771 protein-coding genes, 10 tRNA genes, 3 rRNA genes, 1 other RNA gene and 29 pseudogenes (2 of these 814 cut by a window edge) are annotated in these 922,746 nt (G+C 66.9%); 293 read left to right on the forward strand and 521 right to left on the reverse strand.

Annotated elements, in window-relative coordinates; translation table 11 throughout:
- On the reverse strand, positions 1 to 183 hold the beginning of the coding sequence (locus K3U93_RS13545; RefSeq protein WP_083011051.1) for an aldo/keto reductase. Its footprint begins 789 nt before the window's first position; the window shows 183 of its 972 coding nt (coding positions 1–183); the start codon lies at positions 181 to 183; the stop codon falls past the left edge of the window.
- Between the two features lie 83 nt (positions 184 to 266).
- On the opposite strand from K3U93_RS13545, the gene K3U93_RS13550 reads away from it, so the two are divergent.
- Positions 267 to 1,583 (forward strand): acyltransferase family protein, encoded by a 1,317-nt coding sequence (locus K3U93_RS13550; protein ID WP_083011050.1) that lies wholly within the window; start codon positions 267 to 269, stop codon positions 1,581 to 1,583.
- Between the two features lie 570 nt (positions 1,584 to 2,153).
- Complete coding sequence (locus tag K3U93_RS13555; protein ID WP_230981225.1) at positions 2,154 to 3,137, forward strand: IS110 family RNA-guided transposase; 984 nt, start codon at positions 2,154 to 2,156, stop codon at positions 3,135 to 3,137.
- A 609-nt stretch (positions 3,138 to 3,746) separates the two neighbouring features.
- Here the strand turns inward: K3U93_RS13555 and K3U93_RS13560 are convergent.
- The 7 genes from K3U93_RS13560 to efeU form a co-directional block, all read right to left on the reverse strand.
- Positions 3,747 to 4,004, reverse strand: coding sequence for a hypothetical protein (locus K3U93_RS13560; protein ID WP_083012828.1), 258 nt, complete (start codon positions 4,002 to 4,004; stop codon positions 3,747 to 3,749).
- Entirely contained in the window at positions 4,001 to 4,621 is a 621-nt protein-coding gene (locus K3U93_RS13565) for an RNA polymerase sigma factor (RefSeq protein ID WP_083012830.1), read from the reverse strand. The genes K3U93_RS13560 and K3U93_RS13565 overlap by 4 nt, the downstream gene beginning before the upstream one ends.
- 19 nt (positions 4,622 to 4,640) lie before the next feature.
- Positions 4,641 to 5,708: an acyl-CoA dehydrogenase family protein gene (locus tag K3U93_RS13570; protein WP_083012832.1), complete on the reverse strand. Its 1,068-nt coding sequence runs from the start codon at positions 5,706 to 5,708 to the stop codon at positions 4,641 to 4,643.
- 39 nt (positions 5,709 to 5,747) lie between these two features.
- Complete coding sequence (locus K3U93_RS13575) at positions 5,748 to 6,272, reverse strand: OsmC family protein (RefSeq protein WP_071511599.1); 525 nt, start codon at positions 6,270 to 6,272, stop codon at positions 5,748 to 5,750.
- 162 nt (positions 6,273 to 6,434) lie between these two features.
- Positions 6,435 to 7,724 (reverse strand): iron uptake transporter deferrochelatase/peroxidase subunit, encoded by a 1,290-nt coding sequence (efeB, locus tag K3U93_RS13580; RefSeq protein ID WP_083012835.1) that lies wholly within the window; start codon positions 7,722 to 7,724, stop codon positions 6,435 to 6,437.
- Between the two features lie 2 nt (positions 7,725 to 7,726).
- On the reverse strand, positions 7,727 to 8,893 hold the full coding sequence (efeO, locus tag K3U93_RS13585) for an iron uptake system protein EfeO (RefSeq protein ID WP_176220087.1): 1,167 nt from the start codon (positions 8,891 to 8,893) through the stop codon (positions 7,727 to 7,729).
- A 31-nt stretch (positions 8,894 to 8,924) separates the two neighbouring features.
- A complete protein-coding gene (gene efeU, locus K3U93_RS13590) occupies positions 8,925 to 10,532 on the reverse strand; it encodes an iron uptake transporter permease EfeU (RefSeq protein ID WP_083012837.1) in 1,608 nt (535 codons plus the stop codon).
- Between the two features lie 257 nt (positions 10,533 to 10,789).
- On the opposite strand from efeU, the gene K3U93_RS13595 reads away from it, so the two are divergent.
- Both K3U93_RS13595 and K3U93_RS24910 read left to right on the forward strand, forming a co-directional pair.
- Positions 10,790 to 12,190 (forward strand): PPE family protein, encoded by a 1,401-nt coding sequence (locus tag K3U93_RS13595; RefSeq protein WP_083012840.1) that lies wholly within the window; start codon positions 10,790 to 10,792, stop codon positions 12,188 to 12,190.
- Between the two features lie 15 nt (positions 12,191 to 12,205).
- Entirely contained in the window at positions 12,206 to 12,580 is a 375-nt protein-coding gene (locus K3U93_RS24910; RefSeq protein ID WP_083012843.1) for a hypothetical protein, read from the forward strand.
- A 487-nt stretch (positions 12,581 to 13,067) separates the two neighbouring features.
- Here the strand turns inward: K3U93_RS24910 and K3U93_RS13605 are convergent, their stop codons facing one another.
- Positions 13,068 to 13,910, reverse strand: coding sequence for a DUF3097 domain-containing protein (locus K3U93_RS13605; RefSeq protein WP_083012848.1), 843 nt, complete (start codon positions 13,908 to 13,910; stop codon positions 13,068 to 13,070).
- Positions 13,911 to 14,150: 240 nt separating this feature from the next.
- Here K3U93_RS13605 and K3U93_RS13610 point away from each other — a divergent pair, with 240 nt between their 5' ends.
- On the forward strand, positions 14,151 to 14,438 hold the full coding sequence (locus K3U93_RS13610) for a DUF3349 domain-containing protein (protein ID WP_071511605.1): 288 nt from the start codon (positions 14,151 to 14,153) through the stop codon (positions 14,436 to 14,438).
- Positions 14,439 to 14,449: 11 nt separating this feature from the next.
- Here the strand turns inward: K3U93_RS13610 and K3U93_RS13615 are convergent, their stop codons facing one another.
- From K3U93_RS13615 to K3U93_RS13640, 6 genes are read right to left on the reverse strand one after another with little or no spacing between them, the layout of a single operon-like run.
- Positions 14,450 to 15,418: a patatin-like phospholipase family protein gene (locus K3U93_RS13615; protein WP_139797227.1), complete on the reverse strand. Its 969-nt coding sequence runs from the start codon at positions 15,416 to 15,418 to the stop codon at positions 14,450 to 14,452.
- A gap of 49 nt (positions 15,419 to 15,467) precedes the next feature.
- Complete coding sequence (locus tag K3U93_RS13620) at positions 15,468 to 16,538, reverse strand: ABC transporter ATP-binding protein (protein ID WP_071511607.1); 1,071 nt, start codon at positions 16,536 to 16,538, stop codon at positions 15,468 to 15,470.
- A gap of 2 nt (positions 16,539 to 16,540) precedes the next feature.
- Positions 16,541 to 17,365, reverse strand: a complete 825-nt coding sequence (locus tag K3U93_RS13625; protein WP_083012851.1) for a carbohydrate ABC transporter permease — start codon at positions 17,363 to 17,365, stop codon at positions 16,541 to 16,543.
- Positions 17,366 to 17,378: 13 nt separating this feature from the next.
- A complete protein-coding gene (locus K3U93_RS13630; protein ID WP_083012853.1) occupies positions 17,379 to 18,314 on the reverse strand; it encodes a carbohydrate ABC transporter permease in 936 nt (311 codons plus the stop codon).
- Positions 18,311 to 19,636: an ABC transporter substrate-binding protein gene (locus tag K3U93_RS13635; protein ID WP_083012864.1), complete on the reverse strand. Its 1,326-nt coding sequence runs from the start codon at positions 19,634 to 19,636 to the stop codon at positions 18,311 to 18,313. The genes K3U93_RS13630 and K3U93_RS13635 overlap by 4 nt, the downstream gene beginning before the upstream one ends.
- Positions 19,626 to 20,570, reverse strand: a complete 945-nt coding sequence (locus K3U93_RS13640) for a sigma-70 family RNA polymerase sigma factor (RefSeq protein ID WP_083012856.1) — start codon at positions 20,568 to 20,570, stop codon at positions 19,626 to 19,628. The genes K3U93_RS13635 and K3U93_RS13640 overlap by 11 nt, the downstream gene beginning before the upstream one ends.
- Positions 20,571 to 20,737: 167 nt before the next feature.
- Between K3U93_RS13640 and K3U93_RS13645 the strand changes: the two genes are divergently transcribed.
- On the forward strand, positions 20,738 to 21,088 hold the full coding sequence (locus tag K3U93_RS13645; RefSeq protein ID WP_083012858.1) for a DoxX family protein: 351 nt from the start codon (positions 20,738 to 20,740) through the stop codon (positions 21,086 to 21,088).
- A 748-nt stretch (positions 21,089 to 21,836) separates the two neighbouring features.
- Here the strand turns inward: K3U93_RS13645 and K3U93_RS13650 are convergent.
- The 5 genes from K3U93_RS13650 to pncA all read right to left on the reverse strand — a co-directional run bounded on the left by K3U93_RS13650 (position 21,837) and on the right by pncA (position 26,600).
- Complete coding sequence (locus K3U93_RS13650) at positions 21,837 to 22,862, reverse strand: reverse transcriptase domain-containing protein (RefSeq protein ID WP_269142718.1); 1,026 nt, start codon at positions 22,860 to 22,862, stop codon at positions 21,837 to 21,839.
- A gap of 15 nt (positions 22,863 to 22,877) precedes the next feature.
- Positions 22,878 to 23,123, reverse strand: coding sequence for a hypothetical protein (locus K3U93_RS13655; protein WP_220688537.1), 246 nt, complete (start codon positions 23,121 to 23,123; stop codon positions 22,878 to 22,880).
- A 655-nt stretch (positions 23,124 to 23,778) separates the two neighbouring features.
- Positions 23,779 to 24,951, reverse strand: a complete 1,173-nt coding sequence (locus K3U93_RS13660) for a hypothetical protein (protein ID WP_083012938.1) — start codon at positions 24,949 to 24,951, stop codon at positions 23,779 to 23,781.
- 291 nt (positions 24,952 to 25,242) lie between these two features.
- Positions 25,243 to 26,040 carry a ketosteroid isomerase family protein gene (locus tag K3U93_RS13665; RefSeq protein ID WP_083012935.1) on the reverse strand — a complete coding sequence of 266 codons (798 nt, stop codon included), beginning with the start codon at positions 26,038 to 26,040 and terminating at the stop codon, positions 25,243 to 25,245.
- Positions 26,040 to 26,600, reverse strand: a complete 561-nt coding sequence (gene pncA, locus K3U93_RS13670) for a pyrazinamidase PncA (RefSeq protein ID WP_176220089.1) — start codon at positions 26,598 to 26,600, stop codon at positions 26,040 to 26,042. The genes K3U93_RS13665 and pncA overlap by 1 nt, the downstream gene beginning before the upstream one ends.
- 99 nt (positions 26,601 to 26,699) lie before the next feature.
- Between pncA and K3U93_RS13675 the strand changes: the two genes are divergently transcribed.
- Positions 26,700 to 27,566 (forward strand): DoxX family protein, encoded by an 867-nt coding sequence (locus K3U93_RS13675; RefSeq protein WP_083012929.1) that lies wholly within the window; start codon positions 26,700 to 26,702, stop codon positions 27,564 to 27,566.
- Positions 27,567 to 27,743: 177 nt separating this feature from the next.
- On the opposite strand, the gene K3U93_RS13680 is transcribed toward K3U93_RS13675, so the two are convergent.
- The 3 genes from K3U93_RS13680 to K3U93_RS13690 are packed head-to-tail and all read right to left on the reverse strand — an operon-like array spanning position 27,744 to position 31,798.
- Entirely contained in the window at positions 27,744 to 28,280 is a 537-nt protein-coding gene (locus K3U93_RS13680) for a gluconokinase (RefSeq protein WP_230981248.1), read from the reverse strand.
- Positions 28,256 to 30,262 (reverse strand): DUF7064 domain-containing protein, encoded by a 2,007-nt coding sequence (locus K3U93_RS13685; protein WP_083012923.1) that lies wholly within the window; start codon positions 30,260 to 30,262, stop codon positions 28,256 to 28,258. Before K3U93_RS13685 ends, K3U93_RS13680 begins: the two co-directional genes overlap by 25 nt.
- Before the next feature lie 18 nt (positions 30,263 to 30,280).
- A complete protein-coding gene (locus K3U93_RS13690) occupies positions 30,281 to 31,798 on the reverse strand; it encodes a carboxylesterase/lipase family protein (protein WP_083012921.1) in 1,518 nt (505 codons plus the stop codon).
- A gap of 79 nt (positions 31,799 to 31,877) precedes the next feature.
- Between K3U93_RS13690 and K3U93_RS13695 the strand changes: the two genes are divergently transcribed.
- Entirely contained in the window at positions 31,878 to 32,555 is a 678-nt protein-coding gene (locus tag K3U93_RS13695) for a hypothetical protein (RefSeq protein WP_083012918.1), read from the forward strand.
- Between the two features lie 43 nt (positions 32,556 to 32,598).
- Here K3U93_RS13695 and K3U93_RS13700 read toward each other — a convergent pair whose 3' ends face one another.
- Positions 32,599 to 33,801 (reverse strand): cytochrome P450, encoded by a 1,203-nt coding sequence (locus tag K3U93_RS13700; protein ID WP_083012916.1) that lies wholly within the window; start codon positions 33,799 to 33,801, stop codon positions 32,599 to 32,601.
- 93 nt (positions 33,802 to 33,894) lie between these two features.
- Between K3U93_RS13700 and K3U93_RS13705 the strand changes: the two genes are divergently transcribed.
- A complete protein-coding gene (locus K3U93_RS13705) occupies positions 33,895 to 34,524 on the forward strand; it encodes a TetR/AcrR family transcriptional regulator (protein ID WP_083012941.1) in 630 nt (209 codons plus the stop codon).
- Positions 34,525 to 34,685: 161 nt separating this feature from the next.
- Here K3U93_RS13705 and K3U93_RS13710 read toward each other — a convergent pair whose 3' ends face one another.
- The 3 genes from K3U93_RS13710 to K3U93_RS13720 all read right to left on the reverse strand — a co-directional run bounded on the left by K3U93_RS13710 (position 34,686) and on the right by K3U93_RS13720 (position 50,531).
- The gene (locus K3U93_RS13710; protein WP_083012913.1) at positions 34,686 to 37,301 is read right to left on the reverse strand and encodes a sugar epimerase family protein; all 2,616 of its coding nucleotides are present in this window, start codon (positions 37,299 to 37,301) and stop codon (positions 34,686 to 34,688) included.
- An 8-nt stretch (positions 37,302 to 37,309) separates the two neighbouring features.
- Positions 37,310 to 49,819 (reverse strand): type I polyketide synthase, encoded by a 12,510-nt coding sequence (locus K3U93_RS13715; RefSeq protein ID WP_220688538.1) that lies wholly within the window; start codon positions 49,817 to 49,819, stop codon positions 37,310 to 37,312.
- A 361-nt stretch (positions 49,820 to 50,180) separates the two neighbouring features.
- The gene (locus K3U93_RS13720) at positions 50,181 to 50,531 is read right to left on the reverse strand and encodes a hypothetical protein (protein WP_083011043.1); all 351 of its coding nucleotides are present in this window, start codon (positions 50,529 to 50,531) and stop codon (positions 50,181 to 50,183) included.
- 159 nt (positions 50,532 to 50,690) lie between these two features.
- Between K3U93_RS13720 and rbpA the strand changes: the two genes are divergently transcribed.
- Positions 50,691 to 51,026 carry an RNA polymerase-binding protein RbpA gene (gene rbpA / locus K3U93_RS13725; protein WP_071509947.1) on the forward strand — a complete coding sequence of 112 codons (336 nt, stop codon included), beginning with the start codon at positions 50,691 to 50,693 and terminating at the stop codon, positions 51,024 to 51,026.
- A gap of 19 nt (positions 51,027 to 51,045) precedes the next feature.
- Here the strand turns inward: rbpA and K3U93_RS25680 are convergent.
- From K3U93_RS25680 to K3U93_RS13745, 4 genes and pseudogenes are all read right to left on the reverse strand, one after another.
- Positions 51,046 to 51,870 (reverse strand): annotated as a pseudogene (locus K3U93_RS25680) (polyprenol monophosphomannose synthase); the annotation flags it as partial.
- Positions 51,871 to 51,941: 71 nt separating this feature from the next.
- Positions 51,942 to 53,582: pseudogene (gene lnt, locus K3U93_RS25685) on the reverse strand (apolipoprotein N-acyltransferase); the annotation flags it as partial.
- Positions 53,583 to 53,919: 337 nt separating this feature from the next.
- Positions 53,920 to 55,452, reverse strand: coding sequence for an amidohydrolase (locus K3U93_RS13740; RefSeq protein WP_139797031.1), 1,533 nt, complete (start codon positions 55,450 to 55,452; stop codon positions 53,920 to 53,922).
- 169 nt (positions 55,453 to 55,621) lie between these two features.
- Positions 55,622 to 56,182: an FxsA family protein gene (locus tag K3U93_RS13745; protein WP_071509944.1), complete on the reverse strand. Its 561-nt coding sequence runs from the start codon at positions 56,180 to 56,182 to the stop codon at positions 55,622 to 55,624.
- 61 nt (positions 56,183 to 56,243) lie between these two features.
- Here K3U93_RS13745 and K3U93_RS13750 point away from each other — a divergent pair, with 61 nt between their 5' ends.
- Positions 56,244 to 56,939, forward strand: a complete 696-nt coding sequence (locus tag K3U93_RS13750; RefSeq protein ID WP_071509943.1) for a dienelactone hydrolase family protein — start codon at positions 56,244 to 56,246, stop codon at positions 56,937 to 56,939.
- 16 nt (positions 56,940 to 56,955) lie between these two features.
- Here the strand turns inward: K3U93_RS13750 and K3U93_RS13755 are convergent, their stop codons facing one another.
- The 5 genes and pseudogenes from K3U93_RS13755 to K3U93_RS13770 form a co-directional block, all read right to left on the reverse strand.
- On the reverse strand, positions 56,956 to 57,351 hold the full coding sequence (locus K3U93_RS13755; protein ID WP_071509942.1) for a PPOX class F420-dependent oxidoreductase: 396 nt from the start codon (positions 57,349 to 57,351) through the stop codon (positions 56,956 to 56,958).
- Between the two features lie 91 nt (positions 57,352 to 57,442).
- Positions 57,443 to 61,012, reverse strand: a complete 3,570-nt coding sequence (cobN, locus tag K3U93_RS13760) for a cobaltochelatase subunit CobN (protein WP_083011040.1) — start codon at positions 61,010 to 61,012, stop codon at positions 57,443 to 57,445.
- A gap of 103 nt (positions 61,013 to 61,115) precedes the next feature.
- Positions 61,116 to 61,217 (reverse strand): annotated as a pseudogene (locus K3U93_RS25690) (ABC transporter substrate-binding protein); the annotation flags it as partial.
- A 105-nt stretch (positions 61,218 to 61,322) separates the two neighbouring features.
- Positions 61,323 to 62,078 carry an ABC transporter ATP-binding protein gene (locus K3U93_RS13765; RefSeq protein ID WP_230981254.1) on the reverse strand — a complete coding sequence of 252 codons (756 nt, stop codon included), beginning with the start codon at positions 62,076 to 62,078 and terminating at the stop codon, positions 61,323 to 61,325.
- Between the two features lie 10 nt (positions 62,079 to 62,088).
- Positions 62,089 to 62,946: an ABC transporter permease gene (locus tag K3U93_RS13770; protein WP_083011038.1), complete on the reverse strand. Its 858-nt coding sequence runs from the start codon at positions 62,944 to 62,946 to the stop codon at positions 62,089 to 62,091.
- Positions 62,947 to 63,054: 108 nt separating this feature from the next.
- Here K3U93_RS13770 and cobG point away from each other — a divergent pair, with 108 nt between their 5' ends.
- From cobG to K3U93_RS13785, 3 genes are read left to right on the forward strand one after another with little or no spacing between them, the layout of a single operon-like run.
- Positions 63,055 to 64,152 (forward strand): precorrin-3B synthase, encoded by a 1,098-nt coding sequence (gene cobG, locus K3U93_RS13775; protein WP_083011037.1) that lies wholly within the window; start codon positions 63,055 to 63,057, stop codon positions 64,150 to 64,152.
- 9 nt (positions 64,153 to 64,161) lie between these two features.
- On the forward strand, positions 64,162 to 64,788 hold the full coding sequence (locus K3U93_RS13780; protein WP_083011036.1) for a precorrin-8X methylmutase: 627 nt from the start codon (positions 64,162 to 64,164) through the stop codon (positions 64,786 to 64,788).
- Positions 64,785 to 66,269, forward strand: coding sequence for a precorrin-2 C(20)-methyltransferase (locus tag K3U93_RS13785; RefSeq protein ID WP_083011035.1), 1,485 nt, complete (start codon positions 64,785 to 64,787; stop codon positions 66,267 to 66,269). The genes K3U93_RS13780 and K3U93_RS13785 overlap by 4 nt, the downstream gene beginning before the upstream one ends.
- A 28-nt stretch (positions 66,270 to 66,297) precedes the next feature.
- Here K3U93_RS13785 and K3U93_RS13790 read toward each other — a convergent pair whose 3' ends face one another.
- The 3 genes from K3U93_RS13790 to K3U93_RS13800 form a co-directional block, all read right to left on the reverse strand.
- Complete coding sequence (locus tag K3U93_RS13790; RefSeq protein ID WP_083011034.1) at positions 66,298 to 69,165, reverse strand: MMPL/RND family transporter; 2,868 nt, start codon at positions 69,163 to 69,165, stop codon at positions 66,298 to 66,300.
- Positions 69,162 to 69,593 (reverse strand): MmpS family transport accessory protein, encoded by a 432-nt coding sequence (locus K3U93_RS13795; protein WP_083011033.1) that lies wholly within the window; start codon positions 69,591 to 69,593, stop codon positions 69,162 to 69,164. Before K3U93_RS13795 ends, K3U93_RS13790 begins: the two co-directional genes overlap by 4 nt.
- A 188-nt stretch (positions 69,594 to 69,781) precedes the next feature.
- On the reverse strand, positions 69,782 to 71,332 hold the full coding sequence (locus K3U93_RS13800) for a PPE family protein (protein WP_083011032.1): 1,551 nt from the start codon (positions 71,330 to 71,332) through the stop codon (positions 69,782 to 69,784).
- Positions 71,333 to 71,481: 149 nt separating this feature from the next.
- Here K3U93_RS13800 and K3U93_RS24920 point away from each other — a divergent pair.
- Positions 71,482 to 72,168, forward strand: a pseudogene (locus K3U93_RS24920) (DUF2275 domain-containing protein); the annotation flags it as partial.
- Positions 72,169 to 72,285: 117 nt separating this feature from the next.
- The gene (gene sigC, locus K3U93_RS24925) at positions 72,286 to 72,840 is read left to right on the forward strand and encodes an RNA polymerase sigma factor SigC (protein ID WP_230981681.1); all 555 of its coding nucleotides are present in this window, start codon (positions 72,286 to 72,288) and stop codon (positions 72,838 to 72,840) included.
- 32 nt (positions 72,841 to 72,872) lie between these two features.
- Here sigC and K3U93_RS13810 read toward each other — a convergent pair whose 3' ends face one another.
- Genes K3U93_RS13810 through dprE2 form a run of 4 tightly spaced genes read right to left on the reverse strand, consistent with a single transcriptional unit; the run spans position 72,873 to position 76,274 of the window.
- Positions 72,873 to 73,601, reverse strand: coding sequence for a cobalt-precorrin-6A reductase (locus K3U93_RS13810; RefSeq protein WP_083011030.1), 729 nt, complete (start codon positions 73,599 to 73,601; stop codon positions 72,873 to 72,875).
- Positions 73,601 to 74,356, reverse strand: coding sequence for a precorrin-4 C(11)-methyltransferase (cobM, locus tag K3U93_RS13815; RefSeq protein WP_083011047.1), 756 nt, complete (start codon positions 74,354 to 74,356; stop codon positions 73,601 to 73,603). Before cobM ends, K3U93_RS13810 begins: the two co-directional genes overlap by 1 nt.
- Positions 74,353 to 75,525 carry a precorrin-6y C5,15-methyltransferase (decarboxylating) subunit CbiE gene (gene cbiE, locus K3U93_RS13820; RefSeq protein ID WP_083011029.1) on the reverse strand — a complete coding sequence of 391 codons (1,173 nt, stop codon included), beginning with the start codon at positions 75,523 to 75,525 and terminating at the stop codon, positions 74,353 to 74,355. Before cbiE ends, cobM begins: the two co-directional genes overlap by 4 nt.
- Positions 75,522 to 76,274 (reverse strand): decaprenylphospho-beta-D-erythro-pentofuranosid-2-ulose 2-reductase, encoded by a 753-nt coding sequence (dprE2, locus tag K3U93_RS13825; protein WP_071509932.1) that lies wholly within the window; start codon positions 76,272 to 76,274, stop codon positions 75,522 to 75,524. The genes cbiE and dprE2 overlap by 4 nt, the downstream gene beginning before the upstream one ends.
- Positions 76,275 to 76,309: 35 nt before the next feature.
- On the opposite strand from dprE2, the gene K3U93_RS13830 reads away from it, so the two are divergent.
- Positions 76,310 to 76,720 (forward strand): F420-dependent biliverdin reductase, encoded by a 411-nt coding sequence (locus tag K3U93_RS13830; protein WP_071509931.1) that lies wholly within the window; start codon positions 76,310 to 76,312, stop codon positions 76,718 to 76,720.
- A gap of 34 nt (positions 76,721 to 76,754) precedes the next feature.
- Here the strand turns inward: K3U93_RS13830 and K3U93_RS13835 are convergent, their stop codons facing one another.
- The 3 genes from K3U93_RS13835 to K3U93_RS13845 form a co-directional block, all read right to left on the reverse strand.
- Positions 76,755 to 76,973 (reverse strand): hypothetical protein, encoded by a 219-nt coding sequence (locus K3U93_RS13835; RefSeq protein WP_083011028.1) that lies wholly within the window; start codon positions 76,971 to 76,973, stop codon positions 76,755 to 76,757.
- A gap of 31 nt (positions 76,974 to 77,004) precedes the next feature.
- Positions 77,005 to 80,043 (reverse strand): ADP-ribosyltransferase, encoded by a 3,039-nt coding sequence (locus tag K3U93_RS24930; protein ID WP_083011027.1) that lies wholly within the window; start codon positions 80,041 to 80,043, stop codon positions 77,005 to 77,007.
- Positions 80,044 to 80,150: 107 nt separating this feature from the next.
- Complete coding sequence (locus K3U93_RS13845; protein ID WP_083011026.1) at positions 80,151 to 81,278, reverse strand: M24 family metallopeptidase; 1,128 nt, start codon at positions 81,276 to 81,278, stop codon at positions 80,151 to 80,153.
- Between the two features lie 55 nt (positions 81,279 to 81,333).
- On the opposite strand from K3U93_RS13845, the gene K3U93_RS13850 reads away from it, so the two are divergent.
- On the forward strand, positions 81,334 to 82,317 hold the full coding sequence (locus tag K3U93_RS13850; RefSeq protein ID WP_083011025.1) for a 5'-3' exonuclease: 984 nt from the start codon (positions 81,334 to 81,336) through the stop codon (positions 82,315 to 82,317).
- A 1-nt stretch (position 82,318) separates the two neighbouring features.
- Here K3U93_RS13850 and K3U93_RS13855 read toward each other — a convergent pair whose 3' ends face one another.
- From K3U93_RS13855 to pafA, 7 genes are all read right to left on the reverse strand, one after another.
- Positions 82,319 to 83,056: a DUF4333 domain-containing protein gene (locus K3U93_RS13855; protein ID WP_083011024.1), complete on the reverse strand. Its 738-nt coding sequence runs from the start codon at positions 83,054 to 83,056 to the stop codon at positions 82,319 to 82,321.
- Between the two features lie 61 nt (positions 83,057 to 83,117).
- Positions 83,118 to 85,871: a DEAD/DEAH box helicase gene (locus K3U93_RS13860; RefSeq protein ID WP_139797029.1), complete on the reverse strand. Its 2,754-nt coding sequence runs from the start codon at positions 85,869 to 85,871 to the stop codon at positions 83,118 to 83,120.
- A 99-nt stretch (positions 85,872 to 85,970) separates the two neighbouring features.
- The gene (gene tatC / locus K3U93_RS13865) at positions 85,971 to 86,939 is read right to left on the reverse strand and encodes a twin-arginine translocase subunit TatC (RefSeq protein WP_139797025.1); all 969 of its coding nucleotides are present in this window, start codon (positions 86,937 to 86,939) and stop codon (positions 85,971 to 85,973) included.
- A gap of 51 nt (positions 86,940 to 86,990) precedes the next feature.
- Positions 86,991 to 87,257: a Sec-independent protein translocase subunit TatA gene (tatA, locus tag K3U93_RS13870; protein WP_071509924.1), complete on the reverse strand. Its 267-nt coding sequence runs from the start codon at positions 87,255 to 87,257 to the stop codon at positions 86,991 to 86,993.
- A gap of 50 nt (positions 87,258 to 87,307) precedes the next feature.
- Positions 87,308 to 88,285, reverse strand: coding sequence for a helix-turn-helix transcriptional regulator (locus tag K3U93_RS13875; protein ID WP_083011022.1), 978 nt, complete (start codon positions 88,283 to 88,285; stop codon positions 87,308 to 87,310).
- The gene (locus K3U93_RS13880; RefSeq protein WP_083011021.1) at positions 88,282 to 89,277 is read right to left on the reverse strand and encodes a helix-turn-helix transcriptional regulator; all 996 of its coding nucleotides are present in this window, start codon (positions 89,275 to 89,277) and stop codon (positions 88,282 to 88,284) included. The genes K3U93_RS13875 and K3U93_RS13880 overlap by 4 nt, the downstream gene beginning before the upstream one ends.
- An 8-nt stretch (positions 89,278 to 89,285) precedes the next feature.
- Entirely contained in the window at positions 89,286 to 90,644 is a 1,359-nt protein-coding gene (gene pafA, locus K3U93_RS13885; RefSeq protein WP_139797024.1) for a Pup--protein ligase, read from the reverse strand.
- Positions 90,645 to 90,745: 101 nt separating this feature from the next.
- On the opposite strand from pafA, the gene K3U93_RS13890 reads away from it, so the two are divergent.
- Positions 90,746 to 92,290: an HNH endonuclease signature motif containing protein gene (locus K3U93_RS13890; RefSeq protein ID WP_083011020.1), complete on the forward strand. Its 1,545-nt coding sequence runs from the start codon at positions 90,746 to 90,748 to the stop codon at positions 92,288 to 92,290.
- A gap of 1 nt (position 92,291) precedes the next feature.
- On the opposite strand, the gene prcA is transcribed toward K3U93_RS13890, so the two are convergent.
- The 4 genes from prcA to dop form a co-directional block, all read right to left on the reverse strand.
- Positions 92,292 to 93,017: a proteasome subunit alpha gene (prcA, locus tag K3U93_RS13895; RefSeq protein ID WP_071509920.1), complete on the reverse strand. Its 726-nt coding sequence runs from the start codon at positions 93,015 to 93,017 to the stop codon at positions 92,292 to 92,294.
- A complete protein-coding gene (gene prcB / locus K3U93_RS13900; RefSeq protein WP_083011019.1) occupies positions 93,014 to 93,874 on the reverse strand; it encodes a proteasome subunit beta in 861 nt (286 codons plus the stop codon). Before prcB ends, prcA begins: the two co-directional genes overlap by 4 nt.
- Positions 93,871 to 94,065 carry a ubiquitin-like protein Pup gene (locus K3U93_RS13905; RefSeq protein ID WP_071509964.1) on the reverse strand — a complete coding sequence of 65 codons (195 nt, stop codon included), beginning with the start codon at positions 94,063 to 94,065 and terminating at the stop codon, positions 93,871 to 93,873. Before K3U93_RS13905 ends, prcB begins: the two co-directional genes overlap by 4 nt.
- A 94-nt stretch (positions 94,066 to 94,159) precedes the next feature.
- Positions 94,160 to 95,668: a pup deamidase/depupylase gene (gene dop / locus K3U93_RS13910; protein WP_071509918.1), complete on the reverse strand. Its 1,509-nt coding sequence runs from the start codon at positions 95,666 to 95,668 to the stop codon at positions 94,160 to 94,162.
- A gap of 126 nt (positions 95,669 to 95,794) precedes the next feature.
- Here dop and K3U93_RS13915 point away from each other — a divergent pair, with 126 nt between their 5' ends.
- Together K3U93_RS13915 and K3U93_RS13920 are read left to right on the forward strand one after the other, a co-directional pair.
- A complete protein-coding gene (locus tag K3U93_RS13915; protein WP_083011018.1) occupies positions 95,795 to 96,988 on the forward strand; it encodes a hypothetical protein in 1,194 nt (397 codons plus the stop codon).
- A gap of 48 nt (positions 96,989 to 97,036) precedes the next feature.
- Entirely contained in the window at positions 97,037 to 97,642 is a 606-nt protein-coding gene (locus tag K3U93_RS13920) for a hypothetical protein (protein WP_071509917.1), read from the forward strand.
- Positions 97,643 to 97,651: 9 nt separating this feature from the next.
- Here the strand turns inward: K3U93_RS13920 and arc are convergent, their stop codons facing one another.
- The gene (arc, locus tag K3U93_RS13925; RefSeq protein WP_071509961.1) at positions 97,652 to 99,481 is read right to left on the reverse strand and encodes a proteasome ATPase; all 1,830 of its coding nucleotides are present in this window, start codon (positions 99,479 to 99,481) and stop codon (positions 97,652 to 97,654) included.
- Between the two features lie 282 nt (positions 99,482 to 99,763).
- Between arc and lppK the strand changes: the two genes are divergently transcribed.
- Together lppK and K3U93_RS13935 are read left to right on the forward strand one after the other, a co-directional pair.
- A complete protein-coding gene (lppK, locus tag K3U93_RS13930; protein WP_071509916.1) occupies positions 99,764 to 100,327 on the forward strand; it encodes a lipoprotein LppK in 564 nt (187 codons plus the stop codon).
- A complete protein-coding gene (locus K3U93_RS13935) occupies positions 100,328 to 100,621 on the forward strand; it encodes a DUF503 domain-containing protein (protein WP_071509915.1) in 294 nt (97 codons plus the stop codon).
- A gap of 12 nt (positions 100,622 to 100,633) precedes the next feature.
- On the opposite strand, the gene trmI is transcribed toward K3U93_RS13935, so the two are convergent.
- Positions 100,634 to 101,476: a tRNA (adenine(58)-N(1))-methyltransferase TrmI gene (trmI, locus tag K3U93_RS13940; protein WP_071509914.1), complete on the reverse strand. Its 843-nt coding sequence runs from the start codon at positions 101,474 to 101,476 to the stop codon at positions 100,634 to 100,636.
- An 82-nt stretch (positions 101,477 to 101,558) separates the two neighbouring features.
- On the opposite strand from trmI, the gene K3U93_RS13945 reads away from it, so the two are divergent.
- Positions 101,559 to 102,416, forward strand: coding sequence for a RecB family exonuclease (locus K3U93_RS13945; RefSeq protein WP_071509960.1), 858 nt, complete (start codon positions 101,559 to 101,561; stop codon positions 102,414 to 102,416).
- Here K3U93_RS13945 and K3U93_RS13950 read toward each other — a convergent pair.
- The 4 genes from K3U93_RS13950 to K3U93_RS13965 all read right to left on the reverse strand — a co-directional run bounded on the left by K3U93_RS13950 (position 102,382) and on the right by K3U93_RS13965 (position 105,461).
- Positions 102,382 to 103,764 carry an FAD-containing oxidoreductase gene (locus K3U93_RS13950; protein ID WP_071509913.1) on the reverse strand — a complete coding sequence of 461 codons (1,383 nt, stop codon included), beginning with the start codon at positions 103,762 to 103,764 and terminating at the stop codon, positions 102,382 to 102,384. The genes K3U93_RS13945 and K3U93_RS13950 overlap by 35 nt on opposite strands.
- On the reverse strand, positions 103,761 to 104,243 hold the full coding sequence (locus tag K3U93_RS13955) for a glycine zipper 2TM domain-containing protein (RefSeq protein WP_071509912.1): 483 nt from the start codon (positions 104,241 to 104,243) through the stop codon (positions 103,761 to 103,763). Before K3U93_RS13955 ends, K3U93_RS13950 begins: the two co-directional genes overlap by 4 nt.
- 79 nt (positions 104,244 to 104,322) lie before the next feature.
- Positions 104,323 to 105,177, reverse strand: coding sequence for an ATP phosphoribosyltransferase (gene hisG, locus K3U93_RS13960; protein ID WP_071509911.1), 855 nt, complete (start codon positions 105,175 to 105,177; stop codon positions 104,323 to 104,325).
- Between the two features lie 2 nt (positions 105,178 to 105,179).
- On the reverse strand, positions 105,180 to 105,461 hold the full coding sequence (locus tag K3U93_RS13965; protein ID WP_071509910.1) for a phosphoribosyl-ATP diphosphatase: 282 nt from the start codon (positions 105,459 to 105,461) through the stop codon (positions 105,180 to 105,182).
- 132 nt (positions 105,462 to 105,593) lie between these two features.
- Here K3U93_RS13965 and K3U93_RS13970 point away from each other — a divergent pair, with 132 nt between their 5' ends.
- Entirely contained in the window at positions 105,594 to 107,018 is a 1,425-nt protein-coding gene (locus K3U93_RS13970) for a PPE family protein (RefSeq protein ID WP_071509909.1), read from the forward strand.
- On the opposite strand, the gene metH is transcribed toward K3U93_RS13970, so the two are convergent.
- A complete protein-coding gene (gene metH / locus K3U93_RS13975; protein WP_083011017.1) occupies positions 107,015 to 110,623 on the reverse strand; it encodes a methionine synthase in 3,609 nt (1,202 codons plus the stop codon). The genes K3U93_RS13970 and metH overlap by 4 nt on opposite strands.
- 109 nt (positions 110,624 to 110,732) lie before the next feature.
- Here metH and K3U93_RS13980 point away from each other — a divergent pair, with 109 nt between their 5' ends.
- Positions 110,733 to 111,581, forward strand: coding sequence for a PAC2 family protein (locus K3U93_RS13980; protein WP_420915354.1), 849 nt, complete (start codon positions 110,733 to 110,735; stop codon positions 111,579 to 111,581).
- Between the two features lie 19 nt (positions 111,582 to 111,600).
- Here the strand turns inward: K3U93_RS13980 and K3U93_RS13985 are convergent, their stop codons facing one another.
- The 7 genes from K3U93_RS13985 to K3U93_RS14015 form a co-directional block, all read right to left on the reverse strand.
- Positions 111,601 to 112,506: an SDR family oxidoreductase gene (locus K3U93_RS13985; RefSeq protein ID WP_083011016.1), complete on the reverse strand. Its 906-nt coding sequence runs from the start codon at positions 112,504 to 112,506 to the stop codon at positions 111,601 to 111,603.
- Positions 112,506 to 113,741 carry a cysteine--1-D-myo-inosityl 2-amino-2-deoxy-alpha-D-glucopyranoside ligase gene (gene mshC, locus K3U93_RS13990; RefSeq protein ID WP_083011015.1) on the reverse strand — a complete coding sequence of 412 codons (1,236 nt, stop codon included), beginning with the start codon at positions 113,739 to 113,741 and terminating at the stop codon, positions 112,506 to 112,508. Before mshC ends, K3U93_RS13985 begins: the two co-directional genes overlap by 1 nt.
- 493 nt (positions 113,742 to 114,234) lie before the next feature.
- The gene (locus K3U93_RS13995; protein WP_083011046.1) at positions 114,235 to 114,996 is read right to left on the reverse strand and encodes a 3'(2'),5'-bisphosphate nucleotidase CysQ; all 762 of its coding nucleotides are present in this window, start codon (positions 114,994 to 114,996) and stop codon (positions 114,235 to 114,237) included.
- A gap of 52 nt (positions 114,997 to 115,048) precedes the next feature.
- Positions 115,049 to 115,873 (reverse strand): SCO1664 family protein, encoded by an 825-nt coding sequence (locus K3U93_RS14000; protein WP_338156872.1) that lies wholly within the window; start codon positions 115,871 to 115,873, stop codon positions 115,049 to 115,051.
- Positions 115,857 to 116,444 (reverse strand): DUF3090 domain-containing protein, encoded by a 588-nt coding sequence (locus tag K3U93_RS14005; RefSeq protein WP_071509905.1) that lies wholly within the window; start codon positions 116,442 to 116,444, stop codon positions 115,857 to 115,859. The genes K3U93_RS14000 and K3U93_RS14005 overlap by 17 nt, the downstream gene beginning before the upstream one ends.
- Positions 116,445 to 116,517: 73 nt before the next feature.
- Positions 116,518 to 117,225 (reverse strand): histidine phosphatase family protein, encoded by a 708-nt coding sequence (locus tag K3U93_RS14010; protein ID WP_071509904.1) that lies wholly within the window; start codon positions 117,223 to 117,225, stop codon positions 116,518 to 116,520.
- 125 nt (positions 117,226 to 117,350) lie between these two features.
- On the reverse strand, positions 117,351 to 117,653 hold the full coding sequence (locus K3U93_RS14015) for a hypothetical protein (protein ID WP_071509903.1): 303 nt from the start codon (positions 117,651 to 117,653) through the stop codon (positions 117,351 to 117,353).
- Between the two features lie 185 nt (positions 117,654 to 117,838).
- Between K3U93_RS14015 and K3U93_RS14020 the strand changes: the two genes are divergently transcribed.
- The 4 genes from K3U93_RS14020 (at position 117,839) to K3U93_RS14035 (ending at position 122,112) form a co-directional block, all read left to right on the forward strand.
- On the forward strand, positions 117,839 to 118,828 hold the full coding sequence (locus K3U93_RS14020) for a YncE family protein (protein WP_071509902.1): 990 nt from the start codon (positions 117,839 to 117,841) through the stop codon (positions 118,826 to 118,828).
- 53 nt (positions 118,829 to 118,881) lie between these two features.
- Positions 118,882 to 119,088: a DUF5703 family protein gene (locus K3U93_RS14025; protein ID WP_071509956.1), complete on the forward strand. Its 207-nt coding sequence runs from the start codon at positions 118,882 to 118,884 to the stop codon at positions 119,086 to 119,088.
- Positions 119,088 to 120,152 (forward strand): quinone-dependent dihydroorotate dehydrogenase, encoded by a 1,065-nt coding sequence (locus tag K3U93_RS14030; RefSeq protein ID WP_071509901.1) that lies wholly within the window; start codon positions 119,088 to 119,090, stop codon positions 120,150 to 120,152. Before K3U93_RS14025 ends, K3U93_RS14030 begins: the two co-directional genes overlap by 1 nt.
- Positions 120,153 to 120,243: 91 nt before the next feature.
- Complete coding sequence (locus K3U93_RS14035; RefSeq protein WP_071509955.1) at positions 120,244 to 122,112, forward strand: PE family protein; 1,869 nt, start codon at positions 120,244 to 120,246, stop codon at positions 122,110 to 122,112.
- 26 nt (positions 122,113 to 122,138) lie between these two features.
- Here K3U93_RS14035 and K3U93_RS14040 read toward each other — a convergent pair whose 3' ends face one another.
- Positions 122,139 to 124,364 (reverse strand): arylsulfatase, encoded by a 2,226-nt coding sequence (locus K3U93_RS14040; protein ID WP_083011014.1) that lies wholly within the window; start codon positions 124,362 to 124,364, stop codon positions 122,139 to 122,141.
- A gap of 105 nt (positions 124,365 to 124,469) precedes the next feature.
- Here K3U93_RS14040 and K3U93_RS14045 point away from each other — a divergent pair.
- Together K3U93_RS14045 and K3U93_RS14050 are read left to right on the forward strand one after the other, a co-directional pair.
- Positions 124,470 to 124,637, forward strand: a pseudogene (locus tag K3U93_RS14045) (FitA-like ribbon-helix-helix domain-containing protein); the annotation flags it as partial.
- 91 nt (positions 124,638 to 124,728) lie between these two features.
- On the forward strand, positions 124,729 to 126,279 hold the full coding sequence (locus K3U93_RS14050) for a PE family protein (RefSeq protein WP_071509953.1): 1,551 nt from the start codon (positions 124,729 to 124,731) through the stop codon (positions 126,277 to 126,279).
- A gap of 19 nt (positions 126,280 to 126,298) precedes the next feature.
- On the opposite strand, the gene K3U93_RS14055 is transcribed toward K3U93_RS14050, so the two are convergent.
- Complete coding sequence (locus K3U93_RS14055) at positions 126,299 to 126,829, reverse strand: YbhB/YbcL family Raf kinase inhibitor-like protein (RefSeq protein ID WP_071509900.1); 531 nt, start codon at positions 126,827 to 126,829, stop codon at positions 126,299 to 126,301.
- A gap of 25 nt (positions 126,830 to 126,854) precedes the next feature.
- Complete coding sequence (locus K3U93_RS14060) at positions 126,855 to 128,210, reverse strand: M20/M25/M40 family metallo-hydrolase (protein ID WP_071509899.1); 1,356 nt, start codon at positions 128,208 to 128,210, stop codon at positions 126,855 to 126,857.
- Between the two features lie 233 nt (positions 128,211 to 128,443).
- Here K3U93_RS14060 and K3U93_RS14065 point away from each other — a divergent pair.
- Positions 128,444 to 128,529, forward strand: a tRNA-Leu gene (locus K3U93_RS14065).
- Here K3U93_RS14065 and K3U93_RS14070 read toward each other — a convergent pair.
- The 4 genes from K3U93_RS14070 to K3U93_RS14085 all read right to left on the reverse strand — a co-directional run bounded on the left by K3U93_RS14070 (position 128,511) and on the right by K3U93_RS14085 (position 133,706).
- Positions 128,511 to 130,157, reverse strand: a complete 1,647-nt coding sequence (locus K3U93_RS14070) for a recombinase family protein (RefSeq protein ID WP_073875681.1) — start codon at positions 130,155 to 130,157, stop codon at positions 128,511 to 128,513. The two genes, K3U93_RS14065 and K3U93_RS14070, sit on opposite strands and share 19 nt — an antisense overlap.
- A 186-nt stretch (positions 130,158 to 130,343) precedes the next feature.
- Positions 130,344 to 131,849 carry a replication initiator gene (locus K3U93_RS14075; RefSeq protein ID WP_042911655.1) on the reverse strand — a complete coding sequence of 502 codons (1,506 nt, stop codon included), beginning with the start codon at positions 131,847 to 131,849 and terminating at the stop codon, positions 130,344 to 130,346.
- Positions 131,846 to 133,279 carry an FtsK/SpoIIIE domain-containing protein gene (locus K3U93_RS14080; protein WP_042911654.1) on the reverse strand — a complete coding sequence of 478 codons (1,434 nt, stop codon included), beginning with the start codon at positions 133,277 to 133,279 and terminating at the stop codon, positions 131,846 to 131,848. The genes K3U93_RS14075 and K3U93_RS14080 overlap by 4 nt, the downstream gene beginning before the upstream one ends.
- An 85-nt stretch (positions 133,280 to 133,364) precedes the next feature.
- The gene (locus K3U93_RS14085) at positions 133,365 to 133,706 is read right to left on the reverse strand and encodes a hypothetical protein (RefSeq protein ID WP_042911652.1); all 342 of its coding nucleotides are present in this window, start codon (positions 133,704 to 133,706) and stop codon (positions 133,365 to 133,367) included.
- A 252-nt stretch (positions 133,707 to 133,958) separates the two neighbouring features.
- On the opposite strand from K3U93_RS14085, the gene K3U93_RS14090 reads away from it, so the two are divergent.
- Positions 133,959 to 134,759, forward strand: coding sequence for a helix-turn-helix domain-containing protein (locus K3U93_RS14090; RefSeq protein ID WP_042911651.1), 801 nt, complete (start codon positions 133,959 to 133,961; stop codon positions 134,757 to 134,759).
- 6 nt (positions 134,760 to 134,765) lie between these two features.
- Complete coding sequence (locus tag K3U93_RS14095; RefSeq protein WP_042911650.1) at positions 134,766 to 135,233, forward strand: NUDIX hydrolase; 468 nt, start codon at positions 134,766 to 134,768, stop codon at positions 135,231 to 135,233.
- 11 nt (positions 135,234 to 135,244) lie between these two features.
- On the opposite strand, the gene K3U93_RS14100 is transcribed toward K3U93_RS14095, so the two are convergent.
- Positions 135,245 to 135,781, reverse strand: a complete 537-nt coding sequence (locus tag K3U93_RS14100; protein ID WP_042911649.1) for an HD domain-containing protein — start codon at positions 135,779 to 135,781, stop codon at positions 135,245 to 135,247.
- Between the two features lie 384 nt (positions 135,782 to 136,165).
- On the opposite strand from K3U93_RS14100, the gene K3U93_RS14105 reads away from it, so the two are divergent.
- The gene (locus K3U93_RS14105; RefSeq protein ID WP_208859410.1) at positions 136,166 to 136,435 is read left to right on the forward strand and encodes a hypothetical protein; all 270 of its coding nucleotides are present in this window, start codon (positions 136,166 to 136,168) and stop codon (positions 136,433 to 136,435) included.
- A gap of 109 nt (positions 136,436 to 136,544) precedes the next feature.
- Here K3U93_RS14105 and K3U93_RS14110 read toward each other — a convergent pair whose 3' ends face one another.
- From K3U93_RS14110 to K3U93_RS14120, 3 genes are all read right to left on the reverse strand, one after another.
- The gene (locus K3U93_RS14110; protein ID WP_071509898.1) at positions 136,545 to 136,766 is read right to left on the reverse strand and encodes a hypothetical protein; all 222 of its coding nucleotides are present in this window, start codon (positions 136,764 to 136,766) and stop codon (positions 136,545 to 136,547) included.
- Positions 136,756 to 137,136 (reverse strand): ANTAR domain-containing protein, encoded by a 381-nt coding sequence (locus K3U93_RS14115; protein ID WP_071509897.1) that lies wholly within the window; start codon positions 137,134 to 137,136, stop codon positions 136,756 to 136,758. The genes K3U93_RS14110 and K3U93_RS14115 overlap by 11 nt, the downstream gene beginning before the upstream one ends.
- Before the next feature lie 336 nt (positions 137,137 to 137,472).
- Positions 137,473 to 137,883 carry an XRE family transcriptional regulator gene (locus K3U93_RS14120; protein ID WP_080691186.1) on the reverse strand — a complete coding sequence of 137 codons (411 nt, stop codon included), beginning with the start codon at positions 137,881 to 137,883 and terminating at the stop codon, positions 137,473 to 137,475.
- Between the two features lie 637 nt (positions 137,884 to 138,520).
- On the opposite strand from K3U93_RS14120, the gene K3U93_RS14125 reads away from it, so the two are divergent.
- The 4 genes from K3U93_RS14125 (at position 138,521) to K3U93_RS14140 (ending at position 141,560) form a co-directional block, all read left to right on the forward strand.
- Positions 138,521 to 138,892 carry a MerR family transcriptional regulator gene (locus tag K3U93_RS14125; protein WP_073875675.1) on the forward strand — a complete coding sequence of 124 codons (372 nt, stop codon included), beginning with the start codon at positions 138,521 to 138,523 and terminating at the stop codon, positions 138,890 to 138,892.
- Positions 138,889 to 139,020: an Rv3202a family protein gene (locus K3U93_RS25795; protein WP_281255249.1), complete on the forward strand. Its 132-nt coding sequence runs from the start codon at positions 138,889 to 138,891 to the stop codon at positions 139,018 to 139,020. The genes K3U93_RS14125 and K3U93_RS25795 overlap by 4 nt, the downstream gene beginning before the upstream one ends.
- A gap of 405 nt (positions 139,021 to 139,425) precedes the next feature.
- On the forward strand, positions 139,426 to 140,682 hold the full coding sequence (locus tag K3U93_RS14135; protein WP_230493386.1) for an MFS transporter: 1,257 nt from the start codon (positions 139,426 to 139,428) through the stop codon (positions 140,680 to 140,682).
- A 416-nt stretch (positions 140,683 to 141,098) separates the two neighbouring features.
- On the forward strand, positions 141,099 to 141,560 hold the full coding sequence (locus tag K3U93_RS14140) for an Hsp20/alpha crystallin family protein (protein ID WP_042911648.1): 462 nt from the start codon (positions 141,099 to 141,101) through the stop codon (positions 141,558 to 141,560).
- A 151-nt stretch (positions 141,561 to 141,711) separates the two neighbouring features.
- Here K3U93_RS14140 and K3U93_RS14145 read toward each other — a convergent pair whose 3' ends face one another.
- The 3 genes from K3U93_RS14145 to K3U93_RS14155 form a co-directional block, all read right to left on the reverse strand.
- Positions 141,712 to 143,841: an amylo-alpha-1,6-glucosidase gene (locus K3U93_RS14145; protein WP_042911647.1), complete on the reverse strand. Its 2,130-nt coding sequence runs from the start codon at positions 143,839 to 143,841 to the stop codon at positions 141,712 to 141,714.
- Positions 143,838 to 145,016: a glycosyltransferase family 4 protein gene (locus tag K3U93_RS14150; protein ID WP_372506962.1), complete on the reverse strand. Its 1,179-nt coding sequence runs from the start codon at positions 145,014 to 145,016 to the stop codon at positions 143,838 to 143,840. Before K3U93_RS14150 ends, K3U93_RS14145 begins: the two co-directional genes overlap by 4 nt.
- 351 nt (positions 145,017 to 145,367) lie before the next feature.
- The gene (locus K3U93_RS14155) at positions 145,368 to 145,586 is read right to left on the reverse strand and encodes a hypothetical protein (RefSeq protein ID WP_042911646.1); all 219 of its coding nucleotides are present in this window, start codon (positions 145,584 to 145,586) and stop codon (positions 145,368 to 145,370) included.
- Between the two features lie 296 nt (positions 145,587 to 145,882).
- Here K3U93_RS14155 and K3U93_RS24935 point away from each other — a divergent pair.
- A pseudogene (locus K3U93_RS24935) lies at positions 145,883 to 147,219 on the forward strand (IS256 family transposase); the annotation flags it as partial.
- Positions 147,220 to 147,653: 434 nt separating this feature from the next.
- On the opposite strand, the gene K3U93_RS14170 reads toward K3U93_RS24935, so the two are convergent.
- Positions 147,654 to 148,262, reverse strand: coding sequence for a hypothetical protein (locus K3U93_RS14170; RefSeq protein ID WP_133058024.1), 609 nt, complete (start codon positions 148,260 to 148,262; stop codon positions 147,654 to 147,656).
- A gap of 275 nt (positions 148,263 to 148,537) precedes the next feature.
- Positions 148,538 to 148,963 (reverse strand): PAS domain-containing protein, encoded by a 426-nt coding sequence (locus K3U93_RS14175; RefSeq protein WP_051445881.1) that lies wholly within the window; start codon positions 148,961 to 148,963, stop codon positions 148,538 to 148,540.
- 994 nt (positions 148,964 to 149,957) lie between these two features.
- On the opposite strand from K3U93_RS14175, the gene K3U93_RS14180 reads away from it, so the two are divergent.
- Positions 149,958 to 152,735 (forward strand): hypothetical protein, encoded by a 2,778-nt coding sequence (locus K3U93_RS14180; protein ID WP_133058023.1) that lies wholly within the window; start codon positions 149,958 to 149,960, stop codon positions 152,733 to 152,735.
- Between the two features lie 32 nt (positions 152,736 to 152,767).
- On the opposite strand, the gene K3U93_RS14185 is transcribed toward K3U93_RS14180, so the two are convergent.
- From K3U93_RS14185 to K3U93_RS14200, 4 genes are all read right to left on the reverse strand, one after another.
- A complete protein-coding gene (locus K3U93_RS14185; protein ID WP_042911635.1) occupies positions 152,768 to 153,391 on the reverse strand; it encodes a hypothetical protein in 624 nt (207 codons plus the stop codon).
- A gap of 131 nt (positions 153,392 to 153,522) precedes the next feature.
- Entirely contained in the window at positions 153,523 to 154,227 is a 705-nt protein-coding gene (locus K3U93_RS14190; protein WP_080691182.1) for a MerR family transcriptional regulator, read from the reverse strand.
- 154 nt (positions 154,228 to 154,381) lie between these two features.
- Positions 154,382 to 154,762: a hypothetical protein gene (locus K3U93_RS14195; protein ID WP_083011012.1), complete on the reverse strand. Its 381-nt coding sequence runs from the start codon at positions 154,760 to 154,762 to the stop codon at positions 154,382 to 154,384.
- Positions 154,759 to 155,088 (reverse strand): PadR family transcriptional regulator, encoded by a 330-nt coding sequence (locus tag K3U93_RS14200; protein WP_071509893.1) that lies wholly within the window; start codon positions 155,086 to 155,088, stop codon positions 154,759 to 154,761. Before K3U93_RS14200 ends, K3U93_RS14195 begins: the two co-directional genes overlap by 4 nt.
- Before the next feature lie 187 nt (positions 155,089 to 155,275).
- Here K3U93_RS14200 and K3U93_RS14205 point away from each other — a divergent pair.
- Positions 155,276 to 155,950: pseudogene (locus K3U93_RS14205) on the forward strand (phosphoribosyltransferase); the annotation flags it as partial.
- 9 nt (positions 155,951 to 155,959) lie between these two features.
- On the opposite strand, the gene K3U93_RS14210 reads toward K3U93_RS14205, so the two are convergent.
- The 16 genes from K3U93_RS14210 to K3U93_RS14285 all read right to left on the reverse strand — a co-directional run bounded on the left by K3U93_RS14210 (position 155,960) and on the right by K3U93_RS14285 (position 173,282).
- A complete protein-coding gene (locus K3U93_RS14210; protein WP_071509892.1) occupies positions 155,960 to 156,313 on the reverse strand; it encodes a hypothetical protein in 354 nt (117 codons plus the stop codon).
- A gap of 107 nt (positions 156,314 to 156,420) precedes the next feature.
- A complete protein-coding gene (gene wag31, locus K3U93_RS14215; protein WP_083011011.1) occupies positions 156,421 to 157,209 on the reverse strand; it encodes a DivIVA-like cell division protein Wag31 in 789 nt (262 codons plus the stop codon).
- A gap of 269 nt (positions 157,210 to 157,478) precedes the next feature.
- A complete protein-coding gene (locus K3U93_RS14220; RefSeq protein ID WP_067007636.1) occupies positions 157,479 to 157,769 on the reverse strand; it encodes a YggT family protein in 291 nt (96 codons plus the stop codon).
- A gap of 145 nt (positions 157,770 to 157,914) precedes the next feature.
- Positions 157,915 to 158,559 carry a cell division protein SepF gene (locus K3U93_RS14225; protein ID WP_071509890.1) on the reverse strand — a complete coding sequence of 215 codons (645 nt, stop codon included), beginning with the start codon at positions 158,557 to 158,559 and terminating at the stop codon, positions 157,915 to 157,917.
- A 65-nt stretch (positions 158,560 to 158,624) separates the two neighbouring features.
- Positions 158,625 to 159,419 (reverse strand): YggS family pyridoxal phosphate-dependent enzyme, encoded by a 795-nt coding sequence (locus K3U93_RS14230; protein ID WP_071509950.1) that lies wholly within the window; start codon positions 159,417 to 159,419, stop codon positions 158,625 to 158,627.
- A gap of 5 nt (positions 159,420 to 159,424) precedes the next feature.
- Entirely contained in the window at positions 159,425 to 160,132 is a 708-nt protein-coding gene (gene pgeF, locus K3U93_RS14235) for a peptidoglycan editing factor PgeF (protein WP_071509889.1), read from the reverse strand.
- A gap of 105 nt (positions 160,133 to 160,237) precedes the next feature.
- The gene (gene ftsZ, locus K3U93_RS14240) at positions 160,238 to 161,389 is read right to left on the reverse strand and encodes a cell division protein FtsZ (RefSeq protein ID WP_083011010.1); all 1,152 of its coding nucleotides are present in this window, start codon (positions 161,387 to 161,389) and stop codon (positions 160,238 to 160,240) included.
- 295 nt (positions 161,390 to 161,684) lie between these two features.
- Positions 161,685 to 162,635, reverse strand: coding sequence for a cell division protein FtsQ/DivIB (locus K3U93_RS14245; RefSeq protein WP_071509888.1), 951 nt, complete (start codon positions 162,633 to 162,635; stop codon positions 161,685 to 161,687).
- On the reverse strand, positions 162,632 to 164,110 hold the full coding sequence (gene murC / locus K3U93_RS14250; protein ID WP_083011009.1) for a UDP-N-acetylmuramate--L-alanine ligase: 1,479 nt from the start codon (positions 164,108 to 164,110) through the stop codon (positions 162,632 to 162,634). The genes K3U93_RS14245 and murC overlap by 4 nt, the downstream gene beginning before the upstream one ends.
- The gene (gene murG / locus K3U93_RS14255) at positions 164,107 to 165,321 is read right to left on the reverse strand and encodes an undecaprenyldiphospho-muramoylpentapeptide beta-N-acetylglucosaminyltransferase (protein ID WP_083011008.1); all 1,215 of its coding nucleotides are present in this window, start codon (positions 165,319 to 165,321) and stop codon (positions 164,107 to 164,109) included. The genes murC and murG overlap by 4 nt, the downstream gene beginning before the upstream one ends.
- Positions 165,318 to 166,973, reverse strand: a complete 1,656-nt coding sequence (ftsW, locus tag K3U93_RS14260; RefSeq protein ID WP_083011007.1) for a putative lipid II flippase FtsW — start codon at positions 166,971 to 166,973, stop codon at positions 165,318 to 165,320. The genes murG and ftsW overlap by 4 nt, the downstream gene beginning before the upstream one ends.
- Before the next feature lie 6 nt (positions 166,974 to 166,979).
- A complete protein-coding gene (gene murD, locus K3U93_RS14265; protein ID WP_083011006.1) occupies positions 166,980 to 168,431 on the reverse strand; it encodes a UDP-N-acetylmuramoyl-L-alanine--D-glutamate ligase in 1,452 nt (483 codons plus the stop codon).
- 1 nt (position 168,432) lies between these two features.
- Positions 168,433 to 169,512 carry a phospho-N-acetylmuramoyl-pentapeptide-transferase gene (mraY, locus tag K3U93_RS14270; protein ID WP_071509883.1) on the reverse strand — a complete coding sequence of 360 codons (1,080 nt, stop codon included), beginning with the start codon at positions 169,510 to 169,512 and terminating at the stop codon, positions 168,433 to 168,435.
- Entirely contained in the window at positions 169,509 to 171,044 is a 1,536-nt protein-coding gene (locus K3U93_RS14275; RefSeq protein WP_083011005.1) for a UDP-N-acetylmuramoyl-tripeptide--D-alanyl-D-alanine ligase, read from the reverse strand. Before K3U93_RS14275 ends, mraY begins: the two co-directional genes overlap by 4 nt.
- Positions 171,041 to 172,579 carry a UDP-N-acetylmuramoyl-L-alanyl-D-glutamate--2,6-diaminopimelate ligase gene (locus K3U93_RS14280; RefSeq protein WP_083011004.1) on the reverse strand — a complete coding sequence of 513 codons (1,539 nt, stop codon included), beginning with the start codon at positions 172,577 to 172,579 and terminating at the stop codon, positions 171,041 to 171,043. The genes K3U93_RS14275 and K3U93_RS14280 overlap by 4 nt, the downstream gene beginning before the upstream one ends.
- Before the next feature lie 97 nt (positions 172,580 to 172,676).
- Positions 172,677 to 173,282, reverse strand: coding sequence for a TetR/AcrR family transcriptional regulator (locus tag K3U93_RS14285; protein WP_176219992.1), 606 nt, complete (start codon positions 173,280 to 173,282; stop codon positions 172,677 to 172,679).
- 70 nt (positions 173,283 to 173,352) lie between these two features.
- Between K3U93_RS14285 and K3U93_RS14290 the strand changes: the two genes are divergently transcribed.
- The gene (locus K3U93_RS14290) at positions 173,353 to 174,456 is read left to right on the forward strand and encodes an FAD-dependent monooxygenase (protein WP_083011002.1); all 1,104 of its coding nucleotides are present in this window, start codon (positions 173,353 to 173,355) and stop codon (positions 174,454 to 174,456) included.
- Positions 174,457 to 174,643: 187 nt separating this feature from the next.
- Here the strand turns inward: K3U93_RS14290 and K3U93_RS14295 are convergent, their stop codons facing one another.
- The 5 genes from K3U93_RS14295 to K3U93_RS14315 form a co-directional block, all read right to left on the reverse strand.
- On the reverse strand, positions 174,644 to 176,662 hold the full coding sequence (locus K3U93_RS14295; protein ID WP_083011001.1) for a peptidoglycan D,D-transpeptidase FtsI family protein: 2,019 nt from the start codon (positions 176,660 to 176,662) through the stop codon (positions 174,644 to 174,646).
- On the reverse strand, positions 176,659 to 177,822 hold the full coding sequence (ftsL, locus tag K3U93_RS14300) for a cell division protein FtsL (RefSeq protein WP_220688539.1): 1,164 nt from the start codon (positions 177,820 to 177,822) through the stop codon (positions 176,659 to 176,661). Before ftsL ends, K3U93_RS14295 begins: the two co-directional genes overlap by 4 nt.
- Positions 177,819 to 179,015 carry a 16S rRNA (cytosine(1402)-N(4))-methyltransferase RsmH gene (gene rsmH / locus K3U93_RS14305; protein ID WP_139797202.1) on the reverse strand — a complete coding sequence of 399 codons (1,197 nt, stop codon included), beginning with the start codon at positions 179,013 to 179,015 and terminating at the stop codon, positions 177,819 to 177,821. Before rsmH ends, ftsL begins: the two co-directional genes overlap by 4 nt.
- Positions 178,990 to 179,421 carry a division/cell wall cluster transcriptional repressor MraZ gene (gene mraZ, locus K3U93_RS14310; RefSeq protein WP_071509033.1) on the reverse strand — a complete coding sequence of 144 codons (432 nt, stop codon included), beginning with the start codon at positions 179,419 to 179,421 and terminating at the stop codon, positions 178,990 to 178,992. Before mraZ ends, rsmH begins: the two co-directional genes overlap by 26 nt.
- Before the next feature lie 498 nt (positions 179,422 to 179,919).
- A complete protein-coding gene (locus K3U93_RS14315; protein ID WP_071509032.1) occupies positions 179,920 to 180,324 on the reverse strand; it encodes an SCO2097 family morphological protein in 405 nt (134 codons plus the stop codon).
- Positions 180,325 to 180,624: 300 nt separating this feature from the next.
- On the opposite strand from K3U93_RS14315, the gene K3U93_RS14320 reads away from it, so the two are divergent.
- Together K3U93_RS14320 and lppM are read left to right on the forward strand one after the other, a co-directional pair.
- Entirely contained in the window at positions 180,625 to 181,203 is a 579-nt protein-coding gene (locus tag K3U93_RS14320) for a GNAT family N-acetyltransferase (RefSeq protein WP_071509031.1), read from the forward strand.
- A 119-nt stretch (positions 181,204 to 181,322) separates the two neighbouring features.
- Complete coding sequence (gene lppM / locus K3U93_RS14325; protein WP_071509038.1) at positions 181,323 to 181,970, forward strand: lipoprotein LppM; 648 nt, start codon at positions 181,323 to 181,325, stop codon at positions 181,968 to 181,970.
- On the opposite strand, the gene K3U93_RS14330 is transcribed toward lppM, so the two are convergent.
- Positions 181,967 to 182,863, reverse strand: a complete 897-nt coding sequence (locus K3U93_RS14330; protein WP_071509030.1) for a mycobacterial-type methylenetetrahydrofolate reductase — start codon at positions 182,861 to 182,863, stop codon at positions 181,967 to 181,969. The two genes, lppM and K3U93_RS14330, sit on opposite strands and share 4 nt — an antisense overlap.
- 198 nt (positions 182,864 to 183,061) lie before the next feature.
- Here K3U93_RS14330 and idsA2 point away from each other — a divergent pair, with 198 nt between their 5' ends.
- Positions 183,062 to 184,123, forward strand: coding sequence for a bifunctional (2E,6E)-farnesyl/geranyl diphosphate synthase (idsA2, locus tag K3U93_RS14335; RefSeq protein WP_083012588.1), 1,062 nt, complete (start codon positions 183,062 to 183,064; stop codon positions 184,121 to 184,123).
- A 16-nt stretch (positions 184,124 to 184,139) separates the two neighbouring features.
- Positions 184,140 to 185,669 (forward strand): alpha-(1->6)-mannopyranosyltransferase A, encoded by a 1,530-nt coding sequence (locus K3U93_RS14340; protein WP_083012591.1) that lies wholly within the window; start codon positions 184,140 to 184,142, stop codon positions 185,667 to 185,669.
- Here K3U93_RS14340 and K3U93_RS14345 read toward each other — a convergent pair.
- The gene (locus K3U93_RS14345) at positions 185,656 to 186,060 is read right to left on the reverse strand and encodes an Rv2175c family DNA-binding protein (RefSeq protein ID WP_071509036.1); all 405 of its coding nucleotides are present in this window, start codon (positions 186,058 to 186,060) and stop codon (positions 185,656 to 185,658) included. The two genes, K3U93_RS14340 and K3U93_RS14345, sit on opposite strands and share 14 nt — an antisense overlap.
- A gap of 67 nt (positions 186,061 to 186,127) precedes the next feature.
- Here K3U93_RS14345 and K3U93_RS14350 point away from each other — a divergent pair, with 67 nt between their 5' ends.
- Positions 186,128 to 187,279, forward strand: a complete 1,152-nt coding sequence (locus tag K3U93_RS14350) for a protein kinase domain-containing protein (RefSeq protein WP_139797204.1) — start codon at positions 186,128 to 186,130, stop codon at positions 187,277 to 187,279.
- An 85-nt stretch (positions 187,280 to 187,364) separates the two neighbouring features.
- Here K3U93_RS14350 and K3U93_RS14355 read toward each other — a convergent pair whose 3' ends face one another.
- The 3 genes from K3U93_RS14355 to K3U93_RS14365 are packed head-to-tail and all read right to left on the reverse strand — an operon-like array spanning position 187,365 to position 190,167.
- Positions 187,365 to 188,753, reverse strand: a complete 1,389-nt coding sequence (locus K3U93_RS14355) for a class II 3-deoxy-7-phosphoheptulonate synthase (protein ID WP_083012597.1) — start codon at positions 188,751 to 188,753, stop codon at positions 187,365 to 187,367.
- A 34-nt stretch (positions 188,754 to 188,787) separates the two neighbouring features.
- Entirely contained in the window at positions 188,788 to 189,291 is a 504-nt protein-coding gene (locus K3U93_RS14360) for a polyadenylate-specific 3'-exoribonuclease AS (RefSeq protein WP_083012600.1), read from the reverse strand.
- 9 nt (positions 189,292 to 189,300) lie between these two features.
- Positions 189,301 to 190,167: a hypothetical protein gene (locus K3U93_RS14365; protein ID WP_176220080.1), complete on the reverse strand. Its 867-nt coding sequence runs from the start codon at positions 190,165 to 190,167 to the stop codon at positions 189,301 to 189,303.
- 115 nt (positions 190,168 to 190,282) lie between these two features.
- Here K3U93_RS14365 and K3U93_RS14370 point away from each other — a divergent pair, with 115 nt between their 5' ends.
- Entirely contained in the window at positions 190,283 to 191,575 is a 1,293-nt protein-coding gene (locus tag K3U93_RS14370) for a glycosyltransferase 87 family protein (RefSeq protein ID WP_083012602.1), read from the forward strand.
- 94 nt (positions 191,576 to 191,669) lie between these two features.
- Here K3U93_RS14370 and K3U93_RS14375 read toward each other — a convergent pair whose 3' ends face one another.
- Complete coding sequence (locus K3U93_RS14375; protein ID WP_139797205.1) at positions 191,670 to 192,890, reverse strand: hypothetical protein; 1,221 nt, start codon at positions 192,888 to 192,890, stop codon at positions 191,670 to 191,672.
- Positions 192,891 to 193,006: 116 nt separating this feature from the next.
- Positions 193,007 to 193,861: pseudogene (locus tag K3U93_RS25390) on the reverse strand (PGRS repeat-containing protein); the annotation flags it as partial.
- A 936-nt stretch (positions 193,862 to 194,797) separates the two neighbouring features.
- Between K3U93_RS25390 and K3U93_RS14385 the strand changes: the two are divergent.
- From K3U93_RS14385 to K3U93_RS14395, 3 genes and pseudogenes are all read left to right on the forward strand, one after another.
- Positions 194,798 to 195,712 (forward strand): tyrosine-type recombinase/integrase, encoded by a 915-nt coding sequence (locus tag K3U93_RS14385; protein ID WP_230981261.1) that lies wholly within the window; start codon positions 194,798 to 194,800, stop codon positions 195,710 to 195,712.
- 67 nt (positions 195,713 to 195,779) lie between these two features.
- Positions 195,780 to 195,919 (forward strand): annotated as a pseudogene (locus tag K3U93_RS14390) (ATPase); the annotation flags it as partial.
- Between the two features lie 1,053 nt (positions 195,920 to 196,972).
- Positions 196,973 to 197,266: a hypothetical protein gene (locus tag K3U93_RS14395; RefSeq protein ID WP_139797206.1), complete on the forward strand. Its 294-nt coding sequence runs from the start codon at positions 196,973 to 196,975 to the stop codon at positions 197,264 to 197,266.
- A gap of 115 nt (positions 197,267 to 197,381) precedes the next feature.
- Here K3U93_RS14395 and K3U93_RS14400 read toward each other — a convergent pair whose 3' ends face one another.
- The 14 genes and pseudogenes from K3U93_RS14400 to K3U93_RS25255 form a co-directional block, all read right to left on the reverse strand.
- The gene (locus K3U93_RS14400) at positions 197,382 to 197,750 is read right to left on the reverse strand and encodes a type II toxin-antitoxin system PemK/MazF family toxin (RefSeq protein ID WP_083012607.1); all 369 of its coding nucleotides are present in this window, start codon (positions 197,748 to 197,750) and stop codon (positions 197,382 to 197,384) included.
- Positions 197,743 to 197,979, reverse strand: a complete 237-nt coding sequence (locus tag K3U93_RS14405; RefSeq protein ID WP_071509019.1) for an antitoxin — start codon at positions 197,977 to 197,979, stop codon at positions 197,743 to 197,745. The genes K3U93_RS14400 and K3U93_RS14405 overlap by 8 nt, the downstream gene beginning before the upstream one ends.
- Positions 197,980 to 198,462: 483 nt before the next feature.
- Positions 198,463 to 199,665: a hypothetical protein gene (locus tag K3U93_RS14410; protein WP_071509018.1), complete on the reverse strand. Its 1,203-nt coding sequence runs from the start codon at positions 199,663 to 199,665 to the stop codon at positions 198,463 to 198,465.
- A gap of 628 nt (positions 199,666 to 200,293) precedes the next feature.
- Positions 200,294 to 201,325 (reverse strand): AAA family ATPase, encoded by a 1,032-nt coding sequence (locus K3U93_RS14415; protein WP_176220078.1) that lies wholly within the window; start codon positions 201,323 to 201,325, stop codon positions 200,294 to 200,296.
- 225 nt (positions 201,326 to 201,550) lie between these two features.
- Entirely contained in the window at positions 201,551 to 202,831 is a 1,281-nt protein-coding gene (locus K3U93_RS14420; protein WP_071509016.1) for a hypothetical protein, read from the reverse strand.
- 390 nt (positions 202,832 to 203,221) lie between these two features.
- Positions 203,222 to 203,602 (reverse strand): annotated as a pseudogene (locus K3U93_RS25695) (PGRS repeat-containing protein); the annotation flags it as partial.
- Positions 203,603 to 205,208: 1,606 nt separating this feature from the next.
- Positions 205,209 to 206,207: an AAA family ATPase gene (locus tag K3U93_RS14430; RefSeq protein WP_083013041.1), complete on the reverse strand. Its 999-nt coding sequence runs from the start codon at positions 206,205 to 206,207 to the stop codon at positions 205,209 to 205,211.
- 183 nt (positions 206,208 to 206,390) lie between these two features.
- On the reverse strand, positions 206,391 to 207,671 hold the full coding sequence (locus K3U93_RS14435; RefSeq protein WP_083013040.1) for a hypothetical protein: 1,281 nt from the start codon (positions 207,669 to 207,671) through the stop codon (positions 206,391 to 206,393).
- Positions 207,672 to 207,756: 85 nt separating this feature from the next.
- A pseudogene (locus tag K3U93_RS25700) lies at positions 207,757 to 208,515 on the reverse strand (PGRS repeat-containing protein); the annotation flags it as partial.
- Positions 208,516 to 209,255: 740 nt separating this feature from the next.
- The gene (locus K3U93_RS25250; RefSeq protein ID WP_269142719.1) at positions 209,256 to 209,387 is read right to left on the reverse strand and encodes a hypothetical protein; all 132 of its coding nucleotides are present in this window, start codon (positions 209,385 to 209,387) and stop codon (positions 209,256 to 209,258) included.
- A gap of 618 nt (positions 209,388 to 210,005) precedes the next feature.
- Positions 210,006 to 211,052, reverse strand: a complete 1,047-nt coding sequence (locus K3U93_RS14445; protein ID WP_071512039.1) for an AAA family ATPase — start codon at positions 211,050 to 211,052, stop codon at positions 210,006 to 210,008.
- A gap of 77 nt (positions 211,053 to 211,129) precedes the next feature.
- Entirely contained in the window at positions 211,130 to 212,377 is a 1,248-nt protein-coding gene (locus tag K3U93_RS14450; protein ID WP_083012980.1) for a hypothetical protein, read from the reverse strand.
- A gap of 54 nt (positions 212,378 to 212,431) precedes the next feature.
- Positions 212,432 to 213,718 carry a PGRS repeat-containing protein gene (locus K3U93_RS14455; protein ID WP_434084820.1) on the reverse strand — a complete coding sequence of 429 codons (1,287 nt, stop codon included), beginning with the start codon at positions 213,716 to 213,718 and terminating at the stop codon, positions 212,432 to 212,434.
- Between the two features lie 194 nt (positions 213,719 to 213,912).
- A complete protein-coding gene (locus tag K3U93_RS25255; protein WP_254893634.1) occupies positions 213,913 to 214,038 on the reverse strand; it encodes a hypothetical protein in 126 nt (41 codons plus the stop codon).
- Positions 214,039 to 214,197: 159 nt separating this feature from the next.
- On the opposite strand from K3U93_RS25255, the gene K3U93_RS14460 reads away from it, so the two are divergent.
- On the forward strand, positions 214,198 to 215,112 hold the full coding sequence (locus K3U93_RS14460) for a tyrosine-type recombinase/integrase (RefSeq protein ID WP_230981269.1): 915 nt from the start codon (positions 214,198 to 214,200) through the stop codon (positions 215,110 to 215,112).
- Positions 215,113 to 215,191: 79 nt separating this feature from the next.
- Here the strand turns inward: K3U93_RS14460 and K3U93_RS14465 are convergent, their stop codons facing one another.
- The 7 genes from K3U93_RS14465 to K3U93_RS14495 all read right to left on the reverse strand — a co-directional run bounded on the left by K3U93_RS14465 (position 215,192) and on the right by K3U93_RS14495 (position 219,852).
- Positions 215,192 to 215,557, reverse strand: a complete 366-nt coding sequence (locus K3U93_RS14465; protein WP_083012976.1) for a HepT-like ribonuclease domain-containing protein — start codon at positions 215,555 to 215,557, stop codon at positions 215,192 to 215,194.
- Positions 215,554 to 215,997, reverse strand: coding sequence for an XRE family transcriptional regulator (locus K3U93_RS14470; protein ID WP_071512036.1), 444 nt, complete (start codon positions 215,995 to 215,997; stop codon positions 215,554 to 215,556). Before K3U93_RS14470 ends, K3U93_RS14465 begins: the two co-directional genes overlap by 4 nt.
- A 481-nt stretch (positions 215,998 to 216,478) precedes the next feature.
- Complete coding sequence (locus K3U93_RS14475) at positions 216,479 to 217,201, reverse strand: lysophospholipid acyltransferase family protein (protein ID WP_220688540.1); 723 nt, start codon at positions 217,199 to 217,201, stop codon at positions 216,479 to 216,481.
- An 84-nt stretch (positions 217,202 to 217,285) separates the two neighbouring features.
- The gene (locus K3U93_RS14480; protein ID WP_071512034.1) at positions 217,286 to 217,669 is read right to left on the reverse strand and encodes a hypothetical protein; all 384 of its coding nucleotides are present in this window, start codon (positions 217,667 to 217,669) and stop codon (positions 217,286 to 217,288) included.
- Positions 217,666 to 218,928 carry an ArsA family ATPase gene (locus tag K3U93_RS14485; RefSeq protein WP_083012971.1) on the reverse strand — a complete coding sequence of 421 codons (1,263 nt, stop codon included), beginning with the start codon at positions 218,926 to 218,928 and terminating at the stop codon, positions 217,666 to 217,668. The genes K3U93_RS14480 and K3U93_RS14485 overlap by 4 nt, the downstream gene beginning before the upstream one ends.
- Positions 218,921 to 219,358 (reverse strand): SRPBCC family protein, encoded by a 438-nt coding sequence (locus K3U93_RS14490; RefSeq protein ID WP_071512032.1) that lies wholly within the window; start codon positions 219,356 to 219,358, stop codon positions 218,921 to 218,923. Before K3U93_RS14490 ends, K3U93_RS14485 begins: the two co-directional genes overlap by 8 nt.
- Positions 219,359 to 219,462: 104 nt before the next feature.
- The gene (locus K3U93_RS14495) at positions 219,463 to 219,852 is read right to left on the reverse strand and encodes a polyketide cyclase / dehydrase and lipid transport (RefSeq protein ID WP_083012982.1); all 390 of its coding nucleotides are present in this window, start codon (positions 219,850 to 219,852) and stop codon (positions 219,463 to 219,465) included.
- Between the two features lie 146 nt (positions 219,853 to 219,998).
- Between K3U93_RS14495 and K3U93_RS14500 the strand changes: the two genes are divergently transcribed.
- On the forward strand, positions 219,999 to 221,801 hold the full coding sequence (locus K3U93_RS14500; RefSeq protein WP_083012968.1) for an AMP-dependent synthetase/ligase: 1,803 nt from the start codon (positions 219,999 to 220,001) through the stop codon (positions 221,799 to 221,801).
- 145 nt (positions 221,802 to 221,946) lie between these two features.
- Here the strand turns inward: K3U93_RS14500 and pimB are convergent, their stop codons facing one another.
- From pimB to K3U93_RS14525, 5 genes are all read right to left on the reverse strand, one after another.
- On the reverse strand, positions 221,947 to 223,089 hold the full coding sequence (pimB, locus tag K3U93_RS14505) for a GDP-mannose-dependent alpha-(1-6)-phosphatidylinositol monomannoside mannosyltransferase (protein WP_083012966.1): 1,143 nt from the start codon (positions 223,087 to 223,089) through the stop codon (positions 221,947 to 221,949).
- Positions 223,090 to 223,154: 65 nt separating this feature from the next.
- On the reverse strand, positions 223,155 to 224,219 hold the full coding sequence (locus K3U93_RS14510) for an IS110 family RNA-guided transposase (RefSeq protein ID WP_139797257.1): 1,065 nt from the start codon (positions 224,217 to 224,219) through the stop codon (positions 223,155 to 223,157).
- A 332-nt stretch (positions 224,220 to 224,551) separates the two neighbouring features.
- The gene (locus K3U93_RS14515; RefSeq protein WP_083012944.1) at positions 224,552 to 225,367 is read right to left on the reverse strand and encodes a gluzincin family metallopeptidase; all 816 of its coding nucleotides are present in this window, start codon (positions 225,365 to 225,367) and stop codon (positions 224,552 to 224,554) included.
- Between the two features lie 46 nt (positions 225,368 to 225,413).
- A complete protein-coding gene (gene ripC, locus K3U93_RS14520; RefSeq protein WP_083012947.1) occupies positions 225,414 to 226,541 on the reverse strand; it encodes a peptidoglycan hydrolase RipC in 1,128 nt (375 codons plus the stop codon).
- 188 nt (positions 226,542 to 226,729) lie between these two features.
- Positions 226,730 to 226,939, reverse strand: a complete 210-nt coding sequence (locus tag K3U93_RS14525) for a hypothetical protein (protein WP_338156875.1) — start codon at positions 226,937 to 226,939, stop codon at positions 226,730 to 226,732.
- Between the two features lie 131 nt (positions 226,940 to 227,070).
- On the opposite strand from K3U93_RS14525, the pseudogene K3U93_RS14530 reads away from it, so the two are divergent.
- Positions 227,071 to 228,939 (forward strand): annotated as a pseudogene (locus tag K3U93_RS14530) (DEDD exonuclease domain-containing protein); the annotation flags it as partial.
- Here K3U93_RS14530 and trpD read toward each other — a convergent pair.
- The gene (gene trpD / locus K3U93_RS24950; protein ID WP_230981684.1) at positions 228,877 to 229,887 is read right to left on the reverse strand and encodes an anthranilate phosphoribosyltransferase; all 1,011 of its coding nucleotides are present in this window, start codon (positions 229,885 to 229,887) and stop codon (positions 228,877 to 228,879) included. The pseudogene K3U93_RS14530 and the gene trpD sit on opposite strands and share 63 nt — an antisense overlap.
- Positions 229,888 to 230,071: 184 nt before the next feature.
- Between trpD and ctaE the strand changes: the two genes are divergently transcribed.
- Genes ctaE through qcrB form a run of 4 tightly spaced genes read left to right on the forward strand, consistent with a single transcriptional unit; the run spans position 230,072 to position 234,394 of the window.
- Entirely contained in the window at positions 230,072 to 230,683 is a 612-nt protein-coding gene (gene ctaE, locus K3U93_RS14535) for an aa3-type cytochrome oxidase subunit III (RefSeq protein ID WP_071512026.1), read from the forward strand.
- A gap of 29 nt (positions 230,684 to 230,712) precedes the next feature.
- Positions 230,713 to 231,570, forward strand: coding sequence for a cytochrome bc1 complex diheme cytochrome c subunit (qcrC, locus tag K3U93_RS14540; RefSeq protein ID WP_083012955.1), 858 nt, complete (start codon positions 230,713 to 230,715; stop codon positions 231,568 to 231,570).
- Positions 231,567 to 232,742, forward strand: coding sequence for a cytochrome bc1 complex Rieske iron-sulfur subunit (gene qcrA / locus K3U93_RS14545; protein WP_083012960.1), 1,176 nt, complete (start codon positions 231,567 to 231,569; stop codon positions 232,740 to 232,742). The genes qcrC and qcrA overlap by 4 nt, the downstream gene beginning before the upstream one ends.
- Positions 232,739 to 234,394, forward strand: a complete 1,656-nt coding sequence (qcrB, locus tag K3U93_RS14550; protein WP_071512024.1) for a cytochrome bc1 complex cytochrome b subunit — start codon at positions 232,739 to 232,741, stop codon at positions 234,392 to 234,394. Before qcrA ends, qcrB begins: the two co-directional genes overlap by 4 nt.
- Positions 234,395 to 234,576: 182 nt before the next feature.
- On the opposite strand, the gene K3U93_RS14555 is transcribed toward qcrB, so the two are convergent.
- A complete protein-coding gene (locus tag K3U93_RS14555) occupies positions 234,577 to 235,023 on the reverse strand; it encodes a DUF5994 family protein (protein WP_071512023.1) in 447 nt (148 codons plus the stop codon).
- A gap of 266 nt (positions 235,024 to 235,289) precedes the next feature.
- On the reverse strand, positions 235,290 to 236,924 hold the full coding sequence (locus tag K3U93_RS14560; RefSeq protein ID WP_083012963.1) for a fatty acyl-AMP ligase: 1,635 nt from the start codon (positions 236,922 to 236,924) through the stop codon (positions 235,290 to 235,292).
- Positions 236,925 to 237,211: 287 nt separating this feature from the next.
- On the opposite strand from K3U93_RS14560, the gene K3U93_RS14565 reads away from it, so the two are divergent.
- Positions 237,212 to 237,445, forward strand: a complete 234-nt coding sequence (locus K3U93_RS14565) for a hypothetical protein (protein WP_071512022.1) — start codon at positions 237,212 to 237,214, stop codon at positions 237,443 to 237,445.
- A 19-nt stretch (positions 237,446 to 237,464) separates the two neighbouring features.
- Here K3U93_RS14565 and K3U93_RS14570 read toward each other — a convergent pair whose 3' ends face one another.
- The 4 genes from K3U93_RS14570 to ctaC form a co-directional block, all read right to left on the reverse strand.
- A complete protein-coding gene (locus K3U93_RS14570; protein ID WP_220688541.1) occupies positions 237,465 to 238,106 on the reverse strand; it encodes a DUF2561 family protein in 642 nt (213 codons plus the stop codon).
- A complete protein-coding gene (locus tag K3U93_RS14575; protein ID WP_220688542.1) occupies positions 238,106 to 239,059 on the reverse strand; it encodes an MmpS family transport accessory protein in 954 nt (317 codons plus the stop codon). Before K3U93_RS14575 ends, K3U93_RS14570 begins: the two co-directional genes overlap by 1 nt.
- Positions 239,060 to 239,242: 183 nt before the next feature.
- Positions 239,243 to 239,662 carry a cytochrome c oxidase subunit 4 gene (locus tag K3U93_RS14580; RefSeq protein WP_071509578.1) on the reverse strand — a complete coding sequence of 140 codons (420 nt, stop codon included), beginning with the start codon at positions 239,660 to 239,662 and terminating at the stop codon, positions 239,243 to 239,245.
- An 11-nt stretch (positions 239,663 to 239,673) separates the two neighbouring features.
- Entirely contained in the window at positions 239,674 to 240,771 is a 1,098-nt protein-coding gene (gene ctaC / locus K3U93_RS14585) for an aa3-type cytochrome oxidase subunit II (protein WP_071509577.1), read from the reverse strand.
- A gap of 124 nt (positions 240,772 to 240,895) precedes the next feature.
- Between ctaC and asnB the strand changes: the two genes are divergently transcribed.
- Positions 240,896 to 242,839 (forward strand): asparagine synthase (glutamine-hydrolyzing), encoded by a 1,944-nt coding sequence (gene asnB / locus K3U93_RS14590; RefSeq protein WP_083012867.1) that lies wholly within the window; start codon positions 240,896 to 240,898, stop codon positions 242,837 to 242,839.
- A 140-nt stretch (positions 242,840 to 242,979) separates the two neighbouring features.
- Here the strand turns inward: asnB and K3U93_RS14595 are convergent, their stop codons facing one another.
- The gene (locus tag K3U93_RS14595; RefSeq protein WP_071509575.1) at positions 242,980 to 243,954 is read right to left on the reverse strand and encodes a carbohydrate kinase family protein; all 975 of its coding nucleotides are present in this window, start codon (positions 243,952 to 243,954) and stop codon (positions 242,980 to 242,982) included.
- 164 nt (positions 243,955 to 244,118) lie between these two features.
- Between K3U93_RS14595 and K3U93_RS14600 the strand changes: the two genes are divergently transcribed.
- Positions 244,119 to 244,790 (forward strand): Rv0361 family membrane protein, encoded by a 672-nt coding sequence (locus K3U93_RS14600; protein ID WP_071509574.1) that lies wholly within the window; start codon positions 244,119 to 244,121, stop codon positions 244,788 to 244,790.
- Between the two features lie 48 nt (positions 244,791 to 244,838).
- Here K3U93_RS14600 and K3U93_RS14605 read toward each other — a convergent pair whose 3' ends face one another.
- Positions 244,839 to 245,195, reverse strand: coding sequence for a HesB/IscA family protein (locus K3U93_RS14605; RefSeq protein ID WP_071509573.1), 357 nt, complete (start codon positions 245,193 to 245,195; stop codon positions 244,839 to 244,841).
- A 67-nt stretch (positions 245,196 to 245,262) separates the two neighbouring features.
- Entirely contained in the window at positions 245,263 to 246,339 is a 1,077-nt protein-coding gene (locus tag K3U93_RS14610; RefSeq protein WP_071509579.1) for a glycerate kinase family protein, read from the reverse strand.
- A 191-nt stretch (positions 246,340 to 246,530) separates the two neighbouring features.
- Here K3U93_RS14610 and K3U93_RS14615 point away from each other — a divergent pair, with 191 nt between their 5' ends.
- Genes K3U93_RS14615 through K3U93_RS14630 form a run of 4 tightly spaced genes read left to right on the forward strand, consistent with a single transcriptional unit; the run spans position 246,531 to position 249,552 of the window.
- Positions 246,531 to 247,211, forward strand: coding sequence for a DUF3043 domain-containing protein (locus K3U93_RS14615; RefSeq protein WP_071509572.1), 681 nt, complete (start codon positions 246,531 to 246,533; stop codon positions 247,209 to 247,211).
- Between the two features lie 27 nt (positions 247,212 to 247,238).
- Positions 247,239 to 247,775 (forward strand): bifunctional adenosylcobinamide kinase/adenosylcobinamide-phosphate guanylyltransferase, encoded by a 537-nt coding sequence (locus K3U93_RS14620; protein ID WP_071509571.1) that lies wholly within the window; start codon positions 247,239 to 247,241, stop codon positions 247,773 to 247,775.
- Positions 247,772 to 248,818, forward strand: a complete 1,047-nt coding sequence (cobT, locus tag K3U93_RS14625; protein WP_176220088.1) for a nicotinate-nucleotide--dimethylbenzimidazole phosphoribosyltransferase — start codon at positions 247,772 to 247,774, stop codon at positions 248,816 to 248,818. Before K3U93_RS14620 ends, cobT begins: the two co-directional genes overlap by 4 nt.
- On the forward strand, positions 248,815 to 249,552 hold the full coding sequence (locus K3U93_RS14630) for an adenosylcobinamide-GDP ribazoletransferase (RefSeq protein ID WP_083012873.1): 738 nt from the start codon (positions 248,815 to 248,817) through the stop codon (positions 249,550 to 249,552). The genes cobT and K3U93_RS14630 overlap by 4 nt, the downstream gene beginning before the upstream one ends.
- 75 nt (positions 249,553 to 249,627) lie before the next feature.
- Here K3U93_RS14630 and K3U93_RS14635 read toward each other — a convergent pair whose 3' ends face one another.
- Together K3U93_RS14635 and gcvT are read right to left on the reverse strand one after the other, a co-directional pair.
- Positions 249,628 to 250,734: a branched-chain amino acid aminotransferase gene (locus tag K3U93_RS14635; protein ID WP_071509568.1), complete on the reverse strand. Its 1,107-nt coding sequence runs from the start codon at positions 250,732 to 250,734 to the stop codon at positions 249,628 to 249,630.
- A 57-nt stretch (positions 250,735 to 250,791) separates the two neighbouring features.
- Positions 250,792 to 251,901: a glycine cleavage system aminomethyltransferase GcvT gene (gene gcvT / locus K3U93_RS14640; protein ID WP_083012875.1), complete on the reverse strand. Its 1,110-nt coding sequence runs from the start codon at positions 251,899 to 251,901 to the stop codon at positions 250,792 to 250,794.
- A gap of 101 nt (positions 251,902 to 252,002) precedes the next feature.
- Between gcvT and K3U93_RS14645 the strand changes: the two genes are divergently transcribed.
- Positions 252,003 to 253,559 carry a leucyl aminopeptidase gene (locus tag K3U93_RS14645; protein WP_139797229.1) on the forward strand — a complete coding sequence of 519 codons (1,557 nt, stop codon included), beginning with the start codon at positions 252,003 to 252,005 and terminating at the stop codon, positions 253,557 to 253,559.
- Positions 253,560 to 253,772: 213 nt separating this feature from the next.
- On the forward strand, positions 253,773 to 254,129 hold the full coding sequence (locus K3U93_RS14650) for an aminopeptidase (protein WP_083012879.1): 357 nt from the start codon (positions 253,773 to 253,775) through the stop codon (positions 254,127 to 254,129).
- On the opposite strand, the gene K3U93_RS14655 is transcribed toward K3U93_RS14650, so the two are convergent.
- Complete coding sequence (locus K3U93_RS14655) at positions 254,126 to 255,898, reverse strand: SDR family oxidoreductase (protein WP_083012882.1); 1,773 nt, start codon at positions 255,896 to 255,898, stop codon at positions 254,126 to 254,128. The two genes, K3U93_RS14650 and K3U93_RS14655, sit on opposite strands and share 4 nt — an antisense overlap.
- Positions 255,899 to 256,083: 185 nt before the next feature.
- On the opposite strand from K3U93_RS14655, the gene sucB reads away from it, so the two are divergent.
- The 5 genes from sucB to K3U93_RS14680 all read left to right on the forward strand — a co-directional run bounded on the left by sucB (position 256,084) and on the right by K3U93_RS14680 (position 261,355).
- Entirely contained in the window at positions 256,084 to 257,856 is a 1,773-nt protein-coding gene (gene sucB, locus K3U93_RS14660) for a 2-oxoglutarate dehydrogenase, E2 component, dihydrolipoamide succinyltransferase (protein WP_220688543.1), read from the forward strand.
- Position 257,857: 1 nt separating this feature from the next.
- A complete protein-coding gene (locus tag K3U93_RS14665) occupies positions 257,858 to 258,781 on the forward strand; it encodes a TIGR01777 family oxidoreductase (protein ID WP_083011324.1) in 924 nt (307 codons plus the stop codon).
- A 69-nt stretch (positions 258,782 to 258,850) separates the two neighbouring features.
- Entirely contained in the window at positions 258,851 to 259,612 is a 762-nt protein-coding gene (lipB, locus tag K3U93_RS14670; RefSeq protein ID WP_176220016.1) for a lipoyl(octanoyl) transferase LipB, read from the forward strand.
- On the forward strand, positions 259,609 to 260,574 hold the full coding sequence (lipA, locus tag K3U93_RS14675; RefSeq protein WP_083011322.1) for a lipoyl synthase: 966 nt from the start codon (positions 259,609 to 259,611) through the stop codon (positions 260,572 to 260,574). The genes lipB and lipA overlap by 4 nt, the downstream gene beginning before the upstream one ends.
- A gap of 28 nt (positions 260,575 to 260,602) precedes the next feature.
- Positions 260,603 to 261,355 (forward strand): DUF4191 domain-containing protein, encoded by a 753-nt coding sequence (locus tag K3U93_RS14680; protein WP_083011320.1) that lies wholly within the window; start codon positions 260,603 to 260,605, stop codon positions 261,353 to 261,355.
- Positions 261,356 to 261,469: 114 nt separating this feature from the next.
- On the opposite strand, the gene K3U93_RS14685 is transcribed toward K3U93_RS14680, so the two are convergent.
- Positions 261,470 to 261,892 (reverse strand): RDD family protein, encoded by a 423-nt coding sequence (locus tag K3U93_RS14685; RefSeq protein ID WP_230981271.1) that lies wholly within the window; start codon positions 261,890 to 261,892, stop codon positions 261,470 to 261,472.
- A gap of 240 nt (positions 261,893 to 262,132) precedes the next feature.
- On the opposite strand from K3U93_RS14685, the gene glnA (K3U93_RS14690) reads away from it, so the two are divergent.
- Positions 262,133 to 263,569 carry a type I glutamate--ammonia ligase gene (gene glnA, locus K3U93_RS14690; protein WP_071511795.1) on the forward strand — a complete coding sequence of 479 codons (1,437 nt, stop codon included), beginning with the start codon at positions 262,133 to 262,135 and terminating at the stop codon, positions 263,567 to 263,569.
- Positions 263,570 to 263,799: 230 nt separating this feature from the next.
- On the opposite strand, the gene K3U93_RS14695 is transcribed toward glnA (K3U93_RS14690), so the two are convergent.
- From K3U93_RS14695 to K3U93_RS14725, 7 genes are all read right to left on the reverse strand, one after another.
- Complete coding sequence (locus K3U93_RS14695; protein WP_083011316.1) at positions 263,800 to 264,657, reverse strand: TIGR03619 family F420-dependent LLM class oxidoreductase; 858 nt, start codon at positions 264,655 to 264,657, stop codon at positions 263,800 to 263,802.
- Positions 264,654 to 265,280 (reverse strand): PaaI family thioesterase, encoded by a 627-nt coding sequence (locus K3U93_RS14700; RefSeq protein ID WP_083011315.1) that lies wholly within the window; start codon positions 265,278 to 265,280, stop codon positions 264,654 to 264,656. Before K3U93_RS14700 ends, K3U93_RS14695 begins: the two co-directional genes overlap by 4 nt.
- Before the next feature lie 17 nt (positions 265,281 to 265,297).
- The gene (locus tag K3U93_RS14705) at positions 265,298 to 268,303 is read right to left on the reverse strand and encodes a bifunctional [glutamine synthetase] adenylyltransferase/[glutamine synthetase]-adenylyl-L-tyrosine phosphorylase (protein ID WP_071511792.1); all 3,006 of its coding nucleotides are present in this window, start codon (positions 268,301 to 268,303) and stop codon (positions 265,298 to 265,300) included.
- 71 nt (positions 268,304 to 268,374) lie between these two features.
- A complete protein-coding gene (gene glnA, locus K3U93_RS14710) occupies positions 268,375 to 269,715 on the reverse strand; it encodes a type I glutamate--ammonia ligase (RefSeq protein ID WP_071511791.1) in 1,341 nt (446 codons plus the stop codon).
- Between the two features lie 181 nt (positions 269,716 to 269,896).
- The gene (locus K3U93_RS14715) at positions 269,897 to 271,462 is read right to left on the reverse strand and encodes an alpha/beta hydrolase (RefSeq protein ID WP_139797083.1); all 1,566 of its coding nucleotides are present in this window, start codon (positions 271,460 to 271,462) and stop codon (positions 269,897 to 269,899) included.
- A 141-nt stretch (positions 271,463 to 271,603) separates the two neighbouring features.
- Positions 271,604 to 273,160, reverse strand: a complete 1,557-nt coding sequence (locus K3U93_RS14720; protein ID WP_071511789.1) for an alpha/beta hydrolase — start codon at positions 273,158 to 273,160, stop codon at positions 271,604 to 271,606.
- Between the two features lie 56 nt (positions 273,161 to 273,216).
- Complete coding sequence (locus tag K3U93_RS14725) at positions 273,217 to 274,608, reverse strand: WS/DGAT/MGAT family O-acyltransferase (protein WP_071511788.1); 1,392 nt, start codon at positions 274,606 to 274,608, stop codon at positions 273,217 to 273,219.
- 133 nt (positions 274,609 to 274,741) lie between these two features.
- Between K3U93_RS14725 and panB the strand changes: the two genes are divergently transcribed.
- Both panB and K3U93_RS14735 read left to right on the forward strand, forming a co-directional pair.
- A complete protein-coding gene (panB, locus tag K3U93_RS14730; RefSeq protein WP_071511803.1) occupies positions 274,742 to 275,587 on the forward strand; it encodes a 3-methyl-2-oxobutanoate hydroxymethyltransferase in 846 nt (281 codons plus the stop codon).
- Positions 275,588 to 275,723: 136 nt separating this feature from the next.
- Positions 275,724 to 277,232 carry a CYTH and CHAD domain-containing protein gene (locus tag K3U93_RS14735; protein ID WP_083011314.1) on the forward strand — a complete coding sequence of 503 codons (1,509 nt, stop codon included), beginning with the start codon at positions 275,724 to 275,726 and terminating at the stop codon, positions 277,230 to 277,232.
- Positions 277,233 to 277,360: 128 nt separating this feature from the next.
- On the opposite strand, the gene rnpB is transcribed toward K3U93_RS14735, so the two are convergent.
- Positions 277,361 to 277,775: RNase P RNA component class A (gene rnpB / locus K3U93_RS14740), an RNA gene on the reverse strand.
- A gap of 119 nt (positions 277,776 to 277,894) precedes the next feature.
- Here rnpB and K3U93_RS14745 point away from each other — a divergent pair.
- The 3 genes and pseudogenes from K3U93_RS14745 to K3U93_RS25495 form a co-directional block, all read left to right on the forward strand.
- Positions 277,895 to 279,072, forward strand: a pseudogene (locus tag K3U93_RS14745) (cytochrome P450).
- Complete coding sequence (locus tag K3U93_RS14750) at positions 279,069 to 279,263, forward strand: ferredoxin (RefSeq protein ID WP_071511786.1); 195 nt, start codon at positions 279,069 to 279,071, stop codon at positions 279,261 to 279,263. The pseudogene K3U93_RS14745 and the gene K3U93_RS14750 overlap by 4 nt, the downstream one beginning before the upstream one ends.
- A 399-nt stretch (positions 279,264 to 279,662) precedes the next feature.
- Positions 279,663 to 279,794: pseudogene (locus K3U93_RS25495) on the forward strand (cytochrome P450); the annotation flags it as partial.
- A gap of 112 nt (positions 279,795 to 279,906) precedes the next feature.
- On the opposite strand, the gene K3U93_RS14755 reads toward K3U93_RS25495, so the two are convergent.
- On the reverse strand, positions 279,907 to 280,359 hold the full coding sequence (locus K3U93_RS14755) for a MarR family winged helix-turn-helix transcriptional regulator (RefSeq protein ID WP_071511785.1): 453 nt from the start codon (positions 280,357 to 280,359) through the stop codon (positions 279,907 to 279,909).
- Between the two features lie 63 nt (positions 280,360 to 280,422).
- On the opposite strand from K3U93_RS14755, the gene K3U93_RS14760 reads away from it, so the two are divergent.
- On the forward strand, positions 280,423 to 280,791 hold the full coding sequence (locus K3U93_RS14760; protein ID WP_071511784.1) for a VOC family protein: 369 nt from the start codon (positions 280,423 to 280,425) through the stop codon (positions 280,789 to 280,791).
- A 375-nt stretch (positions 280,792 to 281,166) separates the two neighbouring features.
- On the opposite strand, the gene K3U93_RS25260 is transcribed toward K3U93_RS14760, so the two are convergent.
- From K3U93_RS25260 to cobC, 7 genes are all read right to left on the reverse strand, one after another.
- Entirely contained in the window at positions 281,167 to 283,110 is a 1,944-nt protein-coding gene (locus tag K3U93_RS25260; protein WP_071511783.1) for a PGRS repeat-containing protein, read from the reverse strand.
- Between the two features lie 177 nt (positions 283,111 to 283,287).
- Complete coding sequence (locus tag K3U93_RS14770) at positions 283,288 to 284,487, reverse strand: hypothetical protein (protein WP_071511782.1); 1,200 nt, start codon at positions 284,485 to 284,487, stop codon at positions 283,288 to 283,290.
- 469 nt (positions 284,488 to 284,956) lie between these two features.
- Positions 284,957 to 285,538: a TetR-like C-terminal domain-containing protein gene (locus K3U93_RS14775; RefSeq protein WP_071511781.1), complete on the reverse strand. Its 582-nt coding sequence runs from the start codon at positions 285,536 to 285,538 to the stop codon at positions 284,957 to 284,959.
- 27 nt (positions 285,539 to 285,565) lie between these two features.
- Positions 285,566 to 286,678, reverse strand: a complete 1,113-nt coding sequence (locus K3U93_RS14780; protein ID WP_083011313.1) for a bifunctional RNase H/acid phosphatase — start codon at positions 286,676 to 286,678, stop codon at positions 285,566 to 285,568.
- Positions 286,675 to 287,412, reverse strand: a complete 738-nt coding sequence (locus K3U93_RS14785; protein ID WP_071511779.1) for a zinc ribbon domain-containing protein — start codon at positions 287,410 to 287,412, stop codon at positions 286,675 to 286,677. The genes K3U93_RS14780 and K3U93_RS14785 overlap by 4 nt, the downstream gene beginning before the upstream one ends.
- Before the next feature lie 2 nt (positions 287,413 to 287,414).
- Complete coding sequence (locus K3U93_RS14790; protein WP_071511778.1) at positions 287,415 to 288,557, reverse strand: Nif3-like dinuclear metal center hexameric protein; 1,143 nt, start codon at positions 288,555 to 288,557, stop codon at positions 287,415 to 287,417.
- On the reverse strand, positions 288,554 to 289,585 hold the full coding sequence (gene cobC, locus K3U93_RS14795) for an Rv2231c family histidinol phosphate aminotransferase CobC (protein ID WP_071511777.1): 1,032 nt from the start codon (positions 289,583 to 289,585) through the stop codon (positions 288,554 to 288,556). The genes K3U93_RS14790 and cobC overlap by 4 nt, the downstream gene beginning before the upstream one ends.
- A 92-nt stretch (positions 289,586 to 289,677) precedes the next feature.
- Here cobC and K3U93_RS14800 point away from each other — a divergent pair, with 92 nt between their 5' ends.
- The 4 genes from K3U93_RS14800 to K3U93_RS14815 are packed head-to-tail and all read left to right on the forward strand — an operon-like array spanning position 289,678 to position 291,918.
- Positions 289,678 to 289,878 (forward strand): PIN domain-containing protein, encoded by a 201-nt coding sequence (locus K3U93_RS14800; protein WP_071511776.1) that lies wholly within the window; start codon positions 289,678 to 289,680, stop codon positions 289,876 to 289,878.
- A gap of 51 nt (positions 289,879 to 289,929) precedes the next feature.
- Positions 289,930 to 290,625, forward strand: coding sequence for an HAD-IA family hydrolase (locus tag K3U93_RS14805; protein WP_420915355.1), 696 nt, complete (start codon positions 289,930 to 289,932; stop codon positions 290,623 to 290,625).
- Complete coding sequence (locus K3U93_RS14810; protein WP_139797079.1) at positions 290,618 to 291,109, forward strand: low molecular weight protein-tyrosine-phosphatase; 492 nt, start codon at positions 290,618 to 290,620, stop codon at positions 291,107 to 291,109. Before K3U93_RS14805 ends, K3U93_RS14810 begins: the two co-directional genes overlap by 8 nt.
- Positions 291,109 to 291,918, forward strand: a complete 810-nt coding sequence (locus K3U93_RS14815) for an SURF1 family cytochrome oxidase biogenesis protein (protein WP_071511773.1) — start codon at positions 291,109 to 291,111, stop codon at positions 291,916 to 291,918. Before K3U93_RS14810 ends, K3U93_RS14815 begins: the two co-directional genes overlap by 1 nt.
- Here K3U93_RS14815 and K3U93_RS14820 read toward each other — a convergent pair.
- Complete coding sequence (locus tag K3U93_RS14820) at positions 291,900 to 292,871, reverse strand: cobalamin biosynthesis protein (RefSeq protein ID WP_083011311.1); 972 nt, start codon at positions 292,869 to 292,871, stop codon at positions 291,900 to 291,902. The two genes, K3U93_RS14815 and K3U93_RS14820, sit on opposite strands and share 19 nt — an antisense overlap.
- Positions 292,872 to 292,923: 52 nt before the next feature.
- On the opposite strand from K3U93_RS14820, the gene K3U93_RS14825 reads away from it, so the two are divergent.
- On the forward strand, positions 292,924 to 293,739 hold the full coding sequence (locus K3U93_RS14825) for an oxygenase MpaB family protein (protein WP_071511772.1): 816 nt from the start codon (positions 292,924 to 292,926) through the stop codon (positions 293,737 to 293,739).
- A gap of 83 nt (positions 293,740 to 293,822) precedes the next feature.
- Here the strand turns inward: K3U93_RS14825 and K3U93_RS14830 are convergent, their stop codons facing one another.
- From K3U93_RS14830 to K3U93_RS14850, 5 genes are all read right to left on the reverse strand, one after another.
- Positions 293,823 to 294,953, reverse strand: a complete 1,131-nt coding sequence (locus K3U93_RS14830) for an epoxide hydrolase family protein (RefSeq protein WP_083011332.1) — start codon at positions 294,951 to 294,953, stop codon at positions 293,823 to 293,825.
- A gap of 133 nt (positions 294,954 to 295,086) precedes the next feature.
- Positions 295,087 to 295,158, reverse strand: a tRNA-Val gene (locus K3U93_RS14835).
- Positions 295,159 to 295,224: 66 nt separating this feature from the next.
- Positions 295,225 to 295,686: a peroxiredoxin gene (locus K3U93_RS14840; protein WP_071512234.1), complete on the reverse strand. Its 462-nt coding sequence runs from the start codon at positions 295,684 to 295,686 to the stop codon at positions 295,225 to 295,227.
- Positions 295,686 to 296,108 (reverse strand): DUF3052 domain-containing protein, encoded by a 423-nt coding sequence (locus K3U93_RS14845; protein WP_071512233.1) that lies wholly within the window; start codon positions 296,106 to 296,108, stop codon positions 295,686 to 295,688. The genes K3U93_RS14840 and K3U93_RS14845 overlap by 1 nt, the downstream gene beginning before the upstream one ends.
- Before the next feature lie 105 nt (positions 296,109 to 296,213).
- Positions 296,214 to 296,795, reverse strand: coding sequence for an Rv2240c family protein (locus K3U93_RS14850; RefSeq protein ID WP_071512232.1), 582 nt, complete (start codon positions 296,793 to 296,795; stop codon positions 296,214 to 296,216).
- A 153-nt stretch (positions 296,796 to 296,948) separates the two neighbouring features.
- Between K3U93_RS14850 and aceE the strand changes: the two genes are divergently transcribed.
- The 8 genes from aceE (at position 296,949) to K3U93_RS14890 (ending at position 307,803) form a co-directional block, all read left to right on the forward strand.
- Positions 296,949 to 299,741 carry a pyruvate dehydrogenase (acetyl-transferring), homodimeric type gene (aceE, locus tag K3U93_RS14855; protein ID WP_083011309.1) on the forward strand — a complete coding sequence of 931 codons (2,793 nt, stop codon included), beginning with the start codon at positions 296,949 to 296,951 and terminating at the stop codon, positions 299,739 to 299,741.
- Positions 299,742 to 299,924: 183 nt separating this feature from the next.
- Positions 299,925 to 301,247, forward strand: a complete 1,323-nt coding sequence (locus K3U93_RS14860; RefSeq protein WP_071512003.1) for a PucR family transcriptional regulator — start codon at positions 299,925 to 299,927, stop codon at positions 301,245 to 301,247.
- 140 nt (positions 301,248 to 301,387) lie between these two features.
- On the forward strand, positions 301,388 to 302,296 hold the full coding sequence (locus K3U93_RS14865; RefSeq protein ID WP_083011307.1) for an ACP S-malonyltransferase: 909 nt from the start codon (positions 301,388 to 301,390) through the stop codon (positions 302,294 to 302,296).
- 82 nt (positions 302,297 to 302,378) lie between these two features.
- Positions 302,379 to 302,726 (forward strand): meromycolate extension acyl carrier protein AcpM, encoded by a 348-nt coding sequence (gene acpM / locus K3U93_RS14870; RefSeq protein ID WP_071512001.1) that lies wholly within the window; start codon positions 302,379 to 302,381, stop codon positions 302,724 to 302,726.
- Entirely contained in the window at positions 302,723 to 303,973 is a 1,251-nt protein-coding gene (kasA, locus tag K3U93_RS14875) for a 3-oxoacyl-ACP synthase KasA (protein WP_071512000.1), read from the forward strand. Before acpM ends, kasA begins: the two co-directional genes overlap by 4 nt.
- A 64-nt stretch (positions 303,974 to 304,037) precedes the next feature.
- Entirely contained in the window at positions 304,038 to 305,291 is a 1,254-nt protein-coding gene (gene kasB / locus K3U93_RS14880; RefSeq protein WP_071511999.1) for a 3-oxoacyl-ACP synthase KasB, read from the forward strand.
- Between the two features lie 43 nt (positions 305,292 to 305,334).
- Positions 305,335 to 306,768 (forward strand): acyl-CoA carboxylase subunit beta, encoded by a 1,434-nt coding sequence (locus K3U93_RS14885; RefSeq protein ID WP_083011306.1) that lies wholly within the window; start codon positions 305,335 to 305,337, stop codon positions 306,766 to 306,768.
- 147 nt (positions 306,769 to 306,915) lie between these two features.
- A complete protein-coding gene (locus K3U93_RS14890; RefSeq protein ID WP_083011304.1) occupies positions 306,916 to 307,803 on the forward strand; it encodes a type IV toxin-antitoxin system AbiEi family antitoxin in 888 nt (295 codons plus the stop codon).
- 71 nt (positions 307,804 to 307,874) lie between these two features.
- Here the strand turns inward: K3U93_RS14890 and K3U93_RS14895 are convergent, their stop codons facing one another.
- The 5 genes from K3U93_RS14895 to K3U93_RS14915 form a co-directional block, all read right to left on the reverse strand.
- Entirely contained in the window at positions 307,875 to 309,443 is a 1,569-nt protein-coding gene (locus tag K3U93_RS14895) for an FAD-dependent monooxygenase (RefSeq protein ID WP_083011303.1), read from the reverse strand.
- 2 nt (positions 309,444 to 309,445) lie between these two features.
- Entirely contained in the window at positions 309,446 to 309,973 is a 528-nt protein-coding gene (locus tag K3U93_RS14900) for a PNPOx family protein (protein ID WP_083011302.1), read from the reverse strand.
- 121 nt (positions 309,974 to 310,094) lie between these two features.
- On the reverse strand, positions 310,095 to 310,733 hold the full coding sequence (locus K3U93_RS14905; protein WP_083011301.1) for a TetR/AcrR family transcriptional regulator: 639 nt from the start codon (positions 310,731 to 310,733) through the stop codon (positions 310,095 to 310,097).
- 83 nt (positions 310,734 to 310,816) lie between these two features.
- Positions 310,817 to 312,352, reverse strand: coding sequence for a glycerol-3-phosphate dehydrogenase/oxidase (locus tag K3U93_RS14910; protein WP_083011300.1), 1,536 nt, complete (start codon positions 312,350 to 312,352; stop codon positions 310,817 to 310,819).
- A complete protein-coding gene (locus K3U93_RS14915; protein ID WP_071511992.1) occupies positions 312,349 to 312,918 on the reverse strand; it encodes a TetR/AcrR family transcriptional regulator in 570 nt (189 codons plus the stop codon). The genes K3U93_RS14910 and K3U93_RS14915 overlap by 4 nt, the downstream gene beginning before the upstream one ends.
- A 47-nt stretch (positions 312,919 to 312,965) precedes the next feature.
- Here K3U93_RS14915 and K3U93_RS14920 point away from each other — a divergent pair, with 47 nt between their 5' ends.
- Together K3U93_RS14920 and K3U93_RS14925 are read left to right on the forward strand one after the other, a co-directional pair.
- The gene (locus tag K3U93_RS14920; RefSeq protein ID WP_083011331.1) at positions 312,966 to 314,546 is read left to right on the forward strand and encodes an FAD-binding oxidoreductase; all 1,581 of its coding nucleotides are present in this window, start codon (positions 312,966 to 312,968) and stop codon (positions 314,544 to 314,546) included.
- Positions 314,546 to 315,496: a diacylglycerol kinase gene (locus tag K3U93_RS14925; protein WP_083011330.1), complete on the forward strand. Its 951-nt coding sequence runs from the start codon at positions 314,546 to 314,548 to the stop codon at positions 315,494 to 315,496. Before K3U93_RS14920 ends, K3U93_RS14925 begins: the two co-directional genes overlap by 1 nt.
- On the opposite strand, the gene K3U93_RS14930 is transcribed toward K3U93_RS14925, so the two are convergent.
- The 3 genes from K3U93_RS14930 to K3U93_RS14940 form a co-directional block, all read right to left on the reverse strand.
- Entirely contained in the window at positions 315,477 to 315,989 is a 513-nt protein-coding gene (locus K3U93_RS14930) for a DUF3145 domain-containing protein (RefSeq protein ID WP_071512018.1), read from the reverse strand. The genes K3U93_RS14925 and K3U93_RS14930 overlap by 20 nt on opposite strands.
- 151 nt (positions 315,990 to 316,140) lie before the next feature.
- Positions 316,141 to 316,968, reverse strand: coding sequence for a serine hydrolase domain-containing protein (locus tag K3U93_RS14935; protein ID WP_071511991.1), 828 nt, complete (start codon positions 316,966 to 316,968; stop codon positions 316,141 to 316,143).
- A gap of 13 nt (positions 316,969 to 316,981) precedes the next feature.
- Positions 316,982 to 318,073, reverse strand: coding sequence for a class I SAM-dependent methyltransferase (locus tag K3U93_RS14940; protein ID WP_083011299.1), 1,092 nt, complete (start codon positions 318,071 to 318,073; stop codon positions 316,982 to 316,984).
- A 215-nt stretch (positions 318,074 to 318,288) separates the two neighbouring features.
- On the opposite strand from K3U93_RS14940, the gene K3U93_RS14945 reads away from it, so the two are divergent.
- Together K3U93_RS14945 and K3U93_RS14950 are read left to right on the forward strand one after the other, a co-directional pair.
- On the forward strand, positions 318,289 to 319,386 hold the full coding sequence (locus tag K3U93_RS14945) for an S-(hydroxymethyl)mycothiol dehydrogenase (RefSeq protein WP_083011298.1): 1,098 nt from the start codon (positions 318,289 to 318,291) through the stop codon (positions 319,384 to 319,386).
- A complete protein-coding gene (locus K3U93_RS14950; RefSeq protein WP_083011297.1) occupies positions 319,383 to 320,000 on the forward strand; it encodes an MBL fold metallo-hydrolase in 618 nt (205 codons plus the stop codon). The genes K3U93_RS14945 and K3U93_RS14950 overlap by 4 nt, the downstream gene beginning before the upstream one ends.
- 96 nt (positions 320,001 to 320,096) lie before the next feature.
- On the opposite strand, the gene K3U93_RS14955 is transcribed toward K3U93_RS14950, so the two are convergent.
- Positions 320,097 to 320,690 carry a hypothetical protein gene (locus tag K3U93_RS14955; protein WP_083011296.1) on the reverse strand — a complete coding sequence of 198 codons (594 nt, stop codon included), beginning with the start codon at positions 320,688 to 320,690 and terminating at the stop codon, positions 320,097 to 320,099.
- Positions 320,691 to 320,833: 143 nt separating this feature from the next.
- Between K3U93_RS14955 and K3U93_RS14960 the strand changes: the two genes are divergently transcribed.
- Together K3U93_RS14960 and K3U93_RS14965 are read left to right on the forward strand one after the other, a co-directional pair.
- Positions 320,834 to 321,787 carry an SDR family oxidoreductase gene (locus K3U93_RS14960; protein ID WP_083011295.1) on the forward strand — a complete coding sequence of 318 codons (954 nt, stop codon included), beginning with the start codon at positions 320,834 to 320,836 and terminating at the stop codon, positions 321,785 to 321,787.
- 2 nt (positions 321,788 to 321,789) lie between these two features.
- Positions 321,790 to 322,896, forward strand: coding sequence for a class I SAM-dependent methyltransferase (locus tag K3U93_RS14965; protein ID WP_083011294.1), 1,107 nt, complete (start codon positions 321,790 to 321,792; stop codon positions 322,894 to 322,896).
- A 5-nt stretch (positions 322,897 to 322,901) separates the two neighbouring features.
- On the opposite strand, the pseudogene K3U93_RS14970 reads toward K3U93_RS14965, so the two are convergent.
- A pseudogene (locus tag K3U93_RS14970) lies at positions 322,902 to 323,951 on the reverse strand (Hsp70 family protein); the annotation flags it as partial.
- A gap of 107 nt (positions 323,952 to 324,058) precedes the next feature.
- Entirely contained in the window at positions 324,059 to 325,144 is a 1,086-nt protein-coding gene (locus tag K3U93_RS14975) for an NAD(P)H-dependent amine dehydrogenase family protein (RefSeq protein ID WP_083011293.1), read from the reverse strand.
- Positions 325,145 to 325,261: 117 nt separating this feature from the next.
- On the opposite strand from K3U93_RS14975, the gene K3U93_RS14980 reads away from it, so the two are divergent.
- The 4 genes from K3U93_RS14980 (at position 325,262) to K3U93_RS14995 (ending at position 328,191) form a co-directional block, all read left to right on the forward strand.
- A complete protein-coding gene (locus tag K3U93_RS14980) occupies positions 325,262 to 325,621 on the forward strand; it encodes an MmpS family transport accessory protein (protein WP_071511984.1) in 360 nt (119 codons plus the stop codon).
- 29 nt (positions 325,622 to 325,650) lie between these two features.
- Complete coding sequence (locus K3U93_RS14985) at positions 325,651 to 326,961, forward strand: cytochrome P450 (protein ID WP_071511983.1); 1,311 nt, start codon at positions 325,651 to 325,653, stop codon at positions 326,959 to 326,961.
- Between the two features lie 126 nt (positions 326,962 to 327,087).
- Positions 327,088 to 327,654, forward strand: a complete 567-nt coding sequence (locus tag K3U93_RS14990) for an ester cyclase (protein ID WP_083011292.1) — start codon at positions 327,088 to 327,090, stop codon at positions 327,652 to 327,654.
- Positions 327,655 to 327,732: 78 nt separating this feature from the next.
- Positions 327,733 to 328,191 (forward strand): hypothetical protein, encoded by a 459-nt coding sequence (locus K3U93_RS14995; protein WP_083011291.1) that lies wholly within the window; start codon positions 327,733 to 327,735, stop codon positions 328,189 to 328,191.
- Positions 328,192 to 328,390: 199 nt separating this feature from the next.
- Here the strand turns inward: K3U93_RS14995 and K3U93_RS15000 are convergent, their stop codons facing one another.
- Positions 328,391 to 329,101 carry a haloacid dehalogenase type II gene (locus K3U93_RS15000; RefSeq protein WP_083011290.1) on the reverse strand — a complete coding sequence of 237 codons (711 nt, stop codon included), beginning with the start codon at positions 329,099 to 329,101 and terminating at the stop codon, positions 328,391 to 328,393.
- 99 nt (positions 329,102 to 329,200) lie between these two features.
- Here K3U93_RS15000 and K3U93_RS15005 point away from each other — a divergent pair, with 99 nt between their 5' ends.
- On the forward strand, positions 329,201 to 329,581 hold the full coding sequence (locus K3U93_RS15005) for a YidH family protein (protein WP_071512017.1): 381 nt from the start codon (positions 329,201 to 329,203) through the stop codon (positions 329,579 to 329,581).
- A complete protein-coding gene (locus tag K3U93_RS15010; RefSeq protein ID WP_083011289.1) occupies positions 329,578 to 329,895 on the forward strand; it encodes a DUF202 domain-containing protein in 318 nt (105 codons plus the stop codon). Before K3U93_RS15005 ends, K3U93_RS15010 begins: the two co-directional genes overlap by 4 nt.
- An 88-nt stretch (positions 329,896 to 329,983) precedes the next feature.
- Here the strand turns inward: K3U93_RS15010 and K3U93_RS15015 are convergent, their stop codons facing one another.
- Entirely contained in the window at positions 329,984 to 330,763 is a 780-nt protein-coding gene (locus K3U93_RS15015; RefSeq protein WP_071512016.1) for an Rv3717 family N-acetylmuramoyl-L-alanine amidase, read from the reverse strand.
- Positions 330,764 to 330,836: 73 nt separating this feature from the next.
- On the opposite strand from K3U93_RS15015, the gene K3U93_RS15020 reads away from it, so the two are divergent.
- Both K3U93_RS15020 and K3U93_RS15025 read left to right on the forward strand, forming a co-directional pair.
- A complete protein-coding gene (locus K3U93_RS15020) occupies positions 330,837 to 331,751 on the forward strand; it encodes a helix-turn-helix domain-containing protein (RefSeq protein WP_083011288.1) in 915 nt (304 codons plus the stop codon).
- Between the two features lie 8 nt (positions 331,752 to 331,759).
- A complete protein-coding gene (locus tag K3U93_RS15025) occupies positions 331,760 to 332,584 on the forward strand; it encodes an SAM-dependent methyltransferase (RefSeq protein WP_071512014.1) in 825 nt (274 codons plus the stop codon).
- 39 nt (positions 332,585 to 332,623) lie between these two features.
- On the opposite strand, the gene K3U93_RS15030 is transcribed toward K3U93_RS15025, so the two are convergent.
- The 3 genes from K3U93_RS15030 to K3U93_RS15040 form a co-directional block, all read right to left on the reverse strand.
- A complete protein-coding gene (locus K3U93_RS15030) occupies positions 332,624 to 333,256 on the reverse strand; it encodes a TetR/AcrR family transcriptional regulator (RefSeq protein ID WP_083011287.1) in 633 nt (210 codons plus the stop codon).
- Positions 333,256 to 334,341 carry an oxygenase MpaB family protein gene (locus K3U93_RS15035; RefSeq protein WP_139797076.1) on the reverse strand — a complete coding sequence of 362 codons (1,086 nt, stop codon included), beginning with the start codon at positions 334,339 to 334,341 and terminating at the stop codon, positions 333,256 to 333,258. The genes K3U93_RS15030 and K3U93_RS15035 overlap by 1 nt, the downstream gene beginning before the upstream one ends.
- Positions 334,342 to 334,665: 324 nt before the next feature.
- Entirely contained in the window at positions 334,666 to 335,067 is a 402-nt protein-coding gene (locus tag K3U93_RS15040; RefSeq protein WP_083011285.1) for a nitroreductase family deazaflavin-dependent oxidoreductase, read from the reverse strand.
- Between the two features lie 88 nt (positions 335,068 to 335,155).
- Here K3U93_RS15040 and K3U93_RS15045 point away from each other — a divergent pair, with 88 nt between their 5' ends.
- The 4 genes from K3U93_RS15045 to K3U93_RS15060 all read left to right on the forward strand — a co-directional run bounded on the left by K3U93_RS15045 (position 335,156) and on the right by K3U93_RS15060 (position 339,576).
- The gene (locus K3U93_RS15045; protein ID WP_083011284.1) at positions 335,156 to 335,740 is read left to right on the forward strand and encodes a TetR/AcrR family transcriptional regulator; all 585 of its coding nucleotides are present in this window, start codon (positions 335,156 to 335,158) and stop codon (positions 335,738 to 335,740) included.
- A 53-nt stretch (positions 335,741 to 335,793) separates the two neighbouring features.
- Positions 335,794 to 336,648, forward strand: a complete 855-nt coding sequence (locus K3U93_RS15050) for a phytanoyl-CoA dioxygenase family protein (RefSeq protein WP_083011283.1) — start codon at positions 335,794 to 335,796, stop codon at positions 336,646 to 336,648.
- On the forward strand, positions 336,648 to 338,027 hold the full coding sequence (locus K3U93_RS15055) for an FAD-binding oxidoreductase (protein WP_083011329.1): 1,380 nt from the start codon (positions 336,648 to 336,650) through the stop codon (positions 338,025 to 338,027). Before K3U93_RS15050 ends, K3U93_RS15055 begins: the two co-directional genes overlap by 1 nt.
- Positions 338,028 to 338,301: 274 nt before the next feature.
- Entirely contained in the window at positions 338,302 to 339,576 is a 1,275-nt protein-coding gene (locus K3U93_RS15060; RefSeq protein WP_083011282.1) for an alpha/beta hydrolase, read from the forward strand.
- A gap of 49 nt (positions 339,577 to 339,625) precedes the next feature.
- On the opposite strand, the gene K3U93_RS15065 is transcribed toward K3U93_RS15060, so the two are convergent.
- Positions 339,626 to 340,057 (reverse strand): protease inhibitor I42 family protein, encoded by a 432-nt coding sequence (locus K3U93_RS15065; protein ID WP_083011281.1) that lies wholly within the window; start codon positions 340,055 to 340,057, stop codon positions 339,626 to 339,628.
- 154 nt (positions 340,058 to 340,211) lie between these two features.
- Between K3U93_RS15065 and K3U93_RS15070 the strand changes: the two genes are divergently transcribed.
- The 4 genes from K3U93_RS15070 to K3U93_RS15085 all read left to right on the forward strand — a co-directional run bounded on the left by K3U93_RS15070 (position 340,212) and on the right by K3U93_RS15085 (position 345,294).
- The gene (locus K3U93_RS15070) at positions 340,212 to 341,804 is read left to right on the forward strand and encodes a Na+/H+ antiporter (protein WP_083011280.1); all 1,593 of its coding nucleotides are present in this window, start codon (positions 340,212 to 340,214) and stop codon (positions 341,802 to 341,804) included.
- Positions 341,805 to 341,875: 71 nt separating this feature from the next.
- Positions 341,876 to 342,520, forward strand: coding sequence for a TetR/AcrR family transcriptional regulator (locus tag K3U93_RS15075; protein WP_083011279.1), 645 nt, complete (start codon positions 341,876 to 341,878; stop codon positions 342,518 to 342,520).
- Entirely contained in the window at positions 342,513 to 344,036 is a 1,524-nt protein-coding gene (locus K3U93_RS15080) for an FAD-dependent monooxygenase (RefSeq protein ID WP_083011278.1), read from the forward strand. The genes K3U93_RS15075 and K3U93_RS15080 overlap by 8 nt, the downstream gene beginning before the upstream one ends.
- Positions 344,037 to 344,139: 103 nt before the next feature.
- On the forward strand, positions 344,140 to 345,294 hold the full coding sequence (locus K3U93_RS15085; RefSeq protein ID WP_083011277.1) for a glycosyltransferase: 1,155 nt from the start codon (positions 344,140 to 344,142) through the stop codon (positions 345,292 to 345,294).
- Positions 345,295 to 345,296: 2 nt separating this feature from the next.
- Here the strand turns inward: K3U93_RS15085 and K3U93_RS15090 are convergent, their stop codons facing one another.
- The 3 genes from K3U93_RS15090 to K3U93_RS15100 form a co-directional block, all read right to left on the reverse strand.
- Positions 345,297 to 346,001 carry a TetR/AcrR family transcriptional regulator gene (locus tag K3U93_RS15090; protein ID WP_083011276.1) on the reverse strand — a complete coding sequence of 235 codons (705 nt, stop codon included), beginning with the start codon at positions 345,999 to 346,001 and terminating at the stop codon, positions 345,297 to 345,299.
- Entirely contained in the window at positions 345,985 to 346,461 is a 477-nt protein-coding gene (locus K3U93_RS15095; protein WP_083011328.1) for a hypothetical protein, read from the reverse strand. The genes K3U93_RS15090 and K3U93_RS15095 overlap by 17 nt, the downstream gene beginning before the upstream one ends.
- A 123-nt stretch (positions 346,462 to 346,584) precedes the next feature.
- Positions 346,585 to 346,914, reverse strand: a complete 330-nt coding sequence (locus K3U93_RS15100) for a DUF732 domain-containing protein (RefSeq protein ID WP_083011275.1) — start codon at positions 346,912 to 346,914, stop codon at positions 346,585 to 346,587.
- Positions 346,915 to 347,239: 325 nt separating this feature from the next.
- Between K3U93_RS15100 and K3U93_RS15105 the strand changes: the two genes are divergently transcribed.
- From K3U93_RS15105 to K3U93_RS15125, 5 genes are all read left to right on the forward strand, one after another.
- Positions 347,240 to 348,088: a sulfurtransferase gene (locus tag K3U93_RS15105; protein WP_083011274.1), complete on the forward strand. Its 849-nt coding sequence runs from the start codon at positions 347,240 to 347,242 to the stop codon at positions 348,086 to 348,088.
- Between the two features lie 216 nt (positions 348,089 to 348,304).
- A complete protein-coding gene (locus K3U93_RS15110; protein WP_083011273.1) occupies positions 348,305 to 349,189 on the forward strand; it encodes an LLM class F420-dependent oxidoreductase in 885 nt (294 codons plus the stop codon).
- Entirely contained in the window at positions 349,189 to 349,917 is a 729-nt protein-coding gene (locus K3U93_RS15115; RefSeq protein WP_071512011.1) for a hypothetical protein, read from the forward strand. The genes K3U93_RS15110 and K3U93_RS15115 overlap by 1 nt, the downstream gene beginning before the upstream one ends.
- A gap of 97 nt (positions 349,918 to 350,014) precedes the next feature.
- Positions 350,015 to 350,533: a lipoprotein LpqH gene (locus tag K3U93_RS15120; protein ID WP_083011272.1), complete on the forward strand. Its 519-nt coding sequence runs from the start codon at positions 350,015 to 350,017 to the stop codon at positions 350,531 to 350,533.
- A 48-nt stretch (positions 350,534 to 350,581) separates the two neighbouring features.
- Positions 350,582 to 351,571, forward strand: a complete 990-nt coding sequence (locus tag K3U93_RS15125; RefSeq protein WP_083011271.1) for an alpha/beta fold hydrolase — start codon at positions 350,582 to 350,584, stop codon at positions 351,569 to 351,571.
- Positions 351,572 to 351,651: 80 nt separating this feature from the next.
- Here the strand turns inward: K3U93_RS15125 and K3U93_RS15130 are convergent, their stop codons facing one another.
- The 3 genes and pseudogenes from K3U93_RS15130 to K3U93_RS15140 all read right to left on the reverse strand — a co-directional run.
- Positions 351,652 to 352,848, reverse strand: a complete 1,197-nt coding sequence (locus tag K3U93_RS15130; RefSeq protein ID WP_083011270.1) for a cytochrome P450 — start codon at positions 352,846 to 352,848, stop codon at positions 351,652 to 351,654.
- The gene (locus K3U93_RS15135) at positions 352,845 to 353,837 is read right to left on the reverse strand and encodes an LLM class flavin-dependent oxidoreductase (protein WP_083011269.1); all 993 of its coding nucleotides are present in this window, start codon (positions 353,835 to 353,837) and stop codon (positions 352,845 to 352,847) included. Before K3U93_RS15135 ends, K3U93_RS15130 begins: the two co-directional genes overlap by 4 nt.
- Before the next feature lie 133 nt (positions 353,838 to 353,970).
- Positions 353,971 to 354,401, reverse strand: a pseudogene (locus K3U93_RS15140) (dihydrodipicolinate reductase); the annotation flags it as partial.
- Between the two features lie 285 nt (positions 354,402 to 354,686).
- Between K3U93_RS15140 and K3U93_RS15145 the strand changes: the two are divergent.
- Entirely contained in the window at positions 354,687 to 355,826 is a 1,140-nt protein-coding gene (locus K3U93_RS15145) for a MalY/PatB family protein (RefSeq protein ID WP_083011268.1), read from the forward strand.
- 31 nt (positions 355,827 to 355,857) lie between these two features.
- On the opposite strand, the pseudogene K3U93_RS25500 reads toward K3U93_RS15145, so the two are convergent.
- A pseudogene (locus K3U93_RS25500) lies at positions 355,858 to 356,068 on the reverse strand (DUF2652 domain-containing protein); the annotation flags it as partial.
- Positions 356,069 to 356,163: 95 nt separating this feature from the next.
- Between K3U93_RS25500 and K3U93_RS15150 the strand changes: the two are divergent.
- Positions 356,164 to 357,069: a haloalkane dehalogenase gene (locus K3U93_RS15150; protein ID WP_083011267.1), complete on the forward strand. Its 906-nt coding sequence runs from the start codon at positions 356,164 to 356,166 to the stop codon at positions 357,067 to 357,069.
- Positions 357,070 to 357,076: 7 nt separating this feature from the next.
- Here the strand turns inward: K3U93_RS15150 and K3U93_RS15155 are convergent, their stop codons facing one another.
- Both K3U93_RS15155 and K3U93_RS15160 read right to left on the reverse strand, forming a co-directional pair.
- On the reverse strand, positions 357,077 to 358,108 hold the full coding sequence (locus tag K3U93_RS15155) for an amidohydrolase family protein (RefSeq protein WP_083011266.1): 1,032 nt from the start codon (positions 358,106 to 358,108) through the stop codon (positions 357,077 to 357,079).
- 282 nt (positions 358,109 to 358,390) lie between these two features.
- Complete coding sequence (locus K3U93_RS15160) at positions 358,391 to 359,119, reverse strand: 3'(2'),5'-bisphosphate nucleotidase CysQ (protein WP_083011265.1); 729 nt, start codon at positions 359,117 to 359,119, stop codon at positions 358,391 to 358,393.
- A gap of 177 nt (positions 359,120 to 359,296) precedes the next feature.
- Between K3U93_RS15160 and K3U93_RS15165 the strand changes: the two genes are divergently transcribed.
- The gene (locus tag K3U93_RS15165; RefSeq protein WP_139797085.1) at positions 359,297 to 359,854 is read left to right on the forward strand and encodes a hypothetical protein; all 558 of its coding nucleotides are present in this window, start codon (positions 359,297 to 359,299) and stop codon (positions 359,852 to 359,854) included.
- A gap of 58 nt (positions 359,855 to 359,912) precedes the next feature.
- On the opposite strand, the gene K3U93_RS15170 is transcribed toward K3U93_RS15165, so the two are convergent.
- A complete protein-coding gene (locus K3U93_RS15170; protein WP_083011264.1) occupies positions 359,913 to 361,088 on the reverse strand; it encodes a thiolase family protein in 1,176 nt (391 codons plus the stop codon).
- A 330-nt stretch (positions 361,089 to 361,418) separates the two neighbouring features.
- On the opposite strand from K3U93_RS15170, the gene K3U93_RS15175 reads away from it, so the two are divergent.
- Entirely contained in the window at positions 361,419 to 362,513 is a 1,095-nt protein-coding gene (locus K3U93_RS15175) for a cupin domain-containing protein (RefSeq protein ID WP_083011263.1), read from the forward strand.
- Positions 362,510 to 362,902: a DoxX family protein gene (locus K3U93_RS15180; RefSeq protein WP_083011262.1), complete on the forward strand. Its 393-nt coding sequence runs from the start codon at positions 362,510 to 362,512 to the stop codon at positions 362,900 to 362,902. Before K3U93_RS15175 ends, K3U93_RS15180 begins: the two co-directional genes overlap by 4 nt.
- A 90-nt stretch (positions 362,903 to 362,992) precedes the next feature.
- On the opposite strand, the gene K3U93_RS15185 is transcribed toward K3U93_RS15180, so the two are convergent.
- Positions 362,993 to 363,205 (reverse strand): hypothetical protein, encoded by a 213-nt coding sequence (locus K3U93_RS15185; protein ID WP_083011261.1) that lies wholly within the window; start codon positions 363,203 to 363,205, stop codon positions 362,993 to 362,995.
- Positions 363,206 to 363,279: 74 nt separating this feature from the next.
- The gene (htpG, locus tag K3U93_RS15190) at positions 363,280 to 365,244 is read right to left on the reverse strand and encodes a molecular chaperone HtpG (RefSeq protein ID WP_083011260.1); all 1,965 of its coding nucleotides are present in this window, start codon (positions 365,242 to 365,244) and stop codon (positions 363,280 to 363,282) included.
- A 152-nt stretch (positions 365,245 to 365,396) separates the two neighbouring features.
- Between htpG and K3U93_RS15195 the strand changes: the two genes are divergently transcribed.
- Complete coding sequence (locus K3U93_RS15195) at positions 365,397 to 366,017, forward strand: TIGR03085 family metal-binding protein (RefSeq protein WP_083011326.1); 621 nt, start codon at positions 365,397 to 365,399, stop codon at positions 366,015 to 366,017.
- A 15-nt stretch (positions 366,018 to 366,032) separates the two neighbouring features.
- Here K3U93_RS15195 and K3U93_RS15200 read toward each other — a convergent pair whose 3' ends face one another.
- Positions 366,033 to 366,836, reverse strand: a complete 804-nt coding sequence (locus tag K3U93_RS15200) for a thioesterase family protein (RefSeq protein ID WP_139797084.1) — start codon at positions 366,834 to 366,836, stop codon at positions 366,033 to 366,035.
- Between the two features lie 250 nt (positions 366,837 to 367,086).
- Positions 367,087 to 367,797: a VIT1/CCC1 transporter family protein gene (locus K3U93_RS15205; RefSeq protein WP_083011325.1), complete on the reverse strand. Its 711-nt coding sequence runs from the start codon at positions 367,795 to 367,797 to the stop codon at positions 367,087 to 367,089.
- Between the two features lie 247 nt (positions 367,798 to 368,044).
- Here K3U93_RS15205 and K3U93_RS24965 point away from each other — a divergent pair, with 247 nt between their 5' ends.
- Positions 368,045 to 368,707 (forward strand): chitin-binding protein, encoded by a 663-nt coding sequence (locus K3U93_RS24965; protein ID WP_083011258.1) that lies wholly within the window; start codon positions 368,045 to 368,047, stop codon positions 368,705 to 368,707.
- Between the two features lie 1,163 nt (positions 368,708 to 369,870).
- On the opposite strand, the gene K3U93_RS15215 is transcribed toward K3U93_RS24965, so the two are convergent.
- Together K3U93_RS15215 and K3U93_RS15220 are read right to left on the reverse strand one after the other, a co-directional pair.
- Positions 369,871 to 371,520: an acyl-CoA synthetase gene (locus tag K3U93_RS15215; protein WP_083010467.1), complete on the reverse strand. Its 1,650-nt coding sequence runs from the start codon at positions 371,518 to 371,520 to the stop codon at positions 369,871 to 369,873.
- 267 nt (positions 371,521 to 371,787) lie between these two features.
- Positions 371,788 to 373,038, reverse strand: a complete 1,251-nt coding sequence (locus K3U93_RS15220) for a cytochrome P450 (RefSeq protein ID WP_083010466.1) — start codon at positions 373,036 to 373,038, stop codon at positions 371,788 to 371,790.
- A 134-nt stretch (positions 373,039 to 373,172) separates the two neighbouring features.
- Between K3U93_RS15220 and K3U93_RS15225 the strand changes: the two genes are divergently transcribed.
- From K3U93_RS15225 to K3U93_RS25505, 4 genes are all read left to right on the forward strand, one after another.
- The gene (locus K3U93_RS15225) at positions 373,173 to 373,793 is read left to right on the forward strand and encodes a TetR/AcrR family transcriptional regulator (protein WP_083010465.1); all 621 of its coding nucleotides are present in this window, start codon (positions 373,173 to 373,175) and stop codon (positions 373,791 to 373,793) included.
- 201 nt (positions 373,794 to 373,994) lie between these two features.
- Positions 373,995 to 374,279, forward strand: a complete 285-nt coding sequence (locus K3U93_RS15230; RefSeq protein WP_083010464.1) for a hypothetical protein — start codon at positions 373,995 to 373,997, stop codon at positions 374,277 to 374,279.
- Positions 374,280 to 374,450: 171 nt separating this feature from the next.
- Positions 374,451 to 375,677: a cytochrome P450 gene (locus K3U93_RS15235; RefSeq protein WP_083010463.1), complete on the forward strand. Its 1,227-nt coding sequence runs from the start codon at positions 374,451 to 374,453 to the stop codon at positions 375,675 to 375,677.
- Between the two features lie 68 nt (positions 375,678 to 375,745).
- Complete coding sequence (locus K3U93_RS25505) at positions 375,746 to 375,982, forward strand: nuclear transport factor 2 family protein (protein WP_350355548.1); 237 nt, start codon at positions 375,746 to 375,748, stop codon at positions 375,980 to 375,982.
- Here the strand turns inward: K3U93_RS25505 and K3U93_RS15245 are convergent.
- Entirely contained in the window at positions 375,918 to 377,681 is a 1,764-nt protein-coding gene (locus K3U93_RS15245; protein WP_083010485.1) for an N-acyl-D-amino-acid deacylase family protein, read from the reverse strand. The two genes, K3U93_RS25505 and K3U93_RS15245, sit on opposite strands and share 65 nt — an antisense overlap.
- Positions 377,682 to 377,848: 167 nt before the next feature.
- On the opposite strand from K3U93_RS15245, the gene K3U93_RS15250 reads away from it, so the two are divergent.
- Genes K3U93_RS15250 through K3U93_RS15260 form a run of 3 tightly spaced genes read left to right on the forward strand, consistent with a single transcriptional unit; the run spans position 377,849 to position 380,846 of the window.
- Complete coding sequence (locus K3U93_RS15250; protein ID WP_083010461.1) at positions 377,849 to 378,448, forward strand: TetR/AcrR family transcriptional regulator; 600 nt, start codon at positions 377,849 to 377,851, stop codon at positions 378,446 to 378,448.
- Positions 378,445 to 380,022 carry a flavin-containing monooxygenase gene (locus K3U93_RS15255; RefSeq protein ID WP_083010460.1) on the forward strand — a complete coding sequence of 526 codons (1,578 nt, stop codon included), beginning with the start codon at positions 378,445 to 378,447 and terminating at the stop codon, positions 380,020 to 380,022. Before K3U93_RS15250 ends, K3U93_RS15255 begins: the two co-directional genes overlap by 4 nt.
- On the forward strand, positions 380,019 to 380,846 hold the full coding sequence (locus tag K3U93_RS15260; RefSeq protein WP_083010459.1) for a mycofactocin-coupled SDR family oxidoreductase: 828 nt from the start codon (positions 380,019 to 380,021) through the stop codon (positions 380,844 to 380,846). The genes K3U93_RS15255 and K3U93_RS15260 overlap by 4 nt, the downstream gene beginning before the upstream one ends.
- A gap of 234 nt (positions 380,847 to 381,080) precedes the next feature.
- Here the strand turns inward: K3U93_RS15260 and K3U93_RS15265 are convergent, their stop codons facing one another.
- Positions 381,081 to 382,304 carry a cytochrome P450 gene (locus tag K3U93_RS15265; RefSeq protein ID WP_083010458.1) on the reverse strand — a complete coding sequence of 408 codons (1,224 nt, stop codon included), beginning with the start codon at positions 382,302 to 382,304 and terminating at the stop codon, positions 381,081 to 381,083.
- A 252-nt stretch (positions 382,305 to 382,556) separates the two neighbouring features.
- Between K3U93_RS15265 and K3U93_RS15270 the strand changes: the two genes are divergently transcribed.
- Positions 382,557 to 383,189, forward strand: coding sequence for a TetR/AcrR family transcriptional regulator (locus tag K3U93_RS15270; protein WP_083010484.1), 633 nt, complete (start codon positions 382,557 to 382,559; stop codon positions 383,187 to 383,189).
- A 152-nt stretch (positions 383,190 to 383,341) separates the two neighbouring features.
- On the opposite strand, the gene K3U93_RS15275 is transcribed toward K3U93_RS15270, so the two are convergent.
- A complete protein-coding gene (locus K3U93_RS15275) occupies positions 383,342 to 383,926 on the reverse strand; it encodes an ERG2 family protein (RefSeq protein WP_230981686.1) in 585 nt (194 codons plus the stop codon).
- A gap of 83 nt (positions 383,927 to 384,009) precedes the next feature.
- Positions 384,010 to 385,491 carry a phytoene desaturase family protein gene (locus K3U93_RS15280; RefSeq protein ID WP_176219950.1) on the reverse strand — a complete coding sequence of 494 codons (1,482 nt, stop codon included), beginning with the start codon at positions 385,489 to 385,491 and terminating at the stop codon, positions 384,010 to 384,012.
- Positions 385,492 to 385,660: 169 nt separating this feature from the next.
- Here K3U93_RS15280 and K3U93_RS15285 point away from each other — a divergent pair, with 169 nt between their 5' ends.
- The 3 genes from K3U93_RS15285 (at position 385,661) to K3U93_RS24975 (ending at position 388,691) form a co-directional block, all read left to right on the forward strand.
- On the forward strand, positions 385,661 to 386,500 hold the full coding sequence (locus K3U93_RS15285; protein ID WP_286671061.1) for an enoyl-CoA hydratase: 840 nt from the start codon (positions 385,661 to 385,663) through the stop codon (positions 386,498 to 386,500).
- A gap of 308 nt (positions 386,501 to 386,808) precedes the next feature.
- Positions 386,809 to 387,564: a sensor domain-containing protein gene (locus tag K3U93_RS15290; RefSeq protein WP_083010454.1), complete on the forward strand. Its 756-nt coding sequence runs from the start codon at positions 386,809 to 386,811 to the stop codon at positions 387,562 to 387,564.
- A gap of 530 nt (positions 387,565 to 388,094) precedes the next feature.
- Positions 388,095 to 388,691 (forward strand): hypothetical protein, encoded by a 597-nt coding sequence (locus tag K3U93_RS24975; protein WP_230981292.1) that lies wholly within the window; start codon positions 388,095 to 388,097, stop codon positions 388,689 to 388,691.
- Between the two features lie 67 nt (positions 388,692 to 388,758).
- On the opposite strand, the gene K3U93_RS15300 is transcribed toward K3U93_RS24975, so the two are convergent.
- The 3 genes from K3U93_RS15300 to K3U93_RS15310 form a co-directional block, all read right to left on the reverse strand.
- Positions 388,759 to 389,664, reverse strand: a complete 906-nt coding sequence (locus tag K3U93_RS15300) for a TPM domain-containing protein (RefSeq protein WP_083010453.1) — start codon at positions 389,662 to 389,664, stop codon at positions 388,759 to 388,761.
- A gap of 75 nt (positions 389,665 to 389,739) precedes the next feature.
- Complete coding sequence (gene lipY / locus K3U93_RS15305; RefSeq protein ID WP_176219949.1) at positions 389,740 to 391,383, reverse strand: triacylglycerol lipase LipY; 1,644 nt, start codon at positions 391,381 to 391,383, stop codon at positions 389,740 to 389,742.
- Positions 391,384 to 391,498: 115 nt separating this feature from the next.
- Positions 391,499 to 392,773 (reverse strand): fatty acid desaturase family protein, encoded by a 1,275-nt coding sequence (locus K3U93_RS15310; RefSeq protein WP_083010452.1) that lies wholly within the window; start codon positions 392,771 to 392,773, stop codon positions 391,499 to 391,501.
- Between the two features lie 667 nt (positions 392,774 to 393,440).
- Here K3U93_RS15310 and K3U93_RS15315 point away from each other — a divergent pair.
- The 3 genes from K3U93_RS15315 to K3U93_RS15325 all read left to right on the forward strand — a co-directional run bounded on the left by K3U93_RS15315 (position 393,441) and on the right by K3U93_RS15325 (position 395,910).
- The gene (locus tag K3U93_RS15315) at positions 393,441 to 394,256 is read left to right on the forward strand and encodes a type IV toxin-antitoxin system AbiEi family antitoxin (RefSeq protein WP_176219948.1); all 816 of its coding nucleotides are present in this window, start codon (positions 393,441 to 393,443) and stop codon (positions 394,254 to 394,256) included.
- Between the two features lie 597 nt (positions 394,257 to 394,853).
- The gene (locus K3U93_RS15320) at positions 394,854 to 395,492 is read left to right on the forward strand and encodes a nucleotidyltransferase domain-containing protein (protein ID WP_139796914.1); all 639 of its coding nucleotides are present in this window, start codon (positions 394,854 to 394,856) and stop codon (positions 395,490 to 395,492) included.
- A gap of 28 nt (positions 395,493 to 395,520) precedes the next feature.
- Positions 395,521 to 395,910 carry a hypothetical protein gene (locus K3U93_RS15325; protein WP_083010451.1) on the forward strand — a complete coding sequence of 130 codons (390 nt, stop codon included), beginning with the start codon at positions 395,521 to 395,523 and terminating at the stop codon, positions 395,908 to 395,910.
- A 62-nt stretch (positions 395,911 to 395,972) separates the two neighbouring features.
- Here the strand turns inward: K3U93_RS15325 and K3U93_RS15330 are convergent.
- The 4 genes from K3U93_RS15330 to K3U93_RS15345 form a co-directional block, all read right to left on the reverse strand.
- A tRNA-Ile gene (locus K3U93_RS15330) sits at positions 395,973 to 396,046 on the reverse strand.
- A 54-nt stretch (positions 396,047 to 396,100) separates the two neighbouring features.
- Positions 396,101 to 396,928 carry a carboxymuconolactone decarboxylase family protein gene (locus K3U93_RS15335; RefSeq protein WP_083010450.1) on the reverse strand — a complete coding sequence of 276 codons (828 nt, stop codon included), beginning with the start codon at positions 396,926 to 396,928 and terminating at the stop codon, positions 396,101 to 396,103.
- A gap of 7 nt (positions 396,929 to 396,935) precedes the next feature.
- The gene (locus K3U93_RS15340; protein ID WP_083010449.1) at positions 396,936 to 398,309 is read right to left on the reverse strand and encodes a TldD/PmbA family protein; all 1,374 of its coding nucleotides are present in this window, start codon (positions 398,307 to 398,309) and stop codon (positions 396,936 to 396,938) included.
- A gap of 102 nt (positions 398,310 to 398,411) precedes the next feature.
- Entirely contained in the window at positions 398,412 to 399,929 is a 1,518-nt protein-coding gene (locus K3U93_RS15345) for a TldD/PmbA family protein (RefSeq protein ID WP_083010448.1), read from the reverse strand.
- Positions 399,930 to 399,974: 45 nt separating this feature from the next.
- On the opposite strand from K3U93_RS15345, the gene K3U93_RS15350 reads away from it, so the two are divergent.
- Genes K3U93_RS15350 through K3U93_RS15360 form a run of 3 tightly spaced genes read left to right on the forward strand, consistent with a single transcriptional unit; the run spans position 399,975 to position 402,995 of the window.
- The gene (locus K3U93_RS15350) at positions 399,975 to 400,847 is read left to right on the forward strand and encodes a carbohydrate ABC transporter permease (RefSeq protein ID WP_071511924.1); all 873 of its coding nucleotides are present in this window, start codon (positions 399,975 to 399,977) and stop codon (positions 400,845 to 400,847) included.
- On the forward strand, positions 400,834 to 401,661 hold the full coding sequence (locus K3U93_RS15355) for a carbohydrate ABC transporter permease (protein ID WP_083010447.1): 828 nt from the start codon (positions 400,834 to 400,836) through the stop codon (positions 401,659 to 401,661). The genes K3U93_RS15350 and K3U93_RS15355 overlap by 14 nt, the downstream gene beginning before the upstream one ends.
- Entirely contained in the window at positions 401,658 to 402,995 is a 1,338-nt protein-coding gene (locus tag K3U93_RS15360) for an ABC transporter substrate-binding protein (protein WP_083010446.1), read from the forward strand. Before K3U93_RS15355 ends, K3U93_RS15360 begins: the two co-directional genes overlap by 4 nt.
- A 6-nt stretch (positions 402,996 to 403,001) precedes the next feature.
- Here K3U93_RS15360 and K3U93_RS15365 read toward each other — a convergent pair whose 3' ends face one another.
- The 4 genes from K3U93_RS15365 to ddaH all read right to left on the reverse strand — a co-directional run bounded on the left by K3U93_RS15365 (position 403,002) and on the right by ddaH (position 407,441).
- A complete protein-coding gene (locus K3U93_RS15365; protein ID WP_083010445.1) occupies positions 403,002 to 403,880 on the reverse strand; it encodes a universal stress protein in 879 nt (292 codons plus the stop codon).
- The gene (locus K3U93_RS15370) at positions 403,877 to 405,283 is read right to left on the reverse strand and encodes an amino acid permease (RefSeq protein WP_420915417.1); all 1,407 of its coding nucleotides are present in this window, start codon (positions 405,281 to 405,283) and stop codon (positions 403,877 to 403,879) included. Before K3U93_RS15370 ends, K3U93_RS15365 begins: the two co-directional genes overlap by 4 nt.
- A gap of 62 nt (positions 405,284 to 405,345) precedes the next feature.
- Entirely contained in the window at positions 405,346 to 406,593 is a 1,248-nt protein-coding gene (gene rocD, locus K3U93_RS15375; protein ID WP_083010443.1) for an ornithine--oxo-acid transaminase, read from the reverse strand.
- Positions 406,590 to 407,441 carry a dimethylargininase gene (ddaH, locus tag K3U93_RS15380; RefSeq protein WP_083010442.1) on the reverse strand — a complete coding sequence of 284 codons (852 nt, stop codon included), beginning with the start codon at positions 407,439 to 407,441 and terminating at the stop codon, positions 406,590 to 406,592. Before ddaH ends, rocD begins: the two co-directional genes overlap by 4 nt.
- 122 nt (positions 407,442 to 407,563) lie before the next feature.
- Here ddaH and K3U93_RS15385 point away from each other — a divergent pair, with 122 nt between their 5' ends.
- Positions 407,564 to 408,010, forward strand: coding sequence for an Rv2324 family transcriptional regulator (locus tag K3U93_RS15385; protein ID WP_083010441.1), 447 nt, complete (start codon positions 407,564 to 407,566; stop codon positions 408,008 to 408,010).
- Here the strand turns inward: K3U93_RS15385 and K3U93_RS15390 are convergent.
- The 5 genes from K3U93_RS15390 to K3U93_RS15410 all read right to left on the reverse strand — a co-directional run bounded on the left by K3U93_RS15390 (position 407,988) and on the right by K3U93_RS15410 (position 414,972).
- Entirely contained in the window at positions 407,988 to 409,790 is a 1,803-nt protein-coding gene (locus K3U93_RS15390) for a sulfatase-like hydrolase/transferase (RefSeq protein ID WP_083010440.1), read from the reverse strand. The two genes, K3U93_RS15385 and K3U93_RS15390, sit on opposite strands and share 23 nt — an antisense overlap.
- Positions 409,783 to 410,235 carry an SRPBCC family protein gene (locus K3U93_RS15395; RefSeq protein ID WP_071511915.1) on the reverse strand — a complete coding sequence of 151 codons (453 nt, stop codon included), beginning with the start codon at positions 410,233 to 410,235 and terminating at the stop codon, positions 409,783 to 409,785. Before K3U93_RS15395 ends, K3U93_RS15390 begins: the two co-directional genes overlap by 8 nt.
- 269 nt (positions 410,236 to 410,504) lie before the next feature.
- Positions 410,505 to 411,728 carry a hypothetical protein gene (locus K3U93_RS15400; RefSeq protein ID WP_139796912.1) on the reverse strand — a complete coding sequence of 408 codons (1,224 nt, stop codon included), beginning with the start codon at positions 411,726 to 411,728 and terminating at the stop codon, positions 410,505 to 410,507.
- Positions 411,729 to 412,057: 329 nt separating this feature from the next.
- Positions 412,058 to 412,909 (reverse strand): CbiQ family ECF transporter T component, encoded by an 852-nt coding sequence (locus tag K3U93_RS15405; RefSeq protein WP_071511913.1) that lies wholly within the window; start codon positions 412,907 to 412,909, stop codon positions 412,058 to 412,060.
- Entirely contained in the window at positions 412,906 to 414,972 is a 2,067-nt protein-coding gene (locus K3U93_RS15410) for an ATP-binding cassette domain-containing protein (RefSeq protein WP_083010438.1), read from the reverse strand. Before K3U93_RS15410 ends, K3U93_RS15405 begins: the two co-directional genes overlap by 4 nt.
- Before the next feature lie 119 nt (positions 414,973 to 415,091).
- Between K3U93_RS15410 and K3U93_RS15415 the strand changes: the two genes are divergently transcribed.
- Positions 415,092 to 415,586: a MarR family winged helix-turn-helix transcriptional regulator gene (locus K3U93_RS15415; RefSeq protein WP_083010437.1), complete on the forward strand. Its 495-nt coding sequence runs from the start codon at positions 415,092 to 415,094 to the stop codon at positions 415,584 to 415,586.
- Positions 415,587 to 415,707: 121 nt separating this feature from the next.
- Positions 415,708 to 418,095: an ATP-binding cassette domain-containing protein gene (locus K3U93_RS15420; RefSeq protein WP_083010481.1), complete on the forward strand. Its 2,388-nt coding sequence runs from the start codon at positions 415,708 to 415,710 to the stop codon at positions 418,093 to 418,095.
- Here the strand turns inward: K3U93_RS15420 and K3U93_RS15425 are convergent.
- Complete coding sequence (locus K3U93_RS15425; RefSeq protein WP_420915356.1) at positions 418,067 to 419,170, reverse strand: esterase-like activity of phytase family protein; 1,104 nt, start codon at positions 419,168 to 419,170, stop codon at positions 418,067 to 418,069. The two genes, K3U93_RS15420 and K3U93_RS15425, sit on opposite strands and share 29 nt — an antisense overlap.
- A 205-nt stretch (positions 419,171 to 419,375) precedes the next feature.
- Here K3U93_RS15425 and K3U93_RS15430 point away from each other — a divergent pair, with 205 nt between their 5' ends.
- From K3U93_RS15430 to K3U93_RS15440, 3 genes are all read left to right on the forward strand, one after another.
- The gene (locus K3U93_RS15430; protein WP_083010435.1) at positions 419,376 to 421,310 is read left to right on the forward strand and encodes an acyl-CoA dehydrogenase family protein; all 1,935 of its coding nucleotides are present in this window, start codon (positions 419,376 to 419,378) and stop codon (positions 421,308 to 421,310) included.
- A 162-nt stretch (positions 421,311 to 421,472) separates the two neighbouring features.
- Positions 421,473 to 422,168, forward strand: coding sequence for a cytochrome P450 (locus K3U93_RS15435; protein WP_083010434.1), 696 nt, complete (start codon positions 421,473 to 421,475; stop codon positions 422,166 to 422,168).
- A gap of 23 nt (positions 422,169 to 422,191) precedes the next feature.
- Complete coding sequence (locus K3U93_RS15440; RefSeq protein ID WP_139796926.1) at positions 422,192 to 422,671, forward strand: SgcJ/EcaC family oxidoreductase; 480 nt, start codon at positions 422,192 to 422,194, stop codon at positions 422,669 to 422,671.
- Between the two features lie 2 nt (positions 422,672 to 422,673).
- Here K3U93_RS15440 and K3U93_RS15445 read toward each other — a convergent pair whose 3' ends face one another.
- Positions 422,674 to 423,159, reverse strand: coding sequence for an LppP/LprE family lipoprotein (locus K3U93_RS15445; RefSeq protein ID WP_230981302.1), 486 nt, complete (start codon positions 423,157 to 423,159; stop codon positions 422,674 to 422,676).
- A 299-nt stretch (positions 423,160 to 423,458) separates the two neighbouring features.
- Here K3U93_RS15445 and K3U93_RS15450 point away from each other — a divergent pair, with 299 nt between their 5' ends.
- From K3U93_RS15450 to K3U93_RS15460, 3 genes are all read left to right on the forward strand, one after another.
- A complete protein-coding gene (locus K3U93_RS15450; protein WP_083010432.1) occupies positions 423,459 to 427,673 on the forward strand; it encodes a bifunctional nitrate reductase/sulfite reductase flavoprotein subunit alpha in 4,215 nt (1,404 codons plus the stop codon).
- Between the two features lie 123 nt (positions 427,674 to 427,796).
- On the forward strand, positions 427,797 to 428,123 hold the full coding sequence (locus tag K3U93_RS15455) for a hypothetical protein (RefSeq protein ID WP_083010431.1): 327 nt from the start codon (positions 427,797 to 427,799) through the stop codon (positions 428,121 to 428,123).
- Positions 428,124 to 428,250: 127 nt separating this feature from the next.
- Positions 428,251 to 429,897, forward strand: coding sequence for an NAD-dependent malic enzyme (locus K3U93_RS15460; protein WP_083010430.1), 1,647 nt, complete (start codon positions 428,251 to 428,253; stop codon positions 429,895 to 429,897).
- 7 nt (positions 429,898 to 429,904) lie between these two features.
- On the opposite strand, the gene K3U93_RS15465 is transcribed toward K3U93_RS15460, so the two are convergent.
- From K3U93_RS15465 to K3U93_RS15530, 14 genes are all read right to left on the reverse strand, one after another.
- Positions 429,905 to 430,402, reverse strand: a complete 498-nt coding sequence (locus K3U93_RS15465; protein ID WP_083010429.1) for a CAP domain-containing protein — start codon at positions 430,400 to 430,402, stop codon at positions 429,905 to 429,907.
- A 14-nt stretch (positions 430,403 to 430,416) separates the two neighbouring features.
- The gene (locus K3U93_RS15470; RefSeq protein ID WP_230981304.1) at positions 430,417 to 431,091 is read right to left on the reverse strand and encodes a hypothetical protein; all 675 of its coding nucleotides are present in this window, start codon (positions 431,089 to 431,091) and stop codon (positions 430,417 to 430,419) included.
- Positions 431,088 to 431,651 (reverse strand): Rv1363c family protein, encoded by a 564-nt coding sequence (locus K3U93_RS15475; protein ID WP_230981306.1) that lies wholly within the window; start codon positions 431,649 to 431,651, stop codon positions 431,088 to 431,090. The genes K3U93_RS15470 and K3U93_RS15475 overlap by 4 nt, the downstream gene beginning before the upstream one ends.
- A gap of 14 nt (positions 431,652 to 431,665) precedes the next feature.
- Positions 431,666 to 433,129 (reverse strand): MCE family protein, encoded by a 1,464-nt coding sequence (locus K3U93_RS15480; RefSeq protein ID WP_083010427.1) that lies wholly within the window; start codon positions 433,127 to 433,129, stop codon positions 431,666 to 431,668.
- Positions 433,130 to 434,251, reverse strand: a complete 1,122-nt coding sequence (locus tag K3U93_RS15485) for an MCE family protein (protein WP_071511551.1) — start codon at positions 434,249 to 434,251, stop codon at positions 433,130 to 433,132. It lies immediately after the preceding gene.
- Positions 434,248 to 435,555, reverse strand: coding sequence for an MCE family protein (locus tag K3U93_RS15490; RefSeq protein WP_083010426.1), 1,308 nt, complete (start codon positions 435,553 to 435,555; stop codon positions 434,248 to 434,250). Before K3U93_RS15490 ends, K3U93_RS15485 begins: the two co-directional genes overlap by 4 nt.
- Positions 435,552 to 436,733: an MCE family protein gene (locus K3U93_RS15495; protein ID WP_139796910.1), complete on the reverse strand. Its 1,182-nt coding sequence runs from the start codon at positions 436,731 to 436,733 to the stop codon at positions 435,552 to 435,554. The genes K3U93_RS15490 and K3U93_RS15495 overlap by 4 nt, the downstream gene beginning before the upstream one ends.
- A complete protein-coding gene (locus K3U93_RS15500) occupies positions 436,730 to 437,761 on the reverse strand; it encodes an MCE family protein (protein WP_083010425.1) in 1,032 nt (343 codons plus the stop codon). The genes K3U93_RS15495 and K3U93_RS15500 overlap by 4 nt, the downstream gene beginning before the upstream one ends.
- Complete coding sequence (locus K3U93_RS15505) at positions 437,758 to 439,023, reverse strand: MCE family protein (protein WP_083010477.1); 1,266 nt, start codon at positions 439,021 to 439,023, stop codon at positions 437,758 to 437,760. Before K3U93_RS15505 ends, K3U93_RS15500 begins: the two co-directional genes overlap by 4 nt.
- Positions 439,024 to 439,028: 5 nt before the next feature.
- A complete protein-coding gene (locus K3U93_RS15510; protein ID WP_083010424.1) occupies positions 439,029 to 439,877 on the reverse strand; it encodes an MlaE family ABC transporter permease in 849 nt (282 codons plus the stop codon).
- Positions 439,874 to 440,641 (reverse strand): MlaE family ABC transporter permease, encoded by a 768-nt coding sequence (locus K3U93_RS15515; protein ID WP_083010423.1) that lies wholly within the window; start codon positions 440,639 to 440,641, stop codon positions 439,874 to 439,876. Before K3U93_RS15515 ends, K3U93_RS15510 begins: the two co-directional genes overlap by 4 nt.
- An 891-nt stretch (positions 440,642 to 441,532) precedes the next feature.
- Positions 441,533 to 442,711 (reverse strand): hypothetical protein, encoded by a 1,179-nt coding sequence (locus tag K3U93_RS15520; protein WP_139796909.1) that lies wholly within the window; start codon positions 442,709 to 442,711, stop codon positions 441,533 to 441,535.
- Positions 442,712 to 443,109: 398 nt separating this feature from the next.
- A complete protein-coding gene (locus K3U93_RS15525) occupies positions 443,110 to 444,993 on the reverse strand; it encodes a family 2A encapsulin nanocompartment cargo protein cysteine desulfurase (protein ID WP_083010421.1) in 1,884 nt (627 codons plus the stop codon).
- Positions 444,980 to 445,903 carry a family 2A encapsulin nanocompartment shell protein gene (locus K3U93_RS15530; RefSeq protein ID WP_071511543.1) on the reverse strand — a complete coding sequence of 308 codons (924 nt, stop codon included), beginning with the start codon at positions 445,901 to 445,903 and terminating at the stop codon, positions 444,980 to 444,982. Before K3U93_RS15530 ends, K3U93_RS15525 begins: the two co-directional genes overlap by 14 nt.
- A gap of 389 nt (positions 445,904 to 446,292) precedes the next feature.
- Here K3U93_RS15530 and K3U93_RS15535 point away from each other — a divergent pair, with 389 nt between their 5' ends.
- From K3U93_RS15535 to K3U93_RS15550, 4 genes are all read left to right on the forward strand, one after another.
- On the forward strand, positions 446,293 to 447,570 hold the full coding sequence (locus K3U93_RS15535) for a thioester domain-containing protein (protein ID WP_083010420.1): 1,278 nt from the start codon (positions 446,293 to 446,295) through the stop codon (positions 447,568 to 447,570).
- An 18-nt stretch (positions 447,571 to 447,588) separates the two neighbouring features.
- Positions 447,589 to 448,521, forward strand: a complete 933-nt coding sequence (gene cysK / locus K3U93_RS15540) for a cysteine synthase A (protein ID WP_083010419.1) — start codon at positions 447,589 to 447,591, stop codon at positions 448,519 to 448,521.
- Between the two features lie 2 nt (positions 448,522 to 448,523).
- A complete protein-coding gene (gene cysE / locus K3U93_RS15545) occupies positions 448,524 to 449,207 on the forward strand; it encodes a serine O-acetyltransferase (protein WP_083010418.1) in 684 nt (227 codons plus the stop codon).
- Positions 449,208 to 449,547: 340 nt separating this feature from the next.
- Entirely contained in the window at positions 449,548 to 449,829 is a 282-nt protein-coding gene (locus K3U93_RS15550) for an ANTAR domain-containing protein (protein ID WP_083010417.1), read from the forward strand.
- A gap of 16 nt (positions 449,830 to 449,845) precedes the next feature.
- On the opposite strand, the gene mtnC is transcribed toward K3U93_RS15550, so the two are convergent.
- The 5 genes from mtnC to K3U93_RS15575 all read right to left on the reverse strand — a co-directional run bounded on the left by mtnC (position 449,846) and on the right by K3U93_RS15575 (position 453,517).
- Positions 449,846 to 450,535: an acireductone synthase gene (mtnC, locus tag K3U93_RS15555; RefSeq protein WP_083010416.1), complete on the reverse strand. Its 690-nt coding sequence runs from the start codon at positions 450,533 to 450,535 to the stop codon at positions 449,846 to 449,848.
- A complete protein-coding gene (locus K3U93_RS15560) occupies positions 450,532 to 451,107 on the reverse strand; it encodes a 1,2-dihydroxy-3-keto-5-methylthiopentene dioxygenase (protein WP_083010415.1) in 576 nt (191 codons plus the stop codon). The genes mtnC and K3U93_RS15560 overlap by 4 nt, the downstream gene beginning before the upstream one ends.
- Complete coding sequence (locus K3U93_RS15565; RefSeq protein ID WP_083010414.1) at positions 451,104 to 452,717, reverse strand: bifunctional S-methyl-5-thioribose-1-phosphate isomerase/methylthioribulose 1-phosphate dehydratase; 1,614 nt, start codon at positions 452,715 to 452,717, stop codon at positions 451,104 to 451,106. Before K3U93_RS15565 ends, K3U93_RS15560 begins: the two co-directional genes overlap by 4 nt.
- A 301-nt stretch (positions 452,718 to 453,018) precedes the next feature.
- A complete protein-coding gene (locus K3U93_RS15570; protein ID WP_083010413.1) occupies positions 453,019 to 453,219 on the reverse strand; it encodes a hypothetical protein in 201 nt (66 codons plus the stop codon).
- A gap of 97 nt (positions 453,220 to 453,316) precedes the next feature.
- Positions 453,317 to 453,517 (reverse strand): MerR family transcriptional regulator, encoded by a 201-nt coding sequence (locus K3U93_RS15575; protein WP_083010412.1) that lies wholly within the window; start codon positions 453,515 to 453,517, stop codon positions 453,317 to 453,319.
- Between the two features lie 133 nt (positions 453,518 to 453,650).
- Between K3U93_RS15575 and K3U93_RS25510 the strand changes: the two are divergent.
- Positions 453,651 to 453,860 (forward strand): annotated as a pseudogene (locus K3U93_RS25510) (helix-turn-helix transcriptional regulator); the annotation flags it as partial.
- 109 nt (positions 453,861 to 453,969) lie between these two features.
- Here the strand turns inward: K3U93_RS25510 and K3U93_RS15585 are convergent.
- A tRNA-Asn gene (locus tag K3U93_RS15585) sits at positions 453,970 to 454,042 on the reverse strand.
- Between the two features lie 150 nt (positions 454,043 to 454,192).
- Between K3U93_RS15585 and K3U93_RS15590 the strand changes: the two genes are divergently transcribed.
- Positions 454,193 to 454,480: a hypothetical protein gene (locus K3U93_RS15590; protein ID WP_083010411.1), complete on the forward strand. Its 288-nt coding sequence runs from the start codon at positions 454,193 to 454,195 to the stop codon at positions 454,478 to 454,480.
- On the opposite strand, the gene dnaG is transcribed toward K3U93_RS15590, so the two are convergent.
- From dnaG to K3U93_RS15605, 3 genes are read right to left on the reverse strand one after another with little or no spacing between them, the layout of a single operon-like run.
- The gene (gene dnaG / locus K3U93_RS15595) at positions 454,455 to 456,377 is read right to left on the reverse strand and encodes a DNA primase (RefSeq protein ID WP_083010410.1); all 1,923 of its coding nucleotides are present in this window, start codon (positions 456,375 to 456,377) and stop codon (positions 454,455 to 454,457) included. The genes K3U93_RS15590 and dnaG overlap by 26 nt on opposite strands.
- Before the next feature lie 32 nt (positions 456,378 to 456,409).
- Positions 456,410 to 457,012 carry a superoxide dismutase[Cu-Zn] gene (gene sodC / locus K3U93_RS15600; RefSeq protein WP_083010409.1) on the reverse strand — a complete coding sequence of 201 codons (603 nt, stop codon included), beginning with the start codon at positions 457,010 to 457,012 and terminating at the stop codon, positions 456,410 to 456,412.
- Between the two features lie 15 nt (positions 457,013 to 457,027).
- Complete coding sequence (locus tag K3U93_RS15605) at positions 457,028 to 458,317, reverse strand: deoxyguanosinetriphosphate triphosphohydrolase (protein WP_083010408.1); 1,290 nt, start codon at positions 458,315 to 458,317, stop codon at positions 457,028 to 457,030.
- Between the two features lie 135 nt (positions 458,318 to 458,452).
- Here K3U93_RS15605 and K3U93_RS15610 point away from each other — a divergent pair, with 135 nt between their 5' ends.
- Entirely contained in the window at positions 458,453 to 460,495 is a 2,043-nt protein-coding gene (locus tag K3U93_RS15610; RefSeq protein WP_083010407.1) for a TPM domain-containing protein, read from the forward strand.
- Between the two features lie 129 nt (positions 460,496 to 460,624).
- Here K3U93_RS15610 and K3U93_RS15615 read toward each other — a convergent pair whose 3' ends face one another.
- From K3U93_RS15615 to K3U93_RS15635, 5 genes are all read right to left on the reverse strand, one after another.
- Positions 460,625 to 460,909 (reverse strand): WXG100 family type VII secretion target, encoded by a 285-nt coding sequence (locus K3U93_RS15615; protein WP_066914016.1) that lies wholly within the window; start codon positions 460,907 to 460,909, stop codon positions 460,625 to 460,627.
- 62 nt (positions 460,910 to 460,971) lie between these two features.
- On the reverse strand, positions 460,972 to 461,268 hold the full coding sequence (locus K3U93_RS15620) for a WXG100 family type VII secretion target (protein WP_066914021.1): 297 nt from the start codon (positions 461,266 to 461,268) through the stop codon (positions 460,972 to 460,974).
- 125 nt (positions 461,269 to 461,393) lie between these two features.
- Complete coding sequence (locus K3U93_RS15625; protein WP_083010476.1) at positions 461,394 to 461,648, reverse strand: hypothetical protein; 255 nt, start codon at positions 461,646 to 461,648, stop codon at positions 461,394 to 461,396.
- A gap of 675 nt (positions 461,649 to 462,323) precedes the next feature.
- Positions 462,324 to 463,517, reverse strand: coding sequence for a PPE family protein (locus tag K3U93_RS15630; protein WP_071509401.1), 1,194 nt, complete (start codon positions 463,515 to 463,517; stop codon positions 462,324 to 462,326).
- Positions 463,518 to 464,435: 918 nt separating this feature from the next.
- Complete coding sequence (locus K3U93_RS15635; RefSeq protein WP_071509415.1) at positions 464,436 to 465,827, reverse strand: glycine--tRNA ligase; 1,392 nt, start codon at positions 465,825 to 465,827, stop codon at positions 464,436 to 464,438.
- A 199-nt stretch (positions 465,828 to 466,026) separates the two neighbouring features.
- Here K3U93_RS15635 and K3U93_RS15640 point away from each other — a divergent pair, with 199 nt between their 5' ends.
- Both K3U93_RS15640 and K3U93_RS15645 read left to right on the forward strand, forming a co-directional pair.
- Positions 466,027 to 466,446: an ArsR/SmtB family transcription factor gene (locus tag K3U93_RS15640; RefSeq protein ID WP_071509400.1), complete on the forward strand. Its 420-nt coding sequence runs from the start codon at positions 466,027 to 466,029 to the stop codon at positions 466,444 to 466,446.
- A 52-nt stretch (positions 466,447 to 466,498) separates the two neighbouring features.
- Positions 466,499 to 466,891: a Fur family transcriptional regulator gene (locus tag K3U93_RS15645; protein WP_071509399.1), complete on the forward strand. Its 393-nt coding sequence runs from the start codon at positions 466,499 to 466,501 to the stop codon at positions 466,889 to 466,891.
- A gap of 19 nt (positions 466,892 to 466,910) precedes the next feature.
- On the opposite strand, the gene K3U93_RS15650 is transcribed toward K3U93_RS15645, so the two are convergent.
- From K3U93_RS15650 to recO, 3 genes are read right to left on the reverse strand one after another with little or no spacing between them, the layout of a single operon-like run.
- On the reverse strand, positions 466,911 to 467,339 hold the full coding sequence (locus tag K3U93_RS15650) for a hypothetical protein (protein WP_071509398.1): 429 nt from the start codon (positions 467,337 to 467,339) through the stop codon (positions 466,911 to 466,913).
- Positions 467,339 to 468,229, reverse strand: coding sequence for a decaprenyl diphosphate synthase (locus K3U93_RS15655; RefSeq protein ID WP_083010406.1), 891 nt, complete (start codon positions 468,227 to 468,229; stop codon positions 467,339 to 467,341). The genes K3U93_RS15650 and K3U93_RS15655 overlap by 1 nt, the downstream gene beginning before the upstream one ends.
- Complete coding sequence (gene recO, locus K3U93_RS15660) at positions 468,222 to 469,019, reverse strand: DNA repair protein RecO (protein ID WP_071509396.1); 798 nt, start codon at positions 469,017 to 469,019, stop codon at positions 468,222 to 468,224. The genes K3U93_RS15655 and recO overlap by 8 nt, the downstream gene beginning before the upstream one ends.
- A gap of 61 nt (positions 469,020 to 469,080) precedes the next feature.
- On the opposite strand from recO, the gene K3U93_RS15665 reads away from it, so the two are divergent.
- Both K3U93_RS15665 and K3U93_RS15670 read left to right on the forward strand, forming a co-directional pair.
- On the forward strand, positions 469,081 to 470,577 hold the full coding sequence (locus tag K3U93_RS15665) for an amidase (RefSeq protein ID WP_071509395.1): 1,497 nt from the start codon (positions 469,081 to 469,083) through the stop codon (positions 470,575 to 470,577).
- Positions 470,578 to 470,617: 40 nt separating this feature from the next.
- Positions 470,618 to 472,075: an aminotransferase class I/II-fold pyridoxal phosphate-dependent enzyme gene (locus tag K3U93_RS15670; protein WP_083010405.1), complete on the forward strand. Its 1,458-nt coding sequence runs from the start codon at positions 470,618 to 470,620 to the stop codon at positions 472,073 to 472,075.
- An 11-nt stretch (positions 472,076 to 472,086) separates the two neighbouring features.
- Here the strand turns inward: K3U93_RS15670 and era are convergent, their stop codons facing one another.
- The 11 genes and pseudogenes from era to hrcA all read right to left on the reverse strand — a co-directional run bounded on the left by era (position 472,087) and on the right by hrcA (position 481,112).
- Entirely contained in the window at positions 472,087 to 472,986 is a 900-nt protein-coding gene (gene era / locus K3U93_RS15675) for a GTPase Era (RefSeq protein ID WP_083010404.1), read from the reverse strand.
- Between the two features lie 108 nt (positions 472,987 to 473,094).
- Positions 473,095 to 473,436: a cytidine deaminase gene (locus tag K3U93_RS15680; RefSeq protein ID WP_139796905.1), complete on the reverse strand. Its 342-nt coding sequence runs from the start codon at positions 473,434 to 473,436 to the stop codon at positions 473,095 to 473,097.
- Positions 473,408 to 474,712 carry a hemolysin family protein gene (locus K3U93_RS15685; protein ID WP_083010402.1) on the reverse strand — a complete coding sequence of 435 codons (1,305 nt, stop codon included), beginning with the start codon at positions 474,710 to 474,712 and terminating at the stop codon, positions 473,408 to 473,410. Before K3U93_RS15685 ends, K3U93_RS15680 begins: the two co-directional genes overlap by 29 nt.
- Positions 474,709 to 475,242: an rRNA maturation RNase YbeY gene (ybeY, locus tag K3U93_RS15690; RefSeq protein ID WP_083010401.1), complete on the reverse strand. Its 534-nt coding sequence runs from the start codon at positions 475,240 to 475,242 to the stop codon at positions 474,709 to 474,711. Before ybeY ends, K3U93_RS15685 begins: the two co-directional genes overlap by 4 nt.
- Before the next feature lie 19 nt (positions 475,243 to 475,261).
- Positions 475,262 to 475,600 (reverse strand): annotated as a pseudogene (locus tag K3U93_RS24980) (PhoH family protein); the annotation flags it as partial.
- Positions 475,601 to 475,897: 297 nt separating this feature from the next.
- Positions 475,898 to 476,689 (reverse strand): annotated as a pseudogene (locus K3U93_RS25705) (PhoH family protein); the annotation flags it as partial.
- Positions 476,678 to 477,397: pseudogene (locus K3U93_RS24985) on the reverse strand (PhoH family protein); the annotation flags it as partial. The pseudogenes K3U93_RS24985 and K3U93_RS25705, both read right to left, overlap by 12 nt.
- Positions 477,398 to 477,453: 56 nt before the next feature.
- Positions 477,454 to 478,011, reverse strand: a complete 558-nt coding sequence (locus tag K3U93_RS15700; protein ID WP_083010399.1) for a hypothetical protein — start codon at positions 478,009 to 478,011, stop codon at positions 477,454 to 477,456.
- A gap of 64 nt (positions 478,012 to 478,075) precedes the next feature.
- Positions 478,076 to 478,834, reverse strand: a complete 759-nt coding sequence (locus K3U93_RS15705) for a 16S rRNA (uracil(1498)-N(3))-methyltransferase (protein WP_083010475.1) — start codon at positions 478,832 to 478,834, stop codon at positions 478,076 to 478,078.
- A 30-nt stretch (positions 478,835 to 478,864) separates the two neighbouring features.
- Entirely contained in the window at positions 478,865 to 480,013 is a 1,149-nt protein-coding gene (gene dnaJ, locus K3U93_RS15710) for a molecular chaperone DnaJ (RefSeq protein WP_083010398.1), read from the reverse strand.
- A gap of 55 nt (positions 480,014 to 480,068) precedes the next feature.
- Positions 480,069 to 481,112, reverse strand: coding sequence for a heat-inducible transcriptional repressor HrcA (gene hrcA / locus K3U93_RS15715; protein ID WP_071509385.1), 1,044 nt, complete (start codon positions 481,110 to 481,112; stop codon positions 480,069 to 480,071).
- Positions 481,113 to 481,266: 154 nt separating this feature from the next.
- Here hrcA and K3U93_RS15720 point away from each other — a divergent pair, with 154 nt between their 5' ends.
- The 3 genes from K3U93_RS15720 (at position 481,267) to K3U93_RS15730 (ending at position 483,146) form a co-directional block, all read left to right on the forward strand.
- On the forward strand, positions 481,267 to 481,581 hold the full coding sequence (locus tag K3U93_RS15720) for a type II toxin-antitoxin system VapB family antitoxin (protein WP_083010397.1): 315 nt from the start codon (positions 481,267 to 481,269) through the stop codon (positions 481,579 to 481,581).
- Between the two features lie 93 nt (positions 481,582 to 481,674).
- Positions 481,675 to 482,271: a carboxymuconolactone decarboxylase family protein gene (locus K3U93_RS15725; protein WP_083010396.1), complete on the forward strand. Its 597-nt coding sequence runs from the start codon at positions 481,675 to 481,677 to the stop codon at positions 482,269 to 482,271.
- Complete coding sequence (locus tag K3U93_RS15730) at positions 482,268 to 483,146, forward strand: sigma-70 family RNA polymerase sigma factor (protein ID WP_083010395.1); 879 nt, start codon at positions 482,268 to 482,270, stop codon at positions 483,144 to 483,146. Before K3U93_RS15725 ends, K3U93_RS15730 begins: the two co-directional genes overlap by 4 nt.
- On the opposite strand, the gene K3U93_RS15735 is transcribed toward K3U93_RS15730, so the two are convergent.
- The 10 genes from K3U93_RS15735 to K3U93_RS15780 all read right to left on the reverse strand — a co-directional run bounded on the left by K3U93_RS15735 (position 483,143) and on the right by K3U93_RS15780 (position 505,519).
- Positions 483,143 to 483,703 carry an MTB12 family secreted protein gene (locus tag K3U93_RS15735; RefSeq protein ID WP_071509381.1) on the reverse strand — a complete coding sequence of 187 codons (561 nt, stop codon included), beginning with the start codon at positions 483,701 to 483,703 and terminating at the stop codon, positions 483,143 to 483,145. The genes K3U93_RS15730 and K3U93_RS15735 overlap by 4 nt on opposite strands.
- Positions 483,704 to 483,721: 18 nt before the next feature.
- A complete protein-coding gene (locus tag K3U93_RS15740) occupies positions 483,722 to 484,240 on the reverse strand; it encodes an MTB12 family secreted protein (RefSeq protein WP_139796923.1) in 519 nt (172 codons plus the stop codon).
- A 217-nt stretch (positions 484,241 to 484,457) separates the two neighbouring features.
- Positions 484,458 to 484,673, reverse strand: a complete 216-nt coding sequence (locus tag K3U93_RS15745) for an MbtH family protein (RefSeq protein ID WP_083010394.1) — start codon at positions 484,671 to 484,673, stop codon at positions 484,458 to 484,460.
- A complete protein-coding gene (mbtG, locus tag K3U93_RS15750) occupies positions 484,651 to 485,967 on the reverse strand; it encodes an NADPH-dependent L-lysine N(6)-monooxygenase MbtG (RefSeq protein WP_083010393.1) in 1,317 nt (438 codons plus the stop codon). Before mbtG ends, K3U93_RS15745 begins: the two co-directional genes overlap by 23 nt.
- The gene (locus K3U93_RS15755) at positions 485,964 to 490,385 is read right to left on the reverse strand and encodes a non-ribosomal peptide synthetase (RefSeq protein WP_083010392.1); all 4,422 of its coding nucleotides are present in this window, start codon (positions 490,383 to 490,385) and stop codon (positions 485,964 to 485,966) included. The genes mbtG and K3U93_RS15755 overlap by 4 nt, the downstream gene beginning before the upstream one ends.
- Positions 490,382 to 496,927 (reverse strand): non-ribosomal peptide synthetase, encoded by a 6,546-nt coding sequence (locus K3U93_RS15760; protein ID WP_083010391.1) that lies wholly within the window; start codon positions 496,925 to 496,927, stop codon positions 490,382 to 490,384. The genes K3U93_RS15755 and K3U93_RS15760 overlap by 4 nt, the downstream gene beginning before the upstream one ends.
- Positions 496,920 to 499,928 (reverse strand): mycobactin polyketide synthase MbtD, encoded by a 3,009-nt coding sequence (gene mbtD / locus K3U93_RS15765; RefSeq protein WP_083010390.1) that lies wholly within the window; start codon positions 499,926 to 499,928, stop codon positions 496,920 to 496,922. Before mbtD ends, K3U93_RS15760 begins: the two co-directional genes overlap by 8 nt.
- Entirely contained in the window at positions 499,928 to 501,271 is a 1,344-nt protein-coding gene (locus K3U93_RS15770) for a beta-ketoacyl [acyl carrier protein] synthase domain-containing protein (RefSeq protein ID WP_083010474.1), read from the reverse strand. Before K3U93_RS15770 ends, mbtD begins: the two co-directional genes overlap by 1 nt.
- Positions 501,264 to 502,010: a thioesterase II family protein gene (locus K3U93_RS15775; protein ID WP_083010389.1), complete on the reverse strand. Its 747-nt coding sequence runs from the start codon at positions 502,008 to 502,010 to the stop codon at positions 501,264 to 501,266. The genes K3U93_RS15770 and K3U93_RS15775 overlap by 8 nt, the downstream gene beginning before the upstream one ends.
- Positions 502,007 to 505,519, reverse strand: a complete 3,513-nt coding sequence (locus K3U93_RS15780; RefSeq protein WP_083010473.1) for a non-ribosomal peptide synthetase — start codon at positions 505,517 to 505,519, stop codon at positions 502,007 to 502,009. Before K3U93_RS15780 ends, K3U93_RS15775 begins: the two co-directional genes overlap by 4 nt.
- Before the next feature lie 133 nt (positions 505,520 to 505,652).
- Between K3U93_RS15780 and K3U93_RS15785 the strand changes: the two genes are divergently transcribed.
- The 5 genes from K3U93_RS15785 (at position 505,653) to K3U93_RS15805 (ending at position 511,972) form a co-directional block, all read left to right on the forward strand.
- Positions 505,653 to 507,302, forward strand: coding sequence for a (2,3-dihydroxybenzoyl)adenylate synthase (locus tag K3U93_RS15785; RefSeq protein ID WP_083010388.1), 1,650 nt, complete (start codon positions 505,653 to 505,655; stop codon positions 507,300 to 507,302).
- Positions 507,303 to 507,727: 425 nt separating this feature from the next.
- The gene (locus K3U93_RS15790) at positions 507,728 to 508,585 is read left to right on the forward strand and encodes an SDR family NAD(P)-dependent oxidoreductase (RefSeq protein WP_083010387.1); all 858 of its coding nucleotides are present in this window, start codon (positions 507,728 to 507,730) and stop codon (positions 508,583 to 508,585) included.
- Between the two features lie 16 nt (positions 508,586 to 508,601).
- On the forward strand, positions 508,602 to 509,522 hold the full coding sequence (locus K3U93_RS15795; RefSeq protein WP_083010386.1) for a ferritin family protein: 921 nt from the start codon (positions 508,602 to 508,604) through the stop codon (positions 509,520 to 509,522).
- 2 nt (positions 509,523 to 509,524) lie between these two features.
- Positions 509,525 to 511,033, forward strand: coding sequence for a flavin-containing monooxygenase (locus K3U93_RS15800; protein ID WP_420915418.1), 1,509 nt, complete (start codon positions 509,525 to 509,527; stop codon positions 511,031 to 511,033).
- 24 nt (positions 511,034 to 511,057) lie between these two features.
- Positions 511,058 to 511,972 carry a MerR family transcriptional regulator gene (locus tag K3U93_RS15805; RefSeq protein ID WP_071509369.1) on the forward strand — a complete coding sequence of 305 codons (915 nt, stop codon included), beginning with the start codon at positions 511,058 to 511,060 and terminating at the stop codon, positions 511,970 to 511,972.
- 183 nt (positions 511,973 to 512,155) lie between these two features.
- Here K3U93_RS15805 and K3U93_RS15810 read toward each other — a convergent pair whose 3' ends face one another.
- Together K3U93_RS15810 and K3U93_RS15815 are read right to left on the reverse strand one after the other, a co-directional pair.
- Positions 512,156 to 513,172 (reverse strand): acyl-ACP desaturase, encoded by a 1,017-nt coding sequence (locus K3U93_RS15810; RefSeq protein WP_071509368.1) that lies wholly within the window; start codon positions 513,170 to 513,172, stop codon positions 512,156 to 512,158.
- Between the two features lie 185 nt (positions 513,173 to 513,357).
- Entirely contained in the window at positions 513,358 to 514,710 is a 1,353-nt protein-coding gene (locus K3U93_RS15815; RefSeq protein WP_071509367.1) for a salicylate synthase, read from the reverse strand.
- 473 nt (positions 514,711 to 515,183) lie between these two features.
- Between K3U93_RS15815 and K3U93_RS15820 the strand changes: the two genes are divergently transcribed.
- Entirely contained in the window at positions 515,184 to 516,416 is a 1,233-nt protein-coding gene (locus K3U93_RS15820) for a sodium-dependent bicarbonate transport family permease (RefSeq protein ID WP_071509366.1), read from the forward strand.
- 115 nt (positions 516,417 to 516,531) lie between these two features.
- Here K3U93_RS15820 and hemW read toward each other — a convergent pair whose 3' ends face one another.
- Positions 516,532 to 517,704 carry a radical SAM family heme chaperone HemW gene (gene hemW / locus K3U93_RS15825; protein ID WP_071509365.1) on the reverse strand — a complete coding sequence of 391 codons (1,173 nt, stop codon included), beginning with the start codon at positions 517,702 to 517,704 and terminating at the stop codon, positions 516,532 to 516,534.
- A gap of 192 nt (positions 517,705 to 517,896) precedes the next feature.
- Here hemW and K3U93_RS25515 point away from each other — a divergent pair, with 192 nt between their 5' ends.
- From K3U93_RS25515 to K3U93_RS15845, 5 genes are all read left to right on the forward strand, one after another.
- Complete coding sequence (locus K3U93_RS25515; RefSeq protein WP_350355549.1) at positions 517,897 to 517,998, forward strand: Ms4527A family Cys-rich leader peptide; 102 nt, start codon at positions 517,897 to 517,899, stop codon at positions 517,996 to 517,998.
- Between the two features lie 119 nt (positions 517,999 to 518,117).
- A complete protein-coding gene (locus K3U93_RS15830) occupies positions 518,118 to 519,785 on the forward strand; it encodes a nitrite/sulfite reductase (protein ID WP_071509364.1) in 1,668 nt (555 codons plus the stop codon).
- Positions 519,782 to 520,525: a phosphoadenylyl-sulfate reductase gene (locus K3U93_RS15835; protein ID WP_071509363.1), complete on the forward strand. Its 744-nt coding sequence runs from the start codon at positions 519,782 to 519,784 to the stop codon at positions 520,523 to 520,525. Before K3U93_RS15830 ends, K3U93_RS15835 begins: the two co-directional genes overlap by 4 nt.
- Positions 520,504 to 521,250 carry a sirohydrochlorin chelatase gene (locus tag K3U93_RS15840; protein WP_420915357.1) on the forward strand — a complete coding sequence of 249 codons (747 nt, stop codon included), beginning with the start codon at positions 520,504 to 520,506 and terminating at the stop codon, positions 521,248 to 521,250. Before K3U93_RS15835 ends, K3U93_RS15840 begins: the two co-directional genes overlap by 22 nt.
- Positions 521,251 to 521,342: 92 nt before the next feature.
- Positions 521,343 to 522,716, forward strand: a complete 1,374-nt coding sequence (locus K3U93_RS15845; protein WP_071509361.1) for an HNH endonuclease signature motif containing protein — start codon at positions 521,343 to 521,345, stop codon at positions 522,714 to 522,716.
- 2 nt (positions 522,717 to 522,718) lie between these two features.
- Here the strand turns inward: K3U93_RS15845 and K3U93_RS15850 are convergent, their stop codons facing one another.
- The 5 genes from K3U93_RS15850 to K3U93_RS15870 all read right to left on the reverse strand — a co-directional run bounded on the left by K3U93_RS15850 (position 522,719) and on the right by K3U93_RS15870 (position 527,092).
- A complete protein-coding gene (locus tag K3U93_RS15850) occupies positions 522,719 to 523,804 on the reverse strand; it encodes a sulfate/molybdate ABC transporter ATP-binding protein (protein WP_083010384.1) in 1,086 nt (361 codons plus the stop codon).
- Between the two features lie 21 nt (positions 523,805 to 523,825).
- Positions 523,826 to 524,638, reverse strand: a complete 813-nt coding sequence (cysW, locus tag K3U93_RS15855) for a sulfate ABC transporter permease subunit CysW (protein WP_071509359.1) — start codon at positions 524,636 to 524,638, stop codon at positions 523,826 to 523,828.
- Positions 524,635 to 525,519, reverse strand: a complete 885-nt coding sequence (gene cysT, locus K3U93_RS15860; RefSeq protein ID WP_083010383.1) for a sulfate ABC transporter permease subunit CysT — start codon at positions 525,517 to 525,519, stop codon at positions 524,635 to 524,637. Before cysT ends, cysW begins: the two co-directional genes overlap by 4 nt.
- The gene (locus tag K3U93_RS15865) at positions 525,516 to 526,562 is read right to left on the reverse strand and encodes a sulfate ABC transporter substrate-binding protein (RefSeq protein ID WP_083010382.1); all 1,047 of its coding nucleotides are present in this window, start codon (positions 526,560 to 526,562) and stop codon (positions 525,516 to 525,518) included. Before K3U93_RS15865 ends, cysT begins: the two co-directional genes overlap by 4 nt.
- 335 nt (positions 526,563 to 526,897) lie before the next feature.
- Complete coding sequence (locus K3U93_RS15870) at positions 526,898 to 527,092, reverse strand: hypothetical protein (protein WP_083010381.1); 195 nt, start codon at positions 527,090 to 527,092, stop codon at positions 526,898 to 526,900.
- A 54-nt stretch (positions 527,093 to 527,146) separates the two neighbouring features.
- On the opposite strand from K3U93_RS15870, the gene K3U93_RS15875 reads away from it, so the two are divergent.
- The gene (locus K3U93_RS15875) at positions 527,147 to 528,382 is read left to right on the forward strand and encodes an FAD-dependent oxidoreductase (RefSeq protein WP_083010380.1); all 1,236 of its coding nucleotides are present in this window, start codon (positions 527,147 to 527,149) and stop codon (positions 528,380 to 528,382) included.
- A 58-nt stretch (positions 528,383 to 528,440) separates the two neighbouring features.
- Positions 528,441 to 530,468, forward strand: a complete 2,028-nt coding sequence (locus K3U93_RS15880) for a glycoside hydrolase family 15 protein (RefSeq protein ID WP_071509354.1) — start codon at positions 528,441 to 528,443, stop codon at positions 530,466 to 530,468.
- Between the two features lie 9 nt (positions 530,469 to 530,477).
- On the opposite strand, the gene K3U93_RS15885 is transcribed toward K3U93_RS15880, so the two are convergent.
- From K3U93_RS15885 to lepA, 3 genes are all read right to left on the reverse strand, one after another.
- On the reverse strand, positions 530,478 to 531,236 hold the full coding sequence (locus K3U93_RS15885; RefSeq protein WP_217808422.1) for a sensor domain-containing protein: 759 nt from the start codon (positions 531,234 to 531,236) through the stop codon (positions 530,478 to 530,480).
- Between the two features lie 91 nt (positions 531,237 to 531,327).
- Positions 531,328 to 532,083, reverse strand: coding sequence for a sensor domain-containing protein (locus K3U93_RS15890; RefSeq protein WP_083010379.1), 756 nt, complete (start codon positions 532,081 to 532,083; stop codon positions 531,328 to 531,330).
- A 2-nt stretch (positions 532,084 to 532,085) separates the two neighbouring features.
- The gene (lepA, locus tag K3U93_RS15895; protein ID WP_420915419.1) at positions 532,086 to 534,080 is read right to left on the reverse strand and encodes a translation elongation factor 4; all 1,995 of its coding nucleotides are present in this window, start codon (positions 534,078 to 534,080) and stop codon (positions 532,086 to 532,088) included.
- Between lepA and K3U93_RS15900 the strand changes: the two genes are divergently transcribed.
- On the forward strand, positions 534,057 to 534,659 hold the full coding sequence (locus tag K3U93_RS15900) for a type II toxin-antitoxin system PemK/MazF family toxin (protein ID WP_083010378.1): 603 nt from the start codon (positions 534,057 to 534,059) through the stop codon (positions 534,657 to 534,659). The two genes, lepA and K3U93_RS15900, sit on opposite strands and share 24 nt — an antisense overlap.
- A gap of 75 nt (positions 534,660 to 534,734) precedes the next feature.
- On the opposite strand, the gene K3U93_RS15905 is transcribed toward K3U93_RS15900, so the two are convergent.
- The 3 genes from K3U93_RS15905 to K3U93_RS15915 all read right to left on the reverse strand — a co-directional run bounded on the left by K3U93_RS15905 (position 534,735) and on the right by K3U93_RS15915 (position 536,901).
- The gene (locus K3U93_RS15905) at positions 534,735 to 535,163 is read right to left on the reverse strand and encodes a CBS domain-containing protein (RefSeq protein ID WP_071509351.1); all 429 of its coding nucleotides are present in this window, start codon (positions 535,161 to 535,163) and stop codon (positions 534,735 to 534,737) included.
- Positions 535,164 to 535,426: 263 nt separating this feature from the next.
- Positions 535,427 to 536,149 (reverse strand): hypothetical protein, encoded by a 723-nt coding sequence (locus K3U93_RS15910; protein ID WP_230981310.1) that lies wholly within the window; start codon positions 536,147 to 536,149, stop codon positions 535,427 to 535,429.
- Positions 536,150 to 536,181: 32 nt separating this feature from the next.
- Positions 536,182 to 536,901, reverse strand: a complete 720-nt coding sequence (locus K3U93_RS15915; protein ID WP_071509350.1) for a hypothetical protein — start codon at positions 536,899 to 536,901, stop codon at positions 536,182 to 536,184.
- A gap of 433 nt (positions 536,902 to 537,334) precedes the next feature.
- Here K3U93_RS15915 and K3U93_RS15920 point away from each other — a divergent pair, with 433 nt between their 5' ends.
- The gene (locus K3U93_RS15920; RefSeq protein ID WP_083010377.1) at positions 537,335 to 538,177 is read left to right on the forward strand and encodes a ribonuclease Z; all 843 of its coding nucleotides are present in this window, start codon (positions 537,335 to 537,337) and stop codon (positions 538,175 to 538,177) included.
- 3 nt (positions 538,178 to 538,180) lie between these two features.
- Here the strand turns inward: K3U93_RS15920 and K3U93_RS15925 are convergent, their stop codons facing one another.
- Positions 538,181 to 538,909, reverse strand: a complete 729-nt coding sequence (locus K3U93_RS15925) for a hypothetical protein (protein WP_176219947.1) — start codon at positions 538,907 to 538,909, stop codon at positions 538,181 to 538,183.
- An 87-nt stretch (positions 538,910 to 538,996) separates the two neighbouring features.
- On the opposite strand from K3U93_RS15925, the gene K3U93_RS15930 reads away from it, so the two are divergent.
- Positions 538,997 to 539,485: a MarR family winged helix-turn-helix transcriptional regulator gene (locus K3U93_RS15930; RefSeq protein WP_230981326.1), complete on the forward strand. Its 489-nt coding sequence runs from the start codon at positions 538,997 to 538,999 to the stop codon at positions 539,483 to 539,485.
- A gap of 137 nt (positions 539,486 to 539,622) precedes the next feature.
- On the opposite strand, the gene K3U93_RS15935 is transcribed toward K3U93_RS15930, so the two are convergent.
- Genes K3U93_RS15935 through K3U93_RS15945 form a run of 3 tightly spaced genes read right to left on the reverse strand, consistent with a single transcriptional unit; the run spans position 539,623 to position 543,157 of the window.
- Positions 539,623 to 540,462: a transglutaminase family protein gene (locus K3U93_RS15935; RefSeq protein ID WP_071512566.1), complete on the reverse strand. Its 840-nt coding sequence runs from the start codon at positions 540,460 to 540,462 to the stop codon at positions 539,623 to 539,625.
- Positions 540,462 to 541,439 (reverse strand): alpha-E domain-containing protein, encoded by a 978-nt coding sequence (locus tag K3U93_RS15940; RefSeq protein WP_083010376.1) that lies wholly within the window; start codon positions 541,437 to 541,439, stop codon positions 540,462 to 540,464. The genes K3U93_RS15935 and K3U93_RS15940 overlap by 1 nt, the downstream gene beginning before the upstream one ends.
- Positions 541,439 to 543,157 (reverse strand): circularly permuted type 2 ATP-grasp protein, encoded by a 1,719-nt coding sequence (locus K3U93_RS15945; RefSeq protein WP_083010375.1) that lies wholly within the window; start codon positions 543,155 to 543,157, stop codon positions 541,439 to 541,441. Before K3U93_RS15945 ends, K3U93_RS15940 begins: the two co-directional genes overlap by 1 nt.
- A gap of 149 nt (positions 543,158 to 543,306) precedes the next feature.
- Between K3U93_RS15945 and rpsT the strand changes: the two genes are divergently transcribed.
- Positions 543,307 to 543,567: a 30S ribosomal protein S20 gene (rpsT, locus tag K3U93_RS15950; RefSeq protein ID WP_083010374.1), complete on the forward strand. Its 261-nt coding sequence runs from the start codon at positions 543,307 to 543,309 to the stop codon at positions 543,565 to 543,567.
- A 25-nt stretch (positions 543,568 to 543,592) separates the two neighbouring features.
- Here rpsT and holA read toward each other — a convergent pair whose 3' ends face one another.
- From holA to K3U93_RS15965, 3 genes are all read right to left on the reverse strand, one after another.
- Positions 543,593 to 544,552, reverse strand: a complete 960-nt coding sequence (holA, locus tag K3U93_RS15955) for a DNA polymerase III subunit delta (RefSeq protein ID WP_139796919.1) — start codon at positions 544,550 to 544,552, stop codon at positions 543,593 to 543,595.
- 30 nt (positions 544,553 to 544,582) lie between these two features.
- Positions 544,583 to 546,100, reverse strand: coding sequence for a ComEC/Rec2 family competence protein (locus tag K3U93_RS15960; RefSeq protein ID WP_083010469.1), 1,518 nt, complete (start codon positions 546,098 to 546,100; stop codon positions 544,583 to 544,585).
- Positions 546,101 to 546,183: 83 nt separating this feature from the next.
- Positions 546,184 to 547,047, reverse strand: a complete 864-nt coding sequence (locus K3U93_RS15965; RefSeq protein WP_083010372.1) for a ComEA family DNA-binding protein — start codon at positions 547,045 to 547,047, stop codon at positions 546,184 to 546,186.
- 161 nt (positions 547,048 to 547,208) lie between these two features.
- On the opposite strand from K3U93_RS15965, the gene K3U93_RS15970 reads away from it, so the two are divergent.
- Genes K3U93_RS15970 through K3U93_RS15980 form a run of 3 tightly spaced genes read left to right on the forward strand, consistent with a single transcriptional unit; the run spans position 547,209 to position 549,927 of the window.
- Positions 547,209 to 548,366: an acyl-CoA dehydrogenase family protein gene (locus tag K3U93_RS15970; protein WP_083010371.1), complete on the forward strand. Its 1,158-nt coding sequence runs from the start codon at positions 547,209 to 547,211 to the stop codon at positions 548,364 to 548,366.
- A 7-nt stretch (positions 548,367 to 548,373) separates the two neighbouring features.
- On the forward strand, positions 548,374 to 549,489 hold the full coding sequence (locus K3U93_RS15975; protein ID WP_083010370.1) for an acyl-CoA dehydrogenase family protein: 1,116 nt from the start codon (positions 548,374 to 548,376) through the stop codon (positions 549,487 to 549,489).
- A 15-nt stretch (positions 549,490 to 549,504) separates the two neighbouring features.
- Entirely contained in the window at positions 549,505 to 549,927 is a 423-nt protein-coding gene (locus K3U93_RS15980) for a PPOX class F420-dependent oxidoreductase (RefSeq protein WP_071509340.1), read from the forward strand.
- A gap of 10 nt (positions 549,928 to 549,937) precedes the next feature.
- Here K3U93_RS15980 and K3U93_RS15985 read toward each other — a convergent pair whose 3' ends face one another.
- Positions 549,938 to 561,070 carry a type I polyketide synthase gene (locus K3U93_RS15985; protein WP_083010369.1) on the reverse strand — a complete coding sequence of 3,711 codons (11,133 nt, stop codon included), beginning with the start codon at positions 561,068 to 561,070 and terminating at the stop codon, positions 549,938 to 549,940.
- A gap of 466 nt (positions 561,071 to 561,536) precedes the next feature.
- On the opposite strand from K3U93_RS15985, the gene K3U93_RS15990 reads away from it, so the two are divergent.
- The 10 genes and pseudogenes from K3U93_RS15990 to K3U93_RS16035 all read left to right on the forward strand — a co-directional run bounded on the left by K3U93_RS15990 (position 561,537) and on the right by K3U93_RS16035 (position 578,433).
- Positions 561,537 to 562,958, forward strand: a complete 1,422-nt coding sequence (locus tag K3U93_RS15990) for a condensation domain-containing protein (protein WP_083010368.1) — start codon at positions 561,537 to 561,539, stop codon at positions 562,956 to 562,958.
- 54 nt (positions 562,959 to 563,012) lie between these two features.
- Positions 563,013 to 565,988: pseudogene (locus K3U93_RS15995) on the forward strand (MMPL/RND family transporter); the annotation flags it as partial.
- Positions 565,989 to 566,073: 85 nt separating this feature from the next.
- Positions 566,074 to 567,201, forward strand: coding sequence for an acyltransferase PE (pe, locus tag K3U93_RS16000; RefSeq protein ID WP_083010366.1), 1,128 nt, complete (start codon positions 566,074 to 566,076; stop codon positions 567,199 to 567,201).
- Positions 567,202 to 567,231: 30 nt separating this feature from the next.
- Entirely contained in the window at positions 567,232 to 568,980 is a 1,749-nt protein-coding gene (locus K3U93_RS16005) for an AMP-binding protein (protein ID WP_083010468.1), read from the forward strand.
- Between the two features lie 870 nt (positions 568,981 to 569,850).
- Complete coding sequence (locus K3U93_RS16010; protein WP_176219945.1) at positions 569,851 to 571,113, forward strand: hypothetical protein; 1,263 nt, start codon at positions 569,851 to 569,853, stop codon at positions 571,111 to 571,113.
- Positions 571,114 to 571,185: 72 nt separating this feature from the next.
- Positions 571,186 to 572,388, forward strand: a complete 1,203-nt coding sequence (locus K3U93_RS16015) for a hypothetical protein (protein WP_083010364.1) — start codon at positions 571,186 to 571,188, stop codon at positions 572,386 to 572,388.
- Positions 572,389 to 572,486: 98 nt separating this feature from the next.
- Positions 572,487 to 573,581 carry an AAA family ATPase gene (locus tag K3U93_RS16020; RefSeq protein ID WP_220688545.1) on the forward strand — a complete coding sequence of 365 codons (1,095 nt, stop codon included), beginning with the start codon at positions 572,487 to 572,489 and terminating at the stop codon, positions 573,579 to 573,581.
- Positions 573,582 to 573,850: 269 nt separating this feature from the next.
- Complete coding sequence (locus K3U93_RS16025) at positions 573,851 to 574,909, forward strand: NAD(P)H-dependent amine dehydrogenase family protein (RefSeq protein WP_083012825.1); 1,059 nt, start codon at positions 573,851 to 573,853, stop codon at positions 574,907 to 574,909.
- A gap of 171 nt (positions 574,910 to 575,080) precedes the next feature.
- Positions 575,081 to 575,509 (forward strand): MmpS family transport accessory protein, encoded by a 429-nt coding sequence (locus K3U93_RS16030; protein WP_083012823.1) that lies wholly within the window; start codon positions 575,081 to 575,083, stop codon positions 575,507 to 575,509.
- Positions 575,506 to 578,433, forward strand: a complete 2,928-nt coding sequence (locus K3U93_RS16035; protein WP_083012816.1) for an MMPL/RND family transporter — start codon at positions 575,506 to 575,508, stop codon at positions 578,431 to 578,433. Before K3U93_RS16030 ends, K3U93_RS16035 begins: the two co-directional genes overlap by 4 nt.
- A gap of 85 nt (positions 578,434 to 578,518) precedes the next feature.
- On the opposite strand, the gene K3U93_RS16040 is transcribed toward K3U93_RS16035, so the two are convergent.
- From K3U93_RS16040 to K3U93_RS16085, 10 genes are all read right to left on the reverse strand, one after another.
- Positions 578,519 to 579,352: a DegV family protein gene (locus K3U93_RS16040; protein WP_083012814.1), complete on the reverse strand. Its 834-nt coding sequence runs from the start codon at positions 579,350 to 579,352 to the stop codon at positions 578,519 to 578,521.
- A gap of 4 nt (positions 579,353 to 579,356) precedes the next feature.
- Positions 579,357 to 580,109 carry a diglucosylglycerate octanoyltransferase gene (gene octT / locus K3U93_RS16045; RefSeq protein WP_083012811.1) on the reverse strand — a complete coding sequence of 251 codons (753 nt, stop codon included), beginning with the start codon at positions 580,107 to 580,109 and terminating at the stop codon, positions 579,357 to 579,359.
- A complete protein-coding gene (gene gpgP, locus K3U93_RS16050; RefSeq protein ID WP_083012809.1) occupies positions 580,099 to 580,803 on the reverse strand; it encodes a glucosyl-3-phosphoglycerate phosphatase in 705 nt (234 codons plus the stop codon). The genes octT and gpgP overlap by 11 nt, the downstream gene beginning before the upstream one ends.
- Entirely contained in the window at positions 580,800 to 581,180 is a 381-nt protein-coding gene (gene rsfS / locus K3U93_RS16055) for a ribosome silencing factor (RefSeq protein ID WP_071509327.1), read from the reverse strand. The genes gpgP and rsfS overlap by 4 nt, the downstream gene beginning before the upstream one ends.
- The gene (gene nadD / locus K3U93_RS16060) at positions 581,177 to 581,842 is read right to left on the reverse strand and encodes a nicotinate-nucleotide adenylyltransferase (RefSeq protein ID WP_083012806.1); all 666 of its coding nucleotides are present in this window, start codon (positions 581,840 to 581,842) and stop codon (positions 581,177 to 581,179) included. Before nadD ends, rsfS begins: the two co-directional genes overlap by 4 nt.
- A 143-nt stretch (positions 581,843 to 581,985) precedes the next feature.
- Complete coding sequence (locus K3U93_RS16065; protein WP_083012804.1) at positions 581,986 to 583,425, reverse strand: vWA domain-containing protein; 1,440 nt, start codon at positions 583,423 to 583,425, stop codon at positions 581,986 to 581,988.
- 13 nt (positions 583,426 to 583,438) lie between these two features.
- Positions 583,439 to 584,314 carry an AAA family ATPase gene (locus K3U93_RS16070; RefSeq protein ID WP_083012801.1) on the reverse strand — a complete coding sequence of 292 codons (876 nt, stop codon included), beginning with the start codon at positions 584,312 to 584,314 and terminating at the stop codon, positions 583,439 to 583,441.
- Between the two features lie 30 nt (positions 584,315 to 584,344).
- Positions 584,345 to 585,592 carry a glutamate-5-semialdehyde dehydrogenase gene (locus tag K3U93_RS16075; protein ID WP_071510396.1) on the reverse strand — a complete coding sequence of 416 codons (1,248 nt, stop codon included), beginning with the start codon at positions 585,590 to 585,592 and terminating at the stop codon, positions 584,345 to 584,347.
- A 58-nt stretch (positions 585,593 to 585,650) separates the two neighbouring features.
- Positions 585,651 to 587,054: a mechanosensitive ion channel domain-containing protein gene (locus K3U93_RS16080; protein ID WP_083012799.1), complete on the reverse strand. Its 1,404-nt coding sequence runs from the start codon at positions 587,052 to 587,054 to the stop codon at positions 585,651 to 585,653.
- Entirely contained in the window at positions 587,051 to 589,249 is a 2,199-nt protein-coding gene (locus K3U93_RS16085; RefSeq protein WP_083012796.1) for an adenylate/guanylate cyclase domain-containing protein, read from the reverse strand. Before K3U93_RS16085 ends, K3U93_RS16080 begins: the two co-directional genes overlap by 4 nt.
- Positions 589,250 to 589,342: 93 nt before the next feature.
- Here K3U93_RS16085 and K3U93_RS16090 point away from each other — a divergent pair, with 93 nt between their 5' ends.
- On the forward strand, positions 589,343 to 590,305 hold the full coding sequence (locus tag K3U93_RS16090) for a ribokinase (RefSeq protein ID WP_230981328.1): 963 nt from the start codon (positions 589,343 to 589,345) through the stop codon (positions 590,303 to 590,305).
- 55 nt (positions 590,306 to 590,360) lie between these two features.
- Positions 590,361 to 591,005 carry a methyltransferase family protein gene (locus K3U93_RS16095; protein WP_083012794.1) on the forward strand — a complete coding sequence of 215 codons (645 nt, stop codon included), beginning with the start codon at positions 590,361 to 590,363 and terminating at the stop codon, positions 591,003 to 591,005.
- Between the two features lie 151 nt (positions 591,006 to 591,156).
- Here K3U93_RS16095 and K3U93_RS16100 read toward each other — a convergent pair whose 3' ends face one another.
- The 3 genes from K3U93_RS16100 to K3U93_RS16110 form a co-directional block, all read right to left on the reverse strand.
- Complete coding sequence (locus K3U93_RS16100; RefSeq protein WP_083012819.1) at positions 591,157 to 592,320, reverse strand: cytochrome P450; 1,164 nt, start codon at positions 592,318 to 592,320, stop codon at positions 591,157 to 591,159.
- Between the two features lie 59 nt (positions 592,321 to 592,379).
- Positions 592,380 to 594,065, reverse strand: coding sequence for a PPE family protein (locus tag K3U93_RS16105; RefSeq protein WP_220688546.1), 1,686 nt, complete (start codon positions 594,063 to 594,065; stop codon positions 592,380 to 592,382).
- Between the two features lie 188 nt (positions 594,066 to 594,253).
- The gene (locus tag K3U93_RS16110) at positions 594,254 to 596,308 is read right to left on the reverse strand and encodes an NAD(+) synthase (RefSeq protein ID WP_083012784.1); all 2,055 of its coding nucleotides are present in this window, start codon (positions 596,306 to 596,308) and stop codon (positions 594,254 to 594,256) included.
- A 59-nt stretch (positions 596,309 to 596,367) separates the two neighbouring features.
- Here K3U93_RS16110 and K3U93_RS16115 point away from each other — a divergent pair, with 59 nt between their 5' ends.
- Positions 596,368 to 596,907, forward strand: a complete 540-nt coding sequence (locus K3U93_RS16115) for a cysteine hydrolase family protein (RefSeq protein ID WP_083012782.1) — start codon at positions 596,368 to 596,370, stop codon at positions 596,905 to 596,907.
- An 84-nt stretch (positions 596,908 to 596,991) separates the two neighbouring features.
- On the opposite strand, the gene K3U93_RS16120 is transcribed toward K3U93_RS16115, so the two are convergent.
- Positions 596,992 to 598,269, reverse strand: a complete 1,278-nt coding sequence (locus tag K3U93_RS16120) for a cytochrome P450 (RefSeq protein ID WP_083012780.1) — start codon at positions 598,267 to 598,269, stop codon at positions 596,992 to 596,994.
- 104 nt (positions 598,270 to 598,373) lie between these two features.
- Here K3U93_RS16120 and K3U93_RS16125 point away from each other — a divergent pair, with 104 nt between their 5' ends.
- Positions 598,374 to 599,024, forward strand: coding sequence for a TetR/AcrR family transcriptional regulator (locus K3U93_RS16125; protein WP_071513346.1), 651 nt, complete (start codon positions 598,374 to 598,376; stop codon positions 599,022 to 599,024).
- An 88-nt stretch (positions 599,025 to 599,112) separates the two neighbouring features.
- Here K3U93_RS16125 and proB read toward each other — a convergent pair whose 3' ends face one another.
- From proB to rplU, 4 genes are all read right to left on the reverse strand, one after another.
- Positions 599,113 to 600,216 (reverse strand): glutamate 5-kinase, encoded by a 1,104-nt coding sequence (gene proB, locus K3U93_RS16130; RefSeq protein WP_083012777.1) that lies wholly within the window; start codon positions 600,214 to 600,216, stop codon positions 599,113 to 599,115.
- Positions 600,213 to 601,667: a GTPase ObgE gene (obgE, locus tag K3U93_RS16135; RefSeq protein WP_083012775.1), complete on the reverse strand. Its 1,455-nt coding sequence runs from the start codon at positions 601,665 to 601,667 to the stop codon at positions 600,213 to 600,215. The genes proB and obgE overlap by 4 nt, the downstream gene beginning before the upstream one ends.
- Positions 601,668 to 601,749: 82 nt before the next feature.
- Positions 601,750 to 602,016: a 50S ribosomal protein L27 gene (rpmA, locus tag K3U93_RS16140; protein WP_083012772.1), complete on the reverse strand. Its 267-nt coding sequence runs from the start codon at positions 602,014 to 602,016 to the stop codon at positions 601,750 to 601,752.
- A gap of 15 nt (positions 602,017 to 602,031) precedes the next feature.
- Positions 602,032 to 602,343, reverse strand: a complete 312-nt coding sequence (gene rplU, locus K3U93_RS16145; protein WP_083012770.1) for a 50S ribosomal protein L21 — start codon at positions 602,341 to 602,343, stop codon at positions 602,032 to 602,034.
- 170 nt (positions 602,344 to 602,513) lie between these two features.
- Here rplU and K3U93_RS16150 point away from each other — a divergent pair, with 170 nt between their 5' ends.
- On the forward strand, positions 602,514 to 602,774 hold the full coding sequence (locus K3U93_RS16150; protein ID WP_230981330.1) for a helix-turn-helix domain-containing protein: 261 nt from the start codon (positions 602,514 to 602,516) through the stop codon (positions 602,772 to 602,774).
- A 145-nt stretch (positions 602,775 to 602,919) separates the two neighbouring features.
- Here K3U93_RS16150 and rne read toward each other — a convergent pair whose 3' ends face one another.
- From rne to clpX, 19 genes and pseudogenes are all read right to left on the reverse strand, one after another.
- A complete protein-coding gene (gene rne / locus K3U93_RS16155; RefSeq protein ID WP_083012768.1) occupies positions 602,920 to 605,772 on the reverse strand; it encodes a ribonuclease E in 2,853 nt (950 codons plus the stop codon).
- A gap of 331 nt (positions 605,773 to 606,103) precedes the next feature.
- Positions 606,104 to 606,514: a nucleoside-diphosphate kinase gene (gene ndk, locus K3U93_RS16160; RefSeq protein ID WP_083012765.1), complete on the reverse strand. Its 411-nt coding sequence runs from the start codon at positions 606,512 to 606,514 to the stop codon at positions 606,104 to 606,106.
- A 44-nt stretch (positions 606,515 to 606,558) separates the two neighbouring features.
- Entirely contained in the window at positions 606,559 to 606,909 is a 351-nt protein-coding gene (locus K3U93_RS16165) for a DUF4233 domain-containing protein (RefSeq protein ID WP_071513353.1), read from the reverse strand.
- Positions 606,906 to 608,324: a bifunctional tetrahydrofolate synthase/dihydrofolate synthase gene (folC, locus tag K3U93_RS16170; protein ID WP_083012762.1), complete on the reverse strand. Its 1,419-nt coding sequence runs from the start codon at positions 608,322 to 608,324 to the stop codon at positions 606,906 to 606,908. The genes K3U93_RS16165 and folC overlap by 4 nt, the downstream gene beginning before the upstream one ends.
- A complete protein-coding gene (locus tag K3U93_RS16175; RefSeq protein WP_083012760.1) occupies positions 608,321 to 610,978 on the reverse strand; it encodes a valine--tRNA ligase in 2,658 nt (885 codons plus the stop codon). The genes folC and K3U93_RS16175 overlap by 4 nt, the downstream gene beginning before the upstream one ends.
- Before the next feature lie 90 nt (positions 610,979 to 611,068).
- A complete protein-coding gene (locus K3U93_RS16180) occupies positions 611,069 to 611,665 on the reverse strand; it encodes a LysM peptidoglycan-binding domain-containing protein (protein ID WP_071513356.1) in 597 nt (198 codons plus the stop codon).
- 173 nt (positions 611,666 to 611,838) lie between these two features.
- Positions 611,839 to 612,417, reverse strand: a complete 579-nt coding sequence (locus K3U93_RS16185; RefSeq protein WP_083012786.1) for a DUF937 domain-containing protein — start codon at positions 612,415 to 612,417, stop codon at positions 611,839 to 611,841.
- Positions 612,418 to 612,570: 153 nt separating this feature from the next.
- The gene (locus K3U93_RS16190; protein WP_083012757.1) at positions 612,571 to 613,827 is read right to left on the reverse strand and encodes a saccharopine dehydrogenase family protein; all 1,257 of its coding nucleotides are present in this window, start codon (positions 613,825 to 613,827) and stop codon (positions 612,571 to 612,573) included.
- A gap of 131 nt (positions 613,828 to 613,958) precedes the next feature.
- Complete coding sequence (locus K3U93_RS16195; RefSeq protein WP_220688547.1) at positions 613,959 to 614,498, reverse strand: transglycosylase family protein; 540 nt, start codon at positions 614,496 to 614,498, stop codon at positions 613,959 to 613,961.
- Between the two features lie 1,024 nt (positions 614,499 to 615,522).
- The gene (locus tag K3U93_RS16200; protein ID WP_139797243.1) at positions 615,523 to 616,623 is read right to left on the reverse strand and encodes a hypothetical protein; all 1,101 of its coding nucleotides are present in this window, start codon (positions 616,621 to 616,623) and stop codon (positions 615,523 to 615,525) included.
- A 264-nt stretch (positions 616,624 to 616,887) separates the two neighbouring features.
- Positions 616,888 to 617,523, reverse strand: a pseudogene (locus K3U93_RS25710) (PGRS repeat-containing protein); the annotation flags it as partial.
- Between the two features lie 1,155 nt (positions 617,524 to 618,678).
- Positions 618,679 to 619,914 carry a hypothetical protein gene (locus K3U93_RS16210; protein ID WP_083013027.1) on the reverse strand — a complete coding sequence of 412 codons (1,236 nt, stop codon included), beginning with the start codon at positions 619,912 to 619,914 and terminating at the stop codon, positions 618,679 to 618,681.
- A gap of 57 nt (positions 619,915 to 619,971) precedes the next feature.
- The gene (locus tag K3U93_RS25270; protein ID WP_220688549.1) at positions 619,972 to 621,282 is read right to left on the reverse strand and encodes a hypothetical protein; all 1,311 of its coding nucleotides are present in this window, start codon (positions 621,280 to 621,282) and stop codon (positions 619,972 to 619,974) included.
- A gap of 629 nt (positions 621,283 to 621,911) precedes the next feature.
- Positions 621,912 to 623,177 (reverse strand): hypothetical protein, encoded by a 1,266-nt coding sequence (locus K3U93_RS16220; protein WP_139797254.1) that lies wholly within the window; start codon positions 623,175 to 623,177, stop codon positions 621,912 to 621,914.
- Between the two features lie 152 nt (positions 623,178 to 623,329).
- A pseudogene (locus tag K3U93_RS25715) lies at positions 623,330 to 624,046 on the reverse strand (PE family protein); the annotation flags it as partial.
- A 1,750-nt stretch (positions 624,047 to 625,796) separates the two neighbouring features.
- The gene (gene mobA, locus K3U93_RS16230) at positions 625,797 to 626,423 is read right to left on the reverse strand and encodes a molybdenum cofactor guanylyltransferase (protein ID WP_230981332.1); all 627 of its coding nucleotides are present in this window, start codon (positions 626,421 to 626,423) and stop codon (positions 625,797 to 625,799) included.
- 1 nt (position 626,424) lies between these two features.
- Complete coding sequence (locus K3U93_RS16235) at positions 626,425 to 627,525, reverse strand: 2-oxoacid:ferredoxin oxidoreductase subunit beta (protein WP_071513427.1); 1,101 nt, start codon at positions 627,523 to 627,525, stop codon at positions 626,425 to 626,427.
- A 5-nt stretch (positions 627,526 to 627,530) separates the two neighbouring features.
- Positions 627,531 to 629,507 carry a 2-oxoacid:acceptor oxidoreductase subunit alpha gene (locus K3U93_RS16240; protein ID WP_139796934.1) on the reverse strand — a complete coding sequence of 659 codons (1,977 nt, stop codon included), beginning with the start codon at positions 629,505 to 629,507 and terminating at the stop codon, positions 627,531 to 627,533.
- 296 nt (positions 629,508 to 629,803) lie between these two features.
- Complete coding sequence (gene clpX / locus K3U93_RS16245) at positions 629,804 to 631,084, reverse strand: ATP-dependent Clp protease ATP-binding subunit ClpX (RefSeq protein ID WP_071513365.1); 1,281 nt, start codon at positions 631,082 to 631,084, stop codon at positions 629,804 to 629,806.
- 265 nt (positions 631,085 to 631,349) lie between these two features.
- Between clpX and mmuM the strand changes: the two genes are divergently transcribed.
- Positions 631,350 to 632,225, forward strand: coding sequence for a homocysteine S-methyltransferase (gene mmuM, locus K3U93_RS16250; protein WP_176219963.1), 876 nt, complete (start codon positions 631,350 to 631,352; stop codon positions 632,223 to 632,225).
- Positions 632,226 to 632,279: 54 nt separating this feature from the next.
- Here mmuM and clpP2 read toward each other — a convergent pair whose 3' ends face one another.
- The 4 genes and pseudogenes from clpP2 to K3U93_RS16270 form a co-directional block, all read right to left on the reverse strand.
- On the reverse strand, positions 632,280 to 632,912 hold the full coding sequence (gene clpP2 / locus K3U93_RS16255; protein ID WP_083010524.1) for an ATP-dependent CLP protease proteolytic subunit ClpP2: 633 nt from the start codon (positions 632,910 to 632,912) through the stop codon (positions 632,280 to 632,282).
- Positions 632,909 to 633,517 carry an ATP-dependent CLP protease proteolytic subunit ClpP1 gene (gene clpP1, locus K3U93_RS16260; protein ID WP_139796933.1) on the reverse strand — a complete coding sequence of 203 codons (609 nt, stop codon included), beginning with the start codon at positions 633,515 to 633,517 and terminating at the stop codon, positions 632,909 to 632,911. Before clpP1 ends, clpP2 begins: the two co-directional genes overlap by 4 nt.
- 237 nt (positions 633,518 to 633,754) lie before the next feature.
- A pseudogene (gene tig, locus K3U93_RS16265) lies at positions 633,755 to 635,143 on the reverse strand (trigger factor); the annotation flags it as partial.
- Between the two features lie 46 nt (positions 635,144 to 635,189).
- A tRNA-Pro gene (locus K3U93_RS16270) sits at positions 635,190 to 635,266 on the reverse strand.
- A gap of 168 nt (positions 635,267 to 635,434) precedes the next feature.
- On the opposite strand from K3U93_RS16270, the gene K3U93_RS16275 reads away from it, so the two are divergent.
- Both K3U93_RS16275 and K3U93_RS16280 read left to right on the forward strand, forming a co-directional pair.
- Positions 635,435 to 635,505 (forward strand) — tRNA-Gly (locus K3U93_RS16275).
- 32 nt (positions 635,506 to 635,537) lie between these two features.
- On the forward strand, positions 635,538 to 636,731 hold the full coding sequence (locus K3U93_RS16280) for a serine hydrolase domain-containing protein (protein WP_083010522.1): 1,194 nt from the start codon (positions 635,538 to 635,540) through the stop codon (positions 636,729 to 636,731).
- A 46-nt stretch (positions 636,732 to 636,777) separates the two neighbouring features.
- Here K3U93_RS16280 and K3U93_RS16285 read toward each other — a convergent pair whose 3' ends face one another.
- The 4 genes from K3U93_RS16285 to K3U93_RS16300 all read right to left on the reverse strand — a co-directional run bounded on the left by K3U93_RS16285 (position 636,778) and on the right by K3U93_RS16300 (position 639,359).
- A complete protein-coding gene (locus tag K3U93_RS16285; protein ID WP_230981334.1) occupies positions 636,778 to 637,068 on the reverse strand; it encodes an Mtp family mycobacterial-type pilin in 291 nt (96 codons plus the stop codon).
- A 155-nt stretch (positions 637,069 to 637,223) separates the two neighbouring features.
- Positions 637,224 to 638,027: an Fpg/Nei family DNA glycosylase gene (locus tag K3U93_RS16290; protein WP_083010521.1), complete on the reverse strand. Its 804-nt coding sequence runs from the start codon at positions 638,025 to 638,027 to the stop codon at positions 637,224 to 637,226.
- Between the two features lie 9 nt (positions 638,028 to 638,036).
- On the reverse strand, positions 638,037 to 638,516 hold the full coding sequence (locus K3U93_RS16295; protein ID WP_071513429.1) for a ribose-5-phosphate isomerase: 480 nt from the start codon (positions 638,514 to 638,516) through the stop codon (positions 638,037 to 638,039).
- A 219-nt stretch (positions 638,517 to 638,735) separates the two neighbouring features.
- Positions 638,736 to 639,359: an Rv2466c family mycothiol-dependent reductase gene (locus tag K3U93_RS16300; RefSeq protein WP_083010520.1), complete on the reverse strand. Its 624-nt coding sequence runs from the start codon at positions 639,357 to 639,359 to the stop codon at positions 638,736 to 638,738.
- Between the two features lie 118 nt (positions 639,360 to 639,477).
- Here K3U93_RS16300 and pepN point away from each other — a divergent pair, with 118 nt between their 5' ends.
- Positions 639,478 to 642,078 carry an aminopeptidase N gene (gene pepN, locus K3U93_RS16305; RefSeq protein WP_083010519.1) on the forward strand — a complete coding sequence of 867 codons (2,601 nt, stop codon included), beginning with the start codon at positions 639,478 to 639,480 and terminating at the stop codon, positions 642,076 to 642,078.
- 439 nt (positions 642,079 to 642,517) lie between these two features.
- On the opposite strand, the gene K3U93_RS16310 is transcribed toward pepN, so the two are convergent.
- The 3 genes from K3U93_RS16310 to K3U93_RS16320 all read right to left on the reverse strand — a co-directional run bounded on the left by K3U93_RS16310 (position 642,518) and on the right by K3U93_RS16320 (position 644,325).
- On the reverse strand, positions 642,518 to 642,985 hold the full coding sequence (locus K3U93_RS16310) for a DUF5130 domain-containing protein (protein ID WP_083010518.1): 468 nt from the start codon (positions 642,983 to 642,985) through the stop codon (positions 642,518 to 642,520).
- Positions 642,972 to 643,199, reverse strand: coding sequence for an aa3-type cytochrome oxidase subunit CtaJ (gene ctaJ / locus K3U93_RS16315; RefSeq protein ID WP_083010600.1), 228 nt, complete (start codon positions 643,197 to 643,199; stop codon positions 642,972 to 642,974). Before ctaJ ends, K3U93_RS16310 begins: the two co-directional genes overlap by 14 nt.
- 478 nt (positions 643,200 to 643,677) lie before the next feature.
- The gene (locus tag K3U93_RS16320) at positions 643,678 to 644,325 is read right to left on the reverse strand and encodes an HNH endonuclease (RefSeq protein WP_083010517.1); all 648 of its coding nucleotides are present in this window, start codon (positions 644,323 to 644,325) and stop codon (positions 643,678 to 643,680) included.
- A 142-nt stretch (positions 644,326 to 644,467) separates the two neighbouring features.
- Here K3U93_RS16320 and K3U93_RS16325 point away from each other — a divergent pair, with 142 nt between their 5' ends.
- Both K3U93_RS16325 and K3U93_RS16330 read left to right on the forward strand, forming a co-directional pair.
- On the forward strand, positions 644,468 to 644,857 hold the full coding sequence (locus tag K3U93_RS16325; protein ID WP_083010516.1) for a globin: 390 nt from the start codon (positions 644,468 to 644,470) through the stop codon (positions 644,855 to 644,857).
- Positions 644,857 to 646,434, forward strand: coding sequence for a glycoside hydrolase family 13 protein (locus tag K3U93_RS16330; protein ID WP_083010515.1), 1,578 nt, complete (start codon positions 644,857 to 644,859; stop codon positions 646,432 to 646,434). The genes K3U93_RS16325 and K3U93_RS16330 overlap by 1 nt, the downstream gene beginning before the upstream one ends.
- 20 nt (positions 646,435 to 646,454) lie before the next feature.
- On the opposite strand, the gene K3U93_RS16335 is transcribed toward K3U93_RS16330, so the two are convergent.
- Both K3U93_RS16335 and K3U93_RS16340 read right to left on the reverse strand, forming a co-directional pair.
- Complete coding sequence (locus K3U93_RS16335; RefSeq protein WP_083010514.1) at positions 646,455 to 646,889, reverse strand: type II toxin-antitoxin system VapC family toxin; 435 nt, start codon at positions 646,887 to 646,889, stop codon at positions 646,455 to 646,457.
- A complete protein-coding gene (locus tag K3U93_RS16340; RefSeq protein ID WP_176219956.1) occupies positions 646,886 to 647,182 on the reverse strand; it encodes a FitA-like ribbon-helix-helix domain-containing protein in 297 nt (98 codons plus the stop codon). The genes K3U93_RS16335 and K3U93_RS16340 overlap by 4 nt, the downstream gene beginning before the upstream one ends.
- 115 nt (positions 647,183 to 647,297) lie before the next feature.
- On the opposite strand from K3U93_RS16340, the gene K3U93_RS16345 reads away from it, so the two are divergent.
- Positions 647,298 to 648,314: an FAD/NAD(P)-binding protein gene (locus K3U93_RS16345; RefSeq protein WP_083010599.1), complete on the forward strand. Its 1,017-nt coding sequence runs from the start codon at positions 647,298 to 647,300 to the stop codon at positions 648,312 to 648,314.
- A gap of 84 nt (positions 648,315 to 648,398) precedes the next feature.
- Here K3U93_RS16345 and K3U93_RS16350 read toward each other — a convergent pair whose 3' ends face one another.
- From K3U93_RS16350 to lipQ, 10 genes are all read right to left on the reverse strand, one after another.
- Complete coding sequence (locus K3U93_RS16350; protein WP_083010512.1) at positions 648,399 to 649,061, reverse strand: DUF8010 domain-containing protein; 663 nt, start codon at positions 649,059 to 649,061, stop codon at positions 648,399 to 648,401.
- Positions 649,049 to 649,462, reverse strand: coding sequence for an acyl-CoA thioesterase (locus tag K3U93_RS16355; protein WP_083010511.1), 414 nt, complete (start codon positions 649,460 to 649,462; stop codon positions 649,049 to 649,051). The genes K3U93_RS16350 and K3U93_RS16355 overlap by 13 nt, the downstream gene beginning before the upstream one ends.
- A complete protein-coding gene (locus K3U93_RS16360; RefSeq protein WP_083010510.1) occupies positions 649,459 to 654,333 on the reverse strand; it encodes an NAD-glutamate dehydrogenase in 4,875 nt (1,624 codons plus the stop codon). Before K3U93_RS16360 ends, K3U93_RS16355 begins: the two co-directional genes overlap by 4 nt.
- A 60-nt stretch (positions 654,334 to 654,393) precedes the next feature.
- A complete protein-coding gene (gene ettA / locus K3U93_RS16365) occupies positions 654,394 to 656,070 on the reverse strand; it encodes an energy-dependent translational throttle protein EttA (protein WP_083010509.1) in 1,677 nt (558 codons plus the stop codon).
- Between the two features lie 80 nt (positions 656,071 to 656,150).
- Positions 656,151 to 656,642, reverse strand: a complete 492-nt coding sequence (locus K3U93_RS16370; RefSeq protein ID WP_071513381.1) for a single-stranded DNA-binding protein — start codon at positions 656,640 to 656,642, stop codon at positions 656,151 to 656,153.
- Between the two features lie 321 nt (positions 656,643 to 656,963).
- A complete protein-coding gene (locus K3U93_RS16375) occupies positions 656,964 to 658,976 on the reverse strand; it encodes a bifunctional copper resistance protein CopD/cytochrome c oxidase assembly protein (RefSeq protein WP_083010508.1) in 2,013 nt (670 codons plus the stop codon).
- A gap of 28 nt (positions 658,977 to 659,004) precedes the next feature.
- Positions 659,005 to 661,371, reverse strand: a complete 2,367-nt coding sequence (locus K3U93_RS16380; RefSeq protein ID WP_083010507.1) for a glycerol-3-phosphate 1-O-acyltransferase — start codon at positions 661,369 to 661,371, stop codon at positions 659,005 to 659,007.
- Positions 661,368 to 663,107: an HAD-IB family hydrolase/lysophospholipid acyltransferase family protein gene (locus tag K3U93_RS16385; protein ID WP_083010506.1), complete on the reverse strand. Its 1,740-nt coding sequence runs from the start codon at positions 663,105 to 663,107 to the stop codon at positions 661,368 to 661,370. Before K3U93_RS16385 ends, K3U93_RS16380 begins: the two co-directional genes overlap by 4 nt.
- Entirely contained in the window at positions 663,104 to 664,582 is a 1,479-nt protein-coding gene (locus tag K3U93_RS16390) for a WS/DGAT/MGAT family O-acyltransferase (protein WP_083010505.1), read from the reverse strand. Before K3U93_RS16390 ends, K3U93_RS16385 begins: the two co-directional genes overlap by 4 nt.
- Positions 664,583 to 664,728: 146 nt before the next feature.
- On the reverse strand, positions 664,729 to 665,988 hold the full coding sequence (gene lipQ / locus K3U93_RS16395; RefSeq protein ID WP_083010504.1) for an esterase LipQ: 1,260 nt from the start codon (positions 665,986 to 665,988) through the stop codon (positions 664,729 to 664,731).
- Positions 665,989 to 666,173: 185 nt separating this feature from the next.
- On the opposite strand from lipQ, the gene K3U93_RS16400 reads away from it, so the two are divergent.
- Together K3U93_RS16400 and K3U93_RS16405 are read left to right on the forward strand one after the other, a co-directional pair.
- Positions 666,174 to 666,247 (forward strand) — tRNA-Arg (locus K3U93_RS16400).
- A gap of 186 nt (positions 666,248 to 666,433) precedes the next feature.
- The gene (locus K3U93_RS16405) at positions 666,434 to 667,123 is read left to right on the forward strand and encodes a cutinase family protein (protein ID WP_176219962.1); all 690 of its coding nucleotides are present in this window, start codon (positions 666,434 to 666,436) and stop codon (positions 667,121 to 667,123) included.
- Between the two features lie 276 nt (positions 667,124 to 667,399).
- Here K3U93_RS16405 and ribB read toward each other — a convergent pair whose 3' ends face one another.
- The 7 genes from ribB to K3U93_RS16440 form a co-directional block, all read right to left on the reverse strand.
- On the reverse strand, positions 667,400 to 668,659 hold the full coding sequence (gene ribB / locus K3U93_RS16410) for a 3,4-dihydroxy-2-butanone-4-phosphate synthase (protein WP_083010503.1): 1,260 nt from the start codon (positions 668,657 to 668,659) through the stop codon (positions 667,400 to 667,402).
- 58 nt (positions 668,660 to 668,717) lie between these two features.
- Positions 668,718 to 670,184 carry an aldehyde dehydrogenase family protein gene (locus tag K3U93_RS16415; protein ID WP_083010502.1) on the reverse strand — a complete coding sequence of 489 codons (1,467 nt, stop codon included), beginning with the start codon at positions 670,182 to 670,184 and terminating at the stop codon, positions 668,718 to 668,720.
- Between the two features lie 60 nt (positions 670,185 to 670,244).
- Positions 670,245 to 671,375 carry an LLM class flavin-dependent oxidoreductase gene (locus tag K3U93_RS16420; protein ID WP_083010501.1) on the reverse strand — a complete coding sequence of 377 codons (1,131 nt, stop codon included), beginning with the start codon at positions 671,373 to 671,375 and terminating at the stop codon, positions 670,245 to 670,247.
- A gap of 116 nt (positions 671,376 to 671,491) precedes the next feature.
- Positions 671,492 to 673,015 carry a GMC family oxidoreductase gene (locus K3U93_RS16425; protein WP_083010500.1) on the reverse strand — a complete coding sequence of 508 codons (1,524 nt, stop codon included), beginning with the start codon at positions 673,013 to 673,015 and terminating at the stop codon, positions 671,492 to 671,494.
- Positions 673,016 to 673,018: 3 nt separating this feature from the next.
- Positions 673,019 to 674,455, reverse strand: a complete 1,437-nt coding sequence (locus K3U93_RS16430; protein ID WP_277622363.1) for an aldehyde dehydrogenase family protein — start codon at positions 674,453 to 674,455, stop codon at positions 673,019 to 673,021.
- Between the two features lie 163 nt (positions 674,456 to 674,618).
- Positions 674,619 to 675,698, reverse strand: coding sequence for an LLM class flavin-dependent oxidoreductase (locus K3U93_RS16435; RefSeq protein ID WP_083010498.1), 1,080 nt, complete (start codon positions 675,696 to 675,698; stop codon positions 674,619 to 674,621).
- Positions 675,699 to 675,939: 241 nt separating this feature from the next.
- Positions 675,940 to 676,599, reverse strand: a complete 660-nt coding sequence (locus K3U93_RS16440) for a TetR/AcrR family transcriptional regulator (protein ID WP_230981336.1) — start codon at positions 676,597 to 676,599, stop codon at positions 675,940 to 675,942.
- A gap of 427 nt (positions 676,600 to 677,026) precedes the next feature.
- Between K3U93_RS16440 and K3U93_RS16445 the strand changes: the two genes are divergently transcribed.
- Positions 677,027 to 677,344, forward strand: coding sequence for a carboxymuconolactone decarboxylase family protein (locus K3U93_RS16445; protein ID WP_083010597.1), 318 nt, complete (start codon positions 677,027 to 677,029; stop codon positions 677,342 to 677,344).
- A 105-nt stretch (positions 677,345 to 677,449) separates the two neighbouring features.
- Here K3U93_RS16445 and K3U93_RS16450 read toward each other — a convergent pair whose 3' ends face one another.
- The 5 genes from K3U93_RS16450 to K3U93_RS16470 form a co-directional block, all read right to left on the reverse strand.
- On the reverse strand, positions 677,450 to 678,229 hold the full coding sequence (locus K3U93_RS16450; protein ID WP_230981337.1) for an enoyl-CoA hydratase-related protein: 780 nt from the start codon (positions 678,227 to 678,229) through the stop codon (positions 677,450 to 677,452).
- Between the two features lie 64 nt (positions 678,230 to 678,293).
- Entirely contained in the window at positions 678,294 to 678,689 is a 396-nt protein-coding gene (locus K3U93_RS16455) for a RidA family protein (protein ID WP_083010495.1), read from the reverse strand.
- An 88-nt stretch (positions 678,690 to 678,777) separates the two neighbouring features.
- Positions 678,778 to 679,626: an amidohydrolase family protein gene (locus tag K3U93_RS16460; protein WP_083010494.1), complete on the reverse strand. Its 849-nt coding sequence runs from the start codon at positions 679,624 to 679,626 to the stop codon at positions 678,778 to 678,780.
- Between the two features lie 5 nt (positions 679,627 to 679,631).
- Positions 679,632 to 680,027, reverse strand: coding sequence for a RidA family protein (locus tag K3U93_RS16465; protein ID WP_083010493.1), 396 nt, complete (start codon positions 680,025 to 680,027; stop codon positions 679,632 to 679,634).
- Between the two features lie 49 nt (positions 680,028 to 680,076).
- A complete protein-coding gene (locus K3U93_RS16470) occupies positions 680,077 to 681,249 on the reverse strand; it encodes an LLM class flavin-dependent oxidoreductase (protein ID WP_083010596.1) in 1,173 nt (390 codons plus the stop codon).
- Positions 681,250 to 681,825: 576 nt separating this feature from the next.
- Between K3U93_RS16470 and K3U93_RS16475 the strand changes: the two genes are divergently transcribed.
- The gene (locus K3U93_RS16475; RefSeq protein ID WP_230981345.1) at positions 681,826 to 682,389 is read left to right on the forward strand and encodes a flavin reductase family protein; all 564 of its coding nucleotides are present in this window, start codon (positions 681,826 to 681,828) and stop codon (positions 682,387 to 682,389) included.
- Positions 682,390 to 682,547: 158 nt separating this feature from the next.
- Here K3U93_RS16475 and K3U93_RS16480 read toward each other — a convergent pair whose 3' ends face one another.
- From K3U93_RS16480 to K3U93_RS16510, 7 genes are all read right to left on the reverse strand, one after another.
- On the reverse strand, positions 682,548 to 684,548 hold the full coding sequence (locus K3U93_RS16480) for a flavin-containing monooxygenase (RefSeq protein ID WP_176219955.1): 2,001 nt from the start codon (positions 684,546 to 684,548) through the stop codon (positions 682,548 to 682,550).
- Between the two features lie 62 nt (positions 684,549 to 684,610).
- Complete coding sequence (locus tag K3U93_RS16485; RefSeq protein WP_230981691.1) at positions 684,611 to 685,636, reverse strand: acyl-CoA dehydrogenase family protein; 1,026 nt, start codon at positions 685,634 to 685,636, stop codon at positions 684,611 to 684,613.
- Positions 685,636 to 686,787 (reverse strand): acyl-CoA dehydrogenase family protein, encoded by a 1,152-nt coding sequence (locus K3U93_RS16490; protein ID WP_083010492.1) that lies wholly within the window; start codon positions 686,785 to 686,787, stop codon positions 685,636 to 685,638. Before K3U93_RS16490 ends, K3U93_RS16485 begins: the two co-directional genes overlap by 1 nt.
- Before the next feature lie 25 nt (positions 686,788 to 686,812).
- A complete protein-coding gene (locus K3U93_RS16495; RefSeq protein WP_083010491.1) occupies positions 686,813 to 687,514 on the reverse strand; it encodes an SDR family oxidoreductase in 702 nt (233 codons plus the stop codon).
- The gene (locus tag K3U93_RS16500; protein WP_139796928.1) at positions 687,511 to 687,930 is read right to left on the reverse strand and encodes a hypothetical protein; all 420 of its coding nucleotides are present in this window, start codon (positions 687,928 to 687,930) and stop codon (positions 687,511 to 687,513) included. Before K3U93_RS16500 ends, K3U93_RS16495 begins: the two co-directional genes overlap by 4 nt.
- Positions 687,931 to 687,956: 26 nt before the next feature.
- On the reverse strand, positions 687,957 to 688,409 hold the full coding sequence (locus K3U93_RS16505; protein WP_083010489.1) for a MaoC/PaaZ C-terminal domain-containing protein: 453 nt from the start codon (positions 688,407 to 688,409) through the stop codon (positions 687,957 to 687,959).
- 347 nt (positions 688,410 to 688,756) lie between these two features.
- Positions 688,757 to 690,187 (reverse strand): ammonium transporter family protein, encoded by a 1,431-nt coding sequence (locus K3U93_RS16510; protein ID WP_083010488.1) that lies wholly within the window; start codon positions 690,185 to 690,187, stop codon positions 688,757 to 688,759.
- 24 nt (positions 690,188 to 690,211) lie between these two features.
- Here K3U93_RS16510 and K3U93_RS16515 point away from each other — a divergent pair, with 24 nt between their 5' ends.
- The 8 genes from K3U93_RS16515 to K3U93_RS16550 all read left to right on the forward strand — a co-directional run bounded on the left by K3U93_RS16515 (position 690,212) and on the right by K3U93_RS16550 (position 697,633).
- Positions 690,212 to 690,370 carry a hypothetical protein gene (locus tag K3U93_RS16515; protein ID WP_176219954.1) on the forward strand — a complete coding sequence of 53 codons (159 nt, stop codon included), beginning with the start codon at positions 690,212 to 690,214 and terminating at the stop codon, positions 690,368 to 690,370.
- 825 nt (positions 690,371 to 691,195) lie between these two features.
- Positions 691,196 to 691,501 carry a PE family protein gene (locus K3U93_RS16520; RefSeq protein ID WP_083010487.1) on the forward strand — a complete coding sequence of 102 codons (306 nt, stop codon included), beginning with the start codon at positions 691,196 to 691,198 and terminating at the stop codon, positions 691,499 to 691,501.
- A 64-nt stretch (positions 691,502 to 691,565) separates the two neighbouring features.
- On the forward strand, positions 691,566 to 691,862 hold the full coding sequence (locus K3U93_RS16525; RefSeq protein ID WP_066914021.1) for a WXG100 family type VII secretion target: 297 nt from the start codon (positions 691,566 to 691,568) through the stop codon (positions 691,860 to 691,862).
- Positions 691,863 to 691,913: 51 nt separating this feature from the next.
- Positions 691,914 to 692,198, forward strand: a complete 285-nt coding sequence (locus tag K3U93_RS16530) for a WXG100 family type VII secretion target (protein ID WP_071509402.1) — start codon at positions 691,914 to 691,916, stop codon at positions 692,196 to 692,198.
- Between the two features lie 266 nt (positions 692,199 to 692,464).
- Positions 692,465 to 693,841, forward strand: coding sequence for a PPE family protein (locus K3U93_RS16535; protein WP_083012246.1), 1,377 nt, complete (start codon positions 692,465 to 692,467; stop codon positions 693,839 to 693,841).
- A 2-nt stretch (positions 693,842 to 693,843) separates the two neighbouring features.
- Positions 693,844 to 695,202 carry a PPE family protein gene (locus tag K3U93_RS16540; RefSeq protein WP_176220068.1) on the forward strand — a complete coding sequence of 453 codons (1,359 nt, stop codon included), beginning with the start codon at positions 693,844 to 693,846 and terminating at the stop codon, positions 695,200 to 695,202.
- A 141-nt stretch (positions 695,203 to 695,343) separates the two neighbouring features.
- Entirely contained in the window at positions 695,344 to 696,504 is a 1,161-nt protein-coding gene (locus K3U93_RS16545; protein ID WP_083012241.1) for a CaiB/BaiF CoA transferase family protein, read from the forward strand.
- A gap of 118 nt (positions 696,505 to 696,622) precedes the next feature.
- Entirely contained in the window at positions 696,623 to 697,633 is a 1,011-nt protein-coding gene (locus K3U93_RS16550) for a rhomboid-like protein (protein WP_176220066.1), read from the forward strand.
- Positions 697,634 to 697,750: 117 nt separating this feature from the next.
- On the opposite strand, the gene K3U93_RS16555 is transcribed toward K3U93_RS16550, so the two are convergent.
- The 3 genes and pseudogenes from K3U93_RS16555 to K3U93_RS16570 all read right to left on the reverse strand — a co-directional run bounded on the left by K3U93_RS16555 (position 697,751) and on the right by K3U93_RS16570 (position 701,493).
- A complete protein-coding gene (locus K3U93_RS16555) occupies positions 697,751 to 699,196 on the reverse strand; it encodes a cytochrome P450 (protein WP_083012238.1) in 1,446 nt (481 codons plus the stop codon).
- Positions 699,197 to 699,526: 330 nt separating this feature from the next.
- A pseudogene (gene arsB / locus K3U93_RS16565) lies at positions 699,527 to 701,001 on the reverse strand (ACR3 family arsenite efflux transporter).
- Between the two features lie 81 nt (positions 701,002 to 701,082).
- Complete coding sequence (locus K3U93_RS16570) at positions 701,083 to 701,493, reverse strand: ArsI/CadI family heavy metal resistance metalloenzyme (protein ID WP_083012234.1); 411 nt, start codon at positions 701,491 to 701,493, stop codon at positions 701,083 to 701,085.
- Positions 701,494 to 701,595: 102 nt separating this feature from the next.
- On the opposite strand from K3U93_RS16570, the gene K3U93_RS16575 reads away from it, so the two are divergent.
- The 5 genes from K3U93_RS16575 (at position 701,596) to K3U93_RS16595 (ending at position 706,640) form a co-directional block, all read left to right on the forward strand.
- Complete coding sequence (locus K3U93_RS16575; RefSeq protein WP_071513391.1) at positions 701,596 to 701,979, forward strand: Rv2640c family ArsR-like transcriptional regulator; 384 nt, start codon at positions 701,596 to 701,598, stop codon at positions 701,977 to 701,979.
- A 145-nt stretch (positions 701,980 to 702,124) separates the two neighbouring features.
- A complete protein-coding gene (locus K3U93_RS16580; protein WP_083012257.1) occupies positions 702,125 to 703,561 on the forward strand; it encodes an FAD-dependent oxidoreductase in 1,437 nt (478 codons plus the stop codon).
- A gap of 137 nt (positions 703,562 to 703,698) precedes the next feature.
- On the forward strand, positions 703,699 to 704,478 hold the full coding sequence (locus K3U93_RS16585) for an enoyl-CoA hydratase (RefSeq protein ID WP_083012231.1): 780 nt from the start codon (positions 703,699 to 703,701) through the stop codon (positions 704,476 to 704,478).
- A gap of 117 nt (positions 704,479 to 704,595) precedes the next feature.
- Complete coding sequence (locus K3U93_RS16590; RefSeq protein ID WP_083012229.1) at positions 704,596 to 705,144, forward strand: Chromate resistance protein ChrB; 549 nt, start codon at positions 704,596 to 704,598, stop codon at positions 705,142 to 705,144.
- 365 nt (positions 705,145 to 705,509) lie between these two features.
- Positions 705,510 to 706,640 carry an MFS transporter gene (locus K3U93_RS16595; RefSeq protein WP_217808452.1) on the forward strand — a complete coding sequence of 377 codons (1,131 nt, stop codon included), beginning with the start codon at positions 705,510 to 705,512 and terminating at the stop codon, positions 706,638 to 706,640.
- Between the two features lie 116 nt (positions 706,641 to 706,756).
- Here the strand turns inward: K3U93_RS16595 and K3U93_RS16600 are convergent, their stop codons facing one another.
- Positions 706,757 to 707,641 carry a bile acid:sodium symporter family protein gene (locus tag K3U93_RS16600; RefSeq protein WP_083012227.1) on the reverse strand — a complete coding sequence of 295 codons (885 nt, stop codon included), beginning with the start codon at positions 707,639 to 707,641 and terminating at the stop codon, positions 706,757 to 706,759.
- 672 nt (positions 707,642 to 708,313) lie between these two features.
- Between K3U93_RS16600 and K3U93_RS16605 the strand changes: the two are divergent.
- Positions 708,314 to 709,329, forward strand: a pseudogene (locus tag K3U93_RS16605) (13E12 repeat family protein); the annotation flags it as partial.
- Here the strand turns inward: K3U93_RS16605 and K3U93_RS16610 are convergent.
- The 9 genes from K3U93_RS16610 to K3U93_RS16650 all read right to left on the reverse strand — a co-directional run bounded on the left by K3U93_RS16610 (position 709,327) and on the right by K3U93_RS16650 (position 720,394).
- Positions 709,327 to 710,484, reverse strand: coding sequence for a dihydrolipoamide acetyltransferase family protein (locus K3U93_RS16610; RefSeq protein WP_083012225.1), 1,158 nt, complete (start codon positions 710,482 to 710,484; stop codon positions 709,327 to 709,329). The pseudogene K3U93_RS16605 and the gene K3U93_RS16610 sit on opposite strands and share 3 nt — an antisense overlap.
- A complete protein-coding gene (gene bkdB / locus K3U93_RS16615; protein ID WP_083012223.1) occupies positions 710,481 to 711,536 on the reverse strand; it encodes a 3-methyl-2-oxobutanoate dehydrogenase subunit beta in 1,056 nt (351 codons plus the stop codon). The genes K3U93_RS16610 and bkdB overlap by 4 nt, the downstream gene beginning before the upstream one ends.
- A complete protein-coding gene (pdhA, locus tag K3U93_RS16620) occupies positions 711,537 to 712,634 on the reverse strand; it encodes a pyruvate dehydrogenase (acetyl-transferring) E1 component subunit alpha (protein WP_083012221.1) in 1,098 nt (365 codons plus the stop codon).
- Between the two features lie 215 nt (positions 712,635 to 712,849).
- The gene (locus K3U93_RS16625; RefSeq protein ID WP_083012219.1) at positions 712,850 to 713,671 is read right to left on the reverse strand and encodes an HpcH/HpaI aldolase/citrate lyase family protein; all 822 of its coding nucleotides are present in this window, start codon (positions 713,669 to 713,671) and stop codon (positions 712,850 to 712,852) included.
- Positions 713,668 to 714,153 carry a MaoC family dehydratase gene (locus tag K3U93_RS16630; protein WP_071513400.1) on the reverse strand — a complete coding sequence of 162 codons (486 nt, stop codon included), beginning with the start codon at positions 714,151 to 714,153 and terminating at the stop codon, positions 713,668 to 713,670. The genes K3U93_RS16625 and K3U93_RS16630 overlap by 4 nt, the downstream gene beginning before the upstream one ends.
- A 49-nt stretch (positions 714,154 to 714,202) precedes the next feature.
- Positions 714,203 to 715,351: an acyl-CoA dehydrogenase family protein gene (locus K3U93_RS16635; protein WP_083012216.1), complete on the reverse strand. Its 1,149-nt coding sequence runs from the start codon at positions 715,349 to 715,351 to the stop codon at positions 714,203 to 714,205.
- 4 nt (positions 715,352 to 715,355) lie between these two features.
- A complete protein-coding gene (locus K3U93_RS16640) occupies positions 715,356 to 717,320 on the reverse strand; it encodes an acetyl/propionyl/methylcrotonyl-CoA carboxylase subunit alpha (RefSeq protein ID WP_083012252.1) in 1,965 nt (654 codons plus the stop codon).
- Positions 717,321 to 717,325: 5 nt separating this feature from the next.
- Complete coding sequence (locus K3U93_RS16645; protein ID WP_139797183.1) at positions 717,326 to 718,900, reverse strand: carboxyl transferase domain-containing protein; 1,575 nt, start codon at positions 718,898 to 718,900, stop codon at positions 717,326 to 717,328.
- 288 nt (positions 718,901 to 719,188) lie between these two features.
- Complete coding sequence (locus tag K3U93_RS16650) at positions 719,189 to 720,394, reverse strand: hypothetical protein (protein WP_139797182.1); 1,206 nt, start codon at positions 720,392 to 720,394, stop codon at positions 719,189 to 719,191.
- Positions 720,395 to 720,935: 541 nt separating this feature from the next.
- Here K3U93_RS16650 and K3U93_RS16655 point away from each other — a divergent pair.
- Positions 720,936 to 721,595 carry an SACE_7040 family transcriptional regulator gene (locus K3U93_RS16655; RefSeq protein WP_071513403.1) on the forward strand — a complete coding sequence of 220 codons (660 nt, stop codon included), beginning with the start codon at positions 720,936 to 720,938 and terminating at the stop codon, positions 721,593 to 721,595.
- 44 nt (positions 721,596 to 721,639) lie between these two features.
- A complete protein-coding gene (locus K3U93_RS16660) occupies positions 721,640 to 722,440 on the forward strand; it encodes an MmpS family transport accessory protein (RefSeq protein ID WP_139797181.1) in 801 nt (266 codons plus the stop codon).
- Here K3U93_RS16660 and K3U93_RS16665 read toward each other — a convergent pair.
- On the reverse strand, positions 722,437 to 723,780 hold the full coding sequence (locus K3U93_RS16665; RefSeq protein WP_071513437.1) for an MFS transporter: 1,344 nt from the start codon (positions 723,778 to 723,780) through the stop codon (positions 722,437 to 722,439). The genes K3U93_RS16660 and K3U93_RS16665 overlap by 4 nt on opposite strands.
- Positions 723,781 to 723,817: 37 nt before the next feature.
- Here K3U93_RS16665 and cmrA point away from each other — a divergent pair, with 37 nt between their 5' ends.
- On the forward strand, positions 723,818 to 724,624 hold the full coding sequence (cmrA, locus tag K3U93_RS16670; protein WP_083012210.1) for a mycolate reductase: 807 nt from the start codon (positions 723,818 to 723,820) through the stop codon (positions 724,622 to 724,624).
- A gap of 3 nt (positions 724,625 to 724,627) precedes the next feature.
- On the opposite strand, the gene K3U93_RS16675 is transcribed toward cmrA, so the two are convergent.
- Positions 724,628 to 726,199 carry a helicase HerA-like domain-containing protein gene (locus tag K3U93_RS16675; RefSeq protein WP_083012207.1) on the reverse strand — a complete coding sequence of 524 codons (1,572 nt, stop codon included), beginning with the start codon at positions 726,197 to 726,199 and terminating at the stop codon, positions 724,628 to 724,630.
- 107 nt (positions 726,200 to 726,306) lie between these two features.
- Between K3U93_RS16675 and orn the strand changes: the two genes are divergently transcribed.
- Both orn and K3U93_RS16685 read left to right on the forward strand, forming a co-directional pair.
- Entirely contained in the window at positions 726,307 to 726,954 is a 648-nt protein-coding gene (orn, locus tag K3U93_RS16680; protein WP_071513407.1) for an oligoribonuclease, read from the forward strand.
- A gap of 47 nt (positions 726,955 to 727,001) precedes the next feature.
- Positions 727,002 to 727,077, forward strand: a tRNA-His gene (locus K3U93_RS16685).
- 311 nt (positions 727,078 to 727,388) lie between these two features.
- Here the strand turns inward: K3U93_RS16685 and K3U93_RS16690 are convergent.
- Positions 727,389 to 728,126 carry a DUF3800 domain-containing protein gene (locus tag K3U93_RS16690; protein WP_176220064.1) on the reverse strand — a complete coding sequence of 246 codons (738 nt, stop codon included), beginning with the start codon at positions 728,124 to 728,126 and terminating at the stop codon, positions 727,389 to 727,391.
- 499 nt (positions 728,127 to 728,625) lie between these two features.
- Between K3U93_RS16690 and K3U93_RS16695 the strand changes: the two genes are divergently transcribed.
- Genes K3U93_RS16695 through K3U93_RS16740 form a run of 10 tightly spaced genes read left to right on the forward strand, consistent with a single transcriptional unit; the run spans position 728,626 to position 739,109 of the window.
- Positions 728,626 to 729,495 carry an MlaE family ABC transporter permease gene (locus K3U93_RS16695; protein ID WP_071513409.1) on the forward strand — a complete coding sequence of 290 codons (870 nt, stop codon included), beginning with the start codon at positions 728,626 to 728,628 and terminating at the stop codon, positions 729,493 to 729,495.
- Between the two features lie 2 nt (positions 729,496 to 729,497).
- Positions 729,498 to 730,361, forward strand: a complete 864-nt coding sequence (locus K3U93_RS16700) for an ABC transporter permease (protein ID WP_071513410.1) — start codon at positions 729,498 to 729,500, stop codon at positions 730,359 to 730,361.
- Between the two features lie 11 nt (positions 730,362 to 730,372).
- Positions 730,373 to 731,953, forward strand: coding sequence for an MlaD family protein (locus K3U93_RS16705; protein WP_071513411.1), 1,581 nt, complete (start codon positions 730,373 to 730,375; stop codon positions 731,951 to 731,953).
- Positions 731,950 to 733,005, forward strand: coding sequence for an MCE family protein (locus tag K3U93_RS16710; RefSeq protein ID WP_071513412.1), 1,056 nt, complete (start codon positions 731,950 to 731,952; stop codon positions 733,003 to 733,005). Before K3U93_RS16705 ends, K3U93_RS16710 begins: the two co-directional genes overlap by 4 nt.
- A complete protein-coding gene (locus K3U93_RS16715; protein WP_071513413.1) occupies positions 732,998 to 734,053 on the forward strand; it encodes an MlaD family protein in 1,056 nt (351 codons plus the stop codon). The genes K3U93_RS16710 and K3U93_RS16715 overlap by 8 nt, the downstream gene beginning before the upstream one ends.
- On the forward strand, positions 734,050 to 735,168 hold the full coding sequence (locus K3U93_RS16720) for an MCE family protein (protein WP_254893627.1): 1,119 nt from the start codon (positions 734,050 to 734,052) through the stop codon (positions 735,166 to 735,168). The genes K3U93_RS16715 and K3U93_RS16720 overlap by 4 nt, the downstream gene beginning before the upstream one ends.
- Positions 735,168 to 736,388, forward strand: coding sequence for an MlaD family protein (locus tag K3U93_RS16725; RefSeq protein WP_420915420.1), 1,221 nt, complete (start codon positions 735,168 to 735,170; stop codon positions 736,386 to 736,388). The genes K3U93_RS16720 and K3U93_RS16725 overlap by 1 nt, the downstream gene beginning before the upstream one ends.
- Positions 736,385 to 737,644, forward strand: a complete 1,260-nt coding sequence (locus K3U93_RS16730) for an MlaD family protein (RefSeq protein ID WP_071513416.1) — start codon at positions 736,385 to 736,387, stop codon at positions 737,642 to 737,644. The genes K3U93_RS16725 and K3U93_RS16730 overlap by 4 nt, the downstream gene beginning before the upstream one ends.
- Before the next feature lie 36 nt (positions 737,645 to 737,680).
- Positions 737,681 to 738,322, forward strand: a complete 642-nt coding sequence (locus K3U93_RS16735; protein ID WP_083012202.1) for an Rv1363c family protein — start codon at positions 737,681 to 737,683, stop codon at positions 738,320 to 738,322.
- A 16-nt stretch (positions 738,323 to 738,338) separates the two neighbouring features.
- Positions 738,339 to 739,109, forward strand: coding sequence for a mannan-binding family protein (locus K3U93_RS16740; protein ID WP_083012200.1), 771 nt, complete (start codon positions 738,339 to 738,341; stop codon positions 739,107 to 739,109).
- Here K3U93_RS16740 and K3U93_RS16745 read toward each other — a convergent pair.
- From K3U93_RS16745 to K3U93_RS16775, 7 genes are all read right to left on the reverse strand, one after another.
- A complete protein-coding gene (locus tag K3U93_RS16745; protein ID WP_420915421.1) occupies positions 739,106 to 740,293 on the reverse strand; it encodes a L,D-transpeptidase in 1,188 nt (395 codons plus the stop codon). The genes K3U93_RS16740 and K3U93_RS16745 overlap by 4 nt on opposite strands.
- Before the next feature lie 315 nt (positions 740,294 to 740,608).
- Positions 740,609 to 740,681: transfer RNA gene (locus K3U93_RS16750), tRNA-Lys, on the reverse strand.
- A 273-nt stretch (positions 740,682 to 740,954) separates the two neighbouring features.
- Complete coding sequence (locus K3U93_RS16755; RefSeq protein WP_083012197.1) at positions 740,955 to 741,791, reverse strand: ABC transporter permease; 837 nt, start codon at positions 741,789 to 741,791, stop codon at positions 740,955 to 740,957.
- Positions 741,788 to 742,957, reverse strand: coding sequence for an ABC transporter substrate-binding protein (locus tag K3U93_RS16760; protein ID WP_071513419.1), 1,170 nt, complete (start codon positions 742,955 to 742,957; stop codon positions 741,788 to 741,790). The genes K3U93_RS16755 and K3U93_RS16760 overlap by 4 nt, the downstream gene beginning before the upstream one ends.
- Positions 742,954 to 743,688, reverse strand: a complete 735-nt coding sequence (locus K3U93_RS16765) for an ABC transporter ATP-binding protein (protein WP_071513420.1) — start codon at positions 743,686 to 743,688, stop codon at positions 742,954 to 742,956. The genes K3U93_RS16760 and K3U93_RS16765 overlap by 4 nt, the downstream gene beginning before the upstream one ends.
- A gap of 357 nt (positions 743,689 to 744,045) precedes the next feature.
- Positions 744,046 to 744,648, reverse strand: a complete 603-nt coding sequence (locus K3U93_RS16770; protein ID WP_083012195.1) for a TetR/AcrR family transcriptional regulator — start codon at positions 744,646 to 744,648, stop codon at positions 744,046 to 744,048.
- A 90-nt stretch (positions 744,649 to 744,738) separates the two neighbouring features.
- Complete coding sequence (locus K3U93_RS16775) at positions 744,739 to 744,966, reverse strand: DUF3618 domain-containing protein (protein ID WP_071513422.1); 228 nt, start codon at positions 744,964 to 744,966, stop codon at positions 744,739 to 744,741.
- 95 nt (positions 744,967 to 745,061) lie between these two features.
- Here K3U93_RS16775 and bcp point away from each other — a divergent pair, with 95 nt between their 5' ends.
- Positions 745,062 to 745,535: a thioredoxin-dependent thiol peroxidase gene (gene bcp, locus K3U93_RS16780; RefSeq protein WP_083012192.1), complete on the forward strand. Its 474-nt coding sequence runs from the start codon at positions 745,062 to 745,064 to the stop codon at positions 745,533 to 745,535.
- On the opposite strand, the gene K3U93_RS16785 is transcribed toward bcp, so the two are convergent.
- The 5 genes from K3U93_RS16785 to K3U93_RS16805 all read right to left on the reverse strand — a co-directional run bounded on the left by K3U93_RS16785 (position 745,532) and on the right by K3U93_RS16805 (position 758,848).
- Positions 745,532 to 746,866 (reverse strand): dipeptidase, encoded by a 1,335-nt coding sequence (locus tag K3U93_RS16785; protein ID WP_083012190.1) that lies wholly within the window; start codon positions 746,864 to 746,866, stop codon positions 745,532 to 745,534. The genes bcp and K3U93_RS16785 overlap by 4 nt on opposite strands.
- A 96-nt stretch (positions 746,867 to 746,962) precedes the next feature.
- Positions 746,963 to 747,355: a holo-ACP synthase AcpS gene (gene acpS / locus K3U93_RS16790; RefSeq protein WP_071513425.1), complete on the reverse strand. Its 393-nt coding sequence runs from the start codon at positions 747,353 to 747,355 to the stop codon at positions 746,963 to 746,965.
- A 28-nt stretch (positions 747,356 to 747,383) separates the two neighbouring features.
- Positions 747,384 to 756,665 (reverse strand): type I polyketide synthase, encoded by a 9,282-nt coding sequence (locus K3U93_RS16795; RefSeq protein WP_220688550.1) that lies wholly within the window; start codon positions 756,663 to 756,665, stop codon positions 747,384 to 747,386.
- Positions 756,666 to 757,165: 500 nt separating this feature from the next.
- On the reverse strand, positions 757,166 to 757,885 hold the full coding sequence (locus tag K3U93_RS16800; protein WP_083010988.1) for a DUF1906 domain-containing protein: 720 nt from the start codon (positions 757,883 to 757,885) through the stop codon (positions 757,166 to 757,168).
- A 69-nt stretch (positions 757,886 to 757,954) separates the two neighbouring features.
- Positions 757,955 to 758,848: a MerR family transcriptional regulator gene (locus K3U93_RS16805; protein WP_083010987.1), complete on the reverse strand. Its 894-nt coding sequence runs from the start codon at positions 758,846 to 758,848 to the stop codon at positions 757,955 to 757,957.
- Between the two features lie 40 nt (positions 758,849 to 758,888).
- On the opposite strand from K3U93_RS16805, the gene K3U93_RS16810 reads away from it, so the two are divergent.
- Positions 758,889 to 760,052, forward strand: coding sequence for an aromatic ring-hydroxylating oxygenase subunit alpha (locus K3U93_RS16810; protein ID WP_083010986.1), 1,164 nt, complete (start codon positions 758,889 to 758,891; stop codon positions 760,050 to 760,052).
- Positions 760,053 to 760,112: 60 nt separating this feature from the next.
- Here K3U93_RS16810 and K3U93_RS16815 read toward each other — a convergent pair whose 3' ends face one another.
- Complete coding sequence (locus K3U93_RS16815; RefSeq protein WP_083010985.1) at positions 760,113 to 761,459, reverse strand: lipocalin-like domain-containing protein; 1,347 nt, start codon at positions 761,457 to 761,459, stop codon at positions 760,113 to 760,115.
- Between the two features lie 141 nt (positions 761,460 to 761,600).
- On the opposite strand from K3U93_RS16815, the gene K3U93_RS16820 reads away from it, so the two are divergent.
- Positions 761,601 to 763,067 (forward strand): aldehyde dehydrogenase, encoded by a 1,467-nt coding sequence (locus tag K3U93_RS16820; RefSeq protein ID WP_083010984.1) that lies wholly within the window; start codon positions 761,601 to 761,603, stop codon positions 763,065 to 763,067.
- Here K3U93_RS16820 and K3U93_RS16825 read toward each other — a convergent pair.
- The 10 genes from K3U93_RS16825 to K3U93_RS16870 all read right to left on the reverse strand — a co-directional run bounded on the left by K3U93_RS16825 (position 763,062) and on the right by K3U93_RS16870 (position 771,734).
- Positions 763,062 to 763,457, reverse strand: coding sequence for a DinB family protein (locus K3U93_RS16825; protein ID WP_230981358.1), 396 nt, complete (start codon positions 763,455 to 763,457; stop codon positions 763,062 to 763,064). The genes K3U93_RS16820 and K3U93_RS16825 overlap by 6 nt on opposite strands.
- A 119-nt stretch (positions 763,458 to 763,576) precedes the next feature.
- The gene (locus K3U93_RS16830; RefSeq protein ID WP_083010982.1) at positions 763,577 to 764,026 is read right to left on the reverse strand and encodes a MaoC family dehydratase; all 450 of its coding nucleotides are present in this window, start codon (positions 764,024 to 764,026) and stop codon (positions 763,577 to 763,579) included.
- A complete protein-coding gene (locus tag K3U93_RS16835) occupies positions 764,023 to 764,553 on the reverse strand; it encodes a MaoC family dehydratase (RefSeq protein ID WP_071510173.1) in 531 nt (176 codons plus the stop codon). The genes K3U93_RS16830 and K3U93_RS16835 overlap by 4 nt, the downstream gene beginning before the upstream one ends.
- 13 nt (positions 764,554 to 764,566) lie before the next feature.
- Positions 764,567 to 764,992, reverse strand: a complete 426-nt coding sequence (locus K3U93_RS16840; RefSeq protein WP_083010981.1) for a nuclear transport factor 2 family protein — start codon at positions 764,990 to 764,992, stop codon at positions 764,567 to 764,569.
- Positions 764,993 to 765,055: 63 nt separating this feature from the next.
- Positions 765,056 to 766,618 carry an AMP-binding protein gene (locus K3U93_RS16845; protein ID WP_083010980.1) on the reverse strand — a complete coding sequence of 521 codons (1,563 nt, stop codon included), beginning with the start codon at positions 766,616 to 766,618 and terminating at the stop codon, positions 765,056 to 765,058.
- Positions 766,618 to 767,706 carry an aromatic ring-hydroxylating oxygenase subunit alpha gene (locus K3U93_RS16850; RefSeq protein ID WP_083011000.1) on the reverse strand — a complete coding sequence of 363 codons (1,089 nt, stop codon included), beginning with the start codon at positions 767,704 to 767,706 and terminating at the stop codon, positions 766,618 to 766,620. Before K3U93_RS16850 ends, K3U93_RS16845 begins: the two co-directional genes overlap by 1 nt.
- A 149-nt stretch (positions 767,707 to 767,855) precedes the next feature.
- Positions 767,856 to 768,659, reverse strand: coding sequence for an SDR family NAD(P)-dependent oxidoreductase (locus K3U93_RS16855; RefSeq protein WP_083010979.1), 804 nt, complete (start codon positions 768,657 to 768,659; stop codon positions 767,856 to 767,858).
- A 24-nt stretch (positions 768,660 to 768,683) separates the two neighbouring features.
- The gene (locus K3U93_RS16860; protein WP_083010978.1) at positions 768,684 to 769,373 is read right to left on the reverse strand and encodes a TetR/AcrR family transcriptional regulator; all 690 of its coding nucleotides are present in this window, start codon (positions 769,371 to 769,373) and stop codon (positions 768,684 to 768,686) included.
- The gene (locus K3U93_RS16865) at positions 769,360 to 770,505 is read right to left on the reverse strand and encodes a sulfotransferase family protein (RefSeq protein WP_083010977.1); all 1,146 of its coding nucleotides are present in this window, start codon (positions 770,503 to 770,505) and stop codon (positions 769,360 to 769,362) included. Before K3U93_RS16865 ends, K3U93_RS16860 begins: the two co-directional genes overlap by 14 nt.
- Complete coding sequence (locus tag K3U93_RS16870; protein WP_083010976.1) at positions 770,502 to 771,734, reverse strand: hypothetical protein; 1,233 nt, start codon at positions 771,732 to 771,734, stop codon at positions 770,502 to 770,504. Before K3U93_RS16870 ends, K3U93_RS16865 begins: the two co-directional genes overlap by 4 nt.
- Positions 771,735 to 771,941: 207 nt before the next feature.
- Here K3U93_RS16870 and K3U93_RS16875 point away from each other — a divergent pair, with 207 nt between their 5' ends.
- Positions 771,942 to 773,186 carry a cytochrome P450 gene (locus K3U93_RS16875; protein WP_083010975.1) on the forward strand — a complete coding sequence of 415 codons (1,245 nt, stop codon included), beginning with the start codon at positions 771,942 to 771,944 and terminating at the stop codon, positions 773,184 to 773,186.
- A 24-nt stretch (positions 773,187 to 773,210) separates the two neighbouring features.
- On the opposite strand, the gene K3U93_RS16880 is transcribed toward K3U93_RS16875, so the two are convergent.
- Positions 773,211 to 773,402 carry a ferredoxin gene (locus K3U93_RS16880; RefSeq protein WP_071510163.1) on the reverse strand — a complete coding sequence of 64 codons (192 nt, stop codon included), beginning with the start codon at positions 773,400 to 773,402 and terminating at the stop codon, positions 773,211 to 773,213.
- A gap of 292 nt (positions 773,403 to 773,694) precedes the next feature.
- Entirely contained in the window at positions 773,695 to 776,082 is a 2,388-nt protein-coding gene (locus tag K3U93_RS16885; protein ID WP_420915358.1) for a CaiB/BaiF CoA-transferase family protein, read from the reverse strand.
- A gap of 58 nt (positions 776,083 to 776,140) precedes the next feature.
- Between K3U93_RS16885 and K3U93_RS16890 the strand changes: the two genes are divergently transcribed.
- Together K3U93_RS16890 and K3U93_RS16895 are read left to right on the forward strand one after the other, a co-directional pair.
- Positions 776,141 to 776,974, forward strand: coding sequence for a FadR/GntR family transcriptional regulator (locus tag K3U93_RS16890; protein ID WP_071510160.1), 834 nt, complete (start codon positions 776,141 to 776,143; stop codon positions 776,972 to 776,974).
- Between the two features lie 16 nt (positions 776,975 to 776,990).
- Positions 776,991 to 777,710, forward strand: coding sequence for an SDR family oxidoreductase (locus tag K3U93_RS16895; RefSeq protein ID WP_083010973.1), 720 nt, complete (start codon positions 776,991 to 776,993; stop codon positions 777,708 to 777,710).
- On the opposite strand, the gene K3U93_RS16900 is transcribed toward K3U93_RS16895, so the two are convergent.
- On the reverse strand, positions 777,679 to 778,539 hold the full coding sequence (locus tag K3U93_RS16900) for an LLM class flavin-dependent oxidoreductase (RefSeq protein ID WP_083010972.1): 861 nt from the start codon (positions 778,537 to 778,539) through the stop codon (positions 777,679 to 777,681). The genes K3U93_RS16895 and K3U93_RS16900 overlap by 32 nt on opposite strands.
- A gap of 70 nt (positions 778,540 to 778,609) precedes the next feature.
- On the opposite strand from K3U93_RS16900, the gene K3U93_RS16905 reads away from it, so the two are divergent.
- The 6 genes and pseudogenes from K3U93_RS16905 (at position 778,610) to K3U93_RS16925 (ending at position 784,416) form a co-directional block, all read left to right on the forward strand.
- Entirely contained in the window at positions 778,610 to 779,677 is a 1,068-nt protein-coding gene (locus tag K3U93_RS16905) for an acyl-CoA dehydrogenase family protein (protein WP_083010971.1), read from the forward strand.
- Positions 779,674 to 780,249, forward strand: a pseudogene (locus K3U93_RS25720) (acyl-CoA dehydrogenase family protein); the annotation flags it as partial. The gene K3U93_RS16905 and the pseudogene K3U93_RS25720, both read left to right, overlap by 4 nt.
- A 297-nt stretch (positions 780,250 to 780,546) precedes the next feature.
- Positions 780,547 to 780,843 (forward strand): annotated as a pseudogene (locus tag K3U93_RS25725) (acyl-CoA dehydrogenase family protein); the annotation flags it as partial.
- Complete coding sequence (locus K3U93_RS16915) at positions 780,840 to 781,997, forward strand: acyl-CoA dehydrogenase family protein (protein ID WP_176219990.1); 1,158 nt, start codon at positions 780,840 to 780,842, stop codon at positions 781,995 to 781,997. The pseudogene K3U93_RS25725 and the gene K3U93_RS16915, both read left to right, overlap by 4 nt.
- Complete coding sequence (locus tag K3U93_RS16920) at positions 781,994 to 782,929, forward strand: acyl-CoA dehydrogenase family protein (RefSeq protein WP_083010969.1); 936 nt, start codon at positions 781,994 to 781,996, stop codon at positions 782,927 to 782,929. The genes K3U93_RS16915 and K3U93_RS16920 overlap by 4 nt, the downstream gene beginning before the upstream one ends.
- On the forward strand, positions 782,926 to 784,416 hold the full coding sequence (locus K3U93_RS16925; RefSeq protein ID WP_083010968.1) for a class I adenylate-forming enzyme family protein: 1,491 nt from the start codon (positions 782,926 to 782,928) through the stop codon (positions 784,414 to 784,416). The genes K3U93_RS16920 and K3U93_RS16925 overlap by 4 nt, the downstream gene beginning before the upstream one ends.
- 29 nt (positions 784,417 to 784,445) lie before the next feature.
- On the opposite strand, the gene K3U93_RS16930 is transcribed toward K3U93_RS16925, so the two are convergent.
- The 3 genes from K3U93_RS16930 to K3U93_RS16940 all read right to left on the reverse strand — a co-directional run bounded on the left by K3U93_RS16930 (position 784,446) and on the right by K3U93_RS16940 (position 785,815).
- Positions 784,446 to 784,700, reverse strand: coding sequence for a PIN domain-containing protein (locus K3U93_RS16930; RefSeq protein WP_083010967.1), 255 nt, complete (start codon positions 784,698 to 784,700; stop codon positions 784,446 to 784,448).
- 316 nt (positions 784,701 to 785,016) lie between these two features.
- Entirely contained in the window at positions 785,017 to 785,541 is a 525-nt protein-coding gene (locus K3U93_RS16935; RefSeq protein WP_083010966.1) for a GNAT family N-acetyltransferase, read from the reverse strand.
- 4 nt (positions 785,542 to 785,545) lie between these two features.
- Entirely contained in the window at positions 785,546 to 785,815 is a 270-nt protein-coding gene (locus K3U93_RS16940) for a type II toxin-antitoxin system TacA family antitoxin (RefSeq protein ID WP_071510151.1), read from the reverse strand.
- 252 nt (positions 785,816 to 786,067) lie between these two features.
- On the opposite strand from K3U93_RS16940, the gene K3U93_RS16945 reads away from it, so the two are divergent.
- Together K3U93_RS16945 and K3U93_RS16950 are read left to right on the forward strand one after the other, a co-directional pair.
- Positions 786,068 to 787,087, forward strand: a complete 1,020-nt coding sequence (locus K3U93_RS16945; protein ID WP_083010965.1) for a hotdog fold thioesterase — start codon at positions 786,068 to 786,070, stop codon at positions 787,085 to 787,087.
- Positions 787,088 to 787,150: 63 nt separating this feature from the next.
- Positions 787,151 to 788,359 carry an amidohydrolase family protein gene (locus tag K3U93_RS16950; protein WP_071510149.1) on the forward strand — a complete coding sequence of 403 codons (1,209 nt, stop codon included), beginning with the start codon at positions 787,151 to 787,153 and terminating at the stop codon, positions 788,357 to 788,359.
- A gap of 20 nt (positions 788,360 to 788,379) precedes the next feature.
- Here K3U93_RS16950 and K3U93_RS16955 read toward each other — a convergent pair whose 3' ends face one another.
- The 7 genes from K3U93_RS16955 to K3U93_RS16985 all read right to left on the reverse strand — a co-directional run bounded on the left by K3U93_RS16955 (position 788,380) and on the right by K3U93_RS16985 (position 796,159).
- The gene (locus K3U93_RS16955; protein WP_071510191.1) at positions 788,380 to 788,916 is read right to left on the reverse strand and encodes a DUF421 domain-containing protein; all 537 of its coding nucleotides are present in this window, start codon (positions 788,914 to 788,916) and stop codon (positions 788,380 to 788,382) included.
- Positions 788,917 to 788,980: 64 nt separating this feature from the next.
- Complete coding sequence (locus K3U93_RS16960) at positions 788,981 to 790,357, reverse strand: nitrate/nitrite transporter (protein ID WP_071510148.1); 1,377 nt, start codon at positions 790,355 to 790,357, stop codon at positions 788,981 to 788,983.
- A gap of 131 nt (positions 790,358 to 790,488) precedes the next feature.
- On the reverse strand, positions 790,489 to 791,895 hold the full coding sequence (locus K3U93_RS16965) for a PPE family protein (protein WP_071510147.1): 1,407 nt from the start codon (positions 791,893 to 791,895) through the stop codon (positions 790,489 to 790,491).
- Between the two features lie 73 nt (positions 791,896 to 791,968).
- A complete protein-coding gene (locus tag K3U93_RS16970) occupies positions 791,969 to 793,174 on the reverse strand; it encodes a PPE family protein (RefSeq protein WP_071510190.1) in 1,206 nt (401 codons plus the stop codon).
- 654 nt (positions 793,175 to 793,828) lie between these two features.
- Positions 793,829 to 794,179 (reverse strand): hypothetical protein, encoded by a 351-nt coding sequence (locus tag K3U93_RS16975; protein WP_071510146.1) that lies wholly within the window; start codon positions 794,177 to 794,179, stop codon positions 793,829 to 793,831.
- 1 nt (position 794,180) lies between these two features.
- On the reverse strand, positions 794,181 to 795,671 hold the full coding sequence (locus tag K3U93_RS16980; RefSeq protein ID WP_071510145.1) for a molybdopterin-dependent oxidoreductase: 1,491 nt from the start codon (positions 795,669 to 795,671) through the stop codon (positions 794,181 to 794,183).
- A 14-nt stretch (positions 795,672 to 795,685) separates the two neighbouring features.
- Complete coding sequence (locus K3U93_RS16985) at positions 795,686 to 796,159, reverse strand: oxidoreductase (protein WP_083010964.1); 474 nt, start codon at positions 796,157 to 796,159, stop codon at positions 795,686 to 795,688.
- 290 nt (positions 796,160 to 796,449) lie between these two features.
- Here K3U93_RS16985 and K3U93_RS16990 point away from each other — a divergent pair, with 290 nt between their 5' ends.
- The gene (locus K3U93_RS16990) at positions 796,450 to 798,435 is read left to right on the forward strand and encodes a SpoIIE family protein phosphatase (RefSeq protein WP_083010963.1); all 1,986 of its coding nucleotides are present in this window, start codon (positions 796,450 to 796,452) and stop codon (positions 798,433 to 798,435) included.
- 2 nt (positions 798,436 to 798,437) lie between these two features.
- Here the strand turns inward: K3U93_RS16990 and K3U93_RS16995 are convergent, their stop codons facing one another.
- The gene (locus tag K3U93_RS16995; RefSeq protein ID WP_083010962.1) at positions 798,438 to 799,667 is read right to left on the reverse strand and encodes an acyl-CoA dehydrogenase family protein; all 1,230 of its coding nucleotides are present in this window, start codon (positions 799,665 to 799,667) and stop codon (positions 798,438 to 798,440) included.
- Complete coding sequence (locus K3U93_RS17000) at positions 799,664 to 800,815, reverse strand: acyl-CoA dehydrogenase family protein (RefSeq protein ID WP_083010961.1); 1,152 nt, start codon at positions 800,813 to 800,815, stop codon at positions 799,664 to 799,666. Before K3U93_RS17000 ends, K3U93_RS16995 begins: the two co-directional genes overlap by 4 nt.
- A gap of 145 nt (positions 800,816 to 800,960) precedes the next feature.
- On the opposite strand from K3U93_RS17000, the gene K3U93_RS17005 reads away from it, so the two are divergent.
- Both K3U93_RS17005 and K3U93_RS17010 read left to right on the forward strand, forming a co-directional pair.
- Positions 800,961 to 801,725, forward strand: a complete 765-nt coding sequence (locus tag K3U93_RS17005; RefSeq protein ID WP_083010960.1) for an Rv1363c family protein — start codon at positions 800,961 to 800,963, stop codon at positions 801,723 to 801,725.
- Positions 801,726 to 801,847: 122 nt separating this feature from the next.
- Positions 801,848 to 802,363 carry an Rv1363c family protein gene (locus K3U93_RS17010; protein ID WP_071510189.1) on the forward strand — a complete coding sequence of 172 codons (516 nt, stop codon included), beginning with the start codon at positions 801,848 to 801,850 and terminating at the stop codon, positions 802,361 to 802,363.
- Between the two features lie 5 nt (positions 802,364 to 802,368).
- Here K3U93_RS17010 and K3U93_RS17015 read toward each other — a convergent pair whose 3' ends face one another.
- From K3U93_RS17015 to K3U93_RS17030, 4 genes are all read right to left on the reverse strand, one after another.
- Positions 802,369 to 803,337 carry an alpha/beta hydrolase gene (locus K3U93_RS17015; protein WP_071510139.1) on the reverse strand — a complete coding sequence of 323 codons (969 nt, stop codon included), beginning with the start codon at positions 803,335 to 803,337 and terminating at the stop codon, positions 802,369 to 802,371.
- Positions 803,338 to 803,425: 88 nt separating this feature from the next.
- Complete coding sequence (locus K3U93_RS17020; RefSeq protein ID WP_083010959.1) at positions 803,426 to 804,571, reverse strand: amidohydrolase family protein; 1,146 nt, start codon at positions 804,569 to 804,571, stop codon at positions 803,426 to 803,428.
- A complete protein-coding gene (locus K3U93_RS17025; RefSeq protein ID WP_083010958.1) occupies positions 804,571 to 805,620 on the reverse strand; it encodes an amidohydrolase family protein in 1,050 nt (349 codons plus the stop codon). The genes K3U93_RS17020 and K3U93_RS17025 overlap by 1 nt, the downstream gene beginning before the upstream one ends.
- A complete protein-coding gene (locus tag K3U93_RS17030; protein WP_230981360.1) occupies positions 805,617 to 805,958 on the reverse strand; it encodes a Rieske (2Fe-2S) protein in 342 nt (113 codons plus the stop codon). Before K3U93_RS17030 ends, K3U93_RS17025 begins: the two co-directional genes overlap by 4 nt.
- A 101-nt stretch (positions 805,959 to 806,059) precedes the next feature.
- On the opposite strand from K3U93_RS17030, the gene K3U93_RS17035 reads away from it, so the two are divergent.
- Both K3U93_RS17035 and K3U93_RS17040 read left to right on the forward strand, forming a co-directional pair.
- A complete protein-coding gene (locus K3U93_RS17035; protein WP_083010956.1) occupies positions 806,060 to 807,295 on the forward strand; it encodes a cytochrome P450 in 1,236 nt (411 codons plus the stop codon).
- Positions 807,292 to 808,458 (forward strand): Zn-dependent alcohol dehydrogenase, encoded by a 1,167-nt coding sequence (locus K3U93_RS17040; RefSeq protein ID WP_083010955.1) that lies wholly within the window; start codon positions 807,292 to 807,294, stop codon positions 808,456 to 808,458. Before K3U93_RS17035 ends, K3U93_RS17040 begins: the two co-directional genes overlap by 4 nt.
- A 96-nt stretch (positions 808,459 to 808,554) precedes the next feature.
- Here the strand turns inward: K3U93_RS17040 and K3U93_RS17045 are convergent, their stop codons facing one another.
- Entirely contained in the window at positions 808,555 to 809,751 is a 1,197-nt protein-coding gene (locus K3U93_RS17045; RefSeq protein ID WP_083010954.1) for a hypothetical protein, read from the reverse strand.
- A gap of 1,148 nt (positions 809,752 to 810,899) precedes the next feature.
- Between K3U93_RS17045 and K3U93_RS25275 the strand changes: the two genes are divergently transcribed.
- The 3 genes from K3U93_RS25275 to K3U93_RS17055 all read left to right on the forward strand — a co-directional run bounded on the left by K3U93_RS25275 (position 810,900) and on the right by K3U93_RS17055 (position 812,525).
- Positions 810,900 to 811,025, forward strand: a complete 126-nt coding sequence (locus K3U93_RS25275) for a hypothetical protein (RefSeq protein WP_254893611.1) — start codon at positions 810,900 to 810,902, stop codon at positions 811,023 to 811,025.
- A 357-nt stretch (positions 811,026 to 811,382) separates the two neighbouring features.
- Positions 811,383 to 811,775 (forward strand): hypothetical protein, encoded by a 393-nt coding sequence (locus tag K3U93_RS17050; RefSeq protein ID WP_083010953.1) that lies wholly within the window; start codon positions 811,383 to 811,385, stop codon positions 811,773 to 811,775.
- On the forward strand, positions 811,776 to 812,525 hold the full coding sequence (locus K3U93_RS17055) for an RES domain-containing protein (RefSeq protein WP_139797017.1): 750 nt from the start codon (positions 811,776 to 811,778) through the stop codon (positions 812,523 to 812,525). It abuts the gene before it with no gap.
- 135 nt (positions 812,526 to 812,660) lie between these two features.
- Here the strand turns inward: K3U93_RS17055 and K3U93_RS17060 are convergent, their stop codons facing one another.
- The 8 genes from K3U93_RS17060 to K3U93_RS17095 form a co-directional block, all read right to left on the reverse strand.
- On the reverse strand, positions 812,661 to 813,257 hold the full coding sequence (locus tag K3U93_RS17060) for a winged helix-turn-helix domain-containing protein (protein ID WP_071510131.1): 597 nt from the start codon (positions 813,255 to 813,257) through the stop codon (positions 812,661 to 812,663).
- 234 nt (positions 813,258 to 813,491) lie between these two features.
- A complete protein-coding gene (locus K3U93_RS17065) occupies positions 813,492 to 813,911 on the reverse strand; it encodes a type II toxin-antitoxin system VapC family toxin (RefSeq protein ID WP_083010951.1) in 420 nt (139 codons plus the stop codon).
- The gene (locus tag K3U93_RS17070) at positions 813,908 to 814,132 is read right to left on the reverse strand and encodes an antitoxin (RefSeq protein ID WP_083010950.1); all 225 of its coding nucleotides are present in this window, start codon (positions 814,130 to 814,132) and stop codon (positions 813,908 to 813,910) included. Before K3U93_RS17070 ends, K3U93_RS17065 begins: the two co-directional genes overlap by 4 nt.
- Positions 814,133 to 814,661: 529 nt before the next feature.
- Positions 814,662 to 815,849 carry a hypothetical protein gene (locus K3U93_RS17075; RefSeq protein WP_083010949.1) on the reverse strand — a complete coding sequence of 396 codons (1,188 nt, stop codon included), beginning with the start codon at positions 815,847 to 815,849 and terminating at the stop codon, positions 814,662 to 814,664.
- Between the two features lie 471 nt (positions 815,850 to 816,320).
- On the reverse strand, positions 816,321 to 816,605 hold the full coding sequence (locus K3U93_RS17080; RefSeq protein ID WP_083010948.1) for a dsRBD fold-containing protein: 285 nt from the start codon (positions 816,603 to 816,605) through the stop codon (positions 816,321 to 816,323).
- A 138-nt stretch (positions 816,606 to 816,743) separates the two neighbouring features.
- Positions 816,744 to 817,571 (reverse strand): SDR family NAD(P)-dependent oxidoreductase, encoded by an 828-nt coding sequence (locus tag K3U93_RS17085; RefSeq protein WP_083010947.1) that lies wholly within the window; start codon positions 817,569 to 817,571, stop codon positions 816,744 to 816,746.
- Positions 817,572 to 817,680: 109 nt separating this feature from the next.
- Positions 817,681 to 818,901, reverse strand: a complete 1,221-nt coding sequence (locus K3U93_RS17090; RefSeq protein WP_083010997.1) for a cytochrome P450 — start codon at positions 818,899 to 818,901, stop codon at positions 817,681 to 817,683.
- An 11-nt stretch (positions 818,902 to 818,912) separates the two neighbouring features.
- The gene (locus K3U93_RS17095) at positions 818,913 to 819,935 is read right to left on the reverse strand and encodes an LLM class F420-dependent oxidoreductase (protein WP_071510126.1); all 1,023 of its coding nucleotides are present in this window, start codon (positions 819,933 to 819,935) and stop codon (positions 818,913 to 818,915) included.
- A gap of 150 nt (positions 819,936 to 820,085) precedes the next feature.
- Between K3U93_RS17095 and K3U93_RS17100 the strand changes: the two genes are divergently transcribed.
- Complete coding sequence (locus K3U93_RS17100) at positions 820,086 to 821,582, forward strand: acyl-CoA carboxylase subunit beta (protein WP_083010946.1); 1,497 nt, start codon at positions 820,086 to 820,088, stop codon at positions 821,580 to 821,582.
- Between the two features lie 105 nt (positions 821,583 to 821,687).
- On the opposite strand, the gene K3U93_RS17105 is transcribed toward K3U93_RS17100, so the two are convergent.
- The 3 genes from K3U93_RS17105 to K3U93_RS17115 are packed head-to-tail and all read right to left on the reverse strand — an operon-like array spanning position 821,688 to position 824,324.
- Positions 821,688 to 822,731 (reverse strand): TIGR03857 family LLM class F420-dependent oxidoreductase, encoded by a 1,044-nt coding sequence (locus K3U93_RS17105; protein ID WP_083010945.1) that lies wholly within the window; start codon positions 822,729 to 822,731, stop codon positions 821,688 to 821,690.
- On the reverse strand, positions 822,728 to 823,846 hold the full coding sequence (locus K3U93_RS17110) for an alpha/beta hydrolase family protein (protein WP_083010996.1): 1,119 nt from the start codon (positions 823,844 to 823,846) through the stop codon (positions 822,728 to 822,730). The genes K3U93_RS17105 and K3U93_RS17110 overlap by 4 nt, the downstream gene beginning before the upstream one ends.
- A gap of 28 nt (positions 823,847 to 823,874) precedes the next feature.
- On the reverse strand, positions 823,875 to 824,324 hold the full coding sequence (locus K3U93_RS17115) for a nuclear transport factor 2 family protein (protein WP_071510123.1): 450 nt from the start codon (positions 824,322 to 824,324) through the stop codon (positions 823,875 to 823,877).
- 83 nt (positions 824,325 to 824,407) lie between these two features.
- Between K3U93_RS17115 and K3U93_RS17120 the strand changes: the two genes are divergently transcribed.
- The 3 genes from K3U93_RS17120 (at position 824,408) to K3U93_RS17130 (ending at position 827,794) form a co-directional block, all read left to right on the forward strand.
- Positions 824,408 to 825,418 carry an aromatic ring-hydroxylating oxygenase subunit alpha gene (locus K3U93_RS17120; protein ID WP_083010995.1) on the forward strand — a complete coding sequence of 337 codons (1,011 nt, stop codon included), beginning with the start codon at positions 824,408 to 824,410 and terminating at the stop codon, positions 825,416 to 825,418.
- Complete coding sequence (locus K3U93_RS17125) at positions 825,415 to 826,047, forward strand: cysteine hydrolase family protein (RefSeq protein WP_083010944.1); 633 nt, start codon at positions 825,415 to 825,417, stop codon at positions 826,045 to 826,047. Before K3U93_RS17120 ends, K3U93_RS17125 begins: the two co-directional genes overlap by 4 nt.
- Before the next feature lie 88 nt (positions 826,048 to 826,135).
- A complete protein-coding gene (locus K3U93_RS17130; RefSeq protein WP_083010994.1) occupies positions 826,136 to 827,794 on the forward strand; it encodes an acyl-CoA synthetase in 1,659 nt (552 codons plus the stop codon).
- Positions 827,795 to 828,046: 252 nt separating this feature from the next.
- Here the strand turns inward: K3U93_RS17130 and K3U93_RS17135 are convergent, their stop codons facing one another.
- From K3U93_RS17135 to K3U93_RS17145, 3 genes are read right to left on the reverse strand one after another with little or no spacing between them, the layout of a single operon-like run.
- Positions 828,047 to 829,054 carry an LLM class F420-dependent oxidoreductase gene (locus K3U93_RS17135; RefSeq protein ID WP_230981362.1) on the reverse strand — a complete coding sequence of 336 codons (1,008 nt, stop codon included), beginning with the start codon at positions 829,052 to 829,054 and terminating at the stop codon, positions 828,047 to 828,049.
- Between the two features lie 44 nt (positions 829,055 to 829,098).
- Complete coding sequence (locus K3U93_RS17140) at positions 829,099 to 830,328, reverse strand: cytochrome P450 (protein ID WP_071510184.1); 1,230 nt, start codon at positions 830,326 to 830,328, stop codon at positions 829,099 to 829,101.
- Positions 830,325 to 831,791, reverse strand: coding sequence for an aldehyde dehydrogenase family protein (locus tag K3U93_RS17145; RefSeq protein ID WP_230981693.1), 1,467 nt, complete (start codon positions 831,789 to 831,791; stop codon positions 830,325 to 830,327). Before K3U93_RS17145 ends, K3U93_RS17140 begins: the two co-directional genes overlap by 4 nt.
- 221 nt (positions 831,792 to 832,012) lie before the next feature.
- Here K3U93_RS17145 and K3U93_RS17150 point away from each other — a divergent pair, with 221 nt between their 5' ends.
- The gene (locus tag K3U93_RS17150; RefSeq protein WP_083010941.1) at positions 832,013 to 833,158 is read left to right on the forward strand and encodes a thiolase family protein; all 1,146 of its coding nucleotides are present in this window, start codon (positions 832,013 to 832,015) and stop codon (positions 833,156 to 833,158) included.
- 78 nt (positions 833,159 to 833,236) lie between these two features.
- Here the strand turns inward: K3U93_RS17150 and K3U93_RS17155 are convergent, their stop codons facing one another.
- The 11 genes from K3U93_RS17155 to K3U93_RS17205 all read right to left on the reverse strand — a co-directional run bounded on the left by K3U93_RS17155 (position 833,237) and on the right by K3U93_RS17205 (position 845,691).
- Positions 833,237 to 834,424 (reverse strand): acyl-CoA dehydrogenase family protein, encoded by a 1,188-nt coding sequence (locus tag K3U93_RS17155; protein ID WP_083010940.1) that lies wholly within the window; start codon positions 834,422 to 834,424, stop codon positions 833,237 to 833,239.
- A gap of 14 nt (positions 834,425 to 834,438) precedes the next feature.
- Entirely contained in the window at positions 834,439 to 835,500 is a 1,062-nt protein-coding gene (locus tag K3U93_RS17160) for an acyl-CoA dehydrogenase family protein (RefSeq protein WP_071510183.1), read from the reverse strand.
- 4 nt (positions 835,501 to 835,504) lie between these two features.
- Positions 835,505 to 836,371, reverse strand: coding sequence for an amidohydrolase family protein (locus K3U93_RS17165; RefSeq protein ID WP_071510117.1), 867 nt, complete (start codon positions 836,369 to 836,371; stop codon positions 835,505 to 835,507).
- The gene (locus tag K3U93_RS17170) at positions 836,368 to 838,032 is read right to left on the reverse strand and encodes an acyl-CoA synthetase (RefSeq protein WP_083010939.1); all 1,665 of its coding nucleotides are present in this window, start codon (positions 838,030 to 838,032) and stop codon (positions 836,368 to 836,370) included. The genes K3U93_RS17165 and K3U93_RS17170 overlap by 4 nt, the downstream gene beginning before the upstream one ends.
- A 21-nt stretch (positions 838,033 to 838,053) precedes the next feature.
- Complete coding sequence (locus K3U93_RS17175) at positions 838,054 to 839,265, reverse strand: amidohydrolase family protein (protein ID WP_083010938.1); 1,212 nt, start codon at positions 839,263 to 839,265, stop codon at positions 838,054 to 838,056.
- A 32-nt stretch (positions 839,266 to 839,297) separates the two neighbouring features.
- Complete coding sequence (locus K3U93_RS17180; RefSeq protein ID WP_083010937.1) at positions 839,298 to 840,170, reverse strand: enoyl-CoA hydratase; 873 nt, start codon at positions 840,168 to 840,170, stop codon at positions 839,298 to 839,300.
- 138 nt (positions 840,171 to 840,308) lie between these two features.
- Positions 840,309 to 841,319 carry a dihydrodipicolinate synthase family protein gene (locus tag K3U93_RS17185; protein WP_083010936.1) on the reverse strand — a complete coding sequence of 337 codons (1,011 nt, stop codon included), beginning with the start codon at positions 841,317 to 841,319 and terminating at the stop codon, positions 840,309 to 840,311.
- A gap of 62 nt (positions 841,320 to 841,381) precedes the next feature.
- Positions 841,382 to 842,608: a CaiB/BaiF CoA transferase family protein gene (locus K3U93_RS17190; RefSeq protein WP_139797015.1), complete on the reverse strand. Its 1,227-nt coding sequence runs from the start codon at positions 842,606 to 842,608 to the stop codon at positions 841,382 to 841,384.
- A gap of 75 nt (positions 842,609 to 842,683) precedes the next feature.
- Positions 842,684 to 843,964, reverse strand: coding sequence for an amidohydrolase family protein (locus K3U93_RS17195; RefSeq protein ID WP_071510111.1), 1,281 nt, complete (start codon positions 843,962 to 843,964; stop codon positions 842,684 to 842,686).
- 100 nt (positions 843,965 to 844,064) lie between these two features.
- Positions 844,065 to 844,940, reverse strand: coding sequence for an enoyl-CoA hydratase/isomerase family protein (locus K3U93_RS17200; RefSeq protein ID WP_071510110.1), 876 nt, complete (start codon positions 844,938 to 844,940; stop codon positions 844,065 to 844,067).
- A 100-nt stretch (positions 844,941 to 845,040) separates the two neighbouring features.
- Positions 845,041 to 845,691 (reverse strand): hotdog family protein, encoded by a 651-nt coding sequence (locus K3U93_RS17205; RefSeq protein WP_071510109.1) that lies wholly within the window; start codon positions 845,689 to 845,691, stop codon positions 845,041 to 845,043.
- 121 nt (positions 845,692 to 845,812) lie between these two features.
- Between K3U93_RS17205 and K3U93_RS17210 the strand changes: the two genes are divergently transcribed.
- From K3U93_RS17210 to K3U93_RS17235, 6 genes are read left to right on the forward strand one after another with little or no spacing between them, the layout of a single operon-like run.
- The gene (locus tag K3U93_RS17210) at positions 845,813 to 846,625 is read left to right on the forward strand and encodes an enoyl-CoA hydratase/isomerase family protein (protein ID WP_071510108.1); all 813 of its coding nucleotides are present in this window, start codon (positions 845,813 to 845,815) and stop codon (positions 846,623 to 846,625) included.
- Positions 846,626 to 846,638: 13 nt separating this feature from the next.
- Positions 846,639 to 847,442, forward strand: coding sequence for an enoyl-CoA hydratase/isomerase family protein (locus K3U93_RS17215; protein WP_071510182.1), 804 nt, complete (start codon positions 846,639 to 846,641; stop codon positions 847,440 to 847,442).
- Positions 847,433 to 848,224, forward strand: coding sequence for an enoyl-CoA hydratase/isomerase family protein (locus K3U93_RS17220; protein ID WP_071510107.1), 792 nt, complete (start codon positions 847,433 to 847,435; stop codon positions 848,222 to 848,224). The genes K3U93_RS17215 and K3U93_RS17220 overlap by 10 nt, the downstream gene beginning before the upstream one ends.
- Positions 848,221 to 849,684 carry a class I adenylate-forming enzyme family protein gene (locus K3U93_RS17225; protein ID WP_176219991.1) on the forward strand — a complete coding sequence of 488 codons (1,464 nt, stop codon included), beginning with the start codon at positions 848,221 to 848,223 and terminating at the stop codon, positions 849,682 to 849,684. Before K3U93_RS17220 ends, K3U93_RS17225 begins: the two co-directional genes overlap by 4 nt.
- Positions 849,662 to 851,158, forward strand: coding sequence for a class I adenylate-forming enzyme family protein (locus K3U93_RS17230; protein WP_083010935.1), 1,497 nt, complete (start codon positions 849,662 to 849,664; stop codon positions 851,156 to 851,158). The genes K3U93_RS17225 and K3U93_RS17230 overlap by 23 nt, the downstream gene beginning before the upstream one ends.
- Complete coding sequence (locus K3U93_RS17235; protein ID WP_083010934.1) at positions 851,151 to 852,695, forward strand: class I adenylate-forming enzyme family protein; 1,545 nt, start codon at positions 851,151 to 851,153, stop codon at positions 852,693 to 852,695. The genes K3U93_RS17230 and K3U93_RS17235 overlap by 8 nt, the downstream gene beginning before the upstream one ends.
- Positions 852,696 to 852,766: 71 nt before the next feature.
- Here K3U93_RS17235 and K3U93_RS17240 read toward each other — a convergent pair whose 3' ends face one another.
- Positions 852,767 to 853,594: an enoyl-CoA hydratase gene (locus K3U93_RS17240; protein WP_083010933.1), complete on the reverse strand. Its 828-nt coding sequence runs from the start codon at positions 853,592 to 853,594 to the stop codon at positions 852,767 to 852,769.
- A 79-nt stretch (positions 853,595 to 853,673) separates the two neighbouring features.
- Positions 853,674 to 854,471, reverse strand: a complete 798-nt coding sequence (locus K3U93_RS17245) for an SDR family NAD(P)-dependent oxidoreductase (protein ID WP_083010932.1) — start codon at positions 854,469 to 854,471, stop codon at positions 853,674 to 853,676.
- A gap of 198 nt (positions 854,472 to 854,669) precedes the next feature.
- Here K3U93_RS17245 and K3U93_RS17250 point away from each other — a divergent pair, with 198 nt between their 5' ends.
- On the forward strand, positions 854,670 to 855,470 hold the full coding sequence (locus K3U93_RS17250) for a TetR/AcrR family transcriptional regulator (RefSeq protein ID WP_083010931.1): 801 nt from the start codon (positions 854,670 to 854,672) through the stop codon (positions 855,468 to 855,470).
- A 34-nt stretch (positions 855,471 to 855,504) separates the two neighbouring features.
- Here K3U93_RS17250 and K3U93_RS17255 read toward each other — a convergent pair whose 3' ends face one another.
- From K3U93_RS17255 to fabG, 5 genes are read right to left on the reverse strand one after another with little or no spacing between them, the layout of a single operon-like run.
- The gene (locus K3U93_RS17255; protein ID WP_083010930.1) at positions 855,505 to 856,182 is read right to left on the reverse strand and encodes a GntR family transcriptional regulator; all 678 of its coding nucleotides are present in this window, start codon (positions 856,180 to 856,182) and stop codon (positions 855,505 to 855,507) included.
- Between the two features lie 4 nt (positions 856,183 to 856,186).
- Complete coding sequence (locus K3U93_RS17260) at positions 856,187 to 857,380, reverse strand: acyl-CoA dehydrogenase family protein (protein WP_083010929.1); 1,194 nt, start codon at positions 857,378 to 857,380, stop codon at positions 856,187 to 856,189.
- Entirely contained in the window at positions 857,377 to 858,576 is a 1,200-nt protein-coding gene (locus K3U93_RS17265) for a CoA transferase (RefSeq protein WP_083010928.1), read from the reverse strand. The genes K3U93_RS17260 and K3U93_RS17265 overlap by 4 nt, the downstream gene beginning before the upstream one ends.
- Complete coding sequence (locus K3U93_RS17270) at positions 858,573 to 859,790, reverse strand: acetyl-CoA C-acetyltransferase (RefSeq protein WP_083010927.1); 1,218 nt, start codon at positions 859,788 to 859,790, stop codon at positions 858,573 to 858,575. The genes K3U93_RS17265 and K3U93_RS17270 overlap by 4 nt, the downstream gene beginning before the upstream one ends.
- A gap of 29 nt (positions 859,791 to 859,819) precedes the next feature.
- The gene (gene fabG / locus K3U93_RS17275) at positions 859,820 to 860,578 is read right to left on the reverse strand and encodes a 3-oxoacyl-ACP reductase FabG (protein ID WP_083010992.1); all 759 of its coding nucleotides are present in this window, start codon (positions 860,576 to 860,578) and stop codon (positions 859,820 to 859,822) included.
- A gap of 127 nt (positions 860,579 to 860,705) precedes the next feature.
- Here fabG and K3U93_RS17280 point away from each other — a divergent pair, with 127 nt between their 5' ends.
- Together K3U93_RS17280 and K3U93_RS17285 are read left to right on the forward strand one after the other, a co-directional pair.
- Positions 860,706 to 861,890, forward strand: coding sequence for an acyl-CoA dehydrogenase family protein (locus K3U93_RS17280; RefSeq protein ID WP_083010926.1), 1,185 nt, complete (start codon positions 860,706 to 860,708; stop codon positions 861,888 to 861,890).
- Between the two features lie 140 nt (positions 861,891 to 862,030).
- Entirely contained in the window at positions 862,031 to 863,878 is a 1,848-nt protein-coding gene (locus K3U93_RS17285) for a fatty acyl-AMP ligase (protein ID WP_083010925.1), read from the forward strand.
- On the opposite strand, the gene K3U93_RS17290 is transcribed toward K3U93_RS17285, so the two are convergent.
- Positions 863,868 to 864,944, reverse strand: a complete 1,077-nt coding sequence (locus K3U93_RS17290) for a phosphotransferase family protein (protein ID WP_083010924.1) — start codon at positions 864,942 to 864,944, stop codon at positions 863,868 to 863,870. The genes K3U93_RS17285 and K3U93_RS17290 overlap by 11 nt on opposite strands.
- A 373-nt stretch (positions 864,945 to 865,317) precedes the next feature.
- Here K3U93_RS17290 and K3U93_RS17295 point away from each other — a divergent pair, with 373 nt between their 5' ends.
- Entirely contained in the window at positions 865,318 to 866,868 is a 1,551-nt protein-coding gene (locus K3U93_RS17295) for a PPE family protein (protein ID WP_139797014.1), read from the forward strand.
- A gap of 30 nt (positions 866,869 to 866,898) precedes the next feature.
- Here the strand turns inward: K3U93_RS17295 and K3U93_RS17300 are convergent, their stop codons facing one another.
- From K3U93_RS17300 to K3U93_RS17310, 3 genes are read right to left on the reverse strand one after another with little or no spacing between them, the layout of a single operon-like run.
- Positions 866,899 to 868,638 (reverse strand): ABC transporter ATP-binding protein, encoded by a 1,740-nt coding sequence (locus K3U93_RS17300; RefSeq protein WP_083010923.1) that lies wholly within the window; start codon positions 868,636 to 868,638, stop codon positions 866,899 to 866,901.
- Positions 868,635 to 871,283 (reverse strand): ABC transporter ATP-binding protein/permease, encoded by a 2,649-nt coding sequence (locus K3U93_RS17305; protein WP_083010922.1) that lies wholly within the window; start codon positions 871,281 to 871,283, stop codon positions 868,635 to 868,637. The genes K3U93_RS17300 and K3U93_RS17305 overlap by 4 nt, the downstream gene beginning before the upstream one ends.
- Positions 871,283 to 871,996, reverse strand: coding sequence for a TetR family transcriptional regulator (locus K3U93_RS17310; protein ID WP_083010921.1), 714 nt, complete (start codon positions 871,994 to 871,996; stop codon positions 871,283 to 871,285). Before K3U93_RS17310 ends, K3U93_RS17305 begins: the two co-directional genes overlap by 1 nt.
- A 121-nt stretch (positions 871,997 to 872,117) precedes the next feature.
- On the opposite strand from K3U93_RS17310, the gene K3U93_RS17315 reads away from it, so the two are divergent.
- The gene (locus K3U93_RS17315) at positions 872,118 to 872,540 is read left to right on the forward strand and encodes a thiol-disulfide oxidoreductase DCC family protein (protein WP_230981386.1); all 423 of its coding nucleotides are present in this window, start codon (positions 872,118 to 872,120) and stop codon (positions 872,538 to 872,540) included.
- Positions 872,541 to 872,553: 13 nt separating this feature from the next.
- On the opposite strand, the gene K3U93_RS17320 is transcribed toward K3U93_RS17315, so the two are convergent.
- Positions 872,554 to 872,636: transfer RNA gene (locus tag K3U93_RS17320), tRNA-Leu, on the reverse strand.
- Positions 872,637 to 872,811: 175 nt separating this feature from the next.
- Here K3U93_RS17320 and K3U93_RS17325 point away from each other — a divergent pair.
- Together K3U93_RS17325 and K3U93_RS17330 are read left to right on the forward strand one after the other, a co-directional pair.
- Positions 872,812 to 873,183: a hypothetical protein gene (locus K3U93_RS17325; RefSeq protein WP_139797013.1), complete on the forward strand. Its 372-nt coding sequence runs from the start codon at positions 872,812 to 872,814 to the stop codon at positions 873,181 to 873,183.
- A 17-nt stretch (positions 873,184 to 873,200) separates the two neighbouring features.
- Complete coding sequence (locus tag K3U93_RS17330; protein WP_071512329.1) at positions 873,201 to 873,551, forward strand: DUF3817 domain-containing protein; 351 nt, start codon at positions 873,201 to 873,203, stop codon at positions 873,549 to 873,551.
- A 164-nt stretch (positions 873,552 to 873,715) separates the two neighbouring features.
- Here K3U93_RS17330 and K3U93_RS17335 read toward each other — a convergent pair whose 3' ends face one another.
- From K3U93_RS17335 to clpS, 11 genes are all read right to left on the reverse strand, one after another.
- The gene (locus K3U93_RS17335; RefSeq protein ID WP_071512361.1) at positions 873,716 to 874,273 is read right to left on the reverse strand and encodes a non-canonical purine NTP pyrophosphatase; all 558 of its coding nucleotides are present in this window, start codon (positions 874,271 to 874,273) and stop codon (positions 873,716 to 873,718) included.
- 92 nt (positions 874,274 to 874,365) lie between these two features.
- Positions 874,366 to 875,145 (reverse strand): ribonuclease PH, encoded by a 780-nt coding sequence (rph, locus tag K3U93_RS17340; RefSeq protein WP_071512328.1) that lies wholly within the window; start codon positions 875,143 to 875,145, stop codon positions 874,366 to 874,368.
- A gap of 23 nt (positions 875,146 to 875,168) precedes the next feature.
- Positions 875,169 to 875,951: a cyclic nucleotide-degrading phosphodiesterase gene (locus K3U93_RS17345; protein WP_071512327.1), complete on the reverse strand. Its 783-nt coding sequence runs from the start codon at positions 875,949 to 875,951 to the stop codon at positions 875,169 to 875,171.
- A 71-nt stretch (positions 875,952 to 876,022) separates the two neighbouring features.
- Entirely contained in the window at positions 876,023 to 876,850 is an 828-nt protein-coding gene (gene murI / locus K3U93_RS17350; protein ID WP_071512326.1) for a glutamate racemase, read from the reverse strand.
- Positions 876,847 to 877,437 carry a rhomboid family intramembrane serine protease gene (locus K3U93_RS17355; protein ID WP_083010920.1) on the reverse strand — a complete coding sequence of 197 codons (591 nt, stop codon included), beginning with the start codon at positions 877,435 to 877,437 and terminating at the stop codon, positions 876,847 to 876,849. Before K3U93_RS17355 ends, murI begins: the two co-directional genes overlap by 4 nt.
- Positions 877,438 to 877,530: 93 nt before the next feature.
- Complete coding sequence (locus K3U93_RS17360; RefSeq protein WP_083010919.1) at positions 877,531 to 878,502, reverse strand: cysteine synthase; 972 nt, start codon at positions 878,500 to 878,502, stop codon at positions 877,531 to 877,533.
- A gap of 9 nt (positions 878,503 to 878,511) precedes the next feature.
- Positions 878,512 to 878,793 carry a MoaD/ThiS family protein gene (locus K3U93_RS17365; protein ID WP_071512323.1) on the reverse strand — a complete coding sequence of 94 codons (282 nt, stop codon included), beginning with the start codon at positions 878,791 to 878,793 and terminating at the stop codon, positions 878,512 to 878,514.
- Entirely contained in the window at positions 878,790 to 879,218 is a 429-nt protein-coding gene (locus K3U93_RS17370; protein ID WP_071512322.1) for a M67 family metallopeptidase, read from the reverse strand. The genes K3U93_RS17365 and K3U93_RS17370 overlap by 4 nt, the downstream gene beginning before the upstream one ends.
- Position 879,219: 1 nt before the next feature.
- Complete coding sequence (locus K3U93_RS17375) at positions 879,220 to 880,263, reverse strand: P1 family peptidase (protein ID WP_083010918.1); 1,044 nt, start codon at positions 880,261 to 880,263, stop codon at positions 879,220 to 879,222.
- Positions 880,260 to 880,844: an oxidative stress transcriptional regulator AosR gene (gene aosR / locus K3U93_RS17380; RefSeq protein WP_071512320.1), complete on the reverse strand. Its 585-nt coding sequence runs from the start codon at positions 880,842 to 880,844 to the stop codon at positions 880,260 to 880,262. Before aosR ends, K3U93_RS17375 begins: the two co-directional genes overlap by 4 nt.
- Before the next feature lie 25 nt (positions 880,845 to 880,869).
- Entirely contained in the window at positions 880,870 to 881,187 is a 318-nt protein-coding gene (clpS, locus tag K3U93_RS17385) for an ATP-dependent Clp protease adapter ClpS (protein ID WP_071512319.1), read from the reverse strand.
- Between clpS and K3U93_RS17390 the strand changes: the two genes are divergently transcribed.
- Together K3U93_RS17390 and K3U93_RS17395 are read left to right on the forward strand one after the other, a co-directional pair.
- Entirely contained in the window at positions 881,186 to 882,568 is a 1,383-nt protein-coding gene (locus K3U93_RS17390; protein ID WP_420915422.1) for a nicotinate phosphoribosyltransferase, read from the forward strand. The two genes, clpS and K3U93_RS17390, sit on opposite strands and share 2 nt — an antisense overlap.
- Positions 882,569 to 882,644: 76 nt before the next feature.
- Positions 882,645 to 884,645 carry an ATP-dependent DNA helicase gene (locus K3U93_RS17395; RefSeq protein WP_083010916.1) on the forward strand — a complete coding sequence of 667 codons (2,001 nt, stop codon included), beginning with the start codon at positions 882,645 to 882,647 and terminating at the stop codon, positions 884,643 to 884,645.
- A gap of 8 nt (positions 884,646 to 884,653) precedes the next feature.
- Here K3U93_RS17395 and glgP read toward each other — a convergent pair whose 3' ends face one another.
- Positions 884,654 to 887,302 (reverse strand): alpha-glucan family phosphorylase, encoded by a 2,649-nt coding sequence (gene glgP, locus K3U93_RS17400; protein ID WP_083010915.1) that lies wholly within the window; start codon positions 887,300 to 887,302, stop codon positions 884,654 to 884,656.
- A gap of 342 nt (positions 887,303 to 887,644) precedes the next feature.
- Between glgP and K3U93_RS17405 the strand changes: the two genes are divergently transcribed.
- The 3 genes from K3U93_RS17405 to K3U93_RS17415 all read left to right on the forward strand — a co-directional run bounded on the left by K3U93_RS17405 (position 887,645) and on the right by K3U93_RS17415 (position 893,796).
- Positions 887,645 to 889,741, forward strand: coding sequence for an alpha-1,4-glucan--maltose-1-phosphate maltosyltransferase (locus tag K3U93_RS17405; protein WP_217808431.1), 2,097 nt, complete (start codon positions 887,645 to 887,647; stop codon positions 889,739 to 889,741).
- A gap of 6 nt (positions 889,742 to 889,747) precedes the next feature.
- On the forward strand, positions 889,748 to 891,943 hold the full coding sequence (gene glgB / locus K3U93_RS17410; protein ID WP_071512314.1) for a 1,4-alpha-glucan branching protein GlgB: 2,196 nt from the start codon (positions 889,748 to 889,750) through the stop codon (positions 891,941 to 891,943).
- 161 nt (positions 891,944 to 892,104) lie between these two features.
- Positions 892,105 to 893,796 (forward strand): PE family protein, encoded by a 1,692-nt coding sequence (locus tag K3U93_RS17415; RefSeq protein ID WP_220688551.1) that lies wholly within the window; start codon positions 892,105 to 892,107, stop codon positions 893,794 to 893,796.
- Positions 893,797 to 893,880: 84 nt separating this feature from the next.
- On the opposite strand, the gene K3U93_RS17420 is transcribed toward K3U93_RS17415, so the two are convergent.
- Together K3U93_RS17420 and K3U93_RS17425 are read right to left on the reverse strand one after the other, a co-directional pair.
- A complete protein-coding gene (locus tag K3U93_RS17420; protein WP_071509243.1) occupies positions 893,881 to 894,795 on the reverse strand; it encodes a tetratricopeptide repeat protein in 915 nt (304 codons plus the stop codon).
- A gap of 154 nt (positions 894,796 to 894,949) precedes the next feature.
- A complete protein-coding gene (locus K3U93_RS17425; RefSeq protein ID WP_071509242.1) occupies positions 894,950 to 896,131 on the reverse strand; it encodes an acetyl-CoA C-acetyltransferase in 1,182 nt (393 codons plus the stop codon).
- Between the two features lie 79 nt (positions 896,132 to 896,210).
- On the opposite strand from K3U93_RS17425, the gene mce reads away from it, so the two are divergent.
- Positions 896,211 to 896,690 (forward strand): methylmalonyl-CoA epimerase, encoded by a 480-nt coding sequence (gene mce / locus K3U93_RS17430; protein WP_071509241.1) that lies wholly within the window; start codon positions 896,211 to 896,213, stop codon positions 896,688 to 896,690.
- Here the strand turns inward: mce and K3U93_RS17435 are convergent.
- Positions 896,687 to 896,977, reverse strand: coding sequence for an Rv1322 family protein (locus K3U93_RS17435; RefSeq protein ID WP_071509240.1), 291 nt, complete (start codon positions 896,975 to 896,977; stop codon positions 896,687 to 896,689). The genes mce and K3U93_RS17435 overlap by 4 nt on opposite strands.
- 22 nt (positions 896,978 to 896,999) lie before the next feature.
- A complete protein-coding gene (gene nucS / locus K3U93_RS17440; protein WP_071509239.1) occupies positions 897,000 to 897,671 on the reverse strand; it encodes an endonuclease NucS in 672 nt (223 codons plus the stop codon).
- Between the two features lie 45 nt (positions 897,672 to 897,716).
- Between nucS and K3U93_RS17445 the strand changes: the two genes are divergently transcribed.
- From K3U93_RS17445 to K3U93_RS17455, 3 genes are all read left to right on the forward strand, one after another.
- Positions 897,717 to 899,318 carry an adenylate/guanylate cyclase domain-containing protein gene (locus K3U93_RS17445; protein WP_071509238.1) on the forward strand — a complete coding sequence of 534 codons (1,602 nt, stop codon included), beginning with the start codon at positions 897,717 to 897,719 and terminating at the stop codon, positions 899,316 to 899,318.
- 120 nt (positions 899,319 to 899,438) lie between these two features.
- Positions 899,439 to 900,953 carry a DNA-3-methyladenine glycosylase 2 family protein gene (locus tag K3U93_RS17450; protein ID WP_071509237.1) on the forward strand — a complete coding sequence of 505 codons (1,515 nt, stop codon included), beginning with the start codon at positions 899,439 to 899,441 and terminating at the stop codon, positions 900,951 to 900,953.
- Positions 900,950 to 901,447 (forward strand): methylated-DNA--[protein]-cysteine S-methyltransferase, encoded by a 498-nt coding sequence (locus K3U93_RS17455; RefSeq protein WP_071509236.1) that lies wholly within the window; start codon positions 900,950 to 900,952, stop codon positions 901,445 to 901,447. Before K3U93_RS17450 ends, K3U93_RS17455 begins: the two co-directional genes overlap by 4 nt.
- A gap of 121 nt (positions 901,448 to 901,568) precedes the next feature.
- Here the strand turns inward: K3U93_RS17455 and rrf are convergent.
- From rrf to murA, 4 genes are all read right to left on the reverse strand, one after another.
- A 5S ribosomal RNA gene (rrf, locus tag K3U93_RS17460) occupies positions 901,569 to 901,681 on the reverse strand.
- A gap of 99 nt (positions 901,682 to 901,780) precedes the next feature.
- Positions 901,781 to 904,871 (reverse strand): 23S ribosomal RNA (locus K3U93_RS17465).
- Positions 904,872 to 905,147: 276 nt separating this feature from the next.
- A 16S ribosomal RNA gene (locus K3U93_RS17470) occupies positions 905,148 to 906,678 on the reverse strand.
- The 16S, 23S and 5S rRNA genes sit together here, the layout of an rRNA operon.
- A 294-nt stretch (positions 906,679 to 906,972) precedes the next feature.
- Positions 906,973 to 908,226: a UDP-N-acetylglucosamine 1-carboxyvinyltransferase gene (gene murA, locus K3U93_RS17475; RefSeq protein ID WP_071509235.1), complete on the reverse strand. Its 1,254-nt coding sequence runs from the start codon at positions 908,224 to 908,226 to the stop codon at positions 906,973 to 906,975.
- Between the two features lie 82 nt (positions 908,227 to 908,308).
- Between murA and K3U93_RS17480 the strand changes: the two genes are divergently transcribed.
- Complete coding sequence (locus tag K3U93_RS17480; protein ID WP_071509234.1) at positions 908,309 to 908,881, forward strand: cob(I)yrinic acid a,c-diamide adenosyltransferase; 573 nt, start codon at positions 908,309 to 908,311, stop codon at positions 908,879 to 908,881.
- An 84-nt stretch (positions 908,882 to 908,965) separates the two neighbouring features.
- Here the strand turns inward: K3U93_RS17480 and K3U93_RS17485 are convergent, their stop codons facing one another.
- From K3U93_RS17485 to fadD1, 16 genes are all read right to left on the reverse strand, one after another.
- Complete coding sequence (locus K3U93_RS17485) at positions 908,966 to 909,409, reverse strand: DUF2550 domain-containing protein (RefSeq protein ID WP_071509233.1); 444 nt, start codon at positions 909,407 to 909,409, stop codon at positions 908,966 to 908,968.
- Positions 909,410 to 909,415: 6 nt separating this feature from the next.
- A complete protein-coding gene (locus K3U93_RS17490) occupies positions 909,416 to 909,781 on the reverse strand; it encodes a F0F1 ATP synthase subunit epsilon (protein WP_071509232.1) in 366 nt (121 codons plus the stop codon).
- Between the two features lie 29 nt (positions 909,782 to 909,810).
- On the reverse strand, positions 909,811 to 911,271 hold the full coding sequence (gene atpD, locus K3U93_RS17495; protein ID WP_071509231.1) for a F0F1 ATP synthase subunit beta: 1,461 nt from the start codon (positions 911,269 to 911,271) through the stop codon (positions 909,811 to 909,813).
- 24 nt (positions 911,272 to 911,295) lie between these two features.
- Positions 911,296 to 912,216, reverse strand: a complete 921-nt coding sequence (locus K3U93_RS17500; protein ID WP_071509230.1) for a F0F1 ATP synthase subunit gamma — start codon at positions 912,214 to 912,216, stop codon at positions 911,296 to 911,298.
- Between the two features lie 6 nt (positions 912,217 to 912,222).
- Positions 912,223 to 913,887 (reverse strand): F0F1 ATP synthase subunit alpha, encoded by a 1,665-nt coding sequence (gene atpA, locus K3U93_RS17505; protein WP_083011191.1) that lies wholly within the window; start codon positions 913,885 to 913,887, stop codon positions 912,223 to 912,225.
- Positions 913,888 to 913,942: 55 nt separating this feature from the next.
- Positions 913,943 to 915,283: a F0F1 ATP synthase subunit B/delta gene (locus tag K3U93_RS17510; protein WP_083011190.1), complete on the reverse strand. Its 1,341-nt coding sequence runs from the start codon at positions 915,281 to 915,283 to the stop codon at positions 913,943 to 913,945.
- A gap of 6 nt (positions 915,284 to 915,289) precedes the next feature.
- Complete coding sequence (locus K3U93_RS17515; protein ID WP_071509227.1) at positions 915,290 to 915,802, reverse strand: F0F1 ATP synthase subunit B; 513 nt, start codon at positions 915,800 to 915,802, stop codon at positions 915,290 to 915,292.
- 21 nt (positions 915,803 to 915,823) lie between these two features.
- On the reverse strand, positions 915,824 to 916,069 hold the full coding sequence (locus K3U93_RS17520; RefSeq protein WP_071509226.1) for a F0F1 ATP synthase subunit C: 246 nt from the start codon (positions 916,067 to 916,069) through the stop codon (positions 915,824 to 915,826).
- Positions 916,070 to 916,167: 98 nt separating this feature from the next.
- Entirely contained in the window at positions 916,168 to 916,923 is a 756-nt protein-coding gene (atpB, locus tag K3U93_RS17525; protein WP_083011189.1) for a F0F1 ATP synthase subunit A, read from the reverse strand.
- Positions 916,916 to 917,392, reverse strand: a complete 477-nt coding sequence (locus K3U93_RS17530; RefSeq protein ID WP_071509224.1) for an ATP synthase subunit I — start codon at positions 917,390 to 917,392, stop codon at positions 916,916 to 916,918. Before K3U93_RS17530 ends, atpB begins: the two co-directional genes overlap by 8 nt.
- A 225-nt stretch (positions 917,393 to 917,617) precedes the next feature.
- Positions 917,618 to 918,850 carry a glycosyltransferase family 4 protein gene (locus K3U93_RS17535; protein WP_071509223.1) on the reverse strand — a complete coding sequence of 411 codons (1,233 nt, stop codon included), beginning with the start codon at positions 918,848 to 918,850 and terminating at the stop codon, positions 917,618 to 917,620.
- 34 nt (positions 918,851 to 918,884) lie between these two features.
- Entirely contained in the window at positions 918,885 to 919,538 is a 654-nt protein-coding gene (locus tag K3U93_RS17540; RefSeq protein ID WP_071509222.1) for an L-threonylcarbamoyladenylate synthase, read from the reverse strand.
- On the reverse strand, positions 919,535 to 920,404 hold the full coding sequence (gene prmC / locus K3U93_RS17545; RefSeq protein WP_071509221.1) for a peptide chain release factor N(5)-glutamine methyltransferase: 870 nt from the start codon (positions 920,402 to 920,404) through the stop codon (positions 919,535 to 919,537). The genes K3U93_RS17540 and prmC overlap by 4 nt, the downstream gene beginning before the upstream one ends.
- A complete protein-coding gene (gene prfA, locus K3U93_RS17550) occupies positions 920,401 to 921,474 on the reverse strand; it encodes a peptide chain release factor 1 (RefSeq protein ID WP_071509220.1) in 1,074 nt (357 codons plus the stop codon). Before prfA ends, prmC begins: the two co-directional genes overlap by 4 nt.
- Positions 921,475 to 921,563: 89 nt before the next feature.
- Positions 921,564 to 921,794 (reverse strand): 50S ribosomal protein L31, encoded by a 231-nt coding sequence (rpmE, locus tag K3U93_RS17555; RefSeq protein WP_071509255.1) that lies wholly within the window; start codon positions 921,792 to 921,794, stop codon positions 921,564 to 921,566.
- Positions 921,795 to 921,966: 172 nt separating this feature from the next.
- On the reverse strand, positions 921,967 to 922,746 hold the final stretch of the coding sequence (gene fadD1 / locus K3U93_RS17560) for a fatty-acid--CoA ligase FadD1 (protein ID WP_071509219.1). Its footprint extends 810 nt past the window's final position; only the last 780 of its 1,590 coding nucleotides appear in the window; its start codon lies beyond the right edge, outside the window — the gene reads right to left on this strand; it ends in the stop codon at positions 921,967 to 921,969.

Below are 922,746 nucleotides of genomic sequence, written 5' to 3' on the forward strand. Positions count from 1 at the left end.
GTTGACGTAGGGGCCATAGACCTCGGCGGTGTCGATCAGCGTGACACCCAGGTCGATGGCGCGATGGATGGTGCGGATGGATTCGGCCTCGTCGCTGCCGGCGCCGGCGTAGGCGACGGACATGCCCATCGCGCCCAGGCCGAGGCGTCCCACTTCGAGTTCGGCGAGCTGAGCTTGTTTCATCGGGCCATTGTGCGCCCAACGGCTTCAAGCCACGGGACGGGTACCGTTGCGCGGGTGCACCGCATCGACGTTCCCGCGACCTGATGGACCGCGCAGACTCCGCGCGACCGGCCCGCAATCTGGCGGTGGATTTCTATCGCGTGTCCGGGGTGGTCCTCATCGTGCTGGGGCATTGGCTGGCCGGATCGGTGACCTATCACGACGGGCAATTCGGCCGGCAGAACCCGCTCGTCGACATGCCCTGGACTCAGTGGCTGACGTGGCCTTTCCAGGCGGTTCCGACGTTCTTCCTGGTGGCCGGCTACGCCGGCGCGGTGTCCTGGAAGCATCGGCGCGAGACCGGCGGTGTGTCGCGCCAGACGTGGCTGCGGCGCCGACTGGCCCGGGTGCTCGGTCCGACAGCGGTGTACGCCGCGCTGGTGTCGGTGGTTGTGGTGGTGTTGGGTGCCTACCACGTGGCGGGTTCGGTGCTGGAATACGCGGGTTGGGCGGTGGCGATGCACCTGTGGTTCCTCGCCGTCTACGTGCTGGTGGTGTCGCTGACGCCAATTGCGATTGCCGCACAACACCGTTGGGGACTATGGGTGCCGGGCGCGCTCGCCGTGGCGGTCGCGGTGGTCGACGTCGCCTCGATCGGTGGGCACGTGCCGTACCTGGGCTGGCTGAACTACCTGCTGTGCTGGGGGGCGCTTTATCAGCTCGGAATCGCTTGGCACGGTGGGCTATTCACCGATCGGAGGGCGGCGCTGCTGGCGGCCGGGTCCGCGGTCGCGCTGACTCTGCTGATTTGGCGGGGAACTTACCCGGTCAGCATGATCGGCGTTCCCGGTCAAACCGTCGACAATACGACGCCGCCGACCGTGGCGATGTTGGCGTTCGGATTCGCGCAGGCGGGACTGGTGATCACGCTGGCGCCGATGCTCAACCGCGGGCTGCGCGCCGGCCCCGTCCGGCGCGTGCTGTCCGTCGCCAATGACAACGTGATGGCCCTTTACCTGTGGCACATGATTCCCGTCGTGATCGTGGCGGTCGTCGGCTACCCGGCCGGACTGTTGCCGCAACCGATCGAAGGAACGGCGGATTGGTGGCTGGCCCGGCTGGAATGGGTGGCCGTCCTCGGCCTCGTGACGGCGGTCGAAATGATGCTGTTGTGGTGGGGGCGGCGCCTGTTTGCGGCGCCGCTGCCGATGCTCGGTATCCCGCTCACGGAGCGCTGGGGTGAACCGGTGATGCTGACCGGCGCGGCGATGGCGGCGTACGGCCTGGCGTTCGTCGCCGCGGAAGGCTTCGCTCCGGGCGGGCGCTTTCCCTGGGTGATAGCGTCGATTTTCGCCGCCGGAGCGCTGCTGGTGGCGCTTCGGCCCAAGGTGGTATCAACGACGAAGAGTTTGCAGGGTTAACGTCACGGCCCATCTGTTGCAGCGTTAATTATCGAAACCACCTCTGCCGCAGCCGATTTCGCTATGCCACCGCACCCCAGCTATGGGAGAAGCGAGCAAGGGTGTGAGCCGGCGCACTCTTGGTAAAGGTTGCCTCAGAGCTGTGGTTAGCCTAACCTAATCCGGATTGTTGAGAAAGGCTTACTGTGACGGTTACGTTGCCGATTGATCCGGACGCCGATGCTTCCCGGCGCGCTTGGCTGCCCTGCCCAAATTGCGACTGGGGCCGCAACAAGTGCTCGGAGTGCCGCAGCAACCGCAACTGCGGTTCACACTGGCAGTATTTGTTGAGCAATCAAGCGACACGGGTCAACCTGCAATGTCCCGGCTGCACGACGATATGGTCGATCGACACGCGAGATCGCTAGCAGCTGCACTCGACCCGGGCCCACTAGCACGCTGTTGGCATCGATTCGGCGGGGTTGCTTGTCGTCGACTTTGATGCGATGAAGGGGCGGGGCCTCCGCTCCCCGTGACGTTCCCGGCGGATGCTGGGGGTGCTCACTTTCCACGAAGTAAGGGAGGCCCCTAATGAGTGAGTATGACGGAAAACAGTTCGTCGGGATTGATCTGCATCGTCAACGTTCGGTGATTGTCCGCCAAACCGATACTGGCGAGCAGCTCTCGGTGGTTCGGATCGTCAACGATCCCGTGGTGTTGGGGCTAGAGATCGAGCGGGCCGGATCGAGCCCGGAGGTGGTGCTCGAAGCGACCTACGGTTGGTATTGGGCAGTCGATGTCCTTCAGGCGGCCGGCGCGAGCGTGCATTTAGCACATCCATTGGGTGTCAAGGGATTCCGTTATCGCCGAGTAAAAAACGACGTGCGCGATGCTAATGATCTGGCGGATCTGCTGCGGATGAACCGGTTACCGGAGGCATGGATCGCGCCGCCGGCGACGCGGGAGCTGCGTGAGCTGGTCCGTTACCGCGCCAAGCTGGTGGCGCTGCGGTCGGGTTTGAAAGCCCAGGTGCACGCCGTGCTCGCTAAGGCCGGGGTGTTGATCGTGGCCTCGGACCTGTTCGGCATGACTGCCCGCAAGCACCTAGAACGCACACCATTGTCCGGTGTGTACGCCCAGAAGGTGGCCTCGCTGCTGCACCTGATCGACATGTTCGATGCCGAGGAGCAAGCCCTGGCAGCCCGCATCGCCACCGAATTGCGTCGCCACGACGGTTACCATGCGATCCAAGCGTTGCCCGGTGTCGGGCCGGTCTTGGCGGCCATCTTTGTCGCCGAGATCGGCGACGTGCACCGATTCCCCGATCCTGATCGACTATGTTGCTGGGCGGGGCTGACACCACGTCACTACGAGTCTGACACCGTGGTCCATCGCGGGCATATCACCAAACAGGGATCCAAGCTGGTGCGTTGGGCGGCCGTCGGGCGATTCAACGCAAGACCACGGCGAAGATCACCGCCGACAAAGACCGGATCGCGGCCCGGCGCGGAAAAACATCGCCAAGATCGCCGCGGCTCGCAAGCTGCTCACCCTGGTCTATTACGGCCTGCGTGACGAACGTATCCGTGCACTGGCCAAGGACGCAGCGTGAGCCCTGGACACGGTATACGCGTGGTCGCCGCAGAGTCTGGCCTCCCCTCGGGGCGTGGCCGTCACGTTGATTGACCCCGCATACCGCGAGCCGCACCGCTCCATGCCACTGGCGAAGGGATGACCGGCAGCCGGGGAAAAATTCGGCCCTGCCGCCCGCGATTCGCATCGCACTGGAGACGGGACGCTTCACCCCACAACACCATAGGGACCCGCCGTTTCGGTTTCTGGGCCAAGTCTGCGCTGAAGCGCGTCGCGGTCAAGACCGTTCGTCCTCGCTACGCTGCGGGCGCTCCGTCTTGACCGCGCCCCTTATTCAGCGCTGCCCGCACAGACCCCGAAAACGGACAAAACAGCAGCACGACACACTTGACACAACCCCACCCCTTCAGGGATGACTCTGCGCTGACCAGGCTCTCTACTCGCACTTTTGCCTGGTAGGCGCAGAGTCAACAAGCCGACCTTTACGGACTCAGAGCGTCTTGAGATGGTGGCAACCAATGATGCGATTTGGCTTCCCACAGAGACGGCGAAGTTGCCCGGCGCCTAAGCGTCGATTGTCACCCGTGATGGTTACTCCCTAAAGTTATTGATCGCGTCGATGACCCCGGCAATGTCCTTGTCGCTCAGCCTTTCCCCGTCGAAGACGTGGTTGAGCAGCACTTTGAGGTCGAGCATCTGTTGCAGATAGACCAGGCACGGGGGGCACTCGTCGAGGTGCTTGGCGACGATCGGTCCCCACTGTCGTGGGTCGGAATCGACAAGGTCGTCGACGAGCCGGACGAAATCGACGCAGTCGATCGCGGGGACTGTGTTGTCGTGGATAGTCATCGTTGGTACCGCTTCTCTAGTACGTTTCGGAGGTTTCCCCGGGCGCGGTAGAGCAGAGCGCGCTGCGCCTCGGCGGACAGTTCGAGGATCGCCGCGGCCTCTTCGCCTGACGCGCCGACGAGGTCACGCAGGATGACCAACTGCCGTTGTCGATCCGGCAGCGCGTCCAGCGCCGCCCGCACGTGCCCGACGAGTTCGCTTGCCACGGTGTGGTCTTCGGGGAGGAACCGCCCTGACGGCGGAGCGCTCCAGTGCCCAGCATCGGGGTGGCCGGCGGGGTACATGCGGCCCGCCAGCGGGTCGGCGTCCTCGGTGGCCAGCACCTCATGCTCGCGGATCCGCGACTCCCGGCGCCGATAGCGTGCGGCGGTGTGCTTGACGATTGCGAATAACCAGGTGGCCACCGACGAACGCCCCTCGAACGAGCTCGACGACTGCAGAACCTGCACCCATGCCTCCTGCACCGCTTCTTCGGCCATCGTCGGTGAATTCACCATCGTGCGGGCGAAATTCACCATCGGCCGGTGATAGTCGCGCACCAAACTGGTCAGCGGAATGCCGCCGACCAGACGCTCGGGTTCGATGGCCTCGGGCGTTGGCGGCGCCGCCGGAGTCACCGTTGACCCGGGCAGCCGCTCACTGGCATCGGTCAAGTTCCCACCGCAGTTGGGCCTCCGACGGCGACTGGACGGGAATGAAAGCGGCCTCACGGTAGCGCCGGCTCGCCGGCGTCCTACTTGCGTAGCCCTTGCCGCCTGCGGTTCGGATCTCCAAAGCCGCACTAGCACTAGCGATCTCGGCCGCAAGGAGCCGTAAGGACAGCAATTCCCTCTTGCTGGGCGGTTGCGCCCCGCCGACGGATGCGGCAGCGCTCGCCAGCGATAATTCCGCCGCGGCGAGCTTTCGTGCTACCTCGTCGGCTTCGGCGGCGAACACCGCGTTCACCCCGGTCAGTCCGAGTTTGCTTTGCGCCACAGTGGTTTTCGTTAGCCCAATGCACATGGCCGACTGCAGAACGAGGAAGGTGGGCCGGACGGCGTTCAGAAATCCCTCGAAGCCGGTCGACAACACCTGCTCTGAAGTAATAAACGCGTCTTGCAGTTTCAGGTACGACGAGGCGGTACTACCCATGGCCAGCAGCGCGAAGTGGTCGCCCAGGACGACACCCGGCGTGTTCAAAGGCACGGCCACGATCAACTTCTCGCCGGCCTCGGTGCGGGCAGCGGTGATCATCAACGAGTCGTCGTACAGGTTGCTGGCCCACCTGATCGTCCCGCTCAGCCGGTAGCCGCCGTCGACGGGCGTGGCCGTGAGGTCCAGACTGCCGCAACCGGCCGCGTCCTTGAAGGCCGACGCCATGCCGGTCACCCCCAGCGAAGTTCCGGAGAGGAGCGGCTCGGCCGCCGCCAAGCTAAAGGGCGTTGCGGCCCTGAGCAAGTACTCCACCGCCATCCGGTGGGCCCACAGCGAGAATCCGGTGCTCATGCATTCACCGGAGATCAGGCCGATCACGTCGGCCATCTGCGGGAGCCGTCCATCGACGTTGCCCGGCGCGCCGAGCCCGAGCAGACCGGCGGCGCCGAGCGCCCCGAAACTGCGACGGGCCGTGTCCTCGTCGCGGTCCAACACATCGGCGTGGGCGCGAATGTCTGCCAGCAGTTCCGGATCGACCATGCCGGTCGCGGCATCGATCGTCGTGGTCACGGCTGGACCGCCTGTTCTTGTGGTTTCATGCGCAGCCCCCTAGCCGACGGCCAGGGTCGAGTCGACGCTGACCGGGTTGCGGAAGGTGTTCACGACGGGCGACCAGGCGATGGCGTTGTCGTGGATCTCCTTGAGTGTCGCGTCGTCGGCGTCTCCGGCCAGGGACACCGTGCAGCGGACGGCGCTGAAGCCGAGGCGTTTGCCTTCCGGGGTGTCCCCCACTCCCCATACCGCGGAGATGTCGATGTCGCCTTCCATTTCGACCTCGATCTTGGTCAGTGTCACGCCGCGGTGAGTGGCATTGGCCAGCAAGCCAACCGAGATGCATGAGCCCAGCGCGGCCAGGGCGGTCTCTGAGGGGTTGGGCGCCGAGTCGTCGCCCAGCAGCGCGGGTGGCTCGCCGACCAGCATCGGCGCCAGGTCACGCACGTAGGTCATGTTGCGAAACCCGGTCTCACATACCGTCTTGGCTTTCAGGGTCTTCTTGCCGGTTTCGGGGTTGGCCTTGGCGTTACAGGACAGCCGGTCGAGGCCTTCGGCGTCGATGACGAGTGCGTCGGTCATGAAATTCCTCCGTGTCTCGGTGGTTTCGATCTTTCACGGCGTTAGTGCTCGGCGGCCGCCCGAACGTGACGGTCGCAAGATTGATTTGCCCGGACGACACCGGGCGTCGCTTGCTAGAAACGTCGCGGCGACCCCAAGGGTGGTGGGTCGGCGGGAGTGTGCTCAGCCGAACAGGCCCTGCCCGATGTAGTGGCCTTTCTCGGGCGCGGGCGGTATCGCGAAGATAGCTGAGCCGATGTGGCGGATATATTCGTTGAGCAGGTCGTGAGCGCCGAGCCGGTTCTGCAAGCGAATAAAATCGTCGGGATCTTTTTGATACGAGATGAACAGCAATCCGGCGTTGAGTTGGCCGTTGGCATCCAGTCCGTCGGTGTAGTTGTAGGAGCGTCGACGGATCATGACGCCGTCGTTGTTCTCCCTGGCGGCCAGCGCGACGTGGGACAGCGGATCGATGAGCGGTTCGCCGTCGGCGCCTTTGGCGGCGAAATTCGGCGTGTCGAATTCGGCGTTGCCGCTCAGCGGCGCCCCTTCCTCCTTGCTGCGGCCAAAGATCTTCTGCTGATTGCCGATGCGGTCGACGTCCCAGGTCTCCAGCAGCATCCGGATCTTGCGGACGACTTGATAGGTCCCCCCGTTCATCCAGGGCTGGTCGCTGTTGTCGACCCAGACGTAACGAGCGTACTCCGCCTCGGTGGTGACATTGCGGGTTCCGTCCTTGAATCCCAACAGGTTTCGTGGGGTCTGCTGGCCCGGGCCGGCCGAGGCCCGTCCGAAACCCAGCACGGCCCAGAACGGTGACACGATGTTGCGGCCAAGGCGGGCCAGGTTGCGCACGGCGTGGTAGCAGACCTGGGGGTCGTCGGCGCAGGCTTGCACCGATAAGTCGCCACCATGCAGGCGAGGATCCAGGTTGTCGCCGTTGAGCGGGGGCAGATCGGTAAACGCGGCGGGGCGCCGCCCGGCGAGCCCGAAACGATCACCGAACAGCGACGGCCCCAACCCGATGGTGACGGTGAGACTGGCGGGGCTCAGGCCGTAGGCCTCCCCGGTATCGGTGGGGGGCTGCACATCGACGTGCGGCTGGACGGTGCCGACGGGCTTTCCCTGCTGCAGGACCGCGGCCGCCGCCGACCAGCGCGCCAGCAGGGCTTGCAGATCGGCGCGGCCGGCGCCGGCGGCCAGCGCAAAGGACATGAACACGGCGTAACGCTGTGGGAGCGTGGCGATTCCGCCCTGGTGGACCTGGCCGTAGAAGGGGTAACTGCGGCGGAGGTCGACGGTGTCGTCGTCGCTTGGGCGACGCGCGGCCGCCGTCGCGTAGCCGGCGAAGCCGCCACCGGCGGCGCCGACGGCCGTGCCGGCGAGCCCGGCCAACACGGCGCCGCCGAGCATGCGCCGGCGCGACACCGCGGCGGTGTCGTCGTCGGCGGATTCCGTCGGATCGTCGGCCATGGTCAGCTCGCCGAGACGACTTTTTGGGCGACCGTGGACAGGCTCTGGTGCAGCGGCTGGATGACCGCGGTCAGTTTCGGTGCGTCGCTGGCCTGCAGCGCGGGGGTGTACGTCCGGTAGCCGCCCAGCGCCGACGGGTCGCGGTAGCCGTCCAGTGTGCGGAGCACCGTCTGGAACTGCTGGTCGATCTGGTTGACGAGATTGCCGTCGATCTTCTCCAGCCCGGGCCGCAGCGAGGCGTAGGCCTGTTGGGCGCCTTCGACGTTGCCCGAGAAATCGACGAAGTCGATGTGGCTGAAGGCCTCCTCCTCACCGGTGATCTTGGTGTTTTGTACCTCTTCGATCAGGTCGGCGGCGCCGTTGGCCAAATCCTCCGGCTTGTACTGCAGGTTGGCGACGATACCCTCCAATTTGCCTACGTTGCCGACCAATTCGGTGCTCAACGCCTTGGTGCCCGGGGTGATCGCACCGCCCTGCCACAGGTCGCGCTCGACGGCGTGGAAGCCCTTCCACCCGACTTTGGCGTCGACCGGGGTGGATGCGCGCATGTCGATCAGATAGTCGAGGTTGCCGGCGTTGTCGCCGACGGTGAAGCCCGGCAAGACGAAGCCTTCGACGTTGGCTTCGGTGCGCTCCCAGAACAGCCGCGCCTTGGCGTAGGCCGTCTTCGCGGCGTCGATGTCGCCGGACTGCACGGCGGCGTCGAGCGCCTTCACGCCGTCGTTGAGCTGACCGATTTGGCCGACGACGTATGCCGCGTAGTCCTTGGTGCCCTGGCTGAGGACGCTCGCCACCGTGCCCGACGGGGCCGCCGGTGCCCTTCCGGTGACCGTCAGGGTTTGGTATTCGGCGCCGGCGCCGGGGCAATAGATTTGGTAGGAGCCGCCGTCCAGGGTGACGGTAAAGGACACCGGGTCCAGGCCGGGCGCGAGGTTTTCCTTTTCGCCGATGATCCGCTGGTCCCTGAGCAACTCCATTTCGGTGATGCCCGGCGCGCCGGTGTTGACCACCGTGAAGGTTACCGGCCCGGCCGGCACGCTGGTGGTGTTCAGCGCGCAATCGTCCTTGCCACCGTTGTTGGCCATGGTGATGTTGACCGCGTTCGCGCCGGCGCCACCCGACTGGGCCGATTTGCCACTCGAGTGACCGCACGCGGCTACGCCGGACACTACGACCAAAGACGCTGCTGCCCAACAGACTTCACGAGACCGGCACCTTACCCGGGCGGTGGGATTCACTCTCAATCGTTTTCCTCTCCTGTTCGGCTCGCGTGCGGCCGCCACGCACCGACGCGCCTGCGCAGGCCACCGCGAAGGCGCCTAGTACCAAGGGAAGCCAGGCTTTCCACAGCTGTCGCTCCACCCGTTCGCGGGCGTTCGCGTTGATCCGCGCGGCCGTCGCATCGTCTTCGAGGCCGGCGGTGGACCAGTCGGTGGGCAACCCGCCGACGCTGACGGTCTTGGGCCCGGTAAGCCCGCCGCCGGTGAGCACGGCGGTGCGGTTGCTGGCCGCCTGGGCGCTCACCACCGAGTCCCCTTGGGCCAGAACGGTATAGACGGTGGTGGCCACCCATTGGGCCCGGAACGGACCCGGCGTGCGAGCGGGCGTCAGGCCCACCGGTAGCCGCCCACCCGCCAAGCTCAATAGCTGTTCCAGCGTTACCACCGACGCGCTGGTGCCCGGGTCCGCGGGAGCGGTGGTCTGCCACACCTGCACGGGGACACCGTCCACGGATTCGTCGCCGGCCGCGGCCAATTGTATGTTGCGGGTATTCGACCCGCCCTCGCCGGTGATTGCCAGCGAACGCCCGTCCGGTCTGGTGATCAGCGACACGCTGGCGGTGCGACCCAGACGGTCGGTCACGGTGCGTGTCCGCGCGCCCGGCGTCGACCCGCCGGCGGGAACCATGATCGCCAGCAGCGCTGCCACGATGAGCAACATCGCCGACGTGGCAGCCAACAACCGGCGCCGGACTCGTGGCGCCGCAGCGAGTCGAGCCGGCCAGAGGAACATGACGAGCACAGGGATCACGTAAAGCAGCCAGGCGAGCACCTCGACGAGCCGCGGATCGGCGGGTATGCCGAACAGCCCGGTGATCAGCGCGCCCTGCACAGAGTTGCGGGGCATCCATGGTGAGAAGTTGAACACCTGTTGTTGACCGATGGTCACCCAGCCCGCCTCGTGCGCGGTGCGCAGCGCGCCCAGCACCAGTCCGGCGGCGATCAGCACCAAAAGCACCCCGGTGACTCGGAAGAACCGACCGAGATTGAGTTTCAGGCCGCCGTGGTACAGGCCGACGCCGATCACGATCGATATCGCGATGCCCGTTAGGCCGCCCAGCATGGCGAACCAGCGGCTGCCGTGCGACGTCTGCGCGGTCGCCAGCAGGAACACCGCCGTCTCAAAGCCCTCCTTGAGAACGGCCAGAAAGGCCATGGCAACCAGGGCCAGCGCACCGCCACGGTTGATCGCCTGCCGGGCCTCGCGCTCGAGTTCGCCCCTGAGCCGGGCGGCGTTGCGGCTCATCCAGATGATCATGGACGTCACAAAGACCACGGCGACGGCGCCGATGACCGTCTCCATCATCTCCTGCTGCGCCTGCGGCAGGGTCGCCGACAGCAGGTCCAGGCCGACACCGACCGCAACGCTGATCAGCATGGCCAAAGCCACACCAGCAAACATCGGACGAGTCGACTGACCGTTGCGCTTGAGGAAGGCGCCGACGATGCTCACGATGAGCGTCGCCTCCAGGCCTTCACGCAGGCCGATGAGAAAAGTGCCTATAAAAACGCCGTATACGCCCTGCATGCACCCGATTCCTGTCCCCCGATCGGGACCTTGACTTAGCCTAGCCTAACTAAGGGGGTCCGAAAATGTCAGGTGCCTCGGCATCCGGTAAATCGAGGCGCGTTTGTCCGCTTGGATCACTGGCGCGTCGACCTCGACGGTGGCCAGCCGTGGCTCTCAGCTAACAGCCAGTTATCCAGGGGCAACATTTACGCTGGCATCCCTACCCTTTGGGTAATCGTGCCTAACTTCCTGTCCCCGGAAACGACGAGCGGTCTGTGACCGCACCGATCTGGCTCGCCATCCCGCCCGAGGCCCATTCAGCGCTGCTATCGGCTGGCCCAGGCGCCGGGCCGCTGTTGACCGCCGCCGGATCTTGGCACAGTCTGGCAGCCACCTACTCCGATATCGCCGCCGAGATCGAGGCCCGTGTCGCGGAGGCACGCGCCCACTGGCAGGGTCGCAGCTCCGAGCAATACGCGGCCGCACACCAGCCCTTCGTGGCATGGCTGCAGATAACCAGCGCCGCCGCCAGTACCGCAGCAGCCCGACACGAAACGGTGGCGACCGCCTACCAGTCGGCGGTGGCGGCCATGCCAACCCTGTCCGAACTAGCCGCTAACCACACCCTGCATGCAGTGCTGGTCGCCACCAACTTCTTCGGTATCAACACCATCCCGATCGCGTTGAACGAGACCGACTATTGGCGGATGTGGATGCAAGCAGCCACCGTCATGACCACCTATCAAGCGGTCGCCGAATCCAGCCTCGCCGCCGTCCCCGCTACTCCTCCCGCACCGAAGATCCTTGCCGACGACACCACAACCAGCCGAGCGGCTGCCGAGAGTGGCCAGCCCGGCTGGGTGTCCCAGCTCATCGCGCAGCTCGAACAGTTGCTGACCAATCTGTACGACTCTTTGGGTTCAATGGGTCCGTTCGGCGACGTGCTGATCCCGGTCATCCAGGGGGTGGTCTACGTCGTCACTCAAGTGCTCAACTTCGCCGTCAGCGTGGTTACGGGATATCCCATCACGGTGTACGGGCCAGTCCTCGCGTCGCTCATTTCCGGCCTCACCCAGTTGGGCCTGCTCGGACTGCTCGGTGTCCAGTCGGCCCCCGGAGCCGAAATCGCTGCACAGCAGGTCCCAGCGAAGGAGGCGGCCGATCGCCTCCCGCCGCCTGCGGCCACGGTGAGCGCGACCACCAACGCGGGCGCAGTGTCCAGCGCACCGTCGGCGCCCAACACCGCCACCGCGCCGCCCACGTCGACTGTCGCCAACGTCGTCAGCCAGCCGGGGATGCCCTATCTGGCTGGTGGCCCCGACGCCGAAGGCTTCACACCGACGGCCGGGACGCCGGCGGCTACTCGAGAACTGCGGACGAAGGGCGCCGCGACGGCGGCGGTTTCGGACGAATCGGCGGCCGTGGCCCGAACACGACGGCGCCGAAAATACCGCCGCGAGCGCCTAGAAGGCGATGGCCGCATGGCGCTGTCTGCCAGCACCGACGACGCCTTCCCCTTTGCCGCCGCCTCCGACCAAGGTGCCGGACACCTGGGTGTCACAACCTCTGCTAACCGGGCCCGGGGCCTGACCCAGCTGGCCGACGGCGTGCTCGACGAGAGTTTCCAAGCCCCGATGCTGCCCTACACCTGGAGCCCGGAGGGTGACGCCGAGTAACACCCACGGCGTCGCGTGCAACTGCCGGTGGTCGAAATCGACACCACCATGAGTCACTTAGCTGGCGGATCGGTCCGGCCGACATGTTCGCTCCGGGAACCGGTTTCCTGTACTCGCACGCGGGCCGCACCGCCATCGTCGAACGCGCCGGCGTTCCTGTCGGGACAGGGCACCAGCATCGCGATCGCCGGCGCCTACGTGTTGGCCAGTGAACTCGTCCAACATGATCGACCCGAGCCGGCTTTCGCCGCGTACGAGCACAGACTGCGCGACTACGTGGAAAAGAATCAGAACCTGGCGCTGCGCACCGACTCCAATCCATCGAGCCTCGGCCTGGACATCCGTACGGTCACCCGGTCGGAGCCCGCAACGGTGGTTGGCAGGCATTAGTGCCCGGGTCCCACCACCACCCGTTGTCGCACGCGAGGGGTTGCGGCCCGACACCCAACGGCCGACATACGTTGGCCGTCGGATCCCACCATTGGCCAGGGTCACACGCAAGCGGCTGCGGCCCGACCCCCAGCGGCCGGCACACCTTACCGGTCGGGTCCCACCACTGGCCCGGGTCGCAGGACGGACCCGCCCGACTGGCCACCGGTGACACGATCGTCCCGATCGCCATCGATGCCAACATCATGGTGGCGATGGAGATCAGACGGAAAGCGATTGTCCACATTGCCCACCTCATGAGTGTTCTTTGGGTTTATTCAGTTTCGCGTTAAGACGCCGCCGCGTCAACAGCACCCAAATCGGCCTACGCAGGATCGAAAAAGGAGGAACCGAATATTGCGAGTTACCATTAACTACGCCGTTTACACTGCGCCCCAAAGGGTTCCATTTGCATGATGACGCTCTCCTCGGCGACCCTTGGCGGGGATTACCGGTGGGGCTCGCCGGGCTGCGTGACGAAGTCGATGAGCTCTTCGACGCGGCCGATCAGCGCCGGCTCCAGGTCGTTCCAGTCGCGCACCCGCGACCGGATGTGCCGCCAGGCCCTGGCGATGTCCGCCTGGTCCGTGTGCGGCAATCCGAGCGCCGCACACGCGCCGCGCTTCCACTCGATATGCCGCGGCACGTCTGGCCAGGCCGTCAGATCGAGCCGCTGCGGCTTCACCGCCTGCCAAATGTCGACGTAGGGATGACCGACGACAAGCGTGTGGGGGCCGCCCGGTCCCCGTCGCACCGCATCGGCGATCCGCGCTTCCTTCGAACCCGCGACCAGGTGGTCGACGAGCACGCCCAGGCGGCGCCCCGGGCCGGGCCCGAACTCCGCCACGATGCCCACCAGGTCGTCGATGCCACCGAGCTGCTCGACGACGACACCCTCGATGCGCAGGTCATCGCCCCACACCTGCGCGATGAGTTCGGCGTCGTGGCGCCCCTCGACGTAGATCCGGCTGGCGCGGGCGACCCGGGCGCGGGCACCCGGCACCGCCACCGAGCCGGACGCCGTCTTCCCCGCGGCGGTGGGCGCCGGGCGTCGCGGCGCCGTGAGGATCACCGGGCGGCCGTCGATCAGATACCCAGGGCCCAGGGGAAAGCCACGGGTGTGGCCGTGCCGGTCTTCCAGGTCGACGCGACCATATTCGACCCGCACCACCGCACCGACGTAGCCGGTCTCCGCGTCCTCGACCACCGTCCCGAGCTCGGCCGGGTGCTCGGTCGAACGGGGCTTGCGCCGACCCGCGGCGAGGACATCGGTTCCGTAGCGATCCACCACGCGGCAATACTAGGGAGCTTTGCGGCCAAAAATCGTTACGGCGCGCCAACATCCAGCCGCGTTAGGTAGCAACTCCCATGCTCGGTGCGGCGCAAAGCGCTAAGGATTCGCGGATAAGCCCGGGAATTCCATAAAATAGTTGTAAATAACTGCGTTGTCTTACCGGGCTGATGAGGCCGCCAATGCTAGGTTGCTAGATGCCGCTAGTGCTCAGCGTTTGGCGGTTAGCGAGGTGGACGTATGGACCTATCCCATTGGGTGTCGAGCATCGTCGCTTTTGTGCGTGCCGGATACCCCACCGGCATGCCGGCTACCGGTTACATACCGCTGGCAGCCCTGTCTCGCCGACGCCTATCCAACGACGAGATCGCCACCATCACAAGCGAACTCACCATGCATCGACGTGGACCGATCAGCGCCGTCGATGTCGGGGTGGCGATCATCCGCGTCACCAACGAGATGCCCTTGCAGGACGACATCGCGCGCGTGCAACGCCGCCTTGACGCGATCGGATGCCCGCGCGGGTAGGCGGCGTCTGGCTAAGACGGCGGTTTGGCCGGGTCGCCGCACGCGGCCAGGAAGTCGGCGTAGTCCCATGTCTTCAAAAACTCTTGGCCCGCGTGCAATCCGCGTTGATAGAGAGCCTCGCGTTGTTCGGCGGTGATGTCGAAGTCGATCGGGCTCACCTCCTCGGCGGGCACGAAGATGGTGCGCCGAACGGTGCACGGGTCGTCGATGTAGGCGTTGTCCTGATTGCTCACCAGTGTTTCTATCGCGGCGATTCCCAACGACACCGGACCATGCACCGGATGGGTGGGCGGAATGCCCGGACGCGCCGACAACCGGATCCCGAACGTCGGCCAGCGCGGCTCGGGTCGGTCGAAGAGCTCCACGGGAAAGTCCGACAGCAAGCCCCCGTCGACCCAGGTGGCGCCACCCGGCCGAACGGGCTCGAACACATACGGGATCGCTGCCGAGGCGTGCACCGCGCGTGCCACCGAGAAGCCGTCCGGGTCAATGCCATAGGAGCCGAGGTCCCACGGGATGCGAACCAGCCGGCGCCGCGACAGGTCACTGGCGGTCACAACGAGGGACCAGGCAAACTGCTCGGCCTCTTCGCCTGTACGCAGGTCGCCGAAGGTCCGCACACCCAGATCACCGAGCAATCCAGCCAGCAGCCGTTCGAGGTAGGCCCCACGATAGACACCGTCGGACACCAGCAACGACAGCCCCCCGCCGATCAACGGCACCCGCCCAATCAGGCTGCGGTCCAGGAACTTCCGATAGTCGATGGCGCGCATCACGTCAGCGAGCCGGGTCAGCGGTTCACCGGCAACCTGGAGCGCAGCCACCAGCGACGCGACGATCGCGCCCGCGCTGGTACCGGCGACGCGGGGGAACCGGTACCCGGCTTGGGCCAGCGCGTCGACCGCTCCAACCAGTCCGATCCCCCGGACGCCGCCACCTTCGCACACCAGGTCGGCACGCGTTGCGCTCACGGCCGCCACCATAGCTCGATCGTGGTGTATGGCGGGTGCGCGGCACGCGAGAACATGCTCAAGAAATTCTGCGTCCGTCGATGCCGAAGAAGTGCAGGTGCCCGGGTTCTGGGTGCAGGCGGACGCGGGTGCCCTTTTCCGGCGGGTGGCGCCCGTCGGCGCGTGCGACGACGGGCTGGTCGATCACCTTGCCGGGGCCCGTGATTCGGCCATACAGGTAGGCGTCTGCGCCGAGCTCCTCCACCACGTCGACTTCCATTTCGACACCGAAGCCACCCAGCTCGAAATGTTCTGGACGGACGCCAACGACGACCTCGCTTGCGGCGCCGGCGACTTCACGCGGCAACGGGATCGGCCAGTCCCCCAGCGACACCGAGGAATCGACTATCGGGAGGGTGAACAGGTTCATCGCCGGGGACCCGATGAATCCCGCGACGAACACGTTGTCGGGGTTGCGGTAAAGCTCGCGGGGCGTCGTGAACTGTTGCAGCACACCGTCGCACAGCACGGCGACACGGTCGCCCATGGTCATGGCCTCGACCTGGTCGTGGGTGACGTACACGGTGGTGGTGCCGAGCCGCCGTTGCAGCGCGGCGATCTGGTTGCGGGTCTGCACCCGCAGTTTGGCATCGAGATTCGACAGCGGCTCGTCCATCAGGAACACCTGCGGACGGCGCACGATCGCACGCCCCATCGCCACCCGCTGGCGCTGCCCGCCGGAAAGGTCTTTGGGTTTGCGGTCCAGATAGGGTTGCAGGTCAAGCAATTTCGCCGCGTCCAGCACCTGCTGGCGGATGTCGGCCTTCGGGGTTTTGGCGATTTTCAACGCAAAGCCCATGTTCTGCGCCACCGTCATGTGCGGGTAGAGCGCGTAGTTCTGAAAGACCATCGCGACGTCGCGGTCCTTGGGATCGACATTGGTGACGTCACGGTCGCCGATCCGGATGCGTCCGGAATCCACCGTCTCCAGCCCGGCCACCATCCGCAGCGAGGTCGTCTTGCCGCATCCGGATGGTCCGACCAGAACGACGAACTCGCCGTCGCCGACGTCCAAATCGAGCCTGTCCAGGGCCGGTCGATCCGCTCCCGGGTAGCGCCGCGTCGCTTGCTCGAAACTCACCGAGGCCATGACTACCCGCCCAGCCCGGTGACGGCGATGCCTCGGACAAAGGTGCGCTGGGCGACGGCGTAGATGATGACCAGCGGCACCATGATCAGCATCGAAGTCGCCATGATCACCGGCCAGCGCGCGACATACTCGCCGCGCAGCCGGACCAGGCCGAGTGTCAGCGTCGCCAAGCTGTTGCGCTGGATCATCAGTAGCGGCCACAGGAAGTCGTTCCACACGTTAACCCAGGTGAGCACGGCAAGCACCATCACCGCCGGCCTCGCGTGCGGCAGCAGAATCCGCCAGTAGATCTGCCATGGCGAGCAGCCGTCCAGAATTGCCGCCTCCTCGAGATCGGTTGGGAGCGTTCGGAAGAACTGCCGCATGAGATAGGTGCCGAACGCGCTGCCGAACAAACCCGGCACGATCATCGCCCACGGGGTGTCGACCCATCCCGCGATCCGCATCAGGATGAACTGCGGGATCACCGTCACGGTCAGCGGCACCATCAGGGTGCCCAGGTACAAGACGAACAGCGTGTCGCGTCCGCGAAATTGCAAGCGCGCGAACGCGTATCCGGCCAGCGAGCAAAAGAAGACCTGCCCCGCCGTGACGCATCCGGCGTACAGCACGGTGTTGAAGAACATCCGCCAGAACGGCATCAGCGCGAACACCTCGGTGTAGTTCGACCACTGCGGGTGGGCCGGCAACAGCCGTGGCTCGGTTACCTCGCCTTCCTTCTTCAACGAGCCAGACACCGCCCAGGCGATCGGGAACAGCGCACACCATGCGATGCCGACCAGCGCCGTGTACACGACGACGGCGCGAACGACGGTGCGCTTGACCATGCGCTCCGGGCGCTCAGCCAAGACCACGAGAAGCCTCCCACGAACGCCGCCGGGTGAACCGGAATTGCAGCACGGTCAACACCAGCAAGATGGCGAACATCACCCACGCCAGCGCGGACGCATAACCGAACTCCAGGAACGAAAACGCATGCTGAAACAGCATGATGCCCAAGACATAGGTCGCGGATTCCGGTCCGCCGTTCGGTCCGTTCAGGACGTAGACCATGTCAAAGGCCTGAAACGCGTGGATGATCGAGATCACCACCACGAACGACATCGCCCCGCGAATCAACGGCACCGTGATGGACACGAACTGCCGTATCTCGCCCGCGCCGTCGATTCTGGCGGCCTCGTAGAGGGTTTCGGGAACGCCCTGCATCGCGGCCAACAACACGACGGTGGCGAACGGCACGCTCCGCCACACGCTGACCATGCACAGCGAGGCCATGGCCCATCGGGGTTGAACCAGCCAGGGGACCGGCCCGATCCCGACCCAGCCGAGCATGATGTTGAGCAGCCCGTTATCGGTGTTGAAGACGAACTGCCACACCACCGCCATCACCACCGACGAGATGGCCAGCGGCAGAAAGACAATCGTGCGAAAGACGCCGATGCCCCTGACTTTCCGGTTCAGCACGCCCGCGACGACGAGGCTGATAAGGATCGTCGGCACGACGGTCCCCAGCGTGAAAATCACCGTGTTGCGGATCGCGATGAGAAACAGCGGATCGGACGTGAACAGCTCCCCGAAGTTCTTCAAACCCACGAACCTCGGCGGTCTGAACACGTCCCAATTCTGAAAGCTCATGTACAGCGAGAATCCCAGCGGGAAAAGCATGAACACGGCGACCGCGGCCAGGTTGGGCGCGACAAACAGGCGGCCGGCCCAGGCGCGTCGTCGCGAGGGACCGGAGCCCTTGGAGCCTCCGCCTGCGTCAGCCGATGTCATGGAGTGCGCAGCACCTCGTCGACGGCAGGCGACAGACCGGCCAGCGACGTCGCCGGCCGGGAGCCTCGCAGAACGGGACCGAAGTTGCGGTCCATCAGCGCGTTGATCTTTTCCCACTGCGTGCTGATCGGCAGGCCCTCCGAATAAGTTGGCCCCTCGGTGAGGACGGCCAGGTTGCCGACCCTGCGGTGGGCGTTGGCGAATCCGTCCGAGTTGAGCGCGGACCGCAGCACCGGCACGAAAAGGCAGGATTTACCGATCAATTCCTGCCCGACCGGGCCGGTCGCGAACTTCACGAATTCCCACGCTTGCTCCTTGCGCTGACTGGCCGCCGAGATGGCCAGCCCGGTGGCACCGATGTCGGAACAGGCGGCGCGACCCTTGGGGAGTGCCGGCCCGATCGGCAACGAGGTGACGTCGAAGTCCAGTCCGTCGGCGCGCATGAACGTCTGGTATCGCCAGTGGCCGCCCAGCGCGATCGCCGCCCTGCCCGACGCGAACAGATCGGGCGTGGACATCGACTGTGTCTCGGATGCGTTGGGCGCCACCTTGTGCTTGTTGGCCAGGTCGGCGTAGAACTGCACCGCCTCGATGAACGCATCGTTGTCGAAATTGAAATGGGTCGGGTTCGTCCGCGGCGTGGACCACGGCACGCCGTTGTTCATGGCGAACAGCCCGGCCGAGTAGTACGAGAACCACGTGTTGACGAAACCCCACTGCGTGGCCCGCCCGGATCGGTTCCGCTTGGTCAGAGCGGTGGCGGTGTCCAGGAATTCGGTGAAGTTCCACGGCCGCTCCCACGTTGTGGGCGGCGCCGGCACACCGGCTTCGGCGAAAAGCCGCTTGTTGTAGAACAAGTAGTTTCCGGACCATTGCTCCGGCAGCGCGTACTGGCCTCCGTTGAAGGTGAAGGTGTCGTACAGCGGCGCGATGCTGTCCGACTTCAGTTCCGCCGCGAAAGCCTGGTCGCGGGCCAGCATGGTGTTGAGGTCCAGCAATACTCCCCGGTTGGCCAGTTCGGCGTAGGTCAATTCCCATGCCATTAGCACGTCCGGGCACTTGCCGCCGGCGCAAAACGTCGACAGCTGCTGCATGACGCCCGGCCCGGACAACACCGCGCGGACCTTGATGTCGGGATGGCGGCGGCGGAACTCGTCGACGATGCGCATCCTGGCATCGCGCTCGTCGGGATTGGCCGCGAAGAAGAACGTCAGCGCGTCGTCGTCGGGAGCGCAGCCGGCGGCCCACGGCGCCAGCGACGCCGCGGTGAGCGCGCCGGCGCCGCGCAGCAGGTTTCGCCGTCCGAACGGCTTATCGAGCATGGCGCTCCGCATGAGGTATTTGGTACCCGACGGGCCTGTGGTGTTCCTGAGACGGCGGCAGCGTGAGGACGGCCCGGCGCAGGCGCTCGGCGTCGCCGGTGATGTCGATCGTGTGGATGCGGTTGTCGGCGCCGACGCCGATCTGCAGCATGATCCGCGCGCGCCCGTACGGGGCGATCACGATGCCCGGGACACCGTCGATGAGCATGACGGCGCCGGCCCTCGCGCGCTGGGCGAAGCGGCGGGTCTCCTCGGCGACCTCGGTGGCCCCGCGCAGTTCGGTCGGCACGTCGGCGGGAACCAGCGCCGCGTCGACCCGGCGGACCACGTCGGGAGCCAGCAGCTCGAGCAGGGCGGCGATATCGCCGCCGCGGGACGCCGCCAGAAACGCGTCCACGATCTCGGCGTGCTCGGCCGCGCGGCGCGGTTCGGCGGCCGCACCGGCGTGCAGCCGCCCACGGGCCCGGCTCGCGAGCTTCTTCGCGGCCGCCGGCGTCCGGCCCACGACGCCGGCGATCGTCTCGAAGGGCACGCCGAACAGGTCGTGCAGCACGAAAGCGACGCGCTGCGCGGGTGAGAGCCGGTCCAGCACGACGAGCAGCGCGCTGCTGACGGAGTCCGCCAGCAGCGCGTCCTCGTCCGCCGGCGCCGAAGCGGTCCCGGCAAGCCGGTCGAGTTCGTCGGAGTCGGCCAGCGGTTGCTCGGCGCGCCGCTTGCGCGCCCGAAGCTGGTCGAGCGCCTCGCGCGCGGTGACCGTCGTAAACCAGCCGGTGAGGTTTTCTATGGTGTCGACGTCGGCGCGGCTGGCCTTCAGCCAGGCCGACTGCACCGCGTCGTCGGCGTCGGCCGCCGAGCCGAGCAGCTGAAACGCGACCGACCTCAGGTGCCGGCGGTCCGCGTCAAACCGTTGCGCCAGATCCTCGGTTGTGGTCATGGGTCACCTTTTCTGCGTGCGAGTCGTCAAGAAGGTGACCACATCCATCGAACTCTCTGTCGCAAAGGAGACCAGCACCATGACCCTACCGATTGTGCGCCGGACCGGGCTCCGCGGCCATTCGGCTCGCCGCTGCGGAAATGGCTGCAAGACAAGGGATTGATCCGATGAACACGGCGCTCATCATTGTGACGGTAACCACCGCGCTCGTCACCGGCGGAATCGCCGTGGCCGACCTCATCCCCGCGGGATTCGTGCTGGCCAATTCGGCCGAGGTCGGCGTGCCGCGTTCCTGGTTGCCGGCGCTGGGCCTGGTCAAGCTGGCCGGGGCCGTCGGGCTGGTCGTCGGGATCCTGGGCCTGCGGGCGTTGGGAATTGCGGCCGCCGTCGGCCTGGTCCTGTTCTTTGTCGGTGCGGTCGCGACGCACGTACGGGCGCACGTCATCTACAACATCGCGTTTCCCGGCGCGTTCTTGGGCCTGTCGGCGGCGACGCTGGCGCTGATGGTTGCGCGCTGAGCGGGGCTATGCGTGGCTTCATGGCCCGCCACCTTGCCGCGCATCCGCACCGGCTCGATGTGCCGTGGCTGGACGGTGTGCGAACTCGTTTGGTAACAAGGTGATCCGCTGCGGCTGGCGGCCTGATTCGTAAGTTCGTCGGCGGTCGGGGTCCCAGCACCTCCGACACTTCCGCACGACGAATCGTCAACGTGACAGCGCATACTCCATCAAATTTTTGCAGGTAGGTTGCGGCCGACAGCACGAGGTGGGCCAAAGTCGTGCGTTAATCCCTTGTGTCACATGGGCTACTCGCCGGCCGGCATACGACGATGTGCCCGCCTCTCAGCGACAGCCAATCGCTTGTCGCTCGTAGGCGGGCGCATCGGGTGTGCCTGCGACGCCGAGACGCGAGTGACATATGTGACCACCACGACGTGGTCGACTCAGCCCGCAGTTCACGCCGACACCAGGCCGGCCCGGCCCGCGGCGAGCAGGTAGCTCGCGGCGGAACACCGTTGCACACCAGCATATTTCGTCTCGATTCGGCGACACCCAAGGCCGGGCGACTCTCATAGTGCGCTCTTGGATCCGAGTGTGGTGCACACCTTTTCGACCCGGCCGGGAAACAAAACTCGGGTCGATGACCGGCCGTTCACCCCGAGTCGCGGCTCGTGAGCCAAGTCAGATTTTAGCCATAGTGCGCCAATCCACACGGTGTGGCGTATCCGGGAATCGAGTAGGAGGGCCGGGTTTGCCGGCCCTCCTCTCACACCACCGTACGTGCGGGCCTCGCATACGGCGGTTCGCTGGGTCGCTGGAATCTGGTCCAGGCTTGGTGAAAGAAGGTGAGGCCAAGCCCTTCCCAGTACACATTGGGCAGGGCCCGCGAGAGGATTGGTGAGCCGGCGACCCGCCAGTAACCGCGACTGCTGTTGCCCCATTGCCAGGCCAGATCAGCCCGGATCCCGAGCTTACGCAGGTTCGTGGCCCTGGTGCGGCCGCGTTTCCATTCCTTCCAACGGATCTGGCGCATCCGGCGGCGGTACCATTCGTCCAGGTCACGGAACTTGCGCGGGGTTTGCGCTAGCCGGAAATATCCCATCCATCCCCGGACGTACTGGTTGAGCCGCATGATGCGGTATCCCATGGACACACTCCACCGCCGCGACGTCAGCGCGCGGATGCGTGCTTTGACCCGTTGCCACGCCTTGGGCGCGACCCGGATCTTGACCTCGGAGCCGGTGAAGAAGAACCCGAACCCCAACAGCAACGCTGAGGTGGCCGGAGTGATCGAGGACTTGCCCTGGTTCACCTTCAGTTTCAACCGCTGCTCGAGCAGCATGGTGCTCTGGTCGAGCACCCGCTGGGCAGCTCGCTTCGATTTCACAAAGACCCGGATATCGTCGGCATACCGGACAAACCGATGCCCACGCGCCCAGAACTCCTGATCGAAATCATCGCCCATGATGTTGGACAACAACGGCGATAACGGCGACCCCTGCGGGGTCCCCTGGCTCACCGACTGCCGCACCCCATCAGCCATGATCCCCGCCTGCACATAGCAGCGGATCAGCTTGAGCAGCGGTTTGTCGTTCACCTTGCGCGCAACCCGGGCCATCAGCACGTCGTGGTTGACCCGATCGAAAAACGCATCCAGGTCCACTGCGACCACCCACCGATACCCTTGCTCGATCACCAACCTGGCGACCTTGACCGCATCGTGGGCGCTTTTGCCCGGCCGGAACCCATAAGAAACCGGCACAAACCCCGGATCAAACACCGGGACCAGCACTTGCGCGATAGCCTGCTAGATCAACCGATCCAGCACCGTGGGCACCCCCAATTTCCGTTGCCCGCCATCAGGTTTGGGAATCATCACCTGACGCACCGGCGACGGGCGATACGTGCCCGCATCCAACGCCACCTTGACCTCGGCCCAATGCTCACGACACCAGCCCCGCAACTCCTGCGTGCTCATACCGTCCACACCCGCCGCGCCCCGATTACGCTCGACACGTTCCAGCGCGACCATCAAGTTCCGTGGAGCAAACACCTGCCCCCACAATCCCTGACCGTCCCTGACGTCCTTTCCAGCACCCACCGAAAGACCACTACGCACAGACGACGGCACTTCCGGATTCACCGGTCCCTCCACTTCCGTCTGCCCCGCGTTCGCGGGTTGGCTGCGATCACCGCAATCTTCACGAGAAGCACCGCATCAAACCATCAATTCCCAGCGTTCAGCCCTTCCCGGCGCGACCAACCATCCCCTCCGGTACTACGGCCTCTGCTGACTTCTGCCCCATCAACACCGCCCTCACGAACCGTGTCGCTTCGGCACCCTCACCGACGCACCAGGACAGATCTCCCCAGATAAGAACATCCACTTTCCTCCTGCCCCCGCCGCATTTACACACCAGCCGCTTCGGGGCAACGGGCTTCACCATCCGTTGCTGGCTCACCCCAACCGGCATGCCTTCTATGCGATTCGTATCCCTCGGTGCAGGATTTCATCTCCGGCTTCCTTCCCACCCCACCTCACAGTGACGCAGTTGCCATCAACTAGGAGTTAAACCACCTTCTCCTCCAAAGGACTCACACCTCCAAGCGAATATCCATGCTGGGCGTACAACGATCGGCCCCCTTCTTGCGAAGGGGGCCAATCGCCGTTGGCGGTCACCGGCTCGCATCGGCAACCGTTAGCGGACTCAGAGCAATTTGAGCAGGTTGGAGATCAACAACCCGATATTGGTTGCCAGCGTCGCACCGAAGCTGGACAACATCGACGGCAGATTCGACGCCACGCTTTGCAACAGCGTGGTCAATCCGGCACTAGCGCTGGGGATAACGTTGCTCAGGGATGGCCAGCCATTGGTCAACTGGGTCACAAAACCCTGCAGTGCGGTCTGAAGACTCCCGCCGGTCGCGATATTCACCGCGTTGGGAGCCACGATCGACTTCGCCAGACCCGGGGCGAGAGTCTTCAACACAGTGTTGTTGAGGAAGCGACCGAGCAAGCCTCCCGTCCCAGGGCCGTTGAGGAAGGCATTGACCACGGCGCCGGGGATGTTGAACAGATTGCTAATCGCCCCCACTGGGTCCCCACCGGCCCACGCAGTAGACGCGGCTTGAAGACTGTTTCCGAACGCCTGCTCGACCAGGGTTGGGAGTGTGATGAACCCAACGAGACCTATATCGGTGACTCCGGTCGTCGTCAGATAGTTGGTGGTGTTCGCCAGGTTCTGGGTGAGGTAAGCGGGGATCTTCAAAATCGTTTCCAGAGGCTCTCCGATCGATATGAATGGGTTCTGGTAGAAGGCATCGAACACATTGGTTAACGCGCCGCTAATGTTGCCTGAGGCGATCTGGTTGAACGCCATGTTCAGGAGCGGCCAGAAATCGGCACTCGCGGTTCCCGTGTAGAGATTGACGGCGTTCTTCGCGGCGGTTTGCCATGTTGAGACATACAGGTCGGCGTAGGAGGCCCAGTTGGCGGCGACCTGCTGGGCGACCGGGGCCGGAAGTGCTTGGATCAAATTGGCGGTTGTCTGCAGGTTGGCGCCCGCGTTCTGGAAAGTGGTAACCCACGTCGCTATAGGCAGCGGTAGCGCGGCCGGGTTGATGAAGTCGGTGAGGGCGGCCGCGGGCACCGCGGCCGCGGTTGCTCCGCCAGCGAGCGAGGCGAGTTCGTTCTCTACGCCAGAGAACAGGTCCATCACGCTGCTGGCGGCGTCGGTGAGCTGGATGTCGGACACGCTCACTGTGGGGAGGTGTTGGGTCAGGCGCAGGTGCTGGGTTATGGGCGCGATGGTGATGACGCCGGCGGCGGCCAGGGCCACTGCAGCGGTGATGTGGGGGCGGGCTGCGAGATCCACGACCATCTCCTTCGATCGGTGAGTCAAAATCTGATGGTCAGAAAGTAGCTGAGAACAACCTGAGATTCGGGCGAGTTCGGGCGTTATTGATCAGATTCATCCCGCAAACATCGATCACTGCAAACTATGCGAGATAGTGGAATCAATGCTTGTGGCTTTTTAGGAAGGCCTGGAGTTACCCCCCCCCCGGAATTTTAGTTCAAAGCGACACTACCCCGAGACGATCCCCAGCACATATTTGCCACACCGGTGCAGTACGACCAGCAAACCCCCGACACAAGGGCCCCTGCCAGGCGATCAGGCGGGAAAATACCGGATTCGGCGGATCCCGTTGCCCCGCCACGCCACATCGGCGAACATGATGCCGCGCCCGTGAGCCGAGCTGAGTGAGACCGCGACCGTCGGTCCCGCACCGATCGTCTTGGTCCAGCTGGCCTCGTTGAGTTGCTCGAGGAGTTCGGCGATGTCGAGCGGGTCGTTGTCGCCCAAAGTTATTGTGGTGGTTGGCGATAGCGCACGCGCGCTGGACTCGTCTCCCCGCGCGACGGCGCCGAGGAATGCTTCGACCAGCTTCTTGGGCCGTGCACCCGGCCGCCGGAAGCCGCTCAGGAAGCCCGCGGTCCCCCGCAATCCCTGATTGGCCAACAAACCGCGCGACAGTTGCAGGGCGGGTACGGCTGCGCCAGGCCCGGTTCGCAGGAACTGCAGCATCATGGCCGGCAACTCCCAATAGGCCCGCAGCTCGCCAATCTGCCACTGCCCGTTCACTTCTCGGAGGTCATAGCGCAGAAACGCGGGTATGTACATCGTCACGGCCGAACCCATCGTCACCTCGAGATCGAGATCGCGCAAAACGACGGTGCCGAAGACGATGTCGAGGTCGCGATGGAACTTGATGTCCCGCGGACCGATGAAGGTGTCGTAAAAGTGGCCGATCTGGGTGTGCCCCACGTGTGGTCGCGAGCCCACCGGGTCTTCGATTCGGCCGTCGGCGGTGAACAGCGCAACCCACCCGGCGCGGTCGTGCGCGGCGGCCGCCTTCGGCGACCGCTCGACGGCGGCGAGCAACTGTTCCCGGTCCAAGGGCACCGCCATCAGGGCCCGCCGACTAGTTCGACGCCGACGGTTCGCATCTCCGTCAGCGCGTCCGCGGCCGAACCCGGCGCCACGGCCGCTGTCAGGTCCACCAGCACCCGCGTGGCCAGGCCGGCCCGCGCCGCGTCCTCCGCGGTCCGCCGGACGCAATGGTCGGTGGCGATGCCGACGATGTCGACCTCGTCGACCCCCCGCTGCCGTAACCACTCGAGCAGCGGGGTCCCGTTCTCGTCGACGCCCTCGAAGCCGCTGTAGGCCGCGGCGTAAGCGCCCTTGCGGAAGACGGCCTCGATTCGGCTGGTGTCAAGGTCGGGATAGAAATCCGCACCGCGACTTCCGGCGACGCAGTGCGGCGGCCAGGACGACGAATAGTCCGGGTGGTCGGAGAAGTGGTCACCCGGGTCGACGTGGAAGTCCTGAGTGGCCACGACGTGTTGGTACCCGGGCTCGCGGGCCAGATAGTCGTTGATGGCGGAGGCCAGGGCGGCGCCGCCGGCTACCGGCACCGAGCCGCCCTTGCAGAAGTCGTTCTGCACGTCGACGATGATCAACGCCCGCACGCGCTCCACCATAGCGTCTTCGGGCCAACGCCACGGCCGGCTAGCTGGGTCAATAAGGCGGACGGTTTGTTTGCCGGCCAGCGGGGTAATACAGCTGCCATGTTGATCCGCAGAATCGCGCGGCCCCTGTTGTCGGCGGTGTTCATCGGCCAAGGAATCGACTCGCTGCTCAATCCCAAGTCCGCGGCGGAAGCCGCTGCGCCCACGGTGGATGGTCTTCGGGCATTGCCGGATCCGGTGGGCAGCAGCATTCCCAGCGACGCCCAGACGTTCGCACAGATCAACGCCGCCGTTCAGATCGGTGGCGGCCTGCTGCTTGCCACCGGCAAGGCGCCCCGCGTCGCTTCGGCGGCCCTTGCCTTCACGGTGCTACCGGCCAATCTCGGTGCGCACATGTTCTGGAGCGAGAGCGATCCAGAGGTCAAAGCGCAGAAGCGCCGGGAATTCCTGACCGACCTCAGCCTGCTGGGCGGCCTGCTGATCGCGTCCGCCGATACGGCCGGCAAGCCGTCGCTGGGATGGCGCGGCCGCCGGGCGGCGGAACGACTCTCCGAGCGGGTGTCCTCGGCGCTGCCGGGAACCGAGGACACGCTTGAGGCCGACTTCGGAGAACTCGGGGACAAGATCGTGCGCGGGTTGCAGGTCGGTGCCGAACGCGGCCGTGAACTGGCCGCCACGGCCGCTGAACGCAGCGCGCCCTACGCCGAAGCCGCCCTCGAACGTGGCCGCGAACTGGCCAGCACCGCCGTCGAGAAGGGCGCCCCGCTGGCCGAGAAGGCACGCAAGCGTGGCGAGAAGCTGGCCGCCACGGCGGCCGAGAAGGGCGCCCCGCTGGCGGAGAAGGCACGCGAACGCGGCGAGAAGTTGGCCGACACGGCGGTTGCGCGTGGCAGTCAACTGGCCGAAGCGGCCCGCGAACGGGTCGGCGACGAGGTTACGGCTCGTCGTCGCAAGCGCCGCTGGTAACCGAGCGCTCGCGGCGGCGTGTGAGACCAGGGCTTTCGGTGTGAAGCTAGGGTGTCGATTCGGCGATTTTCCCGCCGAGCCTTCACGCCGAAAGCCTTGAACTCACAGGCAAAGCCCAAGCTTCACACGCAAAGCGCCGGAGCTAGGACGCACTGCGAAGACAGCCGCGTACATGGCTTATGCGCCCGGGTGCCGCAGCGCCGCCGACCACGCCAGAAAGGCGTCGACGATCGCGCCGACGTCTTGCGCGGCATCCACGGTGACACCGGACTCGTCGGCGCCGAGGGGTTCCAGCGCGTCGAATTGCGACCGCAGCAGCGTGGCCGGCATGAAGTGATCAGCCCTGGCGGCAAGCCGGCCGCCGATGAGTTCCGGTGAACCGCTGAGGTGAAGGAATTCGGCGTGCGGGCAGTGCGCCCGGAGTTGGTCGCGGTATTTGTGTTTGAGCGCCGAACAACTCACCACGCCGCCGTCGCGGTGGCCGGCCAGCCACGCGCCGACGTTCTCCAGCCAGGGGTGGCGATCGTCGTCGGTGAGCGGTTCACCGGCGGTCATCTTGGCGATGTTGCCCGGGGGGTGCAGGGTGTCGGCGTCCACGAAGGGCACCCGCAACCGTTGCGCGAGTGCGGAACCCACCGTCGACTTGCCCGATCCGGAGACGCCCATCACCACGACGGGTGACGGCGTGGCTAGTGCACGAGGTTGCGGTTCCATTCGACCCAACCAACGCCGTTGCGGCCGTCGGCCGTGCTGACGCTCGCCCAGACGCGCGGGAACTGGCTCACCCGTCCGTCGGCGGCGGTCAGGCGCACCGGCGCGTGGCCGCGCACGCCCACCTCCGCGGTGATCTCGCCCGGGTTGAGGGTCAGTGTCGCGTTCAGCGGTAATCCGTTGTTGCCGAAGGCTTCCCGCGATGCGACGGCCTGCAGCTCGGTGACGTTGCCGTCGGCGCCCTGGACGTAGCCGATGCTAAACGTTGGTGCGCCCGGAATGCGAATGTTGACGCCGTGCAGGTGGGTGCCGTCGTCGAGGTGCAGCGCGCTCCAGATCCAGTCCATGCTCCACCAGTCGCGCACCCCCCAGGAGTGGTCGCGCTGTCCGGGGACGGAGTCGATGTGGTAGCTCTTGCCGTCGACGGTGACGGTTCCCGAGACGGTGCAGGGGATTTCGTAACGCGTCGTGAGCCGGTATTTGTACGGGGTGCCGTCGGTGGCCCACACCAAATTCATCGTCACCTCGACGGGGGTTCCCGGCTCCCCGCGCAACAACGCCGACGGGTCCGGGTATGCCCGACCCCGCGCACGCACGTCGACGCGGTAGCTCTGCAGAGGCTCGGTGGCGGAGTGGCCCACCTCGAAGGCGTCGGTGCTGAGCAGCCACGGGTCCGCCGGCAGCGGGACTTCGCTGTCGACGATGGCCACGGTCGGCATGTCGGGTCCGCACAGCAGCGCATGCACCCATGCCGTCCGCTGGTTGGCGATCAACCCGATGCGGAACCAGCCGCCCAATCCCTGTGCCGCGTCGACGAAGTCGGCGTACCAGCTCTCGCTCCACAGCGGTTCGGCGGTGGGGGCGTGCGCGAGTTCGTCCTCGTCCAACGGTCGCAGCGGCTCCGGCATCGCCGCGCCCGGCGCGGCAACTGGGAGCGTCGCCAACGCGTCGGTATCGAGCGCGTGATCGCAGCTGCGTTGCAGCATCGTCATGAACATCCGGTCGCCGCGGTCGGTGCGTTCCACCAGCATCGACGAGACGATCGCCATCATCACGCCGAAAAGGCTTTGGCGGCGGACACCTTCGCGGACGTCGGCGAGGGTGATGGGCGCCTGCGGCCCCAGCGCCTCGTGGTAAGCCTGCAGCAATTCGTCGTAGTGGTCCCGACGATCCTGAGTGCGCGGCGCGCAGCCGAGGAAGTACGACAGGTCGGTCAGCGCCGGGCCCCAGGAGACGGTCTGCCAGTCGACCACGGTCAGCGCGCGGTCGGCGCCCGCGGTGCCGAACAACATGTTGTCCAGCCGGTAGTCGCCGTGCACCAGGCCCTGGATCTGCTCTGAGCCCGCGACGAGGTAGCCGTCGAACCCGGCGACCAGGCGTTCGCACACCAGGCGGTGTTCCGGCGCGATCTGGTCGCCGTACCGGTCGATGAAACCGGCGTACAACGAGGCGATCATCGCTTGGTTGAGCGGCGTTTCGCGGTTGAGCCATGGCGCTTCGGCCAGCGCGGCATCCCCGAGCAGCGGGCCCTGCAGCCGTCCCAGCTCGACGACGGCGAGGCGGGCCTGTTCGGCTGTGGCGCCGGCGATCTCGTCGCCGACGACCGCCGGCCCGGCATCGCCGAGCAACAGGTCGAAGACGCCCGTCGAGCTATCGACCGCGGCGTGATAGCAGGGCGCGATCGGCCCGGCCAGGCGCGGCGCGATGTCGCCGTAAAAGCGGACCTCGCGCTCGTAGAGGCCCAGGGCCAGCCCGGTCTGCCGGCTTGCCGGATCGGTGGCCGCGACCTTCAGCACCACCGACTCCGGTCCGCTCGATCCGGGGTCGGCGTAGTGGAGCCGGATGCGGTAGCACTCGCTCATCTGGCCGGTGCCGATGCGCTCCACGGCGAAGTCGGCGACGGGTCCTTTGCCGATCGCCGCGGTCAACCAGGAGGCCGTCAGATCACTGGGTCGTTCGATGACTTGCTCGGTGTCGGCGTGCATGAGGGTCAGCGTGCCAGGTCAACGCGCCAGTGAGAAGCCGTCCCACGCCATCCGGCGGTGCGGGTGCGGATCGAACTCGATGCGGCTCTTGCGGTCGAAGACCATCACGGCACGGTCGGCGGGGGTGTACGCGGGCCAGTCGTCGCCCGGCGACCCGGTGCGGCTGAAGGACCGCCACCGGCGCTGCACCTGGTTGCTGACCCGCAGCGCGGCGCGGCGGTCGGCGGCGGCGGTCAGCAGTGCGCCGAACCTGCTGCGATAGATGTCGAAGACCGCCAACAACTCGGTGGCATGCGTCGCGCCCAAACCCGACCAGCGCAGCGTCCGCGGGGCGTAGTCGTACCGGTAGAGGTAGGTGGGCGCGTGGCTGCCGTGGGCCTCGGCGATCTGCCAGGCCGCCGAGCTGAACGCGAAGTCGCCGCCGAGCTGGATGCATGCCGACGGCGCCGGGTAGTCCGGGTAAGCGGCGGTAATGCGTTCGCGGTCAGCCGGTTCCGCGTCGGCCAGCAGCTCTTCGATCATCGATTCGTTGGTCGGCAGCATTCGCAAGAAGCGGGTGAACAGGCGGCCCTCTTCGGCGTTGGTGCCCACGATGAGCGGCACCCGATGCGCGCGGCCGGACCGCATGGCCTCGATGGGGTCGACGGGCAGGACGTCGTCGCCGAAGGAGGGGCCGATCGGGAAGGCGCCCAGCCTGTTTTCCATGCCCTGGTCGATGAGCCGCTGTTGGGTTTCCACCAGTTGCGCCGCGGACGCCTGCATCAGGGCATTGGCGGCGTCGTGCTTGCGCGCGCCGAGGAGGTGGGCAAAGCGTGTGGCGAACTCGGCGGCGGTCTCTTGGGAGCGCACCATGCCCGACGCCGGGCTTTCCGAAATCGCCTGGGCGAAAAGACCTTCGGCGGCGGGAACCGCGAGCAGCGTGGCGGTGATGTGCGCGCCCGCGCTTTCCCCGAAGATGGTGACTTTGTCCGGGTCGCCGCCGAATTCGGCGATGTTGTCCCGGATCCACCGCAGCGCCACCACCAGATCGCGCAGGTATAGGTTGCCGTCGATGGTGATGCCCGGTGTGGACAGCGACGACAGGTCCAGGCATCCCAGCGCGCCCAGCCGGTAGTTGACCGACACGTACACACAACCGCGACGCGCCAGCCCCGCACCGTCGTAAATCGGTGTGGCCGAGCTGCCCAGGATGTAGCCGCCGCCGTGAATGAACACCATGACCGGCAGCGGTTCGCCGCCGGCGGCTTCGGGGGTGACGACGTTGAGGGTGAGGCAGTCCTCGCTCATGGGCTGGTAGCGGCCTCCGAAACCCGATAGGCCGAGCATGGTGTAACGGCGCTGCTGGGGCGCGCAGTTGGCGAAGCCGTGGCAGTGCCGCACACCCGACCAGGGCAGCGCCGGCTGCGGCGCCCGGAATCGCAGGCGTCCCACCGGCGGTCGGGCGTACGGGATGGATCGCCAGCGGTTTACGCCGTCGCGGGTGAAACCTTCGACGATGCCGGTGGCCGTGCGGGCGCGAACGGTGCGCTCATGCATACCCGTGACGGTAGCCGACACTACGACCGTAGTGCTCGGGTGGCCGCCGAATCCGTGGCGTGGCGGTTAGCCTGACGGGATGCGGATCGTCGCGCTGATCGCAGCGTCATTGCTCGTTGCCGGTTGCTCGCACACGGTCGGCGGCCAGTCGGGCCAGACGCAGACCACCACCCGGCCATCCTCGACAACCGCTGGACCGTCCGGCGGCAAACCACCGGCGCCGTCGACCGCGCCGGCCGCCGGTGCGGCGATCTCCGACGTCATCGCCTGGATCGAGGCAGGTCATCCCGCCGATCCCGGCCGCTTCCACACCGTGACGCGCGACGGCGTCGCCACGCCGCTCGGTAGCGACATCGCGCTGACCGCAACGTCCGGGAAAGTTTCGTGCATGACGGATTCCAAACACACCGGCGCCGCGCTGGCGTGCCTGGTGGAGCTGAGCAATCCCCCGCCCCGCCCGGACACGGCCTACGGCGACTGGCAGGGCGGCTGGGTCGACTTCGACGGAACGGACCTCCAGGTGGGCGCGTCGCGCGCCGATCCCGGTCCGTTCATCAACGGCAACGGACCCGAGTTGGCGAACGGCGATTCACTGTCATTCGGCGACGACCGTTGCCGCGCCGATCAGGCGGGCCTGTTCTGCGTGAACTACGCCCACCAGTCGGCGGCACGGTTCGCCGCCGCCGGCATCCAGCCGTTCGGTTGCCTGCGGCCGGTGCCACCACCGGATGGTGTCGGCGCGGCCTTCGGCTGCTGACCCCTTTGCGCCCGACGACTCCACGTTGGGCGCGCCAAAACGGTTACCAGCTGACCGGCAGCTCCTTCATGCCGTAGATGTCGGCTTCTTTGAACCTCAGCTCGTCCGGGGATACCGCCAGCTTCAGCCCGGGTAGGCGACGCGCCACCGTGGCGAACGCGACCTGCATTTCGACCCGGGCGAGGTTTTGTCCGATGCATTGGTGCACGCCGTAGCCAAAACCCAAATGCCCGCGGGTGTTTCGGTCGACGTCGAAGGTCTCCGGGTTGTCGGCGAATTCGATGTCCCAGTTTCCGGCGGGCAGGTTCATCACGACGAAGTCCCCGGCGCGGATCGACTGACCGCCGAGGGTGAGGTCTTCGGTCGCCACACGATCCACCTGGCTGTGCACGATGCTGAGATAGCGCATGAGCTCTTCGACGACGTTGGCGACAACGGCATGGTCGTCGGTCTGGCCGAGCCGCTCGAAGACGTCGGGATGCTGAAGCAGCGCAACGGTTCCCAGTGAAATCATGTTGGCGCTGGTTTCGTGGCCGGCCAGCATCATGACCACACCCGTCATAGCTGCGGTCTCGCGGGTGAGCTGGCCGGTCACGACGTAGCCGGTGACCAGACGGCTGATCAGATCATCGCCGGGATCGCCCACCCTGCGATCCACCAACTCCAGGAGATAGGCATACATCGCCACGAACGATTCCGCCCGCTGCTCGTCGGTCGTGCTCGTCTCCAGTCCAATCCTGGTGTGGTACTGGAAGAGCCCCAAGCCTTCGGGCGGCACGCCCAGTAGCAGCGCGATCACCAATGACGGCACCGGCAAGGCGAAATCGCGCACCAGGTCGGCGGGCGGGCCGTTGCCGATCATCGCGTCGAGGTGCCCGTCGACCAATTCCTGAACCTGCGGCCGCATCGCTTCGCAACGCCGGAAGGTGAAGTCACGGGTCATCATGCGCCGCAACCGATGATGCTCGGGGTCGTCGATCCGCGCGAACATCACCGGTGTGGTGCTGTCCGGGCTCGCCGGCTTCATGGAGGCCGGGATGGTGTCCGCGGACAGCCGCGGATCCAGCAGCGCCGCCCTGATGTCCTGGTAGCGGCTCACCACCCAGGCGGGCCGGCCGTGGTACATCGCGCGTCGCAACCCCGGCTCCTGCCGCCAATTCGCGAACTCGGCCGGGGGCGCGAGCGGGCACTGCGCGGCCCGCGGGGCGGGGATGACCGGAAGGTCCGTTTCGGAAGTTGTTGACATCAGCGATGTTTCCCATTAATTGTCAGGTGGCTGCCAGTTGTATGAGCGTAGAACCGGATTTATTGGCAGTCAACTGTCAGTTATGCTGTGTCGGTGGCAGCGGTTGAGGACCGGCCGTTGCGAGCGGACGCGGCCCGCAACGTCGAGCGGATTCTGCGCGCCGCGCGCGAGGTCTACGGCGAGCTCGGGCCGGATGCGCCCGTCGAGGCCGTCGCCCACCGCGCGGGAGTCGGTGAACGAACCCTCTACCGCAGGTTTCCCGCCAAGGCCGAGCTGGTCCGGGCGGCCCTGGACCAAAGCATCGCCGAGGACCTCGCGCCGGCGATGGACGACGCCCGCCGCGCCGACGACCCGCTGCGCGGCCTGGCCCAACTGATCGAGGCGGCGATTTCGCTCGGCGCCCGGGAGCACAACCTGCTGACCGCCGTGCACCGGGCCGGGTCCCTGACCGCTGACCTCTTGGATTCGCTGACTGGGGCGCTTGGCGACCTCGTCCGCCGCGGCCAGCGGGCCGGCGTCATCCGTTCCGACCTGGTCGCCGATGATCTGCCGCGCCTGATCGCGATGCTCTACAGCGTGCTATCGACGATGGATTCGACCAGCGACGGCTGGCGGCGCTACGTCGCCCTGATTCTGGACGCGATATCGACAACCGACCGGCGGCCGCTGCCCCCGGCCCCCGCTTTCCGGTATGCGTCCGAGCCGAACAGCTGGCCTCTGTGACCGTCTAGCTGGGCGGCCGTTCTTGCCAGCGGCGTCCTGTTTGCGGGCCGGGCCGAGGACCACGTCGTTGGGCGTGGGATTGCCCAGGGAGCAGTCGAACTCCTGCCCTCGCCGCCGCCGTAACGCCACTGCGATCCTCGACGCGATTTTTCGCAATGGCGTTACGCTCGCGGGGCATCGGGCACGGCCAGTTCAAGCACGTGGATTTCACCCGTCGTGCCGTCGACCTCAACGAGCGCTCCCGACGGCAAAGACCTGGTGGCGCCCTGGGCGTCCACCACACACGGGAACCCGAACTCGCGGGCCACCACGGCGGCGTGTGACATCGGGCCACCGAGTTCGGTGACCACGGCCGCGGCGTAGCAGAAGGCGGCGGTGTACCCGACGTCGGTGACTTCGGCGACGAGAACCTCGCCGGGCTGGAGGTCGTCGATGGTCTCCGGCCGCACGATGCGCACCCGGCCACGCACCCGTCCCCCGGAAACGCCGACCCCGCGCAGGACGTCCCCCCTGGCGAGCGCCGGCGGCGACGTGGTGGACGGCCGCCAGCTGCCGCTGAACACCGTCGGCGGGACGACGGTCGCCAGCCTGCGTTGTTCGGCCCGGCGCCGCGCCACCACGCCCGACACGTCGGCCGGCGGCGCGTCGAGTTCGTCGACCAATAGGTAGAACACGTCGTCGGCGGCGTCGAAGAGCCCGGCGTCGACCAGCCTGCGCCCGTACTCACGCAGCAGGCCGCGCAGCACCCAGTTCGCGCGCACCACCTTGTCGCGGCGGGCTTCGCGGTCGCGGAGTTGGCGCGCGGCCAGCAGCGCAATGGGCTTGGCCCGCAACGGAATCGCCGCATGTCGGGCCCCGGGCGTGGGGGGCGCGCTCATTGCCCTGGCCACCATCCGGACCAGCAGCTCGGGATCGTCAGCGTAGCTGGTCGACAGCATCTCGAGCTCCGCGGGACCCCGATGCCCGATCAGCTCCAGCTCGGCCAGCACCGCGGAATGAAACTCGGGCGCGTCGACGGCCAGCTTGTCAAGGCGCTTTCCCGGCTCGGCAAGCAGGCGAACGACGTTCGGGTCGCGGCGTGCGGCAACCACCAAGCGATGCACCGCCTCCACCGACCGCGCGCTCACCAGCTCGGGGCCCGCCGGCGGCGCGGTGTCGCGCCCGCACAAGCCCCGCAACAACACGTTGAACGAGGCGCACAGCATGAACGACACCGCGGACAGCACCCAGCCGTGCACAACGTGGTCGCGTGCCAACAAGATCAGGCTGAGCAACCGGCGATCGTCAAGCCGGGTGACATCGTCGCCGATCAGCCGTTCCAGGCGATCGACGTCGGCGACGTACTCGTCGGTGTCGCGGGGCGAAGAGGCGCCCAAGCCCACCACGTTGACGCCGAATACCCCGATGTTGCGGACGGTACGCAGTTGCCTTCGGGCGCCGCTGGTTTCGGCGGGCGGACGCTCCTCACCGAAGATCGGCAGGGAGGCCATGCTGGGGCCGAAGTATCCGCTGGTTCTGACGACCGTCGCGGGCTTGACGAACGGCACGGTCTCGGCCATGAAGTGGGCCGACGTGATCGCCCCATACAGCCGATGCGCGAACACCGCGACGGTTCGCATGGCGATTTCCCGCTGGATTATCCCGCCGGGCCGCAGCCGCTCGGCGATGGTCACGCCGCCGGCGCGCAGCCCGCGCACGGTCGCCGAGGCCGACGACGGCGAGAACGGGCCCGGCAGCGCCTCGGACAGGTTGGTGGCCAAAAAGGTGGGGAAACGCGGGTCGATCGGGGTGTCGAATTCGCCGTTATCCCCTTCCGGGCCAGCCAATCTGGGCGCCACTCCGTCGGCGGCCGGTGCGTCGACGGCGGGCAGGTCTTGAATGGTGGTCAGCCGCCAGGGCAGCGAAACCACCCGCTTGCCGACCGTGAGCCGGCCGCGCACCGCCAGCGCCATGTCCTCGACGCCCTCGTCGGCATTCCAGGCGGGCCGGAATCCCCAGTCGTCGCGCAGCCGCGAAGTATCCATCGGTGCGGCGCTCAGCGCCAGTTCCAGCTCGGCCAGTGGGCGCACGCGTCCCCGCAGCGCGGACAGTCGGGGACCGAGCGGCACGATGGGGCGCCCGAGCGTGGCCGCGATCCGACGGAATGTGACCTGGCCCGGGGCGGCGAGATTGACCGGGCCGCTTGTTATTTCGGAGTCCAGGATCGCGCGCGCCCACAACCGGAGCGCATCGTCGATGTGGACGACTTGCACACGGCGGTCGGCGGATTCGACGGGGAACGCGGGCAGCGCGAGCAGTCGGCGTACCCAGTTGTCGACGCCTCGGCCGACGATGAGCGCGGAGCGGATCGCGACCCATTCGGCGCCGGAGGCCGCGAGCATCTCTTCGACGCGGGCCTTGTGCACGCCGTCGGCGGATGCCGGTGTAATCGCGTCGCCGTGGGCGTGTGCCGACGACGCGAAAACGATGCGCCCCGTCCCGGTTTGGGACATCGCCTCGAGGACGTTGGCCGTGCCGCCGATGTTGACCTGGTGGCTGATCCGGGCGTCGGGGCCGGGGCTGCGTGCCCATGCGCAATGCGCGACGACGTCCGCGCCGGCGAGCGCGTGTGTGACGGTGGCCGCGTCCCGGATATCCGTGGTGACGAAATCCGCTGTGCTCGGCCAGCTTTGGGGTCGGTGGCGGGCGATCCCGACGACGTCGTGGCCCTGGCCGAGCAATCGGGCGGCGAGGCCGCGGCCGAGTACGCCGCTGGCGCCGGTGACCGCGATTCTCACTGGCCGCCCTACTCGTCGTCGTTCATCAGCGCCGCGTTGACCAGGTCGTCGAGGTCCATGTCGGCGATGTCCTTTTCGGCGGCCGGTTTGGGGGTCGCCTGACTCGCCTGACCGTTACCATCGGCTTCGGTTGCCAGCGCAAGCAACAGTTCCAGGACTCCCGCTTGCCGGAGGCGCTTGACCGGAATCGACCCGACGACGCGCTGGATTTCGGCTTCCCCGGGCGCGGCGGCCGGGGTTTCTTGCTCCGATGCGCCGACGAGCTCTCGGTGCATGTAACCGGCCAGCGCGGCGGAGTTCGGGTAGTCGAAGATAAGCGTGGGTGAAAGCGCCAGTCCGGTGGCGGATTTGAGCCGGTTGCGCATTTCGACCGCGGTCAGCGAGTCGAAGCCCAGCTCCTGGAACGCCTTGTCGGGGTCGATCGCCTCGGGGCTGGAGTTGCCGAGCACGGTGGCGATGTGGGAACGCACCAGGTCCAGCAGGACCGTGTGTTGCTCGTCGGCGGGCAGCCCTTCAAGGCGTTGCAGCAGAGCCGATTTCGACTTCGCGGCGGCCAGCGAGTCGTCGACCTGGCGCCGAGTGGGCGCGTTGATCAAATCGGTGAACATCGGCGGCAGCGTTCCCGCGTCGAATTTGACCCGCAGCGCCGCGCGATCGAGATGGGCTGGCAGCATGAATGGTTCGTCGACAATGAGCGCGGTGTCCATCAACTCCAGGGCCTGGTCCGAGGGCATCGCGACGATGCCGTCGCGGCCGAACCTGGCGAGGTCTGCGGCGCCCAGTCCGCCGGTCATGGCGCTGGCCTGATCCCACAAGCCCCACCCCAGCGAAATCGCCGGCAACCCATGAACCCGCCGATGTGCGGCCAACCCATCCAAAAACGAGTTCGCCGCCGCATAGTTAGCCTGACCCGACGCACCCGCCAACCCCGCGATCGAGGAAAACAGCACAAACGCCGACACATCCACATCACGAGTCAACTCATGCAAATTCCACGCCGCATCCACCTTGGCCCGCAACACCGCATCCACCCGCTCGGCACTCAACGACGTCACCACCGCATCATCAAGCACCCCGGCCGCATGAATCACCCCGGTCAGCGGACGCTGCACCGGAATATCAGCGATCACCTTAGCCAACGCCGCCCGATCCGCCGCATCACAAGCCACCACCTGCACCTGCGCACCGGCCCCGCCCAACTCGGCCACCAACTCCGCAGCCCCCGGCGCATCCGGACCACGCCGACTCACCAACACCACATGACGCACCCCATGACGCGCCACCACATGCCGCGCCAACACCGAACCCGCCATCCCAGTACCACCGGTAACCAACACCGTGCCCGCCGCCCACGCATCCGGCATCACCATCACGACCTTGCCGACATGACGCGCCTGACTCAAATACCGCAACGCCGCCGACGCCCGCCGCACGTCAAACGTGGTCACCGGCAACGGCCGCAGGATGTCTTCGCCGAATAGCGCGGTCAACTCCGCGAGCATCTGTTGGATGCGGTCCGGTCCCGCCTCGAAGAGGTCGAAGGCGCGGTAGCGCACACCGGGGTGATCCCGGGTCACGACGTCGGGGTCGCGGATGTCGGTCTTGCCCATCTCCAAAAACACCCCACCAGGGCCGACCAGCCGCAACGAGGCATCCACGAACTCACCGGCCAGCGAATCGAGCACCACATCCATGCCACGCCCACCGGTGACCGCCCGAAACTTACCCTCAAACTCCAAACTGCGCGAATCGGCGATATGATCCTCGTCAAAACCCATGGCCCGCAACGTGTCCCACTTCCCACGGCTAGCCGTGGCGAACACCTCCAACCCCCAATACCGCGCCAACTGCACCGCCGCCATCCCCACCCCACCAGCGGCAGCATGCACCAACACCCGCTGCCCCGGCCTGACGGAGGCCAGGTCGGCCAGCGCGTAAAAGGCGGTGGCGAACACCACCGATGTGGTGGCCGCCGCGGTGTGCGACCAGCCGGCCGGCACCTTGACCAGCAGCCGCTGATCGGTGACGGCGATTGTTCCGGTGCCGTTGGGGAATAGGCCCATGACCTTGTCGCCCACCGAGAAACGGCCGGCGCTTTCGGCGCTTTCCAAGACGACGCCGGACGCCTCGACACCCATCACCGCATCCGGGTCGGGGTAGAGGCCCAGCGCGATCATGACGTCGCGGAAGTTCGCGGCGACCGCCGACAATGCGACCCGGACCTGGCCCGGCTCGAGCGGCGTGTCGGCGTCGGGAATCGGCTCCAACCGCAGGTTTTCGAAGGTGCCGGCGGCGCTGAGACCCAGACGCCACGGTCCCTCGCCCGGCGGCACCAAAATCCCGTCGACCGCGCGACTGCCACGCACCCGCGCCGTGTATGGCGTGTCTCCGCGTAGCAGCACCTGCGGCTCACCGACCGCCAAACTCGCCGCCACCGCTTGGTCATCCAGCCGCCGATCGGAGTCCACCAGCACAATGCGGCCGGGATGCTCGGTCTGCGCCGAGCGCACCAACCCCCACACCGCCGCGCCCGCCAGATCGGTGACGTCCTCGCCCGGCAACGCCATCGCGCCCCGGGTCGCCACCACCAGCACGCCCGAATCCCGCTCGGTCAGCCACGTCCGCAGTACGTCCAGCGCCTTGCGCGTGGCGGCGTAGACGTCCGCCAGGACGTCGCCGGCCGCGGGGGTGGACTCGAACAACAACACCGATCGGTCGGTCTCGGCGATGTCCAACTGCGTTGTCTCCCAGGCGCATACCAAGACCGGCTGCACCGTGGTCGGCGACTGCGCCGACCAGACCACCTCGAAAAGCCGGTCCGGGCCGGAGCTTGAGACCGCGGCCAGCAATTGCCGCTCGGTCACCGGCCGGGCCACCATCGAGGCGACCGAAAGCACCGGCAGCCCCAGCCTGTCGGCCAATTCGATCGACACCGATGTGGGGCCCGTCGGTGCGATCCGCGCGCGCACGGCCGACGCACCCGCGGCGTGCAACGACACGTGCTGCCAGGAGAACGGCACCAACACCGAACCCTCATCGACCGCCATCGCCCCGGTACTGTCGGAAGCCAAAATCAGCGCGTGCAGTGCCGCATCCAACATGGCCGGGTGCACCCCGAATCCGGCCGCAGACACCCCGGTGTCCGACGGTAGCGAAACTTCGGCGAACACTTCGTCGCCGCGGCGCCACATCGAGGTCAGTCCGCGGAACGCGGGCCCATATCCGTAACCACGTTGGGCCAGCCGCTCGTACCCGTCGCTGACATCCACCGGGACCGCACCCACCGGAGGCCACGCCGAGAGGTCGGCGGCCGGCTCCACCGCCCCCGGCCTCAGCACGCCCTCGGCGTGCAACAGCCAACCGGAGCCGGCCTCGGCACGCGAAAATACCGACACGTCACGGGCATCCGTCGCGTCCGGGCTGCCGACCACGACCTGCACGGCCACCGAGCCCGCGGCCGGCAACACCAGCGGCGCCGCCAGATTCAGCTCGTCGACGACTCCGCAGTCCACCTCGTCGCCGGCGCGGATTGCCAACTCCACGAACCCGGCACCGGGGAACAGCACGACGCCGCCAATGGCGTGATCGGACAACCAGCCCTGCGCGGTGGGCGACAACCGACCGGTCAGCACCACCCCGCCCGACGCCGGCAGCTCGACGACCGCACCCAACAATGCATGTTCGCCGGCCGCCAGGCCGAGCCCGGCGGCATCGACCGTCGCACCGGAACGTGACATCCAAAACCGCCGCCGCTCAAAGGCATACGTCGGCAGCTCGACAAAACGCCCGCCCGGCAACATCGCGCGCCAATCCACGCCTACACCCGAGACGAACGCCCGCGCCACCGCGTTGGTGAGGGCCGTCGGTTCGGGGTGGTCCCGCCGCAGCATCGGTACGGAGACCACGCGATCATCCGGGACGTCCGCCAGCGACTCCTCGATGGACGCCGTCAAGCCACCCGCCGGTCCGACTTCGAGGAACCGGGTGGCACCGGCCGATTGCGCGAAATGCACGCTGTCGGCGAAACGCACCGCGTCGCGGATGTGACGCTTCCAGTAGTTGGCCGACGCGAAATCGTCCGCCGCGGATTGGCCGGTCACGTTCGAGACGACGGGGATGGTGGGCCGTCCGACGGGCAGGCCCGCGGCCAACGAGCCGAACTCGTCGATGATAGGTTCCATCAGCGGGGAGTGGAATGCGTGGGAAACGGCCAACTTGTGGACCTTGCGGCCCTGGCCGCGCAGCCGATCCGCAATGGCGGTCACCGAATCCTCGGCGCCGGAGATCACCACCGAGGCGGGACCATTGATTGCGGCGATGCCGACGTCGGCGCCCAGCAGCGGCCGCGCTTCGTCTTCGGTGGCCGCCACGGCGAACATCGCACCGGCGGCGGGCAGCGACTGCATCAACCGGCCGCGCGCGGCCACCAGCAGCGCCGCGTTTTCCAGCGAGAGCACGCCGGAGACGTGGGCCGCCGTCAGCTCGCCGACCGAGTGTCCCATGACGAAATCGGGCCGCATACCCCAGGTTTCGAGGAGGCGGAACAACGCCGTTTCCACCGCGAACAGCGCCGGTTGTGCGAATTCCGTGGTGTTCAACAGGTTTTCGTCATGCCCCCACATAACTTCGCGCAGTGGGCGCAGCAGGTGCCGGTCCAGCTCGGCCACCACGGTGTCGAACGCCTCGGCGAACACCGGGTATGCGGCATGAAGTCCCATGCCCATGCCGAGCCATTGGGAGCCTTGGCCGGGGAAGACGAAGACGGTCTTGCCCGCCGGTGTCGCGGTGCCGCGAATCACCGACACGGGTTCATCGGCGGCCAACTCGTCCAGCCCAGCCAGCAGCCGATCCCGATCACCACCGACCACGACCGCGCGATGCTCAAAAGCCGACCGGCCCGCCAACGTCCACCCCACATCGGCAACATCCAACTCGTCGTGCGCGCGCACATGCCCGGCCAGCCGCGCCGCCTGAACCTCCAACGCCGACACCGATTTCGCCGACACCACCCACGGCACCACCGGCCGCGTCGGACCGGCTTGGCGCGGCGCTGACTCGGGTGCGGCCTCCACGATCACATGGGCGTTGGTGCCGCTAATCCCAAACGACGACACCCCCGCCCGGCGCACCCGCCCCTGCACCGGCCAGGGCCGCGGTTGCGTCAACAACGCCACCGACCCCGCCGACCAATCCACATGCGGGCTCGGCACATCCACATGCAAACTCGCCGGCAACACCTCATGGCGCAACGCCAACACCATCTTGATCACACCCGCCACCCCCGCGGCGGCCTGCGTGTGACCCATGTTCGACTTGATCGACCCCAACCACAGCGGTTCGTTGCGCCCCTGCCCATAGGTCGACAACAACGCCTGGGCCTCAATCGGATCGCCCAACGTGGTGCCGGTGCCATGCCCCTCCACCGCATCCACCTCGGCCACGCCGAGCCCGGCATTGGCCAACGCCGCACGCACCACCCGCTGCTGCGACGGACCGTTCGGGGCGGTCAGCCCGTTCGAGGCCCCATCCTGGTTGACCGCCGAACCGCGGACGACGGCCAACACCGGATGCCCTAAGCGCCGCGCATCCGAGAGCCGCTCGACGACCACCATTCCCCCGCCCTCGGAGAATCCGGTGCCGTCGGCCGCCCCGGCGTAGGGCTTGCACCGGCCGTCGGGCGCCAACCCGCGCCAGCGGCTGAACTCCACGAAGATGTCGGGGGTCGCGTTGACGGTGACACCGCCGGACAGGGCCAGGTCGCACTCGCCCGACCGCAGCGACTGCACCGCCAAATGCAGCGCCACCAACGACGACGAACACGCCGTATCCACCGACACCGCCGGGCCCTCCAACCCCAGCACATACGACACCCGCCCCGAGGCCACGCTCGCTGACTGGCCGGTGAGCCGGAAGCCTTCCACCGGCTCCGCGCCGTGTATCCCATAACCTTGCGTCATGACACCGGCGAACACGCCGGTGGCGCTGCCCCGCAATGACATCGGGTCGATCCCAGCCCGCTCCAACGCCTCCCACGACAGTTCGAGGAACATGCGCTGTTGCGGATCCATCGCCAGCGCCTCGCTCGGCCCCACGCCGAAGAACCCCGCGTCGAAATCCGCCACGTCGTCGACGAATCCGCCCGTGCGGGTGTAGCACCCTCCCGGTACGTCGGGGTCGGGGTTGAACAGGCCTTCAAGGTCCCAGCCGCGATCGCTCGGGAACTCCGAGAGCACGTCGCGGCCCTGGATCAACATCTCCCAGAGGTCGTCGGGGGAATTGACCCCGCCCGGATAGCGGCACGACATGCCGACGATGGCGATCGGATCGTCCCCCGTGGCGCGAACCGCCGGGGTGTGCTTGATTTCTTGTGAGACACCGGCGAGTTCGGCGCGCATGTACTTGGCCAGCCCGTTGGGTGTCGGGTAGTCGAAGATGAGCGTGGGTGAAAGCGCCAGTCCGGTAACGGTTTTCAGCCGGTTGCGCATTTCGACCGCGGTCAGCGAGTCGAAGCCCAACTCCTGGAACGCCTTGTCGGGGTCGATCGCCTCGGGGCTGATATTGCCGAGCACGGTGGCGATGTGGGAACGCACCAGGTCCAGCAGGACCGCGTGTTGCTCGTCGGCGGGCAGCCCCTGCAGGCGGTGCGCCAGAGCCGATTTCGACTTGGCGGCGGCCAGCGAGTCGTCGACCTGACGCCGGATCGGCGTGTTGACCAGGTCGGCGAACATCGGTGGGACCGCAACGCCGTGGGCTCGCAGCGCGGTGAGGTCGATGCGGGCGGGCGCAATGAATGGTTGGTCGACGATCAGCGCGGTGTCGAACAATTCCAGCGCTTCTTCCGAGGACAAGGCCAAGACTCCGTCGCGGCCCAGGCGTGCGAGGTCGGCGGCATCGAGTCCGCCGGTCATGGCGCTGGCCTGATCCCACAAGCCCCACCCCAGCGAAATCGCCGGCAACCCATGAACCCGCCGATGTGCGGCCAACCCATCCAAAAACGAGTTCGCCGCCGCATAGTTAGCCTGACCCGACGCACCCGCCAACCCCGCGATCGAGGAAAACAGCACAAACGCCGACACATCCACATCACGAGTCAACTCATGCAAATTCCACGCCGCATCCACCTTGGCCCGCAACACCGCATCCACCCGCTCGGCACTCAACGACGTCACCACCGCATCATCAAGCACCCCGGCCGCATGAATCACCCCGGTCAGCGGACGCTGCACCGGAATGTCAGCGATCACCTTAGCCAACGCCGCCCGATCCGCCGCATCACAAGCCACCACCTGCACCTGCGCACCGGCCCCGCCCAACTCGGCCACCAACTCCGCAGCCCCCGGCGCATCCGGACCACGCCGACTCACCAACACCACATGACGCACCCCATGACGCGCCACCACATGCCGCGCCAACACCGAACCCGCCATCCCAGTACCACCGGTAACCAACACCGTGCCCGCCGCCCACGCATCCGGCATCACCATCACGACCTTGCCGACATGACGCGCCTGACTCAAATACCGCAACGCCGCCGACGCCCGCCGCACGTCAAACGTGGTCACCGGCAACGGCCGCAACACCCCGGCATCGAACAGCGCCGCCAGTTCGAGCAGGTACTCGTGCATGCGGGGGCGGCCGGGTTCGAAGAGGTCGAAGGCGCGGTAGCGCACACCGGGGTGATCCCGGGTCACCACGTCGGGGTCGCGGATGTCGGTCTTGCCCATCTCCAAAAACACCCCGCCAGGGGCGACCAGCCGCAGCGAGGCATCCACGAACTCACCGGCCAGCGAATCGAGCACCACATCCATGCCACGCCCACCGGTGACCGCCCGGAACTTACCCTCGAACTCCAAACTGCGCGAATCGGCAATATGCTCCTCGTCAAAACCCATGGCCCGCAACGTGTCCCACTTACCACGGCTAGCCGTGGCGAACACCTCCAACCCCCAATACCGCGCCAACTGCACCGCCGCCATCCCCACCCCACCAGCGGCAGCATGCACCAACACCCGCTGCCCCGGCTCGACGCCGGCCAACACCGACAACGCGTAGTACGCCGTCGCAAACACCACCGACACGCCGGCGGCTTCGGCATAGGACCAGTCGGCGGGCATGGGAAGCAGCAGCCTGACGTCGGCGGTGACCAGGGTGCCCGAGCCTTCGGGGAACAGCCCCATCACCGCATCACCGACCGCGAATTCGGTGACACCGGAGCCGATTTCGACGACCACGCCGGCGGCTTCGCTGCCCAACGGCGCATCGTGCGTGAACATGCCCAGGGCGATCATCACGTCGCGGAAGTTCGCGGCGATGGCGCGGACGGCGACCCGGACCTGGCCCGGCTCCAACGGCGCACCGGCGTTGGGAATCGGCTCCAACCGCAGGTTTTCGAAGGTGCCGGCGGCGCTGAGACCCAGACGCCACGGTCCCTCGCCCGGCGGCACCAAAATCCCGTCGACCGCGCGACTGCCACGCACCCGCACCGTGTGCACCGTTCCCCGGCGCACCAATGCCTGCGGCTCACCGGTCGCCAACACCGCGGCCGCGGCGCCGCCGTCCAGGGGCGCGTCGGAGTCCACCAGCACAATGCGGCCGGGATGCTCGGTCTGCGCTGACCGCACCAATCCCCACACCGCCGCGCCCGCCAGATCGGTGACGTCCTCACCCGGCAACGCCATCGCGCCCCGGGTGGCCACCATCAGCACGCCCGAATCCCGCTCGGTCAGCCATGACTGCACGACCGCCAGCGCCCGGTGCGTGCGCTCATAGGTCGCCGTCACCGGATCATCGTCGGCGACAAGGGAGACAAGGGATTCGAATAACTCGTACGACGGAGCCGGGTCGGCATCGGCCGCTCGGGTCGTAGGCACCGGCGACCAGACCACCTCGAACAGCCGGTCCGGGCCCGAACCCGACACCGCGGCCCGCAACTGCCGCTCGCTCACCGGACGGGCCACCATCGCGCCCACCGACAGCACCGGCAACCCTAGGCCGTCGGCCAGCTCGATCGTGACCGCCGACGGACCCGTGGGCGCGATCCGCGCCCTTACCGCCGAGGCGCCCGCGGCGTGCAACGACACGCCTTGCCACGAGAATGGCAAGATCACTTCGGTTGCCGCAGTTGCTGTTTCGTTGACCAAGATCATGGCGTGCAACGCCGCGTCAAGCAACGCAGGGTGCACCCCGAACCCGCCGGCACCTCCGGCCGCGTCCGGCAGCCGCACCTCGGCGAACACCTCATCACCACGGACCCAGGCCGCGGTCAATCCCCGAAACGCCGGGCCGTACCCGTAGCCACGCGCCGCCAGCCGCTCGTAACCGTCAGCCGGATCGACGGCGACCGCGCCCGCCGGCGGCCACATCGACAGATCCACGCCCGGCTCCACCGATCCGGGCCTCAACTCCCCCTCGGCGTGGCATACCCACCCGGAAGCGGCGTCGGCGCGCGAAAAGATCGAGACACTGCGCCGGCCCGACTCTTGGGCGGGACCCACGACCACTTGCACGGCAACCGATCCTGATTCCGGCAACGTCAATGGCGCTTGCAGCGTCAATTCGTCGACGACCGAACACCCGACCTCGTCGCCGGCGCGGATGGCCAACTCCACCAACCCCGCACCCGGGAACACCACCAGCCCGGACACCGCGTGATCGGCCAACCACCCCTGGACGCCGGGCGACAACCGACCCGTCAGCGCCACCCCACCCGAGGCTGGCAGCTCCACCACCGCGCCCAGCAACGCGTGCTCGCTCGTTGCCTGCCCAAAGCCGGCGGCATCGACCCCCACACCATCGCCGGACAGCCAAAACCGGCGCCGCTCAAAGGCATACGTGGGCAGCTCGACAAAGTGCGCCCCCTCCAGCGCGCCACGCCAGTCGACGGCCACGCCCGCCACAAACGCGGAGGCGGCCGACGTCAGGAACCGCTGGAGCCCGCCGTCATCGCGGCCCAGGGTGGGAACGACGATGGCTTCGGTGTTGCCGGTGGAGCAGTCGTTGAAGGTGGCCTCGATCCCGGCGATCAATGCGGGATGCGGGCTGGATTCGATGAACGTGCGGTATCCCTGCTCGCACGCGCTGCGCACCGCCTGGTCGAACTGCACGGTCTGCCGGATGTTGCGATACCAGTAGTCGGCATCCAAAGCCGCTGTGTCCAAACGGCTTCCGGTCACCGTGGAAAAGAAGACGGTGCGTGACGAACGTGGCTCTATATCGGCCAGGGCTTCGCCGAGATCGCCGCGGATCGCCTCCACCTCGGCCGAGTGGGACGCGTAGTCCACGTCGATCCGGCGGGTGCGCACATCGAGGTCGGCGCAGGCCCGGACGAGCTCGTCCAGTGCGCCCACCTCGCCCGACACCACGACCGCCGAGGGGCCGTTGACGGCAGCGATCGCAACCCGATTGCCATACGGCGCCAACAACTCCCGCACCCGGCCGGCGCCGCACGCGATCGACACCATGCCGCCGGGACCGGCCAGCGCGGCCAGCAGCTTGCTGCGCAGCGTGACCACCCGTGCGGCATCCCGCAACGACAGCGCGCCGGCGACATACGCCGCGGCGATTTCGCCTTGCGAATGGCCGATCACGGCATCCGGCGTGACGCCAACCGATTTCCACAGTTCGGCCAGCGACACCATCACGGCGAACAGCACCGGCTGGACCACGTCGACGCGATCCATGCCCGGAGCGCCGGGTGCGCCGCGCAGGACGTCGGTCAACGACCAGTCGACGAATTCCGAGAAGGCTTCCGCGCACGCCCGCATCTGCTGCGCGAATGCCGGTGCGGTGTCGAGCAATTCGATGCCCATGCCGAGCCATTGGGAGCCTTGGCCGGGGAAGACGAAGACGGTCTTGCCCGCCGGTGTCGCGGTGCCGCGAATCACCGACACGGGTTCATCGGCGGCCAACTCGTCCAGCCCAGCCAGCAGCCGATCCCGATCACCACCGACCACGACCGCGCGATGCTCAAAGGCCGACCGGCCCGCCAACGTCCACCCCACATCGGCAACATCCAACTCGTCGTGCGCGCGCACATGCCCGGCCAGCCGCGCGGCCTGAACCTCCAACGCCGACACCGATTTCGCCGACACCACCCACGGCACCACCGGCCGCGTCGGACCGGCTTGGCGCGGCGCTGACTCGGGTGCGGCCTCCACGATCACATGGGCGTTGGTGCCGCTAATCCCAAACGACGACACCCCCGCCCGGCGCACCCGCCCCTGCACCGGCCAGGGCCGCGGTTGCGTCAACAACGCCACCGACCCCGCCGACCAATCCACATGCGGGCTCGGCACATCCACATGCAAACTCGCCGGCAACACCTCATGGCGCAACGCCAACACCATCTTGATCACACCCGCCACCCCCGCGGCGGCCTGCGTGTGACCCATGTTCGACTTGATCGACCCCAACCACAGGGGCTCTCCAAGCTCGCCCCGCTGCTGCCCGTAGGTGGACAACAACGCTTGGGCCTCAATCGGATCGCCCAACGTGGTGCCGGTGCCGTGGCCTTCGACCACGTCAATCTCGGCCGCGTTCAACCCCGCATTCGCCAGCGCCGCACGCACCACCCGCTGCTGCGACGGACCGTTCGGGGCGGTCAGCCCGTTCGAGGCCCCATCCTGGTTGACCGCCGAACCGCGGACGACGGCCAACACCGGATGCCCTAAGCGCCGCGCATCCGAGAGCCGCTCGACGACCACCATTCCCCCGCCCTCGGACCAGCCGACCCCGTCGGCCGCTCCGGCGTAGGGCTTGCACCGGCCGTCGGGCGCCAGCCCCCGGTGCCGGCTGAACTCCACGAAGACCGTTGGCGTGGCATTGACCGTCGCGCCCCCCACCAGGGCCAGGTCGCACTCGCCCGACCGCAGCGACTGCACCGCCAAATGCAGCGCCACCAACGACGACGAACACGCCGTGTCCACCGACACCGCCGGGCCCTCCAACCCCAGCACGTAAGCGACCCGGCCCGTTGCCACACTCGAGGTCACACCGGTCAGCCGGTATCCCTCGGCCTCGTCGGCGATCATCCCGTAGCCCTGCGCGATAATCCCGGCGAATACGCCGGTAGCGCTGCCCCGCAACGACATCGGGTCGATCCCGGCCCGCTCCAACGCCTCCCACGACAACTCCAGCAGCATCCGATGCTGGGGATCGGTCGCCAGCGCCTCGCTCGGCCCCATTCCAAAAAAACCCGCGTCGAAATCCGCGGCGTCATCGACAAACCCGCCGTACCGCGCATAGCACTTGTGCGGCGCGTCGGGATCCGGGTCGAACAGCCCCGCCAGGTCCCACCCGCGATCGGTGGGAAACTCCGACATCACATCCCGGCCGTCGGCCACCATCTGCCACAGACGCTCCGGGGTATCGACCCCGCCCGGAAAGCGGCACGACATGCCGACGACCGCGATCGGCTCATTGGACCGCTCCAGCAGCGCACGGTTAGTGCGCTTCAGGCGTTCAACCTGGACCAGCGCTTTGCGCAGCGCTTCGGTCACATGCTGGAGTTGATCAACCATCACTACCCTCGCCTAACATTGGCCGTCTTAGACCGCGGGATGCGGCTCTCGCCGAGTCAAGGAAGTTGCTGCACGGGGCGCCGCCGCAATCTTTGCAACCGGCGTCGTGCTGCTCTTCGACCCAAGTTCGCTGGTGAGTATCGCCAACTCCGGCACGATTTCAAAACGTCGGACGCTCCCGGCTTCCCCACGGGGATCGGACTCGACACCTGGAACACCTTCCCGATTGTTCCTCTGCCCCCTGTACACCCGGGTGCACCTGGCGCGCCATCCATGGCGCGACTGTACCCGGCTACCCATCGGCGGTGGTCAGGCGCGGGCCAGACGGGGTCAGACGGGGTTAGACATGGGTTAGACAGGGTTAGACACCCGCTCGGCGCCAGCCGTCGGCCGCGCGGGCGGCCCGGATCAGCACGTCGCACAGTTCCCGCAGTTCGGCGGCACCCGCTCCTTCGTCGAGCGCGGTGGTGACATCCTCGGCCGCGCATCGCACCTGGTAGACACGGTCCGAGAGGTCGGCCGCATCGTCGGCCGACAGCACCACCGCGTCCGCCGGCAAGGCCCCAGCCTCGCCCCGATTCAGCGAGGCACGTTGCTCGTACGCCCGCTGCCGGCACGACTGCCGGCAGTACTGACGGCGACGGCCCATCCCGGCATTGGTCACATCGCGGCCGCACCAGCGGCACGGCTGGGGGTGGGCGCGGCGGGTCACGCCTGCCGACTTTAGTCCGCCGGGTTCGGCGATCCCGGTATCATCAATATTCGCGTCGCGTATGCCGCGTGTCGGGCCGGGAACTACGCAGACCGTCATAACGTTTGCTAAACGGACAGAATTGCACCACAGCCCAGAGGACCTAGAGGAGTAGCACACATGGCTGATCGCGTACTGAGAGGCAGCCGCCTCGGAGCCGTGAGCTACGAGACCGACCGCAACCATGACCTCGCGCCGCGTCAGATCGCGCGATACCGCACCGAGAACGGCGAGGAGTTCGAGGTTCCGTTCGCCGACGACGCCGACATTCCCGGCACCTGGCTGTGCCGCAACGGCATGGAAGGCACCCTCATCGAGGGCGACCTGCCCGAGCCGAAGAAGGTCAAGCCGCCGCGCACGCACTGGGACATGCTGCTGGAGCGCCGCACCGTCGAAGAGCTTGACGAGCTGCTCAAGGAGCGCCTCGATCTGATCAGGTCGCGCCGCCGCGGCTGACGAGGGCCGTTCGCGCCCGTTATGTGCGGTTGTCGGCCCGCGTGGCTCGGGCGCGCGAGCTCCTGGTCCGTCGCCCCTCGATGCCCCATCGAGTGACTTTGACCAGCGCCTCGCGGATGTTGGATCCGCTCATTTTGGAGACGCCGAGTTCGCGCTCGGTGAAGGTGATGGGCACCTCGACGACGACGAACCCGTTGCGGATCGTGCGCCAGGTCAGGTCGATCTGGAAGCAATAGCCCTTGGAGTCCACACCGTCGAGGTCGATCGCCTCGAGCACTTCGCGGCGGTAGGCGCGGTAGCCGGCGGTGATGTCGTGGACGCCGATGCCGAGCGCCACCCGCGAATAGGTGTTGGCCGTCTTGGACAACGCCAGGCGTCGCCACGGCCAATTTCGCACCGTGCCCCCGTCGACGTAGCGGGAACCGATGGCCAGGTCGGCGCCGGCGTCGACGGCGTCCAGCAGGCGGTGCAGCTGTTCGGGCGCGTGGCTGCCGTCGGCGTCCATCTCGACGAGCACCGCGTATTGCCGGCTCAGGCCCCAGGCGAAGCCCGCCAGGTACGCGGCACCCAGGCCGTTCTTGGCGGTGCGGTGCAGGACGTGGGTGCGTCCGGGGTCGGCCGCCGCCAGCTCGTCGGCGAGCTGGCCGGTGCCGTCGGGGCTGCCGTCGTCGACGATGAGCAGGTGCACGGCGGGGCAGGCGTCCTTCAGCCGCCGGTGGATCACCGGCAGGTTCTCCCGCTCGTTGAAGGTGGGGATGATTACCAGGACGCTCTGGCTGGGACGGTTGCCCGGGACCTGGGACGCCGGCTGGCCGGTGGTCATGTAGCTCCTCTGTCTCGCCCGAAATAAGGTCGGCCGCGCTCGTCGGGCGCAGCGTCTGGCGGGGTCTCTGCGTCGCCCTCGTCGAGCGGGACCTCGCCCGGGGGCGCGCCGGCGTCTTCCGATTCACCCCGAGGCCTGGGCCTGAGACGAATCGGACGCGGGAACCATCCATTGTGCCGTATCCCGGCCAGAATGACCGCTCCGGCCGCCGCGACCAGAATCCATTGCAGGATCGGGCCCCAGCGGGTTGCCGGCGTCAGCTTGGTTTTGAGGCGCACCTGGATGTCCAGGTAGGCGGGCTGGAAGAAGTTCGTGCGCACCAGCTCGGCGCCGTCCGGCGCGATCACCGCGCTGATCCCGGTGGTGCCGGCAACCACGACGTATCGGTCGTGCTCCACGGCCCGCACCATGGCGAACGCCAGCTGTTGTTCGCTCATCGTCTTGTTGAAGGTGGCGTTGTTGCTAGGCACGGCCAGCAACTGGGCACCGCCCAGCACCGCTTTCCGCGGGGCGCGGTCAAAGATCACTTCCCAGCAGGTGGCCACCCCGACCGGCACCCCGGCGATGTGCACCACGCCGCTGCTTTTGCCGGGCACCATATGGCCGGCCCGATCCGCGTACCCGGAGAGATGCTTGAACAGCCATGGCATCGGCAGGTACTCGCCGAATGGCTGCACGATTCCCTTGTCGTGGCGGTCGGCCGGTCCGGTCGCCGGCGTCCACACGATCACGGTGTTGGTGTACTGCGAATCTGCCCGTGTGCGGCCCGGCACGTCGAGGACGGTGCCGACCAGGATCGGTGCGCCGATCGCCGCGGCGGCTTGCGTGATCCTTTCCGCGGCGTCGGCGTTGACGAGGGGGTCGACGTCCGACGAGTCTTCGGGCCAGATCACGAATTGCGGCTGTGGCGCGACCCCGGCACGCACGTCCTCCGCCAGCCGCAGCGTCTCCCGGACGTGGTTGTCCAGCACGGCTCGGCGTTGCGCGTTGAAGTCGAGGCCCAGGCGCGGCACGTTGCCCTGCACGGCCGCGACGGTGACCGTGGGTTCGCCACCCGATCCCGCGCCGGCGTGCCGCACCTGCGGCCAGACGACGACGGCGGCGAACAACACCAGGCAGATGCAGACACCCGGCAGCACCACGGCGGGCGGCCGGTCGGGCGCCTCGGCGCTCCCGCCACGCGCCCGGCTACCGGATTTCCACCACTTCGCGATCTCCAGCCCGATCGCGGTCGCGCTGAATCCCACCAGCACGGTCGCCGTCGAGAGCAGCGCAACCCCGCCCAGCTGGACCAGCGGCAGCAACGGGCCTTGCGCCTGACCGAAGGCCACCGAACCCCAGGGAAAGCCGCCGAACGGAAAGATCGACTTCAACCACTCCTGGGCGGCCCACACCACCGCGAACCAGATCGGCCAGCCGGGCAGCCGCCGCACGATGACGGCGCACAGGCCGAAAAGGCCGGGATACAGCGCGCACGTCGTCGCCAGCACCAGCCAGGGCACGGCGCCCACCAGGGTGCTGATCCAGGGCAGCAGCGGCAGATAGAACGCCAGCCCGAACAGGAACCCGTAGCCCAGGCCCCCCGCCGGTGTGGTGGCGGGGTGCGTCAGCACCCAAGCCAGCAGCGCCGCGGCGACGACGGCGGCCCACCACCAGTTCAGCGGCGGAAAGCTGGCGCACATCAGCAAGCCGGCCACGACGGACAGCACCAATCGCGGCAGGCGTGGCAGCATCGCGGCCCTCACCGCCGGCAGTCGTGCGATCGCCGCGGCGCCCAGCCCCGCCAGCGCCCGACGTGTCGCGGCGCCCAGCCGATCGGCCAGGCTCGGAACGTCAGGCGCGCCGGCGGGCCGGTCGTCGGGTTCTGGCTCTGCCTCCTGCTTTGGCCCGACGTGGGCCTCGGTGGCCTCGGTGGCCTCGGTGGCCTCGGTGGCCCGCTCCGATTCCGCTTCGTCGCTTATCGGGTCGGTGTCCGACGGGGTCGTGAGATCCTCGGCCGCCGGGGCGGCCTCGCGGTCCTGGTCGGGGCGTCCCTCGCGGTCGGGGCGCCCCTTGCGGCCGAACCATGACCTAGCCATGGATGACAGCGCCTCGGTGCACGGTTCGGCGGCAGCGCGGCGGGGCGTCGGTCGGGCCCAACCGCGGTAGGGCGGGTACCCGCGAACGCGGGTCGGTGGACCAGCGCTGGACGGCGTCGCGAGGTGCGTGGATGTCGAGGGCCCCGGCGTCCCACACGGCGTAGGAGGCCTGCGCCCCGGGCACCAGGGTCCCCGTCTGGCCGTCTCGGACACCGGCGGCCCGCCAGCCGCCGCGGGTCGCGGCAGCAAATGCCGCCCGTGCCGAGACCGCGCTGCCCGGGGTGTGGTGATTGACCGCCGCGCGCACGCTTACCCACGGGTCAAGGCCCGTTACCGGGGCGTCGGAACCGAGCGCGAGGGGCACGCCTTGGGATGCTAACAGCGCAAGCGGGTTGAGTTGACCGCCTCGTTCGGAGCCAAGCCGCCGGGCGTACATGCCGTCGGGGCCGCCCCACAGCGCATCAAAAGTGGGCTGCACGCTGGCGATGACGCCCCAGGCGCCCAGTTTGGCGGCCTGGTCGGCGGTGACCATCTCCACGTGCTCGAGGCGGTGCCCGCAGCGGGCGACGGCGGCCACCCCGAGGTCGGCGACGACCCGTTCGAAGGCCGCGACGGCCGCCGAGACCGCGGCGTCGCCGATGACGTGGAAACCCGCGGTGACCCCCGCCTCGGTGCAGGCCCGCACGTGGGCTTCGATGACGTCGGGGTCCAAGTAGCAGGTGCCGGTGCGTTGCGAGGCGTCCGCGTACGGCTCGTGCAGCCAGGCGGTGCGCGACCCGAGCGCCCCGTCGACGAACAAGTCGCCGGCCAGCCCGCGGGCTCCGGTCTCGTCCATCAACGCGCGGGCCTGTGCGGGCGTGGTCACCGCCTGGCCCCAGTAGCCGATCACCTCGACGCCGTGATCGAGGGCACGCAGCCGCAACCAGTCGTCGAGCCCGCCGATTTCCGGGCCGGCGCATTCGTGCACGGCGACGATGCCGGCCGCCGCGGCGGCGTCCAGCGCCGCCGTCCGGGCGTCGGCCAGCTGTTCGGCGGTCAGCAGGTCACGGGCGACGGCCCGGACCAGGTGGTGCGCGTCGCCGACGAGCGGCCGCTCGGCGGCGAAACCGGCCGCCGCGGGTAAGTCTGGGACCAGCCGTCGCAGGCCCGTTGAGGCCAGCGCGGAGTGCACGTCGACGCGGGCCAGGTAGGCGGGCCGGTCACCGAGTGCGGCATCCAGCTCACCGGTGCTCGGCGGGGTGTTGTCGGGCCACGAGGATTCGTCCCAGCCATGCCCCCACACCGGCTGGCCCGGGTGGGCGTCAGCATAGTCGGCGACCATCCGGATGCACTGCGCGCGCGAGCGCGCCGGCCGCAGGTCCAGCCCGCTGAGCGTCAGGCCGGTGGCGGTGACGTGGATGTGGCTGTCCACGAATCCCGGCGTTACGAAGCCGCCGTCCAGGTCCTCGACCTCGGCGCCCGGGAACTGGCCGCGGGCGGCCTCGTCGCCGCCCAGCCACGCGATGACATCCCCGCGGACGGCCATGGCGGTGGCGTCGGGGTGGGTCGGGCTGTGCACCCGCCCGTTGACCAGCAGCGTGATGGAGCGGTCGGTCTCGTCCAGCGACGCTGCGGGCCGTGAAACGGCCCGTGTAAAAGCAGGACGATCAGCGTGGGTCACGGGCCAAAACTACGCGTGGGGGCGCGCCGGGCGATCAATCCCAGCCGGGCCGTCCCGGGAATCCACCGCGGGTCGGATCGTTCGGACCGGCGGGCGGGTCGAAGTCCTCAACGTCGATGACCTCGCCGTCGATGTAGTCGCGGCCGTCGCCCGAATAGCCGCGGCGCGAGTCGGCCCCGAAGACCGTGGTCTCGGTGATCAGCGGCACCCGCCGTCGCAAACCCCGTATCCCGATCGCGGTCAATCCGGGGCCGGCGACATACCGTATCGGCGGAACCAGCAGCAATAGCCCCGTCACCGTGGTGACCAAACCGGGAACGAGGACCAGGACGGTGGCCAGCGTGATCAGCGCGCCGTCGCTGACGGCGTCCCCCGCAAGCGGGCGGTGCCCCCAGCGCGGTTCGGTCAGGCCGGACCTCAGCTGCCCGACTTTGCGAATGAGCTGCGACCCGGCCATCGGGGCCAATAGGCCCCATCCGAGCAGGAAGGTGGCCAGCAGCACCAGCAGCGTCCAGCCCCACCCGATCGTCGAGACCAGCGCGAAAATCACCCCGAGCTCGACGACGGCATAGATCAGCAACAGCCGCGACAGCATGTGACGTCAACGTCTGTGGGGCACGCTCGAGTTCCCCTGGTGGCTGCAGTTAGATGACGCTATGACGACGATTCAGATCGACACCCCCGACGGACCGATCGATGCCCTGCTGAGCCTTCCGCAGGGTGACGGCCCGTGGCCGGGTGTGGTGGTGATCCACGACGCGATCGGTTACGGCCGGGACAAGGAGGCGATCAACGACCGCATCGCCCGGGCCGGCTATGTGGCGCTGACTCCGAACATGTACTCGCGGGGTGGGCGCATCCGCTGCATCACCCGGGTCATGCGGGAGCTGATGACGCAGCGGGGTCGCGCCCTTGACGACATTCTGGCCGCCCGCGATCACCTGCAGGCCATGCCGGAGTGCTCGGGGCGTGTCGGCATCGCGGGTTTCTGCATGGGCGGGCAGTTTGCGCTCGTTATGTCGCCCAAGGGTTTTGGTGCCTCTGCGCCGTTCTACGGCACTCCCCTGCCGCGCAATCTGAGTCAGACGCTGGAGGGGGCGTGCCCGATCGTGGCCAGCTTCGGTGGCCGTGACCCGATGGGTAGGGGCGCGCCCGACCGGCTGCGCGAAGTGACCGCGGCCAAGCAGATCGCCGCCGACATCAAGGTCTACTCCGGCGCCGGGCACAGCTTCGCGAACACGCTTCCCGCCCAGCCGCTGCTGCGCATCACGGGTTTCGGCTACGACCGGGCCGCCACCGACGACGCCTGGAGCCGGGTCTTCGCGTTCTTCGGCCAGCACCTGGGTAGCTGACGGCCGGGTCGAAGCGTTAGCTTTGGGCCACCTTGAGCTCGAGGCCGACGTTGTTGTGCATGCCACCGCGCAGCCTGCTGACGAAATTGAAGACCTTGCCCACGATGCCGTACCGCCTGCCGATCGCGTCGTAGACGGCGGCGGTTTGCGATTTGTCGAGGATGGCCGCGGTGCCCTCGACGGCCTCGCTGGTCGGGCGGCCGCCCATGGTGCAGGTGGCCAGCGTCACGCGGGGTGTGTTGCGAATCCGCTTGACCTTCCACGACTTTGACTCGGTGATCACCAGCAGGCGATCGCCGCGCTCTCCGTCCAAGGCGGCCCAGATCGGAGTCGGCTTGGGCCGGCCATCCCTGGTGAAGGTGGTCAGCAGGATGTATCGCGCCTTGGCGAGGTCGGCAAAAGTGGGCGTCACGGGTGCCAACCTACCTCGCGAGCAGACGCGGAATCGCACTGCGCGGGCCTTGCGCGTGCGATTCCGCGTCTGCTCGCCAGGGTTGGCGGGGTCAGCCCTCGAGGTCACCCTCGGCTTCCAACAGCGCCCGGCGCAGCCCGTCCAGGGTTTCCGGTTGCGGGTCGGCCCACATGCCGCGACCGGCCGCCTCCAGCAGCCGCTCGGCCATGCCGTGCAGCGCCCATGGGTTGGATTCCGCCATGAACTTGCGGTTCTCCGGGTCCAGCACGTAGCGGTCGGTGAGCTGTTCGTACATCCAGTCGGCCATCACCCCAGCGGTGGCGTCGTAGCCGAACAAGTAGTCGACGGTCGCGGCCATCTCGAACGCGCCCTTGTAGCCGTGCCGGCGCATCGCCGCCATCCAGCGGGGATTGACCACGCGGGCGCGGAAAACCCGGGCGGTCTCCTCGGAGAGGGTGCGGGTGCGGATCGCGTCGGGCCTGGTGTTGTCGCCGATGTAGGCGGCCGGCGCCTGGCCGGTCAGCGCGCGCACCGTGGCGACCATGCCGCCGTGGTATTGGAAGTAGTCGTCGGAGTCGGCGATGTCGTGTTCGCGGGTATCGGTGTTCTTGGCGGCCACCGCGATGCGCCGGTACTGGCGGTTCATATCTTCGGTTGCTGGCCGACCGTCCAAACCGCGCCCGTAGGCGAATCCGCCCCAGGCGGTGTACACCTGCGCGAGGTCGCCGTCGTCGCGCCAGTTTCGGCTGTCGATCAGCTGCAGCAGGCCGGCGCCGTAGGTTCCCGGCTTGGACCCGAAAATCCTTGTGGTGGAACGGCGTTGGTCGCCATGCTGGGCCAGGTCGGCCTGGGCATGCGCTCTGATGTAATTCTTGTCGGCGGGTTCGTCGAGGTCGGCGACCAGCCGCACCGCGTCGTCGAGCATGGTGACGACGTGCGGGAAGGCGTCCCGGAAGAACCCGGAGATCCGCACGGTCACGTCGATGCGCGGGCGGCCCAGCTCGGCCAGCGGGATCGGCGTCAGGCCGACGACCCGCCGCGACGCGTCGTCCCATACCGGCCGAACACCCAGCAGCGCAAGGACTTCGGCGATGTCGTCGCCGGCGGTGCGCATCGCCGAGGTGCCCCACACCGACAGGCCGACCGATTGCGGCCACCGGCCATGGTCGTTCCGGTAGCGGGTCAGCAGCGAATCCGCCAGCGCCGCACCGGCCTCCCAGGCCAGCCTGGACGGCACCGCCTTGGGGTCGACGGAGTAGAAGTTGCGCCCGGTGGGCAGCACGTTGACCAGACCGCGCAGCGGCGAGCCCGACGGGCCGGCAGGAATGAACCAGCCGTCCAACGCCCGCAATACCTGGTCGATTTCGGCGGCCGTGCCGGCCAGCCGGGGCACCACCTCGGTGGCGGCGAAGCGCAGCACCGCCGCGACGTCGGCGTCGTCGGTGAGCCGGCCGGCCGCGTCGGGATCCCAGCCGGCGGCCTGCAGCGCGGCAACGAGTTCGCGGGCCACGGCCTCGGCCCGGTCGACCGAGGACCGTTCGTCGGTGCCGTCCTCGGCCAGGCCCAATGCCTGCCGCAGGCCGGGCAGGGCATGCTCGCCGCCGAACAGCTGGCGGGCCCGCAGGATGGCCAGCACGAGGTCGAGTTCGGCCTCCCCCGTGGGCTTTTGCCCCAGGATGTGCAGGCCGTCGCGGATCTGGACGTCCTTGATCTCGCACAGCCACCCGTCGACGTGCAGGATCATGTCGTCGAACGAGTCCTCTTCCGGGCGTTCGGTCAGCCCCAGATCGTGGTCCATCTTGGCGGCCCGGATCAGCGTCCAGATCTGCTGGCGGATGGCGGGCAGCTTGCCGGGATCCAGCGCGGCCACGTTGGCGTGCTCGTCGAGCAGCTGCTCCAAACGCGCGATGTCGCCGTAGGTTTCGGCGCGCGCCATCGGCGGGATGAGATGGTCGACGAGCACCGCGTGCGCGCGCCGCTTGGCCTGGGTGCCCTCGCCGGGGTCGTTGACCAGGAACGGGTAGATCAGCGGCAGGTCGCCCAGCGCGGCGTCGGGCCCGCAAGCCGCCGACATGCCCAGCGTCTTGCCCGGCAGCCATTCCAGGTTGCCGTGCTTGCCCAGGTGCACGACCGCGTGAGCGCCGAATCCGATGTCCAGCCAACGGTAGGCGGCCAGGTAATGGTGACTCGGCGGCAGGTCGGGGTCGTGGTAGATGGCGACCGGGTTCTCCCCGAAGCCGCGGGGCGGCTGCACCATCAGGACCAGGTTGCCGGATCGCATTGCGGCGATGACGATCTCGCCGTCGGGGTCGTTGCTGCGATCCACGAACAGGTCGCCGGGCGGCGGCCCCCAGTGCCGGGTCACCGCGTCGGTGAATTCGGCGGGCAGGGAAGCAAACCAGTCGCGATAGTCCTTGGCGGACACCCGGATTGGGTTGCCCGCCAGTTGCCCTTCGGTGAGCCAGTCGGGGTCCTGCCCGCCGCGTTCGATCAGCGCGTGGATCAGGGCGTCACCGTCGTTCGCCTCGACGCCGGGCAGATCACCCACCTGGTAGCCGCGCTCGCGCATCGCCCGCAGCAGCGCGACCGCGCTGGCCGGGGTGTCGAGCCCGACCGCGTTGCCGATGCGGGCGTGCTTGGTCGGGTAGGCCGAGAACACCAGGGCGACACGCTTGTTGGCGGGGGCGACGTGCCGCAGCCGCGCGTGCCGGAGCGCCAGGCCCGCGACCCGCGCGCAGCGCTCCGGGTCGGCGACGTAGGCGATCAGCCCGTCGTCGTCAATCTCCTTGAACGAGAACGGGACCGTGATGATGCGGCCGTCGAACTCGGGCACCGCCACCTGGCTGGCCACGTCGAGCGGGGACAGGCCGTCGTCGTTGTCGCGCCATTGGTCGCGGGGGCTGGTCAGGCACAGGCCCTGCAGGATCGGGATGTCCAGGGCCGCAAGGTGTTCGACGTTCCAGCTGTCGTCGTCACCGCCGGCCCCCGCCGTCGCCGGTCTCAGCCCCCCGGCGGCCAGCACGGTGACCACCATGGCGTCGGCGTCGGAGAGCCGTTGCAGCAGTTCGGGTTCGGCGGTGCGCAGGGAGGCGCAGTAGACGGGCAGCGGTCGCCCGCCGGCGTCTTCGATTGCCCGGCACAGCGATTCGACGTAGGCGGTGTTGCCGGCCAGGTGCTGCGCGCGGTAGTAGAGCACCGCGATCGTCGGGCCGTCGGTGTTGGCAGGCCGCTCCAGCTCGCCCCAGGTCGGCGTCACCACCGGCGGCGCGAACCCGAAGCCGGTCATCAGCACCGTGTCCGAGAGGAAGGCGTGCAACTGGCGCAGGTTGTCCACGCCGCCGTGGGCCAGGTAGATGTGCGCCTGCACGGCGATGCCGGCCGCCAGCGTCGACAGGCCGGTCAGCTCGGCGTCGGCGGCCTGTTCCCCGCTGACCAGGACCGTCGGGACACCGCTGGCGGTCACCGCGTCGATGCCGGCCTGCCAGGCGCGGTAGCCGCCGAGGATCCGGACCACCACGATCGACGCGTCGGCGAGCAGCTCGGGCAATTCGTGGTCAAGCAACCGCGACGGGTTGGCCCACCGATAGTTCTTGCCGCTGGAGCGGGCGCTGATCAGGTCCGTGTCGGACGTCGACAGCAGCAGGATGGTCGGCTCGGGCACCCCTCATTCGTACCGTAGCCGGGCTCGGCGCTTCGCCCTGGGCGCTCGCGAGCGTGCTCCACCGTCCTCGCGGGCATGAGTGTGCCTGCGCTGACTGGGCGTCGAGGTTCGGCCGCAGCGCCTCGTTGAATCGACGATCGACCCAGTCGGCGAATTTCGGCGACGATTGAAGCTGGCCCGACGCCGCGAACAGGTCGGCGAGTCGCGGCGGCTGGGGCCGCCTTCGGGCCCGAGCGGGCCTGGTGCGAAACGCATCCGCTCAACAGCAGTCCGAATACCGCGATGAGCGCGACGAATCCTCATCCCATGACTAGAACCGCACGCCGAGACGGTCGAGCAGTTCGGCACGGTGCTGTTCGGTGTGATGACCGGGATCGCCCGGCGGGCGCCGCGGCTCCTGGATCGTCACCGTGTGAACGACGCGGCCCTGCTCAAAGACCAGCACCCGGTTGGCGAGCGCGACGGCCTCGTCGACATCGTGGGTAACCAGCAGCACACCGAACCCGTGTCGACGCCACAGGCTCAGCAGCAGGGTGCGCATCGTCAGCCGGGTCAGGGCGTCCAGCGCCCCGAAAGGTTCGTCGAGCAGCAGCAGCTGCGGCTCCGCGACGAGCGCCCGGGCCAGCGAAACGCGTTGGGCCTGACCGCCCGACAGCGTCAGCGGCCAGGCACCGGCGTAGTCCGCCAGCCCTACGTCGGCTAGCGCCCGTTCGGCGCGTTGCCGAACCTGCGCCGCCGGCAGCCGGCCGCGGGTGAGGCCGTAGCCGACGTTGGTTCGCACGTCACGCCACGGGAACAGGCGCGGCTCCTGGAATGCCAACGCCGGAGCGCCGGCGACCACGCGATCGCCGCCGTGGTCTCGCGAGAGTCCGGCCAGCACCCGCAGCACCGTCGACTTGCCCGAGCCGCTGCGGCCGACGAGGGCGATGATCTCGCCGCTTACCACCTGTAACGAGACGTCGACCAGCACATGATGGCGGCCATACCACTTGTCGACGTGACGCAGCTCTCCGGCGATCTCGGCACGCGCCCGTTCCGCCGCATCGGGTTCCGCAATGGCTGTCAAACTTAACCTTTCACTGTCGATAGCGCAGCGTCCGGCGCTCGATGACGCGGACGATCGCGTCGGTGGCGATGCCCAGGAGCGCATAGACGGTCAGCCCGAAGATGATGATGTCGATGCGCAAGAAGTCGCGGGCATTGTTGATGAGGAAGCCGATTCCCTTGTCGGCGTTGATCTGCTCGGCCACGATCAGCGTCAACCAGGCGATCGCCAGCGACTGCCGCAAACCGACGAGCACCTGCGGCGCCGCGCTCGGCACGACGATCCGCGTGAACCGCTGCCAGAACGAAAAGCCCAGCACCTGGGCGGTCTCGAACAGTTTCGGATCGACCTGCCGGATCGCCGAGTAGCTGTTGAGGTAGAGCGGGAAGGTTACGCCCAACGCGACCAGCAGCACCTTGGGCAGCTCGCCGATTCCGAACCAGAGGATGAACAGCGGGATCAGGCCCAGATGCGGCAACGCGCGGATCATCTGCATCGGCGGGTCGACCGTCGACTCGAACCAGCGGGACAGGCCGACCGCGGCACCGAGCAGCAGCCCCAGCGCCGCGCCCAGCACCAGCCCCTCGGTCACCCGCACGCCGGACACCTCCAGCGCGTCGGCGAGCTGGCCGTTGCGGGCCAACTCGAGGCCGGCCTGGAGGATCAGCGACGGGGCGGGCAGCACATCCTGGGGAATGACGGCGGTCGCACTGCCCAGCTGCCACAGGGCGAGCAGCGCCAACGGCGAAGCGATGCGGACGATTTCCCATCTGCGGCGCGCCCACAGCCCGGTCCGGCCGGCGGCGCGGGCGGGGTCGGTCTCGGTCGACGCGGCAGCCAGCGCGGTGCCGATGCTCACGGTGTCGACGCTCCTCACGATCGGGGGCATACGAGCAAGACGCACCACGGCGTCGCGTAACGAACGCTAGGGCGAAGCCGGCGACCGAGTAAGGGTTTGCTTCTGTCTGAGGCAATCTTGGCCCGCTACCGTGGGTGAATGGCCAGGGCCCGCGACACCGACGCCTGCCCGGGCGCGCTACAGGTGCACCAGGCGGCCGACGGCGCCCTCGTACGGGTCCGGCTGCCCGGGGGGACGATCACCGCGGCCCAGTTGGCGACGCTGGCCCGCCTGGCAAGCGGTTTCGGCTCGGGAACGCTGGAGCTGACCGCCCGCGGCAACGTGCAGTTGCGCGGCATCACCGACGTGGCGGCGGTGGCCGACGCGATCACCCGCGCTGGGCTGTTGCCGTCGGCGACCCACGAGCGGGCCCGCAACATCGTCGCCTCGCCGCTGTCCGGTCGGGTAGGCGGGCGCGCCGACGTGCGGGCGTGGGTGGGCGAGCTGGACGCGGCGATTTGCGCCGAGCCCACGCTCGCACAGCTGGGGGGCCGGTTTTGGTTCGGCCTCGACGACGGCCGCGCCGACATCTCAGGACTGGGCGCGGACGTGGGTGCGCATGTCCGAGACGACGGCGTGGCGCTGCTGTTGGCCGGACGGGACGCCGGTGTGCGGCTGGCCGTTGGCGAGGTGGTCGAGACGCTGATCGGTGTTGCCGCGCGGTTCGTCGAGATGCGCGGAAAGGCTTGGCGCGTCGACGAACTGGCCGATATCGCCGCGTTGTGGCCCGGCGTCGAACTCGGCGCCGCCTTTCCGCCCGTCACCAAGCCGCCGGTGGGCTGGATCGGCCAACAAGACGGCCGGGTCACGCTGGGCGCCGCGGTGCCGCTCGGGCTCCTGCCGGCACGCGTCGCGGAGTATCTTGCCGCGGTCGAGGCGCCGCTGGTGGTCACGCCGTGGCGATCGGTGCTGGTGTGCGATCTCGACGAGGCCGCAGCCGACACGGCGCTGCGGGTGCTGGCGCCGTTGGGCCTGGTTTTCGACGAGGGCTCCCCCTGGCTGAGCGTCAGCGCCTGCACCGGCAGCCCCGGGTGCGCGCGCTCGGCCGCCGACGTGCGGGCCGACGCGGCACGGGCGCTGGACGCGCCGCCGACCGTGCACCGCCACTTCGTCGGCTGCGAACGCGCCTGCGGCAGCCCGCCGGCCGGTCAGGTGCTGGTTGCCACCGGAGACGGATACAGACTGTTCAGGTCTTAGGGTGAGCGGGTGCTCGACTACATCCGCGACGCGGCGGAGATCTATCGCCAGTCGTTCGCGGCCATCCGCGCCGAAGCCGACCTGACGCGATTCCCGGACGAAGTCGCGCGGGTCGTGGTCCGGTTGATCCACACCTGTGGTCAGGTCGACGTCGCCGAGCACGTCGCCTACACCGACGACGTCGTCACGCGGGCCAGCGCCGCCCTGCGAAGCGGCGCACCGGTGCTCTGCGATTCGTCGATGGTGGCCGCCGGGATCACCACCGCGCGGCTCCCGGCCGGCAACGAGGTGGTGTCGCTGGTGGCCGACCCGCGCGCGGCCGAACTGGCCGCGCGCCGGCACACCACCCGGTCGGCGGCCGGCGTGGAACTGTGGGCCGGCCGGCTGGCCGGCGCGGTGCTGGCGATCGGTAACGCACCCACGGCCCTGTTCCGGCTGCTGGAACTGATCGACGAGGGGGTTCCGCCGCCGGCCGCGGTGCTGGGCGGGCCGGTCGGATTCGTCGGGTCGGCGCAGTCCAAGCAGGAGCTCATCGACCGCCCGCGCGGCATGTCCTATCTGGTGGTGCGGGGGCGTCGCGGCGGCAGCGCCATGGCCGCGGCCGCCGTCAACGCGATCGCGAGCGACGCCGAATGACCCAGCGGGGCAGGCTATATGGAGTCGGATTGGGGCCGGGCGACCCGGAGTTGGTGACGGTCAAGGCCGCCCGGGTGATCGGTGAGGCCGACGTGGTGGCCTATCACAGCGCCCGGCATGGCCGCAGCATCGCCCGCGGCATCGCCGAACCGTACCTGCGGCCCGGTCAGATCGAGGAGCACCTGATCTACCCGGTCACCACCGAGGTGACCGACCATCCCGGCGGCTACGCCGGTGCGATCGAGGACTTCTACGCCGAGGCCACGCGCCGCATCGCCGCGCACCTCGACGAGGGACGCGACGTGGCGCTGCTCGCCGAGGGCGACCCGCTGTTCTACAGCTCCTACATGCACCTGCACACCCGGCTGACGCAGCGGTTCAGCGCCATCATCGTGCCGGGCGTCACGTCGGTGAGCGCCGCGTCGGCGGCCATCGCGACACCGCTGGTGGCCGGCGACGAGGTGCTCACGGTGCTGCCGGGCACCCTGCCGGTCGCGGAACTCACCCGCCGGCTCGCCGACACCGACGCCGCGGTGGTGCTCAAGCTGGGCCGTTCGTATCAGGCTGTGCGCGAGGCGCTTTCGGTATCCGGACAACTTGATGACGCGTTCTACGTGGAGCGGGCCAGCACGCCCGGACAACGCATCCTGCCCGCCGCGCAGGTCGACGAGGCCGGCGTGCCGTACTTCTCGCTGGCCATGCTGCCGGGCGGGCGGCGCCGCGAAGCGGCGGCCGGCGCCGTCGCGGTGGTGGGCCTGGGTCCCGGCGATCTCGACTGGATGACGCCGCAGAGCCGACGCGAGCTGGCCACCGCGACCGATCTGATCGGATACGCCGGCTACCTGGACCGCGTCCCGGTCCGCGACGGCCAGCGACGCCATCCCAGCGACAACACCGACGAACCCGCGCGTGCCCGGCTAGCGTGCGCGCTGGCCGAGCAGGGAAATGCCGTCGCGGTGGTGTCGTCGGGCGATCCGGGGGTGTTCGCGATGGCCACCGCGGTCTTGGAGGAGGCCAAACAGTGGCCGGGAGTGCGGATCCGGGTGATTCCGGCGATGACCGCCGCCCAGGCCGTCGCCAGCCGGGTCGGTGCCCCGTTGGGTCACGACTACGCGGTGATCTCGCTGTCGGACCGGCTCAAGCCGTGGGAGGTGATCTCCGCGCGGCTGGCCGCCGCGGCCGCCGCCGATCTGGTGCTGGCCATCTACAATCCGGCGTCGAAGACGCGGACGTGGCAGGTCGGCGCGATGCGCGACGTGTTGCTGGCCCATCGCGAACCGGGCACGCCGGTGGTGGTCGGCCGCTCGGTATCCGGACCCGTGTCCGGGCCCGACGAAGAGGTCCGCGTCGTGCGGCTGGCCGATCTGGATCCCGCCGACGTCGACATGCACTGCCTGCTGATCGTCGGATCATCGCAAACCCAATGGTACTCAGATGATTTCGGCGACCGAGTGTTCACCCCGCGGCGTTACCCGGGCTGATATTTTATCCCGGCGTGACACGCCTGGATCAGCTCGACGATCTTGCCGATGCCGTTCTCTGACAGGCGATGTGAGACGAGCGCGTGGGAAATGGCTTGCGCTGCAGCAGCACCCGTTGCGGCCACCAGAACCACCGTCCGAGCAGCACGGCCATGGACGGCGTCATGAGCGAGCGCACGACCAGGGTGTCGAACAGCAGGCCCAGGCCAATTGTGCTGCCGGCCTGGCCGATTGAGCGCAGGTCGCTCGCGGCCATGGACATCATCGTGAAGGCGAACACCAGGCCCGCCGCCGTGACGACCCCGCCTGTTCCGCCCATCGAGCGGATGATGCCGGTCCGTAGTCCCGCCCCGATTTCCTCCTGGAACCGCGATACCAGCAGCAGGTTGTAGTCGGACCCGACGGCGAGAAGGATGATCAACCCGAACACCGGCGCGATCCAGTTCAAGTCCAGGCCCAAAATGTGTTGCCAGACCAGCACGGAAAGCCCGAAGGCGGCACCCAACGACAGCAGCACCGTGCCGACGATCACCAGGGAAGCGACCAGCGCTCGGGTGATGATCAGCATGACGACGAATATCAGTGTCAGCGCGGCTATTCCGACGATCATGAGGTCGTATCGCGAGCCAGTCTGAATGTCGTTGTAAACCGCCGCCGTGCCGGTGAGAGAGAACTTGGCATTGGCCAGTGCGGTTCCCTTCACGGCTTCGTGCGCGGCGGCCAGTTCCGGCTTGACGGCGGAGATGCCCTTGGGGGTTGCCGGGTCGGCGTCGTGGGTGATGATGAACCGCGCCGCCTTACCGTCCGGCGACAGAAAGAGTTTCAGGCCTCGTTGGAAGTCGGGGTTGTCGAACGCTTCCGGCGGCAGGTAGAAGTAGTCGTCGCTCTTCGACGAGTCGAAGGCCTGACCCATTGCGCTCGCCGTGTCCGTCATCCGCGCCATCTGGGTGACCAGTCCCGAGAAACTGCTGTGCAAGGTCAGCAGGGTCCCCCGCATGGATTTGGCGACGGCGATGATCGGCGGGAACTGAGCGAGCATTTGAGGCAGCACCGCGTCGATGTTGTTCATGTCCTTGAGGAGCACGCTCATGTTCTCGCTGAACTTGTCCACGCCGTCGATCGCGTCAAACACCGACCTTGTGGCCCAGCAGACGGGAATGTTGAAACAGTGCTGCTCCCAGTACAAGTAACCGCGAAGCGGCCTCGCGAAATCGTCGAAATCCGCCAGATGGTCCCTCATCTCGTCCAGCGTGGCCTTCATGTCGCCCATGTCGCCGACCATGCGATGGGTCGTGGTGTTCATCTGGCCCAGCAGCCCGTACATCCGTTCCATCGAGCCGATCATGGCGCCCAGATCGTCGCTCATCGTGAGCATGTCGGCCATCCGGTCCTTCATGAATTGCAAGTTCTCTTGTATCGGAAGCGCTTGCATGCTGACCTGGAACGGGATCGAGCTGTGTTCGATCGGGCCGCCCAAAGGCCGGGTGATGCTTTGCACCCTCGCGATGCCTGGCGTCCGGAACACGTCCTTGGCGATCCGGTCCAGGATGATCATGTCGCCGGAATTCCGCATATCGCGATCACCCTCGATCATGAGGATGTCGGGATTGAGTCTGGCGGCGCTGAAATGGCGTTCCGCCGCGGCGTATCCGACGTTCGACGGCAGGTTCGACGGGATGTAGAAGCGATCGTTGTAACTGATCTTCATGCTGGGCACGACGAGCAGACCGACGAGGGCGACGAGTAGCGCGGCCACGAAGATCGGGCCGGGCCAGCGGACGGTGGCGGTTCCGATGCGCCGCCAGCCGCGCGTCTTGATCATTCGTTTCGGATCGAGCAGACCGAACCGGCTGGCCACGGCGACAACGGCCGGCGCCACGGTCAGCGCCCCCGCGATCACGACGAGCAGCCCGAGCGCGGACGGAATGCCCAGGGCCTTGAAATAGGCCAACCGCGCGAAGTGCAGGCAAAAGGATGCCCCGGCGATCGTCAGCCCCGACCCCAAGATGACATGATAGGTTCCGCGAAACATCGTGTAGTAGGCCGTTTCTCGATCCTGACCGGCCTGACGTGCCTCTTGGTAACGTCCGATGAGGAATATCGCGTAATCCGTTCCCGCGGCGATGGCCAGGGACGACAGCATGGCGACGACGAACGTCGAGAACCCCAGGAGGTTGTAGTTCCCAAGAATGGCGACGACTCCCCTGGCCGTGCCCATCTCGAACCCGACCATCACCAAAACGAGAAGCACGGTGCTGATGGAGCGATAGACGATGAACAGCATGATCATGATGACCAGGCCCGTCACACCCATCATCTTGAGCATGCTTTTGTCGGCGGCCTCGGTCATGTCCGTGGTGAGCGCCGCCGGACCGGTGACATACGCCTTTAACCCGCCGGGCGGCGGTGACGAGTCGACAATCTTGCGGACCGCGTCAACGGACTGGTTCCCCAACGTGCTGCCTTGATTGCCGGCAATGTTGAGCTGGACGTATGCGGCCTTGCCGTCCCCGCTCTGCGACCCGGCGGCGGTGATCCGGTCGCCCCACAAATTCTGCACGTGCTGCACGTGTTTGGTGTCGGCCGCCAGCTTTTTGACCAAGCCGTCGTAATAGGTGTGGGCTTCGTCGCCGAGTTCTTTGTTGCTTTCCAGGACGACCATGACGATGCTGTCCGAATCGGACTCGTGAAACGTCTGGCCTATGCGCTTGGCGGCGATCATCGACGGCGCATCGTGCGGCGACATCGTTACAGCGTGCGTTCTGGCGACCGATTCTATCGGCGGCACAAGAACATTCAGCGCGATCGTCAAGAGCAGCCAGGCCAGGATGATCGGCAGTGCCAACGCTCGGACCAGCCGCATGAAGGGCGGGCGAGCAGCCTCGTGGCCGTTCATGCGGCCTTCACCAGGCAGAAGGTCTGGGCGTGGTGTCCGCGGGACGATTGCTCGTCGCGGACCTCACCGTTGACGACGATGCGACACCCGATGTCGTCGCTATTGCCCTGTGCGACCACGTTGGCGATGACGGCCGGAATCGTCGTCGTGAGCGTGTAGGTCCAGGGCAGGCTGGTGAAGTTCGCTTCCTCCGGCTGCGCATTCTTGTTCAAATAGCTCACGCTGCCCGCCGTATCGCTGGGCCCGAAAACCTCATAGGTCACGCGCTTGGGGTTGAACGACACGATCGCTTCGGCGTTACTGCCCCTCGATGAAAAGACCTCGTCGGAGCCGAAAACGCCGCGCAGCCGATCGACGGCCATCCCACCGACGGCAACCGCCACGACGACGACAAGCGGTATCCAGGCCCGCTTGAGCAAGGTGAACACTGAAGTCTCCCTTCGCTCGTGGCCTGGCCAGCCTCCGGTCGCCCCTCCCTGTATACCATACCCCCTACGGTATTTTAGTGATTGGGGCGCCGTCGCCGTTTGGGCGCCCGGATCCCCGTGTTGGCCGGCTACGACCGGCAATGAGGCACGAACGGTTGCTGTCGTGAATGAGAAAGGGTGTCGCGCACCTATTCCGGCGAATCGCCCCAGCCGCTCGGCACCATCGGCAGGACCGGGCCGTCGCTCCACCCGTCGCCGGTCATCGTCTTCAGCCCGGCGGCCTCGGTCAGACCGGACGTGGCGGCGGCCATCGCAAATCCGATGGGTCCAGCGCCTCGGTCCGACGCCGCGGCGTGCCGGTCTTCCGCGTCGAGCCCCAGGTCCAGGTTCTCGTCTCCATGCATGAATTCGTAGCGGTGCGCGCGGTCGGTCATCGCCCCGCGGCGCCGACGGGTCCGCTTCCGCTGGCGGCACGATGCCGCCGCGGCCGACGGGGCAGCGGCGTCGTCGGGCGCCGGCTCTTCGGACTTACGGCGTGCGCGGCCGCTGGCGCCGCCGCCCGCCGACAGGCCCGACAGGCCCACCGCGTACAAGACGTCGGAAATACCCGCGCCGATTCCGCTCGTGGCCGTCGGGCCGAAACCAACGCCGGGACCGGCCCCGATGGGTCCCCCACCGATCGCCGAGGCTGGACTCGGCGCGGCAGGGCTGGGCATCGCCGGGCCGCCGCTCGCGCTCGCGGGGATAGCGCCCGGCGTCGCAGGAGCGGGCACGCCTACCGGTGCAGGCGTTGCCGCCGCCACCGACAAGGGCGTGGCCACAGAGACCGGAAGCGCGACGCCGGTGGCGCCCGCGGCCGCCGCGACACCCGCCGCGGGCATGACGGCGGCAGCTAGTACGGGGGCCGCCTCCGCCACGGGCAATACGAGCACCAACGTATGAAAGACGGTCCAGGCCATCGCGGAGGCTAACGTCGGCGAAAGCCCGGGTACGTCCGCCAACAGCGTGGAACTGAGCGAGCCGGTAAATGCGTGCGCGTTGATGGGCCATCCATTGGGGTAGATCAGCTCGCCCAGTGGCTGAGCGAAACCCTGGGTGTAGTCGGTGAGCAGCGCCGCGAGCTGCTTCTGAAATGACGTGCTCAGGTCGCTTAACGACGTCGCTTGCTGCTGGGTGGCCGCTTGCTGGAGCTCTCCGCCCGGGGCGACGATCTGCGGCGCGGGAGCGGTCGCGGGCACCGCCGCCAGAGCGGATTCGGCGACGGCCTGGTAGGTGGTCATCGTCGCGGCGGCTTGCAGCCACATGCGCACGTAGTCGGCTTCGTTTACAGCGATGGGGATGGTGTTGATGCCGAAGAAGTTGGTTGCCACCAATGCCGCGTGAATGGCGTGGTTGGCGGCAAGTTCGGCCAACGTGGGCATGGTGGCCAGGGCGCTGGCGTAGGCGCTCGCGGCCGTCTGGTGCAGTGTGGCCGCGGCCGTGCTCTTGGCGGCGCTCTCGAGCAGCCAACTCAGGTAGGGGGCGTGCGCCGCGACGTATTGTTCGGCGCTGGGCCCCTCCCAGGCGCCCGCCTGCACCGCGCCCAACAGACCGGTGAGTTCGTCCGCCGCCGCGACGTATTCGGCGCCCAACGACGACCACGACCCGGCGGCGGCCACCAGCGGTCCGGGGCCCGGGCCGCTGGTCAGCAGCGCCGAGTGCACCTCCGGCGGAAAGGCGATCCAGATTGGGGCCGTCATCGTCGGCGGCCTTCAGGCAGGGACACGAATACCTCTTCGGCAAGGTCGGGCGGTGCTTGCCTCCAGTGGTCGTTTTGCCGGACGGTTTAGTTCCCGCCTGGTTTTGCGACGCCTTTGCGCGTAGACCGGGCATGCGCAACGATGCAGGGATGCGGTGTGACGTTGCGCGTGAGGCGCTTTCTGCGCGATTGGACGGCGAGCGTCCCCAGGTGCTCGCCCAGCAGGTCGATGCCCACCTGGAATCGTGCCGGGGTTGCCGCGCCTGGCTGATCAGCGCTGCCGCGCAGACTCGCCGCCTGGCCTCCATCGAGCCCGGCCAGGGGCCGGACCTGGTCGACAAGATCATGGCAAGCATCGGTGAGCAGTCCCCCGCGTATCACCACCGGATGCGCTGGCTGCGGTCGCACTACCGGCGCTGGGGACTGATCGGTGTCGGCGTGTTTCAGGTGGCGATCGCGGCCGCCCAAATCAGCGGGGTCGATTTCGGCATGGTGTCGAGCCACATGCACGGCGCGATGTCCGGAGAGCATCTGATGCACGAGTCCACCGCATGGTTGCTGGCATTGGGCCTGGCCATGATCGCCGCCGGCATATGGCCCGTCACCGCGATTGGTGTGGCGGCGATTACCGGTGTCTATTCCGTCGCGCTGTCGAGTTACGTGATCGTCGATGCCTTCGCTGGCGAGGTAACCGCGACACGCGTCGCCAGCCACATGCCGTTGCTGTTGGGCCTGGCGTTCGCGTTGCTGGTGGCGCGTGAACGCGTCGGGACGCGAAGGCCGCACGCCTCCGATGCCCCAGACGCCGATTACCCCGCGTGGCCATCCAAGCCGGCCACCGCCCGGCGGCGCGGGCATCTTTGGCCCATCGACCGGTCGGCTCACGACCCCGTTGCAGCCTCTACGACAACCGGTCGTAGACTGGCCGGGCCCGCGCAATTAAGGTGGTTGGCCATGACCGCGTCACGAGACGACGAGGCCGTTACCGAACTCGCCTTGGCCGCCGCAAGCGGGAACGCGCGAGCGCTCGAGGCGTTTATCAAAGCCACCCAGCAGGACGTCTGGCGGTTTGTCACCTATCTGTCGGACGCGGGCACCGCCGACGACCTGACCCAAGAAACCTTCCTGCGGGCAATCGGCGCCATCGAGCGGTTCTCCGGACGCTCCAGCGCCCGAACCTGGCTGCTGGCCATCGCGCGCCGCGTGGTCGCCGATCACATCCGCCACGTCCGATCCCGGCCACGCACCGCGTCCAGCACCTATCCCGACCACCTCGTCAGCGGTGACCGCCACGCCCGCGGATTCGAAGACCTGGTCGAGGTGACCACGATGATCGCCGGCCTCACCACCGAACAACGGGAAGCCCTGTTGCTCACCCAGCTACTCGGGCTGCCCTACGCCGACGCTGCGGCGGTGTGCGGCTGCCCGGTGGGCACCATTCGTTCGCGTATCGCCCGCGCCCGCGATGCGCTGTTGGCCGACGTCGACCGTGACGACCTGACCGGTTAGCGGTTAGCCCTGGCGGGCGCTGGGGTCGACACTCATAGACCCAGTCGCGCAACCCATTCGGTGGCTTCCTTGACGGTGCCGACGTGCGTCACCCCGTCCGGCAGGGGTGGCCGCTGGACCATCACCACCGGAATGCCCAGGGCGGCAGCGGCATCCAGCTTTGCCCGGGTCATGTCGCCGCCGCTGTTCTTGGTGACCAGGGCGTCGATGCGGTGCTCACGCAACAGCGCCAATTCGTCGTCGTAACGATACGGGCCGCGCGACAGCAACAGTTGGTGACGGCGCGGCAGTAGGGCGGCATCCGGCGGGGTGACCGCCCGGATCAAAAACCACGCGTCGCTGCCGGCGAAGGCCGTGACGCCCGAGCGGCCGGTGGTGAGAAATACCCTCGAATTACCTTGTCTCGCTATGGTTTCCGCCGCTGCGTTGTCAGATTCGACGACGATGGCGGCACCGGGATCCCACGCCGGGCGGGCCAACACCACATGCGGTATCCGCAATTCGCCGCACGCTTCGGCGGCGCGCGCGGTCATGGTGGCCGCGAACGGGTGGGTGGCGTCGACGACGGCGTCGATGCGTTCGTCTTGCAGCCAGCGTCGCAGCCCGTCGACGCCGCCGAAGCCGCCGATTCGTGCGGGGCCGACCGGCAGGGCGGGATCCGGTACCCGGCCGGCCAGTGAGCTGATGATGTCGACCTGTGGGTGCAGGGTTTTGGCCAGGGCGCGTGCCTCGGCGGTGCCGCCGAGCAGCAAGACCCGCATCAGTGCCTACTCCCCCGGGTCCTGTCGGTGGAGTACAGGTAGCTGTCGGTGAATTCCTCGGCGGCCAGCACGTCGCCGACGATGATGACGGCGGTCTTGGTGATGTTGGCGTCGCGCATCCGCGCGGCGATGCCGGCCAGCGTGCCGCGCAGCACCGTCTGCCGCGGCCAGCTCGCGAAAGCCACTACTGCGGTGGGTGTTTCGGGCCGGTAGCCGCCCGCTATCAGTTGCGGGACGACGGCGTCGATTTGGGCGGCAGCCAGGTGCACGACCAGGGTGGCGCCGGATTGGGCGAGGATGGCCAGCTCCTCGCCGGGCGGCATGGGGGTCGACAGGGTCGCCACCCGGGTCAGCGTCACCGTCTGCGCTACGCCCGGGACGGTGAGCTCGCGTTTGATAGCGGCCGCGGCCGCGGCGAAAGCCGGTACGCCCGGCACGATTTCATAATCGATGCCCAGCGCGTCGAGCCGGCGGCACTGCTCGGCCAGCGCGCTGTACAGCGACGGGTCACCGGAGTGCAGCCTTGCCACGTCGTGGGCCGCGGCGTCGGCGTCGGCGAGTTCGGTGATGATCTGCTCGAGCGTCAGGGGGCCGGTGTCAACGATTTTCGCGCCGGGAGGGCAGAGCCCCAGCAGGTCGTCGGGCATGATGGAACCCGCGTAGAGGCACACTGGGCATCTTTCCAGGAGCCGTTGGCCGCGGACGGTGATAAGGTCGGCGGCGCCCGGGCCGGCGCCGATGAAATACACCGTCACCGTATCACCGCCCACTGGGTGACCGGCATCTGCGGGCGCCAACCGGTGAAGCCACCGAGCGGTTCGCCCCGATAGTGCTGGAAGCGTCGCAGCTGGCCGCCCAACCTCGAGTATGCCTGCGCTAGAATAGATTCCGATTCGGCGGTGACGGCGTTGGCTATGAGGCGCCCACCGGGGGGCAGGTGGTCGAGGCAGGCGTCGAGGAGCCCGGGCCCGGTTAGGCCGCCGCCGATGAAGACCGCCGACGGTGCCGCGGCGCCGTCGAAGGCGTCGGGCGCTTGGCCGCGCACGTCGATTTCTAGACCGGATGCGGCAGCGTTGAATCCGATGTTGAGGCGGCGCCGCTCGTCGCGCTCGAACGCGACCGCGGCGCAACCCCGCCAACTTCGGCACCACTCGACGCTGATGCTGCCCGAGCCCGCGCCGACGTCCCACAGCCGTTCCCCCGGCCGCGGCGCCAGGGCCGCCAGGGTCACCGCCCGGATCCCGTGCTTGGTGATCTGCCCGTCGTGGACAAACGCGTCATCGGGCAGGGGCGACATGCGCTCGTCGGGCAGGTAGCGGACGGCGATCACGTTGAGGTCGTCGACGTCGGGGGGCGCGTCGTCGGCCCACTGGCGTGCGGTGCCGTCGCGGCGGTGTTCGGTTGGGCCGCCGAGGTTTTCGAGCACGCTGATCGTGGAGTCGCCTCGGCCGTGTGCGTTGAGGAGTGCGGCCAGTTCCTGGGGTGTGGATCCGTTTTTCGACAGCACGATCGCCTGCCCGCCGCGGCGCACCGCGGTGTGCGGCTGGGCGGTGACCAGGCTGATCACCTCGGTGTCGTGGACGTTCCAGCCCATCCGCGCGCACGCCAGCGTCACCGAGGACACGTGCGGCAGCACCCTGACCCTTTCGAGGCCGTGCAGCCGGATCAGGGTGCCGCCGATGCCGTGCAGGAGCGGGTCGCCGCTGGCCACCACGTGGATGTCTTGGGTGTGGCCGTCGAGCAGGGTTTGCAGTGCGGGCAGCATCGGCGACGGCCATTCCCGGCGGGGTGCGAGCACCGTGTCGTCGAGCAGGTCAAGCTGTCTCCTGGAACCGTAAACGACCGTGGCCCTTCGCAGTTCGGCGCGTGACGTCTCGGCGAGCCCCGTCATGCCATCGGCGCCGATCCCGACAACGACGATCATCGCGGCATCCTTCGCCAGACGAACTGCGGCAGCAGCCGCAGCGCGAAGAGCATCGGCCGCAGCGCCCACGGGATCCACACGGTGCGATGGCCTTTGGCCAGCGCACGCGCGGTCGCGGCGGCCACCTGCTGCGGGGTGCTGGACAGCGGCGCGGGCGTCATGCCCGCGGTCATGCGCCCGATGACAAATCCCGGCCGCACGATCAGCAGTCGCACCCCGGTGCCATGCAGCGCGTCGGCCAGTCCGCTGGCGAATCCATCCAGGCCGGCCTTCGCCGAGCCGTACACGTAGTTGGCGCGGCGCACCCGCACCGCCGACGCCCCCGAGGAGAACACCACCAGCGAGCCCCGGCCGGCTTTACGCATGGTGGTGGCCAGGTGGGTCAGCAGGCTGATTTGGGCGACGTAGTCGGTGTGCGCGATGGCGATCGCGTGCGCGGCGTCGGTCTCGGCGCGGGCTTGGTCGCCGAGGATCCCGAAGGCCAGCACCGCCGTGGCGATGGGCCCGTGTTCGGCGACGATCGAGGCGATGAGCGGGCCGTGCGAGGCCAGGTCGTCGGCGTCGAACTCCCTGGTGTGCACGGCCCTCGCGCCGGCTTCGCGCAGCGTGACGACCTGCTCGTCGAGCTGATCGGCTTTCCGCGCCGCCAGCACCACCGTCGCGCCCGGCGCCAGGAGCCGCGCCAGTTCGATGCCGATCTCGCTGCGGCCGCCCAGGATTAGTAGCGGGCCTGCGCCCGTGTCGTCCACGGCTGCGATTATTACCTGCGCTAGCGTGGGCGGTGATGGCGAATACCACTACCCGGCTGACCGACGACGCGCTGGCATTCCTGTCCGAACGGCATCTGGCGATGCTGACCACGCTGCGGGCCGACAATTCCCCGCATGTGGTGGCGGTGGGTTTCACGTTCGATCCCAAGACCCACATCGCGCGGGTCATCACCACCGGCGGCTCCCAGAAGGCGGTCAATGCCGACCGTGGCGGCGTTGCGGTGCTCAGCCAGGTCGACGGCGCGCGTTGGCTGTCGCTGGAGGGCCGATCCAAGGTGAACAGCGATGCCGACGCCGTACGCGACGCCGAGCTTCGCTACGCCCAGCGCTACCGCACCCCGCGAGCCAACCCGCGGCGGGTCGTCATCGAGGTGCAGGTAGAGCGGGTGCTGGGGTCCTCGGATCTGTTGGACCGGGGCGAGTAGCACGATGTAGCCATCGCGCCCACACTCTCCGTGCTTAACTGCCCTTCCTGCGCGGGTCATACTCGGTGCCCGAAGTGTCGTTCCAGAATTTTGGCGACACTTCCGTGACTCGATCTTCCGGAGCTACGGCATCAACTTTTGCCTGAAACTCATCGAACGATTTTCGTGCGGCCGCCAACTCTTCTTCTGTCGGTGGAGCCACGCCTGCCTCTTCCGGGGTTGAGAAGATCTTTCCCGCAATTTCTCTACTCACGATAAACGCTCCTATCTCTTTGGCTGCGGCATCAGTCGCGATCTAATCGCTCAATCATCTCGATAATAGTTTTGCCTGTTAGCGGATCTATCGTCTTATCTACAATATAAAAATGCGTACCCGCGGGAAACAAAATCTCGCGCTCGTCAGGGAACAACGACACAGACGAGATATCTCGTCCTGTGTTGGAAAAAATCCTGAACTCAACATTCCCAGTGAAAGCCGTAGACCGCGCCACAGCAGGATTCGTTGTAGTACTCAGGAAAGCTTTCTCTGTAATGACTTCACCCGGTCGATATTGCGCAAGCACCTCGGGTGGAAGGTCTGTCCCCCGAGTTACTGTGCCACGATACATCGGAAGCTTTTGTAGCGCATTACTAATGGCGTCGATACGAGCATGTTGAGACGCATCCACCGCAGTGCTCCTCAACGCGTCGTTCAGGTCTAAATATCCTGTTCCAGTGTAGTCAGCCATCGCGGAGAGATCATCTGAGCTTAAGCTATCGCTGGGGTTCTGGTGATACCCACTATCGGCAGAATGATCATTGTTGGCACCTTCGCCCCTGGGTTCGTGAGGTGTGTCGTCGCGGGGTGTCAGTTTCGATTGTCGACCGTCGAGCGGATCATCGTCGCCAGGCCGAAAGGGACCACCTTGCGGTGGCTTCGGCCGACTACCGGGAGGGCCACCATCGCCAGGCCCCCGTGGTCCAGCGCCGTGCATCGGCAGTTCGGACGGGCGACCTCCCGCGGCTGGTGCATGCGGCCCCGGCTTGGCGGCGGGCGTGGGTCGCGGTGCGTGCGCCGCGACGGGTGCCGGCTCAGTCGGGGTTCCGCTAGGCGTCGCCAGCACGCGCGGTGGGGAATGTTCAGCCACCTGTGGAATCGCCAACGGCGCTCTTTCACCCACTGCAGCGGGCACAGTCGAGAGAGGTGCGCCGGACGCGGGCGTTGAAGTCGGTTCATGTGGGCTTTCCGTCGGCACCGAACCTGGCTCGCCCGGACCACGTTCCGGCGCCGGCCCTTGTGGGTCTCCGGGCGGCTCAAAGACAGGCTCATGTGAACCCTCAGCAGGCACCGATGCCGGGTCGTGCGGACTACTTTCGGGTGCCGGGTCGTGCGGACCCCCTGCCGGTACGGACGCCGGCTCGTGCGGACCGCTCCCAGACGCGGGCTCACGCGGACCCTCTGCGGGGGGCGACATAGGTTCATGCGGACCTGCAGCCGCCGGAGTGGCCGACGTCTCTGCCGGCGGACCGCTCTGCGGTGCGTGCGCGTGCGAAGGCTCTACCGGCGCCGCGATGGGGTTATGTGGACCCGCGGCCGCCGGCGCTGACATCGGCTCATGCGTACCGCCAGCTGGCGCAGGCACTGGAGCCTCTGCCGGATCGTGTGGACCGTTCACCGGGGGCGCCGATACCGGCTCATGCGGACCGCCCCCCGGTCCGGGCGACTCGTGGGGCGTCGCCCCCGTCGCGGCGGTTGCCCCCTCAGACGCACCCGGTGCGGCGTCAGGTGGGTGTGGTGTCGCCTCGACCGGCGCCTCGAGCGGCTTGCCGGGTGGCAAGCCCACCGGGCTACCGCTAACGGGTGCGGGTTCGATCTTGGGCAGATCCCCGGTGAGGCCTTCGAGGTTTTTGCTCAGGTCGCCGCTTGTCTTGGAGATATCCGCCAAAGCGCCACGAACACCCGCGATCTCCCCGAGCTCACCGGCCGCTCTCTCAGCACGCCCCGCCGCGCCAGCAGCCTCCGCTGCTTCGGCGCCACGTGCGGCCGCCCCGGCACCGTCGGCCGCAGCGCCTGCTTCCCCCGCTCCGGGAACAAACAGCGTTGCGACGTCGAAAAGGTTTTCCCCGAACCCCAATCCCGGCCGAGCTGTACTCCAATCATCCAGGTGCAGCAACGATTTGAGCATTTGTAGGTCTGTTTTCCCGGCCTCCTGGGGGTTCAGGAAGGAATTGATCAGACTTCCCTTCCATAAGCTTTTCCCCAAGGCCGACCAGGTGGCCGCCGCGCCCTTGGGATCGAAAAGGAACCACCTTGGATCAAGGTCGGCGATGCCTTCCACCATGCCGACGGCGCCCTTGACGACACCCTCGTTCGCATTGACCCACGTGTCGAACACGGTCGCCACCGGGTTTCCGACTTCCTCACCCAAAAACTGGGTGAACTGGCCGCGCATGAATTTCTCGAATTTGACCACCAGGCCGTCGCCGACCTGCATCACCAGCTTGATTCCCTGCTCGAACGCCCGAGCTTCGCGGCCCAAGTTGTGCAGCACGTCGTTGATGTCGCGGGCGATCTTCTTGATCTCCTCGAGCGCATCGCCTTCGAAAATCAACATCACGTCATGCACTGGATTGGCCAGCGATCCCACCCGGTGCAGCAAATCCCGGATCGCGTTCTGAGCGTGATCCACCTCGTCGGCGAAACCGTCGAGGCTGCTGGCCAGCTTCCCGCACTGCTCGCCGACATCCCCGATGCAGTTGCCGATCTGGGACAACGCCTCATCGATCTTGGCGCCCTCGGGGATCTGCTGGGCATCGAATAGGGACTTGGAAGCATTGAGCGCGCCCCGCATCCCGGCCGCCGCAGCACCAAAACCCCGCCACCGCGCCGCCGCCGCATGCAGCCCCGGCACGTCGCCGTCGGGCCACACATCGTCGACGAACGACTCCACCACTTCCCACAGCAGCGGTGGCGGCGACCCTGGACCCCACGTCCCGGGCGGACCCGGGGCCGCGATCGTGCCCGGCTCGGCCGGCGCCTGCAACACACCGCCACCACCGCCCAGCGTCGAGGCCGCCTCGGCCCGCGAATAGTTCGACGCTCCTTGCTGTATCAGCGCCCCGCAGTGCCGGCACGCGTTAATCGCGGCCGCCGCGGCCTTCAACAGCGACCCCGCCGCATCCTGATAGCCCAGGCCGAACACCTCACCGGCCACATCATGACCGGTGTTGGCCGCAAAACCCGCCGTCAATACCGTCAAACTCGCGGCCAAACCATCACCAGCGGCCACCACGGCGCTGCCCGCAGCGAACAACGCCTCCGGATCAACCGCCAGGGAAACCACGCGCAAAATTCTCGCCCAGGTCCTCGCGCGCCGCCATTCACCCAAACGCCGCCAAGCTACCCAGGACCGGCTAGCGCCACAACTCACTCATCCACACCAAGGGCCTGTCAGGCCACGGGCACCACGACCAGTTCGTGCGGGCGGCTGTTGACGGCCAGGGCGCCGTCTTCGGTCACGACGACGATGTCCTCGATGCGGGCACCCCACCGGCCCGGAAAGTAGATGCCCGGCTCGATGGAAAAGGCCATGCCCGCGGTCAGCAGCAAGTCATTGCCGGCGACGATGTAGGGCTCTTCGTGAACCGACAGCCCGATGCCGTGCCCGGTGCGGTGCACGAAAAACTCCGCGAGCCCGGCCTCGGCCAGCACGTTGCGGGCGGCGGCGTCGACCTGCTCGGCGGTCACTCCGGGGCGGACGGCATCAAAGGCCGCACGCTGGGCTCGTTGCAGCACCGAATACTGCTGTGCCACATTGTGTTTGGGATCCCCGATGCTGTAGGTGCGCGTGGAGTCGGAGTGGTAGCCGGGCTCATATGCGCCGCCGATGTCGACGACGACGATGTCACCGACCTGCAGTTCTCGATCCGAATAGCCGTGATGCGGGTCGGCGGCGTGCGAGCCAGAGCCAACGATGATGAACGACACTTCCGAATGCCCTTCGGCGACAATCGCTTCGGCGATGTCGGCGGCGACGTCGGCCTCGGTGCGGCCCGGGCGCAGGAACTCCGGGACGCGGGCATGCACCCGGTCGATGGCCGCACCGGCCTTGCGCAGCGCGTCGATCTCGCATTCCTCCTTGATCATCCGCAGCCCGCTCAGCACGTCGGTGGCCAGTATCGGTAGTACGCCAAACACACCGGCCAACGGCAACAGGTGCAGCGCGGGCATGGAATCGGTGACGGCGGTCGCGGGAAGGCCGCCACCCAAGGCGTCGCTCACCAACCGGTATGGGTCGTCGCCATCGACCCAATCCCGCACCGCCAGGCCCAGTTCCGCGGCGGCCGAATCCTTCAGCGAGGCCAGCTCCAGCCGCGGCACCACGACCGTCGGGTCGCCGGAGGCGGGCAACACCAGCGCGGTGAGCCTCTCGAACGTCTGCGCGCGCGAGCCGATGAGGTAGCGCAGGTCGTAGCCCGGGGTGATCACCAGCCCGGTGAGGCCGGCGTGGGCGGTCGCCGCAGCCGCGGCGGTCAGGCGACGCACATACACTCCCGCGTCGAATCGGTGAGCATCCATGCCGGCCAGGCTAACCGCGCAAGTCGACGGTGGGCGACGTGAGACCATAGCCGGCATGCCCGCGCCCGTAGGCCCGCCGAATGGCGACCCGCCACTCGTGCTGCTCGACGGCGCCAGCATGTGGTTCCGCTCGTACTTCGGGGTGCCGTCGTCGATCACCGCCCCCGACGGCCGGCCCGTCAACGCCGTGCGCGGATTCCTCGACTCGATGGCCGTGGTGATCACCCAACAGCGGCCCGGCCGGCTGGTGGTGTGCCTCGACCTGGATTGGCGGCCGCAATTCCGGGTGGACCTCATCCCGTCCTATAAGGCGCATCGCATAGCCGAGCCGGAGCCGGAAGGCACGCCCGACGTCGAGGAAGTGCCCGACGAGCTGACACCGCAGGTCGACATGATCATGGAGCTGCTGGACGCTTTCGGGATCCCGACGGCGGGCGCACCCGGGTTCGAAGCCGACGACGTGCTGGGCACGCTGGCGGCGCGGGAACGCAGTAGCCCGGTCGTCGTGGTCAGCGGAGATCGCGACCTGTTGCAGGTGGTAGCCGACGATCCCGTCCCGGTTCGGGTGCTCTACCTGGGCCGCGGGCTGACCAAAGCCACCTTGTTCGGCCCCGCCGAAGTGGCCGAAACCTATGGCGTGCCGAAGGATCGGGCGGGGCTGGCCTACGCCGAACTGGCGCTGTTGCGCGGCGATCCGTCCGACGGCCTGCCGGGTGTGCCGGGCATCGGTGAGAAGACGGCGGCTACCCTGCTGGCCCAGCACGGCTCGCTGGATCAGATCCTGGCCGCGGCCCACGACCCAAAGTCCAAGATGGCCAAGGGTTTACGGATGAAACTGCTGGCCGCGACCGACTACATCGAGGCCGCTGGCCCGGTGGTGCGGGTGGCCACCGACGCGCCGGTCACGCTGTCGACGCCCACCGACGCGCTACCGCTGGCGGCCGCCGACCCGCAACGCACCGCCAAGCTGGCCACCGAGCTGGGCGTCGGGTCGCCGATCGCCCGCCTGCAGAAAGCGCTCGACAAGCTGCCCGCGTGAACTATTGCGGCCGGCCGACCTCGTAGGTGCCCTTGTTGTCCTGGAAGGTCACCGTCACACGCTTCTGGGCGCCGTCGATGCTGACGTCGCAGTCGAACGTGGCGCCCTTCTTGACGGTGGGATCTTGGCCGTGGTTGCACTTGACGTCTTTGACGTTCTTGGCGCCGTAGCCGTTGGTTTCGTCGCTGAGGATCTGCTGAACACCGGCCTGAGCCTTGTTGATGTCCAGTTTGGTGGTGACGAAGAACCCGGGCTGCCAGAAACCGAGCACCAGCACGACCGCGATGAGCAGAAGGGCGATCGCCCCGATCACACCGCCGATCAGCGCGGCCGAGCGTTTCTTACCCGGTTGTTCGTAGGGCGGGTATTGCGGCGGGTATTGGCCGGGCTGACCATACTGCCCGGGCTGAGCGTACTGGCCGGGTTGACCGTACTGGCCGGGTTGACCGTACTGGCCAGGCTGGCCGTACTGCCCCGGCTGACCATATTGCCCGGGCTGACCGTATTGGCCGGGTTGGCCGTAGCCGGGCTGCGGGTACTGCTGCGGGTATGCCTGCTCGGTCGGCTGCTGGTACTGCGGATACTCGACGGGCGGCGTATACGCCGGCGCCTGCCACGTCGACTCCTGGGCCGACTGCTGCCAGGGCGATCCCACCTGGGTCGGTTCCGAGGACTGATCGCCACCCTGGCCCGGCGGTTGCCACTGCTGGCCCGGGTCCGATCCCTGCGGTCCGCTCATCGTTTCTCCTGAGTCCCCTTGCGTCTTGGTCGAGCTGATTTAACCGTAGCTCGGGCCCAGCCTACCCGGCGTCAACTGCGACGACGCCGCGCCGGACGTCATTGATGGCACGCTTGGCGGTCGCCCGCAGCTCGGCATCCGGCGCGGCGTTGCGAACCTGGTCCAACAGGTCGAGCACCTGGCGACACCACCGCACGAAGTCCCCCGCCGATAACGGCGAACCGGCACCGGTCACGTCGGCGGCGGCCAGCGCCGCGGCCAGATCCCCGGTCCGGGCCCAGCGATAAATGACATGAACGAAACCGTCGTCGGGTTCACGACTGGGGGCGATCCGGTGCGCCTGCTCGTCGGCGCGCAGCGCGGTGGACAGCCTCAACGTCTGCTGCAACGCCTGCCGCAATCGCTGGGTGGGCACCTCGGCCGCAAATGCCGCACCGGGACCGTCACCGCCCCGGGCCTCGTACAGTACCGCCGAGACCACCGCCGCAAGCTCGGCCGGTTTCAAGCCCGCCCACGCGCCGGTGCGTAGGCATTCGGCGATCAACAGGTCGCTCTCGCTGTAGATGCGGGCCAGCAACCGGCCGTCGTCGGTGACGTGCGGATCGGTGGCCGAGCCTTCGATGAAGTCGCGCTCGGTGAGCAGCCCGACGATCCGGTCGAACGTGCGGGCCAGCGAGTTGGTGGCGGCGGCCACCTTCTTCTCCAGCTGCGCATTGTCGCGTTCGATGCGCAGGTAGCGCTCGGCCTGGCGGATCCGGTCCTCGAGGTTGGAAGTGTTGTGTGCGGGATGACGACGCAGCTGCGACCGCAACGACGCCAGCTCCGGGTCGTGGAACGCGCCATCCTTGTCCCCGGTGGGGCCGCGACGGCCGGCCGGAATAGTCAGTCCGGCGGCCGCGGATCGCAGCGCCGACGCCAGATCGCGCCGGACCCGCGGCTGGCGGTGCTCGACCCGCTTGGGCAACGACATCGACCCGACGGGGGCCGACGCACCCGAATAGTCCGCCGACGAGATCCGCCCCGCCCATCGGTGTTCGGTGAGCACCAGCGGCCGCGGGTCGGAGCTGTCGCGGGCGGACTCCAGCACCACCGCCAGGCCACCGCGGCGGCCGTGGGTGATGTTGATGATGTCGCCTCGACGCAGCGCGGCCAGCGCATCGCTGGCCGCCAGCCGTCGTTGTAGCCGCGACGCGCGGGACTGGGCGCGTTCCATTTCGGAGATCCGCGCGCGCAGCCGGGCGTATTCGAGGATCGGCGCTTCGGGTCCGCCCAGCTCGGCGGCGATCTCGTGCATCATCCGTTTGCCCCGGTCGATGCCGCGGACCAGGCCGACGACGGAGCGATCGGCCTGGTACTGGGCGAACGACTGCTCCAGCAGTTGATGCGCCTGCTCGGGGCCCATCCGGTGCACCAGGTTGATCGTCATGTTGTACGACGGGGCAAACGAGCTGCGCAGCGGGAAGGTGCGGGTGGAGGCCAGGCCGGCCACCGCGGACGGTTCCGTGGTCTCTTCGCTGGGGTTCCACAGCACCACCGCGTGGCCTTCGACGTCGATGCCGCGCCTGCCGGCGCGGCCGGTCAGCTGGGTGTACTCACCGGGTGTCAGCGGCACGTGCTGCTCGCCGTTGAATTTCACCAGCCGCTCCAGCACCACCGTGCGCGCGGGCATGTTGATGCCCAGCGCCAAGGTTTCGGTGGCGAACACCGCCTTGACCAGGCCGGCCGTAAACAGCTCCTCGACCGTGTGCCGGAACGCCGGCAGCATCCCGGCGTGGTGGGCCGCCAAGCCGCGCATCAGCCCTTCCCGCCACTCGTAGTAGCCGAGCACCGCCAGGTCGGCGTCGGCGAGATCACCGCAGCGGTGGTCGATCACCTCGGCGATCTGTGCCCGCTCCTCCTCGGTGGTCAGCCGCAGCGGAGACCGCAAACACTGGCCGACCGCGGCGTCACACCCGGCCCGGGAGAACACGAAGGTGATCACCGGCAACAGCCCTTGGGAATCCAGGGTCGCGATCACCTCCGGCCGCGCGGGCGGCCGGTAGAAGCGCGGTCGCCCGGGACCACCTCGTCCCCCACGTCCGTGTCGAGGCTGCCAGTCCGACATCCGGTCGGCCTCGCGGCGATGCGCGATGTGACGCAGCAGGTCCGGGTTGACCCGCGGCTCACGGGTGGCGCCCGGTTGATCGCTGCCGTAGTCGAACAGGTCGAACAGACGCTTGCCCACTAAGACGTGTTGCCACAGCGGCACGGGCCGGTGCTCGTCGACAACCACGGCCGTGTCGCCACGGACGGCCTGGATCCAGCCGCCGAATTCCTCGGCGTTGCTCACGGTCGCCGACAGGCTGACCACCCGCACCTCGTCGGGCAGGTGCAGGATCACCTCCTCCCACACCGGGCCCCGCATCCGGTCGGCCAGGAAGTGCACCTCGTCCATCACCACGTACGAAAGCCCTTGCAGCGCAGGCGAATCGGCGTAGAGCATGTTGCGCAGCACTTCGGTGGTCATCACCACCACGGGCGCGTCGGCGTTCACCGACAGGTCGCCGGTCAACAGCCCGATCCGGTCGCGGCCGTAGCGGGCGGTCAGGTCGGTGTGCTTCTGGTTGCTCAGGGCCTTGAGCGGTGTCGTGTAGAAGCACTTGCCGCCGGCAGCCAGCGCCAGGTGGACGGCGAACTCGCCGACCACCGTCTTGCCGGCGCCGGTCGGCGCGCAGACCAGCACGCCGTGGCCTTGTTCGAGCGCCGCGCAGGCCCGCCGCTGAAAGTCGTCGAGCGCAAAGGGCAGCTCCGCGGTGAACCGGGCCAGCTCGGTCACGCCGCTGCCCGCTGGCGCGAGGGTGCGCAGTTGTACGCCCATATCGGCGTGTCGCGGTACAAACACGCACCGTCGCGCCGAGGGGAGCGCCAAGCGGGCTCAGGTGACGTCGTCATGGTGGCCGGCGGTGAACGACGGCTCGGGTATCGGATCGGATATCGGTGAAGGCGGCTCGATGACCGACGCTTCGTCGTCGGGAATCATGGCTTGGGCCTCGCGCTTGGCTTTGCGCTTGTCGTGCAGTCGGGCGACCTGAATGGCCAGCTCGAGGAGCACCGACAGCGCCATCCCCAGCGCCGTCATGGAAAACGGGTCGGATCCCGGGGTAAATACGGCCGCGAACACGAACATCGAGAAGATCAGGCCGCGCCGCCACGACTTGAGCCGCTGGTAGGTCAGCAGGCCCGCCATGTTGAGCATGACGATCAGCAGCGGGAATTCGAAGCTGACCCCGAAAACGACCAACAGGTTGATCAGGAAGCCGAAATATCGGTCGCCGGACAAAGCAGTCACCTGCACGTCGCTGCCGACGGTCAACAGGAAGCCCAGCGCCTTGGACAGCACGAAGTACGCCAGCACGGCACCGCCGACGAACAGCACCGCGGCGGGGATCACGAACGCGATCGCGAAGCGGCGCTCCTTCTGGTAAAGGCCCGGCGTGATGAATGCCCACAGCTCGTAGAGCCACACCGGGCAGGCCAGCACGATCCCGACCGTCATCCCGACCTTGAGCCGCAGCATGAATTGGTCGAACGGCGCCGTGGCCAGCAGGCGGCACTGGCCGTCGGCGCTGATATCCGCGCGCGCCGACTGCGGCAGGGAACAGTAGGGGTGCCGCAGCCACTCGCCGAGGCTCTCCAGCCCGAAGATCGAATGCGAGTACCAGACGAACCCAAAGATGGTGGTGATCAGGATCGCGGCCAGGGAGATCAGCAGCCGGGCGCGCAGCTCGGTCAGGTGGTCGACCAGCGACATCGTCGCGTCCGGATTGGTGCGGCTGCGCCTGTTGCGAGGGTTGAGCCGCTTCAGCAAGCCGGCGGTGCGCGCTGAAACCTTGAAACCTTTCACGACGCTCGGTTTGTGCTCGGTCGGTGGCGCTCGGGCACCGCGGCTACGAGGCTAAGCCGGGCGTGCTTCGGTGTGACCCTGCTCGGTGGCCGCCGGCGGGTCGACCCGCTGCGACTGCACGGGCTGCGGGGTCGGCGCGGGGGTTTGGATGGAAGGCGCCTCGCCCTTGCCTTCGGTCTGCATTTCGCGCAGCTCGGACTTGAAGATGCGCATCGACTTGCCCAGCGAGCGGGCCGCATCGGGGAGCTTCTTGGCACCGAAGAGCAGGATCACCACCACCGCGAGGATCGCCCAGTGCCACGGACTAAGACTGCCCACTTTGATTACCTCCAGACGTCCACCCGATGTTACCGCAGCTACGGCTGGACCTACCCTGACCACACCGCAGCCTGGTAGGACTCCAGAGCCGCCGCTGCGGCAGCGCGCACGCGCCGCGCCAGCGACTCCGGCGCCACTACTTGCACCGCCGCGCCGAAGCCCAGCACCAGGCGCGTCATCCAGTCCTCGGAGGCGTAGGTCATGACGGCCTCACACGAGCCGTCCGGCAACTCACGCACCTCCCGCATCGGGTAGTACTCGAACATCCACGACGCCGAGGGCGCCACCCGCAGCCTGGCCGACGGCAGTGACGGATCGCCGTCGAACAGCGACGTGTCGGGGGGCGCCTGCACCGCCGGTTCGGGCGGGGCGGCCGGCTCGCCCAACTCGGCGGCGTCCACGATCCGGTCGAAGCGGAACAGCCGGACCCCTTCCGCCTCCCGCGACCAGGCCTCCAAGTAGCTGTGGCCGCCGATCAGTAGCACCCGAATGGGGTCGACGATCCGGCTGGTGAGGGTGTCGTGGGACGCGGAGTAGTAGTCGATGGCCAGCGCGTGTTTGTACTGCACCGCCGTCCGCACCGTGGCCGCGGCCCGGCTTTCGACCGGCGCGGGCTCGTCGACGGCCGCCGCCGACGTTGTCGCGTCCTGCCCGACGGCACCCGCGGCGGCCTCGATCTTCGCGATCGCGCTGCGCGCCGCCTCCGGATCGACCACGCCCGGAATGTCGGCCAGCGCCCGCAGCGCCACCAACAGGCCGGTGGCCTCCGGCGACGTGAGCTTGAGCGGCCGGTCGATGCCCGCCGAGAACGTCACCTCGATGGTGTCGCCGGCGAACTCGAATTCGATCAGATCACCCGGGTAGTAGCCGGGGAGGCCGCACATCCACAGCTGGTTGAGGTCCTCCTCCAGCTGCTTGGCGGACACCCCCAGGTCCGCGGCGGCCTTGGCCCGGGTGACCTTCGGGTTGGCCTGGAAATACGGCACCATGTTGAGCAACCGGACCAGCCGGCTGGAAATCTGGGTCACGGGCGCCCCGCGTGGGCGCGCAGCCGGGCCAGCACGTCATCGCGCAGGGACTGCGGCTCCAGGACGACGGCGTCCGCGCCGTAGCCGGCGATGTCACGCGCCAGTCGGTCGGCCGATCCGATGTCGAGCTCGATCACCTCGCCGTCGCGGCCGCCGAGTTGGCGCGCGGCGATCGGCCTTCCGGCGCGCCGCAGTGCGGTGGCCCGCCCGTCGGCAACCCAAACCTGGGCCCGCGCGCCGGTCGGCACCTCGGTGACTTTCTGGGACACGATCTTTCGCAGGTCCACGCCGGCGGGCACGGTGACCGCGCCGGGCGGGCCGATCGGCGTCACGTCGGCATCGATCCGGGAAAGCCGGAAGACGCGGGTGTCGTCGCGGTCGCGGTCGTGGCCCACCAGATACCAGCGGCCCTTCTCGGTGACCACGCCCCACGGCTCGACGGTGCGCGTGGTGTAGGGCTCGGCCCGCGACGGCCGGTGCGGGAACTGCACCGCCCGCCGGGAACCGATGGCCGACAACAGGATTCCGAGCACGTCCTCCGACCCGCGCAGGCCCGGCACCCCGGCCGGAGACGCGATGGCCACCGGCGCCCCGGTATCGAGGGGGTCGACGTCGACCCCGGCGGCGCGCAGCTTGAGCAACGCACCCTGGGTGGCGGTGATCAACTCGGGCGACTCCCACAGCTGCGTGGCGACGGCCACCGCGGCCGCCTCGTCCGGGGTCAGTGCGACGGGCGGCAGCGCATAGGCGTCGCGGTTGATCCGATACCCCTCGGTGGGGTCCAGCACCGACACCCTGCCGATCTCGAGCGGGATGCCGAGGTCGCGCAACTCGTTCTTGTCGCGCTCGAACATCCGGGAGAACGCCTCGGCGGTGGGGCTGTCCGAATAACCCGCCACGCTGGACCTGATCTTTTCGGCGGTGATGTAGCCGCGGGTGGACAGCAGGGCGATGACCAGGTTTACCAGCCGTTCGACTTTCGAGGTCGCCATCTGACCGGCTACATGCTCGCGATCAGCCGTTTGACCCGCTCGTCGACCGCCCGGAATGGGTCCTTGCACAGCACGGTGCGCTGGGCCTGGTCGTTGAGCTTGAGGTGCACCCAGTCGACGGTGAAGTCGCGCCCGGCCGCCTGTGCGGCGCTGATGAATTCGCCGCGCAGCCGGGCGCGGGTGGTCTGCGGCGGGTGGTCGACGGCCTCCGCGATGTCCTCGTCGGTGGTGACGCGCGCCGCCAGGCCCTTGCGCTGCAGCAGGTCGAAGACGCCGCGGCCGCGCTTGATGTCGTGGTAGGCGAGGTCCAGCTGGGCGATCTTCGGGTCGGACAGTTCCATGTTGTAGCGGTCCTGGTAGCGCTGGAACAGCTTGCGCTTGATCACCCAGTCGATCTCGGTGTCCACCTTGGCGAAATCCTGGCTCTCGACGGCGTCGAGCTGGCGGCCCCACAGGTCGACGACCTGCTCGATCTGCGCGTTGGGCTCCCGGGTCTGCAGGTGCTCGACCGCGCGGCTGTAGTACTCGCGCTGGATGTCCAGCGCGCTGGCCTGACGCCCGCCCGCCAGCCGCACCGGCCGCCGGCCCGTGATGTCGTGGCTGACCTCACGGATCGCGCGGATGGGGTTGTCCAGCGAGAAGTCCCGGAAGGGAACCCCGGCTTCGATCATCTCCAGCACCAGCGCCGCGGTGCCCACCTTGAGCATCGTGCTCGTCTCGCACATGTTGGAGTCGCCGACGATGACGTGCAGCCGCCGGTACTTTTCGGCGTCGGCGTGCGGCTCGTCGCGGGTGTTGATGATGGGGCGTGATCGGGTCGTTGCGCTGGAGACGCCCTCCCAGATGTGCTCGGCGCGTTGGCTCAGGCAGAACGTCGCGGCCTTCGGGGTTTGCAGCACCTTGCCGGCGCCGCAGATCAGCTGGCGAGTGACCAGGAACGGCAGCAGCACATCGGAGATCCGGGAGAACTCGCCGGCCCGCACGATCAGGTAGTTCTCGTGGCAGCCATACGAATTGCCCGCCGAGTCGGTGTTGTTCTTGAACAGGTAGATGTCGCCGCCGATGCCCTCGTCGGCGAGCCGCTGCTCGGCGTCGATGAGCAGGTCTTCCAGCACCCATTCGCCGGCCCGGTCGTGGGTGACCAGCTGCACCAGGCTGTCGCATTCGGCGGTGGCGTACTCGGGATGGCTGCCCACGTCGAGGTAAAGGCGGGCGCCGTTGCGCAGGAAGACGTTGGAGCTGCGGCCCCAGGACACCACCCGGCGGAACAGGTAGCGGGCGACCTCGTCCGGGGACAGCCGTCGGTGACCGTGGAACGTGCAGGTGACACCGAACTCGGTCTCGATGCCCATGATTCGCCGCTGCACGTAATCGAGGGTACTGGTTGACCGGACGCCGCGGTGGGCAGCCGCGCCCATTCGCTTAACGGACCGTCGGGTTGTCGGCGCGGTCGAGTAGAGTCGAATGTATGTTCGATGTCTCGCTGCCGGGCCCCGCGGAGCTGCGCCGCGCCGACGATGCCGCGCTGGTGGCCGCGATCGAGGACTGTGCACGCGCCGAGGCCGCCGTGGGCGCCCGGCGCCTGTCGGCGATCGCCGAACTCACCCGCCGGCGGACGGCCGATGACGAGCGCGCGAACTGGGCCTGCGATTCCTGGGACTCCGCGGCCGCGGAAGTGGCTGCGGCGCTGGGCATCAGCCACGGCAAGGCGTCAGGCCAGATGCATCTGAGCCTCACCCTGAATCGCCTGCCCAAGGTGGCGGCGCTGTTCTTGGCCGGGCGGCTCAGCTCTTACCTGGTGTCCGTCATCACGTGGCGGACCTACCTGATCCGGGACCAGGAGGCGCTGGGACTCGTCGATGCCGCCCTGGCCGAACACGCAATCGCCTGGGGGCCGTTGTCGGCGTCCAAACTGGAGCAAGCCATCGACGGCTGGATCGACCGCTACGACCCCGGTGCGCTGCGGCGCACACGCATGACGGCCCGCAATCGCGAGGTATGCGTCGGCGCCGCCGACGACCATGCCGGCACGGCCGCGCTGTGGGGACGGCTGTACGCCACCGACGCGGCGATGCTGGATCGCCGGCTGATGCAGATGGCCCACGCCGTCTGCGACGACGACCCGCGCACCATCGCCCAGCGCCGCGCCGACGCGCTGGGTGCGCTGGCCGCGGGTGCCGAACGGCTCGCGTGCGCTTGCGGCAACGCCGACTGCCCCTCCGGCGCCGGCAAAGACGAGCGGGCAACCGGTGTCGTCATCCACGTCGTCGCCGAGGCCTTGGCACTCGAGGCCGAACCCGACCCGCACGTCTCGGGCGAGGGACCCCCGCCGCGACCGATCACGCCGGACATGACCCTTGCCGAGGCGTTGGCCCCCGACCCCGAGCCCGAGCCGCCCGCGACGCCGGCGGTCAAACCGCCCGCCGCGCTGATCACCAACGGCGGTGTGGTGCCCGCGCCGCTGCTGGCCGAATTGATCCGCGGCGGCGCCACCATCAGCCAGGTGCGCCATCCGGGCGACTTTGCACCGGAGCCGCATTACCGGCCGTCGGCCAAGCTGGCCGAATTCGTCCGGATCCGGGATTTGACGTGCCGGTTCCCCGGTTGTGACCGCCCCGCCGAATTTTGCGACATTGACCATACGGTGCCGTACCCGCTCGGGCCCACGCATCCGTCAAATCTCAAGTGCGAGTGTAGAAAACACCACCTTCTGAAGACGTTTTGGACAGACTGGCGTGACGTGCAACTGCCGGATGGCACGGTGGTCTGGACCGCGCCCAACGGCCGCACCTACACCACCCGCCCGGGCAGCCGCATCTTCTTCCCCGCCTGGCACACCACCACCGCCGAGCTACCCGAAACCCCAACCCCGGCAACCACTGTCGAGCGCCGCGGCGTGATGATGCCCCGAAGACGGCGGACCCGAGCCGCCGACCTGGCCCGCCGCATCAAACGCGAACGCGCCCTCAACGATGCGCATGTCGCCGAACGCAACAGGCCGCCACCGTTCTGAGTCAGTCGGGCTGCTCCTGCTGCGGTAGCAGCGCTTCCAGGCCGGATCCCGTGATGCGCCGAAACGCGCGCCGCGGCCGGCTGGCGTCGAGGATGGCGACCTCCAGGTTGGACACGCCGAGCGCGGGCTGGTCGCCGCCCGCGCCGTTGCTACTGCCCGCCCGCAGCGCCTCGACCGCGATCCGCACCGCGTCGCGCAGGTCGGCGTTCTCGGCGTAGGAGTCCTTGAGCGCGTTGGAGATCGGTTCCGTGGTGCCGCCCATCACCACAAAATGCGGCTCGTCGGCGATCGACCCGTCGTAGGTAATCCGGTACAGCTCAGGCGGTTTCGTTTCGCCGTAGTGCGCGACCTCGGCGACACACAACTCGACCTCGTAGGGCTTGGCCTGCTCGGTGAAGATGCTTCCCAGCACCTGCGCGTATGCATTGGCCAGCTGCCGACCGGTGACGTCGCGACGGTCGTAGGCGTAGCCACGGGTGTCGGCCCACTGAATCCCGACCCGGCGCAGATTGTCGAACTCGTTGAACTTGCCCGCGGCCGCAAACCCCACGCGATCGTAGACTTCGCTGATCTTCTGCAGCGACCGTGACGGGTTCTCCGCGACGAACAACACACCACCGGCGTACGCCAGCGCCACCACGCTTTTGCCCCGCGCGATGCCCTTGCGCGCGAGCTCGCTGCGTTCGCGCATCGCCTGCTCGGGCGAGATGAAATACGGGAAGCTCACTTCTCCCCCCGCGGCTCGGCGTCGGGACCGAAAGTATCTGCGCGCGAACGGCTTTCAATGATCTCCCGGGCCAGTTCGGCGATACGGCGCTCCGGCACGTCGACCGCCCCGTCGGCGTCGATGGTGACCGCCGTCGGGTAGATGCCGCGGACCAGATCCGGTCCGCCGGTGGCCGAATCGTCGTCGGCGGCGTCGTAGAGCGCCTCCACGGCCACCCGCAGCGCGGAATCACCATCGACGACCTGCGAGTACAGCTTCTTCATCGACGACTTGGCGAAGATCGACCCCGACCCCACCGACTGATAACCCTCTTCCTCGATGTTCCAGCCGCCGGCGGCGTCGAACGAGACGATGCGGCCGGCGCTTTCGGGATCCGCCGCATGGATGTCGTAGCCCGCCAGCAGCGGCAGCGCCACCAGTCCCTGCATCGCGGCCGCCAGGTTGCCGCGCACCATGATGGCGAGCCGGTTGACCTTGCCGGCAAAGGTGAGCGACAAGCCTTCGAGCTTCTCGTAGTGCTCGAGTTCCACGGCGTAGAGCCGGGCGAATTCGACGGCGACCGCGGCGGTGCCGGCGATGCCGGTGGCGGTGTAGTCGTCGGTGATGTAGACCTTCTTCACGTCGCGCCCGGCGATCATGTTGCCCTGCGTCGAGCGGCGATCGCCGGCGATGACGACGCCGCCGGGGTATTTCAGCGCGACGATGGTGGTGCCGTGCGGCAGCCGGTCACCGACGCTCCCGCCGCCGAGGCTCGCCGGTAGCAACTCCGGCGCCTGGCGGCGCAGGAAGTCAGCAAACGAGGACAGGTCTATGGCGGGCGGGTTGGTGGACAGGCGATCGGAGAACGGCCAGATCACTGTCCGCCCTTTTGGACGTACGCGCGGACAAAGTCCTCGGCGTTCTCCTCAAGGACGTCGTCAATCTCGTCGAGCAGATCGTCGGTCTCCTCGGCCAACTTTTCGCGACGCTCCTGGCCCGCAGCAGTGGTGTCGGCGAAGTCGTCCTCGTCGCCGCCGCCACCACCACGCTTAGTCTGCTCCTGAGCCATCGCCGCCTCCTGCATTGTTATCGGCCGCGTCACACGCCCGCCGGTCTTCCTCTACCCTACCGGTCAACCCCGACGTTTCCCGGGTTAACGCGTCTTAGCTGGTGAGTTGTTCCACCAGTTCGACGGCGCTATCCACGGAGTCCAGCAGCGCCCCGACGTGTGCCTTACTGCCCCGCAGCGGCTCGAGCGTCGGGATGCGCACCAGCGAATCCCCACCGAGGTCGAAGATCACCGAGTCCCAGCTGGCCGCGGCGATGTCGGCCCCAAACCTGCGCAGGCATTCACCGCGGAAATACGCGCGGGTGTCCGTCGGCGGGTTGTCGACGGCGGCCAGCACCTGATGTTCGGTGACCAGACGCTTCATCGAGCCCCGCGCGACCAACCGGTTGTACAGGCCCTTGTCCAGCCGGACGTCGGAATATTGCAGGTCGACGAGGTGCAGCCGCGGCGCCGACCAGCTCAGGTTCTCCCGCTGCCGGAAACCTTCGAGCAGTCGCAGCTTGGCCGGCCAGTCCAGCAGCTCGGCACACTCCATCGGGTCGCGCTCGAGCAGGTCGAGCACGTGTGCCCAGGTTTCGACGACGTCGGCCGCCCGCGCGTCGTGGTCGCGGCCGTCGACCAGCTTTGCCACCCGGTCGAGGTAGATCCGTTGCAGCGCCAGGCCGGTCAGTTCGCGGCCGTCCGCCAGCGCCACGGCTACCCGCAGTGACGGGTCGCGGCTGATGGCATGAACGGCGTGCACCGGCCGGGCCAGCGCCAGGTCGGTGAGGTCGATCCCGTGTGCCGGGCCTTCTTCGATCAGATCGAGCACCAGCGCCGTGGTGCCCAGCTTCAGGTACGTCGAGGTCTCGGCGAGGTTGGCATCGCCGATGATCACGTGCAGCCGGCGGTAGCGGTCGGCGTCGGCGTGCGGTTCGTCGCGGGTGTTGATGATGCCGCGCTTGAGCGTGGTCTCCAGCCCGACCTCGACCTCGATGTAGTCGGAGCGCTGGGACAGCTGGAAGCCGGGCTCGTCGCCGGAGGGCCCGATGCCGACCCGGCCGGATCCGGTGACCACCTGCCGGGACACCAGAAACGGGGTCAGCCCGGCGATGATGGCCGAAAACGGCGTCTGCCGGCTCATCAGGTAGTTCTCGTGCGCCCCGTAGGAGGCGCCCTTGCCGTCGACGTTGTTCTTGTAGAGCTGCAGTTTGGCGGCCCCGGGCACGCTGGCGACGTGCCGGGCGGCGGCCTCCATCACCCGCTCGCCGGCCTTGTCCCAGATCACCGCGTCCAGCGGATCGGTGCACTCGGGCGCGGAGTATTCCGGGTGCGCGTGGTCGACGTAGAGCCGCGCCCCGTTGGTCAGGATCATGTTGGCCGCGCCGACCTCGTCGGCGTCGACCACCGGCGGCGGCCCGGCCGAGCGGCTCAGGTCGAAGCCGCGGGCGTCGCGCAGCGGCGATTCCACCTCGTAGTCCCAGCGGGTGCGTTTGGCGCGCTGAATGCCGGCGGCGGCCGCATAGGCCAGCACCGCCTGGGTCGAGGTGAGGATCGGGTTGGCGGTCGGGTCCGACGGCGAGGAAATGCCGTACTCGACCTCCGTCCCGATAATCCGTTGCATGCCTAGAGCTTAGGCGCAGCGACGATGCGGGCCGTTCCCGGCCCGAGGAGGAGCAAGCCAATCCGACCCCGGCGCAGCGACAATGTGCGCAGCCCGCGGCCCGCCGCGCCGCTAGGGTGAGCCGGCATGAGCCTTTCCCGTGGCCGACCGGCGGTGCGCCAAGCATCGGCGAGCGCCGCGGCCGAAAGCTGGTTCTTGGAGCGGGGTTTGCCGTCGGTGCTGACCAGGCGAGCCCGGTGGCGACGGCTCTGGCCGCGCTCGGCCCCCGCGCTGGCGGCGTACGCGGCGCTGCAGGCCTGCATCCTGCCGGTCTACGCGATCACCGGCGGCCACGACGTCGAGATCACCGGGAACCCGACGACCTCCGAACTGGTGGTGCTGGCGATAGTCGCGCTGGCGCTCCCCCTGATGGCCCTGGTCGGCTGGCTGGTGTCCCGGGCGCGAAGTAGTCGGGTGCGCGCGGCGGTGGCGACCGCGGCGGTGGTCGCCGTGGCGTGCGTCGGACTCACCGTGGCCGGCCCCACGCAACTGCCGCAGGAGGCCGTCGTCGTGGCCGCTGTGCTGATCCTGACCGGCTGCGGCGCCGGATCGGTCGTCGGGTGGGCGGTGCGCATGATGCTGTCGCACCTTGCGACGGTGGGGGCCTTGGCCGTCCGGGCCCTGCCGGTCGTGCTGCTGACGGCGTTGGTGTTCTTCAACAGCTACGTCTGGATCCTGGCCGCCACGATCAGCGGCGACCGGCTGGTGCTGGCGATGGCCTTTCTGGTCTCCATCGCCGCGGCCTTCGTCGTCTCCGCCACCCGGGAGCGCGTCAGGCCGATGCTGCGAGCGACGACGGCGGCCCTGCCCAACGACACCGAAAGGCTTGCCGGCACGCCCTTCGCGACCATGTCCGACACCCCGGACTGCGCCGCGCTGAAAAGGACCGAACGCCTCAACGTGATCTTCGTGTTGGCCGCCTCACAACTGGCGCAAATCCTGGTGGTGGCGGTCGTCACCGCCACGATCTACTTGGTCCTGGGGCTGATCGTGCTCAATCCGTCGCTGCTCAACGAATGGACCCACACCTACAAAAGCACCGCGACGGTGCTGGGATTCACGCTGCCCGTGCCGGATTCGCTGATCCACATGTGCCTTTTCCTCGGGGCGTTGACGTTCATGTACATCAGCGCCCGCGCGGCCGGCGACGCCGAATACCGCTCCACGTTCCTCGACCCGCTGATCGACGACCTGCACACCACCCTGATCGCGCGCAATCGCTACCGCGGCGCCGCCGCGATGGCCGTGTGTGAAGTTGACGCCACCGGAGGCAGTGGTTAACTTCACACTGGTCTGCGGCGCCCCGCCGAAGAGGAAGTGTGTGAATCGATGACCGACCTGGCTGGGAAGCGTTACGGCGAAGTGCTCCTGTTGACCCCCGGCGAGGCCGGCCCGCAGGCCACGGTTTACAACAGTTTTCCGCTCAACGACTGTCCCGCCGAGCTGTGGTCCGCGCTTGACGCACAGGCGATCGCCGCCGAAAACGGTGCGGCCGCAGCGCTGCTCAACGGTCCGCGCTACTGGCTGATGAACGCCATCGAAAAGGCGCAGCAGGGCCCGCAAGTCACGAAGACGTTCGGCGGGATCGAGATGATCCAGCAGGCCACCGTCCTGCTGTCCTCGATGAATCCCGCGCCCTACATCGCCAACAAGGTCAATCGCCACACGGTCTTCGTCTTCAACGCCGGCCAAGAGGTCTACGAACTCATCGACCCCGAGGGGCGGCGCTGGGTCATGCAGACGTGGAGCCAGATCGCGGACCCCAACCTGAAACGCGAAGATCTGCCCGGCCTGGCCAGCCGGCTCGACCTGCCGAAGGGGTGGGACTACCGGCCGCGTGTGCTTGCCAACGAGTTGCGGGTGGACACCAAAACCCAAGCGGCCCAGGTGCTGCAAGACAACCTGACCAACAGCTACTCGCTGGAGACCGACTGACCTCGGGCCCTACAGGTACTGGCCCAGGTTGGATTCGGTGTCAATGGCCCGCGACGCGCTCGACGACTTCCCGGTGACCAGGGTGCGGATGTAGACGATCCGTTCGCCCTTCTTGCCCGAAATCCGCGCCCAGTCATCGGGGTTGGTGGTGTTGGGCAGGTCCTCGTTCTCGGCGAACTCGTCGACGATCGAGTCGAGCAGGTGCTGGATGCGCAGGCCCGGCTGCCCGGTCTCCAGCACCGACTTGATGGCATTCTTCTTCGCCCGGTCGACGACGTTCTGGATCATCGCCCCGGAGTTGAAGTCCTTGAAGTACATGACTTCCTTGTCGCCGTTGGCGTAGGTGACCTCCAGGAACCGGTTGTCGTCGATCTCGGCGTACATCCGGTCGACGACCTTTTCGATCATCGCCTTGATGCAGGCCGTGCGGTCGCCGTCGAACTCGGCGAGGTCGTCGGCGTGCACCGGCAGCGCCTCGGTCAGGTACTTCGAGAAGATGTCTTGCGCCGCTTCGGCATCCGGGCGCTCGATCTTGATCTTCACGTCGAGGCGCCCGGGCCGCAGGATCGCGGGGTCGATCATGTCCTCACGGTTGGAGGCGCCGATCACGATGACGTTCTCGAGTCCCTCCACCCCGTCGATCTCGGACAGCAGCTGCGGCACCACGGTCGTCTCGACGTCGGAGGACACCCCGGTGCCGCGGGTGCGGAAGATCGAGTCCATCTCGTCGAAGAACACGATCACCGGCGTTCCCTCCGACGCCTTCTCGCGGGCCCGCTGGAAGATCAGCCGGATGTGCCGCTCGGTCTCGCCGACGAACTTGTTCAGCAGCTCGGGGCCCTTGATGTTCAGGAAGTAGGACTTGGCCTCGCGGGCGTCGTCGCCGCGCACCTCGGCCATCTTCTTGGCCAACGAGTTGGCGACGGCCTTGGCGATCAACGTCTTTCCGCAGCCGGGCGGGCCGTAGAGCAGCACACCCTTGGGCGGGCGCAGCGCGTACTCCCGGTAGAGCTCCTTGTGCAGGAACGGCAGCTCGACGGCGTCGCGGATCTGTTCGATCTGGCGGGTGAGGCCGCCGATGTCCTGGTAGCTGACGTCGGGCACCTCTTCCAACACCAGGTCTTCGACCTCGGCCTTGGGGATGCGCTCGAAGGCGTAGCCGGCTTTCGTGTCGACCAGCAGCGAGTCGCCCGGACGCAGCTTGCGGGGCTTGGTGTCGTCGTTGAGCGCGTCGGGAACGCCGTCCGGCAGGTCCTCGGCGACCAACGGCTCGGCCAGCCACACGATGCGTTCCTCGTCGGCGTGGCCGACCACCAGCGCGCGGTGACCGTCGTTGAGCACCTCACGCAAAGTGGAGATCTCGCCGACGGATTCGAACGTGCCGGCCTCGACGACGGTCAGGGCCTCGTTGAGCCGGACCGTCTGGCCCTTCCGCAGCGACGCGACATCGATGTTGGGCGAGCATGTCAGGCGCATCTTGCGCCCCGACGTGAACACGTCGACCGTCTCGTCGTCGTGCGTTGCCAACAGGACGCCGTAGCCGCTCGGCGGCTGGCCGAGCCGGTCGACTTCTTCCCGCAACGCCAACAACTGCTGGCGGGCCTCTTTAAGAGTTTCCATTAATTTGGAATTGCGGGCCGCAAGCGAGTCGATACGGGCTTCGAGTTGATGCACATCGCGGGCCGAGCGAGTGCCGGCGTGCGATCCAACGGCATGCTCCAGTTGCTCGCGCAGCACCGCTGCCTCACGGCGTAACTGTTCCAATTCGGCCGCATCGCCGCTGGACATGCCAGTTTCACGAGAGTTACCGAATGCTTCAGAACGCTCTGAGTCACCCATGTTGCGCTCCTTTCCCGCCCCGAAATGATGCGGTGGATACGTCAACGCTACCGGCGATTGGCGCTTGATGTGCGGAGTCAAATGCGGTCAAAAGTCGAGTCGCGGGCCCCGCTGGTAATCTCTGCCTCGAATCGCGCCGATCGAAAGGACAACCGTGGCCATGAAAGCCCTCACCACAGGCTTAGCCGGTGTTGTAATCGTCGGCGCTGCCGCCGCCGGTGTGACTTCCATTGCACCCGTTGGCCCGACCGCAGACACGGGCGCATAGCCCGGCCCCACTGGATGCATCGACACCTGTCCGTCGCCTTGAGCGCCGCCACGGCGGTGGCGCTGGGGCTCTCGGCGTGTTCGCCCCACGGACCCAAGGTGGTGTCGTCCGCCACCCAGCCGGCGGGCCCGGCCACGTCGAGTCCACTCGTCGTCGCGGCTCCCCCGACCGCTCCCCTGCCCGCGCCCGAAGCCCTCACCGACGTGCTGAACCGGCTCGCCGACCCCAACGTTGCGGGCGTCAACAAGGTGAACCTCATCGAAGGCGCAACCCCCGAGAGCGCGGGCACCATCGACAAGTTCACCAACGCGTTGCGGGACAACGGCTATCTGCCCATGACCTTCGCGGCGAACAACGTCGCGTGGTCGGACAAGAATCCGTCCCACGTGATGGCCACGGTCAGCGTCAACACCGCCCATGCGAACAACGGGAACTTCACGTTCCCGATGGAGTTCACGCCCTCCGCGTCCTCTCAAGGTGGATGGCAGCTATCGCGGCGAACCGCGGAAATGCTGTTGGCCCTGCGCAAGTCGCCGGCGGCGACGACTCCCGGCCCGGCCCCGGCGCCGCCCAAATAAATGTGGATCGGCTGGCTCGAGTTCGACGTGTTGCTGGGCGACGTGCACTCACTCAAACAGAAGCGATCGGTGATTCGTCCCGTGGTCGCCGAGCTGCAGCGCAAGTTCAGCGTGTCGGCCGCCGAGACCGGTTCGCAAGACCTGTACCGGCGCGCGGGCATCGGCGTGGCCATGGTGTCCGGCGACCGTGGCCACACGGTCGACGTCCTCGACGCGGCCGAACGCCTGATGGCCGCGCGTCCCGAACTCGAGCTGCTGTCGGTGCGACGGGGCCTGCACCACAGCGACGACTAAAGCGTTCGGGCCCTAGCCGTCGCGGCCCTCGCGCTTGCGGCCCAGCGGCGCCGGGGCGACGACGCCGGGAGCGAGCCGTCGCGCACATATCAAGAACGCGGTGTGCCCGCGCATCGAATGCTGCGGCCGCACGGCCAAGCCGACGACGTTCCAGCCGCGCTGCAGCGTCTCCCACGCCCGCGGCTCGGTCCAGCACCGCTGGGCCCGCAGCGCCTCCACGACCCGCGACAGCTGGGTGACCGTGGCCACGTAGATCAGCAGCACACCGCCGGCGATCACCAGCCGCGACACCGCGTCGAGCACGTCCCACGGCGCCAGCATGTCGAGCACGGCCCGGTCGAAGGAGCCGTCGGGCAGCTCGGAGTCCGCGAGGTCGCTGACGATCAACTCCCAGTTGTCCGGTCGTCCGTCGAAGAAGACCGACACGTTGCGGCGGGCGTGCTCGGCATGATCGGCGCGCTGCTCGTAGGAGACCACCCGCCCGTCGGGCCCGACGGCGCGCAGCAGCGAGCAGGTCAGCGCGCCGGATCCGGCCCCGGCCTCCAGCACGCGCGCGCCCGGGAAGATGTCGCCCTCGTGCACGATCTGGGCGGCGTCCTTCGGGTAGATCACCTGTGGCCCGCGGGGCATCGACATCACGTAGTCGACCAGCAGCGGGCGCAGCACCAGGAAGTAGCCGCCGTTGCCGGATTTGACCACGCTGCCCTGCTCCAGCCCGATCACGTCGTCGTGCGCGATCGAGCCGCGATGGGTGTGGAACTCGGCGCCGGGGGTGAGTTCCATCGTGTAGTGGCGGCCCTTGGCGTCGGTGAGCTGGACGCGCTCGCCAGCGGTGAACGGGCCGGTTGCTGACACGCCGTCTAGCGTGCCAGCCGACTCGCCGCGATCGGTGCTCGGGGTTGTCGGCACCCGGTTCTAGGCTTCGCCCATGATGCCCATGACGGAGGCCGCGATCGTCCAGCCGCCACGGCCGGCGCTGTCACCGTCGCGGGCGGCGGACTTCAAGCAGTGCCCGCTGCTGTACCGGTTCCGGGCGATCGACCGGTTGCCCGAGGCGCCGTCCGCGGCGCAGCTGCGGGGGTCCGTGGTGCACGCGGCGCTGGAGCAGCTCTACGGCCTTCCCGCCGCGCTGCGCGGCCCCGACGCCGCGCTGTCGCTCGTGGAGCCCGCATGGGACCGGGTGATCGCCGCGGAGCCCGACCTGGCCGGCGAATTGGAACCCGAGCAGCGAACCGAACTGCTGGCGGAGGCCCGCGCATTGCTGTCCGGCTATTACCGGCTCGAGGACCCGACCCGATTCGACCCGCAGTGCTGCGAAGAGCGCGTGGAGGTCGAACTCGCCGACGGCACGCTGCTGCGGGGCTTCATCGACCGCATCGACGTTGCCGCCACCGGCGAGCTGCGGGTGGTCGACTACAAGACCGGCAAGGCGCCGCCCGCCGCGCGGGCGCTGGCCGAGTTCAAGGCGCTGTTCCAGATGAAGTTCTACGCGGTGGCGCTGCTGCGTTCGCGCGGCGTGCTGCCCACCCGGCTGCGGCTCATCTACCTGGCCGACGGCCAGGTATTGGATTACGCGCCCGACCACGACGAGCTGCTGCGCTTCGAGAAGACGCTGATGGCCATCTGGCGGGCCATCCAATCGGCCGCGCAGACAGGCGATTTCCGGCCCAGCCAGTCGCGGTTGTGCGAATGGTGCGCCCACCGGCAGCACTGCCCGACTTTCGGCGGGACGCCACCGCCCTACCCCGGCTGGCCGGAGGCTAGCCCAGAGGTGACATCTCCTGCAGCATCGTAGGAATGAGCTCGCTGACGGTGGGGTGGATGTGCATCGTGCGCGACAACGTCGTGTACGGCGCCTTGGCCGACATGACGTCCAGGATGGCGTGAATCGCCTCGTCGCCCCCGACCCCGAGGATGGCGGCTCCGAGGATCTCGTCGGTGTCGGCGTCCACCACGACCTTCATAAAGCCTTGCGTCTCACCCTTTTCCACCGCCCTGCCGACCCTGGTCATCGGCCGCTTGCCCACCAACGCGTTGCGGCCCGACGCGCGGACCTGGCCGACGGTCATGCCGGCGCGCCCCAGCGGCGGGTCGATGTAGAGCGCGTAGGTGGTGATGCGGTCGCTCACGAGCCGTGGCGGCTCGTGAGAATCCCTGTCGAGCAGGTTGGCGGCGACGATCTCGAAGTCGTTGTACGAGGTGTGGGTGAACGCGCCCTTGCCGTTGCAGTCGCCCATCGCCCAGATGTGATCGACGTTGGTCTTGAGCTGGTCGTCGACCGCGATGTAGCCCCGGGCGTCGGTTCGCACACCGGCCGCCTCCAGGCCCAGGTCGTCGGTGTTGGGTCGGCGTCCCACCGCCACCAGCAGATGACTCCCGGCGATGGGCGCGGCGCCGGCGCGAGGAGTGAGTTCGAATCCCTTGTCCCGCTTGGTGATCCGGATATCGTCGGCGTCGACGACAACGTCGATCCCTTCGGCCTCCAGGATCTCTTTGACGGCGGCGGAGACGTCCTCGTCTTCGCGGGACGCCAGCCGCGGGCCCTTCTCGACGACGGTGACCCGGGCCCCGAAGCGCCGGTACATCTGCGCGAACTCCAGCGCGATGTAGCTGCCGCCGATGATGACGAGATGCGTTGGCAACGTGTCGAGTTCGAGGATCGACACGTTGGTGAGGAAGTCGACGTCGGACAGTCCCGGGATCTCCGGCACCACCGCGCGGCCGCCGACGTTGAGGAAGATTCGGTCGGCGCGCAGCAGGTCGCCATTGACCCCGACCGTGTGCGGATCCTCGAAGCGGGCGTGGCCGCGAAAGACGGTGCAGCCGTCCATGCCCTCCAGCCAGCTTTCGACACCCTCGCGGTCCTTGAGCATGATGTCGTCTTTGCGTGCCTTGACTTTCGCCATGTCCACGCCGATCGGTCCGGTCCCGACACCGTATTCGGCGCCGCGGCGGGCCAGGTGGGCGGCGTGCGCGCTGGCCACCAGGGTCTTGGTCGGGATGCACCCGGTGTTGACGCAGGTGCCGCCGATCAGTTTGCGTTCGATGACCGCGACGCGCTGTCCCGCCGACGTCAGCCGTCCCGCCAGCGGGGGGCCGGCCTGCCCGGCGCCGACGATGATCGCGTCGAAATGCTCTGTCACAGGCGAGCCGTCAGCGCGACGATGGCGAATCCACCCAGGATCGCGACCGCGTCCTCGAGCAGCGCGATCGGGAGGTCACGCCCGCCGGTCGCGGCCACCAGCCGGGTACGCGCCTGATAGCCGCCGAGGGTGCCGAGCACCGCGCCGATGACACCGGCGCCGAGTGCCGTCCAGGTGAAGTGCCACGCCGCGCCGATGACCGCGCCGGCGAACCCGCCCAAGATGATCCGGCCGGCGAACACGGGCGCCGCGGTGCGGGGCGGTGTCTTGGCAAGTTTGTCGTTGACCAGTTCGCCCACCGCCAGGACGCTGAGGACGACGGCCGTGGCGATGTTGGCCATCCAGGACGCCCACGTGTGCTGCAGGTCGATCCAGCCGAGGAAGGCGGCCCAGGCGATCACGGCGGGAGCCGTCAGCGAGCGCAACCCGGCGACGACACCGATCAGCAAAGCCATCAGCAGAACGAGCACATGTGTCACGGAGACCTCCTGACGTAGCCCCGGGCAAATCTCTCCCAAGGCCGGACGCTAACACAGCCGCGGCCCGATCACCCGTTGATCAGAATCGGCAGAACCTGATATCGGAAGCCAGGATCGCTTTGGCGCCGATGGCGGCGAGCTCGTCCATGATCTCGTTGACGCCCCGACGGGGCACCAGCGCGCGGATCGCCACCCAGTCCGGGTCGGCGAGCGGGGCGATGGTCGGTGACTCCAGCCCCGGGGTGATCGATGTGGCCTTGTCCAATACCGAGCGCGGGCAGTCGTAATCGAGCATCAGGTACTGCTGGCCGAACACCACGCCCTGCACCCGGGCCACCAGCTGAGCGCGCGCCGCGCTCCGGTCGTCGCCGTCGTGGTCGGTGCGCTCGATCAGCACCGCCTCCGAATCACACAGCGGTTCACCGAAGGCCACCAGGTCATGCAGGCCCAGGGTGCGACCGGACCCCACCACGTCGGCGATGGCGTCGGCCACCCCGAGTTGCACCGAGATCTCCACCGCTCCGTCAAGCCTGATGACGGTCGCGTCAATGCCTCGCTCGGCCAAGTCTTTTCGGACCAAGTTCGGGTAGGCGGTGGCGATTCTTTTCCCGGCCAGGTCGGCCGTCGTCCAATTGCGCCCGGCGGGGCCGGCATAGCGGAAGCTCGACGATCCGAAACCCAGTGCCAGGCGCTCGCGCACCGGCGCACCGGAATCGGCCACCAGGTCGCGTCCGGTGATGCCGAAGTCGAGTTCTCCCGAACCGACATAGATCGCAATGTCCTTGGGCCGCAAGAAGAAAAACTCGACCCGGTTGAGGGGGTCGATGACCGTCAGGTCCTTCGGGTCGGTGCGGCGCCGGTAGCCGGCCTCCGCGAGGATCTCGGTGGCCGGCTCGCTGAGCGCACCTTTGTTGGGAACCGCCACCCGCAACATGCTCACAGCTTCCGGTAGACGTCGTCGAGGGACAGGCCGCGCGCGATCATCAGCACCTGCGTCCAGTACAGCAATTGGCTGATCTCCTCGGCCAGCGCGTCGTCGGGTTCGTGTTCGGCGGCCAGCCACACCTCGCCGGCCTCCTCCAGGATCTTCTTGCCCAGCCCATGTATGCCGCCGTCCAGCGCGGCGACCGTGGCACTGCCGGTGGGACGGGTGCGGGCGCGATCGCCGAGTTCGGCGAACAGATCCTCGAAGGTCTTCACGGGCAGCGATTGTTTCACGCGGCGGCGAGCAAAGTCACGGCGGTTTTACCACGTCGCGCTTCCCAGCCGTCACAGCCAAGCCCACAAGTAAGCCCAGCCTAATGTAGGCTAGCCTAACCTATATTAGGCTGTCGAAGGAGCTGGTCGACCGTGACCTTCCCGATCTGGTTCGCGCTGCCCCCGGAGGTGCATTCGACGCTGCTGTCGACCGGCCCCGGTCCCGGTCCACTTTTGAGCACGGCCGGGGCGTGGCGAGCCCTTGCCGCCGAATATGCTTATGCCGCAACGGAACTCACCGGAATTCTCGCCGCCGCCCAGGCCGCCGCGTGGGAGGGGCCGAGCGCGGAGCGGTTTGTCGCGGCGCATCAGCCTTTCCTGTTATGGCTGGGTGAGGCGAGCGCGGCGGCCGCCGGCGCCGCGACGGGGCACGAGACGGCGGCCGCCGGGTATGCGTCCGCGCTGGCCGGCATGCCGACGCTCGCCGAGCTGGCGGCCAACCATGCCCTGCACGCCGTTCTGGTCGCCACCAATTTCTTCGGCATCAACACGATCCCCATCGCGCTCAACGAAGCCGACTACAGCCGCATGTGGGTTCAGGCCGCCGCCGCGATGAGCGGCTATCAGGGCGTCGCCGAGGAGAGCCTCGCGGCGACGCCCACCACGTCACCCGCGCCTCACATCCTCACCGCCGCCGCGACTTCCGCCGCCGGTAGCGCCTTCCCCGACCCCACCGGGTTGATCCTTCAGCTGCTCACCGATTTCCTCAACGGCCTGCAAAGCCTGGCCGCGCAAATACTGCCCGGACCGCTCGGTGGTCTCGTCGTCCAGGTGCTGGACGCGCTGATCTCCCTGGTGTCCACCCAGGTCTTCACGATCCTCGCCTACTCGGTGCTGGATCCCTTGATCTATTTCGGTCCATTCACCCCGCTGCTGGCCGCGCTCGCGTCGCCGGTGGGGCTGGTCGGACTGGCCGGCATCGCCGGGGTTGGCGCGCTGGCCGGCTCGGCACCGGTGGTCGTGGGTTCCAGTGCGCCCGACCACCGGAGTTGGCCCGCGACCACCGTGGTCACACTGACGGGCGCCGGTCCCGCCGCGCCCGCTGCCGCACCGGCCGGCGCGCCGGCGGCGTCCACGGCGTCGGCGTCGCCCACGACCGCCGGCTCCGGTGTCGCCGAGGGCTTTTACGTGGTCGGCGGTGGCCCCGACGGCGAGGGGTCCACCCCGACGTCCAGGATCAAGGCCGCCGCCGCCATCAGCGCGGGCATCGCCGCGACCGCCGCCAAAGTCCCGGCGGACAGCGACCTGGCCAGGGTGAAGCGAGCCGCCAGGGCACGCCAGCACGTCCGAAAGCACCGCTTCGAGTACCTGGAAGACGACGGGCGCACGACGTCGTCGGCCGACCTGCCGGCGGCTGAGCACCTCGCCGCCTCGCAACACGGTTCGGAGACGCTCGGGTTCGCCGGAACGCTCCCGAAATCGGCTGCGGCGCAAGCGAAAGGACTCACCCACCTGGATAGCAGCGAATTCGGCGACGCCCCGCGAGAGCCGATGCTGCCCCGCACGTGGGATGCTTAGACGTTGAAGTACTTGGCCTCGGGATGGTGCAGCACGAAGGCGTCGGTCGACTGCTCGGGATGCAGCTGGAACTCCTCCGACAGCGTCACGCCGATGCGTTCGGGCTCCAGCAGCTCCATCATCTTCGCCCGGTCCTCCAGGTCCGGGCACGCGCCGTAGCCGAACGCGAAACGGGCGCCCCGGTAGCCGAGCTTGAAATAGTCTTCGACCGTCTCGGGGTCCTCGGCCGACATCGCCCGATCCCCGGAGAACTTGAGCTCCTCGCGAATGCGTTTGTGCCAGTACTCGGCCAGCGCCTCGGTCAGCTGCACGCCGATGCCGTGCACCTCGAGGTAGTCGCGGTAGGAATTCGACGCGAACAGCTCGTTGGCGAAGTCGGCGATCGGCTGGCCCATCGTCACCAACTGGAACGGCAACACGTCAACTTGGCCCCGCTCGCGGGCCAGGTCCCGCGAGCGGATGAAGTCGGCGATGCACAGGAACCGCCCACGCTGCTGGCGCGGGAAGGTGAACCGATACCGCTGCGGCGCATCGGGTGTGGGCTCGGTGAGCACCACGACGTCGTCGCCCTCGGACACCGCCGGGAAGTAGCCGTACACCACCGCGGCGTGCGCCAGGATGCCGTCGGTGGACAACCGGTCCAGCCAGTACCGCAGCCGTGGCCGCCCCTCGGTCTCCACCAAATCCTCGTACGCCGGCCCCTCTCCCCCGCGCACACCGCGTAAACCCCACTGCCCCAGGAACAATGCGCGCTCGTCCAGCATGCCGGTGTAGTCGGCCAGCGCCAGCCCCTTGACGATCCGCGATCCCCAGAACGGCGGGACGGGAACCTCGACGTCGGCGGCGACGTCGGAGCGTTCGGGCACCACGACCGGCTCCTCTACCGCCTTGCGCTGCTCCGCGATCCGCTTGGACCGCTCGTGGCGGGCCTTGCGCTCGGCCTCCTTCTCGCGGGCCTTAACAGCCTCCAAGGCCTCGGGGCTCCCCGGTGCCGGCGCCTCGCCCCGCTTGGCGCTCATGATGGTGTCCATCAGCTTCAGGCCCTCGAAAGCGTCTCGCGCGTAATGGACTTCGCCGTCGTAGATGTCGGCCAGGTCGTTCTCCACGTAGCTGCGGGTCAGCGCCGCGCCGCCGAGCAGCACCGGGAACCTCTCCGCCACGCCGCGGGTGTTCATCTCCTCGAGGTTTTCCTTCATCACCACGGTGGACTTCACCAGCAGGCCCGACATCCCGACCACGTCGGCGCTCTTGTCCTCGGCCACTTCGAGAATGTTGGTGATCGGCTGCTTGATGCCGATGTTGACCACCTCGTAGCCGTTGTTGCTCAAGATGATGTCGACCAAATTCTTGCCGATGTCGTGCACGTCGCCCTTGACGGTGGCCAGCACGATGCGGCCCTTGCCCGAATCGTCGTCGGACTTTTCCATGTGCGGTTCCAGGTACGCCACAGCGGTTTTCATCACCTCGGCCGACTGCAGCACGAACGGCAGCTGCATCTGCCCGGAGCCGAACAGCTCGCCGACCGTCTTCATGCCGGCCAGCAGGTTCTCGTTGATGATCGCCAGCGGCGGCTTTTGGGTCATGGCCTCGTCGAGGTCGGCCTCCAGGCCGTTGCGCTCGCCGTCGACGATGCGCTGGGCCAGCCGCTCGAAGAGCGGCAGCTTCGCCAGTTCCGCCGCGCGGGATTCCTTCGACGATGCCGCCGACACGCCCTCGAAGAGCCGCATCAGCTCCTGCAGCGGGTCATATCCCTCGCGGCGGCGGTCATAGACCAGGTCCAGCGCCACCTCGCGCTGCTCTTCCGGAATCCGGTTGATGGGCAGGATCTTCGACGCGTGCACAATCGCCGAATCCAGACCGGCCTCCTGGCATTCGTGCAGGAACACCGAGTTGAGCACCTGGCGCGCGGCGGGATTGAGACCGAACGAGATGTTGGATAGCCCGAGCGTGGTCTGCACGTCGGGGTGGCGTTTCTTCAGCTCGCGAATCGCCTCGATGGTCTCGATGCCGTCCTTGCGCGACTCTTCCTGGCCGGTGGCGATGGTGAACGTCAAACAGTCGATGAGAATGGAAGATTCGTCGACCCCCCAGTTGCCGGTGATGTCGTTGATCAGCCGCTCGGCGATCTCGACCTTCTTCTCGACGGTACGGGCCTGGCCCTCCTCGTCGATGGTGAGCGCGACCACCGCGGCGCCGTGCTCGGCGACCAGCTCCATGGTCTTGGCAAAACGCGACTCCGGACCGTCGCCGTCCTCGTAGTTCACCGAGTTGATGGCGCAGCGACCACCCAGGTGCTCCAAACCCGCTTGCAGCACCGGGGTTTCGGTGGAGTCCAGCATGATCGGCAAGGTCGACGCTGTCGCCAGCCGGCTGGCCAGCGCCGTCATGTCGGCCGCGCCGTCGCGGCCCACGTAGTCGACACACAGGTCCAGCAGATGCGCGCCGTCGCGGGTCTGGTCCTTGGCGATGTCGAGGCAGCGCTGGTAGTCCTCGGCGATCATCGCCTCACGGAAAGCCTTGGAGCCGTTGGCGTTTGTGCGCTCCCCGATCACCAGCACCGAGGCTTCCTGCTTGAACGGCACGGCGGTGTACAGCGAGGACACCGCCGGCTCGTAGGTCACGTGGCGCTCGGGGCGCTCAGGATGCCCGGGACCGGTCACGGCGGCGGCCACCTGCCGGATGTGTTCGGGGGTGGTGCCGCAGCAGCCGCCGACCAGCGACAGGCCGAACTCGGCGATGAAACCGGCCAGCGCCTCGGCCAATTCGTCGGGCTGCAGCGGGTATTCGGCGCCGCGCGCGCCCAGCACCGGCAGCCCGGCGTTGGGCATCACCGACACGGGGATGCGGGCGTGCCGGGACAGGTAGCGCAGATGCTCGCTCATCTCGGCGGGTCCCGTCGCGCAGTTCAGACCGATCATGTCGACGCCGAGCGGCTCGACGGCCGTCAGCGCCGCGCCGATCTCGCTGCCGAGCAGCATGGTGCCGGTGGTCTCCACGGTGACGTGGGCAAAGACCGGGATGTGCCGACCGGCCCGCGCCATCGCGCGCCGCGATCCCAGCACCGCTGCCTTCAGCTGCAGCAGGTCCTGGCAGGTCTCCACCAGGATGGCGTCGGCGCCGCCGTCCAGCATGCCGAGCGCGGCCTCGGTGTAGGCATCGCGGATGAGCCGGTACTCGGTGTGGCCGAGGGTGGGCAGCTTGGTGCCGGGCCCCATCGACCCCAGCACGTAGCGCCTGTGGCCGGGGCCCGAACCCGAGCCAGCCAGCTCGTCGGCGACCCGGCGCGCGATCGCGGTGCCCTTTTCCGACAGGTCCCGAATCCTGTCGGCGATGTCGTAGTCGCCGAGGTTGGACAGGTTGCAGCCGAAGGTGTTGGTCTCCACCGCGTCGGCGCCGGCCTCGAAGTACGCGCGGTGGATGGTTTCCAGCACGTCCGGGCGTGTCTCGTTGAGGATCTCGTTGCAGCCCTCCAGGCCGCGGAAGTCGTCAAGCGTAAGGTCGGCGGCCTGTAACTGGGTGCCCATCGCGCCGTCGCCGACCACCACACGCTGCGCCAAAGTGTCGAGGAGGTCGGTGTCGTACCGGTGTTCGTTTGGGGCAGTCACCCCACAAGGATAGTGGCTCTATGCAAAGAGCCCAGCGGTTGACAGGTCTGCGGCAGGCGGCTTGAAGCATCTGCGCAGGACCGTCTCCGGTAGGTCGTACGCTGATTCTGTGAGCGCGCTGCCCGAACTGCACAACACCGTCGTCGTGGCGGCGTTCGAGGGCTGGAACGATGCCGGTGACGCGGCCAGCGATGCGCTCGAGCACCTCGAGACCATCTGGGAAGCCGATCCGATCGTGGAGATCGACGACGAGGCGTACTACGACTACCAGGTGAATCGGCCCGTCATCCGGCAGGTCGATGGGGTCACCCGCGAGCTGGTATGGCCGGCGATGCGGATATCACACTGCCGGCCGCCGGGCAGCGACCGCGACGTCGTGTTGATGCACGGGGTGGAGCCCAACATGCGCTGGCGCACCTTCTGCGCCGAGTTGGTCGCCATCGCCGACAAGCTCAACGTCGACACCGTCGTGATCCTCGGGGCCCTGCTGGCCGACACGCCGCATACCCGGCCGGTGCCGGTCTCGGGCGCGGCCTACTCCCCCGAGTCGGCGAAGCGTTTCGGCCTCGAGGAAACCCGCTACGAGGGCCCGACGGGGATCGCCGGGGTGTTCCAGGACGCCTGCGTGGCCGCCGGGATCCCGGCGGTGACGTTCTGGGCGGCCGTGCCGCACTACGTGTCGAGCCCGCCGAACCCGAAGGCGACGGTGGCGCTGCTGCGCCGCGTCGAAGACGTGCTCGACGTCGAGGTCCCGCTGGGTGACCTGCCGACCCAGGCCGAGGAGTGGGAGCAGGCGATCACCGAGATGACCGCCGAAGACGAGGACCTGGCCGAATACGTGCAGTCGCTGGAGCAGCGCGGCGACGCCGAGGTCGACATGAACGAAGCCCTGGGCAAGATCGACGGCGACGCGCTGGCCGCGGAATTTGAACGTTATTTGCGCCGGCGGCGCAAATAACTTCTGCGGTGAACCTCAACTAGTGGGGCTGGGGCGGAAAACCGCGGTTTTGCCGCGACAACTCGACGTTGGACGCGGACATCGACCGCCCGAGCGCGGCGACTTCGGCGTCCAGCCGGGGCAACAGCTCGGCGGTGGCCTTGCGCAGCGGAAGTTCGCCCACCGTCGTGGACAGCACCGGCTTGAGCCAGCGGAACAGGCCGACCCAGCGCGGGCAGTAGATGCGGTCCGCGCGGCGCTCGATACCCTTGACGAACGCGTCGGCGCACCGGTCGACGGTGGTGGTCTTGTTCAACGGCCAGGGAAACCTGGCGAGCAGTTCGCCGAACGCGGGCAGGTCGGTCTTGGTGTCGCGGACCAGGGCGGTGTCGATCCAGGACATGTGCGCGGAGCCGACGCTGACCCGAAGGTGGCCGACCTCCAATCGCAGCGCGTTGGCGAGGATCTCGACGCCGGCCTTCGACGCGTTGTACGCCGCCCAGCCCGGGGCCGCCGTGTAGGCCGCCAGCGACGAGACGATCAGCACATAACCGCGGCGGTCGATCACCGCCGGCAGCGTGGCGCGCACGGTGTGAAAGACGCCGAGCACGTTGACGTCCAACACCCGCTTGAACGCCTCGGGATCGACCTGCAGCACCGACCCGTAGCTGGCGATGCCGGCGTTGGCGACGACGACGTCGATGCCGCCGAAGCGTTCGACGGCCCGGGCGGCCGCGGCCTGCATGGCGGGCAGGTCGCGCACGTCGGCGACCGCGGTCTGCACCCGGTCTTCGCCGAGTTCGGCGGCCAGCTCGGCCAGCTCGGCTTCGTCGAGGTCGGTCAGGACCAGGTTGGCGCCCTTGTTGCGCAGCCGACGGGCGACCTCGGCCCCGATGCCCCGTGCGCCGCCGGTGATGAACACGACTTTGCCCTGCAGCGACGTCATCACAGATCCACCCCGAGTAGCGCATCGATCGCGGTCGCCACCCGCTTGGGCGCATCGGCGTCGTGGCCGCCGTACTCCAGCGCGTCGGCGACCCAACCATCAAGTGCAGCAAGGGATTTCGGAGTGTCGAGATCGTCGGCCAGATACCGGCGCACCCGGGCGATGACGTCGGCGACGTCCGGGCCGGCGGGCAGCGCGGTCGCCGTGCGCCAACGCTGCAGCCGGGCGGTTGCCTCGTCGAGCACGTGCTGGTCCCAAAACCGGTCCGCGCGGTAGTGGCCGGCCAGCAGCCCCAACCGGATGGCCGTCGGCTCGACGCCCTGCGCGCGCAACGTCGACACCAGCACCAGGTTGCCGCGGCTCTTGGACATCTTGTGTCCGTCCCAGCCGATCATCCCGGCGTGCACGTAGTGCCGGGCGAAGCGGCGTTCGCCGCGGACGCATTCGGCGTGCGCGGCGGTGAATTCGTGATGCGGGAAGATCAGGTCGCTGCCCCCGCCCTGGATGTCCAGGCCGCTGCCGATGCGGCTGAGCGCGATCGCCGCGCACTCGACGTGCCATCCGGGCCGGCCGGCGCCGAACGGTGACGGCCAACTGGGCTCCCCCGGCCGCGCGGCCCGCCACAGCAGGGCGTCGAGCTCGTCGGTCTTGCCGGCGCGGCGCGGGTCACCGCCGCGCTCGGCGGACAGCCGCAGCATGGTGTCTCGGTCATAGCCGGACTCGTAGCCGAACTGCGGCGTGGCGTCCGCCCGGTAGTAGACGTCCGGGTATTCGTCATCGAGGACGTACGCCGCGCCCGACGCCAGCATTTTCTCGACGAGCTCGATGACTTCGGGAATCGCCTCGGTCGCCCCGACGTATTCGCGTGGCGGCAGTATCCGCAGCGCCGCCATGTCCTGGCGGAAAAGGGCGACCTCGCGCTCGCCGAGTTCTCGCCAGTCCACGCCGTCGCGTTCGGCGCGCTCCAACAGCGGATCGTCGACGTCGGTGACGTTCTGCACGTAGTGCACGTCGTGACCCAGGTCCAGCCATTGCCGATGGACCAGGTCGAACGCCAGATAGGTGGCCGCGTGGCCCAGATGGGTGGCGTCATAAGGCGTGATGCCGCAGACGTACATGGTGGCTTTGGTTCCGGCCGCCACCGGGCGCACTTGCCGGTCGGAGGTGTCGTAGAGCCGTAGCTCTGGCCCGCGTCCCGGCAACACCGGAACCTGTGCGGGGGGCCACGCCTGCATGCCCTCGACTTTAGGCGCGCTGACGATGCGGCCCGCGCGGCGGGCCGAGGAGGAGGCGGGCAATCAGGCAGAGCGCGCTGACGATGCGGCCCGCGCGGCGGGCCGCGCCTTGTCACATCGGCCCCATTGGCCTCCCCGGGAGGAGGGGCACCCGATGTGCCCACCTCAGCGCGACAACCCGCACGGTAGGCCTGTCGCGCGGCGACGTTGTCGCGCTGAGGTGGACACATCGCATGTCCGCTGGTCCAGAGACTGGTGTGGCACCTGCGACCAATGCGACACAATTGACCAGCGGTGCGTCCGGTGCTAACCCAGGTGCTAGCGGTCTGGCCCGCAAGTTCGTCGGGGGTTGTGACCAGACGCCGCTGACGCCGAGTCTGCGCTGGTGGCATCGAGCCTGCGTCCACAGCTAGCGTTGAGGCCTCGGATGCCGCTACCACCGCAGTCTCGATGGCGCCAGCAAAAGTCTCGATGGCCCAGCGAACAGCTAGCCTCACGCCTCGCGGATGGCACCGAGCAGGACCGGCGCCACCTCGGCGCGACACATCAGGAAGTCGGGCAGGTAGGGGTCGGGCTGGTTGTAGCGCAACGGCGACCCGTCCAACCGCGACGCGTGCATGCCGGCGGCCATCACCACCCCGGCCGGCGCCGCCGAATCCCATTCCCACTGGCCACCGGCATGCACATAGGCGTCGACGTCGCCGTCGATGAGGGCCATCGCTTTGGCGCCGGCCGAGCCGATCGCCACGGGTTGGATGGACAGCGTCTGGCGCATGCGGTGCAGCACGGCGGGCGGGCGAGTGGCGCTGACGGCAATCCGGAAGGTGTGGGGAATGCCGACACGCGCGCGGGCGGCTGTCACCGTGTCGCTGCGGTACACCATGTTCCCGCGGGCCGGCAATGCCACTGCGGCATCGGTGATTTCGCGCTGGCCGCCGGTGGGACGCTGCCACAACGCGATGTGAACCGCCCAGTCGTCGCGTCCGGCAGTGGAGAACTCGCGGGTGCCGTCCAACGGGTCGACGATCCACACCCGGTCGCGTCTCAGCCGGACCAGATCGTCGTGCGCCTCCTCGCTGAGCACCGCGTCGTCGGGCCGCTCGGCGTGCAACCGTCGCAAGATCAGCGCGTTTGCCAGGCTGTCACCCGCGTCGCCCAAAGCCCAGGGATGACCGAAACCGACCTCCTCGCGCACTTTCAGCAGCAACTCCCCCGCCTCCGCGGCGAGATCGGCGGCCAGTGCGGCATCAGTCATCTCATGGGCGGCCGGGTTCACCGGTTCAGTATCGCCGACGGCGAAGCTCACCCTAGAACGCCGGCCACGGAATGGGGCGGTGCCGGTTGGGCCCGGGCATGACCGGGTTGTCCAGCAGCGCGAGGGCGCGGCCGCGCAGCGCGGCGATTTCCGCACGGGTGATGTGCCCGGCCAGTTCATCGCCGAGCGAACCGCCAAGAGCCTCGGCGAGCCCGGCGACGGCCTCCAGGGTCTGGTAGTCGACCGGCTTGCCCGCCCAGCCCCACAGCACCGTGCGCAGCTTGTTCTCCACATGCAGGCACACCCCGTGGTCGACGCCGTAGATGTGGCCCTCGATGTCGCGCAGGACGTGGCCGCCCTTGCGGTCGGCGTTGTTGATCAGCACGTCGAACACCGCCATCCGCCACAAGCGGATGTCGTCGGCGTGCATCAGGACGACCTCGTCACCGGCGTAGTCGTAGGCCCGCAGCACCGGCAGATAACCCGCCTGCACGGTGTTGGCGGGAAACAGGTCCACCAACTCGGGCCCCGGCCGGGGATCGGAATCGGCGGTGTCGCCGGGCTGCCCCACCCACAGCTGCAGCATGCCCGGGCCCGCCGGCCCGTGACGAATCACCGTGTAGGGCACGATGTTCCACCCCAACCGCGCCGACACCAAGTAGGCGGCGAGTTCGCGGCCGGCCAGGGTTCCGTCGGGAAAATCCCACAGCGGCGCCTCACCGGAGACCGGCTTGTAGACGCAGTGCACGCTGCACTCGCCGAGCGTCGCCTCGCACAGGAAGGTGGCGTTGCTGGCCGAGCGGATGCGTCCGAGGACCGTCAGCTCGCCGTCCCGCAACACCTGGCGTTCGTGACGCTCGTTATTCCCGGGATTCATCGTCAGGCCCGAGTAGCGCGCTGCGCTTATAACCGTTGGCGCGCGCGCAGATGTGGCCCTCCGGGTCCAACGGTTCGTCGCACAGCGGGCACGGCGGACGCCCGGCCGAGATGACGCGATTGGAGCGAGTGGCGAACTGCCGCGCCGACTCCGGCGTCAAGAACACCCGCACCGCGTCGGGCCCCTCCTCGGTGTCGTCGAGCACCACCGAGGCGTCGAACTCGGCGTCGGTGACGGCCAACAATTCGACCACCACGGTCTGGGCCTCCGAATCCCAGCCCAGGCCCATGGTCCCGACCCGGAACTCCGCGTCGACCGGCGTGATCAACGGACTCAGGTCGTCGACCTCGGTGGGCTCCGGCGGAACCGGTGTGCCGAACCTGCGATTCACCTCGAGCAGCAGCGCACCGATGCGCTCGGCCAGCACCGCGACCTGTTGCTTCTCCAATACCACTGACACCACTCGGGAATCGCCCACCGCCTGGATGTAGAAGGTACGATTTCCGGGCTGGCCAACGGTGCCGGCCACGAAGCGGTCGGGCGTGCGGAAGACATGAATTGCGCGGGCCATGGCACCTCCAAAATACCGGCTGTTGCCGTCGCCGTGCGATTCGATTGCCGCGCCCCAGCCGGATGAAGCGGAATTAATTCGTGGAGCCGCCGACCACCGCGTCGGTCGACGGCGCCCCGTCACGCTCCGGCTCGTTCTTGGGCGGGGGCCCGGCCCGCAATGCGGCGGCCAGCCGCGCACCGGTGTGGTTGACGTGCAACACGAACGGCCGCAGCGCGGTGTAGCGGATGACGCTCACCGATCCCGGGTCGGCCGTGACGCGCTGGAACCCGTCCAGGTGCATGCCGTAGGCGTCGGCGACGACGGCCTTGATGACGTCACCATGACTACAAGCCACCCACAGCGCGTCGCCGCCATGTTCTAAGCCCAGCCGCCGGTCGTGTTCGCGGACGGCGGCCACCGCGCGCGCCTGCACCTGCGCCAGACCCTCCCCGCCGGGGAACACGGCCGCGCTGGGATGGGCCTGGACCACCCGCCACAACGGCTCCTTCGCCAATTCGCCGATTTTGCGGCCCGTCCATTCCCCGTAGTCCACCTCGGCGAGCCGGTCGTCGATCAGCGGCTCGAGGCACAGCGCCTCGGCGAGCGGCTCGACGGTGCGCCGGCACCGCAGCAGCGGCGAACTGACCACCGCCCGAATCGACAGGTCGCCGATCCGATCGATCAGGCCGGCGGCTTGCTCGCGGCCCTTGTCGTCGAGGTCGACGCCCTCGGAGCGGCCGGCCAGAATGCCCGCGGTGTTCGACGTGGAGCGGCCGTGCCGTAACAGGATGACGGTCACGACGACGACCGTACCCGGTTGCGGGTGGCCCTACGGGGCGTGACTAGCCCAATGGTGGCGACCCGTCCCCCGCAAGCGGGCGGTCCCCCCAACGCCCGGCTACGCCGCGCTTGCGATCGCCACTGCTAGCGGGAAACCGGTGCCGCGTGCGCGACCGAGTCGCGGACCGCGGCGGTCAGGCTGCGCTCGTCGGTGAGGTCGATGTCGACCAGGCTGCGGACCGCCCTGGCCACTACGTCCTCGGCCTGGGGAACGGGCCCGACCAGCCGCGGCCGGTAAACTTCGACGACGAGCGACCGGCGCTCAATGTGGAAGGAAAAACTGCGGCCATCACCGACTTGTCCGTACCCGCTGGCGAAGATTCCTGTCGATATGTCCTCGACAGCAAACTCTCCAGCCGCGATATGCCGGTCGGCGGTGACGGTCATGACGCGACCATACCTCTGCAGCACGACCGGATGCAGGCAACATGACCATATTGGATGCGAAACCGTTCCCTAAAATGTGGCTTTCATGTTCGTTACGCGAGGGAAAATAATTGCTGCGACGGCGTAGGGCAGACAAACTCACAGTTCGACGCCGTTTCGTTGGCCTGCTGCTTTTGCCGACGTTGATGGCCGGTTGTTCTTCGAACCCGCTCCAAACGGCACCGCCCACCATCGAACCGGCGCGGGCGGCCCAGTCGCCGCCGGTGTCGCAGAATCCGGCCGGCGCGGTGCGACCGCTGGCCGGCCGGGCCGCGGCGGCGGTCTTCGACGGCGGCACCCGCCAACTGGCCGTCCTGGTCCCCGGCCCCGATCCGGCGGCGCCCGCCAGCGTCGCCATGTTCGGGGACCCGCACGAAGCACCACGCGTCGTCATCCTGCCGGGACCGGCGACCGCGCTGACCGGCGACGGCCGTGGCACGGCCTACCTGGCGGCCCGCGGCGGCTACTTCTCGGTCGACCTGTCCACCGGCCGCGCGGCACAAGTGACGGTCGCCGAGGCCCGGGACGCCGAGTTCACCGCCATCGCGCGACGCGCCGACGGCAGGCTGGTGCTGGGCAGTGCCGACGGCGCCGTCTACACCCTTGCCCCCCAGGCACCCGGCGCCGGCACCGCGACCGTCACCAGCCGGAACAAGATCTTCGCGCGCGTTGATTCCCTTGCAACACAAGGAAATACAACGGTAGTCCTGGACCGGGGACAGACCTCGGTGACGACGATCGGCGCCGACGGCCGCGTCGAGCAGGCGCTGCGGGCCGGCGAGGGCGCGACCACCATGGTCGCCGATCCGCCGGGACTGGTCTTGGTCGCCGACACCCGCGGCGGCCAACTGCTGGTGTACGGAATCGACCCGCTGATCTTGCGTCAGGCCTACCCGGTGCGAGGGGCCCCGTACGGCCTGGCCGGCTCCCGCGCGTTGGCCTGGGTGTCCCAAACCGCGTCGAATATGGTCATTGGTTACGATCTGTCAACCGGAATCCCCGTCGAAAGGGTGCGATACCCAACCGTGCAGCAACCCGACTCGTTGGCCTTTGACGAAGCGTCGGACACCTTGTACGTGGTGTCGGGATCGGGTGCGGGCGTCCAGATCATCGAGCGCGCGGGGGGCACCCGTTGAACGGCCGGCCGACGGCGCGGCGAAGCCGGCTGCCCGCGGGCTGGGACACCGAGATGTCCGACGAATACGAGTGGGTGCCGCTGCGACTGCCGCCGGAAGTGACTCGCCTCAGCGCGTCCACCCGGCTGTCCATCGAGGCCGAATACCGTGGCTGGGAACTGACGCGGGTGCGGCTCTATACCGACGGCAGTAGGCGGGTTTTGTTGCGGCGCAAGAAATCTCGTCTCGACGACCAGCGGCCCGACCAGCCCCAACTGTGATGTACCGGCTCGCGCGCCGGCTGCTGTTTGCGGTCCCGGCCGAGCGCATCCACACGCTGGTTTTCGCGGTTCTGCGCGGCGTCACGGCCGTCGGCGTGGCGCGCCGGCTGCTGCACCGGCTGCTCGGCCCGACCGATCCGGCACTGGCCAGCACCGTGTTTGGGGTGCGCTTCCCGGGACCGCTCGGGCTGGCCGCCGGCTTCGACAAGGACGGCACGGGGCTGCACGCATGGGGTGCGCTGGGTTTCGGGTATGCCGAGATCGGGACCGTCACCGCCCGCCCGCAGCCCGGCAACCCGGCGCCGCGGATCTTCCGGCTGCCCGCCGACCGGGCCCTGCTGAACCGGATGGGGTTCAACAATCTCGGCGCCGGCGCGCTGGCGATCCGGCTCGCGCGCCATCGACCCGACATACCGATCGGGGTCAACATCGGCAAGACGAAGACAACCCCGGCCGCGGACGCCGTCGGCGACTACCGGACGAGCGCCCGGCTGGTCGGCCCGCTGGCCGCCTACCTGGTGGTCAACGTCAGCTCGCCGAACACGCCGGGGCTGCGCGACCTGCAGGCGGTCGACTCGTTGCGCCCCATCCTCGAGGGCGTCCTCTCCGAAGCCGCGGCGACATCAACACCGGTGCTGGTCAAGATCGCGCCCGACCTCTCCGATACCGACATCGACGCCGTCGCGGACCTGGCCGTCGAGCTGGGCCTGGCCGGCATCGTCGCGACCAACACCACGGTCTCGCGCGACGGCCTCGCCACACCGGGGTCCGACGAGCTGGGCGCCGGCGGCATCTCCGGGCCGCCGGTGGCGCGCCGCGCCGTCGAGGTGCTGCGCCGGCTCTACGGCCGGGTCGGCGATCGCTTGGTGCTGATCAGTGTCGGGGGCATCGAGACCGCCGACGACGCCTGGGAGCGGATCACCGCGGGCGCGTCGCTGGTGCAGGGCTACACCGGCTTCATCTACGGCGGGGGCTTGTGGCCCAAGCGCATTCACGACGGCATCGCCCGCCGGTTGCGCGACGGCGGATTCGCCTCGCTCAGCGACGCCGTCGGGTCGGCTTGAGCCAAAACCATTGCGGCATGTGTTCAACCGCCGCGGTTTGTGATTAGGATCACGAGAGTCGGGTGTCGGGCCTGAATCAATGGAGACGCGCATGTCTTTTGTCAGCACCGTTCCCGAAGTTGTGACGGACGCGGCGGTGAATCTCGCGGGTGTCGGCTCGACGCTGGAACAGGCGACCGTGGCGGCGGCGGGTCCGACGACCACGCTCACCGCGGCGGCCGCCGACGAGGTTTCGACGGCGATCTCGCAGCTGTTCGGCGCGTACGGCCAGCAATTTCAGACGTTGAGCGCCCAGGCCGCGGCGTTTCACAACGAGTTTGTGAGCTTGTTGAGCGGCGGCGCGGCGGCCTACCTGAGCACCGAGGTCGCCAACGCCGAGCAGAGCCTCCTGAACGCGGTGATCGCGCCCGCCGCGACCGGCACGACCGTCGCCGCGAGCTCGGCCGCGATCCCGATTCTCGGCGGCCTGGACCCGATCCTGGGCGGCTTGAACGCGTTCCTCACCGGCGGGAACCTGGCGCCCTACATCGGCTTGCCGCCAATTCTTAGCGGCTTGGACCCGATCCTCGGCGACGTGAGTTCGCTGCTCTTTACCGGCGGGCCCATCGGTTCGATCCTCGCGACTTCGCCGCTGGGCCCGATCCTCAACGGCGTCGGCCAAGACGTCGGAGGCGTCGTGTCCACCCTGTTGAGCGGCGGCCTTCCCGCGCTGCTGTCCAACCCCTTCGCGCCGATTACGCAAGCCCTTTCCGGGGTCATCACGGACGTGCCCGGGCTTCAGGGGCTCGAACCCCTGCTGCAACCGCTGCTGCCGGGGCTGTCCGAGGCCGGACAAACGGCTTCCGGCTTCGGCGACCCGTACCAGGTCCTCTTCGCCAACACGAGCGCCAACCTGCAGAGCCTGTTCGCCACCTGGTCCGCCGACCCGTTCCCGGTCCTCCGGGAGGTCATTGCCAACCAGCAGGTCTACGCCCAGACGATCGCCGCGGCGCTCGCGGCCGGCATCCAGAACCTGCCCGCGGAATTGGCGAATCTGCCTGCAGAGATCCAGGCCGGCATCCAGGGCCTTGCGACCTTCAACCCGGGCGCCCTGCTGCAGACCTACATCAACCAGCAGATCGGCTACGCCCAGACGATCAGCACGTCGCTACAGCTCGCGGCCACGGACTTGGGAAACAGGCTGCCCGTCTTCCAGGCCGACCTCGCGATGGCCTCCCAAGCGTTCGCGGCGGGCAACTACACCGGTGCGGTGAACGACGTGGCGGAGGGACTCCTGAATCTCTTCATCGCCGGCTTCAATACCAGCAACCTGTCGAACATCTTGCTGGTCGGGCCCGCGGGAGACCTGCTACCCATCCTCGGCATCCCCGGCCAGATGGCGCAGAACTTCACCAACCTGCTGCTCGCGGGTTCCATCCCCGCGCAGATGGCACAGAACTACACCAACCTGGTCGACAAGCTCACGAACGCAATGATCTCGACGACCATTTCGCTCCAACTCGCATCCAGTCCGCCGATAGTGATGGACGCCTACTTCGGATTGCCGTTGTCGCTGGCGTTTTCGGCGCTCGGTTCGCCTTTCGCCGGCCTGAACGCGCTCGCGACCAGTGCGGCGACGTTCGGGACCGCAGTGCAAAGCGGCAACGGCGTCGCCGCCCTCGGTGCACTCATCGACGCCCCGGCCGTCTACGCGAACGGCGTCCTCAATGGCGAGACTCTCGTCGACCTGAACATGCCGGTGACGGTGGCCGGCGTCACGATACCCATCACGATGCACTTGCCGTTCGACGGGATACTTGTTCCGCCGCACCCGATCACGGCGACGGTGGACCTTAGCCTGCTGGGGATTCCCCTGCCGGTCAACCTCACCCTCGGCGGCACGCCCTTCCAGGGGTTGCTTCCCGAGCTGATCAACTACCTGCCCGAACAGCTCGCCACGGTGATAACGCCCGCGGCGTAGTGCGGTCGCGATCCGTCGCCGTCCAGTTAGTCGGCTCGTAGCGCACTGCGCAGGGAATCCAGTTGGGCGAGCTCGGATTGCCCGGCTTGCACGCTGACCGCACGCAGGGTTCCGTTCCAGGCGAACGGCGGCCGATAGTCGTCGCAGACCGGCAGGCCGCGGTCGTGGCCGAGGGTGAGGTGGGTGCCGCCGTGCTGCCAGATGAACGGAAGCGTGTCCTCGGCCGAGCCGGTAGCGACGACGGTGTCGTCGACCACTGCGTCGACGGCCACGCCGCCGGATGTCGGGCGCAGCACACAGCCGACGCGGTGGTTTCCCGGCGAGAGTTGTTGGGCGGACTCCAATTTCAGGTTTTGGCCGGGTAGCGCAACGGCGAGACGGAGCTTTCCGTCGACCACATAAGCGGCCAGGCCTCCGTTGCGGTCGCCGATCGCGAACAACACCCCGCTCGGCGGCTGGGCCGCAACTTCCACGTCGGCGACGATTCGGCCGCCGCCGGCCAGCATCGGCAACGCTTCGTCGGACACCGGACCGCCCTCGGGGTAGAGCGTGACGCTCTGGCCGACGGGGTATTGCGGCTGGACGGCGGCAGCAAGGCGCCCGATCAGCGAATCAAACAGTGGCAGAACATTATTCGCTTCGGCTTCGAGCCGCCATTGCCGTTTCAGGCGCTCGAGCACGTCGGGATGTTCGCTCGCCACGTCGCGGGATTCGGAGAAGTCGTCGTCGAGCCGGAACAGCGACCAGCGATCGTCGTCGAAGTCGCGGCTGCCCGGGAGTAACAGGTCCTCGTCCATGAGGCCGGCCGAGACGTGGTCGGTGGTGGCTTTCCAGCCGTCCGCGAAGATCGCCCGCGACCCCAGCATCTCGAAGTACTGCACCGAGCGTGGGTCGGCGGCCGCGGGATCGGCGAAGGTGGACAGCAGGCTGGCCCCCTGCAGTGGGGACTGGGCCACGCCGTCGACCGACTCGGGCGCGGCCACCCCGCACGCATCGAGCACCGTGGGCAGCACGTCGATCGCGTGGGCGAATTGGCCGCGAATCCCGCCGCGATCGCGAATACGTTTGGGCCAGTGCGCGATAAAGGGGACACGGGTCCCGCCGAGCCACGTGTAACGCTTCCACAGCCGAAACGGCGTATTGCCGGCCCATGCCCATCCCCAGGCGTAGTGCGGGTACGTCCGGGGCCCACCCCAGTCGTCGAGCCGTTCGATGTTGTCGGCGAGATCGTCGCGGACCCGGTGCGTGAAGCGGTGCTCGTTGACGGTCCCGGTGACGCCGCCTTCGGCGCTGGCACCGTTGTCGGACAGCACGAAGATCAAGGTGTTGTCGAGCACCCCGATGCGTTCCAGGGCATCGACGAGCCGGCCGATCTGCGCGTCGGTGTGGCTGAGGAAGCCCGCGTAGACCTCGTGCATGCGGGCATACAGGCGACGCTCGTCCGCGCCGAGCTCATCCCAGGCGGGCACCCACGGCGGTCGCGGCGTCAGCGTGGTATTGGCCGGAACGATCCCGGAAGCCCGTTGGCGGGAAAACAATTCGTCGCGCCAGCGGTCCCATCCGTCGTCGAACCTGCCGGCGTAGGCGTCGGCCCAGGAGCGCTCCACGTGGTGTGGCGAATGCATGGCCCCGGTGGCGAAATACAGGAAGAACGGCTTGCCCGGCGCGCCGGCCTGCTGGTTGACCACCATGCGGATGGCCTCGTCGGCGAGGTCTTCGGTCAGGTGGTAGCCCCGGTCGGGTCCGGCGGGCGGCTCGACGAACGAATTGTCCCGAACCAATTCCGGCGCCCATTGATTGGCGTCGCCGCGAAGAAAACCGTAGAAGCGTTCGAATCCCAACCCGAGCGGCCAACGGTCGAACGGCCCCGCGCCGCCGCGCTCGCCGCGCGGGGCCAGGTGCCACTTGCCGACCGCCAGTGTGCTCCAGCCGGCGTCACGCAGCAGCCGTGGAAGCGTGGCCGCCGAGCGCGGAATCCGCGCGGTGTAGCCCGGATGCGAGGTGGGCAGGTCGGCGAGGAAACCCATGCCGACCGCATGGTGGTTGCGGCCGGTCAGCAGCGCCGCCCGCGTGGGCGAACACAGGGCGGTCACGTGAAACCGGTTGTATCGCAGTCCCCCGGCGGCCAGGCGGTCGATCGTTGGTGTCGAGATATCCGAACCGTAGCAACCGAATTGGGCAAACCCGAGGTCGTCGAGCAGGATCATCACGACGTTGGGCGCGTCCGTCGGCGGCCGGGGGGTTTGGGTCATGTAGGCGTCGCCTTCCGTCGCATTCGCAAAGGTGTAGTCAAGCGACTACACACTCTATGGGCAGGACCGTGCGCGACGCAAGGCGGAAGGGCCGCCTATTACGGGCGCGAGCAGGCTGGCCGGATAAGCCTCAGCGATTTCCTGCTTGCCCGACTGGGCGAAATCGCCGAAGAACCGACCCTCGACGACGTTCTCGATCGCCTCGCGGCGCTGCCCCGTCGGAACCTCGGCGTGGCCGCGGCCGAACTGGTCGGCGAAGACCGCTCCCGGTGAACGTGTTGGATGCCACGATCGGGTAGAGCACGTTACAGTTCGTTGCGTCCGCATGTGGTGATGGTCGCGGAGTCAGCCAAGGGAGATGGTCATGTCGTTCGTGATCACGACGCCGGAGATCGTGGCGTCCGCGGCCGGGAACTTGGCGGGCATCGGCACGACGTTGGGGCAGGCCATTGCGGTGGCATCGGGCCCGACGACCGACGTCGCGGCTGGGGCCGCCGACGAGGTGTCGACCGCGGTCTCGCGGTTGTTCAGCGCATACGGCCAGCAATTTCAAGCTTTCGGCGCCCGAGCGGCGGCATTTCACGACGATTTCGTGCGCCTCTTGAACGGGAGCGTGTCCGCATACCTTGGCGCCGAGAGCGCCAACACCGCGGCCTCGATCCTCGGCGGGTCCGTCCTGGGGGGTGGCAGCGGTGTCTCACTGCTGACCAACCAGATCAGCGCGGACTCGCAAGCCCTCTCGGGGGGGCTCGAAACCCTGTTGCCGGGCCTGTTCGCGCCCGGCGCGAGCGCTGTCGGCGCCACCGGCGGCCCCTATCAGACCCTCTTCGCCAACACCGTCGCCAACCTGCAAAGCCTCGGGAGCGACTGGATTGCCGACCCGTTCCCGGTTATCCGGCAGGTCGTCGCCAACCAGCAGGTCTACGGGCAGACGATCGCCACGGCGCTTGCCACCGGTATCCAGAACCTCCCCGCGGAGTTGGCGAACGCGCCGACCACCATCCAGGCCGGCGTGCAGCGGCTTTTGGCCTTCAACCCGGGGGCTTCGCTGCAGCAGTTCGTCAACCAACAGATCGGCTACGCCCAGACGGTCACCACGTCGCTACAGCTCGCGGGCCAGGGCTTCGGGACCACCCTGCCCGTCTTCCAGGCCGACGTGGGGATGGCCTACCACGCGCTCGCGACCGGCAATTACAACGGCGCGGTGAACGATCTGGCGGAAGGCTTCAAAAACCTCTTTGTCACCGGAATCGACGCCAGCAACTCGTCGAACATCAAGCCGGTTGGCCCGGTGGGCGACCTGCTCCCCATCCTCAGCATCCCCGGACAGATGGTGCAGAACTTCACCGGCCTCTTCCCTACCGGCTCCGTCCCCGCATTGCTGGCGCAGAACTACGCCAACGTGATCGATGCGCTCACGAACACGACCATCTCGACGACCGGGACGCTGCAACCGCACCAGACACCCCCGATCGAACTCGACGCCTTCTTCGGGCTGCCGTTGTCGGTCGGTTTCGGTGCGATCGGTCCGCCGATCGCCGGACTGAACGCGCTCGCCACCAGCGCAACGACGTTTGCGCAGGCGGTGCAGACCGGGAACGGCGTAGCGGCGTTGGGCGCACTCGTCGATGCTCCAGCCGTCGTCGCCAACGGCTTCCTCAACGGGGAGACTCACGTGACTATGACCATGACGGTGGACATCGACTCCTTCGCCATCCCGGTCACGATGAGCGTTCCCCTCGACGGGATCCTCGTTCCGCCACACCCGATGACGGCGACGGTAGACCTGGGCGCCGCGGGCATTGCCGTCCCGGTCGACGTGACGGTCGGCGGCACACCGTTCTCGGGCCTCCTGCCCGGGCTGGTGAACTACCTGCCCCAACAGCTCGCCAACGCAATAACACCCGTGGCGTAGCGGTTGCGACGGGCCGGCGCTACCTCTGCTCGTAGGTGCCGTAGAGGTAGGCCCGCGCGATCGCGTGCTGGAACAGGTTGAATCCGAGGAACGCGGGACTGGCGTCCTCGCTGAGGTCCAGCTTGTCGACGTCCACGGCGTGCACCGCGACGTAGTAGCGATGCGGGCCGTGCCCGGGGGGCGGCGCGGCGCCGACATAACGGCGCATTCCGGCGTCGTTGACCAACGTCACCGCGCCGCCCGGTAGCTCACGGCCATCGCCGGCATTCTCGGGCAGCTCCGTGACGTCGGCGGGCAAGTTGGCCACCGCCCAGTGCCAGAACCCCGACAGCGTCGGGGCGTCCGGGTCATAGACGGTGACCGCGAAACTACGGGTCTCCCCCGGGAATCCCGACCAGCTCAGCTGCGGGCTGACGTCCTCTCCGCCCGCGCCCATGATCCCGCTGATCTGCGGCGTGGCCAACGGCTGGCCGTTGGTGATCGAGCTCGAGGTCAGGGTGAACGACGGCAGCTTGGGCAGCGCGTCATACGGGTCAGGCGGCAGACTCATGGGCGGTCCTCTCGTGTTTTCTCAACTAGCAGTGTGTCAGGAAGTGGGCCAGCACGTCGGTGCCGAATCTCAACGCGTCGATGGGTACCCGCTCGTCGACGCCGTGGAACAACGCGGTGAAGTCCAAATCCGGCGGCAACCGTAGCGGGCTGAACCCGAAACAGCGAATTCCCAAGCGCGCGAGGGATTTTGCGTCGGTTCCGCCGGAAAGCATGTAGGGCACCGTGCGGCCGTCCGGGTCGAGCGCCAGCACCGCGGCGTTCATGGCATCGACCAAATCACCGTCGAAGCCGGTCTCATACGACGAGAAGTCCCTGATCCACTCCCGGGTCACGTCCGGGCCGATCAGCTCGTCAACCTCGGCCTCGAACGCCGCCTTGCGGCCCGGAAGGATGCGGCAGTCCACCACCGCTTCCGCCGTCGCCGGGATGACGTTGGCCTTGTACCCGGCCTTGAGCATCGTCGGGTTTGCGGTGTCGTGCAGCACGGCCTTGAGCATGCGGGCCATCGGGCCCAGCTTTTCGATCGTCCCCTCCAAATCGGGCGAGTCGGTGTCGAACGTCAGCCCGGTCTCCTCGCTGACCGCGGCCAGGAATTGGGCGACGGTGTCGGTGACCACGAGCGGAAACCGATGCCGGCCCAGCCGGGCCACCGCCTCGGCGATGGCGGTGACGGCGTTCCGGTCGTGCACCATCGAGCCGTGCCCCGCCCGGCCCCGGGCGGTGAGCCTCATCCACGACAGCCCCTTTTCCGCGGTCTCGATCAAATAGAGCCGGCGTTCACCCCCGTCGCGACGCGGCACGGTCAGGGAGAACCCGCCCACTTCGCCGATCGCCTCGGTGACACCGTCGAACAGGTCGGGCCGATTGTCGACCAGCCACTGCGCGCCGTAGTGACCGCCGTGCTCCTCGTCGGCGACAAACGCGAACACCAAGTCGCGGGGCGGCACGATGCCGGCCCGTTTCAGCTGCCGGGCGACGACGATCATCATCCCGACCATGTCCTTCATGTCGACCGCGCCGCGGCCCCAGACGAAGCCGTCTTCGATCGCGCCGGAAAACGGGTGCACGCTCCATTCGGCCGGCTCTGCCGGGACCACGTCGAGATGCCCGTGGATCAGCAGCGCGCCGCGCGAGCGGTCTGCGCCCTCGAGGCGGGCGAACACGTTGCCCCGGCCGGGCGCGCCGGATTCGAGGTATTCGGGCTGGTAGCCGACGTCCGCGAGCTGCTCGGCGACCCACCGGGCGCACTCGGCCTCGCCTCGCGTGGTCTCGGGCTCGCCGGTGTTGGTGGTATCGAATCGAATCAGCCTGCTGACAACCTCGACGACATCGTCGCTGGGATTGTTGGGAACCTCGGTCGCCCCGCTCTCGACGGTCACAACCCCCTTTCCTACCACTGCCGGGTCCGCCCGGCTCGGGGGCTGAGCGGCTCGGCTGGGTTGAATCGTCCGGCTCCTCAACGGCCCGCCCTGCGGGCCGCATCGCCACCGAGCTGGGTTGAATTGCCCGGCTCCTCAACGGCCCCCGCCCTGCGGGCCGCATCGTCACCGAGCTGGGTTGGGCATGCGCGGGCCAATCCGATAGCCTAAGCTGCCAACTCTCGTTTGATCTTGTCCGAGTGGCGGAATGGCAGACGCGCTAGCTTGAGGTGCTAGTGCCCTACTAATGGGCGTGGGGGTTCAAGTCCCCCCTCGGACACATCCGGCGACACGACTTAAGTCGGCCGTCGCCTTGACTTGTCGCAGATGCGGATCGTAATCAAGGCGGAGCCCCAGGCTCGCGTACACCTCGGCGCGTTCCGCCCCGGTCGCCGCACCGAGCACGGCTGACAGCCCACCCAGTTCCTCGACCAATTCGCTGATCTGTGCCGCAGACATGACGCGGGGCCGCTCCGCTTGCTCAAGACGGGCCTTCAGCTCGTCGCGCTCGGCGGTGCGGCGACGCAATGCGGCGGTTAGGTCCTCCACGGCCACGCCGGACTCCACGGCGCTAACCAAAGCAGCAACCTTGGCATTCGCCTCGCGAAGCTGGCGCTGCAGGGCGGCGTAGCCAGTGCCGGCTGCCGGGTCCACATCCTGCCCGCGTGCGAGGTCTTCCGGATCGGCCAGGCTGGCGATCCATTCGTCAAGTCGCGCAGTCACCTCGTCTTCACGGAGATAGACGGTGCGCGGATGATCACTCAGGTCCACAGGTACAGAGCGCGACTTGCCCAGCTCACAACGGTAGAGAATGCGGGTCGTTCGTTTCCCGACGCGAGCGGCCCCCTGCATCCGCCGTCCACACGCGGCGCAGAACAACAGGCCGCGCAGCGCATACGGCACTGTCGATTCTCTGCTGCAAACGAGACCGGGACCACGCCGTGCCTGCGTCCGAAGGCGAACAGCCTGCACCAGTTCATCGGGAATCAGCGCTTCATGTGTGCGGCGATCTGGTGCGATCCAGTCGGCCTCATCACGCCACCGCATGCGAGTCTCATACCCCGCCGCGACATCGTCGGGGTTGACCAGGACCTCGTATTTCTCCTGCTTGCCCCAAACACGGATACCGCGGTACGCCGGGTTGTCGAGTATGGCGCGGATCGCCGAATGGGACCACCCTCGCGGGTCACGGTGACGATTCCGCACCGGGTCGTACTGGCTCGGTGACGGCACGCCATCGTCGGTGAGCTGTTGCGCGATGTAGCGCAGGCCCGCTCCGTCGGCGTACATGCGGTAGATCCGCTCGACAACCGAAGATGTCGCGGGGTCAGGTTCGAGGCGGTGAAGCCGCTGCCCAAGATTGGCCTTAGCAGGGTTTGGGTGCGGGCCGGCATCGACGAGCCGGTAACCGTAGGGTGGTCGACCACCGAGATATCTGGCCGTGTCCTGCGCAAGTGCCGACATCGCGGTACGGACGCGCATCTGGATTCGAGCGCGCTCTCCCTTGCTCATGCCACCGAACAGAGTCATCACCAGGTCGTGTGCCTCGGAGCCGGGATCAACCGCTCCGCCGACCTCGGGTACCCACAGGCCGACGCCGTAGTGCGTGAGGACAGGGAAGGTGAGCGCGAACTGCGGCCCGTAGAACGCACGGGCGGGTTCCCCGATCACTACAGCATCAAAGCTACGGTCCCGACAAGCGACATCAGCAAGGAGACGTGACGCCTCTGGCCTGCGCTTCCACGGCAGCGAACGGCTCTGTCCCACATCGAAGTAGTCAGCGGCGAGGACTCCGCCGTGCGGAGTGATCAAGTCCATGGCCCGCCGCTTCTGCCAGCTGCGGCTCGCCTCCGGATCTTGAGCGTCCTCCGTGCTCACTCGGCCATAGAAGGCGAACCTCAGACTCACCCCACTACCCTTCCTGATCCGAGCATCCGGTCCCGCACCGCCATTATCACGTGTACCAGCGCGCTGTTGGCCTCGCGCGACAGTCGATAGTGGTCGGGCAGGACAATTTCAACATCCCCCACTGACATCGTCGGCGCAGCGATTCGAGCGTCACCCTCGCACCGGGCATTTGCTGTTGGGGATCCGTCAGCCATCGCATCCCCCTGGCAAATCCCATCGCTGGTTGCGGGCTTTGCCACGGACTTCCATCAGTCCGATGCGACGGGCGTCTATGCATCGGAGAGCCGCGGAGTTCACGAGGGTGCGATCACCGAGGCTGGTGAGGCCGGCACGGTCGAACTCCCACACCACCAGATCATCGCTATCGGTGGGGTCGAAACCTAAATCATGTTGGTATGCAGTGCTTTTCAGACGTTGTTCACGTGTCCAGGTGGCGCGGCGTTCCCGCAGCGCGGTCATCGTGGTGGAGTAGCGGCGGGATTTGCTGGTGATGTGCCCGCGGTAGCCCAGGGTGTGCAGCCACCGGCCGACACCGGCCAGTCCCCTATCGGCGAGTTGGCTGATGGTGGTCAGGATCGCCCGGACGTGATCGGACACATCCAAGTTGGCGATGGCCTCGGTGGAGATTCGTCGCGCGCTAATCCCTACGTCGGCTAAGGATTTGGTGACGTATTTCGCGAGGTAGCGAGCTACGCGGCGGCCTGGCAACATCCGGCCGTGTGGTGAATCGTCCTGCACAGCAGGACTTTCCGTGCCAGCGTGCCGGTTGTCGATGGGTTGAGTGTCGACTTGTGTGCCGAACCTGATCACCCGTGTCGCGGTATCTGAGGATGGGTCGGTGACCGTCACGGCTACGGTTCGAGCGGCCTGTTGGACGATGGTGGCCAGTTCGGTGGCTGTGAGGGGCGCTTGCCAGTAATGACCGCCGCAGTTATCGCCGTCGGGCGGGTCGAGGCGGATCAGGGCATGAATATGCGGGATGAGCCGGGCTTGCAATTCGACGACTTTGATGAAGCTGACCCGCACCGCATCCGGGTCGGCGCCCGTGGCGCGTAGCTCTCGGCGGAGTGTGCGGCGCAGGGTGATGGTGAAGCGTCGCCACAGTTCTGGCATGTGCCATGTGAACAGCACATGCCCGATGTAGTCGTAGCAGTCCGCGCAGATCGGCTGTCCCACATGGATGTCAGCTTCTCCGTGAGCTGTGCTGCACCACAGCGGTTTTCCATGCGGGCAGCGGCGGTAGCGGCCAGTCCCGTGGTGGTCGCGGCACACCCGGAGGCGCTTGTCGCCTGCACGTGAGGTGGTGTGGACCGGCCCGTAGCTGGGCGCGGTCAGGGTAACGAACACCTGCGGACGATCCGCCACTGCTTCGGGGATGTCGTGGTGGCCGCCGGCGGTGCCAGCGTGCACCAGTTGCCACGTGTCGCGAGCGTAGAGGTCCGAGCACGACGGGCAGATCTGGGCGCGGCGGTTATTGCACCGTGTCCACACGACCCGATCGCGGCCGAACTCGTCTGTACCCGTGAGTTGAATGGGGTGGGCGCAGAAGCCAACGGATTCCGCGCGCCGCCACCAGGATTCGAATCCCATTGAGGACGCGCGGCGCACCATCTGCTCCACCACCGCGTTGGCGTCGATTGTGGCGGCTATCCCGGGCAACGCCAGCGCGAGGGCCGTCGTTGCAGTAGTCACCGCTGACCCCGATCGGTGTTCGTGCGCTCGCTATTGGCCTGGTTGGTGCGGGTCGCGGCACGGGGTGCCCGGAACCGTGCTGCCAGAGTGGTGATGTCGTGGTCAGTGACGTGAAATGCCCGTACCCGCACCGGGTGGGCGGTGCCATCAATCATCATGTACCCGACACCCGGCGTTGCATCAGAGATACGGTCGCACTCCGCACCGGCATCCCTTGCTCCCTGGCCGAGAACCATGGCGGTTTGGGTGGCTTCGGTCAGTCGCAGCCCGATCCGCACGGTGAACAGTTGGCGCACGGGCAGTGTCTCTTTTGCCGGGTCTTGCACCGCGGCCACCACACTGATTCCCACTGCCCGGCCCTGGGAGAGCAGCAGGCCCAGGAGTTGTTCGATTTCGGCGCGGATTTTGCGATCGGAGACGTAGGCGGTAAGCGCGGCGATCTCATCGATGACCACGACGAATAAAGGTTCCGATGGGGTGGGTGTATGCAGGCGAGTCTTGCCACGTAGCCGGTGCGCCCGCGCGTGCATTACGTCAACCAGTTGGCGCAACAGGCGCACGGTGGTGTCAGTGGCATCGTGCGTGAATACCGTGAACATTGGTGCCCCGGCGCCCAGTTCCATGCCGCCTTTGGGGTCGATCACGCACAGCCGCACCAGCCCGTTTTTCACCTCGGGGGCGATGCCGGCGATCAGTGACCACAACACGCTGCTTTTGCCGGCCCCAGTGGCTCCAGCAATCAGCATGTGGTGGCCCAGCAGGGGCAGGTGCCACCAGTGGCGGGTTTCGGTGATCCCAACCCGCACCGCCCCCACATCCACCCGTGTGGCCGGGTTGGGTATGGGCAATGCGATCGGGTCCGCCAAGACATCCCCGCGCATGACGGTGATCTTTAGTTCCCCGGGCGCGGTCGAGGTGATCGTCAGCCGATCGGCGCGCCAGGCGGCGGCCAGCGCGTCGGCTTGTCTGTGCCAGTCAGCCAGGGATTGGCCGGTCACCACGCGCAGCTGCAGTACGTCGGTACTCTTGCCGATTTGTACCGACCGTAGTGCTGGCACGAGGGCGCGTTCACCCAGGCGGGCGGTGAGTCCGTGCAGGCTGCACACCGATTCCCAGCTGCGGCTGTAGCGCCACCAGCTCAGCCAGCGGTGTCGCACCGGTTCGGTCACCCAGGCTTGAAATGACCCTGGGTCTAGCCAGGCCCACCCCGCATAGGCAGCACCGCACGCGATGGCAGTGATCAAGCCCGCGCGTGGGCCGTGGCTGATGGCGACTGCCAGGCTGAGGATGATGGGGATGCTGAGGGCGGGGAACAGAATCGACCACCACAGCAGGTACCCCGTGGCTTTGGCCAGGGATAGGACGAGGTCTTCGAACCAATCATCATGATCCGACCCAGTGTTGTTGGTGTGCTTCTTGTTTGATGCCATGACCGATGCTCTCCGTAGGTGTTTCGCCGATAGCAGGCCCATCTTGGGGCGCGACCGTATGGGCGCCGCGCCCCAAAATCGTGGTTTATTTCTGCGGGCGGGCCTGTTCGTTGGGCGCACCTGCGGGTGTGGTGGAGGTGATGGCATCAGCGCGGAAGGCCACGCCGCTGCGATCACCTTGAGCCCACGGAATGGCCACCAGACCCGACACCGATACTGCCTGTGTCACCGACACTTTCGGATCTCCTGCCACCGTCACGTTGAGCACTTCGCCGCCGGTGTCGTCCAACGCCAGCAGCTGCGCTGCGTACAACGGCACCCCGGTCGCGGTGTCGACTTTCGGGCTGCCGGTCTCGAAGTTCAACCGCGGCTCGGCAGCCCTGGTGACGATGAATCGCGTCCCCGATGTATCAATTCTCAATCGCATTGTCCTGCTATTCCTTTCGTGATCTGAATGCGCCCGATGAGGCGCTCGAATCAGTTCACGCGGACACCGCGGACGTTGCGAGGGACGTTTGCAGGCGTTGCCGACACGGCCCCAGACATTTCGGGCACGACAGGGACATAGCTGCCGACACCAGGCAGACATCACCGCAGCAGGGAGGCGCCAGCCCCATGGCAAACTAGGAACCACGCTAGTGATGGACAGGATCAACACCGAAAGACATGTGCTGAGACGATGGACGATCAGGACGGTTGCATCGACACCGCAGTGATCCCCAACGATCGCCTCACGCAACGGCTGCACGCCAAGGGGATGTCCCATGGGCGGTTCGCCACTGCGGTGGGCGTAGACGTCAAAACCGTGCGCCGGTGGCTAGCCAACACCAACTACAACGTCCGCCCCGATAATGCACGCCGCGCCGCCGACGTGCTCGGCTGCAGCCCGCACGACCTGTGGCCCAACCAGTTCCAACCCTTTACCGGACGCGCGCTGGCGACAAACTCGGGCGGGCCGTTCACCGCGACGCTATATCCCAGCCGCACGCAGTTACCGATCACCGCGTGGCAGCAGCATTTCGCCGGCGCAACCATCTGTATCGACATACTCGTCTTGGCTGCCACGTTCCTGTTCGACACGCTCGACGGATTTCTCGACACCCTGCTCGACGCCGCCGCCCGTGGCGTTCAGGTGCGATTTCTCATCGGCGACCCCGACACCGCCACCACGATCCTGCGCGGTGAGGAAGAAGGCATCGGTGAAGCCGTCATCGCACGGTGCCGCACCTCCGCCGAACTGCTCACTCCACACGCCAACTCACCGGGGCTGCACATCCGCACCCACGACACCACCCTATACACATCAACCTTCCGGGTCGACGACACTATGATCATCAACTTCCACATCTATGGCTCACCAGGACGCAACAATCCCGTCCTCGTGCTGTCCCGCCACCAAGAACCCCGACTCTGGGCCACCTTCGAACAAGCATTTGCCCGCGTTTGGGACAACGCCACCCCACTGCCAACGAAAGGCTGATCCTCAATGCGCACCGACTACTACAACGACCCCGAAGCTCCCCAGCCCAACAGCGTGGTCCCGTCCGCCTCGGCCATCGTCACCGACGAACAAGGCCGCATTCTGTTGATCAAACGCCGCGACAACACCCTGTGGGCGCTCCCCGGCGGTGGACACAACATCGGCGAAACGATCGCAGGCACCGCCGTGCGCGAAGTGAAAGAAGAAACCGGTCTCGACGTCGAAGTCACCGCCCTGGTCGGCGTCTACACCAACCCACACCACGTCGTGGCGTTCACCGACGGCGAAGTCCGCCAACAATTCTCCCTGTGCTTCACCACCACCCTGCTCGGCGGTGATCTGGCCATAGACCACGAAAGCACCGATATCGCCTGGGTCCACCCTGACGACATCCCCACCCTGGATATGCACCCCTCGATGCGACTGCGCATCGATCACTACTCACAGCACCGCGACAGTCCCTATCTCGGCTGACCCACGGGCGGTTAGAGCCAGTCCCGCATTCGCCGGACAGCGGCTAACAGCTCCTCGCGGCCCGCATCGACCGCGCGATGCACCGGATCCTCAGGCCCATAGCGAGCCAACACGTCGCTCAATCGATCATCGGCTGAAACGGGTGCCCCGTCCGACCCGGTCGTCAAATCACAAAACGTCAACGCATCCAGGACGTCGCTGGGCGGATCACTGAACTCTGACAACCCCTCTAGACCGCGCTCGGATGCCTCCACACGCGCTCCGGTATGAAACGCCACCAACGACGCAACCAGCTCCCCAAAGCCGGCCGATCGAACAAACTCCGCTCCATCGAGCGGATGAAAACCCGTCCGGCGCACCGACGGCGCATAGCCGATATCGTGCAGCCACGCCGCCGCCACCAAACAATCGGCAGTCTCTGCATCGAAATGGCGACCAAACTGCTGCGCTGCCGTCACCACGCCGCGCACATGCGCCAACCGCCCAGACTGCCCTGCCAACCGCGACTCAGCCTCGCGCCGTCCACGCTGCGCCAGAACCCCGCTCACACCCGCAAGCCTACGAGTCCCTCCGCCACGGCGCAGCTCACAGCCGACGCCGCGACACCGAGCGCAACGTCTGGCGAGCACGCCATGCGACGATTACCTGCGGGCTTCGCTCCGCTCCCTGGGCTCCCGTCCGCTGGCGCTCCCGTCCGCGCCGGTCGCTACGCTTCGCCCTCCGTCCGCCGCCACACCAGCCCGTCTACGACCAGTCAGAGCCCACACCTCAAGGGACCTCACGACCCCGGGGTCCCACGACAACCCAGAGCTCTCCTCGCTCCTCGCCGCCACAGCGAGCTCCCGTGGGCAGCAGGCGCGCAAACGCTCATACACCGGCCCCCGACCAGCGGTGTGAGAACTTTCTCTACTGGTATCAAGCGCCGCGACGCCGTGCGCGCCCGAATTGAGAAGGCGCTGCGCGAGCTGCGTAAGCACAACGCCACGATCACCGTCAGCAGCGTGGCCCGCCGCGCCGGGGTAACACGCAAGAGCATCTACCGCCGCGAGGACCTGCTGGCTCTCATCTACGCCCACCGCCCGGTCGTGGCCGTTCCCACGACCCACCACCGCCGGGGACCGAAACCAGCATCGTGGCTGCGCTGCGGCCCGGCTGACTGCCAAGGACACCCAGATCGCCGAGCTCAGGGCCGCACTGCGTGAACGCGACCAGACTATCGCTGCCCTGCACGGTGAACTCGATAGATTACACCGCGACGGGCGCGGCTAAAGCTAAACCCCAGCACGCCTGCGGCGCAAGCGAATCCCGCGCTCAACGGTGGCCTGTGCCATGTTCGGTCAAGAACATGTCGTAGGCGTGGGCAATGTGTTCGGGGGTGGCTTCGGGATGCTCACAGGCCACCACGGCCACCGCGTCCATCGTGCGGGGACCAAGACCAGATCGACCGGGGGGAGCGATACCCTTGGTGAGCGCGGCGTTCAACAAGCCCTGGAACCGTTGGCCCAGCTCAGTCAGCAGCGGCTCAGCGCACATCACCGACGATCCGGTGGCGACGTGTCGAGGTGGATGGCTGCCCAGAGCGGGTTGGTCGGAGGTCACACGGCGCTGCGTCGCGTTCTGCAGGGTGATAGCGCTCGTTGCCGTCGAGCAGTGCGCCCCACGTCGCCCGGGCGATGTGCACCGCGCGCTTTTCGCAGTCAGCCGTGGATTGGCCTTGGGCCAGGGCGACCAGCGCATCAGCCAAGCTGGTTAGGGGGATCGCGTGGCGTCTGGATGTTCGCGCTAACTCGATGAAGGCCTGGTTGAGGTGGTATCGGCGCAGCGTGATCAGTACGCCCTCGGCGGTGTCGAGGATCCGGTCGGCACTGCGGCGCGGATCTGGCGTGCTGTGATCGGTGCTCACGTTCCTCCAATCTGTGTTTCGCGGGTCAGGCGACGAAGCCCTGCTGGGTGTCGCACGTAACGCTTGCGGGTAGCAGCCCGTACAGCCACACCGGCTGCCGGTGCGCTTTGGCTGCTGCAATCGCATGTACTAGCCATCGAATCGTGGTGCCTCTCAGGGTGTTCGGCAGGCCGGGGCTGTGTTGCCCTGCGGAGTGGCTTGGACGCTGTGACGCTCGTCGCAGGCCGGCCGACGTGCAAGCCCGCCGATGCCTGCGCCGCGCCCGATGATTCGGAGTGTGATCACCTGGCGCGGCTGAGCAACGCCGGCACCGGGCCGGCAGGTGATCGCGACGAGTCATTGCTGCGGTTGGGGCACCACCTCAATAGTCAGTTCAAGTGCGGGCAGCAGATTGATCAGCTCGTCGAGGCTGAAAGTGTCGACATACCCGTTGAACAGAGCGGTCACTCGGGGCCCGGTGAGCCCCAAGATGAGGGCGGCTTGTGCTGCACTCAAGCGTTTTTCGCTGATGCGGCTGGTGATCGCGCTGATCACTGCGCACCGGGCGGCGTCAACACCCCCGCTGGCCGGGTCAGCCCCGCGGCCCCCATCGACACCACGATTGACGCGATGGGGTTGTGTGCCCGGCGTCTCGCTCAGGTCGTCGGGTGAGTCCACCGCCGCCCCCGAGCCCGAGGTGTTGCCCGCAGCGCCGGCGTCGGCACGCAAGGTGTGGGCTGGCGGGTCACCCACAAGATCCGTGGTCATCGGGTGCTGCGCTTGCCCGAGCGTGTCAGCGCGCCTGCGGGCAGGCGGTGCCCGATGGCCGCGCGCACCGTGTGCGCCGTGCTGCTCACCGGTTCTCCAAGGCCTGCGGAGGTGGTGCCTGCGGAGGTGGTGCCTGCGGAGGTGGTGCTCGATGGCACAGCATCGATAGCAGCCGGCGCGGGCCAGCCCGCCCAGGCAGCGAGGAGCATCAACCCTGCGAATCCGCGCCGGGGCGCTCCGCAGATAACCCCGCCGTGCTGCGGATCAGCATTGCCGGGTGCCCGCCCCGACACCTGCCCGACGGTGAATGCGGTGGCTCCCGGGCCATGACGGCAACCGGGAGCCGCCGCGGGTGAATGGCCTAAATTACGCGCTGCGACGCGTTGTGCAGCGATAGGACGCGCGTCCCAGCGTGCACCGATGGCGACGTGAAGCGATGCCCGACCGCCCCCGACCCCTGACTGCCCCACCATTACCGCCAGCTCAGCTGTAGCGCTACGCAGGCCGGGAGGGTGAACCGCGGCCCCATCGTTCCCGATCATTACCGTGGGTGATCTATGCGAGCCAACATAGCTTTCATATAGCATTGGTGTTAGGTTGAGGCAAGAGCGGAGTATCGACCGAAAGGGAGCGCCCATTGCCCAACGACCAGCGGCCACGTCCAGGGCGCGGGGTGTACGCGATCTCGGTCGCCGCCGAGCTCACCGGTCTGGATCCGCAGACCCTGCGTCTCTACGAGCGGCGCGGGTTGCTCACCCCGGCACGGACCGGCGGGGGCACCCGCCGCTACAGCGATGACGACGTGGTGCGCCTGCAGCGCATCAGTGCCCTGGTCGCCGGTGGCGTCAACATCGCCGGAATCGCCCAGATCCTGGCGTTGCAAGACCTCAACGGTGAACTCGAGTCCGACCTCAGCCACCTCAGGTCCGAAAACGCCCGCCTGCGCCACACCGGCCCGGGCAATGAACACCTGGTGGCGACTCGAGGAAGGGGAGCCCGTCAGCGATGAGGATCAACGTCGAAAACTGTCAACTGCCCGACGATGTGCCCATCGGCGACGCCGTCGAACAGCAGCAGCCCGTCGACGCCGATACCGAGGACGGCCTCGATCGTGACCACCTCGCCGACCCCCTGTAGCGTGATGCCAACCCCATCGACGTCAGCGATCAAGCCATCATCGTTGCCTGGCCCGACGACGACCGCGACGCCGGCACCACTGGCTAGCCTGCGGCTAGCCCCGTGTCGGGGGGAACTGGATGAAATCTCTGTCTCCGCTAGTCGGGGCGCCGATGGGATGGGCGACGTTGCCGAGCAGGTTAGCGTGGACGCTGGCGAGCTTGCGGATTACCGCTGGACAGGCAGGACTTCCACCGGCAAAGCCTGGTGGATAAGCCGCCGGCGATGCTGTGGCTCTGGGCCCCCTGGTGCCCGATGTGCCAAAAGCGAAGCGCCCGTGGTCGGTCAAGTTACCGTTTCCCACCCGGCCGTGAACCGGTGCGATCGCATTGCGAAGATCCGACTCGATGCCTGAGTATTCAGGGGATGGCCAGCCAAGCCACGTCGATGCTCACGGTGCCGATCCGGGATCGCGCCGCGCTGCAGGCGGTCAATTTTTTCATGGCGGACATGGAAGCCGGCATGGGCCCGTTCCTGGGTGTCTTGCTCGCGAGCCGCGGCTGGACCACCGGGGCGATTGGCACCGTTATCACCTTGGGTGCGATTGTCGGCATGTGCACGGTGGCGCCCGCGGGGGCGCTGGTTGATGCCACCACCCGCAAACGCGCCTGTGTGATCGTAGTCGGTCTAGCGGCCGTGGCGGCTTCGGCGGTGATTTTGACGTCGCGGCAGTTTTGGGTGGTCGCCGCCGCGCAGTCTGTTATGTGCGTTTCCGGGGCGATGATCGCCCCGGCGGTGATTGGCATCACACTGGGCCTGGTGGGCCAGGCCGGGTTTATCAGCCAAAACGGTCGCAATCAGGCGTACAACCACGCCGGCAACATGGCCGGCGCCGCGATTGGAGGTCTGCTGGGCTGGGTGTTCGGATACGCCGGAGTGTTCTGGCTTGCCGCAGCCTTTGCGGTGGTCACCGTCCTCGCGGTGTTGAGAATCCCCGCCGGTCGCATCAACCATCATGTCGCGCGCGGCGAGATCTTGGCCGGCGAGCAGCCCCCGGTCAAACGACTACGGGTGTTGGTAAAGTCCCGGCCGCTGTTGGCGCTGGCCGCCGCCGTGATGCTGTTTTGGCTGGGTAATGCGGCGATGCTGCCGCTCTACGGGCTAGCCGTTGTCGCCACCCACGCCAACGCGTTCACCACCGTGGCCAGCACCGTCGTGGTGGCACAGGCCGTGATGATCCCCGCATCCCTGGCGGCCATGAGGATTGTGCAAACTCATGGCTACTGGCTAGCCATTCTGATCGCGTTCAGCGCCTTACCCATCCGCGCGCTCGTCGCCGCCGGAGTCATCACGACCTGGGGAGTGATACCGGTGCAAATCCTCGACGGCGTCGGGGCGGGCATGTTGTCCGTAGCGGTGCCCGGGCTGGTGGCCCGCATCCTCGACGGCACCGGCCACATCAACGTCGGCCAAGGCGCGATCATGGCCGCCCAAGGACTTGGGGGAGCTCTCAGCCCGGTGCTCGGCGGGTTCACCGCCCAAATATTTGGTTTTTCAGCGGCTTTCGTGATGCTTGGCGGATTGTCGATGGGATCGCTGGCCATCTGGCTCGGGTTCGCGCCCATGCTGCGTCGCACCGGCAACCACATCTCACTGGCCTCTGCCCCCGTCGAGGCGACGTGAGCGAGGGATCCAACCCGTCACGGGGAAGGTACGTGCCCGGCGATATGGTCCGGGGGCCCCATGGGGCTCGCGGGCACTGCCATGGAGGTGACACCCAGTGTGCGGTGGAGGGGAAGCCGAGAAAGCCTTCCGGGACAACACCGTTTCCCGCCGCGTCACATCCCTAATCCCGACCAGTTCTCATCCACCATCCCATCCGGTCCCGTGTCGGGGCGGTGAAAGCTGGGCTGCGGGGCGCTGCGATGGAGTTCCGCTCTGGCACACCGGTCGTTGCCCGTATCCGGTGCAGGGCCGCGCGCCGGCGGGCCTGGCGGCGTCTGGCAGCGGGCCGGTGAGAGCGCTAAAGTTGTTGGCGCACAGTAATTTTGCTGCCCGCCAGGGTGGCGGGCACCGAGTGTGACAGGAGGTGGATTGCTGTGTTGCGTTTCGATCCGTTCACTGATTTCGACGCTCTGGTGCGTGACGTGCTGGCCGGGCCGGTCGGGTCGAGCCGCGGTCCTCGGTTCATGCCGATGGACTTGTGCAAGATCGACGACCACTATGTGCTGACCGCCGATTTGCCCGGGGTCGATCCGGGGTCGATCGACGTCAGCGTGGACAACGGCACCCTGACGGTGTCGGCGCGGCGCACCGCCCGCTCCGAGGAATCGGTGCAGTGGCTGACCGCCGAACGGTTCTTCGGCGAATACCGTCGGCATCTGTGGCTGGGAGAGGGCATCGACGCCTCAGTGATCAGCGCGACGTACGAAAACGGGGTGCTCACCGTCAGCATCCCGCTGGCCGAAGGGGCCAAGCCGCGCCGCATCGAGGTCGCCCACGGCGCGGCACCACACGTCATCGAAGGCCAAGTCGTGCAATCACCCACAGAAACCGCCTAGGACGCTGGTTGCGGCACCCGCGGCGGGCAATACCCGCTGCGGGTCTGTGTGCGCATGTCGGGGGCGGCGTTGTGGCAGCAGCGAATCCACACCATCAGATGATTACGGATCAGGCGGTGCCGCGCACGGAGCGAGCGCGGCGATACCTGGGTCATGCTGAGGAGCTGAGCAGCTGCCAGTCCTCGGGCATCCGATGTATTTTGACCGTGTCACCCTCGGCTTCCAGATCGATGCTGGCGTCTCCCAGGCGCAGGTCGGTCAGCACGACGCGGCCCCACGCCTCGGGCAGATGCGGTGTGACCGCTATCTGGCGCGCCGGCACGTGCGGTTCGAGTCCCAGCAACGATCTGAGCAGCAGGACCGGCGCGGCGCTGGACCAGGCTTGCGGTGAGCACGAGGTGGGGTACGGGATCGGTGAACCGAACTGCGACCGGGGAAATCCGCAGTACAGCTCAGGCAGCCGGGTGCCGAACGCGTCGGCGGCATCCAGCAGGCCGTTAGCCAACCGGTGGGCTAGGACGTGGGCTTCGCGCACATGCGGGTAGCGCAGCAGCCCGGCCACCGCGATCGCGGTGTCGTGCGGCCAGATGGCGCCGTTGTGGTAGCTCATCGGGTTGTAAGCGCCCATCGTGGTGGCCAGGGTGCGCAGCCCGAACCCGCTATCCATCTCACCGGATGCCAGGTGTTTGACCAGCGTTGCGGCGTGCTCATCGGTGGCGATACCGGTCCATAGGCAGTGCGCGACGTTGCTGGTCAACGCATCGACGGGCTGTTTGCGCCGGTCCAGGGCCACCGCGTACCAGCCGCGCTGCGGCAACCAGAACGCCTCGAGGAACCGCGTGCGCAACGCCTGGGCGCGCTCGCGCAGCTGCCCGGCTCCCGTGGGGTCGTCGAATGCCTCGGCCAGCTCGGCGCGCGCCAGCAGGGCCGCGTAGTGATAGCCCTGCACCTCGCACAGCGCGATCGGCGGCTCGGCGGTGCGGCCGGTGGCGTCGTTGATGCCATCGAAGCTGTCTTTCCAGCCCTGGTTGATCAGGCCACGGTCGGTGGCGCGCTGGTACTCGATAAACCCGTCACCATCACGATCGCCGTAACGCTGGGCCCACGACAGCGCCGCATCAGCGGCCGGCAGCAGCGAGCGTACCACTGACGGGTCGGCGCCCCACCGCCACGCTTCGGCCAACAGCATCACAAACAGCACGGTGGCGTCGACCGACCCGTAGTAGACGGCGCCACCCAGCACGTCGGTGCTGGCCGGGCCGCGGCGGATCTCATGCATGATCCGCCCCGGCTCTTCCTCGGTGATCAGGTCCACCCGCCGGCCCTGCACCGCGGCAAGCTGCTGCAAGGTGCCCACCGACAATCCGACGTCCAGCGGCAACGCCATCCACGCGGTCAGCAGGCTGTCGCGGCCGAACAACGTCATGAACCAGGGCGCTCCGGCGGCCACGAACGAACGACCCTGACCGCTCTCGTCATGCATCAGCAGCGCGCCCAGGTCGCTTTCGGTTTGCCGCAGCACCTCGGTGAGCACGCGATGACCCGCCTCCACGGTGGTCGCGGTGTGCCGCCAGGCCTCCAGTTTGCGCGCCGGGGCACTGGACTGCAGGTTCTCGCCGCGACGGAATCGGGTTCGCACGGTGTTGTTGGCCCACGTCGGCTCGGCGAGGATCTCGGTGTGCCAGCGCTGGCCGGCAGCCACCACCACCCGCCAGGTCAGCCACCCCGGTGCCACCACCGGCTCCCCCGAGGCGGTCACCCGCAGGCCGCGGACCCGATCGCCCCACTCCAACAGCACCAGTTCACCGTCGATGGCGGCCACCTCGGCGCCACCGCGCGCCGCGCGGCCCTCCTTGACGGCGAATAGGTCCGCGAAATCGGCGTCGACGTGCAACTGCAACACCACCACGGTGGGTTCGTGGTCGAGGTTTTCCACCGAGATGGTCTCGCGCAACCCGTCGGCCACCAGCCGCTCCCGAACCAGCAGAAGTGTGCTGTCGGCCTGGCCGCCGCGCGGGGCGCGGCGCAACACGAATTGCGCGGCAAACCCCGCCGACGGCTGCACCGACAGCGGTTCGGGCGGCTGGCCGTCGACCCGAAGCTCCCACCGAGACAACACCCGCGCGTCGCGGAAGAACAACCCATGCGCGCGGCCCGCGACCACGTCGCCGAGACAATCGGACAGGCAAAACGTCGACCCCTCCACCAGGGTGACGGTGTCAGCGCCGGCCCCCAGACGCGCCGGCGCACTGGTGTTGAACGCCGCGGGCGCGTCACTCATGCGGTGACCATCTCATCCGTCGACTCACGCCGCCGGGATATCGGGTTGCTCGCCGCCCGAGTAATCTCTTCGCCGTACAGCAGCCGGCGATAGATCCGCTCGTAGCCCGAACCCAACTGCGCCACATCGAAGTTCGCCGCGACATGCCGACGACACGCGTGCGGGTCAAGACTGCCCGCCCGCTCGATCGCGGCCGGCAGCTCAGCCGGCTGCTCACAAATCACACCGGTGACTCCATCGATGAGAACCTCAGCCACCGCTCCGCCGCGCAACGCCACCACTGGCGTGCCACAGGCCATCGCCTCGATCATCACGATCCCAAACGGTTCCTCCCACTGAACCGGAAACAGTAAACACCGCGCACCGGCGAGCAGCTTGCGCTTGCTGACCGCGTCAGCCTCACCGAACACGTGATCGCTGCCGGTCAGCAGCGGACGCACCCGCTGATCGAAGTAGGCCTTCTCCGACGCTTCCGAGCACTTGCCCGCCAACACCAGCGGCACGCCCGCCTCGTGGGCGGCCTGCACGGCCAGGTGCGCACCCTTATACGGGGCGAAACGGCCCAAGAACAACGCATAGTCGCCCTTGTCGGTTTCAAACGGCCACTGCTCGACCTCCAGCGCGTTATGCACGCGCCCAACCCAATTCAGGTCCGGGGCCAATTCGCGCTGGCGATCGCTGATCGCCACCAACGCCACGTCTGCACCCAATCCGCGATAGTACGGGTACAGATCGGCATCAATGGGGCCGTGCACCGTCACCACCGTCGTCAAGCCCAGCCCCCGGTAGACGGGCACGTTGAGCACACCGGCAAAGGTGTGATCGTGCACGATATCGACGCCCTGATCCGCCGCGAGGTCCGCGACGGCGTTACGAACCTTCAATGCATGCATGACCTCCGGATAGGGCTCACCAAGCCGATCCGGAATCGTGCGATCCCACAACGACACAAACCGCGCCGCCGTGCCCGACTCACCAGCCCCCAACACCGTCACCTCATGCCCACGAGCAACCAAAGCATCCACAAGATCAGCAAGCACCGCCTCCACACCCCCATAGCCCTTCGGCGGAACGTCGAAATACGGCGGCGCCACCTGCACAATCCGCAACCGCCGGGCCCGACCATCGGGCCGAGAATGCGTCGACACACCCTGCACGAAATCGATGCTGCGCACTCGGATTTCCTCCTTTCCCAACATCCACAAGCGTTAGCACTTCGATTCCTTGAGTGCTAATTATGGCCCGCTGTGCACGCGCCCGCCACACACCCCAACCGTCACCGACACCCCGCCCGCCACACACACGACGACGGCCGCAACGAGGCCCGTTGCTGAGTGCCTAAAAGCCGAGCGCGATCACCACCGATCGCGAGACGAATCAGCGTTAGCCAGCACCACTCACGAGCTGGCGCCGCGGCCAAACCGGCTCTTCGTGATCGAGCGTGCACCGGTGGTTAGCGGAACGCTGGGGAAGGGTGTCGTGTCGGTGAGCTGAGGCGGGCCCTCGGTGGGTGACGATGCGGGTTCCTACACCAAGCTCCACCAACACCACCGAGGGGACCCGTTGCGCGAGGCCAATGCCTGCCCGCGCTCTGTTGTTGCCGACACGATCATGCGCACGATCGAGTTGGGGGTGACGATCACCGACGCCGCCGTCGACGACACCCAGACCACGATCTTCTGCACCCCCGTGGTGAGGAATCCGCGTTGTCCGGACTGTGGGCGCGACGGCAGGTATCGCGACACCGTGACGCGGCCATTGACCGACCTGCCTGTGGCCGGCCGCCGCCAACCAAAACACCGCGGGGTACCCGAACTGCCAGCCCAGCAGCCCCGACAGCGCAGCACCGGCCATATTGCCAGCGTGATTCCAGGCCTGGTCGCGACCGTTCTGGCCGGTGAACCCGGCCTGGCCCACCACACCAAGGGTGATGCCAATCACTGTCGGGGCGAGGTCGCGTCCGAAAGCCGGTGTAAAAGGGGGCCGGGCGTAGGTTCTGCTTCGAGACCGCCAAGTCATCGAAGTGAAAGGACCTACGCCCGTGCCTGCACGAGTATCACCGACCGATCGTGTTCGCGCCAAGATCGACGAGCTGTTCGCCTCCGATCGTGAGCTGCCCGACATCTTGGAGGAGGTGGCCCGCCTCGGCGCGCAGTTGCTGATGCAGGCCGCGCTGGAGGCCGAGGTGACCGAGTTCCTGGGCCGGGAGCGCTGCCAGCGCGCCGCCGCGGCACCGGATGCCCAGCCCGGGTCACGCAACGGCTATCAGCCGGTGACGGTCAAGACCACCGCCGGCCCGGTCACTTTGGAGCGGCCTAAGCTGCGTGACACGACCACCGCGTTCGCTTCGCGATTGTTCGGCAAGCACGTCACCAAGACCAACGCACTGGAGTCGCTGGTGATCGCCTCATTCGTGCGGGGGTTGTCGGTGCGCGATGTGGAGGCCACCCTGGCCGACGCGCTCGGTGATCAGGCCGCGATCTCGAAATCAACGGTGTCGAGGTATGCCAGGCGATCAAGACCGAGTACGACAGCTGGGCGGCGCGGAGGCTCGACGAGGTGGTGCTGGACTACCTGTTCTTGGATGCGTCGTTCTTCCGGATACATCCTGGCTCGCCGGCCGAGCCGGTCTTGGCCGGCTGGGGCATCACCACCGACGGCAAACCCGTCTTCGTCGGCCTGGCCCCTGGTGCCGGCGAGTCGACCGACGCCTGGGCCGATTTCTTGACCGACCTGCGCGACAGGGGCTTGGGGTGCCCGCTGCTGGTCATCTCCGACGGCGCGGCCGGCCTGATTGCCGCGATCGAGCAGGTCTTGCCGGCCGCGCTGCGGCAACGCTGCCTCATCCACCGGCTACGCAATATTCTGGTCAAGATCCCCGCCGGGATGCAGGCCGAGATCCGCGACGGCTACTGGGCCTGCTTTGACACCGCCGAGGTCAACACCGGGCCCGGTCCGCGCCTGGTCGAGCTCGTCGACGCCCGGCTGACCGCGTTCGCCGAGCGTTACGGCACCACGTATCCGGCGGCGATGAAGATCGTGCTGACCGATCGCGAAGGCCTGACCGCCTATCTGAGGTTCCCGGCCGAACACCATCACCGCATCCGCCACTCGAACTTCATCGAACGCACCTTCGGTGAAACACGGCGCCGCGCAAAGGTAATCGGCCGCTTCCCCGGAGAAACCAGCTGCATCAGCATCGCCTGGGCTGTCCTCGACCGCGCCTCCCGCGGCTGGCGCGGCCTCGCCATGACCCCCGCGGGGCTGCGTCAACTGCAAGACCTACGCCGCAGCCTGCTGCAACCACCCCGCCAACTGCGACCCCAGCACAACCAGGACTGCCCAAACAACACCACCGAAACCGCCAGCGCCACGGCGTCACATCAACCACCGAAGCCAGAACCTTCATCGGCCTCATTTACACCGGATTCCGGACGCCACCATCGTCACCCCAGCAATACACATGGCGGCCTGCGCAGCACCGATGACCCAAAACTGTCGCGCCGAGAGGATCAGCGCAGAGGCCGTCACCGTGCACGCGCCGACGGCGACGACACAGGCCCGCTTGCGCGTGGTCGCATCAACCAGCGCTCCCGCCGGTGCGACCGCGACCATGCCAACAATGGCACCCAGGGTGACCACCATACCGGTAGCGGCGGTGCCCCAACCACGACTCTGCAACACCACACCAAAAACGGGCCCATGCCGGCCGACATGTCGGCCATAAAGAAGTTGACGGCAAGTAAGGCTGTCCGATCACATCTCGACCCAATCGGCCTGGTCATTGGCCCCACTGCACCCCACCCGATAATTTACTCGACCGCCAAGGGCCCGCGGCGTTCGATTAGTGTCACTGCTGCATCAATCAGATACTTCGCGATAACATGAACAGCGGAGCGGGCAGGCAGCACCTTGCACACGAAGGCAGGGTTGCTTGCTGTCGCGCGGCGGATCACTTCTCGGCAGCCGGGGGCGAATTCAGCCCGCTGCTCAATAAACCCGAAGGCATACGGGCTTATTGAGAAGGACGTTCGCTCATACCGGATGCAGTGCCCATCGGAGCTAATGGCGTAACCGCAGACCTGATCGGCGTCGGCGGTCAAGGGCCAAAATGGTGCCGCCACGTCGAAATGGCACACGATCTCAAAGTGAGAGCGCCCTGCGGGCGGCGCGTCGCGATCCGCGAATCGTGAACTACAAGTCGTGGCGATGTCATAGGGGCGCACCCGGTATTGGCGCATCAAATAAACAAAAGCCTCTGTTGCCGCGCGAGCCGCCGCGGGCAGATCTTCGGCCCAGGCCGTCGCTGCCGACGCCAGTTCACCGTTACTGCGGTGTTGGGACTCCACCTCCCGATCAGGGATAACGATCGATGGCTGCAGACATATATTTCTGATAACACAAGCGGAAAACTTCCACAAGCTGTAAGGGCAGGTTTGCGCTGAAAGCACGGCCTGGGCCGGTAGGCGGTCGTCTCCCGAGAACCTGGCTACGTCGAACGGCCCTGCAGGCGTCGGACGGGCCGCAGGTGGTGCAAGTCGATGCTGAACAGTGCGTGATCGACTCGGGCCAGTCGATCGGGCAGGGTCACGCCATTGTCGAAATTTGATGTTGGTCGCCTGGGAACAGCCACCAAGATATCGAAGGCGCGCGGCCCGAGCGCCGTAGGCGACGATGAACACCTGTGTGGGCCTGATTAATCTGCCCCCGCGCAACCGCCGTCTCCGAGATCGTCGTGGTGATGTCCTCCCGAATCGCCCGTGGTGACATCCAGGTAAAACCCCGAAGTGCCGATGACCGAACCCGACTCGTCGACCATGCTGTCACCCACCACGACCACAAAGCGGGTATGCCCGGCCGTGTCAATGATGCGGTGCCGACTGTTAAAGGGCTCCCCCTGCAGCACCCGATCCAAAACAGCCGTGACTTGCTGGCGATCGTCGGGATGTTTGTGCAGCAGGAGCAGCTCGGTGGTCGGTGTCACCGTTCTCGGCTCATAGCCATGCATCCGGGCAACCGCCTTTGACCACTCCCAGCGCTGGCCATCAAGGAAAAACCGGAACCGACCGACCCGCTGCGCCGTGCCAGCCACCACAGCGGCGTCATCGAAGTCGTCAACCACTTCACAACCTCCTGCCCGCACCGCAGAAGCCTCTGTCTGGGCTGGCGTGTGGGCGCGGCGAAGCCTCCGGGGTCACGTAGCACATCGGAATCGTCACCATCTTTGTCGAGCTCCCGACATAGTTTGCACTTTTCGACACTGGCTTTGCGCTCCGAGTGTGATCTGGCTGGTCGCGATAATCTGTTCCTAGCAACAGAGATAATTCATGTCAAATGCATGATTCTTCGTAGCTCACCGAGCCGACATGTCTATGTCCGTAAACGGATGTGGCCCCACCTCCTGATCTTTTCGACCCCGAACCGACCCGACGTGACCCGTCAGACCGCCTGATGCTGAGCAGTGATTACTGATGCTGAGCAATGATTAGAGGTCTGTAGATGAGCCTCGGCGAGGCGGAACGGGCGGACCTTCCCGAGGACGATCTGAAGTCCGTTTGTCTGATCAAGGACCGGCGTCGGCGCCCTGATTCGGGAAGCTACGCCCATGCTCACGGTTGTGGCAGCGGTGCGCCCCCTCTGCAACAGCACGAGAGATCGCTACGCTTGCATCCACTGCACGCCCGATGACTCACGTCGCAAACTCGACTGGTCAGGTCAGACTCAGTTGAAAGGTCTCGACCCGTGTCGCAGATGGCCAAGTCCCCCTCGGACACAATCTTGTTAGCTGGCAGTGTCCGTAAATCAGCTCCGAACTGCATCGGAGCGGATTTTTCGTGGTTGCTTACGTCCACTCGACACCGACACGGACCCCCACAACTAACGCCGGCGGCGAAAGCACCGCCGCGAAGAACTCACCACTGCGACCACCGAGGTCGCAGGCGATCAGACCTGCCGATTAGTAACGGATTCAAGAGGACCGTGAATTGCTTCGACATGTCTCCGGACTCACCGCGATTCAATGCGCCGCGTCCTGGTGACACTGGCGGACGTAAAGGTTCAGCCGGACTGTGGTGGATAGTCTGGCGACCAAGTACCTGACAACGACGGGGAGCAGAATGGTCGCGTTGGGCGGCGGTGGTATCGCAGCCTTCGGTCTCAGGTACCAGTACCTCGTAACGGCCGAATACGTCTTGGGCTTCCTTCGAAATAACCTCGCTCTGATACCGCACACGACGCTGGTGATCGAGCCGCTGCATAGGAAGGACGATGGCAAAGACGACGATGTAGTCGACTTCGCGGTCGAGATCGACGACGAGCCATCGCACAACGTGCAGGTGAAGTCGTCCTCTGAGCCCGATGATCACCCACTGCAACCGGCTGCTGCGGGAGAAGTCTTCGACCGACTTGTGATCCACCCCGCTGAAGAGAGAATTCTGCTCACGAACAAGCCCCTCTCGCCCGTCCTGGCCGACGCGGCGATAGAGCAAACGACCTATGCGAGCCGGACGGAGTACACCTGGCCGTCGGGCCCGCAGGCACCTGTTGGAGCTGCGGAACCGCGCATCATCTTCGACTCGCGAAGCACGGCTGAGTTGTTCGACTCAATCACGGAGTTGATCAAAGGTTTCCGCGTGGAGCGTGGACGCTCGCCAGGCACCGTCACCTGCCAGCTGCTGGTCTCGATCCTTGTCGACTTCATCTTCAGCGCTGCGGCGGGGACAGAACCAAGCAGAATTTCCGCCCTCGATCTCCTCGACAAGCTCGTCATGCCGGACGCAGCGATCGCGCAAGTCGCCGGCGGATTTGATTGGGGCTTACCGATTACCAACATCCCCAACTATCTGTCGACCGTTCCCAGGCTGGGCTACCTCAATGAGATTCAAAGCCATCTCGACCTTACGAAGGAAGTGTCGACTCCTTCTCGCGTGGTGTTAGCGGGCCGGACAGGAAACGGGAAAACCGTTCTTGCATCGGACTATTGCCATATTGAAGCCATCTCGTACGCGTTCATATGTTGGGTCGACTGTCGCGACGTTGACTTCATCGAACCGCAGATCCGCAATCTGATTGAGCAGTTGAACGAGACCGTCCCAGGTGGCACGACAATCGGGCCGGTGTTCGCCGGCATCCTCGGCCGCCACCCGGGCCCTTGGTTGCTCATCTTCGATGGACTCCAAAACCGCACAGATATCGAGGAATACATCCCGTCGCGAGGTTACGGCTCGATTATCGTCGCATCCAATAACAGTCTCAACTGGTGGCCAACTGCTCCGGTTATCGAAGTGGCTGAGTTCACCGAAGATGAAGCCATCGATTGCTTTGCAGCGTATGCGGATATCGGGCCCGCAGATCTCGACCGTGCCCGCGATTCGATCCGCGAGATTGTTGTCCGTTTGGGTCTGGTGCCCTTGGCTGTGAGCATGTCTGCGATCTACTTCAAGAACACTGAGGGTCAACTCGACGAGTTGGCTTTGCAGTACTTCAGCGATTTGGAAGCGCTCGCCGACGATGCATCGATACCGCCCGGCTTCCCGTCGACGGCGTTTGCAGCTATCCAGCATGCCGCCCGCAGCTTGGCAAAAGGCACGCGAACCGGGCAGGTGTACGGCAGGTCGGCGCGGGCCGTCGTGGAGATCGGCTGTCTGCTTGCACCAGAACTGTTGCCACTCAACTTCGTTCTGCAGGCGACAGACGAATCAGTCTACGTCGATCTTGCGAACCTCCCGGTACCAACCGAGGTAGATCAAGCTGTTCGTCGGGGAGTTCTGTCTGCGTTGCGCACGCAGTCCATCGCTCAGCGAGTTGTGAACGACGGGGAAGGTAACCGCACACCCGTCAGTGAGACGGTTGCGGTCCATCCCCTCGTACACGACATTCTCCGCCGGTCATACTTGGCCGCTGTACCCCACGGCTATCTAGAGTCCCAGTGCACCGTATTCATGTACTTCCTTGTCGGGTGGCTGGGAAAGTTGCGCGACCAAGGCGAATTCTTCGCAGTCGAACAGCTTCGCGTCCACGCCGATGATCTTCTGGCGCTCATCGCGGAGAACGAGCCGTTATCATCGATGTCGAGGCAGAGTCTCCGTGTATTCACCTACGCAAAAGCACTTCTGCGCGCCGAGCTCAGCACGTGCGCAGCGAGTCGTGGCAGGCTGCAGCAGGCACTTGAACTCGGTCATGCCGCAACACAGGACCTGGCGCCGTGGCTGCATGAGCAACATGCGCGACTCATCCGAGCCAAGATTCTCAGCAACATGATCGGCGATCTATCCATCGGCGAGGCAGCCCCGGAGATGGTCTCCACACTCGTGAACCCACTCCTGGTCGCGGTTCGCGAAGCTACAGCCAGCGCGGACGAGTCGAAACGCAGGTTCGGCTACGTAATCGCCGCCGAGACCCTCAGCTACCTCAATCGCACCGATCTGCACCGCAATTCGCCGCTATTAGCCGGAGCGCGGACCGAACTCGCCGGCATCGCGGACAGTGACCCCTCTGCGAATCCTGGCGGTGCGATACAGAACAATCTCGCGAATCGTCTCTACGAGGCGGGGCAGTTTGAGGAACTCCTTCGTCACGTACTCCTATGGCGGGAAGCCAATGAGTCAATCGAAAACGGCGTGCTCCTCGACGCGTTGATGATCGTGTGCCAACTCCATACTGACGATATCGACAATGCGCTAGCCGCGACTGACGCTCTCGTCTCCACCAGCGTGCACGCCAACTACGTACTTCTATCCATGCACGAAGCCTTGAAGAAAGTTGGCCGAGAACTCCACCGGGTGATCCCTACGCTGCCCGCACATCGCGATCGTCTCCAATCCGCGCTGGAGCGCGTACTTGCGCGATACAACCAACTCAGCGATTTGTCGGGAGGAGCTCCTCCCGACAGCTAGGACACTCGAAGCACTGATAACACCCAGGATTGTCAGCCGCCGCTCAGGACTCGCAGTGCTGCGTGCCCTCGTCGTGAGTTTGTCCCCGTAGCTATCCACGATCGATGGCCAAGATCACTGAGCATCGTCCACAGCGCGGCGATACGTTTGCGGTCGCTGCCAATCATCCGAGCGCGATCACCAACCGGATCGGTCACTGCGCAGGCCAGCACTGCCGCGTCATCGAGATGGCGACCGCGATCACGCGAGTCATCCAGGTAGGCAGCGCCTTTGAGCACCAACGCGCCCAGCACGTCAGGAATGCTGAGCGTGACGGCGCCCGCGCCGGCAGTCACCTCACAGTTGACCGTCTTGCGCAGCGCCGAAGTCCCACCCGGGACGGCAAACACCTTCCGCTGCAACACCTTCGGATGAAGCTTGAGCGGAAGGCGATCGGCCACCATGACATCGACCGTCTCGCCGTCGCCAGCACCACGGACGAAACGGTGTACCGGCCCGCTGCCGACGGGTTCACGCAGGCGATATCCGAGGCGTTCCAAGTCACGCCGGACACCACCAAATGTCGCCGCTCCGGTCTCGATGTGCAGGATCATGTCCACATCACGCGTGGCGCGGGTCAGCGGCAACCCCGCCCGCACCGCATGCAGCTGCACCATCAATCCACCCACCAGCGTCCACTGCGTGCAGGGGACGGCGTGGGCGATCTCGACGAGCTGCGGCCACGGCGACGGCCATCCGCCGGCCGGGGCATCCACCTGCCAGAGCGGTCGATTCTCGGCCTGCGGACTCATCGGTCCCGTCGTCCCGACACGCGCCGGCCGGTGTCACCGGAACGAAACCGGTCGAGCAGATCCTCCAGGACACCGATCCCCGCAGCAGACTCACGGGTGTCCAGCGACTCGGCCAAGTCGACCGCCACCGCGGCCGTCACGATGTGGTCGACCGCGTAGCCGGCATCCTCAGGCACCACCCGCACGATCACGTCACCCCCCACGTCATCGATAAGCCCGGCCGCGCCGACCACGCCGGCCAAATCGCGAGCACGAACATAACCCTCGACTCGCCCATCGACAGCCGTGAGATCGAACAGCTGCGACATCGCCTCATCGTGCAATGCACTGACTCCCGAGGCCAGCAGCCCGGTATCGGTGCCCCACCCACGCATCCGAAGCACCGACGCGCGGCGACGCGTCATCCAACACAACTGCGACGCGCCGCCAGCCCGCAGCCGATGCCGCAGCCGCGACAACGCCGAGGCGTCCAGCCAATCCACACGCTCACCGGAGAGCAACGCGAGTGCCGCCCACGCCGTGGCCGGCGTCCATGGGCGCCCATTGTGGCGGACCTGGTTTGCCAGCCGATGCACCGACGCACCATCCAACAACAACGCACCGCCAACCGTCCGCGTCACCGTCAACTCCCCCGCACGGGCAAGCCGCGCGACCTGCCGCGCCGAAACCCCCAGGATCTCCGCACCTGCCACAGCCGTCATCTCACTCACACATATATAGTCGACCAGAGGACGCATTTACGCAATATATGCAGCTCAAACTCATGACGATGGCCATCGGCCGTTCCGTCAACGACCGAGTTGGAAGGTCTCAACTCGTGTCGCAGGTGGACAACTCCCCCCTCGGACACCCGCTTTACGGCCCGACGCGCCGCTTCGGCGGCGGGTAGACGGCTCTGGCGATCGTCGCCGACAGCCAGCCGATCCACCATCCCCCGAAAACCATCATGAACGTGTGCCGGGTGGCGCTGCCGGCCGCTGACGAAACCCCGGCCAGAATGACGGCCCACACGATCGCGCAACCAATGCTGTAGCCCGTGTAGGTGTTGCGGAAGTGCCGACTCATCTCGCGAATCCTCTCGATCGTGCCTGACCTGAAAAGCGATATGCGGCAGCCGACGGAAAGCGGCTCGTCGCCGAACATGTCCTCCAGCAAGGCCACCAGTTCATCGCCGTAGCGGCCACGCCAGGCCCGCGGATACCACCGCAGCACCCGCCGCGCGTCGTCGGCGTTCATAACGACCAGCCAGGGCGGGGAGCGAGCAACGGTATACCCAACCGCTGCGCGCCCTCGTTGGCGATCGCGCCCAAATCCCGCACGGCCGCGGCAAGTTCGGCGCGCCCGGCGGCCGTTAAGCGATAGGGGCGCCGCCGCTGGCTGTGTTCCAGGGGCTCGATAAGGCCGCGTTCCTCCAAGCGGGTGATCGCCCCGTAGAGAGTTCCCGGCCCCAGTTGCGCGCCGGAAAAGGCTTCGATATCGCGCGCCAACGCATAGCCGTGCTTGGGACCGGAAGCCAAACTCGTCAAGATCAAGAAACCGGGATCGTTCGGCCTGCTCGCCACACCAGCCAGACTAGTACGTTTGACGTAGTAAGGTCAAAGCCGTCGGCTTTCTGGTCAATCCTGTTCGCGCGCAACGCTATCCGGCTCGACATGACGGCGGGCCGGTCAGGTCGTCTCGGCCACTTGCTGCCACACGTAGGCTGAACGGGGGGCTGGACCGGGGGCCAGTGAGCCGGGAGTGCAGACCATGAAACCACCGAGCGGCTTCCTCCGGCGGACGGCGACGCGCACGTTCCGCGACCGGCGCGAGGCCGGTCGCGCGCTGGCCGCGGAGCTGACGTCCTATCGCGACCGGGACGGCGTGCTGGTGTTCGGGCTGGCACGCGGCGGCGTCCCGGTGGCCTGGGAAGTCGCCGCGGCGTTGCACGCCCCGCTGGATGTCTTCCTGGTCCGCAAGCTCGGGGTGCCGCGTTGGTCGGAGCTTGCGATGGGCGCGTTGGCCAGCGGCGGCGTCGTGATGAACGACGACGTGGTCTCCAGCCTGCACGTCACCGACGAGCAGGTCCGCGAGGTGATCGCCAGCGAGACGGCCGAACTCGCCCGGCGCGAGCGGGCGTACCGCGGCGGGCGCCCGATCGCCGACCCACGCGACAAGGTCGTGATCCTGGTCGACGACGGCATCGCCACCGGCGCCAGCATGCTGGCGGCCGTCCGTGCCCTACGGGCCGCCGCCCCGCGGTCGATCGTGGCCGCCGTCCCCGTCGGACCGCCGTCGACCTGCCGCGAGCTCGCACGGGAAGCCGATGACGTGGTGTGCGCGACCATGCCGCCCGGATTCGAGGCCGTGGGGCAGGCCTACGCCGACTTTCACCAGATCAACGACGACGAGGTTCGCGAACTGCTCGGCACGCCAACCCGCTGAGCGGCCGGCCTACTTGGCCGGGTCGTCGCCCCGGGCCTCGGCGGGCACCGCCGATTCCCCGGCCGCTTGGGTGACGGCATCGTCCACCGGCTCGTCGACGGCGGTGGTCTCGGGTTGGCCCTCGTCCGGGAGTTCCTCGGGGTAGTCGACGTACGCGTCCTCATCGTTGATGGCCACGTGGTCATCGTCCGCGGCGCCGGCGTCACGTCGCTGGCGTTCCCGCAGCGCGTCGATGATCAGCAGCGCCACGCCCAGGACGCTGGCGCCGATGCACACCCAGGCCACCAGCTCATTGCTGGTGACCACCGCGAACACCAACGCGACGAGCCCGATGAGGGCGAGTACCAGCGCAATGATCAGCATCGGTCATCCTCCAGCCGACGAGCGGGACCGCCAGGTCCAGTGCGGGTCTAGTGTGCCAGCCTCGGAGCCCGGCCGAGCGTCCGACACGGTTGGCAGGCTAGTTCAGACTAGTTATTGCCTCGGTTGAATTGCTCGAACCCGCCGGCATCGGCGCTGGAGTCGACGGGCGCCGCCGATCCGCGCTGGCCGAGTTCCTCGAGCTGAGACTCCAGGTAGGTCTTGAGCCGGGTGCGGTACTCGCGTTCGAAGGTGCGTAGCTGCTCGAGGCGGCCTTCCAGCACGGTGCGCTGCTGGTTGATGGTTCCCATGATCTCGGAATGTTTGCGCTCGGCGTCGGCCTGCAGGGCGTCGGCCTTCTCCTGGGCCTGACGCAGCTGGGTCTCGGAGCGGGTTTGGGCGTCGGCCAGCATCGCGTCGGCGCGTTGCCGGGCCTCGGCGACGGTGGTCTCGGCGGTGTGACGGGCCTCGCTGAGGATTTGATCGGCGTTAGCGCGGGCGTCGGCCAGCATCTTGTCCGATTCGGCCTTGGCGGTGCTGGTCAGCCGGTCGGCCGTGTCCTGGGCCAGGCTCAGAACCCGGGCGGCCTTCATGGCCTGCTCCTCGTTGGTGCCCGCCGCTGCCGCCACCGGCGCCGGCTTGGCCGGCTCTGGTTCGGGGACAGGAATCGCCTGGGTGGGCTGAGCAGCGACGGGGCCGGCGCCACCGCCGGCGGCGGCCAGCTCTCGGTCGAGCTCCTCGATCCGCTGACGCAGATCGGAGTTTTCTTCGATGAGCCGCGTCAGCTCGTTCTCCACCAGGTCGAGAAAGGCGTCGACCTCGTCTTCGTTGTAACCGCGCTTGCCGATGGGCGGCTTACTGAACGCCACATTGTGGACGTCGGCTGGTGTAAGCGGCATTGTTATCCCCTCGAGTTCCTGTCAAACGATCTGGAAAGTGTAGAACGGAGTGGTTGCCGTCATGCAACTGGCGTCCATCCTGTCACACCAGACCCGGCGGTAGCCGATTAGCCCAATAACTAAGAACCAATTTCACACATTAAGACCGATAAAATCCAAATCCTTAAAATTTTGAAATCGCGGGCGCCAAACCGACGCTAAAACGTGGCCGAACCGTCTCCGTGTTGGAAGGTGTTGGACGGTGGCTCCCGTCATGGGCCGGAACCGGCTCACGCCGCGGCGCCAAACGCCAGTTGCATGCCGATGAACGCGACGAGCAGCAGCACCATGATGGACAGGTCGAAGCGGACCGCTCCGATGGTGAGTTGAGGGATCAGCCGCCGCAGCAGTTTCACCGGCGGATCGGTAATCGACATGATGATCTCCAGGATCACCACCGTGATGCCGGTCGGACGCCAGTCACGGCTGAACGAGCGAATGAACTCCACGACGACCCGGGCGATGAGCAACAGCCAGAAGATGAACAGCGCAAACCCAAGGATCTGAAAGAACAGCACCAACTCTACAAGCCCCGACCTTGCCGATGAGATTGACCGATGACGTCAGTCGCCGCTCACGAGAGCGGCAGTCGCCAGCGTACCGACTCCAAGGTGCGGGCACACATCTCGCGTGGCCGTCGTAGAGAGCCGGACGGGGCAGATGCGCCTATTGGTAAGCGTAGAAGCCGGTTTCGGCGATCCGGCGACGCTCCTCCGGCGAGACGTCGACGTCGGCGGGCGACAGCAGGAACACCTTGGTCGCGACCTTGTCGAACGAGCCGCGCAACGCGAAGGCCAGGCCGGCCGCGAAGTCGACCAGCCGTTTTGCGTCGGCGTTGTCCATCGACACCAGGTCCATGATGACCGGGGTGCCGTCGCGGAACCGCTCGCCGATGGTGCGTGCCTCGCTGTAGTCCTTGGGCCGCAGCGTGGTGATCTTGGACAGCGGGCTGCCCTCGTCGAACAGCATCGCCATCCGGCGTGGGTCCATGGCCAGCGCGCCACGGGTGGAATTGCGCAGCCACGAGCCGAACCGCGGGCGGCCCATCTCGGGCCGGTCGAACTCGCGGGGATGAACGGGGCTGTAGCGGGGCTCCTCGCCGTAACCGCCGCGGTAGCCGCCGGGCGGCGGGTAGTCGGCGGGCTCGCCGCGGAGGTCGTCATAGTCGCGGCCGTCATAACGGCCGTACCCGTCGTCGAACCGGGGCCGCGGGAAGCCGCGGGAGGGAGCACGGTCGTCGTAGTACTCGTCGTCGTAGTCCTCCATCGGAGCCATACCGAAGTAGGCCTTGACTTTGTGCAGTGTGCTCATCGCGTAACCCTTCTAGCCCCTGGGATTTGTGGTGTCTGTGATGAAGGTGTGACTACAGTGACTACTCACGGTGACGGTAACCGCCGCGGACCCAATAGCGCGGTACCGACACGCACACATGTCGAACCATGTTTGACGGCGATTTCGAAATCGCTGGACATACCGGCGGACAGTCCCACGGCGTTCGGGTGCGATTCGAGCACCCGGCGGTGCTCCGATTGCAGCCGGTCGAAGGCTCGGTCGGGGTCCCAGTTCAGCGGCGGGATGCCCATCAACCCGACTAGCTCCAGGCTTTTCGACTCCTCGACCCGCGCGCAGACCTCGTCGACCGCGCCGGACGCCGTGATGTCGACACCGCCGCGGGACACGTCGCCGTCGAGGCTGACCTCGACGTAGGCGCGCAGCGGGTGCTGCCGGCGGCCCTCGGCCAGGGCCGCGGACACCGCCCGATCGAGCGCGGTCACCAGCCGCGCGCTGTCGACCGAGTGGGCCGTGTGCGCCCACTGGGCCAGCGACCGCGCCTTATTCCGCTGGATCCGGCCGACCATGTGCCAGTGCATATCCCGCAAGTCCTCCCGGGAGGAACTGCTTGCCAGGCGGGCGAGTTCGGCCACCTTCGCCGACGCTTCCTGGTCCCGAGATTCGCCAACGGACCGACAACCCAATCGGGACAAAATCGCGACATCGGTTGCTGGAAAGAATTTGGTAATGGGGAGAAGTTCAATTTCGCCGACATTGCGACCCGCCGCTTCCGCGGCCGCCGCAAGTCGCGAGCGCACGGCGGCCAATGCATGCGTCAATTCCGATTCGCGATCGCCCTGATTTCCCTGGTTCCCGTGGGCCGGCATGTCCACCGCCATGGCGGTCACTCCATCCAGACCAGCGACGCCAGCCGCCCGGTCGGCGCGTCCCGGCGATGACTGAACAGCGTCGGGTCGGCCACCGTGCAGCGCGGATCGACGTCGATCGACGAGACACCCAAATCCCTTAGCTGGCAAGCGATTCCGGCCCGAAGGTCGAGTCCGGCGGTGCCGGCCGCGGTGGTGGTGCGGCTGCCCGGCAATGCCGCCTCGACCTCGTCGGCCATCGCCGCGGGCACTTCGTAGTTGGCGCCGCTGACCGCCGGGCCGAGCAGCGCCGAGATGTCGCCGACCTGCGCGCCCAGCTTGAGCATCGCCTCCACCGCGCGGGCCACCACGCCCTTTTGTGCGCCGACGCGCCCGGCGTGCACCGCGGCGACTACCCCGGCGCGCGCGTCGGCCAGCAGCACGGGCACGCAGTCGGCGGTCACCACCGCCAGCGCCAGCCGCGGTGTGCCGGTCACCAGCGCGTCGGTGCCGTCGACCGCCGTGCCGCGCGGCTCGTCGACCACCTCGACCCGGTCGCCGTGGACCTGGTTCATCCACACCACCCGGTCGCCTGCGAGGCCGATGGCGGTGGCCAGCCGGGCCCGGTTGGCGGCCACCGCCGCCGGGTCGTCGCCGACGTGGTCGCCGAGGTTGAAGGTGTCGAACGGTGGCATCGAAACCCCGCCCGCGCGGGTGGTGGTCACCCGCCGGATGCGCACGCTCACGTCACCAGTATCCGGTCGCCGCTCTTGCCGAGGGTGCGCAGACGTACACCCGTGATCGGTGTGTCGTGTACAAACACGCACGCTCGCGAGGACGAAGTAAGGGGGTCAACGGCGCATGAACGGCGGCACGTCGACGTCGTCGTCGTCGCCGCCGATATTCAGCGTCGAACCGTTGGTGTGAACGGGAACGCTGACCGCGTCGACGGGCTCGAACAGCGTGGAGCTGAGCTTGCCGGCCTTCGCCGACTCGATTCGGTGCGCGCCGGTTTTCTCCCCGGCGCCGCCGCCGATGACGGGCTTGCGGCCGGGTCCGGTGGCCTCGAAGCCCGCCGCGATGACGGTGACGCGCACCTCGTCGCCCAGCGAGTCGTCGATCACGGTGCCGAAGATGATGTTGGCGTCCTGATGGGCAGCGTCCTGCACCAGCGAGGCGGCCTCGTTGATCTCGAACAGGCCCAGGTCACTGCCGCCGGCGATCGACATCAGCACGCCCTGCGCGCCCTCCATCGACGCCTCCAGCAGCGGGGAGTTGATGGCGATCTCGGCGGCCTTGAGCGAGCGCCCCTCGCCGCGCGCCGAGCCGATGCCCATCAGCGCGGTGCCGGCGCCGGACATGATGCCCTTGACGTCGGCGAAGTCGACGTTGATCAGGCCGGGCGTGGTGATCAGGTCCGTGATGCCCTGCACGCCGTTGAGCAGCACCTCGTCGGCGCTGCGGAACGCGTCCATGAGCGACACCGCGGCGTCGCCCATCTGCAGCAGCCGGTCGTTGGGGATCACGATGAGGGTGTCGCAGCTCTCCCGCAACGAGGAGATGCCGTTTTCGGCCTGGTTGCTGCGCCGCTTGCCCTCGAACGAGAACGGCCGGGTGACCACGCCGACGGTCAACGCGCCCAGCTTGCGGGCGATGCTGGCGACGACGGGCGCACCGCCGGTCCCGGTCCCGCCGCCCTCGCCGGCGGTGACGAACACCATGTCGGCCCCGCGCAGCAGCTCCTCGATCTCGTCCTTGGCGTCCTCGGCGGCCTTGCGCCCGACCTCGGGGTCGGCGCCGGCGCCCAGGCCCCGGGTGGAGTCGCGGCCGACGTCGAGCTTGACGTCGGCATCGCTCATCAACAGCGCCTGCGCGTCGGTGTTGATCGCGATGAACTCCACGCCCTTGAGGCCCTGCTCGATCATCCGGTTGACGGCGTTGACGCCGCCGCCACCGATACCCACAACCTTGATGACGGCCAAGTAGTTGTGCGGGGGGGTCATCATTCGTCTTCCTCCCTGGTGGGACTCGGTGTGTCCACCTGGCAAACCCTCAACCTCAACCATAGGCTTAGAGTTATGTCAAGTAGTTCCGCGCAACCAGAACGGTAGGGGCACGACGCGCCCTAACCGAGCAGGCGCGCCGAGGCGCGGCGCGCAAATTTTGGTCAATTTTTCGCACGGCCGTCCGACGGGCCGCCGCTCGCTACGACCCGCGAACGTCACGCCAGCGTGGCGCTCGGCGTCGGGGGACACGCCAGCGTGACGCTCGCGGGGTGGCGCGCCGTGGTTCCCGCCGCTATTTCACCGTCGGCAGGTCGGGGCTGGACACGTCGTAGGTCTTCCCCGGCTGCGTCAACAGCGCGGCCAGCTTTTCGGCCTTCTCCTCGGTGCGGTCGGTGGTCCCCCAGATCACCACCCGCCCGTCGTTGAGCGTGAGGGTCAGCGAGGCCACCGACGGGGCCGCGATCCGCGCCACCTGGCCCGCGACCTCGGGCCGCAGCGCGATCAGCACCTGCAGCGCGGCCTTGGTCGCCGGGTCGCTCGGACCGGGGTTGGCGACGTCGATGTAGGGCAGCGCCGGTGGCGGTGGCGCGGTCGCGAAGTCGACGCCGTCGCGGTCGAAGAGGTGTGGACCGTCCGGAAAATCCTTGACCACCAAGGGAACTCGCTCGACGATGGCGATCCTCAGCGCCGACGGATATTGCCGCTGCACGCGCGCGCTGGCGACTCGCCGGATCGCCGCCACCCGGTCGGCGACCTGGTTGGTGTTGATCTGCAGCAGCGGCGTTCCGGGCCGCACCGATGCCGCGTCCAGGACCTCCTCGCGGGTCACCGTCCCGGTCCCGGTGACGACGATGTTGCGCGCCGACATCGCCGGCGTGAAATAGAGGACCAGCCCGAGCCCGACCCCGACGACGGCCAGCACCAGGCTTGCCAGCAGCATTTTCAGGCCGCGAACGACGCCCCGCGCGACCGGTTTGGGCTGGTTGACGACGCGCCCACTGGCCCGGCGCTTGGCCTCGCGGCGGGCTTCCTCGATGGCCCTGGCGCGGGCCTGCGCGGCGCGACGCTCGGCCCGTTCGCGACGGGCCCGCCGGCGCGGGCCCTCGAATTCGGCTTGCTCCGCCTCCGGTTGGCCGTCTTGGGCCCCGGCCGGCAGCGGTTGCGTGATCACGTCGTCGGCGGCCGGATCGTCGGAGGGGTCGGGCGCCAGGTCGGTCGGTGTGGCGTCGGTCGGTTCGGTCATCGCAGGACCCCCGGCCGGCCCGGCGAGCTGCGGTTGGCCCGCGCACGCAGCGCGGTCACGATCTCCGGCCCCAGCAGGGTCACGTCGCCCGCGCCCATCGTGACGACGACGTCGCCGGGGCCGGCGGCCGCGGCCACCTCCTCGGCGACCGCGGAGAAGTCGGCAAGGTAGCGCACCGGCACGCTGACATGCTCGGCGACGCTGGCGCCGCTGACGCCGGTGAGCGGTTGCTCGCGCGCGCCGTAGACGTCGAGGACGAACACCTCGTCGGCGGCGTCGAGCGCGTGACCGAACTCGGCGGCGAAAGCCTTTGTCCGCGAATATAAATGGGGTTGAAACACCACGATGCAGCGACCGCCGCCGCTCTGCTCGCAAAGCGTGCGGACCGCCGCCAGCGTGGCGCTGATCTCGGTGGGATGGTGGGCATAGTCGTCGAACACCCGCACCAGTGAGTTCGGGGCCTGGCCATCTCCCGAAACCCCGACCAGTTCGAATCGGCGGCGCACGCCCTCGAAGCCGGCCAGCCCGTCGAGCACCTCATCGGCCGAGGCGCCGATCTCGATCGCCGCCAGCAGCGCGGCCAACGCATTGAGCGCCATGTGCCGCCCGGGCACCGACAGCCGCATCACCCGCGGGTGGGGTTCCGGGGCCAGCTGGATGTGCGCGACCGCTTCGGTGCCGTGTTGCTCCCAGGACACCAGCGTGCCGGCCAAGCCTTCACCGGCGGATCCGTATCGCAGCACCCGGATTCCCAGCTCGGCGGTGCGCCGGGCCAGCGCGGCCGCCCCAGGGTCGTCGGTGCACACGACCAGGGCTCCGCCGGGGGCAAGCCGCCCCACGAAGGAGTCGAACACCTCGACGTAGGCGTCGGCACTGCCGTAGAAGTCCAAATGATCGGTCTCGATGTTGGTGACCACCGCGACATTGGGCGTGTATTCCAGGAGCGAGCCGTCGCTTTCGTCGGCCTCGGCGACGAAGCAGTCGCCGCTGCCGTGGTGGGCGTTGGTGCCGGCCTCGCCGAGTTCCCCGCCGACCGCGAAGGACGGGTCCCGTCCGCAGTGCTGCAGGGCGACGATCAGCATCGACGTCGTCGTCGTCTTGCCGTGCGTGCCGGTGACCATCAGCGTGGTGCGCCCGGCCATCAGCTTGGCCAGCACGGCCGGCCGCAAGACCACCGGAATGCCGCGGCGCCGGGCCTCGACGAGCTCGGGATTGGTCTTCGGGATGGCGGCGTGGGTGGTGACGACCGCCGTGACGCCGCCGGGCAGCAGATCCAACGCCGACGCGTCGTGCCCGATGCGGATCAGCGCGCCCCGGGCCAGCAGCGCATGCAGGCCGCGGGACTCCTTGGCGTCGGATCCGGACACCAGCCCGCCCCGGTCCAGCAGGATGCGGGCGATGCCCGACATGCCGGCTCCCCCGATGCCCACCATGTGCACCCGCTGCAGTTCGGGCGGCAGCCGCTCGGCGGTCACCGTGGCCCTCCCGCCGCGACTGCCTTCCTGGCGATGTCCAGCGCCGCCTGGGCCACCTGGCGCGCCGCGTCCCGATGTCCCACCCGCGCGGCGGCCGCGGTCATCGCCGCCAGCCGCGGCGGGTCGCTGAGCAGCCCGGCCACCTCCCGGGCGACCAGGTCCGGCGTCAGGGCGGCGTCGGCGACCACCATGCCGCCACCGGCGTCGACCACCGGCAGCGCGTTGAGCCGCTGCTCGCCGTTGCCGATCGGCAGCGGGACGTAGATGGCCGGCAGTCCGACGGCCGAGACCTCGGCGACGGTCATCGCGCCGGACCGGCAGATCACCAGGTCGGCGGCGGCGTAGGCCAGGTCCATCCGGTCAAGGTAGGGCACCGCCACGTAGGGCGGATCGCCCGGCTCGGGTGCGCGCAGCTCGAGGGTGTTCTTGGGTCCGTGCGCGTGCAGCACGGACACGCCCGCGGCGGCCAGGCCGGCGGCCGCCCCGGAGACGGCCCGGTTCAGCGAGACCGCGCCCTGCGAGCCACCGAACACCAGCAGCACCCGCGCGTCGTCGGCGAAGCCGAAGTGCTTCCGCGCCTCGGCACGCAACGCGGCACGGTCCAGCGCGGTGATGGCGGCCCGGACCGGCACCCCGACCACCTCGGCGCGCGGCAGCCCGCACTCGGGCACCGCGGCCAGCACCCGGTCCGCGCGGCGGGCGCCGACGCGGTTGGCCAGCCCGGCGCGGGCGTTGGCCTCGTGGATCACCACCGGGACGCGGCGCCTGAGGCGGGGCGTGAAGGGCAGGCCGAGGGCCGCGAGGTAGGCCGGCAGTGCCACATACCCGCCGAAGCCGATCACCACGTCGACGTCGACGGCGTCGAGCACGGCGCGGGCTTCCCGGACGGCGCGCCACACCCGCGGCGGCAGCCGCACCAGGTCGCCGCTGAGCTTCCGCGGCAGCGGCACCGGCGTGATCAGCTCCAGGCGATAGCCGCGCGCCGGCACCAGCGTGGTGTCCAGCCCGCGCCGGGTGCCCAACGCGGTGATCCGGACCCGCGGATCCAGCGCGCTCAGCGCGTCGGCGACGGCCATGGCGGGCTCCACATGGCCGGCCGTCCCGCCGCCGGCGAGCACGACCGACAGGGGGGAATTGACCGACGATGCGGCACCGGCGGGCGAGGGGCTTGCCCCCAGCCCGCCGGCCGGCTCCCTGACCGTGTCGTTCACCCGTAATGCTGACCTTCCAATGCGCGAGCTCGCCGTGTCGGACGCTGGCCGGCGTGACGCTGGCCAGATCCATGATGCTCCCCCGGAAGGGGCCGGTGCCCCAAACCCCGCGAGCGGGCGCCGCCTGCAGGCTGGCGAGCCGGCCGGGCGGGCCGCTGGGGTCCCTTCTTGGACGGCTTGGACGGCTTAGACGGGTTGGGCGCCCCGGTTTTGCCCGGCCGCGGGCCGACGCGCTTGCGATCGCGAAACGCCTCGATGCGGCTCGGCACATACGGCTCGGGCAGCGGCAGCCGCAGCAACCGGTTTACCTTGTCGTCGCGGCCGGCCCGCAGCGCGGCCACCGCCTCCGGTTCGTGACGAGCCGCGTTGGCCATGATGCCTATCATGAAAAGCGTTGCGGCCGTGGATGTTCCGCCGGCAGAGATGAGCGGCAGCTGCAGACCGGTGACCGGCAGCACCCCGATCACGTAGCCGATGTTGATAAAGGCCTGCCCGAGGATCCACATGGTCGTGGTGGCGGTCAGCAGCCGCAGGAACGGGTCGGCCGACCGCCGCGCGATCCGCATCCCGGTGTAGGCGAACAAGCCGAAGAGGGCCAGCAGCCCGAACGCGCCGACGAAGCCCAGTTCCTCGCCGATGATCGCGAAGATGAAGTCGTTGTGGGCGTTGGGCAGGTAGTTCCACTTGGCGACGCCCTGGCCGAGGCCGTCGCCGAAGACGCCGCCGTGGGCGAGCGCGAACTTTGCCTGACGGGCCTGGTAGCCGGTGTCCTGGGGGTCGTTTTCGGGGTTAATCCAGGACCGCACCCGGTCCGAGCGGTACCCCGCGGACATGGCCAGGATCGCGCCGGCGACGAAAACGGCCGCCAGCGAGGTGACGAAGACGCGCAGCGGCAGCCCGGCGTACCACAGCAGAGCCAGCAGGATGATGCCCAGCGACACGGTCTGGCCGAGGTCGGGCTGGGCCACGATGAGCGCCAGGGCGATGACGGCGGCCGGGACCAGCGGAATCAGCATCTCGCGCAACGACGCCCGTTCCATGCGCCGGGCCGCCAGCAGGTGCGCGCCCCAGATGGCGAACGCGATCTTCGCCAGCTCGGAGGGCTGCATCGAGAAGCCGGCGATCACGAACCATTTACGAGACCCGTTGGCCAGGTTGCCGATCCCCGGAACCAGCACGAGCACCAGCAGGATGATGGTGACCACGTACCCGGTGAAGGCGACGCGGCGGATGAACCGCACCGACATCCGCAACGCGGCATAGGCGCCGACAACGCCGATGATCGTCCACAAGACCTGCTTGCCGAAAATGACCCAGGCCGACCCGTCGGTGTCATACGAGCGCACGCCGGAGGCCGACAGCACCATGATCAGGCCGAGCGTCGTCAGCAACCCGGCAATGGCGATGATCAGGTGAAACGACGTCATGGGCCGGCCCAGCCACGCGCCGAACCGGCTGCGCAGACCGCCCGGTTCGGCCCCGGAGGCCTTTGGGGGGGCGTCCGAAGCCGGGGCCTTGGCCGCGTCGTCGGTTCCGGATGGATCCGTCGGGGCGACCGGCTCCTCCGCCCCGGCCCGCTCGGCCGGGGTTTCGTCTTTTCCCGTGTCCGGGCCCTTGTCCCGGCCCAGCAGCCGGGTCAGCGCGTTACGCACGCCCGCCTACCGGATCGCCGCGCGCACGGCGGCCGCGAACGCGTCGCCGCGGTCGGCGTACCCGGTGAACTGGTCGAACGAGGCGCCGGCCGGTGCCAGCAGGATCGTGTCGCCCGGCTTTGCCAACTCGCGGGCCGCGGCCACGGCCGCGGTCATGACGCGAGCACCGAGGTCCCCGCCCGCATGTATCACTTCTGCCACACCAGTAACAGAAACAACAGCAGTCGCATCCATACCAGCATCCTCGCCTGTCACAACCTGGACGACGGGGACATCGGGCGCGTGTCGCGATAACGCCTCTGCAACCTCTTGGCGATCCCGGCCGATGAGCACCGCGCCGACCAGCCGGGACGCGATCCTGGCGACCTCGGCGTCGACGGACGCGCCCTTCAGCAAACCGCCGGCCACCCACACCACGCGCGGGTAGGCCAGCACGGACGCCTCGGCGGCGTGCGGATTGGTGGCCTTGGAGTCGTCGACGTAGGTGATCCCCTCGGCGACGGCGACCACCTCGGCCCGATGCCGGCCCACCCGGAACGACGCGATCGCGGTCGCGATCGCGTCGGCGGGCACACCGACGCTGCGGGCCAGCGCCGCCGCGGCCAGGGCGTCGAGCACCCCGACCGGGCCCGGCACCGGAATCGACTCGACCGGCAGAAGCGCCAGGTCGTCGGCGAAGGCGCGGTCGACCAGCTGGCCGTCGCGCACGCCGAGCTCACCGGCGGCCGGTTCGCCGAGCCGGAAGCCGACGCGCACCGGCGCCGCCGCGGTGTCCAGCAACGCGGCGGCGCGGGCGTCGTCAAGTCCGGCCACCGCCACCCGGCCGCCCAGCACCCGGGCCTTCGCGGCGACGTATTCGGCAAAGGTGGCGTGCCAGTCCAGATGGTCCTCGGCGATGTTGAGCACGACGCCGGCCTCGGGCCGCAGCGAGGGCGCCCAGTGCAGCTGGAAGCTGGACAGCTCAACGGCCAGCAGGTCGGCGGGCTCGTTCAGGGCGTCCAGCACGGGGCTGCCGATGTTGCCGCACAGCAGGCTGCGTTGTCCGGCGGCGGTCAGCATGGCGTGCAGCATCGACGTCGTCGTCGTCTTGCCGTTCGTCCCGGTCACCACGAGCCAGCGCCGCGGCGGCCCGTAGTGGCCCGCGGCGTCGAGCCGCCAGGCGAGCTCCACGTCACCCCAGATGGGCACGGCGGCGGCGGAGGCCGCGGCCAGCAGCGGCGTGGCCGGCGAAAAGCCGGGGCTGGTGATCACCAGGGCGTAGCGGGAGATCTGCCGCGCGGCCGTCGCCGTGGTCACGGTCGCCACCCCGCTCTCGGCGTATCCGCGCAGGGTGGCCGGGTCGTCGTCGCACAGGGTCGCCGCCGCGCCGAATCGGGCCAGGGCCGCCAGCACCGCCCTGCCGGTCACGCCGCCGCCGGCCACCAGCACGGGCGCGCCGGCCACGAGAGGCTCGAGCACGTCAGGCACCGATCGCGGCCAGCCACTCACCGTAGAACAGGGCCACGCCCAGGCCGCAGGTGATCGCGGTGAGCAGCCAGAAGCGGATGATCACCGTGGTCTCGGCCCAGCCGACCAGTTCGAAGTGGTGGTGGAAGGGCGCCATGCGGAACATGCGGCGCCCGGTGGTGCGGAAGGCCAGGATCTGCAGCACGACGGAGATGACCTCGGCGACGAACAGCGCACCGAGCACGACGGCGAGGATCTCGGTGCGGCTGGTGACCGAAAGGCCCGCGATGATGCCGCCCAGCGCCAGCGACCCGGTGTCGCCCATGAAGATCTTGGCGGGCGCGGCGTTCCACCACAAAAAGCCGATGCAGGCGCCGGCGGTGGCGGCCGCGATGATGGCCAGGTCCAGCGGGTCGCGCACGTTGTAGCAGCCCAGGCCCGGCGCGGTGGCACACGCGTTGCGGTACTGCCAGAAGGTGATCAACACGTAGGCGGCGGTGACCATCGCCATGGCGCCGGCGGCCAGCCCGTCCAGGCCGTCGGTGAAATTGACCGCGTTGGACCAGGCGCTGACGATGACCACGCAGAACAGCACGAACAGCCCGGGAGCCAGCGTGACGGTGGCGATCTCACGCACGTAGGACAGGTCCGCGCTGCCCGGTGTCAGGCCGTTGGCGTTGTGGAACTGCAGCACCAGCACGCCGAACAGCACCGCGGCCCCGATCTGCCCGACCGTCTTGGCGGTCTTGTTCAGCCCGAGGTTGCGCGACCTGCGGATCTTGATCAGGTCGTCGACGAAGCCGACCCCGCCCAGCACGGTGGCCAGCCCCAGCACCAGCAGGCCCGACGCGGATATGCCTTCGCCGTCGAACGCCAGCCCGGCGATGTGCGTGCCCAGGTAGCCGGCCCAGATGCCGGCCAGGATCGCCACCCCGCCCATCGACGGCGTGCCGCGCTTCGTGTGGTGGCTGGGCGGGCCGTCCTCGCGGATCTGGTGACCGAACCCCTGCTTGGTGAACAGCCGGATCAGCACGGGGGTCAGCAGGATGGACACGGTCAGCGCGATGGCAACGGCGATGAGGATCTGTCTCACGCGCGCACCCCGCCGGCAGAGTCGCCCGGGCCCGCTGAGCCTTCCGCGGCCAGGGCGTCGGCCAACGCCCCGAGACCGGCGGCGTTGGACGCCTTGACCAGGACCACGTCACCGGGTTGCATCTTGGCCCGCAACAACGCCAGGGCGGCGTCGCCGTCGGGCACGCTGACGGCCCCCTTATCGGTGTCCGAGCCCCACGAGTCCCACGCCCCTTCGAGGACCGCTCCGTGGCGCATGGCGCTCATCGACCTCCCGGTTCCGACGACAACGAGTCGAGACACATCTAAGCGCACCGCCAGCCGGCCGATGCGATCGTGCTCGGTTATCGCGTCGTCACCAAGCTCGGCCATCTCGCCGAGCACCGCCCAGCTGCGGCGCGGACGCTCGGTCCGGTGGGCGATCCACGCCAGCGCCTGCAGCCCGGCCCGCATCGAGTCGGGGTTGGCGTTATAGGCGTCGTCGATCACCGTGATGCCGTCGGGACGGGTGGTGACCTGCATCCGGTGCCGCGACACCGGGCCCGCCCCGGCCAGCGCGGCGGCCACTCGCTCGACGCCGGCGCCGCATTGCAGCGCGACCGCGGCGGCGCACAGCGCGTTGGTGACCTGGTGGTCGCCGTACACGCCGAGCCGCACGTCGGCTTGGGCGTCGCCCGCGTGCAGGGCGAAGCGCGGCCTGGCCAGCTCGTCCAGCGAGACCGGCCCGGCCCAGACGTCGGCGGGGCCGGCGCGGCTGACCCGGACCACCCGGGCGGCGGTCGTCTCGGCCATGGCCGCCACAGCCGGGTCGTCGACGTTGAGGATGACCACGCCGGACGGCGGAACGGCTTGCGGCAGTTCGGCTTTGGTGCGTGCGATGGCGTCGCGGGAGCCGAACTCGCCCAGGTGGGCGGCGCCGACGTTGAGGACCATCCCGATCGCCGGCGGGGCGATGTCGGCCAGCGCGGCGATGTTGCCGGGATGGCGCGCCGACATCTCCAGGACCAGGTAGTCGGTGCTGGGGGTCGCGCGCAGCACCGTCCAGGGATGCCCGAGCTCGTTGTTGAACGACCCCGGTGGGGCCACCACCTCACCCAGCGGCTCGAGCACCGCGGCCACCAGGTCCTTGGTGGAGGTCTTTCCCGACGAGCCGGTGATCCCGACGATCGTCAGCCCGCCCGCGACCAGCTCCGCGGCCACCGCCTTGGCCAGCCTGGCCAGCGCGGCCAGCACCGCCGCGCCGGAGCCGTCGGCGTCGTGCTCGAGCACCGAGGCGCGGCTGTCTCGCGGTTCGGGGGAAACCACGATGGCGGGGACGCCGACCGGCCGGGCCGCCAGTACGGCGACGGCGCCGGCCGCGACCGCCGAGCCCGCGTGGTCGTGCCCGTCGGAGCGCGCCCCGGGCAGCGCGAGAAACAGCCCGCCGGGGCCGACGGCCCGCGAATCGAATTCGACGGTGCCGGTGACGCGCAGTTCCGCGGCGGCCCGCGGCGAGATGTCGGTCAGTGTGCCGCCGACGATTTCGGCGATGTGGGCGACGGTCAGGTCGATCATCGCCGCGCCTCCAGCGCCCGGGCCAGCTCCACGCGGTCGTCGAAGGGGCGGACCTCCCCGGCCCCGCGCTGTCCGGTCTCGTGGCCCTTGCCCGCGACCACGACCACGTCGCCGGGGCCGGCCCAGGCCACCGCGTGCCGGATCGCGTCGCGCCGGTCGGCGATCTCGATAATCTCTGCCGCGCCGCCGTTTTCGGCCGCCCCGGCCAGGATCTCGCGGCGGATTGCCGCGGGGTCCTCGCCGCGCGGGTTGTCGTCGGTGACGACGACGAGGTCGGCCAGCTCGGCGGCGATCCCGCCCATGGGCGCCCGCTTGCCGGGGTCGCGTTCGCCGCCGGCGCCGAACACCACCGCCAGCCGGCGATCGGGCCGCCGCAGGGTGGTCAGCACCGCCCGCAACGCGCCGGGCTTGTGGGCGTAGTCGACCAGCGCGAGGAAATCCTGGCCGCGGTCGATCTCTTCCATGCGCCCGGGGACGCGGGTTTGCAGCAGGCCCGGTGCCGCCTGCTCCGGGGACACCCCCGCTACGTCCAGGATCGCCAGTGCGACAAGGCAATTAGCGACGTTGTAGTGGCCCGGTAGCCGGATGCCGACGCGGTGGTGCACGCCGGCGGGGTCGACGACGGTGAACTCCAGTCCCCCGGCGCCCATCGCGGCGCTGTCCATGGCGCGCCAGTCGGCGGGTTGGCCCGCGGCGCTGACGGTGATCGCGGCTCCGCCCTTCATGGCCCTCATGGCCATCGCGCGCCCGGCGGCGTCGTCGATGCACACCACGGCTTTTCGGGCGCGCTGCGGCGAGCCCGGGTCGAACAGCAGCGCCTTGGCCTCGAAGTAGTCGGCCATGCTGGGGTGAAAGTCGAGGTGGTCGCGGGACAGGTTGGTGAAACCGCCCACGGCGAAGGCGGTGCCGTCGACCCGGTCCAGGGCCAGGGCGTGGCTGGACACCTCCATGACGACGGTGTCGACGCCGCGTTCGGCCATCGCGGCCAGCATCGCCTGCAGCGCGGGGGCCTCCGGAGTGGTCAGCGCGCTAGGGACGTCGGCGCCGTCGACGCGGATGCCGATGGTGCCGATCAGCCCGACCGTCCGGCCGGCGGCGCGCAACCCCGACTCCACCATGTAGGTCGTAGTCGTCTTGCCCGACGTTCCGGTGATCCCGATAACCGTCAGCCGTTCCGACGGGTTTCCGTACACGGTGGCGGCCAGGCCGCCGAGGACGCCGCGGGGTGCCGGGTGCACCAGTGTGGGCACGGCGCTGGACCGGGTGCCCATCTCGGCGACCCCCGCAGCGTCGGTGAGCACGGCGACGGCGCCGCGTTCGATGGCCTCGGCGGCGTACCGGGCGCCGTGCGTGGTCGAGCCGGGCAGCGCGGCGAACAGGTCGCCGGGCGTCACGTCCTGGGCCCGCAGCGTCACGCCGGTGACCGGCACGTCGGGAACTGGACCGTCGACCGGCACCGCGCCGACCTGGGCCGCTAGCGCCGGCAACCGCGCGCCCGCGACGGCGTTGGGCCGCAGCGCAGTGGGCACCGACACCCGTCACCACCTCCGTTAGCCATGATCAGGCATGCACCCTACCTAGGAGTACCGGCCAACGAGGTGCTCCCGCGCCCCGCAGGCACGTTATCCGCCTTTACCCGCCTTTGCGCCAGCGGAGAAGGGGGAGAAAGACGGCGTCGACGATCTCCTCGATGGCCTCGTCGGACAGCGGCCGCAGCGTCATGAGGATCTCGTGGCGGAACAGGTCCACGGGCAGGCGCGCGATGCGTTCGGTGACCCGTCCCGGGTCGATTTCACCGCGGTCGATGGCGCGCTGGATCGCCTGCTCCAGCAGGGCGTCGCGGCCGCCTTGGACAAACGCGCTGAGGTCGGCGAGGCTGGTGCCGGTCTGGCGGTAGAAGCCGCCGAGCTGGGTGAACAACAGCGTCGCCAACCCGACCCTGACTTTGTTGGCTTGCCGCAATAGTGCGATGACGTCACCACGGAGGCTGCCCGTGTCGGGGATGACGATGACGTCTTTGCCCACCTCGCACTTCAACGCGGCGAGCACCAGTTCCTGCTTGCCGGGCCAGCGCCGGTAGAGAACGGCACGACTGGTGCCCGCGCGCGCGGCCACCGAGTCAAAGGTGAAGTCGTCGTAACCGCGTTCGGCCAGCTCCGCCCACGCGGCATCCAACAGCGCTTCCTCCAACGCGCGGCCGCGTCGCCTCTGCGACACACCGGTTGAATTAAGAGACATTGCGTTTCCTAACGCCGCGGTCTATGTTTTGGATACACAATGTATCTTACCGTCGGAAGGGTCGAATTCGATGCGCATTCTCATCTCCGGTGCGGGTGTCGCGGGCCTGAGCACCGCGATCAACCTCGGGGCCGACGGCCACGACGTGACCCTCGTCGAGCGCGCCGACCATCTGCGGGTCAATGGCTCCCCCATCGACATTCGCGGCGACGCGCTCGACGTCGCCGACAAGATGGGCGTGCTCAGACAGATCCGCGAGCGCCGGATCGACATGAGCGAACGCGTGCAGTTCGTCGACAGCAACGGCGCCGTGGTGGCCGAGCCACCCCGGGACCTGATCAACGACTCCGCCGACGACACCGAGATTCCCCGCGAAGACCTCACCAACATCCTCTACAACCACCTCGGGCCGTCGGTGGAGCTGCGGTTCGTCGAATCCGTGGCCGAACTCGACGACGATGATCGCGGGGTCGACGTTCGCTTCGCCTCGGGCGCCGTCGACCGCTACGACCTCGTCGTGGGGGCCGACGGGATGCACTCGGCGGTCCGGGAGCTCACGTTCGGGCCCGAACACCAGTTCCTGCACCACCTCGGTTTCTATACCGCGCTGGCCGCGCTGCCCGAGTACACGCCGGCCGGGCGCATCAACCCGATGTACAACTACCCGGGCCACCTAGCCGGCATCGCCACATACAACGATAATGCCTTGGCGGTCTTGATGTTTCGATCGCCGTGGATCGACTACGACTACCACGACCTCGCCGCCCAGAAACGGATCCTCGCCGAGGCTTACGCCGGCCACACCGAGTGGCGGGTCCCCGAACTGGTCGATGCGGCGCGGCGGGACCCGGAGCTGTACTTCGACTCGGTCAGCCAGATTCACATGCCGACTTGGCACCGCGGGCAGGTCGTCCTCGTCGGGGACGCCGCGCACTGCGCCTCACCCCTCTCCGGCCGCGGCACCAGCCTGGCCCTGACCGGTGCCTGGTTTCTCGGGCAAGCCCTGCGTGACCATCCCGCCGACCTGGGCCCGGCGCTAGAGCAATACGAAGACGACCAGCGGCCGCACGCCACCCGCTCCCAGGCCACCGCGGCGCCCGGAGGCGAACTCCTGGTCCCGGCCACCCAAGATCAGATCGACGCGCGCAACCGGAACCTGAAGCCTCACGCGTGACGCCGAGAGTGTGCTCGCGGGCCGCCGCGCCGACCAGGCCGTCGTAGAGCGCGCCGCCGGCCAAGCCGGCGTTGGGCAACCGGGTGAGGACCGAGGATTATGGCCCAGCCCGAGCGTGCGCAGTTGTACATCAGCGACCGGCGAGTCGCGGACAAACACGCACGCTCGCGAAAGGGTGCGGCCTGGATTAGGTGGCCTGCAATGTCAGCGGCGGCCCGGGATCCGGTGACAGCGGCACGTTCTCGCGCTGCATCAGCCAGCCGGCGATGTTGTGGAACAGCGGGGCGGCCGAATGCCCGGGCGTGCCATCGGCGTTGCGCTCCGGGTTGTCCATCATGATGCCGATGACGTAGCGGGGATTGTCGACGGTGGCCATGCCGGCGAAGGTGATCCAGTAGACGTCGTCGAAGTAGCAGCCGCAGCCGGGGTTGATCTGTTGCGCGGTGCCCGTCTTGCCGGCCATCTGATAGCCGGGCACACCGGCCGCCGGCCCCGTGCCCTGCTGGTAGCCCATCGGGTCACGCTGCACGACGGCGCGCAGGATCTGCCGCACCGTCTGCGCGGTCTGCGGCGAGACGACCCGGACGCCTTCCGGGCGCGGTTCTTCTGTCCGGGTGCCATCGGGTGCGATGGTGGCCTTGATGATCCGCGGCGGCATGCGCAGCCCGTCGTTGGCGATGGTTTGGTACATGTCGGTCATTTGCAGCAGGGTCATCGAAAGGCCTTGCCCGATAGGCAGGTTCGAGAAGGTACTGCCCGACCATTGGTCGATGGGCGGCACCAGCCCCGCGCTCTCACCGGGCAGCCCGACGTTGGTGCGCTGGCCCAGCCCGAACTTGCGGACCATGTCGTAGAAGCGTTCCGGGCCGACGCGCTGCGCCAGCATCAGTGTGCCGACGTTGGACGACTTCCCGAACACGCCGGTGGTGGTGTAGGGCATCACGCCGTGATCCCAGGCGTCGTGCACGGTGACGCCGCCCATCTGGATCGAGCCGGGCACGTGCAGCACCTCGTCGGGGTTGGTGAGCCCGTATTCGATGACCGAGGATGCGGTAATCACCTTGTTCACCGAGCCCGGCTCGAACGGCGAGGACACCGCCAGGTTGCCCAGCTGCCGGTCGCCCTGACGGCCGATGTCCTGGGACGGGTCGAAGGTGTTGTCGTTGGCCATGGCCAGCACCTCGCCGGTCTTGGAGTCGAGCACCACGGCCGAAACGTTATGCGCCCCAGACAAATTCTTCGCCTGCTGGACCTGCTGTTGCACGTAGAACTGGATGTCGTCGTCGAGGGTCAGCTGGACGGTCGAGCCGTTGACCGCCCGGTGCCGGTTGCGGTAACTGCCGGGGATGACGACGCCGTCGGACCCGCGGTCGTAGGTGACCGAGCCGTCGGTTCCCGACAGCACGGAGTCCAGCGAGTCCTCCAGCCCCAACAGCCCGTGACCGTCCCAGTCGATGCCACCGACGACGTTGGCCGCCAGCGATCCGCCCGGATACTGGCGCAGATCCTGCCGTTCGGAACCGACCTCGGGGTACTTGTCGGAGATCGCGCTGGCAATCGCGGGGTCGACGGCGCGCGCCAGATAGGCGAAATTCTCGTTGCTTTGCAGCTTCTTCAGGACGGTCGAGAAGTCCGGCTTGTTGTTCAGCCGAGCCGAAACCTCCTTGGCGATGTCGCGCAGCCGCTCCTGCGGCTCGGGGGCGGCCGGGTTCTTCTTCTTGGCTTCCTCCAATTGCTGGCGAATCCTGGTGGGTTGAAACGTCAGCGCGCGCGACTCGATGGTGAACGCCAGTTGTTCATGGTTGCGGTCGATGATGCTGCCGCGGACCGCCTTTTCCACGTCGGTGACCTTGAGCTGTCCGGCCGCCTGGGCCCGCAGTGCCGGGGCCTCTGTCACCTGCAGCGCGAACAACTGCGCCGCCGCCACCAGCATCAACACCGCGATGGCGGCGTTGCCGGCGCGATGCCGGAAGACGAACGACGCGCCGCGTGTGCCCACTTCCACGATCTGGCGGGTGCGCCGCTCCCGCGCCGAGTGACCCCCCGGCACCGCGTCCGCCCGTTCGGCTGGCCGAGTGTTCTTGGCCTGCTTGGCTTTCGGTTGCTTCGGTTGACGGATCGCCTTGGCCTCCCGCGGTTTACCGGGACCGCGCGTGGACCGCGCCGACCGCGACCGGCGTGTCCGCCTGTCCTCGCCGCGGCTCACCTGGGGGCACCCGGCGTCGCAGCGGACAGCGGCCCGAATTGTTCACCGTTGGCCGGCACGCCCGGTTGTGGTCCCGGGGCGAGCGCAGGGATCCCGGGAACGAGCGGGGCCGCGGGCTGGGTGGCCGCGGGGGCCGTCCCCGGCTGCACCGGAACCGGCACTTCTGCGGGGAGCGGCGCGGGAACCGGCACGGGCAGCCCGCCCAGGGGAATCGGCACTTCGGCGGGCACGGGAGCGGGCGCCGGTTGCGCCGGGGCCGGCAGCCCCGGCCGCGGCAGCACGCCCGGCACCTGCCCGGTGACCGGCCCACCGGGCATCCCGGGCAGCGGTTGAGCGGGCTGTGCGGGCAGGTGTTGGCCGCCCAACGTCGAAGCACCGTCGGGAGCGCGCAGCAGGGCCTCCGGTCCGGGCCTGGCCGGCGCGGGCGGACCGCCGGGGGCCGGTTCCAGCCGAACCGGAACCTCCGGGGCCAGGGCCAGCGGATTCGGGGGCGGCGGGGGGGCGGCGTCGGGAAGCTTGGTGTTCAGCGGCGGCGGCGGGACGCCGTCGGCCGGCTTGGGCGTGCCGACCACCACCCAGTTGCCGGACGGGTCCTGCACCAGGTGGGCGGTGTCCCTGGTCGGGATCATGCCCTGTTTGCGGGCCGCCTCCGCGAGCGCCGGCGCCGACTCCGCCTCGCGGACATCGCGTTCCAGCGACTCCTTCTGCTGCTGCAGCATCCGGTTCTTCTCCCGGGCGTGGCTCAACTGGTAAGAACGCTCGGCGGAGGCGGTAGACAGCCACAGCGTGAGGCCCAGCCCGAGCCCGAGCGCCCCGATGATCAGCACCACAAACGGAACCTTGCTGGCCAGCGTGCGGGGCCGCAAATCGATAGACGCCAGCCGGGCGGCCAGACGCTCGGTCAACCGAGGCCGAATGACCTTGGGCGCCTTGGCCTTCCGCGCCTTGGCCCGCGCCTTGGCCTGGCTTGCGCTTTTGGGCCGGGCCGGCCGTTCGACCGGCCGGGCCTCGCGAGTGGGTGCCGAGGAGGTTCCGGGTCGCGTGCGGCGCGGCGACCCCGAGTCGGCCGCGGCACGCCGGTTTTTGCGGGCCGAACCGCCGCGGCCGCCGCGAAGGTCGCTGCCGCCGCGGCGCTTCGGCGTCTGGCGCTTTACCTTCATGAGTCGCCTTTCCCGGTGGCCCGCTGTGATTCCGCCCTGTGCTCCAGCCTTTGCACGGCCCGTAATCGCACCGCGGCGCTGCGAGGGTTGCGTTCGATCTCGGCCGCATCCGCCCGTTCGGCGCCGTGCGTCAACGACCGGAAGCGCGGCTCATGGCCGGGAAGCTCGACCGGAAGATCCACCGGCGTGCGCGACGCGACGGCGTCGGCGAACGCGCGCTTGACGATTCGGTCTTCCAGCGATTGGTAGGCCAGCACCACGATGCGTCCGCCGACGGCGAGCGCCTCCAAGGCGGCGGGAAGGGCGCGGCGCAGCGAGTTCAGCTCGTCGTTGACGGCGATCCGCAGCGCCTGGAAGGTGCGCTTGGCCGGATGCCCGCCGGTGCGCCGTGCTGGCGCCGGAATCGCTTGGTAGACAAGGGCGACCAGCTCGGCCGTGGAGCGCAGCGGGGTGCGGGTGCGGCGGCGGACGATGTGGGTGGCGATGCGGCGCGCGAACCGCTCCTCGCCGTAGCGGCGCAGGATGTCCATCAGCGCCGCCTCGTCGTAGGTGTTGACGATGTCGGCCGCGGTCAGCGGTGACGACGGGTCCATCCGCATGTCCAGCGGCGCGTCCTGGGCGTAGGCGAAGCCCCGTTCGGCGCGGTCGAGCTGCATGGAGGAGACGCCGAGGTCGAAGAGCACCCCGTCGGCCGATTGCGCTGCGGGGTAACCGGATTCGGCAAGCGCCGTGGCAAGCCCGTCATATCGCGTGTGCACCAACGTGACTCGGTCCGCGAACCGCGCCAGCCGGGCCCGGGCGATCTCCAGGGCGCTGGGATCGCGGTCGAGTCCGATCAGCCGCAGGCCCGGCAGTTCGGTCAAGAACCGCTCCGCGTGCCCGCCCGCCCCGACGGTGGCGTCGACGAGGACCGCCCCCGACCCGTCGGCGTGGCGGCGGGTCAGGGCGGGGGTGAGCAGGTCGGCGCAGCGTTGCAGCAGCACGGGCACGTGCCCGAAATCATCTGAATCATCAGCCACCGCAACGCCTCCCCGGGTCTGGCGGCACCCGTCGGACCGGAGGGCCGACGCCCCTGCACCGGGGTCCCTGTCCGAAGGCACGAACCTGGCGTTGGGGAAGTACGCCAGGGTCGGTTCGGGCAGAGACCGCGATGCACGGGCATGCGCCTCAGATAATGTCGCCGAGTGCTTCATCGCTGGCCGCGGAGAAGTTCTCTTCGTGGGTCTGCTGGTAGTCGTGCCAGGCCCGCTCGTCCCAGATCTCGAGATAATCGACCGCCCCGATCACCACGCAATCCTTGGACAGGTTCGCGTACCGGCGGTGGTCGGCCGACAACGTGATGCGGCCCTGGGCGTCGGGATGCTGCTCGTCGGTGCCGGCGGCGAGATTGCGCAGAAACGCCCTGGCTTCGGGGTTGCTCCGCGACGTCTTGCTCGCCCGGCGGGCCAGCTGCTCGAATTCCGTCCGCGGATAGACGGCCAGGCTGTGATCTTGGCTCTTGGTGACCATCAACCCCCCTGCCAGCGCGTCGCGGAACTTGGCGGGCAACGTCAGCCGCCCCTTGTCGTCGAGTTTGGGCGTGTAGGTGCCGAGAAACACCAGAATTCACCTCCCGCCCAAGCGGCTGTGCGTCACCCAAACACTTCAGCCACCATACCCCACAATCCCCCACTTTGCCCCATTGATGGGGTGTCGGCGCCGAGTTTTCCCGGTCATTCGCCACCGAGGGCCGGTCAGGGCCCGCCCGAGACCCGCTGGGGTGACGTCGCGGCCCGCTCGTGGCGCCGAAAAACCGCACTTCAGAGGGATGAAACCACCCAGGTGGGGGAGCGTGGGCCCCTCAGTGGGGCGCGGTGGGGCTTGCACCGTGCACCTCGGCCTCGATTGGGGCTCAATTGGGAGTCGGAAGGGACTCGGAAGGGACTCGGAAGGCACTCAGTGGCTTCGCACCGCCCAACCGAACCGTCGAGCCTGCAGCGATGGCACCGAGCCTGCGTCCACGTGGCAACTGCGACGCCGATCCGCACCCTCACCGCAGACTCGGAAACGCAAAAAACGGGGCAGCCGATGTGGCTGCCCCGTCAGGTCTGGTTTCCGCTAATCGTCGAAGCGGCGGCGGAACCGGTCCTCCATGCGACTGGTGAACGAGCCCCCGCCCCCCTTGGCGCGACGCTGGCGCGCGGACCCGGCCGTCGATCCGGAATGGTCCGGCCTGCCGGACAACCGCGGGCCGGTGATCGCATAGACCACGCCGCCGAACATCACGATGAAGCCAAAGACACTGAGGATGGGGAAGCTTCCAATCATCGTGGCTTTGAACGCCACACCGGAAACCAGCATCGCCAGACCGGTGACGAACAACGCCACGCCCTGCAGGCGCCGGCGCGCGGTCGGTGCGCGAAACCCCCCGCCGCGGACGCTCGACGCGAACTTGGGGTCTTCGGCGTAGAGCGCGCTCTCGATCTGATCGAGCATCCGCTGTTCATGATCGGAGAGTGGCATTCGTCCCTCCTTGCCGACAGTTTGGCACGTAACTATCGATAGCACGCGGATGCCCGTTATAAGGGCAACTAACTCAGATGATACGAGGTCAATCTGCGCCGTACCACTGGTTCGGCAGCGATTCTATCCCGGTCGCATCCCGGCACCGTTGGGGGCCGCAACGGCGCTGCGCTGCAAGCCGCTTGCGAAGCGCGGTGGTTCGCCGGCCCGTTGCGGCGGCCGCCCGGCGAACGGCCCCGCGCGGGTCCGATAATGGCGGGAGCCATAACACGGATCACCGGATGAGGAGGACGACGCGAGTTGGCGATATTCCTCATCGATCTGCTGCCGAACGACATGGAGCGCCGCCTCAACGACGCCCTGGCGATATATGTCGACGCGATGCGATACCCCCGGGGCACCGAGAGCCAGCGCGCCGCCATGTGGCTGGAGCACGTTCGGCGACGCGGGTGGCAGGGGGCGGCGGTCGTCGAGGCCGAAGCGGCCGCCGAACTGAGCAACGCGCCGCTGCTCGGCGTGGCCTACGGCTACCCCGGGGCCCCCGGGCAATGGTGGCAGCAGCAGGTTGTCCTGGGCTTGCAGCGCGGCGGCTTGCCGCCCCTGGAGATCGCCCGCCTGATGGGCAGCTACTTCGAGTTGACGGAGTTGCACATTGCGCCCCGCGCCCAAGGCCGCGGCCTCGGCGAGGCCTTGGCCCGCCGGCTGCTCGCCGGCCGCGGCGAGAAGAACGTCCTGCTCTCCACGCCGGAAACCAACGGTGAATCCAACCGCGCGTGGCGGTTGTACCGGCGGCTGGGCTTCACGGACATCATCCGCGGCTACCACTTCGTCGGCGACCCACGGGCATTCGCGATCCTGGGCCGCGCGCTGCCGCTGTAACCGACGGGCCCGGCGGGGCGGGGCACCGGATCTGGCACGATGACCTGGTGCGCGCCAGCCCTCCCCCGCCCCACGCCCGCAGGGTCACGTCTTGGCGGCGCCGCGTTCTGGCCGGCGCGATGTTGCTGCTGGTCGTGCCCCTGGCCACCGGATGCCTGCGGGTCAGGGCGTCGATCACCGTCTCGCCCGACGACCTGGTGTCCGGGGAGATCATCGCGGCGGCCAAGCCGAAAACCCCCAAGGACACCGGTCCGCAGCTCGACACCAATAACTTGCCGTTCGGCCAGAAGGTGGCGGTGTCCAACTACGACAGCGACGGCTATGTGGGGTCGCAGGCCGTGTTCTCCGACGTGACCTTCGCCGAGTTGCCGCAGCTGGCGAGCATGAACTCCGACGCCGCCGGGGTGAATCTGTCGCTGCGCCGCAACGGCAATCTGGTGCTGTTGGAAGGCCGGGCGGATCTGACGTCGGTGACCGATAACGACGCCGACGTCGAGCTGACCGTCGCCTTTCCCGGCGTGGTGACCTCCACCAATGGCGATCGCGTCGAGCCCGACGTGGTGTCGTGGAAGCTCAAACCGGGCGTGGTGAGCACGATGACCGCCCAGGCCCGCTACACCGATCCCAATACCCGCAGCTTCACCGGGGCGGGCGTCTGGCTGGGCATCGCGTCGTTCGCGGCCGCGGGCGTGGTGGCGCTGCTGGCCTGGGTCAGCCGCGACCGCTCCCCGCGGTTCACCGCTCCGCGCGACCAACCGCCCAGCTAAACCGGCTGGGCCGGTGACCAGTACTCCAGCATCTCCGCGAAGGTCTGGAAGGCGGGCCCGGACACGCCGTAGGTCGCCTCGAGGTGGATGCTCAGCGGATACCCGAGCTCGGCGACCCCGTCGATCACGCGCTTGTACAGGTCGACCATGAGCTTGCGCTTCTGCGCCGGTTCGCTGCCGGCCAACCTCTTGACGAACGCCTGTTCGTCGGCCACCGCCGCGTTTCCCGGGTCCTGAATGAGCCAGTTGATCAGGCCGATCCGGCTTTCCACCTTCGGCACGAAGCCGAACGACAGCAGGATTTCCGGCCGGTGATCGGTGTTCCTGGCGAACTCCGTCAAGAAACCCACGATCGCGTCGGAATACAGCAGCTGCGTCATGCCGTAGGTCGCGCCCTGGTTGCACTTGAAGTTGAGCCGGCCCTGTTCGCCGTCGCGGGTGGGGATCAGAATCACGCCGCGGTTGGCCACCAGATCGCGGTAGATCGACAGGGCGTCGGTCGGCGCGACGCCGGAACCCTCGCCGTCGTTCATCGTGCGCGGCACGCCGACGAACACCACGCCTTCCATTCCGGCGGCGCACAGCTCGGTGAGCCGTTGGCGCAGCGACGCCTCGTCCATGAACGCGGTCACCTGTGTGCACAGGCCGCGCAACCCGGGCAATTCCGGCTTGATCACCGACCAGAAGTTCAGCACGTCCAGCTTCGGCTTCATGGGGATGGGACGGTCGTCGTCCTCCGCGATCATTCCCGGGATCATCACGTGCCGGATCCGGCCGTCGAGGCCGGATTCGGCGGAGTACCGCACCACTTTTCGTGCGTCTTCGACCGCCCGCTCCGGGCCGTCGTCCACGTTGGGTGGCACCAACTCGAGCGCGATGGTGTTGAGGGTCACGCGGCTCCTCTCCGTCAGTGATTTAGTGCGGGCTGCCCAACGCCGGGACGCCCTCGCCAGCATAGGTGCGAAATAGTGAGCCAGTCGAAGCAACCGGGGCCGGCGACGCGACATACACTGTCGGCCCAGGAACATGGCGAATGAGAAAGGGGCGCCGCGCTGAGCCTAAAAGCCACAGAGGCAGCGGCAACCGTCGAGTTGACCGGGGTCATCACCGAGCAACTTCGGCGCTATCTGCGCGATCGGCGCGCCCAGGCGGCCTACATCGGCGGCTCTGACGGCGGCGACTACGACGTCCTGATCGCTGCTCTCGAGGATTTCGTGCTCAACGGCGGCAAGCGGCTGCGGCCCGCCTTCGCCTATTGGGGCTGGCGCGCCGTGGCGACCGGCGACCCCGATCCCGAAGCGTTGCGGCTGTTTTCCGCGCTCGAGCTGCTGCACGCCTGCGCGCTGGTGCACGACGACGTGATCGACGACTCCTCGACGCGCCGCGGCAAGCCGACGACCCATGTCCGCTTCGCGGCGCTGCACCGCGACCGGCGCTGGCGGGGCTCACCGGAGCGGTTCGGGACGTCGGCGGCCATCCTGCTCGGTGACCTGGCGCTGGCCTGGGCCGACGACATCGTCTTCGGGCTGGACCTGCCGGCCGGAGCCCGGCGGCGCGTGGGGCGGGTGTGGGCCGAGATCCGCACCGAGGTGTTGGGCGGGCAATACCTCGACATCGTCGCCGAGGCCAGCGCCGCCGAGTCGATCGCCTCGGCGATGAACGTCGATACCTTCAAGACCGCCTGCTACACCGTGGCACGTCCGCTGCAGCTGGGCGTGGCCGCCGCCGCGGACAGGCCCGACGTGCAGGCCGCCTTCGGCCAGTTCGGGATGGACCTCGGCGTGGCGTTCCAGCTGCGCGACGACGTGCTGGGCGTCTTCGGGGATCCCGCGGTGACCGGCAAGCCGTCAGGTGACGATTTGCGGTCGGGTAAGCGAACCGTGCTGCTGGCCGAAGCCCTGGAGCTGGCGGACAAGTCGGATCCCTTGGCCGCCAACCTGTTACGCACTTCGATCGGCGCGAAGTTGACCGACGCGCAGGTGGGTGAACTGCGCGACGTCATCGAATCGGTGGGCGCGCTGGCCGCGGCCGAGCGGCGCATTGCCGCGCTGACCCAACGGGCGCTGGCCACGCTCGCGGCCGCGCCCATCGACGCGGCGGCCAAAGCGGGGCTGTCCGAACTGGCCAGGGTGGCCACGAATCGGTCCGCCTGAGCCGATGACTGAGCCAATGACGACCCCGTCGACTCCGACCCACACCCCGGCCGCCGATTCTCTGGCTACGAAATATATTGCGGCCCAACGGTTTTCACGACTGCGTGCGTTCACGGCCACCCCGGAGGCGCGGCCGGCGAAGCTGGGCTTGCTGGGCTCGGTGCTGATCACCGCGGGCGGGCTGGGGGCGGGCAGCACCAAGCCGCATGACCCGCTGCTGGAGTCACTGCACCTGTCCTGGCTGCGCTTCGGGCACGGCCTGGTGCTGTCGTCGATCGTGTTGTGGACGGGTGTGGGCCTCATGCTGATCGCGTGGGTGATGCTGGGCCGACGCGCCTTGGCGGGCAACGCGACCGAGTTCACGATGAGGGCGACCACCGGTTTCTGGTTGGCGCCCTTGCTGCTGTCGGTGCCCGTGTTCAGTCGCGACACCTACTCGTATCTGGCCCAGGGCGCGCTGCTGCGCGACGGCTTCGACCCCTATGCCGTCGGCCCGGTAGCCAATCCGAACACGTTGCTGGACAACGTGAGTCCCATCTGGACCATCACCACGGCGCCCTACGGCCCCGCGTTCATCCTGATCGCGAAGCTCGTCACGATGGCCGTCGGCAATCACGTGATCGCCGGGACGATGTTGCTGCGCCTGTGCATGCTGCCCGGGCTGGCGCTGCTGATTTGGGCCACCCCCCGAATGGCCCATCACCTGGGCACCAATGGCGCGCTGGCGCTGTGGATCTGCGTGCTCAACCCGCTGGTGCTCATCCACCTCATGGGCGGGGTGCACAACGAAATGCTGATGGTGGGCCTGATGGCCGCCGGGATCGCCTTGACCTTCCAGGGCCGCCACGTGCTGGGCACCGTCGCGATCACGGTCGCGATCGCGGTCAAGGCCACCGCCGGGATCTCGCTGCCCTTCCTGGTGTGGGTGTGGATGCGGCACCTGCGCGACCGGCGGGGGTACCGGCCCGCCTGGGCGTTCCTGGCGGCGACCGCGATATCCCTGCTGATCTTCGCCGTGGTGTTCGGGATTCTGTCCGCCGTGGCCGGCGTCGGCCTGGGGTGGCTGACCGCGCTGGCCGGATCGGTGAAGATCATCAACTGGCTGTCCGTGCCCACTGCGGCCGCCAACGTGATCCACGTTCTCGGCGGCGGGCTGCACACGGTCGACTTCTACGCCACGCTGCGCATCACCCGCTACATCGGCATCGCGATCATCGCGGTGTCGCTGCCCCTGCTGTGGTGGCGGTTTCGGCGCGACGACCGCGCCGCACTCACCGGGATCGCGTGGTCGATGCTGATCGTGGTGCTGTTCGTGCCCGCCGCCCTGCCGTGGTACTACTCCTGGCCGCTGGCCGTGGCCGCCCCGCTGGCCCAGTCGCGGCGGGCGGTCGCGGCCATCGCCGGCCTGTCGACCTGGGTCATGGTGATCTTCAAACCCGACGGGTCGCACGGCATGTACTCGTGGCTGCACTTCTCGCTGGCCACCGCGTGCGCGCTGGCCGCCTGGTACGCGCTGTATCGGCCGCCGCCGGTCAGTACGCCATAGCCTGTGCGCGCCGCACCACTTCCCGAGCCTGGTGGGCGTGCAGGGCGTCGACGGGACGGGCGTTGCTGATGGCGTCCTGGGTGCCGTCGCGCGTGATCGTCAGCGACGGGTCGGGGGTGAAGAGCCAGCGCACGATCTCGGTGTCGTGATAACCGCCGTCGTGCAGGATCGTCAGGAGCCCCGGCAGGCTTTTGACCACCTCACCGGAGTTGGTGAAAAACACCTGCGGCACCACCACGCCGCCGCCGCGCCGCACCGCGACTAGGTGACCCTCCCGTAGCTGCTGAGCCACCTTGTTAACCGGCACTTTGAGCAACTCGGCGACCCGCGGCAGGTCATAGGTCGGTTCGTCAGGATCCAGAACGTCGTCGCCGGCGGGAATACTGCTCATCGCGCAAGTGTAGGCCGCGCCAGGCGCGTTGGACCCGTGTTCCGCGGGCCACACCTACGATGGCCCCGTGGCCGAAGCTGGGACTGGAGACGCGCTCGAGGGTGCGTTGCTGGACGGCCGTTACCTGGTCCAATCCAGGATCGCCAGCGGCGGCACCTCGACGGTCTACCGCGGTGTCGACGTACGGCTCGACCGCCCCGTCGCGGTGAAGATCATGGACTCCCGCTACGCCGGCGACGACCAATTCCTGACCCGCTTCCGGCTCGAGGCCCGCACGGTCGCGCGGCTGAAGGATCCCGGGCTGGTCGCGGTCTACGACCAGGGCCTGGACGCCCGGCACCCGTTTTTGGTGATGGAACTCGTCGAGGGCGGCACCCTGCGCGAGCTACTGGCCGAGCGTGGCCCGATGCCACCCCACGCCGTGGCGGCGGTGCTTCGCCCGGTGCTGGGCGGGCTGGCCGCCGCGCACCGGGCCGGCCTGGTGCATCGCGATGTCAAGCCCGAGAACGTGCTGATCTCCGACGACGGCGACGTCAAGATCGCCGATTTCGGGTTGGTCCGTGCTGTCGCGGCGGCCGGAATCACCTCCACCAGCGTCATTTTGGGCACCGCGGCCTATCTGTCGCCCGAGCAGGTGCGCAACGGACAGGCCAGCCCCCGCAGCGATGTCTATTCTGCCGGGATCCTCGCCTACGAACTGCTGACCGGGCTTACACCGTTTACCGGCGACTCGGCGTTGTCGATCGCCTACCAGCGGCTGGACACCGACGTGCCGCCGGCCGGCGCGGCGATCGACGGTGTGCCACCGCAATTCGACGACTTCGTGGAGCGCGCGACCGCCCGCGACCCGGCCGACCGCTACGCCGACGCGATCGAGATGGCCGCCGATCTGGACGCGATCGTCGAGGAACTGGGGCTGCCGGGCTTTCGGGTGCCGGCGCCGCGCAACTCCGCCCAGCATCGCTCGGCGGTTTTGCACCACACCCGCGTGAGCCAGCGCCACCCCACCCGCCAGCTGACCCTTGCCGACCCCGGGCCCGACGACGAATACCAGCCGGTATCAGGGGAATTCGCGGGTATCCCGATGAGCGAATTCGTCTGGGCCCGTCAGCACGCGCGGCGCATGGTGTTGGTGTGGGTGGCGGTCGTGCTGGCGCTCACCGGACTGGTCGCGACGGCGGCGTGGACGATCGGCAGCAACCTGACCGGCCTGCTGTAGTTCCTCCCCCCGCGAGCGTGCGTGTCTGTATAGCGACACGCCGCAAAACGGGTACAACTACGCACGCTCGCGACAGGAAGGGAGCTTAGTCGCGGAGCATTTCGGCGACCAGGAATGCCAACTCCAGCGACTGCTGGGTGTTCAGCCGTGGGTCGCAGGCGGTCTCGTAGCGGCCGACCAGGTCCGTGTCCGAAATGTCTTGCGCCCCACCGAGACACTCGGTGACGTTCTCGCCGGTGATCTCGACGTGGATGCCCCCGGGATGAGTGCCCAGCGCGCGATGCACCTCGAAGAATCCCTGCACCTCGTCGACGATGCGGTCGAAGTGGCGGGTCTTGTAGCCGTTGGACGACTCGTGCGTGTTGCCGTGCATCGGGTCGCACTGCCAGATCACCTGGTGCCCGGTGGCCCGGACCTTCTCGACGATCGGCGGCAGCAGGTCGCGCACCTTGTTGTTGCCCAGCCTGCTCACCAGCGTCAGCCGGCCGGGCTTGTTGCGCGGGTCGAGCCGCTCGACGTATTCGACGGCCAGCTCCGGGGTCATCGTCGGGCCGATCTTGACGCCGATCGGGTTGGCGATCACCTCCGCGAACGCGACGTGCGCGCCGTCGAGCTGACGCGTCCGCTCGCCGATCCACACGGTGTGCGCGGACAGGTCGTACAGCTGCGGCTCCCCGCCCTCGGCGTCCGACAAGCGCAGCATCGCGCGCTCGTAGTCGAGCACCAAAGCCTCATGGCTGGCATAGATTTCGGCGGTCTGCAGATTGCGGTCGGCCACCCCGCAGGCGCTCATAAACCGTAAGCCCCGATCGATCTCGGTGGCCAGCGCCTCGTACCGCGCGCCCGCCGGCGAGGTGCGGACGAATTCCCGGTTCCAGTCGTGCACCAGGTGCAGGGAGGCCAGCCCCGACGACGTCAGCGCCCGCACCAGGTTCATCGCCGCGCTGGCGTTGGCGTAGGCCCGCACCAGCCGCGACGGGTCATGCTCGCGCGCGGCGGCGTCCGGGGCGAAGCCGTTGATCATGTCGCCGCGGTAGGACTTCAGGCCCAGCGCGTCGACGTCGGCCGAGCGGGGCTTGGCGTACTGGCCAGCGATGCGGGCCACCTTGACCACCGGCAGGCTGGCGCCGTAGGTCAACACGACGGCCATCTGCAGCAGGGTGCGGACGTTGCCGCGGATGTGGGGCTCGGTGTTGTCGGTGAACGTCTCCGCGCAGTCGCCGCCCTGCAATAGGAACGCCTCACCTTTGGCGACCTGGGCCAGCTGTCCTTGCAGCCGGACGATCTCGGACGGCACCGTCACCGGCGGCACGCTCTCCAGAACCGTGCGCATCGCCGCGGCCTGGTCGGCGGGCCAGCTGGGTTGCTGGGCGGCCGGCTTGGCCAGGGCGGCGTCCAGTCGCGCCCGCAGGTCGGCCGGCAGCGGCGGCAGCGGCGGCAGCTGGTCGATCGGTATGTCGACGGTCCAGTTCATCGGTCCATGGTAACTGGGATCGATCAACGGCTGATCAGGGCGAATGCCCCTCACCGCCCGTGATGAGCCGGAATCGGCGCAGCTGATCGCGGGCGTCGACCAGCGCGTCGTGGGCGTCGCGCGGCCGCGGCGGCATTCGGGGGGAGCCCCGGTCCTCCCACAACTGCCGCAATTCCCGGGTGAACCGCGGCAGCGCCTGCGGCAGGGCCGGCATCGGGCCCCACAACTGACACAGGGCCACGTGGTCGTAGGCCCCTACCCACGCCCACAGCTCGATCGGCTCTTTGGCCCCGGGGCCAAAGACCCCGAAGAACTCCTCGAGGTCCAAGCGGATCTGCCTGCGCGAGCGCCACAATGGCGACGCCGGGGGCGGCAGCTTGGGCAATACGTTGGTGCGCACCCAGTTGCCGGCGCGCTCGGGATCGAATTCCGTTGAGACGGCGTAGTATTCGCGGCCGTCCTCGGCGACCACCCCGATCGAGACCAGCTCGATGGTGCGGCCGTCCTCGATGAATTCGGTGTCGTAGAAGTACCGCACTGAGGCAGCCTAACGGCTGATCAGGATGGGCTCGGTTCCCTCGGGCGGTGGCGCCGGATGGACGTCTTGGTCGAGCTGCGCGTCGACGGTGCGCTCGTCGGGCAGCCGTGGGGTGCCCGCGATCGCGCACTGCACCCACAGCTTGGCCCGCACGACCGGGCGACGCAGCCGTCGTTCCCGCTGCAGCGCGCGCCGCATCTTGTCGGGTTGACCGCTGTAGCGCCACCGCGCCCACGGGGCGTGCGGGCGCGACAACCGGAGCGCGCCGATGACCAGCAGCACGACGATGAACATCCCGAGCAGACCGGTCCACACCTTGCCCTTGAGCACCACCACCACGGCCAGCGGCAACGTCAACGCCATGGCGCTGCCCACCGCGGCCCGCAGCGCCACCGAATCGGTGCCTTGCCAGATGGGCAGGAAAAACATCAGCGGGTGCAGACCCATGATCAACAGCCCGGCCACTCCCGCCGCGGCGAAGACCGCGTCCACCGAGGTGCGACCGTCTTCCGACCAGTAGACGTCCGACAGGTGCAAGATCAACGCGTACTCGTCAAGCACCAGCGCGGCCCCGATGCCGAAAACCGTTGCGGACAAGGTGAATTCGGGCTCATGCCCGTCGATCGACAGGGTCACCAGCGTCAGTCCGGAGATCATCACCAGGATCACCCCGAACGTCACGTGGTGGATGTGTACTCCCCCGATGTGGACGTTGCGCGGCTGCCACCATCTGGCCGGCCGGCCGGCGCCCGCCCGGTACCGGATGAAGCGCACGAAACTGCGTGTGACGAAAAACGTCAGGATGAAGGCGACCAGGCAGCACAGCAGGGGCAGACGGCCACCGTCATAGATGTCATGCGCGAACCAGCGGGCCACCCTGGGCGCAAACCAGTGGAGCACCTTTGAAACCTACGCCCGCACTCCCCGGCGCTGCGGGAGCCGCGCTGCGACACGTGGCCAGCGCGCGGCAGCGATTACGCTGTTTTTCGACATGAGTAGATGGCAGGCGCCCGGCGTGGGCTTCCTTGGTAGTAGCCGCGGGCGGGTGTTGCTGTGGTGCCTGCTGTGGCTGCTGGCGGCCGCGGCGATGAACTACGTGGCCTGGCGACTGTTCGGGCACACGCCGTACCGCATCGACATCGACATCTATCAGATGGGCGGGCAGGCCTGGCTGGACGGGCGTCCGCTCTACCGCGGCGATGTGTTGTTCCCCACACCCATCGGGCTGGATCTGCCGTTTACCTATCCCCCGCTGGCGGCCATCGTGTTCTGCCCGTTCTCCTGGCTGCACATGCCGGCCGCCAGCGTCGCGATCACGGCGCTGACGTTGGTGTTGCTCATCGTCTCGACGACGATCGTGTTGGCCCGCCTCGACGTGTGGGACACCTCGGCCGTGGTGCCGGGCCCGGCGTGGCTGCGCCGGTTGTGGTTGGCCGTCATCGTCGCGGCCGCGGCGACGGTCTGGCTGGAGCCGATCACCTCGAACTTCGCCTTCGGCCAGATCAACGTCGTGTTGATGACGCTGGTGATCGCCGACTGCGTGCCGCGCCGCACGCCGTGGCCGCGGGGCCTGCTGCTGGGTCTCGGCATGGCGCTCAAACTCACGCCGGCGGTGTTTTTGCTCTATTTCCTGTTGCGCCGCGACTACCGCGCGGCGCTGACCGCGGTGGCGTCCTTCGCGGCCGCGACGCTGCTCGGCTTCGTGCTGGCCTGGGACGATTCGTGGGAGTACTGGACCCACACCGTCCACCACACCAACCGGATCGGTGAGGCCACGCTGAACACCGACCAGAACATCGTGGGCGCGCTTGCCCGGCTGGGGCTCGACGAACACGAACGCTTCCCGCTGTGGGTGGCCGCGTGCCTGCTGGTGCTGGCGGCGACGGTATGGGCGATGCGGCGGGTGCTGCGGGCCGGCGAGCCGACGCTCGCGGTCGTTTGCGTCGCGCTGTTCGGGCTGGTGGTTTCGCCGGTGTCGTGGTCGCACCACTGGGTCTGGGCGCTGCCGGCGGTGCTGGTGACGGGAATCTTGGGCTGGCGGCGCCGCAACGTCACGCTGGCGGCGCTCAGCGCCGCCGGGGTGGCGCTGATGAGGTGGACGCCGATCGACCTGCTGCCCAAGCATCACGAGACGACCGCGAACTTGTGGCGCCAACTGGCCGGGTCGTCCTACGTGTGGTGGGCCCTGGCGGTCATCGTCGCGGCGGGATTCACGGTCACCGCGCGGGTGGCTTCGCGGGATTCGGCGACACAGGCGCTGACGCCGGTGTCGGCGGTCGGCTGATCGGCGGTGCGCCGAATACAGCAAGTGCCCCCCTCTGCTCGCGAAGGGGGCCACCTGCCGGCTACCTACTACGGGCAGCAGGCCTTGCTGGGATTTACAGTGCTGAGAGGATGTTGAACGCAATCGTGGAGAGGTCGACGGACAGCGTTCCGGCCAGCGTCCCCAACGATCCCGTAACACCCGCTCCCAACGACGAACCAAGCGACCCTGCAATATCCGCCGCCAACGACGGACCCAACGACCCCGCGATATTGGTCACCGCCGCCGGATCAAACGCCTTGAGCACACCAGCCGACAAACCAGGCAAACCAGCCATGGCACTAGCCGCCGGCGCCAGGGCCGCAAAGTCGCCCCCGTTCGCCGCCGCGGCCGAGATACTAGATTTACTCAGCGCATAATCAATGACGTTTAGCAGATTATTGAACACTTCCTGCGCGGTGGGCCAGCCATTGGTCAGCGTGTTAAAGAAGTCCTGGTACGCAGTCAAGAGACTGCCGCCGCTCATGATGTTCTGGGCGCCGGGGGCGACGATCTCGGGAGTAAGTTGCTGTGGGATCGTTAGAAACAGGGTTTTGGCAAGACCGCTTCCGTCACTGATCAAGCCGTTAAAGTAGTTTCCGCCGCTGTAGGATCCGTTGAGGAGCGCGTTTGTCACTGCGCCGGGAATATCAACCGCGTTGATCAGAGCCCCCACCGCGTCCCCGGCGGTGAATGAATTGTAAACATTTTGGATGCTCGTGCCGAGTGTCTGTTCGAACACGACGGGCAAGCCGAAGACAAAAAATACGCCAATATCTGCTATACCATTGGTTGTCAGGTAATCAGTCGCGTTCGCGAGGTTCTGCGTGATGGGATTAAGGATTTGCGGAATCGTTTCGAGTGGTTCTAAGACTTGTATGACCGGGTTGGTATACAAAGCCCCCACCAGGGTTTGAACCGCGCCGCTGCTGCCGCTGAACTGGCCCGCCGCCGCTTCAGCCAATGCCTGTTGAATACGCGGTACGAAATCTGAACTACCAGTCCCGAGGAAGTAATTGACAGCGGCGTTTACGGCCGTATGATACGGGCTCACATAATCGACTCCGTACTGCAAAAAGTTGGCGGCTACCTGCTCCAACCCCGGGAAGGGATGCGCTTGAAATTGCGTCACAAGCGACTGGATATTGATGCCCGCCGCCTGGAAAGTGTCGATCCAAGTTTGGATGGGGTTGGCGACGGTATCGGCAAGCTCTATCGCGCGGTGCTGGATAGCGACAGTGCCGCGCTGGAGATCAGACGCGACATCCGTTGAGAGCACCGGCGTCAGGGCGATCACGCTAGCGCCTATCGCTGCGGCGCCCGCGGTGGCGAGGGGCCGGAGGGCTGTTAGCTGTTGCATGCGCTTTGTTCCTTTGCTGTTTGTGGTCTGGATGTTCGAAGGGGGTATTAACTGTTTCCACCAGCGAGGCCGGCCGCACCGAGGATCCCGGCGAGGCCGCCGACACCACCGCGGCCGTAGGCGCCGATGGCTCCGCGGGCGCCGCCATTGCCACCGTTGCCGGCCAGCATCCCGCCCAAACCGCCGTTGCCGCCGTAGCCGGCGTAACCCCTGGCTGCACCGCCGGAGTTGCCGCCGACACCGCCGGCGCCCGCGTTACCGACCAGCTGGCCGCCGTTACCGCCGGCACCACCGTTGCCGCCGGAACTCCCGTTATTGGGGCCACCGAGGCCGCCGGCACCACCGTTGCCGCCGTAACCGAACAGCAAGCCGCCGCCACCGCCGGCACCACCGTTGCCGCCGTAACCGGCGTTGATGCCGGTACCGCCGACTCCACCGGCGCCGCCGTTACCGAACAGCAAGCCGCCATTGCCGCCGGCACCGCCGGCAAACCTGCCACCCGACTCGCCGGCCCCGCCGATGCCGCCGTTGCCGATCAAGCCGGCGGCACCGCCGGCAAATCCGGCGGTATGAGCGGCGGTACCGGTCGCACCGGCCCCGCCATCGCCGAACAAAAACCCGCCATCGTGGAGGCTGCCGTTGAGCCCGAACTGGCCAAGCGGCGAGGCGTTCGCTCCGGTGAAGCCGTTGACACCATTGCCAATCAGATCGCGCCCGAATAAATCCACGAACGGCGCATTGACCGGCCCGTCCACCGCCTGACCGATCGGACTGGCAATCCACGACTGGCCGGCCGTGTAAATCGCGCTATAGAAATTGTCGAACGCTCCATACACGAGCTGGTTCAGCTCAGCTCGAGGAGACTCCGCCGCGGCCGAGACCGCCGCACCAAGGCCGCCAACATTCAGAGCGGCAGCAGCACTGGCATGCACGCCATCGAGGCTGGTGCCCAGCGCGCCGACATTGAAGGCGGCGGCACTCGCATTGATGCTGCTAGTAATGCCCTCAAGGGCGGCCGTATGAATGCCGTCGAAAGCGGCCGTGCCGGCACCAAGGCCCTCGAGAGCCGCCGTGGTCCCCGCGGTAACACCCTCAAGAGCCGCGGTGCCCGCATTAATGCCCTCAAGGGCTGCTTGGCTGGCGGCCCCAATCACGGGCTGAATGATGGGGTCGATGATCATGTCCAGCACACCCGCACGCGCGGGAGGAGCACTGGGCAGCGGGGCCATTGCGGCGGTCAGAAAAGCGCCGGCAGCCGCACCCAAACCGACCACACGGCCCCGGTGACGCGTCTGCGCCTTCAGCGACCGGCGATGACGCCTCATACTGTGCTGCTTGCGTTTCATCTGCGAGCCTTCCTGTCATAGTCGATAAAACGATGCTTTGAGACACGGACCTGAAAAGAATTGAGCGCTAGCGACTTTCGCGGAACACATAAGTAAATGTCCCCACAGGCGGCCCAGCCGGCGGCAACCTGCTGCAAAATCGGGAACGGGAATTTTTTAGATCAAATTGACGATTGTCTGCAGGTTTTTGCCCGCTGCCTGGAACGTGTTGACCCATGCCGCCGAGGGCGGGGTAGGCGTTGGGCCAGCTGAAGGCCGGGCAGATGCTGGGTCATCGGACCAGCGGCGCTGGCTAACGCGGCTGCGGCGGTGATGTGCGGGCGGGCTGCGAGCTGCACGACCATCTCCTTTGATCGGTTTTAATGGCGAGCCAGCTGAACATACCTAAGAAATATGTTGAGCCGATCGCGCAAAAAACCCGCTAATTAACTGCAAGTCTTATGAATTCGCAGCAAAAAAACCCACCCACGATGCACCAAAAATTATTATCATTCTGAAATGCTTGCCGCCGCCGCCACACCCGATGACCTGGTGGCACTGCTGCCCAGCTGGCAACTGGCCATGCACGCCGACCGCAAAGCGCCCTACACCATCGACTCCTACCTGCGGGGCGCGCGCCACTACCTCGCATGGTGCGCCGCCGAACCCGACGAGCGCCCCTTCACCAAACCCGCCCTACAGCGCTGGACCACCCACATCCTCGACTCCGGCGCCGAACCCGCCACCGCACGCATCCGCCAACAGGCCGTCCGCCGCTTCGCCGCCTGGCTGGCCGAGGAAGGAGAAATCGACCACAACCCCTTCCACGGTCTCAAACCGCCCAAGATCGACACGAAAATCGTGCAACGCCTCACCGACGACGAACTGCGCCTGATGCTCGAGGCCTGCGCCGGCGAGGGACTCCACGACCGCCGCGACGAGGCCTGCCTGCGCCTACTCGTCGAAACCGGAATGCGCGCAGGCGAACTCCTCGCCCTAGTAATACACGACGTCGACCTCACCGCCAACGTCGTCACCATCCGAAAAGGCAAGGGCGGCAAAGGCCGTCACGTCCCGTTCGAAACACACACCGGGGAGGCCATCGACCGCTACCTGCACGTACGCAAACGCCACCCGCTCGGTGACACACCAGCACTCTGGCTCACGGAAACAGGCGGCCGCACCCAGCTGGGGTACCACGGCCTGCGGATCGCGCTCCTGGCACGCGCCACCACAGCCGGCATCGAAGGCTTCCACATCCACAGACTCAGGCACACCTTCGCCAGCCGATACCTATCCCTCGGTGGCACCGAAGGCTCACTCATGCAAGTCGCCGGCTGGCGCACCCGACAAATGGTCGACCGCTACAGCCGAGACACCGCCGCCGAACGGGCCATCACCGAAACCCGACGCCTAAAACTCGGCAACATATAAAACCACTCACATCATTCGCGTGCTGTGGAGGAATTTCACCGGGCCACGACTGTACATCGCCGCCCCGATGGACCGCCTCGACCTAGTCGTCGGACCCCACGGAGCCGGCAAATCGACCTTTGTCGAACTCACGCGCTCGCACCGCTGCTACCGCGAAGCGTCGTCGTCAACGCCGACGAGATCGCCGCCGACCCGGCCGCATATGCGCCCACCGGGCCGCCGGGTCACGGCCGAGACCACAACCAGGCTGGGCCCGGCGTCGCTGGTGCTGCTTGACGTGTCCACCGGTCCGGCACGTGTTGCGTCGGCAAATGATCGCCGGGGTTGACGCCTTTTCGCGCGTTGGCGCCTAATGACACATGGGCACCGCGGCCCGTCGGATACCCGCTTTCCGAAGTGCGCCGCAGCAAACTAAGAAATTCGCTATATAACGAATCAAACGGCCATGTAGCAATGGGCGTAGCTATCTTGAGTGCCGAGCGAGCGCGGGGCCCGGTTGTACCGGTAGGTACTTTCAAACTGAACTATCAGTGCGCCGGATACACGTTGCTGTCATACGATCACAGCTCTGCTAACAGTGATTATTCGGCTTCGTAAAGATTGCTAGACGACACGTCTCCGAAGTGATCGGTTAATGCCCATCGAAAGTCCCGCGAACTCAGGTTCTTCTTAGTTATGTCCAGCTCGGCGGGCCGTAAAGGCCAAACCGCCAGCCTGCTAGGGGCCTCCTGACAGCCATCCGGACCGGATTCGTACCGGCGGGCGACGACGAGCTTTCCAATCGTGCAGAGAATCGCCGATCACATGCTTTGAAGTGGAGTTATTGACACATATATTCCGATAAAAGACTATATGTGCATGGCCGACATAACCTCACATGTCGCATCCGGGATTCTGGGTGTGTCGCCGCGTGAAGTGCGTCGGTTGGCTGCTGAAGGCAGGATTCAGGGTTCGCGTTACATGGGGAGGACCTTGGTGCTCGATGCAGCGGCAGTGCGCCGGCTAGCGCGCGAGCGGAGACGCCCGGGACGGCCCTGGTCGGAGAGGGTCGCGTGGGCGGCTCTCAATCTTCTGTCGGGGAAAGAGGCGGGTTGGCTCTCGTCGGCGGAGCGAACGCGCTTAATGCATCGACTTCGAAAGACCACGGCCGAAGAACTTGAGCACCTTGCGATGCGTCGAGCCCGGGTGAGGCATTTTCGCGGTCGGGAGTCCGCGCTCGATGACCTCGGTGCGCACATAGTTCCCACTGGTGGTTCGGCTGTGGATGACACACAGCTAAGGGTGCTGGGGTTGGCAGGGGCGACGCGACGTCTCGGACGTCTCGATGGCTATCTGCCGCTGCCGGAGTTGGAAACCTTGCAGGAGAACTTCGGACTGATCGAGGATCCTTCAGGAAACGTCACCTTGCGCGGGGTGAGCGTCGAGGATGCGTTTGCAGATGGCATCACCCCACGTGCGGCGGTCTTTTTGGATCTGGCGGGTTCTCTTAATACACGAGAAAGCGCCACGGGATTGCGAGAAGTCGCCACTCTAATTGCCGCTGTGACGCGATAGCGGGCATGGTGACTACCCCAGTCCGTCCGCAGTGCTCGATAGCGATGCCGGCGCCGGCCTCGTGATGGAGCGAGTGACGACGGACGTCGATATGGTTCCGCATATCGAGGCCCCTTCACCACGACGGGGGGCTGAGACCGGTGTCGACGCCCAGGATCAGGCCGAGGGCGTGTTCGATCCCGTGCATCGTGTCGGGTGCGACGGTGCCCAACCGTTCCACTAGACGGCTGCGGGCTACTGCCCGAATGTCACGGCACACGGCCACACTCTGCGTGTCCACCCCCTCGGCCGGCATAACCGGTGGGCGCAACGGCGATCCAGAACGCGAACTCGACACCGGCACCACAACAACGAGTTCGTCGTCGAGGCCGGTGAGAATCTCATCGACGGAAACCACGACCGCTGGGTGATGTTTGCCGGGCCCACCAGCGCGGGCTGCGCCGAGGGCGACCAGCCACAGCTCGCCGCGACGCGGCTCAGGCAATGCCGTCGCCCGCGGTGTCGTCCCAGTCGCGATCCTCCTCACGCACTCCAGCAATGCCCGCGTCGGCGAGAGTGGCATCCCGCTCGGCCCGGAAAACCGCTTCCTGCTCGGCGCGCGACGCGAGTTCGGTGACCAGTCCGGCAAGCGAGATCCCCCGTTGACGGGCTTGGGCGACGAGGCGGTCACGAGTCCGGACCGATACCCGGATTGTCGTCGTCGATGTAGACATATTAGTAGCCTACTCTGTATCCGTATTTGCCGCTATCGGAGCCAAGGGCACAGAACCGCAGCATCGGCGGTTTCCGTTACCCACTCCCGAGTTCGGGAATCATCCCTGCCGTACCAGCGACCGACGATACGTACCTGTGCACGACACCAGCCGCGCCACTGAGCAGCACTTCGAACCGTCGATTCCTAACGCTCAGCCCTTCCGGCTCTCCACGCATTTCCGCCGGCATTGCTAGCCCACCCCAGCTCGCACGCCTCATATGCGATTCGTACCCTCGGTGCAAAGTTTCGCCTCCGGCTTCCTGCCTGCCCCTCACAGTGACGCAGCTGCCCCTGACTCGCAGTTAAACCACCTTCTCCCCATGAGGTCTCACACCTCCCAGCAAATACCCATGCTGGGCGTACAACGATTGGCCCCCTTCGGTGAGAAGGGAGCCAATCGCCGTTGGCGGTCACCGGCTCGCATCGGCGACCGTTAGCGGACTCAAAGCATCTTGAGCAAGTTGATGATCATCGTGCCGAGCTGGGTTGCGATGGTGCCCAACGTCGACGGGAGACTTGACAGGACCGACGGGAGGCTTTGCAGCATTGAGGTCAATGTGCCAGAAATGTCGCTCGTGATGCTGCTAATCGCAGCATTAAATGAGGGCCACCCATTGATCAGCTGGTTGCCAAGATTCTGGATTGCGGTCATGAGGCTGCCGCCACCCACGATGTTCTGTGCATTCGGGGCAACGATTGCGTTGGCGAGACCTGGGTCGACACCGTTTAACAGCTGGTTAAGGAAGCCGGTCTGGTTGCCTGTCCCAAGGGGAATCGCGTTGCTGCTGAGCAAGCCACCTGTCATGGGTCTGGTGAGGCTCGGCTGGAAGCCATTGAGGAAGGCGTTTCCTATTAGGCCGGGCACATTAGCGAGATTGCTCACCGTCCCCGCCAGGTCACCTGCGGTCCATGAGTCATAAACGGTTTGCAAGCCGGTAGCAAGCCCATGGACCGACTCGGTCCAAAGAGTGGTGGTCCCATATTGACCGAGCGTGACGACGCCGTGATTCACGGCATAGTTTGTCGCGTTGGCGATGTTCTGTGTGATCTGTACGGGGATCTGCAGTGTCCCTAGAAGTTCTCCGACACCGAATGCAAATGGTTCTTGAATCAAATTTTGGTAGAGATCAAATACTCCCGTTGCGACATTTCCCGCCGCGATGTCGGCAAGGCCCGATTGAACCGCAGGCCCCCAGGTGGGGAGCCAGGTGGCGGGGTATAGCGCAACTTGTTGAAGAGCACTGACATATTCGCTCGCGTAGTCGACTCCGTTCGCCGCGACCTGCTGCAGCACCGGGAAGGGGACAGCACTCCATTGGTTAAGAATGTACTGCAGATTGGTTCCCGCTAACGAGAACGCGTTAATCCAGGTCTGGAACGGGGTGACCACGTCGGTCAGCAGGCTCGAGGGCACCGTAGCCGCTGCGGTCGCCCCGCTTGCGAACGATGAAAGCTCGGTTTCCACGCCGGCAAATAAGTCCACCATGGCACTACTGGCGTCGGTGAGCTGGATGCCCGAGATGCTCACGGCGGGGAGGTGCAGGTTGGGCAGGTGTTGGGCCATCGGGCCTACGGCCAGGACAGCGGCGCTGGCTAACGCGGCTGCGGCGGTGACAGTGGGGCGGGCTGCGAGATCCACGACCATCTCCTTTGAACGGTGAGTCGAATTCGGATGGTCAGAAGGTAGCTGAGAACCACATTAATTTCGGTCGAGTTGAGGTGAGATCGGTCAGGTTGGCCCGGCAGACATTGAGTCACGCAAACTATACGAAGTAAAGGAGCCAATGCTTGCAGAGATTTATGAAGGCCTGGAGTTAACCCCCCCCCCGAATTTTAGTTCAACACGCAACTACCAGCAGCCGCACCCCAACACACATTTGCCCACACCCGTCCCACACAACCAGCAAACCCCGATAAGACCCCACGTACCCACCCGCCGCTTTCGATACAACAGGCTCACCATCCGCCGCCGACTCAACACGCCTCCCGCCCGGTATCCCTCGACACAAAGTTTCGTCTCCGGCTTCCTGCCCACCCCACCTCACCAGGGACACAACTGCCCCTGACTAGCAGCTAAATCATCTTCTCCCCATGAGGACCCACACCCTAAGCAAATACCCATGGGCGCACAACGATTGGCGGTCACCGGCGCGCATTCGCGACCACCACCAGACTCAGAGCAACATGGGGAGGTTCGCGATCAACATGCCTGTCACCGAATTCAGAGCACCCGGGACTTCGGCGCTCCCGGGATCAATGTCGGTACACCGAATTTAGGGTGCCACGGCCGGGCGCGCTGCAGCGATCGCGCGTCCCATATCCGCGGCGCTGACGTTAAGCACGCACGGATCGGTGCACACAAGTTGCTCAAGATCGCGGAGGCTAGGCGCCAGCCGCCGCAACCGGCGGGTCCGCGCACGCCGACACACCGCGACCACCTCACCGACATAACGGGCATTGCCGGCAACGTCAAGCAGCGTGCCGTTGCCGTATGGGATCGACTGCAGTTGGGTTGCTTCGGTGCGTAGCAGTTCCCATACCGTGTTTTCGACGATCAGGTTTTCTTTGCTGGCTAAGCGGCGCCCGATGGTGACGATTTCTTCGGGGGTGTAGCTGGTGAAAGTCATGGTCAGGGGGAATCGACCGGCTAGCCCGGCATGAGCTGTGAGGAAGTTCTGCATTGGGGTGGGGTGGCCGGCGAGGATGACTACCAGTTCGCCGCGGTAGTGCGCTACGTAGGTCTGCAAAGTGGTGATCGCGTCTTCACCGCGAGTGTGGTTTTCGGTGTTGGGGGGCAGTTGGTGGGCTTCGTCGATGAACAACACTCCACCGCGGGCGTTGTCGCATGCGTTTTTTATTCTGGCTGCGCTGCGCGAAGGATCATCCCTGGTGATGTCGTGGGGGGTGATTTCGGTGACTTTTGGGCGGGTGAGGGTGCCTAATCCGAACAGCACTTCGCTGATCACTCGGGCGAACGTTGTTTTCGCTGTGCCTGGTGCGCCGAGGAAGACCATGTGGTTTTCCCTGCAGGAGGTCACCGCGCCGCTGTGCTCGAGACGATGGTGGCTGGTCTGCAGTGCGGTGCGCCACATCGTGAAGTGTTCTTTGGCCTCGGTCAAACCGATCAATTCATCGATACGTGCTTGCGCCCAATCAAGGACCTCCTGACACTCGGCGGCCCGCGCGGGGTCCCCGCGTGCGTCGCGACCGCCCAACGCCTCCCCAACGGCTTCATTCTCACCGAATTCCGGTCGGCACCAGCCTTCTGCCGGTGCCAGGCCGGCCATACTGTTGACATTGCTCATCGGTACCTCCGCTACCGGGTCCAACGCAGACCGGGCCTGTCCCAACCACACCGACCCCACCGCGGGCAACGTTGGTGTCCTCGCCAACAGGTCGTCAGGCATATCGGTGGTCGTCGCCAATGCAACAGGCATCGCTTGCGCGCAGTAATACCTGCGGGCGGGCCAGCCTGCCCAGCACTGGCGTGGGTTCCCACCTGCGCTGGGCGGGCAGACCCGTACTGGAACTCAGAACAGCGACGTGAGGAGATGGGCCGCGAGTGCCCCGAGCTCGGGCGCCAGCGTCCCAGCAATGTTCGTCGCGATCGACGGGGCCACGGCAGAGAAGTCGGCCGCGATCGATGGGGCTATGCCGGCGACGCCGGCCGCGAACGACGGGGCCACGGCAGAGAAGTCAACCGGCAGGGCGACGGCCGACGCCGCGCCGGTGAGACCGCCCACACCGAAGTACGTCTGGACGAGATTAACCGTGCTATCGACCCATTCCTGAGGAGTTGGCCAACCGGTGGCCAGTTGAGTCAACAATGCCTGGAACGTCGCGGCGAGACTGCCGCCGTCTGTGATGTTAGTCGCACCGGGAGCCACGATGTTCGACGCTAAGAAGCCGGGGAAGAGGTTCACCAACAAAGGAACCAAACCAGTGCCACCGTCGAATCCGTTCAACCCAGTAAGGATGCCTGTTATGCCACTACCATCACCACCGGCAATACCGTTGAGCAGAGCGTTTGCTACCGCACCCGGAGTATTGAGCAGGTTGAGCACCCCATCGAGCACGTTCCCGGCAGCGAACGCGTCGTAAGCAGCCTGAAGACTACCACCGAGCGAGACGTTAAGATCGCCCGAAAACGGAAAGAGCACAAACGCACCAAGCCCGACGATGAGGCCCTTTATCGAGCTGGGATCGGTGCCCGGGTTGGCCAATATGTCATAGGTAGCACTAGCGAGATTCTGGGTGAGGTATATCGGGATGTTCAAGATATTCTCGAGCGGTTGGAGAACCTGGTATATTGGTCCGAAAGGAAAGGCCCAGGTTATATTGTTAACCGCTTGAGTCAAATTACCCGACTGGATGTTAGTAAGGGCGCTTGCCAAATTTAGCCAAAAAGCTCCAGAGCCCCAACTTCCAATATTCAGTGGTGGGTTGGTGCCGGTGTAGAAGGTGAGAGCGCTATTTGCCGCTGCTTGGTATGAGCCGATGTAGAGGCTCGCGTATTGCATCCAGTTCGCGGCCAGCTGTTGCAGGAGCACCGCAGGAATCTGGCTCCAGTCGTTATAAACCGTCTGTAAGTTGGCGACCGAGTTCGTGAAGACGTCGATCCACGTCTGGATCGGGTTGACGGCGTAATCGGTACTGGCGAGTTCGACCGCGCGCTGCTGGACAGTGGCCGCGCTGTGCTGGAGGTCGGCTGCGAGGTCGTGGGAGACCGCGGGTGTGAGGGCGATCAGGCTGGCGCCTACTGCTGCGGTGCCCGCGGTGACGAGGGGCCGGAGGACTGTTAGCTGTTGCATGGGTGTTGTTCCTTTGCTATTGGTGGTCTAGGTATTCGTGGGCGTGCAGAGGCCATTCCGCCCAAGGGGCTATAAGCCGGGCGCCCCGTGGGCGCCTGCCACACCGGACTGGCCGAGGAGCCCGGCGAAGCCGGCGGCACCACCCCGTCCGCCGCTGTAGTTGTAGCCGGGGGTGGCATTGCCACCATTGCCACCATTGCCGCCATTGCCGGCTAACAGCCCACCCAGACCGGCATTGCCACCGGATCTGCCAGAAAGGTAATCACCGTTGCCGTAGATGTTGTTCGGGGCTGAACCACCGGAGCCGCCGTTGCCGACCAGCTGGGCGGCGTTACCGGCCGCGCCGCCGTAACCGCCGTAACCGCCAGCGGGGTTGGTGGCGCCGCCGTTGCCGCCAGCGCCGCCGTTGCCGAAGAGCCAACCGGCGTTCCCACCCGCGCCACCGGCACCGGAGTGGGCGCTCCCGGTGGTGCCGGCCATGCCGCCGACACCACCGGCGCCGCCATTACCCATCAAGAAGCCGCCGGCACCGCCGGCACCGCCGGCACCGTTCACGGGGGAGAAACCGGCACCACCAACACCACCGTTGCCGATCAGCCCGGCGGCCCCGCCAGCACCACCGGCCGGATGAGCGGCGGTACCAGCCGCACCGGCCCCGCCATCACCAAACAAGAACCCGCCAGAACCCAAGTTGCCGACCGGCAGCCATTGCCCTAACGGCGAGGTGTTGGCACCGGTGAAATCGTTGATGCCGTTGCCGATGAGGTCGCGTCCGAATAAGTCGACGAATGGCGCATTGATTACCCCGTCCACTTGCTGGCCGGTGGGGCTGGCGATCCATGCCTCACCGGCCCCGTGAATCCCGGTATAGAACGTGTCGAACGCGCCATAGATGAGGTCATTGAGCGCGGCACGCGGGTTTTCGACAGCCGCAGCACTCAGACCGCCGAGATCGACCGCGGCGGAACTGAGATTGATCCCCTCCATGGCGGCCGCACCAGAATTGATGCTCTCAAAAACCGCCGGGCTGAATCCGCCGGCACCCAGCGCAGCGACGCTGGCATTGATGCTGTTGGTAATGCCCTCCAGAACAGCCGAATGAATACCTTCGAAGGCGGCCGCACCCACACCAACACCGTCGAACGTCGCACCTGCTCCAACGCCGTCGAGGGCGACTGCGCCCGCGTTGATGCCTTCTTGGGCAGCGGTGGTGGCCGCGGAGATCACGGGCTGGATGATGGGGTCGATGATCGCGTCGAGCACCCCGGCGCGGGCCGGAGGCGCGCCAACAACTGGAGCCATTGCGGCAGTGAAGAAAGCGCTAGCTGCCGTACCCAGGCCGATCACACGGCCGTGATGGCGCGCCTTGGCGTGACGGCGATTTCGCCTCGTTGTGTGCTGTTTGCGTTTCATCTGCGAGCCTTCCTGTCATAGTCGATAAAACGATGCTTTGAGACACGGACCTGAAAAGAATTGAGCGCTAACGACTTCCGCGAGACACCGTGCCGCGTTTGATTCGCTGGCCAACAAAGGCGAGTCGCTTTCCACCCCGGCGAACAAGCCCACCATGGTGGCGGCCGGCGTCGGGACAGTTAAACGGTGAACACGCTCATCGGGCGTAGTTATCGGCCACGTGACGGCCGGGTAGGTGCGAGGCCATCGGATCGGGAGCCGGGACGCGGCTGCGGCGGTGATGTGCGGGCGGGCTGCGAGCTGCACGACCATCTCCTTTGAACGGTGAGTTGAATTCGGATGGTCAGAAGGTAGCTGAGAACCAGCTTAGTTTCGGGCGAGTTGGGGTGAGAGTGGTCAAGTTGGCGCGGCAAACATCGAGATTCGCAAACCATATAAAGTAAAGGAGCCAATGCTTGCAGCGATTCAAGAAGGCCTGGAGTTAACCCCCCCCCCGAATTTTAGTTCAACACGCAACTACCAGCAGCCGCACCCCAACACACATTTGCTCCACCCGTCCCGCACAACCAGCAAACCCCAAAAAACATCCACCTCGTCTCGCCCACACCGCCTGTACACACCCGCCACTCTCGATGCAACAGGCTCACCATCCGCCGGCCACCCCGACCAACACGCCTCCCGATTCACATCCCCGGTACAAAGTTTTCACCCCGGCTTCCCACCCCACCCGCAGTGACGCAGCTGCCTCTGACTCGCAGTTCAACCACCTTCTCCCCCACGAGAACCCACACCCTCCCAGCGAATACCCATGCCGGGCATACTGCGATTGACGGTCACCGGCGCGCATCCGCGACCACCACCGGACTCAGAGCAACATGAGGAGGTTCGCGATCAACACGCCTGGCACCGAATTCAGAGCACCCGGGATTTCGGCGCTCCCGGGATCAGTGTCGGTACACCGAATTTAGGGTGCTACGGCTGGGCGCGCTGCAGCGATCGCACGTCCCATATCCGCGGCGCTGACGTTAAGCACGCACGGATCGGTGCGCACAAGTTGCTCGAGCTCGCGGGGGCTGGGCGCTAGCCTGCGCAACCGGCGGGTCCGCGCACGCCGACACACCGCGACCACCTCACCGACGTAGCGGGCGTTGCCGGCAACATCCAGCAGCGTCCCAGGGCCATGCGGGATCGACCGCAACCGAGCCGCTTCGGCACCCAGCAGATCCCACGCCGCGTCCTCCACCACCACATGCTCCTTACCGGCCAGACGGCGCCCAAGGGCGACGACTTCCTCGGGGTTGTAGCTGGTGAAGATCACGGTGAGGGGGAATCGAGCGGCCAACCCAGCGTGAGCTGTCAAGAAGTCCCGCATCGGGCCGCCATAGCCGGCAAGGATGACCACAAGTTCGTTGTGGCACTGCGTCATACACGTCAGCAGCGTATTGATCGCCGCCACACCGAAAGCGTGGTCTTCGGTGTCGGGCACCAGCCGATAAGCCTCATCGAAGAACAACACCCCGCCGCGCGCAGCGTCGCACACGTCCCTCATTCTCTTGGCCGCGCCCCGCGACAGATCGCCCCCGACGATGATGTCGTGGGCGTGGACCTCGGTGATATCCGGGCGCGTGAGCGTGCCCACCCCGAACAACACCTCACCCACCACCCGGGCGAACGTCCTTTTCGCCATGCCCGGGGCGCCCAAAAACACCATATGGTTTCCCGCACACGACCTCACCACACCGCCATACTCGACACCACACTGGTTGATCTGCAGCCCGGCGCACCACCCCGCGAACTGTTCTTTCGCCTCGGCCACACCGACCAACTCATCGACACGCGCCCGCGCCCACTCCAGCACCTCCTGACACTCGGCGGCCAGCACGACGCCCCCGCGCGCATTGCGACCGCCCAACCCCGCAGCGGCAGCTTCCTCCTCACCCAACTCCCCCCGGCGGACAGACATCAGTGACCCCACCCAATTTCAGGCCACACCGCGCGCGGTAACACCCGCTGGCAGTAAGGAATTAGCGCCACAACACCACCTGGACATCGCCGACCACATCCAGATCATGTGAGTACCTCCGACACCGGGCCGTGTGCCGGCGACGTCGAATCACGCCACCGGCACACGCGCGAAGAAGAGGGCTTACAGCGCCGAGAGGATATGCAGTCCAAGCGTTGAGAGATCGACGGCTAGCGTGCCCGCCACCGATCCCAGACTTCCCGCCACCGACGTGCCCAGCGACCCCGCAACATCGGCCGCCAACGACGGACCCAGCGACCCCGCGATATTGGTCACCGCCGCCGGATCAAAACCCTTCAACAGATCGGCCGACAAACCGGGCAGCTGTGTCGACAGGCCGCCGATAAGGCTGCCGCCATTCACGGCACCGGCCGAAGCTGCGGCAGCATTTCCGATACCGCCATATGTATTCCATAGATTGACCAGGTAGTCGACGACGGTCTGTAAGGTTGGCCAACCGCTAATCAGTTGGCTGGACAATTGCTGGAAGGCGGTCGCAACGCTGCCGCCCTCCGTGATGTTCTGGGCGCCGGGAGCCACCATGTTCTCCGCAATAAGCTGCGGGATGTTGACCAACAGGTTTTGGAAAAAGCCGTTGACTAGACCGGGGCTGGGGCTAACCAAGCCTAGGCCTTCTGCATTTAGGAGCCCGTTCGTCACTTGGCCAGGTATATCAAGCAGGTTGGTCAACACCCCGAGCGGGGACCCGGCCACCAAAGAATCGTAGGCAGCTTGAAGACTGTCCCCCAAAGGGTCCTCGATTTCGGTCGGCAATAGGACAAGGGAGCCGGAGAGTGCTGAGAGACCGACGTTGGAGTGGGTGCTAAAAAATGCCGAAGTGGCATTCGCGAGATTTTGAGTAATGGCTGGGATAATCTCGCGTGGAATATTTTCGAGATTTTCGACGTAGTTAGCGAGCGGAAAGTAATACAGCGCATCAACGAGTAGGGTTACCGCACCATCGTTCGTGGGAGTCTGTGCGAATTGGCCAGCCCTGGCGTCAGTGATGCTGTCTTCGAGCAACGGAACAAAATCATTGAGACCTGTTCCAAGGTAGTAGCCGACCAACCCGTTGGCAACGGATTGAAGGTTACTGATATCGATGTTCCCGTAGTTGAGCCAGTTCGCGGCCAGCTGCTGTGCGACCGGGAACGGAAGTTGGCTGAACTCACCGAGAATCGTTTGTATGTTCGCACCCGCCGTCTGGAAGGTGTCGATCCAGGTTTGGATCGGGTTGACGACGTCATCGGCCAGCTGTACCGCACGCTGCTGGGCGGTGATCGCGCCGTGTTGGAGCGTGGCCGCGGCGTCATTGAAGACCGTCGGCGTTAGGGCGATCAGGCTGGCGCCTAGTGCCGCGGCGCTCGCGGTGATGAGGGGTCGGAAGGCTGTTAGCTGTTGCATGCGCTTAAATTCCTTTGCTGTTGGTGGTCTGGGTATTCGTGGGCGTGCAGAAGCCATCACGTACATCGACAAGTCAGGGCTTGATGCCAGCAGTGCCGGATTGACCGAGGATCCCGGCGTAACCGCCGGCACCACCGACACCGCTGCCGTAAGGGCCGTAACCACCAGCGCCGCCGTTACCGCCATTGCCGGCCAACAGGCCGCCCCAACCGCCAGCGCCACCCCTGTAGCCGTCACCACCGCCAGTGGCGGCAGCGCCGCCTTGGCCCCCGTTACCGACGAGCTGGGCGGCGTGACCGCCGGCACCGCCGGCACCGCCATAACCATGAGCACCACTGGCGGCGCCTCCGACACCGCCAACACCTCCATTGCCGAACAGCAAACCACCCGTACCGCCGGCGCCGCCGGCACCGCCATAACCATGAGCACCACTGGCGGCGCCTCCGACACCGCCAACACCTCCATTGCCCATCAGCAAGCCGCCGGCCCCGCCAACACCGCCAACACCGCCAACAGCGCGACCCCCCGCACCCGCGGCGGCGCCAGCACCACCGGCCCCCCCGTTACCGATCAACCCGGCCGAACCGCCGGCATAGCCAGCCATGTGAGTCGCGGTGCCGGCCGCACCAGCCCCGCCATCACCGAACAAGAACCCGCCATCGTGAAGGTTGCCGACGGGTAGCCAACTGCCTAACGGCGAGGTGTTTTGGATCGGCGCCCCGTCGACGCCGTTGCCGATCAGATCCCGCCCAAACACGTCGACGAACGGCGCATTGATCACCCCGTCCAACTGCTCACCGGTGGGGCTGGCAATCCATGCCTCACCAGCCCCATGAATCCCGATATAAAAGCTGTCGAACGCCCCATAGATGAGGTCATTCAGGACGGCACGAGGGTTTTCAACAGCCGCAGCACTCAAGCCACCGAGACCGACCGCGGCGGAACTGACATTGATCCCCCCCACGGCAGCCGCACCAGAATTAATGCTCTCAAAAACCGCCGGACTAAGCCCACCGGCACCCAACGCAGCGACACTGGCATTAATGCTGTTGGTAATGCCCTCCAGGGCAGCCGAATGAATGCCGGTGAACGCAGCCGCACCCACACCAACACCGTCAAACGCCGCACCTGCTCCAACGCCGTCGAGGGCGACCGCACCCGCATTAATGCCCTCTTGGGCAGCGGTGGTGGCCGCAGAGATCACGGGCTGGATGATCGGGTCGATGATCGCGTCGAGCACGCCGGCGCGTGCGGCAGGCGCGGTTGCCATTGGGCTCATTGCGGCAGTGAGAAAGGCGCCGGCTGCCGTACTTAGGCCGACCGCACGGCCACCACGGCGCGCCTTGGCGTGACGGCGATTCCGCCTCGTTGTGTGCTGTTTGCGTTTCATCTGCGAGCCTTCCTGTCATAGTCGATAAAACGATGCTTTGAGACACGGACCTGAAAAGAATTGAGCGCTAACAACTTCCGCGAGACACCGGGGCCAGGCTTGATTCGCTGGCCAGCAAGGCGAGTGGCTTTTCACCCCGGCGAATGGGTCCACCATGGTGTCGGCGGTGTCGGTGAGTTAAATGGTGAAGACGCTCATCTGGGGTAGTTGTGGGCCCCGTGACGGGCGGATGGGTACTGGGTCATCGGATCGGGGGCCGGGGCAGCGGCGCTGGCTAACGCGGCTGCGGCGGTGATGTGCGGGCGGGCTGCGAGATCCACGACCATCTCCTTTGAACGGTGAGTCGAAATCGGATGGTCAGAAGGTAGCTGAGAACCAGCTTAGTTTCGGCCGAGTTCGGGTGAGAGCGGTCAAGTCGGCTCGGCAAACATTGAGACTCGCAAACCATATAAAGTAAAGGAACCAATGCTTGCAGCGATTCAAAAAAGCCTAGAGTTAACCCCCCCCCCGAATTTTAGTTCAACACGCAACTACCAACAGCCGCACCCCAACACACATTTGCTCCACCCGTCCCGCACAACCAGCAAACCCCGACAAGACCCCATATACCCACCCACCGCTTTCGATACAACAGGCGTCACCATCCGCCGCCGGCCCCACCCGACCAACACGCCTCCCGATTTCGTCTCCGGCTTCCTGCCCACCCCACCTCACCAGCGACACAACTTGCCCCCGACCCGCAGTTCAACCACCTTCTCCCCCATGAGAACTCACGCCCTAAGCAAATACCCATGGACGCACAACGATTGGCGATCACCAGCTCACACCAGCGACCACCACCGAACTCAGAGCAACATGGGGAGGTTCGTGATCAACACGCCTGTCACCGAATTCAGAGCACCCGGGATTTCGGTGTTTCCGGGATCAGGGTCGGTACACCGAATTTAGGGTGTCACGGCTGGGCGCGCTGCGGCGATCGCGCGTCCCATGTCCGCTGCGCTGACGTTAAGAACGCACGGATCGGTGCGCACAAGCTGCTCGAGATCCTGGCGGCTAGGCGCCAGCCTGCGCAACCGGCGGGTCCGCGCACGCTGGCACACGGCGATCACGTCACCGACGTAACGGGCATTGCCGGCAACATCCAGCAGCGTGCCCGGGCCGTACGGGATCGCCCGCAACCGAGCTGCTTCAGCACCCAGCAACTGCCAGGCGGTGTCGTCGACGACGAGGTGTTCCTTGACAGCGAAGCGGTGTCCGAGGGCGACGATTTCTTCGGGGGTGTAGCTGGCGAAAGTCACGGTGAGGGGGAATCGAGCGGCCAACCCAGCATGAGCCGCCAAGAAGTCGCGCATCGGGCCGCCATAGCCGGCAAGGATGACCACAAGTTCGTTGCGGCACTGCGCCATACACGTCAGCAGCGTATTGATCGCCTCCACACCCCAAGCGCGGTCTTCGGTGTCGGGCACCAACCGATAAGCCTCATCGAAGAACAACACCCCGCCGCGCGCGTCCTCGCACACGTCCCTCATTCTCTTGGCCGCGCCCCGCGACAGATCGCCCCCGACGATGATGTCGTGGGCGTGGACCTCGGTGACCTGCGGGCGCGTGAGCGTGCCCACCCCGAACAACACCTCACCGATGACCCGGGCGAACGTCCTTTTCGCCGTACCCGGGGCGCCCAGAAACACCATATGGTTTCCCGCACACGACCTCACCACACCGCCATACTCGACACCACACTGGTCGAGCTCAAGCGCGGTGCACCACCCCGCGAACTGTTCTTTCGCCTCGACCACACCGATCAATTCATCGACACGCGCCCGCGCCCACTCAAGCACCTCCCGACACTCACCGGCCAGCACGACGCCCCCGCGCGCCTCCCCCATACCGGCACCGATAGCAACCGTCCGGCATCCCGGCTCCTCAAGCACCGCGCATGTCTCCGAGATCAACCGGATCAGCCGGCCCTCAACACCGACATCGCCCCACACCCCATCACCCCAGCAACAGCGAGAGGGGGTCAATTGCCGTCACCTCTCACCTACTACGCAGCAGGCCTTACCGGGACCTACAGTGCCGAGAGGATGTGCAGCGCGAGCGTTGAGAGGTCGACCGACAGCGTTGTCGCCATTGTTCCCAGCGTTCCCGTGACGTCCGCTCCCAACGACGGACCAAGCGAACCGGCGATATCGGTCACCATCGCCGGGTCGAAGCCCTTGAGCACATCAGCCGACAGACCGGGCAGCTCGGTTGTCAGAGTGCTGGCAGCCGGTGAGATTGCAGCGAGATCGGTCACGCTGGCAGCAGCGCCGCCGTTGGCCGCACCTAAGTAGCCTAAGTACTGATCCAAGTTAGCAACAAGGCTGTCGATGGTGCCCCGCAGAGATGGCCACCCAGTGACCAGCTGGTTAATGAAGTCCTGGGTTGCTGTGACGAGGCTGCCGCCCTTCACGATGTTCTGGGCGTCGGGAGCGACGATGTTGCCCGCAAGTACTTGGGAGATAATGTTCAGCTCGGTGTTGAGCGGGCCGCCTGCATAGGCTAGCAAGCCGCTGGAACTCGTAGGCGGGGTACCTACTCCGTTGAGGAAGCCGTTCGTTACGACGGCAGGGAGATTGAGCAGATTGGTCAATACGCCCAGCGGATCTCCGGCGCTCAATGCATCGTAAACACCTTGAATACCCTCACCAAATGACGCCACGGTATGTGATTCCGTATTGATGAGACCCAACAAAACAAATAAGCCAAGAAAGTTGATTGATCCTGCCGACGCGTTTGCAAATTCTTGCGCCATATAAGTGGGAATGAGCAGAATGTTCTCAAGCGGTGTCCCGATCGCAATAAGCGGAGCGGTCCACAATGCAACGTTGAATTGCGAAAGCGCGTCGGCGATGTCGCCTGCACGTAGGTCAGTGAGCGCCGTGTACATGACCGGTATTAAATCGTGAGTAACGTTACCCCCAGAGAAATATCTAGCGGCCCCCGCGGCGGAGAGTTGGTAGGCGCCGACGTAGTCGGAGGCGTACTGGATCCAGTTCGCGGCGACCTGTTGCGCGATTGGAAAAGGCATCTGCAGCCAGGCATCGCCAATCAATTGCAGATTACTGCCCGCCGTCGTGAGGGTGTCGATCCACGTTTGGATGGGGTTGACGACGTCATCGGCCAGGGCTACCGCGCGGTGCTGGGCATTGACCACGCTGCGCTGGATATCAGATGCGGCATCGGTGGACACCGTCGGTGTCAGGGCGATCAGGCTGGCACCTACCGCCGCGGCACCCGCGGTGACGAAGGGCCGGAGGGTTGCGAGCTGTTGCATGCGCTTTGTTCCTTTGCTGTCTGCGGTCTGAATATTCGCTACGTCCACTGGGTATTAACCAAGGCTCGAGCCGTCGCTGCCGGCCGTGCCGTTTTGGCCGAGGATCCCGCTGAAGCCACCGGCCCCGCCGTAGCCGCGCCAGTACCCGGAGATGCCATTACCCCCGTTGCCTCCATTGCCGGCCAATATCCCGCTGGAACCGCCGACACCGCCGTTACCGCCTTGCCCGTAAGCGCCGCCCACGCCGCCTGCGCCCCCGTTACCCCCGTTACCGACCAGTGCGCCGCCCATGCCGCCAGCCCCGCCACCTAAACCGCCGTAACCGCTCCCGCCCTGACCCCCGTTACCGCCGTTGCCGAACAGCAAGCCAGCGGCACCACCGGCACCGCCGTAACCGCCGTAACCGCTGCCCGCGCCGGTACCGCCAATGCCCCCGGCACCGCCATTCCCCATCAGCAAGCCGCCGGCGCCACCGACACCGCCAACACCGCCTCGACCACTCGCGGGGCTGAAACCGGCGCCGCCCATGCCGCCGTTGCCGATCAGCCCGGCGGAACCGCCAGCAAAACCGGTGGTGTGCGCAGCGGTACCGGCCGCACCCGACCCGCCATCCCCGAACAAGAACCCGCCATCTTGGAGGTTGCCGAACCACCCGGTTTGGCCTATCAGCGAGGTATTGGGGCCGTTGAAGCCATTGACGCCGTTGCCGATCAGATCGCGCCCGAATAAATCGGCGAACGGCACATTGATCACGCCGTCGATTTGTTGGCCGGCTGGGCTGGCAATCCACGACTCGCCGGCCGTGTGAATCGTGTTATAGAACGTGTCGAACGCGCCATACACGAGTTGATTGAGCTCAACATTCCCAGCAGGGCTAGCCGCACCCAGACCGCCAACATTCAGGGCGGCAGCAGCACCGGCATGCACACCATCGAAGCTGGCGCCTAGCGCACCGACATTGAAGGCGGCAGCACTGGCATTAATGCTGCTAGTAATGCCCTCAAGCGCGGCCGTGTGAATGCCGTCGAAAGCGGCCGTGCCGACACCAAGGCCCTCGAAAGCCGCCGCGGTGCCCGCAGTAACACCCTCAAGAGCCGCGGTGCCCGCATTAATACCCTCAAGAGCAGCCTGACTGGCAGCCCCCATCACCGGCTGAATGATGGGATCGATGATCATGTCCAGCACACCCGCACGAGCCGCAGGCGCGGCAACAACTGGAGCCATCGCGGCAGTCAGAAAAGCACCGGCAGCCGCACCCAAACCGACCACACGACCCCGGTGACGCGCCTGCGCCTTCAACCACCGGCGATGACGCCTCATACTGTGCTGCTTGCGTTTCATCTGCGAGCCTTCCTGTCATAGTCGATAAAACGATGCTTTTGAGACACGGACCTGAAAAGAATTGAGCGCTAACGACTTCCGCGAGACACCGCAGCCACGCTTGCTTCGCTGGCCAACAAGGCGAGTCGCTTTTCACCCCGGCGAACAGGCCAACATAGTGTTGGCGGTGTCGGTGAACTAAACGGTGGACACGCTCATCTGGCGTAGTCGTGGGCCCCGTGAAGACCGGATGGGTGCTGGGCCATCGGACCGGGAGCCGGGGCAGCGGCGCTGGCTAACGCGGCTGCGGCGGTGATGTGCGGGCGGGCTGCGAGCTGCACGACCATCTCCTTTAAGCGTTCTGGATAACGACACGCTGAACGTACTCGAAAAGTATGTTGAGCAGACCGCGCCACAAAACAGGTAATTAACTGCAAGTTTTATGAATTTGCAGCAAAAAAACCCACCCACGATGAACAAAAAATTATTATCATTCTGAAATGCTTGACACCGCCGCCACACCCGATGACCTGGTGACACTGCTGCCCAGTTGGCAGCTGGCGATGCAGGCCGACCGCAAAGCGCCTTACACCATCGACTCCTACGTCCGAGGCACGCGCTACTACCTCACCTGGTGTGCGGCCGAGCTGGATGAACACCCCTTCACCAAACCCACGCTGCAGCGGTGGACCACCTACATCCTCGACTCCGGCGCCGAGCCGGCCACCGCCCGTATCCGCCAGCAGGCCGTCCGCCGCTTCGCCGCGTGGCTGACCGATGAGGGAAAGATCGAAGAGAACCCCTTCCTCGGCCTTAAGGCACCCAAACTCGACACCAAGCTTGTGGAACGCCTCAGCGACGACGAACTGCGCCTGATGCTCAAGGCGTGCGCCGGCAAGGAGCTCCACGACCGCCGCGACGAGGCCTGCCTGCGCCTCCTCGTCGAGACCGGGATGCGCGCAGGCGAACTACTGGCGTTGTCGGTACATGACGTCGACCTCGCCGCGGGCGTGGTCACCATCCGTAAAGGCAAGGGCGGCAGAGGTCGTCACGTCCCGTTCGAAGCGCATACCGGTGCGGCCATTGACCGCTATCTGCGCGTACGCAAACACCACCCGCTCAGTGACACACCGGCATTGTGGCTCACGGAAACGGGCGGCCGGGCTCGGCTGGGCTACTACGGTCTGCGGGTCTCGCTCCTGGCACGCGCCACAGCGGCAGGCGTCGAGGGCTTTCATATACATAGGCTCCGCCACACCTTTGCGAGCCGGTATTTGTCCCTTGGTGGCAGCGAGGGCTCCCTGATGCAGGTGGCCGGCTGGCGCACCCGGCAAATGGTGGACCGCTACAGTCGAGACACCGCCGCCGAACGCGCCATCACCGAAACACGGCGCTTGAGGCTGGGCGACCTGTGAAACGAATGGCCGTTACCGCCGTGGTGTATTCGAGGAAGCCTGCGTGGGGTTAAGCCCGTCAGTTTGACGGGTCGAAACCTTACCCGCCCTCGGCATCGATGAGGATCTCCCGGATACGGGCGGCCTCGGCGGGCAGACGATGCGCCAGGGCGTTCCAAATGATTTCGTAGTCCACATGGTCGTATTTGTGAGCGACGACGTTGCGGGTCGCCTTCATGCTGCGCCAAGCCACCTCCGGGTGAACGGCGATGAATTCCTCGGGTAAGCGGGCGACGGCTTCACCGATCTTGTGCAGGATGGCCTCGGCCGCTAACCGTAACGCTTCGTCGGAGTCATAGGCACCCTTGCCGCGGGCAACAAGCCGGGCCGCGGTGTCGGTGAACCGGGTGATGTCACGAAGAGTGCGTACGACACGGTCGGCACCGGAGCCGGATGATTCGCTCACAGCGGACGCGCCTCGGCGGCGATGGACGTAGCCTGGCCGCCGAGCCCGCGTTCGGACACGACATCGACGTGCAGCCCGGTGAGTTCTTCCAAGTCTGCGGTCAGATCGGCCAGGTCAAAGACATCGGCATCGGACGCGAAACGCACCATCAGGTCGATATCGCTGCCGGATACGTCATCGCCCCGGGCGGCGGAACCGAAGACGCGCACCCGGCCGGCTTTGTGTTGGCGCGCAAGAGCAATGATGGCGTCTCGATGTTTGGCGAGCACCACCGAGGGCCGGGGCTTTGCGGCGGCGCCGAGTCTGTCGAGCATGGCCGCCGACGGAATGCGTTGTCCGCTTTCGTAAGCCGCGATGTTGGGCTGTGCGACACCGGAGCGGGCGGCAAGCTCGTCTTGCGTTAGCCCCGCTGACCGCCGCAGGTCTCCCACGTCGCTCATACCGCGGTATCATATCACTTGATATGACGACGGTCGGTCGCCGGCCAGCATCGTTGCTGACGCAATCAACCCATACGAGCATTGAAACGGGCCGCCGGCCACCTTTACTCCAGCAAACACAAATAACTTCGATATATGTCCTGTCAGATGCCTATCTCGATCCAATAACGGTCAACAAGAATGCAAGACGCCTTGCTACCGTCGGGTAGTTTCATACTGAACTATCACGGTGGTGAGGGGAGTTTGCTGTCCGATGCGCCTAAGGCCTTGCTACCAGCAAGCTCTCGACTTCACAAAGATTGCGAGCATGCAGTCGCATGGCGTGATCTGCCAATGCCCATCGAAAGTCCCACGACCTCACGTTCTTTTCGAGTATGTACAGTGACCGCCCCAACGTCCCCGCTAGAGCTGCTCAGGGCCCGCAAAAAACGCACTCGCCGGCGGAGCCGGCCGGGGCGGCCGTACCGACGGTCTTACTCAACTAACCGACGGCGGTCTCGGGGATCCGGGCGGCCTCATCGGTGGCGCCGTCGCCGCGTTCCTTGACGCTGGCGGCGTAGATGTCGACGTACTCCTGGCCCGAGAGGCCCATCAACTCATAGATCACCTCGTCGGTGACGGCCCGCTCGATGAAGCGGTTGCCGGCCAGGCCCTCGAATCGGGAGAAGTCCATCGGCTTGCCGAATCGGACGGTGACCCTGCCGAAGCGCAACATCGTGCTGCCCGGCGGGTTGACGACGTCGGTGCCGATCATCGCCACCGGGATCACCGGGACGCCGGTCTCCAGCGCCAGCCGGGCCGGCCCGGTCTTGCCCTTGTACAGCCGGCCGTCGGGCGAGCGGGTGCCCTCGGGGTACATGCCCAGCAGCTTGCCCTGATCCAGCAGCCGCTGGGCGGTGTGCAGCGCGGCCTGCGCGGCGTCGGAGTCGGCACGGTCGATGGGCACCTGCCCGACGGCGGTGAAGAACCAACGACTGAACCAGCCCTTGAGCCCGGTGCCGGTGAAATATTCGGCCTTCGCCAGGAAGGTGATCCGGCGGCGCACCACCAACGGAAGGTAGAAGCTGTCCATCACCGCCAGGTGATTACTGGCCAGGATCACCGGCCCGGAACTCGGAACGTATTGCAGGCCTTCGACTTTCGGCCGACCGAGCAGGGTGAGCAACGGGCCCAGGAGGATGTACTTGAATAGCCAGTACCACATGGCCCTCCCTCTCGCCCGCCACCGATGGTGTTCTGCGCCAACTGTACCGACCCGCGGCGCAACCGACCACCTTCTCCCGGCGCGTCACTCCTCGACGGTGACCGGGATGGGCTGGTAACGGGTCTTGGCGACGGTGGCTTCAGCGTCTGGCTCGCCACGCACGCCCCCACCGGGCGGGCCGTCCGGCGGCGGTTTGGCCGACCGGTCGATGTCGTCGACGATGCCGCGGATCACCTCCAGCAGAGCGACGCTGTGGTCGGCGATCACGGTGAGCAACGGGTGCTGGTCGCCGGTCGCCAACGCGGCCAGCGCGCACACCGGACACCACACCTGCTGGCACTTACCGGTCCCGACTCCCCCGCCCGCCGCCAACGCGGCCGCCGTCCGCACCGCGGGATCGATTCCGTCCAGGATCGCCTGGGCGAGCCTGCGCAGCTCGGGACCGATATCGGGATGAGCCCCACTCACCTAGGCCACACCTCCGGATCCGGTCGGAAACGAACTATCAGCTCACCGCCCCGCAGGCGCGCGTCCAGCACCGTGCACCGCCGCAGCACGGACGCCAACCGAACCCTGCGCCGCAACCCGCCGGCGGTGATGATGAGGTCGTCGTCGACCCGGCCCAGCGTCAACGCTGAAGGATCGAGTTGGGGCAACGTTAGCCGCATACGGTATATCGACCCAAGCCCCGACCCGGACTCGAGGTCCACGACGGGACGCAGCGGCCCCGGCGGCGGCGCCCCGCTCCGGCGGCGTGCGCCGTCGAGCAGCGCGCCCAGCGCCTTGGGACCGATCGGCTCGCCGGACAGGTGCGGCGTCAGCGCCAGCGCCACGTCCCCGATGGTGGCCTCGAGTTCGTCGAGCACGGCGCGTTGCTCCGAGATGCGCTCGGCATACCACGAGAACGCCGGGTGGTCGGGCAGGTTGCGGTACTCGTAGGACTCGTCCTCTACCAGCACCTGGTTGACGATCAGCTCCTCGACCCGCACACCCATCAGCGCCAACGAACCCAGCGTCCGGACCGCCTCGGCGGCGACCACCCGCTCGGGGGTCAGCACCAGGTGCGCGCCGACCAGTTCGCCGTCGGTCAGCAACGCCCCGAGCGCCTCGACGCTGGCGCTGATGCGCTCGAGCAGTTCCACCACCGCGGCCGAGCGGGCGTCGTCGGCGGCGATGGACAGCCGGCGATGGCGCGGCCACGCGCGCTCCACGTAGAGCCCGAAGGTGGCGGGCAGCGTCAACATTCGCAACGCGTCCGCGGTCGAGGCGCAGTCGACGACGACGCGGTCCCACCGCCCGGAGGCGGCGAGCTCACCGACGGCGTGCAAGCCGAGCACTTCCTGAACGCCCGGCAACGCCGAGAGTTCTTCGGGGGCAATGGTGCTCAGCTCGGAATTGGGAAACCGCCGATCCAAAGTGTCGACCACGCCAAGCCACCGGGCCTCGAGCAGGGCCAGGGTGTCCAACGCCAGCGCGTCGAGAAAGCCACCGCCCGCCTCGGCGTCATCGGCGAACACCCGAACCAGTTCAGTGTTGCCGCTCGGTGGGACGGGGACGGCAAGCACGTCGCCCAGCGAGTGCGCCTGGTCGGTGGACACCAGCAGCACCCGCTGCCCCGCGCCCGCATCACAGACCGCGGTAGCGGACGCCAACGTGGATTTTCCTACCCCGCCCTTGCCAACGAAGAGACTGATCCGGGCCGGGGTCGGCGGCGCGGACTCACTCAGCCTCGACTCGTTTCTTCAGATCCTTCAATGCGGTGTCGATCAGCCTGCGCTCGGCCTTGCGTTTGAGCAGCCCGAGCATTGGGACGGCAAGGTCCACCGAGAGTTCGTAGGTGACGTCGGTGCCAGATCCCTTGGGCGCCAAGCGATATGAGCCTTCAAGCGAACGCAGCAGCGAACTGGAGACCAGGGTCCAGCTCAGCGACTGGCGGTCTTGCGGCCATTCGTAGGACATCACCAGGGTGTCTTTGATGACGCCGGCGTCCATCACGAATCGCACGACCTTCGGGTAGCCGTCGGCGCCCCTTTCTTGCACCTCGGCTTCCTTGTACTCCGAGATCCACTCCGGGTAGGAGTCGATGTCGGCGATCACCTTCAGCACCGTGCCGGGATCCGCTTCGATGTGAATGGTCTGCGTCGTCTTCTCCGCCACCTGGCTACTGCCCTCTCTCCCGCAAGCGGGTAGGTTCGCGACGCGCGCGACTACCTCGGCCTCCGGCCCGAAACGGTACTCTCCCCGCCGAACCTCGACCGGAGTTAAACTACCGGAGAAACCCCGACCGGACGCGACCGTTCCACCGTCCTCTTGACCTCGAAGGCCATTTTCTTGCCGGCCACCCGGCGGCGGTGTGTCATTTTCGCCAGGTTCAGCTTGGCCAGCTGCCAGGCCGCCACGCCGGTGGGCTCGGCGTGCAGGAAGTAGTGCAGCACAACGCCGTCCAGCGACGGCTCCAGCCAGATCTCCATGGTGCCGGTCAGCGCGCCGGTGACCGACCACCGGATGCCCTTTTCGGCACGATCCTCGACAACCTGCAGCCGCAGGTCCGGCCACCACCGACGCCAGCACGACCGATCGGCGACCGCGGCGCCGACCCGCGCGCCGTCGGCGGCGACGAACGTCTGGTCGGCGATCTGGATGCTGTTCACCACCCCAGCTTCACACACCAACCCGAACCGCTCTTCCGAGGGCACCGCAATCCGGCTGCTCGGCCATGCTGCGCGAATGCGCGGATTAGGCTGGGCGACAGCAAGCCGGCCCGCGAGGGGTCACTAGCCGAACGAGGTCATCGAAAGTGCGTGAGTACAGCGTCCCCGCCCGCTTTTCCGTCGGCGAGCACGAAAACATCGCCGCCATGGTCTTCGACCACGAGCGCGACGATCCCGGCTTCGTCATCTTCCGACGTCAGATCGACGGCGTGTGGACCGACGTCACGTGCGCCGAGGCGGCCGGCCAGGTTCGCTCCGCGGCGCTGGGTTTGATCTCGCTCGGGGTGCGCGCCGGCGACCGGGTGTCCATCTTTTCGGCCACCCGCTACGAGTGGGCGATCCTCGACCTGGCGATCCTGTCCGTCGGCGCGGTCACCGTCCCGATCTACGAGACGTCGTCGGCCGAGCAGGTGCGCTGGGTGCTGCAGAATTCGGAAGCGGTGTTGGCGTTCGCCGAGACCGACGCGCACGCGGCGATGGTCACCGAACTCACCGCCGAGCTGCCCGCCCTGCGCCGGGTGCTGCACATCGACGGCTCGGGTCCCAAGGCGCTCGACCAGCTGGTCGAGGCCGGCGCGTCGGTTGACCCGGCGGAGCTCACCGCGCGGTTAGAGGCATTGCGCGCCGACGACCCGGCGACGCTCATCTACACGTCGGGCACCACCGGACGGCCCAAGGGGTGTCAGCTCACCCATTCGAACCTGCTCTACGAGACCCGGGGCGCCAAGGAGTGCCTCCCGACGCTGCTGGCCGAGGGGCAGCGGCTGTTGATCTTCCTGCCGCTGGCCCACGTGCTGGCCCGGTCGCTGACCTTGTCGGCGTTCGCCAACAAGGTGACCGTCGGGTTCACCAGCGACATCAAGAACCTGCTGCCGATGTTCGCGGTGTTCAAGCCGACGGTGGTGGTGTCGGTGCCGCGGGTGTTCGAGAAGGTCTACAACACCGCCGAGCAAAACGCCGTCAACGACGGTAAGGGGCGGATCTTCGCGATGGCCGTGCAGACCGCGGTCGACTGGAGTCAGGCCCAGGACGACGGCGGACCCGGGCTGGTGCTGCGCGCCAAGCACGCCTTGTTCGACCGGCTGGTCTACCACAAGCTGCGCGCCGCGCTGGGCGGCGACTGCCACGCGTCCGTCTCGGGTGGCGCGCCGCTGGGCGCGCGACTGGGTCACTTCTACCGCGGTGTGGGCCTGACCATCCACGAGGGCTACGGCCTGACCGAGACCAGCTCGGCCATCACTGTCAACCAGGTCGGCAGGGTCAAGATCGGGACCGTGGGAACGCTGTTGCCCGGCAACAGCATGCGCATCGCCGAGGACGGCGAGCTGTTGGTGCGCGGCGGTGTGGTGTTCAGCGGCTACTGGCGCAACGAGCAGGCCACCGGCGAGGCCTTCACCGACGGCTGGTTCAAGACCGGCGACCTGGGCGCGCTCGACGAGGACGGCTTCTTGAAGATCACCGGCCGCAAGAAGGAGATCATCGTCACCGCCGGCGGCAAGAACGTCGCCCCCGCCGTGCTGGAGGACCAGCTGCGGGCGCACCCGCTGATCAGCCAGGCCATGGTCGTTGGGGACGCCAAGCCGTTCATCGGCGCGCTGATCACCATCGATCCCGAGGCGTTCGACGCCTGGAAGCAGCGCAACCACAAGCCGGCCGGCGCGTCGGTGGGCGATCTGGTCACCGACCCCGACCTGGTCGCCGAGATCGACGCGGCCGTCAAGCACGCCAACCTGGCGGTGTCGCACGCCGAGTCGATCCGCAAGTTCCGCATCCTGCCCGTCGACTTCACCGAGGACACCGGCGAGCTGACCCCGACGATGAAGGTCAAGCGCAACGTGGTGGCCGAGAAGTTCGCCTCCGACATCGAGGCGATCTACGAAAAGGACTAGCCGCCCGGGTCTTCGAGCGTCACGCCAGCGTGGCGCTGACTGCCGAGCGTCACGCCAGCGTGGCGCTGACTGCCGAACGTCACGCCAGCGTGGCGCTGACTGCCGAACGTCACGCTAGCGTGACGCTCGGCGGCCTTAGCCGGCCTTAACCGCGCAGCAGGTCGGCCAGGCGGGCGGCCAGCGTGTCCCAGCGCCACTGCGACGTCACCCACTCGCGCCCGGCCGCGCCCATGGCGGCGGCACGGTCGCGATCGCTCAGCACCTCGGTGACGGCATCGGCGACCTTACCCACCGAACGGCCGTCGACCACCAGCCCAGTCTTGTTGTGCTGCACGGTTTCTGGAGCTCCGCCCGATAGGCCGGCAATCACCGGCACGCCGCTGGCCGAGGCCTCCAGGAAGACGATGCCCAGCCCCTCGACGTCCATGCCGGCGCCTCGGGTGCGGCATGGCATCGCGAACACGTCGGCCAGCGCGTAGTGCGCGGGCAGCTCGGCGGCCGGCACGCCGCCGGTGAACGTCACGTGGTCGGCCACCCCGCAACCCTGGGCCAGCTTGCGCAGCGCTGGCAGATACGGACCGCCGCCGACCACCACCAACGCGGCCCCGTCGACGCGTCGCCGGATCGACGGCAACGCCTTGATCAGCGCGTCCTGGCCTTTGCGCGGCACCAGCCGCGACAGGCACACCACGGTGGGCCGCTCGCCCAGCCGGTAGCGGTCACGCAGCTCGGCGCGGGCGGCCGGGTCGGGACGGAACCGGTCGGTGTCCACCCCGGGCGGCAGGTGTTCCAGCCTCGCCGCCGGCCCGAACGCCGACGCGAACCGGGAGCGGGTATAGCGGCTGACGAACGTCACGACGTCGGTGCTGTCGCCGATGCGCCGCAGCACCGATCGCGCGACCGGAAGCATCGACCAGCCCACTTCGTGGCCGTGCGTGCTGGCCAGCACCCGGCTCGCCCCGGCCTGTCGGGCACGCCGGGCCAGCAGCGCCAACGGCGCGGCGGCGCCGAACCAGACGGTGTCGATGCCCTGCTCGGCGATCAGCCGGCGCATCCGGGCATCCACCGTCGGGCCGGGCAGCATCAGCGTGCCCGGATGGCGCACCACCCGATAGCCGGCGGCCCCTTTGGCCGAGCGGTCAAAGGCGTCGGCACCCTTCCATTGCGGCGCGTATACGGTCACGGAATGCGGTCCGCCGACCAGCCGGCCCACGAACTCGCCCAGGTAGGACTGGATGCCGCCCGGGCGGGGCGGAAAGTCGTTGGTTACCAGCAGGACCCGGCTCACCTGCGTCAGGCTAACGGGTCTCTCGGGTCTCGCCAGTGCCTCCCTCGCGAGCAGTAGCTCCTATGTCAAGCTGCGCTGGGTTGGGTGCGGGCTTGGTAGTCCTTGAGGAGTCGGCGGTAGACGTTGCGGGATATGCGGCGTTTGATGCAGCGTCGTGCTGCGGCTTTGGTTTTTCCGTTGGCGATAAGCCGTTGGTAGTAGGCGTGGGTTTCGCTACTGGTGATGCGGATCTGGGTGAGGGCGATGCGATGGATGGCGGTGTTGATTTGGCGGTTACCCGAGCGGCTTAATCGCACTTGACCTTCGGTGTTGCCTGACCATACCGGGATGGGGGCTATTCCGGCGTGGCAGGCGAAGGCGGCCTCGCTTTTGAACCTGTCCACTGCGGCGGCTTCGCCGACGATTTTGGCCGCGGTCAGCTCTGCGCAGCCGGGAATGTCGAGCAGTGTGGGAGCCACGTCGCGGACCCGCTCACCGAGGCGCTTTTCTAGGGTGTCGATCTCGGTGGTGAGTCGGATGATGTCGGCGAGCTCGGCGCGCGCCATTTCGGCCACCACGCCTGGCTGGGTGTCCAGCCAGGCCGCTAGGGCTTGCTGGTGTTTGATCGCTCTAAGCGCACGCGGTGCTGGCTCGCGCTCGGGGTCGAGCTCGTGGACATGCCAGCGCAGCCGACTGATCGTCGACGTGCGGTGGGCGACAAGGACATCACGGCGATCGGTGAGCAACTTCAACTCCCGCGAGATTTCATCATGGGAAGCGACGGGCAGGTCGGGTTCGCGCAGCACCGCCCGCGCCACCGCCTGGGCATCGATCGGATCGGACTTACCCCGGGTCCGCGCCGACTTACGCACCGCGTGCATCAACTTCGTCGGCACCCGCACCACCTGCTGCCCGGCGCTCAACAGGTCGCGCTCTAGGCGCGCGGACATATTCCGGCAGTCCTCGATACCCCAGATCAGTGCGGTACCGAACTGCTCACGGGCCCATAGGACAGCCAGGGTGTGACCGGCTGTGGTGGCCTTGACCGTCTTCTCACCAAGCTTGCGGCCGACCTCATCAACGGCGACAAAGGTGTGTTTGCGCTTGTGCACATCAGCTCCAACAACAACCATGAAGGTTGCCTCCTTCACTTCCTGGATGGGGGTGTTGAGGTTGGGCCGGTCGGCGGACACATCTCAGTCGGGGCGAATGCCAGGCTCCTATCAAGTCACGCCGGCCGGTCCATCTCACCGGTGCCGGCACTACTGCTCAACGCCAACCCGCAGGCGGCAACACAAAATCGAGCCAGACACCAGTGATCCGGAACCAACCACCACGCGCGGCACCTGTCACGAAGACACGCCCCAACACGGCACACCCACCCTGACACTAAGACGCAGAATCGCACCGAGAAGCCGCGGTTTGTGCGAGTCTGCGTCTGCTCGCGAGGGGGAGGTGCCCCCTGCTCGCGAGGGGGGAGGACCTACCCGCGCAGCCACTGCTGCCAGCGCGTGAGCAGCCCGGCGGGATCGGTGCCCAGCACGTCGCGGAAGGCGCCCGGCAGGTCGGCGTGCCCGGCACCACACGCGGCCAGGTACAACACGCGCAGCTTCGGCGTCCCGTAGGTGTCGGCGACGAAACGGGCGAACCACCACGCGCGGTCATACGCCGACGAGCGCTGCGGCCCGGGCGTGTCCAGGTCGGTGTCCGACGGCAGCGTCAGCGCAACCGACGGCGCGTCGGGCGGCACCGGGGTGATCGGCCGGGCCACGAAATCGGCGACGCCTTCCGTAAGCCACCGAGGCGCGTCCAGCGCGGTGTCGCCGCGCGCCGCGTAATGAAAAAGCTCGTGGGTCAACACAATTCGCAGCGCCGATTCGCTCATGTTGGCCGCGCCCGGCGCGAACACAATCCGCTGGCCAACCGCCACCCGGTGAACGGGATCGACGCGGTCGACGACCGTCACCGCCGCGATATCGGCCCACTGCGACGCCGACCCGCCGCCGGCGACGGCGCGGAACTGTTCGTCCGAGCCGGCGGCCACCACCGAGATATCCCGCGGCCAATCGACCCCCCAGAACGCCTCCACCTTGTCGACCGCGACGCCGATATCCGACGCGACACGCGACAGCAGGCGATCGGCCACCGGGCCGCCGAGACCAACCAACCGGACCGCACGGTCGCCCACAACCAGGGGCCCCGCCGCGGCGCTCGGGTGGCCATACGCGGCCGGCGGAGCGGGCCGTGAGACGGCGTGCAATGGCACGGCCGCGGCCACGATCAGCTCGACAGCGAACAGCCCGGCCAGCAGGCGCCGCCAACCGGGCGACGCCCGGCCGGGAAGCTCAGTAGCGGCGGGCGTCGTAGATCGGACCAGAAGAGTTCATCGGCACCACCCGCACCGGCACGCCGTAGGTGGAGGAATGGATCATCATGCCGTCGCCGACGTAGATCCCGGCATGTGACGCGTCGGAATAGAAGGTCAGCACGTCGCCGGGCTGCAGATCCGACAGCGCCACCGGCTGGCCGCCGTGGGCCAGCGCCTGGCTGGAGTGCGGCAGCGAGATGCCGGCCTGCTGGAACGCCCACATCACCAATCCGGAGCAGTCGAACCCGCCCGGTGCGGCACCGCCCCACGCGTACGGCGCCCCGACCTGGGTCAAGGCCGCTTGCACGACGGTCCCGCGGTCGCCGCCGCCGGGAAGCATTCCGGGCAGTCCGCCGGGCGGCGGGGCCTCACCCGGTGCCTGCCCGCCGGGTGGCGGCGCGCCGGGCGGCAACGCCTGCGGCGCCGGGCCACCCGCCGGGAGGGGCCCGGGCTCGGCGAGCGCGGTGCGCTGCTGCGGCGACAGGGCCAGGTACTGCGACTTGACGACGGCGATCTGCACCTGCAGCTGGCTCTGCTTGGACTGCAGGCTCGCCCGGACCGCGGCCGCCTGCTCGGCCGCGCTCTTCGCGTCGGCGGCGGACTTGGCGGACGCCTGCTCGGCCGCGGCGGCCTGCTCACCGGCAACCCGGTAACCCGCCATCTGCGTGCGCATTTGGGTCGCCATCAACCGCTGCACGGCCAGCTTGTCGATCAGGCCCTGGGGTGATTGCGCGGTCAGCATGGCCTCCATGCCGTCGACCCGACCACCCATGTACGTCGCCGCGGCAAGCTTGTTGACAGCGCCCTGGAATGCGGCCAGGCGGGCCTTCGCCCCGTCCACGGCCGCCTGGTCATCGGCGTGCTTCTTCTCCGCCGCGCGCTCGGCCGCCAGCTTGTCGTTCAGGTCGAGCTGGGCGCTGTGCATCGCCTCCGTGGTCTGTTCGGCCTGGCGAGACAGCTCGGTGAGCTTTGCCAGCGCGTCATCCGCCGGATCGGCCACCGAATTCGCGGCAAGGATTCCCGAGAAGACGGTCAAGCCCGCTAACGTACCGAGGGCGGAACGTGTGAGGACACGCGCACACGGGTACCTAAGGACGAGCCTCAAAATTTTGCTTCCTTAAACGGCCATCGACGGGGCGCCGTCGAGCTGGGTTTAGGTCTCAAACAGGTTACGAAACGATATCGGCGTTTGTCCAAAGCGGATCGTTAAGAAAATGGAAAGATTTCTGTCATTAGTTTGTGGGTGACGGCGCGTAGATCGAGGCGATTCGGCGGTCCCGGCGCGCGGGGCATTTAAGCGACACCGGACCCACGGTCGCGGCGAATCGGCACCAGGCGCAATCTCGGCGCCAATCCGACGTCGGCGAGCACTTCCAATGCGGCGCGTTCGTCCTCCAATAACGTTTCCGGGACCCCGAGTAACACGCTCACCACGCAATCGCGGCATCCGGGGCCGCGCACCGCGCAGCTATCGCAGTCGATCACCAGGGGTTCGTGTTCCATCGGGGCGGTCCTTTCGTCTGGCCTTCCGCACGCTTGAGTCGCGCTGGCCTGGACGCTAACCGCGGGCACCGACATCTCTCTCCCGGCGTGGGAATCCGCGCCTGTCGGTGGGCATGCCTAACGTCGCGGCCATGGGTGCAGCCGGCGCGACTCAGCTGAGTTTCGCCGACCTGGGACCTCCTGCCGACGACGTCCCGCTGCGGGAAACCACTTTCGTCGTGGTGGACCTGGAGACCACCGGCGGGCGCACCAAAAGCACCGGAGGGACACCCGCCGACGCCATCACCGAGATCGGGGCGGTCAAGGTCCGCGGCGGCGTCGTGCTCGGCGAGTTCGCCACCCTGGTCGACCCGCGCCGCGACATCCCGCCGCAGGTCGTGCAACTCACCGGCATCACCACGGCGATGGTGTGTGACGCCCCGGCCATCGACGCCGTGCTGCCGATGTTCTTCGAATTCGCCGGCGGCGCGGTGCTGGTCGCCCACAACGCCGGGTTCGACGTCGGATTCCTGCGGGCCGCCGCCCGGCGATGCGACATCGCCTGGCCCCGGCCGCAGGTGCTGTGCACGGTCCGGCTGGCCCGCCGGGTGCTGTCCCGAGAGGAGGCGCCCAGCGTGCGGCTCGCCGCGCTGGCGCGGCTGTTCGCCGTCGCGACCCAACCCACCCACCGCGCCCTCGACGACGCCCGCGCCACCGTCGACGTGCTACACGCGCTCATCGAGCGGGTGGGCAACCAGGGCGTGCGCACCCTCGCCGACCTGCGCTCGTATCTGCCCGACGTGACGCCGGCCCAGCGCCGCAAAAGGGCGCTCGCCGAGGGCCTACCGCACCGGCCCGGGGTCTACCTGTTCCGCGGGCCGGGCGGCGAGACGCTCTACGTCGGCACCGCCGTCGACCTGCGCCGCCGGGTGAGCCAGTACTTCACCGGCGCCGATCCCCGCGGCCGGATGAAGGAGATGGTCGCGCTGGCCACCGCGGTCGACCACGTCGAGTGCGCGCACCCGCTGGAGGCCGGGGTCCGCGAACTGCGGATGCTGGCCGCCCACGCCCCGCCGTACAACCGCCGGTCGAGGTTCCCGCGGCGCTGGTGGTGGCTGGCGCTGACCGACGAGGCGTTTCCGCGGCTGGCGGCGGTCCGGGCGCCGCGGCACGACCGCGCCGTCGGCCCGTTTCGGTCCCGCACCGACGCCACCGAGACGGCGGACCTGCTGGCGCGGTTCACCGGCGTCCGGACCTGCACCGCGCGACTGGGACGTTCGGCCCTGCACGGGCCGGCCTGCCCCGAGGCCGAAGTGTCGCCCTGCCCCGCCGCCCGCGACGTCACCGCCACCCAATATGCGGCGGCCGTGGCGCGCGCCGCGGCGCTGATCGACGGCCTGGACGACGGCGCGCTGGCCGCCGCCGTGCGCCAGGTTGCCGCGCTCGCCGAGCGCCGTCAGTTCGAGAGCGCCGCGCGGCTGCGCGACCGCACCGCCGCCGCGATCGACGTCCTGTGGCGCGGCCAGCGGCTACGCGCGCTGGCCGCGCTGCCCGAGCTGATCGCCGCCGCGCCGGACGGTCAAAGCGGCTACCACCTCGCCGTCGTCCGATACGGCCAGCTCGCCGCGGCCGGCACCGCCAAGCGCGGGGTGCCGCCGATGCCGGTGGTCGACGCGATTCACGCTGGCGCACAGGCGATCCTGCGGGCGGCGGCGCCGCTCGGCGGCGCGCCGGTCGAGGAGACCGCGCTCATCGCGCGCTGGCTGGCCACCCCCGGGGTGCGCATCGTGCGAGTGGCCGACGACGACGGATGGGCCTCGCCGCTGCGGTCGGCCGGCGCCTGGGCGGGGTGGGCGGCGCTGGCGCGCTCGGCCCGGCTGGCGGGCGCGCAAGCGCCGAGCCCGATTGCCCGGCTCCTCCCCGGCCCGGCGGACGGGCCGCATCGTCGCCAGGCCGACTCAGACCTGCTGGCCGAACCGCACCCATCGCGCGAGCAGCTGTTCGGCCGCGCCGGAGTCGATGGCCGCGCCGGCCCGCGCCAGCCCGTCCTCCCACGCCGGCAACCATTCGGCGCGGCTGGATAGGCCGGCATGGGCGACGATCGCCCCGGCGGCGTTGAGCACGACGGCGTCGCGGACCGGGCCCTTGGCGCCGGACAGCACCGCGCGCGCCTCCGCGGCGTTGGCCTGCGCGTCACCGCCCAGCAGCTCGTGCAGCTCGGCGCGGGCGAACCCGAAGCCGGCCGGATCGAACGTCAGCCGGTCCACCGTGCCGGCCTGCACCCGCCAGATCGTGCTCGTGGTCGTGGTGGTCAGCTCGTCGAGCCCGTCGTCGCCGTGCACCACCAGCACGCTGGATCGGCGCGCCGCGAACACCCCCGCCATCACCTCGGCCAGGTCGGCGAACGCGCAGCCGATCAACCCGGCCCGCGGCCTGGCCGGATTGGTCAGCGGCCCAAGGAGATTGAATACCGTGGGCACCCCGATCTCACGGCGCACCGCGGACGCGTGCCGGTACGACGGATGAAACAGCGGCGCGAAGCAGAACCCGATGCCGACTTCGGCGAGACTGCGCGCGACCTGCTCGGGCCCCAGGTCGATGCGCACCCCGAGCGCCTCCAGCGTGTCGGCGCCGCCCGACAGCGACGACGACGCCCGGTTGCCGTGTTTGACCACCGGCACGCCGGCGGCGGCGACCACGATCGACGCCATGGTGGACAGGTTGACGGTGTTGACCCCGTCGCCGCCGGTGCCGACGATGTCAACGGCATCACCGCGCGTCGCGTCGGCGGGAAACGCGCGGGCGTGGCGCAGCATGACGTCGGCCAGCTCGCTGACCTCGGCCGCGGTGGGGACCTTCATCGTCATCGCCACCGCAAACGCGGCAATCTGGGCCGGGCTCGCGTCGCCGGCCATGATCTGGTCCATGGCCCAGGCGGCCTGGCCCCACGCCAATTCCCGACCGCCCATCAACCGACCCAGGACCCGCGGCCACGACGGCGCGGGCCCGGGAAACGAGCCTTCGGATGGCGCGGGCACGCGCCGATGGTCCCACGAGGACCGAGCGCCCCCCAACCGCGCCGAAAACGACGCGGCCGATCAAATTTCTGACCCGGGTAGAGTTCGACAACTACAAAGCGTCATACTTGCGGATGTGACCAGCGCTGTGGGGACCTCCGGTACCGCGATCACGTCGCGAGTGCATTCGCTGAATCGGCCCAACATGGTTAGTGTCGGCACCATAGTTTGGCTTTCCAGCGAACTCATGTTCTTTGCTGGCCTGTTCGCGATGTATTTCACCGCGCGGGCCCAGGCCGGCGGGAAGTGGCCGCCGCCGCCCACCGAGCTGAACCTCTACCAGGCCGTCCCGGTGACGCTGGTGCTGATCGCGTCGTCGTTCACCTGCCAGATGGGCGTGTTCGCCGCCGAGCGCGGCGACGTGTTCGGGCTGCGCCGCTGGTACGTGATCACGTTCCTGATGGGCCTGTTCTTCGTCCTCGGGCAGGGCTACGAGTACTACCACCTGTCGACCCACGGCACCACCATCCCGGGCAGCGCCTACGGCAGCGTGTTCTACCTGGCCACCGGCTTCCACGGCCTGCACGTCACGGGCGGGCTGATCGCCTTCATCTTCCTGTTGGCCCGCACCGCGATGAGCAAGTTCACCCCGGCGCAGGCGACGGCCAGCATCGTCGTCTCCTACTACTGGCATTTCGTCGACATCGTGTGGATCGCGCTGTTCACCGTGATCTATTTCATCCGTTAAGCAGGCAGCCACCGAACAGGAGTGCTCGGTTGAAGAAACTGAGGTCAACCCGATTTCCCGGTAAGCCGCGGGGTCAGCGAAGCGATCGTGCGCGGCGGCGCCTTCGCCGCCGGTTGTCGGGCGGGCTGCTGCTGCTGATCGCGCTGACCATCGCCGGCGGTCTGGCCGCCGTGCTGACCCCCACCCCGCAGGTGGCGGTGGCCGACGAGTCGTCATCGGCGCTGCTGCGCACCGGCAAGCAGCTGTTCGACACCTCCTGCGTGTCCTGCCACGGCGCCAACCTGCAAGGCGTGCCCGACCACGGGCCGAGCCTGATCGGCGTCGGCGAGGCGGCCGTCTACTTCCAGGTGTCCACCGGCCGGATGCCCGCCATGCGCGGCGAGGCCCAGGCGCCGCGCAAAGAGCCGATCTTCGACGAGTCTCAGATCGACGCGGTCGGCGCCTTCGTGCAAGCCAACGGCGGTGGTCCCACCGTGGTCCGCAACCCCGACGGCAGCCTCGCGATGCGGTCGCTGCGCGGCGACGACCTGGGCCGCGGCGGCGACCTGTTCCGGCTCAACTGCGCCTCCTGCCACAACTTCACCGGCAAGGGCGGCGCGTTGTCGTCCGGTAAGTACGCGCCCGACCTGGGTCCCGCCAACGAGCAGCAAATCCTCACCGCGATGCTGACCGGCCCGCAGAGCATGCCGAAGTTCTCCGATCGCCAGCTCTCCTTCGACGCCAAGAAGGACATCATCGGCTACGTCAAGACGGTCAGCGAAGAGCGCCAGCCGGGCGGCTACGGCCTCGGCGGCTTCGGACCCGCGCCCGAGGGCATGGCCATGTGGATCATCGGGATGATCGCCGCCATCGGGCTGGCACTGTGGATTGGGGCGCGATCATCATGAGCGACTTGTCCAACAAGGGCGCGCAGGAGCCCGACGAGGCGGCGCTGGCCGTGATGTCGCAGCAGGAGCTGGTGGCGCTGGGCGGCAAACTCGACGGTGTCGAGACCGTCTTCAAGGAGCCCCGCTGGCCGGCCGAGGGCACCAAAGCCGAAAAGCGCGCCGAGCGCTCGGTGGCGCGGTGGCTTTTGCTGGGCGGCGGGTTCGGGCTGGCCCTGCTGCTCGTCTTCCTGTTCTGGCCGTGGGAGTACAAACCCAAGGAGGCCGCGGGCAACTTCCTGTACTCGCTGGCCACGCCGCTGTACGGCCTGACCTTCGGGCTGTCCATCCTGTCGATCGCCGTCGGCGCGATCCTTTTCCAGAAAAGGTTTATCCCGGAAGAGATCTCGATCCAACAACGCCACGATGGCGCGTCCCGCGAGGTCGACCGCAAGACGGTCGTGGCGAACCTGGCCGACGCCTACCAGGGTTCCACGATCGGGCGACGCAAGCTGATCGGGCTGTCGTTGGGCATGGGCCTGGGCGCGTTCGGCCTGAGCACCCTGGTCGCGTTTGCCGGCGGTCTGATCAAGAACCCGTGGAAGCCGGTGGTGCCCACCGCCGACGGCATGAAGGCCGTGCTGTGGACGTCGGGCTGGACCCCGCGCTACCACGGCGAGACCATCTACCTGGCGCGGGCCACCGGCTCGCACTCCGGTGCGCCGTTCGTCAAGATGCGCCCCGAAGACATGGACGCCGGCGGCATGGAAACCGTCTTCCCGTGGCGCGAGTCCGACGGCGACGGCACCACCGCGGAATCGCACGAGAAGCTGTCAGCGATCAAGATGGGTATCCGCAACCCGGTGATGCTGATCCGGATCCGGCCCAGCGACATGGGCCGGGTGGTCAAACGCCAGGGCCAGGAGAGCTTCAACTTCGGCGAGTTCTTCGCCTTCACCAAGGTGTGCTCGCATCTGGGCTGCCCGTCGTCGCTGTACGAAGAGCAGTCCTACCGAATCCTGTGCCCGTGTCACCAGTCGCAGTTCGACGCATTGCATTACGCCAAGCCGATTTTCGGTCCGGCGGCGCGCGCGTTGGCGCAACTGCCCATCACCATCGACACCAACGGGTATCTGGTCGCCAACGGCGACTTCGTCGAGCCCGTCGGACCGGCATTCTGGGAGCGCACGACATGAGTCCGAAACTGAGTCCCCCGAAGATCGGTGATGTCCTGGCCCGCCAGGGCGAGGACATCGACACGCGGTATCACCCGTCGGCGGCGGTGCGCAGACAGCTCAACAAGGTCTTCCCCACGCACTGGTCGTTCCTGCTCGGCGAAATCGCGTTGTACAGCTTCATCATCCTGCTGATCACCGGCGTGTACCTGACGCTGTTCTTCGACCCGTCGATGACCGAGGTCACCTACAACGGCGTCTACCAACCGCTGCGTGGGGTCGAGATGTCGCGGGCCTACGAATCGGCGCTGAACATCTCCTTCGAGGTCCGGGGCGGCCTGTTCGTCCGCCAGATCCACCACTGGGCCGCGTTGATGTTCGCCGCGGCGATCATGGTGCACCTGGCGCGCATCTTCTTCACCGGGGCGTTCCGGCGGCCCCGCGAGGCCAACTGGGTGATCGGGTCGCTGCTGCTGATCCTGGCCATGTTCGAGGGCTACTTCGGCTACTCGCTGCCCGACGACCTGCTGTCGGGCATCGGCCTGCGGGCCGCGCTGTCGTCGATCACGCTGGGCATGCCGGTGATCGGGACCTGGCTGCACTGGGCGCTGTTCGGCGGCGACTTCCCGGGCACCATCTTGATCCCCCGGCTCTACGCGCTGCACATTTTGCTGCTGCCGGGGATCATCCTGGCCCTGATCGGGCTGCACCTGGCGTTGGTGTGGTTCCAGAAGCACACCCAGTTCCCCGGTCCCGGCCGCACCGAGCACAACGTCGTCGGCGTGCGGGTGATGCCGATCTTCGCGGTCAAGTCCGGCGCGTTCTTCGCGGCCATCGTCGGCGTGCTGGGCCTGATGGGCGGCCTGTTACAGATCAACCCGATCTGGAACCTGGGGCCCTACAAGCCATCTCAGGTGTCGGCCGGCTCGCAGCCGGACTTCTACATGATGTGGACCGAGGGCCTGGCCCGCATCTGGCCGCCGTGGGAGTTCTACTTCTGGCATCACACCATTCCCGCGGTGGTCTGGGTCGCGCTGATCATGGGCGCGGTGTTCATCCTGCTGATCATCTACCCGTTCCTGGAGAAGCGGTTCAGCGGCGACTACGCGCACCACAATTTGCTGCAGCGGCCGCGGGACGTTCCGGTGCGCACGTCGATCGGCGCCATGGCGATCAGCTTCTACATGGTGCTCACCCTCGCGGCGATGAACGACATCATCGCCTTCAAGTTCCACATCTCGCTGAATGCGACGACGTGGATCGGGCGCATCGGGATGGTGATCCTGCCGCCGTTCGTCTACTTCATCACCTACCGGTGGTGCCTCGGGCTGCAGCGCAGCGACCGGTCGGTGCTCGAGCATGGCGTCGAGACGGGCATTATCAAGCGGCTGCCGCACGGCGCCTACATCGAGCTGCACCAGCCGCTCGGCCCCGTCGACGACCACGGCCACCCGATACCGCTGGAGTACCAGGGCGCGCCGCTGCCCAAGCGAATGAACAAGCTGGGCTCGGCGGGGTCACCGGGTGCCGGCAGCTTCTTGTTCGCCGATCCGGCGTCCGAGGACACGGCGCTGCGCGAGGCGGAGCACGCCGCCGAGCAACGGGCTCTGACCGCGCTGCGCGAACACCAGGAGAGCATCGCCGGTTCCCCTTCCCCGAACGGCGAGCACTAGACGACGGTCGGGCATCCCCGAGGGCTAATGGTCTGGTCCGTCAGTTCGTCGGGGCTTACTTCCCTGCGTTGAGATCGACGGTAGCGTGCCGCCTACCTCGAACTTTCCCGCGCCACCGTTGATTTCGGCGCATCGTGGCCCAAACCGCGGCCCGACCGCCGACAAACTCACGGACCAGACTGCTAATGACAGCCGGAGGCGCGCTGTTGCAGGGCGGCCCGCAGGATCGAGCCCGCGGTGAGGTAGGCGGGTTTGTCCCGGTCGGCGGCATTGACGGGCAGGTCGGCGGCGCAGCGCAGCACCATCAGGGCAAGCGCGCTGTAGGTCGCGTACGGGATGATGAGCAGGTTCGCGCAGGCATCACCGCCGTTGACGGTCATCACGTGCTGGCGTTTGTGTTCCCATCCCGGCCAGTTGAAGTCGGGTGGCCGTTGTAACGGTGGCCAGTTGACGTTGATGGAGGTGATGTCTCCGAGCACGGGAGTCAGGACCGCGACAAGGTCGGGTAGTTCGTTGGTGATGCGGTCCGCGCGTGGCCACCACGCGCCGTCGATGGTGCGCCCGAGCTCGCGGGCCACCGCCAGCCGGACCGGATTGGCCCGGCCGCGGCCCCCGAACGGGCGGGTCATCGGAGGCGTCGCTGTGGACGCGGGTTTCACGGTACGTGCCTGCTGTGCACGAGAGCCAGACTTGGAATGTCTGATCGCGGGACAGGGAGGGTTGCACAATCCACGGGCGGTTCCCTTCAAACTCGGCATCGTCGCCCCGCGGTCGCGGCGCGGACGGAGGGATCACATTGCCTGTGGGTGTCACCCGCGACGATCGCGGCGGACCACCGCTGACAACGAAACGGCTCGCCCCTGACGCTACGCCACCAGCGACCCACCAAGCGCCATCAGGTAACCAATGACAGCGCGTAAGCCCGGCGCAGCTTTCCCGACGGTGTCTTGGGGATGGCGCCCGGGGCCAGCACCACCACATTGCGTGGCCGCGCCGCGACTTCGGTGACGACTTCGTGGGCCACCTCGTGCTTGATGCGCCGCACCTGCGCTGGGTCGTCGACGTTGTTCGATTCCACGGCCACGGCAAACGATTCCCGGGAATGGCCGGCGTCGAGCCGCACGGCGGCCGCGCAGCCCGCACGCACGCCCATGACTCGCCCGGCCGCACGTTCTACGTCAGTGGGGTAGATGTTGCGTCCGGCCATGATAATCACGTCCTTGGCCCGGCCGCAGACCACGACGTGGCCCTGCTCGGTGAGATAACCCAGATCCCCGGTGTTGAACCATCCCTGGTCATCTTGGGCGGCCACAAAACCGGCCGCCGTGACATATCCGGATGTGACCGGATCCCCCCGTACCTCGATGAGCCCCACACCGCGGATTGGCTCGACGGCGCCATCCTCGTCAACGATGCGGGCCTGTATGCCGTTCAACAATGGCCCCAGCGACGCCAGCCGGCGGGTATTGCCGGTGGTGGCGGGCACTGCCCGGCGCAGCACCGCGAGCATGTCGGCGTCCACCTCATCAACCACCAGTCCGCGGCCGCATTGCGAAAACGACACCGCCACAGTGGTTTCGGCCATCCCGTAGGCCGGCAAAATCGCCTCGGGACGCAGGCCGAACGACGCCCCGGCCGCACAGAGATCCTCCACATCGGTCGGTTCGACCTGTTCGGAACCCGATAACGCCCACCGTAACGACGACAAATCAAAATCACCGGGCCTCGCATGCCGGCGTAACCGCTTCGCCAGCAATGCGTAAGCAAAGTTCGGCGCCGCGGTCATCGTCGCCCGGTACTTGTCAATCAGCTTGGGCCACAACAAGATATCCGCCAAGAAGTCGACCGGCGTGACCTTGACCAACTCGGCACCGAACAACATCGGCACCGTCAAAAACCCAGTCATACCCATGTCATGAAACAGCGGCAACCAGCTCACGATCACATCGGTATCCAGGTCATGCTGGGCGCCGACGAACATCGCCTCGGCGTTGGCGATCACATTGGCATGGGTGATCGCCACCGCTTTGGGGCAGCCCGTCGAGCCAGACGTCAACTGCAACAGCGCCAGATCGTCCTCATCGCTGCCCACGACGTTGATCGGCGCGGCGGTCAACAGCTCGGCGATCGTCACGACGGTAACGCCGTGCTCGGACAGCACCGCCACGACGGCCATGAACGGATCCGACACGATCACCACCGTCGCCTCGATCATGGCGATGACCGCCAACGTGTCGTGCGCCCACGCCTGCAGATCGGTGCGCGGCGTTGGCTGATGCAACATCGTCAAACACGCGCCCCGCAACCAAACACCCTGCGCGGTCGGCGCGATCTCCACCGGGGCACCGGCCAGCACACCCACTCGATCACCCGGGCCGACCCCCAACGCGGCCAAACCACCCGCTACCCGCCGAGCCCGCTGATGAACCTCACCCCAGTCGGACCGTACCGGCGAGTCAGGGTCGCCAGTCACCAGGCCGTGGGTACTCGATTCCGCACTGCGCAGCATCGACTCAACGAATCTGCTCACGGCCACCTCCCCCATAACAGGCCGGGCAACTGACCCGCTTTCCGCCATCTCGGGACATATGAGGTGACGGCTTGACGCTACCGCTCTAACGAGCGCACCTTGGACAGGCACGCCGACATGACCCGGCGTCGAGGTGGCCGCGGCGCTGCTCGGGGCACTGCACAAGCCGTTCCAACGAGGGCCGCACTTGCCCTCTGTCCCTTTCGGCGCGCGATCCGATCCGCTTCGGTCGGCGCGCGCCGCGAATCAAGGTAATGTATGAGCAACTAACGCGAGGATAGGCGGGCATGGCGATACAGAACTGGTGCGACGCACCCGAGATTCACCCGTCGGAGATCCGGGTCGGTGACATCATCGGCACGACGCGGCCCACCCATCTGCGCTACACGGTCAAGCTGATCAGCGGCCCACAGACAAGTCCGGGGCGGTGGACATTTTTCTGCCGCGACGCCAAGGGCGTGCAGCATCTGAGCACGTTCGGGGACGACGAGTTAGTTCGCCGGTACGCCAAAGCGTCCTGACGACGCCCCGGAAACTCGGCTAGCGCGCGGCAACCACGCGGCGCAGCTGCCGAATGTGTAGCCACTCGACCACCGGCATCGCCGCGGTGACGATCCCGGCCAGCCCGTAGCCGACCCACGACGGGCCGTCGTGGCCGACGGCCATCAGGTAGGTCGCCGCCGCGACCGCGATCAGCGCGGCGCCCATCGTGCCCGTCAGCACTACCGTGCCACGCAACCAGACCCGGTCCACAGCCGCGCCGGACCACTCGCCCGCCGGCTCCACCGCCCGCACCCGTTGCTGGCGCGCCCGCTCGGCGGCGGTGCGCGGGGCGGGCGACATGAGGCGGACCGGGGGCCTGGCCTGCCCGCGTGCCGAGCCGGCGGACCGCGCAGCCGGGTCGGTCAGGCCCATGCGGCGAGCCCGCAACAGCACCGGGATCGCGCCGGCGATGATCAGCGCGGAAACGATGATGACGGCGTACAGCACCCACGGTGTGTGCGGGTTTTTGGCCATCTGGTGGAAGCCCCGCCCCAGATCCACCAGCGCGACGGCGGCGGCCACGCTCATGCCCAACAACACCAGCCAGATGGCGGCGCACGCCCCGACCAGGATGCGGTCGACGACGTCCGGTGGAACGGTGTCCGACCCGCGCCGGTATGCCGAATACCTGCTGACCATCAGCAGCTCGTCTGCGGTGCGTCGTTGGTATTGGACGACAGCACCGTTCCGTCGCTTGTGGTGATCGAGCAGTTGAGCCTGCTGACCCGGAAAAGGCTCGACGCCTCGACCGAGCCGACGTCGGAATTCGAGATCGGCGTGACGGTCATCGACCATGGGATGTACACGTTGTGCTGCGTGCGCCGCCGCCCGGAGGCGTCGACGTAGGTGACCGAAATGATGTCGCCCGGGGCTTTGGTGCCGGTCACCGAGTAGGTGACCTGCCGCGGGCCGGCCGGGGTGGTCGCGGTCGGCGGAGGCGCGGCCGGTGCCGTCGTCGTTGTCGCCGGCGCCGGGTTGGTCGTAGACGGAGGAGCCGGCGGGGGCGGCGGCGGGGGCGGGGGCGGCGTCACCGTCACGGTCTGGGTCTCCGTTGCCGTTGGGGCCTGGGTGCTGGGCGGCGGGGGCGGGGGTGGGGGTGGCGGTGTGGTGGTTGTTATTTCGTCTTGCACCGGCGGTGTCGACGGCGCGGTGCTGGTCGCGGGATTGGCGAGTTTGCTGGTGTCGGTGCGCGTGACGAGCAGCGACACCGACACCACGAGCGCGATCGCGGCCACGATGGCGGCGACGCCGACCACCCATGGCCAGCGCGGAGCGCCGTGTTCCTCGTCGGAGTCGGACGGCTCGTCATAGCTGTCGTAGTCGTAAAGCCTGAGATCGGCGGGCACGTATGGGCCGCTGACGAAATGCTCGGACTCCGGGGCGGAGTAGGCCCGCGAGTAGGCGTCGGTCTGGCCGGTCTGGCCGGCCGGTATTTCGGCGCTGTCGTCGAGGGGTTCCGGCCGGTCGCCGGAATGGAGTTCGTCGGGTTCCACGTCGTCGCCGGACGCGCCGCCGGAATCCGGTTCGTGGCTGAGCTCGCTGGCGGAATCGGGTTCTTCAGGATCCCATCCCGGGGGGTTTGGCCCGCTCATCTTTGCCTGCCCTGTCCAACTGCATCACCAGCGCGCGGGGCTCCGCGGATCCATCGTTGCGCGCGCGCTCGGAAGATTCTCATTGTGCCTGGGCAAACCCTACCGAACCGAATGGGGCGAAGAAGTCTTGGCGACCGGGCCACGGATCAACTGATGCCCGGATTGTGACCTTCGAGACGCAAATCAGTGCTTCTCGGGACCGACGTAGTACTCGAAGACCAATCCGGCCGCCGAAGCCAGGACAAACACCACCCCGGCAACGATCAACCACGGCAGCCACAGTGCAATGCCGGTCGCCGCCACCGAGCCCGACAGCGCGACCAGGATCGGCCACCAACTGTGCGGGCTGAAGAAGCCCAATTCCCCTGCGCCGTCGCTGATCTCAGCGCCCTCGTAGTCCTCGGGCCGGGTGTCCAGCCGGCGTGCCACGAACCGGAAGAAGGTCGCCGTGATCAACGCCAGGCCACCGGTCAGCGCCAGCGCGGTGGTGCCCGCCCACTCCTCGCCGCCGGTGGCGAACAGCGCCGTCAGCACCCCGTACAGCACCGCCGTCACAACGAAAAAAGCGGCGATAAATTCGAACAGCCTCGCTTCGATATGCATTGCGTCCTCACCTACTGGCTTGTGGTCTTTTCACCACGGCGGGTGTCGAACGGGTGGGTGGTCACCGCCACCGGGGACTGGGCGATCGCCTGCAGCGCTTCGGCGTTGGTCTTTCCGGCGATCCGCTGCTGCAGGTAGGCCTTGAAGTCGTTGGCCGCCACCACCCGAACCTCGAAATTCATCATCGAGTGATAGGTGCCGCAGAACTCCGCGCAGTGACCGACAAACGCCCCGGTCTTGGTGATCTCGTCGACCTGGAACACGTTGACGGAGTTGTTCGCCTCGGGGTTGGGCATCACGTCGCGCTTGAACAGGAACTCCGGCACCCAGAAGGTGTGCACGACGTCCGCGGACGCCAGTCGGAATTCGACGCGCTTGCCGGCCGGCAGCACCAGCACCGGGATTTCGGTGGCAGTTCCCAGGGTTTCGACCTTGTCGAAATTCAGATAGGTCCGGTCCTCGGTGTTGAGCCCGCGCACCGGCCCGACGAGCTCCTCGCCGTGGGCATCCTTGCCTTCCGGCTTGGAGACCATCGCGTTCTTGCGCGCCGGATCGGCGCCGTCGTAGGTCAGCGTGCCGTCCTTGAAATCGACGCGCTGGTAACCGAACTTCCAGTTCCATTGGAAGGCAGTGACGTCGATCACGACCTCGGGGTCCTTGGCCAGATGCAGCATCTTCTCCTGCACCACCACGGTGAAGTAGAACAACACCGAGATGATCAAGAACGGCGTCACGGTGAGCACCAGCTCCAGCGGCATGTTGTAGCCGAACTGCCGAGGCAGTTCGGTGTCGGTCGCCTTCTTCCGGTGAAACGCCGAGGACCAGAAGATGAGGCCCCACACGATGACCCCGACGACCAGCGAGGCGATCACCGCCCCGATCCACAGCTCCCGGTTGAGGTGGGCCTGCGGGGTGATGCCCTCCGGCCAGCCCATGCCCAGCGCTTCCGACCAGCTGCATCCGCTCAGGGTTACCGCCAGGACGCCCAGCGTCGCGGCCAGCGCCAGGGGCCGAAGACGACGGGACAGACCTCGAGGAACGCCTCCGGAACCGCGCTGGAATCTGCCCTGCGACAAGCGTTGCGAACGGACCTGCTCGCGAGGTGTCACGTCGGCGCCTCCTGCTTCGGACATCGAATACTACGCAGCGTAGACCACGCCGCTTACCCCGGCGACGGTTGGCCGGGTGCGCGGCGTCCACGGGTGCCGCCCGAGTGCGGCATACTGGGGCGCCGTGTGTGGTCTGCTGGCGTTCGTCGCGGCGCCGAGCGGTGCCGACGCCGCCAAAGCCGATGGCGCCGTCGCCCGCTCGTTGCATTTGATGCGCCACCGCGGGCCCGACGAGCCGGGCACCTGGACCGACCCGTTAAGCGACGGCTCCGTCGTCTTCGGCTTCAACCGGCTGTCCATCATCGACATCGCGCGTTCGCATCAGCCGCTGCGCTGGGGGCCGCCGGAGGCGCCCGACCGCTACGTGCTGGTGTTCAACGGCGAGATCTACAACTACGTCGAGCTGCGCGAGGAGCTGGCCGCCCGGCATGGCGCCGTTTTCGCCACCGACGGCGACGGCGAGGCCATCGTCGCCGGCTATCACCACTGGGGCACCGGGGTGCTGACGCGGCTGCGCGGCATGTTCGCGTTCGCGCTGTGGGACACCGTTGCTGGCGAATTGTTCTGCGCGCGTGACCCTTTCGGCATCAAGCCGCTGTTTATGGCGACCGGCACCGGCGGCACCGCGGTGGCCAGCGAGAAGAAATGCCTGCTGGATCTGGCCGACCTGGTGGGTTTCGACACTGGGATCGATCTCCGCGCCGTGCAGCACTACACGGTCCTGCAGTACGTGCCGGAGCCCGAGACGCTGCACCGCGGCGTGCGCCGGCTGGAATCGGGCTGCTACGCGCGGATTCGTCCCGGGTTGGCGCCGGAGGTCACCCGCTACTTCGTGCCGCGTTTTGCCGCCACGCCTATCGCCCGCGACACCGAGCAGGCCCGCTATGACGAGATCACCGCGGTGCTCGAGGACTCGGTGGCCAAGCACATGCGCGCCGACGTCACCGTCGGCGCGTTCCTGTCCGGCGGCATCGACTCCACCGCGATCGCGGCGCTGGCGATCCGGCACAACTCGCGGCTGATCACGTTCACCACCGGCTTCGAGCGGGAGGGCTTCTCCGAGATCGACGTCGCCGTGGCCTCGGCGGAGGCGATCGGTGCCCGGCACATCGCCAAGGTGGTCAGCCCCGACGAATTCGTCGCCGCCCTGCCCGAGATCGTCTGGTATCTCGACGAGCCCGTCGCCGACCCGGCGCTGGTGCCGCTGTTCTTCGTCGCCCGCGAGGCCCGCAAGCACGTCAAGGTGGTGCTGTCCGGCGAGGGCGCCGACGAGCTGTTCGGCGGCTACACGATCTACCGGGAGCCGTTGTCGCTCAAGCCCTTTGACTATCTGCCGCGGCCGCTGCGGCGGTCGATGGGCAGGGCGTCCAAACCGCTGCCCGAGGGCATGCGGGGCAAGAGCCTGCTGCACCGGGGATCGCTGACGCTCGAGGAGCGCTACTACGGCAATGCCCGCAGCTTCTCCGATGCGCAGCTGCGCGACGTGCTGCCCGGGTTCCGCGAGGAATGGACCCACACCGACGTGACCGCGTCTGTGTATGCCGAGTCGACCGGCTGGGACCCGGTGGCCCGCATGCAGCACGTCGACCTGTTCACCTGGCTGCGGGGCGACATTCTGGTCAAGGCCGACAAGATGACGATGGCCAACTCGCTGGAGCTTCGGGTGCCGTTCCTGGATCCCGAGGTGTTCGCCGTCGCCTCCCGGCTGCCGGTGGAGGCGAAGATCACCCGCACCACCACCAAGTACGCCCTGCGGCGCGCGCTGGAGCCCATCGTTCCGGCGCACGTGCTGAACCGGCCCAAGCTGGGGTTCCCGGTGCCGATCCGGCATTGGCTGCGCGCGGGCGAACTGCTGGAATGGGCCTACGAGTTGGTGGCGGCGTCGCAGGCCGGTCACCTGGTCGACCTCGGGGCCGTTCGCCGGATGCTCGACGAGCACCGAAGCGGCGTGAGCGATCACAGCCGCCGGCTGTGGACCGTGCTGATCTTCATGCTGTGGCACGCGATCTTCGTCGAGCACAGCGTGGTGCCGCGGATCAGCGAGCCCGTCTACCCCGTCCAGCTCTAGTGTGAAGCGAGGGCTTCGGGAGTGAACCCTGGGCGGGGATTTCGCGGATTTCCCGCCGTGGATTCACACCCCACGCCGTGACTTCACACCCGACGCCCTGGATTCACACCCCACGCCGTGACGGCACACCCGCCGCCAAGTTAGGCGAGCACGGCGGTGATCTCGGCGGCGGCGTCCTCGCCGTAGGCACCGGCCAACCGGGTGGCCGCGACCTCGTGATCCCAGGTCCACTCCTGGGTCCCGGTCGACTCCAGCACCAGCACCGCGACCAGCGAGCCCAGCTGCGCGGAACGCTCCAGGCTAAGACCCGCGCTGCGGCCGGTGAGGAAACCGGCCCGGAAGGCGTCGCCGACGCCGGTGGGGTCGGTCTGGCTGGTCTCGGGCACCACGTCGACGTGGGTGGTGGTGCCGTCGGGCTCGACGATGTCGACGCCCTTGGGGCCCAGCGTGGTCACCCGCAGGTCGACCTGCGCCATCACGTCGGCCTCCGTCCAGCCGGTCTTGGACAGCATCAGATCCCACTCGTAGTCATTGGTGAACAAGTACCTGGCGCCGTCGGTGAGCTGGCGGATCTCGTCTCCGGACAGCCGGGCCAGCTGCTGGGACGGGTCGGCGGCGAACGGCACCCCGAGCTTGCGGCATTCCTCGGTGTGCACCAGCATGGCGTCCGGGTCGTTGGCCCCGATGATCACCAGCTCCGGCGCGCCGATGGACGCGATCACGTCGGCGAGCTTGATGTTGCGGGCCTCCGACATGGCGCCCGGGTAGAACGAGGCGATCTGCGCCATGTCGACGTCGGTGGTACAGGTGAAACGCGCCGTGTGCGCGCTCTCGGAGATCAGGACGTGGTCGCAGTTGACGTTGTGGGACTGCAGCCATTCGCGATAGTCGGCGAAGTCGTCGCCGGCCGCACCGACCAACGCGACGTCCCCGCCCAGCACGCCGATGGCGAAGGCGATGTTTCCCGCCACACCGCCGCGATGAATCACCAGGTCGTCGACCAGAAAGCTGAGCGACACCTTCTGCAGATGCTCGGGCAGCAGCTGCTCGGAAAATCGGCCGGGAAACCGCATCAGATTGTCGGTCGCAATCGAACCTGTCACCGCGATGGTCACGAAATCTCCACCCTTCGTTAGTAAGGTTATCTAGCTTACTCAGGCGCATCGAGCGTCGTTGCGTCGCGGTCGACGGGAGGCCGTGCGCTAGCCTGCCAAGGGAACTCACTCAAGTCGCGCCGGGGCCCGTTCACGGTCCCGTCTATCACCGTAGGAGAACCACGATGGCCGGTCCGCACTCGCCGAACCACGCTGTCGGCACCGACGGACCAACGCCGCACGCCGAGTCCCAGCCGCTTGAGTTCCCCCATGAACCCATCGCCGGCGATCCGGTCTTCGCCTCCGCGCCGACCAACGACGCGTCACCCAATTATTCCGGACAACCGCCGCCGGTGTCATACCCGAGGCGACGGTCCAAGCGCCGGCTGGTCATCGGCATTCTGGTGGCCGTCGCGCTGGTGGCCGCGTTGACGGTGGCGATCACCTACGGGGTCCGCACCAACGGCGCCAACACCGGCACGTCATTCTCCGAGGCGGCGGCCAAGACCGCGATTCAGGACTATCTCGACGCGCTCGAACACCGTGACGTCAACACCATCGTCCACAACTCGCTGTGCGGCATGTACGACGGCGTCCGCGATAAAAGGGCCGACCAGGCGCTGGCCAGGATGAGCAGCGACGCCTTCCGCAAGCAGTTCTCCGAGGTCGAACTGACCTCGATCGACAAGATCGTGTACTTGTCGCAGTATCAGGCCCAGGCGCTGTTCACCATGCGGGTGTCGCCCGCGACCGGCGGCCCGTTGCGCGGGGAGGTGCAGGGCATCGCGCAGCTGCTTTTCCAGCGGGGCCAGATCATGGTCTGCTCGTACGTGCTGCGGACCGGGGGTTCGTACTGACTCACTTTTCGGCCGCGAAAGTGCAGGCACCGACGGCGTCGGTCGCGGTCAGTTGAACGAGTCCCCGCAGGCGCAGGAGCCGGTGGCGTTGGGGTTGTCGATGGTGAAGCCCTGCTTCTCGATGGTGTCGACGAAATCGATGGACGCGCCCTCGACGTAGGGTGCGCTCATCCGGTCCACCGTCAAGGTCACGCCACCGAATTCCGCGGTCAGGTCACCGTCCAGCGTCCGGTCGTCGAAGAAGAGGTTGTAGCGCAGCCCGGCGCAGCCGCCCGGCTGGACCGCGATGCGCAGCGCCAGGTCGTCGCGTCCCTCCTGGTCGAGCAGGGACTTCGCCTTAGCGGCGGCGGTATCGGTCAGGATCACGCCGTGGGTCTTGGCGGTTGACTCGTTTTGCACCGTCATTGCTTCTCCTACGTGCCTCATCGTTTGGGTTGGGCGGCCCGAACCACTCGGGTGAAAACCCACTGACTCAACGGTACCTTGCGGGACCGCTATTCCCGAGGCGCGCCGCCACCTGTGACGCCAATCCCATGAGCTGGTTTGCCGCGTCGGCCTGCGCCAATCGCACCGAACCGGCGTAATCGGCGATGGACAGGGCCGACATGATGCCCGACGATCGCACCGCCGAATTCTCCAGGCCGACCTGGCCGGCCAGCACGATCACGGGAATTCCCAGCGGACGGGCCGCGTCCGCGAGAAATCCGACCACCTTTCCGTGCAGGGACTGCTCGTCGAACCGCCCTTCACCGGTGACGATCATGTCCGCGGTCTCGAGGTCGTCGGCCAGGTGGGTGTGTTCGGCGATGATCGCCGCGCCGGATTCGCACCGGCCGCCGAGCGCCAGCAGCCCGGCCCCGATGCCGCCGGCGGCGCCCGCGCCCGGCTCCGCGCCGACGTCCCGCCCGGCCACCGCTTCCAGTTCGAGCGCCCACGCCTCGAGGCGGACTTCGAGCGCGGCGACGACGGCCGTGTTCGCGCCCTTCTGCGGCCCGAACACCCGAGCCGCGCCCCACGGCCCCAGCAGGGGATATTCGGTGTCCGAGGCGGCGATCAGCTCCACGTCGGCCAGCCGTCGGCGGGCCGCGTCCAGCCCGCCCAGCTGGGTAATCATTCCCTTCCCGCCGTCGGTGCACGCGCTGCCGCCCAGCCCGACCACGATCCGCTTCGCCCCGACCCGCAGCGCCTCGGCGATGAGCTGCCCGACTCCGCTGCTGTCGGCCGCCAAAGCGGTCTCCGGGGTGGGCGGGCCGCCAAGCAACGTCAGGCCACACGCCTGCGCACACTCCAGGTACGCGGTCGCCGAGATGCGATCGAATACCCACGCGGCTTCTACCGTGGTGTCCAGCGGCCCACATACCTGCAGTCGCCGCGTCTCCCCCAGCCGGCTGGCCAGCACCTCGATGAAGCCCGGGCCGCCGTCGGACTGCGGGGCGACGATGAACCGATCGCCGGGTCGTGACCGGGTCCAGCCCGTCGCGATCGCGGCGGCGGCCTCCACGGCCGTCAGGCTGTCGCCGTAGCAATCCGGGGCCACCAGGACCAGCATGGCCGGCAACTGGAGACGACCGGGCGCGGGGCCGCCGGCAGCATCACCCGAGGCCATCGTGCCGTCGTCCATCACAGGTAGCCATTCATCACAGTCAAGCCTAGGGCCAAGTCACACGCTGGCGCATGCCTAACAACAACGCATTCCGGGGCCATTACGAGGTAGATCATGCGCGAAGTAACCTGGCCACTGTGAAGCTGATGGGCCGGAAGAAGGGCCACAACGACGACCTCGACGGGGGCATCAACGGGGATCCGGTCGGTTCCCCGGACGGCCCGCCGCGCGCCTCCCGCCGGACCGACCCCAAGGGCCGGCCCACCCCCAAGCGCAGCCAGGCCCGGCGCAACGCAAAGAAGGGCCCGGTCGCGCCGGCACCCATGACCTCGTCCGAGGCGCGGGCCCGGCGCAGATCGCTGGCCGGACCCAAGCTCAGCCGCGAGGAGCGCAGGGCCGAAAAGACCGCCGGCCGCGCGCGGATGACGGACCGCCGGGAACGCATGATGGCCGGCGAAGAGGCATACCTGCTACCGCGCGATCAAGGGCCGATACGGCGCTACGTGCGCGATGTGGTGGACTCCCGGCGCAACGTCCTCGGCCTGTTCATGCCCGCAACGCTGGTCCTGCTGTTCGCCACGTTCGCCGTCCCGCAGCTGCAGCTCTACGTCTCTCCGGCGATGCTGGTGCTGATGGTCGTGATGGGCGCCGACGGGCTCGTCCTGGGACGCAAGGTGAGCAGGCTGGTCGACGCGAAGTTCCCGGACAACACCGAAAGCCGTTGGAAGCTAGGCCTTTACGCCGCCGGCCGGGCTTCCCAGATCCGCCGGATGCGGGCGCCTCGTCCCCAAGTCGAGCGCGGCAGCGGTGTCGGCTAGACGTCGCCCGAAAGCCGCCTGACCCCGGTGCGCACCCTGGTTCTCGGCGGGATCAGATCGGGCAAGTCCCGGTGGGCCGAGGAAGCCATCGCCGGGTCACTGCCACCCGGCCGGCCGGTCCGCTACCTGGCCCCCGGGCCGGCGTGCCGGGGGGATGCGGCCTGGGCGCACCGGGTCGCCGAGCATCGCGGCCGGCGGCCGGCGCATTGGTCCACGGTCGAAACCGACGACATCGCGACCGAATTGCGGCGGTCGCCGGACACCCCGACGCTCGTCGACGACCTTGGCGGCTGGCTGACCGGCACGCTGGACCGCAACAACGCATGGGACGACGGCTCGGTGGCCGTTCCCGTCGACGAGATGCTGGCCGCGGTGGGCGCGTTTGGTTCCACGCTGGTGCTGGTCAGCCCGGAAGTCGGGTTGACCGTGGTGCCGGCCACCGCGTCCGGCCGCCGGTTCGCCGACGAACTGGGCAGCCTCAACCAGCGCGTCGCCGCGGTGTGCGACCGGGTGGTGTTGGTGGTGGCCGGGCAGGCGGTGCCGATCAAGCCGCCGGGGGCCTGATGGAATTCCCGCCGGTATCGCCGCCCGATGCGGGCGCCGCCGCGGCCGCCCGCGCCCGCCAGGACAACCTGACCAAGCCGCGCGGCGCCCTGGGCCGCCTCGAGGACCTGTCGGCGTGGGTCGTATCATGCCAGAGTCGTTGTCCGCCAACGCAATTCGCGCGCGCCCGGGTGGTGGTGTTCGCGGGTGACCACGGCGTCGCACGGTCCGGGGTGTCGGCCTACCCGCCGGAGGTGACCGCCCAGATGGTCGCCAACATCGACGCCGGCGGGGCGGCGATCAACGCGCTGGCCGACATCGCCGGCGCGACGGTGCGGATCGCGGATTTGGCGGTGGACGCCGAGGCGGCCTCGGAGCGGATCGGCGCACACAAGGTGCGGCGCGGCAGCGGCGACATCACCGTCCAGGACGCGTTGACCGACGACGAGACCGCCCGGGCGATCGCCGCGGGCCGGGCCATCGCCGACGAGGAGGTCGACGCCGGCGCCGACCTGCTCATCGCCGGCGACATGGGGATCGGAAACACCACGCCCGCAGCGGTTTTGGTGGCGGCGCTGACCAACGCTGAGCCGGTCGCGGTGGTCGGCTTCGGGACCGGGATCGACGACGCGGGATGGGCACGCAAGACGGCCGCGGTGCGCGACGCGCTGTTTCGGGCGCGGCCCGTGTTGCCCGACCCGGTCGGGTTGCTGCGCTGCTGCGGCGGCGCGGATTTGGCGGCGATGGCCGGCTTTTGCGCGCAGGCCGCGGTGCGGCGCACCCCACTGCTGCTCGACGGCATGGCGGTGACGGCCGCGGCGTTGGTCGCGGAGCGACTGGCGCCCGGCGCGCGGCGGTGGTGGCAGGCCGGTCACCGGTCCACCGAGCCCGGTCACGGCCTGGCCCTGGCGGCCCTCGAGTTGGACCCGATCCTGGACCTGGGCATGCGGCTGGGCGAGGGAACCGGCGCCGCGGTGGCGCTGCCAGTGCTGCGCGCCGCGGTGGCCGCGCTGTCGTCGATGGCGACCTTCACAGAGGCCCGGGTGGCCGGGCCAACGCCGTGATGCGTTCTTTGGCAACGGCTTTCTCGTTCGGGACGGTGCTGCCCCTCCCCCGGGCCGCCAGCGCGCCGATGGGCCGGGGCGCCATGACCGCGCTTCCCGTGGTCGGCGCCGCGCTGGGGGCGTTGGCCGCGGCCGTGACGTGGTGCGGCGCATGGGCTTTCGGCCCGCCCAGCCCGCTGCCCGGGCTGCTCGCCGTGACGGCGCTGCTGCTCGCGACCCGCGGCCTGCACATCGACGGCGTCGCCGACACCGCCGACGGGCTGGGCTGCTACGGCCCGCCGCAGCGCGCGCTGGCGGTGATGCGCGACGGGTCGACCGGGCCGTTCGGTGTGGCGGCCGTCGTGCTGGTGATCCTGTTGCAGGGGTTGGCCTTTTCGGCGCTCGGCGCGGTCGAGATTATCGTGGCGGTCTTCGCCGGCCGGGTCGCCGCGGTGCTGGCCTGCCGCCGGTCGGTGCCGGCGGCCGAGGGCAGCACGCTGGGTGCCCGGGTGGCCGGGAGTCAACCCGCGCCGGTGGTCGCGGGCTGGGTGGCCGTCCTGCTCGCGGTCTCGGTGCTGGCGGGTGCCCGGCCGTGGCAGGGGCCGGTGGCGGTCCTGGTCGCGGTGGGCTGCGGAGTGGCCCTGGTGTGGCACTGCGTACGGCGGTTCGGCGGCGTCAGCGGCGACGTGCTGGGCGCCGCGATCGAGCTGACGACGACAGTCGCCGCGGTGACGCTCGCCGGATTCCACGGCTGAGCAGACACAGAATCGCCCATTTTCGTACGAAAATGGGCGATTCTGTGTCTGCTCGCGAGGGGGGTGTGCGCCCGCTCAGCCCAGCCGGGCCATCCAGCCGTGGGTGTCGGCGAAGGTGCCCCGCTGGATGCCGGTCAGCGTGTCGCGCAGCGCCATCGTCACCTCGCCCGGTTGGCCGTCGGCGATGGCGAACTCGGTGTCGCCGTACTTCACCCGCGACACGGGGGTGATGACGGCGGCGGTGCCGCAGGCGAACACCTCGGTGATCTCGCCCGCGGCGGCCTTCTTCTGCCACTCGTCGATGTCGATCCTGCGCTCCTCGACGGCGAACCCGGCATCAATGGCCAACTGCAGCAACGAATCCCGCGTGATACCCGGGAGCAGCGAACCGGACAGCTCGGGGGTGACCAGCCGCGCCGATCCGCCGCTGCCGAGCACGAAGAACAGGTTCATCCCGCCCATCTCTTCGATGAAGCGGCGTTCGACGGCGTCCAGCCACACCACCTGGTCGCAACCGTTTTCGGCGGCCTGGGCCTGAGCCAGCAGCGACGCCGCGTAGTTGCCGCCGAACTTGGCCGCGCCGGTGCCGCCCGGGCTGGCCCGCACGTATTCCGTCGACACCCACACGGTGACGGGGCTGATGCCGCCCTTGAAATATGCGCCCGCCGGCGAGGCGATCAGCAGGTAGCGGTACTGCTTGGCCGGTCGCACGCCCAGCCCCGGCTCGGTGGCGAAGATGAACGGCCGCAGATATAGCGCCTCCTCGCCCCCGGCCCGCGGCACCCAGGCATTGTCGACGGCGATGAGCTGACAAAGGGATTCGATGAACAGCTTCTCGGGCAGTTCGGGAATCGCGAGCCGCCGCGCCGACGATCGCAACCTGGCCGCGTTGGCCTCGGCGCGAAACGACACGACGGAGCCGTCCGCCCAGCGGTAAGCCTTGAGCCCTTCGAAGACTTCCTGCGCGTAGTGCAGCACTATCGCCGACGGGTCCAGCTCGATCGGGCCGTAGGGAATGACCCGGGGATTGTGCCAACCCCGGCCGTCCGCGTAGTCGATCGACACCATGTGGTCGGTGAAGTATCTGCCGAAGCCCGGGTCGGCCAGGATTGATTCGCGTTCGGTGTCGGTCGCCGGGTGTGCCGAACGAGAAACCGTGAACCCAAGTGAGCCGTCGGTCATGGGGCCGATTGTATAGCCGCCTGTCACCGGGATTTTTCCGCGGTGAACCGGTGGCGGCTAACGGGTTTTCAGGGTGACGAAGGGCGGGCGCACGACGTCGCACTCGGCGGCGCGGCCGCGCACATCGACGGTGACTCGCTGGCCGTCATCGATGCCGGCGGCGGTGTCGATCAATGCCAGGGCGATGCCGGCCTGTAGCGTCGGAGAGAACGTTCCGGACGTGGTGACACCGACGGGGGCGTCGCCGGCCAGCACGGTCAGCCCGGGGCGCAACACCCCGCGGCCGACCATCCTCAGTCCGCGCAAGAGCCGCCGCGGCCCGGCCTCCTTTTCGGCCAGCAGCGCGTCGCGGCCGAAGAACGCGTCCTTCTTCCAGCCGACCGCCCAGCCGCATCCGGCCTGCAGCGGCGAGATGTCGAGCGAAAGTTCGTGCCCGTGCAGCGGATAGCCCATCTCGGTGCGCAGCGTGTCGCGGGCGCCCAGGCCGGCCGGCTGCCCGCCCGCCCGCTCGACCGCCTTGTGCAGCGCGTCGAACACCACGCCCGCGGAGTCCCAGGGCGGCAGCAGCTCGTAGCCGTGCTCGCCGGTGTATCCGGTGCGGCACACGCGCACCGGCACCCCCGAGTACACGGCGTCGGCGTAGCCCATGTAATCCATGCCGGTCGGCAGGCCCAGCGCGTCGAGCACGTCCGCCGACCGTGGGCCCTGCACGGCCAGCACCGCATAGGAGCGATGCTCGTTGGTGATCGTCAGGCCGGCCCCCAAACCGGCCTCAGCGGCGGCCTTGAGCGCGTCGACCACGGCGGCGGTGTTGGCGGCGTTGGGCACCAGGAAGATTTCGTCGTCGCCGACGTAGTAGGCGATCAGGTCGTCGATGACGCCACCGGATTCGGTGCAGCACAGCGTGTATTGGGCCTTGCCGGGACCGATGCGGCCCAGGTCGTTGGTGAGCGCGGAGTTGACGAACCGCGCGGCGCCCGGCCCGCGGACCAGCGCCTTGCCGAGGTGGCTGACGTCGAACAGGCCGACCGCGGTGCGGGTGGCGTTGTGCTCACTGACGGTTCCGGCGTAGGACACCGGCATCAGCCAGCCGCCGAACTCGGCGAAGCTCGCGCCAAGCTCGCGATGGCGTTCTTCCAGCGGTCCGTGCAACAGCCCATCGGTCACGACGCCCCACCCTAATCGGCGCGGCCGCCGGCGCACTTGGGGAGGTGTCCGGTCCGCACCGCCGGGCCCGGCCCCGCCGCCGGTGATTAGGGTGGTTGGCCGTGACCACCGAACCGGCTTATCAAGCCCCCGCCGTCCCGTCCGTCCAGGTCGCCGCGTCGCTGCCGAAGCGCGGCGCGGGTTCCGCGGTATTGCTGGTGCCGGTCGTATCGACCGGCGACGAGGACACGCCCGGCGCGGCTGTCGCCGCGGCCGGGCCGTTCCTGCCTCCCGAAGCCGTCGCCGAGATCGAGGCCGGCCTGCGGGCGCTGGCGGCCACCGGCGGCAGCGAACAGGTGCACCGGCTGGTGATCCCGTCGCTGCCGGTGGCCAGCGTCGCGACGATCGGCCTGGGCAAGCCGCGATCAGAGTGGCCCGCCGACACCGTCCGTCGCGCTGCCGGCGTGGCGGCGCGGTCGCTGAACGGCGTCGAGGCGGTGGTCACCACGCTGGCCGAACTACCGGGTGACGACGTCGCCTCGGCCGTCGTGGAGGGCCTGATCCTGGGCGGCTACCGGTTCACCGCCTTCCGCACCGACAAGACGGCGCCGAAAGACCCTGGGCTGCACAGGATCACCGTGCTGGCCACCTCGAAGGACGCCAAGAAGCAGGCCGCCCACGGGGCGGCCGTGGCGACCGCGGTGGCCACCGCCCGCGACCTGGTCAACACCCCGCCCAGCCACCTGTTTCCCGCCGAATTTGCCAGGCGCGCAAAGGCTTTGGGGGAATCCGCCGGCCTCGAGGTGGAGGTGCTCGACGACAAGGCGCTGCAGAAGGCCGGCTATGGCGGGGTGATCGGTGTCGGCCAGGGCTCGTCGCGCCCGCCTCGGTTGGTGCGGCTGATCCATCGGGGTTCGAAGCTGGCCAAGAAGCCGAGGCAGGCGAAGCGAGTTGCGCTGGTCGGCAAGGGTGTCACGTTCGACACCGGCGGCATCTCGATCAAACCGGCCGCCTCGATGCACTACATGACCTCGGACATGGGTGGCGCCGCCGCGGTGATCGCGACCGTGGTGCTGGCCGCGCGGCTGCAGCTGCCCATCGACGTGATCGCCACGGTGCCGATGGCCGAGAACATGCCGTCGGCCACCGCCCAGCGGCCCGGCGACGTGCTGACGCAGTACGGCGGCACCACCGTCGAAGTGCTCAACACCGACGCCGAGGGCAGGCTCATCCTGGCCGACGCCATCGTCCGGGCGTGCGAGGACCACGCGGACTACCTGATCGAGACGTCCACGCTGACCGGTGCGCAGACGGTGGCGCTGGGCGCCCGCATCCCCGGGGTGATGGGCAGCGACGAGTTCCGCGACCGGGTCGCCGCGATCTCGCAGCGCGTGGGCGAGAACGGTTGGCCAATGCCGCTGCCCGACGAGCTCAAGGACGACCTGAAGTCCACGGTGGCCGACCTGGCCAACGTCAGCAATCAGCGCTTCGCGGGCATGCTGGTGGCCGGGGTGTTCCTCCGCGAGTTCGTCGCCGACGGCGTGAGCTGGGCGCACATCGACGTCGCGGGCCCGGCCTACAACACCGGCAGCCCGTGGGGATACACGCCCAAGGGCGCCACCGGCGTGCCCACCCGCACCATGTTCGCCGTCCTCGAGGACATCGCCGACAACGGCTAGCTGGCTTCCCCGCCCGCTTTCCCCGCTCGCCGAGCGTCACGCCAGCGTGACGCCGCTCGCCGAACGCCACGCTGGCGTGACGCTCGCCGACCCGAGGCGGCTGCTGGCGTGACGCTCGGCGACCCGAGGCGGCGGCCGACGACCGTCGGTTTAGGTTTCGCGGCCAGTGGCTATTAAGCCCTTACCAGACCGACGTTGGACGGGAGACGAATAGTGACTGCGCGACGGTTGATCATCGCGGTGGGTGCCGCGCTTTTGCTGGCCGGCGTCATCGGCTTGTTGGTACCGGTTTCCGTATCGGACCCCAATGGCAATTCGGTCTCGTGCGGCAACGGAATCGCCGCCGATTTGTCCGCCGCGCGAAGCGCCAACGACAAGAACGGTGCGAACATTCCGATCCTGAACCAAGTCCTCCCGCACACCGACTATGTGGCGCAATGCCAGTCGGCGGTCAGCGGCCGGCGCATGTGGACCATTCCGTTGGCGGTCGTCGGGGTCGTCGCGGTCGGTGGTGCGCTGCTGGTCCGGCGATCGGCGGGCACTGGATCGGGTCTAGATCAGACGGTTTAGATCACCTTGAACCGCGCGGTGCTGCGCAGCGCCTGTGGCGCGATCCGGGAAATGCCGTAGAACGCGTACGCCTCCGGCGCGACGGGACGGATCGGCTTCTTCTTCTTGACCGACGACAAGATCGCGTTGGCGACGTTCTCCGGCCCGTAGTGGCGCAGCGCGAACATCTTGCCGATCTGGCCCCGCCGGCCGTCGACGTCCTCGCCCTGGCCCGCGGGCGCGTCGAAGCGGGTGGTGTTGATGATGTTGGTGTTGATGACGCCGGGGCAGATCGTGGTCAGCCCGACGCCGGCGGCGTCGAGTTCGGCCCGCAGGCAGTCGGAGAACATGTAGGCCGCGGCCTTGGAGGTGCAGTAGGCGGTCAGCGACTGCGACGGCGCGTACGCGGCCATCGACGCGACGTTGACGATGTGGCCGCCGGTGCCGCGGTCGACCAAACGCCGGCCAAATGACCGGCAGCCGTTGACCACGCCGCCGAGGTTGACGTCCAGCACGCGGTCGAACTGCTCGGCGGGCGTGTCGAGGAACCCGCCGGCGTGCCCGATGCCGGCGTTGTTGACCACGATGTCGGGGACGTCGTGGTCGGCGCTGACCCGTTCGGCGAACGCCTCGACCGCGTCGCCGTCGGACACGTCGAGCACATACGGGTGCGCGACACCGCCCCGGGCGGCGATCTCGGCGGCGGTCTCCTTGACGGCGGCCTCGTCGATGTCGCTGACGATCACCTCGGCGCCCTCGCGCGCGAAGGCGAACGCCGTCGCCCGGCCGATGCCGCTGCCGGCGCCGGTGACCGCGACCAGGGTGTCGCCGAACGCCTCGCGGGGACGCCCGACCTGGGCGCGCAGCAGCGCGCGGCTGGGCCGCTTGCCTTCGGCCAGGTCGGCGAAGTCGTGCACCGCGGCCGCCATCACCTGCGGGTGCGACATCGGGGAAAAGTGGCCCGCCTTGATGTCGCGGCGCCACAGCCGCGGGACCCAGCGGGCCGCGTCGTCGTACCCGTAGGGCCGCACGTAGCGGTCGTGGGTGTTGACGATGAGCTGCACCGGCACGTCGACGACGTGGATCGGCCGCTTCCCGGAAAACGAGCGAAAGTAGTTGGCGGGGTAGGTTTTTACCGAGTGCGCGGCGTCGCGGGCCAGCGTGGCGGAGTGATGGATCTTCTCGCCGGGGATGTTGTCGACCATGTTCCGCCGCACCGGCGCGAGGGACAGCGCGACCCGCAGCAGCAGCGGCGCCAGCACCGGTATCGAGAAGAACGCCATGTAGGTCAGCCGCAGGGCCTGGCTGACGGCCCGCGCGAAGGTTCGCGGGCGCCAGGGCCGCCGCAGGCCGCCGAAGATGTAGTCGACGAGCTGGTCCTGGCTCGGGCCGGACACCGACGTGAACGACGCGACCCGGTCGTTCGCGCCCGGGCGGCTCAGGTACTCCCACACGCCGACCGAGCCCCAGTCGTGGGCCAGGACGTGCACCGGCCGCCCGGGGCTGAGCTCGCCGATCACCGCGGCGAAGTCGTCGGCGAACCGGGCCATGGCGTACGCGGACACCGGCTTGGGCACCGACGACATGCCCACGCCGCGGTTGTCGTAGCGGATGACCCGGAACCGCCCGGCCAGCAGCGGGACGACACCGTCCCACAACACGTGCGAGTCGGGAAAGCCGTGCACCAGCACGACGGTCGGGCCGGCGCTGTTGCCCTCCTCGTAGACCGCGAGGCGCACGCCGTCCGGGCTGTCGACGAACCGCTGGGGCGCCTGGTGTAGTGCCGGCATCGGACCTCCGCGCTCTGACTGGCAGTGGCCACACCGTAGCAAGCGCGTCGGGTCCGGCCGGGCGCCCGAGCGCGGTCCGCCCTGGATGTGTGCCGGTGCACGAGCAATGACAGGATGGTTTCGGACATCTGGTAAGCCAGATGCCGCCCCGCCCCGACCCACGAGCGATCGAGGAGTCAGAAGAGATGGCCTTCTCCGTCCAGATGCCGGCACTCGGTGAGAGCGTCACCGAGGGGACGGTCACGCGCTGGCTCAAGCAGGAAGGCGACACGGTCGAACTCGATGAGCCGCTCGTCGAGGTGTCGACCGACAAGGTGGACACCGAAATCCCGTCGCCGGCCGCGGGCGTGCTGACCAAAATCATCGCCCAGGAGGACGACACCGTCGAGGTCGGCGGCGACCTGGCCGTCATCGGCGACGCCGCCGAAGGCGGGTCGCAGGCCGCACAGGCGCCGAGCCAACCGGAACCCGTGCAAGCGGCCCCCGCCCAGCCGGAGCCCGAACCCGCGGCGCCGGCCCGTCAGGCTTCCGGTGACGGCGGCGGCGCGACCCCCGTGCTGATGCCCGAGCTCGGCGAGTCGGTGGCCGAGGGTACGGTGACTCGCTGGCTGAAGAAGGTCGGCGACTCGGTCCAGGTTGACGAGGCGCTGGTGGAGGTGTCCACCGACAAGGTGGACACCGAGATCCCGTCGCCGGTCGCCGGCGTCCTGGTCAGCATCACGGCCGACGAGGACACCACCGTGCCGGTCGGCGGTGAGTTGGCGCGGATCGGCTCGAATGTGGAGGCTTCCGCCCCCAGCGCCCCGCCCGCCCCCAGCGCCCCGCCCGCCCCCAGCGCTCCGCCCGCGCCCAAACCGGAACCCGCGCCCCAACCCAAGGCGGAGCCACGACCGGAAGCCCGCCCCGCTCCGGCGGCCGAACCGGCGCCGAAAGCCGAACCCCAGGCCAGGCCCGAACCCGCGGCCGAACCGGCGGCGGCCGGCGGCTCGGGGGTAAATGGCACGCCGTACGTGACCCCGCTGGTGCGAAAACTGGCCGCCGAAAACAACATCGACCTGGCCGAGATCACCGGTACCGGGGTGGGCGGTCGCATCCGCAAGCAGGACGTGCTGGCCGCGGCCGAGCAGAAGGCCCGGCAAAAGGAACCAGCCAAGCAAGCTCCCGCCGCCGCGGCCGTGGATGCGGGCAAGGCGGCTCCCGCCGCCGCACCCACCCCGGCGCCCGCGCTGGCGCACCTGCGGGGCACCACGCAAAAGGCCAGCCGGATCCGTCAGATCACCGCGGTCAAGACCCGCGAATCCCTGCAGGCCACGGCCCAGCTCACCCAGACCCACGAGGTCGACATGACCAGGATCGTCGGGCTGCGCGCCAGGGCCAAGGCGGCGTTCGCCGAGCGCGAGGGCGTGAACCTGACCTTCCTGCCGTTCATCGCCCGGGCCGTGATCGACGCCCTCAAGATCCATCCCAACATCAACGCCAGCTACAACGAGGACACCAAGGAGATCACCTACTACGACGCCGAGCACCTCGGCTTCGCGGTCGACACCGAGCAGGGCCTGCTCTCCCCCGTCATCCACAACGCCGGCGACCTGTCGCTGGCCGGGCTGGCCCGCGCGATCGCGGACATCGCCGCCCGCGCCCGGTCAGGCAACCTGAAACCCGACGAGCTGTCCGGCGGCACCTTCACCATCACCAACATCGGCAGCCAGGGCGCGTTGTTCGACACCCCGATCCTGGTTCCGCCCCAGGCCGCCATGTTGGGCACCGGGGCCATCGTCAAACGGCCGCGGGTGGTCGTCGACGAGGGTGGCAACGAATCGATCGGGGTCCGGTCGGTGTGTTACCTGCCGCTGACCTACGACCATCGGTTGATCGACGGGGCCGACGCCGGACGTTTCCTCACCACGATCAAACACCGGCTCGAAGAGGGAGCGTTCGAGGCCGATCTAGGGCTGTAACGTGGCTCGAGCTGGTCATAAGGCCGTCGTCGCGATAGCGGGTTCCTCCGGCATGATCGGTTCGGCGTTGGCCGCGGCCTTGCGGGCCGCCGATCACCCGGTGTTGCGCATCGTGCGCCGGACACCGGCGAATTCCGAGGAATTGCACTGGAATCCGGGAAGCGCCGAATTCGACGCCGACACGCTGGTCGACGTCGACGTCGTGGTGAACCTGTGCGGCGTCAACATCGGCCAACACCGATGGTCGGGCGCCTTCAAGCAAAGCCTGCGCGACAGCCGCATCACCCCCACCGAAGTGCTGGCCAACGCCGTCGCCGCGGCCGGTGTCGAAACCCTGATCAACGCCAGCGCGGTCGGCTACTACGGCAACACCAAGGACCGCGTGGTCGATGAAAACGACCGGGCGGGAAGCGGTTTCCTGGCCCAACTGTGCGAGGACTGGGAAGCCGCCACGCTGCCGGCCCAATACGCCGGAGCCCGGGTGGTGCTGGCTCGCAGCGGCCTGGTGCTGGCCCGCTCGGGCGGCGCGCTGCGCCGGATGCGGCCGCTGTTTTCGTTATGCCTCGGCGCCCGGTTGGGCAGCGGCCGTCAATACATGTCGTGGATCAGCCTCGAAGACGAGGTGCGGGCGCTGCTGTTCGCGATCTCAAACCCCACGCTCTCCGGGCCGGTGAACATGACCGGACCGGCGCCGGTCACCAACGCCGAGTTCACCACCGCGTTCGGGCGCGCGGTCAACCGCCCAACCCCGTTGATGCTGCCCGGTTTCGCGGTGCGGGCCGCGCTCGGCGAGTTCGCCGACGAGGGCCTGCTCATCGGTCAGCGCGCCATCCCGTCCGCGCTCGAGCGCGCGGGTTTCCAGTTCCACCACAACACCATTGGCGAGGCGCTGGGCTACGCCACCGCCCGCCGCGACCACGACTAGGCCCGACCCGGCTGACGTTTGTTCCGGTCAACATGACGCCGCGTCCCGGCGCCGAGTACCGTCGCCAACGTGATGAACTCCATCCGGTCGAGCCGGGCCGCGATCGACGTCCGCCAACTCGGACTCGTCGACTACCGCACCGCCTGGCAGCTGCAGCGCGACCTGGCCGACGCCAGGGTCGCCGGCGGTCCCGACACGCTGCTGCTGCTCGAGCACCCCCCGGTTTACACCGCCGGACGACGCACCGAGCCGCACGAACGACCCGTCCCGTCCCTGCAGGGCATTCCCGTAATAGACACCGATCGTGGCGGCAAGATCACCTGGCATGGGCCGGGGCAGTTGGTCGGTTACCCGATCATCGGATTGGCCGAGCCGCTCGATGTGGTCAATTACGTTCGGCGCCTTGAGGAATCGCTGATGAAGGTGTGCGGCGACCTGGGCCTGGACACCATCCGGGTCGACGGCCGGTCGGGAGTTTGGGTGCCCGCCGGTGCCGGTCGGCCCGCGCGCAAGATCGGCGCCATCGGCGTGCGGGTGGCGCGCGCCACCACGCTGCACGGCTTCGCGCTCAACTGCGATTGTGATCTGGAGGCGTTCGCGACCATCGTGCCGTGCGGCATCAGCGACGCCGGGGTGACGTCGTTGTCCGTCGAATTGGGACGCACGGTCGCCGCCGACGATGTGCGGACCGCGGTCGCCGCCGCCGTCTGTGACGCCCTCGACGGGGTCCTGCCCGTCCATGACCACGTTCCCGGCCCCGGGGCCCGCCGTTCCGGCGCGCATCGGCGACAGACGGACCATCCCGTCGCCCGCGTAGCATCGCCACTGTGACCGTCGCCCCGAGGCCTGATGTCGCCGCCGCCGCGGCTCCGCCAGGCCGCAAGTTGTTGCGGCTGGAAGTGCGCAACGCCCAGACCCCGATCGAGCGCAAACCGCCGTGGATCAAGGTCCGGGCGAGGATGGGACCGGAGTACACCGAGCTGAAGGGCCTGGTCCGGCGCGAGGGCCTGCACACGGTCTGCGAAGAGGCCGGTTGCCCCAACATCTTCGAATGCTGGGAGGACCGGGAAGCCACCTTCCTGATCGGCGGCGACCAGTGCACCCGTCGCTGCGACTTCTGCCAGATCGACACCGGAAAGCCCGCCGCGCTGGACCGCGACGAGCCCCGCCGGGTCGCCGAGAGCGTGCAGGCGATGGGGCTGCGCTATGCCACGGTCACCGGCGTCGCCCGCGACGACCTGCCCGACGGCGGTGCCTGGCTGTACGCGGCGACGGTGCGCGCCATCAAGGAGCTCAACCCGTCGACCGGCGTCGAGCTGTTGATCCCCGACTTCAACGGCGAGCCCACGCGGCTTGCCGAGGTTTTCGACTCGCGCCCGGAAGTGTTGGCGCACAACGTCGAAACGGTACCCCGCATCTTCAAACGGATCCGGCCCGCCTTCACCTACGGGCGCAGCCTGGACGTGCTCACCGCCGCGCGCGACATCGGCCTGGTCACCAAGAGCAACCTCATCCTCGGGCTCGGCGAAACCCCCGACGAGGTGCGCACCGCCCTGGCCGACCTGCATAACGCCGGTTGCGACATCGTCACCATCACCCAATACCTGCGTCCGTCGACGCGCCACCACCCGGTCGAGCGCTGGGTTAAGCCCGAGGAGTTCGCCGAGTTCGCCCAGCACGCGGAGGGGTTGGGCTTTTCGGGTGTGCTGGCCGGGCCGCTGGTGCGATCGTCCTACCGGGCGGGACGGCTCTACGAGCAGGCCGCCCGCAGCCGCGCCTCGGCGCGGTCGTGAACCGCGCCCGTCCGTATCCTTGGTGACTATGGCTAAATCCCGCACTGCCACTGAAAGCAAGGCCGCCAGGGCGCAGGCGCAGGCCGCCCGCAAGGCCGCCGCGCGGGAACGCCGCGCCCAGTTGTGGCAGGCGTTCAACATTCAGCGCCAGGAGGACAAGCGCCTGCTGCCCTACATGATCGGCGCCTTCGTGCTGATCGTGGGCGTCTCGGTGGCGGTCGGCGTGTGGGCGGGCGGGTTGACCATGATCACGATCGTCCCGCTCGGCGTGCTGCTGGGTGGTTTGGTCACGTTCATCATCTTCAGCCGCCGCGCCCAGCGATCGATCTACAGCAAAGCCGAAGGTCAAACCGGCGCGGCCGCGTGGGTCCTGGACAACCTGCGCGGCAAGTGGCGGGTGACCCCCGGCGTCGCCGCGACCGGCCACTTCGACGCGGTGCACCGGGTGCTCGGCCGGCCCGGGGTCGTCTTGGTCGGCGAGGGATCGGCCGCACGGGTCAAACCGCTGCTGGCCCAGGAGAAAAAGCGCACCGCCCGGCTGGTCGGCGAAGTGCCGATCTACGACATCGTCGTCGGCAACGACGAGGGCGAGGTCCCGCTGGCCAAGTTGGAACGCCACCTCACCCGCCTGCCGAACAACATCACCGCCAAGCAAATGGATGCGCTGGAGTCACGGTTGGCCGCGCTGGGATCGCGGGCCGGCGCCGCTGTCATGCCGAAGGGACCGCTGCCCAACGCCGGCAAGATGCGCGGCGTGCAGCGCACCGTGCGCCGCAAGTAGGGGCACCGTTCAGCGGCGATCGCAAGCGCGGCGAAGCCGGGCGTGGCGGGTCGCCGCCATCGGATTCAGCGGCGATCGCAAGCGCGGCGAAGCCGGGCGTGGCGGGTCGCCGGTTCAGCGCCGCACCACCGCCGTTCCGGTCAGCCGATCGTGAATGCCGCGCCCGTCCCAATCGGTGAACAACGCCGGGATGACCGTCCCGACGAGCAGCCCCCGCACCGCCAGCCGGCCGATCCCGATCGGCAGACGTCCATCCACCGCCGCCACCTGCAGGCCCAGGGCCAACTGTCCGGGCGTGAAGCTAAACAGCCGCACCGCCACCACGCCGAGCGCAAACCAGACGACCAACACCGCGGTTGCCAACATCCGCTCGGAGAAAAGGCCGAACGCCATGGCCAGTGCCGCCAGGCCGTAGGAGATCAGCCAGTCGATCAGCAGCGCGGCCAGCCGGCGGCCCATCGGCGCCAGCGATCCCGGGCCACTCTCCGGCAGGCCGAGCTTCTCACCGGGATAGGCGGATCGCGATCCCGGGGTCACCGGCCGGCACCTCGGCTCGGCTTCCCCGCTCGCTCGGCCCGCCGGAACGCAACGGTGCGCCCGTGCGCCGGACCAGATACGATCTTGCGGTCCATGGCCCCCACAATAGAACCCGCCGGCAACCCCGGATCCCGCTGCGCGCGCCCTGGTCACGTAACCTCTGCGCAACATCGGGTTGACCGGCAGGCAACATCAGCTCCATAGCGTCAGGCCGCGGATCACCAAGTAAAGGAGCACTCTGTGACGGAAATGACGCCCGACGACGTCTTCAAACTCGCCAAGGACGAAAACGTCGAATTCGTCGACGTCCGGTTCTGTGACTTGCCGGGCATCATGCAGCACTTCACGATTCCGGTTTCCTTCTTCGACAAAAGCGTTTTCGAAGACGGGTTAGCCTTCGACGGCTCGTCGATTCGCGGATTCCAATCGATCCACGAGTCCGACATGCTGCTCCTTCCCGATCCAGACACCGCGCGCATCGACCTGTTCCGCGAAGCCAAGACGCTGAACCTGAACTTCTTCGTGCACGACCCGTTCACCCTCGAGCCGTATTCGCGCGACCCGCGCAACATCGCCCGCAAGGCCGAGAATTATTTGATCAGCACCGGTGTCGCCGACACCGCCTACTTCGGCGCCGAGGCCGAGTTCTACATCTTCGACTCCATCAGCTTCGACTCGCGCACCAACGGCTCGTTCTACGAGATCGACGCGATCTCGGGGTGGTGGAACACCGGCTCGCCGACCGAACTCGACGGCAGCCCCAACCGGGGCTACAAGGTCCGCCCCAAGGGTGGGTATTTCCCGGTCGCGCCCACCGACCAGTACGTCGACCTGCGCGACAAGATGCTGTCCAACCTGATCAAGTCCGGCTTCAGCCTGGAGAAGGGCCACCACGAGGTGGGCACCGGCGGGCAGGCCGAGATCAACTACAAGTTCAACACGCTGCTGCACGCGGCCGACGACATGCAGCTGTACAAGTACATCGTCAAGAACACCGCGTGGCAGAACGGCAAGACCGTCACATTCATGCCCAAGCCACTGTTCGGCGACAACGGCTCCGGAATGCACACCCACCAATCGCTGTGGAAGGACGGCAGCCCGCTGATGCACGACGAGACGGGCTACGCCGGTCTGTCGGACATCGCCCGGCACTACATCGGCGGCCTGCTGCACCACGCGCCGTCGCTGCTGGCGTTCACCAATCCGACGGTGAACTCCTACAAGCGCCTGGTTCCCGGCTTCGAGGCCCCGATCAACCTGGTCTACAGCCAGCGGAATCGTTCGGCGTGCGTCCGTATTCCCATCACCGGCAGCAACCCGAAGGCCAAGCGGCTGGAGTTCCGCTGCCCCGACTCGTCGGGCAACCCGTACCTGGCGTTCTCCGCGATGCTGATGGCCGGCCTGGACGGCATCAAAAACAAGATCGAGCCGCAGGCGCCGGTCGACAAGGACCTCTACGAGCTGCCTCCCGAGGAGGCCGCCAACATCCCGCAGGCACCGGTTCAGCTCTCCGCGGTGATCGACCGGCTGGAAGAAGACCACGAATACCTCACCGAGGGAGGAGTTTTCACGCCTGACCTGATCGAGACATGGATCAGCTTCAAGCGCGAGAACGAGATCCTGCCGGTCCAGATACGGCCGCACCCATACGAATTCGCGCTCTACTACGACGTTTAAGCAGGCTAAGGCCGTCGCGACGGCACCGGGATAGGCCCGGGCTTCAGCGCAGCCCTAGCGCATCGATTCGGCGGGGTTGCTTGTCGTCGACTTTGACTCTGCGCCCACCAGGCGCTCTACTCGTACTTTTGCCTGGTGGGCGCAGAGTCAACAAGCCGCCCCACGGAGAAGCTGGCCAGCTAAGTTGAGCCAAGTCAGACCTAGCGCCAAACCCGTCCTGATGCAGGCTCCTAGCCCAGCCCCAGGTCTTTCCGGAAGCGTTGCATGCCGTCGATCTTGTCGGAAAGTGTGGCGTCGGACCCGGAATAGAACATCCACGGCGCGGTGATGATGCCGGTGATGCCGGCACCTTCGGCGCGCTGGTAATCGGCGGTGGTGAAGGCGTCGGTCAGCGGCGTCAGGATAGTGAAATCGTCCATCGAGAGACCATTTTCGGCCCGCAGCTCCCGCAACCGGCCCACCGTCTCGATGGCGCGATCGGTCTTGATCAGATCACCGATCCAGCCGTCACACCGGGCGGCCCGGCGCAGCGCGATATCGCTGAGGCCGCCGACGTAGACCGGTATCGGCGGCGGGGTCGGCTGCATCTCCAGCCGCGGCGCCCGATAGAACTCGCCGTCGAACTCCGTCCAGCCCGGCTCCCACAGCGCCCGCATCAACTCGATGATCTCGTCGGTGCGCTTGCCGCGGGCGTCGAACTTCTCGCCCATCAAGGCGAATTCCTCTTTACACCAGCCCACGCCGATGCCCAGTTCCACCCGGCCGGACGCCAAAACTGCCGCGGTGCCAATGGCTTTCGCCGCCGAGTAGGGGTTGCGCATCGCGGGAATGTAGACCGTGTTGACGAATCGGAGCCGGGTGGTGACCTGGGCCAGCGCGCCGACGAGAACCCAGGGATCGGGCCAATCGGTGAACGGCTGCCACCGCCGTTGCCCATCTTTGGTGTACGGGTACGGGGTGTCCAGGGTCTCCAGGTTGACGACGTGGTCAGGGATCCCGATCCCGTCGTACCCGAGTTCGTCGGCCGCCCTGGCGATCTCGACGATCTCGCGGGTGTTCAAAAAGGCGCTGCTGACGTAGAACTTCATTCGGCTTCCCGGGCCCACGCCGGCATGATGAAGACCCCTTCCGCCTCCACGGTCACCCCCGCGGAATCCGAAAGATAGCCGCGCGCAAAGGCCTTGACGCCCTCGCTGCGTTCGACGATCGCCTCGGAGCGAAGCGGACCCAGCGGCGTGCCGCGCAGGTACTTGATGGTGATGGTCCCGGTGAACAGCGGCTTGGTCAGGCCCTGGCTGGCCGCCTCGCCGAGCATGTGGTCGAGCACGAGGGCGCACATACCGCCGTGCACCAGGCCGGGCGGGCCCTCGTAGGCCGCGCCCAGCACGAACTCGCTCCAGCACCGTCCGTCCGCCTCGTGCTGGACCACCAACGGCGGCGCGATCGGGTTGCACTGCCCGGTCGCGGCGTTGCCCAACGGCAGCGGGCGGCCGTCGATGCGGTAACTCACGGCGGGCGGCCGGGTTCCTTGGCTCAGCAGCGATCGGGTCACCGCCTCGATCGCGACCCGCGCCCGCTCGATGACGTGGTCGTCGGCCTGGGTCCGGACGGTGGCGTCGATGAGTTCCCGAACGGCCTCGGTCAACGGCGCATACGTCGCCGTCACCCGGTCGAGCTCCTCTTCGCTCAAGACCTCAAACGTGGCTTCCAACGATCCCGCCTTTCAACTCAACTCCCAAACACCTTGCGCACCACGGCTTTTGCCCGGCGCGTGACCCGCAGATAGTTGTCCAGGAACTCGCTGCCGTCGTCGGTGGGCCAGCCGGCGGCGACCGCGACCGCATTGAGCTGGCGCCCGGGCCCCGGCAGCTGGTCGGTGGGCTTGCCGCGGACCAGCACCAGCGCGTTGCGGGCCCGGGTGGCGGTCAGCCAGGCCTGCCGCAACAGCTCCACGTCGGCCGCGGGCACCAGGTCGGCCGCGGCGATCGCGTCCAGGGATTCCAGCGTCGAGGTGTTGTGCAGGGCGGGAACCTCGCGCGCGTGCCGCAGCTGCAGCAGCTGCACGGTCCACTCGATGTCGGCCAGTCCCCCGCGGCCCAGCTTGGTGTGGGTGTTGGGGTCGGCGCCGCGCGGCAACCGCTCGGACTCGACGCGGGCCTTGATGCGGCGGATCTCCCGCACCGCCTCGGCCGACACCCCGTTGGGCGGATAGCGCGTCTCGTCGGCCATCAGCAGGAACCGCTGGCCCAGATCCGCGTCGCCGGCGACCGCGTGCGCGCGCAGCAGGGCCTGGATCTCCCACGGCTGCGCCCACTGCGCGTAGTAGGCGGCGTAGGCGCCCAGCGTGCGCACCAGCGGACCGTTGCGGCCCTCGGGCCGCAGGTTGGCGTCGACGTCCAGCGGCGGATCGACGCTGGGGGTCCCGAGCAGCGTCCGAACCTGCTCGGCGACCGACGTCGACCATCGAATCGCCACCGAATCCTCGACGCCGTGGGCCGGCTCGCAGACGAACATCACGTCGGCGTCGGAGCCGTAGCCCAGCTCGGCGCCGCCCAGCCTGCCCATGCCGATCACCGCGAGGGCCGCCGGTGCCCTTCTTTTTTGGGGGCCGTTTTGGGGGCCATCGTCGGGAAGGTTGGCCCGGATCATCGCGTCCAGAGCGGCCTGCAGCACGGCCACCCACACCGACGTGAGCGCCTTGCACACGTCGGTGACATAGAGCATGCCGAGCAGATCGGCGGAGCCGATGCGGGCCAGCTCCCGGCGGCGCAGCGTGCGCGCGCCGGCGATCGCCCGCACCGGGTCGGTGTAACGGCTCGCCGACGCGATCAGCGCGCGGGCCACCGCGGCGGGCTCGGTCTCGAGCAATTTCGGGCCGGCGGGACCGTCGCCGTAATCCTGAATGACCCTGGGGGCGCGCATCAACAGGTCGGGCACGTAGGCGGAGGTTCCCAGCACGTGCATGAGCCGCTTGGCCACCGCGGGCTTGTCCCGCAGCGTGGCCAGGTACCAGCTCTCCCCCGCCAGCGCCTCGGACAGCCGCCGATAGGCCAACAGCCCCGCGTCGGGGTCGGGCGCATAGGACATCCAGTTCAGCAACCTGGGCAGCAGCACCGACTGCACCCGGCCGCGCCGGCCGCTCTGGTTGACCAACGCCGACATGTGCTTCAACGCCGTCTGCGGTCCCTCGTAGCCCAGCGCGGCCAGCTGCCGCTCGGCGGCCTCCGAGGTCATGCCGTTCGAGATCTCCAGGCCGGCCGGCCCGATCGACTCCAGCAGCGGCTGGTAGAAGAGCTTGGCGTGCAGCTGGGACACCCGCACGTTCTGGTGCCTGAGCTCCTCGCGCAGCACCCCCGCCGCATCGTGCCGGCCGTCGGGCCGGATGTGGGCCGCCCGCGCTAGCCAGCGCACCGCCTCCTCGTCGTCGACCTCCGGCAACAGGTGGGTGCGCTTGAGCCGCTGCAGCTGCAGTCGGTGCTCGAGCAGCCGCAGGAACTCATAGGAGGCGGTGAGGTTCGCCGCGTCCTCGCGCCCGATGTAGCCGCCCTGGCCCAGCGCGGCCAGCGCGTCGACCGTGGACGCCACATGCAGCGACTCGTCGCTGCGGCCGTGCACCAGCTGCAGCAACTGGACCGCGAATTCGACGTCGCGCAATCCGCCGCTGCCGAGTTTGATCTCACGGGCGCGGACCTCGGCGGGCACCAGCCGCTCGACCCGGCGGCGCATGGCCTGCACTTCGACGACGAAATCCTCACGCTCGCAGGCGACCCAGACCATGGGCGTCAGCGCGGCCACGTAGCGCTCGCCGAGTTCGGCGTCGCCCACCGCGGCGCGGGCCTTCAGCAGCGCCTGAAACTCCCACGTTTTCGCCCAACGCTGGTAATAGGCGACGTGCGACTCGAGCGTGCGGACCAGCTCGCCGCTGCGTCCCTCCGGCCGCAGCCCGGCGTCCACCTGGAAGAACGCCGCCGACGCCACCCGCATCATCTCACTGGCCACCCGGGTGGTGACGGTGTCGGCGTGCTCGGCGACGAAGATGACGTCGACGTCGCTGACGTAATTCAGTTCGCGCGCACCGCATTTGCCCATCGCGATGACCGCCAGCCGCGGCGGCGTCCGGTCGCCGCACACGGTCGCCTCGGCCACCCGCAGCGCGGCCGCCAGCGCGGCGTCCGCGATGTCGGACAGGTGGGCGGCCACCAGGGTGAAGGGCACCACCGGCTCGTCCTCGACCGTCGCGGCCACGTCGAGCGCGGCCAGCACCAGCAGGCGGTCGCGGTACAGGGTGCGCAACCGCGACACCGCCGCATCCGCCGCCGACACTTCGTCGGCGCACTCGGTGAACGCCGCGCACAGTTCGTCGCGCGTGGGCAGTTTGACCTTGCCCCGCAGCAGCTTCCAGGACTGCGGATGGGTGGCCAGGTGATCCCCCAGGGCCAGTGACGAGCCCAGCACCGCGAACAGTCGCCCGCGCAGGTCACGTTCGGTGAGCAGCGCGGCGTTGAGCTCGTCCCATCCGGCGTCCGGGTTGTCGGACAGCCGAACCAGGGCGCGCAGCGCGGCGTCGGGGTCCGGCGCGCGCGACAGCGACCACAGCAGGTCGACGTGTGCCTGGTCGTCCTGGTCACTCCAACCCAGCTGCGCCAGCCGCTCGCCCGCCGGGGGGTCGACCAGCCCGAGCCGGCCCACGCTGGGCAGCCTGGGGCGCTCGGTCGCGGGTTTGGTCACGACCACGACGGTAGCGCAACCCGCCTGCCTTCCAGGCAGGACGGCAGCCTCAAAAAAGCGTCAAAAAAGGATGTGAGCTACAGCGACAGGTAGGTGCTCAGCTCGTAGGGCGTGACGTGGCTGCGGTAGTTCGCCCACTCCGTGCGCTTGTTGCGCAGGAAGAAGTCAAACACGTGCTCCCCCAATGTTTCCGCGACGAGCTCGGAGGACTCCATGGCCCGCAGCGCGCTGTCGAGGCTGGTGGGCAGCTCGCGATAGCCCATCGTGAGGCGTTCCTCGGGGGTGAGGTCCCACACGTTGTCCTCGGCCTGCGGCCCCAGCACGTAGCCCTTCTCCACCCCACGCAATCCGGCGGCCAGCAGCACGGCGAACGTCAGGTACGGGTTGCACGCCGAGTCGGGGCTGCGCACCTCGATCCGCCGCGACGACGTCTTGTGCGGCGTGTACATCGGCACCCGCACCAGGGCGGACCGGTTGGCGGCGCCCCACGACGCCGCGGTGGGCGCCTCACCTCCGACCACCAGCCGCTTGTAGGAGTTGACCCACTGATTGGTGACCGCGCTGATCTCGGAGGCGTGCTCCAGGATCCCGGCAATAAAGGATTTGCCCACGTCCGAGAGCTGCAGTGGGTCGTCGGCGCTGTGGAAGGCGTTGACGTCGCCCTCGAACAGGCTCATGTGGGTGTGCATGGCCGAGCCGGGGTGTTCCGCGAACGGCTTGGGCATGAACGTCGCGCGGGCGCCGTTTTCGATCGCGACTTCCTTGATGACGTAGCGGAAGGTCATGACGTTGTCGGCCATCGACAGCGCGTCGGCGAAGCGCAGGTCGATCTCCTGCTGGCCGGGGGCGCCCTCGTGGTGGCTGAACTCGACCGAGATGCCCATGAATTCCAGGGCCTCGATGGCGTGGCGGCGGAAGTTCGACGCGGAGTCGTGCACCGCCTGGTCGAAATAGCCGGCGCTGTCGACGGGGACCGGTGTCGACCCGTCGTCCGCGCCCGGCTTCAACAGGAAGAATTCGATTTCCGGATGCACATAGCAGGAGAAACCGAGGTCGTTGGCCTTCTGCAGCTGACGCCGCAGCACGTGCCGCGGGTCCGCCCACGATGGCGAGCCGTCGGGCATGGTGATGTCGCAGAACATCCGCGCCGAATGGTGGTGGCCGGTGCTGGCGGCCCAGGGCAGCACCTGGAAGGTCGACGGGTCCGGGTTGGCCACGGTGTCGGATTCCGAGACCCGCGCGAAGCCCTCGATGGAGGACCCGTCGAACCCGATGCCCTCTTCGAAGGCGCCTTCGAGTTCCGCCGGAGCGATGGCGACCGACTTCAGATAACCGAGCACATCGGTGAACCAGAGCCGAACGAACCGGATGTCTCGTTCCTCCAGCGTGCGGAGGACGAATTCCTTCTGTCGATCCATAACCCGAACACTAAGCAATCGCTGTTAATTCTGTGTTACGGCGGCGATTAGTGCCGTGCACAACCGTTAAAAAACGCGCAGGTAAACGACGTGCGGTGCGCCGGTTATCCAACGCTTGGCAAATCAACGAAATTGGGCCTGGTCACATATCGGGTCACGTATCGGATAGTCGACGCCCTTCTCAACGCTGGCAGCGTAACGACGCCGGCGGCAGCGCCCCCGCGACGAAGTAGCGCACCACCGCGGTATCCACGCACTGGTCACCGTTGAACACCGCGGTGTGCTGGGTTCCGTCGTAGGTGATCAGCGGAGCGCCCAGCTGGCGGGCCAGGTTGACGCCGGCCTGATACGGGGTGGCCGGGTCGTGCGTCGTGGAGACGACGACGGCCTTGCCCGACGGGACGGGCGGGGCGGCGTGTGGTTTCAACGTCGCGGGCACCGGCCACAGCGCGCACAGATCGCGGGGGGCATCACCGGTGAACTGCCCGTAGCTCAGGAACGGAGCAACCTGGCGGATCCGTTGATCGGCGGAGATCCACGTCGCCGAATCCTTCGGCGTCGGCCCGTCGACACAGCGGATGGCGTTGAACGCGTCCTGGTCGTTGCTGTAGTGCCCGCTTTGGTCGCGGCCTTCGTAATCGTCGGCAAGCAACAGCAAGTCGCTGGCGTCGGTGCCGCGCTGCAGCCCGAGCAGACCGCTGGTCAAATACTTCCAGTGCGCCGGGGTGTAAAGCGCGTTGATGGTGCCGGTGGTCGCGTCGGCGTAGCTCAGGCCGCGCGGATCCGCCGTGCGGGCCGGCTTTGCGACCAGCGGGTCGACCAGGGCGTGGTAGCGGTTGACGAATTGGGCCGGGTTGGTGCCCAACGGGCAGGCCGCCGACCGGGCGCAGTCTTTGGCGTAGTCGTTGAAAGCCGTTTGGAATCCGGCCATTTGATTGATGTTTTCCTCGACCGGATTCATGGTCGGGTCGATGGCGCCGTCGAGCACCATGGTCCGCACGTGATTGCTGAACCCCTCGAGGTAGGCGGTGCCCAACTCGGTGCCATAGCTGTAGCCGAGGTAGCTGATCTGATCCTCGCCCAGCGCCTGACGGACCATGTCCATATCGCGTGCGGCGGATGCGGTGCCGACGTTGGCCAAGAACCCGGTCCCCATCCGATCAACGCATTGCTGGGTCAACTGCCGGTAGAGCTGCTCGATGTGCGCCACGCCAGCCGGGCTGTAATCGACCATCGGTTCGCGTCGGAAGGCGTCGAATTGGGCGTCGGTGCGGCACCGCAGCTGCGGGGTCGAATGGCCCACTCCGCGCGGGTCAAAACCCACCAGGTCGAAGTTGCGGCCGATCTCGGTGTCGCCCAGGTCGGATGCCAGGCCGGCCACCATGTCCACCGCGGACGCCCCGGGACCGCCCGGGTTGACCAACAGCGATCCGATCCGCCGGCCGGTCGCGGGCACCCGGATCACGGCCAGCTTGGCTTGGGCGCCACCCGGATTGGCGTAGTCGACCGGGACCGACACGGTGGTGCACTGGGCGGTGGGGACGTCGCTGGTGTCGCTCAGGAGTTGGCTGCAGCCGCCCCAATTCTGCGGCCGCACCGCAGCATTCGGCGGAGCCGGGCTCGGGGTCTGCCCGGCACCGGGTTCCGGAGTTGCGCCGGCCACCGGCAGCGCCGATTGCCCCGCAAGCAGCAGCCCAAACGACAGCAGCGCCGAGCTCAATGGTCTCAGGCGCGACATGGCTGTCATCGTTGCAGCCTCGAATACCCGTGGCGGCTCGAAAAGGTCACGCCTTGATCTCGTATCGGCCGTCGCCGAACGCTCCTACGCCGAGCAGACGCAGAATCGCCTCGCGAAGCTACTTCGCGTGCGATTCTGCGTCTGCTCGCCCTAGCACTTGGCGCCGCTCGGCGGTGTGGTGCCGCCGATCAGATACGCCGTCACGTAGTCGTCGATGCAGCTGCTGCCCTGGAAGACCACCGTGTGCTGGGTCCCGTCGAAGGTAAGCAGCGAACCGCGGAGCTGATTCGCCAGATCGACCCCGGCCTTGTAGGGAGTCGCCGGATCGTGAGTGGTCGACACCACCACCGTCGGCGCCAGGCCGGGCGCCGAGATGGCGTGCGGCTTGGTCGTCGGCGGCACCGGCCAAAACGCGCAGGTGCCCAACGGCGCGTCACCGGTGAACTGCCCATAGCTCATGAAGGGGGCGATCTCGCGTGAGCGGCGATCTTCGTCAATGACCTTGGCGCGGTCGGTAATTGGCGGCTGGTCGACGCAATTGATCGCCACCCGCGCGTCGGTGGCGTTGGTGTAATGGCCGTGCGGGTCGCGGCGCATGTACATGTCGGCCAGGGCGAGCAGGGTGTCTCCGTGGTGGTCGACCAGTTCGGTCAGGCCGTCGGTTAGGTGGTGCCATAGGGTCGGTGAGTACAGCGCCATGATGGTGCCCACGATGGCGTCGCTGTAACTCAATCCGCGCGGATCCTTTGTGCGCGCGGGCCTGCCGATCATCAGATTGTTCGGGTCGACCAGCGGATCGACCAGGCTGTGGTAGACGGCGACGGCTTTGGCCGGGTCGGTGCCCAGCGGGCAGGTCGGTTGCTTCGCGCAGTCCGTGGCGTAGTCGTTGAACGCGTCCTGAAATCCCTTGGCCTGACGCAGGTCTGCCTCGATCTGATCGGCATTGGGGTCGACGGCGCCATCGAGGATCATCGCCCGCACCTTCGTGGGGTAGGCCTCCGCGTAGGCGGAGCCGATTCGGGTGCCATACGAGTAGCCGAGGTAGGTCAGCTTGTCGTCGCCCAGCGCCGCGCGGATGGCGTCCAGGTCCCGGGCGACGTTGACCGTCCCCACGTTCGCCAGGAAGTTCTTGCCCATCTTGTCGACGCAGCGGTCGACGAACTCCTTGGTCTCGTCCTCGATGTGGGCCACGCCCGCCGGACTGTAGTCGACGTTCGGCTCGGTGCGCAGCCGGTCGTTGTCGGCGTCGGAATTGCACCAGATCGCCGGCCGCGACGACGCCACCCCGCGGGGGTCGAAGCCGACCAGGTCGAACCGTTCGCGGATGCGCTTGGGCAGCGTCTGGACGACGCCCAACGCGGCCTCGATGCCGGACTCGCCGGGGCCGCCGGGGTTGATCACCAGCGAGCCGATCTTGTCGCCCGTGGCGGGGAAGCGAATCATTGCCAGCACCGCCACGTCGCCGTCGAGGTGGTCGTAGTCGACCGGCACGGCCAGCCTGCCGCACAGTGCGCCGCTGGGGACCTTCACCTGCGGGTTGGACGAGCGGCACGGTGTCCACTCCACCGCCTGGCCCAGCTTGGGCCCGCGCATGACGGCGCGCCCGTCGACAACGCGCAGGCAGCCCGCGACCAGCAGCGCCACGGCAGCGATCGCCGTCCAGATCAGCAGCGTGCGCGCGATCTTGTCGCGGCGAGACAGACCCATGCCACCATATGCTGCCAGAGGAAGGCTGAGATTCTGATGAGCGCCACCACCGGCCGCTACCCGGCGGCCGCGAGCAGTTCCTCCATCGCCACCGCGAAGTCGTCGGCCATCGGCCACAGGTCCGGCAGTAAGTCCGGGCACGAAATCAGGCCGACGTCCAGGTTGCCGCTCAGCGACATCACGGTGATGTTGAGGCCCGAACCATGAAAGATCGGCCCCAACGGATACATCGCCTTGACCTCGCAGCCCAGCAAGTACAGCGGATCCTGTGGACCCGGGACGTTGGAAACCACCAAGTTGTGCACCGGCATGTTCTGGGTCAACCGGCTTCGGGCGTACAGCCGCATCGCGACGCCGAAAACCGCCGGCGCGGCGAACTGCGACCAGTCCTGCAGCAGAGAGGCGCCGATGGCCGAACTATGTTGTTTGGCAACAGAATTCGCGGCGGCGATGGCTTTCAGACGCGCCACCGGATCGGCGATCCGGGTGTGCAGGCTGGAAAACATGGCCGAAACCTGGTTGCGGCCCGGGCGATCGGACTTGCCGCGCACCGAGACCGGCACCGATGCCACCAGCGACGCGTCGGGCAACGCGTCGCGTTCGGCCAGGTACTGACGAAGCACCCCGGATACCAGAGCCATCACCACGTCGTTGACCTTGACGCCGAAGTGGTTCTTCACGTCCTTGACGTCCTCGAGATCCAGTTGGGCGTAGGCGATGTTGCGACGACCGCTGATGCTGGCGTTGAACGCGGTCCGCGGCGCGGTGAACGGGCGCGCCATCGCCTGGCCGTCGCGGGTCTTCCGCAGCGTCGCAACCACCGAGGACATGGTTTGGGGCACCACGTTGGCCAGCTGCAGTGGCCGGGTGGCGAACCGGAACAGCCCGCCGGTCGCGATCTGCCACCCGCTGCCGCCGCCGACGCCGTCCACCGGATCCGGTGCGGGCGGGTCGGCTTCGGTGGCGCACAGCTGCGACATCAGGTTGGCGCCGGTCACCCCGTCCACCCCGCAGTGGTGGACCTTGATCATCACCGCCAGCCGCCCGTCGTGGTGGCAATCGGTGCCCGCCACCCCCTCGATGACCCACATCTCCCACAGGGGCCGTCGCCGGTCCAACGGCAGCGACGCGATGTGGCCGCAGATTTCCGATAGTTCGGTCCGTCCGCCCGGCGGCGGCAATCCAATGCGGTGCAGGTGGCGATCGACGTCGAAGTTCTCGTCATCCACCCACACCGGGTGATCGAGGTTCAGTGGGCTGTTGGCGAGCTTCTCGCGGAACTGTGGCATCGCTTTCAGGCGCAGCGACAACGCCTCGCGCAGCCGGTCGAAGGCATAGCCGCCGGGCACCGTCGACGTGTCCAACTCGATGATCGAGCAAACATGCATGGGCTGCGAGGGCGTTTCCAGGTACAGGAAACTGGCGTCGAGCCCGCTGAGCCGCTGCATGCGCAGAATGGTATGTCTCACACTGCTCGGGCGGTGCGGCCGCGCAAAAGAGATGGCAGAATATCTCCCGTCAGACGAACCCGGGGACCCTAGCGGGCCACGAGGATCGACCCGACCACTCCTGAGGACAATGATGTCTGAACAGAACCTTTACGGTGCAAACCCTTCTGGGCACACCAAGCCGCTGACAAAGATTCGCACGCACCACCTGCAGAAGATGAAGGCCGAGGGCCACAAGTGGGCCATGCTCACGGCCTACGACTATTCGACCGCCCGCATTTTCGACGAGGCCGGCATCCCGGTGCTGCTGGTCGGTGACTCGGCGGCCAACGTCGTCTACGGCTACGACACCACGGTGCCCGTCTCGATCGACGAGCTGATTCCGCTGGTGCGCGGGGTGGCGCGGGGGGCTCAGCACGCCCTGGTCGTCGCCGACCTGCCGTTCGGCAGCTACGAGGCGGGCCCGGCCGCCGCGCTGGCCGCCGCCACCCGGTTCATGAAGGAGGGCGGCGCGCACGCCGTCAAGCTCGAGGGCGGCGAGCGGGTGGCCGAACAGATCGCCTGCCTGACCGCGGCCGGCATCCCGGTGATGGCGCATATCGGCTTCACACCGCAAAGCGTCAACGGCCTCGGCGGTTTCCGCGTGCAGGGCCGCGGCGACGCCGCGGAACAGACCATCGCGGACGCGATCGCCGTCGCCGAAGCCGGCGCGTTTTCCGTCGTCATGGAGATGGTGCCCGCCGACTTGGCCACCCAGATCACCGGCAAGCTCACCATTCCGACCATCGGGATCGGGGCCGGCCCGAACTGCGACGCGCAGGTCCTCGTCTGGCAGGACATGGCCGGTTTGAGCGGCGGCAAGCCCGCCCGCTTCGTCAAGCGGTTCGCCGACATTGGTGACGAATTACGCCGGGCGGCAACGCAATACGCGCAAGAGGTGGCCGAAGGGGTCTTCCCCGCCGACGAGCACTGCTTCTAGAGTTCTCCCGGCACCAGCCTCGCACACTGGCGATCGCCGCTGGGCGCTTAACCGTGGTGTGGCAGTCTATGGGGACCCATCCACGACCGTCGACGACCGTCTAAGACCGCGGCGACGCGCCCTCACGGAGCCGGAAATGCCAAGACCCTCTCGCCATCTGGAAGTGGAGCGCAAGTTCGACGTCGTCGAGTCCACGGTGGCACCGTCCTTCGAAGGCATCGCCGCGGTTGCTCGCGTCGAGAAGACGCCGACCCAATCGCTGGACGCGACGTACTTCGACACGCCGACGCAGGACCTGGCACGCAACAAGATCACCCTGCGGCGGCGCACCGGTGGCCCGGACGCGGGTTGGCACCTGAAGTTGCCGGCCGGACCCGACGCCCGCACCGAGATCCGCGCTCCGCTGGACGCATCCGGCGCCGGCCACGACACCGTGCCGGCCGAGTTGCTGGATGTCGTGCTGGCGATTGTCCGCGACCGCCCGCTGCAACCGGTCGCGCGCATCGCCACCGAACGCGAAGCCCAGGTGCTGTACGGCGTCGAGGGTCAAGCGCTCGCGGAGTTCAGCAACGACCACGTCACCGCGTGGGCGACCGGGGGCTCCGACGCATCCCCCGCCGAACAGGAATGGCGCGAGTGGGAACTCGAGCTCATCCCGACGAACGGGGCCGTCGACACCGACTTGTTGAGCCGGTTGAGCAATCGACTGCTCGACGCCGGCGCCGCGCCCGCCGGCCACGCCTCCAAGCTGGCGCGGGTGCTCGGTGCCACCGCGCGGCCCAACGGGACGCGGCTGCCGGCGGACCCGGTGCATCGCGCGGTGGGAGAGCAGGTCGACGAGCTGCTGGTGTGGGATCGGGCCGTTCGCGCCGACGCCGACGATGCCGTGCACCAAATGCGGGTAACCATCCGGAAGATCCGCAGCCTGCTGGCCGACGCCCAGGATTCGTTCGGGCCGTCCGACAACGCGTGGATCCTCGACGAGCTGCGGGAGCTGGCCAATGTGCTGGGCACGGCCCGTGACGCCGAGGTGCTCGCCGAGCGTTACCAGCTGGCCCTGGACGGGCTGCCGCCGCAGCTGGTGCGTGGGCGCGTCCGGGAACGCCTCGTCGAGGGTGCCCGACGCCGCTACCAGACCGGGCTGCGGCGGTCCTTGATCGCGATGCGGTCGCAGCGATACTTTCGGCTGCTCGACGCCCTCGACGCGGTGGTGGCCGAAACCCCTGCCACTGTTTCGGGCGAGGATCGGGCGCCGGTGACCGTCGATGCCGCCTATAAGAAGGTCCGCAAGTCCGCGAAGGCCGCCGCGCGGGTGGAACCGGGGGCCGAGCACGAACGCGACCTGGCGCTACACCGAATCCGCAAGCGCGCCAAGCGGCTTCGCTACACCGCGGCGGCGATCGGCGCGGCGCGGGTGTCCGAGCAGGCGAAGGTCATCCAGACGCTGCTCGGCGATCACCACGACAGCGTGGTCAGCCGGGAACACCTCAGCCATCAGGCCGAGGTCGCGCACAACGCCGGCGAGGACACCTTCACCTACGGTCTGCTGTACCAGCAGGAGGCCGACTTGGCCGAGAGGTGCCGTCAGCAGCTCGACGACGCGCTGCGCAAACTCGCCAAGTCGGTGCGCAAGGCCGGGCATTAGCCCGGCATTAGCCCGACATTAGCCCGGTCCTCCTCGAGACTGGGGCGCCTTCCCCTCGCGAGACTGTAACTACCGACGCGTTTCGCGAGAGACGACGTCGCCAGTTACAGTTTCGCGGACGGCGAGGGCGGGCGAGTTGGCCTGTAAGCCGGATTCTGTTCCCCGCCGCCGCGGCATAAGCAACGGCGGCGCGGCGGCGACCATCCATCTGGACACACCGTCGCCGGGTGCCTCAAGCGGCCTACCCGCAGGCTCGGGCGAGCAACCCTCGAGCGCCTGCGCGGCCGCACTTTCGTGCGGCCTTCTTGGCCTTGCTTCGGGTGGGGTTTGCCGAGCCATTCCGGTCACCCGGAATGCTGGTGCGCTCTTACCGCACCGTTTCACCCTTACCACCGCGAAGGTGGCGGTTTGTTTTCTGTGGCACTTTCCCGCGAGTCACCTCGGATTGCCGTTAGCAATCACCCTGCTCTGTGAAGTCCGGACTTTCCTCGACTCGGCACCGGCCTCTCGACCGGCGCGAGCCGCGGCCGCCCGGCCAACTCGTCCGCACGAACACGGTACTCGCTGCGTCATCTCCTGGCCAGCGGCGCGACGGGTGCCCAGCTATTGCGCAATCTATTCAATCATTGCGTAAATACGGGCGTTGGTGCCACGCTGACCGCATGACAGAAACCGAACGGTTCGTCGATCAGGCGATGATGGGCCTGGCGGAGCCGCAACCGATGTACAAGGCGCTACGCGAATCCAGCCCGGTGTTCCGGTCGCCGCAGGCGGTGGTTCTCAGCCGTCTCGCCGACATCGAGATGGCCCTCAAGCGCACCGAATTGTTCTCGTCGAACATGGATGCCGTCGACCTGGGCAACGTGCGGCCACTGATTCCACTGCAGGTCGATCCTCCCGAGCACGCGAAGTACCGCCGCATCCTCGACCCGCTGTTCACCCCGCGCGAGATGGCGCGGCGCGAACCGCGCGTCGCCGAGCTGGTGAACGAGATGATCGACCGCTTCGCCGATCGGGGCGAATGCGACTTCCACGCCGAGTTCGCCGTGCCCCTCCCGTGCACCGTCTTCCTGCAATTACTCGGCCTGCCGCTGGAGGATCTGGAGAAGTTTCTGCTCTGGAAGGATGGGGTGATCCGCCCGGAGGGCGCCATCGGCTACGACGGCCGCCACGAGGCGTCGGCGGTAGTGGCGCAACAGATTTACGACTACTTCGAGCGCGCCATCGACGACCACATCGCCAGCCCCGCGACGACGTGCTGTCCGCGATGATCGCGGCCGACGTTGCGGGCCAACCGTTATCGCGCGAGGAGCTGCTCGACATCTGCTTCCTGTTCCTCATCGCCGGGCTGGACACGGTGACCGACTCCCTCGACTGCTTCTTTGTGTACCTGGCACGCCATCCCGATCACCGTCGTCAACTCGTCGAGCAGCCCGACGTCCTGCCGAGCGCCGTCGAGGAATTGTTGCGCTGGGAGACGCCGGTGCCCGGCGTGGTTCGGGTCGCCATGCAAGACGTCGAGGTGGCCGGATGTCCCATCAGCAAGGGCGAGCGGATCAGCCCGTTGCTCGGCGCCGCCAACACCGACCCGGCCGAATTCCCCGACCCGGAACTCGTGGACTTCACCCGCAACCCGAACCGGCACCGCGCGTTCGGCGGCGGTCCGCACCGCTGCCTCGGATCCCATTTGGCCCGCATGGAGCTGCGGGTGGCGCTGCGCGAATTCCACCGTCGCATACCGGATTACGAGATCAAGCCCGGCGCCCAGCTGACCTACACCGCGGCGCTGCGGTCCGTGGAATCGCTGCCTTTGGTATTCACACCGTTCCCAGTGTCATGACCCGGGTCTCGGTCGACGACGACCGCTGCACTGGCCACGGCCGCTGCTACACCTTGGCCCCCGACGTCTTCGACGCCGACGAAGTGGGTCACTGTGTCGTGCTCGTCGCGGAGGTCTCGGGTGAGCTCGAGGCGCAGGCTGCCGCGGGCGCGCAGAACTGTCCCGAGCAGGCAATCACGCTGTCGCGCTGAGTGTTTGAGCGAAGCGGACCACGCTGTGAACGGTTGCGCTGCACGTCGTCGTTATGGCTCGACTTTGTGTCGACTGCATTGGCAGCGGTCGAAGACTGACGACAGCCTTCGGAGGCCGCCGCCCGCGGTGGCGAACCATTAGACACGCTCCTGGACATCGTGATCGCGGACGAGCTGCGTACCGCCGCTGACTGACGATGACGCAGCCGAGTTGCGGGACGGGCAAGAACGCGCAAACGCGGCGCCGGGTGATGCGGGAAACCACCTAGGGCTAGCGAGCCACCACAGTTGTCAAACATTCACGGTTCATGACTGCGGAACCCCGTCGCCGAGATCAACGCCCAGCACGTTGGCGATCTTCGCGTTGGTGCCGCTAATCCTGCCCACCAGCGACGAGACCACCTGACCCGCATGGAGCTACAGGTCGCGCTGTACGAATTCCACTGTTGCATACCGGATTACGAGATCAAGCCCAGCACCAAGCTGACCCACACCGCGGCGCCGCGGTCCGTGGAATCGCTGCCTTTAGTGGCTCATCGCAGAAGCGGGTGTATTCGGGGTCTGTCGATTTCCGAGATCACCGGCATGGCTTTTGGCGCGTGGCTGAACTCTTCTCCGGGTGAGACGTGCGCCGGGGAGCGAGCTATGCACCGTCGTTGCCCTCGCGCAGGGAATGAATCATGCTCTGCAGGGTCCGGAACACGTCTGACTGCTCGGTCTCGGTTATGCCGGCCAGCATTCTGACCTCGACGGACCGGACCGCCGCCGACGCCTTCTTAAGGCTCCGTCGGCCGCGAGGCGTGAGCCGCGTGGGAAGAACCTTCCCGACGGGTGCCTGCGCAGGCCTGGTCACGTAGCCCTCTCGTTCCAGGGCCTGGAGCAGCACGTTCATCGACTGCCGTGTCACGAACGCGCCCCGCGCGAGCTCGGAGTTCGACAAGCCCGGTCGTTGAGCCAGCAGCTCGAGGCAGGAGTAGTGCGTCACGCTCATCCCGAGCGGCCGCAGCACCTCTTCCATGGCGGCGCGGAGGGCGCTCGACGCCTCTTTCAGCAGGTAGCCCAGTGACGTCTCCAGGTCGATACCGACTTGACTCATGTCAGTATTCTGACATAGGTTGACCTGTGTCAGAAAGCTGACACGAAAAGAAGGAGCATCATCATGCCCGCCACCGGCCCCGACTTCATCTCGCTCCAAGCGCGCGACCTCGACGCTTCGCGGGCGTTCTACGAGCAGTACCTCGGCCTCGTCCGCTCGCAGGCCGGACCTCCGCACGCCGTCGTCTTCGAGACGAAGCCGATCGCGTTCGCACTCCGCGACGTCGTTCCCGGCACCGATCTCGCATCCGTCGCTCAGCCCGGCATCGGTGCCGCGATCTGGCTCCACGCCACCGACGTCCAGGCCATCCACGATGCTCTCGTCGCCGACGGTCACACCATCGTCTCCGCACCGATCGACGGCCCCTTCGGCCGGACATTCACGTTCGCCGACCCCGACGGCTACCAGGTCACTCTCCACGACCGCGCCTGATAGACCAAACGGGCCCTTCATGAATGGCGGCGTATTTGGGGTCTGAATCCGCCGGTCTCCAGTAGCCAGCCGGGCTTTCTGCTTGTCGGTGAGCGGGCGCGCAGGACTGCCCCGAGCAGGCAATCACGTTGTCGCGCTGAAGCTTCAGGTGGCGGCGACGGGGTTCGGGCATTCACCCGCCGGCACCGAACGACCGTTTCCCAATGGGTTCGCCGGACGCTGCGCGAAGTGTCGGAGCTCGAACTCTGGCTGTCGAATGTAGCAACCATGGGCCAAGATACGCCCTTCAAGCCTCTCAACTCGTCGCTCACCGAGAAGCCGAACGGTCTACAACCCCGCAGCTCGCATGCGGGGTTGTAGACCGAGCTGGTGGTATCAGCCGGCTAGCCCCGCAGGGCCCACGGCCCCGGTCGCGCCTTGAGCGCCCGCCGCGCCGGCCTCGCCGGGATTGCCGGCCACGCCGGGCAGCCACTTGGGGGCGTCAGGGCCTGGTTCGAAGGGCGCCCCGCCCGCGCCGGCCGCGCCGCCGGCTCCACCGCTGCCGCCGACACCGCCCGCGCCCCCGGCGCCGCCGCCTCCGGCATTGCCGCCAATACCAACGAACCCGCCGCTGCCACCGACACCGCCCGTGCCGCCCATGCCACCGGTGCCACCGGTCCCGCCGACACCACCGGTACCGCCGTCACCGCCGGTACCACTAGGCATGTTGGCGTTCTCCGAGCCACCGCCGACGCCACCGGTGCCCCCGGCGCCGCCCGCGCCGCCCGCCGCGCCGGTGCCCCCGGTCCCGCCGACACCGCCTGTGCCGCCGACACCGCCGTTACCGAGCAGTATCCCGCCCTGGCCGCCGTTGCCGCCGAAGCCGCCCATACCGCCCGTGCCGGCATTGTCGGCGCCGGCGCCGCCCGTACCGCCAGTGCCGCCATTGCCGGCCAGGGTTCCGCCCAGTCCCTCGCCCCCGGTGCCGCCGATACCGCCCGCAGCCCCTGTGCCGCCCGTGCCGCCGGTCCCACCGACACCACCGATGGATTGGGGGGAGTCGGGCCAGCCGCCGCCTTGACCGACGCCCCCGGTACCACCGTTGCCGCCTGGCGCGCCGGCGCCGCCGGTCCCACCGGTGCCACCGGTCCCACCGGTAGTAGGCCAGCCGCCGCCAGACCCGCCTGTGCCGCCGTTGCCGCCCGGTGCGCCGACGCCGCCGGCGCCTCCATTGCCGCCGTTGCCGCCGTTGATCTGCGTGCCGGGGACGCTGGTGCCAGTGCCGCCATTACCCCCGGGCTGCCCGGCGGTGCCGTTGGCGCCGGCTCCCCCGTTGAAGTGCAATATGGTTCCGTCGGTTCCGTTGCCGGCGGGCGACGAGGTGACGTTTTCACCAGGGTTAACGCCGACGGCCCCCTGGGCGCCTTGACCGCCCATGCCGCCGGCGCCACCGTTACCGAAGAACCCGGCGCTGCCGCCGGTCCCTCCAGTTCCGCCGGCAACGTTCACGCTGGTCGACATGCCCCCGGCACCGCCGGGGCCACCGTTACCGAACAGCCATCCGCCGGCGCCGCCAGTGCCACCGTTGGCGCCATCGATCCCGGCCCCGCCTATCCCGCCGTTGCCGATCAAGCCGGCCGCGCCGCCGTTGCCACCGTCAACGCCGCCGCCGCCATCACCGAACAGCCAGCCGCCCGGCGTGCCGTCAATGCTGGTGTTGCTTCCAGTTAACCCATTGACGCCATTGCCGATCAGGTCGCGGCCAGTCAAAGTCACAAATGGCGCGTTAATGATGTGATCGACAGGTTGGCCGATCGGACTGTTGATCCAGGCTTCGCCGGTGTTGTGGATCGGCCCGTAGATGAGATCTTGGAAGACAGTAACAATGAAGTTTTGCCAGTCGGGAGACAATCCTCCACCCACCACGGAACTGCCCGTATTACCAATATCGGCGGCTGCGCTACTGAGGTTATCCACGTTGGCGGCGGCTGCGATCGCGACACTATTCAAATCCAGGCCATGCGCACCTAGAGTTACCAGGTCGAGACCAGACGCGCCGACGTTACCCAGATCCAGTCCGGACACACCGAAATGGCCCACATCCAGACCGATCGTGCCTATGTTGCCGAGATCTAGGCTCGACGCGCCGACGTGGCCTAGGTCCATGCCCATCGTCCCGATGTCGGCTCCGATGACACCAAGATTCAGTCCGGTCAGACCCAAATCGCTGCCGGCCGCAGTCCCCGCCTCGATTCCGTGACTGATGCCATTGATGACTGGCTCGACGATCAAATCAAGCACGTCGGCGTGAGCCGACGCCGCGTCCGCCACCGGGACCATCCCGGCAGCCAGAAATGCGCCAGCAGCGGTGCGTAGCCCCGCTGTCCGTCCACGACGGCGCCGCTTGGCTTTGCGCGAACGGCTATTTGCTTTGCTGTCATGACGACCGGCCATTTGTCTATACGCCTTTCTTATACGGGGACTTCAGAATCGGAATCAATGTCAACGGAATGCGACTCACAGCAGACCGGTCAGCAAGTGGATAAGCATGGCCGCCAGGTTGGGCGCCAATTGAGTAGCCAGCATGGAGCCAAGCCCCGCGACAGCGCTCGGATCGAACAGGTTGTCGGCCGCCGCGGCGAGCGCGCCCGGATCCGGCACGTTGCCGAGATCCGCAACGGATGTGCTCAGACCCCCAAGTGACGTGAGCGAAGCGGCCGCGGTGCTTGAGGTCGATCCGCCGATCGACGCTGCAATGGCCTGCGGCAAGCTGACCATAAGGCTGTAAATCGGTCCGCCGATTTCACCAAGCTGGCTACTTGTCAGGCCACTGAGCAGACCGGTTTCCGGCAACAGCGCGCCCGTTCCTGGGAGGTTGAGCGGGATTCCGCCGTTGAGGAATGCATTCAGCGCTTCGGCGGGCGCGTTTAACAGGGCTCCGAGCGCCGCCGAGTAGTCGCCGGTGTCGAGCGCATCGAGGAATGCTTGAGAGCTATTGCCCAGCGCCGCAGTCGGATCGAAGAGGATTGGGATGGCGCCATAGCCGAGCGGAATCAGCAGGTTGCTGTTCACCGTGTCAACCGCGTTGTAGAAGTTGTCGGCCATGTCGACCGCGATGTTGCCCAGCGAAGCCAGCGGCAGTGCTTGGTAGAGCAGGTCGTAGATGGCGCCGTTGACCGCGGTAACGGCGTCTGCGGGCATGCCTGATGTGACGTCGTTCAAGGCGACGGTCAGCGCGGCGGGCAGCGTCGTCTGGAACCACTCGCCGGCAGCCTGGCCAAACGTCTGAAACGCCGAGCCGGCCGTGGCGGCATAGCCTGCCTGATTAATAAGTACCTGGTGCAAGACCGGCAGTGGATCAGCGACCACCCCGTTGGCGAGCGCTTGGAGATTCGCGAACGAGTTCGTGAAGAGCTCTACCCACGGATTGCTCGCCGCGTCGCCCACGGTTAGCCCAGCCAACAATGAGGTCGGGCTGAAGGCCTCGGCGGCAAGTCCGGCCGGTAAATCGGTCGCGCCGATACCATTTCCCAGACTCGCGATATCGCTCTCCGCGCCAGAGAACAGATCAGTGATGCTGCTCTCGACGCCGGCGAGCTGGACTCCCGGAAGGTGAACCTCGGGCAGATTTTGAGGGACCGGCGCGGCGATGATGCTGGCGCTGGCCAGGGCCACACCGGCGGTGACGTAGGGGTGGGCTGCGAGGTCCACGACCATCTCCTTTGATCGGTTGTCCAAATCGGATGGTCAGAAAGTAGCTGAGAACAACCTGAGTTTCGGGTGAGTTACAGCGATACCGTTCAAGTCCGTCCCGCAAACCTTGCCTATCGCAAACTATTCGAATTAAAGTAACCAATGCTCGAAGAGATTTTTAAAAGCCTGGAGTTACCCCCCCCCCCGAATTTTAGTTCAGACCGCAACTACCCTCTAGCGATGCCTGGCATATGTTTGCCATACCCTCGTGGCACAGCCAGCAAACCCATCGATATAACCCCCCCTACAGGACTCCATCACCAGGCCGATGCGCGCGCGAAGGCAGCTCCCCCGCGAACAACACGTCACGCGCGCCCATCGGTGCCGCGGCCCCCGGTCGTCGATTTACGACCCGGCCATGGTCTCGGTCATGGGCCGCACCCTGCTCGAACTCGAGAGAGTCGAGCGTCAGGCCAACCGGGACCCGCTGCCGCTATCTACGGGCGAGCGCATGCCATGCCATGTCGGCGATGGCCACGCAGTAGTCGTCGTCGACGTCGGCGTCGGAGTAAAGAGCACGAATGTTGAGCGGCGCCAACACGATCTGCACAGCGGCCAGTGTGTTCACGCCCTCGCGCAATTCGCCACGCTCCCTGGCCCGATCCACGACCGCGCGCACGACAGCGAAACGCGCCCGCCAGAACTTCATTCGAGTATCTTCGTCGTGATGCCCACGACGGTCCATGACCAACGCCCGCAGGAAAGTTCGGCCTTCCTCGGTATTGATCCGGTCGGCCACATTCCGGGCCAACGCCCGGAGGTCTCCGCGCAGCGACCCGGTGTCCGTTGCGGCACTCAAGGTTTCAACATCGGCGAGGGCCGCATCGACGATGAGTCGTTGCCGATCGCCCCAGTACCGATAGATCATGGCCGCGTCGAGGCGGTGGCGCTCCGCCAAGGCCTCGACGCTGAATCGCTCGACACCCCAGCGGGCCAACTCGTCGAGCACTGCCGCCATCACCGACGCCCGGATGTCCGCGGGGACAGGTTCGTTGGGTGGTTGAGGCGGCTTCATCTGTGTTTCCTTGCCACTTGGGGCCGCCTAGAGATAGCCCGTCTGGTTCACCAGCCGCACCGAAGACGCTCCGTCGGAATAGAACTCGGCGATGCTCAACGACGCCAGGTCCAGGTGCAGCCGGTATAGAATGCCCGGCCCGGCGTCCAACGCCAGCCGCAGCAGCATCTTGATCGGCGTCACGTGCGATACCACCAGCACCGTCGCGCCTTGGTGTGCGGCGACGATTCGTTGGCGCACCCGCAGCACCCGGTCGAGCACATCATCGAAGCATTCACCGCCCGGTGGCGTGGTGCCGGTGTCGCGCAGCCAGCGCCGATGCAGCTCCGGATCACGCTGGGCCGCCTCGCCGAACGTCAGGCCTTCCCACGCCCCGAAGTCGGTCTCGATCAGATCGTCGTCGACGCTCACGTCCAGGCCCAACGCCTTGGCGGCCGTGGCCGCGGTGTCGTAGGCCCGTTGCAGGGGCGAGGAGAAGACCGCGGCGATCCCGCCGCGTTGCGCCAGGTACCGCGCCGCGGCCCCCGCCTGCTGCCGCCCCACGTCGGTCAGCGCCGGGTTGCCGCGCCCGGAATAGCGGCGCTGCGCCGACAACTCGGTCTGTCCGTGCCGCAGCAACAGCAACCTGGTCGGCGTCCCACGCGCACCGGTCCATCCGGGCGCCGAGGATTGGGCCGCAACGGTTTTCGGGGACTCTGTCGCCGGTGGCGCGGAATTCTCGGCGGGGTCGTCGGCCCGGTCCGCGGCGTCCATCGCCTCGTTGGCCAACCGGTCCGCGTGCGAGTTGCGAGCCCGCGGAATCCACGCATAGCTGATCCGGTCGAACCGCGCCGCCAGCTTCCGGGCCTGGGCGTGCAGCTCGATCAGGCCGGGGTGCTTGACCTTCCATCGCCCGGACATCTGCTCCACCAACAACTTGGAATCCAAGAAAACCGTGGCCTCGGTGGCGCCCAGTTTCAGAGCGTCGTCTAAACCGGCTATCAGACCACGGTATTCGGCGACGTTGTTGGTCGCCACGCCGATGTCCTGCTTGGCCTCGGCCAGCACGGTCGAGCGGTCCGCGGTGCGCACCACCGCGCCGTATCCCGCCGGTCCGGGGTTGCCGCGCGACCCGCCGTCGGCCTCGATGACGACTTTCACTGCTCGAATCCCTTGACCCGCAACAGGATCGCGCCGCACTCCGGGCATCGCACCAGGTCGTCCTCGGGGGCGGCCGAGATGCGGGACAGTTCGCCGCGGCCGATCTCGATCCGGCAAGCACCGCACCGATGCCCCAGCAGTGGCCCGGCGCCCGGTCCTCCCCCAGCGCGCTGTCGTTCGTAAAGGGCGGACAGCGCGGGGTCCAGTGCGGCGGTCAGCGCCTCGCGCCGCGACGAATGCTCCTGGCGGGCCTGGTCGATTTCGGCGAGCGCGGCATCGAGGGCCTGCCGGGCGCTGTCCAGCTCGGACTGCAGCGCCTCGAGCGCCCGCTGCTCGGCGTCCAGCCGGCCCTGCAGCTCCTCGCGGCGCTCCATCACATCCAGCAGGGAGTCTTCCAGGCTGGCTTGACGGCGAAGCAGCGTCTCCAGCTCGTGCTGGAGGTCCGAGAGCTGCTTGGCGTCCGTCGCACCCGACTTGAGCAACGATCGGTCGCGGTCTTCGCGTTGCCGCACCGCCTCGATCTCCGACTCGAATCGCGATACTTGAACGTCTAAGTCTTCCAGCGCAATTCGAACCGCGGCCAGCCGGTCACCGGCGGCGGTGTGCTCGGCCTGCATCCGCTCGTAGGCCTCTTGCTGTGGCAGGTGGGCGGCCCGGTGTGCGATGCGGGACAGCTCGGCATCCAGTTTCGACAACTCGAGCAGCGAACGTTGCTGCGCTACTTCGGCTTTCATGGCTACCCTCTCCCCGCATCGTTGCCAAGGTGCCCGATATTCCACGGGTCGGTGCGGATGGTGCACACCCGCACGGACAGGGCCGCACCGAAATGGGACCGCAGTATGCCGGCGGCCTGGTCGCACCACGGGAATTCGCTTGCCCAGTGCGCCACGTCGATCAGCGCCACATTCGAAGCCCGGCGATGCTCGTCGGTCGGATGATGCCGCAGATCGGCCGTGACATACGCCTGCACGTCCGCGCCGGCCGCGGCGGCCAGCAGCGAGTCCCCCGCGCCGCCGCAGACGGCGACCCGCGACACCGGCAGGTCGGGGTCCCCCGCCGCGCGCACCCCCCAGGATGTCCGGGGCAACGCGGCGGCGACCCGAGAAACGAAGCCGCGCAACGGTTCCGGTCGCGGCAGCGCGCCGATGCGGCCCAGCCCGGCGTCACCGGGTGGCGGCACCAGCGCGAAGATGTCGAACGCGGGCTCTTCGTAGGGATGGGCGGCGCGCATCGCCGCCAGCACGGCCGCCCGAGCCCGGGCGGGTGCGACGACCTCAACCCGGTCTTCGGCCACCCGCTCGACGGTGCCGACGCTGCCCACCGCGGGCGACGCCCCCTCCTGCGGGAGGAACTGCCCGATGCCGCTGACGCTCCAGCTGCAGTGCGAATAGTCGCCGATGTGGCCCGCGCCGGCCGCAAACACGGCCTCCCGCACCGCTTCCGCGTTCTCGCGCGGCACATAGACGACCCACTTGTCGAGGTCGGCGTCGGTCGCCAGCGGCTCGAGCACGGCTTCGACGGTGAGGCCGAGAACGTGGGCGAGCGCGTCGGACACCCCCGGTGATGCCGAGTCGGCGTTGGTGTGCGCGGTGAACAGTGACCGCCCGGAGCGGATCAGGCGGTGCACGAGCGCGCCCTTCGGCGTGCTCGCCGCCACCGTGTCGACCCCGCGTAACAGCAGGGGATGGTGGGCCAGCAGCAGTCCGGCCGCCGGAACCTCGTCGACCACCGCGGGTGTCGCGTCGACCGCAACGGTCACCGACTCCAGCACGTCGTCGGGGTCGCCGCAGACCAGCCCCACCGAATCCCATGATTGGGCCAGCCGCGGCGGGTAGGCCTCGTCCAGCACCTCGATGACGTCGGCCAGCCGCGCGCTCACCGGCGCACCTCCGCGATGGCCCGAACCAGCAGCGGCCAGTCCTGGCGCACGGCCGCCCGCAGATACCGCTCGTCCAGGCCGACGAACGTATCACACCGGCGAACGGCAATACCACTGCGCCGCAAGCTATTTCGTATCCGTGCCGCATCGGGCATGCGAAACAGCACGAACGGGGCCCGGCCGTCGACCACGTCGGCGCCCACCGACGCCAGGCCGGCCACCATCTCGGCGCGCAACGCCGCCAACCGCACGGCGTCGGCCGCCGCGTTGGCGACGGCTTCAACGGAGCAACACGCGGTGATTGCCGCCAGCTGCAGCGTCCCCACGGGCCAGTGCGCGCGCTGTGCGGTCAACCGCGCCAACGCTTCTGGCGAGCCCAGGGCGTAACCCACCCGCAATCCCGCCAGCGCCCACGTCTTGGTCAGGCTGCGCAGCACCACCACATCGGGCAGTGAGTCACCGGCCAGCGACTCCGGCTCGCCGGGAACCGCATCGGCGAACGCCTCGTCGACCACCAGAATCCGCCCGGGCCGGCGCAGCGCGAGCAGCCGCTCGCGGGAGTGCAGCACCGCGGTGGGATTGGTCGGATTGCCCACCACGACAAGGTCGGCGTCCTCGGGCACGCGCACACCGTCCAGCCTGAACGGCGGCTCGAGCACGACATGGTGCACGGGCACCCCGGCCGCGCTCAGCGCCGCGGCCGGCTCGGTGAACGACGGCGCGACGATCGCCGCCCGCGCCGGACGCAGGTTGGCCAGCAACGCGAACCCTTCCGCCGCCCCGGCCAGCGGCACCACCTCGTCGCAGGCCCGGCCGTGCCGCTCGGCGACCGCGTCCTGCGCCCGGCGCACGTCTTCGACGCTCGGGTAGCGCGCCAGGTCCGGCAGGCGGTCGGCCAGCCGCCGCGTCAGCCATTCCGGCGGCCGGGCGTGGCGGACGTTGACGGCGAAATCCAGCATCCCGGGCGCGACGGCCTGATCGCCGTGATAGCGGGCCGCCGCAGGCGGGCTCGGGTCCAGAGTCGCCATCCGAGAAACACTAGTGGGCCGTCACGGGAGCGTGGCACGCCGATGCCTCTCGCCCGCCTTGTCGTCGGTGCCCAACGATCGCGGGGACCACGTTGCGACTCGACGCTCTGAGCGGCGCCGAGCGCCTCGTCGTGCACCGGGTTGGCGAGGACCGCAAGCACGATGAGCGGGTGTACTCCTTTGTCGACGCGACGAGCTTTCGCGTCATGCGCGACCGGCGCCTACGCGAGGCTTTGGCCTTCGACCAGGACTTCGCGGTGGCCGGATTCGTGGAGGCCCAGGCCAGCCGGTAGACCGTATGCCTTGCGGCTTGCCCAAGCGTGCCGTCAGGGACAATGGGAATCGTGACAGACACGATCTCAGCCGGGGTCGATTCTCCGTGCGGCCCTGGCGCCACTAAGGCCCAGCTGGTGATCTTCGACCTCGACGGCACACTCACCGACTCGGCGGAGGGGATCGTGGCCAGCTTCCGCCATGCGCTCGGCCACGTCGGCGCCGCGGTGCCCGACGGCGACCTGGCCGCGCGGATCGTCGGCCCGCCCATGCACGAGACCTTCCGTTCTATGGATCTCGGCGAAGAGGCGATCGCGGCCTACCGGGCCGACTACACCACCCGGGGCTGGGCGATGAACAGCCTGTTCGACGGCGTCGAGCCGCTGCTGGCCGACCTGCGGGCCGCCGGCGTCCGACTGGCCGTGGCCACCTCCAAGGCGGAACCCACCGCCCGGCGCATCCTCGCCCACTTCGGGCTCGACCGGCATTTCGAGGTGATCGCGGGCGCCACCACCGACGGCACCCGCAGCTCCAAGGCCGACGTGCTGGCCCACGCACTGGAACAGCTGGCGCCGCTGCCCGAGCGCGTGCTCATGGTCGGCGACCGCAGCCACGACGTGCACGGCGCGGCCGCGCACGGCATCGACACCGTGGTGGTCGGCTGGGGTTACGGGCACGACGACTTCGGTGACCTTGCCGACGGGGGCGGCACCGGCGTGACGCATGCCGCGACCGTCGACGAGCTGCGGAGGGCGCTCGGTGTCTGAACCGCTGCACGTCACCTTCGTCTGCACCGGCAACATCTGCCGTTCGCCGATGGCCGAGAAGATGTTCGCTCACCAGCTGCGGCGCCGCGGTCTGGGTGACGCGGTACGGGTGACCAGCGCGGGCACCGGCGACTGGCATGTCGGCAATTGCGCCGACGACCGGGCGACCCGGGTCCTGCGTGCCCACGGCTACCCCACCGACCACTGCGCCGCACAGCTCGACGAGGATCACCTGGCCGCCGACCTGGTGGTGGCATTGGGCCGCAATCATGTTCGGATGTTGCGGCAGCTGGGCGTCGACGACGGCCGGATACGGATGCTGCGCTCGTTCGACCCGCGCTCGGGTGCCTATGCCCCCGACGTCGACGATCCCTATTACGGCGGCGCGCACGACTTCGAGAAGGTTTTCGCCGTCATCGAGGCCGCCCTACCCGGCCTACATGGCTGGGTCGACGAGCAGCTGGCACGAAACGGCGGGACTTGATGCGGCGTTTGGCTTTTCTACTGCGGCCGGGCTGGATAGCGCTGGCCCTGGTGATCATCGCCTTCACCTACCTGTGCTTCATGGTGCTCGCGCCCTGGCAACTAGGAAAGAACACCAGGACGTCGCGGGAGAACCACCAGATCGAGTATTCCCTCAACACCCCGCCGGTTCCACTGAAAACCCTGCTGCCACAACAGGACTCGTCGGCCCCCAACGCGCAGTGGCGCCGGGTGACGGCCACCGGGCATTACCTGCCGGACGTTCAGGTGCTGGCCCGGTTGCGGGTGGTCGACGGCGACCCGGCGTTCGAGGTACTGGCACCGTTCGTCGTCGACGACGGGCCCACCGTTCTGGTGGACCGCGGCTATGTGCGGCCCGAGCAGGGGTCGCATATCCCCCCGATCGCCCGCCCGCCGTCACAGACGGTGACCATCACGGCACGGCTGCGCGACTCCGAGCCCACCGCTCCAGGCAAAGAGCCATTTTTCAGAGATAGCGTGCAGCAGGTGTATTCGATCAACGCCGGGCAGGTCGCGGCGTTGACCAAGGTCCCGCTGGCCGGGTCGTATTTGCAATTGGTCGACAACCAGCCCGGCGGACTCGGCGTGATCGGCATCCCCCACCTGGACGCCGGACCGTTTCTCTCCTACGGCATCCAGTGGATTTCGTTCGGCATTCTCGCGCCGATCGGGCTGGGCTACTTCATTTATTCCGAGATCCGCGCCCGCCGCCGGGACAAGCAACACGCCCCCGAAACGCCGATGACCGTCGAGCAGAAGCTCGCCGACCGCTACGGCCGCCGGCGGTAGCGGGACGCGTTGATTCTGCGCTGACCACGGGGGTTACTCGCACTTTTGCCTGGTAGACGCAGAGTCATCCCACACACAAGCGCGGCCGCCGCCTGCACCGCCCGCGACAGCACCACCGCGCGGCGCAGGTCGGCCACCGTGGGTTCTCGGCCGTCGCCGAGGGTGGGCCGGATCTGCAGCTCATGGTGGTACTGGGTGGGCCCGCCGAGTTGGACACCCAGTGCCCCGGCAAAGGCCGCCTCGATTACACCGGCGTTGGGGCTGGGATGCCGGGTAGCGTCCCTCCGCCAGGCCCGCACCGCACCCGACGGCGATCCCCCGACGATGGGTGCGCATACCACCACCAACCCCGCGGTCACCCGGGCCGGGACGTAGTTGGCCAAATCATCCAATCGCGCTGCGGCCCAACCGAATCGGATGTAACGCGGAGAGCGGTAACCGACCATCGAATCCAGCGTGTTGATGCCGCGGTAGGCCAGCACCGCGGGCACGCCACCCACCGCCCACAGCAGGGGCGCCACCTGGGCATCGGAGGTGTTCTCGGCGACCGATTCCAGCGCCGCGCGCGTCAGGGCGGCCCCATCCAGCCCCGTCGGATCGCGCCCGCACAGCGACGGCAACAGCCGTCGCGCGGCCTCGATGTCGCCGCCCTCCAGCAGCCGCGACATTTCCAACCCGGTGCGCGCCAACGACGTCCCGCCCAGGCATATCCAAGTGGCCGCGATGGACCAGGGCCGGCCCCTCCTTGCGACGGCAATACCCAGCACCGTCACCGCACCGACCAGCAGGCCCACGTGCACGGCACCCGCGATCTTGCTGTCGCGGTAGGTGGCGCGCTCCAACGTCGCGGCCGCCCGGCCGAACAGCGCGACCGGGTGACCCCGTTGCGGGTCGCCCAGAGCGAGGTCGGCCAGATAGCCGGCCAGCACGCCGAGCCGTGTGGTCGCAAACACCCCGGCAGCGTCTCACACGTGGTCTACTCGATTCCATGGGGCGAGATTCGCTATGAAGCGGCCCGCGACCCGGGTCGCCGACCTGCTGAACCCGGCGGCCGTGTTGTTGCCCGCCGCGAACGTGATCATGCAGCTGTCCCTGCCCGGTGTCGGCTACGGCGTGCTGGAAAGTCCCGTGGACAGCGGCAATGTCTACAAGCATCCGTTCAAGCGGGCCCGCACCACCGGGACCTACCTGGCGGTCGCGACCATCGGGACCGAGGCCGACCGGGCCTTGATCCGCGGCGCCGTCGATGTCGCCCACCGGCAGGTTCGGTCGACGCCGTCGAGCCCGGTGTCCTACAACGCGTTTGACCCCAAATTGCAGCTGTGGGTGGCCGCCTGCCTGTACCGCTATTTCGTTGACCAGCACGAGTTCCTGCACGGCCGACTGGACGATGCCGCCGCCGACGCCGTCTACCGCGACGCCAAACGGTTAGGCACCACGTTGCAGGTGCCCGAGCGCATGTGGCCGCCGGACCGGGTGGCGTTCGACGAGTACTGGAAGCGCTCCCTCGACGAGCTGCGCATCGACCCGCCGGTGCGCGAGCATCTACTCGGCGTCGCGTCGATGGCGTTTCTGCCGTGGCCGTTGCGGGCGCTGGCGGGGCCGTTCAACCTGTTCGCGACGACGGGATTCCTGGCCCCCGAGTTCCGGGCGATGATGCGGCTGGACTGGTCGCGGGGCCAGCAGCGCCGGTTCGAGAGGCTGCTGACCGCCCTGCGGCTGGCCGACCGGCTGATCCCGCACCGAGCCTGGATCTTCGGCTATCGGCTTTACCTGTGGGACATGCGATCCCGCGCGCGACGGGGCCGCCGCATCGTCTAGGGCCAAAGGCCGCGAGCGTGCGCAAAATGCCGCGTCGAGCGGCGTGTCGCTGTACAGACACGCACGCTCGGCGTCTCGGGTGTTTACCGCACCGTCGCAAAGAACGCGCGGACGTCCTCGACGAACAGCTCCGGTTGTTCGAACGCGGCGAAGTGTCCGCCGCGCGGCATGTCCGTCCAGTGGGTGATGTTGTAGATCGGCTCGCACCAGCTCCGCGGCGCCTTTAGCAGCTCCTTGGGGAAAGCGGCGACGCCCGTGGGCAATTCAACCCGGCCGTCCTGCCCCCAGACCTTGAAGCTCTCCCAGTACAGGCGGGCCGAGGACGCGGCCGTGGCGGTCACCCAGTACACCATCACGTTGTCCAGAAGCTCGTCGCGGCTGAACGCGTTCTCGGGGTGGCCATCGCAATCCGCCCAGGCCCCGAACTTTTCGACGATCCAGGCAAGTTGCCCTACCGGCGAATCGACCAGCCCGTAGCCCAGGGTTTGCGGTCGGGTGGACTGCTGCTTGGAATAGCCGGTGCCCCACTTCCGGTGATCGGCCAACGCGGCAAGGGCGCGTTGCTCTTCCGCGGTGGGGTTCTTGAGGGTTTCGGGCGTGGGCCGCCCGATCGGCATGTTCAGGTGGATGGCCGCGCAGTGGCCCCCAGAAAGGCCACCGTTGCGGCCCATCTGTGTCGTCACGGCCGCGCCCCAGTCGCCGCCCTGCGCGCCGTAGCGGTCGTAGCCGAGGCGCAGCATGAGCGTCTCCCAGGCGTCGGCGATGCTGCCCACCCCCCACCCGGTGCGAGTGGGCTTTCCGGAGAAGCCGTACCCGGGAAGTGACGGGCAGACGACGTGGAAGGCGTCCTCGGGGCGGCCCGACGCCGGATTGGTCAGCGGCTCAATCACTTTGTGAAACTCCACAATTGAGCCCGGCCAGCCGTGAGTGATCACCAGCGGGAAGGCGTTGTCGTGGGGCGAACGTTGGTGGATGAAATGAATGTCCAGGCCGTCGATTTCGGTGACGAACTGGTCAAAGCGGTTGAGCGCGGCCTCGCGGGACCGCCAGTCGTATGTGTTGGCCCAGTAGTCGGCCAACTCGCGGGTGTAAGCCAGCGGGATGCCCTGGCTCCAGTCGTCCACGCATTCGGCTTCGGGCCACCGGGTGCGCGCCAGCCGCGATCGCAGGTCGTCCAGAACGTCGTCCGGGACGTCGACGCGAAACGGCCTCACGGATTGCTCTCCCACGCCCTGACCTTGCCATAACTCCCGTCCGGCGCGAACGTAACGCCACCGCGAAAATCGGCGAGCGAATTCGCAGTGGCGTTACGCTCGCAAGCGGAGATGCCCCCGGCCGCCAGCCGAGTGGGCGCGGACGGTATCGAACCGCCGACCGCTGGTGTGTAAAACCAGAGCTCTACCACTGAGCTACGCGCCCTGAAGCCCGGGGGAAACCCGGGGGTCCGCCGCAGGCTACACGCCCGAAGCCGAGCACCCAAAACATTCAGGCCCGCAAAGCCGCCAGCGCGTCGGTCCAAAGCCGCTGATCGCGGGCCTCGCCGGGCTGCTTCACCTCGGCGAACCGGACGATCCCGGACCGGTCGACGACGAAGGTGCCGCGGTTGGAGTAACCGGCGTCGGAATTGAACACGCCGTAGGCCTGGCTGACCTCGCCGTGCGGCCAGAAATCCGACAGCACCGGGAACGTGAACCCGCTCTCGAGGGCCCAGATCTTGTGCGTCGGCGGCGGGCCCACCGAGATCGCCAACACCACACTGTCGTCGTTTTCGAAATCGGGCAGGTGATCGCGCAGCCGATCCAGCTCGCCCTGGCAGATCCCGGTGAATGCCAGCGGGAAGAACACCAGCAGGACATTCTTGGCACCGCGATAGGCGCTCAGGGTGACACGCTGTTGATTCTGGTCGCGCAAGGTGAAGTCCGGGGCGGTGGCGCCGACGGGCAGCATCAACGCTTCCCGGTCCGCGACTTGGGCTGCACCAACTGGCTGGCGCTCCAGTCGCCGAGGTTGACCGACGAGGTGGGCATCAATCCCGCGGTGGGGGCCGCCTCGGCGATCTCGGCGGGCAGGACGTGACCGGGCTTGCCGGTCTTGGGCGTCAGCACCCAGATGACGCCATCTTCGGCCAGCGGGCCGATCGCGTCCATCAAGGTGTCCACCAGGTCGCCGTCCCCGTCGCGCCACCACAGCAGCACGACGTCGACCACCTCGTCGCTGTCCTCGTCGAGCAACTCACCGCCGCACGCTTCCTCGACCGCAGCGCGGATGTCGTCGTCGGTGTCTTCGTCCCAGCCCCATTCCTGGACGACTTGGTCTCGTTGGATGCCCAGTTTGCGAGCGTAGCTCGGGGCGTGATCCGCCGCGACCACCGTGGAGCCTCCTTAAACCATCCGCGGAACCATCCGCGCGCCGTGCGATGAGAATTATCGTCGCACAGCCAGAACGCGGTCCATACCCGTGCCTCATGACGCGCCTCAGAAGGCCGCCAGGCAGAGTTTCAGTGCCTTCGTCTTGGTGTCGTTGAGCTGATCGACCCGCTTGTTGAACTCCGATGTCGACGCGTGCGTGCCGATCGCGTTGGCCACGCCGCGCGCCGCTTCGATGTAGGCGTTGAACGCGTCCCGCAGCTGCTGGGACAGCGCATCGCTGAAGCTGTCGGACACCGTGGTGGCGCTGTTGTTCAGCGCCTCGATCGCGGGGCCTTCGGCCGGGCCGGTGCTGCGGCCGTTGTTGTACGCCGCGACAAAGGCATTGACCTTGTCGATCGCGTCCTTGGCGGTGGTGGCCAGCGAGTCGCAGGAGGTGCGCACCGCCCTGGTCGTCAGCGATTGTTGCCGCTGGGACTCCCGGATCCTTGACGTCGCCGACGAGGCCGACACCGACGCCGACACCGACTGCCGGTAGGCCGGGGCGACCTTGGTGTCCGGTGTTGCCGTGCCACCGGTGACGGTGGTACACCCGACGATTCCCATCAGCGTCGCCGCGACGCAGCCGATCGCCAGGGCACCTCGCCTTGGGGACGCACCCGCGAGGACGGCACGCCATCCAATGAGCACGGTTGGTGACGTTACCGGGTGACGATTCCACCACCCCAGCGCGCACCACCGTTGATCGGCGACCGGACGGCGGCTACCCGCCCCGAACGCCGGTGCGGCACGATAGGGAGGCATAACGCAAGCGGATATCCCGCCAACTACAGGAGTAGTGAGTTGACTACCGAGTTCGCGCGCCACGATCTGGCCAAAACCCCAAGCAGCGCAAGCGAACCCGACCGCGTTCGGGTGATCCGCGAAGGTGTGGCGTCCTATCTGCCCGACATCGACCCCGAGGAGACGTCGGAGTGGCTGGAGTCCTTCGACGAGCTGCTGGAGCGCTCGGGGCCGGCGCGGGCGCGGTATCTGATGCTGCGGCTGCTGGAACGGGCGGGTGAGCAGCGGGTGGCCATCCCCGCGCTGACCTCGACCGACTACGTCAACACCATCCCGACCGAGCTGGAACCGTGGTTCCCCGGCGACGAGGACGTCGAACGCCGCTACCGGGCGTGGATCAGGTGGAACGCCGCCATCATGGTGCACCGCGCCCAGCGCCCGGGAATCGGCGTGGGCGGCCATATTTCGACCTATGCCTCGTCCGCGGCGCTCTACGAGGTCGGCTTCAACCACTTCTTCCGCGGCAAATCGCATCCCGGCGGCGGGGACCAGGTGTTCATCCAGGGTCACGCTTCCCCGGGGATTTACGCCCGCGCCTTCTTAGAGGGCCGACTCAGCGCGGACCAGCTCGACGGCTTCCGCCAGGAGCACAGCCATCCCGGCGGCGGGTTGCCGTCCTATCCGCACCCGCGGCTGATGCCCGACTTCTGGGAATTCCCGACGGTATCGATGGGCCTGGGCCCCATGAACGCCATCTACCAGGCCCGGTTCAACCACTACTTGCACGACCGGGGCATCAAGGACACCTCCGACCAGCACGTGTGGTGCTTTTTGGGCGACGGCGAGATGGACGAACCCGAAAGCCGGGGATTGCTGCACGTGGGGGCGCTCGAGGGCCTGGACAACCTGACCTTCGTCATCAACTGCAACCTGCAGCGCCTCGACGGCCCGGTGCGCGGTAACGGCAAGATCATCCAGGAGCTGGAGTCGTTCTTCCGGGGTGCCGGCTGGAACGTCATCAAGGTGGTCTGGGGCCGCGAGTGGGACGCGCTGCTGCACGCCGACAAGGACGGCGCGCTGGTGAACCTGATGAACTCGACACCTGATGGTGATTACCAGACCTATAAGGCCAACGACGGCGCCTACGTCCGCGAACACTTCTTCGGCCGCGACCCGCGCACCAAGGCGCTCGTGGAGCACATGACGGATTCCGAGATCTGGAACCTCAAGCGCGGCGGTCACGACTACCGCAAGGTCTACGCGGCCTACCGCGCCGCCATCGACCACAAGGGACAGCCGACGGTGATCCTGGCCAAGACCATCAAGGGCTACTCGCTGGGCGCGCACTTCCAAGGCCGCAACGCCACCCATCAGATGAAAAAGCTTGCGCTGGAAGACCTCAAGGCCTTCCGCGACTCGATGCGGATTCCGATCAGCGACGCCCAGCTGGACGAGAATCCCTACCTCCCGCCCTACTATCACCCCGGACCCGACGCTCCGGAGATCCGGTACATGCTCGACCGTCGCCGCACCCTGGGCGGCTTCCTGCCCGAGCGCCGGACGAAGGCCAAGGCGCTGCGGCTTCCCGGCCGCGAGATCTACGCCGCGCTGAAGAAGGGATCGGGAAACCAGGAGGTCGCCACCACCATGGCGACGGTGCGCACCTTCAAGGAAGTGTTGCGCGACAAGGAAGTTGGGCCGCGCATCGTCCCGATCATTCCCGACGAGGCACGCACCTTCGGGATGGACTCGTGGTTCCCGTCGCTGAAGATCTACAACCGCCTCGGCCAGCTGTACACCGCCGTCGACGCCGACCTGATGCTGGCCTACAAGGAAAGCGAAGCCGGGCACATCCTGCACGAGGGCATCAACGAGGCCGGGTCGGTGGGGTCGTTCATCGCGGCCGGCACGTCGTACGCGACGCACAACGAGCCGATGATCCCGATCTACATCTTCTATTCCATGTTCGGGTTCCAGCGCACCGGCGACGGCCTGTGGGCCGCCGCCGACCAGATGACGCGCGGCTTCCTGCTCGGCGCGACCGCCGGGCGCACCACGCTGACCGGCGAGGGCCTGCAGCACGCCGACGGCCACTCGCTGTTGCTCGCCGCCACCAATCCGGCGGTGGTGGCCTACGATCCGGCGTTCGCGTACGAGATCGCCTACATCGTGGAGAGCGGGCTGGCCCGCATGTTCGGGGAGAACCCGGAGGACGTCTACTTCTACATCACCGTCTACAACGAGCCGTACGTGCAGCCACCCGAGCCGGCCAACTTCGATCCCGAGGGCGTGCTGCGCGGCATCTACCGCTACCACGCCGCCACCGAGCAGCGGGCCAGCAAGGCGCAGATCCTCGCCTCGGGGGTGGCCATGCCCGCGGCGCTGAAGGCGGCGGGGATGCTGGCCGCCGAGTGGGATGTCGCCGCCGACGTCTGGTCGGTGACCAGTTGGGGCGAGCTGAACCGCGACGGCGTGTCCGTCGAGAGGGCCAGGCTGCGGCATCCGGACCGGCCGGCCGGCACCCCCTACCTGACTCGGGCCCTCGCGGATGCGGCCGGGCCGGTGATCGCCGTGTCGGACTGGATGCGCGCCGTCCCCGAGCAGATCCGGCCATGGGTGCCGGGCACCTTCGTCACGCTGGGCACCGACGGGTTCGGCTTTTCCGACACCCGGCCCGCCGCGCGGCGCTTCTTCAACACCGACGCCGAGTCGCAGGTGGTCGCGGTGCTGGAGGCGCTGGCCCGCGACGGCGAAATCGATCCGTCGGTACCGGTCGCGGCCGCCCGTCAGTACCGGATCGACGACGTGCAGGCCGCGCCGGAGCAGACGTCCGATCCCGGCCCCGGGGCCTAACCCTGGCCTAGCCCCGCGGCCGGCCGCCCTCGCCCACCCTCGCCTGCCATCGCCCACCCTCGCCCGCCCTCGCCCGCCGAGCGTCACTCCAGCGTGACGGTCGGGCCGCCCGCCCCTTGGTGAGCCGCTACGACGCGCCCCGCTTTGGGGGAAAGTTCCAGAAATCTGGCGTAAGTTTTAGGGGTGAATGACAACCCCTTCGCCGGCCCGTTTGCCAAGCCGAGGTCGCCCCTCGAGCTGCTGGATACCGTGCCCGAATCCCTGCTCCGGCGGTTGAAGCAGTATTCCGGCCGGCTGTCCACCGAGGCGGTCTCTGCCATGCAGGAGCGGCTGCCGTTCTTCGCCGACCTGGAGGCCTCCCAGCGCGCCAGCGTGGCCCTGGTGGTGCAGACGGCGGTGGTGAACTTCGTCGAGTGGATGCACGATCCGCACAACAACGTCAACTACACGGCGCGAGCGTTCGAGCTGGTGCCCCAGGACCTGACCCGGCGGATCGCGCTGCGCCACAGCGTGGACATGGTGCGGGTCACCATGGAGTTCTTCGAGGAGGTCGTGCCGCTGCTGGCCCGCTCCGAGGAACAGTTGACCGCGCTGACGGTCGGCATTCTGAAGTACAGCCGCGACCTTGCGTTCAGTTTCGCCTCCGCCTACGCCGACGCGGCCGAAGCCCGTGGCACCTGGGACAGCCGAATGGAGGCCAGCGTCGTCGACGCGGTGGTGCGCGGCGACACCGGCCCCGAGCTGTTGTCCCGCGCGGCCGCGCTGAACTGGGACACCACCGCGCCGGCGACGGTTGTCGTCGGGACGCCGGCCCCCGGCCGCGACAACACGAACGGCGAGGGCGCCAGCGAGCGAGCCAGCCAAATCGTCCGCGACACCGCCGCTCATCACGGGCGCGCGGCCCTCACCGACGTGCACGGCACCTGGCTGGTGGCAATCGTGTCCGGCCAGTTGTCGCCGACCGACAAGTTCCTGGGCGACCTGTTGACCGCGTTCTCCGACGGCCCGGTGGTCATCGGACCCACCGCGCCCATGCTGACCGCGGCCTATCACAGCGCCAGCGAGGCGATCTCGGGGATGAACGCGGTCGCCGGCTGGGGCGGTGCGCCGCGGCCCGTGCTGGCCCGGGAGCTGTTGCCTGAGCGCGCCCTGATGGGGGATGCGTCGGCGATCGTGGCGTTACACACCGATGTGATGGGGCCGCTGGCCGATGCCGGGCCGACGCTGATCGAGACGCTCGACGCGTACTTGGATTGCGGCGGCGCCATCGAGGCCTGTGCCAGAAAGTTGTTCGTTCATCCAAACACCGTGCGATACCGGCTCAAGCGCATCACCGACTTCACCGGGCGCGATCCCACCCAGCCGCGCGACGCATACGTCCTGCGGGTGGCGTCGACGGTCGGCCAGCTCAACTACCCCGCACATCCGTCCAGCGTCGACAACAGCACCGTCGCTCCGGTTCCCCTGCCGGTCAGAGGCGGTGTCACGGCCCCGTCCGGGCGATAGTGACCCAGGCAACAGATCGCGGCACGGTATCAAAAACGTAGCTTACGAAGCGGTTTTGTAAGGTATATACAAAAACCTAAGACGAGGTTCATAATCTGTTACACCCGCCAAAACCCTTTCCACAGTGTTCTCTTAGACACGTGATTGCATTGCTTGCGCCCGGACAGGGTTCGCAGACCGAGGGGATGCTGTCGCCCTGGCTGGAGCTGCCAGGCACCGCCGACCAGCTGACCCTGTGGTCGAAGGCCAGCGGCCTGGACCTCGTGCGGCTCGGGACCACCGCGTCGACCGAGGAGATCACCGACACGGCGGTCACCCAGCCGCTGGTCGTGGCCGCCACGCTGCTCGCCCACCAGGAGCTGACCAAGCGCGGCCTGCTTGCCGGCGAGGAATTGATCGTGGCGGGGCACTCGGTCGGCGAAATCGCGGCCTACGCGATCGCCGGCGTGCTGGCCGCCGACGACGCCGTCGCGCTGGCCGCCACCCGCGGCGCCGAGATGGCCAAGGCCTGCGCCGTCGAGCCAACCGGCATGTCCGCGGTGCTCGGTGGTGAGGAGGCCGAGGTGCTGAGCCGCCTCGAGCAACTCGGGCTCTTCCCCGCGAACCGCAACGGTGCCGGTCAGATCGTCGCCGCGGGCCCGCTCGCCGCATTGGAGAAGCTCGCCGAAGACCCACCGGCGAAGGCCCGGGTGCGCGCGCTCGGTGTGGCCGGAGCGTTCCACACCAAGTACATGGCCCCGGCTTTGGACGGCTACGCCGCGGCGGCGGCCGCCGTCATGACCGCCGAGCCCACCGCCACGCTGCTGTCGAACCACGACGGTAAGCCGGTGGCTTCCGCGGCCGCGGCGATGGACACGCTCGTCGCTCAGCTGACCCAGCCGGTGCGCTGGGACCTGTGCACCGCGACGCTGCGCGAGCACCATCTCACGGCGATCGTGGAGTTCCCTCCCGCGGGCACTCTCACCGGTATCGCCAAGCGCGAACTTCGGGGAGTTACGGCCCGTGCCGTCAAGTCACCCGCAGATCTGGACGAGTTGGCGAACCTCTAAACTGCCCGCTTTCGCCAGAACAATAACAACTGCAAACGTCAACCCGATTTGCACACAACACATTACGAAGGGAAATAAGGCTGTGGCCGTCACTCAGGAAGAAATCATCGCCGGTATCGCCGAGATCATCGAAGAGGTCACCGGCATCGAGCCGTCCGAGGTCACCCCGGAGAAGTCGTTCGTCGACGACCTGGACATCGACTCGCTGTCGATGGTCGAGATCGCCGTGCAAACCGAGGACAAGTACGGCGTCAAGATCCCCGACGAGGACCTCGCCGGTCTGCGCACCGTCGGTGACGTCGTCGCCTACATCCAGAAGCTCGAGGAAGAGGACCCCGAGGCCGCCGCTGCGCTGCGCGCCAAGCTCGAGGCGGAGAACCCCGACGCCGTTGCCAACGTCAAGGCAAGGCTGGAAGCGGAAAGCAAGTGACCAAACCTTCCACTGCTAATGGCGGTTACCCCAGCGTCGTGGTAACCGCCGTCGCGGCGACGACGTCGATCGCGCCAGACATCGAGAGCACGTGGAAGGGTTTGTTGTCCGGCGAGAGCGGCATCCGCGTGCTCGAAGACGAGTTCGTCACCAAGTGGGACCTGCCCGTCAAGATCGGTGGACACCTCAAGGAGCCGATCGACAACCACATGGGCCGGCTGGACCTGCGGCGCATGTCGTACGTCCAGCGCTTGGCCAAATTCCTGAGCGGCCAGCTGTGGGAGGCGGCGGGCAGCCCCGAGGTCGATCCGGACCGCTTCTCGGTCGTGGTCGGCACGGGCCTGGGTGGCGCCGAGCGGATCGTGGAGAGCTATGACCTGATGAACGAGGGCGGCCCCCGCAAGGTGTCGCCGCTCGCCGTTCAGATGATCATGCCCAACGGTGCCGCCGCGACCGTCGGGCTGCAGCTGGGGGCGCGCGCCGGAGTGATGACCCCGGTGTCGGCCTGCTCGTCGGGCTCGGAGGCCATCGCCCACGCATGGCGCCAGATCGTCATGGGTGATGCGGACGTCGCCGTCGCAGGCGGTGTCGAGGGCCCGATCGAGGCGCTGCCCATCGCGGCGTTCTCGATGATGCGGGCCATGTCGACCCGCAACGACGAGCCCGAGCGCGCCTCACGTCCGTTCGACAAGGACCGCGACGGCTTCGTGTTCGGCGAGGCCGGGGCGCTCATGCTGATCGAGACCGAGGAGCACGCCCGGGCCCGCGGCGCCAGGCCGCTGGCCCGGCTGCTCGGTGCCGGCATCACCTCGGACGCCTTCCACATGGTGGCGCCCGCGGCGGATGGCATGCGTGCCGGCAGGGCGATGACGCGGTCGCTGGAGCTGGCGGGCCTATCCCCCAAGGATGTCGACCACGTCAACGCGCACGGCACGGCGACGCCGATCGGCGACACCGCCGAGGCCAACGCCATTCGGGTCGCCGGTTGCGAGCGGGCCGCGGTGTACGCGCCGAAGTCGGCGCTGGGCCACTCCATCGGCGCGGTCGGCGCGCTGGAATCTGTCCTCACGGTATTGACCCTTCGGGACGGCGTCATACCGCCCACGCTGAACTACGAGACCCCCGATCCCGAGATCGACCTTGATGTTGTCGCGGGCGAACCTCGCTACGGCGATTTCCGTTACGCGATCAACAACTCGTTCGGATTCGGCGGCCACAACGTGGCGCTCGCGTTCGGGCGTTACTAAAGCTGGATGGTGGTGACCCGGCTCGCGATCACCACTAAGCACGGAAGGAACCTTTGCAAGACCCATGACAGAGCTGGTTACCGGGAAAGCTTTCCCGAATGTGGTCGTCACCGGTATCGCCATGACGACCGCCCTAGCATCCGACGTGGAGACCACCTGGAAGTTGTTGCTGGACAGCCAAAGCGGTATCCGCGTCCTCGAGGACCCGTTTGTCGAGGAGTTCGACCTGCCGGTCCGCATCGGTGGGCATCTCGTGGAGGAGTTCGACAGCCAGCTGACGCGCGTCGAGCTGCGCCGGACGGGCTACCTGCAAAGGATGTCCACCGTCTTGGGCCGCCGGGTGTGGGAGAACGCCGGCTCGCCCGAGGTCGACACCAACCGGCTGATGGTGTCCATCGGCACCGGTCTGGGTTCGTCGGAGGAAATGGTCTTCAGCTACGACGACATGCGCGCCCGCGGCACCAAGGCGGTCTCTCCCTTGGGCGTGCAGAAGTACATGCCCAACGGTGCGGCCGCGGCGGTCGGGCTGGAACGGCACGCCAAGGCCGGGGTGATGACACCGGTGTCGGCGTGCGCTTCCGGTTGCGAGGCGATCGCCCGGGCTTGGCAACAGATCGTGCTGGGTGAGGCCGACATGGCCATTTGCGGCGGTGTGGAGACCAAGATCGAGGCGGTGCCGATCGCGGCGTTCTCCGCGATGCGCATCGTGATGTCGACCAACAACGACGATCCCGCCGGCGCTTGTCGCCCCTTCGACCGGGACCGGGACGGTTTCGTGTTCGGCGAGGCCGGTGCGCTCATGGTGATCGAGACCGAGGAGCACGCGAAGGCTCGCGGCGCCAACATCCTGGCCCGGATCATGGGGGCCAGCATTACCTCGGATGGCTTCCACATGGTGGCGCCGGACCCCAACGGCGAACGCGCCGGGCATGCGATGAGCCGCGCGATCCAGCTCGCGGGCTTGGCTCCGGGCGACATCGACCACGTCAACGCCCATGCCACCGGCACGCAGGTCGGTGACTTGGCCGAAGGCAAAGCCATCAACAATGCCCTCGGCAGCAATAAGCCGGCCGTGTATGCGCCCAAGTCCGCCCTCGGCCACTCGGTGGGTGCGGTCGGCGCGGTGGAGTCGATCCTGACCGTGCTCGCGTTGCGGGACCAAGTGGTTCCGCCGACACTGAACCTCGTAAACCTCGATCCGGAGATCGACTTGGACGTGGTGGCGGGCAAGCCGCGGCCGGGCAAATACCGGTACGCGATCAACAACTCGTTCGGATTCGGCGGGCACAACGTCGCACTCGCCTTCGGGCGGTACTGACCCCGTTTCATACTCGGAGCACACGCGGAACAGGAGACCTGCGATGACACTTATGGCCCCCGAGGCGGTTGGCGAGTCGCTCGACCCCCGCGACCCCTTGCTGCGTCTGAGCAATTTCTTCGACGACGGAAGCGTGGAGCTCCTGCACGAGCGTGACCGCTCGGGCGTGCTTTCCGCCGCCGGGACGGTGAATGGCATGCGCACCATCGCCTTCTGCACGGACGGCACCGTGATGGGTGGCGCGATGGGCACCGAGGGTTGCGCGCACATCGTCAACGCCTACGACACCGCCATCGAGGAGCAGAGCCCGATCGTGGGGATCTGGCACTCGGGCGGGGCCCGGCTGGCCGAAGGCGTGCGCGCGCTGCACGCGGTCGGGACGGTGTTCGAGGCCATGATCCGCGCGTCGGGCTACATCCCGCAGATCTCGGTGGTCGTCGGTTTCGCGGCCGGCGGCGCCGCCTACGGTCCGGCGCTCACCGACGTCATCGTGATGGCGCCGGAGAGCCGCGTGTTCGTCACCGGTCCCGACGTGGTGCGCAGCGTCACCGGCGAGGACGTCGACATGGCGTCGCTGGGTGGCCCGGAGACCCACCACAAGAAATCCGGGGTGTGCCACATCGTCGCCGACGACGAGCTCGACGCCTACGAGCGCGGCCGCCGGCTGGTCGGATTGTTCTGCCAGCAAGGCCATTTCGACCGCAGCAAGGCCGAGGCCGGTGACACCGACATCCACGCGCTGCTGCCCGAATCGGCCCGGCGAGCCTATGACGTCCATCCGATCGTGACCGCGATCCTGGACACGAATGATGACGGCACGCCGTCCTTCGACGAGTTCCAGGCCAATTGGGCGCCGTCGATGGTGGTCGGGCTGGGCCGGCTGTCCGGCCGCGCCGTCGGCGTGCTGGCCAACAACCCGTTGCGCCTCGGCGGCTGCCTGAACTCCGAAAGCGCCGAGAAGGCAGCGCGTTTCGTGCGCCTGTGCGACGCGTTCGGGATCCCGCTGATCGTGGTCGTCGACGTCCCCGGCTATCTGCCGGGCGTCGACCAGGAGTGGGGCGGCGTGGTGCGCCGCGGCGCCAAGCTGCTGCACGCGTTCGGTGAGTGCACCGTTCCGCGCGTCACACTGGTCACCCGAAAGACCTACGGCGGGGCCTACATCGCGATGAACTCCCGCTCGCTGAACGCGACCAAAGTGTTCGCCTGGCCGGACGCCGAGGTCGCGGTGATGGGTGCCAAGGCCGCCGTCGGCATCCTGCACAAGAAGAAGCTGGCCGCCGCGCCGGACCACGAACGCGAAGCCCTGCACGATGAGTTGGCCGCCGAGCACGAGCGGATCGCCGGCGGTGTGGACAGCGCCATCGAGATCGGTGTGGTCGACGAGAAGATCGACCCGGCACACACGCGCAGCAAGCTCACCGAGGCGCTGGCCCAGGCGCCGGCGCGCCGCGGCCGCCACAAGAACATCCCGCTCTAGTCACCTTTCACCCGCGAGCCCCCTTCACCCGCGAGCAGACGCGGAATCGCACTGCGCGGGGCCCGCGCGTGCGATTCTGTGTCTGCTCGCGCGCGTTATCCCCAGGGGTGACTGGTCGATACCGAATAGCCCCCGCATGCTTCCGCGATGCACACCGATGCTCTTGCGGTCCTGGAGAAGGCCGGCGGTTTCGCCACAACCACACAACTGCTGACGGTCATGACTCGTCAACAGCTCGACGTTCAAGTCAAGAACGGCAAACTGATTCGCGTGTGGTATGGCGTCTACGCGGCCGAGCAACCAAATCTGTTGGGCCGCCTGGCCGCGCTCGACATCTTCATGGGCCGACCGGCCGTCGCCTGCATGGGCACAGCCGCCTCGTTATACGGCTTCGATACCGAAAACACCGCTGCCACCCACGTGCTCGATCCCGGTGTGCGAATGCGCCCCACGACCGGACTGATGGTTCACCAACGCACCGGCGCCCCGCTGCGACGGACGGCGGGGCGCCTGGCGACCACGCCGGCATGGACCGCCGTGGAGGTCGCACGGCAGTTGCGGCGCCCGCGAGCACTGGCAACGCTCGACGCCGCATTGCATTCCCTGCGGTGCACCCGGACCGAAATCGAAAGCGCCGTCGCCGAACAGCGAGGGCGTCGGGGCATTGTGGCGGTGCGCGAACTCCTCCCCTTTGCCGATGGACGCGCGGAATCGGCCATGGAAAGCGAGGCCCGGCTCGTGATGATCGACCACGGCCTACCGCTTCCGGAGCTCCAATATCCAATCCGCGACCATGACGGCGAGCTGTGGCGCGTCGACTTCGCTTGGCCGGAAGTGCATTTGGCGGCTGAATATGAAAGCATCGATTGGCACGCGGGGCCGAAGGAGATGCTCCGCGACAAAAGACGGTGGGGCAAAATCCAGGAGATCGGCTGGACGATCATTCCCATCGTCGTCCACGACGTAAGGCGCGAACCCGATCGCCTCGCCCTACGAATCGCCACCCATCTAGAGCGTCCGCGTCTGGCTGGCTAACGCTGGCGAGCAGACGCAGAATCGCACGCGCGGGCCCCGCGCCGTGCGATTCTGTGTCTGCTCGCGGCAGGCTAGCGGCCCAGGACCTGCGAGAGTGCCCGGCGCAGTTGGCCTTCCGGATCGGCGGGCAGTGCGTCCACACGCCATGCCACGAAGGCGTCAGGGCGGACCAAAAGCGCGCCGGAAGGCGCGAGCCCAGTGGCAGCGACCCAGGCGTCGTCGATGCGCTGCATGATGATCGGGATGCCCAGGGCCGACGCCGAATCCACCGCGGCGCGCCATCGCTCGTCCCCCGTCAGCACGGTGAACCCGGGGCCGAGCAGGTCGAGCGTCGACACCCCCTCCCGCACCCACACGTGCGGCACCCGGGTGCCGGACTGCCCCCGCAACTCGTCCACCAACGACACGGCGTCCGTGTCCGCGGCCGGGGCCGCATCGGAAACGACTGCCGCCGAGCGGTATTGGTAGCCGATGAGCAGGGCGAACATCGGCTCCTCTTCGTCCGGCGGCAGTTGCGGTCGGTTGTCGTCCAGCCTGAGGAGCACCAGCGGCGGCCCACTCAGCGACTGGCGGGCGTTGAACCGCCCGACGGGGTGCCGCTCGGCGTGGTAGGTGTTCAGCAGCGCGGGCCGGGCCCGGCCGTTCACCACGGCGGCGAGCTTCCAGGCCAGGTTGTCCGCGCTCTGGATGGCCGTGTTCGCCCCGCCGGCCTTGAACGGCGGCATGGTGTGGGCGGCGTCGCCGACGAGAAATACTCGCCCGCATTGGAATTGGTCGGCCACCCGCTCGTAGGGTTGCCACGAGGCGACTTCGATGATCTGCACGTCGATCGGCTCACCGATGGCTCGGGTCAGCAGCTCGGCGCAGTACTCCGGGGTGAACTGCTCCGCCGTTTCGCCCTCGCCCGGCAGGTACGTGGTGATGAACATGCCCAGGTCGTCCTCGACGACCAGGAAGATCCCGTCCACGTCGGCGTTTTTGACCTGCACGCCATCCCCGTCGCCCAGGTTCGGGACAAACTTCCGCCACGGCGCCTTGAAGTAGGCGAAGACGACAAAGATCGGCAGCGCGCCGTATCCCGACGTGGTGACGCCGAGCCGGTCCCGGATCGGGCTGTGCACACCGTCGGCGGCGACGAGGTAGTCGGCGCGCACGCTTTCGGTCGCGCTCGAATCCCGTTCGCGCACAAACACCGTCACGCCGTCGTCGTCCTGCTCGAACGACAACACCTCAGTTCCGTAGCGAACCTCGCTACCCTGCCGACGCGTCTCGGCCAACAGCATCGGCTCCAGCCTGCTTTGCGGGCAATACTGTGCGGGCGGCTCGGGGCTCAGCCCGGCGTAGGGCGCGAATATGGCGTCGACGTCCATGGCCGGCGCCTCGTCCGCGCTGTTCAGCGTCGGCTTGACGACCATGCCGGACACGCCTTCGGCAACCTTGCGGACCTCGTCGCTCAGGCCCAGAGAGCGCAGGATCTCCAGGCTGCGGAAGCTCAGGTTGCGGGCTTTCGGGTAGATGAAGACCTCGCGCCGCTTCTCGACCAGCAGCGACCGAACGCCGTACTTGGCCAGCAGAACCGACGTGGCCAGCCCGCCCACACCGGCGCCGACGATGAGAACGGGGACACGCGTGACGTTCATGCTCATTTCCCTTCCACGGGTGGGGTCCTGCCGGCCGGATGCAGCCACAGGAACGTCTTCGTTCCCGGGCCGACGATGAAGGGCTTTACCAGCGGCGGATAGGCCTTCATCGCCTCGGCGGCGGGGATCAGCTCGGGCCTTTCCAGCGCGTACTCCTTGCCATTCCAGGTGAGCGTGCATGTCCCGGCGGCCAAAACATTGTGGCACCAATCGACTTCGGGGTATGCGACCCCCAGCACGAAGCCGTCCCCGAGGCGGTACGCGCTCAGCGGGGTGACGTAGCTTCGCCCGCTGCGCCGCCCGACGTGATGCAGAGCGCCGAGGTTGAAGTACAGCATTCCCACGCGGGTGCCGGCGATCCTGCGCATGGGGCGATTCGCCGTCTTGGTGAACCGGCGAATCCTGTCACTGATCCACTTCACCCGCAGCAGCGGCGAGACGCCAAGCAAGAGCAGATACAACCCCACCACGGTCACGACGGGCGTCGCCACCATCCGCAGCAAACACACCAACCGGCTGTGACGCGTCATGCGGCGAGCTCGCTTCCCGTAGATCCCAGGACCAAACAGACGGAACTAGTCGGTTCCGTTCTGCATCGAGACTGGCACGGGTCGCCGCGGAGCGCAAGGGCCCCGAGGCGATCAGGGGCTGTTACTCGACGGCAGCAGGGGTCGCGAGCGGCAGCAGCACCTCTTCGAGGGCGCGTCGAACGTAGACGCGATTGATCGGTCGTCCCGTCACCACCCGCAGGAGGTTGAGGCCCAGAAGGGCGTCGGGTATCAGGGTCACATCGCGGCCCGCCGAAATCTCCCCCCGGGCCACGGCCTGGTCGAGGACCACGCTGACCACCCGGCGGGGCACCGAGAGCACAAGGTCGTCCAGCGCCGCCGCCAGAACGGGGTCGTTCATCGCCGCCGTCGCCGCGCCGACGATCATCTTGACCGTGCTCAGACCCGATTCGTCGAAGTCCGGTGCCGCGGCGACCAGGGCGTCGATGTCACCGCGAAGGCTGCCGGTGTTCGGCGGCTCCACCGGTCCCAGTCCCCGTCGCCAATGCGCGATCGCGTCGGCCACCATCGCGGCCTTCGACGGCCAGCGCCGGTAGATGGCGGCCTTGCCCACCCGCGCGCGCGACGCGATGTCGTCCATGCTCATCCGGTCGTAGCCCTGTTCGCCCAGCCCCTGCAGCGCGGCCTCGAGGATGGCGCCGTCCAGAGAGGGATCGAAGCGTCCAGGATTTTTGCCCGACGGTCGGCGCGCCCGGTCGCTTCGAACGCTGTCGGCGGGCATGGCGGATGTTCCTCAATTCAGGCGATACGCTACGGTTCCGTTTCAATGTACCGGGGGCGTAAACCCGGTCGCAAGCACGGCGATCAGCCCAGCAACGCCAGGAACTCCTCGGCCACCGCGACAACCCGCTCGCGATCGCGCGGCACCAACCCGATCCGGGTCCGCCGGTCGACGATGTCGTCGATGTCGAGCGCGCCCTCGTGCGTCACCGCGTATTCGAACTCGGCCCGGATCACGTCGATGCCCTCGGCGACCGGCTCGGTGGGGCGCTCACAGCGAGCGCTCGCGATGACGTGGGAAGCCTCGGCGCCGTAGCGCGCGACCAGAGACGCGGGCAGACCGGCGCCGGACCGAAACCCCGGCCCGGGATTGGCCGGCGCCCCGATCAGCGGCAGGTTCCGGGTCCGGCATTTCCCGGCGCCCAGGCGTCGCGAGCGGACGGCGCGATCCAGGACATCCTGTGCCATGTAACGGTATTCGGTCAGCTTTCCGCCGATCACGCTGATGACGCCGGACGGCCCTTCGACCACGGCGTGCTCGCGCGACACGTCGGCGGTGCGGCCCTCGCCGGTGTCGATCAGCGGCCGCAACCCGGCGTAGGCACCGATCACGTCGGCGGCCCCCAGCGCGGTCCCCAGCGCGGTGTTGACCGTGTCCAGCAGGAAGGCGATCTCCCCCGACGACGGCTCCGGCACGTCGGGAATCGGGCCGGGGGCCGCTTCGTCGGTCAGCCCCAAGTAGACCCGGCCCAGCTGCTCGGGCATGGCGAACACGAAGCGGTTGAGCTCGCCGGGAATCGGAATGGTCAGCGCCGCAGTCGGATTCCCGAAGGCGCCGGCATCGAAGACGAGGTGGGTCCCGCGGCTGGGCCGCAGCCGCAGCGACCCGTCGATCTCCCCCGCCCACACCCCGGCCGCGTTGATGACCGCGCCGGCCGACACCTCGAACGACTGTCCCGTGCGCCGGTCGGTCAACCGCACCGACGTGCCGGTCGCCTCGGACGCCGCGACGTAGCTCAGAATCCGGGCGCCGTGCTGGGCCGCGGTGCGCGCGACCGCGATGACCAGCCGGGCGTCGTCGATCAACTGCCCGTCGTAGGCCAGCAGGCCACCGGCCAGGCCGTCGCGCCGAACCGTCGGGGCCATCTCCACGACCCGCCGCGCCGAAATCCGGCGCGACCGGGGCAGGGTCGAGGCCGGCGTCCCCGCCAGCATCCGCAACGCGTCGCCGGCCAGGAATCCGGCGCGCACCAGCGCCCGCTTGGTGTGACCCATGGACGGCAGCAACGGGACTAGCTGCGGCAGCGCGCGGACGAGGTGAGGGGCGTTGCGGGTCATGAGGATTCCGCGTTCGATGGCGCTGCGCCGCGCGATGCCCACGTCACCGCTCGCCAGATAGCGCAGGCCGCCGTGCACCAGCTTTGAGCTCCAGCGGCTGGTGCCGAACGCCAGATCGCGCTTTTCCACCAACGCCACCCGCAGGCCGCGCGACGCGGCGTCCAGGGCGATCCCGGCGCCCGTGATGCCGCCGCCGATCACGACGACGTCCACCGGCGCGCCCTCGGCGAGGGCGGTCAAGTCCGCGGCCCGCCGGGCGGCGTTCAGGGCCGCCGAGGTCACGACAGGTACCCGTTCAGCGAGTGGGCGAGTTCGACGGCCAGCGCGTCGGCGTCGAGGATCGGCCGGACGATCCGTTCGGACTGAATGGTCGACTGGGTGATCAGCAACACCATGGTGGCCATCTGAAGCGGGTCACCAGGGCGGACGCTGCCGTGGCGCTGGGCCACGCGCAGCCGGTCGGCCAGGGCGTCGATCAACATCTGCTGGCTGGTGCCCAGGCGTTCGGTGATGTAGGTCGGCGCCAGCGCCGAGTGCAGCACCGACATCACCAGTTCGTCGCGGCGCAGCACGTCGGCCACCGTAACGATCTGTCGCACAAGGGATTCCCGGTCGTCGCCGAGCAACGGCGCATCGCGCATCACGCCGGTGATGTGCTGGGTCAGCAGCGCCGCCACGATCGACCGAGTGTCCGGCCAGCGGCGGTACACGGTCGGCCGGCTGACGCCCGCGCGCCGGGCGATCTCGGCGAGGGTCACCCGGTCGACGCCGAAATCGACCACGCAGCTGGCGGCCGCCGCGAGGATCCGCTCGCCGGTGTCCACACCGGCATTACTGATTGACAGCATGTGTAATACTGTAACGCATGACCCAGCCCAGGGACCTCCAGCCGCCGATGAAGTGGGACGCGTGGGGGGACCCCGCGGCGGCCAAGCCCCTGTCCGACGGCATCCGCGCGTTGCTGAAACAGGCTGTCGGCCTTGAGGATTCAAAGGAGTCCCAACTCGACGCGGACGAGGTGCGGCTGCGCCCCTCGGCGCTGGCACAAGCCGACCGCGACGCGCTGGCCGGGATCGTCGGCGCCGAGTACTGCCGCACCGCCGACCGCGACCGGCTGCTGCATGCCGGCGGCAAGTCCACCCTGGACCTGTTGCGCCGCAAGGACACCGGCGTGCAGGACGCGCCCGACGCCATCGTGCTGCCCGGCGATGAGGACGCCGTCGCCGCGATCCTGCGCCACTGCTCGGAGCGCCGCATCGCCGTGATCCCGTTCGGCGGCGGCACCAGCGTGGTCGGCGGGCTGGACCCCACCCGCGGCGGGTTCGAAGCCGTGGTGTCGCTCGACCTGCGCCGCTTCGATGAGCTCGTCGACCTCGACGAAGTGTCCGGCCAGGCCGTCCTCGGCGCCGGGGTGACCGGGCCCGGCGCCGAACGCCTGCTCGGCGAACGCGGCTTCTCGCTGGGGCATTTCCCGCAGAGCTTCGAGTACGCGACGATCGGCGGGTTCGCCGCCACGCGGTCGTCCGGACAGGACTCGGCCGGCTACGGCCGGTTCGACGACATGGTCACCGGGCTGCGGATGGTCACCCCGGCGGGCACGCTGGATCTGGGGCGCGCACCGGAATCGGCGGCGGGCCCGGACCTGCGCGAGCTGCTGCTCGGCTCGGAGGGGACCTTCGGCGTCATCACCCAGGTGCGGCTGCGCGTGCACCGGATCCCGGAAGCCGTGCGCTACGAGGCGTGGTCGTTCCCCGACTTCACGACGGGAGCGGCCGCCCTGCGCGCCGTCACCCAAAACGCCACCGGCCCCACCGTCATCCGGCTCTCCGACGAGGCCGAAACGGGCGTCAACCTGGCCACCACCGAGGCCATCGGCGAAAGCCGGATCGCCGGCGGATGCCTGGGGATCACCGTGTTCGAGGGCACCAGGGAACACGTCGAGAGCCGGCATACCGAGACCGGCGTGCTGCTGGCGGCCCACGGCGGCACCTCGCTGGGTGAGGGGCCGGCGCGCGCCTGGGAGCGGGGCCGGTTCGGCGCGCCGTACCTGCGCGACTCGCTGCTGGCGGCGGGCGCGCTCTGCGAGACCCTCGAGACGGCCACCGACTGGTCCAACGTCCCCGCGCTCAAAGCCGCCGTCACACAGGTGCTCACCGCCGCGCTGGCCGAGAGCGGAACACCGGCGCTGGTGATGTGCCACATCTCGCACGTCTATCCCACCGGCGCCTCGCTGTACTTCACCGTCGTCGCCGGGCAGCGGGGCGATCCGATCGAGCAGTGGCGGGCCGCCAAGAAGGCCGCGTCGGATGCCATCATGGCGGCCGGCGGAACCATCACGCATCACCACGCGGTCGGCGCCGACCACCGGCCCTGGATGCGCGACGAGGTCGGCGAGCTGGGCGTGCGGGTGTTGCGCGCGGTCAAGGCGACGCTGGATCCGGCGGGAATCCTCAACCCCGGCAAGCTGATCCCGTGATCCCTGTCGCGGGACAACTGCGCCGGCGTGAAATCGCCCATGTGATCGCACTAACCAATCCCGTATCGGGACACGGCGCCGCGATACGCGCCGCCAAACTCGCGATCGGACGGCTACACCATCGCGGTGTGGAGGTCGTCGAAATCATCGGCGACGACGCGCAAGACGCGCGGTATCTGGTCAGCGCGGCCCTCGAGAAGGGCACCGACGCGGTGATGGTGACCGGAGGTGACGGCGTCTTCTCCAATGCGTTGCAGGTGCTGGCGGGCACCGACGTTCCGGTGGGAATCGTCCCGGCGGGAACCGGCAACGACCACGCACGTGAATTTGGTGTGCCCACAAAGGATCCCGAAGCCGCCGCGGACATCATCGTCGACGGCTGGACGGAAACCGTTGATCTGGGCCGTATTCAGCGCGGCGAGGGCCGCAAAAAGTGGGACAAGTGGTTCGGCACCGTGGCCGCCGCCGGGTTCGACTCCCTGGTGACCGATCGGGCCAACCGGATGAGCTGGCCCCACGGGCGGCTGCGCTACTACGTCGCGATGCTCGCCGAGCTGTCACGGCTGCGGCTGTTGCCGTTCCGGATGGTGCTCGACGGAACCCACGAAATCGACGCCGACATCACGCTTGCGGCCTTCGGCAATACCCGAAGCTATGGCGGGGGCATGCTCATCTGTCCCAACGCCGATCACGCCGACGGCCTGCTCGACATCACCATGGTGCACGAGGCATCCCGGACCAAGCTGGTCCGCCTGTTCCCCACCGTCATGAAAGGCACCCACATCAACCTCGACGAGGTGAGTACGGCGCGCGCCAAATCCATTCACGTCGAGTGCCCCGGCATCAACGTCTACGCCGACGGCGACTTCGCCTGCCCGCTGCCCGCCGAGATCACCGCGGTTCCGGGCGCGCTGCAGATCCTGCGGCCGGTTACCCGACGCCCCGGCTGAGCCAGGTCACTTCCCCGGCGTCGCCACCGTCGCGATACACCTCGAGCGCCTCGTCCCACGCCGTCCCGAGCACCGAATCCAGCTCGGCGGCCAGGGTGTCGGCGCCCTGCGCCATCATCGCCCGAAGCCGCATCTCGCCGACCATGACGTCGCCGTTGGCGCTCATCGACCCGCTCCACAGGCCCAATTGCGGCGTGTGGCTGAAGCGCTGGCCGTCGACACCCGGGCTGGGATCCTCGGTGACCTCGAACCGCAGCACCGACCAGGAGCGCAGCGCGTTGGCCAGCCGGGCGCCGGTGCCCACCGGCCCGACCCAATTGGTGACCGCGCGCAGCTGTCCGGGCATCGCCGGCTGCGGCGTCCACACCAGGTTGGCCTTGGACTGCAGGGTCGACGACAACGCCCACTCGACATGCGGGCATACCGCCGCGGGCGAGGCATGGACGTACACCACGCCTGTCGTCACGTCGGCAAATTGATTCGACGCACGCATCTCCTGCTCCTTCGGTTCCACGAGGGACGTCTTCCCCAACGACCTGGCGGATCCGTCAAGCAGGCAGTCTGCTGATATTCCACGATATTTTTGTGTCGTGCGTGTCTATTGTGCCTTGTGATACCCGTGTTGCGCTAGTGTGCAGTGCTGATCAGTTGTATTCGACGATCACCGCGTCGGAAATCGCCGGCCACGGCCGCAGCGCCCACTCGCCGAAATCGCGGTCGGTGAGGACCACCAACGCCAGCTCCACCTGGGGATCTGCCCAGATGAAACCGCCTGCCTGGCCGAAATGGCCGTAGGTTCGCGCCGAGTTGCGCGCGCCCGTCCAGTGCGGCGATTTCGCATCCCTGATCTCGAAACCCAGCCCCCAATCGTTGGGCCGCTGCACGCCATAGCCGGGCAGCACACCGTCCAGGCCGGGAAATTGCACCGTCGTCGCCTCGGCGTGCAGCTGCGCGGAGACCGTCGACGGACGCAACAGGTCACCGGCGAACACCGCCAGGTCGGCAGCCGTCGACGTCGCCCCGAATCCGGCCGCCGCCGCGCCACCATCCAGCCGGGTGGACGCCATGGCCAGCGGCTCACACACCGCCTCGGCCAGGTAGCGGCCGAACTCGATCCCCGACTCTCGCTCCACGGTTTGGGCCAGCACCGTGAAGCCGTAGTTGGAATACATTCGCCGGGTGCCGGGCTTGGCCAGCACGCGATCGGAGTGCATCGCCAGACCCGACGCATGCGCCAGCAGGTGCCGGACGGTGGAGCCGGGCGGGCCGGCCGCGGTGTCCAGCTCGACGACACCTTCCTCGATGGCGACGTGCACGGCCCGGGCCACCAGCGGTTTGGTCACCGACGCCAGCTCGAACACCCGCTCGGTGTCGCCGTGGCTGGCCAGCACCCCGCCAGGCCCGATCACCGCCGCGGCGGCGTTGGCCACAGGCCAATCAACAAGGCGCGCGAGTCCGTCGAGGGCGGCCATCAGGTCGGGCGCGTCACTTCGTGGCCCGCTTATGGGCCAAGTAGTAGTTGTTGATCGGATCCGACTCGATCTCGGCCACCCGCACGTCGTCGAACCCGGCGTCGGCGAGCATCGAGATGGCTAGCTGCGTTCCCCAGGCCGCGCCCAGCCCGGCGCCGCCAGCCGCCAGCGACACGGTCATGCAGTGCATCAGCGAGGTCGTGTAGAGGTACGTGCTCATCGGGACCCCGACGTTGTCCTCGAGCCGGCTCGACGCCTTGATGTCGGCCATCAGCAGAACGCCGCCGGGCCGCAGCGCGCGGTGGATGTTTTCCAGCACCCGCGCCGGCTGCGCCTGATCGTGGATGGCGTCGAACACGGTGATGACGTCGTAGGCGGCCGCCCTGTCCAGCTCGGCCAGGTTGTGGCTCTCGAAGGCCACGTTCGTCAGGCCGAGACGAGCAGCCTCCCCGATGCCGGCCGCGATGGCCTCATCGGAAAAATCGATGCCGGTGAAACGGCTCGTCGGAAACGCCCGCGCCATCACGTTGATCGCGTGACCGCTGCCGCATCCGAAATCGGCCACGTCCACTCCGGAGCGCAGTCGCTCGACGAGCCCGTCGACCAACGGCAGCACGACGTCGACGAGCGCGGCGTCAAAGACCACGCCGCTCTGTTCGGCCATCAGCGCGTGGAAGCGGGGAAATTCGCTGTAGGGCAGCCCGCCGCCGTGCCGGAAGCAGCCGATGATTTTCTGTTCGACCTCGCCGAACTGCGGAACGAACAGGGCCACCAAGGCCAGGTTGTCCGGCCCCGCCGCGTGGGTCAGCGCGCCCGCGCGGTGGGCGGGCAGCGAGTAGGTGGCGGTGCCGGCGTCGTAGTCGACGACGCGCCCGGTGGTCATGCCGGCCAGCCATTCCCGGACGTAGCGCTCGTTGAGTCCGGCCGCCTCGGCGATCTGCGCGCTGGTCGCCGGCGACAGCCCGGCCATCGTGTCCAGCAGGCCGGTCTGATGCCCAATGCTCAGCAGGATTGTGAGGCTGGCGCCGTCGAGGGCCGCGACTATGCGCTCGATGAATTCCTCGGCGGTCTCGCCGGCGGTGGTGCTTCCGTCGAGTGTCGTCACGTTGTGTAGACGCTACACGGGTGCGTCGGCCGGGCGTGCGGCCGTTGCCTTATCGGCGTCGAGTCTGCGTCCAGCATTGGCGATTCGCCGCGGTTGACGCCCTCATCGCGGAATCGGCGCCATGGTCGCAGGCTCGACGGGCCGCCGCACCAAAAGCCCCATGGGTGGACGGGTCGGCGCGCGGTGTATGGCGACCCCTCAGTAGGTTGGAGCCCATGAGTCAGACAGTGCGCGGAGTGATTTCACGCAAGAAGGGCGAGCCCGTCGAATTGGTGGACATCGTCGTCCCGGATCCCGGCCCGGGTGAGGTGGTGGTCGACGTCATCGCCTGCGGGGTATGCCACACCGACCTGACCTACCGCGAGGGCGGCATCAACGACGAGTACCCGTTCCTGCTCGGCCACGAGGCGGCGGGCACGGTCGAGGCGGTCGGACCGGGCGTGACCGCGGTCGAGCCCGGCGACTTTGTGATCCTGAACTGGCGCGCCGTGTGCGGCCAGTGCCGGGCCTGCAAACGCGGCAGGCCGCAATACTGCTTCGACACCTTCAACGCCGCACAGAAGATGACGCTGACCGACGGCACCGAGCTCACCCCGGCGCTGGGCATCGGCGCCTTCGCCGACAAGACGCTGGTGCACGCCGGGCAATGCACCAAGGTCGATCCCCAAGCCGACCCGGCCGTCGCGGGCCTGCTGGGCTGCGGGGTGATGGCCGGCATCGGCGCGGCGATCAACACCGGCGCCGTGACCCGCGACGACACCGTCGCGGTGATCGGCTGCGGCGGGGTGGGCGACGCCGCGATCGCCGGCGCCGCGCTGGTCGGAGCCAGGCGCATCATCGCGGTCGACACCGACAACGCGAAGCTGGACCTGGCCCGCAAGTTCGGTGCCACCCACACCGTCAACGCCCGCGAATTCGACCACGAAATGGGCCTAGTCAAAACCATCCAGGACCTGACCGGCGGCTTCGGCGTCGACGTGGCGATCGACGCCGTGGGCCGGCCCGAAACGTGGAGGCAGGCCTTCTACGCCCGCGACCTCGCGGGAACCGTTGTGCTGGTGGGTGTTCCGACCCCCGACATGCGCCTGGACATGCCGCTGGTGGACTTCTTCAGCCACGGCGGGTCGCTGAAGTCATCGTGGTATGGCGATTGCCTGCCCGAACGCGACTTCCCCACCCTGATCGACCTCTACCTGCAGGGCCGGCTCCCGCTGGAAAAGTTCGTCTCCGAACGCATCGGGCTCGGCGACGTCGAGCAGGCATTCCACAAGATGCATGGCGGCACGGTGCTGCGCTCGGTGGTGATCCTGTGATTGATCGGGTGGTGACGCATGGGACCTTCGAACTCGACGGCGGCAGTTGGGAAGTCGACAACAACATCTGGATCGTCGGCGACGACTCCGAGGTCGTGGTGTTCGACGCCGCCCACACCGCGGAGCCGATCGTGCGGGCGGTCGGCGGCCGCAACGTGGTGGCGGTGGTGTGCACGCATGGCCACAACGATCACGTCACCGTGGCCCCCGAACTCGGCAAGGCGCTCGACGCGCCCGTGCTGCTGCATCCCGCCGACGACGTACTGTGGCGAATAACACACCCGGACAAGGACTTTCGCGCCGTCTCCGACGGGGACACGCTGCGGGTCGCCGGCGCCGAGTTGCGGGCGCTGCACACCCCGGGTCATTCCCCGGGATCGGTGTGCTGGTATGCCCCGGAGTTGCATACGGTGTTCAGCGGCGACACCCTGTTCTCCGGCGGCCCTGGCGCGACCGGGCGCTCATACTCCGACTTCCCGACGATCCTGCAGTCGATCTCCGAACGCCTCGGCAAGCTGCCGGGCGACACCGTCGTGCATACCGGCCATGGCGACAGCACCACCGTCGGCGACGAGATCGTCCATTACGAGGAGTGGGTGGCCCGGGGCCACTAGGTCTTTGGGCGCGAGCGTGCGCACAATGCCAGCTTCACCGGCGTGTCACCGTACAAACACGCACGCTCGCCGCAAGTGGCTCAGCGGACGTCTTGATCACCGGGTGGTTGAGCCGCGGGGGGGCCGCGACACCACCGACGACACCGCCCTGCGCCGGGTGCGAGCCAGCCACATACCGGACATGATCGAATCGACCAGGCCCACAACGAACACGGTGACGAACACCCACACCAAAAAGCCGTAGGAACTCCGGTGGCCGAAGGCGAGTCGCGGGTCGATGTATCCGTTGACTTTGCCGTCGGTCGTGACGTTGTAGGTGCCGTCGGCGGCAATCCGAGCCACCCACACCCGCACGTGCGCATCGTTGTTGACCGTCGTTGTGCCGCCGATGCTTTCGGTCACCACCGGCTGCGCCACGCCGTCGGGCGGCGCGATCGTTACCCCAAGCGGCGGCACCGGCAGGCCGCCGCCGTTGGGACGGCCGATCACCACGGTGTGCAGGCTGACGGTGACTTCCCCGGCGGGCAGGTGCAGGCTGCCCGATCCCGGGATCGGCACCTCGCCGTAGGCGTTGTACCTGTCCAGGAAGAAAGCGTTGAGCACCAGCGCCACGATGAAGCCGCCTACCGCCACGACCATCATCACGATCGCGCCGGCCAGCGAAATCTTCGCGAGCCGCCTGCTGCTCATCCACGCAGTGTGTCACTGCCAGCCGGGCGGTGCCAGCGAAAGGGCGCCCGGCCGGCGACCGACCAGAATGCCGCCCGGATTCGCCGACGGCGACACCAAGGGCACACTAGGACGTAATCCCCATCGGACAAGGAGTGATACGCATGGCCAACGATCTCGTCGCCACCGTGCCCGACCTGTCGGGGAAGCTGGTAATCGTCACCGGAGCCAACAGCGGCCTGGGGTTCGGGCTCGCCCGGCGGCTGTCGGCCGCCGGCGCCGACGTCGTCATGGCGATCCGCAATCGCGCCAAGGGTGAGGCGGCGATCGACGACATCCGCGCCACGGTTCCCGACGCCAAGCTGACCATCAAGTCGCTCGACCTGTCGTCGCTGGCCTCGGTTGCCGCCTTGGGCGAACAACTCATCGCCGAGGGCCGCCCGATCGACGTCCTGATCAACAACGCCGGCGTCATGACGCCGCCGGAACGCGACACCACCGCCGATGGCTTCGAATTACAGTTCGGCAGCAACCATCTCGGACACTTCGCGCTGACCGCACACGTGCTCCCGCTGTTGCGCGCCGCCAACGGCGCACGCGTCGTCTCCCTGAGCAGCCTGGCCGCCCGCCGCGGCCAAATCCACTTCGACGACCCGCAATTCGAGAAGTCCTACGCACCGATGGCGGCCTACGGCCAGTCGAAGCTGGCCGTGTTGATGTTCGCCCTCGAGCTGGACCGGCGCAGCCGCGCGGCCGGCTGGGGCATCATGTCCAACGCCGCGCACCCCGGCCTGACCAAGACCAACCTGCAGATCGCCGGGCCGTCGCACGGCCGCGAAAAGCCCGCGTTGATGGAGCGGTTGTACAGGGCGTCCTGGCGTTGGGCGCCGTTCCTGTGGCAGGAGATCGACGACGGGATCCTGCCGGCGCTCTACGCGGCCGCCGCCCCGCACGCCGAAGGCGGCGCGTTCTACGGACCCCGCGGCTTCTACGAGGCGGCCGGTGGTGGCGTGACCCTGGCCAAGGTGCCCGAGCGTGCCCGCAACGAGAACGATTGCCGGCGACTGTGGGAGCTATCCGAGCAGCTCACCGGCGTCAGCTACCCGAAGCCGAACTGAGCATGCGGCCGGAACCTCGAACGCCCGAATCGAGTGTTGTGGTCCGGCCCGAGCCGACGGACAGCGCGACGTACACCGCATCGTCGCGGCTGCAGGCCGCAGGCTTGGCCCACGCCATCGCGCTGTTCGAGCGGGCGGCGGAACACGTGCGGCTGCCCACACCCCCGCAGCCGATCGTCGTCGCCGACTATGGCGCCGCCAATGGGCACAATTCGCTCAAACCGCTGGCGGCGGCGATTGCGGTGCTACGCCGGCGCACCCGTCACGATCACGCAATCCTGGTGGCGCACACCGACGTACCGGACAACGACTTCACGGCCCTGTTCCGGACCCTGGCCGACGACCCGGACAGCTACTTGCATTCGGACACAACGAGTTTCGCTTCGGCCATCGGCCGGTCGTTCTACGGCCAGATCCTGCCGTCCAAAACGGTCAACCTCGGCTGGTCCTCGTGGGCGACGCAGTGGCTGAGCCGGATTCCCTGCGAAATCCATGATCACGTGCACGTCGCCCACAGCGATGACGACGCCGCCCGCGCCGCCTACGCGCGCCAGGCCGCTGCGGATTGGCACGACTTCGTGGCCTTCCGCGGCCGTGAATTGGCCCCCGAAGGCCGGCTGGTGATATTGACATTGGCGGTCGACGGGGACGGCAAGTCCGGCTTCGAAGCGTTGCTCGACGCGATCGTTGCCGCGCTGACCGATCGCGCACGCGACGGGCTGCTGAGCCAGGATGAGTTGCGGCGCATGGCCGTTCCGATTTTTGGCCGCGGCGAGAAGGACCTTCGCTCCCCGTTCGCGCCGAGCGGGCGGTTCGAAGGCTTGACGATCGAGCGTCTCGAGATGTTTACCGCCGAAGACCGGTTCTGGGCTCGGTTCCAAAACGACGAGGACGCAGAGGCTTTCGGCGCGCGGTGGGCGGCATTCGCGCGGGCCGCGCTCCTGCCGGCCCTGGCGGGCGCGCTGGACGGCGGCGCCGGTGACCCACGGGCGGTCGAGTTCGTCGGGCAGGTGGAGGCCGCCGTCGCCCAGCGTTTGGCGAGCGCGCCCGAACCGATGCGGATTCCGCTCGCGGCGGTGGTGCTGGTCAAGCGCGAGCGAGCGCACTAGACGGGAGTTTCGGCACCACGCCGCGGCCACGCCACCCGCAGGGCGCCGCCGATGGCCGCCGCCAGTTGCGGACGCGGCGTCGTGACGACCGGCACCCGAAGATGTGCCGACAGCATGGTGGTGACCGCCGGGATGTTCGCCCCACCGCCCACCGAGACCACGGCGACGATATCGCGAATTCCGTTGCGGCTCAAGGTCTGATCCAATACCGTCACGAAGTTGTTCAGCGATTCTCGGATCGCCTCGTCAAGTTCGTTCCTGGCGAGCCGGATGTCGCCAAGCAGCTCGTCGGTGAACGTGGTCGCCGTGCTCGACGAGAGTTGCTCCTTGGCGCTTCGGCATCCGGCCCGCAGCCGGCTCAGCGAGCCGATCGCCGAGGTGCCGAACGGGTCGGATGAACCCGTGCTCGCCATGTCGGCCATGACGGCGGTCAACAACGCCTGGTCGATCATGTCGCCGGAGAAGTCGTGGTGCCGCACGGTCGGGGCCACGGGCTGATAGTCGCCGGCGGCGTCCATCAACGTGATGTTGGTGCCGCTGCCGCCGAAGTCGCACACGGCCACGGTCCCGCGGGCCGGTATGCCGGGGTTGGCCCGAACCGCGAACAGCGTCGCCGCGGCATCCGGGATCAGCAATATCGGTCGCGCGCGGTTCGACCATTCGGATACCCGGCTCAGCGCGGCGCCCAGGGCGTCCACCGACTTGGAAGGCCAGTGCGCGGGGTAGGTCACCGCCACGCTTTCGGGCAGGGGCCGCCCGCCGGTGGCGGCGTAGGCCAGCGCGCGCAACCCGTCGGCGGCCAACGCCTCGCTGCGGTGCACCGAACCGTCGGCCGCCGCGATCCCGACCGGATCTCCGACCCGGTCCACGAAGTCGGCGATTACCAGGCCCGGCTCGTCCAGCCTGGGATTTTCCGACGGCGCGCCGACCACGGGCGGACGGTGGCGATACAGCGTCAGGACCGACCTACGGATGACGGCGTGATCGGCCGTCACGGCCGCCAGGTTGGTGGCGCCGATCGACAAGCCCAGCGCGGGCCTAGCTTCGTCGGCCATTTGTCCAATCCCCGTGTTTAGCCCAGCCGTAATTGTGCCGCCAAAAGCTGTAGCCCGTCTTGGCGGCCGCTCCGCGTGAGCCGTATGACGGCATGGCCACAGCCTGGTCAGCGAATGGTGCCGGCCCCGGCAATCAACGGAAGGTCGAGCGGGGTGACCCAGCCCGGCGGCAAATCGTTGACCGCCGGCACGGCGTTGAGCGCCCGCATCCCGGTCGCCAGGCAGCCGGCCGTGGCCGGGTCGCGCCCGGAGCCGTCGGTGAACCGGAACGCGGTTTCCTGGAAGACGCTCGGGGTCCCTTCGATGTCCACCCGGTAGACGTCGTTGTCGTGACCGGACGGCCAGTCGGGGGCGGCGTCGAGCCCGATGCGGTTGACGTGTTCCAGCTGGATCCGCGTCTCGCCCCGGTAGATCCCGTTGATGGTGAACCGGACGGCCGCGACATGGCCGGGCTTGATGACGCCCTTCGCCGTGGTGCGCTCCGTCGGCGTCACCCACTTGTCCCAGGTCGTGGTGATCTCGTCGAGCGTGATGCCGGCGGCGTGGGCGATCATCGGGACGGTGGCGCCCCACGCGAAAATCAACACGTCGCGGTTTTCCAGCATCGGGCTGTATTCGGGCTCGCGGCCGATGCCCATCTCGACTTCGTAGTCGCCCTCGTAGTTGGTGTAGTCGAGCAGCTCGGACGCGCGCACCCGCCGTACCTCGGAGCACAGGCCCATCAGCGTCATCGGGAACAGGTCGTTGGCGAATCCGGGGTCGATGCCGGTGGTGAAGCACGACGATCCGCCCAGCTCGCAGGCTTCGGTGATGGGCTCGATCCAGTTCGGCGGGTTCAGGTGCATCGCCGGCCACACCCACGGCGTCATCGCCGTCGAGCACACGTCGATGCCGGCCCGCAGGAAGCGGGTGATCAGCGAGATGTTCCCCTTGGCGTGCATGGCCGTCGGGCCGTAGTGCACCAACGCGTCGGGCTGCAGCGCGATCAGGGCGTCGACGTCGTCGGTGGCGGTGACGCCCACCGGTTCGGGCAGCCCGCAGATGTCGCCGACGTCGCGGCCGACCTTGTTGGGGTTGCTGACCCCGACGCCCACCAACTCGAACAGCGGATGCTTGACGATCTCGGCGATCACCATCCTGCCGACGAATCCCGTGCCCCAAACCACCACGCGCTTTGCGCCGCTTTCCGACATACCCACCTTCCGATCACTAGCCCCGGTTCCCGGCTTCACCCTAGGCGGGAGCGCAGGCGGCATCTATACCCGGCGGCGGCTTCCGTACCGTCTCGCGCGGTGACACGATGGGGAACCATGACGAGTCATCTCAGCGGGCCCTCGATCCTGTTCGCCATCGGCATCGGGTTCGCCAGCGTGTGCGGCGGGACGGTCGCCGGCGTGGCCAACGCGGACAATTTTCCCCAAGTTCGCTACGAGGTGAGCGGTCCGGGCGTCGCCGAATACATCTCGTATCAAACCGACACCGGTCAGCAGCGCGCGGTGAATGCGACGCTGCCATGGTCGACGCAGTTCACCGCTTTCGGCGGCCAGGTGTTCGTTATCAGCGCCCAAGGACCGGGACCCATTTCCTGCAAGATTCTGGTCGACGGCAATGTCGTGAGCGATGCGACGGCAACGGTGGGTGCTCCCGCCAGGACCGTCTGTTCGCACTGATACCTCGTCAAGGGCGAAGGAGGGTCTAGGTGAGCCTCAAGACGGGCCTCCAAAAAGGCCTAGCGACTCGGGTGAACGGCGCACCACCGCCCGAGATTCCGCTGGCCGATATCCATCTCGAATCGCTGGACTTCTGGGGGCTCGACGACGACGTTCGCGACGGCACTTTCGCCACCCTGCGCCGAGAGGCGCCAATCTCGTTCTGGCCCCCGATTGAGTACGAGGGATTTGAATCCGGCAACGGGTATTGGGCGCTGACCAAGCTGGACGACGTCCACTTCGCCAGCCGCCATCCCGACATCTTCAGCTCTGCCGGCGGCATCACGATCGCCGAACAGACACCGGAGTTGGCCGAGTATTTCGGTTCGATGATCGTGCTCGACGATCCGCGACACCAGCGGCTGCGGTCGATCGTCAGCCGGGCCTTCACCCCGAAGGTGGTCGCCCGCATCGAGGCGTCGGTGCGCGAGCGGGCCCACCGGCTGGTCGCATCGCTGATCGCCAACCACCCCGACGGCCAGGCCGATCTGGTCGGCGAGCTCGCCGGGCCGCTGCCGCTGCAGGTCATCTGCGACATGATGGGCATCCCCGAAGAAGACCATCAGCGCGTATTCCACTGGACCAACGTGATTCTCGGCTTCGGCGACCCCGATCTGACCCTCGATTTCGAGGAGTTCCTTCAGGTTTCGGCCGACATCGGCGCCTACGCCTGCGCGCTGGCCGAAGACCGCCGGTCCAATCATCACGACGATCTGACCACGAGCCTGGTGCAGGCCGAGGTCGACGGCGACAGGCTGACATCCCAGGAGATCGCGTCGTTCTTCATCCTGCTGGTGGTGGCCGGCAACGAAACCACCCGCAATGCGATCAGCCATGGCGTGCTGGCCCTGTCCCGCTACCCCTCGGAGCGCGACAGGTGGTGGGCCGACTTCGACCGCCTGACGCCCACCGCGGTCGAGGAGATCGTGCGGTGGGCTTCGCCGGTGGTGTACATGCGACGCACGCTGACCCGGGACATCGAGCTGAGCGGCGTCGAGATGCGGGCCGGCGACAAGGCGGCGCTCTGGTACAACTCGGCCAACCGCGACGAGTCAAAGTTCGCCAACCCGTGGGCTTTTGACGTGGCCCGCAACCCCAATCCGCATCTCGGCTTCGGGGGCGGCGGTGCCCATTTCTGCCTGGGCGCCAACCTGGCTCGTCGTGAGATCCGGGTCGTCTTCGACGAATTGCGCCGCGAGATACCCGACATCGTCGCGGTCGAGGAACCCGCGCGGCTGCTGTCTCAATTCATCCACGGCATCAAGAGCCTGCCGGTGGCCTGGACTCCCCCACGGGGTTAGCCTCCCCGCGCCCTTTTTCCCGCGCCCTTTTCCCCGCGAGCAGACGCAGACTCGCACGATTTCGCGTGACGCTATGCGATTCTGTGTCTGTTCGCCGGACGGAACGCGCAGGTTTACGCTCGCCACGTGACCATTCCCGCGTTTCCCGCTCCCGAGGTGCTGGCCGCCCGCCAGAAACTCGTGCTCGACCACTTCCATGATGAGGTCCGACAGGCCTGGGACGACGTGTTGGCGACCTTCCCGCATCCGCGCTACGAGCTGATCCCGCAGATGGTCGTCCATGACGGCAACGACGCGGTGCGCGGCTACTACGCCTACACGCGTACCGCATTCCCCGACCAGAACCACGAGATCATTGCGCTGCGGCACAGCGCCGATGCGGTGATCGTCGAGTTCTGGCTGATGGGCACCCATCGCGGCTTCCTGGGCAAGGTTCCGCCCACCGGCAGCCGGTTCCGGGTCCGCATGACCGCCTACTTCGTGTTCGACAATACGGAAACGCTTGTCTGCGAACGCATTTACTTCGATACACTGACCATGATCAAACAGCTGCTGGGCGGGCTGGACATGAAAAGGCCGGCGAACTGGTTGCTGGCCGCGCGCTGCGTGCGTGGGTTCCTGTCGATGGCGTCGGACAAGCCGGACCCGGCGCTGACCAACACCGTGCCGCCGACGTTCATCCAAGCGTGCTAAAAGCGCTGCGAATACACCCCTCGCGCCCTTCGACACGCTTAGACTGCAGCGCTAACCGATCCGATCGAGGAGGCTGCGATGCGGGTCCGAAGCCTGCACGCGTTATGCGGCCTGGCCGCGGCGTCATTGCTGGCCGCCTGCGCCACGGTTACCGCCGCGGCCGCTCCTTCGCCGCCAGGCTCGAGGACCGAAAAATGGATCGACCTGCAAGTCGGCGAGTGCGTGGACGACCTTCCACCGGCCGATCTGAGCCGGGTGACGGTCACCGTGGTTAATTGTGCCACAGCGCATTTGGCCGAAGTTTATCTTCGCGCCCCGATGGCCGTCGACACCGCCATCGCCAACGTTGCCAACCGGGATTGCGCGGCGGGGTTCGCTCCATACACCGGCGAACCCGTCGACGGCGGCCCGTACTCGATCACCTATCTCATCGACTCGAACCAAGATCGAACCGGGTCCAATGCCGCCCCGAGCACCGTCATCTGTCTGCTGCAGGCCGCCAACGGTCAGCCCCTCACCGGGTCCGCTCATCGTTGACGCGGTACCCCAACTCGATTGGCCGGGCCTCGAAGCCGCCGTCGACGCCCGACGGGTCGCACAGAAGGCAATCGAAGTGGCCGTGCGGGAAGCTCGCGCCGCGGATTGGTCCTGGGACCAGATCTCTGCCGCTCTCGGCGGAAAGCCAAACGGCGAAACGCTTCGTCGCAATTTCGGCGCAGCAGAGTAGCGCTCGTCATCAGCAGCCGAGTTGTGCTGCAAGGTCGAGGAAGTCGGACGCGTTGACGTCGAACTCGTCCGAGTAGGCCACGTCCGCTTCGCCACCGACCCCGAATTCCAGCGGGCGCGCGACAAAGGCCGTCGCAAAACCGAGACGGCCCGCGGCTCGGATGTCGTACTTGTGGCTTGCCACCATCATGATTTCGGCGGGGCCCAGGCCGAGGTAGGTCGCGGCCATCTCATAGATCGCCGGGTCGGGCTTGAACACCCCGGCCATCTCCGCGGCAAAGATCGCATCCCAGGGCAACCCGGCCCGCTTGGAGATGTCGATCACCGCGGACACGTCGGCGTTCGACAGGGTGGCCAATGTGTACGAGCTTTTCAACCGGGTCAGCCCCGGCACGACGTCGGGCCACGGCTTCAGCCGCCGCCAGGCCAGGGTGAGCTCCTCGCGTTCGGTATCCGAGAAGCCCGTGATGCCGCAGGTGCCGAGGGCGGCATCCAACGCGCGCCGATACACCGACTGGACGGAAACCCATCCGCTGCCGCGGCTTTGCGCGTCCTCCAGCAGGGTGAAATAGCCTGCGCGCCAACGACGCACGAAATCGGGCCAATCGACGCCGGGGTGGCGGCCGGCGTCGATCCGCTGCGCCTCCCCGCACACGGTCGAGTGGAAGTCCGTCGCCGTGCCCTGCACGTCGAACAACAACGCCTTAACCACAAGCGTCAATCATGCAGCACGGCGTGACGGGCAGTAGGGTTGGTTAAAATCTGCGGTATCGAAACACTTGCCCTAACACGCTCTGCGAGGTAAACGGTGGCCGAAAATATCGCTGCACCCGCCGGCGAGCGTGGTGTTGACGGCGCGGAAGAGTGCGACCCCGACTACCGCTTCACGCTGGCCAACGAGCGGACGTTCCTGGCCTGGCAGCGCACCGCGCTGGGGCTGCTCGCGGCGGCGGTCGCCGTCGTGCAGCTGGTTCCCGAGCTGACGGTGCCCGGCGCGCGCCGCACCCTCGGCGTGGGGCTCGCGGTGCTGGCAATCCTGACCAGCGGAATGGGGCTGTTGCGCTGGCAGCAGGCGGATCGCGCGATGCGTCGCGGCGAACCGCTGCCCCGTCACCCCACGCCGGCCTACCTCGCGGTGGGTCTCAGCGTGGTCGGGCTGGTCGCGCTCGGGCTGGTGATCGCCAAGGCGGTCGTGGGTTGAGCGATCGGTGGGCTCGCACACTGGCGGCGGAACGGACGGCACTGGCTTGGACGCGAACGTCTTTCGCGTTTCTGGCCAACGGCGCGCTGCTGATGATCAGAAACCTGCACGGCCCCGTCTGGCCGACGGCGTTCATCCCCGCCTTCCTGGCCGGTGCCGTCGCGTTGGGCACCTACGGGATCGCCCTGCATCGCCAGCGCACGCTGCAGCGGCAGCCGATCCCGACGCGGATCACTCCCCGGCGTCAGGTGCACGTCATCGGGACGGCCGTGCTGGTGCTCATCATCGTGACGTCAGTTGCCCAGCTGATCTAGCGCTCCTTTGTCGGCACAACACGCGGCCCCGTGAAGGCAACGGCCCCGTGGCGGCTGCGATTCGCGCAAAATTTGGACGAGGGCCCGACTAGCCGGTCGCGGCCTTGGTGTTCAGATACGCCACTATCCCCTGGGTGACCGCGGCGGCATACTTCGCCTGACCGTCCACGCTTTCCATGCGCGCGGCCTCGTCCGCGTTTTTCATGTTGCCGAGCTCGACGAGGACGGCCGGGTACTGGGCCAGGTTCAGGCCGGCAAGGTCGTCGCGGCCGTACAGCCCGTCCGACCCGATATAGGTGGCCGGCCGAAAACCCGACTGTACCAACGCATCCCGCATCGTGTGCGCCAACTGGACCGCGGGACCGGCTTGTACGTCGTTCAGTGGCGGGCTGGAGTAGTTCACGTGGAATCCCGCGCCGGAGGCGGGTCCGCCGTCGGCATGGATGCTCACGATCGCGTCGGGGCGCATCGCGTTGGCCATCGCCGCGCGTTGGTCGATGCATGGGCCGACGCCGTTGTCGCTATCCCGCGACAGCTGAGTGCGGACGCCCATTTGGTTGAGCGAACCGCTGATCAGCGATACGACGGCCCAAGCGAACGCGTGCTCGGGATAGCCGTCGTCGGTCGCGGTGCCCGAGGTGTTGCACGGTTTGGTGCCTCCCCGACCATTGGGGACCTGTTGGGTTATTGAGGCGTCGCTGACGCCGTTGTGACCCGGGTCGAGAAAGACCGCCGTCCCCGCGATGCCGGCGCCCGCGCGGGGGGCGTCAGCCAACGCGTTGATGCCGAGCAGCGCCCCCGTGACACCGGCGCATCTCAGGGCGTCGCGCCGTGAAACGGATCGCGGCCAACCGCGCCGATCACTCATCGCGCGATGGTAACCGGTGGTTTGATGATCTTGAAGGGTGTCGAGCACGAGGATTGTCGTTCTCGGGAAGGATATGTCCGTGGTGACGATCGATCCGCGACAAGCGACCCGGGACCGGGCCGAACGAGACTTGGCAGACGGCGGGCCCCACCTGTATCGACCGCGGCCGCCCCTAACCAGCTATGTCGAGTTCTTCGGACATTGGCGACACCGCGGGGCCAACTATCGGAGCCGAGCGTTGCCGCGCGGCGCGGTCACCATCGTCTTCGACGTGGGGCAACGACAGCGGCTGGATTTTTACGCCGCCGACGGTCGCACCCGCTTGCCGGTTCCGCCCGCGGTCGTCGCCGGACCACACAGCGGGTCGTACATCACTGACATTGCGGCCGACGAGCCCGCCATGGCGATCCATTTCCGCCCCGGGGGTGCGTTCCCGTTCTTCGGAATCCCATTGGGCGACTTGGAAGATGCGGGCGTCGGCCTCGACGAGGTTTGGGGCCGGGACGGGCATGAGCTGCACGAGCGCTTGATCTCGGCCCCCTCGGTGACGGCCCGATTCGGCATCCTCGAGGAATTTCTGCTGTCACGGGCGCGGTTCTCGGTGCGCCGCCATCCCGGTGTCGCTGCCGCGATGGCCGCGGTCGAAGCCAACCCTTCGATTCGGATGGCGGAAGTCCGCCACCTGGCGGGCTTGTCCACCAAGCGGATGATCGCCCTGTTTCGCGCCGAGGTCGGTCTGGCGCCCAAGGCATACGCGAGGGTGCGTCGCTTGCAGGCGGCGCTTCGGCGCCTCGGCGCGGGCACGACGGGTGGTGCGGGCATCGCGGCCGATATCGGCTATTTCGACCAGGCGCATTTCCTGCGGGAGTTCCGATCGTTCACCGCGATGACGCCGACGCAGTACGGCCGGCAACGCATTGTATTGCCCAGCCACGTTCCCATCGACCGGCACAAATATCCAATACCGCCGGCGCCCGCGCGCACATGATCGGGGGCATGGACAGCACACGAGAAGCGGTAGCGGCCACCGGATTGCTCGCGGCGGCGGTGCGCGCCGAGGAATCCGCGCGCCATGAGCGGCTTTTCACCGACGCATTCGCCGAAAGGTTGGCCGGCGACGACGGCCGACAGTTGCTCGCCGACTTCGTGGCCGCGACCGGGCAGGCACCGGCGGAGATCATCATCCGCACGCGGTTCTTCGACGAGGCGCTGCTTGCTGCGCAGGACGGCGGGGTGTCGCAGGTGGTGATCGTCGCCGCGGGAATGGACGCCCGCGCCTACCGCCTCGCATGGCACGCGGGCACCACCGTCTACGAAGTCGACCAGCCGCAGGTGATCGCGGCCAAAGACGAGCGACTGGACGGTGCGCGGCCCCGCTGTCGTCGGGTCGCGGTCGGCGTCGATCTCGCCGACGATTGGCCAAAAGCGCTGCGCTCGAATGGTTTTGACCCGTCGGTGCGGACGGCGTGGCTGGTCGAGGGATTGCTGCAGTACATCGACGCATCGGCCGTCGACACCCTGTTTGCGCGCATCGACGCGTTGTCGGCCCCGGGGTCTGTGGTGCTGTACAACGTGGTCGGCAAGGCGTTGCTGGAGTCACCGATACTGCAGTCGACCCGGGAATTCATGCGGGGGCTGGGCGCGCCGTGGGTGTTCGGCACCGACGCGTCGGCCGCCCTCGTCGAGGATCGCGGCTGGACCGCCGTCGTTACCGATATCGCCGAAATCGGAAACAGGTGGCACCGATGGGAGCACCCCGTCGTCCCACCGGACGTGCCCGGTGTGCCGCGCGGCTACTTCGTGACGGCGACCAAGGACTAGCCCGAGCCTAACTTCCACGCCGAACCCTTGGAGGCGTCGTTAGCCGGCACGGGCGCGCAATGCGCGGTAGGCGGCGCGGCCGACGATGTCGGCCAGGGCATCCGGCGACCACGCGTCTGGTTGCTCGAGCATCATCCGCGCCGCGGTTTCGCAGATGCCGAGAAACAGCTCGGTGAGTGCCGGTGCGACGCGGTCGATGTCGTCGACGTGCCAGCGTTCGAACAGCGGGCGCATCACGGCGGCAACCTGCTCGCCGACTTTCCGTCGACCGCGCGAGATCGCCTCGGCGAGAACGGGATCGGGGTCGTTGGCGAACACGATCCGCCACGACGCGGGGCGCCGCTTGACGTCGTCGACCAGCGATCGAAACCCGTCGACGAACATCTGCTCGACGGAGGTTGTCTTCAGCGGCGGAAGGATCGCGAGCAGTGTGCCGAGGGCGACTTCCGTCTCCCGATCGAGCAAGGCCTTGAGCACCTCACCGCGTCCGCCGTAGCAGTCGTAGACGACCGGACGGCTGACCCCCATGCGCGCCGATATGGCGCCCACGGTGACCGCGGAAATCCCTTCTTCGGCGGCGATTTCGAGCGCGGCGTCGAGCACCTGGGGTCGTCGGCGCTCCGGGCCGAGGTGTTCGGCCCGCACGCGGTCACCGGTCGCGTTTTTCTGCATCACACCACAGAACCGAGGATCGGCTGGGACTCGATGATGCCCTCGTCGCTGGGGGCCGCACCCTCGTCGAACACCCGTGCCCTCTGGCGATCGCGGAACTGCTTGTGCGCCAACGCCGGGGGATCGAAACCGAACCGGGCTTGCGCCAGGCGGGGGGTGGTGGTCGCCCGATTCTTGGCCGGAACGGAGCACAGCACCGGGGCGGCGACCTCGACCGTTGTCGGCGATAACAATTGCAAGAGCATGAGCTGAAGCCGGGTGCTCATGCCGACGGCCTTGAATGCGAGGCGCAGCACGGGCACCACCGCCGCGTCGAGGACGGGGTTGACCGGAAGTCCGGACATCTCTCGCATCCACTTCGGCATGGTGGCCAGTGTCCCCCGCCGCAGGAAGGCGGCGATGACCAGGGCGCCGGGCTGCAGCAGCAGCGGTATGGGCGGCAGCATGACCTCGGCGCGCAGCAGGTGGTTCATCGCTTGCTTGGCGATGTCGGAACCGAGCAGCTGGAGCCGCATCTCGTCGAAGTACTGTCGGATGCCGTCGCGCGTGCTCGGGACGTCGGACGGGTCGCAGGTTTGCAGCTCGGTGGCCAGCGCGCATTCGGCCCAGTAGCGCTTTTCCTCCTCCAGCGAGAGCTTGCCGGGCCCGTACCTCTCGTAGGCCACGAGGATGGAGTGCCACGCGGTGAGGTGAATCCACAACTGCGACGCCGGATCGTTGGCGTCGTAGCGGATCCCGGTCACCTCGTCGGTGCCGACCGCCTTCGAATGGATCTTGACCAGCACGTCGGCGGCCTTGACGGTGGACGCACTGTCGCCGAACGCGACCATCGCGAAGTAGCGCAGTGTGCGGTCGTAGCGGGTGCGGGGCCTTTTGTAGATTTCCTGCGTCTTGTCCACCGCCGCGACCAGCGCGGGGTCGAGTTCTTCGATGACCACCGACCGCTGGAACCCGATGGTCAGTGACGTCGGATAGCTCCACACCTTCCAGGTCACCGAATCGGGGCCGAAGAAGCCGTAGTCTTCTGCGGCTTCGACCTGCGGAAACGACAGCAGCTCGCGGATCCCGATCATGCGGTCCCCCATTTTCCGACATAGTGTAGGAATTTCCTACAAGCTGTAGGATAGCGCCTCGCCGTGCCCGTATGTCAAGGCACCGGATTTGGCGACGGTCACACGCACCGCCGGGATTGTCGTCCGCACCCTTAACCCTTGCGGCGAAACCCCGCTCGACGCCCGGGCTGACAGGACGTTGTCGAGTTCCCGCAGCGCCGCCACGGCGCGCCCGATGCCGTACTCGGCGCAGAAGCGAACAACATCACGGACGTCGTCGGCGCGCGGCCACCTCGATTCCGAGCTTCTCGAACTGCGGATCCAGTTCTCCCAGCGGGCTGCTCGGTAGGTCCGTCGTCAACGCGCCGTTGCCAATTGGCTGACGATGTCGAGCCGGAGGAACTCCGGCGCCTTGATCACTCTGCGCAGCATGAACCGGATGAACGCCGGCATGTCGGTCGCGTTCTCGTCGCGGAACACGACCGGGGTGTCGAGCTGGTAGCGCCGCCGCCTGGTCTGTAGCTCGCAGCCCCCCGCGGCGAGGACGTTGCGCACCCAATCCGTTCCGGGGCCGTAGGTCAGCGCGATCACAAATCCGTTGTGGCGGCGGAAGGCCCACAGCGGGGTGCGGAAGGTGCGCCCCGATTTGCGCCCGCGATGGATGACGACTCCCCATCCCGGCGCCCACGGGGCGATGTACTTGGTGAATCGATTGAGGCCGATCTTGTTGGCCCGGGCGACCCATCGTGGTGCTGGCATCTCCCTAACTCCTCGCTTGGAGAATTTTACGGGGTCCAGGTTAACGCCCCGCCCGTGTAGAAGTCAACGACTGTAGAATTTCGGGACTGTGCCCCCCATTGGACGACGCCCGGGTAACCCCGACACCCGCAACGAGATCGTGGCCACCGCTCGACGGCTGTTCGCCGACTCGGGATACGACAAGACCTCCGTCCGCGACATCGCTGCCGGCTCCGGCGTCGACCCGGCGCTCATCCGGCACTACTTCGGCAGCAAGGCCGAGCTATTCCGGTCCACCATGGGGTGGCCGTTCGAGCCGGCCGAGATCAGCGCGCGCATCGCTCGCGGCGATCGCGACGACATCGGCGCGCGCCTGACGCGGGTGTTCTTCGAAGCGTGGGAGCAGCCAGACTCCCGCGCTTCCCTACTGGCGATCCTGCGCGGTGCCGCCACCCACAACGAGTCGGCCGCCCTGGTGCGGCAGTTCATTCAGGGCCAGCTGTACCCGCAGTTGGCCAGGCTGTTGACGGGGACAGACACCGAGCTGCGTATCGATGTGGCCATGGCCCAACTCCTGGGCATCGCCTACTTGCGCCATGTCCTGCAGGTCGAGCCGATCGCGTCCGCTCCGGTGGACGAACTCATTGCGCGGGTCACGCCGATCGTCACCGCCCATCTCACGCCGCGGCCTTAGGCAACCTCGGGAGTGTCTTGACCCGTGGTCAAGCAAGGTCCAGGGTCGGGTATGTGAGCATCGACGACGACCCGGTCACGACGCTGGACGATCTCAAGGGCGACCTGGCGCTCCGGCACAAGTGGACGCCGAGCGGCGGCGCCTCGGTGGACCCCGCGATCGTCGACGCCGATATGGCGGCCCTCGACCGCGACGGCTACCTCATCTGGGAGAAGCTGCTCGACGCCGACGAATGCCGGCAGATCCGCGACACCGTCGGGCCCTGGCTGGGGCACACCGGACGCAATTCGTTTGAGGGACGAAGCACCCAGCGCATTTACAGCGTGCTGAGCCGCACGCGCGTGTGCGACCGACTTGTCGATCACCCGCGGGTGCTAGCGGTGCTCGATCGGCTTCTCATGCCCAACTACCTGCTTTCGGCGTTGCAGGCCATCAACATTCAACCCGGAGAGTCCGCGCAACTGCCACATCACGACGACGGGTTCTACCCGATTCCGCGGCCGCGGGCGCCGCTGGCCGCCGCCACAATCTGGGCGATCGACGACTTCACCGCCGACAACGGCGCCACGGTGATTTTCCCCGGCAGCCATCGCTGGGGCCGGCGCCCGCCCGGGCCGGACGATCCCTCGCTGCCCGTCGTGATGCCGGCCGGCTCCTGCGTCTTCTTCGTGGGAACCCTGTGGCACGGCGGCGGCGCCAACACCACCAGCCGCGCGCGGCTGGCCGTCACCGCGCAATACTGCCAACCCTGGCTGCGGCCGATGGAAGCCTTCACCCTCTCGGTGACCCGGGAGGTCGCCCGCGCGGTCTCCGATGACATTCAGCGCATGATCGGCTACAGCATCCATCCGCCATTCGTCGGCGCCGTCGACGGCCTGCACCCGCGGCGTTTGTTAGAGCAGCCGTGATGCCTGCGACGCGGTTCGCGGAAATCGTCGGCAACCACAACTTGCTGACGGGCGACGCAATCCCCGACGACTACTCACACGACGAAGAGCTGACACAACCGCCGCAAAAGCCGGCGTACGTCGCCAAACCGGCGACCGCAGAAGAGGTTTCGCAGCTACTGAAGGCGGCGACGGAACATGGGGTGCCGGTGACGGCCCGCGGGTCCGGGAGCGGCCTGTCGGGCGCGGCGAGGCCGCGGAAGGACGGGCTGCTGATCTCCTTCGAACGCATGAATGCCGTCCTGGAGGTCGATGTCACCAACCAGGTCGCCGTCGTCCAGCCCGGGGTGACCCTGACCGAGCTCGACGCCGCGACCGTGGACACCGGGCTGCAGTACATGGTTTATCCGGGCGAACTGTCCTCCAGCGTCGGCGGCAACGTCGGAACCAACGCCGGTGGCATGCGCGCGGTCAAGTACGGGATCGCTCGCCACAACGTGCTCGGGCTGCAGGCCGTGCTGCCCACCGGGGAGATCATCCGAACCGGCGGCAAGATCGCCAAGGTCTCCACCGGCTACGACCTGACCCAGTTGATCGTCGGCTCCGAAGGCACCCTGGCCCTGGCCACCGAGGTGATCGTCAAGCTGCACCCGCGGCTCGACCATAGCGCCACCGTGCTCGCGCCGTTCGCCGACTTCGACCAGGTGATGGCCGCCGTGCCCAAGATCCTCGCCAGCGGGCTCGGGCCCTACATCCTCGAATACATCGACAACTTGACGATGGCCGCGCTCGTCTACACGCAGAACCTGGAGCTGGGTATCCCCGACGGCGTCCGCGACAGCTCCGCGGCGTATCTCGTTGTGGCGCTTGAGGACCGCACCACCGACCGGCTGGACGAGGACGTCGAGAAGGCGGGCGAGCTGCTCGCCGAGCTGGGTGCCATCGACGTCTACGTGCTGGAAGGGGGCTCGGCGCGCAAGCTGATCGAGGCGCGCGAGAAGGCGTTTTGGACGGTCAAGGCCGTCGGCGCCGACGACATCATCGACACCGTCGTGCCGCGTTCCGCGATGCCGAAGTTCCTTGCCGCCGTTCGCGATCTGGCGGCCGCCGCGGGCGGTGCCGCGGCCGGCTGCGGGCATGCCGGCGACGGCAACGTGCACCTGGCCATCGTCTGCAAGGATCCGGAGAAACGCCACAGGCTGATGACCGACATCTTCGCGCTGGCAATGGAATTGGGTGGGGCGATCTCCGGTGAGCACGGCCTCGGCCGCGCGAAAACCCCTTACTTCCTCGACCTCGAAGACCCCGTCAAGATCGACCTCATGCGCCGGATAAAGCGAAGCTTCGACCCGGCGGGCATCCTCAACCCCGGTGTTCTCTTCGCGGCAGAAGAGGCATGACCAGGGCGCGCGGTGAGCGCGGCCACCCTTTCTGGGACCGAAATCCCTTAGACCACAACGGTCCCGGTTTTGGCCGGGATATCCGGAGTGCCCGGCTCATAGCGACAGGTGAAGGGCTCTCGACGCGCCGCCGCAATGTGTCGCTATGAGGTGGACACAAAGCGTGTCTCCTCTCCGAGAGACTGGTGTGACCGATGTGACTTAGCCGGCGATGGGCTTGCGCGAGGCCACGGGCCCCCGTCCGCACCACCCGACCACCTCGTAAGGTGACCCAATGCGGACAGCTCGAATCATCCACATCATCCGGCAAATAGCGTCACTGGCGGTGACGGCGGTGACCGCCGCGTCCACCCTCAACGCGTATCGGCCGCTGGCGCGCCGCGGGTATGCGTCGCTGTTCTCGTGGATGTTCGGCCTGGTGGTTACCGAGTTGCCGCTGCAGACACTGGTGAGCCAGCTCGGTGGGCTGGCGTTGACGGCCCACCGCCTGACCCGCCCGGTACGCGCGATCGCGTGGCTGGTGGCGGGCGTCTCGGCGCTGGGATTGCTGAACTTCAATCGCGCCGGCCATAAGGCCAATGTCCCGCTGGCCGAAGCGTTGGACGACGGCCTGGGACCCGCTCGTCGCACCGACTCCGCGGACCTATGGCGCCGGCCGGCCGGCGCCGGCACCGCCAAGACGCCGGGAGCGCTGCGGATGCTGCGCATCTACCGCGACTACGCCCACGACTCCAACATCAGCTACGGCGAATACGGCAGCGCCAACCACCTGGACATCTGGCGACGCCCCGACCTCGATCCCAACGGAAAGGCGCCGGTGCTCTTCCAGATCCCGGGCGGCGCCTGGACGACGGGTAACAAACGCGGACAAGCACATCCGTTGATGAGCCACCTCGCGGAGCTGGGCTGGATCTGCGTGGCGATCAACTACCGGCACAGCCCGCGCAACACCTGGCCCGACCACATCGTCGACGTCAAGCGCGCCCTCGCCTGGGTCAAGGCGCACGTCGGCGAGTACGGCGGCGATCCCGACTTCGTCGCCATCACCGGTGGTTCGGCCGGCGGCCACCTGTCATCGCTGGCGGCCTTGACGCCCAATAACCCACAGTTCCAACCGGGATTCGAAGACGCCGACACCCGCGTGCAGGCGGCCGTGCCGTTCTACGGCGTCTATGACTTCACCCGTTTCGACGACGCGATGCATCCGATGATGCCGGGACTCCTCGTGAAATCGATTCTCAAGCAACGGCCCTCGACGAACCTGCAGCCGTTTATCACCGCGTCGCCGGTCAACCACGTTTCGGCCGACGCTCCCCCGTTCCTGGTGTTGCATGGCCGCAACGACTCGCTGGTACCCGTCGAGCAGGCACGCGCCTTCGTCGGCCGGCTGCGGGAAGTCAGCAGGCAGCCCGTCGTGTACGCCGAATTGCCTTTTACCCAACACGCTTTCGACATCTTCGGCTCAGCCCGGGCGGCACGCACCGCGATCGCCGTCGAGCAATTCCTCGCCGAGGTCTACGCGACGCAACGCCAGGCCGAGGTGGCCTAAAGCGCTTGGGCCACCACGCCCGCGGTCCACGGGACGACGACCGCCACGGTCACTGCACCGTCACGTTGGCCGTATACGTGCACACCGGTTTGGTGTCCTTGCCCACGATGCTGGCGTACGAGGTGGTGATCGTCGTCGTCCCGGGCTTCAGAGCCGTGAACGTCCACACCTCGGTGCCGGGCGCGCCCAGGGCATCGGAGGTTGGCTGCACAAACTCGTGACTGTTCTGCCTCACGATCGTCGAATCGCCGATCTTCATGTTGGCCATCCACCGGTACGGCGTGGAGTAATTCGAGCCCAGCTTCACCGTCAGCGTGTTGCCGACGGCCAGCGTCGCGTTCTGCGTGATGACGCTCTGCTTCAGCACGCGACTCATGGGGACCTGGAGGGTCTTGCTCGTCGGCGGGTTCCTGGACGGAAAGGCGCAGCCCACGACCGTCGATGCAACGAGCACGGCGACTGCGACCACCCTGAGCCTCACCAGAACACCCTTTCAACACCTCCCGCAAACGTAGCCGCTGCAGGATAATCGACCGACTCTCAGCGAGGCACCCGATTGCGGGCCCAAGCACGAGCAGCCGCGTTACCCAAACCCCACGCCGCGCAAACCCGAGCAGGTCCGGCAGGATGGGCAGGTGTTTGGCCTCGTCGTCATCGTTGCGCTGGTCTCTACCGTCATCGTGGGGACGGTCATCGGCCGGCGCTATCGCGTGGGTCCGCCGGTGCTGCTCATTCTGCTGGGCGCGTTGCTGGGCCTGATCCCTCAGTTCGGTCATGTGCGGATCAATGGCGAGCTGGTGCTGCTGCTGTTCCTCCCGGCGATCCTCTATTGGGAGGGCCTGAACGTCAGCTTCCGCGAGATCCGCAAGAACCTGCGCATCATCGTTTTTCTCAGCGTTGCCCTGGTGATTGCCACCGCGGTGGCGGTGTCGTGGACGGCGCGGGCGCTGGGCCTGGAACCGCACGCGGCGGGGGTCCTCGGAGCCGTGCTCTCCCCCACCGACGCCGCCGCCGTCGCCGGCCTGGCGAAGAAGTTGCCACGCCGGTCGCTCACCGTGCTGAAAGCCGAGAGCCTCATCAACGACGGCACCGCGCTGGTGCTGTTCGTCGTCAGCGTCCACGTCGCGGTAGGCGGGTCCGCGATCAGCCCGGCCGACGTGGCGGCCCGGTTTGTCGGGTCCTACCTTGGCGGTATCGCCGCCGGGCTGCTTGTCGGCGGATTGGCGACCCTCGTGCGAAAACGAATCGACGCGCCGCAAGAGGAGGGGGCCCTGAGCCTGCTGACGCCGTTCGCGGCGTTCTTGCTGGCCCAGGCAATGGACTGCAGCGGTGTGGTCGCGGTCATGGTGTCGGCTTTGGTGCTCGCGTACTCCGGGCCGGTGGTGATTCGGGCTCGTTCCCGCCTGGAGGCCTACGCGTTCTGGGACATGGCGACGTTCCTGATCAACGGCTCGTTGTGGGTGTTCGTCGGGGTTCAGATCCCGGGCGCGCTGCGCGGCATATCCGGCGTGGGCGGCGGACTTCGCCACGCTGCCTACATCGCCCTCGCCGTCACCGGTGTCGTGATCGTGTCTCGGATCTTCTGGGGGGAAATCACCACCCTGCTGCTTCGCCTCATCGACCGTCGCGAGGTGCAGCGCGCCCGTCGCGTCGGCTGGCGTCAGCGTTTCGTCACCGTCTGGGCAGGATTCCGCGGAGCCGTATCGCTTGCCGCGGCGCTGGCCGTCCCGGCGACCACGCTCAGCGGCGCGCCATTCCCGGACCGCAGCCTGCTCATCTTCATCGTGACCTTCGTCATTCTGGTCACCGTCCTGGTCCAGGGAAGCACGCTGCCCGCCGTCGTTCGCTGGGCCCGGATGCCCGACGACGTTGCCTACGCCCAAGAATTGGAGCTGGCCCGTCGCCGGGGTAGTCAAGCCGCTCTCGACGCTTTGCCGGTGGTTGGCGCCGAAGTCGGCATCAGCGAGGACCTGCTACGGCGGCTGCAAAAGGAATACGAGGAAAAGGCCGAATTGGTACGGGCCACCGAAGACGGTTCGACGGACAGCCGCCTGGCCGAGCGCAAGGACCTGGTTCGACGGGTGCGCCTGGGTGTGCTGGAACACAAGCGCCGCGAAATCACCGCGCTGCGAAACCAAAACCTCATCGACGACATCGTGCTCCGCGAGCTGCAAGCCGAAATGGACCTGGAGGAAGTGCAACTCCTCGACCCCGCCGACAGCGGCTGAGGTCCCTCCCGGGAAATTTCTCGGTAGGCAATTTTACACACTGTGCAAGATCTTCTGGTACGTTGATTCCCATGACCGACCAAACGCCCGGGCTGCGCGAGCGCAAGAAAGCCGATACCCGGCGTGCGCTCAGCGACGCCGCATTGAACCTCGCGTTCGAACGCGGGCTGGACAACGTGACGCGCGAGGACATCGCGAGTTTGGCCGGGGTGTCGCTGCGCACCTTCAACAACTACTTCGGCGGCAAGTACGAGGCCCTCGCCTACCGGCAGACGGAACGCCTGCGCCGCAGCGTCGCCGCGCTGCGGCAACGCCCGGTCGACGAGCCGCTGTGGACGTCGATCGCGCGCGCCGTTCTCGAACCACTAGAAGAAGACTTCGGCGATGTGCACGGTGAGGAAAACCGGGCGCCCAGCCGCGAGGAGCTCCTCGAAGTCCGGAAGCTGCTGATGAACCCGCAGGTCCGTAACGCGTTGCCGCGGCAGCTCTTTGACGAGTGGCTCGAGGCGATCGCCGAACGCACCGGCACCGACCCCGAGCGCGACCTGTACCCGCGGCTAGTGGTGGCCGTCGTGCGCGCCGTCGGCGACGCGGCGGCGGAGGCCTACGTGCGGGCGGATCCGCCCGTGGCGATCACCGAATTAATCCGCTCCGGCTTCGCCACGGTCAGCGCGGGCCTGCCCGAGCCCAAGCGCAAGGGGGTACAGCATGCCTGACGGACAAGCCGACATCGTCATCGCCGGGGCCGGGCCCAACGGACTGATGCTGGCCTGTGAGCTCGCGTTGGCCGGCATCAGGCCCGTCGTGCTAGATGCCCTGCCCGGTCCCAGCTCGGAGCCGAAAGCCAACGGCCTTGTCGGACAAGTGGTTCGGATGCTCGACATGCGTGGCCTGTACCAGGCGTTCACCGGCGACGACCATCCGCCCCAACCCACCTACGGGTGGATATTCGCCGGCATGACGCTGAACTTCCTAGGCGTGCCCGACAATCCGATGTACGCGATGCTCATGCCCCAACCCCGTTTGGTGCGGCTGCTGGAGAAGCGGGCGCGCGATCTCGGGGTGGACGTGCGCTGGGGACACGAGCTCGTCAACCTGGAGCGGGAGCCGGAATCCGTTGCGCTGACGGTGTCGTCGCCGCAAAACGAGTACCGCATCGCCACCGGGTACCTGGTGGGCGCCGACGGCGGACGCAGCCTGGTCCGCAAGACGGTGGGCATCGACTTCCCCGGCACAACGTCGGACACGGTGAGCCGGCTCGCCCACGTGCACATCCCCGACGAACTCCGCCGCGCCGACGGCAGCGTCGAGGTCCCCGGATTCGGCCGGATTCCCTTCGGCCACAACCGGCTGAATCGCGGCCTCGTGGTGTACGCCGAATTTGAACCCGACCGTTCGCTGTTCGGCACCATCGAATTCGGGCCGCCGGTCGAGGATAAACCGATGAGCTTAGCCGAGCTGCGCGAGAGCGCACGCCGGGTGCTCGGCGTCGACGTCCCATTCGAGGAGCCGAAAGGCCCTGGGCCACATGCCCTTCGGCGCATCAACGGGCAGAACACCCGCCACGCGGAACACTACCGCGACGGACGGGTCCTGCTGCTCGGCGACGCCGCCCACGTCCACAGTGCGATGGGTGGCCCCGGCCTGAACCTTGGCCTGCAGGACGCGATGAACCTGGGCTGGAAGCTTGCGGGCCATATCAACGGCTGGGCGCCCGCCGGATTGCTCGATACCTATGAATTCGAGCGCCACCCCGTGGGCGAGCGCGTCATGATGCACTCGCTGACCCAGCTCGCGCTCGTGGCGCCCGGCTGCGAAGTCACCGCGTTGCGAACGCTGCTGGGCGAGCTCCTCACCATTCCCGAGGTCACCAAGCACATGGCGGGGCTACTGGCCGGCTCCGACGTGAGATACGAGATGGGTGACGACCACCCCCTGTCGGGACGGCCCGTGCCCGAGCTCGCCCTCGAGGATGGCCGGCGCGTCGCCGAACTGCTCCACGACGCACGCCCGGTCCTGCTCGACCTCGACGGCAACATCGGAGATGCGGCACGCGGGTGGGCCGATCGGGTCGACGTCGTCAACGCGACCACCGCCGACCGGCCCGCCGCGGCGCTGCTGATTCGGCCCGACGGCTATGTCGCATGGGCGGCAGACACATTCGGGGCGGCCGAAGAAGCGGGGCTGCAGGCCGCCCTGCAGCGGTGGTTCGGGCCCGAGTCGAGCGGATAGCGGTGCCGGCCGCGGCCCTTCAATCTGCGGAATTCATGGACTGTTCAGGCCGGCGTCGGTTCCCCATCGTTGACTGCACACGCGCGCCGCGTGTCCTCACCGTATGCGTGTTGTACAGGTCGCCAACTTTTATGGCCCTCGCTCCGGCGGCCTTCGCACCGCGGTGGACCGACTGGGCGCGGAATACTGGGCCAGCGGCCACGAGGTGTTTTTGATCGTCCCCGGTCGCTGCGCCGAACGCGCCAGGCTAGCCACGGGCGTGGTGCGAATCACCCTGCCCGCTAGGTTGATTCCCTTTACCGGCGGCTACCGCGCGGTGATGCCTGGACCCGTCAAAGCGCTGCTGGAAGCGCTGAAACCCGACGCGTTGGAGGTCTCCGACCGGCTCACGCTGCGGTCGCTCGGGCGGTGGGGCCGCGAATACGGTGCCCGGACGGTGATGATCTCCCATGAACGCCTGGATCGCCTTGTGGGACAGTTACTTCCGCGTCGGACAGCGCAGAAGTTCGCGGACTTCGCCAACGCACGCACCGCCGCCAACTACGACACCGTGGTCTGCACCACGGGGTTCGCGCGCGAAGAATTCGACCGGATCGGCGCGACGAACACCGTCACCGTCCCACTGGGCGTCGACTTACAGACCTTTCACCCGCGCCGGCACTCGTATCTGGTGCGACGGCATTGGGCCACGCCGCAGCAGATCCTGCTGGTGCACTGCGGACGGCTGTCGGTGGAAAAGCGCGTCGACCGCAGCATCGACGCGCTCGGCGCGTTGTACCACGCCGGCGTCGACGCTCGACTGGTCGTCGTGGGCGAAGGCCCGTTACGGGCCAGGCTGGAAAGACAAGCCGCGCGGCTGCCGATCGACTTCACCGGTTTCATCAACGACCGGCACACCGTCGCGCAGCTGTTGGCCTCGGCCGACGTGACGCTGGCACCCGGGCCGCATGAGACGTTCGGGCTGGCCGCACTGGAATCGCTGGCGTGCGGAACGCCGGCCGTGGTGTCGCGCACGTCGGCGCTGACCGAGATCGTCACACCCGATAGTGGTGCGTTGGCCGACAACGACCCCTTTGCCATCGCGAGAGCGGTCGGCGCGGTCGTCAGCCGACCCGAACACCACCGCCGCAGCTCCGCGAGGCGCCGCGCGGAAAACTTCACCTGGGAGCGGGCCGCGGCGGGCATGCTGGCGTCGTTGGGAACCCCGGCCCTCACCGACTCAGGCGACGAGCGCGGCGAATCCCAAGAAACCGCGTAGCGCTAATAGTTTCGCGGTAGTGCCATCACCATCGCTTCGACCTGCGCGCGCGTGGGTGTGGCGACGCTGCCGTCCGGCAGCCCGAGGATGCGGTCGACGGCGAGGCCGTGCAGCCTGAATCTGGTTATCAGACAGTCGATCGCGCGCTGACGGCCCGACTCGTCGGCGGCCTGTAACACATCCAGGATGTTCGAGTTGGTGCGGGCGGCAAGACCGTAGATCATGTCGGCGACACCCTCGGGGTCGAATGTGTCGAAGACGCCGGCCGCGACCCCTTCCGATATCAGCCGCGTCAGCAGAGGCCGGAACAGCGCTTCCTCGACAGCCAGGATTCGTCCGTACAGTTGGGCATTATCCGGGCGCAGCAATGACACCATGGCGGCCAGCTGCTCCGGTCCACCCATCTTCACGTTGACGTCAAAACCGGCCTGCAGCAACGCGTTCAGTCGTGCCAGCGCGTCGCCGCGGCGCGCGGCGACGGCATCCTCGACGCCGGCGAACGTTTCGCGCGCGCTGCGCTCGGCCAAGGCCGCTATCAGCGCATCTTTGGACGGAAACCAATGGTAGAAGGCGCCTTTGGAGATCCCGGCGTCGGCGATGATGTCGTTGAGGCTGACATTGTCGAATCCGTGCCGCAGAAAGAGCGCCGCCGCCCGATCCAGCAGCTCCGCTCTGCGGATATCGGGGTGCTTAACTATCCGTGGCACGCGGGCGACCCTCGGCTGGGCTCACCACCGCTCTCGGCGTGCCAGGTTCCGGCTTCCAGCCGACATAGGTCAGGTACAGCCCGGCCGAGGCAAGGCAGACGAACAACACCCATATCACCGCGGACGCACGGGAGCTGTAGACGGCATTGCTGGCCGCGTCGTAGGCCTGGGGAACAGTCAGCAGAAGCACCCCGCGTATCGCGAAGAACCAGCCCACCGCCGACACGATGATCGCCGCGGGGCTGCGCCAGTACTGATGAAACGCGATGATGAAAAGGCCGCCCATCAAAAGGATGGCGCCGTAGAGCCACGGCCACATCGGATTGGCCTTGAACTCGGTAAACAGTGTCTGCATGTACGAGCCACGCACCGCAACCGTGGTGGGCACGATTGTGAGGAACGGGCCCATCACGCGGGCGAACATACGTGTGCGGATCTGCGGCTGCTCTGGCGTGCGCATTGCTCTACCTCCATGGTCGCCAAGAGCCTATACCGACCACTGGTCGGTATGCCAGACCGGCGGTCGGTGGCGCTATGGAGGAGTCGATCAGACGGACCGGACTTTGGGCCGGTGGCTACGCCGTCACCTGCCGCTTGGCTTGGTCGGATTGTGTTTGCCCGGGCAGTAACTCGCGGTGGCGGCGCCGATGAAAAACTCGGCCTGCTGTTGGCTCAGACGTTTTGAACCCGTCAGTTGGTCGACCTCATCCTTCTGGGAATAACCCGACTCGAGATCTTGGCACATCACGTGGGCCATGTTGACGGTCTGGGTCGCGTTACCAAGGTGGATGCCGTGCGACTCCACGTACTCGGTGAAGTCCGCGTCGGTTTGGTCGGCGCGCGCGACGCCGCCGGGCACCAGCATCACCGCCAGCAGCGCACCGAACATGCACGCGGGTATTTTCTTTGCCATTTCGCACCAATCACTTTCGAAGCTTCACACGACCCTCGGAGACCCTGGAAGCCCTCGGATCAACACGAGGGTCCGGAGCAAGGCCCAATGTCATTGATCCTTGCGCGCGGTCGGGTCGGTGGTCAATAGCTCACTCGCCGTACGGCCGCCAAAATCCAAAGTTCAACCCGCCGTTCATTTTTAGTTCTGACCGAGTTTAATTCCGACCGCCATGGCCCAGCCATTGAAACCGCGGGGTTTAACCCACCGTTCACTCTTAATTACGATGGCGTCTATATCCGCTCGCGCGACTAGTCTCGCCATAGACGAATGAGGAGGGAAACCGGTGGAAGCGCGCGACCGGGTGCTGGTCACGGCCACCGACCTGGCCGCCCTTATCCGCGCCGCCGACCCGGTGACCGTATTGGATGTGCGATGGCGGGTCGATGATCCCGACGGGCGTGAGGCCTACCTGCTGGGCCACATACCGGGAGCGGTCTATGTGTCACTCGAGGACGAACTCAGCGATCACTCGGTCACCGGACGGGGCCGCCACCCGCTGCCGTCGGGCCGCCGCTTGCAGGCTGCCGCACGCGAATGGGGAATCCGGCAGGACGTTCCGGTGGTGGTCTATGACGACTGGAATCGCGCCGGCTCCGCACGAGCGTGGTGGGTACTGACCGCGGCTGGGCTCGAAAACGTGCGCATCCTGGACGGCGGCCTGTCCGCGTGGCGGTCGGCCGGAGGTAGCCTTGAAACCGGCCCGGTCAACCCGCAGCACGGGAATGTGACTGTGCCACAGGACGATTTGTATGCCGGCGGCCGACCGACGTTGACGGCGGAGGAATCTGGCACCGTCACCCTGCTCGATGCGCGCGCACCGGAACGCTTCCGCGGCGACGTCGAACCTCTCGATCCAGTCGCCGGTCACATCCCCGGCGCGAAGAACCTTCCCAGCACCGCCGTCCTGGCGGGCGACGGCACGTTTCTTAGCGACCACGCGCTCGCCCGGCTGTTGTTCGACCGCGGAATCGGTCACGACGGCCGCGTGGGCGTCTACTGCGGCTCGGGTGTCACCGCCGCTGTCACGATCGCGGCGCTCGCCGCGACGGGCCGAGAAGCGGCGCTGTATCCCGGGTCGTGGTCGGAGTGGTGTTCGGATCCGGCCCGTGCGATCGGCCGCGGTCCCGAATAGCTGAACGATTTTGATTCACTTCTTTCCCAAGGTATTTGGGATGTGCGCCGTGCCCGCCTTTCAGCGACAATCGCGCGGCGTTATCCGCCGCGATCTGCTTGTAGAAGCGGTTCGTGTCCTCATTACACTAGTCTCAGCGACGTTCCTCACCAGCGACGAGAGCCGAACCGTCACAGCGCAATCGATCCCCGTCGACGCCGGAGGGTATATGCAGGGATGAGCACCGATCCCGTGAAGCTGTCGGTAGCCACACCCGTGGTGACCATGCTGCCGCAGACCGGCGGCGGCTGGGAGAAACACGCCTCAATCGAGGACCTGGCCCAGATCGCCGAAGCCGCAGACCGGCTCGGCTATCACCACCTGACCTGCAGCGAGCACATTGCGCTGCCCGCAACAGAGCACGGTCGCCGCGGCACCCGTTATTGGGATCCACTGGCCACATTCGGCTACCTCGCCGCACGCACACAACGAATACGGTTGGCCACCCACGTGCTGGTGCTGGGCTATCACCACCCGCTCGAGATCGCCAAGCGCTACGGCACGCTGGACAAAGTCAGCAACGGCAGGCTCATCCTCGGGGTCGGCGTCGGCAGCCTCAAAGAGGAGTTCGAGCTCCTCGGCGCCCCCTTCGACGACCGCGGACCCCGCGGCGACGACGCGCTGCGGGCGCTTCGCGCCTCGCTGTCAGTCCCGGAACCCGCCTACCACGGCGAGTTTTACTCGTTCGGCGGCATGGTCGTCGATCCGTGCGCCGTCCAGGATCGCGTCCCCATCTGGATCGGTGGGCGCACGCCGCGGTCGCTGCGTCGAGCCGCAACCCTGGCCGACGGCTGGGCTCCCTTCAACGTGAGCCTAAAGCAGGCCCGAGACTGGTTGAGCCGCTTCGAACTTCGGCCCGGATTCGACGTCGTTCTGCCGCCGTCGGAGCCGCTGGACCCGATCAATGAGCCGGAACGCACCGGCGAAGCCCTCGCCGGGATCGCCGCGCACGGCGCCACCATCATCAGCTCCTTTTTCACCCACACCTCGCTGCAGCATTACCTGGAAAATCTGACGGCGCTTGCGGAGCTACATCAGGACATGATTGGGCCGGGTACGTGATCCGGGTCAAGGCAGGCATTTTCAGTCTCACCGCCGCGGCCCCGGCCGACGACGACGGCAGTTACCTGCGTTGGCATCTGCTGGATCACATGCCGGAGCAATACCAACTGCCGGGCATCGTGCACGGGTTGCGCTGGATCGCGGACGGCGACTACGTCGACCATCGCCTGGTCGCCCACGGACCACGTGGACAGGTCGGCAACGCGGTGCATTACCTGGTCGGTGACCCGGTCGAAGAAACCTTCGATGAGTTCGTCGCACTCGGCCGCGCGTTGCGGGAGAACGGCCGGTTTCCGGTCATGCGGCCGTCGCTGCAAGTGGCCGGCCTGCGCCTGCTGCAGTGGCGGTCCTCTCCGCACGCGCTCGTCTCCGCCGAAGTGGTGCCGTTTCGGCCACACCGCGGCATCCTGCTGATCGTCGAAGAGCCCACCGGCGGCCGCCCCAACGAGTGGCTGCAGTGGCTGCACGCCGAACACTACCCGGCGCTGCTCGCCACACCGGGCACGGCCGGCGCATGGACGTTCGGTTCGAGCGCCGGATGGAGCCACCTGCCACCGGGATGGCGAACGCAGCACCAATACGTCACCGTGGTCTACCTCGACGACGACCCGCTCGCCACCACCGGCGCGCTGGCTCCCCTCGTCGAGGAGCGGTGGCGGTCAGCCGCAGTGCGGCCCGTATTCGCCGGACCGCTGCGAACCATGGTCCGTTGGGAAGCCTGGAGGTAACCCCATGGCGCTGCCGTTTGACCCGGCGCCAGAGAAATGAGACCTTCCAGAAACGAACACGACCTATAGTTCTGCTGGCCTTTCCAGTGGAGGTGAGATGAGGAATCGGAACGGTCGGCGGCGACTCGTTCTCGCCATCGCCGCGCTCGGCGTGGTCGCGTTGGCAACCGCTCTGTCGGCCTGTTCCGGCAAGAGTGGCCAGCCATCCGCCGCCCCAAGTTCGAGTCCGGCTTTCTCGAGCACAACCGTCATGGTGGACGGCAACAAGCACACGATGATCACGCGAGTCGACTGCAATAACTCGGCCGCGCAACCGAGCGCGACGCCGGCGGAGTCGGGGGACCTGACCACCCGCATCAGTGTTCACGACGATTCGGCATCGATAGCGCTGGCCCTGTCGGACGAAAAACCGCCAAGCATCGACGGCTTTGCTATTTCGCTCAAGGCGGGATCCGGTCAGTATCAGCTGCCCTATCAGTCACCCCAGTCGCCGACCCAAGTCCAAGCAACCAAGGACGGCACGAGTTACACGGTGACCGGAACGGGCCAAGCGACGACACCCGGCCAAGGCGGCACGCGCCGGGTCACGTTCGGGATCCACGTGACCTGCCCCTGACCGGGACACCCGTTGTCCAACCGCGACCGCCTCTGCGATGCTGGCAGCTTGGACATCTTCGCGGAGTGGCAAAACGGCGGGACCGAACTGCGGTGGCGGTCGACAACCGCCGCCAACGATAGACGGGAAGTCAGCGTGTTCAGCCGCCGCTGCGGCACGCCCGGGGCACCCGCACTGGTGCTGGTGCACGGCTTCCCGACGTCGAGCATCGACTATTTCGCCTTGGCCGGGGAACTGGGATCGGAGTTCGACATGTTCGTGCTGGACTTCCCCGGCTATGGGCTGTCCGACAAGCCGCCGGCGCCGCACGTCTATTCCCTATACGACGACGCGCGTCTGCTCGTCCACGCGATCACCCAGGTGTGGAAGCTGACCGAATATCGCATGCTCACCCACGATCGCGGCAGCAGTGTCGGCATGATCGCGCTGGAGATGTTGGCGGCCCAAGACCCGCCGGCCGCCCCCGTCGACCTCATTTTGACGAATGGCAATATCTACCTCCCGCTCTCCAACCTCACCGTGTTCCAGGCCGCGCTGCTCGACCCCGCCACCGGGCGGGGCACGGCGGCCGCCACCACACCGGAGATGCTGGCGGCCGGATTGGGTGCCAGCGCCTTCATGCCCCGGCGGACACCGGAAGACCCGGAGATCTCCGCGCTGGCGAAGTGCTTCGCCCACAATGACGGAATCGGCGTGCTGCCGGACACCATCCAATACCTCAACGAGCGCGCCGCGGATGAAACCGGTTGGCTGGAAGCGCTTTCCAAGAACCCCGTCAACACCACGGTGGTGTGGGGCGTGCACGACAACATCGCGCCCCTGCGCGTTCCCAACCATGTCTGGCAGACCTACCTGAAGGGCAAGCCCGGCCGGAACCGCTACTGGGTGGTGCCCGGCGCCGATCACTATGTGCAGTGCGACGCCCCCGGGCAGTTGGCGCAGATCGTCCGCCTCACAGCCGAGGGCGGGGACATCGCGCTTCAAACGCTCGGCAACCAACCCGACGGCGCCGTCCTGGTGGACCAAAGCGACTCATAATGCCGTCGCGTGTCACGCTGGCGTGACGCTCGAAAGCGGGCGCCACACTGGCGTGACGTTCGAGGGTGAACCAGCTCGCTTTATCCGGTGATAACCGGCAGCTTCGCCCATCCCCGCACGCTCGACGTGTGGGCCTTGCTGGCGTTGGCGTAGTCGACTTCCCACTCCGGCCAACGCTTGATGACCTCCTCCAGCGCCACCCGCGCCTGCATGCGCGCCAATGCCGACCCCAGACAGAAGTGAAGCCCATGGCCGAAGCTGAGATGGGTGGCGCCGCGATGGATGTCGAATCTCTCCCCATCGGGATACCTGCGCTCGTCACGGTTGGCGGATCCGTTGAGCAACAACATGATCGAGCCCTCAGAAATCATGGTGCCACGGCATTCGACGTCGCGGGCGACATAGCGCGCCTGCACCGGCGACGGCGTCTCGTAGCGCAGGACCTCCTCGATGGCCATCGGAATCAGCGAGGGGTCGGCCACGATCTGCCGGCGCTGGTCGGGGTGCTCGGCCAGCAGTTGACCGATGAAACCGATCAGACGGGTCGTCGTCTCATTGCCCGCGCCGGCGATCATGCTGGTGTAGAGCAGCACCTCGGACCTGGTCAGCCGCCGCGTCGCTCCGTCGTCGTCGACCTCGGCGTTGAGCAGCTGCGTCATCAGATCGTCGGAAGGATGCTCCACCCGCCAGTCGATGTAGTTGGAAAACATCTCGTGGCTGTGCTCCAAAAAGTCTTGCGGGACGGCCCGAAAAGTGCCCTCCTTCAGCGTGAGTTGACTGCCGCCCCGGTCGCGGATCGCTTCCTGGTCGTCTTCGGGGATGCCCAGTAGGTAGCCGATCGTGCGCATCGGGACCATCGCGCCGAGGTCCTCGACGAAGTCGAACCGTCCCGAGCCCACCAGTGGGTCAAGGGCACGCGCACAGAACGCGCGCGTGAGGGGCTCGATCGCCTCCATTCGCCGCGGCGTGAAAACCTTTGAGAGCACATGGCGATGAACATCGTGGATCGGCGGGTCCTCGAAGAGGATGACCCCGGGCGGAACGTCGATGCCGCTCATGATGATGTCCATGGTGGTGCCACGGCCCGACCGGTAGGTATCGAAGTTCATCAGCTCACGGGCGACGTCCTCGTAGCGGCTGAGCGCGAAGAAGTTGTACTTGTCGTTGTGGTAGAGCGGGGCGTCGTCACGAAGCCGCTTCCAGATCGGGTACGGATCGTCGTCGATGTCGAAATCGAACGGGTCGTAGTAGACCTCGGCCGTGCCTGTCCCGGTCATAGTGGTGTCTTTCTCCGCGACAGGGCCTCGGGCAACACGACGTCGCCGACGCGCTTGAGATAGGGCCACGCGACGTCCGGCGGCAGCCCACCGCACAGTGGCGCCAGGTTGAGGATCTGGCCGGCGCGAACCCGCGAAATCGCTTCCGGGACAGAAATAATCACGTGTGACGCCGCGGCGTCCCGCAGCTCGGCGACAGTTGTCACGTGCGAGAAACCCGCCGATGTCTGGTTGCCGGGGTTCCACTCGGCATAGGTTCGCGCGTCATGGAGCAGATGCTCGCCCAGCTCCGACCAGGCCTGCTCCACGTCGTCGGCGACGAAGACAACGGATGGGTGGTCACGGTCGGGAAGCATCGTCGGCCCGGGCTGATGGCCGTGCTCGCGGCAGGCGGCCTCGTAGGCCTCCGACATGCCGGGGACATTGGCGTTGGCCAACAGGCCCAGGCCGTATCTGCCCGCGCGCCGGGCCGCCGCCACGCTTCCGCCGCCCCACGTCAGTCCCGGCCCGCCGGCGGTCCGTGGGCGCGGTGTCACCATGATCCGTTGTCCGTCTTCGACGACGGTTTCGCCGGCGAGCAGGCGGCGCAGCAGGGCGAGCTTCTCGTCGGCGAGCCGGCCGCGATCCCGCAGCGTCAACCCGAAGTGCTCGAATTCCTCGGGCCGGTACCCCAGGGCCAGGATGTACGACGCCCGCCCGCCGCTGAGGAGGTCGAGGACCGCCATGTCCTCGGCGAGTCGTACGGGTTCGTAGAACGGAAGGATCAGGATCAGGCTGAGCGCCAGACGTTGGGTGCGCGCGGCCGCCGCCGACGCCAACAAAAACGGCGACGGCAGGTAGCCGTCGTCGGATCCGTGGTGCTCGCAGAAGACGCCGGCGAGGCCGCCATGATCCTCGGCCCACGCGCACATCTCGGGCACGGCGGCATACAGCGCGGCCGGGGACGCGCCCCAGGTCGGGGCGCGCATATCGAAGCGCAGCGTGAACACACCCAGCTCCTAGACAACCTAATATTTGTGTCAGTACGCTACGTGGCCTCCGAGATCTGCGTCAACGTTTACTCAAACGCGTGCCGCGGCAGAGTTGCCGGGATGTCCAGCGAGCTCAGCGGGCCCGGCCGCGCGTCGACGACGTACGGGATCGCGTTGACCACCCGCATGGCCGTGGAAACGAGGCGAAGCCGGGAAAGATGCCCGAGGCTTAGAAGGATCCGCCGCCGGACTTGGCCGCCGCCTTGAGTTGGTCGCGCCGGTCCGGGACGAAGTACGACGGCGGGTACACCAGGCTCGTCGACGACGTCGACACGGCGTTGATGCCCGCTTCCAGGAGGCGCAGGTAGTCGGGGACGGCGGCGCCAGCGATCAGCGCATCGGCATCGTCGGTGGCCGTAACCTCCAGTGGCTCAATGCCGGCCAACTCACCTGCGTCCCTGCCGACCTTGTCGGGCGAATGAACCCATACGCCAACAAGTTCCAGATCCGGTCGCCGGCATCGATAGCGATCGCCCCGACTCCGCCGGTGGACCAGACGACGGCACGGATCGGCCCGGACATCATGCCCTCCTCTTTTCTGGTGGGCTTTTCTGGTGGGCGCGCGGCACGTTCGAGGTATGGCCAAGCACCATGACCTAACATTTGTTCTACTGGCCAAGTCCGGGTGGATACGAGGACGGCCCGGGCCGGCGCGGCTCAAACTTCGGCTAACGTAATGCCAGCCGGCTGCAACCCGCGGCGGACGTGGTGTGCCGGTCCCGATGTGGAAGGTGGTCGTGGGTGTCGGAACGGTCTCCTAACCCACTCGAGGAACTCACGCTGCAACAACTGCGGCTCCGCACCAGCATGAAGTGGCGTGCCCACCCGGCCGACGTGTTGCCGCTCTGGGTCGCGGAGATGGACGTCAACCTGGCGCCGACGGTGGCCGACGCCCTCCACAGGGCAATCGACAACGGCGACACCGGATATCCCTACGGCACCGCGTTTGCCGAAGCGGTCGCCGAATTCGCTTCTCGGCGTTGGCAATGGCACGACCTGGAGGTCGGCCGCACCGCGATCGTTCCCGACGTCATGCTCGGTGTCGTCGAGATGCTGCGGCTGGTCACCGACCGCGGTGACGCCGTCGTCGTCAACCCACCGGCATACGCCCCGTTCTACGCGTTCGTGTCGCACGACGGCCGCCGAATAGTCGAGGCGCCGCTTGACGTGGACGGACGAATCGACTTGGACGCCTTGGCGGATGCGTTCACCCGTGCGTGCGCGTCGGGCGGGAGGGTCGCGTACCTGTTGTGCAACCCGCACAACCCGACGGGGTCGGTGCATACGTTCGACGAACTACGCGGGGTCGCCGATCTGGCCCGCCGGTTCGGTGTCCGGGTGGTGTCGGACGAGATTCACGCCCCGGTCATTCTGTCGGGGTCGCGATTCGTCCCGTATCTCACCGTCCCCGGCGCGGAGAACGCCCTCGCCCTGACGTCCGCCTCGAAGGCGTGGAACCTTTCCGGGCTGAAGGCGGCGTTGGCCATTGCCGGCCCGGAGGCGGCCGCTGACCTCCGCCGGATGCCGGAGGAGGTCAGCCACGGCCCAAGCCATCTGGGTGTCATCGCGCACGCGGAAGCATTCCGCAGCGGCGGCGACTGGCTCGACACGCTGCTGCACGGTCTGGACGTGAACCGAACGTTGCTGCGAAATCTGGTCGACGAACACCTTCCGGGAGTGAAATGCCAACGGCCGCAGGGCACTTACCTGGCATGGCTCGATTGTCGGGGGCTCGGCTTTGACGACGAGGTCACCGATGGGCTTGCGGCGGTGGCCGATTTGTCCGGGCCGGCCCGCTGGTTTCTTGACCACGCGCGCGTCGCGCTCAGTTCTGGCCACGTCTTCGGAGCCGGCGGAACCGGGCATGTGCGGTTGAACTTCGCCACCTCGCAAGCCATCCTCGCCGAGGCCATGTGGCGAATGGGCGCCGCCCTGAAGGGCCGGTAGCGGAAATATGTTCGGAAAGACCCGTTTTCACCTAGGCGGACGTTCCCTCGGTGCCGCGGTTCAGGCCGCGGAAGCCTTCAGCGGTTTCTTGATGCCCAGCAGGAATGGCAGCGTGCTCAACTCGAACTTCGCCATCTTCCCCAGCCGGCCGAAGAAGCTGCGCTCGGGGGCGCCGGTGCCACGTCCGACGTGGCGAGGTCGATGTAATGTGTCGACGTTTCGCCGATGCCTTCGAAGTTGTGGCCTGTCGTGCTCTGCCTCAATGAAATCTGCACTGGACGAATTCGCGCCGGGGAGAGAGGCTTGCAGGGGTGCCGACCCACCGGAGGAGCCGAATATGGATGTGCTGCGAACCCCAGACTCCCGATTCGAAAATCTGGAGGGCTATCCGTTCGTAGCGAACTACCTCGACGTGGCCGCGGGCGACACCCCGCCGCTGCGCATGCACTTCCTCGACGAGGGTCCGGCCGATGGCCCGCCGATCGTGCTGCTGCACGGCGAGCCCACATGGAGCTACCTGTACCGCACGATGATTCCGCCGCTGGCGGACGCGGGCAACCGGGTGCTTGCGCCCGACCTGATCGGGTTCGGCCGCTCCGACAAGCCCAGCCGGATCGAGGATTACACCTACCTCCGGCACGTCGAGTGGGTGACGTCGTGGTTTGAGCGCCTCAACCTGAAGGACGTCACGCTGTTCGCGCAGGACTGGGGATCGCTCATCGGTCTGCGCATCGCCGCCGAGCGGGGTGACCGGATCGCGCGACTGGTGGTGGCGAACGGTTTCCTTCCCACAGCGGAGCGACCTACGTCCCCTGCCTTCTTCGTGTGGCGGGCCTTTGCGCGCTATTCCCCCGTCTTGCCGGCCGGCCGCATAGTCTCCGCCGGCACCGTCCGCAGAGTTTCCCCTAAGGTGCGGGCCGGTTACGACGCGCCCTTCCCGGACAAGACGTATCAGGCCGGGGCCCGCGCGTTCCCCAATTTGGTGCCAACAGCACCGAATGATCCGGCGATTCCGGCCAATCGGGCGGCCTGGGACGGGCTGGGCCGCTGGGAAAAGCCCTTCCTGGCGATCTTCGGAGCACGCGATCCCATTCTCGGGCGAGCGGACCGTCCTCTGATCAAGCACATCCCCGGCGCGGCCGGCCAGCCGCACGCGCGCATCAACGCCAGCCACTTCATCCAAGAAGACGCCGGACCCGAGCTGGCCGATCGTTTGTTGTCCTGGCAGCAGGCCCTACGCTAAGGCCACCTCACCGCGTGTTGACCAGTCGCGTGATGCCGCGCAGCACGGCCCTGCTGGCCGCGTGACGGACCCGATCGAGCGCCGAGCCGGCCTCCGGCGGCGACGCCGCTCCGAGGCGCGGGAACAGTGCGAGCGCATTGGTGCGCTCGATCGCCGCACGAGCGTCGGGGCCGAGTCCGGGGTAGGTTTCCAGGCCGGCGGCGAACAACTTGCCGGCCGCGAGGGGTGCGAAGGGCCAGTCGGAGCCGAAGGTGACGTGTCCGGGCTTGGCGAAGGCAAGCAGGCTCGGCAGCGCCGCGGCGCTGGAGGACAAGGCGGTGTCGAAGTAGAAGCCCGCGAAGTCATCCAGGCTGTCCGCCAGGCTGCGCCCGGTGTCGCCCATGATGGCGACCGCCATCCGGTGCGAGGCGTAGGGCACGAATCCGCCCGCGTGGCTGAGGATGAACTTGATGTTCGGATACTTGTGACAGAGGCCGTTTCGGACGAGAAGATACGCCGCGCGGGTGGTATCGAGCAGGAAGTCGGCGGCGAACGGTGCCACGCCGTCTACCGCGGGGCCCGGCAGGTCGGCGGGATGGATGAACACCACCGCCGAACGTGCGTCCAGCGCGGCGAACAGGTCGTCCTGCCCGTCCTGGCCAAGGTAGGTCCCCGCGCTGTTGGCCAGCACCACAATCCCGTCCGCGTGTAGTTCGTCGAGTGACCTGGCGACCTCGCCGACGGACTCGCGCAGATGGGGCATGGGGATGGTGGCAAAGAATCCGAACCGATCGGGTTGAGCCGCAACGAGTTCGGCGAGATAGTCGTTGATGTCCCGCGCAAGCGAGGTGGCATCGGCGGCGCTCGGCACAAACGCGGTGCCCGGCGTGGACACCGAGAGTATCGCGGTAGCGACGTTCAGTTCGCCCATGGTCTGCAACGACCCATCCGGGCTCCACTCCGGCACGCCGCGATTGCGCGCCTCATCGATCCCGGCCTTCAGCAATGCGTCCCGGTAGAAGGATGGGATGACATGGTGGTGGGTGTCGATCCGCAACATCGTTGGGCCGCTCCTTTTTGGGGTCCTTTTGGGGGCTTTGGACCATCAGTAGTCTGGAATACCCCCACCCGCAAGCGCCGGAACTATGTCCTCGCGGTGCTGGTCCACGGCTGCCAGTACCCGCCCGGCGGGCTGTCCAGCCGCGCGGTGTCATCGCGCAGGCCAGGATCCGGATCGCGCGATGCGTAACGCTGGATCGTACTGCGCCGCTTGAAGTTTCGGTTTTATACCCCACCGCCGCCTTCTCGCCAGTTAGAAGGCTGATTCGCCCATGTGGCAGTGTCACCGAGTGACGGCCAGCACGGCTTCGGCCAGCTCGGGACGGCAGACCACCAGGTCCGGCAGCTTCGGGTCCGGTTGGTTGTACGCCAAGGCGGACCCGTCGATGCGGGAAGTGTGCAAACCCGCGGCCCGGGCCACCGCCACCGGGGCGGCCGAGTCCCATTCGAACTGGCCGCCGGCGTGTACGTAGACATCGGATAAACCCTGGACGATCGACGCCACCTTGGCTCCGGCGGAACCCATTTCCACCAGGGTGCCGTCCAACGCGTCGCGGACGGATAGCGCGATCGCGGGCGGTCGGGTACGGGAGACCACGATGCGCGGCTTGCCCGGTGCGGCGGGCGGGGCATCAACGTGAGGCGTCGCTAGCGTGATTCCCTGCGCCGGCAGCGCCACCGCACCGGCAACGAGCTCGCCGGCCTGCCAGAGCGCGACGTGCACCGCCCAGTCGTCGCGCCCGAGCTCGGAGAATTCGCGCGTCCCGTCGAGCGGATCGACGATCCACACCCGCTCCGAGGCCAATCGAACGGGGTCGTCGGCGCCCTCCTCGGACAGCACCGCGTCGCCGGGCCGCTCGGCCGTGAGAGCTTCCAGCAGAAAGTCGTGGGATCGCTTGTCCCCCGCCGCTTTCCGCTCGCTCGTGTCGGCGTTGGCAAACTCCTCGCGCACTCCCAATAACAGCCGGCCCGCCTCGGTGGCCAAACGCGCGGCCAGTGCGTGATCATTCATCGGTGACAATCCCCAATTGTTAGTAGCGTTGACCAAATTTACCGTGCCGCGACTCGCCCGGCGGTGCCCGCCCCCGGCGTGACATTTCGCGCTCGGGCTGAGAATCTATGAAAAGTGAGCGGCAACCTCAACGTCGGACTAGCGAGCCGGTTGCGGCGCATTCCGCGGGGACGCCTGATCGTGCTCCTTGTGGCTGCCCTGCTGGCCGGTGGGCTTATTTTCGCGGGCGTGCGGCTGGTCGAGGGCCACGAAGGCGCCGCGCCGCCGTCCACCGGCCAATCACCCCCGCCGCCCGAGAGCTTTGCCATCCCGGGTTGCTACAACCCGTCGGTCCCGCCGGTCGAGCGTCCAAACAAGCTCAACGTCTTGGGATGCGCCAGCGTAGCCGTTGCGCTGCAAGACATGTCGTGGACATCGTGGGGATCGCAGGGCGCCGACGGGACGGGCACCGCCGTTTTCAAGATCTGCGATCCTAATTGCGCGGCCGGCTATCAACTCATCGATCCGGTCGTCGTGCATGCGTGGAATGCGCAGGCGCCGCGCCCCGACGCCATCTGCCAGGCCGGCCTCAAGGTCTTTGCCGACATGATCCTGGCGTTCCCCAAAGGCGTCCCCCCGCCTACCGCGCAGAAGATGAACACCCAGTACAACGGAATGCCGGCGGTGCACTACGTCAACTACTCGGGCGCCGACACCCGCGACACCCAATTCATCGGCTACACGTTCTGCAACTAATCGTTCAGACCTGATGGCGGCGACACGCTGCTGAACCGGCTGGCGGCGCGATCGCCGCTCAGACCTCGATGACGACGGCGCCGCCCTGGCCACCGCCCGCGCACATCGCCGCGACGCCGATGCCGCCGCCGCGCCGGGCCAGCTCGTAGGTCAACGTGGTGACCATGCGGGCGCCCGAGGCCGCGATGGGATGGCCGAGGCTGCAGCCGCTGCCGAAGAAATTCACCTTCTCCTCGTCGATGCCGTACTCCCGGCACGCCGCGATCGGCACGGAGGCGAACGCCTCGTTGATCTCCCACAGCGCCACGTCGCCGACCGACAGCCCGGCCCGCTGCAGCACCTTCCCGATGACCTTGACGGCGCCCAGACCGGTGTCCCTGGGTGCCACGCCCACCGCGGCCCACGCCTTGACGGTGCCCATCACGTCGAGCTTTTCGGCTTGCGCGTAGTCGCGGTCGACGAGCGCGACCGCCGCGGCGGCGTCGTTGGTGCCACTGCTGTTGCCCGCCGTGATCGAGAATCCCTCGATCTCGGGGTGCAGCACCTTGAGCGCGGCGAGTTTCTCGACGGTGGTGTCGCGCCGGGGATGCTCGTCGACCGAGAACTCGGTCACCGAACCGTCGGGCCGGGTGATCTTGAGCGGGACGATCTCGTCGAGGAACTTGCCCGCGTCGATGGCCGCGATCGCGCGCTGATGCGACCGGGCCGCCCAGGCGTCCATCTCCTCGCGCGTGATGCCGGCCGCCTGCGCCGTGTTCCAGCCGACGGTGATCGACATGTCCTTGGTGGGAGCGTCCGGCGCCTCGACGTGCGTCGGCGGCAGCCACCGCTCCTCGAACTGCAGCTCGGGGCCGGGGATCCGCTGGTTCATCAGCGGCGTCATCGACAGCGACTGCACACCGCCGGCGATGAGCACGCGCTCCATCCCGGAACCGATCTGGGCTGCGGCATTGCCGATGGCGGTAAGGCTCCCCGCGCAGTGCCGGTTCACCGACTGCCCGGGAATGTCCTCCATACCGGTCGCGGCGGCGGCGTATCGGGCCAAATCCCCGCCACCGTAATGGGATTCGGCGAAGATGATGTCGTCGATGGCCGACGGGTCGACACCCGACCGGCGCACCACCTCGGGAAGCACCGTGGTGATCAGCGCCTCGGGCGGCGTGTTGACCAGCGTGCCCTTGAAGGAGCGGCCGATCGCCGTCCGGGCGGCTCCGACGATCACGGGTGTGGCCATGTTCTCAACCTCGAACTGTTATGGCTGCGGTCGGCAGCACGGGCGGGACATCCGGTCGGACGAGGCGAATCGTATCAAATACCGTATGGGCAATAGTAACGGGCTAAGTTTACCGACCGCGATGAGACGGTCGGAGCCTGGTCGTTGGCGAGCACGTAATCATGCCGTTCATTCCGTCCTTCGGACGGGCTACCTTTCCCGCGCGTGCCATCGGCTCGCGTTCATAAACGGCGTTGATCATCACATCCAAAACGGGTGTTGGACGTGACGTCACCGGTGGCGGCATTGTAAAAGTCGAATCTCCGGTCCATCACTGCCAAGGAGAACGAAATGCTCACGCAGACAAGCACACACGCTGCCTCACTGATCGACGGCGAAATCGTTGAAGAGTCCGATCTCGGCTCGATCCGGCGATTGACGGCAGACACCTTCCCGATCCTGAAGGGCATGTCGATCAAGCGGCTGCTGATCAATCCGGGCGCCATGCGGACCCCGCACTGGCATGCCAACGCCAACGAGCTGACCTACTGCGTTTCGGGCACCGCGCTGGTGTCGGTGCTCGACACCGGCAGCCGGTTCTCGTCTTTCGTGGTTCGCGCGGGAGACATGTTCCACGTCGACTCCGGTTCGCTGCATCACATTGAAAACATCGGCAGCGACACAACCGAATTCATCATCGCCTTCCGCAACGATCGGCCCGAGGATTTCGGGCTGGGTGCGGCTTTCGGCGCGATGACCGACGCCGTGCTGGGGAATACCTATGACCTGCCGGCCTCGGATTTCGCCGCGATGCGCCGCAGCACTACCGACCGTGCATTGGCCGCGCGTCACGAGGAACCGGACGTGCCGGCCACCGCGTACTTCGACGACCCGCACAAGTTCTCGGTGGACGCCATGACTCCGCCCGTCAGCGTCGCCGTGGGCTCCGCCCGGACCGCGCGCTTGCAGTATTGGCCCGCGCTCAAAGACCTGTCGATGTATTCCTTGCGCATCCGCGAAGACGGTATGCGCGAACCTCACTGGCATCCGATTACCGCCGAGATGGGCTACGTCAATCGTGGAGCGGCCCGCATGACCGTAATGGATCCGGACGGCACCCTGGACACGTGGTATTTGCGGCAGGGCGATGTGTACTTCGTGCCGCGCGCCTACCCGCACCACATCGAGGTCTTCGACGCGCCCGAGATGCACTTCTGCATCTTCTTTGACCAGCCCACCCCGGGTGACATCGGGTATCGCACTTCGGCGAGCGCCTACTCGCGGGAAGTGCTGGCGGCCACGTTCGACACCCACGTCGACGACCTGCCCGACTTCCCGTTCACCAAAGCCGATCCGCTGATCGTCAACCGGCGCAATCCGGTCGACGCCCACGGCGTCGAGAACGATGAGCGCGCCGCCACTGCACGCGCCACAATGAGTCGATGACCACTACGCTGCTCGCCCAACGTGACGCGACCCGGACAGCCGCATACCGAGTCGCGGCGATGCTGATGGGCACCGGCACCCTCCACTTCCTGGCGCCCAAACCGTTCGACACGATCGTTCCCGCCGAACTGCCCGGGGACGCGCGGCTCTACACCTACGCGTCGGGAGTGGCCGAGGTATCAATCGGAGCGCTGCTGCTGCCGCGACGCACCCGGCGGCCAGCCGCGCTGGCGGCCGCCCTGCTGTTCGTCGGGGTGTTTCCGGCGAATGTCAACATGGTTCGGTTGTGGTGGGAGAAACCCTGGCCGGTGCGCGTTGCGGCCCTGGCCCGGCTGCCACTTCAGATTCCGATGATCACCACCGCGCTCAAAATCAGGCGCAACAGCTGACGGCAGCCCTTGGCGGCCTCGTGTCGGGCGTCACTCGCCGCGCAATTCGGCCGCGAAGCCTCGGCACGTTCGCCGCACACAGACCGCGGATCAACGCGATGCCGGGCGGCGGCTGACCGGCGCGGTAAAGCCTTGGGTGTCATCGAAGAAGGCCCAGTTACCGTCGTCGTTGACCTCCATCCGCCAGCCCAGCTCGGAACTCCCGATGGAGTCGACAAACCATGCGTGTGCGGCCTCGGCGCTGGCAAATTCCTTCGCCGCGACAACCTCGCCGTGTGGGTCGATGACCCGAAACTCAGCCATGAAACGTGATTATCCCCCGTGGCCGGACAGCAATCACGTGTAATGCCGGCTCACCGAGCCGACGATGACACCGCCTATACCGTGCGGGCCAACCGGTCGGCGATCAGCTCGGCGAACCGCGCCGGATCCTCGAGTGCGCCACCTTCGGCGAGAAGCGCTGTGCCGTAGAGTAATTCGGCGGTCTGGGCGACCCTAGCGAGCGCAGCGTCGTCATCCGCCTTCTTTTGCGCTTCCCGCAGGGCGGTGATGAGCGGGTGATTCGGGTTGAGTTCGAGAATCCGCTTCCCGACCGGAACATCCTGCCCGGAAGCACGGTAAAGGCGCGCGAGCGTCGGGGTGACCCCGAAGGCGTCGGTGACCAGGCATGCCGGCGACTCGGTCAGCCGGGTCGACAGCCGCACCTCCTTGACGTGGTCGCTCAACGTCTCCTTCAACCAGGCCAGCAGGTCAGCGAACTCCTTCTGTTGCTCCTCGCGCTCGGCCTCGCTCTTGTCCCCCTCGGAATCCAGGTCCACCTCGCCCTTGGCCACCGACTGCAGCGGTTTGCCGTCGAATTCGCTCACCACGCCCACCCAGACCTCGTCGACCGGGTCCGTGAGCAGCAGCACCTCGTAACCCTTGGCCTTGAACGCCTCGAGGTGTGGTGATTTCAGGAGTTGCTGTCGGGTCTCACCGGTGGCGTAGAAGATCTGCTCCTGGCCTTCCTTCATGCGCTCGACGTACTCGGCGAGGGTGGTGGGTTGCTCGTCGCTATGCGTCGAGGCGAACGAGGAGATGCTCAGCAGCGTGTCCTGGTTGTCGAAGTCCGACAGCAACCCCTCCTTGACGACCCTGCCGAACTGGGTCCAGAAGGTGCGGTAGTCATCGGGCCGCTCGGACTGCAGCTCCTTGATGGTGGAGAGGACCTTCTTGGTCAGCCGGCGGCGGATCGCCTTGATCTGTCGGTCTTGCTGCAGGATTTCGCGGGACACGTTGAGCGACATGTCTTGTGCGTCGACGACGCCCTTGACGAAGCGCAGGTACCGGGGCATGAGCTGATCGCAGTCGCCCATGATGAATACGCGCTTGACGTACAGCTGTAGCCCGATCTTGGCGTCCGAGTCGAACAGGTCGATCGGGGCGTGCGACGGGACGAAGAGCAGGGCCTGGTATTCGAAGGTGCCCTCGGCCTTCATCACGATGACCTCGAGCGGGTCGTCCCAGGCGTGCGCGATGTGCTTGTAGAACTCCTTGTACTCCTCCTCGGACACCTCGTCTTTGGGACGGGCCCACAGGGCCTTCATCGAGTTGAGGGTCTCGGTTTCGATCGTGACGGTATCTTTGCCACCTTCTTCGGTGGCCGGGGTGTGTCGCTGGACTTCCATCCGGATGGGCCAGGCGATGAAGTCGGAGTACTTCTTGACCAGGTTCCTGATCTTCCACTCCGCCGTGTAATCGTGCAGCTCGTCCTCGGCGTCTTCGGGCTTGAGACGCAGGGTGACCGACGTGCCTTGGGGAGCCCCTCCACCTGATGAGTCGACGGATTCGATGGTGTAGGTGCCCTCGCCGCTGGATTCCCACCGGGTGGCTTCGCTCTCGCCGGCCTTGCGCGTCAGCAGCTCAACCTTGTCGGCCACCATGAAACATGAGTAGAAACCGATGCCGAACTGACCGATCAGTTCCTCCGACGCGGCCGTGCTTTTAGCGGTCTGGGCCTCGCGCAACTGTCGGCGCAGCTCGGCGGTGCCCGACTTGGCCAGGGTGCCGATCAGGTCCACGACCTCCTCGCGCGTCATCCCGATGCCGTTGTCACGAACCGTCAGGGTGCGCGCGTCCTTGTCCACCTCGATCTCGATGTGTAGATCGGAGGTGACAGTGCCATCAGGGTCGAGGTCCTTGTTGCGGAACGCTTCGAGTCGCAGCTTGTCCAGCGCGTCCGAGGCGTTCGAGATCAACTCCCGTAGAAACGAATCCTTGTTGGAGTAGACCGAGTGCACCATCAAATCCAGCAGTTGCCGAGCCTCCGCCTGAAACTCCAACTGCTCGATACCCGCGTTCATGAGACTCCATTCGACGACATGACGTTTCAAATTTACCGAGCCCGGAACACTCGTTCTCTGGCACCCGGGTTCCCCGTTCGCCGATCGCGCCGGGCTCTACCCTGAACAGGTCGGCATCAACGATGATCGAGCTGGGCTGATGGGAGATCATGGTGTCTGTTGCGCAACGCGAACGTGCCGCCCTCGTCGACACCCTGCGCGGCGTCGGGCCGGACGCACCCACCCTGTGCGAAGGCTGGAAGACACGAGACCTGGCCGCCCACCTCATGATTCGGGAGTACCGCCCCGACGCCGCACCGGGCATCCTGATCCCATTCTTCGCCTCCCACACCGCCAAGGTGCAGAACGAGGTGGCCGAGCGGACCGAGTGGAACGAGCTGGTGAACAAGGTCGCGTCCGGACCGCCGGCCTACTCGCCGCTCAAGCTGCTGGACCCGCTGGCCAATGTCGCCGAGATGTTCATCCACCACGAGGATGTGCGCCGCGCGCAGCCGGGCTGGGAGCCGCGCGCACTCGAGCCCGCCCTGAGCACCAGGCTGGGCCGCATCCTGCCGCTGATGGGCCGGCTGACGCTTGCGAAGGTCCCCGCGCGGGTGGCGTTGCGCACCCCCGAGGGCAAGACGGCGCTGATCGTCGGGAGCGGCCCGGCGGTCACGGTGACCGGTGCTCCGGAGGAGCTGCTGCTGTTCGCCGTCGGGCGACGGGCGCGAGTCCAGTTCGACGGCGATGCGACGACGGCGCAGGCGGTCCGCGATGCGCCCAAGGGGCTGTAGCACCTCCTCCGGTCTTCATCCGGCCGGTGAATTTACCGATGCCGGACGGAATCCGGAGTGCGCTATCGCGACGGACACGCCGCTGCCGATCGGGCCGTTGCGGTCGACGAGAACGGCCGAGCCGGTGGCCACCCCGTCGTGGCTAGAGTGCGTCAGCGAAGCCAGCCCGATGTGGGGCCCTTCGGGCAGCCGGCTCAGCGTCAGCGTGTAGTCGGCATTGATGAACTGCAACGCCTGCGTGCCCCAATTGGCGATGGAGGCCGTGATGTCGGCGGCCATCGCCGCGCGGGTGAAGGCGCTGAGCGGTTCGCCGCCGATCAACGGGCGTGTTTCGTGCAACCAGGTGTATTTCGGTCCAGAGGTGTTGGCCCACTTCGGATCGGGATTCTGGATCCCCGCGCCCCAGCCGTAGGTCCGCATGAAAAGCGACGGTTGGGCGCCGTCCTCGACTGGCAGCGGCGGCATCTGCACCGATTGGGACCACACGCGCCCGTCGGGCTGCGGGCCGCGCCGCAGAAACAGTGCGCTCCCGCGTGCCACGGGGGCGCCACGCTGGGTGAGAACGGCTTCGACGAGCCGCAATCGCCGCCGGTCATGGTGGACGCGGGTGTGCACCTCGATCGGTTCGAGCGCGGTTGGTGCCGGTAGGTCGACGGTCAGCCGGGCGGGTTGCAGTTGCGGGTCGTCGACCGCGCGTTCGACCGCCCGGGCCAAGAGGCCGCCCACGACGTGGCCGCTGATCGACGGGCCCCACCCGCCGCGCGCGATTTGGGTTGGCACGTAATGGCTTTCGTCGCGTACAAAGTACGGCGTCGGCATCGCCGGATCATTGTCATCCGGCGTGATATTCGATTCGGTCAATGCACGACTCTCCGCCTGATCGGGACCCTCAACGGGTTCCGCTCCCGTGAGGTTGACAACTGTAGAAGTTACAGTTTCTCGTCCAGTCGCGACGTCCGGCCATCGGGCCCTCGTCCCCCGCGGCCATCGCGAGATCGACGGTAGCGTGCGACCTTCCTCGAACTTTTCCGCGCTCTCGTCGATTTCGGTGGCAACCTGCGTCGCACCGTCAGGCGATTGCGGCGCCCACCAGATGGCCGATCGCGTAAGTGACCGCCAACGCAAGACCACCGCCGACGACATTGCGGACCGCTGCCCGGCCCTGCGGTGCTCCGCCCAATCCCGCCGACACCGCACCGGTGATCACCAACGCCACGAGTACCGCCACGACGGTGGCTGGGATTCTCCACGTCGTCGGCGGCGCCAAGATCACGATCAACGGCAACACGGCGCCCAATGTGAATGACAGCGCCGAGGACAGCGCGGCGTGCCACGGGTTGGTCAGCTCCTCGGGATCGATACCCAGTTCGACCTCGGCGTGGGCGGGGAAGGGATTGCGGTCGGTGAGTTCCTCAGCCACGGTGCGCGCCGTCGCCGGCGACAGACCCTTCGCTTCATACAGCGCGGCGAGCTCGTCCAGTTCGGCGGCCGGATCGTCGTGCAACTCTTGAAGTTCCTTGGCTAACAACGCCTGCTCGGTGTCTCGCTGGGTGCTGACGGAGACGTATTCCCCCAACGCCATCGATACGGCTCCGGCGGCCAGCCCCGCGATTCCGGCGGTCAATATCGGGCCGCGTTGCACGGTCGCCGCCGCCACACCAACGACGATGCCCGCAGTGGAGACGATCCCATCGTTGGCGCCCAGCACCCCCGCGCGCAGCCAATTCAACTTCGACGACACCGAACCCTCATGGGGTTCGTGGTGGGGCGTGGTCGACACGGCCGCAACGATATCCATCAAAACCACGTCTGACCAGCAAACATAGCCTTGCCAAAGCTAGCCAAACCTTGCCTTATCCGGACCTTGTCCGGCTAGGGGTTTGCCGGGCGGCGAGGGCTGCGGCGACGGATGCGACGGTCCGCCCAAAGGTTTTGCATGGACTTGTCATAGCGGATCCATAGGTAGACTATTTAGTCTACGGGTGTTGGGGGATCGAGGAATTCGTTATCTAGACAGGTGAAGGGCCATGAAACTGAAGCAACTGATCGCGGGGGGCACCGTCGCCGGTGCTCTAAGCGCGGCGGCATTGGGTATGGGCGTCGGTACGGCGAACGCCGCTCCTGGACCGCCTCCACCCGCTCCCGGTGGCAACCATGGCGCGCCGGCGCCCGGCGGCTTCCACGCCCCGACCGGACCAAATGATCCCGGCGGGCCCGGTGGCCCCGGTGGGCCGGGCGAACCCGGCGGACCTGGCGGACCTCCGGGTGGACCCGGCGGACCCGGTGGCCCGGGCGGCCCGGGTGCACCCGGTCATCCGGGCGGTCCGGGTGGACCCCCGGGCGGACCCGGTGGCCCAGGCAACCCGGGCGGACCCGGTGGTCCTGGCGGGCCCGGTCATCCGGGTGAACCCGGCGGACCAGGAGGTCCGGGTGGCCCAGGCGGACCCGGTGGCCCATGGCACGGCGATCCGCAGCGCGGTTATTTCCACAACGCCCCTTGGGGCGACGGCCCCGCACCCTGGGGGCCCGGCGCGCCGCCGAGGCCGGCGTGGGACAGGCCGCTACCTCCGCCCGGCGGGCAATGGGGGTATGGCCCCATCAACTACTACGGCTACAACGAAACGCCCGTCTGGGATCCCGGGTTCAACCAGTGGGGCTTTTGGTTCTTCGGGGTCTGGATCCCGCTGTAAAGGCCAGCTCACCCGGCGTCCGCCTCGCCCGTTGGCGAGGCGGACGCCGGTGGGTTTGATTCACGTTGTCCCGAGGCCACTTTGGGCCTGACCACCATTGGCCCGAGGGGACTTTTGTCCTTTTGTTAGGGGCCCTACGCCATGCCGAGGCGGTGCCGTGTGGCCCTCGTCTGCGGTGTCTCGATAGCGAAACATTGCGGTCACGGTTTGGTTTTTTGACCAGCCAAGCTATCGATTGAACAGGAGTGGCGATGGCTGAGCGCGCTATCAGACGTGGTGCCCCGCCGGCGGCTCGGGACCCGCGCCTCGCCGCCCTCCACGCCGGCGCAATAACGATCGTTGTCCTATCGGGCGCGTCGGCCCTGACAGCGCTCGTGGCCGGCTCACCACTCCAGTTCGGTGTCGCGTTGGCCTTGTGCGGTGCGGGGTGCATCGCTGCCGACTTTGTCAGATGGACGGATGAACGTGAACGTCACGCTCGCCGGTGCGCGGTCCCGACCGCGCGACTCAATCCCGATTACGGATCATCCCATGTCGTGTCCGTCGGTGTGGGCGAGCACTTCTCGTGCACGGCACCCGCAGCCGGTACCCGATTGGCCGCTTGAATATCTACGCTCGGCGGCAGTGGCGACACCTAACATCCGCACAAGCATGCCCCGATATCTACCAAACTTCCTTTGGCACAATGCTTTTACGACGCATCGCCTCCGCGAGTGGCGTCCGGTCCGGCCGGGATAATGGTCTGGGATTTCGCGGTCTGGGGTTGCCGCGGTGACGGAAGCCGGCTCCTAACGCGGGCCGGGGCCACCAGGTCCACCGGGGCCACCTGGCCCGCCCGGTCCACCGGGGCCTCCCGGTCCACCAGGGCCACCAGGTCCGCCCGGTCCGCCGGGTCCATTTGCGGCCGGAAGCCAGAACACGCATTGGTTCAGGTCGGCGTTCCAGTACCAGCCGGGGGCGCACGGATCGTCGGCCCTGCTGACTGCCGGCGCGGCCAGTCCCGTCACCGGCAACCCCGCCAACACAACGGCGGACACTCCGATTGCGCAACGCCGTAGAAAAAGCCTCATCACGTCATTCTGCTCCCGACGACCCCGTCGCGTCCCGGATTGGCCACATTACCGGTTGTTCACGCTCGTCGCGGCCGGCAACCGTGTCGCTGTTCATGCGGGCGCGAGCGTCGTGGTGGCAATGTTATAAGCCCAGCGATAGTCGGCCTTACCGACGGGCGAACGCGCGATTTTCGACACGCGGACAAGTGTTTTGGGAACCTTGTAGCCGGCGATGCGCTGACGGCACGCGTGCAGGATCTCGTCGTCGGTGACCGAAGTACCCTCAGCGATTTGCACGATGGCGACGACTTCGCTGCCCCACCGCTGCGACGGCCGGCCGACCACGACGACGTCATAGACGGCGGGATGCGCGGCGATGGCCCGTTCGACTTCTTCGACGAAGATCTTTTCGCCACCGGAGTTGATAGTCAACGAATTTCGGCCCAGCAGCCGGATGCGGCCGTCGGGCAGGTATTCGGCTTCATCACCGGGCACCGACCAGCGCGTCCCGTCGATGGTGGGAAAAGTGCGTGCCGTCTTGTCCTCATCACCGAGATAACCCAGCGGTATCAGGTCGCGGCGGGCCAGCCAGCCCTGCACCTCACCGGGCTGCAGTACTCGGGTGAAATCCGTTGCGACTACGGCGGTGTCAGAGCCGGGGGTGAACACGGCGGGCTCGGAGTCCTTGGCGGCCATGGTGTTCATCTGCATTCCCGACTCCGACGCGCCGACCGCATCGAGGATCATGACGTTGGGCAGGGCGGCCAGGATGCGCTCGCGAACCGTCGGCGAGAGCGGGGCGCCGCCGTTGCTGATCGTCACCAGCCCGGACAAATCGTAAGCCCCGGTTTCGATCTCCTCGAGCAGCGGCCGGGCGATCGCGTCACCGACCACCGGAATGTTGAGCACTTTTTCGCGTTCGGCCAGCCGAAGCACTTGGGCGGGCCGCAGCCGTTCCACGTCGTCGGGGATCACGATGCGACCTCCCATGGTGATGACATGAAACGTCGCCCACTGGGCGGCGCCGTGCATGAGCGGGGGGAGCATGAGCACCGACAGCGCGCCGGGAGACTGACTGGCCTGCGCGGCCAGTTCGGCGTAGGACGCCAACGGGGTTTGGCTGCCGAACGGTCGTCCCCCCATCGACGACAGGAAGATGTCGTGTTGGCGCCACAACACCCCTTTGGGCATGCCGGTGGTGCCGCCGGTGTAGAGGATGTAGAGGTCGTCGGGGACCGGAGTGGGCATCCCGGCCGGCGGCGCGGTGGTGGTGGTGATGGATTCGTAGTCGACGGCGCCCGGCAGCGGCGCGTTGCCACTGTGGTCGGCGACCTGAATGAGCACCTGAAGGTGGGGCAGCCGGTCGCGAATGGCCGCGACCTTCGGCGCGAACTCCGCGGCGTAGACCAGTGCGCGGGCGTCAGCGTTGTTGAGCAGGTAGACGAGTTCGTCTTCGACGTAGCGGTAGCTGACATTGAACGGCGCTACCCGCGCGCGGAATCCGGCGATCATCGATTCGAGGTACTGGTTGCCGTTGCGCAAGTAGATGCCGACGTGGTCCTGCCCCGATTGATGCCCGCGCAACTGCTCGCGTTCGGCGTGACACCCCAACCCGCGGGAGACCAGGTAGCGGGCCACCCCGTTGACGCGGGCGTTGATCTGGCCGTAACTGTAGCGCTGGTCGCGCCACACCAGCAGCGTCTGATCGGGGATGGCATCGGCCACCGTCGAGAACACCGAGGACAGGTCGAATACGGTCATGTCGCTCCTTTGCGGGTCGGCTGCTTGCCGACGAAATGTTGCGCCTCTACGGGCTATCGAGCCCGAAGTCGGTGCGGTATCGTGCCATGGCGTCAATCTTGGCTTGTATGGGGGCATCCGGCGAGCAGTAGGCCGGATAAGGACGTGGGTGATGCCGCCATCCCGAGACCGTCATATCCCAATTGGTCAGCGGCGCTGGCCAGGGCCACGATGTCGCGAGTCGGGGCGAGCCTTAAAGCATCGGCGACCGACCCGGTTCATCGCTGCCTAGACAAGCTCGGCCGCATTGCCGTAACGCACCGGCAGAGCTTTGACGCCGTTGATCCATCCGTGTCGCAGGCGGTGCGGTTCGCCGAGCTTCTCGATGTCGGGAACGATGTCGGCGATCGCGTTGAACATCAGATTGATTTCCATGCGCGCCAGGTTGGCGCCGATGCAGTAGTGTGCCCCGCTGCCACCAAATCCCAGGTGCGGGTTGGGCTCACGCATGATGTTGAAGGTGAACGGCTCGTCGAACACGTCCTCGTCGTAGTTGGCTGAGCTGTAAAACAATCCCGCCCGTTGCCCCGCCTTGATTGTCACTCCCCCAACTTCAGTGTCCCGCAACGCCGTTCGTTGAAAGCAGTGCACCGGAGTGGCCCACCGCACGATCTCGTCGGCCGCGCTGGCCGGGCGCTCGCGTTTGAACAGCTCCCACTGCTCGGGGTAATCCAGGAATGCGTTCATGCCGTGCGTCATGGCGTTTCGGGTGGTTTCGTTGCCGGCCACCGCCAGCAGGATGACGAAGAACCCGAACTCGGTCTCGTCCAACGCTTCCCCGTCGATGTCGGCGTGTACCAGCCGGGTGACGATGTCGTCGGCCGGGCAACGCCGCCGCTCCTCGGCCATCTTGTAGGCATAACCCAGGATCTCGGCGTTGGCCGCGGCCGGATCGTCGGGGAAATCCGGGTCGTCGATGTTCATGATCGAATTGGTCCAGTGGAACAGCTGCTCGCGGTCGGCCTCGGGAACCCCAAGTAGGTCCGCGATCGCCAGCAGCGGCAGACCCACGGCGATGTCCTGCACGAAGTTGCCCGACTCCTTCTCGGCAGCGGCGGCCACGATGCTCCGGGCGGCCGCATCGAGTTTGGCCTCCAGTGCGGCCACGGCGCGGGGGGTGAACAACCGCGACACCAGCTTGCGCAGCCGTGTGTGCGCCGGCGGATCGTGGTTGATCAACAGCGCTTTGGTCAGCTCGATCTGTTCGGGGGTCATCTCGTCGTGGAACCGAATTACCACGCCGTTGCGGTTGGTCGACCAGGTGTCGTTGTCGCGTGAAATCTCCTTGATGTGTTGGTGTTTGCTGATCACCCAAAAGCCACCGTCGCGGAAACCCGCCGTGCCGACCGGTTGCGCGTTCCACCACACCGGCGCCGTCTTGCGTAACTCGGCGAACTCGCGCACCGGCATGCCACGTTCCAGCAGATCTGGGCTGGTGAAGTCGAAACCCGAGCCAAACGGACATGTGGCGGTCTCCATCGGCGGTCTCCCTTGTCCGGCCTGATTTGGCACCGATCATACACATCAATTCTGCTGTATGACCAGATCTCGGGCGTCGGGCGATTACCGTTTCCGGTTATGAGCCAACATTTGCGCGCGGTCGAGGGGCGCTGATGCGCACCCGGGGCTGGGCCGGCAACGTGCCGGCCACCGACGAGGAGGCCGTGACCCGCATTCTCGAGGCGACCCGGCACACCATCGATGAACGAGGCGAACAAACCAGCATCGCCGACGTCGCCCGCACCCTCGGCGTCACCCGGCAAACCGTCTACCGGTACTTCGCCAGCACCGAAGAGCTGTTGTCGGCCACCGCTGCCGACGGCGCGAGCGGCTTTCTCGACCAGCTTGCGGAGGCGCTCGCCGGCATCACCGATCCCGGCGACGCCGTCGTCGAGGGCATTGCCATTACCCTCGAACGCCTGCCGGGCGACCCCTACGTGGGCCTGCTGCTGCGGTCGCAGCGCGCCAGTGCCTTCGCCGTCACGGTCACCACCGACACCGCCCGCTTGTTTGGTCGCTCGATTCTCGACCGCCTCGACGTCGACTGGGCCGGCTTCGACGAGCAGGCCATCGAGGATCTCATCGAAATGATTTTGCGGACCCTACAGTCGTTCATCCTGGCACCGCTGGAGGCGTCGGGCGACGAACTGCGTCGCCTGCTGCGGCGATGGATCGGCCCCGCCGTCGGCGCGGCCGGTCGCGCCCAACGGCGCAGCACCGTCGCCACCGTGTAAAACGGGTCGATAACGACTGGTTGAGGGCTAGGAGGCCTGGCTTGAACGTCCGACGCTTTTGCCCGGAATACCGCACAATGGCCTTCATGCGCGCGGACCATACGTCGCCTCACGTGCGCTGTCGCCGTCCGCGCCCGATGGATCGCGCTGATTGTCACGGCAGCGGACCGACGTTCCGCGATGCAGAGTGGGTGCCCCGGCGTGAAGTTCGTCGATGAAATCGCGTTGGCATGGGACCTGCTCGATGCCCTGCCCTCGCTTACCGACTCCAACCGCGTATCGCTGTGTGTCGAGATCGGCGCCGGCGAGATGCCCAGTGCGATCGAACACCTTTTGACCGCGTTCGTAGTCAACCGTTCCGCACTGCCGGCCGATCTGGCACCACGAGTCAGCGTGTGGCTCGACAGCTATATCGGGAGCACCAACGAAGCCTCTCTTCGCCGGCTCCTGCACCGCGCCACCGAACCGGACGAATCCAGAATGTAATGGTTGCAACAGGATCCGTCGAATGCCAGAGTTGCGAAGTGGCCGGGATTGACTGTTAGCCCGTCAACACTGTCCGGACACCGCACAATATATGTATGGTCATGGACGTGGGCGAGTGGATCCGCATGAAGAGCGGAGCGATGGACAAGTCCGCCGAAGGGTGCGGCTTCGATGTATGACGACATTGACCTCACCGATTTAAACCGGTTCACGACCGGGTTCCCATATGAAGTGTTCGACGTGTTGCGGGACGAGTCACCGGTCTGGTTTCATCCGCCCACCGCGCATACGCCTGGCGACGAAGGGTTCTGGGTGCTCAGCCGGTATGCCGATATTGTCGCTGCCGCCGCGGATCCGGTGACCTTCTCCTCCGAGACCGGCGGTGGCCGTGAGGGCGGTGGCACCACGCTCGAGGACATGCCGCGTGGTCTCGCCGTCGGCGCGCTGCTGAACATGACGGACGACCCTCGTCATGCCCAGATCCGGCGGCTGTTGACTCCCAGCACCACGCCGCGGGCGTTGCGAGCCATGGAGGAGGACCTTCGCCGCCGCGCCGTCGCAATTGTCGACGCGGCGTTAGCCAAACGCGAGTGTGACTTTCTTGTCGACGTCGCCGCCGAACTACCACTACAAGCCATCGCGCAGCTGGTGGGCGTGCCCCAGGCCGATCGCCACGAATTGATGAATTGGGCCAACGTCACTTTGGACTATGAGGACCGTGAGGTCGGCGAGATCAACGATCGCGTAGTCCAGGCGCAGGCGCAGATGTTTACCTACGGCACAAACCTGTTGGAGCGTAAGCGTTCCGAGCCCTCTGACGACCTGCTTTCCGTCGTCACCCAGGCGCTGATCGACGGTGAGCCGTTGACCGAAAATGAGCAGCGAATGTTCCTGAGCCTGATCATCGCCGCCGGCAGCGAGACGACGCGGAACTCCATCGCCATTGGCATGTCGGCCCTAAGCGAGCATCCCGACGCGTGGGAGCACCTGCGGCACGATCGAGAGCTTCTGCCGGTTGCCGTCGAGGAGATGCTGCGCTGGGCATCGTCGACTCCATATAACCGACGCACGGCCACCCGAGACGTCGACCTGCACGGTCAGCACATCGCCGCCGGCGACAAGGTCACCCTCTGGTGGGCGTCGGCCAACCGCGACGACGCGGTGTTCGCCGATCCCTACACATTCGACATCACCCGAAATCCGAATCCACATTTGACCTTTGGCCGCGGCGTACACTTTTGCCTCGGCGCGTCGCTCGCCCGCCTCGAAATGCGGGTGATGTTCGACGCGCTGCTGAACCAAGTCGGTACCATCACGCTGACCGGTCCGATAGAGTACGTCCGCAGCAATAAGCATGCGGGTGTTCGGCATATGCCCGTCACGATCGACTCACGTTAACGAGGAAAATAGCGACCATAGCCGAGAAGTACGTCGACGCGGTCAACCGTGGCGACATCGATTGCCTCATTTCGCTTTTCGCACCGACCGCCACGCTGATGCACCCGGCGGGCACGTTTTCTGATGCCGACGCGATCGCGGACTTCTACACATCGGTCGTGTTCGCCGGGAAAGCGGTGACGGAGATCGAGAGGCAGTTCGCCGATCACGATGCGCAGATAGTCCAGATCAGGGTAGGTGTCAGCGCGCGCCGCGCACCAGGCGGCCGGGCCGCGCACCGGTGTCGATGCTGTCGCGTCGGGTGATCGTCCCGCTGACAACCGTTGCGGCGTAACCGCTTGCGGCCTGGATGAGCCGCCGTCCACCGGCGGGCAGGTCATACGCCATCCGGGCGGGCTGCAGCGTCAACGCGTCCATGTCGACCACGTTGATATCGGCCTTCTTGCCGACCTCGATCGTTCCGCGATCGGTCAGCCCGAAAAGCTCTGCGGTATCACGGGATTGCTTGCGCACCACGTACTCCAGCGACAACTTCTTGCCACGGTGGCGATCTCGGGCCCAGTGCGTGAGCAGAAAGGTCGGGTAGGAGGCGTCGCAGATCAAGCCGCAGTGGGCGCCGCCGTCGGACAAACCCAGCACGCCGGCGGGATGGGTCATCATCTCGCGGATCGCGTCGTGGTTGCCGTCGGCGTAGTTGAAGAACGGCAGCATCAGCATGGACCCGACGTCGGCCTCCAGCATCAAGTCATACAGCGTGGCCAAGGGGTCGTCGCCGCGTCGCGCGGCGATCGCGGCAACGGTGCGATCCGGGGTCGGCTCATAGTCCGGCGGATCTCCCAGCGCGTAGATCCGGTTCAGCGAATGCTGCACGAGCGCGAACATTCCGTCGAACTGCGACGTCGGATCGATGGGCAGATCCTCCTCGGCCAGGATCGCGGCCTTGACCGCCGGATCGGCCAGACGCTGCGCCAGTTCCTCGCGACCACATTCGCCCTTCAACCGGCGGTAGGTCGGGCGGTGGGTGAAGGCGTGGTGGCCGGGGAAACCGAGCAGCATCCCGAACGGCCTGGCGGCGATCTGCGGGTGCAGCCGGCTTCCCGCCGCGTGGGCGGCCGCCGAGATATCCAGCTGTTCGCGCCACAGGTTCGGGTCGGCATCGACCTGAATCAGCGCAAACGACACCGGCCGGTCGATCTCGGCACTGAGGCGCCGCATCCACTCGAGTTCCTTTTTGGGCGCGACGATGTCCTCACCCGCCGCGCCCTGCGGGGCCAGCTCGAATACCGCGTTGCCACCGGCCGCCATGGCCCGGCCCAGGCCAAACAATTCGTCTTCGGCGGCGAACGTGCCGGGGACGGGCTCGCCGTCCATCGCCCGGTGAGCGATCGTGCGTGACGTCGAAAACCCCAGCGCGCCTGCCTCGATCGCCTCTGTCACCAATCGGCTCATCGCCGCGATGTCGTCGGGAGTGGCCGGTTCGTTGCGGGCGCCGCGGTCGCCCATGGCATAGGCACGAATCGCGCCGTGCGCCACCTGGCTTCCCACGTCGACGGCAAACTCCTGGCGACCGATCACGTCGAGATACTCGGGGTAACTTTCCCATCCCCACGAAATGCCTTCGCTGAGTGCCGTGCCGGGAATGTCTTCGACGCCCTCCATGAGCTTGATCAGCCACTCCTCGCGGCCGGGTGCTACCGGCGCGAAACCGACACCGCAGTTTCCGGTAACCACCGTCGTCACCCCGTGGCCGCTGGACGGTTCCAGGAGGCTGTCCCAACTGACCTGACCGTCGTAGTGGGTGTGGATGTCGACGAACCCCGGCGCCACAATGCGACCCGTCGCGTCGATCGTCTCCACGGCCGCACCGTCCAAACCGGGATCGTCCGCACCGTTTCGGCGGCGCACCTCCACGATTCGCTTGCCCTTGATGCCGATGTCTGCGGGATAACGCTCGACGCCGGTGCCGTCGACGACGGTGCCACCAACGATCTTCAGGTCGTACACGGCCATCTTCTCCTCGTCACCTGATCGCGATCAGGCCCACGTCACCCAACCCATCAACATGCTGATCAACTTGAACACATATCGCTATGGTGTGCAAGGGACGGTGCCGACAGCCCCCGAGACGGCAGATGTTGACCGGTCTGAACACATGTCGCTAATGTGTTCAAGTGCCAGTCGACACCGTCCACGAAGCCAAACCCGTGCCACCCGCTCTTTTGACGGCGGCCACCGACACGCTCCGCCACCTTGGGCCACGACGATTCAGCCTCACCGCGGTCGCGGAGGCGGCCGGCGTGTCGCGCGGCACCGTCCACAACGTGCTCGGTACCCGCGACGACGCCATCACCACCGCGCTCAATCACCTGGCTGCAGCATTCACCGAAACCATGGCCGCCGAGGTCGACAAGGAGCCCACCCTGGCCGGGCAGGTGGCGGCCGCGGCGGTGCTGATCTGTGCGCATCGGCAGGGTTCGCAGGCGACGCCGCGGGGCATCGGTCGGAGCATCCTGGTGCTGCTGTTGGAGCACGGCGGCGACGAGCTGATGCGCCGCTCGATCGAACTGTGGAAGCCGTTGGTCAAGGCCGCGCAGCGCACCGGGGAAGTTGGTGGCAGCGTCGACGCGGCGCGGGCCAGCGAATGGATCATCCGAATGCTGTTCAGTTTCGAGCTGTTACCGCCACTGGGGATAAACCTGGACAATCCCCGCGTGGTGCGGCGTTTCGTGTGCGATCACATCGTTGCCGGCCTTACCGGAGCTGGATCGTGAATGAGCCCGACTACGAAGTAGCCATCATCGGCGCCGGGCCGGGAGGTATCGCCACAGCGAAGCTGTTGCGTGACAAAGGCATAACGGATTTTGTCATCCTGGAGCGCGGCCACGACTTCGGCGGCACCTGGCGTGACAATCACTACCCCGGCCTGGCCGTCGACATCCCCGTGCTGTGGTATCAGTTGTCGTTCGCGCCCAACCCGAACTGGACTCGTTTCTTCGCCCCCGGCACCGAGATCTACCGGTATCTCCGCGATACCGCCGCGAGCCTGGGCCTCTATGAGCATCTGCGGCCCAATGCCGAAGTCACCCAACAACGATGGGACGCAAAGGCCGGTCTTTGGCACCTTACGGTCAAGGATCGGCCCACGGTGTCGGCACGGTTTGTGATCAACTCCGTCGGCGGTTACGTGAACGCCAAGGATGTCGTGGACATCCCCGGGGTCGACGACTTCGCGGGAACCATCCTGCGTCCCAACGCCTGGGACGACGGCTATGACACCACGGGCAAGAAGGTCGCCGTCATCGGCACCGGTTCCAGCGGTGTCCAGATCGCAGGGGCGTTGTCGAACCAGGCCGCCAGCCTGGACATCTACCAGCGCACCCCGGCATGGGTGCTGCCCAAAATCGACTTCGACATCCCGCCCTGGATGCGCGTCCTGCTGCGACTACCCGGGGCGGTCGGCGCCATCAACGCCGTGGGGCGTATCGGCATGGACGCCTTCATGGTTGCGCCGATCGTGCACCTACTGCCCCGGCTGCCCAGCGCGCTGCTGGTGCGGCTCATGCCGCTCTACGACGCCGGTTACCGGGCGCTCTACCGAATGCTGTTGCGCGCGGTGGTCGACGACCCGCAAACGCGCCGGGCGCTGGTGCCCCGCTACGGCCTGCTCGCCAAACGCCCGGTCATCTCGAGCAGCTTCCTGCCCGTGTTGAACCACGTCGGCACCCACCTGATCACCACCCCGATCGAGCGGATCACCCGCACCGCCATCCGCACCGTCGACGGCATCGACCACCCGGCCGACCTGATCGTGACGGCCACCGGTTACGAATTGTGGACCGATCCCGAAACATACAGGCCGGAAACGGTTTTGGGTGACGACGGATTCGACCTTGCCGAGTATTACCGCACCCACGGGCTGCGCAGCTACGCCGGTACCGCACACCCGCAACTACCCAACCGGTGGGAGATCGTCGGGCCCCTGGGCTTCGTCGGATTCGCCTGGCCAGACTTCGTTGAGACCATGGCGGCCCACGCCGTGCGCATCATCGACGAGGCCAGGCGCCGCGGAGCGGTGAAGGTCGCGGTAAGCGAGGCGGCGTTTGATCGATGGAACGATCGGATGCGCCGGCACGGCAAAGCCGTTCACCTGTATCTCACGGCGTGCAACCCCGGTCTTTCCACCTACTTCGTCAACTCCCAGGACGACACCGTCTATCACCGGCCCCAAACCATTGCTGGGTCACGCCGCTTCAGCCGGCGATCGCCCTTGACGGATTATGAATTCCACTGCAAGGCTGCCAGCAGACCACAATTGATGCCGCATTCAAAGGAGCTGTCGGCATGACCGACCCTGCTAACCCGTTGGCCGGCAAGGTCGCCTACGTGACCGGAGCCGCCCGCGGACAAGGCCGCTCGCACTGCATCCGGTTGGCCCGCGCCGGCGCCGACATCGTCGCGATCGACGCCTGCGCGCCGGTCGCCGAGCACAACGGCTATCCCCCGGCACTGCCGGAAGACCTCGCCGAGACCGTCAGCCTGGTCGAGAGTGAAGGCCGCAAGATCCTCGCCGCCGAGGTAGACGTCCGCGATTTGGCCGGCCAGCAACGGGTGGTGTCGAACGCGATCGAACAGTACGGCCGCCTGGACATCGTCGTGGCCAATGCCGGCGTACTGAATTGGGGCCGGCTGTGGGAAATTTCGGCCCAGCAGTGGCAGGACATCCTCGACATCAACCTGACCGGGCTGTGGAACACCATCAAAGCGACGGTGCCGCCGATGATCGCCGCCGGTAACGGCGGATCCATCATCACGATCAGCTCGGCGGCCGGCATCAAGGCCGTCCCCGGCTGTGGCCACTACTGCGCCAGCAAGTTCGGTGTCGTCGGCCTCACCAATTCATTGGCCATGGAACTCGGCGAATTCGGCATCCGCGTCAACTCCGTGCATCCGTACGGCACCGACACCCCCATGGGCAACGATGTGTCGATGTATCAGGTTTTCCAAGACCATCCGCATTACATTCACAGCTTCTCGCCGGGTGCGCTGCCGACGGATTCGCTAGCCGACCCCGACCTGATCTCTGACATCGTGGTCTGGCTCGCCAGCGACGCGTCGTCGCTGATCACCGCCGCCCAGATTCCCGCTGACAAGGGCTACATGAAGGTTTGAGCGTCCATCGATTTCCGATGGCATCGGCGGGGCGCCGCGGTAACCATAGTCGCCGAGTCGCTCGGCGTCGAGCTCGACAAGATCCGGGAGACATGCGAGTTCGCCCCGTCGCCGCGCCGGCTCGAAACTGATCACATCGGCCGTAGGGGCGCTACGCCCGCACCGGGAGGGAATTCCCGCTTTTTGACGGAGCCCCCGGGCCACGGGTTGACACCTTGCAGATGTGGGAGGCGCTCAGGTGTAGCGGACCTGCCAGTGTTTAATGCCGTTGATCCACGGCGAGCGTAGCCGCTCGGGCTCGGAAAGTTGCGTCAAGTTGGGCATTGTGTCAGCGATGGCGTTGAAGATCAGATCGATTTCCAACCGGGCCAGGTTTGCGCCCACGCAGTAGTGGGCCCCGGTGCCGCCGAACCCGACATGTGGGTTCGGGTCGCGCAAGACGTTGAACGAGAATGGATCGCCGAACGCCTCGTCGTCGAAGTTGGCCGAGCTGTAGAACAATCCGAGCCGCTGCCCTTGGCGAATGGTGACTCCGCCGAGTTCGGTGTCTTGGGTGGCGGCGCGCTGGAATGCCGTCACCGGAGTCGCCCAGCGCACGATCTCATCGGCCGTCGTCGCGGGTCGCTGGGCTTTGAACAATTCCCATTGCTCGGGATTGTCGACGAAGGCTTTCATGCCGTGGGTGATGGCGTTGCGAGTGGTTTCGTTGCCGGCGATCGAGAGCAGGATCACGAAGAATGAGAATTCCTCCGAGGCCAGCCCGTCACCGTCGACATCAGCGGTTACCAGTTTGGTGACGATGTCGTCGACTGGTTCGGCGCGCCGTTGTTCGGCGAGATTCCATGCGTAGCCGATCAATTCGGCGGTGGCTTGGTTCGGGTCCACGTCGTATTCCGGATCATCCCAGTTGAGCACCTGGTTAGACCAGTCGAACAGCTTGCGTCGATCCGACTGTGGAACGCCGAGCAGTTCGGCGATCGCCTGCAGGGGAAGCTCACAAGCGACTTGCTCGACGAAGTCACCGGCCCCCGCCTGTCGCGCCTCGGCCACGATGGATTGCGCGCGGGCCGCTAGCGCTTCCCGCAGACTGTCGACGGCTCGTGGGGTGAATCCGCGCGAGATGATGCGTCGGTAGGCGGTGTGCTTAGGTGCATCCATGTTGACCAGCATCGCCTTGGACACCCCGATTTCCTCTTCGGTTGCGCCCGCAGGGTAGCGAATGATTGAGGTCTTCAGCGCCGAGGAGAACACGGCTGGGTTTCGCGAGACATCCTTTACATCGGCATGTTTGGTGACCGCCCAGTACCCGCCGTCGGTGTAGCCGCTGATCGGTGGCTGCTCAACCCACGACACCGGCGCCGTGCGCCGCAGACTGGCGAACTCCTCGTGCGGTATCCGCGATCCCCATAAAGCCGGGTCGGTGAAATCGAGTCCGGGAGCCGAGCTTGGAGACGTCATGCGTGGACTCTCAACGATGTCTCGATGTCTCGGTAGGTCTCCGTCATTGGAACGCTCCCCACTCCTCGTTGAGCACTACTACTGATACCGCCGCGCCGGAGGTGATCATACATTTATCATCTCCACTGTATGATCACCGTTTTGGTTAGGCCTTGTCAATGCCACGTCAATGCCGCACTGGAGGCTCGCCTCGCCGCGGGCGCGGCCTCGACCGATATCCTGCGGCAATGGTGTTACGCAAGGGCGTCGGCCATGGCGCGTAGGCGCGGCTGGGACGGTCATCCGCCAGTCACCGACGAGGAGGCCTCCCAGCGCATCGTGGCCGCGGCGGTGGAGCTGATCGCTGCGAGCGGCGCAGATGTCAGCATCGCTCAAGTTGCCGAGTCGTTGGGGGTAATCCGGCAGACGGTGTATCGGTATTTTCCCAGCGCTGAGGCTCTGATGCAGGCCGCGGCGGTGGCCTCGGTCGACGGATTCCTCGACCGGCTCACCGAGGCTGTCCACGGCATCTGCGATCCCGCTGAGGCCATGACCGAGGCGGTACTCTTCGCGCTCGAAGAGGTAACGCGCACACCGCATTTGGGCATTTTGTTGTCCGAGCCGTACCGCAACGCTCACACGCCGAGCCTTGCGTCTAAGGAAGCCCAGGAGTTTGGGATGCGGATGATCACCCGCTTCGACGTCGACTGGAACAGGTACGGTTATGACCAGCTCGCGCTTCGCGAGCTGGTGGAATTCACCCTCCGCACAATGCTGTCGTTCTTCGTAGCGCCTAACGATCCGCGCCGTAGCCGAGATGGCTTGCGGCGGTTCATCAAACGGTGGCTGGGCGGCGCTATCGTGGCCCAACAATATGCCACGGTTGTCACCCCCCGCGGCCAATGAGTTCGCCGCTAGGTGTTCTCGAACACCGGCACTAGGGGTCGACTTGGCGAGTGCCCATATCCGCTACGTCGCGATCGCCGTCGCACCTGGCGTCCGGGCTGGAAGCTGACGCTGGATTGCGCGTCGACCTGGCACCGAAACGTTTGGCCGGGTTACACCTTGCCCTGGCGTAGCTCGCGGACGACAAGCCGCCCGTAATACCAGGCCGTCTTGACCACCGTCGGCACGTCGATGGTGCTGAACAGGGAGTCGGCCAAGCCAAAAGGCAACATCCCGGGAATCGGTCCCCGCGCGTACTCCAGCATGAACGCCGCGTCGGGGACGGCGTAGCCCTTGGCCCGACCGCCCGCCAGATACGCGACGTCGCCAGGTCCGTATACGCTCCGCTCGAACTGCCCCTCCTCGTAACACCACACCTCGCCGTCGATGATGAAGTCCCACACCTCGCTGCCATAACGGCCAGAATGGCCCTCCGTCCCGATCGGGGTGCCGAAAAAGATCAAATATTCGGACAGCGAAGCATGCAATAACTTCATTTGCCCCATCGCGCCGCCGGCATTGTTGAACACCCACGGGATGTCATCATGAATGTGACCCGGATACTCGCGTCTCAATTCGGCGATTATCTGGGCAAAAGCCTCGTCCTTGGTCTCCAAACCGACAGCACGCTTCGCAATAGCGTGAAGACTCTCAGAATCGAATATCGCTCCCATGAACCGCGACCCTACTTGGGTCATACGCGCCACGTCTAGAGTGTATGGTTGCAGCCGATCAGGGTAGCCCTCCAGCATGGTCGCCACGATCTGCGGCCCGGGCCGCTCTAGATCAATTGCTCAAGTTGCCAGCGATCGCGATGCACATTGATATACCTGTCGACCTCGCGGGCGACCTTGACGGCTGAATCCGCGGCTCCATGGGTGCCAAGCCCCTGGCCAGTGGAGAAACCCACGAAATACAGCCCGCGCACCGGCGATTTAGCCGTGGGCGCATGCCGGCCGCATTGGCCGACGGTTTGCGCCAGCCCGTAGACCTCACCACCTTGACCCGGCAGCACCGAGGCGCTACCAACTTCGGAAACGGCTGCGGGACCGAAGGATTCAAGCCGCTCGGCACCATCGAGCAATCCGGGCCACACCCGGTCGACGATCTCGCGCGTTCTGGCCAGATACGGGGCCGGGTCCAGGTTGGGATGCGAAGGCGAGGTCATTCCGGCATACACCAACTGCCGGCCAGCTGGAGCCATCCCCCGATAGACCGAATTCGTCCCGACAAACACATACGCGTCCTTTGGCGGTATGCCCGTCTTGGCCGCCTCGGCCCACTGCCTCGAAGTCACCACGGTGTTGTGCGAAAAGTAGATATTCGTATATCCCTTGAGGACTTCGCGCGGGATGAACGCACGGTAACCGACGAAGCCCCAGCCGGGGTGGAGGTCGGTGACATAGTTGAGGTAGCCGCGGTCGAAGTGCTCGCGCCCAACGAGACTGAGCACGGTCGTAGGAATCGACGCATTCGAAATGACTGCGGGGGCACGAAACGTTCCCGCGTCCGTTTCCACCCCGGTGACCCGACCGTCGTCCACAGTTATGCGATGAACCTTCTCGCCGAGACGGACCGTACCGCCGTTGCGCCGCACGACGTCGGTGAAGACTTCAAACATGTGGCCATAGCCGCCGACAACGTAGCGGCTGGACCCCTGCTTGGACGACTGCTGATAAATCCGAACGAACTCGCTGGCGCATGCCACATCGGCGGGAGTTTCCAACGCGCCTTCGGACAGCGTTCCGAGCAGACCATATATCGAAGGCGAGGGGTTATACCGGGTCAGCAGCTCATGGACCGTCACGTCGTCAAGGGCTGAAATGTCGGGCTCCTTCATGGTGAGCAGGCGCATCATCAGCCGCACATCGCCGACTAGCTTGCGCGGCGGTATCTGCAGCTTGCGCAGCATCTCTACGGCGGTTATCGGCGAATCTCTCATCTCGATATGCGCGATATCCCCGGAAGGCAGACCGAAAGCGAAACTCCCGACAACCTTGGGCGTAATCAACTGGATTTCGCGCTCCAGCGCCAGTTCCTTGATGACGTGCGCGAACACCGATCCTCGGGACGGAACACCGTTGATGGGAAACAATTCGTAGGTGAACCCATCACGCTGTTGCCGCATCATGCGCCCGCCCGGAAGAGCGTTCTTGTCGATCAGCAACACGCGGTGGCCACGATGAGCGAGTAATGCCGCGCAGGTGCTGCCTCCGGGACCCGCGCCGGCCACGATCACGTCGAAATTGTCGTTGCCGCTCACTTGTCGCCACTCCGTGTGCACGACGCCATTGGGAGTACCGCCCGCCGCACCTGGCATCCGGCTCGCTGCTTCCTAATCGGTGATTTGTCGACGTCGTTGCCCCTGCAACGGATTACCGGCAGCCGATATTCATGGTCATACAACATGAACACAGTGTATGGTCTTCGCGGTGAGCATGGTGACGGTAGAACGGCCGCGTCAAGGCATTGCCCTCGTCCTGTTGAATCGACCGGAGCGGATGAATTCTGTCGCATTCGATCTCATGGTCCCCCTGAAGAGAACGTTGGAAGAGATCTCTTATGACAACACTGTTCGGGTAGTCGTGCTGACCGGTGTGGGGCGCGGTTTCTCGTCGGGCGCCGACCACAAGTCCGCCGGACCTGTCCCGCATATCGACGGATTGACTCGTCCAACAATGGGTTTACGGTCGATGGAGTTACTCGACGATGTGGTGCTGACCCTGCGGAAAATGCACCAACCCGTGATTGCGGCGGTCAACGGCGCGGCGATCGGAGGCGGGCTGTGCCTGGCGCTGGCGGCCGACATCCGTGTCGCGTCCTCGTCCGCTTACTTCCGGGCCGCGGGTATCAACAACGGGCTCAGTGCGAGCGAACTTGGCCTGAGCTATCTGCTGCCCAAAGCCGTTGGAACCTCGCGAGCTTTCGACATCATGCTCACCGGGCGAGATGTCGATGCCGTAGAGGCCGAGCGCATCGGGCTGGTGTCGCGGCATGTCGCGCCCCAGGACCTGCTTCCCACCTGTTTGGACATGGCCGAACTGATCGCGAGTTTTTCGCGGCCGGGGGTGGAACTGACCAAGCGAACGCTGTGGACCGGCCTCGATGCAACCAGCCTCGAGGGGCACATGCAAGCCGAGGGTCTGGGTCAGCTCTATATCCGACTGCTCACCAGCAATTTCGAAGAGGCCGTCGCCGCTCGCGCCCAACAACGGGCACCGGTGTTCACCGACGACATGGTGTCGATTCTCGATGACGAACAACTGAAGTAGCTTTTCACTGCCCGAACCGCGCCCCTGTCCAAAGCGCATAAATCCCTCACAGCGGGCATATTCACGACCGGTTTTGCTGTTCCTGGTGTTATGGCTGGGCGCGCACTGAGCGCAAAACTTCACGGCGATGTTGAACCTCGTAACCGAGCCGTACAACGCCTCGCCCGGCACGACATTCCGGCAACGTGCGTGCGCCCGATCGCGCCAATTTCTGCCGTATTTGCGGTGTTTCGATCACTCAAAGCGCTACACCGTCGTCGTTCGGCGCCCGAAGCGGTGCCGTTGAGGGACCGGACAGGAGGACCCAAATGATCGCAACGTCGGTGAAGGCGCCCCTCGGTGCTGCCACCGCGCGCCATCGCATCGCGTGCGTTCTTTTCGCCGCGGCGGGCCTGTGTCTGATGCTGACCGGCTGCACCGTATCCACCATCGGGCGCCCGGCGGCGGCTCCCGACCTGGGGCATTGGCAGCCTCCGCCGATCCTGAGCTCGCGGCTGGGGAACCTGCTGCTCAGCGAAAGCGACGTCAATGTCGTCGGCGGCACGACGGCCATGGCGCTACGCAGGCCGATCTCCGAGATGTCGCACAGCGACGGTCTGGGTACCAATCGGAATTGCCTGGATGCCTATTCCCCGATCGAGGCCGCCGTCTACCAAGACAGCAACTGGGTGGCGGTGCAAGGGCAGCTCCTCGACAATGTTCACTCGCGGGTCGACGCGCACATGCACGCCTTGGTCCAGGCCGTGGTCGGGTTCCGCGACGCCGACGCGGCCCAGCAATTCTTTAGCCGAGCCGAACCGCGGTGGTCCGCCTGCGCCAATCGGACACTGACCATCACGCAACCCGACCAGGATCCCGTCTCGTGGGCCTTGGGCGAGCTGGTGACGAGCGACACCGCGCTGACCATCATGCAAACCCTCGACGGCGTCGACGGCTTTGCCTGCCAACGCGCGATGGGAGTGCGCAACAACATCATCATCGACGCGCTGTGGTGTGGATTCGACACCACCAACCAGGCAGGCGAGGTCGTCACCAAGATCGCCGCCGCGGTATCACAAGCATGACCGCAGCCAGCAGGACTTCGCATCCCAATCAGGTATTTTGTGGGACGAATTCTTCACCAGGCGACTCGGCAGCGCCTATTACCGCCGAACGAGAGTGGTCATCGAAACATATTGTTGCACAACATAAATCATGCACGGGGGCGCTGACCTATGTGTTACCGCACTTGACTACGTGTGGCCCATTGCTCTTCGGATTCGCACACAAATGACCGCGGCTTCGCGCAACGAAGAGCCGCCATCATTGGGGTGGTGGTCCTGCGGCATGTTATGGACACCGGACGACACGCTTCAGCCTTGGAAGGGACAGTTTGGTGCGTTAGAGTCCCAGCTCGGGGCAAAGAAGGGCGACGACAATGGCCACAGGTCTAGCCATAGCGGCGATGGTGATTTCAATTCTGTCGGCTCTCAGCTCTGCCCGAACGAGCTACCAAGTGAACGGGAGCGGGTTCCGGGCTTCCCACGCCCTACTAACGGATCTCGCGACCTTGCTCGCTGCCCTACGGTCGATTTCCGTCAAAGGTGCGATGGTCATGGGAGAGCAGCGCAAAACTCCAATTCCAATCGACACGGAGCTGGCTACCCTTCGCACTTTCTTGACCAGCACAAGTGGGCTTGCGGTCTCTCTGTACGCGGGAAAAATTGGGTCTGCCGGCGCTCCGGATGATCCACGCGCTGGTGCGTGGCGCGTATTGAGGATGAACTTTACGAACCTTGCGGCGATGACCCTTACCACCGCGTCGGACAATCAGGTCGCCGGAGTGCAGGCACTCGAAATCGAGCGCACGTTAAGCGCTTTGAACAGAAAATCGATCAAAGGGATCCGGCACGAGATCAAGAATTTGCCGAATGTACTGTCGTCGCTGGCGGACTCTCGACAGCACGACGTTCTGCTTAAGGCGCTGGATGAGGTGACCGCGAAAAGAAAGACGGAAGCAGATTTTGGAACCGAGCGTCAACGGCTACGTCAGCTCAAGACTTCTGGCATAGATGATGCGGAACTTGACCTGTGGTTGGCCATGCTTGAAAACGACCTCCCGGCAGGAAAAGACGCTCTTGCGCGTGGCGCTGATCCCAACATATCCCTTGGGAAAGTCCTCGATAGGTATAGGGACGTGGACTTAGACTGAGACACCCGCCTATCACGGTCGCGGCCCCGGGTCGTTCAAGGCTGGCGCTCAACGGCTCAGCTATGGATCATCGCGTAGATGCGGTGCCCCGACGTCGTCGCGGGCCGTGCGCCGCTAGCACGTCGGCGTTTGCCAGCGTTTGTGCCTGAGCGGCCAGCGTCGATGCCCTGTTGGCATAGGCAATCGCTTCGGTGTCGTTGCTTGCTTCCGCGCCGTGCGCCGCGGCCAAATATCGTTTCGCGTCTTCGAGCCGGGTCTGGGCCTCGGCGCGGACGCTCTCGCGATGCCTGGTGACGTAGTCGGAGATTTGGCGCAGTCTGGCGTCCGCGGTGGACAACGCCTGCGGCAACGAATCTTCAATGTTCACCTGCCCAGCGCTAGGGTCGGCCCGCCGCGCGGCGCGCCGGCGGCGGCGCGCGCGATAGAGCACGAGAACCACCACGACGACGACCACGACGATGATGACGCCGATCGCGATCGGCAGCCAGCTCCGCTTTGGTGAGCTTGCCGATTTGTCCAACCCGTCAGCCGCGGCGACCGCGGCACGGCCCCAGTCTTTGGCGCCCACCGCTGGTTCAATTTGATTGCTCCGCAGACTGTTTAACTCGGCTGCGGTGAGGCCCTGCACCTTCGGCGGCACGGTGAACGCGTACAGCTTGGTGTTCGTGGCCACGGCCAGTAGCGCGTCGTGGTCGCCCATGCCGCTGGCGCTGCGGGTTCGCTCGGCCCAGTTGTCGGGTTTGAACCTGGAGAAGTTGTCGACGTAGACCACCCACAGTTGAATGTGCCGATCGCGGTAGAGCCGGTCGATTGCCGAGCTGACCGCCACCCGACCGGAATCCGTCAACGCCCCGGTGCTGTCGGTGATGTGATCCGTAAGCTTGGACGGCGGTTGCGCGCCGGCGGGGGTTGCCAGCAGCAACCCCGCTGTGAGGATCGTCAGGACTACACCGAGCAGGCGGACAACGCGCATACGGGTAATCTAACCCGCCGCCGGCCGCGATCCAGGGCTGCGTAAGCCACAACACGAGGCCAAGGCGACCCAGGGTTAAACACCGAGTTCCTGGTCGATCTGCGGCCAGTATTGGGGACCGTCCACGGTGAGGATGATCCAGTCGTGTATTTCGCCGTTGGCGAGCACGAAGCTGAACGGGGCCCCCGCGGCCGCGGCCTCCTGCTGGAGGACAAGCACGTCGGGCGAGAGTATGTCCAGGTTGCCCGAGTAGACGGTTGTCGGCGGGAGTCCGCTGAGCGACCCGTTCAGCGGGCTCACCATGTAGTTGCTCACGGGTAGATCGCCCGCCCACACCTTGCCGAGTACTTGCGCGGGCCCAGAAGAGAGCAGTGGATCCTGAACATACGCGATATTCGGATTGGTCATCGCCAGGTTCAGCCATGGAGACAGCAGAACCATTGACGCCGGTACCGGGTCACCCTGGGCCACCATGTATTCGGCGGCCGCCAGTGCGAGGTTGCCGCCCGAGGAGTCACCGATCACGCTGACGTGCGGGGCCCCGTACGCAGCGATTTGCGTGGAGATGAAGCCGGCCATTAGGGGCACAACCGTGCCGGCGGTGCCTCCTTGCTGCAGCAACGGGTAGATCGGCACTTCAATGGTCGCGCCGGTCTGGTAGGCCATCACCGTGTAATCGAGCCAGTGGAAGAGCGAGGGCGGGAAGATAAACGCACCGCCGTGAATGGCAACCACGTAGTTGCCGGATGGATGGGCAGGAGTAATCTGCACGACGCTCATCCCGTTGTATGTGGTGTGCTGGACCGTCTCTCCCAGCAGCAACGTCAGCAACTGTGGCGGGGTGTTGCCGAGAAATAGCCCGAATAGCGGGTTGTTGCCGGTAAACAGCGATAAAAGTGGGTCACCTGGCACCGCAAGTTGGGTTTCGAGTCCGGGGAAGAAACCCAGGGCATCTTTTACCGGCCACAGCGCGGCGACTTCAAGCCTGGTTGCCAGCGACGGCGTGCCGGTGAAGGTCCCCGCTTGCGTTGCCGAGAATGGCGGAGCGGCCGGTGACCCGAAGATATCGACGAAGAGCGTGTTGGCCGTCCCGGTGATCACCGTGGCCAGATTTGTGGGGGTCTGCTGAATTTCCTGCTCGACGACGGCGAACCCGTTTTCCAGAGTTTTGGCGAGTTGGGCCGATGTTCCGGGCAAACCCTCCAGCGCTTGTCCCCAGGATTCCAATTGGGTGACCGCTGCCGACGCGCTGAGGTGATACCCGCTCATCGCGGCGACATCCTGGGCCCACATCTGTTCGTATTCGGCCTCCGCGGCCGCGATCGCAGGGGCGTTTTGACCGAACAGGTTCGAGGTCACCAGCGATGCCAGCTGGCCGCGATTGGCCGTTACCAGTCCGGGGTCAACGATCGTTGCCAGCGCAGCCTCATACGCGGTGGCCGCCGCTCGGGCCTGGGCCGCCGACTGTCCGGCTTGCGCGGCCGCCCCGCCCAGCCAGCCCAGATACCGGACGGCCGTGTTCGTCATGGACGCCGATGCCGGGCCTTGCCAGGCCTGGCCCGCCAAGTCCGAAGTTACCGAGCTAAAGGCGTTCGCCGTCGCGCTCAACTCACTGCTGATCCCGTCCCAGGCCGCCGCCGCCGACAACATCGGCCCCGAACCCGGTCCATCGAGCAGCAGCACCGAATTGACCTCAGGCGGCCACACCGAAAAGTTCATCGCTGCTCCTTCTCGATCAGCCCTTCAGCAGCCCACTGCGGCAACGTACATCGTCTAAGGTTTTCGAGAAGGGGTTTCTTGGCAATCGCCCGGATGGGGCGCGCGGCCAACCCGTCTATAACGAGGCGCGGTAACCAGGTGGCCGAACTCGTGCCCTCCGGCCGCGCCGACGGACCGCTGCGATCGCCGTCTTGAGCCCGCGGCGACGCCCCGTTGTTGGGTCGGTCTCAGCGAAACCGGGCCCCAGTTCGGTGAACATCCGCTCGCTACGGGTCTCCGGCGCGTCGTCAGCAGTGTCGCGCAAGTACTTGTTCGGCAGCGACAGTTTGGCGATGGTGCGCCACGTCTTGCCGTACTGCATCAGGAAAGAACCCGTGGTGTAAGGCAAGTCGTACTTGTCGCACACCGCTCGCACCCGCACCGAAATTTCGTGCAACCGGTTGCTCGGCAAATCGGGAAACAGGTGATGTTCGATCTGATGGCACAGGTTGCCGCTCATGAACCGCAGCACCGGACCGGCCTCGAAGTTCGCACTGCCCAGCATCTGGCGCAGATACCACTCACCCCTCGTTTCGCCGATCATGTCGGTCTCGGTGAATTTCTCTGCGCCATCGGGGAAATGCCCGCAGAAGATCACCGCGTTGGCCCACACGTTGCGAATCACGTTGGCCACCACGTTGGCCTTCAGCGTCGATTTGTAGGTCGCCGCCGGCGACAGCGAGGTGAGCGCCGGCAGCGCGACATAATCCTTGAACAGCTGCCTGCCGGCCTTAACCGAGAACTCGCGCGTCTGCTGCAGGGTGATGTCGCGCTCCGGGCCGGCCTTCAAGAGTTTTTCTAGATCGACGGTCTGCAAACCAATCCCCCACTCGAACCCAAGTGCAAGAAGGGCATTGAACAGCAGGTTGCCGATGTTGAAGCGCTCCCAAGGCTGGTCACGTGTGACTCGCAGAATGAAGTAGCCCACATCGTCATCCATGCCAAGGATGTTGGTGTACTTGTGGTGCTGAAAGTTGTGGGCGGAAATCCAGTGTTTTGATGCCGCACTCATGTCCCACTCCCATGTCGTGGAGTGGATCTCGGGATCGTTCATCCAGTTCCACTGGCCATGCATGACATTGTGGCCGATCTCCATGTTCTCGATGATCTTGGCCAGACCAAGGGCGGCGGTTCCCGCCCACCACGCCGCGCGTTTCGAGCTACCGGCCAGCAGGAGCCGACCGGCCACATCGAGGGCACGTTGCGCGGCGACGGTGCGGCGGATGTAGTGGGCGTCGCGCTCGCCGAGGGAATCCTCGACGTCTCGTCGGATCGCGTCCAGCTCGAAGGCCAGGTTCTCGATGTCGGCGTCGGTTAAGTGGGCGAAGGCCGCAACGTCCGTAATCGCCATGTTTCCCTCCCCTTCGGGCTGCTATGTGGGAATCGCAGCGTTAATATGCCATCGGCAAGTGGCTATTCCCTCGATGGCTCAACGCGGGTTGGCGGTTCAACGTTCCTTCAGGCTGATGGACTTACGGGATTCACAGGTGCGCGGCGTAGATCGAATTGTCTGCACGTCAACACCTGTTCATCGACTAGTAGCTGAATACCTCGCGAGATGAGAGGCGGCTTGCTACAAGATAAGCGGTTTTAGTAATTGCGGCGGTACCCGTCGGCGGCGTGTCCCATCCGTTCCGCGCGACTTCGATGACGGACCAGTTTGTGCCCGGGAAGTGCTCGTTCGCCGCCGCGCGCTTAGGTTGAGATCTTCCAGAGCCATCCGGAAGAACCGGTAAATGCCTGTGCTACAAGGAATTTGGAACTCCAATAGACTGAACAGCCCTCACCGATTCTGGTCGATTCTCGATCAGCTTTTCAAGAGACTTGCGCCCGGCGATGCACGTTGGGGCTGCTCAAACCATACGCACGTAATGCAGTTCGACGGGTTGGACCAGCCAGCCTGCCAAGTTGGCCCCTATCGGTCGACCGTGTCCGCGTGCGCGGTTACACCTCCTCGCGATGCTGTCGTTTGCAGCCTTAGTTTGTTATTATCGGACAAAGAAGGGAGGTGAATGACAGTGGCCCGAGTCATTTCACGCTCAGTCTCCGGCATAGTCGAGCAGCTCGAACTCGAGAGTGACCTGGTAGTGACGTTAGCGCGGCTGTCCGCGGTCATGCGCCAAACTGGTCTTGACGGCGATGAGGCGGTGGCACGCCGTCTCGCATACGAACTCCAGCGTGACGGCTGGCTGGGACAGCTGCGGACCCGACACGCCTGGGAGTTCCTGCCCGGGGCGCGCGGCGGTGCCTACGGCTCTGGTGATCGCTTTATCGAGTTCCGCGCGCAGCGCGCGGTGGACTCCGGTTGGCGGGGCGTGCTGGCGATGGAGACGGCTGCGTCCATGCTGGGGCTGGCCCAGCGGTTGCCGGAGCAGGAGGTCGTTGCCCTCCCTGCCGAGCAGGCGTTTCCTAAGGCCCTCGTCGGCGATTGGCGTTACGTCCGCATCAAGCTGCCCGGAGTTGGGCTGACGACTCTCAACGGATTGCCATCATGGAACGTCGACGGGCTGATCGTCGGTATTGCGGTACGTCCGTCTGCCTATCAGGACGTAGCTGGCCTCGGTCAGTGGCTGCCCGATGCTGTCACGGACGTGGACGTCGACACCGTCATTCGCTTGCTGAACACGACGTCTCGCGCAACAGCGCAGCGCACCGCGTATCTCCTCGGGGCGGCGGGCAACGACGACGCTCGAGCGGCGATCGTCGCGAACTACCCGGCGACAGAGACGGCCTGGCTTGGACCGCGGGTCGCCGGCGCAGGTGTCTTCAACGCCGAGACCAAGGTCAACGACACCCTGCTGCACCGGTATCTCACTGTGGGCACCGGATCTTGAGCCGGGTTACCGAGGGACATCTCGCGCGCCACTATCAAGGCGTAAAGGGTGGACGCGATGCGGCCCTGCTGGACATTGCCTTCATGAGGTGGAAAGGGCACTCGCGTCTCTTCGAGCGCACACCTGAACCACAAGTCACGAGCGATAGTCTGCGCAGTAGAGAAATTACTTGTTTCCGATTCCGCGCCGTAAACATCATCAAAACACCGCTCCTGATGGGGCTGTTCAGCGGGGCTCGAACCCGGGACCAACTGATTAACGCCCCACCATGTGCGATGTAGCCAATCTGTCCCGTATTTGCTTGTTCCCCAACCGATTACAATGCTCGTTAGACACTCATCGTTGCCGTCGATTCTCGTCGCTTCTCGACCATAAACGACGAATAAAACGAGCTGGCGGAGAGGCCAGGGAGGCCAGCCAGGGCCCAACGATGGCTCAAAGTTGTCACCGTGCCCACCTACCGATAGCGCTAGAACTAGAACGTCATCACGATCGAGACCGCGCGGCGGTGATCGCCACCATGGCTTTGCAGCCGACACAGTTCCAACTATAGTTGTGATACTCTAACTTTAGTTGTAGATAAAGAAGGGGCCGGCGATGCAGCTGAACCGGCCGTTCGCCACGGTGACGCCGACGTTGGACGGCGATGTGCTCGGCGTTCTGACGACCAGCGAAGCGACGTTCACGATCGCCCAGATCCAGCGCATCCTGACCACCGCGTCAGGGGAAGGCATCCGCAAAGTCCTCACCCGCCTGACTGTCCAAGGTGTGGTGCTCCGTGATCAAGTCGGCAGGACCAACACCTACCGACTCAACACCGAACATCTTGCGGCAGAGCCGATCCTGGCGCTGTCGCGGCTGACCGCAACGTTCCTGAACCGCCTCGAATCGCACCTGGAAGGGTGGGGAGAGGAGCTCAAGTACGCCGCGGTATTCGGGTCAGCGGCAACAGGGCGGATGACCCTCGGCAGTGACATCGACCTGTTCCTGGTGCGCGCCTCCAACCCCGAACACGATGGCCGCCAGGGGGATTCGGAGGTGTGGGAGCAACGGGTGGCCGAACTCGCACGGTCGGTCACCGCGTGGACCGGCAACGACGGCCGCGTCGTCGAGTACACCGAAAATGAGCTTCGCGCCGCGGCCACTGCCGGTGAGCCGCTGCTGAGCGACGTGGCCGGGCAAGGCCTGACCGTCGCCGGAACACGGGCATGGCTCAATAGGCAGCTCACCCGATAGGCAAGGCTGCGACAACGAGGAGGGCCTGATGGCGGGGACGCGTAAGTGCAATTCCGCTGTCACCACGGGGCGCCTATATAAGGCGGTTGAGTTCTTCGACGCCGCTGAGCATCTGGCAGACGACATGCCCAACGCCGCGGGTGATCTGTTCGTGGACGCCGGTATCGCCGCTTCCGACGTTATCTCCTGCGTCCGGCTCGGCGTGTATTCGTCAAGCGGGACCCACAGCGAAGCCGTCACTCTGCTGGCAACGGCGGACAAGGGATCCGAGAAACACCTGAGCACTCTGCTCGGCTTGAAGAATAAGGCGGCCTACACCCACCAGGCGCTATCCACCGCCGAGTGCAAGAAGATGAACCGCGCCGCTTCCTATCTGGTCGAGGCGGCCAAACGGGCCGTGGCGTCAGCAGGCCGGTAACCTGACATCGGACAAGAGCGGCCCCGATCAGCTAACTACCTACTCTGACGTGGGTGCTGACGTGGGGCGGGCGGGGCTCGAACCCGCGACCAACGGATTATGAGTCCGCGGCTCTAACCAACTGAGCTACCGCCCCGATGTGGCGCGGCACCCATGGTGCCACGACGCCGCAACGAAGCATATGCCGCCGTCAGCTGAACACCGTCTGACCGTCGGCGTCGAGCAGGTACCGCTCGATGCCGTGCTCAACCCGTGGGGCGTCGGCCCCGAGCGATACGGCGATCTTGTTGCTGGCATTGCGCATGACGTCGAAGGTGAGCTCCACTGCCTCGGCCTCCGAGAACCGGGAGCGCACCTCGGCGGCAACGTCGGCGACGAGGTGCGCAGGGGTCCAAATTAACCCATCGGTATAGCGCAGCGCTGCTTTAGCGCGTGGGGTCAATGACTGCGAGTTCTCGTAGCGCTCGATGTCGCCGTACAGCGTCTCCGTGCCCCCGGCGTCGAGTGCGGTGCCCTCGCGCAGCGATTTGCACAGCCGGCAGTTGTGTTGCGCCGCGCCGCGGAGCCGGACCAGCTCGGAGGTGACCGGGTCCAGCGCACGCATCCGGGCCACCGCCGGCAGGAACTCGTTGAACACCATGTCCGACGGCTCGCTGACGTGGTCCCAGGCGATCGGCGCGTCCACCCAACCGAGATACTCCGAGCCGACACCGAGCGCCTCCAGCCCGGCCCGCACCCGCGGCACGAAGTCGGCGATATACATCAGCACGACGACACCGAAAGTGCGGTCGCCCAACGACTTAAACAACCGGGACCGCTGCTCGGCGGTGATCGCCGAGACGTCGACGCTGAACTGCTCGGCGAACTCGGCGACGACGGCCTCGGCCTCCGACGCGGGCTCGTCCACCTCGACGCAAGCGGGCAATGGCGGCAGCGACAGCGTCTGCGCGCACACCCGACGCACCAACCCGGTCAGACGACCGTCTCCGGGAGAGAAAGCCACCAGCTGATCCAGCATCACAGCATTATTGCGCCTGGCTCACCGACGACATATGGAAATCCGGTATCCGCAGCGACGGCATCGCCGCGCGAGTGGCCCAGTCCCCCCATTCTCGTGGCAGGGTCTTCTCGCTGGCGCCGGCCTCGGTGACCCGTCGCAGCAGGTCCAGCGGGCTCTCGTTGAACCGGAAGTTGTTGACTGCGGCGGTCACCTCGCCGTCTTCGACGAGGTAGACGCCGTCGCGGGTCAGCCCGGTGAGCAGCAGCGTGGTGGGCTCGACCTCGCGGATGTACCACAGCGTGGTCAGCAGCAGGCCGCGCTCGGTGGCCGCGATCATGTCCGCGAGTTCGGCCGACCCGCCGGTCATCACCAGGTTGTCGGCGGCCACGGAGACCGGGGCGTCGAACTTGGCGGCGGTGGCCCGCGGGTAGGCCAGCGCGTTGATCACCCCGTTGCGGATCCAGTCCACGTGCCTGATGTCCATCCCGTTGTCGAACACCGACGCCGTCTCCGACGAACTGCTCACCGCGACGAATGGCGTGCACGCCAGGCCCGGCGCCATCGGATCGGAGAACAGGCTCACCGGCAAGTCGGTGAGCCGCTCCCCCACCCGGGTCCCACCGCCGGGCGCGGAAAACGCGGTGCGGCCCTCCTGGGCGCCGCGGCCGGCCATCGACCAGGCCAGGTAGATCATCATGTCGGCCACCGTCGACGGCGGCATGATCGTCTCGTAGCGACCAGCGGGCAGCTCGACGCTGCGCTCAGCCCAGCCGAGCCTCGTCGACAACTGCTCGAGCAGCGAATCCGTTGGCACATCGGCGAAATCGGCCGTGCCGACACCCGCCCAGGCGCTGGCGTCGCCGCGTTTGGCGTTGATCTCCACCGCGCCGGTGGGCTGCGTGAAACGCCGGCGCAGTCCGGTCGAGGACGCCAGAAACGTCGTCGAAACGCTATGGTGGGCAAAGCCATACAGCCGGTCGGTGCCCCGAAACGCCCGGCTCAACCAGTCGGCGACATCGGCGAACACCAAGGGACCGGTGCCGGGCACCGGCGCGTCCCAATCGGCGGGCACCCCGGTATCGACCAGCAGCGGCGCGGCATCGCCGGCCTCCGGCGCCGAGCGGGCCGCCTCCTGGGACGCCGCCACCAGCCCGGGAATGACCCGTGGGTCCACCTCAGCGGACACCACCGTGCCGACGCGTGCGCAATCGCCTTGGCACACAAAGGAAATCACCGTGATGCTACGGCTGATCGAAACCCCGTTGGTGGTCATCGAATTGCCCGCCCAGCGCAGCGTCGCCTCGACCTTGTCGGTGACCAGCACCATGGTCTCGTCGGCGCCACCACGTTTGGCCGCCTCGTCCAAAACGATGTTGACGACGTGCTGCGCGGTGATCATCGGCGCCGCTCCTCAGCATCACTTCGTTCTGCATCGTCACCGGCGCGGATCATCGGCGCCGCTCCTCAGCATCACTTCGTTCTGCATCGTCACCGGCGCGGATCATCGGCCGCCCTCGGTAACCGTGTTGAGCACGTTGATATTCCGGAACAGCGCCGAAGGACAGCCGTGGCTCACCGGCGCGACCTGGCCGGGCTGGGCCTTGCCGCAGTTGAACGCGCCGCCCAGCCGCCAGGTCGACGGGCCGCCCACGGCTTCCATGGAATTCCAGAAATCGGTGGTGGTGGCCTGATAGGCGACATCGCGCAGCTGGCCGTCCAGCCGGCCGTCGCGGATGCGGAAGAACCGCTGGCCGGTGAACTGAAAGTTGTAGCGCTGCATGTCGATCGACCATGACTTGTCGCCGACGATGTAGATGCCGTCCTCGACGCGGCCGATCAGGTCGGCGGTGCTGATCTCCTCGGGGGCGGGCTGCAGCGACACGTTGGCCATCCGCTGGATCGGCACGTGATGCGGCGAGTCGGCATACGAGCACCCGTTGGAGCGCGGCTGCCCAAGCCGCGGCGCGAACACCCGGTCCAGCTGGTAGCCGACGAAGATCCCGTCGCGCACCAGATCCCAGCTTTGCGCGGCCACTCCCTCGTCGTCGTAACCGATGCTGGCCAAACCGAATTCGACCGTGCGGTCGGCCGTCACGTTCATCACCGGCGAACCGTAGCGCATGGTGCCGAGTTTGTCCGGGGTGGCGAACGACGTTCCGGCATAGGCGGCCTCGTAGCCGATCGCACGGTCGTATTCGGTTGCGTGGCCGACGGATTCGTGAATAGTCAGCCACAGGTTGGTCGGGTCGATCACCAGGTCCTTGCGGCCCGGAGTCACGGTGGGCGCCTTGACCTTCTCGGCCAGCAGCGCCGGGAGCCGCGCGAGCTCGTCGGTCCAGTTCCACACGTCGTCGCCGGCCAGCGCCTCCCAGCCCCGGCCCATCGGCGGAGCGAGCGTGCGCATCGAGTCGAAACCGCCCGACTCGGCGTCGACGGTCACCGCCTCCAGCGCCGGCAACACCCGCACCCGCTGCTGGGTGATCGAGGATCCGTAGGTGTCGGCGTAGAACGTCTGTTCCTTGACGGCCGTCAGGCCGGCCGACACGTGGTCGATGCCGCCGGCGTCCAGCAGCCGCCCGGAGTACTCCTCCAGCACGGCGATCTTGTCGGGTGTGGGCACCCCGAACGGGTCGATCCGATAGTTCGACACCCAGGTGGCGTCGGTGTAGACGGGCTCTTCGGCCAGCTCGACGCGCTCGGTGTTCAGCAGCGCCAGCGTCCTGGCCACGTGCACGGCGCGGCGCGCGGTCTCGGCCGCGACCGCCGGCGCCAACTCCGCGTGCGAGGCGAATCCCCAGGTGCCGTCGACGATCACGCGTACTGCCAGGCCGACCTCACGGCTGACGACCGCGGTCTCCAGCTCGCCGTCGCGCAACAGGATGATCTCCGTGCTGATGCGGTGAAGCCGCAGGTCCGCGTGGCTGGCCCCGGCCGCGGTGGCCGCCGACAACGCGGCTTCGGCAAGGTCGTGGCGCGGCAGGTCCACAAAGTCGGCATCGATCCCCCGGTTCGGTGTCACCCGTCCACCCTAGGTCCACTGTGACCGCCCGGCTTTAATACACCCATGCACGACGCGCCCCGCCGATCGACCGCGCTGGGCTATGCGCTGCTGGCACCCAGCCTGTTCGGCGTGGTCGCCTTTTTGCTGCTGCCCATCCTCGTCGTGGTCTGGCTCAGCCTGTACCGGTGGGACCTGCTGGGCCCGCTGCACTATGTGGGCCTGGCCAACTGGCGGTCGGTGCTGGCCGACTCGGGGTTCGGCAACTCGCTGATTGTCACGGCCGCCTTCGTGGCGATCGTGGTCCCCGCGCAGACGGTGCTGGGGCTGCTGGCCGCATCGATGTTGGCCCGCCAGCTCCCCGCCACCGGCCTGTTTCGCACCCTGTACGTGCTGCCGTGGATCTGCGCGCCGCTGGCCATCGCGGTGCTGTGGCGCTGGATCCTGGCTCCGACCGACGGCGCCGTCAGCGCCGTGCTGGGACATAGCATCGGGTGGCTTTCCGATCCCAGCCTGGCGCTGCCGCTGGTTTCGGCCGTCGTCGTCTGGACCAACGTCGGCTACGTCTCGCTGTCGTTTCTGGCGGGCCTGCTGGCCATCCCCGACGATATTCACGCCGCCGCGCGCACCGATGGCGCCACCGCCTGGCAGCGGTTCTGGCGCATCACCCTGCCCATGCTGCGGCCGACGATGTTCTTCGTTCTGGTGACCGGGATCGTCAGCACGGCACAGGTTTTCGATACCGTCTACGCGCTGACCGGCGGCGGACCGGCCGGCAGCACCGATCTGGTGGCGCACCGCATCTACGCCGAGGCCTTCGGTTCGGCGGCGATCGGACGGGCCGCGGTCATGGCGGTCGTGCTGTTCGTCATCCTGATCGGCGTCACCGTCGTTCAGCATCTGTATTTCCGGCGGCGGATCAGTTATGACCTCACCTAGCCGCCTCGGGGCCAACACCGCGATCTACGCCGGGCTGACGCTCGGGGCGCTGATCACGTTGGCGCCGTTCGGGCTTGGGCTACTGACGTCGTTCACGTCGGCGCACCAGTTCGTGACGGGTACGCCGCTGCAGTGGCCGCGGCCGCCCACGCTGGCCAACTATGCCGACCTGGGCGGCGCCGGGTTCGGCCGCGCGGCTGCGGTGACGGCGTTGATGACGGCGGTGATCCTGGTGGGCCAGCTGACCTTTTCGGTGCTGGCCGGATACGCGTTCGCGCGCTTGCGGTTTCCCGGACGCGATCCGCTGTTCTGGGTCTACATCGCGACGCTCATGGTGCCGGGCACGGTCACGGTGGTGCCAATGTATCTGATGATGGCCCAGCTGGGTCTGCGCAACACGTTCTGGGCGCTGGTGCTGCCGTTCATGTTCGGCTCGCCATATGCGATTTTCCTGCTGCGCGAGCACTTTCGGATCATCCCGAACGACTTGATCAACGCCGCGCGCCTCGACGGCGCCAACACGTTGGACGTGATCGTGCACGTGGTGATCCCGTCCAGCCGCCCGGTCCTGGCCGCCTTGACGCTGATCACCGTGGTCTCGCAATGGAACAACTTCATGTGGCCGCTGGTGATCACCAGCGGCCACAAGTGGCGAGTGCTCACGGTGGCCACGGCCGATCTGCAATCACGGTTCAACTCCCAGTGGACGTTGGTGATGGCGGCGACGACGGTCGCGATCGTGCCGCTGATCGCGCTGTTCGTGGTCTTCCAACGCCACATCGTCGCGTCGATCGTGGTCTCGGGGCTGAAGTGACCCGGCCGCGCTTTTCCACGCTGGTCGCTGCAGCGCTGGCGCTCGTCACGGTGCTGTTGGCCACGGCCGCGGTGCTGTTGGACTACTCCGGCCAACCCCACGGTGGCAAGATCGTTGTGACCGTGCGTATCTGGGCCGACCAGATCGCCGCGGCATATCGGCAATCGTTCGAGGCATTCACCCGCGCACATCCCGCTATCCAGGTGCACATCAACATGGTGGCCTACTCGACATACTTCAACACCCTGCGCACCGACGTGGCCGGCGGCAGCGCCGACGACATCTTCTGGCTGTCCAACGCCTACCTTGCCGCCTATGCCGACAGCGGCCGGTTGCTGAACGTCGGCAAGACCCTGGGCCCGGACGCGGCCTCGGCGTGGGAGCCGGCGGTGGTGGACCAATTCACCCGCGGCGGCGTGGTGTGGGGGGTGCCGCAACTGACCGACGCCGGCATCGCCGTGTTCTACAACGCCGACCTGCTCGCGGCGGCGGGCATTGATCCCTCCCAGCTGAACGGCCTGCGGTGGAACCCCGACGGCGGCGACACGTTGCGTCCGCTGCTGGCTCGGTTGACCGTCGATGCTGACGGAAACACCGCGGGCACACCACGTTTCGATGCCGGACGGGTACGCCAATGGGGATACAACGCGGCCAACGACCCCCAGGGGATCTACCTCAACTACATCGGCTCGGCCGGCGGGGTGTTCCAGCGCGGCGACGAGTTCGCGTTCGACAATCCCGCGGCGGTGCGAGCATTCCGCTATCTGGTTGGTTTGATCAACGACGACCACGTCACGCCGCCGGCCGCGGACACCAACGACAACGGCGACTTCTCCCGCAACCAGTTCCTGGCCGGCAGGATGGCGCTCTTCCAGTCCGGCACCTACGACCTGGCGCCGGTGGCCCGCGATGCCCGCTTCCACTGGGGTGTGGCGATGATGCCCGCGGGCCCGGTGGGTCGGGTGAGCGTCACCAATGGCATTGCCGCGGCGGGTAATTCGGCGACAAAACACCCGGACGCGGTGCGTCAGGTCTTGGCCTGGATGGGCAGCAGGGAGGGCAACGCCTACCTGGGCCGCCAGGGTGCGGCCATCCCCGCGGTGCTCTCGGCTCAGCCGGTCTACTTCGACTACTGGGCCGCCAGGGGCGTCGACGTCACACCCTTCTTCTCGGTGCTGAACGGCCCGCGCATTCCGGCTCCGGGCGGCGTCGGTTTCGCCGCTGGGTACACGGCCCTGCAAAGCTACTTCGACGAAATGTTCCTGGGCCGAGGCGATGTCGCGGCGACCCTGAAGCGGGCTCAGGCGGCCGCCAACGCCGCCGCGCAGCGCTGATCGACGCTAGCCGGGTAGCACCAGCACCGGCACCGGACTCTCGCTGAGGATCTTGGCGCTGCGCGATCCGAGGAATACCCTGCTGACGTCGCCGCGCGGTCGGGTGCCCAAAGCCAGGATCTCACCGTCCTGCCAATCCGTCTTGTCAAGCGCCTCTTTCCAGCTACGGCCGGTAACCACTTCCAGGACAACGTCTTCACCGACTATCCCGTCGGTCTTCAGATTTTCCAAGGCTTCTCGCGCTTGCGACGCCCAGGCCCGCAGTACCTCATCCTCGACGTCGAGCCCCACCTGCGGCGGATACATCGTCTTGCCCCGGACCGCGAAGGTAATCACCCGCATCGGCAGCCCGAATCGGGCGGCGGTCTCCGAACACCGCCTCACCACGTCGATCGAGTCCGGGGTAGCCGAGTAGGCGCAGGTGAGCCGTGTCAGTTTGCCTGTGTGCGAATGATATTCGCGGGGGCTGATGGCCACCGGCACGGGCGACGCGTGCAGCAGCCCGTCGGCCGTCGTACCGATCACCACCAGCCCGGGACCACCGCTGGGCAATGACCCCAACACCAGGACGTCGGCGCCGGCCTCCTCGACCACCTCGATCAATCCACCGGGCACCGAGTGGTGGGCGCGATGGAGGTAGGTGACCTCGACCCCGTCGACCAAATCGTGCAGAAACCGCGCGGCCTCGGCCGCCGAGTCCGCGGCGAGATGGTCCGCCCAGTCCTCGTACTCGGCGTCGACACGGGCGAACGACGGTGTCAGCCACGGCTTGGGCACGATCGTCGCCACCGTGAGCGACGTGCCGAGCGTCCGCGCGACGCGTACCGCCAGGTGCAACCCCGTCAGGCCGACGTTGCCGGCCCGGTAGCCGACGACGACGGTCACACCAACTCCCCGGACGAATCGTTGAGTGCGCTATGGCGCCGGCCCCACAACAGGTAGTAGCACAGCGCCAAGGCGATCCAACCGGCAAACGCCGCCCAGGTGTACCAACGCTGGCCGGACAGGATGTATCCACATGCCAGCACCGAACAGATGGGCGTCACGGGATAACCGGGCACCCGGAACGCGCGCGGCAGCTCCGGCTCGCGGACGCGCAGGACGATCACCCCGACGGATACGACGATGAACGCGATGAGAGTGCCGATGGACACCAAGTCGGCCAGCTTCTCGAGCGGAACGAGGGCGGCCAGCAGCGACGCGGCGACCGCGACGATCACCGTGTTGTTGACCGGGGTCATCGTGCGCGGACTCACCGCCGCGAACTGTGCGGGCAGCAGCCCATCGCGACCCATCGCGAACAGGATGCGGGTCTGGCCGTACATGGTGACCAGCGTGACGGTGAAGATCGAGATCACCGCGCCCGCGGCCAGAATTGTGCTGGCCCACTCCGCATGTGTGACGTTGTCGAGAATCGTGGCCAGCCCGGCCTGTTCCTGTTGTTCAAAGTCCTGCCATGGCTGCGTGCCCAGCGCCGCGAAGGCTACCAGTGCGTAGACGCTGGTGACGATGACCAACGACGCGACGATTGCGCGCGGCATGGACTTGTGGGGGTCCTTCACCTCCTCGCCCGCGGTGGATACCGCGTCCAGGCCGATGTAGGAGAAGAAGATGGTGCCCGCCGCCGAGCCGATGCCGGCAACGCCGAACGGGGCGAAATCCCTGAGGTGGTCGGCGTTGTAGGCGCTGAAAGCGATGATCACGAACATGCCCAGGACGGCGAGCTTGACCAGCACCATGATCGCATTGATCGTCGCCGATTCACTGGCTCCGCGGCTGAGCAGCAGCGCGCACAGTCCGATCAGGATGATCGCCGGCAGGTTCAGGTAACCCGGCTGCTTGTCCCACGGTGCGGCCGACAACGCATGCGAAAACTGAAAACCGAACAGATTGCTCAGCAGCTTGTTGAGGTAGCCGCTCCAGCCGACCGCGACCGCGGCGGTGGCCACGCCGTATTCCAACAGCAGGCAGGCCGCCACCACCATCGCGACGGCCTCACCCATTGTCGCGTATGCATACGAGTACGACGAACCCGAGACCGGCACGGCCGACGCCAATTCGGCGTAGCACATCGCCGCCAGCCCAGCCGCGATACCGGCGATGACGAACGCGACGATCACCGCGGGACCGGCTTCCGGCACCGCCTGCGACAACACGAAGAAGATACCGGTGCCGATCGTCGAACCGACGCCGAACATGGTCAGTTGGAACGCGCCGAAGCTGGGCTTGAGATGCTCCGACGCGCCGCGCGCCACCGGGGCGTCCAGCACCGGGCGGCGCCGCAGCATCTGCTGTCTCAGGCCGATCGACGTGGCTCGCAAATTGCGCCTCCTGTTACGGGATCAGCTGATTATGAGGCAGCCTCCCGCAGCACGGCGGCGAACTGGGCCACCGCCCAGTCGATCTCCTGCTCGGTGATCGCCAGCGGCGGCGCGAACCGCAGCGTCGAACCGTGGGTGTCCTTCACCAGCACACCGCGGTGGGCCAGCCGCAGGCTCATCTGTTTGCCGGTGCCCAGCGTCGGTTCGATGTCGACGCCGGCCCACAATCCGAGGCCACGCACCGCCACCACACCGTCGCCGATCAGCGCCCGCAGGCGACGGTGCAGGTGGGCGCCCAATCTCGCCGAGCGGGCCTGGAATTCGCCCCGCGCCAGCATCGCGACCACCGTGGTGCCGATCGCCGCCGCCAGCGGGTTGCCGCCGAAGGTCGAGCCGTGTTCGCCGGGATGCAGCACACCCAGGATGTCGCGGTCGGCGACCACCGCCGACAGCGGAACGACGCCGCCGCCCAGCGCCTTGCCGAGCAGGTAGACGTCCGGCACCACGCCCCAGCGATCACAGGCGAACGTGTAACCGGTGCGGGCCAGGCCCGACTGGATCTCGTCGGCGATCATGAGCACGTTGCGCTCGCTGCACAGCGCGCGGACGGCCGGCAGGTAGTCGTCGGGCGGGACGATGATGCCCGCCTCGCCCTGGATCGGCTCCAGCAGCACCGCCACCGTGTTGTCGTCGATCGCCCGCGCCAGCGCCGTGGCGTCGCCGAACGGCACCGAGCGGAATCCCGGGGTGAACGGCCCGAAGCCGTCCCGCGCCGCCGGGTCCGAGGAGAAGCTGACGATGCTGATCGTGCGGCCATGAAAGTTGTTGTCGGCCACGATGATGTTGGCCCGGCCCGCGGGAACGCCTTTGACGTCGGCGCCCCACTTGCGGGCGACTTTGAGGCCGCTTTCCACGGCCTCGGCGCCCGAGTTCATCGGCAGCACCATGTCTTTGCCGCACAATTGGGCGAGCGCGGCGCAGAACGGTCCGAGATTGTCGGAGTGGAAGGCGCGGCTCACCAGCGTGACGGTGTCCAGCTGTGCGTGGGCCGTCGCGGTGATCTCGGGGTTGCGATGACCGAAGTTGACCGCCGAGTAGGCGGCCAGGCAATCGAGGTAGCGGCGGCCTTCGACATCGATGATCCAAGCACCCTCGGCGCTGGCCGCCACCACGGGTAGCGGCGAATAGTTATGCGCCGCATGCCTTTCAGCCAGCGCAATGGCGGCCTCGGTTCGGTTGGCGGCGACCCGTCCGTCTCGGATGTCGAGCAATGTCATGGGAAGACCTCCAATGTGCAGCACTTGACGGAACCGCCGCCCTTGAGCAGCTCGGACAGATCGACGCCGACGGGCTGGAAGCCGGCTTCACGCAGCTGTGCGGCGAAACCCGTTGCGGCGGCGGGAAGCACGACGTGCAGGCCGTCGGAAACGACGTTGAGCCCGAGCACGAACGCGTCGGCGCTGCCCACCACGATAGCGTCCGGAAACAGCGCACGCAGCTGATCCCGCGCGGCCGGGCTGAACGCCGGAGGATAGAAGGCAATCGTGTGATCGTCGAGGACGGCCAGCGCGGTATCCAGGTGATAGAACCGCGGGTCCACCAACGCTAAGGAGACGAGCGGCACGCCCAGCGTCACCGAGATTTCGTCGTGTGCGCGCAGGTCGGTGCGAAAACCATAGCCCGCCAGCACCATTTCGCCGACCATCAACAGGTCGCCCTGTCCCTCGTTGACGTGACGGGTGGTCACCGGCCGGTAGCCAAGCGACGACATCCACTCGGCGTAGGCCCGCGACTCGCCGGCGCGTTCGGCGAATCGGAACCTGGCGACGATCGCGATGTCGTGCGCGAGGAATCCAGCGTTGGCGGTGTAGACCATGTCCGGAAGCCCAGGCACGGGTTCGATCACGTCGACGTGGTGCCCGAGCCGTAGGTAGGTGCGGTACAAAGAATCCCACTGTGCTTGCGCGACGTGGACGTCGACGGGTGTGGTGACGTCCATCCACGGATTGATCGCGTACTCGACGGCGAAGAAGGCCGGCGGGGTCATCGCGTACCGGCGGGTCCGGTGAGTGCGGCTCTCGGCGCCTTGCTTGTGCGATGCCGCAGCGACGTAGGAATCCGTCATAAATCAACGATATTTAGGATGCTTCAAACAATCAAATGACGGCTATTGCGTGTCTATTATCGATTTATTGCGTTAGCATGGCAGCTACGGCGATTTGTTGTGCATCACCGCAAGGAGCAGCGATGGACCGGCTCGATGAGACCGACGAGCGCATTCTCGCCGAGCTGACCGAGCACGCGCGCGCCACCTTCGCCGAAATCGGCCAGAAGGTGAACCTTTCCGCGCCGGCGGTGAAGCGCCGGGTCGACCGGATGCTCGACAACGGCGTGATCAAGGGCTTTACCACGGTTGTCGACCGCAATGCGCTCGGCTGGAAGACGGAGGCCTATGTGCAGGTGTTCTGCCACGGCACGATTGCGCCCGATCGGCTGCGTGCGGCCTGGGTGAACATGCCCGAGGTGGTCAGCGCGGCGACGGTGACCGGCACGTCGGACGCGATCCTGCACGTGCTGGCCCGCGACATGCGGCACTTGGAGGCGGCCCTCGAGCGCATCCGGTCCAGCGCCGACATCGAACGCAGCGAAAGTATCGTCGTGTTGTCGAACCTCATCGACCGAATGCGGACCTGACCCGACGCACCAGCCCGGACGGCTGCCGGCTCGGCGGTCGGCGAGATGCATAGGGCCACGGCCGGTTTCGCTCGGGGATGGCGCTGGCCCGGGCGTGTTTGAGCTGTGTCCGCAGGTGCTGGCGCAACTCGTGCAGATCCGGATCCGTCCAACGGTTGTCGGCCTCGATCGGATCGGCCGTCAGGTCGTAGAGCTCCCACTGGTCGTCGAGCGGGGACGTCCGGTAGGCCTCTCCCCCAAGCCCGTTAGCGGCCAGGTGACGCACCCCGGGTTCGGTCCAGGTTCCCGGATCGTCGAACGTGCGGACCAGCTTCCACAGGTGCCTGGTGCCTCCGGGAACGTCGTCGACGCGGACCACCAGTCCCTCGAAGTTGGATGCGGTATGCGCGGGAATCCTAATCCGCAGCGGCGCAGGCGGATTGACCGTCCGCTTGAGGCGGCGCGCCAGGCCCGAGGCGCCGCTGTCGCCTTCGAGCATGTTGTCGCGGGTCATGATGTAGACGGCCCGAGTGTCGTCGGCGGGTGCGCCGTCGACGATCGGCATGAGGTCGCGGCCCGGCAGCTCGTGGACCTCCGAGAACGACTCGGCCAGCGTGGCCGCGAGGTCCCCCACGTCTAAGCCGGCCGCAGAGAGCAGGGTCGGCACCAGGTCGACGTGCGACGTCGGCGCGGTGACGACGCGCGGCTTCGTCGGGCGCTCGCCGATGCGGGCGATGACGAAGGGCACGCGGGTGGCCTCGTCGTAGAGGTTGAACCATTTCTGGTGCAGTCCGCCGTGGGAGCCGAGCAGATCGCCATGGTCGGCCGTGCGCACCAGCACCGCCTCGGAGGAGCCCTCGGTGACGGCCCGCCGGACGCGGTCGATGGGCCCGTCGACCTCGGCGTGCAGGCGGTAGTAGAGGTCGCGGTAGCGCTGGGCGTTGCGGTCGTAGGTTCGGCTGATCGCGGGCGCCGGGCCGTAGCCGGAATAGTAAGTCTCGCGAAACGCGATTTGGGCTGCCGGCTTGGTCGACAAATCCTCGTCCGCGGTGGGCGCCGGAGGTACCGGCGGCGGATCCAGGGGCGATGGCTTGACCGGGCCGCGGAGTGACCACGTCGGGAACAGCACGATGTCGTGCGGGTTGACGAAGCTGGCCACCAACAGGAACGGGCGCAGCGCGCCGGGGTCGCCGGCGCGGCGGCGGGCGTAGCGGTCGGTGAGCCAGGCGACGACCCGGTCGGCGATCAGCGGGTCGCGGCGAACGCCGGCGTTGGCCAGCGCCGCGCCGTGCGGTTCCGGGCCGACCCATCCCGAAAAGCCAAACGGCCCAAGCGGATCGGCGTCCAGGTAGCGGCGCACCGCGGCGGGGTCGACCACACCGTCGTCGTCGTTGGTCGCCAGCGGGCGGCCGGTCGCGGGGTCGGTGAGGTCGGCGTGCGAGATGTGCCATTTGCCGTCGTAGTGGGTGTCGTATCCGGCCGCGCGGAACCAGTTGCCCAGCGTGGGCACCTCGTTCTGGCGCAGCCAGCGCATGCGGGAGTCATCGGCCGTCTTTCCGATGCCGTCGGTCTGGGTGACCCCGTGCAGGTCCGGGTAGTGACCGGTGAAAATCGTTGGGCGGCTGGGCACGCAGGCCAGCGAGCCGGTGTAGTGCCGGGCGAAACTGATGCCGTGTTCGTCGAACCACTTGCGGCCGGCTAGCGTTCGGTCGCGCCAGGCGAGCACGTCGGGAGCCTCGTACGGCGGCACCGCGCGCTCCTCGTCGGTCATCACGATGACGACATCGGGGCGATCAGACACGGGCGTTCTCCAATCGGTTCGCGAGCCCGGCGAGCATCGAGTCGGACTGTCGCGCCACAAAGCGACACAGGACGCGCTCGACCAGCTTTTGGTATGGGCGAGGCCCGATTTCGACGGTGCTGGTCAGGGTCACCACGGTGGAGTCGCCCGCGGTCGGTTGCAGCGTCCAGCGGTTGGTCACCCTGCGCAGCCGGCTGGGCAGGCCTTCGATGTCGTAGGCAAGCGCGTGCGGCGGGTCGAACTCGGTGATGGTTTCGACGAGGACGTCGCGTTTGACCTGAACGCGCCGGGCGGTGCCGACGGGTCCGCCGTCGACACCGGAATGCAGGATGCACGAGTGGTCGGCGTTGCCGGCCCACGAACTGATCGCGCCGAAGTCGGCAAGCACGTCCCAGATTTCCTGCACGGGAGCCGCGATGCTGCGGGTGCGGTGAATGTCGGCCACCCGCTCAAGCTACGCGAAAGCGACCGGCCGCACGCCCTTTTCACATGTAGCACTCCGTTCGCGAATAGAGCGACGGTGAAGGTCTTGGTGATCGATTCGATCGCCAAGATTGTCCTTGACGCGGGTGAGGATCTGGCTCGGCTGGTCGGTCTCGCGCCGTGCCGCACACGCCAGTCGAGAAGCACACTAAGACGGATTGGCCCCCTCCTTGGGAGGGGGCCAATCGCCATTGGTTGGTCACCGGCTCGCAACGGCGACCACCAGCGGACTCAGAGCAACTTGAGCAGGTTGATCAGCAACGTCCCAACCTGGCCTGCGATGTTGCCCCAGATCGACCCGACCTGGCCCGTGAGGTTGCCCACCAGCGATCCCAGCGGCGCCAAAGCCGATGGGATGTTTTGCAGCACTGAGGTCAGTCCACTGAGGCTGGGGAACATCTGGCCCAAATCGGCGGTCAGGGTGGTCCACAAATTGGTGAGGCTGGTCTGCACTGTGCTGCCGAAGGTGTTCAACGCACCCGGAATCAGACTCGACGTATTTTGCCCGGCCTTCGCCCCAATCGACTGAGCAAACATTTGGGGAAAATCAATCCCGAAGGTCTCCGCAAGGCCCTGGTAGGGGAAACTCGTGCTCAGTACCCCGTCATATACGTGGCCGCTAATCGACGTGAACCCGTTCAAGATGTCGCCGGTGATATTGGCGGGAGCGTTGACGATCGCGCTCAGTGCACCCACCGGGTTCCCCGCCTGCACCGCATCGATCGCCCCCTGGGCGCTATCGACAAACGCCGCGGCCACACCCTCGTTGAAATAGACAAAACCCGGAGCCAAAAACGCGTCGAGGAGAACCTGAAACGACGTGGCTTCTGTGACCAGGTTGTTAAGGTTCGTGGTGATCTCGGTGGGGATCGCCAGGGCGGGGATGATGCCAAACCCACCGCTTAATATGGCGTTGTTGAGAACGGTGAACCAAGTGTTCAGCGCTCCGGAGAGGTTACCCGCGGTGAGGTCGGTCCACGCGGTCTGCATGGCGGTGGGCACAGCGCTTGCCAAAGTGTTGAAAAACCCGTTGCTGAAGCCATTGACCCCCGTGGCCAACGCCGAACCGTAGCCGAACTGGTTGAGCATGACCTGCGACGCCAACGGCATGGGATCGGCGAGCCAGTCCTGGCCCAGCACGCCGATGTTGTTGGCCGCCGTCTGGAGCACGTTGATCCAATTGGTGATCGGGTTGACGAAGGCGCCGACCGTGGCCGCCGGCACGGCAGCCACGCTTGCGCCGCTGGCAAGTGATGCGAGTTCGTTCTCCACTCCGGAGAACAGGTCAACCACGCCGCTGGCCGCGTCGGTGAGGTTGATATCGGACACGCTTACCTGGCGCAGGTGTTGGGCCAGGCGCAGCTCAGGTAGGTGCTGGGCGACCGGAGCCGCGGCGATGACGCCGGCGGTGGCCAATGCGACGGCGGTGATGTGGGGGCGGGCTGCGAGGTCCACGACCATCTCCTTTGATCGGTGAGTCAAAATCGGATGGTCAGAAAGTAGCTGAGAACAACCTGAGTTTTGGGCGAGTTCGGTTGAGCTTGGCCAACTTCGTCCCACAAACTTCACGTCTCGCAAACTATATGAAATGAAGTAGCCAATGCTAAAAAATATTTTTAAAAGCCTGTAGTTACCCCCCCCCCCGAATTTTAGTTCAAGGTGCAACTACCAGCGGGTTACCACAAACACGCATTTGCTCGACCATGCCGAATCGAACAGCAAACCCCCTCCGATAGAGACCCCTGCCAGGCCCTCTCACCCGCTGGGCCATTCCCCGCGAAGGACTAAGCGCTGGTGTGCAATATCGTCTCGAGCACCACCGCCGCGCCACAGGTCGCGACGGTGACCGCGAGCGTCACCCAATCAGCCAGGTTCGGCCGGGCGGGATTGGCGGAAAGCTGACCCGTGCCGCCGCGCGCGGTGATCGCGTCGCCCATCTCGTCGGCGCGCCGCAGGGTCACCGTGATGGCGGCGGCCAGCAGGTCGATCAGCTCCAGGGCGTGCCGCCGGCGGCGAGCCTTGCGACTCTGCGGAATCCGTTTGGGCCGTAGCCGGCGGGCGGCGTAGAGCACCTGGAATTCGTCGAGCAGCATCGGGAAGGCGCGCAGTGCGAGCGCCAACGCGACCGCCCATTCGTCGACCGGGATCCGCAACAGTCGCAAGGGTCGGCCCAAAGTCGCCAGCGCGGGCCCTATTTCGGCGACATTGGTGGTCCAGGACACCATCGCCCCGAGCCCGAGCAACACGACCGACAGCGCGGTGATCCGCAGGAAGTGCAACCCTCCGCCGAGCCCGATCTCGACCCCGTCGATCGAGACCTTTGGGCTGCCGCCGGCCAGCGCGGCCGTGATACCGCCCAACGCGATAACCACCCACAGCCACCGCGGTACCGATGGCAGCACGCCGCGCGGAATCCGGGCGATCCTGGCCGCCGCCAGCACCAGGGCCGCCACCGATCCGATCGTCACCCACCCCGGGTAGAACGTCAGCAGCACCGAGACACCGAAAACGACCAGCAGTTTGGTGCCCGCCCACAGATCGTGGATGGTCGAGGTTCCGGGCACCGGAACCAGCAGCACAACCGGACGGGAGGGGCGTCGGGTCGCGCCGTCACTCGGGGCCGAGGTCGCGGTCACGTCATACCCCCCGCCGCGGCCGACGTTGATTCCAGAGGTTCCAGCGTGCCGTTGTGCAAATGCAGGGTGCGCGGGCACAGGTCTTCCAGGCCGACGAAGTCATGCGAGATGACCACCACCGTCAGACCCCGCTCGCGGCGCAGGTCTTCCAGCAGCCGCAGCAGGCCGCGCTGGCTGGCGGCATCCAACCCCGCCAGCGGCTCGTCGAGGATCAACGCGCGCGGCGAACACGCCAGCAGCCCGGCCAGCACCACGCGGCGCATCTGACCGCCGCTGAGCTGATCGATCGGCCGCTTGGCCAGCGTCGGATCCAGCCCGACGACACGCAGCGCCGCGGCGACGCGATCCTCGTCGCGGGGCGAAAAGCCCGCCGCCGAGGCCACTTCCAGGTCGACGCGGCTGCGCATCAACTGCAGCCTCGCCGCCTGGAACGACAACGCCACGGCGCCGACCTGCTCATGGGTGGGCCGGCCGTCCATCAGGCAGGAGCCGGTCGTCGGAACCGTCAGCCCGGCCATGATCCACGCCAGCGTCGACTTGCCCGAACCGTTGCCGCCATAAATCAGCACCCCGTCACCCTGCTCGACGGTGAAGGTGACGTCGCGCAGTGCCGTCTTGGCCCATGGGGTGCCGCTGCCGTATTCGTAGCCGACGCCGAGAAGTTCGATCACCGGCGCGTGGCACCGGTGATCGACCGCTGTGGTTCCAGTGGTTCTCGTGGGCGCGCCCGTGGTCTCCACCATGCCGGTGTTATCCGGTGAATCGCTGAGATCGATTGTGCGCTCGGCGGAATCGGCTTCGTTGTTGTAATGCGTGATGTGCACCAGGGCGGTCCGGTGCCGTTGGGTGAGCCCGGATAGCACGCCCAGCAAGGCATCCCGGCCCCGCTGGTCGACCATGGTGGTGACCTCGTCGGCGATGAGCAACGCCGGCTCCCGGGCCAGCGCCGCCGCGAGCGCGAGGCGCTGTAGTTCGCCGCCGGACAGGCTTCCGGTGTCGCGCTCGGCGAGCCCGTCGAGGCCGACCTCTCGAAGTAGTTGGCCCACATCGACATTGGTGCCCGGCGGCAGGCCCCAGACCACGTCGTCGGCGACCCGGGTGCCCAGGACCTGGCTTTCGGGGTGCTGCAGGACCACGGCCGTGCCGCCCAGCTTGCCCAGACCCACGGCGCCCGGGCGGTCCACGGTCCCCGACGTGGGTTCCCGGCCGGCCAAGATCAGCATCAGCGTGGTCTTCCCGGAGCCGTTGGCCCCGGTGATGGCGACGTGTTCGCCGGGCCGGACCTCCAGGCTGACCTCGCGCAGCGCGTCTTGACTGGCACCGGGGTAGCGGAAACGCACCCTGTCCAACCGCACCGGAACCGGCCCGACCGGGCCTTCCTCCGCCCCGCTCCCGTCCCAAGCTTCCAGTTTGTGGACATCGGGCAGACCGCGCATCCGGTCCAGCACACGGGACAACGCCCACCAGCCGATCAACGACACGATCACGACTCCGACGGTGAAATAGACCAGCAACACCCATGGCCAGTAGTGCAGCGCGTCGGCGAAGTAGCGCTTCAAATCGGCGGCGGCCCCCTGCATATGCACCCGGCCCATGAACGCGGCGAGCCCGTCCACGTTCGCGGTCATGACCTCGAAAATCAGGTGCCGCAACCGGGTCATCACCATCAGCGAGCCGACCGACGCGGCACCGAAGGCGACCCCGGCGATCAGGGACGCGACGATCACCGTGGGTGTGCCCCGGCCCCTGCGCTTGATGAATCCGGTCAGGCCGCCGATGTAGACGCAGTGGACAACGGTCATGAAACCGCCCAGCCCGGCGATCAGAAAGGCAATCACCCCGGCGGCCGCCGTCGCGGCCATCAGCACGCGCAGCCGGTAGCGGTAGGCCAGCAGCCCGGTGGGCACGGTGCCCAACAAGGCCAGCCCCGCCGCGAACGGGACGATGACGGAAATGATTGCGATCACCGCGCACAACGCGCCCATCACGGCGGCCTGTGCCAATTCGACCGGCCGCAGCGGTCCACCCCGACGGCGCGCACGGAATGGTCTGGGAACGGTCACTTTATCGATTCTGCCAGGCCGCGGCGCCAAGTCCCCGCGCCACACCATGCGCTGCGGGTTTTCGCGCCACGGGCGCGTGGGTTACGTCTCGCTTAGCAAAGCTATGCAACTATGGACGCATGAACGCATCCGCCGCCAACCACACCGAAGTCGTTGACGCCGCAAACACCGAACCGCAGCCGGGGCTGGGAGCGGATCTCCTCGCCGTGGTCGCGCGGCTGAACCGGCTGGCCAGCCAGCGCATCCAAATGCCCTTGCCTGCGGCGCAGGCCAGGCTGCTGGCCAGCATCGAAGCCCACGGGGAAGCCCGAATCGGCGACCTGGCGGCCGTGGACCACTGTTCGCAGCCGACGATGACCACGCAGGTGCGCCGGCTCGCGGACGCCGGCCTGGTCAGCCGAAGCGTCGACCCCGGGGACGCACGGGCGGTCCGAGTCCGCATCACGGCCAAAGGGGTCCGCACGCTCAACGCGGTTCGGGCCGACCGCGCCGCGGTGATCGAACCGCAATTGGCCCGGCTCGAGGCGGCGGACCGGCAGGTGCTGAAGGAAGCGGTCGAGGTGCTGCGCCGGCTTCTCGAGAATGCCACGTACTACCCTCGCCGCGATGTGTGAGCAGCGACTGTGTGATCGGCGCCCGCCCTGGTGGATTGACCACCGCCAGCGGGTAGACACTTACATCGATGTCTGAAGGCGGGACCGAATCGGTCTGACCGGGTGACGAAAGGTGGCGGTGATGCGGCCCGAGGCTTCCGCCTTCCCAGCCCCGCCGTTGACCGCATGGGTCGGATCGGCGAGGTACGTCTTTGCCCCGGGTCGCGACGTGCTGGTGGGCTACGGCCCGGGGTTCGACATCCCACTGCAGCGGCCCGGTGGCGCCGCCCCGGCGCCTCGCCCCGATGTGGTGCTGAGGTTCACCGGTACCCAGTGGGTGGCCATCGACAGCGGCCCCCATGGCATGTTCGTCAACGGCTCGCGGCTGTCGGCGGTCGAGATCCACAGCGGTCAGGCGATCACGATCGGTGATCCGCAGCGAGGCCCCCGGCTGGTTTTCCAGATCGGTCCCCCAGCCGGTCCAGCTCAACGCCCGGTTCACGCGCCGCCCCCGCAACGGCCGCAGTTCGCGCCACCGCCTCCCGCCGCGGCCCGGCCCAATCGTCCGAACGTGCAGCCCCCGACGCAGCGGACCACCCAGCGGATGCGGGTAGGCCCACCCCAACCGCCCGCGGCCGGGCGACCTGCCCAACCCGCCCGGCCGGGACCGACGACGCCACCGCCCGTCCCACCCACAGCGCCGCCCGAGCAGCCCAGTGGCCCGGGTCTGATCGAGCGGATGATCACGCGAAAGCTGCGGGCCCCGCGGTCCTCTTTCAGCACCGAGGAGGCCAGCTCCACCTATCGATTACCGCTCAAGCCCGGGGCGCGCACGATCGGGGTGACCGCCTACCGGCTGGGACTTATGGTCGACGGGCGCGAGATGCTCACGGACATCTCGTTCACGGCGCGCCCGGGCACCCTGACCGCGGTCGTCGGACCGTCGGCGGCGCGCAACTCGGCGCTGCTCGCGCTGCTCGCCGGCACCAGGGGCCTGACCGCCGGCCGAATGACCGTCGACGGCCATGACGTGTACGCCGAGCCCGAGTCCATGCGCGCCCGCATCGGGATAGTGCACCGCGACGAGCGCGTTCACCCGCGGCTCACCGTCGAACAGACCCTGGGGTACGCCGCCGAACTGCGCCTGCCACCGGACACCTTGCCCCAGCACCGTCACCGCGTGGTGGACCAGCTGCTCGAAGAGCTCGCGCTGACACCGCACCGCACGACCCGGATTGGCAAGCTCTCCCCCGAGGTGCGCCGATGCGCGTCGATGGCGATCGAACTCATCACCAGACCGACACTGCTCGTCGTTGACGAACCGGGCGCCGGGCTGGATGCGGCGCAGCAAAACCACGTGATGGCAATCCTGCGGCGCCAGGCCGAAATCGGCTGCGTGGTGGTGGCGGCGATGTCGTCGCAGACATCGCTGAGCAACCTCAATCTGTGCGACCAGGTATTGGCGCTCACCTCGGCCGGCACGGTGGCTTTCGCCGGGACGCCGCTGCAGATCGAGTCCGCAATGGGCACCGCCGACTGGCCGAACGTCCTCGCGCGGGTAAGCGCCGATCCCGACGGCGCCCATCGCGCGTTTGTGGCCCGGCAACAAGAAGCGGCTCCGCCGGCGCCACCGGAGGTCGCGGCACCGTGGCCGCTTCCCGCCGAGCTTCCCGTCAAGCGGCAAATCGGGTTGGTGGCCCGTCGCCAGCTTCGCCTGCTCGGCGCCGATCCCGTTTATTTCCTGTTCCTGGCGGTCCTGCCCTTCGTGCTGGCGGCGCTGGCCCTGCTGATTCCCGGTGATTCGGGGCTCGATCGGCCCAAGCCCGGCAGCGTCAACCCGCACGAAGCGATCGAGCTGCTGGCCGCGTTCAACATCGCCGCGGTGATCGTGGGCACGGCGCTGACCATCCGCGTCCTCGTCGAGGAGCGCCGCGCCTTCCGGCGTGAGCAGGCCGTCGGGTTGTCGGCGTGGGCCTACGTGGCGGCCAAGGTCATCGTCTTCGGCCTGGCGGCGGCAATCCTGACGGCCGTCTTGTTCGCCATCGTCATCGTCGTCAAGGGCGGCCCGGTGCACGGCGCCGTCTTGCTGCGCAACGCGACCGTCGAGCTTTACGTGAGCGTGGCCGCCACGGCCATCGTCTCGGCGATCGTCGGGCTGGCGCTCTCCGCGCTGGGGAACCGGCTGCGGGAAGTCCTGCCGCTGGTGGTTCCGGTGATCCTGGCGTCGCTGCTGTTCGACGGCAGTTTGGTTCAGCTGGTAAGCAAGTGGGGCCCCCAGCAGATCTCCTGGTTCGTCCCGGCCCAGTGGGGCTTCGCGGCATCGGCGTCCACCGTCGATCTGCGCAGGATCGACCCGCTGGCCGCCAACGCCGAGATGTGGACCCACTATTCGGGGTGGTGGGTGTTCGACATGGTCATGCTTGTCGTCTGTGGCGCGGTGGCGGCCGGGTTCGTCCTGTATCGACTGCGGCCGCCCAAACGCGAAACGCGTTTCCCAAGCACTACATCGCGAACACCAAGAACTGGGTGACCTGACTCGGTGAAAAGTTGTTGTCGCTGACCAGCACCACCGATTGGCGGCCGTCGGGCAGTTTCGGTCCCAGCGTGATGCCCTCGATGTTCTCCACCGGCGACGTTGTCGACAAATCGACCGCCAGCGTCTTGGTCATGGGGGTCAGTGCGGCGCCTTTCATCGACGGCAGCGCCGACACGTCGGTCGCCGCACCGATCTCGGCGCGGTAGATCCGGATGGTCGGCGGTATGGCAGAGGACCGTTCCAGCACCAGGAAGGTCGTGTCGGACAGCGCGACGAGATCCGGGACCCCGTTGAGGTCGACGGGCGGCGCGGGCGGCTCCATCGGATACGCGTACTGGGCGGTGGGTTTCTCGGTAGCCACGTCGAATTTGGTGATCCGCGTCAACACAGCGCGGCCGTCGTCGCTCTTTGGTCCGTCGTTGTAACCGGGATCCTCCATCGCGGCGAACAGCGACTGGCCGTCGGGCGTCAGTGCCACCCCCTCCAGCGCCTTATTGCGGCGCGGCCCGGTGTGCTGTGCGGACATCGCCAGATTCGGCGGCAAGCTGAACTGGCCCAGGTAGGCACCGTCGAGCCCGGCGGCCCGGACCCATGGGTTCAGCAATACCGGCCCCGCGGTGAGTCGCTCGCCTTCCGAGCACCAATACAGCCGTTGCCGCCCGGGGTCGAAGGCGATGCCCTCCGGGTCGGGGGGAACCACCGGCGGCGTGGTGTTCTGAGTCAGTGGCTTAAACGGCCGACCGGACTCGTCGAGCAGCGGATGCGTTGCGGTGAATGTGACGTTGTCAATTCCCTTGTCGGACAGCGCTATCCGAACCGTGTAGAACCGGGCCGGGTTCCTCTCGGAGCGGTCGTCGCTGATGACGTAGTACAGCTGGCGGCCCGCGTCATAGCTGATCCCCGAGAGGCCGCCGATGACCGTGCCGTCGAAAGTGGCGCCGAACGAAACCTGCGACTGACCGAGGTACGTCAGCATCGGCCGCGGCGGGGGCGCCGGGGCGCATCCGGCCAGGGACAAGGCGAGGCATAGGAGGCTCAGCGCAAGCGCGCGGGCCGGCGCGGGCATCACACGACTAGATATACAGCCTGACGTGGCGGCAGGCAGATCGGCGGCACCCAAACCCGCATGGCAGCGTCGAACGTGCACTCAGCGCGAAAAAATCGCCGTTTTCTCGCAGTGAGTACACGCTCGGTGCGAGTCATGGTCGGTCCGGCAATTGGCATCGCCATGTTTTTCCCTTACCGAGGCCCGGGCGGCGGGATACGGTCGGGTTATGGCTCTGGACACGACCAGCACAGCCGAACATCTGCGCAACGCCTTGGACGGGCGTTGGCGCGACGTGAAGAACCGGATGCGGGCCACGCTGACCGAAGAGCTGTTCCGCCCGCATTACACGCCGAACACGGTGATCGCCCGCACCAAGGTGGCCGAGCAGATGAGGATCATGGCCGCGTTCGGTGCCGCCGCCGACTCTTTCCGCAAGGAGCATGGCGGGACCGGCGACGTCGGTGCGGCGATCACGATGATCGAGATGCTCGCGATGTCGGACCTGTCGCTGATGGTGAAGGCCGGAGTCCAGTGGGGCCTGTTCGGTGGTGCCGTCGAGAACCTGGGCACCGAGCGCCACCACAAGGCGTACGTGACGAAGATCATCAGCCTCGAGTTGCGCGGTTGTTTCGCGATGACCGAGACGGGGCACGGCAGCGACGTTCAGTCGCTGGAGACGACCGCGACCTACGACGTGGCGACGCAGGAGTTCATCGTCGACTCCCCCACCCCGACGGCCCGCAAGGACTACATCGGCGGTGCCGCCGAAACCGCCACCATGGCAGCGGTTTTCGCGCAACTGATCACCACCGAAGACGGCGAGCCGGTCAACCACGGCGTGCACTGCGTTTTGGTCCCGATCCGCGACGCCGACGGCAATGACCTGCCGGGGGTGACGACATCGGACTGCGAATACAAGGGCGGCCTGCCCGGCGTCGACAACGGCCGCATCGTGTTCGACCACGTCCGCGTGCCGCGGGTGAACCTGCTGAACAAGTACGGCGATGTCGCCGCGGACGGCACGTACAGTTCCCCGATCGAGAACCCCAACCGCCGGTTCTTCACCATGTTGGGCACACTGGTTCGCGGCCGCATCACGGTGGGCGGCAGCGCGGGCGCCGCCGCCCGCGTCGCGCTGGACATCGCCACCCGATACGCGTTGCAGCGCAGGCAGTTCAGCGCACCTAACGAGGACACCGAGGTGCTGATCATGGATTACCTGGTGCACCAGCGCCGACTGTTTCCGTTGATCGCGAGGTCATACGCGCTGCAGTTCGCCCAGAACGAGCTGGTGAGCAAGTGCCACGACATCCAGACCGCCGACGAGCCCGACGCCGACGAGCAACGCGAACTGGAAGCGCGCGCCGCCGGGCTGAAGGCGGCCAACACCTGGCACGCGTCCCGGGCCATCCAGGAGGCCCGCGAGGCGTGCGGCGGCGCCGGCTACATGGCCGAGAACCGGCTGATCGCGCTGCGCGGCGACACCGACGTGTTCACCACGTTCGAGGGCGACAACCACGTGCTGACCCAGTTGGTGGCCAAGGAGCTGCTGACGGCCTATGCCGACGACATCCGCAGCATGAGCCCGGTCGAATGGGTGCGCTTCGCGGCCAACACCGTTGGCGACCGCGTCATCAAACACACTGCGGCCGAGGCGATTATCCAAACGATCGTCGACGCCCGGCAGGACAGCGAGGAAGAGGGCAGCCTGTTCAACCGCGGCACGCAGATCAAGATGTTCGAGGACCGCGAGGAGTACCTGCTGTCGTCCGTCGCGCGCCGGCTGCAGGCCAAATCCAAGGAGATGTCGGAATTTGACGCGTTCAACGCGGTCCAGGATCATGTGCTGCACGCGGCGAGCGCGCACGTCGACCGGATCGTGCTGGAAGCGTTCGTCGCCGGCATCGACTCGTGCGAGGACGAGGAGGCCCGCAAGCTGCTGGGGGTCGTCTGCGACCTGTACGCGCTGTCGGTGATCGAGGACGACAAGGCGTGGTATATCGAGCACCGCTACCTGTCCACCGATCGCGCCAAGGCCGTCACCCGGGGCATCAACGATCGTTGCCGAGCGCTGCGCCCGCATGCCGAGACGCTGGTCGACGGGTTCGGCATCCCGGAGCCGCTGCGTTTCGCCGAGATGCTGCATCCCGAAAACCTTTGAACCAATTCACTGGAGACCGTGGCGATATCCTCAGTGCTACCAACGTGATTGCAGAGCCGCCGGTGCGTACGCCGGCCGGCCTCGCGGCGCGCGGATCACTGTTAAGGAAATTCTAAGCGGAGACCTTATGAATCTCTTATTTTCTGTGTAGGCTAGTCGGGCATGATGCCTTTGCGCGCCTCGGCTTTCCCGGAAGGACGCCGGGCCGACCTCGACGAGCGCGTCGACGTGCTCTCCATTTTGTTGCAGGCCCGCCACCAAGACGGCGAGCCGATGAGTGATGTCGAGATCCGCGACGAGCTGATGACCCTGCTGGTGGCCGGGCACGAAACGACCGCGACCGCGCTCGCATGGGCGGTCGAGCGGCTGGTCCGTCATCCCGAGCACCAGGCCCGGTTGACCGAGGAAATCCATGCGGGCGAACACGAATTCTGCGACGCGGTGGTCAGGGAGACGCTGCGGCTGCGGCCGGTGCTGTCACTGGTCGTCCGGTGCCTCAAAGCGTCGATGGACATCGGCGGCGTCCGATTGCCGGCCGGGGTGAGTGTCGTGCCATCGATCTACCTGATGCACCGGCGACCCGATGTCTACCCCGACCCAAAGCGATTCCGGCCGGAGCGTTTCCTCGAGCGGCGAGCCGGGGCCTATACCTGGATTCCGTTCGGCGGTGGCGTCCGGCGTTGCCTGGGTGCGGCTTTCGCCGAATACGAGATGCGCATCGTGCTCGCCACGCTGTTCGGCAGCTGCGCGGTGCGGCCCACCGACGGGCGGCCGGAACCGGTGCGACGGCGCGGCGTCACGCACGTGCCCGGGCGAGGAGCCACGGTCGAACTGGGATCGGCCGTAGCGTTGAATTAGTGCCAACTGGCGGGAGCGATGTGGTGATGAACAATGACCGGCGCGCCGACGAAGATGCCATCCGCGAACTGGTTGATCGCCAGGTTATGGCGTGGGCCGCGGGGGATCCCGAGGCCTACGCCAGCGTATTCACCACCGACGCGGACTACGTCACTTTCCTGGGCAGTCACTACAAAGGCCGCGAAGCGATTGCGGCATCTTATGTTTCGCTGTTCAAAAAACTCCTCAAGGGATCGCGCCTGGATTTCGAGATCACCCAGCTGCGATTCTTGACGCCCGACGTGGCGCTGATTCACGCGAAAGGCGCCGTCGCGAAGGGGATACGGCGAAGCAATCGACGCAATGCCAGGGTGAACACCAGCGTCGCAGTCCGAACCGACGGCCGGTGGCTGTTTGCCGCCTCGCAGAACACCACGCATCGCCGGTTCGCCGAAAAGCTTATGCGCAAGTTCATTTCAGGACCGCTGCCATCGATCGACGCGGGAACCTCGGCGGGGGCGTAAGGCTACTGATGCGGGATCTTGCCGAGCGCCTGCAGCTTGCCGTCCGATCCGATTTGGAACTTCACCGTGCCGCGGCCGGTGGGACAGCACGGCTGATCGTTGCCCACCTGCCATTGATACTGAACCGTGATCGTGTCGTCGGACGGCGGCAACACGGTTATGTAGGGCTTCGGGTTCGGGGTGGGTGTGCCCAGGAAAATGTTGTGGTCGAAGAACAGCAACTGCTGGGGCGTTGACTCGCTGGCGATGGTCGGGATGATCTGAACCCAATATAAACGGCACTTCTTGGCATGTCCCCGGGCGATTTCGACCCAGGTCGTATCGGGGACCGCGACGGGAACCGAGGCGATGGCCCGCCGCACGGTGCCGGGCGTCGGGCCGTCGGAGTCCTTGCATTTGTCCAGTGGCGTCGATTGCGGAGCCGGCCGCTGCGACCCGCATCCAGCGGCCAGCAGGATTAGCAGGATCGCGATCAGCCGACGACGCACACCGTGAGCTTAGCGAAGACTGTGAATGTCCCGTCGGTTTCGTCGGAGCCCCAGCTCGTGGCGGCGGAGCGGGGGGCGGCGCCGGTAATCTGGTGCGAGGTCGGCTGGTCGACGATGACCGCACTGACCTGGGACGATCGCGGCTTCCCGCAACACTTCACGGTCGCATCAGGCCGGGTGAGAGGAAGCCGTAAAACGTGGGAAACACCGGATGCCCGGTGCCGAAACATCCTTGTCGCACGATTCAGCGCAAACCCATGCGCACTCGAGGGAGGGACGTAAGCGTGGCTCGCGAGTCCATGGCGTCCGGCCAGGAGGCCGTGAATACCATGTGCGCCTATTGCGGCGTGGGCTGCGGCATGGTGTTGCAAGTCACAACCGGCCCCCAGAGCGACCGTCGTCACGTCGTCAAGTCGGTTGGGAACAAAGAACATCCGGCCAACTTCGGCCGGCTGTGCACCAAGGGTGCAACCACAGCGGACCTGCTGGCCGCACCCGGGCGGATGGAATCGGCGCACCTGCGGTCCGACCGCGGCGAACCCCTCGAGCCGATCGACATGGACAAGGCGATCGCCCAGTGCGCAAACCGGTTACGGGCGATCATCGACCAACATGGCCCGGACGCCTTCGCCATGTACGTGTCGGGCCAGATGTCCCTCGAGGCTCAGTACTTGGCGAACAAGCTGACCAAAGGGTTCATCGGCACCAGCCAGATCGAGTCGAACTCGCGACTGTGCATGGCCAGTGCGGGTTCTGGCTACAAGCTGTCCCTGGGTGCGGACGGACCGCCCGGCTCGTACCAGGACTTCGACCATACCGATGTCTTCTTCGTCATCGGCGCCAATATGGCCGACTGCCACCCGATCCTCTTCCTGCGCATGATGGATCGCGTCAAGGCCGGCGCCAAACTCATCGTGGTCGACCCGCGCCGCACCGCGACCGCGGAGAAGGCCGACCTCTTCCTGCAGATCGCCCCCGGATCCGATCTCGCACTGCTCAACGGGCTGCTGCACCTGATCGTCAAGAACGGGCATGTCGACACCGAATTCATCTCCGAATTCACCGAAGGATGGGAGGTGATGCCGAGTTTCGTCGAGCAATACACCCCCGACACGGTCAGCGAAATTACCGGCATCCCGGTCGAAGACATCCACACGGCGGCCCGCTGGATCGGCGAGGCGACGAACTGGATAAGCTGCTGGACAATGGGACTCAATCAGAGCACCCACGGCACCTGGAACACCAACGCGATCTGCAACCTACACCTGGCCACCGGCGCGATCTGCAAGCTCGGCAGCGGCCCCTTTTCGCTTACCGGGCAGCCCAACGCGATGGGCGGCCGCGAAATGGGTTACATGGGACCGGGTTTGCCGGGCCAGCGGTCGGCGACGTCGGCCGACGATCGCGATTTCGTCGAAGACCAATGGGGTATTCCCCGCGGCTCGCTGCGCACCGAGGTCGGCACCGGCACCATCGACATGTTCTCCCGCATGGCCGACGGCAAGATCAAGGCGTGCTGGATCATCTGCACCAATCCCATTGCCTCCGTGGCGAACCGGAAGACGGTCCTGGCGGGCCTGGAAAGCGCGGAGCTGGTGATCAGCCAGGACGCGTTCCTGGAGACCGAGACCAACGAGTACGCCGATGTGTTGCTGCCGGCCGCCCTGTGGACGGAGTCCGAAGGGGTGATGGTCAATTCCGAACGCAACCTGACCCTGTTCCAGCCCGCCGTTAAGGCGCCGGGCCAGGCGCTGCCCGACTGGCAGATCATCGCCCGGATCGCTTGCGAAATGGGCTTTTCGGAGTCGTTCAGCTACGACTCCGCGGAGGACGTCTTCGAGGAGATCAAGAGGTTCTGGAACCCCGCGACGGGGTATGACCTGCGCGGCGTCAGCTACGACCGGTTGCGGCAGACACCGCTGCAGTGGCCGTGCCCGCCCGAGGGCACCAGCGACCGCAACCCGATCCGCTACCTGAATGACGGTGTCAGCCAGACTCGATTGGTCCGTGACGACGGCAGCGCGCCGCGGTTGGCCTTCCCCACCGCGAGCGGCCGTGCGGTGTTCTTCGCCCGTCCGCACCTGCCGCCCGAGGAAATGCCCGACGACGACTTCCCGTTCCTGCTCAACACCGGGCGCCTGCCGCACCAATGGCACACCATGACCAAGACCGGCAAGGTCGCCAAGCTCAACAAGCTCAACCCCGGACCGTTCGTCGAAATCCACCCGGACGACGCCGCCCGGCTGCAGATCTCCGACGACGACCCCGTCGAAATCGCCTCCCGCCGTGGCCGAGCCGTGCTCCCCGCCGTCGTCACCGACCGGGTGCGGCCGGGCAACTGCTTTGCGCCCTTCCACTGGAACGACGTTTTCGGCGAATACCTGTCGATCAACGCCGTCACCAACGACGCTGTCGACCCGATCTCGCACCAACCGGAATTCAAGGCGTGCGCGGTCACCGTGACGAAAGTCGCCGTCGCCAAACCCGATTCGACAACCGCGGTCGGCCGCCACGAAGCGGAGGCGATCAACCCCGCCAAGGTCGATGCCCTGGCCGAACTGCTCGGCATCGGGAACGAACCGGTGCCGCAGTTCGGCCCGCTCGGCCGCTCCTACCTCGCGGGACTGATCACCGGGCTGCGTTCAGAACCCGGTCGCCGCACCGCCGGGGTGCCCACCCTGCCCCAGAGCGCCCCCCTCGATCCCAACACCCGGCTGTGGGTCGACGGGCTGCTCGCGGGGCTCTTCGCACGCGCCGAGGCACCCCAGTCAACGCCCGTGCCGGCCGTCGAGGAGGTCAAAGAAACAGCGAACGAAACGGCCGACGCCAAACCGGAACCCGAACGGGCACCGATCGCGGTGTTGTGGGCCTCGCAAACCGGAAACGCCGAAGAGCTCGCCGCCGACGTCGCCGCGCAATTGGGTGAGGCCGGATTGTCGGTCGCGTTGCACGGCATGGACGACTTCCCGGCGGCAGAGCTACCCACGACGCGGGAACTGTTGCTGATCACCAGCACCACCGGTGACGGCGAGCCACCGGACAACGGCGCCGGCCTGTGGCGGGCGCTAACGTCCGGCAGCGCACCACAATTGGCCGACACCCGCTACGCGGTCCTCGCGCTCGGCGACTCCAGCTACGACGATTTCTGCGGTCACGGACGCAAACTCGACGAGCGTCTCGCCGAGCTGGGAGCCGCCCGCATCGTCGACCGCGTCGACTGCGAACCCGACTACGAAGACGCCGCGGCGAAGTGGTTGAGCGAGGTCATCCAGGAGCTGACGCGCACACCGGCGCCGGTCGGGCGCGACGGCAGCGCGCCGCCACCGGCAGCCCCCTCCGCGCTTGCGGCGCCGCCCCGCCCGGCCAACCGGGCCGAAACGCACACGTACACCAAAAAGCGTCCGCTGATCACCGGCATGGCACGCAATATCAAGCTCAGTCGGCCGAAGTCGGCAAAGGACGTACGGCAGTTGGTGTTTCATCTGCCCGAGGATGCGGCCGGCTACGAGGCTGGCGACGCGCTCGGGGTGTGGCCCCGCAACAGCGACCGGCTGGTCGACGAGTGGTTGTCGGTCACCGGCCTGGGCGCCGAGACCCCGGTAGAAGTCGGCGAACACGGGCTGATGTCATTGCGTTCGGCGCTCACCGAGCGGTTCGAGATCGCCCAGATCAGCCCGGACCTGCTCCGGTTCGTGCAACGACGCAGCGGCAACCGAGACGGCGCCGCCGAACTGGCCGAGCTGATGAAGCCGGAAAATAAGCGCACACTGTCCGATTGGACGTGGGGCCGTCAGTCGGTTGACCTGCTGGCTCAGCTGCCGGTCACCGCGCCGGTCGACGAGTGGCTGAGCGTGCTCAAACCGCTTCAGCCGCGGCTGTATTCGATTTCGTCGAGCCCCAAAGAAAGCCCGGGGGAAGTTCACCTGACAGTGTCGCCCGTGCGGTACAACTTCCGTGGCGTCCCACGCCGTGGGGTGTGCTCGACGTACCTCGCCGACCGCTCCCCCGGCGACCGCGTCGCCGTCTATGTGCGGCCGTCGAGCAATTTCCGGCCCCCCAGCGATCCAGACACGCCGATGATCATGATCGGTCCGGGCACCGGGATCGCACCCTTCCGCGGTTTCCTGCAGGAGCGTCGCGCGCTCGGCCACACCGGCCCCAACTGGCTGTTCTTCGGCGAACAGCACGCCGCCACCGACTATTACTACCGCGACGAGATCGAGCAGATGCATGCCGACGGGTTGCTCACCGAACTGGACCTAGCGTTCTCCCGCGATCAGCGCGACAAGGTCTACGTGCAGCACCTGATGCGCAAACGCGGCACCCAGCTGTGGCGCTGGCTGCAGGACGGCGCACAACTGTACGTCTGCGGTAGCGCCGACCCCATGGCCAAGGACGTCGATCGCGCGCTCTGCGAAATCGCCGCCGAACACGGCAACCTCGACCCGGACGCCGCGAAAGCGTACGTCCAGTCGCTGAGCGCCGACAAGCGCTACCACCGCGACGTCTACTAAGCCCCTGTTGCGTGCGGGGAAACGCGTAATACGGCGGAAACGCCACCACACCTACTGCTGAAACATCTTTGCCGCACCATTCGGCTTACGACTTGATTGCGCACTCGTGAGAGGGGCGTACACGTGGCTCGGGAGCATGGTGGGCCCGACGGGGACGCCGTCAACGCCGCCTGCCCGTTGCGGTGCGGCCGGCGGCGTGGCGCTGCAGGTGACACCCGTGACCAGGCGTCGGCGCGTGACCAAGTCGATTGGGCGGGGTTACCCGTCAATCTGGACTTGGTGTTCTCCCGCCAGCAGCGCGACAAGGTCTACGTGCAGCATCTGATGCGCAAGCGCGGCACCCCGCTACGGAGCTGGCTGCAGGACGGCGCACCGCTGTGCGCCTGCGACGTCGCGGCCAACTACGGACGCGCCTACCCGGTCGCGGCCGAGTCCATGTCCGGTCGATAGCCGTCCCGCGACCGCCCGGCCGGGCCGTGCGCGTCCCCTTCAAAAGCTCTTCAGGGTGCGTTCACTGAGTTCCTTGAGATCGGCGCTACGGTGACTTCATGGGCCAAGTCATCGGACGGAGCTTGCGATGAGCGATCCCCGGACGCCGCGGATCCCGGCGGCACTGGCCGCGCCGAGTCTCAACCGCGGCGTGGGGTTCACCCACGAGCAGCGGCACAAGCTGGGACTGACCGGCCGGCTTCCGTCGGCGGTGCTCACGCTCGACGAGCAGGCCGATCGCGTGTGGCATCAGCTGCAAAGCCTCGCTACGGATCTGGGCCGCAATCTGCTTCTCGAGCAGCTGCACTACCGCCACGAACTGCTGTACTTCAAAGTGCTGGAAGACCATTTGCCCGAACTGATGCCGGTGGTGTACACGCCCACCGTCGGTGAGGCCATACAACGCTTCTCCGATGAATACCGTGGGCAGCGAGGACTTTTCCTGAGCATCGACGAGCCGGACGAGATCGCCGACGCCTTCGAGACTTTCGGACTCGGACCCGACGATGTCGACCTCATCGTCTGCACCGACGCCGAGGCGATCCTGGGCATCGGCGACTGGGGTGTGGGCGGAATCCAAATCGCCGTGGGCAAGTTGGCGCTCTACACCGCCGGCGGAGGCATCGATCCCCGCCGTTGCCTCGCGGTGTCACTCGACGTCGGCACCGATAACGAACAGCTGCTCCAAGACCCGTTCTATCTGGGCAACCGCCACGCCCGGCGCCGCGGTGAGGAGTACGACGCTTTCATCAGGCGCTACATCGAGACCGCCCACCGGCTATTTCCGCACGCAATCCTGCATTTCGAAGACTTCGGGCCGCTCAACGCGCGCAAGATTCTGCAGACCTACGGCGACGAGTACTGCGTGTTCAACGACGACGTTCAGGGAACCGGCGCCGTGGTGGTCGCCGCCGTGTACGGCGGATGCCACGTCACCGGAGTTCCGTTGCGCGACCAGAGAACGATCGTCTTCGGAGCCGGCACCGCCGGGATCGGCGTCGCCGACCAGATTCGCGACGCCATGGTCGCCGACGGCGCCACCGCCGAACAGGCCGCCTCACAAATCTGGCCGATCGACAAGCAGGGCCTGCTCTTCGACGACATGGACGACCTGCGCGATTTCCAGGTGCCCTACGCGAAGAACCGCCACCGGCTGGGCGTGGCGGCCGGGGATCGGGTGGGATTGGTGGACGCGATCAAGCTGGCGTCCCCCACCATCCTGTTGGGCTCCTCGGCGGTGTTCGGCGCGTTCACCCAAGAGGTCGTCGAGGCGATGACGGCGTCCTGCGACCACCCGATGATCTTCCCGCTATCCAACCCGACCTCACGCATGGAGGCCATGCCGGCCGACCTGTTGGAGTGGTCCAACGGCCGCGCCCTGATCACCACCGGCACTCCGGTTGCCCCCGTCGAATACGACGGCACCACCTATACCATCGGCCAGGCCAACAACGTGCTGGTGTTCCCGGGAATCGGACTGGGCATCGTGGTCGCCCGAGCCAGCCTGGTCACCCGGGGCATGCTGCAAGCCGCGGCGAAAGCCATTGTGCGGCAGGCCAGCCCGACGGCTCCCGGGGATTCGCTGTTGCCGGACGTGCGGAACTTGCGCGAGATCTCGGCGGCGGTCGCCGAGGCCGTCTATCACGCCGCCGTCGACGACGGCGTGGCCACCAAGACCCACGACGATGTCCGGCAAGCCGTCCACGACACGATGTGGCGGCCCAAGTACGACTAATGCCGCCTCAGCGAGCACGCGGGGCCGGCTGTCCGTAGACCGCCACCACGACGGTGCGGTCCGGGCTGTTGTCCGACCACACCCCGATCGCGGTGTTGGCGCAGTCGCGGATGATCGCCATGTCGTCGGGGTTGTAGTACCACTGGTTGATCAGCTCGAGGCTGCTGATCGAGATCGCCGGGTTGATCGCCACCGTCTCGGCGGCCTTGCCCTGGAAGCCGGCGGCGTTGGCGCGGTCCTGCGGACTTGATCCGTCGGATCCGATGTCGCCGTTGATGTTTCGGCTGTTCATCATGTCATCGGCGTGCCATTCGGCGGCCAGCGTCAGCGCGTTGTTCCTGATGACGTCGTTCGTGCAGCCCGCCTGGTGCTGGAGGGTGTAGACGCCGGAGATGACGGCGTTGTTGAGCCCCCTGTTGTCCGCTTGCGCGGTGGGCGCCGACAACGCGCCCGTCCCGCAAAGGAGCACGGCAACGGGCAGCACGCGGCGGATCCACGCGATCATGTGGCCCCCTCGGCTCACACCGGGTCGAAACGCGAAACCAGCCATCGACCGTTTACCTCGTCCAGCGTGACGCGAATGACGGGCTGGGTATCCGTGGGAGCGCCGTCGCCGATGGTGACGGTTTGATTGACGAACAACAGCACCACGGCGTGGTTGGCGGTTGCCGAAACCGATGCTGCCGCATTAACTTTCGCCACCGCCGCGATGTGCTTTTCTTTGGCACCCGGAATGACCACCTCGCGGGTCAGCGTGGTGTACGCATCCTTGAAATCACCGGTCAGCCGTTCACGCGCCGCACCGAGGTCCTTGTCCACCGAGTCCGGCCGGTAGGACAACAAGGCGACCGCGTCTTCGCTGGCGGCTCGCACCGATTCCGTGCGGGCCCGCGCCACGTCGTCGACCGACCCGTCCACCCACTTGAAGCAGCCCGCCGCCAACGCCAGCAGCAACGCGAATCCGGGCAATAGACCGTAAGCGAGCACGCGTGGCCAGGCGATCCGCCGCCGTTTGCGCGTGGTGTCGGACGCCGCGTCGGCCTCGGCTGCCGCCGAATCTTCTTGCTTGGCCTGGTCTTCCGGCGTCGGCTCTAGATCTTGGGACATCGCCTCGGCCGAATCTTCTCCGTCACCATTGACTATCTCCTTGTCGCGCGCGGCGGCGCTTTCGGTGTTTTCGCTGAGTGTGGTCATGGCACGAACACCACGTTGGACACCTTGGCGTCTCTGGCGCCGACGGAGCGAACCTCGATTCGCATGCGCCATTCCCGCGGCGCCTCCTCGCCGCCGGCGGTCCGCGACTTCACCGCGACCGCCACCAACACCTGGGCCGAGTCGCCCCGCTGGGACTCGAGGCCGGCCTCGGTGACCGTGCCTTCCGATTTGGACTGCGCGGCCTTCACGACTTCGATGAACGGCTTGGACCGCTGCTCAAAGTCATCGCGGAAGGCCCCGGTGGCCAAATCGAGGATCCGTTGCACGTCGGCATCGACCTCGGTGTAGTTGATCGTGGTGAGGTTCACCGCGCCCTGGCGAGCAACCTGAACGAACAGCTCGCGCTGGACCTGCGCCTCATGCTTTTGGTAGGCGCGGTATCCGAGCCAGCCGGTCGATCCGGCTATCGCGGCCACGACTAGAGCGCTGACCGCCAGCGCCGATCCGACACTCGAAAGCCGACGCCGCGGGGCGGGCCGGGCCGTGGCTTCGCTTGTGCCCTCATCGATTTCGTCGGGTTCGTCGGGTTCGTCGGCCATATTTACTCCTTCACTTACGGTGGCGGCACCAGCAGCGACTGCCAGCTCTTGGCACGCGGATGTGCCAAGTCCGACTCGGTGTAGCGGTGCCCGTCAGGCCCGATGTAGTCACCGGTGGCGGGGTCATAGGTCGCAACGGCGAGCGGCGGTGGCGCGGTGTCCCGCGGCCCTGGCAGCCGCGGATCTTGCCCCGGCGGATACTGCGGCACGCCCTGGCCGCTGTAGGTGGCGTTCGGATCGCCCTTCCAGTTGTAGCCGTCGTTGAGCGGCACGTACTCCTCGTCGCTTTCACACAGCTCGACGGTGGGGGCGCGCTTCCACGGCTTGGCCTCGCACGGAATGTTGCGCGCGCCACGCACATTGAGTTCGGAATCCTGCGGAATCCTGCAATAGAGATCGGCCGCAGGTCGGTCCGGAGCGTCCACGCTGGCCGGTGAGCGACGCTGCGTGGGCGGAAGGAAGCCGGTCGTGCACGGCGGCGGCAGGTTGATGTTGAGGTTGAAATCCAGATAGAAACCGCGGTAACCCTGCTTGGTGCCCAAGTTCGGCACGAGCGCCGCCGACATAACCGCAATGCCTTGCGGGAGCAGCACCAGCAGTTGCTCGATGTCGTGGCGGTAGACGACGGCGATGTCGCCGAGGCTGACCAGGTTGACCATCAGCACCGGAACCGCGGGCGCTATCCGGTCGAACAGCGCGCGACCTTCCTCCAGTCCGGAGCTTCCCCGCGTCAGCAGGTCTCGCACCGCCGCGTCCTGCGCCTTGAACTGCGCCATGATCGCCGCGGTTCGATCGGCCCACGTGGCGATCGCACCCGATGTCTGCACCTGGGAATTGAGCACCGGAGGGGACTGGTCGATCAGGGCGGCGAGCGGACCGACGGTCCGGCCACCGGCAATGGCCAACGCCGTTGACCCGTCGACGATCCTGGACAACTCGGGTCCGAGCCCGCCGACCGCTCGGTTGGTCTCGTCGATCACCGTACGCAAGTTGTCCCGCGGAATCGCCTGCAGCGCACGGTTTGTCAGGTCGAGCAGGTGCCCGATGTCGACGGGCACGTCGACGCGGCCAGCGGGAATGACATCGCCGGCACGCAGTGGCCGGGAATGTTCTCCGTCCTTCCCCGGCTGCGGTGTCAGTTCGATGTATTGCTCGCCGATCGCCGAGCGGCTGTGCACCGACGCCTGGACGTCCGACGGCACCTTGACTCCAGACCTCATCGCCAGCACCGCGCGCACCCCGGTGGCGGTGACCTCTACCGACTTGACCTGGCCGACGTCGGTGCCGCGATAGGTGACGACCGAGGTCTGGTAGAGCCCGCCCGACTGCGACAGGTCGACCGTGACGTTGTACTCCCCGATCCCGAACAGCGTCGCGGGCAGCTTCATGAAGTCGAATGCCATTGCGCCACAAGAAACTACCGTCACCAGGAGCAAAACTGCCAACTGGATCCACGTCCTGCGATTCAGGCGCAGCATTCAGTATCCCCCGAAGTGGTACGGATAGGTCAGCGGGTTGCCCGCCGTGGCCGGGCTCGGCTGCATGCCGATCGTGCGTCCCCACTGCAGCTCGAGCTGGGTAAGATTGCCTTCCCAGCGCGAGCCGGTGAAGATCCCGGTATCGATACGACTCAATGTCAAATCGACGATCATCGTGAGGTTGGCATAGTCGCCACGGAACCAGTTGGTCACAGTCGATGTCGGCCACGGATAGGTCGCCAATCCGTCCAGTCCTTTGGTGAGGGCCGGCCCGGCGTCGGCGAGCGACCGCAGCACCGGCGCGATGTTGCGCAGGTTGTTCACCAGGGATTCCTTGCTTTGGTGGATCGTGTCGGCCGCGATCGCGCTGAACTTGCCCAGCTGATCGATCGCGTCGGCGATCTTGGTACGCTCCTCGGCCAGTACCGCCAGCGCTTTGGGCACGGTCGTCAACGCCTTGTCCACGACCCGATCTTTGGCGGCGACCTGGCCGGCGAGCGAGTTGAGATTCTCTGCGGCGGCGATGATGTCGTCGGTCTGCGCGTTGGTGCCGGCGATGAACTCGTCCAACTGGCCGAGCAGGCTGCGCATGTCGTTTTCGCGGCCGGCGAACGCCTTGGCGAGCGCCTGGTTGATTTCCTGCAGCTGACCAATTCCGCCGCCGTTGAGCAGGATCGACACCGAGGCCAAGGTCTGCTCGGTGGTCGGATACATGCTCGCACGCGACAACGGGATGACCGACCCGTTTTTGAGTTGGCCGACCGGCGGCTCGTCCGTGGGCGGCGCGAGTTCGATGTGCATGGAGCCGAGCAGGCTGGTCTGCCCGAGCTTGGCCGTCGAATTGGCCGGCAAGTGGACATCGCCATTGATGCGCATGGTGACCAGCGCGTGCCAGTCTTGCAGTTCGATCTTGGTGACGTTGCCGACGTTGACGTCGTCGACCCGGACGCGGGTGTTCTCCTGAATGGTTACGACATCGGGCATTTGGGCCTGGATCGTGTAGGAGCCCGGTCCCCCGCCGGCGGTACCGGGCAGCGTGAACGAATTCAGGCCACGCCATCCACACGCCGGAAGCGCGGCAATGCACGCAAGGCAGAGCGCCGCAACCGTGGCGCGCCTCACGACGGACCCGTCGGAAGCATCAGGTTCTGCAGCACTTGGGTTGAGCTCATCGTGGTGTTCGGTGGCGGCGTAGGTGGCGCCTCGGCCGGCGGGGTTCCCTCGGGCGGCGGCGTTGATTCAGGGGGCGTGTAGCCGGGCCGAAGCCGGTCCTCGCTGTAGGTGATTTCGTTGGGCCGGGCCTGGGTCCCGACGAACGGGTTGATCCCCGCCGGTATGTAGTTGTAGATCCGGTTCTTGATGATCGGATTGATGTATTGCAGGCACAGCTTCGACACCCGGTCCAACCGCAGCCGCGACGCCGCCTCGATCGAGCTGCAGATCCACTGCGGGATGTCGGCGAAGTTGTTCAAGGCGATGATGCCGGTCATCGCGCTCTGCGCCGGCTGGTAGATGTTCATGAAGTTCTGGAACACCGTCGGGGCGACGTGCAGGATCTGTTTGATGTCACCGCGGCTGTCGTTGAGCGCGGTCGTGATGGAACCCAGCCGGTCGAACGTGACACCCGTCGCTTCGGAGTTTTCGGCGAGAAAGTCGCGCACATCCGCCAGGGCCTGGTCCAGGCCCTTCACCGCGTTGGCGACTTCGTTGGGTGTGTTTGACAGCACGGTCGTCACGCTGGCCAGGTTCTGGTTGAACGAAGCCAGTAGATCGCTGCTGGAGTACAGCGCCGACACCAGCAGCTGAAGATTGTGCACCGTGCTGAAGATGTCGTCGGCGTGGTCACCGAGTGCCGAGATCGCTTGGGAGAGCTTGATCACCGTGTCACGCGCGGTGTCTCCCTGGCCACGCAGGTTGTCCGCGGCGGAGTTGACGAATTCGCCGGCCGAGTTCACGCCGCCCGGGCCGGTGGGCTGCAGCGCGTCGGTCAACTTTTCCAGCTGCTTGCGGAAGTCGTCCCATTCGACCGGCACCGCCGTGCGGTTCAGCGGGATCGATGCGCCGGGGCTCAATTTGGGCCCGCCGGAGTACGCGGGGACCAGTTGGACCGCCCGGGACGTCACCAACGACGGCGACAGGATTGCGGCGCGGGCATCGGCGGGGACCGGATACTGCTTCTCGACGGAGAACGTCACCTTGGAGCTGGTGGGCTGCGGCTCAATCTTGTCCACCACGCCGACGGCGACACCGAGGATCCGAACCTCGTCACCGACGAACAGGCCGTTGGCCTCGGCGAAATACGCTGAGTACGTGTTCTTTTCGACATCCTTCCACAGCTTCTTGCCGACCAGGAACGAAGCCATGGCCAGCGTCGCGACCAGGATGACGGCGGTCACCCTTTGAAGGGTGGTACGGCTGATGTTCACTGCGCACCGCGTTCGGCGGGCGTGGGCGCGGGACTCGGCTCGGGAGGCGGGCCCGGCGCGGGCCCGGGAGAGGGCGGCTGGGACCAGATCGGGTGCGGTGCGTCCTCCGGCGGGACGGGTGGTGTTCCGGTTGGCGGATCCACCGACTCCGATGGCAACCCCTGGTTGGGATCCAAGAACCGGTCATACATGCGGGCGTCGATCGTCGGCCCGCTGATCTGGCCGGGAATCAGGTTGGCAACGTAGGCCTTGAAAAACGGTCCCGATCCCAACACTTCGCCGAACGACATCGCGTATCGCTTGAACTTGGGCAAGGTCCTTTGCAGGTCCTGTTTGCGGTTGTCCAGGATCTCGAGCACCCCGTTGAGCTTGTCGAGGGCCGGCTTGAGTTGAGTTCGGTTGTCGTTGACCAGCCCCGAGATTTGATGCGACACCGTGGTGAGGTTGTTCATGAGGGCGTCGAGTGAATCTCGTTCGGCCAGCAGCGCGGCCAGCAGCGCGTTGGAGTCCGCCACCAGGCCGGCGATCTGTTGGCTGCGCCGGCCCAGCACCGCGGAGACCTTGTTGGCGTTGCCCAACAGGCTGCGCAGCTGCGCGTCGCGGGTGTTGAGCGTCTCCGAGAACCGGGCCACTCCCTGCAGTGCGGGCCTGAGATCCGGTGGCGTTTCCTTGAAGGTGTCGGCCAATGTCATTAGCGCCGAAGAGAGTTGGCTGGTGTCCAGGCCGCTGATCGTGGTCGTCAGGTCACCCAACGCGACGGGAAGGTCATAGGGCGAGGTGGTACGTTCCAGCGGAATGGTGCCCGTCAGCTTTCCCTCGCCACGCGAGGTGAGCTCGAGCATCTTGCTGCCAAGGATTGTCTCGGTCTTGATCGCCGCTTCGGTGCGGTCGCCCAGTTGGACGCTCTTGCGGACGGTAAACCCGACGCGAACCTTCGTGCCCTCCAGGCGGATGTCGGAGACCCTGCCGACTCCCATGCCGGAGACCCGAACCGTGCTACCGGGTTTGATGCCGCCGGCTTCGGAAAAATAGGCCGAATAGTCGTTGGTGTTCTTGACGAACGGCAGCTTGTCGTATTGGAAAGCGGCGACGACCACCAAGGTCACGATCGCGGTTCCCATCACCCCGACCACGACGGGGCTGCGCTGGCTGAGCGGTCTTATCTTGGGCAGCTTCATTGGGGTGTGCACCGCCCGCTGGGTTGGCCGAACAGCTTGACGAAAATCGGGTTGCCGCCCTTGCCGTTGAGCTTGAGCAACACTTCGCAGAAATAGAATCCGAAGTAGTCGCCATTCAGGCCCTGCCGAGCTAGCACCTGATAAACGTCGGGGAGCTGCTTGAGCAAGCCGTCCACATAGTCACGGTCGGATAGCACCTGGCCGGACATGCGGTCGGTTTCGCGCACCACGTCCTTGATCGGCTGGCGCGTTTGCACGAGCAGATCGGCGACCGACCCGGATGCCGCGTTGATATAAGCCAGCCCGGTGGAAATGTCGGCCTTCCGCTGCGCTAAGCCGTCCACGAGCTGGGACAGCTTGTCCAATCCGTCGGAGAACTCGTGGTCGCGCACGGCGAAGGTGTGCAAGACGGTGTTCAAGTTGGTGATCAACTCGCCGATCAGCTCACCGCGCCCGGCCAGCGTCGAGGTCAGCACCGAGGTCTGCGCCAGCACCGAGGCGATGGTGCCGCCCTGCCCCTGGAAAATTCGTAGCAATTCACCGGACAGGGCGTTGACCTGGTCGGGATCCAGCGCCCGAAACAGCGGACGGAAGCCCCCGATCAACGCATCGATGTCCAGTGCGGGTGACGTTCGTGCCAGTGGAATCGTCGCTCCCGCCGGCAGGCGGCGTGGCGGGCCGGGACCGTCTTCGAGCGCCAGATAGCGGTCGCCGATCAAGTTTTCGTAGCGCACCACCGCTTTGGTGCCCTCGGTGAGCCGCACCCCGTTGTCCACCGCGAAGCCGACGGTCACCGCGCCCTCGCGATGCAGGGTGAGGTCGCCGACCTTGCCGACCTCCACCCCGGCGATGCGGACGAAGTTGCCGGACTTCAGACCGGATATGTTCGTGAAGACCGCTTGGTAGCCGGTGCGGTCCTCGAAGCGCAACTGCCCGAACACCGCGATCAACGTGAACGTGAATACCAGACAGACGGCGGTAAATAACGCGACACGGGCCACGATCGCGGACATCTTTCGTCTTTTCATGGCGGCGGCTGCCCCCCGCGGTAGAAGTAGCGCGGCGGCTCCGGAGGGTTCTTGGTGGTCGGGAAGTAGTTGGCCCACCACGGATTGCCGACCCACGGACTGGTGCGGACCTCGTCCGGAGCGGCGCCCCAGCCGGTGTCGGTGACCAGCGCACGCACCGGGAAGTTCGCGCTCGGATCGGGCAGCGAACCACAGCTGGGGCTGCCTCCCGGACCGCCGGTTGCATTCACCTTCGGAAGGTGTCTCGGGTAGCGGTACGGGTCGTCGCCGAAAAGCAGGCCGGCGTCCATAATGAACGAATAGCCATTGCCACCCAATGCATCCCGGCCGCCGTGGTCCACGTACCACTGCGCACCCTGGAACAGGCACGTGTAAGTGGGAGAGTATGTCTGCAGCAGTGCCATAGTCGGGTCGAGCAGGTTTATTGATCGCACGATGTTGGATTCGTTGTTGCCGATCACGTTGATGCCGGCCTGGCTGAAGCCCGCCGCCGACAACAGCAGCGTGTCGAGCGACCGCTGGTTTTCGGTGAGGGTGGCGCTGGTGGTCGCCGCCGAGTCCAGGATCGACAGAATATCTTGCGCCGCATCGGAATAGGCGGCCATGGTCTTGCCGAAGAGCCGCCAGTCCTTGTGAATTGTCCCCATCCGCGGGTTGACAGTCAGCAGCAGGTTGTTGGCATCGGTGATCGCCTGTCCGAGCCGATCCCCCTTACCGCGCAACGATTGCGCGAAGGCCGACAAGATCGCGTTCAGCTTCGCCGGGTCAAGTGCCTGGACCACCGACTGCAGGTTCTGGAAAACCGTGTTGACCTCGACGGTGACGTTGCGGGAATGCAGCACGGCGCCGGGCTTCAGCGGTGTCCGGCTGGGATGGTCGGGCTCGATCAGGTCGACGTACTTGGACCCAAAGGCGGTGGTCGATTTGATCTCGGCCTCGAGGTTGCTCGGCAGGTATTTGAACGGCCCCGGGTCCATTTTCAGTTGCAGCTGAGCGGCTTTCACGTCGGTGCCAATCGAGGCGACCTGGCCGACCTGCACGCCTCGCAGCTTCACCTTCGCGCCGGGTTCCATCACCAGTCCCGCCCGGTCCGACACCAGGGTGAGCGGGATGAACGGGCGGAACGTACCGGAGAACGACGCGGCGGTCAGCGCAACCAGGCCCGCGACCAGGATGAACAGGGTCGGCGCCCACCAGATCGGGTCGATCTTGCCCCGGCGGGCGCTATTGCCCGTGCTGTGCCTTCGGCGTCCGTTGCTCATGTCGGTCATCCCGACAGGTTGAAGTTGCCGGACTGCCCGTAGATGGACAACGAAATCATCAGGCACACAAAGGCCGTGACGATCATCGATGACCGTACCGAACGACCGACCGCCTCCCCCACACCGGCGGGGCCACCCGTCGCGGTGAAGCCGTAGTAGGTGTGCACGACCATCACCCCCGCCGCCATCGTCAGCGCCGCCAAAAACGACCAGAACAGGTCGGTGGGACGCAGGAACGTGGAGAAGTAGTGCTCATACACGCCGCGCGACTGGCCGTAGATGTAGATCGTGCCGAACTTGGCCGCGGCGAACGACATCAACACGGCGACGGCGTAGAGCGGGATGACGACCAGGATGCCGGCGATGATCCGCGTCGACGCCAGATAGGTGATCGACCGGATGCCCATGACCTCCAGCGCGTCGATCTCCTCGTTGATGCGCATCGCACCCAGCTGTGCCGTCGTCCCGGCACCGATCGTGGCGGCCAGCGCAACGCCGGCCGTGCACGGCGCGATCATCCGGACGTTGAAGAAGGCCGACAGGAAACCGGTCAGCGCCTCGACCCCGATATTGGACAAGGTGTCGTAGCCCTGCACCGCGACAAGGGCACCGGTGGTCAGCGTCAGGAAGCCGATGATGCCCACGGTGCCCCCGATCACCGCGAGCGCGCCCGTACCCATGCCCATCTCGGCGATCAGCCGCAACAGCTCTCCCGGATAGCGGCGCACCGCGTCGCCGGTCGAAGCCAAAGACTGCCCATAGAACGCGGTCTGTTCGCCGAGTCTGCGGGTGGCGGCAACCAGCCGGGGACCAAGGGTGGCGAACCACGTTGGCTCGCTTGCCGCCTCGCTCACTTGGCGGTCACCTTCACTCCGAGCGCGGTGACCACGATGTTGATGAAGAACAGGGCCATGAACGAGAACACCACGGTCTCGTTGACCGCGTTCCCCACACCGGTGGGACCGCCGCCCACCGACAGGCCCTTGTAGCAAGCGATCAGGCCCGCGGACAACCCGAACAGGGTCGCCTTGATGAGCGAAATCACCACCTGCGGAAGCCCCGTCACCAATGTCATCCCCGCAATGAACGCACCCGGCGTCACATGCTGAACGAACACCACGAAGATGTAGCTGCCGGTCAACCCCGTCACCGCGACCACCGAGTAGAGCAGCAACGCGACGAAGGTGGCCGCGATGATGCGCGGAACCACCAGGGCCTGAACCGGATTGACGCCGATCACCTTCATGGCGTCGATTTCCTCGCGGATGGTGCGGGCGCCGAGGTCGGCACACATCGCGGTCGATCCGGCGCCGGCGACGGCCATCGCGGTGACGACCGGCCCGACCTGGGTCACCGACGCCAGCGCGGCACCGGCACCCGAGAGGTCCCCGGCGCCGATCTCGACGAGCAGGATGTTGAGGACGAACACGATCAGCACCGTGTACGGGATCGACAGCATGATCGTCGGGAAGATGGAAACCCGGGCGACAAACCAAATTTGCTCGAGAAGCTCCCGCCACGCCCACGGCCCTCGCACCACGGCAACCAATGATTCGATGCTGAGCATGAAGAACTGGCCCACCGCATCCATGGGCTTTGCGATGGCCGTGCCATTCATGAGGCCCACTCAGTCCAACGGCGGTCCATACGGTTCAATCCGGTCCCCCATTTTCGTAATGATTTTTACCCGCTCGTAATTAATTGGCTTGTAATGGATCGTCGCTGTTTATGCACATAGAGCACACGGGAATTTACGGGCAGAGCGATGCCCGGCGTTAGGGTTGCAATCAACCAGAAGAAATCTGGCTGGTGCCGGCCGACGTTCGCGGCGAACTCCGCAGGATTGACCCGCATGGCTCGACGTCGACATCGACGCGGCCGGCTGTCCAGCCGCCGCGTCCGAACAGAGTGTTGCGGTTTTACGGTGGGGCGCGAGGATGACCTGGCCAGCACGCTCCCGATGTTCCTTGTGCCCCGAAAATTACCCGGCCGCAACCCATCTGACCGCGAAACTCGGGACGGCAAAGCTGCAGCAGGATCCGGACAAGGGAAACGTCGCCAGCGCCGAGGTTGACGCCGCTGAGCGAAATTCGTCCCGCCGTGTCGAAACCTAATGGTCCCGCCCGTAAGTTCGTCGGGGCGCTGTTGGCTGGGCGTCGAGACTGCGGTGGTTGCGGCGCCCGAGGCGAAAAGCCGGCCGTGGACGCAGACTCGATGCCACCAGCGCAGACTCGGCGCCAGCGGCGTCTGGCCACAACCCCCGACGAACTTACGGACCGGACCACTACTTGGGCATTCACGACCACCATCCCGTCCGGCTATTGCCGAACGCCACAGTTCGGACAAGTCGGGTCCACGGCAAGGGTTTCGGTCAGGCTGAGCGTAATGCGTTGTCTGCAAAGGGATTTCTGCCCGGCTAGCTAGTTAAGCGGATTGGCCCCCTTCTTTGGGGGAAGGGGGCCAATCGCCGTTGGTGGGTCGCCGGCTCGCATCGGCGACCACCACGAATTCACAGCAACTTGAGCAGGTTGGAAATCAACAACCCAATATTGCTGGCCAACGTTGCGCCGACGGTGCCCAAGATCGATGGCAGATTCGACAACACCGAGGGAATGCTTTGCAACAGTGACGTCAATTGACCACCAACGCCGTTGATCACCGGACTCAGCGATGGCCAGCCATTGATCAACTGGTTCACAAATCCCTGGAACGCACCCGAGAGACTGCCGCCATTCGCGATATTGGTCGCGTTAGGAGCAACGATCGATTGTGCCAGGACCTGGGGGATGCCATAGACTAGCTGGTATGTTATGCCGAAGGGATTGCTGAGCAGGCCAAAGTTGCCGCCCGATCCGTTCAGGACTGCATTTACCGTTGCACCGGGGGTGTTGAGCAGATTAGTCAGTGCGACCACTGGCTCCCCGGCAGCCCACGCCGTGGACGCGGCCTGCAGACTGTCGCCCAGCGCCGGCGCGATTGCCACAGAGGGCCCGAAGAGGGCTAACTCCCCAAGGATTGGAACACCATAGCCTGTCCCTAGGGTGTTTACTGCGGTCGCAAAGTTTTGCGATATGTAATTCGGGATATACAGGATCGCTTCCATCGGCAGGCCGATGTTTGTGAGCGGCTGCCCCCAGAACGCGTTAAACAACGTGCCTGTCATATCTGGTATGTCGCCCGCCAAATAATCGCTCCACGCCGATTGCAGAAGCGGCCCGAAGCTAGCACCGCCAGTGCCGAAGAAGTACTGCACGGCGGCCTGCGCGGCGGTTTGGTACGTGGAGACGTAGAGGTTGGCGTAAGAGACCCCATTGGCGGCGACCTGCTGGGCGGCCAAGAAAGGAGTTTGGCTCCAGGTATCGAGAATCCCCTGCAGATTGGCGCCCGCCGCCTCGAACGTGTTCATCCACGTCTGCACAATCAGGTTCTGGGTAGGGTCCAAGGCCGCGGCGGCCAGGCTGGCGGGCACCGCGGCCGCGGCCGATCCGCTGGCGAGTGAGGCGAGGTCGTTTTCCACACCGGAGAACAGATCGACCATGCCGCTCGCGGCGTCCGTGAGCTGGATGGCGGACATGCTTACTGCGGGAAGGTGTTCGGGTAGGTGCTGGGCCATGGGACCGGCGGCGAGGACAGCGGCGCTGGCCAGGGCGATGCCAGCGGTGACGTGGGGGCGGGCTGTAAGGTCCACGACCATCTCCTTTGATCGGTGCGTCGAATTCGGATGGTCAGAAGGTAGCTGAGAGCAACCTGGGTTTCGGGCGGATTCGGGTGGGATGAATCAACTTCGTCGAGCAAACATCGAGCATCGCAAACTATGTAAATGAGCGTAACCACAGCTCGTAATATTTTTGAAAAGCCTAGAGTTACCCCCCCCCCCGAATTTTAGTTCAACACGCAACTACCAGTGGACGACCTTTGACATATGTTTGCCACATCCATGCGGTACGACCAGCAAACCCCTCGATTTCGGGGTCTACCGAGTCCTCTCACCCGCGGATCACCGGCGCACGACGGTCCTCGTCGGACCGGCACCAGCGGCAACAGACACGCAACGGGCAACAAACGTCGTGGTCGATCCTGTGGCAATCAGCCGACGTTGGTGCCGCCCTCGGCGATGCGGCGCACCGCGTTGAGGAACACGTCGATCTCTTCGAACGTGTTATAGAACGCGAACGACGGGCGCACGGTGGCCTCCAGCCCGAGGCGCCGCAGAATCGGCTGCGCGCAGTGATGACCTGCGCGCACCGCGATGCCCTCGGCGTTGAGCGCCTTGCCCACCTCCACCGGATCGTGTCCGGCCAGCACGAACGACAGCACGCTGGCCTTCTCGGTTGCGGTGCCCACCAGGCGAACGCCCGGGATGTCGGCCAGGCGCGGGGTCGCATAATCCAGCAGGGCGTGCTCGTGGGCGGCGATGCGCTCGATCCCCAACCGCTCCACGTACCGCAGCGCCTCCCCCAGCCCGACGGCGTCGGCGATGTTGCCGGTGCCGGCCTCGAACTTGCTCGGCGGTCCTTGATACAGCGAGCGTTCCAGGGTGACGTCGGCGATCATGTTGCCGCCGCCCTGCCACGGCGGTGTCTCGGCGAGTGCCTCCTCGGTCCCGTACAGCACACCGATCCCGGTGGGACCGTAGATCTTGTGGCCGGAGAACACGAAGAAATCGACGCCGAGCTCGGAGACGTCGACCGGCAGGTGCTGGATCGACTGCGCGCCGTCGATCAGCACCCGCGCACCGTAGCGGTGGCCCAGCTCGACGATCTTCTCAACCGGCGTCACGGTGCCCAGCGCATTCGAAACCTGGGTCGCCGCAACCAACTTCGTCCGCGGGCCCAGCAGATCCTCGAACTCCGATAGCAGCAGGTTGCCCGCGTCGTCAACCGGCGCGACTTTCAGGATCGCCCCCGTCTGCTGTGAAAGCAGTTGCCACGGAACGATATTGGCGTGATGCTCCAGGTAGGTGATGACGATCTCGTCGCCCGGGACCAAATGCTTGCCGCCCCAGGCGTAGGCGACCAGGTTGATGGCTTCGGTGGTGCCGCGCACGAAGATGATCTCTTCGTCCTTGGCCGCGCCGATGAATCGCCGAACCGTGTCACGGGCCTCTTCGTAGGCATCGGTCGCCCGGGCCGCCAACTCGTGCGCCGCGCGGTGGATGTTGGAGTTCTCGTGGGCGTAGAAGTACGACAGCCGGTCGATCACCACCTGCGGCTTCTGGGTGGTCGCGGCGTTGTCGAACCAGATCAGCGGCTTGCCGTTGACGGTCTCCTTCAGGATCGGGAAGTCCGCTCGTATCGCGTTGACGTCGAACACCTCGTGCTCGTCCGGCAACTGCGGAACCGGGTCGGCTGTGGTGAGGAAGTAGTAGTTGTGCTCGTCACCGGCGGGCGCCGCCCGCACCCCGTCGGACCAGTCCAGGTCGACGACCGACGGCGCCGCGGGCAGCCATCCGGGCACGGCACCGCGGGGGGCCACCGGAACGCTCGGCTTGCCCTGATCAGAAGCCCCGGCGAGCACACCGGGCACCGTCGGGACGATGCCCTCGCCCGGTACCGCGAACGCGCTGAGGTCACCTACGCCGGGGGCGACGCTCGCGATCGCCGCGGCGGCCGAGGGCGCCGCCGTCGTATCCGGCACGGTGCCGCGCGGGGCGACAGGCACCGCCTGCGGCGGGCCTGAGGGCTCGGGTCCGGGAGAGGCCGGCGCCGGGACATAGATGTCGGTGACGCCGATCAACGGGGCCGGCGCCGAGTACAGATCGGCCGCGCCCACCGCGGCCTGCCCGGCTGACGTGGCGGCGGTGGCATCCGGCACGCTGCCGCGGGGCGCGACGGGCGCCGCCTGGGGCGGGCTGTCGGGCCCGGGCCGGATGCTGGCGGCATACAACTGGCTGGCCAGCGCCGCGAGCTCGGCCGCGCTGATGGGCAGTTCGCTTTCGGCGTCTACCGACCGATACTCACTTGTACTCATGGAACTGGTCCACGGCGACATCGTCGAGCACGGCGAGCGCGTCGTCGGTGAGGACGGCCAAGGACGTGTACAGGGTCACCAGGTAGGTCGCGATCGCCGACTGGTTGATGCCGGTGAAGCGCACCGACAGCCCCGGCGCCTGCTCACCGACCAGGCCCGGCTGGAACAGGCCCACCACGCCCTGGCGTTCCTCGCCGGTGCGCACCAGGATGACCTTGGTCTTGCCGTCCTCGAGCGGCACCTTGTCCGACGGGATCAGCGGAATGCCGCGCCAGGTGATGAACTGCGCGCCGAACAGGCTCACGACCACCGGCGGCACCCCGCGGTAGGTGGCCTCGCGCCCGAACGCGGCGATGCCCTGCGGGTGCGTCAGGAAAAAGCTCGGCGTCTTCCAGACCTTGGTGATCAGCGCGTCCAGGTCGTCGGGCGTGGGAGCGCCGGCCAGCGTCTGGATCGTCTGCTCCGGACTCACCTGCGCCAGCAGGCCGTACTCGGGGCTGTTGACCAGTTCGAATTCCTGGCGCTCCTTGATCGTCTCGATGGTCAGCCGCAGCTGCTGGGCGATCTGATCGTGCGGGCTGGAGTACAGATCCGAGACGCGGGTGTGGATGTCGACCAAGGTCGAAATCGTCCGCAGCGTGTATTCGCGCGGGCTGGTCTCGTAGTCGACGTAGGTTTCCGGCAGCGGTTCTTCGGTGCCGGCACCCTCCTCGGCCTTGATCGCGACCCGCTCGGGGTTGACCACGCGGTTCACCCGGTAAAGGCCCGCTTCCACCGGCACCCAGCTGAGCAAATGCAGCAACCAGCGCGGCGTGATCGTCGAGAGCTGCGGGACAGTCTTCGTCGCATTCGCAAGCTGCCTGGCAGCGAGATCGCCAAGCGCCTGAGACTCGTTTTGAGGCGCAGTCATCGTGGTCCTTCCGTCCTGGTCGAATGGCGCGGCGGGGCTGGGCACGTGAACGATTGCCCGACCATGAGCGCGTCAGCGCGCCGAGCCTAGGCAAGTCTAAGACCGGTGCAAAAGATTTACAGCCGGGCTGAGCCAAACGGGGCGTAACGCGCCCCGACCCGACACTGCCTTATAGTGGGGCCATGCAACAGGCCGTTCAGCCGCGCTTCGTTCCTTCGCGCTGCCTCGCCGTGGACTGTTGTTGTTGCTGTTGTTGATTTCCTGACGCCCTCGACGCTGTAGAAATCCTCGCGCTTTCCGCCGCAGGGGTCGGACCCATAGTCCGCCCGGCGGCACGAGACGCGTCCAGCCAAATCCAGGCCAAATTCTTTCAGGAAGATCAACCACTCATGACCGTGTTGTCCATACCCGACCGCGCCCTGGCGCAGGTGGCGACCCGCCACCGCGTGCTGGTCCGGCCGGCCACCGAAGTCGCCCGCATGATGCGCTACCGGGGCGGCACCTACTCCCACACCGTCGACAGGATCGTGTTTACCGACGGCAGCTGGGCGCGCACCGATCTGATCCGGCTGAACCCCAATCTGCTGGCCTACTCGCTGGACTTCGCCGGCATCGCACCGCACCTCCCGTCGCGCTACCGGCTGGGCACCTGGTCCACCCTGCCCCACCTGCGCACCCGCGACCACGAAGCCGAGGTCGACTGGATCCTGCGCCACTCCTTCCCGATGCGCACCATCGCGGAACTCAGCCGGCGATTACGCGCCGCCGGCTACCCGCTGGGACCGGCCAACCTCAGCGAACACGAAGCCATCGCGGCAACCCAGGCCGCAATCTGGCATTTCACCAACGGTCTGGCCCTGGACAACCGGCCGCTGAACGTGCCCGTCGCCGTAAGCCACACCGCCGGACCGGTGATCACCTTCGAATTCGACGGCCAACCACAGCTGGGCGGCTACTCGGTATGGACGGCCTCCGACACGGCCGTCGGCCTGAAACTGCAAAAATCGGCCGATGCCATTGCGTGGCAAGATGTTTCGGGCTCACACCTGACCATCGGACCCGGCAAGGGTCGACACCAACGCACACTGGGCGTCGGCAGCACGCTTTCGGCCAGCAGCCACGGCGGCGGCGGACGCGGTTACCGCTACTACCGGCTGGTCACCACGACTGACGCCACCGACGCGACAATCGGCCACGTCCGGTTCTGGCTGACCGGTACTCGCCACTACCGCAATGCCGATCGCGTCGTGCACCTCTACAATTACCTACTCACCGGGGCAAGCAGAACCTTGCACGACTCCGAAGAACCGCGACTAGTCGATACCCATGCCACAGTCGAATCCGAACTCATAGGACCGTTCCAGGTGCGAATCCCTTTGAGGCTCAGCGTCACCGACGGACACACGCTCGTCGACGACGACGGCTTGACTATCGACGGCATCGTTCGACCGGGAACGGACTTTTACCTGCGTCCGGCCCCGGGTACATCCGCAACGACGATGACCGCAACAACACCGCACAACCTCACCGGTCGGGTGCTGACCGGTGAGGCGTTAGCGGGCGCGTCACGGCGATTCACGCCCATTGCCCTGATCGTGCCGACAGACGTCGCCATCGAATTCGACATCACCTGGCGGGCCGACGAGCCCTGTACCGACCTGAACTGACATCGCTAAGGAAGTCTCATGAGCATCGCCGAGGACGTCACCCAGCTAGTCGGAAACACGCCGCTGGTCCGGCTGCGCCGGGTCACCGAAGGCGCCGTCGCCGACGTCGTCGCCAAGCTGGAATTCTTCAACCCGGCTAACAGCGTGAAGGACCGCATCGGGGTTGCCATGCTGGACGCCGCCGAGCAGGCGGGCCTGATCAAGCCCGACACGATCATCCTCGAGCCGACGAGCGGAAACACCGGCATCGCGCTGGCGATGGTGGCCGCGGCGCGCGGATACCGCTGCGTCTTGACGATGCCGGAGACGATGAGCACCGAGCGGCGGATGCTGTTGCGCGCGTTGGGGGCCGAGCTCGTCCTGACCCCGGGCGCCGACGGCATGCCCGGCGCCATCGCCAAGGCCGAGGAACTGGCCAAGTCCGACCAGCGGTATTTCGTGCCGCAGCAGTTCGAGAACCCGGCCAACCCGGCGATCCACCGGGCGACGACCGCCGAGGAGGTGTGGCGCGACACCGACGGGAAGGTCGACATCTTCGTGTCCGGAGTCGGCACCGGCGGCACCATCACCGGTGTCGCCCAGGTGATCAAGGAACGCAAGCCGTCGACGCAATTCATCGCCGTGGAGCCCGCCGCGTCGCCGGTCCTGTCCGGGGGCCAGAAGGGCCCGCACCCGATCCAGGGCATCGGCGCCGGCTTCGTCCCGCCGGTGCTCGAGCTGGACCTGGTCGACGAGGTCATCACCGTCGGCAACGAAGACGCGATCAATTTAGCCCGGCGGCTGGCCCGGGAGGAGGGCCTGCTGGTCGGTATCTCCTCGGGCGCGGCCGCGGTGGCCGCCCTGCAGGTGGCCCGCCGGCCCGAGAACGCCGGCAAGCTCGTCGTCGTCATCCTGCCCGACTTCGGTGAGCGGTATCTGAGCACGCCGCTCTTCGCCGACGTGGTGGACTAGCCATGCTCGCGGCCATGCGGCAAGACATCCGGGCGGCCAAACAGCGGGATCCGGCCGCCCCGAGCGCGCTGCAGGTCGTCTTCGCCTACCCAGGCGTGCACGCGATCTGGGGCCACCGGATCAGCCACTGGCTATGGAACCGCGGCGCCAGGCTGGCCGCGCGGACGTTGGCGGAACTCACCCGCATCCTGACCGGAGTCGACATCCACCCCGGCGCCATCCTCGGCGCTGGCCTCTTCATCGACCACGCGACCGGCGTGGTGATCGGGGAAACCGCGGAGATCGGCGACGACGTCACCATCTATCACGGCGTCACCCTCGGCGGCAGCGGCGTGGACACCGGAAAACGCCACCCCACCGTCGGCGACCGCGTGACCATCGGCGCCGGAGCAAAGGTCCTCGGCCCGATCAAGATCGGCGACGACAGCAGGATCGGCGCCAATGCCGTGGTGGTCAAGCCGGTGCCGTCGAACTCAGTGGTCGTCGGGGTTCCGGGGCAGGTCATCAGCCGCGCGGGCCGAGGCAGGCCAGACGATTCGATGATGCCCGACCTCGTGGGAGTCAGCCTCCAATCCCTGCTCACCAGGGTGGCCAGGCTGGAGGCATTGAACGACGGCCCGCAGACCGGCCGTGTGATCCGCCCGCCCGAGGCCGGCGTGTGGCACGGCGAGGACTTCTCCATCTGAACAGCGCGGGTGCAGAATACCCGACGCTACGGCGCGGGCAAGGTTTAAATCGCTTGTGAGGCAAACACATAGAAGCCGTCGGCACCTGACGGCGATGTTCTATAGTGGGGCCATGCCAGTTGCCATGGAGCGCTTCGTCGTTACGCGCTGTTGCGCCGGGCACTGTTGTCGTTGATTTCCTGGCACTTTCTGACGTTCGAATAGTCTTTCGCTTTCTCCCGCAACCGGATTCCGGTCGGCGGTATGACACGAGCGTCGGCCAAACCTTTTCAGGACCATCAACCGCAGTTTCCTAACACATTGCATCACAGAATAATTCGGACCAGGAGGTCGGCAGCAAATGATCGAGACCCTCGCAAGCCAACAACATCCCGGCGCGAGCCGTCAACAGGCAAGTCGAGCCCTCGACACGGCGGTGGGGATACTCGTCGGCTGGCGCCGGTGCAGCACCCATACCGCTTTCCGGGAGCTGCTCAGTGCCAGCGAGCGGCACGGGGTGCCGCTGTTCAAGCTGGCTTCGGCCTTGGTGGCCCTGGCCAGTGGGGGCTCCGAAAGTGGGATGGACGGTGCCGAGGCTCGGCTCGCCGCGGAGAAGGAGTGGGGTCTGAATTACTTGCTGTGATCGATACGGGGAGCGACTACGGTGACCGCGGGTCGACCTCGGCGAATGATTTCACCCACCGGTGCGGGGGCCGCGGGGAATTCGGTTCACCGGTCCGCGCCACCCCAAGCACCCGCCAACCCGCGGCGGCCGCGGCGTCGAGTTCGTCGGGATGGTCGGTCAGAAATAGGATTCGCTCCGCGGGGAGTCCGATCGCCTCGGCAATCCGGCGGTAGGACGCGTCCTCGCGCTTAGCCCCGGCGGTGGTCAGATCGAACCAGCCGCCGATCAATGACGCCAGCTCTCCCCCGCGGGCGTGGGCGAACCAATCCTGTTGATTGCGAACCGAGCCCGACGAGAACACATACAGCGAGATGCCGGTCTCGTGCCACGCCGCCAGCGCCGGCCGGACGTCGCCGTAAAACTCCCCGTGCAGGGCACCGGCGCGGAAGCCCTCCGCGCAGATGAGGCCCTGGGCGGTCTTGAGCGGTTCCGCCTTGACGTCGGAATCCAGCCAATCACGCAGGATGTCGGCCACCTCGGCCGCGCCGGCACCGGGCCGTCCGGCCAGCTCTCGGGTGTTGGCGATCACCGAATCGGCTGCGCCGCCCGGGTTTTCGGCTAGCCACCGGCGAATGTGTTGCCGGGTATAGCCGTACAGGCCGTCGCGCACCGAGCTGGTCGGGCTGGTGGTGCCCTCGATGTCGATAACGATCGCGGAGATCACGCCGCGATCAGCTGATCGAGCGTCGGGAAGCGTTCGCCGATGGGGTCGGCGGTGAACTCGCCGATCCAGCCGTCCCGTTCCTCGAAGAAGCGGATCGCCACAAAATCGGGGCGCGCGCCCATGTCAAACCAATGCCGGGTGCCTGACGGCACCGACAACAGGTCACCGCCTTCGCACACCACCGCAACGACTTCCGGTTCGATGTGCAGGTAGAAACAGCCTCGGCCGGCGACGAAGAAGCGCACTTCGTCCTCGGCGTGGCGGTGCTCGGACAGAAACTTCTGCCGGGCCGCCCTGGCGGTGTCCGGCCAGCTCGGGTCGGCGTCGTCGGGCCGCAGCCGCGCCACGTCGATGTGCTTGTAGCGGCCGTCGGCGTTGAGCCCGGCGACCTTGTCGCGGTAATGGGCCAGGATGTCGGGGGTCGATGTGTCCGGGTCGAGGCCGGGCATCGTGGGCCAGCGATCGAATGCCACGCCCCGCTTGTCGAGTTCGACGCCGATCAGGCTTGCGTCGTCGGTGCGCAGTCGTATGTCGGCGGCATCGCCGTCGGCCATGATCTGCAACAGCGTCATCTCGGTTCCTCGCCGCCGGCGCCGATTTCGCGGCGACCGGTCAGCGTCGCCAGCTCACACATCGCCTCCAGGCACTCCGCGCGGTCGCGAGCCTGCGCGAGGGTGGCGCCCCACGCGGTGACACCGTGGCCGGCGATGAACAGCACGGGCGCGGCGTCCGGGTGCTTGGTCAGATGACGCTCGATGTCGGCGCCGATGCGGGCAACGTCAGCGTGATTGGCAAAGACCGGAATGTCGATGGATTGACCGGCTCCCAGGCCCTTGATCAGCTCGTAGCCGCTGAACCGCAGCGCGTCGGGCGCGTCGATCGACTGCGCGGTCGCATGCGGCGGGTGGATGTGCACCACGGCCTCGGCGTGGGTGGCGCGGTAGATGGCGGTGTGGATGGTGGTCTCTGCCGACGGACGGCGCGTTCCCGAGACCGGCCGGGAATCGGCGACGCTCACCGTCACCATGTCGTCCGCGGTGAGCTCGCCCTTGGACAGCCCGCTGCCGGTGATCACCGCGGTGTCGCCGGTGCGCACCGAAACATTCCCCGCCGTGCCCGGCATCCAGCCGAGCGCATACAGACCGCGCGCGGTCTCCATAATCCGTTGCGCTACATCGATATTCGGTGAAGTAGGCACGTCCGGGCTCGGTGCGACCGCGCCGTTCTCGGTGACGATCGCGGTGACCAATTCCGGCGGGGTGACGTCGAAGGCGGGATTGAAGACGGCGACGCCCTCCGGGGCGGTCGCGACGCCACCGACATGGGTGATCTCGTCCGCGGCCCGCTCTTCCACCACGATCTCGCGTCCAGTCGGGGTGGCAAGGTCGCGCGTCGACTCCGGGGCGACCACGACGAACGGGATACCGTGCCGGCGAGCCGCCACCGCCAGGCCATAGGTGCCGATCTTGTTGGCGACCGAACCGTCGGCGGCGATGCGGTCGGCGCCGACGATCACGCAGTCCACCCGGCCGGTGGCCATCGCCCACGGCGCGGCCGAATCGATGGTCAGCCGGTGCGGGATGCCGGCCTCGGCCAACTCCCACGCCGTCAGCCGGGCGCCCTGTAGCAGCGGTCGGGTCTCGTCGACCATGACGTTCTCGATCCGCTCGCGGGCATGCAGCACCCGCAACGCGCCGATCGCGGTGCCGAACGCGGTCGTGGCCAGCCGCCCGGTGTTGCAGTGAGTCAGGATGCGCAGCGGCCGATCGGGGCATAGCCGCTGGATCAGGTCCGCCGCATGAGTGGCGGCGGCCCGGTTGGCCCGCGCATCCTCGACCAACATCTGCAAGGCCTCGGCCAACACGCCCCGCGGACCTTCCGGCAGCTTGGCCAAGGCGCGCCGCACACCCCAGGTCAGGTTCACCGCGGTGGGACGGGCCGAGGCGATCCGGGCGGCCTCCAGCTCCACCTTTTCGGCGTCGCCCGGGTGCGCCAACGCCGCCAAGACGACCCCGAATGCCCCGGACACCCCGATCGCGGGCGCTCCCCGAATCGCCAAGGTTTTGATCGCGTCGATGACCTCGTCGACCGTCGTGATCCGCAACCGGCGCAACTCGTGCGGCAGCGCGCGTTGGTCGATCACGACCAATGCATCGTCGTCCCAGCCGATCGAACTCTCCACGAAACGCTCGGATCGCGGCCCAACTGCCGGCACAAAAATATGGAACCCGGAATTTTAAATTGCAACCAGATTTTGGCTCGGCAAGACCCGATGGCGCGGGGGGGCCGCCCAGGGAGCACTCGAACCGGCCGAATGCGGTCCCTGACTTGGCTCACGGGTCACCGGCGCCTCCCAGCGAATCGGCCGGTTTGATTGATGCCCTTACGTGTCTTGCGTTTTAGCGGCGACACCATGCGCCCTGATCGCCCCATGTACGTTTGACACCGTCGACAACGCGGGGTGCCGGTGAATGCCGGCCTGCTCATAACGCGGTGCGGTGGCGGTCATCCTTGAATTTCATCGCCGTATCCGGATTGATTCGAAAGTCGTGGGTGTCGGTTGTGCGCCAGAGATAATTCGCTCGAATCCGGTGCCGCCCCACGTAATTGCCGGGATTGCGTATCACCGGATGAGACCACGCGTCGTCTAGCTTCAGGTGATTGATCACTGCAGCCAGCTTCACTTACGATTTGACTTGCTTTCTGCCACAACGTGATCAAATCGACATGATGTTGATTCCTTAGTGCGGCAATGGATCTCAATGCCGTGATGACCGATCGTCACGACGCGCTAACCTCTTCGGCAAGCAGTGCCTCGATGTCCGCACGGCGAAAGCGGCGATGACCGGTCGGCGTGCGAAGTGCGATGATGCGTCCGTTGCGTTCCCACCGGCGTAGAGTGTCGACGGACACACCCACCAGGCCCGCCGCTTCGCCAACCGCTAAGAACTCTGAACCTGTGTCAGGATGCTTACTCGACATGGGGGCAAGGTTAAGCATCCTTATGCAAAGTTAGCAAGCCCTCATCGCGAACTGGATGAGTCTGAGTCTGTTTAGGCTGGCTCGAGGCTGTCTAAGCTTGCCGAGGTTTACGCAGGTATGCCATAGTTTGCCTATGGCATCAGTAGACACCGGCTGGGTGATTCCCGAGTGGTCGTTCGGCGACCGCATTCGTAAGGTGCGCGTCAGTGTTGCCGGAATGACCCAGGCCGAGTTCGCAGACGCTATCGATGTCGGTGAGGCGTCCCTGGCACAGTGGGAAACGGATCGCGCAAAACCTCACGACATACGAGCGGTCACGCTGCGCATTCAAGAGGTGTTCGGAATTTCGGCGGCGTGGCTCATCGACGTGGACCAGCCGGGCCATAGGCCACACCACCCTCGGACGGGGGCCACGACGACGAAGGCGAGGCGCGGCGGCAAAGTTAAACAGGCTCCCCCGGGAGGACTCGAACCTCCAACCCTTCGGTTAACAGCCGAACGCTCTGCCAATTGAGCTACAGGGGATTAACCCGATCGCGGGACGACTCTAGCGTACTGGCATACCTGCACCCAACTAGAGGGACCGGCGATCGAGCCCCCAGCCAGAGGGATCGGGCGCGCGCACAACCGGCCGGGTGAGGCAGGATGGAGCCATCGATCGTCGGGAGGAACGCTTTGATCCGGTATGTCGTGGTGCTCGGACTGGGCTATCTGCTGGGTTCGAAGGCCGGACGTCGCAGATACGACCAGATCGTCGGCACCTATCGGGCGCTGACCAGCAGTCCCCTGGCCAAGTCGATGATCGAGGGCGGGCGTCGCAGGATCGCCAACCGGATCTCGCCCGACGCCGGGTTTGTGACCGTGGCCGAGATCGACGGCCAGACGGCCGTCCAGGAACGCGCGGAGCGCCCAGTGGAGCGGCCGGCCGGCGCGGCCCTCACACCGTCAGATCGTCGCCGCTAGCCTGCTCCAACAGGCTGCGCCGATACGCCTCCATGGCGACCAGGTCGCCGAACAGCGCGTGATAGTCGTCGCCTTGCTCGATGGGCGACATGCGCTGCAATTTGGACTTCACCTCGGCGATCTGCCGGCCCATCCAGACTTCCTGCATTCGGGCGAGCACGCCCGCGATGTAGCGCGGTAGCTTCTCCTCGTCGACGGCGATGGACTCCACCCCGAGTTCGCTGATCAGGCCCGCGGTCAGGGCCGACGTGGTTTGCTGGCGCACCGCCTCGATCCACTCCGCCCCGGCGACGCCGGTGGAGGTGCCACCGGCCGCGTCGATGGCCGCGCGGACGGCCGCGTATCCGGGGTGGGTGAAGCTCTCAACGGTCAGCGCGTCGAACACGGGGCCGGCCAGCGCCGGGTACTGCAGCGCCGACTTGAGCGCCTCGCGCTGTGGCCACAGGGTTGGGTCGCGCGGGTCGGGGCGGGCGGCGGCGGGCTCGGCCGGAGCCGCGGGAGCCGGCCGCTCGGCGACCCGGTGGCGGGCGGTGGATCCGGAGCCGCCCCGACTCGAGGGCTTGGACTTTTTGGCCTCGCGCCGCGCCCGGTCGATGACCTGCGCCACGTCGTCCCAACCGACCCAGCCGGCGAGTTGGCGGGCGTACTCGTCGCGCAGGGTGGGGTCCTTGATCTGGCCCACCATGGGCACGCAGCGGCGCAGCGCGGACACCCTGCCCTCGGCGCTGTCCAGGTCCGTCTCGGCAAGCGCGGTGCGAATCGCGAACTCAAACAACGGGGTTCGCCGGGCCACCAGGTCGCGCAGCGCGCCGTCGCCGGCCTTCAGGCGTAGGTCGCAGGGATCCATGCCGTCCGGGGCGACGGCGACGTAGGACTGCCCCGCCAGGTTCTGCTCGCCGTCGAAGGCCTTGAGCGCCGCGGCCCGGCCCGCCGTATCGCCGTCGAAGACGTAGATGAGTTCGCCGCGAAAGAAACTGTCGTCCATCATCAGCCTGCGCAGCATGGCCAGGTGATCGTCGCCGAACGCGGTGCCGCACGACGCGACGGCGGTGGTGACCCCGGCCAGATGCATCGCCATCACGTCGGTGTAGCCCTCAACGACAACCGCCTGGTGCCCCTTGGCGATATCGCGTTTGGCCAAGTCGATGCCGAACATCACCGACGACTTCTTGTACAGCAGCGTCTCGGGCGTGTTGATGTACTTGGCTTCCATCGGGTCGTCGTCGAATAACCGCCGCGCCCCGAACCCGATCACTTCGCCGGCCGATGTGCGGATGGGCCACAACAGCCGCCGGTGGAAGCGGTCGATCAGGCCGCGGCGCCCCTGGCGGGACAGGCCAGCCGCTTCCAGCTCTTTGAATTCGAAACCCTTGCGCTGCAAGTGTTTTGTCAGTGAATCCCAGCCGGACGGGGCGAATCCGCAGCCGAAACGACGAGCCGCCTCGTGGTCGAAATTCCGCTCCGCAAGGTACTGCCGGGCCGGCGCGGCCTCCCCGGACTCCAGCGTCGCCGCGTAGAACTCGGCCGCGGCCGCGTTGGCCGCGACGAGCCTGCTGCGGCTGCCGCGATCACGCTGCACGCTGGTGGCCGCGCCGGTGTAATTGATGGTGTGACCGATCCGGTCGGCGAGCAGTTCGACCGCCTCGACGAAGCTAACGTGTTCGATCTTCTGGACGAAGGCGTACACGTCGCCGCCCTCGCCACAGCCAAAGCAGTGGAAGTGGCCATGGTTGGGGCGGACATGAAACGACGGTGTTTTCTCGTTGTGGAACGGGCACAGCCCCTTGAGCGAGTCGACACCGGCGCGCCGCAATTGCACGTAGTCGCCGACGACTTCTTCGATGCGGACCCGCTCGCGGATGGCCGCGATATCACGATCGGGGATCCGGCCGGGCATCGGCTCAGTCTAGAGGCGCGGCCCCGGCCCGTTCAGCTGGCCGGGCCGATGACGCCGCATGCGATCCGTTCCATTGCGTTGTCGCTGTTTTCGGCGCCGTGGATCATCAATGCGGTCTTGTCGCCTGCCAGCAGCTCATCCCTGGTGAACGCATCGGTGGTGGTCACCAAATAGGCGGAGCCGTCCTGACGCACCTCGAGCGACGTCAGGTCGCCGCTTTCGGGCATCCCGGTATGCCCGGGCGCCTGGTAATGCCCACCGGCGGACAAGAAGTTGCCGGGCGGGCCACCGGTCGGGGCGACTGAGTTCGGTTCGCATTTGCCGATCGCGTGGACGTGCATGCCGTGAAAACCGGGCGCCAGGATTCCGGCGGCAACCGTCTTCACGGTGACGGTGGCGTAGCCGTTGGTGAAATCGAAGGTGGCCGTGGCCACTTGCCGGCCGTCGGCCGTATGCAACTGCGCCGTGAGCGATTCGCCGGCGGCCGGCGGGCTGGTGGTCGCCGACGCTGAACCGCTCTTGACCGGGGGCGTGGTGCCCGGCTGACTGCTCGGATGCTGAGGCGAACTGCATGCGCTCGCGGCCACGACAGGAAGCGAGAGCAGGACAGCGGCAACGGCGGTGAGTTTGGTCATTCCGGGAGCCTAACGCTAGTCGGTCGCCTGACGGGCATCGATGCGCTCGAGCCGTCCTTCGGTATAGGAAGCGATCTGGTCGACGATGACCCGTAGCCGGGCGCGGTCGTCGGCCGCGGTGGTGAACGCCGCCGCAAAGACCGGATCGAGCGTTCGCGGCGCCCCCGCGTAAAGCCAGTGCGCCACCCGGTGGATCCGTTCGCGCTGCCGGGCTTGGGTTTCCAGATGCCGCGGGTCGGACATGATGAACTGCAACGCCAGGATTTTCAGCAAGGCGACCTCGGCGCGCACCAGATCGGGCACCTGCAGGTCGGCCCGGTAGCGCACCAGCGGGCCGGGGCCGGCGACCGCCCGGGTGGTCGAGATGGCGGCGGAGGCGAACCTGCCCACCAATTCACTGGTCAGTCGCTTGAGCGCGACCGACGCTGCCAGCGTGGCGTCATATTTGCCGACGGCGGCGACCACCGGCAGGCCCGACAGGCGTCGCGCGGCCGCCGTCAAGTCGTCGGCGCTCACCCGGGAGAACTCGCTCTCCCCCAGCTTGGCCAGCGCGGCCGCCTCGTCCTCGTCGGCGAGCACCCGCAGGTCGATGCGCTGGGAGACCACGCCGTCCTCGACGTCGTGGACCGAATATGCGACATCGTCGGCCCAGTCCATCACCTGGGCTTCCAGGCATGTCCGATTGGCCGGCGCTCCCTGCCGAACCCAGGCCGCGGGCTCGCGGTCCTCGTCGTAGAAGCCGAACTTGCGTCTCCCGTTTCCACGCCCGTCACCGCGGGTCCACGGATATTTGGTGACGGAGTCCAGGGACGCGCGGGTCAGGTTCAGCCCCGCGCTGTTGCCTTGTGCATCAAGGACTTTGGGCTCAAGGCTGGTCAGGATCCGGAAATTCTGGGCATTACCCTCGAAGCCGCCCTGCGCGGCGGCGAACTCGTCGAGCGCGCGTTCGCCGTTGTGCCCGTAGGGCGGGTGCCCGATGTCGTGGGCCAGGCCGGCCAGCTCCACGAGGTCGAGGTCGCAGCCCAGCCCGACCGCCATTCCGCGCCCGATCTGGGCCACTTCCAGCGAGTGCGTCAACCGGGTGCGCGGAGTGTCACCCTCCCGCGGCCCGACGACCTGCGTCTTGTCGGCGAGCCGGCGCAGTGCCGCGCTGTGCAGTACCCGGGCCCGGTCCCGGGCGAAGTCGGTGCGGTGCTGAGCTTCTGTGCCCGGCAGACCGGCAGTCTTCGGCGCTTCGCGTACCCGCCGCTGGCGGTCGAAGTCGTCGTAGGGGTCGTGCTGATCCGTGTTCGCCTCCTTGGTCACCGCAGCACAGTCTGCCAGGCAACGGCGCCCACTCCCCAGCTGCTCGGTCGGGCGCCCGCGGCGTAAACCGACGACGCCCGAGGAGAAGGACGGTGCCGGACGATCAACGGACGTGCTTGCGCTTTAAATTGACGTATGCGCACCACTCGTCTGCTTGGCGTGATCCTGACGATCCTGGCGGGTCTGGGCTGGGGGCTGCTGCTGGCACCGCCGGCCGGCGCGCAACCACCGTTCCGGCTGGCGGATTACGTCACCGACGACGCGGGCGTGCTGTCGAACACCGGTCGCGCCGCGGTCACGTCGGCCGTCGACGAGCTGTACGCCGATCGCCACATCCGGCTGTGGGTGGTCTACGTCGACGACTTCTCCGGGCAGGGCGCACAGGACTGGGCGAGGCGCACCATAAGCACCAGCGACCTAGGCGACCACGACGCGCTGCTGGCCGTGGCCACCACCGGCCGCGCGTACGCCTTCCTGGTGCCGTCCGCCATCAAGAGCGTCACCGCGAGTCGGGTCGAGGAGCTGCGGCGCAACAAGATCGAACCCGCGCTGCACGACGGGGACTGGAGCGGTGCCGCGGTTGCGGCGGCCACCGGGCTCGACAGATCGCCCCGCTCGTCGGGTCGAGTGGTGCTGCTCGCCGCGCTGGGCGTCATCGTCGTCGCCGTCGTGGTCCTGCTGGTTGTGCAGCGCTATCGCCGCCGGCGACGGCGTGCCGCCGCGTTGGCCGCGGCCCGGCGCGTCGACCCCACCGACGCGGATGCGCTGGCCGCCGTGCCGCTGGAGGCTCTCGACGGCCTGTCACGCTCGATGGTGGTGGAGGTCGACAACGCGGTGCGCACCAGTTCCAACGAGCTCACGCTGGCAATCGACGAGTTCGGCGAAGAGCGCACCCAACCCTTTATCCAGGCGGTGAACAGCGCCAAAGCGGCTCTGTCCCAAGCGTTTACCGCGCGTCATCAGCTTGACGACAGCACATCCGAGACGCCGGCGCTGGGGGCACGCCCTCACAACTGGGAGGTACCCCCACCCGCTGACGGCGGACGCCGGGAGCTGCTGACGCGGGTGATCGTGTCGGCGGCGCGCGCCGACCGCGAACTCGCTTCCCAGACCGAGGCATTCGAAAAGCTGCGCGAGCTGGTCATCAACGCCCCGTCGCGGTTGGACGCGCTGACCGAGCAGTATGTCGAGCTCACCACCCGCATCGCCCCGGCGGAACAGCGGCTGGCCGAGCTGCGCAACGAATTCGACGCCACGGCACTGACTTCGGTGTCCGGCAATATCGCGGGCGCCAACGAGAGGCTGGCGTTCGCCGACCGCAACATCGGCTCCGCCCGCGATCTGGTCGCCGCTCAGGGCGGCCAGCAGACCGCGTTGGTGGACGCGGTGCGCGCCGCCGAGTCGGCGCTCGGGCAAGCCCGTGCGCTGCTGGACGCCATCGACAACGCGGCCGGGGACATCAAGCACGCCGTCGCCGCGTTGCCGTCGGTCATCGACGACATCCAGGCGGGCATCAAGCGCGCCGATGAGCAACTGCAAAGGGCGCCGGGCGCCGGCCATGCCGCCGAGCTGAGAGCGGCGCGCGACGCCGCGATCGGGGCCCTGGACTCCGCGCGCAGCACCGGCGGCGGCCCCACCGACCCGCTCGGCGCGTTTGCCCGGCTCACCAAGGCCGACGCCGACCTCGACCGGGTCCTGGCCGGCGTGGCCCAAGAGCAGGCGAACGCCGAGCGGCTCAACCGCTCGTTCGAGCAGGCGTTGTTCACCGCGGAGTCGCGGGTCCGCGGCGTCTCGGAGTACATCGACGCCCGTCGGGGCGGCATCGGAGCCGAGGCCCGCACCCGCCTGGCCGAAGCCAAACGGCACCTGGAGGCCGCACAAGACAAGAGAGCGACCAACCTGACCGAGGCGATCGCCCACGCCAACACGGCCTCGACGCTGGCCGCCAACGCGCAGGCGCTGGCCAACGCCGACATGCAATCGGCTCAGCGCGCCTACGCCCGCCGCGGCGGCAGCGACACCGGCGCGATGATCGGCGGGATCATCCTCGGCGACCTCCTCAGTGGGGGCATGCGGGGCGGGTTTGGCGGCTGGAGCCCGACGTCGTTCGGCGGCTCGTCGGGGTCATCGGGAGGCCCGTCCGACGGCGGCTTCATGGGTGGCGGCGGCCGATTCTGAGCCGGCTTGACGGCATGTAGGCCTAAAACACGACCACCCCCGGTAGCAGGTACCCGGGGGTGGTCGTGCGCTATTCGACGGGGCGGGCGGCGCACCGGATGCCGGCGCGCCGCCGCTGACCGATCTTTTCTAGGCCCAGCTGGAGCCGACGGCGCTGTCGGTGCTGGCCATGTTGCTGCCGGCGGACTGCACCTTTTGCCCGTGGGCGTTGGCCTGCTCGTAGATCACCTGAAAGTTGCGGCCCAACTGGGTGATGAACTCCTGGCAGGCCACCGACCCCGAGCCACCCCAAAAGTCCCCAGCGGCCAGCACATCACGAACGATGGCCTGGTGCTCGGCCTCCAACGAAGCCGCCTGGGCACGAATGGTGGCGCCATGGGCGTCCACATCGCCGAACTGGTAATTGATTGTCATCGAACCCGATCTCCTTAATTCGTAAAAGTTTTGTGTGGCAACGGCTTTCGCCGCACTTGAGGTTAGCTGCCGAGGATCTGCTGGGAGGCCTGCTCTTGCTGCTCGTAGTTGTTGGCGTCGCGGATCAACCCGTCGCGCACCCCATGCAACATGTTCACGATGTTGCGAAACGCCTGATTCATCTGACCCATGGTGTCGTACGAAGTCGCCTGGGCCTGCCCGCTCCAACCCGCGCCAGCGATGTTCATCGACGACGCCCACATCTTGCGAGCCTCGTCCTCCACCGTCTGAGCATGCACCTCAAAACGACCCGCCATCGCCCGCATCTCGTGCGGATCGGTCATAAAACGTGTTGCCATGTTGCCTTTCTCCTTCTGGACTAATTACCTGGACTTGTCTACACAGATTGACTGTCGTAACGGCCGGCCGTGGGGGCACCGGAGCCGCCGATCACGCGTGAAACACCTACAGTCTTTCCCCCTCTCTAACCGGCCGCCGGAGAATGCGGTATCACGCTGCTCGTCCGCGGCATGTCGAAGCGAGGTTCGGCTTCGCCCTGCCACTCGCTCCATTCGGCCCACTCATCCATGCCCTCGGTGGCCGCCACCTCGGGGCTGACCCCGTCGGCCGCCTTGTCGCCGGCATCGGCGCCCTCTTCCGGCTCCGGCGCCCAGTGGTCATAGTCGTCGGGCGGAACGGCCACACCCCACTTGAGCGGAACCGATAGGCCGCCGAGCATGCCCGACTCACCCCGAATCGCCGACACCGCATCGTCCGGCAGCGGCGAACTAAGAGGCAAAAGCATGCTGCCCCCTTCCACAGCCGATCTCCACACACTCCGACTCGGTGGTGAATCAATCACCACCAAGCACTCCGCATCGTAAGTCAATCCTGAGGACAATATCCGGGATTTACCGATTTCGCTTGCCGTAGGGCCCGCGGGCAACCACGGGCGGAACCGATGAGGGATCCTGGCTAGCGCGGTGCGCCCTACGTGGCCGCGACCACGCGGTTGACCTGCGCCTTGAGGTGCGCCCGTACAGCGTTTCGATGCGAGCGTAAGCCTTTTCGGTCGCCGGACCGGCCATGCACGTCAAAGCCCCGGCGCCGGTAGCGGCCAACTCGGCGAAAATTCGCGACGGGACATTCCGTCGACGAGTCGCCGGTCGCCGCGCCCTTCCGTGAAGTCCCGTTTTCGGGTCGCGGCGTATTCCGGCGGCGATCAGCCGGTGCTCATTTTCTTTATCGTGATCCGGGGTTTGCTCGAGCAATTCGGCCGGTCCAAGTTCTTTTGTGCACTCGTTGGGCCGCGGCGTCGTTTTCTTCGAATCCCAGTGAATTCATTTCGGTCGTCGCCGTGCGCCGGCGAGCGGCCGCATGCCGCCTGCGGCCTTGATCGCGCCGCCGCCCCGACCTATCCGACCCCGGTGCGCGGCACCACGCTGGGCCGCGACTGCACGACGTGGTTGGGGCTGGCCCCGCCGCGGCCCAACATCCCGCCGGGCATCCCAGCGCCGGCTCCCATGCCACCCATCGGCATCGGCATCATCGGCATGCCGCCCGTCGGCGCCCCGGCCGCCGGGGCGGCGCCGACCATCTCTCCTCCGACCCCCGACATCGCCCCACTTACCATCCGAGCCGGGGCCGACCCCTGCCAGGTCTGCGGCACGGACATCGCACCGACCAACCGCGCCTTACCCAAGCCCGCCGACGCGCCCAGGGCCCCCAGCCCGCCGGCGCCGCCCAGCGGATTCGTGGGCACAGCGTTGCCAACGAACTTCGGAGCGTCGGCGGCCAAATTCGTGGCGCTGGCCAGGGCCGGATGTGCACTCATGCCGGCCTGGGCCGCCATCATGATCGGCGACATCATCATGCTCGCGGGATACATGCCGATCTGGGCCACCGACGTCAGTGACGACAGTGGCACCACCGACGCCAGCGACGACACCTGCGACACCGCAGGCGTAACCGCCGCCACCACCGGAGCGGCCAATGCAGCCCCTGCCGTCGACGCCAGGCTGGCAGCCTCCGACGTCACACTGGACAGCGGCGTCGTCAGCAGCCCCGTCAAGCCTGCCAGGCTCACCGGCGGCAAACTAAACGCCGGCAATGCCGACGCCACCGATGTCGCCCCGGCCTGATAACCCAGCATCGCGGCCACGTCTTGGGCCCACATCTCCATGTACTCGAACTCGGTAGCCGCGATCGCCGGCGTGTTCTGACCCAAAATGTTCGTCGCGATCAACGCCAACAGCTGCACACGATTCGCCGCCACCGCCGGAGTAGGCACCGTCGCCGTCAGGGCCGACTCGAACGCCGTTGCCGCTGCCCGGGCCTGAGACGCCGCAGTCTCGGCCTGCGCCGCGGCCGTGCTCAGCCACCCCACGTACGGTGTCGCCGCCGCCGCCATGGCCGCCGACGACGGGCCCGCCCACGGCCCATTGACCAACCCGGTGACCACGGAGTTAAAAGACGACGCGGCAGCCGACAAGTCTGACGCCAGCCCGTCCCACGCCGATGCGGCCACGAACAGCGGCCCCGAACCCGCGCCGGCGAACATCAACGCCGAGTTGATCTCGGGAGGAAAGAACGTAAAAGCAGGAACCATCACAACCCCAACACATCCAGCCGCGTCAACGGCTCCGACAAGCGCTCAACCCAACACCGACCTGTGGCGGCTAGCCACCTGCTTACCGCCACGGCTGGATCGTAAGGCAATCGCGGCCCGAAAATCGGTACTTTCGTTAAATGATTTCCCAGAATCGGGCAGCGACGGGTGGGACACGATCACCTGACTCGGTTTACCGGACAAGTGTCCAGACGACCTAGCCGGGCAACGTTAAGAAGCTGTTAAAAATCTGGACATGCCATGTCAGCTTTCTTCGGAGCCGGGCCATGCCTGGGGTGAGCGATTTTTGGCTTGCCTAGTGACCTTACGGAAAGAGTAGCCGGCGGTGTCGCCCGCCGACGTTTTCCGAGGCGGGGCGGTGTCAAAATCACCCGCAATGCCCCGCAATGCATAGAACAAAGTTTTGGGAAGAAACCTGAAAGCGGATTGCCGAAGGCGAGCACGTCGGAGTGGCCGTTCCGGCAGCCCAGCGTCGTTGACGGCCACGTTCTGACAACCCGAGTTGTCAATGGCCCGACTCACGGATCCCGAGTTGGCTGGGTTGACACGCGTGGCGCTGGGATCGGTGGATCCGCCGCTGTTGTTTGGCGTGTCGAAAATGCCAAATTGTCGGCGTCGGAGTTTGCGAAGCCGGTGTTGTTGCTGAACCTGTTCCGAAGGCGTTCCAAAGCCCGTATTGACGATATGCGAGTTCACGAAGCCCGCGCCGCGGCTGCCGGAGTTATAGAAGCGATATCTTCCGCATCGGGGTTAAATGAATCGACGTCGCCGTTGCCCGAATTCAGGCCGGCAAACCAAACCGATTGTCGTCGGTTAGCACAAATGTCGATATTGCCGTTTGCCGGAGTTATTGCTCGCCGGAATTCGCGCTACCGACGTTGTCTCCGTTGCCCAGGCCTAGCAGCCCTTGAGCCGCGCCGCCAGGTACTCGGCCACGGCATTCATCGCGACTCGCTCCTGCCTCATGTCGTCGCGCTCGCGCACGGTCACGGCGTCGTCCTCTAGCGACTCGAAATCCACCGTCAGGCAAAAAGGCGTCCCGACCTCGTCCTGGCGCCGATAGCGCCGCCCGATGGCGCCGGCGTCGTCGAAGTCGACATTCCAGCATTTGCGCAACTCGGCGGCCAAGTCACGAGCCTTGGGACTCAAATCGGCGTGCCGGGACAGCGGCAGCACCGCGACCTTGACCGGCGCCAGCCGGGGATCCAGCCGAAGCACCGTGCGCTTTTCCATCCCGCCCTTGGCGTTGGGGGCTTGGTCCTCGACGTAGGCGTCGATCAAGAACGCCATGAACGACCGGGTCAGACCGGCCGCCGGTTCTATCACATACGGGAAGTACCGCGTGTCGGTGGCTTGATCGTAGAACGACAGGTCGACGCCGGAATGGCTTGAGTGCGTTGATAAGTCGAAATCGGTTCGGTTGGCGACACCTTCCAGCTCGCCCCACGGGTTGCCGACGAAGCCGAACTTGTACTCGATGTCGACGGTGCGGTCGGAATAGTGGGACAACTTGTCCTTGGGATGCTCGTAGAGCCGCAGGTTCTCCGGATTGATGCCGAGATCGGTGTACCACTGCAGCCGGGTGTCGATCCAATACTGGTGCCACTGTGGAGCGGTCGACGGTTCGACGAAGAACTCCATTTCCATCTGCTCGAATTCGCGGGTGCGGAAGATGAAGTTGCCCGGGGTGATCTCGTTGCGAAAACTCTTGCCGATCTGCCCGATGCCGAACGGCGGCTTGCGGCGCGCGGTCGTCACCACGTTGGCGAAGTTGATGAAGATGCCCTGCGCGGTCTCCGGACGCAAATAGTGCAGCCCCTCCTCGGTCTCGATGGGCCCGAGGTATGTCTTGAGCATCATGTTGAACTCGCGGGGCTCGGTCCACTGCCCGGGCTCGCCGGTGTCCGGGTCGCGGATGTCGGCCAGCCCGTTGGGCGGCGGATGCCCGTGTTTGGCTTCGTAGGCCTCGATGAGATGGTCGGCGCGGTAGCGCTTGTGGGTGATCAACGACTCGACCAGCGGGTCGTGGAACACCTCGACGTGGCCGGAGGCCACCCACACCTGCCGCGGCAGGATGATCGACGAATCGATTCCGACGACGTCGTCGCGGCCGGTGACCACCGAGCGCCACCACTGCCGTTTGATGTTCTCCTTGAGTTCCACCCCCAGCGGGCCGTAATCCCACGCCGATTTCGTGCCGCCGTAGATCTCGCCCGAGGGATAGACGAAGCCCCGCCGTTTGGCCAGGTTGACAACGGTGTCGATGACAGACGCCACGGGGCGGTGCACTCCCTTTCCGGATCGGGCAGACTCGTGCGGCGGCGAACCGCCGCTCGCCAAAACATCAGTCATGGTATCGACCACCGCCAGGTTCTTTGACATGCATCATCATGCATGTGACAGTGGAAGGCGGCCGATCGTGATTCCGACAGTGGACGCTCGATCAACGCTCCAACTACCCGGCACTTCTCAAGGTGATGACTCTTCCATGGTGATGTCCTCCTCAACGCCGACCACCGCCGACGGCGAGACGAGATCGGACGCGAGCGTGGTAGCCCACGAGCATGGCCGAGCTGGGTCCGCGGAACACTCCGCGTTCCCCGAATATCCCGTCCCGCCGTCGCGGGAGATCCTCGACGCCGCCGGCGAGCTGCTGCGCGCGCTGGCCGCACCCGTGCGGATCGCCATCGTGCTGCAGTTGCGCGAGTCCCACCGCTGCGTACACGAACTGGTCGACGCGCTCGGCGTGCCGCAGCCGCTGGTCAGCCAGCACCTGAAGATCCTCAAGGCGGCCGGCGTGGTCGCCGGGGAGCGCTCCGGCCGGGAAGTGCTGTACCGGCTCGCCGACCACCACCTCGCCCACATCGTCATCGACGCCGTCGCCCACGCCGGCGAGGACACGCCATGACCCGCGCCGGCGTGGGAATGCCGCCCGCTTGCGGGGAAGAGGAGCGGCGCCAATGACGGGTGCCAGCGTCCGTTCCACCCGTCAGCGGGCGGCGATTTCCACGCTGTTGGAGACGCTCGACGAGTTCCGCTCGGCCCAGGAGCTGCATGACGAGCTGCGGCGCCGCGGCGATAGCATCGGCCTGACCACCGTCTACCGGACGCTGCAGTCGATGGCGGCGGCGGGATTGGTCGACACGCTGCGCACCGACACCGGCGAGTCGGTCTACCGCAGGTGCTCGGATCATCATCACCACCACCTGGTGTGCCGCCGCTGTGGTTCCACCGTCGAGATCGGCGGCCACGAGGTCGAGGAGTGGGCGGCGCAGGTGGCCGCCAAGCATGGCTTCTCCGACGTCAGCCACACCATCGAGATCTTCGGAACGTGCTCGGACTGCGCGTCCTGAAGACGGCCCGGCATCGAAATCAACCCATTAGCGCGCGACGTATGTCGGCTCCGGTATCGAGCACCAGCAGGATCAGGGTGCGCAGGGCGTCGTCGGTCAGGCCGCCCCCGGGAAAGTTGTAGCGCAGCATGACGTCCGCGGTTTTAGACGCACCCTTGCCCGAGTTGCGTTGCACGGCCTTCTGATTGGCCTTCTCGAGCAGCGTCACGCTGCCAAAGTTGCTCTCCCGCGCCCGCTTGGCGACCTGGTCACCGATCTTCTTGGTCAGCGGCAGGTCCCACGCCAAGATCTGGGTCAGCGACACCAGGTCGAGGCCTTCGGCGATGTTCACCACCCGCAACGAGGCCAACGTGCCGTTATGGCGCACCGTCAGCGCGCCGTCGGGTTCCTCCTCGACGGCAAGGACGTCGCGGAGTATCGGTGCCAGGCGCTCCTGCAGCGACGGCACTAGGCGCTCCCGAACCGTCGATCGCGGGACGCGTATTCCTCGCAGGCCGCCCACAGGTCGCGGCGGTCGTAGTCGGGCCACAGCTTGTCCTGAAAGACGTATTCGGCGTAGGCGGCCTGCCACAGCATGAAATTGCTGGACCGATGCTCGCCCGAGGTGCGCAGCAAGAGATCCACGTCCGGGATGTCGGGCCGCTGCAGGTGCCGGGCGACCGTGTCCTCGGTGATCCGCTCCGGGTTGAGCCTGCCCGACGCGGACAAACGAGCGATTTCCCTTGTGGCTTCGGCGATTTCGGTGCGGCCTCCGTAGTTGACGCAGTAGTTGACGGTGATGACGTCGTTGCGCGCCGTCATCTTCTCCGCGATCACCAATTCGTTGATGACGCTGCGCCACAGGCGCGGCCGGGAGCCTACCCACCGGATCCGGACCCCGAGCTCGTTCAGGTTCACGCGTCGCATCCGCACCACGTCGCGGTTGAACCCCATCAGGAAGCGGACTTCGTCGGGAGAACGCTTCCAGTTCTCGGTGGAAAAGGCGTAAAGGCTGAGCCACTTGACCCCGAGTTCGATTGCGCCGCAAACGATATCGATGACAACCGCCTCGCCCGCCTTATGGCCGTCGGTGCGGCTGAGCCCGCGCTGGGTGGCCCAGCGGCCGTTGCCGTCCATCACGATGGCGACGTGAGCGGGCAGCCGATCGGCCGGAATCCGCGGCGCGGCCGCCTTCGACGGATGCTGCGGCGGGCGGCGCGGGCCGCCGCCGGGCGACGGCGGCAGCTCCGGGAACGCGACGGGCCAGGTCGACTTGTCCGGAAAGGTCGGGTAGTCGACGGGCGCGGGGGGCAGCTGAGGAAAGTCGGTTGACTTCGGCTTCCGCGCGTTGCTAGCCACAGGCCGTATCCTGCCCGATCGGCGCCGCGCGCCGTTCGGCGATCGTGCGGTCGGCCCGATACGTCCGCTCTACCAGCGGCAACGTTTTGAGCTGTCGCTCCAGATGCCATTGCAGGTGCGCGGCCACCAACCCGCTGACGTGGCTGCGGTGCGATTGTGGCGCCCCTTCGGCGGCCTCCCAATCGCCGTCGTGCAGCGCGGACATCAGATCCAGCACACCCAGCGGCGGTGTGGTCGAACCGGCCGGGCGGCAGTGCGCGCAGACGCTGCCCCCGGCGGCGACGTGAAACGCCCGATGCGGACCGGGCGTGGCGCAGCGGGCGCACTCGGTCAGCGCCGGCGCCCACCCGGCGATGCCCATGGCACGCAGCAGATAGGCGTCCAACAGCAGGTCACGGGGCCGGTGCCCGTCGGCCACCGCTCGCAGCGCGCCCACCGTGAGCCGGTGCAGCGCCGGGGCCGGCGCCCGCTCCTCACCGGCGAGGCGTTCGGCGGTTTCCAGCATCGCGCACCCACAGGTGTACCGGCCGTAGTCGCTGACGATGTCGGTGGCGAACGCGTCGATGGAGACGACCTGGGTGACGATGTCGAGGTTGCGGCCGGGGTGCAGTTGCACGTCGATGTGCGCGAACGGCTCCAGCCGCGCGCCGAATTTGCTGCGGGTACGGCGGACACCCTTGGCCACCGCGCGAACCAGCCCGTGATCGCGGGTCAGCAGGGTGACGATCCGGTCGGCTTCGCCGAGCTTGTGCTGGCGCAGCACCACCGCCCGGTCTCGATACAGCCGCATCTCAATAGTTTTGCACCCCGCCGCGACATCGCTGGTATCCGCGCCGATAGTCTCGTACCCCGTGGTTGGCGCTTTTGGGGCCCTTTCCGGCTCGGGTTCCGGGTCCGGCGGCCGGCGCCTGCCGACGCTGACTGACCTGCTCTACCAGCTGGCCAGCCGCGCGGTAACCTCCGACACGCTGGTGCGCCGTTCCCTGCACGCCATCCATACGAGCCAGTCCACCCTGAACGCGTTCCGGGTGGTGCTCACCGAGTCGGCGCTGGCCGACGCGGCGGAGGCCGACCGGCGCCGGGCGGCCGGGGACACCGCCCCGTTGCTGGGCATCCCGATCGCGGTCAAAGACGACGTCGACGTTGCTGGGGTGCCCACCGCGTTCGGTAGCGAGGGGTATGTCGCGCCCGCCACCCACGACGCCGAGGTGGTTCGCCGGCTGAAGGCGGCCGGCGCGGTGATCGTCGGCAAGACCAACGCCTGCGAACTGGGTCAGTGGCCGTTCACCAGCGGACCCGGATTCGGACACACCCGCAACCCCTGGTCGCGCCGGCACACCCCGGGCGGATCGTCGGGCGGAAGCGCGGCCGCGGTGGCCGCGGGCCTGGTCACGGCGGCGATCGGCTCCGACGGCGCGGGTAGCATCCGCATCCCCGCCGCGTGGACGCATCTGGTGGGCATCAAGCCGCAGCGCGGCCGCATCTCCACCTGGCCGTTGCCGGAGCCGTTCAACGGCATCACCGTCAACGGCGTGCTGGCCCGCACGGTGGCCGACGCGGCGCTGGTGCTCGACGCCGCGTCCGGCAACGCGGAGGGCGACCGGCACAAACCGCCCCCGATCACGGCGTCCGACTATGTCGGGAAGGCGCCCGGACCGCTGAACATCGCGCTGTCAACCAGGTTCCCCTACACGGGTTTTCGGCCCAAACTGCACCCCGAAATCCTCGCCGCGACCCGGGCCGTGGGCAAGCAACTCGAGCTGCTCGGCCACACCGTGGTGCCCGGCAACCCCGACTACGGGCTGCGGTTGTCGTGGGACTTTCTCGCCCGGTCCACCGCGGGCCTGCGGGACTGGGAGGAGCGGCTGGGTGACGGGGTCATCCTGGACCCCCGCACGCTGGCCAATCTGCGCATGGGCCACGTGCTGGGACAGGCGATCCTGCGCAGCGCACGCCGCCACGAAACCGCCGACCAGCGTCGGGTCGGCTCGATCTTCGACATCGTCGACGTGGTGCTGGCGCCGACCACCGCGCAGCCACCGCCGTTGGCGCGCGCCTTCGACCGGTTGGGCAGCTTCGGCACCGACCGCGCCATGATCGCCGCGTGCCCATTGACCTTTCCGTGGAACGTGCTGGGCTGGCCGTCGATCAACGTGCCGGCCGGGTTCACCTCGGAAGGCCTGCCCATCGGTGTGCAGCTGATGGGTCCGGCGAACAGCGAGGGCATGCTGATCTCGCTGGCCGCGGAGCTGGAGGCCGTGTGCGGCTGGTCGACCAAGCAGCCACCGGTGTGGTGGAACGCCGGCACCGACACGCCGCCCGCCGGCGCGCCGCCGCCGCGCCGCTGATGCCGGCGTTAGGCCGCGACAACGCGGGTACCCGTTCGGGATGGACCAATCCGATGCTCCGCTGCTTCATGCGCTGACCGACTACCGCGACAAGAACCGGTACGGGTTCACGCCGCCGGGCCACCGGCAGGGCCGCGGCACCGACGACCGGGTCCTGGCGGTGCTGGGCCGTGAACCGTTCCTCGACGACGTGCTGGCCAGCGGCGGGCTGGACAACCGCAGGACCAGCAACAAGTACCTGAAGCGCGCGGAGGACCTCATGGCCGAGGCGGTGGGTGCCGACTTCGCATGGTTCTCCACGTGCGGCAGCTCGCTGTCGGTGAAGGCGGCGATGATGGCCGTAGCCGGTGGTGACGGCGGCCTGCTGTTGGGCCGGGACAGCCACAAGTCCATCGTGGCGGGCCTGATTTTCTCCGGCGTGCAGCCTCACTGGATCACGCCCCGCTGGGACGCCGAGCATCACTTTTCGCATCCGCCCTCACCGCGGCAGGTGGAGCGGACGTGGGAAAGGCATCCCGACGCCGCCGGTGCGCTCGTCGTGAGCCCCAGCCCGTATGGCACCTGCGCCGACATCGCCGGAATCGCCGAGGTCTGCCACGCTCGTGGCAAGCCGCTGATCATCGACGAGGCGTGGGGCGCGCACCTGCCGTTTCATGAGGACCTGCCGACCTGGGCGATGGATGCCGGCGCGGACATCTGCGTCGTGAGCGTGCACAAGATGGGTGCCGGTTTCGAACAGGGCTCCGTGTTTCACGTGCAGGGCGATCTCATCGACCGGGACCGCCTTTCGGCCTGCGCGGATCTGCTGATGACCACCAGCCCCAACGTCCTGGTCTATGCCGCGATGGACGGATGGCGGCGGCAGATGGTCGAGCACGGTCACGAATTGCTCGGTGCCGCACTGGATTTGGCGAGTCAGCTGCGCGAGGACATCGAACTCATCCCGGATGTGCAGGTGCTCAACGACGAGCTGCTCGGCGTGCAGGCATCCCATGACCTGGACCGGTTGCAGGTGATGATGGACGTCTCGGCCACCGGCACCTCGGGCTATCAGGCCGCCGACTGGCTGCGCGCGTACGCCCATATCGACGTCGGGATGAGCGATCATCGCCGCATCCTGGCGACCCTGTCCTTCGCCGACGACAAGACCACCGCGGGCCGCCTGACCGAGGCGCTGTGGGCGTGGCGCAAGGCGGCCAACGACCTCGACCGGCCGTCGCGAATCGACCTGCCGTCGCCCGAGCAGCTGCAACTAGAAACCGTTTGCCTGCCGCGTGACGCGTTCTTCGGACGCGTCGAGGCGGTGCCGTCGCATCGTGCCGCGGGACGTGTTGCCGCCGAACAGGTCACGCCGTACCCGCCCGGCATTCCCGCCGTCGTGCCCGGCGAGCGCCTCAACGACGCCGTGCTGGACTACGTTTGCTCGGGTGTGCGCGCCGGCATGAACATCCCCGACGCGGCGGATCCGTCGCTGCGGACCATCCGGGTGCTGGTGTGAGGCCGTGAGCGCTAAAAACCAAGCCGGCCAAGCTGTTTGGGGTCGCTCTGCCAATTTTTGGCGACCTTGACACGCAGGTCGAGGTAGACCTTGGTGCCCAGCAGTTTCTCGATCTGGGCGCGCGCGGCGGTGCCCACCTCCCGCAGCCGCGCGCCGCGCTTGCCGATGACGATGCCCTTCTGGCTGTCCCGCTCGACGTAGAGGATGGCGTGCACGTCGATGAGGTCATCCCGGCCCTCACGCGGGTTGACCTCGTCGATCACCACCGCCAGCGAATGCGGCAGCTCGTCGCGCACTCCCTCCAGGGCAGCCTCGCGGATGAGCTCGGCCATCAAAACCTCCTCGGGCTCGTCGGTCAGCTCACCGTCGGGGTAATAGGCCGGGCCTTCGGGCAGCGCCGCGGCCAGCACGTCGACCAGCACGTCGACCTGCGCGCCGGTTGCCGCCGACACCGGAACGATTTCGGCGGAATCGCCGACCAGCTCGCTGACCGCGACCAGCTGCGCGGCCACCCGGTCTTTGGGCACCTTGTCGATCTTGGTGACGATGACTACAAGCTTGGTCCTGGGAGCGACCGCGCGAACCTGGTCGACGATCCACCGGTCGCCCGGGCCGATCGCCTCGTCGGCCGGGATGCACAACCCGATCACGTCGACCTCGGCATAGGTGTCGCGGACCAGGTCGTTGAGCCGCTTGCCCAGCAGCGTGCGCGGCCGGTGCAGGCCGGGGGTGTCGACCAGGATGATCTGGAAGTTCTCCCGGTGCACGATCCCGCGAATGGTGTGCCGGGTGGTCTGCGGCCGCGTCGAGGTGATCGCCACCTTGGCGCCGACGAGCGCGTTGGTCAGCGTCGACTTGCCGGTGTTCGGCCGGCCGACCAAACACACGAAGCCCGAACGGAATTCAGCCATGGCACCCGACGGCGATGCGTGAGGTGGAGTTGGGCGGTCGGCCTATCGCCGAGCGTGCACACAGGGCGACTTTTGCGCGGATTTCTCGCCATGAGTGCACGTTCGGCGTCATACCAGGTTCCCGGCGCGGTCGGTGACGATGATCGGGGCCGTCGGAGACAGTTCGCGCACCGCGGCGATCCCGGGATCGTCGGCGGACGCCGCCACCAGGACGGCGGCCTCCAACCCGGTCGCCCCGCTGGACGCGGCCGCGGCCACCGCAGCCTGCAAACCGGTCAGCTTCAGCGTCGACAAGTCCACCGGCGCGGCCGCATACGTGCGGCCGTCGGCGTCCCGGACCGCGGCGCCGCTGCCGGCGTCGGCGCGGGCCATCGCGGCCCGCGCCAGCACCACCAGCTTGGCGTCCTCGGCGTCCAGCCGCTCAGCCATGATGATCGGCCTCCCCACCATTGGACTCGGGGCCGGCCGGGCTCAACAAAACGGTGTTGATCCGTACCCGCCCCCGGTGATCCGGGCCGCCCTCCGCGCGCAGCCGCAAGCCATGCGACACCACCTCGGCGCCCGGCAGCGGAACCCGGCCCAATTCCAGACCCAGCAGACCGCCCACGGTATCGACGTCGAGATCGTCGTCGAACTCCACGCCGTACAGCTCACCGACGTCTTCGATCGGCAGCCGCGCCGACACCCGAAAACGTTTGTCGCCCAGGTCTTCTACCGGGGCCGTTTCCGCCTCGTCGTACTCGTCGGCGATCTCGCCGACGATTTCTTCGAGCACGTCTTCGATGCTGACCAGGCCGGCTATCGCCCCGTACTCGTCGACGAGCAGGGCCATGTGGTTGCGGTCGCGCTGCATTTCCCGCAGCAGCGCGTCCAGCGGCTTGGAGTCCGGCACGAACACCGCCGGGCGCATCACCTGTGACACCTTGGTGTCGCGGCCGCCGTCGGGCGATAGGAACGTCTGCTGGACAAGGTCTTTCAGGTACACGACCCCGACGATGTCGTCGACGTTCTCGCCGATCACCGGGATGCGGGAATGGCCGCTGCGCACGGCCAGGTTCGTCGCCTGGCTGGCGAACTTGTCGCTTTCGATCCAGATCATCTCGGTGCGCGGCACCATCACCTCGCGGGCCGGGGTATCACCGAGCTCGAAGACCGACTGGATCATCCGGCGCTCGTCGGCGGCGACCACGCCGCGCTGCTGGGCCAGATCGACGACCTCGCGCAGTTCGATCTCGGAGGCGAACGGGCCGTTCCGCAGGCCCCGGCCCGGTGTGAGCGCGTTGCCCAGGACCACCAGCAACCGGCTGATCGGCATCAACAACCACGAAATACCGCGCAGCGGAAGGGCCGTCGTCAACGAAATCGAATAGGCGTGCTGGCGGCCGAGGGTGCGCGGGCCCACGCCGATGACGACGAAGCTGGTCACCACCATGATGGTCGCGGCGCCGAACAACGCCCAGTTCATGCCGAGGTTGTCGTAGAGGAACACCACCAGCAGTACGGTCGCGGTGATCTCGCAGATGATGCGCAGCAGCACGACCAGGTTGATGTAGCGGGGCCGCTCGGTCATCACCCGCAGCAGCGACACCGCGCCGGGCCGCTCGTCGCGCACCAGCTCCTGCACCCGGGCCAGCGACACCGTGCTGATGGCGGCGTCGATCGCCGCGAAAAGCCCGCCCAGAGCGATCAGGGCGATCGCGCCGAGCAGCTGAGACAGTCCGGTCAATGGTCGAAATACCTTGACTTGTCCAGCAACCGGCGGTCGCGTTCCTCCTGGCGGTCCTGGTGGTAGGCCTCGACCTGTTCGGCGACCCACTCTTCGAGCAGCCGGTCCTGCAGGGCGAACATCTCTTTTTCCTCGGCCGGCTCGCCGTGGTCGTAGCCGAGCAGATGCAGCACTCCGTGAATCGTCAACAGCGCCAACTCATGTCCGAGGCTGTGGCCGGCCGCGGCGGCCTGTTCCGCGGCGAATTCCGGGCACAGCACGATGTCGCCCAGCATCGACGGCCCCGGCTCGGGGGCGTCGGGCCGGCCGCCGGGCTCGAGCTCGTCCATCGGAAAGCTCATCACGTCGGTCGGCCCGGGCAGGTCCATCCAGCGCATGTGCAGGTCGGCCATGGCCGCGGTGTCCAGTAGCACCATCGACAGCTCGGCGGCCGGGTTGACGTCCATTCTGGCGATGACAAACCTTGCGACGCTGACCAATTCGGCCTCGGAGACGTCAACGCCCGACTCGTTGGATACCTCAATGGTCATAGCTTGCTCACCACGCCCATCATCGGCGACCGCGGGAGCTCGCGGCCCGCCGAGCCGCCCGGTTCATCCCCGAGCCGGGCTCCTCGTACCTGGCGTAGGCGTCGACGATCTCCGAGACCAGCCGGTGGCGCACCACGTCCACGCTGGTCAGCTCCGCGATGTGGATGTCATCGACACTCTCGAGGATGTCGATCGCCGAGCGCAGGCCGGATCTGGCGCCGCCGGGAAGGTCGATCTGGGTGATGTCGCCGGTGACAACGACTTTCGACCCGAAGCCCAGCCGGGTGAGGAACATCTTCATCTGCTCGGCGGTGGTGTTCTGCGCCTCGTCGAGGACGATGAACGCGGAATTCAACGTGTTGTGTGTCAGCAAAAAGTCTTCAGTGACATACAAAGAATCCGCTGCCGCGACCTGAACGCACACCGCTTCTTCGGTTCCGGCGGGCTCAATGCGGTCAACGAAACGCATCGGTCGGCCGCCGCCCACCTCGTCGTACTTCGCCGCCTTCCGGGCTAGCCGGAACGGCACTATCCCGTCAGGCAAACGGATGTCTAGGGCGTGGGCATCGGATCGGTGATGCACGTCGCGGCCGCGGGCAAGTCCCGGCTTGCGACCCACAGCCAGTCGGGTGCGCTGGTAGACAATACCGCCGAGCGACTGAACCAGGAACACCACATCATCACGGAGTCGATCGGATACCGTCACCAACTGGATGCGGCAAGTTCGCCCCTTCTGAGTGACCGGACCTCCATCGGAATCCAACAGACCCTGCAACACCGCCAACCGCACATCTGGCGAGTTGAACAGGTAATCCGCGGGGATGAACTTGGTGTTCGACCGTGTTCCCGCCAGACCGAGTCGACGCAAGGCACCCGTCACCGGGTTCTCTCGAGCGGTGACATGACCGAGACCGGCGGCGCGGTTCAGGATGTAGTCGACCTCCGTTTTGCGTCGTACTTCGATTCCGGGAATGAGCTCGCCCAGCGCACTGGCCAACTCGGGATCGGTCGTCGCGAAACTCGGCGTCGTCGCACATGTAAGACATCCGTTGCCCAGGAGCAGACCGAGCGCGTACGGATCAATCGGCACTGGGCGCGCGGCGAAGGTCACCGGGGCGCTCAACGTCGGTAGTTCGTAGCGGTGAGAATGCGCCGCGCGAAGGTTGCCGATCATCTCCTTGGTCTGCAGCACGCGTGCGGGTTTGCCTCGCCGCCTGTCCGCTCGTGTGTACACCGACCACAAATGATCACCCGACGCGAGCGTCGAGGAACCGTCCTGAGTAAAAACCCGGTAGATCTCCTTGAAGCCCTGCGGATAGACACCCGAGACTTCCGTGGGACGCCCGTCCGACCCGATCACGAAATCCCCGACCCGTAATTCGCCGATCGGACGGAAACCGTTGGGCGTCAATACTTTAGTGAATACCGGCTGGGCCCTTCCCCGCATGTATGCCAGCGGCGCCACCTCGATGACCCCGGCCGACATCAGCTTCGGGATCAGCTCGGGATCCATCATGTCGTACAGCGCGTCGTACAGCGGGCGCAGGTAGGGGTCGATCTTCTCGCTCAGCGTGCCCGGCAAAAAGCCAAGGCGCTCACCGGCTTCCACCGCCGGGCGGGTCAAGATGATCCGGCTTACCTGCTTGGTCTGCAGCGCGTGGACGGCCTTGGCCATGGCCAGGTAGGTCTTTCCGGTGCCGGCCGGGCCGACGCCGAAGACGATCGTGTTGGCGTCGATGGCGTCGACGTAACGCTTCTGGTTCAGCGTCTTGGGCCGGATCGTGGTGCCACGGCGCGACAAGATGTCCAGGGTGAGCACCTCGGCCGGTGACTCGTTGCCGGTGCCGACCAGCATGGCGACGCTGTGACGGACCACCTCCGGCGTCAACGGCTGGCCGCCGCCCACGATGGCGACCAGCTCGGAGATCACCCGCTCCGCGAGCGCGACGTCGGCCGGCTCACCGGAGAGGGTCACGGCGTTGCCGCGCACATGCAGGTCGGCGTTCAGGGTGCGTTCCAGCGCGCGCAGATTTTCGTCTGCCGAACCCAGTAGGCCCATGACGAGATCGGGCGGAACGTCGATGCTGCTGCGAACCTGAGCGTTGGCCTGTTGGCCTCCGGCTGCATCAGCAGCGCTGGTTTCGCGGGGCGTCACGTGGTTTTCGATGCCTGCTTTCTCGGCTTGTCAGGGGTTTGCTCGGCCGCCTCAGTCTACGCCGGGGGCACGGGTTGGTCAGCTTTCAGCTGCGTATTCGACGGCTGGTCCTTGCCCAGCACCTTGTGGGCCTGGGCGGCGCCGGTGACGGGCAGCGAGGTGCCGTCGAGCAGGCCGACCTGCACCAGCAGACAGGCCTGGTCCCAGTAGATCCGTTCGTAGGCGACCTTGGGCGTATCGGAGTCCACGTCGAACCCCATCACGACCACCACCGGCAGCTTGACGGCGCGCCCGGTGGGCGAGACGCCGGGAAGGAATGTCGGCATCGGTACGTCGTGCGTGAACGACATGATCATCTCGTCGACGACGCGGTCGGCGCCGACGGTGCGACAGACCGGGATGATCGCGGTGTCGGCGGGCCAGTGCCCGATGAAGTGCTCGCGGTAGAAGTCGGCCACCTCGTCCGCGCCGACGCCGCCCATCATCGTGGGCACGTGGTTGACGAAGGGGTGCGCGGTCATCGTCGCCATGGTGGCGGCGACGTCCTTGGCGACGAACTCGTCGGCGACATGCTCGTCGAAGAGCGCGCTCAAATCGTGGGCAGCCTCGGCCATCAGCAGAAGATAACTCCGCGAGCCTGTAATCGTGCAGGGAAAGTTCGAGTGCGGGCCTGCAGATTTACAGGCTCGACGAATGTTCCCAGCGCGGGGTCAGCACGCCCAGCGCGCCCAAGGCCACCGCGGCGGCGGTCGACGTCCGCAGCACCTGCGGGCCGAGGCGGACCGCGACCGCGCCCGCCTCGGTCAACGCGGCGGCCTCCTCCGGCGCGATGCCGCCCTCGGGCCCGACCACCAGGAACACCGAATCCGCTTGGGCAACATGGCACTCCGCGAGCCGATCGGTCGCCGACTCGTGCAAGGCCAGCACCGCCGTCCCGGCCGCCACCTCGTCGCGGACCCGCTGGATCAGCGCCGCGGTGGATAGCACGGCCTCCACCGGCGGGATGTGCGCCCGGCGGGATTGCCGGGCGGCCGAACGGGCGGCCGCACGCCACTTGCGCAGACCCTTGTCGACCCGGGCACCTTCCCAGGTGGCCACACAGCGGGCCGCCTGCCAGGCCAGGAACGCGTCGGCGCCGGCCTCGGTGGCCAATTCGATTGCCAACTCCGAACGTTCGGACTTGGGCAATGCCTGCACCACCGTGACCGCTGGGCGACCGGGCGCGACGCTCCACCGTCCCAGCACCCGCGCCTGCAGCCCGCCGCGCCCCGCATGCTCGACCCGGCAGCGGGCCAGCCCACCGGCGCCGTCGCCGAGCACCAGCTGTTCGCCGGGCCGGATGCGCCGCACGGTGGCGGCGTGGAAACCCTCGTCGCCGTCGACGACGGCCAGCGCGCCGGGATCGGGCAGTGCGTCAACGTAGAACAGCTTGGATATTCCAGCCACCACAGGCAGGGGCCCCTAAAACTAGCGCCCGGTGAACGTCTCGCGCAGCCGGCTGAACAGGCCGCTGCCGGCGTGCGTCGAGCGGACCTCGGGCACGTCGCGGCTGCGGCGATTCTTCAGCTCGCGCAGCAGTTCGGTGTCGTGGTGGTCCAGCCGGGTGGGAACCACCACCTCGACGTGGACGTGCAGGTCGCCCCGGACACCGGACCGCAGGTGCGGCATGCCGTGGCCGCGCAGCGTGATCACCGAGCCCGGCTGCGTGCCGGCCGGAATGGTGATCTCGCTCGTGCCGTCCAGGATGGCGTCGACGGTGACGGTGGCGCCCAGCGCCGCGTCGACCATCGGCACCGACACCGTGCAGTGCAGGTCGTCGCCCTCACGGACGAAGATGTCGTGGGCCTGCTCGTGGACCTCGACGTACAGGTCGCCGGCCGGGCCTCCCCCGGGCCCGACCTCGCCCTGGGCGGCGAGCCGGACCCGCATGCCGTCGCCGACCCCGGCGGGGATCTTGACGCTGATCTCCCGGCGGGCCCGCACCCGGCCGTCGCCCATGCATTGGTGGCACGGGTCGGGGATGACCACCCCGACACCGCGGCAGGTGGGACACGGCCGCGACGTCATCACCTGGCCCAGCAGCGAGCGCTGCACCGTCTGCACCTCCCCGCGGCCACCGCAGGTGTCACAGGGGATCGGCGCCGAGTCGCCGTTGGTGCCCTTGCCCTGGCACCGGTCGCACAACACCGCGGTGTCGACGGTGACCTGTTTGGTCACGCCGGTCGCGCACTCCTCGAGGTCCAGCCGCATCCGCAGCAGCGAATCCGAGCCCGGTCGCACCCGCCCGATCGGTCCGCGGGCGGCCGAACCAGCGCTGAAGCCGCCGCCGAAGAAGGCCTCGAACACGTCGCCCAAATTGCCGAAGCCGCCGAACCCGCCGCCCGCCGAGGCGGCCGCGTTTTCCAGGGGATCCCCGCCCAAGTCGACGATCCGGCGCTTCTCCGGATCGCTCAGCACCTCGTAGGCGACGCTGATCTCCTTGAACTTCGCCTGCGCGGCCTCGTCGGGATTGACGTCGGGATGCAACTCGCGCGCGAGCTTGCGGTACGCGCGTTTGATGTCCGCATCGCTGGCGTTTCTGCCCACGCCGAGCAGCCCGTAATAATCGCGTGCCACGCCTGACCTTTCCTGTGCCGCGCCTAGAAAGCTTGGGCATTCTGGGGGTGCGCGGTCATCGGGCACCCAGAACTTCGCTGATGTATAGAGCAACCGCAGCGACGCTGGCCATAGTTCCCGGATAGTCCATCCGGGTGGGCCCCAGCACGCCCATACCGCCGTACACGGTATCCGAGGTGCCGTAGACGGTGGACACCATCGAGGTGCCCACCATCTGCTCGACGGCCGTCTCGTGACCGATGCGCACGGTCACCTTGCCGGCTTCCTGCTGGGCCGCCAGCAACCGCAGCACCACCACCTGCTCCTCGAGGGCCTCGAGGATGGACCGCAGCGAACCACCGAAATCCGCGGCGTTGCGGGTCAAATTGGCGGTGCCGCCCATCAGCAAGCGTTCCTCGCTGTGTTCGACCAGCGACTCCAGCAACACCGTCGCCGAGCGGCCGACGGCGTTGCTGAGGTTGTTGGACAGCCCACTCCGCCCGTCGAGCTCCCCGGCCAAGTCGGCGACCGCGGTCGACGCCGCGGCCAGCCTCTTGCCCACCAGCGCCTGGCCGAGCATCTCGCGCAACTGGGAAAGCTGGTGGTCGTCGATGACGTCGCCGAGCTCGACGATGCGCTGGTCCACCCGGCCGGAGTCGGTGATGACGACCATCAGCAGCCGGGCCGGCGTCAGCCCGATCACTTCCAGATGGCGAACGGTCGACGTCGACAGCGTCGGGTACTGCACCACAGCCACCTGGCGGGTCAGTTGCGCCAGCAGCCGCACCGCGCGCCGCAGCACGTCGTCGAGGTCGACGCCGGACTCCAGGAAGCTTTGAATCGCGCGCCGCTCGGCCGACGACAGCGGCTTGACGTCGTCGATCCGGTCGACGAACTCGCGGTAGCCCTTTTCGGTGGGCACCCGCCCGGAGCTGGTGTGCGGCTGGGTGATGTAGCCCTCGGCCTCCAGCACCGCCATGTCGTTGCGGATGGTGGCCGACGACACGCCCAGGTTGTGGCGCTCGACCAAGGACTTCGAGCCGATCGGTTCCTTGGTGGCGACGAAGTCGGCGACGATGGCGCGCAGCACCTCGAAGCGGCGCTCGTCGGCACTTCCCATCGGCTCCCACCTCCTTGATCGCGTCCATTTTACGGTCTCAAGAGCCGCTAACTGTCCTTAGCGGGTGTCTGGCGGCGACCGCCGGTGAGTTGCGGACTAGCGTGTCCGGCATGTGTTGGCCGGGCCCGGGCGACGCTTCAGGGAAGAGCCGCCGATGATCTTCAAGGGCGTGCGCGAAGGCAAGCCGTACCCCGAGCATGGGCTGTCCTACAAGGACTGGTCCCAGATACCGCCGCAGCAGATCCGGCTCGACGAATTGGTGACCACGACGACCGTGCTCGCGCTGGACCGGCTGCTGTCGGAGGACTCCACCTTCTACGGCGACCTTTTCCCGCACGCGGTCAAGTGGAAGGGCATCACCTATCTCGAGGACGGCCTGCACCGGGCGGTGCGGGCCGCGCTGCGGAATCGCACCGTGCTGCACGCCCGGGTGTTCGACATGGACGTGCCGCTGGGCCGGCCGACGTAGCGCGATCGCTCCTGAACGCCCGGTCACGTTTGCGCGTCGCCGGGTGTCGACGTAGTGAGGACCGTCAAAGCACCGTTCAGGAGGTTTAAGGCCATGTCCCGGATTGAGGGGATCTCCGACCGCGACGCCGGCCTGGGCGCCAAGATCGCCTTCTTCTTCACCAGGCGCAAGCTGGCGAAGATGACCGGACTGGAAACCGCGGGGATGCTCGAACCGCTGCGGATGTACGCGCACATCCCGAGGCTGCTCAGCGCCTACGGCAGGCTCGAGCAGGCCGAGTCGAAGCTGGACGTCCTCAATCCCCGCCACCGCGCGCTGGCCGAGCTGAAGGCCGCGACGACGGTGCGCTGCGAGTACTGCATCGACCTCGGCTCCCAGATCGCGCGCGGGCTGGGCATCACCGACGAGGAATTGCTCGGAATGGCCGATTACCGCAACGCCTCGTGCTTCTCCGACGTCGACAAGCTGATCCTGGAGTACGCCACCGCGATCAGCCGCACCCCCGTCGAGGTGAGCGACGAGCTCTTCGAGGCGCTGCGCGCCCACTTCGACACCGCCCAGCTCGTCGGGCTCACCCACGTCATCACGCTGGGCAACCTGCGCGCCCGGTTCAACATCGCGCTCGGCATCGGGTCGTCCGGGTTTTCCGGCGACCGGGTGTGCGCCCTGCCCGAGACCGGTCACACGTGACGGCGCCGGACGCGGCGCTGACGGCGCGGTTCGAGGCGGCGCGGCCCCAACTGGGCGCCCTCGCCTACCGCATGCTGGGCTCGATCGACGACGCCCAGGACGCCGTGCAGGAGGCGTGGCTGCGGCTCAGCCGCACCGACCAGGCCATCGGCAACCTCGAGGCGTGGCTGACCACCGTGGTGGCCCGCATCTGCCTGAACACGCTGCGCGACCGCCATGCCCGCGGCCGGGAGGAGCCGGTCGCGCACCTGCCGGACCCGATCGTGGACGCGGACGGGGAATTCGATCCCGAACACCGGGCGATGCTGGCCGACGCGGTCGGTCTGGCGCTGTTCGTCGTCCTCGACACGCTGCCGCCGGCCGAGCGGCTGGCGTTCGTGCTGCACGACGTGTTCGCCGTCCCGTTCGACCAGATCGCACCCATCGTCGACCGGACGCCGGAGGCGACGCGCAAGCTGGCCAGCCGGGCGCGCCGCCGGATCGAACGGTCCCAACCGGCTCCCGACGGCGACATCGCCGCGCAACGCGAGGCCGTCGACGCGTTCTTCGCGGCGGGACGCACCGGCGACTTCGACCGGCTGTTGTCGGTGCTGCATCCCGGTGTGGTCCTGCGCGGCGACTTCGGCCCGGGCGCCGCCGCGTTCCGCGCCGAGGGCGCGTCCTCGGTGGCCAAGCTCGCGCGCAGCTACGCGGCGCCCGAGCGCGAGGTGCGCGCCGCCGTCGTCAACGGCGCCGCCGGCGCGGTTATCTTCATCGACGGGCGGCCAACGGCGATCATGGGCTTCGTGGTGCGCGACGGACTGGTCGCCGCGATCGACGTGCTGGCCGACCCGGCGCGCATCGCACGGATCGACTTGAGTGCGGTGACCGGCTAGTTCGTCGCTGTCGCTATCTGGATCAGGGCGATCGCGGAGTCGTGTTGCAGTATCCAGTTCCCGCCTTCGTTGACGAACGCGAGGTTCTTGGTGACCGGCCCGGCGAACTTCGGACCCGAGATGGCCACGTCGGCGGTGGCCGCATTCGGGCCGGCCGGCTGGATATTCGTCACGGTGAACTGCTCCGGAAAGTTCCCATTCCGGTAGGCCTTCCTCAGGTCGTGGTCGGCCACGTGGCCCTCGTCCGGGCTGATGCCGCCCTGGACCAGATTGTTCTTGGTCGTGTACGACACGCCGGGATCCGTCGCCTGGTTGCAGAGGCTGGACAACTGGTCCGGCGTCGGCAGGTTTTGGCCTGGCGGCGGGGGCGGCGGGTCCTGCGGCAGCGCCGGTCCATAAGGCGCGCCGACGGCGGCCAGTTGCACCTGAGCCGCCGGAGATGGGACGGAAGCTGCGACACAGGCAAAGCCTGCGGCCGCGCCGCCAAGGACGGCCAACGCCGCCACGCTTGTAGCTACGGATTTCACGGTTTTCCCTTCAGTGCTGTTAGTTCCCATGGACGTGACCGGTGTGACTCAGTGTCCCGCGGCTTGCAACAGCTCCATCGCCGAGGCGCGCGACAGCATCCAGCTGCCCTGGTTGACGAACGTGACGCTCTGCGTGACCGGGTTCGGCAGCTTCGGGCCCGAGACCGCGACGTCGGCCGTGGCCGAACCCGGCGCACCCGGCTGAATGTTGGTGATGTTGAACGTCAACGGCAGGTCCCCGTTCTTGGCGGCCTTCTTCAGCTCGTGGTCGGCGAGATGCGCTTCCGTCCCGCTGATGCCGCCCTCGACCAGGTTGCCCTTGTTCGCGAACGAAACGCTGGGGTCGGCAAGGCTGGTCAGCAGGCCGGTCAACTGGGCGGCGGTCGGCATGCTGGTGGCCCCCGGCGCCGGAGCCTGCGGCAGCGCCGGCCCATAAGGCGCGCCGACCGCGGCGAGTTGCACCCGGGCCGGGGCCGCGACGGGCGCGGTGGACGCCACGCCGACGGCCGCCGCGCCGACGGCGCCCACAATCGCCACACCGGTGGCTAAGAACTTCGAATATTTGATTCCCATGGTCAGATTTCCCCCTCCGATTCACCTGGGCCGTGACGGTCCGTCCCGATCGCCCATCGTGCAAGTGATGTAATTGTGCCTTTTGTGACTGTTGTTGTGTGTCTCAGGCGGATCACGTTACAAGCAAGCTATGTGCGCGAACGGTGATGCAGCTATGCGGCGGCTGTGTAGCAGCCCAGAATTCCGGGGCCACGGCGGGGCGTGACGGGGTTCAGTCCGCCCCCATGGCCTCACGCAGGCTCTTGGGCCGCAGGTCGGTCCAGTTCTTTTCGACGTAGTCGAGGCACTCCGCCCGGCCCGCCGCGCCGTACACCACCCGCCAGCCGGGCGGGACCTCGGCGAAGGAAGGCCACAGGCTGTGCTGCTCCTCGTCGTTGACCAGCACGAAGAACGCCCCGCCGTCGTCATCGAAGGGATTGGTGCTCATCGCTTCTCCTCGTCGTTCGATGCTTGGCGGGATCGGTTGAACCCACTGAAGTCACTGAAGTCACAGTGGATCCCAGCACCCGGTCGGACAGCAGCCCGAGGCAGCTCAGGTTGGGAAACCCGGGGCCCTGGGTGAGTCCGGCCAGGTTCGGCAGGAACAGCCTGGGTGTGACGTCGGTGACGGCCAGGTCGTAGCCGATCGCTTCCTGCAGGCGCTCGGCGGTCAGCGGTCCGCCCAGCCCGAGCTCGAGCAGGTCGAGCGCGTCCTGGCCGAACAGCGCGGTGAACCAGAGCGGGTCGGCGCCGGAGCCGTCGATGACGAGATCGAAGCCGTGCACCGTCTCCAGGTTCTCGCTGCCCCGGTTGGTGGACAGCGTCAACCGGATCTGGCCGTCGCGGCCCACCGCGTGGGCGACCCGGCCGCGCAGGTGGTGGATGCGGTCGTCGGCCAGCAGCGCTTCCTGCACGTTCGCCGAGAACACGCCGCGGTCGGTGCGGGCCAGCGCGTCGCGGCGTTCGTCCAGCGTCAGGGCGGTCCAGTCGGTGGGGTCGGAGAACAGCGAGTTCTCGAAGAAGCCCTCGCCGCGGGTGAACAGCGTGGCCTGCGGGGAGATGACGGTAATGCTCGAAACCCGGTGCCGGAACAGCTCGTTGAGCATCGAGGCGGCCGTCTCGCCACCGCCGATCACCGCGACCCGCTCGGCGCTGATCCGGTCGTCGCCCGCCGCTCGGTCCCAGAACTGGGCGATCGACAGCATTCGCGGATTGCCGGGCAGCAACGACTTTTCGGCCTGGCCGGGTCCGGTGATCATCAGGGCGTCGGCGTGCACGGTGGTCTCGTGGGTGCGCAGCGCCCAGCGGTCCCCGGTGACGGCCAGCTCCTCGACCTCGCCGTGCGCCACGTTCAGGCCGACGTGGTCGGCGACCCAGCCCAGATACTGGCTCCACCGGCGGTGGGTCGGCGCCGGTCTGCCGCGGTCGATCCATTCGGCGAACGACGAGGTGGCGATCAGATAGGACTGCCAGCTGTAGCGGGTCATCCGCTCGTCGAGTTCGGCGTTGCGGCGCGGCACCAGCGCCGACCGGTACGGGAAGCCGACGTCTTTTTCGGGGCTGGTGCCCAGCCGGTGCGCCCCGTCGGTCCAGCCGCCGCTGGCCTGCCAGTTGGCGCCGACCCCGATGCGCTCCACCGCGATCACGTCGGGGACCTCAATACCCATCTCGCGCAACACGAATGCCTTGGCCGCGACGGCCACCGCCTTGGCTCCGGCGCCCAGGACCGCAAGTGTGCTCATGTCGCCATCTCCCGCAGTGCTTCGCTCCAAAATCCTTGCAGCGCAGTGATATCCGCTTCGCCGAGAATGTCGGGCAGCGCCCGCCACTGGGTGACCAGGACGCGCCGTTCCCGAAACGTCGCCACGGTGGCCAGGATGCTGAGCTCGTGGCGCACGGCCAGGTCGGGCTCGGGCAGCGGCGACACCCCGGCGAGCAGCCCGCGGTCCAGCCGCAGGCCGGCGGCGGCCGTCTCGGCGTGGCCGAGATAGTTCAGCAGCAGCTGCGGCCCGGGGAACTTCGCGAGCCGCCGTCCGGTGTCGGCCCGCAGATAGCGCAGCAGCCCGTAGTCGATTCCGTCGCCCGGGATCGACGCCAGCCGCTCGCCGATGCCGGCCGGGTCGGGCGAGCCGATGCGCAGCGGGTAGATGGAGCTGAGCAGTCCCACGGTGTCGCTGGTGTCGATGCTCTTGCCCGGGCCGTCGACCAGGGCGTCGGCGCGGCCGTGGGTTTCCAGCGCCAGCAGCGGCGCCGGGGTGGGCTGGTCGCGGGCCCGCCGCCAGCGCGTCACGGTCGCCGACGCGGCGGCGATCAGCAGGTAGAACATCGGCACGCCCGCTTCCAGCAGCCGCCCCGTGACGTCGGGATCGCCGTAGCTCATGCGGACGCTGAGATCGCGGGCCCGATCGCCGTGGTGGACCCGCCGAGTCCCCAGGTCGGGGTCGGCGCCGTCGAGCTGGGAGGACCAGAATTCCACCGTGTCCAGCCGGTTGGCGCGCTCGTGCAGCGCGGCGGCCCAGCGCCGGTAGCTGGTGTGCTCGCGAACCGGCGCGGGCGAGCGCCCGGCGGCCAGCGCGCGCAAGGCCGCGTCCAGCTCGCCCAGCACGACCCGCCACGATGCCGCGTCCACCGCCACGACGTGCGCCGCCAGCACCAGCACGCTTTCTCCGGTTTCTCCGGTCGGGGGCCGCAGCCACACCGCCGACAACATCGCTCCCCGCTCGGGGTCGAGACGCTCGACGGCCCGCGCCGCGTGCGAGACCACGGCGGCGTGCAAGTCGTCGCCCACCTCGGCTTCGGTGAGGATCCGGCCGACGAAATCTGCGGTGTCGGCGGCGACCAGCGTCATGGTGGCGCGGTCCACCCGGCTGCGGAGCACCTCGTGCCCATCGATCGTTGCCGCCAGGGCCGCGCGCAGCTGCTCGCCGCTGACCGTGCCGGGCAGCCGGATGGCTTCGGTCTGTGCCAGCCGGCGGGGCTCGCCGTACTCGTAAAGCCAGCGGCCGTTGGGCAGCAACGGCATTGGGCCGCCGGTGTTCTCGGTCCGCTCGTCAAGGCCGGCGGCTTCGGAGTCGATGGCCTCGGCGAGTTCGCGAACGTTGCCGCACTCCAGGACGAGCCTGGCGCGCAGCGCCATTCCCCGCGCCCGGGCGGCCTGCACCACCGACAGCGCCATGATGCTGTCCAAACCCAGCTGCAGGAAATCCGCGGTGACGTCGACCCGCATGATCCCCAGGACCTCCGAAAGCACCTCGGCGACAAGGGATTCCGTGGGCGTTTCGGGCTCGGATTCCGCCGAGAACGTGTCCGCGGCGTCGGCCGCGGCGAGTGCGGCTTCGTCGAGTTTGCCGTTGGGCGTCAACGGGATTTCGTCGACCACGACGATGCGCTGCGGAACCATGTAGCGCGGCAGCCGGGTACCGAGCATGCCGCGCAGTTGCGGCGCCGACACCCGCGTCGCGTCGTCGGCGGCCACGTAGGCGGTCAGCTGCGGGGCACCCCGGCGCTGGCGCACCAGGACACCGGCGTGCCGGACGGCGGGATGGGACTCGAGCGCCGCGGCGATCTCGCCGGGCTCGACGCGATGACCGCGGATCTTCACCTGGGCGTCGGCGCGCCCCGCGTACTGCATTGAGCCGTCGGCCCGGCGACGCACCAGGTCACCGGTGCGGTACATCCGCTCACCGACGGCGAACGGGTCGGCGACGAACCGCGCGGCGGTCTCCCCCGCGCGGCCCAGGTAACCGCGGGCAAGCTGGGCGCCGGCCAGGTACAGCTCACCGGTCACGCCGTGCGGCACCGGCCGCAGCGCGGAATCCAGCACGTAGCCGCGGGTATGCCGGGTCGGGCGCCCGATCGACGGCGCGTCGTGCTCGGCGATGGCGGCCACTACGGCCTCGACCGTGGTCTCGGTGGGGCCGTAGCAGTTGTGGGCGGTCATGGCCGTGCGGGCGCACTCGGCGCGGATCAGGTCCCAGGCGGCGGCGCCGAGGGCCTCGCCCCCCAGCGCCAGCACCGCGAGGGGCACGCGCGTGAGCAAACCGAATGCCGTCAGTTGAGCAAACATCGAGGGGGTGGTGTCGATCATGTCGATGCCGTGCTCGGCGACGGCCGCGACCAAGGCCTCGGCGTCGGTCTGGGTGTGTTCGTCGACGATGTGCACGGCATGACCGTCGAGCAGGGCGACCAGCGGCTGCCAGGCGGCGTCGAACGCGAACGACCACGCGTGGGCGATGCGCAGCGGGCGACCCAGCCGGGCGGCCGCCGGTCGCAGCACGCCGTCCAGGTGGTCGTCGGCGTAAGCTCCCAGCGCGGCGTGGGTTCCGATGACCCCCTTGGGTTCTCCCGTCGTGCCGGACGTGAACACCACGTAGGCCGCCCGCTGCGGCGCCACCTCGACCGGGCGGAAGTCGCCGCTTTCCCGTTCGGAGGCCGTGATCAGCTCCTCGTTGATGACGATCGTCGCCCCGCTTTGGCGCAGGATCGAGCCCACCCGCTCCGGCGGCATCCCCGGCTCCAGCGGCACGCACATGGCGCCGGCCTTGAGCGCGGCGAGCATCGCGACGACATACGCGGGTCCGCGGGAAAGCCTTATGGCGACCGGAGTTTCGGCGCCGGCCCCACGAGCGGCGAGCGTGGCGGCCAGCCTATCGGCCCGGGCATCCAGTTCGCGGTAGCTCAGCGTGCCGCCCGCCCAGCTCACCGCCGGGTCGTCGGGCATGGTCTTGGCGATCGTGGCGAACCGGGCGTGGATGCCAAGCGGGTTGGGCGGTGTCGACGCGCCCGCGGGTCGCGGCGGTGCGGCCTCGTCGTCGAGCAGCACGCTCACCTCACGCAGCGGACGGTCCCACAGCTGCAGCAGTCGTTCGGCGGTGACGAGTAGCCGACGGCCCAACGTCGCGGCGGTCGTGTCGCCCAGCGCGCCGTCGATGACTTCGGCCAGCACGACCAGTTCACCGTCGGCCACATGCGCGGCGACCGTGATCGGAAAGTGGGACAGGCTCTCCAGGCCGGCGGGCCGGAAAGTCACGTCGCCACTGGTCAATTCGCCGCCGCCGGCCAGTCCGCCCATCGGGAAGTTCTCGTAGACCAGCAGCGTGTCAAACATCTCGCCGACGCCGCCGAGCGCCCGCAGCTGCGCGTGCCCGAGGTAGCCGTGCTCACGCAGCATCGCGGCGTCGCGTTGCACGCCGCGGCACTGCTCGCCGGCGCCGGCGGCGCCGTCGAGCCGCACCCGCAGCGGCACGGTGTTGATGAACAAACCGATCATGGTCTCGACGCCGGTCAGCTCGGCCGGCCGCCCCGACACGGTCACCCCGAAGACCACGTCGCCGCTGTCGGTGAGCCGCGACAACAGCAACGCCCAGGCCGTTTGCATCAGGGTGTTGACGGTGACACCGCGGGATCGGGCACCCTCGATCAGCCGCGCGGTGGCGTCGGCGTCCAGTCGCAGTTCGGTGCGCCGCGCCAGGGTGGTTGGCCCCGGCCGAGCACCGCCCAACGCGGCCGACAGCAGCGTCGGGCCGCCCAGACCGGCCAGATGCTGCCGCCAAACCCGTTGGCTGGCATCGAGATCGCGGTTCGCCAGCCAGCCGATGTAATCGCGGTACGGCCGCGGCGCGGCGGGCAGCGCGTCGAGGTCGCCGCCCGCCCGGTACAGCGCGATCAGCTCACCGGCGAAAATCGGCAGCGACCAGCCGTCGATCACGATGTGATGCGCGGTGATCACCAAACGCCATTGGGCCCTGGGCAATTCGACGAGCAGAAAGCGGATCGCGGGCGCGCGTTCGAGATCGAACCGTCGCCGCCGCTCGCCGGTCTCCAGCGCCTCGACGTCCTCGGGGTCGGCGGTGACGTGTCGCCACGGCAGGTCGACCGTCGACGGCACGATCTGCACCGGCCGCGCGATCCCCCGGCTGAAGAAGCTGGCCCGCAGGTTGGGGTGGCGCACCAACATCGTTGCCGCGCAGTCACGTAGCAGCGCGACGTCGAGGGGCCCGGAGATGTCGGCGGCCATCGCGATCACGTACGGGTCGCTGGCCGCCTCGCCCTCGCGGAATTCGGCCAGCGTCGTCAGCGAATACAAGCCCTCCTGCAGGGGGCTTAGCGCCATCACGTCCTCGATGTCCGGCGCGGCGGAGCCGGTTTCGGTGGCGGTCATGGCGTTTCGTCCCGTGAGGTCGACCAAAGCCGCGTCACGGCGGCCAGCTCCGTCGCCGACAGCCCGGAGGTGCTCATCGGCTCGAAGCTGGCGTCGGTCTGCTCGGTTTGCTTCTCTTCGTCGCCCAGCGAGTCCAGCGCGGCGGCCAGCTGCCGCACGGTGGGGTTCTCGAACACCATGCGCGGGTTGACGGGCAGGCCGGCCGCCCGCGCCCGCGCGGCCAGCTGCACCGATAGGATGCTGTCACCGCCGAGTGCGAAGAAGTCGTCGAGGCGCCCGACCTCGGTGGTGCCCAACAGCTCGGCGAACACCGTGGCCAACGCGCGTTCCGTCGCGGTCCGCGGCGGTTCGGTCTGGCCGCTGGTGCTGGCCGCCGGCCGCGGCAGCCCGGGCCGGTTCAGCTTGCCCGACTCGGTCTTGGGAAGCGCGTCCAGCACGGTCAGCGAGGACGGCATCATGTAGCCGGGCAGCGTCGAGGCGACCGCGGCGCGCACCGCGCGGGCGAACGCGGACTTGTCGGCTTCGTCGGTGATCGGGTGTTGCGGCACAACGTATCCGGCCAGCGTCGTGCCGCCCTGCGCCTCCCAGGTCCGGGCCGCCGCCGCGGCGACGCCCTCGGCGGCCGCCAGCGCGGCCTCGACCTCGCCCAGCTCGACGCGGAATCCGCGCACCTTGACCTGATGGTCGGCGCGGCCGACGAACTCCAGCCGCCCGTCCTCGGCCCACCGGGCGCGGTCGCCGCTGCGGTAGAACCGCGCGCCGGGTTCGCCGGCATAGGGGTTGGCGACAAACCGCGACGCCGTCAGGCCGGGTCGCTTCCAGTAGCCGCGGGCCAGTTGGCCACCGGCGTAATATAACTCGCCGATCACCCCGACGGGCACCGGGCGCAGTCCCTCGTCGAGCAGATACACCTGCGAATCGACCGTCGGTTTGCCCAGCAACGGAACCGGCGGCGTCAGCGGCCCGCGGACCAGCCCGCCGGAGGTCTCGGTGGCGCCGAAGTTGTTCAGCAGCTCGGGGCCATCGGGCCCGCCGCAGGTGGCCGCCAACCGCTCCAGCAATGCGGCGCTGACCGGCTCCCCGCTGCAGACCAGCCGGGTCAGCGAGCGCACCGCGGCCAACCCATCCGGCGAACCGATCAGCGCCGAAACCAGGCTGGCCACCGCGGTCACCTGGGCCACCGAATGGCGTTGCACCAGCGCCGCCAGCGCTTCGGGGTCGCGGTGCTCGGCATCGTCGGCCAGGATCATCGTGGCACCGGCGACCAGGCCCGCCAACGTTTCCATGCTGCCCTCGAGGAACGTCATGGACGCCTGCGCGAGGCGGATGTCTCGGATATCACAGCCCGCCACCGGGTAGCGCAGCAGCTGCCAATCGAGCCGGGTGGCCATCGCCCGATGGGTGCCCACCACCCCCTTGGGCACACCGGTGGACCCGGACGTGAACACCAGGTACATCGGGTCGTCGGGATGCGGTGACGGTAACCGGCGCCCAGGCGAGACGGTGTCGTCCATCGCGGCCCGCACCGCCGGGTCGTCCAGCGAAATCAACGTAACGCCAGGGTGTTTAGGCATGTTCGCGGCGGCCTCCGCCGTCACCACCACGACCCGCGGCCCGACGTCGTCGAGCATGAACCGCTTGCGCGCCGACGGGTAACCGGGGTCGATCGGGAAGTATCCGGCGCCGGCCTTCATGATGGCCACCAGCGCGACCACCAGGTCGATGCCGCGCAGCGTCGACAGCCCGACCAGCGATCCGGGCCCCACGCCGTGTTCGGCGAGCAACGCGGCCAGGTTGTCCGAACGCCGGTGCAGCGCAGGGTAATCGATCTGCTCGCGGCCGCAGCGCACCGCGATCCGGTCCGGTCCCCACCGCCGGCTGGGCTCCAGCAGTTCGGGAATGGTGCGCGGACGCCCGGGCTGCGGTTCGTCGCCGCGGCTCCAGTCGTCCAGGATGCGCCGTTGCTCGCCCCCGTCGATCAACTGGACGTCCCGCAAGGCCCGATCAGCATTATTGGCGAACTCGTCTATCACCCGGGCCAGCCAGCCGGCGAACCGCTCGATGGTGGTCCTGCGGTACAGCTCGGTGCGAAACACGATGCTGCCGCGGTAACCGGTGTCCTGGGAGCCGCCGGTGCCGAAGAAGTTGACGCTCAGGTCGGCCTGCGCCAGGTCAAAGGTGGGTTCCAGCGCGGTGCACACCGTGTCCGGTGCCGAACCGTCCGCGGCCGAATCGACCACCCGCGCGGCGGGCAACTGATCGCGGACGTGCACCACGACCTGGAACAGCGGGTTGCGGGCCAGCGAGCGCACCGGGCTGACGGCCTCGACCACCCGGTCGAACGGCAGGTCCTGGTGGGCGTAGGCGGCCAGCGCCATCTCCCGGGCCCGACTCAGCACCTCACGCAGGGTCGGGTTGCCGCTCAAGTCGTTGCGCAGCACCAGGATGTTGACGAAAAAGCCGACCAATTGGTCCAATTCGGGTTCGGTGCGCCCCGCGACCGGCGTACCCAGCGGGATGTCGGCACCGCCGCCGGCCTTGTGCAGCACCACCGCGACGGCGGCCTGCAACAGCATGAACTCGGTGATGCCCAGCTCGCGGCTCAGCTCGGCGAGCTTGGCGCGGGTCGGCGAGTCGATGCGAAACTCGACGGAATCGCCGTCGCCGCTGGGGACCGGCGGCCGCGGGAAGTCGGGGCGCAGCCCGGTGTCCTCGGGCAGCCCGGCCAGCTGGCGGGTCCAATACTGCCGCTGCACCGCGGCAACCGATGACTCCGTGCCCGTCTCCGTGCCGGAGGGCGTTCCCAGAAACGCGCGCTGCCAGGCCGCGTAGTCGGCGTACTGCACACGAAGCGGCGCCCACGACGGGACCTCGCCAGCCCGTCGGGCACGGTAGGCCGTCAACACGTCGGCGAACAGCACTCCGGCGGACCAGTGGTCGGCGGCGATGTGGTGCACGACCAGCGACAGCACCTGCTCGTCGCCGGTCTCCAGCACGGCGACCCGAATCGGCCACTCGCGGTCCAACTCGAAGCGGTGCCGACGCTCGGCGTCGAGCTGCCCCTTCAGCCAGGCGTCGCCGTCACCGGCGGCCCGGCGCACCGGGAGCTCGGCGGCCGGATTGACCATCTGGTAAGGGACGCCGTCGATTTCGACGTAGGTGGTGCGCAGGATTTCGTGTCGGGCGACGACGTCGCCGACGGCGGCGATCAGCGCCTCGACGTCCCACGGTCCGGTGAGCCGCGCGGCGAACGGAATGTTGTTCGCCGGGCTGGGCCCCTCGATCCGGAAGGCAAACCAGCTTCGCAGCTGCGAGGCCGACAGCGGCGCCGGCTCGTCGTGGGCGGTCGCGATGACTTTGGGCCGCGACGGCGCGCGGTCTCCGCGGCGCAACTGGTCGACCCGCTCGGCCAGCCGGCCGACCGTGGCCAGCTCGAAAACGTCGCGGATGCCGAGTTCGACGCCGCAGTCGGAGCGGATCGCGGTGACCAGCTTGGTGGCCACCAGCGAGTGCCCGCCGAGGTCGAAGAAGGAGTCGTCCACGCCCACCCGCTCGTGGCCGAGCAGCGCCGAGAACAGCGCGGCGATCTGACGCTCCGACGCCGTCGTGGGGTCGCGGTATTCGGTGCGGGCCGCGATCTGCGGCTGCGGCAATGCAGCGCGGTCGATCTTGCCGTGCGCGGTGATCGGAATCTCGTCGAGCACCACGTAGACGGCCGGGGTCATGTACTCGGGCAGCGCCGCGGCCACCCGGGCCCGAATGCGCTCGACGTCGACCGTGTCGGAGCCGGCCGGAGTCACGTAGCCCACCAGGCTCCTGCCCAGCCGCGGCAGGTCCGTGGCGACCACGACGGCCTGCCCGACGCTGGGATCGACCGAGATGGCGGCGGCGACCTCGCCCAGCTCGATGCGGAAGCCGCGGATCTTGACCTGTTCGTCTGCGCGGCCGACGAATTCGATGTCCCCGTCGGCGTTGCGCCGCGCCAGATCGCCGGACCGGTACAACCGTCCGCCCGGGTTGAACGGGTCGGCGACGAACCGCTCGGCGGTCAGCCCCGGCCGGCGATGGTAACCGCGCGCGACGTGCGTTCCCCCGATGTAGATTTCGCCGATCACCCCCACGGGGACCGGTTGTAACGCGTCGTCGAGCAGGTGCACCTGCGTGTTGATCTTGGGCCGGCCGATCGGCACCACCCGGGTGCCCTGGGTGCCCTGCACCGGATAGCTGGTGGCGTTGACCACGGTCTCGGTGGGGCCGTAGAAGTTGTACAGCAGCGCGTCGAAGGTGGCGTGAAACTTGTCGGCGATCTCGCCCGGCAACGCCTCCCCGCCGATGGGCACCCGACGCAGGGTGCGCCACTGGTTGACACCGGGCAGCGACAGGAACAGCCCGAGCAGCGACGGCACGAAGTGCATCGAGGTGATGCCCTCGCGCCGCAACAGATCGGTCAGGTAGCCGATGTCGCGCAGCCCGTCCGGCCTCGGAATCACCAGCCGGGCACCGCAAATCAAGGTGCCGAAAATCTCGCCGATGGACACGTCGAAGCTCGGCGACGCCACCTGCAGCAGCCGGTCGGTTTCGTCGACCCGGTACTCGTCGCCGAACCAGACGAAGTACTCGGCGACCGGTGCGTGCGAAACCGGAACGCCCTTGGGCAGCCCGGTCGAGCCCGAGGTGTAGATCAGGTAGGCGGTGTTGTCCGGGCGCAGCGGCCGCATCAAGTCCTCGGGCGACGGGTCGGTGGCCGGGTACCGGGCCAACCCGGTAACCGGCTCGCGCAGCACGAGTTTCGTGTCCGCGTCGCCCAGGATGAAGGCTAGCCGATCGTCGGGGTAGGTGGGGTCGATCGGCAGGTAGACCGCCCCGGCCTTGAGGATGCCCAGCGCGGTGATGACCAGTTCGGGCGACTTGTCCAGCAGCACCGCGACCCGGTCCTCGGTGCCGATTCCTCGCTCGATCAGCCAGTGCGCCAGCCGATTTGCTTCTTCGTTGATCTCGCGGTAGCTGTACCGGCGGCCCTCGTAGACCACGGCGGCGGCATCCGGAGACAGCGCCACGCGCTTACCGACCAGCGCGGGCAGCGTGGCCGCCGGCATCACGAAGGTCTCGCCGGCCGAAACCCGGCGCAGCCACGCGGCGTCGGCGTCGCTCATCAGCGCACATGCCGACAGCGCGGTGTCCGGGTTGTCCAGCGCGCTGTCCAACAGCACCGTGTAGTGCTCGAGCAGCTGCTCCACCAGGGGCCGGTCCAGGACCTCGACCAGGTACTCGGCCTCGACCAGTGCGCCACCCCGCTTGCCGGACAGCTCAGCCGTGAGACTCAGCGGCAGCTGGCTGACGTGGCCGCGCAACTCGGCGCGCGCGCAGCCCACCCCGGGAGGGCAGAAGCCGCCGCCGTCGGGCTCGCGTAATCCGAAGCTGACCCGCGTCATTCGCTCGGCGCCATGCCGGCGATCCGGATTGACCTCGCGCACAAGCCATTCCAGGTCGGCGCGCGAGTGCGCGAAAGCACCCACCGCGCTATCGCGGGTCTCGGCGACCAGCTCGCGGAACGTCTGCCGCGGCCGCGGCCGCATCCGCATCACCACGGTGTTGCCGTAGTAACCGATCGCGTCGTCGGTTCCGGCGCCGCGGTTCAGTACCGGCGCGGCGACCAGGAAGTCGGTGGCGTGGGTGTACCGGTGCACCAGGGCGCCGAACGCGGCCATCAACACCATGTACGGGGTGGCACCGGTCTTGCGGGCCAGCGCGGCCGCGCGGTCGACGGTGTCCGCCGACAACCGCACCGTCGCGCGCTGTGAGCGCCAGGTGCTTGGCACCGCCGAACCATTGGGGCCTGGAAGCTCAAGCGGCTCGGGCAGGTCCGTGACAAGGGACCTCCAGTACGCCAGGTCTTCCTCGAGGCTTGCCGCCCCGTCGGGCCCGGCGGGCACCGATGCCCGCGTGGCGGCCACGGTGTCCGGGTCGGTGTAGGCGCGGGTCAAGTCGGTGAAGAATGGCGCCCAGGAACCGTCGTCCCAGGCGATGTGATGGGCGACGAGCAGCAGCATCAGCTCCCCGGCGCCCAACCGGGCCACGGTGATCCGCAGCGGCGAGTCGTTGGCCAGGTCGAACGGCCGCCCAAATTCCCGCTGCGCCAGCACTTCTAGCCGCAGCCGCCGGGCCTGTTCGGTCAGGCCGGACAGGTCGTGTTCCGCCCAGCCGGGGCGCAGCTCGTCGCGAACGATCAGTTGCGGGTCGCCGTCGCCGTCGACCTGGTAGGTCGTGCGCAGTGCGGAGTGGCGAACGGCGACGGCATCGACGGCTCGGCGCAACCGTGCCACATCCACGCTGCCGGTGACGCGGTAGGAGACACAGATGTTGAGTAGCGCGCTGTCCGGATCGGCCGACTGCACGAACCACATCCGGCGTTGGCCGTCGGACATTTGCGGAAGCCCCGACGCCGCGGCCGCCGGCGCGGACGGCCGGGCGAGGCCGCGTTCGGCGATCTTGCGGCGCAGCAGCTCCAGGCGCTGTCCGTCGAGTCCCGTGGTATCAGTCACGCGTGGGTTCCAACCTTTCCAGCGGCCTGTCCGCGGGCGCCTCGGGCGCCCCGGCGGATTGTTCCGGCCGCAGTGCGTCGATCAGTTCAAAGCCGGTGATGCCACCGAGCAATCTGGCCAGCGGAACCGAGCGGCCGATGCCGCGTCGTAGCCGCTTGCGGAGGTCCAGCGCGAGCAGCGAATCTACACCGAGGTCGGTCAGCGCCGCGCCGAGGTCCACCGACTCGGGGCCGGCGAGCCGCAGTGCGGCGGCCAGCTCGGTGCGCACCATCTCGGCGATCGTTGCCTCGCTTGGTGTTTCATCGACCGCGGCCTCACCGTCTGCTTGGGCACCGAACGGCGTTGCGGCGCCCTGGCTTTCGAAGAAGACCCGCATCCGGTCGACGTCGGCGGCGAAGATCAGCGGGTCATCGGCGTAGCGGCGCATGCCGGCGCCGACGGCCGCGTCGGCATCCATCGCGACCAATCCGGACCGTTCGACCCGGGTGATCTCGTCGCCGTCGACGATCCCGCCGCCCGGCCACAACCCCCAGCGCACCGATGTGCAGTCGAGCCCGTCGGCCCGCAACCGGCCGGCGAGCACGTCGAGCATCCGGTTGGCTGCCGCGTATCCGGCGTGCCCGTGGCCGCCCCACACTCCGGACACCGACGAGCACAGCAGGATCTGCGAACCCCGCCGCATCGGCCAGGCGTCCACCATCCGCGCCAACCCAATCACTTTGGGCCCGAACATCGCCGCCAGGTCCGCGCCGGTGAGCCGCCCATGCGGGGCGAACCTGGCCGCTCCGGCGGCATGGATCAGCAATGACGCACCGTCGCCGGCATATTCGGCCGCTACCGCCGACAGCGTCTCCGGGTCGGTGATGTCGCAGGCCGGGGCGTGCACCTCGACGTCCCGGCCGGCCGTGAGTTCGTCCAGGACGCCGCGGTCGATGCCCCTGCGGCTCAACAGGATTAACCTGCGGGCGCCCCGCTGGACGCAGTGCCGGGCATATCGCATGCCGACTCCGCCGCTGCCGCCGGTGATCACCACATCGTCCAGCGCGCCGTCATCCAGCCGCCGAGGGGGTGGCAGCCGAACCCGCTCACGCAGCGTCCTGACGTAGCGGCGCAACCCGGAAGCGCTGCCGCGCAACGCGACCTCGGTGTCGCGTTCGTCCACGAGCGCGTCGATGCAGGCGAGCGCGCCGGCGGCGCCGACATCCCACGCGGGCAGATCGAGGTGGGCGAACGTGCAGTCGGGAAACTCGAATCCGACGCTGCGGTGCGTCGCCGCTAGCGCGGCCTGCGCGGGCAGCCGTTCGGCGGAATCCACGGACTCGCCGCCGGCGGTGATCAGCCAGGCCCGGCGGCAGCGCGGTCCGACGGACTTTACGTAGTCCAGCACAGGACGATTCGCGATTTCTTTGGCGGCGGCGGCCATGTCGCGATGCGGCAGGGCCGGCGCGATGATCACGACAATCTCGGCGTTTTCGGGCGCGACCAGCCGGCAATCCCGATGGGCTGCGGCCGCTTCTGTGAGCCGCCGCACCAGCGAATCCGATTCGGCAACAGCCTCGGTGGGCGCGATAATTGCGATGTCACACCGGGTCCCGTTTGACGCGGCGTCGCGCGGCTCCCATTCCTCGACCGCGATGGTGAGGGTCGCGCCCGGGCGTTCCTCGCTTAGGGGTTCCGCCGTCGCCCACAGGTGCATGGCGTGCATCGGCGCATTGGGAAACCCGGGTAGCGTGGGTCCGCCAACGGTCCCCACCACGTCGGCCCACCGGTAGCCGGGGTTGGCTACCGCCGCGGCGACGATGTTGGCCGAAAGCTGGTCGGCGACGGGCTCGTCGCGCCGTCCGGAGCCGACGACCAGCGCCTCGCCCAGCTGGTCGGTGAGCGCGTACACGAGCGAGGGGTGTGCCGACATCTCGACGAACGCACCGACACCACGCTGGGCCGCGGCGGCCGCCGCGCGATCGAATCGCACGGTGTTGCGCAGGTTGTCGTACCAGTAGCCGGTGAAGTCGGTGCCGGGAAGCACGGCGTCCCCGTGCGCCGAACCGATGAATTCGATTGGCGTATCGAAGAATTCCGATGCGGGCAGCAGCTCGGCCAGCGTGCCGGCCAAGGGCTGCAGCGCGCTGGTGTGCGCGGGGAATGCGACGTCGATCTCCCGGACGAACAGACCCTCCCGCTCGGCGCGCTTCACGACGGCGGCCACGGCATCCCGGTCACCGGAAACCACGGTCGACGACGGGGAGTTGACCACCGAAACCTCAAGCCAGCCGGTTGTTTCGGTGACCAGACGCTCGGCTTCGTCGATGCCGACGCCCAGCACCGCCATGCCGTGGGACCCCGCCAACCGTTCGACCACCGCGGCCCGCGCCGCGACCACCGCGACCGCGTCGGCCAGCCCGATGCTGCCCGCCACGTACGCCGCCGCCACCTCGCCGAGGCTGTGTCCCACGGCGATGTCCGGAAGGACGCCGCAGGATCGCCATACCTGTGCCAGGCCGACGGCGTGGGTGAACTGCGCGGCTTGGATGTCGAGCTGCGACCATTCCCGCTCCGGGCCGGTGACCAGGTATTCCAGCGGCGACGGAAGCCCGGCCGCGGCGAACGCCCGCGCGCATCGGTCGGCCTCGGCTCGATACGCGCAGAGTTCCCGATAGGCGTCGGCGCCCATGAGCGGCCACTGGTTGCCCTGGCCGGGAAACACGAAGGCGGTTCGCGGCGCGGCCGTTTCGCACGAGCGGGCCACCAGCGGATGCTCGTCGCCGTCGGCCAGCGCGGCAAGGCCCGCCGCCAGTTCGGCGGTGTCGGCGGCGCGCACCACCGCACGGTGGCGGCGCACCCGGCGGGTCCGCAACACCGTCGCGGCGACTGACGCCAGCGAGGCGCCGGGGTGGCGCCGGAGATAGTCGGCGATCGCGGCGGCGTCCTGGCCGATCAGGTCTTCCTCGTGGGCGCTGAGCAGCACCGGGGTGCGACCGTCGGGCAGCGGATGAGCCGGCATCAGGCAGCACCCGCCCCCAGCTGAGCGGGCACCTCCGGGATGGCAACGATCACGTGCGCATTGGTACCACTCATGCCGAACGCGGACGCCGCGGCGATCCGCTGCCCGTCCTTCGCGGGCCAGGGCGTCAGGGTTTGGGCCAATCGCAATCCCTGGCTTTCCCAGTCGATTTCACGGCTGGCCTCGGCGGCGTGCAAGGTGGGCGGGACCGTGCCATGTTCGGCCGAGACCAGAACCTTGGCCAGCCCGAGCGCCCCGGCAGCGGCCTGCGCGTGTCCCACGTTGGACTTCACCGACCCGATCAACGCGCCATTGCCGGGCTCGGTGGCACCGTAAGTCTCTGACAGCGAACGCAATTCGGTGGTGTCACCGAGCCGGGTCCCGGTGCCGTGCCCCTCGACCATCCCGACCTGCTCGGGCCGAATGTCCGCCTGGGCGATGGCGCGCCGAAACAGGCGAGTCTGCGCCGCGCCGCTGGGGGCGGTCAGGCCGGCGGTTCGGCCGTCCTGGTTGACGGCGCTGGCGCGGACCTCGGCGAGAATCCGCCGGCCATCGCGGCGCGCGGCCGATTCGCGTTGCAGCACAAAGATTGCCGCGCCCTCCGCCCACACTGTTCCGGTGGCGTGTGCGGTGAAGGGCCGGCAGTGGCCGTCGTCGGACAGCGCGTGCTGTTTGGAGAACTCCACGAAGAAACCCGGCGATCCCATCACGCAGACACCGCCGGTCAGGGCGAGGTCGCAGTCGCCGGCCCGAACCGACTGCACCGCCACATGAAACGCCGCCAGCGCGGACGCGCAGGAGGCGTCGATGGTCAGCGCGGGACCGGCGAGCCCCAGCGTGTAGGCGATCCGGCCGGAGATCACACCGAGCGCCGTCCCGGTGATCAAATGGCCGCTGAGCTGGGTGAACTCGGCCATCTCCGGGCCGTAGCCGGTGGCCGAGGCCCCCACATAGCAACCGACATCGTGTCCGGCGAGGTCGTCGGGGTTGATGCCGCTGTTTTCCAGCGCGCGCCACGCCACCCGCAGCGCGACCCGTTGCTGGGGATCCATCGCGATGGCCTCGCGCGGTGAGATGCCGAAAAACGCGGGATCGAACGTCGTTGCCCCGGTGAGGAATCCGCCGGAATCATGGATCAGTTTGAAGCCGTCGTGACGGGAAGACCCGATCAGCAGCTCGCGGATCGACCAGCCCCGGTCGGTGGGAAACGGGGCCAGCCCCTCCCGTTGCTGTGACAACAGCTCCCAGTACCCGTCGGCGGTGTCGACGCCCCCCGGCGCCTCGACCGCCATGCCGACCACGACGACGGGGTCGGTGTGAGCGTCGAAGTGGTTGTCAGACATCGGCATTCACCAGCGCGGCGACGGCATCGATGTGCTCGTTGACGTAGAAGTGGCCGCCGTCGTAGAACGACAGCTGGCAGGCGCCCTCGGTGTGGTTTTCCCACCGTCGTAGGGCGTCGGCATCGATGCGGTGGTCATCCCGGCCGCCCAGCACGTGCATGTCGGCGCGTATGCGGACGTCGGGACCGGGGGCGTAGCGGTTGAACGCCTGGTAGTCGGCCCGGGCCGCGATGGTCAGCAGTTCGGTGAATTCTTCGTCGGCGAGCAGCTTGGGATCGGTGCCGCCGAGATCGGCGATGTCGGCGAGCAGTCCGTCGTCGCTGGTGGGCAGGTCGGGCATCGCGGCCACCACGCACGGCGCCGGACCGGCCGACACCCACAGCTTGCGCACCTCGACGCCGCGGGCTTCGGCGATGCGGGCGAATTCGAACGCGACGACGGCGCCCATGCTGTGCCCGAACAGCCGCAGCGGCGCGACGCTAGCCCATGGCCCGGCCTCGAACAGCCCGCGGGCGAGGTCGTGCACGGTTTCGGGGGCGGGGTCGCGCAGCCGGTCGGCCCGCTGCGGGTATTGCACGATGAAGGTGTCGTCGCCGCCGGCGGCCAGGGCCGCGGCCAATGTCCGATAGCTCGCGGCGGCCGCCCCGGCATGCGGGAATACCACGGCAGCGCCCACGCGCCGCGGGCCTGGGACCCGTTTGATCCAGGGCGCAAAGGTGGCCGGCACGCTTAATGTCATTGCGCTGTTTCGCTTTTGGCGGAGCGTTGAGCGGCAGAGAGAACAGAGTCGGCGTCCATGTCGATGACCTCGAGGTACAACTCGGCAACCTGATCGAGCCGCCTGCTGTCGCGCTCGCGGCCGGCGAGCAAGCCGGCAAGCGCCGAAACGGTTCTTGTAGCGAAGATGTCGGCGACCATGACGTCCGGGGTGTCCAGCCAGGTGCGGATGCGGGCGACCGCCCGGGTAGCCAGCACCGAATCCCCACCGAGCGCGAAGAAATCATCGTCGAGGCCAACCCTGTCCAGGCCGAGCAGATCGCCCACGAGTGCGGCGAGAGCGGATTCCAGCGCCGTCGACGGGGCCCGGTAGCCAGGTTGACCCGAGCGGGAAACCGTGGCTTCCAGTTGGCGGGCGACGGCACGGCGGTCGATCTTGCCCGCATCGGTGAACGGGATGCGCCCCACCACCGCTATGTGGCGTGGAATCATGTGCGCCGGAACGAGATCGACGAGAGCGTCGCGAATCCGCTCCGTGATGAGGTCGGCATCGTCGACGCACACCTGCGCGGCCAGCACGTCGCACCCTGCCGACCCGGGGACCAGGGCGGCCACCGCCCCGCGCACGCCCGGTACTCGTTGCATCGCGGCCTCGATCTCGCCGAGCTCGACGCGGTATCCGCTGACCTTGACGCGGTGATCGGCGCGGCCGACGAATTCCAGGGTGCCGTCCGGCCAGTAGCGGGCCAGATCGCCGGTGCGATACCAGATCCGGCCGTCATGCGCGACGAAACGCTCCGCGGTCAGGTTGGGTCGGCCACGATAGCCGCGGGCGATTCCGCGCCCGGACACCCAGAGCTCTCCGGCCACCCAGTCGGGGCAGTCATCGCCCGTGTCGTCGACGACCCGGCAGGCGATGTTCGGCAACGGCACGCCGTAAGGAACCGCGGGCGCGTCCGCCGGCAGGTTGGCAAGTTCGCCGTCCTCGAAGGACACCTCGAAAAGTGTTGCGTGGACGGCGGTTTCAGTCGCACCGCCCAACCCGGCGAATCGCACGCCGGGCGACTCGAGCCGCAGTCGACGCGCCTGGTCGGGCCGCACCCAATCACCGCCGACCAGCACTGCCCGCAGCGACGACAGTCCCAGCCCGGCACCGACGTCCAGCAGCATGTCCAGGGAGCCGGGCATGAAATTGAGCATCGTGACTTTGTGGGTGTCGATGAGCCGGGCCCAGACATCGGGATCGCGCCGGTGTGCTTCGTCGACAACAACGATGGCACCGCCGACCCGCAGGGGCGCGAAGATCTCCACCACCGACATGTCGGCCTCCAGGGCCGAGAGGGCCAGGAAACGATCGGTGGGACCGATGTCGAAGTGCCGGGTAACGCACTCCAGGGTGTTCATCGCGGCGTCGTGGGCCACCTCCACTCCCTTGGGCTCCCCCGTCGAGCCCGAGGTGAACAACACGTAGGCGATCTCGCCGGGATCGATTCTGGCGGACCGGAATTCGCCGCCGGCAGGCGTGGCGCGCAGCACGTCCGCAACCACCAATGCGGGCACCGGCAACGACGGCCGCTGCCCGCCGCACACCAGGGCCAGGCTCACGGCGCCGGTCGCGAGGATGCGTTCGGTGCGGTCGCGGGGCTGGTCGATGCCGATCGGTAAATAGGCGCCGCCGGCGGCCAGGATGCCCAGCACGGCCGGCACCTGCTCGGCGGTCTTCGGGCCCATTACCGCGACCGTGTCGCCGACGCCGATGCCCGCCGCGCGCAGCGCCGCGGCCACCGCCGACACCTGGTCACGCAACTGCGCGTAGCTGAGGTCCCCGGAGCTGGCGAACACCGCCGGCGCGTCGGGCTGCCGCTCGGCGTGCCGGAAGAACCCGTCGTGCAAGGCTTCTCCGCTGGGTTCGGCGGCGCGGCCGTTGACCGAGTCCCGCACCGCCCGTTGCGCTTCCGGCAGTGCTGACGGGCCGGGCCGGTCCCAGGCGTCGTCCGCGGCGGCCAACCGGAGCAGCTCGTCGATGTGGTAGCCGAACATGGCGTCGATGACGCCCGGAGCGAAGACGCCGTCGCGCACGTCCCAATTCACCAGCACCCCACCGTCGAACTCGGTGACCTGGGCGTCGAGCAGCACCTGGGGGCCCTGGGAAATGATCCATGCGGGTGCACCGAATTGCTTTGTGACATCGGCACTGAACAGTTCCCCGAGGCCCAGCGCGCTGGTGAACACCACCGGTGCCAGCACCTGGGTGCCGCGATGGCGGCTCAGATCGCGCAGCACCGACAGCCCGGAGTAGGCGGAATGGGCGGCGGCGGTCCGCATGGCGTCCTGCACCGCCCGTGCCCGCGCCGCCGGGGTGCCGGCGCCGGTCAGGTCGATGTCGAGCAGCAGCGACGAGGTGAAGTCGCCGACCAGCAGGTCGACGTCGGGGTGCAGCGGCTGGCGCCCAAACAGCGGGACGTTCAGCAGGATCCGCGACGTGGCCGACCAGCGCGCCAACGCATTGGCGAACGCCGCGGCCAGCGTCATCGCCGGGGTAATGCCGCGCGCTCGGGCGTGGGCGAACAGCGCGTCGCGGGATGCCGGGTCCAGCCAGTGCCAGCGGCGGGTGCTCGTGCGTGAGTCTCGCCCGCCGATGGACGGCAGCGGCGGCGGGTCGGGCAGATCCGGGATGCGCTGCGCCCACCAGTCCCGGTCGGGTTGCGACACGGCATCCCGCGCCTCGACGGCCTGGCGGTATTCCCGGTAGCTGTAACCTAATTCGGGTAGGTCGCGCCCGAGGTAGAGGGCGGCCAGGTCCGACATCAGGGTGCGGTAGCTCATCGCGTCGGCGGCCTGCATGTCCAGATCGACGTGCAACCGGGAACGGTCGCCGGGTAACAGCGTCAACGTGAGTTCGAACACCGCACCGTCGAGCTGCTGGTGCGATTTGGCGTCGCGGATGGCCGCCAGCCGCGGCTCGACAAGATCACCGTCACCCCGCAGGTCCACCACCGTCACGGGGACACCCGGGCATTCGTCTGCCGCGGCGATGCGCTGGGTGCCGTCGGGCAGGAACCGCACCCGCAGCATCGGATGGCGACGCGCCAGCGCGGTGGCGGCCGCGCGCAGGCGATCCGGGTCGATCGGGCCGCCGTCGAACTCGACGTAGAGGTGCCCGGCCACCCCGCCGTACTGCTGGTTATCCTGGCGGCCCACCCACATGGCGTGTTGCATCGGCGCCAGTGGAAACGGCTCACCGGTGTCCCCGGGTCCGGCGACGGCCACGGCCGGCCGGTCAGCACCGGCAGCCGGCGAGCCGGCGGTTACCAGCTCGGACCAGGCCTCGACCGTCGGCGTCGCGGCCAGCGTGGCGAAATCGACGGCGATGCCCTGCCGGCGCCAGCGACCGGCCAGCGTCATCATCCGGATGGAGTCCAGGCCCTGCCCGATGAGGTTGCTGTCGGGGTGAACGGCGTCCACGGCGACGCCGAGCAGTTCGGCGACCTCCGCGCGGATATTCTCCGAGCACGCCGAGGCATGCACCACGAACCCTCCCTGAATTAGCACAGGCTGCCCTAAGTTGTTTGGTTACCCTATCCTCGATCCCTGCGTCGCCGCTACTATGCCCTGTCCAAGCCCTGCCCGAGCCCTGTTCAAGCCGCATCCCAGGAGCCACCAGATGCCCCCGAACGCCACTCACCCGTTTGCCGGAGGCCTGGACGGATTCGTGCCATTCCCCGCCGATCGGGCCGCCTCCTACCGGGCTGCCGGCTACTGGACGAGCCGGACCCTGGACACGATCCTGACGGACGCGGCGCGACGCTGGCCCGACCGGGTCGCCGTGATCGACGCCCTGGCGGACGACGGATTGAGCTATGCCGAACTCGACGAGCGGGCCGACCGCGCCGCCGCCGGGCTGCGCGGCCTGGGCATCGCGCCGGGCGACCGGGTCCTGCTGCAGCTGCCGAACAGCTCCCGGTTCGCGGTGGCGCTGTTCGGCCTGCTGCGGGCGGGGGCGATCCCGGTTATGTGCCTGCCCGGCCACCGGGCCGCCGAATTGGCGCATTTCGCCGCCGTCAGCCAGGCCGCCGGGCTCCTGATCCCCGATGCGGCAAACGGTTTCGACTACCCGGCGATGGCGCGCGGGCTCGTCGAGGATCATCCCGCGCTGAAGCATGTCGTCGTCGACGGCGACCCGGGGCCGTTCGTCTCGTGGGTACGCTTGTGCGACCAAAGCCCCGCCCGCGCGCCTGCGACATCGTCGGCCGACCCGGAATCGCCTGCCCTGCTGCTGGTTTCCGGCGGCACCACCGGCACCCCCAAACTCATTCCCCGCACCCACGACGACTACGTTTTCAACGCGACCGCGAGCGCCGAGGTCTGCCGGCTCGATCCCGACGACGTCTACCTGGTGGTGCTGCCCGCGGGGCATAACTTCCCGTTGGCCTGTCCGGGCCTGCTCGGCGCGATGACGGCGGGCGCCACCACGGTGTTCGGCACCGACCCCAGCCCGGAGGCCGCCTTTGCCGCCATCGCGCACCACGGCGTCACGGTCACCGCCCTGGTGCCGGCATTGGCCAAGCTGTGGGCACAAGCCTGTGAGTGGGAACCGGTGACTCCGAAGTCGTTGCGGCTCTTGCAGGTTGGTGGCGCTCGGCTGGAGCCGACGGACGCCCGCCTGGTGCATTCCGCGTTGACGCCGGGCCTGCAGCAGGTGTTCGGGATGGCCGAGGGGCTGCTAAATTACACCCGCCTCGACGACCCACCGGAGCTCGTCGAGAACACCCAGGGGCGGCCGCTGTGCGCCGGCGACGAACTGCGCATCGTCGACGCCGCCGGCACGCCCGTAGCGCCCGGGGAGGAGGGCGAGCTGCTGGCGCGCGGACCGTACACGATCAACGGCTACTTCCGTGCCGCGCGCGAAAACGGGCGCTGCTTCGATCCCGACGGCTTCTACCGCAGCGGCGACCTCGTGCGCCGCCGCGACGACGGCTACCTGGTGGTCACCGGCCGGGTCAAAGACGTCATCTGCCGCGGCGGGGAGACCATCGCCGCGGCAGACCTCGAGGAGCATATGCTGAGCCATTCCGCGATCTTTTCGGCCGCGGCGGTTCCGGTGCCCGATCCCTACTTAGGCGAAAAGATCTGCGCTGCAGTCGTTTTCAGCGGTGAACCGGTCAGCCTCGCGGAGTTGAACGCCCACCTCGACGAGCGCGGGGTGGCCGCCCACGCCCGGCCCGACATGCTGGTCGCGATGGCGGCGCTGCCCACCACACCGATCGGCAAGGTCGACAAGAAGGCGATCGCCCGCCAGGTCGGCGGGGCGTAAGTCCCGCGAGCGTGACGCCACCGCGAAACGGGAGCGGGTTTGTGTGACGTCGGACTCGCGGACCCCGGGCAGATCCATGGCCACAATCAGGTCGTCGCCCTCGCGGAGTGCGGAGATCGGTGCTTGCTGGATTCGAGTCGCTGCGGGTGGAGTCGCAAGATAGCTGAGATGCAAGGCCGTAGCGACCGTAGCTCAGGAGCGATCACCTTGGCCCATTCACGCGGTTCGGTGTGCTCAGGACCGACCAGGCGCAGCGGCGGCGGGTCGCCCGCGCGCCTAGGCGGCGAGCGGCCGCGTTGCGCCCGTGGCCATAAAAGCTGCCATTGACTAATGTCACCATTCGCGATTGACTGCATTGCATGACGGACGATGTTCCGGCTCACCGATCACCGCGAGCGCGTGGCGCGGCAGCGGCGGGCTGAGAAATGTTCGGGCCGCTCGACCGGCTGCTGAAGAGGTCGACCACCACCAGCCACGGTGCGTCGGCGGTGGTGACCGGCGCCGGCAGCGGCATCGGTGCGGCGTTCGCCATCGAACTCGGGCGTCGCGGCGGCGCGGTGGTCTGTGGCGACATTGACGAAGCCGCCGCCCAACGGACCGTCGACGAAGTCACCAGGCAGGGCGCCAAAGCCACCGCGATCCGCTGCGACGTGTCCCGGTTCGACGACGTGGCCGCCTTGGCGGAGCAGTCGCGCTCCTGGTTCGAGGGGGCGCCCACGCTGGTGATCAACAACGCCGGCGTCGGTGCCGGCGGCGCGGCCATCGGCGATGCGTCCCTGGACGATTGGGCGTGGACCCTGGGCGTCAACCTGTGGGGACCCATCTATGGCTGCCACGTGTTCACGCCGATCCTGCGCGAAGCCGGCCCGTCGCACGCCCCACGGGGCATCATCAACGTCGCGTCCGCGGCAGCGTTCGGATCGGCTCCCGGCATGGCCGCCTACAACGTCAGCAAGGCCGGCGTGCTCTCGTTATCGGAAACGCTGGCGGCCGAATTGTCCGGCACCGCGATCAGGGTCACCGTGTTGTGCCCGACCTTCGTCAAGACCAACATCATCGAATCCGGCCGCATCAGCGAGGAGTCCGGCGAGCTGGCCGCCAAATTGATGCGGTGGACTGGCCTTTCGCCCGACAAAGTCGCGCGGGCGTGCCTGGACGCGCACGACCGCGGCGAGCTGTACTGCATGCCGCAGTTCGATGCCAAGATCGGCTGGAATGCCAAGCGTCTTGCCCCACAGGCATATACACGCGCGGTCGGCCTGGTATCCCGGGCCCTACCCTGAACAGGAGGAGCTGCTGATGGCCGTCGACATGGAAGCCATGCTCGCCAAGATCAAGGATCGCCAGTGGGCGCTCGCCGACATCGATTGGGACGCACCGGGTGCCGAAACCATCCGGGGAGAGTTCCGCCCCAAGCTGAAGGCGTTCATGGCCGACCTGTGCTGGATCGAAAACGTGGGCGCCCGCGGATTCGCGGCGCTGGCCAAGAAGGCTCCCAACCCGACGCTGGCCGAGATCTACCGGTATTTCCACGCCGAAGAGCAACGCCACGCCAACGCCGAAATGGCGTTGATGAAACGCTGGGGCATGCTCGACGACGGCGAGTTTCCGAAGCCCAACGTCAACATCCGGTTGGCCATCGAGTGGCTCGACACGTACGCCGACGGCATGCCGCTGTCCGTGCTCGGCACCGTCATCCCCATGCTCGAGGTCGCCCTCGACGGTGCGCTGCTGAAGTTCCTGCTGGACACCGTGGAGGACCCGGTGTGCCATCAGGTGTTCGAGAAGATCAACAACGACGAATCACGGCATATAGCCGTCGATTTCGCGGTGCTCGACATGATCGGGCACGCCAAGGCGCGCCGGCTGACCATCGAATTCGTCGGCACCATCGCGTCACCGGGCGTGATCATCGGCACGCTGACGTACATCCCGCTGCTCAACCGGGTGCGCAACGAGATGGCCGGCATGGGCATGGAGCCCGAGCGACTCTACAACGCGGTCAAGCGTTTCAAGCAACTCGGCGAGCGCGGCGAACGCACCTGGCGGGTGCCCGCCTATCAACTCCTCAAGCGGCACGCCGCGATGGTGGTCAACCCCGATCACCCCTATCACCTGCTGGCCAACTCCATGGTGTGGTTGTCGAATCGCTACCCCAAACCCCTACTCAAGCCGGTGCCCAGCTGGTTCAAGGAACTCACCTACCGACCGGCGGCGTGACCGTGGCAGACCACCGAACCTACGCGGCACTGATCGTCGGGGCCGGCTTCACCGGGCTGGGAACGGCGATCCGGTTGGCGCAAGCCGGAATTCACGACATCGTCATCCTGGAGCGCGCCGACCGGGTCGGCGGAACCTGGCGCGACACGACATATCCGGGCGCCAGCAGCGACATCCCGTCCCTGCTGTACTCCTACTCGTTCGTCAAGAACCCGACGTGGTCGCGAACGTACTCGCCCGCCCCGGAGATCTGCGGCCACCTCGAGGACATGGCGACCAGGTTCGACCTCCGCCGCCACATCTGGTTCGGCCACGAGGTCAGCGAACTGACCTTCGACGACGGGACTGGTGTGTGGAACGCAAAGACACGCGATCGCAAGCGGTTTCGTGCGCGCACCGTCGTACTGGCTTCCGGTCCGCTGTCCGACGCCAGCTTTCCGGACATCAGGGGCCTGGACAGCTATCGCGGACACGCGATCCACAGTGCGCGTTGGGATTACGGCTACGACCTCACCGGCAAGCGGGTCGCCGTCATCGGCACCGGCGCCAGCGCCATCCAGATCGTTCCCGAACTCGTCAAGCAAGCCGCGTTCGTCAAGGTGTTCCAGCGCACCCCGTGCTGGGTGCTGCCGCGCCTGGACCCCTTCTTTGGGCAAGCCACCCCACCGGCGGTGCAATCGCTATTCGCCAAAGTTCCTGTCACGCAACAACTTGCGCGGCAGGCGCTGTTCTGGGGCCATGAAGCCAGCGCCGCGGCTTTGGTCTGGAACACGCCGCTGACCTCGCTGGTTGCCCGACTGGGGCGGGCGCACCTGCGGATGCAGGTCAAAGACCCGTGGCTGCGTCGCCAGCTGACGCCCGACTTCGCGCCGGGCTGCAAACGCATGCTGATATCCAGCGATTACTACTCGGCGCTGCAACGCGACAACTGCAAGCTCATCGACTGGCCGATCGCGACGCTGAGCCCGGTCGGTATCCGCACCAGCGACGGCATCGAACACCACCTCGACTGCATCGTGTTCGCTACCGGTTACGACGTCCACCTGACCGGGCCACCGTTTCCGGTCACCGGGCTCGGCGGCCGGTCGCTGGCCGCCGAATGGGCCGACGGCGCACGGGCATACAAGAGCATCAACGCCCACGGATATCCGAATTTGTTCTTCATGACCGGACCCAATTCGGGGCCCGGCCACAACTCGCTGCTGGTCTACATCGAAGGGCAGCTCGATTACGCGGTGCGCGGCATCGCCACCATCCTCGACAACGACCTGCGCTACCTCGACGTGCGGGAAGACGTCCAGCGCCGCTACAACGAGCGCATTCAGCGCCGGCTCACCAAGACGACCTGGATGTCGGGTTGCCGCAGCTGGTATCTCACCAAGGATGGGTACAACGCGTCCATGTACCCGGGGTTCGCGACGCAGTATCTTCGCCAGATGAGGAATTTCCGCTATGGCGACTACTACGCCGTCGCGCGTCACGCCAGGGCGCGCGTCACATCCCCCGCCTGATGCCCACCCACTGACGAGACCGACATGGCAACCGACCGACCGTCACGACCCGAACCCGGCACGATCGCCAGCGTGTTATATAGCGTGCGGCGTGCACCCAAGCGCGTGCGGCGTCAGTCGCGCGAATTTATCGAGGCCGCGGTGGCACAGCTTTTCGACGCCGCGGTCCGCCACCCGCACGATGTCACGGTGTCCGGTGAGTACCGAATCGACGACCTGGCCCGGCTGGCGGGCACCACCACCCGCAACATCCGGGTGTACCGCGACCGCGGGCTGTTGCCTCCGCCGTTGCGCGTCGGCCGCATCGCGTTGTTCAACGACACCCATCTCACGAGGCTGCGGCTGATTACCTCGATGCTCGACCGCGGATACAACATCGCCCACGTGCGCGAAATGCTCAGCGCGTGGGAGGAGGGCAAGAACCTGGGCGACGTGCTGGGCCTGGAGACGGCCATCGTGGGCACCTGGACCACCGAAAAACCGGAAACCGTGCCGCTCGCCGACGCCCAGCGGCTCGTCGGTGACCCACGCGCATTCGAGCGGCTGGTCGCGCTGCAGGTGATCCGGGTCGACGGCACGCGGGCCACCCTCACCCGGCCCAAACTGATCGAGGCGTTCAACGAGATCCGTGGCTACGGCGTCAAATTGGACAAACTTATCGACCTGCACGAGCAGATCGTGCCCGAGATCGACAAGATCAGCGACTTGCTGGTGCGCGCCGGGGCCGAACACGTCGTGGACCGGATCAAGCCGGGTCAGCCGCTGCCCCCGGACGCCGAGATTGCCGAGCTGATCACCATGCTGGTCCGGTTCCGCACGCAGGCCGTGGCAACCGTGACCGCCACCCTCGCGGCGTCGATCGAATCGAACATCGAGTCTCTGGTCAGCCGCATACTCGCCGACTACCTGTCGTCGGAACCGGATGCCGCGCTGGCCTAGGTGGGCGCGCTCGGCCGGACGCGGGCTTCCGGTCATCTGTCGGCCGAGAAGCACCGAATGACGGATTGGCCAGGGTGAAACTACCGGCGGATGACCACGAACATGAGTTTGCTCAACTAAGCCGGATCGGCCCAGGCCTCGTCAAAAAGATCGCCGTCACCGGCGCACAGCCCATGTGACGGACTACCGTCCGCTAAGCGTCAGCGTCCCTTCGGTTTTGAGCACCTTGCTGGCCGTGATCTTCTCGGTCCGGCGAGCTTCACGCTCGAGGTAGCGCTGCTTGGATTCGTCAAATTTGTCGCCGGCCGTCTCGAGCTCCTTGACCAGCACGCCGAGATCGTCGCGCATCCGGGCGGCCTCGCCGGTGAAGTCTTCGCGCTCGAAGATGCGCCACTTCTTCAGCACCGGCATGACGACCTCGTTGAGATGGATGCGCGGATCGTAGACACCGCCGACCGCGATGATCACGGCCTTGCGCCGAAACTCCGGCACCGTGAATCCGGGCATCTTGAAGTTCCGCAGGATCCGGTGCACCGATCTCATCGCCTGATTGGGTGCGATGTCCAGACCCGCGGCGCTGACGTCCCGGTAGAAGATCATGTGCAGGTTCTCGTCATGCGACACCCTGGCCATCAACTGCTCCGCGATCGGCTCATTGGAGGCCTTGCCGGTGTTGCGGTGCGAGACGCGCGTCGCCAATTCCTGAAACGAGACGTACATGACGGAATCGAACAAGCTGTCAGCAAACATATCGCCCTGATGGTTCTGGCCGGGGCTGAAGCCCCTTGTCATTTGCTCGACGCGCAGCTTCTCCAGCTCCACCGGGTCGACCGCGCGGGTGACCACCAGGTAGTCACGCAGCGCGGTGCTGTGCCTGTTCTCCTCGGCGGTCCAGCGATTCACCCACTGCCCCCACGGGCCGTCCATGCTGAAGTTCATCGCGATCTCGCGGTGATACGACGGCAAGTTGTCCTCGGTCAGCAGGTTTTGCACCATCGCGACTTGCGCCACGTCGGGAAGCTGGCTTTGTCCGGGCTCCCAGTCTTGGCCGTCGAGAGCGTAGAAGTTCTTGCCGTCCGACCACGGAATGTAGTCGTGTGGATTCCATTCCTTGAACATCGAGAGGTGGCGGTTGAGTAGACGCTCGACCACAGGCTCGAGCTCGTGGAGTAGCTGCAAGTTGGTCAAGCCCTCCGACACGGTGTCCTCCCAGTTACGTGTAGCGAGTAGTAACAGTCAATGTATCTGTGTCATGCAGTTACATCAAGCTGACACGCACGAAATCGATCAACTAGGGCCAAAAGTCCCCGAGCCCCAAAAGTGTGGTCACTCGAGACAGGCTTCAACTACACCGAACCGCTCGCCGGCGGGCCGCAGAACAGGCGCTATTGCCGCGCAATCAGGTACGGCGCGAGCGTGGACAGCTTCTCGCAGGTCTCCTCGAACTCGCGCTCGGGTTCGGATTCTTCGATGATTCCGGCGCCGGCCCGCAACCACGTCCTGCCGTCGCATTCGTAGGCGGCCCGCAGGATCAGCGCCGCGTCCAGCCCGCCGTCCGCCGAAACCATCACGACCGCACCCGAATACAGTCCGCGCGGGCCTTCATCAAGGCGCAGGATGGCCTCGACGCCGGCCGCCTTCGGGATGCCCGACGCGGTGACCGCCGGAAAGAGCGCTTCCAGCGCGTCCATCCGGTCGCTCGAGGGACCCAGGCGCGCACAGATCGTGGAGCCCAGGTGCTGCACGCTCCCCCGCTCCCGCACCGTCATGAAATCGGTGACCACCGCGGTGCCCGGTTCGGCGATCTCGGCGATTTCTTGTAGCGAGCTACGCACCGAGATAGCATGTTCCACAATCTCTTTGGAGTTTGACTCCAGATCTTCGCGAGCCTGACGATCACGCGCCGGACCACGACCGAGCGCGCGGGTACCGGCCAGCGGCTCCGTCACCACCGTGCCATCGTGGTGAACGGCCGCGACAACTTCGGGGCTGTAACCGACGGCGCGAATTCTACCCAGCCGCAACAGAAATGACCTCACCGGAGTGTTGTGCCGCCGGCCCAATCGATAGGTGGCCGGGAAGTCGAGCGCGAAAGGGACTTCGACGCAACGGGATAGGATCACCTTGCGGTAGATGCCTCTGGCGATTTCACGGACGGCCACCGCCACCCGATCGCGGTAGCCGGACGGGTCGGCGTTGATGTCGACCGCGCGGGCGCGGCGGACGTCGGGCAAACCGTCGCCGAGCAATCCGAGCACCGCGTCGCGCTGGCCGGCCGTCGCGCCGAAAAGGCGAACCGCGTCCCGGGTCACCACGATGCGGGTGCGCGGCCAAAACACTCGGGCCAGCGGGGTTCGCGGCGCCAGCCGCTGCTGCAGGCCATAGCGGTAGACGCCGAACTCGAACGCGATCCAGCCGAAGACTTGCTCGGTCTCCAGCAGCAGCCGGTCGATGGCTTCGCCCAAGACCGGTCCCGGTCGTCCGGACCACTGTTGCCGCTGAGTCGCGCCGTCGCGGATCACCCGCAGCTCGTCGCTGTCCAGCTCGACCATTGCCTCCACACCGCTGGCCAGCACCCATTGACCGCCGTGCTCGTAGAGCAGGTACTCTTCGTCGACCCGTTCAGGCAGCACCGCGGCCAGCTCGGCTGCCAGGTCGGCCGGATCGATATCGGCAGGCAGTGGGATCGACAGTGACGCGGTGCCGGTGGGACTTATCTCGACGCTCACCTCGGCCACGATAAGTAAGACTAGCCTAACCTATGAAACGGGGCGCAACCCCTCCCGAGCTAAGGCTCACGCAAGCTCGCGAGCGACGAGAAATCGCGGGGAAACAACCGCAACCAGCGCGCACCATTCGCCTACGATGAGGCGGTCGTTGACGAGTCGCCAGCGCGGAGTCCGTGTCGCACCGGCACCGGTTTCCCCAGCATGTCAATGCCGAACTTATCCGCACAGCGAAATCGCAGGAAAGTCACAGCCAACTCACGCTGACCCGGTTTCACATGGCCCGACCAGCGCGGCTGTGACCACCGCCTTTAGCAAAACCTGCTATTCCGCTGCGCTTCGGCTACGCCCGGCCTTTTCGCGCCGTGTCCGAGTGGCGGACCCCCAGCGGCAGGGCTAAATTTTTGGGCGGTCTCGGGATGTTCGTGGTTACCCCGTTGCGGACGGTGCTTCCCCTGATCACAGCATCGATAAGAGAGGCACCAATGCTCCAAGAGTTCTGGCACAACTTCACCCACAACCTGTTCAAGCCACTCCTGCTGTTCTTCTACTTCGGGTTCCTGATCCCGATCCTGAAGGTGCGGTTCGAGTTCCCCTATGTGATCTACCAGGGCTTGACGATGTATTTGCTGCTGGCCATCGGCTGGCACGGCGGCGAAGAGCTGGCTCAGATCAGCTCCGGCGGCATCTGGGTCATCGTGGGGTTCATGGTGCTGGGCTTCGTGACGAACTTCGTGATCGGATGTCTGGCTTACTTCCTATTGAGCTCCTTGAGATCCATGCGGAAAATCGACAAGGCGACGGTCGCCGGCTATTACGGGTCCGACTCGGCCGGCACCTTTGCCACCTGTGTGGCCGTCCTGACCGCCGTTGGCATCGCCTTCAACGCCTACATGCCGGTCATGCTGGCCGTGATGGAGATTCCCGGCTGCCTGGTCGCGCTGTACCTGGTGGCGCGGCTGCGGCATAGGGGCATGGACCCGGCGGGGTACATGCCGGACGAACCTGGCTACACCGCGGTCAAGGTGGGGGTCGGCCCCGGCACGGCGGCAAAGCCACCGCAAGGCCAGAGCCTAGAGACCGAGCGCGAACGAGGTGTCGAGCAGGAGCTGGAGATCTCCCTGGAAAAGCTGGACCGTCCAGACTGGGAGCCCGGCGAGAACGCACCCCGCCCGACGGGCAAGAAGATGCGCATTTTCTCCCGCGAGCTCTTCCAGGAAGTCTTCCTCAACCCTGGGCTTGTCCTGCTGATCGGGGGCATCATCATCGGCCTCGTCAGTGGGCTGCAGGGACAAAAGGTCGTGCAAGACGACGACAAGTTCTTCGTATTGGCGTTCCAGGGCGTGCTTTGTCTATTCCTGCTCGAGATGGGCATGACGGCATCCCGCAAGCTGAAAGACCTGCGGGCGGCCGGCATCGGTTTCATCTTCTTCGGCCTGCTGGCGCCGAATATCTTTGCACCGCTGGGGATCCTCATCGCCCATATCTATTCGTCGGCCACCCATGCCGATTTCAAGCCGGGAACCTACGTGCTGTTCGCCGTGCTTTGCGGCGCGGCGTCCTACATCGCCGTCCCGGCGGTCCAGCGACTGGCCATCCCCGAGGCCAGCCCCACCCTGCCGCTCGCCGCGTCGCTGGGTCTGACGTTCTCCTACAACGTCACCATCGGAATCCCGCTCTATATCGAGGTCAACCGCTTGATCTCACACTGGTTCTAGCTGGTCTCGCCCGTAAGCTTGTCGCGACTGAGCTGGGGCGCCGAGACTGCGACGGCAGCGAGCCGAAAAGGCCCGCCCTGTAGGCAGACTCGGCGCCCGGTGAGACCACCGAGGGTCAGCCCAGCAGGGTCCGCACCACCGCGTCGGCCAGTAGCCGTCCGCGCGGGGTAAGGACCAGCCTGTCGCCGTCGGAGACCAATAATCCGTCAGCGGCCACGGTCTCGGCGCGTTCACGTTCGGCGGCGCTCAGCACGTCTAGCGGAAGCCCTTGGCGCAAGCGGGTTTTCAACAGTACGTCTTCGGTGTGCAAGGCGTCGCCGCCGAGCTGCTCGAGGCCCGCCACCGGCAGCGCGGCACCGGCGAGCAGCTCCGCATACGCGTTGGGGTGCTTGACATTCCACCAGCGCGTCGCGCCGACGTAGCCGTGTGCTCCCGGGCCCGCGCCCCACCACTGACCACCGTCCCAGTAACCGAGGTTGTGCCGGCACTCACCGCCCGGTCGCGACCAGTTGGACACCTCGTACCAGACCAGCCCCGCCGCGGACAGCCGAGCATCGACCAACTCGTAGCGGTGCGCCAGCACGTCGTCGTCGGGAGCGGCCAGTTCACCCCGCCGAACTCGCCGGGCCAGCGCGGTGCCCTCCTCGACGAGCAGCGCGTACGCGGACACGTGATCGACGCCGGCCTCGATCGCCGCGTCGACGGAACGCAGCACGTCGTCGTCCGATTCGCCCGGGGTTCCATAGATCAGGTCGAGGTTCACGTGTTCGAAACCGGCAGCCAACGCCTCACGCGCCGCCGTCGCCGAGCGGTTCGGTGTGTGTACCCGGTCGAGGACCCCAAGCACCCGCGGCGACACTGACTGCATGCCCAGCGACACCCGCGTGTAGCCGGCCGTGCGAATCGCCGCGAAGAAGTCCGGCCATGTCGACTCGGGGTTGGCCTCCGTGGTGACCTCGGCATCCGGCGCCAGCACGAAGTGCTCGCGCACCATGCCCAGCAGCCTGGCCAGCCGCTCACCGCCCAGCAGCGACGGCGTCCCTCCGCCAACGAACACCGTGTTCACCGTCGGTGTGTCCAGCCGCGCCGCCGCCAGCTCCAGCTCCGTCCGCAGCGCCAGCAGCCAGGCATCCGGGTTGACACCACCCAATTCGGCCGGGGTGTAGGTGTTGAAATCACAGTAACCGCAACGGGTTATGCAGAACGGGACATGCACGTACAGCCCGAAAGGCCGTCCGGGACTCGGCTGTAACGCGGGCAGGTCGACCGGGGCCTCGCGAAGGGTCATGCCAAATCATCGCACGTACCCGGGTGGAGCGGGGGACCGCTGGTGACGCCGGCCAGGCGACCCGGGGAAGCCGAACGATTCTCAGGGGATTCTCGGTTTTAGCAGCTGAACCACCCAGGGTTGGTCCGTAGTTTAGATCACCATGAGGACAAATCAGACCTGGTGGCGACGCCGGCCACCATCCATGGCAGAATGGGGCGCGTGACCGCCGACCAGCCCAGCCTGCGCATCGCGCTGGTGGCGCGGCGGCATATCGACCTCAAGCGTGTCTGTAGCTGTTGCTGTCTGCCTTGATGTCGTAGACCCAGCCCACCTGTACCTCCCAGCTGGCCGCGGGATCTGCGCCGCCGGAAGAGAGCCGGTGTCTCGCGCGTTCCAACGCTCGCACCCGTTGCGAAGGAGAAACCACCCAAATGACCACAGCCCGTCCCGCAAAGACCCGCAACGAGGGCCAGTGGGCGCTGGGAAATCGCGAACCGCTCAACGCCAACGAAGAGATGAAGCAGTCCGGCGCCCCCCTCGACGTTCGGGAACGCATCGAAACGGTGTACGCCAAGGCCGGGTTCGACAGCATCGACAAGTCCGACCTGCGGGGCCGCTTTCGCTGGTGGGGCCTCTACACCCAGCGCGAACAGGGTTACGACGGAACGTGGACCGGCGACGAGAACATCGACGTGTTGGAGGCCAAGTACTTCATGCTGCGGGTGCGCTGCGACGGCGGGGCGATCTCGGCCGCCGCGTTACGTACCCTCGGGGAGATTTCGATCGAATTTGCCAGAAACACCGCCGACATCTCCGACCGCGAGAACGTGCAATACCACTGGATCGAGGTAGAGAACGTCCCGGAGATCTGGCGCCGGCTGGATGCCGTCGGGCTGCAGACCACCGAGGCCTGCGGCGACTGCCCGCGCGTGGTGCTGGGCTCGCCGCTGGCCGGTGAATCCCTCGATGAGGTGCTCGACCCGACCTGGGCGATCGACGAGATCGTGCGGCGCTACATCGGCAAGCCCGACTTCGCCGACCTGCCGCGCAAATACAAGACCGCCATCTCCGGCCAGCAGGACGTGGTCCACGAGGTCAACGACATCGCGTTCATCGGCGTGAACCATCCCGAGCGCGGGCCCGGCCTGGACCTGTGGGTCGGCGGCGGGCTATCCACCAACCCCATGCTGGGTCAGCGGGTCGGCGTCTGGGTGCCGCTGGAAGAGGTGCCGGAGGTGTGGGCGGCGGTGACGTCGATCTTCCGCGACTACGGGTATCGCCGGCTGCGGGCCAAGGCGCGGCTGAAGTTCCTGATCAAGGACTGGGGCATAGAAAAGTTTAGGGAAGTTCTCGAAACCGAATACCTCAAGCACCCCTTGATCGACGGCCCGGCCCCCGAGCCCGTCAAGCATCCGATCGACCACGTCGGTGTGCAGCGACTGAAGAACGGCCTCAACGCCATTGGGGTCGCGCCGATCGCCGGACGGGTGTCCGGCACCATCCTCACGGGGGCGGCCGAGCTGGCCGCGCGGGCCGGTTCGGACCGGATCCGGTTCACCCCTTACCAGAAGCTGGTGATCCTGGACGTGCCCGACGACAAGGTCGAGGAGACCGTGGCAGGCCTCGAAGCCCTGGGGTTGCAGTCGCGCCCGTCACACTGGCGCCGAAATCTAATGGCGTGCAGCGGGATCGAATTCTGCAAGCTGTCGTTTGCGGAAACCCGGGTCCGGGCCCAGTCTTTGGTGCCCGAACTGGAGCGGCGGCTAGAAGACATCAACTCCCAGCTTGACGTCCCGATCACCGTCAACATCAACGGCTGCCCCAACTCGTGTGCGCGAATTCAAATCGCCGACATTGGGTTCAAGGGTCAGATGGTCGACGACGGTCATGGCGGCACGGTCGAGGGCTTCCAGGTGCACCTTGGCGGCAGCCTCGGCCTGGACAGCGGTTTCGGCCGAAAACTGCGCCAGCACAAGGTCACCAGTGACGAGCTGGGCGACTACATCGATCGGGTGGTGCGCAATTTCGTCAAACACCGCGCCGACGGTGAACGGTTCGCGCAGTGGGCCGTTCGCGCCGACGAGGACGACCTGCGATGAGCGGCGAAGCGACCAGGCCGACCGAAGCCGAACTGCGTGAGCTGGCCGCCCGCGGCGCCGCGGAACTCGAAGGCGCCAGCGCCACCGACCTGTTGCGATGGACCGAGGAGAACTTCGGCGGTGTTAACGGGCCGCGCGGCTGGGCGACGTGCAACTACGTGGTGGCCTCCAACATGACCGACGCCGTGCTGGTGGATCTGGCGGCCAAGGTGCGGCCGGGCGTGCCGGTGATCTTTCTGGACACCGGTTATCACTTCGTGGAAACGATCGGCACCCGGGATGCGGTCGAATCCGTCTACGACATAAGGGTTCTCAATGTGACTCCGGAGCACACGGTGGCCGAGCAAGACGAGCTGCTGGGCAAGGACCTGTTTGCCCGTGACCCTGGCGAGTGCTGCCGGCTGCGCAAGGTCGTCCCGCTGGGCAAGACGCTGAGCGGTTACTCCGCCTGGGTGACCGGGCTGCGCCGGGTCGAGGCGCCGACCCGCGCCAACGCCTCGGTGGTCAGCTTCGACGAGGCGTTCAAGCTGGTGAAGGTCAACCCGCTGGCGGCCTGGACCGACCAGGACGTGCAGGACTACATCGCCGAGCACGACGTGTTGGTCAATCCCCTTGTCTACGAAGGCTATCCATCGATCGGCTGCGCTCCGTGCACGGCCAAGCCGGTCGAGGGCGCCGACCCGCGCAGCGGGCGCTGGCAGGGACTGGCCAAGACGGAATGTGGGTTGCACGCGTCGTGACGGCACTCGTGCTGACCGCCCACGGAAGCAAGGATCCACGGTCGGCCGCCAATGCGCGGGCCGTCGCGGACCGGGTGGCGCGGATGCGCCCCGGACTGGACGTGCGGCTGGCCTTCTGCGAGCTGAACGCGCCCAGCCTGGTCGACGTGCTGGACGGGCTATCGGGCGCCGGGCGGGCTGTCGTCGCCCCGCTGCTGCTGGCAAACGCCTACCACGCCCGCGTCGACATCCCCCGCCAGATCGCCGGCTGCACGACGCCGCAGCGGGTGCGCCAGGCGCCCGTGCTCGGCGAGGACGACCGGTTGGTGTCGGTGCTGCGTCAGCGCGTGACGGGGTTGGGGGTTTCGCGGCTCGACGACACGCTCGGAGTGCTCGTCGTGGCGATCGGCTCATCGGACCCCGTAGCGAACGCGCGCACCGCGCGGGTGGCGCCGAAGCTGCTCGCGGGCACCGGTTGGGTCGGCGCGACGACGGCGTTCGCCACCCGACCGCAACGGTCGCTGGCCGAAGCCGCCGGCAGGTTGCGCCGCCAAGGCGCCCGACGGGTGATCATCGCGCCGTGGTTCCTGGCGCCCGGGTTACTGCCAGACCGGGTGCGGGCGTTCGCTGACCGCGCCGGCATCGAGATTGCGTCCCCGTTGGGCGCACACCGACTGGTCGCCGAGACGGTGCTGGATCGCTTCGATCAGGCGTTGAACGAAGGCGCCGGGCGCATCGCGGCCTAACGCGCCCCAAACCTCCAGCCACTTGCGCCACTCGCGCCTCAATGGTTTCTGAGGCGAGGGTCTTGTCGGCGGCTCGTCGTAGTATTTCGAACATGCATTCGAGTAGCTGTGAGGAGATCGGTGCGGTCCTCGACGCGCTGGATGCCGACGTGGACCGTGCCTGCGCGCTGTCGTTTGACGCGTTGATCACGCCGGAGCGGCTGCGGATCCTGGCGCGCCTGGAAAAGATCGCCCGCCGGCTACCGGTGCCCGGCCACGCGTTGATCAACCAGCTCGCCGAGCAGGCCAACCGCGAGGAACTGGGCGGCACACTGGCCCACGCGCTGGCCGACCGGCTGCGCCTCACCCGCGGCGACGCCCACCGGCGCATCGCCGAGGCCGCCGACCTGGGACCGCGGCGCGCGATCACCGGCGAGCCCCTGGCACCTGTGTTGACCGCGACCGCCGCCGCCCAACGCGACGGCGCCGTCAGCACCGGCCACGTGCGGGTGATCCGGCGGTTCTTCGACGAGCTGCCCAGCGGCGTCGACCTCGGGACCCGAGAAAAAGCCGAAGCGCACCTGGCCCGGCTGGCCACCCAGCATCGCCCCGATCAGCTCGCCAAACTGGCCGACCGGCTCACCGGCTACCTCAACCCCGACGGCACCTACACCGACAACGACCGCGCCCGCCGCCGCGGACTCACCCTGGGCAAGCAGGGCCTCGACGGCATGTCGGCGCTGCGCGGCTGGCTCACCCCCGAAGCCCGCGCCACGTTTGAGGCCGTCTTGGCCAAGTTGGCCTCTCCTGGGATGTGCAACCCGGCCGACGACACCGCATGTGTGGACGGCGCGCCCGGCGAGGACGCGGTTCAGGGCGACACCCGCACACCGGCCCAGCGCAATCACGACGGACTCAACGCCGCGCTGCGCGCGGTGCTCGCGTCGGGAAAGCTGGGTCAGCACAACGGATTACCGGCCTCCATCATCGTCACCACCACCCTGGCCGAGCTCGAAGCCGCCGCCGGACGCGGCCTGACCGGTGGGGGCACCCTGCTGCCCATGAGTGATGTGATCCGCCTGGCCCGCCACGCCCGGCACTATCTGGCCATCTTCGACAAAGGTAAAGCCCTGGCGCTGTACCACACCAAGCGGCTGGCCTCCCCCGCCCAGCGGATTGTCTTGTATGCCAAGGATCGTGGCTGCACCCGGCCGGGCTGTGATGCGCCCGGATACTGGTGTGAAGTCCATCATGTCGAGGAGTGGGCCACCACCCACACCACCGACATCAACACGCTGACCCTGACCTGCGGCTCCGATCACCCCCTGGTCGAACCGGGCGGCTGGAGCACCCGCAAGAACGCCCACGGCGACACCGAATGGATCCCACCGGCGCACCTGGACTACGGGCAACCGAGGACGAATACCTACTGGCACCCGGAAAAGCTCCTCCGCGATGGGGAAGACGAGGACGACGACGACCCGTAAAGTCACGCCGACGTCAGCGTGGTCCGATCTTCGGCGGCACCGTCACTACCGGGCCCCGCCACGCCACCGACGATCGGCGGTACCCGGGTGGCGCGCACATACACGGTGTCGCCGTCGCCTAAGGCCAGCGCCTCGGCATCGCCGCGGGTGATCTGGGCGGTGAAGGCGCCGCCGGTGGCCGCGCTGGTCAATTCCACGCGCACCTCGAAACCCAGCGCCACCACCCGGTCGACGGTGGCACGCACGACCCCGATGGACTCGGCGGTGCCGTCACCACCGGCGATCGCCATCTCGGGATTGCGGCCCACCCGGATGTCGTGCGGGCGGACCAGGGCTCCGTTCAGCTCGGACACCGCACCCAGGAACGACATCACGAACGCGTTCGACGGCGAGTCGTAGACCTCGGTCGGGGACCCGACCTGCTCGATGCGGCCCTTGTTGAGCACGGCGATCCGGTCGGCCACGTCCAACGCCTCGGCCTGGTCGTGGGTGACCAGCACCGTGGTGACGTGCACCTCGTCATGCAGGCGCCGCAACCACGCCCGCAGGTCCTCGCGGACCTTGGCGTCCAGCGCCCCGAACGGCTCGTCGAGCAGCAGCACCTGCGGGTCGACGGCCAGCGCCCGGGCCAGCGCCATCCGCTGCCGTTGACCGCCGGAGAGCTGGTTGGGGTAGCGGGTCTGAAACCCGCTCAGCCCCACCACTTCCAGCAGGTTGTCGACCTTGTCCTTGACCTCGGCCCTGGGCCGCTTGCGGATCTTCAACCCGTACGCCACGTTGTCGCGAACGGTCAGGTGCTTGAACGCCGCGTAGTGCTGAAACACGAATCCGATGCCGCGACGCTGCGGCGGGACCCGGGTGACGTCATGGCCGTTGATCGTGACGGTTCCGCTGTCGGGCTGGTCGAGGCCGGCGATGGCCCGCAACAGGGTCGACTTGCCCGAACCGCTGGGGCCCAGCAGCGCCGTCAGCGAACCGGTGGGCACGACGAAGTCCACGTGGTCCAGGGCGACGAAGTCGCCGTAGTGCTTGTACGCGTCGCGCACGACGATCGCGTGGTCGCCGCGCTCGGTTCCGTTGTCGGTCATCTACGAGTCTCCTTGTCGGGCCTACTTGGTCGCCCGTGCCCGGCGGGCATCGAGGACGACCTGGAAGATCAGGACCAAGACGGCAACGCCCATCAGCAACGTCGATAGCGCGTAGGCGCCGTACTCGGCCCCGCGGTTGTACCGGTCCGAGACGAGCAAGGTCAGCGTTTGCGACTTGCCCGGCAGGTTGGACGACACGATGATGACGGCACCGTATTCGCCGAGGGTGCGCGCGATGGTGAGCACGATGCCGTACGTCAGGCCCCACCGGATCGAGGGCAGCGTGATCCGCCAAAACGTCTGCCACCAACTCGAACCCAGCGTCGCCGCCGCCTCCTCCTGGTCGGTTCCCAGCTCGTGCAGCACCGGCTCGACTTCGCGCACCACGAACGGCAGGGTGACGAAGATGCTGGCCAGCACGATGCCGGGCAGCCCGAAAATGATCTTGAACCCGAGATCCTTTTCGACAAACCCGAACGCGCCGGCCGATCCCCACAACAGGATCAACGCCACGCCCACGATCACGGGCGACACCGCGAACGGCAGATCGATGATCGCCTGCAGCAGACCCTTGCCGCGAAAGCGGTTGCGCGCCAGCACCAATGCGGTCGGGATGCCGAAGATCACGTTGAGTGGCACCACGATGGCGACCACCAACAGCGTCAAATTCAGCGCCGATATCGCCGCCGGCGTGCTCACCCAGTCGACGAACTGACCGAACCCCGGCCGGAACGTGCGCCACAGGATCAGCGTCACCGGAACGACGAGCAGGACGAAGATGTATGCGAGCGCGACGAACCGGATCAGATAGCGAACACGCGGCGAGGATGTCATCCGGCCAACTCCTCACGCTTGGCCGCACGCCCACCCACGACCCGCAAGATGAGCAGCACGACAAACGAGATCGCCAGCAGCACAACGGATATCGCGGCCGCGCCGGTGCGGTCGTCGTTCTCGATCAACGTCCGTATCCACTGCGACGACACTTCCGTCTTGCCCGGCACCGCGCCGCCGATCAGCACCACCGACCCGAACTCGCCGATCGCTCGCGAAAACGCCAGCCCCGCACCGGATAACAGGGCCGGTGTCAGCGACGGCAGCACGACCGAGGTGAAGATCTTTGCGCCGCCGGCGCCCAGCGACGCCGCCGCCTCCTCGGTTTCCCGGTCGATCTCCAGCAGCACGGGCTGAACGGCGCGCACCACGAAAGGCAGCGTGACGAAAGCCAGCGCCACCGCCACGCCCCATGCGGTGTGCTGCAGATGAAGACCCACCGGGCTGTTATTCCCATACAGGGCCAGCATCACCAGGCTGGCGACGATGGTCGGCAACGCGAACGGCAGATCGATGATCGCGTCGATGAGCCGTTTGCCGACGAAGTCGTCGCGCACGAGCACCCACGCGATCAACAGGCCGAAGATCAGGTTGACCGCCGTCACCCCGGCGGAAATCGTCAACGTCACCCGGAACGACTCCAGCGCGGCATTCGACGTGACCGCGAGCCAAAAGTCGTGCCAGCCACCGCTCGCGGCCTGCCACGCGATGGCCGCCAGCGGCAACAGCACGATCACCGAAAGCCACAGTGTCGCCACACCGATGCGAAGCGAGGTGGCTCCCGACCCGTGCACAACTCGCACGCCCGGTGGCGCCTCAGTGGCGCCACCGTCGATCTCGGGCCGGATCGCCTCGGGGTCGGGTGTCACGGTGGTCGTCATCCGGTGGCCTGCGTGTAGATCTTGGTGATGCTCCCGGAGTTCTTGTCGAACAGCCGCGGATCCACCGTCCCCCAACCGCCGAGGTCGGCAATCGTCCACAGTTTCGCCGGCACCGGATATCGGTCCCGAAAGTCGGCCGCAACCGCCGGATCCACCGGCCGAAATCCGGCCTGCGCCCACACCTTCTGCGCCGCGGCGGTGTACTGGAAGTTTTTGAAGGCGACGGCGGCGTCGAGGTGCGGGCTGGTGGTGACCACCGCCACGGGATTCTCGATCTTGAAGGTCCGTGGTGGGTTGACGTGGTCGACCGGTTTACCGGCCCGCTCGATCGCGATGGCCTCGTTCTCGTAGCTGATCAACACGTCACCGCTGCCCTGAACGAAGACGTCGGTGGCCTCCCGCCCCGACCCGGGACGCAATTTCACGTGTTCCCGCACCAACTTGTTGATGAAGTCAACGCCGGCCTGACCATTGGCGCCGCCATCGCTCTTGACGGCGTACGGGGCAAGCAGATTCCACTTGGCCGACCCCGAACTCAGTGGGCTGGGCGTGATGACCTCAACGCCGGGCCGCAACAGGTCGTCCCAATCCCTGATGTTTTTCGGATTGCCCTTGCGCACCACCAGCGTAACCACCGACCCGAACGGGATTCCCTTGGTGGCGTCGGTGTTCCAGTCCTTGGAAACCTTGCCGGCCTTGACCAATCGGGTGATGTCCGGCTCGACGGAGAAGTTCACGACATCGGCCGGCTTACCGTCGACGACGCCGCGCGACTGGTCGCCGGAGGCGCCATAGGAGGTAATCACCTGCACGCCCTTGCCCTCGTCCGAGGCATTGAACGCGGGAATCACCTTGCTCCAGCCCGGTTCTGGGACCGAATAGGCGACCAGCGTGATACTCGTGTGCGCGTTGGCCAGCCCGCCGCCGCCGACGACGTCGCTGGCACCACCGTGACACGCGGCAACGACACCGACAACCAGGGCGAGCGCCCCGACGTGCCGGACGGGCCGCCGGCGCGGCACGCCGCCGATGTCGTCAAGCATTGGTGGCCTTTCAGTGCGATGTAGGGCGGGACTTATGGGGCTGGTGTCCCGTTACCGCGGAAAGGCGCCTCGAAATGCAGGAGATTCACGACTCCATACCAGACCGCGCACGGGTTCGGGAGTCAGCGACAACAGTGCACGAAAACGGCGCATTCCAAAACACCGGATGCCTCGTGCATGTCGCGAAGCCTAACAGGAATTCGCTGGGCCGCCACCGGAGCCATCCACCGGCGGGTCGGCGACGCTGGGTGCCTCAGTGGGTCAACAGCCAGGTGACGATCACCAGCACCACGAGCGTGACGAGGATCAACGTCACGTGCGACCGGGGCATCGCGTTACCCGGGCGCCCCATCGGCGTGGCGGGCGCGGCGCATCAACTGGATGCCCTTGCCCAGCAGGCCGTCCAGCAGCGCCGCCGTGACGTAGGCCACCGCCAAAACGACGGGCATCACAATCATGGCCTGCAGCACGAAAGCGAGCCCGGAAAGCCACAGCTCGTTGCCGTCCCACCAATTCAGGAACGCGTCCATCCGGCTCACCCTATTCGTCCCGACACCGTAAAACCAATGTGTCAAGATCGGCGCATGCCACCCGGATCCGACAAAACGACCTGCCTCATCGCCGGCGGCGGACCGGCGGGCATCATGCTCGGCCTGCTGTTGGCCCGCGCCGGCGTGAAAGTCACGGTGATGGAAAAGCACCCCGACTTCCTGCGTGACTTCCGCGGCGACACCGTGCACGCGAGCACCTTGCGGCTGCTTGACGAGCTCGGCTTGGGGCCGCGGTTCGCCGAGCTTCCGCATCGCCTCATCGACACCGTCCACATGGAGATACAGAACGAACCGATGAACCTCGATCTGACCCGCCTTCCGGGCGAGCATCAGCACATCGCCCTGGTGCCGCAGTGGGACTTCCTCGAGATGGTGGCCGCCGCCGCCGAGGCGGAGCCCAGCTTCCGGTTGTTGCGCAGCACCGAGGTGACCGGAGTGATTCGCGACGGTGACCGCGCCGACCGTGTCATAGGCGTTACGTACCGTGACCAGACGGGCGAAACCAAAGAGATGCGCGCCGAGTTGACGGTGGCCTGCGACGGCCGCTCGTCGACGGTGCGCTCGGCGCTGGGCCTGACACCGCACAGCTTCGGCGCACCGATGGACGTGTGGTGGTTCCGGTTGCCCCGCCGGCCCGACGATCCGAGCGGGCTGGCCGGCGTGCTGCGCGCCGGGCACGCGACGATCATGATCGACCGCGGCGATTACTACCAGATCGCCTACATCATTCCGAAGGGAACCGACACCGAGCTGCGGGCCCAAGGCATCGAGGCGTTGCGCCGGGCGCTGGTCAGCATGGTGCCCTGGATCGCCGACCGCATCGACAAGCTGACGTCGTTCGACGACGTGAAACTGCTTGACGTGCAGCTTAATCGGCTCCCCCGCTGGTACGGCGCCGGCGTGCTGCTCATCGGGGACGCGGCGCACGCCATGTCGCCGGTCGGTGGTGTGGGCATCAACCTCGCGGTGGCCGACGCGGTGGCCGCCGCCCGCATACTGGCCCGTCCGTTGCGCGCGGGACGAGTGTCCACCCGACAGCTGGCCCGGGTCCAGGCGCGCCGCTGGCTCCCGACGGCGATTCTGCAGGCGGCGCAACGAATGATCCACGCCAACGTCATTGCGGCCGCGGTGGCCGGCGGTGACCGACCGGCGCCGCGCGGCGTGCGCGTGGTGGGCCGAACCCCGGCATTGCGGCGACTCGTCGGCTATCTGGTGGCGATCGGCCCGCTACCGGAACACGCGCCCACATACGCCAGGCGCGCCGGATAAACCCGACACCCGCTGCGAACATTGGACGCCGGGCAGGTGGACAGTCGATGATGACGGGATGGTCCTGCACGCCCAGCCCACCGACGGTGCACCCGAGGAAGCGTTCGAAACGGCCCCGGAGACGGCCCTGGCGGCGCCCATCGATTTCGGCGCGCCCGGGCCGCTCGCGCCGAGCGGGTCGCTGCGGAACCCCTTTCCGCCGATCGCCGACTACGCATTTCTGTCGGACTGGGAGACGACGTGCCTGATCTCCCCGGCCGGATCGGTGGAATGGCTCTGCGTGCCCCGGCCGGACTCCGCCAGCGTTTTCGGCGCGATCCTGGACCGCAGCGCCGGCCATTTCCGGCTGGGCCCCTACGGCGTCTCCGTCCCGTCGGCGCGCCGCTACCTTCCCGGCAGCCTGATCATGGAGACCACCTGGCAGACCCACACCGGGTGGCTGATCGTGCGCGACGCGCTGGTGATGGGGCCGTGGCACGACATCGAGCGCCGGTCGCGGACGCACCGCCGCACCCCGATGGACTGGGACGCCGAGCACATCCTGCTGCGCACGGTGCGCTGCGTCAGCGGCACCGTCGAGCTGATGATGAGCTGCGAGCCGGCGTTCGACTACCACCGCATCGGGGCCACCTGGGAATACTCGGCCAACGCGTACGGCGAGGCCATCGCTCGCGCCAGCAAACAACCCGATGCCCACCCGACGCTGCGGCTGACCACCAACCTGCGCATCGGGCTCGAGGGCCGGGAAGCGCGGGCACGCACCCGGATGAGAGAGGGCGACGACGTGTTCGTCGCCCTGAGCTGGACCAAACACCCGGCGCCGCAGACCTACCAAGAGGCCGCCGACAAGATGTGGCAGACCACCGAGTGTTGGCGGCAGTGGATCAACATCGGCAACTTCCCCGACCATCCGTGGCGGGCGTACCTACAGCGCAGCGCGCTCACGCTGAAGGGGTTGACGTATTCGCCCACCGGCGCGCTGCTGGCGGCGGCCACCACGTCGCTGCCGGAAACGCCGCAGGGCGAACGCAACTGGGATTACCGCTACGCCTGGGTTCGCGACTCGACGTTCGCCTTGTGGGGGCTCTACACCCTGGGGCTGGACCGCGAAGCCGACGACTTCTTCGCGTTCATCGCCGACGTCTCCGGCGCCAACAGCAACGAGCGTCACCCGCTGCAGGTGATGTACGGCGTCGGCGGCGAGCGCAGCCTGGTCGAGGAGGAGCTGCACCATCTGTCCGGCTACGACCACGCCCGCCCGGTGCGGATCGGCAACGGCGCCTACGACCAGGTCCAGCACGACATCTGGGGCTCGATCCTGGACTCGTTCTACCTGCATGCCAAGTCGCGCGAGCAGATCCCGGAGACCCTGTGGCCGGTGTTGAAGAAACAGGTCGAGGAGGCGATCAAGCACTGGCGTGAGCCCGACCGCGGAATCTGGGAGGTGCGGGGGGAGCCGCAGCACTTCACCTCCTCGAAGGTGATGTGCTGGGTCGCGCTGGACCGTGGCTCCAAGCTGGCCGAGCGGCAGGGCGAGAAGAGCTACGCCCAGCAGTGGCGCGCCATCGCCGAGGAGATCAAGGCCGACATTCTCGAGCACGGGGTGGACTCCCGCGGCGTGTTCACCCAGCGCTATGGCAGCGACGCGCTGGATGCCTCGCTGCTGCTGGTGGTGCTCACCCGGTTCCTGCCGCCGGACGATCCGCGCGTGCGCAACACCGTGCTCGCGATCGCCAACGAGCTCACCGAGGAAGGCCTGGTGCTGCGGTACCGGGTCGAGGAGACCGACGACGGCCTGGCCGGCGAGGAGGGCACGTTCACGATCTGCTCGTTCTGGCTGGTGTCCGCGCTGGTCGAGATAGGCGAGGTGGCCCGCGCCAAGCGGCTGTGCGAGCGGCTGCTGTCCTACGCCAGCCCGTTGCACCTGTACGCGGAGGAGATCGAGCCGCGGACCGGTCGGCACCTGGGCAACTTCCCGCAGGCGTTCACCCACCTGGCACTGATCAACGCCGTGGTCCACGTCATCCGCGCCGAAGAGGAGGCCGACGGCTCCGGGACCTTCCAGCCGGCCAACGCGCCGATGTGATACCCCGCGTCAGCTCAGGGCGCTGACCTCGTCCATCATGGCGTGCGCGATGTCGATGGCGCTGCTGTTGATGTCACCCGATCTTTGGGGCGACGGATTTGAGGTGTTGAAAAAGTCGACCTCGACCTCGACGAGGCAATTGTCCCGCACGCCAATCGCGCGGCCCGCCGGAATCGATGGCGAATCCGAGCCGGACACCGTAAACCGCATCGAAACGGTCGCCCCGAGAACAGAAGCGGCAGCTTGGATGTTGGTGGCCTTGGCCTCGAGCCTGAACACGCTGCCCGGCAACGGCAACGTCGTGCCATCGCATTTTTGCCACTGCCGAGAGAATTCCGCAAACAACGCCTTGGCGTCGGCGGCCGTCGGCAGGCTGACCACGCCCTCCCGCACGCCGGTCACCTCGACGGACCTGGCAACGTGCCGCCACGTCTCGACCGCGACCTGGCTGACATTGGCGGATTGGTAGACGCTTTGCTGCAGCATTTCCGCGACGCCGAGGCAGTCGACGGGCAAAGCCGGTCCGTCGTTCTGCAACTGGTCCGGGCCCCCGAACCGCGGCGGAAAACGATGATCAACCTCGAAGGACTGCTTGAGGATTCGCGACAATACGCCTTCGCCGAGCAGCACCCGCTTGATCGTTTGACCGGTGAGCGGTCGCGGCGTCGAGTCCGCTGTCGGCCGCGCCGTTCCACCGACGGCGACGGCGCAGCCCGCGGCCAGCGTCACGGCCGCCAACAAGGGCACAAAAGCCCCGATGGTTTTCAAACTTCTTGCCTTATCTCCTGCTTTACCAGCAGTTTACGCATACCGGTGCTGCACCGCCGCAAGCCACACCGAAACCACCGGCGGCGGCGCGTCAGCTCAGGGCGCTGACCTTGTCCATCATGGCGTGCGCGATGTCCGCGGCGCTGGTGTTGATGTCGCCCGACCCTTGGTGCGACGGGTTTGAGGTGTTGAAGAAGTCGACCTCGACCTCGACCAGGCAATTCCCGCGGACACCGATGGCCCGCCCTTCGGGGATGGCCGCCGAATCCGAGCTGGGCAGCGTCAACTCCATCGAAAGAGTCGCCGCCAGAACAGAATTGACGTCACGCACGTTGGTGATCTTGGCCGTGAGCCGCAGCGTGCTGCCCGGCAACGGCAGCGTCGTGCCGTCGCAATTTCGCCACTGCTGGGAGAATTTCGTGAACAGCGCGTCGGCGTCGGCCGCCGTGGGCAAGCTGACCACGCCCTCCCTGACGCTGATCACCTTCACGGACCTGGCGGCGTGCAACCAGCTCTCAACCGCGACGTGTCTGACATCGCCGGATTGGTAGACGCTTTGCTGCATCATCACCGCGACCCCGAGGCAGTCGACGGGCGAAGCCGGTCCGTCATTTTGCAACCGGTCCGGGCCCCCGAACTGCGGCAGAAAGTGACGATCGATCTTGAACGGCTGCTGGAGAATCTTCGACAGCGCGGCGTCGTCGAGCAGCACCTGCTTGACGGCTTGCCCGGTGAGCGGTCGTGCCGTCGCGTTCGGCGCCGGTTGCGCTTTGCCGCCGACGACCACGGCGCAGCCCGAGGCGAGCAGGCCGACGCTCAGCACGGCAATCGCTCGCGCCAACCTCACGGCTACTTCTTGCCCTTGTCTCCGGCGGCGTCGGTGGACAACGCGGCGACGAACGCTTCCTGCGGGACCTCGACCCTCCCGATGGTCTTCATCCGCTTCTTGCCTTCCTTCTGCTTCTCCAGAAGCTTGCGTTTCCGGGTGATGTCACCGCCATAGCACTTGCTCAGCACGTCCTTGCGGATCGCGCGGATGTTCTCGCGCGCAATGATTTTCGACCCGATGGCAGCCTGGACCGGCACCTCGAACTGCTGGCGCGGGATCAGCTCCTTGAGCTTGGTGGTCATCTTGTTGCCGTAGGCGAACGCCGAATCTTTGTGGACGATCGCGCTAAACGCGTCGACGGCCTCGCCCTGCAGCAGGATGTCGACCTTGACCAGCTGGGCTTCCTGTTCGCCGGCCTCCTCGTAGTCGAGGCTGGCGTAGCCGCGGGTGCGCGACTTCAGCGAGTCGAAGAAGTCGAAGATGATCTCGCCGAGCGGCATGGTGTAGCGCAGCTCCACCCGCTCGGGTGACAGGTAGTCCATGCCGCCCAGCTCGCCGCGGCGCGACTGGCACAGTTCCATGATCGTGCCGATGAACTCGCTGGGCGCGATGATGGTCGTCTTGACGACCGGCTCGTAGACCGTGCGGATCTTGCCCTCGGGCCAGTCCGACGGATTCGTCACCATCATGGAGTCGTCCGCCCCTCCTTCTAAGACCACCCGGTAGACGACGTTCGGCGACGTCGAGATCAGGTCTAGGTCGAATTCGCGCTCCAGGCGCTCCCGGGTGATCTCCATGTGCAGCAGGCCCAGGAAGCCGCACCGGAACCCGAAGCCCAGCGCCACCGAGGTTTCCGGCTCGTAGGTCAGGGCGGCGTCGTTGAGTTGCAGCTTGTCCAGGGCGTCGCGCAGGTTCGGATAGTCGGAGCCGTCGACGGGATACAGACCCGAGTAGACCATCGGCTTGGGCTCGCGGTAGCCGGTCAGCGCCTCGGTGGCGCCGTGCCGCGCGGTCGTCACCGTGTCGCCGACCTTCGATTGGCGGACGTCCTTCACCCCGGTGATCAGGTAGCCCACCTCCCCCACGCCCAGGCCCTCGCTGGGCTTCGGTTCGGGCGAGACGATGCCGACCTCGAGCAGTTCGTGGGTGGCGCCGGTGGACATCATCAGGATGCGCTCGCGCGGGATGATCTTGCCGTCCACCACGCGGACGTAGGTCACCACGCCGCGGTAGATGTCGTAGACGGAGTCGAAGATCATCGCGCGGGTGGGCGCGTCGGCGTCGCCCTGCGGCGGCGGCACCTGACGGACCACCTCGTCGAGAAGGTGCGCGACGCCCTCGCCGGTCTTGCCGGACACCCGCAGCACGTCGGTCGGCTCGCAGCCCATGATGTGGGCGATCTCGGCCGCGTAGCGGTCCGGATCGGCGGCCGGCAGATCGATCTTGTTGAGCACCGGGATGATGGTCAGGTCACGGTCCAGCGCCAGGTAGAGGTTGGCCAGGGTCTGGGCCTCGATGCCCTGGGCCGCGTCGACCAGCAGCACCGCGCCCTCACAGGCCTCCAGCGCGCGGGAGACCTCGTAGGTGAAGTCGACGTGACCAGGGGTGTCGATCAGGTGCAGGACGTACTGGGTTCCATCGACTTGCCAGGGCAGCCGGACGTTCTGGGCCTTGATGGTGATCCCGCGCTCCCGCTCGATGTCCATCCGGTCCAGGTATTGGGCGCGCATCGATCGCTCGTCGACGACGCCGGTGAGCTGGAGCATCCGGTCCGCGAGCGTCGACTTGCCATGGTCGATGTGAGCGATGATGCAGAAGTTCCGAATCTGCGCCGGCGCGGTGAAGGTCTTGTCGGCGAAACTGCTGATGGGAATCTCCTGGTCTGCACATGCTGGAGGCTGCTCGCTGGTGTGTCCAGCGTATCCATGCGGCGTTGCCGGGACACACTGGGACACAATCGCACCCGGCCGCTCGCGTCTATGCTGCGAAATATGGCGTCTACGCGAAAATCGCAGTGGAAGACGTTTCAGCGTTTTGCGGAGAATCTGGTTTTCACCGGGGCTCCGCGACTCGTCCGGCACGTGCAGAACTCGCAGACCGTGCTGCGAGAACTCCAGCAAGCCGTGAAGATCACCGCGAACGTCATCGCCGCGGCCGCGCCGCAGCCACCCATTTCGATCACGGCGGGCCGGCCGGTGACGAGCACCAGCTTCCCCACCTCGCAGCGAGCCCGCAAGCTGGTGTACGCCCCGAACCTCGATGGCCGGGCCGATCCCGGGGAGGTCGTCTGGACGTGGGTGGTCTACGAGGACGATCCCACCCGCGGGAAGGACCGACCGGTCCTCGTCGTGGGTCGCGACCGCAGCGTGTTGCTGGGATTGATGGTGTCCAGCCAGGAGCGCCACGCCACCGACCCGGACTGGGTCGCCATCGGTTCTGGCGCCTGGGATTACGAAGGCCGCGAAAGCTGGGTCCGGCTCGACCGGGTGCTCGACGTGCCCGAGGAGGGCATCCGCCGCGAGGGCGCGATCCTGGATCGCGAGATCTTCGACGCGGTCGCCGCTCGGCTGCGCGCCGACTACTCCTGGAGCTAATGCTTCACCGAGCGTGTAACCACTGCGAAAAATCGGCCGGATTTTCGCGCTGAGCACACGTTCGGCGAAGCGGAGCTACCCCTGCGTGATGTAGGAGTGCAGCTGCTGCTGCTCGGCCTCGAGCTCTTCCATTCGGGTCTTTACCACGTCGCCGATGCTGACGATGCCGATCAGCTTCTTCCCGTCCAACACCGGGACGTGACGCACCCGGTTGTTGGTCATCAGCGCGCTGACGGCATCCACCGTGTCGGACTTCGTGCACGTGGCGACCGTCGAGGTCATGATCTTGGAAACCGGGCGGGACAGCAGGCTGGCGCCATGCGTGTGCAGCTGGCGCACGACGTCGCGCTCGGACACGATCCCGACGACGCCCTCGGTGCCGATGACCACCATGGCGCCGATGTTCTGCTCGGCGAGGCCGGCAAGCAGCTCCCGGACCGTCGCATCCGGGTTGATCGTCACCACCGCCGCACCCTTGTTCCGCAAGACGTCCGCAATCCGCATCAAGGCCTCCAGCCGGTTGTGAGCTGCTTCACACCAGGCTACGGCTAACTCGCGCGGCAGGAAAGCCACGAACGAAGACGCCGGATCGAGACCCAATCTTCCAAAGAGATCACCCATCCAATCTGATTGGGTGACCTGCTTTTCAACCGTCGCGACTGGCCTGGTTGGTCAACCGTCGCGACTGGCCTGGTTGGTCAACCGTCGTCAACGCTGCTCACTTTTCCGACCGGAGCTGATTCCCGCAGGGCTGGCTCAGTCGATAGTCAGCAGCCAACCAGCACCCGCAGTGCGGCGTGGCCTCGTCGGAAGCTTGTCCCGGCGGCTATCCATGACGGGTGGTCGGGATCTTGCAGTGCATCCCACAACGCCGAGATACGTTTGCTGTCGCTGCCGATCATCCGAGCACGGTCACCGACCGGATCGGTCGCCGCGCACGCCAGCACCGCTGCGTCGTCAAGATGGCGTCCGCGGTCGCGGGAGTCCCCCATGTACGCCGCGCCTTTGAGTACCAGTGCCCCGAGGACGTCGGGAATGCTCAGCACTACGACGTCCTCGCCGGTATTCACCTCACAGTTCACCGTCTTGCGCAGAGCTGAGGTGCCGCCGGGGACCGCAAATACCTTCCGACGTAGCACCTTCGGCTGCCACTTCGGCGAGAGATGGTCGGCAACCATGACGTCGACCATCTCGGCGCCGCGAGGGCCGCGCACAAATCGGTGTACCGGCCCGTCACCGACCGGTTCGCGCAGCGCATAGCCGAGTCGTTCCAAGTCGTGCCGGACACCGCCGAAGGTAGCCGCGCCCGTCTCGATGTGCAGGACCATGTCCACGTCGCGGGTGGGGCGGGTGAGCTGCAATCCCGCGTACGCGGCGTGGAGCTGCACCATCAGCCCACCGACCAGCGTCCACTGGGTGTGCGGGATGGCCTGCACGATCTCAACGAGCTGCGGCCACGGCGGCGGCCACCCGCCTGCAGGGGCGTTCACACGCCAGACTGGTCGACCGCCGCCTGGGGACGTCATCTGGACGGTCGTCCGGAGGTGCGCCGACGCGCAAGTGCATTCGTGGAACGGAAGGCGTCGAGCAAGTCCTCCAGGACGCGCGTCCCCGCAGCCGATTCACGGGTGTCCAGGGACTCGGCCAAATCGACTGCAACTGCCGCTGTGAGCACATGGTCGACGGCGTATCCAGCATCGTCAGGTACCACTCGCACGGTCACATCGCCGTCGACATCGTCGAAGAACCCCAGCGTTCTGACGAGGTGCGCGAAGTCGCGAGCGCCGACATAGCCGTCGGCTCCCCTGTCGACCGCTACGAGATCGAACAGCTCGGACATCGCCGGGTCGCGCAACGCGCTGACCCCTGAATGCAGCAGTCCCGTGCCCTTGCCCCAGCCTTGCATTCGATGAATTGTCGCGCGGCGACGCGTCATCCAGCACAACTCGGAAGCACTACTGGCACGCAGCCGATGACGCAGCCGTGACATCGCTGAGCTGTCCAGCCAATGGACACGTTCACCGGAGAGCAATGTGAGCGCAGCCCACGCTGTGGCCGCAGTCCACGGCCGGCCCTTGTCGCGGCTTTGCTTAGCCAGCCGATGCACCGAAGCGCCGTCGAGCAGCAGTGCGCCGGCGACCGTGCGCGTCACGGTGAGTTCTCCGGCGCGGGCGAGCCGCGCGATCTGCCGGGCTGAGACCCCCAGGACCTCCGCCCCTGCGACCGTCGTCATCTCGCTCATGCATATATGGTCTCGTACAAGACCTTTTTACGCAATACTGCCTGTTAAAAGCATCAGTCGCGGCTACCTTCGACGATTTGATGCCGCCAGATTAGGTGGTCGTCCCCACACTGGCCGAGGGCGTCCCGCCCGGCGGTGGAGGCGGCGAGGATGGGGTGAACGAGCTAAATTCCGATCGCGGAACCATCTTCTCGCACACCCACAAGAACCCGGACAGGTCAATCTAGTAAACCGCACCCTCGAAAGTCCCACGCACTAGGTTCTTCGCGGCTACTGCAAGTCGACCCTCGCTAGCCCGCTATGGCCGAGGGATTCTGGTCCGCAACCTGGCGGCTTATTCGTGGCCGCGGCGTGGGGGCCGAATCCTCTTGTCTGCCAGCTAATTCAGTTGATTGGGCCACGCGGCGCTCATACGGCTTGCAAGGATAGGGCCATGATCGAGATCACGCTGCTGGGGACCGGAAGCCCCATCCCCGACCCGAACCGCGCGGGCCCGTCGACTCTGGTGCGCACCGGCGGGCAGGCGTTCCTGGTGGATTGCGGGCGCGGGGTGCTGCAGCGCGCGGCGGCGGTCGGCGTGGGCGCCGCCGGGTTGTCGGCGCTGCTGCTGACCCACCTGCACAGCGACCACATCGGTGACCTCGGTGACCTGCTCATCACGCGTTGGATCAGCACCTTCGCGCCCGATCCCGCGCCGCTGCCGATCATTGGACCGCCCGGCACCGCCGAAACGGTGGAGGCGACGCTGACGGCGTTCCGCCATGACATCGATTACCGGATCGCCCATCACGCCGACCTGAATGCACCGCCGGCGGTCGAGGTGCACGAATACACCGAGGGCCCGGTCTGGGACCGCGACGGCGTATCGATCCGGGTCGCCCCTACCGATCACCGGCCGGTGGCGCCGACGATCGGGTTCCGCATCGAATCGGATGCGACATCGGTGGTGCTGGCGGGAGACACGGTGCCCTGCGCGGGCCTGGACGAGCTGGCGGCGGGTGCCGACGCGTTGGTGCACACCGTGATCCGCAAGGACATCGTCATCAACATCCCGCAGCAGCGGCTGCAAGACATCTGCGACTACCACTCGTCCGTTGAGGAAGCGGCGGCGACGGCGGCCCGCGCCGGTGTGGGCACCCTGGTGATGACGCACTACGTGCCGGCGCTGGTCCCCGGCCAGGAGGAGCAGTGGCGCGCGCTGGCGGCCGGCGAGTTCGGCGGGACGATCGAGCTCGGCGACGACCTGCACCGGGTCGAGGTCAAGGCGCGAGCGTAACGGTCATTCGCGGACGGCGGCGCCGGCCGGGTGGCGAATGTCGGTGCGGCGCAACGGCAGTAACGCGCCGACCACGACCAGCCAGAGCAGCGCCGAGAGGCGCGCGATCGGCAGGATCACGCCCAGTTGCGGCCAGACCAGCACCGCCGTCGTCAGCTCGGCAAGGGCGGCGATCGTTAGGCCGGTCCAGGCCACCGGTCTGGGCGTCAGCCCCAGGATGAGGCTGGGCACCGCCATGCCGGCGACCAGCAGACCCAGGGCCACGATGTGCCCCGGGCCGCCGACCAGGAACACCAGGAAGTAGACCGCCCGCACCAAGGCGGTGTCCGCGCTGACCTCCGGTCGCGACAGCGTCCAGGCCAACAATCCGGTCAGACCCAGCGCGCCGGCCGCCAGGGTGCCGCCCGTCAGCGCGATCGTGGCTCCCGGCGCGGTGACGCCGAGCTGCCGCAACCGGGTGCTGGCCGTCGCCGCGTAGATCGCCAACGGCACCGACGCCGCGAACGCCGCGGTGGCGATGACCTGTACGGCGACCGGCTGGGCGCGGACGTACGCCGCGACCGCGGTCACCGGCCCGTAGGGCAACGGCATCACGCCGCCCAGTGCGACCCCGATGGCGATGCCGCCGAAGAGCAGCCCAACGCAGATCGCGGAAAGCAGTACCAGCGGCGGTCCACCTTGCTGGCGGCGAGTCGAGACCGACCCAGTTCCATCTCGAGACGAATCATTCATGTTATGAACGGTATGCCCAGGCCTGTGCCCTGGCAAGACCCACCAGGATTCATCGGAAGAATTATTCGCAGAGACTATGATGTGTCGGTGTCATCAGCTCCAGCCGGCGACCGTCCCGATGGTGTGGCCTTCCTGTTGGCTCAGCTCGGCCACCATGCCGCGACGATGTTCGCCGAAGCGACTGCCACCATCGAGCTGGGCCCGGCACACGCGGGAATCCTGCGCGCGATCGCCGACGAGCCCGGCCGCAGCCAGCAAGCGCTCAGCGCTCAATTGGGCGTGTTGCCCAGCCGCATCGTCGTCTACGTCGACGAACTCGAGGAGCGTGGCTATGTCGAGCGTCGCCGCAACCCGAACGACCGCCGGCTGCATGCCCTTTACCTCACCGCGGCCGGGAAAAGGTTGATGCGCAAGCTTTCCGAACTCGCGCGCCAGCACGAACTCCGGCTCACTGCCGGGCTTGACCCGGAGCAACGCAGCGCCCTGCGTACCCTTCTCGCCGCGATGGCGCGGCAGCAGGGCCTGACGCCGCACGTCCACCCTGGTTACCGCACGATTGTCCAGCCGGCTAAGTGATGGCATGGCGCCGAGACTGCGGTGGGGGTGACGGCAAGCCGAAAAAGCCAGCCCTGAACGCAGACTCGATACCACCAGCGCAGACTCGGTGCCAGCGGCCTCTGGTAACGACCCCGACGAACCTGCGCACCAGACGGCTAGGCCAGCCGGGTGACCTCCACGATCACGTCGAGATCGGTTGCGCCCCGCCCGGAATAGATGCCTTTCAGCGGGGAAACGTCGGTGTAGTCGCGGCCGGCACCCACGCTGACGTATTGCTCGGTGATCTCGGTGTCGTTGGTGGGGTCGTAGTTCCACCAACCACCGGTCCAGGCCTGAATCCAGGCGTGGCTTCGCCCGTCCACGGTATCCCCGACGATGGCATCAGGTTTGGGATGCAAGTACCCGGACACATAGCGACCGGGAATTCCCATGCTGCGCAATAGAATTAGCGACAGGTGCACGAAGTCCTGGCAGACGCCCTTGCCCTCGTTCAGCGCGTCCAACCCGGACGAGTGCACACCGGTGGTCCCTGGCAGGTAGTCCAGTTCGCCGCGCACCCATTTGGCCACGGCGACGACGGCCTGCTGGGGATCGCAGGTCTTGGCGATCTTTTTGGCCACCGACGCAGCACGCTTGCTTGCCGGGGTGTGCGCGGTCGGGCGGAGCAATTCGTCGAAGCGATCGACCATGGCCTCGGAGTGCAGGTCGCTCCAGCCGACGTGCTTCACCGCTGGCTCCGGCCGGTCGGTCTCGACGACCGAGGACGACGTCACCGTGAGGTCGGTGTGCGGCGCGTGCAGGTCGAACGCCGTGACGGCGGTGCCCCAATAGTCGATGTAGCGGTAGGACCGGGTCGCCGGGATGGTCTCGACGCGGTTGAGGATGACGTTTTGTCTGGTGTCCGACCGCGGCGTCAGCCGGGCTTCGTTATAGGAGGCGGTCACCGGCGACTGGTAGGCGTACCCGGTGGTGTGCACCACCCGCAGCCGCCACATCAGGTTTCCCCGGGCCTGGTGACCATTCGGGCGCGCTGGCCGGCATCCGACCACGCCACCCAAGGGGTCAAGTGAAAGTATTGCAGCGACAAGGCTTCTCCCACATCGCGGCAGGTTCGCTGCAGGCCGGCCAGACGGCTCTCCAAGGATTCGAGCAGCACACCGGGTTGCACGAATTCCAGTTCGCTGCGTGCCCTCCCGAGCAGCCGCTGCGCCTCGGCGGTGGCCCCGATCCGGCTCTGCGGATTATGCAGCAGCTCGTCGAGATTGTGTTCGGCCAGCCGCAGCGAGTAGAACACCGAACGCGGAAACAGCCGGTCGAGCAGCATGAATTCGACCACCCGGCCGGCGTCTAGCACACCGCGGTAGGTGCGCAGGTAGGTGTCGTGCGCGCCCGCCGAGCGCAACAGCGTCACCCACGCCGGGGACGTTGCGCTGTCCCCGACCCGCGACAGCAACAGCCGCACCGTCATGTCGACGCGCTCGATCGCGCGGCCCAGCACCATGAAGCGGTATCCGTCGTCGCGCGAGAGCGTCGAGTCGGCCAGGCCGGCGAACATCGCCGCCCGGCCCTCGATGAACGACAGAAACTCGTGCGGGCCAAGGCGTTTAGCGGCGCGCTCGCGTTCGGCCAGGGCGTGGTAGGTGGTGTTGAGGCATTCCCAGGTCTCGCTGGACGTCACCTCCCGGGCCGACTTCGCGTTTTCCCGCGCCGCCGTGACGGCGTCGACGATCGAACAGCCGCCCGACACGTTGGTGCTGAAGGCCACCAGGTCGGTCAACGACCAGACGTCCAGGTCGTGATCCGGCGGGTCGATGCCGAGCACCCGCAGCAGCAGCCGTGACGCCTGGTCCGGGTCGACGCTGGAATCCTCGAGCAATTGGTGCAGCGCCACGTCCAGGATTCGTGCGGTGTCGTCGGCGCGCTCGACGTAGCGACCGATCCAATAGAGCGCCTCGGCGTTACGGGCCAGCATCAGTGCACCGCCTTCTGCTGTTGCTGCTGTTGGGGCTGCTCGTCCGGCGGCTCGGCCGGCCGCGGCTGTTGTTGCGTCATCCGCGAACCGTCGAGCGCCGGGTCCGGGATGGACTTCGGCAGCGACCGCACCACCTCGGCGGCGCCCAGCTCACGGTCGCCGGCCGACACGCGCGGCGCCAGCACCCAGGTGTCCTTGGAGCCACCCCCCTGGCTGGAGTTGACCACCCGCGAGCCCTCGACCAGGGCCACCCGGGTCAGCCCGCCCGGCAGCACCCACACGTCGTTGCCGTCGTTGACCGCGAACGGCCGCAGGTCGACGTAGCGGGGCGCCAGGGTGCCTTCGACCTGCGTCGGCACGGTCGACAGTTCCATCATCGGCTGCGCGATCCAGCTGCGCGGGTCGTCGCGGATCTTCTTGGCGACGGCGGCCAGCTCTTTCTCGGAGGCCTCAGGACCGAACACGATGCCGTAGCCGCCGGAGCCCTCGACCGGCTTGAGCACCAATTCGTCGATGCGGTCCAGCACCTCTTCGCGTTCGTCGTCCAGCCAGCACCGGAAGGTCTCCACGTTGGCCAGCAGCGGTTTTTCGCCCAGGTAGTACTCGATCATGGTCGGCACGTAGGTGTAGACGAGCTTGTCGTCGCCGACGCCGTTGCCGATCGCGCTGGAAATGACGACGTTGCCGGCGCGGGCGGCGTTGACCAGGCCGGCCACCCCCAGCACGGAGTCGGCGCGGAATTGCAGCGGGTCCAGGAAGGCGTCGTCGATGCGCCGGTAGATGACGTCGACCTGGCGCTCGCCCTCGGTGGTGCGCATGTACACCTGGTTGTCGCGGCAGAACAGGTCGCGGCCTTCGACGAGCTCGACGCCCATCTGACGGGCCAGCAACGAATGTTCGAAGTAAGCCGAGTTTGCCACCCCGGGGGTCAGGACCACGACGGTGGGATCGGCCTCATTGGTGGCCGCGGAGTTGCGCAGCGCGCGCAGCAGGTGCGACGAGTAGTCGTCGACCGCCCGCACCCGATGGGTGGCGAACAGGTTCGGGAAGACCCGCGCCATGGTCCGCCGGTTCTCCATCACATACGACACCCCCGAGGGCGAGCGCAGGTTGTCCTCGAGGACCCGGAAGTTGCCCCGCTCGTCGCGGATCAGGTCGATGCCCGCGACGTGGATTCGCACGCCGTTGGGCGGGACGATGCCGACGGCCTGGCGGTGAAAATGCTCGCAAGAGGTGATCAGGCGGCGCGGGATGATGTCGTCGTTCAGGATCTCCTGGTCGCCGTAGACGTCGTCGAGATACATCTCGAGGGCCTTGACCCGCTGGGTGATGCCGCGCTCCAGCCGGCTCCACTCGGCGGCCGAGATCACCCGCGGCACCAGGTCGAGCGGAAACGGCCGCTCCTGACCCGACAGCGAAAACGTGATGCCCTGGTCGATGAACGCGCGGCCCAGGGCTTCGGCGCGGGCCTTCAGGTCCGAGGCGTCCGAGGGCGCAAGCTCGGCGTAGATGCCCTTGTAGGGACCGCGGACGGCGCCCTGGGCGTCGAACATCTCGTCGAAGGCCTTGGAATAAACGCCTGCATCAACGCCAGCGTGGGAGGCCGACGCGTGGTACCCGCCGAAGATGCGCTCGGAACGCGCGTCCGCGCGCCCGGCACCGCCGCGCGACCCCCGCCTGGTTTCCTCAAGCTGGCTCGGAAGGCTCACTTTAGAGATGGTGCCTCAAATCGGCGTTCCGGCAGGCCACGGGCCGCCCTTTTGGGAGAAAACGTAACGGACTGCTAACCTGGGCAGTCGCCATCGGGGCATAAGGCGCCCAGCGTCGATCCCGGGCAAACACCGATTCGAAGAAGGAAACGACACGCGTGGCCAACATCAAGTCGCAGCAGAAGCGCAACCGCACCAACGAGCGCGCCCGACTGCGCAACAAGTCGGTGAAGTCCTCGCTTCGCACCGCCGTGCGCGCGTTCCGCGAGGCCGCCCACACCGGCGACAAGGAGAAGGCCGCGGAGTTGCTGGTGTCGGCCAACCGCAAACTGGACAAGGCGGCCAGCAAGGGCGTCATCCACAAGAACCAGGCGGCCAACAAGAAGTCGGCGCTGGCGCGGGCCCTCAACAAGCTCTGAGACCCATCCACCGACACCCGGCCCTTTAGCGGCCCCGGTCGGCCAACTCGGCCACCCGCCTGACCGCGGATTCCAGCGCGTACTCCGCGTCGGCGACGGCCCCCTTAACGTTGGCGTTGAGTTCCGCCACCACCTTCATCGCGGTCGCCACCGTGTCGCGCGACCAACGCCGGGCCTGCTTCTGAGCCTTCTGCACCCGCCAGGGCGGCATCCCCAGCTGCGCCGCCAGGCGATAGGGGTCACCGGACAGCGGCCCCACCCGGCCGATGGCGTGCACGGCTTCGGCCAGCGCGTCGGCCAGCACCACCAGCGGCTCGCCGCGCATCATCGCCCACCGCAGCGCCTCGGTGGCTCCTCCGACGTCACCGGCCACCGCTTTGTCGGCGATGTCAAAGCCCTTCACTTCGGCTTTCCCGCTGTGATAGCGCCGCACCGCGGCGGCATCGACGTCACCGGCGGTGTCGGCGACCAACTGTGAACACGCGGCGGCGAGCTCGCGCGCGTCGGAGCCGACGGCGTCCAGCAGGGCGGTCACCGTCCCCTCGTCGGCCTTGACCCCCAGCGCGCGAAACTCCTTGCGGACGAAGTCGGCGCGTTCGCTTGCCTTGGTGATCCGCGCGCACGGATGCACGACGGCACCGAGCGACTGCAGCTCGTTGGCCAGCGCCTTGGCCCGCCCACCGCCCGAGTGCACCACCACCAGCACCGTGCCCGGCGGGACGTCGGCGGCGGCCGCGGCGATCACCGCGGCCGCGTCCTTGCCCGCTTCGGCGGCGGCCTCCAGCACCACGACGCGCTCGTCGGCGAACAGTGACGGGCTCAGCAGTTCGGCGAGTTCGTAGCCATCGACGTCGCCGGCGCGCATCCGGTCCACCGGGATGTTGTCGGCACCCGGCTCGGTGCCGGCCGGCTTGCGCACCGCGCGCAGCACGTCGGCCACCGCCCGCTCGACCAGCAGCTCCTCGTCTCCCAACACCAGGTGCACGGGCGCAACCTCACTCACCCCACGATGGTGTCACGTGGCCCTGACTAGGGGACCGACGAGTCCGGATACGGACCACGCCAGCAAGCAGATGACGACGGCCACCGCGACCAACCCGACCGCCGTGCGAAACCAGCGCCACCGCCATAGCAACGCCGCCAGCACCGCCACCACCAGCGTGGCGGCGGCGACCGCCAACACACCCGGACCACCGGACGGAACGGGCACGGTCGCCGCCGGCACGGCGGCCGCCCACCGCGCCACGCCCAACACCCACCACAGTTCGGGCCCAGTGAACCGGATCAACAGCTGCGCACCGGCCGGCCACGGCACGCACAACACGGCCGCCGCGCTGCCCAGCACGGTGATCGGCGCTATCACGGGCGCCACGGTGAGATTGGCCGCGGCGGCAACGAGGCTGACCCGGCCGGAAATGCCGGCCACCAACGGGGCGGTCACCACGTGCGCGGCCCACGCGACAGCGAGCGCGTCGGCCAGCGGCTTGGGGCAGCCTTTCCCCACCAGGCGCCGCGACCAGGCCGGCGCGACGACGACCAGCGCCGCCGTCGCCAACACCGACAGCGCGAAGCCCACGTCGACGGCCAGGTGCGGGGAAACGGCCAGCAGTATCAGCACCGTGGCCGACAGAGCCGGAATCGCTTGCCGCCGACGGGAAGACAGCATCCCCGCCAGGGCGATGGCCCCCATCACGGCCGCCCGCAACACGCTCGCCGTCGGCTGGACGACGATGACGAACGCCACCAACGCCACCGCCGCAAGCGCGACCGCGGCGCGCGGGCCAATCAACCGGGCCGAGAAGAGCACCGCCGCGCACACGATCGTGACGTTGGCCCCCGACACCGCCGTCAAGTGCGTCATGCCCGCCGCGCGAAAGTCCCGGCCGGTCTCGGCGGTAACCGCCGAGGTATCGCCGAGGACCAGGGCGGGCAGCATCGCGGCCCGGTCGGCGGGCAGGGTGTCGCGGGCGACGGCGGCGAACCGGCTGCGCACGGCGTGAGCGGCCCGCTGTGCCGCACCGGCCGTGCCCATGGTCGGCCTGCCCGACGCGTTGAGCACCGCGACCGTCAGGTCACGGCGGGCCGGACGGTTGATGCGCGCGGTAAACAGGACCGGCTGGCCCACCATCATGTCGCCGAAGTCCGACGCCCGCGCGAAAACGACCACCCGGCCGGACATCTCGTCGGCGCGCAGGCGCTGCAGGGTGGCGCGAAACATCAGCCGACCCTGATGCCCTGGGCCCAACGACAGCGGACTCTCGGTGGGGGTGACCGTCACCGGCGCGGCCGTCCCGAACAACGCGGTGATCGGGTGGCGACCTACCGCGTCGGCGCGCAGCGCGATCGCGAGCCCGAACCCCGCGCCCACCACGCCGATCGCCACCAGGCCGGCCCCGATCGCCGGCAGCCGCCGAGTCCGCCCGGGTCGGCGCGCCGCGTAGCACGCCAGCGCGCCCGCGGCGGCGACCAGCACCAGACAGCACGACGCGACGACCCGTCCGACCGGCCACCAGATCCCGGCGGCGGTCACCATCCAGCCGGTGAGCGCGGCCGGCACCAAGCGCACATCGATGTGCGCGGAGGCCGATTCGGCGAAGCCGGGCTGGCGCACCGGTGTCAGACACGGACGAGGTGACGCAGTTTGTCCAGCCGCGTCGGGCCGATGCCATCGACGTCGGCGAGCTGGTCGACGCTGGTGAACTTGCCGTTGGCCTGCCGCCACGCCACGATCGCGGCGGCGGTGACCGGTCCGACCCCGGGCAGGGTGTCCAGTTGCTCCACGGTCGCGGTGTTGAGGTCGAGCACCCCACCCGCCTTCGGCTTCGCCGCCCCCGAGACTGGTCCGGCCGGTGCCGGTGCCCCAGGCCGCGGCGCCGAACCGGTGGCGACCGAGCTGCCGAGTGCCGGTTGCCCCGGAACGGGGGCCAGCCCGACCACGATCTGTTCGCCGTCGCCGAGTGGACGGGCCATGTTCAATCCGATCGTGTCGGCACCGTTCACCGGGCCACCGGCGGCTTGCAGCGCGTCGGCGATGCGCGCGCCGGGCGCCAGGGTGACCAGACCGGGGGTGTGCACCAAGCCGACCACGCTGACCACCACCGGCCGGTCGGGACCGGCCGGCTGGCCGGCACCCGGGCTCGCCGACGACCTGGGGCTCGCCGTGTACGCCCTCTCCACCGGCGGCAGCTTGGCGGACATCACCGGGGCAGACCGGTCACGCATCAGGGTGAATATGGTGATCAGCACCGCGAGGGCGGCCACGACCGCCAACGCGACCGCACCGGCGCGACCGGGGTCGGCGCGCACCCTGGCCACCCAGCCGCGGCTCTGTGTCGCGTCCGGAAGCCACCGCGGCAGCAGCGAGTTCTGGTCGTCGTCCGACGCGTCGTTGTCCGGCGCCGCGTCCGCGCCGCCGGAGTCGGTCTCGGGTTCCGCGCCGAATCGCCGATGCAGCCGCTCGGCGGGGAGTTCTGTTCGCATGAACCGACCGTAGGTGCGCGGACCGCCGCAACGGCCACACGCAACGGCGTCGCGACCGTCGCCTGGGGATTAACCCGAGGCTGTGCACAAGCGCCGCCCGGGATGGGTCAAGATGGAAGCCGGAGCCAACCACCGGGACCGCAGGACGACAGGAGGCTGCCATGCAACTGGCGCTCACACCGGAGGAAGCGGCGTTCCGCGACGAACTTCGCGCCTTCTACACCAGCCAGATTCCCGAAGAGCTCCGCGAGCTGGTGCGTCAAGGCTCGTCGCTGTCCCGCGACCAGATCGTCACCAGTCACAAGATCCTCAACGACCACGGGCTCGCGGTGCCGAACTGGCCGGTCGAATGGGGCGGCAAGGACTGGACGCCCACCCAGCACCAGATCTGGGCCGACGAAATGCAATTGGCGTGTGTCCCGGAGCCGCTGAACTTCAACGTCAAGATGGTCGGCCCGGTGATCGCCGAGTTCGGGTCCCAGGAACTCAAGCGGCGTTTCCTTCCCCCCACGGCCAGCATCGACATCTGGTGGTGCCAGGGGTTCTCCGAGCCGGAGGCCGGTTCCGACCTCGCCTCGCTGCGCACCACCGCCGTGCGGGACGGCGACAGCTACGTCGTGAACGGGCAAAAAACCTGGACGACGCTGGGTCAGTACGCGGACTGGATCTTCTGCCTGGTGCGCACCGACCCGCAGGCACCCAAGCGCCAGGCCGGCATCTCGTTTGTGCTGATCGACATGGCGACGCCGGGCATCAGCCTGCGGCCGATCAAGACGATCGACGGCGGCCGCGAAGTCAACGAGGTGTTCTTCTCCGACGTTCGGGTGCCGGCCAATCAGCTTGTGGGGCAAGAGAACCAGGGCTGGACGTACGCAAAGTTCCTGCTGGGCAACGAGCGCACCGGCATCGCCGGGGTGGGCCGGACCAAGGTCCGCCTCGCCGAGGTGAAAAAGCGCGCCAGGCAGACCGGGCTGCTGGACGACCCCTTGTTCGCGGCGCGCCTGGCCGAGGCCGAAAACGAGGTGCTGGCACTGGAACTCACCCAGTCCCGGGTGACCACCGACTCCGCGAACGGCAAGCCGAGCCCGGCCTCGTCGGTGCTCAAGATGCGCGGCAGCCAGTTGCAGCAGATCGCCACCGAGCTGCTCGTCGAGGTCGCCGGGCCCGACGCCTTACCCGTCGGCGGCGGCGACATCGCGTCACCCCCCTGGGCCCAATCCAGCGCCCCGCGCTATCTCAACTATCGCAAGACCTCGATCTACGGCGGCAGCAACGAGGTGCAGCGCAACATCATCGCGTCCACCATCCTGGGATTGTGAGGCAGCCATGGATTTTCAGCTGAGTGACGAGCAGGCCCTGCTCCGCGACACCACCCGCGACCTCCTGTCGCGCACGTACGACCCGGAAAGCCGCAACAAGATCATCGAGACCGATCTGGGGTGGAGCCGCGACGTCTGGAGCCAGCTCGCCGACACCGGGATCCTGAGCCTCGGGTTCGAGCCGGACGAGGCGGGCCAGATCGAAATCATGGTGGTGCTCACCGAGATCGGGCGGCGGCTGGCGCCCGAACCCGTCGTGCACGCCGCCCTGGCGCCCGGGGCGCTGATCGCCGAACACGGCAGCGACGCGCAAAGGCAGCTGCTGGACGAGGTCGCGGCGGGTCAAAGGCTGCTCGCGTTCGCCCACCTGGAGACCGGCCACCGGAAGCCGACCCCCGAGGTCACGACTCGTGCTGTGCGGCACGGTGATTCGTGGACCCTGAGCGGAACCAAGAACCCGGTCCTAGCCGGTGACTGCGCCGACGCGCTGGTGGTCAGCGCCGCGTTGCCGGACGGCGGCACCGGGCTGTTCCTGGTCAAGGGTGAGGCCGTGAACAGGCGCCCCTACCCGACGTTCGACGGGCAGCGCGGCGCCCAGATCGACCTCGACCACACACCAGCCGAGCCGCTGGGCGACGCGGCGGACGTCCGCGATGCCTCCCCCGCCATCCGAGATGCCATCGTCCGCATCCAGTCGGCGTTGTGCGCCGAAGCCGTCGGCGCGATGGAGGAAGCGCTGCGCCTGACCACCGACTACCTCAAGACCCGCAAGCAATTCGGCGTCACGCTCAACAAGTTCCAGGCGCTCACCCAGCGGGCGGCCGACATGTACGTGTCGCTCGAATTGGCCCGCAGCATGAGCCTTTACGCCGCGATGTCGATCGCCGACGGGAACCTCGACCCGGTGATCGCGTCACGGGCCAAGTTGCAGGTCGGCCGGTCCGGCCGGCATATCGCGCAGGAGTCGATCCAGATGCACGGCGGCATCGGCATGACCGCCGAATACCCGGTCGGCCACTACGCCGCCCGGCTCACCGCGATCGAACACACCCTGGGCTCGTCGCAGGACCACCTGCAGGTGCTCGTCGACCACGTCGCCGAGTACGACTTGGCCAGGCTTTAAAACAAGGCCGGGTACATGGTCGAGCTTTCAAAAGAGGTCATCGCTTTCCTGTCGGAAGGCACCCGCACCGGGATGCTGGGGTACGTCGCCGCCGACGGCAGACCGCTGGTCGCTCCGGTATGGTTCATCGTCGACGACGGCCAGCTGGTGTTCAACACCGGCCGTGACACCGCGAAAGGCCATGCGCTGGCAAGGGATTCACGCATTGTCATCTGCGTCGACGACCCGCATCCGCCGTATTCTTTCGTGCAGGTGCAGGGAACAGCCTCCCTGCAGGACGGCGCCGCGGACCTGCTCGAGATCGCGACGCGGATCGGGCGGCGCTACATGGGCGCCGAGCGCGCCGACGAGTTCGGCCGCCGCAACGCCGTGCCCGGCGAGCTGGTGGTGCGGGTCCGGCCGACCAAGGTCATCTCGGCGTTCAATATCGCCGGCTGACCACCGGGCATCAGCTCGGCTCCGGCGCCGCAACGGATTCCGGGTCCGACTCGGGCACCGCCACGGATTCCGCCTCGCCCGGCGGTGATTCCGATTCGGGCAGCTGAGCCGCGAGGTATTCGCCGAGCCCCCCGATCGTCGGATAGTCGAATACCGCGGTGGCGTTGATCGTGAACGCGCCACCGAACTGGCTGTGCAACCGGTTGCGGAGTTCGACCGCCATCAGTGAATCCGTACCCAGGTCCAAGAACCGGCTGGTTGCGGCGGGCGGTTGCGCGAGCCGCAGGAAACCCTGCACTTCGCGCTGCAGGAATTCGGTGATGAAGCTGGCCCGCTGCGCCACCGGTATCTCCTGCAGTTGCCGGAGCAGCTCACTGTCGCCGGTCGTCTCCCCGACGGCGCTCGGCAACACGAGGTCCAGAATCGGTGGGCGAGAACTGCCCAACACCTTCGCGGCACGCTGCCAGTTGGCCTTGATGACGGTTGCTTGCGCGGTTCCGTTGGCGACAACCTCGGCGAGCGCGCCGAGGGCGGCCGAGGGTTCCAGCGGAACCAGCCCTTGCGCACCGATATTGGCGCGCGCGGCCTCCGACGAGGCCATGCCCCCCTGCGCCCAGGGACCAAAGTTGACCCCGGCCGCCGGCACGCCTCGCGCCTGTCGTCCCGCGACCAATCCGTCGAGCAACGCATTGGCGGTCGAGTAGTTGGCCTGGCCGGGTGGACCGAGCAAGCTGGACACCGAGGAGGACACGACGAAGAAGTCGAGATCGTCGTCCTTCGTCAACCGGTCCAAGTAGAGGGCACCGAACGCCTTGGGCGCCAACGTCGTCCGGAAACGCTCCGGGTTTTGCTGGGACAGCAGCGCGTCGTCGAGCATGCCCGCCAAATGCGCCACGCCCGCGAGCGGAGGCAATTCCGCGCGGATCCGCTCCAGCAGCTTTGCGACCTCCGACTCCTCGCCGACATCGGCGGCGAAGGTGTGGATGCGGCACTTGTAACGCTCGGTGATCTCCCCGATTGCGCGTTGTGCGTCCGCGTCGGGCTCCCGCCGGCTGGTCAACACGATGTCACCGGCACCGAGTTGGGCCAGATGCGACGCCGTGTGCAGGCCGATGGCGCCGAGCCCGCCGGTGATCAGATAGCTCCGATCACCGCGCGGCTGTAGCGGTTTCGGCATGTGCAGCACGATCTTTCCGATATGCCGCGCTTGCTGCATGCGGCGAAACGCGGTCTTCGCCTCCGTCAGCGGGTAGATCTCGGCGGGCAGTGGCGTCCACTCGCCCGTGGCCAACCCGTCCGACACCTCGCCCAGCAGGCCACGAATACGCTCGGGCTCCTGGAAGGTCACCGTGTCCAGCGCGACGATCTCGTAAGCGATATCGGGACGGAGCGCCGCCATCTGCTCGGGAGTCCAGATGTCTCGTTTGGCGATCTCGGCGAAACGGCCATTCTGGGCGGTGGCCCGCACGGTCGCGTCGATGAACCCCTCATTGGTCAGGCTGTTGAGCACCACGTCAACACCCAAGCCGCCGGTATCCGCCAGTATTTGGTCGGCGAAATCCGTACTGCGCGAGTCGTACACATATTCCACACCCAGCTTGCGCAGCGTCGCGCGTTTGTAGGTGCTGGCGGTGGCGAAGACGATCGCACCGTGCCGTTGCGCCATCTGGATGGCGGCCAATCCGACGCCACCGCTGGCGGCGTGGATGAGCACCCGGTCACCGGGCTTCAGCCGCGCCCAGTCGAACGCGAGCCGCGCCGTGAGCGCCGCGGCGGGAATGGTCGCCGCTTCTATCGCGCTCACGCGAGCGGGAATCGGCGCCAGCAACTGGGCCGGCACGTTGAACCGGCTGGCGAACGCGCCCTGCATGAAGCCATAGACGCGTTGGCCGATCTCGAGTCCCGTGACGCCGCTACCCAATTGGGTGACGGTGCCGGCGAAGTCGCCGCCGATCGGGCCCGGATCGCCCGGGTAGAGGCCCAGCACATTGAGCACATCCCGGAAGTTCAAACCGGCGGCCTCAACCCGGACCTGCACGTAGCCGTCGTCGGGCGGCGGCACTTCCGTCTCGGTCAGGCGCAGGTTGTCGATCGCGCCGCGCTCCGTGGGGGCCAGGGCGTAATCGGCGGCGCGCGGCACGCTGAGATGGCCGCTGCGCGACCATTGCAGTAGCCGGGACGCCAAGAACTTTCCTTGGCGCAGCGCGAGTTCGGGCTCGTCGATCGGCGCGCCGAGAAGGCAGGCCAGCGAGCGCACGGCCTCCTCGGACCCGTCGTGGTCGATCAGCTTGCAGCGCAGGGCCGGTTCCTCGTTCACGATGGTGCGCCCGAGTCCCCACAGCGCCGCCTGCACCGGGTCGACCGGTTCGCCGGATTCGGTCGCCACCGCCCGTTCGGTGACGATCCACAGCCCGCCGGGCAGCTTCACCGCGTCGTCGGTCTGCGCGGTGTGCACGGCGCTGAGCAGATGACCGATCTCGGTCTCCAGCCGCGCGATGGATTCGGCGCTCGACTCGTCGGCACGCGGTCCGGCGCTGCGCCAGACGATGCCGGCGAACGGCATGCCGCGTTCGTGCGCCTGCGCCAACACCTGCCCCAGGGGCTCGGCATCCGTAGCCCTGTCGAACGGGATGCAGCCCGGTAGCTCGGCCGCCAGTTCGTTGAATCCGGCGATCAGCCAGGTGCCGCTTATGTTTTCGGAGCTGTCGCTCGACGGCGGGGCCGGCACCTCGTGCCAGCCGAGGGCATACAGCAGCCGGGTGGCGTCGCCGCCGAGCCCGCGCAACAACGCCTCCCGGGGCGCGCGTTTGACCGTGAACTCGCGAATCCCACCCAAGCGGCGGCCATCCCGATCGACGAAATCGAGATCGAACACCTGGGTTTCGGCGTCGAGGGCGCTGGCGTGCCACCTCGCGCGGCAGTAGAACCGCCGGGGCATCCTCTCCCGCAGCTCCACCCGCCCGTACCGCAAGGGCAAGAACAGATCGTGCACGCCCTGTTCGGCCGCGAGAAGCGCGGGGAACGCCGGGAAGGCAACGCCGGTGCACAGATCCATCAGGACCGGATGCATCGGCTCGGTTCCGAGATGTTCGGTGAGTTCTTCGCCGACGGTGATATCGCCGATCGCCTCACCCTCACCGAGCCACAGCGACTTCAGGGAACCGGACCAGTTGGGCCCCCACGCCAGCTCCATGTCGGCGAAGGTGTCGAAGAGCTCCTGCGGACGCATCCGGTTCATCCGCTCGATTGTCGCCTGGAGGGACTCCGCGGGATCCGCCTCGGGTGTCGGCTCATCCTCGACACCGTTGAGGACGGTGCCATCGGCGTTCAGCGACCAGTCGACGTCACGGACGCCGTATGGGCGGCTGTGCACACGGAAACTCCAGCCGCCACCGTCCTCCAGTGGATGCAAAGTCAGCTGCACCTCGCGAGAGGTCTTCTCGGTCAGGATGATCGGCTCATAGAAGAAGACGTCTTGCACCCGCCCCGGCGGCCCGACGGCGGCCAGAGCCATCGCCGCATATGTCGCTCCGGGAACGACAACGGTGCCATAGATGACGTGATCCGACAGCCACGGTTGCGATTTGACGGACAGGCGACTGGTGTAGACGGAGTCGCCGGAGGCGAGATCCTTTGCACCACCAAGGATTCCGGATGCGGCAGCACCCTGTCCGTCGAGGCCGGCGATACCGGAAGTCTTGGGCCAGAAGCGACGGTGCTGGAACGGATAGGTGGGCAGTTCGACTCTGTGGCGAGGTTGGCGATGCAGCGCAGCGAACGTGGGTCGATGGCCGCTGACGAAGGCCGCGGCCAGCGCTTCGGCGATCTGGCGGCGGTCGCCGACGCCCTTGCGCAGGGAGACGATCGCGCGCGGCGCGGCCAGGTGCTCCGGCCAGACCTGCACTGCAGCCCCGGTCAGAACCGGTTGGGGACCGATCTCCATCAACACCGAGCATCCCAGCGCCGCCACGGTGCGTACGCTTTCGGCGAATTGCACCGGCTGGCGGGAATGCCGCCGCCAATATTGCGCGTCTAGCGGGGTTTCCGCCGTGAGCACGGCGCCGCTGCGGTTGCAGACCAGTGGCAACGTCGGCACAGCGAACTGCAATCGCGCCGCGTACGACTCGAATTCACCGAGCACCGGCTCCAGCAGCTCCGAATGGAAGGCGTGGCTGGTTTCCAGCCGGGTGCACCGGATTCCGTCACTGCCACACCTGGCGAAGATCTGTTCCAGATCCGTGCCGGGGCCCGATAGCACCGTGTTGGGGCCGTTGTAGGCGGCGACCGATACTCGGGGGAACTCGTTGGCGATCTCCTCGACGTACTTGGCGTCGGCGAACACCGCCACCATGTGCCCACCGTCGGGCAGACTGCCGAACAGTCGGCCACGCTCGGCGATGAGCCGTGCCCCGTCCTCGAGGCTGAAAACCCCGGCCACACACGCCGCCGCGTACTGGCCCACGCTGTGCCCCAGCACCACGTCGGGCTCGACGCCCCAGGACTGCCACAGCCGGGCCAGGCCCATCTCGACGGCGAACAGCGCCGGCTGGGCAAACGAGGTGTGGCCCAGCCCTTTTCCAGCGTTACCGCCGACCTCACCGCCGGTGGCGAACAGCACCTCCAGCAACGGGCGCGGCAGGATCGGATCGACCGCGTCCGCGCAGCGGGTCACCGTGTCGGCGAAAACCGGCTCGGCGTCGAACAACTCGCGCGCCATCCCCGGGTACTGGCTGCCCTGGCCGGTGAACAACCACGCCGTCGTCGGCGGGTCCGTGCACTCGCCGCGTACCAGTCCCGGTCGTATCCGGTTCTCGGCCAACTCGGCCAGCCCCTCGCGGGCGCTCTGAACCGAATCCACGACCAGCGCGGCCCGGTGTTCGAAATGCGAACGCCCGGCCCCGGCCGTGTAGCACACATCGGCGATGTCAACCTTGGGGTGGGTGTTCAGCCATTCCCCATATCGCTGCGCCAATTCCACCAGCGCCTGCGGTGACCGCGCCGACAGCGGCAGCACGCCGACAGGCTCATCTTGAGCGTCCGGCTCCGACGCCGCCGCGCTGTCGCCCGTCGAGTATTCGTCGGGGGTGGCCGGTTGTGCTGGCGCCTCCTCGATCAGCACGTGTGCGTTCGTGCCGGTGAATCCGAAGGAACTCACGCCCGCGCGCCGCGGCCTGCCGTTGGCCTCCCACGGAATCGCCTTGTCCACGACCCGTACCGGCAACGAGTCCCACGGGATGTGCGGCGACGGAGTGTCAAAGTGCAGGCTCTGCGGCAGCACCCCGTGTTGCAGCGACAACACGACCTTGATCAGACCGGCGGCCCCCGATGCCGACTCGAGGTGGCCGATGTTGGTCTTCACCGATCCCATCAGCAACGGCCGGTCCGCGTCGCGGGCGGCGCCATAAACGGCCCCGGCCGCCTGCACCTCGATCGGATCACCCAGCGGGGTACCCGTCCCGTGCGCCTCGAGGTAGTCGACATCGCCGCCGGCCAGACCGGCGCGAGCCAGCGCCGTGTTGATAAGCCGTTGCTGCGCACCACCATTGGGCACCGTAAGACCACTGGACGCGCCGTCTTGGTTAACCGCGCTGCCCGGGATGACCGCGCACACCCGATCGCCGTCGCGCACCGCGTCGCTCAGCCTCTTGAGCACCAGGATTCCGCAGCCTTCACTGCGCACGTAGCCGTCGGCGGAGGCGTCGAAGGTCTTGCATCGTCCCACGGGGGAAAGCATCCTGGCGCGTGAGGCGGCGATGATGGTCACCGGACTCAGCAAGACGTTCACCCCGCCGGCCACCGCCAAGTCGCAGTCACCGGAGTGCAGCGCCTGGCAGGCCTGATGGACGGCCACCAACGACGAACTGCAGGCGGTATCGACCGCCATCGCCGGCCCCTCCAGCCCGAGCGCGAAGGCAACCCGGCCGGAGATGGCATTGAGCGCATTGCCGGTGATGAAGTAGGGCTCGATTTTGTCGACCGACTCGGCGGACAGCAGATGCGCATACTCGTTGGCGGCGACCCCCACGAAGACGCCGGTTCGGCTGCCGCGCAGGTTCGCCGGCGCGTACCCCGCCCGCTCTAAGCCCTCCCACACGGTTTCGAGCATCAGCCGCTGCTGTGGCTCGATCCACACAGCCTCGCGGGGGGAGATGCCGAAGAATTCCGGGTCGAATCCGTCGATTCCGTCGATGAATCCGCCGAAGCGGCTGTAGATCTTGCCCGGAGTATCCGGATCCGGGTCGTAAAACTCGTCGATGTCGAACCGGTCGTCCGGGACTTCCCGAATCGCATCGACACCGCCGGACAACACTTCCCAGAAGGCGTCCGGATCGGGCGCGCCGGGAAAACGGCACGACACCGCGACGATCGCGATCGGCTCGTCCGTGCCCCCCTTTGTTAGGGAGGCGAGCTGAGGCCCTGAACCAGTAGATGCCTGTTCGCTGAGCCCGAGCACGTCGCCGAGCAGGTAATCCGCCACGTCGGACAGGCGTGGGTAGTCCATCGCCAGGGTCGCCGGTATCTCCTTGCCCACCCCCTGCTCGAGGCGGCGCCGCAATTCGATGGCCATCAGCGAATCCATGCCGAGATCGAAGAATCCGGCGTCCTCGCGGATCTCCGCGGCATCGACGCGCGTCACCTCCGCCACCACCTCGCGCAGGTAATCCGTCACAAGTTTCTTGCGCCGCTGCACCGGGGCGTGGGTGAGCCGCTCGACCAGCTGGGTCTTGCCCGACGACCCGGACAAGGACGACGCCGACTCGGGCAGCTCACGTTCCAGCTCCGCCAAAAAGGACCGCCGCCCGGCTTGCTGGTAGAGCGGCAGGAAGCGGGCCCAGTCGATCCGGGCCACTATTCCTTGCACGGGGCCTTGCGCGGGGACCCGCGCGGAAGAAGCCGCCATGAGGTCGGCCATACCCGCCAGCGCGTCGGCAGGTGACAGCGTCCGAACCCCGCGCTTAGCCAGTTTCGCGCGAGACTCCTCGTCCGCCATGCCCGCCGACCACGGACCGAAGTTAACGCTGACCCCCGAGACACCCCGCTCGCGCAACCGCCAGGCCAGTCCGTCGAGGAAGGCGTTGGCCGCGCCGTAGGCGGTCTGGCCGTATCCGCCCCATACCGAGGCGATCGAGGAGGTACTGACGAAAAAGTCCAGCTTCAGGCCTGAGGTAGCCAAGGCCGCCTCGCTCAAATGCCAAGCACCCCAGACCTTCCCGGCGAACACCCGATCCACTTCGGCTTGATGAGATTCGAAGTCCAGCGCGCTCAGCGGGGTGGTGCCGATCTCGCCCGCGGCATGGACGATGCCGGCCAGCGGCGGCAGCTCGGCCTGCACGGTGGCTAGCAGGCGCGCGACGTCGTCCGCGTTGGCGACATCGGCTGCGACGACCCGGATTTCGCTGCCGTGCTGCTCACGTAGCGCGTCGATGCGAAGTTGCGCGGCATCGCTGGGCGAACGCCGGCTGGTCAGCACCAGATGCTTGGCACCGTGCGCGGCAAGGTGTCCGGCGATTTCCAGTCCGATCGACCCCAGCCCCCCGGTCACCAAATACGTTGCGTCATCACGCAATGCCAGCGACGTTACGCTCGGCGCCCCAACCCGTCGAAGCAACCGGGGCACATAGACCGTTCGATCACGCAGCGCGAATTGGTCTTCCCTCATGGCCGAGTCGCGCGGTGCCATGATCTGGTCGATCAACCGCGACCATTCGTCAGCGGTGCCTTGCGCCAGATCCGCCAGTCCGCCCCATAGTTGTGGATACTCAAGCGAGGCGGCACGACCGAATCCCCACAGGCAACTCTGATCCGGTGACACGATGTCCGCGTCGGTAATCCGTTGTGCGCCACGGGTCACCATCCAAATGGGCTGGCGCAGTTCGGCGGCGGCCGCGGCGCGGAAGAGTCGCCTTGTGCCGCCCAGGACTTGGTGCTGCATCCGCAGCAACGACCGCATCGACGGCGCGGTGTCGGAGCCGAGGGCCGCGATATGCACGATGCGCAGCTTCGGTTCGTCTGCCGCGGCGGCGCGCAGCGCGGCCTCGAGCCGTTCCTCGTCCGCGTCGGACGCCGGCAACCCGAGGATCCGATGCTGGTGGCCCTGCGCGGTCAGCGCGTCGACCAACGGCTGGGCTGCCTCGCCGTTATCGCCGATCAGCAGCCAGGTAGTCGCCTCGCCGGTATCGGCGTCCGGGGCCTCTGTGACCCAAGCAGTGGATTTCTCCCAGCGGATCTCGTAGCGGTCGTCCGAGATAGATTGGGCCTTGCGTTGTTGGTTGTGTTGTGCGGCAAGCTTTGTCAGAATTTTCAGGGTCTGATCGTCGCCGCTCGCTCCGCCGAGCAGGCCCGCGAGCTCCTCGATCCGGCCGTCCTCGAGAAGACGGACGGCTTCGGTACGGGCACCGCCCGTGTGCTGTTGTTGGTTGGGACGCTCCCGCTCGTCCTTGTACCAGTACTGGCGATGCTGGAACGGATAGGTGGGCAAGTCGAGCTTTCGCGCCGGTCCTATGACGGTGCCGAAGTCGGGAAGGTGGCCCAGGGCGTACGCGTCAGCGAGGGCCTCGGTGATCTGACGGTGGTCGGCGGTGTTTCGACGCAATGACGCGATCGCCCGGGGTGCGGTGGCCGGGTCGGGCCACGCCCGCAGGGCCGCGGCGGTGAGCACCGGTTGCGGGCCGACCTCCAGCAACACTTTGCAACCCAGATCGGCCAGCGTGCGCACGCTTTTCGCGAACTCGACCGGTTGACGCGCGTGGCGGCGCCAATAGGCGCCATCGAGTTTCACGCTCCTGCCGAGCGCGGCACCGGTGCGGTTGTCCACCAACATCCGTTGTGGCGGGCGGAAATTGAACCGGTTCGCGTACGACTCGAACTCGTCGAGGATCGGATCCAGCAGCGCCGAGTGGAACGCGTGGCTGGTGTCCAGCCAGTCACACCGGACACCGTCGGCCGTCAACCGGGCCACCGCCCGGTCCAGATCCTGCGCGGGTCCCGACAGCACGGTGTTGGCGCCGTTGTAGGCGGCCACCGACAGACTTGGGAACTCGTCGGTGAGGTTCTCGACGCGCTCGGCGTCGGTGAACACCGCGACCATCCGACCGCCCGCGGGCAAACTGCCGAAAAGGCGGCCGCGCTCGGCCATCAGCAGCGCGCCGTCCTCAAGGCCGAACACGCCCGCGACGCAGGCCGCCGAATACTGGCCGACGCTGTGACCCAGCACCACGTCGGGTTCGAAGCCCCATGACTGCCACAGCCGGGCCAGGCCCATCTCCACCGCAAACAAGGCGGGCTGGGCGTAGGAGGTCTGCCGCAGCGTCTCTCCGACGTCCGGGCCGTCCGGGCCATCCGCATCGAAAATGACGTCCAGCAACGGTTTTTCGAGTACGTCGGCGACCGCTGCAGCGCAGCGGGTCAACGTCTCGGCGAACACCGGCTCGGTCTCGAACAACTCGCGGGCCATGCCCGGGTACTGGCTGCCCTGACCGGTGAACAGCCACGCCGTCTTCGGCGTGTCGTCGGAGATCCCGCGCACCAAACCGGGCGCCGGGCGGTCGTCCGCGAGCGCACCGAGCAACTCGCTGGCGGATTGTCTGGAATTGACCACCAACGCGGCCCGGTGCTCGAAGTGCGCTCGCCCCGCCCCGGCGGTGAAGCACAGGTCCGCCAGGGTGGCCTCCGGGTGCGCGCGCAACCAGCTGCGGTATTGAGCGGCGATCTGCACCAGTGCCTCGGGCGTGCGCGCCGAGAGCGGAAGAACGCTGAAGCGCCGCTGGTCGGCCGGCCTCGGTGCCACCACCACCCGACCCGCTTCCCCGGGCGCCACTGGAGCTTCTTCGAGGATGACGTGCGCGTTGGTCCCGGCGAACCCGAACGAGCTGACCCCCGCAATGCGGGGCCGGCCATTGCGTTCCCAGGCGGTGGGCTCCCGCACAACCTGCACCGCGAGCCGGTCCCAGGGAATGTGCGGCGACGGATTGCGAAAGTGCAGGTGCTGCGGCAGCAACCCGTGCTCGAGCGACAGGATGACCTTGATCACACCCGCGATCCCCGCGGCCGCTTCCAGATGCCCGATGTTCGTCTTCACCGAGCCCATCAACAGCGGCCGGCCAGGCTCGCGCCCGGCGCCGAACACCGCACCCGCGGCCTGGGCCTCGATCGGGTCGCCCAGCGATGTCCCGGTCCCATGTGCCTCCAGGTATCCGACGTCGCCGGGTGCGATGCCGGCGCGCTTCAGTGCGGCGGCGATAACCCGTTGCTGGGCAATGCCGTTCGGCACCGTCAAACCACCCGACGCGCCGTCCTGGTTGATCGCGCTGCCCCGAACGACGGCCCGAATCCGGTCGCCGTCGCGGATCGCGTCCTCGAGCCGCTTGATGACGATGACACCGCAACCCTCGCCGCGCACGTAGCCGTCGGCGGCCGCGTCGAAGGTCTTGCACCGGCCGTCGGGCGCGAGCATGTGCGCGCTGGAAAAAGTGATCATGGTCGCCGGGGTGAGCAGGACGTTCGCGCCGCCGGCCAGCGCGAGGTCGCACTCCCCCAAGCGCAGCGCCTGGCACGCCTGATGGATTGCCACCAACGACGAGCTGCACGCCGTGTCGACGGCGACCGCCGGGCCCTGCAGCCCCAACCGATAGCTGATCCGGCCCGCCGCCGCGGCATTCGACGTCCCGATCGCCATATAGGCCTCGATCTCGGGGTAAGTCAGCTCGTCGGATGCCATTCCCAGGTAGTCATGGGTGGACAAACCGATGAACACACCGGTGTTGGTGTTCGCCAAAGCCGTTGGCGCGGTGCCCGAATGCTCCACGGCCCGCCACGCCGTCTCCAGCAAGAGCCGATGCTGCGGATCCATCAATCGGACCTCGCGCGCCGACATGCCGAAGAACGGCGCGTCGAATCCCGTCACGTCGTCGACGAAACCCGCCCGACGGGTCACAACCTTCCCGGGCGTGTCGGGATCGGGGTCGAAGAATTCGTCGGCATCCCACCGGTCGGCGGGCACCTCCGATACCGCATCCCGGCCTTCGGCCAGCACCTGCCAGAATTCGTCCGCATCGGCGGCACCCGGAAAACGCGCCGCGTAGCCGACGATCGCGAACCCCGCGGAACCCGATGCCCCCTGCATCAGATCTTCGACGGATGCCATGCCATTGTCCTCCCTGTTTTGGTCGGCGAAGGTTCGATGCCCGCTGCCCTCGCGGTACCGGGGTCGTGGTAGCTACGAACTACGTCGTAGACCGCTCACTGCACACACCCCGGACCAGGCCTGGCCGAACTCCCCCCGGTGTACTGCCTCCAGCGACCGTGATCGCGAATGTACACATGCCCGGCCCGGTTCCCCTAGCCGAATCACCTCCGATCGCAAGTATGACAACCTATGGGTGCTTCGCGGCACCGCGACGCGCAGGTATCGTCGGGCGTGGCGGCCGGCCTGCGTCCGACCCGTCGGTTCCCAAGGCCGTTCCGTCATCACCACCGCCCGCCGTGCCGGTGAGCTGTCGCACGCGTGTCCGCGCATGTCGGCGGCGGTGATTACCCGAAGGGTTATCTTGATCTTGATCTCGGTACCAGCGGGGCCGAACTGCAGCTGTCCGAACCCGGGGGAGAAAAGATTGCGCATCGGGAAAATTACGATCGGCTCACTCGGTGATTGGACGCCGAGCCCAGGATCGGTCATCTCCTGGCACCCGACGACCGCGGCTGCCGACAAGGTCCGACAAGCGCCGGCCAGTTCCGTGCCGGTCAGCTACATGCAGGGCCAACACCTTCGTAACTATCACGAACGGACGGCCGCGGGGCTGGACTTTTCGCGGCAGATCATCGCCACCTGTGAAGTACCCGGCCACTGTGATATTGCTGCCATGGATCACGCCGTCAACGCTTACCTGCGTCGGCATGACACGTTCCGTAGTTGGTTCGAGCACATCGGTAATGGAGAGTTCGTCAGGCACACCGTCAGCGATCCTGCCGATATCGAATTCGCACCGATCGAGCACGGCGACAGGACGGTTGACGAAATACGCGCCCATGTCGTGGCCATACCGAATCCGCTGGAGTGGGGCTGCTTCACCTTCGGGATCATCCAAAGCGAGAGCCACTTCACCTTCTTTGCCGCCATGGATCATGTCCACGGGGACGCGACGTTGATCGGCACCACGATGCTGGAGGCCAACGGAATGTATGCGGCGTTGAGCGGAGGCGGTGAACCCCTTGGGCTTCCCGATGCCGGCAGCTTTGACGATTTCTGCGCCCGAGAGCGCCAGTACACGTCGACGTTGACCGTAGATTCGCCACAGGTACGCGCGTGGATTGACTTCGCCGAGAACAACAATGGCGGCTTTCCTGAATTCCCACTCCCCCTGGGCAACCCGTTGGAGCCGAGTGCCAGTGACATGGTCTCCGAACTCCTGATGGACGCGGAACAGACGGAGCGGTTCGAATCGGCCTGCACGGCGGCCGGCGCGCGCTTCATCGGCGGACTGTTCGCCTGCTTCGCCCTGGTGGAGCATGAGTTCACGGGCGCTCTCACGTATTACGGCCTCACTCCGAGGGATACGCGCAGAACGACGGATAATTTTATGACGCAGGGTTGGTTTACCGGCTTGGTCCCGATCACCGTGCCAATAGCCGCGGCCTCTTTCGGCGATGCCGCCTGGGCGGCGCAGGCTTCTTTCGATTCGGGTCTGGACTTGGCGAAGGTGCCGTATTACCGCGTATTGGAATTGGCGCCGTGGTTGAGCTGGCCACAGCCAAACTTTCCGGTGTCGAACTTCTTGCATGGCGGCGCCGCTCCGCTCAACGCTGTCCTGGCGGCGGCCGACCTGGGCCTTGCGAACAACATAGGAATCTACTCCGACGGCAGGTATTCGTATCAACTGACCATCTATGTATTTCGGTATGGGGAGGGCACGGCAATGGCGATCATGTTTCCCGACAATCCGGTCGCCCAGAAATCGGTTGTCCGCTATATGGAGGCGATGAAGTCCGTGTGCGTGCGGGTCGCCGGCAGCGGGCATTGGGGACGCGTTGCGTAGCGTGGAGTAGTTCGATGGCTCTTGGATGGCTCGGGGTGCTGGGGTGAGGGCGATATGCGACGGCTAGCCGATTTCGTGGTGCGGTGGCCCTGGGCGGTGATAGGGCTTTGGGTCGCGATTGCGGTCGCCCTGCCGCTGACACTCCCATCCCTCGGCGAGATGGCCCAGAAGCATCCGCTCGCCATCTTGCCCAGCGATGCGCCGTCGAGCGTCACCGCGCGAAAGATGACCGAGGCGTTTCACGAATCGGGCTCGGAAGACCTCCTGTTGGTGGTGCTCACCAGCGACAATGGGGCCAAGGGGCTTGGCCCCGCCGACGAAGCCGCCTACCGCAAACTGGTGGACGCGCTGCGCCAGGACACGCGAGATGTCGTGATGGTGCAGGATTTCCTCAGCACGCCGCCCCTGCGTTCGGTCGTGACCAGCGAGGACCACAAGGCGTGGGTGCTGCCGGTCGGCGTCGCGGGCGAGTTGGGCACCCCACGGTCCTACGCCGCCTTCAACCGGATCGGCGACATCGTCAAACACACCCTCGAGCAGGCCCCAGCCGGAACGCATCTCACCGCACACCTCACCGGGCCCGCGGCCACCGTCGCCGACCTCACGGTCGCGGGCGATCGGGATCGGCTTCCGATCGAACTGGCGATCGCCGTTGCGGTGCTCATCGTCCTGCTGGTGGTTTACCGCAGCGCCGTCACCATGCTGCTGCCGTTGCTCACGATCGGGTTGTCCCTGGTGATCGCGCAGTCGGTGGTGGCGGGCTACTCCCAGCTGACCGGCTCGGGCGTCTCGAACCAGTCCATCGTATTTCTGAGCGCGATCATGGCCGGCGCCGGAACGGATTACGCCGTCTTTCTCATTAGCCGCTACCACGACCATCTGCGGGCAGGCGCGGATTTCGATCAGGCGGTCCGGCGGGCAATGATCTCGATCGGAAAAGTGATCGCCGCATCCGCCGCCACCGTCGGAATCACATTTCTGCTCATCAGCTTCGCCCGAATGGGAGTGTTCCAAACGGTCGGAGTGTCGTCGGCGATTGGGATCGGCGTGGCATTCCTCGCCGCGGTGACGTTGTTGCCGGCAATTTTGGTGCTCGCCGCGCCACGCGGCTGGGTCAAGCCACGGCGCGAACTGACCGCCCGGTTCTGGCGGCGTTCCGGCATCCGCATTGTGCGCCGGCCGAAAGTCCATCTGGTCGCCAGTGTGCTGGTGTTGATCGTCCTGGCCAGCTGCGCCGGCCTGGTGCGCTATAACTACGACGATCGCAAGGCCCTGCCGCCTTCTGCCCCGAGCTCCCTCGGGTATGCCGCGCTGGATCGCCATTTCCCCGTGAATCAGTCCATTCCGGAGTACATCCTCGTCCAATCACCGCACGACCTTCGCACGCCGCAGGCCCTTGCGGACTTGGAACAGATGGCGGACCGGGTCAGCCAACTGCCGAATATCGCTGTGGTCAGCGGCATTACGCGTCCCACCGGAAATGTGCCGGAACAATTCAGGGCCACCTATCAGGCGGGCGCCATCGGCACCTTTCTGGCCGGCGGGTCCACCCTGATCAGCGACCACACCAATGACCTCAACCGGCTGGTCCAAGGGGCCGGCACGCTGGCCGACAGCCTCGGCGATGTCCGCGGCCAGGTCAACCAGCTCGCGGCGAGCGTGCAGGAACTGGAGAATGCCTTCTCCTCGACGAAGAACCAGTACAGCGGCGACACGCTGGTCAAAGAGGTCGACATCGCGGCCCGCCTCGTCGACCACATCAACTCGCTCAGCAATGCCATGGGCTGGAACTTCTCGGCCGCCAAGAACATGTTCGCCTGGATAGGCCCGGTGCTGGCGGCGCTCCAGGGTAACCCGGTCTGCGACGCCGATGCGTCGTGCAACGCCACCCGCGGGACATTCGAGCAGCTGGTCGGTGCGCGCGATCAAGGGGACCTCGACGCGATCAATGACCTGGCCCACCAACTGCAGGACTACCCGGACAAACGGGCCCTGAAGGCGTCGACGGACCGCCTGCGTAACGCGTTCGCGAAGCTCACCAACGTGCTGCATTCCATGGGGATGGACCAACCCGGTGGCCTGCAGGCGAACCTGAACACCCTGCAACATGGCGCGGACCGATTCGCGGGTGGGAGCCGGCAAGTGGCCGACGCGGTGGCTCAACTCGTCGACCAAGTCAAACAGCTGGGTGCCGGGCTCAGCGAGTCGGCGGCGTTCCTGTTGTCGCTGAAACATGATGCGGCACAACCGGCGATGGCCGGGTTCAATATCCCGTCCCAGCTCCTGCATCTCAAGGAATTCCAGCAGGCCGCCAAGGTATTCATTTCGCCCGACGGCCACTCGGTGCGGTATCTGGTGCAAACCAAACTCAATCCGTTCAGCACCGAAGCCATGGATCAGGTCAACGCGATCAGTGCGACCGCTCGGGGGGCCCAACCGAATACCGCGTTGGCGGACGCCACGGTATCGATGGCGGGATACACCGTTGGTCTCAAGGACACGCGCGACTACTACGAACACGACATCCGGTTCATCATCGCGGTGACCCTGCTCGTCGTGCTGCTGACCTTGATGGCGCTGCTGCGTGCGATTGTCGCGCCGCTGTATCTGGTTGCTTCCGTGGTCATTTCGTATTTGTCGGCGGTGGGTATCGGCGTTTTGGTGTTCCAATTCCTCCTCGGCCAGCAGTTACATTGGAGCGTGCCGCCGCTGGCGTTCGTGGTGTTGGTCGCGGTGGGGGCCGACTACAACATGCTGCTCGTCTCGCGCATGCGTGACGAGTCTCCGCACAGCATGCGTTACGGCATCATTCGCACCCTGGGTTCGACGGGCGGCGTGATCACCGCGGCGGGTCTGATCTTCGCCGCCTCGATGTGCGGTCTCCTGTTCTCCAGCATCGGCACCGTGGTCCAGGGCGGTTTCGTGATCGGTGTGGGAATTTTGCTGGATACCTTCTTGGTGCGCACCATCACGGTGCCCGCCGTCGCCGCGCTGGTCGGCCGGGCGAACTGGTGGCCGTCACGAATGGGCGCGCGGCGGACGCGCCGAGCAACCGGGTTAGCGCGCCACACATGATGTATGTGAAACTAGGGAAGCCGAGCGGTCAGGGGTAGGGGTGAAGAAACTACTCGCAGGAGTTACGGCGCTGGTAACCGTCAGCGCCACAGGATGTTTCGGCGTCGGGACCGCGTCGGCCGATGACACGCCCATAGGCGGCCCGCCGACGCCCGGGGCGCCGGGCGACCAGACCGCGTTCGCCCTCGGAGGCGCTCACGTGCTGGGCATCCCCTACGACGAGTACATTCGCCAGGAGGGCGCCCAATGGTTCCCCGGCCAGAAGCGCGAAATCGTCCGCTACCCGGCGGGGCAGGTTCAGGGCCACGTGCTGGAGCGGCTCTTCCCGGGCATAGGCCAACTCGATCAACTCTTTCCGGGCCTGGGTCTGGACGGCCCCAGCGTCGGCGAGTCGGTCGACGTGGGAGTAGACAACCTCGATGCGGCGATCCGCACCGGTCGCCCCGGTACGGCGATCGGCTTGTCCGAGGGCGGGTTCGTGGTCGATGGCGAGCAGGCCCGGCTGGCGAATGACCCGACCGCTCCCCCGCCGAACACGCTGAACTTCGCCACATTCGGTGACCCCATCGGGCATCACGCCTTCGGCCAAAGCTTCCTGACCGCCATGTTCCCGGTCGGCAGCGTTGTTCCCGCACTCGACTACCGCATGCCGCCGCCGTACGAGAGCCAGTACGACACCAACAGGTTCGTGGCCGCGTACGACTCGATCGCGGACTTCCCCGACCGGCCGGACAACATGTTCGCTCTCGCCAACACGCTCATGGGCCTCGCCACCGGTCACACGGCGGTGGCCTTCACCAACCCGAGCATGGTGCCGCCGCAGAACATCAGGACGACGATCAACTCCAGGGGCGCGAAGGACACGACGATTATGGTCCCGGAGAAGCACCTTCCCCTTGTCATGCCGCTGAAATACATCGGGATTGACGAAGACACGCTGAACAAGCTCGACGCGATCCTGACCCCCCGGGTGAACGCCGGCTATTCGCGAAACGACGACCCGTCGACCGCTCCGGTCCAGGTGGATCCGGTGCGCGGCTTCGACCCGGCGGAGGTCACCGCGCCGGCCAACCAGGCGACGTTCGGCGGCGGCGCCGATCCGTTCTCGCAGATCCTCAGTGGTGCCATGTCCGTGTTGTCGCACGGCGCGGGACAGGCTGACCACTGAATCCGAACCGACGGACGTGATGTGATGCCGATGATACTGGGGCCTCAGTCATCCATTCTCTCGATGCTGCATGGACGTGCCAGCCTGCGACCCAACGATTTAGCATTCACTTTTACCAATTACGAGCACGATTGGGAGGGTGTTCCCGAGAGGCTCACGTGGTCGCAATTATCCCGCCGAACGTTGAGTGTGGCACGCGAACTCAGCCTTCATGGGTCGGTCGGAGACAGGGCGGTAATCCTGGCTCCCCAGAGCCTGGATTATATTGCGGCGTTCCTGGGATCCATGCAGGCTGGGCTGATCGCGGTTCCGCTCCCGTTGCCGCACCGCGGCTCGAGTCACGAGCGGGTGAGTGCGGTCGTGGCCGATACGTCGCCCTCAGTTGTTCTCACCACGTCCGCGGTCGCGGAAGACATCACCGACTATGTCGACCACGCACGCCTGGACGCGGTCCCCAAGATCTTCGAAATCGATTCGATGAACCTGGATGTCGATGACGGAACAAGCGTTCGGACAACCGATTTGCCCAGCACGGCGTATTTGCAGTACAGCTCGGGTTCAACCCGGCTGCCAACCGGAGTCATGCTCTCGCATCGCAACCTCCAGGTGAACTTCGAGCAGCTGATGCGCAGCTTTTTCGCGGGCTCGAAAGTCCCGTCCGACGCCTCGATTGTGTCGTGGTTGCCCTTCTACCATGACATGGGTTTGGTGCTGGGGGTCTGCGCACCGATCCTGAGCGGCCATCGCGCCGAGCTGACGAGCCCGGTTTCGTTCTTGGAAAGGCCGGCCCGGTGGGTGCGATCCCTGGCCGAGAATCCTCATGCGTGGTCGTCGGCGCCTAACTTCGCCTTTGACTTGGCCGCCCGCAAGACAACCGACGATGACCTGGCCGGGCTCGACCTCGGTGGGGTGCTGGGCATCATCAGCGGTGCCGAACGTGTCGAGCCGGCCACCTTGCGGCGCTTCGTCGATCGGTTCGCGCACTTCAATTTTCGGGATCACATGATGCGTCCGTCGTATGGCTTGGCGGAGGCGACCGTCTTCGTGGCGACGGGCACCTGGAGCGAATCGTCGCCGGCAGCTCACTTCGATGTCGGAGAACTGGGCGCCGGCCGCGTTCGGCGGTGTGCGCCCGGGACCGGCACGGGGCTGGTCAAATACAGAGTGCCGCAATCACCCACGCTGCGGATCGTCGACGGTGACACACGCCGCGAGTGCGCGCCGCACGTGGTCGGTGAGATCTGGGTACATGGCGAGAACGTCGCCGAGGGTTACTGGCGCAAACCCCCCAAAGAGCAGCGCTGCTTCGGCGCAACGCTCGTCGACCCTTCGCCGGGCACGCCTGACGGGCCGTGGCTACGAACCGGCGACCTGGGTTTCATCGACGAGGGTGAGCTGTTCATTGTCGGCCGCATCAAGGACCTGTTGATCATCCGCGGGCGTAACCACTATCCCGAGGATATCGAGGCGACGGTCCAAGAGATCACCCGTGGCCGGGTCGCCGCGATATCGGTCCCGGTGAACAGCACCGAGCAGCTGGTCACCATCATCGAGCTCAAGAAGCGAAGCCACTCCGACGAGGACGCGATGCGCTGGCTCAGCGAGGTCAAGAGCGATGTCACCTCCGCGATCTCCAACGCGCACGGCCTAAATATCGGGGACCTCGTCCTGGTGCCGGCCGGGTCGATTCCCACGACGACGAGCGGCAAGATCCGGCGCGCCGCCTGCGTCGAGCAGTACTGCGAAGACCGATTCACCCGGTTGGACGCCGAGGACTAAGCCAAGCCGGCCTGGGTGGTTCCCGGTGGGGGCTGGTTCTTGCTGGGCGACGAGCTGTACATATCTGAGAAGAACCTGAGTCGGCAGGGTTTTCGGTGGGCAATGGGTGATCACTTCAGTAAATGCGTGGTCCAGCAATCCGTTCAGGGTCGCAAAACAGCTGCTAGCCATGCTGCGCCCATGTGCGATAGCAATCTCGACCCGACACCCCAATAGTTCAGCGTGAAACTACCCATCGGTAGCAAACGGGGCCGCGCCCACCCGCCACTCAAGATAACTGCACCCATTGCTACCAGAATGTTTCACACCACATACCGCAAATTCCCGAATTTGCTGCAACCCACACCACCCGCGCAAATCCGACAAGGCACGGTAACCCCGCACCACCAAAGAACAAACGCAAGAAAAAACCGAATCGGCCCCCGACCGTAGCGATCGGCTGCCGGCACAATCCCGCGTCATCAAGCTGGACATCTCGAACACCACCACCGATCACACATGCGGACAGCAGCGTCAGCCGATCACGGCCAGCGGCCGCTGGAATCCAGCAGCCGGGATAGCCCGGCACTGCAGGGCCAGTCCCCGACCGGCCAACAGCACCACCCAGCCACGGGGCATAGCGGCGGTAAACATTTTAAGAACACCAATAATTCCCGGCACGTTTTATGCGAATCTTTTGCTGCAAAATCCCCCTCACCACAATCAATTACCGGCATTAATGCGCGATTTCCTCAACATATTTCTCAGATATGTTCACCCCTGTTGCTAACCAAAAACACACCCTGAACCAGATCAAAAGTCCCAGCACCCAAGTTTTTTAAATACGGGCCGGACACCTCGTTTTATCGGTCATGACAGAAAGGCGCGCAGATGAAACGTAAACAACACAGCACCCGGCGAAACCGCCGCTCGCTCAACACGAAAGCGCCCCGCCGCAGCCGGGTAGTCGGCGTGGGCACCGCCGCCGGCGCCTTCCTGACCGCCGCGATGACCCCCATCGCCGCCGCACCCCCGGCCCGGGCTGGGGTGCTCGACACGATCATCGACCCCATCATCCAACCCGTGATCGGGACCGTCAGCGAAGGAATTAATGCGGGTACCACGGCCCTTGCGGGCATTGGTGCGGGTAGCACGGCGGCCATCGATGGTATTGCTGCTGGCTCGGCTGCCTTCGAAGGCATTCATACCGCCGCCCTCGCGGGCATCACCAACAGCCTCAACATGAGCGCCGCCGTCTTCAACGCCGGCGCGCTGAGCGCTGTTGTCCCTGCGGGTGAGAGTCCCGCCGCTGTGCTGAATAACCTCATTTATGGCGGGTTCGACAATTTCTATAACGCGATTTACTCGGCCGGCCAGGACTGGATCGCCAGCCCGCTCGGTCAAGCGGTGGACGGGCCACTCAATGCACCGTTCGTCGCCTTATTCGGACGCGATCTCATCGGCAATGGTGTCGGCGGAGCGCCGATCCAAAACACCTCGCCGTTAGGGGCACAGCTGCCCGTCGGCAATCTCCACGACGGCGGATTTTTGTTCGGTGACGGTGCCAATGGCGCGGCCGGTACCGCCACTCACCCCGCCGGCTATCTGGGCGGTTCCGCCGGGCTGATCGGCAACGGCGGCGCCGGCGGTGCGGGCCTCAACGGTGTCGGCGGCGGATCTAACAGCATGGGCGGTGCTGGTGGTGTCGGTGGCTTCCTGATGGGTAACGGCGGTGCCGGTGGTGTCGGCGGCATAGCTACGGGTGGCAGGTCCGGTTACGGTGGCGCTGGTGGGAACGCCGGCTGGTTGTTCGGCAACGGCGGTGCCGGTGGCGCCGGCGGCGCCGCCAACCCCAGCGGCGGTTACGGCGGGGTCGGCGGCGCTGGAGGGAACGCCGCCCAGCTGGTCGGCAACGGCGGCTCCGGTGGTTCAGCCCCGAACAACATCTACGGCAACGGTTATTACCTTCCTGGCAGACCCGGTGGTGCCGGCGGTCTGGGCGGGCTGTTAGCCGGTAACGGTGGCGCTGGCGGCAATGGCGGCGCCGCTACTCCCGGCTTCCCCAGCTACCGGGGCGGCGCTGGTGGTGCCGGCGGCATCGCCGGGATCCTCGGCCAGATCGGTGCGGCCGGCGCCCCCGGAGCGCCCGGCTAATACCCCCTTGAGCGGAATGGCTTCTGCACGCCCACGAACACCCAGACCACAGACAGCAAAGGAACAACACCCATGCAACAGCCCACAGCCCTCCGACCCCTCGTCACCGCGGGCGCCGCGGCAGTAGGTGCCAGCCTGATCGCCCTCACCCCGACGGTCTCCAATGATGTCGCCTCTGACCTGCAGCGCAGCGCGGTCACTATCCAACAGCGTGCAGTAGAGCTGACCGATGACGTCGTGAACCCGCTCCAAACCTGGCTTGACGTCTTCACGACCGCGGGCACCAACCTGCAGACGATTTTCAACGCTGCGACCAAGATCCCTCTTCCGGTCCTGCAGCAATTGGCCGCGAACGGGGTTGACTACGCGAGCATCTATGTTGGTGCGTACCAAACTGCCGCGACTGCCGCGGCTGAATTCTACGGCGGAACGGCGAGCAACGACTTTTTCCCGATGCTGGCAGGTGTGGCCACCGCGCTTCAGGAGCCCAACTATCCCACCGCATTCGAGGGCCTGGCAAACGCTCTCTGGGCGGACCCAATGATTGAGATATTCCAGCCGCTCGAAAATATCCTGGATATCCCTACAGATATCAGTCAGAATTTCGCAAACCTCGTCGCGTTTCTAGATTATCGATTTCTTGCGATTATTGGAGGATTTTTTATCTGGCTGATGCCCGATAGTCTCGCGCAGGGTTTCGGTGAGAGTGTTCAGGCTACGTACGATGCGTTCTCCTCGGGAAACCTGATGGGGGGGCTGACCAATTTGGTCAATCTCCCGGGCGCGTTCGCGCAGCAATTCATTAACGGAGTCCCTGAGACTCCCGGCATCCTCACACCCACTATCGGATTACTAAGCTATTCTGTGGACCTCATCCCCCAAACCATGGCGGGCGATATCGTTGCTCCCGGTGCGACCAACATCGCGGAAGGCGGCAGTCTCTCCGCGGCGATCCAGGCCTTCTTTACCCAGGCGACCACTGGCTGGCCGCAGGAATGGCCATCTCTGCAGTTTATCGTCGATAATTTTGCGACTATCCTGCGTTCTTTCTGGGGCGCGACCACTGCCACTAGCGCAGCCAATGTGACTGGTGTGGCCGACTTTGCCACCGCGGCGTCGGCCGCCGGAGCTTTGTCGGCCGACATTGCTGGGCTAGCCCCCTCGATCGCGGCCGATCTCTCCGGCATTGCTCCGTCGATTGCGACGAACATCGCCGGGACGCTAGCGCCCGAATTCGGGACGCTCGCGGCCCACCTCCTCACGTCGCTGTTCTGAATTCTGGTGCGGGCCAACCCCGCCCAGCGCAGGCGGTAACCACGCCAGCGCTGGGCGGGCAAGCCCGGCCCACATGGGACCCGGTAACGGAGGTACCGATGAACACTGCCAACACTCTGGCCGACCTAGCACCGACAGAACGCTGGTGCCCACCGGGATTCGGTGAGAACGAAGCCGCCAGGGAAGCGTTAGGCGGTCGCGACGCGTGCGCGGGCGCCGCCCTGACCGCGGAGCGTCAGGAGGTCCTTGATTGGGCACAAGCACGCATCGATGAATTAATCGGCTTGACCGAAGCCAAAGAACACTTCAGGGTGTGGCGCACCGCACTGGAGAGCGACGGCGGCGCGATGATCTCCTGTGCAGAAAACCACATGGTGTTCCTGGGCGCACCGGGCACCGCGAAAAAAACATTCGCCCGAATCATCAGCGAAGTGCTCTTCGGATTGGGCACCCTCACCCGCCCACACGTCACCGAGGTCACCGCCCACGACCTCATCGTCGAGGGTGATCTGTTACGCAGCGCCGCCAAGATGAAAGACATCTGCGGCCAGGCCCGCGGTGGGGTGCTGTTCCTTGACGAGGCCCACCGGCTGGCCCCCAACACCGACAACGGTCCATGGGGGATAGAAGCGATCTATGCCCTATTGACGTGCATGGCGGCCTACCGCGACGACCTCGTGGTCATCCTCGCCGGCCACCCCCGCCCCATGCAAGACTTCCTGACCACCCACGCCGGGCTGGCCGCCCGATTCCCCACCACCATCACCTTCGCCAGCTACACCCCCGACGAAATCATCGCCCTCGGGCGCCGCATCGCCGGCAGGGAACAGCTTGTGGTGCACGACACGGCATGGGAACTGCTGCGCGTCGAAGCGGCCCGGCTGCGGTCGATCCCGTACGACAGCGCCACGCTGCGCGACGTCGCCGGCAACGCCCGCTACGCCCGGGAAGTCATCGAGGCCTGCCAACGCGTACGGGCCCGCAGACTGCACCGACGCGCACCCCACCGCCGCGACCTCGGACAACTCCTGTGCACCGACCCTAGTGTTCTGCACGTCAACACCACCGACATGGAACGCGCGATCACCGCATCACGCCCCGCCACAGCACTAGCAGCCTACCGACACCTCTACCCCAACACCGAAACCCACCAGCACAACACCTTCCCACAAACCCAACCCAACCACCGCTGACCCACCACCCACCCCACCCGAACACGTCAACCCACGCGACACCGCGGCTCGCCCCTAACCCCACACACTCGCCAGGCGCACAACAACAATAGGTCCGCGCCACACACATGGAAGGCTTTCCGGCGATCATTTTCAACAGCCGGCTCCGTGGGTCCGTCAGCTCCCCCAGATCGCCCATTCCGAGCGGCGGGTAAGTCGGGCCGGCTCGCGTGCGCGTGGGCGGGGTTGAACATAATGAGTTCAACCGCGCCGCCGCAAAGGAGACCCCGATGAGCACAGCCAGCACCGACCGCCCGCTGCGGGTGATCCAGTGGACGACCGGCAACATCGGGCGGCGTTCGCTGCACGCCATCATCGGCCGGCCCGACATGGAACTGGTCGGGGTGTACGCGCACGGGGCCGACAAGGTCGGCGTCGATGCCGCCGAACTTTCCGGCTGGCCGGAGCCGACCGGGGTGAAGGCCACCAACGACGTGGAAGCTCTGGTCGCGCTGGGCGCCGACGCGTGTTGCTATAACCCGTTGTGGCCCAATATCGACGAACTGGTGCGGCTGCTGGAATCGGGGGTCAACGTGTGTTCCAGCGCCGCCTGGATCACCGGCGGCAAGCAGACACCGCAGGACCGCAAGCGCATCGAGGACGCGTGCAAACGGGGCAACTCGACGATCTTCGGCAGCGGCGCGCATCCCGGGATGACGAACATGGTCGGCATGGCGCTGTCCGGCTCCTGCGAGCGCGTCGACGAGATCCGGATCACCGAGTCGGTGGACTGCTCGACCTACGAATCGGCGGAAACCCAGACGGCGATGGGATTCTCGCAGGACCCCGACACGCCAGGCCTGGCCGAGAGCGTGCGGCGGGAAAGCGAGGTCTTCGCCGAGTCGGCGGCGATGATGGCCGACGCGATCGGCGCGAGGCTGGATAAGATGACCTTCGACGTCACCTTCACCCCGGCCACCGCCGACTCCGACCTGGGCTTCATGAAAATCCCCGCCGGAACGATCGGCGGCGTCTACGGCTACCACCGCGGCTGGGAAGGCGACCGCAACGTCGTCAGCGTCGGATTCAACTGGACCATGGGCAGTCATGTCGTCCCGCCCAAACCGCTGGAGCACGGCCACGTCATCCAGGTGTTCGGGCTGCCCAACATGCGCACCGTGCTGCACTGCCTGCCGCCGAAGGACTGGACCGAGCCCGGCTTCATGGGCCTGGGCATGATCTACACCGCGATGCCGGTGACCAACGCGGTCCCGGCGGTGGTGGCCGCCAAACCCGGCATCGTGACGCTGGCCGATTTGCCGCCGGTCACCGGCCGGGTGGCGCGATAGATCCGCGATAGACCTATGTCGTTGCCCACAACGCAGGGGCCCCGAGGAACGCTTCCGTGCACTAAGGTTTAAGATGCTTAGCCGAGCAAAGGTTTCGTCGACAACCGGCCTTGTCGACGACGGCGGCGAGCGGAAGGCGGTCAGGTGAGGGCTAGACCACGTACCGGCGCCATAACCCGGGCCGTCAAGCGGGCGTGGATACCCCTGCTGCTGCTGGTCGTTCTGGCGGTCTCCACCTTGGTCGTCTCGCGGTTGCATAGGATCTTCGGCTCGCAGGACCTCAACGCGAACGCCGGCGCGGGGATCGAGATCGTCCAGTTCAACCCGAAGGTCGTCGTCTACGAGGTCTCCGGCCCACCCGGCACCACCGCGAACATCAATTACTGGGACGAGAACGCCAACACGCATCAGGTCAACGCGGCGCCGCTGCCGTGGTCGACCACGATCTCGACGACGCTGCCCGCGGTGAGCGCCAACATCATGGCGCAAGGTGACGGCAACCAAATCAGCTGCAAAATCACCGTGGACGGTGTGGTCCGCGAACAGCAAAACGCCGACGGCCACAATGCCCAGACCTTCTGCCTGGTGAAGTCCGCATGAGCGACCTGAACAGCAAGGGCGACTCCGACATTAAAGGCGCCGACGACTCCGAGGCCACGGGGCCGATCAAGGTCCAGAGTTCCGGGCGCCCCGAGCGCGGCCACTGGCCACTCATCCCGCACATGATCCGCTGGTTCGCGGTGCCGATCATCTTGGCCTGGGTGTTCATCACGGTCCTGGTGAACGTCATCGTTCCCCGATTGGAGGTCGTCAGCGAAGAGCACTCGGCGCCGATGACCCCCCTGGACGCGCCGTCCATGAAGGCGATGATGCTGCTGGGTCACAACTTCCACGAATTCGACTCCAACAGCACGGTCATGATCGTGCTGGAGGGTCAGCAACCCCTCGGCGACGACGCGCACCACTACTACGACAACCTGATTCGCCAACTGCGGCAGGATCCCAAGCACATCCAGCACATCCAGGACTTCTGGGGAGACCGGCTGACGGCCGCGGGAGCGCAGAGCGCCGACGGCAAGGGCGCCTACGTCATGCTGAACCTCGCCGGCAACCAGGGCACGACCCTGGCCAACGACTCCGTCGACGCCGTCCGCAAGGTGATCGAGCGAAACCAGGCACCACCCGGCGTGAAGGCCTACGTGACCGGGCCCGCGGCGCTGTCCGATGACATGCACATCATCGGTAACGCCAGCCTGGCCAAGATCACGCTGTTCACCCTGGGCGCCATCGCGATCATGTTGCTGCTGGTGTACCGCTCCATCGTCACCACACTGGTCCAGCTGTTCATGACCGGGATCGCGCTGGCATCGTCGCGCGGAGTCGTCGCGGTTCTCGGCTACCACAACGTCTTTGGGCTCACCACGTTCGCCGCCAACATCCTCACCATGCTGGCGATCGCGGCCGGAACCGACTACGGGATCTTCCTCATCGGCCGCTATCAAGAGGCGCTTCAAGCCGGCGAGGACCGAATAACCGCCTACTACACCACGTTTCGTGGGGTGGCTCCGGTCGTCTTGGGGTCGGGCCTGACCATCGCCGGGGCGACCTACTGCCTGAGCTTTGCGCGGCTGCCCTGGTTCAACACCATGGGCGCACCCGTGGCGATCGGCATGCTGGTCGTGGTGCTGGCCGGGCTCACGCTGGGTCCCGCGGTGGTCGTCGCGGGCAGCCGCTTCCATCTGTTCGAATCCAAACGGGCGGCGAAGAGGGGTCGGCTCTGGCGGCGGGTGGGCACCGCGGTAGTGCGTTGGCCCGCACCGATTCTGGCCGTCAGTGGCGCGATCGTCCTGGTCGGCATGGTCGCCCTGCCGGGCTTCAAGACGAGCTACAACGACCGCTACTACCTGCCGACCTCGGCCCCGTCCAACATCGGGCAAGCGGCCGCGGACCGGCACTTCTCTCAGGCCCGGATGAACCCCGACATGTTGATGGTCGAGGCCGACCACGACATGCGCAATACCGCCGACATGCTGGTGCTGGACAGGGTGGCCAAAAACGTCATGCGCACGGTCGGCATCGCCATGATCCAGGACATCACCAGGCCGCTGGGAATTCCGATCCAGCACAGCTCGATTCCGTTCCAGAACAGCATGCAAAGCCAAACGACCATGCAGAACATGGACTTTCTCAAGGAGCGCATGGCCGACATCCTCAGGATGGCCGACGAGCTGCAGGCCCAGATCGACTACACGGAACGCTTGTACGCAGTGACCAAAGATCTGTCCAGCGCCGCCGACGACAGCGCAAAGACCACCGCGGAAACCTCCGAGATCACCGACCAGTTGCGCAACCACATCGCGGATTTCGACGACTTCTGGCGGCCGATACGTAGTTACTTCTACTGGGAGAAGCACTGCTACGACATTCCCATCTGCTGGTCATTGCGGTCCCTGTTCGACTCGCTGGACGGATTCGACGAGCTCGCCCAGAAATTCCACGAGCTGACGGCCGACATCCAGCGCACCGCCGCGGCCACCCACGAGATGCTGGTGATCATCCCGACGATGATTCAGACGCTGAAGACCACAAAAGGGATCACGCTGACGCTGTACCAGACGTTCAGGGCGATGATCGACCAGATGGACGCCATGAGCAACACCGCGATCGTCATGGGGCAAAGCTTCGACACCTCCAAGAACGACGACTTCTTCTACCTGCCGCCGGAGGCCTTCGACAACCCGGACTTCCAGACGGGGCTTCGCATGTTCCTGTCGCCGGACGGCAAGTCGGCGCGCTTCTTCATCACCCACCAGGGCGATCCCATGACGCCGGAAGGGATCTCGCGTGTCGATTCGGAGCGCACCGCCGCGCAGGAGGGGCTGAAGCAATCCTCCCTCTCGGACGCCAAGGTGTATCTCGGCGGCACGGCCGCGACCTTCAAGGACATGGCCGACGGCGAAAAGTACGACCTCATGATCGCGGTGGTGTCGGCGCTCACGCTGATCTTCATGATCATGCTGTTGCTCACCCGGAGCGCGGTGGCCGCACTGGTCATCGTCGGCACCGCGGCCAGCTCGATCGCCGCGTCGTTCGGGCTGTCCGTGCTCATTTGGCAGGATCTGTTCGGCATCAAGATCCACTGGATCGTGGCGGCGCTGTCGGTGATCATCCTGCTGGCCGTCGGGTCCGACTACAACCTGCTGCTGGTCTCCCGGTTCAGGGAGGAGATCCATGGCGGGCTCAAGACGGGGATCATCCGCTCGATGGCGGGCACCGGCGGGGTGGTGACGGCGGCGGGTCTGGTGTTCGCCTTCACCATGGCGTCGATGCTGGGCAGCGATTTGCGCGTGCTCGGCCAGTTCGGGTCGACCGTGTGCATCGGTCTGCTGCTCGACACGCTGATCGTGCGCACGTTGCTGATGCCGTCGATCGCGACCCTGCTCGGACGCTGGTTCTGGTGGCCGCAGGTCGTGCATCCGCGCGGCGACAACGCCCGTCGGCCGGCTTCGCGGCCGTCAGCGTAACGCCACAGCGAAAGTCGGCGGCGGGATTCGCAGTGACGTTACGTGCGCGAGCGGGCGGCACCCCCGGCTCACGGGGCCTGCGCGCCTAGGTTTCTGGCAGTTCCAGGCAGACCGCGACCGCCCCGGCGCCGACATGCAGCGCGAGCACCGGGCCCAACGGGGTGACGATCGCCGGCTCGCACGCCGGTAGCCGCCGCGCCAGCGCGGCCGCCACCTCGTCGGCGCCGTCCGGGTTGGCGACGTGATGCACCGCCAGGGCGGCGGGGCCGGCGCCGACGACCCCGCAAACCCGGTCGATCATCGCCGCCGTGGCATTGCTGACGGTGCGGACCCGTTGGGCCAGAACGAGTTTGCCGTCGTCGATGCGCAGCAGCGGCTTGAGCGCCAGCGCGGTGCCCAGCCACGCCTTGGCCCCGCCGATCCGGCCGCTGCGGCGCAGGTTGTCCAGCCGATGCACCACCATGAACGCGTGGCTGCGCGGCACGGCCGCGGTCGCGGCGCCCGCGACGGCGTCCAGGTCGCCGCCCGCGGCCGCGGCCCGCGCGGCGGCCAGCGCGACGAATCCGGCGCCCATCGCGGCCGACCGCGAGTCGATCACCCGCACGTTCGGGTCCAGGTCGGCCGCGGTCCGCTCGGCGACGCCGTAGGTTCCCGACAGCGCCGACGAAATGTGCACTGCCACCACGCCGTCGCCGCCGCTGTCGGCCAGCGCCTGCTGGTAGGCGTCGGCCAGTTCGGCCGGGGTGGCCGCCGCGGTCGTGGCGTGCAGCCGGTAGATGTCGTCGGGGATGTCGTCCACGCCGTCGCGCAGGTCGCGGCCGTCGAGCAAGATGTGCAGCGGAACGACGCGTATCGCCCACTTTTCGAGCAGATCGGCCGGCAGGCGCGACGCCGCGTCGGTCACCACCACGACGGCCACGGTGCTACCCGCGTGGTTTCTCGGTTGGATTGCTCGGAACCCCGGCTTCGGCCAGGGCCTTGAGCATCAGCTCCGCGACCGCCTGGTGGGCTTCGAAATTCCAGTGAATGCCGTCGGGGTTGCCACGCCCGCTCGTGATGTGTTCGGCCACAGCGGCTTTGAGGTCCACCAGGGGAATGTCATGGTGCTGCGCCCATTCCATGATCGCCGCCGCGGTCCCCGGGCGGCCGTGGTGCGCCCGGCCGTATGTCTGGGCGATGTGCACCGACGGCAGCGACGCCACGATCGGGATGCCGGGGCGGTTGAAATCGATTGCGCCGCGGGTCTGTTCGAGGTATTCGGCGCTCAGGTGCGGCGGCAACGCGGACCTGGCCACCGGCGAGAGCCTGGGCTGCAACCAGGCGTAGCCGTCGCGCACCCAGCGCCGCAGCCACGGTGGCCGTGCATAGCGGATCAGCTCGCGCAACGCGGTCGGCAACACCGACGGCAGCGAATCCATCCCGCCGGTCGCAAAGATCACCGCACCCGCCCTGGGCAGCGCCGCCCAGGCCCGCGGGTCCTGGGTTGCCGCCCACCAGACGTCCCGGCAGGTCCAGCCGATGCGGCCGATCAGTTCCAGATCCCAATCTAGTTGTGAGGCAACAATGTTGGGCCAGATACGCGGATCGTCGGCGGGCAATCCGCCGGTGGGACCGTAATAGGCCAGCGAGTCGGCGAACACGAGCAGCGTGGGCCTGCTCCGCGGCTCAGAGGACATCGTTGGACACCTGCGCCGACGCGTTCCACACATCGAGACGCCAGCGGATGCCGGCCAGGCCCTCCCGGCCGGCGCCTCCATCGCCGGAATCGTCCGAGTGGCCGGAGAGCTGCACCCAACTGGCGTTGCCCATGCCGCCCAGGACCGGCCAGTTGGCGACCGGAAGCTTCAGCAGCGCGGCCGACAGCGCGGCGATCAGGCCGCCGTGGGCCACCAGCACCACCGGCCGGCCCGGTTCGCCGACGCCATCCCATTTCGAGCCCCATTCCGGCTCACCGGATATCAGTTCGGCGATCAACGGCAGGCTGCGGGCGGCCACGTCGACCCTGCTTTCCCCGCCGTGCGGCGCCCACGTCGCGTCTTCGCGCCACGCCAGCCGCGCGCCCGGCACCTCGGTGTCGATCTGGCCGTGCGTCAGGCCCTGCCAATCGCCGAGATGCGTCTCCCGCAACCGGTCGTCCAGCCGGACCTCGAGCCCGGTCCGCTCCCCCAGCTTGATCGCCGTGTCGTAGGCGCGCCGCAGGTCCGACGAAACGATCAACAGGGGCTGCATCTTGCCCAGCACCTCGGCGGCGGCGACCGCCTGCGCGCGGCCCAGTTCGCTGAGCTCGGTGTCCAGCTGCCCCTGCATCCGGCTGCCGAGGTTGAAATCGGTTTGCCCGTGCCGCAACATCACCAGCCGGCGGATTCTCATTGCGTGCCCGCCGGCTTTTCGGCCACGTCCACGGGCACCACCGGGCAGTCACCCCACAGCCGGTCCAGGGCGTAGAAGTTGCGCTCGTCCTGATGCTGGACGTGCACGACGATGTCGCGGTAGTCCAGCAGCGTCCACCGCCCTTCCCGGGCGCCCTCGCGGCGCGCCGGCCGGTAGCCCGCCTTGCGCATTTTCTCCTCGACCTCGTCGACGATGGCGTTGACCTGCCGCTCGTTGGACGCCGAAGCGATGACGAAGCAGTCGGTGATGACCAGCTGCCCGGAGACGTCGATGACGGTGACATCGTCGGCGAGCTTGGCGGCGGCCGCGCTGGCGGCCACGGTCGCCATGTCGATGGCTTCCTGGGTGGCGGTCATGTGTCCTTCCCCGCGGCCAGGCTCGGCCGGTTGGGGGCATCGGCCCCTTCGGCGGCGCGGTAGAGCCGGCGCTTGGAGACGTACTGCACGACGCCGTCGGGCATCAGGTACCACAGCGGCCGGCGCTGCTCGGCGCGTCGCCGGCAGTCGGTCGACGAGATCGCCAGCGCCGGGATCTCGACGAGGGTCAGTGCTTCCTCGGCCAGCTCACCCAGGGCGCCGGTGATGTGCTCGTGGTCCAGCTCGTAGCCGGGCCGGCTGACGCCGACGAAGCGAGCCAAGTCGAAAAGCTCTTCCCAGCCGTGCCACGACAGGATGGAAGCCAGCGCGTCGGCGCCGGTGATGAAGTACAGCTCGGAGTCGGGGTTGAGGGCGTGCAGGTCCCGCAGCGTGTCCCTGGTGTAGGTGGGGCCGGCGCGGTCGATGTCGACCCGGCTCACCGAGAAGCGCGGGTTGGACGCGGTGGCGATCACCGTCATCAGATACCGGTCCTCGGCGGCCGAGACGTGGCGGCTCTTTTGCCAGGGCTGGCCGCTGGGCACGAACACCACTTCGTCGAGGTCGAACAGGTCGGCGACCTCACTGGCGGCGACCAGGTGGCCGTAGTGGATGGGGTCGAATGTCCCACCCATCACGCCCAGCCTGCGAAGCTGCTTTTGCACGATGTGCCAGCTTACTTGAGCCTACGATCAGCGCCGGTTGCTCGGCCCGCGTCCGCGCGAGCGTGCCCCGCGCCGCCGCGAGCGTGCGCAGATGTACAGCCCACGCGGCGTGTCGCCGTACAAACACGCACGCTGGGCGGGCACTACACCGGCAGCAGCTGATCGATCACCGCGGCCAGCTGCTTGGCGGACCGGCATTCGTGCATGGTGATCACCTCTTGGTAGCGCGGCACCGCCGAATCGCCGCTGCCCCAAAGGTGTTTGGGCTCGGGGTTGAGCCAGTGCGCGTGCCGGCTGGCCGTCACCATGTGGGCCAGCAGCTCGGTCTGCGGGTTGCGGTAGTTGGTGCGCCCATCCCCGAGCACCAGCAGCGAGCTGCGCGGCGACAGCACATTGGGGAACGCCTGCGTGAACGAGGCAAACGCGTTGCCGTAGTCGGAATGGCCGTCGCGGCTGTAGACGCCGGCCTCCCGGGTAATCCGCTGGATCGCGACGGCCAGGTCGGCCTCGGGCCCGAACATGTGGGTCACCTCGTCGGTGGTGTCGATGAAGGCGAACACGCGGACGCGCGAAAACTGTTGACGCAGGGCGTGTACCAGCAGCAGCGTGAAGTGGCTGAACCCGGCGACCGAGCCCGACACGTCGCACAGCACCACCAATTCCGGCCGCGCCGGGCGGGGTTTGGCCAGCACCACGTCGATCGGCACCCCGCCGGTCGACATCGACTTGCGCAGCGTCTTGCGCAGATCGATCACGCCGGCGCGGGAGCGTCGCCGCCGGGCCGCCAGCCTGGTCGCCAGGGTGCGGGCCAGTGGCGCCACGACCCGTCGCATCTGGCGCAGCTGTTCACCGGAGGCCCGCAGGAACTCGACGTTCTCGGAAAGCTGTGGGATGCCGTACATCTGGACGTGATCGCGGCCGAGCTGCTCGGCGGTGCGCCGCTTGGTCTCGGCGTCAACCATCTTGCGTAACTGTGTGATCTTCTGCGCGGCAAGCGCTTTGGCGATCTGCTCCTGGGTGGGCGTGGGCTCGTCGCCATACGGGGCGAGCAGCCCCGCCAGCAGCTTGCCCTCCAGTTCGTCCAGGGCCATCGCCTTGAGCGCCTGATACGACGAGAACGACGGGCCGCGGCTGGAACTGTATTTGCCGTAGGCCTCCACGATCCGCGCGATCATCGCGACCAGCCGCTCGTCCATGTCGGCGAGGTCCGGGTTTTCGGTGAGCAGGTCCAGCAGCATCCGGCGCATCGCCTCGACGTCGTCGTCCGGCAAGGAGTCACCGGAGGCGGCCTCGTCATCCGAGACGACCGCCCGCGCGCCCAGCGCCGCCGGGAACCATAGGTCGAACATGGCGTCGTAGGTCTCGCGGTGATCGGGCCGGCGCAGCACGGCGCAGGCGATGCCCTCGCGCAGCACCTCACGATCGCCCAGGCCGAGGGTGGCCATCACCCGGCCGGCGTCCACCGTTTCCGACGGGCCCACCGAAATCCCTGCCCCGCGAAGGGCTTCCACGAACCCCACCAGGTGGCCGGGCAGCCCGTGCGGGGCCAGCGGGCGGGCGGGACGAATGCGGCGGGCGGCCATCAGGCGAGCCCCATCAGTTGAGCCTGAGTTCCCCGGCCGCGCGCTGCTGGTCGGATTGGTGCTTGAGGACCACGCCGAGCGTGGCCGCAACGACCGCGTCGTCGATGGTGTCCAAGCCCAGCGCGAGCAGCGTGCGGCCCCAGTCGATGGTCTCGGCGATGGACGGCGCCTTCTTGAGCTGCATCCCGCGCAGCACGCCGATGATGCGCACCAGCTCCTCGGCGAGGTGTGCGGGCAGCTCGGGGACCCGGGACAACAGGATGCGGCGTTCCAGGTCGGGGCTGGGAAAGTCGATGTGCAGGAACAGGCAGCGACGCTTGAGCGCCTCGGACAGCTCGCGGGTGGCGTTGGAGGTCAACAACACGAACGGCGCCCGTTCGGCGGTGAGCGTGCCGAGTTCGGGGACGGTCACCGCGAAGTCGGACAGCACCTCCAGCAGCAGGCCCTCGATTTCGATGTCGGCCTTGTCGGTCTCGTCGATCAGCAGCACCGTCGGCTCGGTGCGCCGGATGGCGGTCAGCAGCGGACGGGACAGCAGGAACTCCTCGCTGAACACATCGGTTTTGGTCGCTTCCCAGTCGCCGGAGCCGGCCTGGATGCGCAGGATCTGCTTGGCGTGGTTCCACTCGTACAGCGCGCGCGCCTCGTCGACCCCCTCGTAGCACTGCAGCCGGACCAGTCCGGATCCGGTGGCCTGGGCGACGGCGCGGGCCAGCTCGGTCTTGCCGACGCCGGCCGGGCCCTCCACCAGCAGCGGCTTGCCGAGCCGGTCGGCCAAAAACACCGCCGTCGCGGTGGCGGTGTCCGGCAGGTAACCCGTCTCGGCCAGCCGTCGGGAGACGTCGTCGATGTCGGCGAACAGCGGCATGGGCCGGGCGGGCACGCTCACAATCTCTCCTAAAGCATTTGGCCGGCGTGGTCAGGCCGGACGGATCTGCCCGTCTCCCCAGGCGATCCACTTGGTCGAGGTCAGTTCCGGCAGCCCCATCGGGCCGCGGGCATGCAGCTTCTGCGTCGAGATGCCGATCTCGGCACCGAAACCGAACTGCTCACCGTCGGTGAACGCCGTCGACGCGTTGACCATCACCGCCGCGGCGTCGACTCCGTCCGTAAATCGTTGTGCCGCAGCCATGTTCGTGGTGACGATGGCCTCGGTGTGCCCGGTGCCGTATTCGTTGATGTGGGCGATCGCGGCGTCGACGCCGTCGACGACCGCCACCGCGATGTCCAGCGACAGGTATTCGCGGCGCAGGTCGTCCTCGCCCGCGTCGAGATGCACGGTCACCCCGGCGTCTTGCAGGGCGGCCACCAGCCGGGGCATGGCCCGTTCGGCGATCGCCGCGTCGACCAGCAGCGTCTCGGCGGCGTTGCAGACGCTGGGCCGACGGGTCTTGGAGTTCAACAGGATCCGTTCGGCCACGTCCAGGTCGGCGCCTTCGTGCACGTAGACGTGGCAGTTGCCGACACCGGTCTCGATGGTGGGCACCTGCGCGTCGCGGACCACCGCGTCGATCAGGCTCGCTCCCCCGCGGGGGATCACCACGTCGACCAGGCCGCGGGCCTGGATCAGGTGGGTTACCGTGGACCGGTCGGCGGCCGACAGCAGCTGGACCGCGTCGGCCGGCAAGTCCTCGGCGACCAGCGAAGCGCGCAACACGTCGACGAGCGCCTGGTTGGACTTCGCCGCCGAAGAACTCCCCCGCAGCAGCACGGCGTTGCCGGACTTGAGCGCCAAACCGAAGGCGTCGACGGTGACGTTGGGCCGTCCCTCGTAGATCATTCCGATCACGCCGAACGGAACCCGCTGCTGGCGCAGATGCAGCCCATTGGGCAGGGTGTAGCCGCGCAGCACCTCCCCGACCGGGTCCGGCAGCCCGGCGACCTGCCGCAGACCGGCGGCGATTCCGTCGACGCGCTTGGGGTCCAACGCCAACCGGTCCAGCATCGCGGTCGGTGTGCCGGCGGCGCGGGCGGCCTCGAGGTCTTCGGCGTTGGCCGCCAGGATCCTCCCGGCGCCGGCGACTATCGCCTCCGCCGCGGACTGCAGCGCGGCGTCCTTGGCGACCGTCGGCAACAACGCCAGCGCGCGGGCGGCGACCCGGGACCGGCGTGCCGCATTGTGGACCTCACGGCGCGAGTCGGGACGCGATGGTGCTTGCAGACTCATTGAACCAGGGTATCCGCCTTTGGCCGGCCGAGTCAGGCTGCCCCATCGCGACGGCGCCTTAGCCCACCCGCTCGCCGCGCACGGCCAGCCGCACCTTGCTTTGCCGCTCTTCGAGGATGTGGCCAAAGTTCTGTAGCAGCAACGTTTCCCGCATCACGAGATGCTCGAGGTGTTCCCGATCGATCTCCAACGCGGTGACCTCCTCGAGCGCGTAGGCGCTCGCGAGGTTCGGTTGCCGAGTCAGCGCGGTGAGCCCCAGAAACGAGCCCTCGACCAGCGTGCTGATCGGCACGACCGATCCGTCCTCGGCCGACGCGGTCAGCTGCACACGCCCGGCTACCAGGAACGTCATCCCCGTCGGCACCTGCCCGGCGTATTCCACGATTTCGCCGGCCCCGTATCGGATGAGCCGCGCACACGAATGCAGCGACCGCTGTTCGTCGGCGCTCAGCCGCAATGCCGGCGCGACCACGGTGCGCAAGGCCTTCTCCACCCGCTCGGCGGTCGAGTAGTCGTCGTCGCTGCCGTCGAAGTGCAGCCCTTCCCGCCGTGCGGCGTACCAGATCCAGCGCAGAAACGTCGCCCGCGCGGCGCCGTCGTCGGCGGGTGAGCTCAGTCCGACGGTCGTGCGGTATTCGGCTCCGCCGGCGGGCACCGAGCGGGGCACGCTGTCGGCCTTGAGCTGCGGCAGCGCGCTGGCGACGCGCGTCAACACCGCGCACACTCGATCCGGTGGGTCGGCGGCCGAAAACGTCGTCGTCATGGCCAATTTGTGTGTGCCCGGCGGGCGACTGAGGTTGGTGAACGACGTCGTGGCGAGCATCGAGTTCGGGATGATCCGCATGCCGCTGCCGGTGTCGATGTGCACGGCCCGCCAGTTCACCTCGACCACGCGTCCGCGCGCTGTCCCCGTGTCCAGCCAGTCATCGATCCGGAAGGGCTGCTCGAACAGCATGAACAAGCCCGAGACGACCTGGCCGACGGAGTTCTGCAACATCAGGCCGATGACGACGGACGTAACGCCCAGCGCGGTGAACAAGCCGCCGACCCGGACGCCCCAGATATACGACAGGATCAGCACCAGGCCGACGCCGATCAGCGCGAAGCGGGCGACGTCCAGGAAGATGCCGGGGAGCCGTTTGCGCCAGCTCTCTTCGGGCGCGCCCTCGAACACCGTGGCGTTGAGCCCGGACAGCAACAGCACCAGCACCAGGAAGCCGAACACCGTGGTGAGGATGCGCACCGGGATGTCTCCGGCCGGGATCTGCGAGGCCTTGACGAGCAGCAGCAGGAGCGTGCCCAGCGGCAGCAGATAGTTGCGCAGCAGGCTTACCTGCCTGGCCAGCCGGCTATTCCTGCGCGCGAGCGTGTGCTGCAGCTCGGTGAGAACGATTACGCCGACCGGAAATCCGACCGCGATGCCAACAGCCCAGTAGAACCAGGATGCGTGCCACGCGTTCATGATCGCTCCGAGAGCCGGTAGATCGCCTGGTCGGTTCCGCCTACCGAAATCGTGCCGGCCGGCGTGAACTGCCACACGTCCCGCATCGCGTCGTATACCTGCGAGCTGACGTAGATGCCCGGCTGCGCTGCGCCGCTGTGCATTTGGAAGGCCAGGCTTACCGCGGCACCCCACATGTCATAGACGAGGCTCGAGCGGCCCACCAGCCCGCTGATGACGGTGCCGGTGTTGATGCCGACCCGAAGGCCCAGCTCGTGACCGGTCTGGCTGTTGAACCGATCGATGATGCGGCGCATTTCGATGGCGAACTCGACGCTTCGGTGAATGCTGTCCAGTCGCGGAGTGATGACCCCGCAACTGGCGAGGTATCCGTTGTGGAAGGTGCGAATCCGTTCGACGCCAAGGGTTTCGGCCGCCGAGTCGAACTGCCGGAACAGTTCGTCGACGATCCCCACCAATTCGTCGCCCGGCAGATCGTTGGAAATCTCGTCGAGCCCGACGATGTCGGCAAAGATTATCGCGACGTCCTGGTGCTTCTGCGCGATGGTCGCCTCACCCTCGCGATAGCGTTGAACAATCGACTCGGGCATGAGCGCCAGCAGGAGGCGATTGTTCTCGTTGCGCTGTTCGTTGAGCAGTTCTTCCTTGATCGCGAGATTCCGGCTCATCTCGTTGAAAGCCGCGGTGAGATCGCCGATTTCGTCGCGTGTCCTTACCGGGATGTTGATGTCGTAGTCGCCGGAGCTGATCTTGCGGGTGCCGGTCTCGAGGCGGCGGATCGGCCGCATCGCCGCCTGGGCGATGAGCATCGAGGCCAGGCAGATGACGAAAATCATCGCCGTGACCGCGATGACGAGCGTTTTGCTGAACTGGCCCAGCCGCGCAAAGGCGTCGGAGTCGTCGCGCGTCGCAAGGACAGACCAGTGCAGATCGGAGTTAGCGATGGTCAACGGCGCGTAGGCTTCCAGTTCTTTATGGCCGGTGTAATCGGTGGCGCTGACGGTTCCGGTCTCCCCACGTTGGGCGGCGCGAAGACCCGCGCTGGGAACCGACTGCACCAGTGTCGTGCCACCCAACCGGATCGCTCGGCCCGCGACGTCGGGCGGAGTGCCGGCGTTGATCACCTCGCGCCGGTATTCCTGGGGGTCTTCCAGGAAAAGCCTTGAGTCGGAACGCATCAGATCGTCGGGGCCCGCCAGATACGTCTCGGTCGCGGCGCCCATACCGGCGGCTTGCCAGTGTTTGTCGGCGGTCATGATCTTGTTGATCTTCGAGATCGGCACCGGCAGGGCCATTACGCCGTCGAATTTGCCGTTCATGCCGACCGGCGATACCACCCACGCCGTGGGGGCGTCGAGTTGCGGCTGATACGGCTGGAAGTCGGTGATCCAGACAAAGTCCAGGTCGTTGGAGCGCAGGGCTTTTTGGTATGCATCCCGCAGATTTGATTCGCGATACGGGCCGGTGAGGATGTTGGTTCCGAGGTCGGGCCCTTTCATGACGGTGTAGACGATGTTGCCCTGCATGTCCAGCAGCAGCGCGTCTCGATATTCGAAGCGGGTGACGATGCCGCGCATGTAAAAGTCGAAGCGGGCGTTGCCCGCCGACCATGCGCTGCCGTCGCCGGCGTCTTCGACAGGCATGGAGTCGGTGGCCGACCTCTGCGGCGCGGTGTAGTACGCCTGAAGGTATTTCTGGGCGTTGGAACTCGGCAAAACCGCGTTGAGATCTATTGCGTCACCGGTCTTTTGTTTGATCGGTTTGATCATCTCGTTGTCGTAGTAGTTGACGAGCGCCTGCTGCTGGGCGGGGGTGATCGTTGCGTTGGCCAATTGGTTAAAGCCGTTGGTGAACGCCGCCGTGGCCTCCACGACGCTGAATCCGCCGCTGTAGACGTCCAGCGAGTTCGTCACCTCCCTGAACAGGGCCTGGACCTGCCGCTTCTGCGACTCACGCAACTCGATCAACCGCTCGGACTCGACTTGCCGCAACGCGCTGCGGCCGGATAACGCCCCAATGAGGCCGATCACCGCGACGCCCACGATGCTCGAAAGCAGCATCGCCACCAGGATCTTGGACTGGATGCCGAACCGGAAACGGCGCCGCGGCAGAGGCCGGCGCGTGCTTTTGCGGGTCGTTTGAGCCGGGCCGGTTTCAGGTGCCGGCTCGGCGTCTTTCAGCTCGCTCGATGTCAATCGCCTTGCCCCTCCTTTGTGACGGGATGCAGCACGGATCACGCAGCAGACTAACGCGCGGATCTCAGGATATTGGCGATTGCCGCAAATGCGATGAGCGGCAAAAGGCTGGGGCACGGGTCTTTGCGCACCGGGAAATCCGGCGCGACTAACGTCGGCCTCATGGCGCGGGTCTGTGTGGTGGGCAGCGTGAACATGGATCTGACGTTCGCGGTCGACGCCCTTCCGCGTGCGGGCGAGACGGTGCTGGCCTCGTCGTTGAGCTGCACACCTGGCGGTAAGGGCGGCAATCAGGCGGTGGCGGCGGCGCGCGCGGGTGCGCGGGTGCAGTTCGTCGGCGCGGTCGGCGACGACGCGGCCGCCGAACGGTTGCGGAGCCACCTCCTGACCAACGGCGTTGGGCTGGACGGAACGGTCGCCATGCCCGGGCCCAGCGGAACGGCGATCATCGTGGTCGATGCCAACGCCGAGAACACCGTCGTGGTGGCGCCGGGCGCCAACGGGCGGCTGACGTTGGCCGCCGAGGGCGTGCGCGCGGTCGTCGCCGGCTGCGACGTGTTGCTGACGCAGTTGGAGATTCCGGTGCCGACGGCGGTGGCCGCGGCGCACGAGGCCCGGTCGGCCGGGGCGGTCGTCATCGTCAACGCCTCCCCGGCCGGCCGGGACCAAAGCGCCGTGGCGGAACTGGCGGCGGTCGCGGACGTGGTGATCGCGAACGAGGTCGAAGCCAGCGAATGGCCCTGGCGGCCAGCCCACTTGATCGTCACCCTCGGCGCGCGCGGCGCCCGCTACGTCGGTGCCGACGGCGAATTCACGGTGCCCGCGCCGACGGTCGCAGCGGTGGACACCACGGGCGCCGGCGACGTGTTCGCCGGGGTGCTCGCCGCGAACTGGCCACGCGACCCGGGCGCCAATCCCGCTTTGCGGGCCGAGCGGCTGCGCGCGTTGCGGCGTGGCTGCGCCGCGGGCGCGCTGGCAACGCTGGTGACCGGCGCCGGCGACTGCGCACCGGACGCCGACGCGATCGACGCGGCGCTGCGCGACGACCTTTTCTGACCATGGCTGTTGCGGTACTGTCGCTGACGATGACCGCGGTCATAGGAGCTTACTGATGCCAGCGACAGCCGCCGCCGACATTGCCCTGGTGCTCTTCGCGATATTCGGAGCGCTCGGATTCGGTTGGCGCAGTTGGCTACAGTACCGGCGCACCGGATCTACCGGCTTTCGCGCCATCGGCGCCGGCGGTCCGACGGAGCGCCTCGCCGGGGCCGGTCTTGTCGTCACGCTGATCGTGGCGGTAAGCGGCCCAATCCTTCAGCTGGCCAACGTCGTTCGACCCGTTGGCGGCCTCGCCGCGGTCTGGATCCAGGTGGTGGGCGTCGTGGTCGCGACGGCCGGCATCGCGGCCACGGTATATGCGCAACTGGAGATGGGCGATTCCTGGCGGATCGGAGTCGACGAGAAGGAGACCACCACGCTGGTGCGCACCGGCGTGTTCGGCCGGATACGCAATCCCATCTACACGGCCATGTTCACGTTTGGCCTCGGGATCGTGCTGGTGACGCCGAATCTCGTTGCGGGAGCTGGTTTTCTCCTGCTCGTCGCCACGATCGAACTGCAGGTCCGTCGTGTCGAGGAGCCGTACCTCCTGCGGACACACGGCGACGCCTATCGGGCCTACGTCGCCGGCGTGGGTCGGTTCATCCCCGGCGTGGGACTGATTCTCGGCGAAACTCGCGGCGCGCGTCGTGCATGATCGCTAGGCCGTCGCCGGTCTCGAGCTCGGCCGCCGACCGGTTCGTCACCACGCGACTGCGGCTCGGCGATAACGGGGCAGACCGGTGCGCAGGCGTTCGTCGAGATGCCCCGCACGTAGGCATCGTTTTCCTCGACCCGCCCGTCGGCCATTACGAACCGGCTCGAAACGGGACGGACAGCGGTCGCCGCACAAGGCTACCGCCGGCCCAGACGATGGCCGACTCGTCGATCTCGAAATCTGGGCAGCGGGACAGCAATTCGGCGAATGCGACCCGCGACTGCATCCTGACTGCCGACACGCCCAGACAACGGTGTCCGCCGTGGCCGAAAGTCAGGATGTTGCGAGGCTGGCGCAGCACGTTCAACTCGCCCGCGTCTGGACCGTATTGGCGCTCGTCGCGGTTGGCCGAGCCATAGAGGAAGAGGACTCTGCAACCTTCCGGGACGGTGACGTCCCCGATGGTCACGTCGCGGGTGACGGTGCGACCCTTCCCCTGGACCGGTGACGTGAGCCGCAGAAACTCGTCGAGGGAAGCCGGGATGTGTTCGGGGTTTTCGACCAACAGCCTTCGTTGGTCGGGTCGCTGATGCAGCAGTTGCATCGAACCGCCGAGCATGCCTGTGGTGGTGTCGATGCCGCTGGCGATCGTCGTGAACACGAAAGCGAGCACCGACAGCATGCCCACGATGTCGCCGTCGACGCCGACCCCCGCCGCGACGAGCTCCGAGATGGCGTCCTGCCCAGGTACCCGGCGGCGCAGCTTAATCAGTTCGATGAAGTACACCATCATCGTCGTAAACGCCGCGACCGCGGGCTTGACGCCGTTGGCGAAATCGGCGTCCGCGAGGTTGGCGGCGACGATCGCTCGCGTCCAGCCGTCGAACAGGCCGCGATCGGCTTCTGGAACGCCCAGGTAATCCGCGACGACCATCGCAGGTAGCGGTTCGAACAGCTCGGCGACGATATCGCCGCCGCCGTTGGCGCGCAGCCGCTCGATGCGTTCCACGACAAAGCCGCGCACCTTGAGTTCCACCTGCCGGGTCGCGAAACCACGCGAGACCAGTTTCCGGAATTCGCTGTGATACGTCCGCGGATCGTGCCTCCACGTCGGTGAATTGTCTTGCAAACCCAGCGATTTCAGCTCGTCGTGGTTTATGTCCCGGGCCGGGTCCGGGTTCGGCGCGAACGTCTCGTCGTCGCAGGCGGCCGACCAGATGTCGGCATGCCGGGACAGGACATAGTAGTCCGCCGATGAATTCCCGTCGGGCACGACATGGTGGACCGGGTCGTGGTCGCGCAACGCGCGGTACATGGGCCACGGGTCGGCCCACGTTTCGGCCGTGGGCGGCCGGAATTGCGCGTTCGCCACGGCTACTCGTCCCCGTCCAGGTCGCGACCCCACGTGTTCGGTATCAGCGGCATCGTCGGGCCGGCGCCGAACGAGTCGCCGGCCAGCGTGGTCAGCCCGGCCGCCTCGCCGACGGCCTGTTCGCGTGCCGTCCCGGCGAAACCCAGGATTCCCGCGCTCCGATCCGAGGCCAGCGGTGACGCGACGCGCGGCCGCCCCGGTAACGCGCCGGAGCCGTGGCCCGCATCCCCCTCCAAATCCATGTACTCATAGCCGCGACCGAGCTGTGTCAGCTTCGCTCGCCGGCGCCGCCGCGCCGGCGACGCGTCCCCGGCCGACGTCACGGCCGCGGCCGCCGGGGCGACCGCAGCGCTACGCGGGGCCGGCGCCCGAGTTTCGGCTTGAACACTCATCCCCGAACCCGCGGTGGGCCCACCCACCAGATAGGGAAAAGGCCACGAGCCTGGCGGTGGTGTGACGCCGGCCGCCGGAGCCGCGGCGGGCGCTGCAGGCAAGGGCGAAGCCGGGGCCGGGGCTGAGACGGGGGCTGGAGCCGGAGCCGGGGCGGGGGCCAACGCGTGGGCGATCGCGACGGGCGGCGCGGCGAGCGCCGGGGCGGGCGGCGGGACCGGAGGAGCCAGGCCGGCCAGGCCCGCCAGCCCGGCCAGGCCGGGGAAGCCGCCCACCGCGGTCAGGCTCACGGGGGCGGCCAACAGGGGAACCACAACAGCCTGAAACGTGGGGATCGTGGCCAGGAAGTGAACATATTGGAGAACCTTGACGACCGTGCAAAAGGTGGTCTCATATACCAGCAGCAGAAAAATGAAGGTGACCAATTGGGGGTTATTTCCGAGCGACTCGAGCGTCTGCGGTAAAAACACCGTCCACGCGTGGCTGATCTTAGTCAAGTCCAGGGCCAACAGGGAAGATGGGGTCGACCCAACGGGAACGGTGTTTATGTAATTGAGAAATTGACTTAGCTCCGCCGGGCTCTGGAATTCCAAGAGCGGGTCCCCAATCAACAGGTTGAGCGGGGAGGGCACCATGTTGAATATTTGATTGTCTATATCGGTGGCGATATTGTATATGTTTAAGAAATTAAATACCGACTCCAGATTGAGGTTTGCCAGCGGATCGGACGAGGCAGTTGCCGGGTCGGCGGTCGCGTTGGATTTCACGATCCGTGGCGCCGGTGCGGCGGTCGGCGTGGTGGCGAGCGCCGCACTCGAGGCCGCCTGATACGTGGTCATCACGGTGGCGGCCTGAATCCACATCCGCGCATAGTCGGCTTCGTTGAGCGCGATCGGGATCGCGTTGATGCCGAAGAAATTCGTCGCGAGCAAGACCGCGTGGATGGCGTGGTTGGCCGCCAACTCGGCCAGTGTCGGCATGGCGGCCAGCGCGGTCGAATACGCGCTGGCCACGGTCTCGTGCTCGCCCGCCGTCGTGGCGCTGTCGGCGCTGGCCCGCATCAGCCACGCCAAATAGGGCGCACATGCGGCGACGTACGCCTCGGCGGCCGGGCCGTCCCACGTCCCGGCCCGCACCGCCGCCAACATCGCCATCAGCTCGTCGGCCACCCCGGCGTATTCGGCGCTCAGCCAAGCCCACGCCGCGGCCGACGTCAGCAACGGGGCGGGTCCGGGACCGCTGCTCAGCAGCGCCGAGTGCACTTCTGGGGGTGCGGCTATCCAAATCGGCGCGGTCATCGCGAGCCGGTCGCGATCTCATGCGAGGACGCGGCTAGCTTTTCCAAAACACCTTGCAGAGACACAGATACCCCCGGGAATCGCGCGACTGTCAGCCTCGGGTGGCTTACACACAGTGGTCGGTCCCGGGCGCTATTTGGTTCCCGCTACCTCGTGTCTTTCGTCGGTTGTCGGCACCGACGGCGCTGCTACTCCTCGGGCACCTCGCGCTCGATCTCGTCGAGCCAGATGCGCGCCGACATGTCCGACGGGGCGCGCCAATCGCCGCGCGGCGACAACGCACCCCCGTGCGACACCTTGGGACCGTTGGGCAATGCCGAGCGCTTGAACTGGCTGAACGAGTAGAACCGCTGCACGAAGACCTGCAGCCAGTGCCGAATCTCCTTGAGCGAGTACGACGGTCGCTTGTCCTCGGGGAATCCCGGCGGCCAGTTGCCATGCTCGGGATCGCTCCAGGCATGCCAGGCCAAAAACGCGATCTTCGATGGCCGGAATCCGTAGCGCAGCACGTGGAACAGCGAAAAGTCTTGCAGGGCAAACGGTCCGATCTTCGCCTCGCTGCTCTGCAGCTCTTCTTCCTCGCCGCTCGGAATGAGCTCCGGGGTGATCTCGGTGTCGAGCACCGACTGCAGCACCTCGTCCACCCGCGACTCGAATTGCCCCGACGAGATGACCCAGCGGATCAGATGCTGGATCAGCGTCTTGGGCACGCCGGCGTTGACGTTGTAGTGCGACATCTGGTCGCCGACACCGTATGTCGACCAACCCAACCCCAGCTCGGAGAGGTCGCCGGTGCCCAGCACGATGCCGCCGCGCTGGTTGGCCAGCCGGAAGAGATAGTCGGTGCGCAGGCCGGCCTGGACGTTCTCGAACGTGACGTCGTACACCTTCTCGCCGCGCGCGAACGGATGACCGATCTCCTTCAGCATCAGCTCCGCGGTCTCGCGGATGTCGATCTCGGAAAAGGTGACATCGAGCGCGCAGCACAGCTGCACGGCGTTGCGTTTGGTGCGTTCCCCCGTCGCGAAGCCGGGCAGCGTGAACGCCAGAATGTCGCTGCGGGGGCGGTTTTCGCGATCCATCGCGTGTGCGGCGACGATCAGCGCGTGCGTGGAGTCCAGCCCCCCGGAAATCCCGATGACCACCTTGGGGTAGTTCAACGCCCGCAACCGCTGCTCGAGCCCGGCGACTTGGATGTTGTAGGCCTCGTAGCAATCCTGTTGCAGCCGTTGCGGATCGGCCGGCACGAACGGGAAGCGTTCGACCTCGCGGCGCAGCCCGATGTCACCGTCCGGCGGGTCCAACCGGAACTCGATGCGCCGGAACGACTCCGCCGATGTCCGGTGGTGGCGCCGGTTGTCGTCGAAGGTGCCCATCCGCAGCCGTTCCGAGCGGAGCAGCTCGGTGTCGACGTCGGCGACCGATCGTCGCTCCCCCTTGGGGAAGCGCTCGGATTGGGCGAGCAGCACGCCGTTTTCCCACACCATGGTCTGGCCGTCCCAGGCCAGGTCGGTTGTCGACTCCCCCTCCCCCGCGGCGGCGTAGACGTAGGCGGCCAGGCACCGCGACGACGCCGAGCGGGCCAGCAGGCAACGGTCCTCGGCGCGTCCGATCGTGATCGGGCTGCCGGACAGGTTCGCCAAGATCGTCGCGCCCGCCAGGGCCGCCTCCGCGCTCGGCGGAATCGGCACGAACATGTCCTCGCAGATTTCGACGTGCAGGACGAAGCCGGGCAGGTCCGACGCGGCGAACAGCAGATCGGGGCCGAACGGCGCCTCGATATCGCCGATCCGGATCGTGCCGCGCTCGTCGTCCCCGGGCGCGATTTGGCGGCGCTCGTAGAACTCTCGATAGGTGGGCAGGTAGGACTTGGGGGCCACGCCGAGCACCGCGCCGCGGTGGATGACCATGGCGGTGTTGTAGATGCGGTGCCGGTGGCGCAGCGGGGCGCCGACGACCAGAACCGGCAACAATTTCGCTGACGATGCCACGATTTCAGCGATGGCGGCTTCGACGTCGTCGAGCAGCAGGTCCTGCAGGACGATGTCCTCGATGGAGTACCCGGACAGCGTCAGCTCCGGGAAGACGGCCACCGCGACGCCGTCGTCGTGGCACTCGCGGGCCAGCCGCAGAACCGACGCGGCGTTGGCCGCCGGATCGCCGATCGTGGTGTGGTGCGTGCACGCGGCGACGCGGACAAAGCCCTGGCGGTAGGCGTTGTAAAAGTCCTTGTGAACGTTCATTGCCCGTCCATTGTCGCCCCACGGTTGTCAACTCGTGGCCGCCGGGTATCCCTAACCGCATGAGCGATACGGCCGTCGTGGTGGTCGACATGATGAACAGTTACCGGCATCCCGACGCCGAAGAACTGATACCCAACGTCGAGAAAATCATGGATCCGCTGGCCGGTCTGGTCCGCCGCGCGCGTGCATCCCGCGACACCGACCTGGTGTACGTCAATGACAACTACGGCGATTTCACCGCCCAGTTTTCCGGCATCGTCGGAGCCGCGCTCGACGGCGTCCGACCGGATCTGGTGAAGCCGATCGTGCCGTCGCGGGATTGCCGCGTGTTGACGAAGGTCCGCCACAGTGCGTTCTATTCGACCGCGCTGGGGTACCTGCTCGGTCGGCTGGGCACCCGGCGGTTGATCCTTGCCGGCCAGGTCACCGAGCAGTGCATCCTCTACACCGCGCTCGACGCCTATGTGCGCCACTTTCCCGTCGTGATCGCGACCGACGCCGTCGCCCACATCGACGCGGAGCTGGGCGCGGCGGCGCTGAAGATGATGGAGCGGAACATGTCCGCCGAATTCACCACCGCGGCGGGCTGCCTCGGCTGAACCGGGGCGCGAGCGTGCGCAGAATGCCGGCCGCGACGGCGTGTCGCTGCACAAACACGCACGCTCGCGCAGAGTGCCGCGGCGTTAGAACGTGCAGGGCATGCTGCGGATGGCGTGGATGAAGTTGCCCGGCACGTACGACGGGTCGCCCGCCTGGATTTCCGGCAGCTGGCGCAGCAGCTCGCCGAAGATGGCGCGCAGCTGCGCGCGGGCCACATGGGCTCCGAGGCAGAAGTGCACCCCGCCGCCGCCGAAACCGACGTGTGGGTTGGGGTTGCGGCTCAGGTCGAAACGATCCGGCTCGTCGAACGCCTCGGTGTCCCAGTTACCGGAGGGATAGAACATCACCACCTTCTCCCCCGCCCGGATCCGCTGGCCGCCCAGCTCGACATCCGTTGCGGCCGTGCGGCGGAACGTCATCACCGGCGTGGCCCAACGAATGAATTCCTCGACCGCGGTGCCGACGCGATTGTCGAAGTCCTCGAGAAGCCATTCCCGCGCACCGGGAAAGTCCGTCAGCGCCTTCATCGCGTGGCTCGTGGTCTGCCGGGTGGTGTCGTTGGCGGCCACGGACAGCAACACGAAGAACGCGGCGACGTCGGCGTCGGCCAGCCGGTCGCCGTCCACCTCGGCGTTCACCAGGCTGCTGAACAGATCGTCGCTGGGGTGCTCGCGGCGCTCGGCGGCCAACGTGCCGGCGACTTGGTGAAGGTATATCTGGTTCTCGACCAGGACCTCCAGCGGATTGCGGCCGTCGAGGTAAACCGGGTCGGCCCACGACACCAGCGCATCGGCCGCGCGCGCCACACGCCCACGCTCGGATTCCGGGATCCCCACCATGTCCGACAACGTCCGGATGGGCAGTTGCTTGGCGCAGTGCTCGACGAAGTCGGCGCCGCTGCCCGCCGCCCGGAGCTCGTCGACGATGGCCCTGGCGTTCGACTTGATCGAATCCTCGATGCGGCGGACCTGCCTCGGGGTGAACGCGGCGCTGACCAGCTTGCGCAGTTTGGTGTGTCGCGGCGGGTCCATCGCCAGGAAGGATTGCGACGCCTCCAGCAGCTCCACGGGAACGCTCTCGAAGATCACCCCCTTGCCGGACAGGAACACCTCGTTGTTGCGGCTGACCGTGACGATGTCCGCGCGCCGGGTGACCGCCCAATAGCCGGGGTCGCCGGGATCGGCCATCAGGGCGTCTTCGACCGGAGGATGCCAGCTCACCGGCCGCTCGGCCCGCAGCACCGCGAACGAACGTTCCCGCTCCGCGGCGGTCGTGGACCAGAACGCGCGCGACGACAGATCGATCGCGTCGTAGGCACGGCCAGGCTTATCGGTGCCAGACATCCCCGCCGTCACTGTCATCGTTGATCCTCCGTCGCTTATGACCCCGGTCACAGACCCTGACCGACGATATGCCTAGACAGCATGTCTAGTCAATATGTCAGATTTTCGTCTATGCTGTGCGGATGCCGTCGGTCACCCGGAAGCCGCAGACCAATCGCTCGCAGGGGCGCCGGCAGCGGCGAGAGCAGATGGAGCGCCGGTTGCTGGACGCCACCGAGCGGCTGATGCGCGACGGCGCCAGCTTCACCGAGCTCAGCGTGGACCGGCTCTCGACCGAGGCCGGCATTTCGCGCGCCAGCTTCTACATCTACTTCGAGGACAAGGGCCACCTGCTGCGCCGCCTCGCCGGGCAGGTGTTCGCCGACCTCGCCGACGGCGCGGATCGCTGGTGGAGCGTGGCGTGGCGGCACGATCCGGACGACGTCCGCGCCGCGATGGCCGGCATCATCGAAAGCTACCGGCGTCACCAACCGGTGCTGGTCGCGCTCAACGAGATGGCCGCCTATGACCCCCTGGTCGGAGCGACCTATCGCAACCTGCTGACCACCATCACGGGGCGAATGACCCGCGTCATTGAGGACGGCCAGGCCGACGGCTCCATCCGCCGCGAGCTGCCCGCGGCCACCACGGCGAGCGCACTGACCTGGATGGTCGAACGGGCGTGCCAGCAGAACCTTCCGACCGCCCCCGACTCCTACGATGCCGAGCTGGCCGCGACGCTGGCCGAAATCATTTGGGGCACGCTATATCTCAAGGCAGCATCGGCGCAGTAACACCGATTCCGGCGGCAAGCGGCCTGCAACCACCGACGACGCTACTCAGGAAATGCGTTGCCGGTGGCACTTTCGTGGCGCTGGATGGCTACACGGCCACCAGGTCGTCGGCGTGCACCGCGGGCCGGCGCAGCTCGCCGGGCAGCTCGGAGGTCGACCGGCCCATCATGGTGGCCAGCTCCGTCGCGTCGTAGGCGACCACACCGCGGGCCACCATGGTCGCGTCCGGTCCGCGCAATTCGACGACGTCGCCGCCGTAGAACCGGCCCGACACCGCGGTGATGCCCGCGGGCAGCAGCGAGCGGCGTTGGGCCACCACGGCGTTCACCGCGCCCTCGTCGAGGGTCAACGAGCCGGCCGCCTCGGCGGCATAACGCACCCAGAACCGGCGGGCCGACATCCGATCGGGCCGCGCCGCAAACACCGTGCCGGTTGCGGCGTCGGTGAGCGCGGCGGCGGCGTCGGAGGCGGCGGCCAGCAGCACCGGGACCCCGGCGTCGGCGGCCAGCAGCGCCGACGACATCTTCGACGCCATTCCGCCGGTGCCCAGGTCGCTGCCCGGGCCGGCGACCACACCGTCGAGATCCGCCGGCCCTCCCACCTCGGGAATCAACCGCGCCCCGGGCACTTTCCGGGGATCGGCGTCGTAGAGCCCGTCGATGTCGGACAGCAACACCAGAGCCTCGGCGCCGACGAGGTGGGCCACCAGCGCCGAGAGCCGGTCGTTGTCGCCGAACCGGATCTCGTTGGTGGCCACGGTGTCGTTTTCGTTGACGATCGCCACCGCGTGCAGCGCGCGCAGCCGGTCCAGGGTGCGCTGGGCGTTGGTGTGCGAGGCGCGCACCGAAATGTCGTGTGCGGTCAGCAGCACCTGCCCGACCGTGCGGCCATAGCGGGCGAAGGCCGCGCTCCACGCGTTCACCAGCGCCACCTGCCCCACGCTGGCCGTGGCCTGCTTGGTCGCCAAATCCTGTGGACGACGGGACAATCCGAGCGGCTCGATGCCGGCGGCGATGGCGCCCGAGGACACGATGACGACGTCGGTGCCCGCCTTCATCCGCGCCTCGATCGCGTCGGCCAGGCCGGCCAGCCGACCCGCGTCGAACACCCCGGACGGAGCGGTCAGCGCGTTGGTCCCGACCTTCACCACCAGGCTGCGCGCCGTTCGGATGGTGTCGCGATGCCTGCTCACGAGGCTCCACCGTGTTCGGGACCCGGATCCCGGCGCTGACGCCGGGCGGCCTTGCGCTCGGCGGCGCCGACGCGCTCGCTGCGCTCCAGCCGCGCATCGGTGCCCCGGCCGGACAACGCAACCTGATGTCCCGCGGGCGTTTGCGGCTCCCAGTCGAATGTCACGTCCCCGATGGTCACCGCGCACCCTGGTTGCGCGCCCAGCCGCAGCAATTCGTCTTCCACACCGAGGCGCGCCAGGCGGTCGGCGAGATAGCCGACGGCTTCGTCGTTGTCGAAGTTGGTCTGGCCGACCCAGCGCTGCGGCCGCGCGCCGGTGACGACGAAACCGCCCTGCCCGTCGGGCTCGACGCTGAAGCCGCTGTCGTCGACGGGCACCGGACGAATCACCGGCCGCCGCGGCACGGTTGGCGGTCGCGCGGCGTTGTAGTCCGAGATCATCTGCCATAGTCCAAAGATCAACGGCTGCAAGCCCTCCCGGGTGACCGTTGACACGCAGAACACCGGCCAGCCACGCTCGGCGATCTCGTCACGGACGAACTCGGCGAGTTCGCGCGCCTCGGGCACGTCGATCTTGTTGAGCACCACCACCCGGGGCCGCTCGGCGAGGTCCCCCAGGGCCGCATCCCCTTGCAGCGTGGGGGTATACGCCGCGAGTTCGGCTTCTAGCGCGTCGATGTCGGAGATCGGGTCGCGGCCCGGTTCCGCAGTGGCACAATCCACCACGTGCACGAGCACGGCGCACCGCTCGATGTGGCGAAGGAATTCCAGGCCCAGGCCGCGGCCCCGGGAGGCGCCCGGGATCAGGCCGGGCACATCGGCGACGGTGAAGGTGTGCTCTCCCGCCGAGACCACCCCGAGGTTGGGCACCAGCGTGGTGAACGGGTAGTCGGCGATCTTGGGTTTGGCCGCCGAAATCGCGGACACCAGTGAGGATTTCCCGGCCGAGGGGAACCCGATCAGGCCGACGTCGGCGACGGTCTTGAGCTCGAGCGTCAGGTCGCGGGACTGGCCCGGCTCGCCCAACAGCGCGAAGCCCGGAGCCTTGCGGGCGCGCGATGCCAGCGCGGCGTTTCCCAGACCGCCGCGACCGCCGGCTGCGGCCTCGAAGCGGGTCCCCGCGCCCACCAAATCGGCCAGCAGCCGGCCGTTTTCGTCCAGCACGACGGTGCCGTCGGGCACCTTCACCTCCAGGTCCGCGCCGGCGGCGCCGTCGCGGTTATTGCCCATCCCCTGCTTGCCGGAGGGTGCGCTGATGTGCGGATGGAAATGGAAGTCCAGCAGGGTGTGCACCTGCGGGTCGACGACCACGACGATGCTGCCACCGCGGCCGCCGTTGCCGCCGTCGGGGCCGCCGAGCGGCTTGAATTTCTCGCGATGGACCGACGCGCAGCCGTTACCGCCGGAACCGGCCCGCGCGTGGATGACGACGCGATCGACGAACCGGGGCATCGAGGGTCCTCTCGGCCGCCGAGTGTGCATCTACTGCGAGATTTGCCTCGAATTTGCGCAGTGAGTGCACACTCGTGTCGGCTCAGTCGGTGGCCCGCCCGGCCGCGACGATATTGACGGTCTTGCGTCCGCGCTTAACGCCAAACTCGACGGCGCCGGCTTCCTTGGCGAACAACGTGTCATCGCCGCCACGCCCGACTCCCGCGCCCGGATGAAATTTGGTGCCGCGCTGGCGGACCAGGATTTCGCCGGCCTTGACGACCTGGCCACCGAACCGCTTCACACCCAGCCGCTGCGCGGCGGAATCGCGGCCGTTGCGCGAGCTGGAAGCGCCCTTTTTGTGTGCCATTTTTGTGGACTCCCGCTACTTGATCCCGGTGACCTTCAGGACCGTCAGCTGCTGACGGTGTCCCTGACGCTTGTGGTAGCCGGTCTTGTTCTTGAACTTGTGGATACGGATCTTGGGACCCTTGGTGTGCTCGAGCACCTCACCGGTCACCGCGACCTTGGCCAGCGCGGCGGCGTCGCTGGTGACCTTGGCGCCATCGACGACCAGCGCGACCGGCAGCGACACCTTGGCTCCGGGCTCGGAGTCGAGCTTCTCGATCTTGACCACGTCGCCGACGGCGACCTTGTACTGCTTGCCGCCGGTCTTGACGATTGCATAGGTCGCCATCGCTGCTCCTGCCTCTTTCTAGCCTGTGCTGGCCTTGTTAAGGCCGCTTGCTCGGCGCTTCGCGCGCGTGCCACCGGCCGGTGTGTGGTGGTCTGGGGTGCGGGCGCGCCGATTGCCCGTGAATCCCGCCGTCGCCGGCCAAAGTCCTGGCGACAACTGTCCAAGGGTACGTGACCAGCGGCTACAGGGTCAAACCGGCCATGTCCGCGGACGAATATTCCTCCGGCGACACCGGCGAACTCGGCGAACACGTTCGGCGCGCGCGTCAAGGAAAAGGCTTTCCCCAGAATGAGCTCGCTAACCGCATCGGCGTCACCCGTATGACCATCTCCCGCCTCGAGCGAGGAGAATCCGTCAGCGTCGACACCGCGCTGCGCGCGCTGTCAGAGTGCGGCATCGCGCTCGCGCTGGCGCCAAAGTTTCCCGCGTGACGGTGCGCGATGGCGCGTAGGCACTTCATGTTTGGTTGGCGTTCACATCGCCCGGCTGAGTGAGCCGAGTAGGTTTCGCCTGCGTTTGGCATTCACCGAGGAGGCGCTCGATGTCTTCGGTGAGGGCGCCACGCCCGGGTGTGGTTCAGTCTGCGTGGACCGGCGGCCCGGCCGGCCGGCCCGCCGCGCGCCGCCGGCGCGGACGGGCCAGGGGCGACCCGGCGGCAACGGCCACCGCGCCGTCACTGCCGGTCTCGGCCTCGGAGTCGTCGTCGGGCTCGGAGTCCTCGACGTCCAGATCGTCATCATCGTCGAGGTCGAGATCCTCGTCGTCATCATCATCATCGTCGTCGTCAAGGTCTTCGTCGTCGAGATCCTCGTCGTCGAGCTCGTCGTCTTCTTCGGAGTCTTCTTCCTCGGAGTCCCCTTCGGAGTCTTCAGAGTCTTCAGAATCTTCGAAGTCCTCCAGATCGGCGGCCCGCTCTTCGGTCTCCCTGTCGATCTCGGCGGTGACTTCCTCGCCGGACTCGTCGGATTCCTCGTCACCACGATCGGCCGCCCCCGGAGCCCCCACAGCGCCCGCGGCCATGGCCTTGAACATCGGGTGTTCGCCGGGGGCGTGCGCGGGCACCTTGGCCACGATGCCTTTCTCGCTGGGCTCCTCGGATCGACTCTTCTTCGATCGCCTGCCCCGGCGACCACCGGACTCGGACTTGCGCCCGTTGGGCGAGACCGAATCGACGGGGTCGGCGTGCAGCAGGATCCCGCGGCCGCCGCAGTTCGGGCACGTCGTCGAGAACGCTTCGATCAGCCCGGTTCCCAACCGCTTCCGGGTCAGCTGCACCAGGCCCAGGGACGTCACCTCGGACACCTGATGGCGGGTACGGTCGCGGGCCAGCGCCTCGGTCAGCCGGCGCAACACCAGGTCGCGGTTGGACTCCAGCACCATGTCGATGAAGTCGATGACCACGATGCCGCCGATGTCGCGCAGCCGCAGCTGGCGCACGATCTCCTCGGCCGCCTCGAGGTTGTTCTTGGTGACGGTCTGCTCGAGGTTGCCCCCCGAGCCGGTGAACTTGCCGGTGTTGACGTCGATCACCGTCATCGCCTCGGTCCGGTCGATCACCAGCGTGCCGCCCGACGGCAGCCACACCTTGCGGTCCATCGCCTTGGCGAGCTGCTCGTCGATGCGATGCACCGCAAACACGTCCGGTCCGGTCATCTCGTCCGGCCCGGTGGCGGGCTCATACTTTGTCAGCTTCGAAAGTAGGTCTGGCGCAACGGAATTCACATACTCGTTGATGGTGTTCCACGCCTCGTCGCCGGAGACGATGAGGCCGGCGAAGTCCTCGTTGAACAAGTCGCGGATGACCTTGACCAATACGTCGGGCTCCTCGTAGAGCGTCACCGCGGCCCCGGCGGCCTTCTCCTTGGTCTCGATCGCCTTGGCCTCGATTTGTTTCCAGCGCTCCTGCAGGCGGTTGACGTCGTTGTGGATGTCGCCTTCTTTGACGCCCTCGGATGCCGTGCGGATGATCACCCCGGCGTCGGACGGCACCACCTCGCGCAGGATCTCCTTGAGCCGTTGCCGTTCGGTGTCGGGCAGCTTGCGGCTGATTCCGGTCGACGACGCGCCCGGCACATAGACCAGGTAGCGACCCGCCAGTGACACCTGCGTGGTGAGCCGCGCGCCCTTGTGCCCGACCGGGTCCTTGCTGACCTGGACCACGACGTAATCGCCGGGCTTGAGCGCCTGTTCGATCTTGCGGTCGGACCCACCCAGCCCCGCGGCCTCCCAGTTGACCTCTCCGGCGTAGAGCACGCCGTTGCGACCGCGACCGATGTCGACGAAGGCCGCCTCCATCGACGGCAGCACGTTCTGCACGATCCCCAGGTAGATGTTGCCCACCAGGGAGGCGGAGGCTGCGGAGGTTACGAAATGCTCGACGACGATGCCGTCCTCGAGCACCGCGATCTGGGTATAGCGCGCACCCGGGTGCGGCGGCTCGGTGCGGACCCTGTCGCGCACCACCATGACCCGCTCGACGGCCTCGCGGCGGGCCAGAAACTCGGCCTCGGTCAGCACCGGTGGGCGCCGCCGGCCGGCGTCGCGCCCGTCGCGGCGGCGTTGCCGCTTGGCCTCCAGGCGGGTCGAGCCGTCGATGCCCTTGATCTCGCTGCTGCTGGAGCCGTTCCCGGAGTCGTCGGCGGCACCGTTCTTGCCGTTGCGCGGGGCCCGCTCGTGCACCACCGTGTTCGGCGGATCGTCGGGCGCCGACGCCTCGTCGCCGTCGTCGCTCGCCCCCGATTTGCGGCGCCGGCGCCTGCGGCGGCGGCGGCTGCCAGCGTCGGACGAACCATCGTCGCCGGTGTCGGAGTCGTCGGCGTCGTCGGAGTCGTCCGTGTCTTGGTCGTCAGCGTCGTCGGATTCCGACGAGTCCGCATCGGCGGGCTTTTGGGACCGCCGCCCCGCCTCGTCGTCGTCGTCCTCGTTCTGGCCGTCGGGTCCGCCCTGTTCACCACGCCCGCGGCCGCGGCCGCGACGGCCACGGCGCCGTCGCCGGTTGGCCGGTCGATCGGCCTGCTCGTCGTCGTCGGTGTCGGCATCCTCGGAGTCGACGAGGTCGTCGGCGCTCCCGTCGTCCTCGTCCGCCGCTACCGGCTGCGGCGCGACGAACAGCGGCAGGTAATGCGGCCGCTCGATCGCGGTTTCCAGCATCGGCCGCGACTCGAGTTCGGCGACCGCCGTGCCGCCGATGGCCGGGACGGCCTGTAGGGGCTTGGCGAAGAGCAGGTCACGCACCCGGAGCGCGTCCTCACGGTCCACGCCCGAATGCACATTGCGCGCCCGCCCGTCGAGCGCGTTGAGCGCCTCCAGCACCTCTTTGTTGGTGCTACCCAGTGCTCGGGCCAGCTGATGGACCCTTAGACGGTCCGGCAGGTCCTCATGCTGGGTCGGCTCTTGTGATGGGTTTGCAGGTGGTGCACCGTCTACCACGTATTCTCCTTTAGCCCCCGGGCGCGTCGTTTCGACGCGGCCACGCGAGGGCTTCGCTATGGGCCCGGGTCGCTTCTCCCAGGCTTGTAATGGTCTCGCCCCGAGCGGCCCAAGGTAGAACCCACTCGACGCCGTGCTGAATGTCGGCCTGACATGCGGCGCAACACCGCCGGTGGCAATGGTCGCGCTTGTCTAAGTCTTCATTCGGGTGTCTGACGCCGGTCCGGCGACGTTCACCCGCTGTCAGTATCCCACATCGCTCAAGCTGCCCACTCGCCCCCGACCGGGGCCGCCCGAGCAAACGCCCGGCGCGGTCCCCATCGTGCCAGCGTTAAATGTCGGGGAACCAGAGCGCGATCTCGCGCTTCGCCGAATCGGCCGAATCGGACCCGTGCACCAGGTTGAACTGCGTCTCCAGCCCCAAATCGCCCCGAATCGTGCCGGGTGTGGCCTGCTCCACCGGGTCGGTGGCGCCGGCGAGCTGCCGAAACGCCGCGATCGCGCGCGGTCCCTCCACGATTGCCGCGACCAAGGGCCCCGAGGTGATGAACTTCAGCAACGATCCGAAGAATGGCTTGCCTTCATGTTCGGCGTAATGCTGCCTGGCCAGTTCTTCGCTGACGTGCCGGAACTCCAGCGCCGCGACGGTTAAGCCTTTTCGCTCGATGCGGCCGATGATCTCGCCTATCAGGTGCCGCTCAACGGCATCCGGCTTGATCAGCACCAGGGTCCGTTCGCTCACGGCCGACAGCGTACAGAACCACCTCGGCCGGCGTGTTCCAGCCGCTACCGCTGCCGCCGCCGGACCTCGGCGCGGAAATAGGCGATCAACGCCCACAATCCCGTGAACAGCACCCCGATGAATCCCACCCCCGGATACACGGCGAAGCCCGCGAGCACGACGGCCTGTGCGGCCAAGTTCACCCAGATCGCCCAGGGCCTGCGCTGCAGCCCGGCCAGCAGGATCAGCGCCGCGGCCAGGCCGATCAGGTAGCCCAGCGATGCGGCGGTAAGGCCGCCGCCAACCGCGCCCACCACCGGTATCGCCAGCAGCACGACGATCGCCTCCAGGATCAGCGTCGCCGCCATCACGGCGCCGAAGCCCTTCCACGGGTCAGCGGGGCTTTGGTCCGTCATTGTGGATCACGACCGAACAGGGTCCGTGCCGCCCCGGCGGTGACCACCGAGCCGGTGACGACGATCCCCGTGCCTGAAAATGCCTCCTCTTCAGCGGCGGCGTCGTCGACCAGCGCGGTCGCGACGTCGATGGCGTCGCGCAGGTTCTCGGCGGTGGTCACCCGGTCGGGTCCGAACCGGTCCCGCGCCGCCAGCGCCAGCGCCTCGACGTCCAGCGCCCGCGGCGAACCGTTGTGGGTGACGACGACGACATCGAACACCGGCTCCAGCGCGGCGAGGATGCCGTCGGTGTCCTTGTCGGCCATGACGCTGAGCACCCCGACCAGGAACCGAAAGTCGAATTCGCCGGCGAGTGTCTGCGCCAGGGCGGCCGCCCCGGCCGGATTGTGCGCGGCGTCGATGAACACCGTGGGTGTGCTGCGCATGCGCTCCAGCCGGCCGGGGCTGGTGACGGCGGCGAAACCGGACCGGACCGCCTCGACGTCGAGCTGGCGCTGCGCACCGGCGCCGAAGAAGGCCTCGACCGCCGCGAGCGCCACCGCCGCGTTGTGCGCCTGGTGTTCGCCGTGCAGCGGCAGGTAGACGTCGGAGTACACCCCGCCGAGGCCTTGCAGCTGCAGGACCTGTCCGCCGATCGCGACCCGGCGGCCCAACACCGCGAACTCGGAGTCCTCCCGGGCCACCGCGGCGTCGGCGCGCACCGATTGGGCCAGCAGCACCTCCATCGCCTCCGGCACCTGGCGCGCGATGACGGCGACGGTGTCCGGCGCGCCGTCGGCGGCCTTGTTGATGATGCCGGCCTTCTCACCGGCGATCCCGGCGATGTCGTCGCCGAGATACTCGACGTGGTCGATGCCGATTGGGGTGATGACCGCGACCGGCGCGCTGATCACGTTGGTGGCGTCCCACCGACCGCCCAGGCCGACCTCGACCACCGCGACGTCGACGGGCGCGTCGGCGAACGCGGCGAACGCCATCGCGGTGAGGACCTCGAATTTGCTCATCTTCGGGCCGCCGCCGGCTTCCGACTGCGCGTCGACCATCTGCACGAACGGCTCGATCTCCCGGTACGTCGCCACGTACTGCGCCGGGCTGATCGGGTGTCCGTCGATCGCGATCCGTTCGACCGCCGATTGCAGGTGCGGGCTGGTGGTTCGGCCGGTGCGCCGGTGCAGCGCGGTCACCAGCGCGTCGACCATCCGCGCGACCGACGTCTTGCCGTTGGTGCCCGCGATGTGGATCGACGGGTAGCCGAGTTGCGGCGAGCCCAGCAGGTCCATCAGGGCGCTGATCCGGGTCAGGCTCGGCTCGATTTTGGTCTCGGGCCAGCGTTGATCCAGCAGGTGTTCGACCTGCAGCAGCGACGCGATCTCGTCCGGGGTGGGATCCGGTCCCCGCTCGGGCGGCTCTGTCATTGCAGCCCGGCCAGCCTCGCGTTGATTCGGTCGGTTTCCTCCTGGGCCACGCGCTGGCGGTCGCGGATCTTGCCGACGACGTGTTCGGGGGCCTTGGCCAAAAAGTCCGCGTTGGCCAATTTGGCTGCGGTGGAAGCCAATTCCTTCTGCGCGACCGCCAGATCCTTTTCCAGGCGGCGGCGCTCGGCGGCGACGTCGAGGGTGCCCGAGGTGTCGAGTTCGACGACGACGGCGCGGTCCAGGTTGGGGCCCAGCCGAACCTCCAATGACACCGACGGGCGAAAACCCGGACCGGGCGCGGTGAGCCACGCCAGCGATGTCACCGCACTTACCTGGCCGCCCAGATCCGAATCCTCGACGCCGGCCAACCGGGCCGGCACTTTCTGCCGGTCGGCCAGACCCTGATCGCTACGAAACCGGCGGACCTCGGTCACCAGTTTTTGCATGTCGGTAATGCGTTGCGTGGCAACCAGATCCAGGGTGATGCCCGACGGCTTTGGCCAGTCGGCGATCACCAGCGACTCTCGCCCGGTTAGTGCCTGCCACAGCGCCTCGGTGAGGAACGGGATCACCGGGTGCAGCAGCCGCAGCAGCGTGTCGAGCACCGCGGCCAGCACGGCGGTCGTGTGCGTGAGCCCTTCGGCTAGTTGCGTCTTGGCCAGTTCGACGTACCAGTCGCAGAATTCGTCCCACGTGAAGTGGTAGAGCGCCTCGCAGGCCCGGCTGAACTCGTAGCCGTCGAAGGCCGAATCGACTTCGGCGCGAACCTCTTCCAGCCGTCCCAGGATCCAGCGATCGGCGTCGGTCAGCTGGTCGTGCGACGGTAACGGCGCCAGGGCAGCGCCATTGAGCAACGCGTAGCGCGTGGCGTTGAACAGCTTGGTACCGAAGTTGCGCGATGCCCGGACGTGATCCTCACCGATGGACAGGTCGCCGCCGGGGCTGGCGCCGCGGGCCAGCGTGAACCGCAGGGCGTCGGCCCCGAACTTCTCCACCCAGTCCAGGGGGTCGATGACGTTGCCCTTGGACTTGCTCATCTTGCGGCCGGACTCGTCCCGGATCAGCCCGTGCAGGAAGACGTCGGTGAACGGCACCTGCGGGCCGCGGCGGCCGCCGAGCGTGATGGCGTCGTCTCCGCCGACGAAGGTGCCGAACATCATCATCCGCGCGACCCAGAAGAACAGGATGTCGTAGCCGGTGACAAGAACGCTTGTCGGATAGAACTTTTCCAGCTCCGGGGTCTGTGACGGCCAGCCGAGCGTGGAGAACGGCCACAGCGCCGACGAGAACCAGGTGTCCAGCACGTCGGGGTCCTGCTCCCAGCCCTCGGGCGGCGTTTCGTCCGGGCCGACGCACACCTGCTCGCCGCCGGGCCCGTACCAGACCGGGATGCGGTGGCCCCACCACAGTTGCCGCGAGATGCACCAGTCGTGCATGTCGTCGACCCAGGCGAACCAGCGCGGTTCCAGGCTGGCGGGGTGAATCACGGTGTCCCCGTTGCGAACGGCGTCGCCGGCGGCCTTGGCCAGCGATTCCACTCGGACCCACCATTGCAGCGACAGCCGCGGCTCGATCGGCTCGCCGCTGCGCTCCGAATGCCCGACGCTGTGCAGATAAGGGCGCTTCTCCTCGACGATGCGGCCCTGCGCCGCCAGGGCTTCGCGCACCGCGACCCGGGCCTCGAAACGGTCCATGCCGTCGAATTGCGTTCCGGTGTCGGCGATCCGGCCCGTGGTGTCCAGGATCGAGATCATCGGCAGCCGGTGCCGCAGCCCGATCTCGAAGTCGTTCGGGTCGTGCGCGGGCGTGACCTTGACGGCGCCGGTGCCGAATTCGGGGTCCACGTGCTCGTCGGCGACGACGACGAGCTGCCGGTCCACGAAAGGGTGCGGCAGGCTGGTGCCGACCAGGTGGCGGTAGCGCTCGTCGTCGGGATGCACCGCGATCGCGGTGTCGCCCAACATCGTCTCGACCCGCGTGGTGGCGACCACGATGTGGGGTTGCGAGTCGTCCAGCGAGCCATACCGGAACGACACCAGCTCGCCGTCGACGTCAAGGTAGTTCACCTCGAGGTCCGAGATCGCCGTCTGAAGAACCGGCGACCAGTTGACCAGCCGCTCGGCCCGGTAGATCAGCCCCGCGTCGTAGAGGCGCTTGAAGATGGTTCGCACCGCCCGCGACAGGCCCTCGTCCATGGTGAACCGGTCGCGGCTCCAGTCCACGCCGTCGCCGAGCCGGCGCATCTGTTCACCGATGGCACCGCCGGACTCACGCTTCCACTCCCAGACCTTCTCGGTAAACAGCTCCCGGCCGAAGTCCTCCTTGGTCTTGCCGTCGACCGCGAGCTGGCGTTCCACCACGCTCTGCGTCGCGATGCCCGCATGGTCCATGCCCGGCTGCCACAGCACCTCGTAACCCTGCATGCGCTTGCGGCGGGTCAGGGCGTCCATCATGGTGTGTTCCAGCGCGTGGCCCATGTGCAGGCTGCCGGTCACGTTCGGCGGCGGCAACACGATCGAGTACGCCGGTTTGGCGCTGGCGGGGTCCGCCGTGAAGTAGCCGGCATCCAGCCACTTCTGGTAGATCGCGCTTTCGGCCGCGCCGGGATCCCACGACTTGGGCAGGTCGGCGGCGGAGCTGCGGCTGGCGGTCACCGGTCAATTCTAGGGAGACGCATGTGCGCGCGCGTAAGCGGCCGAACCCGCGGGTCACGCGGATTCGACCGCTTACGCCCTCCCCAACGATCAGGGAATGGTGAGCACTTGGCCGGGCTGGATCAGGTCCGGGTTGGGGATTCCGCTGGCTTCGGCGATCACCTGGTACTTGCTGCCGTCGCCGTAGAAGCGCTCCGCGATGGCCCACAGGCTGTCGCCCGAGACGACGGTGTAGGTGCGCGCGGCGGGTTCCGGCTCGGAGTCAGGAGCTGCTTCCGCGACGGGTTCCGCGTCCGGTTCGGCGGCGGCTTCCGGCTGGGACTCCTCGGCGGCGGGCGCCGGCGGCGGGGCCTCGGCGGTCTCGGTCTTGGTCGACCACGCCGGTCCATCGGCGGCGTACAGCACCAGGTTGCGATCGTCCTGCAGCACGAGTTTGACGCCCTTCTTGCCCTTCGTGTCGCTGTGCCACACCGGCTTGTCCGCCGTGTAGAGGACGAAGTTGCCATCGGGTTGCACTTCGGCGCGCACCACATCCTGGCCGTTGGTCGACGTGGCCCAGATAGCCTGGCCGCGGGACGCCAGCACCAGGTTGCCGTCGTCTTGCAAAGTCAAGGTATAGGCACCGTTGTTCGAGGTGAGCGATTCGCCCCGCACCAGCTTTTGTCCTTCGGTGAGCGTGTCCGCCACGGCATTCCCCTCTCGCCATCGCCGCCCGGCCGACTGGGGTCGGACGTATTTCCGTGTCCGATAACAACGAACCTACTCATCTTGGTTGGTCTTGGGCACCCTTGAATTCGACGCAATCGAAACCATCCGGAAACTGCCCGTGAACAATCCGGACAATCCGGATAACCGCCGCGCTACTTCTTTCCGCCGAGCAGGCCGCCGAGGATATCGCCGAGTGCCCCTCCCTTGCCGCCCAACACATTGCCGAGGATGCCGCCAAGGGATTTGTCGCCGGAGCCGCCGGCGAGGATGCCGCCCAGAACGCCACCCAGGCCGCCACCGGCGGCTTCTTTCTCCGGCGCGCCGCTCCGGCCGCCGGGGCCGAGCTGTTTTCCGATGTATGCCAGCACGATTGGCAGCACCACCGGCAGCAACTGCTTGAGCAGATCACGGTTGCCCGCGCCGCTATCGGCCAGCGCCGAGGCGACCTGGTCGGCATCGTTACCGCCGAAAAGTGCCGCGATCGCCTCGTGCCCGTCGCCACCTTGTGCCGTGCCGCCACCAACGTCGAGCAGGCCACGCGCGGCGTGACTGCTCGCGATGGATTCGATCCTGCTTGCGTGCTCGGGATCCTGCGAGTTTTGCTCCAGTCCGCCGAGCAGCGCCGGCACCAGCGTGCGAACGGCGTTTTCGACGTCGCCTTCGTCGGCGCCGAGCTTGGTTGCGATTTCAGACGTGGGAATCTGGCTGTACAGATCGTCGAGACCGGCCATCAGTGTGTCCACCTTCGTTCCTGGGATGTAGAGCCACGCCGGTTACGACACTAGCCGCATGCGACAGCGACCAACAGCCTTGGCACACGAAGGATTTGGTGCCCGATAGTATGCTGGCCCCTCGGACCGGCCCCGATCAGGATGGATTCCGGGTCAACTCAGCCGCTCGGTTCGCAGTGACACTCCCGCGGCCGGGAACCGCGCCAGCAACGCGTCGCCCATCGCCGCCGCAGGAGTCAGCACGCCACGCAGATCGGAGAGCTTGTCGCGGTCCAGCGCGAGCGCCATTCCACACTCGCCCAACAGCACCGAGGTCGCCTTGTAGCCGGGGTCCCCTTGCTGCTCGATCCGCGCCACATAGCGGGCGCCGGTGGCCGTGGTGGTGTAGGTCTCGATCCGGTAGTAACCGCGCTCCCGAGCCGCCGCGCTCGGGCCCGTGCCTGGCTTGGGCACGACGCGTTCCACCAGCCCACGGGGCAGCAGCCGGAAGTACCGGCTGCCCAATCCGAACATCGCGTTACCGACGCCGGCGACGACGGCCGATGCCACCGGCGCGAGAGCCGACGAGCCGACGCTCATGTTTTCGCTGTAGCGGAACCGGCGGCCGTAGGCCCAGTCCAGTAAGGCGTTGCTGCGGCGCACGATTCGGGTGTTATAGGGCGCCATCACGAACCCCGCCGTCCACACACCGGACAGTTCCGGCGCGATCTGACGACCACGACGCCGCGGCAGATCGGGCTGCGGGCCGAGCTCGGGTTCGGCGCCGCGGTCGGTGCTGAGCGTGTACGGGTCGGCGAGTTGGCGGCGCGCGTCGGGGTTGCTCGAGGCGGTGTCCAAAACTTCGAGCATCGACGCGATGGTGCCGCCGGACAGCCCGCCGGAGAAGGAGCGCACCACGAGGTCGGTGTCGCCGAGTTCGCTGGCGCCGTCCTCCCGAGCCGCCCGGTAGAGCGCATACACGCTCAGATCCGAAGGGACGGAATCGAATCCGCAGGCATGCACGATGCGCGCGCCGGTGTCGGCGGCCTGCTTGTGGTACAGGTCGATGCTGTCGCGAACAAACATCGCCTCACCGGTCAGGTCGGCGTAATCGGTGCCGGCCGCGGCGCACGCGGCGACCAACGGCAACCCGTAGCGGGTGTAGGGCCCGACCGTGGTGACGACGACCTGTGTCCGGGTGGCCATCTCGTTCAGCGTCGACGGCGCCGCGGCATCGGCAGTCAGAACTGGCCAGGACCGCGCGGACTCGCCCAGGGTCTCGCGCACGGCGCTCAACCGGTCCGCCGATCTGCCGGCCAACGCGATCCGCGCGCCCGCTGCGGCGTGCGCCAGGTATTCGGCGGTCAGCTTCCCCACGAAGCCGGTCGCCCCGTACAACACGATGTCGAATTCGCGCGGCGATGCGGTCACTGGGCCGACGCTACCGGACGGATGCCGGGCAGTTCCGCCCGCCGAAAACCCCGCCAATAGAGAATGCCGGGCACGAGGCCCGGCATTCTCTATTAGTTACGACGGCCGTCAGGCCCGCCCGCGCCCGGCGATCAGCCGCGCCGACCGCAGACCGGCCAAGCACCGATGCCCTGCGTGTGCAGCACGTTCTCGGCCACCCGGATCTGCTCCTCACGGCTCGCGCTGGCCGGGGAACCCGAGCCACCGTTGGCGTGCCAGGTGCCCGACGTGAACTGCAGGCCGCCGGAGTAGCCGTTACCGGTGTTGATCCCCCAGTTGCCACCCGACTCGCACTGCGCGATGGCATCCCAGTTCACGCTGTACGCCTGGTGAACAGGAGGCGGAGGCGGAGGCGCGTCCAGGGGCGGCGGAGCGTCCGGCGGCGGTGGCGGAGCATCCGGGGGCGGTGGCGGCGGCGGGGCATCCGGGGGCGGCGGAACGTTCGGATCAAAGCCCACCGGAGCCGGAGGCGGCGGGGCGTCGGGAGCCGGAGGCGGCGGTGGCGGCGCGGCCTCGGCGGGAGGAACGTTCGGATCAAAGCCCATCGGCTCGGCGTTGGCAGTCGCGGATGGCACCGTCACCAGCGTGCCCGCGATCGCGGCAACCATGAGCGTCTTGCGGACGTTCTTCAAATTCCTTCCTTTCGCGGTGCGCGCGCCAAAGCAAGCCCACGGGCGTGGGCTGAAGTTGCTTGGTTGATGCGGAATGGGTGCTCTGGGACGTGCCGTCTCGTTCGGGCACGACAGCGGTGGGCCTCATCTGCCCGGCGGGGTACCACCCACCGGCCGCGGCGCGACTGTCGCCGCCCGCAGCCCCGCTCGCACGCGGGTCCGTAGATTCAATTTTCGATTACTTTTCGTTAACCCGTTTCGGGCTAACAGGGACCGTACGAAACGAGACCGCATTCGTCATCTCCGGAAAGTGGATATCTCGTTTCGATCACGAGCCGATCACAGCACGATCGCGGAGCGCTTTTTGCACGTTAACCCGGCCTTTTCGGCGCGCGCTCATCCATCGTGGTCGCGGCCAAATCGTGAGCCGAATCACGCCAATATTGTGAGCCTGCACACATATTTGCGACCGTTGCCTGCCCGTCACGGCCAGCACTCGACCAGATCGACCGGATGGCAAGCCGGGGCGGTGTAGGCAAGCAACACCCATCGACAGCCGACGCGCCCCGGGCAAAACGAAAAATAGTAGATTTGACCGAAATGCTAAGCGCGACAATATCTTTCGTATCTCCCGCCGATACATGTCATCCCGTTTTTGGACTACGTGACAACGATACCGAGAACAGTTACATCGAATTGGCCTTTACCCCAATAACTTTCAATCGCTCAACGCGGTGATGGCGTCCCGCGGCTGCCGGGCAAGCCCGCGAAGGGATGTGGGCAGACGAGCTAACGACCGCCCTCACCCGACACGATCTTGGCCATCAGAAACACCGCCGGTCAACACGCGAGCTATCCAACTGTCAGCTCCCACGCCGCGTGCTACCACGGTTAAAACAGACCCATGTGGCTCAAAGAGTAGAGGTGTGTCAACACGCCAACCAATTAAACGATCGGCCCCCTTCTTGAGAAAGGGGCCGATCGCCGTTAGCAGGTCACCGGCTCGCAGCATCGGCGACCGCTGCCGGACTCAAAGCAGCAGAACTCAGAACAGCGAGGTGAGCACGTTGACCGCCAGTCTCCCGAGCTCGGGTGCCAGCGTCCCGGCGATGTTGGTCGCAATCGACGGGGCTATGCCGCTAATCTCAGTCGCCACCGACGGGGCAATCCCAGCGACATCGGCCGCCGCAGCCGAGGCCGCGCCACCCAGGCCACCCCCGCCGCCGAAGAACTCAAGGTAGCTCTGGAAGATGTTGATGAGGCCGTCGACCCACATATTCGGGGTCGGCCAACCGGTGGTCACCTGGCTCGCCAGCTGCGAGAACGCATTAGCCAGACTGCCACCCTCCAAAATGCTGGGTGTGATTATCGTGCCTGGCACCTGATTGTTAACCACTATGTCTGATGCGAGTGTCTGGGGGATCCAGGCCACCATCGTGTTCAGCAGGCCAGGTGCTATCAAACTGCTGGTGGGACTGAGGATACCGGTGCCACCGATGCTACAGGGGCATTGTCCATTGAGGACTGCCCCCGCGAGTAGCCCCGGGATATTGAGCAACTGGGACACCCCCGCCGGCAGGTCTCCAGCGGCGAAGCCGTCGTAAGTATTCTGAAGACCTTCGCCAAGGGCGTTCGAGAGGCTCTGGCCCACGCCTACGGCAAAAAAGGCACCCAGCATTGACACCATCGAATGACTTTGGAGGCCCGGTTCGTTGATAGCGAGGTTTACCAGGGCGTTGAAGTTGGTCGACATGTAGGCGAGGATCGTCGGGATGGATTCCATCGGCTGGAAAATATTCGAAACCGGTTCGTCCCAGAGCGCGTTGTACAGGTAGCTGATGCCGTCGACGAAGTCACCGTGCTGAAGGTACGTGACAGCCTGGGTAAGCCAATTGTAAAGACCAGTGAGACTAGTGAAATACTGGTACGCGTCGCCGATGGCGCCCTGGTACCCATTGTTCCCGAAGTTGGTGCCAGGTTGGTAGTAGCCGGTGTAGATGCTCGCGTACGTGATCCAGTTCGCGGCCAGCTGCTGGGCGAGCGGGAAGAAAATCGTGCCCCCGGTGCTCATGTTGCTCCCGATCTCCTGCAGGTTGGCGCCCGCTTGCTGGAAGACGTCGATCCAGGTTTGGATCGGGTTGACCACCCCGGGGTCGCTGCTCAGCAGCTCGACCGCGCGGTGCTGAGCAGCGGTGACACTGCGCTGGAGGTCGGAGGCTGCGTCGTTGGAGACTGCGGGTGTGAGGGCGATCAGGCTGGCGCCTAGTGCCGCGGCACCCGCGGTGACGAGGGGTCGGAGGGCTGTTCGCTGGTGCATGGGTGTTGTTCCTTTGCTGTGTGTGGTCTAGGTAGTCGTGGGCATGCAGAGGCCCACTACGTTCACAGGGGGTACTTAGAAGCCGTAAGACGCGCCAGGTATGCCGGCCGCACCGATCTGGCCGAGGATCCCGGCGAGGCCGCCGACACCACCGGCACCGCCCCTGTAGCTGTAGCCGGGGGCGATGGTGGCGTTACCGCCGTTGCCCCCATTACCGCCGTTACCGGCCAGCAACCCGCCCAAACCGCCAGCACCACCCGCGCGGCCAGAAGAGTAGATGCCGGGGCCGTAGATGTTGTTGGGGGCAGAACCACCGTTGCCCCCGTTCCCGACCAACCAGGCGGCGTTACCGCCGGCACCGCCGGCACCGCCGTAACCACCGGCGGGGTTGCTAGCGCCCCCGGCGCCCCCGGCGCCGCCGTTCCCGAACAGGATGCCGGCGTTACCGCCGGCACCACCGACACCGCCCGCCGGTCTACCGTTGAGACCACCACCGGCACCGCCGGCACCGCCGTTACCCATTAGGATGCCGCCGGCACCGCCGGCACCGCCGGCACCGCCGGCGTCGTGGAGGGCGGCGGCATTGAAACCGGCACCACCGGCGCCGCCGTTGCCGATCAACCCAGCGGCCCCTCCGGCATAACCGGCGGGATGAGCGGCGGTGCCGGCCGCCCCGGTCCCGCCGTCGCCGAACAGGAACCCGCCATCGGCCAGGCTGCCATTGGCCCCGATGCCGCCGATCGGCGAGGTGTTGGCACCGGTGAAACCGTTGACGCCATTGCCGATCAGATCGCGCCCGAACAGGGCGACAAACGGCGCGTTGATTACCCCGTCCACGGATTGGCCGGTTGGGCTGGCAATCCATGCCTCACCAGCCCCGTGAATCCCGTTATAGAAGTCGTCGAACACCCCGTACACGAGCTGGTTCAGCGCAGCTCGAGGAGACTCCGCAGCAGAGACAGCAGCACTAAAACCACCAAGATCGACGGCCGCAGCACTGGCATGCACACCCTCGAAGGCACTGTTTAGTGCGCCGGCATTAAAGGCGGCGACGCTGGCATTAATGCTATTAGTAATGCCCTCGAGCGCGGCCGTATGAATACCGTCGAAAGCAGCCGCACTCGCACCCGCGCTCAGGCCATCCACAGCGGCCGCGGTGCCCGCGGTAACACCCTCCAGAGCTGCGGTGCCCGCATTAATGCCCTCAAGGGCAGCTTGGCTAGCAGCGGAGATTACCGGCTGGAGGAGGGGGTCGATGATCATGTCGAGCACCCCGGCACGGGCCGCAGGTGCGGCGGCGAGGGGGGTCATTGCGGCGGTCAAAAATGCGCTAGCGGTCGTGCCCATGCCGATCACGCGGCGGCGGTTGCGGGTCTGGGCGTGGTGTAACCGGCGGTTTCGCCGCATGCGGTGGTGTTTGCGTTTCATTTGCGAGCCTTCCCTTGACCGACAACGGTGACGATGGATCAAAAACATAGCTGAGAATTACATTGACAAAATCGCGGCAACACAATAAGAAATAAGCCCCCACGAGAGGTATTGACAGCAAAACCCGGCCGCAATGAGAGCGAAATTATTATCTGACATCGACCCCGTTACAAGAATTACCCGACCCGTACCCGAGCCAGATCCCCCAGATTCATAATCAAGTCCCGACTTCGGACTTTTAGTGCGCATGCTGACGATGGAAATGTTTGGTTCACGCAGCGCCGTGTCGGCGGCGTCTACTGGCTCACCGATGCGCCCCTACGCCTGGGTAGAGGCGCCGGGACAAGCCCACCCATAAACGATCGGCCCCCTTCTGAAGAAAAGGGGGCCGATCGCCGTTAGCAGATCACCGGCTCGCAGCATCGGTGACCGCCGCCGGACTTAGAGCAATGAGACTCAGAAATGCAAAACGCTCAAGATCATCCCCGGCAGCACCGACGCAAGATCAGCACCCAGGTGACCCGCAATATTGCCGACATCAGCCGACAGGCCGGGCAGCTCGGCCGCCAGACTAGCCATAGCGCTGCCGCCGTTGAGGACGTCGGCCGGATTGAAGGCACCCACGATACTGCCAGCTGCCGGCGAGGTGGCCGCGGCCGCCGCACCCGGGTTGGCGAAAAGATATTGCAACAAATTCACCAGATTATCGACGATGGTCTGCGGGGTGGGAAAGCCAGGGATCACCGGTAACGTGTTTGGACTGCCATTGGTCACCAGGTTCAGGAGGTACCCCAAGGCATACGACAGACTGCCGCCGGTCATGATGTTCTGGGCGTTGGGAGCGACGATTTTTTCAGCAAGCCCCTGGGCGGTCGTTATTCCAATCGTCTTGAAAATGCCACTTGCGCCGTCACTAAGCAGGCCGCCGCCGTAGGTGCCGTTTGCTGCCAGCTTTCCGTTGAGGAACGCATTTGTCAGTTCCCCAGGGATATCAACCGCGTTGATCAATCCTCCCGCCGGATCCCCGGCCGCGAATGAATTGTAAACATTTTGCAGGCTCGTACCGAGCGTCTGCTTCAACAGGACGGGGAGTGTAATAGTAGCTACTAAACCGACATTCGTCAGAGCAGTGGTCGTCAGATAATCACTCGTGTTCGCGAGATTCTGCGTGATCGGGTTAAGGATCTGCGGAATCGTTTCGAGTGGCTCTCCGAACGATATTATCGGGCTTCCGTACACGGCGTCGTACACATCGGTCACTGCGGTCGAGATATTGCCCGCTGCTGCCGCCGCCGCCGCGGTTTGCAGTGTCGGCACGAAATCGCCCGTACCAGTCCCGAGATAGTAACTGACAGCGCTGGATGTGACCGTTGTGAACGGCTTCACATATTGGACTCCGTACTGCAAAAAGTTGGCGGCTAACTGTTGCGGCACCGGAAACGGATGCTGTTGAAATTGCGCGACGAGCGACTGGAGGTTGATGCCCGCCGCCTCGAACGTGTCGATCCAGGTTTGGATGGGGTTGGCGACGTAATCGGTCAACTCCACCGCGCGCTGCTGGAGAGCGGCAGCGCTGTGCTGCAGGTCGGCTGCGAGATCGTTGGAGATCGCCGGCGTTAGGGCGATCACGCTGGCACCTACCGCCGCGGCACCCGCGGTAACTAAGGGCCGGAGGGCTGCTAGCTGTTGCATGCGCTGAGTTCCTTTACTGGTCTGTGAACCGAATGGTTGTAAACGAGATCTGCCGAATTAGCTGGTGGGCGTAATGCCGGCCGCGCCCTTCGCGCCGAGGATCCCGGCGAGGCCACCAGCGCCGCCGGCGCCGCCGTAGCCGGCGTAACTGCCGAAACCACCATTGCCTCCGATACCGCCATTGCCGGACAGCAGCCCGCTGAAACCACCAGCACCGCCATAACCCCCGAAGGGGCCGGCGGGACCAGCGCCCCCACCACCGCCGTTGCCGACCAACCAGGCACTGTTACCGCCGGTGCCCCCGGTGCCAGCGCTGGCATAAGCACCGGCGCCGGCACCTCCGCCGACACCGCCGGCGCCGCCATTGCCGAACAGCAAACCACCGGAACCACCAACACCACCAAAGCCAGCAGTGTTGTTACCGCTGATGAGGGCACCACCGGCGCCGCCAGCGCCGCCGTTGCCCATCAGTAAGCCGCCGGCACCGCCGGCACCACCATCGTTAACGGTAAAGCCGCCGTTGCCGTTGAGACCGGCCCCGCCGATGCCACCGTTGCCGATCACCCCGGCGGCGCCGCCGGCATAACCGGCGGGATGAGCGGCGGTACCGGCCGCACCGGCCCCGCCATCGCCGAACAAGAACCCGCCGGAGCCGAGGTTGCCGAAGAGCCCGGTACTGCCTAACGGCGAAGTATTGGCACCGGCGAAACCGTTGACGCCATTGCCGATCAAGTCACGTCCGAATAAGTAGACGAACGGCGCATTGAGCGCCCCATCCACCTGCTCACCAGTCGGACTGGCAATCCACGACTCACCGGCCGTGTGAATCGTGTTATAGAACGTGTCAAACACTCCATACACGAGCTGGTTCAGCTCAACATTCCCAGCAGGGGTAGCAGCACCGAGCCCGCCGACATTCAGGGCGGCAGCAGCGCTGGCATGGACACCCTCGAGGGCGGTGCCCAACGCGCCGGTATTGAAGGCGGCGACGCTGGCATTAATGCTATGAGTAATGCCCTCGAGCGCGGCGGTATGAATGCCGTCGAAAGCAGCCGCACTCGCACTCGCGCTCAGGCCATCGAGAGCTGCCGTGGTGCCCGCGGTAACACCCTCCAGAGCCGCGGTGCCTGCATTAATGCCGTCAAGGGCGGCTTGGCTGGCAGCGGAGATTACCGGCTGGAGGAGGGGGTCGATGATCATGTCGAGCACGCCGGCACGGGCTGGGGGTGCGGCGGCGAGGGGGGCGAGGGGGGTGATTGCGGCGGTCAAAAATGCGCTAGCGGCGGTGCCCATGCCGATCACACGACCGTGACGGCGTGCCTTGGCGGTGCGGTGGTTTCGCCGCATGCGGTGCTGTGTGCGTTTCATTTGCGAGCCTTCCCTGGACCGACAACGGTGACGATGGATCAAAAACATAGCTGAGAATTACATTGACAAAATCACGCCAACACACGAAGAAATAAGCCCCCAGGATAGGTATTGGCAGCAAAACCCGGCCACAGTAAGAGCGAAATTATGATCGGATGGTTACCCTGTTACAGGAATTGCCCGACCGGATCCTCAAATTCATCACCACGATAATGCGCCATCGCGATCCGCAATCAGTGTTTCAGCACACCGCCTTAGCCCATTCGTTGAACAAACCACCCCGACGACGTCTTCACCGTTAAAGACAACAGCCCGTCCCGCGTAGACAGTTAAAAGGCCCCTCCGCGGAAACAGGACACCGTGCGGGAGACCACGACCGAACAACGATGACGGCCACACCAAAAAACGGTGCCTAAAAACCACCCAAGATCGCCCACCGAATCGATCCCCCGCACGCGATGCAGCTGCTGACACGCTTGAAACCCATGTGCTGTCTCAAGGGGTAGAGGCGCCTGGACAAGCCCACTCATAAACGATCGGCCCCCTTCGTGTGAAAGGGGGCCGATCGCCGTTAGCGGGTCACCGGCTCGCAGCATCAGTGACCGCCGCCGGACTCAAAGCAGTGAGACTCAGAAATGCAAAACGCTCAGGATCATCCCCGGCAGCACCGACGCAAGATCAGCACCCAGACGACCCGCCATGGCAGGGACATCGCCCGGCAGCACACCAGCAATATCGGCCGGCAGAGCAGCGGCGATATCGGTCGCCATTGACGTACCGAGCCAACCTGCAATGTTGGTCACCGCCGCCGGGTCAAAACCCTTCAACAGATCGGTTGACAATCCGGGCAGGCCAGCCGCCAGGCCAGCCATAGCGCTATCAGCATTCACGAAGCCGGCAGTAGCGGCGGCACCGCCGCCGCCGAGCAACTGACCCACCGTGTTCAACAGTTGATTGAAAGCAGTCTGCAGAGATGGCCAACCCGTAGTCAGCTGGGTCAGAAATTCCTGGGTTGCTACCGGGAGGCTGCCACCGTTCACGATATTTTGGCTATTAGGGGCGACGATAGCTTGCGCAAGAAGCTTTGAAATATTTGACAGCTCGACGTATAGGCCAGCATATGGCGTATTGATAAGGCCAAAATCAGGCGGTGTTCCGGATCCATTGATGATTGCGTCCAACGTCACAGGCGGAACATCCAACAAGTTAGCGAACGCCCCTACCAGATCTCCGCTATTGGCTGAATTAACGGCCAACTGTAAGCTGGATCCGAATGCTTCCCCGATAACTTTTGGCGCGAAAACAAGGTAGACACCGAGATCCGTTACGCCTGAGCCTAGCAGCGTGTTAACCGCATTTCCGAAATTCGTTGACATAGTTTTAGGTATATCCAACGTAGCTTCCAGTGGTTGCCCGATTTGCGTAAATGGGTAAGTGTATAAAGCTGCGATCAGGTTATTTATCGAGCCTTCAACGTTGCCCGAAATCAGGTCGCTAGACGCCGACTGAAGCAGAGGTAGAAAATCATTAGCGCCGGACTCGGTGAAGTAACTGACAGCGTTGATTGCGCCGGTCTGCATTGTCGAAACGTAGAGATCGCCGTACTGAAGCCAGTTCGCAGCTAGCTGCTGCGCGGCCGGGAACGGAAGACTAAGAAAGTCCTGCGTTACCGTCTGCAGGTTGGTCTGCGTCGTTTGGATGAGGTCCATCCAGCTTTGAATCGGGTTGACGACGGTATCGGCCAGCGCTACCGCGCGGTGCTCGGCGTTCACCACGCCGTGCTGGATATCGGCAGCCACGTCGTTGGACACCACCGGAGTGAGGGCGATCATGCTGGCACCCACTGCCGCGGCACCCGCGGTGACGAGAGGTCGAAAAGCTATTCGCTGTTGCATGTCAGAGTTCCTTTGCTGTCTGTGGTCTGGATGTTCGTAGACTCGATGGCTGCTTAGGTGGTCCCATTGCTGCCGGCTATACCGGTTTGGCCGAGAATCCCGGCGAGCCCACCGGCCCCACCCACGTCGCCGCTCCAGCCGTAGGAGCCCAGGCCAGCGTTACCGCCATTACCACCGTTGCCGGCCAGCATCCCGCCGAAACCGCCGGCGCCACCCCCATAGCCATAACCGCCGGGGGCAGAGCCGCCGACACCGCCCGCACCGCCGTTACCGACAAGCGCGCCACCGTTACCTCCGCCACCGCTGTCACCGGCGATGGCGCCCGCGCCGGTGGCGGCGCCGCCAGCCCCGCCCGCACCGCCGTTGCCGAACAGCAGGCCACCCGCGCCACCGGCACCACCGGCACCGGAGTAAGCGCCGGCGGCGACGGTGGAGCCGCCAGCCCCGCCCGCACCGCCGTTGCCCATCAGCCAGCCACCGGCACCACCGGCACCACCGTTACTAACACCGCCGGGGTTGTTGACGAGTCCAGCACCGCCAACACCGCCATTACCGATCAACCCGGCCGAACCACCGGCATAGCCAACGGGGTGAGTGGCGGTGCCGGCCGCACCCGATCCGCCATCACCGAATAGGAACCCGCCATCGTGGAGGCTGCCGTTGAGCCCGAGACTGCCGATTAACGAGGTGTTGGGGCCGGCATTGGTGACGCCATTGCCGATCAAGTCACGTCCGAATAAATCGACGAACGGCGCATTGAGCGCCCCGTCCACGGATTGGCCGGTTGGGCTGGCAATCCACGACTCACCAGCCCCGTGAATCCCGGTATAGAACGTCTCGAACGCGCCGTAGATGAGGTCATTCAGCACGACACGAGGGTTTTCGACAGCGGCGGCACTAAGACCATCGACGTTGAGGGCGGCCGCAGCACTGGCATGCACACCCTCGAGAGTGGTGCCCAACGCGCCGGCATTAAAAGCGGCGACGCTGGCATTAATGCTATGAGTAATGCCCTCGAGCGCGGCGGTATGAATGCCGTCGAACGCCGCCACACTCGCACCCGCGCTCAGGCCATTCAGAGCGGCCGTAGTGCCCGCGGTAACACTCTCCAGAGCCGCGGTGCCTGCGTTAATGCCCTCAAGGGCGGCTTGGCTAGCAGCGGAGATTACCGGCTGGAGGAGGGGGTCGATGATCATGTCGAGCACGCCGGCACGGGCCGGGGGTGCGGCGGCGAGGGGGGTGAGGGGGGTGATTGCGGCGCTCAGGAATGCGCCGGCGGCGGTGCTCATGCCGAGCACGCGACCGTGACGGCGTGCCTTGGCGGTGCGGTGGTTTCGCCGCATGCGGTGCTGTTTGCGTTTCATTTGCGAGCCTTCCCTGGACCGACAATGGTGACGATGGATCAAAAACATAGCTGAGAATTACATTGACAAAATCACGGCAACACAATGGGAAATAAACGCTCACGAGAGGTGTTGACAGCAAAACCCGGCCACAGTAAGGGCGAAATTAATGACGTGACGGCGACTCTATACATCCCGGCCGGATAGGCCTCAATCATCACGAATAGTCACGCCGCGTGAACAGAGCGCGGCACTTAGGATTGAGGGACTGGTAAAACGACATCACCGTTAACGCGGATGAACGTCGGCGTGGTTGCCTATGCCCGGTTCGGCTCGCATCGGAGCTGCGGGAAAGGGGCCGGCGAGGAGCTAAAGCTGACGATCAGCCGGCGGGATTGATTTTGAACCGTGGGGTAATGGCAGCGCCCGACCGATACACACTACGACACCGCGGCCCTGCGCTGCAGATCGCATATGCCAGAATGACCCGAGCAACATCCCCGCCCAACCCGGAGGAATTCCGTGAACGCCGACAATTACTACCGTGACTTGTTGGTGAGGTATTTGTCGGCGTGGGTGATGTCAGCAAAAAATACGAGCGTATTTCAGCAAAAACAAAGGGCGTCCTGTATGCGATGGCCAACGGTCTTTGTGTTGCGGTGATGGTTATGTTGAGTGAGGGGGGTGGATGCGGGTCTGCCGCTACCGACGGGTACTTTCAAATTGAACTACCCTTATGGTGGAGAGGGTTTGCTGTGATACGGGCATATAGCCTGACTACCAGTAGTTTTTCCGCTTCATGAGGATTGCGGAGCCACACGTTCCGCACGCGACTGCCTAGGCCCGATCGAAAGGCCTGCGAACCTAAGTAATTCTCAGGTATGTCCAGTTCGCCCCCACGCCACCACCGAACAAACGAGCGAAACCACCACCAGCACCGCGTTGACCAGCACCACCGCCAACACCACAAACCCGATTGACCCAGCACCCACCCCACCTTCACCTGGCCAACACCAAGCCTCGATCCACCGACAGGCTTGATGGTTACTGGGTGCCGAAATAAAAGGAAAGTGCCCTCTGAGCTGGGATAATTGTTGTTCCTTACGCAGCAATCGGATCAGTCCGGAACACCACTTCCCGTACAAGTCTCACCCGACCTGGCTCACAACTCGCGACCGGCAGGGGCCTCAAGTCGATGACCTACGTCTTTGCGCCACAAATGGCGACAAATAGCGAACCAAACAAGCTCCCTGCGCACCCGACCCGGCTGGCGAGCTCAGGCCCCCGGCCGCACCAGTGCACGCAGCTCGTCCGCCGTGTTGACGTTGGTCAGCGCGTGAGAATCGGAGAGGACGATTCGCTGGGTGTCAGAGGCGTCAGCCAAGGCGCGCATCTTGCGCTCGCCGGCGCCCACCAGGGCGTCGGCCCGAGCGGCCAGATCGGTTCGGTACACCGCGGCGAGGTAATGATCCTGGCCGTCCCACGGCAACACCACTTCGGCACCGGTCTCGACGGCCCTGCGGGTGAGATCGTCGATCAGCTCGACGGCGAGAAATGGCATGTCGACGGCGCAGACGAACGCCAGCCGGGCGCCGGCGTCGGAGGCCGCGCGCAATGCGCGGGCGGTCGCCGGCAACGGCCCCAACCCCCGCAGCTCGTCGCGCATGACGCGAGCGGTCGCCAATGGCGGCAGCGGTTGCCCTTGGGCGGCCATGACGAAAACCGGGTCGCAGCGCTGTCCGAGAACGCCGACGACGTGCTCGACCATCGTGGTGGAACTGGCGGATCCGGGGACGGGCAGGCTGGCCTTGTCGCGGCCCATGCGCCGGGACTCGCCGCCGGCGAGCACTATCCCTGCCAGAAACCCGGCCTGTTCCACTGCGTCGGGCACGAGTTTGGCCACCTTAGTCGACGGTCCAGGTGTCGCGCCCGCGCAACAACGATTGCAGGGCGGCCGAATCGAACGGCTTCGCCGACCGGGCAGCGCGGACCTGAGCGCGCGCCGCGTCATCGTAGGTGGGCCTGCTGACATTCCGGAAGATGCCCAGCACGGTGTGATCGAGGTTCTGATCGGACAGCCGCGACAGCGCAAAGGCATAGGCGGCGTCGTCGGCGTGCGCATCGTGCACGACGATCTCCTCGACGGCCACGTCGGCGGTCTTGGCCACCTCCAGGCCGAAGCCGGACTTCACGACGCAGTATTCGCCGTTGGCGCCGAACACAATTGGCTCTCCGTGGCGGACATTGATCACCCGCTCCTCGGCGCCCTCCTTGCGCAGCACGTCGAACGAGCCGTCGTTGAAGATCGGGCAGTCCTGCAGGATCTCGACAACCGCCGCGCCGCGATGTTCGGCGGCGGCGCGCAGCACCTCGGTGAGGCCGTTGCGGTCGGAGTCCAGTGCCCGGCCAACGAAGGTGGCCTCGGCGCCCAACGCCAACGAGACCGGGTTGAACGGGTGATCCAGCGATCCCATCGGCGTCGACTTGGTCACCTTGCCGACCTCCGACGTCGGCGAGTACTGGCCCTTGGTCAGCCCGTAGATCCGGTTGTTGAACAGCAAGATCGTGATGTTGACGTTGCGGCGCAGCGCGTGGATCAGGTGGTTGCCGCCAATCGACAACGCATCACCGTCGCCGGTGACCACCCACACCGACAGGTCCTCGCGGGCCAGGGCCAGGCCGGTCGCGATGGCCGGCGCGCGGCCGTGGATGGAGTGAAACCCGTAGGTCTCCAGGTAGTACGGGAACCGGCTCGAGCAGCCGATGCCGCTGACGAACACGATGTTCTCGCGGCGCAGGCCGAGGTCCGGCAGGAAGTTGCGGATGGTGTTGAGGATGACGTAGTCACCGCAGCCCGGGCACCATCGCACCTCCTGGTCGCTGGTGAAGTCCTTGGCCTTCTGCGGCTGATCTTCAACAGACACAGTGGGCACCCCGTCGTTTTTGGTCAACCTTGGAGTCAACCCGAGGTCCGTGCCCGCCAGATCGCCGATCACGTCAGTCATGTCGGTCATGCGCTAGCTCCCGCTCCAACCGTTGCCGCCGCCATTCTGGCGACCATCGTCTTGTCTTGCTCAACCTCGGCCAGCGTTCCGCCCAGCGCGGCGCGGATGACGCGCCCTATCTCGTCGGCGAGGAACGCGACACCCTGAACCTTGGTGACCGATTGCACGTCGACCAGATACTTGCCCCGCAGCACCAGCGCCAGCTGGCCCAGGTTCATCTCCGGGCATACCACCTTCGGGTAGCGCCGGAGCACGTCGCCCAGGTTCGCCGGGAACGGGCTGAGGTGGCGCAGGTGGGCGTGCGCGACCTTGATGCCCTTGCGCCGCGCGCGCCGGCAGGCTTCACCGATGGGACCGTACGAGCTGCCCCACCCGATCAGCAGTAGCTCGGCGTCCCCGGTCGGGTCGTCGACCTCCAGGTCGGGAACGGCGATGCCGTCAATCTTGGCCTGCCGCAACCGAACCATGAGGTCGTGATTGACCGGCTCGTAGGAGATGTTGCCAGAGCCGTTCGCGGCTTCCAGGCCACCGATGCGGTGTTCCAGGCCAGGGGTGCCGGGAACGGCGAATTGGCGAGCGAGCGTCTCCGGGTCGCGCGCGTACGGCTGGAAGGGCTCATCCGGCTTGGCGAAGACGTGCTTGATGGGCTGCAGCTTGCCGACATCCGGGATGCGCCACGGCTCCGAGCCGTTGGCGATCGCGCCGTCGGACAACACGATCACCGGGGTGTGATACGACACCGCGATGCGCGCGGCCTCGAGGACGGTCTCGAAGCAGTCGGACGGCGACCGGGGCGCCACAACCGCCACCGGCGACTCCCCATTACGGCCGTACAACGCCTGCAGCAGGTCGGCCTGTTCGGTCTTGGTGGGCAATCCCGTCGACGGTCCGCCCCGCTGAACGTCGATGACCAGCAATGGCAGCTCGGTCATCACGCCGAGGCCCAGCGCTTCGGACTTCAGCGAGATGCCCGGCCCGGACGTGCTGGTGACCCCGAGCGCACCACCGTAGGAAGCGCCGATCGCCGCGCAGATGCCGCCGATTTCGTCTTCGGCCTGGAAGGTGACCACGTTGAAGTTCTTGTGCTTGGACAGCTCGTGCAGGATGTCGGAGGCCGGCGTGATCGGATAGCTGCCGAGCACGACGGGGATGCCGGCCAGCTGACCGGCCGCGACGATGCCGTAGGCCAGCGCGGTGTTGCCGGAGATCTGGCGGTATTCGCCGGCGGGCAAGGTCGCGCGCGAGACCTCGTAAGTGGTGCCGAAGGCCTCGGTCGTCTCGCCGTAGTTCCAGCCCGCCTTGAGCGCGAGCACGTTGGCCTCCGCGATGTCGGGCTTGCGGGCGAACTTCTCCCTGATGAATTTCTCGCTCGCCTCGATCGGCCGGCCGTACATCCAGGACAAAAGGCCAAGGGCGAACATGTTTTTGGCGCGCTGGCCGTCCTTCTTCGACGCGCCGATCGCCTCGACGGCCCCGAGGGTCAGGGTGGTCATCGCGACGGAATGCACGACGTAGTCGGACAACTCGTCGGAGTCCAGCGGGTTGGTTACGTAGCCCACCTTCGTCAGGTTGCGCTTGGTGAATTCGTCGGAATTCGCGATCACCATTCCGCCGCGCGGTAAGTCGCCGATGTTGGCCTTCAGCGCCGCCGGGTTCATGGCGACGAGCACATCGGGTCGGTCGCCGGCGGTCAGGATGTCGTAATCGGCGATCTGGATCTGGAAGGACGAGACCCCCGGCAATGTGCCTGCGGGGGCGCGGATCTCGGCGGGGTAGTTCGGTTGGGTTGCCAGGTCGTTGCCGAAAAGCGCTGCCTCCGACGTGAACCGGTCACCCGTCAGCTGCATGCCGTCCCCGGAGTCCCCCGCGAATCGGATGACAACTTGTTCCAGACGCTGCCGGTCGGACCCGGGATGAGACGCCCCGTTCTGCGGGGAGCCATTATGGGAATCTGACCCGGCTCCGCTGCCGTTCGGATCCACGTCTCCGCCTTCCATTTCGTTACCCGGACAGCCACTCCACTGGAGGTTTAGGGTACGCGCCCCAGGAGTGACCCCCGCGCCGTCAAGCTTGTGTGTCACTGGCAGTACCAATTATGGCACTGCTTTTGGCGGCGCATGGCCGTCTCCGAGCGATTACATGCAGCGGGTTTGTCGCCAAAAGCCGAAGTCAGCTAGGGCACAGCGGCGCCAACAACCAGAACTGTGGTCTTGGTCACGTCCATCGCGCTGACCGGGGATCGCGGCGTTGTGACGTCGCGGCCGTCATCCTCGAGGCGTTAGGCGCTCTTGTCGCGGCGCTCACTGCGCGACGGCTTGCGCGGCACGATCGTCGGCAGCACGTTGTCCTGCACGGTCTCCTTGGTCACCACCACTTTGGCGACGTCGTCGCGGCTCGGGATGTCATACATCACCGGCAGCAGGACCTCTTCCATGATCGCCCGCAGGCCGCGCGCACCCGTGCCACGGTGGATCGCCTGATCGGCGATCGCTTCCAGCGCGTCGTCGCTGAACTCCAGCTCCACGCCGTCCATCTCGAACAGCCGGGTGTACTGCTTGACCAACGCGTTCTTCGGCTCGGACAAGATCTTGACCAATGAGTCCATGTCCAGGTTGGTGACCGAGGCCACCACCGGAAGCCGCCCGATGAATTCGGGGATCAAGCCAAACTTGATGAGGTCTTCGGGCATCACGTCGGCGAAGTGGTCCGTGGTGTCGATCTCGGCCTTGGAGCGCACCTCGGCACCGAAGCCCAACCCCCGCTTGCCGATGCGCTCGTAGATGATCTTTTCCAATCCGGCGAACGCACCCGCGACGATGAACAGCACGTTGGTGGTGTCGATTTGGATGAACTCTTGATGCGGGTGCTTGCGGCCGCCCTGCGGGGGAACCGACGCCTGGGTGCCCTCCAGGATTTTCAGTAGGGCCTGCTGGACGCCCTCACCGGACACGTCGCGCGTGATCGACGGGTTCTCGCTCTTGCGGGCGATCTTGTCGACCTCGTCGATGTAGATGATGCCGGTCTCGGCGCGCTTGACGTCATAGTCGGCGGCCTGGATCAGCTTGAGGAGGATGTTCTCGACGTCCTCACCGACGTAACCGGCCTCGGTCAGCGCGGTCGCGTCGGCAATGGCGAACGGCACGTTGAGCATCTTGGCCAGCGTCTGCGCCAGGTAGGTCTTGCCGCAGCCGGTGGGCCCGAGCATCAGGATGTTGGACTTGGTCAGCTCGACCGGCTCCGCCCGGGAGTCCCGGCCCTTCTCGCCCGCCTGGATCCGCTTGTAGTGGTTGTAGACCGCGACGGCCAGCGTCCGCTTGGCGGTGTCCTGCCCGATGACGTATCCCTCGAGGAACTCCCGGATCTCGGCGGGCTTGGGCAGTTCGTCGAGCTTGACATCGTCGGCGTCGGCGAGCTCCTCTTCGATGATCTCGTTACAGAGATCGATACACTCATCGCAGATATACACACCGGGACCAGCAATGAGTTTCTTGACTTGCTTCTGGCTCTTCCCGCAGAACGAGCACTTCAGCAGGTCACCGCCGTCTCCGATGCGCGCCATGGTGCTGAGGGCCTACTTCCTTGTTCGCCGTTCGTCTTGCTATGCCGCATGTAATCCCCGACGCTACCCGCTAGCTCGGGCCCGACGCGACCATTAGCGCCGAATCGCGTCGTTGGTATTCATGCCTGTGCTGTCTGAATGAAACATATAGGCATACGGCGCCCGCCACTCGCCGAGACGCGCATTACGTGTCTTTGGCGTGTCGCGGTCGTTACCCGACCGAGGCCTGCTCGCCGGCCGACCGCCCTACAGTGGCCGTGTGGGATTGGCGTTGTCCAGCGAATTCGTGCTGCTCGACGGCGGCCTGGCCACCGAGCTCGAGGCTCGCGGCCACGATCTTTCCGACGCGCTGTGGTCGGCCAGGCTGCTGGCGGATGCCCCGCAGGAGATCGTCGCGGTGCACGCCGCGTACTTTCGCGCCGGCGCGGCGATCGCGACGACGGCCAGCTACCAGGCATCGTTCGAGGGCTTCGCGGCCGACGGAATCGACCGCCGGGAAACCGCCGGCCTGCTGCGCCGCAGCGTCGAACTCGCCAAGGCCGCGCGTGACGAGGTCGGCGCGCCCGGCCTCTGGGTCGCGGCCTCGGTCGGACCGTACGGCGCCGCGCTCGCCGACGGATCCGAATATCGCGGACGCTACGGCCTGTCCGTCGCGGCTTTGATGCGGTGGCATCGACCGCGGCTGGAAATCCTGGCGGCCGCCGGCGCGGACGTACTGGCGCTGGAAACCGTGCCCGATATCGATGAGGCGGAAGCGCTGGTCAATTTGGTTCATTCGCTCGGCGTGCCGGCCTGGCTCAGTTACACCGTCGACGGGACCCGGACCCGCGCCGGGCAGCCGCTTACCGACGCGTTCGCGGTGGCCGCCGGGGTTCCCGAGATCGTCGCGGTCGGCGTCAATTGCTGTGCGCCCGAGGACGTGCTGCCGGCGATCCGCTTGGCGAATGTCGGCAAGCCGGTGATTGTCTACCCGAACAGCGGTGAGTCGTGGGACGGCCACGCGTGGGTCGGTCCGCGACGGTTCTCCGCACAGCTTGCGACGCAGTGGGTGGCGGCCGGGGCGCGCATAGTCGGCGGATGTTGTCGCGTGGGTCCGGCCGACATCGCCGAGATGGCGTCGGTACTTTCGCCGAGCCTGTAATCCTGCAGGCCGCTACTCGCACTTTGCCTGCAGATTTACAGGCTCGGCGAAGCCTCAGACGGTCTGGGCGGACAGCTTCCGGTATTCCAGGACGGTGTCGATGATCCCGTAGTCCTTGGCCTCTTCCGCGGTGAGGATCTTGTCCCGGTCGGTGTCCTTACGGATGACCGCGGGGTCCTTGTTGGTGTGACGGGCCAGCGTGGTCTCCATCAGCGTGCGCATCCGCTCGATCTCGGCGGCCTGGATCTCCAGGTCGGAGAACTGCCCCTGGATCACGCCGGACAGCGACGGCTGGTGGATCAGCACGCGCGCGTTGGGCAGCGCCATTCGCTTACCCGGCGTTCCGGCGGCCAGCAGCACCGCCGCCGCCGAGGCGGCCTGACCCAGGCACACCGTCTGGATGTCGGCGCGCACGTACTGCATGGTGTCGTAGATCGCCATCAGCGAGGTGAACCCGCCACCGGGTGAGTTGATGTACATGGTGATGTCGCGGTCGGGGTCCAGCGACTCGAGCACCAGTAGCTGCGCCATGATGTCGTTGGCCGAGGCGTCGTCGACCTGGACGCCGAGGAAGATGATGCGCTCCTCGAACAGCTTGTTGTAGGGGTTGGACTCCTTGACGCCGAAGCTGGAGTGCTCGATGAACGACGGCAGGATGTACCGCGCCTGGGGCTGGATCTGATTCACTGGGCTTCTCCGTTGGTGATGTGGGCGGCGCGGGTGATGATGTGGTCGACGAACCCGTATTCCAGGGCTTCCTGGGCGGTGAACCAGCGGTCCCGGTCGGAGTCGGCCTCGATGCGTTCGATCGGCTGGCCGGTGAATTCCGCGTTGAGCCGGAACATTTCCTTTTTGATGACGGCGAACTGCTCGGCCTGGATGGCGATGTCGGCCGCGCTGCCGGTCACCCCGCCCAGCGGCTGGTGCATCAGGATGCGGGCGTGCGGCAGCGCGTAGCGCTTGCCCTTGGTGCCGGCCGCCAGCAGGAATTCGCCCATGGAGGCGGCCATGCCCATCGCGTAGGTGGCGATGTCGCAGGGCGCCAGGACCATGGTGTCGTAGATCGCCATCCCGGCGCTGATCGATCCGCCCGGCGAGTTGATGTAAAGCGAAATGTCCTTGGTGGCGTCCTCGGCGGCGAGCAGCAGAATCTGTGCGCACAGCCGGTTGGCGATCTCGTCGCTCACCTCCGAACCCAGGAAGATGATGCGCTCGGAGAGCAAGCGCTCATAGACCGAGTCCGTGAGGTTGAGACCCTGCGAGTTCGAACGCATGTCAGTCACTTTGCTCACAGTTGGGGCACCTGCTTTCTCGAGTTCTTCTCTGCACCGACACTAACCAACCTGGCCCGCTGTTTGACGGCCACGCACCCCCTGAAATGGGCGCGTTCGCTCACAGCGTCATGGCCTCCGTCATTTCGCTTCGTCGTCGGAGCCGTCCGGGGCTTGGACCTCACTGCGCTCACCGGTCGCGCCGGACTCCTCAACCTCGCCGGTCGGCTCAGCCGCGCCGGACTCCTCGGGCTCCCCAGCCTCGTCGGCAGGCTCGGCCACGCCAGACTCCCCGGCCTCCTCAACCTCGCCAGCCTCGGCCTCCGGGCGCTTGCCGAAGAAATCACTGGTATCGATGGCGTTTCCATCGGTATCGGTGACCGTAGCGGCTTCGATCGCCGCGGCGATGGCCAGTCCGCGCCGCACGTCGGCGAACACGGCCGGAAGCTGGTTGTTCTCCTGAAGGTAGGCGAACAGCTGCCGCGGCTCGATGCCGTATTGCCGCGATGTCACCAACAGTCGTTCGGTGAGGTCTCCCTGGGCGACCTGGACCTGCAATTCGTCGGCCAGCGCATCCAGCAACAGCTGCCTTTTGACGTCCGTCTCGGCGGCGGCGCGCGTCTCGCTCTCGAACTCCTCGCGCGACTTGCCCTGCTCGGCGAGCACCTCGGCGAGCCTGGCCTCGTCGTGGTTGAGGCTGCTGAGCGCGCCGTGCATGGCGCTGTCGAACTGGACCTGAACGATCGCCTCCGGCAGCGGCACGTCGACCTGTTCGAGGAGAGCGTCGATCGTGGCGTTTCGGATCTGCTCCGCTTGCTGGGCGCGCTTGACCTGCCGCACCTGGTCGCGCAGCTTGGACCGCAGCTCGTCAATGGTGTCGAATTCGCTGGCCAATTGGGCGAATTCGTCGTCGGGCTCCGGCAGTTCACGTTCCTTGACCGACCTGACGGTGACGGTCACCTCCGCGTCCTGCCCGGCGTGTTCGCCGCTGACCAGCTGCGCGGTGAACTCGCGGGACTCGTCGACGGACAAACCGACGAGCGCCTCGTCGAGGCCTGCGATGAGCCGCCCGGAGCCGACCTCGTGGGACAGTCCCTGCGCAGCGGCGCCGGGGACGTCCTCGCCGTCGACGGTGGCCGACAAGTCGATCGAGACGAAGTCGCCGTCGGCCACCGGCCGATCCACCCCGGTCAGGGTGCCGAACCGCGCACGCAACGACTCCAGTTCGGCGTCGACGTCGGCGTCGGTGACCTCGATCGGCTCCACCGAAACCTTTAGCTCACTCAGGTCCGGAAGGGTGATCTTGGGGCGGACGTCGACCTCGACGGTGAAGGCCAGATCCTGGCCGTACTCCTTATTGGTGACCTCGATGTTGGGCTGGCCGAGCGGCTGGACTTCCGACTCCGCGACCGCCTGTCCATACCGGCCGGGCAGCGCCTCGTTGACGACCTGGTCGAGCATCGCCTCCCGGCCGAAACGGGCCTCCAGCAACTTCGCGGGCGCCTTCCCCGGCCGGAAGCCGGGCAGCCGCACCTGTTTGGCCAGCTCCTTGTAGGCCCGCTGGAAATCGGGCTCGAGTTCGGTGAAAGGCACCTCGACATTGATGCGCACCCGGGTGGGGCTCAGTTGCTCGACGCTGCTCTTCACGGGTGTGCTCCTCGGTGTCTGGTCGTGCCGCGGTACGGCGCTGGTTTGGTCGGGGTGACAGGATTTGAACCTGCGGCCTTCCGCTCCCAAAGCGGATGCGCTACCAAGCTGCGCTACACCCCGCGCTGACCTCGATGATCCTAAGGCCCTCCAGGGCCAGGTTCGCCACAGGCTTCGCAGCGACCTTCCATGACCTCTCAGAGACCCGTCAGACCTCACGGAGCGATCACGGAACCGCTTCGATTAGATTTGAAAGTCACCGCCAGATACAGTCTCGCTCGACTAATACTTGCGGGCGTAGCTCAATGGTAGAGCCCTAGTCTTCCAAACTAGCGACGCGGGTTCGATTCCCGTCGCCCGCTCGGAGCTAAGTTTTGCTCGGCAGAAAGGCGCCATGAGCGAAGTCCACATCAAAGGCTCATGCGCGTCGGACTTCGTCGGAGTGCGCGACGCGTTCGAGCGCAACTTTGCGCTGGGCAAAGAGGTCGGCGCGGCCGTCGCGGTCTGGGTCGACGGGGACCTGGTCGTCAACCTCTGGGGCGGCTGGGCCGACGCCGCAGGCACCCGTCCATGGCGACAAGACACCCTGACGACGGTGCTGTCCGGCACCAAGGGGCTGACGTCAACGTGCGTGCATCAACTGGCCGACCGCGGCGAGCTGGACCTGCAGGCGCCGGTGGCCCGCTACTGGCCCGAGTTCGGCCAGGCCGGCAAGGAGGCCATCACGCTGGCCATGGTGATGAGCCACCGGTCCGGCGTCATCGGGCCGCGCACCCGGATGAGCTGGGAGAAGGTCGCCGACTGGGACTTCGTCTGCGAGCAACTGGCCGCCGCCGAACCCTGGTGGGAGCCGGGCACCGCCCAGGGCTACCACATGACCACGTTCGGCTTCATCCTCGGCGAGGTGTTCCGCCGCGTGACCGGCCGCACCGTCGGTCAGTATCTGCGCACCGAGATCGCCGAACCGCTGGGCGCCGACGTGCACATCGGCCTGTCCCCCGCCGACCAGCGGCGCTGCGCCGAGCGGGTCAACAAGCCGCACGCCCGCGACCTGCTGGCCGAGGTGCATGCACCCGGCTACCCGACCAACCTGGCCGAGCACCCCAAGGCCGCGCTGTCGGTGTCCATGGGATTTGCGCCCGACGACGAGCTCGGCTCTCACGACCTGCGCCTGTGGCGCGAACTCGAGTTCCCCGGCACCAACGGCCAGGTGTCGGCGCTGGGATTGGCGACCTTCTATAACGCGCTCGCGCAGGAGAAGCTGCTCAGCCGTGAGCACATGGACCTGGTCCGGGTGTCGCAGGGCGGCCACGACACCGATCTGGTGCTGGGCCCGCGGGTCGCCGACCATGGCTGGGGGCTGGGCTACATGCTGAACCAGCGCGGCGTCAACGGGCCCAACCGCCGGATCTTCGGCCACGGCGGCCTCGGTGGCTCATTCGGGTTTGTCGACTTGGAGCACCGAATCGGCTACGCATACGTGACGAATCGCTTCGACGCCACCAAGGCCAACGCGGACCCGCGAAGCGTCGCCCTCAGCAACGAGGTCTACGCCGCGCTCGGAGTCCTCGAGCGGGCCCAGACATAAACCGCACCCCGCCGAACGGTTCGGCAGGGTGCGGTGGTGAAGAGCGTCAGTGATGATCCCATCCGGGACCGCCCGGTCCGCCAGGCCCGCCCGGGCCGCCCGGGCCGCCGGGGCCGGCCGGGCCACCGGGGCCACCCGGACCGCCCGGTCCGCGGTAGGGCTCGGGATGCGGGTTGGGCCCGGGTCCGCGCCAGTTGTCGTGGCAGTTGTTTCCGTCCCAGTTCGGACCCCAACCCGGGTCCCAGAAGTCTCCCGGGCACCACTGAGGGAAGGGCCCGGGCTGCGCGTGGGCTTCGGTCGCTACACCAAGCCCCGCCAGCCCCAGACCGACAGTCACCGCGAAAATCGTTGCAGCTAAACGTGGAAGAGTTTTCACGGTTCCCACCCATACCCCGACGAGACCGTGTCTAAACCAGAGACGCCAGCGTATCCCTTCTGGCAGCGACCCGCCGGGTGATGGCCTGCGGGTTTTCGGGCTGCTGGGGCGCTCCGTCATTTCTGGCACGCCGGGCACCAAAACACGTTGCGGCCCTCCAACACCGCCGTGCGGATCGGCTCGCCGCACACCCGGCACCGCTCGCCCGCGCGCCGATACACGTACGTCCGGGGCCGCCCGGGCCGGTACGACGGCGGGCCGTGGTCGTGTTCGGGCCGCACCACGATGATCTTGCCGCCGCGCAAGCCGACATTCATCAACGCCACCAGATCCGTCCACGCCGCGTCGAACTCCGCCTCGCCGATCCCCCGGCCGGGCCGGAACGGGTCGATGCCGTGGCGGAACAGCAACTCGCTGCGGTAGACGTTGCCCACCCCGGCGATGACGGTCTGGTCCATCAACAACGCGCCAATCGGCCTGCGCGACTTGGTGATTCGGGCCCACGCCCACGACGGGTCGGCGTCGCTGCGTAACGGGTCGGGACCGAGCCTGGCCACCACATCGGCGACCTGGGCTTCGTCGATCACCTCGCACACCGTCGGGCCGCGCAGGTCGGTGCCGTAGTCGGCGCCGACCATCCGCATCCGCACCTGCCCGACCGGCTCCGGTAGGAGCCCATCGCCGGGGCGTTGCCATTCGGTGAAGGTGCCGTACAGGCCGAGGTGCACGTGCACGATCGGGCCGCCGGCGTAGTGATGAAACAGGTGCTTGCCCCACGCGCTGGCGCTGCGCAGCACCCGGCCGTCCACCGCGGCCGATTCGGTGAACCGGCCCTGCGGGCTGGACACCGCAACCGGCGAGCGAGCGAATCGGCGCTGGTGCAGCCGGGCCAGCCGGTGCAGGGTATGGCCTTCGGGCACGGTGCCGACTCAGGCCGGGGCGCCGGGCACCGGCGGCGCCTGGTGAGTGCGTTCGTACTCGGTGAGGATGTCGATACGCCGTTGGTGGCGTTGGGCTTTCGACCACGGAGTGCTCAGGAACGCGTCCACGAAGGACAGCGCCTCGGCCACGGTGTGCATGCGGCCGCCGATGCCGATCAACTGCGCGTTGTTGTGCTCACGCGCCAGCGTCGCCGTCTCGACGCTCCACGCCAGCGCGCAGCGGGCTCCTGGGACCTTGTTGGCGGCGATCTGCTCGCCGTTGCCCGATCCGCCGAGCACGATGCCCAGGCTGTCGGGGTCGGCCACCGTGCGCGTCGCGGCGGCGATGCAAAACGCCGGGTAGTCGTCGTCGGGATCGTAGCTGAAGGCGCCGCAGTCGATCGGCTCGTGCCCAGATTCCTTGAGGTGCTCGACGATCTGTTGCTTGAGCTCGTATCCGGCGTGATCGGAACCCAGGTAGACGCGCATGCCGGACATCCTTACCCGCCGACCCGCCCAGTGTGAACCCCGCGACGCAATTCTCGGCGTGTCGCGTCGCTGGTTTCACTGTCGGCGCCTCGGCGGCGGCCCGACTGATCGCGGCGATCGCCAGCGCGGCGAAGCCGGGCGCAGCGGGTCGCCGCCCGACTGGTCGCGGCGATCGCCAGCGCGGCGGAGCCGGGCGCAGCGGGTCGCCGCCCGACTGGTCTAGTCGAATTCGGGCGGCTCGGTGCGGGTCCGCTTGAGCTCGAAAAAGTGTGGGTAGGACGCGAACGTCACCGAGGCGTCCCACAGCTTGCCCGCCTCCTCGCCACGCGGGATTTTCGAGAGCACCGGCCCGAAGAACGCCACACCGTTGACGTGGATGGTCGGCGTGCCGACATCGTCACCGACCACGTCCATCCCGGCGTGGTGGCTCTTGCGCAGCGCGTCGTCGTAAGCGTCACTGTTAGCGGCCTCGGCAAGCTCCGCCGGCAGGCCGGCATCGGCCAACGACAGCTTGATGACCTCGTCGAGGTCTTTGTTGCCCTCGTTGTGAATCCGGGTGCCCATCGCCGTGTACAGCGGGTCCAGGACGCCGGAACCGTGGGCTTGCTCGGCGGCGATGGCCACGCGCACCGGCCCCCACGCCCTCTTCATGTTTTCCCGATATTTCTCCGGCAGTCCTTCGCGGTTTTCGTTCAGTATCGCGAGGCTCATGACGTGAAAGTTCACCTCGATATCGCGAACCTTCTCCACCTCGAGGATCCAGCGCGACGTGATCCAACACCACGGGCACAGCGGGTCGAACCAGAAATCGGCTTGGTTTTTCACCGGGGCCTTCTCGGGCATAGCGCAGTCCTCTCCTGGAGAGCCAGACACGGTTCAGAACACCGCCTGGCACAACCGTAGTCACCGCGCGTCTGTTCCCGCCCTGTGGCGCCGGCCCGCCACGCTTTAAGTTGGACGCATGGCCCTTCCTAACCTGACCCGGGACCAGGCTGTCGAACGCGCCGCCCTGATCACTGTCGACAGCTACCAGATCAGCCTCGATGTCACCGACGGCTCCGATCCCAGCGGCCCGTCCGGCGAAGGGACCTTCCGGTCCACCACCACCGTGGTGTTCGACTCGCTCGCCGGCGCCGACACCGTCCTCGACATCGCCGCCGACAGGGTACGCAGCGCCACCCTCAACGGACGCGACCTCGATGTCTCCGAATACGACGAATCGACCGGCATCCCGCTGCGCGGACTGGCCGAGCGCAACGTCGTCGTCGTCGACGCCGACTGCCGCTACTCCAACACCGGTGAGGGTCTGCACCGCTTCGTCGACCCGGTGGACGACGAGACCTACTTGTACTCGCAATTCGAAACCGCCGACGCCAAGCGGATGTTCGCCTGTTTCGACCAACCCGACCTCAAGGCGACATTCGACTTGCGGGTGACCGCACCCCGGCACTGGAAGGTGATCTCCAATGGAGCTACCGCATCCGTGGAGAACGGCGTGCACACCTTCGTCACTACCCCGCGGATGAGCACGTACCTGGTGGCCCTGATTGCCGGTCCATATGCGGAATGGAAAGACTCCTACACCGACGAACACGGCGAGATCCCGCTGGGCATCTACTGCCGGGCCTCGCTGGCGCAGCACATGGACGCCGAGCGGTTGTTCACCCAGACCAAGCAGGGATTTGGCTTCTACCACAAGAACTTTGGGTTGCCGTACGCGTTCGGCAAGTACGACCAGCTGTTCGTTCCCGAATTCAACGCCGGCGCAATGGAAAACGCCGGAGCGGTGACGTTCCTCGAGGACTACGTCTTCCGCAGCAAGGTCACCCGGGCTTCCTATGAGCGGCGCGCCGAGACGGTGCTGCACGAGATGGCGCACATGTGGTTCGGGGACCTGGTCACCATGACATGGTGGGACGACCTGTGGCTCAATGAGTCATTCGCGACCTTCGCGTCGGTGCTATGCCAAAGCGAGGCAACCGAATTCACCGAGGCGTGGACGACGTTCGCCAACGCCGAAAAGTCGTGGGCCTACCGGCAGGACCAGCTCCCGTCGACGCACCCGATCGCCGCCGACATCCCCGACCTGGCCGCTGTCGAGGTGAATTTTGACGGAATCACCTACGCCAAGGGCGCTTCGGTGCTCAAGCAGCTGGTCGCCTACGTCGGGCTGGAGCAGTTCCTGGCCGGGCTGCGCGACTACTTCCGCGCGCATGCCTACGGCAATGCCACGTTCGACGATCTGCTCGCCGCGCTGGAGAAGGCGTCTGGCCGCGACTTGTCGAATTGGGGTCAGCAGTGGCTGAAAACCACTGGGCTGAACACGCTGCGGCCCGATTTCGACGTCGACGGCCCGGGCCCCGAGGGCAGGTTCACCCGGTTCGCGGTGACGCAGAGCGGCGCGGAGCCGGGCGCGGGTGAGACCCGGGTGCACCGGCTGGCCGTCGGGATCTACGACGAGGACGGGGCCGGCAGGCTGGTGCGGGTGTGCCGGGAGGAGCTCGACGTCGAGGGTTCCGTCACGGAAGTTCCCGCGCTGGTTGGTGTTTCGCGCGGCCAGCTGATTTTGGTCAACGACGACGACCTGACGTACTGTTCGCTGCGGCTGGACGCCCAGTCGCTACAGACCGCGCTGGCGCGCATCGCCGACATCGCCGAGCCGCTGCCGCGCACGCTGGTGTGGTCGGCGGCGTGGGAGATGACCCGCGAGGCCGAGCTGCGTGCCCGCGACTTCGTGGCGCTGGTCTCGGGCGGCGTGCAGGCCGAAACCGAGGTCGGGGTGGCGCAGCGGCTGCTGCTGCAGGCGCAGACGGCGCTGGCGTCCTACACCGAGCCGGGCTGGGCCCGCGAGCACGGCTGGCCGCGGTTCGCCGACCGGCTGCTGGAATTGGCCCGGAGCGCGCCGCCCGGGTCGGATCATCAGCTGGCCTTCGTCAACGCGCTGTGCTCGTCGGTGCTGTCGACCCGGCATGTGGTGACGCTGGCCGACCTGCTCGACCACGATCCCGCCGACCTGGGGTTGGCGGGCCTGGAGATCGACACCGACCTACGCTGGCGCATCGTGACCGCGCTGGCCACCGCCGGCGACATTGACGCCGACGGGCCCGCAACGCCCTTTATCGACGCCGAAGTTCAGCGCGACCCGACCGCGGCGGGCAAGCGCCACGGCGCCCAGGCGGCCGCGGCGCGGCCGCAACCGCGCGTCAAGGAAGAAGCTTGGACGACGGTGGTCGAGGACGACACCCTGCCCAACATCACGGCCCGGGCGATCATCGCGGGCATCGTGGCGCCGGGGCAGGGCGAGCTGCTCACGCCGTTCACCGCGCGCTACTTCGAGGCGATACCCGGGGTGTGGGCGCGGCGCTCCAGCGAGGTCGCCCAGACGGTGGTGATCGGCCTCTACCCGTCCTGGGACATCAGCGATGCCGGTGTCGCGGCGGCCGATGAGTTCCTGGCCGCGCCCGAGTCGGAGGTGCCGCCCGCCTTGCGGCGCCTGGTCCTCGAGGGCCAAGCGGGAGTAAAGCGGGCGTTGAAGGCGCGCCGGTTCGACGGCGCCGGCTAGCGCGCACCTCCTACCGCGCCGAGCGTGCGTGGGCTAGCTGCGCGCCGAGCGTGCGTGTTTGCACACCATCGACCGGCGTGTCGCGTACAACTGCGCACCCTCGACGGCCCACCGCAACGATCTTTGCGGGAATGACCATCACCGGGCGCTGGCTCTCCTGATGCGCGACATCGCACATTTCGAGGCCGCCCACCCTTGGGGTCGTCCTGGGTAGCGGCGGACGGCCGCGATGGCAGCGGCCTGCCAGTGCTCATCGATCAGCCGGCGGATCGTCTCGTCAGCCGATGCGCGCCGCCGAACTCCTCGCGACCGATCCGCAACACCCGCTCACGTGCAACACCCAGCCAGTATGCAGTCATGTTCGCAGTTTTGTTGACCCAAAGCAGGCCCAGGTCATCACCAGAGTGATCAAGGTTTTCAGGCCGAAACGCTAGAGCCGTTAGGCCGGGGAGATCCCCGCGCTGAGCACGCGGATGGCGCTGACCAGCCCGTCGACCAGGTGACCCTGTTCGAACGCCGATGAAGCGGCGGCCACTCCCAGCGGTGCGGCCGACTCGGCGCCGCGCCCGCGGACCTGTGAGCCGTACACCACCTCGATGACGGACTGGTTAGGCGAGACGGCGAGCAGCACCGCGTTGTTCGGCGTGGATACCTTGGCCAGAATCTCGCGAGCCCGCGCGGCGGTGTCGCTACCCAGGTCGCCGAGGTAGATGGCGAACCGCGCCCCGGACGCCCGCGAAGCGTATTTCAGGGCGTCGTCGATGGCGACGAGGTCTTTGATCGGAAACGGGTAGTGCACGGATAGCTCTCCGGGCTGGGTGACACCCGAGATCCGTCCGCTGGTGGTGATCACCGAGCCCTTGGGCAGCTCGGTGGGCTCGATCGTCGCTACCTCACCAGGTGCCACTGGCGCCACCTCCAACCGAAAACTCCGATGTGCCATGTCCGCCGTGCGCACCGCCGACGTCCTCGTCGGTGGCAGCCCACAGGATCGGCGGATGTGTCCACTTCTCCGACAACTTGTAGGTCGCGGGATGGGGTCCCTTGTGCGACCAGACCAGCGCCGACAGCACGGCCACCAGCAACAGCGGGATTCCGATGAAGAAGAGGTGAATCTCCAGAAGGCTCACGACGCAAACCGTATCCCACCGGGTGATCTACCCGCACACTCGGACTCAAGAATTTGTCGCCCACGGATCTGACGGCTCGTGCGCTGCTCGTCATTGTGTCCGCGTTGGTGAGAAGTCGCTGCCAGTGGCTAATTGGCATTTCTGGACGACCGAGACCCATCACGACATGCCGGCAGGGTTGGGCAACAACCTCCACAACCCATGACGAGCCGACGTCAGCGATTGGATAGCCCAAAATCCATGGAGTAGAACCGATTTCACGTCAATATTGGCCTCATGGATGAAACATCATCCGACTGGCATTGGTCATGTCTCCCGCATGCCAATTGAGAATCACACTAATAAACGATGGCCCCTTCTTGCGAAGGGAGGTCTCCCCCGCGGGAACCTTCGGCAAGGCAACAGGATGCCAGTCGATGGAGGACAATCCCTACGATCGGATCGATCACCAAGAAACCGGTAAAGGCCGTCAGGCCGCGCCCTCACCGAGGTATCGAGCCCAGGCCGGATCCAGTTCCTTGACCGTCGACAGCAGCCGCCAGTGCTGGCCCGTCGGCGGCAGTGGTACCCGGCGCAGCGCCCAGCCAAGCTCGGTGAGCAGCTTGTCGCCCTTGCGGTGGTTGCACGTCGAGCAGCACGCGACGCAGTTCTCCCAGGAGTGGTCGCCTCCGCGGCTGCGCGGCACCACGTGGTCGACGGTGTCGGCCTTCGCCCCGCAATAGGCGCAGCAGAAACGGTCGCGGTGCATGAGCGCGGCCCGGGTCATCGGGACCCGGGCGCGGTAGGGAACCCGCACGTAGGACCGCAGCTGGATCACCGACGGCACCACGATCGACCTGGTCGCCGAGTGGATCACCGGTCCGGCGGGGTCGTCGTGCACCACGTCGGCCTTGCCGCAGATCACCATGATGATGGCCCGCCGCATCGGCAGCGCGGTCAGCGGCTCGTAGGTGGAATTCAGCAGCAACACCCGCCGGCGGCTCCACACCGACACGGTCTCGTGGCGGGTGGGCGGATGGCTATCGACACTGTGCAGGCATGACGCGGTTGCGGGTCCGGTTAGCCCTGCCGCGGCACCGGAACTGCGGTGGCTGCGGCGTCTCTTGCCCTGCGCCATAGATCCTCCGCGGATAGTCCACCATGATTCGCCGCCAATCGCACCCCTATTGCAGGTGCGCGCCGTGTCGAACCGGTGAACAGCGGGGCATCTCACGGCCCGCCGCGTGTCGCCGCCCCGGCGATACACCACAATGGAGGGGATGGATCAAGTGAGCTTCTACGACGCTGTCGGCGGTGCCGAGACGTTCAAAACGATCGTGTCGCGCTTCTATGCGCAGGTCCCCGAAGACGAGATCCTTCGCGACCTGTATCCCCCAGACGACCTGGCCGGCGCCGAAGAACGGTTGCGCATGTTCCTCGAGCAGTACTGGGGCGGCCCGCGAACCTACTCCGACCGGCGCGGACACCCGCGGCTGCGGATGCGTCACGCCCCGTTCCGGATCACCCCCATCGAGCGCGACGCCTGGCTGCGGTGCATGCACACCGCCGTCGCGTCCATCGACTCGCGCACCCTGGACGACGAGCACCGCCGCGAGTTGCTCGGCTACCTGGAGATGGCCGCCCACTCCCTCGTCAACTCACCGATTTGATGTCCGGCCACGAAACGCAGCGGCCTTGGTGGTCGAACGCCGTCTTCTACCAGGTCTATCCGCGGTCGTTCGCCGACAGCGATGGCGACGGCGTCGGCGACCTGGACGGACTGACGGCCCGGTTGGGGCACCTGGAACGGCTGGGTGTCGACGCGATCTGGCTCAACCCGGTCACCGTCTCGCCGATGGCCGACCACGGCTACGACGTCGCCGATCCCCGCGACATCGACCCGTTGTTCGGCGGGCTGGCGGCGTTCGAGCGGCTGGTCGACGCGGCGCACCGGCGGGGTATCAAGATCACTATGGACGTGGTGCCCAACCACACCAGTTCCCAGCACCCGTGGTTTCAGGCGGCGCTGGCCGCCGGCCCCGGCACCGACGCCAGGGAGCGCTATTTCTTTCGCGACGGACGCGGCCCCGGCGGGGCGCTGCCGCCGAACAACTGGAAGTCGGTGTTCGGGGGGCCGGCCTGGACGCGCGTGGTCGAACCGGACGGCAACCCCGGCCAGTGGTACCTGCACCTCTTCGATGCCGAGCAGCCCGACCTGAACTGGGAGCACCCCGACGTCTTCGACGACTTCGAGAAGACGCTGCGGTTCTGGCTGGAACGCGGTGTGGACGGCTTCCGCATCGACGTCGCGCACGGGATGGCCAAGCCGCCCGGCCTGCCGGACACGCAGGGCGACATGAGGGTGTTGCACCACAGCGACGACGACCCGCGCTTCAACAACCCCGACGTACACGCGATCCACCGCGGCATCCGCGCGATCGTCGACGACTATCCCGGCGCGGTAACCGTCGGCGAGGTGTGGGTCACCGACAACGCCCGCTGGGCCGAGTATCTGCGGCCCGACGAACTGCACCTCGGCTTCAACTTCCGGCTGACGAAGATCGACTTCGACGCCGCCGAAATCCACGACGCGATCCAGAATTCGCTGGCGGCCACGGCGATCGAAAACGCCACCCCCACCTGGACGCTGTCCAACCACGACGTGGGCCGCGAGGTCACCCGCTACGGCGGCGGCGCGATCGGGCTGCGCCGGGCGCGGGCCATGGCGATGGTGATGCTCGCCCTGCCGGGCGCGGTGTTCCTCTACAACGGCGAGGAGTTGGGCCTGCCCGACGTGGAGCTGCCCGACGAGGTGCTGCAAGACCCGACGTGGGAACGCTCGGGACACACCGAACGCGGCCGCGACCGCTGCCGGGTTCCGATCCCGTGGTCGGGCGACGCTCCCCCGTTCGGGTTCTCCACGAGCCCCGACACCTGGCTGCCGATGCCCGCGGACTGGTCGGCGCTGACCGTCGAAAGGCAGAACGCGGATCCCGACTCGACGCTGTGGTTCTTCCGGCGGGCACTCGAATTGCGCAGGAGGCGAAGCGAATTCGATGGCAACGAGATAGATTGGTTGGACTCGCCCCGCGATGCGCTGATATTTCGGCGCCGCGGCGAGGGTTTGGTGTGCGCGCTGAACGCCGGCCGCCGGCCGATAGCATTGCCGCCCGGAGAACTCCTTTTGGCCAGCGCGCCCTTGGTCGACGGGCACTTGCCGCCGGACGCCGCGGCGTGGCTGGTGTAATCGGGCCACCTGGGAGGCGGTCAGATCGTGACGAACCCCAGCTCCTCGGCGACCTGGCACTGCGCCTCGTCGCGCGAAGCGAATGCCCGAGACTCGCCGGGCGCCAGCAGCAGCGGAACGGCAATGACCGCCACTGCCAGATGCCAAGCGTCCATCGCACGCAGCGCGTGACGGCGGACGAGTTGCAGGGCGTGCCGCTCAATCTGGTCTTGTGGCGCGCCGAGCACGATCACCGGGCCCGCGAGGTCGGCGTCCAGCAGCCCGAGTAAGCCCTTTTCGTCGCCGCGGCCGGCCCGCGCGGCCCGCACCAGCGCGCCCGAGACTTCGATCCTTGTCCACGTCCCGGTAACGGTCGCAATGTCTGGGTCGGCTAGCAGCGAGTTGGCCTCCTGGTGCCCGTCCTCGTCCACGAGATAGGCGCGGGCCAGCACCGACGAGTCCAGGTAGACAATCACGGCCGCTCGCGCTCTTGCGCAAGCAACAGATCGATCTGTGGGCCTAGGCCACGGGTCGACTCGATAATTCGCCGCCGTCGCTCTGCACTGACTGGTCGCGCACTCACGCGGCGTAACGTGCCCGCGGCGACCGCCGCGGCGCGTAACTGCACACGCCGATCGCCACCGTCGGCGTCGGCGGCCGCGTCGAGAATCTCAGTTGCGACCGCGTTCAGGCTGCGCCCCTCGCGCGTGGCACGCGCGGCCAACCGGCGATGAACGTCCTCAGGCACCCTAAGTAAAAGCTGCTTCACGCCACTGATGATATCAGTGGCACACGGGCGATAGCATACTCTGATGTCGGGCGCCGATTCGGCGCTTCGCTGTTCGTTGCTTTATATCTAGTACATGGCGCCCTACGCGTGGACGGTGATCGGAGCTGGGCCCGCCGGAATTGCCGCGGTGGGCAGGCTGCTGGATCAGGGGATCTCGCCCGACAAGATCGCCTGGATCGATCCCGCCTTTGCCGCGGGCGACCTCGGCCAGAAGTGGCGAGCCGTGTCGAGTAACACCGTCGTTGGGACATTCCTGAGCTTCTTGAATGCCTCCAGTTCGTTTCGGTTCGCAGAAGCGCCCCCGATGCCGCTGCGGGACGTCAACCCCGAGCAGACGTGTGCCCTCGACCTGGTCGCGGATCCCTTGGTTTGGGTCACCCAGCACCTGCGCGAGCGGGTGCAAATCTTTCAAACGACGGCCACCGCGCTCTGCTTGGCGAGAAGGCAGTGGAGAATTGAAACGCCGCAACACGAAATCGCTTCCGAGAACGTGATCCTCGCCGTCGGCTCGGTGCCCAAGAAGCTCGACTATCCCCAACTGGACGAGATTCCGGTGGAAGTCGCTCTCGATCCCGACAAGCTCGCCGAGCAGCCGCTGGAGGGTGCCACGGTTGCCGTCTTCGGTTCATCGCACTCATCGATGATCGCCTTGCCGCATCTGCTGCGCCACCCGGTCGAGAGGGTGATCAACTTCTACCGCAGCCCGCTCAAATACGCTGTGTACCTAGATGATTGGATTCTCTTCGACGATACCGGTTTGAAGGGTCAAGCGGCCGTGTGGGCCCGGGAGAACATCGACGGGGTGTATCCGGAACGGCTGGAGAGGTGCTGGGTGTCCAGCGCCGAATTCAGCGAGAAACTCCAAGCCTGCGATCGCGTCGTCTATACCGTTGGCTTCGAGCGGAGAAAGCTGCCCGAGACGCCCCAGTGGGGCCGGCTGGATTACAACCAAAGAAACGGGATCCTCGCCCCTGGTCTGTTCGGGCTGGGCATCGCGTTTCCGGAGTACGCGGAAGACCCCTACGGCTACGGGCAATACCGGGTGGGGCTCAAGAAATTCATGGACTACCTCGACGCGGTTCTTCCCTTGTGGATGGTCTATGACACCTGACAGGCACCTTCGACGATCGACATAAACTCAACGTGATTCGTTTCCGGGTCGCGGTCGGCGTTTCGCGCGCCGCGCGAACGCAGCTCAGCGCAATACCAGCGCCGGATGCCCACGGCGTCGGTACACCGACCCGAACTTGGCGTCGACCCGCAGCCAGGACGGCAACACCCGGACCCGGACTATCTCGTCGGGCCCGATCGCGTCGGGCGACCTTGGCAGGAAACCCATTGCGGTCAAGGCGAACACACAGCGCATGGGGAGCCCCACGCTGACGTCGGCCGAACTGACTCGAATGACCTCCTGGTCGAGCAGCGAGACCGGCGGACCATGGGAACTGCCGTGTTCCTTGGCGAGTCGCGCCCCCCGCTGCGCGAGGTCCAGCATCACCCTGGCGGGCACGTCGTCGAGATGGGTGAAGCCGGATTCCGGGGGCAACGCACCCCGCCAGGCGGAGTCCATCGCGAAGCCCGGATCGACATAGCCCGACGCGTCCACCGCCGACAGGCCGCGCGCCAGCGCGTCGGCGGCCGCCGACAAATCGTCGGGCCGCACCTCGCCGACCACCACCCGGCTGGCCAGAACATCGAAACCCGTTGCCACCCAGGCCGTCAGCAACCCGGCGGACCGGGCCCGCAACCGGATGACGGCGGCGTCGTCCAGCCGCATCGCATGATCGACGAACGTGGCCAGATCCCCGCGATGGGCGGCGTGACGCAGCCACAGCCCGCGCTCGGCTACCGGATCCACCGTTGCAAATACTCCCGATGGTGCGACGCGAGCCGCACCAGCCGCTGCTCCTCGATATGGAAGGCGGCCAGCTGCGACTCGGCGATGACGGCGGGCTTCGACTCGCGATCGGCGTTGACTGATCGCACCTCGTACCCGAGCGTGAAGTCCACCGCCCGCAGCCGCTTGGTCCAGATGGTCACCTGCAGGGGCGAATCGGCCAGCCGCAGTTGGCCTTTGTAGGTGACCCGGACGTCGGCGATCAGCAGGCCGGTGGACGTGATGTCGGCGCCGAACGCGTCCCGCAGAAACGGGACGCGTGCCTCTTCGAGGATCGTGACCATGGTGGCGTGGTTGATGTGCTGGTACATGTCGATGTCCGACCAGCGCACCGGCACGGGCGCGACGAACCCGACGCTCAACTCGACGACCCTCTGCCGCTGGTGCGGGTCATCCGGCGGATCTGCCGCGCCGCCACCGACAGCGTCGCGAGATCCTTTGCCCCGCTTTCCTGGATCTCGCGCAGCGTCCGCCGGGCCCGCTCCACCCGGGATGCGCTGATGTGTTCCCACTCGGCGATCTTTTCCTCGCCACTCTCGTCGGGCTCTCCGACGGCGAGCACATCGAAACTCAGCGAGCGCAGCGAGGCATAGATATCGTCGCGAATCGCCAAGCGCGCCAACGACTGCCAGCGGTCGAGTCGGGGTAGCTCCGACACGGCCGTCAGCAGGGCGTCGGTGCCCAGCCGGTCCATCAGGGCGAAATAGGTGTCGGCCACTTCGGCGGCGTCGATTTCGGTGATGTCGCCAATGTCGATGATGTCGAGCAGGCTGAAGCGGTATAGGCCGGCGGCGACGATGTAGGCCAAGTCGTCCGGTGCGCCCTGCGAGGCGAATTCCGCGGCTTCCTTTTCGACGATGGCCTTGTCGTCACCGCGCAGCCACTCCGACATCCGCGGCGTCAGGTCCTTGACCTTCGCGGCGAACCGGTTGATCTCGGCGCCGACGGCCAACGGCTGCGGGCGGTAGTTGAGCAGCCAGCGTCCGGCGCGGTCGATCAGCCGTCGGGTATCCAACGTGAGCCTATCCGAGACCGCCACGGGCAGGTTGGCCGCGCGGATCCGCCGCCAGATGTCACCCACCCCGAAGATGGCATCGGTGGCGACATAGGTGCGCACGGCGTCGATCGGCCCGACACCGACGTCTTCGGTGATCCGGAAGGAGTAGCTGATGCCCGCGGTGTCCACCAGGTCGTTGATCAACATGGTGGTGACGATCTCGCGGCGCAGCTGGTGCCCGCGGATCTCCGGGGTGAACCGTTCCCGCAGCGGTGTCGGGAAGTATTGCGGCAGCCGGGACGCGAACACGTCCTGCTCCGGCAGTTCGGTGGTCAACATGTCCTCTTTGAGCGCCAGCTTGACGTGTGCCATCAGCGTGCACAGCTCGGGTGAGGTGAGCCCGATGCCGACCTCGGTGCGCCGATGAATCTCCTTCTCCGACGGCAGCGCCTCCAATTCGCGGTTGAGCCCACGCTTTTCCAGGTACTTGATCTGCATCGCGTGCACGGGCAGCAGGCTGGCCGCGTTGGCGCGGCTGGTGCCGATCAGGTCGTTTTGGTCCTCGTTGTCGGTGAGCACCAGCCGGGCGACCTCGTCGGTCATCGACTCCAGCAGCGCCGTGCGCTCGTCGGCCTTGACCTTACCTTCGGTGACCAACGAGTCGATCAGGATCTTGATGTTGACCTCGTGGTCGGAACAGTCCACACCGGCGGAGTTGTCCATCGCGTCGGTGTTGATCCGCCCGCCGGACAAATCAAACTCGACGCGGCCGCGTGCCGTCACCCCGAGATTGCCGCCCTCACCGATTACCTTGGCGCGCACCTGATTTCCATTGACCCGCACCGGATCATTGGCACGGTCGCCGACGTCGGCGTCGGACTCGGATTCGGCCTTGATGTAGGTGCCGATGCCGCCGTTGAACAGCAGGTCCACCGGCGCCTGCAAGATCGCCCGAATCAGGTTGGGCGGGGCCATTTCGGTGATTTCCCCGTCGCCCGGGCCGTCGATGCCGAGGGCGCGGCGGACCTGCGGGCTGACCGGAATCGCCTTGTGCTCACGGCTGTACACCCCGCCGCCCTCGCTGATCAGCGACTTGTCGTAGTCGTCCCAGCTGGACCGCGGCAGGTCGAACATCCGCCGGCGTTCCCGCCACGAGACCGCGGAATCGGGATCGGGGTCCAGGAAGATATGCCGGTGGTCGAAGGCGGCGAGCAGCCTGATGTGTTCGGAGAGCAGCATGCCGTTGCCGAACACGTCGCCACTCATGTCGCCGATGCCAACGACGGTGAAGTCCTCGGTCTGGGTGTCGACCCCCATCTCCCGGAAGTGGCGTTTGACGGCCTCCCACGCGCCCTTGGCCGTGATGCCCATGGCCTTGTGGTCGTAGCCCACCGATCCACCGGAGGCGAACGCGTCGCCCAGCCAGAATCCGTAGGACTTGGCGACGTCGTTGGCGATGTCGGAGAAGGTGGCGGTGCCCTTGTCCGCGGCCACCACCAGGTAGGCGTCGTCGCCGTCGCGCCGTATCACCTCCGGCGGCGGGCTGACCTTTTTCGTCGCGTGGTCGACGTTGTCGGTGACGTCGAGCAACCCGGAGATGAACAACTGATAGCAGGCCACACCCTCGGCGCGGGTGGCGTCGCGGTCGGCAGCCGCCCCAATCTTCGGGCCGGAAGGCAGCGGCGGCCGCTTGAGGACGAACCCGCCCTTGGCCCCGACCGGCACGATGACGGCGTTCTTCACCGCTTGCGCCTTGACCAGGCCCAGGATCTCGGTGCGGAAGTCGTCGCGGCGGTCGGACCAGCGCAGGCCGCCACGCGCCACCGGACCGAACCGCAGGTGCACGCCTTCGACGCGGGGTGAGTACACGAAGATTTCGTACTTGGGGCGCGGCAGCGGAAGCTCGTCGATCAGCTGCGCATCAAGTTTCAGTGCGAGCGCGTTCCTGGCGCGGGCCGAACCCTCCCGTGTCACAAAGTAGTTGGTTCGCAACGTGGCCTGAACCAGCGACGCGAACGCACGCAGGATGCGGTCGGTGTCCAGGCTCACCAGCGCGTCGATGTCCGCCGCGACCGCGGCGGCGGCCGCCTGCGCGTCGCGACTGGTCGGCGACCCCTTAAAAGAGGAACCCCGTGGGTCGAATAGGGCCTCGAACAGCGTGACCAGTGATCGCGCGGTGGAGGGGTGCTCGTTGAGCACCGATTCGATGTAGGACTGGCTGTACGGAAACCCCGCCTGCCGCAAGTACTTTGCGTAGGCGCGCAGGAGCACGACCTGCTGCCAGGTCAACCGCGCGCGCATCACCAGCTCGTTGAACCGGTCGACCTCGACGCGGCCCTGCCAGATCGCGGTGACCGCGTCGGCGAATCGCTTTGCGGTCGAGTCCCGTTCGGCCGCCGTGGCCGCCGGTGGGACCGTCGGGTGCAGTTGGATTTTGAACTGGTAGATCCACACCGGCAGCCCGTCCTGCCGGGTGACCGTGAACGGCCGCTCCTCGAGCACGACGACGCCCATGCTTTGCAGCATCGGCAGCAGCTGGCTCAACGAGGCGGTCTGCCCACCCAGAAACCAGGTCAGCTGCGCCGCGTCCGTACCTTGTTCGGAGAACACCAATTTGACCGAATCGGCGGAAAGCTCGTCGATGATCGCGATGTGCTCGATGGCGTCGGCGGGCGTGACGGCCTGCTTGTAGGCCTCGGAAAAGGCGGTGGCGTAGTGCTCGGCGTCGGCGTGCCCGACGGTGCCTTCGGGGCCCGTCGCCGCGGCGATCAGGCGATCGCCCCAGGTGCGCGCGGCCTCGCTCAGCAACCCCTGGATCCGGATCCGGTTGGCTTCGGAGACGTCGACCGGCGCGGCGGCCGGGCCGGTGTCGTCTTTCTGGGGCAGCCGAACCATGAAATGCATTAGCGCCCAAGGTGATTCACTGACGCGAGCGGTGAACTCCAGGCGCGTCCCGCCGAACTCGCGGACCAGGATGTCCTCGATCTGCAACCGCACCGCCGTGGTGTAGCGGTCACGCGGCACATAGACCAGGCACGAGACGAAATACTGCAGCCGGTCGGCCCGCAGGAACAACAACGCGCGCCGTTGGGATCCAAGATCCACCACCGCTTTGGCCATCGCCAAGAGCCGTTCGGCGCTGAGCGTGAACAGCTCCGAGCGCGGGACGGTCTGGATGACGTCGAGCAGCAGCTGGCCCGGGTGGATGGGATCGCTGTCGGCCATCGCGAGCGCTTTGCGGACCCTGCGCGAGACCATCGGGATGTCCAGGACGTCCGCGTTCATGGCGGCGACCGTGAAGAGCCCGAGGAAGCGGTGCTCGACAACCCCGCCCTTGACGTATTCGCGAACCGCGATGACGTAGGGGTAAGCGCCGTAGCGCAGGTAGCTGCCGACGACGGATTGCGCCAGCACCAGGAGTTTGTCGTCGTCGGTCAACCGGGGGCGGGAACCGGTGCGGGTGCGCAGGACGCCCAGGCTGCTGGAACCGTCGCCGGAGACCAGGCCGTCATGCACCCGGCAGTGCTGGTAGCCGAGCAGCAGGAAATTCCCGTTGCCCAGCCAGCGCAGTAGCTCCGCGACGTCTTCGCGGTCCGGCGCCGAGAAGCGGCCGTGCGCGTCGGCTTCGACGGCGGCGGCCAGGTCGCTCAGGGTGGTGATCAACTCCGCGGCGTCGCGTGCGACTTGTTCCACGTCGGTCAGGACCCTGGGCAACAGCCGTTCGACCTCGGCGAGGGCTTTGCTGTCGACGGAAGGCAAAAGTTGGACGTATATCCAGGCCTCGCCGTTGTATTGCGACGCGTCGGGCGGTTTCGGTGCCACGCTGAGCAGGTCGCCCGCCGCGCTCCGCTGGACCGCAAACACCGGGGCCATGATGCCCGCGTAGGGGACGCCGAGCCGGTGCAGCAGCACCGTGACGGAGTCCAGCAGCATGCTGCCGTGATCGGTGACGACCTGTAGGGCGGGCCCGAACCCGGCGGGGTCGTCCGCCTGGTACACGCAAACGCAGCTTCTGGACTCCGGGCGGCACTCGCCGAGCCGGTAGTGTGCGCGCAGCATGGCGGGAGTCACCATGGCCGCGGGGTCTTCACCGGTTTCTGGGGTTCCCGGCTCGTCACCGCGCGGCCCGCGGTAGCTCTCGATGTAGGCGTCCGCGATCCAGTCGGGAACTTCGTCACCCTTGGTGAACGCGGTCCACGGCTCGAGATCCTGCTTAGCTCCGGGATCGATCGTCATACCGATTGCTCCCAACTCACTGCGAACGCCGGGGATACCGGCGCGTCGGCACAGCTGACACTAGTCGCGGGTCAGCTTGCGGTGGGTCACCCTGTGCGGCCGGGCGGCCTCGACGCCGAGTCGTTCAACCTTGTTCTCTTCGTAGGCGCCGAAGTTGCCCTCGAACCAGTACCACCGGGCCTCGTTGTCGTCGTCGCCTTCCCACGCCAGGATGTGGGTGCACGTCCGGTCGAGGAACCAGCGATCGTGTGAGCTCACCACCGCGCAGCCGGGGAAGTTCATCAGGGCGTTTTCCAGCGAGCCCAGGGTTTCGACGTCCAGGTCGTTGGTCGGCTCGTCGAGCAGGATCAAGTTGCCGCCCTGTTTGAGGGTCAGCGCGAGGTTGAGCCTGTTGCGTTCGCCGCCGGACAGCACCCCGGCCGGTTTTTGCTGGTCGGGGCCCTTGAACCCGAACGCCGACACATAGGCCCTCGACGGCATCTCGTAGTGACCGACTTCGATGTAGTCAAGCCCGTCGGAGACGACCTCCCACACGGTCTTCTTGGGATCGATGCCCGCGCGATCCTGGTCCACATAGCTCAGCTTGACGGTCTCGCCGACCTTGACGGTGCCGCTGTCCGGCTGCTCGAGCCCGACGATGGTCTTGAACAGCGTGGTCTTGCCGACCCCGTTGGGACCGATGACCCCGACGATGCCGTTGCGCGGCAGGGTAAAGGACAGGTCCTTGATCAGGGTGCGCCCGTCGTAGCCCTTGTCGAGGTGTTCGACCTCGACAACCAGGCTGCCCAGCCGGGGTCCGGCGGGAATCTGGATCTCCTCGAAATCGAGTTTGCGCGTCTTCTCCGCCTCGGCGGCCATCTCTTCGTAGCGCTGTAGCCGCGCCTTGCTTTTGGCTTGGCGCGCCTTGGTTCCGGAGCGGACCCAGGCCAGCTCCTCGGTCAGCCGCTTCTGCAGCTTGGCGTCCTTGCGGCCCTGCACCGACAGGCGCTCGGCCTTCTTCTCGAGGTAGGTCGAGTAGTTGCCTTCGTATGGATATGCGCGCCCACGGTCGAGCTCGAGGATCCACTCCGCGACGTTGTCCAGGAAGTACCGGTCGTGGGTCACCGCCAGGATCGCCCCCGGGTAGGCGGCCAGGTGCTGTTCGAGCCACTGCACGCTTTCGGCGTCCAGGTGGTTGGTCGGCTCGTCGAGCAACAGCAGGTCGGGCTTGGACAGCAGCAGCTTGCACAGCGCCACGCGGCGGCGCTCGCCGCCGGACAGGTTCGTGACCGGCTCGTCGGGCGGCGGGCAGCGCAGCGCGTCCATGGCCTGCTCCAGCTGCGAGTCGAGGTCCCACGCGTCGGCGTGGTCGAGATCCTCCTGCAGCCGGCCCATTTCCTCCATCAGCTCGTCGGAGTAGTCGGTGGCCATCAATTCGGCGACCTCGTTGAAGCGGTCGAGCTTGACCTTGATCTCGCCCAGGCCCTCTTCCACGTTGCCGCGAACGGTCTTCTGCTCGTTCAGCGGCGGCTCCTGCAGCAGGATGCCGACGGTGGCGTCGGTGGCCAGGAAGGCTTCGCCGTTGTTTGGCTTGTCCAGGCCGGCCATGATCCGCAAGACGCTCGACTTGCCGGCGCCGTTGGGGCCGACGACACCGATCTTGGCGCCCGGGAAGAAGCTCAACGTGACGTCGTCCAGGATCACCTTGTCGCCGTGCGCCTTGCGGACCTTCTTCATCGTGTAGATGAACTCAGCCATGCCGCGGTTTTGCCTTTCTGGTCTTTGAGATTGATCTCGCGGACCATCCTAGGCACCGCCCGGCGGGCCCGAGCCCACAGCTAAGCCGACAGTGGCAGTGGGCCGGGTTCGGCGGTGGCCTCACCGGGCTGGGCCGGGTCCCCGCCGGCCGCGACCTCATCGGTACCCGCGGTAGCCGGTACGGCCGCCGGCCCTGCGCCCGTGTCGGGGCCGGTGTAGCCGGGCTTTTCGATGCGCACGAAGACGCGCGACAGGTCGGGACCAACGGAGGTCGCCCGCATCTCCAGCGACGAGCGGCGGTTGCCGTCGCGGTCCTCGTACTCGCTGGTGTAGACGTGGCCCACCACGATCACCGGCGCGCCCTTGCCTAGCGCGGCGCCCACACCGGTGACCAACTTCCCCCAGCAGTTGACGGTGATGAACAGCGAGTTGCCGGGCTCCCAGCCGCCGTCCGCGGTACGGCGGCGCGAGTTGCTGGCCACCCGGAACTTGACGACCTCCTGATCGCCGACCTGGCGGCGCTGCAGATCGTTGACGATGTGACCGACCACGGTCAACGGTGTTTCGAACATTGGCTTCAGATTCCTTTCGTAGTTTGCGCTCGTGTCTGATGCCCATTCAGCGCCGGGTCACCGACAAGCCGGACCGGCCCGCGCGGCGTGGGAGAGGGTTTGTGGAGAAGGCCGCAACTGTGGATAAGCGCCCGCGGGACGCTCGGGGCTGTCGAAGGGTTCGCGAGCGTAACGCCAGCGCGAAAAATCGGAAGGAAAATCGCAGTGGCGTTCCGCTCGCGGAAGCTCAGCACGCTCGCGGAAGCCCAGCGGACTCGCGGAAGCCCAGCACGCCCGCGGAAGCCCAGCGGGCTCGCGGAAGCTCAGCACGCTCGCGGAAGCTCAGCGGCTGCCCGACCCGCCGCGGCGCGCCAGCTCGGCCAACATCGCGTTGTAGGCGACCAGCTCGGCGTCATCGTCGCGGTCGGCCGCCCGGTCCAACCGCCGGGCGGTCCGCGCATCGCTGCGCGCCCACTGCACGAGCAGCGCGATCATGACGATCACCAGGGGTACTTCCCCTGCCGCCCAGGCGATTCCGCCGCCCAACCGCTGATCGCCCAGCAGGTCGGTGTGCCAGCTCAAACCCAGCGATCGATAATAGGCGGCGCCGAGTACCGTCCGGGTGCCCATCAGCACCACCCCGAAAAACGCGTGCAGCGGCAACGACGCGAACACCACCGCCACCTTGGCCAGCGGCGGGATCGGGCGCGGCGTGGGGTCCACCCCGATCACGATCCAGTAGAACAGGTAGCCGCTGAGCAGAAAGTGCACGTTCATCGCCAAATGCCCGGCGTGACTGCTCACCGCGGCGTCGAACAGGCTCGACAGGTACAGCCCGTAGAAGCCGGCGACGAACAAAAAGGTGGCGACCACCGGATTGGTGAGGAACCGCGACAGCCGGCTGTGCAGCGCGGCCAACAACCACTCCCGCATGCCCGGCGGATTGTCGCGGCCGGCGGCGGGCAGCGCCCGCAACGCCAGGCTGACCGGGCCGCCCAGCACCAGCAGGATGGGGACCAGCATGGACAGCCCCATGTGGGCGACCATGTGCATGCTGAACATCGCCGGCATGTAGCGACCGACGCCCGACGACGTCACGAACAGCAAAGCCAGGCAGCCCAGCAGCCAGGCGAGGGTGCGGCCCGGCGGCCAGTGATCGCCGCGGCGGCGCAGCCGCAGCACCGCCGCCACGTACAGCGCGGCCAAGACGATTGCGGCGGTGCCGAAGATCAGGTCGAAGCGCCAGTCGAACAGGATGCGGGCCACGGTGGGCGGTCCGTCGAAGTCGTAGCCGATCTCGGCTTCGGGAATCGACGGGAGCCGGATTGGGGGCGGTGGCGGCGCGGTGCGGCCCAGCCCGACGGCAACGCCGAAGGTGAGTCCGAAAACCGCGGCCTCGATCAGCGCCAGCCGGACCAGCGCGCCGCGCGCTTCCGGCTCCGCTTGCAGTGCGGCAACCGCGGAGCGCCGCTGTCGCCAACCCAGGACGCCGAGCGCGCACAGCGCGACGAATTTGGCGACCACCAGGCGCCCGTAACCGGTGGTCAGCAGGTCGGACGGCAAGACCCGGACCAAGGCGTTCATCAGCCCGCTGAGCGCCATCGCGGCCCAACACCACACCGCGATCATGGAGAAACGCCGGGCCGCCAGGCCGGTGTGCTCACCGTTGCGCAGGGCGTGGGCGAGCAGGGCGAGCAGGCCACCGGCCCACAGGCCGGCGGCGACGAGGTGGATCAGCAGGCTGTTGGTGGCCAGGTCGTGCGAGCCGCCGGCCGACGAGTGGCCGGTCAGCCCGAGCGGGATGAGCGTCACCAGCGAGCCGGCGAGCAGCAGCGGCGTCCACGACCAGCGCAGCACCGACAAGCTCGCCAGCGTGACCGCCGCGGCCAGGAACGCGGTCCAGCGCCAGGCGGAGGCGGTGGTGATCAGGCCGGCCAACGACCAGATCGTCACCGGGTTGAGGTGATCGGTCAACGGATGACCGGACACGTCGGAAATGGTCAGCGGAACCAGCAGGGCCGCACACACCGCCCACACCCCCGACGCCACCGTCCCGAGGCGCAGCGCGCGGTATCCGGCGGCGTCGAGGACGCCGCTGCTTTGCGGCGGCACCAAAAACGCCGCGAAGAGAAACGACCCGACGGCCAGCACGGCGGCGACCTCCCCCGCCGCCCGGACGAACGGCAGCCCCAGCGTGGTCGCCGGGCCGGGGTCGGGCAGCCCGGTGGCGGTCAACGCACCCGCCAGCGACAGCGCCCCGATTCCGGCGGCCGTGCAGCCCGCCAGCACCGCGACGCCGATCAGCGGCGGCCACACCAACGCGCGGCGCGTGGCTACGGGCTGGTCAACCGTCATGCACCCAGGGTATTGGCGCGCAACCCGACTACGGAGTTTGGCCGTCCACACGCCCCTGACGCGCCTTGGTCTCGCGGGCCACGAACTGGTCTCGCGCGATCCGCCCGACGTAATCGGAGTCACGGAGGATGTCCCGCAGTTCCCGTCGGAACGCGATCCGTCGTTCGGCGACATCGGCGGCGGATGCGATCAGATCCTGATCGACGACGACCTGGTACGCGGTGGCGAACAGCAGCGTCGACACCGACTCGCTGCTGCGGACCCGGGTCTGCGCCACGTATTGCCGGCCGACGCCGAGCGCCAGCTCCGTCAGTTCCTTTTGGCCGATGTCCGCCGGCGCATCGCGCAGCACGTCGGCGACGATTTCATACGCCTCGAAGAACACCCGCAGCATCGCGTCGGACATCAACGGGCGCTTGGCGAACAGCATCGCGTCGATCTCTTCTCCCCCGGCTGCGACGTGGGCTTCCCAATTGTCGTGCCACGCCATCTCTTCGGCGATGTTGTCCCGGAACGCCGCCGAATCGGCGAAGTAGAAATCGAATTTCAGCAGATCGCGCAACCGCATCGCCTGGGCCCAGAAAGCCTCTATGCGGTCGCCCTCGGCGTGCCGGGCGTGCGCCAGCGCGAGTTCGACGATCGAGGTCTCCAGGAAGGCGTGGATCACCGAATTCCGGTAGAACGCCGCGGCGTGCTGTTTGTCGGGCTCGATGAGCCACACTGGTTCCCGACCGCCGTCGACGCGGGTGATCGGGTGTCCGTTGGACAGCGCGTCCACCGCCGCCCGCACGCCGTCGCGTGAGCGCAGCCGCAACGCACTGGTGGACATCGGGGTGTGCTTGCGCTCGAGATAGTCGAGCGAATCCTGCAGGGTGTGGTGCAGCTGATCGAGTGTGAGCGCCGCGCCGCGAGTGGTCAGCAGCAACGCACACACCAAACCCGTCGCCGTCACCGGCGTCGACTGCAGAATCCGCCACGCGACTTCGAACGACATCTTTTGCAGCGCAAGCCGTTTGGCGTCCTGATCCTGGGCCAGCGGACCCTGCGGCGGACCGAGATACTGGCGCATCGACACCGCCTCGGGGAAGCGGACGTAGATCTTGCCGTAGTTGCGTTCACCCTGCGCCCGGATGAAGTTGTACAGCCAGCCGATGCCCTCGGGCGTCTTCTCGCCACCGCGGGCGTAGGCGGCGTACTCGGCGGTCTCGTGCAATTGATCGAAGCTGATCGACACCGGCTGCAGCAGGATGTCTTCGCTGCGCCCGTCCAGGTAAGCGTCGGCCACGTAGGACAGCAGACCGAGCTTGGGCGGCAACATCTTTCCGGTGCGCGAGCGGGTGCCTTCGATGGACCAGCTCAGGTTGAATCGCTTCTCGACGATGTAGCCGACGTATTCGCGCAGGACGTATTTGTAGAGCGGGTCGTCACCGATGTTGCGTCGGATGAAGATGACGCCGGAGCGGCGCAGCAGGGGCCCCATCAACCCGAACGACAGGTTGATGCCGGCGAACACGTGCACCGGCGGCAGCCGGTTCTCCTGCATCGCCACCGGCACCACCGCGCCATCGATGTAGGAGCGGTGCGAGAACAGCAGCACCGCGGGATGGGTTTCCAGCCCGGCGCGCATCGCGGCGACCTGATACTCGTCGTAGTCGATCTCCGGATCGAATCCGCGGCTGAGCGCCCTGCCGAGGACACCAACCAGGTCGACCGACACCCTGCTCCACCCGGTGGCCAGTTCGTCGAGCATCTTGCCGGCCTCTTCGACGGTCGCGCCCGGGATCCTTTTCAGGCCCTCGCGAAAGCGCATGGACGCCAAGATTTCTGGTTTCACCAGCCGCGGGGACTTGTATTGCGGTCCGAGGATTCGGTACTCGGCGCGTTCCAGCGCCAAGATGGCGCGGCGGGTGACGAACTGCGCGAAGTCGCGCTCGTTCTCTCCGACGGTGGTGTCGCGCCACTGCTGGCGCAGTTCGGAGACCTTAGCCGGCTCGCCGGCCACCACCCGCGCGCATTGCGGGTCGTTGCGCAGAATGTGTCGTTGTTGACGGGGGTTGGGGTGGTAGGGATCTCGGCCCGGGAGCAGCCCGGCCACCTTGGCGATCCTACCGCGATCGGCCGGCGGCAGCCAGAACACCCGCACCGGGACGACGGAACGGTCGTCATCGGATCCGGGGTTGGATTCGAGCTGCTCAACCAGCGCGGTAAGCGCCGCCGGCGGCGCATTGCGTTGGGGCAGCGCCAATACGTCGAACTTTGCGTCCGGGTTGGCGACGCGCTGCCGGCCCAGCCAAGCCATGATCAGTTCCGTCTCGACCGGTGAGGCCAGGGACGCCAATATCAGCGAGTCTCGCGCGGTGAGGACTGCGCTGGTATCCGCCGCCAGCTTGGTCACGGCCGCCCTCGGGGCCGCGAGCCCGGCGATTCGGCCCCGGCGGTTTCGCCCGCGTTGGGCCGTTGCGCCTCACCGTCTTTGAGCGCGACCTTGGATGCGCTCTTGGGCGGGGCCTTTTTCGCCGCGGCCGTGCTTGCCGTCTTGGGGGCCGCCCTCTTCGCGGGGGCCTTGGCCGCCCGAGCCCGGGCCTTGTTTGCCGCCTTTTTCTTGGCGTACAGATCGACCTCGGGCAGCTCTTTGGCGGGCCAGTCGGCCAGCGTGTCCAAATACAGCTGCCGCACCTCGGCGATGCGATCCGGCAGCGTCTCAACTGTCCAGTCCTGCACCGGAATCGGCGGGAATACCGCGACGTCGACGGTGCCCGGATTGATCACGGTGGAGTTTCGAGCGGCGACGAGCTCCGCATTGCGGATCACGATCGGGACGATCGGGATCCGCGCCGCCATCGCGATGCGGAAAGGCCCCTTCTTGAACGGCCCCACTTCGGTGGTGTCGATTCGGGTGCCCTCCGGAGCGATCACGATCGAGAGCCCCCTCTTGGCCCGCTCTTCGACCGTGTGCAGGCTTTCCACCGCGGCGGCAGGATCGTCCCGGTCGATGAACACGCCGTCCAGCAGCTTGCCGAGGGTGCCCATGATCGGGTCCTTTTGCAGTTCCTTCTTGCCGACGCCAATCCAGTTGTCGCGCACCAACGCGCCCGCAATGACGGGGTCGACCTGGTTGCGGTGATTGAAGATGAACACCGCCGGACGCTGCGCGGTCAGGTTCTCCTCGCCGAGGACGTTGAGGTGCACTCCGGCGGTCGCGAGCAACAGCTGGGAAAAGGTGGAGGTAAAGAAATTCACACCACGCCGCCGGCTACGGGTCAGCACACCGATCCCCACCGCGCCGGCCGCAACCGGGAACATCGAACTGACGCCGGCCAGCGTCCTCAACTGCCGCCGCAAGCCCACGCGGCCCCGGCTCTCGAACCTCAGAATCGGCCAGCCGCGGCGCTTGGCCACGGCGGCCATCTTCCCCTCGGGGTTGGTCGGTCGCGGGTTGCCGACCAAGTACATCAGGGCGACGTCCTCGTCACCGTCGGCGTAGAAGTAGCTGTCCTTGAGGTCGATGCCGTGCTCGGCGGCAAACCGTTGTACCGCAGCGGCTTTGCCCGGGCCCCACAAGATCGGCTTCTGCACGCCGCCGGTGAGCATCCCGTCGTCGTTGGTCTCGAACTTGTTGGTGAGCATGTTGGGGATCCCGAGGAAGCGCGCCACCGGATTGACCTGGATGGTCAGCGCCGACGAGCTGAGCACCACGGTGTGGCCGCGGGCCACGTGAGCCCGCACCAGCTCGCGCATTTCGGGATAGATCCGGGACTCGATTCGCTGGACGAACAGCCGCTCGCCGATCTCCTCCAAGTCGTCCAACAATCGCCCGGCCAGCGCCGCGGCGGCCTTGCCGATGAGCTGTTCGAACTCGATGCGCCCGAGCGTATGGCTCAGGCCGGCCTGAACCATGCTCAGCAGCTCCCCCACGCCCATGTCGCGACGCAGGAGCCGCTCCTGGGTCAGGATGACCGCGGTGAAGCCCGCGACCAACGTCCCGTCCAGGTCGAAGAACGCGCCGATCTTGGACCCGGGAGGACTGGCCATGATCTCGGCGACGGAGCCGGGCAACCGCATATCCGGTGGCGGCTTGGGCTTTCCGCGCCCTTCCTCATGTTGCCCTGAACGTTGCCCCGAGGTGCTCATGAGCCCGCCGCCGATTGCGACGTCGAGCCTTCGAGGGCGAACGACGCCGGGACCGCGCGCGGCGCCGGGTCACCGGCCAGCGCCAGGATCTCGTCGAAACCCTCCAGCAGGCACCGGGCGAACAACGGCTCGTTTCGCACCGACGCCCTGTCGTAGCGCACGGTGATGGTGCACCACCCGCCCCGGGAAATCAGCACCACCATCATCGCCACCCCGGGCAGCGGTCCAATACCGTACTGCCGCAAGATCTTTGCGCCGGCGATGTAGGTGTCTCCGGGGTAGACCGGGACGTTGCTGGCCTGCACGTCGGAGCCGATCACCGAGCCGGTGATGCCCTCCAGCACCGGCGTGGGCAACACGCTCAGCACCGGCGCAAGGGAACCGATGATGTTCATCGCGGGCTCGTCGCGTCGCTGCGTCATTTGTGCGCGGATCTTTTTCATCCGGGCCACCGGATCGGCGGTGCCCAACGGGGCCGCCAAATTGACGCCGGTAAAGCGGTTGCCGCCGGCCGTGTCGGCGTCGGCCCGCAGGTTTACCGGAACCGCCATCGGCAGCGTGCTGATGGGCACGCCGAGGGCCTCGTGGTAGCGCCGCAACGTGCCCGACAGGCCGGCGAGGTAGGCGTCGTTGATCGATCCCCCGCCCGCTTTGGCGGCCTTGTGCAAGTCGGAGAGCCGGATGTCGATCGCTTCGGTGCGGGTGGCAAGGCTGCGCCGGCGCAACAGCGGCGACGGCTCGGCCGCCCGGTTGATCACCCGCATGCCCGACAGGGCGTAACCAACGGCTCCCCCAACCGTGGACACGGGATCCAACACCGCTCGTCCGGCCGCCGACACCGCCCCCGACACCGCGCCCACGACACCGCTGACTATGGCGAAGGGCAGGCGGTTGAGGCCTTGGCGCATCAGGTCGTTGGGCGTCAAGTCCTGCGGAATAGGTTGCGGGGGTGTCGGTTTGGGCGGTGGATCGCGTTCGAGGTCATAGATTTCGGCGAACATCTCGACGCCGCCGACACCGTCGGTGACCGCATGGCTGACATGCAGCAGCGTCGCGGCCTTGCCGTCGGCCAGGCCCTCCACCAGGGTGGCCGTCCACAATGGCCGCGATATGTCCATCGGTGACTGCAGGATCACCTCGGCGAGGTCGAATACCTCACGCAGCGTGCCGGGCCCGGAGACGCGCACCCGGCGCACGTGGAAGTCCAGGTTGAAGTCCGGGTCCACCACCCAGCGCGGAGCCGCCGTCGGCAACGTCGGCACCACGACCTTTTGCCGCAGCCGCAACACCCGTCGGGAGGCGTTGTCGAATCGGGTGCGGAACCGCTCCCAATCCGGGGTGGTGTCGAGGAGTTCCAGCGCCATGATCCCCGACCGGGTCCGGGGATTCGCCTCGCCCCGATGCATCAGATAGTCGACGGGTCCCAGCTCGTCGGACAATTTGGCGGCCGCCACCGACTCAGCGGACTCAGCCATGATCGTGAACTCGACGCGCCAACGTTGTCACCGCCGACCAAGCCTCCTGCCTCGGACCCGCCTCGGACCCGCAAACTGAATTGCCAACACAACGCTAGCCGGGTTGCCGCGCTGGTGGAAGGCGCGATCAGGTGCCAGGGCCCGGCTCAGCTGGCCGAAGTCGCCGACAGCGGCAACGAATCCGTCACCGGGCCGGCGTGCCGCCCGTAGACGACGCCCAAGAAATCGGCGACGGCTTCGGCGGTCAACCGCGACCGGACCGTGGGGGTGATGTCGAAGGCGTGGTGGGCGTTGGCGAGTTCGGCGTGGGCCACCGTGGCCGCCCCCGCCTCCCGCAGCGCCGCGCAGAACGCTCGGGCCTGGCCGCAGGGAATCACTTCGTCCTTCTCGCCGTGCAGCACGAAAAACGGCGGCGCTTGGTTGTGCACGTACGAAATCGGCGACGCCTCCTTGAACCGCTCGGGATCGTCGACGTAGCGGGTCTTCAGGACGAACTGCTCGAGGAAGGGCAGCGTCAGCTCGTGCATGTTCTCGGCGTTGGTGAAGTCGTAGACGCCGTAGTACGGCGCGGCGGCCTGAACGGTCGTGTCGGCCTCTTCGAATCCGGGCTGGAACCTCGGGTCGTTGGGGGTGAGCGCGGCCAACGACGCCAGGTGCCCGCCCGCCGAGCCGCCGGTGATGGCGACGAAGTCGGGGTCGCCACCGTAGTCGGCGATGTTCTCGCGGACCCACGCGATCGCCCGCTTCACGTCGATGAGGTGCGCCGGGAAGGTGCAGCGCGGGCTCTTGCTGTAGTTGATCGAGACGCAGATCCAGCCGAGTTCGACCATCCGGCTCATCAGCGTGTAGGCCTGACCGCGTTTGCCGTTGACCGCCCACGCCCCTCCGGGGACCTGGATCAGCACCGGCGCGCGGCGGGCTTGGGGATCATGCTCCTGGACGTCATTGCGCCGCCAGATGTCGAGCAGGTGTTCGCTGCCACCCGGGCCATAGGAGATGTCGGAGGTCTGCGCCGCGTACCGGCGGTGTGGCCCGGGCATGCGCAGCAGCCCGCCGCGAGGGGCGCACTCGGACCGCTCGGAAGTCGGGTGGCACACGTGGTCGCGGAAGTCCGGCCCGAAGCAGTCCGCGAGCGCGGAAGTGAGGGTTTGATCGGCTCGCTGCGCGGCCCAGGCAACGGCAACGCGGCCGACGGGCGGGGGCGACACCCGGGACAGCGCATGCCCGGTCAGTACGTGCGGGGGAAACTCCGTGGACAGCCAGCCGGCAAACCAGCCGACCGCCGACGGCGAGCCGCGCAGCAGCAGGGCGCCGGCCCGGTAGGTATCTCTGGCGTCGGCCACCAGCCGCAGCGCCTGGGCACCTGCCCACGAGCACCGCGAAGTCACGCTCGTGGTCACGCTCATAGCAACGCCACCCCTCGACGTTATGCACACGCCCCGTTGCGGTTAACGGCCGATTACCAGCCGGTGTTCTACGTGTGTCGAGGCTCACACGATAACCGATAATCGCGGCGCGGGAAGACTTTTCGCGCGCGTGGCGGCGGGGAATCGGATCGACCGGCACAGTTGGATAGACTGACCTGCGCATTGCCTCCGTAGCTCAGGTGGATAGAGCAAGGGCCTTCTAATCCCTAGGTCGCACGTTCGAGTCGTGCCGGGGGCACTGAACAGGTGTATGACCTCGGCTGATGGGTGACATTTCGGCTTCGGGTGATGCCTGACGGTGTTTCGGCTGATGCTTGACACTCCTTGGATGACGGAGTTGACCATGGCCGAGCAGGCGTATCAGGCCGTGTTGGCGGTGATCAGCGATGGCAGGTCGCACGATTTGGGCGCTACGCTTCGGTACGTGAACGCACGCCGATTGGCACGTTTGCTGATTACCGCGGTGATCACAACCTGGGTGACGCTGCCGCGCGCACCGATCATCATTGCCCCCGCCTCCGCTGCTCCCTGCCCTGACGTCGAGGTGACGTTTGCCCGCGGCACCAACGAGACACCTGGTGTCGGTGGCGTCGGACAGGCATTTGTCAATTCCCTGCGCTCGCGGATCGACGGCCGGTCCCTCGGCGTGTATCCCGTCAACTACCCCGCCACCGAAGATTGGCCGCCGTCTGCATCCGCCGGCGCCAGCGACGCAAGCGCTCACGTTCAATCCATGGTTGCGAATTGTCCCAACACCAAGCTGGTGCTCGGTGGATATTCCCAAGGCGCGATGGTGATCGATCTGATCACCATCGCCCGAGCGTCGGTTGCGGGCTTTAACGCCGCGACGCTGTCGGCGGACGAGGCTGATCACGTTGCTGCCGTCGCCGTCTTCGGGAATCTGACGGACAAACTTCTCGGCCCGATAAGCGAGATCAGCCCCTGGTATGGGGCAAAGGCCATCGACCTGTGCGCGCCCGGCGATCCGATTTGCACCCCGGGCGGAAGCCTGTCGCTGCCTTCGCATGACGAGATGTTCTCCCCGGCGCACTTGTCGTATCAGCAGTCCGGAATGCCCGGCCAGGCCGCGACTTTCGTGGCGAGCCGCCTCTAACACACCTGTTGCGGACGACTTGCAGCTCATCGTTTCCTCATCGCCAATGACCACGATTCGACAGTAAGTGGCGGGTTCTCACCGGCGATCCTCCCAGCCAAAACTGTTGTCGTACACGCAAAACGGGCAGCCATGAGAGTCAGCAGACGGCAATCAGCGAATGTAGAGTGCGAAACCCTGATGCAGTCGCCTTGGAACACTCCGCCTATGCCGATGAAGCCAGCGCGCTTGCCGGCGACAGAATCGTTCGCCTACGCGGGTCAGGCGGATCCTCGCTCACGAGGTGGCGGCCACCTTGCCGACCCGCGCACGGTCGAGGCCGCCGAGGTCCGGCAGATCCTGGCCAAATGTGAGCGCTGGGACCAGGTGGTTGGCATGCTGACATTTCAGCGGACATCTCAGCGAAATGCTTTCGGCGACATGGATTCCGACCTCGTTCAGGCAAGCTATCTTGTTTGGATTGTTGGTCATTAGCCGCACGGACTTGACGCCCAGGTCGGCTATTATCTGCGCCGCCGAATAGTAGTCGCCGGTGTCAATAGGCGACGCGACATTATGGTTGACATCGACAGGATCGCCGCCAGCATCCTGCAGGTTGTACGCCTGCAGTTTCGAGACTAGGCCAGCACCTCGACCCGCATGCTTCCGCAAGTAGACCAGCACCCCGCGTCCCTCGCGGACAATCCTCTGCATCGCCTCGTCGAGTTGGTAGCCGCAGTCGCAACGACGAGAACCAAACACCTCGCCCAGCAGGCACTCCGAATGCACCCGGGTCAATACCGGCTGCGCGCCGGAGATGTCCCCATACACAAAAGCAACGTGTTCAGTTCTGTCGACGGGCACGCGATAGCCATAGGCGGTGAAGTTGCCCCTCGTGGTCGGCAACCGGGTCACCGCGGCCCGCTCGACAAGAACTTCATGGCGGCGCCGGTATCGGACCAGAGCCTCTATAGAGATCATCGCCAGGCCGTGCCTGTCGGCGAATTGCCGCAGTTGCGGGCTTCGTTTGAGGGTGCCGTCTTCGTTGACGATCTCCACGAGCACACCGGTGGGACTCAATGCGGCCAGCCTGGCTAGGTCGACCGCTGCTTCGGTATGACCGCGTCGAACCAATACGCCACCGCCGCAATAGCGGAGCGGGAAAACGTGGCCAGGCCGATTCAGCTGCCACGATTGGCTGCTCGGGTCGGCCAGTACCCGCGCGGTGCGCGCCCGATCCGCGGCCGAAATCCCCGTTGTGACACCGTCGCGCGCATCTACCGACACCGTGTAAGCCGTGCGCATCCGGTCCTGATTCTGTGCCGTCATCAGCGGAATGCTCAGACGATCAAGCATTTCGCCCAACATCGGCACACAGATCACGCCGCTGGAATGTCTTATGGTGAAAGCCATTAGCCCTGGCGTTGCCTTTTCCGCGGCGAAGATGATGTCGCCCTCGTTCTCGCGGTCCTCGTCGTCGACGACGACAACTGCCCTGCCCGCGGCGATGTCACTAATCGCCCTTTCGACGCTATCCAGCCGGACCTTGCCACTCATCGAGACGCTCCCGCGTTAGGGTTTCGCTACTGATCTTCGACCGGGGCGCGGCATTGCCTCACCACCGAGTCACCACCAACTTGTGATCGGTGAAAAAGTCCAAAGGCGCGTCACCACACACGTGGGAGTCGCCGTAGAAGGACAAGCCATAGCCGCCCATCGTGACGTTGGCCGGCGGGGCCGGGAAGGCATTAATCCCGACATTGCCGGTCCGAACACGTCGCTCGAACTCCGCCGCGACCGCACCCGATGTCGTGTAAATGCTTGCCGCATTGCCAAATTCGGTGTCGTTAGACAGTGCGATCGCCGCATCCAGGGTCGTGACACGATGCGCGACAACCACAGGGCCAAACAGTTCCTGACGCTCGACCTCATGCGTCGGGTCCAGGTTGTCGACGAGCGTCGGCCCGACGAAGTAGCCGTTCTCGGTCTCGGCCCCACCCGACGGCTTGACGTTGCGGCCGTCTAAAACGAATGTCGCGCCGAGCTTTTGGGCGTCCTCGAGTGCGCGAAGGATGCGCCCCTTGCTGCCCGCGCTCACGACTGGTCCCATGGAGACACCGTCATCCAGGCCGCTGCCTACCACCAGCTCGTTGGCGCGGTTGACGACACGCTCCATCAAGTCGTCGTAGATATCGCTGAGGACTACCAGCCGGCTGCCCGCTAGACAGCGCTGGCCGGCCATGCCGTATGCGGACGAAATGATGCCCGTTGCCGCTTTGTCCAGATCAGCGTCGGAAGCCACAACGATGGGGTTCTTGGCGCCGCCGTTGGCCTGCACCCGCTTGCCGGCCGCCGCGGCCGTTGCATAGATCGCACGCGCCGTTGGCGAGGAAGTGATGCAGGACACCGCCCTCACGGACGGATGAGAAATCAGGTGCTTGACGATGTCTGCGCGGCCATGGACCAGGCTAAGCACACCGTCGGGCAGGCCTGCCTGGTGCAGTAGCCGGATCGCGTTGCTCGATGCGACCGGGTCCTGCTCGGATGCCTTGATGACCAACGTGTTGCCGGTGACGAGCGCCCACGCGGAGAACTGCACCGTATTCATGACGGGGAAATTCGACGGCGTGACGGCGACGCAAACCCCGAGTGGCTCACGAACGCGTCGGGCGTCCAATCCGGTGGTGATGTTGATGCTTTGGCTGTGATAGAGCATCGGTGCCGCGATCGCGGTCTCGAGGAAATCCAGGGCGCGCGCAACCTCGCCGCGCGCCTCCTCCAGCGTCTTGCCCTGGTCGATGGTGATCGTGCGGGCCAGCGATTCAAGGTTTACCGCCAGTAGCTCCCTCATCTTGTAGAGGTATCGCACCCTGTCGTTGAGGGGACGCGAACTCCAGCCGATGAAGGCGCGAGACGCCGCCGCGACCGCGGCCTCCGCGTCGTCGATGGTCGCTGGACGAACTTCGGTGATCTGATTCCCCGTGGCCGGATTGAATACGGCAATGTCCGCAGATCCGGACCCTTGTGTCCACTTTCCGTCGATTAGATTGGCGGCAGTAAGGCCTAGCTCGCTGGCTGTCATCTCATCCCTCTTTTCTCGCTAAATGTGTTGTACAAGTTCGGGTTGCGGGAGACGGCGGGGCTAGACGCCGGCCCCGACGTCTGGCTCAAGGATCTCCGCAACGTGTGCTGTGCCAAGATCACCACCCACGTCGTGGGCCTTCAGGTGCGGCAATACCTCGGCGGCCAATAACTCGAAGTTACGCGTCGAGGCATGCGGCGGCATTCCGCCGAACGCGGGAGCAAGCAGAACCGCGCCCGCGTCAAGGCGCTCGACGTAGTCGAGGATCCGGGCCACAACCTGGTCCGGCGTTCCCCAGACTTGCAAGTCGGCGAGGAAGTCACAAAAGCCGTCGACACCGTGTTTCTCGATGTTGCGGTTCAGGCCGGCGTAGTACTCGTAGCCTTCGATCTCCGCGAAACCCACGTTGTCGAACTCGTAATGCGCGACAGTGGACTCGGCGTACCTCCTGATGTAGAGATCACGCATGGTCTGGGCCTCGCCCTCGGTCTTTCCGACGGCCACGAAAACACAAAGAATAGGTTTGGCAGGTTCTTTGCCATTGATTTCGCGGTAGCGCGCGCGATAGCTGCGAATCTCGGCTTGTGCTTTCTCCCATGGCTTTTGGGCGATCACCATCACGCCGATCCCCAGCTTCGCCATCAGGTCGAAGGAGTGCGGCGAAACTGCTGACGCGAAGGTGCGGTGTCGAAACGACGCGTACGGTGCGGGGCGCAGCTCTACCGCCGGCTGCTTGTACAGAGGGCCGTCGTACTCGATCACACCGGACTCGAGGCCGTTGAGAACCGCCTCGGCATACTCCCCGAAGAGCTGACGGGACCGGCCCATCTCAATCCTGAAACCCTCAAATTCGACCCGGCCCAAGCCGCGACCGATGCCCAGCACTGCGCGCCCCTCGGACAGGTGGTCCAGCAGGATGAACTTTTCGGCGGTACGGACGGGATCTTGCCACGGCAGCACCGACACCATCGTGCCCAACCGCACGCGCGACGTTTTTGCCGCCAGCCATGACAGGAACTGCGGCACGTCCGGAGTCATGCCGTAGTCGGTGAAATGGTGTTCGGGAGTCCACACCGAGTCGAATCCGGCGCCCTCCGCTTCCACGGCAAGTTGTAACTCGTGAAGGTAGGTCTGCCGGTCAGACAGCTTTCTGTCGAGGTTCTGGAACACTAGCGTCATGCCAGTGTGCATTCCCGCTCCTTCGCGCCATCGTTCCGTTCCATACCGACCGGTTGGAATATAGTCTAGGGGACGCAGCGCGTCGCGGCAATCGGTTGGCTGCGGCCGCTTTTCGCCGCCGGCAGTGGCTAGGCGGCCGTCGCGATCCCACGCACCAGGTCGGCCGCTTTCTCACCGATCATCAGGGTCGCCGCGTTCGTGTTGCACGAGACGATGGTCGGCATCACCGATGCGTCCGCAATCCGCAACCCGGCGATACCCTGCACCCTCAGCTGCGGATCGACGACGGCCGTTGCGTCACTGCCCATACGGCAGGTGCCGGACAGATGGTAGTAACTGCTCACTCCGGCGTAGATCGCCTTCTCTAACTCGGGACGGTCGAGCTGCAGGAACGCGGCGGAGTCGCAGGCACCGCCCCATTCGTCGAACGCGCCCGTCGTGGCAAGCTTGTCCACCGCTTCGATCCCGGCAATCAACTGTTCGAGATCGTAAGGCTCGGTCAGATAGCCCGGATCGATCACCGGCGGCGCGCCGGGTCCGCCCGGCCCCATCCTCACGCTGCCTCGGCTGCGGGGCCGCATGTGCCCGACTCCGAAGGTGAAACTGTTGTCGGCGGGCTGCTGCCACGCGGTGTGGTAGTCGATCTGCACCTGAAGCACCTGCAGCTCGGGTTGTGGCTGGGATGGGCGGGTTTTCGTGAACAGGGTGGCCTCGGCGTAATTTCCGCTCGGCGGTGGCAGGGCACGGTCGGCGTGCATGCGCACGCCGGCGAGCAGGATGTGATCCTGCAGGTTGTTTCCCACTTCCGGGGCGTCCACCACGGGCGTGACACCATGCGCCGCAAGGTCTCCGGCCGGACCGATCCCCGACTGCAACAGGAGCCGGACCGAGTCCACCGAGCCGGCGCACAGGATGACCTCGCCGCTGGCCGAGTCCACCGACGATCTGCCGTCCCAGTCGTACTCGACGCCACAGCAGCGTCCTGCGTTGACGACGAGGCGGTGCGCGATGGCGTGTGTGCGGACCGTCAGATTGGGTCGGTGCATCGCCGGGCGCAGATACGCGGTCGCCGAACTTTGCCGACGGCCACTTTCGATGAGCAGGTCGTGGCAGGCGGCGCCAAGGAGATACGGACCGTTGAGGTCTGCAGGTGTGCAGTGTCCCGCCTGTCGCGCGGCCTCAACATGGGCCAGCGATAGGGGGTGGGGTGACTCGATCGGCCGCGGCCTGAGGGGACCGCCCCGACCGCGGTACCGGGGGTCTCCGTCGACGACATCCTCACAGCGTTTGAAGTACGGCAGCACCGACTCGTAGTCCCACCCGGCGGCGCCGTCAGCCGCCCACCCATCGAAGTCAGAGCGATCCCCGCGCAGGTGCGCCATCACGTTGATCGACCCCGAGCCCCCGAGAACCTTCCCGCGGGGCGCGTCCACCGGGCGGCCCAGCACGGCCTGCCGGGCCGTGGCGTAGCCCCAGTCAACGTCGGAACCCATCAAAGTCGGCCACGCGCCGGCCATTTCGACGTCCTGTCGCTGCTCGGAACCGCCCGCTTCGAGCAACAACACCGAGATATCCGGGTCTTCCGTTAATCGGGCAGCGACGACGCATCCGGCGCTGCCGCCCCCGACAACGATGAAGTCATAAACGGCCATGGCTTACGCCAAGTCCACGACGACTGTCTTGAGTTCGAGATACTCTTCGAGATTCTCCTTGCAGGTCTCGCGTCCCCAGCCCGACTGCTTGTACCCGCCGAACGGCAAGGCGGCATCGACGGCCTGATAGCAGTTGACCCACACCTGGCCGGATCCGATGTTCGCGGCGAACCGATGCGCGCGGCCGACATCACGCGTCCACACGCCCGCGCCGAGACCGTATGGCGTGTCGTTGGCGAGCGCGAGTGCCTCGTCGTCGGTGTCGAACGGCACGATGCTGAGGACCGGGCCGAAGATCTCCTCCTGATTGATCCGCGAATCGCGCGCGGCGCCGACGATGACGGTGGGCTCAACGAAGTAACCCCGTTCGCCCCAAGCCTTTCCGCCCGCGACGACATCGACCCCCTCGCTGCGGCCCAGGTCGACGTATGACATCACCTTCCGGCGGTGCTCGGCCGAGATCAGTGGACCCATCTCGGTCTGCGCGTCCAGGCCCGGTCCGAGCCGGATGCTGCGGGCCCGTTCGGCGAGCCCGTCCACAACCTCCTGGAATACCGACCGGTGCGCGTACAGCCGCGAGCCGGCGACGCAACTTTCGCCCTGGCAGGCGAAGATCGCCAGCGCCGATGCGGGTATGGCTTTGTCGAGGTTGGCGTCGGCGAAGATGATGTTCGGCGACTTTCCTCCGAGTTCGAGCGAAACCCTTTTGAGATTGCCGCTAGCAGCTTTGATGATTGCCTTACCGGTCGGGCCCGAGCCGGTGAAGGTGATCTTGTCGACGTCGTGATGTGCGGCAAGCGCGGCGCCGACGCTCTCGCCATATCCGGTGACGATGTTGAAAACCCCTGCCGGAAAGCCGGCTTCGAGGATCAGCTCGCCTAGGCGGGCGCTCGACAACGGGGTCTGCTCGGCGGGCTTGACGACGACGGTGTTGCCCGTGGCGAGTGCCGGCGCGACTTTTTTGACCACCATCATCAGCGGCAGATTCCACGGAGTGATGCACCCGACCACGCCCAGGGGCTGGCGAAGAGTGTAGGCGTGGTACGGGCCGCCGAAATTGGTCGGAAACGACACCGGAATGGTGTCGCCGGTGATCTTGGTGGGCCATCCCGCGTAGTAGCGCAGTATGTCGAGGGAAAAGGCCACATCGACGTAGCGCGCCTCGCCGATCGGCATGCCCGCATCCAGGGATTCGATCTTCGCTAGTTCGTCCGCGTGTTGCTCGACCAAGTCGGCGAGCCGGTAAAGCATTTGGCCACGCTGCTGCGGGGTGAACTCACTCCATGCACCGCCAAAAGCGTTGCGCGCGGCACGAACTGCGCGGTCAACATCCTCGGCTTTACCTGCCGGAACGGCGGCGATAGTTTGTCCCGTTGAGGGATCCTCGATAGGAATGGTCTGCCCCGTAGCTCCGTGCACCCAGTCGCCACCGATCAGCATCTTGTGAGCCATCTGAATCCGTGCTCGCAGGTCTTCGGAAACCGACGAAGTAGACGGAGAGGACATATTTTTCCTTTCCCACGGCGGGGAAGTCCGATAGGTCACCAGTATGGGAACGGCCCCGGGTCGTCGTGATTCCCGACGACCCGGGGGCCGAGACTTGTCAGACTGGTGCGAGCACGGTAGGCGCGGTGAAGTTCTTCATGCGCGGGAACACCTCTCGGCCCAACCGCTTGATGTCCTCGACGTAGTCGGTCAAGACCAGCATGTAGCCGGCGACATCGATCTCCGCCCATTCGTCGAGCTGACGGGCGATGCTCTCCGGCGACCCGGTGATGAAGTCGGTCGACATCTGCACGGCGCCCTTCGTGTCCAGGCTGGCGAGCAGCGCACCGGTGCTTCCCTCCCCCGTGTCCATCGCGGCCCCGCCGAGCATGTAGTTGATCGCCTCCATGTCCGCGTTCTCGATGTAGTTTTGCAGCTTGGCCTCGGCCTTCTCATCGGTGTCGTCCACCACGACACCCAACGCGACGTAGGGCTTGATCGTCCGCCCGGCTTCGTCCATCTGGGCGTTGAATTTATCGACGATCCCCCGCAGGGCATCCGGGCCGCCCCAGGCCAGCCGGAACGCGTAGTCGGCGTACTTCGTGGTGAATCTGATGGCGTCATCGGACGTTCCAGCGCACACCAAATTCATGTGATGGGACTGCGTGGGGCCCAGCCGCAAGTCGTTGTACTGGAAGTACTTACCCTCGAAGTTGGTCACGCCCTTCTCCCAGAGGTCGCGGATCACCTGACAGTACTCGCCCGCGTATTCCCAGCGGTAGTGGTGATAGTCGTCGCCGGGCCAGATTCGCAGCACCTCAAGCTCATAGGGGTGCCAGCCGCCTGGCACGATGTTCAGCGAGAAGCGCCCATCACTGATGGAATCGAGCGTCAGCGCCATTTTCGCCGCATGCGCCGGATGGACCAAGAGGGTGTGCACCGAGCCGATGAGCCTGATGGTTGTCGTATCCCTGGCCAGGGCCGCCATCTGCGTCACCGACTCCAGGGAGTCATCCCAGAAGCGGGTCGGGCCACCGTGCCCACGCCAAGTTGAGAGCGAGAGCCCGAACGAGAAACCGTTCCGCTCACCGGTCTGCATGATCTCGCGCATATGGGAGTAGGTCGGCGAGTACTGCGGGGCAGACTTGGAGACGATGTAGCCGTTGCGGGCGCTGGGAATGAAGATGCCGAATTCCATCGGGAGCCTTTCTCGGGGAGACCTATGTGTGCCTAGAACCTTACATACTGACCGGCCGGTATGCACCGCATTGATCGAGAATTTACAATAGCCACGGGAGCCGGTCAAGACGATGGAGGCTTTGGTGCTGCCGCCGGCGGAACGTTGGCAACGACTTCGGGCGGCTGGTCGCTTTTTGCACCCACGAATGACCGGCCGCGGGGTGATGACCTGGCCTTGGCCGCGTCGGTGCGCGGTCCGACTAAGGCTTTGCCGTGGCGCTAGGATTCGTCGTCGACTCCACGAGGCCGCCGAGCAGCATGTCGGCGAACATAACGCCGATGTCGTGAAGCGACACCGGACCGGAGATGTCCAGCCAGACATGGCTCCACGCCCCCGTACCGATAATTCCGAAGGCCACGAGCCGCGGCGGCCCGAGTTTGCGGAAGACGCCTTCGTCCATGCCGCGCTCGACCACTTCGACGAAGAAGCGCTCGAACTCATCGCGCTTGTGCTGGACCTCCGCAAAGACCTCGCCCGACAAGAATCGGCGTTCCTGCATGAAGACGGTGATCTCGGATTTGTAAATCGACATCGGTTCCAGCAACGCCTCAATGATCAGTCGCCGCAGCAACTGATCACAGCTTTGAGTTTGGTCTGCCATGACGTTGCGGGCGCGGCCAAGCTGGTAGTTGATGAACTCGTCGTGCACCCGACAAAGAAGGTCTTCTTTGCTGTCGAAGTGGTGGTAGAAGGCGCCCTTGGTCATTCCGGCGGCCTCGACGATGCTTTGAACGGAGGTCGCCGCGTAGCCGTTTTGCTCAAACAGTTGCACCGCACTGGCCAGGAAGGCGCGTCGGGCGCCTTCGGGGTCGCGGGTCCGGCGGCCTGGCGTCCTTGCCCTGCTGCTCGTAAGCGTCACGGCGATCCCTCTCTCACTTTGTCGAACTCCAACTTACGTCGGGGTCGCTGCGAGTCCTCCGAATTGCATCGGAGTGTTTCGGTACTTGCCCAGCGCCTCCTGCCCGCGCTGTGACTTTACACTTTTATTCCTACCAGTCGGCATGTTAGCCGGTCGGGCTTTCAGTCCCGGCAAGGTCGGGTTGGCAGGGTTTAGGCATCTCGCTCTCAGCACGCGGCAATGTCGGCCGGTGCGGCGAACGGGCCGGGGGACGGCTCTGCAGCGTGGACTCCGGACTTGTTAGCATGTCAAATGCGTTCTGTAACCATGTTTCTCGTGAGATAGCCTGGCGGGCAATCGTGTCCGTGCGTCCGCACTGCCGCTTCGCCGTCCGGCGGTCTCGGTTCGTCAACACGTCCCCTCGTTATTCAACCCGCAAGGAGTGATCATGACTGCGACCCCCGGCCCTGCCCGCAGCGCGTTGGGCTCGTTCGCGCCCAAATTGGTCGAACTGACCGACGAAACGCTGTTCGGGGATATCTGGAACCGCCCAGACTTGGCGACTCGGGACCGCAGCCTCGTCACCGTGGCGGCATTGATCGCGCTGGGACGCGCTGATCAGCTACGTTTCCACCTCAATCGAGCCATCGAAAACGGCGTCACCGTCGAGGAGCTCATCGAGGTCGTCACTCATCTGGCCTTTTACGCCGGCTGGCCCGCCGCGATGTCGGCAATCGGCATCGTAAGGGAGATCGCCGAGACATAAGACGCGGCTAGACGGCGGCGAGACGGACGCCGCGGCGGTGAAACCCATGCCGATGTGCGATCCGGCCGATCGATTCAAAACCTCAGAGCGGCACAGTCATCCGCCTCAGTCACGCGACACGGTGCTGCGGCCAGCAGCGCGGATGGCCTCTTGCACGCCGGCGTTATAGGAGCTGGCTGCTTGTGCCCAGGCTTCAAACCCCATCGTCACGTCGAAGGAGTGTTCACCGGCGAGATTGACGGCCTGCTTGATGTCTCGGGCAAGCGACGGCTGCAGGTCTGCGACGGCGGCCGCGAACGCGAAAGCCTCGGAGAGCGGATCCTCGGCGTAATAATCGGCCAAGCCCTGCTGGTGGGCTTCCTCGCCACCGAGGGTTCGACCGAGCAGCAGCGTGTGTAAGGCGCGGCTCTTCCCCAGCTTTCGGGTCAAAAAGTAGGTGCATCCCCCGCCCGGGTGCAGCCCCAACTTCGCAAACGTCGCGCCGAACCGCGCGCCGGGCCCGGCGATCGTTATGTCACAGGCCAGCGCGAGGTTCAGCCCAGCTCCGATCGCGTACCCGTTGACGGCCGCGACGGTGGGATAAGCGAGACGCCGCAACCACAAGAAGCTGTCGTAATACGAAATCTGGCGGTCGCGCAGCGCCGACGGCGTGGCGTCGTCGGCGCCGAAGATCGCCATCAGGTCGGCGCCCGCGCAAAAGGACGAACCGGCACCTGTGACAACAAGGCACCGCGCGTCGGCATCAGCGGCCAGCGTGTCGGCCGCACAAAGCAAATCCTGGCGCATGTCGGGGCCGATGGCATTGCGCTTCCCGGGGTCATCGAGGACCAAGATGCGGATGCCGTTGTCGCGGTATTCAATTCGAGCCTTGGTGCACTCAGTCACGCCAGCCACCTCGACATTCTCCTCCTCGCGAATGGCATGCCACTGCCGCGTACCTTGCGCGCTGTTAAGCGAATTCGGGGCGCACGGCGATCGCCTCGATCTGAACTCTCAAGTCCGACGCAATGCCCAGCACGAAACTGTTGCGCGCGGGATAGGGTCCGTCGCCGAAAGCTTTCTTGTAGGCGTCGATGAACTCGAACCGGTACGCCTCGTCGCGCACGTAACACGTGGTCTTGACGATGTCGCGCAAGCCCAGACCCGCCTCGGCGAGGATCGTGCAGATGTTCTCGAGGCAAATCCGTGTCTCATCGGCGATCGATGCGGCATCCTCGCGGCGGCGCATGGTCTCGGGATCCATGGCCAGCCCGGCGGCATAGACGAAGACCTCGGTGGCGGTGCCCGATGACAATCCGGCGGCGGTGTAATCGCCGATCTCAATCGGGTTCAGGTAATCGATCATTGGCCCCTCCAAGAGACATATCGTGTGGTGGTCACGGCGGAGCGCGTTGGCCCGCACATCGTTTCCGGCCGAGAGCGCATGTCGGTCGTCACTGCTTGAGAATGATGTCGAAGGGACGGTCGTAGAGGATCTCCTCGACGATCTCCCGTGGAATCGGCAGCGGCATCTCAAGATCTGCGATGGCGAGAAAATCGTCGGCGGCCTCGCGTGGATTAAAGGAGGGGAAGTCCGAGCCGAAGACCAGCCGATCGGTGACGTGACCTTCGATCGCCAGACGGAGCCCGTTGTACATCTGCCAGGTCTTGATCGGCAGCGTCGAGACATCGGCGAACACGTTGCGATTCTTCATCATCAGTTCGACGGTCTCGTTCATCCATGGCTTACCGAAGTGCGCGACCAAGATGTTGGTGTCCCGGAATTCTCGGGCTACCTTGTCGAGCAAGGTGGGGTAGGCGAATTCGTTGCAGCCGTTGGGCGCAAAGACGCTTGCCTGGTGAAACATGAGGAATATCCCGAGATCAGCGGCGGCACGGTAAACCTCATAGGCTTCGTCCGAATGCGGATGGAAGCCCTGGTAGGGCGGTGACAGTTTCACCCCGTGCAAGCCGTATTCGACGACCGCGCGTCGCAACTCTTGGGCCGCGCCCGGTTGGGTCGGATCGACGCTGCCGACCCCGAGGGCGCGGTGGCGATTGGCTGCCAGGTACTCTCCGACATAGTCGTTGGGCACGAACATGTCGATCCGCGCGATCTGCAAGCCCAAGAACAGGAATCGTTCAACACCGCAGGCCGTCATCACTCGGGCGTGCTCAGTGAGGTCGGCTTGACCGAAGCCCGGCCGGCCCACGAGTTCGGTGCCGCAATCCGTCCACACCGGGCCAAGATGCTCGGGTTGGTAGATGTGGGTATGCCAGTCGGTGAACGGCCTTTCCGGCATTGCCGCTACTTCCGGGCGCGGGGACGAATCGCCACGGCATCGATTTCGACGCGGCAGTCGCCCGCGATCCCGACAACGAGCGTGGTGCGCGCGGGGTAGGGACCTTCGCCGAACACCTCCGTGTAAGCCGTCCAGAACTCCTTGCGGTAGGAGTCATCGGACAGGTAACAAGTCGTCTTGACGACGTCTTTGAGGGTGCAGCCGGCTTCGGCGAGGATGCTCTTGATTTCCTCGAGGGCAATGCGGGTCTCGTCGGCGATGGTGTCCGCTTCGGGCTTGCGCTTGAGGGTCTCGAGATCGAGCGCCATACCGCCGGCGAACACATAGTCTTTGGTTGCCACCCCTGGGTTCATTCCGAATTTCGGGTAGGCGAGGTTGCCGGGGTTGAGGTATTCAGGCATGGGTTTCCTAACGGCGGTGGTGATTTCAGCTGGCTGGACGATGGTGGTGTCAGCCAGCGGAGACGACGATGGAGTCGAGCTTGCGTAGCTCGGGCATAACGTGCTCGGCGAAGAGCCTCATCGAGCCGTCGACTTGATCGTGAGGCACTCCCGGAAAGCCGAACTGCAGCAACCAGTTCTGGATGCCGTGCGATTTCGTCAATCGGGTCATGCGCTCGGTGACGGTCCGCGGGGAACCAATCATGAGGTGGTCGCGCTCCATCAGCAGATCGAACGGGTCCATTTGGGCATACCGCGGGTCGTTGGGATCCTCGTCGGCGTCCAGGAAGACCCGGATGCCCCGAACGCGGCAGATGAACTGGAAGAACTCGACGACGGCTGCCTCAGTCACCCGGCGCGCCTGCTCGTCGGTGTCCGCCACGAACCCCATTCGTAGCACCCCGACGTCTTCACCCAGCGCCGGTGTCGCCCCGGTGACCGAGGCCCGTTCCGCACGGTAGAGGTCGAGCAGGTTGCGCAGCACCTGGCCGGTGGGATACCAGGTGATCGGCTTGATGCCTTTCTGCGCTGCGCCCCGGAAACCCTCAGGCGACTCGGTGACGGCGAACAGCTGCGGCATCGGCTGCTGATAGGGCTTCGGGATGATGCCCATCGCGACGAGTTCGTTGTTCTCGCCGACCCAGCCCTTGGGCATGGGAGCACCCGGCGAATGAATGTATTTCGTTCCCGGCTGCGGAAAGGTGTATCGCCGTCCCGCCCAGCTGAACGCGTCCTTGGTCCAGACGTTGCGCACGATCTCAAGGTTCTCGTCGAAGATGTCGCGGCTGTTGTCGCTACCGTCCCAGCGGTTGGCCGCTGGGTTGAGGTTCATGACCTCGATGGGCAGAATTCCCCGGCCGAAGGCAATGTCCAGACGCCCGTCGCTGAAATGATCCAGGAGTGCAAGATCTTCGGCGACGCGCAGCGGATGCCATAGGGTCAGCGACACCGCCGCCATGCCGAATCGGATGCGATGTGTCCGCGCGGCGAGGTCCGTGGCAAGCATGATCGGGTTCGGGCTGACGTCCGTACCGTCGCGATCGAAATGGTGCTCACCCAGCCAGATTCGGTCATAACCGAGCTCGTCGGCCAGGATGGTGTGCCGCCGCGTCGCCTCCAGGACCTGGTGCCAAGACAAATCGCCTGACCGATTCGTCAATGCGTATAGCAAATCGACCTTCATGTTCACTCCGAATCCGCATCACAGCCCACTGCACCGACTGGTCGGTATTTAACACGCCACACGGGCCCGCTGTCAATCCGATGACACATAGCGTGGTAGATGACCAGACGGAGAAGTCGTAGGCCGCACTATTCCGACCAATCGGTCTGTTAGAGTTAGGGTTCCGTTGGCGCGGTCCGCATGCGCTGCGGCCACCCAACGGGTCCCACAATCGGCCCATGAAGGCCCCCACAAAGACCGTGGGCCACCCCGCTGGTCGGAATCGCGCGCTAGCCCGACGCGCGAGACAGTTTGTCGACTCTTCAGAGGCACCTTGCCGCCAACTCTAGTGGGGTTGTGACCATTGTGGTGCCTTCAGCCGTCTTGAGGCTAGTACTCGCGACCCACTCATCGTGACCGACTCGCGGTCATCGAACTCGGCTGCTTCACACGATCGTGTGTCCGCCGCGGTGACGCCGTGAGCCTCGTACTGCCGTTGACCGCATGCGGATGGCGACGACAACCCGCACGAGCACCAGCAAACGACACGAACCTTGCCGACTCGGCGCTCGGTTAGTACTGTACCGACCTATCGGTATGTACCGGGTTGAATACGAGAAGAGGAAGTCGATGGGACGCCCGACCGACTCCACATGGTTCCGCCAAGTACTTGGGCAATACCCGACCGGCGTGTGCGCGGTGACGGCGACGCAAGCCGACGGCTCACGGACTGGATTTGTCGTGGGCTCCTTTACCTCCGTGTCGCTCGACCCACCACTGGTGGCTTTCTTCCCCGCCAAAAGCTCAACGAGTTGGCCGAAAATTGAACGGGTCGGACGGTTTTGCATCAACGTCCTCAGCGAAAGCCAGGCGCACCTCTGCCGCAGATTTGCCGCCAAGGCCGAAGATAAGTTCGCGGGCATGGAAACGCGGCCGGCAGGGTCGGGTTCACCGATTCTCGACGGCGTCGTGGCGTGGATCGACTGCGACCTTTACAGCGTTCAAGAGGCGGGAGACCACTACGTCGTCATCGCCCGCGTTCGCGAGCTCGACGTGGAAAGCCCCTCGCTGCCACTGCTCTTCGTCCAGGGCGCGTATGGTCGCTTCGTACCCTTCTCGCTCGTCGCGTCCGATCGGCGCGGCGCGCTCACCGGGGCCTAGCCGACGTCATTTACCTCCGAGAAGGGGTGTCCCGTCTCCTAAGTCAGATCAGGTGATGACACTCATCGCTTCCGTAACTCCAAGGGCGAAGCCATTTCACGAGGCCGTCGATGCCGCTCTTCCCCACCTGAGCATGCCCGCTGACGGTTTCTCGACGATCACCCCTGGCTGCTCGTCGCAGACAATTCCGTCGCGACCGGCACAGCCCCGGAAGCACTGCGGCGCAGCAGATAATCGTCGAGATCCGGCAGCTCGGTCATCGCCCGGTAGTCGACGAGCCGCCAAGGGAGCGCACTGACGATGCGGCCCCGAGCATTTCGATACCAGTTACTCGTCCCCGGGTGCGTCCACACAAGTTGGTCATGCTCGGCGGTGACCCGATGGTCATACGCGGCGGCGACATCCGGCCGAACTTCGACCGACGTCAAATCGCCTTCTGCCATGCGGATCAAGATGCCCATGATGTAGGCAATGGCACACTCGGACTGAAGCAGGGCACTGCCACCGTGGGCAAGGGTGGTCTGCGGACCGCCCACCATGAAAAAGTTCGGGAAATTCGGGATGCTGATTCCGAGGTAAGCGCTGGCATCATCATCGCCCCACTGCTCACGCAAAACGATGCCGTCGCGTCCCACGACTTCGAAGGTCGATAGCATCTTGCGACTCTGAAAGCCGGTCGCGAGGATAACCACATCGACCGGGTAGGCCGCACCGTCCTCAGTGAGCACGTGCTGTGCGTCAAAGCCAACCACCCGTTGCGCCACCAAGGTGACATCGGAACGGCGGATGGTGGGTATCCATTCGTTGTCCATCAGAATTCGTTTGCTGTACGGCGGATAGCTCGGCACGACCGCGTCGCGGAGCTGAGCAACGTCATCGCCGAGTTGGTCCTCCATGGCCTTCGTCATGAAGTCGCGATGCCTGTCGTTGATCGCATTCACCGCACGGTCGGGGTGGGGCCATTCGGGATCGCGCTTCAACGTCGCCAGAAGCTTGTCCTGGAACTGCCAGATCAGTCGCTGGCGATAGAAGCTCGCATAGTAGGGAACCTGTTCCATGAGCAGTCGCACACCCTCGGACACCGGCCGCAAGTAGTTGGCGTTGGGTACCACCCACTGCGGCGTGCGCTGAAAAACCAGCGTCTGGTGGGTTCGATCTGCGATGGCCGGCACGATCTGCATTGCGGTTGCGCCGGTTCCGATCACCGCGACACGTTTGTCGGTGAGCTCCACCGAGTGATCCCACCTGGCGGAATGAAACAGCGGCTTGGCGAACTCATCCATTCCGGGCAAGTCGGGAATCGCCGGCTCGTTGAGCGATCCGACGCAGCTGATCACCACGTCAGCGGTGGCAGTCCACCGCCGCCCGGAGGAATCCGAGGCGGTAACGATCCACTTTTGGGCATCGTCATCCCAGTGTGCTGATCGAACCCAGGTGCCAAACCGGACGTGCTGTTGCACGTCGAATCGTTGCGCAAGCTCCTCGAAGTAGGCCAGCACGTCGGGCTGCTTAGCGTAGTAGCGTGGCCAACTCCGCTGCGGTGCAAAGGAGAACGAATATAGATGAGCCGGTGTGTCGACCCCGGCGCCGGGATAGGTGTTCTCGCGCCAGACACCGCCAACGGATTCGTTGCGCTCGACAACGGTAAACGGAATTCCCAAGCGCTGAAGGGACACAGCGGCCGCAATCCCGGACGGGCCCGCCCCGATGACGAGTACATGCATCTGACCGGCTCGGGCCGGTCGCGGGCCATGCCATGCCACCGCTTCGCGGTCGCGGAAACCGCCTTCCTCGGCCATCAGGCTTCCGTACTCCGGGGGCACCGTCTCGCCCAGCGAGCGACTGAGCATCTCGATCAAGCGTTCGTCTGTTGGCGGAGGCGCCACGCTTCGCCGGCCATCGCGGATATCCCGCAGCACAGCGAAAGCCGCCGCCCGAATCTGCGCCTGTCGATCCTCGGGCAGGCCGCCGGTGTCGTTGTCATTAAGTGCCACAGTGCGGCTCAGGCGGAAGGGTTCCTCCAGCCACGATTGGGCCCCGGTGAGCTGGGCAACCACGCATAGCAAGGTTGGGATGTTGGCCGCATCGAGCGCGGCCCGCAACTCTTCATCACTGGCGGTCAAACTCACCGGGCGCCATGCATTGTGGGGCTGATTCATCGGGACTCCTTTGACCGAATTGAAGGCCGCCCAGCCTCGGATCGACCGGACGGGGTTTGTGGCTAGGCGGTGATCAGGGACCACAGGTTGTCTCGGCCTGCGGTCAGGGCGGCGGCTGTGAGTTGGTCGTCCCAGTGGTGGACAGAACCGAACTCCGAGCGCCAGGCCAGGGCGGCCGTGGTGAACCCGGCGAGGCGGTGTTCGCGAGTGGTGCCGATCGCGCCGTGCACTTGGTGGGCATTGCGCACCGCCACGGAGGCGGCGTGGCCCGCGCAGGAACGCGCCACCGCGACCCGCAGATGGAGGTGTTGACCGGACCAGTCGGTGCGGACCGCCTCGGCCAGGGCACCTTCGGTCGCCGCGCCGGCCAGGGAGGCCTCCGCAGCGATATCGGCGATAAGGTGTTGCACCGCCTGAAATTTCGCCAAGGGGCGCCCGAACTGGACGCGTTCGGCACTGTGCCGCAACGACAAGTCCAGTATGCGGTCGAGCGCAGCGCATACTTGCAGGCCGCGGGCAAGCGCGCCGCGCAGCCACAACTGGTCGACCACGGCGTCGGGCACCGGGGTACCCGATAAGGCCGCGAGGTCGGCGGTGACGGCGTCGCGGGGCTCGTCAGCGATATTGACGCCGCCATGAATCCGCAGAGCTGACACGGGAAGATCGGCGACCAGGTAGGTGTCCCCAGCGCGCCATACGGTGACGACCTTGTCGGCTTGGGCGGCCCACGGAACGCTGTGCGCCACGCCAGCCTGGTCGAGTGTGCACACGGAGCGGCGGGCGCCGTCGGCCGGCAGGCCGGCGGCCTCAAGCAGCCATCCGGCCAGCAGATCGTGTTCGGCTAGGGGGACGCGCACACCGTGCCACACCGCGGCGCGCAACAGTTCGGCGGCTTCGAGCCATCCGGCGCCGCTGCCTCCGGCATGCTCACCGCCGGTGAGCCGGGTAAGGCCCAGTTCCTCGAGCTGAGCCCAGAGGTCGTTGTCCCAGACGGCGATTCCGCTGTTGTGTTGAGTTTGGTTGCGGTAGTTGGCAAAAACCCCGTTCATCATCTCGGCGAGGTCTTTGTCGACGGCGGCCATGTTCATCAGCACAGCCCCAACTCTCGCGCGATTACGCCTCGTAGAACTTCGTTGGTGCCGCCGCGCAGGGTGAAGCCCGGGCGTTGGGTAACCGCGGTGTCGAGCATGGACCGGTAGTCGGAACTCATCGGCGTGACGTCACCGGTGAGCAGGTCGGCGAAGTCGGTGATGTCACCTTCTGTGGTGGTGCCCAGAACCTTCACCACGGCCGCGGCGGTGTCGGCCGGCTCCCGTCGTTCCAACGCGCCGGCGACGGCGCTGGACATTTGGTGCAAACCCGCGATGCGGGCGAAATAGCGGCCCAGGTCCGTGTGGCGCGGCGCGGTGCCCTCGCGCATGCGATCGGCCATTTCACCAAGCAACGCGAAGGTCGATAAGAATCGCTCCGGCCCGCTGCGTTCAAAGCTGAGCTCCGAGGTGACCTGCTGCCAGCCATTGCCGAGGGTGCCGAAGACCATCTGATCGGGGACGAAGGTGTCCTCGAGGATCACTTCGTTGAAGTGATGCTGGCCGTTCATCGAGATGATCGGGCGGATGGTCACTGCAGGAGAGCGCAGGTCGACGATGAACTGGCTGAGACCGTCATGGCGCCGGTCGAGGTCGAATGGCGCGGTGCGGGCCAGACAGATGAACACGTGCGCCCGATGCGCGCCGGAGGTCCACACCTTGGAACCGGTCAGCGACCAACCTCCGTCCACGCGTGTGGCCTTCGTGCGGACGCTGGCCAGATCGGATCCGGAATCGGGCTCGCTCATGCCGATCGCAAAGAAGCACTCACCGCGGGCGATCGCCGGTAGGTAGGTCTGCTTTTGGTGCTCGGTGCCGTATTTCAGGATTGATGGAACGATCTGTCGATCGGCAATCCAGTGTGCGGCCACCGGCGCTCCGGCGGCGAGCAGTTCCTCGGTGATGACAAACCGTTCCTGAAAGCTGCGGGAGTGTCCGCCGTATTCCGCCGGCACTGTCATGCCGAGCCAACCGCGAGCGGCAAGCGCTCGGCTGAAAGCCTCGTCCCAGCCGGTCAGCCAGGAATCGATCTGGGTGCCAATCTTGCCGGCCGCGCGTTGGTCGGCAAGGAATGCGCGCACCTCGGCGCGCAGCTCGTCCATCGCATGGGAATCGTCGGTCACCGGTGGAACCAGCCGAAAGTTGTTCATCGCGTAGTTCTTTCAGTCGAGCCTGTCAGCCGTGGCTGCGTCCACCGCAGCTGTACAGCACCTGGCCGGTGACATAACCCGCCCGTGGGGAACCCAGCCAGACCACCGCCTCGGCAATGTCATCGGGATAGCCGGGGCGCTGCAACGGAATTCGGGCGATCAGGCGTTCCCGCACCCGCTCCGGCACCGCGTCTGTCATGTCAGTGGCGACAAAGCCCGGCGCGACCGCGTTAACGCGCAAGCGCGGCGCGTAAGCCAGGGCAAGCGATCGGGTCAGACCGACTACGCCCGCCTTGGACACGGCGTAATTGAACTGTCCGACGTTGCCCAGACTGGCGCGGGAACTGATGTTGACGATCGCTCCCCCGTCTGCCATGCCGTGAGCCAGAGCGGAAGTCAGTTCAAAGCAGGCGCCCAGGTTGATCCGAGTCACTTGTCGGAACATCTTTTCGGTCATATCCACAATCAGCGCGTCACGGGTGATGCCGGCGTTGTTGACCAACAGGTGAAGCGGTTCGCCGGTCGACCGGACCGCCGAGCCGATGGCGTCCCGTCCGGAGGCCTCGGAGACGTCTGCCTGCACCGCCACGGCGCCTAGGGCGTTGGCACTGTCGTGGATGGCCGGACTGAGATCCGCCATGATGAGGCGGTATCCCTCCTCGAAGAGCCGCCGCGAGATCGCTTGCCCGATTCCGCGGGCAGCGCCCGTCACTAGCGCGGTCGTCATGGCAACGCCGCTCCCAAATGCTCTGTGCCCAGGGGGTATACCTGTCCGTTGGCGCCGCGGGTGGCGAGCAGCAACTCCACCGCAACCGCGACGGTATGCGACTGGACGTTTTCGCCGACCGCAAGCACCGTGGCATAGCCGCATGTTTTTCTGAGTTCAACGGCGAGGGCGCGGGTGCCGCCGAGGAGACCGGTGGCCACGGCCGCGTCGAGCGGGCTGGTTCGCCCCAGTATGGCCGTCGACTGGACGAGGAAAACAACCGGCGCGCCGTCGATCGCGGTGGCGCGCGCGAGAGCGAAGGCCTCGGCGAGCTCGTCTTCGGCTTGCGACCATTCCGACAACCCGGTTCGCGGCGCAAAGAGCAGTCCGCTTTGTGTTCCGTCGCCGACCAGGCCCAGGCCGATCAGCGCGGACACCAGAGCGGAATCGCCAATCCGCACTCTCATGCCGCAGCCCGTCGCCTAAGCAGGGCAACCATCTCGCCTTCCTGAACGACGACGTCGTGTTGGTTGAACACCTCGACGCGCTGGACCATGACTCCGCGGTCGGGCTTGGAAGTGGGTGTGAGTTGGACGATTTCGTTCGTCGCGCGAATGGTATCTCCGATCAGCACTGGACGAAGGAAGCGCCACCGGCGGATCTCGGCGAAGGCCAACAGCGAGGCATCGAAGATGCCTAAGCGCGCGCGAAGACCTGTCACCATCGACAGCACCAAAGCGCCGTGAGCGATCCGCTGCCCGAATTGGCTGTCTCGCATGGCTTCTGCGTCGGTATGCAGCTCGTGGAAATCGCCGGAGACCCCGGCGAAATTCACGACGTCCGCCTCGGTCACCGTGCGCCGAGGTGTTTCGAAGCGCATGCCGACCTCGGCTTGATCGAACCACAGTCCATCCACAGCAAGCCTTTCGGAAGACGTATCGGAGCAGATCAGCCGCGCGTTGCCTGCGCTCCAACGTATCATACCAACCGGTCGGTCTGTCAATGATGACGCCGCGTCCCACGCCTCGTTCGCGGACTGCACGGCGCCTCGAACGCTTCGGAAGGTGATTACCTAAACGTGTTTCAGCCCCACGAGAAGATTTTGTCAGCCATGCCGACTCGGATTGTGCGCAGGCCGTCGCGCTTGCCTGCAGCAAAGGTCCTCGGATGTGTTGTGTGGCAACGTCTTTATCGGCTTAGGGAGGTGGCGCGTCCCGCCCCGCAACGAACACGCCACCGTCCACTGTCGCTTTCCGAATAGTGTCAACTGAGTGATGACGTCGTGCTCGTCGCCTTCGACGTCGCGGACGCGTCGAATCCGTCGGTGGCGGCCGATGTTTGGATGCTGTGATCGTTCGCGGCTTCATGGGCAGCGGGGACCCAGTACAGACTGTCGAAACCCTCGATCTCTTCCTCGTCGGTCACTCGCAGGCCCATAGTGCGGTTTAGGACGAAACATAGGCTCAGGGTTGCGGTCGCGGTGACGGTGACTACCACGGCAATGCCGATCAGCTGCCACAGCGGCGTGACGTGCGCGTGCTGGAAGGCGTAGGGACCAGAGGTGATGCCGAAGTAGCCACCCGAGGGGACCCCCCATTCGGTGAAGCCGCCGACCACCACGCCCCACAGCGCGGGGCCAAAGACGAGCGATGCGAGCTTCGAGTCGTCAACTTCGATTCGCACAAGCAGCTTGTAAATCGCCCAGGCGACAATCGGTGCCCCGAGGGCCACAACAAACATCACCCACGGATAAATGGTGTCGGCGACCGTGGCCGAAGAGACATAGCCCGTAAACGGTCCGGCGATCGCCCAAAAAGGGTTGCGGAGACGATAGGACAACAGCGCTCCCGACAGCCCGCCGCCAAGGAATGCCATAAAGATGTTCGCGATCACCAGGCCGAAACCGCTGGTCGTCATCGAGATGCCGAAGTATCCCTGGCCAGACACGATAAATCCGGAACCCAGCGCGAAGAAGGGCACCACGACCATGGCGAGCAGCACGCCCAACCCGACCATGGGCAGGCTCGTGGGCGCGGGCGCACTGATGCGCGGGTCCGGCTTGAAGATGCTCAGCCTAGGCCGAAGCCGCCACGACAGGATGATGGACATTACGCCCAGCGGCACATACATCGTCAGTCCACCGATGAAATCGTGCACCCCGCGGTTGGTCAACGGCGAGACAGAGCCCCACACAAGAAAGGCGTTGACCGGCAGCAGGACCGCGCCGGCCAGGAAGGCGGTGACATATACGGCCGACGCCCGCATGCGCTCGACGCCAATCGTGTGAACCGCGGCGCCCAGAAAGGCGGCAAAAGCCAGGAAGAAGATGGCGAAGACTTGGAATACGTCCGCGTCCGCGATCCTCGCCGGGTCGAGGTACTGGGCGGGATGGCTGAAGGCGTAACCACCTATCCACCAATCGGAAATCGATTGCCAGAACGCGTCTTTGATCCCGAATGCGTGGTAATACTGCGAATTCCATACGCCAAAGCCCACGATGGCAAAGCCCGCGGCGGACACGATGGACGCCACGATCTTCTGCGTCACCACGTCCACGGCGTTGCGCTGGCGTGCGAGGCCAAGGTCGATCAACGTCAGTGCAACGATGCCCATCAACACGGCACTGGTACAAAACGCGTACAGCACGTCGCGTAAGTACACGTCCGTAGATACCTGATTGGCGAAAGTTTCCATCTCAAACCTCCTGTATGCGCCGTTATGACACAGAGCGGGGCCAAGAAGTCGTTCGACGTTGCTGACGAGAATCTCGCGGCGGCCCGGTTGGGGGTAGGCCTCCAACAAGTGGTCGCGACGGGTCAGTCGGAACTGCTGAGCGATCAGCCAATTCTTCCATCGATGGAAGCGCTGGACGCGTGATGATCCGCTTGAGGATCCCCAGCAGGCCCATTATTTCTCCGCAGGTCACGGTAACCGTGTGATCCGACCCGGAAAACGATTACCAACGATATCTTGGGCCGGTCACGACGCAGAGACCGACTAGTCGGTATCTAATCGTGATGATTCTCACTTGTCAAGATTTTGGCCAGCTGCGATCGGGTGACGACTTCTTACACAGCACCGAATGCCGTGGTGAGAGGGTGAAAAGCGCGCTGCATCAAGGGTTATGCGAGTCGCCGCGTCAAGGCGGCGTCTTCGAGAGCCCCGCGTGTTGATCGACTGTCGAAGCCGTCGGCCCAAGCGTCCGAATCCGTTATATCTACCGACCAGTTGCCCTGTAACGCTCTGGTTACGCTTTTGTTAGACCTAGTCAGAGCCGTTTATCGTAGGGATACGGTTTCGCATGTGCTCTAGACATACCGACCGGTCGGCTGTATGGTGCTGCGCATGATACCGGTTGCCGACCGTGACGGTGATGCAGGGTCCTCGAGTCCCTTAGTGGATTTGCGGGGGCATCGAGAGCCGCATCAACGCCCCAGTGCTGACCAACCGTGTGGATCAAGACCTCGAATACCGCGCATGGCAGGCGCGACAGCGACGCCACGACATGCGTTGCCGCCAAGAACTTTCGACGTGATCCGGCGGTGTACCGCGGGCCCGAGCGGGAGGCCCGCTGGTCCAGTCTCGGGAATTCCGCCCTCGGCATTCCGCAGCGAACAGTACAATGCTTATCTCGTTATAGTCCCAGGAACTGTACGTATAAAGCATAAATCCGGCAAATTGTTATGAAAGGGAGAACTGAAAATGTCGGCCTTCTTTGTCAATACTCATCCCGAAGCCATATCCGCTGCAGCGGATGCACTGAACACGGTCGGATCTTCCGTGGAATCGCAGAACGCGGCGGCCAGCGCGCCGACCACCAGCGTTCTACCAGCGGCAGCCGACGAGATATCCGCCTTCACAGCCGCGCAGTTCACGGCGCACGCCCAGATGTATCAAGCGGTAAGCGCCCAAGCAACGGCCATTCACAACAGATTCGTCAATGCACTGGCCGCCAGTGCGGGGTCCTACGCCACGACAGAAGCAGCAAACGTATCAGCTGTCCAATAATTGCGGGCATCAATCTTTGAATTATCGTCATCAAACAGCACTGTTCAAGAAAGGTAGTAAAGACATGGCAACACGTTTTATGACCGATCCGCACGAGATGCGGGCGATGGCGGGTCGTTTTGAGGTGCATGCGCAGACGGTGGAGGACGAGGCTCGCAAGATGTGGGCGTCCTCGATGAACATCGCTGGCGCGGGTTGGAGCGGGCAGGCCCAGGCGACTTCGTACGACACCATGGGTCAGATGAATCAGGCGTTTCGCAACATCGTGAACATGCTGCACGGGGTGCGCGACGGGTTGATCCGCGACGCCAACAACTACGAGCAGCAAGAGCAGGCCTCCCAGCAAATCCTCGGCAGCTAGCGGCCGAAAACCGGCTGCTGTCCAACACTTTCAACTCAGGAGGACATAAACATGACCATCAATTACCAGTTCGGCGATGTGGACGCCCATGGCGCCACCATTCGTGCCCAGGCGGCTTCGTTGGAGGCCGAGCACCAGGCCATCGTTCGTGATGTGCTGGCCGCTGGGGACTTTTGGGGTGGCTCCGGGTCGGTGGCCTGCCAGGAGTTCATCACCCAGTTGGGCCGCAACTTTCAGGTGATCTACGAGCAGGCCAACGCCCACGGGCAAAAGGTGCAGACCGCCGGCAGCAACATGGCCAGCACCGACAGCGCCGTCGGCTCCAGCTGGGCCTAAAAAAGATCGGTCAGCGGCGGCGCGGTCGGGCTCGCCGCGCACCGCGCACGTTGCGGTCGCAACGACCCAGTCTTGGGCTCGGCGGCTGCTGAACTCATGACGGCTATTCGTCAGCCACCGTCAGAAGGGGAAACCGAAATGGCGAAAGCAAACACATCGGGGGACACCTCTGCACAGCAGCGGGACATCGTCGTGATGGGCGACCCCACAGTGGAATCCGCGGTCGCGGCTCGCAGCCGCGGCCTACCTGATTGGACATGCCAGTGATGGATTTTGCGGCTTTGCCGCCGGAGATCAACTCCGCCCGGATGTATGCGGGCGAGGGAGCGGAGCCGCTGGTGGCTGCCGCAGCAGCGTGGGACGGCGTGGCAGCGGAATTGAGTTCAGCGGCCAGTTCCTACCGCGCCGTGGTGTCGGGGCTCACGGGTGGGCCCTGGGCGGGTCCATCGTCGACGTCGATGGCCGCCGCGGCCGCTCCGTACGTGGCGTGGATGAGCAGCACCGCCGCGCAGGCCGAGCAGACCGCCAACCAGGCCCGCTCGGCCGCGGCGGCTTACGAGGCGGCTTTCATCGCTACCGTGCCACCGCCGCTCATCGCCGAGAATCGGGCGGTGTTGTCGGCGTTGGTCGCCACCAACATCCTCGGACAGAATGGTCCGGCCATCGCCGCGATCGAATCGCAGTACGCCGAGATGTGGACCCAAGACACTGAGGCGATGTACGCCTATGCCGCCAACTCAGCGACCGCAACCCAGTTGGCATCGTTTAGCGCGGCGCCGCAGACCACCAACCCGGCCGCATCGGCCATCCAGGCCGCGGCCAGTCCAGCGACCGCAACCAGTGCCCAGTCGCTACTTTCCGGCGTCCCCCAGCTGCTGCAGATATTGGCCGGCGCGGGCGGTGTGAACCCGTTGCAGGCCTTAGCTAATTTGGTCAACGACTTCAACGGTTCACCGTTGGGGGCCGCTCTCATCCCGTTCCTCGATTCTTTCGGTTACGACAACACCTTCATGAGTGGCTACACATTTCTCGCTTGCGGTCCGGTGTTTATGTTGGCTCCACTGATGGCGCTGGCACTGCCGAATTTGGGAGCCGGCGGCGGGCTGGTCTCTGCTGTGACGCCGGCGGCAGACGTGGCCGCGGGCGCGTCGGTCTTGGCGAATTCCTCCGGAACGGCAATGGGTGCCACGGGCATGGGCGCCGCCGATATGTCGGCGGGGCTGGGCCGGGCGGCGTCGGTCGGTGGGCTCTCAGTACCGCAAGCTTGGGGTAGCGCTGCCCCCGAGATCCGGCTTGTCACTAAAGCTTTGCCGATGACCGGTCTGGACGCAGCGCCGCAAGCCGGAGCAGCGGGACCGGGCGGCTGGTTCGGCGGCTTGCCGCCGGTGGGCAGCGTGGTCAACGCCCCACGAACGATCGAAAGCCCCCGATACAAAACCCCGCAGAAAGTGGTCGCGCAGATGCCCGGGGACTCCGGCATGCCCGAGCGTACGGTGCCCCCATATCGGCCGGCTGCCGACATCACTACCGCTCCCAGCCAACGTGAACGTGAAGAGCTCGACCAACTACGCGACGAACTGGCCGAATTGATGATGGAACGCGACGCGACGGCCCGGTTGATCAAGGAGGCAATGCAGCCATGAGTATAGATTTTGCGGCGTTGCCGCCGGAGATCAATTCCGGCCGGATGTATACCGGAGCAGGGTCAGGCCCCTTGATGGCGGCCGCAGCCGCCTGGGACGGTGTGGCAGCCGAATTGAGTTCAGCGGCCAGCTCGTATCAGTCGGTGGTGTCCGAGCTCATCGGTGGGCCGTGGTTGGGACCGTCGTCGACCTCGATGGCCGCCGCGGCCGCTCCGTACGTGGCGTGGATGAGCAGCACCGCCGCGCAGGCCGAGCAGACCGCCAACCAGGCCCGTTCGGCCGCGGCGGCTTACGAGGCGGCTTTCACTGCCACCGTCCCACCCCCGCTGATCGCGGCCAACCGGTCATTGTTGGCGGCGTTGGTCGCCACCAACGTTCTGGGCCAGAACACGCCGGCGATCGCTGCGACCGAGGCACAGTACGCCGAGATGTGGGCCCAAGACGCCGCCGCGATGTTCGGCTACGCCGGGGCCTCCACCACCGCGACCCAGTTGACTGCGTTCAGCGAGGCACCGGAAAGCACCAACTCGTCCGCGTCGACCACCCAGGCCACCGCGGCCGCCCAGACCACTTCTGCGGCCGGAACTGGTCTATCACAGCTGCTGTCGAATGCGGGATCAGGTAACGGACCACTGTCGTGGCTGGTGAACGTTCTGAACAGCCCGTGGGTCACTGGATACGAGAGCTTAACCTCGTACGGGGCTTTGGCTCCTTACTCGACATTGTCGGATGGGTTGACGTTCAACGGGATTGGTATCATTTTCGACACAATCCCGATGATCACCACGTCTATGATTCCGGGTGTCACGGCGTTGCAGGCGGGGGCTACGGCGGCAGCCGAGGCGCCCGCAGCGGCGTTGGCCTCGGCCCCGACGGCCTCAGCCGGAGCGAGTTTGGTCGGTGTGAGCGGGGCCGACGCGTCCGGCGAGCTGGGCCGAGCGGCATCAGTCGGTGGGCTCTCGGTGCCGCAATCGTGGGGTACTGCGGCACCGCAGATCCGGCTTGCGTCAACATCATTGCCGTTGGCGGGCCCGGATGGGCTACCGCTGGCGACAGCCGGCGTAAGCGGCCTGCACGGCGGCGTGCCTGCAATGGGTCCGATCGGCAGCGTGGTCAACGCGCCACGCAACGGCAACTCCCAGTCGCGACTTCGTGCCCGCGCCAAAGGCGCCGCGCGGGCGGCTGACGACCAGAACGACACGCAGCACCGATGGGCCAACTTCGACGTCCTGGCCTCAGACGGGTCGCCCTCGAGCGAGCGTGAGGAGCTACGCAAGGCGATCGCCGCGGTCGCCAAGGAACGCGACGTGCTCAAACGCTCCGCAGCCCAATTGATCAAGGAAGCCATGAACCACCCATGAACCCATCGACGTCGAGGAGTTTCTAAGCACTCACGCGCGTGGGGGCGTTGTCTACGCCCACGCGCGGCGGTGACGCTGCCGAGGTGATCCCACAAACACAGTGAATGCCAAGCGCTTTCGATCCTGAGGAGTCAGTCAACGATGACCGGACCGCTGCACGGTGTGCGTGTGCTCGTCCTGGCCGGCATGGGGCCCGTTCCTTTTGTATCGATGCTGTTGGCTGACATGGGTGCGCATGTGGTGCGCGTCGTGCCGCCGCGTCGACAGGGACGCGCCCGACCTCAGACCGCCGCGGGGTGCGAGCCTGCCGATCCTTTCAATCGACACGTCGACACGGTCGCCCTGGATCTCAAAGGTCCCGGGGGCTCTGCCTGCGTGCTCAACCTGGTCTCGGTGGGCGACGTGTTCATCGAGGGTTATCGTCCCGGGACCGCTGAACGGCTCGGGCTGGGACCCGATGTCTTGCTGGAGCTCAATCCACGCCTGGTGTATGCGCGGTTGACCGGTTACGGCCAGCACGGACCTTTGGCCAAAGACGCCGGCCACGACATCAATTACCTCGCGCAGTCCGGCGCACTACGCGGTATGGCCCGCGGTGGCGAAGCGCCACCACCGGTCAGCCTGCTGGCCGGCTATGGCGGATGCGGCACGATCGCGGCATACGGAATCGTTTGCGCGCTACTGGAAGCGAGGTCGTCGGGGCAAGGGCAGGTCGTGGACGCGGCCACGGTGGACGCTGTTGCCCTGATGAGCGCGAAGTTGCACGGTCTATGCGCGGCCGGGTTGTACTCCGAGGAATCGGGCGCCGATTTCTTGGACGAGGGAGTTCCCTTTTATGGCACTTACCAGTGCGCCGACGGTCGCTACCTGGCGGTGGGCGCGCTCAAGCCAGAGTTCTACTGCGCCTTCATCGCCCGGCTGGGCGTCGACACTACCGCCTGGCCCGGACAATACGACCGGAGGCAGTGGCCGCACCTGCGCGAACGGATCGCCGACGCCCTCAAGCAGCGCTCCCGCAACGATTGGGCCGCAATATATTCGGGCACCGACGCCTGTGTCACGCCCGTGCTGAATTCCGACGAAGCCGCCGTGGCGCCGCACAATAGCGAGCGCGGACTCTACGAGAAAGTCGACGGGGTGCTGCACTGTGCGCCCGCCCCAAGGCTGAGCAGGACGCCGCCCCGTCCACCTGCCTCTCCCCCGACCGCGTTGCTCGACTTCGACGATCTTGCGGCCAATTGGGCGGGCTGTGCGCGCTGCCCCCGCAGCGCCGAGCGCGTCGCCGCGAACGGTCGAGCCTGAGGTGGTCGCCGCCGACGCGAGGGGGTAGCCGGCCACAGTGTTCACGGCAGTTGGTGACGACAGCGACCTGTGGAGGGTCGTGACCGCGCGAGCGTGTTGTGGTGCCGCGTCGCTACGGGTGACTGCGGCCTACGCCGTCATGTTGCTCACGGTCTCGGCCACCTTGACGGCGCTCGGTCCGGACGCGCACCGCGGTGTCGTGAGCCGCATGAGCACCAATTTGGACAACCTGGCGCGTGGCCACGTTGGCACGCTGGTAGGTAGCGCGTTTGTCAGTGATGGCGCTGACATCCTCGCCTGGCTGCCAGGATTGGTTTGCTTGCTGGCTTTGGCCGAATTGACCTGGCGCAGTTCGGGTTTGCTTCTCACATTCGCAGTCGGTCACATCGGCGCCACGTTGCTCGTGGCGGTCGGTCTGATCGCCGCGGTACAGACCAGGTGGCTGCCGATGTCGGTTGCGTGCGCCAGCGACGTGGGGATCAGTTACGGCGCGATGTGTGTCCTCGGCGCGTTGACAGCCTCGATTCCCCGGCACTGGCGCCCGATCTGGCCCGGCTGGTGGCTCGGCATCGCAGCAGTAGCCGCCCTGGGAACGAATTTCGCTGCCGTCGGACACGTTTTCGCGCTGCTGATGGGCATCGGATTGTCTTCCAGACTGCCTTCGGTGGCCGACTGGAAGCCCGTACGCGTGGTTCTGCTTTCCGGCGGGGCCGTCTTCGCATACTTCTTGCTGGCCGGCCCATTCGCGGCGGCACCGGTCGCAGGGCTGGCCGGTGCGCTGATCGCGCTCCTCGCTCGCCAGATTTTGTGGTCGCACCGCGGTAACGGCGCCGAGCAAACGGAATCGAAACATCCTCCGAATGGGAAAATGTCAACGCGCCAAACGGTTCACAACAGCCGCACGATGTTTTCTGCCGGTCGCGTCGCTGTCACCGGCCGCCTGATCGGCTCCGTCTCGTCGCTGTTGGCCGCGATCACCTTCTTCACCCTCCCGGTGTGGGTGTGTGAAGACGCGATTGTGCAAACGATCGGGCTGCAGTCCGTTGCGCACCGGACCCAGCCTCACTTCGGCAAACTCAGGCCATTCGTTCCTTTGACGCCTCACCGTCGCGCCCTTCGGCGGTCATGACGTTAGTCGGGCTGAATGCAGAAGCGTTCGAGCGCAACGCTTTCAGACTCTGCGATTACTGGTTCCCTCGGGCCACGCTCGACTCCTTCATCCGCGGCGACCGGCATCCGGAGGTGGTCACAACGAAGGTTCGCCGTGCGAACGGGTGATCCGAGAACCCGAGCCGCCGCGAATGCGAAACCTAGTGACGGTCACAGTGTCATTCTTCGCTCTCAGCATGAAAGTCCCGCTCAGCTTCGTCTTGATCTCGTTGGACGCTCCTGCGGGTAAGGCCAAAGAGAATCGGCGCACCACCACGGCCAAAGTGAGAATCATTTCTACCATTGCGAATTGGTGCCCATAGCACAGTCTGGGACCGCCGCCGAACGGAAACCAGGCGTACCGATGAAGATCGTTGGTGGAACCGTCGAGCCACCGATCGGGGCGGAATTCACCGGGATCTGCAAACCAACGGGGATCTCGCTGTGTTACGTAGGGGCACACAACAATTCGTTCTCCGGGTTGGAAGTCGTATCCGCACATCGTGATCCTGGTCTTCACGAGATGTCCCGGCAGTGCGAAGATGGGCGGGTATAGGCGCAGCGTTTCTTTGACCACGGCTTCAACAAGAGGCAAGCTTCTGACGTGTTCGAACGCCAGCCTGCCCGCGCCGGCCGCCTGTTCGATTTCAGTGCGCATACGATTTTGCAAATCCGGATTTCTGGCCAGTAGAACTCCGGTAAATGCTAGCGCGTTCGATGAGGTTTCATACCCGCCTAGGAACAGGTTATGCAGTTCATCGTGCACTTGAAAATCTGGCAATGGCCGATCTTTTTCGTCTCGAGCCTCTAATAACATGTCGAGCAGATCCGTGTCCCGCTTTAGCTTGGCCTCATCGGCCTCTTTCAGACGCCGCTCCACGACGTTCTGGAGGAGCATTCTCAAGTGATCGGACGCTGATCGCAGCGCTGCGCGCAACGGCGTCGGAATCCGTGGATGCAGCCAGTTCCCCAAGATGAACTCTATGTTGTTAAGCAACAGCTGCCTGTCCATGACGCGTTTGATTTCGTCACTTTCCGCCTGAGTCAGATCCGCCCCGAACAAGGTTCGCGTCATGATGCGTCGGGTAAGTCTTTCCATCTCGCCCTGCATTCTAAGAGCTGCGCCATCATCCCAGCGATCACACATCTGCTCGGCAAAGTCGACCATGGTGTTCGCATATTCGGCAATTTTCTGTTTATGCATTCCTGGCTGCAAAATTCGCCGCTGCCTTCTCCAGACATGCCCTTCACTCATGACCAAACCGTTGTTTCCGACCACGCTGGCATATTCTTGGAATTTGCCTAGAAAAGTTCTGCCGAGCGGGCCGTTCGCGCCGGCGGCAGCGAGAACTTCCCCAACATCGTCCGGATGGAAGAATAATGTTTCGCGCATAGGGCCTATCGACCACTCGACCGCGTCCCCGAACCGATGAAGTTCCTGGAACAAGTGCAGCCAACCTCGAAAAATCCTGCGGAGATTATCCATCGATCGCAACGCGCGGATTCGCGGCGGGCGGTTCGCGCCATCACGGCGGTGGCCCATGGTGAACCTTTCTGTGCGGTCCTACTGTTCGGTGAGAACTGGTGGTTGGGCCTTCACCCGACAGCTCGAACCGTCGTGTAGCAGACGGCCACGGGCAGCACCGATCGGCAGGCGGGCGCTATGCCAAGGAGCCCATTCATTAGGTTAGGCTAACCTAGATCGCTACGTGCCGCGTTTTCGGGCAGGGTCCTGGCAATCCGGACTCGACGCGGCATTAAATGCCCGTTGTGCCGCACGGGTTCTCGCGGAGGCATTTCACTCACTGCGTACGCACAACCTTGTTCACGCCAAAGTTGAATTCAAAGAGTGGAAACGAAACGGCACCGGCGTCTATGCGATGTGGGTGGCAGGTAGCAGTTCGTCGACCAGGGCACGGACCCGCTCAGCGATCTCGTCGCGAATTCGGCGTACGACGTTGAGGGGTTGCCCGGCGGGGTCGGCGAGTCTCCAGTCACGGTACGAGACTCCCGGGACATAAGGGCAGGTGTCTCCGCATCCCATGGTGATCACCACGTCGCTGGCCTGTACCGCTTGACCGGTGAGGACTTTGGGAGTCGCCGCGGTGATGTCGATGCCCAGTTCACTCATCGCTGCTATGGCGGCCGGGTTGATCTGATCGGCGGGTTCGGTTCCGGCCGAACGCACTTCGATGCGACCACCGGCGAGATGGGTCAACAACGCGGCCGCCATTTGCGACCGGCCGGCGTTGTGCACACAGACGAACAGCACGCTGGGGACCTTGGAATCGGTCATGGTTAGTCCTCGAACGGTGATTCGAGTTGCGGGAAGTGGCGCCGCAGGACCAGGGCGACGTAGACGAGGGCGACCAGCACCGGCACTTCGATCAGCGGCCCGACCACGCCGGCTAAAGCTTGACCGGAGGTGACGCCGTACGTGGCGATCGCGACGGCGATGGCGAGCTCAAAGTTGTTGCCGGCGGCCGTAAACGCCAGTGTGGTGGTGCGTTGATAGCCCAGGCGCAGGGTGTGGCCCAGGACGTAGCCGCCACTCCACATGATCGCGAAGTAGGCCAGCAGCGGTAGCGCAATGCGGGCGACGTCCCACGGCCTGGTGGTGATCTGGTCTCCCTGGAGGGCGAACAGCATCACGACGGTGAACAGCAGCCCGTAGAGCGCCCACGGCCCGACCTTGGGCAGGTAGCGGGTCTCAAACCAGGTGCGGCCCTTCGTTTTTTCGGCCCGCCGCCGCGAGAAATACGCGGCCACCAACGGGATGCCCAGGAAGATGAGCACCGATTTGGCAATCGGCCACGCGGAAACGCTGATGTTGGCTCGGGGCAGCCCCAGCCAGCCGGGCAACACCGCGAGATAGAACCAGCCCAGGACGGCGAACATGGCGACTTGGAAGATCGAGTTCAGGGCGACCAGAACTGCGGCGGCTTCGCGGTCCCCGCCGGCCAGGTCGTTCCAGATGACGACCATCGCGATACAGCGGGCCAGTCCAACGATGATCAGGCCGGAGCGATACTCAGGCAGATCCGGGAGCAGCACCCAGGCCAGGGCGAACATGACCGCAGGACCCAGCACCCAATTGAGCAGTAGCGAGGACGCCATCAGCGCGCGGTCGCCGGTAACGGTGTGGAGCCGGTCATAGCGGACCTTGGCCAACGCCGGATACATCATGATCAACAACCCCAGCGCGATCGGCAGCGAGATCCCGTCGACCTGAACTGCGCCGAGGGCCGCGCCCAGGCCGGTGACGAGCCGGCCGAGCAGTACGCCGGCGACCATGGCAGCCCCAATCCAGACCGGCAGCAATCGATCGAGAGCGGAAAGCCGCGCCATAGAACAGGTTTGAGGCCTGGAACTGGAAGTGGTGTCGGTCATGGCCGTGCGGTGTGGACCGTGGTCATCGACGGCGGGGTGTCAGCAGCACGACGATGCGCTCTGGTCGGTGCCGGCGCCAAAGGTGTCGGAGTCGGTCAGCACGGTATAGATCTCCCAGCGCTGGCCGCCGGGTCCGGTCACCCAGGCTTTGTCCTGGGTGGCAAAACAGCACGTGGTGCCGATCTCCTCGTCGGTGAATATCTCAGCACGGGTCAGCCGGTCGATTTCGGCGTGCACGGCGTCGCTGGAGTCGACCTCCACGCCCAGGTGGTTGAGGGTGCCGCCCTGTCCGCCGTTTTCCAGCAGGACCAGCTTCAACGGCGGATCGGCGATCGCGAAGTTGGCGTAGCCGGGCTTGACCTTGGCGGGTTCGGCATTAAACAGCCTGGAATAGAACAAGATTGCGGCATCGAGGTCGTCGACATTCAGGGCGAGCTGCACACGCGACACGGAAACCGGCCTCCCAACCTGTGAGACATATATCGAACTATCGGATGAGCCTCAGCATGCCCGTCTTTTCGATATATGTCAAAGCTGTGGCATGGTGGTGTCATGCCCAAAGCGTTGCCGGTGATCGACACCACCGCGCCGGTCTGTTGCGCGCCGGTGGCGTCAGGTCCGATGAGTGATGAGGACGCGTTGCAGATCGCGTTGCGCCTGAGGGCGTTGGCCGATCCGGTGCGTGTCAAGATCGTGTCGTATCTGTTCAGTTCCACTGCGGGTGAGGAGATCTCCGGGAAACTCGCCGCGGTGCTGGACTTAAGTGAGTCGACAGTCAGTCACCATTTGAGTCAGCTGCGCAAGGCCGGCCTGGTGATCTCGGATCGGCGCGGGATGAACGTGTTCCATCGGGTCCGCCCGGATGCGTTGCAAGCGTTGTGCGCCGCGCTTGACCCTGGCTGCTGTACGTCGGCACCCTTACCTGGCGATCCTTGAGCCGAATCGGCGGTGTTGTCGGGCATGGCGACAACGGGCCATTGCCGCTCATAGGCTAATAGTCCTGCGACACGTCACGCAGCGGGGCAGTTTTTGATGCCGCGTGGCCGACAATGCGGGCATGACGGACCGCGGAAGCCCGACGTTGGCGCGTGAGATCTCGCGGCAGGCGTTTTTGCACGGTGCCATCGGAGCGTTGGCTGCTGGGACGGTTTTCGGGTCGGGCCGAGCCAGCGCCGACCCGAATACCTCCGGCTGGGGCGGTCTTTCCACCGCTATCAGCGGGCAAGTGATACTCCCGGATAACGGGCAATTCGGCGCGGCCAAACAGGTTTTCAACACCAACTACAACGGCTCGACGCCGGCGGTGATCGTCACGCCGACGTCGGCGGCGGACGTGCAAAAGGCGATGGCATTCGCCGCCGCCCACCACCTCAAGGTGGCTCCGCGCAGTGGTGGACACTCCTATATAGGCGCATCCACGGCAAACGGAACCATGGTGCTCGACCTGCGTCAGCTGCCCGGGGGCATCAATTACGACGCCGCCAGCGGGCAGGTCACGGTGACGCCCGCCACCGGCTTGTATGCGATTCACCAGGCACTGGCCGCGGCCGGCCGGGGCATCCCGACGGGTACCTGCCCGTCGGTCGGCGCCGCGGGGCACGCCCTCGGCGGGGGGCTGGGCGCCCAGTCCCGGCACGCCGGGCTGCTCTGCGACCAATTGACCTCGGCGTCGGTGGTGCTGCCCAGCGGCCAGGCCGTCACCGCGTCCGCCGCCAACAATCCCGACCTGTTCTGGGCGCTCCGCGGCGGCGGTGGCGGCAACTTCGGGGTGACAACCTCGCTGACCTTTGCCACGTTCCCGACCAAGGACGTCGACGTCGTGGACCTCAATTTCCCAGCGCAGTCGTTCGCGCAGGTCCTGGTCGGTTGGCAGAATTGGCTGCGCACCGCCGACCGAAACAGCTGGGCGCTGGCAGACAGCACCACCGACGCGATGGGCACGCACTGCCGGATCATGGCGACCTGCCCGGCCGGGTCGGGTAACAGCGTGGCGGCCGCCATCATCTCGGCCGTGGGAATGCAACCGACCGGCACCGAGAACCACACGTTCAACTACCTGGACCTGGTGAGATATCTGGCCGTCAACAACCTCAATCCGTCGCCGCTCGGATATGTCGGCGGATCCGATGTCTTCCCCACCGTCAACGCGGCCGTCGCCCAGGGAATCGCCTCGGCCGTCAACGCCTTTCCCCGCGGCGCGGGCCGCATGTTGGCGATCATGCACGCCCTCGACGGCGCCCTCGCCACCGTGGCACCGGGGGCCACGGCCTTTCCGTGGCGTCGGCAGTCCGCGCTGGTGCAGTGGTACGTCGAAACATCGGGTTCCCCGGCGGCAGCGACCAGCTGGCTCAACACGGCACACCAAGCGGTGCAACCGTATTCGGTCGGCGGCTACGTGAACTATATCGAGGCGAACCAACCGGCTTCGCGGTACTTCGGCGCGAACCTATCTCGGCTGACCGCCGTACGGCAGAAGTACGATCCCGGCCGGATCATGTTCTCGGGCCTGAACTTTTGACGCGGGCATCGTCGAAATTCACAGTCAAAGAATTGCGCGCCGCCACCGGCCGGCGCCGCACCAACGAGCCCGTCAAGTAGCCTTACCTGGGTCTCGTCCGGAGCCGACAGCAAACCTGACAACGCGGGAGGTGCCCGGTGGCCCAATCCGATCCGGTCCTGTTCAGGATCGACAACCATGTCGCGGTCATCACCGTCAACGCCCCCGATCGGCGCAACGCCCTCACCGACGAAATGTCGGCGCGGCTACGGGACGCCGTGGAGCGGGCCGAAGCCGACCCTGCTGTGCACGCCGTCGTCGTCACGGGCGCGGGCAAGGCGTTTTGCGCCGGCGCCGACCTCAGCGCCCTGAGCGCCGCGGGAGGCGGAGAGGCGGAGTCGAGACTGCAACGGATCTACGACGGCTTCATGGCCGTGAGCAATTGCCGGTTGCCCACGATCGCCGCCGTCAATGGCGCGGCCGTCGGCGCGGGCCTGAACCTGGCGTTGGCCGCCGACGTGCGCATCGCCGGACCGGCCGCATTGTTCGACGCCCGCTTCCAAAAGTTGGGGCTACATCCCGGCGGGGGTGCGACGTGGATGCTGCAGCGTGCGGTGGGGCCGCAGGTGGCGCGTGCGGCTTTGTTGTTCGGCATGCGCTTCGACGCCGAATCCGCCGTGCGACACGGGTTGGCGCTCAGCGTCGCCGACGACCCCGTCGTGGCGGCCCTCGAGCTCGCCGCGGGTCCCGGGGCCGCTCCCCGCGAGGTGGTGCTGGCGACCAAAGCCACCATGCGCGCCACCGCCAGCCCGGGATCGCTGGACAGCGAGCAACACGCCTTCGCCATGCGCACGGAGCTGGGGCCGCAGGTGTACTCCATCCAATCACCAGAATTTGCAGCCAAATTGGCCGCGGCACAACGCAGGCAGCACTCCTGAGGGCTTGAATAGCCTGCGCCACAGCGGCTTCGGCTACCCGCATCGCCTCGTCGTCGACGGCCCTGGCCACCAGGGACTGCAATACATCAAAGGTCCAGGCCATGTGATGATGAGGGAGTGGGATCGCCGAGGGCCTATGACATTAAATGGTTGCTGCTGGCATACCGGATCCCTCGCGAGCCCACCCGGCTGCGTGCCACCGTCTGGCGCAGGATCAAAGCGCTAGGGGCCGTCTACTTGCAGAACTCGGTCGCCGCGCTGCCGGACTCCGCCGCCGCCGAAAGGGCTATGCGCTCGTTGCGCCGCGAGATCCTCGAACTCGGCGGCACCGCGCAGGTAATGCGCGCCGATGCCCTTGTCGGTGCGAGCGATCTTGTCGACATGTATAACGGCGCCCGCGACGAGGAGTACACCGAAATCATCGACAAGTGCCACGACTTCCTCAAGGAGATCGAAAATGAAACGGCCGCAAGACATTTCACCTACGCCGAGCTAGAGGAAAACGACGAGGACCTGAGCAAGCTCAAGGGCTGGTTCGACAAAGTCACAGCACGCGATACGCTCGGCGCGTCACAACGCGGCGATGCCGCGGCCGCCCTTGACGAATGCCACGGAGCGCTCGACACGTTCGCCAACCATGTGTATCTGGCCGAGGATCGTCCATAGCGACCTGGGCACCCACCCATGACGTCGCATCCATGAGCTATCAAGGCCGCCGCCGAAAAATGCATCCGCCATTTTCGGGTGATTGCCGACAGCGTTTGATTCAATTCCTAACCGCGGTTATGCTCGCCGGGCGCGCGGGAAGCCGCGGCCGCATCAGCAATAGCGGAAGGGCGTGCCGGTGGGTGTCGAGGTGATGAGCTACGGCCGCGGTTCAGCCTTGCGACATCTTCCAGAGTCCTATGGTCACCGAACGCGGCCGAGCGGTCGACAGGGTGGCCACCATGGCTAGACAACACATCTCAAGCGAACAACCCGTCCGAAACGGGTGGTCGCCCGCCCTAAAATTCGTGCTGATCGTTGGCGTGATGAGCTTTTTCGCCGACTTCACATACGAGGCCTCGCGCAGCATCATCGGCCAATACCTCGGATTGTTGGGAGCCGGCGCCCTGGCCATTGCCATGGTCACCGGCTTCGGCGAGTTTCTCGGCTATGGGCTGCGGCTAGTCTCCGGGCGAAGCGCCGATCGCACGGGGCTGTATTGGCCCATCACCATCGGCGGCTACATCCTGCAGATGTCGGTCGTTCCCCTGCTAGCGCTGGCCGGCTCTTGGCAGGTCGCCGCCGTCCTCATCATTCTCGAACGGATTGGCAAAGCCGTCCGCAACCCGCCCCGAGACGCCATGCTGTCCCATGCCGCGAAGTCGATGGGCTACGGGTGGGGATTCGGCGTGCACGAGGCGCTCGACCAATTCGGCGCTATGGTCGGCCCCCTATTGGTTGCCGTCATACTGGCGACCACCCAACAGAACTACAAGCTGGCCTTTGCCGCCCTTGCCGTACCGGCCGTGATCATGCTGTCACTCCTGGTGTTGGCCAGGTTGCTGTATCCCCGTCCCCAAGACCTCGAACCCGAATTTGCCGTCCCACACACTGGTGGATATCCGCGCGCCTTCTGGGTCTACTTGGCCGCCGCGGCGCTGGTGGCCGCCGGCTTCGCGGACTTCCCCGTCATCGCTTACCACTTTCAACAAGCCGGGACGGTCTCCACCGATAAGACCGCAATCTTCTACGCGATCGCCATGGCGGTGTCCGGCGCAGGCTCACTGGTTTTCGGCCGCCTGTTCGACCGGTTCGGGATCGGGCTGCTTGTGCCCCTCACCGTGATCACCGCGGCCTACGCGCCACTCGCCTTTTTGGGCGGTTTCTGGCCGGCACTGGCCGGATCATGCCTGTGGGGCCTTGGCATGGGAGTGCATGAATCGATCATCCCGGCCGCCGTGGCGCCCATGGTTGCGCCCAGCCGGCGGTCCTCGGCATACGGACTTTTCACCGGGATCTACGGCATCGCTTGGTTTGTCGGCAGCGCAGCCATCGGCGCTTTGTTCAACGTCTCACTGGGAGCGGTCGTCGCCTTCGCCATCGCTGCGGAATTGGCAGCCGTCCCGGCGCTACTGCTGGTCCTGCGAAACCGGACCCGCGAACTCCCGCCGGGGTGACATTTCAAGGCCGGTCTCGGCGTCCACCGTGGCGGACGCGCGGCGACCGACGGCACCGAACGGCCACCCGCGCGAGATCCGCGGCGTGCGGGGACGTCGCTAAACGGGGTGCTCGTTCACGACGGCGTCGACACACGGGAAAGCTCACGGAACGCGGGGTCCAGGCGGCGCACGGCGACGACGAACGCCAACGCAATGAAGGGCGCGATAGCCCCGTAAACTGCGGCAGGAGTGGCCATTTCGACATTATTTAGCAGTTGCGGGCTCAGTGCTATGCCCATCGCCACCACGGCGTTGTGCAGTCCGATCTCCAAGCTGACGGCGATGGCTTGTCGCGGAGCGAGACGCATCAAGCGTGGCGCCAGGTAGCCGACCGTCAGGCTGACAGCGCAGAAGGACACGACGGCCGCGATCAACACGCCAACGTTGTTCCATATCGTCGTCCGGCCGCCGGCGATTGCCGCGACGCCGACGACCACCAGCAGCAGTGCCGCGACTACTCTGACCGGTCTCTGAAGTCGCCGGGCTAGCTCAGGGAAGCGATGCCGTATCGCAACGCCGATCGCGGCAGGTATGAGCACAAGCCCGAACACGCCGAAGAACTTGTCCACCTGCAGAGGGAGAAACCGTCCCTCGCCAAGGAACCAGGTCATCGAAAACGCCAGTATCACCGGTAAAGCGACGATCGATAGCACCGCGTTGACCGCGGTCAGCGTGAGATTGAGCGCCAGGTCCCCGCCCGCGAGATGGCTGAATACGTTCGCCATGACCCCACCCGGAGTAGCGGCCATCAGCATCAGCCCGACCGCCAGATTCGGTTGCAGGTGCAGGGCTTCGGCAATCAGCAGGCACAGGGTCGGTAGGAGCAGGGACTGACAGATCAGTGCCACCAGCAGTGGGCGCCGCAGCGTGGCGGCCCGCCGGAAGTCGGCGACTGTGAGCGTCAGCCCAAGAGCAAGCATGACCACCACGACGACCAACGGAAAGTACCGGTTGTCCATTAACGCTCCACGGTGTTGGTGCGCAAACGCCGTCGGTGCCGATCGGCGCGATGATCGGCAAGTAGTTAGCTCGCCTTACAGACAGCAAGTTAGTCGATGGCGGCCCGTCCGCAACGCGATTGATGCGGCCGATCTTGTAGGCGCCTATCAAGTTGACCGCTTCGAGGTCGTCTGTGCGTGTCCGGAATCATTCCGGGCACGACGAGCATTTGCCTCACTCAACACGACGGTCCTGGCACCCGAGTCACCGCGCCTCCGTCGGACAACCCTGGCGGTGCCTGCGGCGGGGGGCGGTCCTGACGAGTCCGCAGTTAAGTTGCAGCAGTGGATATTTCGATGACGATAGGGTCACAGGGGTCACATGTGCACCGCGGCGCAACCACGCGACCCCTGGACCGGGTGACCGCGTCGGGCATTTCCGACGTGGGAGTCACGATGCGGACGGCTCGGCGTCGCCCTGTACGGGACGAGGCGGTACTGCGTTCGTGCGGCGCTAATCCCAAGCCATCTGGAATCATCTTGAGCGAATGGCGGCCGGGTATCGAGGGTGGCGGGGATTTCCAGTCGGTTGGTCCGGCCGTCTCGCGCCCATTCAGAAATCTCTTGTGTCACTGTGGTTTCTGTGGTTTCTGGGCGGCCGTTTTTGTCGGTGCCCTCCGATAGTTTCGGGTCATGGCTGGCAGCGGGGTGGATCGGGAGGCGATCACGGCTGCCTTCGACGCGCTGGATGCCGCGGTCGATGGGGTGGCCGCGCTGAACTCTGAAGCACGAGCACCCCGGAGTGGCTGGCCTGGCTGCAACGCTGCGAACGGGTCCGGCGCCGGCTGCCCGCACTCGAACACCCACCCATCAATCAGCTGGCCCGCCAGGCCACGCCCGAGGAGTTGGGCGGCACGCTCTCCCATGCCATCGCCGAATGGGCGTTGATCAGCCGCACCGAAGCCGCCCGACGCATTAATGAGGCCGCCGACCTCGGTGAGCGGCGCGCGTTGACCGGTGAACCACTCGCACCGGTCATGGCGGCCACCGCCGCCGCCCAACGCTCCGGCAAACTGGGCACCGGACAAGTCGCGGTGATCCGCCGGTTCTGCCACCACCTGCCCGGCTGGATCGACGGGGAAACCCGGGAACGCGCCGAGACACAGCTGGCGCGGCAGGGCGCCCAGCATCTGCCCGAACAACTCGCCGATACCCTCGCCAATTGTCTAAACCCCGACGGCCTCTACAACGACGACGATAGGGCTCGGCGGCGCGGGGTGAGGCTGGGTAACCAAGGCCCTGATGGCATGTCGACGCTGCGGGGCTGGCTCACTCCCGAGGCCCGCGCCACGTTGGAGGCCGTGCTGGCCAAGTTGGCCGCCCCCGGCATGTGCAACCCGGCCGATGACACCGCGTACGTGGACGGGGCGCCCAGTCAAGAGGCCATCGACAAAGACACCCGCAGCCCCGCCCAACGCCAACACGACGCGCTGCTGGCCGCCCACCGCGCGCTGTTGGCCTCCGGCGAACTAGGTAAGCACAATGGGCTGCCCGCGTCGATCATCGTCACCACCACCCTAAGCGAGCTGGAGACCGCCGCCGGGCGGCGCCTGACCGGTGGGGGCAGCCTGCTGCCCATGTCCGATGTGATCCGCCTGGCCCGCCACGCCCGGCACTATTTGGCCATCTTCGACAAAGGCAACCCACTATAGGTCCAATAGCGCGGTCTGCGGCGATTCGATCAAATCCCTTAGTTCGCAGACGAACTGAGCCGCTTGGGAGCCGTCGGCGACGCGGTGGTCGAACGCGCACGTTAGCGTCATCGTCGGACGCACCACGACCTCGCCGTCGGCCACCGCCGGGCGCGGCTTGATCGCGCCCATACCCAGGATGGCCGCCTCGGGATGGTTGATCACCGGCACGCCGTCGTCGACACCCAGGGCACCGAAGTTCGAAACGGTGAACGTCGAGCCGCGCAACTCGGCGGGCGTCAGCGTGCCCTCGCGCGCTCCGGTGATCAATTCGTCTGTTCGGCTGGCTAATTCGCGGGTAGTCTTGTTCTGCGCATCGGTGATCACCGGGACCAGCAGTCCGCGTTTGGTCGCCACACCGATTCCCAGGTGAATGCCGCGATGGATGTGCACCTCGGGGCCCTGAGGCGAATCAATCCACATCGAGTTGAGAATTTCGTTGTGAATCAACGCAATAACGAGCATCCGCAGCGTCAACACGAACGGCGTGATCTCCTGATGCGCCAAACGGAACAGGTCACGCAACCGCAACAACTCGGTGCAATCCACGTCGATGCTGACCTTCGCGGCCGGGATTTCCCTGTGGGACAACGTCATCTTCTCCGCCATCCGGGCCTGCACACCTCGAACGGGTCGGAGCTCGGCGTCCTGAGCCGCCGCCAACACGTCCTCGCGGGTGATCACCCGGCCCGCGGGGATATGCCGTATCGAAGAGAGGTCAACCGAAAGCTCCTTGGCCAGCTTGCGCACCGGAGGGGCCGCCAACGGGCGGTTACGTCGGGTGGCGTCGATGCCGGGGTCGGCGCCGTAGCCCACCAGCGTGGGCACAGCGGCCTCGCCGTTCGTCGTGGACGCCGCCGGCTCCGTGTCGATCCGGACCAGTACCGCGCCAACCTTGAGCACATCGCCTTCGGCGCCGCCCCTTTCGACGATCCGCCCGGCGTACGGGCTCGGGATTTCCACCTCGGCCTTGGCCGTCTCCACCGAGCACAAAGTCTGATTGAGCTCGACCTCGTCGCCGACGGCGACGTTCCAACTGGTCACCGTCACCTCTTCGAGCCCCTCGCCGAGGTCGGGGACGCGAAATGACTTGACCCGGTTGTCGGCGCTCATGGCTGCACCAGCGCACGCTCGACGCAGTCCAGCAGCCGGTCGGGGCCCGGTAGCCACAATCGTTCCAAGCGTGCCGGCGGATATGGGGTGTCAAAACCGCAGGCGCGCAACACCGGTGCCTCCAGCTCGTAGAACATCTCCTCCTGGACGCGTGCGGCCAGCTCGGCGCCATAGCCCAGGCCGCGCGGTGCTTCATGGAACACCACACAACGGCCGGTCCGATGGATCGACGCGGCAACGGTATCGAAATCCAAGGGCACCAGCGACCGCAGATCGATGACCTCCAGGCTCCAACCGCGTTGGTGTTGCGCCTCTTCCGCGGTAGCCACGGCGGTGTTCACCAGGCTGCCATAGGTTACGACCGTGAGGTCGGTGCCGGGTCGGCGCACCGCCGCCCGTCCGATGGGCGGTTCGGGCCGGCTGGTGTCGACCATGCCACGACCCTGGTAGCGCCGCTTCGGCTCCAAAAACATCACCGGGTCCGGACACTCGATCGAGTGCCGCAGCAGCCAATATGCGTCCGACGGCCCAGAAGGCACCACCACCTTCAAACCTGCGGTGTGCGCCCAGTACGACTCGGTGGAGTCCGAGTGATGTTCGGCCGCACCGATACCGCCGAACGAAGGGATCCGGACCGTCACCGGCATGTTGATCTCGCCGCGGGTCCGGGTGCGGTACTTCGCCAGATGGCTGACCACCTGATCGAAAGCCGGGTAAGAGAATCCGTCAAACTGGATCTCCGGAACCGGGACGAAGCCGCGCAGCGCCAACCCCACCGCAATCCCGATGATGGCGGACTCCGCCAGCGGCGTGTCGAAACACCTTTCCTCGCCGAATGTTTCGGCCAGCCCATCGGTTACCCGAAACACCCCGCCGGCGACCGAAACGTCCTCGCCGAACACCAGGACCCGATCGTCAGCGGCCATTGCGTCGCGCAGGGCGCGGTTGAGCGCCTGCACCATGGTCAACGACTGTGCGCCGAACGCGACGTTCTCGACTGCCGCCGTGAGCTTTTCGTCAGAGCCGGCCGGACGATCAGCGAGCTGGGTCATTCACGCCTCCCCGCCTCGGTCAAGTTCGGCCCGCAGCCGTTGGCGCTGCGCCCGCAATTCGGGCGTGATCTCCACGTACACCGTGGTGAACACGTCGTCGACGTCGAAGTCGGGCGCATCGAATACCGCGTCGCGCAGTTCGGCACGCAAGCGTTTCGCCCGGGCGGCGACCCGTTCTTCCAGGCGTTGCGACCACAGGCCCTGGCCGTGTAAGTAACTGCGGTAGCGTGGAATCGGGTCCAACGCCGCCCAGCGGTCCACTTCCTCCTGGGTGCGGTATCGCGTCGGATCATCAGACGTGGTGTGCGGACCGAGCCGGTAGGTGACCGCCTCGATCAACGTCGGGCCGCCACCGGCGCGGGCCCGGGCGGCCGCCTGGGCCATCACCGCGTAACACGCCAGCACATCGTTGCCGTCCACCCGGATTCCGGGCATCCCGTATCCAATCGCCTTGTGCGCTATCGAAGGTGCGGCGGTCTGTTTGGACACCGGCACCGAGATCGCCCACTGGTTGTTCTGTACGTAGAACACACAGGGCGCCGTAAACACCGCCGCGAAGTTCAGCGCCTCGTGCACGTCGCCCTCGCTGGTGGCGCCGTCGCCGAGGAAGGCCACCGCCACTGAATCTTCGCCAAGGCGTTGCGCGGCCATCGCCGCGCCGACGGCATGCAGGGTCTGGGTGCCGATCGGAATCGACATCGGGGCGCAGCATTTCTTCGTGAATTCCAGCCCACCGTGCCAGGTTCCACGCCATGCCGCGCCCACATGTCCGGGCGGAATGCCGCGCACCAGATAGGCGCCGAGCTCGCGATATTGGGGAAACAGCCAGTCGGTCTTGCGCAGGCAGGCCGCCGCGCCGACCTGGGCGGCCTCCTGACCACGGCAGGACGCGAACAGCGCCAATTGCCCTTGGCACTTCAGGTTGACGAACTCGATATCCAGCTCCCGGGTGACCACCATCATCTCGTAGAGCCAGCACAGCGTCTCCGCGGGAAGGTCACGGCCGTAGCGCCCTTCGGCCGTCGGCGTGCCATCCGGGGCGACGAGTTGCACCGGCTCGAGGTCGACAGTCATCGGCATCCGAAGGATTTCCGCCATACCGCCTCCTTAGCCAGAAGCCGCGTGGCACAGGAAACCTCGATGGGCCACAGCAAAACCTCAGCCGGGACCTACCGCGAGCCGAAGTCGATCGCCAGCTGCACGAAGGGCTCCGCTCGCCGCGACACTGGCGTATCTCCCATTATGCGCTCAAATCCGAAGACACCGCGTTGATCGCGATCGCAGCGAGGACGTGTCGCGACAATGCCGACGCCTCACCCGGATGCGGGTTCCCCCGCCCGCCGCAGCAGCATTTCCGCGTGCTTGAGCACGGGCGAGTCGACCATCTGCCCCTCGTACGCGAACACCCCGCGCTCGGTCTTCGCCGCCGCCAATACCCTTCGCGCCCAGTCCAGCTTCTCCTCGCTGGGACGGTAGGCCTCACGCACCACCGGGACCTGACTTGGGTGGATGCAGACGGTTCCGCCGAAACCCACCGCGACGGCGTCGTCGGCCTCCACCCGCAGGCCGTCGATGTCGCGGATGTCCAAATGCACGGCGTCGAGCGCGATCCGGCCGAACGCCGACGCCGCCAACAGCACCGTCGACCGCACATGGCGGGCCACGTCCCGGTAGGCGCCGCCGGACCGCCGGCTGGAGCTGCCGCCCAGGGTGGCGACCAGGTCCTCCGCACCCCACATCATCGCCACGGTGCCCTCGGCCGCGGCGATGTCGGTGGCGAACACCGCGCCGCGCGGCGTCTCGATCAGCGCGACAACCTCGCGCGGCGCGAGCGCGGCAACCTGCCCGGCCGATTCGGTCTTCGACAGCATCACCGTCGTGTACGCGGTGCCGGCGAGGGCATCCAGGTCGCGGGCGTGTTCCTCGGTGCCGGCCGCGTTGATCCGCACCACAATGCGCTCGGGGTCCAGCGGGGTCTCCCGCAGCGCCCGACGGGCGGCGGGCTTGTCCGCTTGGGCCACGCCGTCCTCGAGGTCGAGGATCACCACGTCGGCGGCCGCGGCGGCCTTCGCAAACCGCTCGGGTCGGTCGGCCGGGCAGAACAGCCACGCCGGGCCGGCGGTACGCAGGTTCACCGTGCCGGCCGTTTCTGGACCAGCGTGGTACGCACGGCGCGCGCGACGACGTCGCCGTGCTGGTTGCGCCCGGTGTGTTCGAGGGTGACGATGCCCTCGCCGGGCCGGCTCTTCGATTCGCGTTTGCCGGTGCATATGGTCTCGGCGTACAGGGTGTCGCCGTGGAAGACCGGTTTGGGGAACGACACCTCAGAGAACCCGAGGTTGGCCACGATGGTGCCCAGCGTCAGCTGCGACACCGACAGCCCGACCAGCGTCGAGAGGGTGAACATCGAGTTCACCAGCCGCTCGCCCCTGAATCCCGGCTGCTCGGCGGCCCATGCCGCGTCGAGGTGCAGCGACTGGGTGTTCATCGTCAGCGTGGTGAACAACACGTTGTCGGCCTCGGTGACGGTGCGACCGGGCCGGTGCAGGTAGGTCGTGCCGATTTCGAACTCCTCGAACCACAGGCCGCGCTGGACGACCGATTTGGCATCCGTCATGAGCGCCACTCCTCATCGCTCTTTTGCTCGCCATCGTCGACGGCGCGCGTCACGACAGCCCCAGCGATCGCGCGATGAGCATCAGCTGAACCTCGGTGGTGCCCTCACCGATCTCGAGGATCTTGCTGTCGCGGTAATGACGCGCCACCGGATACTCGTTCATGAAGCCGTAGCCGCCGTGGATTTGCGTGGCGTCGCGGGCGTTGTCCATCGCCGCCTCCGACGCGATCATCTTCGCGATCGCCGCCTCCTTCTTGAAGGGCTTGCCGGCCAACATCTTTGCGGCCGCATCGTAGTACGCGGTGCGGGCGACGTGCGCGCGGGCCTCCATCCGGGCGATCTTGAAGCTGATCGCCTGGTAGGAGCCGATCGGTTGGCCGAACGATTGGCGCTCCTTGGCGTACTTGACGCTCTCGTCGACGCAGCCCTGCGCCGCCCCGGTCGCCAGCGCGGCGATCGCGATGCGGCCCTCGTCCAGGATGGACAGGAAGTTCGCGTAGCCGGTCCCGCGGGCGCCCAGCAGGTTCTCCTCCGGGACGCGGGCGTCGGTGAACGTCAACGGGTGGGTGTCCGACGCGTTCCAGCCCACCTTGCTGTAGACCGGCTCGACGGTGAATCCCGGTGTGCCGCTGGGCACGATGATCGTCGAGATCTCCTTCTTGGCGCCGCCGAGTGTGCCGGTGACCGCGGTGACGGTGACCAGTGAGGTGATGTCGGTGCCCGAGTTGGTGATGAATTGCTTGGTGCCGTTGATGACCCACTCGCCGGCGTCGAGCCGGGCGGTGGTGCGGGTGCCGCCGGCGTCGGAGCCGGCACCGGGCTCGGTGAGACCGAATCCGGCCAGCGCCCGCCCGGCGGTGAGGTCGGGCAGCCACTTTCGCTTCTGCTCCTCGGTGCCGAACCGGTAGATCGGCATCGCGCCGAGGCTGGCCCCAGCCTCCAGCGTGATCGCCACCGACTGGTCGACCTTGCCGAGTTCCTCGAGCGCCAGCGACAGCGCGAAGTAGTCGCCGCCCATGCCGCCGTATTCTTCGGGGAACGGCAGGCCGAACAGCCCCATTTCGCCCATCTTGGCGACGACCTCGTACGGAAAGCTGTGCTCCTCATCGTGTTTGGCCGACACCGGTGCGACGACGGTGCGCGCGAAGTCGGCCACCGTGTCGCGAAGCTCCTGGTATTCCTGCGGCAGTGTCGTCATGATCCTAATCCTTGATCCGGGCCAGCACCTGGTCCACCGTCACCTGATCGCCCACGGACACCAGCACCTCCGCTCGTCCCGAAACCGGTGCGGTCAAAGGGTGTTCCATCTTCATCGCCTCGACGACCACCACCACGTCGCCCTCGGTGACCTCGGCGCCGGAGTCCAGCTCCACGGCGATCACGTTGCCCGGCATGGGGCTGAGGATCTCGGCCTGCCGTGCGCCCGCCGCGCGGTGAATCTTTTGCTCCTCGGCCTCGCGCAGGTGCCAGGTTCCCCGTTCGTCGGCGATCCACAGGTGCCGGTCGGCCTCGGCCCACCGGTAGTCCCGCCGCAGGCCGTCCAGCGTGACGCTCATCTTGTCGCCCTCGAGTTGTAAGCTGGCGGAAAGGATCTCACCGCCACCGACCTGCACCCTGGCGGCCTCGGGCGGTCCCCAGACCGACACCGTCTCGCTGCGCAGCGGGGTGCGCATCGCGGTGCGGACGGGCGCCGTGATGCCGCCGACGCGCCATCCGGTCGGCATCGCCCACGGGTTGCCCCGGGCGCGGCGGGCCAGGGCCCACTGCCGGTAGAGTCCGCCGGCGGCGAGCACGTCATCGGGTGCGGGCAGCGGAGCGAAGTCGGCCAGCCGCTCGTCGAGCAGCGCGGTGTCCAGGTCGCCGGCGCGCACCCGTTCGTCGGCGAGCAGGAACCGGAGGAATTCGATGTTGGTCTGCACGCCCAGGATCGTCGTCTGCACGAGCGCCCTCTCGAGCCGGGCCAAAGCCTCGTCGCGGTCGGCCCCGTGCGCGATCACCTTGCTCAGCATCGGGTCGTAATCGCTGCCGACTACCGTGCCGGCCAGCAGCGACGAGTCCACCCGCACACCGGCGCCCGAGGGTTCGAACACCTGCAGCACCCGCCCGCCGGTGGGCAGAAATCCCCGCGCCGGATCCTCCGCGTACACCCGGGCCTCGATCGCGTGCCCGTGCAGCTCGATGTCGTCCTGGGCGAACGCCAGCTTCTCGCCGGCGGCCACCCGTAACTGCCACTCCACCAGGTCCAAGCCGGTAATCGCCTCGGTGACCGGATGTTCCACCTGCAGGCGGGTATTCATCTCCATGAAGAAGAACTCGTCGGGCCGATCGGCGGAAACGATGAACTCCACCGTGCCGGCGCCGACGTAATCGACGCTGCGCGCGGTGTCGCAGGCCGCGGCGCCGATCCGTGCGCGTGTCTGCGGGTCAAGCAGCGGCGAGGGCGCCTCCTCGATCACCTTCTGGTGGCGCCGCTGCAGGCTGCACTCGCGCTCGCCCAGATGCACCACGTTGCCGTGGGTGTCGGCGAGCACCTGCACCTCGATGTGCCTGGGCCGCAACACGAACCGCTCCAGGAACAACGTGTCGTCGCCGAACGAGGATCCGGCCTCCCGACGCGCGCCCACCAGTGCCTCGCGCAGCCGGGCCGCGTCTTCCACCAGCCGCATGCCCTTGCCGCCGCCGCCCGCCGACGGCTTGACCAACACCGGGTAGCCGACCTCCTCGGCCGCGGCCACAAGCTCATCGTCGGTCAGCCCCGGCTTGGCCACACCGGGCACCACCGGCACATCGAAGGCGGCGACCGCGTTCTTGGCGGCGATCTTGTCGCCCATGACCCGTATCGCCCGCGCGGGTGGGCCCAGGAACACCACCCCGGCGCGTTCGCATTCGGCGGCGAAATCGGCGTTCTCGGAAAGGAATCCGTAGCCCGGGTGGATGGCCTGGGAGCCGGTGCGCGCCGCCGCATCGAGCACCTTGGCGATATCGAGGTAGCTCTCGCGCGCCGCGGCGGGGCCCAGCCGTACCGCTTCGTCCGCCTCGAGCACATGCCGCGCGGTGGCGTCGGGGTCACTGTAGACGGCGACCGCCCAGATGCCCAGCCGGTGCAGGGTGCGGATCACCCGCACCGCGATCTCGCCGCGGTTGGCCACCAATACGGTCTCGAACACCGCACTCACATCCGGAAGACGCCGTAGGAGACCGGTTCCAGCGGCGCGTGGGCGCACACCGAAAGGGCCAGTCCGACAAATGTTCTCGTATCGGCCGGGTCGATGATGCCGTCGTCCCACAGGCGGGCCGTCGAGTAGTATGGGTTGCCCTGCTCCTCATACTGCGCGCGGATGGGCGCCTTGAACGCTTCCTCCTCGTCGGCCGACCACGGTGCGCCCGCCGCGGCCAGCTGCTCACCACGCACCGTCGCCAGCACCGACGCGGCCTGCTCACCGCCCATCACCGAGATCCGCGCGTTGGGCCACATCCACAGGAAGCGCGGCGAGTAGGCCCGGCCGCACATCGAATAGTTGCCCGCACCATAGGATCCGCCGATCACGACGGTCAGCTTGGGCACCCGGGCGCAGGCCACGGCAGTGACCATCTTGGCGCCATGCTTGGCGATGCCGCCGGCCTCGTAGTCGCGGCCGACCATGAAGCCGGCGATGTTCTGCAGGAACAGCAGCGGGACCTTGCGCTTGTCGCAAAGCTCGATGAAATGCGCGCCCTTCAACGCGGATTCGCTGAACAGCACGCCGTTGTTGGCGACGATGCCGACGGGGTGGCCGTGGATGCGGGCGAAGGCGGTCACCAGCGTCTTACCGTATTGGGCCTTGAACTCGCTGAATTCGCCGCCGTCGACCAGCCGCACGATGACCTCGTGCACGTCGTAGGGCACCCGGGGGTCCGGGGGCACCACGTCGTAAAGCTCGGTCTGCGGGTGCGTGGGCTCGATCGAAGGGATTACGTCCCATTGGGCGGGCTCGGGCGCGCCGAGGGTGGCCGCGATCTTGCGGACGATCCGCAGCGCGTGCTCGTCGTCGTCGGCGAGGTGATCGGTGACACCGGAGACCCGCGAATGCAGGTCGCCGCCGCCGAGCTCCTCGGCCGTGACGATCTCCCCGGTGGCGGCCTTAACCAGCGGCGGACCGCCGAGAAAGATCGTGCCCTGCTCGCGGACGATGACGGCCTCGTCGCTCATCGCCGGCACGTACGCGCCGCCCGCCGTGCAGGAGCCGAGCACCGCCGCGACTTGCGGAATTCCCTTGGCGCTCATGGTCGCCTGGTTGTAGAAGATCCGCCCGAAGTGTTCCCGGTCGGGAAACACCTCGTCTTGGCGCGGCAGGAAGGCGCCGCCGGAGTCGACGAGATAGATGCACGGCAGCCGATTCTGCAGCGCGATCTCCTGCGCGCGCAGGTGCTTCTTGACCGTTATCGGGTAGTAGGTGCCGCCCTTGACCGTCGCATCGTTGGCGACGATCACGCACTCGCGCTGCGACACCCGGCCGATCCCGGTGATGATCCCGGCGCCCGGGGACTCGTCGGCGTACATACCGTTGGCGGCCAGCGGCGACAGCTCCAAAAATGGGCTGCCCGGATCGAGCAGGCGATCCACCCGCTCGCGGGGCAACAGCTTGCCGCGGCTGACGTGCCGCTCCCGCGCACGTTCGCTGCCGCCCAGGGCGGCGGCCGCCAGTTTGGCGTTCAGCTCACCGACCAGCCGGCGGTGCTCGTCGGCGAACGATGGCGCTGCCGTCACCACTTGCCCATCGCCGAGCAGCCTCCTTGCCGTCGGGCGGCCTTGATTTCAGTTAATAATCATTAACCGGAGTGAGGATACCACTGCCCGCGGACACGTCACAACCACGGAAGCCCATTGAGGCATCGCGGATGAAACGTGATCGAGTGTCATCCGGCTCACGGGTCAGGTCATCGTTGACGGCTCCGCGCCCAGTCGAGAGCACACCAATTAACGATGGCCCCCTTCTTGCGAAGGGGGCCATCGCCGTTGGTGGTCGCCGGCTCGCATCGGTGACCACGACCGGGCTTAGAGCATTCTGAGGAGGTTGATGATCGCCGTCCCGATCTGGGTTGCGATGGTGCCCAGCATTGACGGGAGACCCGCTACGACCGAGGGCAGGCTTTGCAGCATGGACGTCAGCGAACCGGCGATGTCACCACCAATGGTGTTAAGGGCAGCGCCCAGCGAGGGCCAACCCCCGATGAACTGGTTGACAAAGTTCTGGATTCCGGTCAACAGGCTGCCGCCGCTTGCGATGTTCTGCGCGTTGGGGGTGACGATTGTCTTTGCCAGTCCGGGATCAAGAGTGTTCAAAATGATGTTGACGAGACCATTGGCGCCGCTTTTGCCCCAAACCGGACTGCTGAGCAAGCCACCTGTCACGCCATTGACCGCATTCGTCTGGAATCCGTTGATGACGGCGAATGCGACCGCGCCGGGGGTATTGGCCAGGTTGCTTAGCGCTCCGGCCAGGTCTCCCGCGCTCCACGCGGTGGAGGCCGCTTGCAGACTTGCGCCAAGCCCATGGGCCCCGACCGTGGCCAGACTAAGGCCCCAGTTCCCCAGATCGGTGATACCGGTCGTTGTGAGGTAGCTGGTCGCGGCGGCGAGGTTTGCCGTGATTTGCGCGGGGATCTTCAGCGTGGATTCCAGCGGCGCCGAAATGCTGATAAATGGCAGCTCAAACAGATGCTGATAGAGATAGAAGATTCCGGTATTGACATTGCCCGCCGCGATATCGGCCAGTCCGGTCTGCATCGCCGGCCCCAGCGAGGGGAGCGTGCGGACCAGAGCGGCTGCCGCTGTTTGGTAGGCCCCCACGTACTCGCTGGCGTACTGCACACCGTTGGCCGCGACCTGCTGGGCGACCGGGAACGGAACCCCGCTCCACTGGTTAAGGATCCACCCCAGATTGCTGCCCGCCGAGGAGAAAAGGTTGACATACGTCTGAAACGGATTGACCAGGTCGCCGAGGACATCAGCGGGCACAGCAGCCGCGGCTACGCCGCCGGCTGCGCCGCTGGCGAGGGAGGCCAGCTCGCTCTCCACACCGGAGAACAAGTCCAGGAAGCTGCCAGCGTCGGCGAGGTTGATCTTGGACATGCTGACTGTGGATAGGTGTTGGATCGCGTGAAAGTCGGGTAGGTGTTGGGCCATTGGGCCTGCGGCGAGGACAGCGGCGCTGGCCAAGGCGATGCCAGCGGTGATGTGGGGGCGGGCTGCGACGTCCACGACCATCTCCTTTGAACAATGTCGAATTCGGATGGTCAGAAAGTAGCTGAGAACAGCCAAGATTCCGGGCGAGTTCGGGTTATGTTGGTTAATCTGACTCTGCAGACATCGAGCATCGCAAACTCTACGAGATACAGTAACCACTGCTAAAAAATATTTTTTAAATCCCAGAGTTACCCCCCCCCCCGAATTTTAGTTCAAAGCGCAACTACCCGAGGACAACCATTGGCATACGTTTGCCACACCGTTGCGGCACCACCAGCAAGCCCGCCGACACACGCTCCCAAAGCACCGACCCGGCAACGCTGCTAAGCAAACCGAGCTGTTGATCGACCCATGATGCACCTTTGCGAAATCCCCACGGCCATCACAATGAAACACGTTGCGGCTAAACTTAACTGCGCGGCACGGCAAAGGCTGCACGCGGCCAGACGACGTCACACCGTCGCCGACATCCGTTACGGCAGGCGAGTTAATAGCGAATAACTCGTGCTACGTTAGTGGGGATTAACCGACCAGACGAGTTGGCCGGAGGCCCGTCATGACAACGTCCGCCCCGGACCAGCCCGGCCACCCTGAAGTCCCAAATCGTCGCAGCCAGTTGAAGTCCGACCGGCGCAACCAACTCCTATCGGCCGCCGAACGGCTATTCGCCGAGCGCGGTTTCGTCGCGGTGCGCCTGGAAGACATCGGCGCCGCCGCCGGCGTCAGCGGCCCGGCCATCTACCGTCACTTCCCCAACAAGGAGTCGCTGCTGGTGGAGCTGCTGGTGGGGATCAGCGCCCGGCTACTCGCCGGCGCCCGGAACGTCAGGGCCCGCAGCTCTAATGCGGCCGCGGCGCTGGATGGCCTCATCGATTTTCACCTCGACTTTGCCCTGGGCGAACCTGACCTGATCCGGATCCAGGACCGCGACCTTGCGCACCTGCCCGAGGTGGCCGAGAAGCAAGTACGCAAAGCGCAACGCCAGTATGTCGAGGTCTGGGTGGGCGTGCTGCGCGAGCTGAACCCCGAGCTGCCCGAAGCCGACGCTCGGCTGACGGCGCACGCGGTGTTCGGCCTGCTGAACTCGACACCGCACAGCATGAAGTCCCCAGACGGTTCGCGCGCCAAGCCCGCCCGGGTGGCGCGGTCCCGCGCCGTCATGCGCGCTATGACCGTCGCCGCGCTCAAAGCCGGCAGTCGGCGCATCGCGCGATAAGCCGGCGCGCGGGCGCACGGCCCAGGTACCCTGCAAGCCATGAGGTGGGCATGAACGATCCACGTCGACCCGAGCGGCTTAGTTCCCCTCTACGGGAAGCAGGACCCGCTGGGCCGCACGGTTCCCCGTATCCGCCGTCCGTTGACCCGGCATACGCCGACCAAGCCCCGTATGCACCGACGTATGGCGGGTACCTTCCCCATTGGTCCCAATGGGCACCGAGCTTTAACGAAACCAACCCGACCAAACAGCTGCCGCTGTACTGGCAGCAAGTTCAGCCTCCACCGGGCGAGCTGCCACCCGAAGGCCTGGCTCCGCCGCCGCCCGGAGGCCCGAAGTCGCCACGCTGGTTGTGGATCGCCGCCGGAGCGACGGTGCTATTGGTCGTCGGGCTGGTGATCGCGCTGATACTCGTCAACGAAGCGATCAAGACGCAGACTGCGGTCCCGCCGTTGCCCGCCATGCCCGAGCCGAGCACACCGACCCCATCGACACGGGCGTTGCCGCCGCCCCGCATCCTGGTGCCGCCACCGCCGCCCAGCGAATCTCCGACGCCCACCCAGACGACCGGCCCGGCCGCGATGCAGACCGTGGTCTACAGCATCACCGGCGAAGGCCGCGCGATCAGCGTCATGTATATCGACACCGGCGATGTCATACAGACCGAGTTCAACGTCGCGCTGCCGTGGAGCAAACAGGTCAGCCTGTCGAAGTCGGCCATCCACCCGGCAAACGTCACGATCGTGAACATCGGACACAATGTCACCTGCTCGGTCACCGTCGCCGGGGTCCAAGTCAGCCAGCGAGTTGGGGTAGGCCTGACGATTTGCGACGCGAGAGGCTAAGTCTCCGAAGGCTGTTCGGCCATGGCGGCGTCGCGCGCGGGAACACGGACCGCCAGCATTCCCAGCAGCCCGGCGATCAGCACCAGGCAGATCCCGCCGAGGCCCGCGCGGACGGCGCCGAAGGCGTCAACGAAGACGGAGAACAGCCACGGCCCCAGGAAAGCGACCGCCCGTCCCGTCATCGTGTACAGGCCAAACGCCACCCCTTCCCTGCCGTGCTTTGCCATCCGCAACAGCAGGGCGCGCGCCGACGACTGGGACGGCCCGATGAACAGGCACAGCAGCAGTCCGCACACCCAGAAGGCCAGCGAGCCCGAGAGCATCACCAGGGTGAGCGCCGCGGTGATGATCGCGACCAATGACCCGACGATGACCGGCTTGGATCCGATCCGGTGGTCGACGAACCCGCCCAGCACGGCACCCACCGCGGCCACCACGCTCGCCGCTACCCCGAACACCAGGACATCGGCTTGCGAGAGGCCATACACGTTAACGCCAAGCACGGCGCCGAAGGCGAAAACCGCCGCCAACCCATCCCGGAAAAGCGCGCTGGCACCAAGGAAGTAGACCAGGTTGCGGTCGCGCCGCCATTCCGCGGAGACCTCCGTCCACAGCTTGCGATAACCACTCAGCAGGCTCGTCGGCTGGTAGACCTCTGCCGAATCGGGCAGCCGCTGCGCGACCAACAGCAACGGCAGGGCCAACACCGCCAGCCACCCCGCGGCCACCAGCATCGCCTCCCGCACGTAGAGGCCGTCGTGCACGGGCACCCGCAGCAGTCCCCGCACCGCCTCGGAGGAGGATCCGGAGATGAATCCGGTGTAAATCACCAGCAGCAGCACGACGCTGCCGAGGTAACCCGATGCCCAGCCCAAGCCGGAAATCCGCCCGGCCGTCGCCGGCGTCGAGAGCTGGCGCAGCATCGCGTTGTACGGGACGCTGGCCAAGTCGCCGCAGGCCGCCGTCGCCGCCAGCAGTGCCAGCCCCGCCCACAGATAGCTGGGGCGATCGCGGATCAGGAACATCGCACACGTCAGCGCCACCGCAAGGCCGGTCAACACGCTCAGGACCACCCGCCTGCGATGCGGCGACTCGACCCAGACGCCGACGACGGGCGCCAGCAGCGCGACGGTCAACCCGGCGATGGCCGCCGCGCGACCCAACCAACTCGCCGGCGTGGTGGCGCCGGACAGGCCCACCCCCACGCTGCTGGTCAGATAGACCGAGAAGACAAAGGTCGCCACGATCGCGTTCAGACCGGTGTTACCGCAGTCCCACAACGCCCACGCCACCACCCGAGATGGCACCGGTGTGATTGGACGCGACCCCCGCTGACTCATGCCCGGCACTTTACGGGGGCCTGTCTACGATTGGCCCATGCCGATACCAGCTCCCAGCCCGGACGCGCGTGCCGTTGTCACCGGAGCTTCGCAAAATATCGGCGAGGCGCTGGCCACCGAACTTGCCGCCCGCGGACATAGCTTGATCGTCACCGCGCGACGCGAGGACCTGCTCAACGACCTCGCCGCCCGCCTGGCCGACGAGTACCGCGTCACCGTCGACGTGCGACCCGCCGACCTGGCCGACCCGGCCGAACGGGCAAAACTGTGCGACGAACTGGCCGCCCGTCCGATCTCGATCCTGTGCGCCAACGCGGGTACCGCCACCTTCGGTCCGGTCGCGGGCCTCGACCCGACGGGAGAAAAGGCCCAGGTGCAGCTGAATGCCGTTGCGGTGCATGATCTTACGCTGGCGGTACTGCCGGGCATGGTCGAGCGCAAGGCCGGCGGCATCCTGATTTCCGGTTCGGCGGCGGGCAATTCGCCGATTCCGTACAACGCCACCTATGCGGCCACCAAGGCGTTCGTGAACACCTTCAGTGAATCGTTGCGCGGTGAACTTCGCGGCTCCGGCGTGCATGTCACGCTGTTGGCACCGGGCCCGGTGCGCACCGACCTCCCCGATGACGCCGAGGCGTCGCTGGTCGAAAGGCTGGTGCCGGACTTCCTGTGGATCTCGACGGAGCACACCGCCCGGGTGTCGCTGGATGCGTTGGCGCGCAACAAGATGCGCATCGTTCCAGGTTTGACGTCGAAGGCCATGTCGGTGGCGAGTGGGTACGCCCCGCGCGCCATCGTCGCGCCGATCGTGGGCAGCTTCTACAAGAAGCTCGGCGGCGGTTAGGCGCTATTTCCGGCGCCGGCCGGTGCCGAAGATGCCTTTCACCGCTTCGCGTATCGCCGTGTTAATGCCGCTTTTCACGGTCGGATTTTTCAGCACTTCCTCCCATAACCCGGGGCCCTTCGGCTCAGCGGGAGCGGGCATCGGCGGAACCGGTTCATTCGATGGGACCGGCGGGTAGTCGGACTGGGCTTGTGGCGGCTGCGGCCCGGGTCGGGCTTGCGGACCCTGCGGGCCAGGCTGGGGCTGCGCCGGTTGTTGAACGGTTTGGCCGTATTTGGCTTGCAGCGGGCTGTCTTTCGCGGCGGCAGCGATCGCGTCATCGCCGATCGAGGCCATCAGCGACCGGGGCACCCGCATGCGCGTCCATGCGACGGGTGTGGGCGCGCCCTTCTCAGACAGCACGGTGACGACGGCCTCGCCGATGCCCAGCGACGTCAGCGCCGACTCCAGTTCGTAGACATCGGTTTTCGGATAGGTGCGCACGGTCTTGCTGAGCGCCTTCTGGTCGTCAGGGGTGAACGCCCGCAGCGCGTGTTGGATCCGGGCTCCCAGCTGGGAGAGCACGTCGTTGGGTAGGTCGGTGGGCAGCTGGGTGCAGAAGAACACCCCGACGCCCTTGGAGCGAATCAGCTTGACGGTCTGCTCGACCTGTTCCAGAAAGGCCTTCGAGGCATCGGCGAACAACAGGTGTGCCTCGTCGAAGAAGAACACCAGCTTCGGCTTGTCCACGTCGCCGACCTCGGGCAAGACGGTGAACAGGTCGGCCAGCACCCACATCAGGAACGTCGAGAAGATGACCGGGCGCAGCGACTGGCCGCTGAATTCGAGCAGCGAGATGATGCCGCGGCCCTGGTCGTCGGCGCGCAGCAGATCCTGCGGATCGAATTTCGGCTCGCCAAAGAAAGTGTCGCCGCCCTCGCCTTCCAGGTTGACCAGGGCCCGCAGGATGACGCCGGCCGTCGTCGGCGACACTCCGCCAAGGGATTTCAGGTCGGCCTTGCCCTCGTCACTGGTCAAATGGCTGATGACATCGCGCAGCTGTTGCAGGGTCACCAGCGGACGATTGTTTTCCTTGGCCCAATGGAAGATCAGTCCCAGCGTCGACTCTTGAGTAGCGTTGAGCTCCAAGACTTTTGACAAGAGAACCGAGCCGAAGCTGGCAACCGTCGCCCGTATCGGTACGCCCACCCCGTCGGTGCCCAGCGACAAAAACTCCACCGGGAATGCCGTCGGCGCCCAGTCGTCGCCGGTATCTTTCGCGCGCGCCGCGGTCTTGTCGTTGGCTTCCCCCGGCCGGGCCAGACCGGATAGGTCGCCCTTCACGTCGGCCATCAGCACCGCCACCCCCGCCGCGCTGAGCTGTTCGGCGATCAGTTGCAGCGTCTTGGTCTTGCCGGTTCCGGTTGCGCCGGCCACCAGGCCGTGCCGGTTGATGGTGGCCAGCGGGATGCGGATCTGCGCGATCGGATCGGCCTCGTTGTCGATGACGACGGTGCCCAATTCGAGCGCCTGGCCTTCGACGGCGTAGCCGTTGGCGATCTGCTGCGTGGGTGTCGCCGCTGATTCAGTGCTCATCGTGCCGCGCCCCTCTCCCCCAATTGGTCCCCGTGAGGTTCTGCACCGCTCACACTACTTGCCGGGGAGCGGCGGGCGCAGGTTCACGTGGGCTTACGCTGAGCGCTGTGCGCGACGAATTGGTGTGGATCGACTGCGAGATGACGGGGCTCGAGCTGGGCTCGGACAAGTTGATCGAAATTGCAGCCCTGGTGACCGACGCCGACCTGAACGTTCTCGGCGATGGGGTCGACGTGGTGATCCACGCCGACGACGCCGCGCTGTCGTCGATGATCGACGTGGTCGCCGAAATGCACTCGCGCTCGGGGCTGATCGACGAGGCTAAGGCATCCGCCGTCGACCTGGCGACCGCCGAGACGATGGTGCTGGACTACGTCTCCCAGCACGTCAAGCAACCCAAGACCGCGCCGCTGGCGGGTAACTCGATCGCCACCGATCGCGCGTTCATCGCCCGCGACATGCCCAAGCTGGACTCCTACCTGCACTACCGGATGATCGACGTGAGCTCGATCAAGGAACTCTGCCGACGCTGGTACCCGCGCATTTACTACGGTCAGCCGGTTAAGGGGCTCAACCACCGGGCGCTGGCGGACATCCGCGAATCCATCCGCGAGCTGAAGTTCTACCGGCGCACCGCGTTCGTCCCCCCGCCGGGCCCTTCTACCAGCGAAATCGAGGCAGTGGTCGCCCGTCTGGACAACGGAGCCGACGCAGCCGGATCAATCGATTCGGCTGCCGAGCCGCCGAGCGGTTAATATCGACAGTCGCTGCTTGCATAGGCCCAAGGCCGCACGCAGCCATGGTGAGTGTAGTTCAGTTGGTAGAGCACCAGGTTGTGATCCTGGGGGTCGCGGGTTCGAGTCCCGTCACTCACCCCAATGGGTCAGAGGGGGTATTTAGGCCCCTCTGACCTTTTGTCCTCAGAAGGCCCTGCAACGCTATTGCAACGCTAGGTGGCTTGCAATTCTCCTGACATGAACGCGCCCATCATCGAGCGATTCGACCTATATCGAATCCCGTTCCTGAGCACCGAACGAACATAGTCTTGCTGCGTGGCGGACGGCTTCACGGTAGTTTGTTGTGCCTGCGTGCCATGACGAAGACCAAAGCTCTGCGCGTGGTTGATCCGCCCACGCACGAGGTGTAGCCTGCTTTATGCAGACCCCCCCACACCTGTGGATAAGGGGGTCTAGCTGTTTCTAGAGGCGAGTTGCTTTGGTTGTCGTCCTGGATCGCGCTCAGACAGGTAGTCCTCGTACCAATCCCACGCGAACTTGTTGTGCTGGTGCCGGTCCACGGCGGCATAAGCGCTCCATGCCACCAGGTCGGCCATTTGCACAAGCTGTGACGCCTTCGAGTCGAGGTGAATGGCGTCTTCGATAATCCGTCGCTCGTCCAGCTTCAACTGACGGTGTGTGGAACGGTAGCTGCTGTCGCTGTCGTCACCGTCCATAACAACGATTCCCAGGGAGTCCGACGCCGCCAACTCACCCTCAAACCGCGCAATCAGATCGCGGTACAGCTCTCTCTTGGTCACTGCAACGGACGACGGTTCACCCGTGCGATAGACGGACCCCACCACCAATCCTTCAGTGCACCGCAAGGCTTCCAGGCACTTCACCGCCACCTCGCGGCCAAAATCCTTCCAGTGTTCGACCCCGCTGTGGACATGTCGTTCAGGGATACGCTTCGAGATGCGTCCGCGTCCGTTCACATAGTGAGTGGTGTGCAGCTCTTCTTGCACGGCAATGCGATACTCACGCCACAAGAGCTTGCGCGTATCGAGCCAGCAGCGAAGCACCGATCTCCAGTGGTCAGGCTTGAATTCGATCCACCCATACACGACCAACCCAGACTGCGGGTGACCAGAGTCATCAATGTAGATCATGCGGTCGAGGTGTGGAGGCACGCGTCGATCATCGCTCACCGCCAGGAACCCTGGGTTCGCTTGCCTCTAGCCTTGAGGTGCGCCGTCGTGCTCAACCACTCGGCAAGCGATCACGTCGACCGGTACAAGAACACCAGTTCTCGCTGATCGATGCGGATCGGATCGGCGGGTGAGGCGGCCAGGTCGAGATCAACGGGACAACTCAGCGCGTCGTCGGTGCCGCCGCGTTTGCTGGATTCATGTCGTCGCCCTCGGGCTAAATCTTACATTTCAACACAATTTTGCCATCCGCTGATGAGCGGAAGTGGGCGTCTCTGCGCTATTGAAAGTGCCTATCGACTAGGCTAGCGTGTTAGCGCAAAACCGATTGAACTGCGGATTCGCGGAACCTGATCGCACCACGTTAGGCAAGTTTCGCGCCACGGAGCCCGGTATCTTTTGTTTGGCGCTCAGGGAATGAGATCACCGATGACGGGGGTTGCTGGTACGCGATGACCGGTAGTATTCGTTTGCTTGACGGTCCGCCGGTCTTGCCCCGATGACAACACAACACCAACTCGCATTGCGCCGTGAACGCGCAGACGACGGGGTGAACGCCATCCAGGACTGGACCGTCGGGTACGTCAAACGTCACCCGCTCGCCTCGCTCACAACGGTCGGTGAACAGTTCGTCCTCGGCGTACGCACCCTTCAGTACTTCTTCGTCGACCTCGTCACCGGCCGATTCCAATGGCAAGAGTTCGTCCGGCAGGGCGCGTTCATGGCCGGCACGGCGGTGCTGCCGACGATCCTGGTGTCGCTGCCGATCAGTGTCACCCTGTCGATTCAGTTCGCTTTGCTCGCCGGGCAGGTCGGCGCCACCTCGCTCGCCGGCGCGGCCAGCGGACTGGCGGTCATCCGTCAGGGCGCTTCGCTGGTGGCCGCCGTCCTCATGGCCTCTGCGGTCGGGTCGGCCATCACCGCCGACCTGGGCTCGCGGACCATGCGTGAAGAGACCCACGCCATGGAGGTGATGGGGGTGTCGGTCATCCGCCGGCTGGTAGTGCCGCGTTTCGCGGCCGCGATCATGATCGGCGTCGCGCTCACCGGAGTCGTGTGCTTCGTCGGGTTTTTCGCCAGCTACATGTTCAACGTGTATTTCCAAAACGGCGCGCCGGGCAGTTTCGTCGCGACGTTCGGGTCGTTCGCGACAACCGGCGACATGATTCTGGCGTTGCTGAAGGCGATCATCTTCGGCGCCATCGTCGCCGTCGTGTCAAGCCAGAAAGGCCTGTCCACCAAGGGCGGGCCGACGGGCGTCGCGAACTCGGTGAACGCGGCCGTCGTCGAGGCGATCCTGCTGTTGATGATCGTCAACGTCGTCATCAGCCAGCTCTACGTCATGTTGTCGCCCCGGACGGGACTCTAGGCATGACGGTCTCCACCTACCTACCGCTGGCACCGATTGCGGGACGCTTGGTTCGGCTCTACCGCAGAGGAACCACGCCGATCATCCGGCTGGGCCACCTGCTTGTCTTTTTCGTCCGGGCGCTGGCCGCCGTGCCGATCGCGGTGCGTCAATACCGCGGCGAGTTTCTGCGGCTGCTGTCGAACATCACCTGGGGTAACGGGTCGATCGTGGTCGGCGGCGGGACCGCGGGCGTGGCCGTTGTGCTCGGCATGACCGTGGGCGCTCTGGTTGGCATCGAGGGCTACAACTTTCTCGACCTGCTGGGCCTGGGGCCCGCGACCGGCTTTATCTCGTCGTTGGTCAACACCCGCGAGCTGGCCCCGCTGATGGCCTCGCTGGCGTTCGCCATGCAGGGCGGCTGCCGGTTCACCGCGCAGTTGGGGTCGATGCGCATCGCCGAAGAGATCGACGCCATGGAATCGATTGCGATTCGCCCGATCCCGTTCCTGGTGACCACCCGGCTGGTCGCCTCGGTGATCGCGATCGTTCCGCTCTACGCCGCGTGCCTGGCGATCGGCTACCTGACCACCCAGGCGGTGGTGGGGATTTCCAGCGGCGGCTCCACCGGTTCCTACCTGCATTACTTCTCGTTGATGCTGGCCGGTAAGGACATCGTTTATTCGTTGTTCAAGGCCGTCATCTTCGTGTGGATCGCGTCGACGATTCAGTGCTACTACGGGTATTACGCCAGCGGCGGTCCCGAAGGTGTGGGTGTTGCCGCGGGACACGGCATGCGGGCCAGCATCACCGTCGTGATCATGGTCAACATGCTGCTGACCATGGCGCTGTGGGGCGTGGATTCCGGTGCGAGGTTCGGTGGTTAGGTTGGTGGCTAGTGCCCAATTCCTTTGAGCTGGACGGGCGTGGCCCATCGGACCGGCAGCTGCTCGGCTGCGGGGTGGCGGTTGTGGTGGTGGCGGCGCTGCTCACGGCGGCGCTGTTGGCCAAGTCGACGGGCCGGCTCAACGACTACGTGCGCGTGGTCGCCGACCTGGTCAACGTGGGCGACGGCCTTCCGCGGAAGTCCGACGTCAAGTATCACGGCGTGCTCGTCGGAATGGTCGGCAACGTCGTCCCCGCGGCCAACGGAAGACCCAACTACGTCCAGATCAACCTCAAACCCGAATACGCCACATCGATCCCGGCCGCGATAACGGCCCGGGTGGTACCCAGCAATGTGTTCGCCGTGTCGTCGGTTCAGTTGGTCGACAACGGTCCCGGAGCATCAATTCGCGCGGGCGCGCACATTCCCGAGGACACCCAACTACCGACCGTCTTGTTCCAAACCACAATCAGCAAGCTGCGGGATCTGCTCGCCGCGGCGGGGCGCGGGCGAGAAGACCGGTCCGAAGGGATCCTGGCAGCCCTGGCTGCCGCCACCGACCATCGCCGGGTGACCCTGCTCAAGGACGGAGCACAACTGAATCGCCTTCTCGACCAGCTTAATTCGATCGTCAGCACCGATTCTGGCCCGTCGACGATATCCGCCCTCGTCGACGCGACCCGAGGCCTGCGGGCGACCGCGCCCGATCTTTTTGACGCCCTGCATCTGGCCGTCGCGCCGATGCGGACCTTTGCGGAGACGCGCGCACAGTTGGCCACGTTGCTCGACGGCGCCGATCACACCGTGGGCACCACGCGTGAATCATTCGGCAATCACATCGATCAGCTCATCAGGATCACGACCGACTTCACGCCGGTGCTGGGAGTGCTGGCGCAAAAGTCCAACAACTTCGTGCCGGGAGTTACCAAGCTGGACAACCTGGCCAACAGATTCATGGAGGAAGTCTGGATGCCGGACAAGAACGTCGGCAACATGCGAGCGATGCTGTCGTTCACGCCTAACTACGACTACACACGCGCCGACTGCCCCCACTACGGCGAGCTGAAGGGACCCAGCTGTTTCACCGCACCGCTGGTCCCGGTACGGCCTGATCTACCGGAAGTGCTGCTGCCGCAGAACTATCAGCCGCCCAAGGATCTGGCACCGCCGCCGGGAACTGTTATCGGCCCGGACGGCAACCTCGTCGCCGTCGGGCCGCCGCTGATCAACCCGAATCCCAATCTGGCCGATCCCAATCCCCCTCTCCCCGCGTGGCTGACGCCGTCGCCTCCGGTGCCGGGAAGCGCCAACCCCGATAACCCATCGCCGGGGTTGCCCGCGCCCGCGTCACCGCCACTGGAGGCCCCGTGGGTCGCACCGGTGGCACCGAAGGCGCCGTGGATTCCGCAGTCCTCATTTCGGATGTCCTTTGGCGGCAACGTCGGACCGGTTGGCAGCCAACAAGAACGAAACATGTTGAGCGTGATCACCGGCCAACCCGCATCCGACGCCACCCAACTCCTGTTGGGTCCGGTCGCGCGCGGGACAACGGTTTCGGTTATTCACCCACCATCAGGCGGGGGGCCCAAATGAAATTCCGGGGACCGCTGATCGGCCTCACCCTGTTCATGATCGTCGCGGTGACGCTGACCTGGCTGGTGTACGTGAGCCTGCGGCGCGACGTGGCCGGGAAGACAGACTCATATTCGGCGGTATTCACCGACGTCTACGGCCTCCGAGAGGGCGACGACGTCCGGATGGCCGGGGTCCGCGTGGGCCGGGTCGAAAAGATCGAGCTCGACGGGAAACTCGCGAAGGTCACGTTCGTGGTGCAGCAGGAACAGCGCCTCTATGGGAACACGCTCGCCTCCGTGACGTACCAGAACATCGTCGGGCAGCGTTACCTCGGCCTGTCCTTGGACAAGGAAGGCAATCACGATGTGCTTCCGCCCGGAACCATCATCCCGCCGGAACGCACCGAACCGTCCTTCGACGTCACCGCGCTACTCAACGGCTACGAGCCGCTGTTCAGTCTGTTGAACCCACAGGATGCCGACAACCTCACCAAGGGCATCATCCAGTCGCTGCAGGGCGATACGTCCTCTCTTGCCACGTTGATCAGCCAGACATCCACGCTGACAGAGACATTCGCCGGAAGGGATCAGGCGCTCGGCGATGTGATCACCAACCTCAACAAGGTGGTTGGCAATCTCGCGCAGCAGAACGACAATCTTGACGGCGTCATCACGCAGGCCCGTGACGTGGTTTCCAAGCTCGATCAGCGTCGTCCCGAGTTGCAGGCCTCGGTCGGTACGCTGGCCCGGGTGATGGGCCGGCTGTCGACCTCCGCCGCGGATGTGTATCCGGCGCTTCGCGAATTCATCGATCGTAAGCCGGGTACCACCAGACACTTAATGGATATCGAACCCCAGCTGGCCTACTTCGGCGACAACATCCCGCTGCTGCTCAAGGGGCTTGTCCGGGTCGGCAACCAGGGCGCCTACGGCAACGCCTACGTGTGCGATGTGAACTTCATGGCGTTCGACCCCGGCTTCAACGACATCGTGCCGATCATCATCAATGCCGCCACACCCGGAAACACGGCGTGGCACAGCCCGAGATGTCGGAGCACGGCTGATGGCTGATTCGTCCGTGCGGCTTCGACTTCCGAGGATGACGAAGCGTCCGCTCGAGAGCTACAGCAAGACGTGGCTTGGGTTTATCGCGGTCGCAGTGGTAGCGGTGCTGATCGGCATCATGTTGTTGGTTCACGCACTCGGCGCCGGGTATCGGCATTACACCGCGGAGTTTCTGCAGGCGGCCTCGCTGCGAGCCGGTAACCCGATCGTGGTCGCGGGCATCCCCGTCGGCAACGTCACCAGCATGAAACTCGTCGGCGACCATGTCGAGGCGGGCCTGAAGATTCGCGACAATGTCGTGCTGGGCAAGGATTCCAAGGCGAAGATCAAAGTCACCACCATCCTGGGTTCGCGTTACCTCTCCCTGGAGCCCAACGGCCCGGCGTCCCTGCCCAACAACACCTTCGATGTGTCACACACCGAAGTTCCCTACGACCTTCAAGCCGCATTGCGGGACGCCACAACAACTTTCGAGCAGGTCGACTCCGACCGATTTGCGCAATCCCTGGCGGTGCTCGGCAAGCAACTCGAGGGCCTGCCCTCGGTCGTGCCGCAGGCAATCGCAAACATCGACTCGCTCTCGTCGATCATCGCCGTGCGACGCGACCAACTGGGCCAGCTCCTGCGCAGCACGGAGCAGGTGACCAACACGCTGCGGGGCCAGCAGGCAGGCATCGGCAACCTGGTCGACCAAGGGCAAGACCTGCTGGGCCAATTCGTGGCTCGGCGAGCCGTTTTCCACGCGATGATGCGATCACTGACCGGCCTTGTCGATACCATGAGCCTAATCGTGGTCAACGACCGTTCGGGTCTTGACTCGCTGATCAACGACATGCGCGACTTCACCGCCCTGATGGGTAAACACGACGACCTGCTGCGCAACCTCCTGCAGATCACACCGATCTTCTTCCGCGAGGCGGCCAACCTCACCGGTGACGGTAACGCGATCAACTTCAACGCCCCCAACGTTCCCGCCATCGACTCATGGATGTGCGCGATCAGCGGCCGCGCCAAACAGTTTGGCATGATCCAATACTTCAAGGACTGCAAGTGACAAGGCCCAGGGGCAGGTTCAGGTTCACGGCCATCATCGCCGTCATGGCGGCGGCCGCGGCGATCGGCGTCGGGTGGTGGTACCTGGGTGCCAGGGACGACCCGATCACCGTCACCGCCCAATTCGACAGCGCCTCAGGATTGTACGAAGGCAACGTGGTAGCCGTATTGGGCATGCCGGTAGGCAAAATCACCAAGATCATCCCCAAGGGCGGCTACGTCGAGGTCCAGTTCACCGTCGACCGCAACGTCAAGATCCCGGCGGACGCTGCGGCCGTGACCGTCTCGACGTCCATCCTCACCGACAGGCAGATCGAGCTCACCCCGCCCTACCACGGCGGTCCCGCCTTGGAGAACCACGACACCATCGGCTTGACCCGAACCAGGACACCGGTCGAGTTCAGCCGCGTGCTCAGCGTTCTCGACAAGGTGACCAAATCGCTTGAGGGAGACGGCCATGGCGGCGGGCCCATCGCCGGCGTGCTCAACAGCGGCGCCGGGATAGTCGACGGCAACGGCGGCAAGATCAAGGCGGCGCTCGATGAACTGTCCAAGGCGCTGCGGCTCAGCAGCGACGGCGGCGCCCAGACCCGCGAGCAGATCACCACCATCGTCAAAAACATCAGCACGCTGTTCGACGCCGTGGCCGCCAATGACTCAAAGCTGCGCGAATTCGCCTCCACTCTTCACCAAGTCAGCCAGATCATGGCGGACGAGGATATCGGTGGCGGCGACACCGGGAAGAAGCTCCAGCAACTGGTCCAGCGGGCCGGCGACCTCCTGGACGCCAATCGCGACAGCATCAAGCACGCCCTGCCCAACGGCAACAGCATTCTGCAGACGGTGACCGACGAGCGCCGCGACCTCGCCGAACTTCTGGACGTTGGCCCACTGGTGGCCGACAACGCCTACAACATGGTCGACCGGGCCAATGGCGCCGTGCGTGCGCGTTTCCTCACGGACCGAATGGTCTTCGACAGCCAGTACACCAAAGAGATCTGCAACCTGATGGGCCTTCGGCAACTCGGATGCAGTACCGGGACGCTACAGGACTTCGGCCCGGATTTCGGGTTGACGTACGTGCTGGACGGCTTGGCCGCGATGGGACAGAAATGATGACCACGTGGGGGAAGGCCGGGGTCGCGATCCTGGCCGCCGCGGTCGTCAGCTCCGGATGCGCCACGAATGGCCTTGCCAGCCTGTCCCTTCCGGCCCCCGGGCTCGGTTCGGGCGGTTACACGCTGACCGCGGTGTTCTCCAACGCGCTCAACCTACCGATGAAGGCGAAGGTGAAACTGGCCGGAGCGGACGTGGGCCAGGTCGAATCGATGGTTGCCCGCAACTACACGGCGGTCACCACCCTGCGCATCCGCTATGGTGTCCAACTGCCACGCGGGAGCACCGCCGAATTGCGCACGGCGACACCGCTTGGCGACGTGTTCGTGTCGGTGCGACCGCCCGCGACGGCCGAACCGAACGCGCCGCTGTTGAAGAACGGCGACACCATCGGTCTGGGTTCGACGGCGGCAGCCGCGACCGTCGAATCGGTGCTCAGCTCGGCGGCAATCCTGGTCAACGGCGGCGCGGTGCGCAACTTCACCAACATCATCAACGGTTTCGGGAAGGCGACCGGCGACCAGGGCCAGGCGTTCGGAGACCTGATCCGCAAGTCCAACCAGCTGGTCGGGACGCTCAACTCCCGGTCCGACCAGATCTCGTCCGCACTGACCGAATTATCCGGCCTTTCACAGCAACTCGACGCCAAGAATCGCGCCATCACCGAACTGATGGCGGAGGCCAACCCAGCCACCTCGGCCCTGTCCGCCAACACCACCGAGCTTTCGGACCTGGTCACGCAAGTCGGCGATACCGCTCGGTTGCTGGCCAGGTTCCCATCGATCGGAGGAACCGACACCAGCGGCCGTAGCTTGATCCGCGACCTGAACACGATCGCCGGGGCCGCCAACGACGTTGCGGTGAGTCCGGACACGAGTCTGCTGGCCTTGAACCGGCTGATCGCCCCGATGGTCAAATCCACAGCGGGAAACTCGATTTCGGTGCACGTCAGCGTGGACAAGTTGGTGCTCGGATCGATCCCCGACATCGGATTCCCCGGCGACATAGGCCTGCACGGACCGCACCGATACAACTGGAACCAGCTCATCGGGACCTTCAAGTACACCCTGTGGCGCCTGCAAGAACGTGTGGTCGGCCGGGGCCCGAACTCCCCGCAGGTTCCCGTCATGCCGGACCCAATCATCCCCGGGCAGATCGATATCGCCCCCGGTCCTCCCCCGCCCGCGCCGGGCCCGCCACCGCCGGGACCTCAGCGATGACCGGAGCAGTCGCCGGCTTCGCCGATGTCGTGGTCCGCGTGGTGCGGGCAGGCCACCGGCAACAGATTTGGCTGTCGGTCGCGGGATTGGTGCTCACCTTGGTCGTGGCAACCGCGTACCTGCTCGTCGGCGCGCTCCGGGTGACGCCGTTCGCGTCGCCCTACAAGGTCACCGTGCAGTTGCCGGAATCCGGTGGCTTGCTGCCCAATCAGGACGTCTCCCTGCGGGGTGTGCGAATCGGACGCGTCGAGTCGCTGCGGATCACCGACAGAGGCGTGGATGCCGTCGCCAACATCACGTCAAAGGTGCGGATCCCGGCGAACAGCGTCGTGCACGTGTCGGCGCTATCGCCCGCCGGCGAGCAATACATCAATTTCGAAGCCGAATCCGACGCGGGGCCTTATCTGCACGACGGCAGCGTCATCGCGCTCGACCGCACCAGCGTCCCGGTCAGCTTGGCGCAGTTGCTCGGCGACGCCGACGGCATGCTGGCACAGGTCGATCCACACAAGGTCGAGCTGATCAAGAGGGAACTCAGCCTCAGCAAGGAGGGACCCGCGAAGTTGGCCGCCATCGTCGACGGCGGCACGTTCCTGCTCTCGACGCTCGATTCGGTGCTGCCCCAAACCACTAGCATCATCAAGACCAGCCGTGTGGTGCTCACCCTGGCGAGCGACAAGAATGCCGGCCTCGCCGCCACCACCACCGAGCTCAACCGAACGCTGGCCGGCCTCGCCGGAATGCAAGGCGGCTACCGGCGTTTAACCGGGCAGGCGCCGCAAACACTTTCGGCCGTCGACAACCTGTTCGCCGACAATTCCGACACCATGGTGCAGCTGCTGGGCAGCATGGCCACGATGTCGCAGCTTCTCTACGTGCGCGTGCCCGCGCTCAACGCGTTGTTCCCCGACTACCGTGGTTCGGTGCTGGACGCCGTGGCAAGTGCGTTCCATGACCATGGCGTCTGGGCGACGGCCAGTCTCTACCCGCGATACGTCTGCGACTACGGCACACCGTCGCATCCGCCTTCTTCCGCCGACTACTACGAGCCGTTCATGTACACCTACTGCCGCGACGACGATCCCGGGGTCGGGATCCGTGCGGCCAAGAACGCGCCGCGGCCGGGAGGCGACGACACCGCGGGCCCGCCGCTGGGCGCGGATCTGGGCCGCAGAACTGACCCAACGCCTCGGGGCCGCTTCACCATTCCGACTCCCTATGGCGGCCCGGCCCTGCCGATCGAACCGCCGCACTAAGACCGATCCAGCCAAGCACAAGGAGATGATCGTGGCGTGACAACCGATGCCGAAGACGAAAAGCCTGAAACCACAAGCGAAGACGTCGAGACTGAAGACAGCGACGTTGAAGACGCCGAAGGAGAAGCCGTCGAGGAAACGGCCGAAGCCGAAGACAACGAAGCGGCCAAGGACAACGCTTCGGGCTGGAGGCGACGGCCATGGAGGCAATACCTGCGCCGCGGCATATTGCCTGTGTTGCTCGTTGCGTCCCTTGCGGTTTCCGGCTTCCTCGGATGGAAGCAGTGGCAAGAGCACCAGGTGAAGCTGGCCGGCCAGCAGGCCCAGCAAGCGGCCGTCAAGTACGCCGAGGTGCTGACCAGCATCGACTCCAACAACGTCGACCAGAACTTCCGTCAGGTGCTCGACGGCGCGACCGGCGAGTTCAAGGACATGTACACCCAGTCCAGCGTGCAGCTTCGACAGCTGCTGATCGACAACAAGGCGACCGCACACGGGGTGGTGGTCGACTCCGCGATCGCCTCCGAATCCACGAACAAGGTTGTCGTGCTGGTCTTTGTCGACCAGACCGTGACCAACATGGCCGCGCCCGATCCGCGCATCGACCGCAGCAGGATCAAGATGACCATGGAGAAGATCGACGGCCGCTGGCGCGCAAGCAAAGTCCAGCTGCTCTAAATCGTTCGGAGCAAGGATGCTAATCACAAGGGTCATCGCAACATCGGCATTGGTCGCGGCGACAACCGTTCTCGATGCGGGCACAGCGCACGCATCCGCGCAGTCGTTCTGCGGCGAGCTCGGTGGAAACTGGGATGGCCAGTATTGCCACACCTCGGTGACCTCCGAACGCAACGCCGTGCGCGACATCAAGGTCGCCGTGCCCGCCGATCTCGTCGACAACCCGGCCGCGGGCCCCGTCATCCGCGACTACCTGCGCACCCTCGTCAACAACTGGCGGACCGTCGGCGCCCACATGGCCGCGGACAGCTTCGGCGAGGAGAACTACGAAGTGTTCCGGCACGGCAGCATGCTCAGCGCCGTGTTCCACGAGGACTACCACGCCGACGGGCCCAAACCCAACAACGCCTACCGCACCTTCACGTTCGACATGGCAAGCGGCCGGCGACTGCAACTGTCGGATCTGACCACGTCGGATCCCCTCACCGCCATCCCGCCGCTGGCTCAGCCGTTCATCGAGACCGCGCTGAATCAGGCCGCGCCACCGCACGATCCGGGCAGCTACCCGTTCGTCATCGACCGCTGGACCCCCGACAAGGTCTATTCCGGCGCGTACAAAGCGTGGGCGCTGACCCCCGACGAGCTGATTCTCTACATGCCCGACTACCCGGTGGCGCACGACGAGCCGATCAACTTCACGCCGGGAGCCCTGCAGTGGTTCATGGACGGCGGCACCGTACAGGCTCACATCCCGCTCGCGGCGCTGGCCCCCGTGCTGCGCATCTAGGTGTTGGCGTTGCCCGCCTTCCACACCGGCCACGGGATGTTCCAGTCGCCCAGCCCCTCGGTGCCCGAGAGCGTGGGCCCGACGGTATGCACCACCTCGACGATGTCACCGCTCTTGCTGTGGTCGTAGAACCACTCGGCGTTGCTGGGGCTCACGTTCAGGCATCCGTGGCTGGTATTGGTGTGGCCCTGCGCACCGACCGACCAGGGGGCAGAGTGCACGAAGACGCCGCTGTAGGACATCTGCGTGGCCCACTCGACTTCGGTGCGGTATCCGTTGGGTGAGTTGACCGGAACCCCGTAGGTCGAGGAGTCCATGATGATGTGCTTGAAGCGCCCGCCAATGATGTAGAAGCCGTTGGCCGTCGGGGTGCTGTCCTTGCCCATCGACGTCGGCATGGTCTTGACGACTTCGCCGTTGACCCGCACGGTCACCATCTTGGTGGTGTCGTCGGCCGTCGAGATGACCTCGTCGCCGATGGTGAAGTGCGTCTTGACGTTGTCCTCGCCGAACATCCCGTCGCCCAGGTCGACGCCGTAGGTGTTGACCGCCACGTCGACGGCCGTGCCCGGCTTCCAGAAATGCTCTGGACGCCAACGTACTTCGCGGTTATTGAGCCAGTAGAACGCGCCCTCGACGGGCGGGTTGGTGGTGATGTTGATGGCCTTCTGGGCCGCGGCGCGGTTCGCGATGTTCTCGTCGAAGCGGATGGCCACCGGCTCACCGATGCCGACCACCTCGCCGTCACCCGGGTTGACGTAGGGCATCGTCAGGTGAGCCGGTGAGCTGGTCTGAAAGGTCATCTGCCGGTTCGCGGCGCCCCCCAGCCCGAGCGCCTTCGCGTTCAGCGTGTAGCGCCTGTTGTAGCCGAGCTGCTCGGTGGTCGACCAGCGCAACCCATCCGGGCTGAGCTGACCGCTTATCGTCTTTCCGTTCTCGTTGACCATGGTGACCGACGCCAGCACGCCGTCGCCGACGCTCACCGTCACCGGCGCATCGACGGTGACGCCGACGGCGCCGTCGGTCACCGAGGAGGTGAGCTTGGGCACCAGCAAGTCAGCGAACGGTGTGCCCTTGTCGAAGATCACCTTCGCCGGCGCGGCACCGTGGCCGCCGCCGCAGGCAACGCCAACCACAGCAAATATAGCGATGACAGCAGCCAGCCACGACCGACCTCTGCGCAAAGGCGTCGTCAAGTGGCCCTCCACATAATTTCGCTTGCTTTGGTCGCCGCCGACCCCGAATAGTTGCAAGTATTCTAGTAGCTTCCGGCCGGTCCGCGTGGCGACACAGGAGCTCGGGGATTCTGGACCCAGGCCGGTGATGCCAGGCCAGCATCGGGGGTCCACAGCACGGGCGGCGGTCTTGTCACTGATGGACGGGGAAGGCTAATGCCGTGTCGGCCTCGGCTAAGCGGTCGGGGGGATTCATTCGCCGCAAGCCACGCCGGATGTGTACACCGGTATGCACTGGCGAGGCGTGAAAAATGCTTCTACCTGTGCGCCGTCAGGGTTTCGAACCCCGGACCCGCTGATTAAGAGTCAGCTGCTCTACCAACTGAGCTAACGGCGCCTTGGTCGGTTGAGACCGCGTTTGCGACAATAACAGGCATCCCGTCGCAGAGCGAAATCCCCTGGATCATCCCAGAGTAGCGCACCTGTGAAGGGCAGTTCGTGACCTCTGCCGGCGGTCCCAACGCGGAGACTGCCGTCGTCAGACGGAAGTCATCCGGCAGCCAGCGGCGTCGTGCGGGAGTTCCGCATGCCGTGGGGCCGCCGGTTCGATCACCGGGCGCGGCATCGATGCCTTCGGCGCACGGCAGAGTCAAGTTCCGCGTCACGCGGCTCACCGATCCGCGCGCGACGTGGCGAGCAAGCGCCGGGCACCGAGATCGAGGATGTATCCGATAACGCCGATGACGACGATCGCGGCAACGACCTGCCCGTAGGCGAGTTGGTCACGGGAATTGAGGATCTGGTAGCCCAGACCCGAACGCACACCGAGCATTTCGGCCGGCACCAAGACGACCCACGCGATACCCAGTGCGACGCGCAAGCCGGTTTGCAGGTGGCCTCGGATGGCGGGCAACACGACGACCGTCAGCAGCTCGGTCCGATTCGCACCGAATGACTTGGCCACCTGCAGGTAGCCGGGATCGACGGCGCGCACCCCGGCGGCGGTGTTGATCAGGATCGGCCACACCGCCGCCGCGGCGATCAGGAAAATGACCGGCTCGTTGCCGATTCCGAAGATCGCCACCGATATTGGCGCCCACGACAGCGGCGAGATCATGCGAAGAAATTGCACCACGGGTCGGGTGGCGCGATCGGCGGTGTCGTTCATTCCTATCAGCAGTCCGGCGGGAACGCCGATCACCGCCGCGACGAGCAAGCCGACGAGCAGCCGCCACAGGCTGACCTCGGTGTCTGCCAACAGCACACCGCGGTTGTAGAGGTCGGCAAGGGATTTGGCCACCCGGTCGGGCGTGGTCTGGCGCAGCAGGGACTGCGGGGAGGCGAGCACGGCCGTGGCCAGCCACCACAACCCCACCGCGGTCCCGACCGCGAGCGTGGGCGGCCACCAGCGCCGCAGAAACGGCCATTTGGGTGTGGACACCGTCGCCGTCGTGGCGGCCTCGCGCGGCGCCGAGGTGTCGACGGGGCTGATTCCCTTTGTGGTCATAACGGCTGCACCTGTTCGACTCGGGTCAGATCGGAAGGAAGCCCAAAGCTTTCGGGGCCGCCGTGGTCGGCCAGTGCGGTCCGCACGAAGCTGTCGTACACCAGCTGCGAGTGCACGGTCGCGGGGTCGAGTCGATCCAGGAACCGCCGGTCACCGTCGACGACGGTGGCGTGCATCGCCTCCACGAGCCGACGGGTGAAACTCGGGAAGGGGAATGGCTGGTAGCCCAACCGCTGTGGTTGCCAATCCGGGTGCGCGAAATGGTAGTTCTTTGGATTGTAGGTCAGCGCGGTCTTGATGGCGGGCAGCGGCTGGGGCAGGTAGCCGCCCGTCGACAACGTCGTCGCGGCCGCGGGCCGGTTACCGTTAATGCGTTGCTGCGCAAGCACAATCGAGTTCACGAGGGATGCCGCAGCCCGCGGCCGGTTCTCGATGAGGTCCTCATGCGCCAGGACCACACAGCAGGCGTGATCGCGCCACACGTCGCCGAGAAACGTTTGTATTCGGCCGATTTTGCGCACCTGAGCCATGGCGTTGAACGGATCTGCCACCACGTAGCCGCCGATCGATCGGTTGGCCAGCGCCGGCACCATGTCCGACGGGCTCATCACGATCAGTTCGACGGTCCGGGCCCTGCGGGAGGCGCTTCGGCGCACCACCGGCACCAGGTCATGGGCGCGCAGCAGCTCCTGCAGGATGATGTTGTGGATCGACCACCAAAATGGTATCGCCACTTGTGTTCCGGCCAGTTGCCCCAGATCGGTGATGTGCGGTGCGACGGTCAACGCCGAACCGTTGGTGTGGTTCCAGCCCAGCACCCGAACGGCGCTGCCCAAGAAGAAACGGAGCTGGATGGCCATCGGCATCAGCATGTGCACGGCGTCGACCTGACGGGTGACGAACGCCTCGGCCAGCGACGCCCAGCCGCGGAACAGTACCGGCTTGGCCGAACTCACCACGCCCGGTTGATAGAGTCCGGCCGCATGAGCGATCAGCAGCGGTGCCGCGTCGGTGATCGGCAGGTACCCGATGCGAAGCTGTCCGCTGGTGTTGGCCCGGTCGACGGTGGCGGCGTGGGCGAGGTCGGCCACCCCCGCCAGACCTCCCGCGGCGGCCAGCGCGACCGTACCGGCCAGCAGCGACCTACGCGAGAGCGGGCCGGTCATTGCTCGACCAGGCGGTAATGGTCCAAGATCTGCTGCCTGAGCTCATCCCCGCCGCTGCCCGTGTTTGCGGTGAGGGCCGGGTGCCACTCCCGGTTGATTCGCCCGTCGTGACCGAGCAGGACGATGCGGCTGGCCAGCAGCAACGCCTCGTCGACGTCGTGCGTGACCAGCACCACGGTAATCCCAAGCTCGGCGGCCAGATCGGCCAGCCAGCTCCGCAAATCGCCGCGGATCGCGGGGTCCAGCGCACTGAACGGCTCGTCCAACAGCAGCAGCCGGGGTTGGGTGGCTACCGCACGAATTATCGAGACGCGTTGAGCCTCGCCGCCGGACAACTGATCGGGGTATTGGCGTGCCACCCGCTGCAGGTCGAAATGGTGCAGCAGTTCCTGGGCATATTCGGGTTGGAACGACTTCCGGTTGGCGGCGAATCGTCCTGCGAAAAGGACGTTCTCGCCGGCGGTCAACCATGGCATGAGCAGGGGCTGCTGGAAGACGACACCGGTGTGGGGGCGTGCCACCTCGTTGCCGGTGGACCATTCGACGGTTCCCGATGTGAGATTCTCGAGCCCGGCGATCACCCGGAGCAGAGTGGACTTGCCGCTTCCGCTGCGTCCCAGGATCGCCAGGAAATCGCCCTCGTCGATGGTCAGGTCGACGCCGGCTAGCGCATAGCTGGCGGCGCCAAAGCTCTTGTAGCCGTCAACTATTCGTACCGTGCCAGTTGCCACCGTAGTCGTCCTTTCGCGGTGCCCCGCACATCGCCGGACAGGCACGCCCGTGACGCTGCCACAGACAGACCACTCTGTCTACGCGAGCGGCCTCCGTGCGACGACGACGCGTCAATCCCCGACGGCGCGCCCGCTACGGCTCACCTCATCGACATCGGCCGCCAAGCTAACCGGCCATCGCGACGAAACCGCTTGCGGCGCATAGGATTCAAGCAGGACTTTGGCGAACGGATTCCGCATGCCTTCCGTTAGACGAGAACAAGCGTGCGCGCCCTCTGGCGCGCAACGCGGCGCCGCCACACCGACGGCGGGAATCGGATCGCGCTGATCGGAACTGGCCGGCACCGGGGCGAGGCGCTAGCGACCGCAGGCGCGATCGATCACCTCGGCCGCTAGGCTCCGGCCGAGGTGGATCGGTTCGACGGATTGTTCGAGCTTGGAGCCCGCTAAGGCGCCGTCGTAGAGCAGTTGGATTTGCCGACCGGTCGAGTCCGGGCGCTCGGCGCCGGCGGACTTCATCAACTCGGCCAGGCACGACCGCACCCATTCGCGGTGCCCGTCGATGGGTTCGAATCGCACACCCGGAAACTCGTTGGCGACGTTGGCATACAGGCAACCGGGGAAGTTACATCGGAGCCCGTTGGCGATGGCCAGATCGAAGAAGGTCAAGGCTTTTTGGGCCGGGTTGGTGAGCGTCTCGACCGCGCGCTCCCACCGATCGCGGTCGGCGCGGTCCAACTGCGTCAGGTAGGCGGTGACCAACGCGGCTTTGGAGCCGTACAGGTCGTACAAGCTTGCCTTCGCGCAACCGGATTCCCGCAGAATCCGCTCGATTCCCACCGCTCGGATCCCATGTGCCGCAAACAGTTTCGTCGCTGCCGCGAGCAGCCGATCGGCCGGGGACGCCGACCGTAGCGTATCGGCGGTCGGCGGGGTGGCCTCCCGGTCGAGGATCTCCATGTCGCCGACGCTAGCAGAGCTCAGACCCCCAGACAGAGCTGTCTGTCTGTTCCGGGGCCCGACGCGCCCCGTGCCGGGTGTCGCCGCGGGTCAGCGATCCCTGATCCTGCGGATCACCACGACCACAACGATCGAGGAGATCCCCACCAGCGAGGCGATCACCACGGGCTTTTTCACAAGTTCGACTGCCCGGGCCTTGAGGTCGTCGGCGAGGCGGCGAGGGTTGGCGCGTTCGGCAAGCGAGTCGACGGTTGCCGCCAGCTGGTCGCGGGCGAGGTCGATGTCCTGCTTGATGGTGTCAGGGTCCCGGTCCGCCACGTGTCTGTCCTCCAAGTCCGCCTGGTGCGCCTGACGAACTACCCTAGATCAGCTGGCGCCGACCCTGACGCTCCGGTGAATAGAAAGGGATCGAGTTGACTGAAACCACGCGATTGGCACCCGGCGACAAAGCGCCCGCCTTCAGCCTGCCCGACGCCGACGGCAAGAAGGTATCGCTGGCCGATTATCGAGGGCGCCGAGTCGTCGTCTACTTCTACCCGGCCGCCTCGACCCCGGGATGCACCAAGGAGGCGTGCGACTTTCGCGACAATCTGCACGACCTCAACGATGCCGGCCTTGACGTCATCGGCATCTCCCCCGACCCGCCGGCGAAGCTCGCCAAGTTCCGGGACGCCGAGAAGCTGACGTTCCCGCTGCTGTCGGATCCCGACCGCGAGGTGCTGACGGCCTGGGGCGCCTACGGCGAGAAGCAGCTGTACGGCAAGACCGTCACGGGCGTGATTCGCTCCACCTTCGTGGTCGACGAAAAAGGCAAGATCGCCGTCGCGCAGTACAACGTCAAGGCCACCGGCCACGTCGCCAAACTTCGGCGCGACCTGTCCGTCTAGGCGCCGTTGGCCAGGGTGGCCAGCAGCAGCGCTTCGGCCACCGCCGCGCGTTCCAGCACACCCAGGTGCAGGCTCTCGTTGACGCTGTGCGCCTGCGTTGCGGGGTCTTCGACGCCGGTGACGAGGATCTTGGCCTGGGGAAATGCTTGGGCGAATTCGGCAATGAACGGTATGGAGCCGCCCATCCCCATGTCGATCGGCTCGACGCCCCACGCCTGTCGGAACGCCGTCCGCGCGGCGTCATATACCGCGCCGCTGGCCTCGATGGCGTAGGGTTCACCGATTTCGCCGCGCGTGACGGTCACTTGCGCGCCCCACGGGGCGTGCCGCCGCAGGTGGGCGGTCAACGCGTCGAGGTGGGCCGCGGCATCACCGCCGGGTGCCACCCGCATGCTGATCTTGGCCCGGGCCCGCGGGATCAGCGTGTTGGATGCGGCCGCGATCGACGTGGTGTCGATGCCGATCACGGTGATCGCCGGTTTGGCCCACAGCCGTTGCGGCACCGAGCCCGAGCCGATCTCGGACACCCCGTCCAGCAGACCGGAGTCGGCGCGGACCCGCTCGGCGGGATAATCCACGGGCGCGGCGGTGCTTTCGTGCAGGCCGGGCACCGCGACGTTGCCGTCGTCGTCGTGCAGGCTGACCAGCAACCGCACCAGTGCGCTCAACGCGTCGGGAACCACGCCGCCCCACAAACCGGAGTGCAGCCCGTGGTCGAGCGTGGCAACCTCGACCACGCAGTCGACCAGGCCGCGCAGCGATACCGTCAACGCCGGAACCTCGGTGCTCCAGTTGGCCGAGTCGGCGATCACGATCACGTCGGCGGCAAGCGTGTCGCGGTGGGCGGCGAGCAGCCGGCCCAGCGACGGCGAGCCGGACTCCTCCTCGCCTTCCACGAAGACCGTCACACCCACCGGCGGCTGGCCGCCGTGCGCCCGAAACGCCGCCAAATGCGTTGCGATACCGGCCTTGTCGTCGGCGCTGCCGCGGCCGTAGAGCCGCCCGTCACGTTCGGTGGGCTCGAAAGGCGGCGACGCCCACTGGCCGGGATCGCCCTCGGGCTGCACGTCATGGTGGGCGTACAGCAGCACGGTGGGCGCGCCCGGGGGCGCCGGATGCCGCGCGATGACCGCCGGTGCGCCGCCCTCGCTGACTATGCGCACGTCGCCAAAACCCGCCTGCGACAACAGGTCCGCCACCGCCTGCGCGCTGCGGTGCACCTCGTCGCGCCGCCCGGGGTCGGCCCACACCGATTCGATCCGCACCAGATCTTCGAGGTCGCGGCGCACCGATGGCAACACGTCGCGGACGCGCTCAACGAGATCAGTCATGGCCTCGAGGCTAGTCGCGCCTCGACGACCCGCGAGCGTGCGCAGAATGCCGCGTACTAGCGGCGTGTCGTGTACAAACACGCACGCTCGCGGACATTAGGAAGTCTCCAAAATGGCCACCGCGGCCGCGGTGTCCCCCTCGTGCGTCAGCGACACGTGAATGGTCACGTCGGCCAGATGCTTGGCGATGTCCCCGGTCAACCGCACCCGCGGTCGCCCCCACATGTCGGTGACCACCTCGATGTCGCGGTGGATGTCCTCCCGCAACATGGGCCGTTGGGCGAACCGCGACCCGGACCAGGCCTTGATCACCGCCTCCTTCGCGGCCCAGCGGGCGGCTAGGTGACGCGCCGCCGACGAACTCTTGTCGGAGGCGTCACGACGCTCACCCGGGGTGAAGGTCTCGGAAAAGACCGTTCCCGGTTGGTCGACCTGCTCGGCGAAATCCGGAATGGAGACGAGGTCGATCCCCACTCCGACAATGCCCATGGGTCGCCAGGTTAACCGATGACCGACGTCATCCGGCAGAGACCTCGTAGGCGTCGTCATCGCCGAGCCGGGCGGCGGGATTCAGCAACATGGCCGCCTCCTGTCGCTTCTCCGCCGCGTGGTGGTCGAAGCGACGGTCCGGTGGCCGCTGATACATCGGCGCACCGCCGGCGATGGCCGAGGCCAGCCGGCGCTGACCGGCGAGCAGGCGCTCGTTCGCGCGCCGCTGGTAGTCGGCACGCTGCTCGGGGTCCAGTGCGGCGATGAACGCCTGCGGGTGCACCAGCGCGACCAGCCCGGACACGTGGCCGAACCCGAGGCTGGTCAGCATCCCGGCCTTGAGCGGGAACTTGCCGCCGAGCCGCAGCGTGTCGCGCACCCAGACGAAGTGGGCGGAGCCGGCCAGTTCGTCGTCGACGCAGTCCAGGCTGCGGTTGGGTGGGATCACCCCGTCGCGCAGCATCTGGCACAGGCCCATCATCTGGAAGACCGCCGCGCCGCCCTTGGCGTGCCCGGTGAGGCTCTTCTGCGACACCACGAACAGCGGGGCCCCCACTGAACGACCGAGTGCGGCCGCCAATCTTTCGTGCAGCTCGGTCTCGTTGGGATCGTTGGCCAGCGTCGAAGTGTCGTGCTTGGAAATCACCGCGATGTCGTCGGCGCCCACACCCAGCTTGGCCAGCGAACGGGCCAGCGGCGAGTCCTTGCCGCCGCGGCCCGCACCGAGCGCGCCCAGCCCCGGGGCCGGGATCGAGGTGTGCACACCATCGGCGAACGACTGCGCGTAGGCCACCACCGCGAGCACCGGCAGCCCCATCTTGAGCGCGAGGTCGCCGCGGGCCAACAGGATGGTGCCACCACCCTGGGCTTCGACGAAGCCGAGCCGACGGCGGTCGTTGGGCCGGGAGAACTTCGAGTCGTGGATGCCCCGGCCGCGCATCATGCCGGTGTCGGCGGTGGCCGCCATGTCACCGAAGCCGATGATGCCCTCCAGCGTGAGGTCGTCGATGCCGCCGGCCACCACCAGCTCGGCCTTGCCCAGCCGGATCTTGTCGACGCCCTCCTCGACCGACACCGCGGCCGTCGCGCACGCGGCGACCGGGTGGATCATGGCGCCGTAGCTGCCGATGTAGGACTGAACCACGTGCGCGGCAACGATATTCGGCAGCACTTCCTGGAAGATGTCGTTGGGCTTGTTGCGGCCCAACAGGTTGCCGTGATACATCGTCTGCATCGACGTGCCACCGCCCATGCCGGTACCCATGGTGTTGGCCACCAAACTCGGGTGCACGTAGCGCATCACCTCGGCCGGGCTGAAGCCCGCGCTCAGGAACGCGTCGACGGTCGCCACGATGTTCCACACCGCCAGCCGGTCAATGGAACTCGCCATGTCCGGGCTGATGCCCCACACGGTCGGGTCGAATCCGGTCGGGATCTGGCCGCCAACGACGCGCGACAGCTTGGTCTTTCGCGGCACTCTGATCTCGGTGCCGGCCTTGCGGATAACCTGCCAGTCGCTGGAGTCGGGCACCGGCCGGATGACCGTGTGTTCCGGGTCGAACTCGACGAAGGCGCGGGCGTCGGCCTCCGATGACACCACGAAGGCGAAGTCCTTGTCCAGGAACACCGACACCAGCAGCGGCGAAGCGTGGTCGGGGTCGATCGCGCCGTCGTCGACAAACTCGCGAACTCCCACTCGCTCCACCACGGTGTCGTGATAGCGCTCGACCAGCTCCGACTCGTCGACCAGCTCGCCGGATTCGGTGTCGTACCAACCGGGTTGGGGGTCGTCTTCCCAGCGGATCAACCCCGTGGTCCAGGCCAACTCCAGGACGCCGGCCGCCGACAGTTCGTTGTCGACCTCCATCTCGAACCGGGTGCGCGACGAGCCGTACGGGCCGAGTTCGGCGCCGCCGACGATCACCACAAGGTCGGCCGGGTCGACGTCGAGGTCGTCCCATTCCGGCGGTGGCGCCGGGGTGTATCCGCGCGGCGGGGACGGCAGCGCGGCGATGACACCGGGGGTGCCTTCGGCCGGCTCGCTGTCCGCCTCCTCGCTCGCCGACATCTCCTCGCGCGCTTTGGCGGCCAGCTCGGCCATGTCGAGGTCGGCGTCGGCGAGTCCGCCGGTCAGGTCCGCCTTGATCGGCGCGCCGGCAGCGGCCACCTTGGACTCCACGTCGCACAGGTCCAGCAGCATCGCCGCCATCTCGTCGGTCGAGTAGGTGGTGACACCGGCCTCCTCGACGGCGGTGACGATGGCGTCGTTGTGGCCCATCAGCCCGGTGCCCCGGGTCCAGCCGATCAGCGCGTGCGCCAAGCTAACTCGCGCCGCCCACGAGGACTCGGCGTGCCAGCGGCTCACCACGGCGTCCAGCGCCGACTTCGCTTCGCCGTAGGCGCCGTCGCCGCCGAACATTCCGCGGTTGGGCGAGCCCGGCAGCACCACGTGCAGCCGCGACGCGATGTCGCGCTCGGCGCCGATCTTCGACAGGCCGCCGATCAGCCGCTGCACGGCCCACAACAGAACCTTCATCTCCAGCTCGGCCCGCGAACCGGCCTCGGACAGGTCCCCGACGACGCGCGGGGCCGCGAACGGGAACAGCAGCGTCGGGGTTTGCGCATCCTTGATGTGAATCGACTGTGGCCCAAGGCTTTCGGTCTGTTCGGTGCCGACCCACTCGACCAGCGCGTCGATGTCGGAGTAGGACGCCATGTTGGCCGCGACCACCCACAGCGCGGCGCCGTAACGAGCGTGGTCGCGATACAGCCCGCGGTAGAACGCCAGCCGCTCCTCGTTGAGCTTGGATGTCGTGGCGATGACGGTGGCGCCGCCGTCGAGCAGTCGCGCGACGACCGATGCCGCGATCGAACCCTTCGAAGCGCCTGTCACGACGGCGATTTCGCCGCTGTAGCGGCCCGGGTCCGGGTTCTCGGCGCCGGCGGCGATGCGGCCGTACAGCGACGCGTGGATCTGCCGGCCGGCGGCCAGCGCCTTGCCCTGCCACCAGGTGGCCTGGGTGGCGACGACGTGGCCGACGCCCTCGAACCTTTCCGACAGGCTCAACCACTGGGCGTCAATGTCGCCCTCGTCGGCCAGCCACAGCTTGACCAGGTCCTCGCGGGCGCTGGCCCACCGGTCGTCGAACAAGACGGCCTTCTTGGCGTCGAACACCGGTGCCACCAAACGTGGCCAGTCCGCGCCCAATTCGGCGGTGACCAGGTCGATGAGCTCGGCATCGGTGGCCTTAGCCAAACCCGCCGACACGCCGACCGGATCGTCGAGGCCTAGCTGGCCCAGCACCAAGCGGGCCGCCGAGGCCAGCACGCCGTCGCGGCCGGTGATCTGATCGGTGAATTCGGAGAGCGCCGCGGCGTCGATGGTCGCACCGCCGCCACCGCCCGCCGACGGCAACGCCACCGAAACACCGCGGCGTGCGGCGACCGCAGTGACCGCGGCGTCGACGACCTTGTCGACGGACGCTGCATCGGCCAGCGCGCCCTCGTGCAGGTGCCCCAGGGCGCCCCCGCGAACGCTGGTGCCCTCACGGGTTCCCAGCGCGACCTCGACCGTGACGTGCTTGGCCCACCCCTCGCCGAGCTCCCAGGTCTTCTTGACCCGCTCGGCGATGGCCCCCGGCCGCTTGCCTGAGGGCCCCAGAACCGTGCGCAGCTGATCGTTGATCGCATCGGAAAGCACTGGGCCGTAAGGCTTGTAGGTGCGTGCCAGCTTGGTCACCTGGGAGCGCAGCCCGGCCAGGTCGGCCTCGGCGGCGCCATCGATGGCGCCCAGGTTCAGCTCGGAGCCCAGGTCCACCAGCAGCTGGTTGCGCCGTGACGACGCGCCGTCGGTGATGGACTCGATGGAGTCCAGCTCCTCGATCTGGTCGATGCGCATCTTGGCCGACAGCGCGATCAGCGCCAGGGTGGCGTCGGCGGCGTCGAAGGTCAGGTCGTCGGGACGTGGAGCCCCGGACGGAGCCGCGGCGACGGCAGGAACGACATTGGGATCGGGCGCACCCTCCGGCGCGGAAGCGCCGGAATCGTCCGCCACCGCTTCGTCTTCCGGCTCGGGGTCGGTGTCGGTCGCGAACAGCACGGCGGCGTCGCGCTCGGCGTTGAGCACTTCCACTGTGCTGTGGGCATACTCGGGGAGCTTGAGGGTGTTGGTGGCAAGTCCGGCGACGGTCGGCGACGACTTCACGCCGATCTCGACGAACCGCTCCACCCCCAGACCGCCCGCGGCCTCTTCGGTGAACAGCAGATCCTGCGTCTCGATCCAGCGCACCGGGCTGGCGAACTGCCACGCCAACAGCTCGATGAAGACCCTGCGCGCCATCTCGCGCGGCCGCTCGCGGCGCCAGGTGTCGTAGTCGGCGAGGATCTCGTCGAGCGGTTCGGCGGGCACCAAATCCCGGATCTCCTGGATGAAGTCGCGATCCAGCGTGAACGGCCGCGGCACCAGGTTGGGAATGTAGTGCCCGACGATCGGGTCGGGATCCTTGTCGCGCGGCATCACCCGTTCCAGCGAGCGGCGGAAGTCGGCCACACCGACCCGCAACACCTCCGAGTGGAACGGCACGTCGATGCCCGGCACCAGGATGAACGAACGCCGGCCGCCGGTGAGCTCGCGGCGACGCTCGACCTCGGCTTCCAGCGCCTCCAGGCCGCGCACCGTGCCGGCGATCGCGTACTGCGAGCCACGCAGGTTGAAGTTCACGATCTGCAGGAACTCACCGGTGTGTTCGGCGATTCCGGCGACGAACGCGGGAACCTCGTCGTCGGGCAGGTCGATCTGCGAGGGCCGGATTGCCGCCAACCGGTAGTTGGAGCGGCCCAGCTCGTCGCGCGGCACGATGTCATGCATCTTCGACCCGCGGTGAAACACCATCTCCAGCAAGGCTTCCAGCTCATAGATGCCCGTCACGCAGGCCAGCGCGGTGTACTCGCCGACCGAGTGGCCGCACGCGATGGCGCCCTCGACGAAGGCACCCCGCTCGCGCATCTCGGCGACCTGGGCGGCGGCCACCGTCGCCATCGCGACCTGGGTGAACTGCGTGAGGTAGAGAACGCCATCGGGGTGGTGGTAGTGCACGCCGCTGGCGATGATGCTGGTCGGGTTGTCGCGCACCACATGCAGCACCGAGAACCCCAGCGTTTCGCGGGTGAACTTGTCAGCGCTGTCCCACACCTTGCGCGCCGCCTTCGACCGCGCCCGCACCTCCATGCCCATGCCCTTGTGCTGGATGCCCTGGCCGGGGAACGCGTACACCGTCTTGGGGGCGGCAAGACGGGCGGTGGCCGACATCACCAGATCCGACCCGACACGGGCGGCCACTTCCAAAACCTCTGCGCCCTGGTCGATTCCGACGCGGTCAACCCGGAAGTCAACCTCGTCGCCGGGACGGACCATGCCCAGGAATCGCGCGGTCCAGCCGACCAGCCGGGCGGGCGGGCGGGCCTGACCGTCCGTGGCGGTCACCGCGTGCTGCGCGGCGGCAGACAGCCACATGCCGTGCACGATGGGTGATTCCAGTCCGGCCAGCAGCGCGGCCGCCCGGTCGGTGTGGATGGGGTTGTGGTCACCGGACACCATCGCGAACGGGCGCATGTCCACCGGAGCCGACAGCGTGACGTCGCGGCGCCGGCGGCGCGGGGTGTCGGTTGCGTTCTCCGATACCGCGCCCCCGGCCCGGACCGGATCGGCGAGCTGGGCGGCACCGGTGCGTCCCAGGATCGCGAAACGCTCAGTGAGCGTGGCGATCACGGCTCCGTCGGTATCGGCCGAGCCTCTCAGAGTCACCGAGACCGAGACCACACGGCCCAGGTCGGTGTCGATGGCCCGCGAAGCCGTTGCGGCCACTGTCAATTGGGCCGGCACTTTCGGCAGCGTGCCGACCACGTGGGCGGCGTGGTCCAGATGTACCAGGCTCAGCAGGCCCTCCACCACCGGGAAGCCGGTGTCGGTGACCGCCGAGCCGATCGCGGCGAAAATGGCGGGCCAGCAAGCGCCGACGAGCGCGTCGGGCACGGTGGTGAGGCTGGGCGCCAGTGGCTCCCCGAAGGTGGCGGTGACCCCGGTGTGGTCGGCGACCCGCTCGGGGTCCCAGTCCACCGTCACGGTGGCGGTCCCGTCGGTGACCGGAGGCAGGAACTCCGGCCCCTCATAGACTCCGACACCGGCCGCGACCGCCAAGACGGCGCGCATGGCGGTGCTGGCGTCCTCGGTGGAGACCACCGGCGTGCCACCGTCAACGGTGTTGGGGGGCAACGTGAATGGTATGTCGACCCAGGTGCCGGACACCGGCACGCTGAGCACGACTTGCTCGCCCTCCACCTGCAACTGCGCGCCGGTGGACGAATGCGTGGCGCGGCGGCTTTCGGGCCCTTCAGAGTCTCCGTGCACCAGCCAGTCGCCGGGATCGGCGATGCGATGAACCGGGTTGGTCGTGGTGCGGCCGGCCCACTGCACGTCGGGGGCGTCGAGCACGAGGGCCAGCGGCCCGGTCACGTCGGCGCGGCCCATCCGGCGCGACGTGACAGGTTTCGGCTGGGCGCCGGAAGACCGTAACTCGTCGATGGCGGCCTGCTCGAAGCGGTCCAGCAACTCGCCGACGGGTTCGTCCATCCGGGTGATGCCGGCCACCGACGCGGTGCCCGGGATGATGCACACCTGGTCGGCGTCGTAGCGGGCGTCGTGCGCCTGCCACAGCGAGTCGCTGCGCCACCAGCGCCGCACGTCCTTGTCGATCACCGGCACGAAGTTGACCGGCTTGCCCAGCGTCTTGCACAGCGTGACGAAGAACGGGACATCGGCCGGGTGCAACCGCACGGATTCGGCGTCAGGGTAGTGCGCGAGCAGGGCGGCAATGGCCTCGTCGGGCCGCTCCAGCAGGGCTTCGTCGGAGGCGAACAGCGTCTCGATCGGCCCGAAATCCTTTGGGTGCAAACGAGATTCGGCCCGCTGTAACATCTGCTGGAACCGGTCGCGCCACGTGTCGGCCAGCCAAGGGCTGCCCGGTGCGGCGGTGTCGGCGGTCGAGTCGCCCTCGCCGATGGTCAGCTCGACGTAGCGCCGTAACCACTGCAGGTAGGTCATCTCCGCGACGTCGCCGAAGTACGGCTTGGCGGTCTTGGCCATCGCCGCGATGATCTCCTCGCGGCGATCGGCGACCGCCTCGGCATCACCGGCGACCTCGTCGAGCAGCCGGCCGCAACGCGAGGCGCTGTTGTCGATCTCGTGGATGTCCGCGCCGAGCTGGCTGCGGCTGGAAGCCATGCCGCCCTGCGCTTTTCCGGCGCTGACCCACTGGTCGGTGCCCTGGGTTTCGACCAGCATCCGCTTGACCGACGGCGACGTGGTGGACTCGAGCGTCGCCATCGCGGCGGTGCCGACCAGGATGCCGTCGATCGGCATCAACGGGAAGCCGTAGGCCTGCGCCCAGCGGCCGGACAGGTATTCCGCCGCCCGCTCGGGCGTGCCGATGCCGCCGCCGACGCAGACGGTGATGTTGGGCCGCGACCGCAGTTCCGAATAGGTCGCCAGCAGCAGGTCGTCGAGGTCTTCCCACGAATGGTGGCCACCGGCACGCCCACCCTCGATGTGCATGATCACCGGCTTGGTGGGCACCTCGGTCGCGATGCGGATGACCGACCGGATCTGTTCGACCGTGCCGGGCTTGAACACGATGTGGCTGATGCCGACCTCGCCCAGCTCGTCGATCAGCTCGACGGCATCCTCGAGGTCCGGGATGCCGGCGCTGATCACCAGGCCGTCGATCGCGGCGCCGGACTGACGGGCCTTCTGCACCAGCCGCTTACCACCGACCTGCAGCTTCCACAGGTAGGGGTCGAGGAACAGCGCGTTGAACTGATAGGTGCGGCCCGGCTCGAGCAGGTTGGAGAGTTCCTCGACGCGGGCGGCGAAGATTTCTTCGGTGACCTGCCCGCCGCCGGCCAGCTCGGCCCAGTGCCCGGCGTTCGCCGCCGCGGCGACGATCTTGGCGTCGACGGTGGTCGGCGTCATGCCCGCGAGCAGGATCGGCGAACGTCCGGTCAGCCGGGTGAACTTCGTCGACAGCTTGACCCTGCCGTCGGGCAAGCTGACCACCGCCGGGGCGTAGCTCGACCAGGGACGGGCCACCTCGGGGACGGCGCCGATCGTGAAGAGGTTGCGCTGGCCGCCGCGGGTGGCCGCGGGCACGATGCCGACACCGAGGCCCCGGATCACCGGCGCGGTCAGCCGGGTCAGGATGTCGCCGGGGCCCAGATCAAGGATCCACCGGGCTCCGGCGTCATTAACGCGCGTGATCTCGTCCACCCAGTCGACGCCATTGACCAAGATGGCCTCGGTCAGCTTCCGGGCCAACGCGACGTCGAGGCCGACCTTCTCGGCCCAGCCGCCCGCGATGTCGATGCCGTCGGCCAGCCGCGGAGTGTGGAAGCCCACCTCCACCCGCACCGGGTCGAAGACCGGGGCGAAGACGTCGCCGCCGCGGACCTTGTCTTTGCGGTCGGCCTCCTCCTTCTCCGAGATCTGCCGGCAATACAGCTCGAAGCGCGAGAGTTGCTCGGGGGTGCCGGTGATGACCACCGACCGCCGGCCGTTGCGGATGGACAGCACCGGAGGCAGCACGGTGCGGACGTCCTGCGCGAACTCGTCGAGCAGCCGGCGAATGCGCTCGGGATCGGCGTTGGTGACCGACACCATCGGCGGGCGGTCGCCGAGCACGGAAATTCCGCGCCGCCGGGCCACCAGCGTTCCGGCCGCACCGATCAGCTGGGCCAGGGCCAGCAGCTCGACGTCGCGCGCGGCCCCGTCTTTCAAGGCCTTGAACGCCTCGACGGCGAGCACGCCTTGGGAATGCCCGACGACGGCCACCGGCGGCGTCGCGCCCCAGTCCATGCCCTGTCGGGCCAGGGCGCGCCCGGCCGCGATCTGGGTGAGCAGCACGCCGGGCATCGACACCGCGGCCGAGGTCAGGTGCTTGTCAGCGGGAACCGGGTCTTCGGCCGCCAGCGCGCGTACCCATTGCAGCGGCTCGAAACCGATCGGACGCACCACCACCAGTTCTTTTGCCACCGGCTCGAGCAGCAGCTCAGCCTCGCCGACCAGCGTGGCGATGTCGGTTTCGATCCCGGCCGAGGACACCAGTTCTTCGAGGGTTTCCAGCCAGGCGCTGCCCTGGCCGCCGAACGCGACGGCGTATGGCTCGCCGGCCGTCAGACGGTCGACCAGAGCATGGGTGCCATGAGGGCTGGTCCCGTCGCGGTCGGCGGATACCCAGTCGTGCCTCTCGTGGATCGTCACCTTGCTATATCCCCCTATGCGTCTTTACGTCTCGGTTCGTTCGTCAGTCACCACCGGCAGGCGGGGGCCTGGTCGGTTTCAGTCGATTCCGCGTCGAATCGCAGCTAAAACGGCTGACCGGTGTGTTGTCGGCGACCGTCCCCCGTGGATCGGGCGGCGCGACGGACTGCATCGGCTGTAATAAGGGTGTCATAAGGATCAGTGCCCCTTTTGCATGCTGATCGGTTACTGGCGAGTTCTACGCATGGGTAACCGTGTCGTGGGTAACACCGGGTTTAACCGGCGACACCGTCGTGGCGAACAAACCTCCTGCATGCAGGTGGTTACGGTCGAGTAGCCATAACTGCGCTGATCAAAGCAGTATTGTTATGTAATCGTTATGTTAAAAAAATCGGGTTGGTTCCGAACGGCCGGCGCCGTGCCGGGCGGCGCCGGTTAGCGGCCGTCCGTGCCCGCAGCGAGCGAACGAGTGTTTGCTGGATTTTTGGGCGGTCGGGCGCTCAGGCCCACTGCCCGAATTGGGGCTTGAGGATTTCATTGATGTCCACCCCGACCCCGCCGACGCTGCGTTTGTCGATCTCGACCTGGTGGAGGTTCGCGGCCGGATGGGTGAACCCCTTGGGCGAACCCCAGTTGTGCTGCCAGAAGTAGGAACCCAACCCGTCGTGCAGCGCCCAATCGATGGTTTTCGAGTTGGCGTACACGCCGGTGCGCTGATGCCCGATCACCGACTCCCAGGAGCGCAGGTAGGGGGCTACCTGCTGTTTGTACTGCTGGTATGAGGGGTCGTCGTCGATCGAGGCGTAGATCGGGGCGTTGGCCGGGCCGCCGGCGGCGGCGTGCAACTGCATCCCACGCTGGGCATGTTTCACGCCCGCGCCGGCCCCGCCCAGCCAGTCGGCGGTGTCGCCCTTGCCGTACTGGTAGCACGACACGATCTTGAGCCCGTTACTGCTCAGGTCACGGGCCTCGGTGACCTGAATCGGCTTGCCCAGCATCCAGTTGCCGCCGGGCCGGCGATCGGAGACGTATCGGATCGATCCCACCGCCCCGGCGGCCCTGATCTGGCTGGCGGGGATGACGCCGGCCGCATAGTCCAACAGGGTGCCCAGTGACGCCGACGCGGGCGCGGCGCGCAGCGACGCGGCCGCGACGCCCAGCCCTAGCAGACCCGGGGTCGCGGCGGCGAATTTGAGCACGTCACGCCGCAGGACCGACACACGCCACAGGGTACGACAGCAACACCAAATGGCACAGCAACCACATTTACCACGTCAGTCACATCTGTATCACGTTGCCGCATCGTCGCTTGGGTCTTTTGAAGCCGCCGGCAGCACGATGACGCTCACGGCCTGCAGGCCACGGCGGGCGGCCTGGGCGGCGACCTCGTCGATGAAGTGGGCGGCCGCGGGGTTTATCGATCCGGCCCACGCCCGGAATCCCTGCACAATCACCGGGTCGTGCTCCAGCAGCGGTCGCACGCCCCGCAGCGCGCCGACCACGTCGTCGGGCAACGGGTCTGCTAGCTGCTCGTCGATCCAGCGGTGCGCGAGTTTCGATGCGGCAGAACGGTTTTCACCCAAGGTGATCACATCGCCGGCGAGTCTGCGCAGTCGGTCGAACAGCGCCCGGCGTCCCGGCGTCTTGGCGAGCTGCGCCAGCAGCGTGCTGGCCGCGGGGGGCAAAACCATCTGCCCGAAGAGGGCCGGAACCGGCAGCTCCCACTCGTCGAACAGGTCGGCATACATCGCGGCGACGGGCGCGGGCAGCGGGGCGCTGAGCCGCCCGATGACGCCGATGCTGTCGCGGTGGGTGGTCGCCAGCCTGCGCAGGATGTGTTCGTTGAGGTCGTCGGCGCTCCCGCCGGCGGCGCGGTCGATGGCCGCGATCAGCTGATCCAGCCGGTCCCGCTGGCGCACCAGCAATCCGCGGTGCTCGTCGAGGAGATCGGCCAGGGTGGTGTGCCCGCCGTCGACCAACCGCTGAATGTCGTTGATGCCGACGCCCAGGCTTCGCATCAGGTCGATGCGCAACAGGTCCAGGACCTGCTCGACGTCGAAGACCCGGTAGCCGTTGGACAGGTGCTCGGCGCGCAGCAACCCGATTTTCTCGTAGTGCCGGATGCGGCCCGAGGCGATCCCGGTCAGGGCCGTGACGTCGCCGATCAGCAACTGCTCAGCCACTCCTTGACCTTACAACCGTCGCAAGGTCTGTACTGGGCCCATGGACCGTGACCAGCTCGTCGACCTGACCCGGCGCGCCTTGAAACTGGCGCGCGACAAGGCGACCGACCTCGCCCCCGCGACCCACCGGGTCGACGCGGCCGACTACACCTCGGTCGAGCGACACAACCGGGACAGGGCCCTGCTGCTGGCGAGCCCGCAGCTGGTCGGCTACGTTTCGGAGCTTGCCGGTCCCGGCGCGTACTGCACCAAGACGGTGCTGGGGCGATCGGTCCTGCTGACCAGAACGTCCGACGGGTCCGTCAAGGCGTTCGACAACGTCTGCCTGCACCGCCAGTCGCCGGTGGTGACGGGGTGCGGCAGCGCGAAGCGGTTCACCTGCCCGTACCACGCGTGGACGTACGACAACGCCGGGCGGTTGGTCGGCGTGCCGGGCCGCGAGGGCTTCCCCGACGTAACCGTCAAGTCCGACGGCCTGACCGAGCTTCCGGCCGCCGAGTTCGCCGGATTCCTCTGGGTGGCGCTGGATCCCGGCGCGACCCTGGACATCGCCGCGCACCTGGGACCGCTGGCCGACGAGCTCGATTCCTGGGGCATCGGGCGCTGGTCCCCGCTGGGCGAGAAGGTGCTCGACTGCCCGATCAACTGGAAACTGGCGGTCGACACCTTTTCGGAGAACTATCATTTCGCCACCGTGCACCGGCAGACGTTTGCCACCATCGCCCGCAGCAACTGCACGGTCTTCGATGCGTACGGGCCCCATCACCGGTTGATCTTCCCGCTTAACACGATCCTGGAACTGGACAATATTCCCGAGGAGCGGTGGGACCCGTTCCACAACATGGTCGTGATCTACGCGCTGTTCCCCAACATCGTGCTGTCGGTGACCATCGCCAACGGCGAGCTGTTCCGGATCTACCCGGGCGACCGACCGGGCAGGTCGATCACCGTGCACCAGAACTCGACACCGCTGGACCTTTCCGACGAATCCGTGGCCGCCGGGGCTCAGGCCGTCTTCGACTACGCCCATGCCACCGTGCGCGACGAGGACTACCGGCTGGTCGAGGGATTGCAGGCCAACCTCGAGTCGGGCGCCCGCGATCACCTGCTGTTCGGGCGCAACGAACCGGGGCTGCAGCATCGCCACGTCGCCTGGGCCCGGGCGCTTGCCTCGGCTACCGGCCAAGCCGCGGTGAGGCTGTAATTTTGCAGAAGAAGTGCGAGTAGGCACCTGCAGATTTACAGGCTCGGCGCCCGGGTTGCCCTAATCGCCCGAGGACAGCACGGCGATCAGGTCGTCGAGAATGGTTGCCACTAGCTCGTTTTCCACAGGCGCCACCCTGGTGAGCAGTTCCACCGCCTCGCCGCGACGGCCGGAGGTCACCAGCGGCGCCACCCGATCCACCATCGTCTGCAGGTCCGGGGCGGCGGGTTCGGTGTTCGCGACGGTGGTGGCCAGCACCTCGACCAGCTCCCAATCCCGATACAGCGCCAGTGAGCGCTCGTTGAACGCGAACCCGGTCACGGGTTTGCCCCACAACGTTCCGCGGTAGCGGTACGGGCCTTCCATGTATTCGATCGGCAGGCCGTGCGCCGGGGCCGCCACCAGCGGCTCCCCGATGACGTCCAGTTGCAGTGTGGCGCAGGTGATCCGGTGCCGATCCGGCATGTAGCGGGCCGCCGCGACCGGCCGCACCAGCGGCCGCACCGCGTTCGGCCACCGAACGTAGCTGCTGGTCGTCACCTCGACGTCTTCGGCGCACTCCGGCGGCATGGCCGGGTCGGGATAGCTGGCCGTCACACCCGTAAAATGTTGCAGCGCATTGCCGTTCGTGCGGTCGAACTGGCGCCAGATGCTCAAGTCCACGCCGTTGTCCAGGTTGATGGTGCGCCATTCGTGGGACCTGGCCCGCGGGTCGCCCCCGGTTCCCCCGCCGCCGGCGTATTTCGGGAACCACTGCCGGTCGACGTGCCCCGCGCTGCCGGAAACCTGCTCGACCACGTCGCCCCAGCGCAGGGTCCCGGTCATCGCCATTCCGGTCTGGAAATACGAGTACGTGTCGCGTTGGCCGAAGCAGACGATCTTCCCGTTGTAGGTCGACGCGCCCACCGGAGTCGGTGCGCGCGTTGGTGTTACGGCCAGGTCGAGCCGCATGCGCCGGCCGAGGTGGTCCTCGCCCACCAGGCTGACCCGGTAGGTGTAGGGCAGCAATTCCCCGTCGTCGTCGCGGCAGGTGGTCCAGGACGCGGTGCCGGCGCCGCTTCGGTAGCTGACGTCGAGATGGCCCGAGGCCATGGCCAGCTTGCGCCGCGCCCCCGGTTCCAGGTTGGCCGGCGGCATGTCGTAATCGGTGTAGGTGCCGTAATCACCGGTGTCCAGGTCGAACAGCGCCATGGTGTAGAAGTCCGCGACCACCGTTCCGCCGGGCCGGTTCTTGTTGAAGATGGTCAGAAAGGCAAAGGAACGGTCGGCCTGGATGGCGTCGAGCTGACCGGCGATGAACCAGGTGTCCGACTCCTGGTCGGGGTGTTCGCCTTCGGCGGCTGGGAAATCGAGCTGGGGATCACCGGGCACCAGCCGGAACGGGTAACTACGCCAGTCGCTATTCATGTCACGCGCCGCCTCGCTTGGAGACCGCGAGCGTTGTCGGCAACTTCGTCGTTCACGGCTTCCTCGACCCTGCTTTTTTGCTATGTTAGCAGCAATAGCGAAGTAACGGTCGCGTTCTCACCTGCCCCGAGGTAGTGCCCGATGACGGAAATCCCCGGCCACCGTTCGTATGACGAGCTTTTCATCGGGGGGCGCTGGCGCAAGCCCGCCAGCCCCCGACAGCTCGCGGTCATTTCCCCGCACTCCGAGGAGCCGGTCGGCCACGCCCAGGCGGCCGGCCCCGAGGACGTCGACGCGGCGGTGGCCGCCGCACGACGGGCCTTCGACCACGGCCCGTGGCCGCGCATGACGCCTGCGGAGCGGATGGCCAAGCTCGACGAGCTAGCCGCGATCTACGCCGGTCACATCGACGAGATGGCCGACCTGATCACCGCGGAGATGGGATCGCCGCGCAGCTTCAGCAGGCTCGGCCAGGCCGCGGGCGCCGCGTCGATGATGCACCTCACCCTGGCGTTCGCTCGCAACTTCCCGTGGGTGGAACGCCGCCAGGGCGTGCTCGGCGAGGTACACCTGCACCGCGCCCCGGTCGGGGTGGTCGGTGCCATAGTGCCGTGGAACGTGCCGCAATTCCTGATCATGCCCAAGCTGATTCCCGCCCTCGTCGCCGGCTGCGCCGTCGTCATCAAGCCGGCGCCCGAAACACCTTTGGACGCTCTATGGTTGGCCGAGATGATCGAGCGGGTGGGCCTGCCCGAGGGCGTGGTATCGGTGCTGCCCGGCGGACCCGATGTCGGCGAGACACTAGTGCGCCATCCGGGCGTGGACAAGATCGCATTCACCGGCTCCAGTGCCACCGGGCGCCGGATCGCGGCGCTGTGCGGGGAACAGCTCAAGCGGGTGAGCCTGGAACTGGGCGGCAAGTCGGCGGCGATCGTTCTCGACGACGCCGACATCGGCAAGACCGTGGCCGGCCTGAAGACGGCCGGCCTGATGAACAACGGGCAGGCCTGCGTCGCGCAGACCCGCATCCTGGTCAGCGAACGGCGCCACGACGAGTTGGTCGACGCCCTGGCACAGATGATGTCGGGCCTGCGCGTCGGGGATCCCGCCGACGAGGCCACCGACGTCGGACCCCTTGTCGCGCAACGGCAACAGCGCCGGGTGCGGGACTACATCCGGTCCGGGCAGCGGGAAGGCGCGCGCCTGATCCTCGGTGGCGACGACAGCCCGGTCGAGCGCGGCTGGTACGTGCGGCCAACCCTGTTCGCCGACGCCACCAACGAGATGCGCATCGCGCGGGAGGAGATTTTCGGCCCGGTGTTGACCGTCCTGCGTTACCGCGACGAGGACGACGCGATCCGGATCGCCAACGACAGCGACTACGGCTTGGCCGGTTCGGTGTGGACGGCCGACACCGCGCACGGTCTGCAGATCGCCGCCCGGGTGCGCGCCGGCACCTACGGCATCAACATGTACATGCTCGACATCAGTAGCCCGTTCGGCGGCTTCAAGCAGTCGGGCCTGGGACGCGAGTTCGGGCCGGAGGGCCTCGACGAGTACGTCGAGCTGCAATCGGTGGTGTGCAACGGCACAATGCCGCCGCTATGAAATGTCCGGCCGCCACGAAGGATCGCGGCCAAGCCGCGCGAGAAGTCTGGTTTGCACATCCATGTCGTCGTACCCCGCCACCGGTGCGTTGAACATCCCTGACCCGCTCAGGGCCAACGGATCCTCCGGCAAGCCGGCATAGAAGAACTCACACCACTCACGATCCAGCCGATCGTCCGCGCCGACCGCGCGGGCGAGGTCCCAGGTGTGGACCAAAACATCGCGGGTCAGATTCGGGACCAGCTTGTGCGCATCCAGCTCCGTTACCCGGCTCAGCGCGTCGTACGTCAGTTCCCAGCGCAGCTGTGGATCCTCACGTGGCCGGTCGGGCTTGAGTCCCAGCGGACGCAAGAGGAGCACGTCATGAAAACCGATAACGTGCTCGAGCACTCCCCGAGCATCCCACGCATCGCATGGGGAGCGGCGATCCCATCTGCCATTCGCCGATCGAACCGCCTCGCCGAACCGTCGGCACACCGCCAAATGCAGTTCGCCCACGCCGGAATCCATCATGTCCGCCGGTCGGGCAGCTGCAGGGTGAGCTCGACCGGGCAGCACAGCGCGCCATGCTGATTGGTCACCCGGATCTGGATGTCGACGAGGCGGCGCGGCGGGTCCACCGAGGCGTCCCGCCGCTTGGCCACCGCCCGGCCCCGGCCGACCATGGTGTCGCCGGCGTACACGGAACCGGTCAGCCGCATGGATCGGCGCACCACGCGGCTGCTCGGGCCGGCCCAATCGGTTGCGACGCGGTCGGCGAATCCGGCGAGATGCATGGTGTTGACGTAAATCGTTGGGTTCCCTTGGCTTTGGGCATAACCCGGATCGAAATGGCCGGGGAAATAGTCCCAGGTTGCTCCGGCGTTCTCCACCACCCGCTGGTAGCTGATCTGGTCGACCACCTCGGGCAGGTCGGCGGGAACGGTGATCTCGTTCCAGTCCAGGTCCGCACCGGTCACGAGGGTGCCCCCGGGGTGAACCGGAACAACGTATTGCGGCACGTGGCGACCACGGCCCCGTCTTGGCGGCGATAAGTCTCCAGAGTCTCGACGAAATGGCCGACCCCCAGACGGGTCCGCTTTTCCGGCGACACCGAGACCAGCTCCTCGACGGCGGTAAGCAGATCTCCCTCGACGATGGGCAGCGGAAACTCAACGTCGTTGGCGGCGTTGATAAATGTCGTGCCCGGTAACGGCACCCGCAGGGCAAGCGACGCCGCCGGCGGCCTGCCCCCGGGCTGCCACGGTGGAGGTATCAGCCATCCCATCAGCAAGGCGGGCGGGGCCAGCAGACCTCCCCATGTTCGCCGGGCGAACTCGGCATCCCAATACGAGCGGTTACCGTCGTGGACCATGGCGGCGAACAACTGGATGCGCGCGCCGCTGACCGGTGTCCGCGCGGTTCGCGGCTCACCCTGGGTGCCGACCATCCGCAGCGCGTCCTCGTAGGTGCCGAAGGCCAGCTGGTAGCTGAGGTCCTGATCCACGTACCGGTGCCGCTCACATGACGAGCGGGTGCCGGCTCGGCACCGAATCCCATTCGAGCACACGAGAAGTGAAGTGCCAGCCGCCACGCTCATAGATCAGCTCGTCACGGTATGTCCCGGTGGCGCGGAGGGTGGTGTCGCCATACATGGCGCCGAAAAGCACGGCGACACAATGCTGGGTCGCGTGGACGCCGTCGATGCGGATCTCGTGATCGACCGTGACCAGGCGCTGTCCGTCGCCGCCGTGGAAAGCAGCGCGCAGATCGTCGAACAACTCGCCATCGCGCGTGTAACTGGCGCCGGAATGGCGGAAGGTGGCGATCCAGCGATCGCGATCGCCGTCGGAAAGGGCCCGATTGTGCCGGGCGTCCAGATCCAGGATGGCGGCGCGGCCCGTCGCGGCTTGGAGGAGCTGCTCTTGCTGATAGGTCAGGGTCATCGTGGCTCTCCAGCTTCTCGGGGAAATGACGGGGAAGAATGGCTCATGTAACACTAACTTAACTTAGCGATTAACGACATAACCGTATTGTTCGCGATCCCAGACGCCCGCTTTTAAACCCCGAGTACGCAACAAATCTTTACGTACCCGCCCTATAACGTTCTTGGGAAGTTCATTGACCGTCTCGACGAATCGCGGCACGCAGAAGTACGGCATCCGAGCCGCGCAGAAGTCGAGCAGCTCCGCGCAATCCAGCCTGGCCCCGGGGCACAGCGTCACGACTAACAGGATGTCGTCCTCGCCCAACTCACTGGGCACCCCGACCGCCGCCGCCTCGGCCACCGCGGGGTGCCGCATCACGACGGTCTCCACTTCGACCGAGGAGACGTTTTCGCCGCGCCTGCGCAATGAATCCTTGATGCGGTCCACGTAAGTCAGGTTCTGGTCGGCATCGAGCCGGCCGAGGTCGCCGGTGCGGAACCACTCCGGGTGCGGATCCACCCGCGAACCCTGACCGACATAGCCCTCGCTCATCACGTGCGGGCGCCTGGCCCGGCAGGCGATCTCCCCGACGGTGCCGGCGGGTAGCGGATGGCCGTTGTCGTCGACGATGCGCACGTCGAAGTTGGGGTTTGGCCGGCCCGACGTTCCCGGAACGCCGTCGTCCGCCACGCCCTTGACGGCAATGGGAAATGCCTCGGTCATCCCGTACATCGTGACAATGCGGCAGCCGTAACGCTTTTCGATGTCGCGGTAGGAATTCGCGTCGATGGGTGCGGCGGAGATGAACCGCAGCGGCAGCCGCGCGTCACGCGGATCCGCGGGCAGGTTCTGCAGCATCGACACCATCGCACCAGCACCGAAGAAGCCGACGGCGCCGCGGGCGCGCACGTCGTCCCACACCTCGGCCGGATGAAACGCGTCGGCGAGCACCGTCGTTCCGCCGACCAGCATGGGGGCCAGCACGCTGGGCGCCGCGCTCAGATGGAACAGCGGCATGGCCGTCCACAACACCTCCCCCGCGTGAAAATTCCAGGCCGACGCGACGGTCGCCGCCACCGAGAACAGGTAATGCCATGTCGTGGCAACCGCTTTCGACGGCCCCGTGGTGCCCGACGTGTAGAACAGCGACGCCAGCTCGTCGGCCCGTGCGGCGTTCGACTGGGCGCGGGCGGGTTCGCGCTGCAGCGCGCCGCGCAGCGAATCATCTTGTACCACAATGCTAGTCACCGTATTCAACCCGTCGGCGACCTCGTCGACGCGGGGGCGTCGCTCCGCGTCGGTGAAGACCACCTTGGCCCGCGACAGCCGAAGCGTGTGCAGCAGGAAGTCACCCTTGCTCGCGGCATTCACCGCCGCGCTCACCGCGCCGATGCGCGCCGCGCCCAGCCAGAAGTAGACCCACTCCGGGCAGGTGGCGGTGAACAACGCCACGCGGTCGCCACGGCCGACGCCGAGTTCGGTCAGCATGTTCGCCGCCGCGCAGGACCGTTGGCGCATCTGCTCGAAGGTCACATCGACGCCGGCGATCGACATCATCACCCGGTCGGGATGCTGCTCGGCGCGGCGATCCAGCACGGCCGGCACGGTGAAACGATCGACGCCGAAGTCGGCGGGCCCCGGCATCAGGCCTTCGAGGCCGCCGGGTCGGGCTCACCCTCGGCGGTGTAGCCGAAGTCGGAGGGCGAGGGCTGCGCGCCCGGGTAGAAGCGGTGCGCCCAGCGGCGAAGGGCCGCGTAGTCGTGTGCTTCCTCGGGGACCAGGTTTGGCTTCTCGAGGTATTTCATGTTCTCCCACGTGAAGAAGTCCTGTTTGATGACCTCTTGCTGTAGCGCCAGGAACTTGGCGGCGCGGCCGGTGGGCACGTCGCCGGCGTCGCCGGGCTCGCGCACGGAGGCCTGGGTGTAGAAGTAGTCGGTGTAGTCCTCGTCGACCGGTGTCTGCCCGGTGACCTGGACGGTGGCGACCAACTCGCTGGGGAAGCGCACGATGCCCAGTCCCAGCGAGTAGTTGTCGTAGACGATCTTGGCGTCGACGGGCCCGTTCGGGGTCAACCAGGTCGACGCGCGGCCGCCGCCGAAATGGGCGTTGACGGTGGCGTGCAGGTGGTAACCGGAGACCTCGAACGACGCGGTGGTGGCGGGATTGGCGGCCTTGTGCACGTATTGGACGTGGTAGGGGTCGGCGGCGTTCTCGATGATCATCTGCGGGTGCACCTTGACCCGGTTGAGCATCTGGGTGTGCGGGTGCAACGGGTAGTACTCCCCCGTTTCCAACTCGGGCAGCACCGGCGGCTGCCAGTACGGCGCGCGGCCGTGACGCTCGTGCCAGGCCAGGATGAAGCCGTACCACTCCATGCTCGGGTAGGTGCGGATGCGGACGTTGTTCTTGCAGCCGATCTTGCTGTAGGGAATCAGCGCGTTGGTGCCGTCGCCGCGCCAGCGCCAGCCGTGCCAGGGGCAGACGATGTTTTCGCCCTCGACCTCGCCGCCGACGCCCAGGTTGGCGCCCAGGTGCTGACAGTAGGCGTCCATCACATGCACCCGGCCGGACTCGGTGCGGAACAGCACCAGCTCCTCGCCGAAGTAGTGCGCGCGCCTGACCTGACCGGCGGCCAGGCCGGAGGCGAAGGCGACGATGAACCAGCCCGTCGGGAACCGGTAGGTCGACAACGCAATGCCGGACTGTCCGAACTCACGTTCCGAGGGGTCCATGGCGGAGTCCGAAACCGTGTGCGTCACTGCCTCTCCGTTCCCCGCACAGCTTCGTGGCGGACGGCCGCACCGCTTGTCGCCACGCTGGGCGGACTTCCGTCTATTTTTACTATCTTAGGAATTCAACGTCAACTCGCCCGCCGATCGCCTCAGACGAAATCCGATCCGCCGTCGACGTTCACGGTCGCGCCGGTGACGTACCCGTTGCGCCGAGACACCAGATAGGCGGTGATGGACGCGATTTCCTCGGGCAGCCCGGCTCGGCCAAGGTCGCACGGCTGATGAAAATTGTCGTCGATCCACTTCATCACGTCATGCGGGTTTGCGGCGTCGAGCCCGTCGGCGGCGAGGATATCCCTGAGCGTCTCGGTGAAGCTCGCCGTCACGATGGTGCCCGGACACACGCAGTTCACCAGGATGCCGTCCCTGGCCAGGCTTTTCGACAAGTTCTTGGTCACGCTGCTCAGGGCCGCCTTCGATGCGGTGTACGCGACGATGCGGGGGTTCTGCCGCTGGATCGAATGCGCGGACAACGTCACGATGCGAGCCCATTCCGCGGCCCGCAGCATCGTCAGCGAGGCGCGGATCGATCGCACCCCCGACATGGTGCCGAGCGCGAACGCCGCGTCCCAGTCCGAGTCGTCCATCTCTTCGAAGTACCCGTCGGCCGGGCCGATCGTGTGGACCAGGCTGTTGAGTTCGCCCCAGCGATCCGCCACCGCCGCGAATCCCGCCGCGATCGATTCGGCATCGGACATGTCGACGCTGATTCCGACGGCGTCGGGCGCGCCCGCCGCTTTCAGGGAGTCCACCGCGGCGTCGAGCGCCGGTTTGCCCCGTGCCATGACGGCGACGCTCGCGCCCTCCGCGGCCAGCGTCTCGGCGATGGCCAGTCCCATCCCCTTGCTGCCGCCGGTGACAACGGCTTTCGAGCCGGCGAAGCCCAAATCCATGGTGTCTCCTCGGTGTTGGCGGTCTCAGCCGTGGCCGAAGACCGACGCGATCAGGTGCTCCGGGGCGCCCAGTCCGCCCAGGCAGAAACGCAGCGCGGCTTCCCGGGCTTTGGCGTGATCGCAGTCCCCGGTGGCCCATTGCCGTTCGACGCATGCCCATATCGCGCCGTGCAACAACTCCGCGTGGGTCAGCGGGTCGGTCTTGGTGAAAATCCCCTGCCGCTGGCCGAGTTCGAGCTGGTCGATGAGCGGCGTCAACATCTCCCGGTATGCCGGGCTCACCACCGCGGGGGCGGCGAACATCTGTGACTGCGCTTCGAGCGACAGGACGCGCAGGTCGGACCGAACGGTCTCGTCGAAGGCGAGATCGAGCCGGCCGTCGATCCAGGCCGCCACCGCCGCAACCGGGTTCGACGCCGCCGCCATCTTGCGGCGCAATCGCCGCATCTCGACGCGCGCCATCTCCAGGAACACCGCTTGTATGAGTTGGTCTTTCGAGTCGAAATGTCGATAAAAGGCGCGTGTGCCCAGCTTTGCGCGGGCCAGGACGTCGGCCACCGTCAGCGCGTGTACGCCGCGTTCGCGAATGATCTTTGACGCCGCGGAGAACAACGCGCCTCGCGTGCCGGCGTCCGGGCGCAGCCTCTCGCGTCCTCGCCGTGCCGCAACCGAACTCGCGGTCGTCGAAGCGGCCTCCGGCTCAACCCGTGGCATCGTACGTCGCAAGGTAGTCGGCGAAGTGTTGGCGGACGCGCTCGGGCGTCAGCCCGTAGTCGAGCAGTTCATAGTCGTGGGCACCGCGTGCTCCCGGCGTGTGGTGGCCGGCCCACCGCCGCACGGACCGGTGGGTGTCGTCGGTGAAGCTCAGGCCGAGTTGGTCGTAACCCTTCTGCAGCGTGTTCACCGGGTCGGTCTGCAACTCGGCGAAAGAGACGTCGGCGAAGCGGTTGTCGCCGAACCGCTTCCGAAAGTCCATCGCCCTGCGAACGCCTTCCGCCCAGCACCGAAGTTGCTCGTCGCCGAGCTCCTCGGGATCGTCGCGGTCGCTGCTCCAGCTGCGGACATACCGGATGAGGCTGCACACCGACCCCATCACGTTCGCCGGATCGCGGTGGCTCCACATGAATTTCGCTTCCGGGTAGGCGGCGACGAGCGCGTCGAGCGAGAACATGTGCACCGGCGTCTTGAGATGCCACAAGTTGGGCGGACAGTGCCACTGGAGGAGCTTGAGCACTCGCCGGTGATACGTGTACGTCTCACGCATGTCGCAAGCCAGGACCCAGTCCAGGTACCGCGGGACGCGCACGACCCCGTCGAAATGCACCGTACGGAAGCTCATTCCCATGAGGTCCTGGCATTCGGTCGCCGCGGTGGCTTCGGAGTTGTACAGGGTTTTCATCCGCGGGAACATGTCGTTCAGCATGTCCAGACCCGCCTGGGCCTGTGCGATGCGAGAGTCGTCGTGTTGAGTGGCCGCCTCGGGCGGCGGTGTCGGGGCCTGCGACTCCCACATCCGCAGCGAGCGGAACTGGGGATCGGCCCCCACCAGTTGGCTGAGAGCCGTTGTCCCCGTGCGCGGTAGACCGATGATGAAGACCGGTCCCTCAACCACCCCGTCGTCGATCTCCGGGTGTCGCCGGCAGGCGTCTTCGATCTTCAGGCGTTGGATGAGGGCGTTGCTGATGGTCGCGTGCTGGATCACCTCGCCGACCTCGCTCAGGCCGGCCTCGGCGTTCAGCGCCTCGACGATGCGTTCGAGGCCCTCGCGGTAATAGTGCGAGCCGAAGTCGTCGAGGCCGGTGGCCGCGCGCGCGCCCGCCTCGAGTTCGTCGGCCGAGAAACTCACCGCGCGAACCTCGCGTGCACGGCCCGGCGGCGCGCCGCAATGATTGCCGCCCGTTCCGCGGCCGTGACCGTCTTGGTGCCTGCGGGCAGCGCCGATGCGACGTCGTCGAACTTCGCCACGCGCGTGCTCGGCGTTGGGGCGGTGTCGGTGCGCACGCAGCGCAGGATCATCGCACCGTTGCTGTATCCGGCGGTGTCGAGCCAATTCGCCACGCCGGGGTCGCGCGAGCACACGACGGTGCGAACAAGCCCGTCGGGGTCGACGACGGCTTGATGCGCGTTCAGGCTGGACTGGTGGCGGCCGTAATGGATTGTCTCCCACCATGGATTGCCCAGCGAGTAGCTCCAGTAGACGCCGTTGGGCGGCTTCACCTCGAGGATCAGCGCCTCGTCCGGCTGGAGTTCCCAGCGTCCGATGACCGGCCGGTTTTCGGCCGCGCCGCCCACCGAGGAGAGGTTCATCGGGGCCAGGAACCCGTTGGCGGTCGGCGTGCCACCCCAGTCGTGGAAGAACTTCAGGTTGGCGTACACGAACTCGCCCAGCGCCACCAGTTGCCGCGAGATCGCCGCGTCCCGGTCGATCGTGCGGCGTTCGCGCTCTGAGCCGCCGCCGATCCGTTCGATCCGCAACGACGAAGGAACCTCGGTGTCCCAGTCGTAGAAGAAGTGGCGGACAACCAAAGTGGGGTTGTCGCCGTCGATCCGCATCCAGTTTCCCGCGCGCTCATCCGCGGAGATGATCATTTCGAAGTTGCCCTCGGGATCCACCTCGAGCTCGTCGACCAGGACGTTGGCCGTCGCGACGATCCCATCCATCGTCTGCAGCCCGACGTAGCGGGCGGTGCCGCGGTTGCCGAATAGCCGATAGGTCTCGCCGGCCCGCATCATCGCGCGGGTGTAGATCGCGTCGGGACAATCCATACCCCAGGTCAGGACGTCGTCGGTGGAAGTCCGTGAGACGGCCAGGATCGGATCCGGATCGAATCGCAGCGCCTCGTCGATGCCGATTGCGGCCAGCACCAACAGATGTCGCAGACCGGAAGCGAGGTCAAGCCCGTTATGCGCGAAGGGGCTGGCGGTCACCAGTTCCGCCGCCGCCGCCAACCGGCCGAGCAGGTGCGCCCATCCCCGCGCCGGATCGAGCTCGTCGGCGTCAGCGGCCTCCGACAACGACGCCTCGGCGATGGAAAACGGCAACCACGCCGCGGGATTCGCCGTCCGGCCGCTCATCTGTCCAGCTCACTCATCGACATCCTGACACCTATTTTCGAAAACGGTATTTTCGATTTGAGCGTCCCTGAACTATCACACCGGACGGCGCGTCTGTCAACATCCGGTCCCCGTCGACTTGACGCCTTCCTATGCTTAAATAGCAAAGATAGCGGCTTTGGCGCCATTTGCTATCCGCGGCCGCTGCGCACGAAACGAGGGCGACCCATGACGACGACGGCTCACATCGACCTCTCCGATTTCACGCTGTGGCACAACGGCTTTCCGGACGAGCTGTTTGCCGAGCTACGACGCAGCCGGCCGCTTTTCCGGCACGACCTCACCCCCGGTGTCGCCAAGATCGGCATCCAGCGCGACTTCTGGATAACCACCAAGCACCGGCACACGGTGCGCCTGCACCGCGATGCGGATTCGTTCACCGCGGTCGACGGTCCCCTCATCCAGCCGGTCGGCATGTTCTCGGCGTATCCAACGATCATCAACATGGATCCGCCGGAGCTGAACAAACGCCGCAAGCTCATCTCCAACGCGTTCAACCCGCGGGCGATCGCCAAACTCGAGGACGGCATCCGGGCGCGCGCGGCGCGGATGATCGACCATCTGCTCGCCGAGGGCGGCGGCGACTGGATCACCGACGTCGCCGACGCGCTGCCGATGACGGTCATCGGCGACATCATCGGCATCCCGGAATCCGACCGGCCGCGAATCTTCGATTGCCTGGACCGCATCCTGAAGGCCAACGCGGTCGGCGCGCGGCCGAGCTGGCAGGACTATACCGATCTCTACGCCACCATCTTCGGGTACGCGATGGAGCTCACCGCGGACAAGCGGCGCAATCCCACCGACGACATCTGGAGCACGCTGGCGACCGCGGTGATCACCGGCGAAGACGGCGAGCAATTCAGCCTGCCCGCCAACGAACTCGAGTTCTTCTTCTTCGTGCTGGCGTTCGCCGGCAGCGACACCACCAAGAATGCGCTGGCCGCCGGGGTGCAGGCGTTCGTGCGGAACCCGGAGCAGATCGAGCGGTATCGCGAGCGGGAGGCGTTGCGGCCCAGCGCCATTGAGGAGGTGTTGCGCTGGGCGTCACCGGTGGCGTACTGGACGCGCACCGCGAAGGTCGACGTCGAGATGGACGGCCAGCGCATCGCGCGGGGCGAGCGGGTGGTGTCGATGCTGCGTTCGGCGAACCGCGACGAGGAGGTCTTCGACTCACCGTTCACCTTCGACATCGGCCGTCAGCCCAACCCGCAGGTGGCGTTCGGCGGTGGCGGACCGCACCACTGCCTGGGCGCCATGCTCGCGCGCGCGGAACTTCGCGCCGTGTTCGACGAACTGCTGCTGCGCTGCGACGGCATCGAACTCGGCCCGGCCACGGTGGCCCACCCGAACCTGCTCACCAACATGTCGATCTACGACGAGATGGCGATCTCGCTGTCCGAGCGGCGATAGGTCAGTAGGGCGCCTCGTTACGCCTCAGTCGCTCAGCCGCAGCGCGGCCTTGGGGCACTGGTCCACCGCGGCGCGCACGTCGATCTCCAGGCGCGGCGGCACCGGGCCGTCCGCGATCTGCACCACGTCGGCGTCGCCCAGTTCAAATACCTCCGGGGCGAGCGATTCGCAGAAACCATTGGCCTCACACAAGTTCTCGTCGACCGTCACGCGCATGCCTCATAGTCTAGGCTTTGGCGTTTTGCGATGGGTGTTCGGCTCAGCCGATGGGCCGACCAGCGTTGCCGAAGTGGTCTGGTCGGCGAGTTCGTCGGCATCATCGCTCCCTAAAGGGTAATCAACGATACGTCTGGTCATCATGTGGCCATTGGTGCGTTATGCGCGATAGTCCGCGATAGTCCATGCCACCATGTCGTCGACGACGCGCCGAGATCGACGTTATCGTGGGAAAGTTCGAGTAAGTGGCGCGCTAACGTCGATCTCGACGCAGGAAAAGTAGCCTGGGCCGCTAGACGCCCTTCGGACGGGTCCCGATCACCCCGCTGGCCGCCAGGTTCGCCAACTCTTCGTCGGTCAGCCCGCACCGCTCGCGCAGCACCTCGTCATTGTGCTCGCCCAGCCTCGGCGGCGGACGCAGCAGCCACCTGTCCTGGCCGGCCAGCTTGGCGAACGGCGGGCACGGATAAAGGCCCGCGCCGGTGCTCGGGTGGTCCAGGGCCTCGAAGAAGCCCCGGTCGAGCAGCTGGGGATTCTCGGTCACCAACGACGGCGACACCACGGGCGCGGCGGGAATACCGGCGCCGGCCAAGCGCTCCACCGCCGATTCCCGCGGTTGCCCGGCGAACCAATCCCGCAGCCGGCGATCGACGTCGTCGGCTCGCTCCCGCTGGCCGGCGACGGTGGCCAGGCTCTCGTCGCACCAGTCGGGTCGACCCATCACGTCGACCAGCGCGCGCCATTGCCGGTCGTCGCGCACGGTGACCGCGATCCAGTCGTCGTCGGAGCCGGCGCACCGGTAGATGTTCTGGATCGACTCGCCGTGGCCGCGGTTGCCCCGCCGGCTCAGCGTCACCCCGAAGACCTCGGATTCGATCGCCTGTATCGCGGTGGCGTTGAGCACGGTTTCGAGCATCGGCAGCTCGACCAGCTGCCCGGATCCGGTGCGTTCGGCGAAGTTCAGCGCCGCCAGCACGGCGAACGCGGCGTGCACGCCGGCCAGCGGATCGCAGGCGCCGCGCGGCGTCACCGGCGGGGCCTCCGGCAGCCCGGTCACCCAGGCCAGGCCGGCGATCTGCTCCATGGTGGGCGCGAATCCGACCCGCTCGCGCCACGGGCCGTCCAGCCCGAACGCGGGCATCCGGGCGACGACGAGTCTGGGGTTGACGTCGAGCAGCACGTCGGCGGTGAGCCCGAACTGGTCCATGACGCGCGGGGAGAAGTTCTCGATGACGACGTCGGCGCCGGCCGCCAGCTTGAGGAACAGCCTACGTCCTTCACTAGAGCCCAAATCCAGTGTGACCGAACGCTTGTTGGTGTTCATGGCGTGGAACACCCAGCCGTATTCCCACCAGTCGTCGACGTCGGTGCGCATCCCGCCCGAGTAGCGAATGCCGTCGGGCCGCTGTATCGACTCCACCTTGATGACGTCGGCGCCGAACGCGGCCAGCAGGTGGGTCGCCGCGGGCCCGGCCCAGAACGCGGTCAGGTCGACGACGCGAACGCCCGCCAGCGGCAATCCGTGTGACGCCGGCTCAGGCTCGGATGTGCTTCTGCGCCACGGTGATTCGTCGTTGCCCTCGCCGGGAGCGGGGGTGTCGCGCACCGGCGCGGGCGCGCACGCCGACATCAGCCACGGCGGGCGGGGCTGGCCGAAGCCGGCGGGGTTGCGGACAAACACCCCGCGCTGCCGCACGTACTCCATGTCGCGGATCGTGGAGCCGTTGCCCAGCGCCGCGATCGGGAGCCGGAACAGTTGCCCGAGTTCGACGACCTCGTCGACGGTCCGTTCGGCCAGCCACGGATGGATCTGTTCGCGGATCAGGTCGCGGTATTGCCATCGGCCGATCTGGAAACGCAGCTGTTCGATCTCCTCCAGCCGCGGGCACTCGACCATCGCGCAAAAGTCGAGCCATTGCTGGCCGGTGACCATGGTGATCCCGACGTAGCCGTCCTTGGCCGGCTCTATCGACGGCACTTCGAGCGTGCGGCGGATCGGCGGCACGCGCAGCAGCTGCGAGTGCAGCCATTCGCTGCTCTGCATCGCGGTCATCGCCTCGAGCATGGACAGGTCGAGATGCTCGCCGGGGCCGCCGCGTTCGACGCGGCGGCGCGCGGCCAACGCGCCGAACGCGGCGTACACGCCGCCCATGTACTCCCCCAGGTCGCCGCCGATCGAGATCGGCGGCCCCGCGGGATCGCCGCGAAAGCCGGGCGAGCCCGCCCACGCCTGCAAGGTGAACTCGCTGGCGGCGCGGTCGGCATGCGGCCCGGCCCAGCCGAAGTCGGAGATCGTGACGATGATCGCCCGCGGCGACTCGGCCAGCAGCCGCCGCGGATCGACGCCCAGCGCCGCGGCCCGCGACCGGCCGGCGGTGACGACCACGACGTCGGCGGCGGCCAGTTCGGCGCGGTAGCGCTCGGAATCCGGAGCGCACGTCAGGCTGCGCTTGCCCGCATTGAGGTAGCTGAAGAACGGCGACGCATCGCCGTCGGCGACCGGCGAACAGGTGGCCGAATACCGCCGCGACCAATCCCCTTGCGGCGGTTCGATTTTCCGCACCCGCGCCCCGGCGTCGACCAGCAGCTTCCCGCAGTAACCGCCGGCTATCCGGTCACTGATCTCGACGACACGCAACTCGTGCAGCGGTGTCGGCCGGCTTTCGGACGCGCGACTCACCCGGCTATTTATACCATTACTGCTAAAATAGCTAAGCCTGTCGAGTTCTGAGGATTGGATGACCGCCCTGGGAATTGGCCCCGATGCCCGTCGCCGATTGTCGGCGCCGCGGATCGCCGAAATTGTAGCCGACGAGTTGCGCCGCCAGATCATCGACGGCGAACTCGCCGACGGCGACCTCCTGCCCCGCCAGGAGGTGCTCGTCGAACAGTTCAACGTCAGCCTCGTCTCCCTGCGGGAGGCGCTGCGGATCCTGGAAACCGAGGGGCTGGTCTCGGTCCGGCGGGGCAACCGCGGCGGCGCCGTCGTGCACGCGCCGGCGAAGACCAGCGCCGCCTACATGCTCGGCCTGCTGTTGCAGAGCGAGTCCGTGGAGGTCGCCGACCTGGGCATGGCGTTGCAGGAACTCGAGCCCGCCTGCGCCGCGCTGGCGGCCCAGCGCCCCGACCGCGCGGACACGTTGGTGCCCGAACTCAAGCGGGTCAACGATTCGATGGCCGAACACCTCGACGACGGTCGGCTGTTCACCGAAATAGGCCGCCAATTCCACGATCTCATCGTCCGGGGCTGCGGAAATCACACGATCATCGCGGTGGTCGGCAGCCTGGAGACGCTGTGGACCAGTCACGAACAGCAGTGGGCGGACGAGAGCGCGGCGCGCGGCACCTACCCGTCGTTGGCGAAGCGCCGCGCGGTGCTCAGCACGCATGTCAAGCTCGCCGAGACCATCGCGGAGGGTGACGTCGACCGGGCTCGCCGGATCGCGGGTCGCCATCTCGCCGACACGCAGACCTATGTGCTGTCGGGCCGGCCCGATCAACGCATCTATGCCCTTTCGCCGCAGGCCCTTTCACGTTCGGGGTCCCGCCCGCGCGACATGCGGCGCCCTTGACGCCGCCAGGAACTTGATGTCCCCGCGAACCGCGTTGGTCACCGGCGGCAGCGGCGGGATCGGAAAGGGGTGCGGCCGCAAGCTCAGCGAGCTGGGCTACGACGTGGTGCTGGCCGCACGACGCGAAGGACCCCTGCGGGCGGCCGCCGAGGAGATCGGTGCGCGCCATGTCGTGGCCGACGCATCCGATCCCGACGGGTTCTCCGCCGCGATAAGCGCTGTGGAGACGGTCGATCTCGTCGTTCATGCGGCCGGCGCGCTGGGCGGAACCTACGCGCGCAAGCAAACCTTGGAGCAGTGGCGGGCCATCATGTCCGCCAACCTGGATTCCTGCTTCGTGGTGACCGCCGCCGCGCTGCCGCGGATGCGCGCGGGCTCGCGGTTCGTGTTCATCTCGTCGTCGGCGGCGCACGAGCCGATGCCGGCCCGGACGGCGTATTCCGCATCGAAAGCCGGCATGAACGCGTTCGCCCGCGCCCTGGCGCTCGAGGTCGACCGTGACGGCATCAGCGTGCACGTCGTCACCCCGGGCCCGGTGGAAACCGAGATGCTGCAGGACGTTCCCTTCGAGATGTACGCGATCCGGGTGTCCGACGTCGCCGAGGCCGTCGCCTGGCTGGACACCGTCGACCCGTCGGTCGATCTGCCGGAGATCCGGCTCAGCGCGGTGCAGCGGGGTCCGTTCGCCCGGCCGCCGATCGTGCCTACGGAAGCCCGTCGCCGGCGAAAGACTTGATCACCGATTCGCCGAACTCGTGCAGGGAATCCGGGACGGCGAAATCGGCGAACCAGACATAGAATCGCTCGACGCGCTGGGCGGCCAGGCCGGTGAAGTGCCGGATCAGCTCGTCGGCGTCGCCGCACACCAGCCCCGACCCCAGGGTGCCGAATCGCCGGGTGCTCACGTCGCGCACGGCGTTCGGATCGCCGCCGGACCGGACGAAGCCCACCATCTGCTGGACCGACACCCGGGCCGTTCCCGCCGCCGGGGCCAGCTCGGGCAACCTATCGAGGTGATTGGCCGGCAGGTTCCACCAATCCGCGTAGCTGCGAACGAGTTTCATCATCCGAGGCCCGGTGCCACCCAGGACCAGCGGTATCGGATGGGACCTGCGCGGGGCCTGGGCGGTGTCGCCCGCGGCGTCGCCCCAGTACTGCCGGATCAGCTCGAGGTGGCGCCCCAGCTGTTCGACCCTGGCGACCGGATCCTGCTGGCCTACGCCGAATCTGGTGAATTCGGCGGGCCATGATCCCGCACCGAGGCCGAGCTCGAATCTGCCGTTCGACGCGTCGGAGAGGGTGACGGCCTGTTTGGCGAGGACGGCGGGGTGGCGGAAGGCGTCGCACAGAACCAGATGGCCGATCCGCAGCCGCTCCGTCTTGGCCGCCACCCAGGTGGCGATGCCCATTGCCTCCCAGATGTTTTCATCGGGGAGCCCGGGAGCCTCGAGGTGATCGATGAACGCCATCCCATCGAAACCACTGGCCTCGGCGTGGCGGGCCCGTTCCGCGATGTCGGCCGCCGATAGCCGCACCTGCGGCAGGAACAGATACCACTCGACCATGCGACCACCTGTGCTCGTGCCGATTGCAACAAAGGCGCTAGTTTACTATTTTTATTATGTTAGGGGTCTTATGGATGTCGGTCTGAGCTCGGAGCAACTGTCGCTGCGCGACGCCGTGCGCGACATCCTGCGTGCCGAATGTCCGCCCGACGCCGCCCGCCAGGCCCTGACGGACCCGGAGCGCTGGCGCGCACCGTGGAAGACCATCGTCGATCTCGGCTGGACGGAACTCGCGGCACCCGCCGGCGACTACGGACCCGTCGAGCTGGCGGTGGTTCTCGAGGAGTGCGGCGCCGCCCTGGCGCCAATCCCGTTGCTCAGCAGCGTCGGTCTGGCCGCCGGCGCTTTGCGCGGTAGCGGCCTCGACGCGGTGCTCGCCGACATCGCCGGCGGCGCCGTCGCCACCCTGGCGGTCCACTCCCCCGGGTCTCGGCTCCCCGGCGCGCCGGCGACGCTGCGCGACGGACGCCTGCGCGGGCGGGCCGTCGCGGTCCCCAACGCGTCTCGCGCCGAACTGATCGTCACGCTCGCCACGGCTGGTGACGGCGTCATGGTCGCGGTCGCGCGCTGCGACAGTTCCAGCGGGGTGACCATAGCGGCGGGCGAGTCGACCGACCCCGCCCAACCGGTGGCCGACGTCGAGATCGACGCCGAGCCGCTGGCCACCGCGCCCGTGGACCTCGAATCCGCGCTGACGGCGCCGCTGGTCGCCGCCGCCGCGGACCTGGTCGGCGTGGCGAGCGCCGCCCTGCACCGCTCCGTCGAGCACGCAAAGGCACGTCGCCAGTTCGGCACGCCGATCGGCGCCTTCCAGGGGATCAAGCACGCGCTGGCCGACAACTACGTCGGCGTGGAACGCGCCCGCAGCCTCACCTACGCGGCGGCGGCCCGCCTCGGCGATCTCGGGGCCGCGCCCGCGGATGCCTGGACCGCGGCCGCGCTGGCCAAGGCGGCGGCCGGCGACGCGGCGGCCAATTGCGCGCGCACCGCGGTCCAGGTGCACGGCGCGCTGGCGCAGACCTGGGAGCACGACATCCACCTCTACGTCCGGCGCGCCTGGCAGGGCGCGGCGATGCTGGGCGACAGCCGCGCGCTCTACCACGAGGTGGGCCGCCGTTTCGCGGGGGGCGCGCGATGACGGCGGTGGTCGAGGAATTCGGCGCGTGGTTGACCGAGTTCCTGCCGAACGACTACGACGAGAGGTATCGCGAGTACCGCTGGGACCTGCCGCTGCGGCGCGACTACCAGCGGGCCGCCTTCGAGGCCGGCTGGCTGCAGCCGACCTGGCCCCGCGAGCACGGCGGCCGATCGCTGGGCCTGCGCGACGCGATGGAGGTCCGGCTCGAGGCGGCGATGCGGTCCGCGCCCAAGCTGCCCAACATCGCCGGTCCCAACGTCGCCGCGCCCGGCATCCGTCAGTTCGGCACGCCCGCCCAGATCGACCGGCTGCTGGTTCCCCTGCTGCGCGGCGACGAATGGTGGGCGCTGGGCATGTCCGAGCCGGAGGCCGGATCCGACTTCGCCGGCCTGCGCACCCGGGCCGAGCGCTGTGGGGACGTGTTCCGGGTCAACGGCCACAAGATCTGGACCACCCAGGCCCACGAGTCGCGGTGGTGCACCCTGTATGCCCGCACCGATCCGGCGGCGCCGAAACACCGCGGCATTTCCTGCCTGATCCTCGACCTGCACGCCCCGGGGGTGAGGGTCGAGCCCATCCGGATGGCCTCGATCTCGGACGAGACGTTCTGCGAGGTCTTCCTCGACGACGTCGAGGTGCCGGTGGAAAACCTGTTGGGGCCGCTGCATGGCGGATGGAACGTCGCGCTGTCGTCACTGCACCACGAACGCCAGATGATCTGGATCATGAACTGGGTCGAGATCAAGCGCGGCCTCGCCTTTACCCGCGAGCGTGCGTGTTTGTACGCCGACACGCCGAGCGGCGGCGTACAAACACGCACGCTCGCGCCGCCGGGAGGCGAGGCGCTCGGAGGCGAGGACCTTTGCACCGAGCTGGGGTCGCTGCTCGCCGACGCCGAAGCGTTGCGGGCCACCGGATACCGCGCCCTGGGCAACGAACTGGCCGGACGGCCCAGCCCGGAGGCCGACATCCTGAAGCTGCTCGGATCGGTTACTTTGCAACGGGTTTGGGAGCTTGCCGCGGCCGCCGAGGGACCGGTTTCGACGAGCGACCCGGATCTGCTCTTCGAGCGCCAGGACGCGCTTGCCGCGACCATCTACGGCGGGACATCGGAAGTCCAGCGCAACATCATCGCCGAGCGGCTGCTCGGGCTGCCGAAGGGATGACGACGATGGATTACGACCTCGGCGAGGACGCCGGACGACTGCGAAATCACCTGCGGGAGATGATATCCCATCACATCCCCGCCGACTTCCTCGGCGCCTGCACGGAGGATCCGCAAGACCTGGCCACCACCGAGACGTTCTGCAAGCTGCTGGCCTCCGAGGGGCTGCTGGCGCTGGCGTGGCCGAAAGAGCATGGCGGCGGCGGTGGTTCGATCTGGCAGCAGACGGTGCTGCGCGAGGAAATGTGGGCCCAGCACGAGCCGCGCGGTCCGCAGTACATGGGAATCAACTGGGTCGGCCCGGCGCTGATGCGTTACGGCACGGCCGAACAGAAGGCCAAGCACCTGTCGGCCATCGCGTCCGGAGACGTGATCTGGTGCCAAGGCTTTTCCGAGCCGGAGGCCGGAACCGACCTCGTCTCGTTGCGCACCCGCGCCGTGCCCGGCGGGGACGGGTGGCGCATTACCGGCCAGAAGGTGTGGACGTCGTACGCCCAGATGGCGTCCTGGTGCGTGCTGGCGGCCTGCACCGATTCCGACGCGCCAAAGGCCAAGCGGCTCACGCTCTTTCTGCTTCCGATGGACCGGCCCGGTCTCACCGTCCGGCCGATCCCGTCGATGCTCGGACCGCATCACCTCAACGAGATGTTCCTGGACGACGTGCCGGCCTACCCCGGCGACGTCCTCGGCGAGCCCGGCGACGGCTGGCGGGTGATGCGCGAGGCGCTGGCCTTCGAGCGGGTCGGCATCGCGCGCTACGCGCGCTGTGAATCGCTGCTGGACCGGGTGCGCGCCGGGCTGGGCGACGACTGGGACCTGCTTCCCGAGAGCATTCGGGCCCGCTGGGTGCGGGCGCTCATCGACCTGCGGGTGGCCAGGCTGCTGGCCTATCGGGCCATCTCGCTGCAGGACGACCCGTCGGCGGGCGCGGCCGCCAGCGCCGCCCGCATCGCCACCACCACCTGCGATCAGCAGGTCGCCGAGCTGCTTTTCGACGTGCTGGGTCCGGCCGCGCTGGACAGCGGCGCGTCGGCGCCACTGCATGGGGCGATCGAGGACCATTGGCGCTACGCGCAGGCGGCCACCGTCGCGTCGGGCACCATCGAGGTGCAGCGAATGTTGGTGGCGCGGGACGTCCTGGGGGAACACCGGTGAAAACCGAACTGCCACAAGATATCAGCGACTTCGCCGCCGTCGCCGCCAAGCGGCTCGCCCGCCTGGGCGGGCCACAAGCGGCGCTGCGCGCCGAGAGCGACGACGGCATTCGGGACGCGGCGCGCGCGGCCCTGCGCGACGTCGGGACGTTCGAGCTCGACGTGCGCTCGGCGGCCGACGATCTGCTGGCCGCGGCGGTGCTGTGCCAGGCCGCCGGCGCGAACGCCCTGCCCTATCCCCTCGTCGAGGAGCTACTGGCGCTCGACGGCGCCCGGCTCGCCCTGGTCAACCCCGAGGCTCCGCGCATCGACCACGGCGACCTGCCCGGGGGCTGGATCGCCGCCGACCTGGACGGCACCCGATACCTCGTGCGGCCCGGGGCGCGGACCGGTGCCAAGCTGGGACCGTTCCTGGTGCCGGTCACTCTGAGCGCACCCGATGGGACCGTCCCCGCCGCCGACGTCAACCTCCATCTCGTGCTGGGATCATGGCGGATTCTGGGCGCGGTGCAGCGGTCCCTGAAGATCGTCACCGAACACGTGCGCGCCCGGATTCAGTTCGGCAAGCCACTGGCGGACTTCCAGGCCGTCAGGTTCGCCGTCGCGGACGCCGCCGTCGCGGTGCGCGGACTTCACGAACTCGCGAAATACACCATCTGCCGACCGGAATCGCTGCCGGCACAAGTGCATTCGGCCGACGCGCTCGTTCTCAGGTGCAAGGCCGCCGATACCGCGCGGCAGGTGCTACGCACGTCACATCAGCTGCTCGGCGCCCTGGGTTTCTGCGACGAGTCCGACATCAGCGTGCTCGACCGGCATACCCAACCGCTGATCCGGTTGCCGCTGGGCACCGAGGCGCTCGCCCTGCGGCTGATACCCGACGTCCGCGACGGCCACCTGGAGACGCTATTCAGCGGGCCGGTATCGGCATGAGCACCCAGCCCCTCGAATCGGGGACGGCCAACCCCTTAGCGGACGGCATCCCGTTCGGGACCAAGCTTCAAGAGCTCGCCGAGCAACGCCGCGACGAGGCGGCCGTGACCAATGTCGCGCTCGACGGCACCGCGAGCTCGCTGACCTTCGGGGAGCTCGACGCCCGCGCCAACCAGTGGGGGCGGGCGCTAGCGGCCGGCGGTGCCGAAACGGGCTCCCTTGTCGCACTGGCTATCCCGAATTCGCAGCACCTGGTGCTGGCCGCGCTCGGGTGCTGGAAGATCGGCGCGGTTCCCGTTCCCATGCACTGGGACCTGCCCGAATGGGAACGAAACCGGGTGCGCGCGGTGATCGACCCCGCCGTCGTCGTCGACGACAAGAGCCGCTGGGAGCTGGATGCGCGCGCGGCCGGCGAGTCCGAAAGTCCGCTGCCCGCGGCCGTTTCGCCCACCGCAAACGGAATCTGCAGCAGCGGTTCGACCGGCGTGCCCAAGGTGATCCTCAACCTGGCGCCGTCGCTGTGGACACCCCAGCACGGCGAACCGTTTTTGTCGGCCTGGACACCGGTGGCTCAGCCGCAGACGATCATGGTGCCCGCGCCGATGTATCACACCAACGGTTTCGCTACCTTTCTCTTCCTGCTGGCCGGTGACCATCTGGTGATTCTCGAAAAGTTCGATGCGGCACTGGTTTTGGATGTGATCGAACGCTTTCGGATCACCAACTTCACGGCCACGCCGACGATGCTGGCGCGCATCGCGGCCCTGCCCGACATCCGGCGGCGCGACCTATCCAGCGTCGTCTTCATCCTGCAGGGCGCCGCCGTGATGCCGCCATCGCTGATGCATGCCTGGTTCGAGCTGCTGAGCCCCGAGCAGGTCGTAACGGCGTACGGCATGACCGAGAACCTGGGACTCACCGCGTTGCGCGGCGACGAGTGGCTCGCGCATCCGGGCAGCGTCGGCCGCGGCTTCCGCGACACCGAGATCCGGATCCTGGACGCCAACGGCAAGCCGCTGGGCCCCGGCGAACACGGCGATGTCTACCTGCGCGCGCCGATGAGCGCGGGATACCGCTATCTGGGCGGGGCGCCGCCGCTGCCGTCGACCGAGGACGGGTTTCGTTCCGCCGGCGACATCGGCTACCTGGACTCCGACGGCTACCTCTATATCGTCGACCGCCGCGTCGACATGATCATCAGTGGGGGCGCCAATGTCTTTCCGGCAGAGGTGGAGTCCGCGCTCGCCGGACATCCCGGCATCGCCGACGTCGTGGTCATCGGACTCGCCGACGAGCGGTGGGGACGGCGGGTGCACGCGGTGGTGCAACCCACGGCGCCGCTGACCGAGCACCAGGTGATCGAGTACGCCAGGAGCCGGCTGGCCCCCTACAAGGTCCCCAAGACCGTCGAGTTCGTCGACGCGATTCCCCGCACGGCGGCCACGAAGGTGAATCGGTCGGCAATGATCGCCGCGCGGGGTGGGTGAGATGCCCTCCAATACCCGGCCTGACGAAATCAGATCAGCGCCAGGTTTCGCGCGCTCGCGTGGCAGACAGCGTTAAGCGGGATCGACTGATCGAGAGTCGCGAATCGGCCGCCATTGGCGGTTGTGAGGGCGAGTAGATACGCGTCGGTCACCTGACGATGCCCGTGCAACCGCGAGTAGTCGATGAGCTCGTCGTCGAGCAGGCTGACCGAACATGACCAGTACTCGTGACGTTCGGTCACCGCGGCGCGCGCCAACTTGCCGATCGCCTGTGCAGGTGGCACCGGGCTGGGATATCGAGGCCGGCCAATGACTCGAACGAAGCCGTTTTGCGTCATCGCACGCATGCATCAAAGGTCAAGTTGCTTTGTCGTTTTTGACATAGTCACTAACGAAACAGCTTGGTGGAAGCCACCATTGGGCGATGGGGTATCGTTTGAAGCACGTGAGGCACCCCACATCGGTAGGGCGAATGTACAGGCCGAGACGCCGACGGCCGCCTAAAATCCCGACTGCCGCCTGTATGGCGTCAGGCCCGTATAGACATACCAACACAGGGGCCTCGGCGCGAACTTTTCGCGCTTCATGCGAATATGCCATTCACCCTCCGGTTCGGTCGTGCCAGCGCTCCCCGAGTGCCTTAGCCGCTGTGGATACCTTCACCACCAGACGGCGTTCGCGGTTCCTGACGGGGACGAAGTGGTAATGCTCATAAAATGACTGCGCCTCGTCGTCTATCGCATCAACGACGACAAGTCGTCCTCCGCCGATCTCCGACGCGGCCACGGCTTTCCCGAGTGCGTCCAGCAGAAGCTGCTCGCCGTACCCCTGGCCATGGAGCGCTGCGTCGATCGCCATTCGGGCAATCAAATATCCGGGTATGCAGGAATTGCCCCCAGCCATCGACCCCGACATACCGTCAGCTGTCCGGACGACCTCGGTGGGGCAGATGGCGAAATAAGCGCAGACCTTCGGCTCCCCAATCGGGGTCCACACGTACACATGCGCTACTCCACCGGTGTCCGCGCGGCGGGCGTGCTTGACCAGCCAGATACTCAGCGACTCCTTACCGCAGTCGAATCCTTCCAGAACGTGGCCATCATCCAGCCGCGCCGACTCGAACAACGCCTCAGCGCCTCTTGAACACCGCAGGCTTGCGTGCGGCTGCCGCCAGTCGCGGCGCGGCGTCGGCGACGTCCAGCGAGGACATCAGCTTGTCGAACTGTTCGGGCTCCATCACCGTAACCAGCTCCTGACGCAGGATGTCCTCAGCGCGTTGCATCGCAGCTTTCCGCACGAACTCCGAGGTCTGCTCACGCACGACATTGGCGGCTCGCTGGATGCGTTCCAGGGTCGCTTCCTCAGCGCGAAGCTCGATGCGTTTCGTTTTGACTGCCACGATGGAACCTCCTCTACCCAAACTAGTGTACGGCGAACGTCCGTACATTTTCTAGGGATCGGCTACATCCATACCGGTCGGCGCTTTCGGGAGAACCTTTCCCGATTGAGACCAGAGCATGTGGGGGTTTCCCGACTTGTCACTAACCCGCCACCGACCCACCACCCTTCTAGCTTCGCGGAGATGCCACAGCCCGCGGTAACCTCATTCTCAAAGCGCACGCACCGCGCAACGGAAGGGGACAAAGCGCTCATGACCGACCCCAGCGAGGAAGCCGAGGTAACGCGCGCCGACCGCTTTATCAAAACGGCCGTTGCGATACTGGGCGAAACCGGACGCACCGACTTCACCGTGCAGGAGATCGTCGCGCGCTCCAAAACCTCGTTGCGCGCGTTCTACCAGCATTTCGGCAGCAAAGACGAACTGCTGCTGGCGCTGTTCGACAGGACCATCGCGCAATCGGTGGGAGCGTGGCGCACCGAGACCACCGGGCTGGACAGCACCGCCGCGCTGAAGCTGGTAATCGACCGCATCAGCCAGCAACCCGAATCGAGCACCCAGGACAGCCTTAATCGGGCGTTGAGCCTCTACAACCAGCATCTGGCCGAGACCCGTCCCCGCGAATACGCCCGCGTGCTTTCCCCCTTGCATCAACTGTTTCGCGACATCGTCGGGCAGGGCATCACCGAGGGAGTCTTCAACCCCGGCCTGGACGTGGGGGCCGCCGCCGCGATCGTCATGCAGACGGTGGTGGGTGCGCAGCGATTGCACTGGCTGGGCAGCGAACTCAATGGCACACCGATCGACGCGGGCCAGCTGTACGACTTCTGCAGCCGCGCCCTCGGCATCCGGGACACCGACGACGAATCGGCCGCGCCCTCGCTGGCCGAGCTGTTCGCCCAGGTGGGAATGCGTCCGGGCACCCGCAAGGGCGAGTTCGCGATGACCATGCCGGTCAGCCCCGCGGTGGTCAACACCTCCGGCGCGCTCCAGGGCGGCTTGATCGCCACGCTCGTCGACGTGGCGGGGGGCCAGTTCGGGCTGGACTACCTGCAGCCGGGCACCACCATGACGACCGCCGACCTCTTCGTTCGCTACCTGCGGCCGATCCGGCAGGGCTCCGCGATCGCGGTGCCCCGGATGCTGCGGTCGGGCCGGCGGGCGATGATCATGCAGGTCGACATCTACGGCCACGGCGACGACGAGCTGGCCGCGACGGCAACCGTGAACTTCGCCATCGTCAACGGAACGACGCCAACGGTAGGCCTTTGAACGCAGAAGTGGTAACGTCATTACCGCACATTGAGAACCCCAGACTTTTGCAAGGAGATCGCCATGCCGTCTCGCGAACTTTCCTTCCCCGTGTTCGACGCCGACAACCACATGTACGAGCCGCAGGAGGCGCTGACCAAGTTCCTGCCGGACAATCGCAAGCGCGTCATCGACTACGTCCAGGTTCGCGGTCGCACCAAGATCGTGGTGCGCGGCCACATCAGCGAGTACATCCCCAACCCGACGTTCGAGGTGGTCGCCCGCCCCGGCGCCCAGGAGGAGTACTTCCGCAACGGCGCGCAAGGCAAGACCTACCGCGAGATCCTCGGCGAGCCGATGAAGGCCATCCCCGCCTTCCGCGAACCGGGCGCGCGCCTCGAGGTGATGGACGAGCTGGGCATCGACTACGCCCTGATGTTCCCCACGCTGGCCAGCCTGGTCGAAGAGCGCATGAAGGACGACCCCGAGATGACCCACGACGTCATCCACGCGCTCAACCAGTGGATGCACGAACAGTGGTCGTTCAACTACAAGGACCGGATCTTCGCCACCCCGGTGATCACCCTGCCGATCGTCGAGCGCGCGCTGGAAGAACTCGAATGGTGCCTGGAGCGCGGCGCCCGCACCGTGCTGGTCCGCCCGGCGCCGGTGCCCGGCTACAAGGGCAGCCGCTCGTTCGGGCTCGAGGAGTTCGACCCGTTCTGGCAGGCCTGCATCAAAGCCGAGCTGCCGGTCTCGATGCACGCCTCGGACAGCGGTTACTCCGAGTTCGCGAACGTGTGGGAGCCCGGCGACGAGTTCCTGCCGTTCAAGCCGACCGCCTTCCGGAGCCTGGCGATGGGCCACCGGCCGATCCTGGACGCGATGGGCGCGCTGGTGTGCCACGGCGCGCTGTCCCGCAACCCCGAGCTGCGCATCCTGTCGATCGAGAACGGCGCCGACTGGGTGCCCGACCTGTTCAAGGGCCTCAAGGGCGTCTACAAGAAGATGCCGCAGTCGTTCAGCGAGGACCCGGTCGAGGCGTTCAAGCGCTGCGTCTACATCACCCCGTTCTGGGAGGACCGGTTCACCGAGATCGTCAACATGGTGGGCACCGACCGGGTGCTGTTCGGCTCCGACTGGCCGCACCCCGAGGGCCTGAAGGACCCCATCTCCTTCGTCGACGAACTCACCGACTTCGATGAGGACGATGTCGCCAAGATCATGGGCGGCAACCTGATGAAGGTGATGAAGGTTTCCGAGCCCGCCTCGAAGAAACCGGTCTCGGCCTGATCGACAAGCCGCCGAACGCTTTAGAACGCCGTGCCGCTCTCCGGCGGAATCGCGGAACGTTCGTCTGGGTGCGGGTTGGTGTCGGCGAGGACTGAGACCACGCCTTTGGTCTCGAACAGTGCAAGGCGAATGTCGGCGGGTGTTCGGTGACCGTGCTGACGCAGGATCGCGTCAAGGTCCTCACGAGTAAGCCTGCAACGCCGTAAGTTCGTCTTATCAAGTTGGCCGTCGCGGATCAGCACCCGCACCGGCGGGTCGACGAGTCGGCGGACCCATGGGATGAACCGCAGGCGTGCCACGATGTCATGCGCGGCGATCAACGCGAGCAGGGCCGCCGACCCAGTGAGCCACGAAGTGTCGGCGGCGGTGGCCGTACGACCCACGATGGCGCCGACCGCGACGGCGGTGACCCAGTCGAATGGCGTGAACTCGGCGATGGTACGCCGCAGTGTGACCCGGAAAGCCATTGCGGCCGTGACGAATAACGCGAAGGCTTTGAGCGCTGCATAGGCCGCCGGCCGCCACCCGTCGACGAACTGGACTAGTAGGTCCCTCATCCCGATCACCCGTTCGGTTAGTAATTGCGGCAACTGGTAAGCCGCACCCCGACTTTCGCCACATTCATACGCCAGCAAGACGGTCCCCGGAGACCGGTCGACGCACATAGACCGCCCAAGTCAAGATCGCAAAGCCGATATAGCACAACAAGAAAACCCACAGTGCTGGCGTCTCGGTGCGGGCGGTGAGGTAGGACTGCCGCAGCACAATGTCGATGACAAAGCCACCGAATGCGCCCACGGAATCAGCGAATCCGACCATTGCTCCCCCAACGTTTTTCGACCACTGCTTGCGGTCCTTTTCCTCGAGGTCGAGTGAGCGGCTGCGGGCCTCGAAGGCCGAGGGGATCATCTTGTATATCGAGCCGTTGCCGACTCCGGCCAAGACGAACAGGATGACGAAGCCGATGGCATAGGGAATGACCGCGCCGGTGGTGAACTGGCCACCGCTGCCGTCGGACACGGTGCTGCCCCAAATCAGCAGGCCCGCAGCGAAAACCATTCCCGCGAAAACGGCCAAGGTGACGCGGCCGCCGCCGACGCGGTCGGCGAGTTTGCCGCCATAGATGCGCGACAGCGACCCGAGCAGCGGTCCGACGAAAGCGATTTCGGCGGCACGCAGCGACGCCTGAGCCGCACTTTGGCCGGCGTCGCTGAACTTCATGTGCAGCACCTGACTCAGCGCAAACGAGAACCCGATGAACGAGCCGAAGCTGCCGACGTAAAGCAACGACAGCACCCAGGTATCACGCTGCTTGATCATGGTTCGCATGGCACCGAAATCGACTCGGTAGTCCTTGATGTTGTTCATGAACAACATGGCGCCGACGCTCGTGATCGTCAGGAGCACCATGTAAGTCCCGGACACCCAGTACGGCTGCCGATCGCCGGCGAGTGCGATCACTAGCAGTCCGACCAACTGGACCACCGACACCCCGATGTTGCCGCCGCCGGCGTTCAGCCCCAGCGCCCAGCCTTTGAGCCGCTGCGGATAGAAGGCGTTGATATTGGTCATCGACGCGGAGAAGTTGCCGCCGCCGAGCCCGGTCAGCGCCGCGCATACCAGATAGGGCCACAGCGGCAGGCCGGGGTTGGCCAGTAGCCAGATCGTGCCGGCAGCGGGGATCAGCAACACCAGCGTAATGGCCACCGTGAAGTTGCGACCCCCGAAGATGCCGATGCCAACCGTATAGGGGATGCGCATCAGCGCGCCGACCAAGGTGTTGACCGCGAGCAGGAGGAACTTGTCGCCCGCGGAAAAGCCGTACACGGATTCCGGCATAAACAGCACCAACACCGACCAAAACGTCCAAACCCCGAAGGCAACGTGGTCGGTCGCGATCGACCAGATCATGTTGCGCCGGGCGACGGCGTTGTTACCCCTCTCCCAGGCCGTCCTGTCTTCCGGATCCCAGTCCAGGATGTCGTGCGAGTGCGCCATGCCCGAGCGAGTGCCCCCACTTTGACCATGACAAACAGTTTCCGTTGGAAAGCTTTTTGGGGGCCGCTTGTGGCTCAACCGAGTGGAGGAATCACGGATGACACATGCGACACCCCACTCGAAGAGGGTCGCTACGACTCCTGGAGCGTCGTCATCTCGGGCTTGCCGTTTTTCACGTGCACCGCGTGGGTGCCCGGTTGTTTTCGCAGTTTGGCCAACAGGTCGTCAAGGTGGTCGGGATCGGTGTGCCAATGCTGCACACTGTCCGGATTTTCAGCCATGTCGGCCACGACACGTTGCAGGTTCTCAGGGTAATCGCTGTCTTTGAGGTCCGTGCGGTCTTTGGCCGAGGCATCGCGGCTCTTGGCGCCGACACCGGATATGGCGCCGGGAACCGCCGCACCGACCGCGGCTCCGGCCATGCCCGCCACCGCCAGTGCGCTGAAGAAAGTACCCTGGCTCACCGCTGCCGCCGGAATCGCGCCCTCCGAGGCGCCCGACAACACCGCGGCGACGGTCCTGACCGCCGGCGTTGCCGCGGCCCAGCTGGGCGGAACCGCCAAGCCACCGACCAGACCGGCCTGCCCGATGCTCGCCGACACGGCTGGCCCGGCCCCAACCAGACCCGCCGATCCGAGCGCACCCGAACCAAGCCCGGCAGCCAAAGACGACGTCGCCCCGCCGCTCGCCCCGACTGCCACATCCGAGAGGCCCCGCGCCCCGATCACCAAGCCCATGATGGTGCTGATCAGCACGTCGTTGGCCGGCAGAATGCCTTTGGGTATCAGCTCGACGTCCCCGGCGACTGTCGCCAACGGTGAAGAACTGAGGCTGCTGAGGAAGCTCGTGAGCGACGAGAGCGGCGACGGCGGATCCGCGGCGGCTGGGGCCGCGAGGCTTTGCAGCACGCTCGGTGTCGCAAAGGTCAACTGTGACAGAACCGATTGCATGTTGGCCCCGGCCGACGTGCCGGCGGCTTGCGCGACCGCGGCCGATTGACCGGCCGTGCCAGCCGGGTCGGTGTTTTGGGACGGCAAACCGAACGGGGTCAGCGCGGAGGCGGACGCGGCTTGCGCGGCGTACCCGTACATCGCGGCGGAATCCTGAGCCCACATCCTGGCGTACTGGGCTTCGGTCGCGGCGATCGCCGCGGTGTTCTGACCAAAAGTGTTGGTCGAGATCAGCGACGCCAGCTCGGCGCGGTTTGCTGCGACCACCGGCGGAGGTACCGTGGCCGCAAACGCGGTCTCGTAGGCGGCTGCCGCCGCCCTGGCCTGGTTCGCGGTCTGCTCGGCTTGCACCGCGGTGGCGGTGAGCCACACCGCGTACGGCGCGGCGGCGGCCGCCATGCTCGCCGACGACGGACCCAGCCAAGCGGTTGTCAATCTCGAGATCTCCGAGGAATAGGAGGCCGCGATCGAGCGTAGTTCGGCTGCAAGCCCATCCCAGGCCGCGCTGGCGGCCAGCATCGAGCCCGACCCTGGGCCGGTATACATGCGAGTGGAGTTGATTTCGGGGGGTAATGATCCGTAATCCATTGCTAGACTCCATGATTGGCAGAGATCGCGTCGACAGTCGCGGTCGACGAGGGTGGCATACCGCCGGCGGTGGTCATTCGCCGGGCTCGGGTATCACAAAGATGTTGGCGGTGGTGGCCTCCCCGGCGGGACCAACGGTCCCCATGCCCGCGGCCCGGGCGGCGGCCCCGCCGGTTCCGGCCATGGCGCGTCCGGCCAAACCGGAGAGCGCCATGTTTCCGAACAGGCTTCCCGGGCCGTCTGCCGCGAGCGTCGCTGGAGCGGCGGCAAGGCCGGTCTCGGGCAAAGTCGCGACAACCGTCTTGATCGCCGGGGCGGCAGACGCCCAGCCTTGCGGCACGGACAATCCCCCGACCAGGCCAGCGCGCCCAACGACCGCGGATACGGGTGCGCTCACCAGACGCGGACCGAACCCGCTCTCGACAAGCCCGCCCCCGGCGGCGCCGGGGATTCGGGACACCTTCTCGGCCGCGCTGGTCAGATTCGCCCCGGCTTGCGGCAGCAGGTAACTCTGTGTGCCAAGGAGATAGGGGGTCCCGGGAATGGTGAACAACGACGCCGGCGACAACGGCCCCGTGATGAAGCTGTTAAGGGTCGAGAGCGGCGACGGTGGATCGGCGGCCGCGGGCGCCGCCGAAGCTGCCGGTGTTGCGAGGTTCTGCAGCAACTGCGGCACCGCGGACATCAGTTGTGGCAGCTGCGTATTCGTGCCGGCAACGGTGCCGGCGGCGGCCGCTTGACCCGCCGTCCCATCCGGGCTTGTGGTCTGCGGCGGCGGGTCGAATGGGGCTACTCGGGAGGCGGCCGCCGAGGAGCCGGCGTAGCCGTACATGGCGGCCGCGTCCTGCGCCCACATTTCGATGTACTCGGCCTGGGTGACCATGATCGCGGGAGTGTTTTGACCGAAGAAATTCGTCGCGATGAGCGCCAGCAGCCGCGCGCGGTTCGCTACCACCGCCGCGGGCGGAACGGTTGCCGCAAACGCGGTCTCGAAAGCGGCGGCCGCCGCCCGGGCCTGGGCGGCCGTCTGCTCGGCCTGCCCGGCGGTGGCATTGATCCATCCCGTGTACGGTGCGGCCGCGGCCGCCATCGTTGCCGACGCAGGACCCCGCCATCCCACCGTCAAACCCGAGATCACCGAGGAGTAGTTCGCCGCCGCGGCGTGCAGCTCCGCGGACACATCGTCCCAGGCCGCCGCCGCTGCGAGCATCGGCCCCGCTCCGGGGCCCGTGTACATGCGAGCGGAGTTGACCTCCGGCGGTAATAGGCCAAAATCGATTGTCACGCAGCACCTCCTGCCTAAGCCACGGCGCGATCGCTGCTTCGGCGAGCCGTCGCGGGCTGCCCATCCGCCACACGTTCGGGTCAACGGCTCCGTGATTTGTGATTTCCTTTCGGGAAACGGCTTCCCCAAACTGCTTCGCATATGCTGAGAGTTCGCGTACTACGCCCTGATGAACTACTGATAACGACTGCCGCTGGGGACTTCTGGGGTTCGTCGCCGGATGCGTCTCGCCGCCAATCTGTCGCGTGCCGCGAAGGCGTAGCGGGGCCCCTCCTGGGGTATTCACCTGCGACGGCCGTCCACCGGACGCCGGGAAGGGTGAGATTGGATCGGCAATGAGGACGATCAGCGTGACACGGCAAGACCATGCGCCAGTCGGCATCGATGACGACGTCGAGTTGCTCACCGAGCAGATCGAGGGGCTCAAAAAGCTCGGGCAGCTCGAAGAAGTCAGCGGCGAAGAGGTATACGACCTGAGCATCAGGTGGGGTGCGGCGCTTGCGGGACGGCTGCCACGCCTGGTGCACTACAGCTCGCTGGGCCAACTGGACGACGCGGACGAGCGCCGGTTTCAATCGTTGTGCGATCAGCTGCGCACGGTATCGCGGCTGGTGGACAGGTTCAACCTGGCTCGGCCGCGACTTTCTGTTAGCCCGGACGCTCGGGCTGGCGGCCGGCACCATAGGCGGAAACGTCCGAAGCGACGCAAGCGCCTCGTCCGTCGGTGAAAAATTCCTTGCCGCATAACCTAATCGCGGTCCGCGGCTTCGGGCAGTCCGGATTGCGGCAAGTCAGCGCCACCATGTAGGCATCGGCGTCCTCGTTCAAAAACAGGTAGCCCAGGTAAAGGGCGTCGCCGACGGCGAATTCGGTTGCGCCGCAGGCCTCGCAATGCCCGCCCTTCGCGGCGACCTGCTCCAGCACCCGCTCTCGGGCCGCGGAGCCCAGGCTGATCAGCTCGGGGCGTACCCCGACTCCTTCGGTTGCCGTTTCGGTCATGTCAGATTTCCACGTCCCTGTCGTAGTACACGCGGTCCTCACGCCAGCCTCCCGTGCCCATGCCGATCCCGGCGAAGTCCTCGACAAACTCGATCTGGTTGATCCACTTGGCCATCTTGAAGCCCACCTGGGTTTCCACCCGCAATCGCAACGGTGCGCCATGCTTAATCGGCAGTGGCTTGCCGTTCATTTCGTAGGCCAGCAATGTCTGCGGCTTGTCGGCGAACTCGAGGTCGATCACTTCGTAGAACTGACCTCCCCCGTGCGAGGCGGGCTCGTCGGTGCTGTTGTCTTGCATGGTCAGGAAGCAAACGTATTTAGCCTGGGGCAGGGGCCGCACCAAGTCCACGAGCTGACGCAAATGAAGTCCCGTCCATTCGCCGATGCTGGTCCAGCCTTGGACACAATTGTGCATTACTCGTTGCGTTTCCGGCTCGGCCAGCGAACGCAGCGCGGCCAGGTCAAGCGTCACCGGATTTTCGACGAGGCCACCGACCCGTAGCCGCCAGTCGACGAAGTTGTGCACCGCCATCACTTTGTACGCCGTGCTCGACGGGGGCTTGCCATTTACGCGGTGTTGTCGAGAGATTTTGGCTGCCGGGTAGTTCTGTCGTGAATTCAGCGGCCGCAGCAGCAGAAGCCGAGCGGCGGTGACCACCGCCCCGAGGACGCGTTGGACCGATCGAGGGTTGCGACTGCTCCAGCGGGTCGCCGCAACGTGGATGACGACGATCGCCGCGATGATCAGCAGCGACAAGCAAGTAGCCCAGTAGGGGTTGCGGACGGCGCCGAAGATCATCAACGCGGTAAGCCTGCCCCAGCCCCAAAAGAAAATCATCGATAGGTGGATCACGATGAAGATCAGGAATGCGATCAGACCCAGGAAATGCAGGCTGCGGGCCCATTGCCGTCCGCCCCACATTTGCACGTACCACGGGAACCGTGCCTCAATTGCCGGGGACTGGGCGGCGCCGGTCAAGATTTGGAACGGCGCGAGAAGAAAGACAACCCCCGCGTAGGTCAACTTCTGGACGGCGTCCAGGGGCTGGCCGGGCAAGACCGGCGGCAAATTGAACGTCATGTAGGTGACGATGTCGTTCCACGCCTGGGGAAAGATCGACCAGGAATGCGGCCAATACCGGTGCCACTGCCCGGTGGCAAACAGCAGGACGTAGTACGACAGCCCCACCAGGATCCAGCCGATAACCGCAAAAAAGTGCCAATGACGGCCCATGCCCAGCTGTGCGTGGCCGGGCAACGAAATCAACGGATGATAATCCTCTTCCTCGTCGAGGGTGTCATAGATCCTGTCGCGCGGCATGACCTTGCGGGTAAACCGCGCCCACTCGGTGCCCGGCTTGCTGTCGTCGTGCCAGTACAACTTCGGGTGGGTGGACAGAATCTCGATACCGCTGCGAATGATCAACGTCACAAACAGGACGTTGAGCCAATGGTCGACGCGAAGCCAGGCCGGGAAGTCGAGCGTTGTCATGGCCTGAGCTCCAGTCAGTCGTACCACCGCTGGCGTTGCGGGTAGGCCACGTTAATGCCCGACAACACCGTCGTGTGCACCGCGACGAAGGCCGCGGCGAACGCCATCGCAAACGTGCCGGGCGCGAAGTCCCACCGGCCGGCCACCGCTTCCAGCCCGGGCAAGGTAACCCACCGGCTAACCAGGTAGATGCCGAGAAAGGCCACGCACACTGCGCTGCCGAAATACCAACCTGTCTGCGGCACAAGCGGTTTGCGGCCGAACACCATAGCGCCCGCCGCAATCAGGCAACCGATTGCCAGCGAAGCCGAGTAGGCAGCGAAGTACAGGGGCAAGCCCGGCTTCGTTGCAAAAACGTAGGCATGCACCGCCACGACACCCAGCAGAAGCGAGCAGCCCACCGCCGTCACCGCCCGCGGCAGGTTGAAGGCCACCCAGCCGTTCAGGGTAAGCAGCGGCGACGACCAAATGCCCCGCCAGAGCGTCATGCACCGTTGCTCAACGAGATCGACCACGACCTGCGAGGTACCCGCCCAGCGCGTTCGCAAACCGGCGCATTTCGCACCGTTTGACCGCTGCGATTCGGGGCTAGCCGACCCGTGTCTGCCAGCGGAATTACCCGGCACCAAACGTGCCGTTACGAAACCGTAGCCATAAACACCGACACCCGATTGATAGCCTGATTGGGCATGTGACGAATAGTGACGTGTTAGGCCTGGTTATTCAGATTCAGCGCGTCGAAAGGCCCGGAGAAGGGCTCCGTGGGAGGGACGGCCGAATGGTGGCCGAAAAGGACTGGGACAAGGTTGTGGGTGCGGCCGACGACGTGCGCCGCGTCTTCGAGAACGTCCCCGCGATGCTGGTCGGCCTAGAAGGGCCCGACCACCGGTTCGTCGCGGTCAACGCGGCCTATCGCGCGTTCAGTCCGACGTTCGAGCCCGTGGGCAAGCCGGCGCGGGAGGTCTATCCCGAGCTGGAGAGCCAGCAGATCTACGAGATGTTTGACCGGGTGTATCAAACCGGCGAACCACAATCCGGCACGGAATGGCGGCTGCACGCCAACTACGACGGTTCGGGAATCCAGGAACGGTTCTTCGACTTCGTCGTCACCCCGCGCCGCCGCGAGGACGGAACGATCGAGGGCGTGCAGCTCATCTTCGACGACGTCACCAGCCGGGTGCGGGCGCGGCTGTCCGCCGAGGCGCGGATGGAGGAGCTATCCGAGCGGTACCGCAACGTCCGCGATTCGGCCATCGTCATGCAAGAGGCGTTACTGGCCCCGTCCGTGCCCGTCGTTCCCGGAGCCGACATCGCCGCGGAGTACCTCGTCGCCGCGGAAGACACCGCGGCCGGTGGCGACTGGTTTGACGTGATAGCCCTTGGGGATCGGCTGGTCTTGGTTGTCGGCGACGTCGTGGGCCACGGGGTCGAGGCCGCGGCGGTGATGTCGCAGTTACGCACCGCGCTGCGGATGCAGATCTCGGCGGGCTGCACCATCGCCGAGGCGCTCGAGGCGGTCGACCGCTTCCGCGAACACGTGCCCGGGTCGCAATCGGCCACCATGTGCGTCGGTTCGCTCGACGTCGCCACGGGTGAATTCCAATACTGCACAGCCGGACACCCGCCACCCCTGCTGGTGACCGCCGACGCGAGGTCACGCTATGCGGAACCGTCCGGCGCGGGTCCGCTCGGCAGTGGCACCGGGTTTCCGGTGCGCACCGAGGTGCTGGACGTGGGTGACTGCGTCCTGCTGTATTCCGACGGCCTGATCGAACGTCCCGGCCGGCCGCTGGGCGCCAGCACCGCGGAATTCGCCAACTTGGCCGCGAATATCGCCGGCGGCAGTGGCGGCTTCGTCATCGACGCCCCGGGACGGCCAATCGACCGGATCTGTTCGGAGACACTGGAATTGCTGCTCCGGTCGACCGGCTACAACGACGACGTGACATTGCTTGCGGCGCAACGGCACACGCCACCGCCGCCGCTGCACATCACGGTGGACGCCACGATCGACGCCGCGCGGACGGTTCGGGCCCGGCTTCGTGAATGGCTGTCGGAGATCGGCGCCGACGTCGACGACATCTGCGACGTCGTGCATGCGGTCTCCGAGTTCGTCGAAAACGCGGTCGAGCACGGATATGCGACGGACGTTTCCGACCGGGTTCCGGACGGGATCGTCGTCGAGGCTGCGCTGGCCGGCGACGGCAACCTGCACGCGGCGGTGATCGACCGCGGACAGTGGAAGGATTACCGCGAAGGCGAGCAGGGCCGCGGGCGCGGACTTGCAATGGCCGAGGCGCTGGTGTCCCAGGCGCATGTCACGCACGGCGCCGGCGGGACGACGGCCAGTCTGACACACCGCCTGTCGCGACCGGCGAACTTCGTCACCGACACCGTCGTCAACCGGACAACCCAGCAGCGGCCAGTCAGCTCCGAATTCGTCTCCCTCGTCGGCTCGGGCGAACTGGCCGGCCGCATCGTCGTCAGCGGCGACGTCGACGCCAGCACGGCACCCACCCTGGACCGTCAGCTGGCGGTCGAAAGCCGTTCCGGCATAGCACCTTTGACGATCGACCTCAGCGGAGTCACCCACCTCGGATCGGCGGGCGTCAGCGCGCTGGTCGCCGCCCACGACCGGGCGCGCAGGCAGGGCGGCGACTGTGTGCTGATAGCCCCGCCCGGCAGCCCGGCGCACCACGTGCTGTCGCTGGTCCAGATACCCGTGGTCAGCGACGATCCCGACGACATCTTCCCCGACGAGTAGCGTCAGCGCGCCTGGCCGTGCCGCACCTGGTTGAACGGCACCCCCCGGTCGGCGGCGTACTCCCGCGGGAAGCCCAGCACCCGTTCACCGATGACGTTGCGGGCCATCTCCGTGGTGCCGCCGCCGATGGCGACGTTCTGCCGGGACAGGTAGCGCAGACCCGTCTCCAGGCCTTCGCCGGCTTCCCCCACGACGCCGGCGGCCCCCGCGATGGCCAGCGCGGTGTCGATGTCCAAGGTTACGGTCTCGGAGTGGAAAAGCCTGATGAGCGTTCCCGCGGCTGGGGGCAGCGCGCCATCCCTGACGCTGCGATACACGTGGTCGATCAGCTGCTCGCCTACCGCGCGGTGCACGAGCACCCGGCCGGCCATCTCCCGTACGCGTTCGTTGTCGGCCTGGCCCGTCTTTTCCGCAAGCCCAACGTAGTCAACCGGATTCGCGGCGCCGCCCTCGCTGCCGCCGCCGCTGGCGAACTCCGAGCCCTGCCCCACCGCCCGGCGTTCGTGATACAGCTGCCGCGACGCCACCGCCCAGCCACCGTTGACCTCGCCGACGACGGCGTCGTCACCGACGTCCACCCCGTCCAGGAACTCCTCGCAGAACTCGGTGGAACCGCTCAGCATTCTGATGCGCCGCAACGTGATTCCCGGATGGTTGATGGGCACCAGGAACATCGTCAGGCCTTCGTGCTTGGGCACCTCCCAGTTGGTGCGGGCCAGGCACAGCCCGTAGTCGGCGGCGAACGCGCTGGTGCTCCAGGTCTTGGCGCCGTTGATCACCCAACGGTCGCCCCGGCGTTCGGCGCGGGTGAGGACAGCGGCCAGGTCCGACCCGCCGCTGGGTTCACTCAGCAGCTGCACCAGTACCTCGTCGCCGCGCAGGGCGGCGGCGAGGTGCCGCGTCTTCTGCTCCTCGGTGCCGGTGTCGAGCAGCGTGGCGCAGCAGATGGTGAACGTGGGGGTGTTGAGGATCAACGGCATCTCGTAGCCGAGGGATTCGGAGTCGAATGCCTTCTGATACTCGTAATCCAGACCCAGACCGCCGTACTCGCGGGGGAAGCAGATGCCGGCGAATCCGCCTGCGTAGAGCCGCCTTTGCAGTTCTCGGGCCCTGTCCCAGGACCGTTGGTCGTCGCGCGGGGCGGGCGGCGGGAACTCGGGGTCGATGGCGGGCATGTTGTCGGCCAACCACGCTCGGGCGCGGGCGACGAACTCCGCGACGGATTCGGTCATCTCGCGCAACGGCCCGCTTTCTCCGACTCGTAGACCCGCAGGTTGTGTTCCTCGGGCGTGCCAAACGTGGAGCGGTACAACGTCACTCGCCTCAGGTATAGGTGCAGGTCGTGTTCCCAGGTGACGCCGATGCCGCCGTGCATCTGCACGCAGGCCTGGACGATCCGCCCGGCCATCTCGCCGACGTAGGACTTGGCGATGCTGGCCGATAAGCCCGCCGCGGGTGAGCGGGCGGCGACGTCGGCGACCGCCGCGGCCGTGGTCGCGCGGCACGCTTCCAGCCACAGCTTCATGTCGGCGAACCCGTGTTTGAGCGCCTGGTATGACGCCAGCGGACGGCCGAACGTGTGCCGATCCAGCGCCCACGCGGCGGTGAAATCGAACACCGTTTGCAGGATGCCGACCACCTCGGCGCACTGCAGCACCTGGGCGAGCTGGCTCTGGCGGTCGATCAGCGCGGCGGTCTCGGCTGCGCTGCCGACGACCGCGGATCGCTCCACCACCACGCCGTCGAAATGCACCCGCGCGTATTGCTTGACCAGGTCCACCGACTGCCGCGGCTCGATCCGGACGCCCGGCGCGTCCGTCGGCACCAGGAACTGACGTACCTCAGAGGCACGTGGGCCGCATCGCGCCACCACCAGCAGCACCGCGCTTTGGGCGCCGGCCTCGACGTGGTCCTTGGTGCCGTCGATGCGGAACCCGGCACCGGTTTCCGTGGCCGTCACTGACGGATCCAGCGGCGCCCACCCCCGGCCGGGCTCGGAAACCGCCCACGACGCCACCGTTTCACCGGAGACCAGCGACTCGATGGTGGCGGCGTGGGATTGCGGGTCGGCGCAGTCGGCGAGCGCCGAGAGCACCACGCTGACCGGATACAGTGGTCCGGGTGCCACCGTCTTGCCGAGTTGTTCGGCGATCATGGCCAGATCCTCGACGCCGCTGCCCGAGACGCTGCCCCCGCCCAAGCCCTCCGGAACGAGCAGGGCCGTCCACCCCAGTTCGGCGGCGCGCCGCCACCATGCCGGATCGAAGGACACCCCCGCGGCGTGCAGTTCCCGGACGCGGCGCAACGGCAATTCTTTGTGCAGAAAGGCCTGGGTGGTTGAAGCGAAGAGTATCTTTTCGGGAGAGTCGACAGCGGTCATGATGCCGGCAGGTTCCTTTGGTGGTTGATCATCCGCCTGATCGGTCCTCGTCGGAATTCGCTGAAGACTCTGATGGTAGCAATGGGCGATACGGTAAGAGATACCGGAGTGCAGTCGATAATGACGTTGACAAGCGGTAACCGCGATGGCTGAGCCGCCGGAGGATGCGGCCGCCGACGCTAGGGCGTTGCTCGAAGAAGCCGAGGCGGAAGCTGCCGCGGCCGAAGCGCTGGCCGCAGCGGCGAAGGCCCGCGCCCGCGCCGCCCGGCTGCGGCGTGAAGTCCTCGGCCTGCCCGACCCCGCCGAGGAGGACGACGAGACAGCCGACGAGGACTACGACGAGGACTACTACGGCGAGGATTACGAAGAGGACTACGACGAAGACGATTACGACGAATCCGTAACCGAGCCGGCTGGGTGGCGACGCTGGATACCGACGATTGCCGCCGTGGCCGCGATCGTCATCATCTGTGCCTTTGTCGGCGTCAGCGCATACATGGTGGTCCAACACCGGGACACCACCCGGCACCAACAACGGGAAGCGGCGTTTGTCGCCGGGGCCAAGCAAGGCGTCATCAACATGACCTCCCTCGACTTCAACAAGGCCAGGGAAGACGTCCAGCGCGTGATCGACAGCTCCACCGGCCAATTCAAGGACGACTTCCAGCAGCGGGCCAACGATTTCATCGCGGTGGTCACGCAGTCGAAAGCCGTCACCGTGGGAACCGTGAACGCCGCCGCCGTCGAGTCCATGGCCGGGGATTCGGCGGTGGTACTGGTCTCCGCGACATCACAGATCACCAATTCCCCACCCGGGAAGGACGAACCACCACGAATATGGCGGCTCAAGGTGACCGTCGCCGACGTCGGCGGACAGTACAAGATGTCGAAAGTTGAGTACATACCGTGACCGACGACGTGCGCGACATCGATTCGGCCGCACCGGAAGCCGAAACCGACGACGACGTCGACGACCCGGTGATTGACGAGACCCTGAGCGACGACGAGGGGGAGGCCGACTCCCCCGCGCCGATCAAAAGCCGGCGACTGGTCCTGCCGCCCAGGCTGCGCAAGATCGTTCCGATCGTTCTGGTCGTGCTCCTGCTGGCCTCCGGCGGCGTGGCGACGTGGTTGTACTTCAAGCAGTACCGGCCCGATCAACAAACCGACGCCGACGTCGCCCGGGCGGTGGTCAGCGCCGCGTCCGACGGGACGGTCGCGTTGCTGTCGTACTCATCGGACTCGCTGGATAAGGACTTCGCGGCCGCCAGGTCGCATCTCGCGGGGGATTTCCTGTCCTATTACGACCAATTCAGCCAACAAAGCGTGGCTCCGGTGGCCAAGCAGAAGTCGATGAAAACCACGGCTCGCGTGTCGGGCGCCGCGGTGTCGGAGCTGCACCCCGACTCGGCCGTCGTTCTTGTCTTTGTCGATCAGAGCACGACAACCAAGGACAGTCCCCAACCGTCCCTGGCGCTCAGTAGCGTGCTGGTGCGCATGACTCGGGTCAACGGCACCTGGCTGATCACCAAGTTCACCCCGGTCTAGAGCCGCTACATGGCGAACACGCGACGGAGCGTCTGCGTGTGCAGGGCCCGGCTTTCTTGGGAGACAACCCAATCCGGGACCAGCGAATCGAAGCCGTTGAATGTCGCTGCGATAACGTGCAATTCGGTGTGGACGTAGGCGTGCAGCAGCCGGTTGGCATAGTCGATGGCTTCGTCGCGGCACGGGTCGATCTCCGAGCAGCTGACGAATGTGGGCGGCAGCCCCTCCAGGTTGGCCCGATGCGCGGGGACGTGTTGACCGTTCGCGGCGGCATGGCCGAGGTAGTGGCTCCAGGCCCGGCTCACGGCGGGACCGTTGAGGCCCGGCGTGCGCTGGAACTCGCGTCGCGACGGCGTGGCGTCGGAGTCGAGCATGGGCTGGTGCAGGATTTGCACCAGGATCGGCGGGCCTTCCTCGTCGAACATGCGCTGGGTCAGGCCCGCGACCAGCGCCGCACCCGCGTCCCGGCCCATCACCGCGATGCGGCCGGTATCCGCGTCCAGGTCGGCGCAATTGTCGACGGCGTGGCGCAACGCCGCCTCGACGTCGTCCAGTGCCGCCGGGCATGGATTTTCCGGCGCGAGCCGGTAGTCGACCGATACCACGAGACAGCTGGCGTCCCTGGCCAGCTCCACGCACTGCGCGTGATCGGTGTCCAGGTTCCCCGTCACGAAACCACCACCGTGGGCGTATATCACCAGGGGCGCCGGGGATTCGGTGGCGCCCCGGTACAGACGAAGTTCCAGCCGCTGGCCGTCCGGGCCGGCGATGGATCGCGATTCGATGGCGACGGCATCGGGGCCGCCGGTGTGAACCGCCGCGGCCCGCTCGGCGGCCAGGAGGTTGGCGTGTTCGCGCTCGGCGGGCAACGTCTCGGCGCGGAATTCGACGACGCCCAGCTCGATCGCGGCCTCCCGCAGCACCGGATCGATGCGGTTAAGGCCTTGTGGCCGTGCCAGATTCGTTTGTGTCATACCGTCTCATCTTCCGGGCTCATGGGCGGGCTCGTCGTCCGGACCCAACAGGGGGCGTCTCGGAAACCCCCTTCACGGTAGACCCGGCTCAGCGAGATGCCCCGGGGAGGGCCTTGACGGTCGCCGGCAGCCCGTAGAGCGCCATCGCGTTCCCGCGCATGATCCGCTCGCGCTGGTCGGCGGGGAACCGGTTGATCGCGTAGGTCGGCGAGTCGTAGCTCCAATGCGGGTAGTCCGTCGAGAACATGAGATTGTCGCCCAGGTCCATCATCTCCAGGTACTCGCGGAATCCGACGGTGTCGGTGTCTTCGAGCGGCTGGGTGGTGAACCGGACGTGTTCGCGCACATACTCCGACGGGCGGCGACGCACCTGCGGCAGGTCGCCGCGGCGGGCCTCCCAGATCCGGTCCATCCGCGACATCACCGGCATCGCCCACGTGAAGCCGCCCTCGACGAAGACCACCCGCAGATCCGGATGGCGGTCGAACGCGCCGTCGAACACCAGGCTCATCAGGTGCGAGACGTACAGCAGCGGCCAGGACGCGAAGAAGTCGTGCCAGTGCGCGGGGTTGCCGACCGGGTATAGCGGGATCAGCTCGAACGGCGTCTGTCCCATCAGGTGCGTGGCGACCGGGAGCCCGTTGCGCGACGCCGCCTTGTAGAGCGGGTCGAAATGTGGGTTCCCGAACGGGATTCCGCGGGTCTGCGGCGTCATCAGCACCTGGGCCATGTAGGGATGGCCCGCCCACCGTTCGACCTCGCGCGCCGCCAGCTCGGGCGTCTGCGCGCTCACGCTGATCGACCCGCGCCAGCGGCCGTGCCAGTTGTGCCTGTCGAGCCAGACGTCGGCCAGCCAGTCGTTGTAGGTCGACTTGAGCACGTGCTCGGCCTGCGGCAGCTGCGCGTCGCACATCGGCTCCAGCGTCGCGATGCTGACGCCGGCGTCGAGCAGCAACTGCTTGGCGGCGAAATCCGGGTCGGTGCCGGCGAATCCGCCACCCGGCGGGGCGGCGTCCAGGCGCATCGACATCGTCTTGTATGAGTCGGGGGTGTCGTAGAAGTGCGGTACGGGCGTGACCGCGTTTTTGGTGGGCCAGATCTTGTCGACCCATTCGGCGGGCGCATAGGACTTCAGCACGTCGGTGGAGACCGGCATGGGGTGCACGTCGGTGTCGACGATGGTGACCGCTATTTCTTGTTCGGCCTGCGCTTCGGCTCGTTCGATGGTGGTCATCAGACGCGCTCCCTGAGTCCATAAAGCTCACTGGCGTTCTGCCATAAGATCTTTGCGCGTTGTGCGTCGTCGAGGCCGTCGGCGATGGTCTCGGGCGGCGACGTGGACCAGTGCGGGTAGCTGGATCCGTACATCAGCAGGCCGGCCTTGTCCGAGAAGTCCATCCAGCACCGCGTCTGCGCCGCATCGGTGGGCCCGTCGAACGCCGACGAGCAGAACCGGACGTGGCCGGGCAGGTACTCGCTGGGATAGCGGTCGACCCACGGCGTCTGGTCGCGCATCGATAGCCAGAACGTGTCCAGCCGCCACATGAGCGGGGTGAGGATGTCGTAGCCGCCGTCGGCGAACACGAACGTCAGGCCGGGATGCCGGCCGAACACGCCCTCGACGACGAGCGAGGCCAGGTGCACGAAGTAGTTCAGCGGCATGAACGCCGCGTACCCCGGGTAGGTGTGCGCGTGCCCGGCGAAGGTGGGCGGATGGTCGACGCCGTTGCCGCCGTTGATGTGCACCGCGACCGGCAGCCCGTGGGCGGCCGCGGCCTCCCAGATGGGCTCGAACATCGGCTTGCCGTACGGTTCGCGCGACTGCATCGGAACCCCGACCTGCACCAGCTTCGGGTGGCCGGCGAGGCGCTCGATCTCGGCGACGGCGCCCTTGGGGTCTTCGGGGTTGACGCGGATGGTGCCTAGAAAACGGTTGGCGTATCGGTCGGCGGTGTCGGGCTCCAGCCAGCGATCGAGCAGCCAGTCGTTGACCGCGGCGCAGATCCGGCTGTTGAGCAGGTAATCGGCGATGTTGCCCCGGGTCAGCGGGTTCAGGATGGCGTACGTGACCCCCATGTCGTCGAACAGGTGCCGGCCGACCGTCTCGGGGTCCGACCCCGGATAGTGCTCGCCGTAGAGGTCTTCCCGGTAGTCGCCGCCCGGCGCCTGATACCACTGCTGCTCGACGTCGGGGATCGACCGCAGCTTGTGGGCTTCCGGGAGGTAGCGGCGGATCTCGGCGTTGTAGCGGAAGTGCGGTTGGACGTTCGTGTCGATGATCATGCGTTCAGATACACTTCCCCGTCGGTGACATCGACGTGATAGGTGCGAACGCGGCGCGTCGGGTCGGCCACGTTTTGACCCGTGGTGACGTCGAATTCCCAATTGTGCCAAGGGCATCGGACGATCTGCCCGTCACGCACCCGGCGCAGCCCGCCGGGCTCGTCCGGTGCCGGTTCGTTGGTGCCGCCGATGAGGCCGAGGCACAGCGGGGCGCCCTCGTGCGAGCAGTAGTTCACGATCGCGTACAGCTCGCCGCGCACGTTGTACACACCCACGCCGAACTTACCCACGTCGACCAGTTTCATCTCGCCGGGCGGCAGCTCGTCGAGGGAGCACACGAATCGACGTTGGGGCACCTGAGGATCACCGCCTCCGCGCAAGCTGGGCTTCGTTGCTATTTATATTATGATAGCGACATTCAACCTCAGGAGGAGCGCTGATGACGCTCAGCACCAACCGTCTCGATGTCAAAGGCCAGCCCGTCACCCTCGACACCACCGGTGAGACCAGCCCGTATCCGTTCTTCGAGTACATGAGGCGCACCGATCCGGTCTGGCATGGCGCCCTCATGGACCACGATCAGATGCCGGAGGAGCTGCGGCCGAACGACGAGTGGGTGCTGTTCGGTTATGACGGTGTGTTCCAGGGTTTCCGGGACGACCGGATCTTCACGTCGGCCGCCTACGACAAGACGATCGGTTTGGTGATGGGCCACACCATCCTGGCGATGGGCGGCAAGGAACACCACGACCACCGCAGCCTGGTGGCCAAGGCGTTCCGGGCCACCGCGCTGGAACGCTGGGAGCCGTCGGTCATCGGGCCGGTCTGCGATCGGCTGATCGACGAAATCAAAAACGACGGCCACGCCGACCTGGTGAAGGCGCTGACGTTCGAGTTTCCAACCCGGATCATCTCCGTGCTGCTCGGGCTCCCCGCCGAGGATCTCGACCTGTTCCGGCGGCTGTCGCTGGACCTCATCTCGATTCCGACCGACATCATGGCGGGGCTGAACGCGGCCACCGAGTTGCACGGCTACTTCCTCGAGCAGGTCGAGCAGCGGCGCCGCAAACTCACCGACGACATCATCGGCGACCTGGTCGCCGCCGAGATCGACGGCGAAAAGCTCACCGACGAGGCCATCATCGCCTTCCTGCGCCTGCTGCTGCCCGCCGGGCTGGAGACCACCTACCGCTCGTCGGGCAACCTGTTGTACCTGCTGTTGACGCACCCCGAGCAGCTGGCGATGATCCGGCGCGACCGGTCCCTGATCCCCGCCGCCATCGAAGAGGGCCTTCGCGTCGAGACCCCACTCACCATGGTCATGCGGACCACCACCGAAGAGGTCGAAATAGGCGGCAAGACAATCCCGCCCGACGCGCAGATCGACATGTGCATGGGCTCGGCCAACCGCGACGAGGCCCGCTGGACCAACCCGGACACCTTTGACATCGGCCGCCCGCGCCAGGCGCACATCGCGTTCGCGGGCGGCATTCACATGTGCCTCGGAATGCACTTGGCGCGGCTGGAAACCCGGGTCATGTTGAACAGCCTGTTGGATCGCCTGAAGAATCTGGCGTTTGTTCCCGACGACGGAACCGGTGTCGAGTCCAAGATCGTCGGGCTCACGTTCCGGTCGCCCAACAAACTTCCCGTCGTGTTCGACCCGGTCGCATGAGGAGCCGCGCGGCGATCCTGCACGACGTCGGCGGGCCGTGGTCGGTCGAGGAATTCGAGCTGGACGCGCCCCGCGCCGGGGAGGTCCTGGTGCAGCTGGCCGCCGCCGGGTTGTGCCACTCCGACGATCACATCCTCAAGGGTGATATGGCGGCGCCCAACGAGGTGATGCGATCCCTCGGGCTGCCCACCATGTTCCCCACCATCGGCGGGCATGAGGGTTCGGGCATCGTGCGCGAAATCGGTCCCGGGGTCACCGATTTCGCGCCGGGCGACCACGTGGTGATGTCGTTCGTCGCCGTGTGCGGCCAATGCCGGTGGTGTGCAAGCGGAATCGAGTACCTCTGCGACGTCGGCATCGGCACCATGATCCCGGGAATGCCCACCGACGGCACGTTTCGCCACCACACCGCCGACGGCCGGAACCTGGGCCATATCGCCAAGATCGGCGCCTTCGCGGAACACACTGTGGTGTCGACGAATTCGCTGGTGAAGATCGAGCCGCACCTGCCACTGGCGCCGAGTGCGCTGCTGTCGTGCGCCATTCCGACCGGCTACGGTTCGGTCGCCAACCGCTCCAACATGCGCGCCGGCGACACCGTCGTCGTGATCGGCGTCGGGGGGATCGGCACCGGTGCGATCCAGGGAGCCCGGATCAACGGCGCCGCGCAGATCGTCGCCGTCGACCCGGTGGACTTCAAACAGAAGTCGGCGCTGCAGTTCGGCGCGACGCACAACGCCGCCACGGTCGCCGAGGCGCTGGACCTGGTGCGGGACTTGACCTACGGCGTCATGGCCGATGCCGTGGTGGTCTCCCCTTCGTTGATCACCGCCGACGACGTCCGCGACGCGGTCAAGCTCACCCGCAAGGGCGGAACCTGCGTGCTGACCGGCATGACCTCACAGCTGACCCACTCGGTCAACCTCGACCTGCAGGACTTCATCCTGATGAACAAGACCCTGGCGGGCACCATCTTCGGCTCGTGCAACCCCAAGGCCGACATCGCGCGACTGGCCAGGCTCTACCAAACCGGACAACTCCAGCTCGACGAGATGATCACCAAACGCTACCGCCTCGACAACATCAACAACGCCTACGACGACCTACTCAACGGCAACATCATCAGAGGCATCATCGATTTCGGGGTCGAACCACTCAGCTGAGAAGCGCACCAGCGAAAGCGAATTGGCCCCCTTCGTTGAAAAGGGGGCCAATCGCCGTTCGGTGGTCGCCGGCTCGCATCGGCGACCACACCGGTCTCAGAGCAACTTGAGGAGATTGGAGATCAACAACCCGATATTGGTGGCGAACGTTGCGCCGAAGTTGGCCAATAGCGTCGGCATTTTCGACGCCACGTTTTGCAGCAGCGTGGTCAATCCCGTGCTAATGCCGCTAGCGGCAGTACTCAGGGACGGCCAACCGTTAGTCAGCTGGGTCACAAAACCCTGCAATGCGGTTTGGAGACCTGCGAATCCGACGTTGCCCTGCGCGATGTTCACCGCATTGGGAGCCACGATCGACTTCGCCAAACCCGGGGCGATGATCTTCAAGACGCCCATGTCGAGGGTTTCGCCGAGCAAGCCACTCGTCCCGTTATTGCCGTTGAGGAAGCCATTGACCGCCACGCCGGGGATGTTAAGCAGGTTGGTTATCGCCCCCACCGGATCCCCACCAGCCCACGCATTGGATGCAGCCTGAAGACTATTCCCGAGCGCAACCTCGAGCCCGCTTGGGACGGCGATGAACCCGTAGATACCAAAGTTGGTTAAGCCGGTCCCCGTCAGATTGTTGGTCGCGTTCGCCAGACTCTGGGTGAAGTAGGCGGGAATTTTCAAAATCTTTTCCAGAGGCAACGCGATGTCCTGGAGTGGGTAGGCGTAGAAGGCATTGTACAAAGCGGTACCCGCGTTACTGATCTTGCCTGAGGCAATGTCGTTGAATGCCACGTTTAGGAAAGGCCAGAAATCGCCGGGTACCGTTCCGGTATAGAAATTGACGGCGCCCTTCGCGGCGGTTTGGTACGAATTGACGTAGAGGCTCGCGTATGAGGCCCAGTTGGCGGCGATCTGCTGCAACGTCGGGAACGGAAGCGCTTGAATCAAATTGGCGGCTATCTGCAGGTTGGAGCCCGCATTTTGAAAAGTGTTGACCCACGTCGCCAAAGGGAGGGGTAGCGCGGCGGGGTTGATGAAGTCGGTAAGTGCAGCTGCGGGCACGGCGGCCGCACTTGCTCCACTTGCCAGCGATGCGAGTTCGTTCTCCACGCCGGAGAACAAATCAATCACGCTGCTGGCGGCGTCGGTGAGCTGGACGTTGGAAATGCTCACCTGGGAGAGCTGGCGGGCCATGTGAAGGTCGGGTAGGCGTTGGGCCATGGGCCCGGCGGCGATGACAGCGGCGCTGGCCAAGGCGACTCCGGCGGTGATGTGGGGGCGGGCTGCGAGATCCACGACCATCTCCTTTATGCGTTTTGAATAACGACGAAGTGAACATACCTGCCAATTACGTTGAGCGAATTGTGGCAACAAACTAGGTAATTAGCTGTAGTGATATACATGAACAGCAAATTTGCCGGAAGTGCACAGGAAACTATGCTCGACTGAGGCTAAATGGACGGCCTTGCCACAATCATTTATGGGCAGCATTGGAAATGGAGCGACGGGACGTCATTGCCGAGTATCGACAAAAACCATGATCTGAGCATTGAGCGTCTCGATCCGCTCATATCCAAGCAGGTGCCTCCCCTTCAACATGCTGGTGGATTTCACCGAGCAGCACCACAGCAAGATGACGCGAGCAAGCGGTAAAAACAGTCGTACGGCTTGTCCATATCGCGACGACACGAAGGAGATAACCCTAGATAGAACTCAGAGACGACCACCGAAGGCCATGCGCACACCGGGCCCAGACAGCGCCTGTATGCGCTTCTGGCACAAGCCAATACCGATCACGCCCGACGACTCACCACAAGCGCTCGCCCGGGACAGGGCCGGGCACCACACACACCATCAATCTTGTGGCGGACCGTGAAACGGCACGCACGCAGGTGGTCCCGGCGATCACGACGGGGTGATCGCAGGCCACCTCCGAGCAGCAGTGGCCAGTGGATGCGGGATGGGTTTTCGTCGCTGGCCGCTACCTGGCTGACGAGATCCCTTGGCCCAGAGATCAAGGTGCATCGCGATGTCATCGTGCGCTGCCTGCCGCCACAGATCACAGCGCCTCAGTGACGAGCACGGCCTGGCCGCGTCGGTATCGGCGGTGAAGCACCATCTCTCAGCAAAAACAACAGCGTTCACTACGCCCTCGCAAGCAATTGCATCGTTGCAGCGACAGTTATCTTGAGTGCGGCGGTGAATGCGGGCCAGTGTGCTACCGGCAGGTACTTTCAAACTGAACTATCACAGCAGTGGACACAGTTTGCTATGGCATGCCCGTGGCCTTGCTAACAGGAGTTTTTTAGTCCTACGACGATTGCGGAGCCGTGCGTTCCGGAAGCGATCACCCCAAGCCCTTCGAAAGTCCCGCGGGCCTAAGTTCTTGGCAGGTATGTCCAGCTCGTCGGCCCGTCTGACGTCGACACTCCACACCGGGCTCCCATCCCATGGCCGGCCAGCTGAGCAACAGCGTCACCTCACCGGGCACCCTCATCCACCGCGAACCGCAGGTGCTCAAGGAACTATGCGAACACCGCGTCCCCAAAGCATTCGTCAAGACACTTGCCCAGTGACGTTAGCCATGCACCAAAGCGAAACCGGTGCGCCCACAAGCCTTCCGAGGCACTAGGCCTGACGTACGAGGGTGATGTGTGGGCGACACTATGGTGGTCTTGCCTTCGTTTATCACCGGCCAACGGCGACTGCCCGGCTATCGTGCGCGGCGTCGAAAATTCTCGACATACGACGCCCTATACGAACCTCTTCACGGACGCCAGACCGGCATAAGTGTCGCTGAGCACCGTCAACGACCCGTGGCCGCAGCGCGCCCTCATGAAGTACACTGGCCTGTGATCTAGAGTGTGATAGTTCAGTGTTTTAGCATGCTAAAAGTTAGTGTTCTAGGTTCTATGTGGAGTTAGGTGGCTACGATGACGGTGACATCCGCACGGCCCGATCTGATCGCATACCGAGAAGCGGTCACCATGTCGACCCCGGAGCTGGTATCCGCGTTGCGAGAGCTTCTGGGGTCGAAACTCGTCGCCTACCTGGGGAAAGTCAAGGAGACCCGCGCGGTACGCCAATGGGCCGAGGGCAGCCGTGAGATCGCCAACGCTGCCGATGTGGAACGGCTTCGGCTGGCCTACCGCGCGGCGCGACTGATCACCGAACGGGATCGCAAGGCAGTCGCCCAAGCGTGGTTCCAGGGACTCAATCCGGTCCTCGACGACCGATCACCGGCGCGGGTGTTGCGCGACGGCGATCTGGAAACCGACGGCGCCTTGGTTCTTGCCGCGGCGCGCCAATTCTCCGCCGTCGGCTGAATGCCTGCCGACGCGGTTCGAATTAGAACCGTCTTTGGGCTGGTGCATGGCTCTCGTGTCGATGCACTACCGGTTTACCGGGTGGGCTACAAGCCCGATCCATGGCATTGGACTCCCTGGGAGTTCGCCGATGAGCACGGTCGCTTCACCGGCAGATGGGATGATCCGGCGGGCATCTGGCGGACCCTCTACGCGGGCTCATCGGCGCTTGCCTGCTATCTGGAGGTGCTCGCGGTTTTTCGCGCCGATCCTGTTGCTGCCCGCGGCATGGACGACATCGCAGTAGAGGATGCCGACGATCTATATCCCGCTATCCGTCCAGGGGAGATCCCGCGGGCCTGGCGCGAGCCTCGCTCGATCTGCTCGGCGGAGCTGTCTGGCTGGTTCGTTCTCGTCGGCCACTACGAGACTTTGCCGACGCTGAGACGGCAATTCCTGCCTATGGCAAAGGAATACGGACTCCAGGACCTTGATGCTGCCGCAATCCGCGATGGTAAGCACCGGCGGCTCACACAGGCTATGTCGGCGTGGATCTACACACTCAGCACTCCTAACGGCGATCCCACCACGGGCATACAATTCGATTCGCGCCATGGCGATCAACTCACACTTTGGGCTATCTACGAGCGCTCGGCATCGACCGCATCGCCGCCGGAAATCGCGAATTATTCTGGAACACAGGATATTACAGAACAGGACGCGGATTTGACGGAAGCGATGCATATCCACCATCTGACGTGGGCAACATAGCGCACCGTGACGACGTCGGGGCCCGATGCACCGAGGCGGCAAACCGGCTCAGCTGATCGATATCGCCTCCCGCCTCCCGCGGGCGAAGTCCCCGGTCCTGCAGGCATTGGATCTCCTCGGCGCCATTAGCCCAAGTCATCGCTGAGTCACCGGCCGTGGCAACTCAACCTCGACGCTCGGGGCCGATTTGATTTGGGCAATCAACGGGTCGTGTTGGTCATGCCAGCGCTTCGTGGAGGCGATAACAGGGTTGACCGGCAGACCCGTGCGCTCTTGGACTTTGTCAGCGGCCGCGTAGATCGCGGCCCGGTTAGGGCGACCGACAACCAAGACGTCAAGGTCGTTGGGGGGCGGCCCAGGTTGGCCGTGATAGCGCGCCGCCCAGGAACCGAAAATGAGCAACCGCTCGATGCCGGGAATACCGGCAAAGGCGTTGCGGACGATCAAATGCGGTCCCATTGTGGCAAGCGCAATTTCGGTCAACGGGCCGACAAGCCGATTATGTGGGCTGGCACGCACAAGCTTGGCGCGCCCTACTTGGCGTGAGATAAGGATCTGTGCGTCGATCAAGCGTGCCACTTCATCTGAGACGGTCGTCATGGGTATCCCGAGCAGCCGTGATAGATCACTGATGGTTTGTTCTCGGTCGGGATTCAGCAGTGTGGCAGCCAGGATCTCGGCTTGAGCCGGCGACCGAAACACCGGAAAAAGGGCTGGCGTACTACTACGCATAAACCGATGATATCACCGGGCAATACGTAGCTTCGATGCGAGCTGTTTCCCCGGCGCGCATCCTCGGCGGCGTTGGTGACCTACATACGAGTGGTCGACGAGGTGTCCCATGTCCAGCCGGGGGTATTCGGCGGTGTCCGATTCTCCCTGAAGGGACTCACTCCAAGCTGCGGGAATTATCCGCCTCGTCCCCGTCGTTGTCGGCGTGTTTCGCGGGCCGCTCATCACCGCTGACTACAGAACCTCGACCAGGCCGGCGGGTGCTGAATCGGCCAGTGCAGCGTCGAATGTGACCAGCCGGCCACCGTACCGGGCGACCAACGCAATGAGATGACAGTCGGTGACAAGGCGGTGGCTCGACACAGCACCACGATCACCCCCTTCACCAACCACCAACGGCACGTCATCAGGCCAGAACGCATGGCCCGGAAGAGCTCTCAGCGCTTCCAACTGAGCAAGCGCAGTCGCCGGAGTCGTCGACACGTGCATCACCCTGCGATCACTCGAAATCCGGACAAAACCCACCTCGGTGATCGGTGTGGTAGCCCATCCATTCGACGAAGACCGCGTGAACCACTGCCGTGCCGCTGAGTGATGAGCATGGTTACGCCAGCTCAACGCGATAAGGACATTGACGTCGAGCAGCGCCGTCACACGTCTTCCTCGAGCCCCCGGGCGACGTCCTCGTCGGCGATGATTGGCGCATCTGGCGGCACATCGAACATCGGGAGCCCGTCGACCACGACAATCCCGACGGGCCGAAGCGACCGACGCGCCAGATCGGAAATCACCGCACCGACCGACCGGCCCTCCGAACGAGCGATGCTTCGCGCATCTTCAAGGATATCGTCATCGATTTGAAGAGTAGTGCGCATAGCATCATAGTATTGCGGGCCGTCCGGTAACAGTCCAGCCCGCTGGGACGCGTCCGCGCGGCTGCATGCTTTTCTGGGGCCGGGGGAACAGTCATAGACGTCTTGGTGGGCCACGATGTTTAGACGACGGCGACTTATCTTTCGGTTTCAGCCCATCGAGCGATTGCGCGAGATTGGCCGACTCATACGCTGCCATCGCGAGCCTCCAGGCTCTGGCAAGCTGTTCGGCATCGGTGGCCGGCAGGCGGTTGGTGCGGCCGGCCCGTCCAGTGCCTGGCGGATCAGGTAGGTAGGCACCCTGACGCGATGCACTGGGCGATCGCCACACGTGCGTTCGCCGTTAGTATTCCCTGTCACCACGTCACCTGTTTGGCGTCGAGGTCCTGGTGGTGAACGACGTCGCGCCCGCCGTCGGCTCGAACCGCTCGACTGAAAGGTGCACCGATAAAAGCGGATTGGCCCCCTTCGCTGGGAAGGGGACCAATCGCCGTTGGTGGTCACCGGCTCGCATCGGCGACCACCGTCGTATTTAGAGCAACTTGAGCAGGTTGGAAATCAACAACCCGATATTGCTGGCCAACGTGGCACCGAAGCTCGACAACATCGACGGCATCTTCGACGCCACGCTTTGCAGCAGCGTGGTCAATCCCGTGCTAATGCCGCTGAAGGCGGTACTCAAAGATGGCCAACCATTGGTCAACTGTGTCACAAAGCCCTGCAACGCGGCCTGCAGACTTCCACCGGTCGCAATATTCACCGCGTTAGGCGCCACGATCGACTTCGCCAAACTCGGGGCAAGAATCTGCAACACGGTCTGGTTGAGGAAGCTGCCGAGCAAGCCGCTCGTCCCATTGGTGCCGTTGAGGAGGGCATTGACCGTTGCGCCGGGGGTGTTGAGCAGATTGCTGATCGCCCCCACCGGATCCCCGGTGGACCACGCCTTGGAAGCAGCCTGAAGACTTGTTCCGAGAGCAGTCTGGACCCCGGCTGGAACTCCGAGGATGCCGAAAAAACCAATGTAGATTATGCCGTCCGTCGTCAGATAGTTGGTCGCGTTCGCCAGATTCTGGGTGATGTTTGCGGGGATATTCAAAATCGTCTCGAGAGGCTCCCCGATCTCTGTGAATGGGTACTCGTAGAAGGCATAGAACAAGTTGGTTACCGCGGTATTGATGTTGCCTGAAGCGAAGTTGTTGAACGCCGAGTTTAGGAGCGGCCAGAAATCGGCGTTTGCTGCGGTTCCGGTGTAGAAATTGACGGCGCCATTCGCGGCGGTTTGGTACGACTTGACGTAGAGGTCGGCGTAGGAGGCCCAGTTGGCTGCGATCTGCTGCAGGGTCGGGAACGGGAGTTTTTGGATCAAATTGGCGGTTGTCTGCAGGTTTTTGCCCGCTGCCTGAAAAGTGTTAACCCACGTCGCGAGGGGAAGAGGTAGTGCGGCGGGGTTGATGAAGTCGGTTAGGGCGGCGGCGGGCACGGCGGCCGCGGCTGCTCCGGTGGCGAGTGAAGCGAGTTCGTTCTCGACGCCGGCAACCAGGTCGACCAAGCCCTCGGCGGCGTCGGCGAGGCGAATATCGGACACGCTCACCCGGGAGAGCTGCTGGCCCAGATGAAGGTCGCACAGGTACTGCGTTACCGGAGTGACGGTGACGATACTGGCGGCGGCCAAGGCCACTCCAGCGGCGATGCGGGGGCGGGCTGCGAGATCCACGACCATCTCCTTTGATCGGTGAGTCAAAATTTCGATGGTCAGAAGGTAGCTGAGAACAACCTGAGTTTCGGGTGTGTTGGGGTGAGATTGGTCGGATCCATCCCGCCGACATCATATATAGCAAACTCTGCATGATACAGTAACCACTGCTAAAAAAATATTTTTAAATCTCAGAGCTACCCCCCCCCCCGAATTTTAGTTCAGGCCGAAAATACTCCACAGCGAGCCTTGGTATGTATTTGCCATCGCGTACCATGCAACCAGCAAATCCGCTCACACACGCCTCTCCGGCTACGCCTATACCGGCGCGGAACATCGTCATGGCCGGGTAGTGGGACGCGGGGCAAACATCACCTGTCGTGACACCCAGCGGACACAGGCAAGCGCTCTTTCGCTGGACTATGGTTCCTTAATGAACGCTGTCGTCGCCTACAACGTAAGGCACGACAACGCTGAACCTTGAGGGCTTCCCAGTCCTCAGTTCTTGGGACGGTTCAGCGCGGTAACCTGATCGGCCAGGTCTGATAAGGCCCGTGCCGTCGCTAGTTCTTCGCCGGCCTTGGGCGCCAGGGAGTCGGAGGGATGACGATAAGCCACACCCAGGCCGGCGAGATGTGAACTGCCCCATTGCAACTCGGCTTTTGCGTATGTCCTTCCATGGTGCTCGTCGATCGCTAACGTGACCATCGGACGTGTCGGGGAATTCGAGCGACTGTTGGGACGCATGCGGTACATCTCCGGATCATGCTGCGGACAGGTCATTTTGAGCTTACGAACCCGCGTGGCGCTCCCTAGAGTCCTTGGTCCCCACCGGTGGCGCCAAAGGACACTTCGCGTCGGGCGGTTACGGCGCTTCCGGAACTCCTCGGCCGGTCTGTGGTGACGCTCGGGCCCGCCGTCCTACGTGATCTTGGCCAGGGTGCGATCCCACAATTCGCGCGCAAGGTCGGGGTCGTAGGCGGCGCGGTTGGCTTTCGCGATCTTATGCTTCGAGTAGTACTCACCGGGTGCCCAGTCGACACCGGGTCTGCTTGAGGCCAGCCAGACCAGTTGGTCGGCTCCCTGGTCTGCGGTCGCGGTGAATCGGGCCGTCAACGGCACGTGATACTTCATGAAGCCTAGGAACCGCGATCCCGATGCGTCGCCGAAATTGGAGTTGACATAGCCCGGGTGAAACGTCACTGCCGACAGTCCGCTGGGATGGTATCGGCGATGTAATTCCTTGGTGAATAAAACGATTGCCAGTTTGGTCAGAGCATAGGCAATGCTGGGCCGGCGTTGTGCTGTGTTCTCCAGGTCGGCGATGGTGGCTCGGGGAAGGAGTCTTTGCGACGAGCTGGTCGTGTTGACGACGGTGGCGCGGGAATCGACGAGAACCTCGATCAATTGGGTGGTGAGCAGAAACGGCGCCAGGTAGTTGACCTGAAAGGTGATCTCGTGGTTATCGGCGGTCGTATGGATCTTGCTGAACATGCCACCGGCGTTGTTGGCCAATACATCGATGCGCGTGTACTGGGAACGGATTTTGTCTGCCAAGGCACGCACCTGGGACAGGTCGGCGAAGTCGGCCACAAAGCAGTCGGCGTCCAATTCGGCGGCCAGGGTGGCGACCTTGTTTCCCGAGCGTCCCACCACGACCACGTTGTCGCCGCTCCGGTGTAAGCGTCGGGCCGCCGCGGCACCGATACCATCGCTGGCACCGGTGATAACGATCGTCCTACGCGTCATTGCCCGGTCCTCCAGAGGGGAGTGTAGCGGTCGCAGACGCGGAATACCGGTGATAAGCGGGTCGCTCAACCCCCTGCCGGGAAAGGCCTGACCGGGAGCCCCGCTGCGCTCACGCCAGCGAGTAGCGGACCGGCAGGTGTTTGAGACCGCCCACGAAGGTGGTGGCCGTCAATTCCGGATCACCGGTCAGCTCAATGGATTTCAACCGAGGCAATAACTCGGAGAAGAAGCTGTTGACCTCCATGCGGGCCAGGGCCGCGCCCATGCAGAAGTGCACGCCGTAGCCGAAGGCCACATGTTTGTTGGGGTCGCGGCCGACGTCGAAGCGGAACGGGTCGTCGAAAACGTCCTCGTCGCGGTTGGCCGACACATAGGACAGCAGCACGGAATCGCCCGCGACGATGGGTGTTCCGCGCACGACGGTGTCCCTGGCGGCCGTGCGCATGAACTCCTTAACCGGGGTGACCCAGCGGATCATCTCCTCGATGGCCAGCGGCATCAACTCGAGGTTGTCGCGCAGGCGCACAAGCTGATCCGGGTTCTCGACGAGCGCCTGCAGGCCACCGGAGATGGTCGCGCTGGTGGTGTCGTGGCCCGCGGTGGCGACGATGAGGTAGTACGAGACGGTGTCGATGTCCGACAGCGGCTCGCCGTCGACGCGGGCGTTGGCGATCGCCGACGATAGGTCCTCGGTCGGATGTTCGCGGCGCGACGCGGTCACCGCGTTGAAGTAACCGAACATGTCGAGCAGCGCGGGCAGCTGATCCTCGTTGGTGGTGCCCCGCTTGAACTCGGAGTCGTCGCTGCCGAACAGCTCCTGGGTCAGCTTGAGCATGCGGGGAAAGTCGTCCTCCGGCAGCCCCAGCAGCGACATGATCACGTAGAGCGGGTAATTGACCGCGACCTGCTGGACGAAGTCGCACTCGGGTCCCACGGCCAGCATCTTGTCGACGTAGATCCTGGCCAGTTCGTCGACGCGAACCTTCAACGCCCGCATCGCCTTTGGCCGAAACCAGTCGGAACCGATCGCGCGCACCACCCGGTGTTGCGGGTCGTCCATGTGGATCAGCGTGCGCACGCCCGCGGCGGCCTGCATCTCGTCGCCCTCCGCGGTCGTCAGGACCGGGCGCGGCCAGTTGGTGAACAGCATGTTGTCGCGTTCGATGTCCATGATGTCGGCGTGTTTGGTGATCGCCCAGAACGGCCGGTAGTTCGGGACGTCGACCCACGACACCGGCGCGCTGGCCCGCAGCTGAGCCAGCGCCGCGTGCAGCCGCCGCTCGTCGGTGTACGCCAGCGGATCCGCCAACAGCCTGGCGGCCTCGTCCATCGTCGTCGTGCTCACTCGCGAAACTCCTTCAGTGCGGCGGCAATACAGTCCTGGGATGCGGTCGCAAAGATCGGCAGGACGCGGTCGACCGCGCCCTCGCAACGACTTCGAAGCGCCGCGGCGATCGTGTCGACCGGGCCGGTGACGGCGAAAGCCGCCAGCATCTCGTCGTCGATGAGCGAGCCCATGGTGTCCCACTCCCCTTCCAGCGAGAGCCGGTGCAGTTCGGTGTGCGCATCGCCCCAGCCGTGCAGCTCGAGGACCCTGCGGTAGGCCGGCGTCGACCCGTAGAACGCGATCTGCTTGCGCACGGCGGCCGTCGCGGCCGCCAACTCGGCGTCGGTGGCGCCGGTCGCCACCATCACCTCACAGGACACCTCGAAGTCGCCGCGATCGCGCCCGCCGCGCCGCATACCGCGCTCCAGCGCCGGCATCGTCACCTCGTCGAGGTAGCGCTTGGACACCATCGGGTGACCGAGGTGGCCGTCGGCGACCTCGCCGCACAGCTCGGTCATCGCCTCCCCGACGGCGGCGAGGAAGACCTTCGGCGCCGAATAGGGTTGGGGCTCGGGCGTAAACATCGGCGTCATGATCTTGTGGGTGTAGAAGTCGCCCTCGAACCGCAGCTTGGTGCCGTCCCTCCACGCCGACCAGATCGCATGCAGCGCGCCGACGAATTCGCGCATCCGGGCCGCCGGGTGGCTCCACGGCATGCTGAATCGCTTCTCGATGTGCGGCCGGATCTGGGTGCCCAGGCCGAGAATGAATCGGCCCTGCGAATACGCCTGCAGGTCCCAGCCGATGTTGGCGACGATCATCGGATTGCGCGCGAACGCCACCGCGATGTTGGTGCCCAGCTCCAGTCGCGACGTGTGCTCGGCGGCCAGCAGCAGCGGCAGAAACGGGTCATGGCTGGTCTCGGCGGTCCAGCCCCCGTCGTACCCGTTTTGTTCCAGAGCGCCGGCCGCCTCGGGCACCCGTACAAGTTGATTGGGGATGCCCCCGTCGAGCTTAGGACCGGGGGCGCTACCCATGCGGGTAACTTTACAGTAAGCAATCCAGTATGTGACCCTGGCTCTTCCAGTGGCAATCGCAAGCGCGGCGTAACCGGGCCCAGTGGGTCGCCACCATCGGACTGGAGGCGCGACGACAACCCCGCACGAGGCATGAGGTAGGACATAGGCATGACGAAATCCCGGGATTGGGAAGCGACGCTCGAGGATCTCGAGCGTCGCCGTCGGCACGCGCGGGCCATGGGCGGTCCCGAGCGGCTCGACAAGCACCGCGGCAAGGGCAAGCTGGACGCCCGCGCGCGCGTCGAGCGGCTCCTGGACCCGGGCACCTTCCGCGAGCTCGGCACGCTGGTCGGCGGCGAGATCGCGGCCGACGGGATCGTCACCGGCTCCGGCCGCGTCAACGGAGCGCCGGTGATGGTGGGCGCCGAGGACTTCACGACGATGGCCGGAACCATCGCGCCGGGCAGCAATTCCAAGCGCTACCGCATCGCCGAGCTGGCGGTGCGCGACAAGATCCCGCTGGTGATGATGCTCGAAGGCGCCGGGTTTCGGCCCACCGGCGCGCATTACGGACGCAGTCCGACCGACCTACTCGCCCAGGCCAGGTGTTCGGGCCGGGTTCCGACGATCACCGCGGTGCTCGGCCCGTCGGCGGGACACGGGGCGCTGGTCGCGCCGGTCTGCGACTTCACCATCATGAGCCGCCAGGGCGCCATCTTCACCGCGGGGCCGCCGGTGGTGAAAGAGTCGACGGGCGAGGACATCTCGAAGGAGGACCTGGGCGGCCCGGACGTGGCGCTGGCCAGCGGCGTGATCCACAATGTCGCCGACGACGACTCGGTGGCGCTCGACGCGATCCGGCACTACCTGTCGTATTTTCCGCCGAGCGCATGGTCGTACCCGCCTAGCCTGCCGGCCTCCGAGGCGACCGGGCCGCGACCGACGCCGGAATTGCTCGACATCATTTCCCGCGACAACCGCCGCGTCTACGACATGCGTGCGGTGCTCGACGTGGTGTTCGACAGAGACGACTGGTTCGAGGTGCAGCCGGCGTTCGGCAGAGCGATCATTTGCGCCCTGGCCCACCTCGGTGGGCATCCCGTCGCGGTGGTCGCCAACCAGCCGCGGGTGCTGGCCGGGTCCATCGACGCCGACGCCGCCGACAAGGCGGCGCACTTCATCACGGTCGCCGACTCCTTCCACCTTCCGATCGTCTTCTTCGCCGACAATCCAGGCATGCTGCCGGGCAGCCGCTCGGAGCGCGCGGGCGTATTGCGCAGCGGCGCACGGATGTTCGCCGCGCAGACCGCAGCCACGACGCTGAAGCTGCACGTGACGATGCGCAAGGCGTACGGCTTCGGCTCCATGGTCATGTCGCTGATCAGCTTCGACGGCCAGGTGGCCACGTTCGCCTATCCGGGCGCGACAATGGGCGCCATGGGCGCCGGGGCCTTGAGCCGTGCCTCGCACGCCGACGAGGACCTGTCCACGAAGCTGCGCAACGCGGAGCTGCAGGCGTCGTATCGGTCGGCCGAGAATATGGGGTTCGACGAGCTCATCGATCCCCGCGAGACGCGGGACGCGCTGCTGGCTTCCCTGCAGCGCGGCTTGTCCAGCCGGCAAGCCGCCGCCGAGCCGGTGACCCGGACCCTGATCATGCCCTAAGGTTGTCCCCCTTGTCGCGAGCGTGCGTGTTTGTACGCGACACGCCGGTGTTGCGTGGCATTCCGCGCACGCTCGCGGCGTCAGCCGCCGGCTCGGTAGGCGGCGTCAGGCGCCGGCTCGGTAGGCCGCGACGACGGGCTCGAGCTCGTCGGGCGTCGCGCCATGCATGATCACCGCGTCTGCCCCGTAGTCGAATTCCCCGCGGATGCGGTCCACGCAGTGTTGGGCCGACCCGGTGGCCGACGGTTCCAGCCATTCGTCGGGAATCAGCGTCGCGATGTGCTCGATCTGCTCGGGCGTGGCCTTGTGATCGATCCCGCCCGGGATCGATGTCACCACCGGATCTTCCCGAAACCGTTGCAGCACAGCGGGATCCCAGTCGTTGGTCCGCACTAACAGATCGCCGTACCCCTGCAGGTAGGTGGCCAGGCGCGCGACGGTCTTCTTCAGCCGCAATTGCTCGGGAAGGTGATCGCCGACGGTGGCGAAGCACGACCACACCCGCACGCTGTCGGGGTCGCGGCCCGCCTTTTCCGCGGCGGTCTTGACGGTCTGCACGCAGCGCCGCAACGTCTCCGGCGTGAAGTAGGTGTGCAGGATGACGTCGTCGAACACCCGGCCGCCAAGGGCGAGCGTGTTGGGCCCGAAGGCCACCAGCGCCAAGCGAATGTCTTCGTCGAAGTCCGGGTCCAGGAACAGGATGGGATATTTGCCCATCGGGCCGTCGTGGTTGACGATCACCTCGCCGCGCCACAGCCGGCGCATGACGTGGGCCCAGTCCTCCATCTGCGCGGTGGTGACCGCCGGAATGCCGAACGCGCCGTAGATGGCGGCGATGCCGCGGCCGATGCCCAGCGTGAACCGGCCGCCGGACAGGCGGTGCAGGGTGGTCGCCCATGACGCGGTGATCAGCGGGTGGCGGGTGTTGTGATTGGTTGCGGCGGTGGCGATCTGCATCCGGGTGGTCACCGCGCATGCGGCCCCGGCGAGCGACGACGCTTCCTTGACGTTCCAGCGTTCGGAGATGAATGCGGTGCCGAAGCCCAGCTCCTCGCCGCGGCGGGCCTCGTCCATCAACGTTGCCGGCCCGTCACCACCGGCCCCGGCCAGCAGGTAGTAGCCCAGTTCGTCGAGCGTGCGATCGGTCAATTCACCACTCCTTGTAGGAATCGCTCGGTGACCCGCTGCACGCGCCGGGAGAACACGTGACCGACGTGGCCGCCGTCGTACCAGTACAGCCGGCCGCCCCAGCGCTCCTGCAACGCAACGGCGGGCTCGCGCATCGCCATTCGGTCGTGCCACGCCCCGACGATGAGCCGGCGCTGCGGCGGCGGCGCCGGGTCGACTTTGAGCGGATCGATCACCGAGGTCAGCTTCGAGACCTCTGGGGATTCCAACAGCTCCCGGAATTCGGCGCGGGATGGCCCCCACCGCGCCAGGTGTCGCGCGATCATCGCGTTGAGCCCCAGGATCGGGGTGTACAGCGCCACCGCGTCGATCCGCCGCTCGAGGTGGGATACCAGCGCGGCCACCGGGGTGCCCATCGAAATCCCAGCCACCACAACGGCGGCGGCCTGCGGCTGTACCCACCGCACGACGGCGCGCACCTCCGACACCGCGCGCATCATGCCCGCGACGTTGCCCAGTGGGTCCACGTCGGGATAGGCCGGCCATTCGCGGCGCCGGCAGCCGTGACCGGGCTGCACCGGCATCGCGACGTTGAAGCCCAGCTGGTGATGGATTCGCCCGATTCTGGACAGCAACAGGTCTTCGGCGCCGCCCTGACCGGCGCCGTGGACCCATACCAGCCACGGCCTCGGGCCGTCGCCGTGCCGACACAGGTGCACCACCGCCCGCGCAGGGCCGCCCAGGCCATCGGCCTCCAGGGTCGCCGGCAGCCCGGGGTCGTGTTCGAACCTCATCCGCTCGTACGCCAGTCCGGCGATGCGGTGCCGCCGTATCGACTTGGGGTGCAATGGTTTTGGATCGGCATGGGCACGGTCGATGCCCAGCGTCGACAATTCCTCGGCCGCCGCGGCGCACGAGCCCAATGGGCGCATCGCTTCCGGGGTCCCGGCCAGCAGCGAAAAGCCGCTCAGCACAAGCTCGTCCAGCATCACCTCGCCGAATTGGCGCACCCCGCGTGGTGACGCCGGGACCCAACCGGTGGAGTCGTTGAGACCGGCCACCGTGCGCGGCAGCAGCATCGCCAGCTCGCGGGCCAGCCCCCTGGTGACGCCCAACCCGCGTGTCGCCCACGACATGCCGGGCACCGGTCTGTGGGCGTCGGCTTCAGCCATCGTCACCGCTGATCTTCAGGATGGTCCGGGTCAGACGCAGGGTCTTGATCCGCCAGGCGCCGCCTTGCTTTTCGTACGTCTCGTGGTAGTGGCCGGCGCCGTGCAGCTCGCGGCCGTCGCCGAAGATGAGCAGGTCCTCCATCGCCCAGATGCCGGTCGCGGTGGTGGGCGAGGTCAGCGCGATCTCCGGGGTGTGGCAGTGGTGCATGGTGGCGAGGTTCTCCAGGCCGCCCATCACCATCGGAACGAAGTTGTCGACGCCCTCGATCGGCGGCGCGGTCATCGGGTCGGCCCCGCCGGTGGAGACCGCCATGTCCAGGGTGACGACCACGTCGGTGGTGAACACGCCGCGCCAGGACTCGACGTCTTTGGTGTCCAGGAACCGGCAGTAGCGCGCCTTGAGCTGCCGGATCGCTTCCAGCTCGTCAGCCGCTCCAGTCATTTGACTCCTTGTCGCGCATCGGCCGAACTGCTGAAATCTATACTGTAACGAATTTAGTATCCATGAACCCGGGAGGCGCCGCCGTGAGAGTCCCCTTCACCTGGAAGGTCACCGGGTGGTTCATGGTCGGGTGGTCCCCGGAATTTCCGGTCGGCGAGACCCGGCCCTTGCATTATTTCGGCGAGGACCTAGTCGCCTACCGCGATGACCAAGGTGAACTGCACATCCTGGAGGCACACTGCAAACACCTGGGCGCACACATCGGCCACGGCGGCACCGTGGTCGACGACTGCGTCGAGTGCCCCTTTCACGGGTGGCGCTGGGGTCCCGACGGCACCAACCGATACATCCCGTATCAACCCGACCGGCCCAACCGCGCGCTGCGGCTGCGGGTGTTCCCGGTGGTCGAGCAGTACGACTGCGTCTTCGTCTGGCACCACCCGCACGGCATGCAGCCGCAATGGGAAATGCCGGACATCTTCACCTCGTTCCCGCAGTTCGAGACCGATCCCGCCGCGTATTACCGGCCGTACCCGGAGTTCTCCCGGCTCGCCGAGGGCGAACCGGTGCACCCCCAGATCGTGGCGGAAAACGGGCCGGACAGTGCCCATTTCCGCTACGTGCACCACGCGACGGTGACACCGAGGATGCTCGACTGGAAGATCGTCGACCAAGAGTGGCGCTTCCTCACCGGCTGGCCGGATGCCGGCAGCGACGATCCCGACAAGATGGCGCTGCGGATCCACAGCCACATGTTCGGGCTCGGCGGCGCCATCAGCGCGTTCGAAGGCGCATCGGACCATCGGCTGATCTTCGCCTGCACACCCGTCGACGACGCCAGCTCCAACATGTTCTACTCGATTTGGTGGCCGCGAAACCCCGGCGACACCTCTGACGCGCCACCCGAACACCTGCGCGAGCGCGTCGAGCGGCAGCACCTCAGCACGGTGTGGGACGACCTGAACATCTGGCGCTACCAGCGCTACGTCGAGCTTCCCGCGCTGTCCAGGGTGGACGCGAAACCGTATATGGCGCTGCGGAAGTGGGCGACGCAGTTCTATGACATCCCGCCGGGGGCTACCGCGTCGGCATGACAACACCATTGGCCGAGCTCGCCGCGCCCGGGCACACCGCGATCGTCACCCAGGAGTGCCAGGGCGCGGTCGTCGGCCCGCACGCCGGGCTGGCGCTGCTCGCCGACGAGGCGCGCCGGGTCGCGCTGCCGAACATCGTGCGGCTGTTGCCGGCGGCGCGAGCGGCCGGGGTGCGCGTCGTGCACTGCCTGGTGCGGCGGCGGCCCGACGGGTTGGGCTCCAACCACAACGCCAAGATCTTCAGCCGGGGCCGCGGCCCCGGAAAAGGCTCCGTCGACATCGCTCCCGGCACTGCCGGGGCCGCGCTGCTACCCGAACTAGGGCCCGAACCAAGCGATCTGGTCCTGAGCCGGTGGCATGGCGTCGGACCGATGGGCGGCACCGACCTCGACGCCGTGCTGCGAAACCTCGGGGTGTCCACCATTGTCGTGGTCGGCGTCTCGCTGAACATCGCGATCCCCAACGTCGTCATGGACGCGGTCAACGCCGCCTATCACGTCATCGTCCCAAAGGACGCCGTCGCCGGCATACCCGCCGAATATGGCGCCGCCGTCATCGCCAACACGCTGTCGCTGCTGGCGACCATCACCACGACCGACGATCTGCTCCGGGCGTGGACGCGGCCATGACCGCCCCGAGTTGGTTGCGCGAGCAGACGCAGAATCGCACCGCGCAAGGCTTGCGCGTGCGATTCTGCGTCTGCTCGGCGGAAAGGAAATAGTGGACAGCACAACGCAATTCACGGTGCCCGCCGTCGCGGAGGGCGTCGCCGCCGCGATCCCCGACCGCGACCTGGTGATCCGGGGTGAACGGCGCTACAGCTACGCCCAGGTCATCGAGCGGTCGAACCGGCTCGCTGCGTATCTGCACTCGCGGGGACTGGGGTGCCACACCGAGCGATCCGCGCTCGCCGGCCACGAGGTGGGCCAGGACCTGCTTGGCCTCTACGCGTACAACGGAAACGAATTCGTCGAGGCGCTGCTGGGCAGCTTCCAAGCGCGCGTGGCCCCCTTCAACGTCAACTACCGGTACGTCAAAAACGAGCTGCAGTATCTGCTGACGGACTCCGGGGCGACCGCCCTGCTCTACCATGCCGCGTTCGCGCCACGGGTGGCCGAGATCCTGCCGGACCTGCCGCGGCTGCGCGTGCTGATTCAGATCGCCGACGACTCGGGCAACGAGTTGCTCGACGGCGCAGTGGATTACGAGGCCGCCCTGGAACCCAGTTCGCCGAAACCTCCCGCGGTGCGGCACTCACCCGATGACCTGTACGTCCTCTACACCGGTGGCACGACGGGGATGCCGAAGGGGGTGCTGTGGCGCCAGCACGACATCTTCATGACGTCCTTCGGCGGGCGGAACCTCATGACCGGCGAGCCCTTTGGCTCCGTCGATGAGATCGTGGCCGGGGCGGTCGGGGGCCCGGGAACCAAGCTGATGATCTTGCCGCCGCTGATCCACGGCGCGGCCCAGTGGAGCGTGATGACGGCGATCACCACCGGGCAGTCCGTCGTTTTCCCTTCGGTCGTCGACCATTTGGATGCCGAGGACGTCGTGCGCACCATCGAGCGTGAGCGGGTGACGGTGGTGACGGTGGTCGGTGATGCGATGGCCCGACCGCTGGTGGCCGCCATCGAGAAGGGCATCGCGGACGTGTCGTCGTTGGCCGTGGTCGCCAATGGCGGCGCGCTGCTGACGCCGTTCGTCAAGCAACGCTTGATCGAAGCGCTGCCGAACGCCGTCGTCGTCGACGGCGTCGGATCGTCGGAGACAGGGGCGCAGATGCACCACATGTCGTTGTCGGGGGCGGTATCGACCGGCACCTTCAACGCCGGACCCGACACGTTCGTCGCGACCGAAGACCTGTCGTCGATTTTACGGCCGGGTCACGGCGGGATCGGCTGGCTCGCGCAGCGGGGCTACGTTCCGCTGGGCTACAAGGGCGATGCGACCAAGACCGCCAAGACCTTCCCGGTGATCGAAGGGGTGCGCTACGCGGTACCCGGCGACCGCGCGCGCCACCGCGCCGACGGCGCGATCGAGCTGTTGGGCCGCGATTCGGTGACCATCAATTCCGGCGGTGAGAAGATCTTCGTCGAGGAGGTCGAGACGGCGATCGCGTCGCATCCGGCGGTGGCCGACGTGGTGGTCGCCGGGCGCCCGAGCGAGCGCTGGGGCCAGGAGGTCGTCGCCGTGGTCGCGCTCGCCGAGGGCGCCCACGCCGACGCCGACGACCTGGTCGCGCACGCGGCAAAGTCGTTGGCCCGCTACAAACTTCCCAAGGCGGTCGTGTTCCGTGCGGTGATCGAGCGCAGCCCGTCGGGCAAGGCCGACTACCGGTGGGCGCGCGAGCAGGCCGGACAGGGGAATTCGTAACGGGCTCATCGGCATGAGCGTCGGATGGCTCGGTTTGGTGTTCACATAGGCCGCGGTGGGCCAAGGTGGCGCGTCAATCCCCAGGTGTCACATCGGTAACTAGCCGGCACACCGACGTGCCCGCCTCTGCGCGACAACGCAAGCGGCGCAACGGATTGTCGCTATGAGGCGGGCAGAAGAGTACGTGCCTCCGACGCCGAGACGCGAGTGACACATGTGACCACCACGACGTCTCCGCTATGTTGAAAGTTTCTAGCGCCGTGCCCCAGAACTGTCGTCCTGGCGCAACTTTGCGACGACCCCCGCGACCACGTCCGACGGGAGGGCCGCCGGAAACGCCGGCATCACACGGTCGACCAGGCCATGACACCGGGCTCGTAGCGCGGCGGCGAGTTCGTCGACTGGAGCGACTACCGCGAAGGCGCCCAGCACCTCGTCGTCGATCAGCGCGCCCATGGCGTCCCATTCACCGCGCCGGGACAACCGGTGCAGCTCGGTGTGCAGCTCGCCCCAGCCGTGCAAATCGAGCACCCTGTGGTAAGCCGGTGTCGACCCGTAGAAGGCGATCTGCTTTCTGGTGGCTACGGCGGCGGCGGTCATCTCGGATTCGGTTCGCCCCGTCACGACAAACACCGGGCAGGACACCGCGACATCACCGCGCCCGCGACCGGACCGCCGCATGCCGGCAAGCAGTGCCGGCAGGGTCACCTCGTCCATGTACCGGCGGGTGGTGAACGCGTGGGCGATCAGGCCGTCGGCGACCTCACCACACATCCGGGTCATGGCTTCGCCGACGGCCGCCACGAATACCTTTGGCAGCGAACACGATAGCGGCTCGGGGGTAAACATCGGCGTCATGAGTTTGTGCGCGTAGAAATCACCCTCGAAGCTCAGCCGGGATCCGGCTTGCCAGCAGTCCCAGATGGCGCGCAGCGCCAGGACGAACTCGCGCATCCGCCGCACCGGCTGGCTCCAGGGCATGCTGAAGCGCTTCTCGATGTGGGCCTGGACCTGGGTACCCAGGCCGAGGATGAACCGGCCGTTCGAATACGACTGAAGGTCCCACGCGACCGTGGCGACGGTCATGGGGTTGCGCGCGAACGCTACCGCGACGCCGGTGCCCAATTCGATCGTCGACGTGTGCTCGGCCGCCAGCAACATGGGCAAAAAGGGATCGTGGCTGATCTCACCGCACCAACATCCGTCGTAGCGCCGCCGCTCGAGCGCGGCCGCGGCCCCCGGCACGCGCGCAAGATCCATGGGGATGCCCCCATCGATCTTGATTGCGGCAGTTGACATTGCCGTCATCGCGAACGCGACACGCCGGTTCGCGGCACGCCGCGGACCGGCACGTTGCTCCAGCCCGCCACGTTCTGCATGTTGACCCGCTTGCAGCCCGCCCAATCGACCCCGTAACGGGGCATGAAATCCAGCATCCGGTCCAGCGCGATCGCGCTCTCCATGCGCGCCAGGGCGGCGCCGAGGCAGCTGTGGATGCCGTAGCCGAGGCCCAGATTCTGCGCCTGAGTACGGTCACGATCGATGTCGAAGGCGTCGGGATCGGTCCACGCCAACGGATCCCGGTTGGCCGAACCGCCGACCAGGAACACCGGTTTGCCGGCGGGGATCGTCACCCCGTGCAGCGTGACCGCACGCAACGAGCATCGCACGTTGTACTGCGCGGGCGCCTCGTAACGCAGCAGCTCCTCGACGGCCAGCGGGATCTTGCCGCGGTCGTCGAGCAGTTTCTGCCACTGGTCCGGATTCTTCGCGAACACCACCGCGGCGTTGCCCAGCAGTTTGGTCACAGTCTCGGCGCCGGCACCACCCAATAGCGTGGCGAATTCGGTGATTTCGACGTTGTCGAGCGGCGTCATCTCGCCGTTGTCGCGTTCGATCTCCGATTCGATCAGCTTGCTCAGCAGATCGTCGCCCAGATTCTCGCGGCGTTGCTTGATGAGCCGGTAATAGTAGATGGCCATGTCGACGGCCGACTTTTGACCAGCCTCGCTCATCTCGACCTCACCGGGGCCGCGGTGCAGCAGGTCGTCGATCCACAGCCGGATCTGTTGGCGATCGTCCTCCGGCACGCCCTGCAGCCTGGCCATCACGTCGACGGGAAACAGCGCCGAGAAGTCCTGAACGAAGTCGAAACCTTCCGGATTCACCGCCGACAGGTGCTTGTCGATGACGTCGGCGACCAACGGCCGCAACGCCTGAATCGCGCGCGGAGTGAACACCTTGTTCAACAGGCCACGCATGCGGCGGTGCGCGGGCGGGTCCATGGCGATGATCGATCCGTGCTCGGTCACGTGGCCCTTGCGCACCTGGGCGAGGTCCACCCCGTAGGCCGACGAGTAGGTCTCATGGTCCTTGAACGCGGCGGCCACGTCCTCGTGGCGGGTCAGGGCGTAGAAGTCGTACTCCTGGCTGTAATAGACGGGAGCTTCCTCACGCATCCGGCGGTAGGTCTCGTAAGGACTGTTGAAGAAATCCTCGGAGAACGGGTCGAAAAGCACCGTGGCGGTGGTCATGCGCTCGCCCCCCATCCGTGCGTCGAACTCGCGTGCGCGATGCGACGACGAGTTCTCTTGCGCGCCAACCGGAGCTGCGCGGCCGCATACAGCTTCATGGACCTGCGGAACGGCGGCGCCGCCGTCCCGGTGATGCTGAACGGAAGGTCCGAACCGACGACGGTCCGGTAGTGGGTGAACGCGTCGAAACCGGCCTTGCCGTGATACGCCCCCATCCCGCTGCGGCCGACGCCACCGAACGGCGCAGCCGACGGGATCATTTGGGCGGCAAAGTCGTTGCGGGCCACCCCGCCGCTGCGGGTGCCGCGGACGAAACGCCGGAAGTCGTCCCCATCGGGGCCATACCAGTACGCGACCAACGGCGCCGGCCGGTCGTTGATGTAGCCGGTCGCCTCCCGCAACGTCGGGTAGCCCATGACGACCAGCACCGGCCCGAAAATCTCCTCGCGTGCGATCCGCATCTCCTCGCTGACACCGCGCACGATCGTCGGCGCGATCTTGCGCGACGCCCGGTCCGGCAGCGACTCCCCCGGCGGCGCAACCGGTTCGACCGATGCTCCCTTGCCGCGGGCGTCGTCGAGCAGGCCCAGGACCCGGTCGAAGTTCGGTTCGTTGACGCACGAGCAGTAGTCGGCGTTGGCGACGATCGACGGGAACATGCGGCGAAGCTCCCGGCGCGCGCGGTCGACGAACGCATCCAGGCGGCCTTCGGGCACGAGCACGTAGTCCGGGCACACGCAGACCTGGCCGCCGTTGACCATCCGGGCCGCCGCGATACGGGCCGCCGCCGTGTCGATGTCGGCGTCGGGGGCGACCACGACCGGGTTCTTGCCGCCGAGTTCCAACGTGACCGGGACCAGGTTCTGCGCCGCCGCGCGCTGGACCAGGGCACCGATGTCCGGTGATCCGGTGAAGAACAGGTGGTCGAACGGCAGGGTGCAGAAGGCGGCCGCGACGTCGCGCCCACCGGTCACCACCGCGAGCTCGGCCTGGTCGAAGTAGCGCGGCGCAAGCTCCCCCATCAGCGCGGCGGTCCGCGCGGTGATCTCCGACATCTTGATCAGGACGCGGTTGCCCGCCGCGAACGCCGCCGCCGTCGGCAGCACGACGAGATTCAGGGGGAAGTTCCACGGCCCGATGATGCCCACCACCCCGAGGGGTGTGGGCTCGACCTGGGCCTTGAGCCCGAACATCCGCGCGGCCCGCATCAGCTTGGTGGCCTTCATCCACTGCGCCACATGGCTTCTCGTGTGTTCGATCACCGGAATCATGCCGACGAGCTCGGTAAACAGCGAGGCCGCGCGCGAACGGGTGCCGAAGTCGGCGCCCATCGCGTCGACGAACGCGTCGGTGTTGTCAAGGACCAGCGCGAGCAGCCGGTCGATCCGGTGCAGCCGCACCGTCAGGCCGGGCGGACCCCCCTCGGCATGGGCCCGACGCTGACGCGCGAACAGGGCGTGCATGTCGGCGGGCCGATCCCCGAGCGCACCGTCGACGGCCAACTCCGATGTGGTCATCTCCTGTCCCTTCCCAGCTCGCTAGGGGGCGTCGCCAGGCCCATTCGGCACGATCAACGGTAATGGTTACAGTAGTATAGACAAGTATTTCTGGCATCGTTACGGTCAAGCCGCCGGATCGGTCAAGAACGCCGACAGCGGACCCCGGCAGGAAAGCGGGAAGCGCAATGAACGACGTGGCCATCATCGGCGTGGGCCTGCACCCCTTCGGCCGATTCGAAGGAAAGACGGCGATGCGGATGGGCGTCGACGCCATCTTCGCCGCGGTCGAGGACGCCGGCGTGCAATGGGGTGATATCCAAGCGGCCACCGGTGGCAGCTGGACGGTGGCCAACCCCGACGCGATCGTCGGGATGGTCGGCCTGTCCGGGATTCCGTTCACCAACGTCTTCAACGCCTGCGCCACGGCGGCCAGCGCGGCCAAGGCCTGTGCCGACGGGATTCGGCTGGGCGACTACGACATCGGCATCGCCGTCGGACTGGACAAGCACCCCAAGGGGGCGTTCACCGAGGATCCCGCGCTGGTCGGAATGCCGCGCTGGTATGCCGAGAACGGCCAGTACCTCACCACTAAGTTCTTCGGCATGAAGGCCAACCGCTACCTGCATGACCATGGCATTTCGCAGCGGACCCTGGCCAGGGTCGCCGCCAAGAACTTCCGCAACGGCGCGCTGAACCCGAACGCGTTCCGGCGCAAGCCGATCCCCGAGGACGAAATCCTCAACTCGGCGATGCTCAACTATCCGCTCACCCAGTACATGTTCTGCGCGCCGGACGAGGGCGCGGCGGCGGTGGTGATGTGCCGGGCCGACATCGCCCGCCGCTACACGGACAAGCCCGTCTATCTGAAGGCGGTCGAGGTGCGCACGCGCAGATACGGCGCCTACGAGGTGAACACCACCTTCGCCCCGGTCGAGGAGGACGTGGCACCCACCGTGTATGCCGCCAAGGCCGCCTTCGAGAGGGCCGGTGTGGGTCCGGACGACGTGGACGTGATCCAGTTGCAGGACACCGACGCCGGCGCGGAGATCATCCACATGGCCGAGTGCGGTTTCTGCGCCGACGGCGATCAGGAAAAGCTGCTCGCCGACGGCGTCACCGAGATCGGCGGTTCGATGCCGGTCAACACCGACGGCGGCCTGATCGCCAACGGCGAGCCGATCGGCGCGTCGGGCCTGCGCCAAATCCACGAAATCGTCCGACAGCTCCGTGGTCAAGCCGGGGACCGTCAGGTTCCGGGAAAACCCAGGGTCGGCTTCACCCAGCTCTATGGGGCGCCCGGCACGGCCGCGGCGACGATCCTGACTACCTGAAACTTTCACCGCCGAGCAGACACAGACTCGCATCGATTCGCGCGATCGTGTGCGAGTCTGTGTCTGCTCGCGGGGCTGCTATTTTCCGGCCGGTGCCGCGTAGCTGGGCTTGCCGAGGCCCAGCGCGTGCTGGGCGATCATGTTGCGGAAGACCTCCAGGGTGCCGCCGTAGATCCCGGCCAGCGGGGCGAATCGGTAGAGATATTCCGCGGCCCCGTCGTCGGCGGCGCCGTCGGTGTCGACGGGCAAGGCGGAGGCGGGCCCGGCGATGTCCATCAGATCCGGCGCGATGTCGCGCATGGCCTGCGCCTGCGCGACGCGGCCGAAGATGCTCGGGGTCGAAAGCGCCGCCTCCACGCGGGCGACGCTGCGGCCCAGCCGGTATGCCACCGACCCGTCGTCGACCGGGCGCACCCCGTCCGGGCCCGGGCGTGCGGCCGTGGCCGCCACCGCGTCCACCGCCGCGGACATGAACCCGGCCTGGTGCGCCATGATCGCGACGTCCTGCAATCCGTCCGGCGCCGCGGCGACCGCGCCGTGTTCGGTGTCCAACGGCCCGCGCAGCACGGTCCAGCCGCCGTTGACCTCACCGAGCAGGTACTTGTCGTCGACCCGAACGTCGCTGTAGTACACGATGTTGGTGCGGTCGCCGTCGACGGTGCGGATGCCCTGGATCTCGATTCCCGGCAGGTCGAGGGGCACCAGAAACATGGTGAGGCTCTTGTGTTTTGGAGCGTCCGGGTCGGTGTTGGTGATGAGAAAGACGTACTGGCAGTTGTGCGCGCCGGTGGTGAACATCTTCGAGCCGTTAATCACCCACTGATCGCCGTCGCGCACCGCCCGGGTCTTGCAGGTCGCGACGTCGGATCCGCCCTCGGGCTCGGTGTAGCCCAGGCACATTCGCACGTGCCCGCTGAAGACCTTGGGCAGCACCTCCTCGACGAGTTCGGGCCTGCCGAACGTCGCGACGGCGCGCGCCACCATCGCCGTCGTACCCCAGGTCACCCAGGGCGTATGCACCCGGCGCTTCTCGAGCTCCCAGATGCGGCGGCGAACCCGGCTGAATCCGCCGTCGGCCGCCGGCTTCCACTCCTTCTCCAGGTAACCGGCCGCGCCGATCGCCAGGTGCACGCCCTCGTCGAAGTTGTCCCCGGTTTCGCGGTCGCGCCGGCGAACCTCGTCGGTCACGTGCTCGGCGAGGAAGGCCCGCACCTCCGCGAGGAACGCCGTGTCGTCGTCGTCGAGTTCTACTCGGCTGAAATCCATTGTCCAATAATCCTTTACACGGAGACGGATGAGATCGCGGCGGCGCTTTCGCGTTCGGCGACGAGCCGCCCCACGTGCCTGGCCGTGACACCGGGATCGCCCCCGGCCAGCGGCCAGCCGCGGGCCCGCACCAGATACGCCGTCGCCGCGGCTTCCGTGGACACCCCGAGGCCGCCCTGGATGTGCACCGCCATGGTGGCCGCCTTGGCCGCTTCCTCGGCCATGAACACGAACGCGCAGCCGGGCAGTTCCGGGCGCTCGCCGGGCTCGTTGTCGAGGAACCAGGCGGCGCGCCGCGCGAGGTTACGGCCGCCCTGCACGACGATCGCCATGTTGGCCAGCGGATGCGAGATCGCCTGCAGCGTCGAGATGGGAACGCCAAGCGTGTACCGGGATTTCGCGAACTCGGCCGCGATGGTCATCGCCTGCTCGACCAGGCCGGCCAGCGCCGCGGCCGTCAACAGCCGCCACTCGTCGAGCGCGCGACGGTGCGCCGCAACGGCTTCGGGGCCCGAACCCAGCACGGTCCGCGAATCGGCCGCGCCGGGGTCCACCCAGGCCATCGGCAGCTGGCCGATGTTGGGCACCCGCGCGGGCCGGGGGGCGAACGTCAACAGGACCACCTCGTCGCCGTCGCGGACGACGAGGCCGTCGGCGACCGCAGCCGAGGGGACGAGTCGCGGCCCCGCGACGGGTTCCGGTGCGGCGTCGAGCCCCAGAATCCGGCCGCCCTCGATCACGTCGGCCTCGACGGCGCCGAGTCGTTCGGTCAGCCGCGCGGCGCAGACGTGGTCGATCCAGGGCACCGGGGCCAGCGCCCGGCCCAGTTCCTCGGCGACGAGCGCGAGATCCACCAGGGTCGCCCCGTCACCGCCGGCGTCCTCGCCGACCGCCATGGAGGTTGCGCCCATGGCGCACAACCGCTCCCACAGGCTCTTGTCGAACCCGGTGTCCTGCGCGGCCCACACCGTCTCGATCGGGCAGTGGGCCTCCAGCAGCTGGCGGTAGGCGGCCTGCAGGGCCTTGTGGTCCTCGGTCAGGCTGTAGTCCTGCCGGCGTAGCTCGTAGCGATCCATCGCCTCACCGCTCCTGATTCTGGTCGGGCCGCGCGCCACCGCCGAAGAAGAACTCGTTGGCGTTGTCGTAGAGGTAATTGTCAAGGACTTCCGGGGGCAGGTCGAGGGCGTTGGCCTCGGGAACCACGCGATGCTGGCGCAGCACCGGCCAGTCGGAGGCGAAGATCACCTTGTCGGGGCCCCGGGTGCGCATGTAGTGGATGAGGCTGTCCGGCAACCGCTTCGGCGACCACGCCGAGGTCATCAGGCGCAGGTTCCGGTATTTGATCAGCATCCGGATCGCGACGTCCCACCAGGGATCCGCGCCGTGGATCATGCACAGCTTCAGCTCCGGGAAGCGCACGCACACCCGGTCGAGGTGGATCGGGTTCTGCACCTCGCCGGGGATGGGCGGCCCCGGGATGCCGGTGTTGACGCACAGCGGCAGGCCGATCTCGGCGCACTTGGCATACAGCGGGTAGTACACGGCGTCGCTGGGCGGGTACTGGCCGTCGGCCCAGAAGCTGGGACCCACCACGGCGTAGGCCACCGGCAGGTCGGCCGCCGTCGAGGCCAGCTGCCGCAGCGACGCCACCGGACGCAGCAGGTTGACGCCGCCCATGGCCAGCGCGAAACGGTCCGGGCGCGCATCGACGAACTTGCGGGCGGTCACCGAAGGCTTGGCCAGGTTGTCCATCAGGATGGCCTTTTCGACGCCGTGTTCGTCCATCTCGCCGAGCAACTCCGACAGGTCCACGGGATCGAACATCGACGCGGGGCCCTTGAAGTAGTCGTCGCGGACCTTCGTCATGAACTCCGGTTGCACGTCCGTCTCGCCGAAGTGCACATTGACCAGGCAGTCGATGACCGGTCGGGCCGAACCATGCGTCATCGTCGAGTTGTCCTTGCGCTCCCCGGGGCGCCGGCGACGTTCGTCGACGCCGGAACCAGCTGTGTCGCTATCTGTTTGGCCCATCGGTAGTCGGCCTTGCCGTTGCCCAGCCTGCGCACCCGGTCGACCGCGATGAACGCCTTGGGCGCCTTGAACCTCGCCAGCTCGGCCGTGCAGTGCGCGTGCAGCGCCGCGTCGTCGGGCTCGGCTCCGTCGCGCGGCTCGATCAGGGCGACGACTTCCTGTCCCCAGCGCTCGCTTTCGCGGCCCACCACCACCGCGTCGGCGACGGCGGGGTGCGCGCGCAGCACCTCTTCGACCTCCTCCGCGAAGACCTTCTCGCCGCCGGTGTTGACCACCAACGAATCCCGGCCGAACAGCCGCAGCGTGCCGTCGGGGTCGACGCTGGCGCGGTCGCCGGATATCACCACCCGCCGCCCCCGCACCACCGGGAACGTCTCGGCGGTCGCGGCCGGATCGTCGAAGTAGCCCAACGGGATGCGATCGGTGCGGGCCACCCAGCCGACCTCGGGTTCGCCCGGCTGTAGGAACCGGGTGTAGTCCTCGGACACCACCAGGCCGCCGGGCCGGAACGTGAAGGTGTCCGCGTGGGCGCCCAGCCTGCTGCGCCCGAAACCCATGTTCCCCGTCTCCGAGGAGCCGTAGCCGTTGATCAGCGTGATGTGCGGCAGGTATTCCAGCAGGGCCCGTTGGTATTTGAGGTTGGTCGCCGCCCCGCCGGTGCCGATCGCGAACAGCGACGACAGGTCGTAGCCGCGGCGGCCGAGTTCCTCTGCCACCGGCCCCGCGTAGGCGTCTCCCACCATCGTCATCATGCCGACCCTTTCACGTTCGGCGGTCCGCAGCGCCGATGCCGGGTCGAACTTCTGCCGGGTGTCGTAGAGGACGGCCGTCTGACCCGACAGGATCGCCGAAAAGGCGGTCCACATGCCGGCGGCATGCATCAGCGGCGACACCGCGAACCACGGCGGTCCGGCGTTCCGTACCTTCCGGTGGATCTCGTCGACGGCCGCGTGGTCGTCGCCGTTCATCGACATCACGTAGATGTCGGACTGCCGCCAGAGCACGCCCTTGGGCCGGCCGGTCGTCCCGCCGGTGCAGATCATCAGCAGGTCATCCGGTGACGGCGTGTTGCCGTGGTCGGAATCGCCTTGGGCCAGCGCGTCTTCCAGCGTGACGGCGCCGGCCAGCTCGGGGTAGTCGCTGCCGTCGTCGACCGAGATCAACAGGTCGGCGCCCACGCAGGGCAGGACGTCGGCGAACTTGGCGCCCAGACCGCGGTGATAGACGATGCCGCGGGGCTTGACGTAGGCCAGCAGGTCGGCCACCTCCCGCGGCGTGTAGTAGTGGTTGACGTTGACCGGCACCACCCGGGCCTTCAGGCACGCGACGACCATGTCGGGGTACAGGTCGTTGTACATGATCAGCGCCACGCGGTCCTGGCCGCACTCCCAGTTGCCGAGCGCGGCGCGCTCGGTATGTGCGCCGAAGCCGTTGTGCGCCAGGTAGTTAGCGATCCGGCGGGTCCGGTCCGCGGACTCGGCGAAGGTGCTTCTTCGGGCCCCGCAGATGGTCATCACCCGGTCGGGGACGGCGTCGGCGACCGCATCCAGGACCGCCCCGATCGTCCATTCGCTCATCGGCGGCACCCCGGCGACGCGTTACGCCGACGCGGGAACGTTGACGCCGAGCAGGTCAAGCGCGTTGTCGCGCATGACTTTACGGGTGTCTTCGGCGCTGAACTCCGGGAACTGGGGAATGTCGGCGGTGAAGGTCATCGGATCGGCGAGCCCTTCGCCATGCGGCCAGTCCGAGCCGAACAGGATCTTGTCCACGCCGATCGTGTCGGCGAGCAGCTTCACGTCGTCCTCGTAATAGGGCGCGATCCAGACGTTGTTCTTCAGCTGCTGCACCGGATCCTCTTTGAAGTGGTAGGGGGCGGTATTGGCCGCCTTCTTGAGCCGCTTGATCAACCGGTAGACGAAGTACGCGCCGTTCTCGATGCTGACGGCCTTCAGCTTCGGGTGGCGGGTGAACACCTGGTGCACGATCATCGATGCCATCGTGTCGTGGATCGCCCGGTCGTCCAGCAGCACCTGGTCCAGCGGGTCCTTCTTGCCGAACCCCTCGAAGGTGGACTTGCCGCCCCACAGCGCGGCGATCGCCAGATAGCCACTGTCGCTGAGGTGGAAGCCGACCGGAACGCCGGCTTCGGCCAGCCGCGCCCACACCGGGTCGTGCAGCGGGTCGCCCAACGATCGCGGCTTCACCGGGCCGGGCACCGGGGCGGGCCGCACCAGCACCATCCTGGCCCCCCGGTCCAGGACGAATTCGACCTCCTCGACGGCCTTTTCGGGATCGGCCAGCGAGATGATCGGCGCCGACAGGATGCGGTGATCGGGACGGTCGAAACCCCAGTCCTCGTCGAGCCACAGGTTGAACGCGTGCAGCGACGCCATCGTGGCCTCGATGTCGTGTTTGAGGGCCTCCTCGACGCCGCAGGCGAACGTCGGCAGCATGAACACCGTCTCGAGGTTCTGGGTGTCCAGGACCTTCACCCGGGCGTCACGGTTCTGGTACTCGGGATGATTCTCCATCCGATCGACCTTCATCAACGACGCGGGGTCGACGCCGTCGGGGATCTCGCCGCGGAACAGCAAGTCCAGGCAGCCCGGCTCGATGATCGGGTCGAACGTCGGGTTCGGAATGAAGTGATTGATCCGGTCGCCGATCACGGCCCACGTGCGCTTGCCGTCCCTGACCATCTGCACGCCGCGGCGCTTGAACTCCCTGGGCAGGTGGCGGGTGAACGCGTCCAGCGGTTCGTAGTAGTGGTTGTCGACGTCGATCGCCTGATAGTCCAGCGTCGTCATGGTCGGACGTCCTCTCAATCTTCCTCGGCTGCTTAAGTTTGGCCGCCGTGCGCGGTCAGCGGCGGGAAATTCGGTGAGCGCTTCTCGAAGAAAGCGGTGATGCCCTCGATGAAGTCGGGGCGGGTCATCGATTCGTGCATCAGCTTCTCGGCCCTGTTGCTGGTCTCGACGATCGGGAGCTCCGCGTCGGCGTAGAGCTGCCGCTTCATCACGGACAGCGAGCTCGGCGCGCAATTGCTGGCCATGTCCGCGGCGTAGCCGATGACCCGGTCCATCAGTCGCTCGCCCGGCACCACTTCCTTGACCAGGCCCAGTTCGGCGGCCTCCTCGGCGAGGAAGGTGCGACCGGACAGCAGCAGGTCGGCGGCGGCTCCCCAGCCGGCGAGCCGCGGCAGGATCCAGGAGATGCCGTACTCGCCGACCAGCCCTCGTCGCGCGAACGAGGTGCTGAACTTCGCGCCCGCCGCCGCGAAGCGGATGTCGGCCATCAACGCCATCGACAGGCCGATCCCGGCGACCGACCCATTGATCGCGGCGATCACCGGCTTGCTCAGCTGCGTGAGGAAATACGGGTGCTTTTCAGCCACCAGGGCGCTCACATGGGTCTTGCTGGTCTTGCTCGCCGACTCGACGGTCGTCGACGAGAGGGAATCGAGATCGCCCATGTACGCACCGGCGCAGAACGCGCGCCCCGTCCCGGTCATCACGATGACGCGCACGTCGGGGTCGGCCTCCGCCACGTCGATACAGCGGAAGAATCCGCTCGTCAACGTTCCGCCCCACGCGTTCATCCGCTCGGGACGGTTCAGGGTGATCACCGCGACGCCGCCGTCGTGGGCCTCGTAGAGCACCGGCTCGTTCGACGCGATCGGGCGTTCGGCAACCACGCTGCCGTCGGTGCTCATTCGGACCCGTCCCCTTCATCGGCGGCCACCCGAACGTGGCCGCGTAGTAGATACTGTATACCTATCGGTACAGCTTTCTGCAACGCGCGTCAAAGCCCCCGCCGGTTCGGCGAAGCGCCTGATCAAAGCGGCTGTCGGCTAGCGCTTTCCGACGAGGCCGAGCCGCCGGTAGGCGCCCTCGATCTGCCTCTTCGCCGCGTCGGGTAGCAGCGCCTGTGGGGGCCGCGAATGCGGGTAGCCGCCGATGGGCAGGCCCAGCACCGCCGCGGCGTGCTTGAACGCCGCGCCCCAGTGCGTGAAGTAGTCGGGCCTTCCCGGATAGCAGGTGAACCACGAGCCCATGTCCGCCTCGAATCGATCCATTCCGGATTCCCGCGCGAAGTCCATCGCCTCGATCAGTTTGTCGTTGTAGACCAAATCCCAGTACTCGGTCACGATCCGGCGCTGCGGCGTCTCGTGGAGATAGCCGACGGTGCCGAGCTGAGCCGGGCACACGATGCCGGCGCGCAGCCAGCCCGCCCGGTACACCGTGAGGTCGCACTCCCAGATCACCAGGCCCGGCGCCAGGTCGTGCAGCGCCTTGCTGTTGCGGGGCCGAAACGCCCCCTCCTTGGTCGCGCACACCGCCGGTATCTGCTCGTAGATCCGGGCGCTTTCGGCGGCCGTGAGCACGTATCCCGACGAGGGCGAATTGAACATGCCCAGCGCGATGTCGGTGCGCTCGGCGATGTGGGCGAAAAAGCGCAGCACCCCTTCGCCGCCGTGGGTCTCCATCACCGGCGTTTGAATGTAGGCGATGTCGGCGCCCGCCTGTTGCGCATGCCGGGTCAGTTCCAGGCAATCCTTGACCGACGCCGCCGTGGTGCAGGCCTGCACCACCAGACCGGGGTTGGCCGCCCGGCCCACGTCGATCGCCAACTCCAGTAGTCGCTTTCGCTCATCGAGCGTCAGCGACCAGAACTCGCCGACGCCGCTGGTGCACCACAGCATGGGGTGCTGGAGGTCGGCGACGCAGTAGCGGACGAGCTCGCGGTAGGCGTCCCAGTCGATCTCGTCACCGTCCGGACCGGCAAAGGGGGTATACAACGAGTCGCCGATGCCACGCAGGGCGCCTCGCGCCCAGGACCGGGCCTGGCCTGCCGTCGCCACGATGTCGCTCCTCTCGCTGTCCGTCCTCAACCCGGGGCCCAATGAGGTTTGGCGCCAACCCCTTAGGCGATGGCGCCCGAGTCCTTGAGCTCTTCGATGCGGTCCCAGTCCATGCCCAATTCCATCAACACCAGTTCGGTGTGCTCGGACGCCTGCGGGGCCCGCGTGGTGACCAGCGGCTCATGGTTGAACTGCACCGGTCCGCGCACGACCTTGAACGGGGGGCCGCCGTCGGCGGCCTCCACCTCGGCGATCATGTCGTTGGCGATGGCCTGCTCGTCGGCGCCCAGGTCGACGAGGCTTTGGAACGGCGCCCACTGACCCTTCATCGTCTTAAGATGCCGGCACCAATATTCGAACGGCCTGCCCCCGATCGCCTCGGCGATCAAATCGCTTGCCGCCTCGGCGTTCTCGATCAGCGCCAGCACGGTCGCGAAGCGCGCGTCATCGGCCGCCTCGGCGATGCCAAGGTGTTCGAACGTGTCGCGAATATACCCGGTGGGGCTCACGATGCACAGATTGATCGTTCCGCCGTCGGACGTCTGGTAATTGCCCAGAAACGGGTTGACCTCAGAACCACCGGATTTCGGCATCTCCGCGCGCATGGCTTCGCCGGTGTCCATGCCCTGCGTCACGCTCGCGCCCGCCGCCCACCACGCCGTGCTCAGCAGCGACACGTCGACCTCGACGGCCTCGCCGCTGCGTTCGCGATGCAGGAGCGCGGCCGCGATGCCGCCCGCGATGTTCATCCCGCCGATGGAATCGCCGAACGCGGGAATGCCTTGCGCCAGTGGCGCGCCCAGCTCGGCCGGCGTCAGCGAGTGGCCGATGCCGCTGCGGGTCCAGAACGCCGTCCCGTCGTAGCCGCCGACGTCGCGCTCGGCTCCCTTGTCCCCGTACGCGCTGCCGCGCGCGTACACGATCGCCGGGTTGGCGGCACGGATATGCTCCACGTCGAATTTGTTCTTCTGACGCGCCGACGGCAGATAGTTCGTGAGAAACACGTCGGAGGCCTTCGCGAGTTCGTACAGCACTTCCTGCCCGCCGGGGGTCGACAGGTCGATGCCGACGCTGCGCTTACCCCGGTTGGGGTGCTCGATCAGCGGGTGCCGGTCGGGGTCGAGGCGAAAACCGCCCATGTGCAGAAACCCGCGCTGCGTGTCGCCGCGCACCGGATGCTCGACCTTGATGACGTCGGCGCCCCAATCGGCGAGGATGGCGCCGGCCGCCGGGACGAACGTGAACTGTGCGACCTCGAGGACCCGGAAGCCCGCCATCACCTTGACCAACTGAGTCCACTCCTGCCGCCGAAACTCTTACGGTCGACGCTTCGGCATTTTCTCGATTATGGGGTCCGGCACCCGTTACCTATTCACCCCGGCCGCTTGCGCGAGTGCGTTTGTTGCCCGGTCGCCCTGTTGGTGTTTGCTCAGGGAGCGGATGGATACGTCGTGGTCTTGGGCGGCCCGACGTAGCGCGCCGACGGTGGCTTGTTCACGAGGCAGCTGGCCGAATGGGTCGAAGGAATACCAGTTCATGGCGTTTCGGTGGGTCATTTTGTCGATGTCGGCGTCGGGAACGTTGTTTGTGGTGAGAACGTCCCACAACTGCTCGGGCGCTCCCGGCCACATCGAATCGCTGTGCGGGTAGTCGGCCTCCCAGGCAATGTTGTCGATTCCGATGCGGTGACGCAGCTCGACTCCGACGTGGTCGCTGATGAAGCACGTCAAAAAGTGCTCCCGGAACACCTCGCTGGGCAGCTTGCCGCCGAAGTGCTGATGCGTCCACACCGAATGCATCTCAAACGTGCGATCGACCCGCTCGAGAAAATATGGGATCCAGCCGGTGCCACCCTCGCTCAAGGCGATCTTGAGGTCGGGATATTTCTTGATCGGCGCCGACCACAGCAGGTCGGCGGCGGCCTGCACGATGTTCATGGGCTGCAGTGTGATCATCACATCCATCGGCGCGTCCGGGGCGGTGATGGCCAACCGCCCCGACGAACCGATGTGCACATTCATCACCGTGTCGGTGTCCACCAACGCTTTCCACAACGGCGTCCAATAGTCATCGTGGAAGCTCGGAAGGCCCATCGCGGCAGGGTTTTCGGTAAACGTCAGCGCGTGCACGCCGCGCTTGGCGTTGCGGCGCACCTCGGCCGCGCACGCCTCGGCGTCCCAGATCACCGGTAAGCACATCGGAATGAACCGACCGGGGTAGGCCCCGCACCACTCCTCGACATGCCAATCGTTGTAGGCCTGCAACAACGCCAAACTGAACTCGTGATCCTCGGTGGCGAACAACCGGCCGGCAAACCCGGGGAACGACGGGAAACAGATCGACGCGAAGATCCCGCCCGCGTTCATGTCCTTGATCCGCTCGTCGACCCGCCAGCATCCCGGCCGGATCTCGTCGAGGCCCTGCGGTTCCAGCCCGTACTCTTCCTTGGGTCGACCCGCCACCGCGTTGAGCGCCACATTCGGGATCACCACATCGCGGAACTGCCAGGTATCACTGCCATCCGGGTTGTGCACCAGCCGCGGCGCCTCGCCGAGGTACTTCGTGGGCAAATGGTTTTCGAACATGTCCGGCGGTTCGACGATGTGGTCGTCGACGCTGATCAGGATCATGTCTTCGTTGTTCACGGTGCGCTTTCCGATCGACTACCCGACTGCCTTACTGTTGTTACAACGGTACAGCACCCACCACACCGGCGAAAGCGCCAGACGGTGACCACGGCCACGACTATCTCGACTCCGGTTCGGGGACATCGAAGTGCTCGTCGCGCAGGCGGAACGCCTCCTTGGTGCCGTGTTCCGCCCGGGCCTTGACGAAATTGAACTCGCCCGGAGCGAATTGCAGGTTCGTTCCGAACGCGTGAAAGAGGTAGCTCGCGACTTCCTCGCCCTGATACGCCTGGCTCTGCTCGACCAACCGGAACGCCTCTTTGGCGATGACGACCCCGTCGGCCGGCATCTTGGCCGCCTTCTCCGCCCAGTACCTGGCCCGCGCCGAAACCATCTCGGCCGCACAGGTATCGGTGAAGATGCCGAGATGCTCGACCGCGCTCGCCTCGATGATGTCGCCGGTGAGCAGCAACCGGCGCGCGAGGACCGGGCCGAGCCGGTGAAAGAACATGTGCAGGCTTCCCAGCGCCGGCCCCAGGAAGCGAGTGGCCGGCATCCCGATCTTGGTGTCGCGCGCGATGACCGAGATGTCGGTCATCAGGGCCATCTCGAATCCGCCGCCGAGGGCGTAGCCGCTGATTTCGCCGACCGTGACCTTCGGGAAGCCCATGAAGTTGTGGTAGAAGCCGAACGAGTTCCGGTCGACCGTGAGCCGACGACGCTGGCTCGGGCGCCGCTGTGCCGCGGCCGCGTCCCGGTCGCCGTACCAGGCGTAGGCGTTGTTCATGTCCGCGCCGGTACTGAAAACGCCTCCCTCGCCGCGCAACAACACGACGGTCAGGTCGTCGTCGGCGGCGACCCGGTCGAGGCAGCGGGCGATCGCATCGCGCATGGCGGCGTCATAGGAGTTGCGCTGCTTGGGGTTGTTGAGCGTGATGGTGGCGATCCGCTTGCCGGGATCGACGTCGAACAGTACGCGCTCGTCGCTGGTCATCGCATGTCACTTTCTTCACGGCCGACCGTTTCCCGAAATGAGCCTCGCCTCAATGGTTTTGTCCACCCCTTCGGCGAGGGCGTTGCGGCGCGCCGGACCGTCATCGGGTTCGTCGCTTGCCGAAGTGAAAGCCGGTCAGGGTCTCGGGACGGGCGGCCAGCGAATCGAACTCGCCGATGCAGAGCACTTCGTCGCCGCGGAGCAGCCGTGCCGTCGACCGGACACCCCGCTCGACCGGTGACCGGACGATGTCGAACCGTAAGTCGGTGAGGATCGGGGTGGGGCGCCGGAACGTGACGCCCAGCCAACGCGTCTTGCCCGACAGGCTCGCCGCGCAGTTCTGGTGCTGGGTGACGCAATCGAAGAAGACCGCGACGAATCCCCCGTTGACGAATCCCGGCGGCCCCTCGAAGACCAGCGGGAAATTCACACGGCCGGAGGCGGTTTCGGCGTCAAGCCGGTCGAACTCGTACTCCGGATAGCACGGGTTGTACGCGCCGACGTCGAAGGCGTGATCGAGGTAGACGCGTTTGGTGTCGTCCGCGTCGGGTCCGACGCGCGGCGCGCTGTCCGGGGGGACCGCGGCGGCCAGTTCGTTCTCCCACCGGCCGAACTGGGCCAGCATCGCGTCGACGGCGGGGTGGGAGTGCTCGAGCGACAGGACCAGTCCGGTCAGGCGCCGGACGGCGCCGGCGAACGCGATGGTCTGAGGCAGCGGCCGTTCACCGTATTGCGGTTTGTCCTCCGCCATGCACCCTCTTCACCGGCCGCCTGTTCCGTCGGCGACCTTTCTGCGCTAACTTGTACACGATAGCAATCGAATTGCTTACTGTAGCGGTAACCGTATCAACCGGGGAAGGGCCCACTCGACGGTGACTCACGAGGTTGACGCTGCCGACGGAACGGTAAAGACGAGCCGTGACGGCGAGGTCCTGCGAATCACGCTGGACCGTCCGTCGAGGCACAACTCGCTGAGCCATTCGATGATCGACGCGCTGGTCGACGCGCTCACCGCGGCCGCGTCGGACGACGCCCTGCGCGCCATCCACATCCAGGGCGCCGGCAACGATTTCTGTGCGGGTGCGGACTGGGTGGCGACGAACGCCGACGGGCAGCGCCCCCGCGCCGGTCACCTGGTGCGCCGTATCCCGCATGCCGCCCACCGCGTGATCGACCTCGTCCACACCATTGCGCTGCCGGTCGTCTGCGGCGTGCGGGGCTGGGCCGTCGGCCTCGGCTGCAATCTGGCCCTGGCCGCCGACTTCACGATCGCCGCCGACGACGCCCTGTTCTGGGAGCCGTTCGCCGATCGCGGGTTCAGCGCGGATTCGGGCTCGACGTGGCTGCTGCCGCGGCTGGTCGGTTTGGCGCGGGCCAAGTCGATGCTGCTGCTCGGCGACAAGGTGGCCGCGCCCGACGCCGCCGACTGGGGACTGATCCACGACGCCGTGCCCGAAGCCGAATTGACCGAAGCCGTCGAAGGACTGCTGGCACGGCTCGCGTCGGCGCCCACGGTGGCGATCGGCCTGACCAAGCAGGCGATCCACCACGGCCTGCATGCCTCGCTGGCCGATTCCATGACGCAAGAGCTCTTCAACCTCGAACTGTCCTGCCGCACCGGCGATTTCAAGGAGGGGCTGGCGGCCTTTCGGGAGAAGCGCAGGCCGGACTTCCGTGGCCGCTGACGAAGGGAAGACCATGTCGTTCAACGACATCAAGTACGAGGTCGACGGACATAAGGCCACCATCACGCTCAACCGGCCCGACGCGCTGAACGCCCTGAGCCCGCACATGATCACCGAATTGCGCGCCGCCTACGACGAGGCCGAAAACAATGACAAGGTGTGGCTGCTCATCGTCACCGGCACCGGTCGCGCGTTTTGCGCGGGCGCCGACGTCAAGGAGATCCCCGATGACGGCAAGGTGGTCGACGAGCGGGCGTACCTGTCGACCTACGAGCAGTGGGAGGCGCCGCAGGAGGGCACGCCGCCGTTCCGGCGGATGGCCAAGCCGGTGCTCGCGGCCATCAACGGGATCTGTTGCGGCGCGGGGCTGGACTGGGTGACGACGGGTGACATCGTCATCGCCTCGGAGAAGGCGACGTTCTTCGACCCGCACGTCAGCATCGGCCTGGTGGCCGCGCGCGAAGTGGTGCGACTGGCCCGCGTGCTGCCCCGATCGACCGCCCTGCGGATGGCGTTGCTGGGCAAGCACGAGCGGATGACCGCCCAGCGGGCCTATGAACTGGGGATGATCAGCGAGATCGTCGAGCACGACCGTCTCCTCGAGCGGGCGCACGAACTCGCCGACGTCGTCAATTCCAATGCGCCACTGGCCGTTCGGGGAACCCGGCTGGCCATCCTCAAGGGCCTCGACCTGCCGCTGCACGAGGCCGAGACGTTGGCCGAGGCGTTCCGCGAGCGCAACCTGCACACCGAGGATTCGCTCGAGGGTCCGCGGGCGTTCCTGGAAAAGCGCGCCCCGAATTGGCGATGCCGATGAGCTTCGACACGATCCTGCTCGACGTCGACGCGGCGGACCGCGTCGCCACCATCACGCTGAACCGCCCGGAGTCGCTCAACGCGTTCAACCGGACGATGTGCGAGGAGATGGCCGAGGCATGGCGCATCGTCAAGCTCGACGATTCCGTGAACGCCGTCGTGCTGCGGGCGGCGGGAAGCCGGGCGTTCAGCGCGGGCCTGGACATCAAGACGCCCTACGGGCAGCCCGAGAATGTGTGGAACCACGAGGATCCCGGCGAGGCGCTGAGCCCGAAGTGGCAGAAGATGTGGAAGCCGGTGGTGTGCGCCGTGCAGGGAATGTGCACCGCGGGCGCGTTCTATTTCGTCAACGAGGCCGATGTCGTCCTCTGCTCGACCGACGCGACGTTCTTCGACTCGCACGTGAGCGCGGGATTGGTATGCGCACTGGAGCCGATCGGTTTGATGCGTCGGATCGGTCTGGGCGAGACGCTGCGCATCGCGTTGATGGGCGGCGACGAACGCGTCGGCGCCGACACCGCGCTGCGGATCGGTCTGGTGACCGAGGTGGTCCCCCCGGACCGGCTGTGGGCGCGCGCGCACGAGATCGCCGCCACGATCGCCGCCAAGCCGCCGTCGGCGACCCAGGGCACCGTCAAGGCCATCTGGGAGTCCCTGGACAAGCCCTATCGCGCGGCCCTGGAGCAGGGCCTGATCTACACCCGGCTGGGCAATCCGCTCGGGAAGGCCGAGCTGGCCGCCCGGGGCGGCACGGCCGCGCCCAGCACGCCGAGAATCCGCTGATGACCCACCCGCTCACTCGGCGTATCGCCGACGTGCTGGGCCTGGCGCCCGACGCGCGCGCCATCGAGTATGCGGACACGTGGTTTTCGTGGGGCCAGGTCGCCGCGCTGGCCGAGCGGATCGGTTCCCTTGCCGCGCAACGCGAGGTGGGCATCCTGCTGCGCAACCGGCCCGCCCACGTCGCGGCCTTCCTCGGGGTCCTGCTGTCGGGAGGCACGGTGGTGACCGTCAATCCCTCCCGCGGCGACGAACGCACCAGGGCCGACGTCGAATCGCTGGGATTGCCGGTGCTGGTTGGCGATCCCGACGATCTGGCCAATCTTGGTGCGCCACCGGCGCTTACGACGATGGTGTCGATCTCCGGTGTGGATCACGCCGCGCGGGTGACGCTGGCCCGGTCGGCCGGCACCGGCCCCGGTACCCGGCCCGGCGTGGCGGTCCGGATGCTGACCAGCGGAACCACCGGCCCGCCCAAGCGCGTCGACCTCACCTACGACATGCTGGCGCGCAGCGTGCTGGGGCCCGACCCGCGGAACTCGCCGGCCCCGACCGCGCCGCGGCGCGGCGTGGCGATCGTCAACTCCCCGCTCGTGCACATCGGCGGCGTCTTTCGCGTCCTGCAGTGCGTCACCGAGGCGCGGCCCTTTGCGCTGCTGGAGCGGTTCGAGCTCGACCGGTGGGCGGCGGCGGTGCGCAGGCATCGGCCCGCCGCGGTGTCGCTGGTGCCCGCCGCGCTGCGCATGGTGCTGCATTCCGACCTGCGCCGGGAAGACCTGGCGGGCATCCGCGCCGTCACGTCCGGCACCGCGCCGCTGTCGGCCGAGGACGCCGACGCGTTCACCGAGAAGTTCGGCATCCCGGTGCTGACGTCCTACGCCGCCACGGAATTCGGTGGCGGCGTGGCGGGTTGGACGTTGCCCGACTACCAAAAGTACTGGAAGGCCAAGCGCGGCAGCGTCGGCCGGGCCAACCCCGGGGCGCAGCTGCGCGTCGTCGAGGACGGCGTGCCGGTCGGCCCCAACCGACCGGGCCTGCTCGAGGTGAAGCCCGGCCAGCTGGGTCCGTCCGCCGACTGGATCCGGACCACGGACCTGGGGCGCATCGACGAGGACGGGTTCCTGTGGATCGTCGGCCGGGCCGACCAGGCCATCATCCGCGGGGGCTTCAAGGTGATCCCCGACGACGTGCGCACCGCGCTGGAAAGCCATCCCGCCGTGCGGGGCGCCGCGGTGGTGGGCCAACCCGACGAGAGGCTCGGGGAGACCCCCGCCGCCATGGTCGAGCTGCGCTCACCGGCCGACTCGGCCGAGCTCGCCGAGTACCTGCGCGGCAGGCTGGCGCGCTACGAAATCCCCACCCGCATCGCCATTGTCGACACGATCCCGAGAACCCCGTCCGGCAAGGCCGACCTGGGCGCGGTCCGCCGCTTCTTCGGCAATGCCGTCGAACATGTCGACTAGCACGGTGGCCGGCGTGCTGCGCGAGCAGGCCCGCGCCCGCGCGGACCGTCCACTGCTGATCTGCGACGACGACGTGATCAGTTACGCGGAGGCGGATGGCCGCTCGGCCCGGCTGGCGGGCGCGCTGCTCTCGCTCGGCGCCGGCAAGGGCACGCACGTCGGGGTGCTGTACCCCAACGGCACGGCTTTCGTCGTGGCCACGCTCGCCGCGGCCCGGATCGGCGCGGTGGTCGTCCCGTTTTCGACGTTCTGCACCGCGCGCGAGCTGCGCGAGCAGCTGGCCCACGGCGACGTCCGAATCCTCCTTGCCACGCGGGCTTTTCGGTCCCACGACTATGCCGAACGGCTGGCCGGGGTCCTCGACGATATCGCCGTCCCGTTGCTGCGTCACGTGTTCTTCGATTGGGAGCCGGGCGAATCGGCCGACCAGGGGCGGCTGGCCGCGATGGAAGACGACGTCAACGGCTGCGACCCGCTCGCGATCGTCTACACGTCCGGGTCGACGGACACCCCGAAGGGCGCGGTGCACACCCACGCGGGTCTGCTCGAACACCAGCGCAACCTCAACGGGATCCGGAACCTGTCCGCCGACGACAAACTCTTCTGCAATTCGCCGTTCTTCTGGATCGGCGGGTTCGCGTTCGGGCTGCTCGCCACGCTGGTCGCCGGCTCGACCCTGGTGTGCTCGAACGCCGCGGACGCCGGCGACACCCTCGACCTGCTGGAGGCCGAAAAGCCCACGATCACCAATGGTTTCGCCGCCGCGGTCGCCCACCTGACCCGGCACCCGAGCTTCCCGCACCGGGACCTGTCCTCGATGCGACGCGGCAACCTGTATCCCATCATGGCGCCGGACGCGCGCCCCGCCGATCCCGAGCTGCGTCACAACATGCTCGGGATGACCGAGGCCGGCGGCGTGGTGCTGCTCAGCGGCGACGAGACCGATCAGCCCGAGCGGCGGCGCGGATCGTTCGGCAGGCCCGCCCCGGGATTCGACGTCAAGATCGTCGACGGTGAACTGTGCCTCCGCGGCCCCTATCTGATGCAGCGGTACCACAGGCGCAGCCGCGAGGAAAGCTTCGACGCCGACGGCTGGTTCCACACCGGCGATCTGGTCCGCGCCGACGCCGACGGCTTCTACTACTTCCTGGGTCGGCGCGGGTCGATGATCAAGACCGCGGGCGCCAACGTGTCACCCGAAGAGGTGGCCAGGGCGATCACCAGGGTCACCGGCGGGCTGACCGCGTACGTCGTCGGTGTCCCCGACCGCGAACGGGGCCAAGCGGTGGCGGCGGCCATTGTCGTCGAGGACGAGGCCACGGTTGACGAGGGCGCGCTGCGCCGCGAGCTGAAGTCCGAGCTGTCGGCGTACAAGATCCCGCGCCGAATCGTCCCCATCCGCCGCTCCGACGTCCCGCTGATGTCCAGCGGCAAGGTCGACATGGGGAGGCTCGCAAAGGTTTTCGATGGCTGACGCCCCGTCCACCATCGACCGGCTGGTGCGGTCGCGCGCGGCACGCGACGGACCCAAGCCGATGGTGATCGATGCGTCGGCCCGCCTGAGCTACGGCGAACTGGACTCGACCACGCGCGCGATCGCCGCGGAGTTCGTCGACGCCGGCGTCGCCAAGGGCAGCCGGGTCGGGCTGATCATGCCCAACGGCGTGCGATGGGTGCAGACCGCCATCGCGCTGACCCGTATCGGTGCGGTGTTGGTGCCGCTCAGCACGCTGCTGACGGCGGGCGAGCTGCGGGACCAGCTGCGGGTCGCCTCGGTGCAGTTCCTCATCGGCGTCGAAGAATTCCGGGGCCACCGCTACCTCGAGCACGTCGTCGACAACCCTGATCTGCCCGCGCTGCAGCGCGTTTGGAATGCGGAACGGCTGACGCTGGGCGCCCCTCGTGCAGCGGCCCTTCGGCTCGCCGACGCGATGACCCGGACCGTGACACCCAGCGACACCATGGTGATCATGTTCACCTCGGGCAGCAGCGGGGCGCCCAAGGGCGTCATTCATTCGCACGGAAACGCGCTGGGCGCGGTGCGATCCGGCCTGGCCGCCCGCTGCATCGACGCCGACACCCGCCTGTATCTGCCGATGCCGTTCTTCTGGGTGGGCGGGTTCGGCAGCGGGGTGCTCTCGGCGTTGTTGGCCGGCTGCACCCTGATCACCGAGGAAATCCCTTCGGCGGAAGCCACACTGCGGCTGCTGGAACGCGAGCGCGTCACCCTGTTTCGCGGCTGGCCGGATCAGGCCGAAAACCTTGCCCGCAAGTCGGCCGGCGTCGGGGCGGACCTGTCGGCGTTGCGGCCGGGCAGCCTCGACGCGCTGCTGCCCGCCGAGCTGCGCGCCGAACCGGGGGCGCGGGCCAGGCTGTTCGGCATGACCGAGGCGTTCGGGCCCTACTGCGGCTACCCCGCGGACACCGACATGCCCGAATCGGCCTGGGGCAGCTGCGGAAAGCCGTTCGGCGGCATGGAGGTTCGGATCGTCGACCCCGAGGACGGCTCGCCCGTGCCCGCCGGAACGGGCGGGATGATCCAGATCCGCGGGCCACACGTCATGCGCGGCATGTGCCGGCGCGGCCGGGAGGAGCTGTTCACACCCGACGGCTTCTATCCCACGGGCGATCTCGGCCACCTCGACGGCGACGGGTTCCTCTTCTACCACGGTCGCTCCGACGACATGTTCAAGGTGAGCGGCGCGACGGTGTACCCCGGCGAGGTGCAGCGGGCGCTGCGGTCGATCGACGGCGTCGAAAACGCCGTCGTCACCAACGTGGCGGACGACACGGGCGATCGGGTCGGGGCCGCGGTGGTATGCGACATCGCCACCATGACACCCGATCGGCTTCGAAGCGCCGCCCGAAAGCTGCTGAGCGCCTTCAAGGTTCCAACGCTGTGGCTGCTGGTGGACTCCGACGAGGGCATCCCGCGGGGTGCCACCGGCAAGCCCGACATCCGCAGGCTCCGCGCCTTGTTGCGCGAGCAGACACAGAGTCGCATGATTTAGCGCCGGATAATGCGATTGTGTGTCTGCTCGCGCAAGAAGGCCGCTCGCCGGCCCGTAGTCCGGGGTTGGGGCTATGGGTTCAGGGCGGGAAAGCGGGGCGGCCGCTTCTGCAGGAAGCTCACGATCCCCTCCATGACGTCCGGCCGCGGCAGCGCCTCCCACATCAGCGCCTCGGCGGCCGAATTCGCCGCCGCGACATCGCGGTTCGCGTCGCCGTATGCCTGCCGCTTGATCACCGACATGGCGGTCGGCGAGCAGTTCTGGGCGATGTCCTCGGCGTACTCCATGACACGCCTCATCAGGTCCTCGGGCGCCACGACTTCCTTGACAAGGCCAAGCTCGGCGGCTTCGTCGGCAAGAAACGTGCGCCCGCTGAGCAACAGGTCGAGGGCCACCCCCCACCCCGTCAACCGCGGGAGTATCCAGGAGATGCCGAACTCGGCGATCAGCCCCCGGCGCGCGAACACCGCGGCGAACTTGGCCCCGGCCGCCGCGAAGCGGACGTCACACATCAGCGCCTGAGTCAATCCGATGCCGACACAGGCGCCGTTGATGGCGGCGATGACGGGCTTGCGCAGCTCGGTCACGAAATGGGGCGGGCGTTCGCCGACCAAGTCCGCCACGTCCTTCTCCCCCGCCCTCTGCAGGGAATCGCCGACGGCGTCGGTCGCGCCCGACGAGCCCAGGTGCGCACCGGCGCAGAACGCCCGGCCCCGGCCCGTCAGCACGATGACCCGAATGGCCCCGTCCAGCTCGGCGCGATCGATGGCGGCATAAAACGCCGGGGCCATGTCGGGCCCCCAGGCGTTGAGGCGCTCCGGGCGGTTGAGCGTGATGATCGCGACGCCGCTCGCGGTGGCCTCGTAGAGCACCGCGTCCTCGGGCTCGACGGCGCTCATCGACGCACTCTTAACGCGCAGGTCCCGCACCCGACTGCCGCCACGATCCACTCCTTTTGCCGGACAAGCGCTTTCAAAGTCAGATGAAGTCGGAGCCGCCGTCGACGTTGACATTGGCCCCGGTCATGTAGGAATTACGCCGCGACGCGAGGAAGGCCACGACCGGCCCGATCTCCTCGGGCAGGCCGGCCCGCGGCAAGTGCGCCGGATGCCCGAAATGCTCGGCGATGGCATCCATCAAGCGGCAGGGGTCGTTCCCGTCGACGCCGACCGACTCCGCCCAGCCGATCAGCGACTCGGACGCGATGCTGCCGGGCGAGACGACGTTGACCAGAATCTCGTCCTTGGCCAGCAGCAGCGACAGGTTCTTGGAGACGCTGGTCAGCATGGCCTTGGCCCCGGTGTAAGCGGCCAGCATCACGCTTTGCCGCTGTATCGAGTGCGCGGAGAAGTTCACGACGCGCGCCCACTGCGCTTTGCGCAGCAACGGAAGGGCCGCGCGAACACAGCGCACCATGCCCATCACGCCCGCCTCGACGGCCTGGTGCCACTGGTCGTCGGTCAGGCTTTCGAAGCTGCCCACCGAGCCCGGACCGACCGCGTTGATGAGCGCGTTCAGCTCGCCGTTCCATCGCTCGCCTAGCTCGGCGAACACCGTGTCGACCTGCGCACCGTCGCGGACGTCCGCGACCATCCCCAGGGCGTCGGGACTACCGCAACCGCTCAATTGGGCGGCCGCACGGTCAAGCGCCGACCGTGAGCGGCCGATGACGGCCACCCGCGCACCTTCCTCGGCAAGGCATCGCGCCGTGGCCAATCCCATCCCGCCACCGCCGCCGACCACGACCGTGGCGGCATTTGCCAGCCCTAGATCCATGCCCTGCCGAGCGGCGCGCCCGACGGCCTCGGCCCTGTCATGTTCGCCCGTCCAGCCGCAGTTACCAAAAAGCCTACGATAGCCATTACAGTAGCAGAGGGAAAACCCCGATGGAATCGGCACCGGTGACCGCGGCCGGTAAGGTCCAGGGAGGTAGCGCAACCGCGACACGCGCGCGCATATGCAGGACAGATTGTGATGGAGGTGCCCGTAGTGGCTAAGCAGGCAACCGCTGAAAAGCGTCAGCGACGCGAACGCGGTTCCATCAATCCCGACGACATCATCAGCGGCGCATTCGAACTCGCCGAGCAGGTGTCGATAGACAACCTCAGCATGCCGTTGCTCGGCAAACACCTGGGCGTCGGCGTCACGAGCATCTACTGGTACTTCCGGAAGAAGGACGATCTGCTCAACGCGATGACGGACCGCGCTTTGAGCGAGTACGTGTTCGCCACCCCGTACGTCAAAGCCAGCGACTGGCGCGAGACGCTGCGGAATCACGCGCGCTCGATGCGGAAGACGTTCATGGGCAACCCAATCCTGTGTGATCTGATTTTGATTCGCGCCGCCCTCAGTCCCAAGGCGGCACGCGTCGGCGCCCAGGAGATGGAGAAGGCGATCGCCAACCTGGTCGAGGCCGGCCTATCCGCGGATGACGCCTTCGACACCTATTCGGCGGTTTCGATGCACGTCCGCGGATCGGTGGTGTTGCAACGGCTCTACGAAAAGAACCGGTCCTCGGACAGCGGGGGGCGTGCCATCGAGGACGCGGTGGCCATCGATCCCCAAACCACTCCGCTGATTGCCCAAGTCACCGAGAAGGGCCACCGCATCGGCGCGCCGGACGAAACAAATTTCGAATTCGGCCTCGACTGCATCCTCGACCACGCCGGCCGGTTGATCGAGGAGACGAAAAAGGGGAACGGAGCGACCAAGCCCGCGCCCGCCCGGCAGCGCAAGCCGACCAAGGGGCGGACCCGGCCGGTCGCGGCCCGTTAAGGCTCGGGCGCGTGAAAGTGCTTATGACCTAACATCAGGTCGAATCAATAACTACCCCCCGCGAGACGAGGTGCTCGATCAGCGGAACCGCCCCGGCGGCAAGGTGTTCCGACATCGCGGCGCGCGCCAGCTTGTCGTCGCGCTTGTTCAGCGCGGACAATATCCGCCGATGGTCCTTCATCGACTGTTCCGGCCAGCCCTCGATGGTCGGGAACACCGATTCCGGTGCGTAGCGGGTGATCTGCAGCATCAGCTGGGCCAGCTTCGGCGAGTCCGCGGCGACGTTGATGGCCCGGTGGAACTCGTGATTCAGCCGAACGGTGCGCTCGTGATCGTCACCGGCATAGGCCTCTTCCAATTGCGCCTGAATCTGCTTGAGTTCGCGCAGCTGCTCGTCGGTGATGTTGACCGCGGCCCGCGCGGCGAGCTCGCCGCCGACGTGCGCCTGCACGTTCGCGACGTCGGTGACGTCCCGCCCGGTCACCGGCAACACCACGAAGCCGCGGCGGGGCTGTTGGGCGATCAGGCCCTCGGCGCGCAGGGCGAACAGTGCCTCACGCACCGGCGTGACGCTGACGCCCAACTCCGCGGCCAACTGGTCCAGGCGAACGTAGGACCCGGCGGTGTAGGTGCCGTCGAAGATCCGCTTGCGGATAAAGCGCGCGACGTCGTCGGAAAGTTGCGGCCGCGCAGCGAAATCCGGAACGCTCATCGCCTCACACCCGATACTCGGCGAGCAGCCGCTTGCTGATGATGGACTTCTGGATCTCGCTGGTTCCCTCACCGATCAGCAGGAACGGTGCGTCGCGCATCAGCCGTTCGATCTCGTATTCCTTGGAGTACCCGTAGCCGCCGTGAATGCGGAAGCTCTGCTGCGTCACCTCGGAGCAGAGTTCGCTGGCAAGGTATTTGGCCATGCCGGCGGCGACATCGTTGCGCTCACCGGAATCCTTCAGCCGCGCGGCGTTGACCATCATCAGGTGGGCCGCTTCGACTTTGGTGGCCATCTCCGCGAGCTGGAACGCGATGGCCTGATGCTCGGCGATCGGCTTGCCGAAGGTGTGCCGTTGCTGGGCGTAGCGCACGGCGAGCTCGAAGGCGCGAATGCCGACACCGCACGCCCGTGCCGACACGTTGACGCGGCCTACCTCGATGCCGTCCATCATCTGGACGAAACCCCGGCCCGGGGTTCCACCGAGGATGTCGTCGGCGCTCGCCCGGTAGCCGTCGAAGAGGAGCTCGGTGGTGTCGATGCCCTTGTAGCCCAGCTTGTCGATCTTCCCGGGAATCGTCAGGCCGGGCACGACTTCGCCGAACCCCGTTGGCTTTTCGACCAGAAACGCGGTCAGGTTGCGGTGCGGTTTGTCGGCGCCCTCGTCGGTGCGCACCAGCACGGCGATCAGCGTGGAACTGGCGCCGTTGGTCAGCCACATCTTCTGGCCGTCGATGGTGTAGGTGCCGTCCGGATTGCGCCCCGCCCGGGTTCGGATCGCGGCGACGTCGGAGCCCAGCTCCGGCTCCGACATGGAGAACGCGCCGCGGGACTCGCCGGTCGCCATGCGCGGCAGGAAGCGCCGCTTCTGCGCGTCGGTGCCGTGCTGGCGCAGCATGTACGCCACGATGAAGTGGGTGTTGAGCACGCCGGACACGCTCATCCAGCCGCGCGCCAGCTCCTCGACGCACAGCGCGTAGGTCAGCAGCGACTCCCCCAGCCCGCCGTATTCCTGCGGGATCATCAACCCGAACAGTCCCATGTCGCGCATCTGGTCGACGATGCGCTGCGGGTAGGTGTCGCCGCGTTCGAGTTCGGCCGCGTGGGGAATGACTTCCTTGTCGACGAATTGCCGTACCGTGGCGAGGATCTCGGTCTGGAATTCGGTCAGCCCGAGGGTCTGGGCGAGCTTGGTCATGCGCTGTCTTTCCCTATCGTGTTGGCGGCCGTCAGGCGCGCGATGTCGGCGGCCGTCAGACCCAGGCACTCGGTGAGCACGTCGGCGGTGTCCTGTCCCAGCGCGGGGGCGGGTGCGGGTTCGGGGTGGGCGCCGTCGAACGCGGCCGGCATGCCGGCGGCAAAGTAGTCCCCGACGCCGGGCTGGCGCAGCCGGGAAAACAGCGGATTCGCGGTCACTTTCGGTCCTGCCGCGACCTCGGCGAAGGTGCGGTACCGCTCGAACAGCACGGTGGTGCCCGACAGCGCGGCGGTGATCTCGTCGGCCGTGCGGTCGGCGAACCAGGTGGCGAACAACCCGGACAGGACGTCGCGGTACCGGTAGCGGTCGCCTTCGGCGTCGAAGTCCACGCCGAGCGCCCCCGCGAGCGCGGACACCGCCGCGCCGGTTCCGGTCACCTCGACCAGGTCGCGAAAGTGCCTGCCGGTCAACGTCACAACCATGAACCTGGCGCCGTCGCCGCTGGTAAAGTCCCGGCCGTACTGGCCGTAGATGGCGTTGCCCAGCCGCTCGCGTTGCGTCCCGTTGACCTGCGGCTCGGTCAGCAGCCCAAGGTTTCCCGCCGTCGCCAGCGCGACGTCCTCCAGCGCGAGGCCGATCCGCGCGCCCACCCCGGACCGGTCGCGGCGGCGGACGGCGGCGACGACGGCCAGCGCCGCGTACAGGCCGCAGCACACGTCCCAGGCGGGCAGCACGTGGTTGATCGGGCCGGCATGATCGGCCGGGCCGGTGACGAGCGGGAACCCGACGCCGGCGTTCACGGTGTAGTCGACCCCGGTGGAGCCGTCGCCGCGCCCGAGCAGCTGAACGTGGATGACGTCGGGCCGGCCGGCGGCCAGGCGATCATGGCTGAGCCAGGACAGGCCGGCGGCGTTGGTGACGACGATGCCGTCGCCCTCGACGATCAGCCGCCGCACCAGATCCTGGCCCTCGGGCGAGCGCAGATCGATAGTGGCCGAACGCTTTCCCTTGTTCAGCCCGGTCCAGTAGATCGACGTGCCGCCGTCGGCCAGCGGCCAGCGCTGGACGTCGGAGGCGCCGCCGATCGGGTCGATGCGGATCACCTGCGCGCCGAGCTGGCTCAGCGTCATGCCGCACAGCGGTGCAGCGACAAAACTGGACACCTCGACGACGGCGAGGCCGCTCAACGGGTTCATGTCGAGGCGACCCGTTCGAAGACCGCGGCAAGCCCCTGCCCGCCGCCGATGCACATGGTCTCCAGCCCGTATCCCGCCTGGCGGCGGTTGAGTTCGCGCGCCAGGGAGGCGAGCATCCTGCCGCCGGTCGCACCGACGGGATGACCCAGCGAGATTCCCGAGCCGTGCACGTTGGTGCGCTCATGGTCGGCGGTCCCGAACTTCCATTCCCGCATGACCGCAAGCGCCTGCGCGGCAAAGGCTTCGTTGAGTTCGATGAGGTCGATGTCGGACAGGCGCAGGCCCGCCTTGGCGAGCGCGGCCTCGGTCGCGGGCACCGGCCCGAGGCCCATGACGTTGGGCGCCACACCGGCCACCCCCCACGACACCAAGCGGACCAGCGGCGTCAGACCGTATTCGTCCGCCTTCTCAGGCGTGGTCACCACGCACATCGATGCCGCGTCGTTCTGCCCGCTGGAGTTGCCGGCCGTGACCGTCGCCTCCGGATCATCGTCCAGCAGAACGGGTTTGAGCTTTCCCAGCGACTCCACCGACGTGTCGGCGCGCGGGTGCTCGTCGGTGTCGACCAGCTCCTCGCCGTGGCGGCCGCGCACGGTGACCGGAACTATTTCCGAGGCCAGGACGCCGTCCTTCTGGGCGGCCACCGCGCGCTGGTGTGAGCGCACCGCGAGCTCGTCTTGTTCCAGGCGCGAAATGCCGTACCGGCGGCGCAGGTTCTCGGCGGTCTCCAGCATCCCGCCGGGCACCGGGTGGTGGCGGCCGCCGGCCGTGGTGCGCCCCCGCGCCAGCCCGTCGTGCACCCGGATGCCGCCGCGGGCGCCGCCCCAGCGCATGTCGGTGGAGTAGAAGGCGACGTTGCTCATGCTTTCGCAGCCGCCGGCGAGGACGAGCTGGTGATCGCCGTTGCCGACCTGCAGGCACGCCTGGATCACCGCCTGCAGGCCCGACCCGCAGCGCCGGTCGACCTGCATCCCCGGAACCGTCACCGACAGGCCCGAATCCAACGCCACCACCCGCCCGATCGCCGGCGCCTCGCTGCTCGGATAGCAGTGCCCGAGGACGACGTCCTGCACCGCCTCGGGCGGTATCCCGGTTCGCTCGAGCAGCCCCTTCAACGCGGCGACACCGAGGTCGACGGCGGTCAGGGACTTGAACATTCCGCCGTAGCGGCCGATCGGTGTGCGCACCGGCTCACAGATGACGGCCTCACGCATGCCTACCCCTGTCTCTTAGCGCCACTCACTCACATGAACCTGCCACCGGTGACCTCCAGGACGGTCCCGGTCATGTACGACGACAAGTCGGAGGCCAGGAACAGGGCGACGTTGGCGACCTCGCCGGGTTCACCGGCCCGGCCCATCGGGACCTCGGCCACCTTCTGGTCCCAAATGCGTTGCGGCATGGCCTCCGTCATCGCCGAACGGATCAATCCGGGGGCGATGGCGTTGACCCGAATGCCCAGGTGGGCGAGCTCCTTGGCGGCGGCCTTGGTCATCCCCACGATCCCGGCCTTGGCCGCCGAGTAGTTGGTCTGTCCGACCAGACCCACCTTCCCCGACAGCGAGGACATGTTGACGATTGCGCCCCTTTGGTTTTCGGGCTTGCTCTCCCGCATGATCGCCGCCGCCATCCGGGTGCCGTTCCACGTTCCCTTGAGATGCACCGCGATGACCTGATCGAACTGTTCCTCGGTCATTTTGCGCAGCGTCGCGTCGCGCGTGATTCCGGCGTTGTTGACCATGATGTCCAGGCCGCCGAAACGTTCGACGGCGGTTTGGACGAGCGTGTCGACGTCCGCGGCTTGCGTCACGTCGCATTGCACCGCCAAGGCGACATCGGGACCCAGCTGCTTGGCCGCAACCTCGGTGGCCTCAAAGTTCAGGTCGCCGAGGACAATTCGCGCGCCCTCGGCGACGAATCGCTGCGCAATGGCGAAGCCCAGGCCTTGCGCCCCACCCGTGACCACCGCGGTCCGACCGCTCAGCAACGACACCTGGATCACGCCTTTCCTGGTTTCCTTCCGCCCGTGGGGCGCCCGCCTTTCGAATATCATATTTCATATAGGATCCCGCCGAGAGCCGGGGTGCCTCAGCTCGAGGCCGATAAGCCGATAAGAGGAGCGTCTGCGCATGACCGCCGCCGAAGGCCCCGAAGTCTCCGACGAGGACTTCCGGGAGATCCTCGCCCAGACCCGTCAGTTCGTTCGCGCCGCCGTGGTCCCGCGCGAGCGGGAGATCATGGCCGACGATCGGGTGCCCGATGACCTTCGCGACCAGGCCAAGAAGATGGGATTGTTCGGCTACGCGATTCCCCAGCGGTGGGGCGGCCTTGGCCTCAACCTCGTGCAGGACGTCGAGCTGGCGATGGAATTGGGCTACACCTCGCTGGCGCTGCGGTCGATGTTCGGCACCAACAACGGCATCGCCGGACAGGTCCTCGTCGGCTTCGGCACCGACGAACAGAAGGGCCGCTGGCTGGAGTCGATGGCGTCCGGCGACGTCGTCGCCTCCTTTGCGCTGACCGAGCCCGGCGCCGGATCGAACCCGGCGGGCCTGCGGACCAAAGCCGTTCGCGAGGGCTCCAAAAAAGACAGCGCTTGGGTGATCTCCGGCCAGAAGCGGTTCATCACCAACGCGCCCGTCGCCAACCTCTTCGTGGTCTTCGCGCGCACCCGGCCGGCCGACGACCAGGGCCCGGGGATCGCCGTCTTCCTGGTTCCCGCCGACGCCCCGGGCGTTCTCGTCGGCGCCAAGGACGCAAAGATGGGCCAGGAAGGCGCGTGGACCGCCGACGTCAGCTTCGGCGACGTTCGGGTCGGGGCCGACGCGCTGGTGGGCGGCAGCGAAGACCTCGGCTATCGCGCGGCGATGACCTCGCTGGCGCGCGGCCGGATCCACATCGCCGCCCTCGCGGTGGGCGCCGCCCAACGCGCGCTCGACGAATCCGTGTCGTATGCCGCCACCGCGACGCAGGGCGGGACGCCGATCGGAAGCTTTCAGTTGGTGCAGGCGATGATCGCCGACCAGCAGACCGGTGTGTTGGCCGGCCGCGCGCTGGTCCGCGACGCCGCGCGGCTGTGGGTCAGCAATCAAGATCGGCGGGTCGCGCCGTCGGCGGCGAAGCTGTTCTGCACCGAAATGGCGGGCAAGGTCGCGGACCTCGCGGTGCAGGTTCACGGTGGCAGTGGCTACATGCACGGGGTTCCCGTCGAACGCATCTATCGCGACGTGCGGCTGCTGCGGCTGTACGAGGGCACCAGCGAAATTCAGCGCCTGATCATCGGGTCGAACCTGGTCAAGGCGGCATGGCGATGACGTCGACGGGGTGTCATGGCGTCTCGGGAAGCCGATAATGGCTCAGAATGTGATGTACGTCACAGCCGTGATCCAATGGTGACAGCCAACATGCCGGGCCGGAAGCGCGAGACAGTTGCTGCGGCTTTTATTCTCTTTCCATGGGTCGGGACCCGCTGTCGACTAGCGCTGCGCAGCCAACGGTGGCTGACATCAATGATTACGTCCGTGCCGACGGCACGATCGTCTTACCTGACGGCATCACGCTGACGTCGTTTTTCGATCAATACCGGGCCGCGTTCGGCGACAGCCCGGCGTATCGATTCATCGACTACGCGAAAGACCAGGACGGGCGCGTCGTCGAGCTCAGCTGGAATGGGCTGTGGTCGCGGGTCCGCGCGATCGGCGCGCGCCTCCAACAGGTCACCAAGCCGGGGGACCGGGTGGCGATCGTGGCGCCGCAGGGTGTCGAGTACGTTGCGGCCTTCTTCGCCGCCGTCCATGCCGGCAACATCGCGGTCCCACTGTTTGCGCCAGCCCTGTCCGGACACGCCGACCGGTTGCGGGCGGTGCTGGCCGACGCCCGGCCCACCGTGGTGCTGACGACCGCGGCGGCGGCCGAGACGGCACGGGAGTTTCTGCGGGCGCACCCGGTGGCCGGCCGACCGCGGCTGATCGCCGTCGACGCGATCCCGGCGACGCTCGCCTCGATGTTCACCGACGTGACGGTCGGCACCGACGACATCGCCTACCTGCAGTACACGTCGGGCTCGACGCGGATACCGGCCGGGGTGGAGATCACCCATCGCGCGGTGTGCACCAACGTGCTGCAGATGATCCTGGGCGGCGGGCTGGACCGGGGAATCCACAGCGTGAGCTGGCTGCCGCTGTATCACGACATGGGATTGCTCATGCTCATGTTCCCGGCGTTGGGCGGCGGATACCTCACGCTGCTGGATCCCATGGCGTTCGTTCGCCGGCCCTACCGATGGATCAAAGAGCTGAGCGCGGAAGCGGCTATCGGCCGGACGTTTGCGGGCGCGCCGAATTTCGCCTACGACTTGGCGGCCGAGCGGGGGCTACCTCCCCAGGGGGACTCCATTGACCTGCGCAACGTCGTCGGCCTGCTCAACGGCTCCGAGCCCGTGACGATGTCGGCCATCGAGAAGTTCACCAAAGCGTTCGCTCCCTACGGTCTGCCCGCGACGGCGATCAAGCCCTCCTACGGGATGGCGGAAGCGACCCTGGGAGTGGCCACTACCGCCCCGGATGCGGCGGCCAGGGCCGTAGTCCTCGACCGTGTTCAGCTGGCCGCGGGGCGCGCGGTGATCGTCGCGCCCGACGCCCCCGATGCGGTCGCCTATGTCTCCTCCGGCCGGCCGCTCCCCAACCTGCGGGCGGTGATCGTCAGCTCGGACGGCGCCGAGGTGCCCGATGGTTCCGTCGGGGAAATCTGGTTGCACGGCAACAACATCGGCCGCGGATACTTTGGACGCGAAGAGGAGACACAACGCACGTTCGGCAACAAGCTGCAGTCCCGGCTCGAATTCGGCAGCCACGCCGAGGGATCACCGGACAACAGCTGCTGGCTCGCCACCGGCGATCTCGGTGTCTACATTGACGGCGAACTGTACCTGACGGGACGGATCAAGGACCTCATCATCGTCGATGGTCGCAATCACTACCCGCATGACATCGAAACGACGGTCGGCCAGGCGTCGAGCGCCGTCCGAACCGGTTACGTGGCCGCGTTTTCCGTTCCGGCGGACTCTCCCGACGACAGCGCGGCGGAGCAGCTCGTCATTGTCGCCGAACGTGCCGCGGGCGTCGGGCGCGCCGATCCGGGCCCCATCGAGGCGGCCGTGCGGGCGGCGGTTTCGCGCGAGCATCACATCCGGGTCGCCGACGTGCGGCTCGTCGCCGCCGGGGCCATCCCCCGCACCACCAGCGGCAAGCTCGCCCGCAATGCCTGCCGCGCCGACTACATCGCCGGGCGGTTCAGCCGATGAGTTCCAACGTTTCCAGGTCGCGGATCGCCTGACAGCCCCGGCCGAGCATGGTCAGCACCATGTCGTCGCCGCGCTCGGTGGCGGTGGCGAAGGCAAAGCCCAGAGCCGAGATCAGCAGGGCCTGAATCGCCCCGAGACGGTAATCACGCCAACAGGTTTCACGGTCATACCCGCCGACGCCGTACCCCAGTAGCGCCCGGTGGTACTCGTCGACCAGGCCGTTCTCGACCGTTGAGCGCAGTTGCGAATCCAAGCTGGTCGCCGTGAAATACGCGAGGTCCCTTGCCGCCAGACCCACGCCGAGCGTCTGCCAGTCGACCACGCTCACCCGGCTCCGGCCCGTATCGAACAGCAGGTTGTCGAGCCGATAGTCCCCGTGCAGCAGGGCAAAGCGGTCCCGTTCGGCAAAGAGCCAGGGCGTCACCTTGCCCATTGCCGCAGCGAAGGTCTCCCTGTCTTCGGGCCTCATTCGGTCACCGAGCTTTTCCAGGGTGATATCGGCGCTCATCTTCGCGACGTCACCCAGGCCCTTCGCGGAAGCCTCGTCCGGGCGGGGAAACGCGAGCCCGGGTAGGTCCAGCCAGTACGGGTCGCACCAGCTGGGCCCGTGCAATCCGGCCAGCGCCACCACGGCCAGCCGCGCCTCCCGCTCGCCACAGCCGGCGATCTGGTCGCCTTGCACCGCGGGCGCTTGGTCGGCGAGCAGTAGTGCGTAATCCAAAGCGTCCTCGGTGATTTCGCAATAGAAGCACCGCGGCGTCGGCACTCGCACCCGGTCGGCCACCGTGGCATAAAACGCGCACTCACTGCGATAGCCGATGGTGACCCGGTCGCGCACGGTTTCGTCCTGGGCGGGCAGTTTGATCACGAAGGTCGGCGGCAGATCACCGGGGGATGTCGCGTATTGGGCCACCACCCGAAAGGTGGCCCCGGTCTGCCCGGTGCCGATCGCCACGACCTGCACGTCGGAAACCTCGACGGGCGTGCGGTGTTCGCTGAGCGCCGCCGACAACCATTCGGCGGTCACGTCGCCGGGGTATCGCGGAATCGCCACCACAGCACCCATAAGCAGCACGCCTCCAGCGCTCGACCGACCGATCAACTGTAAGGCATACGGCAAGAGGCCCGGGAATCGCCGCCGACCGGTGGGACGGTTCCGGCGCCGTCCGGCAACCCGGCGCCAGTTACCACCGCCCCCACGGAACTTAGGTTATGCAATACTAACTTCAACAAGGTAGGTTCAGTCAACGTGGACGGGGAGATGTCGGGATTTGGTATTCCCGACAAACAGGCATGGAGATTGTCGCTGACAGACTGAGGGCGGTTACCGGCCGACACGGTATCCCCCTGGGCGCCAACGGGTTTCAGCGTGCGGGTCAGGCGGCGCCGGGCGCCGGGACTGCAGGGGGTCGAGAAACCCGGCATGCGGGCGGGCTACCGTGACCGCGCCCATCTGGATGGCGCTGCCGCCGGAGGTGCATTCGGCGCTATTGTCCAGCGGTCCCGGCCCCGGCGCGCTGCTGGCCGCCGCCGGGGCGTGGCAATCGTTGAGCAACGAATACGCCACCGCGGCAGCCGAACTCAGCGGCCTGCTCAGCGCCGTCCAAGCGGGCGCCTGGGACGGGCGGAGCGCCCAGCGGTACGTCGCCGCCCACGCGCCATACCTGGCGTGGCTGGCGCAGGCCAGCACCAACAGCGCCTTTGCGGCCAGCCAACACGAGGTGGCGGCCGCCGCTTACACCACCGCGCTGGCCGCCATGCCGACGTTGCCCGAACTGGCGCTCAACCACGCGACGCACGCCGTGCTGGTGGTCACGAACTTCTTCGGCATCAACACCATTCCGATCGCGCTGAACGAGGCCGACTACGTCCGGATGTGGATTCAGGCGGCCACCACCATGGGCACGTATCAGGCGGTCGCCGGCGCCGCGGTTGCCGCCACCCCAACGACGGCGCCCGCACCGCCCGTGCTGCAGCCCGGGGTCGGCGAGGCCAGTCAGGGCGCGGCCGACCTCACCCAATCGGCGGCGCAGGCGCCGGCCGCCGATTCGGGTTCGAACCTGAACCTTGCAAACATCATCTCCGAGCTGCTGCAGGACTACATCAACTTCACTCACCAGGTCTACGACCCGATCATCAACTTCTTGCAGGACCCGCTGGGTAACACCGTCAAACTGGTCACCGACTTCTTCACCAATCCGGCGCAGGCGTTGGTGACCTGGGGTCCGTTCCTGTTCGCGGTGGCTTGGCAGACGTTTTCCTGGATAGGAGCGTCCCTCACCTACCCTCAAATTCTGCTGGATCCCCTGCTGGCCACCACGCTCGGCGTGGTGCTCGGGGTGGGCTCGCAGCTCCTGGTGCCGGCGATCGTGCCGGCGGGAATTGCCGCGGGGGGCGCCTTGCCGGTGCTGGCGGCGCACGTCGATCAACCGGTCTGGGCGGCTACCGGCGTCCCCACAACCGTGGCGACGCCCGCTGCGGCGCCGGCGAGTGCGGGGGTCGCCGTACCCGGGCCCGGGGCCCCGCTCACGGCGTCGGCTGCCGCCCCCGCCGTTCCGTATGCCGTCGCCGGTCTAGGCCCCGACGAGGGCTTCACGCCCACACTGCGCGATAGTTCCGGCGCCAGGGTGCCGGCCGTCGGCGTTCCAGCGGCCGCCGCCGCCGTTTCGGCGTCGGCGCGGGACAAACGCCGCGCCCGCCGGCGCCGTCGGGCGGTGTCCAGGGGCTACGGTGATGAGTTCATGGATCTGGACTCCGGTGTCGACGCCGGCCCTCCGCCCCCCGAGGAGCCCTCGGTCACCGCGTCGACCGGAGGTGCGGGGCCGATGGGCTTCGGCGGTGTTGCTGCCAACGGCGCCGCCGAAGCGATTGGACTGAAGACCCTCGCCGGCGACGCGTTCGGCGGCGGGCCGACCAGTCCGATGCTGCCGGGAACCTGGGAACCGGACGCGGCTGACAGCGACGCGCCGGGCGCCAGCCGGCCACGCTAACCCGGCTTCGGTCCCGATCAGACAGCCCGTTTAGTCGGCGAGGATCCGCCACTCGGCGGCGTCGTGCTGCTGGCGCCAAAACTCGCCGAAACGTCCACCCGCGGTGAGCAATTCGTCGACCGCGCCGTCCTCGACCACCCGGCCGTCGTCGAGAAAGAGTACGCGGTCGGCATGACGAACGCTCCCCAACCGATGGGCCACGATCACCCTGGTGCGCGACTGTGGGTCGGCCGTGAGCGCGTCGACCACCGCGACCTCGTTCTCGGTGTCCAGGGCACTGGCCGCCTCGTCGACCAGCAGTATCGGCGCGGCCTTGAGCAGAGCGCGCGCGATGCTGACCCTTTGCCGCTCGCCGCCCGAGAGCGCCGAGCCGGCTTCGCCGACGATCGTCTCGGCGCCGTCCGGCAGCCGGCCGGTGAGCTCGTCGACCCGCGCCAGCGCCACAGCCCGCGCGAACCGATCCTCGCCGGCGCAGGGGTCTCCGACGAGCACGTTTTCGCGGATCGTCCCATGGAACAGGTAGGGATGCTGAAACACCACGCTGCTTGCGGCGCGCCTCGCCTCGGCGTCCAGCGTCGCGGCATCGACCTCGTCGATGAGCACACGGCCGCGGGTCGGCCGATGCAGGCCGGCGATCAGGGCCAGGATCGTGGTCTTGCCGGAGCCGGAAGGCCCGACAATTGCCGTCGTGCTTCCCGGTTGCAGGGTGAAACTGACACCGTCGAGCACCGGATGGCCCGCACCGCCGTAGCTGAATGCGACGTCGTCGAATTCGATGCGCGGGGCGGCGGTGCCGTCGGGCAGCGCGCCGGTGCCGGCGGGCAGGGCCGGTGCGGTGAGCACCGAACGGATCCGGCCGAGGGTGGCGCGGGTACTCTCCAGCGCCGGCGCCAGTTCGCTGACCGTGGTGAACGGCTCCAGATAGCGGGCGATGACGACGATCAGGGCGACGGCCTCGGGCACCGTGAGCCTGCCGGTCACGGTCAGCGCCGTCGTGGCCCCGGCCAGCAGGATGAGGGCCAGCTGGCTGGCCATGCTGAACAACAGCTGGCCCGGGACCTGCATGCCCAGCAACCGCATCGTCGCGCTGTGCTGGGAGGCCAGCGCGGACCCGACCAGGCTTCGGGCCGGCTCGACGCGCCGCGCGGCGCGCAACGCCTGCTGGGTCCGGGCGAACTCGATGATTCGCTCGGTGAGGACCCTGTTGGCCTGGTCGGCCGCGGCATCGGCCCGGCGCGCGAAGGCCGCCGACGCCCACAGCGCGGCCAGCAGCAACGGCACACCGGCCAGCGCGGCCACGCCGAGCTGCCACGAGATGGCCAACAGCGCCAGCGCGATAACCGCCGGCAACAAGATCGCGGTGATCAGCGGCGTCAGCAGGTTGACGACGAGGCCGACGAGTTCTGGCCCGGTCGCGGCGATCGCCTGCCGTGCCATCGCGGTGTTGTCGGCGGTGAACCAATCCAGCCGGACGCTCGGGAGCCGGTCCGCCAGATCGTGCTGGCTGCGGTCGAGTACGGCGAACCCGAGATCGAAGCCGATCCGCGCGGTGGCGGTGTCGATCAGCCACCCGGTGACCGTCGCGGCGGTGAGCCAGCCAAGCCAACCCAGCGCGCGGTGCGGGGCGTCGCTGAACAGCGCCCCCACCAGCGGGACCAGCAACACCGTGCCCGCCGCCCGCACCACGACGGAGGCGAACGCCAGCGCCGCGTAGGCGGCCACCTTGATGCGGCGATCCGCGGGGACAAGGCTTATCCAGGTGCGGATCATCGGGCGCCCTCCTGAGCCGCGGTGGCGGCCATCCGATTGCCCTGGCCGGTCTCCCACAGGCGGCGGTAGCGCCCGTCGGCGGCGAGCAACTCGTCGTGCGTTCCGCGTTCGGTGATACGGCCGTGATCGAGCACGACGATCTGGTCGGCCCGGGTGACGGTGTGCAACCGGTGGGCGATCACCAACACGGTGCGATCCCGGGTCAGCCGGTTAAGCGCTTGCTGCACAAGGTATTCCGATTCCGGGTCGGCAAATGCCGTGGCCTCGTCGAGGATCAGGACTCCGGTGTCGGCGAGGATCGCCCGGGCGATGGTCAGCCGTTGGCGTTCGCCGCCCGAAAGCCCGGCCCCCGCGCCCAAGACGGTGTCGTAGCCTTCCGGCAATCGCATTATGCGGTCGTGGATTTGGGCCGCGCGGGCCGCGGCCTGGACTTGTTCGGCGGCCGCGTCCGGAACGGCCAGCGCGATGTTCTCGGCGACGGTGCCGTGCACGAGCTGGGTATCCTGCAGCACGAAACCGACCCGCGCGTAGAGTTCGTCGGCGGTCATCGATCGAATGTCTTGGCCGCCAACGCGTATGGCGCCCTGCCCGACGTCGTGGAAGCGGGCCAGCAGCGCGGCCAGCGTCGACTTCCCGGACCCGGACGGCCCGACGAGCGCGGTCACCGTGCCAGGGCGCAGCGTCAGCGACACGTCGTGCAGCACCGGCACGCCGGGCCGGTAGCTAAAGCTGACATTGTCGAAGGCCACCGTCGCCGACGAATCGCCGTCGCGGGGTTCGGAGGGTTCGCGCACGGTCAGTTCGGGCTCGTCGAGCGTGACCTGGAGGCGCCGCGCCGCCAGCATTCCGGCGCGAACGCCGCCCAGCCCGTAGCCGATGCCTAGCAGTCGCGCGCCAAATGTGGTGCCCAGCAATAGGAACGGCAACAGATTCACCGCCGCCATCCGGTTCGAGACGATCAGCAAGGTGCCGGTGACTGCGATGAGCCACAGGAACGTCGCGGGACGGGTGGCGAGATCCATCAGGGTCTTCTTGCCCGACAGGGGACGCTGCCAGGCGACCAGGAATCCGATGTACTCGTTGAGCCGGCGCCGGAAGTTCGAGGCGGCGGCACCGCCGAACACGCGGATCACCGGCTGGCCCTCGAGGTAGCCGCCGGCCTCGCCGTTCATCTTTTCGGCCCATCGCTGCGATTGCGGGATGCGCGGCCCGGATTGAATCATGATGGACGACGTCATCACGAGGTAGACCAGGACCGGCACGAACAGGACCAGCGCCACCCGCCAGTCGACGACGAACAGGTAGACGAGCACGGCCACCGGCGCGACGACCGCCGCGACCGCGTCCGGGATGGCATGGGTGACCAGGTAGTGCAACGACAGCGTGTCGTCTTGCACCAACTGCTTGATCGAGCCTGACCCTCGGGCGGTGAACCAGCCCAGCGGCAGCCGGGATAGCTTGTGCAACAGCCGCGAACGCAGGTCGCGGGCGAACCGCGCGTCGACGACGTGCAGCCACAGCGTGAGGCCGGCGCCGAGCACGGTGCCCGTCCCGAGCAGCGAAACGGCCGCGATCCCGACCGCCCACAGCCGGGACGCGTCGGCGCCGGAGACCAGGAGCCGGGCCAGCTCGACCAGCAGCACGAACGGCGCCAGCTGCAACAGCGTTATGACGGCCTGCAGCACACCGGAGACGATCAGCGCCGACCGCAGCGGCGCAAGCAATCGGCCAGCGGCCTGGGCGCGCCAGCTGCCGCGGGAGGGCAGCGCCGCCGTTTCGGATGCGGGTTGCACGGGTTCCGGTTGTGCCGCAACCAGATTCGGCTCGCCGCCGGTGGGCGTCGGGGCGGCCTCTGGGGAGGCAGAGGAATCTCTGGAGCCTCTGGCGTCGGATTCGCGATCGCGGCGGGTGCCCATCTCGCGGCCGGCGTTCCAGTACGCCTGCGCGTGAACTTCCGACTTAGGAAAGCCGAAGTCGTCGCGCAGCCGCTTGCGGACTTGTTTGAGCGCCGCCGCTTCGGGCGTCGCCCACGCGTACCAGTCGGACCAGTCGCGGCTTTCGATCGCCGCGGCAAGCGATTTCTCGTCGCGGCGCGCAGCCCAATGCACCCGCAGCCGAGGATGCTGCGCGATCGGGATCAGCGTGTCGTTGTCGTCGTGCTGCTCGAGGTACATCTCGATCGGGACGTCGTCGGGGACGGTTCCGACGATCCCGTTCATGCCCGGGATCGACGCCGAGTCGCCGATCAACAGATACCCGACCGGCTGCTCGTCGGGTATGTCGAAACGTGACGAGCCCATCAGCGACATGACCGCGATCGTGGCGCCAGGCTGCACGGTGCGCGCCCAATGCGACGCCGGTCCGGCCGGGTCGTGCAGCACGACGTCGACCGCGAAGCGGCCGGCGGGGACGTCCGCCTCGGAGATCGTGTAGGCGCGCTGGAATTCGGTGTCGGACCCGTCCGGGTCGGGAAACCAGAACCGTAGCCACGCCGCGGGTTCGGCCTCCGCGTCCTCGAACAGGGTCGGTGATTGCATCCGTACCCGTACGAAATGTGGTGCGATGCGGACGGTTTCGATGACCGTCGCGGTGTGGTCGCGGGCGCCGAAACTCCGCAGTACCACACCCTGGAACCCGCGTGCCATCAGCGGTCCTCTCCCGTGGCGCTCAATTCCGCCACGACCTCGCCGATCGGCCGGCCCGGCGGAATCGCCGCGACCAAACCCCGTATGGATGCGGCCAGCAACAGCCGCACGAATTCTGAACTCGACAGCTGCGGCAACCCGGCGTGAGCCGCACCCAGCTGCGCGTCGCCGGCCAACCGGTCGGCGGCGGCGTCGCGCTCCACCGCGAAGCCAGGGGCCTGGTCTCCGCCGGTTGCGTTGGTGTTGCTCTCTTCCCGCGCGGCCAGGCTGATCGCCAGGGTGGCGACGGCGCTGCTCAACATCATGGCCGCGTCGGCGGGGTATCCGCGCCGGCTCAGCGCCCGGACTTCGGTGGCCAACAACCGAGCGCCGGCATCGCCGCGCGGAAACAGCACCTGAAGATAGGACGCGAGTCCCGGGTGCTCGGCGGTGAAGTCCCGCAGCTGCAGGCCGAACGACAGCAGGTGCTGCTCGGTGTCCGCCGTCGGGTCCTCGCGCAGCTCGAGTTCGGCGAGCAGGCTTTCGCCGATCAGGCGTTCGAGCTCCCACCTGCCTTCGACGTGCCGGTACAGGGCGGTCGCCGATACGCCGAGCCCCAGTGCGACCGCGTTGACGCTCAGCCGTTGCATGCCGAGCTCGCGGCCCACTCGGACGACGTCGTCCACCGCGATGAGCGCGGGCCGCCCTCCCTGGCGAGACGCCACCGACTGCATCCGGCACCACACTCCGACTCGGTAAGTTACCCCCACAAACTAAGGGTTGCCTTACCTTCCGTCAACCTCGGGTATCCACGGCGGCGGCGCCGCGGTGCCGTCGGTCAGTAGCCTGGGTCGCGTGGAGACGCAGGTGGCACCGGTGCTGCTGTACGACGGTGTCTGCGGCTTCTGCAACCGGGCCGTGCGGACGGTGCTTCGGTTCGATCCCGACGGCGCCCTGCGCTTTGTCGCCCTCGACAGCGACTTCGCCCGAGCGATCGTCGATCGCCACCCGGCTATCCACAACGTCGACTCCATGGTGTTTGTCGATGAACCCGGCCAGCCCGCCGAACGGGTGGCCGCGCGATCGGCGGCCGCGTTACGCGTGGCGGATTACCTTGGCGGGCCGTGGAAGCTGCTCAAGGTTGCCCGCGTCATACCGGCTCCCCTTCGCGACTGGCTCTACGACAGATTCGCCGATATCCGCTATCGCGTCTTCGGCAAGTACGAGAGTTGTCCGCTGCCCCCTCAGGAGGTCCGCGCCCGCTTTTTGGATGCGTAACGTCGACAAGGCGTGCGGGCGGAGGGACTCGAACCCTCAAGCTCTTTCGAGCACCGGCACCTAAAACCGGCGCGTTTTCCATTTCGCCACGCCCGCGCGCCTAGCGATCCTAACGCTTCATGCCTGGGCGAAACGTGTTGCTCGACCACCTTGGAGTCCGATGGACGCGGTCGAGCCGGTGCATCATCTCCATATACCGGAAGGCGGTGGCGCGTCTCAACGAATTCGTCGGGCCTAAATCGTGAATGCCGCCGCACGGTACCGTCAAGGGGTGTCCACGCAGGCTCTTAGGAAGCGCCATCGCAGGCCCGCGCTGATCGCTTTGGTGATCATCGCGGCCTGCGCCTGCCTGGCCTTGGGTTGGTGGCAGTGGACCAGGTTTCAGTCGGTTTCGGGTACGTTCCAGAATCTTGGCTACGCGTTGCAGTGGCCGCTGTTCGCCTGGTTCTGTGTCTATGCGTACCGCAAGTTCGTCCGCTACGAAGAGGAGCCCCCAGACCCGCGGAAGAGCGGCGGGCTGACCGAGATCCCCGCCGGGCTGCTGCCCGAGCGGCCCAAGCCCGCGCCGCAGCCGCCCGAGGATCCCGCGCTGCAGGAGTACAACGCCTACCTGGCCGAGCTCGCCAAGAAAGACGCCGAGTAACAGAACAGGACCACCGCATGACCACACCCGAGACACCCGAAGCATCAGCGCCCGCATTCCCCGTCGACAAGATCCGCACCGCGTTGCTCGGCTACCGGATCATGGCGTGGACGACGGGTCTCTGGCTCATCGCACTGTGCTACGAGATCGTCTCGCATCTGGCCTTCCACCACGAGATCCGGTGGATCGAGGTGGTCCACGGCTGGGTGTACTTCATCTACGTGTTGGCGGCATTCAACTTGGCGGTCAAGGTGCGCTGGCCAATTCTCAAGACGGTCGGCGTGCTGCTGGCCGGGACCATTCCGCTGCTGGGCATCATCGTCGAGCACTTCCAGAGCAAGGACGTCAAGGCTCGCTTCGGTCTTTGAGTCACACCTGCCACGGCGGTCCCCTCGGGCACGACACGCGTAGCGGCCACCTACGCGCGACAACGCAAGGGGCGCAACGGATTGTCGCTATTAGGCGGGCACATCGTTGGTCGCCTCTCCGTCGAGACTGGTGTGGCCTGGGTCGGGCTGGGCTAACGCGCGGGTCAGGCAAGCGCTTTCAGCGCCGGCACCAGCAGCGCCAGCGCCCGACCACGATGCGAGACCGCGTCCTTCTCCGCCGGGCTGAGCTCGGCGGCCGTGCGGCGGTATCCGTCGGGAATAAACACCGGGTCATAGCCGAACCCGCCGTCGCCGCGCGGTTCGCGGGCAATGGTGCCGGGCCATTCACCACGGACGACGACTTCGCCGGATGCCGACACCAGCGCGCACGCGGAGACGAACGCCGCCCCGCGCCGTTCGTCGGGGACGTCGCGCAACTGGGCCAGCAGCAGCGCGGTGTTGGCGGCGTCGTCGCCGTGGTTGCCCGACCAGCGCGCCGACAGCACGCCGGGCATGCCGCCCAGCGCGGCCACCTCCAAACCCGAGTCGTCGGCCACGCTCGGAAGACCCGTCGCGGCGAACGCATCCCGGGCCTTGGCCAACGCGTTGTCCTCGAAGGTCGCACCGGTTTCGGGCGGTTCGTCGAACGGCGCCACGTCGTTCAGCGACACCAGCGTCAGCCCCGACAGGCCGGCGCCGTCGAGCACCCGGCGCAGTTCCATCAGCTTCTTGGGGTTGCGACTGGCAACCAGCAGCCGTGACGATCGCGAGGGCGGCGAAGCCGGGCGCAGTGGGTCGTCACCATCAGGCACTGTCAGCTGCCGAACGCCTTCGGCGGCGGGGGCCCGTCGGGCAGCACACCCGGATAGGGCAACGCCAGCGCCTGGCGCTGTGCGGCAAACAATGTGTCGCAGGCGCCCAGCGCCACGTCGAGCAATTTGTCCAGCGTCGACCGCGGGAACGTCGCCCCCTCGCCGGTGCCCTGAACCTCCACGAGGGTCCCGGTGTCGGTGGCCACGACGTTCATGTCGACCTCGGCGCGCGAGTCTTCCTCATAGGGCAAGTCCACCCGGATCCTGCCGTCGACGACGCCGACGCTGACCGCCGCGATGGCACACGACAGCGGCCGCGGATCCGACAGCTTGCCCGCCGCCGACAGGTAGGTCACGGCGTCGGCCAACGCGACGTAGGCGCCCGTGATGGCCGCCGTGCGGGTGCCGCCGTCGGCCTGCAACACGTCACAGTCGACGGCAATGGTGTTCTCCCCCAACGCCGCCAGGTCGATGCACGCCCGCAGCGACCGGCCAATCAGCCGGCTGATCTCCTGGGTGCGCCCGCTAAGCCGGCCCTTCACCGATTCCCGGTCGGAGCGCGTGTGGGTGGCCGACGGCAGCATCGCGTATTCCGCGGTCAGCCACCCCAGACCCGAGCCCTTGCGCCAGCGTGGCACCCCCTCGGTGACGCTGGCGGTGCACATGACCTTGGTGTGACCGAATTCGATCAGTACCGAACCCGCCGGGTGATCGGTGAATCCGCGGGTGATGACTACGGGGCGAAGCTCGTCGTCAAGGCGGCCGTCTTCTCGTTTGGACACCCGGCAACCCTAACGCGGCTGGCTCAGACCCTTTCAGAGCGGCGGACATCGAACGTCTCGCCGCAGACCACCGCGTGCACGGGACCGTCGAACTCGGCCTTGGCCTCGCTGATTACGTCCTCGCGCGAAGTCCACGGCGGGATATGGGTCAGCAGCAGCTCGCGAGCGCCGGCCCGCGCCGCCGTCCTGCCGGCCTCCGTGCCCGACAGGTGCAGGGCGGGCGGACGATCCGGCGCGTGTGTCCAGGAGGCCTCGCACAGGAAAACGTCGGCGTCGCGGGCCAATTCGACGAGCTGATCGCAGACGCCGGTGTCGCCGCTGTAGACCAATGAGGCACCGCTGGGATCGGTGATCCGCAGGCCGTACGACTCGGTGGGGTGCGCCACCACCCGCGGCACCACCGTGAGCGCACCGAATTTCACCGGCTCGCCGTCGACCCAGTGACGAACATCGAAAATGTCCGAGCAGTCGTCGATCTCCCCGCCATAGGGCGACGACGCGGCCCCCAACCGCGACCAGGTGTCGCTCGGGCCGTACAGCAACGCCTTACCGGCGGGGCGCGACGGGTGGTAGCGACGCCAGACGAACAGGCCCGGCATGTCCAAGCAGTGGTCGGCGTGCAGATGAGACAACAGCACGTTCACCGAACCGGGATCGGCGTAGCGCTGCAGCGCGCCCAGCACGCCCCCGCCGAAGTCGAGAACCAGCGGCGGAGTGTCCGGGGCCCGAAGCAGATAACCGGACGCGGGCGAATCCGGGCCCACCACGCTGCCCGAGCAGCCGAGCACGGTTATTCGCACGGACACTACTGTGCCATGCCCGATACCACGATGTAGAAAACATCACCGCATTGATGTGACCAGAATCTCGTCGCGACCTAGCGCACGCGGGATTGGCCGACGGGCTGCACGCCGGTCACCGCCGGACCCAGGAATCGCGCCGCCAGTTTGGTGAACGCCTCGGGATCGCCGGTGGCTTCGAAGACGCGGGAAGGCGGGGCGGCGTCGGGATCGTCCGGGTGCGGCCGCAGCAACTCCCGCTCGGTGAGCACCCGAACCACTTCCTTGGCGGTTTCCTCGGCGCTCGACACCAACGTCACGTGTTCGCCCATCGCCAGTTGGATCAGCCCGGACAGCAGCGGATAGTGCGTGCACCCCAGCACCAGCGTGTCGACCCGGGCGCGCTGCAGCGGCTCGAGATAGCCCTCGGCCAGTCCGAGCACCTGACGACCGCTGGTCACGCCGCGCTCGACGAAGTCGACGAACCGCGGGCAGGCCACCGCGGTGATCTCGGTGTCGCGGGCGGCGGCGAACGCGTCCTGATAGGCGTGCGAGTTGATGGTCGCCCGCGTTCCGATCACGCCGATGCGGCCGTTGCGAGTGGTGGCGACCGCGCGGCGCACCGCGGGCAGGATCACCTCGACGACGGGCACGTGGTAGCGCTCGCGGGCGTCCCGCAGGCACGCCGCGGACGCGGTGTTGCAGGCGATCACCAACGCCTTGACGCCGCGGTCGACCAGGTCGTCACCGATGGCCAGGGCGTGCGCGCGGACCTCGGAAATGGTGAGCGGGCCGTAGGGGCCGTTGGCGGTGTCGCCGACGTAGACGATGTCCTCGTCGGGCAGTTGGTCGATGATGGCCCGCGCGACGGTCAATCCCCCGACGCCGGAGTCGAAGACCCCGACGGGCGCCAACGGCGAGCTCATGTCGTCGGCCGCCGTGCGCGAGCCTTGCGTTCGGGGCCGGACAAGATATAGGCGGCCAGGACGCCCGCGAGCGCACCGCACAGGTGGCCCTGCCAGGACACGCCGCCGCATTTGTCGAGGACGGGCACGGCGCTGACGAGGATCCCGCCGTAGGCGAACAGCACCACCAGGCCGGTGATGACGTCCCAGAACCTGCGCACGAATATCCCGAAGACCAGCAGGAACGTCAGCCAGCCGAAGATGAGGCCCGAGGCCCCGATGTGGTCGGACTCAAAGCGGCAGCCGCCCCAGTTGCCGATGAGCCAGGTGCCGAGACCGCCGACGATCCACACGATCACGGTGGCCCAGACGAATCGGGACATGCCGGCCAGCGTCATCAAAAACCCCAACACCAGCGCGGGGACCGTGTTGGCGAACAGGTGTGTCCAGCTCGCGTGCAGGAACGGCGCCCAGATGATCCCCCACAGCCCGTCGGCCTCCCACGGCCTGATGCCGTTGCGGTCCAGCGAATGGTGCGTCAGCTGATCGATCAGCTCGACGAGGTACAGCAACGCCACGAAGGTGAGGATCGTGGCGCCGCCGACCATCCATTGGGGTCGCTTTTTCGTCGGTGTCGCTGGCCCGGTCACTACGCGCCGCTCCTACTCATCGCTGCGCTCTGCATCGTCGACGGCGCGGGGTCATGCCCATAGCTGCCCTTCTAGAGCGTTTTCGGCATCGTCCAGGCTACCGGCATAGGCGCCGGTGGACAGGTACTTCCAGCCGGCGTCGGCGACGACGAAGGCGATGTCGGCGCGCTCGCCCGCCTTGAGGGCCTTCGCCGCGACGCCGAGGGCGGCGTGCAGCACGGCGCCGGTCGAGATGCCGGCAAAGATGCCCTCGGCGTCCACCAGTTCCCGGGTGCGGCGCACGGCGTCGCCCGCGCCGACCGAGTACCGGGTGGTCAGGACGTCCGGGTCATACAGTTCGGGCACGAAGCCCTCGTCGATGTTGCGCAGCGCGTACACCCCCTCGCCGTAGCGGGGCTCGGCGGCCACGATCTTGACGCCGGGCACGCGCTCGCGCAGGAACCGGCCGGTGCCCATCAGGGTCCCGGTGGTGCCCAGGCCGGCGACGAAGTGGGTGATCTCGGGCAGGTCGGCCAGCAGCTCGGGGCCGGTGCCGTGGTAGTGCGAGTCGGTGTTGGCGGCATTGCCGTACTGGTACAGCATGACCCACGACGGGTTGGCCGCGGCCAGCTGCTTGGCGGTGGCCACCGCGGTGTTCGACCCGCCCTCGGCCGGCGAGAAGACGATCCGCGCGCCGTAGAGCTCCAGCAGCTGACGCCGTTCCACCGAGGTGTTCTCGGGCATCACGCAGATCAGCCGGTACCCCTTCAACCGGGCGGCCATCGCCAGCGAGATGCCGGTGTTGCCGCTGGTGGGCTCGAGGATCGTCGCGCCGGGCGCCAGCAGCCCGTCCCGCTCGGCCTGCTCGATCATCCGCAGGGCCGGCCGATCCTTGATCGACCCGGTCGGGTTGCGGTCCTCGAGCTTGGCCCACAGCCGCACGTGCGGACCGTCCGGCCCGTCCTCCCAGCGCGGCGACAGCCGCCGCAGGCCGACCAGCGGCGTGTTGCCCAACGCCTCTAACAGCGAGTCGTAGCGCGTCATGCGCTCCGCTTACCCGCCCGCCACCGCGGGCAGGATGGTGACCGAGTCGCCGTCGGCGATCGCGGTATCCAGGCCGCCGGAGAATCGCACGTCCTCGTCGTTGACGTAGACGTTCACGAAGCGATGCAGCTTGCCTGGGGAAGACGGGTCGATCAGGCGCTCGGAGATGCCGGAGTAGTTGGCCTCCAGGTCGTCGATGACCGCACCCAGCGTGTCGCCGCTGGCCGCGACGCGCTTCTCGCCGCCGGTGTGCGGCCTCAGGATGGTCGGGATGGACACGGTGACGCTCATGCGGACCTTTCCGAATACTTCTCGACGATGGTGACGGATTCTTCGGTGACGGCGCCGTCGACGATGCGGTAGCTGCGCAGCTCGTGGCGGTCCGGGTCGCGGGTGGACACCAGCACGTAGTGCGCGTCGGGCTCGGCGGCCAGGCTCACGTCGGTGCGACTCGGGTAGGCCTCGGTCGCGGTGTGCGAGTGATAGATGACGACCGGGACCTCATCGGCCTCGTCGAGCGCCCGCCACACCTTGAGCTGCTCGCCGGAGTCAAAGCGGTAGAACGTCGGCGAGCGTTCCGCGTTGAGCATCGGGATGTGCCGCTCGGGACGATCGGAGCCCTCCGGACCGGCCAGTACCCCGCACGCTTCGTCGGGGTGGTCGCGGCGCGCGTGGGCCACGATCGCCTCAACCAGGTCGGCGCGGATCACCAGCACGTCAGCTACTCCCTCTCGCGAATGCTCCGGGCAACGTGTCGCGGTAGGTCGGTATTCCGGCGACCGACTCCGCGGCGAGCACCCCGGCCAGCACCGCGCGTGCCAGGCAGTCGGCCGCGGCCGCGCCCACCTCGGTGACCAACCGCGTCTCGGGAGAGAACGCCGCGGGCACCGTGTTCGTATGGGCCGGCGGTGGCACCTCGACCGCCCCGGTGGCCAGCGCGAACACCGTGTCACCGTCCAGCGGGGTGTGCGCGGGCCGGATGGTGCGGGCCAGGCCGTCGTGGGCGGCGATCGCGACCCGCCGGCACGCGGCCGGGCTCAGCAACGCGTCGGTGGCGACCACCGCGATCGTCGTGTTGAGCGGCTCCAGCGGAGAGGGCAGCCGCGCGAGCGCGTCGATCTGCCCGACCGGCGGTGGCACCAGCCCGAATTCTTCGATCAAGTCGGCCATCCACGGCAGCCCGGTCGCCCGGTCGGCGACGTCCCCGGCGGAATTCACGACGACGAGCGCACCGACGGTGGCGCCGGACGGCAGCACGGTCGATGCCGTCCCGATGCCGCCTTTGAGGACGCCGGCCCGCGCCCCCACGCCGGCTCCGGCCGTGCCCACCACGCCGTCGCCGCCGGTGGCGGCCTCACATGCGGCGTAGCCGAACTCGGCCGTCGGGCGGCGGTCCCAGCCACCGACTGGCAGGTCGAAGATCACCGCGGCAGGCACGACGGGGACCACGCCGCCGTCCATGGCCACGCCACGTTCGTGTTCCTCAAGCCAGCGCATGACGCCGTCGGCGGCCGCCAGGCCGTAGGCGCTGCCGCCGGCCAGCAACACCGCGTCGACGAACCGCACGGTGTTGGCCGGGTCCAGCAGATCGGTCTCCCGGGTGCCGGGCGCACCGCCGCGGCAATCGACGCCGCCGACGGTCCCCGGCGGGGTCAGCACGACCGTCACGCCGCAGGCCCAGCCGGCGCCGAACGATGCGTCCGGGTCGAGCCTGTGATAGTGGCCGACGCGGATGCCCCCGACGTCGGTGATGGCGTTCATCCGGCCGGCTTCTTCATCAACGCCAGCACCAGATATTCCTGCAGGACGGTCAGCCACTGGTAGACGTCGAAGTGCACGGCCAGCGGATCGCCGGCCGGCAGGCGATCCGGCCCCTCCGGCCCGATCTCGAGCATCACTCCCAGCGTCAGCCGGATGTCGTTGACCGCCGCGACCCAGGCATTCGCGTCGTCCTCGGTCAGCTCGAACCGGCCGCCGTTGTCCGGAACGCTATCCAATAACCGCTGTGCGGCAACACGTTTGGCGTCGATGATCTCCGGCTCGTGCAGGCTGCGCAGCGCGGCGTTGAGGCTGGCGGCGACATCGGGGGCCGAGGGGTCGTCGTCGCGTTTGAAGAAATCCGGCAGCAGCCGGCGCAGCGTCGGGTCCGACGGGGCCGCCGCGTTTCCGGTCTTTATGCCGGTGATTTCCTCGAGTTCGTCTGTCGGCGCGGAAGATTCGCGTTCATTGAGCAAGCCGATCATCGCGCCGACGAGGTTTTGCAGCAGGGCGGCTTCATGAGAAGCCAAGGAGGACCGAAAACGGGGACCGTCGGCGGTCTCGACGCGCTTCCACTTGCGCACAAGAAATCCCGGATGTCCTCGCTTCTCACCGGTCCTTCTGCATCGTCGCCCACAAACCGGCGGCGTGCAGCTTGGACACGTCGACTTCCATGGACTCCCGGCTACCGGCCGACACCACCGCCTTACCCTCGTTGTGTACCTGCAGCATCAACTTGGTGGCATGCGGCTCGCTGTAGCCGAACAACTTCTGGAAGACGTACGTCACGTACGTCATCAGGTTGACCGGGTCGTCCCACACGATGGTGACCCACGGCCTGGCCGTGACGTCTACCGGAGCGGACTCGCGTTGCCCGGTAGTGCCCGGCCTTAACTTCGGCTCAGTGGGCGCTGACGCAACAACCATGCCCTACACGATACCGAGACTCGGGCCCGGCGCCGCCAGCCGTTACCGTTGCGGGATGAACGAGCCGGTCCTGGCCGGGCTGCTGACCGACAAATACGAGTTGACCATGCTGGCGGCGGCGCTGCACGACGGCACCGCCAAGCGCCGGACCACGTTCGAACTGTTCGCCCGCCGCCTCCCCGAGGGTCGCCGTTACGGGGTGGTCGCCGGGACCGGCCGGCTGCTGGAAGCCTTGCCGCAGTTCAGGTTCGACGACGACGCGTGCCGGTTGCTGGCGCAATTCCTGGACCCGGACACGGTGCGGTACCTGCGCGATTTCCGGTTCGGCGGCGACATCGACGGCTACGCCGAAGGCGAGCTGTACTTCCCTGGGTCGCCGGTGCTTTCGGTGAGCGGCAGCTTCGCCGAATGCGTGGTGCTCGAAACGCTGGCGCTGTCGATCTTCAACCACGACACCGCGGTTGCCTCCGCGGCGGCACGAATGGTCAGCGCCGCCGGGGAACGCCCGCTGATCGAGATGGGATCGCGCCGAACCCACGAGCGCGCCGCGGTCGCGGCGGCCCGCGCCGCCTACATTGCCGGCTTCGCGGGATCGTCCAACCTAGAGGCCCAGCGGCGATACGGAATACCCACCGAGGGCACCTCGGCGCACGCGTTCACCATGCTGCACGCTCAGCGGGACGATCCCCCCGGGATGACGGAACTCGCGGCGTTTCGTGCGCAGGTCGACGCGCTGGGCACCGACACCACGCTGCTGGTGGACACCTACGACGTGACGGCCGGCGTAGCCAATGCCGTGGCCGCCGCCGGTGCCGGGCTCGGCGCGGTCCGCATCGACTCCGGCGAGCTGGGAGCGCTGGCCCGCCAGGTGCGCGAGCAACTCGACCGTTTAGGAGCCACCCAGACCCGCATCGTGGTGTCCGGCGATCTGGACGAGTTCTCCATCGCCGCGCTGCGCGCCGAGCCGGTGGATAGCTACGGCGTCGGCACGTCGCTGGTGACCGGCTCGGGCGCCCCGACCGCCAACATGGTCTACAAGCTGGTCGAAGTGGACGGCATGCCGGTACGGAAGCGCAGCAGCCGCAAGCAATCCAACGGCGGCCACAAGGAGGCGCTGCGCCTCGCGCGCCCGACGGGCACCATCACCGAGGAGGTCGTGTATCCCGCGGGCCGTCCGCCGGATACCGCCGAGCCAGCCCGCGTGTTGACCATCCCGCTGGTGCGCGGCGGCGACGTCGTCGCCGACGTCGGCGGTCGCGACCTGGCGGCGGCGCGGAAGCTGGTCGCGTCCGGGCTGCGCAGCCTGCCGTGGGAGGGTTTGAACTTATCGCACGGGGAGCCCGCGATCCCGACCACGCAGATCCCGGCCGGACGGGGTTAGCACCGCCCGACACGCACCCGATAAGCGCCCGACAAGCGCCCGACAAGCAAAGGAAGTAACCACGTCCGACGTCTCCGTGTCCGAGCTGCTTGCCATCGCCGTGGCCGCGCTCGGCGGCAGCGAGCGCGGCGGCCAGCAGGAGATGGCCGCCGCCGTCGCGCGCGCCTTCGACACCGGTGAGCACCTCGTCGTGCAGGCCGGCACCGGCACCGGCAAGTCGCTGGCCTATCTGGTTCCCGCGATCGTCCGCTCGCTCAGCGACGACTCGCCCGTCGTCGTGTCGACGGCCACGATCGCGCTGCAGCGCCAGCTGGTCGATCGCGACCTGCCCCGGCTGGCCGATTCGCTCGCCGCCGCACTGCCCCGCCACCCGCGGTTCGCGCTGCTGAAGGGGCGACGAAACTACTTGTGCCTGAACAAGATCCATAACGGTGCCGCGGGTGAGCCGGACGCGCAGGACGAACGGCCGCAGGAAGACCTCTTCGACCCGATGGCGGTCACCGCGCTGGGCCGCGACGTGCAACGGCTCACCGCCTGGGCGTCGACGACCGAATCCGGCGACCGCGACGACCTGAAGCCCGGGGTACCGGACCGGTCCTGGTCCCAGGTCAGCGTTTCCGCGCGGGAATGCCTCGGCGTGGCCCGCTGCCCGTTCGGTTCCGAATGCTTCTCGGAACGGGCCAGAGGTGAGGCCGGCCGCGCTGACGTTGTCGTCACCAATCACGCGCTGCTGGCCATCGATGCCGTCGCCGAATCGGCGGTGCTGCCCGAACACGCGCTGCTGGTGGTCGACGAAGCCCACGAGCTGGTTGACCGGGTGACGTCGGTGGCCACCGCGGAGCTGACGTCGGCCGGCCTCGGCGTCGTCTCGCGACGCATCGCCCGATTGGTGGACCCCGAACTGACCCAACGGCTGGACGCGACGGCGGCCAACTTCGCCGCGGCGATCCACGAGGCGCAAATAATCAAGCCGGGCCGCGTCGACCACCTCGACGACGAAATGGCGACCTACCTGACCGCGCTACGCGACGTGGCCGGCGCGGCACGGTCGGCGATCGACACCACGAGCGACGCCAAGGCGGCGTCGGCGCGCGCCGAAGCGGTTGCGGCACTGAGCGAGATATCCGACACGGCGTCGCGGATCCTGACGTCGTTTGGCCCCGCCATCCCCGATCGCACCGACGTGGTCTGGCTGGAGCATGAGGAGAACCGGGGTTCGCCGCGCGCGGTGTTGCGGGTGGCGCCGCTGTCGGTCGCCGGCTTGCTGCGCGACCGGGTGTTTACGCGTTCGACCACGGTGCTGACGTCGGCGACCCTGACGATCGGCGGCTCCTTCGACGCGATGGCCACGGCGTGGGGCCTGACGGGATCGGCCGCCGGCGAGGACCCGGCGTGGCGCGGCCTCGACGTGGGATCGCCGTTTCAGCACGCGAAGGCCGGAATCCTGTACGTGGCCGCCCATCTGCCGCCGCCGGGCCGCGACGGCACCGGCTCGGCCGAGCAGCTGACCGAAATCGCCGAGCTCATCACCGCGGCCGGCGGGCGCACGCTCGGGCTGTTTTCGTCCATGCGGGCCGCCCGGGCCGCCGCCGAGGCCATGCGCGAACGGCTGTCGACGCCGGTGTTGTGTCAGGGCGACGACAGCACCTCCGCGCTGGTCGAGCGGTTCAGCGCCGAGGAAGAGACCTCGCTGTTCGGCACGCTGTCGCTGTGGCAGGGGGTCGACGTGCCGGGGCCGTCGCTGTCACTGGTGCTGATCGACCGCATCCCGTTCCCCCGGCCGGACGACCCGCTGCTGGGCGCGCGGCAGCGCGCGGTGGCCGCGCGCGGCGGCAACGGCTTCATGGCCGTCGCGGCCAACCATGCCGCGCTGCTGCTGGCGCAGGGCTCAGGCCGGCTGCTGCGCCGCATCAGCGACCGCGGAGTGGTCGCGGTGCTCGACTCCCGGATGGTCACCGCCGGCTACGGCCGCTACCTGCGGGCCTCGCTGCCACCGTTCTGGCAGACCACCAGCCCGGCGCAGGTCCGCGGGGCGCTGCAGCGGCTGCGCACCGCGTCCGAGGGCCTGTCGGCCTGAGCGGCCTGCTACCTGGCGAGGGCGACCAGACCCAGCTCGTTGCTGGCGGCGAGCATCGGATGGTGGGGCAGCACGCGGACCGTGTACCCGACCGATCCCGCCAGCGGCAGCGGCGTTGTCGTCGAGAAGACCTGGTTGCCTCCTTCGGCGGCACCGGTATACGACATCTCGATGGTCACCGGATCCAGCAGCACGTCGCCGGCGTCGACCCGGCCCACCATGGCCTGCACCGTGACCTCGTCGGGCACCAGACCGGCCAGCTGCACGGTCGCGGTCAGGGTCAACTTCGAGCCGAGCACCGGGGTATCCGGCAGGCCCGTGCTGTCGACGTCGGTGATCTCGATCTTCGGCCATGCCTCATCGACGCGCCGGCGGTAGGCGGCCAGCTCCCGGGCGGCGCCGAATTCGCCGCCGCCCTCCATGCCGGCCGCGACCGTCTTGCGCAGCGATTGCGCCGCCGGCGTGTAGTACTGCTCGACGTAGTCACGCACCATGCGGGACGCCAGCACCTTCGGGCCGAGGGTCTGCAGGGTGTGGCGCACCATCTCGATCCACCGGGGCGGCACGCCGTGCTCATCGCGCTCGTAGAACTTCGGCGCCACCGCTTGCTCCAGCAGGTCGTAGAGCGCGCTGGACTCCAGGTCGTCGCGACGGTCCTCGTCGGCCACACCGTCGGCGGACGGTATCGCCCAACCGTTTTCGCCGTCGTACCATTCGTCCCACCAGCCGTCGCGGATGGACAGGTTCAGCCCGCCGTTGAGCGCGCTCTTCATCCCCGACGTGCCGCAGGCCTCCAGGGGCCGCAGCGGGTTGTTCAGCCAGACGTCGCAACCCCAATACAGCAGCCGGGCCATCGACATGTCGTAGTCGGGCAGGAAGGCGATGCGGTGCCGCACCTCCGGCCGGTCGGCGAACCGCACCACCTGCTGGATCAGCGCTTTGCCTCCGTCGTCGGCGGGGTGCGATTTCCCGGCGACGATCAGCTGGATCGGTTTTTCCTCGTTGAGCAGCAGCCGTTCCAGCCGCTCCGGATCGTGCAGCATCAGCGTCAGCCGCTTGTAGGTCGGCACCCGCCGAGCAAACCCGATGGTAAGCACGTCCGGATCGAATGCCGTTGATATCCAACCCAGTTCGGCATCCGATGCACCACGATCCAGCCAGGAGCGGCGCAACCGCAGCCGGACGTCCTCGATCAGCAATGACCGCAGTTGCGATCGGATCCACCACAGATGACCCGGGTCGACCTGCTGCAGTCGCAGCCAGACGCCGGGGTCGGCGAACGAGTCCGAGCCGGACAGCTCGCGCCCCAGCTGCAACCATTGCGGCGCCGCCCAGGTGCGCGCGTGCACCCCGTTGGTGATGGACCCGATCGGCACCTCGCCCGGGTCGAATCCGGGCCACAGCTCGTTGAACATGGCCCGGCTCACCCGGCCGTGCAGCAGCGAGACACCGTTGGCCCGCTGCGCGAGGCGCAGACCCATGTGAGCCATGTTGAACTTGGCCGGATCGTCCTCGGCGCCGAGCGCGATGATCCGGGCGGTCGGTACTCCCGGCAGCAGCGCGGGCGCGGTGGCACCGGCATTCTCGCCGGGATCGCCATTGTGGGGGTCGGCTTGGTGGTCGTCGAAGTAGCGCCGCACCATGTCCACCGGAAACCGGTCGATACCGGCGGGCACGGGGGTGTGGGTGGTGAACACGGTGCTGGACCGCACGACCGTCAGGGCGGTGTCGAAGTCCAATCCGGCCTCGGTGATCAGCTCGCGAATGCGTTCGGTACCGAGGAACCCGGCGTGCCCCTCGTTCATGTGAAATACCTCGGGCGCCGGCAACCCTTCGATGGCGGTGAACGCGCGGATCGCCCGGACGCCGCCGATGCCGGCCAGGATCTCTTGCCTCATCCGGTGTTCCTGATCGCCGCCGTAGAGGCGGTCGGTGACGCCGCGCAGCTCGTGCTCGTTTTCCGGCACATCAGAATCCAGCAGGAGCAGCGGAACACGGCCCACCTGCGCGACCCAGATCCGGGCCCGCAGCCGTGCGGATTCGGGAAACGTCAGCTCGACCAGCACGGGATCGCCGGCCGCATCGGTGAGCAGCCGCAACGGCAGCCCTTGCGGGTCCAGCGACGGGTAGGTCTCGTTCTGCCAGCCGTCGGCGGTCAGCGACTGCCGGAAGTACCCGGAGCGGTAGTAGAGGCCCACCGCAACCAGCGGAACCCCCAGATCGGACGCCGACTTCAGGTGGTCACCGGCGAGAATCCCCAAGCCCCCCGAGTAATTTGGCAACACCTCGGCAACGCCGAACTCCATGGAGAAGTACGCGATGGCGACCGGCATTGCCTCGGTGTCGGAGCCTTCGGCCTGTCGCTGCTGATACCACAGCGGACGGGTCAGGTAGTCGTTCAGCTCGGCCGCCAGCCCGTCAAGCCGGCCCAGGAAGCCTTCGTCGAGCGCCAACTCATCGAGCCGGGCCGGAGTCACCGCGCCCAGCAACGCCACCGGATCAAAGCCGCACCGCTCCCACAGCTCGGGGTCGATGGTCGCGAACAGATCCTGCGTCGGCTTGTCCCACGACCAGCGGAGATTGGTCGACAGCTGATTCAGCGCGGCGAGACGCTCGGGCAAATGAGCACGGACGGTAAAGCGGCGGAGGGCTTTCACACGTGACTACCTTACTGAGGATTCCCGAGCTCGCACGGCCACCAAGTAACCGCTTAGCCGCAGGAGTGTGACCGAACACTAGGCTGGGTATCGGGTAGTTATTGGGGCCGCAACGACGCTGCCCAGCAGGAAGTCCCCACGACAGGAAGTTTCGCCAGACGAGAGGCATTCCGCGACGGAGCACACCGCGGTTTGGCCGCACACAATCGGAACACCCCCGACGACGATTGCGGCCCGCCAAGCGGGCCGAGGAGGAGTCGGGCAAGTCGGAACACCCCCGACGACGATTGCGGCCCGCCAAGCGGGCCGAGGAGGAGTCGGGCAAATCGGAACGGAGTGGTTGTGCCCGGTCGTGTCGAGATCGACAACGTCCAACCCGTCGTTTCCTGCGGCGCGTACCCCGCCAAGGCCGTGGTCGGTGAGATGGTGCCGGTGAGCGCCGCGGTGTGGCGAGAGGGCCACGAGGCCGTCGCGGCGACCCTGGTCGTGCGCTACCTCGGGCCGCGCTATCCGCAAATCACGGAAACCCGCCGGATCAAGGCCGTCGAGGCCCCCGAGCGGCCGGCGCCCGGACTTGGTCCCAAGGCCGTCGACCGGCAACGGGTCAAGCCACTGCTGCTGCCCATGACCGAGGGCCTGGAGCCCTACGTTTTCCACGGGCAGTTCACGCCGGACCGCGTCGGGCTGTGGACCTTTCGGGTCGACGGGTGGGGCGACCCGATCCGCTCGTGGCGGCGCGGGCTGGTTGCCAAGTTGGACGCCGGCCAGGGCGAGACGGAACTGTCCAACGACCTGCTGGTCGGGGCCGCGCTGTTCGAGCGCGCCGCCACCGGTCTGCCGCGCGCGCGGCGCGATCCGCTGCTGGCGGCCGCCGCGGCGCTGCGGACGCCGGGGGATCCGGTGACCCGCACGGCGCTGGCCCTGGCTCCCGGCATCGAAGAACTGCTGGCGCGCTATCCGTTGCGGGAGCTGGTCACCCGGGGCGAGCAGTGCGGGGTGTGGGTGGATCGGCCGCTGGCCCGTTTCGGTGCGTGGTACGAGATGTTTCCGCGCTCGACCGGCGGGTGGGATGCCGACGGCACGCCGGTGCACGGCACCTTCGCGACGGCGGCCGCGCAGCTTCCGCGCATCGCGAGGATGGGGTTCGACGTGGTGTACCTGCCGCCGATCCATCCGATCGGCAAGGTGCACCGCAAGGGCCGCAACAACTCCCCGACCGCCGGGCCGACGGACGTGGGGTCACCCTGGGCAATCGGCAGCGACGAGGGTGGCCACGACGCTATTCACCCGAGCCTGGGGACCATCGACGACTTCGACGACTTCGTCGCCGCCGCACGCGATCTGGGCATGGAGGTGGCCCTGGACCTGGCGCTACAGTGCGCTCCGGATCATCCGTGGGCGCGCGAACACCGGCGGTGGTTCACCGAATTGCCGGATGGCACCATCGCCTACGCGGAGAACCCGCCGAAGAAATACCAGGACATCTATCCGCTCAACTTCGACAACGACCCCGCGGGCCTCTACGACGAAGTGCTGCGCGTGGTCCGGCACTGGATCGACCACGGCATCAAGTTCTTTCGGGTGGACAATCCGCACACCAAGCCTCCCGACTTCTGGGCCTGGCTGATCGGTCAGGTCAAAGACGCCGACCCCGACGTGCTCTTCCTGTCCGAGGCCTTCACCCCGCCAGTTCGCCAGTACGGCCTGGCCAAGCTCGGATTCACCCAGTCCTACACCTACTTCACCTGGCGGACCGCCAAGTGGGAACTCACCGAATTCGGCAACGACATCGCCGCCCTCGCCGACTTTCGCCGGCCGAACCTGTTCGTCAACACCCCCGACATCCTGCACGCCGTGCTGCAGCACGACGGCCCGGGCATGTTCGCCATCCGCGCCGTGCTGGCGGCGACCATGGGTCCGGCGTGGGGGGTGTACTCGGGTTACGAGTTGTTCGAACACCGGGCGGTGCGGGAGGGCAGCGAGGAGTACTTGAACTCGGAGAAGTACGAATTGCGTCCCCGCGACTATGAGTGGGCGCTCGCCGAAGGCAGGTCGCTCGAGCCGTTCATCGCACGGCTCAACGAAATTCGCCGCTTGCATCCCGCGCTGCAGCAGCTGCGCACCATTCACTTCCATGGCGTGGACAACGACGCGCTGTTGGCGTACAGCAAGTTCGACCCGGCCACCGGAGACTGCGTGTTGGTGGTGGTGACCCTCAACGCGTTCGCGCCGGAGGAAGCGACGCTGTGGCTGGACATGGCGGCGCTCGGCATGGAGCCCTACGAGCGGTTTTGGGTGCGCGACGAGATAACCGGCCAGGAATTCCAGTGGGGGCAGGCGAATTACATCCGCCTCGACCCCGGGCACACGGTCGCCCACATCGTCAACATGCCGCTCATACCGTACGAATCCCGAATTACGTTGACGCGCAGGAGGTGACGCGCCATGAACCGGACCGAACAACTCGCCAGCAGGCACCTGGCGCCCGACCCCGCGGACCTGGCGCGCCTGGTGGCCGGTGCACACCACAACCCGCACGGCATCCTGGGCGCCCACGAGTACGGCGACCACACCGTCATCCGGGCGTTTCGGCCGCACGCGGCCGAGGTCGTCGCGCTCGTCGGTGACGACCGGTTCCCGTTGCGGCACATCGGATCCGGCCTGTTCGCCGTGGCGCTGCCGTTCGTCAACCTGATTGACTACCGGCTACAGGTGTCCTACGAGGGTTCCGAACCCCACACCGTCGCCGACGCCTACCGTTTCCTGCCGACCCTGGGCGAAGTCGACCTTCATCTGTTCGGCGAGGGCCGCCACGAACGGCTCTGGGAAGTCCTTGGCGCCCATCCTCGCTCGTTCACCACGGCCGACGGTGTCGTCAACGGGGTGTCGTTCGCCGTGTGGGCGCCCAACGCCAAGGGCGTCAGTTTGATCGGCGAGTTCAACGGCTGGGCCGGCGACGAGGCCCCCATGCGGGTGCTCGGCTCCTCGGGGGTATGGGAGTTGTTCTGGCCCGGTTTCCCCGTCGACGGTCTCTACAAGTTCCGCGTGCACGGCGCCGACGGCGTCGTGACCGAGCGGGCCGATCCCATGGCGTTCGCCACCGAAGTGCCGCCGCACACCGCGTCGCGGGTGACGCGCAGCAAATACACCTGGAATGATGCCGACTGGATGACGCGGCGCGCGCAGCGCAACCCGGTGTTCGAGCCGATGAGCACCTACGAGGTCCACCTCGGCTCCTGGCGGCCCGGACTCAGCTACCGACAGCTCGCCACCGAGCTGACGGATTACGTTGTGGAACAAGGGTTTACCCATGTGGAACTGCTGCCGGTCGCCGAGCACCCGTTCGCCGGGTCGTGGGGATACCAGGTCACGTCATACTACGCGCCGACGTCGCGCTTCGGCACGCCCGACGATTTCCGGGGCCTGGTCGACGCCCTGCACCGGGCCGGTATCGGGGTCATCGTGGACTGGGTGCCGGCACACTTTCCGAAGGACGCGTGGGCGCTGGGACGGTTCGACGGCACCGCGCTCTACGAGCATTCCGATCCCAGTCGCGGCGAGCAACTCGACTGGGGCACTTACGTGTTCAACTTCGGCCGCGCCGAAGTGCGTAACTTCCTAGTGGCCAATGCGTTGTATTGGCTCGAAGAGTTTCACATCGACGGCCTGCGGGTGGACGCGGTCGCGTCGATGCTCTACCTGGACTATTCGCGCCCGGAGGGCGGCTGGACCCCCAACGTCTACGGCGGGCGGGAGAATCTGGAAGCGGTGCAGTTCCTGCAGGAGATGAACGCCACGGCACACAAGGTCGCGCCGGGCATCGTCACCATCGCCGAGGAGTCGACGTCGTGGCCCGGGGTGACGCGGCCCACCAACCTTGGTGGTCTTGGCTTTTCGATGAAGTGGAACATGGGCTGGATGCACGACACGCTCGACTACATCAGCCGCGACCCGTTTTACCGCAGCTACCACCACCACGAGATGACATTCTCGATGCTGTATGCGTTCAGCGAGAACTACGTGCTGCCGCTCAGTCACGACGAGGTGGTGCACGGCAAGGGCACGCTGTGGGGGCGGATGCCGGGCAACAACCACGTCAAGGCCGCCGGGCTGCGCAGCCTGCTCGCCTACCAGTGGGCCCACCCGGGCAAGCAGCTGTTGTTCATGGGACAGGAATTCGGCCAGCGCGCCGAATGGTCCGAGCAGCGCGGTTTGGATTGGTGGCAGCTCGACGAGCAGGGTTTCTCCAACGGTGTTCTGCGGCTCGTGCGCGATATCAATGAGATCTACCGCACCCACCCGGCGCTGTGGAGCCAGGACACCATTCCCGACGGTTATTCCTGGATCGACGCCAACGACTCCGCCAACAACGTGTTGAGTTTCCTGCGATATGGAAATGACGGCTCGGTAATGGCCTGCGTGTTCAATTTTGCGGGTTCCGAGCACGGCGGCTACCGGCTCGGCCTGCCCTATGCCGGCCGCTGGCGCGAAGTCCTCAACACCGACGCGACCGCCTACAACGGTTCGGGAATCGGCAACATGGGCGGCGTCGACGCTACCGAGAACCCGTGGCATGGCCGCCCGGCTTCGGCGGTGATGGTCTTGCCGCCCACGTCCGCGCTGTGGCTCGAACCCGAATAGACGCGTCCGATTAATCGACCGATAATAAGGCGATAATTTATTTTCTCATCCTAATTACTCGGGGCCTCGCGCCACGATATACTTCTTTCCCCGCCATTTGGTCGATGATGACCGGACCAAGGTGTCATCGCCTTCTGGCTTTAACCTGTGGGAGGTTATGGATGTCGTTCGTGTTGGCGGTACCGGAAATGGTCTCGACGGCAGCGTCGAGTTTGTCGGATATCGGTTCCACGATCACCACCGCTACCGCGAGCGCGGCCATCCCGACGACGGGAGTGGTGGCCGCGGCCGGCGACGAGGTGTCGGTCGGCGTTGCGGCGCTGTTTTCCGCGCACGCCCAGGAGTACCAGGCACTCAGCGCGCGGGCGGCGGCCTTCCATGCCCAGTTCGTGCAGTCGTTGGGCGCGGGCGCGGCGTCGTACGTCGCCACCGAAGCGGCCAATGCGTCGCCCCTGCAGACCCTGGGGCAGGAACTGCTTGGCGCGGTGAACGCGCCAACTGAGCTATTACTTGGCCGCCCGCTGATCGGTAACGGCGCCAACGGGGCGCCGGGGACTGGGGCGGCCGGCGGGGCCGGCGGAATCCTGATCGGCAACGGCGGTGCCGGCGGGTCGGGCGGGGCGGGCCAGGCCGGCGGTCAAGGCGGCGCCGCGGGGCTGTTCGGTACCGGCGGCGCCGGCGGAAACGGCGGCGCCGCCGCCACCGCCACGGGCAATGGTGCGGCCGGCGGTGCCGGCGGCCGCGGCGGCCTGCTGTGGGGAGCCGGCGGCCTCGGCGGAAACGGCGGGTTCGGAGGCTCCACCAGCGGGACGGGCGGCCTCGGCGGAAACGGCGGCGCCGGGGGGCTATTCGGCGGCGGCGGCGCCGGCGGAAACGGCGGGGATGGCAACAGCGGCGGAAATGGCGGCACCGGCGGCACCGGCGGGCTATTCGCCTCCGGCGGGGTGGGCGGGACCGGCGGGTTCGCCGGCGCCGACGGGGGGACCGGCGGGACCGGCGGTGGCGGCGGGGCGAGCGGGCTATTCGGTCCGGGCGGCGGCGCCGGCGGCAGCGGCGGGGACGGCATCAACAATGCCGCCGGCGGGACCGGCGGGACCGGCGGTGGCGGCGGGCTATTCGCCTCCGGCGGGGCCGGCGGCAGCGGCGGCCAAGGCGTCAGCGGCGCCGGCGGGGCCGGCGGGGAGGGCGGCAACGGCGGCCTGCTGGCCGGCGACGGCGGCTCAGGCGGCACCGGCGGCTACGGCGGCGGCGGACCCGGCGGCGCAGGCGGGGCCGGAGGCAACGCCGGTCTCCTTGCCGGCGTTGGCGGCTCGGGCGGCACCGGCGCGAACTGCCTCAAGAACACCGCCGGCGCCGGCGGTCACGGCGGCAGCGGCGGGCTGTTCGGCTCGGGCGGCTCGGGCGGCAGCGGCGGATTCGGCATCGACGTCGGCGGGATCGGTGGGGCCGCCGGGGCGGGCGGCAACGGCGGCCTGCTGGCCGGCGATGGCGGCTCGGGCGGCACCGGCGGGTTCGGCATGGCCGGCGTGGAAGCCGGTGGCGCCGGTGGCAACGCCGGCCTGCTGTTCGGCTCCGGCGGGAACGGGGGCACCGGCGGGCTCGGCACCGGCGCCGGCGGTCACGGCGGAAACGCCGGGCTGATCGGCAACGGTGGTGCCGGCGGCGCCGGCGGTGACGGCGGCGACCCCGGCGGCAACGGCGGCGCGGGCGGCAACGCCGTCCTGCTGGGCAACGGCGGCAACGGTGGTAACGGCGGAGTCGGTGCGGCACCGGGCGAGGGCGGCACCGGCGGCGCCGCCGGCACGGGCGGGCTGATCGGCCTGCCCGGGATAAACGGCGTAACGAGTCCGTAGGGGCGAACCCGTATAGCGCGAGCAGACGTGAAATCGCCCTAAAACCGCGGTTTTAGGGCGATTTCACGTCTGCTCGCCGCCCACTCAGTACAGCGCGTTGGCGAGGTTGCGCCGACCGGCGACGACCTCGGGATCGGCGGGATCGAAGAGTTCGAACAGCTCGATCAGTCGGGTGCGCACCCGGGTGCGCTCATCCCCAGATGTGCTGCGCACCAAGGCAATCAGGCGCTCGAATGCGGCGCTCACGTCCTGGTTGAGGATTTGCGCATCGGCGGCCGCGAGGGCGGCTTCGAGGTCGCCCGGTGCGGCATCAGCGACCGCGACGGCGTCGGGGCGTTGCGCGGTCGCGCGCGTGAGGAAGTCGATCTGCCGGATCGCGGCCTTCGCCTCGACGCTGCCCGGATGGGCATCCAGGAACGCCTGATACGACTGTCTGGCGGCGCCAAAGTCGCCGGCCTCAAGCTGTTGGCGGGCCTGGGCCAGCTCCGGATCCACTTCCGCGCTTTCTCCGGAACCGCTTGGGCCCCTTAGCTTCCCGGCCGTCGCCGAAAGCAACGAATCCACCCAGCGCCGCAACTGGTCGGCGGGCTGGAGGCCTTGGAAACTGGACAGCGGCTGTCCGGCGGCCAAAGCCACCACGGTCGGGACCGCCTCGATGCCGAATATCTGTGCCACCCTGGGCGTCACGTCGACGTTGACCGTCGCCAGCGACCACGTGCCGTTGTCCTCGGCGGCCAGGCCGGACAGCGTCTCGGCCAGCTGGACACACGCGTCGCTGCGCGGCGACCACAACAACACCACGACCGGTACTTCGTCAGAACGGACCAGCACGTCGGATTCGAAATTGGCCTCGGTGACTTCGGTCGCACCGACAACCGCCGACGTCCCCTCACCCGTGGCGTCGCCCGCCGGAGCCTTCTGCTGGGCTCGCTGCTTAAGACCGGACAAATCCACCGCACCAGCCATCGCGGGCCCGATCGAGGGTCGCGGACGCGTCACGCCGTCAAGTCTGTCATGCCCATCGGCCACCGATCCACCCGGTGGCGCCGCCGCTCGTGCGCGCACAAAGCGGCCCTTATGACGAAAATCACAACGCCCACTTCACGCTACGCGCCAGCAACGCCGACGCGAACGCCCCGGGCCGCACGACCGGCTAGCCGGCCCGCAGGATCAGCGCGTCACCCTGGCCGCCGGCTCCGCACAGGGCCGCGACGCCGTAGCCGGAGCCCCGGCGCGCCAGCTCCAGGGCCACATGCAGCGTGATTCTGGCGCCCGACATGCCAATTGGATGCCCGACGGCGATGGCGCCGCCGTTGACGTTGACGATCTCCGGGTCCAAGCCCAGTTCGCGGGTCGAGGCCAGCGCCACCGCCGCGAACGCCTCGTTGATCTCCACGACGTCCAGTTGGTCGACGGAGATGCCCTCCCGGCGGAGCGCCTTCTTGATCGCGTTGGCCGGCTGTGACTGCAGCGTCGAATCCGGTCCGGCCACAACGCCGTGCGCACCGATCTCCGCCAGCCACGTCAGCCCCAACTGCTGCGCCTTTTCCTTGTTCATCACCACGACCGCGGCCGCGCCGTCGGAGATCTGCGACGCCGAGCCGGCGGTGATGGTGCCGTCGCGGCGAAATGCCGGCTTGAGGCCGGCCAACGACTCGGCGGTGGTGTCGGCGCGAATCCCCTCATCCTCGCCGAACTGCAACGGATCACCCTTGCGCTGCGGGATGTTGACCGGCACCACTTCGTCGGTGAAGACGCCGTCCTTCCATGCCGCCGCGGCCTTTTGGTGGGACCGGGCAGCGAACTCGTCCTGCTCTTGGCGGGTGAACTTGTCGGCGTCGTTGCGCTGCTCGGTGAGCGCGCCCATCGGCTGGTCGGTGAACACGTCGTGCAGTCCGTCGTAGGCCAGGTGATCCAAAACCGTGACGTCGCCGTACTTGTAGCCCGAGCGGCTGTCCATCAGCAAATGCGGCGCCCTCGTCATCGACTCCTGACCACCGGCCACCACCACATCGAACTCTCCGGCGCGAATCAGCTGGTCGGCAAGCGCGATGGCGTCGATACCGGACAGGCACATCTTGTTGATCGTCAGCGCCGGCACGTCCCAACCGATGCCGGCGGCCACGGCCGCCTGGCGCGCCGGCATCTGGCCGGCCCCGGCCGTCAGCACCTGCCCCATGATCACGTACTCGACCAGCGAGGGCGCCACGCTGGCCTTCTCCAGCGCGCCGGCGATCGCGATGGCACCCAGATCGCTGGCCGAAAAGTCCTTCAGCGAACCCATCAACCTGCCGATGGGCGTCCGCGCTCCAGCAACGATCACCGATGTCGTCATCACTACCTCCTAGGCCCCCGGACCGCCGATTCCGCCTCCCGGAGAAGCGCAATCTTTGCCGCCAGGTTACCGTTGTGGGGTGACGACCGATCAAGTTGATGCCCGTCAGATCCTGGCCTCCTCGCTGGTGACGGCGATCGATCACGTCGGCATCGCGGTCGCCGACCTGGACGCCGCCATCGCCTGGTACCACGACCACCTCGGCATGATCCTGGTGCACGAGGAGGTCAACGACGACCAGGGAATCCGCGAAGCCATGCTGGCCGTGCGCGGCGCCCCGGCCGGCACCGCACAGATCCAGTTGATGGCCCCGGTCGACGACACCTCGGCGATCGCGAAGTTCCTGGACAAGCGCGGGCCCGGCATCCAGCAGCTGGCGGTTCGGGTCAGCGATCTCGACGGCCTCTCGAAGCAGCTTCGCGCGCAGGGCGTCCGGCTGACCTACGACGGGCCCAGGCGCGGCACGGCGAACTCGCGGATCAACTTCATCCACCCCAAGGACGCGGGTGGGGTCCTGATCGAGTTGGTCGAACCGGCCTCGGAAAACCCGCGGAATTAAGACCACTTCCGGGTCGGACCGCGATGAGCGCGGTGAGCCCAGCACGGGGTGTGCCAATGGCGCCGGTCTTCGACGCCCGGCGCGTCCGCCGGCCACACCACCACATGCGCGGTGCCCGAACGGATTTCGTGATCGCAACCGGGACAGCGATACGTCTTGATCGCGCGGGCCGCGGCGACCGGGTGCACCTCGTACTCATGGCCGCCGGGCCCGGTTTCCACCCGGCGCAACACCGGCGGCAGCGATACCGGCCGCCGCCGGCGCGGCGGTGTGCGGCGCCGAGCCATGCCGCTAGTGTAAGCGGGCGCGTCAGAACAGTCGGTACTCGTCGCTGTCCATGCCGCGCATCTTATCGTAATCCAGTGTCACGCAACGGATCCCGCGATCGATGGCCAGGGTTCGCGCCTGCGGTTTGATCTGCTGGGCGGCGAAGATCCCTTTGACCGGCGCGAGAACGCTGTCGCGGTTGAGCAACTCGAGATAGCGGGTGAGCTGCTCGACGCCGTCAATCTCGCCACGCCGCTTGATTTCCACCGCGACCGAGCCGCCCCGTTCGTCGCGACACAGCAGATCGACGGGCCCGATCGCGGTCATGTACTCGCGCCGGACCAACGTGTATCCCTCGCCCAGCAACCCGACGTGCTCGGCGAGCAACGCCTGCAAGTGCGCCTCGACGCCGTCCTTCACCAACCCGGGGTCGACGCCGAGGTCGTGGCTCGAGTCGTGTTCGATCTCCTCGACGGTGATCCGCAGCTGCTCGCCCGCCTTGTTCTCCACCACCCACACCGGCGCCTCGCCCGCGACCTCTTCGGTCAGCCAGCACGGCGGACTCATCCAGTTCAACGGCTTGTAGGCGCGGTCGTCGGCGTGCACGCTGACCGATCCGTCGGCCTTGAACAGCAGCAACCGGCGCGCCGACGGCAGGTGTGCGGTGAGCCGGCCGACGTAGTCGACGGTGCATTGGGCGATGACGAGACGCACCCGACTCACCTTAGAGCGTGACCGACAAATTAGGCTGGCGCCACGATGTTGGCCAACCAGAGGATGGCGCAACGCCTCGGCCGGGTGCTGGAGAGGGTGACCCGTCAGAGCGGTCGGCTGCCGGAAACCCCTGCGTTCGGTTCGCTGCTGCTGGGCGAAGTGTCGGAAAGCCAGCGACGTCGGCGCATACGCATCCAGATCATCCTGACCGTTCTCGTCCTGGGGACCAACCTGATCGGCATCGGCTTCGTTCTGCTGTTCGCGTCGGTCGCCGTTCCTCAGCCCAGTGTGTTCGACGCGCCGCGGTGGATCACATTCGCGGCAATCCCGGCATATCTTGCGGTCGCCTTGGCGGTGGGCATCTATTGGATTACCCGGCGCACCGTGATGGCATTGCGGTGGGCGATCGAGGGTCGCAAACCCAGCCGCATCGACGAGCGGAACACCTTCATGGCGCCGTGGCGAATCGCGATCGTCGACCTCGTTTTGTGGGGGGTCGGAGCGGTACTCTCGACGATTCTCTACGGCATGGTCAACACCATGTTCATTCCGCGGTTCCTGGTCGGAGTGTCCTTTTGCGGGGTGCTGGTTGCCACCGGCAGTTACCTGCTCGCCGAGTTCGCGCTGCGGCCGGTAGCCGCTCAGGCGCTCGAAGCGGGAAAGCCACCGCGGCGGCTGACCGCCGGTCTCATGGGCCGAACCATGATGGTCTGGTTCCTGAGCACGGGCGTGCCCGTCATCGGCATCGCCTTACTGGTGATCTTCGAGATCCTGTGGCGGAATCTGACCGAAACCCAGTTCGCGGTCGGCGTGCTGATCGTGTCGTCGGCCACGCTGATCTTCGGTTGCATCCTGATGTGGATCCTGGCGTGGCTGACGGCGACGCCGGTGCGGGTGGTGCGTGCGGCGCTCCAGCGCGTCGAACGCGGCGATTTGCGCGGCGACCTGGTGGTGTTCGACGGGACCGAGCTCGGCGAGCTGCAGCGCGGGTTCAACGCGATGGTCGACGGTCTGCGGGAACGGGAACGCGTGCGCGACCTTTTCGGCCGGCACGTCGGGCGCGAAGTGGCCCTGGCCGCGGAACGCGAGCGGCCCAAGTTGGGCGGCGAGGAACGCCATGTCGCCGTCGTCTTCATCGATATCGTTGGCTCCACGCAATTGGTGACCAGCCAGCCGCCGGCCGAAGTCGTTGCCCTGCTCAACCGGTTCTTCGCGATCGTCGTCGACGAGGTGGATCGACACCATGGACTTGTCAACAAGTTCGAGGGCGACGCGTCGCTGGCCATCTTCGGGGCCCCCAACCGTCTCGACTCGCCCGAGGGCGAGGCGCTGGCCACCGCGCGGGCCATCGCCAAACGGCTTGCCGGTGAAATGTGCGAGCTGGACGCCGGCATCGGCGTGGCGGCCGGCCAGGTCGTCGCCGGGAACGTCGGCGCCAAAGAACGGTTCGAATACACCGTGATCGGCGAGCCCGTCAACGAGGCCGCGCGCCTGTGCGAGCTGGCCAAGTCGCGCCCGGGGAGATTGCTCGCGACCGCCGACACGCTCGAGGGCGCCAGCGAAAGCGAGCGTGCCCGTTGGTCTTTGGACGAGACCGTGACCCTTCGCGGGCACGAACGTCCCACCCGACTGGCGTCACCCATTTAAGGCCCGTCGACGCCGTTCAAGCGAATCGGTGATCCGGTGTCGGATCGAGCGGTCTTCTTCCGGCACCATGATGTCGTTTTTCCGCCAGTTTTGTCGGCCGGCACGTGTAACTGTTGAAGCGTGCACGACGACTTCGAACGCTGCTACCGCGCCGTCCAGTCCAAGGACGCCCGGTTCGACGGCTGGTTCGTCACCGCGGTGCTGACGACTCGGATCTACTGCCGGCCGAGCTGCCCGGTGCGGCCGCCGTTCGCCCGTAACGTTCGGTTCTATCCGACCGCGGCGGCCGCGCAACGCGCGGGCTTCCGGGCATGCAAGCGGTGCCGCCCCGACGCGTCCCCGGGATCTCCCGAATGGAACGTGCGCGGCGACGTCGTGGCGCGGACGATGCGGCTGATCGCCGACGGCACGGTGGACCGGGAAGGCGTCGGCGGCCTGGCGGCCCACCTCGGTTACACCGCTCGCCAGCTGGAGCGGCTCCTGCAGACCGAGGTGGGCGCCGGCCCGCTGGCGTTGGCCCGCGCGCAACGGGCGCAGACGGCGCGAGTGCTGATCGAGACGACGGACCTGCCGTTCGGCGACGTCGCGTTCGCCGCCGGGTTTTCCAGCATCCGTCAGTTCAACGACACTGTGCGCTTGGTGTTCGAGAGCACCCCGACGGCGCTGCGCAGACGCGCGGTCGTCCGATCCGGGCCCGTGAAATCCGGGGCGAATTCGCCGGGGGCGGTGTGCCTTCGGCTTCCGGTCCGCACCCCGTTCGCCTACGACGGCGTCTTCGGCCACCTAGCGGCCGGCACCGTACCCGGTTGCGAGGAGGTCCGCGACGGTGCATACCGACGCAGCCTGCGGCTTCCCGCTGGCAGCGCCGTGGTGACCCTGACACCCGCGGTCGATCACGTCCGCTGCCGGCTGGTCCTCGACGACTTCCGCGACCTCACCACCGCGATCGCCCGCTGCCGGCGGCTGCTGGACCTCGATGCCGATCCCGAAGCGGTGGTCGACGCGCTGGCCGCCGACCCGCACCTTGGCCCGTTGGTCAAAAAGGCGCCCGGGCAACGGATTCCGCGGACGGTCGACGAGGCCGAGCTGGCCGTGCGCGCGGTGTTGGGCCAACAGGTTTCGACCAAAGCCGCCAGCACCCACGCGGGCAGGCTGGTCGCCGCCTACGGGCAGCCGGTGTGCGATCCCGATGGTGCGCTGACCCATACCTTCCCGTCGGTCGAACAGCTTGTGGAAAACGGGCCGATCGATCCCGTCCATCTGGCCGTCCCCAAGGCCCGGCAAAGGACGCTGAGCGCCCTGATTGCCGGTCTTGCCGACGGCAGCGTCGTCCTCGACGCCGGAAGCGATTGGGAAAGCGCCCGCAGACAGTTGCTGGCCCTGCCTGGGATAGGCCCCTGGACCGCGGAGGTGATCGCGATGCGCGGCCTCGGCGACCCCGACGCCTTTCCCGCCAGCGACCTCGGCCTCCGGCTGGCCGCCAAGCACCTCGGCCTGCCTGCCGACCAGCGGAAACTCGTCGAACATAGCGCCCGTTGGGGTCCTTGGCGCTCGTACGCCACCCAGCATCTGTGGACCACCCTGGCGCATCCGGTAAACCATTGGCCGCTAAAGCCTCCGAAGGAGGTCGCATGACCCACTACCGCACCATTGACAGCCCGATCGGGCCGCTGACCCTGGCCGGGCACGGCTCCGTGTTGACGAACCTACGGATGGTCGACCAGACCCACGAGCCCAGTCGAGCCGATTGGTCACCCGATCCCGGGGCGTTCGGCGGCGCCGTCGAGCAACTTGGCGCCTATTTCGCCGGCGAGCTCAGCGACTTCGACATCGATCTCGATCTGCGGGGTACCGAATTTCAGCGGCGAGTATGGCAAGCGCTGCTGACCATCCCGTATGGGGAAACCCGGTCGTATGGAGAAATCGCCGAACAAATCGGCGCTCCTGGTTCCGCACGCGCCGTGGGATGGGCCAACGGCCACAATCCCATCGCGATCGTCGTTCCGTGCCATCGTGTGATCGGCACCAACGGAAGCCTCACCGGCTACGGCGGCGGACTCGACCGGAAGCGAACCCTGCTCGAATTGGAAAAGCAGCGCGCGTCGGTGAATTTGACACTATTCGACTGAGGTCCCGGTTCGAGCGTGCACAGTTGTCCGCTTGTCGCGGCGAGTCGCCGTACAAACACGCACGCTCGCGGCTAATGAACATACAAAAACACCCCCGATTGACGGGGGTGTTTTTGTGTATGTTCGGCGGTGTCCTACTTTTCCACCCGGATGGGCAGTATCATCGGCGCTGACAGGCTTAGCTTCCGGGTTCGGAATGGGACCGGGCGTTTCCCTGTCGCTGTGGCCGCCGTAACTCTATTACGGAAACACTATTTATTTTGGTTGTTCCGGTGGGGGGTGTGGCATTCGACGCGACTAATAAGCCGCGAATGAATAGTGGTTGCGATTTGTGTTGGTAAGTTTTCGGCCGGTTAGTGCCAGTTCCCTTCACCCATTGCTGAGCTTCCAGGTCTGGCCTATCGATCCCGTGGTCTGCGGGGGGCCTTATCCCTCTAAAAGGGTGAGAAACCTGATCTTGGAGAAGGTTTCCCGCTTAGATGCTTTCAGCGGTTATCCTGTCCGAACGTGGCTATCCAGCGGTGCCCCTGGTGGGACAACTGGTGGACCAGAGGTTCGTCCGTCCCGGTCCTCTCGTACTAGGGACAGGTTTCCTCAAGTTTCTGACGCGCGCGGCGGATAGAGACCGAACTGTCTCACGACGTTCTAAACCCAGCTCGCGTGCCGCTTTAATGGGCGAACAGCCCAACCCTTGGGACCTGCTCCAGCCCCAGGATGCGACGAGCCGACATCGAGGTGCCAAACCATCCCGTCGATATGGACTCTTGGGGAAGATCAGCCTGTTATCCCCGGGGTACCTTTTATCCGTTGAGCGACACCCCTTCCACTCGGGGGTGCCGGATCACTAATCCCGACTTTCGTCCCTGCTTGACGTGTAGGTCTCGCAGTCAAGCTCCCTTGTGCATTTACACTCGCCACCTGATTGCCGTCCAGGTTGAGGGAACCTTTGGGCGCCTCCGTTACATTTTAGGAGGCAACCGCCCCAGTTAAACTACCCGCCAGGCACTGTCCGTGAACCGGATATACGGTTCGACGTTAGGTGTCCAATACGATCAGAGTGGTATTTCAACAACGACTCCGCCCCAACTGGCGTTGAGGTTTCACAGTCTCCCACCTATCCTACACAAACCGTACCGAACACCAATACCAAGTTGTAGTGAAGGTCCCGGGGTCTTTTCGTCCTGCCGCGCGTAACGAGCATCTTTACTCGTAGTGCAATTTCGCCGAGTCTATGGTTGAGACAGTCGAGAAGTCGTTACGCCATTCGTGCAGGTCGGAACTTACCCGACAAGGAATTTCGCTACCTTAGGATGGTTATAGTTACCACCGCCGTTTACTGGGGCTTAAATTCTCCGCTTCACCCTTGCGGGTTAACGGGTCCTCTTAACCTTCCAGCACCGGGCAGGCGTCAGTCCGTATACATCGTCTTGCGACTTCGCACGGACCTGTGTTTTTAGTAAACAGTCGCTTCTCGCTGGTTTCTGCGACCAGATCCCGCTCCCGGCGCAAGGCCGTTCACGGTGTTCCGGTCCCCCTTCTCCCGAAGTTACGGGGGCATTTTGCCGAGTTCCTTAACCATAGTTATCTCGTACGCCTCGGTATGCTCTACCTGACCACCTGTGTCGGTTTGGGGTACGGGCCGTGTGTGTGCTCGCTAGAGGCTTTTCTTGGCAGCAGAGGATCACCGAATTCGCCTCAATCGGCTATGCATCACCTCTCGGGATTAATGAGCGACGGATTTGCCTATCGCTCTCCCTACAGGTTTACCCCAGTATTACCACTGACTGGTACGGCTACCTTCCTGCGTCACCCCATTGCTTGACTACTACCAGCGAAGGTTCCACGCAGCCCCGAACCTCCACACCCCCGAAGGGGCATGATCGATCCGGTTTTGGGTGGTTAGTACCGCTGATTCATCACGGGCGCCCACACACGGGTACGGGAATATCAACCCGTTGTCCATCGACTACGCCTGTCGGCCTCGCCTTAGGTCCCGACTCACCCTGGGCGGACTGGCCTGGCCCAGGAACCCTTGGTCTTACGGCGGGCAAGGTTCTCACTTGCCTTATCGCTACTCATGCCTGCATTCTCACTCCCCCACCCTCCACCACCGGTCACCCGGCGGCTTCGCAGAATGAGGGACGCTCCCCTACCCAACCTTGCGGTTGTCGCGGCTTCGGCGGTGTGCTTGAGCCCCGCTACATTATCGGCGCACAATCACTTGACCAGTGAGCTATTACGCACTCTTTCAAGGGTGGCTGCTTCTAAGCCAACCTCCTGGTTGTCTTTGCGACTGCACATCCTTTCCCACTTAGCACACGCTTAGGGGCCTTAGCCGGCGATCTGGGCTGTTTCCCTTTCGACGTACGGAGCTTATCCCCCGCCGTCTCACTGCCACGCTATACACCACGGCATTCGGAGTTTGGCTGACGTCAGTAACCTAGTAGGGCCCATCGGCCATCCAGTAGCTCTACCTCCGTGGTGAAACACGCAACGCTGCACCTAAATGCATTTCGGGGAGAACCAGCTATCACGGAGTTTGATTGGCCTTTCACCCCTACCCACAACTCATCCCCTCAGTCTTCAACCTAAGTGGGTTCGGGCCTCCACGCGGTCTTACCCGCGCTTCACCCTGGCCATGGGTAGATCACTCCGCTTCGGGTCCAGAACACGCCACTGAAACGCCCTATTCAGACTCGCTTTCGCTGCGGCTACCCCACACGGGTTAACCTTGCGACGTGTCCCTGACTCGCAGGCTCATTCTTCAAAAGGCACGCCATCACCCCATAAAGAGGCTCTGACGGATTGTAGGCACACGGTTTCAGGTACTTTTTCACTCCCCTCCCGGGGTACTTTTCACCATTCCCTCACGGTACTAATCCGCTATCGGTCATCGAGAAGTATTTAGGCTTACCGGGTGGTCCCGGCAGATTCACAGCAGATTCCACGGGCCCGCTGCTACTCGGGAGTTGATACTAGGCAGGTGCCGGATTTTCGCGTACCGGGCTCTCACCGTCTATGGCAGACCATCCCAGGCCATTTCCGCTAACCACGACACTTTCTGACTACCCCTCAGCCAGGTAGAGCTGAGACGTATCAATCCCACAACCCCGCACACACAACCCCTACCCGGTTACCCATGCGTGCGGTTTAGCCATGTTCCGCGTTCGCTCGCCACTACTAACGGAATCACAATTGTTTTCTTCTCCTACGGGTACTGAGATGTTTCACTTCCCCGCGTTCCCTCCCGCACCCTATATATTCAGATACGGGTAACACGACATCACTCGTGCTGGGTTTCCCCATTCGGAAATCCTCGGATCAACGCTCGGTTGACAGCTCCCCGAGGCATATCGCAGCCTCCCACGTCCTTCATCGGCTCTCGATGCCAAGGCATCCACCATGCGCCCTTAAGCACTTACTAACACAAAAACCAAAGAAGAAATTACACAAAACGAATACGCGTCCCTACGGGCAGCGCATCCGTTTAGATGCTCGCAACCACTATCCAATACTCAAACACCACACCCCACCACCAAGATGGGGGGACACCACGCGGACTGGCCGAGTGTTGTCTCAGGGCCCAATAGTGTGTCTGGCAATCATTTGCTGTTGCGCACCCGGCCCCCGCCCACTACAGGCGAGAACCCCTCACGGCTTGCACCCCACCAGTTGGGGCGCTTTTCGTGGTGCTCCTTAGAAAGGAGGTGATCCAGCCGCACCTTCCGGTACGGCTACCTTGTTACGACTTCGTCCCAATCGCCGATCCCACCTTCGACAGCTCCCTCCCGAGGGTTAGGCCACTGGCTTCGGGTGTTACCGACTTTCATGACGTGACGGGCGGTGTGTACAAGGCCCGGGAACGTATTCACCGCAGCGTTGCTGATCTGCGATTACTAGCGACTCCGACTTCACGGGGTCGAGTTGCAGACCCCGATCCGAACTGAGACCGGCTTTAAAAGGATTCGCTTAACCTTGCGGCATCGCAGCCCTTTGTACCGGCCATTGTAGCATGTGTGAAGCCCTGGACATAAGGGGCATGATGACTTGACGTCATCCCCACCTTCCTCCGAGTTGACCCCGGCAGTCTCTCACGAGTCCCCGGCATTACCCGCTGGCAACATGAGACAAGGGTTGCGCTCGTTGCGGGACTTAACCCAACATCTCACGACACGAGCTGACGACAGCCATGCACCACCTGCACACAGGCCACAAGGGAACGCCTATCTCTAGACGCGTCCTGTGCATGTCAAACCCAGGTAAGGTTCTTCGCGTTGCATCGAATTAATCCACATGCTCCGCCGCTTGTGCGGGCCCCCGTCAATTCCTTTGAGTTTTAGCCTTGCGGCCGTACTCCCCAGGCGGGGTACTTAATGCGTTAGCTACGGCACGGATCCCAAGGAAGGAAACCCACACCTAGTACCCACCGTTTACGGCGTGGACTACCAGGGTATCTAATCCTGTTCGCTCCCCACGCTTTCGCTCCTCAGCGTCAGTTACTGCCCAGAGACCCGCCTTCGCCACCGGTGTTCCTCCTGATATCTGCGCATTCCACCGCTACACCAGGAATTCCAGTCTCCCCTGCAGTACTCCAGTCTGCCCGTATCGCCCGCACGCTCACAGTTAAGCCGTGAGATTTCACGAACAACGCGACAAACCACCTACGAGCTCTTTACGCCCAGTAATTCCGGACAACGCTCGCACCCTACGTATTACCGCGGCTGCTGGCACGTAGTTGGCCGGTGCTTCTTCTCCACCTACCGTCAATCCGAGAAAACCCGGACCTTCGTCGATGGTGAAAGAGGTTTACAACCCGAAGGCCGTCATCCCCCACGCGGCGTCGCTGCATCAGGCTTGCGCCCATTGTGCAATATTCCCCACTGCTGCCTCCCGTAGGAGTCTGGGCCGTATCTCAGTCCCAGTGTGGCCGGACACCCTCTCAGGCCGGCTACCCGTCGTCGCCTTGGTAGGCCGTCACCCCACCAACAAGCTGATAGGCCGCGGGCCCATCCCACACCGCAAAAGCTTTCCACCCCAAGGCATGCGCCTCGGGGTCCTATTCGGTATTAGACCCAGTTTCCCAGGCTTATCCCGAAGTGCAGGGCAGATTACCCACGTGTTACTCACCCGTTCGCCACTCGAGTATCTCCGAAGAGACCTTTCCGTTCGACTTGCATGTGTTAAGCACGCCGCCAGCGTTCGTCCTGAGCCAGGATCAAACTCTCCAAACAAAAACTCCTCGATAACGAGGTGAATTCAAATCAGAGATACCTGACAAGACACCAAAATCTGGCATCAAAAAAATAGCCATACCCACACACGGGGAGTGCAAGGTATGGCCTGAAAAAACAACAACAACAAAATAAAAAGACCAAACACACTATTGAGTTCTCAAACAACACTCTTGCTTGTTTCGCCCGTTTTGGGGCAACCCTGCCAGCTTAATATAAGTCCGGTAGGGGAGTCAAGCCCCGGTTTCGGCCATCTTCGCGTGGTGACCGCGCCTGTTGGGCATTACCTTCGCGCTACTCTACCCGCTCGATCTCGGCTCCCAAAATGCCCAGGTTCTCCACGAATAACGGGTAGCCGCGGTCGATGTGGAAGACGTCGTGGACCTCGGTGTCGCCGTCGGCGACCAGCCCCGCCAGCACCAGGCCGGCACCGGCCCGGATGTCCGAACACCACACCGGGGCGCTCGACAGCTGCGGCAGACCTCGCACGACGGCGTGGTGCCCGTCGGTGCGGGCGTCGGCGCCAAGCCGGATCATCTCTTCGACGAACCGGAAGCGCGCCTCGAATACGTTCTCGGTGATCATCGACGTGCCGTCGGCGATCGACGCCAGGGCAATCGCCATCGGCTGCAGATCGGTGGGAAACCCGGGGAACGGTAACGTCGCGACGTTGACGGCCTTCGGGCGTTCGTACTGGGTCACCCGGAAGCTGTTGTCCGTTTGCGTGACGGTGGAGCCGGCGTCGTGCAGCTTGTGCAGCACCACCTGCAGGTGCGCCGGATCGACGCCCGTCACCGAGATGTCTCCGCGGGTCATTGCCGCGGCGATGCCCCAGGTGGCGGCGACGATGCGGTCCCCGATCACGCGGTGCTCGGTCGGGTACAGCCGCGGGACGCCGGTGATCGTCATGGTCGGCGAACCCGCGCCTTCGACCTTCGCGCCCATCTGGTTCAACATCGTGCACAAGTCGACGACGTCGGGTTCTCGCGCCGCGTTGTGGATCGTCGTGACGCCCTCGGCCAGGACCGCGGCCATCAGGATGTTCTCGGTAGCTCCGACGGACGGGAACTCCAGCTGAATCTCCGCGCCGCGCAACGTTTCTGCCGAAGCGACGACGCACCCGTGCTCGATGTTGCACTGAGCGCCCAGCTGCCGCAGGCCCGCCTGATGCATGTCCAGCGGACGCGACCCGATCGCGTCACCGCCCGGGAGCGCGACCCTGGCGCGCCTGCACCGGCCGACCAGCGGCCCCAGCACGCAGACCGAGGCCCGGAACTGCCGCACCGCCGCGAAGTCGGCGTCGTACTTCGGCTCGTCGGGCGAGGTGATCCGGGCGACGTCGCCGTCGAGTTCGACGTTGGCGCCCAGTCCACGCAATACCTCCGCCATCAGCGGCACGTCGAGGATGTCCGGGCAGTTGGTGATCGTGCTGGTGCCTTCGGCCAACAGTGACGCGGCCATCAGCTTGAGCACGCTGTTTTTGGCTCCCCCCACCGCGACTTCGCCTGCCAACCGGTTGCCGCCGGTCACCACGAATCGCTCAGCCACCCGGGTCAGTCTAGTGAAGCGCTATTGCCTTGTCAGTCAGCCAAGGCCCGGTCCTTTCGCGAGCCGCAGTACCGTTTTGCTCATGGCGATACACCTGACCCGCATCTACACGCGAACCGGCGACGACGGAACCACGGGACTGAGCGACTTCTCCCGGGTCTCCAAGACCGACGCCCGCCTGGTGGCCTACGCGGATTGCGACGAGGCCAACTCCGCGATCGGCGTCGCAATCGCCTTGGGTGAGCCCGACGGAGAAATCGCGGGCGTGCTGCGGCAGATCCAGAACGACCTGTTCGACGCCGGTGCGGACCTGTCGACTCCTGTAGTGGAAAATCCCGAGCATCCGCCGCTGCGGGTCGCCCAGGCCTACGTCGATCGGCTCGAAAAATGGTGCGACACCTACAACGAACCCTTGCCGGCGCTGAATTCCTTTGTGCTGCCGGGCGGTTCGCCACTGTCGGCGCTGTTGCACGTCGCCCGCACCGTGGTGCGCCGGGCCGAGCGGTCGGCGTGGGCCGCGGTCGATGCCCACCCGGAAGGGGTCAGCGCGCTGCCGGCGAAATACCTGAACCGGCTCTCGGATCTGCTGTTCATCCTGGCGCGGGCGGCCAATCCGGGCGGGGATGTGCTCTGGCGACCGGGCGGCCACGCATAAGCCCCAAGCACGGCGAGCAGACGCAGACTCGCATAAATCCGGCCGGCGCTATGCGATTCTGCGTCTGCTCGCCGAGGCTGCCGGTCACACGCTGCGACGGCGTGCGCGCGGCGACGGGCGGGATTCCAGCCAGGACAAGAATGCGGTCAATGCGCCCTTGTCGAGCGCGATCTCGTAACCGGACCTGCGGTCCTGCGTCGTGTCGCGCAGCTCCAGCACGACGATCTCGTCGGTCATGATGTCGAACTCGTCGCCGCGCGGCGCGCGCCGGGCCACGATCTCCACACCTCGCCGACTGAGCCGACGATCCGGCCACAACCGCAGGCTGGACAACCGATAGAAGGCGGCCTCGCCGCCGCGGTAGCGGATCACGCCGTGCCGCCAGCCGTGGCCCCCGACCGCGGGGATATCCCGCATGATCCCCGCCGTTCCGCCCTGGCGCAGCTTCCACAACCGATAACTCAGGGCGAGGACGGCCGCCCCCAACACGACGACGAGCACGACCATGCCGACCATGGGCGCGCTCATCGGCGGTTAATCGATCGCGCCGACGGCGCGCAGTCTGGCGCGTCCCCTGGCGGCGATGCGCGGATCGTCGGACTCGGAATCCTCCTTGGCCGCGGCCTCGTCGATCTCCGACTCGAACGCGGCGGATTCGGCAAGAACGGTGACCCTCTCCTCGGTCACCGACAAGAAGCCGCCATCCACGGCGATCCGCAGGTCGTCTTCGCCTTCCCGTTCGACGCGCACCATGGCGTCGTCGACCAACTGGGCCACCAGCGGGATGTGGCGGGGCAGGATGCCGATCTCGCCGACGGTGGTGCGGGTGAACAGGAACGTTGCCTCACCCGACCAGATCTTTCGGTCGACGGCGACGATCTCGACGTTCAATTCGGCCATGCCACAGACCCTTTCGATCTAGCCGTAAGTCAGAGCTTGGCGCCGAGGCTCTCGGCCTTCTTGGCCAGGTCGTCGAGGCCACCGATCAAGAAGAAGGCCTGCTCGGGCACGTGGTCGAACTCACCCTTGGTCAGGCGGTCGAACGCCTCGATGGTCTCCTTCACCGGGACCGTCGAACCCGGTTGGCCGGTGAACTGTTCGGCCGCCATCATGTTCTGGGAAAGGAACCGCTCGATGCGCCGCGCCCGGTTGACCAATTGCTTGTCCTCTTCGGACAGCTCGTCGATGCCGAGGATGGCGATGATGTCCTGAAGGTCCTTGTACCGCTGCAAGATCCGGATGACTTCCTGCGCGACGCGGTAGTGCTCTTCGCCGACGATGCCGGGGTCGAGGATGGTCGAGCTCGACGCCAGCGGATCCACCGCGGGGAAGATGCCCTTGGAGAACACCGACCGGGACAGCTCCGTGGTGGCGTCCAGATGCGCGAAGGTCGTCGCGGGTGCGGGGTCGGTGTAGTCGTCGGCGGGCACATACACCGCCTGCATGGAAGTGATCGACCGGCCCCGTGTCGAGGTGATGCGCTCCTGCAGCTCGCCCATCTCGTCGGCCAGCGTGGGCTGGTAACCCACGGCCGAGGGCATGCGACCGAGCAGCGTCGACACCTCGGAGCCGGCCTGGGTGAACCGGAAGATGTTGTCGATGAACAACAGCACGTCCTGGCCCGCCTCGTCGCGGAACCACTCGGCCATCGTCAGCGCCGACAGCGCCACCCGCATACGGGTGCCGGGCGGCTCGTCCATCTGACCGAACACCAGCGCGGTGTCCTTGAGCACGTTGGCTTCCTTAAGCTCCACCCAAAGGTCGTTGCCCTCGCGGGTGCGCTCCCCCACCCCGGCGAATACCGAAGTGCCACCAAAGTTCCGGGCGATGCGGTTGATCATCTCCTGGATGAGCACCGTCTTGCCCACCCCGGCGCCGCCGAACAGGGCGATCTTGCCGCCGCGCACGTACGGGGTCAGTAGGTCGACGACCTTCAGGCCGGTCTCGAGCATCTCGGTGCGGGGCTCGAGCTCCTCGAAGGGTGGCGGCTTGCGGTGAATCGACCAGTGCTCGAAGTCTTCTCCGTATCCCGGCTTGTCCAGGCAGCGACCCAGCGCGTCGAAGACGTGGCCCTTGACCTCTTCGCCGACCGGCACCGAAATGGAGTTACCGGTATCGGTGACCTGGACACCGCGCACCAGGCCGTCGGTGGGCTGCAGCGAGATCGTGCGCACCAGGTTGTCGCCGAGGTGCTGGGCAACCTCCAACGTGAGGGTCTTGGCCAGCGCCTCGAAGGTGATCTCGGCGTGCAGCGCGTTGAACAGCTCCGGGACGGAACCGCGCGGGAACTCGACGTCGACCACGGGCCCGGTGACCCGAACCACGCGGCCGGTGGTGTCCGTCTCCGTCGACTTTTGGGTCTTGTCAGTGGTTTCAGTAGTAGCAACCATAATTTTCTTCGCTTCCTGGTGAGGCTACTTGGTGGCGTCGGCGAGCGCGTTTGCGCCACCGACGATTTCGCTGATTTCCTGGGTGATTTGGGCCTGGCGCTCGCGGTTGGCCTCCAGCGTCAGGGCCTTGATGAGGTCGTCGGCGTTGTCGGTGGCCGACTTCATCGCCCGCTGGCGCGACGCCAGCTCCGACGCCGCGGATTCGAGCATTGCCGCATACACGCGGGTGGTCAGGTACCGCGGCAGCAGGGCCTCGAAAAGCGTTGTCGCATCTGGCTCGAACGAATACAAAGTATGCAGTTCGGGTTCTTCCTCGACGTACTCGACCACCATCGGGGCAATCCGGTGGGCCACCGCCGACTGCGACAACATCGACTTGAACTCGGTGTAGATGATGTGCAACTCGTCCACCCCACCGGGGGCGTCGGACCGGCCTTCCTCGTCTTCTCCCGCGCCGAGCATGAACGCATCGACCAGTGTCGAGGCGATCTCGGCGGCGCCCTCATACTTGGGTTGCTCCGAGAAACCCGACCACGACTCCGTGATGTCCCAGTTCCGGAAGCTGTAGTAGTTCAGCGCTTTACGGCCCACCACGTACAGCGCCGGCGTCTTGCCCTCCTCCCGCAGCAAGGAAAACAACTCCTCGGCGCGGCGGAAGACGCTGGCGTTATAGGCGCCACACAGACCACGGTCGGAGGACACCACCAGCACGCCGGCCCGCTTCGGGTTGGTCCGCTCGACGAGCAACGGATGGTCGAGTGCGGCTTCGGCGGCCAGAGTTGTGAGCATCCTGGTGATCTCGAAGGCGTACGGCCTGCCGGACTCGAGACGAGCCTGTGCCCTGCCGATGCGCGACGTCGCGATCAGCTCCTGGGCCTTGGTGATCTTCTTGATCGACCCAGCGGAGCGGATCCGTCCGCGCAATTCGCGAAGTGTGGCAGCCATCGGTTGCTACTTCTTTTCCTTCTTCTCGACCTTCTCCGGCTTGGGCTTCTTGACCTTCACCGATTCCTTTGCCAGCTCGTCGGCGTCCAACGCCTCGACGTGTTCGTCGGGCACGACCGACCCGCCGCCGGTGGCCGCGAAGCCCTTCTTGAAGTTCTTGATGACCTCGGTGAGCGCGTCGGCGGTTTCGTCGGTGAGCTGCTGGCTATCCCGGATGGTGGCCAGGATCTTTTCCTCGGAGGCCCGAATGTGGTCCAACAGTTCGACTTCGAACCGCCGGACATCCTCCACCGGTACCGAGTCCAGGTGACCGCCGGTGCCCAGGAAGATCGACACCACCTGCTCCTCGACGGGCATGGGTTGGTATTGCGGTTGCTTGAGCAACTCGACCAGCCGCGCGCCCCGCTCCAGCTGCGCCTTGGAGGTGGCGTCCAAGTCAGAAGCGAACGCGGCGAATGCCTCCAGTTCGCGGTACTGCGACAGGTCCAGGCGCAGTGAGCCGGCGACCTCTTTCATTGCCTTGATCTGTGCGGCGCCACCGACCCGAGACACCGAGACACCGACGTTGATGGCCGGCCGGACACCCTGGTTGAACAGGTCGGTCTCCAAGAAGCACTGCCCGTCGGTGATCGAGATGACGTTGGTGGGGATGTAGGCCGAGATGTCGTTGGCCTTGGTCTCGATGATCGGCAGGCCGGTCAACGAGCCGCCGCCGAGCTCGTCGGAAAGCTTCGCGCAGCGCTCCAACAGCCGCGAGTGCAGGTAGAACACGTCACCCGGGTAGGCTTCGCGGCCCGGCGGCCGGCGCAGCAGCAGCGAGATGGCGCGGTACGCCTCGGCCTGCTTGGTCAGGTCGTCGAAGACGATCAGCACGTGCTTGCCGTCGTACATCCAGTGCTGCGCGATCGCCGAACCGGTATACGGTGCAAGCCATTTGAAGCCGGCCGAGTCCGACGCCGGCGCGGCGACGATGGTGGTGTAGTCCATGGCGCCGCCCTCTTCCAGCGCGCGACGCACGGCGGCGATCGTGGTGCCCTTCTGGCCGATGGCCACGTATACGCACCGCACCTGCTTTTTCTCGTCGCCGCTCTCCCAGTTCTGGCGCTGGTTGAGGATGGTGTCGACGCAGACCGCCGTCTTGCCGGTCTTACGGTCGCCGATGATCAGCTGGCGCTGGCCGCGACCGATCGGGGTCATCGCGTCGATGGCCTTGATCCCGGTCTGCAAGGGCTCTTTGACACCCTGCCGCTGCACCACCGACGGCGCCTGCAGCTCCAGCGCGCGCCGCTCGCCGGCGTCGATGTCTCCGCGCCCGTCGATCGGCTGGCCCAGCGGGTTGACCACCCGCCCCAGGAACGCGTCGCCGACGGGGACCGACAGGACGTCGCCGGTGCGCTTGACCTGCTGGCCTTCTTCGATCTTCTCGAAGTCGCCCAGGATCACCACGCCGACGCTGTGCTCGTCGAGGTTCAGCGCGACGCCGAGGACCCCGCCGGGAAACTCGAGCAACTCCTGGGTCATGACCGACGGCAAACCTTCGACGTGCGCGATGCCGTCGCCGGCGTCGATGACGGTGCCGACTTCCTCGCGCGAGGTGTCGGAGGTGAAGGAGCCTACGTACTCCTCGATGGCACTCTGAATGTCATCAGCCGAGATTGTCAACTCTGCCATGGCTTTTCGTCTTCCTACTTGATTTCGTTCGCGTGGGTCCGTAATGGGAGTGCGTTCAGTCGGGCACCTGGGTCTTGGCCGCGGCCAGGCGAGACGAGAGCGTCCCGTCGATCACCTCGTCGGCCACGGCGATTAACAGGCCCCCCAGCAATTCGGCATCGATGTCCAGCTGCACTGTCACCGGATGGCCGTAGATGCGGCTCAGCACCTGGGTGAGACGAGTGCGCTGGGCATCGCTGAGGGGGGCCGCCGCGTTGACTTGCGCGACGACTTCGCCGCGGCGCGCCACCGCAACTTCCGCCAGGAACTTCATGGCTTCCTCGGCCGGCTCGCCTCTGAGCAGCTCGACGGTCTGGGTCAGCAGTGCCAGCGCGATCGGGTTTACCGTGGTGCTCGCGTTCTCAAGCACCTTGCGCAACAACCCAACCCGACTCTCGGCCGGAACCGCGTAGTCGCCCAGCAGGATGGCAAGCCGGGGCTGCGCGTCGAGAATGCGGGAGAACCGGAACAATTGGTCTTCGACCTCGTCGACCCGATCCTCGCGTTCGGCCACTTCCAGCAGCGCTTGCCGCGACACGTGTTCGATGGCGTCGACCAGATCGGCGTTGGCCGACCAACGTTCCGAAACGGCCACGCGCAGCACGTCGAGCGTGGCGTCGCCGACTTTGCCGGATACCAGTCGCTCGATCAACCGGACCCTGGGCGCCGCGTCTTCGGCCGGCACGGTGAGATACCGGGTGACGACGATCTCTCGATCCAGCATTTCGGCCACCGATACCAGCTCGCTGGAGAGCGTGGAAAGTGCTTTGTTATCGAGGTTCTCGGCCATGGCACGGAACCGATCCGACAGGCTGACCAGTGCCTGCCGGCTCGCCGAGCGCATCTTCGTCAGCAGCGGGTATTCGACCTCGGCGGATGCCGGCGCCATGGCGTCGAGCTCGTCCAGCACCCGATCGACGGTGGCCGACCGCTGCGCCGCGTCGGCAACGTAGTTGCGCACCAATTCCTTTGCCTGGCGCACGGATTCGTGGCCAAGCTCCAGGCGAAGCTGACGGGTCAGCTGCGTCCGCAGCAACTCGACCTGGCGCGCGCCCTGCACCTTGACGCGCTCCGCCTCGATCTCGGCCTGCGTCTGGAATTGCTCGGTGATGCGTTCCGCGTCGGTCTGGGCCTCCTCGACGACCCGTTTCGCCTCCACCCGCGCGGCTTCCACGGCCTTGCTGTGGGCCGTGGTCGACTCGGTCAGCCGCTCGGCGGCCACGGCCGCATCGGCCAGCTGCTGGCGCACCGTGTTCTGCTGGGTGGTCATCAACTTGCGCACCGGCGGCACGACGTAGCGCACCACCAGGAACACGATGACCGCGAACCCAACCAACTGTCCGATAAAAGTCGACATCGATGATTACCTCGTCGCGGCCGAAGTGGAGACGTCGACGCCGAGGATTCGACTGGCCAACGTTGCCGACATGCTTGCGACATTGGCGCGCAGGTCCAGTTCCACGGCGTCCCTTTCGCGCTTCAATTGCTGGGCGGCCAGCTGCACGGTCGACATCACCTCTTGCTCGGCACGGGCGCGCGCGTCTTCGACGACCTTACGACCTTCCGCCCGGGCGTTGTCGCGGAAGGACGACGCCTGCACGCGGGCTTCGGTCATAGCTTTCTCGTAATCGGCCTGGGCGGCTTCGAATTGCTCGGCCGACTTCTTGCTGTCGGTGGTGGTCTTGGCGACCATGGCGTCGCGTTCCCGCAACACTCTCAGGATCGGTGGCACGACGAACGTGCCGATGATGCCGAGCACGATCAGGAAGATGGCCAGCACGAAAAAGAAAGTGCCGTTGGGAACAAGGAAGTTACTGGTCTTGCCCCCCTCTGCTGCCTGGCTTGCGGCCAGCACAATGGGGTTCATTGCACCCATTTGCAACCCATCACGCCCTAATTACGTGACGGGGGTGGCGAAGACGAACAACGCCATGAACGCCAGGTTGATGAAGTAGGCCGCCTCGACCAGACCGACCGTGATGAAGAACGGCGTGAACAACCGGCCCTGCGCCTCGGGTTGCCGGGCGATACCCGAAACCAGCGCGTTACCCGCGATACCGTCACCGATGCCGGCGCCGATCGCGCCGCCGCCCATGATCAGTCCACCGCCGATGAGGGCACCGGCAGCGATAGTGGGGTCCATTCTTTTCCTCCTTTATTCAGCTTTATCTGCTGGCTTATCTGGTAGCGGTCTACCAGGCTCCTGTAATAGCGCGTGGGCCAGGACAATTCGTGGCGGTCCTAGTCATGGTGCTCCTCCAGCTCCATGGCTTGGCTGAAGTACAAGATGGTCAAAATCGCGAAGATGAAGGCCTGGATCGCCCCGACGAACAAGTCGAACGACTTCCAGACCGCGTTGGGCAGCCACATGATGTAGGGGGGGAAGAGCGCGATCAGCGCCACCAAGATCCCGCCGGCGAAGATATTGCCGAAAAGTCGGAGCGACAACGAGATCGGCTTCGCCATTTCCTCGACGAGGTTGATCGGCGCCAGGAACGCCACGTGTCCCTTGAGCAGCTTGATCGGGTGTCCGATGATGCCGCGGCGCCAGATCCCGGCGATGTGATAGCAGACGAACACGAAAAGGGCCAGCGCCAGCACGTAATTGATGTCCGCCGCCGCCGACTTGAGTAGCTCGGTGGTGTGCCCGGATTTATCGGTGTATTGCAGCGGGAGCACCGAGAGCCAATTGGAGATCAGGATGAACACGAAGATCGTGACCGCCAGCGGCAGCACGAACGGCGCGATGCGCATCCCGATGGCGCTTTCGATCTGGTTGCGCATCTGTATGGTGATCGCTTCCCAGAACAATTGGACTCCGCTGGGTACGTCGCTCGACGTGACCTTGGCGCGCAGGAAGAAGGCCAGCGCGATCACGATCACCGCGGCGATCGCCGTCGACAACACCGTGTCGGTGTTGACGGTCATCCCCAGCCAGGTCGCGGTGGTGTGCTCGCCGACCTCGATCTGGGAACCGGCCAGGATCGTCTCAGTCATCGCCGGTGCCCCTCTCTTCCGTCCCTGCCTGGGCCTCCACGCCCGACGTTGGTGCCGGCTCCCCGGCGCGCAACTTCTTCCAGACGGGCAGTGCGGTCGACGCGACCAAGAGCACCTGGAACAGCGCCAGCCCGAACACCACGCCCAATCCGGCGGGACGGAAAACGTAGGCGATGATCAGCCCGATGATGGTGATAATCGCCAGCCGGGACGCCGAGTTGAGCGCCATCGACCTTTTCAGCGGGTGTGCCCGGGCCGTGATCGATTCAACCGAGCGCTGCACCATAACGGCGTTGAGCAAACCCAGGAGCAACCCGATACCAAAGAACGCCCCAACCATGAGGTGACCCGACAATCCGGCGGCGAGCATTGCCGCCGCGGTGATCCCGACGCTGATCACGAAGAGCCGAACGGGGCGGAAAGCAACAGAGGGAAACACCAACGGCGCGTCCTGCGCTGGTGTCGTCACTGCAGCACCTCAATCCCAGGTAGTGGGGCGGAAACCCTCCGACCGACCGATCGGTGGCCCGCCGAGCGTATCGCACGTCACACTGGAATCACTCAAGGGGTAGCTCCCTATGTCGGTCGTGAATCGGCGCGATCGGACAACCATCCGAAGGGCCGGCTGGCCGGCAACCCTCAAGGCTTCTTTTTGGGGTTCTACCTGCACCGTACCACATGGTGGACATCACTACTACTGCTTGTCGTAGCTCTCGTCTTCGTAGTCGTCGCGGCGGCGCAGGAGCGGAATCACCGTCGCCACACCGGCAATCACGATTGCGCCCAGCATTACCGCGGCGGTATCGCGCGGGTTGAAAAAGATCGTGCTCGCGGCGCCGAACGCGACGATGCCCACCCACAGATAGATCAGCAGCACGACCCGGCGATGCGAATGACCGATCTGCAGCAACCGGTGGTGCAGGTGCATCTTGTCGGGGCTGAACGCGCTGCGGCCCGCGCGGGTGCGGCGCACGATCGCCAGCAGGAGGTCGAGCATCGGGACGAATATGACGGCCGCCACGAGCAGAAACGGTGACAGCAGAGCAAACACGTCGCGGGCGCCGTAGGCGTTCTGCGAGACCGGGCCGGCCGCGGTCGTGGAAGCGGCGGCGAGCATCAGGCCGATCAGCATCGACCCGGAATCGCCCATGAAGATCCTGGCTCGATGGAAGTTGTGCGGCAAAAATCCCAGACAGGCCCCCGCGAGCACCACCGAGATCACGGCGGGTGGATAGAACAGCACGTCGCCGCCGTGGTCGCGCAGCAAACCAACCGAGAACATACAGATCGCCAGCGCCGTGATGAGCCCCAGCCCGGCCGCCAGTCCGTCGAGGCCGTCGACGAAGTTCATCGCGTTGACGACCGACACGGTCAGCGCCAGGGTGAGCAGGATCGACGAGGCTTGGTCCAGCACGATGGTGCCGACGCCGCCGATGGGGATGTAAAGGACGCTCCAGGCGACGCCCATGGTGACCAGCACGCTGGCCGCCGTGATCTGACCGGCGAACTTCGTCAGCGCATCCAGGCCCCAACGGTCGTCGATCAGGCCGATGCCCATGATCACCGCACCCGCCACCAGAACCGCGGGCATGCCGGTCGAATAGACGAACCCCCGGGTGAGCGCCGGAAGCTGTGATGCCAGAAAGACGGCCGAGACAACGCCGAGAAACATTGCCAGCCCGCCCATCCGGGGCGTCGGCGTCACGTGCACGTCGCGTTCCCGCGGGTAGGCGACCGCTCCCAGCCGGGTGGCCAGCACCCGCACCGGCCCGGTCGCGAAGTAGGTGATGATCGCCGCGGTCAGTCCGACCAGCGCGAGCTCGCGCAGGGGGACGCCGGCGCCGCGATCGGTCAGGGCGAGGAAACCACCGGCGAGGCTGGCTAGATCACTGGCGGGGCCGCTGGACACCTCGGAACCGTACTGCACCAGCCTGAGACACGAACAACCGCGCCGCAGCTCGCTAGCCGGTCAAACTCGTCGGGTCCACCCCCAGCACTTCGGCGATCCGCTCGACGTTCACCGGGCCCGCCCGCAGGACGCGCGGGGTGTCTCCGGTCAGATCGACGATCGTGGAGGCGGCCTGCTGCTGCGACGGGCCCGCGTCCAGATAGACGTCGACGAGATCGCCGAGTTGGCTGCGCGCCTCGTCGGCGTCCACCGCGGGCGGGCGTCCGGAGACGTTGGCACTCGATACCGCCATGGGCCCCACCTCACGCAGCAGCTCGATGGCAACCGGGTGCAACGGCATCCGCAACATGACGGTGCCGCGGGCATCGCCGAGATCCCACCGCAACGAAGGCGCCTGCGCCACCACCAGGCTCAGCGCGCCCGGCCAGAACGCACGGATCAGTTCGCGAGCCCCGTCGGGCATCGTGTAGACCAGGCCCTCGATGGTGTGCCAGGAGCCGACCAGCACGCCCACCGGCATGTCTCGGCCCCGTCCCTTTGCCGACAGCAGCGCGGCCACCGCGGCGCTGTCGAAAGCGTCGGCCCCGATGCCGTACACGGTGTCCGTCGGCATGACGACCAGCCGGCCGCCCTTGGCCGCCCCCACCGCCGAGGCGATTCCCACCGAACGCTGGTCGGGGTCGGCACAGTCGAACACCGCGGTCACGGCCCTCCCCTTTTGCGGGCCGTCACGAATCTCGGCCGGCCGACCAGGTCCCGCCGGGCCTCGATGTCTTCGAAAAGCCCTGTGCCCTGGACCAATTCGACGGTCTGTGACGATGCGGTGTCATGATGCTCGACGGCGAACAGGCCGCCGGCGCGCAGCCAGCGCCCGGCGAGGCGGACTACGGCGGCGATCACCGCCATCCCGTCCGGCCCGCCGAACACCGCGTGCGGCGGATCATGTTGGGCCACTTCGGGTTCCACCACGGTGCCGTCGGGAACGTAGGGTGGGTTGGCCACCACCAGGTCGACACGCCCGTCTAGTTCGGGAAGCAGGCCCGGCTTACCGACCGGCTCGGTGACGTCGGCGCGCACGAGCTCAACGGCCGTGCCCTCGGCGTTGCGGCGCGCGTACCCGAGGGCCGCGTCGGAGTCGTCGATGCCGATGACCCGCGCCTTCAGTCCAAGGTTGGCCCGGTGTTGGGCCAGCGCCACCGCCAAGGCGCCGGAGCCGGTGCACAAATCGACGATCACGGGCCGCGCCGGTAGTCGTTGGGCGGTGGCCCATGCCAAGATGGCCTCCGTCTCCGGCCGCGGGATGAACACACCGGGGCCGACGTGCAGCAGGACCGGGCCGAACGCCGCCGTTCCGGTGAGATGCTGCAACGGCATTCGCCGCGAGCGCGCGGCCACGATGTCGCGGTACCGCCCGAAGAATTCCTCGCCGGGCGGGTCGAGCAGGGTCAGCCGACCGCGCTCAACACCCGCCAGATGGGCGGCCAACTCCTCGGCGTCGTAACGCGCGGAGCCGATCCCCGCTTCGGCCAGTTGCGCCGCAGCGGAGTCAATCGCGCGCCGCAGGATGGTCATACCTGTTGCAGCCGGGACTGCTTGTCGGCGGCGCTCAGCGCGTCGAACAACGCGTCCAGGTCGCCGTCGAGCACCTGATCGAGATTGTATGCCTTGTAACCGATTCGGTGGTCGGTGATCCGGTTCTCCGGGAAGTTGTAGGTGCGGATCCGTTCGCTGCGGTCCACCGTGCGGATCTGACTGGCCCGATCGGCCGACGCGTCGGCCAGCGCCTGTTCCTCGGCCATTGCCTGCAGCCGAGCGGCCAGCACCTGCAGCGCGCGGGTCTTGTTCTGCAGCTGCGACCGTTCGTTTTGGCAGGTGACCACGATCCCGGTGGGCAGATGCGTGATCCGCACCGCGGAGTCGGTGGTATTAACCCCTTGGCCGCCCTTTCCGGAGGACCGGTACACATCGATGCGCAGGTCGGACTCGTCGATCTGCACCTCACCCACTTCCTCGGGTTCGGGATAGACCAGCACGCCCGCCGCCGAAGTATGCACGCGGCCTTGGGATTCCGTCACGGGGACCCGTTGCACGCGATGCACCCCGCCCTCGAACTTCATCCGCGACCACACGCCGTCGGCCGTGTCACCCTTACTGGCGATCGCGAGCGTCGCGTCCTTGTAACCGCCCAGATCCGAGGTGGTTTCGTCCAGCACCGTCACCGTCCAGCCATGCCGCTCGGCATAGCGGATGTACATCCTGGCCAAATCGGCGGCGAACAATGCCGATTCCTCGCCGCCCTCACCGGATTTGACTTCGAGCACGATGTCGTCGGCGTCGTGCGGGTCGCGCGGGGCCAGCATGTCGGTGAGCTGGATGTCCAACTCGGCCACCCGTGATTCCAGCGCCGTGGCTTCGTCGGCGAACGACGCGTCGTCGGTGGCCAGTTCGCGTGCGGTCTCCAGGTCGTCGCGCGCCGATGCCAGCTTGCGGTAGGTGGCCACGATCGGGGCCAGGCGGGCGAACCGGCGTCCGGCCTTGCGCGCCGCGGCGGGGTTGCTGTGCAATTCGGGATCGGCCAGTTGCCGCTCGAGCTCGGCGTGTTCGGCAAGCAGCACGTCAATCGTCTGCACCGGCTGCGTCATGTCACACCTCCTGCCCGTCCTTTACCGCAAACGCGAACCGACGCCCGGCCTGTGCGGCTTCGAGCACAGTTCGGGCGTCGGGAACCCAGCTATTTATCGGCGGTGGCTCCGGCCTTGCGCTTGCCGTAGCGCTTTTCGAAGCGGGCCACCCGGCCGCCGCTGTCGAGGATCTTCTGCTTGCCGGTGTAGAACGGGTGGCACTGCGAGCAAACCTCGACGACGATGCGGCCTCCCGGCTTGGTGCTGCGCGTCTGGAAGGTGTTGCCGCACCCGCAGACCACCGTGGTCTCCGCGTAGGCGGGATGAATCTCAGCTTTCATGATGTCCTCTTCGATCGTTTGTCGCCCGGCTCCCCGCATCGGATCCGACGGTCGGGCGTGAACTTAGAACCTGAGGCGGTTGTGGGGTAGTCGAGCATCGATTATGCCAGGTCAACCGCCACCCTCCCAAAACACCGGGCTGCGCCCCCGCATTCCCGGGCGCCCGGCAGCGTTAGCGGTGATCGAGCTCGCCGGGGGTGTAATCCTTGCTTCGCCCGATACGCGTCCAGACAACGCCGCTGCCGGGATTCGTGCCGCGCGCGGTCAGCTCGCGCTTGAGGATCTTGTTGGTCGCCGTGCTCGGCAGCCGATCGGTGAGCCAGACGTGGCGGGGCCAGGCCTTGGGCGACAGGTCGGGCTGGGCGGCCAGGAACCGGCCGAACTCCTCCGGCGTCAGCGCCGCGTTGTCGGCCAACACGATCGCCGCCATCACCTGGTCACCGGCATGTTTATCGGGCACCGCGTACACCGCGACCTGGTTGACCGGCGCCAGGCGCTGCAGGATTCGTTCGATAGGTGCCGTGGTCATGTTTTCGCCGTCGACGCGCAACCAGTCACCGCTGCGCCCTGCGAAGTAGATCCACCCGTCGGCATCCCGGTAGGCGAGGTCGCCCGACCAGAACATGCCGTGCCGAAGGCGCGCGTCGGTGGCCTCGGGGTCGTTGTAGTAGCCGGCGAACAGCCCCGCGCCGGTGGTGTTGACCAGCTCGCCTATCGCCTCGTCGGCGTTGGTCAGGGCGCCGTCATCGTCGAAGGCGGCCGCAGGACACTCGGCGAGCGTGTCCGGGTCGTAGATGGCGACACCGGGAAAGCCCCGGCCGAGCGATCCGGGCGGGCAGCCGCTTTCCCGGGTGATGATGATCGCGCCCTCGGTCGACCCGAAGCCGTCCCACACCGTGCAGTCGAAACGACGGCCGAACTCGGCGATGTCGCGGTCGCTCGCCTCGTTGCC

Source organism: Mycobacterium malmoense (genome assembly GCF_019645855.1).
In the GTDB taxonomy this organism is placed as follows: domain Bacteria; phylum Actinomycetota; class Actinomycetes; order Mycobacteriales; family Mycobacteriaceae; genus Mycobacterium; species Mycobacterium malmoense.

What these genes read in the sequence shown, in the direction of transcription:
- K3U93_RS17310 (WP_083010921.1), bottom strand. Translation starts at nt 871,996, where the DNA reads ATGCAGTCGGTGGCGTCTCGCCAGGGAGGGCGGCCCGCGCTCATCGCG.
- K3U93_RS16115 (WP_083012782.1), top strand. Translation starts at nt 596,368, where the DNA reads ATGAGCGATACGGCCGTCGTGGTGGTCGACATGATGAACAGTTACCGG.
- K3U93_RS16525 (WP_066914021.1), top strand. Translation starts at nt 691,566, where the DNA reads ATGGCAACACGTTTTATGACCGATCCGCACGAGATGCGGGCGATGGCG.
- K3U93_RS25275 (WP_254893611.1), top strand. Translation starts at nt 810,900, where the DNA reads ATGGCCGGCCAGCTGAGCAACAGCGTCACCTCACCGGGCACCCTCATC.
- K3U93_RS14145 (WP_042911647.1), bottom strand. Translation starts at nt 143,841, where the DNA reads ATGAGTGACGCGCCCGCGGCGTTCAACACCAGTGCGCCGGCGCGTCTG.
- mbtG (WP_083010393.1), bottom strand. Translation starts at nt 485,967, where the DNA reads ATGAGCACACTTGCGGTCCTGGGCGCCGGAGCCAAGGCGGTGGCCGTC.
- K3U93_RS17500 (WP_071509230.1), bottom strand. Translation starts at nt 912,216, where the DNA reads ATGGCTGCCACACTTCGCGAATTGCGCGGACGGATCCGCTCCGCTGGG.
- K3U93_RS14435 (WP_083013040.1), bottom strand. Translation starts at nt 207,671, where the DNA reads ATGCAACAGCTAACAGCCTTCCGACCCCTCATCACCGCGAGCGCCGCG.
- K3U93_RS15275 (WP_230981686.1), bottom strand. Translation starts at nt 383,926, where the DNA reads ATGACCCAAGTAGGGTCGCGGTTCATGGGAGCGATATTCGATTCTGAG.
- K3U93_RS15755 (WP_083010392.1), bottom strand. Translation starts at nt 490,385, where the DNA reads ATGACCGCCACCGAAACCGGCTCCGCCGCGCCGGACATCGAGGACGTG.
- K3U93_RS15150 (WP_083011267.1), top strand. Translation starts at nt 356,164, where the DNA reads ATGGATGTGCTGCGAACCCCAGACTCCCGATTCGAAAATCTGGAGGGC.
- K3U93_RS14960 (WP_083011295.1), top strand. Translation starts at nt 320,834, where the DNA reads ATGGCCAACGATCTCGTCGCCACCGTGCCCGACCTGTCGGGGAAGCTG.
- K3U93_RS16945 (WP_083010965.1), top strand. Translation starts at nt 786,068, where the DNA reads ATGACCGACCCCAGCGAGGAAGCCGAGGTAACGCGCGCCGACCGCTTT.
- K3U93_RS17005 (WP_083010960.1), top strand. Translation starts at nt 800,961, where the DNA reads ATGGCTGAGCCGCCGGAGGATGCGGCCGCCGACGCTAGGGCGTTGCTC.
- K3U93_RS15700 (WP_083010399.1), bottom strand. Translation starts at nt 478,011, where the DNA reads ATGGCCGAGGCTGCCCACGATTTGAGCGCGCTCTTCGACGAGCATGTC.
- K3U93_RS14570 (WP_220688541.1), bottom strand. Translation starts at nt 238,106, where the DNA reads ATGGTCAGCAGGTATTCGGCATACCGGCGCGGGTCGGACACCGTTCCA.
- K3U93_RS16080 (WP_083012799.1), bottom strand. Translation starts at nt 587,054, where the DNA reads ATGAACGCGTGGCACGCATCCTGGTTCTACTGGGCTGTTGGCATCGCG.
- K3U93_RS15310 (WP_083010452.1), bottom strand. Translation starts at nt 392,773, where the DNA reads ATGGCGATTACGGACGTTGCGGCCTTCGCCCACTTAACCGACGCCGAC.
- K3U93_RS25795 (WP_281255249.1), top strand. Translation starts at nt 138,889, where the DNA reads ATGAGGATCAACGTCGAAAACTGTCAACTGCCCGACGATGTGCCCATC.
- K3U93_RS14030 (WP_071509901.1), top strand. Translation starts at nt 119,088, where the DNA reads ATGTACCGGCTCGCGCGCCGGCTGCTGTTTGCGGTCCCGGCCGAGCGC.
- K3U93_RS14000 (WP_338156872.1), bottom strand. Translation starts at nt 115,873, where the DNA reads ATGAATCCCGGGAATAACGAGCGTCACGAACGCCAGGTGTTGCGGGAC.
- K3U93_RS15975 (WP_083010370.1), top strand. Translation starts at nt 548,374, where the DNA reads ATGGATTTTCAGCTGAGTGACGAGCAGGCCCTGCTCCGCGACACCACC.
- K3U93_RS14840 (WP_071512234.1), bottom strand. Translation starts at nt 295,686, where the DNA reads ATGCTGCCCGTCGGCGCCACCGCCCCGGACTTCACCTTGCGCGACCAG.
- K3U93_RS14355 (WP_083012597.1), bottom strand. Translation starts at nt 188,753, where the DNA reads ATGAACTGGACCGTCGACATACCGATCGACCAGCTGCCGCCGCTGCCG.
- bkdB (WP_083012223.1), bottom strand. Translation starts at nt 711,536, where the DNA reads ATGACCCAGCTCGCTGATCGTCCGGCCGGCTCTGACGAAAAGCTCACG.
- K3U93_RS13620 (WP_071511607.1), bottom strand. Translation starts at nt 16,538, where the DNA reads ATGGCCTCGGTGAGTTTCGAGCAAGCGACGCGGCGCTACCCGGGAGCG.
- K3U93_RS14655 (WP_083012882.1), bottom strand. Translation starts at nt 255,898, where the DNA reads ATGCCGGCACTACACCAGGCGCCCCAGCGGTTCGTCGACAGCCCGGAC.
- K3U93_RS15915 (WP_071509350.1), bottom strand. Translation starts at nt 536,901, where the DNA reads ATGAGCGAGATGACGACGGTCGCAGGGGCGGAGGTCCTGGGGGTCTCA.
- K3U93_RS14385 (WP_230981261.1), top strand. Translation starts at nt 194,798, where the DNA reads ATGCTTGCCGCCGCCGCCACACCCGATGACCTGGTGGCACTGCTGCCC.
- K3U93_RS15300 (WP_083010453.1), bottom strand. Translation starts at nt 389,664, where the DNA reads ATGCGCGTTGTCCGCCTGCTCGGTGTAGTCCTGACGATCCTCACAGCG.
- K3U93_RS16595 (WP_217808452.1), top strand. Translation starts at nt 705,510, where the DNA reads ATGAGCTTTTTCGCCGACTTCACATACGAGGCCTCGCGCAGCATCATC.
- atpA (WP_083011191.1), bottom strand. Translation starts at nt 913,887, where the DNA reads ATGGCAGAGTTGACAATCTCGGCTGATGACATTCAGAGTGCCATCGAG.
- K3U93_RS17055 (WP_139797017.1), top strand. Translation starts at nt 811,776, where the DNA reads ATGCCTGCCGACGCGGTTCGAATTAGAACCGTCTTTGGGCTGGTGCAT.
- hemW (WP_071509365.1), bottom strand. Translation starts at nt 517,704, where the DNA reads ATGACCCTTCGCGAGGCCCCGGTCGACCTGCCCGCGTTACAGCCGAGT.
- K3U93_RS25260 (WP_071511783.1), bottom strand. Translation starts at nt 283,110, where the DNA reads ATGGTCCCGGTGGCGGACGCGGCGTCGGCTCACGCCGACGTGCTTGAT.
- K3U93_RS25515 (WP_350355549.1), top strand. Translation starts at nt 517,897, where the DNA reads ATGGGGCGCGTGACCGCCGACCAGCCCAGCCTGCGCATCGCGCTGGTG.
- K3U93_RS15170 (WP_083011264.1), bottom strand. Translation starts at nt 361,088, where the DNA reads ATGGCCACACCCGTGATCGTCGGAGCCGCCCGGACGGCGATCGGCCGC.
- rocD (WP_083010443.1), bottom strand. Translation starts at nt 406,593, where the DNA reads ATGACATTGCTCGACATCCGAGACGGACGGGTCGCCGCCAACCGAACC.
- K3U93_RS16465 (WP_083010493.1), bottom strand. Translation starts at nt 680,027, where the DNA reads ATGCCTGAATACCTCAACCCCGGCAACCTCGCCTACCCGAAATTCGGA.
- K3U93_RS13905 (WP_071509964.1), bottom strand. Translation starts at nt 94,065, where the DNA reads ATGGCTCAGGAGCAGACTAAGCGTGGTGGTGGCGGCGGCGACGAGGAC.
- K3U93_RS13790 (WP_083011034.1), bottom strand. Translation starts at nt 69,165, where the DNA reads ATGAACGGCCACGAGGCTGCTCGCCCGCCCTTCATGCGGCTGGTCCGA.
- ettA (WP_083010509.1), bottom strand. Translation starts at nt 656,070, where the DNA reads ATGGCTGAGTTCATCTACACGATGAAGAAGGTCCGCAAGGCGCACGGC.
- K3U93_RS17180 (WP_083010937.1), bottom strand. Translation starts at nt 840,170, where the DNA reads ATGAGCACCGACGGCAGCGTGGTTGCCGAACGCCCGATCGCGTCGAAC.
- clpS (WP_071512319.1), bottom strand. Translation starts at nt 881,187, where the DNA reads ATGGTTGTTGCGTCAGCGCCCACTGAGCCGAAGTTAAGGCCGGGCACT.
- K3U93_RS17085 (WP_083010947.1), bottom strand. Translation starts at nt 817,571, where the DNA reads ATGACGCGTAGGACGATCGTTATCACCGGTGCCAGCGATGGTATCGGT.
- K3U93_RS16455 (WP_083010495.1), bottom strand. Translation starts at nt 678,689, where the DNA reads ATGATCGATTACCTGAACCCGATTGAGATCGGCGATTACACCGCCGCC.
- K3U93_RS17330 (WP_071512329.1), top strand. Translation starts at nt 873,201, where the DNA reads ATGACCACACCCGAGACACCCGAAGCATCAGCGCCCGCATTCCCCGTC.
- K3U93_RS16515 (WP_176219954.1), top strand. Translation starts at nt 690,212, where the DNA reads ATGACACAGAGCGGGGCCAAGAAGTCGTTCGACGTTGCTGACGAGAAT.
- K3U93_RS14020 (WP_071509902.1), top strand. Translation starts at nt 117,839, where the DNA reads ATGGCCGGTTGTTCTTCGAACCCGCTCCAAACGGCACCGCCCACCATC.
- K3U93_RS14695 (WP_083011316.1), bottom strand. Translation starts at nt 264,657, where the DNA reads ATGAAGTTCTACGTCAGCAGCGCCTTTTTGAACACCCGCGAGATCGTC.
- K3U93_RS17075 (WP_083010949.1), bottom strand. Translation starts at nt 815,849, where the DNA reads ATGGTCGTGGATCTCGCAGCCCGCCCCCGCATCGCCGCTGGAGTGGCC.
- K3U93_RS15420 (WP_083010481.1), top strand. Translation starts at nt 415,708, where the DNA reads ATGCGGCCCGAGGCTTCCGCCTTCCCAGCCCCGCCGTTGACCGCATGG.
- lppM (WP_071509038.1), top strand. Translation starts at nt 181,323, where the DNA reads ATGTTGCTGCTGGTCGTGCCCCTGGCCACCGGATGCCTGCGGGTCAGG.
- K3U93_RS13850 (WP_083011025.1), top strand. Translation starts at nt 81,334, where the DNA reads ATGCCCGCGCCCGTAGGCCCGCCGAATGGCGACCCGCCACTCGTGCTG.
- K3U93_RS17045 (WP_083010954.1), bottom strand. Translation starts at nt 809,751, where the DNA reads ATGGTCGTGGATCTCGCAGCCCGCCCCCACATCACCGCCGGAGTCGCC.
- K3U93_RS16120 (WP_083012780.1), bottom strand. Translation starts at nt 598,269, where the DNA reads ATGACAGTGACGGCGGGGATGTCTGGCACCGATAAGCCTGGCCGTGCC.
- K3U93_RS13770 (WP_083011038.1), bottom strand. Translation starts at nt 62,946, where the DNA reads ATGCCCCCGATCGTGAGGAGCGTCGACACCGTGAGCATCGGCACCGCG.
- K3U93_RS16700 (WP_071513410.1), top strand. Translation starts at nt 729,498, where the DNA reads ATGACGGTCTCCACCTACCTACCGCTGGCACCGATTGCGGGACGCTTG.
- K3U93_RS15870 (WP_083010381.1), bottom strand. Translation starts at nt 527,092, where the DNA reads ATGGACGCGTTCCTGAATTGGTGGGACGGCAACGAGCTGTGGCTTTCC.
- K3U93_RS17175 (WP_083010938.1), bottom strand. Translation starts at nt 839,265, where the DNA reads ATGACGACGCTGGACTATCAGGCGATCGACGTCGACAACCACTACTAC.
- K3U93_RS17510 (WP_083011190.1), bottom strand. Translation starts at nt 915,283, where the DNA reads ATGTCGACTTTTATCGGACAGTTGGTTGGGTTCGCGGTCATCGTGTTC.
- K3U93_RS16300 (WP_083010520.1), bottom strand. Translation starts at nt 639,359, where the DNA reads ATGCCCGAGAAGGCCCCGGTGAAAAACCAAGCCGATTTCTGGTTCGAC.
- K3U93_RS15610 (WP_083010407.1), top strand. Translation starts at nt 458,453, where the DNA reads ATGCGCACCACTCGTCTGCTTGGCGTGATCCTGACGATCCTGGCGGGT.
- K3U93_RS16125 (WP_071513346.1), top strand. Translation starts at nt 598,374, where the DNA reads ATGCCGTCGGTCACCCGGAAGCCGCAGACCAATCGCTCGCAGGGGCGC.
- K3U93_RS17170 (WP_083010939.1), bottom strand. Translation starts at nt 838,032, where the DNA reads ATGAGCGAATGGACGATCGGGGCGGTCCTGGATGCGGTCGCCGACGCC.
- K3U93_RS13690 (WP_083012921.1), bottom strand. Translation starts at nt 31,798, where the DNA reads ATGCATGAGCGCACCGTTCGCGCCCGCACGGCCACCGGCATCGTCGAA.
- K3U93_RS13610 (WP_071511605.1), top strand. Translation starts at nt 14,151, where the DNA reads ATGGACCTATCCCATTGGGTGTCGAGCATCGTCGCTTTTGTGCGTGCC.
- K3U93_RS15935 (WP_071512566.1), bottom strand. Translation starts at nt 540,462, where the DNA reads ATGTGGCGGCTGCGGGTGGTGCACACCACCGGGTACGCCTACCAGTCG.
- K3U93_RS14600 (WP_071509574.1), top strand. Translation starts at nt 244,119, where the DNA reads ATGGCCGGTCCGCACTCGCCGAACCACGCTGTCGGCACCGACGGACCA.
- K3U93_RS15260 (WP_083010459.1), top strand. Translation starts at nt 380,019, where the DNA reads ATGACCGACCCTGCTAACCCGTTGGCCGGCAAGGTCGCCTACGTGACC.
- K3U93_RS14895 (WP_083011303.1), bottom strand. Translation starts at nt 309,443, where the DNA reads ATGAACGTCACGCGTGTCCCCGTTCTCATCGTCGGCGCCGGTGTGGGC.
- K3U93_RS15500 (WP_083010425.1), bottom strand. Translation starts at nt 437,761, where the DNA reads ATGAAAAGACGAAAGATGTCCGCGATCGTGGCCCGTGTCGCGTTATTT.
- K3U93_RS14995 (WP_083011291.1), top strand. Translation starts at nt 327,733, where the DNA reads ATGCGGGTCCGAAGCCTGCACGCGTTATGCGGCCTGGCCGCGGCGTCA.
- K3U93_RS13635 (WP_083012864.1), bottom strand. Translation starts at nt 19,636, where the DNA reads ATGCTCGATAAGCCGTTCGGACGGCGAAACCTGCTGCGCGGCGCCGGC.
- K3U93_RS16280 (WP_083010522.1), top strand. Translation starts at nt 635,538, where the DNA reads ATGAGCGAAGTCCACATCAAAGGCTCATGCGCGTCGGACTTCGTCGGA.
- K3U93_RS13750 (WP_071509943.1), top strand. Translation starts at nt 56,244, where the DNA reads ATGACGACGATTCAGATCGACACCCCCGACGGACCGATCGATGCCCTG.
- trpD (WP_230981684.1), bottom strand. Translation starts at nt 229,887, where the DNA reads ATGGGCGGTCGGGAATTGGCGTGGGGCCAGGCCGCCTGGGCCATGGAC.
- K3U93_RS15180 (WP_083011262.1), top strand. Translation starts at nt 362,510, where the DNA reads ATGACCACTACGCTGCTCGCCCAACGTGACGCGACCCGGACAGCCGCA.
- K3U93_RS17285 (WP_083010925.1), top strand. Translation starts at nt 862,031, where the DNA reads ATGGGTCGGGACCCGCTGTCGACTAGCGCTGCGCAGCCAACGGTGGCT.
- K3U93_RS16665 (WP_071513437.1), bottom strand. Translation starts at nt 723,780, where the DNA reads ATGAGTCAGCGGGGGTCGCGTCCAATCACACCGGTGCCATCTCGGGTG.
- K3U93_RS17335 (WP_071512361.1), bottom strand. Translation starts at nt 874,273, where the DNA reads ATGGAACTGCGCCGGGTGCTCGACGGCGCCGGCCTGTCGGGGCTGACG.
- K3U93_RS15925 (WP_176219947.1), bottom strand. Translation starts at nt 538,909, where the DNA reads ATGAATGATTCGTCTCGAGATGGAACTGGGTCGGTCTCGACTCGCCGC.
- qcrB (WP_071512024.1), top strand. Translation starts at nt 232,739, where the DNA reads ATGAGTCCGAAACTGAGTCCCCCGAAGATCGGTGATGTCCTGGCCCGC.
- era (WP_083010404.1), bottom strand. Translation starts at nt 472,986, where the DNA reads ATGGCTGAATTCCGTTCGGGCTTCGTGTGTTTGGTCGGCCGGCCGAAC.
- K3U93_RS17020 (WP_083010959.1), bottom strand. Translation starts at nt 804,571, where the DNA reads ATGACCACCATCGAACGAGCCGAAGCGCAGGCCGAACAAGAAATAGCG.
- K3U93_RS13995 (WP_083011046.1), bottom strand. Translation starts at nt 114,996, where the DNA reads ATGACTGATGCCGCACTGGCCGCCGATCTCGCCGCGGAGGCGGGGGAG.
- K3U93_RS15640 (WP_071509400.1), top strand. Translation starts at nt 466,027, where the DNA reads ATGGTGATGTCCTCCTCAACGCCGACCACCGCCGACGGCGAGACGAGA.
- K3U93_RS16555 (WP_083012238.1), bottom strand. Translation starts at nt 699,196, where the DNA reads ATGGGCCACCGCCGTGATGGCGCGAACCGCCCGCCGCGAATCCGCGCG.
- K3U93_RS15840 (WP_420915357.1), top strand. Translation starts at nt 520,504, where the DNA reads ATGTGGGTTGCACGCGTCGTGACGGCACTCGTGCTGACCGCCCACGGA.
- K3U93_RS16480 (WP_176219955.1), bottom strand. Translation starts at nt 684,548, where the DNA reads ATGAATCAGCCCCACAATGCATGGCGCCCGGTGAGTTTGACCGCCAGT.
- cysE (WP_083010418.1), top strand. Translation starts at nt 448,524, where the DNA reads ATGCTCGCGGCCATGCGGCAAGACATCCGGGCGGCCAAACAGCGGGAT.
- K3U93_RS15155 (WP_083011266.1), bottom strand. Translation starts at nt 358,108, where the DNA reads ATGTTGCGGATCGACACCCACCACCATGTCATCCCATCCTTCTACCGG.
- K3U93_RS13985 (WP_083011016.1), bottom strand. Translation starts at nt 112,506, where the DNA reads ATGACGTCGCTGCAGGGCAAAGTCGTGTTCATCACCGGCGGCGCACGG.
- K3U93_RS14095 (WP_042911650.1), top strand. Translation starts at nt 134,766, where the DNA reads ATGCGCACCGACTACTACAACGACCCCGAAGCTCCCCAGCCCAACAGC.
- K3U93_RS14915 (WP_071511992.1), bottom strand. Translation starts at nt 312,918, where the DNA reads ATGCTGTCAATCAGTAATGCCGGTGTGGACACCGGCGAGCGGATCCTC.
- K3U93_RS14455 (WP_434084820.1), bottom strand. Translation starts at nt 213,718, where the DNA reads ATGAAACGCAAGCAGCACAGTATGAGGCGTCATCGCCGGTGGTTGAAG.
- rpmA (WP_083012772.1), bottom strand. Translation starts at nt 602,016, where the DNA reads ATGGCACACAAAAAGGGCGCTTCCAGCTCGCGCAACGGCCGCGATTCC.
- atpB (WP_083011189.1), bottom strand. Translation starts at nt 916,923, where the DNA reads ATGACTGAGACGATCCTGGCCGGTTCCCAGATCGAGGTCGGCGAGCAC.
- K3U93_RS14290 (WP_083011002.1), top strand. Translation starts at nt 173,353, where the DNA reads ATGCGCATTCTCATCTCCGGTGCGGGTGTCGCGGGCCTGAGCACCGCG.
- K3U93_RS16025 (WP_083012825.1), top strand. Translation starts at nt 573,851, where the DNA reads ATGAGCACAGCCAGCACCGACCGCCCGCTGCGGGTGATCCAGTGGACG.
- K3U93_RS16785 (WP_083012190.1), bottom strand. Translation starts at nt 746,866, where the DNA reads ATGACTGATCTCGTTGAGCGCGTCCGCGACGTGTTGCCATCGGTGCGC.
- K3U93_RS16975 (WP_071510146.1), bottom strand. Translation starts at nt 794,179, where the DNA reads ATGACCGAAACGGCAACCGAAGGAGTCGGGGTACGCCCCGAGCTGATC.
- cobG (WP_083011037.1), top strand. Translation starts at nt 63,055, where the DNA reads ATGGCCAGGGCCCGCGACACCGACGCCTGCCCGGGCGCGCTACAGGTG.
- K3U93_RS16730 (WP_071513416.1), top strand. Translation starts at nt 736,385, where the DNA reads ATGACCGGAGCAGTCGCCGGCTTCGCCGATGTCGTGGTCCGCGTGGTG.
- K3U93_RS16065 (WP_083012804.1), bottom strand. Translation starts at nt 583,425, where the DNA reads ATGGCCGCCCGCCGCATTCGTCCCGCCCGCCCGCTGGCCCCGCACGGG.
- K3U93_RS14135 (WP_230493386.1), top strand. Translation starts at nt 139,426, where the DNA reads ATGGCCAGCCAAGCCACGTCGATGCTCACGGTGCCGATCCGGGATCGC.
- efeB (WP_083012835.1), bottom strand. Translation starts at nt 7,724, where the DNA reads ATGGCCGACGATCCGACGGAATCCGCCGACGACGACACCGCCGCGGTG.
- K3U93_RS15220 (WP_083010466.1), bottom strand. Translation starts at nt 373,038, where the DNA reads ATGGAGACCGCCACATGTCCGTTTGGCTCGGGTTTCGACTTCACCAGC.
- octT (WP_083012811.1), bottom strand. Translation starts at nt 580,109, where the DNA reads ATGTCCTCTGAGCCGCGGAGCAGGCCCACGCTGCTCGTGTTCGCCGAC.
- pdhA (WP_083012221.1), bottom strand. Translation starts at nt 712,634, where the DNA reads ATGGCGGAAATCCTTCGGATGCCGATGACTGTCGACCTCGAGCCGGTG.
- K3U93_RS15795 (WP_083010386.1), top strand. Translation starts at nt 508,602, where the DNA reads ATGGCCGTCGACATGGAAGCCATGCTCGCCAAGATCAAGGATCGCCAG.
- K3U93_RS14575 (WP_220688542.1), bottom strand. Translation starts at nt 239,059, where the DNA reads ATGAGCGGGCCAAACCCCCCGGGATGGGATCCTGAAGAACCCGATTCC.
- K3U93_RS14450 (WP_083012980.1), bottom strand. Translation starts at nt 212,377, where the DNA reads ATGCAACAGCTCGCAACCCTCCGGCCCTTCGTCACCGCGGGTGCCGCG.
- K3U93_RS14420 (WP_071509016.1), bottom strand. Translation starts at nt 202,831, where the DNA reads ATGCAACAGCTAACAGTCCTCCGGCCCCTCGTCACCGCGGGCACCGCA.
- K3U93_RS16010 (WP_176219945.1), top strand. Translation starts at nt 569,851, where the DNA reads ATGAAACGTAAACAACACAGCACCCGGCGAAACCGCCGCTCGCTCAAC.
- K3U93_RS15100 (WP_083011275.1), bottom strand. Translation starts at nt 346,914, where the DNA reads ATGGCAAAGAAAATACCCGCGTGCATGTTCGGTGCGCTGCTGGCGGTG.
- K3U93_RS17280 (WP_083010926.1), top strand. Translation starts at nt 860,706, where the DNA reads ATGACCGCCGCCGAAGGCCCCGAAGTCTCCGACGAGGACTTCCGGGAG.
- K3U93_RS14610 (WP_071509579.1), bottom strand. Translation starts at nt 246,339, where the DNA reads ATGCTGGTCCTGGTGGCCCCGGATTGCTACGGCGACAGCCTGACGGCC.
- K3U93_RS24975 (WP_230981292.1), top strand. Translation starts at nt 388,095, where the DNA reads ATGGGAGAGCAGCGCAAAACTCCAATTCCAATCGACACGGAGCTGGCT.
- lppK (WP_071509916.1), top strand. Translation starts at nt 99,764, where the DNA reads ATGCATCGACACCTGTCCGTCGCCTTGAGCGCCGCCACGGCGGTGGCG.
- K3U93_RS17260 (WP_083010929.1), bottom strand. Translation starts at nt 857,380, where the DNA reads ATGACCAAGCTCGCCCAGACCCTCGGGCTGACCGAATTCCAGACCGAG.
- K3U93_RS16915 (WP_176219990.1), top strand. Translation starts at nt 780,840, where the DNA reads ATGACGACGATGGATTACGACCTCGGCGAGGACGCCGGACGACTGCGA.
- K3U93_RS17245 (WP_083010932.1), bottom strand. Translation starts at nt 854,471, where the DNA reads ATGGATCTAGGGCTGGCAAATGCCGCCACGGTCGTGGTCGGCGGCGGT.
- K3U93_RS13830 (WP_071509931.1), top strand. Translation starts at nt 76,310, where the DNA reads ATGGCGAATACCACTACCCGGCTGACCGACGACGCGCTGGCATTCCTG.
- K3U93_RS15320 (WP_139796914.1), top strand. Translation starts at nt 394,854, where the DNA reads ATGCAGCTGAACCGGCCGTTCGCCACGGTGACGCCGACGTTGGACGGC.
- K3U93_RS14345 (WP_071509036.1), bottom strand. Translation starts at nt 186,060, where the DNA reads ATGAGCAGTATTCCCGCCGGCGACGACGTTCTGGATCCTGACGAACCG.
- K3U93_RS15770 (WP_083010474.1), bottom strand. Translation starts at nt 501,271, where the DNA reads ATGTCTGACAACCACTTCGACGCTCACACCGACCCCGTCGTCGTGGTC.
- K3U93_RS16495 (WP_083010491.1), bottom strand. Translation starts at nt 687,514, where the DNA reads ATGACGACCGCGCTAGTGACGGGCGCTGCCCGCGGAATCGGGCAAGCG.
- K3U93_RS14370 (WP_083012602.1), top strand. Translation starts at nt 190,283, where the DNA reads ATGAGTAGATGGCAGGCGCCCGGCGTGGGCTTCCTTGGTAGTAGCCGC.
- K3U93_RS13665 (WP_083012935.1), bottom strand. Translation starts at nt 26,040, where the DNA reads ATGGCGGTGCCCTTGGACCGGGAACAGTTGCTCGCCGCCGTCGAGCGG.
- K3U93_RS15235 (WP_083010463.1), top strand. Translation starts at nt 374,451, where the DNA reads ATGTATGACGACATTGACCTCACCGATTTAAACCGGTTCACGACCGGG.
- murI (WP_071512326.1), bottom strand. Translation starts at nt 876,850, where the DNA reads ATGAGCTCGCCGTTGGCGCCCGTCGGGGTCTTCGACTCCGGCGTCGGG.
- K3U93_RS15095 (WP_083011328.1), bottom strand. Translation starts at nt 346,461, where the DNA reads ATGCGCACGCCAGAGCAGCCGCAGATCCGCACACGTATGTTCGCCCGC.
- K3U93_RS16420 (WP_083010501.1), bottom strand. Translation starts at nt 671,375, where the DNA reads ATGCACACTGGCATGACGCTAGTGTTCCAGAACCTCGACAGAAAGCTG.
- cysW (WP_071509359.1), bottom strand. Translation starts at nt 524,638, where the DNA reads ATGACATCCTCGCCGCGTGTTCGCTATCTGATCCGGTTCGTCGCGCTC.
- K3U93_RS13555 (WP_230981225.1), top strand. Translation starts at nt 2,154, where the DNA reads ATGAGTGAGTATGACGGAAAACAGTTCGTCGGGATTGATCTGCATCGT.
- K3U93_RS15960 (WP_083010469.1), bottom strand. Translation starts at nt 546,100, where the DNA reads ATGGTGACCGCCGCCGGGATCTGGTGGCCGGTCGGACGGGTCGTCGCG.
- K3U93_RS13845 (WP_083011026.1), bottom strand. Translation starts at nt 81,278, where the DNA reads ATGGATGCTCACCGATTCGACGCGGGAGTGTATGTGCGTCGCCTGACC.
- K3U93_RS14935 (WP_071511991.1), bottom strand. Translation starts at nt 316,968, where the DNA reads ATGGCCGCCCTCGACGGACTCGCGCGCCTTGTTGATTGGCCTGTGGCC.
- K3U93_RS16610 (WP_083012225.1), bottom strand. Translation starts at nt 710,484, where the DNA reads ATGAGCGCCGACAACCGGGTCAAGTCATTTCGCGTCCCCGACCTCGGC.
- K3U93_RS15735 (WP_071509381.1), bottom strand. Translation starts at nt 483,703, where the DNA reads ATGGGAACTAACAGCACTGAAGGGAAAACCGTGAAATCCGTAGCTACA.
- K3U93_RS13740 (WP_139797031.1), bottom strand. Translation starts at nt 55,452, where the DNA reads ATGGCCGTCCGCGGGGATGTCATCGCGTGGCTGGGCGGCGACGAGGCC.
- K3U93_RS17375 (WP_083010918.1), bottom strand. Translation starts at nt 880,263, where the DNA reads ATGAACGCCATCACCGACGTCGGGGGCATCCGCGTCGGCCACTATCAC.
- K3U93_RS14230 (WP_071509950.1), bottom strand. Translation starts at nt 159,419, where the DNA reads ATGGCGGTGGACATGCCGGCCCACGGGAACCAGGGAAATCAGGGCGAT.
- K3U93_RS13695 (WP_083012918.1), top strand. Translation starts at nt 31,878, where the DNA reads ATGCGGATCGTCGCGCTGATCGCAGCGTCATTGCTCGTTGCCGGTTGC.
- K3U93_RS16575 (WP_071513391.1), top strand. Translation starts at nt 701,596, where the DNA reads ATGCCCAAAGCGTTGCCGGTGATCGACACCACCGCGCCGGTCTGTTGC.
- K3U93_RS16075 (WP_071510396.1), bottom strand. Translation starts at nt 585,592, where the DNA reads ATGAGTCTGCAAGCACCATCGCGTCCCGACTCGCGCCGTGAGGTCCAC.
- K3U93_RS15080 (WP_083011278.1), top strand. Translation starts at nt 342,513, where the DNA reads ATGCCTGACGGACAAGCCGACATCGTCATCGCCGGGGCCGGGCCCAAC.
- cysT (WP_083010383.1), bottom strand. Translation starts at nt 525,519, where the DNA reads ATGACGACCACCGTGACACCCGACCCCGAGGCGATCCGGCCCGAGATC.
- K3U93_RS15980 (WP_071509340.1), top strand. Translation starts at nt 549,505, where the DNA reads ATGGTCGAGCTTTCAAAAGAGGTCATCGCTTTCCTGTCGGAAGGCACC.
- K3U93_RS15745 (WP_083010394.1), bottom strand. Translation starts at nt 484,673, where the DNA reads ATGAGCACCAATCCCTTCGATGACGACGGCGGGGCGTTCTTCGTGCTG.
- K3U93_RS14055 (WP_071509900.1), bottom strand. Translation starts at nt 126,829, where the DNA reads ATGAGTCTGCCGCCTGACCCGTATGACGCGCTGCCCAAGCTGCCGTCG.
- rpmE (WP_071509255.1), bottom strand. Translation starts at nt 921,794, where the DNA reads ATGAAAGCTGAGATTCATCCCGCCTACGCGGAGACCACGGTGGTCTGC.
- K3U93_RS13935 (WP_071509915.1), top strand. Translation starts at nt 100,328, where the DNA reads ATGTGGATCGGCTGGCTCGAGTTCGACGTGTTGCTGGGCGACGTGCAC.
- K3U93_RS16490 (WP_083010492.1), bottom strand. Translation starts at nt 686,787, where the DNA reads ATGAACAACTTTCGGCTGGTTCCACCGGTGACCGACGATTCCCATGCG.
- K3U93_RS13855 (WP_083011024.1), bottom strand. Translation starts at nt 83,056, where the DNA reads ATGAGCGGACCGCAGGGATCGGACCCGGGCCAGCAGTGGCAACCGCCG.
- K3U93_RS17040 (WP_083010955.1), top strand. Translation starts at nt 807,292, where the DNA reads ATGAGGAGCCGCGCGGCGATCCTGCACGACGTCGGCGGGCCGTGGTCG.
- K3U93_RS15670 (WP_083010405.1), top strand. Translation starts at nt 470,618, where the DNA reads ATGGACCAATCCGATGCTCCGCTGCTTCATGCGCTGACCGACTACCGC.
- K3U93_RS15060 (WP_083011282.1), top strand. Translation starts at nt 338,302, where the DNA reads ATGCGGACAGCTCGAATCATCCACATCATCCGGCAAATAGCGTCACTG.
- K3U93_RS15830 (WP_071509364.1), top strand. Translation starts at nt 518,118, where the DNA reads ATGACCACAGCCCGTCCCGCAAAGACCCGCAACGAGGGCCAGTGGGCG.
- K3U93_RS17050 (WP_083010953.1), top strand. Translation starts at nt 811,383, where the DNA reads ATGACGGTGACATCCGCACGGCCCGATCTGATCGCATACCGAGAAGCG.
- K3U93_RS15370 (WP_420915417.1), bottom strand. Translation starts at nt 405,283, where the DNA reads ATGCTGCGGCGCCGCCCGGTGCTGGACGCCCCGGTGGCGCGCGGCGCG.
- K3U93_RS13880 (WP_083011021.1), bottom strand. Translation starts at nt 89,277, where the DNA reads ATGGCGACCTCGAAAGTCGAACGGCTGGTAAACCTGGTCATCGCCCTG.
- K3U93_RS17425 (WP_071509242.1), bottom strand. Translation starts at nt 896,131, where the DNA reads ATGACGACATCGGTGATCGTTGCTGGAGCGCGGACGCCCATCGGCAGG.
- K3U93_RS17480 (WP_071509234.1), top strand. Translation starts at nt 908,309, where the DNA reads ATGGCGATACACCTGACCCGCATCTACACGCGAACCGGCGACGACGGA.
- K3U93_RS16545 (WP_083012241.1), top strand. Translation starts at nt 695,344, where the DNA reads ATGACCGGACCGCTGCACGGTGTGCGTGTGCTCGTCCTGGCCGGCATG.
- K3U93_RS14180 (WP_133058023.1), top strand. Translation starts at nt 149,958, where the DNA reads ATGGTCGCGTTGGGCGGCGGTGGTATCGCAGCCTTCGGTCTCAGGTAC.
- K3U93_RS14315 (WP_071509032.1), bottom strand. Translation starts at nt 180,324, where the DNA reads ATGCCACTCTCCGATCATGAACAGCGGATGCTCGATCAGATCGAGAGC.
- K3U93_RS13645 (WP_083012858.1), top strand. Translation starts at nt 20,738, where the DNA reads ATGAACACGGCGCTCATCATTGTGACGGTAACCACCGCGCTCGTCACC.
- K3U93_RS17000 (WP_083010961.1), bottom strand. Translation starts at nt 800,815, where the DNA reads ATGACCGCTGTCGACTCTCCCGAAAAGATACTCTTCGCTTCAACCACC.
- K3U93_RS13920 (WP_071509917.1), top strand. Translation starts at nt 97,037, where the DNA reads ATGACCGACCTGGCTGGGAAGCGTTACGGCGAAGTGCTCCTGTTGACC.
- K3U93_RS16960 (WP_071510148.1), bottom strand. Translation starts at nt 790,357, where the DNA reads ATGGCGCACTCGCACGACATCCTGGACTGGGATCCGGAAGACAGGACG.
- K3U93_RS16330 (WP_083010515.1), top strand. Translation starts at nt 644,857, where the DNA reads ATGTCCGGCCACGAAACGCAGCGGCCTTGGTGGTCGAACGCCGTCTTC.
- K3U93_RS13890 (WP_083011020.1), top strand. Translation starts at nt 90,746, where the DNA reads ATGTTCGATGTCTCGCTGCCGGGCCCCGCGGAGCTGCGCCGCGCCGAC.
- K3U93_RS16475 (WP_230981345.1), top strand. Translation starts at nt 681,826, where the DNA reads ATGTACCGGGTTGAATACGAGAAGAGGAAGTCGATGGGACGCCCGACC.
- K3U93_RS14580 (WP_071509578.1), bottom strand. Translation starts at nt 239,662, where the DNA reads ATGCATATCGAAGCGAGGCTGTTCGAATTTATCGCCGCTTTTTTCGTT.
- K3U93_RS14980 (WP_071511984.1), top strand. Translation starts at nt 325,262, where the DNA reads ATGACGAGTCATCTCAGCGGGCCCTCGATCCTGTTCGCCATCGGCATC.
- K3U93_RS16875 (WP_083010975.1), top strand. Translation starts at nt 771,942, where the DNA reads ATGACGACGACGGCTCACATCGACCTCTCCGATTTCACGCTGTGGCAC.
- K3U93_RS14090 (WP_042911651.1), top strand. Translation starts at nt 133,959, where the DNA reads ATGGACGATCAGGACGGTTGCATCGACACCGCAGTGATCCCCAACGAT.
- K3U93_RS17435 (WP_071509240.1), bottom strand. Translation starts at nt 896,977, where the DNA reads ATGGCTCGGCGCCGCACACCGCCGCGCCGGCGGCGGCCGGTATCGCTG.
- K3U93_RS16220 (WP_139797254.1), bottom strand. Translation starts at nt 623,177, where the DNA reads ATGCAACAGCGAATAGCTTTTCGACCTCTCGTCACCGCGGGTGCCGCG.
- K3U93_RS17520 (WP_071509226.1), bottom strand. Translation starts at nt 916,069, where the DNA reads ATGGACCCCACTATCGCTGCCGGTGCCCTCATCGGCGGTGGACTGATC.
- K3U93_RS16425 (WP_083010500.1), bottom strand. Translation starts at nt 673,015, where the DNA reads ATGGCCGTTTATGACTTCATCGTTGTCGGGGGCGGCAGCGCCGGATGC.
- K3U93_RS16325 (WP_083010516.1), top strand. Translation starts at nt 644,468, where the DNA reads ATGGATCAAGTGAGCTTCTACGACGCTGTCGGCGGTGCCGAGACGTTC.
- K3U93_RS16600 (WP_083012227.1), bottom strand. Translation starts at nt 707,641, where the DNA reads ATGGACAACCGGTACTTTCCGTTGGTCGTCGTGGTGGTCATGCTTGCT.
- K3U93_RS15085 (WP_083011277.1), top strand. Translation starts at nt 344,140, where the DNA reads ATGCGTGTTGTACAGGTCGCCAACTTTTATGGCCCTCGCTCCGGCGGC.
- K3U93_RS14225 (WP_071509890.1), bottom strand. Translation starts at nt 158,559, where the DNA reads ATGAGCACACTGCACAAAGTCAAGGCCTACTTCGGTATGGCTCCGATG.
- K3U93_RS17095 (WP_071510126.1), bottom strand. Translation starts at nt 819,935, where the DNA reads ATGGGTAGCGCCCCCGGTCCTAAGCTCGACGGGGGCATCCCCAATCAA.
- K3U93_RS15680 (WP_139796905.1), bottom strand. Translation starts at nt 473,436, where the DNA reads ATGGTGGGGAGGCCGATCATCATGGCTGAGCGGCTGGACGCCGAGGAC.
- K3U93_RS13625 (WP_083012851.1), bottom strand. Translation starts at nt 17,365, where the DNA reads ATGGTCAAGCGCACCGTCGTTCGCGCCGTCGTCGTGTACACGGCGCTG.
- K3U93_RS17270 (WP_083010927.1), bottom strand. Translation starts at nt 859,790, where the DNA reads ATGCGTGAGGCCGTCATCTGTGAGCCGGTGCGCACACCGATCGGCCGC.
- K3U93_RS14410 (WP_071509018.1), bottom strand. Translation starts at nt 199,665, where the DNA reads ATGGTCGTGGATCTCGCAGCCCGCCCCACTGTCACCGCCGCAGCCGCG.
- K3U93_RS17415 (WP_220688551.1), top strand. Translation starts at nt 892,105, where the DNA reads ATGTCGTTCGTGTTGGCGGTACCGGAAATGGTCTCGACGGCAGCGTCG.
- K3U93_RS16510 (WP_083010488.1), bottom strand. Translation starts at nt 690,187, where the DNA reads ATGGAAACTTTCGCCAATCAGGTATCTACGGACGTGTACTTACGCGAC.
- K3U93_RS15460 (WP_083010430.1), top strand. Translation starts at nt 428,251, where the DNA reads ATGAGCGATCCCCGGACGCCGCGGATCCCGGCGGCACTGGCCGCGCCG.
- K3U93_RS14475 (WP_220688540.1), bottom strand. Translation starts at nt 217,201, where the DNA reads ATGTGGTACTGGCTATTCAAGTACATCCTCCTGGGCCCGTTGCTCACC.
- K3U93_RS16360 (WP_083010510.1), bottom strand. Translation starts at nt 654,333, where the DNA reads ATGACGATCGATCCCGGAGCTAAGCAGGATCTCGAGCCGTGGACCGCG.
- K3U93_RS15835 (WP_071509363.1), top strand. Translation starts at nt 519,782, where the DNA reads ATGAGCGGCGAAGCGACCAGGCCGACCGAAGCCGAACTGCGTGAGCTG.
- K3U93_RS16385 (WP_083010506.1), bottom strand. Translation starts at nt 663,107, where the DNA reads ATGAGCACCTCGGGGCAACGTTCAGGGCAACATGAGGAAGGGCGCGGA.
- K3U93_RS16210 (WP_083013027.1), bottom strand. Translation starts at nt 619,914, where the DNA reads ATGCAACAGCTAGCAGCCCTCCGGCCCTTAGTTACCGCGGGTGCCGCG.
- K3U93_RS13675 (WP_083012929.1), top strand. Translation starts at nt 26,700, where the DNA reads ATGTTGATCCGCAGAATCGCGCGGCCCCTGTTGTCGGCGGTGTTCATC.
- K3U93_RS17025 (WP_083010958.1), bottom strand. Translation starts at nt 805,620, where the DNA reads ATGATCATCGACACGAACGTCCAACCGCACTTCCGCTACAACGCCGAG.
- K3U93_RS17160 (WP_071510183.1), bottom strand. Translation starts at nt 835,500, where the DNA reads ATGGATCGCTACGAGCTACGCCGGCAGGACTACAGCCTGACCGAGGAC.
- K3U93_RS17490 (WP_071509232.1), bottom strand. Translation starts at nt 909,781, where the DNA reads ATGGCCGAATTGAACGTCGAGATCGTCGCCGTCGACCGAAAGATCTGG.
- K3U93_RS13550 (WP_083011050.1), top strand. Translation starts at nt 267, where the DNA reads ATGGACCGCGCAGACTCCGCGCGACCGGCCCGCAATCTGGCGGTGGAT.
- K3U93_RS16715 (WP_071513413.1), top strand. Translation starts at nt 732,998, where the DNA reads ATGGCTGATTCGTCCGTGCGGCTTCGACTTCCGAGGATGACGAAGCGT.
- K3U93_RS14755 (WP_071511785.1), bottom strand. Translation starts at nt 280,359, where the DNA reads ATGAGTCAAGTCGGTATCGACCTGGAGACGTCACTGGGCTACCTGCTG.
- atpD (WP_071509231.1), bottom strand. Translation starts at nt 911,271, where the DNA reads ATGGTTGCTACTACTGAAACCACTGACAAGACCCAAAAGTCGACGGAG.
- prmC (WP_071509221.1), bottom strand. Translation starts at nt 920,404, where the DNA reads ATGACCATCCTGCGGCGCGCGATTGACTCCGCTGCGGCGCAACTGGCC.
- K3U93_RS16710 (WP_071513412.1), top strand. Translation starts at nt 731,950, where the DNA reads ATGAAATTCCGGGGACCGCTGATCGGCCTCACCCTGTTCATGATCGTC.
- K3U93_RS15845 (WP_071509361.1), top strand. Translation starts at nt 521,343, where the DNA reads ATGCATTCGAGTAGCTGTGAGGAGATCGGTGCGGTCCTCGACGCGCTG.
- K3U93_RS14190 (WP_080691182.1), bottom strand. Translation starts at nt 154,227, where the DNA reads ATGACGGCTGTGGCAGGTGCGGAGATCCTGGGGGTTTCGGCGCGGCAG.
- K3U93_RS14565 (WP_071512022.1), top strand. Translation starts at nt 237,212, where the DNA reads ATGGCGATACAGAACTGGTGCGACGCACCCGAGATTCACCCGTCGGAG.
- K3U93_RS15145 (WP_083011268.1), top strand. Translation starts at nt 354,687, where the DNA reads ATGAAGTGGCGTGCCCACCCGGCCGACGTGTTGCCGCTCTGGGTCGCG.
- K3U93_RS16905 (WP_083010971.1), top strand. Translation starts at nt 778,610, where the DNA reads ATGGATGTCGGTCTGAGCTCGGAGCAACTGTCGCTGCGCGACGCCGTG.
- K3U93_RS15340 (WP_083010449.1), bottom strand. Translation starts at nt 398,309, where the DNA reads ATGATCACCGCGCAGCACGTCGTCAACATCGTTTTGGACGAGGCGGCC.
- K3U93_RS16955 (WP_071510191.1), bottom strand. Translation starts at nt 788,916, where the DNA reads ATGAGGGACCTACTAGTCCAGTTCGTCGACGGGTGGCGGCCGGCGGCC.
- K3U93_RS16100 (WP_083012819.1), bottom strand. Translation starts at nt 592,320, where the DNA reads ATGTACCGCGCGTTGCGCGACCACGACCCGGTCCACCATGTCGTGCCC.
- K3U93_RS15785 (WP_083010388.1), top strand. Translation starts at nt 505,653, where the DNA reads ATGCCCCCGAACGCCACTCACCCGTTTGCCGGAGGCCTGGACGGATTC.
- K3U93_RS14415 (WP_176220078.1), bottom strand. Translation starts at nt 201,325, where the DNA reads ATGAGCAATGTCAACAGTATGGCCGGCCTGGCACCGGCAGAAGGCTGG.
- K3U93_RS24965 (WP_083011258.1), top strand. Translation starts at nt 368,045, where the DNA reads ATGAAACTGAAGCAACTGATCGCGGGGGGCACCGTCGCCGGTGCTCTA.
- K3U93_RS15790 (WP_083010387.1), top strand. Translation starts at nt 507,728, where the DNA reads ATGTTCGGGCCGCTCGACCGGCTGCTGAAGAGGTCGACCACCACCAGC.
- K3U93_RS14720 (WP_071511789.1), bottom strand. Translation starts at nt 273,160, where the DNA reads ATGGGTCTGTCTCGCCGCGACAAGATCGCGCGCACGCTGCTGATCTGG.
- K3U93_RS16725 (WP_420915420.1), top strand. Translation starts at nt 735,168, where the DNA reads ATGACCACGTGGGGGAAGGCCGGGGTCGCGATCCTGGCCGCCGCGGTC.
- K3U93_RS16390 (WP_083010505.1), bottom strand. Translation starts at nt 664,582, where the DNA reads ATGGCTGAGTCCGCTGAGTCGGTGGCGGCCGCCAAATTGTCCGACGAG.
- K3U93_RS15270 (WP_083010484.1), top strand. Translation starts at nt 382,557, where the DNA reads ATGGCGCGTAGGCGCGGCTGGGACGGTCATCCGCCAGTCACCGACGAG.
- K3U93_RS14015 (WP_071509903.1), bottom strand. Translation starts at nt 117,653, where the DNA reads ATGACCGTCACCGCCGACCGGCATATCGCGGCTGGAGAGTTTGCTGTC.
- K3U93_RS16675 (WP_083012207.1), bottom strand. Translation starts at nt 726,199, where the DNA reads ATGAGCACTGAATCAGCGGCGACACCCACGCAGCAGATCGCCAACGGC.
- htpG (WP_083011260.1), bottom strand. Translation starts at nt 365,244, where the DNA reads ATGAACGCGGGTATCGAGCAGTTGGAGTTTCAGGCGGAGGCTCGGCAA.
- K3U93_RS17015 (WP_071510139.1), bottom strand. Translation starts at nt 803,337, where the DNA reads ATGACACAAACGAATCTGGCACGGCCACAAGGCCTTAACCGCATCGAT.
- K3U93_RS14750 (WP_071511786.1), top strand. Translation starts at nt 279,069, where the DNA reads ATGACCCGGGTCTCGGTCGACGACGACCGCTGCACTGGCCACGGCCGC.
- K3U93_RS13700 (WP_083012916.1), bottom strand. Translation starts at nt 33,801, where the DNA reads ATGTCAACAACTTCCGAAACGGACCTTCCGGTCATCCCCGCCCCGCGG.
- K3U93_RS14930 (WP_071512018.1), bottom strand. Translation starts at nt 315,989, where the DNA reads ATGCGTGCGTCGAATCAATTTGCCGACGTGACGACAGGCGTGGTGTAC.
- K3U93_RS14050 (WP_071509953.1), top strand. Translation starts at nt 124,729, where the DNA reads ATGTCGTTCGTGATCACGACGCCGGAGATCGTGGCGTCCGCGGCCGGG.
- K3U93_RS15900 (WP_083010378.1), top strand. Translation starts at nt 534,057, where the DNA reads ATGGCGTCTACGCGAAAATCGCAGTGGAAGACGTTTCAGCGTTTTGCG.
- K3U93_RS14760 (WP_071511784.1), top strand. Translation starts at nt 280,423, where the DNA reads ATGCCCGCCACCGGCCCCGACTTCATCTCGCTCCAAGCGCGCGACCTC.
- K3U93_RS13785 (WP_083011035.1), top strand. Translation starts at nt 64,785, where the DNA reads ATGACCCAGCGGGGCAGGCTATATGGAGTCGGATTGGGGCCGGGCGAC.
- folC (WP_083012762.1), bottom strand. Translation starts at nt 608,324, where the DNA reads ATGACAGAGCCGCCCGAGCGGGGACCGGATCCCACCCCGGACGAGATC.
- K3U93_RS13575 (WP_071511599.1), bottom strand. Translation starts at nt 6,272, where the DNA reads ATGACCGACGCACTCGTCATCGACGCCGAAGGCCTCGACCGGCTGTCC.
- K3U93_RS16370 (WP_071513381.1), bottom strand. Translation starts at nt 656,642, where the DNA reads ATGTTCGAAACACCGTTGACCGTGGTCGGTCACATCGTCAACGATCTG.
- K3U93_RS16020 (WP_220688545.1), top strand. Translation starts at nt 572,487, where the DNA reads ATGAACACTGCCAACACTCTGGCCGACCTAGCACCGACAGAACGCTGG.
- K3U93_RS14605 (WP_071509573.1), bottom strand. Translation starts at nt 245,195, where the DNA reads ATGACGGTGCAAAACGAGTCAACCGCCAAGACCCACGGCGTGATCCTG.
- K3U93_RS16630 (WP_071513400.1), bottom strand. Translation starts at nt 714,153, where the DNA reads ATGACGGATGCCAAATCGGTCGTCCAGCGCGGCCTGTGGTTCGAGGAG.
- K3U93_RS16870 (WP_083010976.1), bottom strand. Translation starts at nt 771,734, where the DNA reads ATGAGCGGCCGGACGGCGAATCCCGCGGCGTGGTTGCCGTTTTCCATC.
- K3U93_RS16860 (WP_083010978.1), bottom strand. Translation starts at nt 769,373, where the DNA reads ATGCCACGGGTTGAGCCGGAGGCCGCTTCGACGACCGCGAGTTCGGTT.
- K3U93_RS17150 (WP_083010941.1), top strand. Translation starts at nt 832,013, where the DNA reads ATGAACGACGTGGCCATCATCGGCGTGGGCCTGCACCCCTTCGGCCGA.
- K3U93_RS13640 (WP_083012856.1), bottom strand. Translation starts at nt 20,570, where the DNA reads ATGACCACAACCGAGGATCTGGCGCAACGGTTTGACGCGGACCGCCGG.
- mshC (WP_083011015.1), bottom strand. Translation starts at nt 113,741, where the DNA reads ATGCAGGCGTGGCCCCCCGCACAGGTTCCGGTGTTGCCGGGACGCGGG.
- K3U93_RS16855 (WP_083010979.1), bottom strand. Translation starts at nt 768,659, where the DNA reads ATGGATTTGGGCTTCGCCGGCTCGAAAGCCGTTGTCACCGGCGGCAGC.
- K3U93_RS17155 (WP_083010940.1), bottom strand. Translation starts at nt 834,424, where the DNA reads ATGGATTTCAGCCGAGTAGAACTCGACGACGACGACACGGCGTTCCTC.
- K3U93_RS15040 (WP_083011285.1), bottom strand. Translation starts at nt 335,067, where the DNA reads ATGCCAGCACCACGATGGGTCGCCCGGGCCAACAAGATCGGCCTCAAT.
- K3U93_RS15630 (WP_071509401.1), bottom strand. Translation starts at nt 463,517, where the DNA reads ATGGTTCCTGCTTTTACGTTCTTTCCTCCCGAGATCAACTCGGCGTTG.
- K3U93_RS14900 (WP_083011302.1), bottom strand. Translation starts at nt 309,973, where the DNA reads ATGACGCGTCACAGCCGGTTGGTGTGTTTGCTGCGGATGGTGGCGACG.
- K3U93_RS16815 (WP_083010985.1), bottom strand. Translation starts at nt 761,459, where the DNA reads ATGAATAGCGACTGGCGTAGTTACCCGTTCCGGCTGGTGCCCGGTGAT.
- K3U93_RS16185 (WP_083012786.1), bottom strand. Translation starts at nt 612,417, where the DNA reads ATGGCCGGTCTCGACGATCTGTACAGCCAGATTCCCACGTCTGAAATC.
- K3U93_RS16005 (WP_083010468.1), top strand. Translation starts at nt 567,232, where the DNA reads ATGATACTGGGGCCTCAGTCATCCATTCTCTCGATGCTGCATGGACGT.
- K3U93_RS14470 (WP_071512036.1), bottom strand. Translation starts at nt 215,997, where the DNA reads ATGAGCGACGTGGGAGACCTGCGGCGGTCAGCGGGGCTAACGCAAGAC.
- K3U93_RS16165 (WP_071513353.1), bottom strand. Translation starts at nt 606,909, where the DNA reads ATGACGGACCAAAGCCCCGCTGACCCGTGGAAGGGCTTCGGCGCCGTG.
- K3U93_RS15430 (WP_083010435.1), top strand. Translation starts at nt 419,376, where the DNA reads ATGGCTCTGGACACGACCAGCACAGCCGAACATCTGCGCAACGCCTTG.
- K3U93_RS15025 (WP_071512014.1), top strand. Translation starts at nt 331,760, where the DNA reads ATGGACAGCACACGAGAAGCGGTAGCGGCCACCGGATTGCTCGCGGCG.
- K3U93_RS17455 (WP_071509236.1), top strand. Translation starts at nt 900,950, where the DNA reads ATGACCCACTACCGCACCATTGACAGCCCGATCGGGCCGCTGACCCTG.
- K3U93_RS15805 (WP_071509369.1), top strand. Translation starts at nt 511,058, where the DNA reads ATGGCAACCGACCGACCGTCACGACCCGAACCCGGCACGATCGCCAGC.
- K3U93_RS14210 (WP_071509892.1), bottom strand. Translation starts at nt 156,313, where the DNA reads ATGCTGATCATTGCGCTGGTACTCGCCCTCATCGGGCTCGTCGCGTTG.
- K3U93_RS15075 (WP_083011279.1), top strand. Translation starts at nt 341,876, where the DNA reads ATGACCGACCAAACGCCCGGGCTGCGCGAGCGCAAGAAAGCCGATACC.
- K3U93_RS14555 (WP_071512023.1), bottom strand. Translation starts at nt 235,023, where the DNA reads ATGACCCGCCCGTTCGGGGGCCGCGGCCGGGCCAATCCGGTCCGGCTG.
- lipY (WP_176219949.1), bottom strand. Translation starts at nt 391,383, where the DNA reads ATGAACTTTTCGGTGTGGCCGCCTGAGGTCAATTCGGTGCTGCTGCTC.
- K3U93_RS14340 (WP_083012591.1), top strand. Translation starts at nt 184,140, where the DNA reads ATGACGACCCCGTCGACTCCGACCCACACCCCGGCCGCCGATTCTCTG.
- K3U93_RS25250 (WP_269142719.1), bottom strand. Translation starts at nt 209,387, where the DNA reads ATGGTCGTGGATCTCGCAGCCCGCCCGCACATCACCGCCGCAGCCGCG.
- K3U93_RS16995 (WP_083010962.1), bottom strand. Translation starts at nt 799,667, where the DNA reads ATGACCGAATCCGTCGCGGAGTTCGTCGCCCGCGCCCGAGCGTGGTTG.
- K3U93_RS17240 (WP_083010933.1), bottom strand. Translation starts at nt 853,594, where the DNA reads ATGAGCGCCGTCGAGCCCGAGGACGCGGTGCTCTACGAGGCCACCGCG.
- K3U93_RS17140 (WP_071510184.1), bottom strand. Translation starts at nt 830,328, where the DNA reads ATGACCACCGCCACGGTGCTTTTCGACCCGTTCTCCGAGGATTTCTTC.
- K3U93_RS15130 (WP_083011270.1), bottom strand. Translation starts at nt 352,848, where the DNA reads ATGACCGGGACAGGCACGGCCGAGGTCTACTACGACCCGTTCGATTTC.
- K3U93_RS14525 (WP_338156875.1), bottom strand. Translation starts at nt 226,939, where the DNA reads ATGGAACACGAACCCCTGGTGATCGACTGCGATAGCTGCGCGGTGCGC.
- K3U93_RS16090 (WP_230981328.1), top strand. Translation starts at nt 589,343, where the DNA reads ATGAGCGGCAAAAGGCTGGGGCACGGGTCTTTGCGCACCGGGAAATCC.
- K3U93_RS14945 (WP_083011298.1), top strand. Translation starts at nt 318,289, where the DNA reads ATGAGTCAGACAGTGCGCGGAGTGATTTCACGCAAGAAGGGCGAGCCC.
- K3U93_RS14005 (WP_071509905.1), bottom strand. Translation starts at nt 116,444, where the DNA reads ATGGCCCGCGCAATTCATGTCTTCCGCACGCCCGACCGCTTCGTGGCC.
- K3U93_RS17135 (WP_230981362.1), bottom strand. Translation starts at nt 829,054, where the DNA reads ATGGATCTTGCGCGCGTGCCGGGGGCCGCGGCCGCGCTCGAGCGGCGG.
- K3U93_RS14725 (WP_071511788.1), bottom strand. Translation starts at nt 274,608, where the DNA reads ATGCAGCGGCTCAGCGGGCTCGACGCCAGTTTCCTGTACCTGGAAACG.
- lipQ (WP_083010504.1), bottom strand. Translation starts at nt 665,988, where the DNA reads ATGAGCGTGACCACGAGCGTGACTTCGCGGTGCTCGTGGGCAGGTGCC.
- wag31 (WP_083011011.1), bottom strand. Translation starts at nt 157,209, where the DNA reads ATGCCGCTTACACCAGCCGACGTCCACAATGTGGCGTTCAGTAAGCCG.
- qcrA (WP_083012960.1), top strand. Translation starts at nt 231,567, where the DNA reads ATGAGCGACTTGTCCAACAAGGGCGCGCAGGAGCCCGACGAGGCGGCG.
- K3U93_RS13715 (WP_220688538.1), bottom strand. Translation starts at nt 49,819, where the DNA reads ATGGTTGATCAACTCCAGCATGTGACCGAAGCGCTGCGCAAAGCGCTG.
- K3U93_RS15970 (WP_083010371.1), top strand. Translation starts at nt 547,209, where the DNA reads ATGCAACTGGCGCTCACACCGGAGGAAGCGGCGTTCCGCGACGAACTT.
- K3U93_RS15160 (WP_083011265.1), bottom strand. Translation starts at nt 359,119, where the DNA reads ATGAATGATCACGCACTGGCCGCGCGTTTGGCCACCGAGGCGGGCCGG.
- K3U93_RS15940 (WP_083010376.1), bottom strand. Translation starts at nt 541,439, where the DNA reads ATGCTGGCCCGTAACGCCGAGGCGCTCTATTGGATCGGTCGCTACGTC.
- cysK (WP_083010419.1), top strand. Translation starts at nt 447,589, where the DNA reads ATGAGCATCGCCGAGGACGTCACCCAGCTAGTCGGAAACACGCCGCTG.
- K3U93_RS15385 (WP_083010441.1), top strand. Translation starts at nt 407,564, where the DNA reads ATGGACCGGCTCGATGAGACCGACGAGCGCATTCTCGCCGAGCTGACC.
- K3U93_RS15015 (WP_071512016.1), bottom strand. Translation starts at nt 330,763, where the DNA reads ATGAGTGATCGGCGCGGTTGGCCGCGATCCGTTTCACGGCGCGACGCC.
- K3U93_RS17255 (WP_083010930.1), bottom strand. Translation starts at nt 856,182, where the DNA reads ATGAGCGTTCCGGATTTCGCTGCGCGGCCGCAACTTTCCGACGACGTC.
- K3U93_RS16015 (WP_083010364.1), top strand. Translation starts at nt 571,186, where the DNA reads ATGCAACAGCCCACAGCCCTCCGACCCCTCGTCACCGCGGGCGCCGCG.
- K3U93_RS15620 (WP_066914021.1), bottom strand. Translation starts at nt 461,268, where the DNA reads ATGGCAACACGTTTTATGACCGATCCGCACGAGATGCGGGCGATGGCG.
- K3U93_RS14460 (WP_230981269.1), top strand. Translation starts at nt 214,198, where the DNA reads ATGCTTGACACCGCCGCCACACCCGATGACCTGGTGACACTGCTGCCC.
- K3U93_RS16990 (WP_083010963.1), top strand. Translation starts at nt 796,450, where the DNA reads ATGGTGGCCGAAAAGGACTGGGACAAGGTTGTGGGTGCGGCCGACGAC.
- K3U93_RS17355 (WP_083010920.1), bottom strand. Translation starts at nt 877,437, where the DNA reads ATGGTCGGCGGCGCCACGATCCTCACCTTCGTGGCGTTGCTGTACCTC.
- K3U93_RS13630 (WP_083012853.1), bottom strand. Translation starts at nt 18,314, where the DNA reads ATGACATCGGCTGACGCAGGCGGAGGCTCCAAGGGCTCCGGTCCCTCG.
- K3U93_RS17070 (WP_083010950.1), bottom strand. Translation starts at nt 814,132, where the DNA reads ATGCGCACTACTCTTCAAATCGATGACGATATCCTTGAAGATGCGCGA.
- K3U93_RS17125 (WP_083010944.1), top strand. Translation starts at nt 825,415, where the DNA reads ATGACAACACCATTGGCCGAGCTCGCCGCGCCCGGGCACACCGCGATC.
- ribB (WP_083010503.1), bottom strand. Translation starts at nt 668,659, where the DNA reads ATGAGTGGCAAGGTCCGGCTGGATAGCGTCGAAAGGGCGATTAGTGAC.
- rplU (WP_083012770.1), bottom strand. Translation starts at nt 602,343, where the DNA reads ATGGCGACCTATGCAATCGTCAAGACCGGCGGCAAGCAGTACAAGGTC.
- K3U93_RS13800 (WP_083011032.1), bottom strand. Translation starts at nt 71,332, where the DNA reads ATGACGGCCCCAATCTGGATCGCCTTTCCGCCGGAGGTGCACTCGGCG.
- kasB (WP_071511999.1), top strand. Translation starts at nt 304,038, where the DNA reads ATGACAGAGCTGGTTACCGGGAAAGCTTTCCCGAATGTGGTCGTCACC.
- glgB (WP_071512314.1), top strand. Translation starts at nt 889,748, where the DNA reads ATGAACCGGACCGAACAACTCGCCAGCAGGCACCTGGCGCCCGACCCC.
- sodC (WP_083010409.1), bottom strand. Translation starts at nt 457,012, where the DNA reads ATGACCAAACTCACCGCCGTTGCCGCTGTCCTGCTCTCGCTTCCTGTC.
- K3U93_RS15470 (WP_230981304.1), bottom strand. Translation starts at nt 431,091, where the DNA reads ATGACCACACTCAGCGAAAACACCGAAAGCGCCGCCGCGCGCGACAAG.
- K3U93_RS17235 (WP_083010934.1), top strand. Translation starts at nt 851,151, where the DNA reads ATGGCTGACGCCCCGTCCACCATCGACCGGCTGGTGCGGTCGCGCGCG.
- K3U93_RS15290 (WP_083010454.1), top strand. Translation starts at nt 386,809, where the DNA reads ATGATCGCAACGTCGGTGAAGGCGCCCCTCGGTGCTGCCACCGCGCGC.
- K3U93_RS15415 (WP_083010437.1), top strand. Translation starts at nt 415,092, where the DNA reads ATGAACGCATCCGCCGCCAACCACACCGAAGTCGTTGACGCCGCAAAC.
- K3U93_RS15575 (WP_083010412.1), bottom strand. Translation starts at nt 453,517, where the DNA reads ATGTCGAGTAAGCATCCTGACACAGGTTCAGAGTTCTTAGCGGTTGGC.
- K3U93_RS15905 (WP_071509351.1), bottom strand. Translation starts at nt 535,163, where the DNA reads ATGCGGATTGCGGACGTCTTGCGGAACAAGGGTGCGGCGGTGGTGACG.
- K3U93_RS14775 (WP_071511781.1), bottom strand. Translation starts at nt 285,538, where the DNA reads ATGAAGCCGCCTCAACCACCCAACGAACCTGTCCCCGCGGACATCCGG.
- K3U93_RS16820 (WP_083010984.1), top strand. Translation starts at nt 761,601, where the DNA reads ATGACGGAAATCCCCGGCCACCGTTCGTATGACGAGCTTTTCATCGGG.
- K3U93_RS16655 (WP_071513403.1), top strand. Translation starts at nt 720,936, where the DNA reads ATGACAACGTCCGCCCCGGACCAGCCCGGCCACCCTGAAGTCCCAAAT.
- sucB (WP_220688543.1), top strand. Translation starts at nt 256,084, where the DNA reads ATGGCCTTCTCCGTCCAGATGCCGGCACTCGGTGAGAGCGTCACCGAG.
- K3U93_RS14885 (WP_083011306.1), top strand. Translation starts at nt 305,335, where the DNA reads ATGACACTTATGGCCCCCGAGGCGGTTGGCGAGTCGCTCGACCCCCGC.
- K3U93_RS14920 (WP_083011331.1), top strand. Translation starts at nt 312,966, where the DNA reads ATGAAGTGGGACGCGTGGGGGGACCCCGCGGCGGCCAAGCCCCTGTCC.
- K3U93_RS15035 (WP_139797076.1), bottom strand. Translation starts at nt 334,341, where the DNA reads ATGGGGGACCGCATGATCGGGATCCGCGAGCTGCTGTCGTTTCCGCAG.
- K3U93_RS16925 (WP_083010968.1), top strand. Translation starts at nt 782,926, where the DNA reads ATGAGCACCCAGCCCCTCGAATCGGGGACGGCCAACCCCTTAGCGGAC.
- K3U93_RS15625 (WP_083010476.1), bottom strand. Translation starts at nt 461,648, where the DNA reads ATGCTCGGCGGCCTATCGGTTCCGCTCAAGTGGGGTGTGGCCGTTCCG.
- dop (WP_071509918.1), bottom strand. Translation starts at nt 95,668, where the DNA reads ATGCAACGGATTATCGGGACGGAGGTCGAGTACGGCATTTCCTCGCCG.
- K3U93_RS16900 (WP_083010972.1), bottom strand. Translation starts at nt 778,539, where the DNA reads ATGGTCGAGTGGTATCTGTTCCTGCCGCAGGTGCGGCTATCGGCGGCC.
- K3U93_RS15225 (WP_083010465.1), top strand. Translation starts at nt 373,173, where the DNA reads ATGCGCACCCGGGGCTGGGCCGGCAACGTGCCGGCCACCGACGAGGAG.
- K3U93_RS15350 (WP_071511924.1), top strand. Translation starts at nt 399,975, where the DNA reads ATGCACGACGCGCCCCGCCGATCGACCGCGCTGGGCTATGCGCTGCTG.
- K3U93_RS15820 (WP_071509366.1), top strand. Translation starts at nt 515,184, where the DNA reads ATGCTCCAAGAGTTCTGGCACAACTTCACCCACAACCTGTTCAAGCCA.
- K3U93_RS15875 (WP_083010380.1), top strand. Translation starts at nt 527,147, where the DNA reads ATGCCACCCGGATCCGACAAAACGACCTGCCTCATCGCCGGCGGCGGA.
- sigC (WP_230981681.1), top strand. Translation starts at nt 72,286, where the DNA reads ATGACCGCGTCACGAGACGACGAGGCCGTTACCGAACTCGCCTTGGCC.
- K3U93_RS15985 (WP_083010369.1), bottom strand. Translation starts at nt 561,070, where the DNA reads ATGGCATCCGTCGAAGATCTGATGCAGGGGGCATCGGGTTCCGCGGGG.
- K3U93_RS15055 (WP_083011329.1), top strand. Translation starts at nt 336,648, where the DNA reads ATGCCTGCGACGCGGTTCGCGGAAATCGTCGGCAACCACAACTTGCTG.
- K3U93_RS16840 (WP_083010981.1), bottom strand. Translation starts at nt 764,992, where the DNA reads ATGACCCTGACCTATCAGCAAGAGCAGCTCCTCCAAGCCGCGACGGGC.
- K3U93_RS17035 (WP_083010956.1), top strand. Translation starts at nt 806,060, where the DNA reads ATGACGCTCAGCACCAACCGTCTCGATGTCAAAGGCCAGCCCGTCACC.
- K3U93_RS14635 (WP_071509568.1), bottom strand. Translation starts at nt 250,734, where the DNA reads ATGACCGACGGCTCACTTGGGTTCACGGTTTCTCGTTCGGCACACCCG.
- K3U93_RS17220 (WP_071510107.1), top strand. Translation starts at nt 847,433, where the DNA reads ATGCCGATGAGCTTCGACACGATCCTGCTCGACGTCGACGCGGCGGAC.
- K3U93_RS15110 (WP_083011273.1), top strand. Translation starts at nt 348,305, where the DNA reads ATGAGCACCGATCCCGTGAAGCTGTCGGTAGCCACACCCGTGGTGACC.
- K3U93_RS15965 (WP_083010372.1), bottom strand. Translation starts at nt 547,047, where the DNA reads ATGCGAACAGAACTCCCCGCCGAGCGGCTGCATCGGCGATTCGGCGCG.
- K3U93_RS14405 (WP_071509019.1), bottom strand. Translation starts at nt 197,979, where the DNA reads ATGTCTACATCGACGACGACAATCCGGGTATCGGTCCGGACTCGTGAC.
- K3U93_RS17230 (WP_083010935.1), top strand. Translation starts at nt 849,662, where the DNA reads ATGCCGTCGAACATGTCGACTAGCACGGTGGCCGGCGTGCTGCGCGAG.
- K3U93_RS25270 (WP_220688549.1), bottom strand. Translation starts at nt 621,282, where the DNA reads ATGAAACGCACACAGCACCGCATGCGGCGAAACCACCGCACCGCCAAG.
- K3U93_RS16985 (WP_083010964.1), bottom strand. Translation starts at nt 796,159, where the DNA reads ATGACGCTCTGGCGGGGCATTTGGTCGTCGCCGCTGCTTACCCTGAAC.
- K3U93_RS13560 (WP_083012828.1), bottom strand. Translation starts at nt 4,004, where the DNA reads ATGACTATCCACGACAACACAGTCCCCGCGATCGACTGCGTCGATTTC.
- K3U93_RS13810 (WP_083011030.1), bottom strand. Translation starts at nt 73,601, where the DNA reads ATGCGGGTCTTGCTGCTCGGCGGCACCGCCGAGGCACGCGCCCTGGCC.
- hisG (WP_071509911.1), bottom strand. Translation starts at nt 105,177, where the DNA reads ATGTTGCGGGTGGCGGTTCCCAACAAAGGTGCGCTCAGCGAGCCGGCC.
- K3U93_RS16950 (WP_071510149.1), top strand. Translation starts at nt 787,151, where the DNA reads ATGCCGTCTCGCGAACTTTCCTTCCCCGTGTTCGACGCCGACAACCAC.
- K3U93_RS17100 (WP_083010946.1), top strand. Translation starts at nt 820,086, where the DNA reads ATGACGAAATCCCGGGATTGGGAAGCGACGCTCGAGGATCTCGAGCGT.
- K3U93_RS14965 (WP_083011294.1), top strand. Translation starts at nt 321,790, where the DNA reads ATGCGGCCGGAACCTCGAACGCCCGAATCGAGTGTTGTGGTCCGGCCC.
- K3U93_RS16295 (WP_071513429.1), bottom strand. Translation starts at nt 638,516, where the DNA reads ATGCGCGTCTACCTGGGTTCCGATCACGCCGGATACGAGCTCAAGCAA.
- K3U93_RS16760 (WP_071513419.1), bottom strand. Translation starts at nt 742,957, where the DNA reads ATGACCGGCCCGCTCTCGCGTAGGTCGCTGCTGGCCGGTACGGTCGCG.
- K3U93_RS13945 (WP_071509960.1), top strand. Translation starts at nt 101,559, where the DNA reads ATGACGGAGGCCGCGATCGTCCAGCCGCCACGGCCGGCGCTGTCACCG.
- K3U93_RS14245 (WP_071509888.1), bottom strand. Translation starts at nt 162,635, where the DNA reads ATGACCGAACCGACCGACGCCACACCGACCGACCTGGCGCCCGACCCC.
- K3U93_RS16535 (WP_083012246.1), top strand. Translation starts at nt 692,465, where the DNA reads ATGGATTTTGCGGCTTTGCCGCCGGAGATCAACTCCGCCCGGATGTAT.
- K3U93_RS15505 (WP_083010477.1), bottom strand. Translation starts at nt 439,023, where the DNA reads ATGAGCAACGGACGCCGAAGGCACAGCACGGGCAATAGCGCCCGCCGG.
- K3U93_RS16110 (WP_083012784.1), bottom strand. Translation starts at nt 596,308, where the DNA reads ATGAACGTTCACAAGGACTTTTACAACGCCTACCGCCAGGGCTTTGTC.
- K3U93_RS14185 (WP_042911635.1), bottom strand. Translation starts at nt 153,391, where the DNA reads ATGGTGCAGCTGCATGCGGTGCGGGCGGGGTTGCCGCTGACCCGCGCC.
- K3U93_RS16530 (WP_071509402.1), top strand. Translation starts at nt 691,914, where the DNA reads ATGACCATCAATTACCAGTTCGGCGATGTGGACGCCCATGGCGCCACC.
- K3U93_RS15720 (WP_083010397.1), top strand. Translation starts at nt 481,267, where the DNA reads ATGATCTTCAAGGGCGTGCGCGAAGGCAAGCCGTACCCCGAGCATGGG.
- K3U93_RS16845 (WP_083010980.1), bottom strand. Translation starts at nt 766,618, where the DNA reads ATGCCGGGGCCCGCCGACTTCGGCGTCGATCGTTTCACCGTGCCGGCC.
- K3U93_RS17110 (WP_083010996.1), bottom strand. Translation starts at nt 823,846, where the DNA reads ATGTCGTGGGCGACACGCGGGTTGGGCGTCACCAGGGGGCTGGCCCGC.
- K3U93_RS15550 (WP_083010417.1), top strand. Translation starts at nt 449,548, where the DNA reads ATGATCGAGACCCTCGCAAGCCAACAACATCCCGGCGCGAGCCGTCAA.
- K3U93_RS17060 (WP_071510131.1), bottom strand. Translation starts at nt 813,257, where the DNA reads ATGCGTAGTAGTACGCCAGCCCTTTTTCCGGTGTTTCGGTCGCCGGCT.
- K3U93_RS13745 (WP_071509944.1), bottom strand. Translation starts at nt 56,182, where the DNA reads ATGCTGTCGCGGCTGTTGCTGATCTATGCCGTCGTCGAGCTCGGGGTG.
- K3U93_RS14975 (WP_083011293.1), bottom strand. Translation starts at nt 325,144, where the DNA reads ATGTCGGAAAGCGGCGCAAAGCGCGTGGTGGTTTGGGGCACGGGATTC.
- K3U93_RS15615 (WP_066914016.1), bottom strand. Translation starts at nt 460,909, where the DNA reads ATGACAATCAATTACCAGTTCGGCGATGTGGACGCCCATGGCGCCACC.
- K3U93_RS16445 (WP_083010597.1), top strand. Translation starts at nt 677,027, where the DNA reads ATGACTGCGACCCCCGGCCCTGCCCGCAGCGCGTTGGGCTCGTTCGCG.
- prfA (WP_071509220.1), bottom strand. Translation starts at nt 921,474, where the DNA reads ATGACGCAGCCGGTGCAGACGATTGACGTGCTGCTTGCCGAACACGCC.
- K3U93_RS16320 (WP_083010517.1), bottom strand. Translation starts at nt 644,325, where the DNA reads ATGGCGCAGGGCAAGAGACGCCGCAGCCACCGCAGTTCCGGTGCCGCG.
- panB (WP_071511803.1), top strand. Translation starts at nt 274,742, where the DNA reads ATGTCTGAACAGAACCTTTACGGTGCAAACCCTTCTGGGCACACCAAG.
- K3U93_RS14955 (WP_083011296.1), bottom strand. Translation starts at nt 320,690, where the DNA reads ATGAGCAGCAGGCGGCTCGCGAAGATTTCGCTGGCCGGCGCGATCGTG.
- K3U93_RS17300 (WP_083010923.1), bottom strand. Translation starts at nt 868,638, where the DNA reads ATGATCCGCACCTGGATAAGCCTTGTCCCCGCGGATCGCCGCATCAAG.
- K3U93_RS15175 (WP_083011263.1), top strand. Translation starts at nt 361,419, where the DNA reads ATGCTCACGCAGACAAGCACACACGCTGCCTCACTGATCGACGGCGAA.
- K3U93_RS14035 (WP_071509955.1), top strand. Translation starts at nt 120,244, where the DNA reads ATGTCTTTTGTCAGCACCGTTCCCGAAGTTGTGACGGACGCGGCGGTG.
- cbiE (WP_083011029.1), bottom strand. Translation starts at nt 75,525, where the DNA reads ATGATCGTCGTTGTCGGGATCGGCGCCGATGGCATGACGGGGCTCGCC.
- K3U93_RS16470 (WP_083010596.1), bottom strand. Translation starts at nt 681,249, where the DNA reads ATGAAGGTCGATTTGCTATACGCATTGACGAATCGGTCAGGCGATTTG.
- mbtD (WP_083010390.1), bottom strand. Translation starts at nt 499,928, where the DNA reads ATGCCGGCTCATCCGCTGCCCGACGGTCGCACCCCGGTGCTGCTCAGC.
- rbpA (WP_071509947.1), top strand. Translation starts at nt 50,691, where the DNA reads ATGGCTGATCGCGTACTGAGAGGCAGCCGCCTCGGAGCCGTGAGCTAC.
- K3U93_RS14815 (WP_071511773.1), top strand. Translation starts at nt 291,109, where the DNA reads ATGCGGCGTTTGGCTTTTCTACTGCGGCCGGGCTGGATAGCGCTGGCC.
- K3U93_RS15920 (WP_083010377.1), top strand. Translation starts at nt 537,335, where the DNA reads ATGATCGAGATCACGCTGCTGGGGACCGGAAGCCCCATCCCCGACCCG.
- K3U93_RS15850 (WP_083010384.1), bottom strand. Translation starts at nt 523,804, where the DNA reads ATGACCGACAACGGAACCGAGCGCGGCGACCACGCGATCGTCGTGCGC.
- K3U93_RS17290 (WP_083010924.1), bottom strand. Translation starts at nt 864,944, where the DNA reads ATGGGTGCTGTGGTGGCGATTCCGCGATACCCCGGCGACGTGACCGCC.
- K3U93_RS15865 (WP_083010382.1), bottom strand. Translation starts at nt 526,562, where the DNA reads ATGCTTGACGACATCGGCGGCGTGCCGCGCCGGCGGCCCGTCCGGCAC.
- ddaH (WP_083010442.1), bottom strand. Translation starts at nt 407,441, where the DNA reads ATGACGGATTCCTACGTCGCTGCGGCATCGCACAAGCAAGGCGCCGAG.
- K3U93_RS16375 (WP_083010508.1), bottom strand. Translation starts at nt 658,976, where the DNA reads ATGACGGTTGACCAGCCCGTAGCCACGCGCCGCGCGTTGGTGTGGCCG.
- K3U93_RS16695 (WP_071513409.1), top strand. Translation starts at nt 728,626, where the DNA reads ATGACAACACAACACCAACTCGCATTGCGCCGTGAACGCGCAGACGAC.
- rsfS (WP_071509327.1), bottom strand. Translation starts at nt 581,180, where the DNA reads ATGACCGCCACCCAGGAAGCCATCGACATGGCGACCGTGGCCGCCAGC.
- K3U93_RS16895 (WP_083010973.1), top strand. Translation starts at nt 776,991, where the DNA reads ATGTCCCCGCGAACCGCGTTGGTCACCGGCGGCAGCGGCGGGATCGGA.
- K3U93_RS14770 (WP_071511782.1), bottom strand. Translation starts at nt 284,487, where the DNA reads ATGGTCGTGGACCTCGCAGCCCACCCCTACGTCACCGCCGGTGTGGCC.
- K3U93_RS14120 (WP_080691186.1), bottom strand. Translation starts at nt 137,883, where the DNA reads ATGACCACGGATCTTGTGGGTGACCCGCCAGCCCACACCTTGCGTGCC.
- K3U93_RS15480 (WP_083010427.1), bottom strand. Translation starts at nt 433,129, where the DNA reads ATGCTGCGCCTGAATCGCAGGACGTGGATCCAGTTGGCAGTTTTGCTC.
- K3U93_RS17115 (WP_071510123.1), bottom strand. Translation starts at nt 824,324, where the DNA reads ATGACTGGAGCGGCTGACGAGCTGGAAGCGATCCGGCAGCTCAAGGCG.
- K3U93_RS15265 (WP_083010458.1), bottom strand. Translation starts at nt 382,304, where the DNA reads ATGACGTCTCCAAGCTCGGCTCCCGGACTCGATTTCACCGACCCGGCT.
- ftsZ (WP_083011010.1), bottom strand. Translation starts at nt 161,389, where the DNA reads ATGACCCCCCCGCACAACTACTTGGCCGTCATCAAGGTTGTGGGTATC.
- K3U93_RS14735 (WP_083011314.1), top strand. Translation starts at nt 275,724, where the DNA reads ATGCCAAGACCCTCTCGCCATCTGGAAGTGGAGCGCAAGTTCGACGTC.
- cobC (WP_071511777.1), bottom strand. Translation starts at nt 289,585, where the DNA reads ATGGCGACTCTGGACCCGAGCCCGCCTGCGGCGGCCCGCTATCACGGC.
- K3U93_RS17365 (WP_071512323.1), bottom strand. Translation starts at nt 878,793, where the DNA reads ATGAGCGTCACCGTGTCCATCCCGACCATCCTGAGGCCGCACACCGGC.
- K3U93_RS16430 (WP_277622363.1), bottom strand. Translation starts at nt 674,455, where the DNA reads ATGCTGATCGGTGGCGACTGGGTGCACGGAGCTACGGGGCAGACCATT.
- K3U93_RS14680 (WP_083011320.1), top strand. Translation starts at nt 260,603, where the DNA reads ATGGCTAAATCCCGCACTGCCACTGAAAGCAAGGCCGCCAGGGCGCAG.
- K3U93_RS16755 (WP_083012197.1), bottom strand. Translation starts at nt 741,791, where the DNA reads ATGACCACAAAGGGAATCAGCCCCGTCGACACCTCGGCGCCGCGCGAG.
- K3U93_RS17165 (WP_071510117.1), bottom strand. Translation starts at nt 836,371, where the DNA reads ATGACGCATGGTTCGGCCCGACCGGTCATCGACTGCCTGGTCAATGTG.
- ybeY (WP_083010401.1), bottom strand. Translation starts at nt 475,242, where the DNA reads ATGACCATTGAGGTATCCAACGAGTCGGGCGTTGACGTCTCCGAGGCC.
- K3U93_RS15775 (WP_083010389.1), bottom strand. Translation starts at nt 502,010, where the DNA reads ATGACATTAAGCGTGCCGGCCACCTTTGCGCCCTGGATCAAACGGGTC.
- K3U93_RS15450 (WP_083010432.1), top strand. Translation starts at nt 423,459, where the DNA reads ATGGCGTCCGGCCAGGAGGCCGTGAATACCATGTGCGCCTATTGCGGC.
- K3U93_RS16980 (WP_071510145.1), bottom strand. Translation starts at nt 795,671, where the DNA reads ATGACAACGCTCGACTTCCCGGCCTGGCTTCGCGTCGACCATTGGCTC.
- K3U93_RS15325 (WP_083010451.1), top strand. Translation starts at nt 395,521, where the DNA reads ATGGCGGGGACGCGTAAGTGCAATTCCGCTGTCACCACGGGGCGCCTA.
- K3U93_RS17485 (WP_071509233.1), bottom strand. Translation starts at nt 909,409, where the DNA reads ATGAGCGCGCCCATGGTCGGCATGGTCGTGCTCGTCGTCGTGTTGGGG.
- rsmH (WP_139797202.1), bottom strand. Translation starts at nt 179,015, where the DNA reads ATGAAGCACTCGGCGACATTATCTGAGGCGCATGCCCGTGCATCGCGG.
- K3U93_RS15725 (WP_083010396.1), top strand. Translation starts at nt 481,675, where the DNA reads ATGTCCCGGATTGAGGGGATCTCCGACCGCGACGCCGGCCTGGGCGCC.
- K3U93_RS15880 (WP_071509354.1), top strand. Translation starts at nt 528,441, where the DNA reads ATGGTCCTGCACGCCCAGCCCACCGACGGTGCACCCGAGGAAGCGTTC.
- K3U93_RS15435 (WP_083010434.1), top strand. Translation starts at nt 421,473, where the DNA reads ATGATGCCTTTGCGCGCCTCGGCTTTCCCGGAAGGACGCCGGGCCGAC.
- K3U93_RS15200 (WP_139797084.1), bottom strand. Translation starts at nt 366,836, where the DNA reads ATGCCGACGCCGTACTTTGTACGCGACGAAAGCCATTACGTGCCAACC.
- K3U93_RS15020 (WP_083011288.1), top strand. Translation starts at nt 330,837, where the DNA reads ATGTCCGTGGTGACGATCGATCCGCGACAAGCGACCCGGGACCGGGCC.
- K3U93_RS17080 (WP_083010948.1), bottom strand. Translation starts at nt 816,605, where the DNA reads ATGACCTGTCCGCAGCATGATCCGGAGATGTACCGCATGCGTCCCAAC.
- K3U93_RS15560 (WP_083010415.1), bottom strand. Translation starts at nt 451,107, where the DNA reads ATGACGCTGTTGCAGATCATGGCCGACGGCGATGCCGCCGACATACGA.
- K3U93_RS17305 (WP_083010922.1), bottom strand. Translation starts at nt 871,283, where the DNA reads ATGGCACGCGGGTTCCAGGGTGTGGTACTGCGGAGTTTCGGCGCCCGC.
- obgE (WP_083012775.1), bottom strand. Translation starts at nt 601,667, where the DNA reads ATGCCCCGGTTCGTCGATCGCGTCGTCATCCACGCGCGGGCCGGTTCC.
- K3U93_RS14825 (WP_071511772.1), top strand. Translation starts at nt 292,924, where the DNA reads ATGAAGCGGCCCGCGACCCGGGTCGCCGACCTGCTGAACCCGGCGGCC.
- K3U93_RS16850 (WP_083011000.1), bottom strand. Translation starts at nt 767,706, where the DNA reads ATGGACCCCTCGGAACGTGAGTTCGGACAGTCCGGCATTGCGTTGTCG.
- K3U93_RS15335 (WP_083010450.1), bottom strand. Translation starts at nt 396,928, where the DNA reads ATGCTGGATCAGCTGGTGGCTTTCTCTCCCGGAGACGGTCGTCTGACC.
- K3U93_RS15495 (WP_139796910.1), bottom strand. Translation starts at nt 436,733, where the DNA reads ATGAAGCTGCCCAAGATAAGACCGCTCAGCCAGCGCAGCCCCGTCGTG.
- recO (WP_071509396.1), bottom strand. Translation starts at nt 469,019, where the DNA reads ATGCGGCTGTATCGAGACCGGGCGGTGGTGCTGCGCCAGCACAAGCTC.
- K3U93_RS17265 (WP_083010928.1), bottom strand. Translation starts at nt 858,576, where the DNA reads ATGAACCCGTTGAGCGGCCTCGCCGTCGTCGAGGTGTCCAGTTTTGTC.
- K3U93_RS16235 (WP_071513427.1), bottom strand. Translation starts at nt 627,525, where the DNA reads ATGACTGACGTGATCGGCGATCTGGCGGGCACGGACCTCGGGTTGACT.
- clpX (WP_071513365.1), bottom strand. Translation starts at nt 631,084, where the DNA reads ATGGCGCGCATCGGAGACGGCGGTGACCTGCTGAAGTGCTCGTTCTGC.
- K3U93_RS14085 (WP_042911652.1), bottom strand. Translation starts at nt 133,706, where the DNA reads ATGCGATTGAGAATTGATACATCGGGGACGCGATTCATCGTCACCAGG.
- K3U93_RS14195 (WP_083011012.1), bottom strand. Translation starts at nt 154,762, where the DNA reads ATGAACGCCGACGACGCGCGGCGGGTGCTGCGGTGGTATCCGCGGGCC.
- K3U93_RS16810 (WP_083010986.1), top strand. Translation starts at nt 758,889, where the DNA reads ATGGACCGTGACCAGCTCGTCGACCTGACCCGGCGCGCCTTGAAACTG.
- K3U93_RS14275 (WP_083011005.1), bottom strand. Translation starts at nt 171,044, where the DNA reads ATGATCGACCTGACCGTCGCCCACATCGCCGAAATCGTCGGCGGCACA.
- K3U93_RS16890 (WP_071510160.1), top strand. Translation starts at nt 776,141, where the DNA reads ATGACCGCCCTGGGAATTGGCCCCGATGCCCGTCGCCGATTGTCGGCG.
- K3U93_RS16880 (WP_071510163.1), bottom strand. Translation starts at nt 773,402, where the DNA reads ATGCGCGTGACGGTCGACGAGAACTTGTGTGAGGCCAATGGTTTCTGC.
- K3U93_RS13680 (WP_230981248.1), bottom strand. Translation starts at nt 28,280, where the DNA reads ATGGAACCGCAACCTCGTGCACTAGCCACGCCGTCACCCGTCGTGGTG.
- K3U93_RS17390 (WP_420915422.1), top strand. Translation starts at nt 881,186, where the DNA reads ATGCCCTACACGATACCGAGACTCGGGCCCGGCGCCGCCAGCCGTTAC.
- K3U93_RS16435 (WP_083010498.1), bottom strand. Translation starts at nt 675,698, where the DNA reads ATGGAATTCGGCATCTTCATTCCCAGCGCCCGCAACGGCTACATCGTC.
- cmrA (WP_083012210.1), top strand. Translation starts at nt 723,818, where the DNA reads ATGCCGATACCAGCTCCCAGCCCGGACGCGCGTGCCGTTGTCACCGGA.
- K3U93_RS14430 (WP_083013041.1), bottom strand. Translation starts at nt 206,207, where the DNA reads ATGTCTGTCCGCCGGGGGGAGTTGGGTGAGGAGGAAGCTGCCGCTGCG.
- pepN (WP_083010519.1), top strand. Translation starts at nt 639,478, where the DNA reads ATGGCCCTTCCTAACCTGACCCGGGACCAGGCTGTCGAACGCGCCGCC.
- K3U93_RS14905 (WP_083011301.1), bottom strand. Translation starts at nt 310,733, where the DNA reads ATGCCCGCCGACAGCGTTCGAAGCGACCGGGCGCGCCGACCGTCGGGC.
- K3U93_RS13660 (WP_083012938.1), bottom strand. Translation starts at nt 24,951, where the DNA reads ATGGTCGTGGATCTCGCAGCCCGCCCCCACATCACCGCTGCAGTGGCC.
- K3U93_RS16460 (WP_083010494.1), bottom strand. Translation starts at nt 679,626, where the DNA reads ATGCCGGAAAGGCCGTTCACCGACTGGCATACCCACATCTACCAACCC.
- K3U93_RS13685 (WP_083012923.1), bottom strand. Translation starts at nt 30,262, where the DNA reads ATGCACGCCGACACCGAGCAAGTCATCGAACGACCCAGTGATCTGACG.
- K3U93_RS13915 (WP_083011018.1), top strand. Translation starts at nt 95,795, where the DNA reads ATGAGCCTTTCCCGTGGCCGACCGGCGGTGCGCCAAGCATCGGCGAGC.
- dnaG (WP_083010410.1), bottom strand. Translation starts at nt 456,377, where the DNA reads ATGCCCGGCCGGATCCCCGATCGTGATATCGCGGCCATCCGCGAGCGG.
- K3U93_RS17145 (WP_230981693.1), bottom strand. Translation starts at nt 831,791, where the DNA reads ATGCACGCCCTGTTCGCGCGTCAGCGTCGGGCCCATGCCGAGGGGGGT.
- K3U93_RS15185 (WP_083011261.1), bottom strand. Translation starts at nt 363,205, where the DNA reads ATGGCTGAGTTTCGGGTCATCGACCCACACGGCGAGGTTGTCGCGGCG.
- K3U93_RS14110 (WP_071509898.1), bottom strand. Translation starts at nt 136,766, where the DNA reads ATGTGCGCTGAGCCGCTGCTGACTGAGCTGGGCCAACGGTTCCAGGGC.
- K3U93_RS16485 (WP_230981691.1), bottom strand. Translation starts at nt 685,636, where the DNA reads ATGAACATGGCCGCCGTCGACAAAGACCTCGCCGAGATGATGAACGGG.
- K3U93_RS16415 (WP_083010502.1), bottom strand. Translation starts at nt 670,184, where the DNA reads ATGACAGCCAGCGAGCTAGGCCTTACTGCCGCCAATCTAATCGACGGA.
- ftsL (WP_220688539.1), bottom strand. Translation starts at nt 177,822, where the DNA reads ATGAAGGTAAAGCGCCAGACGCCGAAGCGCCGCGGCGGCAGCGACCTT.
- K3U93_RS15120 (WP_083011272.1), top strand. Translation starts at nt 350,015, where the DNA reads ATGAGGAATCGGAACGGTCGGCGGCGACTCGTTCTCGCCATCGCCGCG.
- K3U93_RS14715 (WP_139797083.1), bottom strand. Translation starts at nt 271,462, where the DNA reads ATGACAGCCATGTCGCGCCTGAGACCATTGAGCTCGGCGCTGCTGTCG.
- K3U93_RS16095 (WP_083012794.1), top strand. Translation starts at nt 590,361, where the DNA reads ATGCCAGCGACAGCCGCCGCCGACATTGCCCTGGTGCTCTTCGCGATA.
- K3U93_RS14785 (WP_071511779.1), bottom strand. Translation starts at nt 287,412, where the DNA reads ATGAAAGCCGAAGTAGCGCAGCAACGTTCGCTGCTCGAGTTGTCGAAA.
- K3U93_RS15465 (WP_083010429.1), bottom strand. Translation starts at nt 430,402, where the DNA reads ATGATCGCGTGGATCCGCCGCGTGCTGCCCGTTGCCGTGCTCCTTTGC.
- K3U93_RS17205 (WP_071510109.1), bottom strand. Translation starts at nt 845,691, where the DNA reads ATGGCGGAGGACAAACCGCAATACGGTGAACGGCCGCTGCCTCAGACC.
- K3U93_RS15515 (WP_083010423.1), bottom strand. Translation starts at nt 440,641, where the DNA reads ATGAATGGCACGGCCATCGCAAAGCCCATGGATGCGGTGGGCCAGTTC.
- K3U93_RS16965 (WP_071510147.1), bottom strand. Translation starts at nt 791,895, where the DNA reads ATGGATTACGGATCATTACCCCCCGAAATCAACTCCACTCGCATGTAT.
- arc (WP_071509961.1), bottom strand. Translation starts at nt 99,481, where the DNA reads ATGGGTGACTCAGAGCGTTCTGAAGCATTCGGTAACTCTCGTGAAACT.
- K3U93_RS16770 (WP_083012195.1), bottom strand. Translation starts at nt 744,648, where the DNA reads ATGGAGATCCTCGACCGGGAGGCCACCCCGCCGACCGCCGATACGCTA.
- K3U93_RS15215 (WP_083010467.1), bottom strand. Translation starts at nt 371,520, where the DNA reads ATGACCGTATTCGACCTGTCCTCGGTGTTCTCGACGGTGGCCGATGCC.
- K3U93_RS16740 (WP_083012200.1), top strand. Translation starts at nt 738,339, where the DNA reads ATGCTAATCACAAGGGTCATCGCAACATCGGCATTGGTCGCGGCGACA.
- K3U93_RS15030 (WP_083011287.1), bottom strand. Translation starts at nt 333,256, where the DNA reads ATGCAGAAAAACGCGACCGGTGACCGCGTGCGGGCCGAACACCTCGGC.
- K3U93_RS14025 (WP_071509956.1), top strand. Translation starts at nt 118,882, where the DNA reads ATGTCCGACGAATACGAGTGGGTGCCGCTGCGACTGCCGCCGGAAGTG.
- glnA (WP_071511791.1), bottom strand. Translation starts at nt 269,715, where the DNA reads ATGGATCGACAGAAGGAATTCGTCCTCCGCACGCTGGAGGAACGAGAC.
- K3U93_RS17200 (WP_071510110.1), bottom strand. Translation starts at nt 844,940, where the DNA reads ATGACCAGCGACGAGCGCGTACTGTTCGACGTCGATCCCGGCAAGCGG.
- K3U93_RS15355 (WP_083010447.1), top strand. Translation starts at nt 400,834, where the DNA reads ATGACCTCACCTAGCCGCCTCGGGGCCAACACCGCGATCTACGCCGGG.
- K3U93_RS14080 (WP_042911654.1), bottom strand. Translation starts at nt 133,279, where the DNA reads ATGGCATCAAACAAGAAGCACACCAACAACACTGGGTCGGATCATGAT.
- K3U93_RS15645 (WP_071509399.1), top strand. Translation starts at nt 466,499, where the DNA reads ATGACGGGTGCCAGCGTCCGTTCCACCCGTCAGCGGGCGGCGATTTCC.
- K3U93_RS15475 (WP_230981306.1), bottom strand. Translation starts at nt 431,651, where the DNA reads ATGGCCGACGAACCCGACGAACCCGACGAAATCGATGAGGGCACAAGC.
- acpS (WP_071513425.1), bottom strand. Translation starts at nt 747,355, where the DNA reads ATGGGCATTGTCGGAGTGGGGATCGACCTCGTCTCCATTCCGGATTTC.
- gpgP (WP_083012809.1), bottom strand. Translation starts at nt 580,803, where the DNA reads ATGAGAATCCGCCGGCTGGTGATGTTGCGGCACGGGCAAACCGATTTC.
- K3U93_RS17515 (WP_071509227.1), bottom strand. Translation starts at nt 915,802, where the DNA reads ATGGGTGCAATGAACCCCATTGTGCTGGCCGCAAGCCAGGCAGCAGAG.
- efeU (WP_083012837.1), bottom strand. Translation starts at nt 10,532, where the DNA reads ATGCAGGGCGTATACGGCGTTTTTATAGGCACTTTTCTCATCGGCCTG.
- K3U93_RS17360 (WP_083010919.1), bottom strand. Translation starts at nt 878,502, where the DNA reads ATGACGCGCTACGACTCGCTGTTAGAGGCGTTGGGCAACACGCCGCTG.
- K3U93_RS17250 (WP_083010931.1), top strand. Translation starts at nt 854,670, where the DNA reads ATGGAGGTGCCCGTAGTGGCTAAGCAGGCAACCGCTGAAAAGCGTCAG.
- hrcA (WP_071509385.1), bottom strand. Translation starts at nt 481,112, where the DNA reads ATGGGAAGTGCCGACGAGCGCCGCTTCGAGGTGCTGCGCGCCATCGTC.
- K3U93_RS17215 (WP_071510182.1), top strand. Translation starts at nt 846,639, where the DNA reads ATGTCGTTCAACGACATCAAGTACGAGGTCGACGGACATAAGGCCACC.
- K3U93_RS17090 (WP_083010997.1), bottom strand. Translation starts at nt 818,901, where the DNA reads ATGGACGAGGCCGCCAGGCTGTTGGCGGATCCGCTGGCGTACACCGAC.
- K3U93_RS17445 (WP_071509238.1), top strand. Translation starts at nt 897,717, where the DNA reads ATGTTGGCCAACCAGAGGATGGCGCAACGCCTCGGCCGGGTGCTGGAG.
- K3U93_RS14890 (WP_083011304.1), top strand. Translation starts at nt 306,916, where the DNA reads ATGCACACCGATGCTCTTGCGGTCCTGGAGAAGGCCGGCGGTTTCGCC.
- K3U93_RS16035 (WP_083012816.1), top strand. Translation starts at nt 575,506, where the DNA reads ATGAGCGACCTGAACAGCAAGGGCGACTCCGACATTAAAGGCGCCGAC.
- K3U93_RS15535 (WP_083010420.1), top strand. Translation starts at nt 446,293, where the DNA reads ATGACCGTGTTGTCCATACCCGACCGCGCCCTGGCGCAGGTGGCGACC.
- K3U93_RS15525 (WP_083010421.1), bottom strand. Translation starts at nt 444,993, where the DNA reads ATGAGTACAAGTGAGTATCGGTCGGTAGACGCCGAAAGCGAACTGCCC.
- K3U93_RS14040 (WP_083011014.1), bottom strand. Translation starts at nt 124,364, where the DNA reads ATGACCCAAACCCCCCGGCCGCCGACGGACGCGCCCAACGTCGTGATG.
- K3U93_RS15530 (WP_071511543.1), bottom strand. Translation starts at nt 445,903, where the DNA reads ATGACTGCGCCTCAAAACGAGTCTCAGGCGCTTGGCGATCTCGCTGCC.
- K3U93_RS16635 (WP_083012216.1), bottom strand. Translation starts at nt 715,351, where the DNA reads ATGACGACACTGCCGCAGGAATACCAGGAGCTTCGCGACACGGTGGCC.
- K3U93_RS14285 (WP_176219992.1), bottom strand. Translation starts at nt 173,282, where the DNA reads ATGTCTCTTAATTCAACCGGTGTGTCGCAGAGGCGACGCGGCCGCGCG.
- K3U93_RS16520 (WP_083010487.1), top strand. Translation starts at nt 691,196, where the DNA reads ATGTCGGCCTTCTTTGTCAATACTCATCCCGAAGCCATATCCGCTGCA.
- K3U93_RS16105 (WP_220688546.1), bottom strand. Translation starts at nt 594,065, where the DNA reads ATGACCGCGCCGATTTGGATAGCCGCACCCCCAGAAGTGCACTCGGCG.